Below are 922,746 nucleotides of genomic sequence, written 5' to 3' on the forward strand. Positions count from 1 at the left end.
AGAGGTAAGTACAATACATGGTCATCATCCGCCCAATTACTGTCAGAATTGTTAGCTGACAGATCGGCATCAGAACCGGTTACCACTATAGTATAAGTACCCGCTGCAAGGGAGTCTGTTATTACATTAAATGGATCGGTAGTTCGCCGGTACTCGAGCCCCGGAGTATTTGCGCCGTAATAAGCCCCGTCTTCATGATAATAATATAGGACGGGGGTTTGGTCGTAAAACCGTTTGATCCGCTTAACTTCCTCACCAGCGCTGTTGTAAACGATGTAATAATATTGCGTTACTGCCGATGACAGCGAATCTGCGGCAGCTGTTTTAATTTTTTTGGCCGACCTGGCTGACGCGCTTAAACCAATTGGTTTTGTTGTTTGTGAAAAACCGTCAAGTGTATAGGTTACCTTATATTTTTTGCCGGTATTTGCATTATTGGCTGGTTTATCTCGTCCGGTTTGTACATCTTTTTTGCAGGATGCAGCCAAAAGGCTTATGGCTGCTATCGCGATTAGTATTTTTTTCATAACATTATAATTAGATAATAGGTTTCTTTAATGATCAATTAATCGGTAATTAAAAGTGAACAGTAGTTACATCAGGGTCCCAGGCCTGATTGGCAGTGATTGTAAACTGCGTAGCGCCGGGTCCGGATGGGGTAAAGAGATTGCCCGACAGGATAGTCCTTGTGTTTTTATAAACCCTGACATTATTGATGGTTTTACTTGCAAGGAGATTACCCGATTGGTCATAGGCACCCATAGTGATAGTCATAGGAGATGTTGTATTGTGAATTGAAATGGTATTAACCGGATTAAGCAGGCTTAGGCCATAATTTAACTCGTCATTACAAAAAGGCGTTTCAGTGCTAAAGGCAAAAGCCCTGTTATCATACTTTATATCGGTCTGAAGGGTGTATCCATTGGGAGGGGTATCCTTAATAATTATTTGAAGCTGCCCGGAAACCCGGTCCAAAGTAATATTTTGATTAAGCGGACCGGTACCCACCGTAATGTCGATTTTTTTGAAAAAAGCATCTATCTTAAACCCGGGCGCCGAGTAAGCCGCAGCGGAACTTAATGGTTTAAACCTGATACTATCAGGGCTAAACGGGCCAATTGCATTAACATTAAAGTCAACACCCGTAATTACAACCACTGTATAGTTGCCAGCAGCAAGACTGTCCTGGATTGTGCCAAAACTATTTGGCCCTGTGTAAAGTCGCTTTACGCTCGGCGCAGGAGTGTAAATATATCTATACTCGTAATTTTTGTTCTCCTGATCGCCAAACCCTTGTTTAAATATCCGGCTCACCTCCTTTCCAGATGCATCATAAACCACGTAAGCATAATCTACAAATGCGTCATTAAGCGAGGTGCTGTCAGTCGCGGTCAGCTTCTTGCCGGTTGACATAAGTTTGTGTTTCCCGTTCTTTAGTGAAATGGTTGTTTGCGTTTGTTTAAATCCGGATACGTTAAAACTGACCGGGTACTTTTTTTCAGCTTTGTTGTTAATGTTTCCGGCGTTTTGGCGCTCCTTTTTACAGGAGAATAGCATGAACAGGCAAACGCATAGTAACGCAGGTAATTGACTTTTCATTAGATTAAAATTTAAAAGTTGATAATTAAATAAACTATATAAATTAACCAGGGGGTAGCGCTTAGCAGTTGTTTGGCATTGTCAATGCCGGGAAAAGCAATAAGTGAATAATGTATCAGGCTATTAGTGAGATGAGGATAAAGATACTGTCGTTAATAGATGTAATTAATCGTTAGTTAAAACTGTATATCAAATTGTTCTTTTGCGCACACATTACGCACTTTTGCACAATGGGAGTAATTAATAATTAAAAACAAAAAAGGCGAGTAATAAATAATTACTCGCCTTTAAGTTAAATATATGGTGGTTACAGCGTTGCGATATCAATAACAAAACGGTAACGCACATCGCCTTTTTCCATACGCTCGTATGATTTGGTAATATCTTTAATATCAATGATCTCGATATCTGAAACGATATTGTTTTCGGCGCAAAAATCAAGCATTTCCTGAGTTTCGGCAATGCCGCCAATACCAGAACCAGCCAAACTTTTACGACCACCTAATAAACTGAATGCAGCTACTTTTGCCGGTTCAGATGGTACACCCACGCAGATCATGGTACCATCAGTCCTTAGCAGGCTTAGGTACATGTTAAAATCGTGCTCGGCAGATACGGTATCCAATATAAAATCGAAAGTACCTGTAGCAGCTTTTATTTGTTCAGGATCGCTGGTAACCACAAAGTGATGAGCGCCTAATCTTTTAGCATCTTCTTCTTTTTTAGGCGAAGTACTTAATACCGTAACATCGGCACCAAAGGCAACACCAAATTTAACAGCCATGTGGCCAAGGCCGCCTAAGCCCAATACAGCCAATTTGTGGCCTTTCCCAACTTTCCAGTGCCTTAGCGGCGAGTAGGTAGTGATACCTGCGCATAATAACGGCGCGGTAGCTGCAAGGTCAAGTTTATCTGAAATGTGCAGTACAAACTCTTCCCTAACCACTATAGTGTTGCTGTAGCCACCATATGTTGGTGTTTTGCCATCGCGCTCGTAGCTGTTATAAGTTTGTGTGCTTCCGCCGTCAAGGCAGTATTGCTCCAGGTCGTTCTTGCAGTTTTCGCAAACCTGGCAAGAATCAACCATACAACCTGTACCCGCCAAATCGCCAACCTTAAAGTTTTTTACGTGGTCGCCTACTTTAGTAACGCGGCCAACAATTTCGTGACCTGGCACCATGGGGAAGATCCCCGGGAACCAGTCGTTCTTTATCTGGTGCAGATCGGAGTGGCAAACGCCACAAAATAGTATTTCAAATTGCACATCATGAGGGCCAACTTCGCGGCGCTCAAAATTCCATGGTGCAAGGTCTGTTTGCGGGTCTTGTGCCGCGTATCCTTTTACTGATATCATGTTTTTGGGTTTTGTTTTAGTTTTCGTTATACTAATATGGTTACTTATGTCACCTAATAGTGTAATATTCCTGTAATAATCAATTGAGCTTAATGGAAATCCTTTATAGCCGGCATATTTATCATGTCTTCATTTAGCAGATCAACATCCTTTTTTACACCGGTTATCTGCAAGGCCACACTTAGCACATCCTGTGTTTTAAACAACTCCAACCTTTTGCTTTTCAACTTATGCTTTTTCACAACTTCTTCAAGGGCTTTCAGTTGAGCCATATCGGCGCTGTTAAAACTGATATTAAGCACCTTGCTCTTCTTCATATTCCCTATCAGGAATTCCACCTTATCTACCAATACCAAAATTACCAATGTAATAATGGTGAACACAAAGGCAAGCGAGTGGTAACCGACTCCGGTTGTCATACCGATTGCAGCTGCAGTCCATATCACCGCGGCGGTAGTTAAACCCATTACCGACATCTTATCTTTAAATATTACCCCGGCACCTATAAAACCTATACCGGTAATAATATTAGCAGCGATGCGGTCATCCGTTCCCGTACCATGCCTTGATACAATGGTAAAAATAGTTGAACCTAAGGTGATCAGCATGATAGTCCTGAACCCTGTCGATTTGTTTTTATACTCCCTTTCAAAGCCAATAATACCACCGCATATAACAGAGATCACCATACTGATAATATCTTTTAATTCAATTGAAAAATCCATACTATCAGCAACACAAAAATTATTGAGTTGTTCGGGTTAAATTAAATGCGAAGCCTTCGCACAATACTCCTCTTCAAAGAGAAGGATATTTCATACCCCCTCTTAAAAGCCCGTTGAAGTGCTCAGTTCTTTCCAGGTTTCCAGGTCATGCTTAACATCATCCATTTTTTTGTAGGCGATATCATAGGCATCCTGTCCAAGGAACAAATGCATTGGTGCTTCAGTTGCTTCGGCCACAGTGATAATGGCTGCCACGCCTTTTTCAGGATCGCCCGCCTGATTGCCATCAATGTCGTTCTGATGGGCTGCCTGTACTTCCCTGACCTCTTTGTAGGCTTGTATCTCGTGCTTTGGCACAGCTAATGAATCGGCCGCCAGGAAATTAGTCCTGAAATACCCGGGTGATACGATGGTAGCCTTTATACCGAACGATTTGATCTCGGCAGCTAACGATTCGGTAAAGCCCTGAACCGCGAACTTGGTAGCGCAATAGATACCAAAGCCCGGGAAGTTGCCGGTAAAGCCTCCAATTGATGAGATGTTAAATATATGACCTGACTTTTGCTCGCGCAGATGTGGCATTGCAGCCCGGATCACGTTTAATGAGCCAAACACGTTTACATCAAAGTTTGCGCGTGCTTCGGCGTCGGTTAATTCTTCCAATCCACCTACCAGGCCATAGCCCGCATTGTTTACCACCACGTCTATCCTGCCAAAAAGGCTAATGGTTTGGTTGATGGCATCGGTTACACTTTTTTCATCGGTAATATTCACGGCCAGCGGTAAAAAGCTTTCTGATTTGCCCACGGCACCTTCCAGATCTGCTACGTTGCGTGATGTTGCGGCTACATTGTAGCCTTTATTTAATAATTGTTTTACTAAGGAAAGCCCCAAACCTTTTGAGGCACCTGTTACAAACCATACTTTTTGATTGTTCATGTTGTTTATGTTTTTAAGTTAGATGATCGTTTGTGTTAAGTTATTTTGCACTTCCTGATTCCGGGCGTTTACTGGCGCTACCAAGACGTGTCAAAGACGTTTAAAAGGCGTTTTTTGGCGCTTTTTTGGGCGTTTTTTCACCTGATCGCCACCTTAACAACTTGCAAATATCAAACAATAACGAGTCTGAATTTTAAGCGCTGTACGCCATTGACCTGCTCAGTTCCTCATTAAAACGAAACTCCTTTTCAAGCTTCTCCAGTTGTGCCATAGCGCGGTCATAAGCATCGGCACCTAATAGTAAATGTAGTGGCGGGTTTTCCTGGTAGGCAACGTTAATAATTGCTTTGGCCGCTTTTTCCGGGTCACCGGCTTGCTGGCCGTCCATTTGCAGGTACCTGTCGTGGCTTGCCCTTACTGCTTTGTAATCTTCAATTGGGTTTTTAGCTATAATTAACGATTCGGGTGTTAAAAAGCTGGTACGGAAGGCCCCAGGGGCTACAACAGTTACTTTAATGCCAAACTCACGCACATCCTCTGCCAATACTGTCGATAACCCTTCGATAGAGAACTTTGTAGCCGCGTAAACCGACCAGCCCGTGCCCGGTGCAAAGCCTGCTATTGACGAGATGTTGATAATATGACCCGATTGCTGATAGCGCATATAAGGCATCACCATGCGTATCACGTTTAGCGTACCAAATACATTTACGTTAAAATTGCCGCGGGTTTCATCATCGGTTAACTCTTCAATGCCGCCGCCAATACCGTAGCCGGCATTGTTTATAACAACATCTATGCTCCCAAAGGCTTTTTTTGTTTGATGCATAGCGCAACCTACGCTGTCCTCATTGGTCAGGTCAACCTCAAGCGGTAAAAAGTTGTCGGCGGTAGAGCCCACAGCTATCACCAGTTCGGCCAGCTTGCGTGATGTTGCTGCTACATTTTGCCCTTGTGCCAGCAACTGCTTTACCAGGCTGAGCCCAAACCCTTTAGACGCGCCTGTAATGAACCATGTTTTTTTGTTGTTTGTAATATTGGTGTTTTGCATATTACAAAATTAAAACAGAAACACACCCAAGCGTTTGCACTATTCAAACAAATGCTTACATAATTCAAACAGACCTATAAGAAGATGGTGTTATACTGGTTTGTTTTTTAAAGAAATTATTAAAATGGGCGGGCTCTTCAAAGCCCAGGCTATAGCTAATTTCAGATACGTTCCAGTTGGTGTGTTTTAGCAATGCCTTGGCTTCGCTGGCCAGGCGCTCTGTAATATGGTGGGTGGTGGTTTTGCCCGTAGTTTGGCGAATGGCCCTGTTCAGGTGGTTTACGTGTACAGATAACCTATCGGCAAAATCTTTGGCCGAGCGCAGGTTGAAACGCTGCGCAGGTGTTTCTATCGGGAACTGGCGCTCCAGTAATTCGGTAAATATGGAGGTAATACGCGAGTTGGCATCCGGGTGTTCGTATAAGATCTCTTGCGGCTGTATCTTTAAAGCGTAGTGTACCAACTCGGTAAGGTAGTTGCGCAGCAGGTCGTATTTAAAACGATAGTCGGAATTTATTTCGCCCAGCATCTTTTCAAAAACCTGCGCTACATACTCTTCGTGTTCGCCACTTAACGAATAGGTGGGCGTGCCATTAGGTGCAAACATGGGCAACTCGTGTATATTACGCCGCAGCATCTCGGTAAAAAACGATTCCCTGAAGATACAGAACGCGCCTGATCGGATATTATCAGCATGCTCAAACGTATAAGGCACTGTAGGGTTAAAGAAAACCAGCGTACAGCCATCAATTTCGATGCTTTTATCGGCATAGTGCACAATATTTTTGCCACGCACCATGCTTATCTTATAAAAATCGCGACGGGTATAAACTATGGGCTTGGCATTGGGCGCATAACAATCCTCCAACCGGAAAACATTAAAATGCCCAATATCCTGACTAAGGTTATCTGGTAACCAGTTAAACTTTTGCTTGTAAAAATCTTCGAGTGTTTCTGTAGCTGCCATAAAGCAAAGTTACAAAATTCAAACAAATTTTGGCAAATATAAAAACGCCAAAAAACGGCCTCAGAACGCCAAAAAACGCCCTCCAAACTACATCGAACCGTCTATTAACTGCCCGTAAAAGTCGGTAACGCTCATGCCTGCTGCCCGCACCTGTTGTGGTATCAGGCTGTTTGCACTTTGGCCCGGGGTGGTGTTCACCTCAATAAAGTAGAACTCCTGCGTACCTTCCAACAAGATAAAATCAACCCGTACCATGCCGCGGCAATTTAAGCGCAGGTAAATTTGAGTTACAATTTCGGCTATTTCGCGATTCTTTTCGGCCGGCAGATCGGCTGGTGTTATTTCTTCTGATACACCCGGGGTGTACTTGGCTTCGTAGTCGAAAAAGTCTTTTGAGCTGATGATCTCGGTAGCGGGCAGTACGGTTATCTTTCCGTTTAAACGGGCTATGCCTATACTAAATTCGCGGCCTTTAATAAACTCCTCTATCAGTATCTGCGAATCTTCTTTAAACGCCTTTTCAATAGCCTCGTGCAAGCCGCCAACGTTGTAAACTTTGCTCATTCCTACACTGCTGCCACCATTGTTTGGCTTAATAAATAGCGGAAACTTTAGCGTTGATGCTATGGTAGCGGTATCATGCTCATCCCTTTGGTGCAACTGGATAGACTTTGCCGCATGCAAACCGTGAATACCATTTACAATAGCTTTGGTATAAGCCTTGTTCATGGTAATAGCCGATGTGGTAGCATCGCAGGTATTATATGGAATGCCCACCAGGTCGAAATAACTTTGCAGTTTTCCGTCCTCGCCCGGGGTGCCATGCACGGTAATAAACGCGAAATCAAATTTTATCTTTTCGCCGTTTAAAGTAAGGCTAAAATCGTTTTTATCTATGTCTATAGTTTTCCCATCGGCTTCGTAAACCCAGTTGTGGCGGTTTATTAATATGGTATAAACCTTGTATTTGCCGGCATCTAAACTGGCGGCAATGTTTTTAGCGCTATTTATAGATACTTCGTACTCGCCGGTAAAGCCACCGGCCAAAAGGGCTACGTTTATGGTTTTCATGATAGCCAAAGATAGTTTTTGATTTTGAATGTGGGGAATGATACCAAAAACTTCTTACGGGGGATCAGGAGAAACGCAGAAAATAATGGATCCTACCTAAACAACTTCCATGTTAATCTTCTTCGTTCGTTTTCAGGATAAGTTTCCGCAACTGTTCTTCGTGCTTATCCCCCCATTGGCCTATAGCTAAGATCACAGGTATTAATGTTTGGCCAAAATCAGTAATGCTGTATTCCACTTTTGGCGGCATAACCGGGTAAATTAACCGGCTTACCAGTTCATGCTCTTCCAGTTCTTTTAACTGCATGTTCAATACACGCCTGGAAGCATCCGGTATTTTGCGTTGCAGTTCACTCGGGCGTTGGTATCCTTCATTAATAAACCACAATAGCCTGATCTTCCATTTACCATAAAGCACCTCACCTACAAGGTCTAACCCGCAGCTTAAGTTAGGCAATGTCTTCTTTTTATACATGCTACAAATGTAACGCTATGTATAGTTACGGGCAATAAGGGAATAATTTATCCCTATCCGAATCGTAACACCGTACTTGCCGGGGCCACAAGTACTACCGAAATTTGTACAAAACCATTTAGCTATGAAACAGGAATTTAATTATAATAAAGAATTATCGGGCAAGATTGCCCTGGTAACAGGTGGAACAAAAGGTGCAGGCAAAGCCATTGCAGAAAGATTGCTGGACGCTGGCGCAACCGTAATAGTAACGGCCAGAAATAAGCCGGAGGAAAATACTGATGACCTGCATTTTATACCGGCCGACCTGAGCCAGCAGCAAGGCACTCAAAAAGTAGTTGAAGAAATTTTAAATACCTATGGCAGGCTGGATATACTAATTAATAACCTGGGGGCATCCGAAACACCCGGCGGCGGCTTCGCGGTATTGACCGATGATGACTGGGAAACTACTATTCGTACTAATTTGCTGGCCCCCGTCCGTTTGGACAGAGGATTTTTACCACAAATGGTAGAACGCGGCAACGGGATCATCATCCATATTGCTTCTATTCAGGGCAAACTACCTTTATATGATTCTACCCTGCCCTATGCAGCAGCTAAAGCAGGGCTTATCAATTACAGTAAGGGCTTATCTAATGAGGTGTCGCCAAAAGGTGTGCGCGTACTTACTGTTTCGCCGGGATGGATAAAAACAACCTCTGCCATCAGGATGATGGAACGGATCTCTGAGAGCTCAAATATTACAATAGAGGAAGCTACCCAAGGTGTTATGGACGCGCTGGGCGGAATCCCAATTGGCCGGCCTGCACAACCCGAAGAGGTTGCTGAACTGGTAGGCTTCCTGGTATCGCCGCGCGCCGGTTATCTTACAGGAACCGAATATGTGATTGATGGCGGAACTATACCAACCATCTGATACCTTCCGCAAAAACATCATAATTATTATTTAATTAACAGGCTTCCCGGAATTTTTACCCGGGAAGCCTGTCACAAACCATTTGTATCGATTTTCGTCCTTTTGGCTGATTTAGAAAATTAATGCAATAAATAGACGATCATTATTTTTAACCATGGCGTGCCTTCGGCCGGGCTATCCGCTCATACTGCACAGGCCTTAGCCACAGGCAGGTATCCGCTCTTATCCCTAACGCGGGGACAGCGTGACGGGAGACGCGAAGTATCGCGTCTCTACGGGATATGATGGTGTAGAGACGCGATACTTCGCGTCTTTGACAACATACAGGTAGCGCCTCTTCCCTCCGCCATTGCGAAAAGTGGCATTGATTCAAATCCTGTCTGGCGTCAATACCTCAATTTTCTCGTAGGACTTTATAGCAATCTGTTTGGTTTGCCTGTTAAATATAATTGAGGAGAAATTATCTGTGTTGTTTATGATAGGTGATTTCTGCTTTCCACTATTAATCTCTTTATTCTGATCTAATATTTCGCCCGTGTTGATATCAATAATTTTAGGGAAACAGTATAAATCCCACACATAATTATTATTAATAGGAAATAAATTCCCGAAATCTCCATTTACTTTTACCGGTTTAGAGATCTGATTGCTTTTTAAATGCCATAAACAAATATGCCCGGGTGGTAACTGGCCGATATCCTCTTCATCAACAAATTCATCAGAACTGCCAATAACTACTGTGTTATCGTCAATAAAACCTGCTGTACAAACCTCTACCGCCCCTGTATCAGGACAAAGTTGTGGGGCATCGAGCATTTTGGGGTTGTTTATGCATTCTTTTATATTAAACACAACAACCCTATCTAAAGGGTGCCACACCCAGCCTTTACTCATTAGGTATGTGCCATCCGGGCTAACTTCAAGTCGCGAATAAAACATGTCGTCCGGTTCTCTCCCATTCACATTGGTGATGAGTTCTCCGGTTTCCACATCTTCAAAGTCTATTTGATTATATGCTATCGGGCAATGAATAAGATAGGTTTTGCCGTCTATAGTTGCGAAAGCAGCAGGGAACTCGTAGACATCAGAGCAATAATATGAACGGTTTATTTCTCTAACCAGCTCGCCATTTTTTAGCAAAAGCCCTTTTGTGCCAAGTTTTTTATAAATAAAAACATATTCACCATTCCCCGAATTTATTGCGCTATCACCAAACCCATAGTGGAGGCCCATTTGATTTGTATGACCATTTAACTCATACTGATAGCCGGAAGCCCAGTCAACAATCGTATTATCGGTCCAACATATGGTGGTTATAAAGCCCGCTGTAATTGTTTGGTGTTCCATTAGGTTTAATTATCAGCCAATGTAAATAATTTCTTAATCACATAGTTCAGCTTTCTCCCGAAACTGTTTTGCTGCGCAGACCTCTAAATCAGGGTAACCCTATAAACCCCGGATAATATTTTATCAGGTAACCACAACAATTTTCCCGCCTGCCGAATTATCTTCCATCAACTTGTGGGCTTCTGCAATTTGCAGCAGTGAAAACACACGGCCAATTTTCAGTTTTACTGCCCCACTTTCCACATCGTTTATAAATTCCTGAAAGTGCTTATCACTAACCCTGATCTGCCCGCTGTCGTACGTGGTGAGGCTTACAGCCGCAGGCATAAAGTCCATTGGTGCAAAATCAGCAACAGACCATTGCTCGGCCAGCATTCCGGTCATGCAGGCAGTACCACCAGGGGCTATACACGCCAGTGAATCTCTGAGGGCTGATGTGCCAACAAGCTCCAGTACTTTATCTACGCCAGAGGAGATTATCTCTTTTATTTTTTGCTGAATATCTCCGTCATCGATCACCACATGATCTGCACCGTTTTTAAGGAGAAGATCTTCCTTTTGGCCGCTCCTGGTAGTGGCGATAACCGTTAGCCCGTAATTTTTTGCCAATTGTGAAGCCAGCATACCTATAGATGATGTGCCCCCTCGTATCAAAAGGGTTTCCCCGGGTTGTATCTTTAAAGCCAAATGAAGCGACCCGTAAACCGTTTGAAACATCTCGGGCATGGCGCCTAATTGTTCCCAGGCCAAATTGCTGTTAAAAGGCATTAACAAATGTTTGGGCAGAACAGCATATTCGGCATAACCGCCATCAAAATCCCGGCCCATGCCACCCATAAAGGCAGCAACTTTTTGGCCGGGTTTAAATTCGCCCGAGGGGTCGTCCTTCACTTCGCCAACGCACTCAATGCCCAATACCCGGGGGAACTTAACCCCTGGTGATAGTCCTTTACGGGTCATCAATTCTGATCGGTTAAGGCCAAATGCTTTAACTTTTATTAAAACCCAGCCTTCTGAAGGTGCTGGTATCGCCCTATCTTCTACTACAATATTTTCGGGACCGCCTGCTTGTTTTAAAACTGCTGCTTTCATATTTGTATTAATTCAAAAAAGCCCCGGTTATTACCACAAGCCATACGGCAAAGTTGGCCAATACCATTTAATGCAGCCTATAAGCTATTTTAAGAAATACCCTTAAGATAGTTTAAGCCTTGCCCCTTGTTTTGCGGATGCTGCTTAAAAATTCGGGGGTAATGCCCAGATATGAGGCAATTTGTGTATTGGGAAGCCGGTTAGAAAGATTGGGATATTGTTTTAAAAAGTATTCATACCGTTCGTCGGCCGATGAGCTGATGTTTTGTAATACTCTGTCTTGTAATTCGATATATTTCTGTTCGATAATTACCCTAAAGTTATGATCAAATTTATGGTAGCGGGTATATAAATGCAGTATATCGTCATGCTTTGCCTGCAATATCATCGTTGGCTCTATAGCTTCAATATAGAGTTGGCTCGGCTTTTCCGAGTAAAAACTGCTTAAGTCTGTCGCCCAGTCGTTCTCTGCAATAAATTGAAGGTTATGCTCTTTTCCATTTTTATCAACGGCATACATTTTAAGGCAACCCGAAACTACAAATGTAAAGTGGCGGCAAACATCCCCCTGTTGTAATACAAATTGCCGGCGTTTAACGCTACGTTGAGTAAAACACGTGTTTAAGGCACCCAGTTCCTCTGCATTCAGCGGAAAGTAATTGTCAAAATGTTGCTTTAATTTTTCTATAAACACGCTTATTCGTTAGGAATGATACTTTTTCAACCCAGTACTAATGTAGAAAAAAATACACGACATAAGCTTTCTTTTAGTACCTGCGTTGCCGCTCGCTTCTGAAAATTTTCTATACCTGCCGCTCATAAGCGCTATTGTTCCGCCCTATTTCGCTCGAAGCTATCTCGCTGACGCAGAATGCCGCGTGCATCAGCGGGGCCTTTTAAGGCTGCACTTTATTTAAGCTCTCACCCGCTTTTATGACTGCCTGGTTCACTGTTTTCACGCGGTCAATTTCCACCTTTTCAAAAGCCCGGTCGTAAGTCAGCATGCCATTCACCTCGTGCTCAACGTCGGTTGTTTGGGTATAGATGGCTACACTCAGGCCCTTGTATCGCATCAGTTGCTCCACCTGGTCCAGCAAGAAAACGTAGCGGTCTGTTAGCGCAGCTTTTGTGGGTTCGTAATCGTATGCGTTGTTTTCCACCGGCCACATATGCCCGCGAACAAACAACCCCACGCCGCCAAACTCACCAAGTGATGCCGCCCGGTGACTGTCCGGAACGGATGCACCCCGCGGCCCCACGTAAATATGCGTATCTACATAATCGCCATTGCCAGGGTCGCCATAAGCTTTCTGGTAATCGGGGTTATTATTGAACCCCGAATTACCGTTTACCAAGCGCGATGGGTCATACTGCTTTACCCAGTTGGTTATATTCTTCACATCAAACGCGCCCCAGTTTTCGTTAAAAGGCACCCATGTAATAATAGATGGTGAGTTATAATGGTCGTCTATAATCGCCTTCAATTCCTGCCTAAACACTTTACGGGTTTTAAGCGTGTCCTCATTCTGGTACCATATGGCCGGCATATCCTGCCAAACCAATAATCCCATTTTGTCTGCCCAGTAGTAAAAGCGCTGGGATTCGGTTTTCATGTGCTTTCTGATCAGATTAAAGCCGGCCTTTTTGGTAAATTCCATATCAGCCTTCAAAGCTGCCTCGGTAGGTGCGGTAAGGATGCCATCCGGCCAGTAACCCTGATCAAGCAAACCAAGCTGCATTATAAATCTCCCATTGAGCAGCGGCCTTATCACACCGTTCAGCTTACCCAGTTTAATATCACGCATACCAAAGTAGCTGTTTACTTCATCAGCCCCGGCACTACCATTATTACTTGTGGATATCTTTAAATTATACAGGAAGGGCTCGTCAGGCGACCATAGTTTGACATCTTTTATCGGCAAATAAAACGCGGTGCCTGCCACGCCCCCGGCCTGCGAAACAACCTTGCTGCCATCAAAAACCGTGGCAGATAGTTTAGTGCCCGCATCGGCATTTACAGTGATCATTAACCTGCTATTAGCTACATCCGGCAACAGCCTGATGCTTTTTATGTACGTTTTTTCTACCGGCTCCAACCAAACGGTTTGCCAGATACCCGAGGAAAAGGTATAATCTCCCCGCGGGCCATTCTTACCGGATGGTGCCCTGCCGTCATTGGGATCGTAAGCGGCTACAACAATAACATTATTGCCCTTTTTTAAATACGGCGTTATATTAAAACTAAAGGCATCGTACCCGCCTGCATGAGTGCCGGCTTTCCGGCCATTTATAAATACGGTGGCATCGTGGTCTACCCCGTCAAAATGTAAGATAACCTGTTTGTTGCCCCAGTTTGCCGGAACTTCAAATGTGCGGCGATACCACATATTTATTTCCTGCTTGCGCTGTATGCCGGATACAACCGATTCAGGGCAGTACGGCACCAGGATCTTGTCGACTTTTCCTTCAAAAGACGCGGCTTTTAACGGATCTAATGCTTTAGCCACGTCTTTACCCCCTTGGTAATCCCAGTTACCGTTCAGGCACAACCATTGCTCGCGTTGTAATTGCGGCCTTGGATATTCGGGGAAAGGCATTGCTGCTTCCATAGCGGCTTTTGTCCATTGCGTAGGTAATTTTGGGACTTGCCCTAATAAACTTCCTGTAAGTAAAATAGATAGCGGGAGGATTTTGATCAGTTTATTTACGTTCATGATGCACAAGGGGACAATTGGGCGTTGGCATTAATTTCTCGAAAATATTAAAATAAAACAGTAAAAGCCGGATAACTGTTGCCCCTTCAATCAAAAATATTTATAACCGGCCGCGCCTGTGATTTAGCGTAATTAGCGGCAAAGAAACTCGTGAAACAAGCGCCGAAGCCGTTTTAGTGATTACAGCATATACCGGCCTATGACTAAGGCCTGCAAAGAAGCCCGGCCGTAGGCAACGCCTATAGAAGCGACTAAGGGCAAAACTTACAGCAACACAGCAGGAAATCAAAACGGCTCAGCCCTAAACAAAATTAATTCGACATCCGAAATCAAATCACCCTCATTCCGTTCTTAAACTCTTTATAGGGTTTACCGTTGCTGCTTTTATTGATTCATAACTAACCGTTAACCATGCTATGCTTAAAGCTGCCAGCGATGCGATGAAGAACACCACCCAGCTAACATTTATATGGTAGGCAAAACCGGCCAGCCAGCTATTTACCGCGTACCAGGAAAGCGGTATGGCTATACAAATGGCCACCAGGATAAGCCTCGTAATACCGGCAGACAATAAATAAACCAAGCTAAAAATTGGCGCGCCTAATACTTTACGCACACCAATTTCTTTGGTGCGCTGTTCGGCCATAAAGGCGGATAAGCCGTATAAGCCCAGGCAGGATATAAAAATACCCAGAGCAGCAAAAAGGTTAAAAATATTGCCCATTTGTTGTTCGCCTTTATAAAGGTTGGCCATGTCCTGATCAAGGAAATCAAATTTGAAAGGGTAAGCCGGGTTAAGTTCCTGGCTTATTTTCCCTAAAGCCTTTATAGTAGCATTTGTTTTACCGGGCAGTGTTCTTACCACTGTATAACCTCCTATCTTGTTAAAAAGCATAACCAATGGTTCCATAGCCTGCTGAACAGGTTTAAAATTAAAGTCTTTTACAACACCAACAATAGTGCCCTTATTACCCCAAAGTGTTAATGGTTTACCTATTGCCGTGTTAGCGGTTAACCCCATTATCGCTGCCATTTTTTCGTTGATCATATAGCTGCCCGAGTCGGTTTTAAATTCCCTTGAAAAACTTCGGCCTGCCGCTAACTTTATCCTGAAGGTGTGGGTAAAGTCTTCGTTGACACCCATTACCGGGAAGGATAATTGTGATTTGGGGTCTTTACCATCCCAGTCTACACTAACAGTCCAGGCGCCCAGGTTGCTGGGCAGGTCAGTAATAACCGTAAAATCGCTGGTGAGTGGGTTTCCTTTCAACTCGTCTTTAAAAGCCTGTTGCTTGTTCCACATATCCCCTGTCATGGGTACATACAAAAGATTAGCTTTCTCAAAGCCGGGATTGCGCTCTTTGATGAATTTAAGCTGATTGTAAATAACCACTGTGCCTACCAGCAATACAATGGAGACCATGAATTGAATTACGACCAAAGTGTTGCGGAACAGCAAATTGCCGCCCATTGATTTTACATTTCCCTTAAGTACTTTAACCGGGTTAAAGCCCGAAAGAAACAAGGCCGGGTAGCTGCCAGAGATAAGCCCGGTTAACAAGGCAATGCCAAAAAAGCTTAACCAAAGCTTCGCATCCAAAATATTTATAACAAGTTTCCTGTTGGCCAGTTCGTTAAATACCGGCAGGAATAAACTAACGATGCCGAGTGCAAGAAATAAGGACAGGAAAGAAATAAATACCGATTCGCTTAAAAACTGAAAGATCAACTGCCCACGTACGGCGCCCGCTACTTTGCGTAAGCCAATTTCTTTGGCCCTGCGGGCCGAGCGTGCGGTAGCCAGGTTCATAAAATTGATACAAGCCACTACCAGTATCAAAATAGCGATGATAAAAAAGATGGTTACGTATTGCGCATTCCCGTGACCCGGCAAATCGCCCTGCCTTTCGGGCGCCAGGTGAATTTTGGTTAAGGGCTGCAATTGGAAATTAGCCTTCATTCCGGGGTCATGTTTATGAAAGATCTGATCCATTTGTTTCTCTAACCCTGATAAATTGGCAGCAGATGGATTAAAGTTTTTATCTAATTGAACAAAGTCATAAAAATTAAAATTATTCCATACACTATTTTTCAAATCATCATTAGTTCTGGCTAATGAGGCCATTGGGAGGATGAAATCAAATTGAAGATCGGAGTTAGCGGGTGTGTTGGCTAAAACGCCCGTTACTATTACGTTTTCTTTATTATCTTTTCGTATTATCTTGCCGATAGGGTCTTCTTTCCCAAAGTATTTTGTGGCCATTTCCTGCGTTATTAAAACAGCATCTATCTCTTTTAATGCTGTGGCACGGTTGCCCTTCAGCAATGGAAAGGAAAACACATCCATGAAGCTTGGGTCTACAAAAAACGCGCGCTCTTCCTGAAATTTTTTGTTACCTGTTTCCAACAGCGTAGTACTGCTTGGCCTTATGCGAACCGTATTTTTCACAATCGGCATTTCTGCTTTCAAACCGGCGGGCATACCTGCGGGGGTACCAACGGTTTTTGAATCACCCAGATCGCAGGCTAAGCGGTAGATCTGGCCAGCATTTTTATGGAACTTGTCGTAGCTTAATTCATTTTGCACCCAAAGCAAGATCAGGATACTTGATGCCAGGCCTATTGCCAAACCTGATATATTGATAATAGAATAGGCTTTATCCTTTGTTATATTCCTGTAGGCGAGTTTAAAGTATGTTTTTAACATGGTATACTTTGTTGAATGGGCAGTTAAATCAAAAATAGAAATTAGTTTTGTTTAAAATCTATGCCAATAAGTTAACTAAATGATAATTAAATATTTATATAGATTTATTTACTAATACCGTTCGAAAACGTTACAGCTACTGTTCGGTTTTACGGGGCGGCTTTGGATAAATAGCATCGCTACCTAACCAACCCGTCATTGCGCGGGAAGGGCGCTGCATGTATCTTGTCAAAGACGCGAAGTATCGCGTCTCTACATTATTCACCCGTAGAGACGCGATACTTCGCGTCTCCCGCCATGCCACCCCCGCATTAGAGTGCAGCGGATACCGGCACTTCGACAGGCTCAGTGTGACAGGTGCGCCTAATGCCTGTGCACGTATGAGCGTAAAGCCCGGCCGAAGGCAACGCCCTAATACGTAAAGTAAAGGTCAAAATACCACACTGTTACGTATAAGCAAGTATGCTTTTTAACATTCAAATCCAAAATCGTAAATCTAAAATCTAAAATTAAATCCCTATGTTTGAACTTAAATTTCCTATAGAAACGCATGAGTAATTTTTTTGCTTATTTAAAAACCAGGCAATTCCGAAACACCATTTTATTGGTTGTAGCCACGGTTATCAGCATAGTTTTAATAGCCTTTTTCAGTCTTAGTTCGTACACCCGCCACGGCCAGGGCATACCCGTACCAAAACTAAAAGGCCTTAATGTTGATAAAGCCATGGGCCTGCTTACAGACCAGGGCTTTAACTATAAAATAGATTCGGTTTATGTACCGGATATAGCCCCCGGCACCATTGTAGAGCAAGACCCGGATGCCGGCACCAACGTTAAAGAGAGCCGTACCATATACCTTACCATGGTGACCCAACTGGCGCCAAATGTTTCCCTGCCGGATCTGACAACCGACCAAAGCATCTATCGCGAAGCGGTGGCCACCCTATCTAACTACGGTTTAAAGGTTGGCGATACTACCTATCGTTCGGACATTGCGCGCGACCGCGTGCTGGAAGTACGTTTCGGTGGGCAAATTATAAAACCCGGTACAAAAATACCTAAAGGCTCTAAGCTTGATCTGGTATTGGGTAACGGCGAAGGCGCAAGCGAAGTAGAAATACCAGAGCTGTTAAATCTTGATCTGGATGCTGCTAAATTCTCTATTAAGGGCGCCGGGCTTACCGTTGGTACTATCACTTACGAGGGATCGATAACAGACTCTACCAATGTAGTAGTGGTTTCGCAATCACCTATGCGGAGCGATTCGTTAAGTAAAGCCAGTATTGGTACGCGTATTAATTTGACTGTATCACAAGGCAAACCAAGCGATGTCCCAACAAATTGATGCGGCAAAATTACAGCAACGGATACAAACCGGCGACACTTTAAACCTGCTTGATGTTAGGGAAGCGATAGAATATCATACCTTTAATATTGGCGGGCAGCATATCCCTGTATCAAAACTGAAGCAAAACATTAACAGTATCAATTACAACAAAACAGACGAGATTATCGTTATTTGCAGTGCGGGTATCAGGAGCGATACGGCGCAGGCTATATTAACAGAAAACGGTTTCCAAAATGTAGTGAACCTAAAAGGCGGACTTAAAGCCCTGCAAAAACTAAAAAATAAATAAAAACACCTCCCCATTATACTATGAAAAAATTTGTGATCGCGCTGGTGGTAATCATCATCATATCACTGGCAGCAACCGGCGTATTTTACTACCTGCGCTACTTTGGCCCCAATGTTACCGATAAGCAGGAATACCTGTACATACGCACCGGATCTGACTTTGACGACGTTTATAAAACCATACGCGAGCAAGGGATAGTTAAAGACACCACCACTTTTCTGTGGTCGGCACATAACATGAAATACCTTAGGGTTAAGCCGGGCAAGTACCGTTTAAAAAGCGGCATGAGCAACCGCAGCTTTATAAATATGCTAAAAGCGGGCAACCAGGAACCAGTAACCTTATTATTTCATAATTTAAGGCTGAAAGATCAATTCGCGGGTTTTGTATCAAAGAAGATAGAGGCAGATTCTGTTTCTATATTGAGGTTGCTTGATTCGGCCAAGTTTGCGGAGCAATACGGTTTTACTACCGATAATATTTACACCGTTTTTATCCCTAACTCCTACCAGTTTTACTGGAATACATCGGCAGATAAATTTTTTAAGCGGATGTATGAAAATTACCAGAAGTTTTGGACGCCAGAGCGCAAGCAAAAAGCTGCCGATATAAAACTAACGCCCCAGGAGGTTTCGGTATTAGCTTCTATTGTTGATGCCGAAGCTTTGCATGACGATGAAATGCCCACCATTGCAGGCCTTTATCTTAACCGTCTTAACAAAGGAATGAAGCTGCAGTCCGATCCTACCGTTATTTTCGCGGTAAACGATTTTACCATTAAACGCGTGCTTAATCGCGACTTAATTACTAATTCGCCATACAATACTTACATGTATAAAGGTTTGCCCCCCGGCCCTATCATGATGCCATCGGTAAACGCCATTAATGCGGTGCTTGATCATAAAAAAACCGACTACCTGTATATGTGCGCCAAGGCGGACTTTAGCGGCAACCATGCTTTTGCCACTAACGAGGCTGACCATAGGATTAACGCCAAGGCATTTCAGCAGGCACTTAACGACAGGAATATTAAACGCTAATGTTCCAGAACGCCACAAAATTGAGGGTACGCTACGGCGAAACCGACCAGATGGGCTACATGTACTATGGCAACTACGCCGAGTTTTTTGAGGTGGGCCGTGTAGAAATGCTGCGAAGCCTTGGCCTTACTTATAGCGGCATGGAAGCATCGGGTATTATGATGCCTGTGCTGGAGCTGAAGTGCAAGTATCTTAAACCAGCCCGTTACGATGAGGAAATTACCATCAACGTTATTATGGATAAAATGCCGGGTGTGAAGATCCATTTCCGCTACGAGCTGTTCAACGAACGGAAAGAGCTGATACACGTTGCCGAAACCCTGCTGGCCTTCGTTAATATGAAAACCAATCGGCCCTGCCTGCCACCGTCTGATTTTATTGAAAAACTAAAGCCTTTTTTTGAGTAATTTTAGCCATAATGAAATGGGCGCACAGAATTTTACTGCACTTTAAGTTTTACCAATACCTTACCGACTGGGCTAAAACTGTTTACATCCCTGGTTTCAGGCCGTTGCCCCTATACACTGTTGTTGTGTTTTTTATAATGGAGATACAAAAAACTTCGTTAGCAAACCGCGCGGCGGCATTGGCTTACAATTTTATGCTGGCCCTTTTCCCGGCCATTATATTTTTATTTACGCTGATAGCCTACATACCCATCAAAGGTTTTCAGAAAAGCTTGCTGGATCTATTCGCTTTGATAATGCCTGTAAACGCCTACAATGCCTTCCATGATACCATTTTTGATATTATAGCGCGCCAAAACGGCAAACTACTCTCCATCGGTTTTGTAACGGCTTTATATTTTGCTACCAACGGGGTTAGTAACTTAATGCAGGCCTTTAATAAATCATCGCTAATACTGGAAACCCGTACCTGGCTTAAAAGGCGGTTTATAGCTCTTGTGTTGACAATTGTTATCAGCGTAGCCTTACTTGTAGCTATTGTTATTATGATAGCCGGGCAATATGTAATTCATTTTATACAAAAAAGGTTTGACAGCGACGCGCAGTTCTGGTTCTGGTTAATAGCCTTCTCACGCTGGTTAATAATATTGGTGATATTCTTCATCAGCATTTGCATATTGTACCGCTACGGGCCTTCAAACAAGCGCAAATGGAAGTTTATTAACCCCGGCTCTATCCTGGCTACATCACTGGCCATATTAACCTCGATAGGCTTTACTTACTACACCAATAATTTTTCATCATACAACACGGTTTACGGCGCCATCGGCACATTGATAGTAGTAATGATATATATGTACTTAAATTCGATGATTTTGCTCATTGGTTTCGAATTAAACGCCAGTGTTGACCTTTCCAAACGCACTATTCGCATATCAAAACCGCGTTTTAACACCTTCCGAGCTAAAAAAACAGACGATTCTGACAAATAAGCGAGTGACAATCAACCGTTTATAATTAGTTTAAAAAAAGTTAACATCAAGTTTGGCAATTCGCCCCGGATTTGTACTTTTGTCCCCGGAGAGCTGGCAGAGTGGTCGATTGCGGCAGTCTTGAAAACTGTTGACTGTAACAGGTCCTGGGGTTCGAATCCCTAGCTCTCCGCTGATTATCATATCAAAACATCATTAAGCCCTTAAATCGTTGATTTAAGGGCTTTTTTGTTGCTTTTACTCAATCAAATCATACTTAAACGCTCAGAATTCTATTGAGTTATTCATTGAGTAGTTGAAAGCTGAAAAAACTACTCAACGGAACCTTTGTAGTTAACTGATAATCAACCTGTTCAATTAATAAACATCTTGATTTAAAATGGCTTCAGATCGATATTTGTTAACCCTTATTTTAGTAACTTATGTTGGAAAAAAGCTTCGGGCTCTTATTCTTTATGAGAAAGCCCAAAAACTACACAGCAGGTTTATTACCTGTCTATCTTAAAATCACCGTAAACGGAAAGCCAAAAGAGATTTCTACAAAACGGAACTGGAATCCCGCCAAATGGAGTTCGGAGGCCGGCCGAGCGCTTGGCAACAAGGAAGAGGTCAAAACTTTAAACGCTTATTTAGATGAACTTCAACAAATGGTTTATCAGGCGAGGAAATCGCTGCTCGAAAACAACAAGCCTATCACTGCCGATGCAATCAAATGCATCCTTACCGGCAGCACAGAAAAAAAGAAGAGCATCCTTACAGTGTTCCGACATCACAATGAGCAAATGAAGGCCTTAGAAGGCGTAGATTTTGCCCCGGGTACAGTAGAGCGCTATACAACTTCCTATAAGCATACAGAAGAGTTTATAATCTGGAAATATGGAACAAACGATGTACCTATTTCAGATCTTGACTTTGAATTCATGTCCGAATATGCATTTTGGTTAAAATCAATCCGCAGGTGTAATCATAATACAACGATGAAATATCTTGCCAACTTCAAAAAGATAGTGCTTATCTGCGTTAAGAACAGGTGGCTTCCCTCCGACCCGTTCGAGCAGTTTAAACTTACCAAACGTATTGTTGACCGTCATCCCTTAAGCAATGAAGAGTTGCGAATGATTGAGGAAAAAACTTTTGTTACTGACAGGTTAAACATTGTGAGGGATATGTTCTTATTTAGTTGCTACACCGGGCTCTCTTATATCGACCTAAAACAATTAAAGGTGTCCGAAATCACCAAAGGCATCGACCAGGAAAAATGGATTTTTGCAAAACGACAAAAAACGAAAATTCAAATCCATGTACCTATCCTAAAGCCGGCGCTTAAATTAATTGATAAATATAAAAACCATCCAAAGTGCTTAAATGAGGGATTAGTTTTTCCAGTTCTTACTAATCAAAAAATGAATAGTTATTTAAAAGAGATCGCTGACTGTTGTGGAATAACAAAAAATTTGACTTTCCATATTGCCAGGCACACTTTCGCAACAACAATAACCTTGGGAAATGGCGTGCCCATCGATTCGGTTTCTAAGATGCTTGGGCATACTAACTTATTACAAACTCAGCACTACGCTAAAGTGTTGGATGTAAAATTAAGTCAAGACATGCGGCAATTGAGGAAAAATTTTAAATCCTAATGGTATTCATATAAAAAAATCCGCTGCTAATTTTCCGATTACATTTAAGTCAAAAAAATATTGACTAAAATTCAAGAGGTTCGATTCCCCTACGGGCTAAAGAAGTTCAGCCTTTTGAGCAGCCCGTAGGGGAAACTTTTCGAACCCCTTTTTAGATGACTTAAGGAAATTGGATAGTTAGAATTTGGTTCGAGTCTTGCTCCCGCTAAGTGAATTATTCAATACGGCCAGCCCCAATAGGACTAAAGTCGAACCGTTTAACGCAAAATATGAAGGCCTTGTCTAACATTTTCTGATTGATTCGAGGCCATTTTGGGGACGAATGATCAGAATTATATATTTATACTTTTATGATCCAACCATTATCGAAGAGAGGCAAGAAATTGCTCTTTGGTAATAGCTCGTTCTTTCATTGTTTTGAATCTTTCGATGTGCTGAATAGTATCAACCGGCATTATATAACAATTCCCATTTCGATATCCTCTCGATGAATTGTCTCTAATCCATTCAAAAACAATATTATCGCTTACAATACTAATGTCGTTTCCCAGCAACTCACCTCTACTCGGTTTATAAATTAAAGTGGTTATTTTTTTTGCTGTTCCATCATAATATTTATCATGATGATCAAGCATTTGTAAAACCTTTTCACGATTTGCATTGAAATATGTCGAAACAATTATGAAGATTCTAATAACCTCGCCGTCTCTGTTTAACAATTTCTTTTGTGGTTCAACAAATGGCCTTTGATCCTCTTCTTCAGGGGCGCTGCTTCCCCATATTCCTACGTAATATGCATCATTCACTATGTGGGTCGCATAGTAACCCATCTTTCCAATTCCTCTTTCTAAAATGTCTTCGATAGCCTTAGTGGTGTAATCGTCCAATTGACTAGGATTTAATATAAACTTACTACGATCTAGTTCCTCGTGAATGGTTAGCAATTCCTTAATTTTTGTTGCGCCAATAATATTATCTAATGTTAAATATTCTTTTTTCTTAAGATGTGCCAACATCTGACTTTCTGATATTACGTCAATTTCACGATTTTCCAGCCAGAAAATGATTATTGAGAACATTACAGAGACATAAATTGTAACGTAAGCGTAAAAGGTGTCACCATACCTTGTAATAGAATATGCAAAAATAACACCTACAATAAGTTGTGCCAAAGGAAACCAATGTTTAGGGAGTTTTTGTTGTGGCATAAAAATAAGTCGAATTCTTAAAGATAATAATCTTTAGAAAATTTAGCTACGACTAAATTTATTGCTCCCCTGACTGGACATAATTCGAACCATTTGATAGACGAATTAAAGATTTTAAATGAATTAAAGGTTGCTTAAAGGCGATTCCTTTTCCTTATGTTATTCCTCTATAAAAATTTATGCCCCTCCAATAAATTAGCCGAACTCCTTTTGATTCGATAATTGTATTGATGTTCAATTCACCTACGTTATTCACCTTCCAAACATTTTCATCTAAATCTTTTAGTAGAAAGTTGTTTTTAGCAAAGTAATCTCGCAGTGCTGTTTGAGGAAGCTCCGTGCCTTCAATAGTAGATTATTCATCGGGTTGTTATGGGTTCAAATGGTTGTTGCCTGGTGTCCTCAGTCGGTTGGTCAGTCTTGTTCTGTACAGATGGCTGTTTATAGCTAAAGGCGACCCTGACTTCAAGGATTCTGTTTTCTTTCACCAGCAATACCTGCACGTGTTCGCCACTGGCCAGTTGGTCCTGGATATGGGCATAGGCGAAATCACTGCCCTGGGGGTCCATCCGGGCCTGCCCCAGGCCGTTGATCATGCCGAAGCGTTCTCCTTCAGAAGCTTTCATGACGGGGTACTCCCAGTTCTGCGCTTTTTAAGGTGCGGGATCAGGAAATCAAAGGGCACCATCATATCCGAAGGGATGGGTTCCAGGTTTTCGTCGTGGTAATATTCTTCCAGGCTTTCTTCTGCATGGGTATAGGCATGCCATAGGAACGCCAGCTCCTCGTGGTTCAATCGGCTGAAGTCGAGCTGGTGGTACAGATCATATAAGGCTTTGGGGCCGGGCAGGATATGATGGGACACCCATTGCAGCAGCAGGCTGCGAACGAGGCGTACGTGGTCATCGGCGAAATATTTAACGATGATATCCGGGAAAAGTAGTAGTTGCTGTTTTAGGAATTTGCCGTCGATGATATGGATCATAAAAGGTTCGGTCTGCCGGGCTTTTTCAAGCCAGTCGCGGGTGGCGGTGGTCAGATAGGAAGATACGCTCAGCAAGAAATGGTCAGCTTTTTCTACCTTGGCCCAGTTGATCTTTTCGACGACATGGTCGAGGGGAAGGCCTATGCTATGCCGTTTACATTCGATGAACCATTTTTCGGTATAAGGGGCAATGATGCTGTCGGTAACCGTGCGCCGGGCTTCATATCGCGGCTATGATCGGCTCGCCCTTGGCTCCAGGCCATGGTATGAAAGCGGAACCTGACCAGGAGGTCATAGCAAAGTTCCTCGAATTGTTTCCAATCGAGCCGGTCAAAATCGATGTCTTCTTCCTGGTAGGCCATATCGGTTGTTTGAATGAATGGTTCGTCAAATCCCGTTTTAGATCAAAGCTTTTACTTTTTCGGCGGGGCCGGTTTTTTCTCCGGTTCGGCTTTCTTTGCAGCGGGCAAGGTAGCCCTTTCGGGGATTAGCGCGTTTCCGTTGCGGAACTCTTCTACCAGCTGGAAGTTTTCCAGTTCCTTTTCCTCCCAGTAGCGTTCTGGGGCATGTTCCAGCATGATGATCTGGAATTCGGTATTGTACTCGGAATTAATCTTCGTGATAAAATCGTTCAGTAGCTGAAAGGCCGATTGAAGTTTGGCTTTATCGTCGTCCTTGGCAATATCTTCGGTTTTTTCGCTGGCACCGGTACCCTCATAATAGGGCTGGCTGGGCTGATCCAGGATCAGGAACTGCGGTACGTAACTATGTGGCAGGCTGATGAAATGTTCGTGCAGGCCGAGGAAAAGGAACAGGTGCAGGAACATATAATTGGACTTGCTGCCGATGGTGGCTTGTGCCTGTAGCTCTTTGGCCTTGCGGAGTTTCAGGCTTTTTTCAGAAACGTCGACGAACACTTTATAAGCCTTGTAAACGCCCATGGAATCCCCGGCAGCATCGAAAAAGGTCTGGATTAACCCTTCCAGGTCGGACAGGATCAGGCGGCGTTTTTCGTTGTTATTCTTTAAAATACCTTTCAGGCTTTCGATCTCATCAAGCAGGCCTTGTTCATCGGCGTCGTCGATTTCGAGTTCCCATTTGTTTTCATAAAAGGCAAGTTGACTCTTGAGTTCGCCGATAAAGATGAATTTCTGGGCTTCATCGGTGTAATCTTTAGTAGAGGTCGGCAGCGTAGCCAGTTCGGCGTCGATCGCGATCACCTGGTTTCTTAGCGCGGTGACTTCGGACTTGACATTGGCGGAGATCGGCTTCTTTTTGGCGATCTCTTCGCGGATGGTTTGCAGCGAGGCTTCCAGGGAATCGAGGAAAGTTTTGACTTCCAGCGTCGGGATCAGCTCCCCGAAATTCTCATTTAGGTATGCGATGGGTCTGAGGCTTTCATAATCGCCGTTCAGATTCTTTTTATAGGTATCGTATTCGACGTTGAAGCGTTCGAGGTTCCGGATCTGGCGAAAGAGGGTACGTTTGCGTTTGTTCAGTTCGTCGACCTGTTGCATATTATTGGAATAGGTCGCGGTACGGAACTGGTTGACGAGCTGCTGCAGGCGTTCACGCCCGGCATCGATGGTGAACAGCTGGCGCTCGATTAGGTCGTATTCCTGCGCGCGGTTAATGAGCCGCACGATCTGCTGGGCGAAAAGTTTTTCTTCCTTGTCGAGCGCTTTCTTGCGTTTTTCAATCTTGGTGAGGTCTTTTTCCAGGCTGTCGATCTTTTCTTTGGCCAGCACGTTACCGACATCGTCTACGCCGATGGCCAGGTAAAAGATGCGGTCCAGGGCCTCGATGTATTTATCGCGGTCGTACAAGTGGTAGTCGAAGAATTCCTTGGTATGGGCAATGGTATCTTCGGAGAGGGTATTGAAGAGCAGGAAATAGCGGTAGGATATTTTGGAGCCGGCGGAAATATGTTTGCCGCCAAAAGGGATCTTCAGGTTCTCATCGATGCCGAACTCTTTTTCCAGGATGGATTTGACCTGTTTGATATCGTTGTTCTTGGCCAATTTTTGAGGAAAGGTATTGTCGCTGGAAAAATAGATCTCATCGGAACCGGTGTTCATTACGGGGCTTTTACGGGCTAGCAGGAAATCCTTTTCGTTGATCCTGAAATCCAGGCCGTACCAAGCGATGTTCTCGTTGATCATTTCCTGCGGGATGTTGGCCTTGGTTGAAAGCATGCAATAGTCAAAGATGGACAGGATGCTGGATTTACCGGTTCCGCTGCCGCCAGTGATGACGTTGACCTTATTGGGTAAAAAATCGAGTGTCCGGGGTTCGGATTCGTTTTTGAACCAGAGGATGATTTTGTTGATATGGAATTTCATAGTTCGATCTTTAGTTTAAGGTACAGGGAATTCTCGCTCTGGTTGCGGAACAGGTCGGCCAGCACGTCGATGGCCGCAAAAAAATCGGTGGCGCGCTTGCCCACCTGCCGGGTATATTCTGGGCTGAAATCGGAGGCATAATTATAGTTGAGCTGGTCGCGCAGAACAGTGATGATGTTCATTTCCTGCAGGATGGTGACGGCGTTGACGGAAAGTGCCAGGTAATCGGTGAACCGGGCATTGAAGCTGATAAAGCATTCGGGGTTTTTGACGATAAATTCTTCCAGGCTCCTTTTCAACGAGCTTCCCCGGAGCTTGCGCACGGTGGGCGGATGTAAGATAAAGGGCAGGACGAGCATGGCCTTGGCGGCGGTGATGGTGCCGTAGCCTTTGAGCAGGTAACCTAGGGCTACGCTGGCCAGGGCTTCGTTGTTATTGACGGATGCGGATGTCTGCTTCATGTTAATAGCGTTTTTGCCAGTCCAGGTGCCAGCCGATCTCTTTCTCTTCGGTAAGCAGGTAAAAATGACCGTGGCTCAGTTCGAGCGAAAGTTGTGTTTCGTCGAATTGCAGGATCTGCCGGCGCATATCGTCCAGCAGGGATAGCGCCGAGTCTTTGATATCATCGTCGAGTTCGTCGGGGCCTGTGCCACCTTCGAGTTTGGCCCTGATCCTGCGATAACTGGTTTTGAAAGCCGTTTGCTGGATAAAGGCGGTTTCCCGGTTGAATTTCCGGCGATCGGAATCCAGGAAATCTCCGTTGTCCTCCCAGTCTTTCAGGTTATTGAGCAACTGGAGCATCTGGGTGGTATAGGCGATGATGGCGTCTTTACTGGCGGCGGAAATATCACCGATGTCGATCAGCTGCCGGACAAAGAGCTGGTGTTCGGGGTTATCTGGTAAAATATAGGGCAGATCGCGGATGGGCAGTTTGGTGCTGATGGCAACCTTGAAGCATTTGCCGAATTTCTTATTAAAACCTTCAAAGCTGATGACGTTGCGGACCCCGGCTTTAACGTTCAGGTAATTGGTGTCGCGCAGCTCGGAATGCAGGTTGCGGTAAACGTCCTCTACCCGCTCGCGGATATGGATCTTTTCCAGCAGGCGCTTTTTGATCTGGCTAATCAGGTCGTCGTGGTTTAGTTCGAAGCTGATCTTTTTGGCGAACCCGGCCAACTGATCAGCGGGCAAAGCTTTAAAAGCTTCGATATAAGTTTTGATCCCTTCATCGGTGGTGCCCTTTGCTAGTTCTTTGAGGTAATCCTTAAAGTCCTTAGTTTTGATATCGCCGTTTTGCAGCTGGATGAGTTTAAGGATAAAGGGGTTTTTGATCGCCTGTTTGTTGGTGGCCAGTTGGAAGGTGGTCTTGAGCAGAAAGGCTTTGGCATCACTTTGTTCGGCAATGACCTTGCTCCAGTTGGACAAGGTCTTCCAGAGGTCTTTATCCCTTTCGGTGAGGTTGATGCTCTCCCCTGCGGCGTTTTGCTGGACGGTATGTTTGGTCTGGATCAGCAGCTGGCTGCCGTCGGCCAGGTCCACATGCACATCATCTTTTTGCTCGATACCAATCTCTTCGCCGTGCCGGAGGTCGAGTAGGAGCAGGAAGAAATGATAGAACTGGTAGTCAAACCCAATCGAGGTATCTGCGGCAGAAGTAGCTTGCTGGGTTTTGGAGGCGGGCATTCGTTAACGGTTAAGGTTGGTATAATGGGTTAAATTTAGCAATATTAATGGTATTCTTGATAATCACGTTATTGGCTAAAATAAACGGATAATATTGATTTTTTCGGCTGAAGAAAATGTACTAAATGTTTGGGAGTCAGAAGGCGCCTTTTCGATGGCTTGTATAGCGGCTTCTGAAAGTGGCCGGTCAAAGGCAGAGTTTTTAACCAGCAGGGTATAATGGGCAACGAAGGCTTCTTTCTGTTGTCAGGCATAGGTGATAGCGGGATAATTAAACTTCATGATCTTTTTTACAGTAGGTCAATCGTTAAAAAATTCCACTGGTTAGATATCGATTACATCCCCCCATATTGTGTTAGCAACATCAGAGGATGTTAACATCGTTAAGCGCGTCGCAGATCAATTTGACTCATTGGGCATTGAAATTAAAGGAAAGATCAGTATGATAACAGCTGTGAAAGTAGAATCCGAAACGATAACGATTCTTAAAGAAATTCAATTAGCGAAATCAGGTTACGAACAACTTAACTAATTAGAGTAATTGCTTCATTGGAGTAGGGAATAATAAAAGCCTACATTAAAGGATTTTCCACGCGCTGGAATTCATTATAGTGGGACTCTAAAGCACCGCCTTTTATTGATTGTAATGGCGAGATTCTATTTGATTACAATCTTGCGATTGCTGTCAATCCGAAAGCCATAAGCACGGAAAAATTTGAGATTTAATTCATTTTCAATAAAGTTAAATCTTTTAGATTTCTTGTTACAGGCAAAACCTTTCTTGTAGGTAAATTGCGATAGGTCATGATTTGCTAAAATCAATTTCATTGTGTTTTCGAGTTGATTAAAAGCTTCCGTTTGCCAGTTGGCCATTTGATCTTTTAGCTCTACTAAAAACAAAGAGTTTTTTGTGGTTAACATTCCATCGCATGTACTTTCCTTTTTTTTGCTATTTGCCTGGAATACTATGATACACCAATCAATTGGAGTGAAAACAACTTCTATTTCCTCTTCATTGATTACATCGGCGATCCATGTTGTCGGGGCATCTAAATTGCTATATGCTTTTGTGGAATCCTGATTATCACAAAGACCAAAAAGTTTGTTAGTACGAACTGGTTCATTACATGTAGAACCCAAAAAATCTACATTCATAATTCCTGTTCAATCTCTAATAAAGTGTCAAATTGAACATTACCTTCACTTAGGAATTGATTGAGGTAATTGCTGTCTGAAGGAATGCCTTCAAAGTTTGGTAAATCATTGATTTCTCCATTTTTTTGATCTAATTGAAATACGGCAATCTCCTCTGCTTTCAAGGTTGCGCGCTCTGGCACAACACTCCTTAATTTATTCAGTGCTGACTCCGAAAGGTCTTTATTCATAAGTGAGCCACCCTGAATAGCAATACTTAAATAGGTAATTATATATGGACTATGCGTTGTAAGAATTAACTTGTTATTCGCGTTACGATTTTTTATTTCTAGGAGACTATTAATTATTTGATGCTGAGAAGATGGGAATAAATTCTGTTCGGGTTCTTCAACAATATTAATAAAGGCAGCAGGTTTTGTGCCGGAAGATAGAAATTCCAGAGAAGCTTTTTTCACATCTTCAGATAGTTTAGGATTAGAAAGTATTTTTTGGATATCCTTTTGAATACGCTTTTCCTGATTAATGCTGATATTTTTAGTCGCATTGTCTCCCGTTATTGTAAGCGAATTTGACAGAAAATTACTTACTAGGTACAAAGGCACGAAAGATTGGAAGCCACTCGAAGCCTCCAATAAAGACACAGTATACCCATCGCCACTGATAATTATATCCTTACTGCCTTTTTTATATTCGACATTGCTTCCATTTATGGGCAGTGGTACTAAGCCCTTAGTATCCCTCAATGCAAGATCATATTCCCGTGAGAAAGTATAAAGTGTCTGCGGCAGTCCCTGAAGATCATTTACGTTAATTACAGAACTTACCAAATTGCGTTCAGAGGGTACGTACATGATTTTAGGAAATACGTACGTATCCGCTTTATGTTTATGAATTGTAACCTTACTCTCCCTATAAGAAATAAAAAATGCACCACCGTCATATTCAATGATACTTTTTTCATTGAAATATGAGCCGATATTTTGATACGCAACGTGTCTTCTAAACCTTGCTGTAGAAAACTTATTATTTGCACCGAAGTCGCCTCTGACCAATGCTTTTTCTATCCAGATCAATGTTGAAATAAGTTTGGCGACTGTACTTTTTCCGGAACCTTGTGTACCAATGAATACGCATAGATTCTTTATTTCCAGCCAACCATCATTATTACTGTAACCCTCTTTGATTGGGCCAAAATGTTTAATACGGATCCTACTCATTCTGCTAGTTTACTAAAAACGAATTCACTCGATTTCAAAACAAATCTAATGAAATGAAATTAGTTGTGGTAATAGATGGCAATTTCAAGTACAACAGCTTTTAGACACTCGCTGAGAGCGATAGGTGGCAAAATGGAAATGACAATGTTAGCGTCAGCCCCGATGATAGCAATGGCTGCGCTTTGTTTTAAGGGTGGTGAAAATTTTAAACTTAAAGATATAGGTGATCCTAATGGAATTGAAGTTAACCTACCAGATGTTTTAATATTGCTTGGCCCTGGTAAAATGGTTGCAAAAACATATGAAATCGTCGAGCCTAAAAGTGAGAGCTGAATTAGCGTTATACAACCTCGGCGAAAACTCACTAATTGGCTTTACTGGCTGGATTACCTCTTTATTAGCTGAGCGGGATACTTTAACTACAAGCCCGTTTAAATTTCATGAATATGTAACTGAAGTATTTAAAAATAGAAACATTGGAGTTTCCTTTTACAAGATTTTCTTCAGGTATCGAATTATTAATTAAATAGAAACCTTTGTAGCGTTCGAATCTATTCATAAGATTTAAGTTTTTTTAATATAAAGTACTAATCGACGGGCTTTTCGATTTCAATCGGAATGTGTTTCTCCAAACAGTAAACGCCAATTTCTGTATCACTTAAAAAATATTTGTCGCAAAATTCATTTAGTTCTTTTTCAGTCGATTTATAATAACGTTCTTCAGCAGTCATTAAATTATCTACCTGTTGTATGAATTTTTCAAAATCCCTACTTATTTTACACAATTTGTCGATAGTTTTAAAATCTAAATCTCTATATCTCGGCTGGAATAAAATTTTGCTTTTGTACGGATTAGCATTTAGCTGTATAATTCCAATCCCGAATGACTGGTTTAAACGTTCCATTTCTTCGGTTAAGTTGTCGCTGTATTCAAAAGCAACTAAATATCCATAATTTGCCCAGCTTGAATTTGATACAGCTTGAAAAAAAGCTTTTTTCAACTCCGCATCGCTATTTATTTCTTTCTTTAGTTCGTAGGAGCTTAGCTTAACAGTTTCTACGCTATTAATTGACTTTATAAAACTTTGACTTGCTTTAGTTTGAAGGTTCAAAAATTTGATGCCAATCATATCTGGATGAGTCCAAATTTGATTGCTGTCTTTGCCATATGTTGATTGTTCATGAAAAATTGTCTTGGAATAAATTAAGCTATTCTTTAAATAAGAACTCAACAGCATGTGTAAAGATCGTTCGTCGTAACTCTTAACCTTGCTTTCTTTTGCAATAGGTTGAATTATTTCACTTGAAATTCCGCTCAAAATTTCAGAGCTTATATTTTGTTCATTTTTGGTGAGGTAATAGGAATATGTTCCTCCATCCTGTTTGATACGTTTTACTCTTGAGTCACCATTCCTTATAAAATCCCCTAGAGCAGCGGAAATTGTTGAACCAGGTGTTTTACCGGTACCAAAATCATAATATTTTTTATCAAGTATATGGTTGTAAACTGCCAAATAATTAGTTACGGCATTCAAATCATCAAGACTTTTTAAGATCGCTTCTTTCAATGTCATTAAAATAATCGTTAAATAAGTGTATAGGTGCTGACAATACTAACTCGTGTTTTGGGCTCAATATGATAAATAGGTTGCTGATTAATTTAGGTTTCCAAAACCTTTTGTCTTGAAAACAGGTCCTCCTGTCAATTTTAAAATAACGCCGCTAAATTTCCCCACCCACTCCTTTAAACTTCTCAACGAAAGCAGCAATTGTCTGAAAAACGCTTTGTTTTTTAGTTAAATATTGTGGGTTGAGTGGACTCATCTTAGGTAAAACGGAATTGAGTTCCGTGCCATTTTCAGTCGCAAATTCTCGCTTTAAAGATGCTGTTATATATCGTTTTGCCTCCGCCTCGTTTAAATTTTCGTTAGCAATTAACTCTGATGCCTCTGTTCTAAGTCTGCCTTGCGCGTATAGGAAGAAGGAATCTATAATATTCGCTTTATCCTGAATGTTGTCAAGATCTGTTTCATTAATAAAATCTACTATCAAACCTTCTTTTGCTCGATTTCCTATACTGGCACGAATAACACGACGAATTTCTTCTACTAACGAGGCCTTATCCTTTGTTTTTTTATTGCTCTCAAATATAAGCTCAAGAATATAGTCAAGGTTAATTTCCTGAGATTTAAGCAGGTCTACTTCAAATACAACATCATCCCAATCAATCGTAGAGGCACTCTTTTCATCCGCTGATTTTTGACGTCGCAACCATTCACGGATGTCATTATATGTTGAACGGTAATCCTGTACAGCACGCTCACTAGGTATTTTAATAGCCTTCATTGCGGCTATGTCTTCGTCATTTAGATAATGTTTAGCTTTGAATTCCTCCACAGCTTCATTGTCTGTAATATCTAAATGCTGCAGGGCATTTAATCCAGCAAACTCATCGTAGTTCTGTAGCACATTTTCAACGCGCAAATATTCGCCAAACATTTTTACAAAATCTTTCTTGTCTTTTTCTGTTACAATTTCATCAGGATTTGGAAAGCGTTGTTGTAATTCAGTCACAACGTCTAAATAGCCACGACGCGCTTCACCGGTTTCTGCATCGGTAAAGCCCTCCATATATTCACTGTAGCTTTTCGCCAGTACTACATTTTTGGTGTTTTTATCGCCAAACAATGTAATTGCATCAATCGTAGCTTGTTCCAGGTCACGGAAAGTAACAATATTACCGAACGTCTTAGTGGCATCGTAAATGCGGTTGGTTCGTGAAAATGCTTGAATTAATCCATGAAAACGCAGATTTTTATCTACAAATAATGTATTAAGCGCTGGTGCATCAAAACCTGTTAAAAACATGCCTACCACAATTAGTAGATCAATTTCTTTGCTTTTAACGCGTTTTGCAAGGTCTCGATAATAGTTCTGAAATTCTTTACTATCAACGCCATAACTGGTTTTAAACATCGCATTGTAGTCATTGATTGCTCTAGTTAAAAACTCCTTTGAACTTGTCTCCATTGCAGATGGCTCAAAAGTCTCATCAGCTATTTCACCGATAGCGTCTTGTTCCTGGTTTGCAGCGAATGAGAAGATCGTGGCTATTCTTAAAGGTTTTTCAATGTTTCTTTGTAAGCGATTCAATTCGTCGTAATAGCATTTGGCAGCGTCAACACTACTTACAGCGAACATGGCGTTAAAGCCCTTATTGCTTACCTGATTTCTGTGGGTTTTGTATTTAAAGTTGTTTAAGACATATACAGAAATTTCCTTTATACGACCAGGGTGGAGCAGGGCTTCTTTGTTTTCTGCTGCACTTAGCTTTTTCTCATCCTGTTCTTTCTCGATTTTTTTAAACTTAGGTCTGACGTTGTTATAGTCAACTTTGAATTTTAGTACTTTATCATCCCTGATAGCATCCGTAATTACATAGGCGTGCAATTCTCTGCCAAACACACTCGCTGTAGTTTCAGCACCTAATGCGTTTTGAGGGAATATGGGGGTTCCTGTAAATCCAAACTGATAGAATTTTTTGAACTTCTTCTTCAGGTTCTTTTGAGCTTCGCCAAATTGAGATCGGTGTGCCTCGTCAAATATAAATACTACCTGTTTTTGATAAATGGACAGGTCACTCTCGCTTCTCATCAGGTTATTCAGCTTTTGAATAGTAGTAACAATTATCTTGTTATCATCCTTTTCAATATTCCTTTTTAACCCTGCTGTGCTATCAGATCCATTAACGCTATCAGGAGAGAATCTCTGGTATTCTTTTATAGTTTGAAAATCAAGATCCTTACGGTCCACAACAAAAAAGACTTTATCTATAAAGTCAAGTTGCGTTGCCAGCCTTGCAGCTTTGAAACTTGTAAGTGTTTTTCCAGACCCTGTTGTGTGCCAAATATAACCTCCACTTCCAGTTTTCGACCAGATCTTAGACTGAAAAGAACTTCCTATCTTCCATAATATCCTTTCTGTTGCCGCTATTTGATAAGGTCTCATAATGAGCAACGTATCACTGGTATCAAAAACTGAATAGGTTAGCAGGACGTTTAAAAGCGTGTTCTTTTGGAAAAATGTTTGTGTAAAGTCGGTAAGGTCTTTAATTAGGGTGTTGTCAGCTCTTGCCCAATTCATGGTAAAGTCAAAGCTGTTTTTATTTCGCTCAACTGTATTTGCAAAATACCGACTATCGGTACCATTTGATATAACAAAAATCTGCAGGTATTTAAAGAGAGAGGCGTTGCTATTTAAGCTTTCCTTGGTGTAACGATGCACTTGATTGAATGCCTCCCGGATAGCAACTCCACGTTTTTTTAGTTCAACCTGCACAAGTGGTAAGCCGTTAACCATTATAGTAACATCATACCTGTTTGCATGGCTTCCCTTAAGTCCAAATTGGGAGATTACCTGTATTTTGTTGCGGGTAATGTTCTTTTTATCTACCAGGTAGATATTTTGAATATGCCCATCATCAAATACAAAATCATAAATGTAATTGTCATGTATTTTTCGTGTTTTCTCAACAAGATTGTCGCTTGGTTTATCCAAATATTCCTCTAAATAACGCAACCATTCGCCATTAGTAAAAGTCATATTATTGAGTTCCTGTATCTGTGTCCTTGCATTAGCCAACATCGCTTCCATTGATGTAAGGTTAGATGCATTTTCGTAACCTTGATTCACCAATTGCTGAATAAATTCTTTCTCAAGGGCAGACTCGGTTTGGTATACCGCAGCAGGTTCATTCAACTCGGAATGCTTGGTATATTTATCAAGAACTATAAAATTGTTTGACTCGGCTATGGTTTTATACTGCGACATTGTGTAATGTTACCGGTTGGTTAATATTTGATCTAAAATTGTATATCCTAGTAATTTCTCTTACCAAATGCTTCAGAACATCTTTTTCCTGAGTTGTCAATACAGAAATTTCCTCACCGGAGAATTTACTATGGCTTGAAAGGTTTATAATTCTATTATAATAGCCATCTCTTGAGCCTTCAGCTTCATTAGGTAAAAGTTCTTTCCAATCAACATATCCAAGAAAGGTAGAGGTTTTTTCTAAAATATTTCGGAGAAAATTGAAATGATACTTCTGAATATCACCTGATTGTGCAACTTTTTCAAGTTCCTTTAGTAGGAATAGATGATATGCAAAGGGTGAGTCTTTTGACTGAATATGAAGGTTAAAAGTACCATCATCCAACTTTTCTAATCGCTTTTTCTCGCAATGTTTTAACTTGTATCCATGGCGGTTATCAGCATTGTTGAATTCATTGAATAGTACATTATAGAACAATGGATTATGAGTAGTAATTATGAACTTTGGGGATGTCGATTGACTTGATTTGATCAATTGAGCAATATTTACAGCTAACTCAATTAAGTGGGTGTCGTCCAATGAGCTTACGGGATCATCAATAAACACATATTGTAGATTGTTAAATTGATTGGTGTCTCGATCACTTGGTTCTACAATATTTAAAACTTCAATAATCTGCTCCAATAAGCTATGAAATACACACCAGATCAAATTACTTTCTTCACCCTTTGATATCTTTACGTTTTCAATGCGATCAGCATTACCACCTTCAATTGAAAAAGTTATTTCTGAATACGCATTAACTATAATAGCATTCCCGTTTTCGTCATAGCTAACAGATTCTTCGTTAAACCTGGGCGTTAATTTGTCACTAGTATAATGCTGAAAATTCGTTATAATGTTGAAGGCTTGCCCTTGATCTGTAAATATCCAATTGGTGAACTTGTTGGGGTGTATCTTTAGCTTTCTTACTATATCGCCATCTAGGTCATTGTCCCAATAAAACAGGTCTTCAGTAAACGCATTATAGTAAAGTACTTTAATAGGCTGTTCTTCTAGCGCTTCTTCATTTAATTCTTTTGGATCAATTAATTCCGTAAACTCCTGTGACAGCCGTGTTTTACCGGTACCATTGAAAGCGTAGATCAGCTGTACCTTTTTATCAGAGGCTTTTAGTGCCTGTGCTATTTCTCTTAATGATTGTGCCATATCATGCTATCGAAGTACCCTTCGGGAATGTTAGTAACAGATCGCGGTAATACTCATACTGCTTTTTGCGCAGGTTTATTTCATTTGGAAGACCTTCGCTAATTGAAGTGGTTAAAACATCAAATTTGTCTAAAATATTAACAATTCGCTCTTGCTCCTTTGGCGATGGAACAGGAATTAAGACCTTGCTTAAGCCATTGGCGTGAATTGCAGAAATTTTGCCTGAAGAAATATGTTTTTTAATTTGATTGTGATATTGTTTAGTACGCGTAAAATAGGCTACATATTTAGGGTTTAAAGTGCTTCGGTATGAAAAGCAGGCGTCATGTATGACTACGCCCTTTTCGCCTAACCAGGCAGTTCCCTTTCCAAGATCTTCAATTGTTTCTCCTGCTCCAACAATTACCACATCGCCATTTTCTGCAATTCTTAGTTTTTTATCTTCAACTAATTTCTCACTTAGAAATGACTTGCTTTTATTTGCCCAGGTTCCATAGTGGGTATACATTTCACCATAATGGATGCAAGGAACTCCTTCAGGTATGATATCGTCTTTTACAAAGCGTTTTCCCCTTTGAAATTTACCAATCCTATCATCTCCCATAGGTAAGTGCTCCATATCTTTTTCATCAAAGCTGAATAACTGCTCGCGATAATACTCGTATTGTTCTTTACGAGCTGTGAGTTCAGTGTTAAGCTTTGTTATAAGCTCCGTAAATGTGTCGAGAATACCAACTATTTTTTTCTGAACATTGAAAGGTGGGATGGGAATATGTATATCAAGTATATTAGACATGCTCGGATGTTTAATGCCCGAACCTCTGTAAAATGAACTGAGTAGCTTAATATTATTTCTTAAAAAATAGTACAGATACTTAGTGTCAAGGTAACTTTTATCGTTCGACACAGCAATTCGGTTGTCACCAGTTAAAAATTTACCATTGTAATATTGAACAATTACATTACCTCCCCATGGTATTGCAACTATTTCCGCATTCGTTAGTCGCGAACCAGCAAGTTCGTCAGAGGTCCACAAATCTGTTTCATTTGTTGTAAGTATTCGGACGCTTCCTTTTTTCAAAATCAGCGGTTTTAATTCGTTTGAAAGCAAATGGTTATATTTTAAAGTTTTTGGCTGCTTATGATTGTCAACTGCGTTAAACTTCTTGTCCCAAGTAGTGACTTCCCATAACGCCTTTTGCTCTACCTCAACGCCCTGTAACAATTTCTCTAAATAACTCATGCTTCTATCTCATTTATAATGCCATCAATATCAGCACGTAGCCTGTTTATCTTATCAACGGTTTTTAAAACCTCAGCGTTTAAATCAGCTATATCGAACTTCTCGCGGTTATCTTTAGCCTCCACATAAGAACTAACAGACAGATTATAATCGTTTTCTGAAATTTTGCTGTTGTCTACCGATCTGGCTACATGCTCTAAATCTTCTTTGACGTCGAACACCTCCATTAACTTTTCGATGTGTTCATCTTTAAGCACATTGGTATTGGTAGCTTTTTTGAAGAAGCCTTCACCTGTTGCGTCAATGAATTGCGTTTTTGTATCGCTTTTATGTTTTGAAAGAACAAGGATATTAACAGCTATGGAAGTGCCGTAAAACAGGTTGGGTGCCAACGCAATAACAGTTTCAATAAAGTTATTGTCAACTAAATATTTTCTGATCTTTTGTTCTGACCCACCACGGTAAAAGATGCCCGGAAAGCATACAATAGCAGCCCTGCCCTTACTCGAAAGGTAGCTTAAAGCGTGCAGTACGAATGCGAAATCGGCTTTTGATTTAGGAGCAAGCACACCAGCAGGCGCAAAGCGTTCGTCATTAATTAATGTCGGGTCATCTGCACCTATCCAATTCACCGAGTATGGCGGATTAGAAACTATAGCATCAAAAGGTTTTTCCTCCCCAAAGTGCGGATCGGTAAGTGTGTTCCCTAAAGCGATGTTAAACTTGTCGTAATTAATATTGTGCAGGAACATATTCATACGAGCAAGATTATAAGTAGTATGATTTATTTCCTGCCCATAAAATCCTTCCTCAATAACGTGGTTGTCAAAATGCTTTTTAGCCTGTAAAAGTAAAGAGCCGGAACCCGCAGCCGGGTCGTATATTTTATTTACTTTTTCTTGCTTATGCATAGCCAGTTGTGCAATGAGTTTGGACACACTTTGAGGCGTAAAAAACTCACCACCAGACTTACCTGCATTAGCTGCATAGTTTGAGATTAAGAATTCGTACGCATCTCCGAACCAGTCGATATCGCTTTCTTTAAAATTGACAACTTTCAAACCTGCAACTCCTTTTATAACTGCTGCCAATCTACTATTCTTATCTGTTACAGAGTTACCAAGTCGTGTACTCGTAGTATCAAAATCTGCAAACAAGCCTTTTATATCCTGTTCAGACGGATAACCATTTGCAGAACTTTCGATGGCAGCGAAGATGGCAGCCAGATCAGTATTAAGATTTGGATTGGTGTTAGCTGATTTAGCTACGTTTAAAAAAAGTTGGCTAGGATAGATGAAATATCCTTTAGTTTTTATAGCATCTTCTTTTATCTCCGGAGATATAACCTCATCAGATAATCTAGCGTACTTTATACTTTCGTCGCCACCTTCAATATAATTAGTGAAGTTTTCACTTATAAATCGGTAGAACAGTGTGCCCAACACAAACTGTTTAAAATCCCACCCATCAACAGAGCCACGAACGTCATTCGCAATTTGCCATATTTGTCTTTGTAGTTCTGCCCGTTGTTGAATACTTGTCATTATTAAATTCTAAATCACTTATGAAGCACGAAGATAAGGAAAGCAAGTTGTGTTTTGGTAATACCAAAACGAGGGAACATCTGACTATATATGTCACTTTGTTCAATCCATGGCATCGATCTTGATAAAAAGTTCAGATTTAAGCAAGTTAAAAATCCATTAAATCCTTCAAGGTAATTTCTAATCCCTGTGATAATTCAATTAGTGAATTAAAAGACATATTTATATCTCCTTTTTCATACCTAACTAGGTCAGCGTGATCTATATTACATTTCGCAGCCAATTTCCGATGAGACAAGCCTTTACTTTTCCGAAGTACCTTGAGATGGTTTCCGAACATTATTAAAGAATTCTTGTGATTTTCACTAGCCATTGCAGTTTGAGAACTGCTGGAAAATTGGCTGTTTTAATATAGAATATTGTTGTGCTTTAACCCACCACTTACTAACTTAGCGTTTAGGATCGAAAATAAATATTCAATTATTATAAGTGAAAAAGATTCAAGCTTATTATACATTGGCTCTGATAGGATTATGGCTATTGATATACGTCGCTATCAAATTGCACTGGATTGGCTAATTACATTTTAAAATCAAGAAGCTTTTTAGCTTCTATTTCTAACCCTTTTGCCAGTTCAAAAATAGTAGATAGCTGTAAGTTAGTTTTACCATTTTCAATTTTTGAGATTTTGCTGCTGTCTAATTCACATCTTGATGATAACTCACGTAAAGAAAGTGAACGTTCTTCTCTAAGGAACCTTAAGTGCTTTCCAAAATTTTGCTGTAATATGCTATAGTTGCCTTTCAATCGATAAGTTTTAAATCTAATGGAAAAGACAAATAAAATTTAAATATTTTGTGGTCTTTTAAGTCTACAATTAACAAAAAATATTATATTTGTTTTGCGATACTTCATTTAAAGAAATTGAAGCAATCGCTTTTTGTCTCGTCTTAGAAACCTGAGAAATTTTAAAGCCGCGAGACGGTAAGTGATTGCCCACGCCATAGGTGTGGGCTCTCTTATCGTGGCGGCACTTCTCAGGGCCTCTAAGACGGTAAGTTGAGTCCACGCCTATGGCTTTGTTGCGTTTGACCGGCTTACCTTTTTATCAAAGAAATGGAAGCGGTAATCATAAAACACAATTTTACGTCTGCCATTACTCTTAAGGAAGTAATGGAGAGGTTCTTTAGGGATCACAGCCCCGAGGAAACTAAAGTGCTGTTCTGGAAATTCTTTCAGTGCTGGGTAACCAGAGAATGCAATCTTAAAGCCGATTTATCGGATGAAGAAGTAGCCCTGTTCTTCGATCAGTTAATGGACCTGGTGGCCGCGGCTTACATATTACACCAGGCGAACAGGGTTTCCACAAACCCGCAGGAAGGGGAAAGTCATGACTAGCTATCCTGTCCAATCCTGGCTCCTGCTCATTTCCCCTCCGGAATGACCTTGATTTTTTCTTCTTAATAATCAATCCTTTTTTTAATTAAACCCAAACTAAAATGAAGCTCAAAATATGCTTACTGGGATTGCTTTGCCTTTTTTTTCAGGCGAGGTCCCAGACAAAACCAACTACCAGGTATCTTCAAATAGGTGATCAAATGCCTGATGTGCAGATCACCAACCTCATGAACAGCAAATTTAAAAATGCCAGGATCTCGGATTTTAAAGGCAAACTCATTATCCTTGATTTCTGGAATTCCTTCTGCGGGGGATGTATCGCCGGCTTTCCGAAACTTGATTCCCTTCAGCGCCGTTTCAAGGGCAGGCTGCAGGTGCTTTTGGTGAACCCGGCCAGCGACCACGAGACCGAACGCAGCATGAAGATCGTTATCGACCGGATGAACGCCTGGTCAGATCATCCGTTTAAATTGCCTATCGTCTATAAAGACACGGCCCTTTCTAAAAACTTTGAGTTCTATGGTGTCCCCTATCAAGTCTGGATCGGGCCGGATGGTCATATTGTCGCGATTCCTCATAAGGCTGACCTCACGGTTGCCAATATTCAGGATATTTTAGATGGAAAAAAAGTTATGCTGAAACCTAATATTCAGCGTAAAATCATTCCAGGAAAGGCCGGAATATGAGACAGCAGCGCTTAATATTATTCCTGCTGTTATCTATGCTGTCATTTAAAGGGTTTTCCCAGGATCAGGTAATGGTATATGGTGAAGTCAAAGACGAAAACAACAAACCTATTTACGGCGCAACAATAAAGTCGAGGCATCAACCCCAGCAGGCGGCCACTGACGCTTTGGGACGGTTCAAAATGTTTGTTACAGGTATTGACACGATAATTGTGACGTATGTTGGATATAAGCCTGAAACCCGGGTGATCGATTCCAAGCTTGCTTCCATCCTGCGTATAGCTATGGTGCCACAGCTTAACGAACTAAAAGAGATCCTCGTCAGTACAGGGTATCAGGATATCCCCAAAGAAAGGGCAACAGGTTCATTTTATAAGCTCGATAATCATTTGATAAATCAGCGCGTCAGTTCCGATATCATCAGCCGCCTCGATGGCTTGACTAGCGGTTTACAAATAGACCGCAGAAATCCCGATCAGCAAACAATTCAAATTCACGGATTAAGCACATTAAATATTAATGCAGCAGACCCGCTAATTGTGTTAGACAATTTCCCTTACTCCGGTGATATCAACAACATCAATCCGAACGACATTGAAAGCATAACCGTATTGAAAGACGCAGCCGCCTCCTCTATATGGGGTGCAAGGGCCGGCAATGGTGTGATTGTCATCAACACTAAAAAAGCCAAATCAAATCAGCCGCTGAGTGTTTCATTTAACGCCAATATGACGGTGAGGCCAAACCCTGATCTGTTTTCTGCCAATACACTACCTGTGAGCAGTTATATCGCCGTGGAAAAAAACTTGTTTACGCAAGGATACTATGATAACCTGTTTTCTGATCCAACATTTCCCGGAGTAAGCCAGGTAGCCCTATTACTGAACCAGGCAAAGAACGGTGAGATTACTGAGAGTCAGGCAAACCGGCAAATTGATCAGCTGCGAACAAAGGATGTAAGAAATGATTTTCAGAAATACATCTATCGGAATGCTGTTACTCAGCAATATTATCTAAATATAACCGGTTCGTCCAAATCGATCCGTTACCTAGTTTCAGCAGGTTATGATAAAGAAAATAATACGCTTCGCGGCAATGACAACGGTAGGGTAACGATCCGATCAAATAATCAGATAGATCTTACAAAAAACTGGCTTTTAAGTACTGATGTAATCCTGACCCGCACCAACTCAACAAACAACAGTCCGGGCGCATATGGAAGCTATCGTTTCGGAAGCACCACAATTTCGCCATATGCTAGCCTAAGAAACGCCGATGGCACCCCTGCTGAAATAGATCTTTACCATACAAAGGCGTTTACTGACACAGCAGGTAACGGACGGTTATTAGATTGGAAGTACCGGCCGTTGCAGGAGCTGGCAATTAATGATAACCGGTCGTCAATGACGGACATGCTATTAAATCTTGGAACCTCCTACAAGATTTTCAACTGGCTTCGGGCGGATGTTAAGTACCAATATGAGCAATCCTGGACATCCGGTAATAATCTGCAAAATATAAATTCCTATTATACCCGGGACATTATAAACACGTTCACCCAGCTATCGGATATCGGTGCGATTTATCCCGTGCCAAAGAATGGGATCCTTTACTCAAATGACCAGGTTAGAAAACAACAGGCTATTCGCGGGCAGCTAAACTTCGACCACACCTGGGGTGTAAAACATCAGCTTTCGGCTATTGCAGGCTCAGAAATAAGGGAAGCAAGAACAAACTCCCTTATCCAAACCACCTATGGGTATGATCCGAATACTTTAACGACAACAGGTGTGGATTTTGCAAATCAATATCCTACCTATAATGATATATATGGTGATTCTTATATAAGCTACGGCACTTCCAGGGCGGCCCTATTGAACAGGTTTGTCTCCGTTTTTGCCAATGCAACCTATACCTACGACGACAAATATTCCATATCTGGATCTGCAAGAAGGGATGCCTCCAATCTATTCGGTGTACAAACCAATCAGAAATGGGTGCCGCTATGGTCAACGGGCCTGTTATGGAGGCTTGACCGTGAGAGGTTCTATAACATATCCTGGCTACCGCAACTTAATTTACGAGTAACATATGGGGTAAGCGGTAACGTTCTGCCAAATGAATCAGCGCTTACAACGATACAATATTTGAATGCAAGCCTCAATCCGATCAGAATTCCCTTTGTTTCCATCAGTTCCCCCCCAAATCCCCACCTGCGGTGGGAACAGGTAAGAAATTTCAATACCGGTGTTGATTTTAGTTTGTTCGATAATCGTATCACAGGTTCACTTGAATATTTTACAAAGCATTCCCTAGACCTGCTAAACCCTGTTAAACTTGATGGTACAGTTGGTTTTTCTTTGGCTTCGCAAAATTCGGCAACCATATTTTCGAGAGGCATCGATATTGTGCTCAATTCGAATAACCTAAGCGGCAGGCTCAAATGGCGAACTAATTTATTGTTCAGTTACATTAATTTTAAAACGACAAAAAATCTTTACCCGCCGACGCCTGAAGGACTGGTAAGCGATGGCCTGATTATATTACCTATCTTAAATCAAAACCCTTATAACATCGTAAGTTATAAATGGGCCGGACTGGATCCCGCTACCGGTGATCCGCAGGGTTTTGTGAATGGTGTAATTAGTAAAGATTATGGCGCGATAATCCAAAACCCGCTGGAGCAGCAGGTTGTCAGCGGGCCGGCAATCCCGCCCTTATTCGGCACGCTACGAAATACTTTTGAATGGGACCGTTTCTCGCTGGCATTTAATTTATCCTATAAATTTAATTACTATTTCAGGCGCCCAACGACCTCCTACTCCGATTTAATAAATTCTGGTGTGGCATACAATGATTATGAACAACGATGGCAACATCCCGGCGACGAGCAGCACACGAACATTCCTTCATTCATTTATCCGGGCAATCAGCAACGAGACCAGTTTTACCGCTTCGCCTCCGTAAATGTCGAAAAGGCCGATAACATCAAATTACAGGAAATTTACCTGAGCTATGATATCCGCCCGGCAAAGCCATTGCTCGGTATAAAATCGATGTCTGTTTATCTCTTTGCCAACCAACTCAATTTGATCGTTTGGAAGGCCAATAAAATCGGGATTGATCCCGACGTCATGTATAATTATAAACCACCTGTTTCGATTTCGGCAGGTATCAAAGCCAATCTCTAATTACTAAGTCATGAAAAAGCACATTATAAAAACGCCTGTGAAATGGCGCTTGACAATATACATGCTGGTACACGTTTTTTTATTTACAGGATTGACATCCTGTAAAAAGTATCTGGATGCAAAACCCGATCAGTCGATTACCACGCCCTCTACCATGGAAGACTTGGAGGGAATTTTAAACGGTTACGGCTTCATTAATGCCCGTTATCCGTCAGCTGCGGAAACCGCATCCGATGATTTTTATCTGACGACCGCCGATTTTAATAACTTAATCGATATCCAGCGATCGTTTTATAGCTGGCAAAAAGCCCCTAACTTCGTAGGGGACTATTCTGGCCCCTACGGCTCGATAGAGTATGTAAACATTATATTGGAAACACTTCCTAAGATAGCCGGTGATAAAGAGCGCAAGGACGTTATTCAGGGTAATTGTTTATTTGTAAGGGCCTCCTACCATTACGCATTAGCACAATTATTTGCCAAACCCTACGCAAAAGCTTCGGCTGCGACAGACCTGGGGATAGCGTTACGCCTGACATCTGACATCACGGTAAAGCCGGTCCGCTCAACTGTCGCGGACACTTATAGTTCGGTCATAGCCGACCTAGTCAAATCCAAATCGTTATTGCCGGCAAATCCAGGGGTCAAATACAAGGCCGGGAAAACTGCTGTTTACGGCATGCTTGCACGTGTATATTTATCGATGAGTGATTATAAAAACGCGGGCTTATATGCAGACTCCGCACTTTCACTTTACAACAACCTGATCAATTATAACACCATCAATAGTGCGGCCGCGATACCATTTACCCAGTTTAATGACGAAGTGATATATGACTGTCGTGCGCCGGGGCCACAGTCCTTATCACAATCACGGGCAAAAGTTGATTCTGTTCTTTATGCATCATATGCCGCTAACGACCTTCGGAAAGTGGTGTTCTTTAAAAATAACGCCAACGGTACAATAGCATTTAAGGGAAACTATACGGGAATTGCCGGTGCTACCCTATTTACCGGAATTGCAACGAATGAATTGTATTTGATAAAGGCAGAAGCTGCAGCCAGAAATGACGATGCCGACAAAGCGCTGACGGCATTAAATACCTTACTAAAAAACAGGTATAAAACAGGAACTTATATTCCCTATGACACGATCGATGCCGACGAATTACTTGATTTGATCTTAAAGGAAAGAAGAAAGGAGTTATTATTCAGGACGTTACGATGGACTGACCTGAGGAGATTAAATATGGATCCGAAAAGAGCAAAAATCCTGACAAGAAATATTGCCGGAACTGTTTATACGTTAGAACCGAATGGATTAAGATATGTATTTCAAATTGATCAGGATGCAGTTAATATTAGCGGCTTACAACAAAATCCTTAGATAATAAAGAAGGGGGCTAAGCCCCCCTTCTTTATTATTGCGCATCTTCCATGCTGATAGTTCCATCAAACGGTTGGTGGTTGCTTTGAGATGACCACAACTTTCCTTGCACAGTTGGCGTAAAGTCTGAGGAGGCCGGCGATAACCCAATTGTTCTTGCTGTAGGTAACGTGATACCGCAAACATCGTTTAATTCCACGCATGGGTTAACAGCAGTAGCCTGATAATTACTGGCGCTCTGTACGTCGCTTATAGTTCTGGCTGCCGGGCCAACATATTTAAAAAAGTTGCTGGTTGCCTTGTTAGTGGTAAAAGCGCTTGAACCAAAAGCCATAATAATGGCGATCACGGGGATGATTAGTTTTTTCATGATAAATAATGCTTTATTAGATCAAAAAACATCAGAAAAACTTTAATTTTTAAATTATTAATTGACTTGCCTACTCTATCATCAGGTTTTCGGCATATCCTGTTCGCTCTTATAAACCATTCATAAAAGCGGTAACCCGGGTTTGGATTTATTTGTCACTACACTCCTTTCTCTTAGTGATCAATATGGTTGATAGAATTGTCAGTAGCAGGAATCCGGCATTAAACCACAGATGAAAGGTCCATCCCATGGGTTCAATTAGACCGCCGCAGGCACAGGGAATATGTCCAAAGAATCTAGCCAGGATCAACAGTATGTAAATGATGAAGGCCGTAAATAACACTGCGGATATATAAAGACCGGCCAAGCGTCTTTTTTCAATGATCAGCAACGATCCGATGCTCACTTCGACAACCGGCAAGCCGAAAATCAATATCGTTTGAAACCGTGGACTAAACGGTTGCTTTTGCATGGCATCCCTGAAATGTTGGAAGTTGATCAGCTTGCTTACTGCGGCATAAAACCAAAGCAAGGCAATCATCGCGATGATGAGCGATGCAAGTTTTTGTGTCCCTAAGTCTTTGTCCTTGTGCATAGAACAAAGGTCATGTTGCAATCATGACAGAGAATGTCACTCAGGATCTTTTATGAAATATTTTTTTTGAAGGCGGTCATAATAGATATCATGGCCCTGTTCTCGGAGGTGCGCTATCATTCTTTTGACCGTCCGGATACTGCAGCTAAAACGGTCCGCAGTTACTTCAAGCGATCTGAACCTCTTTTTCTCAATCTGCTCTAAAATATACTGTAAACGCTGTTCATACGTGCGGTAATCCATTATTCATTCCTTAGGTTGTAATGAATAAAATTGCCTCTTTTACCTATCGGAAACTATTAGTTAAACTAATAAATTATTCGTTTTCCGGCTTTGTTATGTCACTGTCGTAAACAGTAATGTGTGCCGGTACACTCTTTTTTCTCCTGTAGATTTTGTCCGACCAAACCTTGCCGATCTTCCTGATCGTGTGCACAAAATTGTGATAGTCGATGTAGGTGCCGAATTTTGGTTTTGGTAACAAAACAAAAGGCGAGATCTCCAGGATCTCCGCGATCTCATAAATCCGTCTTATCGTAAGTTCGGTCTCGTTCCGCTCCAGATTCGAATAAGCTGCTTGTGAAATATCCAGCATAAATGACATGTATTCCTGGCTGAAGTTCTTAGTTAAGCGCTGTATCCGTATTTTTTCTCCGATTGAATCCATAACACAGGTTTCTATATTTCCTATTAGCTAAGGTAATAATTTACAATTTATGCCTTTAGCTTCCCTCCCCCTCAAAATTGACTTTCGTGTAATTCATAATACCGTGAAGAAACATAATTATTCTAACATGAAAGATTTATCAGATCAGGTCGCCTCTGAGTTAAAAGCAGGCGCCAGCCAATGTGCTTATAACATTGCCGTATCCGCATCTGTTGGCGGCTTGTTTGGCGGCATCGGTGCCGCCGTCGGCGCCGTAGCTGCGGCAACTGGCCCGTCATGCCTCGGATGGTGGTAAAAAAAATGCCGGTAGCCCCGGCATTTTTTTTAAAATTTCAGGATTAATGCGGCAATGAGCCCTCCCATAGCGCCGTAAAAATGAACCTCATTATTAACCAGCGGATTACCTGTCCTGATCTGGTAAACCAACAAAAATACGATATAGATCAACGATACATATAGATTCGCCACGCCGCCGATCACCGGCAAATAAAATGCGATATGATAAGGCTGCAATATCATAAAGGCCATCATGCAGCCCAGCACGCTTCCGGAAGCACCGGCACTTGAAAACTCAAAATCATTACGGTGCCTTAAATAGGTAAAAAAGTTCCCGCACAGGCAACTGCTGAAATAAACGGCCAGGAACCAGGCACTCCCGGCAGTCCCGGCACTGCGTAGATACTCTTCTAACTGAGACCCTACCGCAAACAGGGCAAATGAATTAATGGCCAGGTGAACAATATCATTATGAATAAAATCTGAACTAATCAGCCTGTAAAACTGCCCTTCCTTTTTTATGCTCGCAGGATGCATAATCCCGGCCAGGAAAAGCCGCGGATTTTTCAGCGCGACAAGTCCCACAACAATAATTATCCCCGTTATGACCAAACAGGCCGGCGATTCACGCGGGTTAAAAGTATCTGTTAAGGCAATAGGCATATTTGCATTTTAAACAATTACTTAAACTTATAATTTACAACCTAACCTTATAGGTAGTTGCACGGTGACGATAGAATTTTACCAAAAATTCTATCATTATGAAAATCTGGAAAAATTACATCTTTAACCTTTTGGTTCTTAGCCTCGTTTCCTGTTTACTGGTCTGGCTTACGGATAAATATATTTTAACGAATGAATTCTTTATCCGCAACGGTCAAAGTCTTTCAGGAAAGCCTGAGCAGGAGGCCCAAACTTATCAGTTGATACAAAAGTACATCTATTTATCAGCAGTCGCATATCTCATGCTCAGGGTCTTCACCGTCTCGCTTATCCTTTATACGGCGCTTTACCTTTCAGAGGTTGCGGTACCGTATAAAAAAATATTGAGCGGGGTGACACTTGCCGAGTTTATTTTCCTGGTGCCGGCCATCATCAAGATCACACGTTTCTATCTGATAGGTTCCGGCTTTACCCTCAGTGAATGGCAGGCCTACTATGCTTTCTCTATACTTTCCCTGCTTGAAAATGTACCGGCAGATTGGCAATATGCGGCACAGACCATCAACCTTTTTGAATGCATCTATTGGTTTTTGCTTGCAACGGTTGTCCATAAAACTGCAAATATCAACTTCGACACCAGTATCCGGATCGTCGTTCGCTCCTATCTCCCGGCATTGTTGATCTGGATATGCCTGCTTACTTTTTTAACCATTATTTATTTCCCCGCCAATTCCTGACGGGACTTATGTAACGACGATTATGAAAAACATCTATACCTACCAAAATTCATTTGTCAGGCAAACAAATCAAAACAATTGCGGCATCGCCTGCATCTGTATGATCTTGCGCTTTGCAGGTCAAACTGAAAACTCAAGAGAACTGGAGCAAAAAATGGATCACTATGTTGCTGATAGTTCGCTTCTCGATTTAAAAAATATCATAGCTGAATATAACCGGAAAGCAAGGTGCGTTCAGATAGATATCGATACCTTAAGAAATTTAGAATCGCCGGTCATTCTATATACTTTAGGTATGAATGGCAGGAACCATTTTTTGACTTTGTTCGAGATACGGAATTCCAGCGATGGCAACCTGTATATCATTGGTGATCCCGGACAGGCCATCAGAGTAATGGCGGAGGTTGATTTTTTAAAAATTTGGCCGTCCCGCACAGGTTTATTTATCGAGGACCTTCAAATGGCAAATGCGGGTAATATATTTCAATCCTGGCGAAAGGCGTTTGACTGGCAACTGATACCTAAACCGCTGTTTTACTGCGTCCCTATCGTTCACTTGCTTGTGCTGGTATTTACAATAGGCTTGTCTGCGCTTTTACAAAGCTTGCTTACCTCCGGGGTCAAAACAACTGATCATATGGTGATGGTTCTGGCGATCATGCTTTTAATGATACTGATCTATTGCAAAGGATTGCTAAACTATGTCCGACAACTGCTTTTGGTCAGCATAAACAAGATCATCAACACACATCTTACCCTTCAGTTAGCACACAAAATGTTAACGCCGGATAAGCCAAAACAAGAACCGGAATTTGTAATGAAGAAGAATTTTGTTGACATCACAAAGTTTCAGCTATCCATTCATGGCTTGATCGCTGTTATTCTTTCCGACGGGCTGATCCTTTTAGTTTTTTTCGGGGGCCTGATGTATCTGGATCCCTATGCGGAATTTGTTACCATTTTTTATAGCGTACTTCTGGTTACATCGGGTATCAGGGGAGCAGCCAATAAACTCCTTTACAGAATGTATCTCAACGGTCTTCACCAGGCATCAGAAGATATGTTAATTCATCAATCGTCCATGGGAAATAATCCGGACAACTATTCCCGTTTTCAAGCGTACAACTCATTTTACATGCAGTACATCCGGCAAGGAGCCGATCATGCCGCAAAACTCAGCAAAAAAACATTTAGAAATGAACTGGCGGGAGGGCTGCATTTAATAGCTATTCTTACGCTCGAATTCCTGGAGATGGATAGATCGATCTCCGAAATAGCCGCAATTACGGTGATTTGCTACCTGACCTCAATCTTTCTGCAACGCATCAATGAGGCTATGCCAATGATCTGTGAAGGCTTACTATCGGCCGGATCCTTAATTTACTAATTGACTTTAATGATTAATTGCCCGGCTTCCAAAGCCGGGTGTGTCAACTATTGTCCATTTTTTTGAATCATCAACAAATATAATTACCATGAAAACAGAACTTTACAATTTAAAACAACAGCTTGAAGATGCTATTTCCAAAGAAAATGATTACCCCGGCTCCATCGAAAAATTAAAGGAAAATACAGCCATGATCGATGATGCCCTCGGCCTGCTTAAATCGGAAATCTCCGGAAAAGGTTTTGATGGCGAAACCGACGAAATATCTTTTTTTAAAGCATTCAAACCGGGCATCCTATCGCTGAAAATCCATCAGATCTACACCTATAATTTAAAGCTCAATGAACCCGTTGATACACGCGAAACGATCACCAAATATTATGCATCCGAGATCAAAAGCATCCAAAGCTTTTTTAGGATAAATGCTTTTCATTATCAATATTTTAAAAACAACCTGAACGATATGGATACCGTGTATTTCATCAGAAATGCTGCCCCCCTCGCGCTGCCAACAGAAGACGTCAATGACCTCGATCCCGTATTTAGTACGCCAATGAGTTTGTTGTTCGCAAAATTCCTGGGTTACGAATCGGTACAAAAATTCTGCCTGCAACAAATTGCTTTCGTATCCGAAACGCCAGGGAAAGGTGGCCACGATCCGAAAGATGGTTTAAAATGGACGGGGGATTCCATTAACATCGTTGAACTGGCATACGGACTTTACCTGACCGGACAGCTGAATTACGGGAACGCCAGCCTGAACCAGATCGTCAGGTGGCTGGAAGCTAACCTGGAGGTCAAAATAGGTAGTGTGCAAAGACGGTTTACAGAGATCGGCAGCCGCAAACGTCTGAGTCAAACCAAATACATCGACCAGATGAAAGATAATATACTTCATAAGATCGACCAGGGGAATGCCTGATCTGTCATTCTTTTTTGTCAGTATAACAGAACAGGCATCCCCAAATAGCCAAATTTATTTATCGGTACTACCGAAAAGCTACAGAAATCCCCCCGATTTACTCCACCACCTTTGCATCAACGAAACAAAAAAAGGCATTAGCCTGAACAATTCTTTGACATGGTGGAATGAAGCATTATCCTGCGATAAACAGGAAATTTTGCGAAGCTGAGATGATATCAACATAGCGAACGCGCATTGGCAGGCGAGAGCCCGTATTGTAGAATACGACGTGAGTAATTCCGAAACTGAATAGATAAAACCTAAAGGGGCCGCGTGCCCCTTTTTTTTATGCCCCAGATTTATGAACGATTACAAGATCAGCGCCAAAGAAATCAAAGAGCGGGTGTCCTTAGTCAACCTCCTGAGCCGGCTTGGCTACGAACCTGCAAAACGTGCCCGAAATGAACTCTTATATTTGAGCATGCTGCGCAACAGCGATTCAACGCCATCGTTCTCTGTCAACGACAGAAAGGGCACCTGGTACGACTTCGGTGAAGGAAGGGGCGGTAATATTATTGATTTTGGCCTGCTGTACTGGCCAGGTAGATCGTTTCAGGAAGTACTGGAAAAGATCAATGCCGTTATGGATGGTCTGCATCGCCAGCCTTCTTTAAATTATACCAGGGATTCTACACAACCCAAAGAGCCGCATTACGGCGTTCTTGACATAAAGGAATTGGGTGGAAACAGGGCGATTACTGATTATTTGGAAAGTCGCGGTGTAGGTGCCATATCTAAAGGCCGGCTAATGGAGATTTATTATTATGTAGAAAATGAGCAAAAGCAACGGAACAACTTCTTTGCAGCGGGGTGGCAGAATGAGCAAGGTGCATGGGAAGTCAGAAACTTGACTTTCAAAGGCTGCCTGGGCCGCAAGGCAATCAGTTTCATTCCAAATTCCGAAAAGAAACTGGCTGTCTTTGAAGGCTTTGTTAACTACCTGAGCTGGTTAACAACGAACCCGTTTGCTGCAGACAGCGTACTTGTCCTGAATTCGATCTCTTTGCTACAGCAAGGGATTATTAAAGCTGAAGGTTTCAGCCATATCAGCCTTTATCTTGACAATGACATTTCCGGAAGGCAGGCGACAATCGATTTTCAGTCAGCCTTGCCATGGGCGAAAGACTGCGCCGGTATATATGCGGGATACAATGATTTCAACGATATGCTGGTATCCGGGCTAAACGGTGTCACACCTCACAGGAATTTGTGAACAAGTTATCTTTTGGTTTTTGTCTTTGCAAGATGTGCTCCTGTCCGACAAAAAATGCTTCGCTTATTTTTTGCCAGCCTGTCGCAATCTTGCCCTGGACGTCGCTTCGTACCTCTGCGAAAACCAGGGAATATCGTAAACTCGCAACTCGTTTACTCTGATGAATGGTAAAGGCAGAACAGGCAGGCCGCTTAAAAACGGCCCGAAGAGAATCAAAAAGATAGATGTGCGCTTTACGCAGGATGAATTTGACGCTATCCTGGAACTCGAAAAAACATTAGGCATTAGTAAAGCCGAGTTGGTACGCTCAAGGTTGCTGGAGAATGTAAAGACAATGGTTATCAACGCTAAAGAATTGATAGTGCTGCTGGATAAAACAGGCGCCGAAATAGGGCGCTGTGGTAACAACATCAACCAACTCGCCAGGTATGCGAACATCTTAAATAAACGAGACCTGCTATCCCCTGTAGTGATAGAGCGGTTTAACAATCTTTTCGAAACGTATCTTAAAAACCAGCAAGCTTTAGATAGCATTTTACGAAAAGTGATCAGGATGGCTGGTATTTAGTTCCCGCTGAACTTGTTCGCTGAGGACTTGGACTTTTAGCACTTGATCGTTACGAATTTGCTCGTTGCGATTTCGTTCGCTGAGAACTTGTTTCGGTCGAACTTGTTTCGGTCGAACTTGTACTATTAGAACTTGTTCTATTAAAACATGTGCTTCACGAACAAGTTTTAAGCGGGCAAGCTTTGACAGAACTGGTTCGCAGTGCACAAGTTCGGTAAAAACAAATTCTTTGCAATGATCGTCCACATCCTTCCACCAGCAAATGGCTTTCCAGCGGTTAACTATAACACAGATAAAGTTGACCGGAATAAAGGTGAGCTGATGAAGGTATGTGGTTTTGGCGCACTACAAGGTCTACAGCACATGCGGCCGGAAGATTATAAGAACCATTTGGCAATGATATCAGCGACCAAAAAACACGTTAAGCGGCCTCAATTCCATGTTGTGATCTCGGCGGAAGGCAAAAGCTATGATAAGCATCAGTTAACCGCCATCGGCGGGGAATGGCTGAAAGCAATGGGCTACGAAAAACAACCCTACCTGATTATTTTTCACAAAGACACCGAGAATAACCACGTTCACTTGGTGACCTCACGGATCGACCATAGCGGCAAGAAAATTAGTGACCGTTTTGAAAAGATCAGGGCGGTTGTTGAATTGAACCGGGTCATGGGTGTTGACGTAAAGCAGAATGCGAAAGCCGACATAGAGACCGCACTGGCATTCCGTTTTGCAACCGGGGCGCAATTCCGGATGATATTGGAAAGCAAGGGCTACGTTTTGCGGGAGCGCGATGGCCAATACCAGGTAGTCAAATTTGGAAAAGTATTAGACAGCGTGAACCGCGGTTTAGTAATGGGCCGGGTGAATCTCAAAGAAATAGATCAGCAAAGAAAAATGCAGGTCAAAGCCTTGTTTCACAAATATGCTGCAATGTATAATACCTCGCTGGAACATGTTCGTAATGGTTACCGTTCTGAGTTTTCCACCTTTCTTAAAGAAAGCTTTGGCATTGCGCTGATGTTCCATGCTTCAGGCGACAAACAACCATACGGTTACAGCATAATAGATCATGCCGGTAGAAATGTTTTCAAGGGCAGTGAGATTATGCCCTTAAAGAATTTATTAGCAATACCGGTTGGGAAAAGACATTCAGAAATGACATCTGTACGGTACGAAGTCAACCCCGCTCAACTGAATTATTATGCAGCGCTTTTAAAAGCAGCACTTTATAATTATCCGGATTTCAGCCAGGGATTGCAGCATCAGGGTTTAGTTATTTTCAAGAGCAACTCAGGCTTCACGCTGCATGATCCCTCGTCAGGCGTTTCGATGAATACTTCCGACCTGCTAAACAAAAATGAACACGATGTTCTCCAAAATAGCTTCAGCCAGGGACATCATGGTGATCAAGGCAATTCGAAAACTCCGTTACCACTTCCCGGCATCAGCCTGGCATCTGATGTGGATGACAACGCCATACTGGGTATGAAACGCAGGCGAAAGAAAAAAGCAAGAACCAATCTACGCTAACACTAAATTATTTTTATGGTCATTATCATAGGGAACCAGAAAGGTGGTGCCGGAAAAAGCACGCTTACACTCTTGCTGGCTAATTACCTTACCCAAAACAAAAGCTGTAGAGTCACTGTGCTAGACATGGATTATCAGCAGTCTATTTCGCAAAAGTTTGAGAAAGCAAAGATCCTGGAAAACACTGAACCTTACGACGTGCTGGCCTTCGCACTATCCGATTTCCCGGTTATGGCAGAAACGATCAAACATAATCCAAAGGATATCGTGCTGATAGACCTGCCCGGCAAACTGGATGACGACGGCTTGATCAAAGTCTTTAAAGCTGCACAGGTGGCGGTTTGTCCTTTTGCTTATGATGAGTTCAGTTTCGAGTCGACGGTACCGTTTGCGCTGGTGCTCAAAAAGATCAATCCTGATGTGCATATACTTTTTGTGCCCAACCGGATAAAGGCCAATGTGAAGTATGAGATCAAATCGGATGTTAACGAACAGTTGAACCAGTTAGGATTGGTAACCGCACCTATTGCCGACCGCATCGATTTTCAGCGTACCAATACTTTTCAAACGCCGCTGGCGGTTCAGGCGCTGCTGTTGCCGGTATTCGACCGGATTTTTAAAGAATTTATCCACCCCTATCTATGAACGAGATTAAAACGCTGGCCGACCAGTTACGCAGCAAAATGATAAAACCGGATACGCCGGAGAGATCAGTTAAAGCAGAAAAGAAAAAAGCAGGTAAACCCCAGGACATTCCGCAAATAGTCGAGACGCTTCGGGCATACGATGTCAGCAATCACAAAACATTGATCCATGCCCGCGTGGATGCGCAAACTGCGCAGATGATCCATCACTTGAAAATAGCGACGGGCGTTGAGGTTACCCGCCTGATCTGCTTTTCCATCCGGCAACTTTTTGAGCAGCACCCTGAACTTAAATCAGTAATCAAAGCACACCTAGAAAATTTTGATATATGAACCGGAAAATTTTTCGCGAACTGCGCGATCCTGCTTACAACGAATTGCTGGACCGCATGAAAGCCTATGATACAGCCGACCACGATAAATTAGTGCATGTGCGGCTGGACAATTATACGGTCGTGATCCTCAACCAACTGAAACTGGCGACAGGCATCGATATCACCAAAGTGATGGCATTTGCCGTAAGCGAACTCCTAAAAACACACCCGGAACTCCGGCTGGCCATCGACCAATTTCTTAATCAACTTAAAACATGAACTGGACACATTTTTTACTCTGGCTGGCAGGAATTTACAGTTTGTATTACCTCATCGTATTCCTGCTTGATCTTATCGCAGGGAATCGGAAGGATTTGCCTGCCGGAACTTCACAGGAACTGACATTTTCCGAAGAGGTTACCCCTGTTCGACTAAGCCCGGAAGCGGAATCAACACCCGAACCGGAAAAACCAACAAAATCTCAAATTGCTACTGAAGTGATCGGCTCAGGCGGGGTGCCGATCACTGACTTGTTTCGGCTGGCCAAACAGGAAGCGATCATCTATACGCGCTCCGTTAGCTTTTAGCATGAAGAAGCATTTTCTGATTTTTTGCTGTAGCCTGCTTGCATTGGGCGCAATGGCGCAACCCGGTATATCTGAAATGCAGCAGGCACAGCAAAATCTTAGGTCAACTTTCTTTTCGGCGCTGGACTGTGCCCTTGCGCTTGCGGCCATATTCGGCATTATTGGTGCAGTGCGTATCTATCATAACTGGCAAATGGGACACCCGCGAATTGATGAACAAGTAGCGGCCTGGTTCTTTGCAGCCTTCTTTATGGTATTGGCAGGTGCGTTTCTGCGCGGTGTCTTCGGCCTTTAAATTAATACCCCTCCATAACCCCCGGCGGTTCCCCATGACTGGGGGCCGCCTTTTTTATTCTTATTAAAATCTAATACCCCTAAAATGAATTCAAAAATTAAAAAAATGTGGGCACTGGCCTCAGTGCTTTCTTTATGTATGACGGAGATCGTAAGCGCCCAAAACGGTGTTACCGGTTTGAACTCCGCTACCACTTCCCTTAAAACCTATGTTGCCCCGGTGACCAACGTTACCCTCGTAATTGGTGGTATCGTCGGTATCGTCGGCGCTATCCGCGTGTATTCAAAATGGAATAGCGGTGATCAGGACATCAATAAAGAGTTGATGGGATGGGGAGGATCGTGCGTCTTTCTGGTCGTATCCGCTGTTATCATCAAAGCTTTTTTTGGCCTAACCTAATGGCTAAACAATTCCAGGTTTACAAGGGGCTCCAAAGGCCCCTCGTTTACCGGGGCTTTAAAGGCAAATTCATCTATTGGGGCGTAGGCACGCTACTCGCGGGACTGGTCATCGGCGCGCTTTGCATGACCTTATTAAACATGTGGCTCGGGCTGATCGTCATGATCTGCTGTATCGGTGGTGGCCTTGTCTTTATCGCCGCAAAACAAAAAAAGGGACTTCACATCAAATCCCGCCCAACGGGAATTTTCGTTCACCAGGTCAACATTAAAAATCTTCATCGTTATGGCCGCAAAACAAATATTTAACATCCCTTATATCGGTATCAATCGTTATTTCGGCACCGATCTGTTAATCGGTTCGGGCGGAGAATGCTCTGTCGTTCTTAAGATCACTAACCCTGTTACCCGCTTTTCAGCAGCATCCGCGGCTTACGATGAATTCCATGCCCTGATGATCAATATAGTAAAGATCATGGGTGACGGTTACCTGCTGCAAAAGTCCGATGTGATCAGCAAGGAAAAATATCCGCTAAAAGATTCTCCCGAATATTTGCAGCAGAAGTATAATGCACACTTTGAAGGCCGGGAGTTCATTCAGGTCAACACCTATATCACGCTGACAAAACAGGTTCGTAAAGGCGCTTTTTATGTTTTTGACAAGAAGGCGCTGCGCGATTTCAGCCAGCAGATTAACAAGGTGATGGATATCCTCATCGCGGGAAAAACCGGGCCGGTGGTACTGAAGGAGGCGCAGTTAAACCTGCTTATCATGCAGTTTCTGGCCATGGACTTCAAACCGCAACATATCTCCCTTAATAACTTTTCGCCTAACGACACCGAGATCAGGATGGGTGACCGGGCCATCCGAAGCATCCCCCTGATAAATATTGACAATGTCGATCTGCCGCCCACCGTCTCCACGCATATCGAAATGACCGATAAGGACACCTTACGTGGTTTCCCGGTTGATTTTTTATCCTTCCTGTTTAGGGTGCCGGACTTCGAAGTCATTGTTTTTAATCAGGTCATTGATATTCCCAACCAGTTCATGACCATTAAAAAGCTGGAACTAAAGAAAAAGCGGCATTCGGGAATTCCCGATCCCGCCAATACATTATGTGTTGAGGACATTGACTTGCTGTTAAACGATGTTGCCCGCGAAAGCCAGTTGCTGGTTAACAGCCATTTCACCATTATACTGGCGGCGCAACAGGATAAAATTCAGAAGGCTGCAAATTTTATCGAAAGCGCGCTGTTTTCCCTCGGCATCATGGCCAGCAAAAACGGGTATAATCAGTTGGAACTCTTTCGATGCGCATTACCCGGTAACAGTATAGAGCTAAAGGACTATGACTGGTTCTTAACCACCTGCGATGCTGCCGTTTGCTTCTTTTTCAAGGAATCCATGCCACTTGATGAGCCTTCGGATTTCCTGGTCAGGTTTACGGACCGCCAGGGCGTGCCCATTGGGATAGATGTCGCCGACCTTCCAATGCGTAACAACCGTATCAACAATCGTAATAAGTTCGTTCTGGGGCCGAGCGGGTCAGGAAAATCCTTCTTTATGAACAGCCTGATTGAGCAATATATGCTTTACAATATGGACATGGTCATTGTTGATACAGGACACTCTTATTCCGGCTTGTGTTCTTACTATAACGGCAAATACATTACCTACACCGATAAAAAGCCCATAACGATGAATCCCTTCCAGATAAAGAAGGAGGAATTTAATATTGAGAAAAAGGACTTTTTAAGTACGCTGGTAGGATTGCTTTGGAAAGGAGCCGACGGCATATTCAGCCAGGTGGAACGGGATGTGATCAGTAACGTGATCAATAGTTATTTTGTGCACTTCTTCAGCCAGCCTGTCGCAGATGAAATCCCTGAAAAACTTGCCGGTGAAAAGCTTTTCATTGCTCAGCTGGATTTCAACAGCTTTTATGAATTTGCATTGTGGAAGATCCCTGAGATCAAGCAGGAAGAGCGCATTCCTTTTGATGTGGATGAGTTCCGGTACGTATTGAAAAAGTTCTACAAAGGCGGCGAATTCGCGCCGATCCTGAACGAGCCTGCCGATGAATCTTTGTTTACCGAGCGTTTTATTGTCTTTGAAATCGATGCGGTAAAGGAAAACCGCGTGTTATTCCCTATCGTCACACTGATCATCATGGATGTATTCATCCAGAAAATGCGCTTCCGGTCCTCCCGGAGAAAAACTTTAGTTGTTGAAGAAGCATGGAAAGCAATAGCAAGCCCACTGATGGCAGGCTATCTGCTTTATCTCTATAAAACCGTCAGAAAGTTTTGGGGTGAAGCTATTGTGGTCACCCAGGAATTAGGGGACATTATCGGTAATGCCGTCGTAAAGGATAGTATATTAAATAACTCGGATACCATTTGCTTGCTTGATCAAACGAAGTTCAAGGACAATTATGGTGCGATCGCATCGGTTTTATCCATCAATGAAACGGAACGTAAAAAGATCTTTTCGATAAACCAGTTGGAAAACACGGAAGGCCGTGGCCGCTTCAAAGAAGTTTATATCCGCCGAGGCGCTGTTGGCGAAGTTTACGGTGTTGAAGTTTCCCTGCACCAATATTTGACCTTTTCAACAGAAAAGCCGGAAAAATCGGCATTGGAGGTGTATTTCGGGCATTTTGGTTCCTATCAACGTGCGCTTGATCTTTTCGTGGACGACTTTCACGCCAGCAAATTGGCCCTCGGCCAATTCGTCAGCCATATCAATCAAAACGATAAACCATTTTTAAATCATTCCCATGAAGACAATCCTGATCCTTCTTTCCCTATTGCCCATACTGCTGTTTAAAGTTGCATTCGCCCAGGAGATCGTTATTGACCCGCTAACCTCGGGAGCTATAGCAGTTAACAGTTCGGTGATCAACGGGCAACTCAACACCACAAATAATAACCTAAGCGCCATTCAGCGGGGACAGCTCGCCGTAACCGGTCAGCTCGTCATTGTTAACGACCTGCAAAATAAGATCTACACCGGCCTGAGCCAGGTCGCTGCGATCATTAGCAATCTGACATCGGTCAAGGAAATAGCCAGCTGCGGAACGGACATCGTTAAAGACATCGGGCAGGCAGTGACCATCGCCCGGTCAAATCCTGCCTTGCTGCTATTTGCTGAAGAAGGAGCACGTGAATTTCAAACGAGGGCCGTCACCTTATCGGCAGAGGTCAGCGCTTTTGTGCTAAAGGGCGGAAACAACCTGATGGATGCCGGTGAGCGCGGTAAGCTGCTGAATCACATTCAAAGTGAAATGCAGGTCCTTCGCGGTATCGCCTACGGGATGGGCCGTGCCATGTACTGGGCGAAAATGCGGGGTATCTGGGCGTCGCTAAATCCATGGGCGGAATGGCGGAACATGGATGTTCAGATAGCAAATGACGTTTTAAACAATGCCAAATACTTAAAGCAATGACAGAAAAATTTAAGGTTTTGATTATCATTTTGCCTTTTTTGTTTCGCCTTTCACCTTGTATTGCCCAGAATAGCACCATCGACATACCTGGTGTGCATCAACTGATCAGCCAATCTAAATCGGAACATACACAGCAAGTTAAAGCCCGGAACAATCAGGCAATAGCGACCGCCAATGAGCAGGCGAACTTAACCTTGCTTACCAGGATGAAAAATGTGTACCGCACATTACAAAGCAGGTACAATACGCTGGGTACTGCCATTAACATCGCGAATATTGGCATTTATGCGACACCGGCAGTTCGTCAGATTATACGAAACCAGGCTGAGATCATAAGGCTGGTTGAGGACCGTCCCGCCTTAGCGGCCCTGGGCTACCACACGGAAATCGAATTTGTCGAAAAGGCGAAGGGACTGATCGGCTACGTAACCGGGCTGACTTTATCATTTGGCGATGTGAACCAGATGAAGGCATCCGACCGGAAATTGCTTTTTGATTATGCGCTCATGCAGCTTTCAGAGATACAGGAGCTGTCCGGGAACCTCGTTAACACACTGACGTATTCCAGCCTGAATTCTTTACTCCGCTCTGTAAACCCTTTCCAGGACTACATCGACCAAGATAAGTCCGTTGCGGAAAGTATTATTCAAAATGCCAAATATCTCAAACAATGAAGCGATCCATTCTTCTGATCCTTTTAGCTTTTGGCTTCAAAATTTCCGCATTCGCACAGGAATATGTTTTTGACCCCAAATACTTTGCATCCGTCTCGGCAAACCAGGCAGTCCGCAGCAGCGCCGAAGCTACACATAACCAGTATTTAGGGAAGATCAACGGCAATATCGAAGACCTGAATACCAATGTAGGTTCGGTAGTACTCGCGCAAACTATTATTTACAACGGCCTTTCCAATGTCAATTCGGCTTTGAAAGATGGGCTAGAAGTTAAGTATATGGCAACGCTGACAGCAGATATGATCAGCTACCTCAACCGGGCATTACAACTGGCACGGTCTGATCCTCATCTGCTTTTATTTGCTACAGATATCGCGAATGAGATGAAGTTAAGATCGGTCGCATTGGTTAGCGAAGTTTCGTCCTACGTGCTTAAGTCTGGGAATAACATCCTCGCTGATTACAACGGCCGCGACCAGTTACTTAAAAAAGTCACAACGACCCTGCAAATTCTAAACAGTTTGGCGTATGGTGCATGGCGGGTCATGTTTTGGGCCAAACAGAAGGGCATCATTTCTTCAATTAACCCCTGGCAGAACTATATCAATAAGGATAAGTACTTCGTCGGGGAAATTATAAACAACGCAAAATATTTACACCAATGAGCTTAGAATTAAAACTGTTTTGCCTGAGCCTGCTGGCCATCTCCTTGATATTATCCGGCAGGTCACAAGCACAATCGATCATCAAAGATGACGCGGTCGATAATCAAAGCCAGCGCATGGTTTTTCAGCAATGGGACCAAAACAAATTTTATCCTAAAAAGGGCTTTTTAAGTTTAAACCCTTATTACTGGCTGGTATGGGGTTTCTTTGATCCCGGTTACCATAACAATGACCTGCGTCCATTAAGCGCGAACGGGCAACAAACCCAAAGGCTCGCGCTGGTTGCTACGATGAATGGCATTGATAGCCGCTACAAACTGCAATCAGATACCGCGCGAAATACGGCGCTATCGCAAATTGCATCTCAATCCGGCTTGCTGTCAGATGCAGATCCACTATGGTTGCTGTATTACAGGCAACAATTCAACCCCTTATTAAACTACTCACCTGTTTCCATTTTAGGTGGGATGCCCCCGCCGGTAAGCGCAAAATTGATATCTGAAGGCCTATACGGCTGGTACACCGGTGAACTTGATAAACTAAAAGAAAGGCTTAACGGCGCAAGGTCTACCGACATGGATCGTGGTTCCCGCATAATGGCCTATTACCGGATGCTGAATGAATACAAGAACCTATCATCGGTATGGGCCATTCGTACTTCCACAGTTCAGAAAACAATAGATATGTCCGGCAGGCAGCAAGCTTTGCAAAAAGGAACAATAGCTATTCCCAACTGGTCACCCGGCAGTGATGTGGAGATCGCGAAAAAGGTACTTCAAAATGCTAAATATTAAAGTGATGAAGAGGAGTATATTTTATTTATGCCTGTTATTGTCCTCGTGGGCGACGGCAGGATTCGCCCAAACGACTACCGTTGATACCGTCATTAGTCGAAAGTCCCTTCAATACCTGCAAGGCGATGCGGTTTATGAAAGCGGCGTCATGGTATTTCTTAAAGGCCTTAAAAATTCGATCTGGACACATTTCGATCTGTTCATATCTGATGCGCAGGCTTTGGCCGCAATTTTTATGATCATGTATTTCGCCGTTAAAAGTTATGAAATGATGGTTGGTGATAAGCGAATGGAGATCATGCCGCTGCTTCGTCCATTCGGTTTGGCCATGATCATTATCTGGTGGGGAGGCTTCGTAAAAATGGTAGCTTTTCCAACTGATCTGGTAGCAGCGCAAACCGAGCAAATGTTTGTCAGCGTGCAAAGTGATGTAGACGGGTTGCGCTTTACAAGGGCTAATCTGATGCTCCAGGTTGCGAATTCACTGTACACTTATCAGGCACAAGCCGAGGTAGCGGAAAAAGAAAGCGATACCTGGTACGGGCAAGCATGGAATTCCGTATCCAGCACCGTAAAGCAAGGCATTGCTGATGTGGTTTCACCCTTACTGGAATTAAAGAACAGGCTCACGGTCGGCATGCAGTTGTTGTTTACGCAACTGCTGGAACTTATGGGGATTTGGATATTGCGCATAGCGGTTTATATTATATTTATGATTCAGATCATTTACTCCTCCATACTGATTATCCTTGGGCCGTTCTCTGTTGCAGTAAGTATTTTACCCGCATTTCGTGATAGCTTCAGTACCTGGGTGGCACGGTTTATATCCGTTAACCTGTATTCCGGTATTGCGTTTCTGATCATGTATTTATGCGGTTTAATGCAGCAATATGCGCTTACCTCGGAGATAAGCAAATACCAGGAACTGGTAGGAAAAAATGGGGCGGCGGCGGACATGACCAAGCTGGCTGTATTTGCGGGTAATGGTATCCTGTCTTTCGGAACGGTAATCATTGTATTCGTTATTGGTGCCATCTGCATGTTTACCGTACCAAGTATTTCGACCTGGATTATTTCTACTTCTGGTATCAGTTCGGCAGCTTCCAACTTTGGCCGTGGTGCCAGTACAATGGCAGGTGCCACCCGTATCGCGGGAAGTTTCATCTAAAAATTATCAACCACTTTTTATGATCGTTAAAAATATCGAAGCCAAGATTAGGCTTGCGACATGGGTAGCTTTTGGCAGTTTCATCACTTCGATCATCCTATCGGCCATTTGCTGCTCCTACGCGTATCGTCAGGTAACCGACGCCCGGAAGAGCATTTATATCTTAAATAACGGCGTTCCCTTACAGGCTGGGCAAACCGACATGCAGGTCAACCGGCCCGCCGAGTACCGTGCACATATCGACATGTTTCATTCCCTTTTTTTTTCGTTGACACCTGATGATAAGTACATCGAATATCAGTTAAAAAAAGCGATGTATCTGATAGATGAATCAGGTGTAGCCCAGTACAACAACCTGAAGGAGAATGGTTTTTTCAACTCTGTGCTATCCTCAAGCTCAGTAATTACCCTGCAAACAGATTCGATTTCGCTGGATTTGCCAAAGCGGTATTTCCGTTTTTATGGGCGCTTAAAAATTGACCGGCGAAGTTCAACAGTTATCCGCTCATTGATTACAGAGGGTTACCTGAAAGATATTCCGCGAAGTGATAACAACCCCCATGGTGTGCTGATTGTGAACTGGAAAACCCTTGAAAATAAAGATCTCGAAAATGTTCAGAAAAATACATTCTAACCGCGATCCGAGGGATACGCTGTACAGTGAATTAAAAAAGGAATTCAGGGTCTACGCCAATAAAGGAAATCAAATAGGTAGATACATTGCTTTTAAATATCACAAACTACTATTTGGCGCAATGATCACCTTAATGGCTGTTTCAGCGCTGACGGCTGTACTGTTGCATCATGCACCTGCGCCACAGGAAAAGGTTAAGCACAGGTCGGAAACGGCAGTGATCCGCAACGGCTTCGACCATATACTCGCGGCCAATGCGGCGCTGACGCTAACTATCCGTTTGAGGAACCAGGTAGACAGTATTTCTGCCAAAAAACAGCTGACCAAAACCGATAGCCTGACGCTCATCCGGGCCCTTGACAGCTTGCAGCACATTCAACTGACATTACCTCATTAGCCCGGCGCAAGTAATGATGAGGGTCTTCTAAAAACTATAATCCGAATTTTATGAAAATAAATTTAAAGCAACCGAAATACATCCTGCCGCTCATCCTGTTGCCATTTCTGTGCCTGTTCTTTTTTGTTTACCAAAGCGGCTTTGCCGGGAAACAAAAGGCTGAGGAGCCCAAAGATGGCATTAATTCATCTGTAGGCCAGGTATCAGGCGATGTACAGAAAAAGCAACTTCAAGATAAGCTCGATGCCTATCGCAATACCTATAAGGAGGGCGACGGCTCGACGGCGGTGAACCCGCTGCCGGCGGAGAAAACAAGTAACCCGACATTCAATAGCAGTTATTCCGGCAATGATCAGAAAATGCTGGATTCCATTGATCAGGTCATGAAAAGCAGGTATGGGCAGGGATCTGCTGATAGGCAGCCGAAGAAATCGCGTGACGCTGCCAGCAACGACCAGGCCATGATCGCGGCATTAAATGGCCTGAAGAACAGGCATCCACCGGCAAATGATCCCGTTGCGGCTGATCCAACCGTCAAAGACCCCATGGAAACCTTCCGGCAGCAAATGTCCTACCTCGATAGTATGAATAAGGTTAATGACCCCGAGGTTAAAGCAGCGCGCAAAAAGGCAGATGATCTGGCCAAGGCTGCGGCCCTTAGATTAAGCGAACCGAAATTAGCGGTTAAGCTGGCAGATCTTACCGCGTCTGATTTTAACACGGTGATGCCGGATAAACACCCGGATTTTATTAAGGTCGTCATAGACGAGAACCTGACCGGTTATGCAGGATCGCGCATCCGCCTCCGATTATTGGACGATATCTTTGCAGGCAACTACAGGATTGCCAAAGGCACTTATATCTATGCCATCGTTACCGGCTTCTCCGGCCAGCGCGTGGAGTTGTCTGTAAAGTCTATACTTTTCGACAATAAAATATTGCCGGTAAAGCTGGAAATATACGATCTTGATGGCATGTCAGGGCTGTATGTTCCTGAATCGGCTTTCCGTGATTTTACCAGGGACTTGGGCACCAACACCGTGCAGGGCGTAACCGTAGACGGCAGCGGTACGGGCTCAGTGGCCAGCCAGTTCGCTATGAGTACGGCCAGTAAATTATTTGAATCTACGTCATCGGCGATTGCCGGCCTGATCCGCAAAAACAAAGCGAAGATCAAGTACAATTCTTACCTCTATTTAATCGATAACGATGCGCTCGAAAAAGCGCAGCAACACTACTAACATGAAGAAAATACTTTATTGCCTTGCCATCATTTATATGGCAAGCTTAACGACTTATGCCCAATCTACACCATTCCCAGCGGGCATAAAGAAAAGCAGCTTGCCCATCGTATACCTTCCCGAAAATGTTTCCGTACAATTCGTCTCACCGGAGCCGATCCAGTATGTGGATATATCGTCAAAATCATTTATCGGTGACCTTCCTCTCAAAAATATTTTACGCATTAGGCTCAGAGATTCGATTGCTTCGTCCATTGGTACAGCTAATGCGGTTATAACAATCGCCGGTGAAAAGTTTATCGCGCAATACCAGGTCGTGCGCGCCGATTCGATCACCGCAAGGGATACCCGAACGGAAATCACGATTGGGGAGGATGATATGCGGCCTTTGGATATTTCAGGAATTGGTTTTTCTCAAAACCAACTGAAGCAATTCGCGCTCGATCTGTTTTCCAAAAAGCCGGGCAAACCTATCGAAAAAACAAAGTCGTTTGCCCTCCAAGGCACGGTCAACCATATCTATACGGCTGGAGAGTACATTTTTATTGACTTTGGCTACCGTAACAAAACCAACCTGGCCTACAATATTGCGGACCTGCGCTTCCATATCGATGATAAGAAGATCAATAAAGCCACCAACGTACAGTCAATTGAACTCAAGCCAGAGTTCATCTTGTTTACTAAACCGCTTTTTCAAAAAACTTACCGCAACATCATTGTCCTGAAGAAACTGACCTATCCCGGAAACAAAATATTACATATCGAATTAAGCGAAAAGCAATTGTCAGGCCGGGTCATCACACTCAACATCTCTTATCAGGACGTACTGGACGCGGACACGATACCTATCTGATGAATCCTTTGCAATTACTGGAACCCGAAGAACGTGAACGGTATGACTATCTGCAGGAATTATTTGAGGCAGAATTTGAAGAAACACATCTGGCATATCATATCAGTGGCATTCTCATCTACGAGCTGCTGAATTTATTAGCGGCCTGCGGCTTTTTGTTCGATGAATTCGGATTCCCGGAAAGCGAGGACAGTCGACTTTTCCGCTATGCCATTACCGGCACGATTGCCGAATACCTGAAAGGAGAATAGATCATGGCTTTTAACAGTTCGAAAAAACTGACAGGGAATACCGATGCACTGCGCATCGCTTTGTCAGGTCAGGAGCGCTATAACATTCAGGAGATTGAAACACTTAAAGCTTACGCCGGGTTTGGTGGCTTGAAAGCCATACTCTTTGGAGGCGGTCCTGTGGAAGAATGGGTAGAGCAAAATGCATCAGCCAATGACTTGCGCCTGCATCCTTTAGTGATTGCTTTGCATAACTTATTACGGGAAAAGCTATCGCCGGACGATTATAAGTCAGGCATCGATGCGATGAAAAGCAGCATCCATACCGCTTTCTACACACCCGACCTGGTGCCGGGCGCTTTGTATGGTGCCTTAAAAAGCCAGGGCATCCTGCCGCAACGGCTCTATGAACCGAGCAGTGGCGCAGGCATTTTCCTAACCGAAGCCCTAAAAGCTTTTCCGGATTTACAGGAGATCAACGCGGTAGAAAAAGACCTGCTGACCGGCAAGGTTCTGACGGCGCTTGCTAAATCTTTTGAGGTGCCCTCACAGGTGCAGGTTCGAGGTTTTGAGGAAACCCCAGCCACTGAAAAAGGACGGTATGATATCATTACCAGTAATATTCCTTTTGGTAACTACCGTGTTTTCGACCCCGCCTACCAGGGCAGCGCGGTTACCGCCAAGATCCATGATTATTTCTTCGCTAAGGGCTTAGATAAATTGGGTGATGGCGGTTTGATGGCCTTTCTGGTAACAGATGCCTTTTTGAATACCGCGTCAAACAGCCTGGCGCGCAAGCATGTGTTCACATCGGCTGATTTTATCAGCCTTTCTATTTTGCCGGACAACCTAATGAAGGACACGGCAAATACCGAAGCGCCAAGCCATTTAATTTTAGTACAAAAAAACGATCAAAAAGATGTCTTTAGCGAAGCGGAACAATTGCTGATTGACACCGTTGACCGGGAAAACCGCTACGGCACATTTTCGGTAAACGCTTATATCGACCGGCACCCGGAACTTTTTTTAGCAGATACCATTGGCGAGGGCCATAACCAGTACGGCAAAGCCAGCCAGCTGATTTGGCAGAAAGGACCTCTTGAACAAATCAGGCAGCCGCTGACCGACCAGATCGCCGAAGGCTTAGCTGCGAATTTTGACCGGGATCGCTGGAAAGGCCTACAGCAGCGCTTATCAGATGAAAAATCTATGAGCAAAGCAAAAGGTAGATCAGAGTTGAAGGGCCGATATTTTACTTTTCTCGCCATGCCCGACCTACCGGCTGCCGATGTTTCGGCGCAGGGTCAATTAGGGCTTTTTGAAACACCCACTTTTAATAATGACCGGGCGCAAAGGTATTTTTCCGACCTGGATAAAGCCTTAGTCGATCCGGCAACAGGCAGACAGATCAGCACCATTCGTACGACCGCAACGCCTGAACATGATAGCATCGTGCTGATCACGGCACGGGCAAAGCAATCCGGCCGCTATTTGTATAAGTTATTTAGTAATATACTGGAATTAAGCTTTTCTGATAAATGGGTCAGCGGCAATACGTTGACCCATGAATTGAAAGCTTTATCCGCCAAACTTAAACATTTCGGGCATGATTTCCGGTATGAAGGCGACCGCAGCCTTGAACCGGTTTTTGATTTGCTACCTGACCGCCCGGTGCCATTTACAACTATTAAACCGTTTTACAAACGGGACACTTTAGTGGTCCATGAAGGGCTGGCTGGCCTGACCGGCCTGATCGAGAACGGGCAGGCCGAATTTAAGCCTTTTGACAGCCAGGCAGACCTGTCCTTTTTCCGTGCCTATATCGCTTTGCGGGATAGCTATATGGAGCTATTTGCCAAAGAGGCCGATACCTTACAAGTTCAGCCACACCTGCGCGTTTTACTTAACCGGAATTATGAAAACTTTACCGCAAAATTTGGTGAGCTGAATAAAGGAAACAACAGGAACCGGTTGCTACAGGACGCCGCGTTGGGTTTTGTGGTGCTATCTTCATTAGAGCGCCGCGAGAATGAAGCCTGGACAAAAGCCGACATTTTCTTCGGGCCGGTGTTTTCACAGCAGGAAAGCCTGCATACTGATGATCCTGCCGAAGCCCTGGCGCGTAGCTTAAATGATAAGGGCATCGTTGACCTCGACTACATGAGCGCCATGACCGGGCTGGATGAATACGCGATCATAAGGGAATTGGACGGCAAGATCCTGATGAACCCCGTCTTTAGAACCTGGGAAACCAACGATAGTTATCTTTCCGGGAATGTAGTTCAAAAGCTGTCGCTGGCGGAACGTGCGGCAGAATCGCATCCCGATGATTTGCAAATCGCAAGGAGTTTGGCTGCTATCCGCCGCGTACAGCCTGAGAAGATTCCGTTTGAGCTATTGGATTTTAATCTGGGCGAACGCTGGATGCCGGTAAATTATTACCAGCAATTCGCCAGCGATTTGTTTAGCCTCGATACACATATTGAATATTTTTCTTCAGCGGACTCTTTTAAGGTTACTTATAAGAATGGCAACGCCAAAACGGATGAGGAATTTGCCATCATGCCAAAATCCGGCATTAAAATGAAGGGCGCGGCCCTTTTGGAACATGCGCTGGAAAATACCAGCCCCTATTTCAGCTATAAAGTAGGTTCAGGTGATACGGCAGTTCGATTGCCCGACAACGAGGCGATCCAGTTAGGACACCAGAAAATCGAGTCGATCCGAAGCAGGTTCGAGGAATGGCTGCGGGAACTTCCAAACATCGAGAAAAATAATATTGAGGACTTATATAACGAGACCTTCAATTGTTACGTGCTGAGGGATTACGACGGAAGCCACCTAGTCTTCCCGGGCCTGGACCGTAAAGCATTGGGAATTGAAGATCTTTATAGTTCGCAGCGCGATGCCGCCTGGCGTATTATACAAAACCGCGGCGCTTTGATTGACCATGAAGTCGGTTTGGGAAAGACCCTGACCATGATTGTGGCTGCGCAGGAAATGAAGCGCCTTGGTATCGTTCAAAAGCCGATGATCCTGGCTTTAAAAGCCAACATCGGGCAAATCACCGATACCTACCATAAAGCATACCCCAAGGCCAAAATACTGGCTCCGGGTGAAAACGATTTTACACCGGTTAAACGGCAGGGGCTGTTCCATCAGATAAAAAACAACAATTGGGACTGCATCATTCTCACGCACGATCAGTTTGGCAAAATTCCACAGTCGCCTGAAGTACAGCAGCAGATCTTAGAGGGCGAACTGGACAATATCGATGCCGATTTAAACACGCTTAAGTCATTGGGCGGGGAAGTTTCCCGCTCCATACTAAAAGGACTTGAACTACGCAAAAAAAACCTGGAAGCTAAGTTGAACGGGGTATTGTATGCACTGGAGAATAAAAAGGATACCGGGATCGATTTTCGGGAAATGAACATCGATCACCTGTTTGTCGATGAATCGCATAAGTTCAAGAACCTTACTTTCACTACCCGGCACAATCGCGTGGCGGGTCTGGGCAACCAGGATGGCAGCCAAAAAGCATTGAATATGCTATTCGCCGTGCGCACTTTGCAACAAAAGTTTGATGCGGATTTATGTGTTACATTCTTATCGGGTACGCCAATCTCCAACAGCCTGACGGAGATGTACCTTATCTTTAAATATCTCCGGCCAAATGAACTGGAAAGGCAAAGCATCGGCAACTTTGACGCCTGGGCCGCGGTATTCGCTAAGAAAACAACTGACTTTGAGTTTTCGGTCACTAACCAGATCGTTGCTAAGGAGCGTTTCCGTCACTTCATTAAAGTGCCCGAACTGGCTCTTTTTTATAATGAGATAACGGACTACAAGACAGCTAAACATATCAGCCTCGATAAACCTGAACTGGTCGAAACGCTAATAAATATTCATCCAACCCCGGACCAACAGGCCTTCATTAAAAAGCTGATGATGTTTGCGGAATCCGGCGATGCGACCTTGCTCGGCCGCGCAGAGCTAACGGCCGAAGAAGATAATGCCCGTATGCTCATTGCAACCAATTACGCTAAAAAGATGTCCGCCGATATGCGGCTGATCGACCCTGATTACGAAGATCATCCGGATAACAAAGTAAATGTTTGTGCCAGGAAGATCGCCGAAGTGTATAACCTGAGTAAGGGACACAAAGGAACGCAGATCGTATTCAGTGACATCGGTACGCCAAAGCCTAATGATTTCAATATATATGATGCGCTAAAAAACAAGCTGGTCAGCGACTTTGATATCCCGGCGCACGAAATAACCTTTATCCACGAATGGACAGACCGGCAAAAACCTGAGCTGTTCCGAAAAATGAATGCCGGCGAGATCAGACTGTTACTGGGCAGTACAGAAAAAGCGGGCACCGGTCTGAATGTGCAGGCACGTGTTTTAGCGATGCATCATTTTGATACGCCGTGGCGTCCGAGCGACCTGGAACAGCGTGATGGCCGGGGCGCGAGGCAAGGCAATTGGCTGGCAAAGAAGTTCTATGATAACAAGGTCCTCAACTTTATTTATGGTGTCGAGCAATCATTGGACGCCTACAAATTCAATTTGTTAAAGAATAAGCAAACCTTCATTTCACAGATGAAAAACTGTGAACTGAATGTACGGACACTGGATGAAGGCGCACTCGATGAAAAGAGCGGCATGAATTTTTCCGAATACATCGCTATCCTTTCCGGCGACACTACGCTATTGGATAAGACCAAGGTAGAAAAGAAAGTGGCGCAGCTCGAAGGCTGGAAGTCGGCACATTTCCGGGAGGTGGCCCGCAACCGCTACAGCCTGGAGGCCGCGGAGAAAAGATTAAGTGAAATTGGCACCACACTGGAGGGTCTATTAAAGGACGAGGCTTTATACAATTCACAGCTGAAGCGTAATAAAGAAGGCAACAAAATGAACCCTGTTTTTTTGACTGGTTTCGAAACTGCTGATTCCGAAGTGCTGGGCAAGAAAATTATTGAGCTCTACAAGACCTGGGCACCTGCAATAGGCGAATCCGAAGAGAAACAAATAGGTAAGCTGTACGGCTTTAACCTCTATATCCGCCAGCAGCGCGAAGGCTACGAGGAACAAGGCCTCTTTAAATATCGCCTGCAAAATCACTTCTTCGCCGAAGGGCCGGCCGGGATCAAATACCAAAGCAATGGTGGACACCCTAATGTGGACAACCCAAAAATGGCCGCGCGTTATTTCTTGAATGCCATTGATAAAGTTACCGGTTTACGCGAAAAATACGAAAAAGAGCAAACCGAACTGGTAAGTGAGATCCCAACCCTGTCGGAATTGAGCCAGAAAACGTTTGAAAAGGAGCCCGAATTGACGGAATTGCGCATAGAGCTCCGACGCTTGGAAAACGAGATTGCCGCCAAAATAAGGGAGACGCAGATGAAGGCTGTTCCCGAAGAAGAAAGCGAAATTAAAGCCGAACAACAAAACGAAGATAACACGCTCGACCAGTCCGAAAATCTTCGGCCGCTGCGTTTGCCGGGAGTTAACCCGCCTGATTACCCTGCACAGGGAATTGCATGACTATTGACAATATTCTTCAATCTTTTTATAAACTGATGGCTTTATGCTAGTTAATTGGGCAATAGCTTGCGCTCCGATATCTTCATTAAACATATCATCAGACAAGAAATATAAAGCGGTTCGAAATTGATACAGCGAGGTGATCACCGTAATAAGAAGTGTAATTTGATCAATCAAATTCTGGATATCTACTTGATATTGCTTTACTGTCCGCACGATTTTCTCATCCTGGGAATGAGATTTGAACTCATATGGTATAGAGAACTTCGGGTTATCTAATCTGCAATAACCATCCTGATGCTTGGTACAATTCGATATAAAGTTAACTAGGTGCACCGCTGGGTTTTTGAACCACTGATACGGACTAAAACCAAATTCTTTTTCAGCGAACTTGTCCAGCGGCGTGCCCGTATTCGTATCCTGCCGCTCGTCTAACATTTTAATTAATTGCTTGATAAATGACTCAAACTTATGAAAGGTAAAAACATATCCTAACCGCACGGTTTCGTCACGAAGATCTTCTAAATTATCATCTATATTTCCAAGCATATTGGCGTAAACTGATTTTCTTAACATCTGCCGTGTTTTTACAATTGCCTTATTGGTAGCCGGGACGAAACTAGCCGATACCAAGTTTCTGGATTCAACAATTCCGGCCATACCAATTGCTATAAATGTATGCATGGCGCGGAGTTCAGGATCTTCCATGCTCTTTTCATAATTAGGTATCTTGTTAAATTCACCGGCGATTTGAAAGACCGTTTGGTCAAAAGCGTTTGCCTGTTTTGAATTTGTCATTTTAATTAAATTAGTTTGATAAGCAATGGTTTTAATTGATTAAGGAGTTTTGCAAGCGCTATTTGTGAGCTCAAAATATTATCTCTAAACATTTTGGTGCTTACATATTCTCCGGATGAAGAATAAAAAGTCAATAGCCCGTTAGTTTCGCTGAACCGATCCCTATTATCAGGATAATTTGGTGGATAACGGTGTGTAAAGCTGTTTCGGTGATTTGTAGTCTGTTGGGTTTCTTTTAAGAATGCCTTCACAACTTTGCGAACATCACCTGATGGTAATTTACCTGCAAACCCACTGTTGAAATGAACTTCATTCTCTTTTAATCCAATATTGAAATATACATTAAGCAATTGCCCGATATTATCTTTGACCGTCGAGAAAAAATAGTAATAAGTTTCAGCATAAAAATCAAATTGAATACGGTTGATGTAATGGTGCTCGTCAAATTCCTTTTCTTTCTCCGGAATGCCTCGTTCGTAATGGGTTAAAGTATTAATGTAAGCATGCCAAAGGCTTCCAATTCTATTGTGAAGGCAATTATCCCACCAAAATAAATTGCTTTGCCTATGTGCTGTGGAAACTTCATTCCGGTTAGAAAGGAGTGTTCCTAATGTACTTGCATAGGGAAATCCAAAATTAGCCAACTGGGGTTCAGTAGCATAAAGTTTCTTACGTTCTTCCCTGGATGGATAACGATAATCATCGGCTTTAATGATAATTGATTTATTCAACATGGTATTGGCTAAATTTGGTTAGGATAGCAATATACCATTACTCCCACTATCAATTCACGTGACCTGTATTTTATCAGCGAAAAATAATCACGGTTTAACAAAAATTCAAATTCTATGGAAGAGACCCACGAGCAGCACAAGCTGCATGGTTTTATGCAATGCGGCATTTATTTTTCCGTTGCGCTCGAAGCCGCCATTTTTGTTTACAAGCAAGCCCCGTTCTGGGGCTTTTTTACTGGCGCCCTGGAAAAATTAAGCCATGTGTTGATCTATCAGCAATTGTTGTTTAGCAAGCTGTTTACGCTCCTACTGATCTGCATGGTTAGTGTCGGCACACTAGCCAAAAAGAGACAGGAACTTGACCCGAAAAAGCACATCATTTATCCGTTGACCTTAGGGTTGCTCTTATTTTTTGGATCAGCTTTTTTGTATGGCAGGACCGGCCGATTAGTATTCGTTTATACCAGTTGTTGGAATCTTTTATACATGCTTTGTTCCCTCGTCGGCGCGGTGATGGTGAGCATTTCCATGGATAACGTTTCCAAAATGATCCGCTCAGGTTTGGGTAAAGACATCTGGAACGTGGAAGGCGAAAGCTTTATGCAACCGATAAAAGCAGTCATCACACCTTATTCGGTCAATATTCCGATGCTGTTTTATTTTAAAGGGAAGGTGCGACATGGCTGGATCAATATTGTTAATCCGTTCCGGGCTACGATTTTGATCGGTACACCTGGTTCCGGCAAATCTTTCGGCATTGTAAATCCATTCATCCGCCAATTGATCGCCAAAGAATTTTGCTGCTGTGTTTATGATTATAAGTTCCCTGATTTAGGGAAAATAGCTTACTACCATTACCTACTGGCGAAACAGCGGGGCAAATGCAAAAACCATGATTTTCATGTAATCAATTTGAATGACGTCGAACGCAGCAGGCGCACCAACCCCTGGCGCAGTGATTACTTAAAAACGTTGGCAGACGCTTCTGAAAGCGCCGAAGGTTTGGTAGAAGCCATGAAAAAGGGCGATAAGAGCGGTGGCAGCGATCAGTTCTTTACCCAGTCGGCAGTTAATTTTCTGGCTGCATGTGTTTTCTTCTTTAGTAAACATGCAGATGGTAAATATTCAAGTTTGCCGCATGTACTCTCTTTTCTTAACCACTCCTATGAGGACATCTTTAACACTTTATTTTCGGAACCGGAATTGATTTCCCTGCTATCACCTTTTAAAACTGCCTTCGTAGCTAAAGCATTTCCGCAACTGGAAGGACAGATCGGTACGCTTAAAATCTTCATTTCACGACTTGCGACAAAGGAAACATTTTGGGTGTTTTCCGGTGATGATTTTAACCTGAAAATTTCTGACAAAGCTTCCCCTGCGATGGTCGTACTTGCCAATGATCCAAGCACGCAAAACATCAACTCGGCCTGTTATTCGGTAGTGATGAACCGGCTTACTAAACTCATCAATAGCAAGGTCAATCTTCCGTCCGCTTTGATCATCGATGAGATCCCGACATTATATATCTATAAGATCGATAACCTGCAAGCAGTTGCCAGATCGAATAAAGTGGCAATATTGATGGGGTTGCAGGAATTACCCCAGTTTAATCAGCACTACGGTAAAGATACCGCGGCAACCATAACCGCTGTTGTGGGCAATGTGCTGGCCGGCTCGGTGCGAAATAAAGAGACACTGGAATGGCTCGAACGGATCTTCGGTAAGAATAAACAAATTGGCGAAAGCCTTTCGATTGACCGGAATAAGACCTCCACCTCGCTACAGGAAAAGCTGGAGCCACTGATCCCTGCCGGTAAAATGGCTTCACTGAACACCGGGGAAATGGTGGGCCTTATCGCTGCCGATGTGCAGGAGGTATATACGGGGAAATTTGAGACTTCCGCGGTCAATTGTAAAGTTAACTTACCTGCTGCTGAATTGGCTGCGGAGGAGAAAGGTTACCGGGACCTTCCGGTCTACTATGATTTCGACGGAAGAAAAGACGAGATCCTGCGGGAAAATTTTATGCGCATTAACAGTGAGGTCGATGCCGTGGTCGAGAGCTTTCGGAAACCCATTCCCCAGGTTCAGGTATTGCCGAAAGGCAGCATGAAACCGAAAAATTAATTATTAAACTTTCAAATTCTATTTATGAAACCGACCGATGAACTCACCGGGATGTTGGTATTGGTGCATCCTGAGCTAACACAAGACCCGGCAAACAATCAGGGCAAAATTGGAATAATAACCGGTGCGGAACTCGAACAAGACGATGTGTACGTCAGCTTCGGCAAAGGTGAACAGGCTTTATACAGCACTGATGCCTTGCTCGTATTTAAACCGGAAAAAGATCTTTATACAACGATCATGACCGATGCCCGCGAAGCGGGCCCGGAAGTTTTTAAAACACTATTCCAGATTAATTTGATGCAACAGCATGGTACTACATCTGTAATGAAAAAAGCCATGGAGATGGTTGCTGACAATAAAATATTGCGTGATCTCAGCATGGATACACTGGAAAACAGATTAGCCAATCAATTGCAACAGCAGCAGGACCAATCATTTTCCAGATGATCCGCCTAATCTTTTGTTGCTGCTACTTTCTGCCGCTGCAACATTTATCCCTAACATCCGGTTACGGTAATCGCATCCATCCTGTAACAGGGAATGTTCGTTTCCATCCCGGTATTGACCTTCGTGCACGGCAGGACACGGTCTTCGCAGTGATGCCCGGTTGTGTGCAGACTGTAAATTACAATCCCATTTTGGGCATACATATCATTTTAGTTAACGGCGATCTTAAGCTACTGTTTGGGCACCTGTCGCAGGTGTTCGTGCTGCACGGCGATTCCATTGGGGCAGGTACACCGATCGCGATAACAGGTAGTACCGGCCGTGTAACCGGCGAGCATTTACACTTCAGTGTAAGTTACCGGAACAAACATCTTAACCCACTGCATTTCATTTATGCCTTAATGAATAATCTTAACAAAAATAAATAACGTAAAAACCATGAGTACACCCTTCAAACCACTGTCCGAACAGATCGCTGGAAAAATGATCGCGGACCTGAAAGCCGGAACATCTATTTTGCAACGGCCTAACAACAGTTTAAACTCGGCATTGCCGTTTAACATTGAAAGCGGGCATCGTTACGCCGGGCCATCGGCCCTGGTGCTGTTGATGCAGAAACGCGACGACCCGCGCTGGGGCACGTCCAACCAGGCTAACCGCAACCATACAGCTGTGGTTAAAGGAGCTACAGGCACCCTGATCAATTTTATGTCCAGTTATGAATACCAAAAAGTCGTAGATGAAAAAGGCGAACCTGTATTAAAAGAAAATGGTTTCCAACGCACAGAGCGTATAAAGCTGGACGAACCAAAACAGGTTGATGCCTGGCTGTTTAACGGCGAGCAAATGCGCAAAATGCCGAAATGGGAAAAAGAGCCCCTGGACTTGTCCCCGGCTGAGCGGGCTCAGGTGATCTTGGAAAACAGTAAAGCGGTGATCGAACACGGGGGGGATGATATGTTTTACGATTCCCGTGCTGACGTGATCGTATTGCCGGAGATCGAGCAGTTCAAAGACCCGGAGCAATATTTTTCAGAAGCCCTGCATCAACTCGCGCATTGGACTTCGGCGGAAGACCGTTTGAACCGTCCGCAAGACATCAGTATGGATCAGACTGCTAATATCCGGGAAGAGTTGCGCACTAACCTGGCTTCTTTATTTTTAAGCAAGGAACTCAATCTGCCTTACGATCTGAATGACCATGTGGGCTATGTAAATAGCTGGGCCGCTATCCTGAAAGAAGAACCTGCCGAACTGTTTAAAGCGGCATCCGACGCGCAAAAAATTGTCGATCATATCATGGGCTTTGAGCAAAAGATCGAAGAGAAACAGGACATCGCTGCCGAAAACGAGGTTGGTATGGTGACCGATGGGAACATTGCGCAGGACGCACCTATTGCCGAAACAGCTGACAGCTCTTTTGACCGCACCAAGCTAAATAAGGGCGAGATCATCCCGCACAACGGCACGGAGTTCAAAGTAGTGGCTGAGTTAAAAAATAAAGTCTATCAGATGCAGGATCTTGGCAGCGAACGCAAATTCAAAATGAGTGCGAAAGATGCATTGTTTAACGAATTGCTGGAAGCAAGAAATAACTCGCAGGAATTAACATCGGGTTTAGGCTTGGGTGCTGATGCCTCGAATGCTGAAGAGAAGAGCAACAGGGAAAAAGATGCGGTTGAAGAGTTTTTGGACACGAATTACCAGATAGAGCGTTAAAAAACATGCTTAGACAACAATTCAAAAGGGAAGAACTTCCCATGGAAGAATTCCAAAAACTAGGGCTGGCCGATTGGAATAAGCTGCATATCGATGAGGATGACCTTTCGGCAATGCTTAATGGCAGGCGAACCGATATGCTGCGCCTGGAAAACCTGGACCAGCAGGGCTTGCATATACCGGCATTGGATGCAAAGCTATCGCTTAGACGCAATAAAGACGGTGGCGTCGAACTTTTAGCGCACCCAATCTACAAATTAGCGGAAGGGCCGAAATACCTGACCGATACCGAAATCGACAGCCTGGAAAAAGGTGAAGCAATAAATGTGTTGAAAACGATTGCCGATGGTGAAGGTGATAAGCGCGAGGTGTTGGTCGAGTTCGATAAGGATACCAATGAGTTTATTGTCGTTGATACCGGCAAAGTGCAGGCACCGGAAGAGATCAATGGCGTACCACTAACTAAGAAGCAAAAGGATAATTTCCGCAAGGGTAAAGAAGTAGAAACTGAAGACGGTACGACCATCCAGTATTCCGCAAAAGATAAACAGGCAATTCGTTCCGACCGTTTAGCGCTGATCGCGTCAGTGCTGATTGACGGTGGAGTTTCGTATATCCTGTTTAAAGGTTTAAATGCCTTATTTAACAAGCCCCAACATAAAGAGCCAGGCAAAAACTTTTATAAAGCTTTGTCTTCCGTACAGGCAACACAGGAAAGTAAAGCTACTAAAACGGTGAGTGTTATGAATGATACAGATGAGGAGCAAACGAAATCTATCGGCCGCTGATGCATCCTTATTTAACCCGTTTAGGCGTACGGCCGGAAGTGCAGAGGTACTTCCGGCCGTTTTTTCATGCAGATGAGTTCGGTAACCTGATCTTTCCCTATGGGGATGAGAAGGAACATTATGGTTTCGCTTTCCACCGCGTGCCGATAACCGATGAATGCTGGTTTGCAGGTAATTTTCATTTCGAACAGGTCCGCCTTATTATCCTGTCCTCTTCTGCCGTTGATGCTATTTCCTGGCTGAATAAAAAGTTCCATACCATTGCTCATACCCAAGATTTATTATTTGTTTCATTCGGCGCGGGTATAAGCATGGTGCAGCTTCGCTGGTTAAGGGAAAGACTTATTAGGAAGAAATACCAATTCATTTTTACAAACGACCTGCTCGGCAGGATGGCTGATGTTAAGGTGGCCGCCGCTATTCGTGGGTGGCCTATATCGGTTTATGTACCTGACGATCATCAAATCGCGGTAAGATTCAGGGCGGCTAAGTTTTTGTTCAGCCAGAATGACTTTAGCCTGTCCGCCTTTGAAAAGGCGGCCGGTGCACGTTTTGGTATAGCCGTTACCAAGCCAAAACTGCATAATTCATTCTTTGATGAGCTAAAGGCGGAAGCCGGGCTTTAAATTTAATTACTTAATTTATGGAAATACAACATTTCGGAGAGCCTCAGGAGATCACGATCCGTCCTGCGGCCATATTTGCTTTTGTGCATGTCACCTTATTTTTGCTGTGCAGTATCGCTTTGCTGTTAGTGGCCTGGCGTTTTTGGCCGGGCTTGATATGGCTCTCCTTACTTACGGCAGGAATGGGCTTTTACAGGTTTTGGTTTATCCGCAATATACGTTATGTGATCACGCCGGAAACCATTCGGATCTCGACCGGCATCTTTTTTAAACGTACCGACTATGTGGAAATGTATAGGGTAAAGGATTACATTTTGACGCGGCCTTTCCTGTTACAATTTTGCGGACTGATGAACCTTACCCTGAAAAGCACCGACCCTGAAAACCCGGTCATCTGGCTCAGGGGAATACCAGCTTCAGAATTGGTTGATACGCTTCGTACCTATGTACAGCATGCCCGGCTAAACAACAAAATTGTTGAACTTAATTAAACTTTTCGTTGAAAAAACCTTCTAATTACTAATACATTTAGTATATTTATATAACGAATATCAGGCGATTCCTCCTTGCGCATGCCTAACATTTAGCAATTAATAATTCTTAATTTTATGAAAACGTTTGTCTACCTGGTCTTTACCTGCTTCATTTCTACCGGTGCCTTTCTGGGGGCGCTAAACGCTAACACACCATTGCTGCTTTACGCAGTTGGCTTTGGGATCTGGGGGCTATTTCTTTGGGGCCTTAACCGTCGCATGAAAAAGAAAGCAGAAAGACAGGATATGGAAAGAAATTTTCAGAATTATATGCGGTACCAAGCCCGAAGGCCCGGACGCTAAACTGTTATTTTAAGCCCCTCAACCGAGGGGCTTTTTGTTGTTTAATAAAATCTTACACCTATGGCGAATTATTGCTCCAACAGCGTCGTGTTTTCTGCGAATGAGACGACCTTAGAAAAGATTCGCGCCCTTTTTGAAGAAATTGAACTTAAACAACACGAACACGGAAGATATTACCTGCCGGATTTTATCAAAAAGGAAGGCGGCTATATGCGGGATATTATCGTTAACAAAAGCCGGATCTCTTTCGAAACAAGATGGGTACCAAATACGGAAACACTCATGGAGATCGCTGATTTCTACCAGGCAGATTTTACCTCCAGGTACAATGAAATAGCCATGGGTATCTACGGCGAAACTCGCTACGACCGAAACAGCCTGATCATGGTTACGCTTGACAGTGAGGATTTCCGGGCCATCCGGTATGATAAACAAAAAAATGGTTACCCCTGTGGTGAGCAGGTATTTGAATATGAAGGAGATTTGCTGGATTATATGCTTGATCAGAAAATTCTTATCAATCAGGTCAATAGGTATACCGTGCAACGGGATTAGCCCTTTGTCTAAAATCCGGCTCTACCCTTTCGTCAGTGCTGATCTGGCCGCAAGCGTTTATAATGATGATCTTAGGGTTGTTCATGATGATTGATTAAAAGCCCATACGGTATTTTAGGATCGATCCACGTTGCCTTTGGCGGCAGGTTGCGACCGGCTAAAGCAGCCGCGATCAGTTGTTCGGTGCTTACCGGGCATAACGTGAAGCCAATAGCCTGCGGGTGCCCGCTAAAAAATTGTTGCATCTGTTCGGGTGCACTTTTACCACCGAAATGCTTCAGGCGCGTATCATTTGATGGGTCACTAATGCCGAAAAGTGGGCCAAATACCTTTTCTTGTAAAAGTTCAGCGTCGGTACAATCGCTGCAGCTACGGGGTTTGGCTACCATATGATACCAACCGCCATCAATATACAGCCCGACATGGCGGTCTTTATCCGGACTGATAAATTTTCCGCTAAAGCTTTCGTGCAGATAAAAATTTGGCATCAGCAGCCTGAAAAGTTCCTTTTTATCAACCGGTGAATACGGTACAACTACGCGGTCATAACGGCGGATACGCAGTTCACTCGTATTCATGAAAAGCGCGCTGATCCTGTTAAATTTTGGCAGCAATTGTTGCGCCGATAAAATGCGGTGGTGCCCATCCGCTAAAAAAACCTGGCTGATCTGGTCAAAGGCAAGTGTTAAGCGGGCGGTTATTTCAGGATCGCTGATACACCATAAACTGTGTATCTCAGTAGCATACTGATAGCAGGCGCTTGCGCGTTTGCTCTTGATCATTTGCGTTATTTCTTCCACCTCGCTACTCGGTGAGTACGTGAGCAAAACCGGGCTGCCTTCAATACCGGTCGCTTCGCGATAATTTCGAAGCCTGCGAACGCTATCGTCAAAGGTTGCCTCATGGGTCAGGATCTGATCGTACAGGTCCGCCAGGGCCCAAATGCCTGTATGGGAAGATGTGCCGTCTTTCAGCTCGTAGACATATAGCGCTTGAGGATTACGTCGCAATGTTCCGTTCGCCAGTAAACTCGCCCATGTTTCGTTGATCGAATGATAAGCCATTTGCTGGTTTTCGGAAATTTCGGGTCGCTGCCTCGCTACCCCTTCCAGTAAGGGTTTGAGGTCAAGTCCTCCGCTCACAGGAGACAAGGCAGCAAAAGGATAGATCTTAGCCATATATATTTGAGTTTTCAAATTCTTGCATCGCGTCCACCAAAGCTATAACACTTGTTAGCGGCAACGCGTTATATAAAGATGCGCGAAAACCCCCAACCGTACGATATCCTTTGATCCCGACCAGTCCTTTGCTTTCCGCGTAGGCTAAAAAGACCGGTTCTAACAAGGGTTCATGGGTTTTAAAAGTTACATTCATCAATGAACGCTCCGGCACAGATGCCGTCCCCGTAAAGAGTGAATTGCGGTCGATCTCTGCATATAACATTTCGGCTTTCGCCTTATTCTGCTTATAAATGGCAGGTACACCGCCTGTGGATTGCAGCCATTGTAAATTCAGCATGGCTGCGTAAATAGCAAATACCGGCGGTGTATTATACATTGATCCGTTATCCCGGTACACCCGATAATCGAGCATAGCCGGCACTTGATGTTTAACATCATCCAAAAAAGCATCGCGCGCGATGACAAGCGTCATTCCGGCAGGCCCCATATTCTTTTGCGCGCCGGCATAGATCAAAGCAAATTCCGAAACATTGATCGGACGGCTGAAAATATCAGAGGACATATCGCAGATCAAATTCGGCACATCAGGAAAGCTTTTCATCTGCGATCCTTCAATGGTATTATTGCTGGTGCAATGGAAATAATCTCCTGTTATTTGCGTGATGTCCCTGTTGACCGGACCGAATAACTCCGCTTCTTTGATGGCTTTTTTGCCGAAGAAACCGCCGTCCAGATACGTAGCTCCATCACGCAAAAAATTCATCGGGACCATGCAGAATTGCAGGCTCGCACCGCCCTGTAAAAATAAAACGCTATAATCTTCGGGGACTTGCAACAGTTCGCGCACCAGGGTTTCTGTTTTTTTCACTACCGCCTCAAATGCGGGACTGCGATGGGAAACTTCCAATACCGAAAGGCCTTGTTCGTCCCAGTTCATGACGGCGTCGGCCGCTTTTTTTAAAACGTCTTGCGGCAATACGCAGGGGCCTGCTCCGAAATTGTGCTTGGTTACATTTGGCATGGTGTAAAATTCTATGGAAGCGACCAAAAAAACTATACAGCAGTTAATCTTTAGTGATTTCAGTTGTATTTAATCTTTGAACGACAGTAATCGTTGTTTTAATCATTGACGGATGGAAATTTTGTTGTTTTTAACTGTCCCGATACACTTAGTATGGCTTGTTCTGGTCGTTCTGATTTCGTTTTTTAAACTGAAAATCACTAATTTTGGCGAAAATAACAGCGCAAATAATATTGTATATATTACACTAAGTACCATGAATCAATTCCAGACCCTCGGGCAATTTATCATTGAAAAACAGGCCGACTTTCCTTATGCCAAAGGCGAACTTTCGCGCCTGTTGAGGGATATTGGTATCGCTGCCAAGATCGTTAACAGGGAAGTCAATAAAGCAGGGTTAATGGATATTCTCGGAAGTGCCGGCAGTGAAAATATTCAGGGCGAAAGCCAGCAAAAGCTCGATATTTTTGCAAACGAGCAATTTATATCCGCGCTGCGTTCAGGCGGGGAATGTGCCATTCTGGCCAGCGAGGAGAATGAAGAAGTTATACATTTATCCAAGCATGCCAAATATATCGTAGCCATCGACCCGCTGGACGGGTCATCCAATATTGATGTAAATGTGCCGGTCGGTACCATCTTTTCGATCTACCGTAAAAGCCATGATGGCCCGGCAACCATTGCTGACGTATTGCAACAAGGCACATTTCAGGTTGCTGCAGGCTATATCATTTATGGCTCGTCAACCATGCTGGTTTACACGACCGGCTGCGGGGTAAACGGGTTTACGCTTGACCCGTCTATCGGTGAATTCTGCCTTTCGCACCCCAATCTTAAAACACCTCCAACCGGCACCATGTATTCTATCAATGAAGGTAACTATGTACATTTCCCATTAGGGGTAAAAAAGTATATCAAGTACTGCCAGGTGGAAGATCCCGGCTCTCATCGCCCGTATACCTCACGTTATATCGGCTCCATGGTTGCCGACCTGCACCGGAACCTGATCAAAGGGGGTATCTTTATTTACCCCTCCACTGCTTCGGCACCAAAGGGCAAACTAAGGCTGGTTTATGAATGCAACCCCCTTGCTTTCGTTACCGAGCAGGCAGGCGGCAGAGCGACTGACGGATTGGGCCGACGGATTTTAGAGTTGCCGGTTATGGAATTGCATCAGCGGCCCCCTATCTTTATCGGCGCAACGGAAATGGTTCAGCAAGCAGAAGTTTTCATGATCGCATCCCTAAACTAATGAAGAAGACACCAATAGATAAAACAGATATTGGCATTTTAAATGCATTACAACTGAATGGCCGGATCTCAAACAGGCAGTTGGGTTCCACACTCCACAAATCCGAATCGGCTATTAAGGTGCGTGTCCAGCATTTGCAGGAGGCCGGCCTGATTAAACGGTTCGCCGCCATCGTGGAACCAAAACTCCTTGGCCGCGGTTTGATCGGCTATGTGCAGGTGATTGTGGAGCGGCATACAGAACAAGATCTCACGGCCTTTATGGAAAAAGCAAAAGCACTGGATGAGATCATGGAATGTTACCACATGACCGGTGCCTTCGATTTCCTTCTCCGTATTGCCGTTGCTGATATGGATGAATACAGCAAGGTCCTCATGAAAAAATTGGGTAACCTTCCCGGAGTACGGCACTTTGAAAGTTTCTTCGTCATGTCGGAGGTAAAGAATGAAACGGCTTATTCCATTGGGGAATAGCGTTAATAACATTCCCTGTGTCAATGAATTAAATCATTTGGAAGAATTTGCAGATGCTAATTCATTTAGCAATATTTGCATTAATGAATGATCCGAAAGCTTTTGATATTGAGTTAAATGGTCAGGTAGCACATGTTACCGGTCATACTATTAAATCTGCAAAAGTATTTCATATCATTTTCCAGAGCCGCAAACCCCCTTTAAATATTACGATAGCTGAAGATACCGACGGCTTTAAATTTTGGACATCTCTTCCGGAGGGACGTCATGAAGAAGCGGAACTTGCGGGCAAGGTTATTGCTACGTATATTCGTGAATACAGGAGAAATCAGTTATGTGTTACTACAACGGACAAAAAGTTACCCGCACCGAATTTATTCGATTGAAAGGGATTGAGAAAGCAATAAAGAATTATAATTTTCTGAATGTTGGCGTACATAATGGGTTTATGTTTCAGCCGGCAGCTGTTGCAGTTCCTAATACCGCTAAAACCGATTTTGAACTTGTGCTTGGTCATTGGGGTTACATGCCACATAGTATCAAGTCTCATGCTGATGCGCAAATGTTTATTCGGAATTATACCACCATGAATTTCAAGTCCGAGAATATGTTTCTAAATGACAAAGGGGACATATCCATGTGGGCGGACGCTGTAAACAAAGGCAGAACCTGTCTGGTGCTATCAACCGGGATGGTTGAAAACCGGCATATCACCAGAATCGGAAAAAAGGGCGAACCTTTAAAAGCGACAGATGCTTACCCATATATGGTAACCATGAAAGACCGGGAATACTGGTGGATGCCGGGCTTGTATAATCAAGTGTTGGATAAAGAAACCGGTGAACTCGATTACACCTTTGCCTTTGCAACGACAAAGGCTAATGCATTATTCAAACAGATTCATAATAAAGATAACAAGTGGCGTATGCCTGCCGTTTTAAGCGACGATCTCGCCTGGGAATGGATGATGGGTAACGCAACGCCGGAACGCCTGCAACACATTGCGCGCACTCAAGTACCATCAAGAGACATGGATTACTGCACGATTACAAAAGAATATTTACAGCGCATCAATAATCCTACTGAATATCCAAACCTTGCTGCTATTGATATGAGCTACATGGATTCAGAAGAACAATTGTTGTATCCAGCTGCCTGACTAAATAAGATCAATTTAAATTATTTATAGAACAAAATTTCATGATTAAATTGGTTTGCCGTCGATGAACTCTTCGAGTAATGAATTAATTTTATCAAAATACTCCTCTGTGATTTTTTTTCCATGAGCCATGCTGTTCCTAATTTCATCACGAAGAATTTGTGCAAATCTGATAAAATACGGTTCTTCCAATAACATTTTGCGATAGTGCTCAATTGTATATTTCCTACCTTGCGTATGGTAATATTTATTGATTTCGTCTAGCATTTGTTCGAATGGCTTGGCAATTGCTCCTCGCATTTCGTTTTCGGAAACATTAGAATCAGCACTAAATTCATTCGAATCAAATATCTCAACGGTGTATTGAACATAACGCCGCCTTTTCTCTTTCGAAATATTTTTAATATCGGTAAGTTTATTTAAACTATCGAAAAGAGTTCTTGTCTTTTCATGGAGATCAAGACTATCCAAAATGGAAAGGTATTCGTGAGTCAGGCTTTTAGGATCAATTTTAAATGAAATGAGCGACATATGATTTAAAAATTTTGCTGGTGAAAACAGATGCCACAAAATTGGTTCATTACGATAAAATCGGCCCTTAAACGCTTTTCTAAATGCGGTAAAAGTTTTATCCCAGGTTAAGAAAAACGGTTCGTCGCTATGAAGTTTTCTATTAGATAAATGGCAAACCATCCAGGCATCATTCAAGAGTACATTGGGAGCTTTGGGCGAATGGGTGGTTTGTCTCAAAACGCTCTCAAGCACAGTAATTGCACTTTCCCTGTTATCGGCAGGCGGTAATATTTCTACCTCGATATTATATTGATCGGTTAGCACATTCTTAAGACTTGACAAGAGAATTTGAGTAGAATCAATTTCATAAGCATCATCTTCACGTATATACAGCCAATGGTTTAGGAATTTTTCAAAGCTATCGTCATCTTCGTCCAGTTGGTTGGATTTTTTTAAAAAATTATAAAACTGGTAAAAAACATTTGTTGAAAACTCCGACTTAACAAAATCTTCATAAGGTATTAACATCAATGCTAACCTGAGTTGATGGGCTACTTCTAATAAGTAAGGCTTGGCGAATTTGAATTTAACTTGTTTATTATCTTTGTCAAATGCAACCAACTCTTCTGCGATCTGATAAAAAGTATTTTCATAACCAGGATTTCTTAAATAACCTGTGCATAAGATATGCAAGACAATCTGTGTGTCAAGGTACACTGTTCTATGTCTCGCGCGTATATAAGCTTCAAAATTTTCAGGATTAGTTAGTTTCCCAAGAACCTTGCTAGCACTGACTCTAACAATAAAGTCGCTATCTTCACACAATTTTAGCAGTTCTTTAAAAAATTGTTTGCCCAAATCTTCTGGCGATATTATTTGATAGATGTAGCTAATTAGATCATCATATAGTTGATCCTCTTTAGGTATATCATTTCCATCATCGTAAGCCTCGCTGACATCAATATTAAAATTTTTTATAAAAAAATCGTACAGTTTCTCCAGCAACGCATCAAAATGAAGGATTGCTCCGTAAGACTCCAAAAGCTCTTTATAATAAAGCAAAAACAAATCTCTATTTTCAAGAAATTCATTATAGACAACCTTGAGACGTTCAGCCTCATCTGATGTTAATATGTAATAAAGCACTTCAGACTTTATTATCTTGCGCTGCTCGCGAAGTTTTTCTAATCGTCGATCAAAAAAATTTTTTGAAAGGGTACTTCCAAAATATGCATCGCAATTACTTTTCAATTCCGTCGCAGTCGCCTTGCCTTTGCTGTACAATTCATGTAAAATAAAAGCATTTACGACCTGCGTTTTTAGTTCCGTTGCTGTGTTCCCAAAGCTAATGAAATCATAAAGAATTTTATTTTCCTCACTATTTAATTGTTCAGAAACTATTGAATTAAACTCTTGTTTGGGAAGATTTTCCACAACTGCTACATTTTTTAGAATGGCAAAAAGCATTACCACCAAAATGTCCGTCAGATTACTATATACTTTCGCTTCGCCCCAGCTTGGCGAATTGTGAACTTCATTGCGTACTAGATATGCATTGCAAATTTGATATAGATATTCCTTTTTATCTCGGAACGTATGTAATTTATCAGCAGCCAAATTCGGATATTGGTTTTCTCCTTGAGTAGTTAATTCTTGATTGAGTTCAATTAACTTTAGTAACGGAAGCAACGTTTTTCCAACTACAGCAGCAGGTCTGTGACCAAGTACAACGATGGCATATTTTTTTAAAAACGGCTCGAACGAATCTGCTAAAGCTCGTAACGGCCCCATGTCACCTTTTTTATCAATGAAAGCCTCCTGCAATGCAGGGAAAATTGCTTTAGGTAAACCTTTTAAACTATTTTCTTCAACTGGATGAGCGATAAACTTAAATAGCAACTCAATACCATTTTTTATTTGGCCGGCCGAATAATTAGGATCTCCAGTAGTTAAGATTTCCTCTACATTGTTCTTTATTTTTTCCCTTATAATTTCCCAGTCGATGTTCATGGATGTCCAATTTTATTATAATCACGAATGTACGTATAGTTGCTCATTTTTCATGTTAAGAACCGCTACCTGCCAATGAGATTATTACCTGAAATTTCTTCCTTTATGTATAACGTCTTCCACTTGTTGGGTCTTCAGCGGTTTTTCAATAGGAATAAATGGCGAAGCTTTTTCATCAGCGCGTGATAATGTCAGCAGAGGCTGTTGCTCATTGCGAATGACTGTCAGGTCGCCTAAGAGTTTGGTAACGTCGAAAATACGGCGCACTATAATGTGCGTAACCTCGCTTCGTTCAACTACCCCTTCCACCATCAGTAAACGGGCGCGCGATATCTCCTTGCGGTACTTATCAAACAGTTTGGGGAACACCACCAGATTGGTCGTTCCGGTTTCATCCTCCAGCGTAATGAAGCAAACACCTTTAGCAGTACCCGGACGTTGGCGGATGAGGATCAAACCCGCAGTTTTGATAACTGTTTTATTTTCTGTTTGGTTAGCACTTCTGGCTGTTTTTATATGCAGCAAGTCAAGTGTATGCCGGATAAAACTGAGCGGGTGGCCTTTAATAGAAAGACCTGTAGTGGCATAATCCTGTACTACATGCTCTGATAATCGCAAAGTTGGCAGGTCGACCTCAGGTTCATAAACGCTTTCCGACGGTTGGCCTTGCATCAACTGCACGGGACGGTCGTGCAGTGCGCTAACTTCCCAAAGCGCGCGCCTGCGATCGAGATCCATCGAGCGAAATGCATCGGCATTGGCAAGGCGCTCCATAGTGGCCACGCTGACACCGGCATCACAAATCTGGTGTGGTGCAGTGTACGTTTTTATCCTTCCTGCCACCAGTTTGTCCATTTCTTCCTTCTGAATGCCGTCGATCTCCCGAAAGCCCAAACGAACCGCAAAGTACTTTCCCTGGTTGGCTTCCAGCGTATTATCCCATTGCGAACGGTTGACATCGATGGGAAGCATTTTAACGCCATGTTCGCGGGCATTCCGTACAATTTGGGCGGGCTGGTAAAAACCCATTGGCTGGCTGTTAAGCAACGCCGTCGCGAATACTTCAGGATAATAAAATTTAAGCCAGCAGGAAACGTAAACCAATAAGGCGAAGCTGGCTGCATGGCTTTCGGGGAAACCGTAGCTACCAAATCCTTCCAGTTGCTTGAAAATGCGTCTAGCGTATTCTTCGGTATAACCCCGGCTGGTCATGCCGTTGATCAGCTTATGCTCGAACTTACTGACCATGCCATTAAACTTAAAGGTCGCCATCGTTCGGCGGAGCAAATCAGCCTCGCCGGGCGTGAAACCCGCGGCAACAATGGCCAGCTCCATCGCTTGTTCCTGGAACAGCGGAACGCCGAGCGTGCGTTCGAGTATGGATCTGATCTCTTCAGAAGGATAATTCACCGCCTCTTCGCCATTCCTGCGCCGGATATAGGGATGCACCATATCACCTTGTATCGGGCCGGGCCGGACGATAGCTACTTCGATCACCAGATCATAGAAACAGGTTGGCTTCATGCGTGGCAGCATGGACATTTGCGCCCTGCTTTCGATCTGAAAAACACCAAGCGTATCGGCGGCAGTGATCATTGCGTAAACTTTGGGATCATCCTGCGGGATATTGGCTAATGTGAGTTCATTCCCGTAATTGGATCGAACAAGATCGAAAGCCTTACGGATACAGGTTAGCATGCCCAAAGCCAAAACATCAACTTTCATAAAACCGAGCGTATCAATATCATCCTTATTCCATTCAATATTGGTTCGGTTTTCCATGCGCGCATGAAAAATTGGGCAAAGGTCGGTCAGTTTGCCATCGGTTATCACGAAACCGCCGGTGTGCTGACCAAGCTGGCGCGGAAAGCCGATCATTAACGAGGTCAATTCAATAACCTTGATCAAATGCGGGTCTTTTGCATTTAGCCCTAATGCCGCGACCTGATCTACGGTAATTTCTTCGTCGGTCAGTTCGCCGAACGCATCCGATAATTGTTTAACCACATCTACGGAAAGCCCCATGGCACGGCCAACGTCCTGAATCGCACCTTTGTAATGCAGCATGGTGACGGTCGGCAGGATTGCCGCCCGGTCACGGCCAAAGCGATTGTATACATACTGGATCACTTCTTCCCGGCGCTCATGCTCAAAGTCTACATCAATATCAGGAGGTTCATTGCGTTCTTTTGATAAAAAACGGGCAAACAAAAGATTGGATTTGTCCGGTGCTACCGAGGTAATGCCCAGCACAAAGCATACAGCAGAATTGGCCGCTGACCCCCTCCCCTGGCATAAAATACCCTGATTTCTGGCCCAGGTAACATAATCTTCTACGGTCAAAAAATAGTCAGGAACATCCAGTTCAGCAATGATCTCCAGTTCCTCTTCAATTGCTTTTGTAACTTTTGGGGGTATGTTGTTATCGTAAAAGGTGTTCGCCCCTTTCCAGGCAAGGTGTTTCAATTGCTGTTGAGGTGTCCGTCCTTCAGTGGTTAGTTCACTCGGATATTTGTACTTCAGTGATTTGAGATCAAAATTACAGGAATCGGCAATGATCCCGGCGTTGGTGATCGCTTCAGGATAATTGCGGAATAAACGCTCCATTTCTGTTTTTTCCTTAAGGTGCCGCTCTGCATTTTGGTGCAGCTTGTAGCCGGCGTTAAAAATGGTGCACTTTTCCCTCACACAGGTCAAAACATCTTGCAATTCCCTGCGGGCAGCATGATGGTAATGAACGTCATTGGTAGCAACCAGGGGTATGCCTAATTCCGCTAAAAGGAATAAGCGCTTGGCATCATCACCCGTGTAATACTTAGTCGCCGCCAGATAAAGGTTAGGCAGGTTTTGCTGATAATCTTTAACATGGTGTTGAAAACCAAATTCAAATTCAAAATCCTGGCTGATTTTGTCAGGGGGGACAATGATGAAATAAGAGCCTTCAGCATATTCGTAAACATCCCTTTTGGAAATATGGCATTGCTCTTTTTCAGCGCGGAGGTTACCGAGTGTCAGCAGCGCGGAAAGTCGTGCGTAAGCTTCCTTATCGGTTGGATAAGCCAACAAGCTTGGACCATCAAGCAGGTCAAGCCGAACAGCAGGGATGAGCCTGATGTTGCGGTCTTTCGCCACCTGGTAACCTCTTACAATCCCGGCGAAGGTATTACGGTCAGTGATCGCAATGGCATCATAGCCAAGATCAGCTGCCTGGTCGACAAGTTCCTCCGGATGGCTACCGCCTCGCCGGAAACTAAAATTGCTGGTTACCTGTAATTCAACGTAACTCATGCGAAAAAGCCGTGTAAATACCAGTGTTGGTTGCTTTCGGCATTATAATGGCCCGAACGGAAAAGCCAGTAACGACAACCCGCTTCATCTTCAGCGATATAGTAATCCCGGTGTTCGCCCGGCTCCAACCACCACTCACGTTCAATACGCTCAGGACCATCAGCGCCGACAATGACATGCTGCACGCCTTTCCAGATAAACAGCTTAGGCGGATAATCGGGCGTCAGTGCCATTGCTTCAATGGGCTCCGGATGGTCAAGTATCTGCATGGGGCGCGGTTTATCTGTACGCCATTCACTTTCAGGTGCTTTTTTCACATCGGTGTTTGGTGTAGGGGTTCGTTCCGGCCAGTAATGTTCGCCGGGCAGGTAGCGACAAATATGAGCCGTGCCGATCCGTCCCGCCACCCGGTCCAGCAGTTCTGCCACTTCTTCACTGTCCGCGCCGCCCGTTGCCGACCATAGCTCACTTTGCTTATCGCTGACAGGTTCCGTTTTGAGGGCATCTAAAACAAATAATTCAATGCCCATACCAGGCGTAACGGTATCGAGTTTATTAAAAAATAATTTGAAGAGGTGTTCGGTCCGGTTACTGGCGTGGTTGGTGCCGATAGAGATGTTTCCATTTTTACCGTCGACCCGGTACCAGGTAAACGTAGCCGCCCTAAGGCCCAGTCCTTCACCATACAGCCTTTCGCAAAGTTTTTCGAGCAAACTATTTAAAGCGATCTCTATAGCCGGCCTGGTTTTAATAGCTTCCAGGCATTCCAATCGTTCACTATAGGGAACAGGTTCTTTCAATGGGAATAAGTATTCCACTTCCTGGCCGAGCGCTTGTTGCAGGCGAAGCACCATGTCCTTACCAAAACGGCGACGCAGTACAGAATTTGGAATGTAAATAATACTGCTGATCTGGTGCAAACCGAGGTTGCGCAGTTTCAACAGCTGCGCCGTTGGTAAACGTAGCGCTGAGGGCGGCAATGGCATAAGCGCGTTACGGTGCTCACCTTCCGGCACGATAAGGCCGGAGCTTGCACAGCGTGCCACGCCCCAGGCCGTGCCAATGGTATCAGCGATTGCAGGACGAACATCGTAGCCCAGTATTTTTAATCTGGACACGATCTCTTGTAAATAAGCTTTTTCGCCGCCCTTAAGGTGCGTACAACCAGTAACATCAAGCAATAAACCGTCCGGCGGGTCAAGCTGGATAAGCGGTGTATAACGCAGGCACCACTCCGCAAGGCCGGTCAGCAGTTTCAGGTTGCGGCCGGGCTTGCCATCAAAAACATGCAGCTCAGGCGCAATGACTCGGGCATCTGCTACAGTCATGCCTTCCGTTACGCCGTATTTAGCGGCTTCGTCCGTCAGCGCAGTGATCAGCATACGTCCATGATCCGGTTCGGCAAAGACATAGGCCTTCCCTTTCAGTCCGGGCTGGCGGATCGCCTTCCAGTCTGTCAGCAAATGCCGGAACCATATGGACGCAAAACGCTTAGGCATATAATCGGGCTGGTTCAATGATTTGTGGTGCTATGACGGTTTGGAAATTCTGATTTTTCCATTCGACCGTCCAGCTGCCTGGCTTGCCATTTCTGACCTTGAGCAAATTGACCTGCCAGCGTGGATGACCGACGCCCGGCATTCCGCTACGTAACTGGCTGCGTACCGGGCGAATTTGCCAGCGAGCCGCACAAGCTGTCGTATTTATTTTTTTCACATCCTTTCGCAGGACGAAACCGGTTACCCTGCTTTTCTCAACGGCCAGTTGCAAACGTTGTGATTCGGCAAAGCTGAGGTCTTTTGTTTCGCAGATGACCGTGGCGACGCCTTCGCATTTGAGTGCTTCTTCAGTAACCCAAAGCACATCCTTTTGCATGGGGACATCAACAAAAATAACTCGGTCGGGATCGACACCGAAAAGCTTAAGCGCAGGCGGATAGATCCGGCGGGTATAACTGATCCAAAGGCAGGCACCGCCGTTGGTTAGTAACTTTTGAACGAGGCCGGCAATGAAGCCGCCGCTGGCGGCAGTATCTTCCGGGCTGTTACTGATAAGCTCATGGATCGCGCCGGTTGGAAAAACGCCATCCGGAAAAGCAGCGGCAACCGGACCGAGGCCCAGGTCATTGTTTATGCCGGGCTGCGGCGGGCGGAAACCTTCCCAGCGGATCATGTCCTGACGGAGTTTGCTGATTATTTCTTGTTTCGTGGCGGTCATGGCTATCAATTAAAAGTCGAAGTTCATTTGATCAAAATTCAGTTTACGACTGAAATTGTACTCGCGAATGGCTTTGGCAATCGCAATTGCCTCATCCGTAGTAAAAATATCATCCAAAGTATACCCGATGCCCTGCTCAGGATATTGCAGGGTTTCAAAATAATCTTCAGCGTCCTGGGGCGTAAGCGGGATTCGCTGCTCGTCTTCAATGTTTACATAAACTACCGTAGTGCGGTCAGCCGCTTTGACCTGGTAGCGCATAAAGCCCACTTCATCAGCCAATTGGTCAAGTTGTTCGGCCGAGATTTTTACCTGTCGGGCGTTGAGTTCGAGTTGTACATTAATGGGCACCATATTTTTGCAAATTTGAGGAGTACAAAGTTATGCTAATATTTTTAGCATTATTCGTATATTTTTTACATTTTTTTCTGCACATTTGTTTTAAGTAAATTACAAAACACATGGACAGATCATTTCTGAAAGGAGCGAAACAGGTGGAGATCAAGCGAAAAAATGGTCATCAGCTAACCGTTCGTGTAGAGCCGGAATTGCGAGTTAAAGGCGAGTTATCGCCTGATGGTGCGGTAACCTTCGAGCTTTCCCGGGAAAATTATGGCATGTTCGAATTATTCCATGTAAAAGTACCGGGGTATCAGGCACCGGAACCTATGCCACAGGGAAGGTTGTTATTCGATACCGGGAGGTAACTGGATTTATGACGGGGGGGCGCTGGCCATTGAAGAGCAGGAAGAAATTGCCGGGCAGATAACCGGTCATCACGGTGAGATGGAAAAGTTGCTTAAAACCATGGCCACCTCCATTGTATTGGCTAAGTGTTGGCTTTGATACGTCTTAAAATTTCAGCTAAGAGGTCAGCGTCATCAATTTCGCCGCCGGTAATTTCCCAATCTTGTTCTAACAGTTCGAATTGCGCGGTCGGGTCACCGTTAACGAGAACAACAAAATGGCCTTCCATTTCTTCAAGGCGGATATCGCGGACGATTTGATCTTTACCGTATTTGAAATGCAGCGATATATCTTCCGGTTGCTCGGGTTTGGGAAGAATGATCCCATTATCCATCGGGTGTACTTTCCCGGCGGCATAATCCTGTAAACAATCCACGATCTGCCAGACCTCACCATCCTGTAATTGATTGCCCACATATTTCCACTCGAAAAAACCGATGCCGGGAAAATGAAGCTCTCCGAGATAACCGGGATTATCTTCACCTGTTAATTCAAGACTTTCTACATAGCGTTCCCGCATGGTTTGAAAGTCAAAAAGATTGCTGTCAAATTCAGGGAAGCCGCGATAAAGCTGGTAAGTACCGGTGGGAACAAGTTCATGACCTTCTTCGATCAGCAACGGGGCAGCTTCGATAATATCCCAGGTACCATCGAGGCGTTTAATTTGTAAGTTGATTGGGCTGGTCATTTTTAAATCTATTAAATGCCGATAATGGCTATCACGGTAATTACAGCAACTGCAAAGTCGCCTTATCCTTTTCACCTTGAAAATACTTTTTCAGCACTGCTTTAAAAACAGGGTCCGCACCAGGTACTTGTGCGAATAAAGTCATAGATGACCGCAGTTTCAGGTCATCGGGACTGCCCATCACACTATTTGCATTGCGGGATTCTAATTCCAGCAGGACCGCTGCAATCTCCACCAGGCGCTTACCCAATACAGGATGCGCCAGGTACGCGATAGCTTCCGGCAGATCTTTGATCGCATAACGTTTCGACATTTCACTATAGCCCAGCCCGTCAATCTGCGGGAAAATATACCAGATCCAATGACTACGTTTACGGCCTGATTTTATTTCTGTTAAAGCGGTAGCATAATCACGTTGTTGAGCATCTAAAAATCGCTTGAGGTTGTCGTTACTCATCTTTTTTTTTCTTCTTATCCAGGTTTGCGAAATGTAACCTGGCTTGTTTCAGACCGGTCGCGATGGCCTCACCTTCGTCACCGGTGGTCGTTAACACTTCATTGGCTATCTCGGTAGCCTTATCTCTGATCTTCTTAGGTTGGTTTTTATATGATGGTGGGTAATCGCCGTTATACCATGGCATAAATACTTCCTTTTATCTTTTTTCAAATTTTGCTTCGATCGCTTGTTTCACTGACACGAAAACATCTTCTTCCAACGGATCACCACTAACTTGTTCCCATTTATGATTATGTTCCAGTTCGGCGATGACTTTGCCATCATAAGCTACAGCATAGATGCCTTCCTGCGCTTTTACTTCAAAACTGTTCATGCCGCCATGATAGAATGCCTGCACATAAAAACCCGCTGTATGTGCGTCCTTATCTTCCAGACGCTGTAGATGATCTGCAACCTGGGATTGCTCTTCCTCATCCAAAAAATCACCGAGATAAACCCATTCAAATTTATTATCCTGCTTATGGGCGAATGTACCGATCTCTGTTGTGTCGCCGGGATTGTCTTCGGTATATTCACCGGCAGGGTCATCGTGGCGCGTCGCCTGCAACTGATAAACCCCGGTAAAAACAAGTTTGCCTTCTTCCTGATAGGTTACCGGCTCAATATCGACGTATAATTTCGTTCCGTCTGTACGTGTTAGTTCGAGTGAAGATGTAGCGATGATCATATTATTGGTTATTTACTATTCATAAGACAACGCGCCGTTGCCTTTGTTTTGTAATGTCGCAACATCTGAACCTTTAAATCAAGTCATCATTGTAGCTTTATTCGAAGAGTTCCTGACTTTCTGTATAATAGGTTTTGCGTGAATTTATTTCGGCTTTTAAGATAGTTTCACCGGATGGAGTAAGGTCATGCCTGGGCAGATGCACCTGAAGGAAATCACGTTCCTTTTCCGTAATTGTATCAGGGAAATTCTTTGATATATGGCTTTCCGCATCCTCCAGGACCGTCTTTATAGCTTTTAGGATATCATTAACTTTATTTTCAGGAATCTTATTGGCTTTGGAAAACGGTGATATCTTGGCGGAATACAGAATTTCGTCAACATACGCATTCCCAATACCCCGAACCATCTTTCCTTCCGTTAAAACGGTTTTAATAGGGCGGGAAGTTGCTTTTAATGCACTGCTCAGGTAACCGTCAGGTATGCTCAAAGCGTCAGGCACCTTTGTGGGCATGGGGTCAAGCATTATGATCACCGCCTTTTGCCAGTCGGTAATGGCTAAGCCGGTCCCATCAGAAAACATGAGTTCAGCGATGGTGAACTTATTTTCGTTTGAACCCTCGTACCAATACATGGTTCCATGCAGCATTAAATGAAGGCCCAGCACGTGCCCGTTTCCAAATGCGAAATGTAATTCCTTACCTTCCCTGGTGATAGCAGCTAACTTTTGTCCGTCGAAAGCTTCTTTCAAAACAGATTCCGGTACTTTAAGTTGCCTGGGAACAAGAATCGTGATCTCTGTAAGCGTTTTACCTACAAGGCGCTTACTTAGATTTTTATTGAAAATATTTAAGTCTGGGATTTCCGGCATAGTATAAGTGTAAATGATATTATGCTTAAATTTATTATTTAATTATAGTGGCTTTCTATTTTTTGCCCGATCTCGTCGATGATACTTTGTGGTAAAATTACGCCAGATGCTTGAATCCAGTTCAGGTACTCCGTGTGTTCGACGGAGGCCATCCACTTTCCATTGAAATATATTTCATAACTCCGTTCGGCCATACTTGCTTCACAATAGATGATTTCTTCACCATACACTATTCCGAATCCAATTATAGGGTTTACCATTAGCACAATGTAAAAATTTGTGATCAGAGTTGCAATCGCTGGTTGCTTCTGCAATAGACTGAGATTTTAACAACCCAATGCAAAACTTGTGTTGTTAACTGTTTACTTTGCATGATGGAATTTGGCAGAATTGACCCTTTAGAATTATCAGCAATAGATTTCACGCTACCAACTGATTCGGATTTAACGAATAAAACGCTGGCGACATCGAAGGATAGTGACGATCTAATTATTCAAGTCGGCTCCACCAAATGGGGGAACCGGGGATGGCTAGGCCGAATTTATCCGCCTAAAACCCCTGATAAACAATTTTTAAATGAGTACTGTAAACAGTTTAATACGCTGGAATTAAACGCTTCGTTTTACGCTATTCCCAAATTAGATGATGTAAAAAGATGGAGAGATCAGGTTGAAGACCGTACCGATTTTACATTTTGCCCCCGGTTTCCGCAAAGCATTTCCCACATCAGAAGGCTTGCAAATGCCGAAATACAGACGGCCCAATTCTATGAAGCAATTAGTGGATTTGGTGGCAAACTTGGTGGGCTTATGCTACAACTTAGCGACAACTTCAGCCCGAAAAGTTTTGATAACCTGAAAACATACCTGGAAGCCTTGCCAACCACTACTCCGGTATTTGTTGAGGTTCGGAATAAAGAGTGGTATAAAGAAGGTGAAGCCAAAGAAAAATTATTTAATACGCTGCACAATCTGAAGATCGGCACGGTAATAACCGATTCGGCCGGTCGAAGAGATTGTGCCCACATGGAATTAACAACAACTCAAACCATGATCCGATTTGTGGGCAGCAATTTGCACCCCACCGATTACACGCGTGCAGATGCATGGGTTCAAAGAATTAAAACCTGGAGAGAGAAGGGCTTAAAGAGGATTTGGTTTTTCGTGCACCAACTGGACGAAAACAATAGCCCTGTCATGTGTGAATACATTATAAAACAATTGAATAAAGAGTTAGGCACGAACCTAAAGCCTCCTACATTCATAATTTAACGCTTTTAATTCTTCACTATTTCGCCATCAAGTTAGCTTCAGATTATCAATTCTGATAAGTAAACAATAGCCGACGCTATGGGTTATACTGATATGGAGAATTACCCGATCACGATAAGTCTGGATAAAGCCGTGCATCATTTCGAGGTGGGCGAATATGCGCACCATGAGGATGATAAATGCAAGTTTCGTATATATGAAAATGGCGCTTATGTAGCCAGCTTTGAGCCGGACGCGCATGACTTTTTGCATATCTGCCAAAACCCCGGAAACGTTGAGGAAGAAATATTGCATTTGCTGGCCGACAAGATCGAAGCGCATCACCCGCATGGTGTTAATGATAATGTTAGAAAACTAAAGTTATGAGAAGCATTTGGACTGGCTCCATCGGTTTTGGCCTTGTGAGCATACCCATCAAATTATTTTCTGCGGTACAGGAAACCCGGCTTGATCTGGATATGCTGGATAGCCGTGACCATGCACACATCAAGTTCCAGCGGGTCAATGAGAATACAAAAAAGGAAGTACCTTACGACAAGATCGTTAAAGGCTATAAATACGATGATGATTATGTGATCATCGAAGAAGCAGACTTCGAGGCTGCCGCTCCAGAAAAAACAAAGGTGATCGAGATCGAGAACTTTGTCGATATCGCGGCGGTGAACCCCATGTATTACGAAACCTCTTACTATACGGAACCTGCGACCAAAAACAACAAGGCTTATGCCCTGCTGCTCGCCGCGCTGAAAAAATCAAAGAAGGCAGGTCTCGCGCGTTTCGTACTGCGAAGTACGGAGAGCCTTTGTATTGTACACCCGGTGGATAAGGCCATTGTCGTTACCCGTATCCGCTTCGCCCAACAGATCCGCGACCAGGAAGACCTCAAACTGGATGATAAGATCGACGTCAGCGATAAAGAACTCAAAATGGGCCTGGCGCTCATCGATCAGTATGCCGAACCCCTTGACCTCTCCAAATATAAAGATGAATATCACGGTGAGCTCCTGAAGATCATCGAACAAAAAGCGAAAGGCAAACGCCCGACCATTAAGAAACTAAAACCAAAAGCAGCCAAAGGCGATGACCTGTATGACCAGCTCATGAACAGTCTACAGGTGAAAAAAGGCGCATAATCAAAAACAGATATGAAAAACCTATTCGAAAAAGAGAACCACAACGGCCTGATCGCAGCCGCCATTATCGGAGGCCTGGCCGCGGCAGCGGTCGCTTACTTTTATTTAACAGATGACGGCGAAGAACGCTTTGCGGAACTTAAACATAAATTAAAGGACCTGGCCAAGGATTTAGCATCCGGTATCATCAGTGATAAAACAGGTATCGCCAAAAACACGGTCAAGTCGGCGGCTGATCATATTGTGAAATAATCTGGTAGATATTGTTTCCGGCAACCCCATGAAGATCGCTACCTATAACATTAATGGCATCAATGGCCGGATCGCTAATCTCGTCCGTTGGCTGAAGGAAGCGGAACCTGATGTGGTATGCTTACAGGAACTCAAGTGTGAAAATCATAAGTTTCCGGAGCAGGCCTTGCTGGATGCGGGTTATCATGCGATCTGGCACGGCCAGAAAAGCTGGAACGGTGTGGCCATTCTTTCTCGTTACGGCGAAATTCAGGAAACGCGCCGCGACCTTGACGGTGACCCGGACGATACGCATAGCCGTTATATCGAAGCATTTGTCAATGGTGTGGTGATCGGCTGTCTCTATCTCCCTAACGGCAATCCATTTCCTGGCCCGAAATTCGACTATAAACTTAAGTGGATCAAACGACTGACCGCCCATGCCAAAAAACTGCAGCAGTTTGGCTTGCCTGTCGCACTCATCGGCGATTACAACATTATGCCCACCGAGCTGGACACCTATAAACCCGAAAAATACCTCGAAAATGCTTTGTTCCGCCCGGAAGCGCGAAAGCTGTTCCGCGCGTTGCTCAAACTTGGCTGGACGGATGCTGTCCGGCACTTATTTCCCGCTGAACCGGTCTACACTTTCTGGGATTATCTCCGTAACGCCTATGGCCGAAATGCGGGTTTAAGACTTGACCATTTTCTACTCAATGATAAACTCCTGCCTCGCCTGAAAGCAGCGGGCATAGATAAAAGCGTTAGAGGCTGGGAACACAGCAGCGACCATGCACCCGTCTGGATTGAACTTTCTTAAACGAAATTATAACCTATGGCAGAATTACCCTACCTCAACGTATTTGCAAACATCCTGACAAGGAAATTCTGTGAGAAAACGCTTAACAGGATTGATGTAACCGTAGCACAATAATTAAATGTCAGCCCCGCCGAATTCAGGTCGGCTTTGGAAGGCGTCAACTTCCCGCTGTAAAACGGGCAGGCAAAACCCTGCAATTTCATTTTTCCGGTTAACAGGTACCTGGCCTCCACCTCATGCTGCAGGATGAGCTGGTGGCCATTCAGGATGAGGAGACACCAAGGACAGTATCGGCTCAAGCAATTAAAGATGCCATCACGGGGTCACTGAGAAACCACGAATGATCCTTAAGATGTGCTCTGATCACTTATTTACTGCGGGCATTCCTTAAAGGCATATTTAAGTCAAAATACCAAGTTGGAAGCACTATGATAATCAAATTCGGTAATTTAGCGTCATATCAGCTATGATCAATGAATACATTAATTGAATTGGTGCAAGCTTACGGGCTTTGGATAATTTTTCTTATTACGCTGATTCAAAGCATCGGCTTACCAATACCTGCATTTGCTATCGTTATTGTTACTGCAGCCGTCACCCCTGCCAATACTTTCGATGTAATTTCACTCGTGCTGACCGCGACTTTCGGATCTTTAATCGGTGACATTATTTTATACTTCGCCGGTAAAAAACTAGGGACAGGTGTTCTGGGAAAATTGTGCAGGATATCGCTATCGCCTGACTCCTGCGTAAAGAGCAGCGGAGATATTTTTGAACGTTACGGCCCGCCTGCGCTAACGGTTGTGAAATTCATTCCGGGCCTTTCTACATTAGCCCCCGTAATAGCTGGTGTTTACGCCATGCCGATATTTTCATTCATAGCTTACTCTTTGATTGCCGCGGCCATTTATAGCATTGCGGCTGTCAGTCTCGGCGTCTTATTTCACCATGAGATTGGCAGCTTAATTGCCACACTGACCGAATATGGCAAACTTGGAGTTTTGATCGTTATTATTTCATTTTGCATCTTCCTTTTTGCCAAATGGTTGCAGCGGCACCTCCTTATCAGGCAATTCAAAACTGATCGTGTGACTGTCAATGACCTGCACGAATTAATACGTGACAAATCAGGACATGTAATATTTGACGCGCGTCCCGAAGATCAACGGACAAGAAACGGGTTCATTCCCGGTTCTATACCCATCAGCGAAAATAATTTGAGTGAGATCGCTAATCTTTATTCCGCCCACGATGAGATAATTGTTTATTGCTCCTGTCCAGACGAACTCACGGCGGCAAGATATGCTCAGAAACTGCGCAGGTCAGGGTTAAAACGAATTAGACCCTTACTTGGTGGCGTTGATGAGTGGGCTAAATCCGGAGGCCAAATATCATTCAATTGAATTGCGCCATTCGTAGAGTTAGAAACATCAACACATGTAATTCACTGACAATAAGCCCATAAGAACTATGATTCGAATCTCTCCCTCTCCATTTCGATAAAGGTGAAGGGTTTGCCGTTATCGATCTTCAAAAACATGCTACGCAGACCCTGCAGCCAGCACCGGTCCCTGTGCCAGAGGCACTCGCGTTAAGTAAGGAATATTTTTCATCACTACTTTCCAAAAAGCACACGGTCATCAAACCCTGCTCATGGACCAGAAGCTCATCCGTGGTATCGGTAATTCCTATGCCGACGAGATCCTATACGACGCCGGAGTTTCCCCGTTCCCAACCGCGAAGGCCATACCCGCTCCATACATTGACCGGCTTTTTAACAGCATTAATGAAGTCCTAAAAAGCGCGATCAAACAGATCGGGGCAGCAAATGGGGACGAACTTAAAGGAGAATTAAAAGATTTTATGAATATTCACAGCCGTACATTAAAAAAAACTTCAAAAGGCGAGGAAATCAAAACGGAGAAGATTGGCGGACGGACCACCTACTACACTGACGAGCAACAGCTATTTCTGTAATTGATTACAGTATTTGTTTATTGCTATCCGCTTTTCTAAATTTGACGATGTCATTTAATTTAGATAGCGAAGGCTTTGAAAAGATCATCGGCATTTTAGACCGGGCTTTCCAAGTGAGTTTTGATGAAGGACTGATGGAAGATCTCGGTAAAAAATCACCGTTTTATTACAATAACATTCCTGTTGTAAGCCAAGCTAATGACAGTGATATTGGTGAAATTTTATCATCGGTTCTAAATATCTTCAGAGACGCCGTTGAAGAAAAATTTAGTTTTGTAAGCGATGAGCTTGCCGAACAATTAAATAGTACCCTGTTCGAATTATTCGAAGAAAGTTTTATCTCCAAGCCGGGCAAGTTCTCAGCATTTTATTTCGAGAATGTCGCCATATTTCCAAAAAACCGGGACGCAGGGAATTTGAATAAGTTTATCGAAGACAGTAAATTCCTGTTCCTGTTCGCTATCCGCGGATATTAAAGTCCGCTGCTTTTGGAACGTAGCCCTTTGATCGCCAATGCCGTAACCAAACCGCCAACCAGGTACCAGGCCACCGTCAGCACTTTTGTTTTATCCGTTCTCGTCACCGGCTCATCGCTCAGACCCAATGGTTCGGTCAAGGTCAGTGCTCCAATTCCGGCGGCCGCACCGATCGCCGCCCCGCGCAACAGCAGGTATTTCTTTTTGCCCAAGCCGATCGTGCTGAAATAAAGCGCGTTACTGAGTAAGTCTCCAGCCAGTGTAGCCACAAAAAGGGCGTTGCCCGTCGGAGGGGTCAGGTTCATGGCTTCCATGCCTTTTGTCAGGGCCTCCTCACCCACCAGGTCGACACGCGGCGCTTTATGGTCAAATGCTTTTACGGTCTGGTGAATGATATTTAGGGTAACCGCCCCCGCCAGTCCTCCAATGATGTTACTGATCAATTTTTTCATTTTAGCTAAATATGGTTTGTGCTTTTTTGATGGTTTTGGCCAGGTCGATGCCTTCGCCTAACACGCCTTTGAACAGGTCACCGGTCTCTTTCAGGCGGTCCAGCGCGTTATGGATATTGAAATGCTGGATCGTCAGGCCCGGTTTTACTTCGTCCCAGGTGAGGGGCATAGACACCGTCGCGCCCGGTTTCGGGCGGAGTGAATACGGCCCTGCGATCGTTGCGCCCGGACGGTTCTGTAAAAAGTCCAGGTACATTTTGCCTTTGCGCGCGGCAATACTGCGTTCGAGGCTGGTAAAATGCGGGATCTGTTTATGCACCAGCTTGACAATGATATTGGCGAACATCTGCGACTGGTCATAGGTGTATTTACCTCCCAGCGGGATATAAATATGCATACCGGTCGAGCCCGAAGTTTTCGGGTATGCCGGCACATCAATGGCATCCAGCACTTTCTTTACTTCGAGGGCGGCCTGTACCACCTGGTCATAAGTGTGCTTATCCGGGTCCAGATCAATCACGCAGTAGTCCGGGTTATCCGGTGTTTCCGCTCGGCTGAACCAGGGGTTGATCTCGATGCAGCCTAAAGAGTTCATCCATAGGAGACTGGCTTCATCAGTTGCTACTAAATATTTGGTCACCTTTCCTTCTCCGGTTACGTGGTCAAATGTTTTAGCCCAGTCCGGTGCTTTGTCCGTAACATTCTTCTGGTAGAAGCTTTGGCCATGAATGCCACCAGGAAAGCGGTTTAAGGACATTGGCCGGTCTTTCAGATAGGGCATCATGTATTCGCCTACCTTATAGTAATAATTCAGCATTTGCCCTTTGGTGATCTTATCCTCCGGCCAATACAGTTTAGTAACGTGGTTGAATTTGAGGTCATGCCCGCAAACTTTTTTGGTTTGTGTATCCTCAGTCGGATTGAGCAATGTTTTCCGTTCGGTGGTTTTGACCGGCTCCAATTTTAGATCGGCATCTTTCGTTTTGCCTTTCGTCTTGGCTTTTGATTTTTCCCTAACTACAGACGTTTCTGTGGTTTTGGAAACTATTGGCTCAGTTTCAGTTATGGTTTCTGCTGTATCGACAGGCGTCTCCAGTATTACATCTTTTGCTTTTTTGTCATTGCGCATCCCTTTAAAGGATGCCTGGCGAAACACGCCATCACTGGTCACTTCGGCGAAACCTACTTCACAAACCAGTTCAGGTTTTAACCAGGTCGGTTTTGCACCCATCCGTTTAGGGCGGAAGCGGGTCGGTTTATCGACATCGACCTCATAATCAAAAGGGCTTCTATCCGTGATGAGCGGCTTGAATTGCGTCATCATTTCTTTTTGCAGTTTGTCTGAAAAGCCAGTACCTACTTTGCCTACGAATTGCAATTCCTTGCCTTTGTAAACACCCAGCACCAAAGCGCTGAATGATTTGCCGGTGCCTTCATTTTTGGTAAAACCGGCGATCACTACTTCCTGCCTGCGCTGCACTTTAACTTTGAGCCATTCTTTACTGCGCAGATCGGAAGTATAAACACTATCCGCTTTTTTGGCGATGATGCCTTCCAGCCCCATCTTTTCCGCTGCCGCGAAAAAGTCAATGCCATTTGCATCGAACACTTTGCTTTGGCGAATATGGTCATTGTCTGTCGGCATAATCGATTGTAGAATAGCCTGGCGCTCGATAAGGGGCAGTCCCATCAGGTTCTTACCTTCATACCATAAAATATCGAAAATGTAATAAACCAGGTTGCCGTCCGCTTCACTGCGCCAGTTCTGCATTGCGCCGAAATCAGATATCCCTTTATCGTTCAACACCAGTAGCTCACCGTCCAAAACGGCATCCATGCCCCAGCCTTTCAGCGCGTCATTGATGGGGTAATATTTTTCAAAAGGAAGATTATTGCGCGAGATCAGCTGTGCGCCTTCTTTTTTGCTAAGCACCGCAACCGCCCGGTAACCATCCCACTTTACCTCAAAGAGCCAGCCCGGTTCATTAAACGGTTTGTCAACCAAAGTCGCTTTCATCGGTTTAATGTTTGCCGGAACCTTGGATTTTGGGGCAGCTTTCAATATTGCTTTTATATCCAGGTCTGCTGCTTCTTCTGTAGCAACTTCTTCTTCCAGTTCCTCGTCCGGCACCACGTCTTCTTCGTGGCCATGTTGCCAAACCTTTTCACTGGTTTTTTCCATCGTTTCAATGGTTTTACCGGAAAGCACGGATTTGTCCTTTTTAGTGATGTCCTCGCTGGTCGCGAACTCATCCTTGTGCTTGATCATCAGCCAGCCGTTTTCTCCCATACCATGCGTTTTAACCATGGCAAATTCACCATTGAGCTTTTCGCCATGCAACTTGATCTTTAGCTGTCCCGAAGCGAGTTGTTTGAGCAGATGTTTTTCCTGAGCTTTTTTGCCTTTAATTGGCTCTATCGGCTCATAGGTACCTTCGTCCCAAACAATCACCGTACCGCCGCCATATTCTCCTTTCGGAATAATTCCTTCAAAGTTCAAATAGTCAAACGGGTGATCTTCGACCATCATGGCCAGGTGCTTAACTTTTGGATCAAGGCTCGGGCCTTTTGGTACCGCCCAACTTTTCAGTACGCCGTCCATCTCCAGACGGAAATCATAATGCAGCCTCGAGGCATCGTGCTTTTGCACAACGAAAATGAGGTTGTTCTTATCCTTGCTTTTTCCGGCTTTAGGTTCGGCGGTCTTTTTAAAATCCCGCTTTTTGGCGTATTCAATCAGCCCCATGTTTTATTTTTTTAGTTCACGCTTTACATCCGGCGCGGCAGTGCCTGCCGCCAATACAGCAGCTTTTACTTTATCCTGTGACACGTTGAATTCCCTCGCCCAAAATTCGAGGGCATAGGCATCATCGATGTCAATTGTCCGTGCATCCGCGGTATTTGCTTTTATCTTTCGGTTCATCTTATAGATAAGTAAGTTGACAACAAAGCCCCTTGCGGGGCTTTGCATTATGGTTTCGGATGGGCTATTTCTTCTTCTTATCAGCAAGATATTTTTCGATAACCTTACGGTCATTGGAGCCCGTGGCCCTCTTTGCGCCGACGAGCGCTTGTGTACTGATGCCTAACTTCTCGGCTTCGTACTTTACCTCATACTTTTCGCCGGAATTGACTTTCTTACGGTCTGTGGTCGTTCCTTTAGTTGCCATTGTTTTGATGTTAGATTTAACTGAGTAACAACGTTTAGAAAGGATGGTTTTAACCCGCAGGTAATGAATTCTATTAAAAGAATAATAGGGCCACAATTCGTATGATACAAGGCGGGGTTGAAGAATTGTTGATTTGCTTTTGCAAAGCTTATGATCCTGTATCAACGATTATGCAAAGCATAACCTAATGCCAGTCCTACCAATATAGCGATAATGACGGCGATCCAGTTAAGAGAAGATTTGTTTTCCAGGCCTGTTATTTGCGCCCTGTAAGTAGCCAGTTGCTCGTTAAGGATGCTTAACTTTTCCTGTTGCAGCTTTTGCGTTTCGCCAAGTTGCTGGTTGTAGTTATTGGTGATCAATGTTATTTGGTTGTTCAGGCCGGAAATTTTCTCGTTATATACTTTTTCCAGGTCGTCGTTATTCTTCTTTTTTAGTTCTTCAACGGACTGTAGTTGTTGCTTCAGGTTATCAATTTCCTTTTGATAATTAGCGGTTAACTGCTTTTTTACGGATTCGACTAATTGCGCCCTGGAATTTTGGACTTCCTCAACAGTTTGATTGTACGTATCATTCAGGAATTGCCCAAACTCTGACGGCGTGATGAATGCCTTATCGGCAATTTTTTGTAAAAGAGTCACATCATCTTTGTGCCCGATTGCAGTAACGAACAGTGATTTTAAATAAATTACTTTTTCAGCTAATGCTGCCTTATTAAAAATTTCCAGGTTTTCTCCACCACCTCTTGAAATTACGATGATATCGGTATCCTGCTCATCCAGTTGTCCGAGCATTTGAACGATCTCTGTTTCCGAACTTAAATTGATCTTATGGAATTCAAGCTGGTAGAACGCTATCGATTCCCTGAGCTGATGTTTGATGTCATTATCGATAATGGCTGTTTTCCCAATGATGACCCCAATTTTAAAGGGTTGCTCCTGGATGATCTTTTCTTTGATCCAGCTCTGTACATCGCGGAAACCATTGGCAGCCTTCGCCTGCTGTATCTCTATACGCCTTATTTCTTCACCGGAATATTTGTTTTGTGTCTGACCGACCAGCTCTGTAACGGTTAATTGTATATCAATGCGGCTTGCATTATTTATTACCCTTCGCGTAATGAAGCCGTTGATTATAATGGTCTTGTTATGCTGCATCTCGTTCCGGATCAGTGCCGGCACGATCAGCGTTATTTGCGCGTCTGAAGATTCATCCCGCAAGCTATCATAGTAGGCACCGTTATATATGCTTCCTTTTCCTAACTGGAAAACACCCTTTAATTGTATGATCTTTTGTGTTTGTTTCAGCGAGATCGAATTATTAAACAAGTTCAATACAGCTGCAGGCGAGTAAATAACAGGTGCCGGATTTTCTAATTCCATTGCTGTAAAATTATCAAAAATATTATTAGCAGGCTGTTAAGAATACGGAAGTACCACGGTAAACCGTGGCCCGCGCTTTCCGCTATATCTTTTTTTCAAAAAGGATGTCGCTGCAATCGCTACTTCGCCCATGCCTGCAAACAAGGTTCGTCGTTCCGCCAGGCTACACTTCTCACCACGTTTGCGAGCCGCTCAGCAAAAGCCTGCCAGCCGCATTCCCGCAGCACCGTCCGAATTGGACCGTACGCTACGCTTAACCCGGCCATTTCCACCCGCCCATCCGGCTGGAAGGCATTTGCTTTTCCGGGAGATGATGGGTAATTCAATTTACAGGCTAAATTTAAAATCTATGTAGCGTAAGCGATTTTTTCATGCCCAGGACTTTTCAAAACATTTTACAATTTAGCTGTAAATGATGCCAGAAATATCACGATAAAAACATTCAAAAATTCACGCTTGAACTTCCTGTTACCGTCTGCGATCAATTACTGCTTGATGATCATAAAAGCGATTCAAGTTTGACTATAAGCCATCATTTAAGGCATGAGCTGGAAAGGTTCCGATTGGTATTAATAGTCGCTGTGCAACGAGATTCAAATATTGGAACTAGGAAACAAATCAGAGTAGGTGCCGCACTTATCCTGGGGATTTGTGTTATCGTAATGTTTAGATTCCACATCGTGACTACATTTCCGTCTTTCAAATGGCTGATATATATTGGTATTTCCATTCTTGGGATATACGCCAGTTATCAATTGTTAACCAAACTATTTATTCTCACAACGCAAATCCCTAATTGAGCAATTGGAATTATTAGCGATACATCAACGGATCAAAGATGAATTTACCTGTTAAGTTTTACGTAATTATCAAATTTCGATACCTTAAATATTATCCTGACATACTTGTGCGGCAACATGCACATAATACCTTGCGCTTTTAGGATCATTAGCTTCTTAAGCTTCCGCCATTGCACTGTTGATCCAGATTCAACTATGTATTTCTTTGTGATGATTTACGGCTTACCATATAATTTATTTTTTGGAATGCAAAGGTGAAGCCAGCCCCCACGGCTGTCAAGGGTATATAAACCCCGGCAAGCCAGGGCCCTTGACAGCCGCAACGCCAGGCTTCTTTTACCTGCATTAAAAAATAAATTATATGTTATGGAAAGCCTGGTATTAAATCTTCGATCAAAAAAACAAATTACAGATTACATCGCCGATAATCACCTCATTAGATATGAGAAGGACATTTTCAATGAATTGCTAATGGCTATCGAAAATAATGAGCAGCAAAATCTTGACTGGTTCCGCAGCTTCGGCGATAGTTTAAGAGCAATTGCCATGAACCTGCATGCTTACCGCAAAGGCTTGGAATTTGGGTTTACAGAAATCGCTTTTGATCAATATGGTTGGTTCAAGCGTCCGCAATGGTTAGACACAGAAGAACACGCTTTTGGTGATACCAGTCGGTACGGCAACCACAGCACCATTACCATTGGACATGGCCCGAATGGCCTTTGGACTTATGCAATGAGTTATAGTTTTGGTTGCGCAGGCGGCGGTTACGCGCTTTCTGTATATGATAAAAAATACAATACTCGTGACGAAACGTTTACCGCCGCGCTAGATGATTTAAAAATAAAAATGACATCGCGCATCGGTAGTACTGATACTACTAATGATAAACAGCCGATCATACTGGCAACGCTTCGTGATATTGAAAAAGCGAAGATTGCTATGGTGCAGCTAACACTCTTTTAGCAGAGTTTGCGTAATGAATATTAAATTATATCGTAACCATTTGACGACGATATATCAACGAAAATGTACCCATGCCCTACTTTAGCATTCGTTAAAGTCAGGCGATATTTTATGGTTAGCTGCTCTTTGCTTTTACTATATTCTAATCACTGGGTTTTAAATTTGGACAGGTTCAAAAACCTAACCTGGGTTCCAATAAACCTATCATAGGACGGGCTATATTCGATGAGCCCCCATTCTGATATTTCACGTATGCATTTATGATAGGTCGCCATTGATCGGATTTTTGCCATATCCATAATTGTACTTCTCGATATCTTAAAAGGTGTGTGATAATTATCGTTCCTCCAGCTACAAAACAAAGCAAGGTAAATGCTAATGTGCGTTGCCTTAAGCTTTTTATTACTTTTGCCTGCCTGAATAAAAAAGATAAGTGTATTTACTTCCTTCACGATTCTAACTGCCCTCCAATAATCGCCTGACTTCGGTTGCCCTGTAATAATGGATACTGCCTACCTTTGTAGAGCGTAATTTGCCGCTTATACGCAGCCCTTGAAGTGTGTTTGGAGAAATGCTGAGCATTTGCCGGACCTGCCTGGTTCGTAACCATTCATTGTTGAGGTTATCCGGCTTTTGAATAAGTAATTTAATTTCTTTAAGTAAGTCTTCTTTAAATAATTGAAGATCCTCTTTAGTTATGATTTCTGCTGACATAGGATTATTTAAAGCAAATAACCTGTGAAACTATCGGATTACTTGACAAGCATTTCGGTAGTACCGAAAGATAAATCATCAGAAAATCGATTACAAATGGCAAAATAATTATTCATTATACCAATAATTCCGGTAATACCACCCGCCATAAAAAGAACTTTTAATTATCATAGGGAAATATTCCGGTATTGGTATATCCTTGCTTCCTACCTGGGCTATCCAATCGGATAGCAATTATGTGGAGCGCGTAACAAATAAATGGCAGAATATGGTCAACAGGATTGCTAGCGTGTTCTGACAAGTTCCGACTACTCAAATGTGTCAGAAGAATGATGAGCAACCGCTCGATCAGTCTCGTGGCAGGATTTGCCACATAGATTTTGCAAACCGACTTATGCAAAATCGCCAACTTAGAATGCTCTACCATTCTTTCACTGCAGGTTGGGATTGACCCAAGGCTATTTTAATATCGGTAGGCAAACATGACGTTTACATCGTAGGAAATTATTCGGCCCAAGGAGAATCTAATATGCAATTACAGAAATTCTTACGATGGAAGTTAGGTAACATAAAGGCGCAAACATCAGCTTTAATATTGCCAAATGTTGTTTCTGTTTTGTGTTCAAACCCGCTAAAAAAAGCAGGTATAATTTTCTTTTTAAAATCATTTCTTGGAAATGCTTTTATAATCTCTTCGCGATTCTCTTCACTTAAATTTTCGTAACCATCTCCCATTACATCCAAGCCAACACCACTATACATTAATGCTACTTCATTCTCTTTATGTTCAGCAATACCAATAGTTGTATGCAGGGCGATGGTATCCCATACAAGCTGCAACTTATCCTTCGCAATTCCATGTCCTCTGAGGAATTCCCGCGCTGCGTTGGCACCGTCTACTTCAAACCTCAGGTTGGGGCTGCTGTAAGGTGAAACCAAACCCAAATCATGGAAAACGGAAGCTACGTATAGTAATTCCGAATCATGAGGTAAACTATTTCTTTTCGCGTTTAATGAAGAAAATAGGAACACGCGCAGGGAGTGATTATAGATAAACTCAGTGCCATGTTCTAATAAGAGTTCTGTCGCCTGTCTTGCAATTGAACTATCCGGAATAGTAATGCCTGCTACTGCTTTTAATTGATTAATTGCCATGATATGTTTTTTATCAAAAGTAAGTCACCGATCAGCGTGTACGAATAGCAATAAAAGCGTTTGACATGCTAAAATTGACATCGAACATTATTTTCCTCTTTGAACAAATTTATCCCTGAAGTTGGCTGGAGAAAACGTTGTGCACTTCTTGAAAAAATGACTGAACTGCTCAGGTGTGGTGAAATTAAGCGAGTATGCAATTTCTTTTATGGGAGCTGGACTAAATTGGAGCGTCCTTTTTGCTTCCGATACCAATTTGCTATTAATAATGTTTTTGGTGCTTTTTTTATTGCATCTTTTACAGATGTCACTAAGGCGTCTCGCTGTAATTCCCATCATTTCCGCATAATCCTGCACTTCATGCAGGGTTTTGTAATTTGTGGTTAACAAATCCATGAATTTTCTATAAATAATATAGTTCTGGCTATCAAAAGTGCTTTCATCAGTGATCCTGACATTGGCAACCTTGATCATGATTATTTTTAGATAGGCGGCCATTGCATCAATTTGGTTTATATAGGGCACTTTTTTAAACTCATGCTCAAGCGTTTTAAAAAGCAATCTAAGCTCATTAAATTGAGCAATATTTAACTGTAGACATTGATTTGTTGTTACATCACTAAATAACACGGCTTTGCAATTACTTGCGCTTTTGGGTGCTTTTTCCCAAAAGCAATCGGCAAAACATAGTACATATCCGCTAACAATCGCTGGTTTTTCAAACATGTAAACCTGCGCTTTAGCAAGTATATACAATTCCTTGCTTTTGATTTGAAAGGAATGATCGTCCACACGCAAGGTACTCGACCCCTTTTCGATCAAAAGTAAACGGTGGTAACTTAAACGATTGGGAAACTCTGTATCAAGGGAGGTATTGCTCAGTTGATCAATGGAAAAAGAGTTATCCATTGCGGTTTCAACAACAACTTTTAAAGATGATTTCATGACGTAGGCATTTTAGAATTTATCCGGCGAACTAAAAGTAGTTACCGCTATCACTCCTTTTAAATAAATATAATTAGTGATTGAATACAAATATTTTGACAACGAAAGGAAAGGGTGTTTGACTGCGAATATGTGGTTAGATCAACTTTTCAGGTGAAATTTTTTTAAAGAATAGCAATGACTCCATTTTGGATTTTGTTACCTTATCAAACGAAGTGCAAAGTTCTATCTTAAGCGCAGCCGAAAATTTCCCGGATAATCTAGCTAAACCAAAGGTTATGGTTTGACGACCTGTTTACTTTAGCCCATCATCAGGATTTAAATCACTTTGCTCAAATTTAGGTGGACATTACGTCACCACTCATCTCCGGATTCCGGAACAGCGAACAATAGGTTCCAAAACATTTTGTCTATTCAATTTATTGATTCTTAACTGGTATTATTAAAATACGACACAAATCGGCGCTCGTCATCCTACGGAATGCATGGGGAACGCCTATGGAATGTTCAGTCATATGCGGATAGAACATTTATAAGTACCAAGAGGTTATCATCTTATAATAAGCGGGTATTTCAGCTAAAACAAACATGTAGCGACCAGACGTCATTCTTTACAATGATTAATTTATAACAAATGAGCTCTTAACATCCAGGCCATTGTCTCATGTGTTTCCATTAAATTGGTGATGTAATCGCTAGTTCCCGCATCCTTTAGCGCCCCAGCGTAGTTATCGATATTTCCCCTTAAGTGAATGAGTATACTTTCGTGATCGGCCAGCAACATTTTGATATAGCCCTGAGCGTCGTTTTTAAACCTATCATCTTCGGTCAGGTGTGTCAGTTCCAAAAATTGTTTAAGCGATCCGGGAGCATAATGACCAAGCTTTCGGATGCGCTCACCAATGTTATCAACAACTTTTTCCAGCTGATTGTACTGTTCTTCAAAAAATTTGTGTTTATTATAAAAGTCAGGACCTTCAATGTTCCAATGCGCCTTTCTTGTTTTAGTATATAATACATACTCGTCTGCAAGAATTTTACTTAATGAGTGAGCAACAGCTGCAAGATTGCCCGAACTTATTCCAATTTTAGCTTCCATATTTTGTTTTAATAATTATGAGTGATTAAATAGTCCGGTTTAATTGTGATGTTTTGGACAACAATAATGAATAAGGCATCATTTTAAAAGAAAAAAAGCATGTCAATAATTTTATAAGTGTTATGTTGGAAACGTCATTCCAACAAGCGTACCATAGCACAACTATCTATTTATCAATATATTAAATATTTAACGAAAATATTTAGATCGCTATAGGTTGTTAAATGGCGAAGGACTAGCGAATAATCATCATCAATGTCGATTCAGCGTACTTTGTTAAGTAATTTATTTAGTCTTCACCATTGCAATGCAGCATTATAAGGGTCAATTTATAACTTGCGCAAGGGAACTAGCTACGACGTTTTCTTTGCCTCTGCCAGTCTAACGGAATTACAAGAAATGGCCGGCATTCCAAGGTAGGATGGCATCCTTATATCGCACTCATTTCAGGCTATACAATAGTTACGCGTCATACCGTACATCGCCTATTACTGGCTATACAGCGAAATAAAGCCAATTAAAATACAGACAATAATCATTAATTAACTAATCATCAGCTATTTAACCAAATGGCATGGCAATTGGTTAATGCTGACCATCTATTCAACTATAAAAAAAACGAAGATGACCCAATCACTTAAATTAGTTATTTTAACTGTATTATCGATTTTAACTTTGCACTGCGCTTTTGCGCAAACCAATTACGCAACAGACCCGCACCTTACCCCGGATGTCCGGGCTTTTTTGAAATTGGTCAACTCTGGGGGGCCTCCAGTGGAAAGCCTTTCTAAACAGGATGCGAGAAATGTATTGATCAATGCTCAGGCATCCGTAAAAGTAAATATGTCGGGGATTGAAGAATCTGAGAAGACTATACATGCAGATGGCCATGCGATCAAATTAAATATTGTCAGACCGGCAGGTGCAAAAGGCATATTGCCGGTTTTTATTTTTATCCACGGCGGTGGCTGGATCTTAGGTGATTACCCAACGCATAAAAGAATGGTCCGCGACCTCGTAGTATTGTCAGGCTGTGAAGGAGTATTTGTAAACTACACACCGTCGCCGGAAGCGCATTACCCTGTTGCAATCAATGAGATTTATGCCGCTACGAAATGGGTGTCCGAACATGGTGCTGAAATAAAAGCTGACGGCAGCAAATTAGCTATTGTTGGTAATAGTGTTGGTGGCAATATGACCACCGCTACCTGTTTGATGGCTAAGGAAAAAGGCGGTCCGAAGATCAGCCTGCAGATCATGATGTGGCCGATTGTCGATGCTGGATTTAACACGGAATCTTATCAGCTATTTGGAGCCGATAGGTTTCTCACCGCCCCTCTAATGAAATGGATGTATAACCAGTATACCACAGATCCGGCGCAACGGAAAGAAATCTACGCTTCGCCGTTGCAGGCATCCGTTGAGCAGCTTAACGGGTTACCACCTGCACTGATCCAGGTAGCTGAAAACGATATTTTAAGGGATGAAGGCGAGGCCTACGGCAGAAAACTATTGGAGGCCGGCGTGTTCGCTACAACAATCAGGTATAACGGTGTGATCCATGACTTTGGCTTATTGAACGGGCTTGCCGAGATCCCACAAACCAGGGCACTTTTTGTTCAGGCAGCGGCAGAATTAAAAAAGTATTTAAAGTAATAGTAACAAAAATGATCTGATTAAATAATTAAGCAAAGAAAAAGACAGAACGAAAAATGCTGAATGAAGCTCTTAATTAGTCGATCATAATGATACCTGAACAGAGTTGCACGGAAACGTTTTTAAAGTTATCAACTTGGATATATGATACCGTTGATCATCAGCAATCTTTAATGCAAACGATATTGATCTTTATATAAAAGAAGGCGATTCCTGAATCTTAATTTATGGTTATCCGCAAAGTCAGTAATTATTACGATTGAAGAGTGTTACTAATCGCTCATGTTTTATAAAATCTTATTTGCGCCGTTATTTTTTGATATCCGATTAAAACGATCTAAAGTTAGTCGCTGACCACTTCAAATAATAATAACAATATATAAAAATGAAAAGAAAACAACAGCTGGTAGTGATCGGTAAATATGTAAAAAAATACTTTGCCGAATTTCAGCAGCCGGGATATCAATTTCATAACTTTAAACGTACTAAAGCGATCATATCTGCGGTCGAAAAGCTAGTGAAAAAGACGACCTTGACTGAGGATGATCAATTTATACTGTTAACCGCCGCGTGGTTCAGGGAGATCGATCTGGCAACTAACAAGGATGGTAGACGGCTCTCCGCTTCAGGGATTGCTAAGAATCTTTTAATTTCGCAACAAACTGATCCGGCGTTAATCGAAAAGGTGCAGGAGCTGATCATGGTCACGGAAGAAACTGCCCCAGTGGATAAAGCTTTGCCATCGATCATGCTGGATGCCCTATACGCTTATGCAGGTAAAAAGTCCTTTGAAGCGCTTAACGGAAAATTGCGTAGAGAAACTGAAAAAGTCAAGGAAAAGAAGGTTTCCAAAATTGCGTGGCTGACGGAAACTTACGAATGGATGGGCCTGTTTCATTACCGCACGGACCGGGCCCGTAGCTTGTGGAAAAAAGGTTTCCAGAAAAACCTTTCAAAAGTCAAGTTGGCGTTAAATAAAAGATCGGTGCCCGCGGATCTGGTGACCCCAAAAAAAAAGGACCGACGAACAGACGACGGAATCTGCTAAAAAACAATGATGTCCCCGAGAAAGGAGTCGAGACGATGTTTAAGACCGCATCCAGTAATCATCAACGACTAAGTAGTATGGCTGATAATAAAGCCCATCTGCTCATCACGGTAAATGCAATCATTTTGTCTGCGGTGATCAGTTTGATACTTCGAAAATTGGGCGAACAACCATTTCTGCTCTGGCCAACCTTCCTGCTCATCGTTGTAAGCCTGGTAACAATAATCTTTGCGATCCTGGCGACCAGACCCCATCTTTTCTCCGGCCGCTTCACGACCGAACAACTCGAAAGTAAAGAGACTAATCTTCTTTTCTACGGTAACTTTTTTAAAATAGACAGAGACACCTACCGCGCAGCAATGATGCGGTTAATAGAAGACCGTGAAATGTTCTATACCGTCCTGATCTATGATGTATATGGACAAGGCATCGCGCTAGCCAAAAAATATGGGCTACTTAGGATTGCTTTCATCTTCTTTATTTACGGCTTGGTGGCCTCGGTATTGGCCTATGCCGGTGTCACCCTTTTACATCTGAAATCACTCGCTTTGAATTCAATTCCACAAGTAAGCGTCCCTTAATCCGGACCGGTATTTTGTAAACTGTTTAATTCAAAATTTAATTGTTGTTGTTGTAACTGTGGGTATGTTGGAAAACTCAATGGAGATTTCATAACTCGAGTCGATTATCTATCCGTAACGATGGATGAAAGTGAACGCTACCATATTCTGTCTATATTGGAAAGCTTTTGCCAAAAGCTGGGCTGCTGAACTTTTGAATATTACTTCTTCAACGCTTACTTCAAGGATGAAAAAGCTAAATATTGAGATAAGGTATAATTATGACGTTTTTCATTAGCTATTAGAGAAAAGTTCAATTATGCATGACAGACAAAATATTATTTGAGATTTTGATAAGGTGAAAGATACAAAGCAACTTAAATTTCATTCTAAAAAGGGTGGCAAAACCAACATTACAGACATCGATAGGCCTTGGAAAAACATGGAATTATTCAAAGCATGTCCTTTAATGGAAATTGCTTAGCTAATGCCTTGGCCGAATGCTTTTTAATTTGGTGAAGAAAGGATTGCTGTACAGACATAGCTTTGAAACCGCTTATAAATTTGTCCCTTCGTTAATATGATTTATTCATTACAAGAACAATAAGCGAAGAAAATAGATTAAATGCAAAGAGCCCGGTGGAATACCGAGCTCTCGCAAAAAACATAATTATTTAATCTGTCCACCTTTTTAGGTCACTCCAGATCAGACAGCCTCTTTCTGTTGACGGATACCTGAATGCCAATGAATAGGCGGCTTTGTATTCAATTATTTAATGGGAGACTTTAATGAGGCCTCAATTATTACCTGTGCGACTTCTTTGGGATGAGTCATATAAACAACATGGCTTGCTTTTATTTCAGTAACGATAGCTCCGGATCTTTTGTAAACAAAACGTTCGATATCGGGTTGAATACTTTTATCTTCAGTAGATACGATACCCCAGCTTGGTTTCGTTTTCCAGGCTGCGGCAGTCATTGGTGCATTAAATGCTTCAAGGCTTACCGGACCCTGAGAATCATACATAAAATCTGATTCCGCTTTGGTAAGACCGGCAGCAAAACCGATAAAAAATTTTTCTTTACTGTAAAAGAAGTAGCCATTCTCATCAGGTGCAACAATACCATTTTCCTGAGACGGTGCCTTGGTTTTTGCCAGATCAAGTGCAGATTCTCCAACCTCAGGCTGAAATGCGGCAACATAAACTAAACCCACGACCTTTGGATCAATTCCTGCCTGGGTAATAACCGCTCCGCCATAAGAGTGCCCAACCAAGATTACCGGGCCGTCCTGCCTTGCCAATATTACTTTAACAGCAGCGACGTCTGCTTCCATTGATGTTAGTGGGTTTTGCACGATGCTCACATGGTAACCCTTTGCAACCAGGACATCATAAACACCGCGCCAACCTGATCCGTCAGCAAAAGCCCCATGTACAATAACGATGTTTTTAACCTTCAATGGGGCTTGAGCCTCTGCTTTAGGTGAAGCCGTTGCCATTAAAATGATGCTTAACGGTACCGCAGCGGCAGCTAAGTGGTTTTTAAATTGTTTTTTCAAATTTTTCATATTTTTTATTTGACCCGACTATTACCATTTTGATGCCATTACATCAAGTTTCTGTAAATCAGTCTTTTGTATATTAATATATGATCCTGAGTCGAGCCATATATCGCTAAATGGTGAAGAAAGCACGAATAACCGATTATCTGAATGTTTGGTCATCTCATTTCTCCAGGCACCGCAAGTTTTGCGTTACGATTTCAGGCTGGTGCCTGCTGATTGTTGCAATTTTATAAGATAAAAGATTATCGGGAAGGAAATATCCCGTTCCATCATTTGTAGTGAGTAGTGAGCAGCGCTATTATATACCTTAAAGTATTGATCATAAACCCTGTCAACTTTATTGATGTCGTGCTATATGATTTTTTTGTAAAAAATAATTTCACTATAAAATGATTCAGGCGTCTGATATTGGGAATAAATATATCATTCAGTCCGGTATACAAAATACAGCATGTAGCAGCTGTCATAATTGCATGTGTGGTATAAAACATTAAATTGAACATAATTGATAGTTATTAAGCTTTAAACTTTGGTAGATAATATTGTCAAGTAAAATGAAAAAGGAAATATTTCTATAAGCAAATCAATACCTATTCCAATATTTAACTACTTGATAATCAAATATTAAAGTAAAATTTTAAAAATCGGATTAACGCAGTTTCGCTAATTGGCGCTCTAAAAACGTTGAACATGAATGGAATCTATTAGAACCGAAGTACCGGCCTGTATTTTGAATATTTCACCCAAGTTAACGGTGCGGTTAGATTTAAAGAATCGTGTTTCGAACTTGTATTTATTCGGGTTCCTAAAACCCGGCAATACATTTAGTTACCTTGTAAAACCTTTACATTCAGATCTTCTTCCCGTATTTGACTGGCATTGTGATGCGAATTTTCCTAAATATTTCCCCCTGGATAAGGTCTGCCAAAGATTGTCATCTACCATTTCTGGGAAGTACCGGATATTCATCATTCGCTGAATGAGGCTTGTCCAAATGTTCATAAGAAATCCCAAAGCGAAGTTAACTGTATTACTGCCTACTATATAACGATTTGAATTCCGCTCGTTCGGCAATGATTCTAGCGGGTTTAATTGCTTTGAATAAAGCAGGTTTACAAAAAAAGTCTTCCTGTCGCTATTTGATCACCAATCGTCGAAATCCCGCTATAGAAAACATTGCGAGTTCATCTTAATATACTGACAATAAACTACTTGTGATCTGGCATCATATTGCCTTGCAAGTTCACATTGTAAATAAAACTCTTTATTATGATTGATCAAACAAAAGAAGAAATCAGCCGCCGTAAATTCATCGGTTCGATAAGTGTTTTGGGCGCGGGGCTTTGGCTTGTTCCCAAAATGATCGTTGCACAATCCCCGAAACAAAGCCCGGTGATCACTATCATCAATGCAGCAAAGACAGCGAAAATTAATATTACGAAACTACGGGGAAACATTAGTATGCTGGAAGGTTCAGGCGGTAACATCGCAGTTATGCATGGCGGCCAAGGAAAATTGCTTGTTGATGCCGGCATAGGTGTTTCTAAACCTAATGTTTTGAACGCACTAAATTCGATCAGCAGCGATCCAGTTAAATATCTGATCAACAGTCACTGGCATTTTGATCATACATTCGGAAATGAGTGGTTGCACGAGGAAGGTGCCACGATAATCGCTCAGGATGTTACAAAGGAACACCTAAAGAAAACCATCCGGGTAGAAGACTGGCAGTATACATTTCCCCCGCAGGGAAAAGGGGCCTTGCCAACTGTTGTGTACAAAACGGAGCATAGTCTTTTTTTCAATGGTGAGTCAATCCATATTAAGGCTTATAGACCTGCTCATACGGATTGTGATTCTGCAATTCACTTTCAAAATGCAGATATTTTGCATGTTGCAGATACTTTCTGGAATGGTTATTACCCTTTTATCGACTATTCCACTGGCGGGAGCATAGACGGTATGATCCATGCGGCTCAACTTAACGTTTCACGGGCTCAACAGAATACAATTGTCATCCCCGGGCATGGGCCGATCGGAAATAAAGATAAACTTATCGAATTCCATGAGATGCTTTCAGAGATCCGGGAGAAAGTATCCAAACTGAAAAAACAGGGTAAGACCTTAGCTGAGGTAGTTGATTCAAAACCGACCGCTGCTTACGACGCTAGATGGGGAGGGTTCGTCATCGACGGCAGTACTTTTACTTACCTGGTATATAAAGGTATCTAACAATCCTGTAAACATCATTAACGAAGTTCAAAAAATTAAAAACGAATCAGATGAAGAAAGTAATTTTTATCACCGGCGCCTCATCAGGCATTGGGAAAGCTACATCCCTGTTTTTTGCAAATCATGGCTGGAATGTGATCGCAACGATGCGGAATCCGGAGCGAGAACAAGAGCTCGCAGAAATCCCTAACGTACTATTAGTGAAATTAGATGTCACTGATATTGAATCAGTGAATGCTGCGATCAGACAGGGTATTGCAAAATTCGGGAAGATTGATGTACTTTTAAACAATGCTGGATATGGCCAACAGGGTCTCTTTGAAGCCATCAACGCAGCAAAAATCATCAAGCAGTTCGATGTAAATGTGTTCGGTTTAATGGAGGTTATCAGGGCAGTGCTACCCCACTTCAGAGAAAGGAAACAGGGTGTGATAATTAATATCACTTCTGGCGTTGGGCGGGTTACAATTCCACTGGTCTCAATTTATGCCGCTTCAAAGTTTGCAGTCGAAGGGTTTTCCGAAGCTCTTTCATATGAATTGGAGTCACAAAATATCAAGGTAAGAATTATTGAGCCAGGTTATATTCCGACGCCATTCTATAAACGGGCAAAAGCCGACTTCGCATTTGATCCGAAATTGGAGGATTATAGCGTTTTCCAGCAGGACATGAATAGCCTTTTCTCATCTTTTGAAAATTCAAAAACCGCAAGTGCGCATGATGTGGCTAATATTATTTTCAAAGCTGCAACAGATGACGGACATCAATTGCGATACATCGTCGGGCCGGATCTACAACCATTGATAGACCTGCGAAACAGCAAATCTGATCAGGAATTTATTGATGCTATGCGTAGGCGATTCATGCCTGAAGCTTTTGACAGTATAAAATAAAGCTTATATTTTCTGCGCTTTAAAAACAAATATTAATCCTTATGAATGCCTTTTTTCTTCATAAAGAGATTTGACTTGGTTTAATAATTTTTAAGGGTGAATATAAATTTAGAGAAAAAGTTAGAACCAAAAAAAGACTTATGATTTATAAATCATAAGTCTTTTTTCTAATCGGGTACACCAGCACAGTTCCTAATGCCGCACATTAGTGCGTAGCTAAAATAAATTGCATCATTAAAAACCGGCTTCAATTCAATATTATTGCTTCTTCGCCTGCAGTAAACATTCATTTTATGCGATGAAATCCCATATTTGGTATTTGCATTCATATTCCTGGACTGCGTTATTATAGCGTTGCTTTATGATAATCTAAAGTCGGCGCGTCCTTATTTTGTAGGTCCATGTTGTTTAATTATCTTTTTTCTGAACTCATCCGGGGTTAGCCCTTCCTTTTTCTTAAAGAATTTGGTGAAATATGAATTATCTGCAAAATTGAGGTAGTTGGAAATTTCCTGCACGGTCACATCCTTGTTGATCAACATTCGTTTAGCCTCTAAAATTACCCGGTTACGAATAACCTCGCCGGCAGGGATTCCTAATACATCATTACAAAGCGCATTTAAATGGTTAGGGGTAATATATAATAGTTGCGCATAACCCTTTGGTAATTTGAGTTGCATGAAATTCTTTTCTATTAACTTTTGGAAGTTGCGAAGCAGGGTATAATTATAAGATGGCAGCACCTCGTTATCCATACCTTCGTTTAACCTTGCTATATGAATAAACAATTGAACCATTATTGCTTTCACCAAATCAATACCCAAGGGGTTAACTCGTTCGTTCTCGATGATCAATTCTTCAAAAAAACCAATAATTTTATCTTGTAATTGCACCGGAATATTAATTACTGCGTCACCGACATTACCAGTGAAGAACGGCAGATCTTCCAGATAATTAGCTTTCATTAAAAACGACTGGAAAAATGTTGTCGAGAAATTAATAATGTAACCGTCAACCTCACCATCAAAATCCCAGCTATGAACCTGACCCGGAGTCATAAAATAAATCTGAAAGGGCTTTATCTGGAAATTTTGGAAATCAATGGTTTGGTTTCCACCGCCTTTAGTAAAAAGTACCAAGTGGTAAAATGAATGTTTATGTGCAGAATGAAGATCTTTGTGATGGCTCTCGATATAAACTCCAAATCTGCTGATCTGCAACTCATGTTCCTGTTGCTGTGACAGGGTGCCAATATCATATATAGGAATGCTTTTCATAAAAGCTCAAAGATAAGTTACGGTTAATGAACAAAATGGTGGTATTTATCGGATATATGGTATTATTTACTGATACTTATATTGAATAACGAATGTGGGAAAAAGAAAGATTTTGAATTGTATTTAATATATAAACGTTTGATTATCAATAAATAAGTATATAGTGATTATTAAGCGCCAAGGTTAAAATACAACATCAAGTTCTTCAGCAAATGTTAGGTGCGATAACCGATTCCAATTTTCCTCTGCTTGCTGTAAAATCAACTATAACGTTTTATGGTTTGTTTGCGGGTCATAATTGTAAAATCTATTAATTGATAATCGTAATAGTTAACTGCAAATTTATAATGTTGTAAAGCTCTAAACCATCAGGTAGGATTCAAGTTTTATTATGTTCTCCTTTAACTTATTATTATCATTAACGCATTGAAAATTTGTCTGCCTATTTAGGCGGCTATCAAAATGTTAAACATTAGGATTTACAAAAATGAACCGTCAATTTTTAATGTATTCAAGGTTCTAAACGGAGCCGGATGAATATCACCACTAAACAACTTCGCAGCTTTTTTTAAATTACACCATTACATAATTGGCTACTGCCCCCCAACTTTGAAGAGCCATACGCTTACCATTATAATATATCATTATCCAGCATCACAATTCAGTCAACTGACCTATCTCAATATTCGTCGGGTTTTGGTTATTTTATCCGGGAGATATTTTACATTCCTATTAGTCCTTCCATTTGGTTAAGAATATCCTAACTACTACCATATAATACGCTCCATTAAGCTATTTAAAGATGTGTATATGTAAATAGTACCATATATGCGATAAATACCACCATTTTGTTCATTAATCCCAACATACCTTTGAGATGTAATGAAAAGCTTGACTATCAATGGAAAACGCACCGTTTCACAACAACAGGAATATCTCTTGCAGATTAGCAAATTTGGTGCGCATGTAGATATAATGAATATTTCATTTTCAATATATTTTTTTATTAAGCCGATGATTAAAATATGTACAAATACTAAAAATGATTTCCAAGAATAACTATTACCTAACCCCTTAAAATAAAATATTATGATCAATTGTTTAAACGACTTTTTGTCCAGTGAAAACATCTCCGATTCCAAAATACCTGCCGTTCTGAAAGAACTGATAGTCCTGGCTGGTGCTGATTATATCCAGCTGTCTGTAAACAAAGATTCTAAAGGGCAGTTTCAAAACTGTTATAATGCCGCAAAAAAGAACAAGCCTCCACAAGACTTTATCAACGGAATGAAGATTCTTGCAGACGCTGAAAGTGATAGCACCATTCCTTTAGTATTAGGTCCTGGGATGATATCTATCAAAAAATCTCGAAAAATTAAATCCCCCTACCAACAACTAATCTTTGTTCCCGTATACCAAATGCACGTCCGAATCGGTGTTCTGATTATCGGATTTTTAAAAACCAGAGAAGTTATGGACTATGAAGATATTGGAATAGTGGATTGGGACGAATCGACCTACAGCGACAACGAGCTGGAATTTATCAAAGACTTGAACCGTCAGATTTCTATTGCGGTATCGACCATTTTGGCCAAGCGCATGATAATCCAGAGTGAACACGAAAAGTCGAAGCTTCTCAATTTCAGCAATGAGTTAGCTTCAGAGAGAGATATACAAACTTTATGCAAAATACTCAAAAAACAATTTAAGGACCTTTTCTCTATCGGTGATTTTTTGGTAGTTACTGCATTAAGTGAAGATAAAAAGTCTCATCGGGTTATCCTGTATGATCCAGATGCCCCGGTTTCAAAGGACCCATACTTGATCCATGTGATTAACAACTATGTATTATTCCATGAAGAAATTTTTGGCGTGATTTTGAAAAGCGAGGAGCCAGTGTTATTTGACACAAAGAAATGGGCAAATATGAGCATACCACCAATATACGCAAAATTAATTCCGGGATTTGGGATCGATAATATGGTTGGTGCTACTATACGCCGAGGGAATGAACCTATTGGTTTTTTAGCCTTTAAACAAGATAGCCTGCTACCGGTTTCCAGGCAATCGCAACTTTTCAAAAGCATTTGTTCACAGCTGGCAATTATATTGTGCAATATATTGGCTAACCAAAAAGTAGAAAGCCAACTTAAGCAGATTGAACAATATAAGGAGCAACTCGAAGATGAAAGATTCTATCTTAAAGAGGAGATTGCTACGATACACAACTATACCGAGATTATAGGTGCTAGCAACTCCCTTCGTGAAACTTTCCGACTGGTTGAACAGGTTGCCTCATCGGACAGCACAGTGCTCATTCTCGGTGAAACCGGAACTGGAAAAGAACTTATTGCAAGAGCGATACACAACAACTCGACAAGGAAAAACAAACTAATGGTGAAAGTAAATTGTGCTGCGCTGCCTGCAAATCTGATTGAGAGCGAGCTTTTTGGACATGAGCGTGGTAGCTTCACCGGTGCGACAGACCGCCGTTTGGGAAAGTTCGAACTCGCCAATGGTGGAACACTTTTTCTAGATGAGATCGGCGAGATGCCCCTAGACCTACAGGTAAAACTACTTCGTGTTCTCCAGGAGCGGGAGATTGAACGTGTGGGCGGCAGGAATACTATTAAAATTGACATCAGAATTATTGCAGCTACGAACAGGGATTTGGAAAGGGACGTTCACGAAGGACGTTTCCGAAGTGACTTATTTTACCGCCTGAATATCTTCCCCATAACCTTGCCGCCCTTACGGCAGAGAAAGGATGACATTGAGTTGCTTGCTACCCATTTTATCCGCAAGTTCTCCAAAAAAACTGGAAAGGTTATTAATTCCCTTGGAGTTAGGGTTTTGCAGGATTTAAAGGCCTACCCATGGCCTGGAAATATCAGAGAACTTGAGCATTTTATCGAAAGGAGCGTGCTGCTGGCATCAGGAACAGTCATTAAGCAAATTCATTTACCTTCACTCAGTCAGCAAAGTATATCTAAAGCCATGTCGGAAGAGATAAAATTGCAGACAATAGATGAAAACGAGAAGGAACACATTTACCAAATACTTAAGCACTGCCATGGAAGAATTTCGGGCGGCGGAGCCGCTGCCGAAATTCTCGGGGTGCCGCCATCGACCCTCAATTCTAAAATTAAACGGTTGGGAATAGTCAGGGAGCATACAAAATAAACAGATCTGGAGATCGCGGTAAGAATGTTATTTCCTCCCATCCTCGCCATGCGATGAAGTAATGAACCAATTCATAGGAAAAAATGTTTTCAATTTAAAGGTCACACATGATCTCTGTCTTTTTTCCGATGAGGATCGCATTAAAAAAGATGTCTCGTGATAATTTAATTGTTTTATATCACTATTTGTGGTGCCAATCAGCGATATGAAGATAATTAACTTTCCGCTGTTCCTTTGAAAATATGAATATCATATTTGTAAAAACCTGTAACAGATTTACTTAATTAAATTATTAAAATTAAAAAAAGCTGGCTTCACAGTTGTAAAGGAGTAATGGCCAGCAGGGGTTCGTTGGTTGTTGAAATCTATCATTAATCAATAAAATGAAATATTCCCTTATAAACCGAATTGCCAGTTTAGATAGATTTGGAAAGATCATTCTCAGATATGGAATTACGATCGTTTTTCTTTGGATCGGAGGACTAAAATTCTACACCTACGAAGCTGATGGAATTGTTCCATTTGTAGCGAACAGCCCTTTTATGTCGTTTTTTTACAATAACCCAATGGAATATAAACACTATCAAAACAAGGAAGGTGAACTCGTTTCGAAGAATCATGCCTGGCACAAAAGCAATAACACTTACGGCTTTTCAATCGCCTTGGGTTCAATCCTGATATTACTCGGAATTCTCGTTGCCTCCCACCGCTTTATCCCCCTGATCAGTATGTTAGCTAGTATGCTGATTATTCTGATGACAATAGGCACACTCTCATTTCTCGTTACTACGCATGAAAGTTGGGTGCCGCATTCCTCAGACCGGCAATGGGGATTCCCTTTTTTATCGTCAAGAGGACGCTTGGTAGTTAAAGATATAATCATTCTGGGCGGAGCTGTAATCACGATGAGCGAATCAGCGGCGCTTTACCTTTTCCGCCGCTTAAAGCACAAGGCAGGTCCCAATTAGATTTAAGCTTGTTTGATGATGCCAACCCACATTCAAAACCATGAAAAGAAGAGATTTTGTTGAACAGCTTACTTACGCTTCCTGTTTTATTTTTTCACCCTTAAAATATAAATTATATATGAGCCCAATAGATATCAACATTATATCCAGCAGATTTTCTGTTAATGAAACCATTAACAGACTGGTTTCATTTCTCGAGAGAAATAGCGCGACCGTATACGCAAGAATTGATCAGCAAAGGGAGCTCAATAATGTAGGAATTGTAATCGAACCATATCAGGTTATCTTATTTGGAAATCCAAATTCGGGCGGACCAATTTTAGTTATCAACCCGATTGCTGGATTGGACCTACCCCTAAAGATCATCTCGTGGCAAGACAAAGAAAACAAAGTCTGGATTGCCTACAATGACATTTTTCATCTAGCAAAAAAATATGGTATTCCGGTTGATATTACCATACCGCTAGACCTTGGGCCTATAATTGAAAAAGCCATGCAATAGGATATCGTAAGATTGAAGGCAACATTTTTGCACGTAAATGCTACCAAATTGGACATCCCCTCAATTCAAAGCACCACTGAAAAAAGGTTTAATCAATGCCCTAATAAATGATAGCTTTCAAAGCCTGCTTATAATATATCCGCCTCTTGCCCATCCATTTTTAATCATCTAAACATCACCGTTTATCCTTTTTAACACTCCACCATATTCTTACGATGTTAACGGCAGAGTGACAAAAAACATTGATAGTAGCTAGCTAGCGGTTATCTTCGCCCGTTTTATGTTCAAAGCGTTTTTTGCTGCAGAACCTTTCAGCAACAGTAAAACTAAACTCTTCTGTCCCCATAATGACCCAATATGATCCGAAAAATGCATTAATTCATGTTTAATGGTGCCTGCTGACAAAAGTTCGTTTCATTTACGCAGTTAGCTTCTATCTCATCAAATTCTGCTTGGGAAATCTGACAACTTAAAAGGCAGCAAAAATATTGATCAGATGATGGTTTATGATGGTTCAAAGCGAGGAAATAAACGATTTCCGATATGTCCAAAACAATCACTAATTAAAAACAATTTAAAGGTAAAAGCCTGAAATCTTTGTTACACTTTTCCTACACAAAGGGTTATTTTTGAACAGGTATATTAATGTCGCGTGTGATATGTTTATTGAGCTCAACTATTAAATGAGTTGCTTTTTACATGTTCATTATCAAATGACCCACGCTAATTTTAGTTAAATATTTGAAATTTGAATTAGTATGTCTATATTTAACTAACGATTACGAGTCATTATGTATTATTGAATGATTCATTGAGTAATGAAATTTGTTATTTATAAATAGCTGAAAATGTGACGGTTGGAACTATAGTTCAAGACCCTAGCTCTCCGCAAGAATAGATAATAACCTGATATTAAGCAACTTAGCAAAATATCAGGTTTTTTTGTGCCATTTCTGTGCCATTCAACCTATAACACTTATCTTAGGATATGAAAAAGATAGGGTTAAAATATACTTTACCAGTTCTAAGAAAAGGGAAGAAAATCGTATCCGTTCCTAAAGGAAGTACCAAAATCATAGAGCAAGCTAAACAGAGGTGGTTAGTTGAATATTACTATGAAAACCCGGAAACTCTTAAACCTCATCGTATAAGAGAAACTATAAAACTCAATCGAATTAAAGACCCCGTTGAGAAACAAATATTTGCTGATACCTATGTAAAAGAGCTTACTGATTTGCTCAAATCAGGATATAGCCCATTTAGTGATAACAATGATTTAAAAAGTGATATTATTGCAATTTCTTTAAAAGATGCTATAGACCAATGGCTTGAATACCATTTATCTAAGGGTTCAAGAAAAAAATCAATAGGTGATTTTCGTTCAAAAAGCAGTTTCCTTTTAAGTTACTTTAAAGCAGATAAAAAAGTAAAAGATATTACAACCATCGAAATGACCAATATGATGCTTTTTTATGAAAAGGGGCAAAAATGGGTTGGCACCACTTTCAAAAACTCCAGAATAGCTTATGTTAACTTTTTTAATTTTCTTAAACGCATAGGGAAAGTTGATGTTAGCCCAATGGACAACTTTCATGAGAGAAGAAAAATATTAAAATCAACTCGTCACCAAATTTTTTCTGAACAGGATTTTATAAAAATTAAAGATTGGTTATTTAAAAATGACCCTTATGCATTGTATTTTTTGCAGTTACTTTATTATACATGTGCAAGGCCTTCTGAAATCAGAAAACTACCAATCAAATACATAGATGTTATCGAAAAAAAAATAACTATCCCGGCAAGTATAAGCAAGAATAAAAAAACACAAACCATACCATTAGACCCGCAATTAGCAGATATATTTATCGGCTTATCAATAGATAAATTTCCGCCAAATTACATAGTATCCGGGTCAAAAAAGGAAATGATTGGCGATAAAATTTTACCTGAAAAAGAAGTCTACTTACGTATTCAAAAATGTTATGATGATTTAACATTAACTGATAAAGGTTATACTTTATATAGCATAAAACATTACAGCAACGTCCGTAGGTATAGGAATGGTTGGAAACTTGAAGAAATACAAACTATAAATAGACATGCAAGTTTATCTGAAACTGAAAATTATTTGCGAGAATTGATGAAAGATGTAACAGTAACTCGTGCTGCCCCGGTATTTTAACAATACATTTTGTTTTAGTAACACATCATTTTATTAAAATTATAACACTTAATCGTGTTGTGTACTTCGGGCTTAAATTACCTTGTTTCATTCTCCAGTCCGCGCTAGCAGAACGTACAGTATCACCACCGTTTAAGCGGTTTAACCTATCAACTTTCTTAATAATTTCTATTTCTTTTTGTCGGGTATCAACTTGAAATAAAATTTGAGTACCATCGCTATTATGCCTTAAATCAGTCAACATTACTCCAACACGTTTATATAGATAACCCTTCTTATATATAGATAACCCTTCTATAAATTGCTTTCAAGCCTCCAATAGCCCGTTTATCAGATAAGGTGTGTAGTCTGTTGGTACATCACGAACAATGGTTATCTCGGGAAAGTATGGTGCATCTGTTTTGGAAAAATTATTGGTACCAAGCCATACTCTGATTCCTCCGGCCACAAAGTTTTGCCTTCTTAGTATTTCCGCTATATTTCTACCGCTTTGTCAATGTTTAATTCTTTTAAATTACACCAATGGATTGTCTGCATTAATAAGTTCTCTATACTTAAATTTTTACTGGTGCGACTATTTGACCAAACGGGTGTAACTATAGGAATCTTTTTTGATTTCAAGTATTTTTTCAAAATCCTTTTAACAAGTTTTTTATCAATGATTGAGGTTAAATAAACAAAATCCTCCTTTTTCATATCCGATAAATACCCTTCGGGATTCGTGCTACTGGTAATATATGGAGTGAAGGCAACAATCAATGAAACTACATTAGAATCGTCGGTAGTTAGTGCATTTTTTATGTAAATCGCCAACTCTTTTGAATCAAACTTTTTCCATGCTTCCAATACTTTTTGAACAGACATTGGAAATTTTTCAAATAAAGGCATATCACCCGCATCATTTAAAGCTCTGGCAAGTAGTGCCCGGCTTAATAAATCGTGTTGTTCAGGAGTTATTATTTCATCTTTCTCTGGCATAGGTTTGAACCAATAGTGAATATCATAAGCAAAGTCAAAACTTTGCGCATATTTCACCAAATCCAATATAAATGATGTTTGAGCCCCTTTATCAGTGATTTGTTCTGTAATCAATTTTAGAAACGCGACAGCTTGTCTTTGAGGATTTAAAAAAACAAACCAATGAAATTTAGTATTCTCTATAAATTCATTGGAGATATTACAGATTGATAAACCAATTCTTGTTAATTTCTCAAGAGATAAATCATCAATAATAAAACGCATTTTTTTTATCAGGGTTTCATTTGAAGTATTATCAATGAAATACTTCAATTTCTCTGATACTAACTGAAAATCTTCTGATTCAACATTTGAAAGAAAATCATCAAATTCAATATCAGAAATTTCACCTTTTATTACAGAATAGCTGAAATAGCGCTTGAAATAAAACGGTGAGCATATTCTTTTTTCCTTGAACCATTGAATACCATGACCAGAAGTGTTGACGTTATGAAAAGCTTCTCTCAATTGTGGAAACACTGCTTGGAGTAAATTTTTAGCAGCTTCTTTTTGAACAAGGGATAAGTTTTTAGCTAACTCTTCTAATGCTTCTTTAAATGCAGCTTTTTTATTTTCATCATTCTTACGATTGTCTTTATCACTGGAAAAAGAACCTATGAAATAATCGGGGTTACTTTTGATAAATGTATAAAATGCAGGATAAAAAATCTTAATTGATTCAATCAGTAAAAGGTCAATTATGTTAGCTTCACCCTTTAATAAGGGAATCGAAAATGAAATTGTATTAGCATACCTAACCGCAAGCCGGGGCGTATCCAACATGGGCAAAATATTGGTAACAAACTCACTCCCAAAACGGCTTATTTCCTTATCACTGATTTCAACATCACTCTTATTCAATATATCTTCAATCAATTTGAAAATAAAACTTTTAAGCGCATCTGGCTGAGCAAGTGGAATAGTTAAGGGAACCTGTACAATTTTCTCTAAAAAATTTTGTCCGGCTAAATCATTGCCATCACCGAATCTGGAGCTGATTGCAATGGAAACCATTTTCTCATCGAAAGATAATACATAGGTAACATTTGAAAAATCAGCATTTAATTTTACTAATCTCAATATGGAGTGAAGTTCATCTTTATCTAATCTATCAATGTCGTCAATAAACACAACTACTTTTATATCGGCTTTAACTAACGCATCTTCAATTCTTTTCTTCAACGTTTCAACATCAGCACCACCTAATAAATCAGCGACCGCTTTAGCTTTATCACCAACATTTCCTACGAAAGGAGCAGAAAAATTTAAAACACTACTATATTTTTTAATTAGCTTACCAAGCTCTTCAGATTTTGTATTGAGCTTTGTATCTATGGAGTTAGCTAAGTACTGAAAGAATTGTATTAACAGAGAGTTTTCATCGCTAAATCTCCAAGGGTTAAACTTAAGGGTTACAACCTGCTCATGTTTTAGCAACTCTTTTTCAACAAAGTTAATTACTGATGTTTTACCTTCACCCCATGCCCCGTAAATACCAATTACAATACAATCCTTATTTTCTCTTGAAATTATGGTATCTGCAATCCTTTTTGAAAAAGCATACCGTTGAAATTGGTCATCTTCTTCATTAACAATCGGTTTATCGGAGGAAAAATTGCTGCTTTTGGCCATGGGTTAATTATTCATTATGCTCATTCAAAAGCTTTGTAAGCTTTTCAATCATTGGTTTGAAATCCACCCCTAATTCATTATTAGGTGCTATTTTATTTAATACACGAAAATTTTCAAGTGTGTTCTCTAACTGGATTACAAGAAATTCTTCGCTCTGCTTATCATTAAGTTGACCACTATCGACAAAGCTTTGCAGCTTTTCATTTTGCTTCTCTCTCAAATCATATCGAAATAATTGGTTTGCCGGGTTATCTGTTATTAATGCGTTGAAATTATTTTTTATTGCTAAAAGTTGTTCTTCTTTAAGTGCCATTTTATAAGTGTTATTATGAATGTTTTGATAAATTTTTTAACAAATTTTGGAAATCTGCGTCGTCTTCCACCTTGAAATCTGACCAATGTTTTAAGCAATATTCAATCATAAAACTAATCACATTTATGGCTTGACCAACTTGTCTTAAAATTTCCGGCTTGTTTTCCGGGTCATATTGCCGATGAATCAAGGGTAAACTCAAAACCCCTAAATGCTCATATTTTGAAAAGAAATAATATAAATCGTAACCTTTAATAACCAAGGCTTCAGAAATGTTATCCGCATGATTCTTTATTAAGTATTCGGCTATATCGCCTATAGTAACTCTAAATGGCTTAAATTTAAAGTTACCATCTCTATCAAAAAATTCCGAGTAATCTTTTTTGATTTTTTTAGTTTCCTCGTTTATTTTTTCTTCTGAATAGCCCCATATCTTTCTCCCGTATTTACCCAAATTCATTAACCCGTACTTGAGATGGTCGGTATATAAAGTCATGATATTTTTAAGAATATCCTCATTAGATTTTGTGTCTTTATTGATAACATATAAAGTTGTTAAGGAATCTGAAATAAGCGTTCTCAAAATTAAAAATAGACTATCCAAGTGCCTTTCTGTTTGATTAAAATTATATACAAACAATTGACAGCTATCTAAACCACTATTAAGCTTGTAAAGTACCGTGTATAAAAACCTCTTATGTTCAGTTTTAATATCATTTTTAGCCAAAATAAGGTCAATATAGTTAAGGTTTACATAGTTTGTAAATGCTATTAAATCTTTATATAAATACTTTTGCGGTTCATTTTCCATTATATACCAAAACCCAGGTTTATTTGATTTAGAACACTTAGTTGATTTTTCTTTACATCATTGAGGTTCCAAGTGGGAAACTGATTAAATACTCTTATAGAATTACTAAAAAGCTCAATGTTGTGCTTAAAATATTTTTCCTTTTTATCAGTATAATCCTTATTGCTTTGAGACGAATTTTTCCTTCTGGATATTAGAACAAGGTTACCTAATTTATTAGTCCACTCAATTCTTTCATCATCAGTAAAATCAACCTTCCACTGACTGCTGTCAACTGGTGTTTGTGGCAAGATGTGTTCTATGCTTATCGTTTCCGGCATCTCCAGCTTGGTAGTATGACCGTGGTATAATAGGTCTAATTTTAGCAGAACATATCGTGCAGCCCTTTTACCATAAACATTGCCTGAAAATACTGTTTTAAGCTCTGCTGATTCAATTTTCAAAGCCGGGTTAATAATAACTTCTCCAGTCGTTGTAGAATCATCTATAGCCTGGATAATGGCGTTTACATTTTCAATACGAATGGTAGGTGTGTAACCAAGTAACCAATCGTGAGCAAACTTATTATCTAAAGCTTTGATGAATCCAATCAAGTTTTCTGACTTATACTTATCGTAGTATCTGAGTAAAGGAGCAATCCAAAAATCTGCTTCAAATCCTTTCTCCATTAAATGAAGATAGTTATGAACCTCGAAGCTACTGGTAAGATTATAATTATCATTATCAAACAACTGTTCATAATGCTTTTTATACCTATCAATAAACTTGAACGTATCTTCGCCCTTATTTAAGAGAGCAGGCATTTTAGTATAGGTTTTGGTGTTTCTATCGTAAACTTTAGGGTTGTAAATATTGTCTTCAAATTCTTTTAGTAGACTTACTGTAGCTTTTTGTTTAACAAGAATCGTTCGGAGATAGGAAAGAAAAGCATCAAAATCTTCACCAAAATAAGTTTCTGTTTCTTCCCATTTCTTAGCCAAGTCCATCCTAACTGTTGCGTTAGTGATTTGACCAAGGTTTTCTGCTTTAAGAATATCGCTGTTTCTTAATTTAACACCACGGTTATTCATGATTGTAAACATTCTGAATGCATCTTCAAGCTGTTCAGCAGAAACATAAATCATCAATACATTGGAGCGTAAATATTTATAAAACGCATTTACATCATTCTCAATAAAGTATTCATGAATCTTAACAATTGCGTTAGCCATATTTCTTATGGAGGTATCTTCATAAGAATTATTTGCTTTCTCTAACAATTCTGTTTTTTTCTTGGTGCCACCTTCATCCTTAACAAATTCGTTTATGAAATCCTTTACTTGACTTCTAATATCAAAAACGATTCTAATTCTCTCCGGGATATTATCATCATCATTTGCTATTTGGAAAATAGCTTCACGAGAGGACTGTAATCTTGCTGTACTGGTTGGTGGTGTTAAATCTCTAATTACTGCTGTAATTAAAAATAGTGTAGTTAGCCTTTGCTGACCATCTAATAAATCATATTCGGTATACTTAGTTCCACCTTCAATCTTTTCTTTTTTCTGAAGAACCATTGAACCAAGGAAATAATCAGAATCAGGATTAGACGTGCAGGCCTGCATAATGTCATCTAATAGTTCACTTATTTGGTCATTCTGCCAAACATAAGGCCGTTGGTATTCAGGGATGCGGAACCATTTAGTAAATACTTCTCTAACAAGTAATTTTTCACTCTCTATTTTTTGTGTCATTGGACGTTATGATGATTTTAGGTTATAGTTTTTTAAGAATCAAAGGATAGCCGGGGTGATAATTCCATTAATTGATGGGTTTTTATTATGGAATGAAGCTTTTTAAATAAGTTATTGTGTTAGCCAATTTCTGTTGAACCGTATGATGTTCAACAGATTTATTGTATTCTCCAAAATTTCTTGCAATTTGCTTACTAACATTTTGAAAAGCTGCTTCAGGTAAATCGCCTTTTACTAATCTCAAAGCATATTCTTCTTCTTGGCTTTCTATTGGTTCTTTATAAGGCACCATATATTTTTTGGCTACCTCTTTGAGTATTTCCTCTGGATTTAATTCCTTTGAAATTATTTCTTCAATTACGGAGCTATCTATAACCGTTCCTGCCCAATGTTGCCGTTCGGCTTTCAAATAAGCTTCAATTATACCCTTTCCATAAAAAGAGTTGATATTGTATATACCACCGCCGCCATTTTGTTGCCGAAAATCAACATGAGTTACTTCACCATACACAATAGCTCCTTTAAGCGGAAAAGTAAATTCTATGCAATGGTAATTAAATGTAAATGCAACTCTTAATATTTCTCTCAATGATTCTTCTGAATCATCATTTGTCCAAAAAACAACTGTGTCTGAAAAGTTCATACAATTGATGTTAGATTCATCAATATCAGGAATAAAACCTCTACGAGTTTCAATGGTCTTACCTTTACTCAATGCAATCTCGATATCCCTGAAATTATTATTCATTATCTGGTGTTGAAATTCCAAATCGTTTTTTTCAATAAAGTCTTTAAAACCGAGATAGTCAAAATAGGCAATGAATCTTTTCATAGGGCTGTGATTTAGCTGAACTCTTGACAATCAACAATTCATGTAATAGGTATCTTTTAAGGTTTTGGAAAATGAAAAAACATAAATTCAATCTGAATGGTGTTTTTTAAGTCAGATGGCAATGAAAACTGATAACTTATTGAAGAACTGTAAGTATCTGTAAGAAATCTATTAAAATTGGGGTGCTTTATAATTTCAGTTCTAAATGTTTCAATAATAGAAGAAAAATCTTTTTGGTTAACAAAAGTCATTACGGCTGTTTTAGAATCCCTATGGGTTAAATACCCCAATAACTGGTCGACTGCCTCAAACATCATTTTTTGTCCTTTCCAAAACTTACACTCTGCTACAAATAAATTGCTCCCATCTTTGGCATGTTTTAATAGAATATCTGTTTTACCTTTTTTATTAAACGCCTCGCCAACACCTGTGGTTGAATCATACCTTGTCTCTAAGAAGAGAAGAAAAATATCTCTTAAATCTTCTTCATGCTTATTTAAATACAATGAGGGCTTTCGTTCAATCGCTCTTCCAACATTATAAAGCACTTCCTTTATATCCTGATATACTTTGTCCTGTAAGATTGGTACTGTAGCTTTATCGAGATTTCTTTGTGTTTCTAATACAGGCGTTGGAATCTGTTTTTTTGTAACTGGAGACGGGGTTAAGTACTCATCTGATTTCGGATTAACTTTTAACCCGATTTTCTCCATAAAATCAAATTTTTGAGCAACAGTTCTTGTTCTATTATTAATTAATGATGATACGGCACTATCTAACTGATTGTTATATAATGTAACTTCTGCATTAATTGTATTGAGGTTAACCGATAGCTTTCCTTTAAATTTTGATACTTCTGCATGGAATTTATTTGCATCTAATTCCTCCAAAACAATCCAAAAAACTACGGAATTAACATTTATTTGAAATTTGTTGTCAAAATATACTATTGTTGAAGTTGATGGTTTGCAATCAAAAAGCTGCTTGTTACCCGTGAATGGAATTTCAACTTTTATTTCATACACCTTTTGCTTATATATATCATCAAAAACGCTCCTTTTCTCAATATAGGTTTCAGTTGGTTTTGATGGAACAGGCTCTTCCAGATTTAACAGCTCAATAGTAAACTGTTCAATAAAACTTGCAGTAAGTTTTATTGTATCTGATTCCTCTGTTATTTCAAGGGTATTAATTTTCGATATTAAATTTTTTCTATGAGTTTCAATAAATTCTGATAAAAAATATTTATTATTAATATGACCTGCCATGATTATAGTGAAAGATTAATAGTTTGGTCTGATTAAAACCAATTTGTTGAATCTGGTAAAATTGTTTTTATTCTTTTAATTAACTCATCTTTTAAATTAGAATAACCTTCTGTGTTTGGCAAATACTTTAATACCCTATGATGCCTTAAGTCAGAGGGTACATCGTCAATAGATTGTGATATTGGAATTACAGTTTTACCTAATGTATGTGCTATCCCAACTTCATAAAACACATTTGGGTTTTTATTAGTAAAATCAGCTATTACAATTTTACTTGTAAATATCAGCTCGAATATATCTTGTATAAAAGTAGAGTTAACCCAAATGTCGTCTGCCTTCTTGCATTCCAAGTTTAGCTCTGTACAAGCAGCCTTAACAGTTTCAAACGTATCATTAAGGCTAAATGGAAGCATAACTGAAACTAACTTTTGATTTTGAGGCTTATCTGGAACTTGAAAAACATAAGGAGAAAATGAAATTATTTTCTTTGGTACCTCAACATGGCCGGTGGAAACGAACTCGGACACTTCAGGGCTACCATTTTTCTTTGAGATGAAATCTTTAATATCTTGCAAGTTTTCAGGGGCAGCATCAACTATCTTAGTTAACACTTCGAGCACATTGCCTTTGTAGTCATCATCTCCCCAACCTAAGCTTCTGAGTAGTCTGCCATGGCCTTCAATTAATTGGTTCTCCCCAACTATGTACCCAAGCTCTATCCAATCACTTTGGTCGAATATAGCCTCAATTTGGTTTGCTAATTCTAATATTGCGCGAGCTTTCTCTCTGTTTGTTGACATTCCGAATAAGGTTTAAGATTAGGTGAATATATTAAATCTTAATTATTACTCATTGCGAAAAATGAGCATTTAATATTATAGTTATCAGTCGAAGTATTTATATCGCCTATTCCCACCCATATTTTTGCTTTTACTTGATGAAGTTTGTATAAACAATAATGGTATAGTTTTTCATCAAGTTGGGTCTGATTGCTTGCTGTCATGAAGGTAATACCAACCCCACCACCATCTTTAGATGAGCAAATAGAGCAATCATGTAGGTCGCCGTCTTCTGAAAATTGTTTTTTCACCTTATGAACATTATCTATCAGCGTTCTAATAGAATCACTGTTAAACTCTAAAAATTCACTCATTATTTTAACACGATGCTGAATTTTAGACGCTTCAATTGCATTTAGTAGGGCAATAAAATCTTCTGGATGAAATGACTTTACTTTAGGTGTAAATTGTTCTTTATGCCCAAACTTATACATGTAATAATCATTAATTTCATCTGTCTGGTTATCAAAACTTAATACATTTATGTTACCTTCTTCAGCCCTTCTAAGAGAATTTTCTATGTATAAACCATTTGCCAAATAGTAACCCATTAAGTCAATTTCTTCAAAAACATAAACTTTTTGAACCTCTAAAAATCTTTTACGTCGTTTTAAATAATGAAGAAAAAATACCGGGTGCTCAAAATGGTCGACCATCACAATCAAATCATAAATGCTTAGAATTAACGGAAACTGATGTTCATCAAAATATTCCAAATCATTATTAACTTTTAGTAGAGGCGTGATATTACCAATGGGTTCTAAAGTAAGACTGACCAAAACGAACTCATCGTATTGAGTTGGGTCAAAATCAATTGATTGATTTTTCTTGTTACGAAAACTTGCGTTCTCAGAGTTTTTAATAAAATTTATTGTGCGCTGTCCTTGTAAAGTTGCATCTCTAATAAGTTCCTTTAAATGATTTTCAGTTCGTTCATAACTGCCGTCCTTGGCCTTATTTGTAATCCTACTCCCTTTAGCTTCTATTACAAACAATGTTGTATCATATCCTATTAGTCCATCAGCCTCACACCTTTTTCCATCAGGTAAGGTATAATATAAATTTGATGGATAAATTTGAGCGTTAGGCATCATAGTGCTCAATAATTCTATACTAAAACTTAATAGATAATCATGTTTGATATCTTTAAATTTATTTGAAAGCTTAGTATACTGCTTGAAGTAATCTTCTATAGTCGGTTCTACAGCCCAAGTTAACAGCGAAAATGATGGAATTATATACTTATCATTTTTTTTTATAACTGGTTTGGTTCTTAAGATTGTAAGCGCTCCAAGTATTTCTATGTTTTCTTTTATTGAACCAAATTCACAAGCAAAGGGCTTTAAAAAATTTTCAGCGATTTCTACGCTAACTTGACAGTGATTAGCTAAATCTCCGGCAGTAAAAGCATAAATCGAACTCAAATTGTAATATATCTCATTCATATAATGATAAAGCAGAATGTTTTTTAGCTTCTTAGAAGAAAATGGTTTAAGCTGATTCAAATCACCAACAGAGAGCAAACCATCAAAGGTAACGCTACCTGTATTTCTAAATTTCAGTACTTCAAGCCTGGCTATTTCTGTTTTATCATGTGCGCTATCGAGAGCAATTTTAATTCGATTTTGAAAAAGCTTAATTAAGCTTTTTCTGATTACTAAACTATCATTTATATCAAAACCGAACTGTTTTTTAATCTCTGGATTAAGCTCTTTAAATAGTTGTTCAACTATCATATAATGGTGCTCAATCAATCCCGGATTTCTAACCACAATTTCATCTCGGTTTAGCTTATTGGTAATTCGCTGAAGTGTTGTTTCTTCCCCTAATCTATTGTTGGAATGATTTAAAGAAAACATACCAAAATATTGTGCTGCTACATCTTGAAGCTCTTTTAGTTTTTCATTAATATTTTCAGTTGTGATTTCACATTTATCAATATAACCTATTTTGAGGCATAGGATACTTACTAATTCTGCTATAACAGCCATTCGCCCATCGTTGTAGTCCGAATATCTACGAGTGTCTCTTAAGTGATTATAGTGGCTTATATTTGATATCAGCTGTAAGCTTTCAAACTTAGTAGCTTTATCCTTTAAGTCTTCTAATAATGACCCCATTTTTTGAGGAAGGTTCTCAAACACTTCATTAATCCTTCTTTGACCTTCTTCTATACTAATTTCGGGTTGCTTCATTATATTTAGTAAAATTTTATAATAAATAAGGTGTTGGTTATTTGTTCTTTTATTGATATAGCTGAATACCTGTAAACCTCATTCAATAAATTTATAGGGCATAATATCAATCTGATAGGGGTTTTTAAATGCCCCGTAACTTGGTATTGTTTAGTCAATTCCAAGCTCTTTATGTATTGCGTGCCATTCTTTTCTAAATTCAATCTTTTCCAATGCTGCTTTTCGCCTTTCTTTAGATAAACATTGAATACAGGTTGGATATTGAATGCCTTTGTAATGTTCTCTACATTTTGGACATAATTCAATATTGTTTATGTCAAAGTTAAATGCACATTTTTTACAAGCAGTAATTGTATCTTCAAAAGAAAGATATTTTATGGTGTCATCTAAATACAGTAAAAATGCTTCCTTCCCAATTATTTCAGATTGTATGTTTTTCACCATTTTTCTTTGAAACCAATACTTTACATTGGATAAATTATGATTGTTTTTCCACTTATCTTTTGAGATAAAACATTTGTCACGAACATCAAGAGCTTCTTCATTTTCATAAAAAATAGCAATGAGTTCATCCACAGATTTATAAATAGGTTTATCAAATTCGTGTCGGCATTGTACGCAAAGGTATTGTGGAAGTTTTCTCACTCTCTTATTAGGTCGGTTATCTCCACAATTTGGACACAAAGTAATAGGGACATAATCATAGTTTTTTATTACGTGTTCACTAAATTCACGTTTACCAACGATGGCGTTAGAACCAATGAAAGTTTGAGTGTGTTTTTTAGTTACCTCTCGTTCGTAATCATTATATTTTTGGGGGTGGGAAAGATGTTGTAATGTTAAAGTTTCTTTGCTGCCACATATTTCGCATTTGTCTTTAATTATTTCACTTCGTCTTTCTTTCCAATCTTTTGTATGCCATGCCCGTTTCCCTTCTTCAAAATCATTCCAATATAAATCTTTTGCATACTCTAACGCAATCTTTCCATTAGCCAACTTTTCTTTTAATTCGATAAGCTCGTTATATGTCAACATATAATTTACTGTTAATTTGATTTCTGCTTAGGTGTAGTTATAAATTGTCTGCTCTAATATGCTGCTGAACGTGTATTCATAAAAATACACTAAAATTAGGTATACTTCGATGAGTGAAGGTTTACCAAGCTATTATCTTTGAAAAACTTAATCTTCGGGAATTACACATAGATTAAAAGTATAAACCTAAAACCATGAAGATTTTAAATGTATGTTATTGGTAGATATCCCTTGGATACAAATTGTTGGTTAGTAAAATCAGAACCTTAATAAAAAAAATATGGCTGATTATAGCAAGAGACGAAAAATTGAATTACTAAACCAGTATTAAAAAGCATCTTTTTGGATTGATTTTGACGCCTTTTTCGATACCAAATTTGGCCTCTATATTCTTAATTTAGCGTTACATAAAGTTGTCTCCATTTCTAAAAAATTAGGCGACTTTAAATTTTTAAATAAGATATTCTTACTGCCATAGGTCGATTTAAGTTCCGAGCGGGATTGATTGCAGGTAAAAAATTGACTTTATCATTTATCTTAGGAATGTAATCAGAAAAGGCATATTTGAAATAAAAATCCTCTTTGAGATGATTTGAAGAGTCGGAAATAAATCCCTCTTGTTTTTCATGGTTTACTTTCACAACCTGCCCTATTGAAAAATTTATACTGCCCGCTATCAACGAAATATCTTCCAGTTTATGGAGGAAAAAGTTATCTTCTATAAATATTAAGTCATTGACCTTAAATTCAAGAACATTTCCCAACCTTTTGTTGAACTGTCGAATTTTATTGCTTCTTACGTCATAAATATTTACAGTTCTTTCTAATGACTCATATACCACGCCAAATTGGAAATTAGATAATTGATTAATAAATAGGTATTTTAAACCTAAAGAAGAAACGAAAGCCTCAACATTGTTTTCCGCAAAATCCCGCTCGAATAATCTTAGAATGTGCTTATTGGTTTTGATTATCTCAGGATGGTAAATTTGTGGCTTTAATAAATTTACTGGAATCCCTTGTAATATCATTATTCCCGAAGTAGGACTATTACTTTCAATTTGAGATATCTCTACTATATCATATTTGATATTGAATTCGCTTGTATCCTCGATAAAATGATAATCAACCCCAAAAAACTTCCAATCGAAAATGCCATTGATAGAAACTTTATATAGACTTTTATGAGCGTTAATCTCATATTTTTCTTGTTGCTCTTTTAATATAAAAAAAATCTTTTTTGCCTTACGAGACAATTTAAAATGGGTATACTCGTAGACCACTTGTTTTCCATTTAATTCACATTCGACATTACCTGTTATAGGAAGGAGATTTACATAGGTCAACAAATCTGTGTGACCTACTACAATACATTTTTCTCCTTTTATATAATGAGGTGCAATGTTTTTTATTTGAATAATATTATCGTTGAAAGAATAATTTCTGCCGATTAAAACCTTATCAGCATCTTCTCCTTTAACCTTGAAATGACTCTTGGTAAGGTTTGAATAATTAAAGCAAATCGTATTTGGAATATCCGAAACAAAGAAGTTTTGAATGTCGAGAGGAAGTTTTACAAAAGTGTAGTTTTGGAGCAAAACAACTATTGAAGCATAGCCTTTTGGATTATCTGCAAAAAGCGCCTTTGAAAGCTTGAAAAAATGGTCATCGTAGCCAAAATCTATGAGTACCCTTGCAAAAAAATATATCAGATTATTGTTTATACCACTGTTAATTATTTCTTTTAAAACTATCATCCTCGCACTATCTAAATGAATATGATAACGAATAAGTGTATTCAAAACTTTTTCGTTGTCACTAGAAGTAGATAAATTAATAGGGTAGCTATTTAAATATTTAATATCAAGCCTTACTAATTGAAGAAATATTTTGAAATCCTTATCTCGCTCATACAACTCTAATAATTCATTTTCGCTTTGTTTATTCAATAACCTATTTTCAAGTTTACGTAAGTTATTTACAACGTATGATGAGCCAAAAAAACGTATGCTTAAATTTTTAAGGACATCATAGAAAGGCTGAAAATCCGGTATTTCCGCTATCATTATTTTGGACAGTGAATCAAAGGAATCTAAGTGTGTGAATTTAAAAACATTTGACTTTCTATCACTACTGTTGACCCACAAATCCAGCCATTCATAATCAAACGTGATATAACGATATATTTTTTCCGAATTGATACAACCAATGGTAGCAAACAGTGTCTCTATAGGAAGAATTTCAGTTCCATCAATCTGATAAAAGTACTTCCAAAGCTTGCAAAGATTTAACACGTATGTTTCGGCTACTTCATAAATTGAGGGATATATTTTTTTTAAAGAAAAGGCAATTTTTGCACCTAACGACACATTGTCGCCAACGTCGTCGGCGTTTAACTTATTTATTGATTTATGGACTGGTGATTTTGAACCTAAATAAATACTTTCAAAAAATTTGAGTGTGTAGTTTTCATTTGAGAGTAATTCGCTACACATCACAATTGTATCAAAAAACCGAGGGTTGTTTATATCTAAATCGAAGTTAAAATCTATCTCAAATTTTTGCTTCAATTTTAAAGCAGCAAAATATTCTTGGTATGTTTCATGATAAAACGTTATTTCATCATCATCACTTTTTTTAAGAATAAGTGAACTGATAGAATCCTTATAAAAATCTAAAATTCCAACCTTATTCGTATACAGTGGTAAATAACTGCCGATTAAGTGTTTGAACTTAGATACAGGCATGCTAACCGTATCCCCATTTCTCATATCCCATGCGACATTTGCCAAAACATCAATTTTTAGAAGACTATCAATTGTGCTTCCTTTAAGATTTTCGAGATTAAGAATTGTATCAATAAAGCTTTTGAATAATAGTCCCCTATTTGCCGGAAAATCACCTCTATTGCCAACTGCAATCAGCATCTTTAACGTTAAAGGGTTATAAGATAATTGTAGTAGATTTTTACTTTTATCAATATTCCTTAACAAAGATTCGCTTGCGTTTTTGGCATACCTATTTATGAAGGTTTTAATTTGTTCATAATCTAATTGCTTCAATTCAAAAACAGGAAGTCCAAATGAATTTTTAAAAAACATTTTTCGTTCTGAAAGAACAAAACAGTTCTTGTCATTTTGATTAATGAGGTCAGAAATTTCCTTGTAAGCATCGACCTTGTATCGTTCAGGAATCTCATTTAAACCATCCAACAACAATTGTACTTTACCATTTTCTATTGCGTTACAAAACCAATCATAGTCAATTTTTTTAGAAATTATTTGTGCAAAAGTTTTGGTCGGTCTGTACTCGCCACCGTGGATATAAAAAGGGAATTTTTTATCAATGTCTCCATTATTTAGTATTTCAATTGCGCCGTCAATAAGAACTTTAAGAAGTACTGTAGACTTTCCTGAACCGGCTTCACCAATTAGATGTAAGCGAGGGTGTTTTTTAACAATTGAAAGTATGTTGTCGACTATTTGCTCTTCTGGAATTAATTCCCCCTCGGATATTTTATCAAAATCATCTAAGCTTTGATAATCAAGCAAATTGTCGATTAAAATTCGTTCATCAATCACAGATTTTGCTAAAACATCAATGTCTTTATTGATTTCTTCACCTATTAACTCAACATAAACTGAGTTTAGTCCCTTGCTTTTGTCTGACCCAACAATTCTTTTGAGGTACTGGTATTCTGGAAACACAGATTGTTTTAGTAAAAGCTGATTGTCTTCAGTTATTAATAAATAACCACTGATGGCGATATTGGCTAACTGTATGACTTCCGCTCTTTGATATGATACAGCGTTATGAACATTGTTTCTTAAATCATTTCTTATGAAATCAAAAATGGTTATTCTATCACCCGTATAATTAATTAAAGGAATTGGTAATTTAATTGGTTTGCAGTTTTTTTGAGGAGCAATTTTACCAGCGGTAAGATTAGCAAACATTGTTTCCTTCAACCCTTTCGAACTTGCATCACCGTTCCATAAAACAGTTAGCCCATATCGATAAAATCCTATTAGTTTTAGATATGCTTCAAGGTTCGTCGCTAAACCTTCAACCGCCTGTGGTAAAGTATTGAAATCCGCTTCTATGATTATTTTTAAGTGTTCATAAAATTTGGCACCTACCGATTTTAAACGAGGTTCACTTATTGGGCTGTCAAATACTTTTAAAAGAATATCTAATAACCTGTTTAAATCAGTAAATACATAACTCGTCTTTGCTTGATTCGGTAGCGAAACACTTGACACTTCTACCGAAATATATCGTCTTATATTATCGTGTAAGGAGTTTAGGGACATGTAGTATAAAGTTTACTAACCACTAAAATTAGAAAAATTTCTAATTGAAATATTTCACTAATATACTAATATACTATACATTGATATTAATGCTACCTTCTGCGAAATTCTTTCGGATTTAAGCGTGTTACATTTAATTATGAAATAAAGTAATACAAAAACAATCTGAAAATAAAACAGAACTAGCTTGTAGTTAATCGTTTTTTGTAGTAACTTTAATCTAAGATTAAAAAGAATACAAATATGCGAATTAAATACAATAGGGTTTCCACATTACAACAAACGGGTAATCGTTTCTCTGCTGATGAAGAAAAATATGATGAAACCTTTTTGGATAGAGTGTCAGGAACCTTGGCATTTAAAGACCGACCCGAAGGAAAGAAAATAATAAAGTTAGTTGAGCAAGGGTTAGTTAAAACACTTGTGGTCGAAGAATTTTCACGGTTGGGAAGAAATACAGGTGACGTAATTAATGTTCTCGGTTGGCTTGAAGAAAGAGGTGTCAATGTCATTATCAAAAACTTAGGTATTGAATCACGACCCAACGGAAAGAAAAATCCTATTTGGAAAATGATTTCTTCTGTGATGTCTTCACTTTACGAACTGGAGTTAGAAAACATTAAGGAAAGAACTACTATAGGTAGGTTAGTATATGTTCAAAATGGCGGCAAGCTCGGCAGGCCAGAAGGCACCTCAGAAAATAAAAAAACATTTTTGGATAAACCCACATCCCAAAAAATAATTAAAGGATTGCGTAAAGGCTTAACAGTTCGGGAAATTGGTAATAACGTTAAAGTGTCAACTAAAACAGTTATGAAGGTGAAAAATCTTATAGCAAATATATGAACGCACATAAATTAGCAGAAATACTCTTAAAGGGAAAAGATTTTCCAGTAATTATTCCATCAAATAGCAATGGAGTTAACGCTGAATTGATAGCAAATATTTACGTTTTGCAAAATGTCGAATCTCCTTTTGAATATTCTATTTTTTTGGAGGGAAGGTGCGCTAATGAAAATCCAATTATTAATGTTAAGGATTAATTGATGGTTCTGTACATGTATAAAAAACTCTGACTTCAAAAAGTTCAAAGGTTGAGCATCCACTTGTTTTTCACAGATTTTGTAAATTATTCTATTATTTTAAAAAATAGATAATTTACTGTTTTAAAGCCACTTGTATCAAAGAGTTACTGTTTTTAGTAGTTTACATTTGGCTCCGGTTTTTGTTTGAAAAGTGAAAAAACACCCAAAAAAAAGTCCTGTTTTATTAGTTAATAAATTTAACTGGAACCTCATGTAAAAACTCTTTTACATCTACTTCCAAGGCGCCCGCAAGAATAAATAAACTGGAGACTTTAGCATCCACTTGACCATTCTCAATTCTAACAATCTGGCTTTTTTCAACTTCTGCCAAATTCGCCAAAGCTTGCATAGATAAACCTTTCCGTTCTCTTAATTTCTTGAGATTGGCTCCTATATTCTTGGCTATAGTTTTTTTATCAACCATTAGCCTCAAATGTGTTATTGATTTTAAAGAATATTGGAGGCTTTTAAGCCTCCAATTGAATTCTTTTTTTATCTTTGGATAAAAACCTTTCTCAATGAAAAAAGCGTTAATAATTAGTTTCTTATTATTTTCTTTCCTAAGCCAAGCTCAACAAATCACAAAACATCTTGCTTATCGTCAAACAATTACTTCCTACCAAAATAAGGTTATCAAGTTGAGCTATTCCAAAAAATATTTAAATCCAGACGACAGTGTGTTTATTACCAAATACACCGTATATAATATTTCCGGTAAGCCGTATGTTTATATTAATGCTAATCATAACAAGAAAAATCGACATATTACAGTAGACGTTGTAGATGCGCATGGGGGCATCTTTAGCCATATACATACCGAAGAATATGACTATCAAGAACCAACTGAAAAATATTTTGGAATAAGTGGGAGCTACAGAGCGTTAGGTGGAGATAAGTACCCATATCAATTGAGCTTATACTTCCCAGATGCAAAGCATGAACGTGTAAATGTCGTTATTACGAATGCCACCGATTATAAAGTTAGCAACAGCCCGTACGTAGCATATACATTAAAGGATGAAATGCTACCATCAAAGCCCCCTATTTTATCCAATGGTGCTTTAAAGACAAATCAAAACATTAAAAATCCTAATGGAAAAGTTGTAACAGAATCATCAAAGATATTACCTGACCCTTTGGATGGGCTGAAAAGGAAAGTTGTAACTACCAAGCTTAACAAGGCAGAAATTTTTCAATATTACCTCGTGTTTCATGAAAAAAGTGGTGGAGAAAATCATTTCTACTTACCGGCCTTGAGCGATGGAAGTGATTCTTGCATATTAGTTCAGTTAGAAAAAAAAGGTAATTTATACTTGTTGAAGTTTAGTAATCAATGTGATTAAATATTACTTTAGAATTTATTTATGAAAAACACAACGATTTCCGAATGGGGGCGTTGGTGTCTTTTTCTAAAAATAGCTGTTGAATATACGAAACACCAAAAAAGATTTAAGTGGCATTTTTTAAAATTTGAATATCTAACAGTAAGAATCTTCTTACTATTGTGATAAGATTTATGTTAAAAGTCTCCTACAGCGAATGTATGGAGACTTTTATTTTTCAATCACCCAACTCCAAGTACTTATTTTCTTTAATAGCCCAAATAAAATTGGCTTTAAAATCAGCAAGCTTACGTTTGAATTTATTAAAAGGAGGCAATGATAAATTGACCTGTTCAAAATAAATTTCATCTAATGATTTTACTATTGAATTGAACAAATCATCAGGCGAATAACATGGCCTACTCTCTTCCACCAGATTACTCTCTATAGAATGGTAATCTGGTGGAATCTCTCGATTATATATTGTTAAAAAATCTTCGGCTTTAAGGATTTTAAAGCACTCTAACGATTCCTTATCCATCTCTAAGCATTCCTCTAACTTATCTTTTAAAAGGCCATGAATCGTCTGTTTAACACTATCATGACCGTATTTATCAAGTAAATCTTGAATTTTTATTTTAGCTTTTCTACGCTCCTCTTTATTTAAATTTCCTTTTCTCCAAGTCGTAGGATTTTTAAGAATTAAATAAGTTTTGTAATCATCATCACTTATATCTCCTCCATCTGAAATATGTTCGTCAACAAGAATTTTATCGAAAGTGTCAAGTATTAAGTTTCCAATTATTTGAATTACTTCAGGGTTAAGAAATTCCAAGAATGTAGTCGGATTATAATTTTTAAGACCGTGCAGCATTCTAAGTTTTTGGGTCTTTAAAATCCTCACCTCAACTCTTAAAATATTACCCACTTTATGATAGATTTTGAAATGGTATTGGTCAGATATTGTAAAATACCGTCCCAACTTGTATCCATTTTTATCTTTACTATCTATCGTTGAAGGGCGTACACTTCCCCCATCAGATTGCAATACAATAAACTTATCAAAGAACTCTTCATCTGGTTTAAAGCCTAAATCAATATTAAGTCCGAACTCTGGAGATTGTAACTTTACAATATTAGGCGGTATCTCAAATTGTTTACAAAATTCCAATGCAGTTTTAATTAATGCTGATAGTTTAAAATCATTAGCGTTATCCCCACCATCATTAAAAAACCGATGAAGACTACCATCAATAATTACCAAATCTTCACTCTTGTCCTGATATTTACAGGTTTCAAAATCAAGGGCTTTATAGGTAGCAAATCTTTTATTGCTATCAGTTGTGTAGTTATTGGCATCTCTTTCAAACTTTAATGTTGAATGTTTTAAAAGGTAATTTTTAAGCACAGAGCTACAATAAGGAATTTTAAAATAATCTAACAATCATTTATTCATTGAGAAAAAGCTCATTAAATATTTATCAATATTAATGCGGAATTTTCATAGTTAATTGCGGTTCAATAAATGCGGTTGTTATAATAAAATTTAGCGTGTTGGTCTTGGCTTCCTTGTTAAAAGCTCTTCTCTTATTTTTAGACCTATTTCTTCTTTTTTGAGCTTCTTTGTTGGAGTAAAAAGTAACCTATGTATATCATCAACTTGTTGCATCATCTTAGATATACTATTTTGAAATGATGATAATTGATTTTCAATTTCCAATAACTTCTGATTTTCACCAGTGAGTTGATTAGCGATTAATAAATAAGATTCTTTGATTTTGTTAAAATCGTCAACCTGAATGTTGAACTCTTGGTTCATCGGAGATAATCTTAAAAAACAAAGCATTGGCTATGCATTTTATGCCAATAAATTGTTTCAGTAAGTTAAGACTATGCCACTTGAGATGGTTCGTCTATTTCCGATTTTGTTAATTAAGCAAATCTTGTTTTTTTTTCTGAAATGAAAAAAAAAAGTTGAAAATAGTTACTAAAAACCCTGTCAAAAGTCTGCCAAATACGCTTTTTAGACGTTTTAAAAACCACATTTAAATGAAAATTAGGCTGTTTTCATTTAAGATTTTATCAGAAATTGAATCCCTAGCTCTCCGCAGAAATACAGATATAGCCTCTTACATAACGTAAGAGGCTTTTTTGTGCTTTTATCCTGGTGACTTGGTTTTGAAATAATGTGTAATAGATGGTCACTTTCACCGAAATCTCTGGCTAAATAGCTATTCGAGCGTATCAAGTATTACCTTTGCCCATGAAAAAGATCCTGACGGCCCTTCTGATCCTAATACAGTTACCCGTTTTCGCTCAAAACAGGTTAAAAGACATCCTGGAACTCGGGCCGGAATCGTTCCCTGCCAACATGCCAAAGGTTAAAATCTGGATCAGCCAGAATTTGTCCGGGTTATTTATTTCGGATTTCCAGTTCTCAGAAAGTTATAATCATGACAGCAAGTCTTTCAGCTTTTCCATCTTAGGGAAAGATGTTAACGGATTACCCCTGAGTAATACCGGCGGACTGGTTTTAAGCTTCCAATCTGTTAGCAAAGCACCAAGATACCGCTCGGGTACAATTAACGGCGCTTATCATAAAGATATCAATGCCTACCGCACCGATTTTGACGTGAACAATTTTCACTTTACACCCAAAGAGTATTTTATGCTCACCACGCAATACCTCCGCATTTCAGACGATCAGGCCGTGGCAAATACGCTAAACTTTATGGTTGACAATCATCAGAACACCTCTAAACTGAAGCAATTTGTGAAAGATGTTAACCTCAGGATGAAAACCAAATTAGAAGTGCCTAAAAGCGATATGATGACAGATCTGATGCCCGCGCTAAAAACGCAGTTTAAGGATTCCATCAGGCAGGTTATTTATTATACCTATATAGAGGCTAAAACGCTTGAACTGACTACACTGAAAATGAATGAGTACTTTACCATTGCTATCCACGAGAATGTGTTTTTCAAGCTGGATGACATGATCAACCCTAAAATTGATATTTCATACGTAAAGCCCGAAACGCTATTATTTCCGCCCAATATGCTTTCCATGTCAGCCGACTCGGGAGCCAACTTCAAATACAGCCAGACAAAAGCAGAACTGGACTACAAAAACCGGGAACTCACCATCACTTTCACCGGAAAATTCACTAGACCCGTTAAATTGATCAGCGGCAAATACAAAGATTACACTGTAAAAAAAGGCTATAAGCTGACTAAACCACTACCAGGTAAAGAAACCCTTAAAAATGTTAACGAGGTCATCGTCATAGTCTCAGAGAAGGATGTCCGTACGGAGATCCATAGCTTGGATGAGGGCGAATACGAACTTTTTAATGCTAAATGGTAGGTTTTTCAGCATAGAGCTTTTTTGTTACAGCGGATAACTAAGCTATATCCAATAGATGAAAACTGAACCCTGTTTATCCTCACAATTTTATGAGGATACATTTATGGTGATACATTTTTGATGCTTAAATAATATTACCTGACAACCAGCACATAGCCTGACAAAACCTGGCTATTAAGTTTGGTATCAATTTTATAATAATATGTTCCTGCAGGCACGGGTTTTCCGTTATAGGTGCCATCCCAGGCCTTTGAGTAACCTATAGAGTGAAATAGTTGTTGCCCGTAGCGGTTAAATATGTCTACTACAGCATCCTGATAGGCAACAAGCCCCAGGATATTCCAAAAGTCGTTATTTCCGTCGCCGTTTGGTGTAAATGTGTTAGGAATTGTTAACGTCGGCGATACTAGTATTTTGGTTTTATCGGTATTAACGCAGCCCCTTGAATCGGTTATCTGCAATGTATAATCCTGGTCAGTATTACCGCCGGTTAGCACAGGGTTTTTAACGGTAGTGCTGCTTAATCCGATGGCCGGCGACCATAAATACTGTACATTTTCATCACTAACCGAGGGGGTTAAAGTAATTGCCTTGCCGGGCAGAATGTATCTTATGCCACCGGCATTTACAGTTGGCGGCGGGATAAACTTAAGCGTCATCCGATCTGTGGCGGTATAGCAGTCGCTTGGGGTTAGAGCAGTTAATGATAATATAACAGAACCCGCTTGTACATCTGCTGCACTCGGGTTATAAAACGCGTCGAGATCTGTGGCAGAGCTGAAGGTTCCGGTACCGGATGTTTTCCAGACAACATCTCCGTCATACCCGGACCTCTTTACCCCTTCTAATTTAACCGTGGCATCCTGCGAACAAACTTCACGATCAAGACCCGCGCTGGTCGCCGATACTTGCCCGAAATTTATTGTTACATCAGCAGTTGCAGAAGTACAATTGTCTTTACTGGTTGAGATTAACGTTAGCGTAACAGAACCCGCGGCCAAGTCTGCGGGCGATGGAATATATTTAGGCTGGTTTGCATTGTCGTTCAACCGCGATGGCGAAAAATCCCCGCTTGCGGCTCCTTTGGGCTCCCAATAACCGGTAGTAGTACCTCCTGTTATACTCCCGATAAGCTGAACGGGTTTATCCCCACATTGTTTTAGAATTGGGCCCGCTTTGACAACGGGTAGTGCGTTTACTTTAACATCTACAGAACCGGCAGGGCTGGTACAATCATTAACGATAACAAATAAATTATATGTCCCGTTGTTGGCTGTGGTAACATTAGTAATATCAGGATTTTGTTGAGTGGATATATAGCCGTTTGGCCCTGTCCATTGGTAGCTTGCATTGGGTACTGTTGCCGTACGAAGCTGTATAGTGTTATTCACACAAACAGGAGAATTGCTCTTGGCTACAGGCATGGCCGGCTGTGGGTTTACGGTAACTATATAATTAAACGGAGTGCCTGCGCAATCAAAGGCAAAGGGTGTTATAATATAAGTAACCTTTACCGGTATAGTGCCGGTGTTAATTAAACTTTCATCAATAACATTATTTGTTTGGTTGGTTACCGCGGGGTTGCTAATATTTGCAACCGCATCCCTTTTCCAGCTAAATGTAGCCGATGGTATGTTTGACTGAATAGCATAATTTTGAGGGGTTCCGCTACAGGCTATTCCGGTATCATCACTGATGATCTTTGCTTCCGGCTTTACGGTCATCACCAGGTTAAACGGCGGGCCATCACAATTAGCTGTTTTATAGTTAAACACATACGTAACATCAATTGAGGCGGTAGTGGTGTTATGCAAAACTTCTTTGATGATTGGGGCAGTTTGCCCTGTTACCGCAGCATTGCTTATACCAGCAACAGCGGCCCTGCTCCAGGAAACACTCGTACCAGCGCCTGCAGGCTCAAGGTTAATAGTGAAATTGTGCGGAGTATCGTTACAGACAGAGGCTGTTGAACTATTGGTAACCACAGGCAATGGATTAACAGTAACCTGGTAAGTAAAAGGAGGCCCTGCACAACCATTGGCTGTTGGCGTAATAATATATTTTACAATTACCGGCGTGTTTACTGTACTTATTAAAGTTTCGGTTAAAGGCCCTGTGGTTACATCTGTTGCAGCGGCATTACTAACACCGGGTACAACTGCCCGGCTCCATGAAAAAGTTGATGCAGCTGAAGCTTCAATGTTATAGCTAAACGGCACGCCACTGCAAGCAATACCACTTGCCTGACTTGTAATATGAGGCGCCGGATTTACTGTTACGTTAACGGGTACGCGCTCGCTGGTACAACTGTTAACTGTTGTTTGCACATAATAAGTTTTATTGGCTGTTAATATTGGAGTTGTAAAAACAGCATCGATTGATAAGGGGCTGCCTCCTACCGGTACGTCAAACCATTTATAAGTACCTGTTGAGCCTCTGGCTGTTAGCACCGCCGGGTTACCCGCGCAAACAGGCGGATTATCAAACTGCGGTGCTGCCGGGGTTTGTGTAACAGTTACATTAACAGATGTGCGGCTACTGGTTAAACCGTTTTTGGTTACCTCAACATAATAAATTGTATTTGCAGTTATCGGCGGAGTGTTAAATATAGGACCGGTAAAAAGCGAATTGCCGCCGGCAGGCACATCAAACCAGTTGTAAGTACCTCCGGGTGCGGTGGGCTGTAACCTCGCAATACTGCCCATACAAACCGTTGTACCGCCCGCAGTTGGCGCTGCCGGTATAGTGTTAATATGAATGGTAACGGTAGACGATAACTGCCCGCAAGTGCCCGCAGGCGCGTCGGACTTTAAGGTAAGTGTTACCGTAGTTGCTCCGTTAGCGGGTGGTGTATAGGTAGCCCGGGGATCGCTGACGTCGGAAAAACTTCCAGGCCCCGACCATTTCCCTGTTCCGCTGCTGATACTACCACCTAATTGAACCGAGCTCCCTACAGAAACAGGTTTCTCGGGACCAGCGTTGACGATAATCTGTGGATCAATAGTTATCTGCTGTTCAAAACTAACTTCCGGGCAACCACTGTCTGCACCTATCGTGTTCTTTATAGTATATAGCCCGGGCTTGCTTGCGTCGAGATCTATTTCCCCGGTAGATCTATCCCTGAAAACCAGGTTAGGCGACGAGCCGGTGAAGGCACCCGCAGTTGCACCAACACCAAAAACAGGTAATGGATTTGTCCCCCCCTGGCAATATGATGATTTAGCGTAAGTAAACTGCGCGTTGGGTGTAGATGTGATGGTTATATTAACGCTGCTATTCCCGGGGCAGGTACCGCCATAAGTAAAAGTAACTGCATATTTTCCGGGTATGCTTGCAGCGATATTGATCTCGCCGGTGGTATTGCTTACAAATACCAATCCCGCAGGAGTAGCACTAAAAGTCCCTCCAGATGGATTATTGATGACGGGTTTGGCATTGGCACTTGCCGTACAGAATGTGCCCGATGCATACGAAAACTGTAAACTGAGCACATCTATCATAGATACCGTTACCGGTGTGCGCCCGCTTACGCATGTTCCGCTTACAGCCCGCACATAATAAGTGGTGGCTCTAAACAACACTGGGGTGTCGAATGTATTGCCAGTTGCCAGTGGTGCTCCTCCCGAAGCAGCGGCATACCACTCGGCAGTGCCTCCGGGTACATTAACCGTTAAATGAGCCGATGAGCCCGGGCAAACAGATTGGTTGCCAACAATAGGTGCCGCTGGTATTGGAGTTACCGTTACCGGGACTGCTACGCGTTCGCTTGTGCAATCATTAGCAGTACTTTGTACGTAATAAGTCTTGGTTGTTGTTAATCCGGGCGTAACGTAAACAGGGCCTGTAATTAATGGGGTACCACCGGTAGCTACGTCATACCACTCATAATTATCGGGCGACCCTGAAGCTGTAAGCGTCACCTGGTCCCCCGCACATACACTCGCCGCCGGTACAGTTGGTACGGGCACAGGCGCAAGCACAGTTACTTTTACAGCTGTACGCTCGCTTACACAACCCGATTCTGTTGTTTGAACATAATAAGTGGCATCCGCAGTTAATGCCGGGGTTGTGTAAACGGCGCCCGAAAATAACGAAGTGCCACCTGTAGGTACGTTGTACCATTGAAACGTTCCGCCACCCAATGACGAAGCAGTTAAAGTTGCCCCATATCCTGAGCATATAATGGGTTCGCTGGCAGAAGGGGGCGCCGGTGGTGGCTTTACAACTACCTCAATTGGCGTACGTTCACTGCTGCAGGCACCGTTCATGTGCTGAACATAATAAATAGTTGAGCTCGTGAGCACAGGTGTTTGATAGGTAACGCCTTCCTTCAGCAAAATGCCGCCCGTTGCCTGATCATACCAGGCGTAGGTGCCGGTAGGTGCACTGTCTGCGATTAATGGCACGCTGCTTCCGCTGCAGATGCTAACGCTTTGAGGTTGCGGCGGTGTTGGCGGCGACGTTATTATTACGGTTACCGGGGTACGGCTGCTCTCGCAACCATTTATAGTTGTTTGTACATAATAAGTGGTGGTAGCGGTAAGCGGTGGTGTGGTATAATCAGGACTTGAAATTAAAGAGGTGCCTCCGGTTGGCACATCAAACCAATCAAATATACCATCCGGAGCATTAGCGTGTAAAGTTACTACCGATCCGGTACACGCTGCAGGAGGTGGACTGGTAGTAGGAGCCTGTGGCGCTGCGGTTACTTTGGCGGTTACCGGTGTGCGCGCACTGGTACATCCGTTTATAATGGCCACCACATAATAAATTTTAGTGCTGAATAGTACCGGTGTTACAAATGTTGGTTCGAAACCAAGGGGAGTCCCCCCTGTCGCTACATCGTACCACGTGTAACTATCTCCGCCACTGGCTGATAGCGGGGCTGGATTACCCGGGCATATTGTTACACCCTGTGTAATTGGCTTCCCCGTAACATTAGCAGTAACCGCAGTTCTTGTGCTGGTACAGCCAGAAATTGTTGTTTCAACATAATAAATTGTACGCTGTGTAATTGGAGGTGTTTGGTAGGTACTACCGGTTGTTAGAGCAGTGCCCCCGGTTGGTACGTCGTACCAACGATATTCGCCTCCCGGACCCGTTGCTGTAAGTGTTGCAGGAGTATTAGGGCATACCGTTTGGTTGGAAGCCCTGGGGGCACCAGGTGTAATTATTGACGAAATGACTTTGTTTGCTTTAACCGAGCATCCGGGTGTTTTATCGCTCACATTTACGATATAAGTGCCCTCTTTATTTACACTTATTGATGGTGTGGTTTCACCTGTACTCCAAATGTAAGTGTAAGGTCCTGTACCGCCTGAAGGATTCGCAGTTAACACAATACTGTTTCCAGAACATATAGTTGGGCCTGTTGACGAAATGGTTGCACTTAGCGTACAATTCTGACCATATCCGATAAACGGCAATAGTATAAATAAGAATATCAGTATTTGTTTAGGCATAGCCTTATAAGTCACTTTATGCCCGATTGTTTGCAACTACCGAAAAGCTCATTCCGGAGTCTTTGAGCAAAATGTTAAAGTTCTGATTAACAATGGTATATATAAATACTACTACATCAATAATAGCGTGATAAATATAATATTTTGTTTTCAAGTAATGAACAAAATGAACAAGCAGGGATAATAAAATCGTATTGGCCTGTATTTTACAGCTATATTTAATATAATATATTGCAACACATTGCACCTTGCCTGCGTCATACACTCAGCAACCGAAAACATTATGAGCCTTTCCAAAAAACATCTTTTTACTTGCTTAATGTTAATTAGCGCAGTGGCACAAGTGCCTGCGCAAAGCCTGCCAGATTCCGCTGCAAAAAAAATTGATGCCTTATTTAAAAAGTGGGATAACAGCAGCAGTCCCGGGTACGCCGTGGGTGTTGTAAGGAACGATTCGCTTATTTTTGCAAAGGGATACGGCGTGGCTAACCTGGAATATAATATCCCTATTGCACCCGAAACAATTTTTCATATGGCTTCGGTATCCAAACAGTTTACCGCTTTTTCAATTGTGTTGCTGGCCCGGCAGGGAAAGTTAAACCTTGATGATGATATTCATAAATATCTCCCCTGGTTTCCGGATCTGAAAGTAAAGATCACGGTGCGGAATCTTTTGAACCACACCAGCGGCATCCGCGACCAATGGCAATTACTTGCAATAGCCGGCACCCGGTTACATGACGTGATCACGCAGGACCAGATCATAAAAATATTAGGCAAACAACAGGCACTCAATTTTAACCCGGGCGAAGAATGGAGTTATTCAAACAGCGGATATACCATGCTGGCCGAAATTGTACGCGCCGTTAGCGGTAAAAGCCTGCGACAATTTACCGACTCAGTTTTTTTTAAGCCGCTGGGGATGAAAAATACGAACTTTCATGACGATTATACCGAAATAGTACCAAACCGTTCTTACTCTTACGACCGGAAAGATGATACCCATTTTCAAAATAGCATCCTCAGCTATTCTGTTGCCGGCGCTACCAGCTTGTTTACCAATGTGGATGATATGAGCAAATGGGTAATGAATTTTTATAACCATAAAGTAGGCGATCAGCAGGATATAGAACAATTAACACAAAAAGGTAAACTGAATAACGGCAAAGAACAAAATTATGCTTTAGGCATTTCTGTTGATGATTACAAAGGGCACAAAAGATATTCCCATGATGGTGGCGATGCCGGTTATCGCACCAGCGTTAGTGTTTTCCCCGACCAAAAGATGGGTTTCATCGTTTTCAGTAATCTTGGCGATACAGACCCCGGGGGTAAGGCTGCACAATTAAGCGACCTTTTTATGAAAGACCTTTCGCCCAAAAAAGACTCGCCCAAACCTACGGTTGCCGATAGCGCCGCAATATTCAACGATACTTTGGCCATAAAAAAAATCCTGGGGAATTATATCGCCGATGATGGCATCCGCTTTGGTTTCCAGCTAAAAGATAAAAAGCTTTATTTGGAGCAGAATGGGCATATTAACCAGTTAGCAAGAGGGACAAAAGACACCCTGGTTATGCCAAAATTTCCGGATGTGAGGTTTGTTTTCAAGGTAAAAAGCCCGAAAGAAACCATACTTGACGAATATTGGCCCCAGGGGCACCGCCGGCTTGTAAGATATAACGCAGTTGCAAAACAAACTGATAAACAATTGCTTGCCTATACGGGTAACTATTATTGCCCCGAACTGGATTGCAGCTACCAGATCGTTTTAAAAGATCATCGTTTACTGCTTACCAATAGCAAATACAATGAATCCCCGCTAAATTTATATGGCGATGATCAATTAATCAACGACTTTTGGTGGATGTCTAATTTAAAGATCCTCAGAAATAATAAAGATCAGATCACCGGGTTTGAGGTTAATTCGGGGCGAATAAAGCATCTGCTGTTTAAAAAAGAACCGGAATTAAGGGATTAGAGCGTTTTCAAGAGCAACCTTATAAAATCCAGGCCACATAATTCACAGATCAGATCTGTCTGTTACCTTTTAGATTCCGTCGGTTGTTTTTTACTATGTATCGGCTTTCTAAAAATTTCACGGAAGTATTCTTCTATTTGTAGGTTGAAGCTTGTGGCTATCTCTGCTTTAATATCAATACCCCTGTAAAGCAGCCCCCCGAAAAGCTCCAACTTTAAACTAACCTGAGCGCTGTATAAAATGCCCATTTAAGAATTAGTTTTTTGTTATTACCTTAAAAGGATTGTTAAGACTGATGTGATGCTCCACGATGAAAGAAAATTTTTAAGATGCAGGAAATGCACGCAGCCTTTCCATTATAAAATGCCCAGAAACTGGTTTGGACAAACATTTTTATTTTTTTTACCCATAAAACGGTACTTCTGCGCAAAATGCCTTAAGTCCCGGTACCGGATCATGTCGGTAAAAAAAGAAAGATTATACAAAATATAAGCCGGCATTAGTTTGCAAGGCACCTGCGGCCTATAAATTTTTAATCCCTCAGAAAAACATCATTGATTTTGACCATTTTTGGGCAGGCATACCTTGTTTGTAGTGCCTGCCATAGGCTGCCGGTAACGCAGAATAACGAACAAGATGCATCATAAAAAAAAATTAGCCGCTACTAATATTAAGAGCCTGTCGAGAAGGATACTTATTGCGTTCATACTATTTGTAATTGCATTAGTAATTGCCGCGCTTTTTGTAAATAATTCTATCTCGCGGCAATTAGCCGATCTTTCAAAGCAAACATCGGGTATTGAATATGATGAGGTAAAATCGCAGAGGGCTTTACTGTTGCTCCATGAAGCGGAGGATGATTTCCAGGAATCGCTTTTAACCGCCAACTCGCCAAAAACCGAGTCCTATAAAACAAAACTTTCGCAATCGTTTAACCTTATCGACAGCTTGCTTAAAGATAATATCGACACAACAAAATTATCGGCAGCGCAACGTATTAAAGTAAGGTATTTGTATTTAAAAAAACTTAAGCTCTCTGATAACCTATATATTTTAAAATACAGTTTTGATTCCCTTTTAAAAAAACCTCTGAGTGCGGATACGTTAAACAACAGTTTAACCCTTAATGCCCCGCCTATCCGCAAAGAGAAAGTTACCAACAGCAGCGATACAGTAAAAAGTGCCGCCAAGGTTAGCAAAAAAGGCTTATTTGCCAGGATAAAAGATGCCATCACCAATAAAAACGCCTCCCCTGCGGCAGGTGTAACGGTGATCAGTTATACCCACAGCAAAAGGATAATTGATTCGTTAAATAAGGCAACGGTTAACCGCAATAAAAATTTTTACAGTAAAAAGCTACAACAGCTGCAGCAGCGTAATTCAAAACTGTTTGCTACACAAAAGGAGATGATACTCCTAAACACGCACATCAACAATGAACTGGAAAGGATAGTAAATGATATTAAAAATATCAACCTCAATATTATCAATGAGCTTAAAGAAAATGCGCTAAAAAGTTATCGTGATACCACCGCGTTATTAAACAAATTTTACCTCGGGTCGCTTTCAATAGTGCTGATATTTGCCACGCTGCTTATTGTATTTATTATAAACCTTAACCGGGCCGAGGCTTACTTATTACGTGAGAATCAACGCTCGGTTGCCATTGCGCAACAAAAGATGGACCTGTTGTTACACATGAGCCACGAGGTACGCAACCCACTTACGGCTATTAACGGCTTTTTATACATTTTTAGCCGTTCAAACCTATCAGCCAGGCAAATAGATATGCTAAGCTCTATCAGGCTTTCGTCTGATATGTTGCTGCATACCTTAAATGATACGCTCGATGCAGCGAAAATGGAAACCAACACCTTCAAAATAAACAGCGATCCGTTTAACCCCAATACCGTTTTAAAGGAAGTGATTGAAAGCATGGAATTTAGCGCAACCAAAAAACAGCTTAGCCTCGAATATTATTTTGACGGAGATAAAGAAGCGATGATACTGGGTGACAGTTTCAGGCTTAAGCAAATAATGGTTAATTTATTAAGCAATGCTGTAAAATACACCAAACAGGGCGGCATTACGATAAAAGCGCAGCTTGTACAAAGCGGCGAAGAAAACAAATTACAAATAAAAATTATCGACACCGGTGCGGGCATCAGTACCGAGCAGCAGGCTAAACTTTTCTCTAAATATTACCAGTCAAACTCGGCTAAGGGACAAGTAGGTACAGGGCTGGGCTTGTATATCTGCAAGCAGCTTATTCAGTTACAAAACGGTGCAATAAATGTAGAAAGCGATGAAAAAACGGGGAGCACCTTCAGCTTTTTTATCCCTTATAAAAACTACCTGCCTGCTCAATCTGAACAGGCAACAAATAACCCTGTATGGAAATTAAACGGCATAAGCATATTGGCGGTTGACAGCAACGAACTTAGCTTAATATTCCTCAAAATGATGACCGATAAGTGGAACGTCAAATTTCATGGTGCATTAAGCGGAGACGAAGCCTTGCAATTAATAGCAAAAGAACCCATACAAATTGTACTGGCCGATTTAAACTTGCCCGGCATGAATGCCGCAGAACTTGTAGCTAACATAAAAAGCTTAAAAGTTTCGTTAAATAAACTACCTGTTATTGTGATCAGTAATGATGGGCTGCCATCCGAAAGGGAAAGATATTTGGAGCAGGGCTTTGCCGGTGTTTTGGTAAAACCGTTTATTGAGGCCGAACTGATAAAGCAGATCATACTGGCATTGGGGCTATAATAGCAGTTGTGGAATGGGATGCAGCAATTGAGAAATAAACAAACATTTTCGTTCTTAGGGGTACAAACATTTTTATCACACTAATAAATAATAATATAAAGCAATAACATAATTTTATACTCTAATAATACTATACAGCCAACCAATCCCACTAAAGGCAATCATAATGTGCCAATAATAACGGGTTTGGGAATTTATTGACCAATTATTGCTTATATCTTCGCCTATGCCAATCAATTGTATCATTGTAGATGACGACGAGTCAGCGATATCTCATCTGCGGATATTTATAAGTCAGATACCGTTTTTAAACCTGATAACCTTTTATCAATCGCCCTCAGAGGCCCTTTCCGCTATAGAAACACAAGATATCCAGCTGATATTTATGGATATAAATATGCCCGATATGAATGGTATGGAGCTTGCAAAAATGCTGCAGGCCATGCACGGCATTAACGCACCCCGCGTTATTTTTATAAGCGGGCATGAAAAATTTGCGTTGGAAGGTTATAAGGTAAACGCACTTGATTATTTGCTAAAACCGGTGATGTACGAGGAATTTTTAAAAGCTTGTTACAAGGCAAAAACATATTTCGCCGAAAAAGAAAAGCCGGTAACCCATGCCGATAGCTACGTAATAAACGAGTTTATTTTTTTAAAGGTGGAGTATGAAATGGTGCGCGTTTATTTAAAGGATATTTTATATCTGGAAGGTTTTAAAGATTACGTTAAAGTGTATTTAACGGGCAACAACGGGTATTTAAAAGCCTTAACTACCATGAAGGGCTTAGAAGAAAAGTTGCCTGTAAATGGTTTTATACGGGTGCACCGCTCCTTTATTGTCTCTGTCGATAAGATTGATGCGATCACCAAAAACACTATCAAGATCGGCAAAATAATAATCCCGGTAACGGAACAGTTTAAGGACGGTTTCAGGAAATTTGCGCATCAATGGTTCTGATAGCATCACCACCTCCGGTTATAGGAGTTTGTGCCTATCTAAAATTTTTAGAAGTATAGTAGTCCAACCTATTGGCCTTTCCGTCTGTCGTAACGGGGTATCTGTCGATACCTGTCTTTAGCTTCGGCAACTCTTTTTTTCTTTGTGAGTGAAGAATTGTTTATCGTTTATCGATAGCATAATTTTTCATAACAAAGGAGGAAATATGATGCATTTTATTTTACAACGTTTGTTACCAATTTTTGTAGTGCTGATTTGGAACGGTTGTATCATCTTTTTTGCCCGGGTCGCTGCCGGTTATCATCGCGGGCGTAAAAGGCAATATCTGTACCTGCATGAAACCGTTAAAATCAATCGTTTGCCATGGGTATAAAGTCTGAAAAAATAGAAACAGAAGATACTTTCTGCCAAACATTAATAGCTATCCTGGCGCACGACCTGCGGCAGCCTTTTGCTTCCATAGTGATGACCGCAGATGTAATTAAACATACCAGGCGCCCGTTGGCGGCAGACGAAATGCACTTGATTTTTGAAGAGTTAAGCAATACAGCCGCTAAAAGCATTGAATTACTGGATGGGTTGCTTTACTGGGTAAAATCAAAAAAAGAAAACTCGACAGGCAAAACACAGTCCCTGTTTTTGAACGACCTGATCCACGAGGCTAACAGCTTATATCTTTACGACCAGATCAGCAATAATATTACCTTATATAATATTATACCCGAACGGCAGATTATTTGTGCGCATAAAGAAATGCTGCAATTTATTAACCGCAATATTTTAAGTAATGCTACCAAATACTCGCGTAACGGCGGTACCATTGGCGTAACCTGCAGTGAAGACAGCGGCTGGATCACTGTTGCTTTTACCGACAGGGGCAACGGCATGACTGATAATCAGTTGCAAACCCTGTTTAACTTGCAGGACAACGAACCACCAGCATCCGGGTATCTAAAAAGCGCTGGAATGGCGATGAGCATTTGTAAGGATATGATAGAGCGGATGAATGGCAAGATCTGGGCAGAATCTATCCCAGGCGAAGGCACTACTTTTTATTACAGCCTGCCGCAAAAAAAGAACGGATAAATGTGTTTTAGAAAAGGGGTTTTAAGTGGGGCTGTTGCCTGGTACCTGTCAACTACACCTCTATCATGGCCTTAATTACCCCGTTGGCCGGATCGAGCCAACTTTTAAACTCATTTGTGACCTTGTCAAATTGTACACGATGGGTAATGTAATTAGACGGTTGCACCAAACCTTTTTTCATGGATGCAATAACATGCTCAAAATCTTCCCGTGTAGCATTACGACTGCTCATTAAAGTGGCCTCGCGCTTGTGAAATTCCGGATGGCTTAAAGTGATATCTCCCTTTTGCAAACCCACTAATATATATCTGGCGCCATGTGCCATGTATTGAAACCCGCCATTAATTGCTTTTAAGCTGCCCGTTGCATCTATCACCACGGTAGGCATATCTCCTTTTGTTATTGTAGCCAATCGTTCCGGTACATCTTCGGTAGATACATTAATAATATGATCTATGTTCAGTCTATCCCTGCAAAATTCAAGTCTTTTTGTGTTAAGGTCCATGGCAATTATTTTAGCCCCTGCAATATGGGCAAACTCCATTATTCCGAGGCCTATTGGCCCGGCTCCAATTACCAATACAAATTCGCCAGACTTCACATTCGCACGCCTGATACTGTGCGCCCCTATCGCCAAAGGCTCAACTAACGCCAGTTCATCATAACTTAAACCATCACCATGTACCAGTGAATGTATTGGCACATTCAGGTATTCAGTCATTCCGCCATCTACATGTACCCCGCAAACGTTAATTTGTGCACAACAGTTTGGTTTTCCCCATCTGCAGGCAATACAAACACCACAATTAAAGTATGGGATAATTGTAACGATCTCCCCTTTTTCAAACCCCGGCGCTCCGTTTGGTTCAACCAATTCTCCTGAAAGCTCATGCCCCAAAATACGGGGATAAGTAAAATAAGGCTGGGTTCCCTCAAAAGCATGAAGGTCCGTTCCGCAGACGCCTATTCTCCTGATCCTAATCTGTGCATAACCTTCTTTTACTTCGGGTTTAGCCTGTTCTTTAAAAACCAACCTGCCAGGCTCCTCACAAACTATCGCGTGCATATGATTTTTTGTTAAAGCTGAAAGATCCGTTCCATCATTACCCACTTTTCTTTTCCTGTCTGGGGTATGGTTATTGGGATTTCCACATTAATTGTTCCCATAAGATATTAAATAACCCCTTCAATTTTAAAAACGAACGCATCTTTACCCGGAGCCTGTTCCGGCAATTTTACTTTGAGGCCAGCGGTGGTTTGCTCAAAACTCAAATTATCGTTTCCAAGCAAGCTTACCCTGCTTACTTTGCCTGCCTCATTACCCGTTGCTAACCTTTTAATGAGGGCTTCATTTCCTGCCGGCCAGCCCAGCATAGTGGCATAAAGGGTTTTACCTTTTACAGTAAACCGGATATCTTCGGCCCCGAATGGTTTCCCCTTGCCTTCGTTAAAGCCCTGCGCATTGATGGGTGCTGCCGATTCTATTGCCGGGCCTTCTCCAAATACCTTCCAGGGGCGGGTGCCGTAAATTGCCTCGCCGTTAACCTGCATCCATGCCCCTATGTTTTCAACTACAGCACGTTCCTCGCTGTCAATAGTGCCATCGCCACGTACGGGGATATTCAACAGCAGGTTGCCATTTTTACTTACTATATCAACAAGTGTATGTATCACTGTTCTGGCGCTTTTGTAACCTTTGTCATCAAACAGGCGGCGATCATAGTGCCAGCTGCCAATACAGGTATCCGTTTGCCATGGCAAAGGTTCTATCTGGTTGCTTTGCCCGCGTTCAATATCCCATATCATGCATTTACGCTGCTGCTCATCCAATACTTTCCCAAACAGTGCCGCTTGTAGTTTACCATGCTTTTTAATACTGGTATTGTACATATGCGCGGCAATTTTTAAGCCTGCATCACTTACCGGCCAAAGGGGTAAGGCGGTATCATCAAAATAGATCAGTTCGGGGCCGTATTTGTCAATCAGTTCTATAGTGCGGTTCAAGAATTTATCGCAGTAGGCTTTATTGGGTACGCTGGCCCCGTTGCTCCAATCCCAGTGGCGGCCCATGCTACCGTCATCAAGGCTATCCTGGCTAAGGGCGTGGTTTTGCGCATACAATTCCTGCGGATCATAGCCATTCCACCATTTACCGGCACCATCTGCTTTGGTAAGCTTACCATCATAAGGGATACCTACATAGGGCCCGGTTTTATCTGCGCGCTGGGCAACTTCATACCAGGTCCAGGGGTGCGATGCATGTACCGATACGCCAAAAGGCAGACTGTGGTCTTTAGCGGCCTTCGCCCAGCCACCAATCAGATCTTTTTTAGGCCCAAGTTTAGTAGAGTTCCAGCTTTGGTATTTGCTGTCGTAAAGGTCAAAATTATCATGATGATTAGCCAGGGCCATAAAGTATTTGGCGCCGGCGCGTTTATACAAACTCACCAATTCGTTGGGATCCCAATTCTCGGCTTTCCATTCGTTGATCACATCCTTAAAACCAAATTTTGAGGGGTGGCCATATTTTTGAATGTGATATTTATACTGATCGCTACCCTCCTGATACATGCCACGTGCGTACCAATCACCACGTTCCGGCTGGCATTGCGGCCCCCAGTGCGCCCATATGCCAAACTTAGCATCACGAAACCAATCAGGTACCTGGTACTGACTCAATGAATCCCATGTTGGCTGAAACGGCCCAGCTGCAATACCCGGGTTTGAATGAGCTTGCAACAGATTGTTACTATACAGTTTAGACAGGTATAAGGAAGATAATCCTGTGGCCAAACCTTTTATTAATGTCCTTCTTTTCATAATCCGGGTTGGTGATTTTTCAATCAATAGCTATACTGGCCGTTACACAAATGAATAGCCGAACAATTAATTAAAATCCTGTAAATAGTTATATATCTATAATTGGTTGATCAGCAATTACATTGTTTGCGATCTATAATTGATAAATCAAATTTCTTTGAAATAATATATAAATAATTGACCTAATGGGACTTTTTTTTATACAAAACCGACATTTTGATTAATATTGCTCTGGCGAAGCACCAAACGTTATCGGAACTCCATCAACAGAAACGCATATAAAGATATCCGTATAGATGAAACTATAACTTAAAAATAGCTTATTTACTACTCATTATGATTAAAAGAGTCCTGAAGCATACATTTACGCTATTGAATGTAGATCATGTAAACCTTGGCCCGAAATGGAATTATAAAAACGTGATCAGCCCATATTTCAGACTTTATTACATTGATGCCGGTGCGGGCGAAATTTCAGATATTTCGACAAAACTGAACCTCGAGCCGGGATTTCTATACATGATACCAAGTTTCACTTTATGCAATCTTAGTTGCCAAAATCAGTTGAGTCAGTTTTTTATCCAGTTTTTTGAGGAATCATCAGATGGCATTTCCTTATTCGAATATAACCGGTCTGTTTTTAAAGTAAAAGCAACAAAAGTTGACATCCTGAATATTGCCCGTTTACTGGAAATAAATCCTGGCAGGGGCATAAACCGTTCTGACAACCCCAGGATCTATGAAAAAAACATCTTTTACAAAGAGTATCAAGGCCTTAATAATCAGCAAAACATGGCGACTTTTACAGAAACCCATGGCATTCTTTTGCAATTGGTCTCTCGCTTTTTAACACCAGCTATATTCGAACATAAAGAAGCGAGCCACATACCGGTTAAAATCCTTAATGCAATTAGCTATATCCAATTAAACCTGCACCAGGAACTGTCAGTAGCCAATCTGGCTGAAAAAGCGAACCAGCATGCCGATTACTTTTCACGCCTGTTTAAACAGTATACAGGTGAAAGACCATTAAAATACATCCATGAAAAAAGAATTGAGCGGGCACAATACCTGATGGTTACCACTCAGATGACTTACGCAGAAATTGCAAGCCAAACAGGCTTTGAAAATATATTTTATTTTTCCAAAATATTTAAAAAGATTACCGGCATGTCTCCTGGTAATTATAAAAAACAAATTGATTTTGTCAGTTTTTAGGCTCTCAAACAGTTTTAAGAGCGATCAAAATGTTCAATATATCTTATCCTTCTGTTGATCTCTTTTATGTAAAGAGTTTAAAGATCTGTGCCGATGGCACCGCTCCCATTTAAGTAATAAGTGAGGCTAAGAATGTTTTAGATCTTGAGTTTGCGTATTATCATTTTGTGGCATGTTTTAATTCTAAAAACTGAAAACTGTTTTTATCCATTATCGAAACAGCCGGCTTGCCATTTGTAAATGTCGCTTTAATAATAGCCGTTTTTCTTTTCCCTACACTGTTGTTAGTGTGGTGAGTGTGAAACACATAATACAACTGATTGGAATTGCCCGTGAAAAAATCGCCGTGCCCGGTCCCGTTTTGCCCAATAAGCGCCCTATTGAGTATAGGGTTCTTTTCATATTTTACCCATGGCCCCATGGGTGAACTTGCCGTTGCGTAACCTACCGCGTAATCAATGTTCCTGAAATCATTGGCCGAATAAAATAAGTAATAAAGGCCATCACGTTTCATTACTGTTGGCCCTTCTGCAACGGGCCATTTTACCTTTTCTGTATTTTCCCAGGGGGCTTCGGCGCTGATGCATTCTTTAGCGGTGTTTTCTTCGATGTCAGACAAGTCGCTCTTTAACCGGGCGACAAAGATGCGGTTACCCTCCTGCAAACGAACATGATACAGATATAAACTACCGTCGGTATCCCTAAAAACATACGGGTCTATTTGCTTGCCCGTTCCCGAAATAGCTTTGATCACCTTTTGTGTAAAGGGGCCTAATGGGCTATCACTTTCAGCTATGGCGATATGTTCATCGGCTGTATACGCCATGTAATATTTACCCTTTTGTTTAAATATCTGTGGGGCCCAGAAACCCTTTGTGCCATAACTGTCGCCTTTTAAAAGCGCGTGGCCGTTGCGTTTACCAACCGGGCCGCTCCAATTTTTTAAATCGACTGACTGGTATACCCAAAAACCATCAGGGCTGCCTGTACCGTATAAATAATACATGCCATTATCTTTAAAAACGGTAGGATCGGCCAGGCAGATAGTATCCACCGGTAAATTATGCCGTTCTAAGTTTTTTGATAATGCTAAAGAAGATAAAGCTGATAAAACACAGCAAAAAATTATTAATAGTTTTTTCACCTGATGGTATTTTAAAGGCATTTTACGGTCTGCTAATGCTAAATTAAACAACTAACCGGCAATAGTCAATATAACGGACTTACAAAACTGCTTAAGTAAACAACCCCCACCTGAGGCGGGGGTTGTTTGATCCAGGCGAATGGTTATTTTTCGCCGGCAATGGCATCTTCTAAATTATCATAAGGCGCAACGTTCTTTTCATAGCCGGAGTACCCGAAATTTTGATTTACCCTTCCTCCGCTATTAGCATCAATGTCGCCCTGTGGTACAGGCCACAATATGTGGTAAGGGCTAATGCTAAATGTAGTACCGTAAGTTGTTTTTACGCGCTTACGATAAAAGTCGTTATAAGTAATTACCCGGTTATACCAGTAGCTGTCTTTTGAAAGGTTTTCTACCGTATAAGTTTTACCAAATTCATCAGATTTATGCGTTGTAGCAAATATGTATGACACGCGGCTTAATTCCATATGACGCAGCTCCTCATAATATAGTTCACGGCAACGCTCATCCATTATTTTGCCCATGGTCATTTCGCCGGCAGTATACATTTTTGTACACTTGGCACGGCTGCGAATAGTATTAACATCGGCTGCGGCTAAAGCCAGTTCGCCCTTCCAAAAGTGAGCTTCGGCACGTAACAAATAGGTTTCTGCTAACCTGTAAACATACCAGTCGCCTGCTCCGCCATTATAATTATCCTGTGTTTCAGATCTTGGCGATTCTACAAATAGTTTATAGTGTGGCCAGTCAAACCAGGTTCTTACGGTATCAGCTATCAATAACTTGCCGGCGTCATTATATAGTTGCAGGTTTTTACCATAATAAGGGTCGGGATTTTTTAAGGTTTGTAATGTTGGGTTGTTATATACCAGGTCTTCCATATTCATCCAGTTGCCTGTGGCCCTGCTATGGCGAAGGTCATCCGTGTCATCCCAAATAGCATGGTTGCTATACCAGGTACCGCGTGAGTGGGCTATGCCCCTGCCGTATGTTTTACGAATATCAATTTTCCCGTTAGTAGCTTTATAGCTCGAGCTCATGCCGGCGTTACCGTTTGGAGTAATTATTAATTGTGTGCCGGTGCCCGAATAATATGGAGTAGCATTGCGCATGGTATACATATCCTGGCGGCTATTGGCAAGTTCTTCACGGCTAACAAGTGTCATGATCGACTCTTTATTTGCGCTAATAGATTTATTTTGCGAGCGGTGAAGGTCCCATATCACATTACGGGTGATATTGTGGATGTTTGGCATAGGGTTTACGAAAGTGCCAAAACTGTTAGTCATCAACGAATAGCCCGAGCTGTTGATCAGATTATCTGCGGTGGCAATGGCTTTATCAAACTGGCCGGTTGCCAAATAACATTTTATAAGTAACTGCTGGCATGCCCCTTTATTTACACCGCCAAAATCGCCAACTGCAGGTACGTGTTCAACAGCAAACTCCATATCGCTTGTTATTTTTTGCAGTATAACCGATGCCTTGGTAGATTTATAATTAACCTTGGGCGAGCTTACCGCTTGCGTAAGAAAAGGTACATCTCCAAAATCAAATACCAGCCACAAGTATCGAAAGGCACGATGAAAATATGCCATGCCCAGCATCTGGTCTTTTAAAGTGGGGTCTAAACCAGGCACGCGGTCAACGTTAGAGATAACAGTGTTGGCGTATTTAATGCCATTATACCCCTCATGCCAAAAATAATTGATGTGATTGGTATTGATATCGTCATTATTAGAAGTTGGTGTGATCACGGCATTAAGGTCCTGTGCAGGGCCCGATTTATCGGTGATGCCGCTTACAGCCTCTTCGCTAAAGAGCATATCGGTAAGTATGGGGGCATTTTCGCCGTACCAAACGTGTGTAAGGTTACGGTTACAGGCAGTAATGGCAGCCTGCAAACCTTCTTTAGTGGTAAAGGTAACGCCCGGCTCATAAACTGAAAGCGGGTCGGGCTTTAAAAAATCCCTTTTGCATCCGTATGAACAATGCAGTGCAATAGTTATTAAGCTAATTCTTAATATCTGGTATGATTTGATTTTCATTTTCTGAATTCTATTTATGGTTAGAAAATAACATTAACACCCAACGTAAAGGTTCTTGGCAGGAATGCCGAACCCGGATCAGGTTCAGGGTCACCGTACTCCCAGTTAGGCGAGTAAACTGCCAGGTTTCTGACACCTGCGTTAACTCTTAGCTGACTGATATCTAATTTTTTTGTGAATGCAGATGGCAGCAGATAAGAGAACGACAAGTTATCGAAACGAACGAACGACCTATCTATCACACGCGACGGCGATATATTGCTTGGGTTGGTAGAGTTTAAACGGGCATAAGTATTTGAGGGGTTATCTGGTGTCCAGTATTGCCTGATGTAAGCGTTGCTCCTGTCAACCAAAGCGCCCGGATTATTCCTAAAATCGCCCGAAGTTTGTTTCTGCCCGATGTAAGAATAGAAATTCATCGATATATCCAGGTTGTGGAACAAGGTGAAGTCATGGCGCATGCTCCAGCGGAAACGTGCTTTGCCCGAACCCTGGAAAACCTTATCGGCATTGGTAAATTTACCATCGCCATCAACATCCAGCACTTTAACATCACCCGGTTTTTCGCCATATTTAGCGGCTGCCTCTTCTTCACCTTTTTGCCAGATGCCTAAAACTTTATATGTCCAGATAGAATTAATATCACGGCCTATGAACCAGCCGTTGTTACTATCGTCATTCTCAACAGACGATACTACATTCCCACTTTCGTCCAGCACATCGGTATAGGCATAATAAAGATGCTTGATCTTATTCCTGTTCATATAAAAGCCTACATTAACATTCCACTGAAAGTTCGGCGTTTTCATAACAACTCCGTTCAAATTAACTTCTAAACCATCATTAACCACTTCTCCAAGATTGGCGGTTACATTTAAAAATCCGGTAAAATCAGGCAGGTTGCGGTTTACCAATAAATCGGTTGTTGGCATATGGTAGGCATCAATGCTACCGTTTAAGCGGTTATTAAAGAAACCAAAATCAAGTCCTGCATTAAAAGATGCTGTAGATTCCCATTTAAGGTCATGATTGGCCATGCGGTCTACGTATAGCTGGCTCAATTCATTAAGCACACCGGCTGGCGTAACATAAGCGTATTTACCGGTACCTGTTGTTAGGTTGGAAAGCGCCTGGTAAACATTATCTAACGAACGGTTACCTGCTTTACCCCATGATAGCCTTAGTTTTCCTGTAGTCATGGCATCCCAGTGCAGGAATTTCTCATCACTAAAATTCCAGGCGAAACCCAGTGACGGGAATGTTGCCGTTGGATGATTTTCACCAAACGCAGAATAGCCATCGCGCCTGATAGTAGCTGTAAGCATATACTTATCAGCATACGAATAAAATACCCGTGCCATTAATGCATTCCCTGTACTATGCTCATCGTATGTGTGGAGTTTGCTTTTTAATGGGTTTGCCGCATCTATGTTATGAAAACCCAAAGCATCAGTAGGAGAAAAATCGGTACCGGTCATACCATCGAACCAACTTCTATGCTCTTCCGCATTTTGCAGGAGTGTAACTTTTATGCGGTGTTTTTGACTGAATGTTGCATCCCAATTTAATGTATTGTCGATCTGCCAATCAAATCTTTTTTCATTTTCTCTGATCACCTTACCATTATCGCTCCACAATGGGTTTTGCGCAGATTCCCAGTAACGGTTATAAAACCACTGGTAACGAGGCGAATAATTACTATTAAAGGTGATATTAAACGGCAATTTAATGGTACCATATAAAGTAGTATTCAAAACATTGTACCCTTTTTCTAACTGTTTAAACTGGTTATTATAAGCAGTATTTACACCCTGGTTATTGCTGGATCCCATTGGCTGGCCAATCAAATTACCGTCATCATCAACAGGTACCGCATACGGCGAGTTATTGATGATTTGGCCGTTCCAGTCAACCGCTAAGTTACCTTCGCTCCTGTCCTGAAATTTGACGTTAACACCTGTTGTAAACCAGTTGTTTATCTTTTGATCCAGTTTAACACTTGCCCGATACGCATGGTAATTGTCACCTACTACAACACCTTCGTTGTTAAGGTATCCTAAAGACACGTAGTAGTTGGTATTTTTGTTAGAACTTACACCAGATGCGCTTATGCTGTAATCCTGATTAAGCCCGGTTTGAAAAGAGCCTTTATACCAATCATAGGTTTTACCGGCAAAGTAATCTTTACGTTCGTTTTCAAACAAACCTATACGTTGCAGCCACACATCCTGGTCTGATGTACCGTTTATCTCATCATAAGCTCTCCACTGATCATGGGTAATTCCCGCAGCAGCCAAATTCTCGGGTGTAGGATCAATAAACTTTCCCGGCATTGTAAAACCGGAATTACTGTTAAACAGGTCCTGGCGATATTTCAGATATCCGGCGGCATCATAAACGCGCCGGTTTTTGCCCATAGTGACAAGGCCAGTATTGGCCGAAAAACTTATGGTTGGCTTTTCTGTTTTACCCTTTTTTGTCGTAATAATAATAACGCCATTTGCCGCTTTTGAACCATAAATAGCGCCGGCCGAAGCATCTTTCAATACATCTACCTGTGCAATATCCAGGGGGTTTATCTCAGAAAGTTCGCCAAAAAATATTACACCATCTACTACTAACAATGGAGAGTTATTTGCCAGTAACGACCGTTGCCCACGCAATGCTATATCGCCGCCACCTTTGGCCGAGTTGCTTTGCCCAACCACTAAACCCGGGATACCGCTTCTAAGTATATCTTGTACTGAACGCGGCGCTTCTTTCTCCAGCTTGTCTGTTTTAAGGGTGGAGATAGACCCTGTCAGATCTTTTTTCTGCGCGGTGCCATAACCTATTACAACAACCTCATTCAAGTCTTTATGTATGCCCGAGAGCTTGATTTTCATAGGTTGGGTAGCATCCGCCTTTATTGTAAAAGATGTATAGCCCATACTTTTAAACTCCAGCGTGCTGTTGGGCGGCGCACTTATCTTAAATATACCGTTAACATCAGCAGCTACACCAATACTGGTGCCCACCACCAGTACTGTTGCGCCAACAAGAGGCTCTCCTGTATTTGCATCGGTAATTTCACCCGTAATTGTTTGCGACTGCGCAATTGCCTGTTGAAAAAAGAACAGGCATAACATGGTGACGAAAAGTCCATGCAGCAGCCGCAATTTTTTTGTAAAAAAATTCATAAGCATTAAGTTTAATTGGTTTTATAATTGTTGGGAAATGTGATATCTCAGACTTGCTTTATCACAGAAATTGTATTGGTCATTATTCTTTGCTGTAAACGGTACTTACAGACTTAATTTTAACTGTGTAAATTTTTCTCATACTCTAAATAATTAGTTAATGGATATAATGTGTTATTGATTTACCAGCCGATAAAGCTGATCGTAAAAAGATTGTCACCGGTCAAAGGCGCTTAAATACAACCTTAATAGCCGGCGACAAATTTTTCAACCTCAGTATTTAAAAACCTTTCCGTTCACCATCACCTCTTGTTTTGTTTCATCAAAGGTGGCCTTACCACCAGTGTGCACAGCAGCGTTGGTCATGATGTTGGCAATGGAATGATGGTAACCCGCCTCAACAGGTGCATTCGGCTCTTTACGGCTACGGATGCACTCCAGCCAGTTACGCATATGGTTTGAGCTGAGCGCATCTGCGCCGGTATTGGCTGATGCTATCACAGATTCGGTATTAGGCAATTTTACCTCGGGTAGTAAATTGGCATGCATGTGCATGGCCGATGCCGCTCTTTCCTTTAAGCCGCCTTGCGGTGATACCGTGTTGGTGATCAGGTTAAGTTCGCCACCGTTTGAGTAATAGATCTCGGCCGGGTGCTCATCGCCGTTATGCATGCGTGATGAAAATATCACCTGGAAGCCTTTGCTAGTATCATTCAGCGGACCATAATCAAATACAGCGGTGGTGGTATCCCAGTTACGGCGTCCGTCTTTCCACTGATAAATGCCTCCGTTTGCTGTTACGCTGCGCGGATGGGGCAAGCCGGTAAACCAATGCACAGTATCTATCTGATGGCTCATCCACTGTCCCGGCATACCAGAAGAGTATGGCCAGAACAAACGATACTCCAAATAAATTCTTGGGTTAAAAGGTTCATAAGGACGGTTCAGGATGAAGCGCTTCCAGTCGGTATCTTGTTCTTTGAGTTTGGCTACCAGGTCGGGCCTGCGCCAGCGGCCGGGCTGGTTTACATTCCAGGTAAGCTCTACCATGGTAATATCGCCAAACTTGCCTTGTTTGATAAACTCGGCAGCAGCCTGATAGTTTTGCCCACTGCGGCGCTGCGAACCAATCTGCAGGATCTGTTTTGATGAACGCACAGCTTTTAAGGCAGCACGGGCATCGTCCATTGTTTCTGCAAAAGGTTTTTCGCAATACACATCTTTTTTATTGTGAACCGCTTCTATAGCATGTGAGGCATGTGCAAAATCGGGCGAACTGATGATCACCGCGTCAAGGTCTTTCAGGCTATACAATTCATCGTTATTCCGGCAAGCGGTAATATCGTGCCCTATCTTATTTTTAATATGTGCCGTGCCCAGGTCGCGGCGATAGCTCCACAGGTCAGACAAGGCTACAATATCAAAGTTGAGTTCCTTGTTATGATTCAAAAAACAAGGGAACAGGGTATCTTTGAATCGATCTGAAAAACCTACCACGCCAACCCGCACCCTGTCGTTTGCGCCAATAATATTGCCATAGCTTTTTGCCGACATGCCCATAGTACCTACATAAGTACTCGCTGCAGCAATAGCCGATTTTTTTATAAAATCACGTCTTGTTGTTTCCATGCCGTTGTCTTAATTAAGTTCTTTGATCTTGATGTTGCGGTATGATACTCTGTTTCCGTGATCCTGCAGCAGGATGTGCCCTTTAGGAGCTACGCCGAAGTTTTCCCATTTTTTGTACTTACTAATGGCAACCAGATCTTTAAATTCTTTTGATCCGCGCTCATACTCCAACACCTTTACACCATTAAGCCAGTGCTCTACGTGATTATTGGGGTAAACCCTTATCTCACCACTGTTCCACTCACCAATGGGTTTAATAACCGAGGCCGGTTTGTTAGAAGGGATAAGGTCATACAAGGAAGCCAGCTTACGGTCGCCATTGCGGCCAAGCTTAGCGTCGGGATGGCGGTCATCGTCAAGCACCTGGTATTCAAGGCCAATGCCGGATAGCTCCGTTTTTTCTTTTTCGGTTACAAAATATTTGATGCCGCTGTTAGCACCTTCAGTCAACTTAAAATCAAACTTTAAAATAAAGGCCGAATATTCTTTATCGGTTACAATATCGCCGCCCATTCCTTCTTCCTTACCATTGGAGCCCTGGATAGTTAATATACCGTCCTGCATCATCCAGCCTTTCTGTGGAAATTTATCTTTGAAAATACTGCGCCATCCTGCGCCAGTATTACCGTCCCACAGCAGCTTAAAACCTTCCTTCTTTTCCTGTGCACTAAGCGTATTAAGCTTTTGTGCCAAGGCAGGGGTGATGGCCGCAAGAAACCCTAATTGTAACAGTGCTAAAAATGTAAATCGTGTTGTTCTCATTGATCTTTTATTGTTATTAAAATTTAGTTCGTATTAATTCATCGCCAAACGATGGCGTTTAACTAAAAATGCAAATTCAATTGATCATCTATCGCTATAATGTAGCACAGATACAGTCTATTGCAAGGGCATTCTTAAAAAATGTACAACGATTTTTGGTTTATAATTGTCGTGGCGCTTATGGTTGTATCACATAATGCCAATCGTGTTTGAGGGCTAATTTAGACTATGGGGTATAAATAAACTGTTCAATCTTTTGTCGATTTGTCTCATTAATTATGCGATAAAAACACTCAAGATATATTGTAATAAATACTTCCAGATTAAAGGCTGTTGAGATACGAACCTATTTTATCCCTCACAAACATCATCAACATAGTTTACGAGTGATTTCTAGATCGTCAATTGTTTTTTGCAGTTCCGGATAAACATGTACCCAATTATCAAATTGGTCAAAGTTTGGTTGTTTTGTCTCATTTCTCGGCTTAGGTAATTATCTTCGTTATTTGAATTTAATTTAGGGACCGCGAAAAACTAAGATATAAGCCATGAACGACAGCATACTAATAGTTGATGATAACGAAGATATCCTGGAGTTTTTGTCTGAAGTACTGGGCGACAATTACCAGTTGCATCTGGCATTAAATGGTTCGCAAGCGCTTGATGTTCTTGGTAAACAAATGGTAAGCCTGGTAATTAGCGACATTATGATGCCCGGCATTGACGGCTTTGAGCTTTGCCATACCATAAAATCAAATGTAAATTATTGCCATATACCCATAATTTTGCTCACCTCAAAAAACACCTACAAAGCTCAAATAGATGGTTTGGAGGCAGGTGCCGATGCATACATCAGAAAGCCCTTTTCGCCGGAGTTTTTAGAACTGCAGATTGCCAACCTGCTCAAAAACCGGTTAAAAATAAAAGAGCATTTTACCAGTTCGCCATTTGAGGACGTAAGGGTAATGGCCCATACCAAAACTGATGAATTATTTTTGAAGAAGCTGGACGATTATATACGTACAAACCTGCGCGATACTACAATGGATGTAGACAAGTTGGCCGAACATATGCATATGAGCCGGCCTACGTTTTACCGTAAGATAAAGTCCCTTTCTTCCCTATCGCCTAAAGAGCTTATTGATATTACCCGCCTTAAAAAAGCAGCCGAACTGATCATTCAGAACGAGCATACGATGGCCGAGGTTGCACGTTTTGTTGGCTATAGTTCACAAAGTGTTTTTGGAAAAAACTTCCAAAAACACTTCAGCATTGCACCTACAGATTACCTGGAATCGTTAACTAATAATAAACCCAGACAATAATTTCAAACGTTATTGTAATACTTATTTAACGGCTGTTATTTGTTTGATGGCTTTTACCTCCTCGGCACTAAACGGGGTTCCGTCTTTACGGAAAACATCATGAAACCATAACTCGGGCTCTTTGCCACTCGCAACCGGTGTATCCCAGGCAAAAATGGTGTTGGTTTTGCCAGAAACAAAACCCCAGTTTATCGCTGCTATTTTTTCTGATTTTAAAACGGGCATAATGGTTTGAAAAAGGCTGCCGTTTCTGCGGGCCATATATTCGGTACACAATAATGGCCTGTTATACTTTTTTAACTCTTCGATCTTCTTTTTATGAGAATCGATATAGGCATAGTTATGATAATTGATCACATCAGAATTTTCTAACTGAAATTTGTTCAGGTCATCAAACGGCTTTCCCCAGTTCCATACCCCCGAACTAAGCGGTTGAGATGGATTGATTTGGCGGGCCCACGAAAAAACGGCCTTTAACAGGGGTAAGCTTTGATTAAGATATTTACTGTTACCCGGTTCGTTATAAAGATCCCACATCAGAACGCGGTCATCGTTCCGATGTGCAGACACAACATCTTTAACATAACTTTCGAGCATTTTTAAGCTGTCCGGGTTATTACGGATATCGGTGCCCGGGTCGCGAACCCAGCCGCTGTTATGTACCCCCACTTTGGGTTCCGGTTGTTTGCCGGCATGGTATTCGTCGTTCCAGCAATCATCAAAAAATACCAGAATAGTTTTTATACCATGTTTATTGGCTATGGTTAGATATTCATTTAGCCGTCTTTTAAACCCTTCCTTGTCCGATGTCCACAATACGTGGTGTAAGAATACCCGCATCGCGTTAAAGCCGAGCCCCTGGGCCCAGCCTAATTCCTTATCAATTGTTTGAGGATCAAAAGTGGCCGCCTGAAACATCTCCAGTTGATTAATAGCGGTGCTTGGCTGATAATTGCATCCACGAAACCACGGTTGCGATGCGTACCATTTATTGGCCTTGCTTGCGGTCCACATTTTATTTTGGGCATTTACGAACTGCGTTGCTAATAATAGCAACGGTATGAAAAGTAGTTTTCTCATATTCAATATAGTTTTGTTATTGGTTTCTTTGGATTAATAGAAAAAAGGCTGCCCTCGTTTGCCTACCCGGCAGGTACAGCTAATGGTGTTCCATTTTTAACGGGCACTCCAAAATCAGGCGACCCATCTTTTTTCCAGGTAAACTTTTGCATCCGGGGCGATCTTTTGTTACCACAACCGCATCCCGGGGCTGGGTTAGCATGATAAATTATCCAGTCTTCCTTACCATCCGGCGATTTAAAGAAGCTGTTATGGCCCGGTGCGTATACGCTATTTTCTTTACTTGTTTGAAAAACAGGTTGAGGTGATTTTTTCCATGATTTTGGGTCCATCAGATCTGCTGGAAATTTTGCGGTAAGCATGCCCAATGCGTAGTGATCTGTCCAACACCCGCTGGCCGAATAAATCAGAAACAGCTGATTCTCGTGCTTCAGTATTTCGGGGCCCTCATTTACATTAACATGCGACGGATTATCCGCGTTGTTCAAATCTCCAAATTTTTCCCATTCAAATTCAGGCCCGGATAATTTCACCCTATCGCCGATAATAGTAAAGGGATCCCGCATTTTTGCAATGTAAATGTTTTGCTGACCGTTTGTGTCGCCTTCCCAACCAGACCAAATCATATAAAGTTGCCCACGGTTTTCAAAAACGGATGCATCAATTGCCCACTTATTTGTCTCGTCTCCCAACTGGCCTTTGAATGTCCACTCCCCTTCCAATGGGTCGCGCGATGGATTTTCAAGTACATATAACCTGTGGTTTGCATTTTTACCATCATCCGCGGCAAAATACATGTACCATTTACCTTGTAAGAAGTGTAGTTCCGGAGCCCAGATATTTTTTGAATAGGGAGTATTAACCGGTGGTTTCCAGATTGTTTTATGAGGCGCGGTAGTTAAACCGGGCATTGTTTTGGTTTTCCATATCTCCAACCGGTTCCCGGTAGAATTGGTGTAGTAATAAAACCCGTCGTGATAGATCACCCAGGGATCGGGGCCACCAGGAAGGACAGGGTTGGTAAATGTGCCCGAACCCGGTTCCTGTGCATAAGAACAAGACAGTGTGATGTTTACAAAGCAAAAAAATAACAATAGATATTTCATAGTGGCTGATCTGCAATACTGGCATCAATATTAACTGTTAACAAAACTCCAAACTGTTCAATCTTTTGTCGATTTGTCTCAATCTTATAATCGCCAGTACATGAATAGGACTTAACTTGCTGATATTAAATACTTAAGCAATTAGGGCTAGCTCTGTTTTTTATGCCAGTCTTAAAAAGGGATTTATAACCATGCCGTTTATGTTATATTTGGTTCAACTGATTATGCGCCCTGTTTTTCGATATATTTTCTTTAATATCATCATGCTATTTATAGCATCGGTGTGCAATGGGCAATCTTATTATTTTAAGCATTACCAGGCCGATGATGGGTTAGCACACAATTCGGTAACATCCATCATACAGGACAGTAAAGGGTTAATATGGATCGGAACGCGGGGCGGACTAAACCGTTTTGACGGTTATACTTTTAAAAGTTACAAGAACAAAGCAAACAAATTTGGCAACATCGGTAATAATATCATAACCGCTATTTCAGAGGATAAAAAGGGAATGCTCTGGATTGGTACAGGTAAGGGTATTTTTAAGTACGACCCCTATAAAGAAGTTTTCACCCCACTTGAAATTGCCCCGCAGGTATACACCAACCGCCTGCTTATAGATAGCGAAAATAATGTCTGGTTCCTGGCTAATTCCTCCCTGTACAAATACGATCAGACAAAGAAAAAAATGGATGATCTGAAAATACAGGCATCTTGTATGGCATTCGATCAAAACGGAGATTTATGGACAGGGGATGATGATGGGGTGGTCAGTATCTATAATCCGCGCAGCAAATCCATTAATAAAGTCAGGATAATTGATCAGAATGTCCCGGCATATTTGCGGTCCATCACCAAGATACTTCCTATCAACGGGAATGAAACACTAATAGGCTGTTTTAAGCAGGGATTAAAAAAATACAATACTAAAACCGGGGTAATTACATCACTACCGCTTCATACTGATGAGAACACCGATATTTATGTACGTGATATTACTGCCAGCAGCGATCACGAATACTGGGTAGCTACCGAATCGGGCATTTATATTTATAACCTGGCCAATAACACAAGCCTGCACTTAAAAAAACGCGGTGGTGACCCTTATTCTATCGCAGATAATGCCGTTTATAGTATATGTAAAGATAACCAGGGCAGCATGTGGGTAGGCACTTTTTTTGGCGGTGTAAATTATTACTCGACAGAGAATGCACGATTTGAAAAATACTATCCGCTGCAGGGCACTAATTCTATATCCGGTGATGCGGTTCGCGAGATAAATTCTGATAACAACGGTAATTTATGGATTGGTACTGAAGATGCCGGTATCAATAAACTTGATTTAAAAACAGGAAATTTCACCACGTATACTACAACCGGAAAAAAAGGGGAAGTATCTTATCCCAATATACATGGTTTACTGGCCTTGGGTAACCAGCTATTCATCGGTCCATTTTTTCATGGTTTGGAAATAATGGATATGCGCACAGGCCTGGTAACCGATCGTTTTAACCTTATTGGCGAAAAAAACGACAAGATCAGTGATTTTGTCCACTCTATCTATCTTACAAAAGATAGCACCCTGCTCATTGGTACTGCATACCGTGGTTCGGGCTTGTTTAGTTACGATAGAAAACGCAAAACATTTAGCCGTATTAAACAGATCCCCCGTAACTCTTATGTTTTTGACATTCAGGAAGATGAAGAGGGTAATATCTGGACCGGCAGCGTATCCCGGGGTGCGTTTTATTATAATCCTAAAACCGGCAAACATGGCAATATCCGCTTTGGCGATACGGTAAAAAACAAAATCATCAACGAATTCGCTGTACATGCTATTCTTGAGGACAGTAATCACGCTATGTGGTTTGCTACCGACGGCGGCGGTTTAATAAAGTTAAGCCCGGACCACAAAACCGTTAAAAAATTCACAACAGGGAACGGTTTGCCAAGCAATGTGATATTTGGTATTTTGGAGGATAACTCGAAACACTTATGGGTAAGCTCGCTAAAAGGGTTGATCTGCTTTGATCTGCGCACCGAAAAATCTAAAACTTTTACGCAATCTAACGGCCTCATAACAGATCAATTCAACTATAATTCGGCCTACAAAAACGCAAACGGTAAAATGTATTTTGGATCGGTTAAAGGAATGATCGCATTTGACCCGGCCGAATTTGACCAGAAAGATGCGTCCCCGCCCATTTATATCACCGGGTTTCAAGTAAACAATAAAGACATTGTACCTAATGACAATGAAAGCCCCCTTACCAAATCTATTTTATTTACGGATACCATTGTACTGGTTCATGATCAAAACAATTTCAGTATTGAGTTTGCAGCGCTAAATTATTCCTCGCCCAAGGTTACCAGGTATAAATATTTGATGAAGGGCTTAGACAAAGACTGGACGTATCTTAACAGCAACCGCAATGCCTATTTTACAGACCTGGCGGCGGGCAGTTATACATTTATTGTGCGCGCAGAAAGTAATGTTGGCAGTTGGACCGGTAAGGAACGCCGTATATTCATTAAAATTTTACCGCCTTTTTGGGAAAGCTATCCTGCTTATTTCTTTTACCTGCTCCTGTTAGGTGTCAGCCTGTATTTATCAATCCGCTACTACCATCGTTACCTGGAGCGCAAAAACCTGAATAAACTGCAGTTATTTGAACACGAGAAAAAGAAAGAAATTTACGAAGCAAAAATTGAGTTTTTCACCAACATAGCCCACGAGATACAAACACCTTTAACTTTAATTGCAGGCCCTATAGAAAGGTTAATAAAGAAAACCGAGGACCTGCCTGCTATCAAAAAAAGTTTGCTGATGGTTGATAAAAATGCTAAACATTTAGCACAGTTGACCGGGCACCTCCTTGATTTCCGTAAAACCGAGATGAACCAGTTTGGGTTAAATTTTGTGAATGTTGATATTACCAACTTACTAAAAGAGCAAATTGCTGCGTTTAAGCAGGAAGCCGAAAAAGCCAATATTAGTTTGAATCTGGAGGTTCCTAAAAATCATGTAATTGGATTTGTTGACAGGGAAGCTTTGATGAGGATATTTAGTAACCTTATCTCAAACGCTATTAAATATGCGGCAACTAAAGCTACTGTATCAATAGCGCCATTTAATGTTACAGACGAATCATTCACTATCAGTTTTGGCAACGATGGCAAGGGCATACCTGATGAATTTACTGAACGGATCTTCGAGCCCTTCTTTAGATTGCGTGGCAATGAGCGCCCGGGCACAGGCATTGGGTTATCATTAGCTAAATCGTTAACAGAACTGCATAGCGGATCTTTAAAACTAATATCAGGCCACACTAATAAAATTGTTTTTGAATTAACGTTACCGGTGCATCAACAATTCGAGTTTAAACTAAGTGGCCGGTAGGCGAAATAAGTTTATAACATATAGCTTTTATCCCAGGTGCTTATCTTTCTTTCGTATAGTGATTGATTGGCCAGGTGCACACTAATAGCCGTGCGGGCGCCGGTAAACACATTACTATCGGGCAGTTCTTTGGCTTGTACTTTGGCATAAAAATCTTTGAAAGCATACCAGGTACCGTCTTTAGTAGGCTCGGGTAAGATGGGGGTTCCACCCTCTTTGTTCCACATGATACGCGTTGCACCGGTTACGCCATCAATCGTTCCCTTTTCCTTCAATAACTTTTTCTCGGGGAAGAACATCCCCTGGTCTGTTAATAAGGATACCGTACCAAGCGTCCCTTTTATCTTAAACAGATAGCCATCGTGCGCGTTACCACACATGGCGCCAAAGTTGCCTATCAGGCCCAGATCCGGATAACGCATCATCACCTGTACATTGTCGTAAGTTTCGCGCCCGTCTTTAAAAACATCTATCCCACCTGTGGCAAAAAACTCCTGAGGATGTGTGTCAAAAATCCAGTTGATAAAATCAATCTGATGCGAAAGCAGTTCGGCCATAAGGCCGCCCGAGTATTCTTTATACATGCGCCAGTTGATGGCACGTTCCAGAGATGCGTTTGGCACCGGGCGGCGCCAGTCACCGTTACGGTCCCAGCGGCAATCAACCTGCGTTACTTTGCCCAAAAATCCTTTATTAACCATTTCCTTAACCCGGTAATATAAAGGCGAATAGCGGTACTGGTGCCCTACCTGTAATACCTGTTTGCTGCGCCCGTCCATAAGTTTTACCAGGTCAAGCGCCTGCTCAATATTATAGGTCATGGTTTTTTCCAGGTACAAATGCCGGCCGCTCTTGATCACGTCGGTAGCTATCGGGTAGTGCAAATTTAGCGGTACTGCAACTATCACGGCGTCTACATCTTTATCGTCAAGCAGTTTGCGATAATCGGCATAGGCTTTCAATACACCGTTTTTACTGAGCTTTTGCGCGGCTGCGAGCCTAAAATCTAGCACGTCGCAAATGGCTGTGATCCGGAACATATCTGGCAATCCATTCAAAATATGCATAATGCCGGTACCACGGTCGCCGCAGCCAATCACCGCTATTTTTATGGGGTTAGGTACAAGATTAGCAGCAATCAGGTTATTGCTCAATACCAGGCCACCGGCCACAAGTCCGCTATTTTTTAAGAATGTCCTTCTTTCCATTTGTTCAAATCTAATTTTTATTTTTAAAACCCGATGTAACGGTATCAGCAACCAAACCGTCAGCTTTCCGATAAACAATATACGCGCCCATATCTTTCCTTTTTGCAAGAAATGCAAGTGTACGTTTTAAGCCCATCACCATAAAACCATTGTCAAAACCATCGGCAGTAATAGCATCCCGGGCATAAACGGTAACGCTGATCATCTCGTTCTGCATGGGGAAGCCCGTAAGTGGATTCATAAGATGAGAAACCTGTTTCCCTCCGGCTTTGTGATGCTTGCGGTAATTACCGGAAGTGGTAATGGCACCATCGCCGGGCTCAATCACCTTGCGCATGGGTTCGGGATTCAAATCATTCCCGCTGATGCCTTCTATGCCCACTTTAAAAGGTTCGTTGTTGGGCTTGCGTCCTTTTATGCGCAGCTCGCCTCCAAGTTCAATCAGGTAATTGCTGATATGATTACGTTCCAGCAACAACGCCAGCAGATCTACCGAATAACCCTGGGCAATCCCATTCAGGTCCAGCTGTACAGCCGCGCTCTTTTTGTGTAAATAACGTCCTTTCAGGTAAATTTTATCTATGCCTATATTTTTCAGCAGGGTTTTGATTTCGTTTTTGTTGGGATACCTGGTGGGCTTCACAACACCAAATCCCCAAGCATCAACCAGGGGTTTTACTGTTGGGTCTACCAGCCCGCCTGTCGCCTTGCTTATCTGGATTGCCCTGGTAACCAGCACCCTAAAAGGTTCATCTATTTGAATACCTTTTGCAGAGCGGTTAAATTGGCTGATCAACGAATTAGGATCATAAAGTGATACTGACCGGTCAAAACGCTTTAGCAGACTGTCGGTTTGCGCTATGCTGACTAAACTGTCAGCCGCGTAGTAAATAATGCTATAGGTTGTGCCCTGCGCAAAGCCTTTCAGTTCGAAACGCTGTAATGGCCTTTGCCGGGCCGAGGCGCATAATATAATTACAACGATACCTGTCAGAAATAAAAGTTTATTCTTCACTGTTTAACATCTAAAATCCTTATCGTTGGGTTTATAACAACTCAAAGTAAAAGAATGAAAATTTTATAATTTGTTCAACCTTTGGTTGATTTGTCTCATTTATCTGAAGATTTAATATCGATCGTAGAAAACATCAAACCTGAATAGATACGGATGATGATTCTCTTACAATCAATTGCATTGGCAAAACAACGGTTTCAAATTCAGTTACAGCTTTTTTACTTTTCACCAGGCTTAACAACAGCCTGGCGGCTTTTTGCCCCATTAAAAACCCGGGCTGGAATACGCTGGTTAACGGAGGGGCTAATACCGCTGCAAAACTGCTGTTTGTAAAACCTATCACCGCCATCTGGCCGGGTATTTTTATGCCAAGTTTATTGAGCAGTAAAAGCACTGTTGATGTTATCGTGTCTGATGTGGCAAATATAGCATCAGGCCTGTCGGGCAGTTGGAGCAGTTCATGCACTGCACGCTCTATTTCCGCAACATTGTTATTGGTATACGAACAGTGCTTAATATAATCTGCTGTTACCTGTGTTTTGTTTTGGGCATGCGCTTGCCTGTATCCATTAAGGCGATCTGTAGTTATTGATAACCCCTCGGGACCCGTGATATGCGCAATTCGGCTGTAATTGTTATCAAACAAATGCTGTGTGGCATTTAGCGCGCCCTGAAAATTATCAGTTACCACTTTATGCGTGTCTATCTGGTCGCTTACACGGTCAAAGAAAACCATGGGCAAGCCTTTGGATCGTAAATTTTCCAGATGAGATACATCAAAAGTTTCGGACGATTGTGAGATCAATAGGCCATCTATAGCACGATGTGTAAGCTGCTGAATACTTTTCACCTCCATATCATATGATTCGTGCGTTTGCGCGATGATCACTGTAAACCCTTCATCATGTGCAACAGATTCAATGCCGTCAATTATTTGCGCAAAAAACTGGTTTTGGATACTGGGTATAACAATTCCTATTGACAAGCTGGAACCAAACTTCAAACTTATAGCGTTTGGGTTTGGCCGGTAATTATGTTCACGGGCGTACGTTAACACAATTTGCTTTGTCTTTGCACTTATCTCATAACTATCACTTAGCGCCTTTGACACCGTCGAAGCGGATATATTTAACGCTTTGGCTATATCGGTTATGGTAATCGCTTTAAAATTCATAGGTATAACTGTTATTACAAGCAAAGTAAGCCCTCTCCATTAATTTTTGCTTTTGCCGACTTTTGTCATCAAAAATCCTGGCAAGTTACAAATTTCATTATTTGGTTGTTCTTACACCTCTAATAGCATAGTTGTCTTAAATTCGATTCACTTATACCAATAGTTTTGCCTGCCTCGCTGACAGTCTTTCAATCAAAAGCAAGCTGCCTATTTCATTTGTTTATTAATGGATCTATAAATGTCACGCAGCACTTCTCTGCGGGTAGTTGACCCGGCTTTAAATTTCATTTTTAAACCGGAAAGCTTATTCCATACGGCAAGTTGTTGCCGATCAACAACTGCGTCCAAGTGAGCTTCCCAATCGGGCAAATAGCCTTTCAAGCCCATAAATTGAACCATCTTGAAATCCGGGTTCGATGAGTCGATATCTTTGTAATACATCAGCGTGGCTTTTTGATCGATCAGCAGATTCTGTAATTGTTCATTTTTTACATCTCTTATACGGGTATGACCATCAATTGCCAATGAAGCGGCTACACCGGCGGCTTGCCCGAGGGCCATCCAACATGGCTCCATACGTATAGTAGAAAAGCCGATGTGGCTGCCCGATACCGGCACCGGAAGAATCAAATTATCTACCTGTTTTGGAACCATTACACCCAACGGTACTGTATACACAGCTGTGGGATAACTGATAAAGCCATCAAGGTGTATTTTACCCGGCTCCCGCTTTCTTACAGCATGCGAATCAAGGGCGTAATGGCTTGCCGTAACACTGGATGGATGCGCAGGCGGGCGTTTACCCGGCGAAACAGGCATTGCATCACGCGCGGTAAAAAAGTACATAGCCTCAAAACGGCGACCTTCCCTTATGTACACTTGTCGGGGGAAGTGCTCGTTATCGTTATACTCATCTTTGGCCAAGCCCCACTCTTTTGTCGCTTTGCGAAAGCTTTCCGGGAGTTCTTTTTCATTTTGTGCAAAGTAGATAAGCCCGAGGGTGTATTCTTTTAATCGCTGTGCAAAAGCATCGCGCCAGGCCCAATCAGATGTAGGCCATGGCCAGTTCTCTTCCGGCAGATCAGTAGAAATAAACGACATATGCTGATTATTGCCATCAGTTTTATGGTTAGGCAAGGCTACCATATTGGTTATTTTCCCAATCCCCCATCTATCGCCCGGTATTTTGGTTGTGCCGCCGTTTGCAAGGTTTTTACGGTTTTCTTTCATCATTGCAGTGGTAACCTGCTGCATTTGTACACCCGTGTTATTACCTGTCCAAACATCTTCAATCATCGAAACATACTCGTCCCTGTTATATTTTAGTGGTTTTTCAATTGGCACACTGTTCGATGGATCATTGGTAAGGCATATCCTGTAGTTATATGACTGTACTGCATTATCTGCCTGATAGGTGCTACCGTTGCCTTCTTCTCCTCCCCAATATTTATAAACGCGGCCAGCTCCCGGCTCGTTAAATTCACTTTTACCTTCGCGGCCCACTCTAAATGGGATGTTGGCAGCCGCGCCAAGGTCGCCTTCATACGTTGCATCTATAAAAACACGCCCTTCATAGCTTTCGATTTTCCTGGTGTCTCTGTTTAATATACTGATACGGGATATTCTGCCATTCGATATCTGGATATTCTGTGGCTCGGCATCAAACTGGCACATTTTAAGAACTGTTATTTTATCTACATGCTCTGCCAGCATTTGTCCAAATATTACCTCGGCGACTGAAGGCTCAAAGTGATAGCCGTCGCTGCATGCTTTAACCTGCTCAGACAACGCTCCATATTTGTCGGTATAGTATTTTTTAACACGTGTAACAAATTCTGTAAATAAGCCTGTAGTAGCGCCGCGTGTGGCAATATCAGTTGCACCCAAACCATTGGCAGGTAACCCGCCTACATGCGAGGTGCGTTCCAGTATAAGTGAAGTTTTCCCTAACCTGGCCGATGAAATAGCCGCCATGATACCAGCCGGTGTGCCGCCAACAATCACCAGGTCGTATTTTTTTGTGACCAGGTCGGATTGTGCCTTAACAACAGTACAAAACGCGATGCTAATTAAAAGCAATACTTTAATCTTCAATTGAGCTATGTTCATTATGGTAGTATTGTTAATGATTTATCTGACAGGAACAAAAAGGACGGCATCAGCAATAATAGCCCCATCTGCATTTTTATTTGAAACCTGTACGTAAGCTTTTTTCCCAATAGATAACTTATAAGATCCTAATGAGATCCACTCGCCCGAGGTTTGGCCCTGCACCTGGATATCTGCCTGGTTTATTATTTTTTCTGTAGCTTTTTGCCCATCGTAAACGGTAATGACTGTTTTAGTCGAACCGTTTTTTGCTTTTGGGAAATAAGAATAAACGTGGTAAGTGCCGTCTTTAACCACTTCGGGTGTAAATTTAACCGAGCCGGCTGTTACCGCTTTGGAAGTATCTACCAAAAAAGATGGCCCGTAACCGCCGTTTTTCTCAGTTTTCCAATTGCCGGTTACTTCTGCATTGGTGTCTCCGTTATCAACCAGTAGTTCTGGTGTACTGCCATCTGCAAGCGGATTGTTTTTTAATATGCTCTGCACATCGGTTACATTTACTTGTTGTATAGCTATCTTTTTATCGATGGCCTGGCAGGCAGCTACCGCGGCAGATTGCCCCAAAACCATAAACACAGGCTCCATACGGATAGAACCATAGGCGATATGCGTGGCTGACAAACATACCGGAACAAATAAATTAGCCGCTTCTTTTTCTTTTGGGATGATTGCCCTGTAAGAAATAGGATATGGCCCAAAGCCGCCGACTTCTACATTGCCTTCGTTTTTTACTACCCCATTCACAACCTGGCGGTCGCAATTATGAGAATCCATTGTGTAGGCCGCCATACCAACGCCATCATTGGCTACTTCCTTACCCTGGCAATAATGCTGGGTCATCACCAACTCGCCAATCATTCTGCGTGCTTCGCGGATGTAGAGCTGTGGCGTCCAGTTGTGATTATCAGTAAATTCATCTTTCGGATAACCCCATTTTTGCATCTCGGCCCTTATATTTTCCGGGATACGCGGATCATTCCCTACAAAATACAGCAGGCCTTTTGTGTAATCCTCATGCTGTTTCCAAAGGATGGCCCTTTTATTATAATCGGCGTTGGGGTAATCCCAGTTCATGCCTATCATGTCGGTAGAAAACCCGCCCTTGTTATTGATATCGGTTTTACCATTGGGCATCAGGCTCCAGATAAAAACGTCGCTAAGTGCTTTCCATGGTTTTTTTTCTTTTAGACGTATTAACAGTTCATACTTTTTAGGGTCATAATTCTCCGGTTTGGTAATAGCGATGCGATTTTCGGGCACATTAGTAAGGGTGATACGAAAATTATAGGCCTGGACCTTTTTATCACCTGCGCCTTTTGGTTGTAACTGCAAATTGCCAATCCCCCATAATAAACCACTTTTTGGATCGCCAGGTACAACATATGGGTCTATCCCATCTGGAAACTGATGTCCTTCCATTAACTCCACTCCATTTATGGTTTCGTTATACCGACTATTAGCCTCACGACCAACGGTGTAGGAAACACCTGCCAGCGCCATCAAATCACCCTCGTAAGTACAATCAATAAATACTTTCGCGCTAATAGTTTTGCGATTAGCAACTGTTGGTTTGGCAGTATTTTCAACTACAATTTCACGAAGTTGATTTCCGGCCTTATTTACCTTTATAATACGGTTTTCGTACAAAACACTAAAACCGGCCATCTTCACGTAATCATTGAATATGCCTTCGGCTACTTTGGGCTCAAAAATCCACTGTTCAAATTTTTGATAATGTTCGCCTATGCGGCGGTAAAAGTCTCTGGCCAGGCCGGTCACTACATATTTATTACCAATATCGGTATAACCCAATCCTCCGGTGGTCATCCCCCCTAAATGTTTGCCGGGTTCAATTAATATGACTTTTTTACCCATCCTTTTTGCAGTGTAGGCAGCAATAACCCCGGCAGAGGTCCCGCCATATACACATACATCCGCTTCTATAACGTTTCCCTTTTGTGCTCGGGCATCAGGTATGGTTATAAAACTTAGGGCAACCAATAAAAATGCCACTATCTTTTTATATTTCTTCATAACTATCAGGTTGTCAGTTAATAATATCAGGTTTAAATTGGTAAAGAAAAGCCTGCTGCTGTTTAACAGCAGGCTTTTAAATCACAGTATGCTTTAGGTACCGATGATTTCCCGGCTTAGTAACCCGGATTTTGCGTCAGCTTTGGATTGGTAACGATCTCGATATTAGGAATTGGCCAAAGGTAATCCCTGTTAGAGTTAAACAACCGGGTTTCTATTACACGCATAGCCGCTTTATTAGGTACGTTGTCGTAATTTGCAATACCGTTTGCATCTATAACAGGTGCAGTGGCTAATAATCCCTTAGCTATACGGCCGTAAAATGGCCCCTTCATTGCCTGTTCAGCTATTTTCCATCTACGGATATCAAAAAGCCTTACGCCCTCCATAGCTAGTTCATACATACGTTCTTTGCGTACAATAGAACGAAGTTCGGCTTGTGAAAGCCCCGATTGTATTGCAGGCATATTTACACTTGGCCTTTGGCGAACAGTATTAATAGCATCATAAACGCTTGCATCTATCTGCCCGGCTTCTATTTTAGCCTCTGCATAGGTTAGCAAAACCTCAGCGTATCTTATTAAGATGATATTTAACTCTGAATTGGCCACATCTACTTTGTCAGTTAAATCGACATATTTACGCCAGCAATAACCGGTAAAAGATGCATAAGCGTTTATAGCATCCTGGTTATCTATCCTTGTTGCGGGGTTGGCATTATAATTCCAGCATTTAAGGCTGTCTTTATGTGTTTCAAACTGATAATTAAAATACACAGAACCAGGTAGCGCAATGGTAAAGGCAAGCCGTGGGTCGCGGTTTACAAATGGTTTTGTGGGGTCGTACAAGGGCGATTTATCAATTGTTAAGCCATCAGTACATTCATAAGAATCAACCAATGATTGAGAGGGAACTTTATTGGAGGTACCCTGCCCGTTTCTTGACAATAAGTTGCGGGGCACCGAGTGTGTCCTTTTTGCTGTTTTTAAATACTGTAGGGCAAGAATGATCTCTTTTGAACTTTGACCATTATAAGTGAATAGCCCACCAAAATTTGGATGGAGGCTGTAAGTATTTAAATCCATTACTGCCTTGGCGGCCTCGGCGGCAACATCCCATTTTTGGTTAAACAAGGCGGCGCGTGCTTTAAAGGCAAGTGCCGCACCTTTTGTTGCACGGCCAACATCAGCTGCGCCATAAGTTACCGGCAAATCTTTGGCTGCTTCATCTAATTCGGTTAATACAAAGGTTAACACTTCTTCCTTGGTATTTCTTGGTAACTGTGCATCGTTTAAACTCAGCATTTTTGTTACCAGTGGTACCCCGCCATACAACTCAATTAAGTTTTGATAGGCATATGCCCTGCCAAAGCGGGCTTCCGCAATACACCTGGCATAAGTAGCGGGTGTTGTTACATCTTTTACCTTACTAACATTATCCAGGATAAAATTACACCTTGCAATAAGCTTGTAAAATCCGGTCCACAGACTTAACGCATAATCGCTGTTACTGTCCTGGTTACCTTTTCCTAATGCCTGAAGGCCGCTTGTATTACGGTCCCAGTTAATATCTGTAGTTGCATCTATAGTAGTATTATAGGGCATGGCATCGGTTGGGGTAATGGCCATAGCAGTGTATATACCATTCACAGCCAATATCAATTCATCCTGACTGGTAAAGAAAGATTCATTTGAAGGGCCTGATAAAGGATCTTTATCCAGGTAGTCTTTATTACAAGCTGACCCTGCCAGAAGCAGGATAGAGATTATTAAACAAAACTTTATATTCTTTTTCATTTTTAAAATATTAAAAATTAGCGCTTAAACCAAAACTGTAAACCTTAACCTGCGGGTACACACTTACCGTTCCAACAGGCGATTCTACATCAAAGCCATCCCAAAACCTATCAAGCGTAAAGAGGTTTGAACCATTAACATAAACCCGTAACTTTTTAATACCAGCCAAACCAGATATGGAAGCAGGGAAAGTATAGCCTATCTGTACATTTTTAAGGCGCACATAGGAGGCATCCTTCATCCAAAAGCTTGAGTTTTGTTCATTGTTAGATTCGCCGAATGCCAGGCGTGGGTATTTAGCATTGGGGGTTTCGGGTGTCCAGCGGTCTTTATTAGGTTCAAGTATAGTACCTCCTAAATTCCCTACACTAAATGGCATTATTCCGGGCCCGTATAAATAAGAATTGCCTTTTCCAACGCCCTGTAAAAGGAAGCTTAGATCGATGCCTTTATAAGAGCTGTTAAAATTAACACCAAATGTATAGCGTGGAATAACGCTACCCAAAACCACCTTGTCGTTATCGTTTATTAAACCGTCATTGTTTTGGTCCTTATACTTTAAATCGCCTGGGGCAACTGTGCCAAATTGTTTTGCATGGCCGGCAACATCCGCGGCATCTTTAAAAAATCCCTCGGCCTGTAAACCATAAATAGAATTGTAAGCATAACCCTCACGGCTAACCTGACGCTTGTTTTCGCTTATCCCACGCATATCAACCACTTTATTTATTACATCAGACAGGTTTACGTTTATGCCATATTTAAATTCGTTGATATTTCCTTTATACCCTATAGCTAAGTCCCATCCCTTGTTACTAATTACCCCGGCATTCTGGAACGGAGCATTCAGGCCCATAATTAAAGGGACATTCAGTGTTAAGAGAATATCTTTTGTTTTCCTACTGTAGTAATCGGCGGATATGGTAAGGTTAGAAAACAAAGTCATGTCAATGCCGATATCAGACATTTCTGTAGTTTCCCAGCTGATATCTGAATTGGCCAGGTCATTAAGTGCTGCTATATTCACTATCTGGTTGCCTAAAGTACCCGAACCCAAGTCGACAGATGTTACGTATGGATAAGTGCCAATGTTTTGATTACCTAAGCGGCCCCATGATGCCCTTAACTTTAACTCATCAACCACGCGTTTAAGTGGTTCCATAAATTTCTCCTCAGATATTCGCCATCCGGCAGAAGCTGAAGGGAAAAAGGCATACTTATTACCTTTAGAAAAACGTGATGACCCATCATATCGGCCATTCACTTCTAACAGGTATTTTTGCTTATAATCATAATTTATCCTGCCAAAAAACGAGCGCAGTGCCCACTCTTCGGATGTACCGGTGGTTTGCTGATTCACAGCCGAACCGGCATTTATTACCGGGTAATTTGTCAATACATAGGTATCACGAAAGGCGCTTATATAATCATTGTGATAATCTTCCTCCGAAGCGCCTAAAAGCACTTTAAGAGTATGAGCGCCAAATCCCTTATTAGCAGTAAGTGTGGCCCGCATGTTGTTATAAATTGAGCGACTGTTACTTTCTGTTAATGAAGTTAAAGCAGGCGATCTATAACCTATTGTACCATCGGGATAATAGGTTTGAATAGCTTTATTAAAGTTTTTACCAATAGACTCTCCCAGCTTAGGTGCAATGGTAAACTCGGCAGTAAGCCAGTCTACCGGGCGATAATTAAGGGATGCATTGATAATTCCGGATGGGCTTGTGGTTTGGTTGGTGCCACCATCTATACTTGCAGCAACCGGATTAAGTCCATTCCACCCAATCCCCCATGTACCGTTAGAATTTTTTGCTAACTGGTTGGCGGGGATACCGTCCATCTGGTTAAATACATTTCCGGTACCTATGGCTGGCTCTTTAGTGATGCCGTTTACAAACTGAAGATCGAATTTCATACTCAGCTTTTTTGAAAACGTTATATCAGTATTATTACGAACGGTATAACGCCTGTAACCCGAGTTTTCTATGATACCTTTTTGGTCAAAATATCCAACCGAGGTAAGTACACGGATATTATCCGATCCACCGTTAATATTTACAAAATGACTTTGCTGAAAACCCGAACCGGTTAATACCTCTTTTTGCCAGTTTGTGTTGGGGTATTTATCAGAACTTACCCCGTTCTGCAAACGGTATTGTTCAATTAAATCATTTGGATATAGTTGGGTTCTGCCTACATTGGTGTAGGCTTCATTCATCAGCAGCATATGGTCGAGTGCATTCACCACATCGGGCATATTAGTTGGCTTTTGCCAGCCCGCGTAACTATTATAGGTTATGCTGATCTTTTTACCCGAACCACGTTTAGTAGTAATTAAAATAACACCATTGGCAGCACGCGAACCATAAATAGATGCTGATGCGGCATCTTTTAAAATGGATATCGATTCAATAATATTGGCATCAATGTTATTCATTGTGCCTTCTATACCATCAATCAATACCAAAGGGTCGGCATTACCAGTTGTTCCAACGCCCCTGATACGAATAGTTCCCGCATCCCCACCGGGCCTACCCGAGTTTTGAATAACGGTTACCCCAGGGGCTACCCCGGCTAAAGCCGCAGACGTTTGGCCTACCGGGCGGGTATCAAGATCCTTACCAGACACTACAGAAACCGCGCCGGTTAAATTGACTTTCTTTTGCGTGCCATAACCAACAACCACCACTTCGTTTAAAGCCGAGGCCCTTTCCTTAAGTTGAATGGTGATGGTGTTTCTTCCGTTTACTTGTACCTCCTGTGTATTAAAACCTAAATAACTAAACACTAAAGTGCCGTTACCATCAGGGGCGTTTATCGAATAATTACCATCTATATCGGTAGTTGTACCTATAGTTGTCCCATTAAGTTTAACATTAACCCCGGGAATCGGCCTCCCGAGCGTATCGGTTACTTTGCCTTTAATTATAAACGCAGGCAGTGGCACTTCAGATACTTTTTGTGTTGTTTTAGGCAACCTCCTGATAACTACTGTTTTTTGATTAATAGAATAGGTTAATGGCTGCCCGGCGAAACATTGTTTAAGCGCATCCTCCAACGAAGCATTTTTAAACTCGGCATCAACCGGTTTAGTCCCTTTCATCATTTCATCGGTGTACAGAAAGTTGTAATCCGTTTGCTTTCTAATCTCTTTCAACACATCTTCCAGCGAAGCATTTTGTTTGTTAAAGGTTACTTTTTGCGCATCGGCCGCGAGGCTGATTTGCAGAAGCATGGTAATCAAAAAAGCAAATGTTAAATTTATTCGCATAATGATCTTTCTTTTATTTGCCGAGTTGCAGCCAAAAAACTTCGATTTGGCAACGATAGGCGTTTTGTCGTGGACATAAGCTGGGAGCTTATACCCGGTTTGAGTAAAAAAATTCATACATTTGAACGTTTGGTTTTTAATTGGTTATTAGATTGTTAGACGACGATTTATATGCTAATTCCAGACATTTTGAGGTTCCGCCTGCCAGCGGAACCTTCATATTTCCAGACGCATTAAAAGCTTTTCTTATGGCATAACTATTATCCTTTTCTTTCCCGGTTCTGCCGGATCGTTTTCTGTTTTAAAATGAACGGCCCCTGTTAATTGCAGCACATCCAATATTTGCGCTACATCGTTAAATCTTGATATTGTCCCTACAAATCTTTCTTGCGTAACATTCCCTTCGTATTGAATGTTGATATCATACCATCTGGAAATCTGGCGCATAATACTGCCAATATCTTCATGAGAGAAAATAAAATAGCCATTCTTCCAGGCAATAGCCAGTGTGGCGTCAACATCTGCAATTTGAATTTGGGTGCCAACCATCGCCTGTTGCCCGGGCTTTAACAACTGCGAATTATTGGTTTTCGATTGAACTACTTTTACGCTGCCCTCTAATAAAGTGGTTTTTATTGCGGCTTCATCGGCGTAAGCGTTAATGTTGAAGTGGGTGCCCAATACCTCAACTGTTTGGTTATTTGTAATTACCTTAAACGGTATACGGTTACCTTCACGCCCCGCAACAGAAGGGCTGCTGAGCTTTGCTATTTCGAAGTATGCTTCTCCCGTAAGTTCAACTACGCGCTCCTTATTTGAAAATGCAGCCGGGAATTTCAATGAAGATGCGGCATTAAGCCATACTTTACTTCCATCAGATAAAGTTACCTGGTACTGCCCACCACGAGGGGTAGTAATAGTATTATATAATGCAGGTGCATTGGCGCTTAACTGGTTTGATGCATTATATACAATTTTGCCACCTACTGCTTTGCGGATATCAATATTAGCCTGTTTAGCTAAGATACCATTTTGCGCGTCGCCCAGTATGATATGTGAACCATCGGCAAGGGTAAGTACAGCCTTGTTACCGCCCGGCAGAATTTGATTTTTTGATGTGGGTTTAGTTACTGCAATTTCCTGCTTTTTGCCGTTTGGGCTTGATAGGAAATAGGTTGCAACTGAGACAATCAGTATAAAAGCGGCTGCTATTGAAGCCATCTTTTTAAAAGACGGCCACAGTGTTTTTACGGGTTTAGCTTGTTCACCTTCCTTTTCTAATGCGTCAATTCCTTCCTCAATACGGCTGGCCAAATGCGGATGCAGCATTGGTTCCTCATCCGAACTTCTTTGAATAACAAACTGATATTTATCAAGTATCTGCTGCACCTCATCTAAGGGGGCAGTATTTAACCATTCAATAAATAATTCATGTTCCTCTTTTGTATGCCGGTTGGCTATGTACTTTTCCAGGAACTCATTAAGTGATTTTTCGTCCATCATTATGGTAGAGACGAACGGGCCGGACAAAAGAACCCCTCGGGGCGAATCTTTTTTTTATTTAATATGATTGTAACTACAGCTTAAGGAAGTTTTTTCTTAATTAGCGTACTATTACAACTCAAAAAGAGAGATAAACAGCCCTAAAAATAGCGTAAGCTCGGCGTGCTTCTGCAAGTATGCTTTAACAAAGTGCAAACCCATATATAGTTGTTTTTTTACAACGAATTTTGAGATATCCAATCTTTCGGCTATCTCATCAAGGCTAAGATCTTCTTTAGTACGCATTTCAACTATTAACTTCCTTTTTTCGGGAAGTAAGTTTATTGCATCCTGGGCTATCTGATAATACTCTCCATAAATAATATTAGACTCAAGTCCTTCAACGGTTTCTTCAGTATCGTCCTTTATCTTCAGGAATATTTTTTCCCTGGTTTGATTTCTTCTTATTTCGTCAAGCATGAGGTTCTTGGCGCATTGATATAAATAGGCTTTAAAACAATTGATGTTTTTTAACGATGCCCTGCGCTCCCATATTTTTATAAAGACATTTTGAACGATATCTTCACTTGTCTCCTTTGATTTTGTAAACAAGTATATATAGCGGTAAACACTATTAATATATCGCGAATAAAGGACAGTAAAGGCTGTGCGCTCGCCTTCAATAATACGAAGTATTAGTGCCCTTTCATCTTCGTGTCCGGTCATTTATTAAATAGGTTAGTAATAATTGGTAACCAAATGTAATAAAATTAATATCATGTACTTATTTAAAGTAATTTCCATTTGTCCAAAATGCCCTATCCCTCCGCAGATATTATCATTAAAAACGAAAACCCTGTAAATAAATAACTTACAAGCTTTTTCGTTTCATTATTCATATAGTTATTGGCCAAATACCTTGTGTGGAATGTTAAGTCTTATGGCATATTTGATGCCCGGGTAAATTATGATTTTGTAAAAACGAAGCTCAACCTGAAAGTGGGGGCCAGTAATTAACTAACCAATATTATAATTCGTTTTTAGGCGACCCTGCTATAGGTGGTTTTTATTACACCATGCTAACTTATAACTTGCTATAGCATTAAATTATCAATTGCCTCGGCCAGCGCTCTATCCTTTTCAGTAACAATATCGCCCTGGTCATGCGTTGATAACCAGATCTCTACTTTATTCCATTCGTTTTTCCAGGTTGGATGATGTTGATTAGATTCTGCCAGCAAAGCAACCCTGGTCATAAAGGAAAAAGCTTCAGAGAAATTCTTAAACTTAAATTCCTTATATAATTTGTTATCAATTTCCTGCCAACTTTTCATTACCTCTTTTTTATAGAATAACCAACTTTAGGCCAACATGTTTTAGGTTAGCAGGAGGCACAAAATTGGATGTATGCGTATGATCACCGGCCTTTGCATGAACCATATTAAAATAATATCCAGGCGATGCCCAGGGTAACGAAAATATTGAAGGTTTGTGCTATTAAAAATGCATATAAAGGTTTCTTGCTGTTCTCGTTAAACAGATCGGCAAAATTGGTTTCCAGGCCAATGCTGGTAAAAGCCAGTGCAAACCAAAGTCCTTGCAGGCTCTTTAAACTGTCTTTAACAGCGGTGATTGTTGAAGGGCCTACTACAAAAGAAAACAATAAAGAGGCGCCTATAAAACCTAATACAAATTTTGGAAACCGTTCCCATATCACTCCCAGGGTGGGTTTGGTGTCTTTATCTTTTGCTGACGGATGTTTTGTATAGGTCCAATAAATGGAAATAGCAAAAGCTGCAAGGCCAAGTAACACATTCTGAGAAAATTTAACAATGGTACTGATCTTCAAGGCAGCTTCGCCAACCAAAGTTCCCGATGCTACAACGGCACCTGTAGTATCAATACTACCACCCAGCCATGCGCCTGTAACTTCCTGCGAAAAATGAAAATAATTGGCAATGATGGGCATAAAGATCATCATAGGAATAGCCGTAATAAGCACCATAGAGATCACATAGGATAACTTTTTTGAATCTCCTTTGATCGCTCCCGCGGTGGCAATAGCTGCAGAAACACCACAGATGGATACAGCACTGGAGATCATCATGGCTATTTCATCGTCAACCTTTAGCTTTTTACAAACCCAAAAAGCAAAATACCATACCGAGGTTACCACCAGCAATGCCTGGATCAAGCCCAGGGAGCCGGCCTTTAATATATCTGTAAAGATCACCGAGGTGCCCAGCAAAACCAGGCCGACTTTTACAAACAATTCGGTTGACAGGGAATTTTTGAGCCAATCGGGAAGTTTGAAAAAATTGCTTATAATTAAACCTAATAACAGACTAAAGATCACGGCTTCCAGATTCAGTGCCTTTGCCTGGCCGCTTCCGGTTAAAATGAGCGCGATAATAGTGATGAGATAAACCAAAGGAAAACCCAATATATAATTCCTGATAGATTTCCCGATAATTAATGCGCCTACCCCGCCGATGATCAACACAAATACAAATTGAGTCAGGATCTTAATCAGGTTGTTGGCACCCAATACTTTCGAGGTGAGTTCGGCGCCACTTGTCCACCCAAATGCAGGTACAGGTACAAGCAAACCAGCAATAGCCAGTACAATAATTAATGAGCCTAAAATTACTACTGTCCAGTCTTCGTGTAAGGTAAATTTAGTGGTGGATGACGACATAGTTGTTATTTTTAATAATAAATAGGTTTATAAATTAACGCAGATGTTAATACATCTTTAAGTTTAAGGGTGCGCCCGGCCGAATGATATCCACACATGTACACCACCATCCGGTGGTGTGGAAGATAAACAAATATAAATTCCTTTTGCAAAAAAGCACAGTAGGCGATCTGGTAATACGGGCCGGGTAAATAATTGGCCAATATCAATTATGCCAATAATTAAACATTAACAGAAGTTGATTTTATTAACGACGGGGCGATTTAATAACCACTAAAAATATTACGTTATGGTTTTTTAGCGGTAAGTACATCCATACTTGTCACCCGCATAGCGCTACGGGCAGGTTTTTTATCTCCCGGCACAATGAGTCGGAAAGGTCCGTAATTTGCGGCAAGGTCTTTACCGTCTTCCTTATTAGCCAGTATAACTGTTTGATCTGTAAAAGCGGGATCAATCTCTGGTAGTGCGAGCACTATCTGGTAGCCATCAGCAGCAGATACCAAAAGATATTTAGTCAGCGATTTCCCACGGAGCTGGTTATTCGGTACCGCTTCTGCTTTGGTCAGGATCTCGAATACCGAGATGCCTGAGTATTCGTGTTCCTTTCCATCTTTCGATTTAACTTTTACGCTCACCCGTTTCATTTCAGCGAATGTTGCCGCTGTTATTTTAAAAGGTTTTGCTACATCGCCGCCCACAGCAACTTCTGCACTTTGTGCAAGTAACCGGCCGGATAGGCCGAAGGAAAAGAATGTTAGGATGAGTACTGATAGTTTTTTCATAAAATTAGGATCGATAATTCAATTCGTCCGGGCCAATTGTACGTATGCCATTTACTTCGATATACAATTTTCCACTATACTGGTATTTCATTCTGAATTAGTAATGCGCTTTGAAAATAACCAAAACAAATAGTTTAATCAAGCGATACATTATAATCTCAATTCTAATAGACCGGAAAGATTAAAAAGGGTGTTTTAACCCTCGCAAATAAGACATTTAAGGGTGTGCTGGTGTACTCCATTTTAGGGAGATTTACATTAACGCTGATAATAAAATCATCAGCATTAATACTTTTTTATCACTTACCTAATCCTTACACGAATGACAAATTTACTCTCCATCATCCTTCCTGTGCTTGATGGCATGGCTGAATCCCCTCTGAAACAGCAGCTGATCAAGTATTTTCCTATGCAGGCAGAAAACTTCGCGACTATTGAGAACAGCTTTACTTTACTTACATCAACAGCACCTGACCCCGACCGTTTGAAGCCATTCTTCCATAGCTGGAGCCAAACCAATAACAGCGCAGTAACTGTAGCGGGGTTAAGCAACCGGATGACCATGCTTATCCATAAAAACATGCCTGTAGCAGATGAGCCACACTTATTCAGATCAGTAGCTAACCTAAACCGCATTGTGGATGAAGACCTTGCCGTTGTAGGAAAAGTTTTACACTCTGACCTGTTTTACGCCATGGCTACCAATATTTGCGGCGATGACGAATGGTTATCCAGAAAATATCTTGATGAAAGCGCCAAGGCCTTTAAAGCCTGGAAAGATCGTAACTCTTTAAGAGATAAAGATTTGCTGATTGGCTTGCTAACCACGCTTGTACACGAAATTTATACGCATGGCGAGGTTGAATTCATCCTTCCTAAATTCACAAATTGGCTTAATGCTGAGTTTGATCTTTCTGCAACTGATACAAAAAACACCCTTGCATGGATTAGTGTGCATTGCGGGCCTACTGAAAAGAATCATTTCTTTTACGCGGTGAGCTCTATTATGCATTATATTAAAGCGATGGACGTGAACTTGGAAGATTATGACCTGGAACAAATAGTTGCAGACTACCTATCTAAAAAAGCACTGGTAATGGAAACTATAAGCTCACGTTTGAGCAGTGTTGACAGTTTAGCGGAAGCTGTTTAATATGACAAAAGAACTTTTCTATCCGGAACAAGCTACTGACGGAACCCTGTTGAAAGAGTTGATGACGCAATACTATGGCAAGTTACCTTTTGAGGGCGACACATTTTCTGCTGTGCCTGTGGTAGTAAAGCCGCAATACCTTGCCCAAATGGATCGCTTATGCCGGGTACTTAACAGGGCGCTGGTAAATATTGTCTCTGCTTATTTTAGTGATGAGCGAATAAGGGCGATATATGATCTGGATGAAGAGATGGAAGGTATTTTAAGGGTAGCTGCAGAAAAGCCTTACACCGTTGGCCTTTACCGGCCCGATCTTTTACAGGACGAGAGCGGACAGGCAAGGATCTGCGAGATTGGCGCACGCTACCCTATTAATGGCTGGATGATCAGTTACTACCTTAACCTTATTTGCCGAAATTCAGAAGTGATGCCCCGAAAGGAATTGCAGGCCGTACCGGGACAACTGGAGTTTTTGCAAACCTTGTATGATACTTTCGAGGCGAACCAGCCGGTAATTTTAGTGCACGATAACGAAAAGGGAACGGAGGTATTTAACCTGCTAAACGAATTTGATAAAAAAGGGTTAAGCTCCCTATCTGCCTCCTCTACTGATCTTAAGCTTCATAACGGCCAGGTTACGCTTAACAACAAGGCAGTTTCCCAGTTTATACTTGAAATGGATCGTGAAGAACTGAGGAAATTCTCGCCAGATGTTCTGCACCATATAATTCGTAACGGAATCTATTTTAATGATGTAAGAACATTGATACTGGTGCATGATAAACGTGTGCTTGCTGCCTTGTATGACGAATCCATCATGGCCGATCATCTTTCGGAAGAAGATTACTTGTTTTTACGCCCCTTTCTTATTCCCACCTTTACGCTTAGTGAAACAGCCAAACGCGAAGAGGTTATCCATTCGAAACAAAATTGGCTGCTGAAGCAGAATAGCGGAGGCCGAGGTATAGATATTTATGTAAAAGATGAATGCACTCCTCAAGCATGGGCAGATGTTGTGGACAATAGATGGCCGGAATACATGGTTCAGCAATATGTTCAGCAACAACAGTTCGATTATATGCAAAGCCCGGGTATTAACATTGTAGGTATGCTGTTATGTTATAACGACCGCTCTTTCGGGCCGGGCTTGTTCAGGGGAGCGGCAGGCTGCGTAGTAAATGTACATAACGGGCGGGCGGTGATCTTCTCTCCTATGGCATTAAAAGCGTAATGGCATGACACATTCTGTTATAATACCGTTATTTAACAAGGCTGAGTATATCACCGAAACACTGCATTCGTTAATGATGCAAACAAAGCAGCCGGATGAACTTATTATTGTTGATGATGCCAGCACAGACGGCAGTCTTTTAATTGCAAAAGACTACCTGCAACAGCATGCCGGTTCTTTTGGGCATTGCCGTATAGAGGTGATTGAACTTGCGGAAAATGGCGGTCCGGGCCATGCCCGCAATATAGGCATGGCCCAGGCAAACGGCGAACTAATCAGTTTTTTAGATGCGGATGATCTTTATCATCCGCATTTGATTTCTGTGGCTGATAACATGTTCTGCACGGAACATCTCGATCTTTTAGTGTTGGGTATGGCGTTTATTCCGGGTGGTGAGAGCTACCCGGATACAGGCGCGCTGGACAGGTATCTGCAACCGATAAAAGAAAACTTATATCTATTAAAAGATCCGCTAAAAGCAGTTACCTCACCGCATTTTATTTTGGGTGTAGGAAGCAATGTGATCACTAAAAGCAAATGGATCAGGCCGGTACAGTATCACGTTCAGTCTTCTTTAAACGAGGGGATAGATTTTTGGTACCGGGTACTTAAAAATATCCATGCGCAAACAACAGGGAAAATTGGCCTGCTTACCGGTGATTTGCTTAGCGTGAGGGAAGTTAAGGGCAGCCTATCGCGCAAAACCTATACACATTTCAGAGAGATCGCACTTCCGCCGGTGATATCGCGATACAAAAAAAGTAAGGATATCAACGATAGACTGCTAATGGGTATGATTGGAAAACGCTGGTATATGCACTCGATATCCAGCCTGCAATCTGCGAGGCAAAGGGCGCTTTTTGTTTTATATCACTTTTCACTGCTGCCTCAATATGTTGGCTATATTATTTTAAGACGGCTTTCCCAAAACTCTAACAGCACTACCCATGACATATTGTTAGTAAATGGTGTGAGAAGTGTTCACGTTCACGACCGTGAACACCGTCACAAACGCATAAATAACTGATAACAAGTAATTTAAAAATTAAGCTACTGACAAAACAATGGCACCATTAAATCCAAACCTGGCACAGGCAAAATGCACTAATATAATCGGTCATGCTGCACCTCCCCGCAAAGATAATGTCATTGTACCTACAAAGCTTTCACGAATTTTAAAACTCAGCATGACTGATAAAGCACTATATGATTATTACCAGATAGCCCGGGCCTCCTCGTTATTTAAACAATTTTATTGCGATTTCCCCGGCTATAGAGACGCACCTATACTCAGCAAAAAGGCCCTGGTACAGCAATTGGAGACTCATTTTGATCTTAAACAGGAAAATAGGGGTGTGTACCTGGTACGTTCGGGAGGTTCTACCCAAAAGCCATTGGTATTCCCGGTTGATATTGCCGAGAACCTGGAGCAAAGAAGAGTGCTGGCCAACGCGCTTACTGCCGGTCATGTGTTCTCTCCGCATACCGTAGCGCTAAACATGTTCGGGTACGCGGATATGTACCGCACAGCAGCCATTCTCGACGATATACTGGAAAAATGCCAGGCTACAACCCTTGCGGTGAGCGCCAATATAAAATACGAAGACGCCTATGCTACGGCGCTGCAGTTTAAAGCCGATTTTATAATGGGCACTCCTTCTAAACTATTTCTTTTCGCGCAGCACTTGAAAAAACAGGGGCAGCAATTGCATGTTAAAAACCTGCTATTTGCCGGCGAGTCGCTGCTTCCTTCTTACGTGCAGGGCTTTAAGGACCATTTTGGCACTAAAAACATTTACTCAATTTATGGATCGGCAGAAACCGGGATATGGGCATGGTCGGATTATTCCGGCAATCCGTCTATGTTCCAAATTATCGATGGGATAATTGCAGAAATAGCAGAGCCTGATGCAGAGGGATTTGGCAATGTTATCGTTACCAATCTGCTTCGCAAACGCTTCCCGGTTTTCCGTTATAACCTTGGCGACATCGGCCGGTTTATTATAAAAGAAGGTATTAAGTACCTGGAATTGAAAACAAGGGAAACAGGCTCGTTTTCGTTGTACGAAAGCAATTATTCCCTGGAAGATTTCAAGGAAGTTTTACAGGATGTAGATCGCTTCCAGATCCAACTGGTTACCAACAAAGATCTACACGTGGAAGTGAAGTTTTTGCTGGTAAAACCACTTTCAGGTGAGCAAAGCCAACTGTTTGCCAGCCATAAAAAAAAGCAAATAATGAGCGTACTGGGCTACGAGCTAAAGCACCTGGAAGTATTAGCCGGTGTTGATCTGGACTTGTATACTGACCAGGTTACCTGCAAGACCCCTCTCATTGCAGATCTAAGAAAATAGGTCTTTATAGCTTAAAATATTAAAGTATGTTAATTAAGATTGACGGTTTCAAGACTTACCGGGCCTAACAAACCAGATGCCTGCAGTTTACTTTTTGTGTTGTACGAGTTGTAGATTGTCCACGTTTTACGCTCAGCCACTGGTAGTCCGCTATCACCAATAAGTCGGTTCACCCATGTATTTACTACTTTGATCTCTATCAGATTTTTGCCCTTTTTCAGCACAGAGGTAACGTCGATCTTATATGGCGCTGTCCAAACCCCGCCTAAGTCTACTCCGTTAATTTTAACCTTGGCTATTACGTTAACCATTCCTAAATTTAGGAATACCTGTTCTCCTTTTTTCGTCTTTTTCCATTGAAAAGTATTATGATACAGAGCAGGCCCCGAATAAAAACGGATGCTGTCATTAAGGTTAACTGACCAATCTGTAAGCGTTTTAAATACTACAGGGGCAACCGGGCCTCTTAATCTATTATCAAACTGAACCGACCATGGCGTGTTGATCAATAAAGCCTTTAACGGAGCAGGAAAATTTGTCGGTGGGGTCGATTTGGTTTGTGGGTCGGCTTTTTTTCTGAAAACAATAAAGGCACTTTCCATTGGCGCCAGTTCCAGCGGAACAATTGTTTTACCATCAATTTGTGAATAAGCGTTAAGACTTCTTCTGCTCCCGCTCACCGGGTCCCATAACTCTGGTACCTTACCGGCAATACGAAACTCCGGTTCAATTTTTACCATTTTCGTTTTTTGGTTAGATATGAAGTAAATAGAGCCTTCATTTAAGTCCCGGTGGATAAACAATATCGAATCGCTTTGCGTGATTTTAAGGTCGGGTTTTATCTTTATCAGATCCAGGGCCTCCTGCATGTTCATTCCACTCATAACCATCCCCTTCCCAACGGCATTGGTTTTAATATTTTCACCATCAATTTTGCCCCAAAGCTCATCAGCAAGAACGGCTACCTGTTTATCTGCCGCGGGATAATTTTGCAGGCTTGGCGATGTTACCGGCCTTGGGCCCAAAATTATCGCCCCCTGCATAACCAGCTCTTTTATTTTTAGCAACAGTTCGGGCCTGATGGTTTTTAGTTGCGGCAGTACCAGGATGCTGTAGCTCATTCCATCGGGCAAAACCAACTTCCCGTTTTTTACGGTGAGCCTGGTTTTGATCACCTCACCGTTAATGTAATCAAACGAATATCCAAAAGGCAATTTAGGATCCTGCACACCTGTCATTTTCGGTGCATCCTCACTTATAAAATAGGCAACATCGGCTACATATTTACCTTGCTGCAGCATCATGTTGCAACGCTTGATATATTTTAAAAATATATCCATATCATAGAACCAGGTATTCAATCTATTAAACTCATTACCGAAAAACGCGTTCAGCCCCGGCGCTTTATCTTCATACGGCTGGCTGATGTATACATGCATCAAGGTATTGTTTATGCCTTCGGTAAAAAAGCGGTCGGCACGTTGTTTCATCAGGGCCGGATAACGCGAATAAGGCCCCCCGGCACAGGTAAATGACTCGGCAGAGACCTTAGTTTTACCATAAATATGCGCTGCCGACGATGCCGCCCGGTTCTCTATATCACCCAGGCTTCCCTCACTCCAAAATTCACCACCAATCTCGTCCGACTGCCCGCCATATTGCAGAAACTCCCCCGGAAAACCCCAATGCCCATAATTTTCCAGCCAGGTAGTAAGGCCATGCTGATGGCTGATCTCGCGCAAACCGGCAACGTATTCATAAGCTACATTATCGGCAATAAAACGGCGCAGATCCCACAGAAAACGGTCAGACATCTCCTCGCTTCCTACAACGCTTCCCTGCAATACGGGGATAAAGGGTGTAGGGTCATATCCGTAGTGATTTGCAAACTTCTGCACAAAACCATCCGTCCAGTTCTGGCCACCTGTTTCATAGCTGTCTTCCACAGTTACACGCCAGGTTTTCCTGTCTTCGGCAGGTATCCTCCTGATTATCTCACCCAAATAGGCATTAAAATGAGCTTTGATATGTTCCTTACTCATTTTATCCGCCTCTAAACCCGTACCTTCTACTGAAGCAGGGCCGTTATGAACTTTAGTGGGAGACATCCCGGTGCGCTCAATAACCCAGTTACCTGCCGGAACATTCCAGTTTAACTCGCCATCGGCATTCATGTACCCGGATATATCAATAACTTTTGAAGGGTCTATCACTAAATCATTATTATCAACCACAGGCTGCGCCGCCCATTGATAGGCATCCCAATATGGAAAAGGCGTTTGCCACATTTTGGCCAATGTTTTTTCAATATAGTTCTCCACCATGGGCGTCGCCGACAGCTTTACTTCAGCAATACCGCTGTTTGAGGAAAATTTGTTAAATAAGATCCTAAAACTGTTTGAAGAAACCGCAGGAATACTGATCACAGCCGGGCCGTATGGTTTAAAGCCAACATTTAACTCACTGTTGCTGCGGTCTACCGTAAAATGTTTCACCGTAGTGTAAATGCCATCCTTTTTAACCTGTACATCTCCCGAAAAGTACATGGTGTTGCGGTTTGGCGTGATAAGTAAGCTTCGCACGGTGTATGGCTTTTGAACCGTAAGATCAATTGCATAAGAAGTATCTGATCCAAAAACTACACCGGTGGTATCGTTGTGATCAATGATCTTAGTAATGCCCTTAATTGCCGGTGTAACACTAACTACAGGTTTATAATCACGCAGGTCCTTTGTAAAATCAGCATCAACCGGGTAAGCAATCAGTTTTACATCCTGAAACTCGCCTTCTGGTTTGCTTAGCTTTCTGTTAAGCTTAAGCGGCCCCTTTACAGTAAGCTTTGACGATGCCAGGTATCTCATAGATTGCTCTGGTTTAACCCAGGGGCCTCCGGACTGGCTCCAACCGGGGCTGTTAAATATACCAATCTCAATATTTAGCTCGGTTGCTTTTTTTAGCGCGGCATGCAAAATATCCCACCACTCATTTGTAAATATCTTTACTTTTCCTGCGGGGACATTATCCTGCCAGATATTTCCAATAAATGCCCGGTTGATCCCAACCCTTTTCATAGATTCAAGATCACGGATAACGCCTTCTTTTGAGATGTTATCAGATATCCAGTACCAATAAATACTTGTTTGAATGGAATCGGGAACGGTTGCAAACCCTGTTTCCATTGTTGCTAACGGATCGGGCGTTTTAACGGACAGGTGTTTTTTGGTTATACAAGCAGCGAATAATAATATACTTGATAAAAGGAAAATAGAACGCCTTAAATTTTTTTTCATTAATATCTTATTTTATAATAAACAACCACCTGCTTGTACTAATCGGCAGTGCATAAGCTACCACGACAAACTGCTTACATAAACCACAATACGGAGTTAGCAAACCTTTACCATGTCCATTCCTAATATTGCGGATAGTTTTTCGAGTTTACTACTTATGTGCCCAACACCTACCGCGCAATGGTGCGCAGGCCCGTAACTGTTCCAATCGTTAACAAATTTACGTGCACCTACAGAGAACCTGTACCTGCTGTTGGTATTACCAATTTGAAGAATTGGCCCATGCACTGATTCGCCTTCTGCTACCAGCATCATTAGTTCGCCATTCCCTTTTTCAAGAATAGAAAGACAGGTAACCGGGCCGCATTTAACGGCCATTTCAACAGATAGCCCTTGTCCAACTTTACCATGATAAACCTGCAGTGGTTTCACTTTGGTACGGCCTTCGGCAATTGCAATATGGCCGGGGCCGTCGTGCCCCATCAAAACCACATCGTCCTGATAATCCATGGCATAGTACTCTGTAAAAGAACCACCCGCACCAAAGCTGTCCATGATCTTCATAGCCTGCGCATTCTTTATCTCGAACTCGCCTGCAACGGGTACACCATTCGCGGTAAGCAACGAATTCCCTAAAATAATTGAACTCATGGTATCCTCGTTACCCTGGCTGCCCGTCCCTTTGTGGTAATAGGCGAAAGACCCAAGCTGGTATTTCGCAATAAGCTTATACATCGCTACCGACGTTCTGGCGGCCCTCAGTAGCTCTTCCGGCAGGCAATCTGGCTGGATATCAAACTTTTCGCGGAATTCAGCAACACGATTATCCACCTCTTCCTTTGTAACCCTATCTTTAATAGCGGTAAGCTCTTCCACCTCGATAAGTTCAAAGTGCCCACCAAAATATTTTATCTGCAGGGTAAGATCGGTATAGATATCTAACATCCCGGAGTAGTAATTACCCATACAGCCCATTCTGTTGTTTTGCATAATATGAGCAACATTAGCGGCTTCTACCCATTCAATTATTTCCTTATTGATTTCTTCGTCGTTCTCCAGCATACCAGTTACCTGGTAAAATTTAATACCGGTACGCTTAAAAACATTTGCAATTTCGGGCACAGGGCAGGCCGAGCAATACTTAAGCCAGGTACCTGTCATTTGGATACGGTCGTTAAGGCTGTTAAAGCTGTCGTAATCGATGCGGTCTTCGGGCGATAGATTAAGTATGATAACAGGTACATTTAACCTTTGCACTACCGGCAACACGGTTGATGAAAGTGCGTACGTTCCAACATACAGGAACACGATATTTACATCTTCCTGCCTGAATGTTTTTCCCGTTTCAAAAGCCTTATCCACAGTATCTACTATCCCGGCATTAACCAGCCTTACGGGCATATCGGCAAATTTTAAACATAACGTTTCCAGGTAACTTTCCAGACTCGTTTTAAGCCCTTCAAATTGCCCCCAATAAACATCTAAGCCTATTCCAAATACCCCGATAGTTAAGTTGCTGTTGATCATTTTTATATAGTGGTGTTACCTGTTTTTAATTTTTATAAGTGTTTGGGGGGATTAATAATTACTTTTCCTGATCGTAACAGGCCCTATTAAGCCTGATGGTAATAAAGGTGAGTTTGCGTTATACTGAGTGGTTGTAGTAAAAGTGTACCTACCGCTGGTGCGGGGTTTGCCTTTCAGCAACCATTCGGGCCATTTATCATCAACAATACCATCGTATGGCTTTTTCTCATCACCTATCAGCCGATTTGGCCAAAGGTTTATTATCTCTATTTTAAGATCATTATTTTTAGCCTGTACCGCTCCCGATATATCTACATGCCAGGGGGCTGTCCATACTATACCAAGGTCTTTGCCATTTAGGGTTACGCGGGCCATATTTTTTACATTTCCAAGGTCAAGGTACAATGTTCCTGCAGATGCTTCTGCAAGGTCAAATTTTTTGTGATACACCGCTTTGCCCGAGTAGTATTTTATCCCTTCGTTTTTGCTCCTAGTCCAATCGCTCAGCTCGTCAAATGTTGCACTTGCAGGGCCGCCCCATTTCGGGTCGAAGTTAACTTCCCATGGGCCGACTATTGTTTGCAGCGTTTTAGCATAAATTTCGGTATTAATACCGTTTGATGGCCAGGTGTTCTCTTTTGCAAAAACAATAAACGCGCTTTCATAAGCATCCAGTTGTATTAGTACCGATGTGCTGCCGTTATTCTTTTTAAATCTCGTTATTTTTTTGGTCTTACCGGTCACCGCGTCCCACAACTCGGGCGAACCTTTTACGCTGCGGAATTGCGCCACAGTGTTAACCGATTTATCGGTTTTGTTGGATACAAAGTATATATCCCAACCGGCACCCGTGCGGTGGGTGTACCGCAGATCGCCGTTTGCGATAAAATCGTCAATAACACCTTTTAATTTTAGGATATCTGCTGTAAGGTTGTAATGCGGATACAATTTATCGGGGTTATCGCTAATAGGCTTGCCCCATATCACTACACCTTCGCCGTATTTATGATGAGTGATGTTACCTGGTACTACAGCCGCTCCCCATATCATTTTACTCAACGCAACAACCCTATTGTCGCAGGCCGGGTAACCCACAAGGCTTGGCGAACGCAATGGCGGGTTGCCCACAACAGTAGCGCCTTGTTTCACCAACTCACCTATTTTAGCCAATAGTTGCGGGGTCATAGATTCATATACTGGTAGTACCAACAAGCTGTAACTCGCCCCACCCGGGAATACCAACTGGTGATCTTTCACAGTCGCCTTCATTAACTGGCCGGGTGCGCAGCCATCAAAGTTATAGCCTCTGCGGTCGCCAATGGTATCACCGCCCACCATTGCCGAAGATGGCGGTACAAACACCAGCGGCGATCCTTCCGGCGTTAGGTAAAGCATATCGTCCACGGTACGGCCCTGTTGTAAAACATACTGGCTGCGGGTAACATAATTATGATAGCCGGTAACCATTGGCCACCAGGTTTGGCTTCGGTCCCAGTGCACACCATATGGGCCCATGGTTGCCCCCGGCTTTAAGGAGTCGGCCAGGAATTGGTTTTGGAAGGTATGGTACACAAAACGGTTAATGCCCGATGCGAAAGCCCAGTCGCCCTGGTTTTTCATTGATGCCGGGTGTTGTTTCCAGCCTTCGTTATCCTGGGCGGTAAAAGCCTCGGCAGGTATCAGCGATTTGCCATTTACGTGCCCTATGGATGTAGCCTCAATAACGCTATAGGTTGCATTAAAGCCAAACCCTTTGCTCCAAAATTCGGCCATGGGTACATCCGCTACCGATCCAAGTTCAAGGTCGGCCGTTGGGTTCATATCATATGGTTCGATAGAGAGTGACAGGTTATTGCGTTTAGCATATGCTTTTACCTGCCTGGCGTGGTTATCCAAAATAAGTTCCTGTGATGTTTGCCTCAGGTCCCATAAAAAGCGTTCGCTCTCTTCCAGGCTACCCACAATGTTACCGGCATAAACCGGGTAATATTTAAGCGGATCGTAACCCCTTCTTTTTATAAACTCCTGCCTGAATAATGCTGTCCAGTTTTGCGCGCCCATCTCCCAGCTATCCATATGCAGGCGCTTTAAACCTCCCTTAATATTTTTATTTGTTTTGCCTGTTTTTCTGAGCAGGTTGCCCACATACTTATCCAGGTGGTAATTTAACGCTACGGTGTCAAACTTATCAGCCTCAAGGCCTAAACCCGGCACCGGCGCGGGGCGGGTAATAGCCCCGTTATTGCGGCTTACAAAGCGCATAACTGTCCACTTACCAGCTGGCGGCGACCAATTCAACGTACCATCGGGTTGCATTTTAGCTGTCAGATCAATTATTTGGTTTTTTGTTATAGCATTTTTATCTGCACCATCTGTAGCTGGCGATGGCATATATGGCCTAACTACACCCGAGCTGTATGGCGCGCGATAATAGAGGGCCTTTTCCTCGTAATCCTTAATAGGTTTATCCTGCTCCGTTGCCGGGAAGGCTAAAACGGCTACATCCTGGTAATACTTTAACCATTCTTTTTTAACCTCGGGTGTAAGGCCGCCTTCCCCAAAAAAAGGTTTCTTGGGCGGCGGAACCTGTAAAACAATTTTTTGTTTATCGCCCGGAGTTACCGTAACCTGGCTCGATACTAAATGCTGCATAGATTGGCTTGCCTTAACCCAGGGGCCGCCGCTACCTGTCCAACCGGGGCCTATGCCTAAAGTTATTTCGATACCCAGTCGCCTGGCTTCTTTCTCGGCATGTACAAAAAGCGATGTCCATTTATCGCTTAAAAACTCCACCGGGCCGCTGCGTATGCCAACATTAACCTCCAGAAAAATAAGGTTGCCAATGCCTGCCTTTTTCATCGATTCCAAATCTTTTGTAATAGTTTCTGCAGACATATTTCCATCCATAAAGTACCAGTAAACACCGGGCTTGTATTGATCTGCCGGATGGGCAAAATTTGCCTTGACGGTTTTCAACTGCGCATTTGCCGCATTTAGGCAGCAAAAACTAAAAAGGCAGGATAGTAAATATCTAAACATGAATAGTATTTAAATTGTGCAGGCTAATGGTTAACTGGTTTTTTGTGAAAGGGAATATCCTTCACTCAAATTTACTTTATTTATTGTAGCCGGCTTTTATCTGTTTTGTGATATGTTTTATACTTTTTGATATCGATGGTAGCTAATTAAGGCATTGAAAAAACATTCTCCAAGCCTACCACCACAGGCGACTTGTCCGGGTTGGTTTCCATCAGATCTGCCATGTATTCCCACCATCTCGTCATAATAGGATTGCCGGCCAAACTGGTGGCACCACCGTTCTCTACATATTGCACGGCAATAAGGCTATCGGTTTGTTCGTCAAAAAAAATGTCATACTTTTTAATGCCGCTCTCTTTAAGCAACGCTACCAATTCCGGCCAGATCTTGTCATGCCGTCTTTTATACTCGGCTTTAAAACCCGACTTTAGTTTCATTTTAAAAACAACTTGTTCCATATCCTTCTAATTTACGCCTTTGATAAGGGCAACGGCAAAAGGTTTTAAATCAACATAATCAGCGGTAAGGGCAACCGCTTTAGGTTCGTTGTCCCCTGATGCTTCATCAATCAGGATTATTTGTGTCCCTTTAAATCCGGAAGGTAACATTAACCGGATCGCTTTATTGCGTTTGTTGAGCAGCAATACGTTTTTACCGCCCTCATCTTTAAAACCTTGTGCTAAAATATTATCACCCTGGTTTTGGTCGATATTTGTTTTTACCAGCTTACTGCCGCTTTTTATATTGTCTTTTATGAGCTTCAGCACCCAAAAACGGGCATTGGGTTTATTGTTGATGTAATTGATCATGCTCACATCCGGGAACTGTGTAGGAAAGCCAACCAACTGCGATTCGCCTATAATATCAATCCCGGCTTTAGTAAGTTCTATAAAAAAATAAGCGTAAACGCTCGCGGAAAGGTTCCAGTAAGCCGTGGGTATAGGCTGTTTACGCATTTCCTCGCTAACAAATGTACCCAACTCATTAACATCTGTTTTGGTATCCGGCGATAAGCGTTTTCGAATATTCTCTACATATCTCACAGTGTTTATAAAGTTCTCGGCTTTATCAAACACCGCATATTCATAATCATCAAATTTTTGCCCGCTGTTGGCACTGGCATAGCAATGGTATGAGATCATTTCGAGCGGGATACCGGCTTTATGGTTGGTGGGGTTCAGGAAATATTCAAACCATTCGGGTTTTTCATTAGCAACCGCCATTCCAATAAATTTCGCATCGGGTATAACTTGTTTAAGCGCCGAAACCATGGCATCATAGATCCTGGTATATGTTTGCGGCGACATGCTGTGTTCCAGATCGGGCTCGTTCAATATCTCCCAATACGGTATCTCATAATGATAACCGGATTTGTGATATTTCCCTAACTCATCTGTAAAACCGCCTTTTGTATACCAGCTTACCAGTCGTACGTAGTAATCTGTTAGTTCTTTCATGGTGCTGTCCCTTAGCTCGGTACCGCCACCGTAAGACCAGCTCACGTGGTTAGGATCTGCAGGATAGTCAACCGGCTTTTCGGTTTTAAACATCCATTGTGGTATGGTGCTAAAATTCATGATGATAGAATGGCCTTTGGTCGCTTCCAAAAAATCAATGGTCATTGGATCAATGAGACTAAAATCCCAAGATGTTTTTGTAGCTGTTGGTGCTTCAAGTTCGGCCACAGCAAGTTTAGGATAAGGGAACCATGGCACATAACGTACAAAATCGGCACCTAAACCCTTAAGTGCATTAAAAGAAGGATCGTGCATGGGCGCTTTGCGGCGCAGCATAGGGTTACCCACAACCTGCAGTGTAGGTGTCGATCTGGAAGTCATAACCACATCATTCCAATCAACAGTTAACCGCGGCGTTTGTGCCCAGCTTATCAGACTAAAAAAAACAAGGATAAGTGCAAATGATCTTTTCATAGGGATTTGTTTTATAACTGAAAAAACTATTAGAAAGGCAGAAGCGCCGGTGTTCAGCGGCTGCTTCTGCTTTCAACCAATTAACCAATTATTCACCAATACTAATAACCAGGGTTTTGTGTCAAATTATTATCCAGGAACCGTTGCCTGTCAGGTATAGGATATAATGCTTCGTACCCGTCAAATTTATAATCGTTACCCGTAAACGGAACGCCTCCCCTGTCTACAGTGGGTGCTGCCTTTTCTGCCTGGCCATGTGCATTTAAAATTAATACCATTTGCGCGTTGGTAAATGCGCGTTTCAAGTCAAACCAGCGGTCGTTTTCAAATGCCAGCTCTACGCGGCGTTCGTGCCTGATGGCTGTACGGAATGTTTCCTGGTTTAAACCGGATAAGCCTGGAAGCCCGGCCCTACTTCTAACCAAATTAATATACTGATAAGCATTGCCCGGCCCGCTTTGTTCGTTTATAGCTTCTGCCAACATGAGTAGCACATCTGAGTATCTTAGCACAGGCCAGTTATCATCTGTACGCCCTTCAATAGTGTGCGGATGGTTATATTTATTAACAAACGGGATAGCTACAAACGTACCGCCCGCATTGGTATAGCCTTCTTTTAAGGAAACCACTTTACGTTTATCGTTTGGTTCAAACTCGGCAATAATGTTTTTGGTAGGGATGTTCCAACCTGTTGGGCGGCTTGTAGGGAAACCTGTTACAGCACCGTCAGAACCACGCGGGGCAAACGTATATATGAAGCTGCTCCACTCGCCTAAGTTGTTACCGCCCTGGTATTGAATTTCAAACAACGATTCACTGTTATTCTTGTTGTTAGGGTCAAAAACAGATGCGTAATCGTTAACCAATATGTAGCCAAGCGGCAATATTTGTCTTAAAGTACTTTCTGCTTTAGGATAATCCTTCATAGTTAAGTAAACCTTGCCAAGTAACCCTAATGCAGCACCCTTTGATGCGCGGCCAATATCGGCGCCGGTATATTCACTTTTTAAAGGCAGGTTTGCAGCAGCATCTGTCAGGTCTTTTACAATCTGAGCGTATATCTCGTTCTCGGGGCTGCGTACTGTTTTGAAAGCATCAGATGAGTTTACGAGTGGTTCGGTCATTAAAACCACCGGACCAAAATAACGAACCAGGTTAAAATAATAATAAGCCCGCATAAACTGCAGTTCGCCTTTAAACTGGGCTTTTTTCTTATCACTTATTGCTGTAACACCCTCAATTTTTGATAGCGCAACATTAATGTTATACAATGCATTGTACGATTGATTGTACAGGTCTGCAATATTTACATTAGTGGCAGTTACGTTCCAAAATTCAAATGCCTCAACACGGTCGGTTTGCCCCCTGTCTGACGGGTTTAATTGAATGGTGGTATTATCTGACGACATTTCGGCAAACACATATTGACTGTTCACGTGGTCTTGCAATGAGCTATATGCCCCACTCACCGCCTGCTGCACCTGGTCTTCGGTCTGGTAGAATTTATCCGCTGTTTTCCTGGTTGGATCTGTCAGATCCAAGAAGTCTTTTTTGCAGGATGTAATTGCCAGAAAGCATAGAAAGATTGATAATTTATATATATTTTTCATCGTTGTCTGGTTTTAAATTAAAAGTTGATTCTGGTGCCTATAGATATTGTTCTTGGAACCGGATAAGATTCGCCATCCCGTCCCGGGCTGATCACATCATTGCCATTGTTGGTCCTGGCGGCATTAACCTCGGGGTTATTGCCGGGATATTTTGTAAACAGGAATGCATTATCTACGCTCACAAAAACTTTTGCATCAAATATGTTTTTTATCCTGGGGATGGTATATCCTAATGTGATATTCTTGATCCACATATAATTTCCGCTGTATACATAAACCGAGTTGGCTTCCCTGGTGAAATAATAAGTGTTGGAGCCCGGCCATTTACCTGCCCCCGGGTTTTGTTCAGACCTCCAGCGGTTCTGCACATCAGCAAGCACATTAAATACCCCGTCGATATTAGCCAGGTTCATATCTACCGCCCTGTATATTTGCCCGCCATACGAGCCATTCAATAACATGCTCAGATCAAAGCGTTTGTAACCAACGTTCCAGTTCCATCCCCAGGTAAACTTAGGGTTGGGATTACCTATCACCACCATGTCTTGTGTATCGTAAGAGATAACGCCGTCGCCATTGCCATCAAAATACTGGTACGTACCGGGAATATTATTGACGTTGTGCGGTGTAGCATCTATTTGCGCCTGGTTCTGATATATTCCAAGCACCTTAAAGCCATAAAACATACCAATAGGCTTCCCTACCTCGCTTATGTTATATCCGTCATAAAAAGCGCCTGTAAGTAATGAATTTCTATCGCCATCAATAGATAATACTTTGTTGCGGTTGAATGAGATGTTAAAGCCGGTGTTAAAGGTTACATCGCCATACTTATCCCGGTAGTTTATACCCAGCTCAATACCTTTATTTTCCAGTTCGCCAATATTTGTAATAATATTACCAAAGCCGGCAACAGCAGGTATTTCTACGCCAAGCAACATATTGGTAGTTAACTTGCGGTAGTACTCGCCGGTAAAGTTTATTTTCCCTTGCAGGATGCTCAGATCTAAACCTATATCCAGTTGTTTTGATTGCTCCCAGCCTAAGTTGGTATTTGGGAATGAACCAATTGTAGCACCTGGTACAACCGTGCCACCTAATACATAATTGCTGGTATTGATATTTGCCTGCGATGTGTAGTTACCAATGTTGTTGTTACCGGTAATACCATAACTTGCCCTTAGCTTAAAATCATCCAGCCAGGTTAACTTAGGAAAAAAGCTTTCCTGTGATACGCGCCATCCGATAGATGCTGAAGGGAAATTTCCCCAGCGGTTATTGCTACCAAAGCGGGAACTGGCCTCGCGGTTAAAGGCGGCGGTAAACAAGTATTTATCTTTATAGGAATAATTGATCCTTGACAGAAAGCTCTCTATGGTAAAGGCTGCCATCCCCGAGCTGCCATCGCGCTGGTTTGCCGCAGAAACATATTCCACCAGGTCGTCTGGATATTTGGTACCTGTTGCATTACCAGTGTTCAGGGTGTTTTTTTGAAATATATGCCCAACAGTTACTTCCAGTTTATGATCTTTAAACCTCGGCGAATAAGTAAGCAGGTTATCCATCCCATAATTCAAATTATTATAGAAGTATTCTCCCCCGCTTGCCTGTCGCGGCGGCGCACTGTTGAACCCTGCTACACCAGATGGGGTAAAATCATGGTTGCGCATATCATCAATCATTCCATTAAAGTTGGTACGGAAACTAAAATCTTTAAATGGTTTAATATCTATATAAGCATTTGCGGTAACGTTGCTTTTATACTGTTTATGAAGCTCCTGCTGTAGTCGTTGTACTGGGTTTGGAAAGCCGAAAATATTGTCGTGACCGCCTATGTAATTATTAAAAGAACCGTCTTCATTATAGACCGGTTCGCGCGGGTCCATTAACAATGCCTGGTCTACAATGTTGCTACCAAACCCACCCGCGATAGCATCACTGTTTTTTGCCCACGAATAAGCGCCAGACAAATGGAGCCCGAAGTTTAAAAACTTATTGGGCCTGCCATCAAGGTTTGCCCTTGCGGTAACCCTGTTAAAGCCGGTGTTTATCAAAGACCCGTTCTGGTTAAGATACCCTATTGCTATATAAGAACTGGATTTCTCTGACCCGTTAGTTAACGATACATTGTAATCGCTAAAAGGAGCGTTCTGGTGTAATATTTCTTTGTACCAGTCTGTAGAAACCTTTGTTTGCTCCGGAAACCTAAAATCAAGCGGGATCTCGCTCTCTAATGGCTCTCTGTTTTGAAAATACCTTATCTTATCAGAAAACACATCTTTTTGAAATTGCGCGAACTGCTGTCCGTTTAACACGTGGATGCGCCTGGAATCGGGTACATTTGCAAAGCCATTATTGGTAGTTACGGTTAGTTTAGAACCATCTTTTTTACCGCTTTTTGTGGTGATCAAAACAACGCCATTAGCGCCTCTTGAGCCGTACACCGAGGTAGATGCGGCATCTTTTAAAATGGTAATACTTTCTATATCGTTTGAATTTAACGAGTTACCCACATTTGTACCAACCGGGAAACCATCAACCACATAAAGCGGGTCGCTGTTTGCTCCTAACGAGCTGTTACCACGGATCTCCACCTGTAACTCCTGCCCCGGCTGGCCCGAGGTTTGTTTAGCAACAACACCCGGCGCCTGGCCTTGTAACAGTCGGCCAACATTTGATGCCGGTATACCCTGTGATTTGGACAGATCTACCTGAGATACCGCCGCGGTAATATCCGCTTTGCGCTGCGAACCATACGCAAGCACAACAACTTCTTTTAAACCTTGCGAGGATGCCGACATTCTTAAAACGATATTTGCCTCGTTGCCTACAACTACCCGTCTTTCGGTATAGCCTATGTATTTAAATATTAAGGTAGCACCTTTATTTACACTCAGGTTGAAGCGGCCCCTAACGTCTGTTTGTGTACCGTTGGTTGTTCCCTGTACCGATATCGATACGCCGACCAAAGGTTCTGTTGTGAGAGAATCTGTAACCGAACCAGAAATATTTGAGGCCGTTTGAGCGGCAGCCGACAGGCAACATACCAGCGATAACGTCAGTAGGAAAACATGCCTTCCCGTTAAAAAAAGTAAAACTCTTCTTTTCATAATTTTTGTAGTTTATTGTTAGTTATTTTAGAGGTATTAAATAGGTTTATAGGAAAATTCTTATACCATAGGCACAATAATTATTTCGTTATCAGAATGTTATTAAGCATTACCACACCGGGTACAGGATGCTTTGGTTAAAATTGGTTTTTCAAAAGTATTTGAATACCACCTGCCCGGAAATACAGGTTTTGACATTTGCTTTATATATTTTGGCAATTTTTAATTAACTGTAATACAGAGTGTTAAAATCACACATATGGCTTCGTTCAATAATTTTATAATTGGGATTGACATGATTTGTCTGCAGGGCGCGGTTCTTAAGAAATTGAAGCCATAAATACAAGAATGTCATAAAACACATCCTATTTATCAAATGAGATAAAGGCTAATTTTGATAACTTGCTGAAATTAGCGGGGATAAAACCATTTACAAACCGGCGGATCCGTGCCATTTTAAATTCGTAAACAATGAAATTCAGCAGGATATTTTTGCCCCAGATATTTATATGCTTAATCCTTTCTTTTGTGGCATCATTTGTTCCAGGTGTGGCAATAGCTCAAAACAACCAGGGATCTTCCGCGCTTGTTATTACCAATTTTGATAACCACGGAAACCAGGCGATCCGCTATAGTACAGTGGGCGATGCCATTGATGCACACGACGGAGAGATCGCGTTATTTAACAACACTTATTATTTGTATGGCACCAGTTATGATTGCGGCTTTGAGTGGGGTAATAAAAATGCGCCCTTTTGCGGGTTTAAAGTTTATTCATCAAAAGATATGCTTAACTGGACAGACAGGGGTTACCTTTTTGACGCAACAACCAAGGTTTGGCAAACACGATGCAACGGCAATACTTATGGATGCTTTCGCCCCCATGTGGTTTATAATAAACAAACCCACCTGTATGTATTATGGATAAACGTTTATGATAATGTATCTGGCTACCGTGTATTTACAAGCAAAACACCGGTAGGCCCCTTTGTAGAAGTTGCAGAACCAAAACTGGCTATTAATGCGGGTGCGCCAGCCGGCGGCTTAAACAACGGCGATCATGATACTTTTATTGATGATGACGGAACAGCTTACCTGGCGTACACCGACTGGCGTACAAAAGGAACCATTGTAATTGAAAAACTAAGCGCTGATTATTTAACAGGTACCGGTGAGTTTGTTAAATCGGTTACTAATGGGCAAACAGAGGCACCCGGCATGTTTAAAAGGAATGGCATTTATTATGTGGTTTATTCTGACCCTAACTGCGGGTATTGTTCAGGAACCGGCGCATCGTATAAAACAGCCAGATCGCCTTTGGGGCCATGGAGTGAAGGAAAAAAGATCAGCGACAATTCTTGCGGTGGCCAGCCCTCTTTTGTTTCAACAATAAAGCTTGGCTCGGGCACTGTCTATCTTTTCGGCAGCGACCTTTGGAATAATGCCGCCAAAAACGAGGCGCTCGCCAATTATTACTGGGCCCCGCTCTCATTTAACGCTGATGGTTCTATAATCCCTATGACCTGCGACCAGCCTTTTAAAGTTTTGGGTAGCAAGGTTACAAGGCTACCATCCGCAAGCGGCAAATACAGCTTTAAAGGTTTATGCGATATTAATAATGGAGTACAGCGGTCGCAATTGTTTATTGCAAAACAAAGTGGTATGCTTAAGACAGTTTATATAAACTCATTCAAAACAGGCTCTCCGGATGCGGACCTGCAGGTAGACATCTATCTTTCAGATACCGCTGGACGGCCAAAGGGTAAGGCATTAGCTACCAATACTATTCTCAAAGGAGCAATAGGCTGGTCGGCTAAACGCCAGGTTATACATCCGGGTATCCGTTTAAAAAAGGGAACAGTTTACAGCATTGTGCTGCATTCTTCAACGACAGTTGGCTGTTATGGCTTTACTTACAGTAGCGACGAGGCCAATGATCCAAAATTACAGTTCGGTAAATTACAGGGGGATTCATTCACCCCCGAAAACAACAAACAACTTAATTTCGACCTTATAATTACTCCGGATAAGGGCCGGAAGTAAATTTCTTAAGAAATCTACTTTTTGATATTTTATTTGCACTTTTTGACATTAACCTTGATTGTGGGTAAATTGTTATTATTTTTAATACATATAAACCACTACTATCAGGTATCGTTACCCTTCTGAGCGGGTATTCCTTTACCAATTAACCGTTATAGTAGCATAAATAAAATGATCAATTATTATAAATACCTGCCGGTAAGCCGCGAGGATGAGAGCTGGGGATTGTGCGTTTTAAATACCGGCTGTACCCATATAGAGGCTACGGGCTTATATCCTTTTAAAAACCACCCGGCCCACCATTACTTTAACTGGGACATAGGCCGGGTATTGAACGAATATCAGATCATTTATATAACAAGAGGAAAAGGGATCTTTGAATCGGATAGCTGCAAACGGCGCGAGATCAAAGCAGGAACTATTATTATACTTTTCCCGGGAGAAAGGCACCGTTATAAGCCAGACAATGAAACAGGATGGGATGAATATTGGGTGGGTATAAAAGGCGATATTATTGATAACCTGGTACGGAAAAATTTTCTGAGGCCTGATAATCCGAGCATATATATCGGTTTCCATGAAGGGATATTCAGTTTGTTCAACAGTATTATCGAGGTAACTAAACGGGAAAACACCGGCTATCAACCCCTTATTTCGGGCGCTGCGCTGCACCTAATGGGGAACTTTCATTTTATTTTCAAACAAAACGCGGTAGAATGCGAAGAAAAGGAAATGGTCATTAATAAAGCGAGGCTTTTATTTCGTTCTAATATAGCAAATGACTTTTCGCCCGAGCAGGCCGCCGAAGAGCTGCAGGTAGGTTATTCCTGGTTCAGAAAGGCATTTAAGAGCTATACCGGGCTTTCGCCAGGTCAATATTATATCCAGCTAAAGGTAGAACGCGCCAAAGAACTTTTGAATAACCCGGATATCCCCATAAAACAAATTGCTTACGATCTGAGGTTTGACAGCTATTTTTATTTTTCTAAAATGTTTAAGGAAAAAACCGGTATGACACCAACCGATTATCGTAAAAGGGCTATGGGAGTTATCAACTAAATTACCGGTAAACCATTTATGTATCGAATACAGATGGGCACAGTTATTTCAAACAAGAGGTTTATACTTGTTTATATAAACACGCCAATTAGCAAACCTATTATTAGAACCCCAATAGTTTACAGTTAGTTATTTAACTGATTTTCTATTAAAGTTCACAACCATTAATGTGCCCTTGTAAAAACATGTGCAGTCTGCTCAATGACGCGATTTTAGAAGTTTACTTTATAATCAATAATATACCATCCGAAACAACCTATTAATGAAAAACCTTTATTTAACATTACTGATTTTAATTTCTACTTTAAGTTGCTTTGCGCAGCTGCAGGTTACGCACTTATTAACCGAAAACCAACAAAATCCGCTTAGTATAGATATCGGTCAACCAAGGTTTAGTTGGCAGGTAAAAGCCGGAAACATAAAAAATGTATTGCAAACAGCTTACGAAATAAAAGTGCGAACTGCCGGCGATAACAAACCTGTTTGGGCGAGCGGCAAAATTACTGATGCGCAATCGATATTTATACCCTACGAGGGTCCGGCGCTACGATCAGGCACGGCTTATGCCTGGCAGGTAAAAATCTGGGATAACCAGGGCCACGCCTCTGCCTGGAGCGAAAAAGCATTTTGGCGCATGGGCTTTTTATCACCAACAGATTGGAAAGCCACATGGATAGGGCCAGGCTATGCAGGCGATACTGTTAATAAGCCCAGCCCTATGCTACGTAAAAGCTTTTCCCTTGATAAAAATATAAAAAGCGCATTTGCTTATATAACAGCTCACGGGTTATACGAAGCACAAATAAATGGCGCAAAGATTGGCGATGCCTATTTAACCCCGGGCTGGACAAGCTATCATAAACGCCTGCAATACCAGGTTTATGATGTAACTAAAATGCTGGCAAAGGGCGCAAATGCCGTTGGCGCTACGTTGGGCAGCGGCTGGTACCGAAGCGTATTGGTATCAAGCCCAAATCATTACGGAAAGGATGTTGGGTTGTTGTTTCAGCTTGAGATAGAATATACAGATGGCTCTCATCAAACCATTGTATCTGACGGAAGCTGGAAATCAGCAACAGGTGAACTACGTTATGCCGAGATCTATAACGGAGCGACAATTGATTCCCGAATGGCACAAAAGGATTGGTCGAAAGCTGGTTTTAATGATGCGGATTGGACCAATGTAAAAGTTCAAAATTACGATAAAGCAAACTTGATAGCTACTTACAACGAACCCGTTAAAAAACAGGAGACATTTAAGGCGTTAAAAGTAATTATAACCCCTAAAGGCGAAAAAGTAATAGACTTTGGGCAAAATTTAGTGGGCTGGGTACAGTTAAAAGCCAATGGTAAGGCAGGCGATTCAATAAAACTATCACATACCGAAGTACTTGATAAAGAGGGTAACTTTTACACCGAGAACCTAAGGGGCGCAAAAGCTCAAAACATCTATATTCTTAATGGTAAAGGCACCCAATATTTTGAACCCCAGTTTACCTGGCAGGGATTCAGATATATAAAAGTGGAAGGCGTCCACGGCGATTTAAACTTGGGCGATTTTACAGCAGTTGCTGTTTATTCATCTATGCCGGCAGCCGGCGAATTTGCTTGTTCAAACCCATTATTAAACCAATTACAGCACAATATACAATGGGGCCAAAAAGGAAACTTCCTGGATGTACCTACCGATTGCCCACAGCGTGACGAACGCCTGGGCTGGACAGGTGATGCGCAGGTGTTTTCGCGGACGGCATCTTTTAACATGAACGTGCATAACTTTTTCACTAAATGGTTAAAGGATGTATCTGCAGATCAAAACAGTGATGGCAGCATACCGCATATTATTCCTGATGTATTCAAGCAAAACGATTCGGAAAATGGCGGCAGCACCGGATGGAGCGATGTGGCGACCGTTGTGCCCTGGAATATGTACCTGGCCTATGGCGACAAAAAATTATTACAAGAACAATATCCGAGTATGAAAAAATGGGTTGATTATATGCAGCATCATGCCAAAAACGACCTTTGGAACACCGGCTGGCACTTTGGCGATTGGTTGTTTTACAGCGTAATTAATGACCTTGACGGAACCTCGGCAATAACCAGCAAATATTTAATAGCGCAATGCTTTTATGCTTATTCGACCCAATTATTAATAAACGCTGCCACAGCATTAGGTAATAAAGCCGATGCAGAAACCTATTCCCTTTTACTCGAAAGAATAAAAGCGGCTTACTTAAAAGAATATGTTACACCAAATGGGTTGATCTCATCTGATACGCAAACCGCATACGCCCTTGCATTATCATTTGATATGTTGCCAGAAAACCTGCGTACACAGGCAGCTGCAAGGCTTGCCGGCAATATTACAAGGTACGGCAACCACCTATCTACCGGCTTTTTAGGTACCCCCTATTTATGCCATGCCTTAAGCCGTTTTGGGTATGCAGATGTTGCTTATAAGCTGTTATTGCAAGAAACCTATCCTTCCTGGTTATACCCTATAAAAATGGGGGCCACTACCATATGGGAAAGATGGGATGGCATAAAGCCTGATGGCACTTTTGAAACACCTACCATGAACTCTTACAACCATTATGCTTATGGCGCCATAGGCGATTGGATGTACAGGGTAATATCGGGCATTGATACCGAGACAGATGGCCCGGGGTACAAAAAGATAATTATTAAACCTACAATTGGCGGCAAGTTAACCTATGCCAATGCATCTTATGAGACCCCTTACGGCAAACTAACCTCTAACTGGAAAATACAAGACGATACCTTTTACCTGGATGTAGATGTACCTGCTAATACAACGGCGACAGTCTTCGTTCCTGATAATGAAGAGAAGGAGGGCTATAAAATAGAGAAGATTGGTTCGGGCAGTTACCACTTTACAAGCAAAACAATTAAACAGAAGCATAACGCCCGATAAAAAGGGCGCTTGGGCGAACAAACATATTGATTCCGCTGTCCGACGTTTATCAACTTCAGACAGCGGAATCTAAAGTTTTTGATCCTAACAAATGCGTGAAGGTTAAACAGTGTTATCACATATGGTTTCACATTTATTATAGCTTTTTCTCATATTCTTTACAATCTTAAAAAATCATTGCTTAATAGTTAAAATACCGGTAGCTTAGGTTATATATTTTTATATATCACTTAAACTTCTTGTCATGAAAATATTAAAAGATTATGTTGTTGTAATACTATTTACTGCATCGTTAATGTCTTTATTCTCTTGCAAAAAAGACGCGGTAAACTCTAATAAAAATTCAAAAGTACAGTTGGGTACTACCACCCTCAGTAGTTTTACCGATCCGCTGGAAGTCTCTTTATATGCAGGTGTCGAAAATCATGAATATGGCAATTTAGATGGTCCTCGATTATTGGCTAAATTCGCCTCACCCAATGGTATCATATCAACGCCAACAGGAACTCTTTACATTACAGATACAGGGAATGGCAGTATTAGAAAGATTACGCCCGAAGGTATAGTAAGCACCATTCCATTTAAAAAACGGTTTGTTAACCCACATTCCCTGACCATGGCAATGGCAAGTGATGGCTCGATATATTTTTATTTTCTTGAAATCGGCAAAGAAAGGCCCATCAGAGGACTTCAGCCTCATGACCGTAACGACTCTATATCTTGGCCAGCAGAAGTTTGCCATATAGTAGATGGCATAAAAATACCTTTTGTGTTTGCCAATCTTTTTGATTTTGCCACACTGGATAGAACAATGTATTTAGTTGACGCAGGAGCTCATACTATTATTAAACGTACAAGTGATGGTGTAGGAACTGTATTTGCGGGTGGAACTGCAGGATATAAAGATGATAATGGCACCAATGCGCAATTTAATACTCCTACAAACATAGCCGTAGATGCTGATGGCAATTTATATGTTACCGACGTTTTAAACTTTCGTATCAGGAAAATCACCCCTGATGGTACTGTTACTACTATAGCAGGTTCAACTAAAGGTTTTACAGATGGCATTGGCAGCAGTGCTCAATTTACATCACTGGAAGATGTTATAGTTGCTAACAGTAACACTTTACTTGTAGCAGACGGCTATGCCGTACGCGCTATTGATTTAACTACCCATCAAGTAACAACCATTGCGGGTGGTGCAACACCGGGCTATGTTAATGGGCCGGCACTTTCAGCCAGGTTTTCTGGTATCAGCCAAATTGCTGTGCATAACAACGATATTTATGTATCCGAAGAAGGTGCCAGATACATACGAAAAATATCACCCCTTTAAGTTATAACCATACTCAACCTAAGACCTCATAAGAAAAATTGTCATCGTTTTGGGGCCGTGCGCGCCCATTACAAGGGATTGTTCTATATCCGCCGTTTTTGAGGGCCCTGCAATAAAAGCACCAAAGCCATATGAATCGTTCCCTATCCGTTCATAGGCTTTGTGCATATTAGCAACAATATCTTTTATAGGCAGGGCAATCATCAGATGCTGACAAATAAAAGGCAAAACCCGGTTCCCCATCAACTCTTCTGTTAGCCATACGGCACCGTTTTCTGCAACGCCAAAGTGCGCTTTTAAAACAGCTATTTCTACATTTTGCAACGAATGTGGCGAAATATTGGTGCCAATATCTTCGTTATATTCCACCATGCCTATTGTGCTTATCACACGGTGATCTGCTGATGTGTTGCTCTTAATGTGCTGATGGATATCCGCCAAATTATCAACAACAAATACCACACTGCCGATAGCGGTGAGGGTATCGGCAAACTGGCTTGCCAAATCTTCCTGATCTTCCGCAGTAAAATGGGTGGCCGGCAATGGACTAAAAGCTGGCTGGTTTGCCGCTATGGCGTTAATTATCTGTTCGCGGTCTGTCATTGCTTATCTGTTTTTAGCATACCATTCACCAAAAGATTGGTCGGGCGGTGCGGGCATATCGCGCTGTTTAAACCATGGATTAAAACGATTATTAACCGCGAAGGGCGCGAAACGTAAAACCATCCTTCCTGCTTTACCGCTGGTGTGATATAAAAAAGGTGAGGATAAGGTAATACTCATCAGTTTCATGGCGGCTTTTTTTGCCGCCGGCGCATATCCGTTTTGGACGATTACCTGCCGCCATTTATACAGCTGCTGATGAATATCTATTTTAACCGGGCATACGTTAGAACATGATCCACACAGCGTTGAAGCGAATGGCAGATCGGCAAATTTCTCCATATCCAAATTAGGAGCAAGTATGGCACCAATAGGCCCCGAAATAGCATTATGGTAACTATGCCCTCCGCTTCTGCGGTAAACCGGACAGGTATTCATGCAGGCACCGCAACGGATACATTTTAGAGAGTTCCTAAAATCGGCCCTGCCCAATTGTTTACTACGCCCGTTATCTACAATTATTACATGGATCTCTTTACTATCGCGCGGCTTGCTGTAATGGCTGGAATAAGTGGTAATTGGTTGCCCTGTGGCACTCCTGGTAAGCAGCCGTAAAAAAACACCGAGGTGCTTTCGTTCGGGGATTATTTTCTCAACCCCCATACTGGCTATATGTATATCGGCCAGGTGGGCGCCCATATCCGCGTTGCCTTCATTTGTACAAACCACAAATTCCCCTGTTTGGGCTATAGCAAAGTTTACTCCTGTTAAGGAAGCCCTCCGGGTTATAAATATGTTTCGCAGATGCTGTCTGGCGGTTTCTGTCAGATATTGAGGATCTGAATTTCCTTTATCCGTACCCAGATGCAGGTGAAAAAGCTCTCCTATCTCTTCTTTCTTTTTATGAATGCATGGCAGTACAATATGACTTGGCGGTTCTTTGGCTAACTGCACAATGCGTTCGCCAAGATCAGAATCGATAACCTCGATATTGTTGTTCTCCAAATATTCGTTTAAGTGGCATTCTTCGGTCAGCATAGATTTGCTTTTAACCATTTGCCTTATGCCTTTAGCTTTCAGCAGATCTAAAACAATTTTGTTATGCATTTCCGCGTTAGCGGCCCAATGAATGATGATCCCGTTGTTTTGCGCTTTTGCTTCAAACTCCTGCAGATAAACAGAAAGATTGGAAAGAACATTATCTTTTATGGCTGAAGCTGTGTCTCTTAGTAATTCCCAGTCGGGCAACTTGTTAACGGCTTTGTCTCTTTTTTGGCGGATCCACCAAAGGGTCTCGTCATGCCAGTCCACCCTGTCTTCATCCTTATTAAAATCGTCAGCTAATGCGGCGTGATCCTTTGTTTCCGTGCTCATTGGTACGAGTTTAATATTTCTGCTAAATGGATCACTTTAACTTTGCTGCCCTGCCTTCTCAATATACCTTCCATATGCATCAGGCAGGACATATCTACACCGGTAATGTATTCAGCGCCGTGCGACAGGTGATCTTCCACACGGTCTTTCCCCATTTTTACAGATACGGCTTCTTCGGCAACACAAAAAGTCCCGCCAAATCCGCAGCATTCATCTGGCCGGTTAAGTTGTACAATGTCTATCCCTTCTACCATATTTAAAAGCTTTCCGGGTTTCGAAAAGCCGGGCGCCACCAGCTCGCTCATCTGTGAAAGATATAAACCACGCTGGCCGTGACAGCTTTGATGAACGCCAACCTTAAAAGGGAACCTTGCAGGCAATGATTCTACTTGCAGTATATCGGTTAAAAAAGAACTAAGTTCATATATTTTATTCCGGATGGATGCAGCATCATCCGCATTTTCCGTGCTATGCAAATGTTCTTTAATATGCAGCACACAACTCCCCGAGGGCGCTACTATGTAATCAAAGTGCCGGAAGCTTTCGGTAAACAACTTATCGCAGCCACCGGTAAGGTGAGCAAAACCCGAATTTGCCATAGGCTGGCCACAGCATGTCTGGTTTTTGGGATAGCTAACATCTACACCCAATTTTTCCAGCAGCTGTAATGTTGCAATAGCCGCACCGGGGTAAAACTGGTCTACGTAACAGGGTATAAACAAACCTACCTTCATATAGAAATGCTTGAGGTTGCCGAATAATATTTGAGCTCTATGATATCATTAGGGATGGCTTTCCTGTTCCATTCTTTATGGATGACCAGGGCCGCACCCACTGCTGAGGCCTGCGCCATAGAAGCCGAAAATACTTCTATCGAAGGGAAGGCCCTTGCAAGCAAATTCATATACATCGAATTTTTGCTGAACCCACCATCGACAAAAATCCTTTTTACCGCAGATCCATCTAACACCAATTGCGTAGAAACAATCTGTTCCGCTACCAGGTCTAAAATCAACTGGTAATAGGCTTCGGTATCATCCTTAAAACTGTTAAGGTCCCTTTCTTCAAACCGCAATATTTCCGACTTACGTAAACGTTCGATAATACCCGGATCAAAGGACATGTGGCGGTATTTAACAACATTAGTTTTAAAGTGCGCTGCTATCCTTTTAACCTGTTGTTCGTGCTCATAACCCGCGAATAACCTGGAAGCCTTAACTGGTTTCCCCTGGTATTGTAAATAGCAAAGACAGTCATTTTTGAGATCTTCGGCAGTTAATGGTATATGGTTATAAGGGTTTAGGCTAATGCACCAGGTGCCTGTTGAAATAAGAATGAACGGTTCGCTAAAGTTAACCAGATACGGAATGAGCGCAGCAGAGCTATCATGCAAGCCAATCCCAACCTTATAGTTATTACCGGGAAACAAAGCCGGCACTACTTTATTTGGTGACAGCATTGGTGGCAGCTTTGCGGTTAACCCTTCATGTTGTACCCATTCATGATACCTGTTCCTGGCAAAATCCCACATAAAAGTATGGCAACCAACACTGGTTAGCTCAGAAAAGGGCTGGCCCGACAATAAAAAGCTGAGGTATTGCGGTAGATGCAGGGCATATTTTATTTTGGCGAATACTTCCGGCTTTTGATGCTTGATGCGGTAAAGTTGTAAGCCGGAATTAAGGCTACCCAATATAGGCGAAGCCGTAACAACACTTAATTGCTCTTTACCGCCGTAATCGTTATAAAACTTTTGGCTAAGCTCTTCCGGGTATTCTTTTAAGTAATTATAAAGCGGCGTAAGTGGTTTACCATCCGCGCCAACATATACAAAGCTTGCCCCATACGCTGAAAAATTAACGGCCCTTATTTTAAACTCCTTCATGCGAAAGACCTCACTAAGTGAGTCGAATACGGATAAGCGTAAACTTTCGATATTCTCGCATGCGAAACCATCTTCATCAACGGTTTCCGTAAATCGGGCTGATTTTTCGAATACGATCTGGTAGTCTTCATCAAACAAGAACAATTTCTTGTTGGTTTTACCTACATCAAATATTGCAATAACTGGTATGGCGCTCATATTCCTATCAATTACAGGCCTGTAGCCACGGTATTTACTCCGCGCTCTTTGATCAGGCTATCCCTCACATTTAATTTCCTATAGGCCTTTATAGGATCCAATGCCCCTCCCATCAATAAACTTGCCTGCGCAATTAACGGACGAACATCTGTCCTATAGGCAGCTTGTAATATCTCTTGTGCCAGCGCAACATCATTATTTAACTGAGCGGCTTGCAAGGCTTTTTTATCAACCAGCAATGCTTGTGCATAAGCAATTTTAATAGCCTGTACCGATTGTAAAAGATCCTCTATCGGGTCTTTTACATTGTGTGATGCATCTATCATCCAGCCTATATCTGTAGCATGGTTCATGTTACGGGCATCCATGCCTTCAACCAATTCGTTAAAGATCAGGAATAATTGATAGGGGTTTATGCTGCCAACAGTAAGGTCATCATCGCCATATTTAGAATCGTTGAAATGGAAACCTGCCAGTTTGCCTTCCATCAGCAGGATAGAAACAATTTGCTCGATATTGGTACCATTCAGATGATGCCCAAGGTCAACCAGCGTACTTGCTTTAGGGCCTAATTTGCTGGCCAGCAGGTATGATTGTCCCCAGTCGCCAATTGTTGTGGAGTAAAAGTTAGGCTCGTACGGTTTATATTCCACCCAAACTTTCCAGTCGTTAGGTAATGTGCCATATATTTCCTGCAAACTCTCAAGTGTATTTTGAAATGCCCCACGAAAATTAAGCTGCCCCGGAAAGTTTGACCCATCTGACAGCCATACGGATAAGGCTTTTGAACCCAACTCAACACCGTATTTAATAACTTCTATATTATGTTGAATGGCCTGTTGCCTCACCTCCTTATCAACATGGTGTAATGATCCAAATTTGTAGCTGTGCTTTTGGCTTGCCTGGTCCTGGAAGGTGTTAGAGTTTACGGCATCAAAATGTAGTCCTAATTGGGTTGCCAATGCTTTTATTGCTTGTGCATTATCAGGAATATCCCATGGGATGTGCAGGGAAATAGAATTGCTGGATCTGTTCAACGCGTGAATCACACCTACATCTTCCAGCTTTTCTTCCAGGCTGCGCGGCTCACCGCCGCCCGAGAATCGCCCAAAACGAGTGCCCCCTGTGCCTAATGCCCAGCTGGGTATAGCTATATTAAAAGCTTTTAATTTGCTTATTACAGTATCAAGCTCTTTAACATCAGCGGCAACATGTTCAAAATTGCGCTGATGATTTTTTAACAGCTGATGATTGTGCTCATCAATTGCATACTTCTCTAATTGCATATTAAGTTTATTTATAAAGTAAAGCGGAAGGTTAACCCGCTTTACTTTAGGTGTATATTATCGTACAAACGCGGCAGCTATCCCACCATCAACGTTTAATACGTTCCCGGTTGATTTGCTTAATAACCCGCCGGCAAAGGCAAAACAAGCATTTGCAATATCATCCGGTAAAATTATCTCGTTTAATAAAGTGCGCTTTGCATAGTAAGCAGGCAATTCTGCCACACTAACGCCATACGCTTTTGCACGACCTTCTGCCCATCCGCCGGCCCAGATGTTACTATCGCTGATCACGGCATCGGGGTTAACCACATTTACACGGATCTTATCGGGGCCAAGTTCGGCAGCATTGAGGCGGCTTAAATGCAATTGCGCCGCTTTAGCGCTTCCGTAACCGGCATTATTAGGGCCGCTTACCAGTGCATTTTTACTTACTATATTAATGATATCGCCACCATTATCCTGTTTCTTCATGATCTTCACGGCAGCTTGCGTTACAAAGAACTGGCCCTTAACCAATACATCATAAAGGATATCCCAATCTTTTTCCTGGTGGTCGGCAATGGTTTTTGATATAGATAAGCCGGCATTATTCACGATCAGGTCGACCCCGCCAAAAGCAAGCACAGCCTCGGCAAATGCCTGATCTATCTGTTCCTGGTTGGTAACATCTAACAAAGTAGTGGCAACGCTATCTTTACCAAATTGACTCCTAAACTCTTCACCGGCACCTGCAAGGCGCTCGGCATTCATATCATTAAGCACTACTACAGCGCCTTCTTCTATAAACTTTTTAGCGATTGCCTTGCCAATGCCACCCGCACTGCCGGTTATTAAAGCAACCCGGCCCGATAATGCCTTTGGCTTTGGCATACGTTGTAGTTTAGCTTCTTCCAGCAACCAGTATTCTATATCAAATGCTTCCTGCCTCGGCAACGAAGTATATTCTGAAATAGCTTCGGCGCCTTTCATCACATTGATAGCGTTTATGTAGAACTCAGCGGCTACACGCGCTGTTTGTTTGTCTTTAGCAAAAGTGAACATGCCAACGCCGGGATACAGTATTACCACCGGATTTGCATCGCGTATGGCGGGGCTGTTAGCATGCTTGCAGGTGTTATAATAATCACCATACATTTTACGATATTCTGCAAAAGAGGGCGCAAGTTTTTCTTTGATCGCATTTACATCAGACAGATCTTCATCCCTTTGAAGCGATAATACCAGCGGGCTTATCTTGGTGCGTAAAAAGTGGTCGGGGCAACTGGTACCCATGGGTGCCAGCCTTTCCAGGTCATTGGAATTTATGTATTCCAAAACACGGGTGTCATCGGTAAAATGCCCTATCATTCTGGTATTGGATGAGCAAAAGCCACGCAGGATAGGCGCCAAGGCTATCGCTTGTTTTTTGCGGTTCTCCTCGGTTGCGCTTTCAAGCTTTTGGCCGCCAAACACTGGGCCTTTTTTGCCATAATTCTGCTCCAGGTATTCGGCACATTTTTCTATTACTTCAAGGGTATTGATATAACTTTCATATGCGGTATCTCCCCACGTAAACAAACCATGAGAGCCCAGCATAATGCCTCGGATGCCCGGGTTATTATCTAAACATTCCTTTAACTGTAAACCCAGGTCAAAACCCGGGCGCTGCCATCCAACCCAACCTATAGTACCACCAAATAGTTCTTTGGTTATTTTTTCGCCATCTTTTGCCGCAGCTATCGCGATAGCCGCATCGGGATGCAGGTGATCAATATGTTTAAATGGCAAAAAGCCGTGCAGTGGTGTGTCTATTGAGGGTGCTTTTGAAGCCAGATCAAAGATGCTGTGATTAAAAAGTTCCACCATTTCATCCTCATACTCTATGCCCCTATATACATTTTTTAAGCTGCGTAAACGGTCAACGTATAAAGCAGCAAGACCGCTTTTCTTCAATGTTCCTATATCTCCGCCCGATCCTTTGATCCACATTACTTCCACTTGCTGGCCTGTTAGCGGGTCTTTGTCTATTACTTTACATGAAGTATTTCCCCCACCATAATTGGTTAGCCTTAAGTCGGCACCTAAAAGGTTGGAACGGTAAATAAGCAGGGCGACCTCATCTCCGGCTAATGCCGCTGCTTTTTCATCATCCCAAAGGTAACTTACATGTTTAAATTCTGTTGTGCTGGTAGCCATACAATTAATTTTAATGCTATTGAATATTTATTTTATTGAGTTGCCATAACCAACTATCAACACCGAAAGTATTATAGTGAAGATGCCGGCAATGACGGTGTATTTTGCTTTTTTACTTACGCCTTTCCATTCATTTAAAAATAACCCCCAGCTGTTTGCAATGAGTATGATGAAAGCCATGTGCAGGATCCATGAACTGGCCCCGTTACCCAATTTACTTTCGCCCATACCATAAAAGAAAAATTGCAGGAACCAGGTTGTACCTGCAAGGGCACAAAAAAGATAGTTTTTTAGTAACGGTTTTTGTTTGTTGGTATAATCGCCAAATGTTTTATTGCGGGCATTTAATATCATGCACCATATAAAGTTGGTGGTTAACCCACCCCATAATATCACTATGTAGGTAACATTATTTGAGAAAAGAAAATTGCCTTGACCGGCATGGGTTGATTGCCAGGTGGTATTAGCCATATCGGCCATGGTTTTCCCTGCCTCTATCCCGAAATTGAAACAGGCGCTTAAAACACCTGATATAATGGCGACAAATATGCCCAGTCCAAAACGGTAATCCTTATTATTGTTTTCGGCTTGTTGATTTTTTGCCAGATCGCGCTCTTTAATTGTTCCTGCCCGCCCGCAAATAATAATGCCAATGGTACAAATAACAATACCCAATAAAACCATTTGGCCCCAGTGGCTATGCAGCAGCATGCTAAAGGTATCCTTCCCTTCTTTTGGGTAGATGTTATAATAAACCGATGGAATAATTGAACCAAATACCGCGCATAAGCCCAGTATAATAGTGCTGCCTAATGATACACCCAAATAGCGCACCCCCAGGCCATAAGTAAGCCCGCCAATGCCCCAAAGCAAACCAAAAAAGTAAGTGAGCAATAGTATTTGCCCGTCTGTTGCTTTAATAATTTCGGTAAAATTTGGAATGGTTAGCCATGCGGCCAGCGGCGGTACAATAAGCCATGAAAATATACCGCCTATTATCCAAAAGCTCTCCCATGCCCATCCTTTTACTTTTTTGTAAGGGATGTAGAAACTACCAGACGCAAAGCCGCCTATAAAGTGGAATATAACTCCAAAGATTATCTGCATAATTTATTTTTAACCTGTTTATAATTGGTTAACAATAATAAATTTATTAGCTGATAAAACTGTCACCCACTGTTTCGCTTAATGGTAATTATGCTTTACCATCTCTAAATGGAAGGCCGCACGATCGTGTTAAAAGGCACCTTTATTTGCTCAGCTATATTGCTTAAAACAAGTTCCGCAGCCTTTTTACCCATAAAATCAAAGTCTGCTGAAATTGTGGTGATCCCGTTTAAAATAAACTTTTTTAATGGTGTTTCATTATATGAAATAATGCCGATATCTTCTTTCAACACCAACTGGTTCGACAGTAATTTGCCAACCAGCTCAACCAGGTCATTTTCTGTTAGTGTAATATATAAACTGTTCTTTGATATGTTTTCGTTCTTAAGGTCGGGGATAATTTCATAATCACAATTATACTTTTTGCAAAAGTTGAGGAAACCCATAAGTATATCTGTTGAATAATAGCTATTCTTCGGAAAAACTATCGCAAGCGAGGTGTATAACCTAACCTGTGGTAATAACTCAACCAGGGAGTTATAAATATCATTTTCAAAATCTTCGTATACGGCAGCGAATTTTCCGTCTACCCCGTCTACCAATTTCCCCACCAAAACTAATTTTTCTTTAGGGATCTGGTTGATGACTTGAAAAGGCTCTTCGCCATTATCCACAAAATGCGGGATTATTACAATTTTATCATACCTGTCTATCTTATCAGCCAATATCTTTTTTAAAAAACTTAAGCTGCTGTTATATATAAAAAAATCAATTGACGCGCTATCCCCTAATGATTCCGCGAAAGAATCATATATCATTTTCTTGGGGCTGCTAAGCTTGTTAAACAATAGCAGCACCTTAATAGACCTGTTTATATTGGTATTGGAAATAAAATAACCTTTTCCCGGTACAGAGCTAACCACACCACTTTGTTTTAAGGTGTTGTATGCCTTTGTCACAATGTTTCTTGAAACATCCAGCGCTATACTCAGATCATTTATGGATGGCAAAACATCGTTGTCATCTATAAGCTTATCATTAATTCCCTGCAAAATAGCATTGCATAACTGCCTGTAATAAGGTGTTAGCGAATATTCATCTATATGCAGGATCTTAAGGAAGTTTTTCATGATATAAATATCGTCAAATCTGTTTCGTGCCTGATTCCAGGCGGTCATTTTATTTTAGTTCAAACTTATACGATCCAGCATTTATTTTATAACCTCCGGTTGCATTTATCAAGGTACCGTTTAAATACACTTTTGCATTAGCTTTACCCGGGAAACGTACAGTAGCGGATGAATTGGCCGGTATGGTGACATTATACGTGATAGTGTTACCAGTTCTTACCCACGAAGAAACAATTTTACCGTAAGGGCCATCATGACTGGCATTAAAAAAATTAAGGCCGCTAACAAAGTTAGGTTGTAGCAATACATTTTTGAAACCGGGATGCTGTTCATCGGGTTTTATGCCGCCCAATCCCTTAAAGAACCAGCCGCCAATTTCGCCAAACATCATGTGGTTTAATGATATATCCCTGGCTGCATTTATATCCCAGTTCTCGTATAACGTAGTGGCGCCGTTCACAATCCACCATCCCCACGAAGGGTAAGTATCCTGTGCAGCCAATTTGTAGGCTGTTTCGCCCTGGCCATTATCACTTAAGGCATTTAAAATAGCTTTAGCTCCCAACACACCAACATCCAGGTGCATGCCATCGGCAGCAACCCGTTTTGCCAGGTTTTCGGCAAGGCGGACCCTGTATTGGTCGGGCACTATCCCCCACTGCAGGGCCATACTTAGTTCTGTTTGCACACCGCTGCCGTAAAGGCAAGTTTGTTTATTAAAGTATTTATTGTTGATGGCCTGCTTAATTTTCGCTGCCAGCGTGCTGTAATAGGTATAATCCTGTTGATTACCAAAAAGTTTGGCTGCCTTTGCCAGGATATTAGCATCTACATAAAAATAAATTGATGAGGTATATTCTAAAGATGAAGATGATTTAACAGGTACCCAGTCGCCACGGCCAAAGGTTGTAAGCCCGTCCGGGCTTATGCTTTCGACATAATTAACATAAGCCTTTATATTGCTATAATTATCAGACAATGCCCTGCTATCACCATAAAATATATAAAGGTTCCATGGGATAATAGCGATCGTGCTTGTCCAATCGGTGCCGTTGGCCGTGCCATATCCCCAACCACCTGTAGGGATGATATCCGGCAGCACGCCGTTTGGCTGCTGCTCGTCCCGGTGATCTGCCAGCCACTTTTCATAAATAGTGATACCGTCAAAATTATACAGGCCCGTTTCTACCGCAAAATGACCGTCGCCTGTCCACCCGTTCTTTTCGCGTTGCGGGCAATCTGTAGGATAACCAAAAAGGTTTGACAGGTATGAACTATTTGTTGCCGCCCATAATTTATCTATCAACTGATTTGATGAGCTAACCCTACCGACAGCAGGCACATCGCTGTGCATAAAATAGGCAGTAACATCTTCCTTGTTTAATGTAAGCGGTTTGCTGCTCGTTATCTCTACATATTGAAAGCCCTTGTAGTTAAACTTAGGCATAAATTCAACAGGCCCCTTTCCGTTCAGTATTACAATATCAGTTTGAAAAGGATCATTCTTATCTTTAGGCCTATAGTAAACATCTATGTTAGACATATCTACATGGCCATTTTTGTAAAGCCTTTCGCCATGTTTTATCTTCACTATTGTTCCGCTTTCTCCATTTAATTTCACTTTCGTAACACCTGCAATATTGCGGCCCATGTCTAATACATAGGTGGTATCATCAAATTTGATAATGCTTTTGGCCGCGATCTCCTCCACGTTACGGATAGGATGCATAGTTTGGCTTACAATTTGTTTGGATGGCACTGCACGAAGTATCACCTCTTTCCAGCTTTTATCATCAAAGTTGGCGGTGTTCCATCCGGGCATTTCTAAACGGCTGTCGTAATGCTCGCCTGTGTAAATACTGTTAAAGATGATAGGGCCAGATTGCGTTTTCCAGGTATCATTTGTAGAGACAACTTCGGTAGATCCATCAGTATAAGTTATCCTCATGTCGAGGCAAAACGCAGGCCTTTGCCGCCAGGGCGCGCGATCAAAGTTCCAGACAGCTAACGACTGGTGATTATACCAGCCATTACCAAGCAATACACCGATGGCATTTTTACCGTCCTGTAAATTGGCTGTAACATCATAGGTTACGTATAGGTTACGCCTGTCAAACCGGGTATACATGGGATCCAGTCGATGGTTACCTATCTTTTTGCCGTTAATATACATTTCATATAAACCGGCCACCGCAATGTAGGCCCTTGCTGATCTTATTTTTTTGTTGACTTTAAATGTTTGCCTGAAATATGGCGCCGGCTTTGCATCAACACTTTTGTTATCGCTTATCCATGCACCCCGCCAGTTACGCTGGCTCATCATCCCTGTCTCAAAGTTTGCCAAAGTCGATGGTGCTATTTTCTTTCCCTGGGCATTCCAAAGCTGTACACGCCAATAGTATTTGGTAAATGGCTGCAAGGGTTTGCCCTTGTAAGCTACCAGGTTTTCAGAAGAAGCGATCTTTGCGGTACTCCAGCTTACCCCTTGTCCTGATGCAACAGCTGCCGAATCTGTGCCAACAATTAACTGGTAGGCCGATTGCCGGGCACCGTTTTGCCGGTCATCCAGCATCCAGGTAAGCCTGGGGTTAGTTACATCAATGCCCAGTGGGTTGTATAAATGCTCACAATTAAGATTAATAGCATGAGCACTGGTTTGTGCCGATATATTTTGATGGAATAAACCCATTGAAAGGACCAGGCATGTAAACGAAAATTTCAAACTCATATAGGTTTAAGAAAATGATGTAAATATCGTTATGGAATTATGTTAATTCGAAAGTACAAATTAGGCATCCGTATCATCATACCGATGTTAATAGATTGAAAAATCTTATTAAAGTTAAAATATATAAATCCCATTAATACTCTTTAGGTTGTTCCAATGCTTGTTGGAAAGATGCAAATACCAAATTAAAACATAAACAGACAGATAACTGTACCTGTCTGTTTACCCTACTTTGTTCAGATAGAGCGTCCGGTTTCATTCTGCTAAAAAGCCACAAATGAAGTTCATTTGTGGCTTATCAAATAGCGATCAGACCTGACCCTTATTTTGTAATAATTGCAATTTTACCGCCTTGCTTAAACAGATCGTGCGACACGAAATATCCCTTAACTTTCTTCCCGTTAACTTTTATTGATGTGATCCCTCTGCCTTTTCCGGGTTTGGTTATAGTAAGTAATTTGCCATTGCTGGTTTTCCATTTTACTTCATCAAAAAGCGGAGCTGTTACTATATATTTTGGATCTGTAGCCGAAAACGGATACAAACCCAACGAACTGAATACATACCACGACGACATTTCACCGGCATCGTCCATTCCACTCAGCTCCAGGCCTTCCTCGCCTATGCCATATAAATTATTCAAAATGTAATCAATCACTTTCTGTGATTTTTCCGGCTTCCCAATAAATGTATAGGCAAATGGGGCTTCATGATCCGGTTGGTTCCCCTGGCAATACTGCCCTATCATGGTTTCCACATTTCTGGCAATGTAGTTAGGGTTCCAAGGCAAAGTGAATAACGAATCTAATTTTGCTTCAAACTTTTTTGGGCCACCATATAAGCTAATTAAACCCGGCATATCATGTGGCGCAAAGAAGGACACCTGCCAGGCATTGGCCTCTCTGTACATATACTCATAATAAGGCTGCTCGGGGTTAAAGTTTTTGATCCAATCGCCATTCTCTAATCGTCCTCGCATAAAACGGGTCGACGGGTCAAATACATTTTTGTAGTTCTTTGACCTCGCCATTAAAATTCTATAATTGGCTGTATCGCCTAATTTTTTGGCGATCTGAGCAACCGAATAATCATCGTAAGAGTATTCCAGCGTTTTTGAAACACCCGCTTTAGCCTTTGTTTCTACCTCGGGGTGTTCAATATCCGGATCAGATATATAACCCTTTTGAATATATTCGGTAATAAATGGACGGCTTCCACCCTCAACATTGGCGTTTCTTAACAGTAATTGATAAGTGCCCTTTATGTCGAATTTATCTATCCCCCGCAGGTAAGCGCCTGCAATAGATGAAGCGCCATGATCACCATGAAAAAAAGTTGGTATAAAACCGGTTTTATCCCCTACGTCTTTCATCGATTTAATAACATCGAGCGTAACCTGCGGGCTAATCAGCCCTAAAAGTACATCCTTGTTGCGGTAAGTATCCCATAACGATGGCTCGGTATAATAGTTAAAATCAGCTTTCACGATGTTCTTTTTAACATCCCTGAATTCTCCGTTTACATCACTGCGCAATGCCGGCCAAAGAAACGACCGGTACAGGCAGGAATAAAACATTTGTTTTTGCTTCCCTGTGCCCCCTTCTACCTGAATAGATGATAGAATATTCTCCCATTTTTGGGTCGCTTCCGCGCGGATAACATCAAAGGTTTTATTGCCTATCTCCTTTTCCAGATTTTGCTTTGCATTTTCTGCACTCACAAACGAAAGCCCTATCTTAAGTTCTACAGGCGCTGTACCGCCATTCGCTAAATGTACAATGGCAAAACCGGTACGCTTTCCCTCTTCTGTTTTATTTAACTTGTTAATTTTGGTGTTCAACTCGGCATAAAAGTAAATATTCTCGCCACCTTGAAAGCCCTTTAAAGCCGAATCACCAACCTGCTCTATGTTCCATGTTGATACCCTGCTATTGGCTTTGCCCAGATCAAAAAGTATTTGCCTGTTTGAATTGTTTTTATATTCGTATTTATGATATCCGGCCCTTAATGTAGAGGTTAGGCTCACCTTTACGTTGTAATCATCCAGATAAACCTGATAAAAGCCCGGTGCCGAACTTTCCCTTTGATGACTGAACTTTGAACCGAATTTGCTGCCCGGGTTAGACATGGGAAGGATTGGGATATTACAAAGGTTCCAATGCCCTTTGTTAGTATGCGTAAAGCCCAAAATTACAGAATCTTCATATTGATAACCGGCGCCCGAACCATATGCTGTCATTGGGCTTAATTGTACCATAGCATTAGGCAGCGAACTTCCCGGGAATGTAAGGCCCGCCCATGACCGCCAACCTTTTGGTAATTCATAACCAAGTATTTTTGGATCATTAAGCGGCGCGGTACCAATAAAGGTATTTACGTATCGTGTATATTTTACTTGCTGCGCTTTTGTTAAAGCGTGGGACGAAAGCAGAATAAATGCTATTAAATATGATATAATCTTGATCTTGCTTTTCATTTTGATCTTGTATTTCATGATTTTGCGTTAATCTTAGGCGCGCTTAATTGATTTAGCTGCGTAAAATATATAATGTCTCCCTTTTTCGAAACAATTATTAAACAAATTCTTTTCTAACACTTGTTGAGTGGAACAGGTGTTATTTAAAAAAGCGCCCCCGGCTCTCACTACCGATGGGCGCATATATTAACCAACTTAAATTGCTACTTCTTCTCCTTTTGCAGGATGCTTAGGCGGGCATAAAGCTCCGCTATACAGGCTTCATCTAAAAGCCATTTGGGTTTCTTTAACTCGGCAGGTATGGGTGTCCAACTGTTGGTTGTCAGTCCATATTGGTCGCGCGAATTTTGCCATGCATAGTTCAGGTCCTTCTCAATAGCGGCTATGTACCGGTAGTCGCCGTCCACTTTATATAAAGCTTCGTAACCACGGAATAACACGGTAACAAACCACGGCAGATCAATTTGCAGGGTTAAGTTTTTATAGTGCGGTACATTGCTGAAATGCTTGTAGCTATCCCTTGCCAATTGCTTTGCCTGATCCAGGTATTGCTTTTCGCCGGTAAACTTGTACAACATCACCGCAGCTTCCAATAATGAGCCTGTGTTATAGGTATAAAAGGTACGGTTCTGCTTACCATCCAATTTTACATCATTTACAATTACACCTGTAGAATCGCGCAAGGTGTTGTACATCCATTTGTAGAATTTCTTCCCTTGCTCCAGGTAATATTTATCTCTACTGCCCTCGTAAATTTTTAAAGCAGTAAGCGTAGCCATTCCGTTGCTACAGGCAGGCTTTTGGTCATTATGACCTTCCAGCCAGGTTACACCACCGCCGGCATCATCATTCCATCCGCTTAATATAAATTTAAAAACATCCTTAGCACGCTGCAGATACAGTGGGTTTTTAGTATTGAAATACGATTCCATATAATCGATACCTACCAACCCGTTATCATCATAATACCTATCGGTTTTCTCAAGCTTTACCGGGTAGGCCTGGTAACCTGCAGGTTTACGAACGGGATCACGGTATTGCTCAATACCCATAACCAAACTATCCTGATAAGGTTTGTACTTAGCTTTTAAAGAAGAGCCCTTCATAAGCACATTAGTAGCCGAAAACATACCCGAAAACGGCCACAAAAAGCTTACTTCCTTCTCTTTAACGCCCGCTCCCTGGAAATAGTTAAGCGTATCTTTTTTGTTCGACGGATAATTCTCAGAGAACAGCCCAACATGAGCGGGCACACGGTAACGTTTCCAAACATTAGCATACATGCTTTCGGCACGTTTCTGATATTCGGCAGACAGGTTTTGCTGCGCTGATGAAGTTTGAAAACCGCCAATTAAAACAACCGGGATAATCAATAAAGCACGTAAGTAGTTGTATTTTAAATTCATATTTATTTTACTATTGTCTTATCTATAATCAGATAACAATCCCTGTGTTCGCTGCATCCATGCCTGGTCAACTCCTTCTTGCCTTGTTTCCACACTACTTCCGTCGAAATTGCAGAAATGGTAATAGCCAAGGTTAGTGGTATTGCGCAGTTTGGTATTCATATAATCAATGTTTTGTTGGGCATAATCAAGCCAGGCGGTGTTACCATCCCTTTGGTAAAGTTTGATCATAGCCTGCGATCCCCATACGCACCATGCCGGGTTTATCCTGCCGTCGGTAGTATTAAAAATGTACACATGGTAAGTGCTGTTCCATAGGGTTGTGTTCATGCTGCTCCCAAGATTTTGCGCTTTGGTTACATAGCTGTTATCTGCCAAAATTTGGCCGTAAAGCAAAAAAGCCTCAACCATAATGGCGTTATCGTAGGTGAATTTTTCGGTATGTTTAGTGCCGGAACCCGCGCCGTCAATTTTCCAGATATACAGCCCGGTTGTCGCGTCAAGCATATTACCTACCAGCCAGTTTTTAATAGAAATAGCCCAATCCCGGTAATAGGTTTGGCCGGTTATCTGGTAAAGGCGTAAAAACAATTGTAACGCTAAACCATTGGTTTGCGTTGGCTTGCTTTCTTTTACGGTGTTCCACCAAAAACCACCGCCATAGGTACTATCCCACTGGCCACTGTTCATGAGCCAATTTGCACATGCTTTTGCCGAGTTTAAATAATTGGTTTGGGTTGTACCGGTGCTAACATCATAGGCATCAAGATAAGCTACGCCCGATAAAGCATTATCATCAGTGTATTTATCTCCGGCTGCTCCGCTTCCGTTCACATTAGCTGCTGCAAAGTAACCGCCTGAAGGGCTGGATCCATCCCACATGTTATTCATCCAGGCATATGCATTGTTCATGTAAGGCGCATATGCCGTGTTGCCAATTTTCACCATAGCGGCATCGGCATAGATCTGGCTAACGTTGTACCACTCATAGGCGGTAGTAGTTTGTGTTGTGGTATTTACCTTATAACTGTTATAAGTGGTAAGCAGATTACCGTACACAAAATTGTGTGTCTCCTGGGCTTTTATATAATAGGCCGAGCTTGTGCTTTGAGCTTTGAGCTTTTTACCCGCTGTGGTTTCATCAATAGTACTTTTTGTAGAAGGTGCCTGATCTTTTTTACAGGCAACCAATACAATGCTTAGCATAATAAATGCCGAAAGCACTTTTGCAACTTGATTTGTTCTCATAAGTAAAGGTTTATATTAGGTTTAATTGATTCCGTTTATAATATCTTTTATTTATGCTCTCTCACATGCCCGGCTAAAAATGATCTATTGTGCCGATGGCGGTGGCGTTTTTGTGCCCCACGCTGTATTTGGCTGACCGCCCATAATAAATATTAGCTTACCGCCTTTCATCAACTCATCGCGGTATAGCCAGCAATTATCAAGTGGTGCCCCGTTAAATGTTGCCGATTGGATGTAAACGTTATCCTTCGAATTGTTTTTTGTTTCGATGGTTAACGTTTTGCTATTACCCAAAGTAATTGTCGCTTTATCAAACAATGGACTACCCAATTCTACAATAGGTCTCAAATCGGTAAAACCTTTCACATCAAACAAACCCAAAGCGTTTATCACATACCAAGACCCCAGTTGGCCCTGATCTTCATCCTGCCCGTAACCATAACCGTGGATAGGTTCGGTACCGTAAAACTCTTGACCAATAAGTCTTGTCCATTTTTGGGTTAACCATGGCTTACCCGAAAAATTGAACAACCAGCTGATATGCAGATTGGGCTGGTTACCGTGGTTATAAATAGAGTTGATGCCGGCAAACGCATCGATAGTTTTGCCACCACCAAAGCCCAATTTTTCTGATACCGTGAAAATGCTGTCTAACCTTTTATTGAAATTATCCTTACCAATAGCATCGATAAGCCCGGCCGGGTTTTGCGGCACATAAAAAGTATACTGCACAGCGTTACCTTCCTGGAAACCTCTCCAGGGTTGGTATGGGTCAAACTTTTCTATAAAGCTGCCGTTCGCCCTTTTTGGCTGCATCAGTTTATTCTGCGGATTAAAGATCTGCCTCCACCCGTTTGAGTATTTGATGAGCTTGTTGTAATCATCCGTTTTACCCATTGCTTTGGCCATTTGTGCCGCCGCGAACGCGCTGTAGCTGTACTCTAAAGTATGCGAGCCCGAAAAATTAGAACCTGTAGAATCGGTAACGAAATCTCTGCCTGTTTGATCTAAAAACGGCACGTAGCCATGATCTAAAAACGCTTTGGTATCCATTTTACCAGAACCTACAGCACGGTTTTTATAATTAAACTCGTTACCTTTTACGGCTTCGTAAGCCAGGTTAACATCATAGTTTCGGATACCCACATTATAAGCGCCTGCCACGGCAAGGCCCACAAAGTTTGTTCCCACACCCGATACATATTCGCTGTTGGCAACACCATCACCAAACCAGCCTTTATCTTTATAAAGCTGTAATTGCGTGTTTACAAAGCTGCCATACCACTCCGGGTAAGATAGCGACCATAACTGGGTAATATTCCAGAAACCGCCCCAAATGGCATCAGTATTGATAAACTCGGCTTTAAGGTTTTTATCTGTTTGCGCAGGCAGCTGGCCGGTTAAACCGCCATGCTTTGGATAAGCGCCGTTAACATCGCTGGCTATACCCCTGCCCAATAAAGCATGGAACAGGCCGGTATAAAACTTGGTTTTGTTTTGCTCATCGGTGCCTTCTACCGTAATTTTACCAAGCTGTTGCTCCCAGGTTTGCTGGGCTTTCGCTTTGGCTTGCTCAAATGACAGGCCGGTAGCTTCGGTAGTAAAATTATTCTTGGCGTTGGCAATAGAGGTGTATGACAAGCCTGTTTTAATCTCGATGGTTTCGTTATCAGTAGTTTGATAATTTAACACCAGGCCGGCACCTTTACCGGTAGCACTTGTGCTGTTTTCCTTCACATTATCGCCCGCAAAAGAAGAAATGCTTGCAGGTTTCTTGCTTATCTCACCGTAAAAGAACATATCCACCTTGCCTTGCGGGTCGTATATTTTTACATACTTTGGATAGGTGCTTACAAAGCCCTCAAAGTGGGTATCATCGATCATTTTTATGCCCGCATCGGTAACATCGCCGCTTTCGCCTTGCTTGTTGCCAATATCCAGTATAATGTGCGATAGCTCGTTTTTAGGGAAGGTATAGCGTTGAAAACCTACCCTTTTGGTAGCGGTAAGCTCGGCGGTGATCTTATAATCATCCAGCAAAACCTTGTAATAACCGGGTTCGGCAACCTGGTTCTTGCGATCGAATTTTGAGCGGTAGCCCGTGTTAGCGCCTTCCAGATCGCCAGGCCTTACTTTTAGTGTGCCGGTAGTTGGCATATAGCTTACACCGCCCACCTGCCATTCATGAAAATGCACAAAACCTTCTATCGAGTTTTGGCGGGTATCATAACCCACCGCTTCCCAGCCCGAAGCGTTGCCATAATGCCCGTTGGTAGATGGGGCCAGCTTTGCCATGCCATACGGCACCGCGGCAGGTGTATAAAAAAACCAGCGACTATGCGCCGTACCAATGTTAGGGTCGACGTATTTTGAAACACTTTCGCGCTTTACACTGCACGATGCCAACATGGCCAGTAAAGCAATACCGGAACTGAACTTTATTTTCATGTAGATATGTTTAAATAGCGGCATTACCCGCTATGGATCTTCTTATTTATATTTAGACATCATAGCCTGTATCCTTTGCATCCAGGCCTGGTCAACACCTTCTATCTCCGGCGAGCGGTTATCACCCGCAAAGCCCGAGAAAAAATAGTAAGCATGCGTATCTTTATTACGGGCTGCCTTGTTTAGCGCGTCAATATTATTTTGCGCAAACGTAAGCCACTTCGCATTTTTATCCTGCTCATATAACCTTATCATACCTTGCGTTCCCCAACCGCACCAGGCAGGGTTTACACGTGTTTGGCTTGGGTCGGTATTAAATATATAACCTTTGTAGGCCGAATTCCATAAAATAGTATTCATGGCATTGCCTATTGCCTGTGCCTTTGCAAGATAGCTGGCATCGTTCATAGCCTTGCCATATAATATATCGGCCTCTATCATTATCGCATTATCGTAAGTGAACTTCTCGGTGTGTTTGGTACCTGCACCTGTGCCGTCTATCATCCATATATACAAGCCTGTTGAAGAATCGAGCATATTGTTGCGTAGCCAATTATTCACCTTTGTTGCCCAATCACGGTACTCTGTATTGCCTGTTACGGTGTAAAGGCGCGCGAAAAGCTGCATAGCAACACCGTTTGATTGTGATGGCTTATTAGGTTTTGATGTGTTCCACCAAAAACCGCCGCCATAGGTACTATCCCAAAGCCCGCTGTTTATCAACCAGTCGGCACATGCTTTGGCTTTATTTAAATAAGCTTGTTTATCAGCACCTTCTGTTATATCATATGCTTCCAGGTAAACCATACCGGTAAGGCCATTATCATCAACAAATTTGTCGCCGCCAGCACCGGTACCGTTTAGGTTAACCGATGCAAAGTAACCGCCACGAAGGTCAGACTTATCCCAAAAGCCTTCCATAAACTGGAAGGTTTTGTTCATGTATGGCAGGGCGGTTGCATCACCGGCAGCTACTAAGGCAGCATCGGCGTAGATCTGGCTTACATTATACCATTCAAAACAGCTATTGGCGTTTGTAGTAGTGTTTGCGCGATAACTAAAATTAGAGGTTAAAAAATTATTGGTAACAAAGCTACGCGTTTGCTTTGCCAGGTCAAGATATGATACAGTTGCCGGCGGATCTGGAGGGGGCGTTCCACCACCTCCACCCGGAGGTTTTGGCGTTACATTACTCTTACCGCACGACGACGCCATTAAAATTACCACAGCCATCCACCCAAATAGTACTTTTTTCATGATGATATTTTATAAAGCACCTGCAACTTAAAGCTGCAGGTGCATAAATTATAAGCAGCGGCTTAATTTACCGTTACTTTATGCGTATAAGCATCTGGTTTAAACATTACATCAACTTTAACATTTGCCTTGTCGGCAGATGGATCAAATTTGTAGGTGTTGCTCCATTGATCGTTGGTTACCGGCCACAGATAAAAATAAGAAGCTGGTTTGCCTGCTGGTGGGTCGTTGTTGGCATTACTGCTTCCAATATATTCCAGTCCGCCCGCAGTATGTACAATAAACTTATAACGCTCATCCCGGCCCCATGAGAACTGATAAAATTCTACATCTACACTTGGCGCTTCCCAGGTACTGTTACCTATGTAATTTAACGTACCAATTTCGGTACCATAAGCAGACATATATAAACCTATAGATTGTATTTCCATTGATTTTGAAGTAGCCGAGGTAAAGTCAAAATTTAGGCGGTATGTTTTTTTGGCACCGCTAACAGTAATTGGGGTATTGCCTGCTTTAATAATGCCATTCTCAATATAATACTGGTTGCCGCCGTCGGTGTTTTTATCGGTAAGGATATAGTCACCGGCAGTTAACGAGGTATAGATCTCGAATACGCCATCCTCGGTTTGCTTTAATTTAACCGCTTTGCTTAGGTCTGTACCCCCTTCGGTTGCCGTACCTGTCAGGTAAAGCTCAGTCGGGTTTTCTGCAAATCCCGCCGGCCTGTCTAACTGTATGGTCCTTGAAACCGAAGCAATTTTGACGTTGGTACCTTTTGATGCGATAACCGTCCATTTTAACTTGCCTGTGCTTGAAGCTGGTATACCGGCTGTATTAGCTATCTTGTTCAGAGCTTTATGAGTAAGCGTAATTTGTGGATCTACCCCACCTTTATCAGATACTACTTTATACACTGGCTTACTAAAATCACCGCCTTCTTTAATAAAGGCAATTTCGTATAGTACCAGCCCGCCATCCGCATCTGTCGCAGCATCCCATTTAAACAATACGCTTGCATCACTTGTAGGGTCGAGCACCACATCGGTATTATCATCCGGCGAAGCCAGATTGCCTACAGCGGTTAAGTTAAGGTTTAATGGCCTTCCTTCCTTTTTGCAGGATGTGATTGAAATTATGGCCAGCAGAATTATGCTACCCAGCCTGATCAGATTTTTCATATCTCTCTAATTTTTTTATTGTTAATTGGTGTATCCCGGGTTTTGACCAAGGTTAGCATTCTTGTTAGTTTCGTTTGCCGGTATTGCCCACAGGTAATCGCGCTGAGCGTTAAACTTCCTTGACTGTGCCCGTATGTATCCGTTATCGGTACTTTGGTCTCCTGAGAATTTGGCGCCATGTGCGTAACCATTCATAACTGTTTCAGCTATTTTCCATCTACGGATATCGTCAGTTCTTAAGCCTTCCATTGCAAGCTCAACTCTTCTTTCGCGCCTGATAATGTTGGTCATATCGGCAGCACCCGGATAATTCAATGCACCCGCATCGGTAAAGCCTGCCCTTGCACGCAATGCGCCAATGGTTTTGTTCCAAACAGTTGCATCCATTTGGCCAAGACTTTGTTTTGCCTCAGCATAATCCAGTAAGATCTCGGCATACCTTATCAAATGCAGGTTATTGCCCGATACAAAGTTTGCCAGCGCGCTTGGGTCAAAATATTTCCTCCAGTAATAACCGGTTGGCGATGCAGCTTGCGAACCCGCGCTGTATTCGTCCAAACCAGGCTGGACAGGGTCTGTACCCGGTTTTATGTAGATAGTTTTGGTAGAATTATTTGCGTTTACCCAAGTATACTTGTCGTACACAACAGTAGCGGTTAAACGCGGGTCGCGGTTTACGTATGGGTTACCTTCTACATAGCCCGAACCTGTTTCAGTTATACCTTTGCCATTCAGCATAATATAATCGTTAACAAGTTCCTGGGTTGGTGCCATGCTGCTTACACGACCGCCGACAGTGCGCGGTGCAAAATCCCAAAAATCTTGCCATGTACGTATAGTTGGTACATACTGCAAAGAAAGGATGCTTTCGTTGTTTTTGTTGTTCACCGTTGGATCGCTAAACAAGGCGCTATAGTTGTTAGCTAACGAATAAGTGCCGTTAGTGCCCTGATCATTCATTAACTTTTCGCAGATAGCTACTACATCTGCCATACGGTCGCCCTGGTATAATAACACTCTGGCTTCTAAAGCTAATGCAGCGCCTTTTGTGATACGTCCATTTTCTGCTTCAGGCAGCGCATCTTTTGAAGGAAGATCCGGAATAGCGGCTTCCAACTCATCAAGTACAAATTTAACTACCGTGGCTTTCGGTGAGCGCGGTACTACCTGCGCCTCTTCCGGTGTACCGTCGTGGTCCATAATAGGTACATCACCATACCATTTTGTTAAATTAAAATGTTCGAATGCACGTATAAAACGAGTTTCGGCCTTTAGCCTGGCAATGGTAGCAGCCGGAAGGGTGGTATTCTGGTCAACATTTTTCAGAAAGATATTACATGATTTTATAGTTGAGTAATAATAACCCCAATCTCCCTCAAACTTTGCTGTAAGCGAAGTGGCATTACCACTTGCTATAAGGTTAAGGTCGCCACTTGGCGAATAGGCATTGTCAGATATTGCCTCTGCATTAAAATATAACCCGCTGTTATAAATTAAACCGTAGTTGTTATATAAGGCATTGTACACATTCGCGTCCACCTTCCAAAAGGTAAGGTCGGAGAATCTGTCTGTGGGTGCAATATCAAGTTTTTTACATCCTGATACTGCTACTATCGCAACAGACACGATCAAAAGCTTTTTTAAAAATTTCATTTTTATATGTTTTAAATATGATCTGTTTAGAAAGTTATATCAATTCCGGCACCGTAAAAAACTGCCAGCGGATATTGCCTGGCGCTGTTTGAGGCCGAATACGGACTAAGGTTATTACCAAACTCAGATGTTTCCGGATCAATAAAGCTTAGCTTACTAAGAGTAAGCAGGTTTTGCCCTATCAGGGATAACCTTAATCTTTCCATACCTATTTTCTTTGAGATCCTGGTTGGGAAGGTGTAACCGATATTAACGTTCTTTAACCTAGCATAAGCAGCATTGTACTTATACAGATCTGAGCCGGTACGCCAGTTGTACGTATTTGACGGAGAACCTATATTGGCCAATATAGGGTACCTTGCATCCGGGTTGCTTGGCGACCAGATATCTGTTTGATGTTCGTAAACAGTAGCGCCATAACCATAGTGGAACGGCTCAACCAACTCACCCCTCAGGAATGCGTCGCGTTTGCCAACACCCTGGATGAATAACGACATATCGAAACCTTTGTAGGCTATTCTATATGTAAAACCGAAAGTATATCGCGGAAATGGGTTACCCAGTATGGCTTTATCTTTGTCATCTATAATACCGTCATTATTCAGGTCTTTAAATTTAAGATCGCCCGGCTGAACACTTGCGCCAGCCATTTTTGGAGAATTATCTATATCGGCCTGATTCTGGAAAAATCCATTTGTTTCATAACCATAATATTGGGTTACAGGTTGTCCAACTCTTCTAATTAACTGAAACACATCCTGGTTGTAGATCTGCTCTTTTGTATTGCCGGTTAACTGTAATAAAGTATTTTGATTATCTGCTATGTTCACGCTAAAGCTTTGCGTAACATTTTGGCCTCTTAAATTGTAGGTTAACGAAGCTTCCCAGCCTTTTGCCCTAACTTTGGCCACATTATAATCAGGAGATGCAGCGCCAAATATTAATGGAATATCCTGCCTTGGCTGTAAAATATTGCTGGTTGTTTTATTAAAGTACTCAAACGTTGCGGTTAACTTATCATTGAATAAGCCTACATCTAAACCAAGGTTAAAACTTGCTGCCCTTTCCCAGGTCAGGTCTTGGTTAGATAACATAGTACCTGCACCACCAACCGGGGTTTTATCAAACCCATATGCGCTGGCATAATTAAAGTAGGTAGTTTGATATTGGTAGTTGTTTACGTTTTGGTTACCAACAATACCGTATGATGCCCTTAGCTTAAGCGTATTCACGGTATTTTTAATGTTCTGCATAAACGATTCTTCAGATATGATCCACCCTGCACTTACCGATGGGAAGAAACTTGCCCTGTTACCCCTTGCAAATTTTGATGAAGCATCGTTACGAAATACGCCTTCTAATAGATATTTGTCTTTATAAGAGTAATTTACCCTACCAAAAACAGAAAGCAAGCTGTTTGAATTAACACCAATGCTATTGTTAGAGTTAACAGCATCTACTATAGTACCTGTTGTAGGTGTACCCAGTAAAGGATCAGTTAATGTTTTTTGTAATCTAAAGCCCCGTTGGGTATAGTTTTCACTTGATACACCTAGCTGTACTTTAAAAGTATGATCAGATATCTTTTTACTGTATTCAGCATTTACCTGTGTATTTAACAATAACGATTTGCTGTTACCATCTAATACAGCCCTGTCATCGCCATACACACCTGCCGGTAAATAGTTAACTTGTATCCTTCGGTAAAAGCTGCCGTTGTTTTGAACGGTACCACCAAACTGGCCGGTTAACTTCAGATCTTTAGTGATGCTTAACTGGCCATTAAACGCACCGAAGATCTCATCATTGTCAGCCTGGTTAAAACCACCCTTTTCAAGTACGCCGTACTCATTGTATTGCGAAGCTACCGGGTTTGTTAAATAATTACCATCTGCATCCTGCCAGTTATAGTTATGCGGCACGCGGTTGGCATCTGCAAATATGTTGTTGTTGCCAACGCTATTTGTTTTATTACGTGTTTTGGTATAGTTAAGGATAATGTTAGCCCTGAATTTACCCACTACAGATGTTTGGTTTAACCGAAGGTTATATTTCTGGTAACCAAAATTGGCACCTTCACCGCCGTTACCTATCAGGTTACTACCTTGGTTTTGGTAACCGGCAGATACATAATAGGAGCTATTTTCGCTACCACCGCTCATGCTTACGTTGTGCGACTGGAGGGGCGCTTGTTTTAACAGGTGTTCTACATCCCAGGTGCCATTGCCCTGATCTTTAATAGCCTGGATCTGGTCTGGCGTGTAAGCCGGTGGCAAACCAGAGTTTACCAGCGACTGATTTTTATAGTAAGCATTGTCCCATGCATCTACTTTATGTACAAGTACCCTTGCATCCTGCAAACCATAGCTGCCATTATAAGTAATACTAGGTTTTGCGTTTAACTTACCACTTTTGGTAGTTACTAAAATTACACCATTTGCAGCACGCGAACCGTATATGGCTGCCGCGCCCGCATCTTTTAATACAGATACGCTGGCTATATCATTTGGGTTTAAAGTATTTAAGTTACCACCAACAATACCGTCAATAACTACTAAAGGTGTGTTATCGCCCAGTGTACCTACTCCCCTTATATTCACGATAACATCGCTGCCCGGGTCTAAGGTACTTTGCTGTATAATTAAGTTTGGAGACTCACCCTGTAATGCCTGAAAAGTATTTAATACAGGCTTGTTCTCTATACTTTTAGCACTTATAGTACTTACGGCACCAGTAAGATTAATTTTCTTTTGGGTACCATAACCTACTACAACTACCTCGTTAAGGCTGGTGTTATCAGGTTTCAGGCTAACATTTATTTCGCTTTTGCCGGCTATGGCAATTTCCTGCTTTACAAAGCCAATGAACGAAAACGTAAGACTTTTGCCTGCATATGCATCAGGTACGTTAAGTTTATAGCGGCCGTTAACATCTGTTACCGTACCAATAGTTGTACCGGTAATACTAACGTTTACACCTGGTAAAGGCTGGTTGGTATCATCTAACACCCTACCGGTTACGGTTATATCAAAAGCATTTTTTGTGTACGGATGTTTTATAGTTGTTGCATTGGCAATGCCACAAGGCAATACAGCAGCACCCAGCAGCACGGCTACCAGCGACTTATTATAAAGCCACTTTAGTTTTTTTAATTTGTGTAATAATTTCAGTCTCATAACATTGGGTTTATTAGTTATATTTTATTTAGGTTTATTCTTATTCAGATTTTAAAAATGCTTTAATAACCTTTACACGGCCTTTTCCCAAATTGGTTAAGGTATATGAACCTGCCGCCGCCGGTACTACAAATGTTTCTGCATAGGCAAATTTCTGTTTGGTGCCATCAGCAGTTTCCAACTGAACGGCCTGGCCTTCCACCAGCATCATCACATGACATACATTATTGGTTTCTACCGTGGTTTTGTTATCAAACTCCATGCGGTGCACATCATAAAAATGCTCGGTATGGGTTGGCATGTGTATCAACTGGTAACCTTCGGCCTGCTCAATTACCACGGGTTTTGAGATAAGTTCACGGTAAACCTGTTTACCTTTGCGGTTAAAGTCAAGATTATTAAAAGCGTGGTCTATATTTATTGGGCGCGGATTGCCGTCAAGGTCAAGGCGTACCCAGTCGTACATTTTAAAGGTGAAGATGTATGGGGTAGCGCTTATCTCCAGCACCATATTGCCCGAACCGGCACTGTGCACGGTACCATTAGGGATAAGGAACAGATCGTGCTTTTTCGCGGGGTGCGATTGTACATAATTCTCTATCTGTATTTCGGTACTTGTTGCCTGGCTATCCTCCAGCACGGTTCTAAACTCGGCCGGGTTAATGCTATCCTGAAAGCCAAGATAAACCCGGGCATTATCGTCGCAGTCTAAAATGTAATAGGTTTCATCCTGGGTAATGTTCTCGCCAAAATTCTCCTGTATGTATTTAACCGATGGATGGCATTGGATAGACAGGTTACCGCCATTGAATGTATCCAGAAAATCGAAACGAATAGGGAATTCATCGCCAAAACGCTCGGCATGTTTGCCCAATACATTTTTATTATTGCTGAACATTAAGGTATCGAATGATACCTCCAGCAGGTTGCCATCGCTCTCGAACACCAAACCATTTTCAGGAACGATCATTTCAAAGGACCAGGCGTAATTAACTACATCCTTATTAATGTTATTAATATGCTCTTTTATCCATTGCCCACCCCATGCACCCGGCTCAAACCAGGGGCGTACACGAAAAACAGATTGGCTGATCTTATTAAGGCCTTCAGCCAGATCCGCCTTATGCATCCAGTTAATGGTTTCCGGCCATTGGCCGTCTGCTACAACAGCTATACGATCCAGTATCGCTTTTTTATGATTGTTTAATACTACCCAATCTACAAAGTAAAAACGCTTGTACATCTGAAAGGGCTCGTTCACCTGCACAGCACCTAAATTGGTGATGCTGCCCGCACGCATCCTAAATTGCAGTTCGTTCTTTGGCAGGTCGATATAAATAACCGGAACATCCCATCCGGATAAAACCGCGCCGGTACCTATTATAATATTGATGTCGCTGTCATCGGTAATTTGCCTGGTAAGGCTTGCATCATAAAAGTCATTGAGCGATAATGTAGTTTTGGTACCCCAAACAGATTCAAGCTCGCCTAAAAATGGTTCAACCAGTTTTTCAATTTCATTAGCAGGCTTTAAAAAATTTTCCGTATTGATCCAGTTTACTTTTAGCCCGTTTTCCGTAAAATAATCTTGCAGCTTTACTTGTATATTATCCCAAAACAAGCCGGCATATCCATCAATCAGAATAGTTTTCTGTACTACAATGTATTGGGCAAGGGAGTCTAAGCCGTTAAATATTTTTCCTGAGCCTAATGCACAAGTGGGATAAACATTGTAGCCACCATTGGCATTAAGGGCATCATCTAATTTCGCCGGCATTAAAAACTGCGCGGTTTTCCGCACTTCCGTGTCAACCCCTTCTATCTGCTTGTAATCTTTAGTATCAATATTCATTGTAGTAATGTATGGATATATCAATTTCCACATAAATAGCCTCAAGGGCCATTGTTTGATTGTGGGAATAAAAAATTATATAATTGGTTTATGATTATAATGTACAAACATATGAACAAATTTCACATTACCAAATTATTTAAAAAATATTTACTCCGTGTATAAACCACACTATATCACACCTAAATGAGGATTTTGTAGATCCTATATGTATGTACACTTGTACTTATAAATGAAATTTCATTATCATTGTACATATTACACTATATGAAATATTCTATTGATCATAAAAGCCCTGTTCCGCTGCATATACAAGCCGAAGAACTTTTAAGAAAGATGATAGCCGAAGAGAAATATCAAAACGGAAAGCTATTACCTAATGAGGTAGAATTGGCGAAAGTACTGGCCATATCGCGTACCACCCTGCGCCAGGCCATAAACAAATTGGTATATGAAAATTTACTGATCCGCAAAAAACGCACCGGCACAAAAGTTAATAATGCAATAGTAAGTTCTAAATCAAATAACTGGCTTAGCTTTTCGCAAGAAATGAAACTGCGTGGTATCAGCATCAAAAACTTTGAACTGCATATTACATGGGTATATCCGGATGAAATGCTGGCCAATTTTTTCGAGATAAAAACCGACAGAAAAATATTGAAAATGGAAAGGGTGCGAGGCACAGTTGAGACGCCTTTTGTTTACTTTATTTCTTATTTCCATCCCCGTATCGGGCTTACCGGTGATGAGGATTTTAAACGCCCGCTTTACGAATTGCTGGAATTAGAGTACTCCACCGTGGCCTCACTTTCAAAAGAAGAAATAAGCGCGCATGCAGCTGACGATGTTATTGCCGCTAAATTAAGACTATCAAATGGGAGCCCGGTATTGTTCCGTAAACGATTTGTGTTTGACCAGGGCGAACGCCCGATTGAATATAACCTGGGTTATTATAAAGCAGACAGTTTTGTTTATACGGTTGAAAGCAGACGCTAATTTCTATTTCTCTAACGAGGAAAGCCATGAAATTTGATCTGCAAAAACTGCTTTTTACTCTTACCCCCTTCATTTATAGGCAGGCTTGAATAACCGTTAAATGATGGCGGAAATCTGAATTTAACACCTTCTTTTATCTAATGAATAGCTTAAGCTATTTTTTAGGTGTTGCGCCGGCGGCGCCTGCTTGTGCTTGCCTCCTCATTACAGAGGGCACAACCGGCAATCCTTCATTTCCTTCATTAGCTACAGATTGCACTGCAAAAAAGTAGTTATCTTTAGAGTATGGTAGCTTTACCTCGGTAGAAGTAGTGAAAATTTTCTTTTGCCATACCGGGCTGGTGGTTTCCCTTATCATTACATAATATCCTTTTACCTTTCCTGTAACAGGCGCTTTCCAGCTTAAAGTTGTTGAATTGCCCAAACCAGCCATAATTAAAGAAACCTCGCGGGGCATTGATGGAGATTTTGCAAGATTAGCCAGGTTACATAGGTTAAGGGCGGTGTTTTTACGCAGGTACTCAAAATCCATGTATTCCGTTAAGTCGCCATAGCTGATGCCATTTTCAGTACGTACATTTTGGTGCTGATGATAAAAATTTTCGTTCATCTCAGTTAAACGTACAGCTGTGAACCCTTTTTGCTGATAAGGCTGATGATCCCCACCGCGCCCAAAACGATCTGGCCGATAAACCATAAAAACCTGAAGATTATCAACATAACGTTCGCCTACCTCTTTAATATAACGGGCCAATTGGCGTGAGGCTCCGTCGTTCTCCAAGCCCATGGAGCGAATGACTGCTGCCTTTTTTTCATCAAGTTCATAAGCTGGCAGTCCCTCACTAAACACCCTTATTTTTGTATTATCAATAATATTAGTTTCGTTACTGTTATTGCTGCCTATTATATCGTTATTTAAAACAGCACCAATTTCCCAGCTGTCCCTTTTGGCGTTTGCGGCCATAAAACCCGATCCTAACAAACCCTGTTCTTCTCCGCAAACAGCAACAAAAATTATAGTGGCCGGAAACGATTGCCTGCTCATGATACGTGCACACTCTATTACAGCAGCCGTGCCGCTGCCATCATCATTTGCGCCGGGGGCATCGCCTTCCCTATCCATTACATTACTGCGCATATTATCCATATGGCCGCTTATAATAAACACGCGGTGATCATCCGGGTCGGTTCCTTTTAAGGTAGCTACTACATTGGTTAATATAACCGGTACATCTATTCTTTTACCATCGGGCTGATAATTGTTAGTGTCGAGCTTTGCTGTTAACCTCCCTCCTGATGTTTTGGCATAGGTGTTAAATTTGCTTAATATCCAGTTACGGGCCGCACCTATCCCGCGCTTTGCATCGGTGGTGGTGCTTAAAGTGTTGCGGGTACCAAAGCTAACCAGCTTAATAATATTGGCATGTAAGGAATCAGCAGATACTTCGCTCACCATCCTTTCAATTTGTGGATCTTTCTGAATGATAACCGGAGATTGTGCAAATGTGCCGGCATAAGCACATATCAACGCTAAAACGCCTAATGCTTTTTTCATAATTTATATTAGTATTTGTTTAGTTCGTTAAATAAAAACGAGCAGTTATTAATTTGTAAAAAGCTATTTTACTGTAAAAGGGGTATAGGAGGCAAATTAAGTCCGTTTCTTCGAAAATCAAAATAAGATTGCCTTTGAAAGAACAATTCAATTCTGCGTTCTTTAAATTACGGATAAATGACCATCAGTGGGTTGCTGCACTATTTTTAAGCGTTTACATAAGCGCGAAAGGCAGCCACTATTTAACTTTATCTTAACATTTTATTTCATTTAATTGAACAAAGTGTTTTTTTTAGCTACATTAGAAATTCAAATGCTACTGATTTTACTTGCATAATTTTAAATGGTTGCTAAATAATGAGGGCTTTTAATTCAAAACAACATCACGATTTAAAATTTGAAGAAGTTTTTGAAAGCTATAAACATCAGGTTTATGCCCAGGTTTATGTTATAGCTAAGTCTGAGTATGCTGCAGAAGAAATAACACAGGAGATCTTCATTAAATTATGGCTAAATAAAGACTCACTTAAAGATGTAAAAAACTTGGGCGGCTATATATATACCATTGCACGCAACTACTCCTTAAACTATCTTAGAAAAGCTGCTAGCGATACCAGGCTGGTTAACGAGCTGTTGCGTGTTGCAGTAACTAATGATAACAACACAGAAGCCAACATGCGGGTATCTGAATGCAGAAAGCTAATTTCAACCGCTGTAAGTCAGCTATCGCCGCAACGGCAGTTAGTATATAAGCTAAATAAAGAGGACGGCTTAAATTATGATGAAATTGCTACACATTTAAATCTTTCAAGGCACACCGTTAAAAATCATTTAATGGCTGCACTTCACTTTATAGGCGCTTATCTTGCCAAAAACGACGTCAATCCCACCCTAATCGCTATTTTTTCCCTCTTCTACATAAATTAACATCCAAACACATCAAATAAATTACACATTTTCATTAATTTGCCATAAATAATATGCTTTTCATATTTTAATGGATTAATTTTAATTAGTTTACCAATAAAAACGTCGTTAATTAGTAAATCGTTAGCTAAAAAACATCGTTTTAAATAAAATGTAAAATTTATTTCATTTCCCATTAGTCTGATTGGCGTTTTGCTGTGTCTTTAAAGTATCAATCAGGATAAATGAATCAACAAGATAGAAAATCGGAACTGTTAGAAAAGTACATGAACAATACATGTACTAAACAGGAGTTCGATGAATTTATGGAGCTTATAAAAACATCAACAGATTTTGAGGATTTTGATGGCCCCATGAAAAAACACTGGGAAGGCTCCCCGCAGGAAAACGTTCCTGATACTGTTGACTGGAACCGTATGTATAGCAACATTAAGTTAAGGCTTTGGGCACTTAAAAAAACAAAGGTGCTATTCAAATTCGCTGCTGTAATAGTATTAGTAATTAGCGCGTGTACCTTAATTATTTATAATTATAATAAAGTTGCAAGTGGTGATCATATTGTATACCTCACCCAACACGCAGGGGTAGCTAAAACGAAAGTTATATTATTAAGCGATGGCACCAGGGTAACCTTAAATGCAAATAGCGATTTACGTTATCCGCAAAACTTCAACGCTAAAACCCGCGAGGTATATTTAAAAGGGGAAGCTTATTTTGAGGTAATACACAATGAGAATAAGCCCTTTGTTATTCACTCTGGCAGGTTAAAAACGCATGTATTAGGTACCACATTCACTGTAAGCGCATATTCGCAGGTAAAGCCAATGAATGTAACTGTGCTTACAGGTAAAGTTGCCGTAAAAGATGAATTAAACCAGGCACATGTTATATTAACCAGAGGGCAATCAGCATCTACAAAAGATGGTAAAAATACTTTTGAGGTTATCACATTAGCAAACCCAGAAGATGCAATTGCCTGGATGGATGATAAAATGATCTTTGAGAATTCAGATCTGGAAAGTGTGGCTTTAAAGCTGAGCTACAAATATGGGGTTGATATAAAAGTAACGGGAGATAAGTTGTCACAGCAACACATCACCGCTATTTTTCAGGGGCAAACATTACCGGGCATCTTAAAAGCGATCACACAGCTTACCCACTCTAACTATAAAGTGCGTAATAATGCTTACATACTATACTAACTAATAACTAACTAAACTATTAACTGACTTTAAAACAACGAAACGCCTATTGAGTAAAAAAAGATGTAAACAAAAAAGGTTGAATGTGTTCCAGCACACCCAACCTTCCGGGCCGAAGCCCACCAAATTCATAGTTCCCAATTGGGATATTTCGTCACTACAAATTTTGATCAAATATATGACAAATAAATCATTGTCTTTTCACCTGCTGTGTAAAGCCTTAGTTAAGGTAATTATTGTTACCGTCATTTTTTCTGTATGCTTTACCATTGCTCAAGCGAAAAACGTTTCAGCACAAGATCTAAAAACAAGAATATCACTGCATGTAGTGAATATGTCTGTTAAAAATGTACTGAGACAAATTAATAAAGAAACCAAAATTAGTTTTGTTTTCAGTAACTCAATTGTTACCAACCAGGCTGTAAGTTTAGATGTAAAAAACGAACAGCTGGACGTAGTTCTAAAAAAGATCCTCGAACCGCTGGGTATGGATTACTCCGTATCGGGCGATGTGATCCTTATCGATAAAAAAACAGTTTCGCTTACAGAAACTGAAACACAAAAGGCCGTTCCGGTAAAAGTGACCGGCAAAGTTACTGATAACGCCGGCGCGGCATTAATTGGGGTAAGTATTAAAATAAAAGGCGGCACGGGCGGTACGGTAACCAATGCAGAGGGGCGTTATACCTTAACCGTACCCGATGAAAATGCTACGTTGGTGTTTTCCTACATGGGTTTTGCAACCCAGGAAGTAGCTGTAAACGGCAGGCAAACTGTTGATGTACAATTAGTGGAAAACCGTAATAGCCTAAATGAAGTAGTTGTAACAGCGTTAGGCATTTCCCGCCAGAAAAAAGCGCTGGCATACTCTGTAACAGAAGTTAAGGGTGATGAATTTACACAAGCCCGCGAAAATAACGTAGCTAACGCACTTACAGGTAAGGTCGCGGGTGTTAACGCAACAGGATTATCAACCGGCCCGGGTGGGTCAAGCCGCGTTATTATTCGTGGTAACGGTTCACTCTCTGGCGGCAACCAACCTTTATATGTGGTAAATGGTATGCCAATAGATAACTCCGTTCCGGGTGGAAGTGCCACTACCAACGGCGGCGCGGGCAATGTTGACCGTGGCGATGGTATTGCAGGCATTAACCCCGACGATATCGAATCAATAAGCGTGCTTAAAGGCGGTACTGCTGCTGCACTGTATGGCGCGAGGGCAGCAAATGGTGTAATTTTAATTACTACTAAAAAAGGCCGCGTTCAAAAAGGAATTGGCATTGATTACAACTCCACCTTTACCATGGAAACACCTGCTATCTTCCCGGATTGGCAGTATGAATATGGCCAGGGCGATGGTGGTATAAAACCAACTACCCAAAACGAAGCTATTCAAACAGGAAGGCGTTCTTTCGGTGCTAAAATAGATGGTTCAACCTATATAGCGGCTGATGGCTTAGAGCACCCCTACTCTGCACAAAGGAATAACATTAAAAACTTTTACCAAACCGGCTCTACATTTACCAATACCATAGCATTTACAGGCGGAACCGAAGCGGTTACCTATCGTTTCTCGGTAGCCGACCTTAATAGCAAAAGCGTTTTACCCAATAGTAACTACGATCGCAAAACGGGCAATCTTAATGTTAGCGGTAAACTGAGTAAAAAGATAAGCTTTGAAGCCCTGGCTCAATACAATATTGAAAATGCTAAAAATAGGGCCACCGCAGGTGATGCTTCTGGTAACCCCAACTGGACGCCATATATGCTTGCCAATACAGCGGATATCAGATGGCTTTCGCCGGGTTACGATGCCAAAGGCAACGAAATTCCTTGGAACGATGCAGGCATTGCATCTAACAGCTATTTCGTGATCAATAAGTTTCAACAGCGCGATACCAAGAACAGATTTATAGGCCAGGCTGGCGTTACCTACGAGTTTATTAAGAATCTATCATTAAAAGGTGTAGTAAGCCGCGATTTTTACTATTATAATTACACTTACGTTTCGCCTACCGGTTCATTATATTACCCCAACGGGCAATACAACGAGCTTAAGGTTGATGCATCTGAAACTAACGGATTGCTAACCTTAAACTACAACGGCAAGATCAAAGATTTTGGCATCTCGGCCTTTGTGGGCGGTAATCAGCAGCGTTCGGTTTATAACGAGTCGAACATTACAGGTGCCAATTATATTATCCCTTATTTTTATAGCTCAACTAACTTATCAACAGTTTCTACCACCCCAAAAAATAACAGAACAGCCATTAACTCTTTAATGGGTTCGGCAGATATTAGCTATAAAAACTTTGCATACTTAACTGTTACCGGCCGCCAGGACTGGTTTTCAACACTAAGCCCGAAAAACAACAGCATTTTCTATCCCTCGGTTGGTGGCAGTTTTGTAATTTCAGAGGCGTTTAAATTACCGCAGGGAATAACCTACGCCAAAGTCCGCGCATCATGGGCACAGGTAGGCGGCGGCGCACCAGACCCTTACCAGATCAATCAGGCTTTCACCTTGCTGCCAACTTCTGGTCAGCCAATCCAAAACGTATCGAGCACTACTATTACAAACGCAAACTTACGCCCTTACACTTCAACTACAACAGAAGCCGGTATTGAGGCACGTTTCCTGAACAGCCGTTTAGGTTTTGACATTACGGTATATGATCGTAAAACCACCAATGACATTGTATCTACCGCCATTACGGGCACCAGTGGTTACAATAACGTTATACTTAATGTGGGCGAGCTAAGTAATAAAGGTATCGAGGCTTTAATTAACGGTACGCCTGTAAAAACCTCAAATTTTACCTGGAGCACAAGTTACAACGTTGCTTACAATAAAAACGAGGTAGTAAAACTTGCAGCAGGCCTCAACCAAATTCAGATGTCGCAATCAGTTAATGGCTGGGCTTATATTAACAACATTGTTGGCCAGCCTTACGGTGCCATTGTAGGTACCCGCATGCAGAAAGATGCCAGCGGAAACGTAGTATTTAACAAAACTACGGGCTTACCGGTTGCTACAGGCCTGCAAACATTGGGTAACGGCGTAGCGCCATTGACTATGGGTTTTTCCAATGATTTTAAATACAAAAGATTTAGTCTGAATGTGCTGGTTGACGCGAAATTTGGCAATAAGATCTTCTCGCTGATGGAGGTTTATGGTACCCGTTTAGGTTTGATGAAAACTACCTTGCCAGGCCGCGATAACGGGCTTCAGCTTAATGGTGTTGACCAAAGCGGCGCACCTTATTCAAGAATAGTCCCTGTTTCAGGTCTGCGTTCTTACTATGATAACTACAAATCATATTCAGAGCTATTCTTGCATGATGCAGGCTTCGTGAAACTGCGTCAGGTTATATTAAGCTATAATCTGCCGGTAGACAAGCTTAAAGTTTTAAACCTGCAGGGTGCAACTATAGCATTTGTTGCGCGCAATCTGCTCACCATATATAAGCAAACAGACAATTTTGACCCGGAATCGAGCTTTACCAACGGCTCAAGTCAGGGGTTTGAATCGTTTGGTTTACCCAGAACCAGAAGTTTTGGTTTAAATCTGATGGTTAAATTTTAATATATGCCAGCATCAATTAAAAGACAATTAACATGAAAAAAAACTTTAGAAAATATTCCATCATGCTTTTAACTGCTTGTATAGGCTTACAGGCATGTGATAAGGGTTTCGAAGCAATGAACACCAATCCCAATGCATCGGCAAACCTCACTCCTGCTTTTGTATTTACCAAGTCGTTATTAGATGGGACAGGCGATGTGCTTAACCTTTTGCAGGGTACAATGCAATATACAACCAGTTATAACGATGTTGCAGGTTTTGGTGCCAAGTATATTCTTAGCCAAAGCCAGCAATCGTGGACGGTGTTTAACAATGCGTACCCTAAAGAAATAAATGAGGTACAGCAGGTAATTGAAAAGGTATCTGCGGATCCCGAGCAGGTCAACTTGCTTTCGACTGCACGTATCTGGCGGGTATACTGTTTTAGCCGTATTACTGACATTTATGGCGATGTACCTTATTCGCAAGCCGGCAAGGGTTATACAAGCGGTAACTACAAGCCCGTATATGATACGCAGCAGGCCATCTATGCAGATATGCTTAAAGAACTTGACGAAGCGGCAACAGCCATCGACCCAGCCAAAGCAAATTTTGGTGCGGCCGATCTGATCTATAAAGGCGACATGATCAAATGGAAAAAGTTCTCGTACTCCTTAATGCTGCGCCTGGCCATGCGCATGACGAAGGTTGACCTTACTACTGCAGAAACATGGGCTAAAAAAGCAATTGCAGGGGGCGTAATTACTGAAGATGCAGATATCGCTAAAGTTACAGGATACGTATCTGCCGGTCAGGATATCAACAAAAATCCGCTTGCACTGGGGATGTTAAATTCTGATTATGTTGGGGCTAACGGATCCAGCAATCCCGAAGGCGGTAAATATCAGGATGTGTTTATCAACAATTTAAAAACCAATAAAGATCCACGTTTGGCGGCGGTATCTGTAGTTTGGGTAAATGGCAAGGCCGATACAACAGCTGCAATACAAAAAGGCATGTCATCAAGCTTAAGCTCTAAACCGGCAGATTTTGGCACCTATTCAGAACCTAATCCAAACACCATCCTACAGCTTAACAGTCCTTACATGTTGTTAACCAATGCTGAAACCAACTTTTTACTTGCCGAAGCCGCGTTACGTAACTGGTATACCGCTGTATCTGCCAGTACATTGTATGAAAATGGTATAAGTGCATCTATGCGTCAATGGGCATTATTTGGTTCAGCGGGTGTTATCAGTACCAATCAAATCCAAACTTATATTAAATACCACCCACTTAACATAGGCGGTACATTTAATGAGCAGATGGAACAGATCTACACACAATTTTGGGTGGGTGTTTTTCCAAACTCTACAGAAGTATTTGCAAGCTACAGGCGTACCGGCTACCCTGCACTGGTACCTAATAACTATGTAGGAAACGCTACCGGTGGTAAAATTTTCAGAAGGTTCCTGTATCCGGCCACTGAGCAAAACTTAAATGGAGAAAATTATCAGGCAGCTATTGCCCGCCAGGGTGCCGATGAATTTTTAACCAGAATGTGGTGGGATCGCCCTTAAATTATACGGATATTTAAGTTTGATACGATAGATCTGCCGACAAGACTTTGTCGGCAGATTTTAAAGAGCCAGCGGCGCAAATTATAAACTCTAATAAAAAACATAAAATCTATTTGTTATGGAAAGAAGATCAATCTTAAAAAAAATCCTTGCTTCGGCAGCCGGAATTTCTGTATTTGGATTAGCGAAAGCCAGTTCGGCAGAAAGCTCAGAAAAGGAAGTAAATAATGTGACCGAATATCAGGATGTACCCTTGTTTTCCGGATCTACAAAGCTTGGAAATATGGTTTTCATAGCCGGTAAAGGTGCGCACGTTGAACCCTTTGAAATTAAGGCACACACCGAAATTGTACTTAAAGAATTGGAAAACGAGCTAAAAAAAGCCGGTTCATCAATGGAAAAGGTACTTAAAGTAAATGTGTATTTAAATGATATTGCCGACTACCAGGGAATGAATGAAGTATATAAAGGCCGTTTTGGTAAGAAACCACCTGTGCGTACCACAGTAGCAGTTGCTAAGGGCGGTGTACCGGGCAACTCTTTGGTTGAAATGGATTGTGTTGCTTACATATAGCAGTTTACCTTCTAAAATTTAATAATGAAACGCAGAAACGTTATAAAAAGCCTCTCTATACTTCCATTTATGGGGAGTATGGTTACCAAGGCTGCAACACATACAACCGCTGTAAAACAATCGCCTGCCTTAAAGCGCGATCTGTTTAAAGAGCTTGGGGTTACTCCTGTTATAAATGCATCGGTAACCATGACATTCTTATCAGGGTCGCTTATGCTGCCCGAAGTGCTGGAGGCAATAAATTCAACCTCTCATGACTTTGCCAACATGTTTGAGCTGCAGGATAAAGTAGGAGCTAAAATTGCCGAAATGCTGCATTGCGAAGCGGCAATGGTAACCTCTGGTGCATCATGTGCTATACTTTTAGGTACGGCTGCCTGTATAACAGGTACCGACGCCGAAAAAATAAAGATGATCCCTAACCTGCCCGGCCCCCGTGCAGAGGTGATCATGCAAAAATCGCACAGGTATTTGTTCGATCAGGCAATAACAACAACAGGCGCTAAAATTGTTGAGGTAGAAAGTGCAGCAGATATGGCACAGGCTATTAATAGCAACACGGTTATGGCCTTGTTTTTTAATGCCGCCGAAAAAAGCAGCATTACGCACGAAGAATTTTTAAAAGTAGCCAAAGCACGTAATATAGCTACCTTTTTAGACGCAGCAGCAGATGTGCCACCCGTTGAGAATCTTTTCAAATTTCAAAAAATGGGATTTGACCTGGTTACTTTCTCGGGTGGCAAAATGATCCGAGGGCCCCAAAGCGCGGGTTTGTTATTCGGGCGCAAAGACCTGATCACTGCCGCCAGGTTAAACCACAGCCCGCACGAAGCGCCAATTGGCCGCCCAATGAAGGTGAACAAGGAAGAAATGTTTGGCATGTACGCGGCCTTAAAATCTTACATCGAAAGAGACCATAAAAAAGAATGGGAAGATTGGTTGCAACGGGCCAAAAAAATTGGCGGCAAGCTGGAAACGTTGCCAACGGTTAAAACAAAAACACACGTTGACCCTGGTCCGTCTAATGCATTCCCCAGCTTATTTGTAACATGGGATCAAAGCAAAATTAAAATTCAACCTAAAGAGGTGTTGGTAGCGCTAAAAAATGGAACCCCAAGCATTGTTGCCAATGCGAAAGGCGAAACCCTTGTTGTAGGTGTGGTGCTTTTACGCCCCGATCAAATTGATGTTGTGGCAAATAGGGTTAACGAAATTCTTCAAAAAGCTTTAGTCACTTAATATATACGCACCAAACTATGATGTATTAACATTATAGTTAACCACTTTATTTCTTGCCTTTTATTCAGGTCTTTTTTTACTGTAAAAAAGGGCTTATAGGGGTGCTTTGTTTAATTTTTAAGATACATTGATGAAAAATATATTTGTTTTAATGCTCAGCCTGCTAAGCTTTTGCTACCAGGTTGAAGCTCAATCTTACAATATCCTTATTAAAGGAGGCCACGTAATAGACCCCAAAAACAATATTGATGATGTGATGGATGTTGCCATAAAAGATGGCAAAATAGCACATGTGGCTAAAAATATCGACATCAAGCAGGCTGCACAAATCGTTAATGCCAAAGGCCTGTATGTTACCCCGGGTTTAATAGATATACACTCCCATAATTTTTACGGCACTAAGCCCGACCATCAGTACGAGAACGGAAACCTGGCTTTACCGCCCGATGGGTTTACGTTTCGCAATGGCGTTACTACCGTTGTTGACGCGGGCAGTTCGGGCTGGCGCACATTCCCCGCATTTAAAGCACAAACCATTGACCTGTCGCAAACCAGGGTATTTGCCTTTATTAATATTGTTGGCGAGGGTATGCGCGGTGGATATGAGCAAAACCTGAACGATATGGATTCAAAAATGTCGGCCCTGATAGCACGGAAGTATAAAAAATACGTTGTGGGCTTTAAAGTTGCCCATTACGAAGGCCACGAATGGGCTCCGGTTGACCGGGCTGTTGAAGCCGGTAGATTAGCAGGGGATATCCCGGTGATGATTGATTTTGGCGGCAGTACACCTCCCCTGCCCATTGAAGAACTATTTATGAAACACCTGCGTCCCGGCGATATTTTTACGCATTGTTTTGGTCAGTTAAAAAGCCGGGAATATATTGTAGACCTGCAAACCCAAAAAGTTAAACCGTTTGTTTGGGAAGCGCGTAAACGGGGTATTATTTTCGATGTGGGTTATGGCGGTATCAGTTTTGCATACTCGCAGGCCATACCTGCTATAAAAGAGGGCTTTTTCCCAAATTCGATAAGTACCGATATGCACACCGGCAGCATGAACGATGCCATGAAAGATATGCTTACCACCATGTCGAAATTTTTGGCGATGGGTATGGATCTTAAAAGTGTTATCCGTGCATCAACATTAAACCCGGCTATAGAAATAAAACACGAAGAATTAGGTAACTTATCCGTCGGTACGGAGGCGGATGTGGCAATACTGAATGTGCGGGAAGGAAAATTCGGTTTGTTTGATTATACCGGTTATAAACTTGAAGCTAATAAAAAGTTGGAATGCGAACTAACCATACGCGCCGGCAAGATAGTTTATGACCTTAACGGAATAGTGGAACCGCTTGAAATTCCAAGAAGCTCGGCTTCCAGGTAATACGGTTTAACCAATTACTGTAATACTAAGGCCAATTATAAACCTTTATTAATATAACATGAAATTAAGAACTATTGCAGCCTGTATGCTTTTGATGGGCATTTGCCAAACGGGTATAGTTAAAGCGCAAACCATTTCTAAAGATGAACTGATATTCCTCACTTCGGAATGGAAAGGAGAACGTTTTAACGATGGCAGGCCTAAAATATCTGACAACCTAATAGAACGTGCCAAAAACATAGGCATTGAAGAAGCCTGGACGGTTTTAAAGAACGAAGGTTACAACAATCAATTTGAAGGCAACTGGAAACTGGTGCATGATGACAGGCCTGTTGTAGGCAGGGCGGTTACAGCTATGTTTATGCCCAGCAGGCCGGATATAGAAAAAAACATTAAAGACCGTGGCAGCAAGCAAGGCCGCAAAGGGAATACAAATGCCTGGCCTATTGATGTACTTACCAAAGGCGATGTGTATGTGGCCGATGGTTTTGGCAAAATTAAGGGCGGCACATTGATAGGCGATAACCTGGGTAATTCCATTTATAACAAATCTGGCAATGGGGTAATATTTGATGGCTCGGCGCGCGACTTGCAGGGTTTGAGCAAGATCAATGGCTTTAACGCCTTTGTACGCGATTTTGACCCTTCCTACCTGGAAGAGATGGTTTTGATGGGCCTTAACACCCCTATTCGCATAGGGAAGGCTATTGTGCTGCCCGGTGATCTGGTAATTTCCGAAAAAGAAGGGGTGCTATTTATACCCGCCCATCTTGCAGAAAAGGTAATAGTAACTGCCGAATTTATAGCATTGCGCGATAAGTTTGGCCAGGCAATGCTTAAAGCTGGCACGTATACTACGGGCGAAATAGACAGCCAATGGACAGCACCCATAAAAGATGCATTTTTAAAATGGCTGGATAAAAACCCTAACGAGGTAAAAATGACCCGGGCACAACTGGACGATTTTATGCAAAAACGCACCTGGTAAAACACCTTTATTTCCATTCCATCTTAAACCCAAGAAATTGAAAAAAAATTATATCTATAAAGTGCTGGCAGCCATATCTGCAGTATGCCTGCTTATTGCAGCAATAATAGCTCTAAACAGCGGCATTGCACATGCCGGCCCTTTTTTAATTGCAACATTCGTTATACTTGCTATTGCCTTTAGGGGATTTGTTGCACTTAAAGGCTTCTCTTATACTCTTATCATTTTTGCGGCGGTTACAACAGCGTTATATTATCCGCAGTATTTCATCCAAATAAACGGCATTAAACTATCTATACTCATTACACCATTAATACAGCTTATTATGTTTGGCATGGGCACATCAATGAGTATAAAAGATTTTGCCGGTGTAATAAAGATGCCCAAGGGTGTGTTTATAGGTGTGTTCAGTCATTTCCTGATTATGCCCCTGCTTGGTTTTACATTGGCCAAGCTAAGCGGTTTTCCGCCAGAAATTGCAGCCGGTATCATTTTGATAGGCTGCTCTCCAAATGGCATGGCCTCCAACGTTATCTCTTACCTGGCCAAAGCTAACCTTGCTTTATCTATCACCATTACGGCTGTATCAACCATGCTTGCGCCTTTTTTCACCCCGCTGTTGATGAAACTACTGGGAGGAGGCTTTATTGAAATTGATGTATTAAATATGATGTGGGATATTTTCAAAATGGTTATTATACCCATTGGTGCCGGCATACTGTTTAACAGATACCTGCTTAAAAGAGCTAGGTGGCTTGAGGCTGCAATGCCCCTTGTATCCATGTTTGGCATTGCGCTTATTATTGTGGTCATCACAGCAGCAGGAAGAAGCAGCCTGTTAAACATCGGCTTTATGCTGATATTTTTGGTACTCATCCACAATTTATTAGGCTACACGTTAGGTTATTGGTCTGGCCGGTTATTTAAAATGCCCGAACGCGATTGCCGAACTATGGCCATAGAGGTGGGTATGCAGAACGGTGGTTTGGCATCGGGATTGGCAAAAGAGATGGGTAAAATGGCAACTGTAGGTTTGGCACCGGCAGTATTTGGCCCGTTGATGAATATTACCGGTTCTTTATTGGCTACCTACTGGCACCGCAAACCGCTTAACGATAAAAAAGAGCCCAATATCATTACTTAATAGCTTAAAGCATATGTAGCGATTATCTGCTACATATGCTTTAGTTGAAAGGATCCGGGAGACTTTTTTCCGAATTTATTAGATACTTAATGATCCAATTTTAGTGAGATGTTTTTGATGGCTTTATCTAACTTTTCTGTTTCGCTATAAAGGTGGTCTTCGGCCTGAAGGTATTCCCCCTGCTTATCATCACTTTGTTTGATCATTTCAATAATCCCCTTAATGTTACAAAGATGCCGCCTAATTTCATGCGAGTTTATATAGGCAAGCTCTTCTTTCTTAGAATCAAACAATAACTTTTCATAATATCTTTTCTGCCGCACATTTCTATAGATCATGGCAACAACGCCGATAACCAATAATGCTACTACAACGAATAGTATCAGCCATGAGCGCTCTTTTTTGTAACCCTCCTCTTGTTTAAGGTATAGTCCCTGGATCTCGTCGAGCTTAATCTGCGAGGAAATATTCCCTACTTGTGTTAACCTGTTCAAATGATCTTTGTATTCTTTTAATGCCTGCTTAAAATCCTGGGCAGCCTGTTCATGCAACCTCTCTTTACCGGCAATCTCCCCTAATACTTCATACAAACGAAACTTTATTTCCGGATGGTTGTCTTGTTCTGGTTCGGCTATTAACCTGTTCAAGTAATACTTTGCCGAATCCAGATTTCCCCCTAAATAATATGCTTCAGCCAGGTTTTGTTCGTCAATATTAGCGTATCGATATGAGGTGTCTTTTTTTAATGCTAAAATACTTTGCAAAGCACTTGCATAATTATGGTTTAGCAGATCTAAATAATATTTAGTCCGCATTTTATAGGTGTACGACTTAGTAAGTCCCTTTTTTACGGCCAGCTTATTATGATAAAACTTCAAAGAGTCGACCCTGTTCATTCTAAAAAAGGTTTCAGCTTTGTTATAATATATCAGATATTGGATCCTCGGTTGATCAAGCTTGTACTTCTCAAATATTGATTGGGCCTGATCTAAATTATATAATGACTGGTTGTAGATATAATTTCTATAAAATATGTCAGAAATATTTATGGCGATCAAAACCTGCAAATAAGCATCCTTGAGTAAAATTGCTTCCTTTTTGGCTAAGCTAAAGCTATTAACAGCATCAATGGTATTGCCTTTATAAGTTTGTAAAAATGCTAAATGACTAAAAAAGGTATATAAAAGATAATGATCAGCCTTTTTCCCTGCCTCCTCTATTGCATTCAGGAGATTGTCTTCCGCTTCATTTAAACGCGATATACGTCGTTGATAAATGCCTTCAATGAAATACTCGAACGCTATTCTGTTTGGCTCTTTATACCTGTAAAGAAGCTCCCTGGTTTGTACCTGGGCGGCTTTAAATTCATTCATAGGTATATGATCAAAAGTCCCTAGGATGTAAGTCATCAATTTTTTTTCTTTCGGGTACTGATCTTTCATTAGTAAAATATTCGAAAGAGAGTCGGCTTTGTTTGGCGCTGAAAACGCATAGGAACAATGAAAAACCGAATAAAAAAACATGAATAAAAACACTTTTTTTAACATAGACGAATATTTTTTTATAATTCTAAAACTCTCAAGATATAAAGTGCTTAAAAGTTAATAATAAAATATCAGGAAGCAAAACTTAGTGTTTATACGCTGGAAAATTTATTAGGTTGGAAAACGTTGGTTCGATCTTCATGTAAAAAGATTTTCAAAATCGAATCGACATAAGTAGTGTTATTTATAAGGGGTTATAAAATAATATTACAACTTTGGTGTTTAAAATATACCTACACGGCACTATTGGTCCCTGCAGATCATAGTAAACCTAAACAATAAGAATTGCAATTAAAATACGTGGAACTACGTGATTTATATTTCACTTAACGAAATATATTTATTAAAAAGGAGTATGTAAGTAAATAGCAATAAAAGCCGATTGTGCTATTTCTTTTACTTTGGATGATCATAGTATCTTTAAGTCAATAATAAGCCCCATGAAAGCAACCGATAAACTGATCTTCAATAATCTGAAAGAGCAATACGTTCATTTTGGCTTGCCTTTGGATGAAATTGATGATAAAACCGAGTTTACCATTCATGATATAAAGAACATTCATCTCGACCTGCCTTTCCAGTCGCCGGTTTACCGGGCTAACTTTTTCAGTTTTGTTTTTGTGAAAAACGGATACGGCCAGTACACTACCGATGACAAATTATTTAAGACCATGCCCGGTATTATATATTTCACCAACCCGGGGCACTTTAAATCGCATTTGTGGAAGAGCCTCAAGGAAGTTTTTCTTGTTACGCTCAGCGAATCGTTTCTTAAAGAGAATGTTCACCAGGACATATTTGAAGAATTCCCCTTCCTGCTGGCCGAAACAGTGCAGCCACGGGTATTAAGCCCCGATGTATTTGCCGAGTTTGAGCAGCTTTATAAACAAATACAAAAGGAATACACCAAAAATTCGCCATATCGTAACCGGCTTATAGGCAACCTGTTTGTGGTGCTATTACTAAAGATAAAAGAATATTTCTGGGAAGATTACAACCCCATATACGAGGGTAACCGAAGCTCGCAGATCGTGAAAAACTTTAAACTAACCTTAGAAAAGCATTACCGCGATCTAAGCAGCGGTAAAGTTGAAAAAGCGTTCCGCGTACAGGATTATGCCGATGCGCAGGCATTGCACCCAAACTATTTAAGTAACGTTATTAAAACTAAAACCGGGAAGGCCATTGGCACCTGGATAGCTGATAAAACCATTGCCGAAGCAAAATCTCTCCTGCAAAATTCATCTACCTCGATAAAAGAAATAGCTTATTTGTTAGGCTTTGCCGAGTCTGCACACTTTAGCAATTACTTCAAAAAACACACTAATATCTCTCCTGTGCTGTTCAGAAAACAGCATAATTCGCTAGCATCTTAGAAATATGTATGTAATGCTTTAATATGTGTATCATTTGGGGTACCCGTAACCCCCACCTTTGTTTTGTCAATCAACGATAACAAAAACAAACAAGATAAAACAAAGGAAATCATGAACACACTATCAGAAAAAGTAATTTTAGTAACTGGCGCTTCAAGAGGTATTGGCGCTGTTGTAGCACAAAAACTGGCCAATGCCGGTGCAAAAGTAATTGTAAACTATGCCGGTGGTAAAGAAGCCGCCGACCAAACAGTTGAGGCCATCAAACAAAATGGCGGCGATGCCATAGCCATTCAGGCTGATGTAAGCAAAACTGAAGATGTTAAAAACATGTTTGACGCGGCAATTGCACATTACGGTAAAATTGATGTATTGGTAAACAACGCCGGCATCATGATAACAAAACTTTTAAGGGATACTACCGATGAAGATTTTGAGCGCCAGTTCAGCATCAATGTAAAAGGCACATTTAACACCATGCGTGAGGCCGCTACCCGCCTGGCCGATAAGGGCAGCATTATCAACTTTTCTTCAACCACTACCCGTTTAATGATGCCTACCTATAGTACTTATGTAGCTTCTAAAGCCGCGGTTGAGCAATTAACCCGTGTATTTGCTAAAGAGGTTGGCGCAAGGGGGATCAACGTAAACTCTGTATCCCCGGGCCCTACCAATACCGAACTATTCACTAAAGGTAAACCACAGGAATTGATAGACGGCCTGGCATCACTATCTGCCTTTAACCGCATTGGCGAACCCGAAGACACTGCCAAAGTAGTAGTATTCCTTGCAGGCGATGATGCAAAATGGATAAACGGCCAAAATATAGGCGCTAATGGCGGAATGGCTTAATTAGAAATAAGAGGTTAGAATCAAGAGACAAGAATTAACAAATCACAACAATTTTAAATATAAGAATCATGAACTCATTAAAAAATAAAGTAGCATTAATAACCGGATCAGCGAGAGGTTTGGGTAAAGCAATTGCAGAACGTTACGCAGCATTAGGTGCAGACATTGTATTAAACTACTCCCGCGATAAAGCATCGGCAGATGAAGTATTGAGCAATATACAAGCTATGGGCGCACGTGTTATAGCCGTACAGGCAGATGTAAGTAAAGTTGCCGACCTGGAACGTTTATTTGTAGAAGCTATAAAAGAATTTGGGAAGATAGACATAGTGGTGGCCAATGCAGGTATAGAACTGGTGGAAACCCCGGTGGTTGATTTTACTGAAGAACAATTTGACCGTGTTTTCGGCATCAACACCAAAGGCACTTATTTTACTATGCAGCAAGCGGCTAAACACGTAGAAAACAATGGCCGCATTATATACATCGCATCAAGCACTACATCGTTCCCGGTACCGGGGATGGCAGTGTATGGCGGCAGCAAAACTACACCACGCTATTTAGTTGATATCCTTTCAAAAGAAATTGGCCACAAAGGTGTAACGGTTAATTCAATCATCCCATTCGCGGTAGATCATTCGGGCATTTTTGCAGAACCAGACAGCTACCCCGAATTAAGAAAACAATTGCTGGACAGCTGCCCTATGGGCCGTTTAGCCGAAGTAGAAGATGTAGCCAATGCTGCAGAGTTCTTCGCCAGCGACCTGTCATCATTTGTGAGCGGCCAGCATTTACTGGTAAATGGCGGCGCAACTAATTAATATTTCCATCTCAAGCAAAAAGAGGCAGCGTGTTATACGTTGCCTCTTTTGTTATATAAATACCTCGTCATTCTGAGTTATCAAATCTCGTAGCCTTTGAAGGTGCAATGACAGATCTTTGCGGCGGCGTGCAGCGTGACCGATTATATTATGTGCATGTTTGCTTGCGCCAGGTTTGGATTTAATGGTGACGTTATTTCGTCAGTAGCCTATTTTTTAAATAAATCATTATCAGTTACTTACGTGTTCGCGATGGCGTTCACGGCGGTGAACGTGAACACTTTTCACGCCTTTACTAAAATTGTTATGGGTGATCTATTGAAGAATCTATCGCCGGCTATTTCTTTCCAAATACCTTACTTACCTTTTGCAAACCGGTATAAACATAACATCCCATGCAAAATGCCGCGAATGATTCCAGGAAAGCAAAAATACAAAGCATTGCAGCAAGCGGCACTAAAAATATATTCCAGCCTGCAATTATAGCCACTAAAATAGCCGCGACGAATACGAACCCCATGCCTGCTGCAAAGCGCTTGGGGCCACGGTCAGTTAGCTTAACGGGCAATTTAAACTGCTTAACAAATACGTCGGCAAGCCACCCCAGCAGGCTATACTTTTGCATATTAAAGGCGCGTGCAAAAAAATCTGCCAGTAATAAAAGGATTATAAAATTATACCCTGTTAATAAAAAACCCGCCCCTAATAACAGCACTAATAAGGCTACTACCCTTACTTTGTTTTCGTTCACTTTTACATGGTCAACCGGGCATTGCAGATCTTCACTCATGATTTTATTAATTAATAACTATAAAACTTAGCCTAAAAAACAAATATAGCGATGGCTTATGTTAAGTATTGTAAAATTATTCTGACAGCTTGGCAAGCTATATATTAGTTACTATATTTATCGCGTATGGTAATGCATTGTTACGTTTACATGCATTTAAACGTATATATTGTTGTAGCCGATAGGAACCCCTCCGCCTAAACGCGTTTTACCTTATCGTTTCACAATGCTAATATGAAAAGTACTAATCTATCCGTTTATCTTAAGCCGATACTTTTAGCACTGTTAATACACAGTAGCTTCATTGCCCATGCCCAGTTATCGGCATCAATGCCCTACCGTGTAAACAAGCCTGATTCATTAACCAGCACCTTACCTTTCAGCGAAAATAAAGAACGTTCTGTTGTAGTGGCCCCAGCTGCAAAAGCTAATATTTTTGACGATGAGGACGACAACAAACTGCAAAAAACTATTGCGCTTAACCTAAGCAAATCGCAGGAGCGTAAACAGTTAATGGAGTATTTAAAACAGCTGGAGCTGGGTAACACCGTAGCCGAGAATCAAAAGAACAATAAAGCCTTATACCGTTTTGCTAACCTGTTTGCACGGTTAAAATTGTATCCGCTGGCCATGAAATGCTTTTTTAAGACCATACAGCGCGAGAATAAGAAAGTCCGGCAAAACAGCGAGAAAGTGGCCGATACTGATGCTGTGGAACCGGATGAACTGCCAATTAACGCCAAGGACGACTCACTGGTTAACCAACAGGCACTGCAAGTAAAAAAAGCCAAAAGTAAATACACAAGTTACAAACGCATTGTAAGCACCTTTAACGATAATAAGCCTACTGTGGCTTATGCCCTGCTTTTTCATGTAAAGCAACCCGTATCCGGTAAGCCTAAAGTGTTTGTTTTTAGTAATACCGGCCATACGTTTATCACGCTGATAAAATACAATGCCGATTCTACCTATGTATCCTGTTCGTTTGGATTTTATCCTAAAAAGGAGAAGATCTTATTTGCCACTCCGTGGGACCCAACTTCCGAATCGGAATTTAAGAACGACGCAGGCCATCAATGGGATGAGGTTGTAGGTAAATTCATCTCTAAAAGAAGCTTTGAGAACATACTTAAACTAACCAAAAAATACAACGACCTGGAGTACCACCTAAGCAACAACAACTGTACAGATTTTTGCCTGCAGGCCGCTACTTTAGCCGGTTTAAGCATAAAAAACACGAAGGCTAAATGGCCATTGGGTTATGGCAATAACCCCGGTGTTACAGGCCAAAGTTTGATGGATGGCACTTATAACAATACAGATATGCAACCGGATAGTAACTTGTTCAAGGCTTTGAATATTGACCCGGTTGTTAAATAATTATCTGCGCGTACCCGGCCACATAATGGCATTTTCGAATAATTTATTTTGCAGATTGGTGGTAAAAATATGATCGCCGTGCCCCATGTTCAGGTCTATTTTCCTGCCGCCCAAAATATAGCATTACTAAACAGCCGGGTATAAGCCGGGTTATCAAACAGGTTTGGCGAATGTCCCATAAAAATATAGATGTTACGCGCCTTGTAATGCTCGTTAGTCCAAACTACGGGATGGTCGCCCATTTTTACTTTGCTTTGCGGCTCGTAGCTTGCTTCATTCACACTGGCCAAGACATGCACGTTCGGCCGGGGGCTTTTATCATAGGTGTACCATTCTTCCTGCTGCACTAAAAAAGATGCCGGTACACCTTTCATTACCGGGTGCTGTTTGTCCTCTACATTAACTTTTCCTTTGGTAAAAGTAGCTATGTAATCTTTCCACCTAATGCCACCCATAAATTGCGAGAACCAGTTCCACATAGGGTAACCGTCAAACTCACCCAAAAGCGTAGCATGGTGGATCCCAATCCAACTACCCCCGCCTTCGTTTATGTATCTTTCAAACGCGGCGGCTGCCTTGTCCTTCCATGCATAAGGGGCATAGTCAAGCTGTATAAATAGTTGATATTGATTCAAAAAAGCTTCGTCAATTTTGTCTGTGTTCTGGATATAATCTATAGTAAAACCCTTTTGCGCCGCCAGCTTATCCAGCCATATTTTTGCCCGCTTTGAATACTCCACGTGGTGGCCGCCGTTTTCGTATAAAGCCAGCACTTTAAAAGCTTTTACTTTTTGTGCATTAACAGCAAAGCTCAGGCAGGCAATACATATCAGCAGTAATATTTTTTTCATCCGGCAGTACTATGATTTGAAATTATTGGATGTCAGCAAAGCCTTAGCTAATCACAGCCCACAATTGGTACTTTTTCATAAAATTACGCTAAGGCGGTGTATATTGGTTTTTAAAGATAGGATATTATTTGTTTAAGGTTTTCATCTCGTATAAATTTTAGCCATCGGTTTATCCTTATATTGGCAATACAAAACTTTAACCTAACAATGGATATTTCTCTCGCGCGTGTACTGATCTGCCTGGTGGCGGGTATAGCGGTTATTGTACTGCTTACCGCAAAATGGCGGGTCCATGCATTTTTCGCACTGGCTATAGCGTGTTTTTTAGTCGGGCTGGGTGTGGGAATGCCGCTTACCGATGTGCTTACTTCAGTTAAAGATGGCTTTGGCAATATTCTTAAGTCGCTTGGTTTTATAATAGTTGTGGGTACTACCTTAGGCGTGATATTAGAACATAGCGGCGCTACACGCGTAATGGCCAATGCAATTTTAAAACGTGTTGGCGAAAAACGGTCGGCATTAGCCATGAGCCTTACCGGCTTTATAGTAGGCCTGCCTATTTTTTGCGATTCGGGTTATATTGTTTTAAGTGGATTGAACAAATCGCTGGCACGTACTACGGGCATTTCCATGGTGATAATCGCCGTTTCGCTGGCTACCGGCTTATATGCCGTACATTGCCTTATACCACCCCATCCCGGCGCAGCAGCAGCGGCAGGTATTATCGGGGTTGATTATGGTAAGCTGATACTTACAGGCATTGGCGTTGCTATCCCGGCTATGGCGGTGGGCTATTTGTGGGCAAACTATGCAGGTAAAAAGGTTCCTATTGTTATTGCTGATGATGAACAGATCATCGTAGCAAATACGCAACTCCCATCTACCTTAAAGGCATTTTTGCCTGTAGCTGTGCCTATACTTTTAATAGCTATCAAATCCTTTTTTTCGGTCGAACACAACACGGTGAACCCATTCGTAAATATTTTCAATTCTCTTGGCGACCCGATAATCGCCTTAGCCATTGGCGTACTGCTCGCCTTTAATTGCCTGCATACCTGGGATAAGGAAACCATTGGTAAATTATTACAGGAAGGCGTGGAAAAAGCAGGCAGCATTTTAGTTATTATTGGGGCAGGCGGCGCTTTTGGCGCGGTGCTGGCAGCAACTAAAATTGGCAATCATTTAAGCGATGCCTTACCACTGGCCAGCATGGGTATCTTCTTCCCATTTTTAATAACTTTTGTTTTAAAAACCGCGCAGGGTTCATCAACAGTGGCTATTATTACAGCGGCATCTATAGTGTTGCCCCTGCTGCCTTCGCTTGGCCTGGATAACGAGAAAGGGCATTTACTTTGTGTGCTTGCTATGGGTGCGGGTTCTATGATGATATCGCATGCCAATGATGCCTACTTTTGGGTGATCGCCAAATTCTCGGGACTGGAGATGAAGACCATGCTAAAAGTATATTCGGTAGCTACCATTTGTATGGGCATCACTTCGTTTATAATTGTTTATTTACTTTCCTTTATATTGTAATATGCACATCCTTATAGCCCCAAATGCTTTTAAAAACAGCTTAACTGCTAATGCAGCGGCTTTGGCTATTGAAAAAGGTTTACAGCAAAGCAGCCTGAATTGCACAACCGAGTGTTTCCCAATAGCCGATGGCGGCGACGGAACAGCGACTATCATTATACAACAACTGCAAGGGAAATTGGTAAGTATGCAAGTGCACAACCCGCTGGGCAGGATCATCACCGCATCCTTTGGGTTAATTGCAGATGGTAAAACCGCGGTTATAGAAATGGCGGATGCATCGGGACTAAGATTATTAAAAAGCGACGAGCTAAACCCCTTACGTGCCACTTCATACGGCACGGGCGAAATGATCAAAAAAGCGCTGGAATTGGGTGTAAATAAAATCCTGATAGCGATGGGTGGTTCTGCTACTGTTGATGGTGCTACAGGCATTTTAAGTGCTTTGGGCATTAAGTTTTTAGGGGATGATGGCAAAGAGCTTAACAACCTGCCCAAAAGCCTGACAGGACTAAAAAGCATTGATCACTCCGGCATCGACCAAAGGATATCAAACTGCGAAGTAATTGTGCTTTGCGATGTAGATAATATGTTACTGGGTGATAACGGCTCGGCAGCGGTATTTGGCCCGCAGAAAGGTGCTGATACAGACGCGGTAAAGAAACTGAATGCCGCGCTGTCAAAGTTTAACGATATTACCCTGCAACAATTAGGCAAAAATATGGCTACGGTAAAGTATGGCGGCACGGCCGGTGGTGCGGCCGCGGGTTTGTATGCACACATTAACGCCAAACTGGTAAATGGTATCGACTATTTATTGCAACTAACCAACTTTGACCAATCCCTCCAAAAAAGCGACCTGGTTATTACCGGCGAAGGCAGTATTGACGAGCAAACTCTACAAGGCAAAGGCCCGTTTGGTGTAGCCCGCAGGGCAAAAGCTAAAGGCATCCCGGTTATTGGACTGGCAGGGAAGATCCCCGCAGCAGACAACCCAAAGCTTAATGAATACTTTAATGCACTAATAGCCATCGGCAACGAACCATCTGATATCGAAACAGCATTGGCTCGTACCGAAGAGAACCTTATCCGCACCGCAAAAAACACTGGTGAGATGTTGGCTATCGGTAAATCCGCCGTTTAAAATATCCCCAGGAATTTCTTACGTTTTTTCTTATCGGGCGTAGCTTTTTTAATTGTTGAATCTATAGTAGCCTTTATTGCCTTGTTTGCGGCAGCCTTACGTATGGCCATTAATTTACGGTTATTTACTCTCATAACACTGTCGTAATTATAAGCCCTCGCCATAAATGGAGGTTTCAAATAATCACGGGCATCTACATATACCGGTATAACGTTCCCGGTTACATCGTCCTTATTTAAAAAGGCCGAGTAAAAGAACAAGGCCATAAATATACCGCCCAATGTTAACACCAGGCTAAACGCGCCTTTTGATAGTACCATTTTTGACTTATCGCGCTCGTAAATACCCTTATCATTGTTGAAATGGATGCCTGCCTGGTCTGCTAAAAGTTTTAAGGACGATAACTGTTTATCCTTTTCTTCCTCATCCTGCTGGTAGTGCGCCACCATGTGCTGTAAGCGTTCATTCTCTGCCTGTATCGCAGTGGTGCTCAGTCTTCCGTCGGCGGCAAGGCTGCCATTTATTATTGCATCATGCAGTTCTACACCACTTTTAAAGCGTGCATCGGGCGATTTTTGAAGGCACTTATCTATCACATCTAAAAGCCATTGCGGCACCTGCATTTCCTGCGTTTGCTTCAGGGTGGTCCAGCTATCGGGCAGGTTCTTTTTCCTTGCTTCGCGAAGGTCTGGCACAGGCGCTTCCATGTGTGCCAGCATAATGGCATTGCGGCCGGTTTCGCCATTACCGGTTAGCGGGAAAGGTACCTGGCCGGTCAATAGCTCATATAAGATAATGCCGTAGCTATACACATCTGTCTGCAAAAGCATGGCACCGTCGTGCTGTTCCGGCGCCATAAACTCTATTGCCCCGGCATGGCGTATACTGCTGCGTCGTTCCTCTTCGGTCATTACCGCCAACCCAAAATCAAGCAATACATAGTTGCCTGTATGGACGTTGTATTTTACGTTATTACTTTTTATATCACCATGTTTCACACCTATTTTATGGCAATGCGCCAAAGCCCCCGCCAGCTGGTCGGCCACGCGGATAACCTCTTTTAGCATGAAGATCTTTTCGTGAGGCGGCTGCAGTAATTCGCTAAGGTCGGGCCCTTCAATATACTCCATCTCGATGTATGGAAGCGAGCCGCTTTCGGTAATGCCCGAACTTAATATTTTTACAACGTTGGGGTTAGGTTCTTCATTAACCTTTTGCAGCTTGGCAACCTCATTACTAAAGTTGCGGAAATTCTTATCATCCTCACTTTCGGAATGGATGGGTGTTGGCAAAAGCTTTACCGCCGTAATTACAGGCCCCATACGGCGACCTTTATATACCGATCCCTGCCCGCCCGTTCGCAGCGCGCCCAGGTTCTCTAAGCCTTCTGTTATCGTAAAAACTTTACTCATGCATTACTGGTTGGTAACTAAACTCTAAAACTGCCGATTCGCCCAGGATGATCTGATCACCCTCCTGTAGCTGGTGGCCTATATGGGTAGAATTCAGTTTGATAATATCCTCACTTTTCTCTGAACGGATCTTGATCTTATTCCTGGGCGGAACACCGCCTTCATCAGCAAAGATCATGAAACGCCCTGCATCATTATTCCACTCGATATGCGCATGTTGGCGGCTCACATATTTATTGCTCTCATTCTCACTATCAGATGGAAAAGCAATGTGGTTAGTACGAAAAAATCCATCATCGCCCTGCGCTTTTTTATCCCTACCTATGTGTACTTTACCCCCATCTGATGTGATATTGTATTCCTTTTGATCGGTATCACCGCTCAACGCCCTAAGGTAGGCTGATGCGGTTTGCTTAATAAAATTCTTACTGGTTTTGATGAAGAACGCGGCATTCAATTTATTCGATCTTACAGCCTCAGGAGGGAACTCTTGCCCAAATATCACCTCCATCAGCCAGATTTCGGGCAGGTTAACGGCGTAATCATCGGCAATGCGTTGTACTTCATCCTTAAAAATTTCAGGCTTATCGGTATAAACGGCAGCCTCATACATGGCCTGTTCAGATGAAGGGCAGGCCAGGTAAAGGTTTAGTCCTTTTATATTTCCACCTTCACCACCTTCGGCCTTTTGCAGCTCCTGTTTTATAAATTGCAGCAACTCATAACGGATGCCTTTTACATCAGCCGGCCGATCTTCCTTATCACCTTTAAACAAATTAAACATATTACTACCGTAGTATTATTGAACCCAAAAATCAATTATATATTATGCTAAACCCAAGCCTTATTCACTTGTTTGCTCTTTGATGCTTTTAATATAACCTTTTTCTCGCAGGAATGGAATTACATGTTTTCCGGCCAGTTTCACTGCATCTGATGAGCCCTTTGTCGACTCTACTCTGATACAAACCACCATATTACCGGTACCATTTGCCTTCGGCGCGAAGAACACATACCAGCCATCGTTTATCTGCTGTTTCTTCCAGATGCGCTCCGGCGTACCGGTTTTACCAGCTACCGCGATGCCTAAGGTATATTCCTTCGGGGCGCTTTGCTCTATCATATATTGCCTGATAAGCCCCGCATATTTAGGATCGTTAGCTACTTTAATGCCCGGCTTAACCGAAGTTACCGAATCGCTCACTTTTAATACGAACCTGTTTTGATGCAATACGCCCCCGTTAGCAATTGACGATGCCAGCCTCGCTACCGATGCCGGAGTGGCTATCAGCTCACCCTGCCCCCATGACATACCCGATATACCTTTGGCACGTGTGCGGCGAATGTTGTTAGGGTCGTACCTGGGTTTGGTATTAAACTCGGTTTTGCGCCAAAGCTTCCGCCATTTCTCTTCCTGATCGGCACTTAACTTATCGTGGTCATAATAATAACCGCCTACACCATGCAAAAACATACCTGTTTTAAGGTAAACGGTGGCCATGTCTTCCTGCAGATGCTCCTGGTTAGCCAGCTTAATAAAGTACACGTTGTTTGATTTAGCCACAGCACGTTCCAAGGTTATCAAACCGGTTTCATCGGGCTCTATACCCTTGGTGCGGATGCGCTCGTAACTTGCCACATTATACTTTTTATCGGCAGCCGCCAGGCCCAATTTATTGAATGATGCCATAGTAGTAACCAATTTAGCTGTTGAACCCGGTTGCGTTGCCAGGGTAAAACCCAGATCTTGCGTGGTAGTCCAGTTAGCCAGTTGGTTTTGCTCATAATAGCTCATGGTTAGCTTTTCCCAATTATGCACAGGCGGCAATGGGTAAACAGCCGAGGTGAGTACATCGCCGGTATTGGCTTCCATTACTACAACAGATACACGGTTGTCCAGCAAGGCGGTATCGCTTGCTATGGAGTTTTGGATACTGGTTTGCAGGCCTGCATCCATTGTCAACCTCACATCCCGGTTACGGTTTTTAAAGGCTGCTACTTCTTTACTGTTGATACCGGCAATCAGCAAAGGCGATATTTCGCTATAATCTTTCTTCACAACCGTCATTTCCTTTACACCACGGGCCAAAAATCTGTCCTCCCGGTAACGGTTGGCGGTAACATTGTAATTGGTGGTCGGCATTTTAAAGCCGCGCAGTTCAGCAGCATGTTCGTATTCGGCAAAGTAACCGTTAGGGCTGCCGTTAAAAACACCGGTATTAGCATCTCCCGTCCAAAAAAACATTTGTTCTTCAAATGGATAGTATCTGTCTAAACGTTTGTGCATAGCCGAATCAATGTTATAACCTTGTGCACCGGCTATAACCTGTTTTCTATGCTGTTTCTTTATTAATTCGGGGTTACTGGTTGCCAGTAACACACCATCACGATCGTAAATATTCCCGGCTTCCAGCCTGTTCATTAGTATGGCAATGCGTGGGTTATAGCTAAACATACGTGCGCCGCTTTTATCGGCCACCAGGGCGGGTTGTACTACCCATTTTTTGTTATTGAACAGGTAACGGGATACATTAACGGTTAACAGCGTAACCCCCACAAAGGCGGCTATCAGCGCAGGTACCAGGTTTTTATCCTGCTGGCGCGATATATAATTCATTTGCACAGGTGTGCCCCTTACCAATGATGCCGACAGTAAAAACCCCGACGCCAACAAGTTGGCCACCAATGATGAACCGCCGTAACTTTGAAATGGCAGCGACACGCCCGATAATGGTAATGCACCTGTCGAGCCACCTGCTATGAGCAGGAACTGTACAAAGGTAGATACTCCTATCCCCGCGCATAAATAGAACAGGAATGGTGTGCCCGTTCGCCGCCCTATTAAAATGGAGCGGTGCAGGTAAACCAGAAATAACAGGAAGATACAGACAATGCCTGTCCATCCAAATTCTTCACCCATCGATGGTAGTATCATATCTGTATGCGCTTCGGGGATGGTTTTGGCAAAGCCTTCGCCTACACCCTGCCCGCTTACACCGCCACTGCTCATAGCCCAAAGGCCGTTAGCCACCTGGTCACCGCCATAAACTTCATTATTCCAGGCATCCTGCCAAATGGCTTTACGGTCAACTAATCGTTGAACCGGGCCGGGGAATAGCTTACCTAAATACGGGATCTGGTCGATGGTTAAAAACGCGGCCATTATAATGAGCACCATCATTGCTGATTCGCTTAATTGCCTGCGTTTGAACAGCATGAACAAGGCTGCAATAGCCGCGGTTATCAATGCCGATAACCAAACGTTCTTTACTACCCACGACACGATAACGTATAGCACTACCGCGCCTGCCATGAACATAAAATCGCCACGGGAGAACGAAAACAGTACAATAAAGGTAAAACAAACGACCATTGCCGGCCCTAAATCGCCCAGTAACAGGAATAGTAATAAAGTCACCAAAATTGATATCAGCGCGAAGGAAAAGAACGACCAGCGTTTGCTCCAACTGGTGTATTCGCTTATTAGTTTTTCGTTGGCAGCAAAAAATCCCGCCAGGAAAAGAATGATGAGATATTTCACTATCTCGCTGGGTTGAAAACCAAACAGGTTCACCTTTACCCCGCTACCTTCGGGGCCGGTACCAAATTTAATGGTCATGGCCAACAGTGTTGCTGCCAACACTACCCATGGCCAGCCGTTTGAGGCATTACGGTTGTGCTTAAACACCAGCATGCGGTAGATCCACGAATCGGGTGTAAAGCGGCGCAGTTTAAACTGCAGCATTACCAGCAAGGCGACTAAGCCAATACCCAGGTAAACCAGCATATCCTTAGCTAAAAATCTATCGCGAAGCGGATCTTGTAAACTTAATAAGGTTAAAAACGACAACCCTGTCAATATCATCACCACTGGTAATATTAACTGATCGGAGGTACTGAATTTCCACGACAGCAATAAATGCACAAACAAAAACGCGGCGATAAAACTGCCTGATATGATCCAGAACCAATCGTTAAACTCCTGTGGGGTACGAATGATCAAGGATTTTTCTTTCTTCAGGATATTAAAATCTTTTGTTGAGAACAACCTGATGGTATGCGGCGATTGGCTAAACGTAAGGCTTTCATCGTCATCCAAATTTTGTATCCCCTGTGATGTTCCGAATTGGTAGCCCGGTTGTAAAGGCAACAGCTTAAATGCTTTACCTTCGGGCAGGTTTTTAAACTCCGCAACGCCTTGCTCGTTGGTGCGTGCATAAGCGGTTAACTGCTGTAAACGGCGCTTGCCGGCACTATCGGGCAAATACACTTTTTTAAAGCCGTTACCAGTTTCGGTAACCGGTTTAATTTCGTCCAGTTCTTCATCGTTGTAGATGCTATCCTGGGGTAATATCATGTCAAGGCGCACCAATACGCCAGCTACGGGTTGTTTTTTATTTGTGATAACACCACTGATGGTATGCTGGCCCAATGCCAGATCAATTACCGAAGGCACATTGACGGGGCTGCTCCTTTCACTGACAAACAGTACAGAATCTTCACCGGTATATCCTAATAAAGAGCGGGACGCTTCTACCCTCCTTTTGAACGATTCGCCGCCTTTCTCAAAAGCCCCATCGGCTATGATAAAATACTTGCGTTTGTTTAGCTCCCCTATGTTATCAATCTTTTCACCTGTACCAATGTTGTTGGCAACGGTTGCCGTTATCAGATTGATGTCGCGCTTATCGTCAAAATAATATCCGCGGGTAAGCAGTTCTTTTAACTGCCCGGCCGGGTCTTTGGCGTTCAGGTTGATCATGGTGCCATCTTGCAGGCGCTTATCTACATCAGCAAAACGCAGCTGTAAAACCGAGTACAACCTAAAGAATAAAAACACGAACAAAACGCTTATCAATAACAGGAAGATCCGCTCCTTCCATCGGGTAACCGTTTCTATTTTATCTTCCATTTGGCTTTACAATGGTTTTGGTTGGCGCCTTAAATTGAGTATCCGAAGCATTGATCTTATCCAACGGAAAATCGGCCGTTATATATTTTGTGCTGGGCAAATTGTATTTACGTTGAATAGGCAGTCTGCAGTTAATGAATTGTGTATTATGCAGATAGAAACCGCTGTTATAAAGATCAACTGCTACATCAAAATCTTTAAACTTAACGTTCTCCAGTATAACAACCTTGTTATTTGGCGAGATAGATAAAGCCGGGCCTTTGTAAGCGGTATCCCTTTGTAAAACGATGTTGCCAATAACTTTTATGTACAACGAATCCTGATCGATATGCAGGGTATCGGTAATTATAACGGGTTGTTTAAACGCTGTATCAGATAATACCAAAGTATCACCTTTAAAGGCATCTATAGCGTCCTGTAGTTTCACCTCATCGGCATTCCGCAGTTTTTCTACAACCGGGCCAGATTGTTCAAGGGATGTAGCTTCCTTTTGTTTTGTTATATACAGCCAAATAGTTGAGGCCAAAAACACCAGGCACAAAAAGCCAAGTATAAGTGTTAAACCAAGATTTTTATTGGGGCCCATAGGTGTTTTGACTTTAATTACAGGTTCTAAGTGTTGTTGCCCCCGTGCTGATGTTACGCCATCTCTCTCCTCATCACTTTTTTTGATGGATGATGATACTGGCATAGTAGCTTGTGGCCGTTGTTGCGGCTTATCGTTCTGCACCAGCACAACAGTTACATTATCGCGGCCACCGTTATCATTGGCAGCGGCTATTAGCTGTGTTGCCTTTTCTTGTAGCGAAGTGTTTTGAGTGATGATATCCAATATGCCGTTCCTATCAACCAGATCGGTAAGGCCGTCGCTGCAAAGCAGCAGCATATCTCCCGGTAAAAATGGCGACTGCCCTGTTTCTATAAAGCTCTCGTCGGTATCTATCTGGCTGGTAAAGCCCAACGCCTTGTTTATCTCGTTGCGTTTGGGATGGTTCATGGCAGCGGTTTCCGTGAGCCTGCCACTATCTTCCAGGAAACCTACAAAGGAGTGGTCTTTAGAGATCTTCACCAACGAACTGTCGCGCAGCAAATACAAACGGGTATCGCCTACGTGGGCATAAAAGAACTGGTTATTTTCTACATCAACCAGGGCCATTGTAGCTACACAGGCCATGCTTTCCAGCTCTTTATCTTCCAGCTTCTTATCAGAGATCTGTTTACTGGCCAGTTTAAAGGCATCTATCATGCCGGGGATTATCTCGCCCTGCAGCCCGTGTAACCGGCCAATAAAAACATCTTTAGCTATCGCCGCTGCTACTTCGCCGCCGTTATAGCCACCTACCCCATCAATTACTGCAGCCAGCAACATACGGTCACCCATTACCTTTTGGGTAATAAAGGTGTCCTCGTTATTGGTGCGTACCCTGCCGGTATCGGTTAATCCAAAATAGTTTTCAGCCATTGCGTTTACCGGATTTTTTAATATCAATAAAATGGGTTGCCAGCAGGCAAAAACCAATTACTAATAAGCCTATGGATAATATTTGTGACATTGTTTTTTACGCTTTAAACAGGTTTAAACCAATGATGCCATTAAGTAACATGCGCGAGTTTACCGGCAGTTCTACCCATTTGGGAGAGTTAATATCGCTGCGCTCTACAATAACCTCATTTAATGTGGTTATCTCGCCAAATGCTGCCAGGTAAAATTTGCCGTCGGCTTTATTATAACGTATTTGCAGGTGCGGCGCGTTCACCCAGTCAGACGGGATAGTAAATATATTTGAATCCTCGCGGGTTTCTTCGCTGCCCGATACGATGATCTCTTCGTCTTTCATCAAATACTCCACCTTTTTGCCGGCAAATTGCTGGTCGGGAATAATAGTTTCTAAACGGGCTATGTTGTTTTGTACTTTGGCAGCCAGTTTTTCTTCGGGTTCCAACTCTTCTTCGTAAGGGATCTCAAAATAACCTTCACTGTAATAGGTAAAGCCTTTTAAAGCTTCCTGGCTTACATCAAATGTTTGGGCTATACCCGTTTGGCGTGGAATAAATGTTACCCGCAGGTTTTGTTCCTTTTGATTATTATCGGGTAATAATTTGCCTATAAAACCTTTATCACCCCGAGCATAATCAGGGTGCGATACCAGCCTGAAAACCCATTTAGAGCCCGACGGTTTTACCGTTTTACCCGCCGCGCGATGTTGCTTCAATATCTCGTAGAACTTAGCAACTGTTTCCTGCACTATCAGCCCAAAAATCCCTTGTTTATCGGCTACAAACTCTTTATAATCATCGGCATTAAAACTGATGATGAACTCGTGATAAAATACCACCCGGTCGGCAAATGAAAGGTCCCTTATCGAACCCTCAAATTTTTCGACAATGTAGCTGTAAACCGTGTCTGGGGTGAGCGCTTTTGCTTTTGCCTTCTCTGTGCTTTCGTTGGTTAAAAACCAATCCTGTATACCTATTCGCTGCCAAAAGTTTAGTGTTGATGCCATTATGTATCTTCAAAAAATGCTTTAATTATGTGTACTGAACATTACTTATTGCAAATTTGTTATTATTTGTTTGATGTATAATTATTCTGGTTTAGCTGTTGTATCAAGCTCTATTTTTTGAGTAGTATCCTGTGTTGCGTTCTGCGGAATTACTTCCGGTTTCTTAACCATTGTATCCTTTTTAACTGGTGTTGTATCCTGTTCTGTGCTATCTACCGGGAACCTTGAACCGTAATCTAACCGGCCTGTACCTGTATCCGCTTTATTTTGTAACGAATCCTGGCTTACCTGGTTTGGGTTACCCTGCTTTTTTAAGAAAGTAGAATAAACCGAAAATCCCATAAATAACACCAGCAAGGTCATTATGGTATAGTAATAGGGTTTTGATAACGATACCCTCGACTCGTCTTCTACAGGTGCAGCCACCAATTGCGGCGGCGGCCCGGCTTGCTGGTATTGCATCAGCTGATTGTGCAGGCGTTCGTTCTCGCTGCGCAAAGCTGCATTACTTAGGCCGCCGGCAATATCAAAACTATCTGATGACAATATGCTACCATTTACAATGGCATCGTGCAGTTTAATGCCATCGCTAAACCTATCCTTTGGTGCTTTTTGCAGGCATTTTTCAATCAGTTTAAGCAACCATTGCGGCACCTGCATTTCGCGGCCTTTCTTTTCGTTATCCCAGGTATCGGGCAGTGCTTTTCTTCTGGCGTTCAACAGATCCGGCACCGGCGATTCTATATGGGCAAGCATCACCGCGTTACGGCCGGCATCGCCGCCACCATGCAGCGGGAAAGGAACTTCGCCGGTAAGCAGCTCGTATATGATAATGCCATAGCTGTAAATATCCGTTTCCATTAGCATTTTGCCCTCGTGCTGCTCGGGCGCCATAAATTCAATAGCCCCGGCATGGCGGATGCTGGTACGGCGCTGCTCTTCAGACATGATGGCCAGCCCAAAATCCAGCAACACATAATTGCCCGTATGGATATTATATTTTACGTTGTTGCTTTTAACATCACCATGCTTTACGCCAACGTTATGGCAATGGGCCAGGGCACTTGCCAATTGATCGGCCACGCGGATCACCTCCTTCAGCATAAAGATCTTTTCGTACGGTGGCTGCAGCAGTTCGCAAAGGTCGGGACCTTCAATATATTCCATTTCGATATAGGGGAACGAACCACTATCGGTAATACCCGAGCTTAATATTTTTACTACATTGGGATTTGGCTGCTCGTTTACTTTTTGCAGCTTGGTTACCTCGTTACGAAAATTACGAAAGTTTTTATCATCCTCACTTTCGGTATGGATAGGTGTTGGTAATAATTTTATTGCAGTTAACACAGGCCCCATGCGCCGGCCTTTATATACAGATCCTTGTCCACCGGTGCTCATGGCACCCAGGTTTTCAAGTCCCTCTGTTATTGTAAATACTTTACTCATTGGCAGATCAGCTTGCTTTTTTTATATAAACAACATTTTACAGACTAAAGTACATTTAATACATGCACTTTGTTGTAAGTTTTTATTAAGATATTAACGTATGTCCACAAAAAAGCCCGCTGTCTTTGCAGACGCGGGCTTGTATATATTGTAGGGCTGCTTATGCAAGTGGAGCATAAGCCGATGTCCGTATTACATCCGCAAATACTTTATACGAGTACATTCTTGATTGGTGATCGAAGATATGTGAGGTGGCCATTAGTTCATCCACACCTGTTTGTTCTACGAACGAGCTTAGTTCGCTCTTAATTTTTTCGGGGCCACCAATGAATGAATAGGCCAGCATCTGCATTACGGCTTCTTCTTCAAAAACGTTCCAGATGCTATCCATACTTTTAACGGGCGGCGGCAGCAATTGTCTTTTACCGGTAACTACGCCCATAAAAAATTGCTTTACAGATGTAGCCAATCGTTCTGCCTCGCCATCGGTATCGGCAGCCACTACGTTTACGCAAGCCATTACATACGGCTTTTGCAATTGTTCTGACGGCTTAAAATTATCGCGGTAGATCTTAATTGCCTCCATAAAGTATGTTGGTGCAAAGTGACTGGCAAAAGCATAAGGCAAACCAAATGCAGCAGCAACTTTAGCACTATCTGTACTGGAACCTAATACCCAGATAGGTATATCCAAACCCTCGCCGGGGATGGCCCTTACCTTACTGCCTGCGTTATCGTTAGAAAAATAGGTTTGCAGCTTTACAATATCTCGGGGGAAATTATGTGCCGCGTTAAAATTTTCGCCACGGATGGCTAAGGCTGTAGTTTGGTCGGTACCCGGGGCACGGCCTAAACCCAGATCTATCCTGCCGGGATAAAGCGACGCCAGTGTACCAAACTGCTCGGCTACAATTAAGGGCGAATGGTTTGGCAGCATAATACCACCCGAACCTACCCGTATTTTAGATGTACCGCCTGCTATATAACCTATCAATACAGATGTTGCAGAACTGGCCACATTCATCATGTTATGATGTTCGGCAAACCAGTAACGGGTGTAGCCTACCTTCTCGGCCAGTTGTGCCACGTCCATGCTTTTTTTAAAGCTATCGGCCGGGGTGCTGCCTTCAACAACGGTGGCAAGGTCTAATACGGAATATTTTATATCTGATAATTTCTTTGCACTCATAGTAATAATTCTATCGGGATAATAACACCCGGTTTTGGCAGATGTTATCCAAAATTAGTGCTAAACCGGTGCTTATGAAGCTACAGATATGTTATATGACTTTGCATTCACACTAATCAGTTAGCGGTGACAAAAAGCCTCACCCCGACCCTCTCCAAAGGAGAGGGAGGTAAAAGTCTGTCGGCTATTTGACTCACCCGGTCATTGCTTCGCTCGACCACCCTCTCTCCGCAAGCGGAAAGAGGGTTTTGCAATTTCCTTTACCCTCTTTGCGCAGCAGAGAGGGTCGGCCAGCGAAGCGTAGTCGTGCTGAGTAAACTCATGAAGCTAAAAGAACCTTATCAACTATGTTCTCAAATTAATATCTTAGCGCAACAGAATAAGGTTTGGATATGATCGATAGCCCCGAGGGTAAATATATAGTGGCAAGGTTACGGGACGAATTGCCCGCACATTTCCATTATCATAATATAGATCATACTCTTGATGTTTATCGCTCTGCAGAAGCTATTGCTAAACAGGAAAACATAAGTGCAGAAGATACCAAACTCTTACTTGTAGCAGCCCTTTACCACGACTGCGGATATCTGCAGCAAATTAACGAGCATGAACTGGCATCGTGCAATATTGCCCGTGAGGCTTTACCACAATTTGGCTACGCTAACGCTGATATTGAAAAGATCTGCAAGCTGATTATGGCTACGCAATTGCCGCAACAACCGGCAACCCTATCCGAAGAAATAATTTGTGATGCCGATCTGGATTACCTGGGCAGAAATGATTTTATAACTACCGGGAATAAGTTGTACCTGGAAATGCAGGCGCTTGGCAGTATAAAAGACGCGGAAGACTGGAATAAAACGCAAATAAATTTCCTGCAAAATCATCGTTATTTTACAGCTACATCGTTGAAAAATAGGGCGCCGAAAAAACAGGAAAATTTAAGAGATTTACAAAACAAAACTTCTATCGCCGAAATGAATACAGCGCCTACTGCACGATCTATAATAACCGACACATTTTACACCATCACGGGCATCTTGTTTTGCGGGTTTGCCTTAAAAAGTTTCCTGATACCCAATGCCTTTTTTGATGGCGGGGTAACCGGTATCTCCTTGCTGATACATGAGCTTTATCATTTTAATATAGCCTATGTAATTATCATAGCCAACATCCCATTCATTATTATGGGCGCCCTGCAGGTAAATAAAACCTTTGCCCTGCGCACCATGATGGCCATTATTGGTTTGGCACTGTGCCTGCTTTACCTGCCTTATCCGGATAAGATCACATCAGACAAATTACTTGTATCAATTTTCGGCGGCGTATTTATGGGTACCGGTATCGGTTTAGCTATCCGTGGCGGTTGTGCACTGGATGGTATTGAGGTACTGGCACTCTATACAGGTAAACGCATCAGCTTTACCATCAGCGAAATTATACTGGGGATCAATATTGTTATTTTCCTGATAGCTGCCTTAGAAGTGGGCTTTATCACCTCGTTATACTCTATCATTACCTATTACACGGCATCGCGGATGATCAACTTTGTAATAGAAGGCCTGGAGGAATACACCGGCGTAACCATTATATCCGGACAAAACGCACTGATAAAAGAAATGCTGGTGAAGCAGCTAAGCCGGGGTATCACCGTTTATAAAGGTGAACGCGGTTTCCTGAAAGAAAGTTTTGACGTGAGCCACCCGGTAGATATTGTGTTTACCGTAGTAACCCGTTTAGAACTTAGGCGGTTAAGAAACATGGTACATGAGATTGACCCAAAGGCATTCATTTTTACCAGTATTATTAAAGAAGCTGCCGGTGGTGTATTAAAGCGTAGGGCAAGGCACTAATATGTAGAGACGCGATACTTTACGTCTTTTTCAATTTAAATATACCGGGGATTTGCATAAGGGAGACGCGAAGTATCGCGTCTCTACGATTTTTTAGGTTATTTAAATTCGAAATCCGAAATCAACCCTATTCGACTACCTCGTAGGTAATAACGGGTTTAAGTTTATTTTTCAAGGTAAATTCGCCGTTTTCCTTGCATTGGAATGATTCTTTTGCCTTGTGGTAAACATCTTCCGTGATGATAATTTGCCCACCAGTAGCTATGGATTGTAAGCGTTGCGCCAGGTTCACCGAATCGCCTATAACGGTATAATCTAAACGCCTTAATGATACGGAGCCAATATTACCCGACACCATTTCGCCGGAGTTGATACCTACTGCGATAGTTGGTTTAAATATTTTATCCCCTGCCTGGATCTCGGGTTCATTTGATAGTTGCTCCCTTACAGCCAATGCCGCATCAATAGCACGATCAAGGTGAAACTCTCCCCTGAAAACAGCCATGATAGCATCGCCCATAAACTTATCAACGTGGCCACCCTGGGCTATAATTTCTTTAACTATTTTATCAAACAAACCATTTAGCAGGTTTACTACGGTATTGGCCGGTACATGTTCTGTAATAGCCGTAAAGCCGCAAACATCAACAAACATTACCGTGGCTTCCAGCAGCTCGTTTTTCATCAAGCTGCCTTCAAACTCTTTGTGCGTCATAAAGTTCAGCACATTTTCGTCAACATACATTTTAAGGATGTTGTTCTCTTTGATAGCCCTTAACGTATCCTGCAATTGCCTTACGTAGGATATTGTTTTTTGCATGGTAACATCCAGGTCATCAAAATCAACCGGCTTCATTATAAAATCGAAAGCCCCGCGGTTCATGGCGGTACGGATGTTCTGCATATCGCCGTATGCAGATACCACCACCGCTTTAACAGTAGGGTTGGCATCGGGTAAATGAGTAAGCAGGGTAAGGCCATCCATTACCGGCATGTTTATGTCCGACAGTATAATATCCAGATCGGGATGTTCCTTTATTTTTTGTAAAGCTTCTTCCCCGTTCTGCGCAAAAATAAACTCGTATTCGTTTTCCCTGATCTTACGGCGGAACTTTTGTTTTACCAGCACTTCCAGATCAGCTTCATCATCCACTACCAGTATCTTAGCCATTGTTCGCTATAATGTTTTAAGTTTCTCTTTTAATAAATTAAAATCAAGCGGCTTAGTTAAAAAATCATCTGCCCCTTTATCCATTGCCTGCTTATAATTCTCTTCATCGCCATAGGCGGTTATCATCATTACCACAGGTGGCGGCGGAGTAGGAAAATCCTCACGGATATGTGTTAACAGCTCTATCCCACTCATGCCCGGCATATTAATATCAGACAATATCAGCACCACTTCCTGGCGTTTATCTTTCAAGTAACTTAGCGCTTCCTCGCCCGACTGTGCAAAGTCAAACTCTATTTCGTGGTTACGTATTTCTTTGCGAAATCGCTGTAAAAAAAGTGGCTGAACGTCTGCTTCGTCGTCCACAACTAATATTTTCATATGGTGTTTAAAGATAGATAATTCAATTTTATGATGAGTGGGTAAATAACAAATAGGGCGATATAGTTATGATAACGGTAGGGTAATAACAAACGCTGTGCCCTCGCCCTCTTTACTATCAATATTAATATGGCCTTTATGGGCTTTTACAATAATGTCATAGCTAAGCGACAGGCCTAATCCGGTGCCTTCGCCCGCAGGTTTAGTGGTAAAAAATGGCTGCATTATCTTGTCTTTAATAGCATCGGGTATGCCGCTGCCATTATCTCTCACAATAACTTCAACCTCTTTGCCAATTACCTTTGTAGAAACCTCTACCCTTGGTTTAAAGTCGCCCCCTATTATTTTTTGCTTTTGGTGCACCGCATAAAAAGCGTTTGTGAACATATTTAGCAGCACCCGGCCTACATCCTGCGGTACAATATTTATGAGCGGCAGGTTAGGATCTAAATTTGCTACCAGTTCGGCATTAAATGATTTGTCTTTGGCACGCAAACCATGGTAAGCCAGCCTGAAGTATTCGTCGGCAATGGTATTCAGATTTGTAGGCTCTTTTATGTTACTGCTGGCACGGCTGTGCTGCAGCATCCCTTTTACAATACCATCGGCACGTTTGCCGTGGTGGCGTATTTTCTCCAGGTTTTGTTTAATATCGGCAGCTATGGCATTGGCTTCTTCCATATCACCTTTGGCCATTTCCTCCTCCATCTCCTCTATCAGTTCCATACTCACCTCAGAGAAGTTATTGACAAAATTTAACGGGTTCTGTATCTCGTGGGCAATACCGGCAGTAAGCTCCCCTAACGATGCCAGCTTTTCCTGCTGTATCAGCTGGGCCTGGGTAGCCTGCAGTTCTTTAACGGTTTCCTGTAATTCATTCTTTTGCTGGGTAATTTCGGCAGTACGTGCGGCAACCATAGCCTCCAGTTCATCTTTACGCTCGTTGATGCGCCTTAACTCTTGCTGTTGTTTTCTTGACGTAGATAAACGAAGAAAGATCCAGAGAAATGATGCTAACTGCGCACATACAAAAAAACTTTCCCACTTCTCATAAAAACTATCGAGTGTAACGCCAACTATGCCACTAATTATACCCGCAGCAACCAGCGGATAATGTGCATTAAGCAGTACGGTAAACGATTTAAAATCCTCCTGCTTTTTTAAATATTCTATAAATAACAATAAATAAATACCTGCAACTATTAATACGCCATCATCACTCAGGCGTTCATTAAAAATAATAAAGAGCACTATAGGTACTCCCGCAGAAATTCTGAGTATCATCCGCCACTTTTGGTGTAGGGCGGTAAATTTAATTGCCCGGCTTATACGCAGGGCAAGTAAAAAAGCAGCTAAAAATGAAAAGAAATGCATAAATACGCTTCAGGTTTAAATTTAGCCTAAGGTAATTATTTAGGCTGATGAAATATATAGCTTAAAACTTTGCAAAGTGTACTATCACCTGCAGCATAATATTGGCATACACGCCTGCCAACACATCATCCATCATCACCCCCGTACCACCGGGCAATGCCTCCATACGGCGGATGCCAAGCGGTTTTACAATATCAAAAAAGCGGAACAATACCAACCCTATCAGCAGGTAATACAAATGCGGCGGGATAAACAACATGGTTACCAGCATACCGGCAACTTCATCAATCACTACCCGGTAGCTATCCTTGCCCCAAACGGGCTCAACCTTATCGCCAACATAAATACCCAACAAGGTAATTATTACCGTTACCCCAACTAAGTACCAGGGGCTTTGAAAGGTTGGTTGCTGCCACATTAACCATATAAACGGGCAGGTAACTATAGCGGCCAGTGTGCCCCCACCCTTTACATACCCTATCCCGAATATTGATGCTATAAGTTTATTTATTTGCAACATGGTTTAGCTTTTATCCAGTACACCTTCGGCATCTTCTGCAACTTCGGGTTTCATTATATTCTTTTTAGGGAAATTGAAGAGGATTGATGTAAGTACCGGAAGGATGAACACCGTTACTGTAAATATCGATACGGCAATATCAGCTGTTTCGCCTTCTAAAAATTTTGATATGGGAGATTCCTTATCAAAATGCACAAATAGTGACGACGTTAATTTAACACCCAAAACACCTATAACGACAAAAGCTACAGTTTCCAGGAAAGTGAATTTTTCCATTAGCTTAACAAATGCCTGCGCCACAAAACGCATGGCCAATATACCGATGAATACCCCTGTGTAAATCAGAAAAACGTGATCGGTAAAGGCTACCGCTGCAAATACGTTATCTATAGAAAAGGCCAGGTCCATAAGCTCTACCAATGCCACTGTAGCCCAAAAATTACCTATTAAACCAACGGTTGACTTATATAACCAGTTTTTACTTTTATCAACAGATTCTTCTTCCCCGTTGCTGGACCTTGCAGCCAGCTTCTTTCTTAAATAATCAACAGCAAGGTATAGTAAATACAAACCGCCCAGTGGTTTTAGCCACCATATTTTTACCAGCCATGCCGCTAAAAACAAACACACCCCACGCAATACATAGGCGCCAATTATACCATAGCGTAATGCCCGGCTGCGTTGATGCTTAGGCAGATCGAGTACCATGGTGGCGAGTACCGCGGCATTATCTACCGATAGAAGGCTTTCAATAACGATAAGGTTAAGCACAACCAACAGGCCTGCCTTTATATCCTCACCAAGTAATGTGTGTAAAAAATCCATTGTGATCGGGGTTTATATTATATCTGTATTTAACATGGTTTTCAAAATATTAGCCTGAACATCAAACGCGTTCATGTGCGCTAAAAAGTTCACATCGGCTATTTTCTTATAGTCTTCAGCCAAAAGGGCTGTAATATTTTCGGGCAGGTTAGTTTTCATTAAACCGGCTTTGCCCGTTAGCTGTACATTTTTGTCGCGTAATTCGCGCATCATTCTTTCCCTTTTAGATACGGTGTTCTTCAGGTCAAGGTCGCCCAGTTTTGCTACATCGCAAAATAACAGGGTATTGTTAAGCGGCGAAAATAAGAAGTACTTATTAATATCGGCAAACTTATAAACTTCCAGTATAATATCATTTGCCCGCACGCCGCAGTAAAACGATATCCTAAAATCGTACTTGCATAAGGTCCCCATCAGCTTACGCTGAATGGTGGCATATTCGTTCGAGTAAACCTCGGCCGGGTTATATTTTAGCAGATCGTAAACCAGCTCGGTTGAGATACTAAAAAAGTAATCGCCCGAAAAATGCGCGCTAAACCTGTTAATGTTCCCTGCAAACGGATAATCCGACGAGTTATCTGATAATACCTGGAACAATTTACGTAACGACTGGCTCATTTTTAGCGCCTGCCTTTGCTTATCGTTCTCGTAGTTCTGCTCGGTATAAACCGAACCTTCCATTTGCTCTATCAGCTGGTTATTCAACGATACCTCATCAAGCAGCAGATCGACCTGGGCCTCGTTGTTCTTCTTAATTTTTTTAAGCAGATCAATAAGGGTGGAAGTAAACTGGAGATGAAACATCTCCAGTTGGTTAATGTCAAGATCGGGATTGGTTTGAAACAGCTGGTGCAGCACCTGGGTACGCAGGTAAATCTTAAAAATTACATCGTTATTAAAAAACACGGATAACAGCTGTAGTTTGCTGATAACCCGTGTCGATGCATTTAATATGTTTAGCCTGTTTTCATCCATATGCCGGTTAACGTGTATTGGTTACATTCTTCTTTAGTTCGGTTTCTAAAGTTTGTAACTCAGTATTAAGCGTTCTCCTGTTTTGTGTCCCCTCGTCATGGATCCTTTTCACCTCGGTTAAAGTTTCAATTAACGATTGTGTGGTGCGTTTTAAAGTATCCAAAGATACCACTGTTTTCTCATTTTCGCGGGCTACATCAATACTGTTTGTTTTTAACAGCTCGGCATTTTTAAGCAAAATAGTATTTGTGGTATCCGAGATCTTTTTCTGCATCTCCACATTGGCCTTTTGCCTGTTTAACGCTACAGCAATGGTTAGCTGGTTTTTCCAAACCGGGATGGTGGTTGACACAATAGACTGGGCCTTCTCGGCAATGGTGGTATTGTTATTTTGTACCACACGGATCTGCGCCAACGATTGCAGCATAATAAAGCGCACCACTTTTAAATCGGCCAAACGTTTATCCAATCGGTTCACATAATCGCGCAGGTCGGCAATTTCGTAATCCTGGTAGGCAGATGGGTTGCCATCCATCGCCGCTAACTGCTCGTTCAGTTCCTTATATTTTAACTGGCCGGCAATGATTAGTTCTTCCATTTGATGGATGTAGTCTACATTGCTATCAAACATGGTTTGCAGCGATGCATTATCCTTAATGGAATTTACGCGGCCTGCTTTTATTTTATTGGTGATCTTATCAACGTTATTAACCACCAGGTCATATTTGGCAAACATCTTTTTTGTATCCATAACCAGGGTACGCAAAATTGGGATGCGCGATAAAACCCTTACAAAAGCGTTTTGCTCCAGTTCGTCAACATCAATATAATTCAACTCGTGCAGCAGATCGGTAATTAAAGTACCTACCTCGCCCGAGTCGAACGTCCTTACCGAGGTAAGGAAGGTATTGCTGTAACGCTCCATCGAGGCTTGCACATCCGTACCGTAGTTCAAAATAGAGTTTACATCAGCGGGGTTTAAGTCTTTACCCTTTTCGCTGTATTTTTTTACTTCATCGGGTGTAATGTTGGTTAAGTCAACATTGCCTTCCTTATCAAGTTTAACCGGGGTGGTACTACCTGCTGCCGGTGTAGCATTGGTTGGTTCGGCACCCTCATTGGTTAGGTTGGTTTCCATATATCTTGTTTTTAAAAATGTGTTTGGCCTCACCCTGCCCTCTCCAAAGGAGAGGGTTCTAAAAAATTATCTTAAAGCCCCTCTCCAAAGGAGAGGGGCTGGGGAGAGGCTATTATAAATAATTACGCATTACCGTGTTCACGGTTTCTTCCAGTTTCCTGTCTTTGGTGGGCTCGCCAATAGCGTTGAATTTCCATTCCCCGTTTTTAACATAAAATACACCCATAACCATCGAAACGTGGCCTTTAAACTCCGAACCGTTAGCGATATCATATTTAGCAAAAACTTCGTTCACTCGTTTTGGTGTACCCTCGTATATGCGGATAGATGCAAACGGGATAGTGCCAAAATCTTGCCCCCTGAAGCTGTTCAACACAAAAGCAACGTGTTTAACCGCCGGGTTAAGACTGCCAAGGTCAAGTGTAATTACTTCATTATCTAAACCGTCATCGCCGCCCATATCACCGGTAAGGTCGTCACCGCTATGCCTTACAGCCTGGTCTTTTGATTTTAGGTTGCCGAAGTAAACCACATCCATCAGTTTTTTATTCTCGTCGAACAAAGCGCAGCTGGCGTCAAGGTCAACCGCTTCTTTAGTTCCGCCAAAGCCAAATAAACCTTTCTTTTCTATAGCGCCCCAGTTTATACCTACGCAAACGTTTTGCAATTTGCTGCCGTTGGTTTTTTCAAGGCTTATACGTTGCCCTTTTTGAAGATTAATTGCCATAATATTTTCGGTTTAGTTGTATTTGTTTAAATAATCTTGCAGGCCGCCTTTCATACCGGCGCCCACTGCTTCAAATTTCCATTTGTTATCGCGTTTATAAATACGGCCAAACTCAACGGCAGTCTCGATAGAGAAATCCTCTTCCAGCTCATATTTTAAAACATCAGTATTGGTAGCCGCGTCAAAAACCCTTACGAAAGAGTTTCTTACCTGGCCAAAATTTTGGCGGCGGCTTTCTGCCTCGTGTATAGTTACCACAACGCAAATTTCGGTAGCGCGCGGGTCAATTACAGTAAGGTCGATCTTTATTTGCTCATCGTCGCCATCGCCGGCACCGGTAAGGTTATCACCAGTGTGCTCAACAGCGCCATCGGGTGTTTTAAGGTTGTTATAAAACACAAAATGCTCGTCGCTCAGGATCTTTTTATTATCGCCCAATATAAAAACAGATGCATCCAGGTCAAAAGCCGTACCTGTTGATGAGGTGTTGGTATCCCAGCCTAAGCCTATAGTAAATTTAGGGGCATCAATAGCCTCACGTTGCCCTTTTTGAAGGTTAATTGCCATATTGAATTAGTTTATAATTATCTAAAAATAAAAGTTTTTTTATAAAGTTAAGGTTTTGCTCATACGCCTCAATAGTATGGTATCCGTTGCCCAAAGCCATGTTATACAACAGGGCTACAAACGCTGTTGGTTGGTTTTCAATGAATACGCAAAAGCCATCAAAACTATAGTTTAATATGTATTTTACAATACGTGTATTAATACAAAAATTGCCGCTTTTTATTATCCCATCCAAATCAAATATCGATTTTACATGATGATAATTCAGATAGTTCTCTACATTAGGATGGATATCCTTGTTGATCAGCTCGGCAAAGTACAGCATGTGTATATCGTTGCTTAAGCCGTAAGCATTAACCATTTTCATGATCATGCGTTCGTGACTGCCGGTAATGCGGATATCATCTAAAAATAGCAGCGTTTTATCCGTCAGGAAATCTTTATCGATATGGAACTGGTCGTTACCTATCAGGCTCATTCTTTGCTCGGCATTCAGCTCGCCGTAATCTTCCTTATAGGTTATGGTACGGTGTACTTTGGTTTCCTGCACTACAGGTAAACCTTGTTCTGCCAGCCAATGGTTAAGGCGATAAACAAACCAATCTTTCATGGCGAAGGTAGCCGTTGGGATAAAGGAGTATGGACTGGAGATAACCACTATTTGTTTAGTAATGGGGTTATCTGACAGGTATTCGTTTATAAAACCATCGGCCAGTGCGGTACCAAAATTTTTAGATACCGCGCCATCGCCAAACTTAAAGCGGCTATAATCATCCGCATCAAAGCCAAAGCTGGTATCGTGGTGTATATGGTGTAACGAATATGTGGTAGATATCATTAGCTTATAAGGCTTAAAATAGTGTTATTGTTCGAGTTTATAAGCAGGGAACTGATGCCTGTTTCGCTGGCAGGTTTTATATCATTTTTAGGGTTATCGCCAATATGGATAATACTATTTAACGGAATATTTTTACCCACATTACATATATCTATATTATTCAACATCACTTTAAAAAATTCGTGGTTTGGTTTTGACAGGCCTGCCTCGTCAGAGTATAGCTGAAAATCGAAATAGTTATCAAGCCCGTAAAGCGCTAATACCTTTCGTAATGTTTCCCCGGTGATGTATCCTGTATTGCTCAACAAACTAAAAGTTGCTCCGCTTTTTTGTTTTAGATGATGCAACACCTCAATTGTTACATCAGCGTACATCATCGGCGGGTGTTTAAACAACAGTTCCTCCATTTGCAGGTGCAGGGCATTATAATCAATGTCGTCAATATTCAATCTGTCGCCGTTAATGAGGCTGATCACCATCAGGTACATTTCGTCGGCATCAATGTTCTTTCCCGTTTTTTCGTTAACAGCATTACACATCAGATCTACCTGTCTGAAGATCTTGCTGATATCATCAACCGATTTGCCTGTGTTATTAAAATTTTGATGGAAAAAGTGGGCGCGCTGTATTTTAAATTCCGGGTCAGATTTGATGAGCGTTAACCACAGATCAAACGAATAGTGCTGATAATAAAACATTAGTAGATGTATACGGTTTATGATTGGCCCCTAACTGGCGGGCCAATCTTAAACTAATATATACCTTTTGTGCAACTAATTTATAAAACTACAATAAAGTTTATGTTAAGAAACAGCTTATTGGATAGTTAGCGCGGTACGATAAGCTATTATTGAACGAATGATGGTTTGCACTATTTGTTGTTGCCCTTCTTCCGAGTTTAGAAACGTTTCTTCATCAGGGTTATTGATAAAACCGGTTTCTATCAAAACAGCCGGCATGGCACTGTTAGCCAATACATATAAACCTTGTTCGCGTACGCCAAGTGAGGATCGGCCATCTGTTTCGGTAAACTCCTGGTTTAGCAGCTCGCCAAATTTGATGCTTTGCTTGCGGTATTTTTTTGTAAAGGCATCTAGGATGATAGCGTTTGCAGGATCTGTAGCATCTAAGGCCTGGTATTTCTCCTTGTAATCGTTTTCTATGAGGATGGATGCGTTCTCGCGCATGGCTTCCAGTTGCTCTCTTACCCGGTGTAACCCATAAACCAACAGCATTACACCGTTTTGCTTATGCTCCCGATAGGCGTTCCCTTCGGCAGATGAATTACAGTGAATAGATATAAAGAGATTACCCTGCGCTTTATTAGCAATGGCCGATCGCCTGTTTAGCTCAATAAAAGTATCGTCGGTACGGGTCATAACGGCTGTCAAATCTGGCAATTGCGCCTGGATAGCGGCCTGCAGTTTTTGGGCTATAGCCAACGTAACATTTTTTTCGTGCGAAAAAGCGCCATGCGCACCGCCATCTTTACCACCATGCCCGGCATCAATAATAACCGTCTTGAGTTTAAAGCCCGTGCTTTTTATAGTATCTGCCGCAGGCGTGAACGAGCACAGCAACATGTAGAAAGATATAGCGCTGAAAGTAAATATCAGTCTTAAATATTTTTGATCCATTTATATTATTAGGGAACGCGAATTTAACTATCAGTGTATTAGTCTGCAAAAATAATTACAGCTATTATTTGTTGGACTATAGTAATTCGCCATAGATTAATACTAAAAAACGAAGCAATGTAGTTGCAATAAGTTAATTAACTTTTGCCGTGCCCTTTTTACTGCACTTAGGGCAAAGGCCCGATGCATATATTGTAAAAGCCTGTGGTTCAAAGCCGGCAGGCAGGGTTAGCTTTGGTATATTCAGTTCATTTAAGCAGTAAACATTTTTACATGCAGTACAGTTAAAATGCAGGTGTTCGTCGTGGTGGTGGTTTTCCTGGCAGTCCGAATGGCAAACCGCGTAGTTAGCCGTGCCATTAAGGTCGAAAACTTTATGGATGATGCCTTTCTCCTCAAAAACGTTTAAAATGCGATATAGGGTAACCCGGTCAATATCGTTCATCACACTCTCCAGGTCGGGCTGTGAAGTAGCGGTATTTTTTGAATACATCATGGACAGTACCCTTAACCGCGGGGCAGTTTTTTTAAGATTATGCTTTTGCAGCATATCTTCAAACTGGTAGTTACTTTTTACTTGTGCCATATAAACTATAGTCAAAAATCAAACAAATAATTAATTAAGCGGCCTTTTGTTCGTCATGCTCGTGTGCATGCTTCAGGTGAAAAAAGCTATCGCCCGCTTTGCATGTGCCCGCGTACTTGTAATTTACAAAATGCGCTGCAGCTATCATAAGCCCACCTATGGGTACAACAATTGCCTCAATCCAGCCTGTTATAAACAAGTGCCCAATAATAATAGTTATAAAGCCGCCGATTAATAAAGCTAAAGGTAAAATGCGGTGGTGCTCTTTAAAATAAGAATTACCGATAGAGGAGATCCCTACCACAAGGGCTATGATTATCATGATCCACTCTACCCAGGGGTTGGCCAAAAAACCCAGGCCCACTAAAGGCAAGCTGGTAAAAAACACAGGTACCGCCGCGCAATGTATAGCGCATAAGGTTGACGCTGTCATTCCTACGTTATCCAGTTTTATAGCTTTTAATCGTGAGATCATGCTGCAAAGATAAATATAAATGCAACATTATTGTATTTAGAAATGTTTGCGGTTTGTAAAGAGATCGCTATCCATTGATCATTTGGTAGGCCTCTTCTGCATTTACTCTTTCAAGTATTTCAAACTTTTTACCAGCCTGCTCATTATAGTTTTTAAAAAAACTTTCCAGCTGGGTAATAATGCCATCCGGCAATTGCACAAGCGAGTTTACCTCTTTAAACAATTGCGATACCTCGGGCACAACAAAATAACGGTCGTTACGCATAGTGCTGCCATCGCGCTCGGTTTGGTTTACCTTGATGGCTCCAATTACGCGACAATCCATGCAACAACCCGGGAAGGTAGCAATTTCAGATATCACAATAACATCCAGCGGATCGCCGTCACCGCCTTTTGTATCCGGTATAAACCCAAAATCAAATGGGAACACCATACCCACAGGTAATACTTTCTTCAGCTTAAAGCACTTCAACTCGGGCTCATAATCGTATTTATGGCCACTCCCCTTTGGGGTTTCTATAATTACAGTAATAGATTCCATTTAATTGGGTTAGATTTTGTTTACTAACAATAGTTTTGAGTGTAGTGTTTTATCGATATAAAGTCTGAACCGGGATTTGTGGGATTTATACGATTGACAGGATTTCTTTTCTTCCCCGTGTCGGCAAAACAGCTTCGGGCGAAAGCGGGCAGAACAATGGTAGCCTCGTGGGCGGCAAGGGCATAGGAAATTTTGCTGAAGCACAGGCAATGAGCGAACGCAGTGGGGCAAAAGATTCCAGCCCGTGGTTCTGCCCGGTTTGCAGAGCAAAGGCCTTGTGCGGCAAAAGAAGCCTTTTTGCCGACTTGATTTTTGGTTACTTTGTATCAAGACAAAGTAACAGCCATCCCGCGGCAATTGAGCGGGCCAATTAATAGCTCACACTAAACATGAGAGATGCCGAAATAATTCGGCATGATGACTGGGTGGTTGCCTATCGGGAATTGCTTTGCTCCTCGCAACAACGAGGGAATAAAAAGTGTTGAAAAATTCCATAATCTTATCAATCTTTTTAATCCCCCCCCCTCAAGAATTATTGTATTTTTAACGGCCAAGTAAACAAATTATGAAATACATTTTGCTGTTGTTGCTATTCCCAGTTTTCGCGTATGCGCAAAAAAGGCCATCTAATCAAAGCCTGTTTGATACTATCCCTTTCATCCCTGATCATACAATTGAGCGCCTGGAAATATTCAAAAAACAACCGGTAACAAAAGGCGGCATCATCTTTTTGGGCAACAGCATTACCGAAATGGGTAACTGGGCAAAGCTGTTGAACGATACCACCGTGCTAAACCGCGGCATTGGCGGCGATATTACCTACGGCGTACTTAAACGACTGGACGACATAATTAACCGCCAGCCAAAAAAGCTTTTTATTTTGCTGGGGATAAATGACATTGGCAAGGATATCCCCGAGTCTGTTATCGCCTATAATTATTTCAAGATCATTAAACAGGTAAAAGAAAAAAGCCCGGCTACCACAATTTATGTGCAAAGCATTTTACCGCTAAACCCCACTTTAAATAATTTCCCGCAGCATTATGATAAGGGCGAGCACATCCCCCGGGTAAATGCCATGCTTAAAGCCAATGCTGCAATTATGGGTTATACCTATATCAACTTGCAGCCGCTGTTTGTTGATGCTCAAAACAGATTGGATGCAAAGTACACCTACGAAGGCCTGCATCTAAAACCCGAAGCTTATGTAGTTTGGGTGGCCTATCTTAAAAAAATGAAATATCTGTAATACCTATTATACAATTTACACCATGACAAGAACCAAAGTTGCCATACTGGGCGCCGGATTTATATCAGACATACACGTAGAATCGTACCATCGCTTTATCCCCGAGGCCGAGATTGTAGCGGTTTATGCCCGTAATCTTGATAAAGCAAAAGCCTTTGCCGAAAAGCACCACATCCCCGCATATTTTGATGATATAGACCAGCTATTGACACAAACCGATTGTGAGGTGATAGACATTTGTATCCCCAACTACCTGCACGCCGGTGCAACTATTAAAGCGGCCAACGCAGGCAAGCACGTTATCATTGAAAAACCGCTGGCTGTTACTTTAGAGGAAGCTGACGATATGATCGCCGCTTGCAAGGTCAACAATGTAAAGCTGATGTATGCCGAAGAACTTTGCTTCGCACCCAAATATGAGCGTGCAAGGCAGGTAGTAAAAGAGGGTGCTGTTGGCGAAGTGTACATGCTTAAACAAGCAGAAAAGCACTCGGGCCCGCATACCGATTGGTTCTATGATATTAACCTGGCCGGTGGCGGCGTACTCATGGATATGGGTTGCCATGCTATGGGCTGGTTCCGCTGGATGCTGGGCAACGCCAAGGTAAAAAGTGTGTATGCTACCATGGATACCGTTTTCCATACCGGCCGTACTAAGGGCGAAGATAATGCCGTAGTGATTGTGGAGTTTGAAAATGGTGTTACCTGTGTTGCCGAAGATAGCTGGGCCAAACATGGTGGTATGGACGACCGCTGCGAGATCTACGGTAAAGGCGGTGTTATTTATGCCGATCTGTTTATGGGTAGCTCGGCCCTGACTTACAGTCGCGAAGGGTACGGTTACGCCATGGAAAAGGCCGATACCTCTGCAGGATGGAGCTTTACCATTTTTGAGGAAGTGTTTAACCAGGGTTACCCGCACGAATTAAAACACTTTATTGAGTGTGTACGCGAAGATAAAACACCACTGGTAACCGGCGAAGATGGCCGCGCTGTACTGGAAATGCTGTATGCAGCCTATGCATCTGCCGGGCAAGGTAAAAAGATAAGCCTGCCATTTCATCCAAAAGTAGACCGCCCCATTGACCTATGGCTTAACGCGAAACAAGACTAAAATCATGAAAATAGCAATATACGATACCTACGACGCGATGTCGAAAGCGGCAGCCGAACTGGTTGCACAACAACTGGCAGAAAAGCCCGCCTCTGTATTATGTGTTCCTTCGGGCGATTCACCTACCGGCACATTAAATTACTTGGTAAATTGGGCAAACGAAGGCAAACTAGACCTGAGCCAATGCCATTTTGTTGGCCTTGATGAATGGGTAGGCATGGACGAGAATGATGTAGGCAGCTGTAAATATTACCTGAAGCACAACTTTTTTGATAAGCTGAATACCAAACTAACCAATGTTACCTTGTTTGATGCCAAAGCCGCCGATCTTGACGCGGAATGCGAGCGGATCAACAAGTTCATCAACAGCAAAGGCGGTTTAGATATTATGATGGTAGGCATCGGCATGAACGGCCACCTTGGCCTTAACGAGCCCGGTACCGATTTTAACCTGTACGCCCACCACTCTGCATTAGACCCGGTTACTATACAAGTTGGTCAAAAGTATTTTCAACAGGAAACTAAACTAACAGAGGGCATTACACTTGGTTTAAGGCACCTGTCGGAAGCGGGCAAAGCAGTATTGATAGCATCCGGTGGAAAAAAAGCGGCTATTATCCACGAAAGCTTACAGGGAACAGTGAGTACAGATATCCCCGCATCTATCCTGCAAAAACTGCCTAATGCTGTGATTTTGCTTGATAAAGATGCCGCATCCCAACTGGAACATGCTTCCTGATCATGAAAGAAAAGCTAAAACAAATCCAGGAGCATTTGCAAAACGCCCCGGCATTGCTGGCCAATAAAAAAGTGGCCGCCGGGTTTGATGGTTTTGTAGATTCTATTGTAAAGGTTGTTAACTACAAGTCTGACGATGCAGGTACGGTTTTCTTCCGCACCATCAGCGAATTTGGTGGCTACATCAGCGGCAAAAGTGGCTCGGGTTTCAGTTTGGAGAGCGAAGAACTGGTGCAGAAACTTGGTGGCAATATGCCCATTATGGCCAATGCATTGGCAGGTATGGGGGCTGGTGTAGATTGTGTTGGCGCTTTTGGTGTACCTACGGTTGCGCCCGCCTTCGCGGGGATGCACGCAAATTGCAATCTGCACAGCTTTACTAATCCCGGTTTTACCACTGCTATGGAATTTGCCGATGGCAAAATTATGCTGGCTCAAATGACCGATCTGAACCATTCTAATTGGAATACCATTAAACAAACCATCGGCCTTGAAAGACTAAGGGAAATATTTACCAGTGCCAACCTTATCTGCCTGGTCAACTGGAGCGAGCTTGACCATTCCAACAATATATGGCAAGGATTGCTGAATGATGTGTTAGCCGATAAAGCAATTCAGCAAGACCAGCAATTCTTTTTTGACCTGTCCGACTGTTCTAAACGCCGTGCCGAGGCCATTAGTTCGGCCATAAAGCTTATTGAACAATTCGGCACTCATGGTAAAGTAACGCTTAGTTTGAACAGGAACGAGGCTAATATTCTGTATAAAACATTCTTTAATGACACCCCTACTGCCGATCTGCAGGCAACAGGTAACAAACTTTTTACGCGCCTAAATATCGATACGCTGATCATCCATAATTCGAAAATTTCGGTAGCGTGGGATAGTGATGGCATATATGTAAACGAACCCGTTTTTATTGCCGAACCAAAGATATCTACCGGTGCCGGCGATAATTTTAACGCCGGTTACTGTATGGGCAAACTGCTGGGGCTGGATGCTGAAGCTTCCCTGATAATGGCTAATGCTATATCTAACATTTATATAAATACAGGAGAAAGCCCTGGAATTGAGGCTTTAAGCGCTTACTTTTCAGCGTAAAGCTTTGGTATCCTCACCGAAACAAGAATAAAGTTCATTGCCGTTGACTTCAGTCAACGGATAGCAACAAGCCTGAATTGGCTTTAGCAAACTTAAGGGATGCGGCTAAAGCCTTCTTTCTGACTTCCTCATCCGTCCCATAAATGGGACGGCAATGATGTTTGTTGTTAAATCTTGTATACAAGCTGTTGGTAGTGGTTATAGGCGATTCCAAAAGTCGTTTTTAGAAGCAGGCGTTTACTTTTCCAAAAAAATTATCCCATCTTTATAATACCAACAATTATAAACTTCATGTCAGTAAATTCTCCAGATACAACCTCGGGCAGTACTGCCACGAACACATTTGATGCTATTGTTATTGGCTCGGGCATTAGTGGTGGCTGGGCTGCCAAAGAGCTTTGCGAACAGGGTATGAAAACCCTTGTTTTAGAGCGTGGCCGCGATGTAAAACACTTAAAAGATTACCCAACTGCTACCACCCCAGCATGGGATTTTAAATACCGCGGGCGTATGAGCGCGGAGTTTTATAAAGAGAACCCGCTCATTACAAAAGCGGCCGGTTTCGGCGATGATTGCGACCATTTCTTTATCAAAGATGCCGACCACCCATATGTACAGGAAAAACCTTTTGAGTGGATCCGCGGCTACCAGGTTGGGGGTAAATCATTAACCTGGGGGCGTGCAACACAACGCTGGAGCGAGTTTGAGTTTACCGCGCCGGAGCGTTTTGGTTACGGCATCGGCTGGCCAATTGGCTATAAAGATGTTGCACCGTGGTACTCGCATGTAGAAAAATTCATTGGCATCTGCGGTAGCAAAGATGGTTTAGAAGCTATGCCCGATGGTGAGTTTCAGCTACCGTTTGAAATGAACGTGCCGCTGCAACATATCAAACAATCGTTAAAAGATAATTATACCGACCGCCACCTGGTGCATGCCCGCTGGGCGCACCTCACCGAACCCCAACAGGTACACCTTGACCAGGGCCGTGGCAAGTGCCAGGCCCGTAATATGTGTATGCGCGGTTGTCCGTTTGGCGGCTATTTTAGTTCCGTAAGCTCCACCCTACCCTGGGCAGAAAAAACCGGTAACCTTACTGTGCGTCCGCATTCTGTTGTGCACTCAATTATTTACGATGAAAAGTTGGGTAAGGCAACCGGTGTCAGGATCATAGATGCCAATACTAAAGAAGCCATCGACTATCATGCTAAGGTGATATTTATGAATGCCTCGGCTTTGAATACTAACCTGATACTACTCAACTCAAAATCAAACCGGTTCCCAAATGGTTTGGGTAATGATAGTGGTATGCTGGGCAAATACATCGCCTTTCATAACTACCGGGCATCGGTATCCGGCACTTTAGATGGTTACCTGGATAAATACTATTTCGGCCGCAACCCTACCGACCTGATACTGGTAAATTACCGTAACCTGCACAAGCGTGACACTAATTACTTTGGCGGTTACACCACCTTCATGAATGCTTACCGCGAACAGCATCCTGCCGATAGCGTGGAGGGGCAAGTGGGCACGCAATACAAGGACGACCTGTGCGAACCGGGTGGCTGGCATGTATTTGCCTATCTGCAAGGGGAAACCGTCCCGGTAGAAAGTAACCACGTGCGCCTGAGCGAAACCGAAAAAGACCAATGGGGTATTCCGTTGTTAGTTACTTCGGTAGAGTATCATCCAAACGATGACCTGATGACAGAAGACTTTTTAACCCAAACCGCCGAAATGTTAGAAAAGGCCGGTGTTAAAAACATCAGCAAATACAATAACAAACAGGCACCGGGACTGGATATCCACGAAATGGGTGGTGTACGTATGGGTAAAGACCCAAAAACATCATTACTAAACGCGAATAACCAGCTGCACGCTTGCAAAAACGTATTTGTTACCGATGGCGCCTGTATGACCAGCACCGGTAATCAAAGTCCGTCGATATTGTATATGGCGCTTACTGCAAGGGCGGCGATTTTCGCGGTTAACGAGATCAAAAAAGGTAACCTATAAAAACAACATTAATGAGAAAACGAACTTTTTTATTGCTTGCTGCCATTGCGATGAGCGCTTGCAATTCATCTGAAAAGAAAGCGGATAATTCAAAGGACAGCATTAATGCCTCCGAAATAAAACCGGGCGAATGGATAGCCCTGCTTAATGGTAAATCATTAGATGCCTGGCATGCTTACGGGAAGGGCGCGGTTGGCAAATCATGGAAAATGGAAGACGGCGTATTGCACCTTGATGCCTCCAAAAAAGCCGACTGGCAAAGCGCTGACGGCGGCGATATTGTGACCAATGATGAGTACGAAAACTTTGACCTGAAAGTGGAATGGAAAATATCGCGGGCAGGCAATAGCGGTATTATGTTTTATGTGCACGAGGATACCACCAACTACAAATATCCTTGGCAAACCGGCCCCGAAACACAAGTGGCCGATAATAAAGAGAACGAAGATGGCAAGCTGATCAGGCACCGCGCCGGCGATTTGTACGATCTGATATCCATATCAAAAGAAGTGGTAAAACCTGCCGGCGAATGGAACAAAACCGAAGTTATAGCCAACAATGGCAAGCTTGATATTTTAGTGAACGACGAAAAGGTATTATCAACCACCCTATGGGACGATAACTGGAAAAAACTGGTTGCCGGCAGTAAATTTAAAGAATGGCCCGGCTTTGGCACTTACAAAAAAGGCCACATAGCTCTGCAAGATCACGGCGCCGATGTATGGTTCAGGAATGTGGAGATAAAAAAGTTATAAGTTGGCTTTACTTATTCTTTACCCCCTTTGTGCCTTGCATGGAGGGGGTTGTTTTTTTCCCGTATGTAACAAATCCCTCCCAAAGGAGGGGTGCGGCTGGAATGTGTAGTAGCAGGGAGGGGTTTATTCGCCTGCTTTACGCCGAAACCCCTTCCTCCTCCTTCCCAAGGGAAGGAATCGCTCATGCCTCCGCTTTTTCACCATCGCCACATAGCAAATTGACTTTCTTCGGACTTACCCGCTACGCCTTTTTTAACTTATTCCTTATCTTTGCACAATGCAATCGCGCCAGGAAATATTGACCATTGACGATATCAAACTGCTTGTTGATACCTTTTACCAAAGGATACAAACGGATGAATTGCTGGGGCCGATATTTAACGAGCGCATACAGGACAAGTGGCCAGTCCATCTCGAAAAAATGTACCGCTTTTGGCAAACGGTTTTATTAGAGGAATACACTTATAATGGGGCGCCTTTTCCTCCTCATGCAAAATTACCCGTTGGCCCCGAACACTTCGCTCACTGGCTGGAACTATTTACCAAAACAATAGATGAACTCTTCACCGGCGATAAAGCCGACGAAGCAAAATGGCGCGCAGGTAAAATGGCAACCATGTTTATGGCTAAAATAGAATACTTCAAAAATAACCCGCTGAATATTTTATAGATCGGTTATTACTGGGCGAACCAATCGTACCAATTTTCTATTTGATACTTATACCCCAATACACTTTCCACGTTCAGGCTCGATATAATTTTCCATTCCTTCAATTCAGGCAAAAACTCTGGTATAACTAATCCCGATTTAGCGGCAGCCTGCGTATAAAATGCAAATTTTGGCGGGTGGTGCGGTGTACACGCGTTAAATGTATAGCCGAAGGCATCTTTATCCAATATGGCCAGCGTAAGTCCGACACAGTCATCCTGGTGGATCATATTAACCGGTGCCAGTCCGTTTGGTATGTCTTTCTTCCCGGCGAAGAACCTGCCCGGGTCACGACCGGGGCCAATCAATCCGCCGAAACGAATAATGGTGGTTTTAAAAGCGGTTTGTTGCCTAAAAAGTTCTTCGGCTTCAAAAAGTATTACACCCGAAGCCGTATCCGGTTTAGGATCGGTTAGTTCGTTTACCTCTTTATTCTGATCTGCATATACCCCTGTAGAGCTGATGAGGATAACCTTTTTAACTCCATGCTGATGAATAGCATTAATAACCCGCTGTAATTTTGATGCATACTCCGCCCCTTCGCCCGAACGGCTTTTGGGCGGGATAGAGATCACCAATACGTCGCAGGCAAAAAATTGAGGATCGTATGTTATGTGATCGACTGATAGGTTAATAAGAAAGGGGGTGATGCCCCCGGCTGTAAGGGTTGCCAGTTTATCTGCAGATGTAGTAGAACCGTTAACCGCGACGCCATTGGCTACAAGCGTTTTTGCCAGCGCCATTCCATACCATCCGCAACCTAAAATACTAACCGTCATATTTGAGCGAAGATAACGAGCTGAAATGGAACACTAAAACAAAAACCAATGTTATATTTGTGCATGGATACTCCGCAAACTTTACCTGTTTTAACCGATACCGAACTGCGTGTGCTTGGCTCGCTGATGGAAAAAAGCAAAACCACACCAGATTATTACCCCATGACCCTCAATGGCCTCACTGCAGCCTGTAACCAGAAAACTGCCCGCAGGCCGGTAGTTGATTATGACGAAAACACGGTAATGCTTGCGCTGGATACACTAAAGCGTAAGGGGTTGATATCCACAGCAACAGGCGGAAGCAGCAGGGCTACAAAGTACAAGCATAACTTTGGTATTGTATTCCCCGTAGTGCCATCAGAAGTAGCGGTGATATGCCTTTTAATACTTCGCGGACCACAAACGCCGGGCGAGATCAATACCAATTCGGGCAGGTTATATGAGTTTGAAGACCTGGACGAGGTGCAGGCTATGCTGGAGAAACTGGCAGGCGGCGACATGCCATACGTATTGCAGTTACCTAAACGCCCGGGGCAAAAAGAAGTACGTTACCGCCATCTTTTAGGCGGAACTATTGTTGAAGATGATACGCAGGATGAACCATCCCGCCGCGCATCAACATCTGAACTGGAAGAACGCCTGAGCAAGGTTGAAAGCGAACTGGCCGAACTAAAGGAAGCTTTTGATAACCTGATGAAAGAGCTTAGCTAAGATGGTGGCCGCCATTTTCTTCGGATAGTTTGCGCTCGATCCGTTTGTCGGGTACAAGCCATATCAGTGCAACTATGAAGTACATGCCAAAGGCTATCCACGAATGGATGAAGGATACCACGATGGCCGCTGCATAGATCCCTGCAGATATTTTCCCCTTAGTGTCGCTGCCTATGGCACGCGCCAGTACAGAATTTTCGCCATGATGCCTAACAAGTATACTTATCAATATTAGATATGCTATCGAATTCATAATAAGCACTATCCCATAACAGATAACCGGCAATTGGGCAAAGTGGTTCTCGCCCATCCAGGCTGTTACAAATGGTATCAGCGATAACCAAAACAGCAAAAACAGATTGGCCCATAAAATACTCCCGTTAACCGACTTAGCCGCATGCAGCATATGGTGGTGGTTATTCCAGTATATCCCAACGTAAATAAAACTGAGCACATAACTCAAAAATACAGGCCCAAGGTGGCGTAAAGCTTCCCAGCTGGCATCGTGCGGTACCTTAAGTTCCAGTACCATAATAGTGATGATGATGGCGATAACCCCATCGCTAAATGCCTCTAAACGTCCTTTGCCCATTATTAACCTCTTTTTAATTTTTATCTGATTATACGCCGCCAAATATAGAAAACCCGCCATCTACGCAGATCATTGACCCGGTTACAAATGCCGAGGCATCGCTAAGCAGCCAAACCAGCGCGCCAATCAATTCATCCGGATGGCCAAAACGTTTAAATGGTGTGTTTTTGATCACCAGTTCGCCACGTGTGGTGTAGCCGCCATCCGGGATGGTTAACAAATTGCGGTTCTGTTCGGTCAGGAAAAACCCGGGGGCTAAAGCATTCATGCGGATAGCATCGCCGTAACGGTTGGCCAGCTCTACCGCGAACCACTGTGTATAGCAATCAACCGCGGCCTTACCCATATTATAGCCCAATACTTTTGTAATGGCCCTTTTTGAGTTCATGGAAGATATATTTACAATACTTCCCTTCCCTGTTTTGGCAATGGCTTTGCCAAAAATCTGCGTAGGGATAAGCGTGCCCCACAAGTTCAGGTCGGTCACTTTCTTCATCCCCGCTAATTTCATCGAAAAAATATCTTCTTCGGGTTGTAGCACACCTTCGGGCATGTTACCACCCGCGGCGTTTACAAGTCCATCTAAGCGGCCAAACTTATCAAGCAATAAGGTTCTGGCAGCTATCAATTCGGTTTCGTTCATGGCATCGGCTACTAAAGCCAGTGCTTTACCTCCGTTTTTGTTAATGGCATCCGCCCTTTCTTCGGCAATTTGCCTGTTACGGCCTAATATACCCACCGCGCCACCGGCCTCAACAATACCGTTAACAAATGAATTACCTAAAATACCGGTACCGCCGGTTACTACTATAACTTTGCCTGCTAAAGAAAATTTATCGCTCATTGTGTTATTTAATATCAGTTATTGTAATGGCATCCATATCGGTATAATCTAAATTTTCGCCTGCCATGCCCCAAATAAAACTATAGCTTGCCGTGCCATTACCCGCATGAATACTCCATGGCGGCGAAACTACGGCTTCATAATTATCTATCACAATATGCCGGGTATCCTGCCCCTCGCCCATGTAATGAAATATCCGTTGTCCGGCAGGCAGGTCAAAATAGAAATAAGCTTCCATTCTCCTGTCATGCACATGCGGCGGCATGGTGTTCCATACGCTACCTTCGCGCAAAATGGTAAGGCCCATAACCAACTGGCAGCTTTGTATACCTTCCGCATGGATGTATTTATTTATCACCCGTACATTAGCCATTGAGGTAGTACCTGCATTTACTTTTGCGGCCTCGCTGTACCCCATTCTTGTGGTGGGGTATGTGGCATGAGCCGGTGCCGACAATATGTAGAATACCGCGGGCTGTGCAGCATCCTTACTTGAAAAGCTAACTTCCTTAACGCCCTTACCTATATACAGGCAATCCAGTTTATTTATCGCATAGGTTTGTCCATCGGCGGTTATCTCGCCATCGCCGGCAACGTTTATAATTCCTATTTCCCTGCGTTCTAAAAAATATTCGGCACGCAGGTTTGGGTAATTTGGTAGTGATATTTTTTCGGTAGTTGGGTTAGCTGCACCAATCACCATCCTGTCGTAATGGGTGTAAACCAGGTTTACCTGATTGGACTGTACCAGCTTATCCATTAAAAACCTCTCCCTTATCTTTTCGGTTTGGTAGGTTTTAAAGTCTTCGGGATGTACACTTTGTAATACTTTCAAGGCAGATATTATTTATATTTATACTTTAATAAACCAGCCTGTGAAGGCACCATATTATAAAATCTAAACTATGAAACATTTATCAGCATACAAAAGCCTGTGCCTGCTAATTGCATTTTTACTTACAAACAGCCTTTGCATAGCGCAGCAAACTAAATGGACTGATAAAAACGCGAACGAATTATACAATAGCTATGCCCTTGCAATCGGGACAAAAATAAAAGCGCATGCGCCTGTTGATGTAATTGCCTTTGCCAAACAATACGAAACAAATAAAGCTGCATGGGATAAAGCTGCCGCGTTTATACACGACCGCAACCTGCAGATGATGGCACCCGGCAAATACCCTATTGACGGGGATAATGTTTATGCTATTATAACCGAAGGCCCGCCCAAACAACTTGACACCGCGGGCTGGGAAGGCCACAGAAAATATGCCGACCTGCATTATGTGATAAAAGGGAAAGAAAAAATTGGACTTGTTACTGTGGATGTTTTAAAAGTAACCAAGCCTTACGACGAAACAAAAGATGTAGAGAATTACTACACCAACGGAAAGTTTTATACGGCAACACCAAATAACTTTTTCATATTTCTACCCAGCGATATCCATCAGGCCAATATGAGTGCAGGCGGAAACAACCCGGTAAAGAAACTGGTTATCAAGATAAGGGTGGTTAAATAATTATTTTACAGCGAATGCCTGGTACCTTTTCATTGCTTCCACAAAATAGTAATCGGCATAGGTAAGTGGTACATCAATTTCTGTCCCGGCAGGGAAATGACCAACACTGTGTTGCAGAATAAAACCACCATTAGTGCCGGGTTCTGCCTTATAAGCAGGCGACGACAATGTTCTGATGATAGATTGCGCCGTATTAAAATATCTTAAACCATCGGTTTTGTTTGTGTACCTGCAAAGTTCCAGTAATGCCGAAGCCATTATAGCACCGGCAGATGCATCGCGCAGCGCGTTGGGGATATTGGTAGCATTAAAATCCCAATAAGGAATTTTATCAGCCGGAAGGTTAGGGTTGTTCAATACAAATTTGGCAATGTTGTTAGCCTGATCCAGGTATTTTTTATCCTTTGTTTCGCGATACATAACGGTAAATCCGTACAAGCCCCATACCTGCCCCCTTGCCCATGCCGATTCATTTGCGAAACCCTGCGCGGTCTTCTTTTCTTTTACAGCACCTGTTTCGGCATCATAATTAATAACGTGATAGGAGCTATAATCTGGCCGGTAATGATTTTTAATGGTAGTGTTGGCGTGTGTTACGGCTATCTTATAAAAGCTGGAATCTCCGGTTTCTTTAGTAGCCCAAAACAGTAGCTCCAGGTTCATCATATTATCAATGATCACCAAAAAGTCGGATGGTTTTGAATCCCATGATTTGATGGTACCGGTTTTGGGATTAAAACGTGTAGACAGCGATTTGGCGCTATTCAATAAGATCTGTTTGTACTCTGGCGATGGATTAAGCTTGTTGGCGTTGCCGAAACTGCAATACATCATAAAGCCCAGATCGTGGGTGTGGGTATTGTATTGCTCTTTGGCTAAAGTGGCCAGCATTATATCAGCCTCGGTTAACAGGGCTTTGTCGTGATTTTCTTCGTAGATATTCAACAGCGTACCGGGATAAAAACCGCTGCACCACCATCCCGAATTACTATTTTCCTGCTTATTTGTTTCCGGGTGATAGGCTTTGGGAAACTCGCCGGGTTTTAAATTTTTCGCCAATACTTTGTACTGTGCATCGGCATCAGCAAAATTCTTTTTTATCGTGGCCAATAAGCCGGGCTGTGGGGTAAATTTATTTTTTTGCTGCGCGATACCGGGCAGGCTAATGATCAAAAACAATGCTGAGATGCAGGTAAGGCTTTTCAGTTTCATTCAATTATTTTTCTGCCCGATTCAGGCTATCCACTTTAATGTCAAATATATCATTTAGCGCTTTTTTTGCGGCATAGTACCCGCACATACCGTGCACACCACCACCCGGCGGCGTTGAGGCTGAGCAGATATACATACCTTTCTCTGAGGTTTTATATGGCGAGTAACGTAAGGCCGGCCTGGTAAACAACTGCCCCAGGTCTATCACACCGCCGTTGATATCCCCACCGATATAGTTGGGATTGTATTCTTCCATCTGCACGGTGTCCATAGTATGTTTTGCCAGAATAACATCCCTGAAACCCGGCGCGTAACGTTCTATTTGCTTTTCAATAGCATCTGTCATATTCCTGGTAGAACCGCCGGGTACGTGGCAATATGCCCATGCCGTATGTTTGCCTTTTGGCGCGCGCGTTTCATCAAACAAACTTTGCTGCGCCAGTAACACAAAAGGTTTATCGGGGTGCTTGCCGTTCCAGGTTTGCTGTTCGGCATCGCGGATCTCGTTCAGGGTGTTCCCTATATGCACCGTGCCGGCTTTTTTACAAGCTTCGGAACTGAAAGGGATGGCTTCATCTAAAGCCCAGTCTATTTTATAAACGCCCAAACCATAGCGGTAACGTTCTAACTGCCATTTGTAAATAGATGAGAATTTATGCCCGGCTATTTGCAGTAGTTGTTTTGGTGTGATATCAAACAAAACAGCGTGCGTTGATGGCAGTTCCTCTAATGATTTTACATATGTATTCGTTTCTATCTTTCCACCTAACGATACAAAATAAGCTGCCAGCGCATTGGCTATATTATTGGAGCCGCCTTTTGGTACAGGCCAGCCCTGCAGGTGCCCGGCAGCCATCAGCACCATTGCAATTGCCGACGTAGCCATATTGGTTAGGGGCTGCATAGCGTGTGCTGCCATGCCGGCAAGCAAGGCTTTTCCCTGTTTAGTTTTAAACTTATTGGCTAATAAGGTTGCGGGTTTTATAGCGTTTAGCCCAAAGCTTGCCAGGGCCAATGGGTGTTTTGGAAAATGCAGCGGCCCTAAAACATCGGCATCAATTAAAGGCCAATTTTTAGTTACCGATCGCATTAAATTGCGGTAAGTATTTTCATCGGCACCCAGGTGGAGTGCTGTTTCATCAATACTCCGGCATAAAACTGCAGAATTAGCATGCTCTAATGGGTGAGCGGCCTCAATTTCGGGGTAAATATAATTAAGGCCAAAATTGGCTAATGGCAAAGTTTTAAAATATGGCGACGCGGCAGCCAAGGGGTGTATAGCCGAACAAATATCATGTTTAAACCCGGGCAAGGTAAGTTCCGCCGTGCGCAGGCCGCCCCCTATTTCGCTTTTGGCTTCGAGCAGTAAAACTGATAAGCCGTTTTGCTGCATCAATATAGCAGCAGCTAACCCGTTGGGGCCAGAACCTACTATAATTGCATCAAAATCTCGCTTATCAGGAACCATAATTATGATTTAAAAGTCTGAGTAATCTGTAGGATATAAAAATGTGATATCTCCTTTAGATACATTATTTTGAAACTCTTTCCTGCCCGAAAGGTCTTTCCATTGTGCATCTTTTCCAAAAGCATCCCAATGTTTATCCCTATCTGCTTTATCGTTAAATGTGGTTAAATACATCAGGTTAGGCATATGACTACCCGCAATAACGTTGCCATAAAATACCGGATTAAAACCCAACCTGTCGAACAGGTCGGTTTCGCCACTGTTGAACATGCGTACTTTATTAAAGTTCAAAGCCTCTGTCGGGCTCTCGTAACTGCGCAATTCGTATACACGTTTAGCCCTTTCACCAGTTAGTTTTATAGCAAGGGGTTGCGGGCGGGTTACGAATGCGGTAAGTATAATGGTTTCAATTCTGCTATAGGGCGCTTTATTATAGGCGGCATTAGTATAGTCCTGACTATTAGTCGCAAAGCTATTAGATTCCTCTGCCGAAGCATTAAAGGTCTCTATGCTTTTCCAGTTTTTAAACGGGATAAAAACGTAGATGCACCTATCGGCTGTATCTGTTTCAACCGGCTTAAAAACACCAACATTGGTAATTCCCTTCTTGTGTAACAAAGGCAGGTAAGCCGTTTTAAGATAATTATCAAGGGTATTTTCCTGTGCCTGGGTTTTAAAGTGATAGATCTTTATCTGGTAGTAATACCCACCGTTTGCAGCTTTAGCCAACAAAGAAAAATGAGACAAAATTAGCAACAGTATTATTCCCGCGGAGCGGAACAGTTTTTTATTTAAGAACATAGTGGTAATTTTTTAGGGCTAATTTATTCAAAATAACACATGCAATTACTATTATGTAGCTTTATTTGGCTCCCAGTCTATAAGTATATCCATCAGTTCCTGAAGTTTTAATGGCTTGCTTAGGTAACCATTCATTCCGGCAGTAAGGCATTCCTCTTTATCCTCTATCATGGCATTGGCCGTCATGGCTATTATAACCGGCTGGTGCTCCATATTCTGTCTGATAAAGCGGGTTGCTTCTAAACCATCCATTTCGGGCATTTGCACATCCATCAGTATCAGATCGTACTTTGTACTTACCAGGGCATTTATCGACTCGTGCCCATTCTCAACCAGATCTGGCTTATACCCCATTTTAGTGAGGATGTATTTTGCCAGCTTTTGATTAATGGCATTGTCCTCTGCTATCAGGATAGTCATGGGATGATGTTTGGCAAAGTCTTCAGAGAAGGGGGTTTTAACAGGCTGCGCTTCAATTTTTACATCGCTGTTTAACTTTAACTGCTCTATAATATGTTTATATAACGCGTGGTGCTTAGTAGGTTTGGTTAAAGCTACATTAAACAGATGGGCATTCTTGCGGCTTTGCTCGTTACCCATTGATGTAAGTAATATGATAGGCACCTGGCTTTGCTCTCTTATTTTACGGGCCAGGCCTACGCCATCCAATTCGGGCATATTCATATCTGATATTACAAGGTCGATAGCTTCCTCCTTTTCCAGTTCCTCTAAAGCCTCCATACCAGAGCCTGCCATAATTGGGATAAAGTTCCATTGCTTCAATTGTTCTTCCAGTATATCCCGATTGGTAGTATTATCATCAACAACCAGTATGCGTTTATTCTGCACCTCGGCAACATTCAAATACACGTAGTTACGCTGCGCCTTTAGGCCCGGTTTGGCAAGTATGTTAAACGAAAACGTTGTTCCGCTCCCAACCTGGCTTTTTACATTAATTTCGCCCCGCATCAGGTTTACTAACTTTTCGCTGATGGCCAGGCCCAAGCCCGTACCACCATATTTACGTGTAGTGCTGGAATCAACCTGCGAAAATGCCTTGAACAAACGATCAATTTTATCGGGCGGTATGCCAATACCGGTATCACGGATCTCAAAAAGCAGGTCGAATTGGTTATCAGTGCTGTTGTTTTTTAGCTTCACACATATGAATACCTCGCCCTTAGTGGTAAATTTAATGGCATTACCCACCAAATTAATAAGTACCTGCCTTAAACGGAACGCATCGGCAATAATTTGAGACGGTACATTATGCTCAACCTGGTAAACCAGGTCGATGTTGAGCTGGGCGGCTTTTTCGGCAAATACATCCAACACGGCCTCAATACAATCGCGCAGGTCAAAATCCTGCTCATCCAGCTCCATATTGCCCGATTCGATCTTGGAAAAATCCAGTATATCGTTTATAACATTTAGTAAGGTATCTCCACAACTTTTAATGGTTTCGGTGTATTCCTGCTGCTCGCTATTAAGCGGTGTATTAGCAAGCAATGTAGCCATCCCCATAACTCCATTCATCGGGGTGCGTATCTCATGGCTCATGGTGGCAAGGAATATGCTCTTCGCTTTATTGGCCTTCTCTGCGTCTTCGCGGGCTTTTTCTGCATCCTCACGCAAAACGCGTTCGTCTTTAGTCATCTGGGCAAGGCGCACAGTACGGTCTTCTACCTGTCTTTCCAGTATGGCTTTTTTTTCTTTTATAGAGCGTACGCGTATAATAAATATGATATATATTAACAATCCCACAAGGAGTAATACAAACGTTTTAAACCACCAGGTTAACCAATATGGTGGTGTTGTTATAATTTCTAACCCTGTAGTAGGCGGCGACCACACACCTGCTGTGTTCTGATACCTTAGTTTAAAAACATACGTACCCGCGGGTAAATTGGTATAGGTTGCCGTGTTACGTGTGCCTACGTAATTCCATTCCTTGTCAAACCCTTCCAGTATATACGCATACCTTTTCCTGTCTGTAGATGCATAATCAAGCGCGGCAAACTCCAGCGACACTACCGATTGCTTGTAATTAAGCGTAATACTTTTAGTATCGGCTATATCCAGTTTAAGCGGCGACGGATCATTTTCATCTATCGCGGGAACAATATTTTTGTTGAATAATTTAAATGCCGTAATAACCAACGGCGAAAAGCCATTCAGTTTTAATATTTGCCCGGGTGTAAAGGCGTTAAACCCATTTACCCCGCCAAAATATAACTTGTTGTTTTTTCCCTTAAATGATGAGTGCGATTTAAACTCGTTCCCCTGCAAACCATCTTCAATAGTATAATTCTTAAAAATACCTTTGCGTGGGTCAAATGATGATAAGCCGTTGTTTGTGCTTATCCATAATTTACCTGCATCGTCCTCGCGAACGGCATAAATAATATCACTTGGCAGACCTTCTTTTTTAGTGTAGGCGGTAAAATGTCTTGTAACAGGATCGAGCATGTTAAGCCCGGAAAATGTACTGATCCACAAGTTGCCCTTACTATCCTCAAAAATATCGGGGACGTTATCGTTGCTTATACTGTTCTTTTTACTGTTGTATTGAAACCTTGTAAACTTGTTGGTTTTCCTATCCAGTAAATTCAAGCCGCCATCAAAAGTACCTACCCACAGGTTATTATTTCTGTCTTCAAGCAAGGCGTATACCTTATTGCTGCTCAGGCTGGTTGGATCCTCGGGATCGTTACCATACCTTATAAATTTTTTAGTTTTCTTATCGTAATGATTTAGGCCGTTGTTATAGGTACCTATCCAGGTAGTATGATCTCTTGAGTGGATAAGCGCATATATATTGTTTCCGGCTAAGCTGTTTGGATCATTGGGGTTATTTTTAAGATTGGTGAAGACATTTGTTTTAGGGTTAAAAATGCTTAGGCCATCTGCCCAGGTACCTAACCAAAAATCGCCTTCATAATCCTGGTTAACAGTAAGCACATAATTACCGGTTATGCTATTCCTTTTTTTATCTTGTTTATAGTGGGTTACAGTGCCTTCCTTGTTGTTAAACTTATTTAAACCGCCACCATCTGTACCTACCCATAAATTTCTATCAGCATCTTCGTAAAGCGCCAGTACAAAATCATTGGAAAGGCTGTTACTTAACGAGCTGTGCCTGTAATGCGGAAAGCTTTCGGTGCTGCGTTTAAACAGATTTATACCACCACTAAATGCGCCCAGCCACATATTGCCCAACCCATCCCTACAAATACTGTAAATTGTATTACCGTTGATACTATTCTGGTCAATATCATCATGCTGATAATAACTAATATTACCGGTTTCCGGATTTAAAATGCAAAGCCCCCCGTTATCGCTGCCTATCCACAAATTACCATTTTCATCGGAATTTAAACAGTATATAGTATTACTGCTTATTGTGTTTTTAGCTTTTTCATTATGCTTATAACGAATAAAGGAGTTGCTTTTTGCATCGAACATGTTTAGCCCGGCATTTTGGGTCCCTACCCATAACCTATGCTTTTTATCCTCAAAAATACAACTGATGCTATTGCTCGAAATGCTTTTTTGGTTTTGCAGATCGTACTGATATTTTTTAAATGTATCTGTCTTTTTATCAAGAAGCTGCAAGCCACTGGTAAAAGTTCCTACCCAAACATTGTGGGCAGCATCCAGGTAAACATAACTAACCGTGTTATCGCTAATGCTGCCGGGCTTGTTATTATCATGCCTGTAATGTTTTACGGTACTGGTATGGGTGTCCATGTAATCCAGCCCGCCCTGGCCCGAGATCCAGATATTGTTTTTTTCATCAACAGCCAGTTTGTTTAAAATGTTGCTCGATATGGTGTTGGAGTTCTTATCATCGTGCTTGTACTGGGTGATGCGCCCGCTTTTACGTTCGAGTTTGTTTAGGCCTGCAATTGTGGCTACCCAAATATTGCCTTCCTTATCCTCAATCACATCTGCCACCATACTGCTCGACAGGGATTTGGGATCCTGCGAATCGTGTCTGTAGGTAGTAAAGCTGTATCCGTCGTATTTATTAAGCCCATCACGTGTGCCTATCCACATAAAACCACGGCTATCTTGAATGATAGTAGCCACGTTTATTTGCGATAAACCTTCGCCGGTACCAATATGCTCAAACTTTAAGCTTTGGTTTTGGCCAAAACTGGCTAAAGCACAAAGTATAAGTATCGGCAATATAAAATGTTTAAACATTAACACCAGGAATTTCAGTAAAAATTAAAAAGCAGGAATATTGGTTTATAAACACTTATACGAAGTACAGTTTAATAAGTTCAAAATATATGAAGAAAGCTGCCCCCCCAATTGCCATAAACAAAAAAAGCTCACCGTTGCCGGTGAGCTTTTTAATGAATGCTTTAAAATTTTATTTTAGTTCCCTAACCCAAATATTACGGAAGCTAAGTGGTTCGCTTTTATCGCCGTGTGCCTGTAATTTAATAGGGGCCGGGCCATGTGCTGCCCTGTAAGCAGGTGTACCAATATATTGTGTTGGGCCTAATAGTTCAATGTTGTTTTCTACCAGTACGCCATTAAATAATACTGTTACACGTGCAGGTGTTTTAACTTTATCACCGTCAAATGTTGGCGCAGTCCAAATAACATCATAAACGTTCCAAACACCCGGTGGCTTGGTTGGGTTTGCTAAAGGGATAAATTGCTTGTATATACTCCCAGCCATACCATTAACATAGGTTTTGTTATTGTATGAATCTAAAACCTGTAATTCGTAACCTGCATCACCTTTACCTATCGAGGCTAAGAACACGCCGCTGTTACCGCGGCCCTGGCCTGTACCTGTAATATTTGATGGCACTTTCCATTCGATGTGTAACTGGTAGCTACCAAATGATTTTTTAGTTTCGATATTACCTGATGATTTATTAACCGTTAATACATCGCCTTTAACATCCCATTTTGCAGCGCCGCCACTGGCAACATCTACCCATTGATCAAGCCCGCTTTTACCATCAAACAACACAATAGCATCAGAAGGCGCATCGCCCACTGTTTTGCCTGCTGTTACCACGCTTGGTACCGGCTCCCATTTTTCGGTATCTTCTGGTTTGCCGCTTTGTGCATTTGCCATATAGAATCCTCCTGTTAGCAATGCTGTTAATATTATTCTGTACTTCATTTATTTATAGTTTATAGATTGGCAATTATATGTGCAAAGTATTTTTTAAATAAGCACTGCTTTGGGCTATGCTCTTATATGGATCGATATTGGTATAGTTTTCCTGCTCAACAATAAAATGTTTAATGCCGGCAAGTTTTGCATTGCTTAGTATAGTTTTAAAATCAATGCTGCCGCTACCAATTTCGGTATTCAGTTCAGGGTTTGTTTTATCCATATCCTTAACATGTACCATGGCAAAACGGCCCGGGTGTTTTTTGAATATCGAAACCGGATCGTGCCCTGCGCGTACCACCCAGTAAATATCCATTTCCATACTTACCAAAGCTGGATCTGTTTCTGCTAAAATGGTATCGTAGAAAGTTGTGCCCTCGGTTTCCTTCCATTCAAAGTTGTGGTTATGGTAACCCAGCTTTAAACCATGCGTTTTGCAAATTGCAGCAGCTTTATTCATCTTATCGGCTATCGATTTAAAATCGGCAGCTGTCTTAATAAAATCGTGGTTTAAGCCTGGTATAACAATATAGGTTTGGCCGGTAGCTAATGCAGCCTCAATATAGCTGTTAAAAGTATCCATCTTACCTGTACCAAAAAACTCATCTAAACCGTAGTGGCCGCTTGGTGTTGTTAAACCATTAGCTTTTAACAGGGCGCTAAATTCTTTCGCGCTTAATCCCCAAAATCCGTTTTTTGCCGAATAGCCAAAGGTTTCAACCTCGGCATAGCCTGCTTTAGCAATGTTGGCAATTACTCCTTTTACATCTTTAGGCAATTGATCGCGTAAGCTATATAATTGTAAGCCCGGGCCTTTCTTGTCTTTTGCCGAAAGTAATTGAGGTGCAAGCATAATACCTGCGGATACTAAGCCCGCCTGTGTTAAAAAAGTTCTTCTACTTGTCATTTATTTATATTGGTTGATGTACGCTTTATAGACCTGATGTGAACCCTAAGGTTTAAACATCACAAATATGAACTGCTTTGCGTAACGATGCTATTTTATCTTTTTGCTTAGGGATAAACTCCTGCGCTACGTAGCCTTTGTGTCCAACTTCTAAAACAGCGCGCATAATTGCCGGATAAAATAATTCCTGGCTTTCATCTATCTCGTTACGGCCCGGTACACCACCTGTATGGTAATGTGCAATATACTGGTGATGCTCTCTTATATTACGTATCACGTCACCCTCATCTATCTGCATATGATAGATATCATAAAGCAGCTTAAAGTTTTCCGAACCTAACCTTTTGCAAAGCTCAACGCCCCATGCAGTATGATCACATTGATAATCTTTGTGGTCTATTTTACTGTTAAGCAGTTCCATTACCAAAACAACATTGTGTTGCTCGGCAAGTTTCACCATCGGTTTTAAACCTTCAACGCAGTTTTTCCATCCTTCTTCATCGGTTTTACCACGGCGGCTCCCGCTAAAGCAGATCAGGTTTTTATACCCTTCTTTTGCAACCTTTGGTATCATATCTGTATACTGCTTATGCAGCTGTGCATGATACTGAGTATCGCCAAAACCATCCGTAAGATTTATTTCGGCACCATTACACATCGATGAGGTAAGGCCATATTTTTTAAGCGTAGGCCAATCTGCCGGGCCAACCAGGTCAATCCCTTTTATGCCGATATCTTTTGCAGCAGCACAAAGCTGCTCTACTGATATATCACCATAGCACCAGCGGCACACCGCGTGGTTTATATTTCCTTTGAGTTTATCGTTCATTTGTTCTTTTTCTTCGGCTTTAAATGACGAAAGCATACCCGATGCGCCTATTGCTGCAGAACCTGCAAGCAAACTCTTTATTGCCGATCTTCTGTTTGTGTTTGTCATAATATTATACCTCAACCCTCCCTGTACCCGGTTCTTCAATATCCAAGCCCGGTTTAGTTTGTATTTGATTAGTATCCTTGAAAGCCAAAAGGAATACTACTAATACAACTGCTGCAATGCCAGCCGGTATTAACCATATAGTTTGCCAATTGTGTGTAGTAGCAGATACCTTGTAAGTATCAACAATTTTGCCGGCCATAATTGATCCTATAAGCATTCCTACACCATAAGTAGCCAGCGTAATAAAGCCCTGTGCAGCACTTTTAAATTTCTCGCCTGCAAGGTTATCGGTATAGATCTGGCCTGTTACGAAGAAGAAATCATAGCAGATACCGTGTAGTACAATACCACCAATTAACATCCAGTAATTGCTTCCGGCATCGCCATAAGCAAACAGGACATAACGGATAGCCCAAGCTATCATACCTATTGCCAGCATCTTCTTAACTCCTAACCGAACAAAAAATAACGGGATCAGAATCATGAATAGAGTTTCAGATACCTGACCAAGCGACTGTGTAACTGTTGTCGCTTTCATCCCTACTTCAGCGAAGAATGGATTAGCAAAGCCGTAATAGAAAGCTAATGGGATACAAATAGCCACAGAAGCTAAAAAGAAAATCAAGTATGACCTGTTTTTTAACAAACCAATAGCATCTAAACCTATTATCTCTCTAAATGAAACTTTCTGACCTGATTTTGCAGGAGGTGTTGCCGGTAGTGTAAAGCTAAATAAGCCTAATGCAAGTGAAGCAAAACCAGCCAATTTAAAAGTATTTACCAATGCAGCTTCGTTACCTTGTTTATCCCAATTAAGATAGCTGATAACAATACCCGCTACAATCCATCCAATAGTACCTAACACGCGTATTGGTGCAAACTCCTTACTTGGGTTAGTCATTTGCCTAAAGGCAACGGAGTTTACTAAAGCCAAAGTAGGCATATAAAGCACCATGTAAACTAATATTACAGGAAAAAAAGCGCTGAAATTAGTTAGAGTAGTTATGTATAGCAATAATGCACCGCCTATTAAATGCAAGATCCCTAAAACCTTTTGGGCTGAGAAAAACCTATCAGCAATTAATCCAATAATAAAGGGTGCTATAATAGCTCCCCATGATTGTGACGCATATGCGTTACCATTCTCTACGCCTGTAGCTTTTAATGAAGTTTGCAGATACGTTCCCATAGTTACAAACCATGCTCCCCAGATAAAAAACTCCAGGAACATCATGGTAGATAACTTAACGCGTGTTGTTACGGTCATAATTGGTTTTGGTTAAATTATTTAGGTTGTTTGGTTTGTATTATTTTACTGATAAAATATATTTTACCATTTCTTTAGCATCAGCTACAGGCAAATCAGGGTGAGCAGTCATAGGTACAGTGCCCCAGTTGCCACTACCACCTTTAATTACTTTGTCTGCCAGCATATCAACATCCGATTCTTTATATTTTTTAGCGATATCAACCAGCGCAGGGCCAATAATTTTGCTTTGCGCGTTGTGGCAGGTATTACAATCGCTGTTTGCCATTAATGCTTCGCCTTTGTTTGCTGGTGTACCCGCAGCTTTATCAGTGCCAATGTTGTTTACAGCTGTATCGTTTGCTGCCTCGCTTTGGTGGGCGGCTGCTGCCTGCTTTGTTGCATCTGCGCTATCTGCGCCACCATCTGCTTCACCTGGTTTGCTACCGCCACATGCTGCTAAAGCTAAGCTTATACCTAATATTACAAATATCTTTTTCATCCTGCGTTTGTGTTTTTAGAGCGTTATATATTGCGTTATTATATTTTATAATCCAATTAGTGATCTGTTAAATGCATCATCGCTGCCCGATGCTGCAAAATCATCAAAGGCACGGTCTGTAACCCTGATGATATGGTCTTTTATAAATTGTGCGCCTTCGCGTGCACCATCTTCAGAATTTTTTAAAGCACACTCCCATTCAAGCACTGCCCAGCCTTTAAAATCGTATTGGGTAAGCTTGCTAAAAATGCCTTTAAAATCAACCTGTCCATCGCCTAAAGAGCGGAATCGTCCCGCACGGTCTATCCAGTCTGAATAGCCGCCGTAAACGCCCTGCCTGCCCGTAGGGTTAAATTCGGCATCTTTTACGTGGAACATTTTTATACGTTCGTGGTAAATATCAATGTACTCCAGATAGTCCATTGCCTGCAATACAAAGTGTGAAGGATCGTACAATAAACATGCCCTTTTATGGTTGTTTACCTTGTTCAAAAATCTTTCGTAACTAACGCCATCGTGCAGGTCCTCGCCTGGATGTATCTCGTAACAAAGGTCTATTCCGTTCTCGTCAAATACGTTAAGGATAGGTTCCCAGCGTTTAGCCAGTTCATCAAATGCTGCATCTACCAAACCGGCAGGGCGTTGTGGCCAGGGATAAACCATATGCCATATTAGCGCACCGCTAAAAGTAACGTGCGCGTTTAACCCCAAGTTTTGTGAGGCCTTGGCTGCCGCGTTTAATTGCGAAACCGCCCATTTCTGCCTTTCAGCTGGGTTGCCACGATATTTCTCTGGGGCAAATGCATCAAACAGACTATCGTAAGCAGGGTTAACCGCCACTAACTGGCCTTGTAAGTGTGTAGATAGCTCTGTTATTTCTAAACCGGCCTCGTTCACAATACCTTTTATCTCGTCGGCATAGGTTTTACTATCGGCTGCTTTTTGCAGGTCGATAAAGCGCAGGTCATTGGTTGGCAATTGCACACCTTTGTAACCCAAACCTGCTGCCCATTGGCAAATAGATCTCAGGTCGTTAAAAGGGGCAGTGTCTCCAATAAACTGGGCTAAAAATATGGCCGGTCCTTTAATGGTAGTCATCTTGTTAGATAGTATATTTTGTCCACTTTTCGTTGCTTTGGTTAGAAGCAACAACGTTATTTATAAATGCCATGCCTCTTATACCATCATCAATTGACGGGAAATCGAGCCATTCGGCTTTAGGTTCTCTACCTTCTATCTTCGCGCTTAGCGTTAAAGCAAAATTGCGGTATAAGTTTCCAAAGGCTTCCAGGTAACCTTCTGGGTGGCCGCCCGGTGTACGACAGTTGTGGGTAGCGTAGCTTGATAACCTATCGGTGTACCCGCTGCCTGCCCTTAATATTTCCGCCGGTTTATCCAGCCATTTTACTATTAATGTGTTTGGTTCCATCTGGGCCCATTCAAGGCTGCCATTTTCACCATATACACGTATTTTAAGTGCGTTTTCTTCGCCTGCTGCAACTTGCGATGCTATCAGGGTTCCGGTTGCGCCTTCTTCAAAACGCAATAATACCGCACCGTCGTCATCCAGCATACGGCCGTCAACAACAATATTTAATGAAGCGTTAAGCTCGGTGATTTTTAAACCTGAAATATATTCAGCTAAGTGTGCTGCGTGTGTGCCGATATCGCCCATACAACCGCTTTTGCCCGATTTTGTAGGATCGGTACGCCACGAGGCCTGTGCATTACCCTCACGTTCTGACAGGCGGCTTAACCAACCTTGTATATATTCAACATAGATCTTTCTTACTTTACCCAAAGCGCCGCTTTTTACCAGTTGCTTCGCTTCTTTTACCATTGGGTAACCCGCATAAGTATGGGTAAGCAACAGCATCAGCCCGGTTTCTTCAACCTTAGCTTTTAATTGCTGCGCTTCTTCAAGGGTAAAAGTTACCGGTTTTTCAACTACTACGTTAAAGCCATTTTCGAGCGCCTGCATTGCCGGGGCAAAGTGGGCGAAATTTGGTGTAACAATAGTTACAAAGTCCATGCGTTCGTCGGCAGGCTTTTGGGCCTCCGCTTTAAACATTTCGTCGTAAGTGTTGTAAATTCTGTCGGGAGCTAAAAAAAGCATTTTACCGCTTTCCTGTGCTACATCGGCATGCATGCTGAGCGCGCCGCATACCAGTTCAATCTGGCCGTCCATATTGGCTGCAATACGGTGGATAGCTCCTATAAAAGCATCCTTGCCGCCGCCAATCATGCCCATGCGCAATTTTCTGTTACTCATATTATGGTAGATAAACTTTTAGCCTCGTTCGCCCGTTTGCGAAGAGGTTTTAAAAGTATAAAATTTAGATTAAAAAGTAAAGCCCTTCCGCTGGTAGCGGAAAGGCTTATCAAAATATCTTAGGAAATTGCCCAGGCCCTATCACCCTTTTTGTAAGGATAATCGCCTATGTATTTGCCCGGTACCGGTAAATAACGCAACGCTTTTGTAGCGCCAACTTCTGAGGTAAAGTACCCCAGCAAAGTCAGTTGCTTAATCATTGAGAAATAATGATTTGGATCTTCCGGCTTCTTAGTTTTTGAGTATTCTTTCGCCTCTTTATCAAGGTCGGTAAGTAACTCAGTTCTTTGTTTGGCATCAGCTTCCATAAAGCTCTTTTTGAACTTTTTGTTGCTTGCCTCATCTAACTGAGATAAACCTTTTTTGAATACCTTTTGGTCATCTGCTGTGTAGCAATCTCTAACCATTATAGCCATAAAACCGCCAACGTTTGCTGCTTTTGCACCAGGTGTTGCTGTTTCAGGTAAAATGGTTTCGCCTACCTCGTTTAAAAAGGCGGTAGTTTCTTTAGCAAACAGATCATCAGTATTTACTGTGCTGCCTGATTTGCAACCTGACATGAAAAGTTCGGCACCTATTACCGTTCCTCCAAGTATCAAACCAACTCTGCTTATCGCGTCTCTTCTATTCATTTTATAATTGTTGAATGAGTGAATATTTTTATTTGTTGATTTATTAATTAGTGATAGCAGGATTGAAACCCTGCTATCACTAATTAAATTATGCTTTTAATTCAAACCCGGCACGGTAGTTACGTTTAATGTACTGGTTAACGTCTTCAAAGTTGGTAACCTTCATTGCCTGGTTATCCCAGTTCAATTTAATAGAACCACCTTTTAACTCGTGACCGCGTACTGCAAGGTTTGCCATAAGCAATGCTTCGGTAAGCGGACCAGCTTTATCAAATGACGAGCTTAACTCTGTTTTACCGTAACCTGCTAAACAACCTTCCACCCATTGCGCGTAGTGGCCGTTTGCGCCACCCGGTACACGTGCCCATTTCTGAGGTGCATTTGCACTGGCGGTACGTTCTTTTGGTAATAGTGTCGCGGCATCAGAATAAGTACTGGCGTACATTTTTCCTTTTGTACCAATAAACAAGGTACCATTGCCTTCTTCACCACCCCATTTTTCGCTTGCGCCTAATTCAATCGGTCTTTCGGGCTGTATACCACCGTCCATCCAGTGAAGGGTAACATCACCTTTGGTTTTGTTGGTTTTAGGGAATGTTAACGTAATATGGCTTGATGGAGGGCAGCTTTCAGGGAAGTGTCCTTGTTTAAATTCATCAACATATACACTACCAACACTTGCTTGTACATCTTTAGCATACTGGATACCCAATACACGGAAAGGCGCTTCAACAAGGTGGCAACCCATATCGCCAAGGGCGCCGGTTCCGTAATCCCACCATCCGCGCCAGTTAAATGGCACCAATTTGTCTACGTAATCTTTTTTAGGTGCTGTACCTAACCATAGATCCCAGTCCAATTCCTTTGGAATATTTGGCTGCGGATCAGGCCATTTAATACCTTGTGGCCAAACCGGGCGGTTTGTCCAGCAGTAAACGGTATGTACATCGCCAACCAGGTCGGCATCATACCATTCAGACATTAAACGGGTACCATCATTTGATGCACCCTGGTTACCCATTTGTGTTACAACCTTATATTTTTTTGCTGCTTCTGTTAACAAACGAGCTTCCCATATATCGTGCGTTAATGGTTTTTGCACATAAACGTGCTTACCCAATTGCATGGCATGATAGGTTATAATAGCGTGGTTATGATCGGGAGTTGATACTGATACAGCATCAAAATGTTTATGTTCCTTATCATACATTTCGCGCCAGTCTTTATAATACTTAGCCTTAGGGAATGCGGCCCTTGAAGCTGCTGCGCGACGGTCGTCAACGTCGCACAGGAACGCAATGTTCGCTTTACCACTTTTTGCAAAGTTTGCAATATCGCTTTGGCCTTTACCGCCGGCACCAACACCTGCTACATTCAGCATATCGCTTGGTGCTGTATAACCCGTACCGCCTAATACAAAGCGTGGTACGATCATAAAACCTGCAGCTGCTAATGCGCCCGATTTAATAAAACTCCGCCTTGACGGATTTGCATCTTGAGTTTCTTTTTCTTCAGTCATTGTTAGTCGAATTTCAATACTGTTAAATATTACCTTTTTTAAGTTCTTTTACAGCGAAATCAGCTGCACGGGCAGTAAGCGCCATATAAGTAAGCGATGGGTTTTGGCAAGCTGCTGATGTCATTGCGGCACCATCCGTAACAAATACGTTTTTAGCATCCCAAACCTGGTTGTTACCGTTTAGTACCGATGTCTTTGGATCGCGGCCCATACGTGCTGTACCCATTTCGTGGATACCACGGCCTAATACCGGCTCAGATGTATAAGTTTGTACATCTTTAACACCTGCATTTTCCAGCATCTCTTTTGCATCGTTCATCATATCGATACGCATCTTACGCTCGTTATCTTTACACTCTGCATCAATCGCTAATATTGGCAAGCCCCATTTATCTTTGTTGGTTTTATCAAGATAAACGCGGTTTTCGTGATATGGCAAAGTTTCGCCGAAACCACCCATACCAAAGCCCCATGATCCTGGTTCTGATAATGCATCTTTAAAGCCACCACCGATATTCATTTCGGCAATGTCACGGCTCCAGCCGCTACGGCTGCCACCACCCTGGTAACCAAAACCACGGATGTAATCGCGTTTTTCGCCGTTTAAGTTACGGTAACGCGGAATGTATATACCGTTAGCCCTGCGGCCAAAAGTGTATTTATCTTCAAAACCTTCTACACGGCCACCTGCACCAACACCAAGGTGATGGTCCATTAAGTTATGACCAAGCTGGCCGCTGCTGCTGCCTAAACCGCCTTCCCATACATCGGTAGCCGAATTCATTAACACCCAGGCACTGTTTAATGCCGACGCGTTTACGAAAACTACCTTAGCATAGTATTCATACGTTTTATTGGTTTCCGCATCCATTATCTCAACACCTTTGGCCTTTTTAGTGTCTTTATCATAAAGGATCCTGGTTACAATTGACCAGGGGCGTACGGTTAGGTTACCGGTTGCCATAGCTGCAGGCAAAGTAGCCGACTGCGTGCTAAAGTAAGCGCCAAACGGACAGCCTAACCAGCATTTATTACGATACTGGCAGTTTGTACGGTTATTGTGCGGCACAGTGATATTGGCTGTACGCCCAATTATAAAATGCCTTGCATCTTTATAAAACTCTTTATAACGTTTCTGAATATCTTTTTCTACAATATTCATATCCATTGGCGGCATAAAATCGCCATCCGGAAGGATTGGAACACCATCTTTATTACCAGATATACCGGCAAATCTTTCTGCATAACCATACCAGTCGTGCAAATCCTTATAACGGATAGGCCAGTCGGTACCAATACCATCCTTTAAGTTAGCCTCAAAATCGGTATCGTGCCAGCGGTATGATTGTCTGCCCCACATTAATGACCTACCACCCATGTGGTAACCTCTAAACCAGTCAAAACGTTTGATCTCGGTATACGGGCTCTCTTTTTCGTTGGTCCAGTAATCAAGGTTAACCTCATTTAGCGGATAATCACGTTTTAAAACGGGATAATCCTCGATCATTTTTTGCGTACGGCCGCCCCTGTGTTCAAATTCCCACGGTGCTTTGTTCGCATTAACATAATCTTTAATGTGCTCGATATTTTTACCGCGCTCTAACATGATGGTTTTTAAGCCCTTCTCGGTCAGTTCTTTAGCAGCCCAGCCGCCTGAAATTCCTGAACCAATGACGATAGCGTCATAAGTGTTTGTAGACATAAAAGTATAGCGTTAAATAAATTATTTAGTAATCGGTTGTTCGGGTTCTAATGTAGGAATAAATATTATTTTACAAATCTTTTTTTCATTGTGTTTTTTACACACAATGCGTAAACTGGCAGTTTTTAGTTAGCAGTTGGCAGCCATCCATTGCAAACTGTAATCTACCTGCTGCAAACTGCCATCTGCTTAAACATTTCCTTTCTTCATTTCGCCTATTGCATGGTCAACCGCGCGGGCTGTAAATGCCATATAAGTAAGCGATGGGTTTTGGCAACTGGTTGATGTCATGCTCGCTCCATCTGTAACGTAAACGTTTTTACAGGCGTGCAGGCGGTGCCATTTATCCAACATTGATGTTTTTGGGTCGTTACCCATCCGTACACCACCCATTTCATGAATATCAAGCCCCGGCGCCCTATGGTCTGTTGATGCCTTGATATTTGTGAAACCGGCCGATGTAAACATCTCTGTCATTTGCTCCACGTAATCCTTTTTCATTTTTTCGTCGTTATCGTCATAATCAACAGAAATTTTCAATTGAGGTATCCCCCATGGGTCTTTCAATGATTTATCTAACGCAACGTAATTTGTTTCTTTAGGGATGGTTTCGCCCATCATGTGCGAACCTACATGCCAGCCGCTCAGGTCTTTTTTAACCAGGTTATTTTTTAGGTCCTGGCCTATGCCATCACTGCTGTTTTGTTGCCAGCGATAAGCGCTAAAGCCTGCCGCGTAACCGCGTAAAAAGTTTGTTTCCTGTTTGTAAACGTTCCTGAAACGAGGGATATAACCACCGCCTGCAGGGTTGCGCCCATCAGTTGTCCACTCTTTAGCGCCATCGTACTCGGCATTTATATGTGCCGAATAGTTATGGAAAGCTACATATTTACCTAATGTACCGCTATCATTACCCAAACCATTAGGGAAACGGCCTGATGTTGAATTAAGCAAAATAAGGTTACTGTTTAAAGCTGCCGCGTTAACAAAAATAACGTTGGCATAGTATTCAATAGCCTCTTTTGTATTTGCATCAATAACCCTTACACCTGTTGCTTTGCCTTTTTTCTCATCATAGATGATAGACTCGACAACCGAATGCGGCCGTAATGTACAATGGCCGGATTTTAACGCCCATGGAATTGTAGATGAGTTGGCGCTAAAATACCCGCCGAACGGGCAGCCACGCTGGCACAATGTACGTTCCTGGCACTGGCCCCTGCCCTGGTCTAAATGTATTTGGTTTGGCTTTGACAAGTGTGCACAACGCGCGCTTATCACATGCCTGTTCTTGTAGGTTTTTTTAACGTGATTGCTAAAAAAGGTTTCCACGGCGTTCAGCGGGAAAGCGGGTAAAAACTCGCCATCCGGTAATTCCGGGATACCATCGCGATTGCCAGAGATCCCTGCAAACTTTTCTACATAACTGTACCACGGTGCAATATCTGCATAGCGGATAGGCCAGTCTACTGCGAAACCATCGCGTGCCGGGCCTTCAAAATCAAAGTCGCTCCAGCGTTGGGTTTGGCGGGCCCATAGCAAGGATTTACCACCTGTTTGGTATCCGCGGATCCAATCAAACGGTTTTTCCTGAACGTATGGATGCTCGGCATCCTTTACAAAGAAATGTGCCGCATCTTCGCCAAAGGCATAGCAACGGTTTACTATAGGGTTTGCCTTTTGCACATCATCAGGCAATACGCCATGATGCGGAAATTCCCAGGGATATAAATTTGTTGTTGGATAATCTTTTAGATGCTTTACATCGCGGCCACGCTCCAGTACAAGGGTTTTTAAGCCTTTGTCTGTAAATTCCTTGGCAGCCCAGCCACCACTCATACCCGATCCTATAACTATGGCATCAAACGTACGGTCCTTAACACTATCTATATTTAAATTAGCCATTATACTGCTGCATGCTTTTTAACAGGAAAGTATGCGTTATACCTTCCGGGTACCAATTCATAAACTATTTGCTTTGTCATAAAATATTTGGATGTGGTGTATCCAAATACTGTTTGATCTTTTACCATCCTGTAAAAAGCAATCAGCTTTGTATTATCCTTATATTTCTCGCCACTGCTGTTTTTATCTACAGTGCTTACAAATGTAGTGCGCTCTTTAGCGGTACACTCATTAAAAGATTTACCTAATTGTTTTTTGGCTTCGGCAGCAAAATCACCTAAGCCGGTAATAAAGTCCTGCTGATGTTCTTTATCATAACAGTCGTCTATCATCTTAAAAACAAACAGGTTAATACCAAGTTCGCCCGCACCCGGGGTATCTGTTTTTGGCAGGATGGTTTCGGCAAGGTTATTCACCAGCTTTTCCTGATCGGCGTCGATCTTAAGGTGCTTTAACTGCACAACAGGTTTACCCTTATCATTTAAGCACGATGGCAATACTGCCGCGCTGCCTAAAATAAGGGCCATGTTCCTTATTGCAACACGCCGGTTCATATTTAAATTCAATTTTTTTAGGTTAGTGTTATAAATACAATTAGAAGATTGAAAGATAGCTTTTAAACTCTTAATATCCCCATTTTTTCATGGTTTGTAAATCAATTTTTACACAATCAAGTGGGTCAAGTCCCTGATAGGACTCTTGTTCGATGATCAGGTATACGGTACCACCGGTTTTTTTAGCTGCTTTTAAAACCTCTTTAACCGGTAAAACGCCCTTGCCTAATATGGTGCTTTCGTAACCGGTACCTTCGTTTTTATCCGCGCTTTTTACTTCGTCCTTAACGTGCATAGATACAAAACGGCCGGGATATTTATTAATAATAGAGATGGCATCGTTTTCGCGCCCGTACATATTACCAATATCCAACTGCTGCGAAACCTTACTAGGGTCGGTGTTTTGCATTATATAATCAAACAGGCGTATATCACCTACCATGGTTGTAAATTCAAAATCGTGGTTATGATACCCAAACTTCATGTTAAACTTTTGGCAAAGCTCGCCGCTTTTATTAAACTGATCCATTGTGCGTTTTAGCAGGTCGGTATCATGGCGTACTTTTTCATCCATCCAGGGGCTTATTACAAACTTTTGGCCCATATAAGCAGCGTCTTCAACTGTATATTTCCATGCATCGGTAAAGTCGTTTTTCTCTGCATCCCAATGCTGAGGCGTCATTACGGTGTGTCCACTTGGCATTTGCAGGCCCAGATCATCCAGTACCTTTTTAAACTCTTTAGCTGTCCAGCCGTAAAATTTACGGTCTACATAGTTAGCGTGCTCTACATGCTGATAACCCATAGCGGCCAGTTTCTTTAAAGTACCTGCCGGGTCAACCTTCATCGCATCGCGTACCGAGTAAAGCTGAATGCCTACTCTTTGTATTCTGGCAGGTGCTGCAAATAGATTATTAGGCATTAAAGCTGCTGCAGTAGCCGCAATAGCGCTGTTTTTTAAAAAAGTTCTGCGGGATGATGTCATTTTAGTTGAGATTTATAATTTAGTTGAATTTAGTTCTTACTTATAGGAAACGCCGGAAATAACAAACTGGTATTACTTACAAACGCAATATGCTTACTATCAGGCGACCACGATGGTGTATTGATAGTGCCCTGGCCGCCATATAAATAGGCAACTACTTTTGAGGGGCCGCCGCCTACTGGCATTACACGTAAATAAACGTGTTTGTAAAAGGGGTGATCACCGGGGGCAACCTCGCTTTTAAGGAAGGTGATATATACTATCCACTTACCATCGGGCGATACATGCGGAAACCAGTTGTTATTATCATCATTAGTGATCTGTGTTTGTTCGGAGCCGTCGGCTTTCATTCGCCAAACCTGCATCAGGCCAGACCGTACGGAGTTAAAGTAGATATATTGGCCATCAGGTGTATACTCCGGGCCGTCATCTAAACCGGGAGTGTTGGTCAGCCTTTCTTCGGGGCCGCCCGCAACCGGCACACGATATACATCGTATTCCTTATTACGTTCGCCGCAAAACACAAGATATTTGCCATCAGGCGACCAGCCGTGCATATACGATGCACCTTTACCGGTAACGGTAACCCTACGAGCCTCGCCCCCATTGGCAGGAACAACATAACCTATAGACGGGCCGCCATCGCCACTACTAATGGTGAGCCATTTGCCATCAAAAGAAAGCACATGATCGTTATTATTATTTTTAGCGATACCGGTGTTTAAAACGGTTGGAGTATTGGTAGCCAGGTTAAATTTATATAACGAACCGTCGCTGTTATAGATAAGCGATTTGCCGTCGAGCATCCAGTTTGGTGCCTGTAATGATTTTGGCGACTGATAAATGATCCGGCTGTTTTGCGTTGCCATATCCAGTATCTCGATACTACTGCCTAAATATTGCTTATAAGGCACAAGATCCGGCGGGGCCGGCGCAACGATGCGTACATTACTAAACGTTGCCTTTTCTACAACATCCGCGTTATGCGAGCAAACAAATATGCCTACATATACTTCATCACCCAGGTCAAGATCGATCTTTTCTTCGGGGCCAAAAACATCACCCTTGCGGGCCACCGACATTATGTAGGTGCTTCCTTTTCTTTCCAGCTGGATAACACCGGCCGAAGTAATCGCGGATTTTTGCTCTTTAGTACTATCGCCCACAGCTTTGCGATACTGTAAGGAAGTTAACCCATCGCCATGAACAACAGCATTGATATGTGGGGATTTACCATCTAATGTTTTGCGCACCATTAAACCGAATTTGCGGTGTGCCTCGGTACCTTTACCTATAAACTCCGCATTTGTGCGCAGTATAAAATCACCCTTTATGCGTTTCCACACAAAATGGAACTCATCTTTATCAAACCAAATATTTGCTCCTGATCCGCTAACGGTGTATTGCTGTGTTTGGGCATCATATTCAACGTTGCCTTTATGCTTTACTGTACCTATATCTGTATTACCATCAAAAATGCCAATTGCTTTAGTTTGAGAATACCCGCTTGTAGCAAATACAGCCATTGCCAGCAAGCCGACAAATAAACAAATAGCTTTTTTACACATCAGATTATTAGGTTATGTATAATTGGTTGACTAAGTTATATATTCATTTGTAAAAATCACAGTGTAAAAATTGCTTTTAAATAAAAAAGGGACGCTTTCGCATCCCTTTTTTATTTAAACTTATTAATAAGGTTAAAATAGTATCATAAATTGTTAAACACGTTCTGTAGCAAATATCTGCTTCCCCGTTGTTGGGCAAAACACAGGTTCGGTTATTTTTTTAACCTTTTCTTTAATATGCTCTTTATAGAATTGCTTTTTTGAATCGTGATAATGGCTTACCGCGCCTATCATGTGCATAAACTTAATGTAATACCACGCGCTATCAACCTGGTGTGGTTTAAAACCCGAACGTGCACTTTTTGGGAACAAGTGGTGGTTGTTATGCCATTCGCCTGCAACTATACCGGGCCAAAGCTGGTTTACCGACATATCCTTACGGTTATGATCAATACCTTCGCGGCGTTTATCTTCGCCTTTTCCGTGGCCTTCGTAATTAAAGGTACGTACACCAACGGCCCAAAAGCCTGCCGCGCCAAATATGGCACAAGCTAAACCCATACCGCCAAGCAGGTAAAAAGCTGTAAACCAAAATGCCCAGTTAGCAATAACACCCAGAATCATGTGGAACGGATTAGCTACCGATCCCCATTTTTTGTACTGGGCATAAGTGTTACAGGTAACACCGGTATGCTTCATTAAAGTAAGGCAACGGTTGTATCCTTTTTCATCCAGGTTACGGTTAACCGGCTGGTGATTTGCATCAGCTAAAAAGCAATACAGGAAACCGCCTTGCGCGTTGTACGGATCGCCGGGGGTATCAGATAATGCGTGGTGCACGTGGTGCGATATCGCATAGATCTCTTCCGGGATAATTTTAAGGGTAAGATTTTGGGTGAAGAAACGCCAAAAATTGTTTTTGAATTTAAAAGCACCGTGGGTACAGTACCTGTGATACCATATAGTACCATGGGTACCCATTACAATCATGCTGTAAACAAAGGCTATAACTAAACCTGTAATGCTAAAATATTTAAATATAAACAGGAACAAAAAAGGCGTAAGGCACAAAACCATAGCCCAGCTCATAAAAGAAAGCCAGTTTTTTTTGTTACTGAAAATATTTAATCTCGAAAAAAATTCAGAAAAGATTTGTCTGGGGGTTGGCTTAGAAAGTTCGCCATTAGCATCCTTCCATCCGTAAGATGGTTCTTCCAGCACGTCGTGTATAAATGCCATTTAGTATCGGGAGTTTATTTTAATCAATCGGGTTATACGGGGATTTGCGCATTAAAGTTAACCAAAAGTTTTGAAATACCGTTAAAAAAATTAATAAATAATTAAATTGTCATTAAAATGTCTGCCTTATTGCAACATTTGTATGACATTGGCGCAATTGTTAAACTTCCCAATACATTCACTGTCATTAGGCTAAATATTTTAAATGCCATGGCAAAATATCTACTTATTACCTTATCCATCATTTTATTTAGTTGCTTTTTTACACAACGCCTATATGCCCAGCAACCCCGCGCAGTTAGCGGAACAATAGTAGATACACTGGGTGCCGTGGCTGGTGTTACCGTCAAATTAACTTCAGATGCAGACAGTGTAGTTGTGGCAAGTGATATGAAAGGTGTGTTCAGCTTCCCCGAAGTAAGATCGAAGAACTTTAAGATCACCGTTTCTGGCCTGGGCTACCAGGTATATACGCGAAAATATGTAATGGATAATGATACCAAGCCTATCCAGCTTGCCCCCATCAAGCTAAAGATACAGATGAACTACCTGAGCGTGGTGAACATTACTGCTATTAACCCTATTGTTATTAAAGAAGATACTGTTGAATATAATGCCGCGGCCTATAAGGTAAGGGAAGGTTCGCAGGTGGAGGATCTGATAAAGAAGATGCCGGGCATTACTGTTGATAAGGATGGAAATGTTACTGCCCATGGCAAGCAGGTAACCAAAGTACGTGTAAACGGCAAGGATTACTTTAGCGGTGATGTGCAAACCGCCACTCAAAACTTACCTGCGGATATTGTAGAGAACATACAGGTGATTGATGATTATGGCGACCAGGCCAACCTTACCGGCATAAAAACCGGCGAACCTGATAAAATATTGAACATTACCATTCAGAAGGGTAAACGTACGGGCAAATTTGGCCAGGCAACCGTTGGCGCGGGCAACGACGACCGGTATATTGCCAAATTATCTGCCAACGCGTTTAAAGAGGACAGGCAGATATCAGTTATCGGCACGCTGAATAACACAAATACCAATTCGTTTAACTTGGCTACCGGTGGCGGAGGTGGTGGACGCGGCGGCGGTGGTGGTGGCAGCAATGCAGGTGGTGGCGTAAGCACAGCCAATGGCATTACCACTAATCGGTCTATAGGGTTTAATTACCGGAACGATTGGAGTAAAAAGATAACGGTTTACGGCAGTTACAGTTTTGCTGACCGGGACCGCCTAACAACCAGTACATCGCAAACACAAAACCATTTTCAAACCGGCGATATTATTAATAACGATAACAGTATAGGGCGCAGTAACAATATTAATCACCGCTTTGATTTTAATATGGAGTATCGTATTGATACCGCCAACTACCTCAAAATAAATCCCAGCTTTTCGTACAACTCATCAAACACTACCAACACAGATACTTTTAGCAATACACGTAAAAACATACGGATAAACGGTAATGAGCTGGCAATAACCAATGCTTCATCGCCAAGTGGCGGGATAAGCTTTTTGTATAACCATAAATTTAAAAAGAAAGGGCGCAATTTCAGCATAAACACCGGCCTTAACTTTTCAAAGAACACGCAGGGCCTGGACGAGCAATACATTACACAACCGCAAGACCCTACAATACCACCCTACCAGCAAATCAACACCAACAACAATGCTATGCGGGGCAATATCAGCTTAAGCTATACCGAGCCTATTGGCAAAACCACTTACCTGGAAGCTAATTACGCCTACAACTATTCCAAAACAGATAATAACCGCTATAACTATAAGGTTGACCCGGTTAGCGGTGCAGAAACCTATGTAGACTCGTTAAGTACTATTTATAACTATCAATTTATAACCAACCGCTTTGGGTTAAATATACGGGGGATACATACTAAGTATAACTACACGGTGGGTATGGCGGTACAGCCGGCTACGTTAAATGGCGAATCGCATAATTTTGCTACATCTACCAATACATTTAATTACATCCCTACTGCAAGGTTCATTTATAACTTTAAAAAGAACCACTCTTTATCTATAAATTATTCGGGCACCAATAACCAGCCGTCGTTTACGCAACTACAATTACAGCCAGATCTTTCGAACCCGCAAAACAGGGTGTATGGTAACCCCGACCTAAAACCCGAATTTAACAACAACATAAGCCTGCGATATAACCAGTTTGATATTGCCAGTGGCAACTCCTTATTTACCAACTTATCGTTCACCTCCACCCAAAATAAAATTGTGACAAATTCGCAGCCGCTGATAATTCCAGGCGGCAACGATAGCACCAGCACCACGCAGGAAACGCGCTATTTGAATACCAACGGTTATTATTCTGCAAACGGTAATTATGCTTTTTCAAAACCATTTGCCAATCGTAAGTACACCGTAACTTTAAATGGTGGGGCAAACTTTAACAATAACATCAACTATTTAGGCGGGGAACGTAACCTGGGTAAAAACTGGGTGTTTAACCAGGGTGCCAAACTGCGGGTAGATCTTGACAGCCTGATGGATACCGAAATAAGCGGCAATTACAGCATTAACACTACCCGCTACAGCCAATCACAAATTAGTACCGATGCTAAAACCTGGACATTTGGGCTGGATGGCCGCAACTACTTTTTTAACAACCTGGTTTTAGGTTATAATCTTACCCAAACCATTACCCATGGTTTCAGCAGTACGGTTAAGGCCAACCCTACGCTGCTGAGTACCTATGTAGAATATCAGTTTATGAAAAACCATTTGGCTGCATTACGGTTCCAGGCATTTGATATGTTTAATCAAAACACAGGCGTATCGCGCGTTGTTAGTGGTAATCAGATCATAGATACCCGCACCAACCGTTTGGGCAGATACTTTATGCTTACGTTTACTATGCGCCTGCAAAAATTCGCGGGCAGGCAAGGTGGTGGCCGTAATGGCGGCGGCGGTAGGCGCGGTGGTGGTGGCGGCGGTCGTCGTGGTAATTAATTTTAGGTTTTTATCTATCTTTATAAAATGATAACCGGGGATAAAGTTTACCCCTCAAAAAAGGGGTTTATTATATATGTAGTGATAGCTTTGCTCATCATAATTGAGATCAGCTACTTCTTTCATAACCTTTATTTACCAGCCATAGTTTGCCTGGCTTTAACCGGTGTAATTGTTTTCCCTATTGTGTTTAACACCTGCTACACTATAAGCAATAATATATTGAAGGTAAAGTCCGGCTTTTTATTAAACCGGTCAATTCCTATCGAAAGCATAAAAAAGATAGTGCCCTGCCATACTATTTTAAGCGCGCCTGCCTTATCCTTTGATAGGTTAGAGGTGTTTTATAACAAGTACGATTCTGTGGTTATCTCTCCGGTAAAAAAGGATGATTTTATTGCCGACCTCCAAAAAATAAACCCGGCCATTGAGTATATTAACAAAGCCGATGAATAATTAGATCTAAAAATGCTAAAACGCTACTTACTACTATTTACCGTTATTTTAATCGTAAACAATTGTTATGCCCAGGATACCCTTGAAATAAAAAGGAAAATATCCGGCGATGTTACCGAAGTTTTTAAAGTATTGGCCCGCGATGTAAATACAAGGCAGGGCTTATTCAAGGCTTTGTATAAAAACAAGATCCCTGTAGCCAGCGGCATGTATGAAAACGACAAAAAAATTGGATTATGGAAATTTACTGACCCGAAAGGCACCATAATTCAAACGTACGATTATTCTACCGGCAGGTTATTTTACGAAGCGCCCGAAGATACTACATCGCACCTGCGGTATTTTGTAGACAAAACGCTTAACCCCGGTGATAAGGTTACCAAGCCCGTTAAAATAGGTGGGATATATTATGGTTATTTACCTTATCTAACCTTATTTACCTTACCTAAAGAATATCGAGAAATTGACAGAGATGCTATTACAGCTGTGGTTGAACTGCTGGTGAGCCCCGGTGGCCGCTTAGCAGTTTTCAAAGTAACTTTAACGGCCTATCCATATACCCAGCCTTTTAAAACCGTAAACATGAACATTAAGCTACCCGACCCGGCAGATGTTATATTTATTCCCGCCAAATTAAACGGCGAGCCAATTGCCTGCCGTATTCTTATACGTTGTGTTGTTAATAACAGATGGCATCTTGACTACGAATAGATATTTCTTGCCCCCATCTTTAACAATTGCCCTTAAACAAAAAGAGACGCGATGATCGCGTCTCTCTATAAGAATATTTACTGTGATATTAATGAGCGTGATGGCCATCCGGACCATGTGCATGGCCGTGTGACAGTTCTTCGGGTGTTGCCGGGCGAACGTTTAATATTTCACCTTTAAAGTGCAATTCCTGGCCTGCCATTGGGTGGTTAAGGTCAACTATAACTGAATCTTCGGTGATAGATACAACCTGGCCCTTGAAACGGTTGCCATTGTTATCCTGTAAAGGTAAAACCTCGCCAACTTGCGGCATATCAGTTCCTTTAAACATTTCTAAAGGCAGGTTAGCTACAGCTTCTTCATCAAACTCGCCATAACCTTCTGATGCAGTTATACGGAAATCATAAGTATCACCGGTTGAAAGGGTGCTTAATTCCTCTTCAAATTTTGGTATCATTTGCCCGGCACCAAACAAAAAGGTTAATGGCTGCTCTTGTGTTGCGCTTTCCTGTAAGCCTTCTGTTCCGTCCTCTTTTTTAACATACAAATCGTATGTTAATGATACTACGTGTTGTGGTTGAATTTTCATCTAATGTTTGTTTTTAGGTTTGGAACTCCATCCTGGCGTTAGCCGGGTTATCTCAATACCTGTTTATTTGTATAAGGAATTAATTATTTATTTGTTTTAATGCGTCTGTGATATTGTAGGCCGGTAAACCGCAGGTTTTATCCCTGCATACGAATATCCGGGTATCGTTATTAAATTTTTCAGCCAGCAAAGGTAAACTTCCATTCTTACCACCCAACATAATTTTATTAGGAATGTAATTTTGTTCCATTTCAATGCGCTTTGTTTCAGCATTGTTACCGGTAATGGCAACTTCATAAGTACCAAAAACCTCATCAAGCAACAATATCGTCCAGTTAGAATAGGCCGTACTATACTTAGCCAAATGCGGAACAATGTTGCGCAGTAACTGTGCCGATACCTCCAGGTAGCCTTCATTATCAAAAAACAAGCCCAGCTTTTTCAGGTTGCGCGCCATCACCGAGTTTGATGCAGGTATCACCCCATCCATAATTTCAGATTTACGGGCGATGAGCATTTCGTCATTATCTGCCGTGTAAAAAAACACCCCACCTTCTTCATTATAGTAATGGGCAAGAGTATAGTCGGCAAGTTTTTGCGCCTGTATCAGCCATACCTCGTTAAAGGTAACTTCGTATAGTGTGATAAAAGCGTCTATAACATTGGCGTAGTCATCAAGGAAGGAGGCCTCTCCCCGGCCCTCTCCTTCGGAGAGGGAGGCCCCTTTTTTATAAACCCTCGATAGTTTAGCGCCGCTTAGCAGGTTGTCCGTTATAAACCCGGCATTCTTTAGTGCCAGTTCTAAATATTGGGGGTTGTTAAATGCGCGGTAGGCTTCGCAAAGTCCTTTCAGCATCAGGCCGTTCCACGATGCTAATATCTTATTATCCAGCCCCGGGCGTATACGTTTGCTGCGGGCGTCCAGTACTTTTTTGCGGGATGTATTGATCCTGCTTACTAATTCATCAACCGATAGCCCAAGCTTTTCGGCCAGTTCTGCATCCTCTTCCCTGCGGAAGAATACGTTGGATCGCTCCTCTTCCCAGTTGCCATCTTCGGTAACGTGGTAATAGATATTGAACAGGTCGGCATCATCGCCCAGTATCTCTTCGATCTCTGCCTTGGTAAAAATATAGAACTTGCCCTCCTTACCCTCGCTATCCGCATCAAGCGCCGAGTAAAAGCCATTTTCGGGCGATGTAAGTTCGCGGCCAATAAAAGTTATGATCTCATCAACAATGGTTTTATAAAGCGGATCGGGGTTCCAGGTGTAAGCCTCGGCATATAAGCTCACCAGTTGCCCGTTATCATAAAGCATTTTCTCGAAATGCGGTACATGCCAAACACCGTCAACCGCGTAGCGGGCAAAGCCCCCGCCAATGTGATCATAAATACCACCAAAGGCCATTTTCTTCAGCGTCAGCTTTACATTTTCGGCCAGGCCTTCGTCCTTCATCAAATGGGCATAGCGCATCAAAAACAATGAATTATTTGGCATCGGGAATTTTGGCGCGCCACCAAACCCACCTTCAACCGGGTCTATGTACCTGCGCCAGGTATTCATGATAACTTCCAGGTCGGCTTTGGTATAGTCGGGTTGCTCTTTTACAAAAGCAACAGATTCATATTGTTTAATGCCTTCGGTCAGGCGTACAGCATAATCTTCGGCTTCTTCGGGTTTGGTTTTGTAGAAATCGGCCAGGTTAAACAGCAGGCTTGTCCAGTCGTTTTTACGGAAATAGGTACCGCCATAAATAGGCCGCTGGTCGGGCAGGCAGATACAATTTAATGGCCAGCCTCCCCTCCCGCTCATCAGTTGAATGGCGCTCATGTAGATCTGGTCAACGTCGGGGCGTTCCTCCCGGTCAACTTTTATACAAACAAAGTACTCGTTCATAACGGCAGCCACCGCCTCATCCTCAAAGCTTTCGTGCTCCATAACATGGCACCAGTGGCAGGCCGAGTAACCAATGCTAACTAATATCAGCTTGTTCTCGTCCTTTGCTTTCTGCAGGGCTTCTGCCCCCCAGGGGTACCAGTTAACCGGGTTATTGGCATGCTGTAATAAATATGGCGAGGTGGAGTTGGCGAGCTTGTTCATGAGGGTGGGTATCTATATTATAGAAAGGGCTAAATTGAGAATTGTTTTAAGGATGTGCAAACCAATCATACTTCTTATTTACTCACCGTCTACGCTGGACTGCCCTCTCTTCGCTTCGCGTAAAGAGGGTTTTGCAATTTCACCCTCTTTGCGAAGCAGAGAGGGTCGCAAGCAAAGCGGAGCGGGGTGAGTCGACTTGCCGACTAACATAGTAACATTTCAGTCTAGATCATTAACTTCACAGCATTATTGCAAATGAATAACATCCCCAAACTCAAAGCGGCCAAAACCATTATGTTCCTCGCCGCTATTTACAACATTTTTTGGGGGATAGTTATTTCCGTCTGGCCGCAAATCATCCTTTTCGGTAATCCCCCTACCGATTTCCTGCTCATCATTCTGCGTTGCGTAGGAATGCTGGTTGGGGTTTATGGCATTGCCTATTATTTCGCCTCGAAAGATCCGGTTGCCTACTGGCCACTGATACTGGTTGGTTTTATCGGCAAGGTGCTGGGGCCAATTGGTTCGGTATATTATATCTGGTTAGGCAAGCTTGCTCCCTCCTTTTTTTGGGTGAACGTTTGGAACGATATGATCTGGCTGCTACCCTTCGGCTGGATAATTTACCAGGCGATAAAAAAGCGGTTATAAAAACCTCCGGAAAACAACAAATTTTTGACCGTTCCCCGTTTTGGAAAAAAATGGAACAAAAACACCCAAATTAAGACACCTGCAGGGCGTTTCAGGGGCGTTTTTATCCGTTTAAAAGTCGTTTTTTGGCGCCAATTTCGTCACCGAATATTGCTTATAACGAAACATGCGTTTTCGCGGGTAATTATCAAATCGTTGACAAAATTGGGTACGTGGAAAATTTCAGTTGCCAATTTATTTAGCTTTCTCATGCAAATAACTAATTTCGCAGTATAAGAAAAGAGGAACAGGATTTGGATTATTTAGAGGGGTTAAATCCCGAGCAAAAGGCCGCAGTATTACAAATAAAAGGCCCGGTAATGATTATTGCCGGTGCAGGTTCGGGTAAAACACGTGTTATTACTTACAGGGTTGCGCACCTTATTCGCAGCGGTGTAGATAGCTTTAATATACTGGTACTTACGTTTACCAACAAGGCCGCCCGCGAAATGCGCGAGCGTATCAACCATATTTGCGGCCCCGAAGCCAAAAACATATGGATGGGTACCTTCCACTCGGTTTTTGCCAAATTACTGCGGGTTGAAGCCGATAAAATTGGCTACCCAAACAACTTTACCATATACGACACGGACGATAGCAAAAGCGTACTGCGCGCTATTTTAAAGGAAATGCAGCTTGATGATAAGCTGTACAGCGTAAATTTTGTACTAAACAGAATCTCTGCTGCAAAAAACAACCTGGTTGGCTGGCAGGAATATCAAAATAACGAGCAGATACAGGCCGATGATTTTAGCAGCGGCCGTGGCATGCTGGGCAAGATCTACGAAACTTATGCACAGCGTTGTTACCGTGCCGGAGCTATGGATTTCGACGATTTGCTCTTCAAAACCAACGAGTTACTGAAAAAACACCCCGAGGTACTGAACAAATACCAGCAGAAGTTTAAATACCTGATGGTAGATGAGTACCAGGATACCAACTTTTCGCAATACCTGATTGTTAAGCGCCTTGCCGCGGTTAACGAGAATATATGTGTGGTAGGTGACGATGCGCAGAGTATCTATGCTTTCCGTGGGGCTAATATCCAGAACATCCTAAATTTTGAGAAGGATTACCCTGATTTGAAGATATTTAAGCTGGAGCAGAACTATCGTTCTACCCAAAACATTGTGAATGTTGCCAATAGCGTAATAGCCAACAATAAAGAGCAGCTTAAAAAGAACGTTTTCTCTGAAAAAGAAACCGGCGATAAAATAAAAGTTATGCGCGCCTTTAGCGATAACGAGGAAGGTAAGCTGGTAGCCGATGCTATTATGCAGCAGCGCAGTACCAACGGTTTAAAGTGGCACGATTTCGCTATTCTGTACCGTACCAACGCGCAATCGCGCTCTATGGAGGAGGCTTTACGCAAGAATGGGATCCCGTATAAAATATACGGAGGACTATCTTTTTATCAGCGTAAAGAGATCAAAGACCTTATAGCCTACTTCCGCCTTACGTTTAACCCCAACGACGAGGAAGCGCTTAAACGTGTTATTAACTACCCAAAACGTGGAATTGGGGATACCACGGTAGATAGGATAATTGTTGCAGCAGATAAAAACAGCATCACCCCTTTCGAGGTGATCATAGAAGCGAACAGGTATATAGAAAAAGCCCCGGCATCATTACATGCTTTCGCGGCTATGATACAGAGTTTTCAGGTTATAACCAAAAACCAGAGCGCTTATGAAGCTGCATTACATATTGCGCAACACTCGGGTTTGCTTAAAGACCTGTATGAAGATAAGTCTATTGAAGGACTTAACCGTTATGAAAACATACAAGAGCTGTTAAACGGGATAAAGGAGTTCTCGGAACGGGAAGATATTGAAGAAAAGGGACTTGACGTTTTTATGCAGGATGTAGCCCTGTTAACCAACGATGACAAGGATAAAGATAAGGATGCAGACACGGTATCTTTGATGACGATCCACTCATCAAAAGGGTTGGAATTCCCACAAGTACACATTGTAGGGCTTGAAGAAAACCTGTTCCCATCTCAAATGTCGCTTAACTCGCGCAGCGATCTGGAGGAGGAACGCCGCCTGTTTTACGTGGCCATTACCCGTGCAGAATATAAGTTAACCATTAGTTACGCAACATCGCGTTTTAAGTTTGGCACGTTAATAAGTTGCGAGCCAAGCCGCTTTTTAGATGAGATAGACGCTAAGTACCTGGAACTTGACTTTACAGCCAAACCTGTATCTTCAGGTTCATTTGATGATGAGCGTAACGCCTGGAGCAGAAAAGCCGATACGTTCTCAAAACCAAAAGCCGCTACTGCACCGCCGGTTAAAACAACATCTATACTGGCAAAAGCCCACGTGCCATCGCCGGATTTTAAACCGTCAGATACCTCAAACCTGCAGGTTGGTATGCAGGTAGAACATGAGCGTTTTGGGTTTGGTAAGGTACTTACGCTGGAAGGCAATAAACCCGATATAAAAGCAACCATATTTTTTAAAGAAATTGGCCAAAAACAACTGCTCTTAAAATTCGCGAAACTGAGTATAATTAGTGGGGTAGAGTAATATATATTCCCACTATTTGTAGAACAAATTCCACAATTTTCACGCAACAACATTTAACTATCCGTTAATCCGGCATAATTAAGGTGTATTTGATAAGTGGCATTAGGTTTGGATAAGTATTAATAACCTTTTCCCTTAACTAATATTTATTATTATGTACATGATGAGCGAGACTATAAAAAAGAAGACTAACAAGTCTGCCGGTAAAAATATTCGCACCCTACGCCATGAACATGGCTGGAGCCAGGAAGATGTGGCAAACCGTTTAGGTATATCCATCCCTGCGTTTTCAAAAATTGAAACGGGAGTTACCGATATCAACTTATCAAGACTGGAGCAAATTGCTAATATATTTGAGGTAAGCGTTGTTAACTTGCTTTCGCTTGAATATACCCAGGAGCCAAGCACGCAAGACCTAAGCCTGAGCATTATTCAGAAAAAACTTGTTGACAGAGAAGCAGAGATAGCCAATTTGCAACGTAAAGTAATTTTACTTTATGAAGAATTACTAAACAAAAACAATGTTGCCATGTAAGTGCAACTGACACTGTTCAATAAATACAACAGTTAGTCCTTTTTTATTGCGGTAATAAAGTGATTTTTATTCACTTTCATTTAAGTACTTTAAACTAACCTTTAATTAATTTAAGTGAGATGAAAATACGGGTCGATTTATTACCGTTTTGCATTTTAAAGAAGCCTAATCAGGTTATTTGGATTTAAAATTGTAATGACTATAGTATAACAAAAAATACTATGTCAAATTACATGATATCTATTTCAAATGCCGACTTGCCAAAAGGTGGGACCATACATGATAGGCGCAGCAAGTTAAAAGTTAAAGCATCTGGGTTGGTAAAAACACGTGTAAAACCCAGGAAGGGTGAGGTAAGGTTTTTTGTTACTGCAGGTAATGAAACCCTGGCCTTTGAAACTGAAGGCTATAAACGACACAGACAATTACTTATCCTGCAAATGATATCAATGTATTGTATGTATTTGGGATTATTTGAAGCACAGATACATAGTACCTATCCAAGTTGAGGATAATGATCAATTAAAAAACCTTTTTACTGGTATCATTAAGCATCTCACTCATTTCGATGATCTTCTGATCAATATCGGATACGCACTTATCCATCATATTAATACATTCCTTTTCATCCACAAGCCCTTCTTTCTCTAAATTCATTAAGCCGCGCAGTGTGGCTATCGGCCCCCGTATTTGGTGTGACAAATAGGACGAATACTCGGAAAGCTTCTTGTTCTTTATCTGCAGGTCTTTTGTACGCTCATCAATAATTTCTTCAAGATGATGATTTACCCTGTCAAGGTTATCCTTCTGTCGGGAAACCTCTTCATTAAGTTCGGTAAGTTTGGTATTTGTTAACGTTTTACGTTTAACATTGCTTATTAAAAGGGCTATTACTACCAATAACAAACCGGCCACAATAGTTACCGCCCAAAACTTAATACGATCGTTTTGTTGCCTTTGTATAATAAGCTCATTTTCGCGCTGCCTTGCCTGCTGTTTAAATTGCTCCTGCAGCATGCTTATTTGAGTAGACTCGTTAGAAGTATAAATCGTACTGTCTTGCCTAAATATCATTTGCAGATAATACAAAGCACGTTCGTAGTTCTTACGCTTAGCCTCTAACTGATAAATAGTGTAATTATAATCAGACTCCAGTTTCTCATCTTTAACAGCTTTTGAGTAAGCCTGCCCTTCCCTTACAATCTTCTCTGCATCGTCGAACCTCTTTTGCGCGATATATAGCGATGCAAGCGTTAAGTTTGTACTGGCAACGGGTTTATTCAAATCTCTTTCTTTAGCCGCTTTATTGGCCGCCAATAACAGCTTTTCGGCAATATCATATTGATTAAGATTAAAATAAATTACCCCCCTGTTTTGAAGCGCCTGAATAAGGTTTACCGAATCTTTAATAGAGGAAAAGATCTCATTACCCTTGTCATAATAAGTTAAAGCCTGATAAAAGCTTTTTTTACGATAATAAACGTTACCAATATTTAAATAAAGAGAACCTGTTAACTGCTTATCAGCCAGTTTTTCGGCAATAACTAAGGCTTTTTTTAAATACTCTAATGAGTTTGCGTAATTATTATCCAGATATAAGTTGCCTATATTATTATAAACTTTTGCCTGGCTTCGTAGGTCTTTAATTTTTGAAAAGTAAGAGAGTGCCTGTAAATAATCATGAATAGCTGCGCTTGCCTGGTTTAAATAATATTTACCAATACCCCTCACACGATAAGCCTCGCCTATCCCTTTATCGTAACCGGCCTTTTCTGCAATAGCCAGCGCTTTGGATGCGTAACTAACTGTTTGATCCGGGCTTGTTAAGCGGTTATCGTAAGCTTGCTTATTTAATTTTATTACTTCGTTTGTATCCTGTGCAGCAACATCAACATCCACATTACCCTTCGCATATACAGTACTACAAACAAAAAAGAAAATAAGAAGAGTAAAAATTCTATTCATTAGGGCTCTATACGTTATATTATGGTGAAAGTTATAAAATAAATACAACAATAATACATAAGGTTAAATTTTTAAAAAAACAAGCACAAAAAATTGTTAAAAATTGTTACCTTATAAATGAAAAACATACTTATATTTGTGCTGTTAATATACTGACTATTAATTAGTTAAGTGTGCTATAATATATTATTGAACAATATTCAATAGTACGAATAAATATGCTAATGTTGTTAACTTATAGTTACAATTTCCAATTTAAATGGAGATAAAGTAGCCATATAATTAACATTTGTTTACAGGTTAATAAAATGAAAAATAATATGAAAAGAAATCTACTTGCATACATAGTGTTAATAAGCGGCGTGTTACTATCCTCCTGCGTTAAACAAACAAGTGTGCGTACAACAATGGATATATTTTTAAAGGCTACTACCGGTATAAGAAAAGATATTGGCACGGCAGATTAATAAAGAAATAAGTTAGAAAAGAATATTAAAAAACACAGTTATGAAAAAGTTAATTATAGCAGCAGCACTAATTTCATCAACAGGCATTTTACCATCATTTACCAAACAGGTGACTGTAAAACCCAATGCCCCCTTCATGCAAAGCACAATGACATTTAAAAAAGACATTGGCACTGCAGATTAATTAACCTATCAACAAGCCCCCTAACAACCTAAAATAAATTATTATGAAAAAGTTGATCATAGCAGCAGCATTAGTTTTAACAACAGCAGTTTTACCGTCATACACCAAACAGGTAAACGTAAAACCTACTGCCACCTTCGTGCAAAACACAATGACATTTAAAAAAGACATTGGCACTGCCGATTAATTTAACCCTATTAACAAATACCCCTAACAACCTAAAATAAATCATTATGAAAAAGTTGATCATAGCAGCAGCATTAGTTTTAACAACAGCAGTTTTACCGTCATACACCAAACAGGTAACCGTAAAACCTACTGCCACCTTCGTGCAAAACACAATGACATTTAAAAAAGACATTGGTACTGCCGATTAATTAATTCATAAAATAAAATACCCCCTTAACAACTAAAATAAACCATCATGAAAAAGACCATCATAACAGCAGTAGCATTATTACTATTAAGCGCAGGCATCTTACCATCATGCACAAAAGAAAACACCGCTAAACCTACAGCAACAATTGAGAGAAGCACTACAGCTAACAAAAAGGACGTAGGCACCGCCGACTAATTATAACTAACAACACGATAGCAATTAACACAAATCATAAAAACATTTCAATACGATCATGAAAAAATTCATCATAGCAGCAGCATTAATATTCAGCACAGGCGCTTTATCAGCAGCAACTTTAACCGTTAATAACAATGCTTCCCCGGCAAAAGCCACTTCAAACAAAAAAGACGTTGGCACTGCAGATAACAAAAAGGATGTGGGTACTGCTGACAATAAAAAAGACGTAGGCACCGCAGATAACAAGAAAGATGTTGGTACTGCCGATAACAAAAAAGACGTAGGTACCGCAGACTAATTACAATCAACAACAACACGACAATCAATTAACACAAATCATAAAAAATACTTCAAATAAGATCATGAAAAAATTAATCATAGCAGCAGCAATCATATTCAGCACTTTAACCGCAACCACCGTTAACGCTTCAACTTTCTCAAACAAAAAAGACGTTGGCACTGCCGATAACAAAAAGGATGTAGGTACTGCTGACAATAAAAAAGATGTAGGCACCGCAGATAACAAGAAAGATGTTGGTACTGCCGATAACAAAAAGGATGTAGGTACCGCAGACTAATTACAATCAACAACAACACGACAATCAATTAACACAAATCATAAAAAATACTTCAAATAAGATCATGAAAAAATTAATCATAGCAGCAGCAATCATATTCAGCACTTTAACCGCAACCACCGTTAACGCTTCAACTTTCTCAAACAAAAAAGACGTTGGCACTGCCGATAACAAAAAGGATGTAGGTACTGCTGACAATAAAAAAGATGTAGGCACCGCAGATAACAAGAAAGATGTTGGTACTGCCGATAACAAAAAAGACGTAGGTACCGCAGACTAATTACAATCAACAACAACACGACAATCAATTAACACAAATCATAAAAAATACTTCAAAATAAGATCATGAAAAAATTAATCATAGCAGCAGCAATCATATTCAGCACTTTATCAGCAACTACCGTTAGCGCATCAGCTTTCTCAAACAAAAAAGACGTTGGCACTGCCGATAACAAAAAGGATGTAGGTACCGCTGACAATAAAAAAGATGTAGGCACCGCTGATAACAAGAAAGATGTTGGTACTGCCGATAACAAAAAAGACGTAGGCACTGCAGACTAATTACAATCAACAACAACACGACAATCAACTAATACAAATCATAAAAAACATTTCCAAATACGATCATGAAAAAATTAATCATAGCAGCAGCAATCATATTCAGCACTTTATCAGCAACTACCGTTAGCGCATCAGCTTTCTCAAACAAAAAAGACGTTGGCACTGCCGATAACAAAAAGGATGTAGGTACCGCTGACAATAAAAAAGATCTAGGCACCGCTGATAACAAGAAAGATGTTGGTACTGCCGATAACAAAAAAGACGTAGGCACTGCAGACTAATTAATTATTATCCCTTACAACTTTAATAAACACACAAACATGAAAAAGATAATCATAGCAGCAGCATTAGTTTTAACATCAGTAGTAACTGCGTTTTCGCTTACAACAAAAACTGATAGCAAAGTTGAATCGAATAAATTGCAGGAAGACAGTGTAACCGTTTCTGTTAAAAACGTTAATGCGCCAAAATCAGATATCGCAACTGCCGATTAATCAAACCACCTAAAAGTTCCAATAGATAAACACTATATGAAAAAGATAATCATAGCTGCAGCATTAGTTTTAACATCGGCAGTAACCGCATTTTCGCTTACTACAAAAGCTGATACTAAGATCGAATCAAATAAATTGAAAGAAGATAGTATAACCGTTTCTGTTAAAAGCTCATCAGCACCAAAATCGGATATCGCAACTGCTGATTAATTAAAACAATCCAGAAACTGACACATAAAAAATGCCCCATTATAATAATGAGGCATTGAGGTAGGAGTACTCAAACTCATTGTTCCTTATAAAGCTGGTTTTACAGGAGTTTTAAACTTCTCGCAATTATCAAGCTTATATATTATAGTATACGCGGCAGCCCTATCTACTTCTTGGCGCCCCGCACTGGTTACCTTAAATGGCTTTTGTAATAACTGTTGAGCCGATAGCTCCAGCTCAACTGAAAGCGTATCTTTCATCCCTTCCTGCATAAAAGTCCACACCGCTTTAATATCGTTACCAGATATAGTTCCTAATAAAGTCCCTTTACGTGCATCCTTTTCTTTTGGGATCCAATTCATTTCGCCACTTACCTTATTTGCGTTTATTACTAAATGAACCGCTGTAGTATCCTGGTTACTTGTACCCTCGGTACGTATAAAACAATATTCCATGTTTTGGGCAGGTGCATTTAGCTTGCCGGCTTGAGTGGTATCTTCTGCTGCTGTTTTGGTAGTATCTGCGCTTTTGTTTCCGTTACCTGCGCACGAGGCAAGAGCCAATGTACACAGGCTAATAATAGTGTATAGTTTCATGTTGTTTGTTTATTGCTGATAGGTAAACGCTAAAGTCTATAAAAAGTTCCATACCTTATTATATACATCGCCTAACACCTTATATTTATAAGGTATAAATTATGCTTAAATTAAAGCTGCACCCTTCCCCTCAATTGTTTAGTCCGCGCCTAAAACTACGGGCTGTTACAAACAACGATGCCGCTGAAATTTACGCCATGCGAAGTAATGAAGAGGTAATGAAATATATTGACAGGCCCCTCCCTGCTTCTGTAACCGAAGTTGACGAATGGATAAATAAGGTGGACCTGCTGCAGCAAAAAAACGAATCTATATTGTGGGCCATTACGCTGCAAGATTCTGACACGTTAATAGGCACAATAGGCTACTGGCGAATGTTACCCGAGCATTACCGCGCCGAAATTGGCTACATGCTTAACCCGGCATACCAGGGCAAAGGCCTAATGAGCGAAGCATTAAACATGGTAATACAATATGGCTTTAATAATATAGGGCTGCATTCTATAGAAGCAAATGCCAACCCGGCCAATCAGGCATCAATAAAACTGCTGGAGAAAACCGGCTTTGTGCGCGAGGGGTACTTTAAAGAGAACTACTACTTTAATGGCAATTTCCTCGATTCGGCTATATATTCGTTAATATGTTCAAAAAAATGAACATTTGTATAATTTGTTAGTTAAGTATAAATACATATATTGCCTCATATTACAAGTATTACCTGTTAATGTGTTGAAACAAGTTAACAGATAATAAAACAAAAACACAATTAATCCAGTTACAATTAAAAAACTTAAAAAAAACTAAACATGGCAGCTTCAGGAATCACCGCGTATTCAGTAAAAACAAAAACTAAAAATGTTCCAATGATTGACCCTGTTATCGACATTAAATCTGGCAGATACATTGCTACAGGTAAAGATGCAGAAGGTAACAAAATGGCTGCTATCATGGGCAAAGCTACAGCAGAAGAACACGTTAAAAATGGTAACGCTAAAAAAGGCTCTGGCTGGTAAATAATATTTTACACCTACAAAAAACCTGCCCTAATAAAGGCAGGTTTTTTTATGTGATAAAAAATCTTCAATTTATTTCCAGTCTTTATAAGGATAAACAGATAGGCTGGCATTAGTATAACGGTTATCGTGGCTTACTTCCTGCCCTACCCATTCGGGCTTTTCAAATTGTTCATCTTCATTTTGTAACTCTATCTCGGCAACAATAAGTCCGTTGTTATCACCGGTAAAAACATCTACTTCCCAAGTGTGCCCCGCATATTCAATGTTGTAGCGCGTTTTTTGTATTAATGATGTGGCAAAGTTATCCAGTATCTCGTTCCCTTCGTTTACGGGTATAGTGTATTCATATTCGCTGCGGCTAATGCCGGTTGATGCCCCCTTAAGCGTGATATAGGCAGCATCACTGGTAACACGTATCCTAACTGTACGCTTTTCGTCGCTTAATATATAGCCTTGCTTATACAGTTTGCCCGTGGGCTTAATAAATGCTCCCCATTTTTGGTGATCGACTAAAAATTTCCTCTCTATTTCGGTTGGCATATAGCTTTGTTTTGTAGCAGGTAAATTACAATAATACTTTTTTTTAAAAACCCGTTTATACAGTACACTTATGGGTGTTTTTCATTATCCTAAACGTTAATGAAATGTTAAAACTCATACCTTTGAACATGCAGTAAAGCTAAATGTTTATATTAGCCACGCTACTTTAATTATTATATGAGCCTGAAAAAAATCGCGTTGGTCATATTCCTGACTACCTGTTTAATTGCACCCGCCTTTGCACAAAGGGATACTGTTAGCTTAAATACCATCATTACTAAAACAGCAAAGTTTATCAGCAGCTTTCCAATTGAGAAAGTTTACCTTCATTTAGATAAGCCTTATTATGCCGCAGGCGACACTATTTGGTTTAAAGCCTATGTAACCCTTGATAAACATCAGCCATCGTCACTAAGTAATATTGTATATGTTGATATTGCTAATCAGGATTCGTTAGTAAAAATACTAAAGCTGCCGGTTGTAAATGGCGTTGCACATGGCAATATTATTCTTTCTCCGGATGCTTACAAGCAGGGCAATTATCACTTACGGGCATATACTGCATGGATGCGCAACTTTGACTCCGATTATTTTTACAATAAGAACATAGCCATTGGCAATACTATACAGGCAAACGTTAACACAAATATATCTTTCAATACAACAGCGGTAGCGGGCAAACCAAAAGTAAGTGCCGCAATTAGCTACAAGCAGCCGGGCGAAGTATTATCAAACAAAAAAGTAAACTGGAGCATATCCAATGCAAACGGCGACGAACTTAGTAAAGGCAAAGGTACTACAGACCAAAACGGAATACTAACTGTAGTGCTAAACGAAAATGCCAATACCTCCCTAAAAAATGCGATCCTGACTACTTCGATAGAATTGGGAAACCGTAAAGAATCTTTAAATAAGTTCCCTCTAAATTCAGCTATTGCCGAACGCGATGTGCAATTTTTCCCCGAAGGCGGCGAGCTTACACTTGGTGTACGGTCTAAAGTAGCCTTTAAAGCCGTTAACACCAATGGCTTGGGTATCAATATTAAAGGCATTATTACAGATAATACCGGCGCAGTAGTCGCCAACCTGGAATCACAACATTTAGGTATGGGCGTATTTGCCATACTGCCCGAGGATGGTAAAACGTACAAGGCAAACATTACTTTCCCTGATGGGGTATCAACAACCTATGATATGCCGCGCATTAAACCGGCAGGCATTACCTTAGCTGTATATAATAACGATCCCGAAAACCTGAACATTAAACTATCGGCAAACGACCCATATTTTAAAGCAAACCAGGGGAAAATGTATTATATCGTAGCCCAAAGTGGCGGTGCTATTTATTTTGCGGCCCAAACTGCCTTACAAACGCCCAGCTATAGCGCGCCTATCCCAAAAAGTAAGTTCCCTACCGGCATTGTACAATTAACGCTTTTCTCTGAAAGGGGCATTGCGCTAAGCGAACGCATTGTATTTATAAAGCGTAACGATATGCTTAATTTATCGCTTACTGCCGATCGTAAAACATACGCGATAAGGCAAAAAGTTAAACTATTGGTTTCAGCAAAAAACAATGCATTACCGGTAGAAGGTGAATTTTCGGTTTCGGTTATCGATGAATCAAAAGTACCGTTTGATGAGAACGCCGAAACTACCATTATGACTAACCTGTTGCTTACATCTGATATAAAAGGATACATTGAAAAGCCGAACTACTATTTTATAAGTAAAAATGCGGATGTAGATGCGAACCTTGATATTTTAATGCTTACACAAGGTTATCGCCGCATATCATACCGTAATATTTTAACCGGTAAGTTCCCGCAGATATATCTTTACCCCGAACAGCAGGGGCTTGAGATAGCAGGAATGTTGCGTAACAATACCGGCATGCCCATATCAAAAGGTAATTTACGTCTTCAAATTCCTGGGAAGAACCTATATGCGGAAACCATGACGGATATGACGGGGAACTTTAAATTCCCTAAGCTTAATTTTCCAGATTCGTCGCAGGTAATTATTAGCGCCCGTAACAACCCCCTCAGTAAAAACCTTATGATATCGGTAAACGGCGACAGTTACCAGCCGGCTACAAAAAATATTAATGCTTTAGATGAGGTAGCCAATATTGATAGCTCTTTTAAAACCTTACTTACAAATAGCAAAAGGCAGTATGAGAATTTACACATCTTAAAAGAAGTTGTAATAAAATCCACATCGTTGGTTAAAAGGCCCACTCATAATGATTATGGGTCGCTGTCCACCCTACCTATGATGGCCGATCAGGAGCTAAGGCGCGAACGGTTTAAAGATTGCGGTAATCTGTTCCAATGTTTACCCTCGATGTTATTAGGCGTTTCGGTGGAAGAAAACAACCTTTATTTTACTAAAAATGTTTCTAACCCAAACCGTTTGCCAATGCAGGTATTTGTAAATGGCAGCCCTGTTGATTTTAGTTACCTGGGAAGCATTAATGGAGCTAGCGTTGAAAATGTAGAGATTTTTAAGAGCGATGGTTTTAGTAACATTAACAAAAATTATCAAACAGATGGTATTGTATCTATTATCACTAAAAAGGTAGAAAAATCAAAAATTACATTTGCCCAACTGCAGGAAATGTTACCAAAAGGCAACCTGCTTACTTATAACGCGCAGGGTTATAGCATACCACGCGAATTTTATTCGCCAAAATATGATCCTTTAAAACAAGGTGCTTTTGGCGGCGATTTGCGCAGCACTATTTATTGGAGCCCTAAAGTAAAAACCGACAAAACAGGGATTACTTCATTTGATTTTTTCACCTCTGACGGCAAGGGCAACTACCGTGCTACCATTGAAGGCATGGATGCAGACGGAAACCTAGGCAGATATATATTACATTATACCGTAAAGTAACACAGCTGTTTTACAGCTTGCGCAATTCAATGTTAATTTCATACATTTAGGTAAACTTAAATCTCAAACGTATGGATATGTCATTGGTTAACTGGCCGGCTGTTATAGTTGCGGCCTTATCCGGCTTTGCTGTTGGCGGCATTTGGTATGCACCACCTTTATTTGGCAACGCCTGGATGGCAGATAGTAAGCTAACTGCTGAAGAGATCCAAAAAGGCAACAAAGGAAAAATATTCGGTTTTACCGCCTTATTTTCTTTAATAATGGCAGCCAACCTGGCTATGTTTTTGGCTGACGCTAAAACAGATGTTACCTGGGGCGCAACGGCCGGTTTCCTTGCCGGGATATGGACGTTTGGCGCTATCGCTATTCATAGCTTGTTTGAATTGAGAAGCTGGCGTTACATCTTTATAAATGGTGGTTACAGTATAGTATCGTTAACACTAATGGGTGCTATAATTGGTTTGTGGCGATAATTTACCTGCCTTAATTTTATTCCTTAGCATTACTTAATTGCCAGCGGCAGGGCGATATGACAATTTTATGAGCTATTGCATCGAACAATAAAGCTTACTTAGCGTTAATCAATTTTATCATAAGATTTTAATAATTATGAGTAACGCAACAACATTTAACATAGGTGGCCAACTTAGCGTTAACCGTATAGGTTATGGTGCCATGCGCATTACAGGCAAAGGCATTTGGGGCCCGCCAAAAGATAAAGAGGAAGCTATCCGCGTTTTAAAACGGGCTGTAGAGCTTGGTGTTAATTTTATTGATACTGCCGATAGTTACGGTCCGCATATTTCTGAAGAGCTTATCGCCGAGGCACTTTATCCCTACCCAGCCGATCTGGTAATTGGAACAAAAGGTGGTTTGCTACGTACCGGCCCTGATCAATGGCCTGTAAATTCGAGTCCTGCACATTTAAAAGAAGCATTGGAAGGCAGCTTAAAACGCTTAAAGCTGGATCAGATCGACCTGTATCAACTCCACCGTATTGATCCTAACGTACCCGCCGAGCAAAGTTTTGAATTTTTAAAACAAGCCCAGGCAGATGGTAAGATAAAACACATTGGTTTATCGGAAGTGGACATAGACGATATTAAGAAAGCACAAGATTACTTTGAAGTGGTATCGGTGCAAAACATGTACAGCGTTGATAACCGCAAATGGGAAGGTGTATTAAACTATTGCGAGGATAACAACATCGCATTCATCCCATGGTTCCCCCTTAATGCAGGCAATGTAGCGAGCCAGGAAAAACTGCAGGAGGTGGCTGATAAGCATGGCGCGACTGTACATCAGGTAGCATTAAGCTGGTTATTGAACCATTCAAAAAACATACTATTGATACCGGGAACATCAAGTGTTACACACCTTGAAGAAAACATGAAGGCAGCAGATATCACATTGGATGCCGAAGATACCGACGAATTGGACGGTATATCGCCGCCCGTAGGATAATTCGAAGGATCATTAACAAAAAAGGATGCTGAATATTCAGCATCCTTTTTTGTTATATGTACTTTTGCCGGGATGAAAAGCAAAGAGGAAATTCTGAATAGTTATTATTCGCAGGGTGCAGATGGCATGCCAGAAATAGCTGCCGATGGATTATTAAAGGCCATGGAAGAATACAGGCTACAAGCTGAAGAAGCTGCTTTTAACGCCGCCCGCGAACTTAATGGCGCCCAACCTACCTTTGCAACCTTTGCAGATTATAAGGCTAGCCTCGAAGCTGAAATTGAACAACAACCAAAAGAAGACACCGTAAGGCTCGTAGCGGATAGTATTATAGAACAATTCCTGCCTGATAACCCTAATGAACAAACCTTCGAATTTCGCTTAAAAACGGAAGGTGCTTATTATATCGCCCATTATGCAAGAAACTCAGCCGGCGCCTGGGAATACCAAAAAGCAGAAGTTGCAGAATAAACGTTAGCCTACATTAGCCACTTTGAACGGCTTCACATCAACTGTTTCCCATATTTTTTGGGTGATGTATGGTTCGCGCTGTTGCCATGCCTGTAGTTCTTCCTCGCTTTCAAACTGCACTATCATTACCGATCCTATCATTTTACCTTCATCGTTAAGGATGGCCCCTCCTACCACATAATTACCACTCGCATTTAATTCTTTAGCGCCATCTAAATGATGGGGCCGAACATTCATGCGGCGTTCAAGGGCGCCTTCGTCGGTGTAATCGTATGCAGTAACAATATATTGGTTCATGTTTAGCTATGTTTTATAACAGATAATTAACAAATAAATGCAAGTTCTGTTTAGGATGCAAATAACCTAGCAAAAAAACCATTTAGGGTAACAAAATAACTGTATAATTTACAATATTTGCTTTCCAAACAACAACCAATTATGAAAGCTGATCTGCAACAGGAATTTGTTAAACTATACGGTAAAGAAGCAACTGATACTTATTTTTCGCCAGGCAGGGTAAACCTGATTGGTGAGCATATTGATTATAACGGCGGCCTGGTTATGCCATGTGCAATTACCTTTGGCTCTTACTTACTTATATCTCCAAATAACGATAACGTTTTCCGTTTTAAAAGTCTTAACTTTTCTGAGCAGGCAGAAGTGCCTTTAAACGCCGATCATAAAAAAACAGGCGAAGTTTGGTATAATTATCCTGTAGGTGTTATAGCTCATTTTCAGAATGATGGCAAAGATCTGCAAGGTTTAGATATGCTGTTTTATGGCGATATCCCAATCGGTTCAGGCCTTTCATCATCGGCGTCAATTGAAGTAGTTACAGCATTTGCCCTAAATGACCTGTTTAACGCCGGATACAGCAAATTGGACCTGGTGAAGCTATCACAAGCGGTCGAGAATAAATTTATCGGTGTAAACTGCGGTATAATGGACCAGTTCGCGGTTGCTTTTGGCGAAAAGGACAAAGCCCTGATGCTTAATTGCGACACGCTGGAATATCAGGCGGTTGACAGTAACCTTGGCGATTATCTGCTGGCTATCATCAACACAAACAAACCCCGCAAACTGGCCGAATCTAAATACAACGAACGCGTACAGGAATGCCAAACAGCGCTTGCTGCCTTAAAACAGGAACTGGACATTAACTACCTGTGCGATATCGATTCAGAAACATTTGATAAACATAAACACCTGATAACCGACGCCGTTGTACAAGGCCGCGCCAAACACGTTGTAGAAGAGAACGACCGTGTAAAACTGGCCGCGAAAGCATTGAGCAATAACAACCTGGCCGAATTTGGCCGCCTGATGTATGCATCGCACCAATCCCTGCGCGATTTGTACGAAGTAAGTGGCATAGAATTGGATACCGTTGTGGATTATGCTAAAACCAACCCAAATGTTGCAGGTGCACGTATGACGGGTGCAGGCTTTGGTGGTTGCGCAATAGCTTTGGTCAAAAAAGAATCCTTTGATAAATTCAGCGAGGAGGTTAGTGCACATTATACCTCTAAAATAGGCTATGCACCATCTGTTTACGCCTCGTTAATAGGTAATGGCGTTGGTGTATTGAATGAAGTGGTAAAATCGTAATTTCGCGGTTTACCATTTCGATATATGCGCAAGTTAAAACTGGACGAACTCAACCGTGCTACTGTAGATGAATTTAAAGCGCAGGATAAACTGCCTGTAGCCGTAGTGCTTGATAATGTGCGCAGTATGCATAATATCGGTTCCATCTTCCGCACATCCGATGGCTTTGCTGTAGAACAGATCTGCCTGTGTGGTATAACCGCCCAGCCTCCGCACCGCGAGATTGAGAAAACTGCTTTAGGCGCTACACAATCTATCAACTGGATGCATTTTGAAACGCCCCTACAGGCCGTTGAAGCACTGCGCGCTGATGGTTACAAAATAATAGCCATTGAACAGGCCGAAAACAGCATTATGCTGAACACCTTTGCCCCGGCCGCTAATGAAAAATACGCGTTAATATTTGGTAACGAGGTAAACGGCGTAAGTGACGAGGTGATGCAGCAGATTGATGCCTGCATAGAAATACCCCAGTTTGGCACCAAGCATTCCTTTAATATTGTAGTATCAGCGGGTATTGTTTTGTGGGATTTTTACTCGAAAATAGTTCATGGCAGATAATCCATAGGGAATACCAATGAAAGTTTGCTAAACGGCGCCCCCCTCAATAACATTTCTTAGGGATCTCGGCGTTTATGTTAATCCGATGATAATCAGAAAATTAAATTTTTTTATTTAGTTTTTATTGTAACTTTATATAATAAACCTATTTGAATTGTTATGCCTAAATTAAATCTGGCGATAATTTCAATCTTATTGCTCTTCGCCATCACCTCATGTGAAAAAACAAATGTTGAACCGGGTACGGAAAACAATACCGATACCACAAAAGTAGCCCCGAAGGGCTGGACGCAGCTGCAAAATTATCCGGGTACCGCACTTCGCTGGACGTTTGGATTTTCCGCGGGTAATAAAGGATATGTTGTTGGCGGGCAATATGAGGGATCTTCTGGCAGTGTCGCCAATGTATTTCAATACGATGCGTCGGCTGATAATTGGTCGCAGTTAAATAACTATCCCGGGAAAGGAATGGGGCTAATGGCCGGATTTTCAATAAACGGCAAAACATACCTCGGCACCGGGTTTAACTATAGTACAAATCTTTTAAACAATGATTTTTGGGAGTACAATCCTTCTAATGACACCTGGACAGAAAAAGGAAATTTTCCCGGCGGCAACAGGCAAGGCTCCATATCTTTCTCAATAGGCGATTATGGATACTTGATCGGCAGCCTTTCGCGAACAAAACAGGATGTGTGGAAATATGCGCCGACTATGGATGAATGGACCCAAATGACAGATTATCCCGGAACGGGCATTGCCGAAATGATAGGTATTTCTGTTAATGGCAAGGCTTATGTTGGGGGAGGTACCAGTGCAGACGATGTTGTTAGTGATTTTTGGGAATATGATCCTGCTCTTGACAAATGGACAAAAAAAGCCGATATTATTGAGCCGCTTTATAACCCTGTTTCTTTTACTAAAGGCAACAAAATTTATGTTGTTGGTGGGATTGGCCAAAATTTAAAATTTCGTAAAGATGTGTTGGTATATGATACAGCAACGGATGCATGGACTAAAGCCGAGGATTTTAAAGGACAGGAACGGTCAGCCGCTGTTGGATTTGTAATTGACAACACCGCATACTTCGGCCTTGGGGCAAGCAGTAAAATTGCTGGCGGGGCCACATATCCGGTAGCCCTTAAGGATTTTTGGAAATTTACCCCTTAAGTTATTTTGGCTATGTAACTTCAAAGCCGTAGGGGTATCCAATTAAAATATGACTACCATTTAGCTGAAGGTAATGAATTTGCAGCTGCCCCGAACTATTAATATAACCATGAACCAACCCAGCCCTCTCGCCAAAAAACTGCTTATAAAACCCGGCCAGCGCTGGCTTGTGATGAATGCCCCCGAAGATTACCTTGCAACGCTTGAGCCAATTCCCGACGATGTGACAATTAAATTTGACATAAGTGGTAGCATCGATGGCGTACAGGTTTTTGTTAAAAATAGTGGTGAACTGGCGCAAGCTTTGGATCAATTAAAGCCTGTTCTAACTGATGACACTATATTTTGGATCGTTTATCCGAGGAAAAACTCGGGTATTGATAGCGATCTTTCAATGATGAATAGCTGGCCGGAAGCCGAGCAACATGGCCTGCGCCCGGTTGCTGCTGTAGCTATCAACAATATTTGGAGTTCTCTGCGTTTCCGTCCTGAGCATTTAGTGAAAAAGTCGAGCACCAGTAAAGAAGCCATCCGAAAAGAAAACGATTACTCGGCTTATATCGACGTTGACAAAAAACAAATAACCCTTCCACCCTATCTGCACGAAGCGTTAGCCGCTGCGCCTGTAGCTATGGCAACCTATAAGAAACTCGCCTGGTCGCATCGCAAAGAATATGTGGTGTGGATATTGAGTGCCAAGCAGGAAGAAACCCGTATTAACCGCATCACCAAAATGGTTGATATGTTATTGGCAGGCAAGAAAAATCCGTCAGATAAGTAAACCATAATCCTTTTTTCAAATAAATTTTCATCAAGTCTTGCATTATTTAATTTTATCTCTACATTTGTAGAGTATAATGTAAATTTGTAGAGCAATATGAAACTTTCGAAAAAGGAAGAAGAATTGATGGAGTACCTCTGGTCGCTTGAAAAAGCGTTTATGAAAGATATCCTGGATGAATACTCCGAGCCAAAACCTGCTACCACAACCATTGCTACCCTGCTTAAGCGCATGGCCGATAAGGGTTTTGTGGGCTATACAACCTACGGTAATTCAAGGGAGTATTACCCACTTAAGGCCAAGGCCGAATATTTCTCTACGCACGTAAATGGCCTAATCAAAAACTTTTTTAATAATTCGGCATCGCAGTTCGCATCTTTTTTTACCCGTGAAACCAACCTGTCGGAATCAGAGTTGCAGGACCTTAAAAAAATCATCGACCAGGAAATTCAAAAAAAGAAAAAATGATAGCATACCTCATCAAATCGGCTGTATGTTTAGTGCTACTGCTTGCAGCCTACCTTTTGTTATTAGAGAAGGAAAAGATGCACCGCTTTAACAGGTTTTTCCTGCTGGCAGGCCTGGTGTTCAGTTTAACCATCTCCGCAATAATTATCAGGTTGCCACAGGCAGCAGTGCCGAATGTACATATTTTGCCTGTAAACTATGTTATTGATGAGGGCACACCACAGTCCATACAAACCACGGTACAATCCGTGGAGATTGAAAATATGACTATAGGCAAAATGCTTACTATAACCGATTACCTGGCAATAGCTTATACTGTAATTGCTTTTATACTACTCATCCGCTTCGTTAAAAACCTGTACGACATCAATACTCGCATCCGCAAAGGGGAACGGCACCAATTTGAGAATTACAATGTGATTTTAGTCTCCGAGAATATTATCCCATATAGCTTTTTCAACTACATCTTTGTAAACAAAGCCGAATACGAAAGTGAAGTGATGGACCAACAATTACTGCTGCATGAGTTTACCCATGCTAACCAAAGACATTCTTATGATATCATGTTTATTGAACTGCTTAAGATAGTTTTTTGGTTCAACCCTATTTTTATACTCTATAAAAAGGCCATACAACTTAACCACGAGTTTTTGGCTGATGATGGTGTGTTGTCATACACCCACATCAATTTAAAAGCTTACCAGCGCCTGTTATTGTCAAAAGCCGGTTTTAGCCATACGCTTAACCTAACCAGCAACTTCAACTATTCTATAACTAAAAAAAGATTGATCATGATGAACCAAACCACACCTAAACTGAGGGCGATGCTAAAGGTAATTGCATTGGCACCTGTAATGACTGCACTGGTATTCGCATGCTGCATTAGAGCCGAAGCAATGGCAGTTAAAAATATACCTGCCCTTATTGATACCATACCACAAAAAGCAAAGGTTTTGTTCCCAAAGCCCGCAGGCAAAGGCCAATTCCTGGTACAGAGGGATAAAAACGGAAAAGATCTGAGCGCTGGCGAAAAGAAGAAAATTAAATTCCCGGCCCCCGGGAGCCTTTATAAACCTGTGAAGCAATCGCCGAACGCCCGCCAGCTACAATCATGGGCCAAAGGGTATATATATGGCATATGGCTTGATGGTAAGCATGTGAAGAACGATGCCCTGGCTAATTACACTACAAAAGATATAGTATTTTACACCAGCAGCCCATTAACAAAACAGGCTATTAACTATCCAAAGAATTATTTCCAGGTTGAGCTTTATACAGAGGATGGCTACAACGAAGCCTTTAAAACATGGAAAAGCAGACCGTAAAATCGATTATAGAATTAGATCAAAAAAGGCACTAATAAGGTGCCTTTTTTGTTTTCTGATAGTGTTGATTTAGCCATTGGTGTTATCACCAACAGACAAACAGCGTCTCAAAATAATGCTCCGTAGGAGCAACAGGTCGGTAGAGAAATCATCAATAATAATATTGCGTGCCGTAGGTACGCTACCTTTGATTAAGCCGCTTAGTTAGTGGCTCTTTATTATTCAAATTCTTCTCTTTCTAAATATTGTTCTTTTATAGTGAACTCTTTACCGGGGTTGGCCGCTTTAAAATATGCTAAACGCTTTAGTGCCAAAAATTCACTATCGCAAACTTTTAGTATATCATCGTCTTCGTTTAAAACTATAAATATCTTCATATATAATTAGTTATTGTTTTGTGTTAAAATGGCGACCATAGTCCTCTTTACATTTCCAGTTCATTATATTCGATGCCTTCATCAAAACTCTTCACCCATTCTAATAAAATAAATGAATGAAAGATTTTACGATTAGCCACCGAGCCGGTAAACCGCAAAACATCAACGGGGACAGTCTGCACCGCAAAATCCATACTGGTAAATAAATCTTTAAAATATTCCGACGCAATTTCTGCAAGTTTATCGGCTGTTAATTTTATTGTACTCATTAGTTTATTTTAAATTGTAATAACCATTCACCGGGGATATTTGCAAACGAACGACTAAATGACACTAGCAATAATTTTGAGCCTTGCTTTACCGCTGGTATAAAGGTACTGCCTTTGGCTTTTATATCGTCTGCCGATGCGGTAATATCAAACATTTTGGCATATACCGGGTACAGATCAGCAAACAAGCCGGTAATGTTTACTTGCTGTATGATTTTCTGCGCGGGTTTGCCCATATCGGCATCGCCACCTGTTTTACCTTGGAATAGCTCCATATTTACTAAGCGGTTTAATTCTGAGCTTTTTAGTTCATAAAGGTTGCGCCCGGCTTCATCAATCACCACCGTTTCACTAATAGTATAGCCATTGCCTAGACGGCCGCTAATATCCTTTGCCACACTATCGGCAGCCATCCAGTTTGCATTTAAGTATGGTGTGGTTGTTTGTGCTTTAGTAAGAAGCCCCGCCAATAAAAGAAGCGCGATAAGTATTGGTTTTCTCATAACCAAAGATAATGGTTAAAGCCAATTTAAATAAGGGTATTTATGTTGGAAGTATTGCTGGTTGGGCTTGTTAACTTTAAGTGAGTTTAAGACCTCTATTTGATTCACCCATCATAAAATCAAGCTTTAGCGCTTTTGCGTAAAACCTTATCCCTCCCACAAAAAAGCCCTTGCAGAATTAACTGACAAGGGCTCGGTTTATAACTGACTGACTTATTATTCTTAGTAAAATACCTGCTCAAACTGGTTTACAGCGTCTTTGCTTTCCAGGTTAGAGTGGCCCATCAAAAATTCATCTACCTTGCGGGCAGCCTCGCGGCCTTCTGATATTGCCCAAACAACCAATGATTGTCCGCGGCGCACATCGCCTGCTGCAAACACTTTGCTTACGTTGGTGCGGTAAACACCTTCTTTAGCTTTAACATTGTTACGCTCGTCAAGTTCAACACCCAATTGCTCCAGTGTGCCTTCAAACTGCGGGTTTACGAAACCCATAGCCAGGAACACCCGTTGGCAAGGTATCTCGCGCTCGCTGCCTTCAACTTCGTTGAATTTGATTGGGCGGCCCATCACATCTATCTCCCAACTAACATCGGTTACTTTAAGAGCTGTTAGGTTGCCATCAGCATCACCTAAAAACTCTTTAGTGTTGATACCCCAAAAACGCTCAACGCCTTCCTCGTGCGAGCTGGTGGTTTTTAAAACCATTGGGTAGGTTGGCCATGGCATATGCGGTGTGCGCTGCTCTGGCGGCTGCACCATCACCTCAAATTGCTTAACCGAACGTGCACCCTGGCGGTTTGATGTACCCACGCAATCGCTGCCTGTATCACCACCACCTATTACAACCACATCTTTATCTGTCGCTAAAATGTCTTCGCCTTCAACAGCAATGCTGCTAACGCGTTTATTTTGCTGTTTCAAGAAATCCATGGCGAAGTATACGCCTTTAAAATGGCGGCCCGGAATAGGTAAGTTACGCGGGATGGTTGAACCACCTGCCAAAACTACTGCATCATGGTTACGTACCACTTCATCAGCAGGGATGTTTTTACCAACCTCGGCGTTACATTTAAATTCAATACCATCCTCTTCCATGATCTGGATACGGCGGTCAATCACCCATTTTTCCAATTTAAAATCGGGGATACCGTAACGCAGCAAACCACCGGGGCGGTCGTCACGCTCAAATACGGTAACAGCATGGCCTGCTTTACTTAGTTGCGCGGCAGCAGCCAATCCGGCCGGACCCGACCCTATTACAGCTACCTTTTTGCCTGTTTTAATAAGCGGAGCAACCGGTTTAACCATGTTTTTAGAGTAGGCAACCTCTATGATATGTTTTTCAATTTCTTCGATAGCTACCGGTGGTTTGTTGATACCCAATACGCATGCCGATTCGCACGGTGCGGGGCAGATCCTGCCGGTAAACTCGGGGAAGTTATTTGTTGACGATAATATCTGGTATGCTTCATCCCAGTTTTTGCGGTACACGGCATCATTAAACTCGGGGATAACATTACCAAGCGGGCAACCCGAGTGGCAGAATGGTATACCGCAGTTCATGCAGCGTGCCGATTGCTGGTTTAATTTTTCATCAGAATACAAACCAACAAACTCATTATAATTTTTAACCCTTTCGGCAACAGGTGTTTTTTGGGGAAGCTCCCTGTTAAATTCCTGAAATCCTGTAATTTTTCCCATTATAATATTTAGCTTACGGTTTGATACTCTAATTTTTCTAACACTTTTTTGTACTCTTTAGGGAATACCTTCACAAATTGCGTTGAAACCTTACCCCAGTTTTTTAAGATGGATTGCGCCAGCTTGCTACCGGTTAAGTTAATATGCTTCTTCAGCAACACGGTTATTTGCTCTTCGTCTTTTAACGATAGTGGGTCAAGGTCAACCATTTCGGTATTGCAGTTTTCTGCAAATGTGCCGTTAGGGTTATAGATCCAGGCAATACCGCCGCTCATACCTGCTGCGAAGTTCCTTCCGGTTTCGCCAAGGATAAGGGCACGGCCGCCGGTCATGTACTCGCAACCGTGGTCGCCAATACCTTCTACAACCGTTGTAGCGCCCGAGTTACGCACCGCGAAACGTTCGCCTGCCATACCTCTTACAAACAGCTCGCCGCTGGTTGCGCCATACAGGGCAACGTTACCTATCAGAATGTTATCCTCGGGTTTAAAGGTTGCGTTTGCTGCCGGATAAATGGCTAATTGCGCTCCTGAAAGGCCCTTACCTACATAATCGTTAGCCTCGCCTTCCAGTTCAAAAGAAACACCTTTTGTAGTGAAAGCGCCAAAGCTTTGCCCTGCAGATCCTTTAAATTTATAGTTGATGGTATTGTCAGGTAAACCTGCAGAACCATATATTTTCGAGATCTCGTTTGATAACAGCGTACCAATAGTACGGTCAACGTTCTTAACATCAAATGTTGCAAATACAGGGGTCTTATCTTCTAAAGCCGCTTTCGCGTTCTTCAAAAGCTCCCAATCCAGTATAGCATCCATACCATGGTCTTGTTTTTCGCTGTTATAAAGCGTGCTGCCCTTTGCGGTAGTAACCGGGTGAAGGATAGCCGACAAGTTGATGGTTTTCGCTTTCCAGCTTTTTAAGCCTTCTTTAACCTTCAAGAACTGAACGCGGCCAACCATTTCGTTAATGGTACGGAAACCAAGCTCCGCCATAATCTCGCGTAACTCTTCGGCCATAAAGCGGAACAGGTTTACAACGTGATCCGGACTACCACTAAATAATTTCCTTAGCTCAGGGTCTTGCGTGGCAACACCAACCGGGCAGGTATTTAAATGGCATTTACGCATCATGATACAGCCGCCTGCAACAAGGGCTGCGGTTGCAACACCCCATTCTTCAGCACCCATCAAAGTAGCAATAGCCAAATCTCGACCGGTTTTTAGCTGACCATCTGTTTGCAATACCACACGGCTGCGCAGTTTGTTGCGTACCAATGTCTGGTGTGCTTCGGCAAGGCCAAGCTCCCATGGTAAGCCGGCGTGTTTTACTGAGCTTATTGGCGATGCACCTGTACCGCCATCATAGCCGGCAATCAAAATAACATCTGCGTGTGCTTTGGCAACACCCGCGGCTATAGTACCTACCCCTGCTTTTGATACCAACTTAACGTTGATACGCGCGGCACGGTTAGCGTTCTTTAAATCGAATATAAGCTGCGCCAGATCCTCTATCGAGTAAATATCGTGGTGTGGTGGTGGCGATATTAAACCTACGCCTGGCGTAGAGTGGCGTGTTTTTGCTATCCACTCGTCAACCTTATGGCCCGGCAGTTGCCCGCCTTCGCCCGGTTTAGCACCTTGCGCCATTTTTATCTGCAGCTCATCGGCATTGGTTAAATAGTTGGAGGTTACCCCAAAACGTGCCGATGCCACCTGTTTAATAGCCGAACGCATCGAATCGCCGTTTGGCAATTTATCATAGCGCATTTCATCTTCCCCCCCCTCGCCGGTATTGCTTTTGCCGCCAATGCGGTTCATGGCAATAGCCATTGTGCTGTGTGCTTCGTGCGAGATAGACCCAAACGACATGGCGCCTGTTGCAAAGCGTGTCATGATGTTCTCAATCGGTTCAACCTCATCAATGCTTATGGCTTCGCGATGGTGGGCAAAATCAAGCAAACCACGTATAGTGAAATGCTTATCTGTTTGCTCGTTTATCGCGGCAGCATAGTTTTTATATACATTATAGCTGTTGCTGCGGGTTGCATGCTGCAGCAAGTGTACCGTAGTTGGGTTAAACAAGTGGGCTTCGCCGCGGCGCTTCCACTGGTAAATACCACCTTCGGGCAGTAAATGATTTTCTGTTTTAGGGCTGTTAAAGCCTATTTTATGCTTGCAAAGCGATTCTTTGGCAATCTCATCCAAACCAAGGCCTTCTATACGGGTAACCGCGCCGGTAAAATAACGGTCAACCACCTCTTTGTTCAATCCAAGAATTTCAAACACCTGCGAACCGTGGTACGATTGCAGCGTTGAGATACCCATTTTTGAGAAGATCTTCAGCAAACCGTCGTTAACCGATTTTACATAGTTTTTGAACAGGGTTTTAAGATCAAGGCTGGTTTCTAACTGATCGTTATTTCTTAAGGTTTCGATAGTAGAAAGTGCCAGGTATGGGTTAATAGCCGTAGCACCAAAGGCTAACAAAGTAGCAAAGTGGTGAACTTCCCAAACATCGCCGGTTTCGGCAACAATACCTACCGCGCCACGACGTCCTTTTTTAATTAAGTGGTGATGCACGGCAGATACAGCCAGCAACATTGGTATAGGTGCATGCTCCGAATCGATAGCACGGTCGCTTAGTATCAATACCTCAAACCCATCATCAACAGCATCTTCGGCATAGCGGCAAAGCCTTGCAATACCTTTTTCCATCGAACCGGCGTTACCATCTGCATTGTAATAAGTTTGCAGCGTTTTAGCGTGGAACAACCCTGTATCTATCGAACGTAATTTCTCTAATTGGTGATTCTTTAATATAGGGTGGTTGAGCACAACACAATGGCAGTGCATTTTATCCTCATCCAATAAATTACCGTTGTTACCAATAAAGGTAGCCAAACTCATTACCAAACGCTCACGGATAGGATCTATCGGCGGGTTGGTAACCTGTGCAAAAAACTGTTTAAAGTAACTGGACAGGTGCTGAGGTTTATCAGACAAGATAGCCAAAGGTACATCAGTACCCATAGAGCCAATTGGCTCTTTACCATCCAATGCCATTGGTTTGATAATGGTATCTATATCCTCGCGGCTGTAACCAAATACCTGCTGGTAACGGTAAACAGCATCAGCGCTCAGGCTGGCGAACGATAAACGTGGCTCAGGTAAATTACCCAAACGGATCTTATAATTATCCAACCAGGTGCCGTAAGGCTGCTGGCCAGAGATCTCTTGCTTAATTTCTTCATCTGTTATGATCTTACCTTTTTCGGTATCTATCAATAACATTTTGCCGGGTTGCAGGCGGCCTTTACGGATAACGGTACTCTCGTCAATTTTTAAGGTACCGGCCTCTGATGCGGCTATAACGCGACCATCGTTGGTGATCACAAAACGCAGCGGGCGCAGGCCATTACGGTCAAGCAAGGCACCCACCAGTTTACCATCGGTAAAGCTGATAGCGGCCGGACCATCCCATGGCTCCATTAAGGTAGCGTGGTATTCGTAGAACGCCTTTTTAACTGGGTCCATTTGTTCGTTGCCATCCCATGCTTCGGGGATCAGCATCATCATTACATGTGGTAATGAGCGGCCGGTGTGCAGCAATATCTCGATTATGTTATCCAAACAGGCAGAATCAGACTGATTGTTATCAATAACCGGCAAAAGCATCTCCATTTCTTCGTTTGTGAAGTAGGCCGATACGAATGATTTTACGCCTGAGTAGAACCAGTTAAGGTTACCTGTAAGCGTGTTTATCTCGCCATTGTGTGCAATTAAACGGAACGGCTGAGCAAGTTTCCACGATGGGAAAGTATTGGTTGAAAAACGCGAGTGGATTAAGGCCAGGCCCGATGTAACGCGTGAATCGGCCAGATCAGGGAAATACTGACGTAGCTGGTAAGTGGTTACCTGCCCTTTGTAAATAATGGTTTTACAAGAGAAAGAGGTAAAGTAAAAATGCTCGGCAGCTGCCGGGATAGTTTCAGTAACGGTTTTATTTATATAGCGACGCAATACGTAAAGTTTGCGTTCAAAATCGTCGGTATTTGTAACGGTACGCGGGCGGGCAACAAAAAGTTGCTCGCTGTCAGGCTCGGCCTGGCGGGCGGTTTCGCCAATAACAGATGAATTAACCTGCAGCTTGCGATAACCCAGCATTTCAAAACCCAGTTTTTCAACAGCAGCAGCAATAATTTTACGACTTGCTTTCTTCAAAGCAGGTTCTTTTGGGAAAAAGATCATACCAACGCCGTATTCACCCGGCTCCGGTAAACTGATCTCCAGATCAGAACATTCTTCCATTAAAAACTCATGTGGAAGTTGAATTAGAATACCTGCACCGTCTCCACTTTCGGGGTCGCAGCCGCAAGCGCCGCGGTGCTCCATATTTTCTAACATGGTTAATGCATCGCTAACAATACTGTGCGATTTATGACCGTTAATATTGGTTATAAACCCTGTTCCGCAGGAATCATGCTCAAATTCCGACCTGTATAGGCCCTGCTGGTTGCCATCTGTTTGATCCATTCTTTTATCCGCTTTTTTAATGACGCGGGTAATAACGAAATTACCAAATTTTCATATTTTTATAAAATGCATATTAATTTTTTTAATTTTATTAAAATAATGACCTTTTTTTGCGATTTAATTATAAAGGCGACAATAATTGTCGGCTTTATGTATGAATTTAATAATTCTTAATGTTAAATTAATATGCACACATAGTAAATAAGCTTATTAAACTAATTTTGCCAAAATTGACTTATACCATATAATGTATGCCCGAAAAAATTAAAGCAGTATTTTTAGATCGTGATGGGGTTTTAAACCAGGAAATGGGCGATTACGTTTGCCGCATGGAAGATTTCCATGTACTTGATAATTTTGATGCGCTGAAGGAATTACAGGACCGCGGATACATGCTATTAGTAGCAACCAACCAGGGTGGTTTGGCCAAAGGCTGGTATGATGAGGCCGAACTTTCTAAAATGCACGCGCATTTAAAACAAGTGTATCATGATAAAGGTGTAGAGATAACCGATTTCTTCTACTGCCCGCATCACCCCAACTTTACCGGCGACTGCGATTGCCGCAAACCCAAACCAGGATTACTTTTGCAGGGCATCGAAAAATATAACATCGACCCATCAAAATCATATTTTATTGGCGACCGCGAACGTGACGTTGAAGCAGGCACGGCTGCCGGTGTAAAAGGAATACTAATAAACAGCGACCAACCGATAAGCACTATTTTGGATTTGATAGATTAAATGCAATGAAAAAACTATTAGGTGTTATATTAGTTTTAGTAGCTTTAGTACATAACATTGCATCGGCCCAGGATGAAAATTACCAGGCTAAACAACAGCTCCATCAGTTTAAACTGAAAACCAAACTACAACCCGAAAGCGGTGAGGTTAATTTTCGAGGTTTATCAAAACCCGAGCTGCAATCCAAACTAAACAGCTTATTAAATGTTGCTGCTGATGAGTTTATCAAAATATTAAACGACGGCCCTACAGATAAAAAATTTCAGGAAAGTATAGCGCAGGGTTTAACCCGCTTTAATCCATTCTATACAGACCTAGACACAGAAGATAAAACACGCATCTGTACTTATTTTGAAGAATTAATGGACGATGTGGGTCTTGAAAGCTCAGGAGGAGTAATAAACAAGTGGATGTATGGCTTTGACCCTACTGTAAAACAGTAAATTATTTAAATGCAGATATCAGATAAATTAAAAAACTACGACACGCTGCTATTTTCGGCGATAGCCTTTTACGCCATATACCTGTTCACAAGTTACAGCGGTGTAGGTATCTCGCCCGATTCTATTATGTATACCAGCGCGGCCCGTAGCTTTGTGGCAAATGGTACGCTGCTTACCTTTAATCATATCCCTATTGTTGATTTCCCGGTATTTTACCCACTGTTTCTAGCGGCTATCAGCTTTATAACCCGTGTAGACCCGGTCGCCTTTGGCGCCACGCTTAACATGATCTTGTTTGCTACGTTGATATTTACCAGCGGGTGGATCATGTCGCGCTTTGTGCCTGTATCACACGTGTATAAGTGGCTGGTGCTGGCGGCCATAATACTTAACCCCGGTTTGTTGCAGGTTTACTCCTACCTATGGTCGGAGACATTGTTTATTCTTGAGGTATTATTTTTCCTTATCGTTTTCCGCAAATACCTGTTAACCCATACTGTTAAATGGCTTGTTGCTGCCGCCGCTATTGCCGCTGTTGCTTGCGTTACCCGATACGCTGCTGTAACCATTGTAGGCACAGGCGGTTTAATATTATTGCTGGACAGGAAACTGCCTATAAAGAAAAAAATAGGCCATATATTAATATATGGTTTCATCTGTATATCGTTACTGGTAAGCAATTTGGTGTTTAATGCCATGCACACAGGTACCGTAACCGGCCCTCGCGAACCATCTATTACATCTTTCGGTAAAAACTTATTCTACTTTGGTTCGGTGTTTTGCGAGTGGATGGGGATGACGCCTGATATGTATCCGGTGTTTGCTACGCCAATTGCCATTATCATACTGGTTGGCTTTATAGCCGCATTAGCCTACAATTACACTCGCCGCAAGCTGGATAGCTTTGAGAATTTGGCTATCACCTTTGCACTGATATACGGGTTGTTTATTGTGCTGTCATCCACCTTTTCGCGCTACGAGCGTATTAATCCGAGGTTATTATCGCCTATGTATATACCTGCTTTATGGGGTTATACCAGTTGGGGTATGCTGTTTTTAAAACGTATAGCGGTTAAACAAACCCGCACCATAGTGGCTGCCGTATTTATATTACTGATGCTGGGTTATATCACCAAGATATACATGGTTGATAAAAAACGCTATAACGAGCAAATAGCCGACGAGTACGGCAACCCCGGCTATACCGATAATAGCTGGATGGAATCGGAATTCGCGAATTATCTAAGACATATAGATAAAGGTATGTTCAATCCAAAAGTTACTATTTACTCAGATGCGCACGAGGCGGTTTACTTTTTCTCAGGCCTTTCATCCTACCTGGTGCCGCATAAATTTTTCAAAAAAGATGTGGCTAAATTCTACCAGATAAAACGCTTCTACCTCATTTGGTTCAATAACCTGGAAAACCCCGAGCTGATCAATATCAAGGACATCCAAAAGGTAAAAAAACTAAAAGTAATTAAACAGTTTGAAGAAGGTGCCATTTATGAGTACGAGGGTGAAATGCCGACGGATGCTGTCACGCAAAAACGCTAAGACGCATTGATACGTTCATGCAGTCGCTCGGCTCCAGCCGAGTGACCATTATTATAAGGCCTCCGGCCGCCTCAATTAATTACACTGCGGCGGGCAGCATTAAAAATAATAGAAATCGTTTAATCCTATAAATCACGGTCAAATTTACATAAGCACTTATACATTTTGCCATTCTTCCAAAAAAGCGTACTAAAAATTGAATTTTTGATAATCATTTTCACATAAAATTTTGATTTAATAAAATAGGCTATATATTTGCATCGCTGACCAACGGCATCAATACAAAAAAATGAACGGACTTAACACATATCATTTACATCTGCACCATCACCACCATGTGGTGATCAGATAATATATGTTTCTACGCGAAATATCGTCCTCCGTTTATATTCATTCCTTAAAATCAATTTGTGAAAACACTAAAAATAGCGATCCAGAAATCGGGTCGGCTCAACGAAAAATCCGTTGAATTATTAAAAAATTGCGGCCTTAATTTTGAAAATTATAAGAGCTCGCTGATATCTCCCGTATCAAATTTCCCGTTAGAGATTCTTTTTTTGCGCGATGATGATATCCCCGAATACGTACAGGATGGCATTGCCGACCTGGGCATAGTTGGCGAAAATGTTATACAGGAAACCGAGGTTGAGGTAAGCTACCTGCAAAAACTTGGCTTTGGCAAATGCTCGCTAAAAATTGCGGTGCCAAACAATAACACCATCACTGATATTAATCAACTTAACGGCAAGGCAATTGCTACTACCTACCCTGTTATCCTTGGCAAATACCTAAAGGAAAAAGGTATCACATCAGATATTCGCACCATATCTGGTTCTGTAGAGATCTCGCCGGGTTTGGGCTTAAGCGATGCCATTTGCGATCTGGTATCAACCGGTGGCACGTTAAAAAGCAACGGGTTAATGCCTTTTGCCGATGTAATGAGCAGCGAAGCAGTATTAATTGGCAGCAAAGGCAGCGAGGATAATCATTTGGTGCAAGAATTGATACAGCGTATACAATCTGTACTGCGCGCCAAAGAAACTAAATACGTGGTATTGAACGTTGAGCGTAAAAACCTTCCTGCTGTTTTAGCTTTATTGCCGGGGGTAAAAAGCCCGTCAGTAGTGCCCTTGGCAGAAGGCGACTGGGTGGCGGTACATACCGTTATCCCCGAGCGCGATTTTTGGGACAGGATAAGCCAGCTAAAACAAGCAGGCGCGCAAGGTATTGTAGTAATGCCGATTGAGAAGATAATATTATAGTATCCAGTTTGCAGTGGGCGGTTTGCAGATAGCATCTATGCATCTTTAAACCGGCAACTGCCAACTGATAACTGCCGACTGACATGGAGACATTCAATTATTCAGACTTAAGTAAAGCGGATATTTCCCGCCTGGTGCAGCGCAATGTAGACCCGGCCAATGAGATACGTGATTTGGTGGAGGATGTAATAGCGCACGTTAAACAAAATGGCGACCGTGCCCTGTATGATTACGCTTACAAGTTTGATAAAGTTGAGCTAACCAAACTTTACCTGGATAAGGCGGAGCTGACAGAAATTGCCGCTGCGGTATCTGCCGAGCAGCAGGAAGCTTTGCAAATTGCTTACTCCAACATCTACAAGTTCCATAAGGCACAAATAAGACCCGAGGATAAGGTAGAAACCATGCCCGGCGTAACCTGCTGGCGCGAATTAAGGGCTATTGAAAAAGTAGGGCTCTATATCCCGGGCGGTACGGCCGTATTGCCATCTACCTTTTTAATGCTGGGTATACCAGCACGTATTGCAGGCTGCAGCGAAATTATTGTTTGCTCGCCCCCGCAAAAAAACGGCAAGGTAAATGCTTTTATAGCTTATGTAGCCTTAATGCTCGGTATCAATAAGGTGTATTTAGCAGGTGGTTCACAGGCTATAGCGGCCATGGCTTACGGTACCGAAACCATCACTAAGGTTGATAAAATATTTGGGCCGGGAAACCAGTTTGTCACCAAGGCCAAAACTATCATCCAGTCAACCACTACCACAGCTATTGATATGCCCGCTGGCCCGTCAGAAGTTTTGGTAATTGCTGACAGAACCGCAAAACCGGCCTATGTAGCCGCCGATTTGCTGGCACAGGCCGAGCATGGGATTGATAGTCAATCGATATTGGTTTGTACATCAGAAAGCATCGCCCAGGCAACGTTAGCCGAAGTTGAAAGACAGCTACAGATTTTGCCCCGTGCCGAAATTGCCAGGCAGGCGCTTGATAATTCGTACGTCATCGTTACTCAAAATTTGAATGAAGCGATGGATTTCAGCAATCAGTACGCGCCCGAACATTTAATTTTGGCTACTGAAAACTGGAAAGAAATAACGGATAAGATCATTAATGCAGGTTCGGTATTCTTAGGCAATTTAACCCCTGAAAGTGCCGGCGACTATGCATCGGGCACCAACCATACCCTGCCTACCAGCAGTTATGCAAGGGCGTACTCGGGTGTATCGGTAGATTCTTTTGTGAAGAAAATCACCTTTCAGCATTTGACTGAAGAAGGCATACAAAATATAGGGCCATCGGTAGAGATACTGGCCGAAATGGAAGGCCTGCATGCGCATCGGAATGCGGTGAGTGTAAGGATGAACGATAAATAAATTAATAAACGCGTCATTGCGGTGAAAGCCTTACCTAAACCCTCTCCTTTGGAGAGGGCAGGGTGAGGCTAAACGCCTCGCAATGACGGCTGGAAATAAAAGAATACAATGTTTGATATAAATACCATACTTCGCCAAAACATCAAAAACCTAACGCCCTACTCCTCTGCACGGGATGAGTACACGGGCGAGGCCAGCGTATTCTTAGACGCGAACGAGAACGCGTTCGGTTCGCCGTTAAGCAATGCTTACAACCGCTACCCCGACCCTATGCAGCACCAGGTAAAACTACGCCTAAGCTCTATTAAAGGTGTGCCGGTACGTAACATATTCTTAGGCAATGGTAGCGACGAAGCCATCGATATCCTGTTTCGCAGCTTTTGTAACCCGGGAGTAGATAATGTGATCATTGTACCACCCACTTACGGCATGTACCAGGTATCGGCCAACATCAATGATGTAGAGGCCCGCAAGGTTCTGCTTACCGAAGAATACCAACTGAACCTGGAAGGTATTGCCGAAGCTATAAATAAGAATACTAAACTGATTTTCATCTGCTCGCCAAATAATCCAACCGGTAATTCTATTAACCGCGATGATATTGAAACCCTGCTGGCCAATTTCAACGGTATTGTGGTGATCGACGAAGCATATATTAATTATAGTCGCCAAAAAACCTTTATACAGGAACTTACCGAATACGCCAATTTAGTCGTGCTGCAAACCCTATCTAAAGCGTGGGGCTTAGCCGGCCTGCGTGTGGGCATGGCCTTTGCCAGCGAAGAAATTATTGAGGTGATGAACAAAGTGAAGCCGCCGTACAATGTTAACGAAGCTTCGCAATTACTGGCCCTTGAAGCGCTTGGCAATGTAGCGCAGGTAAACGCGTGGATAAAGGAAACTTTAGAGCAGCGCGATAAACTGGTGTTAACTTTAAAAGACTTTGATTTTGTGCTGGATATTTACCCGTCTGATGCCAACTTCATTTTGGTAAAAACAACAAACGCCAGAGCTATTTACGACTTTTTGGTACAGCACGGCATCATCATTCGCGACCGCTCAAAAGTAGAGCTTTGCGAGGGCTGCCTGCGTATTACCATTGGCACCCCTGCCGAAAACAATACACTGATAGAAACCTTGCAAGGCTTCAATTGATACCTCTATAGGAATTGCTTATACACATAAAGAAATCACTAATTCAATAAATCAATAATTCAATAATTATATAGTATGAGCAAGCTGCAAAAAATACTTTTTATTGACCGCGATGGCACTATCATCAACGAAACCGCTGATGAGCAAATAGATTCTTTTGAAAAACTGGAGTTTTACCCGGGCGCATTACAGTATCTGCCAAAAATTGCTGCCGAGCTGAATTATGAGCTGGTAATGGTAACCAATCAGGATGGTTTAGGCACGGCATCCTACCCTGAGGATACTTTTTACCCGGTGCATAACTTTATCCTTAAAACATTTGCAAACGAGGGCGTGCACTTTACTTATCAGGCTATTGACCGTACCTGGCCTGCAGATAACGCCCCAACGCGCAAACCGGCAACCGGTTTATTAACCCAGTACTTGGACGCGGGAAAATACGATCTAAAAAACTCCTTTACCATTGGCGATCGTAAAAACGATGTGTTACTGGCCAAAAACCTGGGTGCAAAAGCTATCTGGTTAAACAATAAGTCGGGCCTGGGCGATAAGGAGTTTAAGACAGAAACTGATATTGCTGATGTTGTGGCCCTGCAAACTACTGATTGGAAAGAGATCTACGAATTTTTAAAACTGGGCGAACGTGTTATCGAACACAGTCGTGTAACTAAAGAAACCGACATCCACATCAAAATAAACCTTGATGGAACCGGCGAGTCGAAAGTATCAACCGGCCTGCATTTTTTCGATCACATGCTTGACCAGATTGCCCGCCACGGCGGTATAGATCTGGAAGTTACAGCTAAAGGCGATCTGCATATAGATGAGCACCATACCATTGAAGATACCGGCATTGCCCTGGGCGAAGTTTTTTCTAAGGCTTTAGGCAATAAAATGGGGATTGAGCGTTATGGTTTTTGCCTGCCTATGGACGACTGCCTTGCACAGGCTGCAATTGACTTTGGCGGACGTAACTGGATTGTTTGGGAAGCTGATTTTAAACGCGAAAAAGTGGGTGATGTGCCAACAGAAATGTTCTATCACTTCTTTAAATCGTTTAGCGATGCGTCAAAATCTAACCTCAACATAAAGGCCGAAGGACAAAACGAACATCACAAAATAGAAGCTATATTTAAAGCCTTTGCAAAAGCCATTAAAATGGCCGTAAAGCGCGATGTAAACAAAATGGTTTTACCTTCTACAAAAGGACTTTTGTAAAGAGTTGGCAGTTTGAAGTTAGCAGTTTGCACACATTGCAAGTTGCCTGCAAACTGCCAACTATAAACTGCAAACTGAATGATTGGCATTATACGATACGGCGCCGGGAACATCTTCTCACTTACTGCTGCTTTAGAGCGGTTGGGGATTGCCTATGGCATGGTAAATACCGAAGCCGATTTTGAACAGTTCGACCGTTATATTATACCCGGTGTTGGGCATGCGGGTGCTGCCATGAACAAGCTGGAACAAACCGGGCTGGTGCCAAAAATAAAATCGCTTAACAAACCTACCCTGGGTATTTGTGTGGGGATGCAATTGCTTACCTCGCATAGCGAAGAAGGTGATGCCAATTTGCTGAACCTATTTCCTATAAAAACCCTCAAATTTACAAGTGATGGCTCTTTTAAGGTGCCGCATACCGGCTGGAACCAGGTTTTCCCCGAAAAAGAAAACCCATTATTTGAAAATATTCCCGCCGGATCACATTTTTACTTTGTACATTCATACTTTATTGAGTATGATCAATTATACACTTTATCGTCAACCAGTTACATAAATAAATTTTCGGCATCAATTTGGCATGGTAACTTTTACGGTGTGCAATTTCACCCCGAAAAATCAGGTACTTATGGCGAAACATTATTAAAAAACTTCTCAAAAATTTAAATCATGTATATTATTCCTGCCATTGATATTCTAAATAAAAAGGTTGTGCGCCTGCGCGAGGGCGACTACAAGCAGGTAACAGAGTACGACGTTACACTTGAGGAAATGATTGAAAGGTACCAATCAAATGGTACAAATTTCATCCACATAATTGACCTTAACGGTGCTAAAAACGATTTTAGCAACCAGCAATACCTGTTTGATGTGATCCGCAAAACCGATATGCAGGTGCAGTATGGTGGCGGTATCCGCAGCATTGATAAGGTTAAGGAGCTGATAGATGCGGGCGTTCACCGCGTTATTGTTGGCACGCAGGCTATCACCAATCCAAGTTTTTTGGAAGACCTAAGCAAAGAAGTTTGCGGCCGCGATAAATGCAGCGACCAGGTGGTTATTGCTATCGACGTATTGGACGAGGTGATTAAATACTCGGGCTGGATGGAGAGTTCACCCATCAAACTGATGGATTATGTGGACAAGTGCCTGGCGCTGGGTTTCTTCCGTTTCCTTTGTACCGATATTAATAAAGACGGCAAATTAGGCGGTGCAGGTGTAGAACTGTACAGCAAACTGCTTGACCATTCGCCCTTCATCAAACTGATAGCATCGGGCGGTGTAAGCTCTATGGATGATATTGAACAGCTGAGTAAAATAAAAGTTGAAGCCTGCATAGTAGGTAAAGCCATTTACGAAGACCATATCAGCATCGAAGAAATTAAAAACTGGAATTTGGAATCTTTGATGTCCATTTAATCGCGCCCGAAGGGCGCCGCATATCCACCCCGTCATTACGAGGTACGAAGCAATCTCCAGACTTTGCATCGCTGCTTAGCATGTGAAGAGATTGCTTCGTACCTCGCAATGACGCCTTATAAAACTCATGTTAGCTAAACGAATTATCCCCTGCCTTGACGTTAAAGATGGCCGCACTGTAAAAGGTGTGAACTTTGTTGACCTGCGCGATGCCGGCGACCCGGTAGAACTGGCCTGGAACTATTCGCAGCAAGGCGCTGATGAATTAGTATTCCTGGATATTACAGCTACCGTAGAACGCCGCAAAACAATGGTAGAGCTTGTAAAAGCTGTGGCAAGGCAAATAAATATACCCTTCACTATTGGTGGTGGTATTAACGAAATTGCCGATGCGGATGCCCTGCTTAATGCCGGTGCAGATAAGATCTCCATTAACTCGGCCGCGGTACGTAACCCCGCTTTGATAGACGAGTTGGCCCGGGCTTTTGGGGTGCAATTTGTAGTGATAGCAGTTGATACCAGGGTTATCGGTGATAAAAACATCGTACACCTTAATGGTGGCAGGCTGCCAACAGAAAAACAAACACTGGATTGGATCATAGAAGCCGAGAACCGTGGCGCAGGCGAGATATTGCTTACCTCTATGGATCACGACGGTACAAAGGCCGGTTTCGACAATGGTTTGCTTAAATTAGTGAACGATACAGTGAATATCCCGGTAATAGCATCGGGTGGTGCAGGTTCGGTACAGCATTTTGTTGATGTATTTCAGCAAACAAATGTAGATGCCGCACTGGCAGCTTCGGTGTTTCATTACGGTGAAATATTAATACCTGATCTGAAATCGGTTTTAAGAGAAAATAATATTGAGGTAAGGGTGTAATCCCTCCCGCGCGTCATTGCGAGGAACGAAGCAATCTCCGAACTTTGCATGGCCGCTTAGCTTATTTAGAGATTGCTTCGTTCCTCGCAATGACGGGGCGGTAAATGAAAAACATTATGAATATCGACTTTAACAAAACAGACGGTTTAGTACCGGTTATTATACAGGACGAGCAAACGCTTGAGGTGCTGATGCTGGGTTATATGAACCAGGAAGCATACGATAAAACCGTGCAGGAAAATGTAGTCACCTTCTTTTCCCGTTCAAAAAATCGCCTGTGGACCAAAGGCGAAACCAGCCAAAACTTTCTGCATGTAAAAAGCATGCATATAGATTGTGATAACGATACCCTGCTGATAAAAGTGAAAGCCGATGGCCCTACCTGCCATACCGGTTCGCGCAGCTGCTTTAAAACAGACTACAACCAAAACTTTATACTGCAGTTAGAAAACATTATTGCAGACCGCTACGAAAACCCGGTTGAAGGTTCATATGTGAACAAACTTCGCAATAAAGGCCTTAATAAAATAGCCCAAAAAGTTGGTGAAGAAGGGGTTGAAACTGTAATAGCAGCCTTAGCCGAAACAGAGATCGACCTGATAAATGAATCATCCGATCTTGTTTTCCATCTGCTGGTACTGCTCCGCGAAAAAGGCTTAAATTTGGAGCGCATTGCGAAGAATTTAGAGGAAAGACATCAATAGAAAGTTGGCAGTTTTAAGTTAGCAGCTTATACTGCAAACTGAGAACTGCCTGCTGCAAACTGAAATGGAAGTACAAAAGATAGCAGAATTAACCGGCCACAGCAACCCTATATTTAGCCTGGAGCTTTCGCAAAAGCCAGGCATATTATTTAGTGGAGGGAACGATAAGGGCCTGGTTGAATGGAGCCTGGAAACCAACTCCTTCATTAAAGTGATGTTCCCGGTTATGGCTTCTATTTATGCTATCCACTGCCCGGCAAGTTATCCCTTAATGTTTGCCGGTTTGCGCAGCGGCGAAGTGCTGGTGTTCAATTTCATCGAACAGAAAATAACACATCGCTTAAGGCATCACATTAAACCTGTTTTCGATATTAAATCATCTGCAAAAAAGGATGAATTACTGATAGCCTGTGAAGATGGCACCGTTTCTGTTTGGAGTTTAAAAACGCTGGAACTGGTGCACAGTATAAAGGTGTCAAACGATACCGTGCGTTGCATCACCATAAACCCTGCAGAAGACAGGGTTGCCTTTGGCTGCCGCGATAACCGCGTGGTGATTTACGATCTGGAAGATTATAGTCCTATAAAGGCTCTTATCGGCCATACCATGTCGGTATTCTCCTTACAATATTCCCCTACGGGTGATTATCTTGTTTCGGGGGCGCGCGATGCCCAAGTGAAGATCTGGGATAATAAAACCTATTCGCTTATCCAAAACATACCCGCGCATTTATTTGCAGTGAATCATATTACCTTCCACCCCAACCAGCCCTATTTTGCAACGGCAAGTATGGATAAAAGCATTAAAATTTGGGATGCTGTAGATTTTAAGCTCCGCAAAATAATAAGCAGGGAAAAAGGCTACGCCGGCCATGTGTTATCCATCAATAAACTGGCATGGAACGGCAACCAATTGCTATCTGCAGGTGACGATAAAAAAGTAATTATCTGGGATGTATCGTTTTAGCAATACCGCTTAATAACTTTAAGCTTGTGTGTATACCGTTTTAATTCTTCCGAGTAAATACCCTGGGCATCTAAAAAATCAACCTTCACTTTTCCTGACGCATGGATGATCTTTCCGTTTCCTAATATAACGCCCACATGGGTAATACGTTCTTCTGAACCTTCAAAAAAAGCAAGGTCGCCCAGTTTAGATTTCAGTACCGAATCTATTAGTGTGCCATCCTCGGCCTGTAATGAAGCATCGCGCCGCAGTGTTATGCCGCGTAACCTATAAACGGCCTGCGTAAACCCAGAGCAATCAATACCAAAATGAGTGCGGCCTCCCCATAAATAAGGCACATTTAAAAAAGATTGCGCAATATTGGTTATCGTATCTGTTTGGCCTATCTCGCCAATTATTTCAAATTTTTGGTTACCAATGTAACTTGTTGTGCCCTCTAAAAAAGCAAGCGAACTACCTGCAGGCAAGTATATTATAGAGTTATCACTTATCTTCCAGGCTTGGGTAATAGCCCTGTAAGTTAATGGTGACGATGTTTGCAACAACCGTTTATACGCCAGGTGACCCAGCATGCTAAATTGCAGCCTGTCAATCCAGCCTGTATAATTATCTATCGCTGTGGTTATTTGGACCCACTTATCCTTCCACTCCAAAATCTCGAATGACTCACCAAATAAAACCTGCGATACCATTTCACTGCGGTCGCTTGGCTCTGCCCTTAAGGGTACCACGGCCAAATTACAAATTCCGTATTCCATAGTTTAAAATCACAGAGTATTAATACGTTAAATTAAGCAATAATGTTTTGCAAAATAAAAAAGGGGAAAGCATTATCTGCCTCCCCCTTTTTATAAGTTTTTTTAAATTATCCGTTCTGGTGCAACCAATCTTTTTTGGCATGCAGCTCTTCTTCAGTTTCGCGTACGTCTTCATCATCCACACAGCAATCTACCGGGCAAACGGCAGCGCACTGCGGTTCGTCATGAAAACCAACACACTCGGTACATTTATCGGGCACTATGTAATAAATATCATCAGATAAAGCAGCCTGTGCTTCTTCTGCATTTAAAGTATTACCATCACCAAAATCAATTACTCCTTTTAAATCCGTACCATCTGAAAAACGCCAGGCAGCACCCGCATCATAAATAGCATTATTGGGGCACTCTGGTTCGCAGGCCCCGCAGTTTATGCATTCATCGGTGATTATAATCGCCATATTATTTAAATATTCTTGTATTCTAAGTTACCTTTGCCCTATAATTGGGCAACGCAAATATAACAAAAAAAGGCTTTAAGGGTTTATCCCGTTAACATATATATGTCAAAATTTAATATTACAGATACAGTAAATACATTTTCAGAACTGGGCAAACACCTTGCCACACCCAATGCACAGCTAATGGAGATCATTGAAACCGAGCGGCAGCACAACGCCTGGTTCACTCCCGAAAGTGTATTAAACGCAGTTAAAGCAACCGGCCAAATGCTAAACAAGGCCGACCTGGAGAAATGGCTAAAAAAATACAATATAGCGCAGGGCGGCAATAAAAAGGTTGGTTTAGTACTTGCCGGAAATATCCCGCTGGTGGGTTTCCATGATGTGCTTTGTGTATTGGTAACAGGTAATCACGCGCTTATAAAAGCATCATCGCAAGATGCCCGCCTTATAAAATATGTGCTGAATAAACTGGTTGAGATAGATAATTTCTATGCTGATAAATTTAGTTTTGTAGAAAGGCTGGAAAATTTTGATGCCATAATAGCCACGGGTAGTAACAACACATCGCGCTATTTTGAGTACTATTTTGGCAAAGTGCCCAATATTATCCGCAAAAACCGCAACAGCATAGCGTTGCTTACGGGCAATGAAAGTGCCGAACAACTAAGCGCGTTAGGTCACGATATTTTTGATTATTACGGCTTGGGTTGCCGCAATGTATCTAAATTACTGGTTCCGGAGGGGTATGTTTTCAATTTCTTTTTTGAATCGATAGAGCATTTTGCGCCCATCATTAACCACCACAAATACAATAACAACTACGATTATAACAAATCTATTTACCTGGTAAACCGCGATGAGCATTTAGATAACGGCTTTTTGCTATTAAAACAGGATACCCGCTTAACATCGCCCCTGGCTTGTTTATTTTATGAAACATATACCGATCTACAATCGGCACAAAACATGCTTCTGCAACAAAGCAAAAACCTGCAATGCATTGTTACTACAGTACCGCTGCAAACGCAAAACCAGGTGGTTGATTTTGGCCAAAGTCAGCACCCGCAATTGTGGGATTATGCCGATGGCGTAGATACGATGGAATTCTTGTCAAATCTTTAAAATTACAATACCTTTGGGGAGAATCGAAGACCATAGACGATAGTCCATAGCAATATGAATAATGCCTATCGACCATGAACCATGAGCTATCAACTAAATATGTACATTATAAAAGTAAAAGGCGTTGCCAAAATACCCGATTACGTGCAATTAAGGGACGATAAATTTACCCTATTGGCGTACTTTAGGGTGGATAGGCCCGAAAAATCATTAGAAAAGGTTGGCCTTACTGATAAGTACGAATACATTATGGGCGTTATTAAAGACCTGCCCTTTGGTAAAATATTAAAATTAGAGCTGTAAATAAGATGATTGGAAACTCTATTATAAAACTAAATAATGTTGATATTTTTCAGCAAAAGCACCTGGTTCTGTCAAACGTAAACCTGCATATTGATAAAGGCGATTTTGTATGGCTTATTGGCCAAACCGGATCTGGTAAAAGCAGTTTACTGAAAGTTATTTATGGCGATTTAAATATAGCCAGCGGTACCGGCCACGCCTGCGGGTACGAACTAAGTAAACTGGCAACCAAAGATGTGCCATTTTTACGCCGTAAGCTGGGTATAGTTTTCCAGGACTTTCAATTATTGACCGATAGATCTGTTGAGCAAAACCTGCAATTTGTGATGCGCGCCACCGGTTGGGATGATAAAAAACAAATAGCCGACCGTATACTGGACGTATTGGAGAAAGTTGGCCTGCGCTCTAAACTAAAAAAAATGCCGCATGAGCTATCAGGCGGCGAGCAGCAACGTGTGGTTATTGCCCGTGCTTTGCTAAATAACCCTGAAATTATTTTGGCCGATGAACCTACCGGGAACCTTGACCCTGATACTTCTGAAGAGATAGTTTTGCTATTAAAACAGATAAGCCAGGGGGGCACGGCCGTAGTTGTTGCCACTCACGATTATCATATCATCCGCACCTTTCCATCGCGCATAATTAAATGCGAGAACGGTAAGGTATTAGAGGATGTACAGATAGCGTAGACAGTTTGCAGTAGGCAGTTAGCAGTTGGCAGGGAGGCAGAATTTGCAAACTGCCTACTGATATCTGCAAACTAATTATACTGCCAACTAAAAACTGCCAACTTAATCCACACCTGCAAACTTAACCGAATATTTTATTGACTACTGACACGTTGTCGGGTTTAACCCGATGGCAGGATACTTGATTAGCACTATTTGCTATGAATTTTAATGACATGCTAAAGAAAAAAAATAAAGGAAATTCAGAAACCGCTAAAAATACCGCGGAAGTGACAAATGAAAGCGGACAGGTTGACGGTACGGAGCAGGTTGCTGAAACTGCCACAGCTGAAAACATCCCTACTGCCGAAGAAAGGTTTAAAGAAGAGCTATCACAAGCCAACGATAAATATTTAAGACTGTATGCCGAGTTTGACAACTTTCGCCGCAGGACCATCAAAGAACGGGAAGACGCCAGAAAAACTGAGGGTAAAGATGTAATTGTTGCCTTATTACCCGTGCTGGATGATTTTGAACGTGCTTTACGCTCAATGGATAACGTTACCGATGTAATACCTGTTAAAGAAGGCGTGGCGTTGATACAGCACAAACTAAAAAATATACTTACCCAAAAGGGTTTAAAAGAAATGCAATCAATAGGTACCGAGTTTAACCCTGATTTGCATGAGGCTATTACCAGCATACCTGCCCCAACTGATGATATGAAAGGCAAAGTGGTTGATGAAATGGAAAAAGGTTACGAGCTTAACGAGAAAGTGGTGCGTTTTGCCAAGGTAATTGTAGGGGCGTAAGGATAATTAGTGAATTAATGAGTTAGTGAATTAGTGATTTAGCTTCTGCACCAACTTATGAATTCATTAAGTAAAAAAATGATTTAGTTGATTTTCAATCACTAATTCACTAATTCAAAAAATCAATAATTAATAGATAAATGGCTAAGAGAGATTATTACGATGTGCTGGGGATTAGCAAAGGCGCGGATGCCGATGAGATAAAGAAAGCATATCGTAAAATGGCTATTAAATATCACCCGGATAAAAACGAAGGTGATAAGGCTGCCGAAGAAAAGTTTAAGGAAGCTGCCGAGGCCTACGAGGTTTTAAGCAACCCCGAAAAACGCCAGCGTTATAACCAATTTGGACATGCAGCAAATGCAGGCTCTGCAAATGGTGGTGGTTATGGTGGGGGCAGCATGAATATGGACGACATATTCAGTCAGTTTGGCGATATATTCGGCGGTGGTAGTCCGTTCGAAGGTTTCTTTGGTGGTGGCGGTGGCCGCCAGGGTGGTGGCCGCAGGGTTGCACGTGGCAGTAACTTGCGTATCAAAGTAAGGTTATCGCTTGAAGAGATTGCAAACGGCGCCGAAAAGAAAATAAAAGTAAACAAACAGATACTTTGTAACACCTGTGATGGCACAGGCGCTAAGGATAAGTCATCTTTCCAAACCTGTAAAACCTGCGGTGGCGCGGGTTCTGTACGCAGGGTAACCAATACTATTTTGGGCCAGATGCAAACAACCAGCACCTGCCCTACTTGTAACGGCGAAGGTTCTACCATTACTTCAAAATGTAATGTTTGCCATGGCGACGGCGTTGTACGCGGCGAAGAAACCATCACTATAAACGTACCTGCGGGTGTAAGCGAAGGCATGCAGTTAAGCATGAGCGGCAAAGGTAATGCTGCCCCACGTGGCGGTGTACCGGGCGATTTGATCATCCTGATTGAAGAGATCCCTCATGAAACATTAAAACGCGATGGTAATAATGTGATATATGACCTGCATATCAACTTTGTTGACGCCGCTTTAGGTACCAGCGTTGAAATACCAACTATTGATGGCAAGGCCAAGATAAAGATTGAGCCGGGCACACAAGGTGGTAAAATACTGCGTTTGAAAGGCAAAGGCGTACCAGAGGTAAACTCTTACCACCGTGGCGACCAGCTGATCCACATCAACATTTGGACACCAAAAGCCCTAAGCCGCGAAGAACGCGAAGCATTAGAGAAACTGCAAGGTTCCCCTAACTTTAAACCCAACCCCGGCAAAAACGAAAAAAGCTTTTTTGAACGGATGAAGGAATATTTTGAGTAAGCATAGCCTGAATATATAACGAAGCCCTGCATTTTTAAATGCGGGGCTTTTTGTTTGGATTTGATTATTAATAGCTCCGTTATTCCCCTAAAACAATAATTTGTAACAATACATCCACCCTTATATCTAATTTAGCATAAAACTAAATCCTGATATGCTAAGCATTCGCAACATTGTTAAACAATACGCCGGTCACCGCGCATTAGACGATGTGAGCCTTGAAGTAGAAAGCGGTAAAATATTTGGCCTGCTTGGGCCAAATGGTGCCGGTAAAACCTCCCTCATCCGTATTATTAATCAAATAACCGCCCCAGATTCAGGCGAAGTATACTTCAACGGACATAAGCTTAATCAATCGCACATTGAGCGTATTGGTTACCTGCCCGAAGAGCGCGGCCTGTATAAAAAGATGGAGATAGGCGAGCAAATGATATACCTGGCCCGCCTAAAAGGCCTCACCCGCGACGAAGCCACCACGAGGTTAAAACACTGGTTCAAAAAACTGGATATGGAAACCTGGTGGAAGAAAAAAATTGAAGAGCTATCAAAAGGGATGCAGCAAAAGGCACAGTTTGTAGCTACCGTTTTACATGAGCCCGATCTGATCATCCTTGACGAACCTTTCAGCGGTTTTGACCCGGTAAATGCCGAGCTGATAAAAGACGAGATACTGGAACTAAACCGCAATGGCGCTACCATCCTTTTCTCTACCCACCGCATGGAATCTGTTGAGGAGCTTTGCGATTCTATCGCCCTTATCCATAAATCGCGTAAGATACTGGATGGCCGGGTTAAGCATATCCGTAATTCTTACAAGAACGAAACGTACCTGGTAGAATACACCGGCGAGCAGCTAACTTTTGATGGTTCCCAGCCTTTTGAGGTGCTTAGTGAAGTTGCAGGAGAGGATAACAGCAACACCATTAAAATTAAGCTCAGCGATGCTTCGGCTAATGATGTGCTGCAGTATCTTCTTCCAAAAACCCGCATTAATATGCTGCAGGAAGTTATACCCAGCATGAACGAGATCTTTATTGAAAAAGTAAACCTAATAGCCTAAGCCATGAATAAAGTATTATTGATCATACAGCGCGAGTATATTACCCGTGTGCGCAAAAAAAGCTTTATCGTAATGATATTTGTGGTGCCCTTATTGATATTGGGCATGTCGGCATTAATTGCTTTTATAGCTAAGGATAGCATGGAGATCTCTAAACCACAAATTGTAAAGGTTATAGACGAAAGCCATTTGTTTGAAGGCAAGCTAAAGAATGCCAAAAACATACAATTTATTCCTACCAATGAACCTGTAGAGAAAGCCAAAGAAGGCCTTAAAGACAATGAGGACCTTTCTGTGCTGTTAATATCTAAAGATTACGCGCACAAGCCTGTGCAATTTTTCTCTAAAAAGAAACCATCATTTACCCTCACGGGCGAAGTAGAGAATCAGATGAACGAGATAGCCTCAACCAATACCATGCTGGCTAATCATATTGATACAGCACTTTTAAACAAGGCTAAAAAAAGCAAGGTATCTGTTAATGCCATGGAGGTAACCGAAACCGGCACTAAAGATGCCAATGTAGGCCCATCAATGATGGTGGGTATTGCCTGTGCTATATTTATTTACTTAGCCTTGTTTATATATGGCGCTCAGGTTATGCGGGGGGTTATCGAAGAAAAAACCAGCCGTATCATCGAGGTCATCATATCATCGGTTAAACCTTTCCAGTTGATGCTTGGTAAAATTATTGGCGTGGGCCTGGTAGGTTTAACACAGTTTACCGCATGGATAGTATTATCTATCATCTCAACCAAGATTGCAGGTCATGCTGCATCGGGGCCGGGCAGCCCTATGGGGGGTGTTTTAGAAACCTTACAAACCATTCCGTTTGGCTTCATATTAGGATGTTTTCTGTTTTACTTTATAACCGGCTATTTGCTGTATAGCGCATTATTCGCGGCAGTGGGCTCCGCTGTTGACAGCGAGACCGAAACCCAGCAATTTATGTTCCCCATAACGTTGCCCCTGCTGTTCACTTATATTTTGTCGGTTTCGGTATTGTTCCGGGCACCTGATAGTCCGCTGGCAGTATGGTTATCCATAATACCATTCACAGCACCGGTAGCTATGATGGTGCGTGTACCATTTGGCGGCGTTCCCGACTGGCAATTAGGCCTGTCAATGTTTATGATGATAATCGGCTTCTTATTTACTACCTACGTTGCAGCACGCATTTATCGTGTTGGCGTATTAATGTATGGCAAAAAAGCAAGCTTTAAAGAATTGGCTAAGTGGTTCTTTTATAAAGAATAGTATGTGACTGGTGAGGACACCAGACACGAGATATTTATTATGCCCTGTGTTCGGTGTCCTCACCGAACGCCCTTAACCTTATCATATTTAAATCCCTGCTTAAGCCAAAACTTTAGCAGGGATTTTTTATTTTAGCCAACGATGAATAACAAACGCGTTGCTGTAATGGACCTGGGTACAAATACCTTTCATCTGCTTATAGCAGAGGGTTCTGCGGATAATTTTATTGAGATATTTCACACCAATGAAGGTGTAAAGCTGGGTGAAGGGGGAATCAATAAAGGCGTTATCCAGCCGGCAGCCTTTGCACGTGGCGTTGCTACCATGCAGCGTTTTCAAAAACACATCGAAGAAAATAAGGTGACTGAGGTAAGGGCCATTGCCACATCTGCCATTCGTAATGCGGGTAATGGCGCGGATTTTATCCGCGAGGTAAAAGAAAAAACCGGCATCCAAATAGAACTTATTAATGGCGAACAGGAAGCGGCCCACATTTACAATGGCATAAAAGCAAGCGGCTGCCTTGGCGACGATAATGCCCTGATAATGGATATTGGCGGCGGTAGTGTAGAATTCATCATCGGTAATGATACCGAAGTGCTTTGGAAACAAAGCTTTGAAATAGGCGCCGCCCGGTTAATGGACAAGTTCCATCAAACCGATCCTATACCCGTTCAATCTATAAAAGAATTAACCCTATACTTAAACACAAAATTACCCGAGCTATTTTTAGCTGCATCTAAACACAAACCTTCTATTCTTATCGGGTCATCCGGCGCGTTCGAGAGCTTTGCCGAGGTTATTGAGCTGGAAAAAGGCAAAAAATTCGACTTGAAGAAAACCCGTGTTTATGAGTTTGATATTGATGAACTTTTGGATCTGATTGAAAGGCTTATCAAATCGACCCATAACCAACGCGCCAATATGGAAGGCATTATACCGGTACGGGTAGATATGATAGTAGTAGCCAGCTTGATTACCATTTACATGATGCAAAAAATGGGTTTGGCCGATGTTACTATGTCTACTTATTCGTTAAAAGAGGGTGTGCTGGCGCAGATGCTGGGTTAAAAAATTCGTCCCATTTTATACCACAACACTTTGTAAAAAGGTATTTTTTTAACGCGGACAACCGTTATTGCACCACCTAAAACAACTCGCCTGGATTTTAAAGCAACACAATTGGTTCCGGTATTAAAATCTTTAATATTAATAACGGTGTAATCATAGCCTAAACGTGATATTACCAGGCTATCCGCAGTAGAAGGCACAGTTAAAACAAACGTTCCACTACTATCAGTTTTCGTACTCAGTCCGGAATTTTTAACCATTAAAGACACATCTTGTATCGGCGAATTATCGTAAGCATCAATTATCTTTCCCTTAACCGTACTATAACTAATACTATCAACTGCTGGCACATCTTTTACTGGATTAAACGACTGTGAGACCTTTACTTTTCCTACAGTACGTTGCGCATCGGCATCTGCTGTAGCAAACAAGCTTGTTACGGCCGCGGCAATTACCAGTTTTTTCCAAGAAAAACAGGGTTTCTCCTGTACAGCCAGGTCATTATTTAAACCGGCCAATTGTTGGCTTTCAAACCTGCCACAAACATTCCCTTGCTGAGCAAAATAATTAATGATCTCAGTATTGGTCATAACGGTAAAATCGGTAACTGTTTTATTGCATTGCACACAATGCCGGCCCTGTTCAACCGGGGTCATCTGATTCCAGTTTTCGTGGCAGGGCTGCGGAATGGTAATACTTTTGATCGACTGCATAATGTTTAGTTTATTGCAGGATGCACTTAACTGCCGGTTTCCATAAGCCTTCCGATCTTTTTTTCCATTATAACTTTCTTAACACAAAATCAAATTGTACGGCAACCTTTGTATATTGCTTCGCTTATCGTCTCGCACACATGAAAAAAATTATTGGCACTTCTTTATTATTGCTTTCCGCCTTTTTTGCACAGGCACAAAAAAACAACCCTAACGATACCATAACTACCAATTACCAGCCATCGGTGCTGTTTTCGCCACTGCCTTATACCGAAAAAGGAAACGAGTTTCACTCAGCCAATGGCGAGCCCGGCCCTAAATACTGGCAAAACCTTGTAAATTATAAACTGGCTGTAGAGTTGGATACGGCTACTAAAACATTAAGCGGCACCGCCGAAATTACCTATGTAAACAATAGTCCCGATGCGTTGCAATACCTTTGGCTGCAGCTTGATCAAAATACTTATAAAAAAGATGCTCGCTCTAACTTTGTTACCGGCGGGCAGGCTACGCAACACACCAGCGGCTACGAAATAGAATCGGTATTTATTGATAAAGGCGATGTGCGTACAAAAGCCAATTTTACTATTACCGATACACGGATGCAGATCCGTTTGGCGAAACCATTACACAAAAACATTAGGCTGGTCATCAAATACCGTTACACTATCCCCGGTGCTTTTGGCGGCCGTACCGATTATGTGGATACCAAAAACGGAAAGATCTTCGAAATAGCCCAGTTCTTCCCACGCATGTGTGTTTATGATGATAGCCGCGGCTGGGCAACAGCCCCTTTTTTAGGCAGTGGTGAATTTTATTGTGAATATGGCGATATCGACTACTCCGTAACTGTACCATGGGATGTATTGGTTGCCGGCCCCGGCGACTTGCTGAACCCCAAAGAAGTATTAACGGCCAAACAAATTAGCCGTTTAGAGGCCGCCCGTAACAGCGATAAAACAATAATGATCCGTACCGCGGCCGAGGTTACCGACCCATCATCGCGCCCGGTAAACAAAGGCAAACTTACCTGGCATTACAAAATGCTGAATACCCGCGATGTGGCTTTTGGTGCTTCTAAAGCGTTTATATGGGATGCGGCGAGGGTGAATCTGCCGGGTGGTAAAAAATCAATGAGCATGTCTGTTTACCCGGTAGAAAGCCAGGGTAATAACGCGTGGGACCGGTCAACAGAATACCTGAAGGGCGCTATTGAGCATTTTTCAGAAAAGTGGTACCCATACCCTTATCCTACTGCCATAAACGAAGCGGGCATAGCAGCCGGTATGGAATACCCGGGTATATTATTTGATGGCATGAACGATAAAGGTGTTGAACTGTTTTTTGTTACCGCGCACGAAATAGGCCACAACTGGTTCCCGATGATAGTAGGCAGCGACGAACGCCGTTTTGCATGGATGGACGAAGGTTTTAACACCTTTATAGATGTGTATGCATCTGACGCGTTCAACAAAGGCGAGTACGCCCCAAAACGCGATGGTGAATACGCTCCCGGAGGCGGCAATCCTGCCGATGAGATCATCGCGCATATCATCGACCCAAATTCGCCTACCATTATGACCCAACCGGATGCTATACCGGAGAAATATCGCCATCCGCTCACCTATTTTAAACCCGCCTTTGGTTTGATATTGCTGCGCGAACAGATCCTGGGTAAGGACAGGTTTGATTACGCCTTCCGTAATTATATCAACAAATGGGCCTACAAACATCCTCAGCCCGACGATTTTTTCCGTTCGATGGAAAATGGTGCCGGTGAAGATCTAAGCTGGTTTTGGCGCGGATGGTTCTACAATAATTACAAACTGGATATAGCCCTGATAGATGCCAAATACGTGGATAAAGACCACAGCAAAGGTGTAAAGCTAACCATCGCCAATAAAGAAATGATGGCCATGCCATTTACCGTTGAAGCTAAACTAAAGGATGGCAGCAAGCAACGCACCTATTTTCCAGTGGAGACATGGCTGCAAAACAAGGTAACTACCTATACCCTGCCTACCACACAGGATGTGGAAAGCATAACCATTGATCCGGACAATGCTTTGCCGGATGTAAACAGGAAGAATAATAGCAAAAAATTGTAGAGACGCGATACTTCGTGTCTACCCTCTGCCACGTCATTGCGAGGTACGAAGCAATCTCTTTAAGCAAATCTAGCAGGCAAGGTGTACAACTATCCTAAAGAGATTGCTTCGTACCTCGCAATGACGGGTGGGCTTGAATGTCCTGAGAAACTAAGATTTCAACCTCACCAACTGCTGGTAAACCTTTTCAGTAGGTAACCCTACCACATTGGTATAAGAACCGTTGATGCGCTCAATACCAATAAGGCCTATCCGTTGCTGGATGCCGTATGAGCCGGCTTTATCCATAGGTTGATATTCTTCCACGTAACTGCGGATCTCGTGCTCGGTAAGCTTGCGGAAAAACACCTCGCTACGGTCGTAAAATTTATTGTACTGGTGATTGTGCAACAGGCAAACGCCGGTATAAACCTCGTGCACCTTACCCGACAGGCGTTGCAGCATTTCTACTGCATGCTCAGATGATTCGGGTTTGCCTAATATCAGGCCGTCAATAGCTACAATAGTATCGGCGGTAAGTACTACTTCGTCGGTAGTAACATCTTCATCAAATGCTTCGGCTTTTTTGGCGGCAATGTAAACGGCTATTTCAGCAGGTGTTAAGCCATCCGGGTATGATTCGTCCACTTCTTTTAAAACCACACGGAAATCAATATCCATCAGCCTTAAAAGCTCCTGCCTCCTCGGCGATTTTGATGCAAGAATTATCTTTGGAAAAGCACTCATATTTTGTCCATAGTCCATAGGTGTTTAACTTTGCTATGGTCTATTAACTATCGACCATGGTCTAACAATCTACCAGCTATACGCCTCGGCGTTCATCCACTTGCCCTGTACCTTCATTACTTTTTCAATAATATCGCGGGCACAGCCTTTACCGCCTGCATAAGGCGAAACATAAGTACAAATAGCTTTAATTTCTTCGGCGGCATCTGCAGGGCAAACAGGTAAGCCAACCAGCTTCATTACCGCCAGGTCGGGGATATCATCGGCCATATAAAGGATATTGGCCGGGTTGATGCTTTTTTCCTCGATGTAGATCTTAAACCGCTCAGATTTGGTATGCGCACCCAGGTACACATCATTTATACCCAAACTATTTAAACGGAATAATGCGCTTTTTGACCGGCTGCCAGATATTGCAGCAACATTATAACCGCATTTTACGGCCAGTTGCAAAGCGTAGCCATCCTTAATATTAAAGGCACGGCTTTGCACACCGGTTTCGGTCACAAATATCGACCCATCGGTTAGTACGCCATCCACATCAAAAATAAACGTGGTTATATCTTTAAGCTTGGTTAAAAAGGATTCCATCTAATTAGTTGATTGGTTCATTAGTTCACTGGTTTATTAGTTGCAAACTGCCAACTATAAACTGCTAACTGAAAAACTATTGATTATCTCTCCACTCGTACACCCATGCAGATTGTATTTGCTCCAGGTGGCCTTCGTTTGATTGCTCCCGCGTGCCGGCAAAGTTTGGCAGGCTAAGCACCCATTCCAACAGTTCGGTAAAGCGGATACGGTATATTTTTGATTCGTCAAAATCGTCGCCAAACTTTTCGTATAGGCTCAGGGCTATATCTTCGTAGTCGTTCCAGTGTATCGGCAGGGCGAATTTATCGTCGTTCATTTTTTGGTTGTGAGTTTAAACTAATTAACATTAATGGCCCATAAAGTCTGATTGGTTTGGCAGGGTAACTTCAATATCGCCATCAATTATTACACATTGGCAACCCAGGCGCGAATTAATACGCGGGTTTACAGCCCTGTCAATAAAATCTTCTTCCTTATCAGATATCTCCTGGATGTTATCCATCCCCTTGTTTACATATATGTGGCAGGTACTGCAACCGCAAACACCGCCGCAGTTATGTTGCAGCTCAATGCCATTTTCCAGGCAAACGTCCAATACAGATTCACCCTCGGCTATTGCAAGCTCCACGGTTTCGTGGTCCTTCTCCTCGAAGTTTATCTTTACTTTAAAAATATTCATTTTGGCAAAAGTAACAAAATTACTTATCCCCGTTAGGCTTGTTATGGTTTTTGATAATATCCTGACTTAACAGTGTATAAAGTTCCTGTAAACCGGGCTTGCCCTCAAGCATTTTCAGATGGGCCTGCATCGTAAATTCATCGTTACGTACAGCAGGGCCGGTTTGTACATCGGCAGGTGAGTGTTCCTTTATCTTATCGGCAGTTTCGGCTATCAGCGGGCGCAGCATATTAAAATCCATATTACGTCCTGCCAAAAGCTGCTCGCCAATGCCATAAAGGTGATTGGTAAAATTGCAGGCAAAAACGGCAGCCAAATGCAATACCTTACGTTGCGCAGAATTTACGCGGTAAACATTATTGCTGATACTGCGGGCAAGCTCTTCTAAAGTTTTGGTAACGGTTTCATCGGCCCCTTCAATACACAGCGGCACATCCCAAAAGTTTACTTCTTTTGTTTTGCTGAAGGTTTGCAACGGATAAAACACACCTGCCTTATCAGTCAGTTTCAGTATTTCCTGCATATCAACCGCACCCGAGGTATGCACAACTAATTTATCGAAGGAAGACAAATGTTGCAAGAACTCCGGTATAGCATCATCCTTAATGGCCAGGATAAAAATATCGGTATCGGCGTTTATATCTTCGGGGTTATCTATTGCTTCGGCGCCTACGTGGTAGGCCAGCAAAGCCGCGTTGTGCATACTGCGGCTGTAAACCTGCGCAATGCGATGGCCCGCATTTTTAAATGCTGCCGATAAATGTGTGGCAACATTGCCCGAACCAATAATGGTGATACGCATTGCTATTATTAATTAAGCTGCTAAATTAAATATTTCTGCTATTTTTATTCTTTAATTAATAACCTTAACCACTCCATGAAATTTCTAAAAAGCCTGCTTGTATTTATTATAGTACTGGCAATTTTTGGCGGCGCTGCCCTCTATATTATATACGATCATTATAACCCCGAGAAAAAAGAGCTTACCTACAAACTGAGGAAGAATACAAACGGCAGTTACATTGAACTAAGCCAGGGTGTTACCCATTACGAACTGGATGGCCCCGATACCGGCAAGGTTATTATTATGATACATGGCTTTAGTGTGCCTTATTATATATGGAATGGCACTTATGAGTACCTTACCGAGCACGGTTTCCGCGTTTTACGATACGATCAGTTTGGCCGTGGTTATTCTGACAGGCCGAATGTGGTTTACAACAGGCAGCTTTATTTTGGGCAGCTAAACGAACTGATAAAAAAACTGCATCTAAAAAAACCTGTTAGCTTGGTTGGTGTATCTTTTGGAGGCAAATTGGCTACAGATTTTACCGCCGCTTATCCTGATGCAGTAAGCAAAGTTATACTTATAGATCCGGCGTATACGTCACCTAAACCCACAATCCCACCATTTGTGGCTGATTTTTACGAAGCAACACATGCTGATGAACGCGCCCTTGGCCAACTGACAGATTTTAAATACCCCGACCGCCACCCTAATTGGGTAGAACAGTACCGGCCGCAAATGGAGTACAAAGGTTTCCGGAATGCATTAATTTCTACCATGTACAACTACGATTATAATGGTCGCCAGGGTAATATCGCACTCAATAATCAGCACAAACCGGTATTGCTTATTTGGGGCAAGGAAGATAAAACCGTACCTTTTAATTACAGCGATTCGATACGCAGTGTACTAAAAACCGAATTTTTGCCGGTAGATGATGCCGCGCATTTGCCTTATATTGAGAAGGCAGAACTTGTTAACCCTGCTTTGGTAACATTTTTGAAGAAATAATATCTAACCCATAAAACAAACACAAATTAAAACCAATGGATACTTCACTCATTACTACAAGCACCGGTTTAGACGGTTACAAAGTTGTTAAACATTTAGGTGTAGTGCGGGGCATTACCGTGCGCAGCCGCAGCGTGGTAGGTAATTTTGCCGGTGGTATACAATCACTATTTGGCGGCAGGCTGTCTGTTTATGTAGAGCTTTGCGAAAACGCCCGCGAAGAAGCTTATCACCTGCTGATACAACATGCCCAGGCCTTGGGTGCAAATGCTATTATCAGCATGCGTTATGATGCCAACGAAGTAATGCAGGGTATTACCGAGGTATTGGCTTATGGCACGGCGGTAGTAGTTGAGAAGGTGGCAGAATAATATTTTTGATTTGTCATGGTGAGCTTGTCGAACCATTTGCCATGCGTATAAGTCTTCGACAGGCTCAGACTGACAATTTGTTAATAAATAGAGGTGAGAAGTGTTCACGTTCACGGCCATGAACGCACGTGAACATTATTAAATAACTAATAATCAGAATTTTAACAATTAGACTACTGGCAAAATAATGTCACCATTAAATCCATACCCGGCACAGGTAAAATGTAGTATAATATAGGCATACACGCTGCACGGCTTCGCAAAGACTGATGTCATTCACCCTCATGGTCGCTGATTTTGAAATTCAGACTGACTAATCGCGTCTTTGCGTGAAACCTCTTCCTCACAAAAATAAACTTCTATCTTTGCTTCAAAATTACACCTAATATGCAAGTAATAAAGCACTATATAGAAGCCAATAAACAACGCCTTTTAGACGAACTTTTCGAATTGCTGCGCTTTCCATCCGTTAGCGCCGACCCAAAATATGCGCCTGATGTTTTAAACGCTGCCGATTATGTGGCCAAAAAATTAAACGATGCAGGTGCCGATAAGGTAGAGGTTTGCCAAACAGCAGGCTACCCTATTATTTATGGCGAAAAAATAATTGATGCTTCGTTACCAACAGTATTGGTTTACGGTCATTATGACGTACAGCCAGCAGACCCGTTAGAACTTTGGAAAACCCCGCCATTTGAACCTACCGTTCGCGATGGTAAGATCTACGCCCGCGGCGCTTGTGATGATAAAGGTCAGTTTTACATGCATGTAAAAGCTTTTGAACTGATGATGCAGACCGATACCCTGCCCTGCAATATCAAATTTATGATTGAGGGCGAGGAAGAAGTAGGCTCTAGCAACCTGGGCATATTTGTAAAAGCAAATAAAGAACGTTTAAAGGCCGATGTGGTGCTGATATCTGATACCTCGATGATCAGCATGGAGCATCCTTCGCTGGAAACCGGCTTACGTGGCTTGTCGTACCTTGAGGTGGAAGTTACCGGCCCTAACCGCGACCTTCACTCTGGCGTATACGGCGGCGCGGTGGCAAACCCGGCCACTATTCTGGCAAAAATGATAGCCTCCCTGCATGATGATAATAACCATATCGCTATCCCGGGCTTTTATGATGATGTTACCGAGCTAACCCCAACCGAACGCGCCGAACTAAATGCCGCGCCTTATGATGAGGAAGAATACAAGAAAGATCTGGATATAGCCGAGGTTTGGGGCGAAAAGGGTTACACTACCTTTGAACGCACCGGTACCCGCCCTACCCTTGAGGTAAACGGCATTTGGGGTGGCTACACTGGCGAAGGGGCAAAAACAGTATTGCCATCAAAAGCCAGTGCCAAAATTTCTATGCGGTTGGTGCCTAATCAAACATCTGATAAAATAACGCAACTGTTTACAGATCATTTCCTGAAGATAGCGCCGCCTTACGTAAAGGTAAAAATAACCCCACATCATGGCGGCGAACCAGCGGTTACCCCAACAAATAGCATTGCCTACAAAGCAGCACAAAAAGCCATTGCAGAATCATTTGGCAAGCAGCCTATCCCAACCCGTGGTGGCGGTAGTATCCCTATTGTTGCCTTATTTGAAGCCGAGCTGGGTATAAAAACCGTGTTGATGGGTTTTGGCCTTGATAGCGATGCCCTCCACTCGCCAAACGAAAAATACGACATTTTCAATTACTACAAAGGGATAGAAACCATCCCATTGTTCCATAAATACTTTGCTGAATTGAGTAAGTAGCAGATTTATTAAAATAAATCGAAACAATACTGTCATCGCGCTTATTATTTATTTTATAATAATGAAGTTGTTATGGCAACAAAAGATCACGCAAAGGGTCAGGCATCCAAGGAGGTGAACGATCCTCAAAGTTCTAAACAGGAAAAAAGCGCTGCTACAAAACAACCAGGTAATTCAATGCCGAAAAAAAGAAGACACATCCTGCTTTAGTAAATCTTTAGCAATAAGCCAATGGAAGCATCCATTGGCTTATTTGTTTATTTAATGGTTACCAATTCGCATTTAGACAAAAATCCCTCATCGGCATCCGCCCCTATCCCGGGTGCATCACTTATACTTAGCTTATAACCATCGTAAGTTACACCGCCAATGCAGGGGTCTGCAAGGTGGCCAAGCATGCAGGTATCCATATCGTAAAACTTAATATTAGGGCTGGCGTACACAAAGTGTAATTTAGCGCTCAAGGCTATGCGGCTTTCCAGCATACCGCCCATCATACAGAGGATACCTTTTTCTGCAGCAGTATCATGGATCTTCTTAGCTTCCAGTATCCCGCCGGATTTTGCCATTTTTATGTTGATATAATCGCATGATCCGCTGTTTATCTGCATCCGGGCATCGTGGTGATTATAAACGCTTTCATCAGCCATGATTTTTACGGGCGATACTTGCATTAGCCGGGGCAGGCGGTCGTCATACCATGTTCGCATAGGTTGTTCGCAAAACTCAATATCGTATTGGCCAATCGCCTGTAAGGCAAAAACAGCGTCTTCAAAACTCCAGCCCTGGTTGGCGTCCACCCGTATCTTCATCTGCGGACCAACCGCTTCACGGATCTGTTTAATGCGCTCTACATCTGTTTCGGCACCCTTACCCAGTTTCACCTTTAAAATATGAGCGCCGGATGCTTTAAAATCGAGGGCTTTTTTGGCCATGGCTTCGGGTGTATTTATGCCGATGGTGATATCGCTTTCAACCACATGCCTTTCGCCACCTAAAAACTTGTATAAAGGCAGTCCCGCATTTTTGGCTGCAATATCATAAAGGGCAATATCAAAAGCACTTTTAATTGTGGTGTTACCTGCGGCGGCATCATGCAATTGCTGCATGCGTGCAGGGATCTCCAGCGCGTCTTTCCCTATCCAAAGCTTCGCAAAATCTTTCGCCATAGCCAGGCAGGTATCCTGCGTTTCGCCCACAATCATGGGGAAGGCCGAGCATTCGCCCACACCGTAAAAGCCTTTATCGGTATGGATGCGGATAAACACATTCTGCGCGTGGTCCATAGTACCGGTAGCTATGGTAAAGGGTTCCATGGGGATGCTGAAACGGTAAATATCTATCGATGTAATATTGACGGTATTTTTCACGCATCTAATGTGTTAAATGTTTTTTGCAAAACCAATGAGGTGCTTAATTTAGAAATTTAATTATATTGCTCCTAATAATCGATCTCTTATTACATTTACACTATATGGCAACTGTACATCCTAATTACATTAAATCATCCAACATAATAATATTAAGTATACTGGTTGGCCTTTTAAACCTTGCATTTTCGCAAACCCCATTAAATACGCCACAATCTATAGGTGCATTCTTAACCACTATTTTGTTCCTGGCAGCTATAGCTTTTTTAGTTAGAAAAGGTTTAAGCTGGATGAAATACGTTTTATTGGTATTATCAATAATAGGGGTTGCAGGATTGGTTATGATCATTTTGAAAAAACCTGTTTTTAACGGGGTTCTGGTAGTAAACATTGTTCAAACTCTACTACAGCTTTGGGCTTTAATAATCCTTTTCACTATTCCTAAAAGTGCCGGTGCAGTAGCAGGCAAAAACAAATAAAAGCGTTTTCCTGGTGTTTGTTAATTAACACATTTACCGTATATTTGCGTTAGTACTTCGTACGCATTCATTTTGGTTCTCCGGTTTCTACCTCTGTTTTAAGAAACTGTCCATGAGCCGAAAAGCACTTCAAGAGATCTTATTTAATTAAAAAAATATACATGGCATTAACAAATCTGCCTGGTCCGTTTGATTATAACTCAACCAGGAATAAACTTTTACTGAGCGAATACGGCCGTAACGTTCAAAATATGGTGAAATATATTGTAGCGTTACCAACCAAAGAGGAACGCAACAAGTACGCCCAAGTGGTTATAGACCTGATGGGCTTTTTAAACCCTCACCTGCGTGATGTAGCCGATTTTAAGCACAAACTTTGGGATCACCTGCACATTATATCTGATTTTCAGTTGGATGTAGATTCGCCGTACCCTAAGCCAAGCCCCGAAGCTATCCACTTAAAGCCCGAGCCGCTTAAATATCCGCATCAGCGCATAAAATACAAGCACTACGGTAAAACCATCGAAATGATGATAGAGAAGGCTAAAGCCATTGAAGAGCCCGACCGTAAACGTCATATGGTACAAGCTATAGCCAATTTTATGAAAATGGCTTATGTACAATGGAACAAAGATTCTGTTGCCGATGAAACCATCCTGTCTGACCTTTACGCCTTATCTGGCGGTACATTAAAACTGGAAGAGAACATTAATCTTAACCGTGTTGAGTTCCGCGCTAATCCATACAACAACAATCAAAACAACAACAACCGCGGTCGTACCCAAAACAACCGTGGCGGCAGCGGTGGTGGTGGCGGTGGTCGTACCAACAATAACAACCCGCGCAATAACAACAACCAAAATAACCGTAACCGTAATCCCGGAGGGGCTAAGAAGTATTAGTCGATAGATAATAGGCCATGTACGATAGATGAAGATTGGATAAGTAGCGTACTTTTCTGATCTTTGCCGAACCATGGGCTATCGACCATCGTCTATGGACTACAAACAAAAAACTATGAGAAACGCATTCGAAATACAGGGCGGTAAAAAGCTTAAGGGCGAGATCATCCCACAGGGAGCAAAAAACGAAGCATTACAAATTATATCGGCTGTGTTACTAACCAGCCAAAAAATGACCATCAGCAACATCCCTGATATACAAGATGTAAACAAGCTGATAGAGTTACTGGGCGACATGGGTGTTGAGGTGAACCGCATATCGCGCGATACCTGCACTTTTGAAGCTAAAGAGATAGATCAGGATTTTTTTAATTCGGAAGCGTTTAAAACAAAGGGCGGCGGTTTACGCGGCTCTATTATGATATTGGGCCCGCTATTGGCGCGTTTTGGCAAAGCATCTATCCCAAAACCGGGTGGCGATAAAATTGGCCGCCGCCGTTTGGATACCCACTTCCTGGGTTTTGAAAAATTGGGCGCAAGGTTTGATTTTAACCCCGAAAATGGTTTTTATAACGTAGATGCATCAAATCTGCACGGTACTTATATCCTGCTTGATGAGGCATCGGTTACCGGTACGGCTAACATTGTAATGGCTGCCGTGCTTGCAAAAGGCACAACCACTATTTACAATGCGGCCTGCGAGCCATACCTGCAACAGCTTTGTAAAATGCTTAACCGCATGGGTGCAAAAATTAGCGGTATAGCTTCAAACCTGCTGACTATTGAAGGTGTTAGCGAGCTTGGTGGTACCGACCACCGCATGCTGCCTGATATGATAGAGATAGGATCGTTTATTGGCCTTGCCGCCATGACTGGTTCTGAAATTACTATTAAAGACGTGCATTACGACGAACTGGGTATGATCCCTGACGTGTTTAAACGTTTGGGTATTAAACTGGAGCGCCGCGGTGATGATATCTACATACCATCGCAAGACCATTACGAGATAGATACTTTTATTGATGGCTCGTTACTAACCGTAGCCGATTCGCCATGGCCGGGCTTTACGCCCGATCTGCTGAGCATTGTGCTGGTTGTGGCCACACAAGCTAAAGGTTCGGTATTGATCCACCAGAAAATGTTTGAGAGCCGTTTATTCTTTGTTGATAAATTGCTGGATATGGGTGCCAACATCATCCTTTGCGATCCGCACCGCGCAACCGTTATTGGTTTAGATAAAATGGTGCAGCTGCGTGGTATCTCTATGACATCGCCGGATATACGTGCCGGGGTATCGTTACTGATAGCCGCGTTATCCGCGCAAGGTCAATCAACCATTTACAATATCGAACAAATTGAACGTGGTTACCAAAACATTGACGAGCGCCTAAAAGCGCTTGGTGCCGATATTAAAAGAGTGTAATTCTCTTTATACAAACAACTGAAGGATTAAGGACAAAGGACGGGATGCATTAGCTCCCTCGTCTTTTGTCCTTTCTCGTTTTATCGTTCCTCCAATTTTATTACCTTTAGCACAACCATTATATCCATCAATGCCTTATAAAAACCGAAGATCATCGTATTCTACCTTTATACTGATCTTTGTCGCATTAAAAATAGTGCTCAACCTATTTGCTATCAGTCACTTTGGTTTCCATCGTGATGAGCTGCTGCATTTGGTTTTAGGCGATCATTTAGATTGGGGTTATAAAGAAGTCCCCCCTTTTATAGCCTTGTTGGCAAAAATAACACTTTCTGTTTTTGGCGATTCTGTTTTTGCCGCGCGGATCTTTTCGACCATAGCCAGCGCGTTTATTATTTGGCTTACCGGGCAAATCACTGCCGAAATAGGCGGCCGCAGGTTTGCCATTACCCTGGCTTGTTTAGCGCTGATACTCGCCCCTGCATTTGCTGCATCGGGATACCTTTTTCAACCTGTAGTTTTTGATCAGTTATGGTGGGTGGTAACCGTTTGGCTTTTTGTACGCTACTTAAATACCGCTACCGTAAAATATTTATACTGGCTTGGCGTAGCAGTTGGTTTTGGCATGCTTACCAAGTACACCATGGCCTTCTTTACAGTTTCACTTATTATTGGCATTTTAATAAGCAGGGAGCGCAAATTGCTGTTTAACAGACATGTGCTGTTTTCGGCGATAATTGCGGTGCTCATATTTTTGCCTAATATTATCTGGCAGTTTATGCACCATCTCCCTGTAATTCACCATATGAAGGAGCTAAGGGAAACCCAATTGGATTATGTAAAGCCAATGGATTTTGTGATGCAGCAAATTTTAGTGAACGGCCCATCGTTAGTTATTTGGCTTACGGGTTTTATCAGTCTGTTGTTCTCTTTCCGCTTACGCAGGTTCAGGTTTTTGGCTATTGCTTATATCCTAATATTCCTGTTTCTGCTACAAATGAACGGTAAAAATTATTACCTGTTTGGCGCCTACCCAATGCTGTTTGCCGCAGGCGGTTTTGCCTTTGAGCAATTATTAAAAAGAAACGCGTATGCTCTGCGCACAGCTGTCATCATACTTTTTGTTGCACCTAATCTGCTTTTATTACCACTGGTGTTGCCTATACTTTCGCTTAACAGCACATTGGCCAGTTTCCGGTTTGTTCAAAAAAACATGCCGTTCCTCAATTTTTTAACCACCTGGGAAGATCATAAGCAACACCCCTTAACACAAGATTATGCCGATATGCTGGGCTGGGACGAAATGGCAAAAAAGGTTTCAGACACGTACCATAGCCTCACCCCCGAACAGCAAAAAAACACACAGATTTATGCCGACAATTATGGCCTGGCAGGTGCCATACACCATTACAGGCATAAATATAATTTACCGGAAGTAATATCGCTTAATAGCAGCTTTCAGCTTTGGGCAGCGGATGATTTAAACGCGAAGTATATCATTTATGTAGATGATGACGATAATGTTGAAAGAAGGATTGGCCCTTTGGTAGAGAGCTATCGCGAAACCGGGCGGATCTTAAACCCATTGGCCCGTGAGCATAATTCAAGGGTTTATCTTATCACCAATCCGTCGCCAAAGCTAAATGAAGTTTACAGGAAAGAACTGGCTCTAAAAAGATTAAGATAATGCGCGGATTAAAAACGATCCTTTTTCTTACCATATCCAATACCTTTATGACGTTTGCCTGGTATGGTCACCTTAAATTTAAGGAGTACGACTGGGGCAAAAACCTTGGCCTTATATCCGTTATCCTCATCAGTTGGGGGCTGGCATTTTTTGAATATCTTTTTCAGGTACCGGCAAACCGGGCAGGCTTTAAAGCTGATGGCGGCCCGTTCACTTTAGTACAATTAAAAACCATCCAGGAGGCTATTACCCTTACCATGTTTATGGTGTTCACCATTGTATTCTTCAAAACCGAAAAGCTGGGCTGGAACCATTTAGTTGGTTTCGCGCTGATAGTGCTGGCAGTGTTTGTAATATTTAAGAAGTGGTGATTAGATGTGCAGATGCGAGAATATGCAGATGTGCGGATGAATATCCCTGTCATGCTGAACCTCGTGAAGCATCTAATCGCCGACATGCATTCGATATGCAAAGTTCGCTAATAGATCCTTCGCTATCGCTCAGGATGACAAGTTAGGTTAGTATAAACAAAAAGAGACGCAAAGAATCGCGTCCCTACAATTATTGAACGATCAATGAAAACGTCTTTTTACTATCTCCTCCCATTAATACACTTGAACTATGGGTTTCCATTACACCGTCATAGCTTAGCCATTTACCTTTGGTGACAGAAAATTTGGCTATTGCTTTATGTATCATCTTCATAAACATTTTTCCATCTTCCCCTTCACCAAATAAACCGCCAAATCCAAATTTTCCTATCACGTATTCCTCTATATCGTATTTTACTGTTACGATTTTATCCGCGCCGGTATTATCAATGGCTGTTATCGATACATTATTTCTTTTATATGCGCTATCGCACTTAAAATTCTGATCCATACTAATCAGATTCGTGTTAATACTCCAACTATCTCCAACTTTAACAGGTTTACCCGGGAGTTGAAAAAATAATGCTATCAGGTTCCTTTGGTCATTTTTAAGGTAAAAACTTTGGATGTCACCATTTTCGTATACTGCGCCACGTAGCATAACACCTCCGTTCATTTTGCTCATCATTTGGAAAAGGTTAGCCATTTGTGATGTGTCCTTAACCTCCTTAGTTTCCGGAAGCACCATTTCAATATCTATGATATTCTTGTTACTTCGTTTTAACCTGGTTATATAATGATCGGGCTCCATTTTTTGAAGTTCCCGTATCTGCTTTTGAAAATCAAATCCGTCAGTGCTATCACTCTTTAGATTTTTAAACAATTCAGGAACCTGCGCTTTACTGTTCGAATCCATCTGCGCCTTCATAATTGTTTTATAGACGATCGAATCGCCGGGCTTTAATTTCCATAGTAAAGTTTCGGCGTTTTGTGCATGGCAGGCAAAGGATATGATCACGAATGACCAGACGAATAAAAGTTTATTGAACATGTGATAAAATTGTCCACTAATATAACACCTTATATAAACAAAAAAGACGCGAAGTATCGCGTCTCTACATTATATGATCTTTATTATATCTACGCCGATATAGCGTTGATAATATCGTACTGCGTGATGATCGCTATTTTACCGTTATCATCCTCAACCAGCACAGCAATGTTGTCTTTATTGATCATGCCCGAGATCTTATCGATAGACGTATTCAGATCGATAAAAGGGAATGGTGCGGTTGATATGTTTTTGATGGGCTGCGATTTAATACCCGGGTTCTCTATCAGCGAATCTAAAATATCACTCTCGGTTATTTTGCCTATCACCATACCCTTTTGGGTAACAGGGATCTGGCTAATGTTAAGCGATTTGATGGTATTTATAGCCTCCAGGACAGTCTTTTCGCAGTCAATGGTAACAATCTCCAGGTTTTCTTTTTTGCCGATGATATGGCGTGCGGTAAGCTTCTCTTCTTTCAGGAAACCACGATCGCGCAACCAATCGTCATTATACATTTTGCCCAGGTAACGGGTACCGTGGTCAGGGAATATAATAACCACTACATCGCCTTCTTTAAACTTATCTTTCATTTGCAGTAAACCTGCAACAGCCGAGCCGGTTGAGTTGCCAGCGAATATGCCTTCTTTGCGGGCAATCTCGCGGGTCATCAGGGCGGCATCCTTGTCGGTCACTTTTTCGAAGTGGTCTATCAGGCTAAAATCAACATTTTCCGGTAAAAAATCTTCCCCTATACCTTCGGTGATGTATGGGTAGATCTCGTTCTTATCAAACTCGCCTGTCTCCTTGTATTTTTTAAATACCGAACCATAAGTATCTATACCCAATACCTGTATGGCAGGGTTCTTTTCTTTCAAAAACCTTGCTGTGCCGGATATAGTACCGCCTGTACCTACCCCTACTATCAGGTGGGTTATTTTACCTTCGGTTTGTTCCCAAATCTCGGGGCCGGTTTGCTCGTAGTGTGCCTGCGAGTTGCTCAGGTTATCGTACTGGTTCGGTTTCCATGAATTAGGTACCTCGCGCTCTAAGCGTGATGATACCGAGTAGTAAGACCGTGGATCTTCGGGCTCAACATTTGTTGGGCAAACAATAACTTCGGCACCAAAAGCACGCAGGGCATCAAACTTTTCTTTTGATTGCTTATCAGTACTGGTAAAAATACATTTGTAGCCTTTAATAACCGCTGCAATGGCCAGGCCCATACCTGTATTGCCCGATGTACCTTCAATTATGGTTCCGCCCGGTTTAAGTTTACCACTTTTTTCGGCATCCTCAATCATTTTAAGGGCCATACGGTCTTTTATAGAGTTACCGGGATTGGTAGTTTCTATTTTAGCCAATACCGTTGCCGGGATATCTTTTGCTACTTTATTCAATTTTACCAGGGGCGTATTGCCGATGGTTTCCAGTATATTATTGTACCACATATGTAAATTCTACTAAACCTGTATACTTACAGGATAAGGTTCAAAATTAGCAATTATTCTGTCAGGATTTGAATTTATAGTATTAAAGAATTGCTATTCTATCATCGGCGATATAATCGCAAAACCATGTTAAGCACTCGTCACAGACGAGCGCAAGTTTAAAAAACAAATCACCAACTTAAAACTTCAAATGCTTCACCGTTAAGCCACCGTTTATTAATTGCTTTAACGATTGTATGCCTACACGCAAATGGGTTTCTACATACTGTTCTGTTACACTCGAATCGCTTTCGGCAGTTTTAACACCTTCGGGTATCATGGGCTGGTCAGATACCAGCAGCAAGGCCCCGGTTGGTATTTTGTTGGCAAAACCTGTGGTAAAAATGGTTGCCGTTTCCATATCAATGGCCATGGCACGCAGTTCTTTCAAATACTTTTTAAACTCTTTGTCGTGCTCCCAAACACGGCGGTTGGTAGTATAACAGGTTCCGGTCCAATAATCGCGTGAGTGGTCTCGTATGGTGGTTGAAATAGCCTTCTGCAAGGCGAATGAAGGCAGTGCAGGTACTTCTGCCGGCAGGTAATCGTTTGATGTACCTTCGCCCCTGATGGCGGCGATCGGCAGTATCAGATCGCCTACGTTGTTCTTCTTTTTTAAACCACCGCACTTACCCAAAAATATAACCGCCTTTGGGTGTATGGCAGTAAGCAGATCCATTACGGTAGCTGCAACCGAGCTGCCCATACCAAAGTTAATAATGGTAATACCATCGGCAGTTACGCTTTGCATTGGCTTATCAAGCCCCATTATAGGCGCATCACTATGCCATTGCGAAAACAGCTGCAGATATTTAGAGAAATTGGTAAGTATAATATATTCGCCAAAGGCATCTAACGGGCGGCCGGTATAGCGTGGCAGCCAGTTAGCTACAATAGCTTCTTTTGTTTTTAATCCTGATTTTACCGGCGACTGTATCTCTTTCATCTTTTTTGCCGGTACGGTGTTGTCGTCTTTCTTTACATCTAATTCTTCGTTCATCTTTTTTTCCTCTTTTTTTGTGTATGTATATATTTCAAGGGCATAAAACCCTTTTATACAGCAAACCCCGGTGTGTTTCACCAGGGTTAGTGTGTAATATACGAAAATAAATTTATACTAACAAATAATTGTTAAGCCACCTTTAACTTTTTAAGATCAGATTTTTCAAATTTCTCCCTGGCATATTCAAGCGTCACATTTAAACGCTTAACATCCTTTTTAGACGGGAATTCGAACATGGCATCAATCATGATAGCTTCACATATCGAGCGTAAACCACGTGCACCAAGCTTAAATTCCATTGCTTTATCAACAATAAAATCAAGCACTTCGGTATCAAACTCAAGCTTTACTCCTTCGTACTCAAACAATTTTTTGTACTGCTTAAGCAGGGAGTTTTTTGGCTCGGTTAATATATTGTGCAGTGCTTCGCGATCAAGCGGGTTAAGGTAAGTTAACACCGGTAAACGGCCTATCAGCTCGGGTATCAACCCAAACGATTTCAGATCCTGCGGGGTAATGTACTTGTACAGGTTTTTCATGTCTATCTCACTGTCGTCGCGTTTCATTTTGTAACCAACAGTTTGGGTACGCAGGCGGTTAGCTATCTTTTTCTCGATGCTATCAAACGCGCCACCGCAAATAAACAGGATGTTGCTGGTGTTAACGGTGATCATTTTTTGATCGGGATGTTTACGGCCGCCTTGTGGTGGTACGTTAACCATGGTACCTTCCAGTATCTTCAGTAACGCTTGCTGTACACCTTCGCCGCTTACATCGCGGGTGATGGATGCGTTATCGCTTTTGCGGGCAATTTTATCAACCTCATCAATATATACAATACCGCGTTCGGCAGTGTTTACATCGTAATCTGCAGATTGCAGCAACCGGGTTAAAATGCTTTCCACATCCTCGCCTACATAACCGGCTTCTGTTAATACAGTAGCATCGCAAATACAAAACGGAACGTTAAGAATTTTAGCCAGGGTTTTTGCCAGTAAAGTTTTACCTGTACCGGTTTCGCCCACCATTATAATGTTCGATTTTTCTATCTCTACCTCATCCTTATCAATGCGCTGGTTTAACCTCTTGTAGTGGTTATATACAGCTACAGACAATACCTTTTTAGCATCGTCCTGCCCAATAATGTATTGGTCAAGGTGAGATTTTATTTCGGCTGGTTTTAATACAGCAGGTATCGCCGGCGACGCTTTAACTTTACGCACCTTCAGCTCTTCTGCCAATATCTCATTTGCCTGATCAACACATTTATCACAAATGTGCGCGTCAAGCCCGGCTATCAGCATCAGGGAATCCTGCTTTCCTGCTCCGCAAAACGAGCACCTTATCTCCTTGCTGTTCTTGTTCATCGTATCGGATTTTATCAAAAATAGTGATTTGATAATTTATAACAAAGCCTTCTGTTGTTTAGAAGGCTTTGCCTTACCAAATGTTATTCTTATTTACTCGTGTTCGCTCTTAAAATTTCATCAACCATACCAAATTCTTTTGCTTCTTCAGCAATCATCCAATGGTCGCGGTCTGATGCATCCCAAACAGTCTGATAATCAGTACCGCTATGGTCTGCTATAATTTGATACAGTTCTTTTTTCAGCTTTGTGATTTCGTGATATGTGATCTCGATATCCGACTGCTGACCTTGAGCACCGCCCGATGGCTGGTGTATCATTACCCTTGCATGTGGCAAAGCCGCACGCTTACCTTTTGTACCGGCAACTAATAATACCGCGCCCATTGACGCCGCCATACCTGTACAAATTGTGGCTACATCGTTTGATATAAACTGCATGGTATCATATATACCCAAACCCGCGTAAACTGAACCACCCGGAGAGTTGATATAGATTTGAATATCGCGTTTACTATCGGCCGACTGCAGGAATAGCAATTGGGCCTGTATAATGTTTGCAATATTTTCATAAATAGCATCGCCCAGGAATATGATACGGTCCATCATTAAACGCGAGAACACGTCCATCTGGGCCACATTCATCTGGCGTTCTTCAATGATATAAGGTGTCATACCGGTAATACCGGCACCGGTAACAATACCTGATGGGGTGCTGCTGCGGTTTACACCGCCAATAAATTTATCTACATAAGTGCTGCTAATGCGGTGGTGTTTAACAGCATATTTTCTGAATTCGTTTTTATCTGGATTACTGTTCATGTGTTTGTATTTTATTTGTTGTGGTGCGGGTTGGTTGCCCCGCGATAAATATAGTTTTTAGTTGAATAGATTTTGTACTAATTAGTTTGGTGAAAGTAAAAAATTATTTATCCCTATAACACAAAAGCATCTGCTGGTAGGCAAATGCTTTTGGTGAATATGATATTGAACGTATACTGTTTATGCAGTAAGCTTGTTAAAATCAGAAAATAAGATCTCTTTTTTATCAAGCGTAATAACACTCTTAATGTAATCAAATACCTTAAGGGCTTTTACTTGTTCAAATACTTTATTAGCATTCTCTTTGTTTTGCAGGTATTGCACAGTGTATTGTCCCAATTGCTCTTCGCTTAAAGCTTGCGGGCTGTACATTCTAAACTGTTGGTCTAAACTGCCTTTTGCAAACTCAAACACTTCTTCGTATTTAACATCGATGTTGTTATCCTTCATCAATTTATTTTCGATAAGCGTCCATTTAAGGTTTTTAGCAAAATCGTTGTAACCACCTTCCAGTTCTTCTTCGGTTAGTTTCTCGTTCGTAGCTTTTAACCAGCGTTTCAAAAATGCGTCAGGTAAATCAAAACTTACTTTTTCAATGCTGTAATTGTAAATTTCGTCCTGCAGTTTGCGGTCGGCATCCTGCACCATCATCATTTCTAACTCTTCGGTTATTTTAGCCCTGAAACCAGCCTCGTCAGTAACTACACCTTCACCAAATAATTTATCAAAGAACTCCTGGTTTAAATCACCTTCTTCTAAACGGTTAACATTTTTAACAGTTAGTTTGAAGTTTGATTTTAGATCAGCTGCTTCATCTTCTTCAATTTTTAATAAACCTGCAACCTTAGCTGCATCATTATCAAAAGCCGCGTTGATGTCAAATACCAGTTCGTCGCCTTTTTTCAAACCAATTAATGATGCTTTAATTTTATCATCCTTAATTTGATCTAAACGTACCGATGCGGTATTGCTTATGCCATCCTCAAAAACAGAACCATCCGGAGAAAGCTGTGTTAATTCGGCATAAAGAACATCATCATCTGCCGATACGTCAGGATTTGTCATTTTGCCATAGCTACGACGAATGTTTTTGATACGGGACTCTAAAGTTTCGTCATCAACTTTTATTACGTATTGTGGCAATTTATCTTTCGATGAAAAATCGATATCAAACTCAGGTGCCAAACCAACTTCGTAATTAAACTCAAAGTTATCGGCAAAATCCCAGTTGTATTCTTTTTTATCATCAACTTTTGGCAAAGGCTGGCCTAATACTTCAAGTTTTTCTTCGTCTAAATATTTATTTAAAGTATCAGATAACATATTGTTGATCTCGTCAACCAAAATGCTTTTACCGTACATTTTTTTGATGTGCCCAACCGGAACCATACCCGGACGAAATCCTGGTAATTTTGCTTTTTTAGCATGGTCTTTCATTGCCTTTTCAACCCTTGGCTGGTAATCTTCGGGGTTAATGTTGATCTTAACAACTGTATTCAGGTTATCAATTTTTTCCTGTGATATATTCATCTTTTTTACCGGGTATTAATTTAATCCTTTGAAAATATAACCGTGGTGGCTATACAAAATTCGAGGCGCAAAAGTATGAATTTATTTTGAATTTAATTGGTTATTGGCTTGCTTTGAAATTTTACAACACTGTTTTTTACAGGCTTAACTGTTTTAAGGTAAGCGTATATAGCTCCCAGATCTTTTTGGGTCATGCCGCCATATTTCCACCAGGGCATAATTGTTTGAAATTGCCCGGCTTTAACCGTAACAGGTTTTGCTGTACCATTGGCATATTGTGTAAAACGGGCTACAAATTGCTCTTTGCTCCATGTGCCTATGCCTGTTTCTTTATCGGGTGTTATATTGGGTGATTGCAGGGTTGAGCCACCGCCAAGGCTGTATTCGTTACCCCCGGCCAAATCCATTCCGGGTATGGGCACGCCTTTATCTGCTTTTGTATGGCATTCGCGGCAGGCGGCTGCCTGCACCAGGTATGCCCCATAGGCTAAGGTATCATTGTCGTTTGGCCTTTTGCCTGGCTCTGCTTTTTTAGGCATGGTGTTTACAATAAGGTTAAGCGGGAAATCAAGCTTACGCTTAGGGTAAGTAGTTTCGTGCGGCTGTAACGTGCGGATATAGGCGATGATATCATAAACATCTTCCGGATCCATTTTTGAATATGATTGCCATGGCATTATCGGGAAAATGGCCGAGCCATCCTTTTTAACCCCGGTTGTTATTGCACGGTATAGTTCACCATCCGTCCAGTTTTTTAAGTTGGCCGGTGTTATGTTGGGCACATACACCTCGCCGGGGAAATTGATGCGTCCGTCAAACTTTTCGCCGCCGGCCCCTAAAACAGCGCTATCTATTGGCGCTGCAAATACATCCCATTTACGGGTGCTGTGGCAATCAACACAGGCGGCAACATTATTGGCCAGGTATTTTCCGTGTTCGATGCGTTGCGGGGTTAAATCAACTTTAATATTTTGCGGTTCGCCAACATTGGGCAGGGCGAAAGTAACATAAGATATAGCTACAACAATGAGGAGAGTTACAGTGATGGCGATATACGCTATCCACTTTTTTAATTTTTTCATAATAAGTTAGGTAAGGGTATTATTTAAAATAACGATGACGGCTTTTGGCCGTCATATGTTACAGTAACATTCACTAAATTAAGTATTTAATCTATTTTTTTTATAGATGAAGCACCCGATTGATCGTTGTTAACTTTTGCCGGGTTACCACGGTATGATATGTCTGACGCGCCGCTGGTGTGTACATCCAATTCGTTCAATACGTTTATTTTACATTCGCTTGCGCCCGATGTGCTGATTTTATATTTACCTACCACAAAATCCAACGCTTCTACTTTACCGGAACCGCTCAGGTCAACCTCATGAGAAGCAGCCTGGCCTTTTAAATAGATCTCGGTAGAACCACTGCCGCCTGTACGTACATTTGCTGCATTAAGGTCAAGGTCTATTTTGGTAGAGCCCGAAAGGTCGATACTCAGATCCCGTGTATTTATACGCCCTGCCGATCTTACTTCAACCGCACCTGATGCATCTATGCCATCCAGATTTTTTACACCTATAATAATGGTTGTTTCGCCACTGCTGCAAACGTTTCTGCGGCTATGTACTTTTAATGTGCCGCCTACAACCGTAGTTTCGATGTATTTGAAAAGATTATCATCTGTAGTAATAGCTATTGATTCTGTACTATCTTGTTTAAGTGTAACCTTGTATCCGCCAGAGATATCAACTTTTGTAAAGTCAGTCATTTTACGCGTTTCGGTTCTTACGTTGCCTGTACCCTTTACGCACCTAAACCGCCTGCATGAAGAGAAGAGGGTAATTGATACGGCTGCTATTAATATTAATACTCTAAAATTGAAATTTTTCATAATGGTTTAGTTTTCTTTTTTGACGATAGTTATTAGTATGAAGTTACATTAAAAATGAAAAAAGCCATCGCTTATTTGACGGCTTTTTGAATATATGTTATTAACCCTTTTTGAATTAGATATTATAAACCTGCTAATGCGCTTGATCTAGCTATTCTGCGGTCGGGCATTTGAGTTGTTGTAGAGTTTACAGCGACAAAATCTTTATGATCAATGTTTGCTGGTTTTGAATAATTTAAGGTGTAATCGTTTATGTTACCGGTTAAGTTTGCTTTAGCGTTATCGTTTACATTTACGGTTGCTTTGAAAGCTTCTATGTTTAACTGTGCAGATGCAGTGTTGTAAAGGTTAACTTCAAAATCAAGTCTTGCTAATTTACCAAATGATTTTACTTCGGCATTGTCATAAGCAGCTATGGCTTGCAAGTCAGCGGCGGTTACCCAAACTACTAATTTTTGGTTTGCGTAAGATGAGATGCGTAATACACCGTCACGGCTTTGTACCAAAGCGCTTTCTGAGTAATATTTGTTGTAAACTTTAACCTGATCGGCAGCACCTTCAGATACATAAAGTTCAACATTCCCATGGATCTCGATCTTGTTGATCTTGCTCACATTTTTTAATACTGTACTTACTTCTTCGTTATTATTGTTTGCGTTTGCGTAAGTGTTTTTTGTGGTTACCACTGCCATAATCATTACGGCTACCATGGTGAAGATTGTTGTTTTCATTTTATTAATATTTTGATTATGAATACTATAAGTTGTGTTATGTTATTAAATACACATATATGACGAACATGGTAAAGAAACGTTACAGCCAATTAGTGTGTATTAGACACAGTGCGGGTTTATGTCGGTAAAGGGTAGAATTTTGGCGGTGAAAAGGGGGAAGAAATTAGAGGCGATTTAGAATCAGGAGGTAAAATCAGGAGACAAGAATTATTACAGGCCGCTGTAGTCACGCATCAACACGCTATCAGCCTCCTTGCCGGTTTACTCACCCCTGCCCCCTGCTAATTGGAAATAACATGGCGGACTATATCTATCGGCGAATAGATGCTTCGCTATCGCTCAGCAAGACAAGGGGGATAGGATAATAGGTTTAGAATGAAGGACTCGGAATAAAAGATTTAGCGCTATTTAAGAACTTCATTAAACAAAAAAACCACCGCACGTGGCGGTGGTTCCTGAAATATATATTGAACTTTTGCAAAAGTAATACTTATAGAATGGCTAATTCTGCGTTGTTAGCCTTAACCGGTATGTTGGTTATTGTTTTGCTGCCGTTTACAGTTGCCAGCGTTGAGTGGTTCACGGTTGCAGACTGATCTTGTTTTAAGCTATAATCGTTTACGTTACCGCTTATGTTTGCTTTTGCACGATCGTTTACGTTGATGCTTGCTTTGTAAGCGTCAAGGTTCAGGTCGGCAGATGCGGTATTGTTTAACGTTACCTCGATGTCAAGTTTTGCAAGGGTACCAAACGATTTCACCTGTGAGTTATCATTAGCAACAATTGCTTGCAGGTCATTCGCAGTTACCCAAACCACTAATTTTTTATCGGTGTAAGATGATATACGCAATACACCATTCTCGCTTTGTACCAGTGCGCTTTCAGAGTAGTACTTGTTGTAAACTTTTACCTGGTCTGCAGTACCGTCAGATACAAACAGTTCAACGTTTCCGTGCAATTCTATTTTGTTGATCTTGCTAACGTTTTTTAATACAGTGCTTACTTCGTTGTTATCGTTATTATTAACGGCTGCATAGGTTGATGTTACAGTTCCTAATGCTAAAGTGAAGATGGTGGCTATGGTTAAAAATTGAGTTTTCATTTTATTATTATTTTGATTGTGAGTGTTTTATTATTTTTCTTGTTTTTAAATACACCAATATGACGCCCCCATTTATAAAACGTTACAGCTATTTTGGGTGTATTAGATGTACAGCCCATTTATGTCGGTAAACGGCGGTTTTGTGACGGTGAAATGGTAAAGTTTTTTTGAAACGCGGGGGTGCCTTTAACGCGAGGATTTCTTTTTTGTCATGCTGAAAATCGTGAAGCATCTAATCGCCGATATGCAATTTCGATTAGGCACAGTTCGCTAATAGGTCCTTCGCTATCGCTCAGGATGACAAACGAGAAGTAGGGTTTCTCCTACAAATAATAATTCCCGCCATCGGTTTTGATCTTACCCGCATCCAGCAGCAAACGAATAGTTTCTATACGTTCCTTTTCGGTACCGAGCTTAAGGGAAGTTATCAGTTCCTCTATGGTGCGCGATCCGGTGCTCAGCAGTTCTACTATCTCATTGGTGATATCGTCGAAGATCTCGTCGGCATTTTTTTGGCGGCGCTCTTCCAGGCAAACATCACACACACCACATTTACGGGCATTGGGTTCATTAAAATAACTAAGCAGCATTTGGCTCCGGCAGCGTTTGTGTTCCGCGTAAGCGAAAACAGCCTCCATCTTTTTGCGATAGGTTTCTTTACGCTGATCTATAAACACCTTATTTATATACAGGTTATTGGCGTGCTGACGCGGTTTTAACCAGGTTATTTGTGGCTTATCTGTTTGGGGCAGGTAGCTTAACAGGTTAAAATCTTGCAATTGCTTTAAGCCGTTAATAACTTGCTGGGTGTTCATGCCGGTACGTTTGGCTATATCAAACTCTTTTACGCGCACATAATTCTCGAAAGAACCACCATACGAGCGTAGCAAGGTTTTAATAAACTGATCCCAACCAGAATTTTGGATCTGGAAGTTGTATAACTCTTCATTCAACACCTCAAACCTGAACCGCGAAGGCAGAAAAACACTTTCGTTAAAGGCCAGATATTCATCCTGCTCCAAAAACTTTAGGGCATTAAGGGTTTTAATGGCATCTAGTTGAAAACGACTACAAAACTCACCCAGATCCAGATCAAAGCTTGCACCCTCGCCGGCATCATAGGCTATCTGGCAATAATTGGCCAGGTAATGGTAAACCTGCTTTATCTCTTCAACCGACGGGAAGTTCTGGATAAATTTCTTTTCCTGCCTTAGCCTGTCTGTTGGGTTATATAATAATACCCCGTAGGCCCTTTTCTCATCACGGCCTCCCCTGCCTGCTTCCTGGTAATAAGCCTCCAGGCTATCGGGCATATCTTTATGTATCACAAACCTTACATCCGGTTTATCAATACCCATCCCAAAGGCATTAGTGGCTACAATAATGCGGGTACGGTTATTCTTCCAGGCTTCCTGTTTAGCTGATCGTTCTTCTGTTGGCAGCCCGGCGTGGTAATAATCGGCCTGTATATGGTTTTGCTGATAAAATTTAGCTATCTCAAACGTTTCTTTACGGCTGCGTACATATACTATACCGCTGCCGCTTATGCCATTGGCCACGTCCAGCAACTTGCGCAGTTTATCTTCGGTGGTTTGTACCACGTATCTTAAGTTTTTACGCTCGAAGCTTTGCTGATAAACTACGCCTTGTTTAAATAAAAGCTTTTCCTGTATATCGTCCCTTACTTCGGCCGTAGCTGTGGCTGTTAACGCCAGTACGGGCACATTTGGGTGCAGCTCGCGCAGATCAGAAATGTGCAGGTACGAGGGCCTGAAATCATAACCCCACTGCGAGATACAGTGCGCCTCGTCAACCGCGAAAAGGTTCACCTTCATGTATTTGATGCGCTCACGCACCAGTTCGGATAGTAAACGCTCGGGCGATAGGTACAAAAACTTTACCGGGCCGTAAACGCAGTTATCCAAAGCAATATCTACTTCGCGCTTGCCCATGCCCGATACTATGGCCATGGCCTCAATTCCTTTCGCCTTCAGGTTTTCTACCTGGTCTTTCATTAAGGCTATCAATGGCGATACCACAATACAGATCCCCTCCCGGGCAAGGGCAGGCACCTGGAAACATACCGATTTACCGCCGCCTGTTGGCAGTAAAGCTAATGTATCTGTACCTTGCAACACCGAATCAATGATCTCTTCCTGCAACGGCCGGAAACTGTCATATCCCCAATACTGCTTTAATATTTCGCGTGGCGTCATTGGTTGTATAAAAAAAGCCCGTCGTGCGGCGGGCTTTAAATTATGTAATATTTTTTAAAATCTTTTGCAGTCGCTCGGCTCCAGTCGAGTGACCATTATTTTCAGGCCTCCGGCCGTCTTTATCTTGCTACTGCGGCGAGACGCCACATAATATTTGTCACTCGGCTGGAGCCGAGCGACTGCTTAGTGCTCTTACCTATTCTTAATATCTGTATACTCCCTGTTTGTTTCACCAACATATACCTGGCGCGGGCGACCGATAGGCTCTTTGTTGGCTTTCATTTCTTTCCATTGTGCAATCCATCCCGGCAGGCGGCCTAAGGCAAACAGAACGGTGAACATCTCTGTAGGGAAACCAAGCGCGGTATAAATGATACCTGAATAGAAATCCACATTAGGGTAAAGCTTGCGTTCAACAAAGTAAGGATCGCTTAGCGCAACCTCTTCCAGTTTTTTGGCAATCTCTAAAGTTTCATCGTTGATGCCTAATTTCTCCAGGATATCATCACAAGCCTTTTTAATGATCTTTGCACGTGGGTCAAAGTTTTTATAAACCCTGTGTCCAAAGCCCATCAGGCGGAACGGATCATTTTTATCTTTTGCTTTGGCAACCCATTTATCAACGTCGCCGCCGTCTTGTTTAATTTTTTGAAGCATTTCTACCACCGCTTGGTTAGCACCACCATGCAGCGGGCCCCAAAGCGCAGAGATCCCTGCAGATATGGACGCATAAAGGTTAGCGTCTGATGAACCTACTATACGCACGGTTGATGTTGAACAGTTTTGCTCATGATCGGCATGCAGTATCAGCAACTTGTTCATGGCGCTCACTACAACCGGGTCAATCTCGGTATCTTCGGTACGCTGCCCAAAGGTCATGTACATAAAGTTGGTTACATAATCCAATTTGTTACGCGGGTATATAACCGGGTGCCCTAATGACTTCTTGTATATCCACGATACAATAGTGCTCATTTTGGCGATCAGTTTTATGATCTCCAGATTTACCTCTTCGGCAGATAGGCCCTGTTTTAATGATGCCGGGTTAAAGGCAGCCAACGCACCAATTAATGATGACAACTGCCCCATTGGGTGAGAACCCGACGGGAAGCCATCAAAAAATTTCTTCATATCCTCGTGTACAAGGGTATGGTGGCTTATTTCAAATTCAAATGCCTGTAGTTGTTCGGCAGTTGGCAGGTTACCATATATTAATAAGTAGGCCACTTCAATAAAGCTGGAGTTTTCTGCCAGTTGCTCTATAGAATAACCACGGTATTTTAATATACCTACCTCGCCATCTAAAAAAGTAATAGCACTTTTTGTAGCACCGGTATTTTTGTAACCAATATCTAACGTAACATATCCACTCTGATCGCGCAGCTTAGAAATATCAATGGCCTTTTCGCCCTCGGTACCTTCTATCACAGGCAAATCGTAAGTTTTATCACCGATCTTTAATTGTGCAGTTTCAGACATAGAATTAAAATAGTATTTGCAACAAATGTAAATAAATCTGCGTATTATTAGCCTTTAAGATATATTTACTCTTTGTAAAATTCTTATTAAGTAATTATGGCTTTTCTCCCTATGTTGTTTGGTATAATTAAAAAACTGCCCGCTGTATATGTCGTTTAAAAACAGGGTACTGCTATTAATTGAAAACGACATTACTATTTACAGGCTCATTTTATTGGGCTTATTAATAGCCAGTCCAGCCCTTCATTACCTGTGCTACAACAACTCTTACGATCCTATTTGGCTGCGCTTAGTTAACTGCGCTTTTTGCATCGTGGCATTAGCCTTATCGTACAGTAAAAACAGGGGCTTGTTTAAAGTTATGGTATACATTACCATATGTTCATACCTTTTTGTAAATAATTACATACTATTAGGTGTGAACAGTTTTGAGCATGTATATGTTTTTTGTTCTATCACAATATTTGTTGCCTTAACCTTATTTTGTAAACAACGCCGCGAATTTATAAGCATCAGCATATTAAACATTATTGCTGTGGTTGCGGCTTATTATACCGCCCCCCAGGTTGGAATTTCGACAAGTATACTTGTTATTTTACTGATTGTTTTTACGCTGATAGCCTACGTATCGTTCCTGGTATCGCTGGCTTATAAAATGCAGTTTAAAAAAGCGGTGAATAATATTATTCAGCTTAACGAATCATTAATAACCAATACCGAAAAACTGCGCCAAAGCCAGCAGCAGCTGCATGCGCTTATCAGCTCTATCAATTACACCATTTTTGAGTTTGACGAGAATAGGATCTGCATTAATGTATGGTTCGGCCCGCAATCTCCCGACTACCTAAAGGCCGAAGACTTCCTGAACAGAACATTGATTGAAGCTATTGGCCACGAACGGGCCAAACCATTTTTGGAGGCTTATGAGTATGTTTTAAAGCACAATGAAAGCATTAGTATAGAGTTTGCATCGGTATATGGTAAACCTTCCTGGTTTATAGCAAAAGCATCGCCGGTGCTTGATGTTAACGGCAACTATACCAAACGTATATCTATTGCAGTTACAGATATAACCGAGCAAAAGAAACACGCCGATGCTTTAATTGAAAACAAGAACCTGCTGCTACAAGCCCAGGATATTGCCAAAACAGGCAACTGGTGGTACGAAAGCGAAAACAAAAAGAGCTACTGGTCAGAAAGCCTTTTAAATATATTAGAGATAACACATGTACCAGAAGGCTTTACCCGGTTTGAATATTACCTGAGCCTGATACACCCGGACGATCGTGACCTTGCTACGAATTACTTATCCAATATTAATTCGGTTGTAGAAAATAGCCTGGAGCATAAATTTATTACCCCCAATGGCAATTTAAAATATTTAAAAATATTGCGCGGCGATTTACTGCGCGATGATAGTGGCCAATTGAAACGTGTAGTAGGTATTATACAGGATGTTACCGAATCCAGACTGAGAGAGAAAGCGATAAAGATCAGTCAGGCCGAATTACTTGAAGCCCAAACTATTGCTAAAATAGGTAACTGGAAATGGGACAGCACATCAAATATGTTATCCTGGAGTGATGAAGTTAACTCCATTTACGAGGTATGTAATACATATGGTTCGGTATCGCGCTTTGGTAAATTGCTGTTAAACTACATCCACCCGGATGATAAGTATATTGTAAAACATCTTTTTAAAAATGCTGACAATAGCGGCACATCATACGAATACCGCATTATTACACCAAAAGGGAATATCAAACACATCAGCGTAATTACCGGTAAACTAATGTATCGCGAAGATGGTACGGTGCGTAAAATTATTGGTACGCTGCAAGATATCACCCAGCGTAAACAAGCCGAAATTGATTACCGCAGAACCGAGAACAAATACCGTTTAGTGCTGGAAACCATAAAGCTGGTAGCCCTGTCATTAGATGCCGAAGGGCGGGTTGTTTTTTGTAATAAATACCTGGCCAATTTGCTTGGGTATAGCCAAATGGAAATATTGGGTATGGACTGGATGGAAAACTTTGTAACCGATGACCACCAGGATATATTGAGGGGCTGGTTTAAAAATAACGCTATTAGGGCACATTACGTTAACCCAATTATTTGCCGCAATGGCGAGCTGCGCACCATTAGCTGGCAAAACACGGTTAGTTACGACGAGAATGGCAACATTAAAGAAACTACCAGTATTGGCGAAGATATAACCATACAGCAAAAGGTAAGGCAGGAACTAATATCGGCCAAAGAACAGGCCGAGCGTTCTTCGCACTTTAAATCGGAGTTCTTGTCTATCATGAGCCACGAGATACGTACGCCAATGAACGCTGTTATAGGCACCACAAACCTACTGTTAGAAGAAAGCCCAAAGCCCGAGCAGCTGGAGTATCTAAATACCCTTAAGTTTAGCAGCGAAAACTTGCTGGCTATTATCAATGATATTTTAGATTACAATAAAATAGAGGCAGGCAAACTGCAATTGAGCAATATACCGTTCAACATACACCAACTGGTGCAAAACATAAGGCAATCATTTCACGCAAAAGCAACTGAAAAGAACCTTAATATTGAACTGATAACAGATGACAGCATCCCCGATTTTTTAATGGGCGACCAGATACGCCTGGGGCAGATCCTGATAAACCTGGTGAGCAATGCCGTTAAGTTTACGCATGAAGGCAAAGTGAGCATTGTGCTGGAAAACGAGGAGCAGGTAAACAGCAACCAAGTATCCATTAAATTTACAATAGCAGATACAGGCATTGGCATTGCTGCCGAAAACATGGCTATTGTATTTGACCCGTTTATTCTGGAACCCCAAATTATTAGCCATAATTATGGCGGTACCGGCTTAGGACTGGCTATTACCAAACGCCTTATAGAGCTTTACGAAAGCAGTATACAGGTGTTTAGCGAAGTAGGAAAAGGCACCAAATTTATTTTCTCTATCCGCTTTAATGTTGCAGGGCAGGCAACTCAATTGCCAAACACACCCGTTATTAATACCAGTGTTTTACTGCCACCTAACCTTAACGGCATGCGCATTTTAGTGGTTGATGATAACAAAATGAACCTGATGATAGCCGCCAAATTCCTTAAGAAATGGCAAGCCAGTGTAGACGAAGCCATAAACGGCCAAATAGCTGTCGACATGGTAAAAAACACCTATTACGACATGATCATAATGGACTTACAGATGCCCGTTATGGACGGTTTTGAAGCAACAGCTATTATTAAACAAAACCACCCTGATATGCCTGTTATAGCTTTCACTGCCGATGCAATGCCCGAAACCCACAACAAAGCTTTTGAAGCCGGTATGTGCGATTACCTCACCAAGCCTTTCGTTCCGGATGTATTGTTTGAAAAGGTATCTAAACACCGTAGGGTGGTGATATCTGCAGATGATTTGAAGGCGTAGGATTACATCACGTTCAGGCACACCAGTTCCTTTTCAAGGCCTCTACAGCGGTACAAAGTTTATCGACAATTAGAGAGGTATGCACAGGCATTTAAGTCTTCGACAGGCTCAGACTGACATTTCTAATTGTCATGGTGAGCTTGTGGAACCATTTGCCAACTACGCACAAAGTGCAGGTAACTTCTTAATTCGTCCTTATCGCCTCTACCGGGTCAAGTTTTGAGGCGAAGTATGCCGGTATAATGCCTGATAATACACCAATGGTAACAGATATGCCTACGCCATAAATAATGTTTCCGGCATCAAGCACCACCTGTACATCTGCCGCAGCCTTCACCGCAAAAGTGCCAAGGTAAACCATAAACAGGCCTATCCCCCCGCCCATCAGGCATAATGCAACAGCCTCAATCAAAAATTGCAATAAAATAAAGTAATTTTTAGCCCCCAGTGATTTTTGGATCCCGATGATATTGGTACGTTCTTTAACCGATACAAACATGATATTGGCTATACCAAAACCACCCACCAGGATAGAGAACAAACCTATTATAAACCCGCCTTTATTAATGATACCAAAGAGCTGATCGAGCTGGTTGGTTAATATGGTTGATTTGTTCAGCGAAAAATCATCCTCACCACCCGGGCGGATACTGTGAATAGAACGCATTAAGCCGCGTACTTCACTCTCTACTTCCACATCGCTCAGGTTATCCTGGCCACGCACCACTATCTGCGGGTTGTATTTTTCGTTCTCGATATCAATAACGTTTTTGGCAAAATTCAGTGGCAGCAATATCTCGTTATCGCTGGTAATACCCAGCATATCTTTACCCTCTTTAGTAAACACGCCAATAATGGTAACCTTGCGGCCCATAATTTTTATTTGTTTACCAACACCTGTACCATCCGGGAAAAGCGCGTCGGCTATATCGGCACCAATAATGGTAACCGGTGCCCCCGTCCTCGATTCGATATCTGTAAAGTAGCGGCCATCCTGAAAGTTAAAATTCCATGTTTTATCGTGGTCGTGCGATACGGCGTCTATTTGCGCGCCGTCAACGGTGTTGCTCAAATATTTAACAGTACGGTTATCAATGCTTATTTCGTATGAAAGCGCTTTGGCTGTTTGGCTGCGGCGCGATAACTGTTCAAAATCGCGCAGTTTTGGTACAGGCCTTTGCATATATTTCCACCACGGAAAATTATCCTCGCCTACCCAGGGCCATTTTTGCACGTAAATACTATTGCTGCCCAGTTTATCTACACTTTTTTGCAGGTTATTACGCAAAGTATCAACTGCCGATGATACCGCTATAATGGTGAAAATTCCAATGGTTACGCCCAATAACGAAAGCATTGTACGCAGCTTGTTTTGCCTGAGCGCATCATACGCAAACAAGAAGCTTTCACGGATAAGTTTTAGTAATATCATATCGCTATTTTGATGTAACCGGGCCAGCCGGCTTATTGATTTTCGCCTTAATAAAAACAGTATTTGTTAGACTGTGTTAATGCAGTTAAGTTACAGTTATTTTTGATTTAAGTATTAACCGTATAACACCTTCAAAAAAAGCGTGTAAAATAATAAAAAATCCGTACATTTGCGCCCTGAAAATTCATATATATAAGCATGAAATTATCTCAATTTAAATTCAATTTACCCGAATCATTAATTGCTCATTCTCCGTCAGATATACGTGACGAATCACGTTTAATGGTTCTACACCGCGATTCGGGCAAGATTGAGCATAAAATATTTAAGGATATACTGGATTATTTTGACGACCAGGATGTAATGATCCTGAACAATACAAAAGTGTTCCCGGCGCGTATGTATGGTAACAAAGAAAAGACAGGCGCTACCATTGAAGTATTCTTGCTGCGCGAGCTAAACAAAGAACTTCGCCTTTGGGACGTTTTAGTTGACCCTGCCCGTAAAATACGTGTAGGTAACAAACTTTACTTTGGCGACGACGACCTGTTAATTGCCGAAGTTGTTGATAATACCACATCACGTGGCCGTACCATCCGCTTCTTATTTGACGGTACCGACGAAGAGTTTCGCCGTAACGTGGAGATCCTTGGCGAAACACCGCTTCCAAAATATATTAAACGCAAGGCTACTGCCGACGATAAAGAACGTTACCAAACCATATTTGCCAAACATGAAGGCGCTGTTGCAGCCCCTACTGCCGGCCTGCACTTTAGCCGCGAGCTAATGAAACGCCTTGAATTAAAAGGTGTGGAATTTGCCGAAGTTACCCTGCACGTTGGTTTAGGAACTTTCCGCCCGGTTGAGGTGGAGGATCTAACCAAACACAAAATGGATTCGGAGCAGTTTATCATCGAAGAAAAACAAGCTAGCATTGTAAACCGTGGTATCGACAGAAAAAAACGCATTTGCGCTGTCGGCACAACATCAATGCGTGCTATTGAGTCGGCTGTTTCTGCCGGCGGGATATTAAAACCAGCAAACGATTGGACCAGCAAATTCATTTTCCCGCCATACGATTTTAGTATCGCCAACTCTATGATCACCAATTTCCACACACCAGAATCAACCCTATTGATGATGGTTAGTGCATTTGGCGGTTACGAGCATGTAATGAACGCATACGAAGTAGCGGTAAAAGAAAAATACCGTTTCTACAGCTACGGCGATGCGATGCTGATTATCTAAGCTGCACTTAGATGTGAGATATAAGATTTGAGATATGAGACTAAAACTCATATCTCATTTTTGTTTGATAGCCCTCCAACGCGTCATTCTGAACTTTCAGGATCCCTCAGGACAGTAAACTTAATTCATTAGATTTGCACATGAGATGCCGAAACAAGTTCGGCATGACGGGTAAATTTACAACCAATGCCTACAACAGCTCTCACATCTCAAATCTCAGATCCCAAATCTACCCACGCAATCATCGTTGCCGGTGGCTCGGGTAGTCGGATGCAATCGGCATTGCCTAAGCAGTTTATTGAGCTTTGCGGCGAACCGGTTTTGATGCATACTATAAGGGTATTTCACGAGAGCCCGTCATCGCCACAAATTATTTTGGCCCTGCATGCAAATTATCATGAACTATGGGCGGCGCTTTGCAGCAAGCATAATTTCACCATACCACATCTTTTAATTGCCGGTGGCGAAACCCGTTTCCATTCCGTTAAAAATGCTATTGATCAAATTACCGATACAAATGCACTAATTGCTATACACGATGCCGTAAGGCCGCTGGTAAGCACAGATATTATAGATGAGGCCTACAGATGTGCCGCCGAGCATGGAAGCGCTGTAACAGCCGTTAAAAGCCGGGATTCTATCAGGCAGGTAACCGATGGTACATCAACAAGTTTAAACCGCGATAGCATTTATCTGGTACAAACCCCGCAAACCTTTCAAGCGGCTTTGTTAAAGAAAGCCTATGAGCAGCAATACTCGGATAATTTTACAGATGATGCTTCGGTTGTGGAGCAAAGCGGCGCAAAAATCACCTTGATAGAGGGTGATCACAGCAATATCAAAATTACCTTTCCCCAGGATATCGCCATTGCAGAAGCGCTTATAAACAAAAAAAGCCACCAGCTTTAGGCCGGTGGCTACGTGTATCTGACAAATTTCATCAGGCCCTTCTTATCACGCCAAGTAATAAAGCAATTATTGCTATTACCAGTAAAATGTGAATTAAGCCGCCCGCGTGATTAACGAAGAATCCGAAGACCCATCCTATCACTAAAATAACCGCGATGATGTACAATAAGCTTCTCATAGTATTGTGTGTTTTAGTTAGTTTTTTATCGATGTATATTATAAACCAACATTATTATAAAAAGTTTTGCGCATAAAAAACCCCGCATAAGCAGGGTTCCCTGTATTAATCACCTTGTATCAGGCCCTTCTTATAACGCCTAAAAGCAATGCTATAATTGCTATAACCAGCAGGATGTGGATAATACCGCCAGAACCTGCGTAGAAAAATCCGAATGCCCATCCTATAACCAGGATAACAGCGATAATGTATAGTAAACCTCTCATGTTAAATGTTTTTAGTGTAAGTAATTGTTTGTTTACTCCATAAAGCCAAAATCATTCCAAAAGAGGCAGAAACAAAAAAAGCCCTGCATGCAGGGCTTTAAATAAATTAACCGACGATAACGTTAATACTCGTCTTCGTTAAAAAAGAAGTCGTCTTTGGTAGGGTAATCCGGCCAAATCTCCTCAATATTTTCATAAGGCTCACCATCATCCTCAAGTGCCTGCAGGTTTTCTATAACCTCTACCGGCGCTCCTGAACGTATAGCGTAATCAATTAATTCATCTTTAGTTGCAGGCCATGGTGCATCTTCAAGGTGCGATGCTAATTCAAGTGTCCAATACATGTTTTTATATTAAAATGGTAAATCTTGCTTTTTGGCAAAAGTATAATATTTTTAAATTGATTTTCACTATTTTTTTGTAATTTTTTTATAGCCGTGGTATCCATTGATTTTCAGGCACTTTGTTCAGGTGTCCAATCATCCGCGCTAAAGTGAACAGGTAATCGCTCAATCTGTTCAGATAAATATTCACTTTTTCATCTACGGTGCTTTCTTCGGCTAAATGCACGCTTAACCTTTCGGCGCGGCGGCATACGCAACGCGCTATATGACAGTACGATATAGCGTTACTACCGCCCGGTAAAATAAAATGTCTTAGTTCGGGCAGCGTTTCATTCATCCTGTCCATCTCCTTTTCCAGCAGTTCAATATCTTCAGCATGCAGATCGGGTATCACCATTCGTGATTTTTCGGGATCGGCCGCCAGCGAAGAACCAATGGTAAACAACCTGTCTTGTATTTGTTTCAGCAGATCTTTATCATAAACGCTGATATCCTGATCGCGGATGAGGCCGATGTAAGAGTTCAGCTCATCTACCGTACCATAACTTTCTATCCGCAGGTGGTGCTTGGGCACCCTTGTGCCTCCAATTAATGATGTATAACCCTTGTCGCCGGTTTTAGTATATATCTTCATAAAAATAACAGCAATTTAAATTCGTTTAAGCTGTACAATGTTTTTTAACCACAAAGTGCACTGAGATTTGCAATTTGATTAACACAGAGGACACTGAGATTTAAAACAAAACATTAAAAACTTCTGTACTCGCTATGACTTCTTCTCTGTACTCTCTGTGGTTAAATTAATAAACAATGTGCAATTTTAAACTTAAACTTGCATATCGTGTTTGTCAAATATATTATTTAGAAACTATGAAATCCATAATATCACCAGCCAGGGTAGCGCTTGTTTGTTTATTTACTTTGGCATTACTAAGCTTTAAATGCAGCAATGGCAACACAAAGGCGCCCCCTGCAGAAACACCAAAGCCCAAAGCAGATTTTTCAACGTTTTTAACCGAACAGCAATTTAACGCACTTTTTCCGGAACGCGATAAGTTTTATACTTACCAGGCATTTATAAAAGCCGTGAACGAGCTGGCTCAAATAAAGGTGCAGGTGATACGCAGAGCGGTTTCCGTATACCAATTCACCCGCACCGATAAAACTACCGGTAAGGCCACCATTGTGCGCCAGGATGGCGACTGGAACGAGGAATGGGCTAAAGTAAAACCAGATAGTACTTATACGGTTGACTACGGTAATTTTTGTACCGAAAAAGATGCCGCCACCAATAAACGTGAGCTGGCCGCCTTTTTCGCGCAGATAGCGCACGAAACCCGCCACGGCCGTAACGAAAGCTATACCGACGGGCTAATGCTGATACATGAAGATAACACATCATTAAATTATGTGAGCGATAGCGACGAGTATCCGCCGGTTAAAGGGCAAAAATATTACGGCCGCGGGCCAATGCAGATTAGCTATAACGGTAACTACGGCTACGCATCCGACTGTATTTTTGGTGATAAAAAGGTGTTACTAAACAACCCCGGCCTGGTAGAAACCGACCCGGTAGTAGCCTTTAAAACCGCCATTTATTTTTGGATGACGCCCGAAACCCACAAACCATCGGCCCATGATGTAATGATAGGCAAATGGCAGCCAAAGGCTACCGATAAAGCCAAAGGCCGCACCCCAGGCTTCGGTATGACGATACTAATTGTTAACGGCGACCTGGAATGCAACAAAGGCGAGGATAATTACAGCATGAAAGACCGCATTGGCTTTTACCAGTTCTTCCTGAAAAAATTGGGCGTAACTGATGATAATTGCGCCTGCAGCTGCGGCAAGATGGAGCCGTATAAGTATTAGAAGGAATATTTATAGAAACAATTCCCCTTGAGCCCCGCCTATCCAAGCGTCAACGCTTGGATATTGCCCGATGTAAGCGTCCACGCTTACATTAAAACCGTTATAAGCGTGGACGCTTATATTAAAGTAAGTTCAAGCGTGGACGCTTGAACCGGCGGAGGAATTATATAGAAACAAAAAGGGGATCAGGCTAAGCCTGATCCCCTTTTACATATTGACCATTATTGTTTATCCCTATTTATGCGTAAGCGTGCTATCGCTTTCTATACGCAGGCTTTCCTTATGTATGGCGTTCATTAATTCGGTAACAAATTCGGCGGATAAACCTTCTGCCTTACCGGCAATAATTGCCTTATCTATTACCTGTTTAAAACGGGCCGGCTGCAACGGCGGTACATTATTCTTTTTTTTGTAGATGCCAACTTCTTTAACAACACGCTCCCTGCTGCCCAAAACATTAATAAGCAATTTATCAAGCGAATCTATCTTCTTGCGGCTAATGCTTAGTTCCTGGTTTATTACCTCAGCGCTCTTTGTTTGTGCCGATGCCGATAGGCTAGTAACCGTACATAGTGCGGTTACTAGCAGGGTATGTTTTAAATATCGTTTCATAACGTAAATTTTATTTATCAGAGTTTTCAACGAAGCACCATCCTGTTTAGTCTTATTTTTAAAACATCACGTAAACAGCCGACGTGACAATAAAAAGGGAACCAAACCAAGCTTAGTTCCCTTTTATCTAAAATCCGGTGTACTCACCCAATTTATTTACTTATTCTGATTTTTCTTTAAATATCCAGCTATAAGTACCATCGACAGTAGATTTGATAATACCGAAATAATCAAATATGCCGCTTGCACGGTCGCCGGCTTCATCAAGCGCATCGCTGCCTGTAATACCCTGGTGTTTGTTGGCTTGCTCCACAAAACTTGTTTTTAGCTTAGCAAAGTCGCTTACATCACCATTATTGGCTTCAATAGTATAAGCAATGGCCCAAACAGCATCGTAAGCTGCTAATGCAAAAGCATCTGCATCCAGTTTAGTTTTTTCTTTGATCTTATCGGCAATAGGTTTGTACTGGGTTTCTAAACTAGCAGGCAAACCAACAGATGGTGCAAAAAAGCTTGTCGCGATAGCAAAATCTGCTACTTTAGCCACTTTAGTATAGGCCACGCTTAAAACGGCGCCATCGCCACCGTACCATTTAACAGCAGCAAGTGCAGGTACATCAGCAGCCAGCTTCATTATTTCTGTACCCTCATCAAACGATGCCAGGTACACACCAACCTTATCGGCGCCATAAGTTGCAGTGTATGCCTCTACTTTTGTTTTAATATCGGCAACAACCGCGCTGTAATCTGCACCTATAGCAAAAGGTGTTACAGCACTAACCACACCACCTTTGGCAATAAATGCCGCGCTGACAGATGCTTGTAAGCCTTTATTCCCAGCATCATCCTGCGTAACGGTTATCAAAGCCGTTTGGCCTTTTTTGTAAATAGTATTTGCCATTGCCGCGCCTTCAATTTTATCTGAAGGACAAAAACGGAATATAGCATCGCCCGGTATAGCTAAACTGCCGGCGGTACTGCTTTGGCTTATTACAATAATATTCGCCTGATCTATCTCTGGTTTCATAGCGGCCAGCTCAGAACTGCTTTGAGGGCCTATAATGAAACTAACCCCATCAGCCTTCGCGTTTTTAAACTGTGCAACAGCAATATCGGCGGTATGATTGGTATTAACTACATCTACACCAATGCTATATGGGTAGCCTTTGCTGGCAAAATATTTATTAACATCATCAGCAGCAAGCTGAATAGCCGCGCTCGAGGTTACCCCTAACGTACTACCGCTGCCTGTTAAAGTAAACAAGCCCCTGATGCTGATGGCCCGGACTTTTGTAACTACTTTGGTTTTTTTGCACGACTGAAATACCAGCGCGACAGCAAACAACGCGATAACGGGTAGTAAAATTTTTCTCATTTTAATTATACAAGTGTTTAGTGCTGCAAAATACGTTTAATTTAGGATTTTGTTTATTTCGTGTTAGTTGATAATGAATTTGTTACTTAGGTGTAACATCTGTTATTATATTTAGTCTGATTTTTTATTTACCACAAATGGATACACTTTTATTTGACAACAAGGGATTATCATCAGTTGAAACGGATGCTTTCGACGCCACCTGCCAGGCATTAAAGGAAGAGTTTAAAATAGAGGTACCCGGATATATAAACTTTCAGCTGGAACAGTTTGAGGTATTGAACCACCATCAAGCCGTTAACATTCGCGATACATTCGCCATAAAAAACACATGCGGAGATAGTTACCTTTTGTTTGTGGATATGGATACCGCGCATGCTCCTGTAAAAGGGCGAACATCCTATTACACCGAATACCAGCCCTGGGCCCTTGCCTATTTAAAGCGCGATTTTGGCCGGGTGTTCATCCGCACCGAAACCATTATTGATAAGATCCGCGAGATAATTTTTCCTATCGAACTTGATTTTAAGGAGGACAAACCCTTTAGCGACCGCTATTATGTGCTAACAGACGACAAGCACAAAGCAGAACAGGCCATAACACAGGAGTTTAGAGACGCCATGATGGCCATACAGGAAACAGATTTTGTGGTCGAGATCTTCGAGCATACCCTTATCATCGGCAACCGCAAACCCATTACCCCCGAAAACACGCTTTACCTTGCCGATTTTGTTGCAAGATTGGCTGAGTTGAAGTGTTAAATCCCCCGCGCGTCATTGCGAGGTGGTGAGGCCACAATAAAGCCCTCTTCGCAAAGCAAAGAGGGCCTTCTACTTATATAAAACGAAAAACTATTCTTTTTCTAAATTAACAGGCTCCGGTGCGCGCTTAGTCACAGTTTGGATATGCTCGTTCAGGTAGTCGTTTTCAACCAGGCCATCGCGCATGCGCACAATACGGTGGGCATGCATGGCAATATCTTCTTCGTGGGTAACCAATATAATAGTATTGCCTTTAGCGTGGATATCTTCCAGCAGGCCCATAATTTCTATAGATGTTTTGGTATCCAGGTTACCGGTAGGCTCATCCGCCAAAATAATAGATGGATCGTTGATGAGGGCACGGGCCACGGCCACACGCTGGCGCTGGCCACCCGATAGCTCATTTGGGCGGTGATCTGTACGGTTACCCAAGCCAACATTTTCAAGCGCACGGCGTGCACGTTCGTTGCGTTTTTCTTTGCTGATACCTGCATAAACCAATGGCAGGGCAACATTATCTAAAGCGCTGTTACGCGGTAAAAGGTTAAATGTTTGAAAAACGAACCCAATTTCGGTGTTACGAACTTCGGCCAAATCGTTATCCGTCATGTGGCTAACGTTAATGCCGTTTAGTATGTATTCGCCTTTGGTTGGGGTATCCAAACAACCCAAAATATTCATCAGGGTTGACTTGCCCGAACCTGAAGGCCCCATCAGCGCCACAAATTCGCCCTTGTTGATAGTTAAGGTTACCGATTTTATCGCGTGGATAATTTCAGAACCGATAACGTATTTACGACCGATATCTTTAATAGTAATAAGGGGCTTCTCTTTAGTGGTAACTGTTGGCATGTTCCGTTTTTGTTACTTTGACAGTATAGTGGTATAAAATGTTACACGTATTAAAAAAGAATCAAGAGTTAAGAATCAAGACCCAAGACCAAGACATGCACTATTTTTTCTTGACTCTTGGTTCTAACATCTTGACTCTACTTAATCACCTTTTCCACTAAAAAGTAGCTTTCGTTGTGGTCAGGTGCATTTTGTAATGCCTCTTCGGTAGTAATTTCCTGCTTAACAATATCATCGCGCAAAACATTTGGCTCGGCGGTCATATAAACAAGGGGCTCCACACCGGTGGTATCTACCTCGTTCAACTTATCCATAAAGCCCAAAATCTTGTTCATGTCCTTTATCATCCCCTTTTTCTCGTCGGCTGCCAATTGCAGCCTCGCTAAATGGGCTATTTTATCAACCGTTTGTTCGTCTATAGTCATGCTCGTTAATTTTATTATTAATAATGGCGTGCACCTCATCGCGCAGGGCATCAGCATCATCGATAGTTAAATGCGCCGTTTCAATAGGCTTATGTACAAATATATCACATACACCCGGTTTTGAACCATATTTATGGCCATCATCCCAAAAAATTTTCCAGGTGTTTACTGATGTTACCGGGATAATGGGCACTTTAAGTTCGATAGCCATACGGAAAGGGCCATTTTTAAACTGGTGCAGATCGGGCGGGTAATTGTCTGGAATGGTTGCCTCGGGGAATATAATAACCGTAATACCGTTATACAGCCTGTCCATAGCCAATTTAAACGCCCTGAAGGATGCCATCTTACTCTCCCTGTTAACTGGTATATCTACCGTACGGAAGAACAGGCGGGTAACAATACCCTCTACCAATTCTTCTTTACCCATAAAACAGCAGTTGCTTTTTACCAGCAAGCTCATGGCGGTAATATCAAGGTTACTGGTATGATTGGGGCAAACAATGTAGGTTTTGCTCCAGTCTACAGGTTCTTCAAAATGATAATGATACCTTATCCCCACACAAAAGGAACTTACCAAACCCCATATTCGGCGTAAACGATTTAGGTGCTTATACCTGTCCGGCTTGCGCGAACAGTAGAACATCAGGGGCCATAACAGAAAATAAAAAAGTCCCACGCTGCCCTTATAAAGGTATAGGTGTACTTTCTTCAATATCATTTTCATCGCCCTCAAAAATATAAAAAATACTTACTTTCGCCCTCTATATGGAAACTGTTGTTAGTGGTATACGTTCTACCGGAAATTTGCACTTAGGTAATTATTACGGAGCTGTTCAAAACTTCGTGAAAATGCAGAGTGAATACAAATGCTTTTTTTTTATAGCAGACCTGCACTCGTTAACTACGCACCCTACCCCTGCCAATTTGCATGGCAATGTTAAACAGGTATTGGTAGAGTATTTAGCGGCCGGTATCGACCCCGAAAAAGCCACCATTTATATACAAAGTGATGTGCCCGAGGTTGCAGAGCTATACCTGTACCTTAACATGAACGCTTATATGGGCGAGCTGGAACGCAGCACATCTTTTAAAGATAAAGTACGCGCTAACCCCGATAACGTAAACGCCGGCCTTTTAACCTACCCGGTTTTAATGGCTGCCGATATATTGATACACAAGGCAACCAAAGTACCTGTTGGTAAAGACCAGGAACAGCACCTGGAAATGTCGCGCACTTTTGGTAACCGTTTTAACAGGTTATATAATAACGATTACTTCCCCGAGCCTTACGCTTTTTCGTTTGGTGAAAGCCTGGTAAAAATACCGGGGCTTGATGGTAAAGGTAAAATGGGTAAAAGCGAAGGCGAAGGCAATGCCATATTCTTATCAGATACGCCCGAAGCTATCCGTAAAAAAGTAATGCGCGCCGTTACCGATGCGGGCCCTACCCAGGATAATCAGCCAAAACCACAGGAGATTCAAAATTTGTTTGACCTGATGAATGTGGTTTCTACGCCTGATACTTTGGCGCACTTCGATAATCTGTACAATACCTGTGCTATCCGTTATGGCGACCTTAAAAAACAGCTTGCCGAAGATATGATCATCGCGACAGCACCCATCCGCGAAAAAATTAATGATATTGCTAACGATGCCCCTTTATTAAGGCAGGTTGCCCGTTACGGAGCTGCCAAGGCCCGCGAAAGCGCTTCTAAAACCATTAAAGAAATAAGGGAAATTATCGGTTTCAGGAATTTTTAAAGCCCCCTCTAATCTCCCCCGGAAGGGGAGACTTTAAAAATGAGTAAGAAGAAGTCCTCCCTACCGGGGAGGATTTAGGTGGGGCTGATTTGTACTTTCAACTTTTGAATTATATCTTTAGAAAATGCACATAGCTATTGTAGGAAATATTGGCGCCGGTAAAACTACACTTACCGAAATGTTAGCGAAAAATTACGGCTGGGAACCCCTTTACGAAGCGGTTGATAATAACCCCTACCTGGAAGATTTTTATAACGAGATGAAACGCTGGAGCTTTAACCTGCAGATCTATTTCCTGAACAGCCGCTACCGTCAGATAGTAGATATCCAAAAAGGTGGCCGCAACATTATACAGGACCGTACCATATACGAAGATGCCTACATATTTGCCGAAAACCTGCACGATATGGGGCTGATGACCACCCGCGATTACGAGAACTATCAAAGCATGTTTGATAATATCACGGAGTTTATTAAACCACCCGACTTGCTGGTATACCTTAAAGCCAGCGTACCTACCCTGGTGAACAACATACAACGCCGCGGCCGCGAGTACGAAATAGGTATCCGCATAGATTATTTATCCAAACTTAACGAGAAATACGACAAGTGGATAAACAACTATAAACTGGGGAAATTGCTTGTGCTGGATAAAGACAACCTGGACTTTGCCAACAATACCGAAGATATGGCCTCTATCGTAGAAAAAATAGAGCGCGAAATAAACGGGTTGTTTTAAGATTGTCTGAACCACGATTTATATTGATTACCAGGATTTTTTTATTTAAAAGCATTTCGGCCTATAACACTAACCGAACTTACTAAACCAAAAACTTTTTCATTTATATGGCCTCAACCTTTACTAAAGTAGTTTTCTGCATAATTGGGTTATTGATAGCTTTTAATGTAAAAGCGCAAAAACACGACTTTGTTATTACAGCCAACGGGGATACTATAAATTGCAAAATATCAAAGCCTTTTTATAGTGGTGTATTCCGTTACAAAACAGACGATGGGAAATCAGTAAAGATGGACGACCCCACCAAAATCAAAGAATATTATACAGCAAAAAACAACACATACTTCTTATCTGCTTATGGGGGAAGAAGTAAAGGCTGGTCGTTTTTCACTGTCATTGAAAAAGGAAAAATTACTCTTCTTGAAGGTAGAACCCAATACCCCGGAATGATGGGAGCAAATGGAGTAATGACAGGTGGTTCATCCAGCACGGAATGGTATGTAAAAAAGGGCTCTGATACCGTAAAAGAAATAAAAACCAGTAGCTGGTCTTTACTTGGCAAATCACACAAAAGCAGAAAGAATGACTTTGAAGAAATGATAAGCGACAATGCCGACGTGTTGAATAAATACAAAGCAGAAGATAAGTTCAGCTTTAAACAAATCAGAAACCTGATACATATTTATAATACAGGCGAGCCGCTGAAAGAAGATTGATAATTTTGCTACGCCAAGTATTTTCTACTTCTATCGAAAGCGCATGCCTGGTAAACGCATTGCATCATGTTATACAAAGCTTAGCTTGTTCATTACCGCCCTAAACCCACAAGCGGGACGCTTGCGGTAGCAGAGCTTTTCTTGTCTTGTCTCTTGATTCTTATCTCTTGATTCTCTTCAATACTTTCCCTTAAGCCAACCCTTTTCAACAAATGTAAAATCGATAGCCAAAAGCCCGTAAATATTCCTACTTTTGTATCCCGTACACAAACAATTGGTTTCGGCTTAAAAACCGCTTACCGGATTTCAAAAAAATCATGACTAAATACATTTTTGTTACGGGTGGAGTTACCTCATCGTTAGGAAAAGGCATTATTTCGGCCTCATTAGCTAAACTTTTACAGGCACGCGGCTATCGCGTAACCATCCAAAAATTCGATCCTTACATTAACATTGATCCGGGAACTTTAAACCCTTACGAACATGGCGAATGCTATGTTACCGAGGATGGCGCTGAAACCGACCTTGACCTTGGCCACTACGAGCGTTTTTTAAACACGCCAACATCAAAAGCCAATAACATTACCACCGGCCGTATTTACCAGAATGTAATTAACCGCGAACGCGAAGGTGCATTTTTGGGCAAAACCGTACAGGTTGTACCCCACATTACCGACGAAATTAAGCGCAACATGCGCATACTGGGCGAAACCGGCGATTACGATATTGTGATAACCGAAATTGGCGGTACCGTGGGCGATATAGAATCGTTACCATTTGTGGAGGCTGTAAGGCAGTTTAAATGGGAAGTTGGCCCGGGCAATGCATTGGTTATTCACCTTACGCTTATCCCTTTCCTTGCTGCAGCCGGCGAGTTAAAAACAAAACCTACACAACACTCGGTTAAAATGCTGCTTGAATATGGTATACAGCCGGATATCCTGGTTTGCCGTACCGAGCACCATATCAATATGGATATTCGTAAAAAGATAGCCCTGTTCTGTAACGTTAATATTAACGCGGTTATCGAATCGATGGATGCATCTACCATTTATGATGTGCCATTGCTGATGCTGAAAGAGAAACTGGATCAAACCGTGTTAACCAAATTAAAGCTATCGCATAAAAACGAGCCTAACCTGGATAACTGGAAAGACTTTTTAGGCCGATTGAAAAACCCTACATCCGAAGTAAAAATTGGTTTGGTAGGTAAATATGTAGAGTTGCCTGATGCTTATAAATCGATCATAGAATCGTTTATACACGCGGGGGCTAAAAACGAGTGCAAAGTTAAAGTACAATACATCCCATCGGAACAATTAACGCCCGATAACGCGGTTGAGAAACTGCGCGGCCTGCATGGCGTACTGGTTGCACCGGGTTTTGGCGAACGTGGTTTTGAAGGTAAAATTGAGGCTATCCGTTACGTGCGCGAAAACAATATTCCATTCTTTGGCATCTGTTTGGGTATGCAATGCTCTGTTGTGGAGTTTGGCCGTAACGTTTTAGGCTTAAAAAATGCCAGCAGTACCGAAATGAACCCTGATACCCCACACCCGGTTATTGCCATGATGGAAGATCAGAAAACCATTGTTAATAAAGGTGGCACCATGCGTTTAGGCTCTTACCCATGCGATTTAAAGAAGAATAGCAAGGCAGCGCTGGCTTATGGTAAAACCCATATCACCGAGCGCCACAGGCACCGTTACGAGTTTAATAACAAGTATTTAAAAGATTACGAAAACGCGGGCTTAACCCCATCTGGTATTAACCCTGAGAATGGTTTGGTAGAGGTTGTTGAATTAAAAAACCACCCGTTTTTTGTTGGAGCGCAATTTCACCCGGAATTAAAATCAACTGTTGCTAATCCTCATCCACTTTTTATTAACTTTGTCGCCGCTTCGCTGGCTTATGCCCGCAAGAAGTAAGAGCACATCAGGAATAAGATAGTATAAGGATGAAAGATTTTGACTGGACCTCGTTTACAAAACGAATTGCCGTTAAAGCAAGTCTGACAGACATTTATGCTGCCTGGACCCGTTCTGCAGAAATTGAAAAGTGGTTTTTAGAAAAAGCCGATTTTTACAATGCGGAAGGTAATTTGCTTGGCGCCGATGCAGCGGTTAGCAAAGGCTGTTCTTATAAATGGTACTGGTTTTTATATCCCGATTTTATGCCGGGAACCATATTGGAAGCAAATGGTACAGACTTTATACAGTTTACCTTTGAGGGCGAATGTATAGTTGATGTAAAACTGGCAACACAAAGCGGATATACAATAATTGAATTAACACAGCGTAACATTCCAACCGATGATAACTCTAAAAAGAACGTAAGGTTAGGCTGCTCTAACGGGTGGGCCTTTTATCTTACCAACTTAAAGTCGGTTTACGAAGGTGGGGTTGATTTAAGAAATAAAGACGAAAATTTAACAGCAATGATCAATAACTAAGTGTTATTTAATAAAGAAAACTGATCATTCGATACAACAAATAATGGATAAAAATACGTTTACAGGGTTATTCCTGATCATGGTAATTATGGGTGCTTCCATATATTTCATGAAACCTTCTGAGGCTGACATTAAAAAGGAGCAGCTTACCGTTCACCTCGATTCGATAAAAAAAGGCTTAATAAAAGCAGAAGCTACTGCTGCTGCAGCCGCTGCTACCAAAACCGATACCGCTAAAAAAACAGGTGTTGTTGATTCTGCAGTTTTAAAATCACCTTTTGGCGCGGCTACTGTTGGTACCGAGCAATTTGTAACTATCGAAAACAAGGAACTGCGCCTAAAACTTTCAACAAAGGGCGGTCGCATTTTCTCGGCCGAATTAAAAAACTACAAAACGTTTGATAAAAAACCATTGATATTATTTGATGGTAACGATAACAAGTTTGGCATCACCCTAAAAGCCGGCGATAAAAACCTGAACACAAACGACCTGTATTTTACGCCAAGCGCTGCATCATTGCAGGTTGCTGAGCAGGATTCGGCATCTATCACCATGCGTTTAAGTTACAGCCCAACACAGTATGTAGATTATATATATACGCTAAAAGGTACGGGCTTTAAATTAGGCTTAAACATAAAATCTACCGGGCTTGACCAGGTTGTGGCTAACAGCAATGTTTATAACCTTAACTGGGCAGCCAGCCTGCACAAACAGGAAAAAGATATTGCCCAGGAGCGCCAGTACACCACCGTGTATTTTAAAAATACCGATAACGAGGTTGATTACCTGAGCGAAACTAAGGACGAGCAAAAAGTTATTGCCGATAAAAAGGTTCAATGGGTTGCCTTTAAACAACACTTCTTCTCGAACGTGTTGATCGTAAAAGACGGTATAGGTAAATCTGACCTGGCGGTTGCTACCGATGTTGCCGATACCAGTAATGTAAAACAAATGAAGGCCGACCTTACGCTTAACCGTAAAGCCGATGGTAGCGTACCACTTGAATTTTACTTTGGCCCTAACCGTTTTAATACCCTTAAAGCACAAGGTAACGACTTGCAAAAGCTGGTTAACCTGGGCTGGGGACCATTAAAATACATTAACCAGTTTGCAGTTTTGCCACTGTTTAATTTCTTAAACAAATTTAACTGGAACTACGGTATCATCATTTTGATATTAACGATAGTACTTAAAGTGGTATTAGCGCCGCTTACCTATAAATCGTACCTGTCAATGGCTAAAATGCGTGTGCTTAAGCCCGAGATGGACGAGATAAAAGGCAAAGTTGGTGAAGATAACCCTACCCTTTTACAGCAGGAATATCTCAAGCTTTATAAAAAGGCCGGTGTAAATCCGCTGGGTGGTTGTTTACCATTGCTGATACAAATGCCTATCGTGATCGCGTTCTTCCGTTTTTTCCCAAGCTTGTTCGAGCTTAGGGGCGAAAGCTTCCTTTGGATGCATGACCTTTCCACTTACGATGCGGTTATTACATTCGCTAAGATCCCTTTCATTGGCAGCCACATCAGTTTAATGTGTTTACTGATGACCATATCAACACTGATATATACGTACTTCAACAACCAGATCTCGGGCGCTACCGGGCAAATGAAATACATAGGTTACATTACCCCTATCATTTTCCTTGCTACGCTAAACAGCTACCCATCAGGTTTGAACTACTACTACTTTTTGGCCAACATGCTAACCTTTTTACAGCAATACATAATTAAATTTATGGTTGATGATAAAAAGATCCACGCGCAGATCCAGGAGAACAAAAAGAAACCGGATGATCCTAAAAAGAAAAAAACAGGTTTCGGTGCTAAACTTGAAGAAATGATGCGCCAGCAACAACAAGTGCAGGCAAAGAAAGGAAAATAGTGAATAGAGAATGGTGATTAGAGATTAGTTGCTTCAAGATAAAAGAACCCACAGTTATAAAGGCTGTGGGTTTTTTGTTGGGATAAAGATTAAATTGCACGATGATTATTAACCACAGGGACTTTATAATTGAACTAATAGATGATAAATTTCATACACTTAATTCCGTAGATAATATCAATACATATAGGGCAGCTTATTGTCAAAATATGGCAGCCCAAATAAACTCCAAATACGGTGTAAGGGTTATTAAAAATGATACCGAAACATCTTCTGCACTTGTTTGCTCGGATGGTTTATCTACTACCGTTCACCCCACATCATATGTTATAAAAAACGATATTATATTCCTGTGTTGTGGCAGGCATGTGTATGCGTTAGATATTCCTGTATTACAATTAAAATGGTTTAAAGAGCTTGACCCGGCCACATGCATTGAAATTTACTCTTTCGAAGATGGTTTTATTATTCATGGAGAAATATCTATATCGAGAGTTACTTTAGCCGGTGAAATAAAATGGGAATTTAGCGCACGAGACATTTTTGTGAATCTAAATGGCCATAAAGAGTTCGAGATAACTGGCGGGCAAATAAAGCTCGTTGACTTTGAAAATTACGAATATATCCTTGACGCCAACGGCAAAGTGATCACCGATCGCCTATTAAAATAATTTTTAACATTTCTTCTTTTTTCCACATTAACAACTAATAATATTAGCAAAAAAGTTTTACATTTGAAACCATGTATGCAATTGTGGATATCGAGACAACCGGGGGGCATGCCAGCGCAAATGGTATTACAGAGATTGCTATATGCATACATGATGGCAAAAAGATCACCCGCCGGTTCGAGACCCTGGTGAACCCGCAACGGGATATCCCGGTTTATATCCGTGCTCTAACAGGCATCACTAACGAGATGGTACAGGATGCCCCTCCTTTTGAGGATGTGGCGCACGAGATCTACCACCTGCTGAAAGGCCAGATCTTTGTAGCCCACAACGTTAATTTCGATTATTCCTTTTTACGGTATCACCTTAATGCCTCAGGTTACGAGTTGCAAGCCAATAAGCTTTGCACCGTAAGGCTGGGTCGTAAAATAATGCCGGGGTTAATGTCATACAGTCTTGGTAAGTTGTGCACCCACTTAGGCATCCAAAACAATAACCGCCACCGTGCCATGGGCGATGCGGAAGCAACCGCGCAACTATTTGGTATGCTGTTAAAAAGCGATACTGATAATCATATTGGCTCGGCCCTAAAGCAAAACAGCAAGGAGCAGGTTTTACCTGCCAACTTACCTAAAACAGATATTGAAGCCCTGCCCTCATCGCCTGGCATCTATTACTTTCACGATCAAAAAGGCAAGGTGGTATATGTGGGCAAGGCCAAAAATATCAAAAAACGGGTATGCAGCCACTTTACAGGCAACAACCCCAATTTACAGCGACAGGAATTTTTACGTAATATATATCGCATCAGTCACCAGGTTTGCGGTACCGAACTTATCGCTTTTGTGCTGGAAGCTGTAGAAATAAAACGACTGTGGCCCAAATACAACCGATCGTTAAAACGCTTCGAGAATACTTACGGCCTTTACGTTTTTGAAGACCAGCGCGGCTATATGCGCCTGGCCGTTGATAAGCACCGCAAGCACATGCCATCGGTATATGCCTGCAACTCTTTGTTAGAGGGGCATAACTTGCTTTTAAACCTCATAGAACAATTCGGCCTGTGCCCTAAGCTATGTTTTATTCAAAAGAACGATCAGCCATGCAGCGGCAGTAACGTAGGTACCTGCGCCTGCGAAGGCCACGAATCGCCGGAAGAATATAACCAGCGCATAGCCGGCGCATTGGATGAACTGAAGAAAGCCCTGCCAACCTTCGCTATTCGCGATGAAGGCCGTACCGATGATGAGCACAGCTGTATTTTAATAGAGGAAGGTCGTTTTTATGGGATGGGGTATATTTCTCATTATTATGATGCCGATAATATCCAGGCGTTAAAGAACTACCTTACTCCCTACCCGGGTAACGATTATATTAAGAATATTGTAACGGGTTATGCCAACAGGTTCCCGCAAAGGAAAGTAAGTTTTTCGGCGTAGTTATAATCCTACCGTCCTTGCGAGGTACGAAGCAATCTCCTGATAAACATCACCACCATGTCATTTCGAACGAGCAATAGCGAGGAGAAATCTTTTACAAGCAGTAAGTAGAAGCGAGATAAGCCTGCTAACCCAATCATATCATAATTTTCAGCACCTCTCATGATAGGTGTACGCTATACATTCGCCGCTCGTCGCCGCGGAGGCTCCTTCTTTTCTCTTGATAGAAAAGAAGCAAAAGATCAAGACAGAAAAAAGCTTCCTCCCACAGGCCTTTACCTTTTGGCCCGCTTTTCTGTCAGGCCACCGCTCTTTCGTTACTTGTCCTAAATTTTTAAAATCCCATAAATCCGCTTGTATATAAAGCCTTCTCCTTCGGAGAGGGTTGGGTGAGGCCAGCGTTAGGGATTGAAGCGGATACCGGCCTCGCGCCTAATGCCTGTGCGCGTATGAGTGGAAAGCCCGGGCCGAAGGCAACGCCCCAAAGTATTATTACCTACAATCATCCCTTCACAACCATTACAACTAACAATCTGACAAACAAATAAATTTCCCATAGGTTAATATATTATCATTTAACACTATGAAAACCTATTATGGACAGCATTAACAAAAATCAACCCGAAGATAATTTTGAGAACCTGGAAGGCAACGAGGCCTGGAAAAAATTAAAAGAAATGACCGAAGGGGTTAGCTGCTTTTTTTGCAGCAACATAAAAACCGGACTGCCTTTTTCTACCCGCCCTATGTCGCCACAAAAGGTTGACGATAATGGCGACCTGTGGTTCCTGAGTGCTAACGACAGCCACAAGAACGCGGAACTTGCCACCGACCCAATGGTGCAGTTATTATTTCAGGGTTCTAAGTATTCCGACTTCCTCACTGTTTATGGCATAGCCGAAATAAGCGAGGACAAAGAAAAGATAAAAGAACTATGGGAACCGATATTAAAAACATGGTTTACCGAAGGCATTGATGACCCAAGAATCTCGGTTATTAAAGTATCGCCAACACAGGGCTATTACTGGGATAACAAACACGGCAACGCCATAGCTTTTGTAAAACAACTGGTAGGAGCCGCTATTGGCAAAACGCTGGATGACTCTATTGAAGGAAAATTAGAGGTGTAAATGTCGAAGCGGTACCATCTTTCACCACGCGCCATTGCGAGGTACGAAGCAATCTCTTTAGGACAATTGTACATATTGCATAAACGAATGGCTTAAAGAGATTGCTTTGTCGCTACGCTCCGCGCAATGACGCGTGGAGCAAGCATGACAATTGGGAACCCTGCTTTTCTATTTCTTCAGATATTTATCAAACCATTTTATGTACCGCACTTCCCTGTCAACCTGGTAGCTTGGTTTGCTTATACCATGGTTTTGATCGGGATATAAGATCAGTTCGGCAGGTACCCCTAATGATTTTAATGCCTGGTACATATGCTCGCTACCGGCAGTGGGCACGTTAAAATCCTTTAAACCCGACATAAACAGCACCGGCGTTTTTATCCTGTCGGCATGTAAAAAGGGGTACGATATTTTGTTGTACGCTTCCATGCTCTTCCAAGGTTGCCCCAATTCATTATCATACTGTAAAACGTATTGGTCGATGCCATAGTTGGCTATTTGTAAAGCGCTGCCCGCGCCGCTTGCCGCGGCTTTAAAACGGATATCAGATGCTATCATAAAATCGGTCAGTATACCACCATAGCTCCAGCCGCCAACGCCAAGGCGATCCGGGTCGGCAACACCTTGCTTAACCAATTCGTCAACAGCGCCCTGCAAATCCATAACCTCTTTATTACCCCAGTCGGCATTTATGGCTGTGGTGTAATTTATCCCCCTGCCCGAGCTTCCCCGATAGTTTACCGCGGCAACAGCATAGCCGGCACTGGCTAAAACCTGGCGGGTGGCATCAAAGCTATAATCATCCTGCGCTACCGGGCCGCCGTGAATGTATAATATAAAAGGTAGTTTCCTGTTAGTCAGGCTATCGGGTGTAAATAACAACCCCGATACCTGCGTGCCATCCTTACTTACTGACCGGAAAGGTTTTACATACGCCAGCTTAACTTTATCAAGCCATGCTTGCTGGTGATGGGTAAGCCTCCTGAACTTCCCTCCTTCCAGCGCGTATAACTCAAACGGCATATAGGATGTGCCATATTTCACAACAAAATCACCGGCAGTGTGGGCGGTTATGCCATCAATATTAAACTTACCGCTTGCTATTGTTGTAATTTTTTTTGATTGCAGGTTGTAGCCGGCCACATAGCGCTCCATATCGTCATCCACCAAAAAGTTGATGCTTTTGCCATCGGTGCTCCATTCGGGCGCATCGGCAGGGCGGTCAAGCGCTGCGCTGGCCAGGGTAATATTAGTACCGTCGGCATTCATTACACATAGTATGTTCATATCATACATGGTGTAACTATCGGTATTTTGGCGCAGGTAGGCAATATACTTGCCATCGGGGCTCCATTTAGGGTGGTTATCATGTCCGCCCCAATTCGTTAGCTGTTTAACAGCGCCCTTTGCTTTGGCTTCTACCGAAAATATATCGGTGTTTTCATTCTTGTCAGGATCGGGGCTGCGGTTGCTCACAAACGCTATCACCTTGCCATCCGGCGACCACTCCGGCGAAGCATCGTCAAAATCACCATTGGTTAATGTATCCAGCTTTTTTGTAGATATATCAAACAAATACAGGTGTTTACGCCGGTGTTCTAAATACCCTTCCCTATCTTGTTTAAAGTGATAGCGGTCTATCACAATAGGCTTTGGTGTTTTAGCGGGTTCTTTAAGCTTCTCTTCGGGGTCTTGCATCACCAGCACCACTTTGCGCCCATCCGGCGACCATGCGTAATCGTCCAGATCGCCTTTTACATTGGTAAGCTTGCGGCCTTCGCCGCCGCGGCGGTCCATCAGCCATAACTGCGTAGTGTCTTTACTTTCGCGCGATGACAAGAAGGCCAGGTATTTACCATCGGGGCTCCACTTGGGTTTGGAGGCAGGCTCGGGCCCATGGGTAAGCTGTAGCGATTGCTTGCCGTCCCAGCTTTGCATCCAAAGGTGAGATACCCGCTTATCCTTCGCGGTATCAACCTCGGCAACACTGTATGCTATCCATTGCTTGTCCGGCGAAATATCCGGGTCGCTCACCGTTGGGATCTTATAAAAATCTGAAGGCTGAAAAGGTTTTTTAACGCTTTGCGCGATAGCTGCTGATGATAAAAAAACAAGCAGAATGATGGGTAAGGATTTTTTCATACCAGGTAATTTGTCTGTAATTTAAAAAATTAAAATACAATACCTATGTTACCTACCAAAAAATCAATGACTTATAAAAGTTTTAAAATGCAATGCTTGAATGCATAGTGGCTTGTTGGTGACAACACCAACAAGGATAGAAGAATAGGTCGTCATTGCGAGGTACGAAGCAATCTCTTTAGGACAATTGTACACCTTGCATAAAGGATTTGCTCAAAGAGATTGCTTCGTACCTCGCAATGACGCGCGGGGGAAAGGATGATCTCCTTATCAGATAAAAGTGGATTCTGGGCCTGCCTCCCCAATCACTAATCAACTAATCACCGATCTCTAATCTCAAATAACCTCTGCCTTTTCCAGCTCAGCCTGCATTTGCTGTTGCAGTTTCAGGGCTTCGGCGCGTGCGGCATCGGCAAAATCTTCGCCATTACTTGCGTAGATAATCCCGCGTGATGAATTAACGATAAGGCCGCAATCTTTGGTCATACCATATTTACAAACATCTTCCAGACTGCCTCCTTGTGCGCCAACGCCGGGTACAAGCAGGAAATTATCGGGCGCATGTTTGCGGATATCAGTAAACTCGGTGCTTTTAGTAGCGCCGACCACAAACATCAACCTATCGGCACCTGCCCAGGTGTTGGCCTTTTGGATCACGGTTTCGTACAGGAAACCAGTTTCGGTTTGCAGGTACTGGAAATCCTTACTCCCTACCGATGAGGTAAGCGCCAGTATAATAACCCATTTGCCATCGTATTTTAAATACGGCGTAACGCTATCGTTACCCATATAAGGTGTAACGGTGATGGCGTCAAAGCTCATGCCCGATGTTTCCTCGTTAAAAAAAGCTTTGGCGTAATTATCAGAGGTGTTACCAATATCGCCACGCTTGGCATCTATAATGTTCAAAATATCTTTAGGGGTATACTGCGCGGTACTGATGAGACTTTGCAAACCTTTCAATCCACGGCTTTCGTAAAAGGCGGCATTGGGCTTATAGGCTATACAAAGGTCTTTAGTGGCATCAATTATGCGCTTATTAAACTCAAATACAGGATCGGGGTATTGTTTTAAAAATTTGGGGATCTTATCTATATCTGTATCAAGGCCTACACATAAAAATGATTTTTTTTGTTTGATTTGTTCAATAAGCTGACTGCGTGATATCATGTAGATTTTGAATTTGCTATGGTTTTGCAAAACTAAAAAATTAAACTTAACAGGTTATTTTTTTAATAAATTTGCATTCTAAAGTTTTTTTGTTAAAATTGCAGTGTTTTCCTGCATTATTTCTTGCACTAAAGAAACAATTTTGATCTCCACGTTATTATTATCAATACTTACCTGGGCTTATTAATTGCATAATCAGGGTTTCAAAACAATTTCAAATAAAAAATCCTTTTGAACTATAATTCATATCATGTCTGATACAATCGAATTGAACGACAAACTCGTTTCTGAGTTGCGCGAAATTGCTAAAAGTTTAGGTATTGCAGAGGCAGATGAGCTTAGAAAAGCCCAGCTGATCACTTCAATCGTGCAACAAAAGCAATTAATAGAGGCGGCCAGGAACCAACAAGATACTGTTGAAAGCAACTATTCTGAAAAACCGGCTGCAGTGGCAGTCGCCGATAATACCGAGAAAACACGTAAGCGTACCCGCACTGTAAAAACCAAAGAACAACCACGTGTTGAGGTACCTTTGGATGATACCAACTTATTTGACCAACAGGACGACGAGCCGGAAACCGACGATACTGAAAATACAGTTACCGCAGAAACAGCGCCTGAAAACGGAGCAACAACAGAACAAACTGAAGAAAGAACGGAGCAAGCCGGCCAACCCGAGCAACCTGCAGTTGAAAACCGCCCTCAAAAATTTGAGCGCCGTGTTAATCAGCCAAAAAACCAGGAGCCTGCTATAAACCTTGATTTTGACAACGTTATTGTTAATGAAGGTGTGCTGGAAATTATGCCCGATGGTTATGGTTTTCTGCGTTCGTCAGATTATAACTACCTGACCTCGCCTGATGATATTTACGTATCTCAATCGCAGATAAAGCTATTCGGTCTTAAAACCGGTGATACCGTTCGCGGTAGCATCCGCCCGCCAAAAGAGGGTGAAAAATACTTCCCGCTGGTACGTGTTGAAGCCATTAACGGCCGTATACCTGCCGAAGTGCGCGACCGTGTACCTTTTGACCACTTAACACCGCTTTTCCCATCCGAGAAACTGAGCTTGTTTACAGATGCCGGTAATTATTCTACCCGTATTATGGACTTGTTTTCGCCAATTGGTAAGGGCCAGCGTGGTTTAATTGTGGCACAGCCCAAAACAGGTAAAACCATGTTGCTCAAGGATGTTGCTAACGCGATAGCCAAAAATCACCCGGAGGTTTACCTGATCATCCTATTAATTGACGAGCGCCCGGAAGAGGTTACCGACATGGCCCGCAGCGTACGCGCCGAAGTTGTTTCATCAACCTTTGATGAACCTGCAGAACGCCACGTAAAAATTGCCAATATTGTTTTGGAAAAAGCAAAACGTATGGTTGAGTGCGGCCACGATGTTGTTATCTTATTGGATTCTATCACCCGTTTGGCACGTGCCTACAATACAGTAGCGCCGGCATCAGGTAAAATACTATCTGGTGGTGTTGATGCTAACGCGCTGCACAAACCAAAACGCTTTTTTGGTGCGGCCCGTAACATTGAAGATGGCGGTTCATTAACCATTATTGCTACAGCATTAACCGAAACCGGTTCTAAAATGGACGAGGTTATATTTGAAGAGTTTAAAGGTACAGGTAACATGGAGTTACAGTTGGATCGTAAACTTTCTAACAAACGGATATTCCCTGCTATTGATATTACCGCGTCAAGCACCCGTCGCGACGATCTATTACTTGATCGCGATACGCTGCAACGCATCTGGATATTGCGTAACCACCTTGCGGATATGAACTCGCAGGAATCAATGGAATTCTTACAGGCGCAAATAAAAGGCACCCGTACCAACGAAGAATTTTTGATATCGATGAATTCATAATATATTTACACATAAAGGAGTTATAAATAACGTAAGGTTAATTGTAACTCCTTTGGGTTTTAGTAAAAATTATGATACCTTCATGACATTATGAGGCGACGGGTAAAAAAACATCTTCCAAATGCTATAACGTGTGCAAATCTATTCAGCGGGTGCATAGGTATTGTTTTTACTTTTCAGGACCAGTTGATATATGCTGCATACGCCATTTTTTTGGCAGCCATATTTGATTTTTTTGATGGATTTGCCTCCCGTGTTTTACAATCCTTTTCGGGTATAGGTAAAGATCTTGATTCGCTGGCAGATATGGTGAGCTTTGGCGTATTGCCATCGGCCATTATGTACGAATTACTTTTACAGGCACCGCAAATTAACCATGTAAGTGAGTATCTGAACTTTATAGCCTTCCTGATCCCGGTTTTCTCGGCACTAAGGCTGGCTAAGTTTAATACAGATACACGCCAGGCCGAAAGCTTTATAGGCCTGCCTACCCCCGCAAATGCCATCCTGATAGCTTCTATCCCGTTAATACTTGGCCAGTATAGCAGCATGTCGCGCTATATATTAAACCCTTATGGTTTATCGCTATTTATAATCATAATGTGCACCCTCCTGGTTGCCGAAATCCCTTTAATGTCGCTCAAATTTAAGAACCGCGATTTCAACAAAAATTTTTATCGCTATTTATTGCTGTTGTTTTCGGCAATACTCATTCTATTTTTTAAATTTGCGGCAGTTCCGGTGGTTATAGTAATGTACATCACCTTATCTTTAATTCAACTTAAATTTGCGGATGGTACAGTAATGAGCGGCCCAAAAAAGAATTATTAAGCGCTAATTATTATCCACTCCCTAACAAAAAACAATCGATGAAAAAATTTCTGGCCGAAATTGATGTAATGCCTAAAAAAGAAATACTTGACCCTCAAGGAAAAGCAGTTACCGGTAGCATGAAAAATCTTGGGTTATCTGAGATACAAAACATACGTATAGGTAAACACATCTCGTTGGAGATAGATGCCGATAACGCGGAAACCGCTAATGCTAAGGTTGACCAGGCTTGCAAAAGCCTTTTAGCAAACCTGATAATGGAAAGCTACAGCTTTAAGCTGGTAGAAGTAGCTTAATTACATTAAGCATTCAAATGCGAAAGATAAAAGACGGCTTATTGGCTGCTTTAATATTTTATAAAAAGGAAAGGCAGTCACATGTGGCTGCCTTTCCTTTTTATACGTTTCTCTCGTAAATCTTTTATCTTTCTGTCCTCTAAAGGTTCGCTTCCTTTTCTGCCTTGATCTTCTCAAGGGCTATCAGATTAGTATTTACTACACTTTTTACCTGGGCAAATTTAGCTTCAACCTCTTGTGGGTTTGGCGAGCCGCCTTTACACATAATTTCAACATCTTGTATGGCAGCCTGGCTTTGCGGCATGCCAAAAAAACCAAGGTTAGGTTTTAATTTATGCGATGCCGATGCCGCGGTAGCCCAGTCCTGCGCGTTTATAGCGTCGGTAATAGCATCCAGTAATTCCGGCGTCTGCGTTAAAAACATACCTATCGAGTCAACAATAAATTCATCGCTGCCGTCGGCAATTTCATATAAGAAGGATAGATCGAGGTCTTGTGGTGGTAAATTATCAGACATTCGTGAAGGGTTATATATCAAAAATATAATTTTTTTACAATCAAGCTATCTTTTAGCTCATTTTTTAACTGCGAGATAGTTTTATTTAATGTAGGGTGTATAAAATCCGGCGCCAGCATTTCCAGGGGCTCTAAAGTAAATCTCCGGTTATGCAGCTCGGGGTGCGGAATGGTAAGGTTCGGTTCATTGATAATTTCGCTCCCGTAAAACAATATATCAATATCAATAATGCGCGATCCCCATTTCTCCTCCCGCTTGCGCCCCATCTCAATTTCAATGTTTAGTATCTTTGCTAAAACCTGTTGTGCCGATAATTCCGTTTGCAGCATCACAACCTGGTTCAAATAATCGGGCAGATCTGTTTTGCCCCATGATTGTGTTTCATAAACAGCCGATTTTTTTACCATCGGGGCAATCTCGTGCTCAATATGTTCTATAGCGCTGTGTAAAAATAAATTACGCTCGCCAAGGTTGCTGCCTAATAGTAAAAAAACGTTAATCATGTTGTAACAAATAGTATATATGAGGCTCTTAATAGTGTGTGAATTACTAAGTTTGCATATATAAATGATTTATAACAGTTAATGAAACAATTCTTCAAATTTGTATTGGCTACCGTTGTTGGTATTATTATAGCGAGTGTTATCCCCCTAATTTTAATTATAGGCATTATTGTCGCCGCCGGCAGCGATAAAGAAGTAGATGTTGACGCAAATTCGGTGCTGCATGTTAAGTTTGATTACCCTATAAACGAGCGTACACCAAATAATCCACTTGCAAACCTGGGCTTTTTAGGTTTAGATGGTGAAAAATCTATCGGCCTTAACGATATCTTATCCAGCATAAAAAAAGCCAAAACAGATAATAATATAAAAGGGATTTTCCTGGACGAAAGCTACATGATGAGCGGCCAGGCTACTACCGAAGAGATCCGCAACGCGCTTATCGATTTTAAAAAATCTAAAAAGTTCATCATCGCTTATTCAGAGATCTACACCCAGGGTTTTTACTACTTGGCATCAGTTGCTGATAAGGTATACATTAACCCAAAAGGCATAATCGAATTCAGGGGCTTTAGCTCTGAAGTTACCTTCCTGAAAGGCGCGCTTGATAAGCTGGGTATCGAAGCACAGATAATAAAAGTAGGTACTTACAAAAGTGCTGTTGAGCCATTGGTGCTTACAAAAATGAGCGACGCTAACCGCTTGCAGGTTACCTCGTATTTAGGGTCGATGTATGATTATTTCCTTACCGGGATCAGCAAAGCCCGCAACATCAACAAAGATTCCTTATTTAATTACGCCAACAGTGGCCGTATACAACAACCCGAAGATGCTTTGAAATACAAGCTGGTTGATGGTTTAAAATACAAGGACGAGATCCTTTCCGAACTTAAACAGCGCACAAGTATTGCCGAGAAAAAAGATATCGCCAGTGTTGACCTGGGCGAGTATGTTAAAAGCGGCACCAAGGTTGATACCGACCCTAAAGATGTAAGCTATAAAAACCGCATAGCCATTGTTTATGCATCCGGCGAAATTACCGGTGGCGATGGCGACGATAACAAAATAGGTTCTGAAACCATATCAAAAGCCTTGCGTAAAGTACGTATGGATGATAAGGTGAAAGCGGTTGTACTGCGTGTAAACTCACCGGGTGGCAGTTCGCTGGCATCTGATGTGATCTGGCGCGAAGTTATGCTGACCAAAAAAGTAAAACCCATCATCGTATCTATGGGCGATGTGGCTGCATCCGGCGGTTATTATATAGCCTGCGCGGCCGATTCTATTATCGCCGAGCCAAATACCATAACCGGTTCGATAGGTATTTTTGCAGTATTGCCAAACATGCAAAAGCTGTTTAACGATAAACTGGGCATCACGTTTGACGGTGTAAAAACCGGTAAGTATGCCGATTTAGGCGATGTAAGCCGCCCCTTGTCCCCCGAAGAAAGAGCTATCCTGCAAAACAGTGTTAACCGCGGTTACGACGATTTTACAAAAGCAGTGGCTAAAGGCCGTGGTAAAACCCAGGCTTATGTAAACAGCATTGGCCAGGGCCGTGTGTGGACAGGTAGCCAAGCTTTAAAAATTGGACTGGTTGACAGATTGGGCAATATTAACGACGCGGTAAAATGTGCCGCTAAAAAAGCCGGTGTAAAAGATTACAGAATAGTTGCCTACCCCGAGCAAAAAAGCTTCCTGAATAAATTTGGCGAAGGATTAAGCGCCGAAGTAAAAGCCCATTTTGTAAAAGCCGAGCTTGGCGAAAACTATCGTTATTACGAACAAATAAAAGGCGTTACCCAAATGATGCGCACCCCACAGGCACGTATGCCTTTTGATGTGGTGATAAAATAATTTTATTAAATACTTTGATTAAGAAAGCTGCCCTATGGGTGGCTTTTTTTTATGAGATGCTTTTTATCTTATCCATTAAGACGGTTAACCAACCTTTTTTTATTTTCCGATAATTCTCCGCTCTTAAATATCCACCGGTTCTTTCCTCAAAATAACTCTCTCCATTATACCAACTCAAGCAACCTATACAGTTAACATTAATCGCATTATCAATTAATTCAACAAATTTATCGGGTATCCACGCTAATAATACAATGCCATGCTCATCATTTATCATATAATACCAAGTATCAATTGGTGGACAATCGTTAATATCTATGAGTCCGTCTGATTCCGATTCTGATGCGCCATCGACTACTGTTTTATCAATTTCGGCAGCTAATATTTTCCCTTGATAAAATTGTTCCTTAGCATTTTTTTTAACTTTTCCCTGCTTATAACGCAACTGCTTTTCAAATAACTCTTTATATAAATCAAAATGGCAACCACTAAGTGGGTCAACATTCCAGATTGTCTGGACCCAAGGATATTGTTCATAAGATGGAATTCTAAATGAAAAAATAGGTTTCCCATCATACTCCGGATTAAAACTCCTTAAAATTTCAGCCACCGGTTTATCTGTATGAGCAAGCTGCATCTCGCAATAAGTTTGCGTCAGCAATAAATTCTTGTCGAATTCTTTCTTATCAATTTTAAACATGGCCTGTCAATTGCTATAAATATAGGCGGTAATTTATACCAAAAGGAATAAAACACATAAATTAAGCATCCCTTTAAACCTCAATTTGTATTTTTACGCCATAACTAAATTATGGAGAACAAACCCATAGCGCGTACGCTTCGTTTACTGTCGCAATTGATGGAATTGCACGAGGTTAATCCTTTCAAAATAAAATCGATAGCTAATGCTGCCTTTAAGGTAGATAAGCTGCCCTTCCCTATCGCCGGTAAATCATTGGCCGAGTTAGAGAAAATAGATGGCATTGGTAAAAGCATCGCCACCAAAATTGCCGAACTGCTGGAAACCGGCACCATGACCGAACTGCAGGATATGCTTGCAAAAACGCCCGAAGGTGTTGTGGAGATGATGGGCATAAAAGGTATTGGTGCAAAAAAGGTGGCCATTATCTGGAAAGACCTGGGCATTGAGAATGTGGGCGAATTATACTATGCCTGTAACGAGAACCGCCTTATCGAAGCCAAAGGCTTTGGTTTAAAAACACAGGAGGAAATAAAAAAGGTTATTGAATTCCGCATGGCGGGTAATGGCAAGTTCCTTTATTCTCAGGTAGAAAAGGATGTTAAAGACCTGATGGAAGAGATCCGCGGCATTTTCCCTGATGCGTTAAAGCATATCGCCGGGGAATTTCGCAGGTTGAACGAGATCATCAGCGAGCTGGTTATTGTTGTAGGTAGTTTAAACCAGGGGATAGCTTTTAAGGCACTGGCCGAATTAGATACCCTGCAAAATATTGTTTTGAACGGCACACACATTTCTGCCGAATTAAAAAATGGCTTATTAGTTGACATTATATGTGTTGACAAGGCTAATTACTATTACGAACTATTTGTAAACACTGGGGATACCGAGCATGTTGAGGCTGTTTTATCCCGCATAAACATCCCGCTGGAGCAGCCCCAAACAGAAGAAGTAATATACCAAAAAGCAGGCCTGGCCTGGATGCAGCCCGAACTGCGCGAAGGCACCGCTTTTATAGAAAAAGCGGCAGAAAACAAACTGCCGGTATTAATAAGCTATCACGACCTTAAAGGTACGCTGCATAACCACAGCACCTGGAGCGACGGTGTAAACACGCTGGAAGAGATAGCCCTATACTGCCGGGATGAATTGAAATTGGAATACTTAGGGATCAGCGACCATAGCAAAAGCGCTTTTTATGCAAAAGGGCTTAGCATTGAGCGGGTTTTACAACAGCAGGAAGAGATAGATCATCTGAATAAAAAGATAACAGATTTCCATATTTTTAAAGGTATCGAATCGGATATTTTGAATGACGGTTCATTGGATTATCCTGATGAGATCCTGAAAAAGTTTGATTTTATTGTGGCATCGATACACTCCAACATAAAAATGCAGGAGGAGAAAGCTACCGCCCGTTTAATAAAAGCCATCGAGAACCCCTACACCACCATTTTGGGCCACCCTACCGGCAGGTTATTGCTTAGTCGTAAGGGGTACGATATCGATCACAAAAAAGTAATTGATGCCTGTGCAGCCAACAATGTGGTGATAGAAATTAATGCCAACCCCTTAAGGCTCGACCTTGACTGGCGCTGGCACCAATACGCGCTGGAAAAAGGTGTTATGCTATCCATTAACCCCGATGCACACCGCAACAGTGGTTTTAAGGATATGGAATATGGCACGCATGTTGCCCGTAAGGGTGGTTTAACCAAAGAAATGTGCCTTAATGCGCTATCTTTGGACCAGATCACAAAGGTTTTTGAAAAGAAAAGAAGTAGTCAGTAAAGGGTGTTGGGTCATTGGGTCATTGGGTCATTGGGTCATTGGGTCATTTAAATAAATTTGAAATTCCTAAAAGTGTTTGTTTCTTTATACTTATCGATCAATAATGAGTAATAGAATAGAAGATTTAGAAATTTACACCTTAGCGGATAATTTCTCGAATAAAATATGGGTCTTGGTCTTAGAATGGGATTACTTCACAAAAGACACTATTGGCAAACAAATAACCAGGTCGGCCGATTCAATAAGTGCGAATATTGCAGAAGGCTTTGGAAGATTTCATTATAAAGAAAATAAAAACTTCTGTTACTTTAGCAGAGGTTCGTTAATTGAAACAAAGGGATGGCTGAATAAATGCAAGGTAAGAAACTTAATTAATGAGGATAAATACAACGAACTTTTAAAAGAATTAGAAACCATCCATCATAAACTAAATATTTACATCAAATATATCGGAAAGAAGATCGTTGAACAGCCGGGCAATGACCTAATGACTCAATGACTCAATGATACAAAAGGAGAATGTTAACAGATAAAGTACGCGAACTTCAGCAATCGGGCCCTACACCAAATATTTTGGTAATTGGCGACCTGATGATAGACCATTATGTTATAGGCGATGCCACCAGGCTTTCGCCCGAGGCCCCGGTACCTATAGTTAACGTAAAAAAAGAATTCACTACACCCGGTGGCGCGGCAAATGTTGCGCAAAATTTGTTATCGCTGGGTTCGGGGGTATCACTTGCAGGTATAACCGGTGATGATATTGATGCCACCCGCTTAACCGATATTTTGGTTAATGAAGGTATTAATGCCGATGCTATATTAAAAGACGCCACCCGCCTCACTACGGTAAAAACCCGTGTAATGGCAGGCAGCCATCAGTTGGTTAGGGTAGATAGAGAGGTTACCCATCCGCTAACCGAAAGTTTACAGGCAGAATTTATTGAACGAATAAAAGGCAATATCGCTAAAGCGGATATAGTTGTTTTATCAGATTACAATAAAGGACTTTTCTCGCCTGCCCTAACACAACAGCTTATTAACGAGGCCAATAGTAAAGGCAAAAAAGTAGTTATCGATCCTAAGGGGCTTAACTACGAAAAGTATAAAGGCGCCTATATTATAAAGCCAAACCGCAAGGAACTGGCTGAAGCTGCCAAAACGGAAAAGATCACCAATATTGACGAGTTACAGCAGGCAGCACGTATCATCATAAAACAAACCGGTGCGGAGTATATTGTGGTAACCCTTTCAGAACAAGGCATGGTTATTATCAGCGAGTTAGCCTACAAATTATTACCGGTGAAAGCCACATCTGTGTTTGACGTAACCGGCGCGGGCGATACCGTACTGGCAACAATGGCTTACTTTATAGCCCAGGGCTTAAATGTTGAAGAAGCCTGCGAACTGGCCAACCACGCCGCTGCCATAGTAATAAGGCAAACCGGCAGCGCGGTAACAACAGTTAACGAGATACTGGAAGATATTGAAAGAAGGTGAGTAGTTGAATGGTGAGTGGTTAATCGCCGAGCGTTTTTTTAATCACTAATTCAATAATTCAATAAATGATTACTAATTCAATAATTCACTAAATCACTAATTCAATAAGCATGGTTATTGAAGAACTATACGAACATCAAAAATTAATACTAAAGGTTATTGAGAACCTGAGCGGCGATATTGAAACCGCTTGCGGAGTAATTGTTTCTGTATTAAAAGATGGCAAAAAGGTATTAATTGCAGGCAATGGCGGCAGTGCCGCCGATGCACAGCATATAGCGGCCGAACTAAGCGGCAGGTTTGTAAAAGAACGTAAAGCACTGCCCGGCATAGCCTTAACGGTTGATACATCGGCACTTACGGCTATAGCAAATGATTATGGTTATAACCATGTATTCGCGCGTCAGGTAGAAGCGCTGGCACAACCCGGCGACCTGTTTATTGGGATCTCAACCAGCGGTAATAGTCAGGGTATACTAAATGCCTTTGAAACAGCCGGTAAAATTGGCTGCAAAACACTGGGTTTATCCGGCCGCGATGGTGGTAAAATGACTGGTTTATGCGACCTGAACATCATTGTACCATCAGATGTTACCGCACGGATCCAGGAAATGCATATCCTTATTGGCCATATCCTATGCAAGGCTGTGGATGATGCTTATTAATAATATCCCAAGGTTAATGCAGGGACCATGTGCGATTCCCTCCCAACGGGAGGGTGCAGGGAGGGGTTTAGCAAGGCGATAAACAGCGTTCAAACCCCTCCCTGCCACCACACAAATCCAACACACCCCTCCCAAGGGAGGGAATAAAAAAAGAAAAAAGATGCCAAAACTCATTCCATACAACCCAAAGTTAAAGCCCTTAGCCCGAAAGCTAAGAAAGGACATGACCTTTGGCGAAGTAATATTGTGGAATGAATTAAAAGAGGACAAACTCTGGGGCTTTGATTTTGACAGACAACGATGTTTGGATAATTATATCGTCGATTTTTACTGTAAAGAATTAATGCTTGTGATAGAAATCGATGGTATGTCACACAATCATGAAGAGGCTTTTAATAAGGATGAACTTAGACAGCAGAAGTTAGAAGATTTCGGCGTTACATTCATCAGATTTAGTGAAGCTGATGTAAAATATGATATGTTTAATGTTATTCGGGGTATTGAAGGTGCCGTTATAGACATTGTTAAAAAGAGCGGTTCAATTAAACTTCCGAAAGGTTTTCCGATGGAGGTTTTAAATGATTAAAAGCAGGGGCCTGTGCGATTCCCTCCCAACGGGAGGGTGCAGGGAGGGGTTTAGCAAAGCGATATGGAATACTGATTAAACCCCTCCCCGCCACTTCGATACCCAACACACCCCTCCCAAGGGAGGGAGTTAATTAATTATTATTCTTAATTTTATCCTATGCGCCACGATCTGGAAAAAACGCTTCTTAGTAAAATAGCTACCCTGCCGCAGCTAACCGCAAGCATTGCTGCCTGGAAAAGCGAAGGCAAAAAGGTGGTGTTTACCAATGGCGTGTTCGATCTGCTGCATCTTGGTCATATTACCTATCTGTCGAAAGCTGCCGAACTGGGCGATAAGCTTATTATCGGCTTAAATGCCGATGCATCAGTAAAGCGCTTAAAGGGCGAAAACCGCCCGGTGAATGATCAAAACAACCGTGCCGCTTTATTGGCCGCGCTGTTTTTTGTAGATGCTGTAATATTATTTGAAGAGGACACCCCGCGCGAACTCATTACCAAATTAATGCCCGATATACTGGTTAAGGGTGCCGATTATACGGTAGAAAATATTGCGGGTGCGAAAGAAGTACTGGCCAATGGCGGCGAGGTAAAAACCATTACGTTGGTTGAAGGCTACTCCTCTACCTCTATCATCAACAGGATAAAGGCGCAAAGCGAGGTGAAAGGATAAAGGCAAAGGGCTTGCACAAGGAAAAATCAATAATTCAATAAATCACTAATTCACTAATTGATCCTGATGAAGATACTGGTTATCCGCTTTAGCTCGATGGGCGATATTATATATACCACCCCCATTGTGCGCTGCCTGAAAAAGCAGCTTCGGGATGCCGAGGTACACTTTCTGACAAAACCTGCTTTTAAATACATTTACGATAATAACCCTTACGTTGATAAGCTGTTACTGTTAAAACCTTCATTATCAGAGACCATCGCAGATATAAAGGCCGAAGGGTACGATTACATTATCGACTTGCACAATAACCTGCGCACTGCTCTTATTAAACTGCGCACAGGCATCAAATCATCCACCTATAAAAAACAAACTATCCGTAAGTGGCTCAGTCTGAGGTTTAATTTAAAACTTGTACCTCCTGTGCACTTGGTAGATCGTTACCTTAAGGCAGTTGCTTTTTTAGGTGTGACAAACGATGGCCAGCCTATTGATTATTATATAAAAAAGGATTACCAACTTACTGAACTACTCCCGGCATCGCATCAAAACTATGTAGCCTTTGTTATAGGCGCCACTCATTTTACCAAACGCATGCCTAATAAAAAGATCATCAATATATGCAGGCAGCTTAATTTGCCGGTGGTGCTATTGGGCGGTAATGATGTTAAAGCAAATGGAGATGAAATAGCCGCTGCCATAGGCGATAATATTTATAATGCCTGCGGGGTAACCACGCTCGATGAATCTGTTTTCCTGGTATCAAAAGCGCAAAGTATCATTGGTTTCGATACCGGGCTTACCCATATTGCCGAAGCTTTTAATAAACCCATCGTATCCATTTGGGGTGGCACCGTGCCCGAGTTATTAGGCGTGCAACCCTATATGGTAAAAGATGTTTTAGTTGCAGGTATTGATCTGAGTTGCCGACCCTGTTCTAAATTTGGGTTAGAAAAGTGCCCGCTGGGGCATTTTAAATGTATGCATGATATTCCGGAACAGCCAATAACAGAATTTGTAAATGTTAAATAACTGTAAAGTTAGTTAATAAATTTTCTTATTTTCGTGTAAACAATAAATCTTATTACATGAAAAAATTATTACTTATCCTTTGCTGCAGCTTTGCAGTATCAACAGCTTTTGCGCAAATCCCAAGCTTCGGTATCAGGGGTGGCGTAAACTTCGCTAAACTTTCAGCCTCAAGCGGTAATATAACCGCCTCAACAAATTCAACCACAACATTTGCTGCAGGTTTATTTGCCGACTTTAAATTTGGCAATGTATCTTTACAACCAGCTTTAAATTACACCGGTAAAGGTGGTGAAGGTGAGGACGGCGAAGGCGGCCTGGTTAAAATTAAAACTTACTATGTACAAGTTCCTGTAAACGTGGTTTATCATATACCTGCGGTATTTGGTCATGTTTATTTAGGTGCCGGCCCATACGTAGGTATTGGCGTATCAGGGAAAGCTAAATCTGTAGGCGGCGGTTCGTCTGTTAGCGAAGATATCACCTTTGGCGATGGCGAAAATGATCTAAAAAGAACCGATTTTGGTTTGGATGGTATTGCCGGTCTTGAATTTAACAACGGTTTCATTCTTGGTGTTAACTACGACCTTGGCTTGTCTAACATAACCAACACAAGCTCAATCTCTACAAAAAACCGCGTATTCGGTATTTCTGTAGGTTATAAATTCTAATCAGAAAAATAATATCTATAAAAAAGCGGGGCTATATGCCCCGCTTTTTTTATTTTAGTACAAATGAAAAAATTACTGCTGATACGCCACGCTAAGGCAACCCACGAAAGCGGGTATGTGGATTTTGAGCGCCCGTTAACCGATAAAGGCTTTGAACAAGCCGAATTAATGGCCACGCGCTTACAGGCAGCAAGTATACAACCTCAAACGTTGATAGCAAGCCCCTCCCTGCGTACCTTATCAACAGCAAATGTTTTTAGCCAGATATTGGGCTTACAACCGGCAATTACCCATAAAGAGATCTATGATGCCAGTGAAAACGCGTTGCTAAAAGTGATATATGAACTACCTGATAATAAAGATTTTATTGCCCTTGTTGGCCATAACCCGGGTATAAGCCAGGTGCTTTATTATTTAAGCGGGGCTATAAAAGATGTACCGCCATGTTCTACGGCCTTAATTGAATTTGATGCAGATAGCTGGGCCGAATTGTATGAGGGAGCAGGCAAACTTACCCATTACGATACCCCCAAAAGCTAATTTACCCTATAAGTTTTACCCGGTAACGAACGGATAAACCCTTGCAACTCCATATCCAGCAAGGTCATGGTTAGTTGGCTCATAGGCAAATTTGCTTTTATCGATAGCTCATCAATAGCCAGGGGCGCTTTATGCTGCTGGATAATTTCATAAACCGAGCGCTCATCTGCCGATAGGTCTATCGGCAATAATAATTGTTCGGGCGCACCCTTTATTTCGGTATTTTTCTCCCAACCCAGGCTGTAGGCAAGATCGGCAACGCAGGTAAGCAGGGCGGCTTTATTATTGCGGATCAGGAAGTTACACCCTTCAGAATATTCATCGCCCAACCTGCCTGGGAATGCGAAAACATCGCGGTTATAGCTATTGGCTATTTCGGCGGTTATTAATGCACCGCCTTTAAGCCCGGCTTCTATTACAACCGTTGCATCGGCCATACCCGCTACAATACGGTTACGCTGCGGAAAGTTCTCCCTATCGGGGATAGTACCGGAGGGGTATTCGCTAAGCAAACCGCCATTCTCCAGCATCTTTTCGGCTGTACCGCGGTTTTGGTGGGGATAAAGTTTATCGAGCCCATGGCCCAATACACCCACTGTTGGTATTCCTGCCTTTATGCACTCTTTATGCGCGGCAACATCAATACCCAGGGCCAGTCCGCTCACAATCAAAACGTTGTACTCACGCAGTTCTTCAACCAGTTGCTTGCAAAGCTGCCTGCCATAATCGGTAGCATTGCGGGTACCCACTATGCTTACACAACGCTGCGGGTTAAGGTTGGCGTTGCCTTTACTATATAATAATACCGGCGAATCGTGACAGTTTTTTAACCGGCGCGGGTACCTTTCATCGGTATAAAATAATACGTCGATATTATTGGTCTCAATAAATTTTAATTCCTGCTCTGCCTTACGCAAAGCATCGTCAAAATTTATCTGGCTAATTACCTTTTCACCAATACCTGGGATCTTTAAAAACTTAGTCTTGGGCGTTTTAAATACCTCTTCGGCACTGCCTGCATGTGCAACAAGGCTTTTGGCATATGTACAGCCAATACTTTTAATATATGTTAAGGCAACCTGGTGTAGTAACGACATAGTTTTTCTCGAGGTATCTAAAGTATAAAATTTCCTAAAATATTTAGCATTTATAGGTGAAATAATTATTGAAAGGCGAAAATATATAAATGTCATGGTGAGCTTGTCGAACCTTTTGTAAGGTGTACAAGTCTTCGACAGGCTCAGACTGACATTTCTTTCCGCCATGTTATGGTGAGCCTGTCGAACCATTTGTAAGGTGTACAAGTCTTCGACAAGCTCAGACTGACATTTCTTTCCGCTATGTTATGGTGAATTTGTCGAACCATTATCGCTCTTATAGGTCTTCGACAGGCTCAGACTGACAACACTTTCCGCTATGTCATGGTGAGCCTGTCGAACCATTAGCAGGAGTAAAAGTCTTCGACAAGCTCAGACTGACATTTCTTTCCGCCATGTCATGGTGAGCTTGTCGAACCATTTGTAGGTGTACAAGTCTTCGACAAGCTCAGACTGACATTTCTTTCCGCCATGTCATGGTGAGCTTGTCGAACCATTATCGCTCTTATAGGTCTTCGACAGGCTCAGACTGACAAGCCTTTGTGAGGTATAAAAAAAATAAACTTCACAAAAACTACAAAAATAGTTTGCAAACTATAAAAATAGTTCTATCTTTATTAAACTATAAAAAAAGTTTGCTATGAAACTAAAAGAACTCACCAAAGCCGAAGAGCAGATAATGCAGATACTGTGGCAGTTAAAGGAAGGTATAGTAAAGGATATTTTAGAGAAGATCCCCGAGCCAAAACCTGCCTACAACACCGTATCAACCGTGGTACGGGTGCTGGAAGGCAAAGGGTTTATCGACCATAAAGCCTACGGAAACTCGCACGTTTACTTCCCGCTCATCAGTGAAGATGACTACAAAAAGTTCACGTTTGATAAGCTGATGAGCAACTACTTTGATAACTCTTACAAGAGTCTGGTATCCTTTATCGCGGATGAAAAAGACCTTGGCCTAAAAGAACTGGATGAATTGACCGAGCTGATTAACAAACTTAAATCTCAAAAAAGATGAGCTGGCTGCACTACCTGATCGAGGCAAATATTTACCTGGGTGTATTTTATTTGTGCTATTGCTTGTTCTTAAACCGCGATACCCACTACATGCTGGGCCGTGTTTACCTGATATTTAGCTGCATAATGGCCTTTATTTTGCCGCTTACCCAGCTCAGCATCCTTAAACCCGTTTTACCCGAAATACAACTGGTAGCTGTTCCAACACAGGTAACTAATACGTTTGTAAATGTGCAACAGAGTAAATTAGCCGCACCTGTTCAGCACTTTACCTTTGACGATGCTATTGTTTATACCTACATAGCCGGTGCTGTCATCGGGCTTTTGGTATTGCTGTTCCGCTTACGCAAGTTGTATATCCTTACCCGAAACAATCATTCCATATATAAGGATCAGTATAAACTCATTCATTTGAATGACGAGAATACCGCTTTCTCTTTCTTTAATTACCTGTTTATTGGCAGCAATGTACCACAGGCCGAGACTATTATAGCACACGAATTGGTGCACATCCGCCAGAAACACTCGGTTGATATCATCTTCCTGGAGGTAATGAAGATCGTAAACTGGTTTAACCCGTTCATCTACCTTATACAACGCAGCCTAAAAACTATACACGAATATATAGCCGACGAGCAAACCGCTGCCCATGAGCAGGATGCCCTCACCTACTCTTCTTTTTTATTGAACAATGCCTATGGCATACAAGGTTCATCTATAGCACATTCATTTTTCAATTATAACCTATTAAAAAAGAGGATCATTATGTTAAACAAAAACCGATCAGGTAAGTTAGCAAGGCTAAAGTACCTGGCAGCGCTGCCGCTTTGCGCGGGCATGCTCTGCGCATCAACACTGGTATTCAGTAAGGATTATGGAGTAATTGACCTGGCACCACGAAAGGTAGTTATACAAAAACCTACGGCAGACAGCCTAACCCACACATTGCAATTAACCGCGCCAGATGGCACTAAGGGCATATCTGATATTGTTGTGATTGATAACTCGAAAACAGGGTTTAAACATACCTACACCGTAAACAGCTTAACTGAAAAAGACAAAAAAGAATTAAAAGAGAAAGGTTTCGACATAGCAATTATTGAAAGGACGGCAGAAGTTACAGATACTACCCAACAACTTCCAGTTCCATTCCCGCCGCCGCCCATTGGCTTAAGGGATGCATACCACCCGCTTTACAAGTATGTTCATAAAACCGTTAAATATCCCGCCGAAGCACTTAAAGCACGCAAAAATGGTATGGTAGTATTAAGTTTTAACCTTGATGTCGCCGGTAAAATACATGACGTATCTGTTTTACAAAGCTCAAAAACGGGCTACGATGACGAGGCTGTTAATGCTTTGCAAAACTACCCAAATGCCATTAAAGACAAGGCAGGCAAAAAAATTGTAGAAGTTGATTTTTGGCTTAAAGATATTAGGGCTGGCTATTTATTCCCCAATTCGGGCAGGAGAAAACCCGAATTTATTGGCAATTTGGTAATGATGGAATGGAGCAAAACCCCGTTTGATTTTAATCCTCCGCCGCCGCCACCTGCGCCGCCAAAACTTAAGGGTAAAGTTTCGCCGCCAACCGTTGTGGATATCCACAAAACTCCTCCGCCACCACCACCGGCAGCCCCAAGAAAACCATCGAAGGTTGCTGAAGTTACAATCCTTCCACCAGTGAAGCCGGTAACTAAGAGGCCACCGCCACCGGACCCAACTGATCCTGCTTATGATGACCTTTTAAAAGCTGTGGCAAGAAACACCCGTTACCCGGACATAGCGCGCGCCAATAAAAGTACCGGGCATGTAATACTTTCGTTGGTTATTAATAGCGAGCATAAAGTAACGGATGTTAAAGTAGTAAACGGGTTTGATACCGCTTGCGATGCCCAAGCCGCCAGGGCGTTAAAAGCCTACAGTAGTGCAATCAATAAAGCACCGGGTGTGTACAAAATGGTGGTTACTTTTATGCTGACAAGTGAGGATAATAAAAGATTTTATACGCCAAAGCCTTTAGGAGGCGACATACTAAATGCACACAATTTTATAGGAGAAGTAGTAGTGGAAGGCTTTGCAAAATAAGCAAACATCCCGCTACTCCTTTACGTAGATCACCTGTTTGGTCTCAAAAAACTCCTCCTCAAAGTAATCTTTGAGATGATATTGCTGAACGGTTAAACCCGCGTCGGCAATTTCTTGTGTAAGGTCACCGCCTTTTAAATACAGTATCCCGTTAGGTAATTTATTCTTAGATTGTTTGCTGAACTTACCCTTTACCCATGGGTAAAAATCTTTCAGTTGCGTAACCGCGCGCGATACCACAAAATCAAATTGCTCCTTTATTTCTTCGGCACGGGCATGAGTAGCCTTTACATTTTTCAGCCCTAAAGCTGCAGCAACTTCATTAACCACCTTTATTTTTTTACCTATAGAATCCACCAGATGAAACCTTGTTTCGGGAAACAAAATAGCCAGTGGTATACCGGGGAATCCCCCTCCTGTACCCACATCAAGCACGTTTTCGCCTGGTAAAAAGGTCATTACTTTAGCTATACCCAACGAGTGCAGCACATGGCGCTCATACAACAGGTCAATATCCTTGCGGGATATTACGTTGATCTGGCTGTTCCACAAGGTGTAAAGTTCTTGCAGGCGGGCAAATTGCGCTTGCTGCACGGGCGTGATCTCCGGGAAATATTTGATCAGGATATCAGATGTCATCCTTATTATAACGGTTAATGATGTTACCTAACAGATACCTTGCCCTAAACAATTGCGCTTTTACTGTGCCCAAAGGCAGATCCAGTTGCTGGGCAATTTCCTCGTACGATAACTCATCAAAATAACGCAGGGTTATAAGGTTACGGTAGCGTATCGGTAAGCTTTCTATCAGTAGTTTTAGTTCTTCGGTTTGTTGTTTTTTGATAGATGTTTCTTCGGGATTAAGCCCGTCAGATTTTATCTGCAGCGGTTTTTCATCGCCATCCTCATCTAACATACCATGAATAGACTGGGTGTTCAGCTTCTTTTTGCGGATAAAATCTATACAATTATTAGTAGCTACCCTAAACAGCCAGGTACTAAAAGCATATTCGGGCTGATATTTATCCAGTTTTTCAAAGGCTTTGGCAAAGGTTTCAACCGTCAGGTCCATTGCATCTTCCTTGTTGTTCACCATTTTTAGCACCATAAAGTAAATAGAATCTTTATAGCGGTGCATCAGATCGGCATAGGCTTTTTGATTACCTTGCCTCGCTTTTACTACAAGGTGAAAATCGTTCTTTGCATTCTCGGTGAAATGTTTATTTATTTCCATCGGGTGGTTTTAATAAATGTCCCTATCAATCCAAACACGTTTAAATAAATATAATATATCATATCAAATATGGGTAACGACCATAACATATCGCCGCTATCCAGCTTCTTAAACACTTTACGATAAATAAACAGCTGCAATACCCATCTAAAAACAAAAGCTCCTAAAGCTAATATAGGTTCAAATTTAAATACCAGGCACAATATAAATAAAACATAAAACAAAAACCCGGTAATAGCATCAAAACTTAACATGCGCCTGTGTTTATTTTTATATAAGGCGCCCACTCCCATATGCCTTCTTTTTTGCCTGAACCAGCTACCCAGTGTAGTTTTAGCATCCGTATAAACAAAGGTATCGGGATGAATTTCTATAGCAGTATTATTGGCAGTAGCATTTTGGTTAACAAACAAATCGTCGTCGCCAGATATTACATGCATATGCGTGGCAAACCCTTTAGCCTTAAAAAACAACGACTTTGTATAAGCCAAATTACGGCCAATGCCCATATAAGCATCGCCATTTAATGCTGACGACAGGTAATTAATTGCTGTTTTTACGGTTTCAAACCTGGTAAAAGGGTTAAGGAAATTACGTGTGCGGGTATACGGCGAATAGCCCAAAACAATTTGAACAGAACCTGTAAAACCAGCCGCCATACGGGCTATCCAGTTCAGCGAAGCGGGTTTACAATCGGCATCGGTAAATAACAGGTGCTCGTTTTTAGCTGCTTTAATGCCCAATGTAAGGGCAAACTTTTTACCTGTTTTGAAGCGGATATGCTCGGTAACGGTAACCACTTTAAGGTGGGCAAACTCCCTTTGAATATCCTGTAAAATAAGGTCAGAGTCATCGGAAGAGCAATCGTTAATAACAACTACTTCGTAATCCGGATAGTTTTGCTGTAATATATAAGGTAGGTTTTCGGTTAAATTACGGGCCTCGTTACGGGCGCTGATAATAACAGAAACGGGCACAGTTGGGGCCGGCAATTCCTGCTGCGGTGTGTAGCGCATAAGCCTGCTATGGTTACTTAGCAGGTAATACAACTGAATAATAAAACAAAGCTGAAATAGAACAAATAACGCCTCTTGAATGTAAGCTTCCAAACCCCTTAGTATAAGGTGCAAATTTGTTAAAAATCAGCGAGATTATGGAGTACTATTTTAAAGGTTATTAAGCTGCTTTTTAAGTATTTGGCTAAAGCCATCTTGCATTGTTTGCTATTCCGCCCCTTAAAAGGGACGGCAATGAATTGAACGTTTGATCGATATTCATTGCCGTTGGCTTTAGCCAACGGATTGTAGCCGCCACAAAAATCTTTGCGTTAGGGAAGCGGAAACCCCGGAATGAAAGGCTGCTTCTATCAGCAGCCTGAAATGAGGAGTTGCAGCGGATAGCCCGGGCCGAAGGCAACGCCATAACATAAACCTAATGGCGTATTTTGGCAGTGATTTGCTTCATTCCTCATGATAACGATATGGCTAAACCTACCAAACATCACCACCCAAGCATCTCACCATCACAACAATCTAACAATCCATCAATTAACCGTACCCAATGCCAAACGGTTTTGTTAATTTTGCGGGGATAAATGAAATTTAATTTAACAGCACAAGACCCCCTTTCAAAGGCCCGAGCGGGCGAGGTAACTACAGACCACGGGGTTATACAAACACCTATTTTTATGCCTGTTGGCACAGCCGGCACGGTTAAAGCAGTCCACCAGCGCGAGCTGAAGGACGATATTAAGGCACAAATTATATTAGGGAACACCTATCACCTGTACTTAAGGCCCGGATTAAACACCATTGAACAGGCCGGTGGCTTGCACAAATTTAACGGTTGGGAAGGCCCTATTTTAACAGATAGCGGCGGTTACCAGGTGTATTCGCTTACCGAAGTGAGGAAGATAAAGGAAGAAGGTGTTACGTTTCGGTCGCATATTGATGGCTCAAAACACCTGTTTACGCCCGAAAATGTAATGGATATACAGCGCATTATTGGTGCCGATATCATCATGGCATTTGATGAATGTACGCCTTACCCATGCGATTATAACTACGCAAAACGCTCTATTGAGATGACGCACCGCTGGCTAAAACGCTGCTGCGAACGCTTTGATAGCACCCAACCCAGGTATGATTATAACCAAACTTTTTTCCCTATTGTACAGGGTTCGGTATATAAAGATCTGCGTGTACGCTCGGCCGAAGTTATAGCTTCTTTTGAGCGTGAAGGTAACGCCATTGGCGGTCTTTCGGTAGGTGAACCGGCCGAAGAGATGTACGCCATGACCGAAGTTGTGTGTAATATATTACCGGAGCATAAACCACGTTACCTAATGGGCGTAGGCACGCCGGTTAACATACTGGAAAACATTGCTTTAGGTATTGATATGTTTGATTGTGTAATGCCAACCCGTAATGCGCGTAACGGCATGTTATTCACCAAAAACGGCATCATTAATATCAAAAACGAAAAGTGGAAGAACGATTTTTCGCCTATTGAGGCCGATAGCGACCTATATTCTGATGTTTGCTATACCAAAGCCTATTTACGCCACCTGATACATAGCGGCGAAATGCTGGGCGCGCAGATCGCTACTTTGCATAACCTGCACTTTTACATATGGTTAGTTCAGGAAGCACGCAATAAAATCATTAGCGGTGAGTTTTACGACTGGAAGAAAGTTATGGTAAACCGTTTAGGCCAAAGATTATAAATGAGAGCATTTCTGCATCGATATTTAACCGTTATTGACCGGTTCATTATTAAAAAGTACCTGGGTACATTTGTGTTCACGCTGGGTATTTTTATGGTGATATCGGTGGTGTTTGATATCTCTGAACACCTGGATAACTTTTTGGGTGATAATGCCTCCATAAACGACATCGTATTTGTTTATTATGCGGGGTTTATACCGTTTTACCTGATGCTTTTATCGCCGCTTATTAACTTTTTGGCGGTTATTTTCTTCACGGCTAAAATGGCCAATCAAACCGAAATTGTGCCAATCTTAACAAGTAAGGCCAGCTTTTACAGGTTCCTGAGGCCTTACGCCTTATCGGCCGGGTTAATATTCACGGTATCGTTATTTGCAAACCTTTACATTTTACCGTTTACAAATAAATTAAAGGTAACTTTTGAGGGTGCGCACTTCTTTAAAAACGACGATCCATCTAAAAGCGAGGTGCATATTCAGCTTGATAAACGCACGTTTGTGTACCTGCAAAGCTATGACCCTTCCCTGCAAACAGGCTATAATTTCACCCTCGAAAAGTTTGATGGAGATGAGCTAAAAGAGCGTCTTACTGCCACCAGTATTAAGTTTGATTCACTCAAAAACAGGTGGACTATCGTCATGCCAACCATACGTTATGTGAACGGTTTAAAGGAAGTTTTGAAGAATAATTTACCCAATATTGATACGGTTTTAGACATGCGACCGGTGGACTTTGAAGCCCACGATAACGTGGTAAGTAACATATATGGGGCTATGTCTTTAAGCACTTTGAACAAGGGAATTGAGAAGGAAAGAACCCGCAGTACGGGTGTTATTACCGACATGTTATTTGAAAAATACCGCCGTTTTGTGGAGCCATTATCGTCGTTTGTACTCACTTGTATTGGTGTTGCAATAGCCTCAAGAAAGGTGCGCGGAGGGGTTGGTTTGCCCTTGGGGATAGGCATTTTCATCTGTTTCACCTACATCGTAGTGAACAAATTCGCCCTGGTTTTTGCCATCAAGGGGGGCTTCCCACCGCTAATTGCGGTACTAATTCCTAACATAATTTTCGGGATATTGGGCTACATCCTGCTCGTAAAAGCTCCAAAATAATGACTGAACCAGGCGCAAATTACAGGCAAAAAGCTACCGATTTAGGGGCGAAAAAAGACGTTTTGGGGACTAATTCTGGCGTAAATAAGAACCTTTTAATCCTACATTTTACCGTTTTTATCTGGGGATTTACCGGAATTTTGGGTCAGCTTATCTCCATTTCGGCAGTAAATTTGGTTTGGTATCGGGTTTTAATTGCCAGTTTATCGCTGTTTTTGTACTTCAAATTTAACAAAACAGCGTTCAAAGTTAACCGAAATACGCTGCTAAAATTGATGCTTACGGGCGCTTTGGTAGGTGGCCATTGGATACTTTTCTTCGCATCTATCAAGCTTTCTACCGTCCCGGTAACGTTAGTTTGCCTCTCATCTATCACCCTTTTTACTGCTATTTTTGAGCCTATCATCAACAAAAAACGCATCTCAAAAATGGAAATTATTGCCGGCATTTTCATTGTACTGGGCATAATTCTAATATTTAAATTTGAAACAAAATACACTAAGGGTATCATAGCCGGGCTGGTAAGCGCGGTACTGGCAAGCCTTTTTGCCATCATAAACAGCCGTCAGGTAAAGCATCATGAAGCTCCTGTAATTGCATTTTACGAGCTATCCGGTGCCTTGTTATGGATCACAATTTATCTTTTTGCGACTGGTGGCGCGGCCGAATTTGCTATTCCTAAACCAGCCGATATTGGCTATTTGGTACTGCTTGGAACCGTGTGTACATCCCTTGCCTACGTCGCTGGCGTATCTGTAATGCGCGAACTTTCGGCCTTCCGCGTGGCGCTTATCACCAACCTGGAGCCGGTGTACGGCATCATTATGGCCTTTCTTTTTTTTGGCGATATGAATAAAATGTCGGTAGGTTTTTGGGTTGGATCTATAATAATCCTGTCTACTATCTTCTTGTTTCCTGTTGCCCAAAAGCAGGTAGCTAAACGCCGTAACCGTTAATCTATCCTTTTTTATTTCTTCGGTCTTACCACAAATCTGACCCTCGTATCTGCCAGAGTGGGGGCAAAGCATACTCAAGATCTTGGGCATTTTTAGCCCGTATAAGCCATTATAATTTTCAAAGCAGTTATTCCCCGTCAAAATAATTCCGGGCGAAACTGGGGCAAATCTCAAAATCAGTAAGTGTATTGAACTTAGTATGAATGTTTAGTTATAAACAAGACTAAAACCTTACTCGTTTTCAACTTATATAAGTAAATATTTAATTTACAAGTAAAATATATTAACTTAATAATCAGATATATATATAGTTTATTAACTCAATAACTTAATGTAAGTGATACTTCGAAAATTTGCAAATACTAAAAATAATAGCAATTAATTTTAGTAGGTTATTTTTAAGTATTTAAAATACTATTAATGAAATAATTACAATGTGTTAAATAATGTAAAAATTCACTTTGTTTAAACATTCATATTTTTAATAGAAAGTGTACCGAAATGCAATGAGTATATTTTACAGAAATTGGGGTAGGTAGCAAACTTGTATACAGTGCTCAACTTTTGGAGTGAAATTGGAGCTTAAAAATCAACGCCGGAATGGCGTGTGCTTCGTTAAAAATTTCCGGAAAACGGAATTTGAATCTGCGATGAGAAACACGTCCGGTTATGAAAAATTTCGAGTGAGGGTGATTTTCGCGGATGTACTTTTTTTAGAGAGTGGTCTTATGCAATGTATCCGCCACTGGCCAGGGTCGGGATTTTTTTTCGCCCATCAGGCCTTACCCACAATTCACCCATTTTTAAAAAAGATTTAAAAACCGCATATTGTAGAAACTAAAACCGGGAAGAAGATCATGAGCATTAAAAATATTTTCGTACTTGTAATTGTGGTGCTGCTAACCATCATCATCATGCAAAATACCGACGAGGTGAAATTCACCATTTTGTTTAGCACCATCTACATGCCGAAGGTTGCAGTGCTAACAGCCGTGGCGGTGGCCGCGTTTATTTTAGGTGTGTTGGTGGGCCGGCCAAAAAATAAAAAATACAACATCGGCGAACACTACGACGAGCGGCATGCCGATGAGGATAAAAATACACTAAGTGACGAAGACAGAGATTATATCAGCAGGGATTAGATGTGAGATTTGAGACGTGAGATATGACCGCTCGCTCAGCTCTCACTTCTCTTAGACATTGTAAAAAACTTGGTTGCTCTCTTCCATGGCCTGCAGGTTTGGTGTGTTCTCAAAAATGCCAAAAACCGATGCCCCACTGCCGCTCATACTTGCGTATAACGCACCATACTCATACAACTCTGCTTTTACGCCACGTATAACGGGATGATCACGGAAAATATGGCCCTCAAAGTCGTTCTTAATGTGCCCTCTCCATGCCGTAAGGGGCGTTTTTATCAGGTCGTATAAAGATTCTGAAACTGGCGCCGGTTTTACGCCTCTGTAAGCCTCTGCGGTTGACACATGCTCATCTGGCATCACCAACACAATTTTATAAGCAGACAGGTCAAGATTGATAGGTTCAAGCTCATCTCCTTTCTCAAACGCGAACACCGGTTTGCTTTGGATGAAAAAAGCGCAGTCAGCACCAAGCACCCGGGCATAGTCTTCCATCCTCTCCAATGATAAGCCGAGTTCAAATTTATCATTCATCAGTTTGATGAAAAAAGCAGCATCAGCCGAACCACCGCCGAGCCCCGCCCCAATGGGAATATTTTTGTGCAGATGAATTTTTACCGGCGGCAGGTCATGGTCTTTTTTTAGCAGATGGTAACCCTTAATGCAAAGGTTATCTTCCAGCCTGCCGGGTATGTCCAAACCTGATGATTCAAAGCTCAGCTTATCGGCCTCTATCACCTCCAGCACGTCATTAATTTTCACCGGATAAAAAACTGTTTCTAAGTCATGGTATCCGTCGGGCCGGCGGGCAATAATGTTAAGGCCAATGTTTATCTTTGCGTTTGGAAATACTATCATCAAAATTCAATTAACACCGCATGTATTTATACACATCGGTAGGATACCAAAAATAGATTTTTTTTATTTGTACTGATTTAAATTTGTTGACTGGTGAACCGGGAGACTGAAATCATTAAATCAATAATTCGCTAAATCAATAATTATTTTCAGAATGAAACAATACCTCGACCTGATGCAGCATGTGATGGAGAACGGAGCGCAAAAGCATGACCGCACCGGGACAGGCACCTTAAGCGTGTTTGGCTACCAGATGCGTTTTAACCTGCAGGACGGCTTCCCCATGGTGACCACCAAAAAACTGCATCTCAAATCTATCATCCACGAGCTGATATGGTTTTTGACCGGCGATACCAATATTCAATATTTAAAAGATAACGGCGTACGCATCTGGGATGAGTGGGCCGATGAGAATGGCAACCTTGGGCCGGTGTATGGTTACCAGTGGCGGTCGTGGCCAAAGCCCGATGGCGGCCATATAGATCAGATAACCCAGGTGGTAAATCAATTGAAGAACAATCCGGATTCGCGCCGCATAATGGTATCGGCATGGAACGTTGCCGATGTTAACCAAATGGCGCTTCCACCCTGCCACAGTTTGTTCCAATTTTATGTGCAGCCCGCTGATGCATTAAAAGGCGAAACAAAAGGCAAATTATCGTGTCAATTGTATCAGCGTAGTGCCGATATATTTTTGGGGGTACCTTTCAACATTGCATCGTACGCGTTGCTCACCATGATGATGGCACAGGTATGCGATCTGGACTACGGCGATTTCATCCACACTTTTGGCGATGCGCATTTGTACAACAATCATCTGGAGCAGGCCAGGCTGCAACTAAGCCGCGAGCCCAAGCCGCTACCAACAATGAAGATAAACCCGGAAGTGAAAGATATCTTCGGATTTAAGTTTGAAGATTTCACCCTTGAGAACTATGATCCGCATCCGCATATTAAAGGAGTTGTTGCGGTTTAAGATGATGTTTTGTAAATTTGGGTATGACAACTACAGAAATTAAAGAAGAATTACACAAGGCTATCGAAACGATACCCGAAGAATCTTTAAAAGATGTGCTTGGGTTAATAAATCAAATCCAACAGAAGCAATACATTGATGATAAAACCTTAGATGGTCATCTTGACACGATCATTGCCGAAAACAGGGAGTTACTTGAGAAATTAGCTCAATGATCAGTTTTCAATCAGCGGTACGTATTCATGATAAATTAATTGAGCAATTTGGGGGCAGCAAAGAGGTTCGCGATGAAAGCCTATTGGAGTCTGCCCTAAATCGTCCGTTTGCTACTTTTGATGGCACAGATATTTATCCAACCTCGATAGAAAAGGCAACTGCGTTGTTTGAAAGCCTAATCATTAATCATCCGTTTATGGATGGCAATAAACGTATGGCCTATACACTCATGGAGATCCTGCTAAGAGTTGGCAGCTTACACTTGACGGCATCTAAAGAAGAGAAGTACGTCATGGTAATAAATGCCAGCACCGGCGAAATGCGATTTGATGACATCAAAGCCTGGCTCGAACAAAACTCCAAACCATTATAATCTAAAAAATGACAATTTCCATCATAGTAGCGATCGCAGAAAATTACGCCATTGGTAAAAACAACCAGTTGCTTTGGCATATGCCAAATGATCTGAAACATTTTAAACAGGTAACATCCGGCCGTACAATTATCATGGGCCGTAAAACTTATGAGTCGGTTGGGAAACCATTGCCTAACCGCCGCAATATTGTAGTAACCCGGCAGGATATAGAGATACCCGGCTGCGAAGTAGTAAAATCAATAGACGACGGTTTAGCATTATGCGCCCACGAGGATGAAGTATTTATTGGTGGTGGTGCCGAGATCTATCGCCAGGCAATGGATAAAACCGACCGAATTTACCTAACCATTATCCACAAGGATTTTGAGGCTGATACCTTTTTCCCGGAAATTGACTATCTGAAATGGGATGAAGTAAGCCGGGAGTATAACGAGCCCGACGAAAAAAACCCGCTTCCCTACTCATTTATCACACTAAACCGTCGGTAACAAAAACCAATATTATTTTGTTTCAATTAAAAATTTCATGCTTGTGAAATTTTATTAGATTTGCCGTCTTATTTAAAAAGCTTATAAACTAATTAATTACATATTTAATTCGCGATGCAAGGTAAAGGGGTTATTAAATTTTTCGCCATTCTGCTGGCTGTAGTGTGCTTATACCAGTTTTCATTTACATGGGTGGCACACAAAGTTGAGAGTGATGCCAAAGCGTATTCTAAGGGCGATCCCGAAAAGGAAAAGGCCTATCTTGATTCTGTTTCAACGTTACCGGTATATCCGGTGCTTAACCACACTTACCAGTATTGCCTGGAAAGGGAACTTGCCCTGGGTCTGGATCTAAAGGGTGGTATGAACGTTACTATGCAGGTTTCTTTACGCGAGCTTGTGCAGTCGTTATCAAACAACAATGCCGACGTTGCCTTTAACCAGGCATTGACCAACGCGCAGGCAAGAAGCGTAACCGAGCAAAAAGATTACATTACCCTTTTTGTTGACGAATATGAAAAACTGGCCCCAAACGCTAAACTTGCTGCCATATTTGCAAACAGCAATAATCAGGATAAATTAAAGTTCAATTCATCAAACAGCGATGTTGAGACTTATTTGAAAGACCAGGCAAATACCGCAGTACAACAATCATATACTGTATTACATACCCGTATAGATCAATTTGGTGTTACACAGCCAAACATTCAATTGCAAAAAACCACTAACCGTATTTTGATTGAACTACCTGGCGTTAAAGAGCCGGAGCGTGTACGCAAATTATTATCAGGTACAGCAAAACTGGAGTTTTATCAAACTTATGATAATACCGAAGTTTACGGTTTGTTAAATAACATTAACGGCTTACTGGCTGCTAAAAACAAAACCGCTACCCCTAAAAAGGATACAGTTAAAACCGATACTGCAAAATCTGCATTAGCATCTGCTACTGCAAAAGATACGTCTGCTGCTGCAAAACAAGCTAATTCGTTATTAAACAAATTAAAAAATACTACTAATAAAGATTCTGCCAGTTTAAATAAAACGCAGTTAGCTGCTAATCCGTTATTCGCGGTATTATCGCCGGTTACTTACCAGGATCAAAGCGGCCAGCAACAATTAAGCCCGGGCCCAATTGTTGGTTACTCTGCGCAAAAAGATACTGCTAAAGTAAACAACTACCTGCGCAATGCCGATATTAAATCGGTTGTTCCACAAAACATGAAATTCCTTTGGTCTGTTAAACCTATTAAAAACACAAAGGTTTTTGAATTATATGCCATTAAACTTTCTGGCGCCGAAAATGGTCCTGTGTTATCTGGCGATGTAATAAATGATGCCCGCAGCGATGTAGACCAACTAAAAGGTGGGTACGAGGTTACTATGTACATGAACTCGCAAGGTGCGGCAAAATGGAAAACCGTTACCGCCGAAGCGTCTGCAGGTGCAAATAAAAGAGCTATCGCCATTGTGTTGGATGATAACGTTTACTCTGCTCCTAACGTTCAAAACGAAATTTCAGGTGGCGTATCGTCAATATCAGGCGGTAACTTCACACTTGAAGATACTAAGGATTTAGCCAATATATTAAAAGCAGGCCGTTTACTGGCACCTGTACGTATTATTGGTGAGGCTGTTGTAGGCCCGTCATTAGGTCAGGAAGCTATTAGTGCTGGTTTATTATCATGTATATTAGGTTTAGTAGTTATCTTAATTTTCATGATAGCTTACTACAAACGCGCGGGTACAGTTGCAGTTATCGCGGTATTGATCAACGTGTTCTTCCTTATGGGGGTATTGGTTAGCTTACGTGCTGTATTAACGCTTCCAGGTATCGCAGGTATCATTTTGATACTTGGTGTAGCTGTGGATGCCAACGTATTGGTTTATGAGCGTGTACGTGAAGAGCTTGCTTTAGGCAAATCTATCCGTATTGCGGTTGCAGATGGTTTTAAACACGCTTTACCTTCTATTCTTGATGCCAACATCAGTACATTCTTAACAGGTGTTATATTGTTCTTATTTGGTTCGGGCCCAATACAAGGTTTCGCAACTACTTTAATGATCGGTATCGTTACCACCTTGTTCTGCTCATTGTTAATTTCGAGGTTGATATTTGAATTTATGCTTGAAAAAGGCTGGGATATCACATTTTCTCGCCCATGGAGTTCACATACCTTCAAAAATGCAAACTACGCATTCGTTAAAAATCGTTTCAAATTTTATGCCTTCTCTGGTATATTCATTGCTGCCGGTTTGGTATCAATGATAACAAGGGGCTTTAACTACGGTGTTGATTTTGGTGGTGGACACACTTACATTGTTAAATTTACCAGCCCTGTTACTACCGGGCAAATACACGATGCTATTGATGCAACACTTGGCCGTGGTACCGAGGTTAAAACTTATGGTACTGATAATAAGATGAGCATCAATACCAACTACCTTATTAACGATAATTCGGCTGATGCGGATAGTAAAGTACAAGCCGCTTTAATTAAGGCGCTGGCAACAAACCCGGCTACAAAAATTGAAGCAAAACAGATAGAAGCACACCAAAAGGTTGAAGCTACTATAGCTAACGAAGTTAAGGCTTCAGCTAAATGGACAATCATACTGGCTATTGTTGTTATCTCTGCTTATATATTGATCAGGTTCCGTAAATGGCAATTTAGCTTAGGTGCGATGATCGCTACCGCGCACGATTCATTACTGGTACTGTCGTTCTTCTCGTTATTTAAAGATATCCTTCCGTTCTCTTTAGATATCGACCAGGCATTTATAGCAGCATTGCTTACCGTTATTGGTTATTCAATTAACGATACCGTGGTAGTGTTTGACCGTATCCGTGAGTTCCTTGAACTGCACCATGCAAAAACTGATGACCCTAAAGAGGTAATCAACCACGCAATTAACAATACATTAAGCCGTACTATTATCACTGCATTTACTGTCGTTTTAATATTGGTGATATTATTCATCTTTGGTGGTGATGTTATCCGCGGGTTCTCATTCGCATTGTTAATAGGTGTTATTTTTGGTACTTATTCATCAATATGTGTAGCCACACCGGTTATTATCGACTTTGGAAAGAAAGACCTGAGATAAAAAATCTCTCATAATTAAAAGGCTCCAAAGAACATTTGGAGCCTTTTTTGTTTTACAACTAAACGCTTAGCATTACATAAAGTTTAAAATTGCATCATGAACCCTACTGATCAATCAAAATTCCCAACGGTAGTTATTATAGGCGGCGGCTTTGGCGGCCTGCAGGTGGCCAAGCAACTCGCAGATAAGCCTGTAGAGATTATCCTTATCGATAAGCACAACTATCATACTTTTCAGCCACTGCTATACCAGGTGGCTACAGGTAGTCTAGAGGCCGAAGCTATAGCATTCTCGTTACGTAAAAATTTTGACGGGCAAAAGAACCTCCGTTTCCGCAATACCGAGGTTACCCGTATTGATGCAGAAAAAAATACAGTTGTAACCGCCATCGGCGAAATAGTGTACGATTACCTGGTGATAGCAACAGGATCAACCACCAACTTTTTTGGCAATAAAGAGATTGAGCACTATTCCATGCCCATGAAATCTATCCCCGAGGCATTAAACCTCCGGTACCTTGTGCTACAGAACCTTGAGGAAGCCATTTTAAAGCCCTCTAAGGAAGATCGCGCACCATACCTGTCATTCGTATTGGTGGGTGCCGGCCCTACCGGTGTAGAGCTTGCGGGCGCGTTAGCAGAGCTGCGCAACCATGTGCTCAACAAAGATTATCCCGAACTTGTAAAAGATGAAATGAAGGTTTACCTGGTAGACTTCCTACCAAAAGTTTTAGGCCCTTTTTCTGACGAGGGCTCAAAAGCCGCGGAAAACTATCTGCACAGCATGGGCGTTGAGGTGTTGCTAAATGTAAAAGTGGAGAGTTACGATGGCCACGAGATAAAATTTGAAGGCGGTAAAAGCATTTTCACCAAAAATGTAATATGGTCTGCAGGTGTAATGGGGGTTGTACCCGATGGGATATCAAAAGACAGCATTGAGCGTGGTAACCGCATTAAAGTTGATACCATTTGCCGCATGGTTGGCAGCAACAATATATTTGCCATTGGCGATGTGGCAGCCATGATAACAGACGAAACCCCTAAAGGGCACCCGGGCGTTGCGCAGGTTGCCATACAAATGGGCCAGGCAACAGGCAAAAACATTTATCGTTTAATAAAGGGCGAACAAACCGTTCCATTTAAATATAACGACAAGGGCTCGTTGGCAACTATAGGCCGTAACAAAGCCATTGCCGATTTGGGTAAACTAAAATTCCAGGGATTTTTTGCCTGGCTGATATGGATGTTTGTGCACCTGATATCGCTTATGGGTGGCCGTAACCGTATTATTGTATTTATTAACTGGGTAGCCAGCTATATAACTTACAATGGCGGCAGCAGGCTGATTATCCGTAACTTTGAACGTGACGAACTGATACAAAAGGACGAGCAAGTTTCAAAACCCGATTAATTAATGGCCGAACACATAAAAATAACCGAGTGCCCCCGCGATGCCATGCAGGGCCTTTATGATTTTGTACCTACCAATGTTAAAACCGAATACATTAACCTGCTTTTACAGGTAGGTTTTGATTCTATTGATTTCGGCAGCTTTGTATCGCCCAATGCCATACCGCAAATGCGGGATACAGCCGAAGTCTTAAGCAAACTTGACCTGGATAATACCCGTTCAAAGCTATTGGCAATTATAGCTAATTACAGGGGCGCAGAAGATGCAGTCGTTCATCCCGAGATTCATTATTTAGGATACCCGTTTTCTATTTCCGAAACTTTCCAGCTGCGTAACACCAATACCACCATTGAGCAGGCATTTGACAATGTTAAACGAATAAACGAACTGTGCGCTGCAAATAATAAAAACCTGTTAATTTATTTGTCAATGGGTTTTGGTAACCCTTATGGTGATGAATGGGATACGGAGATAGTTCAGTACTGGGCACAAAAGATGATTGATGAGGGAATTGGATATATTGCCTTATCGGATACCATTGGCATAGCCACACCCGAGCAGATCACCAGCCTGTACCCCGCCCTAACCAAACTTTCTGAAATTACTGAATTTGGCGTACACCTGCATTCCACACCAGATACATGGCAGGAAAAAGTGGCCGCGGCATATGAAAGCGGCTGTAAAAAGTTTGACGCTGCATTAAAAGGATATGGAGGCTGCCCAATGGCCAAAGATGAGCTTACAGGCAACATCGCCACCGAAAACCTAATAGCATACCTTCTGCATCAAAACATCAACATGGGGCTTAATTTAGATAAACTAAGCGAAGCGATGGATTACTCGGGAAAGGTGTTTGGATAAGAATTATCAACCTTTAACTTTTTTAACAGTAATTAACAACCTGTATCCAATTTCATGTATAGCTTTATGTAATATAGATCTCATCATGAAAAAGATCATATTATCGTTGCTGATTGTATTTACTTGCGGTAAAGCTTTTTGCCAGCAAACTCCTTATACGCTACCCCTGCCCGCTAAATGGGGCAGCGAAAAAATACCGTTTCCTATCAGCTTTGCACCAAACATTCCTTTTAAAGGGATGGAAGAGTTACGTTTTACGCCGGATTGGAACAATGCCGCAAAAAAACGACTACTGGTCTTACGCTTTCCTTTGGTTTATTGAGGGCAAGCCTCAGTTAAACAGCCAGGCTTTACAAACTTATATGACTGAATATTTTAATGGATTATACAGAAGCAATAGCAAGATAAAACCGGTTGATAACTTCACAAAAGCAAAGTTTCAAAAAATAAAAGTCATGAATGATGATCAGGAAACTTACCAGGGAACAATATCAACCTTAAACTTCTTAACCGGAAAACCAATCAGGTTTTATGTAAAAATACATGTTCGTAATTATCCCGGCACTAGTCATTCGGCTTTAATGTATGAAATTTCACCAAAACCTTATGCTAATAACGTATGGCTTAAGCTAAACGAAATTGTAAAAGGATTTGAGTATAAAAATTGATATAACGGTATCAAATTTCGATAGGTACTGAAACGGTTATGCCTGATTAATAGAGCACACTCCCTTTATTTGTTAGTGCTTCACCATTTTATAATGCCTTATCCCTGCTTCTTCAAACTCGGGGCCGGTTTTTTCGAAGCCGAATTTTTCATAAAGAGTTACAGCCTGGATTTGGGCATGCAGGTAAATATATTTCGCATCCGCGGGCAGATCGGCTAAAACAGCTTTTACAAGTTGCTGGCCTACACCATGGCCGCGAAATTTAGATAACACAGCAAAGCGTTCCAGCTTATAGCCTTTATCGGTTTTGCGCCAGCGGGATGCCCCGGCAGGTTCGCCATCAACAGTGGCTAAAAAATGGGTAGATTCGTCTTCAAACTCCCACTCCAGTTCGGGTGGGCAATTTTGTTCGCCTACAAATACTTCGCGCCTTACGGCAAATACTTTTTCAAGGTCGGCAGGGCTACTTACTTTGTTTACTTCTGTTTTTGAGGGCATGTTGGTAATGCGGTTTTGATCTAAAGCCGGTTTGTTTGATTTGGTGGTTATCATTTGCAGCATCAATTGAATGCGTGCAGGTTAAATCATCTTCCTGTTCGGCCAGCGCAGATAATCTTACATAAAATTTATGCAGCTGGTCCAGTTCCACTTCAGTTAGGTTTTCAATATCAACCATACGATTACTCGCGCCCTGATGTGATGCCAATAGTTCGTTCAATTTTAAATGAATGGCCTTTGAATCCTTATTCTGTGTTTTTTGGATCAAAAACACCATTAAAAATGTAATGATGGTTGTGCCTGTGTTAATAATAAGCTGCCAGGTATCCGAATAATTAAATACGGGCCCGGTTATTAGCCATACTACAATAGTAGTTATTGCAATTATAAATGCAGCAGAGCTACCCGTTGCGGCTGTTGCCCAATTTGCAAACTTTTCAAATAAATTGCTTTTCTTTTCGGCCATAGCTAACAAATTTACATAACAACCAAAAAAAACCGCCAATGTTTATAATAGAGGCGGTTTTTTATTCTGATTAGCTTGCTGCTTACAGCTTGCTATTTACGTCGATGCAATTAAGATCGCCAAAAGCTACAGTAAGCCTTTTTACAAAGCTTTCTTCGGCTTTACGCAACCAAACACGTGGGTCGTAATATTTTTTGTTTGGCGAATCGTCACCATCGGGGCTGCCAATTTGTGTTTGCAAATAACCTTCTTTTGCCTGGTAATAATCTCTTATGCCTTCCCAAAATGCAAACTGCATATCGGTATCAATATTCATTTTTATAGCACCGTAAGATATCGCTTCGCGAATTTCTTCCTGGCTTGAACCAGAACCACCGTGGAAAACAAAGTTGATAGGTTTAGCGTCGGTAAGGTTATGCTTTTGTTTCAAAAACTCCTGCGAGTTATGCAGAATAACAGGCTGTAATTTAACATTACCCGGTTTGTAAACACCATGCACGTTACCAAATGCAGCAGCAATGGTAAAACGGTGACTAACTTTAGAAAGTTCTTCGTAAGCGTAAGCTACTTCTTCGGGCTGGGTATATAAACGAGAGCTATCAACATCAGAGTTATCTACACCATCTTCTTCGCCACCGGTTACACCCAGTTCAATTTCAACGGTCATGCCCATTTTGGCCATGCGCTCTAAGTATTTAGCAGATATTTCAATATTTTCTTCGATAGGCTCTTCAGAAAGATCAAGCATGTGTGATGAAAACAATGGTTTGCCTGTTTCAGCAAAGAATTTTTCGCCATGCTCTAACAAACCATCAATCCATGGTAATAATTTTTTAGCAGCGTGGTCGGTATGCAAAATTACAGCTACGCCATAATGCTCGGCTAATAAATGCACGTGTTTAGCGGCAGATACACCACCTAAAATGCAGGCCTGTAATTTCGAGTTATCTAATGATTTACCCGCGTAAAATTGCGCGCCGCCATTTGATAGTTGAATAATTACCGGAGAATTAACCGCCTTAGCAGTTTCCATTACAGCATTAATAGTATTTGTGCCTATTACGTTTACCGCAGGCAAAGCAAACTGATGTTTTTTAGCTGCTTCAAATAGTTCCTGCACCTGATCTCCGTGCAGAACACCTTTATAATTTTTTAAATCCATGAGCGTATGTTTGGGCCTCGAAGTTATAAAAATTCCGGGTTTTACCTATATGATTGTGAAAGTTTTAGCCAATAATGCTTAGTTAAATGCCAATAAATTTGCATAAAACCCGCTTACATATTATATAGGGTGTTATTTTCACACTTAGCTATCCTTACAAAATTTAATAAATTCTACCTATTTAATAGGCTTTTAATGCGTTTGATGTTTGTGCGAACTAAAATATTACTTTTGATAAAAAAGATTTTTAAGTGAACAGGTTAATAATCATCCTTTTTGTATTTACTACTACAACGTCTTGCAAGGCGCAGCGCAATCACAAAGTATGGACGAAACAATATGAACATGGTTTTTACAACTATCTCGATTCCACATCAAAACCCACAATGCCTAACAAGGCAAAAAGAGAAAAATACGTAAGGTTTTTAATTGAGCGCTTAAAGCAAGAAATCCCTAATGGTTTAAATTCGGTATCGAAAGATAGTCTGAAAAGTTTAAACATTAGGCTTGGGCGTTAATGGAGTTCAAAAACGGTGATAAAACCGAATTAACTCCCGTTTATGAACGTTGGACACCCTTGATTGACAAAACATTTAGAGATAACTTTAAGGCAATATTCTCACCCAAATTCCCAAAGACTACCGATAAATTTTGTGACTGCATATTAGAAAAATTAAAGAAAATTTACCCTGATTCCGTTTTAGTGCCAGTCCCTCAAACTACAATGAACAATGTTGCTATGGAATGTAAACCTTTACTTGAACCTTGATCATAGTATAAATATTCTTCAAACTTGTTGTGATATTTTTTGTTTCTTTGCAGTACTTGAAAGACTTAGAAATAGACATGGCGTGGTTTAAGCGAGAAATTAAAGGGATAATTACGACTACTGAGGAAAAAAAAGAAGCCCCCGATGGCATCTGGAACAAATGCCCTCAATGTAAAAAACCGTTACATTACTCTGAACAGGTTGAAAACCAATACGTTTGCCACTATTGTGGCTTCCATTTACGCATTGGTTCAAAAGAATACTTTTCTGTTTTGTTTGATGATAACCAGTTCACAGAATTGTTTACCAATCTGCATTCGGGCGATCCTTTACACTTTACGGATACCAAAAAATATACCGACAGGTTAAAAGAAACACAAAATAAAACCGGCTTAACTGATGCTATACGTGCCGCTCATGGTAAAATGAACGGACAAGAGCTGGTTATTGCCTGTATGGACTTTAACTTTATAGGTGGTTCTATGGGCTCGGTAGTAGGCGAAAAAATAGCACGTTCTATCGATTATAGCATTGCTAACAAGATCCCGTTCCTGATGATATCAAAATCAGGTGGTGCCCGTATGATGGAGGCCGCATTCTCGTTAATGCAAATGGCCAAAACATCGGCTAAACTGGCGCTATTGAGCCAGGCAAAGGTTCCTTATATATCTTTATTAACTGATCCTACTACCGGAGGGGTTACCGCATCGTACGCCATGCTGGGCGATATAAATATTGCCGAGCCAGGTTCGCTGATTGGTTTTGCCGGCCCGAGGGTTATTAAGGAAACTATCAAAAAGGATCTGCCTAAAGGTTTCCAAACCGCCGAGTTTGTGCAGGAGCATGGTTTCCTCGATTTTATAGTAGACCGTAGAGAAATGAAAGAAAAACTGGCATCATTCTTAAAAATGCTGGCACCTGTTAAAGAAGAGAAGATCGAGCCACAGGCTTAATTCAAAAATAGAAGTTATTTAAAGTCCTCTGTTTGTAGCAAAGGACTTTTTTTGTTTACACACATATTAAAACGGCGAACTTTCAACTGTAATATAAACCAAACCAGCAATTATCAAAAGATAAACGATAGTGCTTACAATTAAAAGCAAAATATAATATAAAAATGGCCCGGTAATCCTATCTCTAATTTTATAAGAAAGACTATGAATTATAAATGCAATAATCAGGATAAATGGCAAATGAAATAACATTTCAAAATTCATCCTGCAATTTATAAAAACCGTTTAAATACAAAAGGCCATTCGTTAGTTTCACAAATGGCCTTTTTATATCATTTATTTTTATCAACCCTGAACTGTCAAAGCTGCGAAAATAATTATAACGACAAACATAAAAAAGGCTGAAAAAATTAGAAAGACCAAGTAGTATGCTACCGACGATACACCATTATCCATCCATTTTCGTGTAAAATGGTATATAAACATTAAAGCTATCAACGAAATTATTATTATCGGCGTCATACCACTAAAATAAAAAAAAGGAAAGACTAACGAGCCTTTCCTTTTTACATAATGTTATTTGAGGCTTATATCCCCTCGGTACCTGGCTCATGCCCTACCATGCGGCCTGTTGTACGGCCTTGCTTGCGGCTGGTAAAATCTGTTTTAGTTGCAGCACCTTCAGATGGAAATTCATGCTGATTTGGTGGGGTAACATCGTTCTGTTCGCTGTACGATGTATCATTACCGTCCTGCTGCTGTTCCTGTTCGTTTTGCTGACGATATCCTGTGCCTTCATTATCTGACTGGCGTTCTTCAGGAGTTTCGTTCGGGTTGGTGTTCGGAGTATACTCCGGATTGCTTTCGTTGGGTTCCATAGTAGTAGTTTTTAATTGTTAATTAATAAACAATCAAAAACACAGCCATGTTTTAACAAAATAGAAATTTTTCCTAATTATGCACTCACCATGCAAAGCTCTTTAAGCTTAGCCACAGTATAATCCACCTCTTCTTTTGTGTTATATTTAGAGAAAGAGAACCTGACGGATGGCCTGTCGGGGCTTGCTCCTATAGCAGTTAACACGTGCGAGCCAATATCTGTTCCTGAACTGCATGCACTGCCGCCAGATGCCGATATACCTGCAATATCAAGGTTAAACAACAACATATCTGCCATTTCCATTTCAGGGAACGACACGTTTAGTACAGTATATAAACTTTTAGACGGATCTGTTTCGCCATTAAAGCTCACACCCGGAACATCTTGCTCCAGCCTTGCTTTCATATAGCTTTTTAAATCCTGAATATAATTTTGATGTTGATCCATTTCGGAATAAGCCATTTCAAGGGCTTTAGCAAGGCCGGCTATGCCATAAACATTTTCGGTACCTCCGCGCATATTGCGCTCTTGCGAACCACCATATATCATCGGGTTGATTTTGATTTTATGGTTGATGTGTAAGAAACCTACGCCTTTTGGCCCGTGCAGTTTGTGTGCCGCGCAAACCATAAAGTGTAGTTTAAGCTTACTTAGATCGTGTTTATAATGCCCAACAGTTTGTACCGTATCACTATGGAACATGGCATTATAAGCTTCGCAAAGCTCACCTACTTTTTCAATATCGGTAAGTGTACCTAATTCATTATTGGCATGCATTAAGGATACAAAGCTGCGCTCGTTGGTTTTTAACAACGTTTCCAGGTGATCATAATCAACATTGCCTTTGCTATCAACACCAGCATAGCTCAACTTAATAACACCTGCTTTTTGCATGGCTTGCAGTGTATGCACAACAGCATGGTGCTCCAATTTTGTAGTTATAGCGTGTGTAAGCTTATGATCTACAATACCACAACGGATAGCTGTATTGTCAGCCTCGGTACCACCGCTGGTAAAAAATATTTCGGCAGGCGATGTATGCAGTAAACCGGCTATTGTTTTGCGTGAACGTTCTATTAATGTACGCACCTCGCGCCCATGCGAATGTATGGATGAAGGGTTACCAAACTGGTTTTCCATCACCTTGTACATCTCCTTTAAAACTTCTGGGTCAAGGGCGGTAGTGGCGGCATTGTCAAAGTAAACACGCATTTTTTTAATTATTGATTTATTGAATTAGTGATTTAGTGATTACGATGCGCTTAACAATCAATAATTCAATAAATCATTCATTCAATAATTATGTAAGTTGTAATATTTCTTTTATATCTGTTATTATCTTGTTGGCCAGGTTATCTGCAACGGTTTCTGAATTACCTTCAGAGTAGATGCGGATAATAGGTTCGGTATTTGATTTACGCAAATGTACCCACTCTTTATCAAACTCTATTTTTAAACCATCAATTGTAGAGTGAGGCTGTTTCTGGTATTTTTCTTCAACCTTTAACAGTAACGCATCAATATCCATCTCTGGTGTAAGCGTGATTTTATTTTTTGAGATAAAATAGCTTGGGTACGAGGCCCTTAATACAGAAACCGGCTTACCGTAATTAGCCAAATGAGTAAGGAATAAAGCTATACCCACTAAGGCATCACGGCCGTAATGCAACTCTGGGTAAATAACCCCGCCGTTGCCCTCGCCACCTATAATGGCGTTAACCTCTTTCATTTTGTTCACTACGTTTACCTCACCTACTGCCGCGGCATGGTATTCACCACCGGCACTTTCAGTAACATCGCGCAGCGCCCGAGTTGATGACAGGTTAGAAACCGTATTACCTTTTGTATTTTTCAACACATAATCGGCAACTGCTACCAGGGTGTACTCCTCGCCAAACATACTGCCATCTTCGCAAACAAAGCAAAGGCGGTCAACATCCGGGTCAACAGCTATGCCCAGATCAGATTTTGTTTTTAAAACCTCTTGCGACAACGCTACCAAATTCTCTGGCAATGGTTCCGGGTTGTGCGGGAAGTGACCGTCGGGCTCGCAATAAAGCTCGTGGATAACTTCGACACCCAGCGCCCTTAACAATGCTGGTACAAAAATACCGCCAGTAGAATTTACGCAGTCAATAGCTACCTTAAAGTTAGCCTTTTTAATAGCAGCAACATCCACCAAAGGAAGCGCCAGTACTTTATCGATGTGTTTTTGCAGGTAGCTATCATCATTGATAAGTTTACCCAGGTCGTTCACATCGGCATATATAAAATCGCTGTTCTCGGCGATCTCTAAAACCTCTTTACCATCAATATCGCTAATAAACTCACCTTTTTCATTAAGCAGTTTTAAAGCGTTCCATTGTTTTGGGTTATGGCTGGCGGTTAGGATAATACCACCCGCGGCTTTTTCATCAGGTACGGCTACTTCAACGGTTGGCGTGGTAGATAGGCCTAAATCTATCACATCAATACCCAGCCCCTGCAGCGTGCCTATAACCAGGTTATTAACCATACTGCCAGACAAGCGGGCATCGCGGCCCAAAACTATCTTTTTGATGCCGGTTCTTTTTACAGCCCAGCTGCCGTAAGCAGATGTGAATTTAACAATATCCAATGGGGTTAGTCCGTCGCCGGCTGCACCACCTATGGTACCCCTGATGCCCGAAATTGATTTTATGAGTGTCAAAACGTATAGATGTTAAGCTGCAAAAATAGAAATATTAAGCGATAGCAATGTAAAATTCGTGTACTTTTAAGCGTTAATTTATTAGCTATATTTACCCGCTGTTGAGAACACTAAGCATTACCTATAAAAGCCAATGCCCGATTTCCTGCTAAACTTTGACCGGCATTTATTTTACTTCATTAACCACGACCTGTCAAATACATTTTTCGACTGGCTGATGCCCCTGATGCGTAACCCAAAGTTTTGGGTCCAGCTTTATTTGTTCATCATTACATTTTGCATTTGGAGATATAGAAAGCAGGGTGCCATACTTGTTGTTTTTTTAGCGCTTGCTGTTGGCTTTGCCGACTATAGCAGCGCCAGCATAATAAAGCCAAATATAAGCCGACTTCGCCCCTGCCGCGACCCTATAACGGCCCAAACCGACATTAGCCGGGTTGCATGCGGAACAGGTTACAGCTTCCCCTCTACCCATGCTACAGACCATTTTGCCATAGCCGCATTTTTAAGTTTTATATTTTTTAAACGATGGCGGTGGGTATTACCCGCAACAGTTTTATGGGCGGCTATTATCTGCTTTGCACAGGTTTATGTAGGCGTGCATTACCCATTAGATGTTACCGGCGGGGCGATTTATGGCAGTTTAGTTGGGGTAATGTTTGCAGTTGGATTTAGGAAGGTAGTGCCTGGGTTTACAGCTTAATTATTTCACGGAACTATAAATGACGTGAGAAGTGTTCACGTTCACCGCCGTGAACACCATCATAAACGCATAAATAACTGATAATGATTATTTTAAAAAACAAGCTACTGACAAATTAACGTCACCATTTAATCCAAACCTGGCGCATGCAAACATGCATTATAATATAGCCCGTCACGCTGCACGACCCCGCAAAGATCTGTCGTTGCACTTTTAGAGGCCACAGGATTTTATAACTCAGGCTGACAAACCTTTTCTTTACCTTACCAGATTAAATAGTTCACAAAAAAAGGCGCTTGTAAACAAGCACCCGATATATCTTTCTTGACTCCTGATTCTAAAAGTCCTGACTCTCTTCTACCCTCTCATCTTATCCAGCAGATCGCTTAGCTGAGCAGCTTCTTCTTCGGTTAGGTTTTGTTTGAAAAGATCTTTTGTTTTAAAGCAGGCATCCATTTTTTTAAGGATCTCTAAGCCTTCTTCGCTGATGCGGATATCAACAGCACGGCGGTCGCGGGAGTTTGTACAGCGCGATACCAGTCCTTTTTGCACCAGGCGGTCAACAATGCGCGATGCGTCAGACATCTTGTCTATCATCCTATCCTTTAACAGGTTTACGGTTGCTGGCTTGGGGAACTGGCCGCGTAAAATTCTCAGGATATTAAATTGTTGCTGGGTAAGTTTATAACGCTCAAATTCCGGACGCATATAATTGTTGATCCAACCATACGTGTAGTTAAGATTAATTACCGCTTTATGGTAAATATCTTCAAAATTTGTGCTTTTTATATCTTCCTCTATTCCCATGATTTAAATATCGTGCAAATATAACCTATTTATTTTTTTGTTTGCCCGTCTTGCTTCTCCCTGCCATAATTCCACGGGCAATGAAGGCATTTATTTTTACAGCAATAACCACGCTTTAAATGATATTCCTTCGTAAAAACGAAATTACCATCTTCATTTATATAATAGTCGATGTTTTCCTGAAGCATCAGCTCAATAATTTGACAAAAATATCATTATTAAAATGATTTTTTAAATGAGTGCCGTTGCCGTGCAGCGTCCATACTTGCTGGGGTTCAGCCTGTTCAATGGTTTTTATGATATCATTCCAGTCGGCATGGTCAGATATAAAGAGTGTATCCTGGGCATTCACCTGTAGGTTTTTCCATCCCGACGCAAACAAACGCTTAACCCCGGTAGCGCGCAAATAACTATCAAACGTAAACGGCGGCACTATGTAAACATATTCCAGCTGTTCCTTCATTAACTTACGGCCATAGATCTGGTGGGTTCCCAGATCAAAGCCCATTTTTTGATAAATGGCGTTAATGGGCATTATACGATGATGCACCAGTATCTTTTTTTGCGGCGCATAATCGTTTATCATCCGGATAAGGCGCTGGCTTTTACCCAGACTATAAGCACCAAGCAGGATGTTTATTTTAATGTCATTTAGTTTTTTTATCTCTTCTACCGGATCGGGGTGCGATGTATTGGGGTCGGCGAAGGTGCTTTCCGTTATCAGCACATCAGTTTTTACAAACTCAAAGGGTTCGCAGGTAGTATCCGGCTGTAGTTTATAATCGCCCGTATATAAATATCGTGTGCCTTTATATTCCATTAGCACCTGCGCAGAGCCCGGCATATGCCCCGCAGGGATAAAGGTTATCTGTACATCGCCAATAGTAAAAGGTATGTTGTATACAGCTGTATAGCTTACCTTAGCAGCGCCTTTGCCATAACGCAGCTGCATAAAAGCATAAGTAGCTTCGGTGGCGTAAACATTAATATTGCCGCTTTTAGCATGATCTGCATGGGCGTGGGATATTACAGCTTTATCAACAGGTAGCTGCGGATCAAGGTAAAAATCTCCGTAACGGCAATAAAGGCCATTAGTATTAAAAGCAATAAAATCGTCAAGTATCATTATTTGGTTTCGGCAAGAGACAGGTACAACTCATGCAGTTTTATTACCTGCGGGATAACCAGTTGTGAATCGTCATTAATTATTACATCATTAGCCATAATCAGCTTTTTTTCTTCGCTAAACTGGCGGTCGTTACGGCTTTTTACTTCGTCGGCAGTAATGCCATCGCGTTGGGTAACACGTTGTATGCGGATATCTAAAGGCGCGGTAACCAGTACAGACCTATCGCACATTTTATAAGAATCGCTCTCGAACAATAAGGCGGCTTCCTTCAAAACATAAGGTACATTTTTTTGGTTGATAGCCCATTTATCAAACGCCCTGAAAACAGCAGGATGAACAAGGGCATTCAGCTTAAGTAATTCTTCTTTATTATTAAATACAATACCGGCGATATGCTTACGGTTAAGGCTGCCGTCCTCAAAGTACGACTCGTTGCCAAAAGCTTGTTTTATACCCGCAATAAGTGCATCATCCTCAATCATCACCTTTTTGGCTTCGTCATCAGCATAAAAAACCGGGATGCCCAATACTTCAAATATTTTGCAAACTGTTGTTTTGCCACTGCCTATATTGCCCGTGATGCCTACTTTAAACATTACTTCTTTATAATAAAATCAATATTCTGTGGCTCTATTTTAACCACTTTACTGTATGATGGCGAACGGGTAACTTTTACAGGCAATACGCTATAGCCATTGTGGCGCCACAGTTCCAGATCGGCAACCGCTTCAAAATCATCCTCGTTTAAGTCGGGGTAGTTATTTAATGATGTGGTAAAGGTCACTTTAACCTTTTGCGGAAAAACCTTTACATCATAATAGTTATGATTATTTATCAGCTTTACCGGCACCTCAATCGTTTTCTCGGTGTATTCGTCAATGGGGATACTTACAACGACACTTTTAGGTACTATGTTTAAGTTACCTTCTTTCACACCTCGTAGGTTTATTCGCGAGTTAAAGTCTTCGTTAGCGCCATTCAAAATGATCGAGTCTGTCTTCCATGTAGTGATCTTGCTTAACACCTCTGCCGGGCCGCTAACAGTAACATATTTGGGCTTAACAGCTATATCATCTGATTGGGCAAATTGCTTTTGATACTTTATAGCAGTGACCAGTTCAATAGGCACTCTCTTAATAGTGCGGTTACTAAAATCAAAAAATAATGTATCGGGGTTAATGGCGATAATTTCGTGCTCAACATCCTTCTTGGCATTAATTTGCTTTAGCTGAGTGCTTAATACCACAAAATTTTTGCTGTCGAGCGTGTGCAGGTCAACGCTGATCACTTTTTTGTCCTCATTAAATTTGGAGAATAGCATTTGCCAGCCTGTACCCTGCACAATGGCGTTAACAGTATCCGACTGCAGGGGATGAAACGCACGTTTCTGCGGAGCGTTCCTGAAGGTTAAAACCTGTTTAATGGTAAACTTGTAAGGGTTAGAAAGCGTAGTAAACAACCATGCAAATATGGCAAACACCAGGCAGGTAATAAAAGCTGATAACCGCCGGCGTTCAATTGCAGATAATTTAATAATTGCCATATTTTATGCTTAATACAGAAAGCGAAAAGCAGAAAGCCCGAAGTGAAATTAGATCTCAACTCAAGCTTTCCGCTTTTATAGTTCATTTGTATGTCTCGGGCTTTCGGCTTTTAGCCTAAGCTTTTGTTACCTTATTTGGTAGCAGCCGGTGTATTCAGCGCTTTTGAAGCGTCTAATGATACAGCCGATTTATCAAAACGTATTTTAGTACCACCTTCAACTTCAATTAAAAAAGTTGTTTCGGCTACTTCAAATATCCTACCGTGTATACCGGCAGTTGTAATTATTTTATCACCTTTTTTAAGTTCCTCTACGTATTTCTTCTGTTCCTTTTGTTTCTGCATTTGCGGGCGGATCATGAAAAAATAAAACACCACTGCAATTGCAGCAAACATAATCAATTGCGGAACGCCAAGGCCTCCACCGGCCTGTAATAAAACTGTTGCTATCATTTTTCTAATTTATATTATTTAGTAGTACTTGTAGTTACTTCGCCAATTAAGTGCACCATACTTTGTGCGGGCACAGTATTGCCAGTAATGGTGATCTGCTTATCTTGTAAGCCCATTTTACCTGTACTGTTAAAAGTAACTTTAATTGCACCATCAGCACCAGGTTGTATAGGCGATTTTGGCCACTCGGGTTTTGTACACCCACATGTTGCAATTGCATCTTTGATGATCAATGGCGATTTACCTGTGTTGGTAAATTTAAATTCGTAAGTAACCTTATCGCCTTCTTTGATCTTCCCGAAATCATGTGTTTCTTTTTCAAACTTCATTACAGGCGCGTTGGTTGCGCTCACGTTTCCGGCATCAGCAACGGCTGCTGTAGCATTTTGGCTTGATTGGTTGCAGGCTGTAAAAAGCAAACCCGCAATAATTGTACATAAAAACAGCTTTTTCATCAGAATTATTTATTGATTTACTGATTTATTGAATTATCGATTGACTGACTTATTGATTTCATTAAACTTTAATTACCCAAAACAAATCAACTATTCTCCACTCACTATTCTATTAATCCCCTGCCTATTTTCTTGATTTTATTCTGGGCTTTAAGTTCAAATAAAATCTTGTCTAATATACCGTTTATAAACGAATTACTTTTAGGGGTACTAAACTCTTTCGATATCTCCAGGTACTCGTTAATAGTAACCTTTACCGGGATAGATGTAAAATTAATAAATTCTACAATTGCCATTTTCATTAATAAAGTATCCATCATGGCAATACGATCAGGCTCCCAATTTTGGGTTTTTTGAGCGATAAGCTCCTGATAGGCTACATCATGACGGATGCTTTGCTCAAACAGGTTTACAACAAATTCCCTGTCCTCAACCCAGTTACCACTAATATCGGCCAGCTTGTTTTCGGCATAATTATCCGACGAAAAATTCTTGAATGTTTTGGCTATCAGGGCTTGCAAAACCTCGCGATCAACCGGCCAGTAAATAAATTTATCTTCAAAAACCTGCTCAGCTAACGACGATTTCAGGATCACCTTTTTAAAGATGAACTTAATAATGTCTTTATCGGTTTGTAGGGTATCATCCGTTTTTGCCAGGTATTCGGCGTATTCAGGTGAGTTTTTGAGCGTGAAAAATAAAGATTTTGCCAGTTCAGGGTCAAACGACCACTCAACTTTATACTTTTTAAGGGCAATAAGGTAATCCCTGTTATCTTTTAACGACAGGATGAAGCGGTTGCTTAATATTTTAACGCTCGCGTTAAGATCTTCCGCGGTAGGTAAATGTTTATGGGCCCGTTCCTCGGCATCCGTTTCTGTATAATCTATCACCTCGCTTATTAGCGATAGCATCCAAATATACATTTCAAAAACCTGATCTATACTGTGAAGCAGGTGTTTTTCATGCGCTTTAATATCTCTTGTGTCCGATTGATGGAACGCGTACAGTGACTGTAACACTTTTACCCGTAGGTGCCTTCTGTTTAACATTTGTAAGAACGATTATGGTGCGCCTAAAGCGTACCTATGATAAATTTAATAGGTTGATTTTACTTTTTTAATATCTGCAATACGTTTTTCGGCAATTTTGTTTGCTGCATCTGTAGTAGAAATGTTTTCAAGCTTAGAAAGTTTTAAAACATTCCGGGTGGCTTCATAAATGTTTTCGGTAAGCTGCAGGGTGCGTTTTTTGCTAAAGCCCATCAGTTCCGAGTAACAATTAATAATACCGCCCGCGTTAATAACGTAATCGGGCGCAAATAGTATACCTTTTTCTAATAACATTTTTCCATGCACATGTTCATCCTGCAATTGGTTGTTTGCAGAACCCGCTATAATACCGCACTTAATTTTTTTAATAGTTTCGGTATTTATGGTGGCACCTAATGCACAGGGCGAATAAATATCGGCATCAATATCAAATATCGAGTTGTTAGATACTGCTTCGGCACCGTATTTTTTTGATACCTGGCGGGTACGCTCGTCGTTAATATCGCTTATATATACTTTCGCGTTTTCATCACGCAGTAACTTTACCAGGTTTTCGCCAACGTGCCCTATCCCCTGCACAATTACCGATTTACCAGTAAGGCTATCGTTACCAAACTGCTCCCTAACACAGGCTTTTATACCCATATACACCCCTTTTGCTGCAATTGGCGAGGGGTCGCCGCTGCCGCCTAAGCTCTCTGGAATGCCGGTTACATGCTGGGTTTCCATACGGATGTATTCCATGTCGCGCGGGTTTGTACCTACATCTTCAGAGGTAATAAACTCCCCGTTCAGGTTTTTTACAAACCGGCCAAACTTGCGCATCAGCGCTTCGGTTTTATCCTTATGCGCGTCGCCAATAATAACCGAGTAACCGCCGCCCATATTAAGCCCTGCAATAGCACACTTATAGGTCATGCTTTTTGAAAGGCGTAAAACATCGTTTAACGCATCACCTTCGGTTTTGTAAGCCCACATACGTGTGCTGCCAAAGGCCGGACCGAGCGTGGTATCATGTATAGCAATTATTGCTCTTAAACCTGTATCCGGGTCACTGCAAAACACAACTTTTTTGTGTCCAAATGCATCAAGCTGGGTAAAAATACTATTGGTTGGTTGTTGAACAAGCATTTGGGGTACGTGCAAAGTAATTTTTATTAGCACTGCAAAACTAAAGGTTTTTTTCCTTGTGGCAAAGTTTAGTTAGTGATGAGGGAGTAAAGAACAAAAGATGAAGGGTATGTGACGAGGGGGATTTACAAAAAGTGTGGTGTTAAATGATAAATGGCACAACTACGTTTATTGGGCGTTGCCTGCGGCCAGGCTGTGCGCTTATACTGCACGGGCCTTAGCCACGGCTGTCACACTGAGCCTGTCGAAGTGCCGGTATCCACTCCTATCTAATGCAGGGTGAGTTAATAGCAAATGACAATTCAACGACTTGAATTATATATATCATTACCTTACTTTTGACAATAACTAATGAAAGACCTCGCATACCTCAATAAATTCTTTTATAAATACCGCTGGCGCCTGGTTCCGGGAGTACTGTTTGTTATTATATCAAACATTTTTGGTGTGTTGCCGGCGCAGGTTATCCGCGTAGCGTTTGATCTGGTTACCGAAAACATTGGCATTTACCAGCTATTTGATGGTTTTAACAGGCAGGATGTTATTTATGACATATTTGGGTCGAGTTTATTATTATTTGGTGTTTTGGTATTGGTGCTGGCCTTATTACGGGGTCTATTCCTGTTTTTTATGCGGCAAACTATTATCCTCATGTCGCGGCATATCGAGTATGACCTGAAGAACGAAATATACGCCCATTACCAGGTTTTATCGCTTGCTTTTTACCGCCGCCATAATACCGGCGATCTGATGAACCGCGTTACCGAAGATGTAAGCCGTGTGCGCATGTATCTTGGGCCGGGCATAATGTATACCATTAACACGGTTATCCTTTTTATGCTGGTAATATATGCCATGCTCACTGTGAATGTAAGGCTGGCTATATTCTCGGTACTTCCGCTACCTATTTTAGCGGTTATTATATTTTATGTAAACACAGTAATAGAGTACCGCAGTGAGCAGATCCAGAAACGTTTATCAGGGTTATCCAGCTTTGTGCAGGAGAATTTTTCGGGCATAAGGGTTATTAAATCATATGTACGTGAAGGCTTTGTGCGCCAAAAATTTGCCGAAGAAAGCGAAGATTACAAAACGCAAAGTATGGCCATGGCAAAAGTACAGGCCCTGTTTTTCCCATCAATGTTGCTGCTGATAGGTTTAAGCAATGTTATTACCATATATATAGGCGGTGTTGAAGTAATGAAAGGCAATATTACTGCGGGTAACATTGCCGAGTTTATTGTGTATTTAAATATGCTTGCCTTCCCGGTAATATCGTTAGGCTGGGTAACTTCGCTGATACAACGTGCGGCCGCTTCGCAAAAACGCATTAACGAGTTTTTACATGAACAACCGGAGATAAAATCGCCAAAGGCTGCACCGCATACGCTTGAAGGGAAAATAGAGTTCAGGAATGTATCATTTAACTATCCGGATACAGGTATTACCGCTTTAAAACAGGTTTCGTTTACGGTAAACCCCGGCGAAATGGTGGCTATAATTGGGCGCACAGGTTCGGGCAAATCAACCCTCGCTAATTTAATTATGCGGATGTATGATACCACCGGCGGCCAAATATTGATAGATGATAAACCCCTTACACAGTTAAACCTTGATAACTATCGCTCGCAGATAGGCTTTGTGCCGCAGGAGGTTTTCCTTTTCTCGGATATTATATCGCATAACATTGCTTTTAGCGCCGATAAGCTTGATATGCCGAGCGTAGAACAGGCCGCTAAAGATGCCGCGGTTTATAATAATATTATAGAATTAGAACATGGTTTTGAAACGCTTATAGGTGAGCGTGGCGTAACCCTATCCGGCGGGCAAAAGCAACGGGTAAGTATTGCGCGTGCCATAGTAAAACAACCGCAGGTACTCATTTTTGACGATTGCCTATCAGCAGTGGATACTCGTACCGAGGAAGAGATATTAAACAACCTTGGGCGTATTATGCATGACAAAACCAGCATCATTATATCGCACCGTATATCTACCATTAAAAACGCCGATAATATTTTAGTGCTCGACAATGGCGAGATAGTTGAACAGGGTACCCACGCCCAACTAATGGATCTTAAAGGCCCCTATTTTGAGCTGTACGAAAAACAGCTGCTCGAAGAAGAAGAACAGGCTTAAAGCGCAACTCTGCACCCCCATAAGGCGTAAAAGCTTCAATAAGTGCTTAATTATTGCTTAATTAAATACTTGCAATTGAATTTTTATATATATTTAAGCCACCAAAACTATTACAATAAAAAATTTATGGGAGATTTTGACAACAGAGAGCGCGAAGAGGTTTACTCAAAGAAGGTGAGGGCCGGGAAGAGAACTTATTTTTTTGATGTAAAGGCAACCAGGTCTAACGATTATTATGTTACTATCACTGAAAGTAAAAAACGTTTAGAGGATGGGGTTTTTATCAAACACAAGATCTTTTTATATAAAGAAGATTTTGAAAAGTTCGCCGAAGGGTTAAAAGATACCGTAGATTATATAAAAGAGCATCAGGAAGTTGTTGAGAAACGTTATGAGTTCAGCGACAATACCGAAGTGGCAAAAGCAGATGAAGATTTCTCTTTCTAAACATTAGAACTAAACTAACCTAAATTATACTAAAAATACCCGCTCAAAAGGCGGGTATTTTGTTTTATATACTTTCTGTGAAAATTATCTTCCCATCATTGATGCGGCGCCTACACCTGCAATAATTACAAAAACGAATATTAATATATAGAGGGATATCATTACAATAGTTGTAATTCCCCATAACTTAAAAAACGATTTAATTTTACCAAAAGCAACAGTTGCTTCTGCTGTGTTATTATAAAGAATAGCTTTTTTAATGCGGTCGCCAAATTGATACAGGTACAATGACCAGAAAAAATTAAATACTGCAATAAGCACATAGAAAAAGCTAAAAAAACCGCCTGCGGCGGCAGGTATTGGCGTTGTTGTTTGCTGCATAGAAGACATCATCGTAAATATCGTGCCTACAAACATTGCCATTATTAATATAAAGCCGGTCATTACGAAACCAAAAATGCCTAAAAAATAAGCCCATTGCCCTGCTTTTTGTAAATAATACTGTGCTTCTTCGGTTAAAAATAATTTTGATTCCGGCTCTGATGCAGCCGGTTGTACTGGAGTTTCGTCGATTTCCATTGTGTTGATTAAGGTTTTAAATTCTTTTAAAGATATAAATATTATTAAAACCTAATCAACAAAATTTACAGCAATATGCCTTTCATAAACATTACCGCTACGCTAAAATAGATGATTAGCCCGGTAACATCAACAAGGGTTGCTACAAACGGGGCCGAAGAAGTGGCAGGGTCGGCACCCAATTTTTTTAATACTAATGGCAGCATCGAACCCGCCAATGACCCCCATAACACTACTCCTATCAGCGAAAAACCTATTGTTGCGCCAACCAGCATCCAATGTGGCCCATACAGGGAACTGAACATACTAAAGGCGGCTATCCTTAAAAAACCAATAATCCCCAATGTTATTCCCAGCATTAAACCAGAGATGATCTCGCGGCGCATTACACGCCACCAATCGGCAATGGTAACCTCGCCTAATGCCATTGCCTGTATAATAAGGGTTGAAGCCTGTGACCCGCTGTTACCCCCGCTTGATATGATTAACGGGATAAATAGCGCCAGCACCACAGCCTTTTCTATGGCGTGCTCAAAAAAGCCCATTGCTGTGGCTGTAAGCATTTCGCCCAAAAACAAAATAACCAGCCAGCCTACGCGTTTTTTTACCAGGCGGAACAGGTTAATATCTAAATAAGGTTCGTCCAAAGCTTCGGTACCACCAATTTTCTGGATGTCCTCGGTATACTCTTCATTTGCAATCCAAAGAATATCATCTACTGTAACAATACCTAACAAAATATTCTCATCGTCGGTAACCGGCAAAGCTGTACGGTTATTCATCCTGAAAACGTTAATGGCGTCCTCTTGCGGGTCGTTAGCACTCAGGGATATAAGCCGTCCGTCCATCAGGGAACTGATCTTGGTTTCGGGCTCTACCAGCAAGATCTCGCGGATCCGGATATCATCCAGCAGAATCCCGTTCTCGCCAATTACATATATAACATCAATGGTTTCGGAGTTTTTACCGTAACGGCGTATGTGCGAAAGCACCCGGTTCACATCCCAGCTTTTTTTAACGGCAATATAATCGGGCGTCATTAAACGGCCTACGCTATCCTCTTTGTAACCTAATAAAGAAAGCGCCTCTTTACGATCAGCCGGAGAAAGGTGCAGTATTAATTTTGTAACTGCATCGCCATGCAATTCGCTAAAAAATGCGGTACGGTCATCGGGCGGCAGCTCATTTATGATCTCGCTTACTTTTTGCCCCGAAAGTTTTTTGATGATACGCTCCTGGGTAGGAAAGTCCAAAATACGGAATACATTTACCGCACGGTTAATAGACAACGTTTCGATGAACTTAGGGCCATGCTCGGGCAGCTCGTCTATAAGCCCCTCTACATCAGAGATATTCAGGTTGTTCAAATATTCCTGCAGCTGCGTAGTGTCCTCCTGCTCCAGTAATAATTCTATTTGCTCAACCATCTCTTCCATAAGCCCCGTTTTTACATGTTTTTAACCTATTTTATTGCTTGTGATAACGCTCGCAAAAGTCGTTTATTTTTTCAAATTACAAGGCAGTTTTTTCTGTTATCTTTGCGGCTTAAATGAGCCAGGAATCAAGAGTCAGGAGACAAGACTCCTTTCTTGCTTCCTGACTCTTGATTCTTGATTCAAAAAAAATAAAATAATGGGTTTACAATGTGGTATTGTGGGTTTGCCAAATGTGGGTAAGTCAACACTTTTTAACTGTTTATCAAATGCCAAGGCACAGGCAGCAAACTTTCCGTTTTGTACTATCGAGCCAAACGTAGGTGTAATTACCGTGCCCGACGAGCGCCTTACAAAACTAACCGAGATTGTTAATCCAAAAAATGTAGTGCCGAATGTTATTGAGATAGTAGATATTGCAGGCCTTGTAAAAGGCGCCAGCAAGGGCGAGGGTTTGGGTAACCAGTTCCTGGCCAATATACGTGCCACAAATGCTATTATACACGTTTTACGCTGCTTTGATAACGATAATGTGATACATGTTGATGGTTCGGTTGACCCTATTCGTGATAAAGAGATCATTGATACCGAATTGCAGTTGAAAGATCTGGATTCGATAGAAAAAAAGATCCAAAAGGTAGAAAAAATGGCCAAAACCGGCGGTGACAAAGAGGCTAAAAAAACCTACGATGTACTAACCGTTTACAAAAACCATTTGCTGCAAGGCAAAAGCGCCCGCACTGCCCCGGTTGCCGAAGAAGACAAAGAATACATTGAAGATATTTGGTTACTTACCGCTAAACCGGTAATGTACGTTTGTAATGTTGACGAAGGCTCTGTTACCACCGGCAATGCGTATGTAGAAAGAGTTAAAGCCGTTGCTAAAGAAGAAGGCGCTGAGGTTTTGGTAATATCTGCACAGATTGAGGCTGAAATTGCTGAGCTGGAATCATTTGAAGAACGCCAGGAATTTTTAGGCGATCTGGGTTTAACCGAATCGGGTGTGAACAAATTGATTAAAGCTGCGTACCGTTTGCTAAACCTGGCTACCTACTTTACCGCAGGTGTGCAGGAAGTACGTGCATGGACCATCACCCAGGGCTTTACAGCGCCACAAGCTGCAGGTGTGATCCATACCGATTTTGAGAAAGGATTTATCCGTGCCGAGGTTATCAAGTATGAGGATTTTGTGAAGTTTAACGGATCTGAAGCTGTGATAAAAGAAAATGGCAAAATGGCTGTTGAGGGTAAAGCATATGTGGTTGAGGATGGCGATATAATGCATTTTAGGTTTAATGTATAGTTGCTTCGCAGAGGTAAGATAAAAGAGTCAAGAACCAAGACAGAAAAACCGATCTTGTTTCTTGACTCTTTATTCTTGATTCTAAAAGATATATTTGCAAAAAAGTTCTCGTAGTTCAATGGATAGAATTATGGCCTCCGAAGCCGTCGATATGAGTTCGAATCTCATCGAGAACACAAAAAGAGCGTTTGACAATTAGTCAAAGGCTCTTTTTCTTTTTGGTGTAAACCTGGTGTAAACAGTTTAAGTAGCTACTACTCATCAATACTTCAACTCCTGTGTGTTTAGCAACTTATTACCGCGATCTTTAATATCGCTTGTAATGAGTGATTCCCATTCGGCAGCATATTTAAGCGCGTTATTTAAGGTCATTTCGCTATCAGTAAACTGCCGGTAAAATGGGATGCTATTTATCAATCTGCCATCCCCGTCCAGCAGTTCCAGGCTAACCGAACGCACATCGCTGCCATTCATTCTTTTTAACGTATAGCACCTCGAAACCTTGTCAAGGTTTATATATACAGGCCTTTCTTCATCCATGGCAAATATTAGGCCCCGGTTTTCCCAGTCCCAGCCTACTAAATTATTATTGATCATTCTGTATCGTGACAGGTTCAACCCATAAGTCCGGGCAGCATCGTTGAGCCGGCCAATCATTGCGGCCTCTCGTTTCTTCTTTAATCGCCTGCCAATTACTATAAATGGTAACACGATCAATACGAATAAAGCGCCTGCTATCAGGCTATTTTCAATAATTTGTTCCATAAGTTAAAAGATTAGTAGTTGAAAACTATTTTCAGGTATACTGTACCACATCTAATATTTCAAAAGTCATTACCCCTCCTGGCATCTGCCAGTCTACAAAAGCCCCTTTAGGATACCCAAGTAGGGCAATAGACAAAGGCGCCAATGCAGACATTTTATGCTGCCCGATATCCGCTTCATGAGGCTCCACAATGCTAAATGCATAGTGCTTTCCACTAAGTACCTCCCTAAATTTGATCGCTGCACCAAAGCATACTACGTCACCAGGTAACTGATTTTTCGGTATCACATTGGCAGCTGCAAGCTCTGCGGTAAGCTTCTTTAAATTATAATCGCAAAGGTCCGCATGGGCACAATGCTTTTTTAGCAGTTCATGTTCCTTTACTGGCATAATTAATTGTTGGATCTTCATACAGGATGAATTGTTTAAAGTTTAGTTTAACTGTACAGCATTTATTGGGGCTTCATCACATGCAGTGGTCTGCTTAGCTGCACAAGCCGTTATCAATCTAATAGTTGCAGCCAATGTATTTTGGTGAAAAGCGGTCACAGCAGCTACTTTACTATTTGTAGTGGATTTGATAAACCCGCGGGCGGCACCAAGAGCAACCTGAAAAGGACGAACACTATAGCATGCGTGTGCCCCATACCCTATTGCCTGCAGTATGTCTCGTTCTCTGGCCAAATCACCCGAAGCAATGATCTTAGTTGGCAATCTATACTCAGCAATTGCAAGTCGCACAGCATCAATTGCTGTAAATAAAGCTGTAAACGCATTTTTCTCTTGCGCACTTTCCAGTGTTACAAAATCCAGGTATATAATATTGGCGGCCATTAGGCGGCAAAGCCGTGCAACTAATGCATGATCTGTCACGGCCACGCACACACCCGTAGGTTTACCTCCTGACAGGATCTTGAGTCGTTCCAGGAAAATAATGAGGCGGTTTAAAGAGATTTCCGAAACATCCGGTAAAAAGTGTACAGCTTTTATTTTGATCTCGATCATTTTGATGTAAGGCCGGTTTGCTGCCCGCCTAAACGCAGCTTCGTTGAATGAACCATCTTTATTTCTATACGAGGCATCCAAACGATCCATTCGCCATATTAAGTCACTGCCTCCTCTTAGCAATTCGGGAACAATACCCAACACACCGGTGTTAACGGCGCAATCACTCATCTTCGCGCTTCTTGACAAAGCCAGTAACGAGCCTTTATCAAGCGCAGCGATGTTTAATGATCCGATATTTAACAGATTCATTCGGTAAGGCAGCCTGCAATTACCTGTTCCAACTTCTGTAAAAAGTTTATTGCCGGCCATTAGCATAGTTGTATCGCAGCATTGTACCAACTTGTGGCCCGCGTCAAAAGCAAACCCATTGGCATTGGTGCCGCTTGACGATACACTTGGTCGGGACCTGCTAATAACTAATTGTAGATCAAAGTCAGATAGGAAAGAATGCTCTGCTAAAGCCTTTTGGTTACGGGAGAACCGGTCATACAGCCAAAGCTGAACCAAAGACAGTACAATGCCCGAAAGGGTACACCATAGATAATCAAAGAAGAGGCCTGCTATAACAAGGCCCGCATTTATTAAAAAAAGCAGGGAAAAACCAATACCTGCCCATGTACGAGATGAAGCAAAATTCATAAGTCAGCGTTATTAAGACAACAAAAACGTTCGTTTTGTGAACGGCCCCAAAACCAAAAATGGCTGGGGCTTACTTAATAAAGTCCTTACTTGTTTTTAGGAAAGCGTAACTAAGCTTTAAGCCGGTGATCACAGCAACGGGCATACCAGTAACCATCCGCAATTTAATTGCAGGAACAGGTTTTAATATGTATGACACCGGCTGTATTGGCTTCATGAATACGAAGGTTAAAAGAGGTAGAACGATAATCCGAACGCTTTATTACAACAAAACAATGTTAGCGGTCATTATATGCTTTTACTACAACAGTTTACTCATCCTGCAGTATGCCCTAATTGATAAAAAGTAGAATAATCAAGGGTTACCGATTTTAATGTTCTACCTTTACCCACAGACATGGAAGAAAGAAAATATCTAACAACCTGGAGAAAATACATCCCGGTTATACGTTTACACCTGAAAAGAAGCCTCACGGAAGATCAAAGCTTTAAGCTGAATATCACCGATTTTGAATCGGCCGGCGATAGGGGAAAATCAGGTTATACCTTTAACATCGCGATGGAAAACGGTAAAGTGACCAATAATATTAGTGGTTCGGCAGTAGCACGCGATTTGTACGAAGCCTTAAAAACCGATGAAGCTATTAAAGCGATGCTGCAGGAAAAAAACATTAAGATAAGCGTAGGCAAGTCTTTTATTCTGAGCATAAAAACAACCCACGTATCTGCTTTTAAATAGGCGAAATGAATAAAACAGAAAAGCCGTGCGTTATTAGCGTACGGCTTTTTTAGTTTACAGGGTAAATTATTTCTGAAGCGGCGGCTGAAAATGTAAACCGATCGCTATCCTGTTCCATGCGTTTATAGTGATAATAGCCATTATTACCTGGCCTACATATTTGTCGCCTAAAACTTCAACCGCTTTGTTGTAGGTTTCATTGGATACACCGCCTTTGTTTATTAATGTAACTTCTTCTGTTAAGGCAAGTATAGCTTGTTCCTTTTCGTCAAAAAATGGGGTCTCTCTCCATGCACTTAGTGTGTAAATACGTTGCTCTGTTTCACCTAACTTGCGGGCATCTTTGCTGTGCATATCTAAACAATAAGCACAACCGTTTATTTGTGAAGCGCGGAGCTTTATTAACTCTTTATGTATTGGTGTAATTTCGGTGCTGCTAACATAAGTTTCAAGCGCACTCATGGCTTTGTAAGTATCAGGCTGGGCCTGTAAAATGTTCGTCCTTTTCATTGTCTTTTGTTTTTTGTTAGGACAAAGTTGCGCATAGACACCCCTCCGAAAAATGAACTGAGTTTAAGAAAATAGGGTTAGTGATTAGTTAATTAGAGATCAGTGATTAGAGCCTTCCCATCTAATTAACTAATCACTAACCTCTAATCACTACTTTTCCTTCCTCGCTCTTATTCTGCTTAAAAACTGCGGCGTAAAGCCCAGGTATGATGCCAGCATGTACTGCGGAATGCGCTGTACAAAATCAGGGAACATGGCGGTAAAATAGTGAAAACGTTCTTCATCGGTTTGGTTAAAAAGGAAACCTATACGGCGCTGTGACGCTATAAAGGCCCTTTGCATGGTTAACCTGAAGTAGGTTTCCAACTTTGGTACTTGTTCAAGTAAGGGCGCCTTATCTTTATTATGCAGCAGTAGTATTTCTGATGCCTCAATAGTTTGGATATAAGTACCAGCGGGCACATGGTTTACTATGCTGTCGTGGTCGGCTATCCACCAGTTCTCTAAACCAAATTGTACTATTTGCTCATTTAATTTGGCATTTACATAATATTGCCGTACCAAACCTTTCAGCACAAAATATTCGCCTTTGCAGTGCTGCCCTGGCTCCAGGATGATCTCTTTCTTCTTGAATTTCTTCAATTCCATCCTATCGCACAGCAACTGCTCTTCGGCTGGGGTAAGCTGTACCTGGCGTTTTATATGGGCAAGTAATTGTGGATACATTTCAGCGGCTAATTTAAATAATCCCAGGATGTATATCCACATTAAAAACTTGTAAGCTTATTAAGGGAGCTTAAACTTAAACCTGAACTGTATATCTTTACCGGTTTGGGTTTGATCTGTTATGGCCTCGCCATCAACCTTTACATAGGTGTGTAAACTGCTTGCCGGGGTGGTTTGTGGCAGCTTAACATCTACCGTAAATTCGCAGTTTTTGCCAGATGGAAGTTCCACAGTATAATCTAACTTACCACTGTAGAGCTTTTCGATGTGCTTGGTGTTATCCTTATCGCTGTAAGTAATGGTGGCGGTTGTTCCTTTTGGGATATCGGTCATATAATTAACCATATAAGTGGCCTTTTTAGCCATCTTTAATTCGCCGCGGCTCATATCATAAACGGTATAACTGCAGCTACTGGCTATCAGGGCAACAATAAAAAAGTAAAGGTATTTTTTCATATATGATTGTGATCTGGTTTTGTTCTGTTAAAAATGCAAAAAACGGATTGAAGCATCCAATGAGTAGACGCATCAATCCGTTAAAAGGTGTCAAATATTATTAAACTTATTTTAAAGCATCAACCGCATAAGCACGGCATACCTTCACTTCTTTTACAGCATCAGAACCATCCGGTATTTTGTACTCCAGCTCTATAGTAGCCGGGAATTTATACTTGTTCTTTTTCATTAGCTGCAGCACTTCTTTTATTGGTGTATCTCCCTGCCCCCATGGTGCATTTGGCCCATCATTAAACTTGCGGTCTTTTATGTGCATACTGGTAATACGGTCGTGATATTTCTCTATAAACGGCACCGGGCTGCTGCTTGTACCAGATGCATAATGGCCAATATCAAGGTTTATACCGTTGTATTTAGATTGTGCAAGCGCAGCATCCCAAAGCGTTGGTGTAGCTTGCGTATGCGCATGGTAACCAACCATCATTTTATGTTTAGCTGCAATGTCACCCAGTCGTTTGGTTTGCGCTTCATCCGGTAATTCAACCGTTACATGGCCTACACCCAGCGCTTTACCCGCATTAAATGCGTAGTCAATTTCGGCGTCGGTATTTTTCGCGCCAAGGGCATTTGGTTTCCAGGCGTAAATAGTTACGCCTGCATCGTTATACATTTTGCGCAGATCTTTAAATTTATCCATAGCAACACCGGCACGCCATTCAGCCATTTTTGGTGCAAAATCTGTCCAGCTTTGGCTTGGCTCTCGCTTTGGTGCACCCGCGTATGCTTCGGCGGCATCGCCCATTAGTTCAATAGCGTTTATATTGCAGTCAATGCAGTATTTAAGCAGGTCTTCGGCAGTGCCGGGCATACTCCGGAACGAATAGGTGATCACCCCTATCTGTACGCCGTTTATAACAGAATTTGGCTTAGCCGCACTCCGTAAAATTGAACCCGCGAATGATATTTTGGATAGGAACAACATGCTTGTGGCAGCAATTGCACCACTGCCAATAAAATGGCGCCTGCTTATGGTTTGCTTTTTCATAATAATACCCGGTTTAATTGGTGTTGGTTGATTACCAAAGTTATGATATTATTTATCCGGGCAAAATCTGTATTAAAAGTGTTACTTATACAGTATGTACTATCGAATAAATCCTTTTAAAAACAATTTTTATAAAAATAGAATTGTATAATTAAATGAAAAGTACAGCGAATATAAAAGGCCATCCTATTCATCCAATTTTGGTAGGTTTTCCAATCGCTTTTTTTACTGCAACACTTTTATTTGATGCAGTTGCTCTTTTTTATAAAAACAACACCTTTTGGCTAATGGGCAAATACATGGTAATTGCCGGTATTATAAGTGCCATAGTAACAGCCATCCCCGGGCTGATTGATTACTTTTTTACAGTGCCGCCTAAAAGCTCTGCTAAAAAACGCGGGGCACAGCACGGCATACTTAATACAACTATGCTAATATTGTTTGTTGTTGCTTATTTTATCAGGCAACAGCAAATTTCTTTTTCACTAATTATATTTGAATTTGTTGGCTTTGTTACCATGATAATAGCCGGATGGCTGGGCGGGACTTTGGTGTACCGAAATCAAATTGGAGTTGACCCAAGGTATGCAAATGCCGGAAAATGGAAAGAAGCACATATTAACCAAAGCGGCAATGAAGTTGAAGTAGCCGAAATTGCTGAACTGGAAATAAACCAGATGAAATTGCTGCATATAAACAATGAGCGTATTGTACTGGGCCGAACCGAGAGCGGATATGTTGCATTTAATGACAGATGCTCGCACAAGGGTGGTTCATTAGCCGGGGGAGCTATGATCTGTGGAACGGTACAATGCCCATGGCATGGTTCGCAGTTTGATTGTAGCACAGGTGTGGTGAAAGCCGGGCCTGCAAAAGATGGTATCGATGTTTATGGAATTATTGAAAAGGATGGAAAAGTTTATCTGAGATTAGCCCGCTAATGTTATTCCCTCTCCAGCAACCCTTCGTTATCCTTCAAACCTATTCCTGATAACTTCATCCTGAATGCTTCCTGTACCAGGTAAAAGATCTTATCGGCGGCCAAACTAAGATCTAAACCGCCGGGCCGAATATTAGAGATACAATTGCGGGAGTTATCTTTTAACCCGGGTTTGGGCTGATAAGTTAGATACGCGCCTATACTATCAGCAGCGCTTAAGCCGGGCCGTTCACCAATAAGCACCAAAGATAGCTTCGCATGTAGTTCGTGGGCTATATCATCGCCAATGGCTACCCTGCCCTGTTGTACCAGGCACAGCGGACCAAGCTTTAAATTTGCGTCTAATAGTTTCGGGATTAATAGCTGCAATAAGGTAAGGACGTTTTCATTCAGAGCTATTGCAGATAAACCGTCGGCTATAATGATAACAATATCGTCGCCTGTTATCTGGTCGGCCAGGCGGTTTAGCGATTCTTCATTGGGTTTACGGCCCAGATCAGGGCGTTGCAGGTATTGGGCACGGTTCTCTGCCCTACTGTGTAATTGCAGTACGGGGCGATGAAATTGCGCTAAAGCATCTTCTAACACTTCGGTATCCATAACAGAATACACCGCATCACGGGCGTGGGCATGCGCCAGTTTAAACTCCAATAATTGTTTGGTGGGAATACTGCTGCCTGTACTGCCTATTGCAATGCGGGCGGCTGTAAACTCCTTTAAAAAACTTAACGGATCGGTTATTTCTATCTGTGGTTTAGTCATTTTATCCATAAGCTCCCCATATTCTTTAATAATCCTTCTGATGCTGACACAGAGCGGTTACTTTGTCCATCAAATATTCCCTGTTTAATAAGCCATTGCTCAAACTCGGGCGCCGGTTTAAGGCCAAGTACCTTGCGCAGATATAAGGCATCGTGGAATGATGTAGATTGATAATTCAACATAATATCGTCACTGCCCGGGATGCCCATTATAAAACTGCATCCGGCAACGCCTAAAAGGGTAAGCAAATTATCCATATCATCCTGGTCGGCTTCGGCATGGTTGGTATAGCAAATATCAACACCCATAGGCAAGCCGAGCAGCTTGGCGCAGAAATGATCTTCCAGGGCCGCGCGGATTATCTGTTTTCCATCGTACAAATACTCCGGCCCAATAAAACCTACTACCGAGTTCACTAAAAGGGGTTTAAACTTTTTAGCTACCGCGTATGCCCTTGCCTCGCAGGTTTGCTGATCTACCCCGTGATGGGCATTGGCAGATAAAGCGCTACCTTGCCCTGTTTCAAAATACATCACATTATTGCCAACAGTGCCGCGGTTTAGCGAAAGGGTTGCCTCGTAAGCTTCTTCCAGTAAATTGATATTGATACCAAAACTTGTGTTAGCTTTTTCTGTACCGGCAACGGATTGAAAACACAGATCGACAGGCGCATTTTTATTAATTAATTCAAGGGTGGTAGTTATGTGGCTAAGTACACAGCTTTGCGTGGGGATGTCAAACTGCTGCCTTAGCGTATCTATCAACGTTAAGATCTTTGCCACCGCTGCCGGGCTATCAGTTGCCGGGTTTATACCAATAACGGCATCGCCGCTCCCATATAACAACCCTTCAATTAAACTCGCTGCGATCCCTCGCGGGTCATCCGTTGGGTGGTTTGGCTGTAAGCGTGTAGAGAAATGCCCTTTTAACCCTATTGTGTTACGGAACCGGGTAATTACTTCGCATTTTTTTGCTACCGCGATAAGGTCCTGGTTACGCATTATTTTAGATACCGCCGCAGCCATCTCCGGGGTGACAGCATTTTCAATGCTTTTTAAAATAACGGTATCAGTTTCATCTTTTAGCAGCCAATCGCGTAGCTGGCCAACGGTTAAGTGGCTTATCAGGTCAAAACCCACAGCATCGTGGTTGTCTATGATCAGCCGGGTTACTTCATCTTCTTCATACGGGATGACAGCCTCGTTCAGGAAAGTCTTTAGTGGAACGTCGGCAAGGGTTATTTGCGCGGCAACCCGTTCTTCGTAGGTTTCGGCACTCAATCCCGCCAGGGCATCCCCGGTACGGAAAGGCGATGCCTTCGCCAGCAATATCTGCAAACTATCAAACCTGTAAACCTTACCAAGTATGGTATGCTGATACGGCATATTGCTTTATGTTTTTACTAAGATAAATTGTTCGGAGTAAAAACAAGCCGGAAGAAGAAATTTTATTAGAGGGGATAATGATGCTATGCAATAAAAAAGCACCCGCCATGAGTATTCGTTCTTAACAACCCTACCCCGGCAGATGCTTATTAGTTGATCAACCTCTACTATTAATTAGTTACCACAACGGTTGCAGTTGCCATCATAGAGTGAAAAGTGCAATGGTAGGTGTAGGTACCAGGGGTGGCAAAAGTATGAGAATACTTTTCGTTGGCGTTTATAGTGCCGCTATCAAAACCACCGTTATTATCAGTTACTGTATGCGGGTCAGAATCGGCATTTGTCCAACCCACAGTACCTCCCGCTTTTATAGTTACCGAAGCCGGGGAAAAGGCGAAATTTTTTATGCTTACAGCTGCATCAGCGGGCTTGTTGGTTGTAGGAGGTGTTGGGGTGTTCGTGCTGTCAGACTTGGAACAAGCCGCAATAGCAATAACAACAACAGCTATCATTAGCGATATTCCTAAGATGTACTTTTTCATATTAAATGTTTTAAATGTTTAATATAATTACGGGCACATTTACGGGATGGTTGCTTTACGGGGATAGCCTTTTCACTAAATAATTCTGAATATTTGTTAAGACATTGATTAATAGTGTTAATAATGCAGATGAGATATTTTATATTTCTATTTCCTGTGCTTTTTCCAGCAGTACATCATCTAAAATTTTCAATTTGTGCTTTCCCATTAGCATAAATACGATTATTGCAAGCGCTAACCCCGCAAAAAATATAAGGCTTAGCTTAAAGTTGTAATACATAATAGCAAACATACACACGGTAGAAATTATTAATGCCACCGCCGGGAAAACGGGATAAAACACGGCAGCGAAGGGCCGTTCCATACGTGGTTCTTTCTTACGGAGTATAAACAGGCTTATCATACTCATCATATACATCACTACCGCCCCCATTACCGATAGGATAATGATTTGCCCGGTAGTGCCTGTAAATAAAGCTATAAAACTAATTAGTCCACCTGCTATAATTGCCCAGTGCGGGGTTTTAAATTTTGTATTGACCGATGCCAGCCCGCGAGGTAAATATCCGCTCCTGGCCATTGCAAACACCTGCCTTGACGATGCCAGTATGGTGCCATGAAACGATGCTATTAATCCAAACAAACCTATGCTGGCAAATATTTTTGTAAGCCCGTTGGCCTTACCTAATACAATGCCAATGGCTTCGGGCAATGGGTAATCCAGGTTGCTTAGTTTGCGCCAGTCGGTAATGCCTCCGGTTAATATCATTACGCCTAAGGCTAAAAACACCAGGGTAGCTAAAGCCGATATATAACCTCTGGGGATGTTCTTTTTTGGGTCTTTCACTTCCTCGGCAACCATGGCAACGCCTTCTATGGCCAGGTAAAACCACACTGCGAAAGGCAATGCCGCAAATACACCTCCCCAGCCAAAGGGCATTGGGTTGGCCAGGTAGTTATCCATTTTAAAAGACGGTGCTACAACACCCATAAAAAGTAAAAGTTCGGCCACCGCCAAAATGGTTATGAAAACCGAGAACGTTGCCGATTCTTTTATCCCCGAAATATTAATGAGGATGAACACTACATTAAAAAACAAAGCGGAAGGCAAAACACCTATCTGCGGATGCAGAAAGTGCAGATAAGCGCCTAAAGAAAAAGCTATTGCAGGGGTAGCAAGCAGGAAATCTATAAGGGTGGCATAACCGGCAATCAATCCGCCGAAGGGCCCCATTGCCCGGTAAGCGTAAGCAAATGCGCCGCCTGCATGCGGTATAGATGTTGTTAACTCGGTATAGCTAAATATAAAGGTGATGTACATTACAGTTATCACCAGTGTAGCTATCAGAAAGCCAATAGTGCCGGATACGCCCCAGCCAAGGTTCCAACCAAAATATTCGCCGGATATTACAAGGCCTACGGCAATTGCCCACAGGTGTATAGGTTTTAAAACCCGCTTTAGTTGTTTAGCGTCTATGTTTTCCAAAGGTTTAAATTATGAATTTAACAACGCATTAAGATACTGATTAAAAGTATCTAAACAAAAGCAGCAATTAAAAATAAGATCTTTAACAAAGATTCACCAATGTGTTAATCTGCTCTAATTTTTCTAACAAAAATGTAATATTAAACTAACCCTTATTTAATATTGTGGGTTTTAGTAAATTTGCGCTCCTTAATTAATCTGTATAGTGACGGAATTTGGTACACCTTCTATAAGACAAGCCTGGACTGCTGCCCTGCAATCGCCAAAAAAGCGTGATAAATTATTAATAGGCTCATTTATTGTTGCCATCATATTATCTGCTCTTCCTATATTTTTTAATCATATACAAAAACGAAAAGGTGTTGTATTAAACGATTGGGTGCTTGCCCATTTGCCTGCGTATGATGTATCTGTAATAATTTTTGCCATTATATGGGGAATGGCAATTTTGATATTTATTAGGGCCCTTTATAACCCGGTTATCTACATCAATTACGTTTGGACACTAATATTTATCAATATAGCCCGGATGACCAGTATTTACCTGGTAGCGCTGGATCCGCCTAACGGATTGATACATTTGGTTGACCCGCTTACAGGCATATTCTATGGCAATGTAGTTATCACACACGATCTGTTTTTCTCCGGCCACACCTCAACACTGGTATTAATATTTTTATGCCTCGAAAAACGCGCTGATAAGATCCTGGGGTTTATGGCCATTGTAGTAGTTATGGTACTGCTACTTGTACAGCATATTCATTATACTATTGATGTTGTAGCGGCTCCGCCTATTGTATATATAATCTTTTTGTTGACTCAGCATTTTTTAAAGCTAAATAAGCTTAAAAACAACGAAAATTAAGTCTGCCCCTCTTTGTTAGACGCGAAGTATCGCGTCTCTACAGAATGATCTTACTTCACCGTATAGGTAGCCTTATTCACTCCAACCCCGGTAATTTTTAATGATTTCCAGTTAGATGGCAGCTTGCTTTTTAGCTGAACAATACCGGTTGGCGTAATATCTAATCCTCCAAAACCCATTAACAGACTTTGAACTATACCACCCGCCCCTGTTGCAAAGTATGGGTTTGTGCCACCCTTAGTTTCGGCAATTACGCGAAAAGGCGGGTTTAGGTTTGGCTCATATGCATCCTTAAACCAATGGTAAGCCTTTTGGCCATCTCCAAGGCGGGCATACAGCAGTGCAAATACACCCTGAGTCATAGCAGGGGTGCCTTCGTTTGGTACACGGGTTTCATAATATTCCAGATCTTTCTTGATCTGGGCGGGGTCGGTTATTGTTTTTAACGGATAGGCCAGCAGGTTTACATCGGCTTGCTTAATGCCTTCGCCTTTGTATTGCGCATGCTCCTGAGTTACGCCATTAGCCATTTTTAGAATAGGAATATTATTGGCAACATTTACCCAATCGCTATCGGCCTGCATGCCTAATATTTTGGCAGCGGCTGTTGCATTCATCAGGTTGGCCTGTGCGGCAGCATTGGTAAAAGCATTGTTATCAATATTCTCAGCCCATTCATCGGCAGCCACCACATTCTTTATATCATAATGACCAGTGCCATTGCGTTCCACCCTGCTGGCCCAAAAGTCTGCAGTGGCAGATAGTATTGGCCAGCCTTTATCACGCAGCCACTGCTTATCCTGTGTTACACAGTAATAGCTCCATGCTGCCAATGCAACATCAGCGCTAATATGGTGCTCAAACGGGCCGCTTAATGCCCATACGGGTGTTTCTTCTACGCCGGTGTCAGCGCTCTCCCAGGGATACATTGCTCCTTTGTAGCCATGCGAGAAAGCGTTTTTACGCGCGTTCTCTAATCGTTCAAAACGATACTCCACCATTGATTTGGCAATCTCCGGATGTAAAACCAGCATAGCCGGGAACATCCATATATCAGTATCCCAAAACACGTGTCCATTATACCCCAACCCGGATAGACCCATTGGTGAGGGCGACAATGCCGTGCCCGCACGAGAAAAGGAGTACAAGTGATATAACATGCTATGTATATCCTGCTGTGCCTGTGCATCCCCTTCGATCTGAATATCGCTTTTCCAAAGCTCATCCCAGGCTTTATTATGAAACTGGATCAGCCTGTCGCGGCCTTCCAGCTTGGCAAAGATAGTTAGGCGTTCGGCCTCATTCAGCGGGTCGGCGTGGTGTGCCGATGTTATGGAGGACCCTGTAACACCGTATTTGTAGGTTTGCCCCGCTGCAATAGCATGACTAAACTTCATCAAATGCATGTTATTATCCCACATTTCGTGGATAACACGCGGTTCTTTACCATGCTCTTCGTTAAACAAAAACGAGGTTGAAGCGCTAAGCTGTAACTTACCAGTAGGGCTTTTAGCCGTTGAAGTTAGCAGACTAATAGTTACATGAGGGCGGTCAATTTCATTATAATAATTCTGTACTTCCTTTAATGCATCCGGCGCCTCCATAACGCTGGCGGCTGTTATATTTATTGCCTTTTTGGCGGTTATGGCAACATCCATTAGCACGGTGAAAGGCAATTGCCTTAAAGAATAGTAGGTGTATTTAATGCTTGCTTTATCGCCATAATCAAGCGTGGTGGTCATGGCGGCATGCTGCATATCCAGTTCCTGCTTCATGTTACTTACCATCTTGGCATCCAAGCGTTTGCCGTCAATCTCCAGGTACATATTTAACAGGTTAAAACTGTTTAAAAAGTTACTTACCCGGCCCCGTCCATACAGATCATATGCACCGGCAAGCACCACATTTTTCACCTTAAATGGCTCGGGCGATGATACAATGCCTATCATTCCATTTGCCGCGGTTATCCCGTAGTAGTTATTTGGATCAATTTTATCAGCCTTAATTATCCAGGGGTTAATATTCTGTGCCGATAAATTTGCCATGGCAAATAGATTTATCAATATAAAAAAGGGCATTATTCTTCTCATAAAAGCGCCGTTACTTTATCTTTAATTTTAGCTTTTCTACCACCAACTGGCCAATTTTGCGGCCAGACATGCTACCTGTTATACAAGCATTTTTGTAATGGATGCCACCGTATACGCGTGACAATCCAGCCTCTTGCGCAGCAGCCCTAAATGATGTAAATGTGCGCGCAGGTATCCCAAATTCAGATTCCGAGGCATCGGTATAAGCCATATTATCACCAAAACTATGGGTAAGCGTTTCGGCTGCAGCAGCTGATATAACAGCGTGACCACTAATATATTCCGGGAATGGCGGGGTTTGGATACGTGGCCTCCAGTCGTGATCAATTAGTTTGGTTATCACCGTTTCGGGACGAACGCTGTTTGCTTTGTATTTTACATACCAGCAGTTAATAAAAGCATCAAACAAAGCAATTGAGGCTTGTGTATAAGCGGCAACTGTAGTGCCAAAATCGGCGTTCTTCATTTTTGAACCAATACCCGCGATGTTCATCCAGTGCCCGGCTGGGCCAAATTTTTTGGTGGCAAACATGGCATGGCCCACTACGTTCATTTTAAAGGCATTATCATCCCAAAAATCGGCCATGTGTTTTTGGTCGGTAGTAAGGCTATCACCTAATTGCTTCACTTCCATTACAGATTTATAAAACACGCTGTTCTTATCTGTCATGTTGTAAGGCGGTGGCTCGGGTGCCGGGATCTGTGATGCCGAGTCTAAAACCATAGGGCGTATTTCTCCCCAATGTGGCTCAAGCGCCTGGGCGTACATTGGAGGGGTTGGGATCCAACGGCCATCCTTACGTGTTACGGTGTATTTGCTGGCAGAGCGGGTTTGCGCATAATTATCTTTTTTACTCCATTTCATGATATGTTTTGCAACTATATCTGAATAGGCAACCGAGTTATTAAACACATCCGACGGCATACCCGCATCTTTTGCTTTTTTCTTCAGTTCATCAATGTATAAAAACATGCTGCCCTCGGGGAAAGTAACAGCATTACCCACAAAGCAAAATGACAACAATGACGCGAATTGAAAATCTATTTCTTTATCCTTATCCGGTTTTGGTACGGCAGGTAAATGTTTTATTTGCCCTGCTAATGAACGGAAATGCTGCGGGTCGCCGGCGGCTATAACCTCGTAAGCAGCAATATTTGCATACACATAATTACGGGATGCGATAACCGGTGGAAAGTTATTTTCGAGAACAATGTCATTCAGTTTTTTTACTGTTACCCGATAAAGTTCGGGATCGTGGGTAACTTTTTGGTAGTCGGCTTTTTTGCAGGATGTAAATACTAAAATTACACCCACAATTAATAACAGGAAGCGGTTCATATCAAATATTGGTTTAGAAAAACTGATGCTATTGATCATCAAGTTTACATTGGCTTTTCTTGGATTACAGGCTAATATAAGGTTTTTTTGCTAATAGATAAGCACATATATTGTTTGATATTAACCCGCTTAAATAATTACTTTTACATCGCAAACAGGCTGTCTAATATGCCTGGCTTTGCTGCTAAATGTTTCTGAATTTTATATGAAAAAACCAACTCTCTTTGTAATAGGTATTCTTGTTTTAGCTTTTATAAGTATTTACTTTATTATCCCTCAAAAAATAAAAACAACCAACGTTATTGAGATTGATGCCGCTGATGTTAACATAGCTAAATTTTTAGTAAATAAGCGGCAATGGAACAAATGGTGGCCTGGCCAGCACAATACAGCCGACAGTATTCATTTTTCATATAATGGTGCTGATTATGTGCTGCAGGAAAGCACCAACAGCGCAATGAAAACCCTTATAAAAATTGGCGACATTGAATTAAGCAGTCAGCTATTATACGCGACAACCGGCGAGGGGATGAGTGAGGTTACCTGGGTCACAGAAATGCAAAGCAGCATTAACCCTATTAAAAGGATAGCCGAATTTGTTAAAATTAAACACGTTACCAAAGATATTGACACCCTATTAACGGGCTTTAAAAAATTCATGCAAACAGATACCAACGTATATGGCATTGCTGTTAAAATATCTAAAATAAAAAACCCAACTGTTCTTGCCTCAACTATCCACACAAATGATTACCCATCCCCCGTGGTTATTTATAATATAGTAAATAACTTAAAGAAGCAGGTAAGCGCTCAAAATGCCATAGTGGCCGATTCCCCCATGCTAAACGTTCATGCAAACGAAGGCGATGGGTACCAGGTAATGGTGGCCATACCTATCAACAAAACAATCACAGCCGGGCCAAATACAATAATAAACCAATTAGTGATGGGTGGTAACTTATTAGAAACCACTGTTAAAGGAGGCAAAAACACCATATTGAATGCATTTACCCAATTAAAACACTACCAAAAAGATCACAGATTGATATCGCCTGCTATGCCTTACGAACTATTGATAACCAACAGACTTGCCGAAAAGGATACTGCTAAATGGGTAACCAAGGTATTCTGGCCTATTTTTTAAATGAGTATTACTTGCTTAAAAGCATTAGCTTACCCTCGTAAGTTGTAATTATAAAGCTGTTACCGGTAGCGGTTTTATAGGGGTATAGATGTGTTATTTCTTCTGAGTTTAACATAGCGTTTGTCCAATACTCGGGCATGGAGAATTGCTTTGTACGCTTATCGTAATGTGCGGTAACTAAACCCAAAGCATCATACTTACCTTCATAAGGCACCACACCCCAAAAATTACCATTCAGCAAAATATCGCCTTGCGTATTATTGAGTGATATAATTGATCTTATAGGGGCTTGTTGGTATAAATATGGCAGTTCTGTAATTTGTTTAGCATTCAAAACATCACTTATAAAAATGCTTTTGAACTGATTAGCAACCAAGCGGCTGCTATCGGTCAATCTATCTTTAAATATCTCGGCCGTGGTTTTATCAGCCATCTTTTGATAACTCAAAAATTCCTTTTTAATGTATGGCAACTCCTGCTCCAGGTCGTTCTTTGGGCGGAAAGGGTAGTATTGCTCTTTATAAAAATACGATAGTATCAAATCGTTTTTGCCATCGTTATCTACATCATTATTATAAGCATACAGTGGTTGCTTGTCATTAACATTATACTTATTATTCTCGCCCCAGTTTCCTGCTACCAGGTCGGCTTTGCCATCGCCATCTAAATCGGTAATTACTGCCGATTGCCACCACCCCTTTTCATTATCAAGTAATGTTGATGAAAATTTAACCAGTTTTTTATTCTTGTTCAGGAATATTTGTACGGGCTGCCACTCTGCACTAATAATTATATCATCGGTGCCGTTATGGTCAATATCAGCTGTAGATGTGTTAGTTAGGTATCTTATACTGGTTAAACCGGCAAATTGATTTTGGGGTGCTGCAGTAAAGTTGCCATTGTTTTTATTTAATAGCACAACTGATGTTGCCGCTACTGTATAATCTCTAAAATTTACTGCACTGCCAAAAAACAGATCTTTCAACCCATCGCCATCAAAATCATACGCGAATATTTTAGATACTAAAGCATTTACTTTTGGTAAAGCTTTGTACTCAAACTCGTAATTGCCTTTATTAATATACAGGCGGGGCTGGATGCTTTTCGCCATTTCAACAAATGGGTGATTAGCGCTTAATACTATCAGGTCTGGCAATCCGTCGTTATTTACATCGGCCCATTGGGCTTCAGTATCACCTTGTTCCTTAAATGGAGTAAAGGCATCAACAGCTGTTTTTTTGAAAGCCCCGCTTTTAGTCCCCGCCAAAATGTACTTTTCTTCGCCGGCAATGCTACCTACATAAATGTCATCAATGCCATCTTTGTTTACATCGGCAACTGCTATAGCCGGTGTATGTGGCAAATAAGTATGTGGCAGCAAACCGTAGTAATTAAAATCAGGTGTTTCAAACGGTTGGATAGTTGCTAAAACATTTGCCTTTACATCTGTATAAGTAAATTCCTTATTGTCTTTTATGAAGCTGTTAACTAAGGCCACTACGTCAGCAGCAGGTTGTGTTTTGCTTTTATTGTAGGTTATAACTGTTTTTTTATCCAGTGTGAAATTTTTAATTACCTGATAAGAATTATCGGGCCACAGTACCATTAGTTCTACAGGTTTATCACCGGGCAAAAAGGTAAATAATAAATTGTTGCCTTGCGTACTTTCGTAAGCGGTACTGGTTTGTATTTCCTGATGATCTACTTGTTTTGCAGACCGCAAATATAATTTTGTGCCGATGCCATCTAAGTTAGTTTTGGTGTACTTCACGCTCAGTTTAAGGAACGATGGTTTGTTATCCTTATGGCTTTCCATCGTCATGTTTTGATAGATATATGCCGGTGCATCCATATTATTTGTAACCAGTTCCAGGTCACCATCATTATCCAGATCAACTGTTACCGAACCCGCAGATATCGATGGGTCCTTCATATCATTACCGGCAGATACATCGCTAAATTTCAGTTTATCATCGCCATGATATAAGTAGTTGTGCACATCTCCATCGGGCATTAAGTTTATTTTTTCCTTATCAAAGAAACGACTGGTCTTAAAATCTTTTATTACGTTAGGGTCACCCAGGTATTTCAGATAATCCATATCGTTCAAGCGTTTTTTTATTCCGTTTGAAAAGAACATATCCTTACGGCCATCCATATCAAAATCTTGCACCAGGGGCGACCAGGTCCAGTCTGTTGCTGATACGCCCGAGTACAGGCTGATATCTACAAACTTTTTACCATTGCCTACATTTAGCTGCAGGCTATTTTTTGAATATTGATAATAATAACCCGCGTTTACCTCCTGGTTATAAATATCAAGCGGTTCATCATTTATTGTCGATTTTAGCGCCTTCATCTCCTCGGGAAGCATATCTGTACTTATCACATCCAGATGCCCATCCTTGTTCACATCACTAATCGCATTCCCCATCGAAAATAAACTGGTGTGGCCAAAGGCACTCTTTAACTCTTCCTTAAACGTTCCGTTTTTTTGGTTGATATAGTAGTAATCCTGCTCAAAAAAGTCGTTGCTTACATAAATATCGTCCCAACCATCATTATTCAAATCGCCTACGCTTAGGCCTAAACCATAACCAATTGGTGCCTGATATATGCCCGATCCTGTAGTAACATCAGTAAACTTGTTATTATCGTTCCTGAACAGATGGTCGCCGGCATCGTGGCTGGTTTTAAAGCGCAGTGTGGAATCGCCATAGGTATCGTTACTATGTACCGATGAGGTTAGCAGAAACATATCCAGATCACCGTCTTTATCATAATCAAGAAAGGATGCCTGCGTAGAAAAGCCCGAAAAATCTAATCCATATTTAGCTGCAGACTCGGTAAAAGTAAGATCCCCATTATTGATATACAGCTGATTTTTACCTTTAAAACTTTTAAAGTTGGATACCACACAAACATAAATATCCTTCAAACCGTCGCCGTTAATATCAACAACGGTTACACCGGTTTTCCAATTACCAGTACCGGCAACACCCGCTTTAGCAGTAATATCTTCAAATTTTAGATTGCCTTTATTTAGATAAAGCTTATTAGGGCCCTGGTTTGATACAAAGTAGATATCCTCTAATCCGTCGTTATTAAAATCGGCAGATGCTACGCCGGCGCCATTATAAAAATACAGGTAATCCAGTATATTCACCGAATCTGTCACCGTATTTTTGTTTACAAAATCAATATGTGTTTGCTCGGCAGATAGGAGTTTAAAAATGCCATCACCGTTTTTTTTGGATTTGCACGAGCTAAAAATGGTAATACCAATTAGCATAGCGCAGCAAGTAAATAGGATTTGTTTGTATAAATTGGCCTTTAGCATATTGTGCTTAACGTAATTTATAAGCCTTAAGCTTATCATCATTTATCCCGAACAGATAGTACTTATCCCCGTTGCCGTTTTTTATCATCATTGATGATCTTACTTGTCCGTTAAGTTTAATACCACTTTTCGCGGGTGAAATATAAACAAATCCGTTTTTAGTGTACTTGTAAATTTGGCCATAACTTGCATCTAAGCGGCCAACCTCGGGCTTAAAGCCATAAAAATTACCGCCCAGTATAATAGCCGGTGTACCGCTGTTATCAATATCATCGCATAAAATGGCACCTACATTTGATAACTGCGCGTTATAAGGCAATGGTTTACAAGTATATTTATTGTTATCCCCATTCATAAAAACCGCCGAAGCTAAATAATTCATCTCATGTTCTTCGGCACCTTCCAGCATCTCAGCGGTAAAAACCTCGTTGAATGGTTTACCGGCATAATCAGCATATTTTAAATATTTCTTTTTAAGAATGGGCATTTGGCCGGTAAGATCGGGCTTCATATGAAATACATAAGAAACGCCTTGCCGGTATATAGATGTCACACACTCTTTAGTGCCATTACCATCAAAATCTTTCACATATATTTTCATAGGCTCGGTACTCGAAGCCTTGAATTTTGAATTTAAACCCAGATTACCTGCTATGATATCCAGCTTTCCGTCGCTGTTTATATCAGCAATTTCGAGACTGCTCCACCATCCTTTGTAACCTTCAAGCTGTTTATCTTGTGTAAATTTGCCTTTATTATTCTTGTATATTTTTATGCCCATCCAGTTTCCGACAATTACCAGATCCGGGTAGCCATTGTTATCAATATCTGCCCATTGGGCCGCGGTTATCATGCCCGGCTTAATATCGCCACCTAAAACCTGTTTGGTTACATCAGTAAAGTTGCCTTTACCATCATTATGCATCACATATGAATTTGGCGATACCGCGTAGGTACCTGGTACACTGCGGCCGCCAATAAACAAATCGGGGTGCCCATCTTTATCATAATCGCAGGCAGTAATTACCGAAGCATTAACCGAAACCTGTATCGATTTTTGTGCATTACGATGCAGGTTACCTTTGCCATCATTTTCATAAAAGCGTGGGAAATAAATATTTGTACCGGCCTCGTCTGCGTTGCCGCCTACTCCAATAATAAGGTCTTCGTCTCCATCGGCATCAAAATCGCCAAATGCAGCGCCTGCATTCTCCAGATAGCTCTGCTTTTCTAAATCTTCCGGGATGTATTGTTTAAACCTTCCGTCCTTTTGTTGAACATATATGGCGGCAGGGTTATCTTTTGAAGCGCCGAAATAGAAATCGGTTAAGCCATCTTTGTTGATGTCGCCTTTTGCCATGTACGGGTTTTCGGTTGATAACATTTGCAGCATTAACCGCTCATTATCAAAATCTATAAAACCATCCTCGGTATGTTTAGGCACAGAATCGAACAACGTTTTCTCTGTTTCAACAAATAAGCTTTTTACAGGTGGTTTTGTAAAATTGTACTGTAGCTTAGCATCGGCTATTTTATAGGTATAAACTTTATTAGCCTGCACATTTTTAGCAACCTGGTACTTACCTCCCGGCCAAATAATTTGTACCGAATCTATCTGCTTAACTTTGCCTAAACCAATGGTTAGTAAATTTGGCGAAGTGCTGCTTTGAAAACCCCTTGTTGGCTGATGATAATAAGTTAGTGTTTGGCCATTAGCGTATGTTTTTATGGTTGTCCCAACACCAAACCGGTTTTGGCCCTCGCCCGTTAATTTTAACTGCAGATAGTTGTTGTTCAGTTTTTCTGCATTGCTTTTATATACCGATAACGGTTTGTTAACATTGTTGACGATCAGATCATTATCTCCATCATTATCCAGATCGCCGTAGGCAGCGCCATTACTGAACGAGAGTTGATCCAGCCCATACTCGTGAGCTTTGTTTGTAAAAGTTAAATCGTGGTTGTTTTTATAGGCATAACTTGACTGCGGTGTAGACACCATTTTATTGGTAAAATCATTATAATCGAATTTCTTTTTATCGGCAATTTTGTCCATATTTTCTCGGTTGCCCAAAAACTCTACATAATCCTGATCGGTAAGGTCTTTATATATGCCGTTAGATACAAAAATATCCTTCCAGCCATCGTTATCCATATCAAAAAACAATGCGCCCCAACTCCAGTCGGTTGCGCTTACCCCGGCGTTAAATGCAATTTCAGAGAAAGTACCATCGCCGTTATTTAGCTGCAGGCAGTTTTGCATAAACTGATTAAAATAGCCGTCGTGTTGTTTTAGCTTTATAACATCAAAAGATTCAAATGATGTCATTTGCTTTAATCGTTTATCGCCCTCGGGCAACATTTCGGTTGTAAAAATATCCAGGTTGCCATCATTGTTAATGTCGGCAATATCAGACCCCATTGAGGCAAGGCTCAAGTGGCCTGTTTCTGCTTGTATATCTTCTTTAAAGGTGCCGTTGTGCTGGTTGATATACAGATAATCCCGTTCAAAAAAATCATTTGATACATAGATGTCCGGGTAGCCATCATTATCAACATCGGCTACAGAGACCCCTAAGCCGAAACCAATGTCGCTTGAAAATATACCAGCCTCCTTTGTAATGTTTGTAAAATGACCGGCATCGTTGCGGTATAAACGTGCACCGCCAAGTTCATCAACAACAGCACGCAGGTTTTGGTTAAAATCAAACGACCCTATTGGCCTAAAAGAGTTGTTTAGTACAAAGCAATCCAGGTCTCCGTCGTTATCAAGGTCAAAAAATATTGCCTGGGTTGATAGGCCGTTATCGATTAAGCCATACTTTTCGGCTTCTTCTTTAAACGTGCCATCGTGTTGGTTTATAAAAAGTTCGTTACCCTTTCGGTCGATAATGTTACCGCTGTGGCAAACGTAAATATCCAGCCACCCATCGCCATTAATATCAACCATGGTAACACCGGTGCTCCAGTACTTAGTACCCTTTACACCGGCTTTATCGGTAATATCATCAAATTTCCAATTGCCTTTATTAAGGTATAGCTTATTGCCACCCTGGTTTGACGTTAGGTAAACATCATTTAATCCGTCATTGTTAATATCCCCAATGGCAACGCCGCCACCATTATAATAATTACGAAATGAGAATACATTGGTCTTATCTTTATCAACCAACTGGTTAATAAAATTAACACCCAAAGCATCGTTAGATTGTAGTGAGAATAATGGATCTTTCACCTCATTGTTAGTACAAGATGATAAACAAATAAAAATAACGATTAGGGAGAAAAAAGTATTTTTAATCAACATTATAAAGGTTACAAAAAACAAACGTAGCGAATTACTTCGCTACGTTTAAAATCAAATATAACTAATTGGAAACTGGTTTCAATTAATAACCTGCGTTTTGTTTTAGGTTAGGATTAGTATCAACTGCACGTTGTGGTATTGGATATAATGTACGTGTTTTATCGGTTGCTAAAGGACGCTGATCAACCGGATCGTTAAATTTACCGAAACGGATCAGGTCATTTCTTCTCCAGCCTTCATAATACAATTCGCGGCCACGCTCAGCAAGCATATCTGCTTCCGTTACAGTTGCTAAAGCTGTTGCCCCACGTGGTACACGTATAGCATTTACTATAGCTAAAGGTGTTTGACCATTAGGATCTGTACCGCCACGCATTATTGCCTCTGCTTTTTCTAACAGTACATCGGCAAAACGCAGGAATACATAGTCATTGTCTTCACTGTTATCGGTAACACTTCCATCAGCATTTGGATGCGGAAAGTATTTAAACACCCGTATACCTTGCGCTTCGGTAGAAAAGTTTAAGTTAACATCTGGTGTAAAAACAAGTGGTTTACCACTGCGTTGTGTTAACGCCTTGTTATTAGGACCAAATTGCTGACCAACAGCAAAACCGGCCCTTAAACCAACTTTATCTGTTAAACCAGGGTATGCAACGCCTCTTCGCTCATCTCCGGGCTGGAAAGAGTTATAGAAATCGGCAAGGGTGGTAAAACCATTCCATCCATCAGGTGTCTGGTTGTAGTGTAAGCCCATTTTCCAACGGTTTTTTGCATTACCTATCTGCCTTTGAGGAGTATTATAGATACCAAAGATGTTATCATGAGATTGTTCTGAGTTATCCCAGGCAAAGTTCTGGAAATACTTACCTGCCGGCTCTAAAGAATATGCACCAGATGCAATGACTTTGTTAGCATACTCAATTACTTTATTCATGTCGGCTGTAGCAAACGTGAAAGGCCCGCCTACAGTTGATGCAGTGTAAACAGCCCTGTTAAGGTATACTTTACATAACAGTGCCTGAGCTGCAGCTTTACTTGCAACACCAATGTTTGGTGCCGATCCAAGTTTCGACTCAGCAAATTCAAGATCTTTTATTATAAAGTCTGTTGCTTCGGCACGTTGGTATACTTTAGGGATGTCGGTATTAGCCGCTGCCGGATCACGAAAAGGAGCCTGGCCATAAAGGTCAACTACCTGGAACATAAAATAAGCACGCAAGAAACTTGCTTCGGCTTTAATCTGGTCTGAAGAAGCCCTGTCTATAACCTGGGTTGCACGGAACACACCAATGTTAAGCTGATCCCAGGTATCGTTTACCTGGTTGTGTGATGGTGTCCAGGTGTGCGTGTGTAATTTACGCCATGTACCAAAATCCCCCCAGTCGGTGCCACGAGTTGGGCCCATCATTTCATCTGTTGAATGCTCTTGCAGGGCATAGGTGTTAGCCTGGTCGGCCTGGCCGCCTAATTGATTATAAACCCCTGCCAAATCCGATTCGCTAAGAGCACCGCCCGTATCCTCAAATTTGTTACCATATATCTTTTCGTCCAGTTTGGAGCAACCTGCAGCAGCTAAAAGTACCATGCTACACATTACCGCTCTTAATGTAATTTTTTTCATACTTGTATTTTTTAGAAGCTTGCGTTTAAACCTAATGTGAATGTGCGTGCGCTTGGGTAAGCTGTATAATCTATACCCCTTGAAGGAACGCCATTTCTTTCTTTGTTTGTGTTAATTTCGGGATCTATACCGCTATAGCCTGTTATCAGGAACAGGTTTTGACCTGTTAAAGAAACCCTAAGCGATTTGATAGCACCACCGCTCAACGGGAAGGTATAACCAAGCGCTGCGTTTTGCAATCTCAAGAAATCACCTTTCTCCAGGAAACGGCTTGATACCTCACCAGAGTTAAGTGGGTTTTCGTTTGTTGCAGCCACTTCTTTAGTTACGTTACGACCGCTAACAAGGTTGCCTTTGTAAAAGAATGCGTTAGCAGTATTGTTGTAAATGTAAAATCCGGTTTGCGCACTCAGGAAGAAGCTCAGGTTCCAGTTACCGTAACTAAAAGTATTGTTTAAACCGCCATAGAAGGTTGGCAGCGGGCTTCCGTGTGGTGTGGCAGCATCTATACCATCAGGATAGATACCAAAACCTTGATCATCTAAACCATTGTATTGTGATACATTAAATTCATATAGCGGGTAACCGTTACCAAAAAACTGTGCGTAAGCACCTGATAAACCCTGACCATCAATGTTACCTGTAATAACGTTACGGTTACCAAAGTTCTCAATTCTGTTTTTAATAAAGGTTGTATTAAAATTAACATCCCAGCTAAATCCTTTCGCATCTGATGCTTGTATAGCGGCAAAGTTTAAACCTACCTCAATACCGGTATTTCTTACATTACCAGGCAAGTTAACCCAGAACCTGGATACGGCCGCCGGTTGTGCTACGTCCTGTAAGAACAACAGATCTTTTTGTGATTTATTAAAGTAATCAATAGTACCTGTTAAGCGTCCACGCAGTACCGAGAAATCTAACCCGGCACCATAAGCGGTTTGTGTTTCCCATTTAAGAGTTGGGTTAGCCGCGTTATCTGCGGTGGTTCCGCCGTAGTAATCAATAGACCTTATTGCTTTTGAAGCAAGTGAAGGATAATCCTGGTTACCTGTCTTACCATAGTTTAACCTTAAGCTTAGGTCATCAAATATGCCTTTAGGGGCCCAGCTTTCGCCAGAAATACGCCATTTAGCCGCAAGAGCCGGGAAATTGGCATAATGGTTCTCGTCACCAAAACGCGTAGAGCCGTCCCTTCTAACAGTTGCTGTTAAAATATACCTGTCTTTGTACGAGTAGTTTACACGTGCGAAATACGATTGCAAGCGATAAGTGTTAGTTGTACTATCGCCGAATGCGAACGGATACTTGTTAGGCGTGTTTTGAAAATCTTTGATGAAGGTTTTGTTACCTTTTGCACCCCATCCTACCCTAGCGCGCGGGAAATTGTCGTACTTAGAATAAGAATAACCTGCTAAAGCTGTAATTGAGCTATTGTTAGAAAATTTCTTTTCGTAGTTTAAGGTGTGCTCAGTTGTTAAATTGCTAAGCTCGGTATTTTGCAAAATACTGCGGCCGTTACCTGTTGCAGATGGAAAGCTAAGCCCCCTGATATTTCCTGCATCTGTAAAACCAACTATATTTGGATCGTAAAAAGTTTTCCTTGCACCGCGCGATTTGTCAATACTGATGTTACCCCTATAGCTTAACCCTTCAATAAGTCGTAAGGTCATTGTTAAGTTATTCAGGTAACGGTTGATGTTATCAGTATCATCAATTTGATTTAATAACGATACAGGATTTCTGAAGCTAGTACCGTTAGGGAAGCCTTGCGCATCATATCCGTTAAGGTTAAAATATCTACCCTGAGCATCAAAAATTGGGATTGTTGGATTTGTTTGAATTGCGGTACCAATTAAGCTGCCGTTAAAACCGGCGTTATTAGTAATAGGTGCAAAGCGATCTTGTACATTTGAAAATAACGACTGCAGCTCGAATTTTAAACGCTCACCAAAAAATGATTGCGAACCGTTAAAACGTGCAGTAAAACGTTGAAGATTTGTGTTTTTAACAATACCTTGCTGGTTATCGTATGCTGCTGAAGCACGATAGTTACCTGTATTGCTGGCACCACCAAAAGCTATATTATAATTTTGAGAAACCGCAGTACGCAAAATTTCTTTTTGCCAGTCGGTATTGCCGCCATAATCAGCAGCAGCTGGATCAGCGCCAACACTTTCCACTGCTTTTAAGAAGTCCTCGCGGCCTAATACATCGTAAGTTTTAGCGGCTTTTGATACACTTGTACTTGCGCCAAATTGTATACCTTGCCCTTTACGACCTTTACGTGTAGTAATTAAAATTACACCGTTAGCACCACGAGAACCGTAGATAGCCGAGGCAGAAGCATCTTTTAACACTGAGATATTTTCGATATCGGCAGGGTTTAAAAATGCAAGAGGGTTACGTGCTGTAGAAGTACCTGCACCACTATCATAACCGCCGGATGTACCACCATTATCAAGCGGCACACCATCAACCACGTATAACGGGCTGGTACCCGCACGTATTGAACTTGCACCACGGATATTGATAGTAGCCGCTGCACCAGGCTCACCGCTTGAAGGGGTTACCTGTACACCTGCTATCCTACCTTGTAATAGTTGCTCGGGTGTTGCAATAACACCCTTATTAAAATCTTTAGGGCTTAAAGATGAAACCGAACCCGTTGCGTCTTTAACACGCTGGGTACCGTAACCAATTACAACAACTTCGTTTAAAGCTGTACTTGCTGATTCAAGTGATACAGCGATAGATGATTGGCCGTTAAGAGGAACTGTTAAGTTCTTGAAACCAATATAAGTGAAGGTTAAAGCAGTTGTGCTTGCTGGTACCGAAAGCCTGAACGTACCATCAACGCTGGTTAACGTTCCAATACCGCCTGCTGCGCCTACCGATACGCCAATAAGCGGCGAATTGTCTTTTTTGTCAGTTACCTTACCCGTTACAACTTTGTTTTGAGCCAGTGCAGGCTGAACAAAGAGGCAGGTTAAAGCAAAAAAACATAATGTGAGTAAGTGTTTAAATTGCATAGTTTGTGGTTTAATTAATAATTGGTTATATAAAATTTAGTACATGGTTCGCATTTACATCATAAAACAGGTTTGCGCATAAAATTCAGCAAATCAAAATTCATGGTGCCGTGTAATGTTATTACCCGGTAAAAACTTAATAAAATTGGTACAGTATATATTGGTTTATAATTGTGCTTCTCGAAGCTTTGGGTGCTATTTTAATGAGCCTATCACTTATTAAAATATTCTCTTCCTATACAAAGATGGATGTCCTGAACCTCAATCCCTACAAGTTTACCTAAAATATAAAAAAATATAAATGAATTTAAATTTAAATACCTTATTACAAGGTAGTTAATTAAATCAACATATTAAAAAATATAAGTCATTTTTAGATTTTATATAACAAAACAGGGTAAAATAGTACGTTAAATAGTTTTTAAAGTACTATTACATATAGCAGAGCCGCTTTAACTATTCAATGGTGTCAACGGCCTTAATGTCCATTATACACTGTTCAAATTGATCGGGGTTTTTAGACTTTGCCTTAATACGCATTTTGTATACGTAAATAGTATTCACAGAATATTCCAATATCTTGGCTATGGTTTCATTATCATTTATGCCCATACGTATCAGAGCAAATATGCGCAGATCTGTATTTAACACTTCATGCTCATGCGGCCATATCTGATCTTTCTCATCAAACTGAGAATTAAACACAGATATGAAATTGGGGAATATTTTAAGAAAGATATGGTCAAAGCTGTAGTATAATACTTCACGTTCTTTTTTAATATTTATATTATTGATTATCAATCTTATATCATCATATTTCTTTATTGACAGTTTGGTATCAACAGACATCTTGAGCTTCTCCAGCTTTAATATATAGCCCGATATGATCTTAAAGAACTGCCCTATGTACTCTTCTTTGATGTGTGCATCTTCAACCAGTTTGTAATTAATATCCTTTAATTGCATATTCTGGTCTTCAATGATACGTTCCTTGTGCTTAAGCTTACCCAATTGCTTATATATCATCATCAAAAACAAAATAACCAATGATGCCAGGGCTGTTATTGCCAGCAGGTATGTTAATATGGTATGTTTTTCTTTTTCCGAATGACTCAACTCTTCGGCAGCAACCAGGGGTAAAATAGCCCCTATCTGTATCTTACGCTGGCGGGCGCCATAAAAATCGGCATCGGCCTTGGCCAACTGAATAAAACTATAGGCATCTTTTATATTGCCTGCTTTATAAAGCTGCTCGGCAAGGGTAAAAAGGGCTACGGTTTCTTTGGTAGACGATTTAATGTCCGCAATGGCCGATTGAACAAGCAACTTTGTGCCTTCTTCTTTTTTATCACTGTTAAGATAAATTTGCCCCAGCGAACAAGTTATCATGGCGCGTAAGTGCATTGATATTTGCGCGTTTGGTATTAACAGCTTACTAAGCTCCTGCGAGCCGCGGTTATTGTCGTTTTTGCCAACATGCTTTAAACCGGTATAGTAAATATGATCCACAGACCCGGGTTTGCTTAATTTAATAGCCGAATCGATATAAGCGTTTCCGATCCTTAAATAATTGGGGGTAAAATACTTGTCGTTATTATATTTAGCAAGATCGTTATTACAGCGATACATTATAAAATAGTACTCCACCTTCATGGAGTCGTTAAGCATTTTAGGATCAACCTTGCCCATACTGTCAAAGGTTTCTTTAAACATACCCGATGACAGCAATATAAAGCCCAGCTTTATTTGGCTGTAATAAGCCCTGGACATATCGTTCATTGATACACTAATATCCTTAAGCTTATTTACGTATACATAAGCCGAATCATACTGATATGACTTATACTCGTCATACAGTTTAAGGCACAAATCATATTGCTTTGCATAATCAACTTTGGGCGTTGTATGCTGCAGTTGCTTTAAGCGGTGTATCCTTGCCTGCTTTTGATCATCGTATACATTTTTTCTGCTGATTTCAATTTTCAAAGCTGTAAGGAGAGTATCTGTACCGGCGCCGATAGATATGGCAGGGTAGGCAAGAAGCAACATGAAGAAAAACCTCAAAAAAAATCGCATATTTTGGTTACAAAAGGCATTAAAGTTAATTACTGTAAACTAAATTTTTAAATTATATCCAGTGCAAATTCAGCTATATCTGACCCGCACATTCCTGAAAATAAATAATTTAGTTATAGATTAACTGGTAAATCTACCCGAACGTAATATTACTAATTATCTGCCAAATTTGTTACAAAACGCATTTTTTTACAAAAACACTAATAAAAAAGCCTGCAACTTATAAAAAAGATGCAGGCTGATATGTTTAGTAGGGAAATCTCTTAAACTAATAACTAATGGCAAACTGATCGCTGTTATTTTTGATCAATAGTGTTTTTACCTTCTCCCCTTCAACCGGATTTGATAATCCGGTTGGGTCAAATCTTGATATAGGTACCATTAGCACTTCAAAACCATTTCCGGCCTTAGCTTGTTTGCCATTCAGCTTTGCACTAAAATTATCGCCAAAACCATGCAATAGCAGTTTTATGTTACTGAATTTTGATTTTGCAGAGCCTTCTGCTTTGGCGAAAGAAATGGTCTTTTTAGCCGCATCATAAGTAATAGTACGTTTGTAGAAATCGCCTTTTTCGTAATCGAAGCTTTCACCGTCATCCTCGTAATAAACAAACTTGTTATTTACGTCGCCTTTGTACACATGCACATACAAAGTATCGGTTGGCTTTTCCATTGTGGTTTGTATTTGCGATTGCATTGGGATAATGCTACTTTCTTTAACATAAACAGGCAATTTGGATATACCCAGATCAAGCGCTATTTTTTGGTTACCCTGTTGTACTTCGCCGGTGTACAGGTTATACCATTTACCCGCCGGGAAATACAGCTTACCATAATTGGTTACCCCATCAAACGGAAACACCAAAAATGCTTTACCAAACATATATTGGTTCTCATATAAGCCATTGTATACATTTTCATCATGGGTGTAATCAATAGTAAGCGACCTCATTATAGGGCTGCCGATTTGTGTAGCATCGTAAAAGCTTGAGTATAAGTAGGGCAATAAACGGTAACGCAGGTTAATATAGTTACGGGTTATCTCTAATACCTCTTCACCGTAAGCCCATGGCTCTGATGCTTTTGAGTTGATCCCCGAGTGGTTACGCATATATGGGTTAAACGCGCCAATCTGCATCCAGCGGGCATATAACGATGGTGATGCACCACCTGTAAATCCACCTACGTCCATACCTGAAAAAGGAACACCACTTAAACCAAGGCTGTTCATCAATCTTATACCTAACAGCATGTGGTCGTTCTCGGCACGGTTGTCACCTGTCCATATAGCGGCATAACGTTGTAAACCTGCGTAACCCGAACGGGTTAAAATAAACGGACGTTTATTATTAAGCGCTGCCTTGTATCCCTCATAGCTGGAGCGGATCATTTCTAAACCATAAGCATTATGTATTTGTGGATGTGACGCCAGTTTACCTTCGTAATTAAATAGAATATTATCCGGCGCTTTTTGGCCCCAGGTGCTAAACTCGTTCATATCATTCCAGATACCGCTTACGCCCTCATCGGCATATTTTTTAAGTTCGCTTCCCCACCATGCACGCCCTTTAGGGTTTGTAAAATCGGGAAAGTTACACCAGCCGGGCCATACCTGTCCGGTATAGTTGGTTCCATCCGGGTACTTCGCAAAAATGTCTTCTTTCAATCCGCGTTCGTAAACGCTATAGCCTTTTTCTACCTTAATGCCCGGGTCAACAATCAGGGTTACTTTAAAGCCCATGCTGTTCAGCTTTTTAGTTAAGCCCGTCGGATCAGGAAAGCGGGTTTTATCCCAGGTAAACACCTTGTATTTATCCATATAGTGGATATCCAGTGTAATACCATCTGCCGGGATCTTTTTCTCGCGAAGCGTTTGCGCTATACGATAAACTTCGGCTTCGGGGTAGTAACTGTACCGGTTTTGCTGATAGCCCAAGCTCCACAGTGGTGGCATTTTCATTAAACCGGTAAGCGAGCTATACGAGCTAATAATATCTGCAAGGTGTTTGTTGTAGATGAAATAATAGTTCATTTCGCCACCCTTGGCACCGAATGACGAGAACCTGTCATTACTGGCACCGAAGTTAAAATCAGACTGCCAGGTGTTATCAAAGAAGATCCCGTACTGCACATTATGGTGTATCCCTAAATAAAAAGGGATAGTTGAATAAATAGGATCCTGCCCGGTTGTGTATGCATAGGTATCGCTGTTCCAGTGGGTATAGGCATTTCCTTTACGGTCAAGCGAACCAGTTTTTTCACCTAAACCTATAAAGTGCTCGTTATCCTGCATTTTTTTGTAGGTAGTAACAGATTCATTTACCCATGAAGTTGTTAAACCCGGCTCATCCTGGTTAATAACCTCACCTGTTAGCGTGCTAAATGTTATTTGGTAAGGGCTTTTGCGGATATTTACCTTTAAAGAATCGGTAGTAAGGTTTATCTGGTCATTATCCTGAGTGATAGCCATCTTGGTTTTAACCGGCTCACTTATTACAGCGTACGAAAAATCGGCTGCCAGCTTTTGCTTATCCATGCGTACCCTTATAATATTAGGGCTATACACAACAACTTTTACAAAGGCGTTTTCTGTGGTGATATCAATTTCCTGGTTATTTACTGTAACAGCGGTTACCTTACCCACCTGTTTTATAGGGCTTTGGGCAGACAAGAGTTGGGTACAAGCCGTAAAAATTACAGCAAGGGCAATGCAGCGATTAATTTTCATCTCTATTTTTGAATGGTTTAGTAAACAGATTAAGGTCTGTTTAAACCGGAAACGAATTGGCTGACATTTCCGATTAATTGCTGAAATTATAACAGATTTATGGCATGGCATACCAATATCAATCATCAGGAAATTTTTATAATCTAAAAACCCTCTAATTTGAGTAATTAGAGGGTTTTTGATATTTTAATCTGCCAAAAATATAAGGTAGAATATTAATGCGTATAATCTTAAAAATCAATAATCGGCAAGTACAATGATGTTATTGCTAATGGGTGATATTTTTTCCAGTCCGTTTAAAAAGCCAAGGCCTACCACAAAAGTAAAACCTGCCACATGGCCGCCCATATCCTGTATCAGTTCGCTGGTGGCGGTTACGGTACCTCCCGTTGCCAGTAAATCATCATGAATAAGGATACGATCGCCGGGACTAAAGGCATCGGTATGGATCTCTATTGTAGCTGTACCATATTCCAATTCGTAAACTTTCTGATTAACGGTATGGGGCAGCTTCCCCGCCTTACGCACCGGGATAAACGGCACGCCCAGTCTGGTGGCAAGTGTTAAGCCAAATAAAAAACCACGACTCTCTACCCCTGCTATGGCATCTATCTGCATACCCTGCAATTTTTCTATAAAGGCATCGGTAATTTTTGTACAAAGGATAGGGTCTTTTAGTATCGGGGTGATATCCTTAAAGATAATACCCGGTTTTGGAAAGTCATGTATATCGCGGATAGCGGTTTTAATTTGCTGCTCTATCATTTAAAAACTAAATAAGGCTCAATTTTACGCAAAATTCCATCATCTATAATGGCAATATTTCCTATATCGGCAATTGAGGCGTAATTGCCATGCTGTTTGCGATACTCAACAATGGCATTTACCTGTTTATAATCCAGATAAGGCATCAACCTTAGTTTATCAAAACTGATGGTGTTAACGTTGATTTTACGGATGCGGCTGGCATCTACTTTTACCTGGCCTTTTATTTCATCGTACTTCAATTCATCCAGCCCAAAAACTTCTTTCAATTGCTCTTTATATACAAAGCCACCCAACCTTTCGCGATAGTAAATAATGCGTTTGGCAAAGCCCGGGCCTATCCCCTCCACACTTGTAAGTTTTGCAGAATCTGCCGAGTTTAATTCTACTACCATATTAGTAGCAGCCTTTCCTTCCGGGATAACAATGAACGGAGCCAGACGGGCATAGTCAACTTTAGTAAGGCCATATATCTTTTGTAGATCATCCGCCTTACGGAACCTGCCGCCTTTTGTGGTATAGTTTTTAATGATAGCAGCCTGCTTCGCTGTCAACCCAAGCTTTTGCCAATCGGCTACAGATGAAGTATTGGGATTAAATTTGAAAAGTGCAACGCTTTGAAGTTTGCCACCGTCATTTAATTGATTTGCCTGCGGATTGGCCTTGTTCAATTGCGCCACAGCAGCATTAAACTCTGTAACGTTTATTGTATTATCTTTGTGAAACCTCTGATAAGCGTAGGGAGCAGCCAAAACCAGTGCTATTAATACAAGCAGCACTACCATGCCGTTCCATTCTTTTTTAGTAAGGGACATGTAATTTTTGAACTGCGTTTTCATTATCAACAGGCTAATAAGCCGTTAAATTAATAAATTTCGAGACTTTTACTGCGTTAAATACAGCATGAAAATAATAACCACCGAAGAGTTTGCCAAAGCCACCAAACTGGATAAGCTAAAAATGCCCGGATTGGCAGGCCTGTTGATGGAACTGATGAAGATAAACCAGGTGAACGATCTGTTTGCCCAGGCCCAGCCTAAACAAGGCCCGGAGTTTGTTGATGCTATTTTAAAAGGCTGTGGTATTGAAATCGATTTTGATGAACGTGAGCTAAAAAACATACCTAAAGAAGGCAGCTTTATAGCCATTGCCAATCACCCTTATGGTGGTATTGAGGGGATGGTGTTGCTAAAAATGCTTTGCATGGTTAGGCCGGATGCTAAGCTGATGGCCAACTTCCTGCTTAAAAAGATCCCTAACCTTAGCGATTACTTTATAGCTGTTAACCCCTTTGAGAACGTAGAACATTCATCCAGCATCAGCGGATTAAAAAACACGCTCGAATTACTGGCTAATGGCACCCCTATAGGCATTTTCCCTGCCGGCGAGGTATCTACCTTTAAACTGGAGAAAAAAGAAGTTACCGACAGGCTATGGCACCCGGTAGTGGGTAAGATCATCGCAAAATCTAAAGTACCGGTTGTACCTATATACTTCCACGGCAACAATGGCTTGCTGTTTAATTTATTGAGCCTAATACACCCCGCTTTGCGTACCGCGAAGTTACCATCCGAGTTATTTAATAAACAGGGCCAAACTATTAAGCTGCGTATAGGTAAACCGATAAAGATTGACGATATCCCCGATAATACCAACAGTACTAAAATTCTTAATTTCCTTCGTGCTAAAACTTATGCATTGGGTGCAGGTTTGGAGGAAGAGAAAAAGATATTTAACCCCCGCAATCTGTTCAAGATAAAAAGATTGCCCGAAGATATCGTACCCGAAACCCTTTCCGAAAAACTGGAAAAAGAGGTTATACCGCTTCGCGAAAGTTACAAGGTTTGGACAGAAAAAAACTACGAGGTATTTATCACACCAACTTCGCAGATCCCCTGCATCATTCGCGAGATAGGCCGTTTACGCGAGATAACTTTCAGGGATGTTGGGGAAGGCACTAACAAAGCTACCGACCTTGACGAATACGATATTTACTATCACCACCTGTTTATTTGGGATACCGATGCCAAAATGATAGTTGGCGCTTACCGTATTGGCCTGGGCGATGAGATCTTTTATGGCGTTGGTAAAAAGGGTTTTTACATTAACGAACTATTTAAGCTTAAAGAGCAGTTTACTCCCATATTAAAGAAAAGCCTGGAGCTTGGTCGTTCATGGATCCGTAAGGAATATCAGATGAAACCCCTGCCCCTGTTCCTGCTATGGAAAGGCATCCTGAAGTTTGTTATTGATAACCCCCGTTACCGTTATTTAATAGGTCCGGTAAGTATCAGTAATTCCTTCTCTCAGTTCTCCAAATCGCTTATTGTAGATTACATTAACCGCAACCATTTTGATCACGAGATGGCGCAGTATGTAAAGCCACGTAAGAAATTCAAGGTGAATTTGGAGAATATTGATACCGACCTGCTGCTATCTGGCGGGGATACGTTTAAAGGCCTCGATAACCTGATATCCGAAGTGGAAACGCATAACATGAAGGTGCCGGTATTGCTTCGTCAGTACCTTGCCCTTAACGCCCATATCATCAGCTTTAACATCGACCCTAAATTTGCCGATTGCCTTGATGGTTTCCTGGTTTTAGATCTGGAGAAAGTACCGCAGGATATTTTAGAGAAATTGGGTAAGAACCTATAACCGGGATTAAGCAGATTTTATTGATTAAGGGATATTGATGTGCGTTTTAACCTTGCGCCCGTCTGTGACGAGTGCAAGAGAAACTACATTATAGTCTATTTTGCCTGTGCCGGGTTTGGATCAAATGGTGACACTATTTCGCCAGTACCCAATTTTTTAAATGCCTTATTATCAGCTATTAACAAAATTCACAATGCGTTCACGGCTGTGAACGTGAACACTTGCGCCATTTACCAACGAATTATCATGGGTTAGCAAAAACCCTAATACCTCAACCCAAACCTTTTTGTAAGCGAGTACAGCACCCATAGCGGGGTTATATGCAACAGCTTGGTATCATCGTTAAATGAGTCTTCTTTACCTTCTATTTTACCGCCTATGAACTGGCCTGCCAGACCGGCAAAAAGCACAGCCACGCTTACCATTGCCAATGGCGGGCCACCTGCTTTTTCATAAAGCTCCAGCTGCATTACGCCATAGCTTAAGCCAAACAGCAAAAACAGCGCGAAGTAAGATAACAATGGCGATAACTTTAAGTAGTAATACATAGCAAAAGCAATTACAAACGATGCCCAGTTAAAGTAGCCGTTATACTTACCAATAAAGCTGATGTGCGGAAAAGGCAGCGCCCATGCCATACCTAACAAACCCAAAACCATCAACGGAACAAAAAACCAATGCAGTAACCTGTTGGTTGGGTTTTGATGGCTGGCATCTAAACGATTAAAGTAAACGTCTATCTTGCGTTGCCCCGGCTTGTTTGCCGGTGTGGTTTTGACGATTGGTTGATGTTGCTTACCCATTGTAAAATAAAAAAGCCCCCTCTGTTATAGAGAGGGCTTGTGTAAAGCTGTTAATTATTTAGCAAACGCTACCGAACGGGTTTCCCTGATAACGGTAACTTTTATCTGACCCGGATAGGTCATTTCTGTTTGTATACGGTTTGATATATCTGCCGCCAGTATTTCTGATTGCGCATCTGATATCTTTTCGCTTTCTACAACAACACGCAATTCGCGGCCTGCCTGTATAGCGAATGTTTTTTCGACACCAGGATACGATAAAGCAAGCTCCTCAAGCTCTTTTAATCGCTTGATGTAACTTTCTACCACCTCGCGGCGTGCACCCGGCCTTGCGCCCGATATAGCGTCACACACCTGTATAATCGGCGATAGCATTGATGTCATTTCCACTTCATCGTGGTGGGCACCTATGGCATTACATACTTCGGGGTGTTCCTTATATTTTTCGGCAAGCTGCATACCCAAAATAGCGTGTGGCAGTTCGGGGTTATCATCAGGCACTTTACCAATATCGTGCAGTAAGCCTGCGCGTTTAGCCAGTTTTACGTTTAAGCCTAACTCTGCTGCCATGGTAGCACAGAAGTTGGCTACCTCGCGCGAGTGTTGCAACAGGTTTTGCCCGTACGATGAACGGTAACGCATACGGCCCACCATCCTTATCAGTTCGGGGTGCAAACCAGTGATACCTAAATCAATTACGGTACGCTCACCTATCTCAACAATTTCTTCTTCTATTTGCTTTTTGGTTTTGGCGACAACCTCCTCGATACGTGCCGGGTGTATGCGTCCGTCCGTTACCAAGCGGTGCATAGCCAAACGGGCGATCTCTCTACGAACAGGGTCGAAACCTGAAAGGATAATTGCCTCAGGGGTATCATCAACAATAATTTCGATACCGGTTGCTGCTTCCAGCGCACGGATGTTACGCCCTTCGCGACCAATGATACGGCCTTTTATCTCATCATTCTCGATGTTAAAGATAGATACCGTATTCTCGATAGCGCTCTCGGTAGCGGTACGTTGTATGGTTTGGATAACTATTTTCTTAGCCTCTTTGGTAGCAGTTAGCTTGGCTTCGTCAATAATATCTTTTATTTGCGCCATTGCCTTGCTGCGTGCTTCTTCGCGTAAGTTATCTACCAGTTGGTTTTTGGCATCTTCGGCGCTTAGGCCTGCAATGGTTTCTAACTGCGCAACGTGCTGGTTCTTTAAATGCTCAACCTCTTCCTGTTTCTTAACAAGAATATCGGTTTGGGTTTCCAGTTTTTTACGCGCGTTATCCAGTTCAGCTTCCTTACGGTTCATGTTCTCCAGCTTCTGGTTAAAAGATTGCTCTTTTTGTTTGATGCCGTTCTCGCGCTGGTTTAATACGTTGTTTTTAGCATTTACTTCCTGCTCATGCTCGGCTTTCATCTGCAAAAACTTCTCTTTTGCTTCCAGCTGCCTGTTCTTTTTTAATATTTCGGCGTTGTTCTCTGCATCCTTTAATATCTTCTTTACTTTATTTTGTGCCGATACTTCCTGATCTTTAAAGAGCTTACGTAGCAGGAAACGCCCTATGACTATTCCCGTCGGGACGCCCATAAGCACCCCGATAATAATGTATAATATACTGTTCATTGGTTATTTAGGTTATATAATAAAAAAACCGCAACTAAACTTCTAAGTGTCATGTATTGTTAAAACTTCTTGCCGGATGGAGTGGATCACGGGTTACCGTTAAATCACGATCAACGCATGCCTCTTTGTAATCCGAAGATATTGAAGCGTTAAGTTTTTAATAGTGAAACTTAAAATTTAACTGCGGTTAAATCTTAAAATGCTCTGTTATATGTATAAGAACGTTATTGTTTCGAAAAAAAATCTGACAGTAAATGATCTAACTGATAAACCTTTTCGGCTACTTCGGTATCATCCGTAGTAACTTTCTTATCCGCCTTTAATGACGATGTTGCATAATGCAGCACACACATCGAAAGCAAATCTTGTTTATCCCTAACCGCGTAATTTTCCTGGTATTCTTTTATACGGTCATTGATCAGCTTAGCTGCCCTTCTTATTATTTCCTCTTCTTCCATGTTTACCTTCAACGGGTAAACTCTGTCAGCAATATTTATTTTTATTGAGATTTCTCCCATTGAGCTGTTCACTTTTTCGCATTACTTTTTAAGCAATACAATGCACTTATCTATTTCTTGCACAAAGTCGTTAATTTTTTGCTTAATGTCAACACTTTTTTCATTTGTTTCTGAAAACGACTTTGCAAGCTTCAATACACGAAGCTTTTCTTCCAGGTCTTTTGTCTTGTTTGTACTGGCATTTAGGGCCACATTTAATGCCTCACTTTCCAGCTTCAGCAAATCATTTTCTTCCTGCAACGCAGCACAAAGCTCAATTAACCGCTCTGTTTTTTCTACAACTTTATTTAATTGTTCTGCTACTGAGGCCATTTTTTATTTAGTGATTTATTGAATTAGTGATTTAGTTATTTTTTTGCTTATTGATCAAAAATCCCTTCTCAATCAATAATTCAGTCATTCATTAAATCAATAATTATTTACGGATCTCCGCTCCTGCTTCTTTGCCTAAATTATAAATTAATTTTTGCATCAGGGCATCAATCGCTTTATCGGTTAAAGTTTTCTCGGTGTCTTGCAGGGTAAAGCTCAGCGCGTACGATTTTTTACCCTCGGGCAGTTTATCGCCCTGGTAAACATCAAATACATTCACCTCTTTCAGCAGTTTTTTGTCCGTCCGTCCGGCTACCTGCTTCAACTGTCCAAAGGTTACGGTTTTATCTACCAGCATGCTCAAATCCCTGCGCACCGCCGGGAACTTTGATACTTCCTGATAAACTATCACGTTTTTACGTACCGCTGCCAGTATCAGGTCGAAATTAAAGTCGGCGTAAAATACTTCCTTATCCACATCAACCTTTTTGGCTGTTGCTGCACCTACCGGCCCAAATTTAACCAGTTGCTTACCGTTTAGCATGTACTGCAAGCCAAAAGCAAGTTTGCTGCAGGTAGCATCTTCGGTTACAAAATCGGTTATTTTAAGGCGTTTTAAAATGCCATCAACAATAGCTTTTATATTATAGAATGTTACCGGCTTCTGCTTTTGGTTCCATTGCTCGGCAGTATTGGCACCGGTTATAAATACGCTGAAACGCTGTGTTTCGATGTATTTATCATCCTTAATGCTGTATACCTTACCAAATTCGTAAAATTTAAGATCGGCGCTGCGGCGGTTTTGGTTATAGGCAATGGCCTCTAAACCCGAGTATAAAAGGGTTTGGCGCATGGCATCCAGATCGCTGCTTAGGGGGTTCACTATCTTTACGGCAGCATCGGGGTTATCCGAGTAACTTAGTTTGGTAAGCGAGTTGGCCAGCATCTCGTTAAAGCCGTTTGCGCTAAGCAGGTCGGCAATTACGTTTTGCACGGTATCTTTCTCCGGCCTTACCGAGTTATTTAACGATGCCCTTATTTGTGTAGGGATCTCGATATTGTTGTAACCGTAAATACGCAGTATCTCTTCTACCACATCCACATCGCGCGTTACATCTACACGGTATGGGGGCACTTTAAGGGATAGGCCTTCGGCAGTTTCGTTAACTATCTGGATATCTAAAGCGGTAATAATGCTTTTGATGGTATCGTTGCCAATGGCTTTACCTATCAGCCTGTCGATAGTGTTGTAGGTGATCTCTACCTCGAATGGTGCTACCGGCGCAGGGTAATGGTCAAATATATCCGACGTTACCTTGCCACCCGCTACCTGCTGTATCAGCAAGGCTGCACGTTTAAGGGCAAATACGGTCATATCAGGGTCGGTACCACGCTCAAAACGGAACGATGCATCGGTCTTCAACCCAAACCTTTTTGAGGTTTTGCGTACCGATACGGCGTTAAAATAAGCGCTCTCTAAAAAGATGCTTGTAGTAGTTTCGCTTACGCCCGATTTTGCACCGCCAAACACACCGGCAATACACATGGCCTCGTTGGCATTGCATATCATCAGGTCGTCGGCACTTAGGGTGCGTTCTACATCATCAAGCGTTTTAAATACGGTGCCTTCGGCTACGTTTTTTACAATAACCTTGTTACCGGTAATGGCAGCGGCATCAAAGGCATGCAGGGGCTGCCCAAGCTCGTGCAGTACGTAGTTGGTAACATCAACAATGTTGTTAATGCTGCGCACACCTATCACTGCCAAACGCTCTTTTAACCACGCAGGCGATTCGCCAACCTTTATACCCGATATAGTTAAACCGCTATACCTTGGGGCGGCAGTTTCGTTCTCTACCACTACCTGTATAGGGCTATCGTTGCTATCTACTTTAAATGCGCTCACATCGGGCTTTTTGATGCCCAGTTTAAGGAAAGCGGCAATATCACGCGCCGTACCTAAGTGCGATGCAGCATCGGCACGGTTTGGTGTAAGGCCAATTTCGTACATGTAATCGTCGTTCAGCTTAAAATGGTCTTTAGCCAGTGTACCAACAGCGGTATCGGCATCAAGCACCATAATACCATCATGGTCGTGGCCAAGGCCTATCTCATCTTCGGCGCATATCATCCCTTCGGATATCTCTCCGCGGATCTTTGATTTTTTTATACTGAATGGTTCGCCTACGGTGGGATATATGGTTGTGCCAACGGTTGCCACTACTACTTTTTGTCCGGCTGCCACATTATGTGCACCACAAACAATCTGCAGGTCCTCGCCAAGGCCCACATCTACGCGGGTAACATGCAGGTGATCTGAGTTGGAGTGTGCTACGCTTTCTTTAACATGGCCAATAACCAGGCCTTCTAAACCGCCCGGTATGGCTTGCACCCGCTCAAGGCTCTCCACCTCTAAGCCGGTACCTGTAAGTATGGTAGATAATTCCGCAGGGGTTTTATCCGTATCAATAAATTCTTTAAGCCAATTATAAGATATCTTCATTATAGGAGAATGATAATCGGCAAAGATAGGATTTGTTTTTATTTCAGATTTAATAAATATGTCATTGTAAACGATACAGCATTCCTTTAGTTAGTTCTTCGTTAGGAATGGCAGTTCTAAGTTGAATGGCCTGTGGATGTTCATTTCTTTTTTGTCGCAAAAAAGAAACGAACCAAAGAAAAAACACGCGACTGTGCCTTGTCGCTTAAGGTTACTGCTAAAGCAATGCCTGTGACACCCGCAACAAGCCAATGCCGCATCAGAAAGGTAACGTTCCGTTTGTCAAACCCGGGCATCGGCATAACCGCATCCATCCGGTTGTCCGTCCGCTTTACCGACCGGAAAGTTAGAACAGGGCGGACAAATTACCTGCCTTGAACTTGTCCGCCACCTTCTGTCCCCAATGTCCGCCTCCTAAACGGACGGACAAAAAACCGTCGTTTAATTATTCATCATCGCCACTACTGTAATCATCATCATCCAGGTTAAGGGTGTATGATGGTTCTGCGGCATCGTAAGCCTGTTGTGCCTGGCTGCTTTCGTCGGTTTCGCCAATATCATTATTAGTTTCATCGAAGCCGTTACCGTGTACATCCTGCTGGCTCATTTGGTCTTCATTCTCAGTCTGGCTCAACTGATCGTCTTGCTGTAATGCGTCATCCTGATCTTCGGGTGGAGTTATCATAGTTTGAGGTATTTAGTGTGTACAAATACAACAGCACATAGGGATTCTTGTTTGAAAGGTTTTGATTTCTCGCAAAGACGCTAAGAATTTAGAACGAGGGAGCGAAACGGACGGACAGAACGATGAGCTAAAATGCGGCATAGCGTAACACACGGATGGGCTACAGCAACCCTTCATCCCCAAAGCTAAAATACCCGCTGTCGGTAATAATGAGGTGATCCAGCACATTTATATCCAGCATACGGCCTGCATCAGCTATCTTTTTGGTAAGCACCAGATCTTCGCGGCTTGGCTTTAAATTACCCGATGGGTGGTTATGCACCATAATAATGGCGCTTGCCTGGTGCTGCAACGCCATGTGGAAAATTATCTTCGGGTCGGCAACGGTACCGCTTAAACCGCCTTTGCTCACCAGCTCTTTAGCCAATACTTTGCTTGATCGGCCTATCAGCATAATCCAAAATTCCTCGTGGTTCAAATCCATTAGGTGGCGGCGCATAATGTTGTACCCATCGCGGCTGCTCTTCACCTCATCCTGTACTTTTATCTCCGTATCGCCCCTTCTGCGGCCTATCTCCAGGGCGGCAATAATGGATATGGCCTTAGCCTCGCCAATGCCTTTAAACTGGCTTAGCTCGCTTATACCGGCTTTACCTAGCTTGTTTAGGTCGTTATCATAATAGTGCAATATGCGCTTGCTTAGCTCAACAGCGCTTTCGTCACGACTGCCGCTGCCTATCAGTATGGCAATCAATTCGGCATCGGTAAGGGCCCGGCGGCCCTGCCCGCTTAGCTTTTCGCGTGGGCGGTCTTCTTCGGCCCAGGCTTTAATGCTTATTTTATTGGAGTAGTTTGCCACTGCACAGGTTTATGCACCTAAAGTAGAAAATATAAGGCAATAAAAAAGGGATAATGCGCGTGCACTATCCCTTTTAATATCGGTAATTAAGCTATTAGCTTAAAGTATTTACAAATTTAGTAAGCTTTGATTTATTGTTCGAAGCTTTGTTTTTGTGAATAACGTTCTTTTTAGCCAAACGATCTAACATTGAAATCACTTTAGACAATAAAGGTGTAGCATCAGCTTTAGTAGTAACGCCTCTTAATTTCTTAATTGCATTTCTGGTAGTTTTTGCCTGATACCTGTTACGCAGACGCTTCGCAGCGTTTGACCTGATTCTTTTTAGGGATGATTTATGATTTGCCATCGTATAGCTTTGTTATTCTTTTCTTTATTTTGAGGTTGCAAATATAGGCACACATTTTTTAATATGCAAGCCCATTTATGTTATTTTTTGATTGTGGATAAATATTCAGGGCGTTCATTAGTTTAATGGTTCATTAGTTCGGTAGTTCATTAGTTTAATAGTTCATTAGTTTATTAGTGGATTGTCCGTTTTGTCGCAATGTGTCTGTAGTGGGGAACGGACGGACAGGGTATTGGTTCAGTGGTTCATTAGTTTATTGGTGGGTTGTCCGTTTTGTCGTAATGTATCGGTAGTGGGGAACGGACGGACAGGGTATTTATCATTGGGGCGTTGCCTTCGGCCGGGCTATCCGTTCATACTGCACAGGCATTATCCACGGGGCCGGTACCCGCTCCTATCCCTAACGCAGAGTTTTTTTCTCCCTGTCGGCAAAACAGCTTCGGGCGAAAGCGGGTAGAACGATGGTGGCCTTGTGCGGCTGCAAGGGCATAGGAAATTTTGCTGAAGCGATGGCAATGAGCGAACGCAGTGGGGCAAAAGATTCCAGCCCGTGGTTCTGTCCGATTTGCAGGGCAAAGGCCATGTGCGGCAAAGAAGCCTTTTTGCCGACTTGATCTTTTGCTTCTTTTCTATCAAGAGAAAAGAAGGAGCCTCCGCGGCGGTGAGCGGGCCAATTAAATAGTCACACACTAAACATGAGAGATGCCGAAATAATGACGGCTTTGTTAAATACCCGTTCCGTTGGCTAAAGCCAACGGCAATGAATTTACTTTTCCAATCATTGCCGTCCCATTTATCGGGCGCATAACCAGCCTGCGTCTTTGGCTTTAACCACAACCCTACTGTCCGCTCCCGTCCGCAACATCCGCACACCCTAACGGACGGACACACAAAATAACCTCCTATAAACCTGCGTTTAATTTACATGATTACCAACAACACCACCCGCTTTAGCAACCGGGTAAACGATTACGTAAAATACAGGCCCGGCTACCCCACTCAAATTATCGATTTTTTACAGCAGCAATTTAACCTTAGCACCGATAAGCTTATTGCCGATATTGGTGCAGGCACGGGCATATCAACCGCTTTGTTCCTTGATGCCGGTTACCGGGTAATTGCCGTAGAACCTAACGAGCCTATGCGCGAAAAATCAATTGAACTGCTGGGTAACTGGCCGGGCTTTAAAGCCCAAAACGGCACTTCCGAAGATACCAGGCTGCCCACCGCCGGCATAGATGCTGTTATTGCCGGGCAGGCCTTCCATTGGTTTGATGCCCAAAAAACGAGGACCGAGTTTGAGCGCATCCTTAAACCGGGTGGTATCATCGCCCTGATATGGAACGAACGCAGAACCGGCTCCCCTTTTGAAAAGGAGTACGATCAGCTCATTATCAAACATGGTAAAGATTATGTACAGGTAGATCACCGTAATATCGATGCCGAACATATCGCGGCATTTTTTACCCCGCAGCCCTATCAGCTCAAAACCTTTTATAACGAGCAGATATTTGATTTTGATGGCCTTAAAGGGCGCTTATCCTCATCATCGTACATGCCCACTAACCAGGATGAAGGCTACCAACCTATGATAAACGATCTTAAACTATTATTTGACAAGTATCAGCATAACAATACCATCACCATACAATACGATACCAATGTTTATGTGGGGCAGGTTAATATTGCCTGATATCCTGAATATTTGAGCATATTTACCCTATGAAACGGTGCCTAGCCTTAGTTTTATCGGGTTTATTTGTTGTTACGCTTTGCACCTCATGGGGGTTCTTCGCGCATTACCGCATAAACAGACTGGCGGTTTTTACGCTGCCTAAGGGCATGGCAGGTTTTTACAGGGCCAACATCCGCTTCATAACCGAACACGCCGTAAGCGCCGATAAAAAGCGCTATGTAGACAGCACCGAAGCACCCCACCATTTCTTCGACGCCGACCACTACGGCAAGCACCCCTTTAGGGATATGCCCCAACGCTGGGTAGATGCCGCGGCAAAGTATTCTTCAGATACCCTGAACAAGTACGGAACAGTGCCCTGGGCCATACAATCTAACTACTACTGGCTGGTAAAAGCCTTTAAGGCGAGGGATACAACAGCTATCCTGATAGCATCAGCTAACTTGGCCCATTATATATCTGATGCGTATACACCACTGCATTTGACCGAGAATTACGACGGGCAGCTCACTAACCAAACCGGCATCCACTCGCTTTGGGAAAGCCGCCTGCCCGAGCTTTTTAGCAACAGTTACAACTATTATGTAAGCAGGGCCCGCTATGTTAATAATCCACTGGCAGAAGCCTTTAAAATAAGCCGCAACTCGTTTAAATGTGTAGATACCGTATTGCGAGTAGAGCGGATATTGAACAGATCATTCCCGGCTGCACAAAAGTATGCTATAGAGCAACGCGGCAACCGCAAGGTAAAGGTTTACTCGATAGCCTATAGCCGGGCCTACCACAAACTGCTGAGAGGCATGGTGCAAAGGCAAATGCGTGCATCCATCCTCAGTGTAGGCAGCTTCTGGTTTTCGGCATGGGTTGATGCAGGCCAACCAGATCTGGATAAACTGATCAAAACCCCGCTTACACTTGAACAAAAGCAACGCATCAACAAAGAAGAGGCTTTGTATAAAGCAGGTAAAGTATCAGTTTTAAATAACTAACTGTGATTAATTACTTGTGTTAACAGGCCCCTTCTTTTTGCTTAATTTATTTTTCGCAACCGCAAATATGGGTGGTAATATCGATACCAATATAATAATGATGGCAACCAGCGAGAAGTTGTTTTTAAAGAATGGTACATTACCAAACAGGTAGCCGCCATAAAGGAATATTACTATCCACGATACTCCGCCTACAATATTATAGATGCTATAACGGGTAAACGGCATATGCCCTACTCCTGCCACAAAAGGGGCTATCGTGCGTATAATGGGTACAAACCTGCTAAATATAACGGCCTTGCCACCATGCTTATCAAAAAAGGCTTTGGTTTGCAGGTAATAGCTTAGCTTAAGTATCTTATTTTCTTCCTTAAATACCCTTGCCCCTAAAAACTTACCTAACATATAATTTACCGTATTCCCGGTAAAGGCTGCTATCAGCAGTATAACGCATAACAGGTTTACGTCAAGGCCAGATTTACCCCCGGCTATTAATGCCCCCGCAGCAAACAACAACGAATCGCCGGGCAGGAATGGGGTTACCACAAACCCGGTTTCGGCAAAAATGATAATGAAGAGTATCAGGTAGGTCCAGCTTTGGTATTCGCTGGTTATCTGCACCAAATGCTTATCAATGTGTAAAATAAAGTCGATGAGGCTGTGTATTAATTCCAAGGCTTTTAAATTTTAGCAAAAATAGAAAGATAAAACAGATACCCAACCTTAATATTTTGTACCCGGTGGTAAAGAGTTTAATAAAATATTGGCACTATACTTAGCGCTGTCGGCTGTGTTGGGTAAACCATAAAAGTATACGGTATAAAGCTTACCATCAAGCACAGTATAGTTTGGAATACTGGCCAATACTGTTGATGGGGCATTGGTGGCGGTAATATTTAGGTTATAGCTGCCGGCTGTTACCTCAACAAAATTTGTTATACCCTTATAAGCTATATTTTTGAAGGCAACGCTATCATTAGCTGTTAAACTTAACTTTATAGTACCCGGCGATGTATTTACGAACCTTATTTTACCGCGGCCATTAGCCGGGACACTTCCGGTATCTACGGTTAAAACAGAAGCAAGGGTACTATCTACCCTGCTACCGGTAACAAACCAGGTATATGGTATATTAGGTTTTAACGAACCCGGTAAGGTTAACAGGTTAGTAGGGTTTTCGCCATTTACGGTTTGGGCGGGCCGTATTTGCAGGGGGGTATCAATACTATTTATTAAAAAATACCCCGAAGCATTTGGGTAATAATAAGCATTTGTACCTTGCGGTATATAAAGTGCGTATAACTTAAAGGGCTGTATATCCGGGCTTAAATTTACTATTTGCAGCCTTGCGTTTAAACCACTACTGGCACTTACCCCGGTCTTACCACACGAGGCAAGCATAGGTATAACCATAACCCCCGTTATAAACAAACACAAGCCCAGTAATATGTTGCTTTTATTGTTCTTAGCCATTACTTATTAATAATTAAACCGGTACCAGATGTTGTGCTGGCCGTGGCGGTTAATGCCGCTTTGGTAAACAATGTATATACCCTGTTTGTCTGCAAAATTCGCATTTCATCACTTAATACCACATCGGTACCTGCTTTATAGACACGTATACGTTTTACACCCGCATTAAGCGGTAAAAATACCGATACTGATTTAAAAACCCTTGATCTGAACACTGTGGTATCACCTTCGCCCACCCGCACATCTACATCACCAAGGTTTGGCGATGTATGCACAAAGCGTATTGAGGTAGTATCAGATAAGTTATCTTTATCTAATGTATCAATGGTAGTTATAGTATTTTCGGCAGTATTATCGGTCATAAATACCGAATATATTTTAGCGGTATCTAAAGACAAAGGCAAATTAAACAAAACAGTGGCGTTGCCATCTTTTTTAACCTGGTAGTTTTGTTCGCCAAATGTGGTAGATAAATACCCGGTTGCACCAAGCGGATACGAGGCAGATGTAGTATTTAACCGGCTACCATTCACATAATAATTGAGGGTATCGGTTGTGGCGTTTATAAAATTAACATTAGTAGTTAATGTAGTTATTGCCGTGTCATCCCCCTTTTTGCAGGATACTATTCCTAAAAACCCTATTAAAGCAATAAAAACTGTTATCTTAAATTTCATCATGTATCAGCAGATGCTATATAACTCAATTATAACAAGTTTTGTTATAAGGTGAATAAAAAAGTCCGGCTAAAGCCAGACTTTTTTGGGTAATTAGAGTAATTGATTTGTGAGTAGTTAAATGTGCAAGCGAAAACCACTCAACAATTCACCACTCTCTAAATTATGCGTAACTGTTAAGCATTACCGGCATTACCAGCATCAGTACATCTTCGTTCTCGTCGCCGCCTTGTGGCAGCAATATGCCTGCCCTGTTAGGGGTGGACATTTCTAACGATACTTCTTCGCAGTTTAAATTTTTCAGCATTTCTATCAGGAAACGGGCGTTAAAGCCAATTTCCATATCATCACCTTCGTACTGGCAGCTTAAACGTTCGTGTGCTTCGTTAGCAAAATCAATATCTTCTGATGATATGTTAAGTTCGCTTCCGTTTATTTTTAACCTTACCTGGTGGGTAGTTTTGTTAGCGTAGATAGCCACGCGACTAAGCGAGCCTAAAAATGCCAAACGGTCAATAGCCAGTTTGTTAGGGTTTTCTTTAGGTATAACCGCTTCATAATCCGGGTAACGTTCGTCAATTAAACGGCATACCAGGTTGATATTACCAAATTTAAAGAACGCGCTTGTGCTGTTGTATTCAACAGATACGTTCACATCATCGGCAGGTAAAGCAGATTTAAGCAGCGTTAGCGCCTTTTTAGGCAATATAAACGATGTTGTACTATCTGCCTTTGCATCTTTACGACGGTAGCGTACCAGCTTATGTGCATCGGTAGCTACAAAAGTAAGGTGCTGGCTGCTTAGCTGACAGAAAACACCCGTCATGGCAGGGCGCAGTTCATCGTTGCTAACAGCAAAAATGGTTTTATTTATAGCCTCGCCCAATACTGAAGCAGGCAGGTTTACTGACGATGCATTTTCAACAACCGGTATCTTCGGGAAATCTTCACCGTTTTCGCCGCTAAGTTTGTATTTACCGTCGCCGGCGCTTATCTCAATGGCAAAAGTGCTATCATCTACAGAGAAAGCAACAGGTTGCTCTGGTAACGATTTTAGGGTATCCAGCAGTATACGCGATGGTATAGCAATACGGCCATTCTCTTTAGCTTCAACAGGTAATGAGGTGGTCATGCTGGTTTGCAGGTCGGTAGCAGAAATGGTTAAGTTCCCGTCTTTAATCTCGAACAAAAAGTTTTCCAGTATAGGCAATACGGTGCTGTTGCTTAATGCGCCGCTTACAGACTGCAATTGCTTGAGTAGTGTTGATGTGGAAACAATAAATCTCATGATGTTATTAACGTTTATCTACCAAAAGTATAAAATTTAATGAGCATACTTTCGTCTGCGAATATAATGTTGAAAAATAGCAAATATTAACACTATCCCTATTGGGGCAATATTGTTTAATAATTGCCAAAACAGCTTCTCTTCGCGTATGCGGGCACGGTTTAGCAGGCGTATTTGTATTTCTTTGCTCCGCAGCGATATCAACCCCGAGTCATCAGCCATATAGTCGGCAATGTTTAACAGCAAATTTTTGTTGCCATAACTTTGCTGGGTGTAATGATCATACCCTAAGGGATATGGGGATCCATCTGCACCTACCTGGTTGCGCAGTATATCGCCATCGCTTATTACTATCATTTTTGTGGGTTTGCTTTGAGGTATTATGGTAACCTTTTCATTCAATCCTTCGGGCAATGGCCTGTTCCTAAAATCAGACACAAAGTTACCCTCCAGTAATACACCGGTAATTTTTGGCGCGCTCTGAAAATCTTTTGGTTTTGGTTCATCCTCCAAGGCCTGTAACGATAACATGTGCGGCGTGCTCAATTTTTTATTATATGGCGATGAAGTAAGCAATATCGTCTTCGCGATGTTCTTTGTATTCAACAGATCAATAGTACTGGCAAACTGACTGGTAATGCCATCCAGATTTTTCACTATCGGGTGTTTGGATAAAGGCAGATAAACCGGGTTGTACAACCATGGCAGCATCTGGATCTGCGCCTGCCCACCTGCGTTACCCGTAGTAACCGGGATGGGCGAGCAATTCATATCCGCTATCAGATCATAATTGATCCGTACCCCGTAACGAAACAATTGATCGTCAAGGTTCAATTGTTTATTAAAGGCCAGTTGCTCGCCACCATGCCCGCGCAGGCTATCCAGTTCGGCGCTTACCTGGTCAATAGCCCAAAGCACACGGCCGCCACGCATAATATATTGGTCGAGTTTAAACTTTTCAGGTTCGTTAAATGCCTTATCGGGCTTGGCAATTACCAGCATGCTCACCTTCGCCAAGCTATCAAACGGAATGCTGTTTAAGTTAATGCGGCCAACCAAATATCCATCGCTTAAGGCTCGCATGGCGTCGTTAAGCTGCAGATCGCTCAGTTCGTTATGCCCTTCGGTGAAGCCTATGCGCTGCTTACCACCGCTGGTTATTTTTTTTATGGCCGATGTAAAAGCATATTCTAAATTTTGGATGGAGTTATTCAATATCTCATCCGGCGAAAGGTTCATGTTGCTTTGCGATTGCAATAACTTAACCGGTATGCTCTTATCTCCAAAAGCAACCAATGCAAAAGGGAATATTATTTTTTGAGATACCCCGTCGTCTGTTTTAACGCTTAGGTTTTGTGCCTCGATGCCTTTGGAGGCCAAATCTTCGTAGGCCTGTTTCTGCTGATCGTTAGAAAGACCTTTTAGTGGATCAGTAAACTCAAATTGCAATCTACTATGGCTATAAGCCTGCAGATCGGCAAGCATATCTTTTACCGATGTTTGCAGCCTTTTCATCCCCCCGGGAAAATTATCGCCCTGTAAATAAACCGTAACATTAACCGTTTGTGGTAGGTCATCCATCACTTTGCGACTAATGGGCGCTATGGTAAAACGTTTCTCTTTAGTAAAATCGAACCGGGTAAATAACTTGCCCGATAGTAAACTTAAAAACAACATAATACCCAGTGTGCTCAGGAAAACGGTATTAATGAATTTCTTTCCGGCCTGCCTGTTCAGCACAAACAGCGTAAGCCAGATAAATAAAGTAGCTAAAACAATAAAATATATAAGGTCGCGGGTATCTAACACACCTCTGCTTATTGATTGATAATGCTCTGTGATACCCAAACTTTGCAAGCCAAGGTTTTGCAGGGATAATATGGAGCTTAACGAATCGAATCCGCTGTAGAAGAAGAAACACAGGAAAACCGCTATAGTAAATGCGATAACCTGGTTCTTGCTTACCGATGAGGCAAACAAACCAATAGCCGCGAACGACGATCCTAACAAAAACAAACCGATATAGGAGCCTATAACCGCACCTGTATCTATATTGCCTTGCGGTGTACCCAAAGTGTGAACACTAAAATAATACACAAGGGTTGGCACAAGTGCAAAAAGCACTATTATTACCCCGGCAAAGTATTTACCAAGTACTATTTGTATATCGGTTAATGGGCGGGTAAGTAAAAGCTCGAATGTGCCCTCTCTCCTCTCCTCGGCTAATGAGCGCATAGTGATGGCAGGCACCAAAAACATGAACAGGTATGGGGCAGTGCTAAACAGGCTATCTAAACCGGCATAACCATAGGCCAGGATACTGGTATCGGGGAATACCCATAAAAACAGCCCTAAAACAAGCAGGAAAACCCCAATAGTTATATAGGCCACCAGCGAACTGAGGTAGGTTGTTATTTCTTTCTTGAGAATGCTGAACACTTGATAAGAATTGTAATGATGAACGCCCGAAAATACGATTATTGTGCAGCAAAACTAAAATGATGCTAAACAAAAAGCCCGGGACGATATCCCGGGCTTTTCATTATTTCAAGCCTATTTAGAAACCGTATGCTATCCGTACGCCTATTTGACCAATTGTTCCGTTATGTGACCAGGCCTCGTAACGAACGCCAATATCAAAACCGCCCTCAAGTGTATAACCTATACCGGGTGAGTAAGCGAAAAACGTATTGCCGTCGCCACCGCCGGTATAAAACGATGCGCCTAACTGGCCTTCACCATAAAAGCCCTGGCTAAAATAATATTTTATACCAGCTTTTACTGGTATAAAACCATCTGAACCGCCGCCGGCAATATCTTTAGCTTTGAATGATGTATAACCGCCAGAAAGGGTGAACATAGTGCTGGTTGCAATAGGCATTTCATATTTTAATGAACCACCTATAGCAACATCGTAGATGTCTTTAAAGTCGCCTACGGGTATGCCGCCTTCAAAGCCGATACTGAAACGGGATTTTTCTGATTGTGCAAATGTTGTAAATGTTGTACCACCTACAATTGCTAATAACAGTAATAATTTTTTCATGATTTTAGTTATATAAGGTTGATAATTAGGAACAAATGTAATTTGATAACAAATATTTGAAACCATTTGTTTAAAAAAAATCAAACAAAAAAGCCCGGAGAAATATCTCCGGGCCTTCTGATAAAATTATTAGTTAATATTAATCAATTAGAAACTGAAAGCTAAACGGGCAGCAATCTGGCTAACAGTATTTCCACTCATTGACCAGCCTTCGTAACGTACACCAAGATCTAAGCCGCCACCAAACGTGTAACCAATACCCGGTGAATAAGCAAATGCAGTTTTGCTGCCACTAATATTACCAAAGCCATCAACATTAACACTTTCTTTTGTGAATGCTGCACCTAACTGTGCTTCACCATAAAATCCGTCAGCAAAGAAATGTTTAATTCCAGCTTTTACAGGGATACCATAAAATTTATAACCGGCATCTTTAGCTTCATCTTTTGCTAAAAATTTATTATAACCTGCCGAAATCGTTACGAAAGTACCTTCTGCAATGGGGTGATCATACTTTAACGAACCGCCAATAACAAAATTAGTAAAGTTTTTAACATCGCCAACTGGTAAGCCGGCTTCAACACCAATGCTGAATTTACCACCTTCTGAAGATGATTGCGCAAATGAACTGATTGACAAACCGCATAATACGGTTAATAGTAATAATACTTTTTTCATAATTTTTAAATTGTGTGATTTAAATAAAAGCTTGGCAGGGTAGTCTGCTTTGCCTGGTTTGGACATATAGACGCTGGTTGTCTATCTGTCGTTACAAACTTTTTTACTTTTTTTTCTAAATCAAGATATAAAAACTTGAAAACAAGCACATTAAAGAGCACTGCTTAAAGATCTGTGTCTTTATTTATTAATTATTTGTAAGCCCTATAAAAATGTGCTCGAGTGTATTATTATTGTTTTGGCTGCGTAAATTAACAAGGGTATCATTAGCAACTATACTGCCCTGGTTAATAATTATTACACGGTTGCAAACCGCTTCAACCTCCTGCATTATGTGTGTAGATAATATAATGGTTTTTGTTTTTCCTAATTCGGTTATCAACTGCCGTATTCCAACCAGTTGGTTAGGATCCAGTCCCGACGTAGGTTCGTCCAAAATCAACACCTGCGGGTTATGCAGAATAGCCTGGGCCAGGCCTACCCTTTGGCGGTATCCTTTTGATAACTGTCCAATTTTTTTGTGCTGCTCGGGGCCAAGGCCTGTTTGTTCAATAACCTCGGCTATGCGTTTATCGGGCTCGTGAAGGCCATGTATGCCCGCCACAAACGCCATCGATTCCTTTACATACATATCCGTATAAAGCGGATTACTCTCGGGCAGGTAGCCTATGTTACGCTTAACATCCAGCGGTTGCCTGCTAATGTCAAACCCGCAAACAAACGCCGTACCCGAGGTTTGCGGAATAAAGCAGGTAAGCATTTTCATGGTGGTGCTTTTACCTGCGCCGTTAGGCCCTAAAAAGCCGAGCACGCCTGTACCTGCCTCAAAGCTGATACTATTAACTGCCTTTTGCTGCCCGTAAACTTTTGTTAATGCCTCTACCCGGATACTCATGCGGTAAAAATAGATTTTAGATGTGAGATTTGAGATATTAGATTTGCGTTTTGCGTTAAGGATTGCAGCAGATACCGGCCCGCGCCTAAAGCCTGTGCGCGTATAAGCGAAAAGCCTGGCCGAAGGCAACGCCCGCTTTTGAATAGCCCACTAAGCATGGTCATTTTTTAATTTTTATTTTTCTTATACTTCGGAAACGTTCTTCGGCTGTTGTAAGTGAAGGCGTAAAAATGGGTGTTTTAAATATATTATTACAGAACCCACATTTAAAGTTGGGCTCTTTTATTAATACCGCCCGTGTTAACCAGTAAAAACCTCTGATAAATGCGAAAAGAAAAGCCAGGAAAACAAAGGGCAACGCCCAGGACGCAGGCGGCTCAAAATCCATATTTTTTATATCATGAAACGCCCAGCAGATCAGCAACACAAATGCAAGACATATAGCGGCCCTAATTAGAAACCTGCTTCTGTTTCGTAATTCCACATTGTCGCTCATACATTTTGGGCACTGAGCTTTCAAACTATTCATATATAAAACTAACCAAAATTCCTGTTTTTACATACTCAGCAAAATTCGAAATCGAAAATCCGAAATTCGAAATCAAAAAATATATCTTTGCCCCTATTATGAGCAAATCAACCGACGAACTTTTTAAAAATGTAATATCACATTGCAAAGAATATGGCTTTGTTTTTCCATCCAGCGAAATATACGATGGCTTAAGCGCTGTTTATGATTATGGCCAAAATGGTTCGGAATTAAAGAACAACCTTAAAACCTACTGGTGGAAATCAATGGTGCAAATGCATGAGAACATTGTGGGTATTGATTCGGCCATATTTATGCACCCAACCATTTGGAAAGCAAGCGGCCACGTTGATGGCTTCAGCGATCCGATGATTGACAACAAAGACAGTCAAAAACGCTACCGTGCCGACCAGCTACTGGAAGACCGCATAGCGAAACTGGATGAAGAAGGCAAAACCAGCGAGGCCGAAGAGTTACAGATAGAAATGGATAACGCCCTGAAAGCGGAAGACCTGCCACGCCTGCGCGAATTGATCATCGAACAAAATATAAAATGCCCTATTGGCGGCACTGCTAACTGGACCGAAGTACGCCAGTTTAACCTGATGTTTAGCACCCAGGTTGGCGCTATTGCTGATGAATCGGACACGATATATCTTCGCCCGGAGACTGCGCAGGGTATTTTTGTGAATTACCTTAACGTACAAAAATCGGGCAGGATGAAAATCCCGTTTGGTATTGCACAGATAGGTAAAGCTTTCCGTAACGAGGTTATTGCCCGCCAGTTCATTATCCGCATGCGCGAATTTGAACAAATGGAGATGCAATACTTTGTACGCCCCGGCACACAACGCGAGTGGTTTGAAAAATGGAAAGAAACCCGCTTAAAATGGCACCTTGCCCTGGGTACCGATGCCGCTAAATACCGTTTTCACGAACATACCAAGCTAGCCTTTTATGCTGACGCGGCTTTTGATATTGAGTTTGATTTCCCGTTTGGCTTTAAAGAGGTAGAGGGTATTCATAGTCGTACAAACTATGATTTAAGTCAGCACGAGAAATTCTCCCGTAAAAAGATGCAATACTTTGACCCCGAGGTTGACCCCGAAACAGGCAAACCTTATGGTAACTACATCCCTTACGTTATTGAAACTTCGATAGGTTTGGACAGGATGTTCCTGCTTACACTGATCAACGCGTTTGAGGAAGAAGACCTGAGCACCGACGAGAAACAGGATAGCCGTACCGTACTGCGCCTACACCCTTGCCTTGCCCCGGTTAAAGCGGCTATTTTCCCGCTGACCAAAAAAGATGGCCTGCCAGAGAAAGCCCGCGAGATAATGGACAAACTAAAACTGGATTTTAACCTGCAATACGAGGAGAAAGATGCTATTGGCAAACGTTACCGCCGCCAGGATGCTATTGGTACTCCTTTTTGCATCACGGTAGATCACCAAACTTTGGAAGATAACACCGTAACCATACGCCACCGCGATACCATGGCGCAAGAGCGTGTAGCTGCTGATGACCTGGAGAGGATCATTGGTGGTATGGTAAGCTGGAAGAACCTTTTAGGATAAAAGATAGAAAGACAAAAGAGATAGAAAGCGCCGGATTTTTCCGGCGCTTTTTTATTATCTGCCGCAGGCAAATACTAAAAACCTATCTTTGAATTTCCCTAAACCTAAACTATATGATAAAAACCTTACTCACGTATCTAATTTTCCTGTTTCTTCCTTTATTTGTATTAGCCCAAAACGAGCCACAGGTTACTGAAGACTTTATAAAAGGCATTAAAACATCAAACACCTTCGCGTTTAACGATCACCTGAACATTATACAGGTGAATACCGATGATGAGAATTTTGATTTAATTGCCGTGAATGATAAAATGCAGGTTGTTTGGAAAACTTCGTTAGCCGGATATGGCATAAAGACAGATAAGCTTAAAGGGAAGATAATAGCCCTGGCATCGTCTGACCACAGTACGATGAAAGGCACTAATAATACATTTGTAGCTTACGTAGTGAACCCTGCCAACGGCAATGTATTGGCTAATAAAGTGGTATACAAATCATCAGACGAGTATATGGAATTCCCGCAGATGTATACCGGCGAGGGCGAATTTTTTAAACTTGCTGTAAGGCAAACCGGTTATAAACGTAAAATACATTTTATTGTGCCTATTGTAAGCCTTTTTACCACAGGCCCTTATTATAAAGAACTGAATGAAACCCGCAATTTAACCGTGGTGGAATTTGATGATAAACTGGATTCTGTTAAAGCCTTTAAGCCGATTATCTCTAACGGATTATTTGTATCACTTGCATGGAACAAACATGCCGATATGTTTGTAAGCTGGTTAAACGGCCCAAGTATAGAGATCTATAAGTACGATGCAGGCAAAACTACACCGTCAAACCAGCTGGCTGTTGCCGTAAATATTGAAGTGAGCAAAAACACCGTTATTGCCGATAACCTGTACCTTAAGCCTGCCGAAAACCCCGATCAGCTTTATTACGGGATGATTTACTTAAACCAGGATAAAGACCCTGAGCTGGGTGTAGGTAAACTTGATTTTGCCACAAACAAAAAATCGTATGTAGTGCAGATACTCGATAAAAAAAACCTAAAAGCCATTAAGAAAAGCTTTACACCTGTTAATAAAGACCTTGATGACGTAAAACTTGGTAGCTCGTGGGGCATGGGCATTAAGTATATGAACGAAATATCGGGAAGGCTAATAGTAGGTTTGTCATCAAATTACACGATACGTGAAAGGCAAAGCGATATCTATTATTGCGAAGATGCTTTACTATTGAATGGTTTTGACCAGGACCTGCAATTAAAATACCAACAGGTTTTACCTGCCAACAGCATGTTTCCACGCGTTCGTTTACAAATCGGTTATCATGTCAACAAAAACAAACTACATATATTGGCCAATTCAAGAAAAGGCATGCTTACAACAATTGGCGTATATGGGGTGCTTGACATAAGCACAGGTAAGTGGGATAAAATGGAACGCTTATCTAAAAAACACCTTGACAATAAAAGCTATTCGGCAGGTGAATCTATTTTATGGTTTGGCGATAACTTTATTGTCCCGTACTATTCACCAAAAACATTTTCAACAAAATATGATATATCATTACAATTGAATAATAATTAAGAAACATTGCAGCTTTACAACGCGTCATTGCCTCTTCTGGTAATGACGCGTTTTTGTTTCCTCAAAAACAATTATCGCCTACGCTCCTTTTGTGTTAAATATGCAAACACAATTACATGTCGGTGAAAATTAAAGACCAGCCTTTTTATATACAAAGTACAGCCGTATTATTCGGACTTATATTATTAGTTTATGTGCTTATCCAACTGGCAGATATTTTGGTTCCGCTGGCTTTCGCGGCCTTTTTGGCAATATTACTAAACCCGCTTTGCAACCGCCTGCAACGGTATAAAATACCTAAGGGCATCTCTATTGCTATTGCTATGCTTATTATGATACTGTGCGTGGCAACGGTATTCTATTTCCTTAGCACGCAAATTATTCAGTTTGGCGATTCGCTGCCCACGCTGCAGAAAAAGTTTGAAGAGATAACTATCGACCTTAAAAACTGGATCCAGGGCACCTTTGGGGTGGAGATCACCAAACAGGAGCAAATGTTAAAAGATGCGCTAAACAATAGCCAGGCTATACTTGGCCGCACGGTTAACAGCGTTTTGGGTACGCTGGCCATTATATTTTTACTACCTGTTTACATTTTTTTAATGCTGTTTTATAAATCACTGATCCTGAATTTTTTATATGAAGTTTTCTCAGAAGAGAACTCTAAAAAGGTAAGTGACGTATTAAGCGAAACAAAAACAGCTATACAAAGCTATATTGTAGGTTTACTGATAGAGATGATCATCGTAGCCGCCATGAATTCGACAGCATTGATATTATTGGGCGTAAAATACGGCATCCTGATCGGTTGTATAGGTGCTATTCTAAATCTGATACCCTATTTAGGAGGCATCATAGCGATAGCTTTACCAGTATTAATGGCTACTGTTACAAAAGATGGCTATTCTACCCAGTTAGGCGTAATTGTGGCTTATATTGTTATTCAATTTATTGACAACAACATACTGGTACCCCGAATAGTATCATCAAAAGTGCAGATAAACGCCCTGATGTCCATAATTGTAGTGCTGCTGGGCAATGCGCTTTGGGGCCTGTCCGGTATGTTCTTATCCATACCATTTGTAGCCGTATTAAAGATAGTGTTCGATCGTATTGACGATCTTAAACCCTGGGGTAAGCTTCTGGGCGATAACATACCCACCCATCATAAAGGCGACCTGTGGCGAAGCCGCAATAGAAGAAAAGCGGTATTACCAAGTAAAGAGCCTATAATAAAAAAGCCCTAAGCAGATATTGTTATCTACTTAGGGCTCATAAATCAATTATAGGTAATTAATGAGTTACAGCGTTATCACCTTTGTTTAAAGTACCGTTGGTAAACAGTAACGGATTTACTTTTTTGGTATCGCCCTGATACACCCAAATAATGTTACCAATATATTTACGGAAAGCATCGCTTACCTGTGTAGGCGTTAGTTTCTTTACATCCTCGGCAAGGGTTAACGAGCGCTTCCAGTTATTGTGCAGCACTTCATTTGATACTATTGACGATGCCTGAGCGGTGTTAGTTTCGTTTTTATAATAGAAACCGGTTAGGTAAGTAACTTTCATATCGGCAACCTCGGCAGCGTTAAAACCCTGCGTTTTTATCCTGTCTACCAGTTTATCAAACACAGCTATATATTTATCCGGCTGGGTGGTTGATACCGAAAACTTAGCTACCGACGTAGCACCAACACTAAACCATGACTGTGGCGCGTATGATAAACCGTTGTTGGTACGTACATCTAAAAAGTGTTTATCAGCAAATATCCTCATAGCAACGTTAAAGGCATCAAAGTCTGGTGTGCCGGGTGCAGGTCCGCTGGTTACACCTTCTACATAGTTAGTAGCCAGCTCGCGGCTTTCGCCCGAGAATGTATTTTTGTATGCCCTGAAAAATGACTTCTTCAATTCGAAAGGCGCCCCTTGTTTAATACCGGTTAACATACCTTTTACTTTGGCTTCTACAGCGGCGCGGTCAAGATCTGCAACCACAACGATCAGCATGCGCGATTTAACCAATACCGAATGGTAATATGCTTTGGTTTCTTCAGCAGTAAGTTTTTGAATGATCTCTGGCGTACCATTAGGGTCTTTTACATAATCCCTGCCTGCAAAAGCTATCTTATCGGCATATTTATCAATGGCATTATCTGGGTCGGAATCCTGAGATTTTAGTTCAGTTATGGCATCTTGTTTAATCCGCTCAAACTCTTTGGCATCAAACTTAGGTATGGTAATAGCCTCAACATATAAAGGCCATGCAGTGTCTAAATCGCTTTTTATACAATTTAGTTTTACAACAGAAAAGTTTTTGTTGGTGTAGCCATAAACGGCCGCGCTGATCTTATCCAGCTGATTTTTGAAGGCATTTTTATCGTGCTTTAACGTACCGCACTCAGTAAGGGCATTCATCGCCATCGATTCGATACCCATTTTTGTGGCCGGGTAATTTTGTACACCACCTTTAATAACGGTTTGTATCTCAACAATATCGTTACCGCTTGGCTGTACAATAACTTTTACGCCATCAACCATCATTTCGTATGCTTTTTGCTGGGCAAAAGCAGGTTTAACGCCCGTAGTCGCAGTAGCAATTAACAATAGATATATATATTTCTTCATCGTGTTTTATTTAAATTAATTAGCTACAAAAAACGAAGCCACATTTGCTGCCTTGCTTGCCTCTGGCGTTAATATTATGCCAGATACCATCGGTTTACCTACTATATAAGTATTCATGTATTTGGCAATATCCGCGCGCGTTACCTTCTGGTAATTATCAGTAAGATCAGTATAGTAATTAAGCGATGTACTGCACCATTGGAAGCTCATCTGCGATGGCAACGACGATGGTTTTTCCAGCTCGCGGCTATGGTTACGTAGTAAAATAGCTTTTGCATCGGCTAACTGCTCATCAGTGTAATAATCAGCTTTGCCCCACTGGCTCATCTGGTTTTTTACCTCATCATAACACTCCTTAATTTTGGTTGGATTTGGCACCACAAATAACGATATCATGCCTGTATAATGGCTGGTGTTATAGCTTAAGCTTGATGACGATGCCAGGCCTTTATCAACAAGCGCCTGCTGTAGTTTTGATGAGTTAAGATCCAACATGGTTGAATATACATCGGCAGCAATGGTAGATGCTGAATCCGTCATATAAGCCGGACCCTGCCATGCATACATCATAAACGGTGTACGCGCTATCGACATTTCTTTTACAAAAGCAACGCTTTTTTCAACCGGCTTAAAGGCCGGGATAGGGTATTTTTCGTGCGGGTTGAAACCACTGTTTGCCCAATCGCCAAAAATAGCCTCTGCTTTTTTAAAGCCATCCTCATGTTTAATATCGCCACAAATAGTAAGCAGACTATTATTAGGGAAGTAATACTTGTTTTTGATGATCATCATCTTTTCCGGCGTAGCTGTATTGATAACCTCGTGAATACCAATTGGCATTTTACGGGTTATTAAATCGCCCCAAAGGTTTTTGCTGATATCATAATATAACTGAAAACCCGGGCTGCTCTCGTTACGCTGAAACTCACCGTCAACAACAGGGCGCTCTTTGGTCATATCTTCTTCCCGGTATATAGGGAAACGTACTGATGCATTCATCAGCTTTAAACCAGCATTCAGGCTATCTTTACCTATGGTGAAATAATAGTTCACACGCTCGTTACTGGTAGTGCCATTCCAAATAGCACCCAGCTCCTGCGTACGTTTTAAAAATTTCTCTTGTGTGGGATAATCCTTGTTGGCTTTAAAAAACATGTGCTCAAAAAGGTGCGAAAGGCCACTGTACTCCGGTCCTTCGGTGTAGGCACCGTTCTTTACAGCAATTTCGATAGTGGTAAGTGGTACCTTGCTGTTCTCGATAACAACAACATCCAGTCCGTTTGGCAGTTTTTTATAAAAATAGCCTTCGGGTAACCGGGGCTGGGCAACTGCGTATAGGGCAGATACCATACCCACAGCGGTAAGGGTTAAAAGTTTGGTAATTTTTATGGTCATACTAAGTTGTTAGATTATAACATTAGATTACAATTCCCTAAATATATTACATATAATTAAAAATTTAGTTACCCGTTTTATTTAAATCTGATAACCACTTTTTTCCCGGATATATTCTCCAAAAATGGTTTGAATATTAACCCTGCATTTTCGCGGGCTTTGCCTATCAGGTTCATTTCAGTAGCAGTGGTAAGCATTTTCTTTTCGGCAAGTTTGTATACATCTTCTACCATGGTGCGTGTTTTATCGGGGAACCACACGCCCGATACGTCATACACCCGTGATTTTTGGTGATCAAGCTTTACATAACAGATCTCGGGTTGGGGCAGCGTTATCTCCACAGTATCCTTACTTTGGCTGATGTCGCCCTTTTTAACTTTTGTAAGATCGATACAGGCGGTTACCTCTCCTACTGCCACAAACAACACTTTAGAATCCGGCAGTATCATGTGCAGCTCTTTTTTCTCTACCACGTCTTTCATGGCATATTTAACCAGTTCCAGCTTCCCCATAGCTATTACACGCGTTACCATGGCATCTTCGGTAACCTCGGCACGGGTGGTGTTAAACTCGTGTTTGATGTAAAAGAATAGAAATATCAAAAACCCGGTAATAACCAGGGCAAACGAGAGAGTCAACGAAATGCGGGAGCGTTGGGTATTGAACATATTAATAGTTTATCAATAGCTACAAAATAAAACAGCGATGGTTTTGGCCATCGCTGTTTACCATATATTTATGCTTAATTAAGCGTAAGTAACATTTAAAGTGATAGGCACGCTAAGCGCTTTTGACACTATACAGCCTGCTTTGGCGCCTTCGGCAACTTCTTTAAATTTAGCCTCGTCAACACCATCAATTACAGATGCTTTAAGCTCCAGGTGGATGCCTTTAATTTCAAGCGCCTGCATATCCAGATCAAGGATAGCATCGGTAGTCAGATCGCCTGGGGTAATGCCTTGTTGTGATAAAGCCGCGCCAACCGCCATAGTAAAGCAACCCGCGTGTGCAGCAGCTATCAGTTCTTCGGGGTTAGTGCCTACACCATCGGCAAAACGGGTTTTAAAAGAATATTGTGTTTTGTTAAGGATTGTGCTTTGTGTGGTTATTTCACCTTTACCTTCTTGTAAGGTGCCATTCCAATGTGCGTTTGCTGTACGTTTCATAGTTGTATGTTTTTTGAGTTTTTGCTAATTTAATAATATGTTGGGTTGAATTAAAATATTAGATGTTAAGGAATCATAAATTAAATATGGAACGCGGCGATTGACTCACCAGGTCTTTGCTTCGCAATAGCCTCACCTAAATCCTCTGCAAAGGAGAGGACCGGGGTGAGGCCTCACCACTTAGCCCGTTCGTACTGTACCGGCCATTTTGCATCATGCCCAAGCTCATGTGCGGCACGCAGCGGAAAATGTGGATCACGCAGTAATTCGCGGGCCATTATTACCATATCGGCCTGCCCGCTTTGGATGATCTCATCGGCTTGTTTTGCTTCAGTTATCAACCCAACTGCACCGGTAAGTATATCTGCCTGCTTTTTAACCGCTTCGGCAAATTCTACCTGGTAACCGGGTTTCAACGGGATTTGCGCGCCGGCAACATTGCCACCGGTAGAGCAGTCTATCAGGTCAACACCCTTATCTTTCAATATTTTTGCTAACGCGATAGAATCGTCAATTGTCCATGCACCCTCTGTCCATTCTGTTGTAGATAAACGAACAAACAACGGATGATCTGCGGGCCAAACTTCGTTCACGGCTGCTATAACTTCCAGCAGAAAACGAATGCGATTCTCGAACGATCCACCATATTCATCGGTACGTTTATTACTATGCGGCGAAAGAAATTCATTTATCAAATATCCATGCGCGCCATGTAGCTCTATCACTTTGAACCCGGCTTTTACAGCACGTTCTGTTGCCACTTTAAAATCGGCGATAACTTTATTTATACCAGCCTTATCCAACTCAAGCGGCGCTGTTTCGCTTCTGCTGAATGCTATCGCGCTTGGTGCTACCGCCTCCCAGCCGTTTTCTTCTGTGGGTTGTAGTTGTTTACCGCCATTCCATGGTTCGGTATGACTTGCCTTGCGGCCTGCATGCGCCAACTGTATACCGGCAACCGCACCCTGTTCTTCAATAAAGGTGGTAATTTCTTTCAGCTTAGCTATGTGTTCGTCTTTGTAAATGCCCAAATCGGCAAAAGTGATGCGGCCTTCGGGCGACACGGCCGCTGCTTCGGTAATGACCAATCCGGCACCGCCAACCGCGCGGCTGCCTAAATGTACCAGGTGCCAGTTATTGGCAAAACCATCGGTACTGGAATATTCGCACATGGGCGATACCACTATGCGGTTCTTAAATTCAATGCTTTTTATTTTTATTGGGGAGAATAGATGAGCCATATTATTGTGTTTGTACAAATATGGAAAAGTAACAGGCATTATGCTTCACGGTTTTGTCATCTACTCAGTTGTGCATATAATTTACCTACAGATGAACATTTGAGTTTACAAGGGGTGCCTTTCATTAGCTAATGCAGGTGTTTAATTACGTTGTGAGTCCTCGGTGAATTTGCTGGTTTCCTTCTTACTTTTTACCAGTAGCACCTCGTCAGCCTCAAGCAACAGGTAACCATGTTCATAGCAGAAAAAATAACGCGCACCGGCCTGGGTTTTAAAACTACTGGTGAAGTAATCAAAATCAAACCCTTTCACCAGCATCTTTTCGCGGGTGGTTTTTGTTTTACCCGATGGGTTCATTTCTTCAATTATGCGCCGGTTACGGCGTAAAATATTATTTATGTTACGCACCAGGTTATAGCTGTTGCTATTGAGCTGATTATTGTAGTTATTGCGGCACAGGTCGTTACAGAACTTTTTATCCGCACGGCCATGCAATAAAGTACCACAATCCAAACATTTTCTTTCCGCGCTCATACCCTAAAGATAACAATTTAATTATCCGTTTGCAAACGTTTGCAAACGGATATAACCGCTTATAACTAATTACTACCCGACTAACACTTAACCCAAGCTGCAAATTTGTGCTGTTAATAATTATCTAAACATAAAACGTAATATAAAATGGCTACTATTAAAAACAGCGTAAGATTGATGGGTAACGTAGGTATGGACCCGGATGTAAGAACTTTTGACAACAACCGCAAGATGGTTCGTTTATCAATTGCTACAAATGAAAGTTACAAAAATGACAAAGGCGAAAAGGTTACTGATACTCAATGGCACAATATTGTGTTTTGGGGCACACAGGCAACTATGGCCGAAAGCTATTTAAAAAAGGGCGATGCCGTTATTATTGAAGGCAAACTGGCAGCACGTAATTACAATGATAAAGATGACGTGAAACGCTATGTTACCGAAGTTGTAGTGAACGAATTTGTAAAAATTAGCAGTAAAGAATAAGCTATTCGGCTAAAGCCGATAGCATGTTTTGCGTTCAGTTGGCTGAAGCCAACGGCAATGAAATTATCTGCTTGTGGGTATTATTCATTGCCGTCCCATTTATGGGACGAATAGTAAGCAGGCAATCCGGCTTTAGCCGAAACTACGGCGTTGACACGGCTACCGGCAGCACTTTTCCATTAAAAAACCGGTGACCTGTTACCGCGAAATCGGCGATGTATTTACCCATCTCAAACGCCATAACCGGCGATTCGTAACCAGGGAAGGCTTGTTCCAGCATCTCGGTTTGTGCCGATCCTAAGGCAAGGCAATTCACTTTAATGCCCTGTTCAACCAGTTCCTGGGCCAGGCACTCGGTTAGGGTATGCAAAGCGGCCTTACTTGCCGAATAGGCCAGCAAGCCGTTAAACTTGGCGCTGCCCTGAAAAGCGCCCATACTGCCTATATTAAGGATGTGCGACCCATCGCCCATAAACCGCAGTAAGCTTTGGATGATCCGCACATGGCCTATGTAGTTGCTTTGCAGCATTTCTACAAAATCAGTCTCCAGTAGCTTGGTAAAGGGTTTGTTTATTAATACACCGGCATTATTCACCAACACATCTACCTTGCCATCAAAGTTAGCGGTAATAAATTGCTGCAAACCGGCATAATCATCATGAACAATATCAAAAGCAATGGCATATACTTCACAATCAGGGTTTAAGCCTTTTGCGATTTCCAGCAACTTCTCCAGCTTATCCTGCGATCGTGCCAGGGCCATCACCTTATGCTTGCCTGATAATATTAATTCCAATACAGCTTCAAAGCCTACTCCGCTGCTGGCGCCCGTTATAATGATATTCATAAACCCCCTTAACCCCCTTGCAGGGGAACTAATTGTGTATAGATATGCAAATTTAGTATTGTTATCTAAACTACCAACTTCTCTTCTACCGGGTGTTTTATCAAGTATAACCCATCACTTATGAGCTTTTTGTATTCGGGTTGGGCAGCCGCCTTTTCCTGTAAAAACTGCTTAATTTCGGCAGCCAAGGCGGGTTCTGCTCCTTCATGATCTAATAATTCTAATATCTCCAAAGCGCATAGCCAATCGTCATGGTGGAACTTTTGGAGCACCATCCACACATTACCTAAAAAGCCAAGGTCGCCGCCGTTATGCCTGCGGTTTCTTACCTGCTGGTATAGCTGATGAAGCTCTTTAGTCTTCTGGTCATATTCGGGATGATGGGTGCCGGTTTTAGATTTGTAGGTTATCTCCAGGAACGCATCTTTATCGGCGGCGCCGCAAAAAACGGATGTTATCTGCTCACCCACTGCTATGTCGTAAATGCCCCATGAAGGGTCGAACAGGACTCGCCTTTTTTCGTCCAAAACCGTACATTTTTCGACCTTGATTAGCACATTTTTGTTATTTTTTGTAGTGATATCCGCCACTTTTCCGGACACGGTGATGCCGCTCTCAAAAGTCAGGGAAATTTCTTTGCCGGTTTCAATTCCGGCATATCTTAATTCATCGGGAGTAAGATCTTCCAGCGATTTTTCATAACCCTTAAGTTTACCAACCGGCGAGCTAAAGCCATCCTTATGATAATTTTTACCGTGGCCTTTCAGTTGCTTATTACCAACAGCCAGCGCGGTCTCGCCTGTGGTTTTGATAAATACCGGTTCGCCGTTTTTATCGGTAGTAAACTCTGTAAACGTACCAGACACCTGCAGGCCTGAGCTGTAAACCGCGGTACAGGTATTTTTACTATCGATAGCCTTTTGCAAGCCATACGCACCGCCACGGCGGAACGACATGGTATCGGCAAACTCTTCCAGCACATCAATCAGGTTTTGGAAAGTTGGGGTAACAAACAGCTGTGGCTGCGTTTTGGTAATATCGTAACTATAGTTTACCGCATCAATGGTATAGGGCAGCTTTTTAACCTGCTCCTGCATGCAGCTGGCACTCTCGCCTATCGAGGAAAGCAAACCGGCACCGTAGATCTTAGGATTGTCCAATGTACCAATCAGACCGTACTCTACCGTCCACCAGTGCAGGCGACTAAGCAGGGCCATTTCAGAGGGTTCGCCCATATTTTCCTGGTGCCAGGCAACCAGTTCATCGGCCTTTTTTATTTCGGCTTCATCCGCATCGGGCATTTCTTTTAGTATGGATAGGGCCCTTATGGCTTCATACAATTCAAAGTCCTGCGCGCTAAACATGGCCTTAGCACCTATCGAACCAAAATAGCTCAGGTATTCGTGGTAGTCTTTATCGGCAATAATGGGTGCATGCCCTGCCGACTCATGGATAATATCGGGAGCGGGTGTATATTCTATATGTTTTAACTGGCGGATATCGGCAGCAATAACCAGCACGCGGTAAGCCTGGTACTCCATAAAAGCGGCAGGAGGTATAAAACCATCGACAGTAACCGCACCCCAACCAATTTTGGCCAGCGCGTTATTCATATCCTGCAAATCGGGAATTTTCTCGATAGTTAGCCCCGCCTTTTGCAGGCCCGGGATATACGGATAGTAGGCAACATCCTTTAGATAGCTGTAATTCTGGCGCATTACATAGCGCCAAACGGCATGGTCAACCGGGGTGTAATGTTCGTAGTGCTGGTCTACAATAAATTGCTTTAAATGACGGGGCAATGCCGCAACCTGCGGGTTATTAAAATCATTAAAATCGCTCATTCCGTATCTTCGGGTTTATAATATAGAAACGCGAAATTAGGAAATATGGTTTAGCTAAATAACGTTTGTATCAGATAAATTGCACAAATATTACCTTTTATTGTGGCGGGCAAAAGCAGTTAAGAATAAAATATTTTAAGCCTGCTGATTTTCCAAATTATCTTCTGTTTTGGGCAAACCCTCTTCCAGTCGGCTTGGGCGCAGCACATAGTAAATGCCGGATAAGGCAACGATGATAGAGATCAGGTAAAAAGATATCGGCAGAAAAACCGCCAGATCAATATCCATAGGGAACACCTTTGATAACTGCTGAAATACGGTTTCGCGGATACCTGCACCACCAACGCTAATGGGGATAATGGTTGCTAAGGCCGAGATAAGGAAAGACAGCAAATAAGGTGAGAACTTGCCGGTAAAGTCTTGTCCGAACAGGATGAATACAATAGCCGTTACCTGTAGCGATTGCACCGCCAAGGCTTTTAAATGCGCCTGCCAAAAGTAATGCGTATACTCCCTGAAGAACTTGTAAGCCACAAAATAGTAAATGATAGAAGCAACGATGAAGATACTTAAAGGGATACCTATATGCACATCTATCTGCGGGATCAAAAATATCAGCGCTACGGTTATCAGGCCTATAGCCCACAGGCCGCTGAGCCTATCGAACATGATAGCCCAAAATACTTTTTTGGCGGGTAGCTTGTAGGTTTTGTTAAGCAGGTAGATCTTATACCCATCGCCACCTATACCACCCGGTAACAGGAAGTTATAGAACAAGCCCAACAAGTATAAACGAAAATTAAAACGCGGATCGAGCTTTAGTTTGATGGATTTGAAAAAGCTTGACAAGCGCCATGACGACATCACCATAGAAGCGAAGAAACATAGCAGCGCGGCAAACATCCACCAGTAATTGGCGTGTATCAGCCTCAATTTCACCTTTTGCAAGGGCACTTTGCTAAATACATAGTATAGCAGAACCGATGTTACTGCAAACTTAAGTACCAGCTTAGTAATGTTCCACAAAGTATCTTTCCAGGTTTTAGGCTTGATAGCCTTCTCCATATCTTCTACTTCGGTTTCTGCTAAATCTTTCATTCGGGTGCAAAGGTAATGATTTAGAGATTAGTTGCCAGAGGTTAGAGATTAGTTAACATTCCTTAACAATAGTGTTACATAGCCTGTTTAATTATAGGGCAAAAAAGTTTACATTTAGATGAGTGGCTAAGCACAACTAACCACCAATCTCTATTCTCTAATCTCTAAAAAAACGGTATTTTTGCGCAAATTTCTATCAGATATGAGTAAGGTAAAAGTTGGTATAGTACAGATGACCTGTACGGCAAATAAACAGGAGAACCTGGATAAGGCTATTGTTAAAGTTAGGGAAGCAGCCGCCAATGGCGCGCAAATTGTTTGTCTGCAGGAGCTTTTTACATCGCTGTATTTTTGCGATGTGGAAGATTACGACAACTTTAAATTAGCCGAACCTATCCCCGGCCCATCAACCGATGCTTTGCAAAAAGTTGCTGGCGAACTGGGTGTGGTGATCATTGCCTCGTTATTTGAAAAACGCGCGCAGGGCGTATACCATAATACCACCGCCGTTTTAGATGCCGATGGCAGCTACCTTGGCAAATACCGCAAAATGCATATCCCGGACGATCCGGGCTTTTACGAGAAATTTTACTTCACCCCCGGCGATTTGGGTTACAAAGTTTTTAAAACCAAGTTTGCTACCATAGGCGTGCTCATCTGCTGGGACCAATGGTACCCGGAAGCTGCCCGCATTACTGCATTAATGGGTGCCGAAATACTGTTTTACCCTACCGCTATTGGCTGGGCAACCACGCAGGACGAGGCTACCAACGTTAAACAATATAATGCCTGGCAAACCATACAGCGCAGCCATGCTGTTGCCAATGGTGTGCACGTGGTAAGCGTTAATCGTGTTGGCGAAGAGGCGGGTGTTAAATTCTGGGGAGGCTCGTTCTTTGCCGATCCGTTTGGCGAGGTTTTGCACCAAACCACTGTTGAGCAGGAAGAAGTGATTGTAAAAGAGCTGGATCTTGATCAGTCTGATTACTACAGAAGCCACTGGCCGTTTTTACGTGATCGGAGGATAGACAGCTACCAGCCAATAACGAAAAGACTTTTAGATAACGATTAGTTAGTCCATAGACGATAGTCGATAGACCATAGTAAAAGCCCATGGCATTTAAATTTGAAAGTCTTCTGGTTTGGCAAAGAGCATTAGACTTAACTGATGAAATTAACACGTTAACTAAAAGTAGCTTTCCAAAAGATGAGCTCTTCGTGCTAACTTCTCAAATTAAAAGGGCTGCCGACTCTGTTGTATTAAACATTGCTGAGGGATGTACAGGTCAGACAAATGCTGTCTTTAAACAATTTCTTGGATATTCTTTGAGGTCTGCTATTGAAGTTGTATCATGCCTTTTTATAGGCAAACGAAGAAAAATAATTAACGAAAATGATTTCCAAAAGCTTTATGATGATTATCAAGCGTTATGCAAGATGATCACCGCTTTACGAAATACTTTATAAAAAATTCTACTATGGACTATCGACCATCGACTATCGACTATCCTGCGAACGCAGGATTTTTCTTCCCTGCCGAATGGGCTAAGCATACTGCTACATGGTTAAGCTGGCCGCATAAGGAGGCTTCGTGGCCGGGTAAGCTGGGGATGATATACGGCAAATATGCCGAGTTCATAAAGGTACTTACCGAGGGTGAGATCGTGCGTATTAACGTGGTTGATGAGCAAATGGCAGCCTTTGCCAAACAGCAATTACAGGTTGTTGGTGCCGACCTAAGCAAAGTTGAGTTTTTTGAATTTGGCACAAACGATGCCTGGTGCCGCGATCATGGCCCTGCTTTTTTGGTAAATTATGAGACCAAAGAAAAGGTGATTGTCGACTGGGGTTATAACGCCTGGGGCGATAAGTATCCTCCGTACGATCTGGATGATGTTATCCCTACAAAAATTGGCGCGCAGTTTAACCTGCCGGTATACCACCCGGGTATTGTAATGGAAGGCGGCTCGGTTGATTTTAACGGCGCCGGTACTTTGCTAACCACTACCGCCTGCCTGCTCAACAAAAACCGCAACCCGCATTTAAACCAGCAGCAGATAGAAGAATACCTGCAAAACTATTACGGTGTTGAACAAATACTTTGGCTTGGCGATGGTATTGTAGGCGATGATACCGACGGCCACATTGACGATATTACCCGTTTTGTAAATACCGATACAGTGGTTACGGTGGTAGAAGAAAACAAAAACGACGAGAACTACCACATACTGCAGGAAAACCTGCAAACCCTTAAAACCATGCGCCTGTTTAACGGCAAGCAGTTAAACATTGTTGAGCTACCTATGCCGCATGCGGTTGTTTATGACGGCCAGCGTTTACCGGCATCGTACGCAAACTTCTACATAGGTAATGCCGCGGTAATTGTACCAACCTACCGCTCCCGTCACGATGATAAGGCGCTGGATATTTTGCAGAATTGCTTCCCCGACAGGAAAGTTATCGGTATCGATTCAACAGATATTATCTGGGGGCTGGGGAGTTTCCATTGTTTGAGTCAGCAGGAACCGGCGGTATAATTTATTGGGTGATGTAATACCACGGGATGTGCAATTTCCCTGACATTAAATTTACGTTTACTTTTGTGCCTACAGGAACATGGTCATAAAAATTAGATGAAACGGTAATGTCATCTTCCTCGGTGTGGGTTCCCCAGCCCGTAATTACAATATGGTAAGTGGTATTTTTGCCACTTTTTATATACTGATTAGTAACTGTTGTTGAAAAGATTTCTGGCTTAGACCTGTCAAGGTTTCGGTTAATATACATAACCGAGCCAAAACTAAACGCCGCAGATATTAGCAAAATAGGCAGTATTTCATTTTTAAACGCCTGGTTCGGCTGTTTTGAAACTATCAAACTCAATATGGCTACCATCACTACAGCAACTATTATTACAGGTGTCCACACTTTATTAAAATCCAAAATTTTATTATCTAAAACAGCCTGCAATATTAAAGCTGCGCAAGCAAAAAATATTCCGAGCATAACAGAAGGGTATGCGCTGCTTCTTTTTGAGTAAAGCCTAATTAGGCCTTTACTTGTAGCCACAATAGCTATCCCTATTAACGGAAAGAAAAAAAGTAACGTTGAAAACAACATATTACGCTGATGATAAAAAACCGATATCACCATTATTACCAGCGTTACACCAGAGTATGCCAGCGCTATTCTGGCTTTGGTCTTTAATTTTACTTCACGCTCCTCCTGCGTAAAACCAAGGTCGCTATCCTGCAGTATTACTGCCTTTTCTTCTTCGTAATCCTCATTATCTAAATCCCTCAAATTACTTTTTAGCCACTCGCTTAATTCATCACTTTTGCCAATGGCATCATAATCGTTAATTGTTATTTTACCGCCATTAACCAAATGTATAAAGACGGCTTTACCATTGGTTCTAACACCTTTAACATCATTAATGAACGCTTGCTTCGTTCCAAAAGTTCCGCTTACAATTAACTGCTCATTAGAAACTACTACACGTCTCTTTAAAATATATAGACTAAATAAACCAGCAACTGCAAAAAGCACTATTGATATAATTATTCCGCCGGTAACATTATTGCTTGATGAGATTTTGCTTAACAAAAAAACACCAAATCCAGCCAAAGCGGCCACGCCTATTCCGTAAAAAATTTTATACCCTATCGATATTCTATACTCTTGTTCCATTGTAATTATTTAGGTTTCCTAAAGTATATATTTTATTAATCTTACCACAATCTAATTTTTTACCGATAATTTCTGTAGGCACACACACCAGATCGTAGAGACGCGAAGTATCGCGTCTCTACGGGTAAATGCAAACTCGGTCAGACGCGAAACATCGCTTCTCCTAATTTTTTACCGACAATTTACACCCCCTTACCGACTTCTTTAATCATATTGCCAATTATACATTTGCATATCTGTAATCTTAAGTTAGTTTTGGTTAAGATTAAAAAATAAGAAGACCATGTCTAACAATATAGATACAAACCGCACTCCAAAAAACAAGGTTTTAGCCGGGGTAATATTATTGGCAGTAGGCGGTATACTGCTCATCAAACAATTCGATTTTTTCTTTTTTCCTCACTGGATATTTAGCTGGCCAATGTGGATTATCGTTTGGGGCTTATATTATGGCGCCAAACATAACTTTCGTAAACCGCTATGGTTTATCCTCGTAATAGTAGGTATGGGCTTTTTGCTCGATGATGTATTCCCTCACTTTAACGTGAGCGACATTACCTGGCCGGTACTCCTTATTAGTTTTGGCCTATGGATAATAATGAGGCGGAGAGGCGAACCTGCAACGCCTAACACCGATTACTGGGATAAAAAATACCAGGCTAACCCATACAGTGGCGAAAAGCCTTTAGCAAACTTTGATACCGAAGGTGCTGAAACTGCTGCTTCCGAGCCTACCGGCAGCATCCCCCCGCCATCCGAAGATGATTACCTTAACGCTACCGCTGTATTTGGCGGCGTTAACAAAACCATCCTGTCAAAAAACTTCAGAGGTGGCGATATCACTAACGTTTTTGGCGGTACCGAGCTTGATTTTACCCAGGCAGATATCCACGGGCGCGTAGTAATAGATATTACCCAGCTATTTGGCGGTACAAAAATTATCGTGCCCGCAAACTGGCATGTAATACCAGACCTTGCCGCCGTATTTGCCGGTGTGGATGATAAACGCATTAAACACGCACAAACCAGCACTACCGATAAGGTTTTGGTGCTAAAAGGTGTATCGCTGTTTGCCGGTGTCGATATCCGCAGCTATTAATCAAAAAAATAGACCTATCTGATTATCAATCATATAATTTAAAGGGAGAGATACGTTATGAACTGGTATGTAGCAAAATTAGTTTTTAGGGTGATAAGCGGCAATGGCGATCATAATGCGCAGTTTGACGAGCAATTACGCCTCATAAATGCCGGAAACGAAATAGAGGCTTATGAAAAAGCAAGCACTATTGGCCATGCCAACCAGGATAGCTTTATAAACGTAAAAAAGCAAACGGTTAAATGGCAGTTTATTGATGTTGCCGAACTGAATGCCCTAAGCGGCCTTACAGACGGCACCGAACTATACTATAATATACATGAAGCAACCGACCCAGACCTTTACATTGCCTGGGCACATCATAAAAGCGCCCTGCTGGGTGCAAAAAACTAAAACCTAACAATAAACAAAAAGCTTTGGCTTCATCACAACTATCGCAATCAAAATTAATCGGGGCCTTCGCGGTCTGCGGGTTAGTATGGGGCTCCTTGCAGGCCTATATTATCCATAGCTTTGGCTTCCCCTGGATGACCGCTGTTACAGATAGCGCTACCAGCGGCATATTGCTATGCGGTGCATGCTGGCTTATTAATAATAACTTGCGTTATTATCAGCCCGATAAAGAAAGCTACATATACCTGTTGATATGGTGCGCCGCCCTTGCCGCCGCCTGCATTGCCGGTTGCCGTTACATACTGCCGCTGTTTAACATGGGGCAGGTGTATTTTAACTTTCTGCAGCAATCGTTGGTGATACGCTTCTTTACGCTGTTTTTAGCTATTGGATGGATGGCCATGATCAGCGCCCTGTGGTATACCCAACTGGATCATAAAAAAACCGTCGACCGTAAAACCGAAGCCGAAAAACTGGCCCGCGATGCCGAGCTTTACAATCTTCGCCAGCAATTACAACCCCACTTTTTGTTTAACAGCTTAAACTCTATTAATGCCCTTATTGGCTTTAAGCCCGATGAAGCGCGGAAGATGATCCACCAGCTGTCAGACTTTTTGCGTGGCACCTTAAAAAAAGATGATCAGCTTTTAGTACCCCTGAATGATGAGTTGACGCATTTAAATTTATACCTGGAGATTGAGAAGGTACGTTTTGGCCACCGCCTGCAAACCGAGATAAGCTGCGATGATAAATGCGGTGAGGCCACACTGCCCTCCATGCTGTTGCAGCCACTGGTAGAGAACGCCATAAAATTCGGCTTATACGATACAACAGGCGAGGTTACCGTAAGCATTCGTGCCGAAACCGAGGACCAATACCTTATTATTATGATCCAAAACCCTTACGACCCGAAAACCAGTCGCCCGCGTAAAGGAACCGGTTTTGGCTTAAGCGGGGTACAACGCCGACTTTATTTAATATTTGCGCGTAACGATTTGATGGAAACTCACGCAAATGATAATATATTTACAACCATAATAAAAATACCGCAGTTATGATCAGCGCTTTAATTATTGACGACGAGCCTTTGGCCCGTATGGTTGTACAAGAATATTTACAGGCTTTCCCCCAGATAGAAGTGCTGCAGGAATGCGGTGATGGTTTTGAAGGCCTTAAAGCCATTCAGCAGCACCAGCCCGACCTGATATTTTTGGACGTGCAAATGCCAAAAATTAACGGCTTCGAAATGCTGGAACTGGTGGATAACCCACCGGCGGTAATATTCGCCACAGCGTTTGATGAATATGCTATAAAAGCGTTTGAAGCGCACGCGGTAGATTATCTTTTAAAACCCTTTAGTAAAGAGCGCTTTACCAAAGCCATTGAAAAACTACTGGCGCAGGCACCTGCCGGCCCTACTCCGGTTACCAAAACTAACCCATTGTTAGAAGAAGCCGCCCAATCGCCCGGGCAAAACGAGCGTATTGTGGTAAAAACCGGCACCAAAGTAAAGATCATATCTGTGCAGGATGTAGAATACCTGCAAGCTGATGATGATTACGTGAGCGTGATCACCGCCGAAGGCGCGTTCCTAAAAAACAAGACCATGGCCTTCTTCGAGAAGACCCTTGACCCACGATATTTTGTGCGCGTACACCGTTCCTACATCATAGCCATACAGCAAATAACCCGTTTAGACCCCTACGAGAAAGACAGCCATCTGGCCATCCTAAAATCGGGCGCTAAAATACCGGTGAGCAAAACAGGTTATGTAAAATTGAAACAGGTGTTGGGGATATAAGGTGAAAGACCATGCAACCCACCCTGTCATTCTGAGCGGGAGCGAAGAATCTAATGTGCTACATGCTTGTAGGCGAGTTGATGCTTCACGATGTTCAGCATGACAATTTATTTCTTTTTCAAACTAAATATTTAGGTATATTTATCTCACCAATTATTTGATAGATGCCTAAACTGTTTTATATCCTGCTGTTATCATTAAGTATAATAGCGAAACCTATTGATCTGCCCGATAGCAAACGCGCGAGCACAGCACGTACTGCCATATGGCCAAAGCTGCAAAGGGAACTAAGTGAACAAGGTTTTGATAAAAATTACCGCCTTTACATCCGCGTTTTTAAACAGCTGGACCAGCTGGAAATATGGGCGAAAAAAGGCAGCAAATACGAGATCTTTAAACGCTACAATGTCTGTTATTATTCCGGTGGTTTGGGTACTAAGATGAGCAAGGGGGATGGCAAAAGTCCGGAGGGATTTTATAGCGTTGGGGCCAAACAACTAAACCCGGTAAGTAATTACCATCTATCCATAAACATTGGTTACCCCAACAAACTCGAAAAGTTGAAAGGCTATACCGGCGATGCTATTATGATTCATGGCAGTTGCGCGTCGATAGGTTGTTACGCCATGACTAACCCCACTATCGAAGAAATTTACACTCTTGTTTATAAAGCTTTGGAAGCAGGCCAGCAAAACATCAGCCTGGCTATATTCCCATTCCGGATGGATGACAGCCACATGAAAAATTTCACCAGCTCGCCTTATTATTTTTTCTGGAAAACGATGCAACCCGGGTATGAGTTATTTGAAAAGAACCACACGCCGCCAACGGTTAGTGTAGATAATAAACAGTACGTTTTTGGCAAGTAACGTAGAGACGCAATACTTTGCGTCTCCCGCCATGCAATTACCTGTCTAAAGGAGACGCGAAGTATCGCGCCTCTACAATAAACTAATCTGCCAGCAACACCATCCAGGCTTCTTTCACTAAGCCATCATCCAGCAGTTTTTTAGCTTTCAGGTGCAGCTGTAGCTCGCGGGTTTGGGTGTCGCCTATGGTGGCATCAAATAGCTCCTTTATCTCGTCGGTTTGGGCATAGGCTCCTATTTCATCATCAGTTGGCAACACTTCCACATTACCTAACTGCCCCAGGTTATTACCGGTAAGTACTTTTGAGTTACGGATAGCATAAGGGATAGCATCTACCCCAATACCTATCGTGCTTACAGGTTTGGCCACCTTAAATAAATTATCGGCTGTAACGCGGCAATACCAATCACCGCCAAGGCGGGCCACCAGATCGGTTTTTTCCTGGTTGATGGAGCCATTTTCGTTTAAAATATCTTCCTTGATATGGATAAGCTTTATCTCGGCAATCACCAAATTACCGGCACCCGGTGTTTCAGCAAGAGCTATTATCTCTCTTATCACACACTCCAGCTGCACCGGCGATTCGGCCACACGGGGCGGTTTTACCAGTGTTGAAGGCAGCTCCGTTAAGCCTGCTTTTATGAACTCGTTTACACCCGCCGGATATTCCACGCTGGATAGGGATACCTGCTGCACCATATCGTAGTTCACAATATTGATAACACACTCGGGCACCTGTTTCAGGTTTTCCAGCGTGTGCTTGGTAGTATTATCCCTCACCCTGCGCGACGGCGAAAACACGCATATGGGTGGGTTTACGCTAAACAGGTTAAAAAAACTAAACGGACTCAGGTTTACATTACCGTCTTTATCCATAGTTGATGCCAGGCAAATAGGCCTGGGCGCCACCGCATGGTTAAGGTAGGCTTGTATTTGTAACGGGGAAAGGTCTTTTATATCGAGGGTTAGCATGTTTTCTCCATGTATCAGTGCAGGGAACGAAGCACCAATCTCCACCCGTCATTGCGAGGTACGAAGCAATCTCCCTTGAGGCATATCGGCTATGCATAGTCTTGAGATTGCTTCGTACCTCGCAATGACGTGGTTAAAAAAGATCACTACGCTCAATGACGGCTTTTATTTCTTCAATCCTAAAATTGAAAAATCATCATTACTCTTCTTAATTATATTGCCAAGCATCCCTAAACCGGTTATTTCCATTTCAACCAGATCGTTTGGCTGTAACCACTGGGGCTGATAGTTAGGATCGTTTAGTAAGCCTGTACCGTTTAGTTCCAGGAAACAACCTGTACCCACCGTACCCGAGCCAATAACATCACCCGGCAGCACATCGCAACCATAGGCGCAACGTTCTATGATCTCGGCAAATGTCCAGTCCATATCGGCCATATTGCCGCTGCTCACCTGTTTGCCGTTAACCACGCATTTCATTTCTAAATTATAGGTAACGCCAGTATGTCCTTCTTTTGGTGTGGTTTTATACTGCTCCAATTCATCGGGCGTAACCAGCCATGGGCCAATAACGGTCGAAAAATCCTTTCCCTTTGCCGGGCCAAGGTTAAGCAGCATTTCTTCCATTTGCAGGGTGCGGGCGCTCATATCATTCATGATCATATAACCGGCAATAAAGCTATCGGCATCGGCAGCCCTTATATTACGGCCTTTTTTATTCAGCACTACGGCAACCTCCAGTTCAAAATCAAGCTTCTGAAAATGATCTGGCATACACTCAATTTCGCCGGGGCCTTGTATGGCGTTGTGGTTGGTAAAGTAAAATATAGGGTATTGGTCAAACTCCGCTATCATATCCACCTTTCGGTTGCGCCGCGCGGCTGCCACATGCTGCCTAAAAGCGTATCCGTCACGGCACGATGTTGGGTGCGGAACGGGTGCCATCAGCTCATAAAACAGTTCTTCTTTAGCTTGCATTTTACCCGACTGGATAGCCTCATTCACCTTTTTGGCGCGATCCATCAGCTCATCTCCTCCCCATAAAAATTCATTCATGTTATCGGGGATGAGCTTATCACAGGAGTTTAGGTTGTAAATATGTCCGTTAATATAGATGCCCAAATGTTCCCGGTCTTCGGTTTTGTAGGATACTAATTTCATAGGTCGGAATTTATTTTAGATGGTTTGAATAGCTTCATTAATATTATGTTCAACAATACAATAAATGCGAATGCAATAAACAGATCATAAGCTAACTTAACAAGGTCACCCTCAAAGCGAAATCCGGTAGATCTGGCTGATTCACTGAAAAAGATGGTTGCAAAGTAAAAAGGGAACCCTATTATATAAACACCGTTTGATGCGGCATTAAGTTGTGAAAATATTAGAGTAATGATAATCCAAATCAATATACCCAAAAAGGTAGCCTTCGTTTTGTTCACAATTGATAGATTGGTTAGTCAAAACTAAACATTTTTGCACTTGTTGTACCAATTATTATGCTTGCATATTAAATTTATTACACTTAATTTTGATACCAATGATGAGCATTAAAAAACAGTTTTACTTCTCCCTTGGGCTTACTTCTATGAGTAACTCCTCTTCTTTCAGGGATGCTGTGCTCTCTAAGATCGCCTTGGCGCAATTCTAACTTACCCCTTGTTTATATACGTCGCGGTTGCATTTTTGTAGTTAAATGCGCACCTGCCCGCCCTGTTATTTTAAACTTTTTGAACGCTTAAAACGTTCTTAATAAACCAATTAATCAGATCATGCCTATTTACCACACTTTAGGGACTATCCCGCATAAGCGGCATACGCAATTCCGTAAGCCCGATGGCACTTTATACGCCGAAGAGCTGGTATCAACCGAAGGTTTTTCCAGCCTGTACTCGCTGGTTTACCATGCTTACCCGCCCACTATTGTAAAAGAACTGGGTGAACCTTATTCTGTTGAGCCCAAAATTGCCCGCGAAAAACACCTGAAACATACCAGCCTTATTGGTTTTAATATCAAACCCGAGGATGATTACCTGCAAAGCCGTAAACCCGTTTTGGTGAACAGCGACCTGCACATTTCACTGGCTGCCCCGCGCAACTCAATGACCGACTATTTTTACAAGAACAGCCAGGCCGACGAGGTGATATTCATCCACGAGGGAACCGGTACTTTAAAAACAGGCTTCGGTAAAATAAAGTTCGAGTACGGCGATTATGTGGTTATCCCGCGCGGAACCATTTATCAGCTGGAATTTGATACACCCGATAACCGCCTATTCATAGTAGAAAGCTTTAGTCCCATCCGTTCACCAAAACGTTATCGCAACGCGTATGGGCAATTGATGGAAAACTCGCCTTATTGCGAGCGCGATATTAAACGCCCAACCGACCTGGAAACAATCGACCAAAAAGGCGATTTTAAGATCCTGATCAAAAAACAAGGGCTGATATACCCGTATATCTATGGTACCCACCCCTTTGATTTTGTTGGTTGGGATGGCTTCCATTACCCATGGGCATTCTCTATACACGATTTTGAACCCATAACAGGCCGCGTGCACCAACCGCCACCGGTACACCAAACTTTTGAGGGCAACAACTTTGTGATCTGCTCATTTGTGCCGCGTAAGTTCGATTATCACCCCCTATCTATCCCGGCGCCTTACAACCACAGCAATGTGGATAGCGACGAGGTATTGTACTACGTAGACGGCGACTTTATGAGCCGCAAAAGCGTAGTGAAAGGGCAGATAACCCTACACCCGGGTGGCATACCACATGGCCCTGCACCGGGTTCGGTCGAAAAATCTATCGGCAAGGAATTTACTGATGAACTGGCCGTGATGATAGACCCCTTCCGCCCGCTAATGCTAACAGAAGATGCCGTAAATATTGAAGACGAAAACTATTATAAAAGCTGGGTGATTTAAGGTGAAAGACTTTGAAAATCACTAATTCAATAATTCACTAAATCACTAATTAAAATAAACAATGGAAACATTAACATTAGATAAAACACCAACCACAACAGATTTTTTACCACTTAACGGTACCGATTATGTTGAATTTTATGTGGGTAATGCCAAGCAGGCAGCACATTACTATAAAACTGCTTTCGGTTTTCAGGACCTGGCTTATGCAGGCCCCGAAACCGGCATACGCGACCGGGCTTCATACGTTTTGCAGCAAGGCAAAATTCGTTTGGTGCTCACTACGCCGCTACACTCCGACCACCCTATTGCCGACCACATTAAAAAACATGGCGATGGTGTAAAGGTATTAGCCCTTTGGGTTGACGATGCTTACGATGCCTTTAAACAAACCACATCGCGCGGAGCCGAGCCCTACCAGCAACCGCAAACCATAAAAGATGAGCATGGCGAAGTGCGTACCAGCGGCATTAAACTTTATGGCGAAACCGTTCACCTGTTTGTTGAACGTAAAAATTATAGCGGCCCGTTCCTGCCCGGGTATAAGGCCATGCAAACTACTTATCAGCCGCCTGTTGCAGGCCTGTTGTATGTAGACCATTGCGTAGGTAATGTCGGCTGGCATAAAATGGACAAATGGGTTAATTTTTATGAGGATATTATGGGTTTCCGCAACATATTAACCTTTGATGATAAAATGATATCTACCGAATACTCTGCACTGATGAGCAAGGTAATGAGCAACGGAAACGGTTATGTAAAATTCCCGATAAACGAACCTGCGGAGGGTAAAAAGAAAAGCCAGATAGAAGAATACCTTGAATTTTACGAGGACGAAGGTGTGCAGCACATGGCATTAGCCACCGATGATATTGTTAAAACAGTAACCGATCTGCAAAGCCGTGGCGTGGATTTTTTAACTGTGCCCACCACTTACTATGATGATTTAACCGCCCGTGTAGGCCATATTGATGAAGACCTGGGGCCGTTAAAACAATTAGGTATCCTGGTAGATCGCGACGATGAGGGTTACCTGTTACAGATCTTTACAAAACCTGTTGAAGACCGCCCTACCCTGTTTTTCGAGATCATACAGCGTAAGGGTGCAAAATCATTTGGGGCCGGTAACTTTAAAGCCCTTTTTGAAGCCATTGAGCGCGAGCAGGAACTGAGAGGAAATTTGTAAACGTACCACCCACCTCTCTAAAATAGAAGAACTAATAAAAAGCCGGATAATTTATCCGGCTTTTTTAGGTATATTTATAAAACACAACAGCCTTATTTTTAATAGCTTATAAACAATAAGGCTTTGTTTTAAAACCATGAAAACCAATATTGCCAATAGTAAATTCCAAATTATCCCATTTATAATCAGCCTGGTAATTACACTTAGCATTGGTGTAGTGGCATCGTTATTTACCCGGCCCGAAATACCCGGTTGGTATAGCACTTTAAAAAAACCATCCTTTACACCCCCTAACTGGCTTTTCCCGGTAGCATGGACAACACTTTACATCTTGATAGCAACTGCTGCCTACATGGTTTGGGAACGCCGCGAAGGCAGCCCTACTTACAAAACAACCGTAATTATTTATATCATACAGCTGGCGCTTAACTTCTCGTGGTCGATTGTGTTTTTTGGCATGCACCAAATAGCAGGGGGGCTTATCGTAATCATTGCTTTATTGGTAACCATTGTATTAAATATATCGTGGTTTGGCAGGTTTAGCAAAACGGCTGCCTGGCTGCTGGTGCCTTATCTTTTATGGGTGAGCTATGCTACATTGTTAAACATTAGCATTGTTGTGCTTAACATGTAGGAAAAACACTATTTTTATTGCACGTTTATACGCCTGAAATGAAAAGAATACTACTTGCCTTTGTCCTTATTATAGCAGCAACAGGTTTTACCTTTGCAGATACTATTGCCATTAACCATTTTGTAATAAAAGAAAACCCTTTCGCTAAAGATGAGGTAGCAGTTATTGCGGTAGATACTGCAGGCACCATACAAGAAAATGTGAATGGCGTTTTCACTTTCAGCTTAAACGGCTTTACCGAACAATTAAAGTTTGATAAGGGTACCGCGTTTTACAGGCGTAAGATAGAAAAATCGAGCTTTGTGTATGCCCGCCACGAGAATGATAATGGCACCCACTCTATGCTCTATTATATTTACAGGCACGATAGCAAGCTTACCCCTGTAAAAATAAGCTGGATAGTATTGATCTCTATCCCGTTGGGGCTAATACTGCTGGGTTACCTATTTAAAAGGCTTATTATTATAGCGCTCATCATCTTTTGTATATTCCTGTATTTTAACCACAGTAACGGGTTAAGCATCCCAACCTTTTTCCAGAGCGTTATTGATGGCTTAAAGGGGATGTTTAGTTAGAGGTTAGAGGTTAGAGGTTAGAGGTTAGAGGTTAGAGGTTAGAGGTTAGAGGTTAGAGGTTAGAGGTTAGAGGTTAGAGGTTAGAGGTGAATGCTTCTCTGGCTACTTTGTTTTAAAAAATCACTAATTCACTAAATCAATAATTCACTAATTAAAACGGTAGCCCTATGCCAAAGTTAAGCTGCATAAAACCGTAGTTTTCGCCGTTGGTTACTTTATAATTTTGTTTGAAAGGGCCCTCGCTAAACAGTTCGCCAAAGTGTTTAACAAATACCCATTGGTCAGATCCGGTAAACTGTGGGTCTTTAAATTTAAAGGCAGCATCCAGCCTGAATATGAAGAAGTTTAGATCAAACCTTAAACCTGTACCAATACCAATAGCGGTAGATTGCAGAATATTATTAAATCTAAATTCGCCATTAGGGTTATCGCTTGTTTTGTGCAAACGCCAAACGTTACCCGCATCCATAAAAAACGCGCCCTTTAACTTCGCGCCAAAAAAGTTATCGGCCAATTTATAGCGGTATTCGGCATTGGCAACAATTTTTATTTCGCCAAACTGGTCAAGATATTTCAGGCGGGCGCGGGCTGTATCGGCAGTTCCGCCTGTTCCATAGCTTGCCCGGTTAAATTGCCCGGGGCCTAAAGTACGCGGCAACCACGCGCGGATATCGTTTGCACCACCTGTGTAAAAATTCTTCTCAAATATTAACTGGTTACTATTGCCATAAGGCACACCAATACCCGGGTTAAAGCGGAATATAAATTGTTTTTCGCCGCCTAAGCTACGGTACCAGCGGTAATCTATTTCTGTTTTTACGTATTGCGAAAAGGCATATCCAAACATAGTGCTTTGCCCAAGGGTATCTTTCGGCGCTTTTATCAGCTTGCTTAACAGGCTAAGCGTACCGCCGCCTAAATCTATCCCGCCCCTAAAATAAATGAAGTTTTTGTATGAATTTAACTCCTGTGCATTGTATTGAAAGGTATACTGACTACCCGATGTAAACGTGGTACGACCTATCAGGTACACATACGAATAACGGTTTTGCCTTAACAATTCCGCTTTGGCAACAGGATCAATACTCCCGCTGGAAAATTCAATGTTAATAGGGGTTACAGAGTGCTGCTTGCGGGCGGTCTCAAAAAAGTCGTAAGTAATAGAGTTGATGAAACTTTTACGCTCCACCAAACCCTTTTGGTAAAACAGCTGAAAATTGGTTGAAAACGTTGTATGCGGAACACCAAATTTAGCCAGGTTTGGAAATTTAAACGGCAAGAGCAATCTTGGGTAAACAACACTTACCCCAGCCCTAAAATCCTGGTTCTGGATCCCCTCGTTAACAGCTGAGTTACCGTTATCAAACAATATGCTCCAGTTTAGTTTTACCTGCAATATAGCCGCCTGCTTAAAAATATTACGGTTAGTAAAAGTATTACCCAGGTTATAGCCAAAGCGACCCTGATTAAACAAAAACTCGGCCTCCACCCTGTCCGTCATCCGTTTAAGGGGAACAATATCAATTTTTGAGTTTAAGCGATTAGTACTATCAGGCAGTTTCTCATAGGTTGGATTGGGCACATTCCTGAACACATTTAACTCCGATAGCCGGGTTGTAGTCAGCGTTTGCTTATCAATATCATACAGCTCGCCTTTTCTTTGAAAAACGTAATCGGTAGCTGTACGCGGCTTAAACCTGCCCGAAAAATCAACAAACCTAAACTGGGTATCAACTTGTATGGTATCGGCTTTACCGGGGGTTCGGCCGCTGCTGCGTGCAATGGTAATTAATGTATTGTTGATGGTGTATATCGGGTGTTCTTTTTTGCCATCTGGGTTATCAATGGTCATCACCAAATCAACAACACTGTTGTTAAAGCTGGAATCGGGCAGGTAATTAATATACTGGCGATAAAAATCGAAGTAACCGTTACGCTTCATCACCAGGTAAAACTGGTCGCGGTCATAAGCCAAACTATCGGTATCAAAACGGCTGCCTTTGTTAACGTGCGAGTATAACTTACGGGTATCCTTATATAATTTTCTTACTTTTTCATCGGCAATGCTGTCCCTAAAATTACGGATCTTAAACAGCGGGCCTTCGGTGGCTGTAAATATAAGCTGGGCTTTTTTCTTTTTTACGATGATGGAATCGGCAACCTTTGCTTTCAGATAGCCCTTGTTCACCAAATACTTTTGAATTTGCAGGCGCGAAAACTCTACCAGGTTACTATCCAGCAAAGCGGGGGCCTCGCCAATTTTACGTTTACCTTTTTGGCTAAATAAATAATAAAACTGCAGGTTTAGCCAGTTATTTGGCTGCTGCTCTTTATCAACGTAATTTATGGCAGCTTCAGCAAACTCTTTATCAATACCTTTGATGGTAACTTTGCGCACAATGGCCTGGTTATCTTTTAACCCGCGTGTAACACTACAGCCGGCGCTAATAATAACCATCAAAATACTTAATATTGCAAGACGGAAATGACCGGGTGTATTATATGCTTTCAAAATCTCAGATCAGTTTACTAACGTCCTTGCAACATAAAAAGTTTCGCAGGGAACATGGTTTATTTATGGTAGAAGGATATAAATCAATAACTGAATTTATTGATTCTGATTATCACATCCACACTATATATCATACGCCTGATATTACCCCAAAATTGCTTAAATTATCCCAAAAAATAAATTTTCAGGAGATTTCTTTAAACGACCTGCAAAAAATCAGTGCTTTAAAAAATCCAGCCGACGCAATTGCCACGGTCAATATACCGCAATGGAGCGGCTTAAACTACACAACACTAAAAAATAAGTTTAGTTTGGTGCTTGATGGTGTACAAGACCCCGGCAACATGGGTACCATCATCCGCACGGCAGATTGGTTTGGTATTACCAACATCATTTGTTCGGAAGATACTGTTGATGCTTATAACCCCAAGGTTGTACAGGCTACAATGGGCTCGTTGGCGCGGGTAAATGTTACTTATACCAATTTAGCCGGACTTATTTCGGCGGCAAAACTGCCTGTTTTTGGCACTTTATTAAATGGTGAAAATATTTATTCAACAAATTTTGGCACCGAAGGATTAATAATAATGGGTAACGAAGGAAACGGCATTAGGCCTGATATTCAGCAATTAGTGACCAAAGCGATCACCATTCCACGTATTGGGAAGGCCGAATCATTGAATGTTGCGATAGCTACAGCCATATGCTGTTCAGAACTTAGCGCAAAATCGTTTAAATAAAAATTGATTGGCAACAAATAATTACTATTTTTGCAATCCTTAAAATTGGTCGGGTGGCCGAGTGGCTAGGCAGAGGTCTGCAAAACCTCCTACAGCGGTTCGAATCCGCTCCCGACCTCAAGGTTAAAAACATTTAAAATAAAAAGTCATGGGCGTTACTCGTTTAAAAAGAAAAGATAGAAGGAACAAAACTACTTCACGTTTAGAGGTTCAGTTTTTGAAATTAGCTACTAACATTGAGTTAGGAAGCCGTTCTGCAGAGAAAAAAGATAGCCAGATAGCAAAAAACAATGCTGTTTTAGCTATTGCTGCTGCAGGTAAATAATTCTTCTTTTTTAAAGAAACTAAAAAGGCGTACCATATACTGGTACGCCTTTTTTTATGCCGCTACTTTTTATATTACAAGAGCTTACCTACCGGGAAATTCTCTTTATTGTATATCTCTTTCCAGTAATCGCGTACAATTTTTAGCTTAGGGGTATCGTGCGATTCCTTTACTACCTGTAAAAAATCCGCCTTTACCTGCCCCTTGGCCAGTCGCCCTAAAATAGCATCGTTATATGATGCAACTATCAATTCAAAAACATGGAACCTGGTTTCATCATCCAGCTCCGTTTTCTTATAATAATCAATAAACTCAGCCACCCTGGCCGGATTAGAGTTAACAATGCCCCAATCCTGCATATCATCTTTATCAAATTCAATTTTAAGGTGTTTACAAACCTTCTTTAATGCTTCTTCTTCTGTACTTGTATTCATCTAACGTATATTCAAAATTTTCTTATTTATTCTTTTTATCAGATCAGGCCCTTCGTATATAAACCCTGTATATAACTGCACTAATGATGCACCGGCTGCTAACTTCTCCATCGCGTCTTCCGCGGAATGAATGCCACCCACTCCTATAATTGGGAACGAACCGCCAGATGCCTTGTGCAAATAACCGATCACCTCGGTAGAGCGTTTTGTTAATGGCCTGCCGCTTAACCCACCAGCCTCTTCTTTATGGGCCGATGTTAAGCCATCCCTGCTTATGGTGGTATTGGTGGCTATAATACCGGCAATGCCTGTTTGTTTTACAATATCGGCAATGTCATCCAATTGCTCATTGGTGAGGTCTGGCGCTATCTTTAAAAGAATAGGTCTGCTTATACCATTCTTACTATTGCGTTGCTGTAGCGTGTTTAAAATATGCATCAGCGGCTCCTTTTCCTGCAGTTCGCGAAGCCCAGGGGTATTGGGCGAGCTTACGTTCACCACAAAATAATCTACCACATCAAAAAGCCTGTCGAAACATTTAATGTAATCGCTTACTGCATCTTCATTTGGGGTTACTTTATTTTTACCGATGTTACCTCCTATGATAAGCGCTTGCTGCCCCGGTTTAAGGCTTTTGCGGTAAGCGACAATACGCTCGGCAGCAACGTCTACCCCCAAATTATTAAAGCCCATCCGGTTTATCAGCGCTTCATCTGCCGGCAGGCGAAACATTCTTGGTTTGGGGTTTCCCGGTTGCGGCAAGGGCGTTACAGTACCCACTTCTACAAAGCCGAAGCCCAGGTTACCCATCTCGCTTATCAGCTCAGCATTTTTATCAAAACCGGCGGCAAGGCCTACCGGGTTTTTAAATTTCAATCCAAAAACCTCCTTTTCCAGGCGTTTATCATCCAGGTCCCAAATGGCTTTACTTAATGATGCGCCACCCGGGAAACGGTTTAAACGTTGCAGGTTGCGGGTTACAAAATAATGCACGTTCTCCGGGTCGAACTGAAACAGCAGGGGTTTAAGCAATTGATACATGGCGCGAATTTACCGTTTTTAATAATTAAGGTTTAACATAGATAAGAATATTGTATTTTGGCAAGCCAATTACCCCCTGTTTTGCGGGCATTATAACATATATGAAAGATAATAACCAGAACTCACGTCGCAATTTTATAAAAAATACCGCTGTAGGCGCAGTTGCCGCAATCAGCATCCCGCAAATAGTATCTGCAGCCACTACAAACTATGCAGGCAAAAAAGTGCTGCTAACAGATAATGATGTGATCCTTTTTCAGGGTGATTCTATCACCGATTGGGGCCGCGACCATAAAAAAACCGTACCAAACGACACCGGCGCGTTAGGCAACGGCTATGCTCTGCTTACCGCGGGCGAGCTACTGGCAAAGTACCCTCAAAAAAAGCTACAGATTTACAACAAGGGCATAAGCGGCAACAAGGTGTATCAACTGGCCGAAAGATGGGATACCGACTGTATTGCTCTTAAACCTACTGTGGTGAGCATCCACATTGGCGTTAACGATTTTTGGCATACACTTGGCGGCGGCTACACCGGCACTATTGAAACCTATATAACCGATTACAAGAAGTTACTGGATCGTACGCTAAAAGAATTACCGGGTGTAAAACTAATTATTGGCGAGCCATTTGCCATGATAGGCACTAAAGCTGTTGATGCCAGATGGTACCCAACGTTTGACCTATTCCGTAAAGCAGCCCGAGATATAGCTGCCGAATACAACGCGCCGTTCATCCCCTACCAAACCATATTTAATGATGCCGTTAAAAGCGCACCTGCCACCTACTGGACACTGGATGGCGTACACCCCAGTATTGCCGGCGAAAGGCTGATGGCACAAGGATGGCTGGCAACCGTAAACGGTTAGTGATTAGTTAATTGATGATCAGAGATTGGTAATTGGCATATTACCGTCACAAACACTAACCTCTGGTCACTAATCTCTAATCTCTCTTTTGAGGCTTCCCCATAAAAGCGTATCTTTGCGCCCGAAATGATAGCTATAAATAACCTTACGTTCGAGATTGGTGCGCGTGCCCTGTATGATGAAGCCAACTGGCATATAAAACCAGGAGAAAAAATTGGCCTTATAGGCGCTAACGGTACGGGTAAAACCACGCTGTTAAAGATCATTGTTGGCGATTACAAACCCACATCGGGCACTATATCAATGGCTAAGGACCTTACCATGGGTTACCTTAACCAGGACTTGCTATCTTACTCATCTGATAAAAACATTGTGCATGTTGCCATGGAAGCCTTTGAGCGCCAAAACCAGCTGCACGACGAGATAGAGGTGCTTCTTAAAAAACTGGAAACAGATTATACCGAAGACCTATTGCACAAACTAAGCGATAAACAGCACGAGTTTGAACTGCTTGACGGTTATAACATCGAGTACAAAGCACACGAAATTTTAGCGGGCCTTGGTTTTAGCGAAGCTGATTGCGAGCGTAAACTAAGCACCTTTAGCGGTGGATGGCGTATGCGTGTAATGTTGGCCAAGATCCTTTTACAGGCTCCTGATATCCTATTGCTGGATGAGCCTACCAACCACCTTGACTTACCATCGATACAATGGCTGGAAGATTATCTGAAAGCATTTAGCGGCGCTATTATCATTGTATCGCACGATAGGTGGTTCCTGGATAAGGTGATTAACCGTACGGTTGAATCGCGCAAGGGAAAATTGAATGTATATGCAGGTAACTATACTTTCTATCTGGAAGAAAAAGCCCAAAGGGCCGAAATTCAGCGTGGCGAGTTTAAAAACCAGCAATCAAAAATAAAACAGGAAGAGCGTTTAATTGAGCGTTTCCGTGCCAAGGCGTCAAAAGCAAAAATGGCGCAGTCGCGTATAAAAATGCTGGATAAACTGGAGCGTGTTGATGATGTGGATGATGATAACCCTGAGGTTAACTTCAGCTTCCGTTTCAGCAAACAATCGGGCCGCCATGTAACCACTTTAGAGCACATCACCAAAAAATATCCTTCAATTGATATTTTGGATGATGCCGAAGCGCTTATTGAAAAGGGCGATAAGATAGCCCTGATAGGTGCCAACGGTAAAGGTAAATCAACCCTGCTGCGTATTGTAGCCGGTGCCGATAAAGAATTTGAAGGTACTGCCATAACAGGCCATAACGTTACGCAAACCTTCTTTGCGCAGCACCAGTTAGAAAGCCTGCACCTGGAGCACCAGATCTTACAGGAGCTACAATCTTTCGCCCCAAAACATACCGATACGGAGCTGCGCTCTATATTAGGTTCGTTCTTATTCACCGGCGATGATGTATTCAAGAAGATCAAGGTACTATCGGGTGGTGAAAAATCGCGCGTAGCGCTGGCAAAAGCATTAACTGCTGATGCCAACTTCCTGGTACTGGATGAGCCTACCAATCACCTGGATATGGCTTCGGTTAATATATTGATACAGGCTTTACAACAGTACGAAGGTACGGTGATCGTAGTATCGCACGATAGGTATTTCCTTGATAATGTGGCCAACAAAATTTGGTTTATAGAGAACCAGAAGATAAAACAATACCCGGGCACTTACGCCGAGTATGATGAGTGGAATGCCAAACGCAAACTGGACCCTAAGGTAGAAGCACCTGCCCCTCAGCCAAAAAAGGAAGAGAAAAAACCGGAACCTGTTAAGCAGCCACAAGGCGAAAATAAATCGCAGCAGCTAAAAAAACTTAACAACGACCTTACCAAAATGGAAGAGCATATTGCAAACCTGGAAAAAGAGATAAAGCAATTTGAAGCCCAGCTGGCTGACGAGAGCATATATAACCAGGCCGACAAGCTGAAGCAGATAAACAATAATTATCAGCTTAAAAAAATGGAGCTTGGCGAGTACCAGCAAAAATGGGAAGCCCTGGCCGACCAGATAATGGAACTGGAAGCTTAAACGCTTTAAAATAACAGAGGCAGTTGCTAAGCAGCTGCCTTTTTTTATTTATAGTTTTGTAGCTTTAAGCGCCATACTAAATTATGCCTTATCAACACAAAAAACTTACTTACTGGGTTTTAATAACCAACTGTTTAATAATTATTGGCGCCGGGCATGGCATAGCGCCAATACTGTTCTTAGAGTTTATTCTTCCCTTTAATATGGGATCTGATGGATTTGATTTTTGTGTTGGCCTACATTGCAGTTATGATCAATCATTATTCTTAACTGCAATATTATCCTTTTGCGGCCAGCTTCTTTTGTTGATCGCTAATAGCGAAGAATCAAGTATTAGCAGGATTGCTAGCTTAACATTTATGTGGTTAGGGCTTTTTTACATATGCCATAACTTCGATGAGATAGCAACAATTACTTTAATTTATGCCTCACCTTTTATTATCACATCAGGCTACCTTATTTATCTAATTATCAACGGCGTATTCAAAAAACAACAATTCGGCAGCTAACTTTTTTTGTTTGCAACCAATATGAAAATACATATTATGGGCGCATCCTGCGCAGGTTCAACCACATTAGGGACAGCTTTAGCCCAACGCCTGGGTTATACTTATTTAGATACCGATAAATACTTCTGGCAACCATCAGCAATCCCCTTTACTGTAAAACGCGAAGCCGGCGAAAAAATAGCGATGCTTAAAAGCGATTTTTCTGCAAATACTGATGTCATAGTTGGCGGTTCACTGGTAAGCTGGGGCGATGAGTGGCTAAGCCTTTTTGATTTGGTTGTGTTTTTATATATCCCCAACAAGGTAAGGATGCAGCGCCTTCATCAGCGTGAAATTGAGCGATATGGCGATAAAATACTTACAGACCCCTTCCGGATAGAGCAATATAAACGCTTTAAGGATTGGGCCAATGGTTATGATGATAACACCACCAATGGCCGTAACCTTAAGGTGCACCAGCTTTGGCTGGATAAAACAAATTGCCTCATACTCAAAATTGAAGGCGATACATCTGTTGATGAAAGGATTGACCTGATTATAGACAAATTGCAAAGCGTTTAATATATCCTAACGCTGCCGCGACCTTTCAGCTCGTGGTATCTCTTGTTCGGCATTACAAAAATTCACTACCTTGTGTTGATGAAACATTGCTGCTATACTTTGTTATTTTGTTTTTTTATAAGCACATCCTGCTTTGCACAAACCACTCCTTTTGATAATAATGTTTACCGGCACGAGATTAAAAGTGTTGAGTTTTATAATTCAAAAAAGGCAGCCTCTTTCCCGGCTATCGACCTGGGCAGCAATGAAACAGTAACCCTTGGTTTTGATGACCTGAGTGGCGGCAGCCGCACCTTTAACTATACCATTCAGCATTGCGATGCTACCTGGAACCCCTCGCGCCTATCCCCTGCCGAGTACCTGGAAAGCTTTATCGACGACCGCCTGAACGATTACACCTATTCATCGGGCACGTTTCAAAAATACACCCATTACGAGGTGAAGATCCCTAACCGCAACATCATCCCCAAAATATCCGGCAACTACATTTTAAAGGTTTATGAAGATGGCGATCAATCAAAACTGATACTTACCCGCAGGCTTTATGTGGTGGGCAAGCGTGTTTCGGTCAGTGCGAATATTATTGCCTCCAATATGGTTTCGGCAAGGCGCACTAATCAAAAGGTAAACTTTACTGTAGAATACTCGGGACTGCCTGTGCAAAATCCCAACACCGATATCCGCGTTTTCCTGATGCAAAATGCCCGCCCCGAAACCGGCATCATGAACAGTAAGCCAACCTACATCCGTGGCACGCAATTAGTTTATAACGATGTAAATATTAATGATTTTGCCGGCCGTAACGAGTTCAGACACTTTGATACCCGCTCGTTAAAACTAAACTCGGAACGCATCTCAAAAATCTACAAGGATACCGCTAACACCGTTATGCTGCTTGGCGACCCCAACCGTAATCTGCCCAACTACATTTTATTGTATGATAACGATGGCAAATTTTTTATCCTGAACCAGGACGGGAACGACCCTCGCCGCGATGCCGATTACGCGCATATGTATTTTAGTTTGGCCGCCAACAAAGCCGATACCGAAGGCACAGCTTACATTGTTGGTCAGTTTAACGATTATAAGCTGGATGACCGCAGCAAACTTACCTTTGACAGCCGCGGCCGCTGGTACACGGATCTGTTGCTGAAACAGGGTGTTTACGATTATCAATACGTATGGGTTAGCAATGCCACTAAAAAGCCTGATGATACTATTTTAGAAGGCAACTACTTTGAAACCGAGAACGATTATCAGTTATTGGTTTACTATCGCCAAACCGGCTCACGTTATGAGCAATTGGTAGGGTATAGTTTATTGAATACCGCGAAGCAATAGTGTTTGACTTTCAGGCGATACTTTCCTGTTAAAGATTATCTTTGCAGGATGAAAGGAAAATCGTCCAAAGAATCATTTACCATAATGAACGAGCTGGTATTACCCAATGATACCAATACCCTTAACAATTTAATGGGGGGGCGTTTATTACATTGGATGGACATTGCGGCCGCTATATCGGCACAAAAACACTGCAACCGTATTGTGGTAACCGCATCGGTTGATAACGTTTCCTTTAAACACCCCATAAAACTTGGCGATGTAATTACCATCGAGGCCAAGGTTTCGCGCGCTTTTTCTACTTCGGTTGAGGTAAGGCTGGATGTTTACGCGCAAAACATACCATCTGGTACGAAAGTTAAAAGCAACGAAGCTTATTACACATTTGTAGCATTAGACCAAAATGGGCATACCATACCCGTGCCCCCAATGCTGCCCGAAACCGATGATGAAATAGAGCTTTACGAAGGAGCACTTCGCCGCAGGCAGTTAAGACTGATACTTGGCGGAAAAATGAAACCCGATGACGCTACCGAGTTAAAGGCATTATTTTTTGGCGCTATCGATCCTAAAAAAGACTAACCCTTATTTAACACTGTAACTTTCTGGCGGTAAGGCTATCCAAATAGAAATACTGTTTTTATGGGAAAGCTTTACGTGGTATGTGTGTTTGCATTTTCGTTACTGCTATTAGCGGGTAACGGCATGGCGCAAAATAAGCTACAGTTTTCTGTACCCTTTAAGTTGATAGATAACCGGCCCTTTATTGAAGTGCGGGTCAATAACAAAACTCTTCATTTTATGCTGGATTGCGGCGCCTCCAATGTAATAGATCTAAATACGGCAAATTCACTTCATCTTAAATTAAGCAATTCAGGTTACCAAACCGGGGCCGGTGCAAAAAGGGTGCGTAGTTATACCACAAATATTGATACGGCCCGCATTGGCGGATCGCAAATGGTAAATGAGAATTTCGGGGTGATAGATCTTTCTGAGATAAGGAGCAAATTACACCTGCCTTACCTTGATGGTGCCATTGGGTATAATTTCATGAAAGATTATGCCGTTCAGTTCGATTACCCTAAAGGGGTTATTAACTTTTATACAACTTACTCGGGCGCTTACCCTATTCCTTTTACTTTGTATTATGGCCAAACGCCTCTGTTAAAAGTAAAGATAGATGGAACGGAGGCAACCGTTATTATGGATACCGGCGACCGCAGTTCTCTCACTATATTTAACCACTATGCAGATAAAACCGGCATAAAACAGCGCTACACTTTATCAGGTACCAACATAACCGGCTATGGCATTGGCGGGCCGATTTATGCCCAAACCTTCACCCTAAAACAGCTGGAAATTGGCCGCAACAAAATAACCGCCATTCCATCACGCATACCCATGCTTAAAACCGGGGCCTTTGCCCAAACAGATATTGATGGCAGCATAGGCGGCGGGGTTTTAAAAAGCTTTAAGTTCACCATCAACTATAAAACCCAAAAGCTTTATCTCGAATAATTCTTAAAACATCCGGTTCCTTCTGCAGGTTAATTATTTATGGATAAACGCATTAAACTACAGCAGGGCGATATTACCAAATTACAGGTTGATGCTATTGTAAATGCCGCAAACAGCAGCCTAATGGGCGGCGGTGGCGTTGATGGCGCCATACATCGCGCGGGTGGTAAACAAATACTGGAAGAGTGTATTCAAATTGTAAACCGACAGGGCGGTTGTAAAACCGGCGAAGCTGTAATAACTACCGGCGGCAACTTACCCGCTAAATATGTTATACATACCGTAGGCCCGGTTTGGAACGGTGGCAAGCGTAACGAAGAGCAGCTATTAGCTAATTGCTATAACAACAGCCTAAAAATCGCCGCAAACAATGGGGTTAAAAGCATCGCTTTCCCCAATATCAGCACCGGTGTTTACCGTTTTCCAAAAGAGCAGGCTGCAGCAATCGCGGTAAAAACAGTGGATACATTTCTACAATCAGATCAGGATATAGAAGAAGTGATTTTTATTTGCTTTGACGATGAGAATTATAGGTTGTATGAAAAATTATTAGGTTAATTAGATTTTAACCATGAACACAAAGTGTAAAAAACACAGAGAGCACAGGGTATTTTGCCTCTGTGCTCTCTGTAGTTATCTCTGCTTCCGCTATGGTTATCTCATCAACTATTCAGCCGCGAGCTCCAGTATCCTGTCAAATTCTTCGCGTTTCATACCCATTACAGATAAGCGGCCCTGCCTAACTAAACCAATATCTTTAAGGCGTTCGTCGGCTTTTATTTGCTCAAGGGTAACCGGTTTCTTAAGCGGTTCAACAGGCTCCAGGTCAACCACTACCCAATTGGCATCATCTGTTGTGGGATCCTGATAAAACTCTTTAACCACGCGGGCAATACCAACCACTTCTTTACCGTCGTTGCTGTGGTACCACATCACAAGATCGCCCTCTTTCATCAGTTTAAGATTGTTACGCGCCTGATAATTACGCACGCCATCCCAAAAGGTACGGCCTTCTTTATTGAATTTTTCCCAGCTATATTTTACAGGTTCCGACTTTACTAACCAATACTGCATTTCCATTTTATTATATGCAGCAAAAGTGAGAAAAAGGGTCGAGAATGAAGAATTGCAATAACACTTATATTAATTTTTCAAGTCCTTTTTGATGAACTTATGATATAAATATTCGGCGTAGCCAACACTTACATAATCAGGAAATTTCCAGTTTGGATAATATTTTCTCTTAATATATTTAAGAAAACTAAAAAAGATAATCCCAAGAATAAGAATCGCTGCCAGTGAAAGTAGAACGATACCTGCTATTACTAAAGCCCCCATTTAATTAATTGATTAATTACTTGTCATACTACGAAAAAAATGAAAAAAATGTTGCCTTTTAGTGCAAAAAAGGTAATATAGTTCTAAATTAAATGAACCTCAATTTTTATTATTGTAAGTAATTTCTCACGTACGAACATACAAACATATATGCCTCTACTTATCAGTAATGATGATGCCAGCTTTAATTTGTTATTTTACAACAGCCCAAACCCTATGTGGATTGTTGAGGTAGACTCTTTACAATTTAAGGAAGTAAACGAGGCGGCCATTAAACATTATGGCTACAGCCGCGATGAGTTTTTAAACAAGATCAGGCTTTCTGACATCCGGCCTATATATGAACAGCAGGAAATGCTTGACCTTATCAAAAGAATAAAGCATAGCCAAACCATCAAAAAAGATCTTACGCATATAAAAAAAGATGGCTCGGCTATCCGTGTAAATATTACCTCATATAACGTCACTTATTACGGCAGCCGTTGCCGTATGGTTATTATCCTGGATATTACAGATCAAAGACTGAAGGATATTAAACTTACCGAAGCGACAAATAAAATTAACGAAACCCTGGAAAGCATTACCGATGGTTTTATTACACTGGACAAAAAATTGAAGATCACTTATTGGAATAAGGAAGCCGAAAGGATCCTGATAATTAACAGGGATACCGTGCTGCATAAAAGCTTATGGCAACTTTACCCCTATTATCGCGAGTTAAGTGTGTACGAACAATTCAATCACTCTTTAAAAGAGAAAGAAACAGTAAAGTTTGAAGAGTATATAGCCCCAATTAGCAAATGGATCTGCTTTAACGTGTACCCGGGTAATGACGGGTTAGCAGTCTATTTTCAGGATATAACCGGCCAAAAGCACGGCGAGGAACAAATAAACCTCAAAAACGAGAGCCTGGACCAAATAGCCTATATCAATTCGCATTTGATACGTAAGCCGCTCGCCAATATTTTGGGTATCATTAATTCGTTAGAAGACGTGCCACGAGATGAAGACCATTTAGAAATGCCGTTAAAATTGCTTAAGCAAAGCGCTATAGAGTTAGATCATATCATTAAGGACATAAATAACCGGGTAGAAAAAACCATGAAATAGACTGTTTACTAATTTGCAACTATGGCAGTCCTTAGCTTATCTAAAATTGTTAGTCCTGAAAAGTTATAGTTTTCCCACTACCCTTTTTTATGATCTTGAAAACCTGTTCGCCTTTCTTCTTAAAAATTGTGTCACCAACTCCAATACTATAATTGAAATTAAATGGGCCCGACAAAAAATATGTTCCGTTATTTACGGTTACAGTTGGGGTTCCTTTATTTTCATCGTATTCGACTTTTTGCACTACTCCTTGTAGACTTAAATTTAAACTTCGTCGAACAGATATCTCGCGCATAATGAACAAAAAAAGCATAAATATAGCCATTGCATAAATTAGATATATAGGCTTCATAATTGAGTTTCCCATAATAAGCCTTCCTATTAGTGCAATATCTTAAACATCAGCTCTTTCATTAAACCGCCGTGGTCGGTGTTTGATTCAACGCCTTTGCTCTTCAGGTCGTACTCACGCAAATAGCTTATCACCTGGAAAGTTTTACCAAGGCTATAACCACGGGCGGCCTGCTCATAATCTTTTAAAAAATACGGACTAACACCAAGTTCCCTCGCTAAATTCTGTGGCGATTTGTCCTTCACATAATGGTAAGCCAGCACCTTGCTGAAAAAGTTATTAAGGTTACCCAATACCAGCACAATAGGGTTTGCCTTGGGGTTTGCCTCAAAATAATTCACTATCTGGTTAACTTTGTAGGCATCCTTCCTGGTAAGGGCCGTTTGCAGTTCAAAAACATTATATTCTTTACTAATGCCAATATTATCCTGAATAAGCTGCAAGGTTATTTCCTGTCCCGGGCTGATGTTCAGCATCAGTTTATCCAGTTCGTTGGCAATTTTAGAAAGGTCGTTACCCAGATACTCGGATAACATGGCAGATGCCTGTGGGTTTATCTTGTATTTTTTATCAGCGATATAACCTTCTATCCAGCCGGGGATCTTGCTATCATACAAAGCTGCCGATTCAAATATCAGCCCGTTCTTTTCAATAGCCTTGTAGGTTTTTTTTCGCTTATCAAACTTGCCGTATTTGTAACAGAAAACCAGTATAGTGCTTGGCAAAGGGTTTTCCAGATAGCTTAATATCGGGTTGATGCTTTTTTTATCATCGTCATCACGGCCCCATTTCATATCCTGCGCTTCTTTTACCATTACCACTTGGTAATCGCTCATCATGGGGTAACGTTTTGAAGCATTTATGGCGGTCATGATATCGGTATCCTTACCATACAATACGGTTTGGTTAAAACCCTTCTCCCCGTCTGATAATAAATTATTCTCGATGTAATTACTTACCAGGTCAATATAATAAGGCTCCTCGCCATGCAGCAGGTACAGGGGTTTAAACTTGCGGTTTTTAAGATCTTTTATAATATCAGGAGCAGTAGCGGCCATTAAGTCAAAAGTAGAAATTCAAAAGTAAAAAGCATTGCATGTGGAATAATAATCAAAGATAATTAGCTACTACCGGCTATTTTGAATTTTTACTTTTTACTTTTGAATTTGAATGGACTTACTACTCCCGCTTAATTTACCACCCTACCCTTTTAAACTGACCGAGCAAAACGGGCAGCTTACGGTATTTGATGAACTGCGGAAGAAAAACATTGTACTGACGCCCGAAGAATGGGTTCGTCAGCATTTTGTACAATACCTTATCAGGCATAAGCACTACCCCAGATCGTTAATAAAACTGGAAGGCGGCCTTAAACTGCACGGCATGGCCAAACGTACCGATATTGTAGTATTCAATTCATCAGGCCAAAAAATTTTACTGGTTGAATGCAAGGCACCCGCTGTTGGTATTACACAAGCTACCTTTGACCAGGCCGCACGGTATAATATGGTACACAAAGTGCAGCTAATGGCGGTGAGCAACGGACTGCAGCATTACTATTGCCGTATTGATCACGAAACCGAAACTTATAAATTTATAGAAGAATTACCGGGTTATAAAGAGTTGTAGGTTACCCCACAGTTGTAATAAGATTTTGAATTTTATCCATCAGCTCATCAGGTTTAAATGGCTTGGCAACATAATCGTTCATACCGGCGGTGGTTACCTGGTCGCGGATATCAAATAATGCCGATGCTGTTAATGCTATTATAGGGATCCTTGATTTGGCAGGGTCGGTCATTTTACGTATTTCCATTGATGCGTCAAACCCGTTCATCACTGGCATTTGCAAGTCCATCAAAACAATATCAAAGTTACCGTACTGCAAAATTTCAACGGCGCGCGCGCCGTTTTCGGCAATAGTTGGCACTATGTGCCATTTAGAGAGTAGTTTTTTCATCAGCATAACGTTTACCGGGTTATCCTCGGCAATTAATATACGCAGGTTGCTTTCAGTGAGTTCCAATTCGGCCCCGGTATGCTGCAGTTGATGCTGGCAGGTTTCTGTTACCAGTTCTTTTGGCGGTGCAACAATTTCTGTTGATACCGGGAACTCTATATTAAAAGAAAACTCCGACCCTACGTTTACCTTGCTGCTTACATGCATTTGCAAACCCTGCAGGTCGAGCAAACGTTTTACAATTGCCAAGCCTAAGCCTGTACCGCCGTATTGGCGTGTAGTGGTGATAGATTCTTGTGTAAAAGGTTCAAATATGGTTTCCAGGTTCTCTTTCCTGATACCAATACCCGAATCCTTTACCGAAAAGCCAACAGTAATGGTGTTGTGACGGTCTTCCAGGCAGGTGGCCCGTACCCAAATATTCCCTTCAGATGTAAACTTAATAGCGTTGCTAACCAGGTTAAAGATCATTTGCGTTAGCCGGGTTGGGTCGCCAAATATTATTTTCCGTCTTAAAGCGCTATCAATATCCAGCTTAAACAAAAGGCCTTTTTCTTCTGCCTTGATCATTTGCCCTCCGCAAATATTGTGCAACAGCTCGGCAAGATTAAACTTTATCTTTTCAAATACTACCTTGCCCGATTCTATTTTGTTAAAATCGAGCACATCGTTCACAATGGCCAGCAGGTTATTTGCCGAAAATTTTAAGATCTCCAGGTTCTCACTCTGATCAGGCCTTGGGTTGTTCATGAGCAGCAAATTGCTCATGCCAATTACAGCATTAAGCGGCGTACGTATCTCATGCGACATGGTAGATAAAAACTCTGATTGTACCTGCGATGATTTTTCGGCCTTTTTAATAGCCGTTTCAAACTTAATATTTAGCGTCGTCTGTTCTTCGCCGGTATCTCTAAGCTGTTTTATGTTTTTTATAAACGCCGCGTAAAGGTGGCTGTGTATAAATATTATTAATATAAAATTGGCAAAAACAGCTATTATGGTGGTAGACTGATCTGCTTTTTCTGGTTTAAAATCAATAAAATAATTATGATCATACTGCATCACCATAAATATAAGTATAGGCAGTAAGTTGAGCAGAGAGAAAAACATCCCCCAGTTTTGCCCCAGCATGTAAAAGCTAAATATAATTATAAGGATGATGGCCTGTATAGTAACAATATTTATATCCTGCACAATAACAAATACAATAGCTAAATTTAGCAGGGTACCTGTTATTAGTAATAAATGCGATATAGTGCGCCAATGAGGTTTATAAGTAAGATATTTAAAGAGCGCTGCAATAGCAACCAATATCGCCCCAGCAGTTAGCGTTAACACATGCAAATTTTGCAAATACACACTCAGGAATAAGGCGCCTAAACCTACAATAGCCAGCAGAAAACCATAATACAGTAAACGGATACGGGCCTGGTCAAGAATTGACTGCTCCCGGGTAAGTATTTTATTAATAGAGAAATTAAAAAAATTCACTCCCTGCTTGCGGTATTAATAATAGGTTAAACAAAATGAACGATAGCTGATGTTCAGCCATCGTTCATTTATGAAATACCCTAACTATTATACAATTAGCCTGCCAAGCCGCGCAAATTATCTTCTACTATCTTTAACCTGGCTTCGGCATCAGCTCTCTTTTTCAGTTCGTTATCTATAATTTCGGGTTTGGCATTTGCCATAAAACGCTCGTTATTTAGTTTAGCGTTAACCGATTTTAAAAATCCTATAAGATAATCTCTTTCCTTTTCAAGGCGTTCTGTTTCGGCAGCAACATCAATTTCTATATCAAGCTTTACAAAAAACTCGTCTGTGCCTGCAATAAAGCTGTTTGCACCATTTACAGCATCATCAACTTTACTTAGTTCACTAATATTCCCCAGTTGTTTTATAACACTTTCGTAAGCCTGGTAGTTAATAGCAGAGTTTGTTTTTACGGCCAGCGGTAAGGCTTCTTTTGGCGAAAGCTGGTTACTGTTACGAATATTTCTTACCTGCGCTATTACCTGCTGCACCACCTCTATCTCGGCAACTAATTGGGTATTTATTTTCCCGATAGTTGGCATTTGTGCAACGATACAGCAATCCAATTCGGCACGTGTACCAAACAGCTCATCATGCCAAAGCTCCTCGCTCAGGAAAGGCATATACGGGTGAAGAACTTTTAAAACATCCTCGAAAAAGTTAACGGTAGCTTTATATGTTTCAGCGTCAATCTTTTGCTTATCAACCCCTTGCTGGTAAGCAGGCTTAACCATTTCCAGGTACCAGGCACAAAAATCGTCCCATACCAGTTTGTACGTGGCCATAAGCGCTTCAGATAACCTGTATTGTGCAAAATTATCCTCGATCTCTACCAATGCCTGGTTAAAACGGCTTTGGAACCACTCTATCGCAATTTGGTTTTTCGGAGCAATAGTATCGTCAATCTCCCAGCCTTTTATCAGCTTAAAGGCGTTCCATATTTTATTAGCAAAGTTACGGCCCTGTTCGCAATAGCTTTCGTCAAACATCAGGTCGTTACCGGCAGGTGAGCATAACAGCATGCCCACACGTACGCCATCGGCGCCGTATTTATTGATCAGGTCCAAAGGATCGGGCGAGTTGCCTAATGATTTTGACATTTTGCGGCCCAGCTTATCCCTAACAATACCAGTTAAGTAAACATTGGTAAAAGGTTTTTGCGCACGAAGCTCATGTCCGCTCATGATCATCCTGGCTACCCAGAAAAATAAGATCTCGGGCGCGGTAACCAAATCGTTGGTTGGGTAGTAATAATTTATCTCGGCGTTATCCGGGTTACGTACCCCATCAAAAACCGACATAGGCCATAAGCCTGATGAGAACCAGGTATCCAAAACGTCCTCGTCCTGACGCAGGTCGTTAAGGGTCAGTTTAGAGTCTATTGCCTGTGCTTGCGTTAATGCTTCTTCTTTGGTTTTGGCAACCACAAAATCGCCGTTTGGCAAATAGTAAGCGGGGATTTGCTGCCCCCACCAAAGCTGGCGGCTTATATTCCAGTCCCTAACGTTCTCCATCCAGTGGCGGTAGGTGTTTATGAATTTCTCGGGGATCAGTTTCACCTCGCCGTTCAATACATATTCCAAAGCAGGTTTAGCCAACTCAGGCATTTTGCAAAACCATTGCATACTTAGCTTTGGCTCTATAACCGCGTTGGTACGTTCGCTAAACCCTATTTGTGAGGTGTAGTCTTCCGTTTTTTCAAGTGCGCCGGCTTCTTCCAGCAATACCGCGATTTTTTTGCGGGCGGTAAAGCGGTCTTCACCAACTAATATCTGCGCCTTTTCGTTCAGTGTAGCGTCGTCGTTTAAAATATCAATAACCGGCAGCTTGTGGCGTTGGCCCAGTTCATAGTCATTCAGATCGTGTGCCGGGGTAACCTTTAAACAACCCGTACCAAAATCCATGGTAACGTAATTATCCAGTATAACCGGTATCTCGCGGTTTATTAACGGGATAAATACGCTTTTACCATGCAGGTGCAAATATCGCTCGTCGTTAGGGTTGATACAGATAGCTGCATCGGCCATAATGGTTTCCGGGCGGGTAGTAGCGATGGTTAAATACTCTTTGGTGTTTGGTGCGTGGTGTGAGGTGCGTTCTGCACTCGCTCCCTGCTCCCCGTCACTCGCAACCTCGTACTTAATATAATATAATTTCTGATTTACTTCCTTACGGATAACTTCCTCGTCAGATACTGCTGTTTTTCCCTGCGGATCCCAGTTTACCATGCGTACACCACGATAGATCCAGCCTTTTTTGTGCAGATGAACAAAGTAATCGATCACCGATTCAGACATATCCTCGTCCATGGTGAATTTGGTGCGTTCCCAATCACATGAGGCGCCCAGTTTTTTCAATTGCTCCAGTATGATACCGCCGTATTTTTCTTTCCATTCCCAGGCATAGCTCAAAAACTCTTCGCGGCTCAGGTCTTTTTTATTGATACCGCGCTCTTTAAGCATGGCAACAACCTTTGCTTCGGTAGCAATACTGGCATGATCTGTACCGGGTACCCAGCAGGCATTTTTGCCTTTCATACGGGCACGGCGGATAAGCACATCCTGTATGGTATTGTTTAGCATATGGCCCATGTGGAGCACACCGGTGACATTTGGCGGTGGAATTACGATAGTATAAGGTTCACGATCGTCAGGTACCGACCTGAAAAAATTATGTTTTAACCAGTAACTATACCATTTTTCTTCGGCTTCTCCGGGCGAATAGGTTTTTGCAATACTCATAGCCTGCAAAAATAACTATTTGGCGCTAATTGAGAATAACTAAATCAGGCAGTTTAAAGCTAATTACCTTTTAATTGCATTTCTCGCAAAGGCGCTCTTCTCCTCCACCCCCACTATGTGGAACAGTTATAAATTACGCCGATAAGGCTAATAGCAACAATATTTTTACAAATAGCCGTTTATAGTGTATAAGTATAGCACATACATGAAAACATTGCCCTTAAATCGTTTTTTGGCAGCTTTTATTAAAATGTCGCGTTTATCATTTGTTATCAAATGGTTTAACAAGTAATATATCCTGCTCAATTATTTGCCATTCGGCCTATAAAATATTTAACTCCGCTTTCGATGTAAAACCCGGCGACAAAATGAATCCCGAGGATAGGATAAAGGTTTGGTAGTGGTTAGAGATTTGTGAATTAGAGATTAGATACAAAGAAAGTCTGGTTGAAAGACCGGGCTTTGTTGTTTATGCTGACTGCATCATTCTTAATACTCATTATAATCTTTACCCACCACCCACATTTCAAGCTTTTAACACTCATAACCAAAAGCTATCTTTGCGCCACTGACACGTTATATGATAGTTCACCAATTTTACGATAAAGGTTTGGCGCATGCCTCGTACGCCATTATACGGTCTGGCAAGATGGTTGTTATTGACCCCGCCCGCAACCCGCAGCCTTACTATGATTTTGCAGAATTGCACAATGCAGATATTACAGGCATTATTGAAACACACCCGCATGCCGATTTTGTAAGCTCGCACCTGGAGATCCACCAAACTACCGGCGCTGTTATCTATGTAAGTAAGCTGGCTGGTGCCGAATATCCGCACGAAAGCTTTGATGATGGCGACGTTATTAAGCTGGATGATATCAAGTTAAAAGCTATCAATACACCCGGCCACTCGCCCGATTCTATTTGTATTTTGCTGGAAAACGAGCAAGGGAAGGATTGTGCTGTATTTACCGGCGACACCCTGTTTGCAGGCGATGTTGGCAGGCCAGACCTACGCGAAAACGCAGGAAATATCACCGCCAAAAAAGAAGAACTTGCCAGGCAGATGTACCACTCTACCCGCGAAAAGCTGATGGTATTGCCAAAAGATGTTACGGTTTACCCGGCGCATGGCCCGGGCTCGTTATGCGGCAAAAGCATGAGCCCCGATCTGCAGACCAGTATAGGCAAGGAGCTTCGTGAAAACTATGCCCTGCAGCTAATGGACGAACTGGCCTTTGTAAAAACCCTAATGGCCGACCAGCCCTTTATGCCAAAATACTTTGGTTATGATGTGGAGCTAAACAAAACCGGCGCGCCAAACTTTGAAGAAAGCATTGGCATGGTAACCAGGCCATCAAAAGATATTGTTTTAGAAAATAGTGCTTTGGTTATAGATACCCGTACCAAAGAAACCCATCGTAACGGGCATGTAAAAGGTTCTATTAACCTGCAGGATGCCGAGAAATTTGAAACCTGGCTGGGGTCTGTTATCGGCCCGAACGAGCAATTTTATTTGATCGCCCCGACTGATGAGGAACTGGAAATCGTGATCAGAAAAACGGCGAAAATAGGCTACGAAAAAAACATCATTGCCGGTATTTTAACCCCTGCCGATGCCAAAGAGCAATCGCCGGAGATAAATTATAGTGATTTTAAAAGCCATCCCAACCATTATACCATTATTGATGTACGCAACTGGGCCGAAATAAAAGCCGGCAAAATTTTCAGGGATGCCCTAACTATTCCGCTACCCGAATTGCGGGAACGCGTTGGCGAAATACCTACTGATAAACCTATTATAGTGCATTGCGCCGCAGGATACCGTTCGGCAGCGGCGGCGGGTATCATCCAAAGTAAAATAAGCAGCGTACCTGTTTATGATTTGGGCGAGGCAATAAAGGACTGGCAATAAGCATCCGTAAATAAATAAGATCATGACAATTGAAAGCATTCAAAAAATATGTTACCAGTTACCGGGGGTAACGGAGGACATTAAATTGGGCGAACATTTATGCTTTAACGTTGGCGGTAAAACCTTTTTATTCACGTATCCGGATGGCACACCCCCATCAGCCTCTTTTAAAGTACCTGACGAGGATTTTGAAGAAATAATCGCTAAAGACGGGCTGGAACCACAACCCTATATTGCCCGCTATAAATGGGTGCTTGCGCGCGATATAAGCAGCTTAACGGCTAAGGAATGGGAATTTTATATTAAACAATCCCATTATCTTATTGCCCGCAAATTACCCGGGAAGGTTAGAAAAAGTTTAGGCTTATAGTTTTTAAGCTCCATCGAGGTCCCACATGCCGGGATGGTCGCGATAGTGGCTTATATTTTCAATAATTTCCTCTATTTCTCCTTGTGTGAGTTCGCCCTGTCCGTCTGCAGTATAAGTGAACATTCTGCCGGGATCTTCAAAGGTGATATATCCCAAATAGTTGGGGTCAGTCTTTCTTTCCAATAGCAATTCGCTTTCCTGGCGTTGCTCTTCACTGTCATCAAAACTATTCTTCCGGTAAATATTGTATGTATACGTTAACACAGGATGCCCATCCACCTGTGCCTGTACGTTTGGTATAACCTTAACAGTTCTATGATCTCCTAATGTAAAAATTATGGGTGTCATTGGTATTCAATATATATTTATAAAAAGACAAATCTTATATAGAATAGTTTTTGTGTTTTTAAAATGGCATTGTCACCATCGCACAAATGACCTAACTCTTTTTATTAGCTAAATGCTTTATAATAATGTACTTATTGTTATTTTAGGGAATTGCTATTAATCCTAAACTAATGACAAGCACCACTGCCGAACCTGTTTACTGGTCGCCCTTACGAAAACTGGCCCTGCGCTTTTTTCTGCTGTTTTTTATACAGTACATCATTTTTAACCCTAATGGGGTATTGCCTAATATTGATATACTGTATGAAATATACATTGGGCCCATACATAAACTGATAGTATGGTTTGCGGCGAATGTGCTGCATTTGGGTGAACCTATAACAATTTTTACCAATGGCAGCGGCGATACCACCTATGATTACGTGCTGCTGCTTTTTATAGTTATAACAGCGGTAATAGGCGGAATAATATGGACAGTGGCAGATCGTAAAGCCCGTAACTATAATAACTTATTTTACTGGCTTACCGTTATTGTACGCTATTATGTGGCCATTACAATGGTAACCTATGGTTGCCTAAAAATTATAAAATTGCAATTCCCGGGTCCATCGCCTGATAGATTGATACAGCCATTTGGCAATGCTTCACCTATGGGTTTGGCCTGGACTTATATGGGTTATTCAACCGGGTTTAATTACTTTACAGGCATGGCCGAACTAAGCTGCGGGCTGCTATTATTTTTCCGTAAAACGGCTACCCTTGGCGCTATTGTGGGGCTGGTAGTAGCCGGTAATATAATGGCTATTAATTATTCATTTGATGTACCGGTGAAGCTATTATCAACCATGCTTGTGGTAATGTGTTTATACCTGTTAAGCAAGGATGCTATCAGGCTTATTAATTTCTTTTTCCTGAACAAGGCTGCCCAGCCCGCCAATCTGGGCCCGCACACGTTTAAAAAACGCTGGAAAAACATTACCCTAACTACCGTAAAATATATACTTGTAATTTATACGGTAGGGATGAATTTTTATGGCGATGTACAAGCCATGAGCCAATATGGCGACAAGGCCAAAAGACCACCATTATATGGTATATACAATGTACAAAGCTTTGTGCGTAATAAGGATACTATCCCTCCGCTTAAAACAGATACTACCCGCTGGGATAAACTAACTATAAGTTATGAAGGTAGAGCTAAGGTGTTTATGAGCGACGACACCAGCCGAACACACGACTTTAAAATAGATACCCTTAAACATACCATAGTAATGTATAACTATGCGGATACGGTTAATAAAGCTTATTACACCTATAGTCAGCCGCAAAAAGATATATTGCAACTGAAAGGCACTTTCAAAAAAGATTCGGTAACTATTAATCTTAAAAAAATCGACCTGAATAAATTCAGATTGATTAACCGGGGTTTTCACTGGGTGAACGAATATCCGTATAACAGATAAGTTTGCGGCTTATTGATGAAAATCCAACGATGATAATGGAGATATCAAACAAAAGCGCCTCCTGATTGCTCGGGGGGCGTTTTGATTAAATATAAAGAACGAGTGAAAACAATTTAGAACGCGTAACGCAAACCAAATTGCATTTGCCAACGCGAAGCAAACAGATCAACTGAGTAAGGTAACCCCGGGTCTGCGAATGTGTATTTTGGATACGTTGTTGCAGCATTTGGGAAGGTTGGCGTACTTGCTTTAACAGGCGTTAAGCCAATATTAGCAGTTGAGTTAAATGTATTGGCAGAGAAGTAGTATTGGCCCCATTTCTTATTTAATAGGTTGGTAAGGTTAATAATATCATAAGTGAAAGTTATTACCTGTTTATGTTTACCGCCGCCAAACTTAAAGTCTTGCGCAAAACGGAAATCAAGCTGATTGTTCCATGGCGTAAAGGCAGCATTACGCTGGGTAAAATCGCCACGGCGAGACGAAAGATATTTGCTCTTATCTATGAAGCCATCAAAAGCTGCCGCCTGCTGTACCGCTGTTTGGGCAGGGGTTGTTGGTGTAGCTGCAATGTCTGAGAAGAAGTTAACCGTTTCGCCGCGTTTTGGTATGTAAGCTAAACTAAGCTGCTGGCCTGTTCCGTCAATAGCGCTTGGATAAAAGCCATAAGTGTACGGGTTACCCGACTGCCCGCTGAAGAAAAAGCTAAAGTTGGCGGTGTAGTTTTGAGCAACATCCCAATCGTGCCTGAAGTTAACGGTAGACACAATACGGTTACGGATATCAAAGTTTGAATTGGCTAAGCCCGGGTTATTAGGGTTTAAAGCCTGGTTTAACTGCCAGTTTGATTCCATTGAGTTACGGATACCATTGGTAACATCTTTTGAATGGCCATAGGTATATGCAACCGTAACATTTAAGGCGCTTGTTGGGCCAAACTGGGTATTTTTAGCTACTTGCGCGGTTGCACTGTAACGGTATCCCTGATTTGTATTTGATAACAGGTAAGCGTTTGTAAATAACGGATTTATCTTTTGATTGATAAATATAGGCTGCTGGTGCTGGGTATCATACGGGTAGTAAGTTACCTGGTCAACCGTATTTACCTGCTGAAATTCCAAGTCATGGATAACTTTGGTATATATACCTTCTAAAGTAAATTTCCACTGATCAGGAGTTGTATAATCAACCGCTAAGCTACTTCTCCATACCTGTGGCATTTTAAATTTGTTGTCAATTAAATCTACCTGTGTTTTACCCGCGGCATTGGTAATATTATCGCCTCTATCTGCAGCAGAAGCAGCGCCACCATTTACAGGGGCCTTAACTACACTTGGGCCGCCTGCCACCGGGGGGTTAAAATCAGAAGCGCCATAGGTTTGGCCATTGTTGTAAAACGCATAACCAAACCATGCAAACGGAACACGACCTGTAAACAAGCCGCTACCGCCACGTAAAATAACGCTCTGGTCGCCGTTGATATCGTAATTAAATGACACACGCGGGTTAAACTCAACGTTGTTTAAATAGTTTTGGGTAATATCCTTTGGTTTGGTGTAGGTAAAGGTGTTGCCGTAGTTAGGATCAACCGGGGCGTTTGTTGTTTTATCGCTTAAAGGCTGTTTGTTGGGCACACCGGCATAATCAACACGTAAAGCCGCGGTCAACTTAAATTTATCTGAAAGCTGGATCTCGTCCTGGCCATAAAAGCTAAGCAGGTTAACTTTAAACTGTGCCGATGGGTTAGCTAAAATATAATCGCGGGTATTATTGGTATAATTATAGTTAGCACGGATCCGTGAAGGGGCATCAGCTAAGAAATCGGCAACGCTTTTAAAGGCATCACGACCGTTCCAGGCGTTAACAAAGTTGTAAGTAATGTCGTAAAACTCGTTGTGTGTACCAAAAGTGAAAGTGTGTTTACCTTTTGTCCAGGTAAGATTATCAGTAAACTCCGCGGTTTTTTGGTGCATATCAAAAATGGCGGCTTCGCGGTCGGTGCCAACAAATATGGTTGTACCCGGGGTTTTACCTGTTATTTCAATTTGAGGTAACGCTGGGTTTGAATTTGGATCGCGATAATCATGTACGTTTGAGTAACCCAGTACCAAACTGTTGTTCACGTTATTTGATAATCTTGATTTTAACTCGGCAACCGTTGATGTTGAGTTATTATGTGATGTATAATCGATACCGCCAAAACGGAAATTTTGCTGATCGCGCTCAAGGTTAGTAGCTGTTGAGCTAATAGTGTTGTTGCGGATAGTTAACTGGTTGTTATCGTTGATGTTCCAGTCTAAACGGTTAAAAAACTTGTTCGAGTTAGAATAGATAGAGGTATTATTATAAGTACCGGCATCAAAACCCGCGTCAGCAAACTTTTTAGAAATATCCTGCGCGTCTTTTAAAGACAGGGTTTGCTCGGAACCTGCCGTCCCTGCACCGCGGATAACCGGATCCTGCCTGCGGGCAATTTCTTCGTTAGTGAAGAAAAATAATTTGTTTTTGATGATAGGTAAACCTAAGCGGATCCCTGTTTGATAATCATGAAAAGTATTTGGCAATTTTGAACCATCGCCACCGGCAGCTAAAGGTGCATTATTGGGGCCTACTAAAAAAGCACCACGACCGTAACCATAAATAGCGCCGCTAACATCGTTTGTACCACTGCGTGTTACTGCATTTATACTACCGCCCAATACGTTACCAATTTTAATATCATATGGGGCAACTAATACTTGTATATCCTGTATGGCATCTAATGATACGGGGCTGGTACGTGTGCTGCTGCCCACCTGGCCCGATGCGTTGTTTTGTCCGCCTAATGACGGGCTAAAGCCAATTGCATCGTTATTAATGGCACCATCAAGCGTTACGTTGTTATAACGGTAGTTAGTCCCCTGGAAAGAGTTGTTATTGCTTTGCGGGGTGGTGCGGGTCAGATCCTGCAGACTGCGGTTAATAGATGGCATGTTGCGGATCTGCGCCTGGCTTATGCGTGTGCTTGCACCTGTTTTGGTACCGCCAGCATTACCAACAATCCTTACTTCTTTTAGCGCTGTTGTTTCGTCGGTTAAAATAAAGTTGTAGTTGGCGCTACCTAATGATAAGGTAACATCGGTATGTTCATCTTTTTTGTAACCTACAAAAGTGGCGCTTAAAGTATAAGGGCCGCCGGGATTTATATTGGGGATGGTATATCGGCCATCGGCATTGGTTTGCGAGCCGTAGCGCGTACCGGTGCTGTTATTTAATACAGACACTGTTACGCCGGGCATGGTAACGCCTTTGGCATCAACAACCTTACCGCTTATAACGGCAGTTGTGATCTGCGCTTTAGTCGCAACCGTTACCAGCAGGGTTAAAATAATCAGGTAAATCTTTTTCATTATTGAAGGATTTTATTTCCTCCAAAAGTGCCGGGACTGTGTTAAGCACCTGTTAAGCAAGAATTAGAATGAGATTAGAATGAGGCTTCGTATGTTAATTTAATATTACGCAATTACTAATTATCCCAAACAAAAAGAGCGGCTACCCTAATGGATAACCGCTCTTTTTATATTGTTAATTATCTATTATCTGTTCCAGGAAACCCAGGTAGCTTTTGTCCAGTCGCTTGCAGGGTCAACAGCACCTAAGAAAGCAACCTTTGTAAAGAAAGCATCGCCGATAGAGCCTTCAAATTTAGCACCTGCTAAAGCTGGTGAACCAGTTTTAGGTAAAAGATTAGGTGAAGCATTGTTGAAAGGATCAGTTAAACCAATTGCAGCAGCATCAGTAAATGACTGGCTACCATCGCGGGTTTCAACCAGCGCTTTAAAGCCGGCTGCATCTAATATAGCTGCACCAATATCATCAAGCTTATAGTTTGGACCAAAAGATGCTATCAAAGTATTTTTAACCCCGCTTTCGCCGGTTTTATAGTAAGTTGCAGTAACCTCTTTGCCAAGTACGATACCTGCTTTTTGGCCGCCCATTACCACTGAATTGGCAAGGATGAACTTAGCGCCTCTTCTAAAACGTGCATTGTATCCATAATCTGCTGATGTACCGGCAGCATTGTTAGGGCCGATAGCAGTGAAGTTAGACATTAAAGGGAAAGTGTTTGGGGTTAACATGTAACCTTTAGCATCGGAAGTGTTATCAAACTCAAAGTTGTTTGAAATATCACCGGTTGTACCTTTATTATCTGTAAACATAGGGTCTTTAACTGATACAGCGAATTGTATTTTGCCATGGAACCCATCATCAAAATCAAAATCATCATCAGCACAGTTGTATGCAATAAGATATTTTGCATTGAACGAGCCACCGAAGAATTCGAAGGCATCATCCAAACCACGCACTATCTGAATATGATCAACAGTAGTACCGCTACCTACAGTGTACATGCTTAAACCGTTAACCTCGTCGCCTGGGTTAACCGCTTTACCTGCATACTCGATGCGTACATATTGTAATGTACCTGAATTGTCAGCATCGTTAGTGCCACCAAAAGTCTGGTGATCACCATCAACACCACCTTCAAGTACCGCATGGTTACCATTACCTGTAGCTAAACCAACTACAGCCACACCACCAAAGTCACCCGCTTTTTTCTCAGTTTCGTTTGAAGTGAAAACGATAGGCTTATCAGCAGTACCGGCTGCGTTTATTTTGCTGCCTTTGTAAATAATAAGCACGCCTGATGAATCTTTATTACTTACAATTTTAGTACCTGCATCAATAGTTAAAGTAGCATTGTTATCAACATAAACATAACCACGTAAGCGGTAAACTTTGTCAGCTGTCCAATGAGTATCTTTTGTAATTTTACCCCTAACATCAACATTGCCACCTGTAACCGGAGGTTTTGTATCTGGAGGAAGTGGAGTTGGGCCATTTGACTTTGAGCATGCTGATGCAAGAGCCATCAAGCCAACGATACCGAGTAAATAAATCTGCTTTTTCATGTGTTCTTTTTCTGTCTTAGTTTATTTAGTAAATATCCCCCGGCTATGTTAAGTTAACTTAAAGCCGTCGTGATGATAACATTATGTTTACATCACCAAGGGGTTAAGAAATTATTATTTGAAGCTATATTTAAATGACAGGTTGGTTGTAAAGCCATTAAACCTGTTTTGAATAATTTTATCGGTAGCAGCGCTGTAAGCAATTTTATTCACGTCGCCAATATTGTAGTACAATGCGTTGGTTTGCGCCAGTATATCCGAAAGAGTAAGCTTCAGTTCGCCATTTTTAAACAGGCGTTTGCTCACCTGGAAATCGATCACATCACGTGGTTTTTCGTAGATATCGGTATGCGGATCAACACCACGGAACCTTAAGCGTTCGCCAATACGGTTATACAGTACATTAAATGTAAAGCTTCCGCTTTCGGGGGCATAAAACAAACCCGAATTGATCAGGTATGGCGATTGCCCCTGTAGCGGTGTTTTTGCTTCTTCCCTATTCCTAAACTTAACCTTTGCATTTATGTATGATGCATTTACGTAGAATGTTAAGTTTTTGAAAAGACCATTCTCGCTGATAAAGTTTAGTTTCTTCCTTAACTCTACTTCGGCACCAAAGTCTTCGGCACTTACCGCGTTATCGTACGATAACACATCATTATCAAGGTTAACCTGTTCTATAGGGTTTGTAAATTTTTTGTAGAAAGCTGATACGGATATAATTTCGCCGCTCGATGGGAAGATCTCGTAACGCAAATCGGCATTTGAAATGGTGCTTCGTACCAGGTTTTTATTACCGCTTATGTTAAAGTTGTTTTGGTAATCAAAGTACCTAAAGTCGGCAAGCTCCCTAAACTCGGGCCTGTTAACTGATTTGTAGAAAGAGGCACGAAGATTTGATTTCTCTGTTAACGCGTATGATAAATTAGCCGAAGGCAATATATCTGTGTTCACGTAGTTTTGCACGGCTTTGCCGGTGGCTGCTAATTTTTGTTCGTAACGCTCTACCCTTGCACCCCAAACAAGGTGAAGTTTATCGCTAAATTTATTATCGAGCATTAAATAACCCGAGTTTAACTTAGACGTACCAACATAATCTGTTGATTGAAGATCGATCCTTGAGAATGCAATATTATTATTAGCAATGCTTTGCGGGCTAAAAACGTTCTCAATATTGGTACCGTTGGCCAGTTGTATTGATTTACCATTACCTACTATATCAACATAACCTAATGCATCTATAGTAAAATCGCGGTCACGATAGGTATATAAACCACCTGCTTTAATTTTTTGAGGTTGGTTCAGCCATTTAAACGGATAGGTAACGTTTATTTTCCCGCTGTATATATTTTCGTTAAGGTTAGAGTACACCCGTCCAAGTATGTTTGACAGCGGGCTGTTTTCGCTTGGTAAAGATAAATACTCACCACCATCAGGCGCGGAAAATATAGTAACGATGCGCTGATCCGGCTGTTTTCTGTATGATAAACCATATGATCCGGCCCAGTCAACAATTATCTTTCTTTCGCCAATGGTATGTTGTCCTTCCAATACTGAACTTAATACCCCATTTTGTGTCACCTCACTTGAAAACCCTCTGTAATGTATTGGGTTATTAGGATCCCCGTCCCTATTTAAGGCATTATTTGTTTGCTCGTAATCCTTACTAAAGTCGTTGTTGAACAGGTTACGGAAAACCAATTTGGTTCTACTGGTAGTGTATCCAAGGCTAAATAAACCGCCCAGGGTTTTAGTGCTCGAAAAAATATTTCTGTCGAAGCTATACAGCGGCAATTGATCTGGCGCCGAAACGTTGTACTGCGTACGGTCACCGGTGCTCTCTCTGTAGCCAGTGCTATAGTTTAATGCAAAGTTGTAGCCTAAACGCCCCTCATTTTTTAACACTTTTGAATTACCCGTAACAAACTGAAAGTTAATGTTAGGTATGGTTGTAATTGTTTTTGAACCAAATGTATTAGGGAACTGCTGAGCGATGGCTATTTTTTGGTTGTTTGTAGTACCCGAAGTATAAATAGCCTTATTATCTGCGTATACCGGAGGCAATTTCCTTGAATCGTCACTAAAGCCTAAAAAGTCGTATTTACCGCTTGGCTGCGGATCAATAAAATCATTTTTAAATGTAGCCTTAGAGTTATAACCTATACTTAAGGTAGTTTCCATAAATTTACTATCGGGTATATCCTTAGTAATAGTATTGATGGCGCCACCGGCAAAATCACCCGGCAGATCAGGAGTCGCGGTTTTATAAACTACAATATTATCGATAAGGCTGGCAGGGATAATATCGTATGAGAATGCTTTTTTATCAGGCTCGGAACTTGGTAATACCGACCCGTTCAGCAAGTTGTTATTATACCTTTCGGCCAAACCGCGTATAACTACAAATTTACCATCCTGCACGCTGGTACCGCCTATACGTTTTAAAACGTCGCCGGTGTTACGGTCGGGCGAGCGGCGAATAATGTCGGAAGATATACCGTCAGATACCTGTATGCTATTTTTTTGACGGGCATATAATGCACCTACCGATGCTTGCCTGTAAGTAGCTTTTATCACAACCTCATTCAAGGCTTGTGATTGGGCCTGGCCCAAGGTAACATCAAGTGGAGTATTAGCACCTGCTTTTACTTCAATATCTGATACGGTTTTGCTTTGATAGCCTATATATCTTATTAATATAGTGTATTTGCCCGGTGCAAGTCCGCTTAATACATAATGGCCATCCGCATCGGTAGCCGAGGCTTTTGTAGTGCCCTCTATGTTAACAGTGGCACCAATTAAAGTTTCGCTATTTTTTTGGTCTATTACCTTACCTGAGATACGGCCTGTGGTTTGTGCAAATAAATTGCCCGCAGTTAGGGTTAAAACGAATAGTGCGGTAATTGCTGATATTACTTTTTTCACGTGTATTAATTTAATACCGCAAAACTATTACCGTGATGTTAGTTGAATGTTACTAATGCATTACCATAACAACCACTTAATATTAAGCCATTGTTAACCACCTGCCCAAACAGACTGTTATCCAGCTTTTTGCTTATCAGTTAAGTTATGGTCTTTTATTTCCTGCAGTTGTATTTCATAGGCACGCATACGGGCATGCAGGATATCCACCTCGGTACGCAGCATTTGTATCTCGGTTATCAGCTTGGCCGAGTCGGGTTTGTGGATCATTTTATCGCCGGTGCCCAGTATCAGCCACTCGGGCGAGTACTTTAGCTGGAAACACAGCTTACGGATAAGGTAGTAGCTAATGTCTTGCTTTTGGTTAATAACCTTGCTAATAAAACCCTGATCAACCCCAATGGCATTGGCAAGTGCAAGCTGACCGCCATGCTCCTTCACAATAACCTTTATCCGTTTTACAACTGCTTCGTCAGACATGTTGCAATTATAAACATTTTTGGCAAAGTTGGCACGTTTGCTTAAAATTTGTAAAACGGGGCTGGTACATCTTCTAATCATCCCTCTGTAAATTCCCCACTACAATTCCTACTTCCAAAGCAAAACCCCTATCTTTGCACACCAAAATAATCATCTATGTTAAAAGGATTTTTTAATGTTCCTGCCCCTGTAAACGAGCCTGTATTAAATTACGGCCCGCGCAGTGCGGAACGTGCAGCGCTTAAAGCCGCTTTAACCGAAGCCCGCTCAAAACAGGTTGATATACCTATGTATATTGGCGGTAAAGAAGTTCGTACAGGTAAACTGATGGAGCTGCGCCCGCCTCATGATCATAAACACTTATTAGGCACTTTTCATTATGGCGATAAAAGCCATGTAAATGCTGCTATTGATGCTGCCCTTGCCGCTAAGGCCGACTGGGAAAACCTGCCATGGGAGCAGCGTGCAGCCATATTTTTAAAAGCCGCCGAACTTTTGGCCGGCCCTTACCGCGCTACCATTAACGCGGCTACTATGCTTGGCCAAAGCAAAAACGCCTACCAGGCCGAGATTGATGCTGCCTGCGAGTTCATCGACTTTTTGCGCTTTAACGTGCAATACATGACCGAGATTTATCAGCAGCAGCCACCGGTATCCGGCAAAGGTGTTTGGAACCGTTTGGAGCAACGCCCGCTGGAAGGATTCGTCTTCGCCCTGACGCCATTTAACTTTACGGCTATAGCAGGCAACTTGCCGGCATCTGCCGCTATGATGGGTAACGTAGTAGTTTGGAAACCTGCCGATACACAGGTTTATGCCGCTAACGTAATTATGCAGGTGCTAATTGAAGCAGGTTTACCTGCAGGTGTTATCAACCTGATCTACGCTGATGGCCCAGAAGTTGGCGATGTGGTATTTAACCACCCTGATTTCGCAGGGATCCACTTTACAGGTTCTACCAAAGTTTTCCAGCATATATGGCAAACCATTGGTACCAACATACATAAATACAAAACCTACCCGCGTATTGTAGGCGAAACCGGTGGTAAAGATTTTGTGCTTGCCCACCCAAGTGCCAATGCAGACGCAGTTGCTGTTGCTTTATTGCGCGGCGCGTTTGAATATCAGGGACAAAAATGTTCTGCTGCCTCACGTGCTTACATCCCTGCAAGCTTATGGCCTGCGGTAAAAGAGCACATGGTGCGCGAAATGGCCACTTTTAAAATGGGCCCGGTAGAAGATTTTGAGAACTTTATTAATGCCGTTATCAGCGAGGTATCGTTTGATAAACTGGCTAAATATATTGATGCCGCTAAAGCGGATGACAGCGTAGAGATTGTTGCCGGTGGTAACTACGATAAAACCAAGGGCTGGTTTGTTGAGCCTACCGTTTTAAAAGTGAACGACCCATACTATGTTACCATGTGCGAAGAGCTGTTTGGACCGGTATTAACAGTTTACGTTTACGAAGACAGCGAGTGGGATAAGATCCTGGATATTGTAGATAAAACATCTATCTACGCATTAACAGGCGCTATCCTATCGCAAGACCGTTATGCCATTGCCGAGGCTACTACCCGCCTGCGCAATGCTGCCGGTAACTTCTACATAAACGATAAGCCAACCGGTGCCGTTGTAGGCCAGCAGCCATTTGGTGGCGCGCGCGGTTCTGGTACTAACGATAAAGCCGGTTCAATGATCAACTTGCTGCGTTGGGTATCACCACGTACCATCAAAGAAACCTTTGATTCACCTAAGGATTACAGGTATCCGTTTTTACAGAAAGAGGTTTAAGCTTCTTTTGGGATTCAAGAGGTTAGAATCAAGAGTCAGGACAGAAGAAATACTTGTATAAAGCAAAGAGCCGGAATAAATATTCCGGCTCTTTGCTTTACCAATTTGTAATTTTTATCAACTTGTCATTCTGAACGTAGTGAAGAATCTAGTATCGAACTATGCAAACGAACATGCAGGCAGGAAAATAGATCAGAAGGCCCTGCGGAGACATGAAAATGTCTTATGTCTTGATTCTTAACTCTTGACTCTTTTTGATTCTATTTCTTCTCAAACCTAAACACCTCATCCATTTTGGAGTTGTTATCTGTGCTAACCTTCATATCGGTAATAACGCCGGTAGCAAGGCTATACACCCAACCATGTACATTAAGTTCCTGGCCCTTTTGCCATGCGTTTTGCACAATAGATGTTTTGCAAAGGTTGCTTACGTTTTCAACTACATTCAGTTCTACCAGGCGGTCGCCGCGTTTTGCTTCGTCAGCAATGGCATCAAGCTCGCGGGCGTGCACGCGGTAAACATCCTTTATATGGCGCAGCCAGTTATCTATCAAACCAAACTGTTTATTGCTCATGGATGCCAGTACGCCACCGCAACCGTAGTGGCCGGTTACAATAACATGCTTTACCTTTAACACATTCACCGCATAATCCAATACACTTAACATGCTCATATCGGTATGTATTACCATATTGGCAATGTTACGGTGTACAAATATTTCGCCGGGGTTGGTATTGGTTATCTGGTTGGCGGGCACGCGGCTATCTGAGCAGCCTATCCACAAAACGGGTGGTGTTTGCCCGTTGGCCAGCTTATCAAAGTACTGCGGGTCTTCACTTAAGGCATCAGCAACAAACTGACGGTTGCCATCCAGCAAGCTTTCATAGGTAATATGGCTGGTGTCGTGTATTAATCTAGTAGCGCACATAGGTATGTTTAATTTTTGATGTTTTTTGTTTTGGTGGGATAAATTACCTGGAACACTTTATGGAAAAATACAGGTAATAAATCATAGTACAATATCGTAAGCAAAATAACGGGCACAAAGTAAAATACCTTAAACTCGTACAGGTTAAAAAAATAACCGCCTGCCAATCCGCCAAAAATAAAAAAAGTAAGTATGGTTAGCCTCACGTATATTTTATTCTTTACGGTTTCGCTTTCTTTGGTTTTGGGGTGCATCCAATCGGCCAGTTCACCGCCAAGGTCTGTAAACAAGCCGGTAAGATGGGTTGATTTGATCAATCCGCCGGATATATTTGATACCAGCCCGTTCTGCAGGCCCATTGCAAAAAGCAATGCGCTAATAACTATTTTGCGCTCCAGCTCTGTTTCCTGGTAAAAGTTATGCCCGTATATGGCCACAAACAACAGTACTACTATCTCTAATATAATGGGCGCCGAGTGTGCTTTATAAAAACTTTTATGCTTTAAAGATTGCACGATGAAATTGGAAACAAACGACCCCATCATGAACATTAAAAGCCACACCACAAACATGATAATGGTATTAAAATTTTGCTGCAGGATATTTTTGGCCAGGTTGGCTACATGCCCAGTAATGTTTGATGTAAAAGCCAGGAAGGCCAGCAACCCTACCACATCGGTAATACCCGCCACAAATGCCGACGATGACGCCAGCATTAGGTTTTGATTTAAAGTGCGTTTGCCCTGTGGTTGCCTCAGCATTTTTTATTAAGGTTGCTTATTGTTTGTAAATATAACCAATAGAACACTTAAAAGTTCACATGCACGCTTAAGCAAAAAGCCCCGACTGCAGTGGCAATCGGGGGATATATAGAATAGATATAGGGCTAATTAATGCGCTGCGGTAGCCTCAACATTGTCAAACTCGTACACATAACCCAGGTTATGTGGGTTGCTGCTGCTTACACCAAGGTCTTTTATAAAACCGGTACTAATATCAACTACCCAGCCATGTACCTGCAGGTCTGTACGATCCATCCATGCATTTTGTATGATAGATGTTTTGCAAAGGTTGTAAACCTGTTCGGTTACGTTTAGTTCAACCAGGCGGTTAACCTTGGCTTTTTCGTCGGTAATGCGATCAAGCTCGTTGGCATGTAAGCGATAAACATCTTTAATATGGCGCAACCAGTTATCAATAATCCCAAACTGCTTGTTGCTTAAAGCGGCGGCAACACCGCCACAGCCATAGTGGCCGGCTACAATAATATGTTTTACCTTTAATACGTTAACGGCATAATCAAGCACGCTAAGCATATTCATATCAGAGTGTACGCAAACGTTGGCAATATTACGGTGAACAAATACTTCGCCCGGCTTGGTACCGGTTACTTCGTTTGCAGGTACGCGGCTGTCTGAGCAGCCTATCCATAATACTTCGGGATGCTGGCCCTGTGCCAGTTTAGTAAAATATTCAGGGTCTTCTTTTACGCGCTCGGCTACCCAGTTGCTATTGCCCTTAATTAAGTTATTATAGCTCTGGGCTTGTGCCAGTTTGATATTGCCCGCATCAATAGCCGGCGTATTTCCGTTTTTTTTATTTTCTGTGATAGACATGATAATTCTTTTATGGTTTGTAAATTAGATCTTTCAAAGGCGGTATATCATACCGTTCTTTTACATCCTTTAATTGCACAATAATGCCTTTGGTGTAAGCATTGTGCTTGTAATTGTTGATGATCTCCAATACATCCGGGTCAATGTAGCGCGAGTGTGAACCATCAATAATTACATCGCTGCCTTTAGGCAGGCTGGTTAACGTTATTTGTATAGCGGCCTTATTTAAAAAGGATACCTCTTCGGCAAGTTTTATGCGGATGGTATTTTTTTCGCCATTTGGCGCAATGGTATAGAAATAAGGGTTACGTAAATTTGTACGTAATATATAAAACACCCCTACCAGCATACCAATACCCACACCAATAAGCAAATCGGTAAGTATAACAGCCACAATGGTTACCACAAACGGGATGAATTGATCAAGCCCCTTGTGCCACATATGCTTAAACAGGCTTATCCTTGCCAACTTATAACCTACTGTTAATAATATAGCCGCCAAACACGATAGCGGGATCTTATTTAGTAATGATGGTATAGCCAGTAAGCATATCAACAGTAAAAAACCGTGGAATATCGCGCTCATTTTTGTACGCGCGCCTGCATTTACGTTAGCCGATGAACGAACAATTACGGCCGTCATTGGTAAACCGCCTAACATACCGCTCACTAAGTTACCCGCACCCTGGGCAACCAGCTCACGGTTTGTTGGCGATATACGCTTAATAGGGTCAATTTTATCTACCGCTTCCAGGCTTAATAAGGTTTCTAAACTGGCTACAATAGCAATAGTAGCCGCGGTTATCCAAACCTCTTTGTTACCTATACCGCTAAAGTTTGGCGATTTAAACAGGCCAAAAAACTCACTTGTGCTATTCACTAATGGTATTTGTACATACTGTTTATCTAAAAGTGCCAAATCTGTCCCGGCAAATAAAGTAGCTAATAGTACACCGATTACCACAACCATTAGCGGGGCCGGTACCATAGCCACTTTTTTAATTTTGGGCCAGTATATCATTAGCAATAAAGAAACAGTGCTAATAATTAACGCGCCATAGTTTATCTTGCCTAAAGCATTTACTATACCCGAAAAGGTGTTGCTTGAATCGGCCTGACTAAAACCCTCGTTACCCTCAAAATCCGCATCATAGCCCACCGCATGCGGAAACTGCTTCATGATAAGGATAATACCGATAGCGGCCAGCATCCCCTCAATAACCGATGATGGGAAATAGTTGGCAATTGTACCTGCTTTAACTAAGCCAAGGATGATCTGGATACCACCGGCCAAAACCAGGGCAAGCAAAAATGCATCAAACGAGCCAAGGCTGGCAATTGAGTTTAGTACAATTACGGTTAAACCCGCTGCCGGCCCAGCCACGCTTAGTTGCGAACCGCTGAGCGAGCCAATTACTATACCACCAATTATACCCGATAAAATTCCGGAAAATAGGGGGGCGCCTGATGCCAGTGCTATACCCAAACACAAGGGTAAGGCCACCAGGAATACCACCAGCCCGGCAGGTATATCTTTTTTTAAGTTTTTAGCAAGAAAATATTTCTTCAGGTTAAGATCGCCGGCGGAAACGCCGCCTTGCTTGATTTGCATAACAATAATTTTATAATGAAACTTTAAATAAACAGCATGTTAAGCAACACCGGTAATGGTTGAAAACAGCACATAGTTTTCCCGCCTGAATTAAAAAAACAGGGGTGTGTAGTAGCTCACCGGATATAAAATATCCGGCTAAAATTGTTATGCGTTGGGAGGCGGGGTAGGTACCGTAGGGTGGTAAACCTGTTGATAAAGAGAGTTTTCTAAGTTATGCAGTATATTGGTTTCAACAATAAAGGGCCTGTAAACCACAAGGTGGTTAATGCTTTCGTCAAAAATCTTTTTCTCTTTAAAAGTTTCCTTTTCAGGGTCTTCTTTTTCGTTTTTTGACTCATGCTCAAGCTGCATAATAACTGCATGAACTGTTTTATTATCAATACATATAAAAACAGACGCAGTAGATATAACCATCTTTACAATAAAGATGCTCATAAATAATACGACTACCGAATTTTTGAAAATTCTGTTTTTCATGTGATGCAAAGATAAGATTTTTTGAATATGCAAGGTATCATTATGCCGTTTAAAGCTAATCTTACAATATAATTACTAATTTTATCGCTTTACCAATAAACCACATCGTGAACAAAAAGCTGGAGATTTTACAAAAAAAGCGCGATCAGGCGCTTGAAGGTGGAGGCGCTGTACGTATTGATAGTCAGCACAAAAAAGGGAAATTAACTGCCCGCGAAAGGCTGCACTTTTTGCTGGACGATGGCTCATTCCAGGAGATAGGTATGTTGGTTTCGCACCGCTCTACCGATTTTGGGATGGAGAAGGAAAAGTATCCTGGTGATGGTGTGGTTACCGGATATGGCACCGTAAATGGCCGTTTGGTTTACGTTTTCTCGCAGGATTTCACCGTTTTTGGTGGATCGCTATCAGAAACCCATGCCGAAAAGATCTGCAAGATAATGGACCTGGCCATGAAAAATGGCGCACCCGTTGTAGGGCTTAACGACTCTGGCGGTGCACGCATCCAGGAAGGTGTAGTATCCCTTGGTGGCTACGCCGATATATTTTACCGCAATACCATGGCAAGTGGCGTTGTGCCACAAATATCAGCTATTATGGGGCCATGCGCCGGCGGCGCGGTATACTCCCCCGCTATTACCGATTTTATTTTGATGGTTGAGCATACCTCCTACATGTTTGTTACCGGCCCCAATGTGGTTAAGACGGTAACGCATGAAGTAGTAACATCCGAAGAACTGGGTGGTGCAAATACGCATGCCACTAAATCGGGCGTAACGCATTTTGCGTGCGCTAACGAGATAGAGGCCATTAATAATGTAAAAAGACTACTGAGTTATATGCCGCAAAACTGCGAGGACCGTGCCCCTGCCCTGCCTTACCAGGTAAAGAACGAGGAACGCCCCGCATTGACCGATATCCTGCCAGAGAATGTATCGCAGCCTTACGATATCCGCGAGGTGATTGAGCAGGTGATTGATGATGCATCGTTCCTGGAAGTGCATAAAGACTTTGCCGAGAATATTGTGGTGGGCTTTGCCCGGTTAGCCGGTCGCAGTATTGGTATAGTTGCCAATCAGCCCGCGTTTTTGGCGGGTGTGCTGGATATTAATTCATCAACCAAAGGCGCGCGTTTTGTACGTTTCTGCGATAGCTTTAATATCCCACTGCTGGTTTTTGAAGATGTCCCTGGCTTTTTACCGGGTACCGATCAGGAATGGAACGCTATTATCACCAACGGCGCAAAACTGCTTTACGCTTTCTGCGAGGCCACGGTTCCGCGTATTACCGTTATTACCCGTAAGGCTTATGGCGGTGCTTATGATGTAATGAACTCCAAACATATTGGTGCGGACATGAATTACGCCTGGCCAAGTGCCGAGATCGCCGTTATGGGTGCAAAAGGCGCCGCCGAGATCATTTTTAAACGCGAAATAACCACAGCCGAAGACCCGGAAGCCAAATGGCGCGAAAAAGAAGAGCAATACGCCACTATCTTTGCCAACCCATACCGTGCCGCCGAACGTGGTTTTATAGATGAGGTGATAGCCCCCGCCGAAACCCGCATCAAACTTATCCACGCCTTTAAAATGCTGGAGAATAAGGTGGTGAATAACCCGAAGAAAAAGCATGGGAATATTCCGTTGTAATTAAAAATATATTCGGAAAAATCTCCCTATTTTAAGTTCTCGGATTACTACAATTGTGAAAAAAAAAGAGATAATATTAGTTGTAGCGGCATTTATGATTTTTATCATATACATGGTTTGCATGCACCATAAAAGGGCTATGGCCATGAAGGAATCTGTAAATGGTTTGGGACAGGTAGATAGTATCGAATATACACGAGGTGTGGTTTATGTTCATATCCGTTATAAGTATGGTGGTAAGGTATTTCAAAATGTTTGTAGTATTGAAAGCATGGAAATAGCTGACAGTCTTAAACTTGGAAGAGACGTCAGAATTCGCGTGTCGAAGGAGATGCCTTCAAAATATATTGAATATATTGGAGTTTATACCCCCGTTGAATAAATGCAAATTACCGCGTCAGTTGGAATGTGAGCATATATCATCACCACTACCGCAAGCGTCCCGCTTGTGAGCTTAGGGGTAATGAACAAGCGTATATGATGCAAGGTATCTACTAAGCGAACTATCTATTTTGGCTAAAGCCATTATTGTTTGTCTGCTATTCCGTTGGCTGAAGCCAACGGCAAATGATAGAATAATTTAAATTTGCATACATTCGAAATTGAACATTCGAAATCCACAACCATGCTTTCTATCGAACAAATAACCCCTCAGCTAACCTGGCGCCTGCGCAGGGATATACTTTATCCGGGCGAGTATATGCACAATATGGAAATGGAGGAGGATAACCACGGTTACCACTTTGGCGCTTTTGAGGATAATGCGTTGGTTGGCGTGGTATCGTTGTTTCAGCATGGTACCGATTGGCAATTTCGAAAATTTGCGGTAACAACTGATACACAAAAACGGGGCATTGGTACACAATTATTATCCTATATAACCGCTTTTGTTGAGCGGGAAAATGGCACCCGGCTTTGGTGTAATGCAAGGCTATCTGCCACAGGTTTTTACGCTAAATTTGGCTTTACCGAAACCGGCGAAAACTTCCATAAAAACGGCCTTGATTATGTTATAATGGAGAAAAACTTACCATTAAAATAAAAAAGTCAGCTCGCCTTGCGCAAACTGACCTTTACTAACTAACTAAATTAACTGATCTTTTTATTACGTCGCAAAGGTGTGCTTACATTATAAAGTAAATGTTAAGTAATAAATAAGGTTGTACTGCTTTTTACAGATGTTGCTTCATTATCAACAGCTTTATTATATTTGCCCACGGCTATTCCCCCCGCATAGCGTTATTATTACATACAAATGGCAAAAAAGAAACCAGAAGCAGAGCAGCAAGCTGCTATAGTAAATGAAACCTCATTAGCTTTTTTTGAAAAATATATCAATAACCCTTCTCCAACCGGCTTTGAGTGGAAAGGCCAGGAGCTTTGGCTGGAGTATTTAAAACCTTATATCGACGATCATTTTGTAGATAATTATGGTACGGCGGTTGGTGTTATCAACCCAGAGGCCGAATACAAGGTAGTTATTGAAGCACATGCCGACGAGATCTCGTGGTTTGTAAACTATATCACCAACGATGGTTTGATCTACGTTATCCGTAATGGCGGTTCCGACCATCAGATAGCCCCATCAAAACGTGTAGATATCCATACAGATAATGGTATTGTTAAAGCTGTTTTTGGGTGGCCCGCCATTCACACCCGCTTAGGCGGCGAAAAGGAAGAAGCCCCAACCCTGAAAAACATATTTTTAGATTGCGGCTGCACCACCAAAGAAGAAGTAGAGAAATTAGGCATCCATGTAGGTTGCGTTATTACTTACGAAGACGAGTTTATGGTGCTGAACAACCGCTATTATGTTGGCCGTGCGCTGGATAACCGTGCAGGTGGTTTCATGATTGCCGAGGTGGCCCGTTTGCTTAAACAGAATAATATTAAACTTCCGTTTGGTTTATACATTGTAAATGCCGTACAGGAAGAAATTGGCTTACGTGGCGCCGAAATGATAGCCCACCGCATTAAACCAAACGTAGCTATTGTTACCGATGTTACCCATGATACCGGCACCCCAATGATAAACAAGATAACCCAGGGCGACCTGGCGTGTGGCAAAGGCCCGGTTATATCATACGCCCCGGCGGTACAAAATAACTTGAACAAGTTGCTCATAGAATCGGCACAGAAAGCCAATATTCCCTTCCAGCGCCAGGCGTCGAGCAGGTCTACAGGTACGGACACTGATGCCTTTGCTTATTCAAATGATGGTGTTCCATCGGCATTAATATCCTTACCACTGCGCTATATGCATACCACGGTAGAGATGATCCACAAAGAGGATGTTGATAATGTAATACGCCTTATTTACGAGGTTTTACTAAACATTAAAAACGGCCAGGACTTCAGGTATATTAAATAAATTTTAAAACATTTATACACATTTATCATTGTGTATTACAAAAAAACATCTAAACCTACTTTTAGCATGAAACCTACATTATTGATTTTGGCCGCGGGAATGGCCAGCCGTTATGGCAGTATGAAACAAGTTGATGGCTTTGGCCCTAATGGCGAAACCATTATTGATTATTCTATATACGATGCTATTAAAGCAGGCTTTGGAAAGGTAAGCTTTATTATTCGCGAAGAATTTGCAGAGCCTTTTAAAGCCATATTTGAACCAAAACTAAAAGGGCGTATCGAAACCGATTACGTGTACCAAAGCTTTGATTTGGAGCCTTTTGGTATTACCGAACAAATTGAAAGGGCAAAACCATGGGGTACGGCACATGCTGTATTAGCTGCGCGCAACCAGGTAAACGAGCCTTTTTGCGTTATCAATGCTGATGACTTTTATGGCTACGATGCCTACGAAAAAATGGCTAAATTTCTTACTACCGAAGTAACCGATGATAAATATGCTATTATAGGTTACCAGGTTGACCGTACCTTATCTGACCATGGCACAGTATCCCGCGGTGTTTGTAAGGTAGAAGATGGCAACATGGTTGCTATTAACGAGCGTTTAAAAGTGTACTTTAAAGAAGATGGTTCTGTAGCTTATGAAGACAATGGCGAAGAATTTCCTTTAGATCCGGAGACCCGTGTTTCTATGAACTTCTGGGGCTTTACCCCTGCCGTATTCAAACAAAGCGAAGAACTTTTCAAAGAGTTTGTTGAAGCAAATAAAACCAATCCAAAATCAGAGTTCTTTATCCCTTTAGTGGCCGATGAATTGATCAAGAATGGCACAGCTACATTTAAAGTTATCCCAACATCAACCAAATGGTTTGGAGTTACTTATAAAGAGGATAAGCCTATTGTTCAAAAATCAATATCAGAATTGGTAGAGAATGGGACCTATCCAAGCAATTTATGGAGCTAAAACTTCAATAATATTCAAACAAAAAATCCCGCCATACAGCGGGATTTTTTGTTTCATCTCCCCAAATTTGTAACTATCTTGTTAGGTAACACGATAATCAACGTTTTGCCCACTACCTAAGTAAATAGTTGGAATCCCTTTTCTATATTTATCCTCTTAACCGTTAACATGAAGAGTATGAAATTGCTTTCCGAGCTATTTTTTTTAACTATTAGGATTATTAATAATTTAATTTTAAATTATCATTTATTTAAACTAACTTAATATTCTGAAAAGTTATCAGGCACAGCCTTGAAGCTATTATCTTAATAATAAACCACTCGAATGATTTTTATTTTACTTTTTTAAAGAGAATTGAACATTTCTTTTCTTGTAGCGTATAAGATCACTTTTGCGTAACATTTAATTAACATACAGCAAACCATACTTTAACATTTAACATTTTTAGTATAATATTTTATTACCGTAACAATTGAGTCATATAGCTAAATCTCCCAGCACTTACTGCCCAAAATGCGGCAATTTATTTCATCACCAATTACATAGAACCTGGATTGTAAAAAACCTGCTTTTCTTTTTGCCCCTAAAAAGATACTTCTGTGCCAATTGCAAAAAATCGAGGTATATCGTTAAAAAACCAGCTTAATTTCATTATATTTTCATTTTGGTATAAGTATTGCTGGCATAAATAACTATAATGCATACAGATACTTATTGATACATATATGAGACGGATATTAGCTGTAGATGATGATCATGATATATTAGAAGTACTTCAGTTTATCCTTGAGGATTCGGGTTATAAAGTAGACACTCTTTCAGACGGGCATTATTTAATGGATACCATACGGGACAAGCACCCGGATCTGATACTACTTGACATTATGCTAGGCAATATGGATGGACGCGAGCTTTGCACAGCAATTAAAAAACAAGATACCACGCATAATATTCCTATTATAATGATATCTGCAAGCCATAATGTTGGTAATACTCTGAACCAGGAGAACGGCCCAAATGATTTTATAGCAAAACCATTTGATATTAGTGTATTACTTAAGTCTATAAAAAAGAACCTTGCACCACCGGCCGCGGCTTAAAGGGCATTCCCTTTTATCCCCAGTTCAAGCAATTCTTTATCTATCTTATCATTCCACAATTGCTGCTGATAGGTGTTTCTGCTATGCGCGGTTTCACCATCATATTGTTTCTGTAGCTTATTCATTTCCCGTAAAGCATCAAGGTATGCCATATTTATAGTACCATCATAATTATCCGGAGGTAAATTTTCGGCAGCTATGTTGTGCTTAAAATGTTCGGCTACTAACCGGGCAATATCAAAGTGGCGCTGTTCGTGGTTTAGGCTGTAATCGTTTTTGTCTGCAGTACTTACCCAGCAAGCGCTTTTAGGCACATATATTTTTAGGACAAGAGTAACACTTACAATACTGTTTGCCACGTTTACATTTTCATCATACCCTAATCCCGCAAAAACCTCGGCCCCATTCCTGCTGTTGGGTAGCGGCTTCCCTATAAAATCAGACCATTTTAAAGGTCGTTTAACATTATAATATATGGTATCGCCTTCTACAGTTTCATTATATTCAGTAAACCTTACTTTAACTCTTTTGGCCAGTTTAATATTACCACCTGCCTGTGCATCCATCCAGTTATTTAAATAAACCATGCTGTTACTTAGCGCGCTCCTTAACAATGGCTCAATTTGCTGTGCCGGGCCGGGCCTGCGCTGATAGGTTGTGTTGGTATTGTAATCAACTAAATGCACAAGGTCTTCCCCCCGTTGTAAGTAAAAAGATATAGAGAGTTTGATATCACCCTTAACTATGCCGCCATTAACAGGCGCTTCGGTAACGTTTAAAGCCTTTAGCTTTACAACTATAGGGCGCAGGCTTTTATTAACAGGTAAACTGTAGCTAACAAAATTCTTAATAGCCGCCGTGCCGCCTTTTAGGTCGATACTATACGTTTCTGCAGGTTTACCGGGAAGGTTTGTTGTTGATTGCAAGCTGCCAATAGCGGTAATATCCTTACGCCCATCAATAAATGCGGCTATATAAAATTCTTTTGGGATTATTTTAAGGGCCTGATTTTGTAAGGTAATGTAGGTAACCGGCTGCTTATCGGCTTTAAATGCAAATATACCAAACATCAAACTACATATAAAGAAAACGGAGAATAACTTTTGTAACATGCTATTAACCAAACGTTTTAATAGCCTCAATTATTTTTAAGATTTTATTATTGCTGTTGATAACTTTGCAAACATATTATCCTCATATTTAAAGTTTTCCACAAGCATACCACCGGTATTCACGCCATCGTTTAAAAAAAGTGCTTATCCACATTTGTTAATTACTAATGTGGATTGCATTTTTGCGTTTAGCTATTTTAGCACCATCATTAATGCCTTTATGATTAAACTTAAATACATCGCCCTTATTGCTCCGGTATTTTTAGCCCTGCCGGCACTGGCGCAACAAAACCCATCATTCCACACCAACCGCACTTATCAAAATGCGAATAATTTGCTGGCGATGGGTAAATACGCTGCCGCCGCCGAGCAATACCGTTTGGTTGAACAGATAAGATTAAAGACCGGCCAGCAATCAAAATTTGAATCGGAGCTGTCTTTATTAAAAGAGAACGCGCAATATTATGAAGCGCTTTGTGCGCTTGAACTGGGTAATGATGATGCTGAAAGCATGTTTACCCGTTTTATAAAAGAGCACCCCGAAAATCCTCTCACTAAACAGGCCTACTTCCAGGTGGGTAAAGCATACTTTAAACAAGGCAAGTTTGACGAGGCCCTGGTTTGGTTTAACAAAGTTGATGCGGTTGACTTAAACGGCGCCCAAAATACGGAGTATAAATTCAGGAAGGGTTACGCCTATTTTGTTACCAACGATTATAAGAACGCGCAATTAATGTTTGCCGAAGTAAAAAACAAGAGGTCGCCTTTTACTGACGATGCCACTTATTACTTTGCCTACATAGCTTATTTAAACAAGGACTACCATTTAGCCTTATTAAATTTCGAAAAGCTAAAAAACTCAAAAAAATACGAGAACAGCTATCCATATTATATAACGGCTGTTTACTTTTTAGATAAGCGATACGATGATGTAATTAACTACGCCATCCCTATTATTAACAGCACCAAGCAGCAAAACGAAACCGAGATGCTGCGCATTATTGGTGCATCGTATTTTGCAAAGGCTAATTATGATAAGGCGGTTGAATATTACAGCCGTTTTGAAGATGCTGATAAGGGCAGCACACAAAACACACAGGATAGCTACCAAATAGGATACGCGTATTATAAGGTAGGTAACAACGGCAAAGCCGCAACCATATTAGAAAAACTTGTTGCCCAAAACGATAATTACAGCCAAAGCGGTAGTTACACCCTGGGCGATGTGTTCCTTAAAATGAACAACAAGCAAAGCGCCCGTAACGCTTTCTTAACAGCATCAAGGTTAAATTACGATAAGCAATTGCAGGAAGACGCGCTGTACCAGTACGCCAAGTTATCGTATGAGCTTGACTTTAACAACGAAGCGCTTATTGCAACACGTGCCTATTTAAAAAACTATCCACGATCTACCCGTAACGATGAGGTGAAGATATTACTGGGCGAGGCATTGCTTAACTCAAAGAACTATAAAGAAGCCGTTGAGATACTGGAACCGATACCAAACAAATCGCAAAGCGCGCAGATAGCTTATCAAAAAGTAACCTATTACCGCGGGTTGGAATTTTATAACGAACGCGCATTTGAGAATGCGATAGGTATATTCCTTCGCTCGCTGCAATATCCGGTTGATTCCAAAGTAAAGGCCTTAACCCTTTACTGGATGGCCGAATCAATGTACGAGGTACGCAAATACACCGAGTCGGTTGAAAACTTTGAGGAGTTTTTATCCATGCCCGAATCTAAGGAGACCGACGTTGCCAACTTTGCGAATTATGCACTGGCCTACGCTGCCTTTTATGATGAGCAGTACAGCAAGGCAGCCAAATATTTTGAGCGCTTTTTACGGGGTGACGTAAAAGACCAGGCCACAGAAAACGACGCGATAAGCAGACTGGGAGATAGTTATTTCGGGATGAAAAGTTATGCCAGCGCTTTACAGAACTACAACCGTATTATTGAGCGCCACAGCCAGGGGCAGGAATATGCCTTGTTTCAGCGCGGTATTATCCAGGGCTTACAAGGTAACCCCGATGCCAAAATAGCAACGCTGAACAGCTTGCTGAGCCAGTTCCCAAATTCGGATTATGCTGATGACTCGGCATTTGAGATAGCCTACGCTTACTTCCTGAAAAATGATGGTGAACGTGCCAAATCAGACTTGAACGCCATGATACAAAAGTATCCGCACAGCAGTTATGTACCACGCGCATACACCACCATAGGTTTGGTAGATTACAATGCAGGCAATGACGAGGCCGCTACCGAATCGTTTAAAAAAGTGGTAGCAGAGTACTCCTCTTCTGACGAGGCCAAACAGGCGTTGAAACAGGTTGAAAAGATCTACACCGATAAGGGCGATGCACAATCGTTCTTAACTTATGCCAATTCAACTGCTATTGGTAACTACAGCAGTGCCGAGCAGGAAAGTATTATGTATACTGCCGCTAACAACCTTTATTTAAAAGGCGACTGGCAGGGAACGGTAAACGCCGTAAATGCTTACTTCGACAAATTCCCAACCAAACAGATCTACGAAAAACAAGCAAGGTTTATACGTGCGCAGGGCTTGAGTAACATGGGCAAAACAGACGAGGCTGTTGTAGATTACAACGTTATCCTGAACGATTGGACAAGCGCCTACAGCGAAAAAGCACTGATTAGCATGGCTAAATTATATATGAGCCAGAAAAAGTATAATGATGCTATTGTGTTCCTGAAAAGGCTGGAAACAAACTCGGAATACAAGGCCGATTATAGCTTTGCCGTTAACAACTTGCTGTTATGCTACTCGCAGATAAACATGCCTGATGACGTGCTGAAGTATGTTAAACTGGTACGCGAAAACGAAAAATCATCGCAGGAAGATAAATTTAAGACCGGATTATATGCCGGTAAAGCCTACCTGCAACGGGGTGATACCACTGCAGCCATTAAAGAGCTAAACTATACCGTTAGCAATACCAAAACCATTGCAGCAGCCGAAGCCAAATACAATATTGCCAATGTTGAGTATTTGCAGGGTAAGTATAAAACATCGCAAAAAACCTGCTTCGATCTGGTTAAGGATTTGCCTAACTACGATTATTGGGTAGCTAAAACCTATATTTTATTAGCCGATAATTATGTTGGCCTAAAAGATAACTTCCAGGCAAAAGCAACACTGCAAAGTATTATTGAGAATTATAAAGGCGACGATGATATTTTAACCACCGCCCGCCAGAAAATGGATGTACTTGAACCGCAGAAAGCCAAGCAGAACAAACCTGCTGAAACTAAACCGGTAGAAGAAGAGAAACCTGCAGCAACAACACCTGACACTACAAAACAGGATACTACCAAACCGGCTGCAACCGAACCAACTAAACAGGAAAACAAAGAACAATAGAAAGAGACAAGCAATGAATTTAAAATACACCATAGCACTGCTTACCTTATTAACGGTATTTTACTTTGTTCCTGCTACAGCACAAACAAAGAAGACGACGACTAAAAAACAGCCGGCTAAAACCACGCAGAAACCTGCGGCTAAAGCAAAAGCCCCGGCCAAAGGCACTACCGCGCAAAAAGCCAGTGCAAAAAACTTAGGCGATGCCGCCTCAAAGGTACCCGCTGCTGATACTACAAAAAAAGGCGGACAGAACAACCCTGCGAATAATAACAGCAGCCTGGCCGAAGAGATAGTGGTTACCACATCGTACAAACCTGTATTGGCTGAGGCGGTAAAAATTCGCCGCAATCCCGATCTGGAAGATAAAACACCCTACAAGGCGCCTTTAAACTATACACCTTTAGATAAAAAGCTTGCCCAGGATAATAACATCCGCCAGCTGGAAGCGATGAAAAGGCCGGCCGAGCAAGACTCTGCCCAGCTAAACAACTTTGCTAAGGTTGGTTTTGGAAGCATGAAAACCACCTTTGCAGAAGGCTACTTTGGTAACGGACCAGACGAAGCCCTTCAAGTTGGGGGTTATGTTAAACACCTTGCACAATCTGGCGGTTCTATAGATAAGCAGAACGATAGTCGCCAGGAAGTTGGCGTGTTTGGTAAAAGCATAAACGCCGAAAATACACTTACAGGTCGTATAAATTATAAACGCCATCAAACTTATTTCTATGGTATTGATGAGAACAACCCACCGGTAGATTTTAACCCGGCAAAACAAACCTTTAACACTTTTGGCGCCGAGGGCGAAATAGCCAAGAACTTTAAGGATGAAGAAAACGCTTTCACCTATGCTGCAAAGTTTAAGGGATATATATTCAACAATGCATATAGTGCAAAAGAAAGTAATGTTGTAGTAAGTGGTTTTTTAAATAAAACCGTTAAACAGTTTTATGCCGGCTTAAGCGCATCATTAGATCTGGGTACACAAAAAGATGTTCTTTATTCCAACAATAACAGCATAATACGGGCTAACCCATACATCAAGTTTCAGGGTGAGAACTACAAGATTGACGCGGGCATAAACATTGCCAAAGAGTTTGGCGTATCTGATCGCTTTTTCATATTCCCTGCCGCTAAGCTGGAGTTTCAGGTAGTACCTAAGTATGTACGCCTGTTTGCCGAAGCTAAAGGTGATATCAACCGTGCATCAATAAAAGACTTTACCGAAACCAATCCTTTCCTGGGTGAAAATATTAACCTTATCAATTCAGTAGATAAGCTGGATATCACCCTTGGACTAAAAGGAACGCTGGCACCTGGCCTTGGCTTTAAAGCTGCCGTATATCGCAACAGCATAAAAAACCTTCCGCTATTTGTAAGCAATTTTACCAATACACTTAACAGGTACCAGGTAATATATGATAATGGCGATACACGCGTAAGCGGCTTTAATGGCGAACTTGATTTTAAAGCGAGTGAAGATGTAAACGTATATGGCCGTGTAGAATTTAAAGATTACAAAATGGCCAGCGAAGCACAGCCATGGAATCTGCCTAAATTTATACTAACCGCAGGTACAAGCATCCATATTAATGACAAGGTTGATATCAACGGTTCGTTAATGTTCCGCGGTTCAACACAAGATCCATTGCTGGTTACAGGCAGCACTGCAGAGGCCCCTGTTTATACCAAAATCGCATCGTTTGCTGATTTAAGTGGCGGTGTTACTTATAAAATAAACAAACAGTTCTCGGTTTTTGCACAGGCCAATAACATATTGAATGCGAACAGCAAAACATGGGTTTATTACCCAAATTACGGGTTTAATGTATTTGCCGGAGTAGGTTATGCGTTTTAAGCATTTTGATGTTTTATAATTATCAGTACTTTTAGCGAATGGATGTAGGCTACTTTATAAGCGAACTGCTGGCGCAAAATGGAAACGTAAGCGTACCGGGTTTAGGCAATTTTACGCATACACGTATAAATGGTCATTATAACGAGAAGGAGGGTAAATTATACCCCCCTACTTATAGCGTGCAGTTCGATCCGCAAGAAGTAGATGATGTAACTTTAGTACAATACATTGCTGATAGGAAGAACATTTCGCTTGCATCATCCCAGTACTTTACCGATAAATTTATCAATGGCATAAAGCTTCAGGCACAGTCTGCCGAAGCCCCGCTTGCAGACCTGGGCTGGTTTTATACACAAGATGCGCAATTGTTTTTTAAGCTAAATACGGAGGTTAGTACCGATCCGGATTTTTTTGGATATCAGCCTGTAAAGCTTCGTAAGCTGGGTGCTGCACCTGCCGATACGCTTGCCACATCTACAGTAAATTATTCGGCACCTGTAGCTGTTCCTGCGGAGGTAGATAATGAGCAGGAGTTTGAGACAAACGAGGAGCATGAAGCTTATCTTGTTAAGCAAAGTCACAAAAGGCGAAGAAACTCTATTCTTACTTTTGTAACGCTGGCGGTATTACTTACAGCCCTTGCAGTATACCTGGTTAACAAATACAACCCATCGGCATTTAATCCGCAAGCGTCGCAGCCTAAAGCCCAAAAACAACCTGTTATTACAACCAGGGTTGACACAACCGAAGAAAAAGACACGACAAAAATAGTACTCCCTGCAGATACAACAGCACCTGTAAAAAATACACCGACAAAAGATACGTTATCTAAAATAAGTACTTTCGCAACAGATAGTTTAAGCACACGGTGGGAAGTACTAGGCGGTACTTTTAAAAAGTTAGAAGAAGCTAATCGCTCTCTTAAAAACTATAAAACATTAGGGGTAGAAGCCCGTTTGGTGCAAGGGGTGCCAGACCGGCGCTTCCGAATTACCCTCGGCACTTATAAAACCCGAGCCGAAGCCGCAAAAGCAATAAGGGAACTACTGAAAGAAAAAAAAGTTAGTAAGGACATTTATCCATTAGAAATTAAACCAAAACTATGATGTTATTATTGCAGGTTGCAGATACCACCGCAAAACTTATTGATACCGCACAACAGGCCGCTCAACAATTGGCAAAAATACCTGAAGAAGAACTTAGGTTTGGCGATTTGCTGATAAAAGGTGGTTGGGTAATGATACCAATTGGTATACTGGCTGTATTAGGCCTTGTTATATTTTTTGAACGTTTCTTTACCATCCGCAAGGCATCTAAAGATGAATCGCATTTAATGACCCAGGTGCGCAGCAGCATCGTTTCGGGCGATCTGCAAACGGCTATAGCCATTTGCCGAAATAGTAATTCGCCCCTGGGCCGCATGCTGCAAAAAGGTTTGTTACGCATCGGTCGCCCAATAAAAGATATTGAAGGCGCTATAGAGAACGTGGGCAAACTGGAAGTATCCAAACTGGAAAAAAACATTGGTATTATTGGTATTGTTGCCGGTATTGCACCCATGTTTGGTTTCCTGGGTACTATTGCCGGGGTAATTAAAATATTTTATGATATATCTAAAACAGATAACATTAGTATGGGCGTTATATCTGGTGGGTTGTATGTAAAAATGGTAACATCGGCCGCCGGTTTATTCGTAGGTATTATTGCCTATGTATGTTATCATATTTTGAATATGATGGTTGATAAAGTAATTTTGAAACTGGAAACAGATGCTATTGAATTTATTGACCTGTTAGAAGAACCAAGCAAATGAACTTAAGAAAAAGACATAAAGGCGCATCAGCAGAAGTACATACTTCGGCCATGAACGATATCATGTTCTTCCTGCTTTTGTTTTTCCTGATCGCATCTACGGTAACCAACCCCAATGTGATCAAGTTAATGCTGCCTAAATCATCAAGCGGGCAATCGGTATCTAAAAAAACCATCAATGTATCTATAGATAAAGATCTAAAGTACACTATTGATAAAAAAGCAATACCGGTTGATCAATTACAACCTACGTTGCAAAGCTATAAAGCGCTTGCATCCGAGCTAACGATTGTATTGTATGTAGACCGCACAGTGGCTATACAAGATGTGGTACAGGTAATGGATATAGCACAAAAACTAAATATAAAACTGGTACTGGCAACAGAACCTAAAGGATAGGCATAAGAGTTGGCAGTTATAAGTTGGCAGTTTGCTTAATGCTTTAACTGCAAACTACAAACCGCCCACTGCAAACTGAATAAAATGGACTACAGGGAAGATAATAATTATCCAAAAGCATTTGCAGCAACAGGTATTATACTTGGTGTGGTAATGGCTTTGTGCTATTTTATTGTTTTCCAGATGCCCGAGAAACATGAGGACGGGACTGGTGGCATCCTGGTAAATTACGGAACGGTTGATGAAGGTACAGGCAATGATTATATGAGTATTGAAGAGCCTTCTGTAGCCGAAAAAGCCAATAATACCAAACCTGATAAGGTAACCCCTGCCCCACCAACCGAAGAAAAGCAAGAGGTAGACAACAGCGATAAAAATGTTGTAACCCAAAACACCGATGACGCCCCCGAGGTTGCGGCCAACACTAAAAAGCCAAGTACAACCGTAGCCACACAGCCTACCACCAAAACGGTTGCTAAACCTACTGTTAACCAAAACGCCTTATATAAAGGCAAAACTAATAATGGTACCGGTGAGGGTGACGGCACAGGCAGCACACCCGGCAACCAGGGTAAACCCACCGGTACAACTTTAACCAACAACTATAACGGGACAGGGTCTGGTAATGGCGGTAATCTTAACCTTACACAACGTAGCTTTGTAAGTGCTCCAAAGGTTGATGCTGGTAACCGCTACACGGGTAAAGTTGTAGTTGATATTCTGGTAGACAGGAATGGCAATGTTATACAAGCTACCGCAGGTGCCCGTGGTACCACTATTACAGATGCTGCATTGCTTCAAAAATGCGAAGACGCCGTAAAACGATCACGCTTCACTACCTCAGAAACCGCTCCCGAAACCCAAAAAGGGACTTTAACGTTTGTGTTTAAAGTGAATTAAATTTTAGTCCATAGTTGATGGACGATAGACCATAGCAAAAATTTGTTTTAAGTTTGCATTATCAGCCATAGCTATGGACTATGGACTATGAACCATGGACTATAACCAAACCCTCGACTACCTATACACCCAACTGCCTGTTTTTACCCGTGTTGGCGCTTCTGCATATAAGGAAGATCTGACGAATACCATTGCCCTGTTAAATATTCTGGATAACCCCGAGCACAAGTTTAAAAGCGTGCATGTAGGCGGTACAAATGGCAAGGGTTCCACATCGCATATGCTGGCCGCTATATTGCAGGTTGCAGGTTATAAAACCGGCTTGTATACCTCTCCACATCTTAAAGATTTCAGGGAACGTATCCGCATAAACGGTGCGATGATAAGCGAGCAAACGGTTATAGATTTTGTAGCGAATTACAGACCTGATTTCGAGCGCATACAGCCCTCTTTTTTTGAAATGACGGTTGCACTGGCCTTTGATGTTTTTGCCAAGGAACAGGTTGATATTGCCATTGTAGAAGTAGGATTAGGCGGAAGGCTGGATTCCACAAATGTGATTAACCCACTGCTATCTATCATCACCAATATAGGCTGGGACCACATGAACCTGCTTGGTGATACCCTACAAAAAATAGCCGCCGAAAAAGCGGGGATCATTAAACCATCAACCCCGGTAATTATAGGCGAATACCAGCCGGAAGTTGCTGATGTTTTTATCAATAAAGCAAAGCAGCAAAACGCGGAGATAGTATTTGCGTCGGAAGATAAGTCAGAAGTTCAAATTCAAAGTTCAAAAGAGCATCTGGAGTTTTTAGAAATAACCGTTCCGCAATCCCCGCACCCCTCTCTTTACATCCGGCTTGACTTACCCGGCACTTATCAGTTAAACAATATAAGAACCGTTTTAACAGCGGTTGATGAACTGCGCAAGCAAGGTTTTAACATCACCGATGAACATATTGCGACAGCCCTAAAACAGGTAAAAACTTTAACCGGCCTACATGGCCGTTGGGAAGTTTTAAACCGCAACCCGCTAACTATTTGCGATACCGGCCACAACCCCGAAGGCATAACCGAAGTATTAAAGAACATTGCCTCGGTTAACTATGAGCACCTGCATTTTGTTATTGGCATGGTGAACGATAAGGACATCAGCAAGGTGCTTTCTATGTTACCGACTCGTGCTACCTATTATTTCTGCAGGCCAGATATCCCCCGTGGACTGGAAGCAGAAAACATCAAAGAAAAAGCGGCAGGTTTTGGCTTGCACGGCGAAGCTTATGGCTCTGTAAAGGCAGCTTTGCAAGCGGCGCAGGCCAATGCTACCGATAAAGACCTGGTGTTTATTGGCGGCAGTACGTTTATAGTGGCAGAAGTGGTATAAGTTCTACCACTATGTAATTTGCGTTAGGGATTGCAACAAATACCGGCCTTGTGGCTAAGGCACGTGCAGTATGAGTGGAAAGCCCGGCCGAAGGCAACGCCCTCATTAAAAACCTGTCAATCGTAATAATCTGTTTACCCGGGTTCAGACAAAAGAATAAAATCCTATTTTTACCCAAACCAACAACAAAACAATGACCTACCTACCTTCTTCTGAACGATATAAAAAAATGCAATACCGCCGTTGCGGTAAAAGCGGCATAAAGTTGCCTGCTATTTCATTGGGCCTGTGGCATAACTTTGGCCATGTGGATGTAATGGAAAACTATCGCAAGATCTTACACCTTGCGTTTGATAGTGGCATAACACATTTTGATCTGGCTAACAATTACGGTCCGCCCCCGGGCAGTGCTGAAACCAACTTTGGTAAAATATTAAAAGAAGATTTTGGTGGCTACCGCGATGAAATGATCATATCAAGCAAAGCGGGTTACACCATGTGGGATGGCCCTTACGGCGACTGGGGTTCAAAAAAATACCTGGTATCAAGTCTGGACCAAAGCCTTAAACGCATGGGTTTAGATTATGTAGACATCTTTTACCACCACCGCCCGGACCCGGAAACACCGCTGGAAGAAACCATGAGCGCGCTCGACCTGATAGTACGCCAGGGTAAAGCTTTGTACGTGGGTATCTCTAACTACAATGCCAAAGAAGCGGATGAGGCCATAGCCATTTTAAAGCGTTTAGGTACGCCTTGCCTTATTCATCAGCCTAAATATTCTATGTTCGTTCGCGATGCAGAAGCGGGCCTGTTGGATGTTTTGGAGAAAGACGGTGTGGGTTGTATCCCCTTCTCGCCTTTAGCTCAGGGCTTGTTAACCAACAAATATTTACACGGTATTCCTGATGATTCGCGTGCGGCAAAATCAACCGGCTTCTTACAAACCAGCCAGGTCACCGACGAAGTAATTGGTAAAATAAAAAAACTGAACACTTTAGCAGAGCAACGCGGCCAAACACTGGCACAAATGGCATTGGCCTGGTTGCTAAAAGATGCCAGGGTAACATCGGTATTGATTGGTGCCAGCAAGCCCGAGCAATTAGCCGATTCGTTAAAAGCATTGGATAATGTTAACTTTTCATCCGAAGAATTAGAGCGTATAGAGCAGATCCTGAAATAGATTTCCATCAATTTCGACTATAAAAAAGGCGTATTTAGAAATAAATACGCCTTTTTGTTTAACAATAATTAACAACGTGCGTCTAAAAACTTTGCACATCTTAGCGTAAGCTTTATCTACCCTATGAAACAACCTTTTTTTATCCTGCTACTCCTTCTATTTACATCCACCATATTTGCACAAGAAGTAACCCTTAGCGGGAAAATAACCGACGGTAGCGGCAATGCCGTTCCCTTTGCTACGGTGTATGTAAAGAACACCACAAAAGGTACATCGGCCAATAGCGAGGGTGGTTACACCTTAAATTTAAAGCCCGGCCAGTACGATGTGCAATACAGGGCGTTAGGCTTTAAACAGGAAAGCCGCAAGGTTGATTTAAAAGCTAACCAAAGTATCGACATAGTTTTAAAAGCCGAGGATTACCAGTTAAAGGAAGTTTCTGTCCGCGCGGGTTCCGAAGACCCGGCTTATGCCATCATCCGTAAGGCTATTAAAAAACGGAAGACATACCTAAACGAGGTAGATGCCTACACTTGTGAGGTGTATATAAAAGGCTTGCAAAAGCTGCTGGCTGCTCCAAAGAAATTCCTGGGGGTTGATGTACAGAAGATGGCCCGCGAAAACGGGTTGGACTCTAACCGCCGGGGTATTGTTTACCTATCAGAGTCGCAATCAAAATATAGTTTTATGCGGCCGGATAAAGTGCACGAAGAGTTGATATCGTCAAAAGTATCAGGCAGCAACAGGGCTTTTAGTTTTAACAGGGCATCAGATATGCAGGTTAACTTTTATGAGAACCTGCAGGTTTGGCAAGGCCTGAGCAACCGCCCGCTGATCTCTCCCATTGCAGATAACGCGTTATCCTACTATAAATATAAATACGCCGGTACCACTATCGAGAACGGCGAAACCATCAATAAGATCCAGGTAATCCCGCGCAGCGATTATGACCCATGCTTTAGCGGTTACATCTACATACTCGAAGATAGCTGGCGTATACAAGGCCTGAATTTATACATCACCAAAAAGGCCAATATCAACTTTGTAGATACGCTGAAAGTTAGCGAGCAATTTTTCCCGGTGAGCGGCAATGCCTGGATGCCGGCTTCGTTAAAGTTTGAGTTTACAGGCGGCTTATTTGGCTTTAAAATTGGCGGTTACTTTATCTCTCTTTATAAAGATTATGATATTGACCCTAAACTTGACCGCAAGCAATTTGCCGAAGTGCTGCGCATTACCAAAGGCGTAAACAAAAAAGATTCTATCTATTGGGAGCAGGAAAGGCCCATTCCACTAACCGACGAAGAGAAGACCGACTATAAAAAGAAAGCCGTATTGGCCGCTAAACGTGAGTCGAAACCTTACTTAGATTCGTTGGACAAAGAACACAACAAACTTAGCGTAGGCAAACTACTTTTAGGCGGTTACAGCCACCGCAACAGGTACGATCATGAAAATTACAATTTCAATTCTCTGTTAAGCTCGGTATCGTACAACACAGTTGAGGGTTTGGCACTTGGTTATGGCGGCTCGTTCACCAAACAGATAGATAGCGTTAATAACCGATATATTAACATTTATGGCAAAATGCGATACGGTTTCTCGAACAAACTATTCAACGCTACTGGTGGCATCACTATGCCGGTTGGTTCGGCTATGTTAAATTTAGCAGGCGGAAGCGATGTTGTTGATATGAACAACCGCGAACCCATCTCCCCATTTATGAACACCGCATACACCCTGTTAAACAGGCAGAATTTTGAGAAACTATACCAAAAGCAATACGCGTCGGCCACCATATCAAAACGTATTTATGGTGGATGGCAGGCAAGTGCAGGCGCCGAGTGGGCAAACCGTAAATACCTATCCAACACTACCGATTACAGCTTCTTCCACCCTAAACGGCACGAGTTTACAAGCAACAACCCGCTTTCGCCCAATGTTGATGTACCCTTGTTCCCCGAGAATCAGTCGTTTAAGATTAACGTACGCACCACTTACGATTTTAGCAACCGGTATGAAACCTACCCTACCGGCAGGCGATATGTACCATCAAAATATCCAACCATTGGCTTAAGTTTTACAAAAGCGGTAAAAAATGTATTTGGTTCTGATGTTGATTATAACTTGCTATCTGCAGATATCTCGAAATCAGATATCCCCATGGGTTTTTATGGCAAAACGTCGTTCTACGTCGGCGCTGGTAAATTCTTCGATGCAAAAAGCATCTACTATACCGATTACAGGCATTTCAGCGGTAACCAGGTATTGTTTTATCAGGGTGGTATCAACAAATTCCTGCTGTTGGATTATTACCGGTTCAGCACCGGCGATAAGTACCTGGAAGGCCATTTAGAACACAACTTCAGCGGATTGGTCACCAACATGATCCCGCTTATCCGTAAGCTTAAGCTGCAGGAGATCATCAACATAAACTATCTATCGACTCCTACATTGAAAAACTACACCGAACTGGGCGTGGGTTTCCAAACCAATGTTGGCTTAAGGGTAATGTACGGTACATCGTTTAATAACAAAGTTGGCGGGGCTAATCAGGCGATACGGATCGGTGCAAATTTTTAATTGTAGTGTTACTTAAAGATAAATTAATAAATATTTAACTTTAAGTAAACTTACTCGTTTCAATTATGACCGCTTCAGATACTCTTGGGTTAGTTTCGATCCTGATATCAATTTGCGTCTTCATTTATACGTATGTAACTAATACTAAAAAATATGAGCTTACATACCAGTATAGATGTGAGGTATTAAAATGGTTTGATGACACTATCCATGTTTTAATGCGACTTAAGCAGGAATGTAAACTTGGTTTTTCCAATCAGGATTTAAGAAATGAATTGCTTGCAAGTTTATCGGCCAAGATAGAGATGGGAAGATTCTATTTTCCAAATGTAGATAAGGGAGATAAATTTGGTAAAGAGAAGCCTTTCGCCTATAGAAATTATAGAAACCTAATGCTTGATTTCCTGGTATACGCCTATAATATATATAACCGGGCAGATGCCGTTCGATACTTAAAACATGCGGATCTTTTACAAAAAGAATTTACTTCTTTATTATTTGAAACCTTTAACCCCACGGCGTTTTTAAAAGAAACAAAAAAAGTAACAGACAGGACTTTTGTTAAAGAACTTAGTTTCGAAGATTTTTTAAACGAAAAACCAGAAGCGTTAAAAGATTATATTTAGCATAACACTTCGGCTTAATAGCAAAAACATAAAATCACTTACGATGAAAGCTTTAAGTACAACCGTTGTTATTCATGTTTCTGACATGAGCCGAGCCGTTAAATATTATACTGAGATTTTGGGCTTTAAACCCGATTTTGAATTTGGTGATTATACGGGATTAACTTACGATGATGTTTGTATCCATTTAAGTGGCCAAAAAAATCAGGGCGTGCACAAGGCACCCGGCAATGCCCATTTTTGTATTGAATGCGATAAGGTTGATGCATATTATGATCGTATCAAAAAAAGGGGGGCAATTATAAGTTGCCCCATAGATGATCGTATTTATGGCATGCGCGATTTTGCTATAGATGACGAGGATGGTAACACCTTAGTTTTTGGGATGGTAATAACCACTCAACAATAAAGGAACAAAATTTAAACCTGTCAGTCTGAAATTGTCGAAGACCTAAACGCAAATGCTTCGGCAACTACCCATGACAATTGTTAGTAAATGGCGTGAAAAGTGTTCACGTTCACGGCCGTGAACACCATCATTGATACATAAATAACTGATAATAAGCAATTTCAAAAATACGCTACTGACAAAACAACGTCACCATTAAATCCAAACCTGGCACAGGCAAACATGCAAATAATATAATCGGTCACGCCCCCCAAAGATCTGTCATTGCACCTTCAAAGGCCATAGGATTTGATACCTCAGCATGACATATTAATCCTTCCTCATCTTCACAATCCCCAGCAGCTCTTTATCAGGCATTGTAACGTCTATTCGCTTAACTGCATGGTAACCCATTGCTTCATAAAGTGGCACGCCCGGTAAAGTTGCGCCAAGTTCAAAACAGGTAAAGCCGTTAGCTTTTGCAGCATCTTCACAAAGATTAATAATTTGGCGGCCTATACCCTGCCTTGCATGGTCGGGATGCACAAAAAAGGCTCTTATCCTTGCAGCGTCTTTTGCCGGATCGAGTAAAGGATCTTCCATATCTTTATGCTGGTCGCCGCCGTACAACGTGTTTCTTTTGCTCCAGCCACCACAGCCTACCTTTACACCGTCCTTCTCGGCAACATAATAAGTGCCGTCTGTTATCAGCTGGCTATCAATACCAAAAATGTATTTTATAGCGCTTTCTATTTGCTTATCTGCGTAATAATCAGCGCTTAAGCCACGTACAGAAAGGCCTATTAATTGCTGCAATTCGTCCACATCATCAAAGGTGGCCAGCCGGGTTGTTATCATAGCGTAGATTCAAAGCGACTAATATAGTTTTATGTATCTTTTCTTAAAGTCAAATTTCTCAAAACTCATATCTCAATTTTCCGCTCAAAATCCTATCTTTGCCCATGCAAGAAAAAATCCTCATTCTTGACTTCGGTTCGCAATTTACCCAGCTTATCGCGCGCCGTGTCAGGGAGCTCAATATTTACTGTGAGATCCATCCCTTTAATAAAGTTCCTGAAGTTGACGAAAGCGTAAAAGGTATCATCCTTTCCGGCAGTCCTTACTCTGTACGCCAGGACGATGCCCCTCATTTCGAATTTATTAAACATCACACAACATTGCCTATTTTGGGCGTTTGTTATGGCGCCCAATACATGGCGCATTTTCATGGTGGCGAGGTGTTGGCATCAAGCACACGCGAGTATGGCCGCGCCAATCTGGATTACATTAAACCTCATAACGTCTTATTTAAAGATGTACCCGCCGGTTCACAGGTATGGATGTCGCATGGCGATACCATTGCCCGGATAGCAGACGATTTTGAAATAATTGCAAGTACCGATAGCGTAAAAGTTGCCGCTTACCAAATAACCGGCACCAAAACTTACGGTATTCAGTTCCACCCCGAAGTTACCCACAGTATTGATGGCAAGCAATTGCTGCAAAACTTTTTGGTTGATATTTGCGGATGCAGCCAGGACTGGACACCAGATTCGTTCATTGAAACCACTATTGCCGAACTAAAAGCAAAATTGGGCGATGATAAAGTAGTATTAGGCTTATCGGGCGGTGTAGATTCATCTGTTGCGGCAGTATTGCTGCATCAGGCTATTGGCAAAAACCTGCATTGTATATTTGTTGATAACGGCTTACTGCGTAAAGATGAATACCAATCTGTGTTGGATTCGTACCAGCACATGGGCCTTAATATAAAAGGAATTGACGCCAAGCAACGTTTTTACGATGCATTGGCCGGCATAAGCGATCCCGAGAAAAAACGTAAAGCTATTGGCCGCGTATTTATAGAAGTATTTGACGATGCCGCGCACGAAGTACAAGGTGTAAGCTGGCTTGGCCAGGGTACTATCTACCCGGATGTTATCGAATCTGTTTCGGTAAAAGGCCCGTCAGCAACCATCAAATCGCACCATAACGTTGGCGGTTTGCCTGATTTCATGAAGCTGAAAGTTGTTGAGCCACTAAACACTTTATTTAAAGATGAAGTGCGCAGAGTTGGTAAGGCCTTAGGTATCGACCCGAACATATTAGGCCGCCACCCTTTCCCGGGCCCCGGATTGGCTATCAGGATATTAGGCGATGTTACACCAGAAAAAGTTGATATATTACAACAGGCAGATGCGATTTATATCAACAATTTGCGCTCTGGTGGTGTTTATGATAAAGTATGGCAGGCAGGCGCCATTTATTTACCGGTACAATCGGTAGGCGTTATGGGTGATGAGCGTACCTACGAGAACGTAATTTGCCTTCGCGCGGTAGAATCATTAGACGGAATGACAGCAGACTGGTGCCATTTACCTTATGATCTGCTTGCAAAGATCTCTAACGAGATCATTAACAACGTTAAAGGAATTAACCGGGTAGTATATGACATCAGTTCGAAACCACCGGCCACTATTGAGTGGGAATAAGTGGTTTATACTTGTTTTAGCGCTGATAATAGGTGCATGTTCGCCTAAAGTACGAACTGCACCCTCATCTACCGTAAAAACAACAACTGAAAAGCCCGCGGAAAAAAAGGAAGAAGAAAAGTCTCCGGTAAAAGCAGCCGAAGTTAAACAATCTGTTATATCATTGATATTGCCTTTGGTGTTAGATAACGCTGCAGCAGGCAAAACCTACAGTGCGGCCGATTTAAAAAAAGCCGATATGGGGGTTGAGTATTACCAGGGCTTTAAATTAGCCCTTGATTCGTTAACCGCTACCGGCGCCAACTACAAGTTACAGGTATTTGATAGTAAGGATGATGTAGCGCAGGCCCATAGTCTGGGTATAAACCCCCAGGTAAAAAACAGCGAGTTGGTAGTAGGCCCTATTTTCCCAGAAGATATTAAGGCCTTTTCGGCTATGCTTACATCCCCGCGCAAACCTCTTATTTCGCCCTTATCACCTGCGGCGCCTGCAACTTTCAGGAACCAGAATTTGGTTACAATGACGCCACCGCTGGAGTATCATGCCATAGGGGCAGCAACCTATATTGCTAAAAGTATAAAACCAAAAAAGGTGTTCATCCTTACTTCGGGTTTTAGCGATGAAAAATTATATGCAAGCCCCTTTAAACGCACTATTGATAGTTTAAGCAAGCGTAAGATACCGGTAGTGACCATAACAGTAGTACGCGGCAACCTAACGCCGTTAGTACAGCAGTTATCAACAAAAGACCAAAATATATTCCTGGTGCCATCAACCAAACAGGCTTTCCTGATGGTTACGTTACGTTCGCTGGATACCCTTTCCAAAAAATATCCGGTAACGCTGTTTGGCCATCCCAACTGGGAAAAGTTCGCTTTTTTGAAATCCGCCCTTTTGCAACGGCTGAATACCCACATTACATCAGCCGATAAAGTGGATTATAAAAGTGCCGAGACCAACGATTTTTTGCGTAGTTACCGCCATGCTTACCATACCGAGCCTACCGACTATGCTATAAAGGGATTTGACCAGGGCTTGTATTTTGGAAAGATGTTAGCTGAAGGGGAAGATTTTACTAAACCCGATCTGGAAGATTATACCGGCATACATAACAGCTTCCACTTTATAAAAAAACCGGGATTAGGTTGGATAAATACCCACGTAGATATCCTGAAATATCAAAACTTTGATCTAATAAAGGCACAATGAAAGCCATAAACCAAATAAAGACGTTTCAGCGGATATTGGATGAGTTTCCTGCCGATACACCTTTAAGCAAATTTTTACCCGGCTTTTATCGTCAAAACAAACAAATGGGCTCAACCGACAGGCGCGTTGCCGGCAGGTTGATCTATAACTATTTTCGCCTGGGCCGTGCCCTTCCTAATCTGCCGGCTGATGATCGTTTGATGGTTGCAGAGTTTTTATGCAACACGCAAAGCAACTCTTTTTTGCAGCACTTTAAACCCGATTGGGCTGCCTGTGTGGGTTTTAGCATCGATGAGAAAATCAACCTTGTAAAAGCCACGTACTCCGATTTTAAACTGGAAGATGTGTTCCCCTGGGTGCAACAGCTTTCGGCCGGTATTGATAAAGATGCCTTCCTGAAATCCTTTTTTATTCAGCCCGATCTTTTCATCCGGGTAACTAAAGGTTTTGAAGCACAGGTTAAGGCCGAACTTACCAAAGCATCTGTTACTTTCAAGGATGAAGGCAATGGCTGCCTCTCGTTACCAAACGGTACACGCTTAGAAACTATATTCCCCAAACAGCACTGGTTTGAGGTGCAGGACCTATCGTCGCAACAAACGGCCAATTACTTTAAGCCCGAAAAGTGGGATAGCTGGTGGGATGCCTGCGCCGCATCGGGTGGTAAGTCGTTGCTGCTGCACAGCTTACAGCCGGATATCAAACTGGTGGTGTCTGATATCCGCGAATCCATCCTTTCTAACTTAGATGAACGTTTTCAGCAGGCTGGCTTGCGTAAGTACCAAAAAAAGGTAATGGACTTGACCGAGAACAACGAGCAGCTCTTATATAACTACGAGTTCGACGGTATTATACTGGATGCCCCGTGTAGCGGATCCGGTACCTGGGGCCGAACGCCCGAGATGATCAGTCAGTTCGAGATCCATAAAACCGACTTTTTTAAACGCCTTCAACAAGCCATTGTTCGCAATGTGGCCAAACACCTTAAACCGGGCAAACCGCTTATCTACATAACCTGTTCGGCCTTTAAAGCCGAAAACGAAGACGCCGTAAACTTCATTACCAAAGAACTGGGCTTAAAACTGGAAGAAATGAAAGTGCTAACCGGTTATGAGAATAAAGCGGATACCATGTTTGTAGCGAGGATGATTGTTCCTGAGGGAGAGTCAAGAAGTTAGAGTCAAGAGATAAGACAATACTCTCACACACTTGCGCTCGTCTGCGACGAGTGCTTAAAACTGTATGGCATTTTCAATGCCAGGCAAAGCGCGATATAATCGCTAACCCATATTAAGCACTCGTCGCAGACGAGCGCAAGAAAATGAATGAACGTTAAAAAGTGTTAATCTTTTCATTCCTTGCGTATTAGCAGCTAATTTAGTTTCAACAAACCCGTCACTATGCTGCACAATTACTTTACCATTGCCTGGAGAAACATCTGGAAACACAAGCTTTTCTCGCTTATTAATATATTCGGCTTATCTATAGGTATTGCATTTACCTTGCTGATAGCCGCCTATGTATGGCACGAGGTTAACGTAAATGCCGACCTGAAAAATGCCGATAACCAGTACATTATTCAAAGCAAATGGAAAGACCCGAATATGGGGTATGTGCTAACCGCCCTTGCCCCTATGCCAAAAGCACTTAAGGAGGAATATCCAAACCTGGTTGCCAATTATTACCACTGGGACGGTGTAAGTTCTAACGTATCGAAAGGTGACAAGCACTTCCGCGAAAGTTTACAGGTTGGGGACAGTACCTTCATTACTACCTATGGATTTAAGCTGCTGCATGGCGACCGTAAAACGGCCTTAAATGACCCTTTTTCGGCCGTGATAACGCGGGAAATGGCAATTAAATACTTCGGCAAAACCGATGTTGTTGGGCAGTCGGTAACCATTGAAAGTTTCACCGGCACCAAACACGATTTTACGATAACCGGTGTGCTGGATAAACTGAAGAAGAACTCGGTTACCAATGTTATTGATGCCAGTAACAGTACTTTCTTTTTACCGGTTGCCGCCGCAAAGTTTTTAGGGCGAAGTTTAGACGGGTGGAATAATACAAATATTGTTGGCCTGATAGAATTAAAGAAAGGGGTTAAGCCCGAAGCACTGATTGGCCCAATGAAAAGCCTCATCAAACGGAATGCACCACCGCAAATAGCAGCTAACCTTACGCCTTACCTGGTTTCTCTAAAATCCTTTTATATAAATGATGGTGGCGGTACTATCAAAAAAATGCTTTATACGCTGTCGTCCATAGCGTTGTTTATTTTGCTGATGGCGGTTATCAATTTTGTGAACATCTGTATCAGCCGTTCATCGCAACGCATGAAAGAAATGGGCATCCGCAAGGTTTTGGGAGGGTTACGCAAACAACTGATATGGCAATTTCTAACAGAATCAGTATTGATGGTGCTCATAGCAACGCTAATAGCATTAGGTATTTACGCGCTGGCAAGGCCATTTTTTGCGGGATTGTTAGCCACCGATATCAGCGGCCTGTTCTCTTTCCCGCTGTATTTCTACTTGATACCTGTTACATTCGCACTGGTAATAGGTTTGCTGGCCGGCTTATACCCTGCATTGGTGCTGTCATCCTTAAAATCGGTCGACTCACTAAAAGGCAAGCTGGACAGGGTGAAAGATAACGTGCTGTTCCGCAAATCGCTTATCGCTTTTCAGTTTGGTACTGCTGCGGTGGTGCTGATCTGTGCTATTGTTATCTCCAAGCAGATCAATTTGTTCTTTAGTAAAAGCCTGGGTTACGATAAAGACTATGTAGTTTACGCCCAGCTGCCGCGCGACTGGAGTAAACCCGGCGTGCAAAAAATGGAAGAAAAACGGTATCGCTTAGCGCAATTGCCGCAAATAAAATCCGTCACCCTATCGTGGGCAATACCAGATGGTAACAACGGTGGCGGCATACAGGCCTACAAAATGTCCGACAATCCAAGCCAGGCATTCCCATCACAAGTATTAACGGTTGATAACCAGTACGCGATTACCTACGGCATCCCACTCAAAGCTGGTGAGTTTTTCAAGTCGCAATATATGGCTGGCGACTCAGCCGAAGTTGTAATTAACGAGAAGCACCTAAAAGCATTAGGCTTTAAAAACGCGCACGACGCCATCGGTCAGCAATTCCAGGCACAGGGTATGCCACCACTAACCATACGGGGCGTAGTCGCCGATTTTCAATTTGGATCGATGCAGGGCCCGATAACACCTATAACTTTTGTTAATGTAAACTGGTCGCCCTTTTATCGTTACTTTTCCATTAAACTAAAGCAGGGCAATATAGAAACCAGCCTGGCAGCCCTGCAAAAGAAATGGGCCGAGGTTTTACCCGGTGCACCCTTCGAATATGGTTTTATGGATGAAGCCCTTGCCAAGCTATACAAAACCGAACTACAGCTGAAAAAAGCATCGTACCTGGCAACAGGTTTGGCCATCATCATCGTGTTGTTAGGCGTGTTGGGATTGATATCCCTCAGCATCCAAAAACGCACCAAAGAGATAGGCATCCGCAAGGTGCTGGGATCATCGGTTAAGGATGTAATGTTGCTGTTCCTGAAAGACTTTTTAGGAACGGTTGTTATTGCCGGGATCATTGCATGCCCGCTGGCCTATTGGATGATGAATAAGTGGCTTAACGGGTATGCCTATAAGATAAGTTTAACGGTAGTACCTTTCGCGGTAGCTGTTGTGGCGCTGCTTATGATAACGGCGGTGCTCATAAGCCTGCAAACTATTAAGGCCGCGCTGGCAAACCCGGTAAAGAGTTTGAGGTCGGAATAGAATCAAGATGTAAGAATCAAGAATTAAGAAAGGGGAAAAAAATGCATCATCGATGACGCGCGGAGAGCAATGACACGCGGAGAGTAATGCCCTTATAACAGATCTCTCTTTCTTGATTCTTGACTCTTACATCTTGACTCTCCTACAACCCTGAATTACTCCTAAACAGTTTTATCGCGATAGCCAATAAAATTACGCCGAACGCTTTGCGAAGGATATGCAGGCCGGTTTTACCGAACAGCTTTTCCAGCCATTTCACATTTTTAAGCACCAGGTAAACAAATATGGTATTCACAATGATCCCTACTATTATGTTTTGAGTTTGATATTGAGATTTTAAGGATAATAAGGTTGTCATGGTACCGGCACCGGCTATCAGCGGAAAGGCCAGCGGGACGATAGATACAGATTCTGGCATCTCTTCTTTAAAAAAGTTTACACCTAACACCATTTCCAACGCTATAATGAAGATCACAATAGAACCTGCTATCGCAAACGATGATATATCCAGCCCAATAACGGCCAGCAATTCATCGCCCACAAACAAGAAAGCTATCATCAATATTAACACAGCTATACTTGCTTTTTCAGATTCGATATGGCCTGCTTTTTGGCGTAATTGGATAATTACAGGTATGGCGCCCAGTATATCAATAATCGCGAACAGGATCATTGTTACGGAAAGGATCTCTTTAAAGATTAATGGATGCATAAGTTTAGGATGTTTTTTCTTTTGAAATTAAACGAATACTAAACAAAAGTGCAATTAAAATATATAAAGATGATAAAAAGAATATACTATGTATGGATATAGCTGTAATAAGTCCTGCCGTTACAGGCCCTAAGGTTTGCCCTATTGAGGCGTATGCCTGGTTTACACCCATTACCTCACCCCGTTCATTGCCATCGTTGTGGTCGGCTATAATGGCGTTTAGCATGGGGTTACGCAAACCGTTGAACAAGCCGTAAATACCTACAGCTATAGCAAACAAGACCAGGCCTGTTGTAAAGCCCGCCAATAGCATCATGCCTAAACAAAACAAGGTAGATATAAATAGTATTACTGCCTGTGTTGATATTATCTTTTTAACAGCAGGAACCAGCATTTGCATCAATATCCCGCTGATACCAAAGCCGCCATAAAAAAGGCCTATCTGGGTGGGGTTCAATTTCAATTCATCAACACTAAAGGTTTGGAAGCCTATCAGCATAGTAAACTGTGCCATGGTCAATAAAAAGCCGGTGAAAATTGCTGTGCCAATTACCGGTTTCTTCAACACGGTAACGAGCGATATAAAACTGAAATGGTTTTTCTTTGTGGGCGATCTGCCGGTTTTATTCTGGTTAGTTTCCTTTAGGAAAAACAAGGTTAGCAGCACACCCAAAATAGCTATCCCCGCAGCAAAGAAGAATGGAACCTGCATCCCGAATTTGCTAAGCAAGCCGCCTATGGCAGGGCCTATTACAAAGCCAAACCCAAATGCCGAACCCAGGATCCCAAAGTTTTTTGCACGCTCTTTTGGTGATGAGATATCTGATACCATAGCCTGGGCTACAGAGATATTACCTCCGGTTAAACCATCCAATATCCGCGCAGCAAAAAGCACAAAAATACCGTTGGCCAGGCCAAATATGATAAAGGATGCACAGGTGCCTATCAGGCTGATAACCAACAATGGCTTACGGCCAAACTTATCAGACAGTGAGCCTAAAACCGGTGTAGCAAAAAATTGCGCGATGGAGTACGCGGCGGTAAGCAAACCAATGGTATGCTCGGTAACGCCAAATTTTTTACCATACGGATACAGCAAGGGTATAATTATGCCAAAACCCATAGAGTTGATAATGGCAATAAATACAAGCACCCATAATATCCGGTTCATTTTCATTCCTTACAAAAGGGTTTAAAACAAAAAAGGTTCTGTTTGCACAGAACCTTTTTAATATTGTAATAATTAAATTAGTGTTTTTCGAAATCTGATGCTGTAGGCAGTACATCTGCTATGTTACCCAGTTTGCTTCGTTTTCTGCTGTAACCAAAATAGATAACTAAACCGGCTAACATCCAAATAAGCGCGCTTATCTGCGTTTCGCTTGGTAAACTTACTATCATACCCGCGCAAACTATAACACCCAAAATAGGTACCAATGGCACTAAAGGCGTTTTAAATGGCCTTACTAAGTCAGGGTTTGTTTTACGTAATAACATTACACCTACGCATACCAATATAAAGGCAAACAACGTACCGATAGACGTTAAATCGCCTGCCATACTGCCCGGGATAAATGCCGCGAACAAGCCTACAAAAATAAACAGGATGATGTTACTTTTATAAGGAGTCCTGAACTTAGGGTGTAGATCTGAAAATACTTTTGGCAATAAACCATCTGTAGACATGGTATAGAATACCCTTGACTGCCCCATTAGCATCACCAGGATAACCGAAGAGAAACCTGCAAGGATAGCAACAGTAACCATTGTTGATAACCATCCGTAGTTGTGCATATAAGTACTGATAGCATAAGCTACAGAAGCCTCTTTACCCGATTTCATGAAATCCTGATAAGGTGCAACACCTGTTAATACCCATGAGAAAAGGATGTAAAGAATGGTACATACAACCAATGAACCTAAGATACCGATAGGCATATCACGTTTTGGATTCTTAGCTTCCTGTGCCGCTGTTGATACGGCATCAAAACCAATAAAGGCAAAAAATACCACACCAGCCCCACTCACAATACCGCCCCAGCCATGATTAAAGAACGGCGCGTATGAATATGTTTCACCATTTGCTAATACCACTGATGGCGCATCGGCAGGGATCATATATGGATTGTGGTTAGCCGGGTTAATAAACTGCCAGCCAACAGCTATAAATACTAATACGATAGCTACTTTAATGAAAACGATGATTCCGTTTACTGTAGCTGATTCCTGTGTGCCTTTTATTAATAGTAATGATAATACTAAAAGGATAAATAACGCAGGAACGTTAGCTATACCATGGTGGCTTGCGCCGTTAACCATTATAGATTCCATTGGAGAGTGACACCACTCATAGGGTATTGCCCCGCCGAGGAGTTTATTGACGTATTCGCTCCAACTGATGGATACTGTTGCGGCACCCAGTGCATATTCTAATATTAATGCCCAACCAATAACCCAGGCAACAATTTCGCCCATGGTGGCATACGCATATGTGTAAGCGCTACCTGCAATAGGGATAATAGAAGCAAATTCTGCGTAGCAAAGGCCTGCGAAAGCACAACCGATAGCAGCAACAATAAATGATAAAGTTACCGCAGGGCCTGCGTGTTCGCCTGCTGCAGCTGCCGTCCTTACGAACAAACCCGCACCAATAATTGCACCAATACCCAGGGCGACAAGATTACCCGCCCCAAGCGTTCGCTTCAGGCTTCCTTCTGCATCTACAGAAGAAGTTAGTTGTTCAATAGATTTTTTTACAAATACTTTCATATTTAATTAATAAGATCAGTTTTAATAACTTAATTTCAGTTTCCCCAAACGTACTTAAATTTATTGAAAAGTTAAAGTGCGGAATGTAACAACACTATAGGGCATTTATACAGAATAAAAGTTGCAAAAACGGCCTTACAAGGCATATTTACAATTGATTAAATCTATAAAACCAAGCTGCTTTATAGGCTTTTTTTCACCCCAGTTTTTGCATACCTGCCCATATCTAATTAGTGTTTAGTATCTATCTTGGGTATGGCAAACATGGCCTCTTTTATAAACTTAACGGGCGCACTGCCATAACTCAAAAACTTCTCATTGAACTGTTTAAGCTTATACTTATCAGCTTGTTTTTTCTTCCACTCTTCGTGCAGGGCATTTATTTCTTTATAGCCGGTATAGTAGCTGGTAAGTTGTACGCTGCTTACACTTACCCGTTTCCATTTATTGTCGGCTTCTGTTTGTTGTTGAAAGGCTTCTTTAGTAAGCATCTTAATGGCTTGTTCTTTCGTCATGTTACTTGCGTGTACACTATAATCTAATATGGTGTTACAAACCGAACGCAGATGCCATTTGTACCACATCAGGCGCATCTCGGGTGCATTATCGCCAAAACCGGCATCCATCATCTCCTGCTCGCTGAACACCGCCCAGCCTTCAACCATGGCGCCGTTACCCAAAACTGACTTTATTAAACTTGGCGACTGGTTAGCATACACCAATTGCGTGTAATGACCGGGGATGGCTTCGTGGATACACAGTATCTGTAGCGTGTAATTGTTGTATTCGCGTAAATAGCTCTCTGCTTTCTCGGGCGACCAACCCGACAGGCTGCCTACATTATAATAGGTGTTGCCTTCTTTATCGTACGGCCCAGGCGAACTTATAGATGCACCTGCAACACCGGCCATATAGCCGGGCTCTTTACGTACTACCAAAGGTTTTGACGGATCAAGTGTGAGCAGGTCTTTGCTTTTAATGAATGCGGTTAACTTTGGAATTTCTTTTTCAATGGCCGATTGAAAATCGCCCGGGGCAACGTGTTTACTCGATAATGTATCTATCAACTTACCAATAAATTCAAGCGAATCTTTTGGTATAGGCTGCGTGCCAAAATATTTTGGCCAAAGCTGCCTGCTTAATTTTGCCATTTCGCGATGTACGTATTTTTTACGCTCTACCGCCGAGTTGTAAGTTTGCTGAGCCGTAGCCTCGGCTTGTATATCAAACTTAAATTTACTTTCGTAAAGCTGCTTACCCAACCTAAAGCTGCGCGGCTTATCATTTTTTAGCCCTTTTAAATAGGTGGCAAAGCCTTTAATAGCATCTGCCGATAATTTTGCGCGATCAAGCATTAATTTTTTTTCGGCGGCGGGGATATTTGTTTCTTTTAATGAATCGGCAAAGTCGGTTTCAAAAACACTTACACCACCCAGGTGCTGGTCAATAGCAAGCCCGGTAAGTTCGGCAACGGGGTTTTTTAATTGCTTTTCCGCTTCCTTATAATAGAGCGGGATGTTTGCCATTTTTTGATAAAAACTGCGCAGGCGCTTGGCAAGCGAGGCATAAGGCTCGTTAAGGATAGTGGCAAATGTGCCTATTACGTTATATGACGATGGATCCCACTCGTACGATTTTAGTTGTTCATTATACCATTGCAGGCTTTCCATTTGGTTTTGCATCATGCGATGGTCCATCTTATTGGCATCATTAAGGCTGTTAACCTCGTAACGGCTCAACGAATCCATCTGCACTTTGGCAAACTTAATTAGCTGCTCCCTGGTTTTAGCATTGGGTATCAGCAAAACACTGTCATACTTATGATAGCCTACAGTTGTTGCCCAATCCGGGTTATACTTCCACAATTCATCTAAAAAATGGCCTTCATAGGCTGTAAAGGCAACATCGTCTTTTAAAGATAGTTCCTGGCTCGATTCTCCATCCTTTTTACAGGCCGTAAATGCGGCCACGTAAAGGGCAAGTAATAGTATTTTTTTGATCACTATGGTACAGTTTTGCTTTGGTGCATAAACTTAAAACTTTTGAGCCATATAAATCAAACGTGTATCTATTTTGTTAAATAAGAAACATAATTATGGATCAACAGCACCAACTACTAATAAACGAATTAATAAAACTGCTTACCGGCGGCGGCGCACACGCTACCTTAGAGGATGCCCTTGATGGATTACCGGCAAATTTAAGGGGTGTTAAACCCAATAACCTACCTTATAGTATATGGCAACTGGCCGAGCATATCCGTATTGCACAGTGGGACATGCTGGAATTTAGCAAGGATGGCAGCCATCAATCGCCTAACTGGCCAAATGATTACTGGCCAAAAGAAAGCAGCCCGGCAGATGATACCGCCTGGAATAAAACAATTGAACAGATCAATGCCGACAGGGACGAATTTATAGCGCTGTTAAAAAGCGGCGATATCTATGAAAACATTCCGCATGGCGATGGGCAAAGCATACTACGCGAGGCACTTCAAATAGCAGATCATAATGCATATCATACCGCAGAAATTATCCTGTTAAGAAGATTGCTGGGCGCCTGGAAATCTTAGAGGATGTGCAGATTTCAAATGTGCAGATATGCAGATGATTTCATTTGCACATCTGCATATCCGCACATTTGCACATTATTTCAATCCCTTTACAAAGTTCACTATGCTGGTTACCAGCTCAGGCTTTAGGGGCAGGTCTGGTTTACTGTAGGTGGCAGCGTTTTGTTCCTTATCTGCAGGCGCTTCTTTCAATATGTGGTTCATGCCGGGGATAATCGTAAGCGTAGCCTCAGATTTTGCTTTCTTCAATAGTTCGGCTTCTGTAACAGGCACCTGAATATCTGTTGTACCTTGAAGTATCAGCACAGGTATCTTAGCCTTCTTTATCTCTCTTGTTGGCACGTACCTAAACCACGACATTAAATAGGGCTGAATATCGGGACGGGCGATTGGATATAGTTTGGGGTCGATATTATCCGTAAACTTACCCTTACGCAAGCTATCCAGCATAGTTTTAAAATTATCGGCAATGTATTTCGGCTGAGATTTCATTTGCTCGGTAACTATTAAATCTGCCTGCCTGCCTGCGCCGGCAACAGAAATATAAGCATTAGCCGGTTGATCTCGGATGGCTAATACCCCTACAAGCGCGCCTTCGCTATGGCCTAAAACAATAACTTTTGAAAAACGCTGATCTTCGCTTAACAGGTTTATTAATCCAATGGCATCATCAACATAATCTTCAAAACGCAGCTCTTTTTCTTTGGTAGTGCTAACGCTTTGGCCTACCAGGCGTTTATCGTACCTTAAAGTAGCAATGCCATTTTTACCCAAATCATTCGCCAGCATTTTGTAGGTGTTACCATTTAAACCCAGTTTAGCGCTGTTACCGTCCCTATCGGTTGGGCCCGAACCTGGTATTATTAATACAACAGGTATTTTACCGGTGGCATTTGCAGGTGTGGTTAACGTACCGGATATAGATCCCGAAAGTGTTTTCAGTAAAATTGGCGATTCTTTTAATGATGCGTCAAGTGCTATTGTTTTTGCCTCTTCTGCATAAGGGCTTAATAACAGTCCGATTATTTTGTTCTGGTTGTTAAGCGATATGTTCAGCAGAAAAACGGCCTTGTCAAACGTTGCCTTATAAACCGCTAAGGGTTGGTTATACTTTAAAAAATCTGTTTTATTTAACGCACCCAACTGCGATTTTAGCTGTATTGTAGTAGGTTTAAACTTATCAAGCGGTAAGCTGGCCTTCATTTCGGCACTAAACATATTAAAGATGCTATCCGGCTGGTTGTTATTATAAAACTGTTTAAATTTATTAGCAACTACTGCATAGTTAGCAGGCTGATCTTGCGCCTTAAGCTGTGCGGCCAATAATAAAACAAATGCTATAAAGTATATTTTCTTCATGGTATAAATATAAGTCCGTTTGGCGAAATTAATAAAATAGAAAGGATTTCACTTTTTATAGCAATAAACTTAAAGCAACATTTAATAGTATAATGCGTAAAAAGCGCCAATAGATTTTACCAGTTGTAATATTGTTGTTATATTAACTTTTTTAAAGGGAACACTATAGAGAATTTCTACGAGGTATATTAATGAGGGTTAAATTTGGATGCTTTTTTATAGCTTTCCTTACAAGTTTATTTAGTTTTTGTTACGCCCAAACGGGCTCTTCAATAATACGGGGTAATGTTTTAATACAAAATAACCAGGCTGCCGAGGCTGCCACCGTTGTTTTATTAAACCTGCCCGACTCCTCTGTGGTTATGTCTGCACTGGTTAATTATAAAGGTGCGTATCAATTTTTAAATGTACCTGCCGGTGCTTATACCATTTTAGCAACCAGGCTTGGTTACAAAAAAGCTTATTCCCCTGCCCATACCGTTAAAACGGGTCAAACGATTATTATCCCTAATATCCAGTTAACGGCTATAAACAACGAGTTAAAAGAAGTGTCTATTGTTGCCAAAACACCTTATGTTGAAGTAAGGCCCGGCAAAACTATCATTAACCCAGCAGCCAGTATTATTGCCGACGGCCAATCAGTGCTCGATATTTTAAGACAATCGCCGGGTGTGCGGGTTGATAACGGCGATAACATTAGCGTTAGTGGCAGGCAGGGGGCATTGATACTGATAGATGGTAAAGTTACCAACCTTTCGGGTGCAGATCTTGCCGCATTACTTAAAAGCACGCAGGGGAGCAATGTTGATCGCATGGAAATTATAACCGGCGGCTCACCTAAGTATGATGCTGCGGCGGGCGGTATAGTTAACATCGTAATGAAAAAAGGCAAAAATGTTGGCACAAACGGAACCTACACGGCATCTGCAGGGTACGGTAAATACTACAAGGCTAATACCGGTATAGCATTCAACAACCGCACCGATCATTATAATATTTTTGGCAGCTACAATTTATCGGCATACAAAACTTTTAAAAACTTTGATACCGACCGGAAAATAACCTACCAGGGCGTGCAAAGCAACTATAACACCATGTATAGGAGTGTGTATGACAACCTTACGAACAATTTCAGATTAGGTACCGATTTCTTTCCATCGCCCGGGCAAACTATAGGCTTTTTGGTAAGCGGCAATTTAAACGGCACCGATTATCAGAAAGATAACACCTTAACTATTTACAACCGGAGCGTAAAAGACTCTACTATTAAAGCGCACTCAGATCTTGACAGGGATATCCACAACTTTAGTTATAATTTAAATTACTCGGGTAAACTGGATAGTAGCGGTCGCACGCTATCGGCAAACGTAACCTATACTACTAATAAACGCCACTCTGACGAGTACATTACCAATAACTTTTTTGATGGAACAGGCAATGTTTACCGCGCCCCTCTGCTTTTAGAAAATCTTTCGCCTACAAAAATGCGCAACTTTTCGGCATTGTTAGATTATAGTACCCCGCTATCAAAAGGCGCAAAATTTGAAGCAGGTTTAAAATTCAGCAGCACTAAAACAGATAACAACCTAATTTTTGGGCCAAAAGTGGGTAACGTATATACCATAGATACTACCTTTAGTAATTATTTCATTTATACCGAGCGCATTGGTGCAGGTTATGTAAACTATAGTGGCAAATTTGGCAAACTGGATTTAAACGCAGGTGTGCGGGGCGAATACACCAGCTCTGATGGCAACTCGGTTACCCGCGACAATAATACCAAACGAAGCTATTTCAACCTCTTCCCAACCATATTGTTAAACTATCATTATAATGATAAGAATGACTATGCGTTAACGTTTACGCGGGGTGTATCACGGCCAATATATGATAAGCTTAATCCATTCCTTTACTTTATCGATCTTTATAACTACCAGGCGGGTAACGCTTACTTAAGGCCGGTGTATGCAAATACCCTTAGCTTAACGCACACCTACAACCAGGAAATAAGCACAAAACTTTATGCCGTATTAGCTACAGGGGCATCGTTCCCTTTTTATGCACAAAACGACGCTACCAAGGTTATCCTGAATACCGATGTAAACCTTGGGCGGGTACATACTATTGGCTTAAATATTACCGCACCCATTAAATTTACCAACTGGTGGACCAGTAGTTATGATGTTGACGCCTCCTACCAGCGCTATATAGCCGACCCGCAGTATGGCGACTTTGACAGAAGCACAGGTGATTTGATTGTTAATACCGTTCAAAGTTTTACGATAACAAGTGTATTAGGGGCCGAGATTGGAGGCCATTATGAAACGCCCACCCTTTACGGCATCAACCAGTTTAAAGCAAATTACTATACTGAAGCGGGAGTAAGTATGCAGCTATGGAATAAGCAGGGGAAACTGAGCCTGGTTGCTAATGATATTTTTAACACCAACCGCGACCGTTCATCTACCAAATACCAAAATCTTGACCGCTATACGGTTGACCGCAGGGAGTACCGCGTGGTAACGTTAAGCTTTAGCTATCGATTTGGCAAAACGACTGTAAAAGGGGCCGCCCGCCACAGAACAGGCAGCGAAGACGAACAAAAGCGTATGAATGGTGCTAATTAATATTACTGATAAAAAAATCACTGCACTTTTTCTTCGGGATATTTGCCTTTTATGCGGGTTACAAAAAAGTTGCCTAATGATGCGCTGTTAACAAATTTTTTATAGGCCGCTGGCTTAAATTTAAAATATTGCCAAACACTGCCATCTTCCTTAAACTCCAGTTCAAGAATGTGTTTTTCAGCATCGTAGCCAATGCTTTGTAAAGCCGATGATTGTACTGCCCGCCTGCGCATAAGTTGTATACCTTGTATACCTGTTTAAACCAAAAATGGTTTTAAAAAATTAACCTGCGTGGCCGCTAAATGCGCTGATAACAATAATTAGTAAAACAATAAAAGTAATGCCGGTATACAAGTAGTCTTTTTCTATAATAAACCCAACGGCGCTAAAAACTACCCTTACTATTGGCGTAGCTATCAACAAAACAATGCCTGCCTGTATAATGGCACGCCCCCTTAAAGTTAATATGCCATTAATGATACCGGCAGGGCTGTGCACAAAATCGGGTACCCCTTTAAATTCGTGATAATTTGTAATGGTTTGTCCATGGCGGTACAAGTAAATAACACCCCCTATAAAAACCACAAGCATAGATACAAAAACACCGGCACGCAGCACCCACCCTATTATCGCCTGCATGTCTTTATCTTTAAACTTGTTTGTCATTGGTTAAATTTGAGGTTGTTATAGCATCGTAAATACCAACAACATTTGCCGAAAATAAGGGTTAAAAAATAGCTTGCCAACTTTAATGTTAACCTATATAATATATAGACTTTATTGAAAACTACCCTTGTAAACGCGGATGTTAAAGCAGTTTTTACTATTTTCGCAACCTCATACGGTAAATAAGCAAATGGACTATCAATTTAAAGATATAGAGCAGAAGTGGCAGCAATTTTGGGCTGATAACAAAACCTTTAGGGCCGAAAACAAAACCAACAAACCAAAATACTATGTGCTGGATATGTTCCCTTATCCATCGGGTGCAGGGTTGCATGTTGGGCACCCGCTGGGTTATATAGCCTCTGATATTTTTGCACGTTACAAGCGCTTAAAAGGTTTTAATGTATTGCACCCAATGGGTTACGATAGCTTTGGTTTACCTGCCGAGCAATATGCTATACAAACCGGGCAGCACCCATCGGTTACTACTGAAGAAAATATTGCTACTTACCGCCGCCAGCTTGATCAGATAGGCTTCTCGTTTGATTGGGACAGGGAGGTGCGCACCAGCTCGCCCGATTATTATAAATGGACACAATGGATCTTCATACAACTGTTTAACAGCTGGTATAATAAAGATGCCGATAAAGCCGAAAGCATTGCCAAACTGGTTGAGCATTTTGAAACCAAAGGCTCGGCTGGTATAAATGCCGTTTGCGATGAGGAAATTTTAAGCTTTACCGCCTATGAGTGGAGGGCGATGAATGAGCAGGAGCAACAAGCCGAACTATTAAAATATCGCCTAACCTACCTGCGCGAAAGCACTGTTAACTGGTGCGCCGCATTGGGTACCGTATTGGCTAACGATGAAGTAAAAGATGGCTTTAGCGAGCGTGGTGGTTACCCCGTTGAGCAAAAGAAAATGATGCAGTGGAGTATGCGCATTACCGCCTATGCCCAGCGTTTATTAGAAGGTCTGGACACTATTGACTGGCCCGAGCCTTTGAAAGAAATGCAGCGTAACTGGATCGGTAAAAGTGTAGGCGCATCTGTAAGGTTCCCGTTGGAGGGAGCGAAGAGCGAGGATTCAGGATCTTCCGCTCCCCGCACTTCAAACTCTGCTTCCTACATAGAAGTATTCACCACCCGTGTTGATACCATTTTTGGTGTGAGTTTTTTGGTGATAGCGCCCGAGCATGAATTGGTAGCAAGCCTAACCACGCCGGAGCAAAAAGCTGATATTGATGCCTACATTGCACAAACCAAAAAGAAAAGCGAGCTTGACCGTATGGCCGATACAAAAACTGTATCAGGGGCGTTTACGGGCAGTTATGTAACCAATCCGCTTAATGGCGATAAAATACCGGTTTGGATAGCCGACTACGTTTTGGCGGGATATGGTACCGGGGCTGTTATGGCTGTACCATCAGGCGATCAGCGCGATTATTTGTTCGCTAAGCATTTTAAGTTGCCGATAATACCTATCATCGATATACAAAATATTGAAGTAGAGGCCGACCCAACCAAGGAAGGTAAATACATCAACTCCGATTTTATGAACGGCTTGGGCTATAAAGAAGCGACCGCTGCTGTGGTTGCCAAATTAGAAGCTTTAGGCTTAGGTAAAGCTAAGGTGAACTTCAGGATGCGCGATGCTATTTTTGGCCGTCAGCGTTACTGGGGCGAACCTGTACCTGTATACTTTAAAGGCGGTTTACCTTATTTAATTGGGGAAGAACACTTGCCTTTACTACTACCCGAAATTGATAAATATCTGCCAACCGAAACCGGTGAACCTCCATTGGGCAGAGCTACGGATTGGAGCTACAAGAGTCAAGAATCAAGAGACAAGAATCAAGAAGGGGCTGGTTATGCGTACGAACTAAGCACTATGCCTGGTTGGGCGGGTAGCAGCTGGTACTGGTACCGTTATATGGATGCCCATAACGATAAGGAATTTGCATCTCGCGAAGCGATAGAATACTGGAAAGATGTTGACTTGTACATTGGTGGCAGCGAACATGCTACCGGACACTTGCTATACAGCCGTTTCTGGAATAAATTCTTGAAGGATATAGGCAAAGTGGTTGAAGAAGAGCCTTTCAAAAAACTGATCAACCAGGGGATGATACAAGGTAGAAGTAATTTCGTTTACCGGTTGATTGATGACATGGGCAAGGGAACAAACACTTTTGTTTCTCATGGTTTGATTAAAAATCACAAAACATCCCCACTGCATGTTGATGTAAATATTGTAGAGAATGAAGTGCTAAACCTAAATAAATTCAAAATATGGAGACCTGAGTTTGCTGACGCTGAATTTATACTGGAGAACGGAAAATACATCTGCGGTGTCGAGATTGAAAAAATGTCGAAACGTTATTACAACGTTGTAAACCCTGATGATTTAACACAACGTTACGGTGCCGATACGCTGCGTATGTACGAGATGTTCTTAGGCCCGCTGGAGCAAAGCAAACCGTGGAATACAAACGGTATTGAGGGTGTGTTTAAGTTTCTGCGTAAATTTTGGAGGTTATTCCATGATGCCGACTGGAATTTTAACGTAACAAACGAAGCGCCTACTAAAGCCGAGTTAAAATCGCTGCATAAGATCATCCGTAAGGTGGAAGAGGATATTGAGCGTTTCTCGTTCAATACATCTGTATCCAGCTTTATGATAGCCGTTAATGAACTAACCGATCTTAAATGTAACAAGCGCGCTATACTGCATGAACTGGTAATTGTACTTGCCCCCTACGCCCCGCATATTTGCGAGGAACTTTGGGTGTTGCTTGGCAACGATGCAGGTACTATATCAACAGCTGCTTATCCAAAATTTAACCCGGCCTATTTGGTTGAGGATGAATTTAGTTACCCTGTATCCTTTAATGGTAAAATGAAAACCAATGTTAGCTTATCATTAGCAATGGAAGTGGCCGACATAGAAGCTGCCATTTTAGCCAACCCAGATGTGCAAAAATACCTGGATGGTAAAACACCTAAAAAGGTAATTGTAGTAAAAGGCCGCATTGTTAACATAGTTATCTAATATAGATACCAAAGCCCCTGTACATTGCCCGTCTCCTAACAGAACAGCAAGCTTACAGGGGCTTTTTGTTGCACCTTAGTGTAACATATACATTACTTTACACATAATTTACACAAAAGCGATATGTGCCTGTAACATTTTGGGCATTTTCGCCTCCAATTACCTAAAACGCTCTAAAAATAGTTCTAATATGAAACGAATACTTTTACTTATAATAGTTATATGTGCTTCAATATCAGCCAAAGCCCAGTTTGGGGTCGGCGGTGGCGGTTCGGGCATTGTGGGGAAGATCTCTGGTACTGTGGTTGATTCACTTACCAAAAAACCGGTTGATTATGCTACCATCAGCTTGTTTAAAAGCGGCGCGAAAACACCTATAAACGGTGTGCTTACCGACGAAAAAGGAAACTTTAAACTGGATAATGTCCGGGCCGGTAAATACAAGATCACCATATCTTTTATTGGTTATCCCACTAAAACCTTCGACCCTATTGAAACTACCGCCTCAAAACCGGATAACAACATGGGCCAGTTAGTGATTGCACCAAGTGCAAAAACACTAAAAGAGGTACAGGTTGTTGGTCAGCAAGCGCTTATCGAAAACAAGATTGATAAGATCGTTTACAATGCCGAAAAGGACCTTACAGCAGCAGGTGGTAATGCTACAGATGTGTTACAGAAAGTTCCGTTGGTATCGGTAGATATGAATGGTAACGTAGCTATCCGTGGTGATGGGAACGTTAGGGTTTTGATAAATGGTAAACCATCCGGCGCTACATCTGCAAGCTTAAGCGATGTATTAAAAACCATCCCTGCCGATCAGATCAAAAGCATTGAGGTTGTAACATCTCCATCGGCAAAATATGATGCGGAAGGTTCGGCCGGTATCATCAACATCATTACCAAAACTAAAAATGCTTCGGGCATAAGCGGTTCTGTTAGCGGTGGTGTAGGTACCCGTCAAAACAATGGTAATATGAATTTAAACTACAACAAAAACCGTTTTAATTTTTCTGCCAACTTAGGTGGTAACCTTACCTGGCCGCAAACTATGACGACTGATTTCGATCAAACTATAAATTCAGGCGCCGTAAACCAGCGTAACCATAATAATACCGCTAGTGAAACCAAACGACATGGTGCAAGAGGTACATTAACCGCGGGTTATGAGTTTAATGGCTTTAATAGCATTAACAGTACCCTGGCCTTAAACGATGGCGGTTTTAATACAAATGGAGGCGGGAACTATAGTATAGAGAATTTTGCTAATCCGGCCAAAAGCATTGAATACTTTGGCAATAGCGCTTCAAAAAATAAATTCAGCGGTTTTGACTGGAATCTTGATTATACCCATAAGTTTAAAAAAGAAGGCCACGAGATAACCGTATCGGGCCAGTGGAGCCATAGTATCATCAAAACAGATTATTTGAGCTTATTTCAAGCTAAACCACTTACTGGCAAAGCAGCCCCGCAACCCAGCCAAAAAGGCATTAATAATGGTAAAAATAACGAATACACCATACAGGCTGATTACACCTTGCCTATCAGCAAAACATTAAAATTGGAAGCCGGTGGCAAAACCATACAAAGACGGATAAACAGTGATTATACGATATATTCGGTAGATTCTGTTGGCAACAATGCTATAGTAGATCCCCTAAATTCAAACCTGTATAACTATAATCAGAATGTATATGCGGGATATAGTGTGTTTACTATTACACTACCAAAAAACTATTCGGTGTTGGCCGGTTTCAGGTATGAGAACACCCAAATAACAGGCGACCCTGAAACACCATACGCAAGTAGCGATAACCAACAGGAATTAAAGCCTTTTACGGCAAGCTACAACACTTATGTACCAAGCTTAACCATACAAAAGGTATTTGGCTCAAATACCTTTAAGCTGTCATATAGCAAACGTATCCAAAGGCCAAGCCTGCAGGTGTTAAACCCATTCATTAACAGGACCAACATCCAGTCGCAATCGGTAGGTAACCCGAATTTGGCACCTGAGGTATCACAAACTGTTGAACTGAATTACAATACCTTTATTAAGTCTTCTGTATTGAATTTTTCGGTTTACTACAAAAGAACTAACGATTTGATAGAAGGTATAGCAGAACCTATTTCTGAGATTGTAGACGGCGAAACTGTAATTGGTACACGTACCATACAAAACAACGTAGCGTTAAATAACTCGTGGGGTGCAAGCTTTTTTGGATCAGTAAATCCAATTAAACCATTAACCATCCGCGGTAGCGTAAATGCCTTTACGTATAACCCAACAGTTTATGATATGTACGTTGGATCGGTAAATGAGGATGCGCTTAAAACCCGCTTACAATACACCATGTTTGGCAGCGCGCAATACACATTCCCTAAAAACTTTATATTTGAAGCTTTCGGGTTTATTAACTCACCACGCCGTACCATACAAGGTAGCAGCCCGTCATTCGGAATTTATGCCTTTGGTGTTAAAAAACAATTCCTTGATAAAAAGGCATCAATCGGTTTCAATACCGTACAGCCATTTGCGGTTAACAAAGCATTCAACCAAAATATATCAAGCCCTGGTTTCACCCAGAGATCCCATACACAGTTCCCTTTCCAGTCATTCGGTATAACATTTAGTTATAGCTTTGGTAAAATAAACTTCAGCAACCCGCAACAGAAGAAAAAGAAAGGTGTTAATAACGATGACCAAATACAAGGCGGCGACCAAAACGGTGGTGGTGCAGCACCAACAGGCGGACGTTAATAGCCAGTAATTTAAAATAAAGCAAGCCCCCTTCTAATTGAAGAGGGGCTTTTTTATTTATACGAAACTTTTTATTTATAACGCCGTATACATTAATAAATAATTAACCATTAAACCTTAAAGCAATGAAGAAAAAAACAATTCTAATTATTACAGCGCTGTTATTTACTTTCAGCGTTAGTTATTCTGTAGCTTCTGTAGATTTTAAAGCGAAGCAAAAAGATGTTAGTTTACAAAATTCAGTAAAACAATCGGCTGTAGCTTTAGGATCCTATACCTATGGCGGAGTAGTATACTATTTTGAAGGAGACGATTATGGGAACGTTAGCGGCGTTTATTATTTAATTGATGGAGTGCCCCGTTATTTAAAGCATTTTAGCGGTACATGGAGCGCTCCTGTAAACGGAGGGGTAGCATTTGTTACTGCCACGGTATATTATGCTAGTGGTATGTATTTTGATGTTTCAGAAGATCTGTTTTAAAAAACAAAAATCTTACAATAAAACTTTTTAGCCGCTACTCTAATGAAAAGGCCGGTCAATTAACTTGACCGGCCTTTCTATATTTCAGATTCAGCTTTCGCTTATTTCTTGTTGTAGTATTTAAAATCTTTACCGATGAAACGTGCTGCTGCACCCAGTTCTTCTTCGATACGTAATAACTGGTTGTATTTAGCTATCCTGTCAGATCGTGATGCAGAACCGGTTTTAATCTGGCCGCAGTTTAATGCTACTGCTAAATCGGCAATGGTAACATCTTCGGTTTCGCCGCTACGATGGCTCATTACAGATGTGTAACCGTTAGTTTGTGCCAGGCTAACCGCGTTAATAGTTTCAGTTAACGAACCTATCTGATTTACTTTTACAAGTATAGAGTTTGCAGTATCGTTATCAATACCTTGTTGTAAACGCTTAACGTTTGTTACAAACAAATCATCACCCACCAACTGCACTTTATCACCAATTTTTTCGGTTAATAATTTCCAGCCAGCCCAATCATCCTCCGCCATACCATCTTCAATAGAAATGATAGGGTATTTAGCAGCTAATTCGGCAAGGTAATCTGCCTGTTCTGCACTGGTGCGGATAGCCCCTTTATCGCCTTCAAATTTTGTATAGTCGTATTTACCGTCTTTGTAAAATTCAGAAGCAGCACAGTCAAACGCAAGGCAGATATCCACACCTGGTTTGTAACCTGCTTTTTCTATCGCTTTTAAAATGGTTTCAACACCATCTTCGGTACCTTCAAAGGTTGGTGCAAAACCACCTTCGTCACCAACTGCGGTAGAAAGGCCCCTGTCATGTAATATCTTTTTCAGGTTATGGAATACTTCTGTTCCCCAACGCAAAGCTTCAGAGAAAGATGAAGCGCCAACCGGCATAATCATAAACTCCTGGAACGCGATAGGCGCATCAGAGTGAGAACCACCATTAACAATATTCATCATTGGGATAGGCAGGATGTTAGCATTAACACCACCAATATAACGATACAACGGCTGGCGGCTTTCTTGCGCTGCAGCTTTAGCAACTGCTAAAGAAACACCCAAAATAGCATTAGCACCCAAATTTCCTTTATTTTCTGATCCATCAAGCGCGATCATGATGGCATCAATTGCATTTTGCTCAAATACATCAACACCTTTTAATTCGGCGGCAATTTTTTCGTTTACATTGGCAACGGCTTTTAGCACACCTTTACCCATGTATACTGCTTTATCATCGTCGCGAAGCTCAACAGCTTCATGCACACCTGTTGAAGCACCAGAAGGTACCGCAGCACGGCCAAGCACGCCATTTTCTGTAATTACGTCTACTTCAATTGTAGGATTGCCACGCGAATCAAGTATCTGGCGCGCATGAACATCAATTATTAAACTCATAGTTTATTTGTCGAATTTTGAGTGATATACTATACTAATTTGGTCGGCTAAGTTAAGCGCAAATTCAACAAATCGCAATTGAAATTTTGTATTTGTTATGATTATTAATCATTTGTGGTTGGTAAGCGCTCGTGTTCCACACCGTTTTTGCGATTTATACGATACATTAGTGTTAACATCATATTGTTTTTGGCACTACTAGTAGTTGTAGTGTAATTACGCTGATTTATCCAACCTGCCTGTACTATCCATTTTTTATCAAACTGGTAACCTAATGATGCCGATATCCGGTTACGTTCAAAGTTAGGAGCTTTATTGTTAAAGAACACCTCATCAAAAACAGACAGGAACCATGTTTTAGCTACTATCCTGGTATTATTTAAAGGTACAAACATATTTAGCCTGTAACGGAAGCGGTTACGATAATCGCCATTAACCCAACGTTGCTCCACACGGTAACGGTGTTCAAACTTAAATGGGGTTAAAAACTGATTAATGGTCATTTGCTCCCAAACGCGAAACTCATTGGTAAGCGGGCCTTTATCTACGTCAAAGTAATCATAGGTATGATAGGTGCCCGTACCCAGCAAGGCGATAAAATTTTTATCAATATCATAGCTTACACCGGCTTTGGCCTCGTAGTATTGAAACTGACTAAAACCAGCACCATTTGTACGTGCCTGGAACTCGGTATAACCTCCCCATTTGTGTACAGAATCGCCCGGCATAACGACGGTAACAATTCCCCAGGTACCGGTTTTTGAATCCTGCGCGTTAACTTTTGATGAACATATTGTTAACACAACAATTAATGAGGTTAAGTACGTAATATTCTTTAACATTTGATTAATATTATTTTAATGCAAATGTATTTCCTGATTGTTACCTGCGTGTTAAGCACACAAGTGTTAATATTATCAATATGTTAAGAATTATGGCTAATGTTAATTTAGTGTTAAGCATAGTAAACAAAAAAAGACGCGAATATCGCGTCTCTAATATCTTTTGTCTTGTTTCTTAACTCTAAAATCTTGCCTCTCTGCCTCCTACTCCCATTTAAACGTTTTCACGGCTACCGCATAAACTCCTATTCCCCAAAGTAGCAGTATAAATAGCTGGTGCGTAACATCGCCCAGGCCTGCGCCTTCAAAAGCTACCTTGCGCATAGCATTGTTCAAATGTGTTAATGGTAATACATTGCTTACATGCTGCAGCCAGGTAGGGAATGCTGTTACCGAGAAGAAGGTGCCCGACAGTAAAAACTGTGGCAGTGTAATAATATTAGATAGCGGTGGTACGGTACTTTCATTTTTGGCTATGCCGGATATGGTAAAGCCAAAGCCCATAAATATGATAAGCCCTATTGCGCAGAGCACAAGCATATTCAGCACCGTGACCACACCGTGTATCAGTGTGAAACCAAATGCGTAATGCCCTATCATGATAATAAACAGCGCGCCGAGTAACGAAAACACAATACGGGCAAGGGTTTCGCCCAAAACGATACTGTACCTTTTAACCGGGGTGGCAAAAAAGCGTTTAATAACCAGCGTTAACCTCAGGCTTATAAAAACAAATGCTGTTCCAAATACCCCGCTGCTCAGCAGCGAAAAACCAAGCTGACCGGGTAATATAAAATCAATGTACTTATACTCGCGACCTGTAACAACAGTTTCTTTAAGGTTGACAGCATCTGGTATTTTAATGCCCGAATAAGCTTTTATCCTGCTTAACTGCTCTGACTGTAACCGATAGAATATATTATTCAATGCTGATTTTAATACGGCTCCTTTATCGCCCGACGCATGGCTGTATTGTACGCTCATATCTATCGGCTTCATAGGTACAAAAGGTTTTAGATCAATAGTTGCATCTATACTCCCCTTTGCCAAATTCTTGTTCATCTCGTCGGCGGTTTGATCTTTAATGAGATGTACAATAGTATTTTTCTGTAAAGCCTTGTAAACGGGATTAAGCGTATCGCAGCCTTTGGTTACACCTACGCTAATAGACATACCCCCGCCGCCAATATTGGCAAATACCAAAATAAATATCAGCGGGAAAGCCAAACTAAACACCACCGCCGAGGGGCTGCGTAAAATAGACCGGAAACTTGCTTTGGCAATGGCCAGTGTGGCACGGGTATTACTATATTTTGGGTTCATGGGTTTGAATAGTTCATTGGTTCAATAGCTCATTAGTTCATTGGTATTGCAAAACTGCCAACTGCCCACAGGCAACTGCCAACTCCTCCTAACTCTCCCTCCACTCCTTACCGGTAAGGTTAATAAATACGTCTTCCAGGTTTGCGCCTTTTGTTTGTTTTTCGCGTTCAAAACCGGTTGCTACCAGCTGGTCAATAAAATGGTCGGGGGTATCTATACCGATAATATGGCCGCCGTCAACAAAAGCTACACGGTCGCATAATACTTCGGCCTCGTCCATATAGTGGGTGGTAATAACTACGGTAGTGCCTGCGTTACGGATCTCGCGGATCAAATCCCACAGGTTACGGCGGGCTTGTGGGTCAAGGCCGGTTGTAGGTTCATCCAAAAAAATTATACGGGGGTTGTTTATTAAAGTAGTGGCAATAGAAAAACGCTGCTTTTGTCCGCCCGACAGGTCTTTGTATTTTGCTTTAGCTTTGTCAGTTAAGGCTACCTTTTCCAGCATCTCCATCGGAGTTTTGTTAACACCATATAAGCCGGAGAACAGCACTATCAATTCAGACAGATTAAGGTTAGGATAGTATCCCGCCGCCTGTAACTGCACACCAATACGCTTTTTTATGCTATCGGCATCTGTTTCTATATTAAAGCCATCAACCATAATTTCGCCCGATGTTTTTTCGCGCAGCGTTTCTATAACTTCCAGCGTGGTAGTTTTGCCCGCCCCGTTAGGGCCAAGCAATCCGAAGATCTCGCCCTCGTAAACTTCAAAGCTAATGCCTTTTACCGCCGCAAAATCGCCGTAGTTTTTAACCAGATTTTTTACCGTAATAATAGGTTGGTTTGCCATAATGTAAATATGCAGTGTATTTGTTTAATTATCACCTGGCTAAGGTTAAAATCACATTAAAATTCAATTAGATTTTAGCTCTAACCGATAATTATTAATGTTGAATTTTAAAAGATCAAATGGCCTAACAGGCTGATAGCAATAATGACTTTTGTTACTATTGCAACAATAGCGTTTAGTACAGGTAGTGTGAGTAAAGTTGTCATGATGTTTAGTTTTAACACCACAAAAATGTACCTAAACCGGGCTTTTTAACAGGGTTTTTAGGTGAATGGATACAAATTGTCGGTAAATGTATTCTTCTGAGGAATGAGTATCGGCATTTTGCGGGCTGCGTTTTTACCGGTTATTCCTCTCCCACATTTATACCTATTTGCTTAAGCAGTAACGATGCGTTGAAGGTTTTGCACTCGCCATATTTTATTTTATAGTCGAACAGCATTTCGCCGTTTTGCACCTGTATATCAAAATAGTAATTGCGTACGTAATCGGGGTACTTGTCTTCCAATCGGGCAATCTGCAGATCGTGTGTGGCTACCATACCTACCCCTTTTTTACTGATGAGTTGCTCAATAACCGCTTTACTGCCCAGGTATTTATCCATGGAGTTGGTTCCGCGCAGCATCTCATCTATCAAAAAGAAAACGCGGTGCTCGTGCTCAACAGCCGCCAGCAGCATTTGCAGGCGGTCAAGTTCGGCTTTAAAGGTTGATGTACTTTCGTTCAGCGAATCTTTTATCCGCATATAACTTACTATCGTAATAACCGAAACCTCCATTGCCGAAGCACATACCGGCGCCCCGCTTAAAGCTAAAACGGCGTTAATGCCTATAGTGCGCAAAAAGGTACTTTTACCGGCCATGTTAGAGCCGGTTATAATGTCGATGTTATAAGCATCCTTTAGGTCGTAATCATTATCAACCCTTTTATCGCTACGGATGAGCGGATGGGCAATGTTTTTGGCCGAAACCGTATAACCTTCGGTATCGGCAATAACAGGATAAACCCATTCCGGATAATTTATGGCAGGCACAGCAATACTTATCAGCGCTTCAAACTCGGCAATTACATCGAAGGCTTCTTCCAGGTTTTCGCAGTTGTTGCGCTTCCAGTTCTCAATGGCTATGATCTGCCTGATATCCCACAATAAAAATACATTAAGAATAACGCCGACTATCACATTAAGGTGGTAGTTAAGCTTATTTATCAGTTCGGATAGTTCTTTTATCTTTTCGGATGTTTTATCGTCCTTTAATTTTTTGGCCAGAGTATTGGTATAAGCAGCGCCCCATTCCTGCGTTTCTATCTTGTTGAAAACACCGGCATAGTTGCCCAGCATCTTCCCAATTTTATCGGCTATCATATCGGCCTTTTTAATATAAGTGGCCTTAGAAAACACAATCCCCATATTTACCAGCCCAATTAATGTGGCCAGGCTTTTAGCTATTGGGAAAAAAAGGGCAGCAACAATAACCGCAACTAATATATAAGGCGCAACTTTAGCGTATTTACCCAGCCACTTTTCGCCGCTAAGGTTTAGCGGCAGGTGCAGGTATTTAAATAAGCTATTCAGGCGGTTAACATCTCCATCGTTGCTAAATAAAAGCAGGGTTTGTAATTCCTTTTTCCATTCGTTTTTTATGGCGATTTCTTTAACTGCTTCCTGTCGTAATAAAACAGTTGGCTTATCTGATGGTGCATTTAGCCACGCTGCCAGTTTATTATTCCCGGTTGATGTTGCCGCGCGGTTGATTAATTGAAACAGCGACGCGTTACCGAATATATCCAGATCAGAACTGTAAAAATGCTTCTCGTTGCTGTACTGTTGCCCGTTGCTGTACAAGTTTGTATTGCTTTGCAGGCTGTTAATCTCGTTAAGGTTGATGCGTTCCAGATCCAGGTAATAATCTCGTTGACGCTCGTACTCGCCCTGGCGGGATACCAGCCAGGCAAACCCGGCCAGCAATGCTACAAAAGCAATAGCCATTATGGTAAAATTGTCCTGCACAATGGTAAGGTATACCGAGAAGATCATTAACCCGAAAATGCCCAGCCTTAATAGCGAATACGTATTGGCCAGTTCTTTATATTTATTTGCCTCTTGCTTCGCCAGCGCGGCAGCCTCGGTGTAGTTGTTTATTATGGCTTGTTCCACAGGTTTTAAAAGGTATTTTTGCAGCTTCAATGTTACAACAATAAGAGCACATTTCTACTTTAATAGTTACAAGCTTAAATGAAAATTACGTTTATTACCGTTGGCAAAACCGAGGATGCCTATTTAAAAGATGGCATTGAAAAATATGTAAAGCGCCTAAAGCACTATACCAAGCTGGAAATGGTGGATCTCCCCGAGTTAAAAAACACCAAAGCCCTAACCGAAGACCAGCAAAAAGCCAAAGAAGCCGAGCTGATCCTCAAAAAAATAACGGTGCAGGACCACGTAATACTGCTCGACGAAAACGGTATGGAGTTTACTTCGGTACAGTTTGCCAATTACATCAATAAGCGTTCGGTATCGTCATCAGCTAACCTCATTTTTGTTGTTGGCGGCCCCTACGGGTTCGACCAATCTGTTTATCAGCGTGCCAACGATAAAATATCCTTAAGCCGCATGACCTTTTCGCACCAAATGGTACGCCTGTTTTTTGTAGAGCAATTATACCGGGCGTACAGCATTATTAAAGGCGAACCGTATCATCACCAATAGCCCAGATGTGCAGATTTCAGATGTGCAAATATGCAAATGAGGATGATGGCGTTGCCTACGGCCCGGGCTTTGCGCTCATACGCGCACAGGCTTTAGGCGCAAGGCCGGTATCCGCTCCTATCCCTAACGCAGAAGTACTTTTTTGTCATGCTGAACGATAGTGAAGCATCTAATCGCCGACATGCAAATCGGATATGCAAAGTTCGCTAATAGATCCTTCGCTATCGCTCAGGATGACAAGTTAAAAAGAGATGACGGTGATTTACAGGATTCTTTCTTTTCTTCCCCGTCGGCAAAGCAGCTTCGGGCGAAAGCGGGCAGAACATGGTGGGCTTGTGCGTGGCAGGGGCATAGGAAATTTTGCAGAAGCGAGGGGCAGGAGCGAGCGAAGTGGGGCAAAAGATTCCAGCCCGTGGTTCTGCCCGGTTTGCAGGGCAAAGGCCCTGTGCGGCAAAGAAGCCTTTTTGCCGACTTGATTTTTTGTTACTTTTTGATCAAGCAATACGGCGAAGCCCTCTTGAGTACCTTAAAAAAACAAACAACAACGAAAAACGTAAAAGCCTTCCGCGGCGAATGAGCGGGCCAATGTTTAGCGCACACTTAGCATAAGAAATGCCGAAATAAATTCGACATGATGGTTAACTTACGTTTCTCATCATAAATGACAATACTATAGAGAGATTTGCCCACCCCTTCATTCCCAATAATGTAATTTATTTGCACATTTGCATATCTGCATATTTGCAGATTAATTAATATGCACAGTCACGACCACTCCCATCATCACCACGATCATGCCCCAAAGATAGACCATCTGAACAGTGCCTTTATATGGGGTATAGTGCTCAACTCTGCTTTTGTTATTATTGAAGTGATAGCCGGGTTGATCAGCGGATCGTTATCCTTACTAACCGATGCCGGGCATAACCTGAGCGATGTTGCCTCTTTAGCACTCGCCTTACTGGCCTTTAAACTGGCCAAGGCAAAATCAAATAAAGATTATACTTACGGTTATAAACGTTCAACCATTATCGTGTCGTTTTTTAACGCCATGATATTGATTGTAGCGGTGGGCTTTATTGTTTACGAAGCCATAATGCGTTTTATGCACCCCGAGCCTATTGCCGGTGGTACGGTTGCCTGGGTGGCATTCGCGGGTATTGCCATTAACGGGTTTACAGCATGGCTATTTGTTAAAGATAAAGACAGCGACCTTAACGTAAAAGGCGCTTATCTGCATATGGCGGTTGATGCCATTGTATCGTTGGGCGTGGTAATATCGGGTATCATCATTTACTTTACGCATTTGGTATGGATAGACAGCGCAGTAAGTATCATCATAGGTATAGTAATATTAACCGGCACCTGGAACTTGCTTAAAGATAGCCTGCGACTGGAGATGGACGGCGTACCAAAAGAGATGGACCTTAAAAAAATAAAGGCCGAACTGATGAAAGCTGATGGCGTGGTAGATATTCACCACATGCACGTTTGGGCCCTAAGCACTACCGAAAATGCCCTTACTGCCCACCTTGTTGTAAAGCCCGAAAACATCGCCCAGTTTGATGATATTAAACATGATCTGCGGCACCGGCTGGAACATTTGTCCATCAGCCACAGCACTTTTGAGCCCGAATTTAGCAATGAGAAATGTGAGCAGCCGGATTGTTAGATAAATTAACCATGAAAGGGAAAATTGCTTTTTTAGTTCTATTAATTTTAGCTGTTACAGCATTTATTCATTATTTCCTGTTAGTTACAAAACCACTTTGTGAGCCTTGTTTAAAAGGTACATACTGCCCTCCATGTGTAAATCCAAATCAAAAATCAATTATTGTAGTTGGTGCCATTGTTATTCTTTTAATTATTTTTAAAATTATAAAATTAGCATATAAAAGAATCAAACCCTATGAACACAACCAACCGACGTAAATTTATAGCAACCGCAGCTACCGTTGCCGCAGGCACCATGGTTGCATCGGCAATGCCATCAATCGTAAAACCTACTACTATGATAAATAGATATCCAATTGTACACCACGCGCTTTTTTGGTTAAAAAACCCCGGTTCGAAAGAAGATCGTGATAAACTGGTAGCCGGCGTAAAATCGCTTGGTAAAATAGAAACCGTAAAAGAACTGCATGTAGGCATTGTAGCCAGCACCGAAAAACGCGATGTGGTTGATAACAGCTGGGGCGTATCCGAAGTAATGTTCTTCGCAGATTTGGCCGGTCAAGCGGCGTATCAAACTCATCCCATTCACCAGGAATTCATCAAAAACCATAGCCACCTCTGGGAAAAGGTTATTGTTTATGATGCGATAGATGCGTAATCTATCACTGCCAGTGTCATGGTGAGCCTGTAGAACCATTAGCAAAGCGCATAAGTTCTCGACAAGCTCACACTGACATACATAATCAGTGATCTTGTTTTTTTATCAGGATTACTTAAAAAGTTTATCCAAACCAAACCTATTATTCAACAGTTAATAAATGCATTAACCAACACCAATAATAGTATGAAAGTTAAACATGTAGTAAAAGGCTTTTTACTGGCAGCCATTTTTATTAGCTTAAGCGTTACATCATTTTCAGTACAAGCAAAAAATGGCCTTGTTAAGCATAAAACAAACTATGCCGCTCCGGCAGTTGCCGGCTGGTATTTCAGGGCTGTTAGCGGCTACCCCGCTGCCATATCTTTTGAACCTGTAGTACTATTTAAAAATGGCGAATATTTTGAGGTGGGCGATGAACCGCTTGAGCTGCTCAATGTACAGGCATCTAAAAGCTCCCGACCGCTCGCCTGGGGCAAGTGGCGCAAAACCGGTTCAACTTTTTACCTTACAAATAACAAAGGGAAAACATACGATTACCAACTAAACTCTGGTAACTGGTTCCCGGCCTACGCTTATTCGCCCGCTATCAAACTAAAGCAAGCCTACGAAAAGGTAAGCGGCGGCGATTATGGCAACGGCACCAATGCGCTTGTCATAAAAAAATTAACCTTTGTAGATGCCACACATTTTACCGAAGGCGCAAATGGCGGCATCACAACAGCCAGTGCAAAAGCCTGGAAAAAAACCAGCAATGCAGGTACCTACCGCATATACGGCAATACTATCGAACTAACATACGGTAACAAAGTGGTAAAAAAATCATTCGCCATTGGTGCCGAGGGTTCCCCCGCGCACCCATCAAGCTCCATCATCTTTATTGGGGGCGATGCATTTACCGATACAGAATAACAAACAAAGCCCCGATAGATAACCTACCGGGGCTTTAATATTATCAGCAGAATTGCTTACGCTTTTTTAGCAGGTGCTTTTTTTGCTTTTGCTTTTGGGGCTTCGGCAACAGGCGCTTCTTCTTTTTCAGGTTCGGCAGCAGGCGCTTCATCTGCAACAGGGGCCGCAGGGGCTTCTTCGCTAAACAAAGGCATATCCTTTAGGATATGAAACCAGCTGATTATCTTTTTAATATCTGATGAATAAACTTTCTCCTCATCGTGATCGGCAGCAACGGTGTAGAAAAACTCGCGAAGTTTTTTGCCGTCATCCTTAACAGCCGGTACGCTTGCGGCATCTTTCATGCGGCCAAATACGTCGGTTAGTTTAATATCATCCTCAAGTCCGAAAATGGTTATCTCGTTCAAGGCGGCCAATTTAGCGGTAGATAAGTTTGCTATCAGTTTAGTTTTTTGCGCATCAAGGCTTTCTAAAACATAACCGGTTTTGTTTTGCGCAAGTGCACGCCATAAACCCGGTTTGCCCGATACCGCAACAATTCCCTGTAAATTCATATATTATTCTTCTATTATCTCTATTCCTAAAATTTTATCGCCCTGGCGTATATCATCAACCACGTCAACATTTTCAACAACCTTACCAAATACGGTATGATTACGGTCTAAATGCGCGGTATTATCGCGGCTGTGGCAGATAAAAAATTGTGAGCTACCTGTGTTACGGCCCGCATGTGCCATTGAAAGTACACCACGATCGTGGTATTGGTTTTCGCCGGTTAGTTCGCAGTCGATACGTGTACCGGAACCACCTGCACCTGTACCTGTTGGATCGCCACCTTGTACCACAAAATTAGGGATAACACGGTGAAACGTTACGTTATCGTAAAAACCTGTTTTAGCCAAGTTTAAAAAGTTAGCTACAGTATTAGGTGCATCTTTATCGTAAAATTGAACGGTCATGTCACCTTTTTCGGTTTTAATAATTGCTTTGCTCATTGTTTTAATTTTTAAACAGGTGGCAAAGGTAATAAATTGAGGCGAAAGGGGAAAGTGGTGATTAGAGATTGGTGGTTAGATGTTTGTCACTTTTATAATATAGAGTGTAGGGTATTCAACGTTCCTCACGTTTTTAACCTTTTGGGCATTGCCTTCGGTCGGGCTGTATGCTCATATTGCACAGGCCTTAACCACAGGCCGGTATCCGCGGCCATCCCTAACGCAAAAATATCATATGGCTATTTGTTGCGATATAATACCATTTCCAATTAATCGTTACATTTGGTAGCATCCAATGAATATTTTAAAAAGACACCTTTTAGTTTTTATACTTCTGCTTCTACCTCTCCTCACAAGAGCAGCATCGATTCTCATCCCCATGGATGACGAACAGAAGGACCATCTAAAATCATACGGCATTGCTTTTTGGACATTGAAGAACGGTGAAACGGTAGACTGGCTGCTCAACTATCGTGGCGGTAGCTTTATGATGAAGTACGATAAAAAGCTGGAGGATGAGTGCAAGATCCGTGGGGTTAGCTATCAGGTTTTGCCCGATGCCAAGGTAAACGAAATAATTAATGAGGTAAGCGATCCTTCTGTTAATATGGATATTGTTAAACTGGAGAAGGCGCCTAAAATGGCAGTGTATTCGCCCAAAAATAAACTACCCTGGGATGATGCCGTTACCCTGGTTTTAAAATATGCCGAGATCCCTTATGATGTTATTTACGATGAGGAAGTGATACGTGGCGACCTGCCAAAATACGATTGGCTGCACATGCACCACGAGGATTTTACAGGGCAGTTCAGCAAATTTTACGCTTACCGTTATACGCAATGGTATATTGATGATGTAAAAGGCCAGCAAGCTATGGCCACTAAATTGGGCTTTAAAAAAGTTTCGCAAATGAAACTGGCGGTGGCGCAGCACATTCGCGATTTTTGCGCCGGGGGCGGTTTCCTGTTTGCTATGTGCAGCGGTACCGATACCTTTGATATTGCCCTGGCAGCTTCCAATACCGATATTGTAGAAAGCATGTTTGATGGTGACCCTGCCGACCCGGATGCGCAATCAAAACTTGACTTTACACAAACTTTCGCTTTTCAGAATTTCACGCTTGATCAAAACCCAACATCGCACCAGTTTAGCAATATTGATGTTACGCCGGTGCGGCAGGTAGAACGCAGCCGCGACTTTTTCACCCTGTTTGATTTCTCGGCTAAGTGGGATGTGGTGCCCAGTATGCTTACACAAGATCATGATAAAGTGATAAAAGGGTTTATGGGCCTTACAACCGCTTATAACAAAAGCAAGTTAAAGCCCGGTGTTACCATAATGGGCGAAATGAAAACCGCCAACGAAGCCCGCTATATACACGGCGAATTTGGCAAAGGCCAATGGACTTTTTATGGCGGCCATGACCCGGAAGATTACCAGCACGCCGTAGGCGACCCGCCAACCGATCTTAAGCTGCACCCCAACTCGCCCGGGTACAGGTTAATATTAAACAATGTATTATTCCCGGCAGCTAAAAAGAAGAAACAGAAAACGTAAGTCTTGTTTCGAAAGAGGTGCGGAGAGCGGGGTGTTAAGAGGTGTGCAAATTCCGCACCTCACTCCTCACACCGGCAATTTTAGAATTAATTATAGAACGTCCACGCTACACCAAACTTTATCATTTTATCCATTTGCGGGTATCGGTTTACGGTGTAGAAACCATTGCTAAAAAGCCCCTGGTTTACATAATCGTACTGAATAAAAAGATTGGTACGCTGCAAGGTAGCTTTAAAAAATACAGTTGCTATAGGGTATGAAGTAAAGGTAACATCGGGGCCGTTGTAAAACTGACCCAACCCCACCGCGTACGATGGCGCCAGATATGCGGTATTATAACGCACACTAAACCCAAACTGCGAGTTTAACACATCAAATAAGGTTGCACCATAATACAAGCTGCTATAGGTATAAACCTCGGGCGTACGCAAAAGATTGGCGTTATCTGTTTTTTGGTAAACCACATAATTATCAAAATGCAACTTACGCCATTGCAGGTTTTTACCCAGGCTTACCTTAAGCAAATTTATTGATGGGTTATATTGTTTTGGCGTAGCATCAATACCCCCCGGTTGGGCGGCGAAATACAGGTAATCAGTTATCAGGAAGTATTCGGCTTTCAGGTCAACCTGCAACAGATCGTTTATATAATTAAAAGATAGGTTGGTGGTTTTTTGATTGCTAAAACTATTGTTAAAGATATAATGGTTTGATACCCAGTTGGTATATACCAGCCCCGGCGAACTGCTTTGCAGGTAAGCCCCTAAAATGATCTTGCCTGCTTTTTTGCCGCCTGCAAGGGTAAGTTTGGCATCGTACAGCAAATCGCCAAAATTGCGGCCCTGCACTATTTGCCGTATATCAGCATCCAGTATTATCCTGTCGCTAAATTTATAGCCAAGCCTGGCCTTTAAGGTAATATTCTGAAAAGTTTCGCCCTGCACTTTAGATGGCCGCATAGCTTTCTGGCCAAACTCGTTTATAAGGGTATCGGATACAAACTGGCTCGTTTTATAAAAGTCATGTATCAGCCCCAGATCAAGCTTAAGCTCGTTCTTCACCATTTTTAACGATTTCCCTCTCAGGTAAAAGCTGTACGAAAATTCGTTCTGCAGGTGTAAAACATTCAGTGAATCCCTTGACCGGCCGGCGCTGAAATAGTAATCGGGGAATACTCTATAATTATCTAAACCGTTTTGCAAATAATTGTATTTACGCTGGTTATAATAAAATGTATAAGCCACGCGCTGGGTAGGCAGTACGTTATTATTGCCAGCCTTACCTTTGTTAAGGCTATCTATATGGCCGATGTAATAAAACTGTTTAACGTAAAGCCCTGTACTTTTCCAGTTAGTAAAACTGCCCGGCAGGCGCACGGGCTCACCCGTTTTATCAAAAGATGAGAACCTGCTTTTAAAGATAGTATCCTTTAAAATAGACCCCGTTTCGGGCGCTTTAAGATTATTAAATAACACATTAGCCAACAAGTTATAACGCTTATTAACACTATGATACCAGGTGAATACCCCTGCCGTAAAATCACTTACATTTTGGCCCAATATGCCGTTAGTACTGTAATACCCTCTTGACCCGTTAAAATTTAGCATGAAGCCAACATTCCAGTTGGGTTTAATATTTTGCGTGTGCAGGGTTTTAAAAAGCTGCTCTTTAGAACCGCCAAGGGAGCTAAATAAGGATAATAGCGTATATGGTGCCCGTGCATTAAAATAATTTATATCCTGCGGGTTTATCATGTATGCATCCAGCGCATGCAGGCCCTCATCAAATCCAATTGTTTTACGGGGATTAAATAACAGGTCGCGCTGCGAAACACCGGGATAACCCAAACTTATTTTAGGGTTACGGGGCTGATTAAGCGGACTATAATTTTCAAAATTCACCAAACCGGTATCCAGGGGGAATAATTGAATACTATCGGCAAGTAAGCGTTCGCTGGTAACCTTTATAAACTTTGATGTAAATACTATCGAGTCTTTTTTATTTTCTTCGCGCTTACGTATCGAATCTATATTTTGCGATTCGCCCCTTCTTACATTCTTAGATGTATCGCGCGAATAAACAGGCTCTCTTGAATTTTGCCCCGGGTAACCGGGATTTCTTATTTGCGCAAAAACGCCCTGCACCGATGCGCAGATCAATAAAATAAGTAAATATTTAAGCTTATTCGCCATTAAAGCCCTGCTATTAATTCTTTAAGTATCACGGTTAATTTTGGTTCGGCTTCTCTTGCCACTGCCAATATTTCTTCAAGGGATACGGGTTTTAAAACTTCCAGGAAACCTTCGTCAGTAATTACCGATATGGCAAATACAGGCAAGCCCATATGGTTGGCTACAATCACTTCGGGCGCGGTGCTCATACCTACAATATCACCACCTATTATGCGCAGATATTTGTATTCGGCACGTGTTTCCAAATTTGGGCCGGTAACCGCAACATAAACTCCTTTGTGGCAGGTAATATTGTTTGCTTTCGCGATAGCAAGTCCTTTTTCTATCAGGTCGTGTCTGTATGGTTCGCTCATGTCCGGAAAACGCGGACCAAGCTCAGCATCGTTACGGCCAACAAGCGGGTTCATGGGCTGAAGATTGATGTGATCTTCAATGATCATCAGGTCGCCCTTTTTAAAATCGGGATTAAGCGAGCCGCTGGCGTTTGATACAAAAAGTGTTTTTATACCCAGCATTTTCATTACCCTAACCGGGAAAGTGATCTGCTGCATGGTATAGCCTTCGTAATAGTGCAAACGCCCCTGCATGGCAATTACTTTTTTACCGCCCAGTGTTCCAAATATCAATTTACCGGAATGAAACTCCAGCGTAGACATAGGAAAATCAGGAATGTTAGAGTACATTAATTGTTTTTCAACCTCAATCTCGTTAACTAAAGCACCAAGGCCGGTGCCTAATATTATACCTGCTTCGGGCTCAAAATCGCCGATGCGTTTTTTTATATAATCAGTTGTGTTCTGTATACTCTCTAACATAGTTTGTTACTAATTTATCAAATTCCTGCTGCCCGTTATTTAAAAAATTAACACCTATTGGCAGTACCCAAACAGGTAGCTGCGCAATGGCAGGTAACAGTTCATGTACCCCTAAACGCTGCGCATCCTTTTCTGTTGTGATAATAACTTTTTTTTGTGATTTACAGGCAGAAAATTCACCGGCAAGTTTAGCGATATTTTTTAAGCTAAATTGATGATGATCGGGATAATTATGGTGGTTAATATTTGATGTTGATTGCCCGATATGCTGCACCAGCGGTTTCGGATTAGCGATACCCGTAAGCAAAAAAACAGTGGTATCAGCGTCTATATTAAAATCAACCGGTTTGCCCTGCAGATCTTGCAATGGCTGGTACGCTATTGCGCTAAAAAATAAGGGTTGCCAGTTTAATGGTGCTATCAGCTCATAACATGTTGTCATTTGCGCTTCTGATAAATTATCCGGGCACTTGGTAACCACCATTACATCAGCCCTCCACCTGCCGCTAAAAGGCTCGCGCAGGTTACCTGCAGGCAATAATAATTTTGGCTGTTGCAGATGATTATAATCGAACAACAAAACACTTAAACCAGGCTTTACCGCACGGTGCTGAAAGGCATCATCCAGCAAAATAAGGTTATGGTCTTTTTTAAGCTGCATAATGCCTTCTACCCTTTCCTCGCAAACGGCAACCGTAACATCGGGAAATTTATGCTTAAACTGGGATGGTTCATCGCCAATTTGGGTGGCTGTGTTTATCCTATCAGCCAAAAAAAACCCTTTTGTTTGGCGCCCGTATCCGCGGCTAAGCGTGGCTAACTTGTATTGCCCCTTTAACAACCGAATAAGGTATTCGGTCATGGGGCTTTTGCCTGCACCGCCAACTTCAAGGTTACCTACGCATATAACCGGCAAATCAAACTCGCGGCTTTTAAACAGGCCCGCATCGTAAAACCAATTACGGATGATAACCACCAAACCATACAGCAACGAAAACGGAAATAAAAGCCAGCGCAGGTATTTCATATTAGGTGGTAAAGATAGGAAAAGAGATGTTTAATAAAGCGTCATTGCGAGGTACGAAGCAATCTCTGAATTTGCAAATTCGATATACCCATCGAGAGATTGCTTCGTACCTCGCAATGACGCGCGGGTTAACAGAAAAGTTCATAACTTTATTCACAAATTCATCATATATGAAATACATCCTATCGTTCACTTTTTTTCTCACCACCCTAACCACCTTTGCCCAAACCGATCAAAAGCTAACCGCGCAGCTGCAAAACTTGACTAAAGATTTTAACGGGCAAACAGGCATCTACATGCAGAATTTAAAAACAGGCAAAACGGTAGCTATTAATGCCGATACTCTGTTCCCTACCGCCAGCATGATAAAAGTGAGCATTTTAAGCGGACTAATGGATAAGATAGAAAAGGGCGAAATGCAGTACAATCAAAAATTGGTTTATCGCGACTCATTGCTGTACGCCGGCGTTGATATTTTAGGTTCGTTTAAGGATAAGGATACCATACAGCTTAGCAAAGTTGCCCTGTTAATGATAACCATGAGCGATAACACAGCAAGCACCTGGCTGCAAAAACTGGTGGGTGGCGATTACATAAATAATTGGCTGGAAGCAAATGGCTTTAAAGCTATGCGGGTAAACTCGCGCATCCCGGCACGCAGGCCAATTTGGGAAATATATGGTTGGGGCGTTACCACACCGCGCGAAATGTGTCGCCTGTTTACTATGATAAGGGATGGCAAAGTGGTGAGCCCCGCCGCAAGTGAGCGCATGTACCGTATGCTTAATCGTATTTACTGGGATAACACGGCCCTATCGCAGATACCACCCTATGTGCAGGCCATATCTAAGCAAGGCGCGGTTGATGCATCCCGCTCAGAAACTGTATTGGTGAATGCCCCTCATGGCGATTATGTATTCTCCATAATCACAAAAAACAATAAAGACCAGCGATGGACGGCTGATAACGAGGCCAACCTACTTATCAAAAAGGTATCGGCCCTGCTATGGCATTATTTTGAACCCGGCAGCAAATGGCAACCCGCCGCCGGTGTAGATAAGTATATGCTTAACGAATAATTACTTCAACAAAGCCAATAATCCCTGCAAATCCAGTTGGCGGGTGTACATGGTGAGGTTGCCATGCTCGTCGGTGGGCCATTTATCACGGGGCTTGTCCCAGTAAAGTTCCACTCCGTTCTGGTCGGGGTCATTCAGGTAAATGGCTTCAGATACACCATGATCTGCAGCGCCGGTGATATTGTATTTTGCATCTATGAGACGTTGTAAAATTTCGGCAAGGTCTTTACGTTCGGGGTATAAAATTGCAGTATGATAAAGGCCCGGTGCATATTCTGGTGCCGGCGAAGCGCCTTTGCTGTGCCATGTGTTTAAACCAATATGATGGTGATACCCACCTGCCGATATAAACGCAGCCTGATCGCCATACATGGTCATCAGTTCAAAGCCCAGCAGGTCGCAATAAAACGCCATTGACTTTTGCAAATCGCTCACTTTTAAATGTACGTGGCCTATTCGGGTTTGGGCAGGTATTTTGTAATCGCTCATGATTATTGCTTTATATTATGTATAAGTTACAACTTGGTGCTGTTTATTCTGTTAGCGCAATGTCAATATACATGTTTAAACATTAATTATAATCAGGCAATAAATAAAACCTTACCTTTGCGGTATGATCATAAAATCTGCCGACTTTATTTGCAGCAATACGCAGGTATCAAAACTACCACCGCCAACAAGGCCGGAATACGCTTTTATTGGCCGAAGCAACGTTGGTAAATCCTCACTGATAAACATGCTGGTTCAAAAAAAGGGATTGGCAAAAACATCGCAAACACCGGGTAAAACACAGCTTATCAATCACTTTTTGGTGAACGAAACCTGGTACATTGTAGATTTACCGGGCTACGGGTATGCCCGTGCATCAAAAAGCAAAAAAGCCGATTGGAATAAATTTATCCAAACCTACCTTGATAAGCGCGAAAGCCTGCAATGTGTAATGGTTTTGATAGATAGCCGCTTAGAGCCTCAAAAAATAGATCTTGAATTTTGCAGCTGGCTTGGCGAAAAAGGCCTTCCTTTTGTACTGGTATTTACCAAAGCCGATAAACAATCAAACTTAAAAACAGATCAAAACATAGCCAAGTTCCGCAAAGCTATGCTGGCATTTTTTGAAGAAGCGCCACAGCATTTTGTAACATCATCTGAGTTGCATACCGGCCGTGATGAAATTCTTGGTTTTATTGGCAACATCAACAATAGTTTTGAGATACCCGAGTTTGACGAGGAAAGATATAGTAAGTAAATTTGCAGGGGAGCACACCCCTAACCCTCTCAAGAGGGAATTATATATAAGATGAAAAAATATTTATCATTAGTAACCTTTACGCATACCATTTTTGCCATGCCATTTGCCTTTATCGGCTTCTTTTTGGCAGTTACCACTACCGATCATAAATTTGAGTGGCAAAAATTGGTCATGATGTTGCTTTGTATGGTATTTGCACGCAACTCTGCCATGGCGTTTAACCGCTACCTGGATAGGAACATCGACGCTAAAAACCCACGCACCAAACAGCGCGATATCCCGGCAGGAAGAATTAGTCCGGCCGCCGCTTTAACTTTTACTTTGGTAAACTGTGGTTTATTTATTTTGGTTACCTGGTTTATTAACCCGTTGTGCTTTTACCTATCGCCGATAGCTTTATTGGTAGTATTAGGTTACAGCGCAACTAAAAGGTTTACCGCCCTTTGCCATATGGTTTTAGGCTTAGGCCTGTCGCTTGCCCCTATCGGCGCGTATTTGGTAGTTACCGGTGCATTCGCTTTAACACCTGTTTTCTTCTCCCTATCTGTATTGTGCTGGGTTAGTGGTTTTGATATCATCTATGCCCTGCAGGATGAAGATTTTGACCGTGACCAAAAGCTACACTCTATCCCGGCATGGCTGGGTAAGGTTAATGCCTTAAGGCTCTCAACTGCGCTGCACGTATTTTCGGCATTTTTTATATTAATGCCTGTATTTTATACCAACGTTGGGGTACTTTACTATATCGGTATCGCATTCTTTTGCGCCATGCTTATTTACCAGCATACGCTTGTAAAACCAAACGATTTGAGCCGGGTAACATTCGCGTTCATGACCACCAATGGTATTGCCAGCGTAGTTTTTGCAGCCTTCTTTTTAATGGATAGGGTATGGATGCGCTAACATCGGCACAGTTGAAACAGTTTCGTGAGCAAATTACGCCTTACGTTACGTTCAACGAGGCCGAGTGGATCGTATTCATTCAACATTTATCTGTAGCATCCTACAAAAAGAAACAACACTTTGCCGAAGCAGGCAGTATTTGCAAACATTTTGGCTTCGTGCTTAGTGGTTCGGTGCGTTACTATCATATTATTGCCGGCAACGATGTTACCGGCTACTTCAGCTTCGAGAACGAGTTTGTAAGTTCTTACAAAAGCTTTTTAACCGGTGAGCCCAGCATCAACTACATACAAGCACTGGAACCAACCACCATTATCCTTATCAGCAAAAAAAACATGGATGCCATGTTGGCGAACCCTATGCTGGCCTATAAAATGGAGCGCTTTGGCCGGCTGGTAGCCGAGCATTACCTGATCTGCTACGAAGGCCGAATAACCTCCTTCATCACCCAAACACCCGAAGAACGCTACCTCAAACTCCTGCAAACCGGCCGTGATGTATTGCAGCGCATGCCTCAGCATTATGTTGCCAACTTTTTAGGTATAACACCAGTTTCATTATCAAGGATCAGGAAGAGGATACTGGTTGATCATAAGTAAAAAGGCAAAAACGACATGTCCCATTTTTTCAATGGCTTTATAGCTGTTTTTAATACAAAAAATAAATCCACTTGTACTTTTTTATGATTTTCTCCTCCATATATCTAATGGCTTTAAAACTCTTTTAAAGCACAATTGCCTATTAATCAAATATTTACAAGAAATTAAATTATTTACAGTAATTATACTTTAATACGCAGTTGGGGGGTCAGTTGGGCGGGCATTACTATTATGAGTATTAGTACAAAAGCTTTGCCTATTCTAATAGGATGCTGATTTTTTAAAAACAGGGCGAATATTTTTGGTACATCTCGTTTTGTTTTTTAGTACATCTCGTTTTTACGATCTTAAAAGCCGGTCGTTTTATTTATATGAACAAGTTTTTGACTTTTTAATTTTCAATTTTACTTAACATGGGCGTTGCCTTTGGCCCGGGCTATGCACTCATACGCGCACAGGCATTAGGCGCAAGGCCGGTATCCGTTCCTATCCCTAACGCAGGCGACTCACCCGGTCTTTGCTTCGCTCGACCACCCTCTCTCCGCAAGCGGAAAGAGGGTCAAAATCTTTCTCTACACCCTCTTTGCGAAGCAGAGAGGGTCGACCAGCGTAGCGTAGTCGGGGTGAGTAAACTTACAGCCAAATCAACTAACCTCCAATCACTAACCACTATTTTCTTATCTTAAGTTAACGTTTTCCTTTCCAATCTATGCCGACATTTGTATCATACCAAAACAGAAAACATTATGCATACTATATTAGGAGCCGGTGGCCCGGTAGCAAACGCTTTAACAAAAGAACTTTTGGATCATAACAAAACTATCCGCCTGGTAAGCCGTAGACCGGTTGATATTAAAGGCAATAACCTTAGCTGGAAAAAAGCCGACTTGCTTAATTACACCGAAGTGCAGGAAGCCGCCAAAGGTTCAACGGTAATATATCTTTGCGCCGGTTTGGTTTACGACGCTAAAATTTGGCGCGAGCAGTGGCCCGTTATTATCCGCAATGTGATAAACGTTGCCAAAGAGAATAACGCAAGGCTGATATTTTTTGATAACGTATACATGTACGGCCTGGTTAATGGCCCTATGACTGAAGAAACCCCTTATCGCCCATCAAGCGAAAAAGGGAAAGTGCGTGCGGCTATAGCCAATACCATTATGGAGGAAGTGAAAGCAGGAACTTTGAATGCTACCATAGCCCGCGCACCCGATTTTTACGGTACCAGCAGCAAGAACTCGTTTTTTGATATGATGGTACTTGATAAATATGCCCAAAAGCAAAACGCGCAATGGATGGGCGACCCAAACAAACTACATAACTTTATTTATATCCCCGATGCAGGCTGCGCCATGTATCTGCTTGGTCAATCGCCGGAGAGCGATAACCAGATCTGGCATTTGCCAACAGCACCGGTAATGACAGGGCATCAGTTTATTGAGCTCGCCGCTCGTATTTATGGTGTTAAACCAAAGTTTATGCGCATCAGGAAAGTTATGCTTTGGCTAATTGGCTTGTTTAATAAAGTAATTTCCGGCGCGGTAGAAATGTTTTATCAATCCAGCAATGACTATATTTTTAACTCAGATAAATTTGAGAAGGCTTTTAATTTTAAGCCCACATCGTACGAGGAAGGTATAAAGGAGGTGGCAAGAACGATATATAAGCCGCGGTAATCCGCAAGTCGGGAAGTCCGAAAGATGAACTCTTTTGGGCTTCTTCGTTTTTGGCATTTCCTGTCTTCCGGACTTCCCCTCTTTTCGGACTTGCAGACTTTTTCATCCCACTGTCTTTTCTACTGCAATTCTTTCCCAAATCCTAAATATTCTGCACATTTGCAAATACGCATAATCTGCACATTTACAAACATGATCCACAAAAAAACAAGAACATATATCCCTGCCGACCTCGAGATTAAATGGGAAACACTGGAACCTATCTACCAGGAACTTTTAAACCGCCCCATCAACTCTGTTGAAGAATTGGAACAATGGTTAAAGGATGGCAGCGAACTACAAGCTGCTTTGGAAGAAGATTTTGCCTGGCGCTATATCCGCATGACCTGCGATACTACCAGCGAAGAGCTGCTGCAAAGCTTCCAGTACTTTGCTACCGAAATTGAGCCAAAAACCGCGCCATATAATAACGACCTGAATAAAAAATTGGTTGAAAGCGAATATGTAAGCCAGCTAAACGAAGAAAAGTTTTTCATAATGTTGCGCGCGGTGAGAAAATCATTAGAGCTTTTCCGGGAAGAGAATATACCGCTGCAAACCGAGATACAAGTAGAGCAGCAAAAATATCAGTCGATAACCGGCGCTATGAGCGTACACATTGGCGACAAGGAATATACTTTAGAGCAGGCCTCCGTATTTTTAAAAGATACCGACCGCAGTATCCGTCAGGATGTTTGGGAGAAAATTACCGCCCGCCGCCTGCAGGACAAAACGGTGCTGGATACCTTGTTCGATCACCTGCGTGCTTTACGCCATAAGGTGGCATTGAACGCCGGTTTCGAGAACTTTAGAGATTACATGTTCCAGGCATTGGGTCGTTTTGATTATACCGCTCAGGACTGCTACGCTTTTCATGCGGCTATTGAAACCGAGATAGTGCCCATCCTGCGCGAACAGGCACATAAAAGGCAAGCTGCTTTAGGTGTGGATACGCTTAAGCCATGGGATATGGATGTGGATGTATCCGGTAAACCTGCTCTTAAACCATTTAACAGCGGCGCCGAACTGGTAGAGAAATCTATCCAGTGCTTTAGCAACATTAACCGTTACCTGGGCGAGCGTTTAGAGATAATGAAAGATAATAACCTATTTGATGTGGAAAGCCGCAAAGGCAAAGCACCGGGCGGTTATAACTATCCCCTATCTGAAACAGGCGCGCCTTTCATATTCATGAATTCGGCTAATACCTTCCGCGACCTAACTACTATGGTACACGAAGGTGGCCATGCGGTACACACCTTCCTTACCGCCGATTTGGAACTGAACGATTTTAAACATTGCCCAAGTGAAGTTGCCGAACTGGCTTCTATGTCGATGGAATTGATATCTATGGATAACTGGGATGTTTACTTTGATAACGAGGAAGATCTTAAACGCGCCAAACGCGATCAACTGTTCGATGTACTGAAAACCCTGCCATGGGTGGCCGTGGTAGACCAGTTTCAACACTGGATCTACACCAACCCTGATCATACCGATGCCGAGCGTACCGAGGCTTGGCTACAGATATACGAGCCATTTGGCGCGGGCTTTGCCGATTGGAGCGAACATCCGGAAGCTGAACAAAACCTATGGCAAAAACAGCTTCACATTTTTGAAGTGCCCTTCTATTATATTGAATACGGTATGGCTCAACTTGGGGCAATTGCCGTTTGGAAAAACTATAAGGAAAACCCGGAGAAAGGCCTGCAGCAATACCTGGACGCTTTAAAATTGGGTTACACAAAAACCATAACAGAAATTTACGAAACCGCGGGCATCAAGTTCGATTTTAGCGCAGGCTATGTGAAAGAGCTGGCCGAATTTGTAAAAGCCGAAATGGATAAAATATAACGAGTTTAAGCCTCTTCAATATGAAGAGGCTTTTTTGTAAAGCGTGGGGTCTGCGTGATTCCTTCCCTGGGGAAGGAGGGCAGGGGTTCATGAATATCTACAAGAAGGTTAAACCCCTCCCTTCCATTTCACAGGCCGACACACCCCTCCCAAGGGAGGGAATTAATTAGTGCGCATTATGAACCAGGCCATCAGCTCCTTCTGTACCATAATCTGCTTTATCCTAAAGCTCAGTAAATAAACAATTTAGCATACATCTAAAACCACTATTTAATATGTGTTAAAACTTATATGTGTTTCATAGGTTTAACCATCTATGAAAAAGATACTTGTATTATTTAGTCTGGTACTGTTTGTAACAGCAGGCTTTGCACAAAGCCCTTTAAAACCGGTTAAGATTGATAGCCTGGTTACCATTTCGTTACCCAAAAAGTACACAAAGAAAGATACGCTCGGCCAATCCATTTACTCGGGAAACGCCCAATATGGTTACATGGTGGTTATTCGTGCCCCAAACGCCAATAACAATCAGCCACTTAGTAAAGAGCGCGACCTGAACAAGGTTCTGCAGGATTATATAACGGGCATTAAAGGCCAATCTGAAGGCAGCACCCAAAATGTGCGCGATACCACCATTGGGCACCTTAAAGCGAAAACCTTTACATTGGAAACCGACGAAGGTGCGGGTAAACAACTCCGTAATTTTATAATTATTTATACCCAGGATGTAACCTACACTTTTGAGTATTATTACGAAGAGTTAAGGAAAGATGTAGTAAAGGATGAATATAAAGCATTCTCAAGCTCTATAAAACTTTCGCAGGAACTGAAGCGTACCGATCAGTACCTCTCTAACAAAAAGGGTTTATCGCCTACTTTAAAATTAGCTTTGTATGGCGGTATACCTGTTATTATTCTTATTGTAATATTAATACTCCGCAGGAAAAAGAAAAAAGAACAAGAGCATCATTAAGCCCTTTTCAGCAGCCCCTGGTTCCATCGGGGGCTGTTTATAAATTCCTTACGGTCAATGTAGCTTAACCATATCACGGTTATCAGCACCCCAACAACAGACCCTACCGTTACATCCTCAAAAAAGTGCTGGCTTAAGTACATACGCGAGTAACCAACCATTAAGGCTACAAAAAACAACACCGCCCCCCAAGCCTTATTTTTAGCCAGATAAGTGATTACCACACCCGCCGAAAACGCGGTTACCGTATGCCCTGATGGGAAGCTGTGAACTGATAATATGTACAGATCTTTCACAAAATGGATCTTATCTAACTGGTTGCCGAAATACACTTTTGGCCGTGGCATATCAAAGCTATACTTTAATATTTGAGCCGTTAAAGCGGTTAAGGCATAACTTGTTATCATTAAAAAAGCAGCGCGATAGTTAAACAATACTAATATTACGGAAAGCGCTATAACCGTTAAGCCGTCGCCAATATGGGTGATATAAGGTTCAACACTATCCGCAAAATCGCTGTGAATGCCATTTACCGCGAAGTAGATCTGCGACCGGGTAAACAGGAGTTTTATAACAAGGCTGGCACACAGGACAAGTATATAGGGAATAAAAAGGTAACGTATTTTGTACAAAACATCTTTTGCGCCTGCATTCATCAGCGCAAAGTAAGCATATAGTTTTTCAATGCAAAAAAATGGTTATGTTTGGTTTTGAAAGATTAACTGACCATACTACATGTCGAAAAGTATATTTAGGAGAAAATCTGTTTCTAAAATTTTAGCTGATGTTGCCAGCGGTTTTAGTGACAGTGAACACCCGGGCACCGTATCCCAGCTCGAAAAAGCATTAAACGTAAAAGACCTTACCCTGATGGGTATAGCCGCCGTGGTTGGCGCGGGTATATTCTCCACTATCGGCGAAGCCTCCTTTCAGGGCGGACCAGGCGTAAGCATCTTATTTGTTATTACAGCTATTACCTGCGGATTTTCTGCTTTATGCTATGCCGAATTCGCATCCCGGATACCGGTGGCAGGTAGTGCATATACTTACGCCTATGCATCATTTGGTGAGTTGATAGCCTGGATAATAGGCTGGGATTTGCTGATGGAATACGCCATAGGCAACATCGCGGTAGCCATATCATGGAGCGAATATTTTGTGAACCTGCTGGAAGGTTTCAACATACATATGCCAACGTTTTTAACCATGGATTACTTCTCGGCCTTTACCGCGCACGAGAAGATCCAGGAGCTTACGGCCAGTGGCCACGTTGCCGATATTACCGACCGGATGCGCATTGCAGCATCGGCATGGGCAACTGCCCCGGGCAGCGGCGATATAAAATTCATAGCCAACATACCCGCGCTGGCTATTGTATTTGTAATAACCTACCTGGTTTATATTGGTATCCGCGAAACTAAAAAGGCTACCAACGCTATGGTTTATTTGAAGATAGCCATTGTAATAGCCGTAATAGTGATAGGCTTTTTTTACGTTACACCTGCCAACTGGCACCCATTTTTACCAAACGGTTTTAGCGGGGTGATGAAAGGTGTATCGGGCGTATTCTTTGCTTATATCGGGTTTGATGCCATATCAACCACCGCCGAGGAATGCCAGAACCCACAAAAGGATCTGCCTCGCGGTATGATCTACTCATTGGTGATCTGTACCGTTTTATACATACTGATAGCATTGGTTTTAACGGGCATGGTTAGCTATAAAGACCTTAGGGTTGGCGACCCACTGGCTTATGTATTTGCCAAGGTTGGGTTAAAAAACATTAGCTATGTTATTTCTATCAGCGCGGTTATTGCTACTGCCAGTGTATTGCTGATATTCCAATTGGGCCAGCCACGGATCTGGATGAGCATGAGCCGCGACGGTTTGCTGCCAAAGGCATTTTCGCGCATCCACCCCAAATTCCGTACACCATCATTTGCTACTATAGTTACCGGTTTTGTGGTAGCTATCCCGGCATTGTTCTTAAACCTTACCGAGGTTACCAACCTAACCAGTATCGGCACCTTATTCGCTTTTGTGTTGGTTTGCGGCGGCGTACTATTGTTACCACGTGAAGCTGCCGTTAAAGGCAAATTTCACTTACCGTATATTAATTCGCAATGGATAGTACCGGTGCTTTTTGTAGTGGGTGCTTACTTTTTCAGGAACAACATCATGAACCTGTTTAGCGGCACTGATCTGCACCACAAGTTCCCTTACTTTTTATTCATACTGCTATCAGCAACTTTAGCTGTACTGGCATTTATTAAGAAACTATCACTGATACCGGTATTAGGGCTTGTAAGCTGCTTTTACTTAATGGCCGAGCTGGAATATGAAAGCTGGATCCGTTTCCTGGGATGGCTTGTAATTGGCCTTGTTATTTACTTTAGCTACGGTTACAAACATAGTATACTGGGCAAACCAGAGAACGCTCATTTAAAAAGATAGATTCATTGTTGGTGAGGACATCAAAGGTGTTCGGAAGAAACAAAATAACGCGCAGCCTCCGGATTTTGGCTAAAGCCTTATGCGTCTTTGTTTGTAATCCGTTGGCTGAAGCCAACGGCAATGATCTGTAATAGTGATTCTTTTAATTTCTAATTCATTGCCGTCCCATTTATGGGACGGATAGCGAGGATAGAAATGGGCTTTAGCCCAAACTCTAATCTTCCGAATACTTATGGTGAGGACATCAACAATCTAAAAATATTCTTAATACCCAATGCCGGTGTCCCCACCGGCATTTTCTGTTTAACTCCTAATATCTACCTGCCCTTATCATGCAACAGCGAAATGTTGCGATGGGTATAAAAATTCATTGCTATGAATACCGCGCTTGTCATCCTATGTTTGTTGTTATTATATTAATGGCGGCAGTACTTTGTCAGTAGCTAAATATTAAGTATTTGATTATCAAATATTTATTCAAATCAACGCTCGTTCACGGCCGTGAACGTGAACGCTAAAAGGGTGTCTGGCTAAGCCAAACACCCTTTAATATTTCAAAAGATTGTATTTTAATATTTTAAACTCTCTTTATATTCACACTATCCGGCGAGGTAAGCACCAATGGTACTTTTTCTACCGTAACAAAACTCAGGTCGAGACCAAAGTTGCGTTCTTCCGAGAGACTGATCTTTTTAAGTTCTTTATAGATAAACATAATTATCTGCTCGTAAAATGAAAGGTTATGCGAGCGCGACAATACCTTCTCTATCACCACAAACCTAAAATCGCCAACAATTTTATGCTTGTTTAATGATTTATAGGTGCTGGTAATATCTATTTCGCCGTTCTTCACCAAATCTTCCACTACCTTACGGAACAGTAGGTTTATCTGTTGTTCTACCCTAAAGCCAAGTTTAAAGTCGATACGGATCAATTTACCCGGCACTAAAAAGTCTACCTCGTATTCGCTTTTGTATGGTTCATCCACCACATCAACGTGCACCAGCCAATACACATCGGCTCGTTTGGGCTGCTTTTGCAGTATGGAATAAATGATCTTTGATTCTATCTCCGAATTAAAATTCGCGCTTGTTAAGTAAACCAGCTGCGAGGCGTATTTGGGTACCGTTTCATCCTCGCTCATTTCTTTGATAATATTGAAATAATCGTCAATCTCAATAAACTTAACATAACGGTTCTTAATACGGCGTGCTATATGCCAGGCCCACATAATGGTAAATAATATCAGGCCTATTGATAGCGTGAACCAGCCGCCTTCCAAAAACTTATGCAAGTTACCTACCAGGAAAATGCCCTCTATAAGCAGGTAAACTGCTAAAAATATTCCGATTAAATAGGTTGGTATTTTTTTTCGCTGCAGGTATTTTGATACAAGTATGGTGGTCATCAGCATGGCTACGGTAATACTTAACCCATAAGCCGCCTGCATTTTAGCCTCGTGGCGAAACAAGAGTACTACACCGATACAACCAAAACAAAGCAACCAGTTAACACTTGGCACATATAACTGCCCTTTTTGTTCTGACGGATAATTGATCCTCACCTTTGGCCATAAGTTTAATCTAACGGCTTCTGCTATCAATGTAAACGAACCCGAAATTAATGCCTGGCTGGCAATAACCGCCGCAAGGGTTGCTATACCAATGCCAAATATCAGGAACCACTCGGGCATTATTTTATAGAAGGGGTTGTTAACACTTAGGTCGATAGACTGGCCGGTGTGTTGCAGCAACCAAACCGCCTGGCCCAGGTAATTAAGGATAAGGCAGGTTTTTACATAGATCCAGCTTATCTGGATGTTTTTTCGACCGCAGTGCCCCAGGTCGGAGTATAAAGCCTCGGCCCCGGTAGTACACAAGAAAACTGCTCCCAATATAATAAAGGCGTTATAATCACTGGTTAATAGCTGATAGGCGTAATAAGGGTTAAGCGCTTTTAATATCATAGGCATTTTCACAATGTAGCTAACCCCCAATACGCCCATCATGGTAAACCATATAAACATCATTGGCCCAAATGCCTTCCCTACCAGCGACGTACCAAACTGCTGAATAATAAATAGTACAGCTATAATGGCAATAACTATTTGTACAGTTGGCAAATGCGGGTAATAGGCAGTTAACCCTTCAATGGCTGATGATATGGTAATTGGCGGCGTTATGATACCATCGGCAAGTAACGCGCAGCCACCTAATATTGCGGGTATAATTAGCCATTTAGCTTTACGGCGTACTAAAGAGAAAAGCGAGAATATCCCACCCTCACCCTTGTTATCTGCCCGTAACGTTATCACCACATATTTTAAAGTAGTTTGCAATGTTAGCGTCCAAAAAATGAGGGAAACACCGCCAAGTACCAGGGTTTCTGATATACGCTGCGAAAAGTTAGTATGCTCTAAGCCTACAATGGCTTTAAATACGTATAAAGGTGATGTTCCAATATCACCATAAATTATTCCTAAACTGATTAACAACCCGGCGCCTGTTAATTTTTGCAGATCTTTTTGATTTGACACGATATTAATTATTTTATTATCCAGCAAAAGAGCCTGATCTTATAACCAAGCCCTTTTGTTTATTATGATGTTGCATCAACCCGGTGTATTTCTACACTATCAGGCGATGTAAGCATTAACGGTACTTTTTCCACGGTAACAAAGCTTAAGTCGAGGCCAAAGTTACGCTCTTCTGATAAACTTACCTTTTTTAATTGCACATATACAAACATGATAAAACGCTCGTACAGCGACAGGTTATGTGAACGCGACAAAACCTTCTCTATTACTACAAACCTAAAATCACCCACTATTTTGTGTTTGTGTAACGATTCGTACCTGCTGGTGATGTCTACCTCACCGTTTTTTACCAGGTCTTCCACTACTTTTCTAAACAGCAGGTTTATTTGCTGCTCTACACGGAACCCTAATTTAAAGTCGATACGGATCAGTTTACCCGGTATTAAAAAATCAACTTCATAATCGCGTTTGTAAGGTTCATCCACCACATCTACATGTACCAGCCAGTAAACGTCGGCACGTTTGGGTTTCTTTTGAAGTATCGAGTAAATAATTTTTGATTCTATCTCTGAGTTAAAGTTAGCGCTTGTCATGTAAACCAGCTGCGACGCGTACTTAGGAACCGTTTGGTCGTCGCTCATCTCTTTAATGATGCTGAAATAATCGTCTATCTCAATAAACTTAACGTAACGGTTTTTGATCTTTCGGGCGGTATGCCATGCCCACATTACAATAAACAATACCACACCTATTGATAGTGTGAACCAGCCGCCATCTATAAATTTATGCAGGTTACCTAATAAAAACGCCCCCTCTATAATAAGATACATGGTAAAAAACATAGCGATAATGTAGCCCGGTACCTTTTTCCTCCTTAAAAAATTAGAGATGAGTATGGTGGTCATCAACATGGCTACGGTTATACTAAGGCCGTAAGCCGCTTCCATAGCTTCCGATTTTTTAAACAGCCACATTACACCTATACAACCGGCAAACAAGACCCAGTTTATACTGGGTACATATAGCTGGCCCTTAGAGTCGCTTGGATATACTATTTTAACCTTGGGCCATAAGTTAAGCCTTACTGCTTCGGCAATTAAGGTAAATGAGCTTGATATTACAGCCTGGCAGGCTATAATAGCCGCTACTGTAGCTATACCAATACCAAATATTAAAAACCACGACGGCATTATCTGGTAAAACGGATTAAACACATTCAGGTCGATATCGCCCCTGCCATTACGTTGTAATAGCCAAACTGCCTGTCCAAAGTAGTTTAATAATAAGCATGGCTTTACATATAACCAGGTGCCCCTGATATTTGGCCGCCCGCAATGGCCCAGGTCAGAGTATAAGGCCTCGGCCCCGGTAGTACACAGGAAAACCGCACCCAAAATAACAAACGCATTATAATCACTGCTCAGCAGCTGGTAAGCATAATAAGGGTTTATTCCTTTTAATATGGATGGCATTTGAACAATGTAGCTAATGCCTAAAACGCCCATCATGGTAAACCACAGGAACATGATAGGGCCAAATGCCTTGCCCACTATTGACGAGCCGTATTGCTGTATAAAAAATAAAAAGGTAATAATACCCACAACTATATAAAACGTAGGCAGGTTATCATACCGCGAGCTTAAACCTTCAATAGCCGCGGATATAGTAATGGGGGGCGTAATAATACCATCGGCCAGTAAAGCGCAGCCACCTATAATTGCGGGGACAACCAGCCATTTGGCCCGGCGCCGGACTAGCGAAAACAGCGAGAAAACGCCGCCCTCACCTTTGTTATCGGCCCGTAAAGTAATTACAACGTATTTAAGGGTAGTTTGCAGGGTAAGTGTCCAAAAAATAAGAGACACCCCGCCAAGCACCAAAGTTTCTGAAATTTTGTTTGTGCCAATGATAGCTTTAAAAACATACAAAGGTGATGTACCTATATCACCGTAGATTATTCCTAAACTAATAAGCAGCCCGGAGGCTGATAGTTTCTGCAGGTCTTTATGATTTGACACTCTAATTTAAAAAGGATACAAAACTATTAAAAAAATCCATTTACAACTTAAACTATAATGAATCGTATAAGTCAGATATTAAACTAATAAAAACGTATTTTGTTAAAATTTGTTAAAACTATTTAATAAATTCAAACAATATCAATTGATGAGCGCATTATTTATACTTTTGCAAAGAATATTTTAATATGGGTCGAAAATCTACTTTTGTTAATTCCTGGTTTACTGTAATTGTATTGGCAATAGCGGTGAATTTTGCGTTTGCGAAAGGAGTTGCCGCGCAAAAAAGCGATACAGTTTATATTAAAACGCTAAAAACCAAGTCTTCGAAGACATCATATCTTAAAAACGGCTTGCATTTGGCACTACCACCATTAAAGCCGAATGCTGTTTCGACCGCTAAAATAAACCTTGCCCGGCCGGATGATAAGCTGTTAACCAACGTACAGGTATTTCCAAACCCGGTAACAGATCAGGTAATTAATGTTAAGTATACCGTTTCCCGCAATGCATATGTCAACGTAAATGTGATGGATGTTTTGGGTAACAATGTACTTACCCTGCTTTCGCAAAGGGTTGATTTTGGCGATCAAAGTATCAGGTATGACATCACCAACAAACTATCACGTGGTTTTTACTTTGTTAGGATAGTAGTTGGTACCGAATCGGTAAACAAAAGGATCTCGGTTCTTTAATCCCCCCATATCTGTTATAAGACGCGAAGTATCGCGCCTCTACGTGGGGCTCTCTTAAATTTAACTTTTCCCTTTTCTTCGGCTATATAATTTTTAGCTTTGGCGTTATTCCATTCACTATATGAAAATAATAGCCATTGGCCGCAACTATGCCGAGCATGCCAAAGAATTAAATAACCCGGTGCCTACCACGCCGGTGATATTCATGAAACCGGACACTGCCCTGCTTAAGGACAACAAACCTTTTTACCACCCCGAATTTTCGCAGGATATACACCACGAAATTGAAATAGTATTAAAGGTGAGCAAAGAAGGCAAGCATATTAATGAGAAATTCGCGGCAAGCTATTTTGAAGAAATTGCCCTTGGGATAGATTTCACCGCACGCGACATTCAATTGAAACATAAAGAAAAGGGCCTGCCCTGGGAGCTTGCAAAGGCGTTTGACAATTCGGCCCCGGTAAGTAACTTTTTGCCGAAAGCCAAATTTGCCGATCTATATAATGTAAGCTTTAATCTGGATATTAACGGCAAAACCCGCCAGCAAGGAAACACCAAAGACCTGCTTTTTTCGTTTGAACGTATCATTGCCTTTGTATCCCAATATATCACCCTAAAAAAAGGCGACCTTATTTTTACCGGCACCCCCGAAGGTGTGGGTAAAGTACAGGTAGGCGACAGATTGGAAGGATTTTTGGAGGGTGAGAAGCTTTTAGATTTTTATGTTAAATAACCATATACCACAATTGTCATTTCGAACGAGGAACGAGGAGAAATCTTGTTCAATATGCAAATCGAACTATTCAAGTCGAACAAGATTTCTCTCTATCGTTCGAAATGACATTTCTTTTTGTTTGATCGCTATCGCGATTTTCTTAAGCACCGCCTCCCACGCCCAGGAGATTATCCAAAGCAAACAATATCCTAAAAATCAGTTCCGCTACCCCTTAGATCTGCCACCTGCCACAGCCGGCTCATTTGGCGAACTAAGGCCAAACCATTTCCATTCGGGGCTGGATTTCAGGACCAATCAGCGTACCGGCTTCCCGGTACATGCTGTGTATGACGGGTACATTTCCCGTGTACGCATACAATTCGGAGGCTTTGGTAAAGCTTTGTACATTACCCACCCCAACGGTTTTACATCAGTTTACGGCCACATTAATGGCTTTACCGATGTGGTTGAAAAATACATTCGCGACTACCAGTACAAAAACCAAACATTTGAAGCTGATATAGCCTTGCCTGTCGGTCTGTTCAAAGTGCTAAAAGGCGATGTGGTAGCCGTTTCGGGCAACCAGGGAGCATCTGCGGGCCCGCATTTGCATTTCGAGCTGCGCGATACCTTAACGCAAGAAACCATTAACCCGCAGCTATTTGGTTTAACCATACCAGATAGTAAGCCACCGGCCATAACTGCTATTGGCATATATCATTTAAACGGCAGTCCCTTCAGCGATAAAACCCCGAAGGAATTTTTAGCGGTAACCGGCGCGAACGGTAATTATCGCCTTTTAAAACCACAGGTATTAAACATAAGCGGCAATACAGGTTTTGGTATAACCGTATCTGATATGAACAGCGCATCGGCCAATCGCAATGGTATTTACTCGCTGGAACTAAAGCTGGATGGCATTACTATGTACACCTTCGCGGTAGAGCGTTTCGCGTTCGATCAAACCCATGCTATAAATGCTTATATCGATTATCCGGCGTTTATCAGCAGCAAGCGCTGGGTGCAAAAGTGCTTTATATTGCCGGGCAGCAGGATCTCGCTCTATCCGCAATCTATCAACCGGGGTATAATGGCTTTTAATGACGATGCCCTGCACGAGGTACAATACATTGTGAAAGATGTTGCCGGCAATACATCAACCCTAACGTTAAAAGTAAAATCGAGTTCGGTTGCGAACAACGCGCCAGCTGAGAAACCACTTGGTAAACTATTCCGTTACGACCAAAAAAGCGAGTTTGCTAACGATAAAGTGAAAGTGACCGTAATGCCCGGCAATTTATATGACGACCTGGATTTTGTTTATTCGGCCCTGCCTGCAAAACCGGGAGCATTATCGGTAACGCATCGTATCCACAATAAACTAACACCCATACATGACGAGTACGAGCTTTGGATAAAACCCGATATAAGCCTTGGCGCTTACACCGATAAAGCGGTTATTGTAGGCACCGCAAGCGGCAGCATTGGCGGTATGTATGAAGATGGCTATGTAAAGGCTAAGGCACGTGCCTTTGGCGATTATTATATAAAACTGGATACAGTTGCCCCTGTCATTACCCCTATTAATATTCGGAACGGTAGTAATATGCAGGCTTTGAGGGCTATAAAATTGCGTATGCACGATAACCTGAGTGGTATAAAAAGCTACACCGGCAAAATTGATGGCAAATGGGTGCTTGTGGAGTGGGATTATAAAACAAAGGTTTTAAGTTATACCTTTGACGATAGCATCGCCCCCGGCAAACATACTTTTGAGTTTACGGTAAGCGATATTAAAAATAACGTTTCAACATTTACTGCAGAATTTAACAGGTAAAAATGGCAAACTTACAACAAGGCGATAAAGCCCCCGATTTTACAGCTAACGACCAAAACGGCGAAAGCGTGTCGTTAAGTGATTTTAAAGGCAAAAATGTTATCCTTTACTTTTATCCAAAAGACGATACCCCAGGTTGCACTGCCGAGTCGTGCGATTTCAGGGATAATTATCAATCGCTTTTAAGTAAAGGTTTTGAAGTGATAGGCGTTAGTGTTGATGATGAAAAATCGCACAAAAAATTTGAGACCAAATACAAATTACCTTTTACCCTTATAGCCGATACCGACCACAGTATTGTTGAAGCCTATGGCGTTTGGGTAGAGAAGAATATGTATGGCAAAAAATATATGGGTACCGCCCGCACCACTTTTATTATTAATACCGATGGCATTATTGATAAAGTGATTGATAAGGTAGATACTAAAAACTCATCGCAGCAGGTATTAGAACTGTTAGATTAACTGTGTTTATAACATTATAAAACAAAAACACTTTATATTTATTTAAAAGATAAATTTTAATAGATGGCCATTCAGGCAGAAGACGAAGAGATACTAAGCAAGTTTAGGGACGAAAAGACCCGTAACGAAGCATTTAACCTATTGCTGAAAAAGTATCAGCAAAAAATATACTGGCATGTGCGCCGTATGGTTATTGACCATGACGATGCCGACGATATTGTGCAGGACGTATTTATTAAAATATGGAAAAACCTGCCCGGCTTTAGGAACGACGCGCAACTGTACACCTGGATGTACCGCATTGCCACCAACGAATGCATCACTTTTTTGAACAAGAAAAAGCAAAAGAACAATGTATCGTTGGATGATGTGGATTTTGAACTGGCCGATACACTGTCGAGCTCGGACCAATTTACCGGCGATCAGATCCAAAAGAAACTGCAAGAGGCCATACTTACACTGCCCGATAAACAGCGCCTTGTATTTAACATGAAGTATTTTGATGATATGAAATACGAGGAAATGAGCGAGGTTTTAGGCACAAGTGTAGGTGCTTTAAAAGCATCTTTTCACCTGGCAGTTAAAAAGATAGAGGCATTTGTTACGAATACTGATTAATTCTGTAGAATATTTAAATTAGCATTAAACCTTTTGAAACTTTATTCATCTATAACAGTGTATGAAAAGCGATATGGAGAATAACGAATGGGCGGACGAAGAAATGTCACTTAAACGGTTTTCGAAAGAAAACCCGTTTACAGTGCCATCCGGCTATTTTGAAGATGCCGGTCAGCGCATATTGTCTCTTGTTAAATTAAATGAATTAAAAAGTGATGATATGGCACAGGGATTTACTGTGCCACAAAATTACTTCGACGAATTAAACGCCAACATTCAAAGCAGAATAAATATAGAGAACCTTGCGGGTACCGAAGAAAAAGGGCTTACTGTGCCCGAGGGATATTTTGAACAACTTACCAATAATATACAAAGCCGTGTAAACCTTGAGGCCGCAGTAAATACCGGAGAAAAGGGTTTTACCGTTCCCGAAAATTATTTTGAGAACCTGCAACAGCAAATAAAAAGCAGGATAGCCGTAGAGGAGATATTGGAAACAAATAGCCCTGCCTTTGCCGTTCCTGATAACTATTTTGAAAAGCTTAACAAGGATATTTTAAATAAAACCGTTAACCAGGAAGTTGTACTGCGTAAAACTATTGTACGCAAGTTATGGGCTTCAAATACATTTAAATATGCTACTGCGGCTTGTTTGGCTTTAATTATTGGGGCCGGTGCATTTTTAAGAGAAGCACAGGTACCGGTTACACATACACATACTTTTTTACATACCCAGTTATCAGAAGTTCCGGCTGATGAGATAAAAGATTATCTTGAGCTGCATTTGGATGCTAACGATACAAGGGGGTTAATGGACAACGAAACACAGATCAATACTGAAGCCCTGGACCAAGACCTGCAGGACTATATTGATATTAATTAAAATGAACAAACTGCTCAGATATATTTTTTTTATAGTAACCATTTTGGCTATCACCGGCGACGATATATTTGCCCAGGTGGCTGATATGCGTAGTGGCCTAAGGCCGTCCTCTAATCAACCAATCAGTCAGCTTAACCGTAGTGGCAGGGTGGGTACTAATAACAGCAGGACCAGCAAAGGCAAAAAGCTTGAGGCAGCACGCAACCGTTTTATAAGTCAGCAACTTTCACTTACCGATAATGAGGCGCGCCGTTTTTGGCCGGTTTATAACCAGTATCAGCAGGAACTTACCGCGGTAAGGGTTTTAAAACGTTTAAACAACTCAAGCGCGTCTGTTAATGGAACCGAGCAGATAGATAAAGAAATAGCTTACGATAACCAACTGGTAACTATCAGGAAAAAGTATCGTGATATATTCCTCAAAATATTACCTCCCGAAAAAGTAAGCGAGCTTTATAAAAGCGAACGCGAATTTACCGACGAGCTGATCAAACAACTCAGTGAACGCAGTGTAAGGGCTGGGAACTAATTAATTATTGATTTAGTGAATTAGTGATTTAGTGATTGAAGTATCGCTTGGATTGGTGGTTTCTGCATAATTGAGTTATTTGGTCAATCACTAGTTCAGTCTAATTAGTGATTTAGTGATTGATGCTTAAAGTGTCGGTTAGATTGCTGATTTTTGCATGCTTGGTTTTTCAATCACTAAATCAATAATTCGCTAATTAACATGTTAACCCTTCGCCAGCTTTTCCTTAATAACAATGCACAAACAACGCATTCCCCCCTATTATTGGAGTTTGAACGCGCGGAAGGTGTATACATGTACAATAGCGACGGCAAAGCCTATATCGATCTGATATCGGGCATTGGCGTAAGCAACCTGGGCCACAGCAATCCGTACGTAATTAATGCTGTAAAGGATCAGGTTGATAAATACATGCACCTGATGGTGTATGGCGAATATGTACAAACCCCGCAGGTGCGCTTTGCCGAAAAACTGGTAAGCATATTACCCTCAACATTAAATTCTGTTTACTTTACCAACTCGGGTGCCGAGGCGGTTGAAGGCGCTTTAAAGCTGGCTAAACGTTTTACAGGCAGGCAACAGATAGTCGCGTTTCATAATTCCTACCATGGCAGTACCCATGGCGCTTTAAGCGTTATGGGTAACGAGGAATTTAAACAGGCTTATCGCCCGTTATTGCCGGGGATAAATTTCATCAGCCTTAATAATTTGCCGGATCTGGAATTGATAACAGAGCAAACAGCCTGTGTTATTGTGGAAACCGTACAAGGCGAGGCTGGTATCCGGGTGCCCGATGTTGCCTACATGCAGGCATTGCGTAAACGCTGTACACAGGTAGGCGCTTTATTGATATTGGATGAGATACAGGCAGCTTTTGGCAGAACCGGGAAACTATTCGCCTTTGAACATTTTGATATCGTACCAGACATACTGCTGCTGGCTAAAGCGCTGGGTGGCGGCATGCCTGTAGGCGCTTTTGTAGCGTCGGCGGATGTGATGTCGGCATTTAAAGAAAATCCTATCCTGGGTCATATTACCACCTTTGGCGGCCATCCGGTTTGTTGTGCTGCCGGCCTGGCGGCTTTGGAGGTTTTGCTAAATGAAAACCTGATAGAACAAGTTGCCGGTAAAGAAACAATTATAAGGCAACACCTCACCCATCCGGCTATTAAACAGATCAGGGGCAAGGGTTTAATGCTGGCCCTGGAGTTTGAAACCTTTGAACTGAACAAAAAAATAATCGACCGCTGTATAGAAAATGGTGTAATTACCGACTGGTTCCTGCATTGCAGCAATTCTATGCGCTTAGCCCCTCCGCTCATTATTACTAATGAACAGCTCATCAATGCCTGTAAAATAATTACAGATGCTATTGATTTTCACCAAGATACGGCGTTTTAGCAGCCCCCTTTTCTCTCCGTATTTTAATTATAATTAATATTTTAACTGTAAAAAGAAAGTTACGGCGCTATTTTTCATTTTATTGGTATAGTTTATGCATAATGGTATGTGCCCTTATAAATTATGCCATCAAGCCGCGTAATTACTGTTTTACAGGTCACAGGTGCATACTTTTCGGGTCAGGGCTGTTCAAAAATTAATTTTATAACAGTCCGGCTAATACTAAAATGATAACAACTTCTGCTATATAACATGAAAATCGCATACATATCAACCTATCCGCCCCGCGAATGCGGAATTGCAACTTTCAACCATAATTTAATGAACGCTATCAACGCAAACTTCCCCGAAAGGAAAGACCCTTTGGATGGCGGGTTTATAGTTGCACTTAACGATTCGGAAAACGTACAGGAGTATGAATACCCGGCTGCTGTTAAATATGTTATCCGTCAGGATCATCAAAAAGATTATATACGCGCTGCCAACTTTATAAATACAAGTTCGGTTGATGCTGTGATATTAGAACACGAGTTTGGTATTTACGGCGGCGAAAGCGGGATTTACATTTTGCCTTTAATAAACCGGTTAGAGAAACCGTTGATATCTATACTACATACTGTGCTTAAAGATCCCAGCTATGTGCAGCGGATCATTATCCGCGAAATTGCCGAGCAATCGTCAAAAATAATTGTGATGAGCAATCGCGCGGTAGAGTTTCTAACTACCATTTATGATATCCCTGCCGAAAAAATACAGATAATAGAACATGGCGTCCCTGATCTGGAAGCCCCTGAAGTTAACCCTGTTAAAAGCTTAAGTCAGTTTAAAAACCACCGGGTATTGTTAACCTTTGGTTTGCTAAGCCGTAATAAAGGCTTAGAAACAGTAGTTAAGGCGCTGCCAAAAATAGTAGAGAAACACCCCGATGTGATGTATGTGGTGTTGGGTAATACCCATCCCGGCGTTATTAAAAGCTCGGGCGAGGAATACCGCGACCATTTGAAAACCCTGGCCGCTTCGTTAAAGGTTTCACAACATTTATCATTCATTAACAAATTTGTGGCCGAGGACGAGCTGATAAATTACCTTACAGCAGCCGAGGTTTATGTTACACCATATTTGAACGAGGCGCAAATAACCAGCGGTACATTATCATACGCTGTAGGTGCAGGTGCAGCGGTAGTATCAACCCCTTACTGGCACGCTACCGAATTATTGGCTGATGGCCGTGGCCGTTTATTTGATTTTAAAAATGCTGATGCACTTGCCGAAACGGTTAACGAGTTGTTGGATGATGAAACTGTGCTTAACGAGCTTAAAGAAAACGCGTACGAATATGGTTTGCATTTACGCTGGCCAGCAACAGGTGCCGAGTATATAAAGGTTGCACAGGAAGCCGCCGCAACACACGATTTCAGCGATAAAATATTAAAGAACAGCATTGTTGACCCCGAGATATTACCCAAGTTTAGCCTAACACATGTTATGCGTTTAACTGATGATACCGGTATTGTACAGCATGCAAAGTATGGTATCCCCAACTTAAAAGAAGGTTACTGCCTTGATGATAACTCCCGTGCGTTAATTATGGCGCTAATGGCTTATCAGCGCAGCAAAAGCAACGATGCCTTTAAGCTGATGCCTATATATCTGAGCTACATCCACTATATGCAAACGGATGATGGAAATTTCCGCAATTTCTTAAGTTTTAACCGCCAATACCTGGATGAGGTAGGTTCCGAAGATTCGTTTGGCCGTACTATTTGGGCATTGGGGCACCTGATAAGCTGCGCCGCAAGTAACTCGTACCGTGAATTTGCGTTGGAAATATTCCATAAATCGTACCCGCACTTTAAAGCATTAAAATATATAAGGGGGCAAGCCAATACTATTATTGGCATTAGCTTATATCTCCAGGCCTACCCTACTGATGAAGGCATGCTTGCCGAGTTGGTACGCTTAACACAACCTTTAATAGATGCTTATGAAACTACCCGATCTGATGATTGGGAATGGTTTGAAGAAAGCATGACCTATGATAATGCCATCCTTCCGCTGGCTTTATTACACTCGTGCGAAATAACCGGCAATCAAAAGGCAAAGAACATCGCTTTAAAAACAATGGCATTTTTAGATAAACTTACCCTGTCTAACGGCTATTTAAGCCCAGTGGGTAACGATGGCTGGTATTATCGTGGTGGTAAGTTCCCTACGTTTGACCAGCAGGCCATTGAAACTATGGCTATGGTACTGATGCATTTCCAGGCTTACCAGATCTTCCGTAAACCGCAATATATTGAGAAAATGTTTTTAAGCTACAAATGGTTCCTGGGCGAAAATACGTTGCGCGCGCCATTGTATGATCATGAAACAAAAGGATGTTGCGATGGCTTATTGCCAACCGGTATTAACCGTAACCAGGGTGCCGAAAGTACATTGGCCTACCTTATATCTCACCTTACCGTATTAAAAGCATTTGAGCTTGAATACGAGTATAACAAGATGGGTAAACAGGTAAAAATGTGTTAATGAAAGCCGCGATCTTAGCCCCCGTTGCCTGGCGCACACCGCCCAGGCACTACGGCCCATGGGAACAAGTAGCCTCAAATATTGCTGAAGGGCTGATAAAACTTGGTGTAGATGTAACCCTTTTTGCCACAGGCGATTCTATCACAGCAGGTAAGCTTGTATCTGTTTGCGAACAAGGTTACGAAGAAGACCGCTCACAGGATGCAAAAGTGCTGGAATGTCTGCATATTAGTAACCTGATGGAACGGGCAGGCGAGTTTGATATCATCCACAACAACTTTGACTTTTTGCCACTTACCTATACCGGTTTGATCAATACGCCGATGATAACCACTATACATGGTTTTTCATCGCCACGCATAATCCCGGTGTATAAAAAATACAATTCGCACGGGCATTATGTCTCTATCAGCAATGCCGACCGCAGCCCGGAACTGGAGTACATCGCCACCGTCTACAACGGGTTAGACACCAAGGATTTTAAGTTTACCGAACAACCACAGGATTACCTGCTCTATTTTGGTAGGATCCATCACGATAAAGGCCCTTTAGAGGCGATTGAGATATCAAAAAAGGCGAATAAAAGGCTAATAATAGCTGGTATTATTCAAGATGAGAACTACTTTAAAGAAAAAGTAGAACCACAACTAAACGAGCAGATCCAATACATTGGCCCTGCCGACCCCGATAAACGTAACGAGCTTTTGGGTAATGCCCTTGCCTTGCTTCACCCCATAAACTTTGCCGAGCCTTTTGGGATGAGTGTTGCCGAAGCCATGCTTTGTGGCACACCGGTTATAGCTTTCAACAAAGGTTCGATGCCAGAATTGATCCAGCATGAAAAGACAGGCTTTTTAGTGAACACCGTTGATGAAGCTGCGGATACCATTGGCCAGCTTGGTTCTATTAATCGCAAAGACTGTTTTGAGTGGGCTAACTCGCAATTTTCTAAAGAGAAAATGGCTGAGGATTATTTGGGGTTGTATAAGCGGATATTAGGGTAAATAACTTGTCATGCTGAACTTGTTTCAGCACCTCTCATGCTTTGCGGGTTCAACTGTCCTGTGGGATGCCGAAACAAGTTCGGCATGACGGGAAGAGAAAACAAAAGAGCGATGAGATACCTCATCGCTCTTTTGTTTTACATAAACCTTTCAGCTTTAACCTCAATCCATTCCGTCTTCTTTAAACTTTGCTAACAGCTCATCCAGGTCAACCTCGGCAAACGAAGTGGATGAATCGGAGATGCCGTAAGGGATGATCAGCTTGTTATTATGCACCATCGATCCGCAGGAGTACAGTACGTTGGGTACATAACCTTCACGTTCATCACTATTTGGCACAAGTAAGGGCTCTTTCAGCCGGCCTATCTCTATAGCCGGGTCATCCAGTTTTAACAGGCTTGCACCCAATACATAGCGGCGCATAGGGCCAACGCCATGCGTGATAACCAACCAGCCATCTTTTGTTTCAATTGGCGAGCCGCAGTTGCCTATTTGTACAAATTCCCAGGTAAACTTAGGCTCTTGCAACAATACAGGTTTCTCCCATATGTTTATCTTATCCGAGTACATGATGTAGTTATTGCAGCCATCAATACGGGATATCATTGCGTATTTGCCGTTTATTTTGCGCGGGAACAGCGCCAGGTTCTTATTTTGCGCACCGGCACCATATAAAGGCATTATTTTAAAATTATAGAAATCGTTTGTTTGTAACAGCTTAGGCATGATCAATGAGCCATCATAAGCGGTGTACGTAGCGTAGTAAACAGATGTACCGTCGTCATTTAAAAACTTAACAAAGCGGGCATCTTCAATACCCTTGCGCTCATATTCAGATATCGGGAAAATAACCCTGTCGGAGATATCTGTATCTAACGAAAAAACGATCTCGTAGTACGAATCGGCCAGCCAAAGCACTTTATCATACTCCAGCCGCATCATATCATCCTCCTGCAGTTTCTGCGAATCCAGTATAATTCGGCGCAGGTTAGAGTATTCAAAATGATGATCCAGCTTATCTTCTAATTCGTGTAATACGCTGATATTTATTTGGGTAATGGCAGCTTTTTCAAGAAACAGCTTTTTATTATAAACCGCGTTACGTACAATTTCGGCTTCATCAATATAACTGCCTGCGGGTAAAACAGTAATTTTGTTCTCTTTATCAATCATGGCCCGGCGAAAGGTGATAGAAGAAATATGCCCTTCACCCACTGCCCTAAAGCTGATAATAACCCGCCTTTGCCCGTCTTCCATTTCGGTTTGGTCCGGGTCTTCCACTATAGAGGGATTAAAGAACGCCGCCGATTCAATTGAATATTCGTGTGTAAAGTATGATCCTATCAACAATTTACGATACACGGTAAGCGTATCATAATCAATACCCAGCTCGGTAAAAAGCGGCTTAAGTTTGCTGCAATGGCGGTTGAGCACGCGGGTAATATTACGATGACGTTTAGAGTACTCCTGGAGTAATGGTGATACTATGCCAAATGCGGTTTCTTCAGTAATGCCCATTACACGTTGTAAAACTTCTTTAGCCCGGTCATTCCCATTAAAAAAAAATCTTGCAATTACACGTTTTGGATCTGGATTTACTCTTATTGGTTTTCGTTCTATAGAAAGTCTCATACTAAAAAATACATTTAATCAATAACACCATGCTTGCTAAATTGATTTGAACAATTTCACAAACCTTATTATATACTGTAAATATTACAGTTAACTAATCAAATAATCATTTAAAATCTAATTTTTGCTGATTATTTTAAAAGGATGCACAAATTTTAGACCGCGATATATACCAAGGTTTAAATCATGCTGTTTCTTTTGATGAGATAAGTTTTTAATATCTCATTATAACCCTGTTCAATATCAGCATCAACCAGTTGAATATGGTGCTGGGCGCATTTTAGCTCTAATTGATGACGGTAATTTTTTAACGCAGACTGATAGCTGTCGCGAATTTTATTAGGGTGTACACGCACCTCGTTCCCGGTTTCTATGTCTACAAAATGATGCGGTCGGTTATCAAAGTTGAAGTCTATCTCTTTTTGTTTGCTGCTGACATTAAAGATGATCACTTCGTGCTTTTTATACTTTAAATGTTGAATAGCAGCAAAAAGCTGCTGGGTTTTCTCGGGGTTAAGGCTATTTTCCAACATATCGCTAAAAATAATCACCATAGATCGCTGGTGTATTTCTGCGGCCACATGGTGCAGCACCTGGGCAATATTGGTTGCTGTGTTTTGCTTTGGGTTATCATAAGCCTTTTCCAGCTCGGCGTACAAACGGAACAAGTGGGTTGATGTTGAACGCGCGGGACTCATCCAATCCGTTTTATCCGAAAACAGGCAAAGCCCAAAGGCATCCCGCTGTTTTTTAAACAGGTACATAAGCGAGGCTATCGCGTAAACCGAAAACTGCAGCTTGTTAATCCCCTGTTCAGGGAAGTTCATGCTCGACGAAGTATCCAACAGCAAAAAGCAACGCAGATTGGTTTCTTCCTCAAACTGTTTTACAAAAAGCTTATCGGTACGGGCAAGTAGTTTCCAGTCGATATTTTTTACAGACTCGCCATTGTTGTAAAGCCTGTGCTCGGCAAACTCAACCGAAAACCCATGAAACGGACTTTGATGCAAACCTGTTATAAAGCCCTCTACAACCTGCCTGGCAAGCAGTTCCAGATTGGCCAGTTGCCGTATATGTTGATCGTTACTGAGTGTGGGCATAATGCCAAGTTAGTAAAGTTTAACGCTTATTTAATGCGCTTATTTTAAAACCTTGTATATATAGCCGCTTGTATAATATGGTTAAAATAACTGCTTGATGCCTGCTGTACAAACTGGTTTAAATAACCCAACTCCACATCGGCCTTTTTGTGCACGCGGTACCCTACGGCCACGTAAGCCCGGTTTTGGTCGAAGAAGTGTTTATTAACCTTATCGTTGTTTTGCACGTTTGCAAAAACCTCGTTCTGCAAACCAAGGAATGCACCTTTGGTAAAGGTCTCGGTTTTTTTAAACGGTACTACAGCTCTAGCAAAGTAACGCAGGCGCTGCGAAAAGTAATGGTCGGTTCTGTTTGTTGTATTGCCAAGGAAGCGCTGCTCCAGCCTAAAACGGTGTTGCAGTGTGCTGGTTTTACCAATTTTTGTGTTGATGATAAGCTGCTCCCAAATACGGCTTTCGGGGCGGAATGTTTCTACACCACCTGCACCCCGGCCATTTGTAGCTATATAGGCATAACCCAGTGCTGCCATTTTATTATTATCGAAGTAATAATTTACCGACGGTCGCAGCAGTACATTTTGCAAATAATCGTAATGATTAGCAGACCTGAACTGCGCATCGAACGACATGCCCCATTTGGGCGAAAACTTTTGGGTATGGAATAACGCCGCCCAACCCGAGAAGCGATTTTCCTGCGCGAAAAGCTTGCAGGGTATTAATAGGGTGATTAATAAGAGTAGTGTTAGTGCTTTTTTCTTCATAGTATGATGCGAAGATAAAAAACTCTGCTTAGCTATAAAAAAGTTTGTCATCCTGAGCGATAGCGAAGGATCTATTAGCGAACTTTGCTATCGAACTGCATTGCGGCGATTAGATGCTTCACTATCGTTCAGCATGACAAATAGAGTTTAGTGTATTAATCCTTAAACTTCACCAAATTTTTTCTGCCGATATCATACGTTAGCTTGAAAGCTTCCTGGTTGCTAAAGAAGCCCGGGGTATTGTGCAGGCTCAGCACAAATTGTCCTTTAAGTCCTTTGGCAATAAACGGCGTATAAATAATATCTAAACGGTTATAAGTTTTATACTGGTAATAAGAATCCCCAAAAGCAATATGATGGCCGTCGCCTTTGTAAAATTCATCATAAAGGGCAAACCGTTTATAGCTTGCATATGCACTGGCCACAAACCCCTTTTGCTTTTGCCAGCCATCAATCCCCCTGCTGCGCTCTAATGAAAGCATACCGCCGGCTTCAAAGCTTACCGAGTCGAGGAAGGTTTTATGGCTTAAATTTGCGCCAAGCCTTATCTGTGCCGCGCCGTTATCACGGATATGATCATCCGGGATGGCTATTGCAGGCCCGGCATCGTGCAGTAAAAAGAAGTAGTGTGACACATAGAACGGCCCATCCAGCGATGGCTGGTACTTACCCGAAAAACCGAACAGGAACTGCTCCCTATCCACATTGGTTTGGCGGCTCACCCAATCAATCCAAACGGTTTCGGTAACGTGGCTGCTTTTAAATCGCGTTAGCAAGCCCTCTACATTTGGCCTGTAGTAACGCAGGGTATCGTTAAGCATGGCGCGTGGATAATCGGTAAGTAAACCCTCGCGAGAGAAAGCACCGGCGTTGAATAACCAGTTTTTACCTGTATAGCTGTAATAAGCCACCGGGTTCACACGCACAAAAAACTGGTTACCACCAAACTCATGCAGCGCATTGGCACCAAAAATAAAGTGGTTATTACTATCAATGTTAAACCCAACATCAGCAGTAATACGTACGCCTGAATAGGTACGGGACCTTGTTACAAACTCCTTATATTCGCGGTTATCAAAAAAGCCCATTCCATTTAAATGGAAATCGACGTTTTGTGCGCTCGCTGCACCCGCGGTTAATAGAATAGTTATTAGGGCGAAGTAGATCTTTTTTATCATGCTGTATCTTTATTCAACTGTAAATTTTATTATGCCGCTGTTCTTGCTGCCCAAAAATGGTTCGGTACGCAGTGAAAAAAACAGGTCGAACGTGCCTTTTTGTATTGGCGCGGTTACTGTCATCTTGTAACGTGCCCTTTGCCCCTTTTGCAATGCTATGCCGTTAAAGCTGCTATCAGCCTGCTGTACACTTATTGGCGTAACATGTATAAAAAAGCATGCTTCCAACGCAACCGGATGCTTGTAGCCAGCGTTGGTAAAATTAACAGCAAATGGGTAGGGATTAGTTATAGTAAGGTCAAATTCGAATTTTTGTCCGCGTTTGGCTTTAATTTCGGTTTTTTCGGTTTCTATAGCTATTTTTTGATAGGTGCGCGCATCATCAACCCAACCACTATACCAGGTTCCGGCATCGCATTTTATACTATCGGTAGTGGTGCCGGTAACCGGATATTTTAACAAATAGTACACACGCTGATGCTGCAGGCTATCCTCCATTGGCCAGATATCAAACATAGTGCGCCCATAATACCGGGAATCGTAAGCGAAACCTTTAAGGCTGTTGGTATAAAAACTATATTTTGATGGGTTCTGAAAACCTTCGTCCATCACTACAAACGCATTGCCTGCTTTTTGATGGACCAGGTTGGCCCATTCGTGGAAACCGAAATAGCTTTTTAAAGCCTCTACCTTTTTTATAAATGGCAAACCAAATATAAGGGATAGCCTCAACGCCAATATCAACACCAAATTTGCAATTGCCAATCTGTAAAACCATTTGGCATCAAAGTTTTTCCGTTGGAAGTTAATAAGCGCCAGGCATATTAAAGGTACAAAAGCAATTAGTGTATAATGGGGCTGTACGTTTACTTTAAAGGTATTCAGCAGGAAAAACCCAAATGTGCCTATGGCATTAAACAATAAGCCACGGGTAAAAACGTCCGTTGTCTTAGTGCTGAACCCTTGATAAAACAGGTACCAGCTAATAAATGCCCCACCCAGTAAAAGCTGCCCTACAATAAATGTAGTGCTGATAGAAATATCGTACCCAAATGCAGACGACCGTTCGAACAACTGGTAATTAACCGCCGGGAACCCTCTGTGCATTTGCCACAAAATATGGGGGATGTAAATTACTAACCCCGTTAATATGGCCAGGTAAAAAGTTTTGCGCGTAAAAAGTTTAAGGTTTGATAACAGGGTAAACCCAACAAGCAGCACCCCATGATACTTACTGTAAAGCAGGCAGGCTACAATAACCCCAATTATAAAAGCTGTTAACCAGCTATCTTCATCAATATACTTTTGATAGAAATAATAGAACAGCACCGCAAAGAAAAACAAAGGGGCATCCGGCGTGCTGGTAAAGCCATAAACATGAAAAACCAGTACGCCCGATACCAGCAGCATGAACCACTTGGCGCTAACCTGGTACTTTTTTAAAATTAGCCAAAGCAGGTATATAGCCAGGCTATTGCTTAATACGGTTAGCAAGCGCAAACCAAGTTCGTTATGGAATAAGGTATCGCCTATTTTTATGAACAGCGCCACCATTGGCGGGTGGTAAAAATACCCCCAGTCCAGCTTTTGGGCAAACATCCAGTAGTAGGCCTCATCGGCATGCAGCTCTAAGGTATATGCCTGCACAGCGTTCAATAACGTCCAGCATAGAATAAAGTACCACACCGGTTTATTTGCCTGAACAGAATTGCTTATAGTAGTTGCCGACATTGCTATTAATGAATTGCAAAGGTAAAATAAAAGCGATAAGCTGTGGCGATGTTAAAACGGCTTAATTTACATTAGCATTAACATTTATCCCGATAAAAATTCAATATTTGAACATGATAACCAACTCCTTAAATACCATCAGAGCAACCCGTAAGCATTTACTGCAATTAATAGAGGGTTTATCTACCGAACAACTAAACCAGGTTCCGGCAGGTTTTAACAATAACATTATCTGGAATGTGGCGCATCTAATATCAGCAGAACAAGGCATTTGCTATACAAGGGCAGGCATACCTTTTATAGTGGAGGATAAACATTATACCCCATACCGCCCGGATACCAAGCCTACCCGCTTTATTGACAGCGTAGAAGTTGACGAAATAAAAGAGCTGCTGCTCACCACCATTGATCAGTTAGAAACCAATTATCAAAACAAAAACTTTACAAATTACCCGCAATGGGCAACCCGCTATGGTGTGCAAATAATCAGCGTTGAAGATGCCATAAATTTTCTGCCATTTCATGATGGGATGCATATTGGATATGTTATGGCGTTGAAGAGAGCGATAGGATAAAACATTTTTTGTAACTTTGATTAATACCTATATAAAAGAGTATGAATCTTCAATTTATTCATGATAATAAAGGAAACACAACCGGAGTGTTTATTCCTATTGAAGAATGGCAATCTTTGAAGGAAAGGTACGCTGATTTGCAAAAAGAAGAAGTTGTTAATACATCTGAATTATCAGCATGGCAAACTCAAATAATTGATGAAAGGCTTAATGATTATTATCAAAACCCGACAGCTTTAAGCAGTTTTGATGACACGTTAAATGATATCGAGAAAAGTTTGTGAACTATAACTTCGTAAATAGACCTGCTGTTAAAAGTGATATTTTAAACGCAGTTGATTATTATAAAGCCATTTCACCAAAACTTGCCCGGCAATTTTTACTTCGTATTCGTGAAGCTAAACTATACATAGATCTTACGCCCATAGGTTTTCAGATTAAATATAGAGAAGTACGAACTTTAATGTTAAAGCAGTTTCCTTTTCACATTCATTACCTTGTTGATGAGGTTAATAAACAAATAATTATTTTGGCAATAATCCACGCTTACAAAAACCCAAAAGATTACTCGAATAGATAACAAAAAAGCCCGGCGTAACCGGGCTTTCGTATTTTCAGATTAGTATCTAAACTCCTAACAACAACCTTGTTGGGTCTTCCAGTAATTGTTTTACACGCACCAGGAAGCTTACCGATTCGCGGCCATCTATGATGCGGTGATCATATGACAGCGCCAGGTACATCATTGGGCGAATAACCACTTGTCCGTTTACGGCAACCGGGCGCTCAATAATATTATGCATACCCAATATAGCCGATTGCGGCGAATTTAATATCGGAGTAGACATCATAGAACCAAAAACACCACCGTTGGTGATAGTGAACGTTCCGCCAGTCATTTCTTCCAGCGTTAATTTATTTTCGCGGGCCTTACCTGCAAGCACTACAATGGCTTTTTCAATTTCGGCAAGGCTCATGCTTTCGGCGTTGCGGATAACCGGGACAACCAAACCTTTTGGCGCAGATACCGCGATAGAGATATCAGCAAAATTGCTGTAAACTATTTCTTCGCCTTCTATACGGGCACCAACAGCAGGCCATTCTTTTAAAGCCTCGGTAACCGCTTTAGTAAAGAACGACATAAAGCCTAAGCCAACGCCGTGTTTTTCTTTGAATTTATCTTTGTACTTGCTGCGTACTTCCATTATCGGCGCCATATCTACCTCGTTAAAAGTAGTTAACATAGCGGTTTCGCTTTTAACCGCTACCAAACGTTTGGCAACCGTTTTGCGTAACGACGACATTTTTTCGCGACGATCGCTTCTTGAACCTGGAGCGGGTTGCGGAGTTTGAGGTGCGGCAGCAGCGGCAGGTTTAGCCGCGGGTTGTGCGGGTGCGGCAGCAGGCTGGTTTTGCGCGTTAAGGGCATCACCTTTAGTGATACGGCCATCAACACCTGTACCGCTTACAGCTGAAGTATCAATGCCTTTTTCGGCTAATATTTTTGCAGCAGCAGGCGATGGTGTGCCCGATGCATAGGTTGTTCCTTTTGATGGAGCAGATTGTGGCGATTCGTTAACCGCATCTGCAACCGCAGGGGTTACCGGTATAGGAGCAGATACAGGAGCACCTGCACCGCCTTCAATGATGCAAACCACTGCGCCAATGGCCAGGGTATCGCCTTCTTTAGCTATAGTTTTTAATGTGCCGGCTTTTTCAGCAGTTAACTCAAACGTTGCTTTGTCAGATTCCAGTTCGGCAATAGCTTCGTCCATTTCAACAGCTTCGCCGTCTTTTTTGATCCACCGGGATAGTGTTACTTCGGTTATTGACTCGCCTACCGGTGGTACTTTTATTTCTAATGATGATGAGCCCTGGGCAGGTGCAGGAGCAGGGGCGTTTGCAGGCGCAGCAGGACTAACAGCCGTAGCCGCTTCTTCTTTAGCTGCAACCGGCGCAGCAGGTGCTTTCTCGGCTGCAGGTGCGCCACCATCTTCTATACTGGCCACAACAGCGCCAATGGCTAATACATCGCCTTCGGCTGCAACTGTTTTTAAAGTCCCGGCCTTTTCGGCAGTAAGCTCAAAAGTTGCCTTGTCTGATTCCAGCTCGGCTATCACTTCGTCCATTTCTACATGGTCACCATCCTTTTTTTTCCAGGCTGATAATGTTACTTCGGTAATGGATTCGCCTACCGGCGGAACTTTTATTTCTAAACTCATATTGTAAGTAGTTGTAAGTTTTTGTTTATGGAACGAGGATATTAGTGCGGGGTGCGGGCCCGATGAACAATTTATACGCTCCTCGCTCCCATCACCTTCAACTCAAATATCAATCAGCCCCGGCGTTAGCCATTTTTTCGGTTGTTTTTTTAATGGTTGCTTTAACCAGTTTGCCCGCAGGCGCTTCAAATGCTTTCGATACAATATGCAATTGCTGTGCAGCATGCTGTTTAGCAAAACCGGTAGCGGTACTGCTACCTTCCAAGCGCGATATAACATTCAGGTTTAAATATTTATCGTTGTGGAACTTGCGGCAAATATATGGCCATGCGCCCATGTTCTCAGGCTCTTCCTGTACCCAGAAAAATTCGGTAGCCTTTTCGTATTTAGCTTTAATTTTTAAGATCTGCTGTACAGGTGTTGGGTATAATTGCTCAACACGCACTATAGCTATATCCTTACGTTTATCTGCCTGTTGTTTCTCAAACAGATCATAATAAATTTTACCGGTGCAAAGTAATACACGTTTTACTTTCTTAACATCGGCATAATTATCGTCTATCAATTCGTAGAACTTACCATCGGTAAAATCTGCCAGCGGCGATACGCAATTAGGGCTGCGCAATAAACTCTTAGGTGTAAATATAATAAGCGGTTTACGGAAACTGCGGTGCATTTGCCTCCTTAAAATATGGAAGAAGTTTGCAGGGGTTGTACAGTTTGCCACCTGGATATTATCATCAGCGCAAAGCTCTAAAAAGCGCTCTACACGCGCCGATGAATGCTCGGGGCCCTGGCCTTCGTAACCATGCGGCAATAGCATCACCAAACCGTTACCACGCTGCCATTTTGTTTCGGCACTGGCAATGTACTGGTCAACTATGATCTGCGCACCGTTAAAGAAATCGCCAAATTGCGCTTCCCAAATGGTTAATGCATTAGGGTTTGCCAAAGCATAACCATATTCAAAACCTAACACGCCATACTCAGATAGCAGTGAATTGAATATGCTGAGTTTCGCTTTTGTATCAATAGTTTCAAGCGGGGTGTATTCATCCTCAGAATCGGCCAGGGTAAGTACCGCGTGGCGATGCGAGAATGTACCGCGTTTAACATCTTCGCCGCTTAACCTTACCGGGAAACCTTCTTTTAATAAAGTACCGTAGGCAAGCAATTCGCCCATTGCCCAATCGAATATGCCGGTTTTATTAACCATAGCATTACGGTCCTGGAACAATTTTTCAATTTTCTTAAAGAATTGCTTATCAGTTGGCAACACAGTTAGTTTGTCACCTATTTCGGTAATAACCTCTTTGCTAACCGATGTATCAATCGGGCTAATTAATTCGCTGTGGTTTGCTAAATGCAGGCCGCTCCAGGCACCTTCAAACATCGGGATGGTATCGGTAAACCTGTCGGAAGCTTTGGCTTCATCCAGCATTTGCTGTAACTCCGCACGGAAATCTTTTTCAAGCGTTTTTACATACTTGTCGTCGATTGTTCCTTCGGTTATCAGTTTTTTACTGTAGATCTGCAGCGGATTAGGGTGCGCTTCGATAGCTTTATATAATACAGGCTGGGTAAACTTAGGCTCATCCGCCTCATTATGTCCGTATCTGCGGTAGCAAAGGATATCGATAAATACATCCTCGTTAAATACCTGGCGATATTCCATTGCCAGGTTAACTACATAAACCAATGCCTCAACATCATCCCCATTTACGTGGAACACCGGCGAAAGCACCGTTTTAGCCACATCGGTACAATAAGTACTTGACCGGGCATCTTTATAGTTGGTGGTGAAACCTATCTGGTTGTTTATAACCAGGTGGATCGTTCCGCCGGTGCGGTAACCGTCCAGTTTTTCCATCTGTAAAACCTCGTAAACAATTCCTTGTCCGGCTACAGATGCGTCACCATGTATTAATATAGGGGCAATTTTTGAATGATCGCCGTTATGTTTAAAATCAATTTTTGAACGCGTAATACCTTCCACAACCGGGTCAACCGCCTCTAAGTGCGATGGGTTAGGACAAAGGCTTAAGTGAACTTTTTTACCCTGTGCGGTTTCTACATCGGTAGAAAATCCAAGGTGATATTTTACGTCACCACCAAATGGAGATTCTGAGTCAAAGTTTTTACCCTCAAACTCAGAGAATACCTCTTTATAGGTTTTCTCCATGATGTTAGTGAGCACATTTAAACGGCCACGGTGTGCCATACCGATGATAAATTCTTCGATACCCAGGTCTGATCCTTTCCTGATAACGGAGTTAAGGGCAGGGATCAAAGCTTCGGCACCTTCTAACGAGAAACGTTTCTGGCCCAGGAATTTTGTTCCCAGGAAATTTTCAAAAACAACCGCTTCGTTCAATTTAGCCAGCATCTCTTTCTTTTCATCCACGGTGAATGATGGCGTATTGCGTTTGCTCTCCATCCTGTCCTCAAACCATTTTAGTTTTATAGGATTGCGGATGTAGGTATATTCGGCACCAATGGCCTGGCAATAAGTTTGTTCTAATAACTGGCGAATGTCGCGCAGTTTGGCGGGGCCTATCCCAACTTCAACACCTGCATTAAATACGGTGTCCATATCAGCTTCGCTTAAACCAAAGGTTTCCAGCTCTTTACCCGGGAAATATTTGCGGCGCTCGCGTACAGGATTTGTTTTGGTGAATAAATGGCCGCGAGAGCGGTATCCATTTATCATGTTCATCACGTTGATCTCTTTTAGGAAATGATCAGGTGTTGCGGCGGTGGCCGCAGGGGCATCTTGATTATCTTTTCCAAAGTCAAAGCCTTCAAAAAACTTTTGCCAGCCAAAATCTACAGATTCGGGGTCTTGTTTGTAAGCTTCGTATAATGTATTAATGTAGGCTGCGTTTCCGCTGTTTATGTAATTGAGGCGATCCATAGAAACCATTGTTGTAAACGGTACAAAATTAAGCATTATAGAATAAAATGCTGAAATTATATGCTATTACTTTTCTATCAATTTTAAGTTGGAAGCAATAAAAGCATAATTAAGATTTGTGTAAAAATTTGTGCAGGAAACTGCGAAGATACCCCAAGCCTTCAAACAACACGGCAAGGAGGCCGATAATGATGGTGAATTGCTCAAATGGGTTCATAATATATATACGCTAATAAACTGTTTTTGTTGCGTTTAAAGCTACAATAACCTGCACCTTATTCACACACGGTATGTGCAGCAGGCAACCAGGTGGTTATAAAATCGCTTTGGGTATCTAACTGGTCGGTAGGCTTTGCAGCGTTAAAAAAACGGTTACTTTTAGTATCGTTACCTACCCCGGCCACAAACGCCCAGTTACCCCAATTGCTTGCGGGCGAATAATCTATTAGCTTTTCTTCAAAATACAGGGCGCCTTTTGTCCAGTCAACCTGCAAATCTTTAGTTAAATAGGTAGCTACAGCCTGCCTGCTATAGTTGGTGATGTAACCGGTAGCATTTAACTGGTGCATGGCAGCATCAACAAACGGAACACCAGTTTGGCCGGTTTTCCATTGCTCAAAAAGTTCATCCTGGTTGGCAGCAACATCGGGAACATCGCCAAACCCTTCGGACCGGAAGAACTTTTGGCCATGTTTTTTAAACATAAAGCGGAAATAATCGCGCCACAAAAGCTCCAGCATTATAGGATCGGTATTGGGCAAATGGTTTTCGCGGTGATAGTTAACCACCTCCCAATAAACCTGCCTTGGCGATATGCACCCAACAGCCAGCCATGGGCTTAAACGTGATGAATTGCAAGTAGCGCCGCGTATATTTTTACCCTGGTTTGCTTGCAGGCAACTTTCCAGATAATTGTGCAATTGTTTGAGGGCTGCTGTTTCGCCACCAATAAATTTTTCACTGGCACGGGCGTCATCAACAGGCTCGGGAACACCCAGATCTGTAAGCGTAGGCAATTCGCCGGCATCGATAATTTCGGGTGTAATAATATACTCCGGACTAACAACACTTGGCCTAACAGTGCTATCACGTTCTACCTTCTTTTTAAAGGTAACAAAGCTATCAGGGATATCTTTTATAGGGAAAGGCAGGTCCTCTTTATGGTACATGGTATGCCCGATGAAGTGTTTCAGGTTCAGCTTCATTTTCCATAAAGCGGCTTCAACCTTTTCAGAAACATCGGTTTCATCAGGTGCAACCTCGCGGTGATGGTAAACTTCACTTATCTGGTATTCTTCGGCTAATTGAGTAAGCACTTCCGCAGGGTCGCCGATACGGATCAGTAGGTCGGCGCCAAACTTTTTAAGGTTCTCCCGCAAATCAGCAACAGCTTCAAGCAGGAAACGGGCACGGAAGCTCCCGGTTTTTAAAGCGCCTAAAGCGCTGGTTTTAAAGTAAAAAGGATCGAAAATATATACGGGTAATACTTTATCTGCCCTGCGCACGGCTTCAGATAATATTTCATTATCGTGTATGCGCAAATCATTTCTAAACCAAACCAATATAACCTTTTCACTCATATGAACAACTAATCTAAACTTATTTAGATTAATTACAAAAATGGGAATTATTTAGTTGCCCTGCGTAATTTGCTACAACATTTTGACATCGTTCCAACATTTATACAGCGTTATGTGAAATTCTATCACAAACTAAACCTAACCTTTACCCGTTTAATTAACATAAGCATGATATTAACACCAGCTGTTTATCGTAACTTTAAATATTAAAAATCAACACTATGGCAACTATCGAAAGCATCCAGAAAGCGTATATAGATCATGTATTAACAGAAGGCCAGCAGCCAAAATCGGTGTATGTATTTGCTAAAAAAAATAAAATGCCCGAGGATGAGTTTTACCGCTACTTCGGATCTTTTGATGCGGTTGAACAAAGTGTATGGGCAGATCTGACCAATAAAACCCTTATCGAAATACGCGCACAGGAAATTTGGACACAATATTCCTCGCGCGAGAAGGCCTTATCGTTCTTCTACAGCTTTTTTGAGTTATTGAAAAGCAGTCGCAGTTTTGCCGTGTACAGCATTAAAAAACATCGTGGCCTGGGTACGCCTAAAGTACTGGAGCCAACAAAAGAGATATTTGAGAATTTTGCCGAAGGCATTTTAACAGAAGGTATCGAAACATCTGAACTAAGCGATCGCAAATTTTTTAGCAAACGTTATAAAGACGCTCTTTGGATACAGTTTGGTTTTGTGCTAAATTTTTGGATAAATGATGATTCGGCAGGATTTGAAAAAACTGACGAGGCCATTGAGAAAGGCGTAAATGTAACGTTCGATCTTTTCCAGCGTTCGCCGATAGATAACTTGTTTGAGTATGGCAAGTTTTTGGCAAAGAATGGCGGGTTGAAGGAAAAAATGCGGTTTTAATAGCCCCACCCAAACCCTCCCCGGAAGGGAGGGCTTTAGAAATATAAATGAGTGATAAAAAAATAAAAGTCTCCCCTACCGGGGGAGATTTAGAGGGGGTATCCGCCATATTTGATATGGACGGCACACTGATAGATAATACGCCTTTTCATTTTAAAGCCTGGCAACAGCTTTTTAAAAAACGTGGCCTACCAGAATTAAGCCGCGAAATGTACCTGAGCGAAATAAGCGGTGTGCCCATACTGAATACCCTGAAAAAGTATTTTGGGGAGGACCTGGACGAAGCTGAACTAAAAGCACTGGCGAAAGAAAAGCAGCAGCTTTATGAAATTGCCTTTCAACCTTATCTGCGGCCAATAAACGGACTGGAAAATTTCCTGGCCGAACTGAAAGATGCCGGTGTTAAAATAGCATTGGCCACATCATCGAATATGGATGATGTAGATTTTATTTTTGAGACCATACCTATAAGGCAATACTTTGATGTAGTAATAACCGGCGGTATGGTAAGCCAGCCTAAACCATCGCCGCAAATATTTTTAAAAGCCGCCGAGCAGCTAAACGCCCGCCCCGAAAAATGCGTTGTATTTGAAGATTCAATTTCGGGTTTAAAGGCGGGTAACAACGCGGGCATGAGGGTTGTAGGTATTGCTACCGCCCATCCTGTAGAAATAATTAGCAAGCTGGCCAACCTTGCTATAAACGATTACGCAGACATTAACTTGCAGAAACTGGCCGCATTATTTTGAGCAATAACAACATGAGTGATAACACTTCGAAAGAACAAAACAGCATACCTACCAGCAAAGTTGAACGCAGCGCCAAATTTGTAAAAACAGGCTTTAAAATTGGCGGCAACTATATAAAGCATTACTCTAAAAAACTTTTCAACCCGGACATGGACAGGTCTGAATTGAACGAGGATAATGCTACCGATATATATCAATCATTAAGTGAGTTAAAAGGCAGTGCACTTAAGGTAGCACAAATGCTGAGTATGGATAAAAACCTGCTGCCACAAGCTTATGTAGATAAATTTACGCAGTCGCAATATAATGCGCCCCCATTATCAGGCCCGCTTATTGTGCAAACGTTCAAAAAATACTTTGGCAAAAACCCCGACCAGATCTACGATAAGTTCAACATCCGTTCTACCAATGCAGCGTCAATTGGCCAGGTACACCAGGCCGAACTGAACGGTAAAAAGCTGGCGGTAAAAATACAATATCCCGGTGTGGGCGATTCTATATCATCTGATTTGAAACTGGTGAAACCCTTTGCCTTCAGGATGCTGGGTATGAGCGAAAAGGAGCTGGATATTTACATGCGCGAGGTAGAAGAACGCCTTTTAGAAGAAACCGATTACGAACTGGAAGTACGCCGTTCGATAGAGTTTTCTATCGCCTGCAAAAATTTAAATAATGTAGTTTTCCCGGAGTATTACCCGGACCTATCCAGCAAACGTATTATTACAATGGATTGGATGGAAGGCCTGCACCTGCGCGAGTTTTTGGCAACCAACCCATCGCAAAAATTGCGCGACCAGATTGGCCAGGCACTTTGGGACTTTTACAACTATCAGCAACACGAACTACGAGCTGTACATGCCGATCCGCACCCCGGTAACTTTATGATAACCCCCGAGGGCAAACTTGGATGTATCGACTTTGGCTGCATTAAGGTAATGCCCGATGACTTTTATTATCCATTCTTTTCGCTTACATCAACCAACTTGTTTGATGATAAAGAAGAAACTATAAAAGCTTTTCGTAAGCTGGAAATGATATTACCTAACGATACCCCTGCGCAGATAGAATTCTATCATAAAATGTTTAGACAGATGATAAGTTTATTTGCCAAGCCCTACATCACCAACACTTTCGATTTTGGCGAAAAAACCTTTTTTGACAACCTCTTTGGTTTCGGTGAAAAGGTTTCAAAGATGCCCGAGTTTAAACAAGCCCGTGGTGTAAAGCATTTTATTTACGTAAACCGTACAAATTTCGGCTTATATAATATACTGCATGAACTTAAAGCAAGGGTAAAAACGGATACTTATAAACCACATGTAGAGGAGCTGGCTTAGCCGCGTGCTATCCTCTTAATCTACCATATACCATACAGCCATTGCAAACATCATTATAAAAGTGGCTATCCAGCTTAGGGTAGCTTTCATGTGCCATGTTTCGATATCGGTTACGCGGCCACTACCTATAAATGATTGTGACCTGTTGCGGCAATACCAGCCATAAGCAACTAAAAGACCTAATATTACAAAGCTTGAAAAAATTAAAACTAATTGAAAAGTACGGGTAAACATGCTATAAAAACTCTTATGATATTTGATTTAGAATGCATAAGTAAAAAAAGGTTTAATTACTTCACTCAATTGCTTAATAATTAACAAAAAAGTTACATTTGGGTTAATTCCAACGTACGGGTTATACAAGTATAAAAAGCTTCAATCGCTTGGTTTATTCTTGTTGATCAATAAAAACCCATCATTTGAGTTAATTTCCGCACTATTGTTTCAATATCTCGAACGGGTCAGAACAAAATCATCAAATTAAAACACCCCCGCTATTGTGTTGTTGCCATAACATGAAAGTGTTACTTGCGGGTTGGCGAAAATAATAGCTGATAGTTTATGGTGATGGCAATTTCAGATACCCTTTTATTATTATTACTTGTTTAAAAGCTATCATTAACGATGAACTACCTATCATGAACCAACCTAAAAATATACTTATCACCGGCGGATCGGGGCTTTTGGGCAGGCAATTAACCAAAGCACTTTTAGCCTTAGGCCATACGGTAAGCCACTTAAGCCGCAGCCCTGGTAAAAACCAAATGGTTAAAACCTTTTTATGGGATGTAGAAAAAGGTACGATAGATGAACATTGTATAGGTGGTGTGGATACTATTATACACCTGGCAGGTACAGGTATTGCCGATAAACGCTGGACAGACCAACGCAAAAAAGAAATTATAGAAAGCCGCACCAAATCAATAGCCCTTATTTATGGATTGATGAAAAACATGGCCCATAAAGTAAATACAGTAATATCCGCGTCGGGTACTGGTTATTACAGTAACCGTGGCGATGAATTACTTACCGAAAATAGCCCCCCTGCTCATGATTTTATTGGCACCTGCTGCATTGAATGGGAAAAAGCAGTGGACGAAGGCGGACAATTAGGTCTGCGGATCTTAAAATTTCGTACGGGTGTTGTATTGACTACCGAGGGCGGGGCATTGCCGCAGTTAGCCATGCCTGTAAAGCTTGGCATAGGTTCGCCGCTGGGCAATGGAAAACAATGGGTACCGTGGATCCATCACCAGGATGTGGTAGATATGTATCTGTTTGGGTTAAATAATGAACTATTAACAGGCGTTTTTAACATGGCTGCACCTGTGCCGGTTACCAATAAGGAGCTAACCAAAGCTGTGGCTAAACAACTGCATCGCCCGTTTTGGGCACCCAATGTGCCTGCTTTTTTAATAAAATTATTATTCGGGGAACTGGCAGGTCTGGTATTAAGCAGCACAAAAACATCGGCACAAAAAATTGAGGATGTGGGCTTCAGATTTAAGTATCCGGAGATTGGCCTGGCGCTAAAGGAAATTTATGGATAAGAACACCCCGGTAAGTGTTTTTTGGTTTCGCCGCGATCTGCGGATCGAAGACAATGCAGGCCTGTACCACGCCTTAAAAAGCGGAAACCCTGTACTGCCTCTTTTTATCTTCGACAAAGAGATATTAGATAAGCTGGAAGACAAGGACGATGCACGGGTTACCTTCATATACAAAACAATTGAGGAGATCAATGACGAATGTAAAAAGCACAAAAGTAGTTTACTGGTAGTTTATGATCATCCAAAACAGGCTTGGGAAACCCTCATTAAAGAATATAATATAGCTGCCGTTTATACTAATCACGATTATGAGCCTTACGCCAAATTGCGTGATGATAAAATTAAAGCCCTGTTAGTCAAAAACGATATAGTGTTTAAAACCTATAAAGATCAGGTGATTTTTGAAAAAAATGAGGTGATAAAAGATGATGGCAAACCCTATACGGTTTACACGCCTTACAAAAACAAATGGTATCAAAAACTAAAGCCGTTTTATCTGAAGGCATACCCTACCGAAAAATATATAAAGAGCCTGCTCAAATTTAAAGCGCCCAAACTGCCCGCTTTAAAGGAAATGGGCTTCGTAAAAAATGAAATAGATTACCCCGAAAAGGAATACAAGGAGGCTATAGCAGATTACGCCGAAACACGCGATTTCCCGGCTATAACTGGCACATCGCATATAGGGGTACATTTACGTTTTGGCACGGTAAGTATCCGCCGTTGCGCAAGGGATGCCTATAAATCGCCCGAAAAAACATGGCTGAACGAATTGATATGGCGGGAGTTTTATATGATGATATTATACCATTTCCCGCAGACAGTAGATCACGCGTTTCGGCCGGAGTATGACCGTATAGAATGGATCAACGATGAGGATCAATTTGAGGCGTGGTGTAAAGGCGAAACGGGTTTCCCGATGGTAGACGCCGGCATGCGCGAACTAAATGCTACCGGCTATATGCACAATAGGGTGCGCATGGTAGTAGCCAGCTTTTTAAGTAAACATTTGCTGATTGACTGGCGCTGGGGCGAACGGTATTTTGCCCGTAAACTACTGGATTATGAAATGGCAAGCAATGTTGGCGGCTGGCAATGGGCAGCCGGGAGCGGTACAGATGCCGCGCCTTACTTCCGGATATTTAACCCGGACGCTCAATTAAAAAGGTTTGACCCTAAATTAGAATACGTAAAAAAATGGGTTCCGGAATATGCCGACTTCAGCAAGTATCCAAAACCCATTGTAGATCACGAATTTGCACGCAAAAGATGTTTAAAAGCTTTTAAAACAGCCTTGCGTAAATAATTACGGCTGCTTTATATCTGTTATCTGAAAATCAAACTTAAGTACAGAATTTCCGGGAATGGAAGTTCTTGCACCAGCACCGTAGCCAAGTGATGATGGTATCAAAATCGAAATAGAAGTCCCCTTTGATGCATGTTTTTGGAGTGCATCCTCTACACCGGTTATTAATGAATAGGGAGTTAAGGTGGTTGCAGTAGTTGCGCTGCCAGTATCAAATCCAACCCCATTTAACAGATATCCGGTATATGTTGTGGTAACAGTTGTAAATTCTGATATCTCATCAATAGCGCCTGTGCCCGGAGCTACAATTTTATAATAATAACCCAATGGATCTTTAACATAACCTGTTAAGTTGTTTGCGGCTATATAATTCTTAATCACCTGCTCGTCGTAAATATCCTGGTCGCTTATTACGTGCACGTAAAGATCAAGGCTTTGGTTACCTGCAATACGCGTGTTTACGTTAGAGATACTGCCCGATCCAAAGCCGTTTACACCATACCCAAGGCGCGAAGGTATCAACACACGCATGCTACTGCCTTTATATTGAAGCAGGTTATGAATGGCCAATTGTAAGCCCGGGGGCAACCTAAATCCGGTAAGTTGGTTTACAGCCGTTAATTGACCCAGGTATCCATAAAAGTGGTTAGATATAGTATCGGCAGCTACATACTTTCCGTCAAAAGATTTTAAGGTATAAACCAATGATATATTATCAGAATATTTAAGGGTATCGCCGGTGGCTTGTGATATAATTTTATAATACATGCCGGTAGTACCGGTACCGTCTTTAGTAGTATCAGCAGTAAAGCCTGTTAAACCGTTTGCACTTATATAAGCCTGTATCTTCTGCTCGTCGAATTCCCTGAGATCCGGTTGGTTGCTGTCGTTCTTTTTACAAGCGGTTAAACCAGCTGCTGCTATTAATAAAAAAGTAAAAATCTTTTGTTTCATCTAAAGTTAGTTCGTTACGTCTAAAAGTTCAATCTCAAAATCTACCACCGAATTCTTAGGCAGATTTATCTCAGGCTGGTCATACGGACCGTATGCATAACGTGATGCCGCTATTATACGTATCTTTCCTCCCTTTTTTATTTGCGGGATACCCAGCTTCCATGCCCTTAATACCTCCCCTAAGGTAAACGAGGGATGAAAATTATTGCTTCGGGCAAAAACCTCGCCTGTCAAAAGTTTCTTGCTGGTATAATCAATTGTTATCCGGGTCGAGCTCGTGAACAAGTCATTGCCACTTCCCGGTGCTAACTCTACATAATAAACACCTGTTGCAATTCCCGCGCTATCAATACGTTTTGCTACCGCGCTTAAACCCGGTGTACCTGCAATATAATCCTGTATTATTTTATCATCAATCTCTGCCTGTGTCCTTTCCTCTGCAACGGCATCATAGCCTTTTTTGCAGGAAGACAAACAAACAACACTAAATAATAATATCAGCAGTATCTTGTTCATTTAATTTTCAAAAGGCAAATTTATTGTTTTATATCGCAAAAACAGCAGCTTAACACTTTTTAACAATTGGGGCTGGGTTAAAAAGTAAAATCAGGGTTTATAATTAAGGGTTAGCTGGTTTATTTTCTTCAGCATATCGGTTAAATACTGCTTATCGGCATCGCTTATATGCGCGTTTAGGTAGTTATTAAATTGTTTTACAACGTTTTTTGCCAACTGGCGTTTTTCCTTACCCAAATCTGTCAGGTAAATTTTTACCGATCGCTTATCCCCTTTGTTCGATTCCCGGTAAATTAGCCCGGTTTGTTCCAGTTGGTTTAACATGCGCGATAAACTGGTTGATTTTAAGCCCAATAACGCCGCTGCCTGCGATACAGTTGTACCATCTTCTTCAATATTGATAAGTAAATAACCAATAGACTGCGTAATACCAAATTCGGTAACTAATTGGTTATAGCGGTTGGCAACGGTTTGCCACACAATCTTTAAAAAGTAATCAATAGTTTCCTGATGTTTTACATTGCTTCGCATACTGACAAACTTAACATTTTAGCCGATAGTCTATAGACCATAGCCCATAGTTTTTTAAAACACTATAAATCTATGGACTATTGACCATAAACTATGGACTTAATCAATAACCCATTTTAGTATCATCCCCTCTTGGGTCGGCACCACCTTCATACCCGGCTTTGGTTTTTAAGATGCCGTCTACCCTGCCTATTGCGCCTTTGTTGGTTATTTTATATCCCTTTTTGGTGAGCTTATCTTTAGTAATCTCATCCAGTGCATTAGGTTCTGTGTCTACTTTATCCGGCAGCCATTGATGATGAAAGCGTTTGGCGCTAACTGCTTGCTGCATATCCATATCAAATTCAATTACATTGAGTACAGTTTGAAACACTGAGGTAATAATGGTTGAACCGCCTGGTGTACCTACTATCATAAACAGACGCCCATTTTTTTCAACAATTGTGGGTGTCATGCATGATAGCATCCGTTTGCCGGGTTCAATGCTGTTAGCCTTACCGCCAACCAAGCCGTACATATTGGGTGTGCCGGGTTTCGAGCTAAAGTCGTCCATCTCGTTATTCAGCAAAAAGCCGGCACCGTTAACAAATATTTTTGAGCCGAAAGAATCATTCAGTGTAGTTGTGATAGCTACCGCGTTGCCATCCTTATCTACAATAGAATAATGGGTGGTTTGGTCACTTTCGTAACCTATAAATGTGCCGGGCTGTATGCTGGTACTTGGCGTAGCGGCATCCCAGTCAAAGCTTTGCATCCTGCTTGCAATATATTGGGGGTTTGCCAGGCTATCCACAGGCACATTATAAAAATCGGGGTCGCCCAGGTATTTAGATCTATCGGCATATACCCGGCGCTCGGCCTCAACTATTAGTTGTACGGTGCTATCCTGATTAAAGCCCCATCTATGTAAAGGGTATTTTTCTACCGATTTTAGCAACTGCAATAATGCTATACCACCGCTTGATGGCGGCGGCATAGTAATAATTTTATAATTTTTATAACTGCCCGTTACCGGTTTGCGCCACACCGAATGATAATTCTGCAGATCAGCTTTTGTTATCAAGCCGTCACCAGCATTCATTTCGGCAACTAACAGGTCGGCTACCTTTCCTTCATAAAACCCGGCCCGGCCTTTATCGCGTATCAATGCCAGCGTTTTACCCAGGTCTTCCTGTATCAGTGTATCACCTTCCTGCCATTTGGTATCTTTCATCAAATATCTTTTGCCGGGGTTAAGACTTTTAAAAACCGAATCATTCCTGTTGATGTCTGCCGCAAGGCGTTTGGTCATCTTAAACCCTTTTAACGCGAGGTTGATGGCAGGCTGGACCAACGTAGCCCATTTTAACCGGCCATATTTTTTATGTGCCCGTATCATCCCGTCAACAGAGCCCGGGATCCCCGACGCCTGATGAGTGTATAAACTTTTGTTGGGGATAATATTGCCTGCAGTATCCAGATACATATTGGTACTTGCTTTTGCCGGGGCCATCTCCCTAAAATCGAGTGTATTAGAAAAGCCTTTGGCCGGGCGATAAACCATAAAACCACCACCACCAATATTACCGGCCTGTGGGTGAGTAACTGCCAGGGCAAACTGTACGGCAACCGCAGCATCTACGGCGTTACCACCTTTTTTTAGCACGTCTAAGCCCGCTTTTGCAGCATCGGGATAGGCGCAAACCACTACGCCATTTTTATATTTTTCATCCGGGCTTGTTTGTGGTTGGGTATGGCCCACCAAACCCAATATGGTAAATAATACAGTTAGTATATAAGTTAATCCCAATCTAAAGTTCATGCAACAGCTATAATTTTTGCCAATTTAATCTATTTCAATTTACATACGCAATATATGTATGTTGATTATTTTAGATTGAAAATCAGCAGAATAATATATTATTGCAGTATAAATTTTACAAAAACCGCACAAAAAGCGATTTTTGACGTTAATAACGTTGAACTTTTTAATTGAAAAATTGTAGATGATACAACATCTATCTAAAAAACAAAATCCCCACATGAAAAAATTTACCTTAATCGCATTAGTGTTAACCTCTTTTTTATTGCTTTCTAAACGATCTGACGCGCAGAGTTATAAAACCGCCGTAGGCTTAAAGTTTGGAGGCTATGAAAACGGCCCATCTGTAAAGTATTTCATGAACGAAAGTACTGCCCTTGAAGGTATATTGGGTATCCGTAACCATGGTTTGGTGGTTACCGGTTTATATGAGATACATCAGACGGCATTCAACACCGCCGGACTTAAATTTTACTATGGTTTTGGTGCACACGTTGGTGCAGTAGGCAGCGGTGTTTACAAACGCTTTGGCAGCGATGATAACTATTATAATGACAGCCATATATTGTTAGGTGCCGATGGTGTTTTAGGCCTGGAATATAAACTCCCGGATGCCCCTATTGCCCTTAGCCTTGACCTTAACCCACGTTTGGAACTGGCCACCGGCCCTTTCTTTGACCTTGCACCAGGCTTAGGTATAAAATATACGTTCTAAGGAATACCCAATATTCAATCTCAAATAGCCATCCTATGTTTGTAGATGGCTATTTGTTTTTTGTAAGCTTCCTATTTCACAATAATTATCTTCTTCGAATACACTTTATCTCCCAGGTTTACCTTTAATAAGTAAGGGCCCGGCAAACGTTCAGCCGTATTTATCACTGTACTAAAATTACCCGCTGCAATTTTTTGCGATGTTTGATATACTATTTGCCCGGCGGTATTAACCAGTGCCAGCTTAAGATCGCCGGCTGCTTTAGCTGTAAACACTACATTAACATACGTATTAGTAGGGACAGGGAATATTGCTAAACCAATATCTGTTGTTTTATCGGGGTTTTTAGCAATAAGTGCATAAGCAAAATCATCAGACATAGCTACGCAGCCATTATCCAGTGTAACCTGTGTTTGGTAGTTGCCGCTAACAGATGGCGCGTAAGTTCCCGCTGTAGCACCCTCTATTATTTCGCCATTAAGCAGCCATTGGTTACCCGATGTTATGCTCGAGCTTAATATATCTCCACTTTGGGTAACAACCGGCTTAGTTATGGTTACAGCTACCCGCTGGGCCGATGCACAGCCCGGGCTGCGTAACTGCATATCATATAAGTAGTAATAAAAATTCTTATAATAAGTAGTATCAGTTTCGGTATCGCTTGATATGGCTGTGTTGCCAGTAATACTAAACACATTACCAATTTTAAACGGATAGCCCGTTACCCCGCCATTATTACGAAAAATGGTAGCGCCATTTTCATAGCTTGGTGTAATGGTGTAATTCCCGGCGCCTGGTAACAGCAAATTAAGTGTGTAAACTTTACCCTGATCGGTAGGATCGTTGGGCTGGTCGCCCGGTAACGGGGTGCTGCGGGTGGCGGTAACGTTTATTGTTACTGATGATACCACCTCGTTATTATCATTAGCGGCCGTAAAAATAACCCTGCCGGGGTTGCCTATATATAAACGCGCGCTTTCTATTGTAACCGGTATTTGGGTGTTTACTTTAATGCCCGGTGTAAACTGGTTATATCCCCCATCGGTAAATGCCGCCTTGGTAGGGGCGCCAACTTTTCCGCTAAAATCGTTTAGTCCGGCATAAAAAGTATTATTAACGGGGGCATCGGTTACTGTTGCGGGTGAACCATACCCTACCGGGATGGCATCTGTTGGTGTTTTATACCATAGTAATTGTCCATCGCCTTCGCCGGATAGTTGGTAACTGTTTGTGTTAGTGCAATAATAAGCCAGCAGATCATTTACTTCGGGTGGCAAGCCGGTGGTAATAGTTCCGGTTATTTTATCGTTGGAAGCGATAGGATCGCCTGCCAGGTTTGTTTCTGCACTTATATTATAAGTTGCACCAATTATAGCATTAAACTTACTGTTAAAGGTAAAATCGGTTTCTTCTTCGGGGCTAAGCACTCCTGTATAGTTTTCATTAAATGTAGTTACCGTATTGCTTGGTGAAGTTACTGTTACCGTAACCGGGATATTGCTAATTGTATTACTACCAAAGTTTTTAAGCCTGACGGTAACAGCAACCGCGGCCGCGCAGGTAGCGCCCGCTCCTTCATTTACAATAGCTATCGCACCTGCATCAATTGCCGAGGTTGTAAACTGCACACGATAATCCTGCGTTTCACCCTTAGCATAAGTGCCGCAGGCGCTTATGGATGTGGGCGTAGTAGTTTCGTTTAATACCACCCGAAGTATGCTAATATTACCGGGTATAACAGTAGGAGGCACAGCAATGTTGCCGCTAATGGTACTTGTGCCGGCCACAACATTTGTTGTTGCAGCCAACTCATCAGCATCAAAAACGCCGTTACCGTTCCAGTCTACAAATATTTTGGCTGCTTTGTTAAAATTAGCGCCGCAAGTACCCAGGGTTATGCTGAAAGGATAGGTTTTAGCCTCTTCCAGTTGAATGGCTAGGTTGGCATTGTCTGTATAACCGGTGCAGCCGGCAGGCGAAGTATAATTTATGTTTGATAACGAAAAGTTATTGATCTTAGAATCGGCTGTCGATGTTGGTGCCGATGCGCAGTAAGGAGTGCCTCCCGCACCGGTAACAATAACCGAATACGCCTGACTGCCCGATTTAAGTGTACCCTTATGCGAAATGGTAATGGTATATTTTTTACCGGGTATAGCATTAGCTACATATACCTGCTCTATATTATCCCTGATATTATCGCCGTTTGTAGCTGCCGCCGATGGATTATCGGGCGAAAGCACCCATGGCCTAAAAGTGTTTGTACCATCGGCCAGGCGAAGATCAAGATCATTCACCAATTTTGGGGTACGGTCATTTATAGTGGTACCTGCGGTAGGCGTGCCTTCCGGGTCTGTCCATGATATGCTAATCATCAAAGGCCCGTTCCCGGAAGCAATAACATCTAACGTTTTAGTTTGGCCCTGTGCTAAACTACTTTCACTAATAATGCTTTTCGCGCCATTATCGGTAATAGCCTGGGCAGCTTTGCGCATATCTAATACACCCCACCCATAAATATAATCGGGGCCAATATTGCCGGCATCAAAAGCGGTATGGCAAGCCAGGCCTTTTAAGGTTGATGCACGCATAAAAGTGCCATTGTTTTTTTGCGCGTAGTATTCCTGCAACAAGTATAACGACCCGGTAATATTTGGCGCCGCCATCGATGTACCGGATAAAGTTAAATAAGAGCTACTGTTTTGAACGCCTGTAGAAAGTATATTTTCGCCATCGCCAACTATATCGGGTTTAATGCGGCCATCATCTGTAGGCCCCCAACTGCTAAAAAAGGATATGGCTATGCTTGCGCGGTTAACCGGCCCGTTTGGTAATGCCCCTATTGAGCCTACCGTAAGTATATTTTTAGCATTGCCGGTAGTAGTAATAATATCATAACCATTATTATTGCTAATATTGGCCGGCCTTGGCCCTTTGTTTACAAAGGTTGGGTTTGTACGGCTTGTAAACCCATAATATGTTTCACCTACCGGAGGGCCGTTGCTGGAGCGGCTGTTACCTGCCGATTCTACTATCAAATAATAAGGTGCGTTATATGCTATCTTATCCCATGATTGCACGCGCGAATCATAAAACCCAAAATTGTAATCTTCGGTATCACCGGGCAGGCCGTACCATTCCCAGCGACCGTCGCTACTGTTAAAATCCCAGCCGCCAACATCGCCGTACGAGTGATTGGAAAGCAATAAACCCGATGCCGCCGCGCTCATTTCCGTAACATCATCATCAAAATCCCATGCGGATAAAGTTGTAGCCCCGTATGCCATTCCCTTTGCAGGTGCATAAACGCCCTTGGCTATCATGGTACCGGCAACGTGGGTGGAGTGATCAAGTACGGCGGCGTTATCATTAGCAGTAATAGTTTTACCGGCAAACTCGCGGTGAAATTTATACACCTGGCCACCATCCCAAATACCCAGCTTATTATTTAAAAATGAACTGCTGCCTGTTAAGTTAAGATTTAAAATGCCACCCGGCTGAACGGTATTTGTACCCGTGGTTGCCGCTGCCAGCGTGTTATTATGAGTAATAAGATATTTAGGGAAACCCAGGCTGTTAACGCCTTGTAAAGCCACCAAATTACCAGCTTTGGTTACCCGGCGGATAACCCAGCCTTTTCCCGGCGCAAGTGCCAGTGCCTTTTGATAGCCTGATGCAAAGTTTTCTTTTGAACGTACCGAAAGTGCATCCAACTCTTTTTGCCGGGCAGCGTTAACAGGTAATTGTTGGGCAAACGCCTGAACAGCGCAGCCAAACAGCAAAAAACTAAAAATAAAGGACAGGTATTTTTTACCCATATTATTGGAGGTGGTTATAGTTCATAAATATATGTTTTGAGTAAGATTATCACAATAGATTAGGAATATATAGTATTGGCTTAAATATTGATTAATACAGTATGTAACTAACTGTTAATACGATTAAACCCTACAGAACAATCTTTCTACACAGTTAAAACCCATTATCCTATAAGGATCCCCAATTGAACATGGGGAATTAAATCCCCACATTGTAGAAAACCCTTCTCTTATTCCATTGCGGTTTATTTCCCAAACCTTGCAAAATTTCAAGTCTAAAAAAACTTAATTATATAGTTACAGCTAATTGAGCCAATATCTTCAATAAACCATTGGTTTTCTTGCATTTGCACACTTTTTGCAACTACGCGAATTAGTTACATGTAATATATAAATCCCCTAAATTTGAAACCACGTTTACTTCATTATATAATTACCTTAATTATAACCTGTTGCGTGCTTGAGCAAAAAAGCTTTGCAAAAACAGCAAATGATTATGGAAGCCCGTCTGTAACTGTAAATATTGCTGCCAGCCCAATAGATATAAGCGATGCCAATACAGCGGCTAACGGCATTACCCAGGGTACACTACGCCCGGGCCAAACAGATATTGTTTTATATGGCTTTGGCTTTAATACCAGCAGTGCTATGACGGTGAGCGGGTTTAAACTAAACGCTACTTATACTGGTGGTAACGGGGCCGGGTTGTATCTTACTAGCGGAAGGCTTTATAAAAATACAACGGCTAACACCTTTACGGGGGCAACATTAGTTACAAGTACAGGTGTAGCTTTTACTTATGGGCAAGCAGCCACGGCAATAACAATTACAGGTTTGTCAGAATCATTTACTACCGGTGCCAGCCCTGTGTATTATTTTATTGTAGCCGATGCCCTAATGAACTTTAACTCGGTAAATGCCTCGTCACAAACGATGCAATTTAAATTTGCAACTGCTCAAACAGCCTCTGTTACCAGCAATACAGGAACCTATGCTGCTAATATTAATGTTGATGGTAAAACGTTTACCATTGCCCCGGCAACGTTAACAATAAGCGATAATAACCTTACAGCCAATGGTATAACTACCGGCCCCATCAGCTTTGGGCAAACCAATATTGTTTTGTACAGTTTTAAATTAGTGGTTGACGGGGTATTTTATTTGACTAAACTTGAAGTTCAGAGTAGCGCTAACGCAAATCCATATTTTCAGAATGGCAAAATATACCGCTCAACAACCCAATACTTTTCTGATGCGGCACTTATTGACGGAACCGTTGGTTTTAACAGTGCAAACACCGCTATAACCGGCATGACCGACTCTTTAAACAGCTTTACAGGGGCTACCAATACTTACTATTACTTTTTAGTGGGCGACCTTACCAAAACAAATCTTGGAGCCGGCCCTATCCAGTTTAAATTTACTACCAGCACTTATGGATTTACAGAAGGAGATCCGTATAGGCAAGTATATCCATCAGCAAATATTAATGGTTTATCCTTCTCCATTTTAACCACTTATAAATGGGTAGGCCAAAGTAGTACTGATTTCAATAGCGTGTCAAATTATAAAACCCTTCTAAACGGGAACATTGGTACCACCCCACCCGGCTCTTCAAGTAACATATATATTTCAGATTCATACACCAGGCTTCCTATACTAACCGCAGACATTACTGTAGGTGCAATAACTTTTGATGGAACTCCCCCTCCGGCATTATCATTAAATACCAAAACCCTTACCGTAAATAACAGATTAGTTACAACCAGCGGTACAACAGCTACAATTACCGGCACGGGCACGGTTACTTTGCCATCAACAGCAATATCTACAATGGCATCTACATCGGCTATAAACTTAACCGGCAATGCTATTGTTGCAAACAGCGGAACCTTTACTTTATCATCTGATGCTAATGGTACAGCAGCTATAGGCCAATTAAGTGGTTCAAGTGCATTTACGGGTACTTACATTGTTCAACGCTACTTTACAGGAGGCAGCCAAAGTAACAGGGGCTGGCGCTTAATGAGCTCGCCTGTAAATAATTCGGGAACAATACCGGTTACGGCCGCCGCTACCTATAATTTCGCAAGCCTTAAAACCAATATGTTTGTGGTAAGTCCGGGTGGGGCTACCAACGGATTTGATACCGGCACAGGCTATACGATATTACTTTACAATACACTTACTAAACTTTTTACCTGGCCGACTTCCATCACCTCGTCATATAACGTAGGGTCGGGCTTTTATTATTACTTCAGGGGCAACAGAACCGATGCAGGTGGAAATAAGCTCACACGCGTCGGTGGGATCTATGCCACTCCGGAAGCCAATGTGGTTGGTTTACAGGTGGGCGTGCTTAACCAGGGTAGTTTTAGTTACCCGTTGCTTATGAATGGCGGTAACTGGAACCAGCTTGGCAACCCCTATCCTTCAAGCATACTCCTGCCAAGCGGCACAGGCAGCGGCGCGGGTACTCCCTATACCAATACAACCGGTTTTGTGTATACCTACCTGTCAACCGCCAATAGTGTTATGGTAGCCCCGTCGGCCATATCAATTGCCAGCGGGCAGGGCTTTTTTGTAAAAGCTACCGCGGCCGGCGCATCCGTAAACTTTACCGAAAGCTTAAAAAGTTCGGCCCAGGTAACAGGGGGTAATTTGTTATTGGGAAAGCCAATAGGCACACAAGAGCCAATTATCGCCTTAAAAATGATACAGGATAGTGCAAATTATGATGTTGCCTATGTGCGTTTTTTAGATAGTTATAAAACTACTTACGACGAGATGGAAGATGCCGATGACCTTAATGCAAGTGGCCAGGCTGTATTTTTGGGTACTATGACGAGTGATAATCATCAGGTTGCTGTGGCATCCCAACCACTTGACAAACAAAAGACATCGATATTTTTAAGTGTAAACGATAATACCAGCGGTTTATACACTATTAAAAAAATGGATCTGAGCGGCATACCTTCGGTTTATAACGTATGGCTGGTAGACCATTTCAAAAAAGACTCGCTTGATATAAGGGCAAACGATACCTATAAATTTAACCTGGATAAATCTAACCCCCAAACATACGGCAGCACCAGGTTTGAAATTGTGATCCGGAAAAAATCCCTGCCGCCATATCAGCTGATCTCGTTTAAAGGGACAAGGGCCGGTACGGATATACTGCTGAACTGGAGCACCTTAAACGAATACGATTACACTTCTTTCGAACTGCAAAAAAGCACAGATGGTATAACCTTTGATGCTGTAAAAAATATGCAGTCGAGCTCGCAGGGGTCTTATGCTTTTAAAGACATTTATACAAACAATAGCACTGCAAATATTTATTACCGTTTAAAACAAGTTGATAGTAATGAGCAGATAACCTATTCGAACGTTATTATTGTTACTACCGCCGGCAGCGGCACATTTAATATATTCCCTAACCCGGCAACTAACGCTATACAGTTTAAATTAGATCAGCCTATAAAATCGCAGGTACGGTTAAACATATTTAATACGATGGGTATTTTAATGAAAAGCAACAACTTCTCCTCATCAACCGGCCAACAAGATGTAACATCATTAACACCAGGCAATTATACAATTGAGCTAACTGATCTTAGCAGCAAAAAAATAATCCTCACAGGTAAGTTTATTAAAATTTAGGCATAAACATAAACCCCTCATTAATCTTTTATCCCAACGGAGGTATCTTACCACAGCCCTGTCAATAATAAATACGGTATCCCGCATTTAACCGCTCTTGCCGCTTTCCCCCGGTTTGAATCTTAATTTCTATGCTATTGTTTTCATTATAACAATATTAAATTACTTGTGCAAGCATTGTGATTGCCTGTTAATACTCTCTCCTAACTATTATTTAACATGTTGAAAACTCTTTTAACTATTAAATAACCTTATAAGCGTCCTTATCGTATACATCATAGTGTTTGAATAATTAGTATTCCATTGTTTTTGGGCGCAAAAAGTCTCCGTAATTTGAAGATATACCTACATAATCTTTTGCTTACAGCAGTTTTACTGCTCACTACTATTTGCGCATTTGCCCAGCCTACTATTACTTATACATCGCCCGGTGCATATACTGTTAGTACCGCCATTACTACTTTAACACCCACCACTACTGGTGTAACGGCATATAATTATGGGCCGGCTACTACAATTTCAGTTACTTCCAGTGGCCCAAGCAATATAGCCGTAGATGCAGCAGGTAATTTTTATGTGGCAAATTATAATAATGGCACCATAAGTAAATACAATGCTGCGGGAACATCTTTAGGTAATTATGGCACAGGTGCGCCTGCCTTAAGTAGCCCTATTGCAATGGTATTTGACTCGTTTGGCAATGGTTATGTGGTAAATTCTACCGGCGGGACGGTATATAAATATAATTCAGCAGGGGTTTATCAGTCTACCATACTCAGCGGACTTAGCAATCCCACCGGCATCACTATCGATGCATCCAATAATCTTTATATCAGCACAATTAATGACAATTTTATAAGAAAATACAGCACTGCAGGCGGCGCCGCCCTTCTTACCATAACAACAAACGTCAGCGACCCAACCGGTGTGGCCGTTGATGCAGCCGGTAATATTTATTCATTAAATAACCTTACCGGGAACGTTACCAAATACAACGCAGCCGGAACCTATCAGTCTACGGTGTTAACCGGCTTTAGCGGCCCATGGGCTATTTATTTAGACAATGCCGACAACTTTTATATTGGCGACTCGGGCTCTAACCGTGTTAGAGTATATAACAAAGCCGGTACCCTGCTAAAGAACTTGACCGTTTCTGATCCCGAAGGAGTTGCTGTTGATAGTAAAGGAAATATATTTGCAGCCAGTTATTTTACCAACGCGGTATACAAATTTACGCCAACAGGGGGGTATTTCATCAACGCAGACTTACCGGCAGGTTTAAGTTTTAACGTCGCCAACGGGCAAATTAGCGGCACCCCAACTGCAACTTCACCAACAACCACTTACACGGTTACTGCCTGGAATGCTACCGTCAGTGCCGCGGCAACTGTAAGCATAGGCGTAGGCCCTGCCGTTACCACCCCTGCTGCCATATGCGGTGCGGGTACAGTACCTACAATGACCGCATCGGGCGGGAGCCCTTCTGGTGGCACTTATAATTGGTACACCGCGGCAACCGGTGGTACGCTGGTTAATACTACAGCAACTTACGCACCTGCACTTGCCCTAACCACTACTTTTTACGTAGATTATACCGTGTCAAGTACTTCCTCGCCCCGGACAGCCGTAACAGCTACTGTAAACCCTGTTGTTTCTTCACCATTAAGCGGGGCAATTTTGTCGTATATATTCAGCGGCGATGCCAGTGATATATCGGGCAATTTAAACACCGGAACACTACAAGCCAGCCCCACCGCTACTACCGATAGATTTGGAACCGCAAACAGCGCCTACAGTTTTAATGGCAGTACCCAATACGTTACAACTACTAAACAGTATGTTAACCCAACTGCTTATAGTATAAGCTTATGGTTTAATACTACTGTTGCCGGTGGCAAATTAATAGGCTTTGGAAACCAGCAAACCGGCCAAAGTGGCCAGTATGACCGTCATATATATATGAACAATTCGGGCCAGCTATATTTCGGCTTATACAATGGCGCCGTGCAAACAATTAATACAACCAGGGCCTATAATGATGGTTTGTGGCACCATGTGGTTGTAACAGTTGGTGCTGCCGGTTCCATTATGTATGTAGACAATGCCTTGCAGGCACAGAATGCAGCAATAACCACGGGCCAAGCATTTACCGGTTACTGGCGTATAGGTTATGACAATGTAAACGGATGGACAAGCCAGCCAACAAATTATTTCTTTACCGGTAAAATTGATGACATTGCAATATACGATCGCCAACTTACCGCTGCAGAGGTAATTACAACCAACAATGTAAATATTATTGGCAATGCAACTCCTGTTTGCGCGGGCAGCCCAATTACATTAACAACACCAGCCATTCCGGGTGCAACCTATAGCTGGGTTGATATAGCAAATCCGGCGAATACATCAACAACAAACCCAGCCACTTTTACCAGTGCCTCAACAGGCGGGTATACATTAACCGTTGTCGCATCGGGCTGTACAAGTACTGCTACTATCAGCCCCGTGGTAAATGCGTTGCCAACCGCCACATTTACAGCGCCCTCTTACGTAGATGTTAATACGAATGCTACTTTTACCTATACGGGTTCGGGCGCTGTATCTTACGCATGGAGTTTTGACGGCGGAACCCCTACCCCTACAGGTTTAACAGGCAGTGGGCCGTATACTGTTAACTGGAGTACTTCAGGCTTAAAAACAATTACACTTACAGTAACAAACGCAAATGGCTGCCAGGCTACGTTCACCCAAAAAGTGGCGGTAAGTGCTGCAAGCTTTAGCGGTTATGCCTTTAAAAAGCAGTTGACATTAAAGAGCTCTACTTTAGGCATAACACAAGATCAGACTAACTTTCCGGCGCTTGTTTATATCCAGGATAACTCCTTAATTATCACTAACACCTGTAGTAATAAAGTACAGTATCCCACCGGTAATTACAATGGAAGCGCTGGTACAAATTATGATTTCGCCTTCTTAGACCCTACCTCTTCAACAGAGTTAAACTACCAAGTTGAAAGTTATAATCAAACTACAGGCACCTTACTTGTGTGGGTTAAAATACCAACTTTATACGCTGCAACAAATAATACTTTAAGCTTTTACTTTGGATCGCTAACCCCGGCGCATAGTGCCACTTTTTATAGTAATACCTGGCCATCTGATTACCTGGCTGTATATCATTTTAATGAAAGCCCTACATCCACTGTTTTAGATGCCACAAATAACCATGTGGATGGTGTTGCAACAAATGTAACCGCAGCTGATGATAAAATTCACTTAGCCGCCGGCCTTACCGGTGGCGGATACAGCTTTAATGGTACTGCCAAGATCATTACTAACAAAACGGCAACTATTACAGGCCCCTTCACCTTATCGGCATGGGTTAACGTTACTAACCCGGCCGGTGATAATAAAGTAGTTTCAAACGAGTTAGATTATGGTACGGGATATAAATTGGGAGTAAAAACCAATGTTATTGAAACCGAAACAAGAAGTACTAATTTAATAACAACAGTGGGTAACCTGGGCGATGGCGGAACAGTTACTACCGGCTGGCACTATATACAAGGAACCTTTACCGGAACTACTTTTAAAAATTACCTGGACAGCGTTGCCGCAACTACAGTACTAACTAAAACAGCCCCCTCAATAACCCCTGTAGGAGGTAACGTTGTTGCTATAGGCATTGATCATCGTAGTGTAACAGATGAAAATTTTTATAACGGCTTAATGGATGAAGTGCGGATATCAAATGTTATAAAAAGCCCCAACTGGATAAAAGCAGAATACACCAACCAAACAGCCCCTCTTACTTTTACCGACTACAGCGCATCTGTTACAACAAATCATGCTACCGCTGCTGCTATCCCGGGGGCCTTAACTTATACCTGGACAGGTGCAACAACTACCGACGCGACAACTCCTGCCAACTGGACAAATACTACCGAGGCCATTATAGGCGATATACCTTCAAATGCCAATGCAAGTATTATAATTCCGGCCGGCCTTACAAGATATCCCGTATTATCTGTAGATGCTGCTTTTTATGGCCTCACCGTAGCCTCGGGTGCAAATATTGATTTGAACGGTAAAAAGCTCACCATTGGTTGTAATGTTTATAATAGCGGCCGTATAAATGCAGCAAGTGTAACAAATGCATCAACAATTGAATGGAACGGAACTTTTACCCCTCAACTTTATCAGGGCAACGCAACAGCGGGCACAGCCCAGTTTGGTAATATCACGGTTAACAATACGGCGTCATCCGGCCAGGTAAAAATAACCGGCGGCCCTGTAGACCTTTATAACACCTTAACCTTAACCAACGGCAGCTTAACGGTAGATAATGCCGGCAGCGGCGCCTTAACCCTCAAAAGCTCGGGCACCGTTACCGCCCGCGTGGCCGAAATAACCACCACCGCTAAAAGCATTACCGGCAACGTTACAGTAGAGCGCTGGTTTACCGGGGGGGCTGCGGCTAACAGGGGCTGGCGCTTAATGAGCTCGCCTGTAAATAATTCGGGAACAATACCGGTTACGGCCGCCGCTACCTATAATTTCGCAAGCCTTAAAACCAATATGTTTGTGGTAAGTCCGGGTGGGGCTACTAACGGATTTGATACCGGCACAGGCTATACGATATTACTTTACAATACACTTACCAAACTTTTTACCTGGCCGACTTCCATCACCTCGTCATATAACGTAGGGTCGGGCTTTTATTATTACTTCAGGGGCAACAGAACCGATGCAGGTGGAAATAAGCTCACACGCGTCGGTGGGATCTATGCTACTCCGGAAGCCAATGTGGTTGGTTTACAGGTGGGCGTGCTTAACCAGGGTAGTTTTAGTTACCCGTTGCTTATGAATGGCGGCGATAACTGGAACCAGCTTGGCAACCCCTATCCTTCAAGCATACTCCTGCCAAGCGGCACAGGCAGCGGCGCGGGTACTCCCTATACCAATACAACCGGTTTTGTGTATACCTACCTGTCAACCGCCAATAGTGTTATGGTAGCCCCGTCGGCCATATCAATTGCCAGCGGGCAGGGCTTTTTTGTAAAAGCTACCGCGGCCGGCGCATCCGTAAACTTTACCGAAAGCTTAAAAACAACCGGCCAGCCATCGGTTTTGCTGTTAGGCCTGCCAGTGGGTACCCACCCCCCAATTATAAGCCTTAAAATGGTACAGGATAGCGCCAATTATGATATCGCCCATATAAGATTCCTTGATACTTATAAGAAAGAGTATGACGAGATGGAAGACGCCGATGATTTTAACGGGGCCGGACAAACCGTATTTCTGAGTGCAATGACTGCCGATAACCACCAGGTAGCCTTGGCTTCCCAGCCACTCGAAAAACAAAAAACATCCATATTTTTAAGCGTCAATGATAATACAAGCGGCTTATACACTATCAAAAAAACTGCTTTGAGCGGCATACCTCCCGCTTATGACGTGTGGCTGATGGACCATTTCAAAAAAGACTCGCTTGATATAAGGGCAAACGATACCTATAAATTTAACCTGGATAAATCTAACCCCCAAACATACGGCAGCACCAGGTTTGAAATTGTGATCCGGAAAAAATCCCTGCCGCCATATCAGCTGATCTCGTTTAAAGGGACAAGGGCCGGTACGGATATACTGCTGAACTGGAGCACCTTAAACGAATACGATTACACTTCTTTCGAACTGCAAAAAAGCACAGATGGTATAACCTTTGATGCTGTAAAAAATATGCAGTCGAGCTCGCAGGGCTCTTATGCTTTTAAAGACATTTATACGAATAATAGCGCTGCAAATATTTATTACCGTTTAAAACAAGTTGATAGTAATGAGCAGATAACCTATTCGAACGTTATTATTGTTACTACCACCGGCAGCGGCACATTTAATATATTCCCTAACCCGGCAACTAACGCTATACAGTTTAAATTAGATCAACCTATAAAATCGCAGGTACGGTTAAGGATTTTCAATGCAATGGGTATTTTAATGAAAAATAGTACATTTACATCAACTACCGGACAGCAGGATATTTCATCATTAACCCCCGGTAGTTATACAGTTGAACTAACTGACCTTGCCAGTAAAAAAATAATACTTACCGGTAAGTTTATCAAAATTTAAGATATGTGGACAAGACGCCTTTTAGTTAATATTCTATTTTTTATACTTAGCACAGTTACAGCCTTTGCGAGTGACCCCGACCCTAATCCCTGCTCTGATGACCCAAGTAACCCCGATTATAACCCTAATGGGTGCTATTTACCGCTCGATACCTGGGTATATGTTTTAGTTATTGCTGCCGTTATATTTGGCGCTTATAAATTACATCAAAAACAAAAGGCGCTTACCGTATAGTTTTCATACTTACATGTTAAACAAAAAAGGGATGCAAATTGCATCCCTTTTTTACTACCTATTATGATATTTTATGATTTCCTAACCGGTGTTAATTGTAACTGGTTAATTATACCCTCAACCACTTTAGGAATATCCCGCATAGTTTGTTTAGGGTTATGTAATTCGCCAACACCATAACCGCGCCATACCACCTGTTGGGTTCTGCTATCTATCAGGTCAATAATAATTGTACCTTCTTTATAATGCACCCTTTGCCCATAGGTTGGTGGTCCCCAGGCACCCCATGGGCCGCCCCAGCCCCAACCGTAACCATATCCCCAAGGGCGATACCAGCCACCATAGCCCCAGCCGCCATAAAAGCCGCCGTAATAAGGTGAATAAAATTCTGTTTTAGTTCCACGCCCGGTTACCGTTGCATAACGCACCAGCAAATCGGGGTTTTGCTGCTCAAGGGTAAGCCCCTTGTTAATTAAAGCTTGTTTTGTTGCCTCCTGTAATTTGCCGTTACCAATCTCATCAAGCGGGCGCCATTGTTTGTTAGGGTTTCTTTGCTGGGCAGCCCAGGCAAATGTGCGATACGCACTTAAGTTGGTTTTATTTGCTGCTGCTGTGTAGTAATTGTAGCTGCTGCAAGCCGACAGTATCGATACAACCGCTACCGCCAGCATTAAATAGATGTTTTTTTTCATCGCCTCACCATATTATTTATATGTCTTAGACTTATTAGTATGCAAAGGTTTAATCGCTTTTACAGTAAATCAAAAATAAAAAAAACAACCATATTTAGTGCACCCAAAAGCAAGTGATTATCAGTCAAAAACATCCCATTTTAGGCCTAAAACTGGGCGAAAAAAGGCATTTTTAGGTCAAATATTTACCTACAATTGGCATACGCCTGCCCATACCAAACGCTTTTGGCGATACCCGCAATATTGGCGGGGTTTGGTAGCGCTTATGCTCGGCCAAGTTAACCAACCGGAGTACCTTACGTACAACCTCGTCAGCAAAACCCTGCTTAATTATTTCTGCCGATGAACAGCGATGTTCTATATATTGCACTAATATAGCATCCAATGTATCATATTCAGGCAGCGAGTCGGTATCCTTTTGATCGGGCCTTAACTCAGCAGATGGTGGCTTAACAATGGTATTCTCCGGTATTATCTCGCGATCGCGGTTTATATACCGGGCTAATTGAAATACCTGTGTTTTAAATACATCGCCAATAACAGAGATACCACCGCACATATCGCCGTAAAGCGTTCCATAACCTACCGCAGCTTCGCTTTTGTTTGATGTATTAAGCAAGATGTAGCCAAATTTGTTGCACATAGCCATAAGCAATACTGCCCTGCTACGCGATTGTATATTTTCTTCCGCGATATTAAAAGGTAAATTTGCAAACTGCGGGTGTAATGCACTTTCAAAAGCATCAGTTATTTTTTCGATAGCAACAGTTTCAGACTTGCACCCCAGATTTTTCACCAGATCTTCGGCATCCTTAAGGGAGTGATCGCTGGAGAATTTTGAAGGCAGCAATACAGCCATTACATTCTCAGGCCCAAGCGCTTCGCCCGCCAATGCGCATACAACGGCAGAATCTATCCCACCTGATAATCCTAATATGGCCTGCTTAAATCCTGATTTGTAAAAGTAATCTCGTATGCCTAATATCAACCCATGGTAAATTTGTTCAATATCGCTCTCACGTTTAACTATCAAAGTTGTTGGATGTTCAAATGTAATACCGCCATTATCGGTTAAGGTATAGTAAGCGGTATGCTCTGTAAAATACGGCATCTCATCAGCAAGGGTACCGGTATTATCAAACACTAAAGATCCACCGTCAAATATCAGTTCGGTTTGTGCACCAACGTGGTTCACATATAAAAGTGGCAAATTATATCTGCGGGCATTATCGCTCAAAATGGCAATACGCTCTTCATCGTGGTTATAAGCAAACGGCGATGCCGCGATATTGATCATCACATCGGGGTTTTGCTTTATAAGTGTATCCATTGGGCGTGTAACATATAGCGGATTCTCAATGGTATTCCATAAATCTTCGCATATAGTTAATGCTATACGTTTGCCTTTAAAATCAATACAGTTAAACTGTGTAGAGGGCTCAAAGTAGCGGTACTCGTCAAAAATGTCGTAGTTAGGTAAAAGCGCTTTGTTCACAACAGCCTTTACTTCACCATTCTCAATAAAATAAGCAGAGTTATTAAGATCCTTCCCTTCGGGATTATTATTTGGTGTTGGCAAGCCAATGACGCAGGCAATATCAATACACTCAGCGGCTATTTTTTTAGCGGCCGCATCGCACAGGCTAATAAACTCGTTAAATTCCAAAAAATCACGGGCAGGATATCCGCAAACACACAGCTCGGCAAAAACAACCAGATCGGCCCCGTTTTGCTTTGCTTCGCGGATGCTGGTTATAATTTTATTGGTATTAGATTCGAAGTTACCGATGTGATAATTAAGCTGGGCTAATGCTATCTTCATACGTTTACAATTGTGGCACTTACGCCTTAATGCAAATAAAAAAATTATTTTTGCTAAAACGCTATTTATGATGTCTTATTCATGTAAAACAACACTTATTTACTTAAGTTTTTTACTATGCCTTGTATTTACTGCCTGCAACCGCAATAAAAAGGTTGATGTAAGCAATATACCTGTTGATGTTAAAATTGAACGCTTCGACCAGGATTTTGACCTGTTGCGTACAAAACCACTTACACCGCAAATTGCTGTAATGCAAAACAAATATGGTGTGTTTTACCAGGACTTTATTGAACGCATAATAAAGATAGGTAGTACTGCCGATACCAATTATTATAAAAACCTGCATGATGTGTTTGCCGGGAAAGCTTATACGGATTTAAAACATGATGTGGATGCCGTTTATCCCAACACCGATAAACAGGATGCTGAGCTAACAGATGCTTTTCGCCGGATAAAATATTATTACCCGCAAAAAAAGCTACCAAAGGTTTATGCCTACATTTCGGGCTTTCAGGCACAAACTTCTATTGGCGATGGCTACTTTGCCATAGGTCTCGATCTTTTTTTGGGTGCCGATTCACGCTTTTATCCGGCGCTAATAGAAAGCTTTCCTCATTATATATCGCGGCGGTTTACACCGGATAACATCACCCCACGTGTTATGGAAGGCATTGCCCGTGAAGACATGTTTCCGGAAAATGATCAGGACAATTCGTTATTATCAAAAATGATATACAATGGTAAGATTTTATACTTTATGGATAAGACGATGCCTGATGTACCCGATTCTACTAAAATTGGCTATACCGCGCAGCAAATAAAATGGTGCGAAAATTTCAAGGCAAACATTTGGGGATATTTTTTAGAGGAAAATCTTTTGTATGAAACCGATTTCCAAAAGATTCAAAAGTACCTGAACGAGGCGCCATTTACCCCCGGCCTTGGTGACAAAAACGATTCGGCCCCAAAACTGGCGGTATGGACAGGCTGGCAAATTGTTAAGCAATACATGGATAAACACCCCAATGTTACGCTGCCCCAATTAATGGCTGACCGCGATGCTCAGAAGATATTGAATGAATCTAAGTATAGGCCTAAGAATACTAATGAGTAGAAACGCGATACTTCGTGTTCGATTGCAATAAGTGTAGACGCGAAGTATCGCGTCTCTACAAAAAAATAAAATCCACAAAAAAAAGCGCCACCGAACCGGTAGCGCTTTTTCATTTATATAGTTTTATGAATTTACTTTAGTATAGCAAAAACTGCTTTTAAAGTAACAATTACGCCTATTACTAAAATGATGTTAGCCGCTGCAGATGCATATTTAAAATCTGCAAAGCGTAAGTACACGCCTACAATACCTATAATAACAGCAATGGTTAATAAAATATAGTGTCCCTCTGCGTTAGCTTTTTGCGTTGATGATTCCATTTTACTTTTTTATTTGCGACAAAAATATAAATGTTTACCGAAAATGCTATAATGTTTTTATGAATTAATCGCCTTTTCTTTCTTGCTCCAGCCTTGCGGCAGGTTCTCTTCAATCTCAATGTTCTCAAACTCGGCGCTGGCCCTTGAGCCAACTACTTTTGCCCAGGCAGCCATTTTGGCTATACCCTCTTCCAAACTTACGTTTTTGCTGTTACCAAATACGCCAGCTGCTTTAGAGTGGTCGCTATGCGCGTGCATAACTTCTTTACGGGCTTCCAGGTGGGTAACTTTTGGCTGTACGCCCAACTCTTTGGCAACAACCTGTACCAATTCGTTAACTGTATACGGCCTATCGGCACCAACATTAAATACCTCGTTATAGGCTGCCGGTACATTTACGCAATTAGCAATATGCGGGGCAACATCATCAATGTAACTGAATGCGCGGGTTTGTTCGCCATCGCCAAAAATGGTCATCGGTTTTTCCTGCATTATCTGGTTCATAAAAATGCCAATAACATTGCGGTATTTATCGCCAATGTTTTGATTTTCGCCATAAACATTATGCGGCCTAAAGATCACAGAATTTAACCCAAACATGTGTTTAGCCGCTTTCAGATCCATCTCTACAGCATATTTTGCAACGCCATATGGGTCTTCGGGCTGTGGCACCATGCTTTCCAGCATAGGCAACTGGCCAGCACCATATACAGCTATAGAAGAAGTAAACACAAAACATTTAACCTTGTAAAGGATAGCCAGGTTAATTAAATTCACTGACCCTATAAGGTTGTTATTGTAATTAAACCTGCGGATAAAGTGCGACAACCCCTCGGCAGCATATGCCGCCAGGTGGTATACATAATCAAACTTATGCTCTGCAAATAATTTTTCTAATAGCTCAACATCATTAATTGAACCTAAGATAAATTCAACACCTTCGGGCACATGGTCTTCAAAGCCACCGCTCAGGTCATCTAATACAATAACCTTATGCCCAAGGTTTAAACAATGTTTTGCTACATGCGAGCCTATAAAGCCGGCGCCGCCGGTTACTAATGATGTTATCATGATTTGTATAAGTAATTTTGTTTAGTTTAAATTATTCTGCGCACAATACTTTTTATCAAATATCTCAATTAGTATCAATATGTATTTAAACGCTATTTAACACTTTGAGGTTGCGCATTGCCGACACTGTTTACAAAAACCAGGCCGCATGTGGGATCCATTGCTCCATCCATCGCCATTAATTACATTCTGCCCCAGTTTAAAATCTATTCCAGGTCATCTCCGTTGCATTTTTACCGGTAATACAGTTATAAATGCTCTATCCTTGCCCAAAACTGGAATGCATATAAGGCACATTATTTTTTTTCAAAACCATAAATTTTAGGGGTAACCGCTTATTATCCATCATAATGCGGTGAAGCATACGCACTATGTGTTGAGTTAATTCCCCAGCTACTTTGTGGCGGATAAACCAGCAGCTACCAACAATAGCCGCTGTGGCTAACCATTCCAGACGGAAAAAATCTTTTTAGGAGCGTTAATTTTTTTACCTTGCTTTATATGAACCCCAGTGTATTTGTATATCTCGAGTTTTTGCGAAAAACACTGTTGCCTTTACCCGGGGTTACCGAAAAAATGTGTTTTGGCACACCCGCTTTTTATGTAAAAAAGAAAATATTTACCCGCATAAAAGAAGATGGCGAAAATTTAGTTTTAGGTACCCTTGAACGTGACAAATGGATGCAGGCCAATCCAGAAACGTACTATATTACCGACCACTATCGCAATTATGATTATATGCTGGTGCGCCTGGATAAAGTTGACCCTGAAGAACTGAAAGAGCTTTTGATTACCGCATGGCGGAACAGGGCTACCGGTAAGCTAATAAGCGAATACGAGAATAACCTGTAACAAACTCACTCCTTTTGGCATCATAGTTGCAATATTTAAGTATAAACATTTACTAAAAAACTAATCATCATGGGCTTATTAAAATTCATAGCAGTTGGGGCAGCCATTGGATATGGGATCAACTACATTACAAAAAAAGGCCCTAACGGCCGTTCCATTCTTGACGATATTACCGAGGACGCACCGGGATGGTTTGACAAGGCTAAAACCTATGCAACCGAAAAGGTAGAAAAGGTAGTGCAACAGGCAAAGCCTGATGGCGGATACCAATCCGGCCAGTAATATTACTTATAATGTGGTACAAAAGCCATCCCATTAAATAGGATGGCTTTTGTTTTATCCTTATTATCGCCTTTGTATTTTTTTTTAATTAAAAGTTGGTAAAAATACTGTTTGAATTTATTAAATTGCTATGATTCTGGCTTATGGGTTTTAAATTACCCCGTATACTAAATCAATACTAATTAGAAACTATTACCTAAACTTAAAATCATGGGCATTGAAGACAACCCTACTACCGATCCTGATGGAACTATCCCTGTTTCTACCGCACGCGAATGGGCTGCAAACTGGCGCACCTATATTAACACCTCCGGTCAGGATTTTGTTACCCGTTCATTTTTAATACCGATTATCGATTTTCAAAACATACTGACCTATAACCCTGATGCTGAAAATGTGAAAGCTTTTATAGGGCTTACATCGGCAACAGACCCCCTCACCGCAAAATTGATGCTGGTGCCTGTTAGCGGAAATGATGAAGTACTTGCCCTCCCTATTTATGGATCAGGAATGGGGGAAGTTACCAGTAATGTTTATGACGTTACTACAGCCTGCCCGCCAACGTGCACTCCGGTATCAACAGGAGACACCTTAGACACCGACTCCTAATTTTATATTTATTCCCTTTATGTTTATAAGCTTTAATATATTTAAGGCTTATAAATATATTAATGTTTAACTTTTACCTTATATACGCATACTATATAGTACCGGCAACTATACTAATTCCGGTTTTCATAGCAATTTTTAATTATCAGGCTCTTCCAAAACCCTTTAAAATTATTTTTTGGTTCCTGATTTTTTCAGGTACGCTAAACCTGGTCAATTTAATTGCTATAAAACATGGGTACAACAGTATAACGCTAATTAATATATACACTATTTTCGAGTTCATTTTTCTTGCCCTTTTTTACAGTGAGTTTTTTGAAAAACTGGGACGAAGGGTTATTGCTGTATTAATGGCTGTTTTCACAATTATATGTGTCATTAATTACTTCTTTATTCAAAATAAAATCGAATTTAATACTTACACAAGGCCGTTAGGCGCTATTATGTTGATTGTGTTTAGTATGCTGTTTATTTTAAAACAAACAAATGATGAAGAAAGCTGGACAGATAATAAGTTCAACTGGATCAACGCAGGTATTTTACTTTACTATGCCAGCTGCTTATTTATGTTTATTTTCTCAAACTACCTGCTTAGTGCAAGCCAGGCGGTTAACCGGCTTGTTTGGAGCATACACGATACTATACTAATATTTGAATACATTTTATTTGCCGTAGGATTTAATAAATGCAAAACACAACAGACAATATCTACATATTAGTGCTTTTAGGGATGTCGGGGACCTTTTTATTGGTCGCGTCATTCATTTTCTTCTCGGTGCGTAACCAAAATAAACTATTAAAACAGCGCCAAAAATTTCAACAAGCCCAAATAGAGCATCAGAAAGAACTGTTGGGAGCCATTATCGAATCGCAGGAAGCAGAACGTAAACGCATTGGGCAAGATCTTCATGACGATGTAGGCACTACTGTATCTGGCTTAAGGCTACTTATTGAAATGTTTAAACCTACCGGCGGTGAAGATAAAAATCATCAGGATTTTACGCAATCTACCAAAACTATAATAGATAAGATAGTTAAGGATGTACGCAATATTTCACATAACCTATCGCCAACAACATTAAGGTATTATGGCCTGGCCGCCGCAATAACTGAGCATTGTACTATAATTAATCAATCGGGCAAGTTAGAGATAACGCTTGATAACAATGCCAAACAAGTATTAGAGCAATTACCAATATCTACTTCCACTGCACTTTACAGGGTTTTAGAAGAACTATTGAATAACACCATAAAACATTCGGGCGCAAGCAAAGCAAACATAGATCTGCGAACCGAAAACGATCATATATATATTGATTATGCCGATAATGGCAAAGGCTTACCCGCAAATATAGAGCTGGTAAAAAAAGGCATGGGGATGCAAAATATTGAAAGCCGGTTGCTTAATATTAATGCCACTTATAGCCTTGATCCATATATGGGTAAGGGTTTTTATATAAAAATTGAATGCCCGATACCTAAACCTTAAAAATGAAAGAAATTAATATTGCTATAGTTGATGATCAAAACCTTTTTAGACAAAGCCTGGCATTGCTTGTTAATTTCACCGAGAATTTTAAGCTCGTTGCAGAATGCGTAAGTGCGCAGGCTTTTATTGATACACTTAAAGTTTTTAATCTTGATGTAGATATTGCTATCATAGATATGGATATGCCGGGCATGAATGGCATAGAGCTGAATAAGTATTTGCATATACACTACCCCCATATAAAGGTGATCATACTAACAGTACATGCAAATGAAATGCTGATAACGCAAATGATTAACGCCGGAGCAGCATCATACCTGGTAAAAAACTGTGATAAAGATGAATTACTTTTAACTATTAACCACGTATACAAAAGCGGTTTCTATTTTAATGCAGATGTTGTACAGGCCTTACGGAATAGTTCAAACCACCGCCTGGCAATGCAGGACACTTTAAATGGTTTACCAATATCACTAACCAAACGCGAACAACAAGTACTAAAGTTAGTATGCAAAGAATTAAATAACGCCGAAATTGCTGCCGAGCTCTTTTTAAGCGTACGTACTGTTGAGGGCCACCGCAACAGTTTGATAAATAAGGTTAAATGCCGAAACATAGCAGGATTAGTACTTTTTGCTATAAAACATCAGCTTTTAGAAGCCACCTTATAAAACCACGTATAACTACGTGATTTTAAAATCGCGTAGTTATACTCACCCCCTTGTTAACAGATATTTTTAATTAATAAATTAACCATAGTTTAATTACCCAACCAAAAAATTAAATTATAAGGTTTTTGTTTTATCTTTAAGCAAAAAGACACTTCTATAGCAAAACGGAATGATTTTTTGTTGTAAAAGAATAACTATATTTACATATTAATTAACACGATCCGAACAGATTTTAAGAATGGATATAGTATTTATTAGCAACCAGATAAAATACGACATTTTAAATGTTTGCGGTTTACCGGTTGACCATTCCTATAACTTATTGACAAATACCCCTTTAAATTCAATAGGTTATGATAAGGATGAAGAACTGTGCAGAAAACTTGAAGAAAAATTGCGCATAGTTGCAGAAGAATTTAATACAGGAAAACGCGTGGTGAAAGGCGATGTATCAAAAAACTTAACTGTACGTCAATGCATTCAATTAGTTATTGCTTAACACATATTAACAAATACATTTAGAATACTCAAACCTACAACCTTATTACAAAAGCAAACGGCGTTTACTATGTAAACGCCGTTTGCTTTTTAAAATACTTAAAACTTTATTACAATTTTCCCGCGGGTTCTGCCGGTTTCAACTGCGGTATGGGCGTCTTTCAACTGGTCAAAGGTAAAAATCTGCGAAACTTCGGCCTTCAGTTTTCCTGTTTCCATCCAATCGGCAATCTGCTGCATATCTTCGCCACTACTTACTACCATTTGAAAAATAGCCTCCACCTGCCTGTTCTTTGCCAGCTCATTTATTTCATCTATAATAGCGCCGGATGGAAGCGATACAATTTTACCGCCCGCCTTTACAGTTTGTATAGAACGCTTCAGGGTATCGCCCCCTAAGGCATCTAAAACAAAATCCAAGTTGTTTACTGCATCCTCAAATGGTTGCTTGGTGTAATCAATAACATTATCGGCGCCAAGCGCTTTAACAAAGTCTATATTTTTTGCCGATGCAGTTGCAGTTACATGAGCACCCATAATTTTTGCTATTTGAACAGCAAAGTGGCCCACACCACCTGCACCGGCCTGTATCAATATATCATCGCCGGTTTTTACATAATTGCGCAAAATTTGATAGGCGGTTAAAGCAGCCAGTGTTGCAGCTGCTGCCTCCTCGTGCGTAATGCTCGCCGGCTTCTTTGCTATTTGGCTGACTGGTGCGCTTACATATTCTGCGTATGCTTTACCATGCCCCGGGAAATTTATCATTCCAAATACTTCATCACCAGGTTTAAACTGACTTACATCTTCGCCTACCGATTCTACAACACCTGATACATCCCATCCAATTATTATTGGCGAATAGTTCTTTTTAAACTCGTTGTACAGGCTTTTGCCGATACGGGTTTTAATATCAACAGGATTAATGGATATCGCTTTTGATTTTATGATAACCTCATTAGCTAGTGCAATAGGTTTATCTATTTCAATCATCTGAAGCTGATCTACAGACCCCGCTTCCTTCAATTCATATGCTTTCATAATTTTATACTATAATTTTTATAGTTGCAAAACTATTTATAGTATGATAACTTTGCAATAACTATCCAAAAGGATAGCATATGTTTATGACAATTGATACAGAAACCGAACTATATAAAATAGACGATAAGCTTTATCCCTGTACTACCAGCATTACAATGGATTTTGTTGGCGGCAAATGGAAAATGGTAATCTTGTATTATTTAAGAAATGGTAAAAAGCGTTATAACGAACTTAGAAAGCTGATGCCAATGGTTACGGAACGAACACTTAGCCTACAGTTAAAACAACTGGAAGACGATGCCCTTATAAATAGGGCGGTATTTACAACAAAGCCCCCATTAAAGGTGGAGTACTCGCTAACAAAATTTGGGGAAACATTAGTACCCTTGTTGCATGCAGTTGCCGACTGGGGTAGAAACCTTGCAGCTGAACGTGCTGAAGTGGTTAAAATTAAGTTGAAATAAGGATACAAAGATTGGTTTTCAATTTAAGTTTAGCTTATAAAGCTTAAAAAACGTACTATATCTTTCTATGTTAAATAATGTTAAATAGCCATTTTAAAAAACAAAAAATATATTTAATTCAACTATAACACGTTAATACAATCAAACATTAAAATGTTATAAAACTGTGTATTAATAAGTTTATAAAAAAATTAGCTGTCATATACACATTTGCATAATAAATTAACAAACAATTAAACATTTGTTAACTGTAATGTTGTATCATTGCAAATGCAATAATTTATTGGAGTATCTATTAAAATGTTACAAATAAATTACAAAATAAATTCTTTGCATATTAAAACTTAGTGTTACTTTTACACTATTAAAAATAACAAACAAGTCTTCTCATAATTTAGGTTTATAATTGGTTAGTAAAGGCCCCTGCCCATCAGGGGCTTTACTTTTTTAAAAGATTTTTAACTTATATAATATAAAATTTACAACAAACATTTGTCGTTTCACAAAATTTGCTACTTTTGCCATCCCAGCACGGGGGATTAGCTCAGCTGGCTAGAGCGCTTGCATGGCATGCAAGAGGTCATCGGTTCGACTCCGATATTCTCCACATTGATAATCAGCCGCTTACAAAACAAGTAAGCGGCTTTTTTATTGGAGGCAATACTAAGGTAATACCCTCTTGCACTTTTTCATGCACCATTTGAACATTACTGACCCCGGTAATAATATACATCGCGGTTCCGGTCGTACCAAACCAATCCTGCTGAAAGTAATTTATTATACATTTTTCCGGCTGTTTCCGGCACTCTTTGTTCGTTTTCGTAAAGGGGCTGCGCAATTGAACTCGAAACAATTTCCCTTTTGTAATGCTCAAATATTGCCGGCAACATACCGCCGAATATGTTTTTTTTGGAAACGGCCGGGTTTCCGTTATTGTGCTGGAATAAAATTCGCACTTCGTTTTCCGATTCTTTTGCCTGAATCATGTAAGGAACCTACCTGTCTCCTTTAGCCCTGACTTCGAACTGGTCAACGGGTAAACCATTATATAACTCCGGCACAACATTGTAAGTGTACTGCAATGGTGTTCCATTTTCATCGATTATTGTTATTTCTATCATGTATTTAAAAATACTATAAATGGGTCCAATTCTGAATGCTATTATTCCTTTTTGAAAAAAAATGCTATCCGAGTCGGATAATATCGGACTATTTGAATCCTTATAACGGCAACCTTTGTCAAAAAAATAATTGATTATGGAAACAAATGAAGCTAAACGGAATAATCGTCAATCGCCGGTATTTGCTAACCAATTGACAACTGTCGAAGATCTGATCAATTTCAAAAAGGATCTTATCGCAGAGATCAGGAATCTGATATCCACCCATACGAGCCAGCCTGTCAAGAGATGGCTGAAATCCTTCGAGGTCAAAGAGCTATTGCATATCTCTACAGGGACACTCCACAATTTAAGGACAAACGGCACATTGCCATTTACCAAGATCGGCGGAGTAGTTTTTTATGATATGGTGGCTGTTGAACAAATCTTAGAAAAGCACACCACCTACCAAAAACTAGCTAAATAATCCTTTTACTACAGCTTAAATTAAAAACATATCATGGCAAAGATAATCACATTGGCGCACCAAAAAGGCGGCGTCGGAAAAAGCACACTGGCGTTGAATCTGGCGCTCTGCTTTAAAGACCAATTGAGGGTCGCCCTTATCGACTCCGATTTACAGGGAAGTATTTACCATTTAAAAGAAGATTTCCCGGACCTTGATATCCTCGCACCTGAAAAGATCGGTGAGCTTCCCAACTTGGATTACGACCTGATCATCGTAGATACCCCTCCCTATTTATCTAATCGCTTAAATGAATTGTTCGGCTATTCAGATTATGTCCTGGTACCAACAAAGGCTGGCTTCTTTGATGTCATGGCGATTAAATCAACACTGGCGCTAATCAAATTCGCTCAGGCCCAAAATCAGAATTTAAAGGCCGGCATTGTGCTTAATATGTTAAAGCCAAGATCCGGTATTACATCTGAGGTTGTTGAGCTAATTCAAACGTTGGGTACTCCTTTGTTGAAGACGCGCGTATTTGACCGGGTAAGCTTGGCCAGATCATCTATGACCTCGGGCATCCTAAAAAGCACAGATCAGAAAGCGATAGAGGAAGTGACTTTTCTTGCAGAGGAGATCGTAGGCCTGATCAGTGCATAAATGTAGCAATGAACATTTGTACAAATGTTCATTTGAATAAACCTGCAATTGAACAAATGTAGGTTTGTTTAAATGTCCATTTGTAGCAAGCTCCAAATGTAGACCTGTTCAAATATTCATTGAGAGAAATATTCAAATATTCATTGCAGCATTTGTAGCATTATTCAAATGTTCCTAAAGCTTTAGCGCTATGGATGATTATAAAAAGAAGCTGGGCAACCTGGCCAGTAAGATTAAAAACGAAACGCCGCAAACGCCGATACAGCAGGTGCAACCTGTAAAGGCGTTAGCAGTGCCTGCAGAGGAGGAAGAGGCGAGATTTAACAACTGGATACCGAAGGGCCTTAAAAGAAAAATCAAAGCCTACGGAGCTCAAAATGATATTTCGCAAAAGGATATCACCATACAGGCATTACAGAAATTTTTGAAGGAAAATGGAAATGAATAAATTAAATCACAACGGAAGTCATGGCAATTGAAGAGGGATTAAACTGCTGTCTTTTTGCTGTTAGCAAGATGTACGTTTGTACCACAAACGAATCTTGCCCTACCCTCCAAAGTCGGTTCGGGGCCATAGTCAAACGCTCCAAAGTCGGCTTGATTAAACAATAATTAGATGGAGGCAATTAATGAAAACCGGTCAAGATGGATCAAGGTCCGTTTAAAACCAAGTGAGGAGGAATCTTTAAATAAGATATTTAAAAAAACCACTTTTCAGAACTTAAGTGAGTTTGGACGGGCGATGATTCTTGGAAAGCCGGTAACAGTAATTCACCGTGATAGATCGATGGATGAGGTGCTTGAAGAACTTATCCTGCTGCGAAGGGAACTAAATTTTATTGGCAACAATTTAAACCAGGCCGTCAAAAATATTAACAGCGCTCATGGCTTTCCGGATACTCGTTTATGGATGAATTTACTTACCGTAATAAATGGAAAGCTGGAGCCATCTATAAACGAAATAAAAGATCGCATGAACAAATATTCTGATCTATGGTCGCAAAAATTAAAAGTGGAAAAAGCCTGATCGGTGCAATTAATTACAACGAGAATAAAGTAAAAGCTGGTAAAGCAATTCTTTTAGCGGCACAATTGTATAGTAAGGATGTGGAATTACTTTCATTTAACGATAAGCTTTTCCGGCTAACCGATCTCGCGAATCGTAATCAGCGCACCAAAACCAATTCAGTCCATCTTTCCTTAAACTTCGATTTATCGGAAGATATGAATGCTCAAACCCTGGTTGATATTTCCGATAGCTACATGGATAAGATTGGATTTGGAAATCAGCCGTATCTCGTTTATCAGCATACAGATGCAGGCCATCCGCACGTTCATATCGTAACAACAAATATTGACGCCGAGGGTGGCCGAATCAGTTTACATAATATTGGGCGCCTCAAATCTGAGCCGGCAAGAAAACAAGTCGAAAAAGAGTTTGGCCTGATAGAAGCAGAATCCAAATCTATCGTCAACAAACAGATAGAGCGCGACCATATCTCGCCATTAGTTTATGGTGAATTTGATGTTAAAAGAGCTATCACAAATATTGTAAATGCTGTGGTTCAACAATACAAATTTTCGAGCCTGCCCGAGTTCAATGCCATTTTGCGTTTATACAATATTGAGGCTGATCCTGGAAACCGAGAATCGGTGATGTTCAAAAAAGGCGGCCTACGATATTGGGCCCTGGATGTTTCCGGTAAAAAACTTGGGGTTCCAATTAAGGCTAGTGCTGTCTATGGGAAACCCACCCAGTACTTGCTGAATGACCGATATAAGCTTGGTGAATATTTACGTAAGCCTTTTAAGGAGTCACTAAAAAACACGATCAGTCAGGCACTAGCAAAATCATTAAACAAAAATCAATTTTTAATTGAATTAAAACAGCAGGAAGTTGTTGGAGTCCTTCGTCATAACGCTGATGGCAGAGTATATGGCGTAACCTATATAGATTTTCGAAACAAGTCTGTCTTTAACGGCAGTGATTTAGGAAAGAGCTTTAGTGCTGCGGCAATAATGAGTGCACTTCAAACAAATGCCGAATTCGCTACAGCCAGGCACGGGAAAATCATTGAGCCGGAAAATACATTGACCGTGCACAAAGACTTTTCGCGATATACCAACTCCAATTCGTTGCTGGATGACCTACTTATGCCGACCTATCAAAATGGCAATGAAAATTTATTTGAGCGAAAGAAAAAGAAGAAAAAAAGAAAGTTAAATCTTTAAAATTTTTATCATGCAAACCGGAGAAAACGAGCAAGCACTGAGGAAAATAATGGATTTTACCAGATACCTGGGAATTATCGTACTCATCCTTCACTTCTATTTTAGTTGTTACGGTGCATTCAAAGAAATGCATTTGACATACCCGATTTTAAATGATGTATTGTCAAATATTTATAAGCTACCGATTTTCAAAAGCACCTTGATGGCAAAGGGCGTTGCAATGACTTTTTTGATTGCATCACTTATTGGCAGCAAAGGTAAAAAGGATCAGAAAATTCTTTTCTCAAATGCCTTGCTTTATTCCATTTCAGGATTGTTGCTCTATTTCTTAAGTGGCATAATATTTAATTGCGGCCTATCAATACTGACCACTGGCGCTTTATATATCATTGTGACCAGCCTGGGGTTTTTACTTTTTATAACCGGCGTTAGCTTTCTTTTCAGAATTATTAATATCCGCTTAAGCGATGATATTTTCAATAAGGAAAACGAGACCTTTCCACAGGAGGAAAGAAAGCTTGAAAATGAGTACTCCATTAACCTGCCGGCGCAATATAATTTGAAAGGCAAAACGAGAAGCAGCTGGATAAATATTATCAATCCTTTCAGGGGCACCCTGGTTATGGGTAGCCCAGGTGCTGGTAAGTCTTACTTCGTTATCCGTCACATCATTACACAGCATATTAAGAAAGGATTTAGCATGTTGATATATGACTTTAAATTTGATGACCTGTCGATCATCGCCTATAATGCACTTTTAAAATATGCAATTAATTACAAAGTAAAGCCGACCATTTGGTTCATTGATTTTGATAATATAAAACATCGTTGTAATCCTTTAGAACCAGGCAGCATGACGGATATTACCGACGCGATGGAATCTTCGCGTACCTTCATGTTGGGTTTAAACCGGGAATGGATAAAAAAGCAGGGAGATTTTTTTGTTGAATCACCAATCAATTTTGTAACCGCCCTCATCTGGTTTTTACGCAAATATCAGAATGGTAAATATTGCACATTGCCTCATGCGATAGAACTTGCCCAGGTAGATTATAAATACCTGTTTGCCCTGTTGAAAATGGAACCGGAAATCGAAGTTTTGATCAACCCGTTTATCTCAGCATGGCAAAACGAAGCCTATGATCAGTTGGAAGGTCAGGTAGCCAGTGCAAAAATAAGTATGGCGCGGCTGGTATCACCGGCATTATATTATGTTCTATCCGGTAATGACTTCACTCTGGATCTTAATAATCCTGATGCACCGAAAATAATCTGTTTGGGCAACAATCCGTTAAAGCAGCAAGTTTACGGAGCCGTTTTAAGCTTATACATGTCCAGGACAATAAAAGTGGTCAATCAGAAGAATAAATTGAAATGCAATCTGGTAATTGACGAATTTCCAACCATCTACTTTAATAACATGGATAGCGTAATCGCCACCGCCAGATCGAACAAGGTAGCCACCACATTGGCAGTTCAGGACTATAGCCAGTTAAAAAAGGACTACGGTCGTGAGCAGGCCGAAGTAATCATGAACATTGTCGGAAATATTGTTTCAGGTCAGGTACCGGGCGATACGGCCAAACAGCTCAGCGAGCGTTTTGGCAAAATTATGCAGGAACGTCAAAGTATTACCATTAACAGCCAGGATACGTCGATAAGCAAATCAACCCAACTCGATTTTGCTGTTCCGGCATCTAAAATTGGTACTCTATCTTCAGGTGAATTTGTCGGTTTGGTTGCTGATGATCCAACCAATAAGATTGACCTTAAAGTATTTCACAACTCGATCATCAATGATCACCAAGCATTGAAAATTGAAGAAGATGCTTATAAGCCAATTCCGGAAATAAGGAAAACGGATAGCGACATGTTGATGGCCAATTACCTAAGCATCAAAAATGATATTCAGAATATTATCGTTCAGGAATTAAGCCGACATGAGACTGATGTAAAGTAATTGACAACTCTGGGGGGGATAAATGGTAGTAACATTTATTGCTGTTTCAGTGCTTACTTTTCTGTTAATCACATTCAATATTTCAGATTACATGGGTATGATGTGCTTTTTAAGCAAGTTTTTAACTAAAATTCAACTACCCTTTTGTAACTGTTTTACCGTTCATTTAAGCTGTTACTTTGATTCTAACATCAATCATAACCGCTTACCTAACTGGTAATACAAAAAGAAAGGAACCATAAGTGACACAGAGTGACCCTTTATAAACGGCAGGTTACGTACCCGCCAGTATCCAAAGTTATCATACTCCAATGTGATTAATAACCTGTAACATCATGGAACGTATAATAAAAAAGTCAAATAAATTTCATCTCTCGAACTCGACAACGGATTTACTTGCCACGGCCATTAGTTGGTTGTGCATGGGGTTGTTTTTGTATACAGCCTACGCGAAAATTGTGGATCACACGCGTTTCCTCAGGGGGCTTGAAAGTGTTAGTTTGATTGGTGGTGCCGCTTTATTGATTTCTTTTGCTGTACCAGCTATTGAAGTCGTTGTGGCGTTTTTACTTTTAATTCCTCGAACGCTGAGAATTGGGCTTTACACCTTTATTGGAGTTATGACAACGTTTACTATATACATCGGCATTGCGATGATCTGGGAAAAAAAATTACCATGTCATTGTGGTGGCGCAATTGAAAAATTAAGCTGGGCGCAACATTTATGGTTCAATGTCGGCTTCATCGCCGTAGCAATGTTTGCGCTCTTGCTAGTAAATCAAAAACGTTTATTAAAAATTAAAAAATGAAAAATTACAAAAGAATCGCAATGGGCCTTGTTGTAGCTTCAATGGCTATCGGTTTTAGCGCATTTACAAGCACAAGCAATAATGGCATCAAATTAAACAAAGATGCGAACGGAAAGCTGATCAGCGTCACCGCTTCTTATTATAACATAAGTGGCGATCCAACCAGCGTTGACCCGGCGAACTTTATATTCAGAGATGCTACAACGCCAGCAGGCTGTAGTAACTTGAATTTAAAGGAATGTACCGCTCAATGGACAACGTCGAATACGCCACATAATAACCAAACTCCGACCGACGCCGGTTCGCCGTCTCTTTCTTCAAGAGGACCGTTAAATAAGCGTTATAACGGTAACTGATTTTAAATATAAACGGCAGATCAATAGTCTGCCGTTTATTAGTTTTAGTTATTTACCGCGTTTGCTTGCCATAGTGATTTCATTAACTAAAATCTTGCGTCCATCTTCTGTTATAGGGCGTGCAGGCGTGGAAGAATATATTTTACCTTTTTTATCGATAATTAGAAGGAATGGATAACCTTCATTCGGCACGTATTTTTTGATGAAAGGGTTTTTCTGCCCCGTTCCGCTGGTATATAAATATTTTGTTGCTGCGGCTATATAATAGGAATACGACTCTGCCATTTTCGTTTTGTCAATGCTCTTTAGCCACATGTTTTTATCCTTGTCTGTGCAAATGCTTAAAAACACTACGTCTGATCGGTTCTCAAATTCTTTTTCAACCAGGCGCAATCCTTTTGCCACAGCTAAACACGGTGCACAGCCCGTAAACCAAAGGTCGATCAGGATCGCCTTACCGCGATAGTCGGAAATATTTACGGTTTTACCGTTGACGTCCTGAAAATTATAGTCAAGAATTGGCTCATTGCCATAAAACGTGGATTCAAGATTCTTCACATATTGAATATAAACTGGAGACTGCATAACAGAAAGCGCTTTGGTTATATATTCCTGTGCCATTTGATTATTGATGGAAATTGAATATAACCAGTAAGCTAAAAGCTTATCACGTAATACGCCATCATATTGCAAGTTTATTGAATTAAAATAATCCGCGTTTAAAAATGGGTTTTCGTTATTTTTGATCCGTTCGTATCTAACTTCAATTCGTGTCTTTTCATATAAATAGTGAATATATTCAGGGGTTATTGCTGATCGGTCTTCCGGATCGACGTAGGCCGGCCTTTTTTTGATTTCCTGGTATAAATCGTCAAGGCTATTGTCCATTGGAGTCCCGGCTACGAAAAATGGCCCGGCAAAACTTAAACGTCTGTATAACCATGCCCTATTTACTCCGATAATATCGGCACGGATTATGGCATATGCCAAATCTGATAATTGTAGTTTGAAGGAAGCTAACAAATTCAGTTGTGCTGATAACAGTGAATCTTTTTCGTATAACCACCGTCTGGGGTTTTTACGAAAATAGTCATTCGAATCTCGCATAAGCTTTTTGCCTCCTTGATCTACAGCCCGAATTTTTGCCTGGGCTTCAAAAAGATCGGTGCCTCTTCCGATAAACGCAGGAATTTGGGAGTTTAAATTGACGTCAATGCTGTCCCCGGGTTCCACAAGGTAATTGTTAACGACAGTTATATCCTGTAGGGATCCTGATTCATTTCGGTTGTTGCTTTGATATAAGGTTATATGAAAAGGTGACAAATCTGTTTTGAACATAAATTGAAAGGTTCCCTCTTTTTTGACCTTGGCGAAAATGAGCTTTGCGGCGTCTTTTTCAGAAGCACCATCAATGCCCACGAACGGCCCGTGCAACATTAACACCACAGAGTCCGGTTTGATTTTATTGTTAATTGTCCCGGTAATATAGGTAATAGTGCTGTCCTGGCTGCCCAATTTTTCCTGCGCTGATGAAGGAATTGCCTGGAATAGTAAGAATAGCAATGAGCATATTAATTGTATTTTTTTCATTTTAATTGATTAAAGTTTGTTGTTATCGAGATCTCCTGAAGTTTTGGGTAGTTTTCGGTTTATCTCTCATTTTGCTGTAAACCGCCTCTTGTGGTTTCAATAGGATCCAACGGCAAGACATACCTTGGTGAATTTGGCGCAAGGGTGTACGTTTTTCCATTTATTGTCCGGGTCAGGGTGACCTGGAACCTGGAATCTCTATTAAGTCTTCGAAGGTCTGTCCAGCGGAGATTGCGAAAGCAAAGTTCTTTACGTCTTTCTTTTAAAATGATAGCTAAAGCCTCATTCTCATCGGCTGCCGTTAACCCGGTAAATGTTCCCGTTTTATAACGTTTTTTTAAAAGACTATTCAGATCGGTCAATGCCTTGTTGACTTGACCCTCTCTGGCGTAACATTCCGCCCGTATTAGGTACATCTCGTCGGTGGCTATCCCCCCAAACGGTTGAAATGCACTCCCTATGTAGCTGGTTTTAATGGTAATAATTCCGGCTTGGGTTTTAAAGAAAATGGGTTGCCGCAGATCATTCGGTTCAAAGGATTGATATAATCCTGGATCGACGATCAGATTTGGAGGATTAAATGAAAGGTAACCGCCTAACTGCGTATGAAAAATTACTTCTTTGTTAAAATACGATAGCGGGAATGGAGACGTTACAGACAGCTCATTGTAATCAAGCAACGCGTTATTTATTTGCAGACAGGAATCTGCATATAGTAATGCTTTGGCATAATTTTCCTGAGAGAGATACACTCTTGCTAATAAACCAAATGCAGCAGGCTTGGACGGCCTTGTAGGATAGGTAGCCGTTACAGGCAGTAAGGCTGCCGCTTGTATTAAATCATTTATCATCTGACCATAGGTTTCCTGGAGCGTCGAGCGGGCTACGGATAAGTTTACATTCGATGAAAGCCGCAATGGAAGGCCTAAGTCGGATTTTGCAGTCGAAGCATTATATACTTTGCAGAGTTGCTGTGAAAGGCTATAGAAATCATATGTCCGGAAAAACAGGGCTGAACCTTTAGCCAGTTCGTAGGCAGCTTGATTAGACTGATCGGGTTTTATCGTGCCGAGTCCGTCCAAAACTACATTTGTCGTCAAAATCCGACCGTACGAAGATATCCAATCATTTGAGCCCTGTCCTGCATAAAAATTGTCGTTAGGAGCCCATAAATAGGCACTTTGTTCGCCTCCGGAACCCAAGGAGTTGTAAGTGGCGTCGGTTATATAATAATCGCCGTCACCAACCATACTAAGGCTGGCAAGATCGATATTCATTGGATTAGCGAACCCCTTAGTATTATCCAACAATGCCTGATAATCAGCAATGGTCTTTGGAACTACTAAGGCTTTATCAGGTTTGGCATTTAGCCAATCCTTTTTACAAGCCGAGAATAAAGAGGTGGTTATGTAGAGGATAATAATAATTATCCGATTAAATATTTTCATTTCATTAATGGTTTGTTTGCTGCTCCGCAGCTGATTTATACTTTATTGAAAATTTCCTTTGATTCCTACGGAAATGGACCTTGGAAGCGGCATCGTCGTATTATCTGACGTAGGAATTGCATCAGGATCAAGGCCTTTATTGTTTGCCTTCCAGATAAGGCCTACGTTATTCGCATATATAAAGACCTGTAAGGCGCTAAATGGAAGTTTGCGGAAAGTTGATTTGTTAAAATTATAGCTCAGGGATATATCCTGAAGGCGAACATGATCTGCCCTTTGTACATTCACTTCAGCATACTTATAGAATTGATCCCTTGATGAAGAGAATGGGTAGCTTATTGAGGGTACATTTGTTGTCCTTTCATCACCGGGAACCTGCCAGCGTTTATTGAAATCCCGGTTGACGCGCAGGTAAGCTCCTGTTAATGCAATATCGGAATAACTCAATGCCGGCGACATGAAATAATACCCAAGCTTATAATTTATTTGAACATTGAGATCGAAGTTCTTATAGCTGAAGCTATTATTCAGGCCTCCATAATACGCCGGCCTCGCAGGGCCTTTATAAACAAGTTCATTTACTGCAGTATTTACTGTGATAGCAGAATAATCCTGGCTTGGTATGCCGTTTACAAATCCTATGGGGTTTCCTGTATCATGATCTAAACCGCCCCATTTATAGGCATAAACCCCAAATACGGGGCGGTTAACATTAGGGGTGCCCGTTCCGGCCCCTGTTAATTGAAAGCTATAAGGTTCAACGTCGTATTTCGTTACCCGATCAGATGCGTGGCTGAATAGTAGTGTAGTATTCCATTGTAACGGCCCCCTCAGGTTACGGCTTGTTAAAGAGATATCCAGTCCATTCCCTTTCATGTGGGAATAGTTGCCCTGAAGCTGGGTAATGCCACTGTTTTCAGGGAAATTTTTGAACCCCAAAAGATCAGCTTCTTTTTTAAAGTAGTATTCGACGCTTCCGGTCAATGTCCCGTTTTTGGTGCCAAAGTCTAAACCTATATTAGCTATACCTATTTTTTCCCAGCGGAGATCGGGATTACCTATGTTGGAGATTAATGCATAGTTATAATTTGTATAGGCTGCATTGCTATAATATTGAAATGTGGTTATGCCGGTAATTGACTGTATAAGATTCCCATTGTATCCGTAGCTGGCCCGCAGGTTTAAAACAGGGAGCCAGTCAAGCTTATAAAATTGTTCGCGGGCCAAATCCCATTTGACTCCCGCAGACCACAAGGGTAGATTTTTTTTGTTAGTTGCAACGCCAAAATAGTTGGTTCCATCAATTCTGGCACTTCCTGATATGGTATAGCGATCTTTGTAGGTGTAAGCCACATTGGCAAAGGAAGAACGAAGCCGTACTAACGTTGACCTGATGCCGAGGCCGCTGTAAATACTTTGATTGCCGGACGGATAGGTTGCAAACGAGGATACTGCATCAATATTTGTAAAAGTTGCCAGATCATCATTATAGCCGTACAACAGGGATTGATTGCTGTCGCCATTCGTTTGGGACAGTTCATAACCTGCTAAGGCAGTAAAACTATTATCATTCCAGTTGAGTGCATAATTGACTTGCCCCCTCACATTTTGGGAAACCGTATTGGCATTTGACAAATTCAGAATTCCGCCAACAGGAACATTATAACCGGTCACTTTGCCATCTGTCAGCACGGAGAATGTGTTTATATAGTCCCGTGTCGAATAAGTTTGCTGATTTTGATATATGCGATTTTGGCCATTGGTATTTTGATACTGATATTTAATTTCTGCACTTAATTCTTTCAGCAACGTGTATTTTACACCCGTGCTTAATCTGATGTCCGAAACCTTTGTCTTGTTCTCAGTTGCTCCTAATTCATTTAAAGGATAATATGACCAGTCCAAAAGACCGGCGGCAGCTGCGTTGTTTAAAAACTCATTTCTATAGTTGTATGCTATTGGTAACGGCTTTCCCTGAGCATCAGCAATTTGAGAATAAGGGAATAACCGGCTTCTAACCTGCATTAATGTGTTATCGGCTTGATTATCCGCTCTAACATAGTTGATGCCGGCATTGAATTCAAGATTTTTAGTTAAATAAAAAGTATTCTGGCTATTAATTGTAATGCGCTCATTTGCATTTTCTTTTATGCCGGCAATGTTCCGGTCATATCCGGAAGAAAAGTAATAAGCCGCTTTATTTGAACTTCCCGAAAGATTTACCGCGTATTGCTGATTAACTGCATTTTGATAAAAATATTTACCTAATTGATCCTTGACATTTACGGTTCGTAAAGCATCAAGTTGATTGTTAAGCTGCGATTCCGATAATATTCCGGCCCGGTTTGCCGCCAATAACTCAGTAACTGGTGACACAACAGGGTACATTGTAGTATTATTTAAATTGGCGTCATAAAAGCCTTTATCAAAAAGATAGCGTTCGAGATTAATATAGGACGAGGCATCTAACTGGTTCGGATTATAATTTAAATCCGGTTTTTTAAAAATGGTAAGATTAGCGTTAAATCCTACTTTTAAAGGCTGATTACGTTTGCTTTTCTTAGTGGTAATAACGATTACCCCATTCCCGGCCCTAACTCCCCAAATACTTGCTGCTGCAGCATCCTTTAATACTGTTATGCTTTCGACATCATTTGGATTAATGTTATTAATATCTCCGCTGTACGGAAAGTTATCGACGACTATGAGAGGCTGGTCGTTGGCGAAAATTGTGCTGCGGCCGCGTATATTGATATCCGATTGGCCGGATTTTGATAAAGAGGTATTTGAATTAAATAAAACTCCACTCGTAATTCCGGAAAGTTTTGATAAAACGTCGGTAGTAACGCGTGCCTCAAATTCTTTATGCACTGGCGTCGAAAATGAGCCGGTAATTCTTTCCTTCGGAATATTCTCATATCCATTCGATACAATCGTCACCTGCTCCAATGTTGAAAAGGCTAATTTTAGCTTGATGTTTTGGAACGGCAGGTCGTGTGTGACAACAAAAGAAGATGATTGATAGCCGATATATGAAATAACTACCGTCTGGCCTATGTTGGCCATAAATTTGAAATTACCGTTCTCCGTTGTTGAAAATGTTCGTGTGGTTCCCGCCAAACTCAGCGTAGCACCAAACAATGGATTCCCTAAGGAGTCGGTAACTCTGCCGCTTATTTCTATTTCTGAGGCTGGAACCAAATTCGCTTTTAATGGAAATACACTTTTTCGGGAAACGACAACCATTCTCTCCTGAATTTCATATGTTAATGGCTGTTCAGCAAAAATTTTGTCAAGCACTGTTTTCAGGCTTTCGTTATTGGTGCTAATGGTAACGGGCCGGGCCTGTTTGAGTACGCTACTGGAGGCTAAGAAATCATACCCGGTTTGATCACTTATTTTTGCGAACACCGTTTGAAGACTTGCGCCTTTTTCAGAAAGGGAAACTGTCTGCGCATTGGTTACTGCGCTTACCTGCAAGATAGTCAGCAGGAGAATCAAGGTCGTCAGTTTCATTATTAATAAAAACTTAGAGGTATAGCCGGGCGGCTGTGCCTTACTTTTGGGGTAAAACTTATACATTTGTGTTGCATGGTTTATGCGCCTGCCCCTCATTTTCCAAGATGCTCAGGGCGGCGCAGGTTATTAATAGTTCATAAATTATTAGTAGTCCAGGCTAAAAAGTCAGGTTACCGATTGCGTTCGGTCGCCTGGCTTTTTTAATTAACTAATTGTTGTGATCTTTTTATTTCATGACTATAATCCTCCTTCCTTCCATCTTAAAATGGAGAGTCTGGGTAGCCGCTAATGCTTTGAGCACCTGGCTTATATTTTTATCCCGTGATATCCGGCCGTTTAATCGGTCGGAGGAAGGCGTTCCTTCATATTGAATTTCAACATCATACCAGCGCGCTATCTTGCGCATTACACTTTGTACGCTTTCGTCATTGAACCAAAACTGTCCCTTTACCCAGGAAAGGTTTTCTTTAACATCGGCTTGCACTATGATGATCTGACCGTTGTTGAGCGATGCCTCTTGTCCGGGCGTTAGATATTTAGCGCTGCCACCACCTGTTGAGATTTTGATGCGGCCTTCTGCCAATGTAGTGCGGCTGGCCGGCTCATCGGTATACGAATTGATATTGAAGTGAGTTCCTAAAACTTCGACCTGCTGACCGTTCGATCTGACAATAAAAGGGTGGGCTTTATCCTTGGCGACTTCAAAATAAGCTTCGCCCTTAATACTGACTTGTCTCGTTTTCAACTGGGCAAATGATGCGGGGAAAGTGATGGAGGAAGCCGCATTCAGCCAAACATTGGTGCCATCAGACAACTGAACCTTCCACTGCCCGCCGTTAGGCGTCTCAACTGTATTAAGGCTGTGATCTGCTAAGGCCGAATTGGTCGGGTTATAGGCTAGCTTCCCGTTACCATCCTTCACTGCAAAAGTGCCCTTTTGAGAAATGAGCGCTCCGCTTTTAGCATCTGTAAGGTTGATAGACTTTCCATCGGCAAGTTTGAGGATCGCTTTGTTTGAACCTGGGGCAATGTCGTTTACTGTAAGGTTATTTTTGTTCTTATCCGCAGGTAGGTTGACATAAAAAAGAGTAACGGCGATGAGCGCGCCTAAAATTGCTGCAGCTGTGAGCATGATGCTGCCGATCGTCAAAAACTCTTTTTCGTTTCCGGGCAGTTCTCTGAATACCCGCTTGCCGATTTGTTTTATTTTACGTGCCGTGAAAATAGGCTCGTCTGCTTCATTGTGCTGCAGGTACCATGCCTCTAACAAGGCTTTTTCTTCTTCGGTACAAGTGCCTTGGTGATATTTTTTAAATAGTTCGGTTAGCTTTTTCTTTTCCATGAATATTCATTTTACCGAGATATAGGACATTGACGGTAACAGTCTGCTAATAGGAAGTCAGGCAACAAAGATTTTTTGTTTTTAATGTGTAGGTATGTTAATCTATTAATATCTTAAGCACTTTAATACGTGCTATCAGCGGTAAAGCAATAATATATTTCTGAAAAACACATATATCAGCTAATAATCCACCAGTATGAATGACCTAAAAGATGCAGTTAATAATCATTTGTCAATGAAGACAAATGGTGCCTTGATGATCACTGGTGATTGGGGAAGTGGTAAGACACACTATATAAAAAACGTGCTTTTGCCTGCTATCGAAAGTGAAGGTACTTATGTGCCGCTTTTAATATCCGTATACGGAGACAAAGATAAGGGTCAGATTGCTGAGAAAGTTGTACTGGCCTGGGGGCAAAAGAAAGCCGGTAGTGATAAATTCACTGCAATTATTCAAGGCGCAGCTAAGATCGCGGAGAAAATCTCGGAAACATCGCCATTTGTAAAAAAATATTTAGACGTTGGAAAATTACTAAGTAATAATGGAGAGAACTTACTCAAAATATTACCTCATGATAAGTTGTTAATCTGTTTTGACGATGTTGAGCGAATGAGTGATAAACTTCCAATAAATGATTTTTTGGGAATGGTCAATGATTTAGTAGAAAACCTTGGAGCAAAAGTTATAATAATTGCGAACGCTAAAAAGTTTCAAGAGAAATCAAATAATGACGGACAAGAGAGTGGCACGGTACTTTATCTGGAAAAGACCGTTGAAAAAACAGTTCATTATACACCAGAATTGGACGAAGTATTTGCCAATTTGGTACACGATTACTCAGATGCCGATTTCAAAAAATTCTTGATTAAACATAAATCTTGGATTTTGGAAACGTTATACGTTGATCTTGATAAAGATGAGAATCTATCGCCCTTAAAAGAACAGTTAAATAACATTCGGACCGTAAAATTCGCATTAGAGCATTTTCGTATTGCTTTTTCAGCAATTAAGTCATTCCGGAAAACGGACGATGAACTGGTACAAAAACAACTGCAAAATGTATGGCTTTTTACATTAGCGATTGCTAATGAATTAAAAACAGGTAGCACAATAAGCTTTTCAGATAATTGGCAATTGGATGAAGCTTTTTCTGGTTTCCCCGAATTCGACCTGTCCGATTTTATCAATTCGGCTGGCGTTAAAGAATTGGACGAGGAAACAGATAAAAAATTTGATTTTCGAGAGTATTTTAAAAAGGCATACTATAAAAGGATTGGGGAGGAGTATATATATTATGATCATGTTTTCAAGCTGATAACAGGTAGTATAGTTATAGATGCAGCTGCGTTTGTGAACGAACTGGATGAAAAGTTTTACGTTAAAGATGGGATAGTGAATCCAGCACAAGAGCTTTTAAGTGTATTCACAAATGTTGGCTACTACACTTTCTCTAATGAAGAGTTTAAAGATAAACTGTTGGAATTATTAACGTTTGTAGAATCGGGAAAATTGGAGGATACCAAATCATATCTTGATGCAGGTGCAGCGCTATTTTACTTTAACGAATTTTTAAACTTGCAAGAAGAGGAAATTATTAAAGCAATCAAAAAAGGCTTAGATCTAACCGTGGATAAACTAAATTTCAACTATGTTGCACACGCGCAGTTCGATTACATGGAGAGTAATCTCCATGAAAAAAGACTTCAAGAAATCTTTGAGTACATAAAGGAACTTGTTAAGAGTTCTGTTGTAAGAAAAGAGGAGCAACAAATAGCAGACTTGAACGGTTGGGCGAAAAACGATCCCGATAAGTTTATAAAGTTTTTTGAAAAGGAACAATCGGTTCTCAGGACGGCAGACCAGCCGATTTTGGGTGAGTTAGATATTGAAGCATTTAAGGAGGCATTATTAAACTGGCAACCAAAACAAATCGCTGATCTAAGGTCGTTAATCTATAGTCGTTTTAATTCGGGCGGGTTTGTGGACCGTTTGACCAGTGAGTTGCCATTCCTTTCAGCGGTCTTATCTTTAAAAGATGACGTTAAAACTAATCTTAATTTGACACGCTTTACAATTGATCATCAGTTGTTGCCGCAGGTTGAAAATGCAATCAAAGTACTGAACGGATTTATTGCTTGGAATGAGCGAACAAACCAGGCTAGCGACCCTACATAATGAAAAATAGATCACTAATTCGTAATGGAATTAGTTAGAGAAATAAAAAAAACAAACTTAACTTTGTTTTTAAAGTACGTAAAGCGCTGTTTAACTGTTTTGAAACATTGTTTTCCGTAGTACTCAATTTTTTAGCGATTTCCTTGTGGCTGAGCTCCTTTTTACGGCTCATTTCGAATATTTTCTTCATATTCGGCGGCAGCTTTTGGATCTGCTGCTCGATGTATACGGCAAGTTCCTGCTCCCTGATACGGTGGTCAGTGGGAATACCTTGATGCGTTTCCAGGTAGTTACTTAAGGAGTCCAAATACTTCGTTGCTACTTTTTGATGGGAGAAGAGATCAAAAATTTTGTTCCTTACTGATGTGATCAGGTAGCCCGCCAGGTTGGTTGAAGGTAAGCTGAACTCTCTCTTAAACCATAAATTCGCAAACACATCCTGCACAACATCTTTCGCTTGATCTTCGTCACGGACTTTTTTATACGCGTGAACGAAAAGCAGGTGGAAATACCGTTTATAAATTACTTTATAAGCGGAATGGTCCGACTGTTTGAGGAGTTGGAGCAATTCATGGTCTGAAGCGGTTCTGAGGTTGTCCATCGGCTAACATTTATGTAAGCCCCGGACATTTGGTTTGGACGAAAATACGGCCGGAACCCACCTGTCATGTCGCGTGGCTCTGGTAAAGCCGACCTCTTTCGAGGTTACCCACATGACATAAGCGAGCTCCGGCCCTATTAGTATAGGGAACGGAGGCTACACTTACCATCGCGGGTTAATTTACCAGATTTCGCAGCGAGGCTCGTTAGCAGTCCTTATTGTTCTATTTAGAACTGCAAAAATAATTTAAATCTTATGATTTGAGCTAAGTTAAAAAACATACCCCACATGTGGGGTATGTTGTGGATTTTTTTTGTATTCTTTTATAGCTGATGTCGGAAACCGCTAAAATATCAGCTATCGAACAACACATAATTGACTTTGTGACTGAATTACGTATTAAACGTCAGCTAACTCAAGCTGACATTGCTGTAATTTTAGGAGTCGGAAGATCTTTCGTGAACAAAGTAGAAGATAAAAGGGAGCGGGCGAAGTACAATGTAAACCATATCGATAAGTTAGCAGACCATTTCGGACTTTCCCCTAAAGATTTCCTTCCTGAAAAACCAAACAGATATTTGTAAAAAATCATGCCGTTGCCTGCGGCCCGGGCTTTTGTTGCAAGTCCTCGCCACTGCTGTGGGCTTTTCACGCAATCCCTAACGGGTATGTTATTCATTCCATGTCATTTTGCATTCTGATAAATAGATCCAACGTAATCTTTTTCTAAGAGATAAACAGTTTTATTCCTATCCTGAAACAACAATGTTAATTCAGGATGTTAAACGTGAATATTACGATAACAGGTAAGTTCCCTAAATAGCGACATCCATCTTTAAATAATATATCTTTATTATTTATAAAGTATTGATATTTAAGTATTAACACGTAGATTAGAGTTAACCAACCTCTCATAGTCTATGAAGACTATAAAAAATATATTCTGTATTTTATTTTTTATAACAATGTCACACGTCATCGTTGCTCAGTCGCGGATTACGGTGGATACAACTGTATTTAACAGTGCAAAAGACAGCACAGTTTTTTACATCGACTGGTCGCAGATAACTCCCGAGATTAAGGTCACGTTTATAAATATCATGAGCGATATCGCCCGACGAAATGGTTTTTATAAAACGGTTACGATACGTGCAGATGAAAATATAAGCCGGCTGATCAAGGATAATTACGACGTCGTAGCGGAAAAAAACAACCATTCCTATCAGGCCCTGGTTTCGGTAATTCATAATTTAAATGGGCTGGATGCACAGAATACGTTAGTAGTAGGTACGCAAATTAGGCTACCTCGATTACCTATTACCAGGTCCAGGAACAGTACTAAAGCATTTACGCAGTTTTTTGACCCTTATATCAGCCAGGCGTATATATTATCCACGGATTCGGCAGCTAAGTCAAACTTAACCACTGCCGAGCAGAACATTCAATTTTCTAATGGAGGATTATACGCCTATAAACTCAGTCCGGCTGATCTCGCACTTGTAAAGTCAAAGCTTTCCAAAAAGCTTTACCGCCAGCTTTACGGACAAGCGTTGATAACGCTTGACAGCGTGCACATCTCGATGGTACGCTTTCCCGATCACCAAGGCACTCCTACTGATTTGAAAATCCCGCCCGCGGCTGTAGATTCATCCGTGGCGCGGTTATTGGCAACCCTCGACAAAAAGAACTTCGGCACGTATTATGTCTTCGATAATTTTAACGCGCGGTCCACGCACGGAAAAAAGGTATTAGATGTCATCAATGCCCGTTTTGCTGCATACGGTCTGGACACGAGCGGGTTGTCGATTCGCGCGGTGCCTATCAATTATTTTGACAATTTAGCGTTTGGAAAGACGGTGATAGAGAATTATTTCGCTTCGTCCGGCACTGGTTCAAAAAATCTTAGTGACGTTGAATTAAGCAACGAAGCGAACTTATTAAAGAATGTCGATACATCACTTTACGCCTACGCGCTTTGTGAGAACTGTATACCTGAAGTTTACCTGCACGCGCTTTTTGGTTACTACTATCGAGATAAGCCGGATGTCATATCAAGTTCTTTTTGGTCAAATATGGAACTGAAAGGCATAATGCCGAGGCTTTATAAGAATCCGCCGACGAGTTTGGTTACCGCGGCACTGAACGAAAGCGGGGAAATTGAAGATAAGATCAAAAATGTCCTGGTGGATAAAGGGTTGTTGGTTGGCGAGATACAGCCCATTAATGATTATTTCAATACGTATACGGACAATGGGGCAATGATCATTGGTAACCGGTTAAATAAAGGTGTTTTTGTAGGATCCCATGGCAGGCATATCACGACTGCCGGGCTTGGAGTTGGCTGGTCTGGCAGGACAATCCTGCCAACTGATACGGGCACAAGCTTTGCCACGCCTGACGTAGCGACGAAAATCTATATAGCCAAGGCATACTGGCGTTCAAAACAGGCCGAACCTGTTACAGCATCGGAAACCCGACTGCGTGTATTATTGGGTACCGACATTGATAGTGGCCTGATCGGCAAATTTGAATCGGGCGGAACTGTCAACATGTTAAAATTACTGCAAACTGAAAATTACGCGGAATTAATTTCCGGCGAGATCGTCCCGATAACAAATCTTAAACTTTCGAATGCCGGGATTAGCGCTTCAAAATTCGATGGCATGCCATTCGGCCGAAAAACTATTCAAGATGGCGAAACGAGAGAGGGCCTGTGCGGTCTTGCCTGCGTTGATGGACGTTTTTTTAAAATATCTGAATCCGTACCCTGGTGGCAGCCGGCAAAATTTAAGGAAATTTCCATATCGTTTTCCACGCCGGCAGGACCGGTTGTTATTCAAAGTATTGAAGACTTCAAATCAAATTTTAAACAACTTATCATATTAAAAAATCCATGAAAAAAACAATCAAACTCGGGTTATGTGCCGCTATGTTGTTGGCCGCTACCCACTTACATGCTCAGAATTACAACGAAATTTTGATGAACGTGATTAAGAATGAGTTCAAGAAAGACCTAAGGGGCTTTCAATTTTTTAATACGCCGACCGACAATTATGGTCTTATCACGACATATATGAAAAATACGGATTCGAAAAATTTCGAGTGCGATATGTATAGTTGCATTGGCCAGAAGGCGCCCGCCTCGGGTGACGCCGCATGGCTCACAATGAATGGTTTTGCGGCCGGTGGAGATAATGGCCGGCAGATTACATTAAGTCAGGATGTGAATGACCAGGTAGGATTCAACCTTATCCTCCCAAAAATCATGAAAATCATCGGTCTAAACGGGAATTTCAACAAGAATACGGTAAAGCATCTGGAACTAACACTTGGCTCCGTGTACATAAGACAGCTGCGTAAAAGTGTTATGCAGGATTATCTTACAAAATTGGATCATTCCTCCCGTCAGTATCAATTGTTTAATAGCGGACAGATGGTGCTGATCGTTGGGGATTGCGTGATTCAAAGTATGGAAGTAGATATCACTCTGGCTGATACAACTTCAACCTCGATCGATGCCAAATTTGGCTGGCAAGGATCTACAATAGCAGCAAAAATTTTGGATAGTGCATCCGTTGGGGTAAAAGTAGCCAAAAAGTCGGCGGGTCATTATAAATTCACATTGCAACACCCGGTTATCTTTGCACGGCTGGCTAAAAAACAGGCCAAAGCAGGTGAACTTGGGCTGGCCAAAGATTCGAATTTTGACGATTGGGTAACAGTAGATCCGGGCGTGGTTCTCGATCCTGATAAACTTCCAAAAAAATAACTGATTTTGGCGGGCTATAAACTTGTATTGGATGGAGCCCGCCACTATTATATATGTAAAATAGTATGAGCGACGATTGTAAAAAGCTACTCCAACCACGTTTCTAGATATGAAACGGATGAAGACACGTGGCGATTGATAAAAAGAATAGTAAGCTAAAGACCTCCGGCGTCCAAAACAGACGAAAGAAATAATTTTCGTCTACTTTAAAAATTTGGGAGGCGTAAGGTTCATGCCCAGCTCTTTATTCAATTGTTTAATAATGTAGTCGCACATTTCAGGACTTTTATTCTCGTCCAGCTGGTGTACGAAAAACCACAGCGTCTTTAAGCCTTTTTCTCTCCAGCGTTTGACCCGTTGCACCCATGCGTCTGCACGGGTGTAGTCAGTGCGGTGTAAGTTGCTTCCCACAAAACGTATCATCGTGTGAGGCGTTGGCAATTCCATGTGGACACAATCTCTTCGGCCTGCGCTGTCGGTTATCACGGCCCCGACTTTCAGGTCGTGCAGCATCTTAAAAAGTCTTAACCTGGCATCCCCCTCTTTGAACCACTCCTTATTTCGAACCTCCAGGAAAACCGGTGGGTTTGCCGGCAGCGCTTCCAGGTACGATTTCAAGTGATCAAAATCTTTGGGGCTTAAGTTCTCTCCAACCTGTAACATTAAAGCGCCAAGTTTGTCTCCAAACCCATGAATGGCTTCGTAGAACTGCGCCGTCTGCACTTCCGCATTCCTAAGCCTCCGTATATGGGTGATAGTTTGAGGAAATCGGGGGCAAAACCTAAAATCGGGCCTGCCATCGACTTGTTCTCTCCATCTTTTTACATCATCCAATTTGGGAATAACGTAAAATGATGCGTTTAGCTCTATGGTGTTAAAGTGTTTACAGTACTCATTTAGAAGCTCTTTATCAGGCGTTTTTGGCGGATATATGCGACCTACCCATCCCCGGTTTCCCCATCTCGTACAGCCAACTTGAATAGTTAGGTTATCCTTATTATCTGACGCCGCAAGCGTTTTATTCGTTAGATCAGAATCAACCGGTAGCCCAAAGTCAATATCCGATAGTTCTGAAGACTCAACTCTGCCAAATTCCATATTGCAAAGTAAACAGTTAAGAACACAAGTTGTACATTGGGTTGTTTATATAATCCGCAATTGCATTTGTAATTGCAGTTTTTTACATTGGTGGTAATGGCAAACCCGGTTATTGGATTCGGTATAGTTTATGGTGATGAAATAATCCATTGCGAAGCAAGTATGGCTGAACGCAGTTATGAAATTTTTTTTAATGGAAAGTGGATGGCTTCAGTCGAACATACTGACGAACTGAATTGGATTCAGGCATCAGGCGTAATATTACCACAAAGTATCATTGATGAGATCGGTAAAAAAATCGAGAGCCATTACAATTAATAAATTACAGTAAGTATACGATTATCTACATTTGTCATATGCCGGAAATTCCAGACTTAAATATTTTTAATAAAAACCTTAGTAAGCGCCTTGTTGGTAAAACACTTGATACGATCACGATACTCGTGCCCAGGAGACTCAAGGTGCCGGAATCTGATCTGAAAGAAGCTTTCGAAGGACAGCAGTTAGTTGCCATTCGAAGAGAAGGTAAAGAATTACATTTCTCCTTCAAAAACGGGCGGGTATTGGGCCTCCATTTGATGCTGCATGGAACCATGTTCTGGTATGATAAGACGAATGAAAACAAATTTACGATCGTTGAGCTCTTGTTTTCTGATGGAACCGGACTGGCCATTACGGACTGGCAGAAAGCAGTGATCATCACGCTTGATCCAAAACCAACGAAGGTTCCTGATGCCATGGATATGCCCTCTGGTTACCTGAATACGGCGTTGAAAAAGATTTCGCACCCGATCAAAACCGTATTGACCGAAGGAAAAATAGTCAGGGGAATAGGAAATGCTTATGTAGACGAGATCCTCTATGAAGCGAAGATCTCACCATTTTCAGTAGCCAATAGAATACCGGAAGATAAAATAGCGGTGCTCACAAAAGCCATTGAAACGGTTCTGACTGACGCAGAAGATCACATCATGCAAAATTTCCCTGATACGATCACAGAAAAAGAGCGCGACTTTCTTCAGGTGCATCGGCCAAAACAAACGCAGACGCTGGCCGGGGAAGATATTCTTAAAGCGGAAATCAATAAACGAAAAACCTATTATACGGAGAGCCAAATACTCTTTGAGTAGCGCTATTAGATCGCTCGTTGTGGTCTTCCGACATCAGTAGCATTGCGAAGTTTGGGCATAGCAAAACAAAGGCCTTATGTGTGTTGTCTTATTATCAGTTAATAATCAACGATATGACAATTGCGATATCTTCATTCGAATTGACACGCACGGACGGAACAAAACTTTACGTGGAAGTAGAGCCTGTAACCTATCTGGAAGACGGCAAACAGGTTTATGCTGGTGTATATCAATTGCAGGCGACGCGTCACAATGATCCTGCCGGTGAATATACTGAAGACAATCCTGGTGATACAACGGAGATAGGATCGTTTGCTCACAAACAGGATGATAAATGGGAATGGGTTTATCTTGGGGATTTTCTCGACGAGGACGAGCAATCACAGGTCGCTGAACATATACAGCAGCTTGAAGAAAAAGAAGAAAATACTGCCGGTTTCTACGTGCAGGCATTTTACCATGGCGGGATGAACAGCTTCGAGGTGACGCCAGCGGGAGATAGATTCAAAGTTGCGTATGACGGTAAACTGATCGCCGAACTGCAGCATAACGGGGGATGGCAGCAGGTGTCAGGTGAAGCTTTAGAAGAGGATGTGTTCGTTTCGATCCGGCAGGCAATTGAAGCAAAGAGTCATTGACCCGATAAGAATTAGTATAAAATTCCAACTTTTACATTTCTTACTATCAGGTTTAAAAATCGTAACTTTAAATGATGAGGGAGATAGAACCGCCTTTTGAACTTGAATATGAGGGGACGCGAATCAAAGTAGCTGAGCACGACATCAAGGATAAGCGCATCTTTTACATCGATTTTAACGGCGTAAGAAAACCGCTCACAATAACGGTAGGCCTGAACAGGTTCGATAAAAAGTTCTGGACATCGATCCCTGAAGGCAGGCAAGAGGAAGCAGAAGAGATTGGCAAGCTGATTGCCGGTCATATCAGGAATAAAAAGAAATAGATATGTGTTATTATAACGGGCAAAAAGTAACCAGGTCCGAGTATATCCGGCTAAAGTCAATAGAAAAGGCGATCAAAAACTATAACTTTTTGAACGTCGGCGTGCATAATGGGTTCAATTACGCGCCTTGCGCGATATTGGTTCAGTCAGAAGACGGGAAGGACTTTGATATTGTTCAGGCAGAATGGGGATACGTACCCGGCTTTATAAAAACACGGGCAGAGGCTAATGTTTTTCGGGCAAAATACACAACGCTCAATTTTAAATCGGAGAATCTTTTTGTTAAAGAGGATGGCAAGCGCTCCATGTGGGCAGATGCTGCCAAAAATCGTCGCTGCCTGGTTTTATCCACAGGTATCGTCGAGTCACGACACATTCCTAAGATCGGCAAGAAAGGCCAGGAACTAAAGGAAATGATCAAATACCCTTATCAGGTTGGCGTTAAGGACCAGGAATACTTTTATTTGCCTGGCTTGTATAATGAGTGGTTAGATCCTGAAACAAGTCAATTCGTAAACACGGTGGCATTCGGAATCACAGGTTCGAATATCGTAATGGATCAGATCCACAATTCAAAGAAACGCATGCCCACCATCCTGACGGAGGACCTTGCCTGGGAATGGCTGATGGAAAAGCCAGGCGAAGAGCGTTTAACGCAGATCGCGCGTACCCAGATCCCGTCGAGGTTACTTGAATTCTGCACGATTGACCGCGACTACCGGACAACGCTCGAAGCTACACCGCTGGATTATCCTGAATTGGAGCCCGTAAATACTAGTTTTATCGACACGGAAGAATTGGAATTTAATCACTGGCCGCGAGATTTAGAGCCTGTGCTGCACGGTGGAGAGGAAGGGACAAAAGTGGAAGAAGCCGTTAAAACCTCTTATCCTCCTGCCGTGAAAAAACAAGGCGATTTGTTCAGCTAAATTTATCTGAAATTTCTGCCTTTATGAATAACATCTTCCGCTTGCTGAGTTTTAAGCGGCTTGTCCATAGGAATAAATGGCGATGCTTTTTCGTCAGCGCGTGATAGTGTCAGCACAGGCTGCTTTTCATTACGAATAGTGGTCAGGTCACCCAATAGTTTGGTGATATTAAAGATGCGTCTGACGATGATATGCGTAACCTCCGTACGTTCTACTACTCCCTCTACCATAAGCAAACGGGCATGTAAGATTTCCTTCCGGTATTTATCAAAGAGCTTGGGGAACACGACGAGGTTAGTAGTTCCGGTTTCATCTTCCAACGTAATAAAGCAGACACCTTTAGCAGTACCGGGACGTTGACGAATAAGGATCAGCCCAGCGGTTTTAATTAACGTTTTATTTTCCGTTTGGTTGGCTTCTTTGGCGGTTTTGATATGCAACATTTCCAGCTGATGGCGAATAAAACTAAGCGGATGGCCTTTAACCGATAACCCGATAGTGGCATAATCCTGTACCACATGTTCCGATAAACGTAATGTCGGAAGATCGACTTCCGGCTCGTAAATGCTTTCGGACGACTGACCTTGCATGAGCTGCACAGGGCGGTCATGAAGGGCAGAGACCTCCCAGAGGGCACGCCTACGGTCAAGATCCATCGATCGGAAAGTGTCGGCGTTGGCTAATTTTTCCATGGTTGCCACACTGACTCCCGCATCGCAAATTTGGTGCGGTTCAGTATATGGTTTTATTCTGCCGGCCACCAATTTTTCCATCTCCTCTTGCCGGATACCGTCGATTTCCCGGAAACCCAATCGCACAACAAAATACTTACCCTGTTTGGGTTCCAGCATACTGTCCCACTGCGAATGGTTCACATCAGGATGAAGAACCATTACCCCGTGTTCGCGTGCGTTGCGGACAATCTGTGCAGGCTGGTAAAAACCCATGGGCTGGCTGTTAAGCAGCGCCGCGCAAAACACCTCGGGATAGTAAAATTTCAGCCAGCAGGAAACATAAACCAACAAGGCAAAACTGGCGGCATGACTTTCTGGGAAACCGTAGCTTCCAAAACCTTCCAGTTGTTTGAAAATGCGACGTGCATACTCTTCCGTATAACCACGTGAGGTCATCCCGTTGATCAGTTTATGCTCGAACTTGCTAACCATACCGTTGAATTTAAAGGTGGCCATCGTTCGGCGAAGCAGGTCGGCCTCGCCTGGGGTAAAGCCGGCAGCAACTATAGCCAGTTCCATCGCTTGTTCCTGGAACAGCGGCACGCCAAGCGTACGTTCAAGAATGGAGCGGATTTCTTCTGAAGGGTAATCAACCTCTTCTTCGCCGTTCCTTCGCCTGATATAGGGATGCACCATGTCCCCTTGTATGGGCCCGGGCCGTACAATAGCGACCTCGATCACCAGGTCATAAAAGCAGGTTGGTTTCATACGGGGCAGCATGGACATTTGTGCACGGCTCTCGATTTGAAATACACCGAGCGTATCAGCGGCTGTGATCATTTCGTAAACCTTAGGATCATCCTGGGGGATATTGGCCAGGGTTAGGGTGATGCCATAATGACTTTTGACAAGATCGAAAGCCTTGCGGATACAGGTTAGCATACCTAAAGCCAGGACATCGACTTTCATAAATCCGAGCGCATCGATATCATCCTTGTTCCACTCGATATTGGTACGGTTTTCCATACGTGCATGAAAGATCGGGCACAGGTCACTGAGTTTACCATCGGTGATAACAAAGCCACCGGTGTGCTGGCCGAGCTGCCGGGGAAAACCTATCAGTAATGCCGTAAGCTCAAGCACTTTCAGCAAGTGGGGATCTTTGTGATTAAGGCCTAAAGCGCTCACTTGCTGTGGCGTAATCTCTTCATCGGAAAGATCTCCGTAAGCATCCGATAGTTGTTTAACCACATCGATGGATAAACCCATTGCCCGGCCTACGTCATTTACCGCACCTTTATAGTGAAGGGTAAATACGGTGGGCAAAATTGCTGCGCGGTCACGGCCGAAGCGATTATACACATATTGGATCACTTCTTCGCGACGCTCATGTTCGAAGTCCACATCGATATCGGGCGGTTCATTCCGTTCTTTGGAAAGGAAGCGGGCAAAAAGCAGATTAGATTTGTCCGGAGCAACCGAGGTTATCCCAAGTACAAAGCAAACCGCTGAATTTGCGGCTGAGCCACGCCCCTGGCAAAGTATGTGTTGGCCGCGTGCCCAGGTAACATAATCTTCGACAGTCAAAAAATAATCAGCAACATCGAGTTCAGCGATAATTGCCAGTTCTTCCTTAATGGCGTTCACCACTTTTTCGGGAACATTACCATTATAACAAGTATTAGCCCCTTTCCAGGCGAGGTGTTCCAATTGCTGCTGCGGTGCTCGGCCTTCCGTAGTCAATTCATTCGGATATTTATACTTCAGTGACTTGAGATCGAACTGGCAGGCATCTGCTATTTTGCGGGAATTGATGATGGCTTCGGGGTAATTACGGAACAGGCGCTCCATTTCCTTTTTTTCCTTGAGATGCCGCTCGGCATTTTGATGGAGCTTATATCCCGCATTAAAAATAGTGCACTTTTCCCGGATGCAGGTAAGTATGTCTTGCAGCTCCCGCCTGTCTGCGTTGTGATAATGTACATCATTGGTGGCAACTAATGGAATATTCAATTCGGCTAAAAGGAACAGGCGCTTAGCGTCATTCCCTGTATAGTATTTGGTGGCCGCTAAATAAAGGTTAGGCAGATTTTTACGATAATCCTGTACGTGGTGCGAAAAGATGAGCTCAAATTCGAAATCCTGGCCGATCTTGTCGGGGGGTATAATAATAAAATAACTGCCCTCAGCATGCTGGTAAACATCTCTTTTAGAAATGTGACATTGCTCTTTTTCAGCACGGAGGTTCCCGATCGTAAGCAGGGCAGATAACCGGCCATAAGCTTCTTTATCGGTTGGATAGGCCAATAAGCTTGGGCCGTCCAGCAAATCGAGGCGCACACCCGGAACCAACCGGATGTTACGGTCTTTTGCAACCTGATAGGCACGTACCACTCCGGCGAAAGTATTGCGATCCGTGATACCAATCGCATCGTAGCCAAGATCAGCTGCCTGGTCGACAAGTTCTTCCGGGTGGCTGCCGCCAAGCCGAAAGGTAAAATTGCTGGTTATCTGTAATTCTACGTAGCTCATGCGAAAAATCCATGTAAATACCAGTGTTGGTTATTTTCCGCGTTATAATGGCCTGAACGAAATAACCAATACCGCCGGCCTGCTTCATCTTCCGCAACATAATAATCCCGGTGCTCGCCCGGTTCGAGCCACCATTCACGCTCAATGCGTTCGGGGCCGTCGGCACCAACAATGACATGCTGCTCGCCTTTCCAGATAAATAGCTTTGGCGGGTAATCGGGTGTCAGCGCCATTGCCTCAATAGGTTCCGGTTTATCGAGAATTTGCATGGGACGGGGTTTATCCGTACGCCATTCGCTTTCGGGTGCCTTTTTAATATCCGCATTAGCCTGCGGTGTACGTTCCGGCCAGTAATGTTCTCCGGGCAAATATCGGTTAATATGCGCCGTGCCGATTCGGCCGGCAACCCGATCAAGTAACTCAGCGACTTCTGTACTATCCACACCACCTTTAGCCGACCAAAGCTCGCTTTGCTTATCACTTATAGGTTCTGTTTTGTTGGCATCCAGGGTAAATAACTCGATTCCCAAACCAGGAGCGACGGTATCTAAATGATTAAAAAAAAGCTTAAACAGATGTTGAACCCGGTTGCTCGCATGGTTGGTCCCGATGGTAATTTTGCCGTTTTTTCCATCGATCCGGTACCAGGTCAGCGTGGCGGAACGCAAACCTAATCCTTCGCCGTAAAGCCGTTTGCATAAACGCTCCAGCAAATTATTCAGGGCGATCTCGATGGCCGGTCGGGTACGAATCGCTTCCAGGCATTCCAAACGTTCACTGTAGGGAACCGGTTCTTTGATTGGGAATAAATATTCGACTTCCTGCCCGAGCGCCTGATGCAAACGCAGCACCATATTTTTACCAAAGCGGCGCCTCAACACCGAATTAGGCATGTATATAAAACTACTGATCTGATGCATACCCAGGTTCCGCAGCTTCATGAGTTGGTCCATGGCTAAACGGAGCGCAGATGGCGGTAAAGGCATTAGCGCATTACGGTGCTCGCCGACTGGAACAATAAGACCCGAAGTGGCGCAACGGGCGACACCCCACGCCGCCCCAATCGTATCGGCAATGGCTGGCCGAACGTCATAACCTATAGCTTTCAGTCGCGCGACGATTTCCTGTAAGTAGGCTTTTTCTCCGCCCTTTAGATGCGTACAGCCGGTTATATCCAACAGCAAGCCATCTGGCGGATCAAGCTGCACGAGCGGCGTATAACGCAGGAACCATTCAGCGAGAGCAGTTAATAACTTGAGGTTTCGTCCCGCTTTGCCATCGAAAACATGCAAATCCGGCGCGATAACACGTGCATCTGCTACGGTCATGCCCTCCGTTACCCCATATTTACGTGCCGCATCGGTGACTGCCATGATAAGCATGCGTCCATGATCCGGTTCAGCGAAGACATAAGCCTTCCCTTTCAGACCAGGCTGGCGAATCGCCTTTTGGTCGGTTAATAAATGCCGGAACCATATGGATGCAAAGCGTTTAGGCATAACGACGTTTTGGTTCGATGATTTGAGGAGCGGTAACTGTTTGAAAGCTTTGTTTTTTCCACTCAATTGTCCAGTTACCGGGCTTACCATTTCTAACTTTGAGTAATTCAACCTGCCAGCGCGGATGACCTACACCAGGCATACCAATCCTCAGATGGCTGCGAACGGGACGGATTTGCCAGCGGGTTACACAGGCGGTTGTATTGGCTTTCTTTACGTCCTTTCGGAGTATAAAACCCGTTGCGTGACTTTTTTCAACGGCTAACTGTAATCGTTGGGATTCCGTAAAGCTTAAATCTTTAGTCTCGCAGATAACCGTAGCGACACCTTCACATTTCAAGGCTTCCTCTGTTACCCAAAGCACATCTTTTTGCAATGGAACATCAACAAAAATAACCCTATCAGGATCTACGCCAAACAGTTTCAGCGCCGGGGGATAGATGCGGCGGGTATAGCTAATCCAAAGGCAGGCACCGCCGTTGCTTAATAATTTTTGAACAAGGCCGGTGATAAAACCGCCGCTGGCAGCGGTATTTTCCGGACTATTGCTAATAAACTCATGGATTGCCCCGGTTGGAAAGACGCCATCGGGAAATGCGAATGCTACTGCTCCTAAGCCCAGGTCATTGCTCGTACCGGGTTGGGGCGCCCGAAAACCTTCCCAACGGATCATCTCCTGACGGAGTTTGCTGATAATTTCTTCTTTTGTTGGAGACATGGTTCGATAATTAAAAGTCAAATGCCATTTGGTCAAAATTCAGTTTGCGATTGCTGTTGTATTCCCGGATGGCCGCCGCGATGGCTTTCACCTCTTCCAATGAAAAAACCTCATCCAGACTATAGCCAATAATTTCTTCCGGCGACAGCGGCTCATCTTCAATATTCACATACACAATCGAGCTATCGTTGAAAGTTCTTATTTGATAACTCATAAAACCATCTGTGTCAGCAAGTTGATCAAGCTGTTCAGCAGAAAGCGTTGTTAGCTTATTTGCAAGTTCGAGTTGTAAATTAAAAGGTACCATGATTGCCAAATTTGAGGACTATAAAGTTATGCTAATATTTTTAGCATTATACATATCTTTTTTACATTTTTTTCTGCACATTTGTTTTATGAAAAGTCAATTGTTCCCAGAAATTACCAAGACGGCCAAAACAAATGAAGGCCGGTGGGTTCGAATTTTTCCAAACGATGGCGAAGGCTATCATCTGTACGATGCGCTGGAAGAAAAATGGATTGGACGCATTCTTGTAGATGCGAATGACGACTGGATTTATGATGGCGACGCCTTAGCCGTTACCGAGCAGGAAGAAATAGCCGGCGTTATTACCGGAAATCGCAAGGAAATGGAAGAATTGTTAAGAATCGTAAACAGCCGCTAATGCAGGTTAACGTACTGATGTAATAAATAAACTTCGATGGGTAATTACTTTTGCTACGTTTTACAATGGTATTCTTTGGAGGTTGTTGTTTAATAGAATCAAATCGTGATAAGGCACTCAATTAGGTTATGGGTAGATAATGTTCAGTTATCCTTTAATTGATAGCATGTGCTGCATCAACGATCGTTGAAGTTCCCCAAAGGTGATCGTCCGTTCAATAAGTATATCGGCAACTTTTTTCCGGATGCTTTTAACAGTTCTTCAACATCCTGATAAATATTATACAATTGCTTTGTCCCCCAGCTGTGATCGCGTTGCGCTGACCAATTGGTACTGGCCTTCAAATGCTTGGTAACGTCGAGTGAAAAAACTACGCAGGTTTTCTACTTCAGTTTGGAGTTCTGAGGGAGCGGGTTTGATCACTGTTCGGATTAGAAATTTTAAAAGTACAAAGAATGTTGTCTTTTGTTGTATTTAAGTAATATTGAGGGGCGTATTTATATATACCAGCTCCAAGTTGGTATATGTTAATCATATTTTCCTAAAGCATCGTATGCCTCCGCTGTCAAATTATTAAATGATCCCTTTTTTTATATTTTCTCTGATCATTCCGGCGAAGGGATGTTTGTTTTTTTGTGCCTTACGGATAAAATGTTTGGCAGCAGCAATCTTAGAGGCGTCAAATGGGCCAAACGGCTGGCTCAGGCTAGCAATGTCCCGCTGTGCTTGATAAAGCTCCAATCGGTCACGCCTCATAGGTACAATATCGGCCCTTGTTTTCAGTTTAAATATCCGGATATTTTCTTTGCCCCTTTCATCGTCGTTCACGGCAACGGGCTGATCTAAATTAAAAGAAACCCATATAGAGGGGTCTTCTTCTGCGGGGTTGATGATAGTCTTTACTTCATCACGGCAATGTGAGTGTGCTGCACCGCGCGGATCTACTACTGGAAACAGATTTCCCTTTTGTCCGCTGGCGTTACATTCCCCGCAGGAAATAAGCATATTGTCCCAGCGGTAGGCTAACCAGTAATAACCCGGACGGTTTAATGGTGTGCCATTTGCTTGCTTCCAGGCGGCTTTAGGCCTGAAATGTTCAATTTGTCCACCAGAAATGGGTTTTTCACAAAAGCAACATTTAGGGCCCTGGCATCTTTCCAGTGCGTTTCTAAACTCTACATAGCCATAACTTCTACCAAATTCATATTTGCCTTCTAAAAATGGTTGCGGATCATTTCTAAAATCTGCCAACATTGATGCTTCTGCAACGCGCCACTTGATATGGCCTTTAAAAGCGTGCCCGTTTTGAGTATAACGTACGTCTGGAGGATACGGGTCTTTATTGATTCTGATCATTTCTAATTTGCTGTGCTATTGTTCTAACTAGGTGCATAGCTTGAAAGTCATTTAATGTTTCACCACTGGGTAATATGCCTCCTCCTTCTTCCATGTCTCTTATACTTTCAATGTCTTCCTTTGTTAATTCACTCTTGGAAAGTAATCGCTCTCGCTCGGCCATAAATTCATCCAACTGAGGCGGACGGGTATTCTGAAAGCCAAAAAACTCGCTTCCCAAAACCTGATCGATACGCCAGTTGTGGATTTTCAAATCCCTGTTATTAAGAATTTCAATCTTTCCTTCTTGGTTGCGTTTATATAAAAAGATATCTGCGTCTTCGGCAGCTTGAACGATTAAAGGGCTATGGGTAGCCAAAATGATATGGCTATTAAGGCCATTAAGGTTAAATTGTTTTAGTAGTTTTACATAATCCCTTTGCCAGGTAGGATTTAAGTGCGTATCCGGCTCATCCAATAAAAACAAACAATCGCCTTTTCCGACAATGAGCAGAAGTCCTAAAACGGTAACTAATTGTTGTTCCCCTTCGCTTAGCTGCCGAAAATCAAACGTTGTTTCGTCCTGTTTAGCTTTTACATTTAGGTGGATAGAGGAAATAACATTGATTAGTTCCAACGATTCCAGTGCATCGAAAAAGTCAAGTGGATACTCGAATGTGATGAGCAGATTTTCGGCAATCAGTTCTTTATCGATGTTGTTCAACTCAATAATCTCATAAGGCTGATCAAAAAATTCTTTTTCATTATAGTAGATCAACTCGGCAATATTGCGATCGTACAAATACCGCAGCATTTTATTGGCCTTACCCTTCGCATTCCAAAAAGGAAACTCGTCTGCTTTGATGATGTTCTGTTCCAATTCATCGATGCCGCGTTCGCGGTGGTTCTTGTTATTGCTATTATACCATGGCGGGTTTTTTAACTGCAATCCAAACTCTTCGAGCTCCGAAAAACTTGAAAAATTTTCAATAAGACTTTCTACCGCTTCGTTAAAATTGTCTTCCTTATTGGGGTCGGCATACAGCAACAAAGTCAGTAGTATCAGTTGACCGTGGTGGTTCTCTGAAAAAAAAACCCGTCTGAAGCCGTTGTCAAGACCTTTGTTAGTTTTTAAATCACTTAAAACTTTCTTTTCATGATTTTGAATAATCGATTTTATCCGTTTATTCTCACCGGAATAATATCCAATGATGTGATCGGGTAAAAAAAACTGCTGTTTAGATTTTTTGAAATCGTCAAAATTAATTACCTGTAAATCGCCGGGTTGTTCTATACCTTTCTTGAAGACTTTAAACATCCCTTCCATACTGTTTATCCGGATGTCGGCGCCTTTGCACTCATAGGAAATGTCATATTCAAAATTATCGGTGTCGTAAGGCCAATCATTGTAATCGGATTCGGCTTCCAACAAATCGAGATTAGTAAAGATGATTGCTAAAATCTCCAGTAAGTTAGACTTACCAAGTCCGTTTTGTCCAACCAACAAGGTTATGTTATCAGCCTTAAATTCCAAGGTGATATCAACGATATTCTTGTAGTTAGATACCCAAAGCTGTTTTATTTTCATTTAATGCTGATTATTGAATTATTGCTTGTGACCTTTTTAGACTAATTTCCCGTTGAAGGTTTTCGTTAGAAGAGCTAGTGGTATTTTGTCTACTTTGGTTTTAACGGACTGATATTGATTTTCCATATCCTGGGCGATCTTAAGTAAGTCTTCAATCTTTTTAGCAATCGAATATTGAACATCAATTGGGGGAAGTAAAATATACATATCTTTTAATGCCGGCATATAAATTGAACCAACTGTAGTACCTGTACTTGACGCTATCAATGAGTATCTTGAAGCCATAAAAGCATAGAGTAAATACATGTTATGTATGCACTCACCGCAAATCCAATTTGCAAAATGCTGGCTCGTAGCCATTTCCCTGCCCATGACTGTTGTAAAACCCACAGAAATATCCCTAGACAAACACACTGTTCCTTTGGGTAAAATCCGTGCACTCGAATTCGCGATCCCTTTTTCGTTAGTCATCAACTTAGTTTCCGAAATAATTTTCCCATGAGCCAACCGGATGTCTTGGAGAGAGATCCAAGGAATATTCCCGTTGTCCCAATAAGCATCGACACTTTTTCTTGGCGTGTGACCAGACTCAAGCTTTGCAATGGTGGTAAGCTTTGTCCATTTCCAACCAGGAGGGGCATTATTATTTATATGTCCAATGGTGATGGGAATAATATTAGCATCGAATGAGTCATCTATAAACTTCCCAGATATCCCATAAGCTACTACTGTTCTACGAAATTTAGTAATGCGTTCCAAAAAGTAATCCAATTTTGGTTTCAGAACTTCTATATGCTGAAATGCTCTGTCCAGAATATCGGAAATTTGTTTTTGTTCTTCTATGGGAGGTAATGGTATTTTAATACCAGAATAGGCCGGATATTTCAAATTTCTTAAATTATTGCTACCGCCCTGATATTTGACGACTTCACCAGTAATATAAAGAAATTGTAGATAATAAAACACATATGCCTTGCTCACGGAGTCGGATAATCTAAGCAATCTTAAAAAATTCGAACACACTTTTTCAATGCCGAGTTTTTTTGCAGCTTCCTCATCGAATAAAATAACACGGCCCACCGGCTGGTCGGGGCCGCCCCCTGAAATCTCTATTATGATATCTCCTGCTATCAGTTTTCGCTTTTCAAAACTAGCTGATTTAACAAATCTGGAAAGCGCATTGGCTCCTTTATGAATATTCCAATGTTTAAAGTCACTCCCCCTTATACATAATACTTCCTTGTAGTTGCCATTAGTGCTTGTTGTGGGCTCGCCCCAATCCCCGCCAATGACAAAATCGGTAATTTCCTTTAATGGTTTCGCGGTCCAATTTTCAGGTATATGCTCAGTCATCATCCTAACAAGGCTATTATAGCATTCAGTTCTTTTTGAACAGCATTTAGCTCAACAATAGCTTTTTTTGCTATCTCCGCAGGATCTTCAATGTTAAAATTCTCGGCAAAATTTTGGTCTTCGGTTAGGCCTAAATCCAAATTATCCTCAAGCAATTTAATTTCTTTTCTGCTAAAGCATTTCCAGGCTCGGTCAACAATTTTTGACCGTTCTGTATCGCTAACAATTCCATCGAATTGTGTCCTGATGTTTTCTAAACTAATCCCACCGGTATATGCAATTACAAAATCCTCGAATACTTTCCGCAAAAATGGCGTTCGTTTACCGAAGGCGGGAGCGTTAGTCCTCATATCGTAAAACCATACGTTTTTAGTATTTCCAGTGTCTGTCTTTCCCCTCGTAAAAAACAAGACATTCGTTTTTACGCCTGCGGCATAAAAAATACCGGTTGGTAATCTTAAAATGGTATGCAAGTCACATTTATCCATCAGGTCCTGTCGTATTTTACGACCGTCTCCGTCTTCGAAAAGAACATTATCAGGGAGCACAACAGCAGCTCTCGCTTTGCCGTCCTTTTTAAGGGAGCGGTAAATGTGCTGTAAAAAGTTAAGCTGTTTATTGGCGGTAGCGAAGGTAAAGTCATCTCTTGACGGGCGTTCACCGCCTTGTTTGGTTCCGAAAGGCGGATTGGCCAGCACGCCGTCAAAGTTCTTGAATGATTTCCCGAGGTCGGACAACGTATCACCCATGGCGATCTGACTTTCAAGTCCGTGTAATTTGGCATTCATTAAGGCCAGTCGGTGTGCATCCTGTACCAGTTCGCAACCGCTAAAAGCTTCTTCGATCTGGAATTTCCGCTCTTTGGCGCTTAATTCGTAGTAATGATCGTGTCTTTCACGGAGGTAATGATCGGCGGCAATCATAAAGCCAAATGTTCCCGCGGCGGGGTCATTCCAGCGTTCCCCCAATTTGGGCGCCAGGAGTTCCACCATGACATTGATCAGGGGACGGGGGGTAAAATATTGCCCCGCGCCGCTTTTCTTTTCGCCGGCGTTTTTTTCGAGTAGTTCTTCGTAAATGGTGGCGATTTTGTCCTGTTCCTGTTCATCAAACCAATCAATGGCATCAATGCTGGTAATCAGCGTTCTTAGGTTAACCGGTTTCCGGAGGGTGGTAGAAGCGTTGGTGTATATCTCCTTGATCGTCGCATTGGTGGATTTGCTGCTGATATTGGCCAGCAGGTCGCGGTACCGGTCAAATAGCGCTTTGTTATCTGTTAATCCTTTTAAAGTGGACCAACGGTATTCTTCCGGCAATTCGCTTTCAAATTTTTTTAGTTCTGAGAGGCGTAGGAAGAGGATATAAGTAAGTTCATTCAAATACTGGTGATAGGTTACCCCATCATCCCGTAATACATTACATAGGTTCCAAAGTTTATTCGCTATTTCGTCTGCACTCATGCTTTAGGCGGATTGGTTGTATAAGTTTTCGTTAATGGTATTGATCACCTCGGTTAAGCGGTTCTCAAATATCTTGTTTAATTTCTGGAAACCGCCCGCATCATCAAATGGCGCCTGGTCCAAGTCCTGCGGCTGAAGGATGGTTTCCCGGAGTAATTGCAGCTCAAAGCGGTCGATCCATTTTTCCTGCACTTTGCTCCAGGGATGCAGGTTCCGGACCTGGGCGATGGCCCGTTTGATGCGTTGCTCATGACTGACCAGGACATTTCCAACCGCAAGAGTACGGATAAATGAAATGATATCGGCGGCAATTTCCTGATTTTTGGCGGCTTTCCAGGCAGTCTTCAGGGTGTTGGCATTGTAGCCTTCCCGATCGAGGATGATCATCAGTTCGCGTAAGGATTTACGGTCCAGCTCTCTGGGGCGGGTACAAATGATGTTTAGGGCGTCGATGGTGTTCTGGTTGACTTTGATAAAGCGGGCAAAACTTTCGAGGTAATCTTCCGGCTGCTGACCTTTTCCGTAACCTCTTTCGGTCTCCAGGAATTCATCGGGATGTTCAGAGTATAAGATGTTTTTGGGCGCGGGCCTCAAATCGTCTAAAAAAGGCCACAACAGCCCCAGTTTGGAAATACGCTGGATACCTACTGCTGTGGAGTTACCTTTAAAGAAAGCAATCAGTTCGTCAGGGCTTTCGGCACCGGCTAAGTAATGGAAGGTTTCCAGGTCGGCTGCATCCATCAGTCTTTGCTTGCGTTGTAATTTGGCCAGGATCTGTTCGATCTGTTTCCGGGCGCGGTCGTCGCGATCAATATGTTCCAGTTCACCCGCCAGTTGGGCAAAGGTGGTACTGGGATTGACGACAACGGGCTGCATCTGGGTATAGTCTTCCAGGATATCATAAACGCCCACGGCATCATAGATCTTAAAGGTCTCCTTTCCGATATCCGTGCAAAGGCGGGTGGCCCGTCCAAGCATCTGTTCGTAGAGGATACGGGATTTAACTCGCCGGAGGAAGACTATGTTGCTGATCGCCGGAACGTCGATCCCGGTAGTTAACAAATCGACCGTAACGGCGATGCTGGGGTAACATTCGTTTTTAAAGCGTTTGACTTGTTCCTCCGGGTCATAAGACTTGCCGGTGATTTTTTGAATGGCATCATCGGCAACATCTATGCCCTTTTTTTGAAACTCGTCCTTGAGCAAATGGACGATGGTATCGGCGTGCTCATCGGTCGCGGCGAAGATCAGGGTTTTCGCTTCGTCGTCCGGATCGAGTTTTTCCACCAGTTGTGCAACGACGGTCCGGTTGAAAGCTTCCGTGAGCACGGATTTATTGAAGCCGGATACATCGATACTGAGTTCATCCTGCAGCTGGGCCAGTTCAATAAGGCTGTTGCTTTCCTGATCCAATGCTTTAGGCCTTTCACCGCGTGCCCAGGTGATCCCCTCCTGGTTGAGCCTGGTTTTAATGATAAACGGCGGGTCATGATCAACAAGGAACCCGTCGATGACGGCTTCGCGGTAGGAATAGGTATAAACCGGTGTGCCAAAGATCTCACTGGTATGCAGCGCGGGCGTAGCGGTCAAGCCGATGGCAAAAGCATCAAAATAATCCAGCACCATTCGGTACTTGCTCACATAATCCTGCTGATCTTTAAACTCCAGGTCGAGTTCATCAATTTCCCGGTCCAGCAGGTAGCCACGGTGTGCTTCGTCAATGATAATGCAATCATAAGTATCGATGGCGGGGATGTCGTTTTCGGAATCGTTATAAAAAAGACGCTTGACCATGCCCTGAACAGTCGCGAAATGCAAGCGCGTGTCTGCGTCCGGCAAGGCCTCTTTAAAGCCGCGCGTCTCATAGACTTCGGCAAAAGTGTTCAAATCGATTACGCGGTTATCCTTAAAGGCATTGATGGCCTGGATACCCAATAAGGTGCGGTCAACAAGAAAGAGGATGCGCCTGAAACGGTTGGTCTGGATGAGTTGATAACAAAGCCCGATGATTGTCCGTGTTTTGCCGGTACCGGTCGCCATTGCGATCAATGCACGGTTTCGCTGGGGCTCATGGATGATCACGTCTTCAAGTTTTCGGATGGCTTTGAGTTGGTATGGACGGAGGTTCAATCCCGTGCTGCTGGCCAGAAAATCAAGTGGGGCGTTTTCCAGTTTTTGGTTGGCTGTCTGCATATCCTGCGCTAAAAGCTTGACCAGGCCATCAGGCGATGGCCAACCTTGTAAAGGGCGGGCGGTATTATGGCGTTGACGGACATCGAGGAACCAAACCCCGCTTTTGGTTTTGATCTGTTCCAGGTAAGGGCGGCCATTGGTGGAAAACAGGAAGGGCACGCCGTATTCTTCCCATGACCCAAGCAATGTCGCATTCTTTTGCGGGGCCGCCAGTTTTGCATAAATTTTGGATTGGCCCAGATCGGTCGATATATCCTGGGCATATTTTTTGGCTTCCGCGATGCCATAAAGAGTAGTACCTATGAATAAAGCGTAATCAGCCCAAAGGCCGCCAACCGGCCATTCCGCTATCGCCATATTTTTGCCGCGATGCGGCAGTGTCTTTTGTGTTTTAAAATTGAATTGAACGGTATCTGCCTCCCATCCGGCGAGACGCAGCTGGGCGTCGATGAGTTCCCGGGTCTCTGCCTCGGACATATTGATCTTTTTGACGGCCTTTTCCGAGCGGAGCCGGATTTGTTCCTGTTGCTGTTCCGTGAGACCTCCTGTTTTCCGTTCGGCGAGCAGCGCATCAAATCTTTGTTGCAGTTCGTTAAACTCTTCCTCCAAACGGATCAACACCTGATCGGACTCCACAGCTTCGGGTAGCTGAAAGCTTGTTTCTGTTAGCGTCACGGCCTGTTTGGTATAGGTCTGGTAAAACCACCGCGCAGCTTTATAAGCCGATAACAGCATGTTTTGGGCATCGACTGTGGTACCTTTGCTTTGGTGTGCGGCAATATTGCCTTTATCCTTGATAGTAAACAGCATATCCCGGATGGTGGCTGGGAGTATTTGGGCAAATCCTAAATCCTTCAAACGGTTATGAAAGCTGTTCTCGACCGGGAATTCCAGTTGGTGCTCATCAAATAAATAAATAGTCAATGTTTCGCCAAATTGCCGGAGTTTGATCAGGCAGACCACGGGGTCATTTTTTTGAAAATATCCTTCAGCAGCTTGCCCAATATTAAAGAGCAGCGGGTATTCCGGTTCCAGAAAGCTAAAATTGGATATGATCATGCCAGGATGTAAGGTTGGTGAAATTAGTGCATTAATCACTAAACCGCAAGATAAACAAAAAACAATAGGCCGATGGATACACAGTAACCGCAATTGATTAACTGATCTCCTCCGACAGCGTCAGCGGCTGCCCCTGGTATTTGATCTTAAGCGGCTGCATCTCCTTACTGATCTTGGTATCGGTGACACGGGCGTTTATGTGGCCGGCATCTGGCCGACGGTCTCAATAGGTACAAGATTGATCGATCTCTCGGTAGCGGCAAAGGGATTAGTTTCAACTTTTCATTACTCATTTAGTCCATAGGTCTGCAATTTGCTTTGCAGGGTGTTAATCGAACCATAGCCCAGCCATTTTAGTGCTTGGCTCTTGTTGCCTTTAGCGAGCCGCATCACTTTTTGGATATGGAGTTTTTCTGCATCTTCCCACTTCAGGGAATCGCTGGCGGTGGGGGTCCGGATTCTGCCAGGCAAGTCAGCCAAGCCGGCTTCCTGATCGTGGAAGACATACAGTTGTGCAATCAGATTCTCTAATTCGCGGATATTTCCGGGAAAGGGGTAGGCTAAAAGCGCTGCTTGGGCGTCTTTGCTAAGCGTCAAAAGGCGCGCCTTTTTCAATTCGGTTTTTTTCATTTTTAAAAAGTGGCTGATGAGCGCTTCGCGTTCTTCTGGCAGCATTGCAGCCAGGTCTGGCAGGACAAGCTCGGTCACCGCAAGGCGGTAATATAGGTCCCAACGGAATTTTTCCTGACGGCAAAGTTCTGGCAAGTCGCGGTTCGTCGCGGCGATTACCCGCACATTGGTTTTTAAAGGATCATTAGAGCCCAGGGGCAGGACCTCTTGCTCTTGAAGGGCTCTAAGCAAACTTTGCTGCATATAGGGCGAAATATCACCGATCTCGTCCATGAACAATGTTCCTCCTTTGGCTGCTTCGAAGAGGCCCTTGGTATCTTTATCTGCTCCGGTGAAAGCGCTTTTCTTGAAGCCGAACAGGCGGGCTTCCAACAATTGGTCGCTGAAAGCAGAGCAGTTGACCGGCAGGAAAGGAAAGCCTGCGCGGCCCGATTGATCGTGGATATGCCTGGCGAGTTGTTCTTTACCAGTACCGCTGCTCCCGAGGATCAGAGCGGTCACTTTATCCGTCCGGGCGATCATGGCCGCCTTCGCATACACTCGCTGGATAGATGGTACGAGCAGGTGCCCTATCTTGTCTTGCCCGGGCTTACTCATCCGTTCTTCCAATATCACGGCGCTGACCGGCGCGGTGGAAAAAGCGACGTCGATGATCAGCCGTTCGGGCTTTTTGCTTTTTGAGCGGTTAGCGGGGCGTACCTGCAGCAGCCTGGTTCGCAGGTTCAGGGTGGTGTGGCAAACATACCAGGCTACCTGCATGGCCGAGGTGCCGGGAGAATAAAAGATATCAATATCGTCGTTGGGATATTGCAACAACAGGGTTTCCACCTTTTCTTTAATCTGGCCAATATCAATCAGGTCGTCAACCGCCATGTAGCGGATCTCGATTTTATCCCGGTGTTCGGGGAATAATACTTTAAGCCTGGCCGTCAAATGTTCGGCTAGCGTATCGTCGCCTACGGCAGAACTGAGCAGCAAGTGCTTGTCATAGTCAAAAAAGTTCTTGTAAAAATTAACCGTCGGGCCGTCATCGTTTACCGCCCCATCTTTAAAATCGTTGTTTTTGGCCAACCAAGAAGCTAAAATTTTCATATCATTTTTTGACAATTAAAATCAATAATTGACAACAATATAGAAATAATTCGCCAAATATAAGAGGTTTTATGAGTGGCAAGGTTTTCGCAAGTCCCTAATCAAATTATTTAAACTATGGAAAATCCAAAATTTCAGGTGTTCAAGGGCACCAACCAACAGTTCTACTTTCATTTGAAAGCCCGCAATGGTGAAAAGATCCTCAGCGGTGAAGGTTACACTACCAAACAAGCCTGTCTGAACGGCATCGCATCTGTGAAAACCAATGCCCCTTATGACAGCCGCTACGAGCGTAAGGATCAAGTCTACAATTACACCTTCAATTTGAAAGCGGGTAATGGCGAGATCATTGGACGGAGTGAAAATTACACCACTGCAGCCGGCCGTAACAACGGCATCGATGCCGTTAAGCGTGATGCGCCGGGAGCACCTACTGAAGACCTTAGCTAAATGGAGTGTAACCGGAAAAAATAGTACATTTAACCACCTTATCCAATTATAAATGAGCGTTTTTAACGAGTTATTAGCATCCCGCCAGTTAGGCCGCCATAGTGGTCAGGCTTTATGGGCCTACGCCCTGGATGATGCCGGGTTCCTTCAATTGAGTCAAACCTTGGCTGGTGTGTCGAATTCGGAAGAACTGGACCCTGTCGACTGTGCTTTATATTATGCAGAATGGTGGAAAAGATGTTACAACGGCGGCATTCCCTCCAAGCGCGAGGTATTGGACAGCATCGATGGCCTGCGGGTCACCGATGAGGAACGCTTCTTTCAACTGGCCCGTAAAGGAGGCCAGTTGTTAGGCGTCCGCTGGATCAAAAACCAAAACACTCTTTATTTTAAGACACTCTTATTGCAGGGCGGCTTGCCCGTCAGGCACATGTCTGCACACAGCGGAAACTATAAAAATTTCTTACTCAAGATCATAGAGCTTAACCCGTCTACCATAGACGATTTCGCATTCGATAACGACCTGACGGCGCTGCTGCCAAAGACCAGCCGCAATCCGGAGATTTACGAATGCTGCTTATCAATCGTCAAAGCGATCATGGATAATGACGAAGCTTATTTATCCATCCTGAATGGGAACCGGGAACTCAACGAGATCAGCAGCGAGCTGCGAGTCAAAAAGCTGAGTTTGCGCGTGCCAGTAAGGAGGACCCGAATTAAGGTGGCGTGGATGCTCGATACCCATAAAAAAAGCATCCGCCTTTACCTGGCCTTCCCTGAATTCACTACCGAGCAATTTCGCAATCTTTTTATCCGGAACAACGAAGAGGATCAACTTGACTACGTCTACAAATGCTATTACAACGGCGTCATCGTTTGCAAATTTATCAAAAAAGCGAACGGCCAATATAAAACAGACTGGGTCAACCAGCACGATCTCCTGTGGGACGGCGGAGACCAACTACCGGATATTTATTTGACGGGCATTGATGGCAAACGGCACAGCTGTAACGATTTGGTCGGTTATCTGCCCCGATTGGATCAAGCTACCTTATGGACAGCATACGATGACACGCAATACACGCTGGAAAAAGGCCGTCATACGACGGGCGATACCGGATTTTTGTTGAGCCTCGCTGCACAGCATGTTTCCGGCGGGGAAGCAATCGAGGACTTGCAGTTATATGGCGAAGCTTTTCAATTGATCCGGTTCCGGGAAATTATCACAGTCTCCCAGGATGGAGAAGAACGTTTCTTCAAAACATCCAGCAAGAAGATTGACTGGTATATACTGGACCAACGGCCGAAATGGATTAAAAGGGCTAACTATCCGATCACCGGCAGTAAGCCTCACATCATTGCCGAAGATGAGAACGGTCCGATCAAGATCATTGATTTGAAATGGCGGCAAAGCCTATCAATGGGCTGGAATAATTGGAATGTCCCGATACCGGCCGGACTGACCGAGCTCAAACTGCAGATCGGGGATATCATTGAGTATGACACCTGTTTTATGCTTGGCCGATTGGAGAGGCGTGTACATTCAGAAAGTCTGCACCAAGCCCAGATCGAATTGGTCAATAATCTATTTGTCTTTCAAATCAATGAAAACCCCTGGGTTCACATCGATAAAGCTGGACCGCATACGATCACGCTGAATTTGACCAGTACCAGTCATATACCGGCCGCTATTCATGGCAGTCTGAGGTCGGCCAACCAGGCCCATGGCCTACAGTTTGAGATGGAGCCGCCTTTTCATGGCGTTGCCATTCTTGATCCGGGAGGAGAAGTATTGGCGAATAACAGCAGCCTAACCCTAAACAAACTTTACGGGTACCGGCTGATGACCAATCAGGATCAGCTGATCGTGAATATGAGCAATACGTCGAAAAAGGACATCATCATATCCGAACCATTGGAACGCGGCCTAAGTTCACTAATGAAATTGGAAGATAAGATCATTCAGCTTTACGCCCTTTCCGATATTATGGACAGCACATCAGAGATCCTGTTGGAGATCGCCGAGCAAAAGCAATTTGGTCAAATCAAGCTAGCTGAATACCGCATTCAGAGGTATGAACAGCGGATCGCCTGGAACTTAGATGATCAGCAACGTCTGCAGTTGCAAACCGCGCCGCTTCAACCCGAGCTTTTTGCAGTACCTCTGGATTGCGCACTAGATGAATTGTACTTGCGCGACCTGGTCTGGCAAGACGGCATCTACACTTTCCGAAACGAAAACAGTCCGGAAAAGTACATTGCTTTCTGTGGCAAAGAAGTGAGGATTCAGCCGGAGTTTATCTGCAGCGACTCGCTGCACGAACAAACCAGCGCTGAGGACCGGCTCGAACGGATTAACCAGTTGCGTGACGAGTTACTGACGGCAGGTGCTGATGAAGAAATTTGGCAGCGCTTATTGGCTTACTTCCGCATTTGTCAACAAAACGCTTTAACCTACGCTACGTTCGACATTTTGCGAGCTGCCAGCTTTTCTTCAGAACTGGCCGCCAGGGTCTTTGTGTTCCTGGCTTACTCTGACGAAACGGAAACGTTTATCAGCGAATCCTGCGGACTGCTGGAACGCGATATTGGCTTCTGTTTCCATTGGGCCGCCCGTGAGCACTGGTTGGCTGCCACAGAATGGATAGGCTTTCAGTCAGATGAAGAAGTCGCAGAATTAATTTTTGGTAACATTTTCCAATATTTTGAGGAGCAGCAACCCGCTGAAAGCTTTAAGGAAACTGCCGGTTATATTTTTCGTGATACGAGGCCAAGGTTGAAACAGGGTTTCCACCTCAACACCGAGATCAGCAAAATGCGGAGTTTGCTAGGATCAAAGGTATTGGCCGAGTTACCCAAAAAATGCCCTAAAGTTCCAGAAGCTTTTAAAAGCATCATTGGGGTCAATGCTGACTTGGCTAATGTCAAACTCTTGCTTAAATCACCGGTAACGGTGGCGCTTTCCATCGCAAACGTTGATCATACGCTATGGAAAAAAGAAAATGAGGATGTCCGGCGCCATGTTCGCTACAGCCAGTTACTCAACCCTGCCTGGTACAGCGAGGCAATCAACTACTGTTTAACCAAAAATCTAATCACCTATGAACTTTAAAAATTTATACCACCAGATCAATAACCGCCTAAAGGAGGCTATCATTTCTTTATGGGCGACCGGCGATGCGACGATGCAGCGTTATTTTTCACAGATCCTTGAACGCGAAGGCTTAATGGCCGAACCGGTATTTCAAACCGGATTTCCCTGGGAACCTTCACCCCTAACTTTTGGAGAGGCGGATAAGGTCTTCAGCAGGGATTTTATCGATAAACTTGCCGCCATCAGGGACCCCAATTTCCAGTTCCCACATGAGCGTCACCCCTATAAACACCAATATGAAAGTTGGGATACCCTCCTTAATCTGCGCCGCTCGATAGCGGTAACCACCGGTACGGGCTCGGGTAAAACAGAATGTTTTATGCTGCCTGTACTCTATGATATTTTCAAGCACAAACGGGACAGCGTGGGGGTCAACGCCATTTTCCTTTATCCCCTCAATGCCCTGATCGGCAGTCAAAAGAAAAGGGTTGATGCCTGGTGCCGGGCGCTGGGAGGGATCAAATACGCGGTGTATAACGGTAATACGCCAGAAAATGTGAAGGCCGCAGATGCGCAGGCCAAGCTCCCGGAACTCATGAGCCGTCCACAAATCCGAAAAGACCCACCACAGATCCTGTTCACCAACCCGGCGATGCTGGAATACATGCTCGTTCGGAATAAAGACGTTGAATTGCTGCAAAAGTCAAAGGGGGCGCTACGCTGGATCTTGCTGGACGAGGCACACACGCTCACCGGCTCAGGCGCCGCAGAAATGGCACTGCTTATCCGCCGGGTTGTAGATGCTTTTCAAACTGATATCAGCCAAATCCGCTTTGCGATCACTTCCGCAACGGTTGGCGCCGGACCGGAAAATCAGGAAAAACTTAAAAAATTCATGGCCGACCTCTGCGGCATTCCGGCCGCTCAGATCACCCTGATCACCGGGCACCGGGTATTGTCACCGGAATTAAATATGGCACAAACCGCGGAACTGGACTCACGTGTCGTGGAATTGCGCAAAGAACTGTTGATCCAGCCCGCCCTTTCCCTTGGCGAGATCGGCCGCCGCTTTGAAACGCCCGGCCTTGATGAGCGCCTGGACATTGTTGATCAATTGAGCAATCATCAGGTCAGTGGACGTTCCATCCTGCCTGTCCGCGGCCACTTTTTTGCCAGGGGCATCGGCGGTGTTTTTGTTTGTACGAACCCGGAATGTACCGTACACGGGAAGGACAAACCTGCGGCGGCACCGGGACACATGACCACCATAGCCGGCGGCCTCTGCAAATGCGGCTCGCAGTTGCTTGAGCTCGTCGCCTGCCGGACCTGCGACCACCAATTGCTCGAAGGGGAAAGGATCACCGACCGGAAGACAGGTGATGACCGTGTCCGCATGGTTTCGGCTGTTGTGCAGGACCCGTTTACCATCGATCTGGAAGACGAAGAAGAGGATAACACGGATCCGGCCAATGTCACCAAGTTTTATTTTACCCGCAGGCAAGCGGATGGCCACTACCACCCTGATACGGTGAATTTTGACCTGACCACCGGCGGGGAACTGGTCTGGAACAATGGACAGTTCACTGAACTGGATAGCGGCGCCGCGTGCCCACATTGCGGTGAACGTGTTCACAATCCGCAGCATTTCCGGTCTTCTGCATCGTTCATCAACCGGATATTGGCCGACATTCTGTTGGAGATCACACCTGAAGCAGCCGTCCCAACTACGGATATGCTCTGGAAAGGTCATAAGTATATCTCGTTTACGGATAGCCGACAAGGCACCGCAAAGATATCAGCGCTCATAAACCAGGACAACGAAGCCAACTGGGTACGTTCACAGGTATATCACCGCCTGTGCCGTCAAAAGCAGCGGCAGCGAGCTGAGGCACCTGTCCTGTCGCCGGAAGAGCTGGAGTTCGCCATTGCGGACGCAGAAGAAGCACTGCGCAATAATAGGGTACCTGCACTGCAAAAGAAAAGGCAAAGGGAACTCGATGAATATATCGCCTTGCGCGACGAGGGCGCCACGGCTTTGCCACCGCTCACTTTAAGCTGGCGGGATGCCAAAATTGAACTGATGAAACAGACCGATTTCGGTAAATTGTTCCATGGCAACAACCCGGGTGATAAAGGACCGGGTGCCAGAGATGAATATCTGACAGCGCTGCTTTATGACCAGTTCGCACGTCGTATGCCTAAAAAACGTTCGCTGGAAAACCTGGGTATGGTGAATCTCGTGTATCCGGACCTGGCCAAAGCTCACGTGCCCGCCCATGTAACTGCGCTCGGGATAAGTCCCCAGGAATGGCAGGATCTGCTAAAAATAGCGGCAGATTACGTTATTCGCCTGAAGTTTTATTTTCAGTTGCCGCAGGGCGTTTACCGTTATGGCACGGAATTCCTTCGCAGCTTTAGCATCTATAATCCCGATGCCCAGCAGGCCAGCACGTCAGAGAAATGGCCGCTTTTCGACCGGCGCAGCGCCCGGCCTAATAAACTAGCCCTGCTGATCTGCGCGGGATTGGGTTTGCATGACCGTTCCGATATTGATAACGAAACCGAAGACCAGGTTAACGAATTGATGCGTAGCATTTGGGTGGCCATCAGGACACATTTGCTGGAAGGTAATGGTGACGGCTATCAAATGAATCTCGAAGCGGTCAGTCATTTTCAATTGGCCGGTCAGCTTTTTCTTTGCCCTGTCAAAAAGCGTCTCATCGATACGCAGTTTCGCGGTTATTCGCCCTGGATCAGCGGCAGCCTCAACCCGGAGAACATCCAGCGCTATGCGATCACACGTTCAACGCTATTTCCCGAATTTCCCCATGCATTCAATAAGGATGCAGAGAATCAGGAGGATTTGGCAGCAACCCGCGCGTGGCTGGCGGAGGCGTCGGCGCCGCTCCGCGAGGCCGGGCTGTGGAACAACCTGCATGAGCAGGTAATCCTTTACCGTCCTTTGTATCTTTCTGGCGAGCATTCCGCCCAGCAAAACGAAAAGCGGCTGGATCAACTGGAGCAGCAATTTGAAAAGTCGGAGATTAACATTCTCAACTGCTCGACGACCATGGAAATGGGCGTTGATATCGGCGGTATTTCGATGGTCGTAATGAACAACGTTCCGCCGAGCCCGGCCAATTATCTACAACGTGCCGGCCGCGCAGGCAGACGTTTCGAAGCTCAGTCACTGGCCTTCACAATCTGTCCGCCGAACCCAATCGGGATGAATGCCTGGAACGAACCGAAATGGGCGCTGACCCATCCCATCGCTTCACCTTATATTTCTTTTAGCAGCGAAACACTGGTCATGCGGCATGTCAACGCCTTCTTTTTAGGAAAGTTTGTCCAGGACGAGCTCAGCGGGATCAATCTGACGATCGACACAGAACGCTTCTTTTTTCATCCGCACGCACCGACCGCCACACTGTTTACCGACTGGATCCTGCGAGCGGATGTCTATCGCTGTGAAGCCGGCCTCGCCAGCGTGGTCAGCGGCACCCCTCTGGAAGGAAAGCAGTTCGCCTATTTGCTCAATAAGGCTATGAAAGCCTTTCAGGACTTGCATAGCGCTACGATGAGCCAACAAGAAAGTTTTACGAACAAGCTGGCCCAACTCGACGCTGAGTTCGGTGACCGAACGCCCGCCTATAAAGCGGTTGATTACCAGTACCGCCAATTTCGGGAGAAGAATGCGATCGGTTATCTGGCCGAATCAGGCTTTTTGCCCAGCGCGGGGCTCCCGACGGGTATCATCGATTTCGATACCGTAAACGTCGACGACCTGAAGAACAAAACCAATACCGGTAAGAAACCAGCTTATTTTATCACCCGGGCGCTCTCCGAGTTTGCGCCCGGCAACCAAGTCGTGATCGATGGGAAAGGCTACGAACCGGCAGGTATTATTTTGAAAAACGACCGGGGTGTCGAAGCAGAACGGGAGATTATCCAATCTTGTAAAAACTGCGGTTTTCAGCGCATTCTTAAGTCAGCTTCCGCAGAAGATTTTAACAAGCCCTGCCCCCATTGCACCCAAACGGAATTCACCGGCATCAATTTCAAAGACCCGACCTTGGTCCGGCCATTCACAGAAATGATCCAGCCTGCCGGTTTCGCGGTCGATCTTTACGAAGAACCGACCCGCAAGATCACCGAGGCTTCGTCTGTCCAGTATGTCGACCCGCTACTGATCAACATCAAACCCTGGAACTCGACGAGCCTGGCGATCTATGATACGCGTGAAAGCGAAGAAAATGCGGAGATCCTGTATTATAATGTCGGGCGCGGCAATGGTTATTCGGTTTGTTTACACTGCGGGAGGGCAGCCACCGATGCCGGAGACCTGCTAGGTCATACCCGGCTGCGTGGTGGCAAGAACAATACCAGAGATACCTCCGCCCTGTGCTCAGGTAACAGTGCGCCGCATGGCATTCATCACAATGTGATCTTAGGGGGCAAGTTCCAAACCGGTTTTTGCGAGATCCGTTTCCGTGATGAGCAGCACGGCTTAACCCGCGACGAAACGTTGCTTTATACGCTGGGGGCCGTGTTGTCGAAAGAGCTGGCCCATTTCCTGGCCATCGAACAGGCGGAGATCAGTTTCGGTATCAAACGTTATGCGCAGTTCTCTTCCGTTTTCATTTTTGATACGGCCAAAGGTGGTGCGGGTTATGCGGCGCAATTTCCTTTGTATGCCGAGGACCTCTTCAAGATCGCCCGAAAAGCACTGTCCGGCTGTGAATGTGAACACGCCTGCACCCAATGTTTGATCGATCGCAATACCCAGTGGCATATCGATAAACTGGATAAACAACCAGCCCTCGCCTGGCTGAAACGCGCGCTCAGCAGTCAGGTACCGGATGCGATCAGCACTGCCTATCCCCGGACCAGCGTATTAGCTTCGGAGATCAAAGCCGAACTGGGCCGCCTGGCCGATCACGGTAAATTACAGGAGGTCCGTCTGGTGGGGACCGCAGATTTCCAGAACTGGGAGCTGGATCGTTTACAGCTGATCAGCAAACTCCGCGGGAGAAGGATCAAAGTAAATTTTGTGCTCGAACAAGTGCTCGGGCAATGGAGTATACAAGATAAAATGACGCTGATACAGCTGGAGGAGTGGGCATCCTGTGCTCAATACGACCCATTAGTTGCAGCACCGCTTCAAACGATTTGCGAGGTTATCTTGCAGGGTGGTGAGGTTGTTAGCTATTTAGCCGCTGATTTTGAAAGAAATTTTGATGAGCATTGGGGACGAGCCGATATTTCAGCGATTTACAAATACCCGGGCGCAACCATCGCATCATTGAAGCCTATTCTAGTCCGGATTGATGAGCAACAAGTGCAGATCGCCAACATGAATGTCAGCGGTCCGATCACTTCTGATGCGATCGCTGCCGAATTGCTGAAGTTGCTTCCTAGTATGGGCCTGGAAGACAGAATGCAGGGACAAACATTTGCGGTCTCTTATTACGATCGTTACCTGCGGACGCCGCTGGGCTGTATGATGACTGTTCAGTTCGTTGCAGGATTGCGGGACCGTTTAGCCTTCCGTGTCAGCTCGTTTACCTTTAAAGGGGTAGATTTCGAGGAGGACAGGGAGCCCTACATTGTATCCCACAATCTTCAAAATGCATTGATTCGGAACGAATTGATGGAAGAATTTGCAGCAGACTGCGGATTATCAAATGTCTTAGCCGAGAATGACAGCTTGCCGCACTTCCGGTATTTTGAGTTCAGGAACGAAAAACTCAAGGTCATCATCCGGCCTGATGCAGGCATCGCGCACGGTTGGTATCCCAGCGGCCCAGGTAAAACATTCAGTACGCGGACCAACGGTAGTACTATTGTGACCATTAACAAAAAGGATAATGATCCACTATTATATACGGTATCTGTTGAGAATGTTTAGAGAGTATTTAACAAGAGGGCGATTATAAAATTGCCCTCTTGTTAAAAATTAATTTCTTATGCCCTGATGAAGCTTATCTCTCCACCTTATAATAGGGTGAACTATACTTTATGGCACAAAAACGGGCTGGTTTATCACTGCATCTTTTATGCTGACTGGGATGGATGCATGGCTTAACCGAACATTTGACATCCGCATAAATTGAATCGCTATATACGCCGCCAAATGATCCTTATCAATTTGATTTAGGAACAATCAACAAAGGATAACTATTTATTATCGATAACCAACATTAATTCTTCCCTTAAAGTTAGACAAAATTGAAGGACAGCAAAAGAGCCTATTCACTAGGCTCTTTAATTCATACTGATATTTTACGTTTTCGGGATGGCTGCTTTTTTTCAGGCAGCCCCTCCTTTTGCTGCTGGTTTTGTTTTTTACCGGTGGCCTGCTTGTGTTCGGGTTTTAAAAGTTCCTCGCGTTTGATCTTTTTCATCTGGTGGTCATAAAGGTCAACTGTTTTATACTGCGGGCTGGCGCTGATAAAGTATTTCTTTTCTTCGCCGTTTTGTTCGACGTTGATTTGCTGTGCGTTGCCTTTCTTTAAGGAACGGAAAAGATTTTCCTGGCCTTCAGCAGTTCGCATTTCTTTGATACCTTTATTCGCTATCACCTGTTCTAAGTCAAAACCGTAATTTTCGTTGAACCGTTTAATTTCCTTGTTACCGTTCTGGGTTAGGTTGTCCGGGTCCAGCTGCAGCCAGGCATGGTATTTTTCGCCTTCTTTATTGAACAGCTGTTTATGGACAGCCCGGCCTTCCATCAGGTTAAAGGCTTCTTTAGCGGTAATGCCGTTCCCTTTATTGATATAGAAGGTCTGGTTAACTTCCTGATCTTTGCCTTTATTTAGGCTGGCATCGAATTTATTGAAGAAATACATCCCTTCAGTATCACCTGCTTTGAAGTGCAACTGGTAATTAATGGGTTTCTGATTAAACTCGTGACGCGCATCAAGCGTGAACTCCGGTGTCTTTTGATTGATCTGTTTTTCCAGTTTGTCATTTAGCTTGTCGCCGAATCCAAGATTCAGTAAGCTCTTTTTTAAAAATTCTAAATTTTGCGTGTTCATAACATTTGATTTTAATAAATGAATTTGTGTTTGTGTTTCCGACCTGCTAATCGGTATAAATGAAAGTTTTTCATCCGAACCTATGCCGGCACGGGTTTGCAGCAATAGGATGGCATCGCTGACCGGCACGTCGGGCTGAAAGTTTTGCAATTGCCAGTTGCCGTTTCCGGCACCAAGGGTGGCAGAATACCCGATAAAGCTTAACCGGCCGTGTGCGTCCCGCATCAGGTCAAGATCAAACCCGATCTCACCGATAGCGGTGCTCAGTTGCTGGTCGTCCTTTTCCATAAAGATCGCTTTACGGAGATCGTCATTAACGCCCGGATCTCGAAAGCCGGCAGCTGCTAATTCCTGTTTTAATTCGTAATAATTTATAGCCTTTTCCATGATGTAATGATTAATGGATCCGTTGTCCGTTTTTGAGCGATTTACGCGGTGATAAAGCGATGACCTGCGATTTTTTTGCCTGCTGCTGGGCAATTTTGTTTAACTGTTCGGCGGTTACCGGCCGCAATTTTGCATCAAATATTTTCAGCGTATTGTTTCCCGGATCAGCCTGTACATGAATGCTTTGAAAATGCCCGTCGTGCTTCCAGTGGGTTGGTACCTGTTGCCCGTTCTCCAGGTAACGGATCAATTCATCCCGGTTGCGGGTTATATTGGGCATTGTTTTAAGAGCAGAGGAAACGTCAAAGGGGTGATCAGTCGCATAATGCTTCACGCCGTCGTTACCAAGCTCCACCCACCGGTAGCTGTCCTGCCCAAGTATATCCTTAAACGGCTGTTTCAATGCGCGACCTTCCAGTAAGCTTAGCGCCTGGTTCGCTTTTAAGCCCGGCCATTCTGCTATTTCAAATTCGTATTTCCGGGACGTCTGCCCGTTTTGATGCAAGCTTCCATTCAGTTGCTTTAACTGGAAATCACCATAAACGTCCTTTCCAAAATGCAGTTCAAATTTTAGTTGCTTATCTGATGACAACTGACAGTTTAACGGCAGTTTTAGCTGGCTGCTATCGGGGTCGATATGGCGTTCCAATTCACCGGCTACTGATCCTAATCCACGGCCACGAAGCAGATCTTTCAGGTTAGTCATGTTTGCGGCATGCTGATGGCGCCGCCGATTCAGGTAAGCTGGCGCATCGAATAAATAATCCTTCAGCCGAAATAACACCCGTTGTATCATATTCGGATACAATTGCTTTTGCAACCTTTTGATATGACTATCAAGCAGGGCCATAAATGGCTTTTCGTCCGGCCTGATGACTTCGCGGAGGCGATGTCCCGCCTGCTGCAGATGTTCCAACTGTAACTTCAGCAAGATGCGCTCATCTGTTGTCCCGGCTTTAAGCAGCGGTAATAGCTGGGATTTTTTTACTTCCCAGTTTTTAAAAGCGAGCAGGACACGATTCTCTGGTTTCATAATCTTAATTTTTATTCACCTTTAGTAAAACCGGGTATTCATCCTTTAACTTCACCTTGATCTTATGTGCCTTTTTGCTGAATAAACCTTTGGCCGCGTTTATACCACCCGCAGCTGCCTGTGCGCCGAGATTTTCATCCATGCTGAGAAACTGCATACTTTGGATCGCATTATCGGCGCCAGCACCCGCTGCGGCACCCAGCTCAGCCTCGGGAGCAGGAATTCCCGGCATACCGTCAAGGCTGAATACAGTCAGGCTGGCGGGCATGATGTCCTTTCCAACGCGGATATTCTGTATGCTGAGCAGTAACCGCTGGTTAGTTACCTGGCAGGCACCAAATAGTAATTGCCCTTTTGGTAGCATTATTCCTTTAAGCATTACGGAGTCGGTTAACTTTATTCTTACAGTCCCTCCGTTCATCACCCGCTGTTTACCATCGACAATGGCGGGTATGGCGCGGAAGGCCGAATCATCGTTAGGTTTTTGCTTCGGATTTAAACTCACGGACTGCGGATTCTGAATGGCCTGGATCTTGGTCAGCATATCGCTTAATTGTTTCATTTCCGGGTCTTCACTGCTGGAGCTTTTCATCGACCGCATCATCTTGCTCAGGCGCTGCACCTCCGGGCCGGCTTCAGGTTGATGGTATGGAACCGGTGATGGCTGGCTGATCTGACGGTTTATCTGCGCGAGTTTGGCCTCGATTTTTGCCGACTGCTGGTCCGCCGGACTGGTAATTTCCGGTGAGCTCGGGGCTTTCACCTGAGCCGAACCGGCTGCTTTATCAGGATTAAAGCCCATTGCCTGCATGAAATCTTTGCTGACCCCGTCAGCCGTATGAAGGCTGTCTTTTTTGGCCGATTGGTAGATATCCATTTTATCTGCCGCTTCTTTTTCTTTAAACTGTGCTGACGGCAAGGCCAGCTCAATTCCCTTTTTCGGTTCAGCAGCCAGCGAGGAATTCCCGTCTTTCCCGCCGCCAAGCGCCCAGAACGCCATGGTTAGAAATGGCAGTACAAGTGCAGGTACCACCATGTAAAATCTGCGTTTTTTCAGGAACTCCTCCGTGTTTTTCGGTTGCATTTCTTTTTTTTGTTGATTTTCCATAACCTTATTTTTTAATTGTTAATGAATCTGTTGTTTTATCTTTTCCCAGGCGAAGATGCGGTTCCGACGATTGTCCGATATGTACCGGTGCGTACGGATTTGGCGACTTACTAAGGGCGCTTCCATGCCAGTTAGATAAAGTGCTTATAGCTATGACTACTACCCAGGCAAGACAAATTATCCAGAAAACTCTTTTTTGTGCCCGCTTACTGACCTGGTTGATTTGCCGGTTTAGCTTGGTTGCGATTGTCTGCTGCCACCTGATAATGATTTTGGCGAGGCGCTCAGCGACCTGGTCAGCCGCTTTGTTATCTGCCTTTTTTGTATTATTCCTGTATAACATCGCTTATTTTTGTAAAGTGGTATCCCTGTTGGCGAGAATTTCCCAATGCTGGATCAGGAAGCCATGCGGGTTGTTGTCTGTTTGAATTTGAATATCCCTGACTTCGCCCTGTGTCACCAGCTTACGGTAAACCACCCCGCTGGAGCGAACGAGCTTTTCCGTCGCGTAACAGGTAAAGCTGTAAGGCCATTGATTGCCCTGGAGACGCGTACTATCGATAGTGATCTCCTGGGAAATATTCGCAGAGATCAGATTATTAAAATACCCGGACTCGCGGAGGTTATCGTATTGCCGCTTGGCCGATTCGTCCGCCAGGTACAATGCTTTGCCAACGTTCGCTTGTATGGCCTTATCATCCGGGCTTAAATCGAAGAAGAACTCATGAAATGATTTAATATGGTCCCGTAATTCAACCGGCAGGTTAGATTGACGATCTGAAGCATTCGCTTCCAGAAGCTTGCCGTTGTACAAAATGTGGATGCGGCTTTGCGCGAGATTGACCGCCTGCGTGCTTTTATAGATGCAGAAACACATGGTAATGACATTGCCGATGATGAGGATCAGACTGAATTGCCGGATATGCTTAAAAGCGGTGTCGATATTTTTTAGATGCGTAAACATGATTGTTGATTTTTAAGTGATTAATTTGCTTTCAGTTTATTGGCCTCGAAACTTCCGGTCTTGCCATTCCCATCGGAACCGTTATAGCCGGTCAGAAAATCTTTCGGTGCATTAACCAGGTTGGTTGCGCCTTGCTGCATCCTGGATCCGGTTGCGGAGCTTGCGGCCATAGTGGTATTTCCGGTATTGATGACCATTGTATTTACCTTTTGAAGCAGTCCGTGGCCACCACCGGCATTGACGATATAATTTGCGACGCTGGGCACGGTGAAATACCCGATAATGCCGATCATGAGAAAAACCAGATAGGCGGTATCCGTCGAACTGAAAAATGTATCTCCGGCGTTTTGAACCTGTGAAATATCCAGCTTCAGCATGTTCTCCTGAACCTTACCGATAATGGCACCAAAAATATTGGCGACCGGCAGCCATAAAAATACATTCAGATACTTCGCGAGCCAGGAGGTAAGGGTGTGCTGGAAACCATCAAAAACAGAAAGCCCGAATACGATAGGCCCAAGAATTGCCAGCACGACCAGATAAAATGTCCTGATCGTATTGATACAGAGCGCTGCCGCCTGGTAACAAACCTGCAGCACTTCCGACATCCATTGCTTTACCGTATTTCGAAAGCTGTAGGACGCTTTAGCCATCGCGAACTTCATATCATTTCCAACCTTTTCAAAAACGCCCTCGTTGTTTCCTTCTGGATCGTTTGGATGGCTATATTTATACCATTTGTCCCGATCGCCATCTCCGTCAGCTCCCTGGTACATTTTCCAGGTATCCGTTTTTTCAATGGCAGCTTCCTTTGCCTCTAGGAGGCGGGCGATTGCCGCGTCAGAATTCTGCACCATTCCGCCGGTGGCACTGACCGTGGGTTGCATAACGCCATTGATTACTGAGATTACTGTCGGGAACAGCAGGATAGCCAGGCCAAGACCAAAGGGCCGCATCAACGGATAAAAGTCTATGGGTTCTGCACTTGCGATCTGCCGGTATACCCTTGCGGCTATATACCACAATGCCCCGAATCCGGCTATTCCCTGACCAATGCCGATCAGCTGGCTGCACATCGGCAGCATGTCATTATAAACGCCGTTCAGCGTTCCCTGAAGCCCGCTTATATTTTCCGCCAGGCCTTCAGCTTTGGAAAATAAAGGAAAAAGCATCCCCGTTACCGCAAATCCTGCGGTTAAAAACCATTTGTTTTTCATAAGCTTATTTTATTGGATTAAACCATAGAGCCGTTTAAGAGAGCGGTTATCCGCCGCATCTTTTCCCCGCTGTAGTGAAAGAAGCATGCCCTGATTATTAAACGTTCGTAAAAACTGCAAGCGGTCCGCGCTCGTTCCGTAGATGCGGTCAATACTTTTTATGCGTTCGGCATCGGACATCCGCAATTTTCCCGCTGTGAGAATGTGGGTGAGGGATTCTGCATCTTCGAGGGTTTCTGAGGCCAGTTTGGAATAAACGCCGGACATATAATCTATTTCCCCCGCGCTAAAAGATTTGCTTTGCCGGAACAGGGAAAGCTTCTTTTTATATTCGGAGATCAGATCTGACTGCATCAGCAGGATGTCAGCGATCCTTCCGTACTTTTTCACAGCAGGACTGATCGCTAACAAACCCGTGAGATACACATTGTGCAGATCAAAATTGCCTTTCGATAAGGAAGAGATCGCGCCGTAACCCTGCTGATAGATTTGGTAACCCAACTTCATATCCGCGAGAATACTTTTCATCTGGGTCAGCTTTTCAATATTCAGTAAAAGCTGCTGCAATTCTTGTGACTGCGCTTGGCAGGGTTTGACTTGAAATATCGAAATTCCAAGAAGCAAACTAATCATCGCTTTGATCATTGTTTTCATACTACTTAATTTAAGCCGTAAATCTTTTGCCCGGTTTGCGACTCTTGTTTTTCTTTGAGCCGCTGCTGTCCATAAATTTTTGCCTGTGCGGTAAAGCCAGCGGCGAACCGGTAATTATTTAGCATCTCTTTATGGATATTCGATAATAAAGCCAGTCGTTCAGCGTCACTCATTTTTACTTTTGCATCGGATACCACATAGTTCAGTAAATTCATTTGCTGATCGCAGTCTTTTAAAACAGCGGCTTTTACATTGAGCAGGTATTGTATTTCATCGTCAGATAGCCCGGGAATGCTTCGAACTCCGGAAAAAACATTTAGAATGTCCTTTTGCCAGTCAAGGATTTCCTTAACCTGATAATTATATTTTACAGAAGCGCTGGCCACTTCCATTCTAGTATAGTAAGTACCATGAAGCACGCTTTCCATATTTAAATAACCTGATATATTACCAAGACCGCCATGGGCGATCTGATAACCCTGCTTAAGGAATTTGCTGTAAACTTCTAATGCGGCTATTTGCTGTAACAGGTATTTTTTTTGGGTGCTGCCCTGACGAAACCACTCCGAAAAATTTTGAGCATAGGTATTCAATGCCGGTAAAAAGGATATTCCGATAAAAAAGCTGATGCGGAGCAAAAAACGTTTTGCTATACCCGTTTCTTTGAATCTATTGAAATCCATATAAACTTTTGGTTATCCTGGTGTCTGCCAGATCTTTGCTGCGGCGAATACTCAAAATTTGGTTTTCAGTATTATATCGGCGGAGATCGTTAAAGTTTTCATCCAGCCGGTCACCCGCACGGTTTATTTCATTTAATCTTTGCTCATCTGTCATCTGTGTCGTATGACTGCTGAGTGCAGCTAATACCTGATCGAGGTTTTTGGCACTGGCTGAAAGTATGCCCTCATAAACTGACGCCATCTGGTTCAGTTCCCCGGCACTGAAATGTTTATCCTGCTTTAGTAATGCCCATGCCTGCTGGTATTCCCTCATCAATGCAACCTGTTCCAGTGTTAGCTGCTTTATGCGCTGATAATAGGCGATCGTCGATTTGACCTTCCATAGCTCGTCATAGTAATTGGCAAACAGTTTTTGCTGATCGCCCGTCCATTCCGAGATCTCCGTTAGCCGAAGTTTAGACAACTCATTTTCCAGTACTTTCTGCGCATTCTGCAGCCATATGGTTTTATTCTGGAGCCTTTGAACTTTCAGGTCGATGGCTTTTATTACTTTTTTCACGGTAAGCTTGATTACCTCAGCGGCGACAAACTGTGCACGCACTTTGCTTGAGGGAATCGAAATCAGGGCTGCAACAATGCAGACAATAATATAATTCTTAAAAAATTTCACAATATGCTCCTATCTCCTGTGTGAACAGGCAGTTTTAATTCTAGAGATGACAGACTTACTTTATTTTAAGAAAGACTGAATTTTTCAACTTAACCCCTTTTGGATCATCAGACAAGTAAATTTGTCGGCCTAATTCGGTTTCTGCAAGTACTTGCTGATCTGTATTCCATACCGCCTGCCATGTTTCTTTTCTAAACTCAGCAGGCAACTTTTGACCATTTCGTTTTCGTTGAAAGGCATCCCGACGTTCAATTGAATATGTTTTTGTGGCAAGATTAACAGCCGTGATAATTAATGTATCAGTTGCCACACTGTATTCACTTTCAGCGTTGTTAACATACACCCCAGTCAATTCAGGGTTTTTGCTGCCGCCGCAGCCGGCTATCAATAAAGCAAAGCCAGCGATAATGAGGAATTTTAGTGTTTTCATAATGCTATAGTTAAATGGTTAATGATTCTTGTTTATCACGAACGAGCTGCGCTATTCCCTTTTCGACGCTGCCATATTTTGCGGCATATTCCTGCACCAATACTCTTTCCCTTCCTTCAGTGGTATAGGCGTAATATTCTTCCGGCGAAAGCTCGTTCTTAAAGACTTTCATTTCCTGGCCGCCGAGATCAATATAGATCTCGCGGTTATCCTTGTTGACGGATAGCACCTGCGCTTTTCCTTTTTCTGACATACCAAGAATTTCCTGCAGCTTATCAAACTTGTTCATGAAATTCCGCATGTCCATTAAAACTTTGATATCTGCGTTATTGATGATCGCTTCTTTAATAATGGGTGAGCTGACCAGGTCGTCCAATTCCTGGCTGACGACGTTTGGCACGCCATTGAATTTCCGCATCGTTTTAAAAGCATACTGAATAAAGCTCGCCATGCCGGAATTGGCGATTGCCTTCCAGGCTTCGTCTATGGTCAGCACTTTACGTACACCTTTCAGCTTGCGCATCTTGGAAAGGAAAAGCTCAGTTACCAGCAGGGTGATTACCGGAAAGAGGATAGGATGATCTTTGATATTATCCAGCTCTATCACGACGAACCGCTGCTCCAGCATGTTCAGGTTTTCATTCGCGTTTAGCAGGTAATCGAATTCTCCGCCCTCGTAATAGGGTCTGAGCACATATAAAAAGTTATCGATGTCGAAATCTTTATCTTTCACTCTTTGCGTTTCGAGTACTTGAACGTAGGTGTTCTGGAGATAATCGTAAAAGCTGTTAAAGCCGGGAAAGATCGCCGCATCGGTTGCCAGGTATAGGTAATAACCTTGCAAAGCATTGGATAATGCCACGTATTCACTGCGCATCAGGCTTTCGTTTTCCTGTTTCCAGAGCGTCACCAGGAGCGCCTTGAGGCTCTCCTTTTTCTCGGTGTCCAGCCCGTGTCCCTCCGGCAGATAGAATGGATTAAAGCGGATCGGTGTTTTCTCCTCATAAGTAAAATAATAGCCGCCCACCAGTTCACATAATCCCTTGTAGCTGCCGCCGATATCAACCGTTACGCAGTGCGCCCCCTGATCGTAAAGTGTCCGGAGAATATGATTTACGGTCATGCTCTTGCCGCCGCCGGACGTTCCGCAAACCAGCATGCCCATATTGGACGTGATCCCCGTTTTTCTTGGCGCGTCAAAAAGGTCGATATAAACCGGTTTGCCCGTCAGTCTGTCGCAAAAACGGATACCTTCTGCAGGCGGGTCGGAACGGTAATTACTTTCAAGATTCAGGAAGCAGGTCGCCTGCTCCAGAAATGTATCAAAAGTATCATTCACCGGAAAGTCCGCTGCGTTCCCCGGCATGCCGGCCCACCATATCTGCGCTGCCCCGTCAGATTCCTGTTTACTGCTCGCCCCGATTTGCGCCATCGCTGAGCCTACAAGATTCTTGATGTCCTGTAGTTCTTCCCGCTTATCCGTCCAGGCAAATACATTGAAGTGTGCCTTAACAGGTAGGCGCTGCTGACTGATCGCTTCATTCAGAAAATCATTGGTTGCATCGCGGCCAATCGTATTTTCCCGGCTATAGGAGGACAAGGACTGCAGCCTGAGTTTTTTGGCTTCAAGGTTTTTTAAGGTTTTAACGGTGTCACCAATAAAAATGAATTGGTTATAAATATGGTTACATTCCAATAGCAAATTAAGCTGGGTACTAAAGCCGACAGGGAATTTTGTCTTGTCGGTGCTGTATTTATCGTACGTGATCCTGCTTCCGCAAAACGCAGGAAGATCCTCTGCATCACCAAGCGTAAACAGCTGTGCATACTGGTCGCCGATCTGCAGCCGGTCTTTGAGGTGAATATCCTTCAGCATAGGCTGGTCATCGGCCGAAAGAAGGAAACAATATTGCTCCAGTATTCCTGGCTGTTTCACCGTACCGGATAGATCATTATCCTTTAATTTCTTTAAGCTGATCAGCCTGCTATCGCTAAGGATGCGTTCAAATTGGCCTGCCTTTTCCAGAAACTCCGGAAGCATTCTTGCATCGGTGGTTTGTTTTGGCACAATACTTTTGCGCATGATCCCTGAAAATGCGCTGCTGGCCTGCTTGCGGTCGGGTGCTTTCAGGGTCAGCATAAGGTAACAGGTATGGTTAAGAAACATTCTGCCCTTGAAATGGCGGTCAGCGGCATCTGTGAGAAAATTTCGTTTCAGGCCGTTCGTTCCACTGTAGGCATTTTTCAGATAGATATCCTGTTTGTGAATGATACTGTTTTTCGGCAAAACCCTGATCGCCCTGACCCACGATTGATGATAAGCCTCGTATTCTTCTTCCGAAAGCGTAAAAATCTCCGGCAGCTGAACACGGTAAGCTACTGTCAGATCACCCTGAACCGAAACCATACAATCATGCTCGACTTTAAAAATCGGAAATATTTTTTCCGCACTGCTGAATAATGACATAGTTAGCGTTTTAAGGAGGTGAATAATTTGCGTGACTTGAACTTCAGATAAACTGGCAGGTAATTCCTGGCGCCCCTTTTCATCAGACCATATTGGCCGTATTTATGACTCAGCTTGTAAACCTGGATAAAAAGCGCGCTGCCAAGCCCACAGACGATAAGAAGGCACACATACACGGGCGTTCCGAAAATATACAGGACTGCAAAAAGTACTAATAATGCGACCAGGCCCGATGCGAGGTAACCGATATATTGTGCTTTTAATCCTTTGAACTCTATGGGCTTATTGATCCCTTTATTGATTTGATATACTGGCATAAAAAATATTTAAACCCCGAAAAATGATTTTAAAACGGTAGCGACCACTACCAGGAAAATGCAGCTGCCGAACCAGCTTGAGGCGACCTTGCCGGTATCATGTTCACCGTCATTCCACTTTTTATAAACCTTTATGGCGCCCACGAGGCCGATGATGGCCCCGATCGCATACATCAGGTTGGTACCGGTATCGAAATAGCTTTTAACCTGTGAGGTAGCCTCGTTTATCCCGGCATTGCCGTCTGCGGCCATTACAGTTTGATAAGTGCTGAACAGGATGCTAATTAGTACAGCTGCCCATTTTGCCAGCGCTTTGGATGCGTTCCTAAGTATTGATTTTATCTTTTTCATGATCTTAATTGTTTACAGGTTCATTATTCCAGTAAGATTCCAATTCATTAATGGTCAGGGAAAAAGGAAACTGGCTGGAGCCTTCGGTCAGAAGAAAATCGTTTACCTGCTCCTCGTAGGTAGTACCTGCCAACGCGTAGTACTTTTGGACGACCAGCCTGAAAAGCATTTCAAAGTTTTCCTTGCTTTCACTTGATTCGTTGATCACGCGTATCAGCGTCTTTACTTCCGAAATCATTTCGGAAAAATCACTGATCAGGTGAATGTCAGGTCCCCCCGCTTCAGTAAAGGACAATGTGTTTGGGTTTTCGCTTACCTCAGCATCCTCGGAAGGGCCAAACGACAGGTCTTCCTGCGACACAAAATCCACATCGTCTGGCTTAATGGCACCCGCAACGCTGAAATCAGGGAGTTGCAGATCTGCTGCCGGGAACCGGGAGCTGACAGGTTGCCTGCCGGTTAGGCGACAGATCATTGCCTGCAGCTCTGATCTGTAAAAGGTAAAAATCACGTAAGCGTAATACGCGGTTGCAACAATGATAACGGCTGAAAGGTAGTTCAGCCATGAAATTTGATGAAGCATAATCCTAAAATTTTCCGGCAGCTTTATTACTGACGGTGACAAGACAAAATTCGGAACCGGCAGCAGTGAATCTATCCGAGTTTATCCGACTCGGACTGTGACTTTTTTTAGCGGAAAATAAAAAAGCGGCTTTAGGCCGCTTTAAATCGCTATTTTACCGTAACTTTTTTTGTATACGGAGCAAAAAGGCGTCTTTCATTTCATCGATATAGACTGTCGGGCTCGGCCTCCCGCAAAGCCAGTCATAGGTGTCATAGAAATTCCCGAGAGAGATGTTGAAGGATTTCTCTATAAACTTTACGATGCTTTTCAGGTTCTTTTTGCCAAATGCTTCGGTGGCATGCCAGCAGTAGATCAGTTCGATCAGCGCGCATTTGGTTTGCTTCCAGTCAAAATCGCGAAACTCGGAATCGATCTGAACGATGGCTTCCTTTTGCAGAATCTTTTGTATGGAATGCTCCAGGTGTTCCTGCATCAGTTCACTGGCGAGTACCTGCGCGAGCTTATGGTCATGGGTTGTGCTGAAAGTCGGGTCGAAATCAATTACGCACTGGTCCGGATCCAGATGTACATCGTAATTGCCACGGACAAAATAATACTCATCCAAGTAGGTCGCTTCTGTCCTGACGTATTGATAAAAGGAAAGATTGCATTCAAAAAAATGGTATAAGATCTTTATTTCATTGGTGAGATAGTCAGCTACAACTTTCCCATCGCCGATCGGCTTTCTGATTTCGAGGTTCAGCAATGACTGGTAGTAGATAAGCTGGGATTTGAACTTGGGCTTGATCTGTTTAAAAAAAACAATCTCCTCGGCGGGTGTGCCGGGATCATTTAGCTTGCAATAATCTTTTAGTTTCCTCAGGTATTTTAAACATACGTGAATGGATTTTTCATACCGTTTAATGAACTGGTCTTCTTCAAGCGCTATCGCGTTGATATCCTTATTTAAATCGGCATAAAGACGGTCGCTGAATTTAGTTATCATTTGTTAAACTTTTAGTAAAAGGCGCTGCCACCGGTTATCGGAAACAGGTGTCCAAACAGCGCCGGCAGGTATCATTTTCTCATAATAGCGGGATTAAGTTTTTGGGAAATAGGTTTTATCAAGGTGATTGAGCATCCGTTGCAGAAAATCACGGATGATCGCGGCGTTCGCCTGATCTGCGCCGTAAAATGCGCGGCGAAAGCTGTTTACAGAGATATTCAGCTGTTTTTTCGTCTCAAAATGAAAGGTGAAGAACCGGAGGATATCGGAAATATTATTGACAGGAAAACATCCCTCCAGGTAACAAAGCCTGATAAATAAACCAAATTGCCCGACAGACAGGTTTAATGGCATCCGGGCTGTGCCAGTTTGCCTTGAGGCAGCGTTAGCATCACCCTGCCGGCGGCCGGCCGGCCTGAACAATGGTAAGGCCTGCAGGATCTCGTCTATAGATGGCAGGTCTTTCTCAAATTTTTTACTGCGATCGGGAAAGCGGGACGCTAAAACTTGCCGCTCCTGATCAATATGCAGTTTCCTTTTTTTTACCGGCAAAAGTGCAACAGCGGCTGCCAGCCTGGTATGATAATACAGCTCAAAATATTCGCTGTTGAAATTATGGCGGTAAAGCAACGCTTCCAAATCTTTCGTATCCAGCGTGGCCTCCGCTGCGCGTTCCGCTATTAGCCGAAAAAGACCCTTGAGATAGATGACCTGGCGGTAACTTATGCCGTCCTGACGCGCCCCTTCCAATTTTTCGTTGACGGCATTTTGAATAGCATAAATGAGCGTCTGATCAATTTGTAGCTGATTGAGCCTGTTTAGTACAGAAGCCAGCAGTGCGTTGATGCTCTTTTTTTCTTTCCCAAACCTGTGGGCAGATAATACATGGTTAAAGTCAAAGAATTTATGAAAATGCTTTTCCAAAAATTCGAGGAGATCTTCCAGGTATTGAACCGCCTGGATCGAAATATTGGTAGATTCAGCAACTGATGTCGCAAGAATGCCTGCCGGCAAACTGCCCGATATCTGGTCGGACAATGTAATGATCCCGGCCTGGTGATATTGAATATACCGGGTGAAAATAGATTCTTTTACAGTACTGAATAATTCGTGCTCCCATTTCTTTTTTAGATCATCGCATACTTCCGCTATAAGCGCAGGAAAGTTTGTCCTGTGAGCTTCTAGCTCAAGGCCGGCCGTTTCGTTTGAGTTAACGATCCCGGCAACAATTTTCTCCAACTGATGTAATTCTGACTTAACCACAACATTGAATTTTGGTAGAACATCCTTTTTTATTATTGTTGTGAGTGGTTTTTAACGGTGAGGTTTGTAAATATTAAGACTTATTAATTTAACTTTACATTAACCTTTTGCCGACATTATGCGTAACAGTAGTAATAACTATTGTCATTGTTGCCGTGGTCGGATCAGTTTCCACGGTAGTTGGCATCAGGCTTCCCTTTAAAATTCCCCTGTTAAAATCACAAATGGTATCCATCCGTTTGTTTAATCTTTTTGATTTTAAATTTTTCATGGCTTTGATATTTGATCAAAGCTATTTTGGGTTTCTCTGTTAGGGAACTTTGTTACGCGCAGAGCTAATTGCTATATGTAGAAAAGAGATTATGATTTTTAAGTGACATTAAATGAGACTCACCAGGATAATAATTTTACGGCACATCTTAGTTTGGATTTTGTTTATTGCCTATGAAGTTTCGCTTATAAAAATTTCTGTGGGTCTTACATCTCCGCTGTATCACTTAGTCGTTTATTATGTTCTAAACATTGTTTTATTTTATTTCAATGCACATGTAATACTCGACTATGCATTCTTCAAAACCGGCAGGCCCTATCTGATCGCCACGCTTTTGATATTACTGGAGATTATCGTTCATCTGTTCATCAAACTTGAAGTTGACAGCATATTTACAGGCGTAAAATATTTTAGTTTTTTATTTACATCACCGATGCAAAAGGTCCTGCTAAGCAATATATGGCGGGAAATCTTCTTTATCGGTTTCAGCATAGCCTATTGGTCCATGTTATATATGATGCGTTTTAAAGAGCGTAACCATGTCATGGAAAAGGAGCAATTGCGCAGCATCGCACATACGCTTGAACTCGAAAATAAATATATTACGGCTGAAAATGCATATCTGCAAAATCAGATCAGTCCGCACCTGTTATTTAATTCACTGAACTTTATTTATGGTGCCATTCATAAATTATCTGAAAGGGCCGGTAAAGGTGTAATGCTGCTCTCCGAGATCATGCGTTATTCTCTGGTGAGCAGTGAAGACAACCGCACGGTACTACTCGCCGATGAGGTCGATCAGATCGAGCGCTTAATTGAATTAAGCCACCTGCGTTTTGAGCACCAGCTGTATATCCGTTTCATCAAGAGGGGAAAGCTGAAGGGGGTGCGGGTGTTGCCGCTGATCCTGATAACGCTGGTTGAAAACATGGTCAAGCACGGAGATTTGGGCGCCCCCAACCAACCCGGGCGAATTTCACTTACCTATATGGAAAATCAGTTAGCGTTTAAAACTGAAAACCTGAAACGGACCAGCTCACCGCACCCTCCGGGCGGAATCGGGTTGAAAAATATAGAAAAGCGGCTCAGCAACTTTTACCCCGACCGCTACGAATTCGAAATCCAGGACACGGAAACATTGTTTACAGTTACCTTAAATATAAACCTGAACCCATGAACTTTACCTGTTATGTTATCGACGATGAGCCTGAATCCGTGGCGCTAATGACGGAGTATATCGAGCAGACACCTGGCCTGGAACTGATTGGCGCTACCACGAACCCGCTGGAAGCCCTTGATGTGCTGACGAGTAAGGATGCCCCGGATATCACCTTTGTAGATGTGGATATGCGGCAACTTACCGGGATGGAACTTGCCGGAATGGTCAACCTCTATACTTCCATTGTGTTTACGACCGCCTTCCCCGAATATGCCCTGCAGGCTTTTGACCGCGAAGCATTTGATTTCTTGCTGAAACCTATCAATTATGAGCGGTTTTTAAAATGCATTCAGAAGGCCAAAAGAAAAATAAACAAGAACCAGGCAAATGATTTTGGACAGAAGAACGGATTTTTCAACGTAAAGAGTGAGGTCAAAGGAAGGATTATTAAGATCATGTTCAAGGATGTTATCTACATAGAGGGCGCAAGCAATTATATCCTGATCTATACCACCGAAGGAAAGCATATGACTTATTTGACTATTAAGGAAATAGAACGCTATTTGCCAAAAGATATCTTTGTACGCATTCACCGTTCCTTTATCATCAACATCGACTTTGTCAGCGTAACGGAGCGGGCGCAAGTGAAGTTACAGACAGGTGAACTGATCACGATGGGTGATCATTACAAACAGAAATTCCTGGATATGATGGATGAGCATTTGATCAAATCAGACCGGAAACCTTAATTTCAGTTTGTTTCCGGCGTCCGGCCTGCGAAGCAAGGTATTTATACAAAAGGTAATAGATCACCATCTCCTGCTGTGGTTGCTGATCGGTAAAAATGCGGTTGATGTGCATATGTAAAATACTATGCAGGTAGTCATGTCGCTCAGCTTCCGTACCGGCCAAAAATTTCCGGATCTCGGTGGCATGTTTTTGCAGTTGCCTGCTAACCGTGGCAAGTTGGTTTGTTGATAAAAAATCGGCATCCGGTATCGCCTGATTGATCTCCTTACTTAATTCCCGGTATTTCAGATCAAGCTGCTTTTTCGTTTCGCGGTTATCATAGACGGCCGACATGCTATGATAGCACTCGTGAAAAAACTCCATCTGCGCGGTTTCATCCGGAATTATTTCAGCAATGATGAGTTTTACTGATGCCAGCGCGACAAGATATACAGGCGGCATGATCCGGCCTTTGCTTTTACGCAGATACTGCAAAACAAATAGGCTGCTCGACCAGAACAGGTCTTCCGTAACTTCCATGCCTGCTGACTGGTACCTTTCCAGTTCGCGGCTGTAAACATCAACCTGGTACTCGCGGATCACATGCTGGTCGATGTGGCCTTCAAGCAGCCTGCGGAATGACATCAGCACTTCGCCGGTATCCCTCGGGTCTAACTTTATTCTGAGCCTGATATGCGGCGCATGGTCATCATATCGGATAAAGAACCATTTGCTGCTTCGCCCGTGCTTGAATTTTCTGTTAATGAGCGGCCAAATCTTTAAAAGTATTTTGGATGCGTTGAGCTTGGGGCAGTAGATCTTTAAATACAGCCATTCAGTGCCGGGCATATACTTTCGCACTTCCCTTCGTGATCGACAGACCCGTTCTTTATGATCAGGCAATGGCAACGGCCGGTCCGGCAGGATAAAGGTGTTAAACTGGTTAACGAATGCGTTGCCTTTTTCGTCACGTACTGTCGCATCCTTGCCAAGGTCATCTATGAACTCGGATATAATAAGTTCTTTACGTAGCCGGATAACTTCTTTAAAAAGAAGGATGTCATCCGGCGATTCCCGATAAAAAACAAGCTGCTGGTCCCCGTCACTGATCATAAAACGATCCGGTAAGCTATAATCTTTGACTACGCGTCTGAAGAGTACCTGAAATTCTTCGTCCTGCGCCAGCTGGAGGGCATTCAAATGGGTTTGCGGGATGATCCATGTCGCCAGGCTGAGAATCGCCTTTTGAATTTCTACGCGTGGATAAAATGACTGGCCCGGAAAGTAGTGCCGCAGATCAAAACTAAGATTTGTTCGCCCGAATTGGTATGGGAGATCTGCCAGAAATCGAAACAATGGTAATTTGTTTAGGCTGTGGTTATAGGCGCTGGACAAACGCGGAATGACATATTTCCCGTGCGGCGCGGAATACAAAAATACTGTATCACCCTCCATCTCCACATACAGGTCTTCAAGCTTTAATTGCTTTTCGACAGGGAGTGTGCTGGCCGCTGTTATCGGGAGCTCGAACGACCATAAATGTGCCCGTCGGTTTACATTATCAATATGCGGATCGGCCAATTGCAGCAACTCTGCAAAGATGAGGTTGGGATTTAACAATTCCTGATCCTTTACAATTGCCTGTGCGGCGGCGGTGAAATCTGCGTTTGCGGCAGTGAACCGCCCCATTAGTGCCAGTGGGTTATTGCCGCCAACACTTTCCATATAGACTTTATCCTGTATCACCCGGAACAGCACGGTTAGCCCTAAGGAAATCTCAGGTTCTTTGCGGTGGGATATTTGTGCCAGATCAGCTTCATTTAACCGTATAACGGCTTCATGCTTTCGTTCCATATTAAGCCAGCTTTCCATCAGGTAGGCATGCGCTTCCGTCCATGTATCCTGGTGGCTGATTGCCCTAGTGGGATGAATATGAAGTGTTTCCAGCAGCCGGTTGGGACTCTCCACCGCTGCGGCTTCGTACCCGATACCTTTTTCGGGATCAAGGGCGGCGAGCAGCGGGATCCGCTGGCCTTCAAAATCTTTCCTGAATGCGTTTTTAAATTGCTGCAATGCCGGGAGTTCATCAGGCGGACATAAACTATTCAAAGCATGAAGGCCCAGACTAATGGTGGTCTTATGCTCATTATCCAGTTCTGGCCGGATGATCTTACGCATCGAAATGCAACTTGCCGGCTGGTCAGGCGCATCGCGCTCGCCATTACCGGCAATTGTCTGTAAACGGGCCTTATATTTTAAGATGTTTTCCACGGACAAGCCGGGCTGAGGTAATTGCGCGATGATCTGAGTTGCTTTCTCGTTTACGACCCTTATTTCTGTAAGGCCGGCGAGCAGTACCGCTAAATAATTATCACCGGAAATATTTGGGCGCAGCCGGGGAATTAACACCTGACTGTCTGATAGAAATTGAAAATAGTCCGCTGACTCCTCCCGATCTGTATTTGCAAGCTGGCCGATATATTGGATGATTAGCGTAGGTGTTTTAGGTTCCCAGCAGAACCGAAGCAGTGCCTTGAGGATGAGCGAGTAATCCGTTGACTGTAAATGGTAGGTCCTCTTCCCGTCTTCATTTATTTCTGTCCGGATAAACCGAATGTCCTTCATGACCCGGTATACCGTTGGGTTTGCTACATAAGCTGCTTCAGATCCGAAACTATTTTGCAGTCGTTTAGCTGCGGACTGGACAAACGTCTCATCAGGAATAAATATGCCGGTTAAGCTGTTGTTTGGAACAGTAATGATTTCCTGGCTGCCCCAAACAACAACGGAAACTGATGCAAAAAGCCCGAATGGAGTTGGCCGATAACAGCAGCGATTGATATACTTCATCACCGTGGCCTGTTCCTTCACAGATAGGCCATCATAATCGAAATTTGCTTCTGCCAAACGGCTGTAAAATACAGGGCTTGCAACATAAAGCGCTGCCTGAAAAAATGTTTCCCTTAAAAGTATACCCGGGTGGGTGTGATAGGTCCCTGTGTGATAGGCAGGCATACGTAGAAGCAGGTGTTCAGCAAATTTATAGGACATAGGCTAATATTAAGTAAATTATAAAGAGTGTTCAGGGATTTGATATGGAAAATCCTGAACAAAAATGCTGGTTCAAAGCATCATTACAACCGTCCTGGTCTACCAAGCTTCATTTTATTACGCCGCGTAAAGCTGCATCCGGTTTTGATTCCTGCCCGGAACTTCCTGCTCAATATCCGTTGCCTATCCGGGCGGAATTTGAACCACTTTTTTAGACCAATTGCGTGTTTTGGTGAATAAGAACACTATAACGATCCAAAGCCGGCGTTTTTCGAACCGATTATGTTTTAAATAAAGTTTATTAGTTTATCAACATAACCAATCTGTTAGTTTGCCACCTTGACTAAACGTCTTTAAGCTTTTTGTTCCGAAGATTCCCGAATCCCGATCCCATCATCATTGACTTTAAGAATATATGTGCCATCAATCATTGAACATCGACATTCTTTGTCCGGCAAACCGGAAAAGCATATTTAACCGCGTTGGCTACCGCCTCGTTCGCAATTAAACCTATTGGAACGGCTTCAGCGGCATCCAGGTCAGCTATTCTACCTGTAAATTGAAGGAGATATGCCCGGCACCAGGACATATGTACATGAGAAGTAATACTCTGTATTTACAGCATTTGCGATACAAAGTAAATTACCACTACACATTATATTTCAGAGACCATTTGACCATTTCCGAAATGACCGGTTCTAAGTCACGTCCGCATTCTGTTAAATTGTATTCCACATGAGGGGGAATTATGGGCATTGCCTTGCGGCTGATTATACCATCGGCTTCCAGTTCTTTCAAAGTTTGAATGAGCATCTTTTCGCTGATAGCAGGCACAGCCCTTTTTAATTCGCCATATCTCATTGTTCCAGAAAATAATTGCCTGATAACAAGAGGTTTCCAGCGATTCCCCATTTTATAGGCTATAAACGTTACCGGGCACTTTGTTGTTACCAGTCTTTTATTCATCTGGTTAGTAGAACTTTCTTTTACATTGGCCATTTGATACACACTTTTTGGTAGGTACTTGACTAAGAGTATGTACAAAGTTAATTTTGTTTTCAATAAATAAAGGAATAAAAATGAAAGCAATAACAATAACAGGAAAAGGCGAAGTAGCGTTAAGTGAAGTGAAAAAACCAGATCATGCAAGTGTCGGTCATGTCATTATTAAGATGAAAGCAATGGGAATCAATGCCGGTGATAAATTTCTGATCAGTGGCAACTATCCTCCTGGTTTTTTTACACAAAGCCGCGATGACATTGCAGGAGTGTCTGGGGTCGGAGAAGTTATCGAACTTGGCAATGGGGTTCCGGAGAAGTACATTGGCAAGCAGGTGACTGTCTATCGGTCTTTAACGCAAAGTTCGGAAGTAACAGGCACATGGAGCGAATATGCACATTTACCGTATTTACAATGTGCAGTATTACCTGACGAAGTAGATCCCCTGGCATATAGCGGATCGTTGGTTAATATCATCACACCGTATAGTGCCTGGAAACAGGCAGTTCAAGAAGGACACAAAGGTATTGTTATAACAGCGGGCAACTCTGACACCGGTAAAGCAATGCTAGGCATTTGCATTCATGCCAATCTGCCGGTTATTTCGATAGTAAGAAATGATCAGGGCAAGCTTGACCTTGAAAAAATCGGTGTTAAACATGTTCTTGTCCAAGATTCTGAACACTTTCAGCAACAGTTCGCATCACTTGCGAATGAATTACAAACGACTGCCATATTTGACGGCGTTGGCGGATCATTGTTATCTGAAATTGTGAATTCAGCTCCTCCGAAAAGCACTGTATATGCTTATGGTTTTCTGGGCGGTAATACTCCCTTGTCGTTTCATACCAGTATTTTAATGAAAGGGATCACCATCAAAGGGTTTAGCAACTTTAACACAGAAACGGTTCAAAACCATGAAAAACTAGAATTAGCTTTGAGTGAGATCAGCGAAATCATTCCAATGCCCCATTTTCAATTTAAAACAGGAGAAACATTTGGCTTCGATCAAGTTAACGCAGCACTTTCATATGTTTCCATAAACGGGTCAAAAGCGGTTTTGGAAATTTATTGAGCGTCAACTGATGGGTTTATGATTTTTAAATCATCTGGCAATTTCCCATTTGTAGAACAACGCCGCCTCCGTATTTTATGGGGCGGCTTAACATTTGTAAATCATCATCCGGCGAATGTGTAGTCGCCTAATGGGTTATCGCTGCAGCAGGTGGGAAGAATGCGCTGGGCTGGACAAGGAAATTTGACGCAAATTGATTGTGACATTTATCACCAACTAGGCGAAAAACGGTGGTGGAGGGTACTTTTTGGAAACAACAATAGCTAAAAAGCCGAATGGTTTCATCTGTAAAAGACAGCAGGTTTATTAATGATCCTTTGCATATTGATTCCTGATGCGGCTCAGGGTTTCACGGGATACACCAAGGTAAGAAGCGATCATATGGAGCGGTACCCGGTTAAAGATATGCGGATATATTTTTATAAAATTTGAATACTTTTCCTCAGCCGTATCACTGATGTTGCTCATGATACGGTCTTGGCTGGCGTCAAAACTTCTGGCCTTTAAGTTGTAAATAAAATCTTTAAAACGGGGAATGTTACTCAACAAATTAGTAAAGTCTTGTTTTTCAATCAGGATCATTTCGCTATTTTCCAGCGCATCAATATTGTTTTTGGAAGGTGTGCCATTGTTATAGCTTTCAGCATCGCTGACCCACCAGTTTTCTACCGCGAATCTCAATATATGTTCATTACCATCTTCGGTCACCCGGTAATTGCGTAAGCAGCCCCTGACCACAAAGCAGTTGTAATGACAAATATCGCCCTCCTGTAAGAGGTACTGCCGTTTACGAAGTTTCCTGTAAACGGTTACTAGGCGTATCTCGTCCAGTTCCGCATCGGTAAGGCCCCCCTTTTCTTTTAAATAGGATGAAAAGATTTCAAACATGGCATACACTTTTGAACAAATCTATTTAAAAAATTAGGGGTGATCCGGGCAGATCGGAAAAATGTAATTAATGTGACCAAATGAACTTATTAAAACGGGCATTATACGCTTTGTCTAATTGGCCGTCACGTCTTTATGTGAATCATATTTACAAACCCTGCTTATCGTATTTGCCCGTCTGCCGGACACACATGAACATTTTCGAACCAGTTAGCGTGACATTTATCACATACAAATTCTGTCAAATGCCCTCGTTGTTTGGAGCACATTGCCGGAACTTTGGCAAAAATATGAACGCATACGATGTATAATAAAACAAATTGGCCGGCGGATCAGCGGCCGGAGATATCTGCGATCTACGCGCTAAATGATATCGATATCAAAGCACCGGCAGAGGTGGTTTGGAAACTTTTAGTTGACGCGGAAAATTGGGTGAGCTATTTTCCGCCCGAAGACCAGGTTAAAATTTTAAGCGGCGGAAAGCAACTGACATCAGGCGCCAAATGGAGCCGCGTTACTGTCGGCTATTTGATGCACCTCACTGTGACTGAGTTTGAACCCTTTCACAGGCTGGCATGGAAAACTACCGTCGACGGTGACGAGACCGGTTCAACTGCATACCACGGATGGGTAATTACACCTACGGCAGAAGGCGTTCATGTCCTTACCGAAGAAACACAGCAGGGTGAATGGTTTCTGGATATATTAGGTCACAAAAATCCGGGAGGGCTTTATGCCTATCACCAGGATTGGGTAGAACGACTTAAAACTGCCGCCGAGGAAATTGCAGCAGGCAAATAAATCATTAAGGAAGCGAACTACATAAAAATACACCAATACTATCAAATCGTAAAAATCATGGATCTTCAATTAAAAGAAAAAATCGCGCTTGTTACCGGCTCAACTACCGGAATAGGTTTTGCCATAGCCAAATCACTGGCGGCCGAAGGCGCTAAAGTTATTGTTAACGGGCGTACTCCCGACCGCGTGAACGCAGCTGTTGAAAAAATCAAATCGGAAACCGGTAACCACAACATATTTGCGGGTGTGGCAGACCTTGAACAGGCTGACCAGGTAAATGCCCTCGTACAGCAATATCCTGATGTGAATATTCTGGTTAACAATGCCGGGGTTGCCCAGCCGAAGGCGTTCAATGATATACCTGACGAGGAATGGTTGGATATCTACCAGGTAAATGTAATGAGCGGTGTGCGCCTTTCGCGTGCCTACATCGGACAAATGCTGAAAGCCGGCTGGGGCCGGATCATTTTTATCTCCAGTGAATCGGGTGTACAGGTACCAGCGGAAATGATCCAGTATGGTGTTTCGAAAACCGCCCAGATCGGTTTGTCGCGCGGACTTGCAGAAATGACGGTTGGTACCGCAGTTACCGTAAACACCGTTTTACCCGGACCAACATCGACGCAAGCTATCACCAATTTCATGAAAGCAGCCGCTGAGCAGCAAGGCATCAGCGATACCGAAATGGAAGAGATGTTTTTTACCAGTATGCGGGGCACCTCGCTGCTCAAGCGCTTTCTCCAGCCGGAAGAGATTGCCAGCCTGGTAACCTACATCGCCAGTCCGCTTTCAGCGGCCACCAACGGCGCTGCGCTTCGTGCGGACGGCGGTGTAATCAAGTCTGCATTTTAAAGAATTATCATCAACATAATAAACAAAAACATTATGAAAACAATCGGAATTATTGGCGCAGGTCATATCGGTCAGGCAATCGCCTTGCAATTGCTAAAGATCAATGTTCCTGTTTTGATCAGCAATAGCAGGGGACCTGAAACCCTGCAACCGGTCTTGTCCAAATTAGGTAACGGGGCAAAAGCGGTGAGTGCGAAGGAAGCCGCGGAGGCGGATATGGTTATACTTGCGCTTCCATGGTGGAAAGTAAACTCGCTTTCCGGGCTCATTGACTGGAGCGGCAAGGTTGTGATCGATATCACCAACGAGTTTCTGCCCGGCGGTAAAATAGCTGACCTTGGTGATAAAACGTCAACCGGGATCGTGCTGGAACAATTGCATGGCGCGCGTATCGTAAAAGCATTCAATACACTTTTTGCTGCAAGAATAGCCGCAGATCCGGTGATTGGCGAAGGTCGCCGTGTAGTATTCGTTGCGGGAGACGATGAAGGTGCTAAAACGGAAATAGTTGAACTGATCAACACAATCGGTTTTGCTCCGGTCGACTTGGGTACATTAGCCTCAGGAAGCAAATTTATCGAAGCCAAAGGGGTGTTTTCAGGTGCCCACCTGATCAAATTATAACGTACATTTATATTGTCAAAAATGCTGAAACGGGAGTGGGAGAACTTTCCCCCTCCTTTTGCTTATGTGAGTTCCGGTTCTGTCGGGATTGTGAAAATTCAAGCATGCGGTCTCTTGCGCCAGTTATCTTTGACTCACCTTAGATTAATAAAAAGTCGTAAGCCTCTTTAATCGCCGACCGCCAAAACTTTTCCGTAAGTTTTATGACTGTTTGCGCATGCTCTGCTTAATCCTTTCCCTATGCTGCCCGCACCAGGCACTGAGTTCACCCAGCACTTTTTTCAAGGTACCGCTATAGGTCGTTGCTTCATAAATGATGCTGACCGGGTTGTCAGATACACCTGTCAAACGACAAAATCATTTAGGCCCAATCTTTCAGTTCTTTATCCAACATTGGCGGATATCCCACTTAGCTCATGTTGAATCCCATTATCAACTTATATGACTGTACCAGCGAAAGGATGATTGCAAGCCGCCATTTACCATTCGAAATATACAGTGCATCTAACACATTCCTAAGGGAGCCTACGCATTGCTTCTTATCCAGAACAGGGCTTGGCAAACTGACCGCTCCAACGCCTGACCATTTTGTTCCGGTACTTTACAGCCTTGGTCTAATCGATGAAAAGGATGAAATACGCCACTTTTTTGAAAGGGGGCCAAGTTGAACCAATTATATCAGTGATTCCAATATTGAATCAGTGATAAATGTCACAGTTTTTTTGCGCCAAATGTCCTCTTTCGTTATGGGTGACATGCAGGAGATTTGCTCCTACATTAATCTATAAAAAAATGTTTGAAATAATCAAATGGCCCGAAGAAATGGTTCCCAGTCGGTGCCCAATTCATTTTACGAATGAACTTGAAATTTCTGCATCGCCTGAAACGATCTGGTCTCTGCTTACTAATACCAAAGCATGGCCGCAATTCTATCCAAGCATAAGTCAGGTCCAGCTTTTACATGGACACGAAACGTTGCAGATGGGTACAGAGTTCGAAACAAGCTTCGCCGGACAGGACGTTTTCGCTTCGGTTCAGGAATTTGAACCCTACATACGCATCGCCTGGGGCGGATACCCAAAGGTCGCCGAGGAATCCAAGGCGTATCATGCATGGATCATTACGCCGACCCCGGGCGGGTGCCATCTTTGGACGGAAGAGACCATGCGGGGACCGCATTGGGTAGAACTGGCAAAGCAAGCACCCGATGGCTTTTGGCGCGCGCACGAACGGCTTCTTGCTGATCTGGCAAGGGTAGCGACTGCATTGGAGGCGTCAGTTCGCCAATCTTAATAAAACGGGGATATAATAATAATAATAATAATAATCAAAATGGTGGGAAGGAGCGCCAAAGTTACTGATGACTATCCACAACTTCCTTTTACGTTTGCTTTGACTTTAAGGCATATGATTTTGAAATCCATGATAAATAAACTGAGCAGAAGGGAATTAATTAGGGAAAGCTGCATCACATTGGCTGCGCTTTCCTTACCTTTCCCGTTTAAGTCCGGAACAGCCGCAGTTAGCACAAAGAACTCAAATGTCAATATGATCAAACCATTTTCAGTCGATGTACCGGAACAGGTACTTGACGATCTTCGACAAAGATTAAAACTTACCCGGTGGCCGCTTGAATTTCCAGGTTCCGGCTGGAACATCGGTGCTGATCTATCCTATATGAAAGAACTGACGGGCTACTGGGCAGATCGTTTCGACTGGCGAAATACCGAAAAACAAATCAATGCGTACCCCAATTTTTTGGCATATATAAACGGCATTCAGATCCACTTCCTGCATATTAAAGGAAAAGGTAAAAAGTCAGTCCCTTTGCTGATCACCCATGGCTGGCCGGGGTCTTTTCTCGAGATGATGAAGCTGATACCGCTTCTGACAGAAGAGAAAGAACTATCTTTTGATCTGGTGATACCCTCGCTTCCAGGATTTGGATTTTCAGGTATGCCAATTGGGCCCGGATGTAACAGCATGTTTGTCGCTGATCTTTGGCACTAGCTAATGTCCGAGCTTGGTTATGACCGGTATGGTGTTCAGGGTGGTGACATCGGTTCAGGGGTCAGTTCATGGCTTGCTCTGCATTATCCGGAGCAAGTTATCGGTCTGCACCTTAATTATATTTCAGGCTCGTACAAACCGTATTTGGCTGAAGCAGAAAAACTTTCCCAGGAAGTTGTGGACTTTCAAAAAATAGGCGCCGAGTGGTCGGCAAAAGAGGGTGCGTACGCTTATCTGCATGCGACAAAGCCACTTACGGCCGCTTATGGCCTGAATGATTCCCCCGTTGGCTTATGCGCCTGGATCGTTGAAAAATTCAACGGATGGAGCGATAACTGCGGCGACATCGAAAATGCGTTCACCAAGGACGAACTGCTTGCAAATGTCACCCTATACTGGGTTACTCAAACAATTTATTCTTCTATGCGGATCTATAACGAAAACAGCAGGCGGCCTATGACCTTTGCTAAGGGGGAATTCGTTAAGGTACCCGTCGGGTTCGCGAAATTTCCAAAGGAATTGCCGACACCGCCCCGGTCTTATATTGAAAAAGGCTTTAATATTCAGCATTGGACAGAGATGCCGGTAGGCGGACATTTTGCAGCTGGAGAGCAACCTGTTCTGCTTGCTAATGATATCAAGGAATTTTTTACCGGCCTTAAGTGACTATCTATTATGAACTGTTGTCCGAGTAGGTATCTGAATTCAACAGGACAGGGTATAAAAATTAATGCCAATGCATTAACCACGGATACGCGTTTCGTCACTGCTTTTCCCACTGTCTATCAATTTATATAATATTCCAATTACCAGCAGGTAGAGCACCAAACTGGGCAACGCAGCCTCCACACCAAAACTGCCGCCGGTAAGCCATTCGCTATGCGTTGTCAGCTTGAATGGTTTAATGATCTTGTTGGCGTCGGCTTGTGTGGTCGCAATGGCAGTTATTTTGCCGATGAAAAAAATATCCCAAACTATATGTACTATCGCCACGTACCAAATTGATCTGCCATACACGTAGATCATGGAGAACATAAGCCCGGCTACGGTACCGCCGGCAGTTACAATTATTACGTCTAACAGTGTAAACGAGGGTAACATGACAATATGCACCAGTCCGAAAATGAACGATGTGATGAAAACGGCTTGCGCTACTGAGCATCGGTTGCGGATAATCATAAACAAATGCCCCCGAAACAATACCTCTTCGGTTATGCCTGCCGAAATCGAGATGGATACCCATGTTATAAAGATGCCAAGCTGGCCGGTTGTGGTTAAAGATATAGTGTGCGAAAACGGCTCCATAAAATTAAACAGGCAGTAAAATAACCCTACTGAAAGCGGTAAAATAAAAGCGATGGCTGTCCATTTCAGCAGGTTCCCGAGCACCGGCTTGCCGTAAATAAGCGGGGGATTATACGCTTTTATCACTTTAACGGCGAAAAGATGAAGGGCAATAACAGTTAAGGGCATTCTTAATAAAATTTCGCCTGCTACAGTTTTCGCCGCCTGGTTATCTATCCAAAAAGTTAATAGCTGTGTAACGGCGGCAACCGCAACAAATATGGTAATACAGCCCAGCGCGAATAAAATGATTTTAACCACGGACAAGGAATGTGCGGCCTGTTTTAATGTTGCGTTCATAATTTGTTTTAATATAGTTTGTAAATAATTGTATACATAGTAATGCGATGTATGGGTAGTTGAAAAAGCTATTTTTTTTTCAATAAACGAAATAGCAGGGTGTTTAAAAAGTAAAATACACCCATTAATAAAATAACAACCGCAATAAACCAGTTGCCCAGCAATTCTGTAAGCCCTTCGGGTAAATTGCTGGTATAACCGAACACAAACAAACGACCGTTTTGCAGGAACAGGCCTGTATGACCGGGCGAAATAAATTTAATAATAGCCAGTGATCCAAAGGCAAGTATCAGCAAGTAAATAATTCCGATAATAAAAAAGCCTGCGCCGTTTGCAATGTTAAGATATAGTGCCTGCAAAATATGCTTTGGGTTAAACGACCGGCCTGCCTGCTGCACCTTTTTGTATGCCACGGCCGGCTGCAAAACCATTTCCGGCGCGCCTAATTGGTCAAGGACATCAACCAAAATGTCAACTTCGTTGCCGGTTATGCCCCTGTGGGTTGCTTCATAGACGTGACTGTTGAGTTCCATAAGCAGCTCCCGCTGGTCGGTTGCCGGCAGGATGCTTATGCCCCGGCTAACCCTTGCAAAGTAGTCGTCGTATATTTTCTGGGCGGTTGGATTGGTAAAAATTATTCTTTTCATTTCTCAATTTTGTTTATGGCTGCCGCTAAAGCCAACCAGATTCCTTTCATCTCGGCTAAGGTCGCCCGGCCGCTACCAGTTAGCGTATAGTACTTGCGCGGTATGCCTGATTCCTGCTCTACCCATTTTGAATTGATAATTCCTTCTGTTTTCAGGCGGTTTAATAATGGGTATAAAGTGCCCTCGGCAACCTCGAGCGAGGTATGGGTTTTTATTTCCTGCACAAGCTCATAGCCATAATATTCCTTTCTTTCAAGGATTACCAATATGATATATGATAGCGTTCCCTTCTTTACCTGGGAAAACCAGTTCTGCACAAATTCAGTATTCATCACACAAAGATAATACATAGTTATACAATGTACAATGTTTAGCTATGTTTTTAGGTAATCGGTATGATTTAGATTAGTGTGTACCCCAGGCAGATGCTCGGTCGTGCAGGCTGATCTACTTTGGCATGCGCCTGATAATTTCAATCTGATAACGCAGCCATCAGGAAATATATCCGCGGTCTGCAAGATTCTTCTGTAGTTCTGGCTACGCAAAAGGCAGTTCATTTTTGCGACAACCGTAGAAATTCGCCTGCCTGTATCAAAAATGTTTGAAGTTAAGGGCAGTTAGAAGGCTGAAGTACACTAAAATGGTTAACTTTAAATAAAAAAGGCTATGGGTACGATGACAACGGTTTCCGAAGTGATCAGCAAACTTCAGCAGGAAGGCTATACTACGGATTTTAACTTGAAAAATAATTGTTTGGAATGTCAGGGCAATGCCCTGGAGATCCATCCGGAAGAATTTGTAGTAGATAAGCATTACCGCTTTGAAGGGCAATCTGATCCCGCTGATCAGGCAATTGTATATGCCATATCATCCACCAAGCACGACATTAAAGGTATCTTAGTAAATGGTTATGGCACTTCGAGCGAAATGCTCACAGAGGCACTAGTCAATGCATTAGACATTGGAACGGGAAAAAAGGCCGGCCAAAGATGACCGGCAATTTTTGTAGTATCAGCATAATCTTGAGAACCGTCATAAGTTTCGATGATTTAACTGGGAAAGATCATAACCGGGATATGTATATATGCGGGCAAGATATAGGGCGCAGCCGATCCTAATAGTTCATTAAAATGATACCTTTTGTTCACCAATACTAAAAGATCCGCCTTCAGGTCATTGACCAGTACATCAATGGCTTTAGGTATATTCCGTTCCCTGATATGGCTTAAATAAAAATGATCCTGATTTGCAACACCGTCGATCGCATCATGGTAAACCTCCCTCGCGTAGTTATCTTCCAAATAAGGCATTCCCTTTGCGGCCAGGTCGGCAATGGTAACGCTGGCATTAAATGCGGCCGCGAGTTGACCCAGCAGCCTGACTACGTTCTTTCGGCAATAACGCAGGTCCGCCACATAGAGTATCTTATCCAGGGACTTCCAGGTTAATTTTTCGGGAACCAATAATATGGGGCAGTTTGTCCTCATAGCGGAAAAAATGCCAGAGCCGTCGATCAATACCTTCGAATCCTTATTATCCCTGACTTGTTTAACCAGCAAACCTATATCTTCTTTCCTTACTACAGCTAAAAGTTTTTCTTTGAGGCATTGGTCGCGGTTTATAAATTGTACCAGCGGTTTCAGGCCGGTGCCTGTACGGATTTCGGCTGTAAGTTTTTTAATCCATTCATTCGCCCGGTCTGATATAACGGGTAAAGCATCGTTAAATCCCGCTACGCTCTTTTGGGCTGCAAATAATTTGGCACTGGGGTTGAATGTGTTCCATATAAATAAACGCACCTTCATAGTTGCCGCTAACCATAAAGCAAACTTGGCGGCCTGGACATTCTGATCATTGTAATCGGTGAATAGCAATATATTTTTCATAAAATTTTTATTTTAAGGGTTTTAAGCCCGGTGAAAGGACTGTATTGAAACGGTCCTTAAGTAAGTTCTAAGTTTGTGAAACACGATCACCTGCCACCGTCGACTGCGCGGCCGGCCGAATCCACGGAAATGATTTTGAGTTTATTGACGCCATCCTTCATTTCCCATTCAGTTTCCGCTCCTGCCGGATAACCAAGCAAGGCGATGACGAGCGGATCCGTAACCGGAATGTTATTGGTTCCGGGCTGCTGGTCACCTGCGGGCATAATATGAATGCTGAACGTCTGGTGTTTTTTGATGTTCGAGATCAATACATCACTTGTTGAAGAAACAACATTGAGGGGGATGTACTGTTTGGTAACTATTTTCGCGTCCATTAATTCCACAAACAATTTGTGTTTATTAAAAGCGGGAATACTTGCAGACGCATATTGGTCTGCCAATAATTTATAGTCTTCTTTGGATAAAATTAACGGGATATTTCGCATAATGCAAAAGATTAACTTTCAACAATTAAGTTGAGCTGTAATTTGACATTCCTATAATTCCTTGCTAATGGAATTGCCGAATCAGCTTAGCCGGATGGCGCCATGCCAGCGGCACTGGCATTGACGTACATTAAGCTAAAGCCTATTATAAAAAATCGGCTTCAGCTTCCGCTTTGCAGATCATTCGGTTACCAAAACCCGTGAAACGGGTAGATCAGAAGCTTATGGCAGTACTTGAAAAGACTACTGGCAATCACATTGGAAGATCCCAAAGCTATTGGCGGAATGCCGGGGCAGCTGATATTACGAAATTGATGATGGAGGGTGACAAACTGTTTACCTATCTTAACCGGTTCAGAAAACACATCCATAATGGCGGATGCTTTAGGACAACATGGATCGATCGAAATATGCAGCACTTTAGCGCTGGAAATCTCTGCTGCAAAAGAAGCCTCGGAGCGTTTTTCTGAGCCTGTAGCGCACACCGCCGAAAAGCAGATAACTATAAAAAAAACGGCTCTTAAATATTCCTTTTGCATTTAAACAAGTTTACTCATTTTAATGTAATCTGAATGTTAAAAACTGGTTTTCAAGGCCTTAATTTGCTGGTAAATCTTAATTTTGGGGTCATAACTTCAATAGATATGGCAAGCGTAATTCATTTTAAGATCGGCGACCATGTCAGCTGGAATTCAGAGGCGGGGCATGTCACCGGCAAGATCATTAAAGTACATACCAGCGACTTTCAATTTAAAGGATACACCCACCACTGTACGCCAGCCGAACCCCAGTATGAAATAAAAAGCGACAAAAGCGACCATATTGCCGCCCATAAAGGCACCGCCTTGAAGAAGATTTAATCTTTCGGGAATAATTTGTGTAACGCAAAATATTAACCGCCTGGTGGTGGGATCATTACCTAAATTTATCACCGTCCCATGCAGGCCGGAATAATCCGGAACAGAATTTCTACGGGTTAAGGGCAAACATTCCTGAAGCAAAGCGTAATAAAAGATAATTTTGTCTTTATTGTTTTGATTCCTACATTTGCAGCACCCTTTAAAGGATAAAAAGGTATTAATATATTTATTTTATGACAACAGAACAAAAAGCTCTTATTACCGCAACCGTTCCCGTGTTAAGGGAAAACGGCGTATTGCTAACGAAATATTTCTATAACCGGATGTTCACTCATCATCCGGAACTAAAAAACCTCTTTAATATGGGCAACCAAAAAAGCGGCAAGCAGCAAACGGCATTGGCACTTGCAGTCCTTGCTTACGCTGAAAATATTGCAGACCCAATGGTTTTACTACCCGTTGTCGACCGGATCGGCCACAAACACGTCAGTCTCGACATTCGTCCGGAACAATATCAAATCGTTGGCCGGCATTTGATCGCATCCATTCAGGAGGTACTGGGTGAGGCCGCGACTCCGGCCATCGTTGATGCCTGGTCAGCTGCTTACCAACAGCTCGCGTCATTAATGAGCGGGCATGAAGCTACGTTATATCAGCATAAAGCGGCCACGGAAAGCGGATGGACTGGCTGGCGACCATTTATTGTCCAACGTAAGGTAGCCGAGTCAAATGAGATCACCTCATTTTACCTGTATCCTGCCGATGGCGGAAATGTAACAACACATCTGCCGGGACAATTTATAAGTTTGCGCACATTCCTGCCCGAACTAAAATTGAACCAGTCAAGACAATACAGCATCTCGAGCGAACCAAATGACGAATACTACCGGATCTCTGTTAAAAGGGAACTGGGTCATCAGCTGGATACGAACGGTATGATCAGCAACAGGTTGCACGACCATGTGAATGTAAACGATAAGGTTGAGATCACTTCACCATCCGGCAATTTTACATTGGCAAACGACCTCGATACACCTGTCACCCTGATCAGTGGCGGTGTTGGACTTACGCCGTTACTGAGTATGCTGCAAAGCCTTATTAAAAACGATCATCAGCATCCCATCACCTGGTTACACGGTTGCCGCAGCGAAAATGTACACGCCTTTAAGCAGCATGTTGAAGATATTGCTGCGGAGTATCCGAATTTCAGTCATTATACTTTTTATAACGACCCGACCGATGCAAATAGGGCGGCAGGCATTTTTCCTGGTTATCTTGACATCGCTGCAATACCGCAGCTTGACCTGGATTTGAATGGACATTACTTCGTTTGCGGTCCTGCCGTTTTCATAACGAAGCAATATGAAGACCTTATCGCTGCGGGGGTTAATAAAGACCGCATTTATTTTGAAGAATTCGGGCCACAAGTGCTGTCCTTAAATTAAGCTTAAGCTCCGGCTTCATTTTAAAATTAACGCTTACGCTAAAAAACAAGTTTCGAAAACAAATATTAAACAGCGTTCCGCAGACCTAATGGCCGGAATAGTGAAAAATTCATAAAAGCGTTGTTAAAATTTTGATCAGGGCTCATAAAAATGCTTTTAAGAATGCCTGACACGATTCGATGTTAAAGCGTAAGCGATTAATGCAATTACCATGACAGTATTTAAAATAAAGCGGATATATGAACCGGCGGAAAAGGCGGACGGAAGGCGGGTCCTTGTCGACCGCTTATGGCCCAGGGGGGTAAAAAAGAATTCCATACCTGTTGATGCCTGGCAAAAAGATCTTGCACCAACCGGAAACTTACGATCGTGGTACAAACACGATCCGGCAAAATGGGAAGAGTTTCAACTACGATATTTACTTGAACTGAAGCACAACCCTGCGGTGGAGGACTTCCTGCGAGCGACAGCAGGCGAACAAAGCATTACGCTTTTATATGCTGCGAAAGACAAGGAACATAACCATACCCTCGTATTACAGCGAATACTGGAAGAAATGTCCGGTTCGGTGATTGTTCCTCGTTGAACCGATAGCTGCTTTTAATAACGCTGGGCTTGATTCATGTAGCATAAAACCGGACATGTCTGTTGCAACGTTACCGGAGCACGTAATAGGCTGCCATCAGAAAATTAATAGCCAGGCTGATGACGGTAAGCGAGAGGATCGCTCTTATCCCGGCGCCGCAGAAACCGGCCGTCAAATTGATAAAAAACAGTAAAACGGTTACCCCTAAGCAATAAGGTGTCGCACCATAATAAAAGACCAGAGCTGCCGGCAACGGCAGACAAAATACGGCTTGAAAGACAAATGAAATAACGAACCATGGCATGCGGTCTTTTTCATGTTTTTCGGTAAAAGCGGTCCACCTGTTCCAGGTGGCATTGTGTTTAATTTGATTCTCCATTTTTATTTATTTTAGATTAGAACATTATCCTGATCTACCCCACCAGCCGGACCAATAAACCGTCCATGCCGGGCCGCAGTCTGATCTGGCAGGCCAAACGGGTGAACCGTGGCAGGTTCGGCAGGAGGTCCAGCATATCAAGTTCCTGGTCGGTTGGGAGCGATAAGTGCTCATTGCCGGACAAGACCTCCACGGCGCAGGTGGCGCAAAGAGCGATACCGCCACAGGTGCCCAAAACCGGATAGCCGCCTGCCTTGAGCGCTTCCATCAAACTCAGGTTGAGCGTAACGTGTATTTCCAGCGTTTCCTCCCGCTCATCGGCGTTGATGATGCGGATCGAGATGAGATCAGAACGTATTGATGCCATATACCGTCGTATATTTAAAACTTAGTTTCTCTTCGGGATAGACGTATTTAAAAGCGCTTTGCATGGCCAGCGCAGTTTCATGAAAGCCACATAAGATGAGTTTGAGCTTCCCCGGATACGTATTGATATCGCCCACGGCATAAATCCGTGCGATATTGGTCGAATAGTCTGCCGGACTCACAGGGATTGCCGACTGTATGACGTCCAGTCCCCATTCTGCGATCGGGCCCAGTTTAGGCGTCAAACCGAAAAGCGGGATGAAGTGATCGGCTGGAATGATAAAATGGGGCAACTCTTGACTGACAATACGCAATTCCTGCAGATGACCGTCACCATACAGTGTTGTCACGTTCGAGTGAAGCAGCAGGTCTATTTTTCCCGCCTTTGCCATTTTAAAGACTTTTTCGGCAACTTCAGGAGAGCCACGAAAGGTGTCCCCCCGGTGCACGAGGGTGACTTTTCCCGCAATGTCCGCGAGGAAAACCGTCCAGTCCAGCGCCGAATCTCCGCCGCCCGCCAAAACCACGTTCCGGCCGCGCAGGGTTTCCGGGTTCCTGATCATATAGCTTACGCCCTTTCCCTCGAATTCCCTTAAACCATCGATAGCCGGCTTACGCGGCTCAAAACAACCAAGACCGCCGGCAATAACCAACACCTTGCAGTGAATCACGGTGTTTTCATTAGTAACTACGGTCAATGAACCATCGTTTTCTTGTCGGACGCTATCCACCCGTTCGCCAAAAGTGAATTCAGGATCAAAAGGGCTAATCTGCTCAATTAACCGGTCCACCAGCTCCTGGCCCATGATCTGCGGATAGCCCGGGATATCATAAATTGGCTTATGCGGATAGATCTCCGACAATTGCCCGCCCGCCTGAGGCAGTGCGTCGATCAAATGGCACCGCATCTTTAGCAGGCCCGCCTCGAAGACGGCGAACAGACCTACCGGTCCGGCTCCGATGATACAAATGTCTGTTTCTGGAATTTTCGTCTGCTCTTTCATAGTCGTTCGGGGTCAGGTTCATCCCTGGATTAAAAAGCAAATGCTGTCCTCCGCAGCTTCCACCGAATGCGGAACATTAACCGGGATATCAAGGTCATCAAACTTGTCCATGGTCACTTTGCCATTAGCGCTGAAATAATCAATTTTACCTTCGACTACGACCAGCCGGGCCGGTACGCCTGTTTGATGTTCTTTTAAGGTCATGCCTTTCTTGAATCCGAGTACAATGACCTTGGCCGAATTTCCTTTAACTAAGACCTTAACTACCGGCGCGTCGGCAACTTTAAGTTGGGTTATAACATCTTGTATGATCATATCTGTATTTTTAGATTAATATTCTTACTGTTAACCCATCCAGCTGTTCATCGATCATTAACTGGCAGGACAGGCATATATTTTTGTTTTGGCGGCCTGCCCTTAGCAGGTTGGCATCGCCGTTTCGCTCGTAAGCGGTAGGGTTTTGTTTTTTTTCGGTAATTTCAATCACACAGGTTCCGCATTTACCCATACCGAGGCATTCTCCAAACCCTTCTATGTAGATGCGGTCATAGATGAGCATCATCAGGCTGCGGTATTCGTTGGAATAGGTGCGCAGTTCATGCTGCTGACCGTCATAGGTCACCTGAACTGTTATGTCTTCTGTCCGCCCGCTGCTCATGATAACACGTAGTTTTTCGCCCAGAACTCATCCGGAAAATCATCATTAAACGCGGCGGGATGTTTTTCGGAAAAAAATGCGCCGACCAGTTTTAGCGCGCTTTCAGGTAAATGCGTTTCTAAATGCGGGAACAGCGTCCTTTCTTCAAACCGGATATGTTTGATCAGCAGTTCCGCGAAGGAAAGGTATTCGGCCGCGTTTTCATTTTCGTAATGATTCAAATGATCCAGCCGTGCGCCAAGCATGAGGTGTTCGGAAATTCCCTGACGGGTCAGGCTATCGTCCAGGCGGTTGAAAAGCAATGCCTCTTCCTCCTGGAAATGTTCCTTCAGGTGTCCTGCCCAAAAGAAATTGATATATTTTAAGATCTTATGAAGGGGAATATCTTTTCGTAAGCCTTCCTTGATCTTCCAGCAGAACAGCAGGCCGGCATGATGGTCGTGGGACAGGGCGATCATGTGTTTGTTGCGTTTAATAGGCTTGTTTTCCATAGAACGGTTTTATAAAGCGGAATAAGTGATGACCGCGTCGCTTCCCATGACGATCAGTGCTTTGAAATCTTCGACGACCTTCAGGATATGTTCTTCGTGGGTGGCAATGCATTGATTTGAACCGGCGCATAATTCAAAAGTTTCGCCCTTATAGATGAGCAGCGCGTTGCCTGACTCCACCATGATAAAAGCATCGGAGGTGGCGAAATGCCGGGACATATTGGTACCGGCCGGCAATTCTACTTTGATAATTCTGTATTGTTTGTTCTTAGTTAATTCTTCCATGATATGACATTTTTTTTTCTGAAAACAGCATTTTGCCGCTTTCAATACCGATCAGTAACAGTAGCGGCGCTTTGATCACTTCGAAAATGATATAGAACCAATGGGCGTTATGTTCGGTGACCTGGCGCCCGCGGATGATCTGATCGGCACCCTGGTCGAGGACCGGCAAAAGCCATTTGGTTTCAAGGACCAGGATAATTCCGGCCATGGTAATCAGATAAAATCCCATGCGACTCGTTTTCCTGAAAATGCAAGTGGTCACAAGGATCAAAAAAAAGGTCCATTCCCAAAGGTTCAGCGCCTTAAATATGATCTTACCGACTTGCAGGCCTTCAGCTATGCCGAGGCCGGGCGCGGTAAATTTTAAAGGCGCCTCCATAAAACTTATAGCCATAAAGAATCCTAACCAAAAAATGGCTGTGATACTTCTCAGCGATAGTGCGAAACCGTCATTCATGGCTTTTACGGGTTAATATTTTTTACCGCCTTCATAATACGGGCGATGCTGTTGGCTCGTTTTTTTGCATTTTCCGCGATCTGACCTTGGAAAAGGTCGTCTACGGTTCCATGGAAAAGTAAGAGCCAACGGTCGAAATGTTCTTTCGTCAGCGCCAGCGGCAAGTGCTTGGTCAGCGGATCATCACTGAACTTTTTAGTATAAAGCAGTAAGGTTGACCAGAAGTCGGTCATTCGTTCCAGGTGATGGTCCCATTGGTCGCCAATGACGATTTCAAAGACCGGTGCCAGTAATTCATCCTGCCGTACCTTACCATAAAAAGTATTGACCAGGTTCCTTATATCTGCTTCATTATTGATGTCTTGATTTTCCATTTTGTATCATACGATTACGCGGTCACTATTGCCGTTGAGCTGCTGCAAACGGATTAAAAACATACTGGCCATCAGTTCGGCGCGCTTCTTTGCATCCTCGGCAACGTCGCCTTCAAACCGCTCATTGATGGTACCGTAAAATAGTCCCAGCCAGCGCTCAAAATGCGCTTGCCCGATCTTTAATGGTGCATGTTTGGCAAAAGGGTTACCCCGAAAGCCGGGCACGCCGAAAAGCGCGGCATTCCAGAAAGCATACATCTTCTGCAGATGTGGTTCCCAGTCAGCGATCGCTTCCATAAAGACCGGTCCGATCAGCCCGTCGGTTTGCACCCGGCTATAAAATTCATCGACAAATACCTTGATGTCTTCGACGTCTTCGATTTTCTTTTTCATTTGAACAACGGAGTTTGACCAGAAGTGATATGGTAATAAACCGCCCATGCGGTAAAAGCAATTAACAGGATAATGATCCAAAAGGGAATACTCTGCGGCGTTTCGCTCCCCTGCAGCATAAAGGTTTTCTGGTCACCCTTGCCATAGGCATTGATCATCAACGGGATCACGCCATCCACTACTTCATCTTTACCGATGCCTTCAACGGCGATGGCAGGGCCATTTCGCACGATGAACGGAATGGTTTTAAGTCCTTCTTTTCCCTTATGATCTTTGCTCACCACCCTAAGCGTATGTTTGCCGTCTGCCAGCTTCTTGGTATCCAGGTCAAAGGAAACGGGCGCCGGGAAAGTGCCGATGGGCTGGGGGTCATCGTCAATGAACAGCGTTACAAAGCTTTTGTCTTCCATTGCTTAGGGATTTAAAATGATATTTTTAATATTTTCATGACTTTTCTCCCTGGGCCTGGCTAGGCACTTGACCATCGCGTAAAAGGAATACACTGTGATGATCACCATAAGGCTTACCACGGCATAGTCCCAATTGCTGGACGGTCCGGCACCGTGAGTGATCCCTTGCAGAAATTTGGGCTGCTGCGCCTTACAGGCATCACAGGCCATGGCGGTGGAATGTGCTCCAAAAATGGCTACTGCCAGCAATAATGTGTTTAAATAAAATGGGTGCTTTTTCATATCTATTTGGCTACAGGCCCTGATTTGACCTGGTTAAATAATTCTTTTATTTCCGTCAGCGTAACCTTTCTGCCATTATTACCCCAGCTCGTGCGCTCATGGTTCATGATGGCGGCAACCTCTTCCGGCTTCAGATTGTTGTTGGTTCCAACAGCAGGCATTACCCCAAAGCCCTCGCTTGCCCTTCCGTTGTAACCCTTCATGATAATGGTCAGTTGTACTTTGGGATCTTTGTCCAGGACGATCGGGCTACCCTTGAGGGCGGGAAAGGCCCCTTTCAGTCCCTCTCCGTTCTCCTGGTGGCAACTCTGACAATTAGCGGCATATAATACCGCACCGTCTAACTCCGTATTCAGCTTGCTGGTCGTGCCGGCCAATGCGGGTTTCACCTCTTTTCCATATAAAAAAAGCGGACTCGGCTTACCGTCCGGCAATTTTAACTGCTTAAATGATTTAAGATAAGCGACAAGTGCTAATGCGCCTTTGGTAGCGATGATCTTGCCGGTAACGCCCTGTCTGAATTCGTCAGGCACATTCACCACCACGTCTTCGGGAAATGCATACTCTTTTACATCGAACAACCAGGAATAGGCCGGCATGATCGATTGGGCGACCACTGACCTCGGGTTATACAAATGCAGCAGGTGCCAATCCTCGCTCGGCTGGCGGTTACCGATATTCATGAGGTCGGGGCCCGTACGTTCCGAGCCCATCAGATTGGCTGTATTGCGCCATACGTCCGTCCGAACGTTGCGCGCGTAATCAGCGGCAATGCTTGGGCGCGTGCCCCACATTTTGTCCATGTCGACGTTACGTACCTGCTGGGTATGACAGGCGATGCAACCTTCTCTGATAAAGATACCTTTACCTGCCACTTCTTCACTGGTCAATGGTTTACTTTCCGGAAGCGGCGCGTTATTATTTTGCGAATCCAACGCCGGGAACACCGCGGCAAACATCGTCAGCCCGATGAATAGGAAAATGGCTGCACCAAAGAGTCTTTTATGATTGTTATAAATATCCATTGCTTATTGGTTGATGGGGTTAACGGGTAATTTTTCCAACTCGGCAAATACGGCTTTTTGCAGATCGCCTTGTGTTTTGCTTGCAATCATATAGTACAGGTTATAGGCAAAAATGAGGTGCGCCGCCCACATCAAAGTGCCGCCGATGGCCCGCCACAGCCAGTATGGCGCCATCAAAACCACCGAATCAATAAAGGGCTTGCCTTCCAGCCACGCCATTCCTTTCAAGGTGCCCCCGATCATCAGCGGGATCGTATAAAATAATAGGCCCAGCAGTGCCATCCAAAAGTGCGCGCCCACCCAGGCCTGTTTTGGTTCCTTACCGGTCAGGCGGGGAACCAGCGTATAAATGGCTGCCCATAACATAAAGGCGATAATCCCGTACATCGTCAGGTGAGAATGCGCTGTCGTAAAATCGGTGAAGTGCCAGTACAGGTTGGCGGAGCGAAAGGCCTCGGCCGTTCCCTGGAAGGATCCGGTAAAGTAAAAGATGATGCCTACCAGGTAAAACGGCAGCGTGTAGCTGGAACCGATCTTATGAAAGTTGCCGCGAAAGGTCATCAGAAAATTCGTGGTACCGGCAAACACCGGGATCAGCATGCCCATACTGCCGATGATCGCTACCGTTTGCAGCCACCATGGGATCGCGCTGAAAATAAAATGATGCGTCCCGATCAGGGTATAGAACAGTATCTGTGTCCAGAAAGCCAGGATGCCCAGGCTATAGGAATAAATAGGGGTATTAAGTTGCTGCGGCAAAAAATAATAGATCAGCCCGAGGTTAAAGAGCATGAACCACATGCCGACGCCCTGGTGCATATAATAGCCCTGTGCGATACTTTCACCCAGGCCATTTTGCCAGAAAGGCAAATAGCCAACCAGGGCAATGACGATGGTAAACATGACCGCTGATACAATGTACCAGTTGGAAATATAGATTTCTTTGGTTTTGCGGCGAGCGATCGTTTGCAGGTAATTGACCAGCGTAATAACCAGTCCGATGGCAAACAGCAACATGATGGGCCAGATATATTCCCGGTATTCACCACCGCCGTTATTGATTCCCGCCATCAGCGATAAACTGCCCGCAAGTACCGACGCATTGATCAGCACCAGTCCGTACCAGCCCCGTTTCAGGCTGGCAACAACCGTGTTGCTAACTGTGGAAACGACATAATACCCCAGCCCGATCATAGCCAGTGAGGACCAGCCCCAAAATACCATATTGGTATGTACCGGCCTTAATCGTCCAAAACTAAGCCAGCTGACATGATCGGCATCCGGGGCAACAAATTTTATGCCCAGGTATTCCCCGACACTTGTGCCTAACACCAGCCAGAAAGTAGCCGTACCAAGGTACCATAAAATCAGTTTGGCTAGCGTCGGGTCAATATCGGGTCTTTTGACCGCTTTCTTTTTTGGTGCAATAAACCGGGGCGAATCTACTTCCGCGATATGATGCAATAAACCTCTTTTGTCTTCGGGCGCCTGTACGCCGGATAATTCTGTATCGCTCAACCGAAACCTGAGTGCCTGTCGACGTTTGGTCAGTTCTTGTGTTAATTCTTCCCCGGCTAACTCATCAATAGACCGCGCTAGTTTTTGCGCATTTTTTCTGATCTGAGAAGTTCGCACCTTTCTGACGAGATGGCTCACCTTAACAGCAACAATATAAATAGCAATAAGGATAGGGATAAGGATCAGCGTCACCGTAATCAATACGCCGGGATTGGTCCAGACATTGCCGGAAGCTTCACCGGACTGTGCGAACGCTGTTAAGCCGGAAGAAAGAAAAAGGAACAGTAAAAATGGCTTCTTCCAGGTTGCCCCTTTACCTTGATTACCCTGCTGTCCCTGACGGGTACCTCGTCTTTTGATCAGCAAGTCCAGCTGTTGCTCGTCAAAGTCCTGCAAATGCCTGCTGATCCATGATTCGGCATTTTCGTCAGCGCGGTCAGCCAGCTTTTCCAGGTGGTTGCTATTTCCAAAAAGCCACAGGGCTAATCCTGCCATTGTTATCAAAAACACCACGACCAAAAACACGATGAGCGCTGATTCGCTGCCAGGTGCTTCAACAGCCGTCGGGCCGGGCACTTTAGTCTCCCCGAGAACCGGGTAGGCCATCATTTGGAGACTTGCTAAAAAAAACAGGGATCTTTTCATTTTAATATATTAATACCTTTTTATCTTTTATGTGGCTAAATTTTTTATTTTTTTAAAGCGGTAATCCCGGAAATAAGATCAGTATTAAATTCGCCGATACTCGTAGCATTAAGCATCCGGTGGAGCTCGTTTCGGATCGTCTTAAATTCATGGTGTAAAGGGCAGGGATTTATTTCAGAACACTGTTTTAGCCCGAGTGCGCAACCTGTAAAGATCCCGTTCCCATCTACGGCCTCAACCACGTCGCTAATAGGCCGCTGAAGAACAGATTCATCCGTATAAAAGCCGCCGTTTGGTCCTTTTACAGATTGAACAATTCCCCGTCTGCTCAGGTCCTGCAAAACCTTTGCCAGGAAATGTTCAGGTGAGCCTATGCCTTCTGCAATCTCCTTGATGCCGACGCGGCCACCCCCGGCGGTTTTGTGCGCAACGAAGAAAACTGCCCGCAGTGCATATTCACACGTTTTTGAAAATATTCCCATACTGAACAAAGGTACAGTAATATTTAAATAATAAAAGAGTTTCTTATCTTTATTTAAATAATTCTTGCATCTTTTTTATAAGAATAGCCGTTCTTACTTACTTGGTCTACCTTTGGCTTATGGGAGTACGATAAGCTCATGGCAATAATATGAAGACGGATATAATTATAATCGGCGCGGGCCCAACTGGATTAATGGCAGCATGTCAATTGGCACGTTACGGGGTTAATTTTATTATTGTAGATAGAAAATCACAACCAACAGCAGAATCCAGAGCTATGCTGATTACCGCGCGGAGCCTTGAAATCTATCAACAAATGGGGGTTTCTCAAACGGTTATTGAACAAGGGAAATACATCCAAAATCTTTCAATTTTTATCAATGGGAAAGAAAAAGTCGCTTTCGCCATTGGTAAAGCAGGAGAAGGACTAACCGATTTTCCGGATATGCAAGTCTTTGAACAATCGCGTAACGAGGAACTTTTAAATGGGGTATTAATAGAACAGGACCATCCTGTTTGGTGGAATACGGAATTTATCAGCTTACACCAGCAAAGCGACCATGTAACTGTTCAACTGAAAAGGAATGGTACAAACGAAGCGATAACGATCAATGCGAAATATCTTATAGCTTGTGACGGGGCTAAGAGTAAAGTCCGGCATTTATTAAACTGCAAATTTGAAGGTGGCACGTATGAGAGTAGATTCTTTGTAGCCGACACGAGGATCAAATGGACGCAACCGCCTAACCAGGTAATTGCCGCTCCTTCCAAAATAAATTTCTGCGCGTTTTTTCCAATGTATGGAGATGATAATTATAGGGTATTGGGAACTATTCCCAAATGCTTTAAAAACAAGGAAGACTTCTCGTTTAAAGACCTGGAAACCCTCATTAAAACAACTACGCAAATTCCACTTTCGTTTGAAAACGTAAATTGGTTTGCTACCTACCAATTGCATTGTCGGTGCACGGATAGGTTTAAAGCTGGGCGATGTTTTTTAGCTGGTGACGCAGCTCATATCCATAGTCCGGCAGGAGGACAAGGAATGAATACAGGCTTACAGGATGCTTATAACTTATCCTGGAAACTCGCTATGGTACTTCAAAATAATGCGGGAGAAAAACTTTTGGATAGTTACCATTTAGAACGGTATCCCTTCGCGAGATGGCTGCTCAAATTTACTGACAGGATTTTTGCATTGATGACCAGCAGTAATTGGATAATCTCATGGTTGCGTACCAATTTAGCACCTTTATTGATCAACAAATTGGTCAATAAAAGGGCTACGGGTGTTAAGCTTTTTAAAATGTTTTCTCAGATATGGTACGCTTACAGAACCAGCCCATTATCTCTACACACGTCTAAACAAAAGCTGCAATTTAAAGCAGGAGACAGATTTCCTTATGTGCTGACCTTAATTGACAATAAACTACAAAGCTGCTACCATCTGCTGACAGAACCCAAATTTCATTTAGTAATTATTGGCCAAGAGGTTAACGCTGAAGAGAACAATTTAAACTTGTCAGAATTGAAGTCCATAATTAAAGTTATATATCTCACGTCATCAAAGGAATGGGAATCGCTTGGTATAAAGCAGAGACTTTACATTTTGGTAAGGCCCGACAGTTACATGGCCATGGTAAGTGACCACCTTGATCAAAAGATAATTCAAGGTTATTTTGACAGGCTATTTTAAATTCATTATGGTTCAGATCTTTACTTGCCGTTTGCGCTAATTCGTATAACTTTAGATATTATCCGGTAATTGATCCAGCGTGTCAAATCTTAATAATAATGTTTACCAACTTTAACAAAGCAGAACAAAAAATACGTTATCCCGAAGATAGACGATGGTTTATTGGCATTAAGCCTGTTGCGCTTGTTGTCCTATTAATTTTATTAATGATGACGGTTGGCCTTGCCTGGTTGCAATTTATCGTTTTTGGTTTACCAGCCGACCCTTCAAGGAGCCTTCCACCTTTGTCACCATCTGATCCAACAGGTTTTCCATTGTGGTTAAGTTTAAGCCACTGGGTAAACTTCTTTTTTTTAATTATGATTATCAGGAGCGGGCTTTCCATTTTAGCCGATCACCCTCGTTTGTACTGGAACCGGGGCTGTTCGCCAAGCTCGGAATGGCTTAGATTTACACCTATTAAGGTGCCTGATGACCGTGTTTACACCGCGAAAGAAGACGGACGTTATTTAAACCCAATTATTGGACTTCCCGGTTATCGGCATTCTGTGGGCATCGCCCGTGCCTGGCATTTTATTACGGTTCCGTTTTTCCTGCTTAATGGTGTCGTATTTATTACGCTGTTGTTTGTCACTAACCAATGGAAACGCCTCGTGCCGGTTTCATGGCAGATCATACCGGATTCCTGGAATGTTTTTGTACATTATGCTACCTTCCACATGCCTGTTGAACCTAACGGTTTTTATCATTTTAACGCCTTACAGCAAGTCTCCTATTTCGCGGTTGTTTTCCTGCTGGCGCCTATTGCTATGTTAAGCGGCATGTCTATGTCACCAGCGATTGAAAACCGTTTTCATTGGCTCCCTAAATTGTTTGGCAACAGACAAGGTGCACGTTCGGTGCACTTTTTAGTTATGCTGGCTTATTTGGCATTCATTATCGTCCATGTGGCTATGGTGGCTGCAACCGGGCTAACCCGGAACATGAACCATATTACTGTGAATACTGATAACCCTGTTAGCCATATGGGTTTATATATTGCATTAGGTATCATTTTATTTACCATTGCCTGTGGTTTCCTGGCACATTGGATCTCCTGGCAACGGCCACGCTATTTACAGCGGACAGAAGCTGCTATCAACGGTACATTGTGGCTAAACAGCATCAATAAATTCAAACCGAAGCTCTATTTCAAGCAAAAAGATATTTCACCTTACTTTTGGGTAAATGGCAATATGCCGGAATCTGAAGAGTGGAAAAAATTAGCCGCGAAAAAATTTAAAGATTTCAAGCTTTCGGTTGGCGGGCTGGTTGAAAACCCGGTTGAGTTATCACTCGACGAACTCAAACAGATGGGCCTGGAGCAAAATATCACCATGCACCATTGCATACAGGGTTGGTCGGGCATTGCGGAATGGGGCGGCCTGCCTATCAAGGCGTTGGTCGACCTTGTTAGGCCGCGCTCGTCAGTGACTACCGTTGTATTTTACTCTTTTGGGGAGGGGCTTTACGGCGGTACGTATTACGACACCCACACATTAGATAATTGCCTAAAGCCCGAATCTATTTTGGCCTGGGAAATGAACTACCAGCCACTGCCCGAAAAATACGGCGCCCCCCTCCGTTTACGGGTAGAAAACCAGTTAGGTTATAAAATGGTTAAATGGGTTTGCAAAATTGAGTTCTTAGAGACGCACGAACATGTTGGTAGAGGTTTTGGTGGGAAGAATGAGGATGATGAGTATTTTGATCTGCTCGCTGATACTTAATTAAGGTAGTGGGCGCTGCGAGATTTTTAAATGCAGTTTTTCTTTAACCACTTAGACAGCGTTGTTGATGTACTATTGTACAAATTTGCCCTGAAATTTGAAGATGTGCAATTATTTAATTGCCATGATTTCCGGTCGGAATGAATCCGACTTACTTTTTCCAGGTCCCTTTGGCATTCCCAATTTGCCATCGGATAGCTTTATAAATAGAGGCGCTTCTTTGGGCCTTTACTAAATCAGGTCGCGCCCTATTTCTGTCGCCAAAATATCCCTTTTAGCGCATATAAAACCCATCAAATTAATCACGAGGATTTAATTTCAACGATAGCTGGCATCGTATTGTTGCCCTCCTTTCCGAGCTTTGAAACGCCTCCATTCAACAGATCATAAAGCCGACATCAGTGAATGAAATTTGTCCCTGGAACCATTACCGGGGCATAGGCGATACTATCATTTGGACAAACAAGAACGTGGTGTTACGGAAGAAGTCGGTAAAAAATAAACTTCGGGCCGAATCGCTCCGGATAGTTCCTGGAAAATGTTCGTAAGTAGGAATGCACAATATTACCGGAGCCGCGATGCAGTTATGACAGGTCGGATCCAATTACAAAATTGACCGGTAGAGTGGAACGGCGTACTCTGTCTGCTGACATGGCTACGCCGTTTTTTGCGGAAATGATCCGCTAAGCTTGACTAGAATGGTGCAGGTTGATCCGCCCTCAGGTTAAGGATAGTTTTATTGATATAAGGAAAAAGCGCGATCAGGATGATGGTAAAGAATAACAACAAGCTGATCCCCTGATAATAATCCATCGCGAACCGGATCTGCCCCTGGGTATTGATCGATCTTACGACCAGGCGATCGGCTATTTTTGATGCCTGACCGGCCGGAATCCCTTTTGACAACAGCGCTTTTGTATGTTTCATGATCGTTTGTCCGGCAACCGGATTGATACGGCTGAGTTGCTCCTGAAAAGTATTATAATGCTTGCTCTTGGAAAAGAGTTCAAAAAAATTGATCAGCGCGATGCTCACCATAAATCCCAGGCACCGGACAAATAAACAAACGCCAGCAGCCGTGGCACCCAGCCGGAAAGGCACCGCCGAGATCGCAAAGACGATAGTTGGCGTCATTAACATACCGGCGCCAAGGCCTTGTATGACCAGGGGAATGATGAACTCGGATTCGTTAGCCTGCGTATTGAAAAGAAAAAACATCCAGTTATGGTAGATGAAAAGCAGAAGGAAACCGCTGATCAATATCAGTCTTGTCGGCCGGTGCTGCAGCACCAGGACACAGGAAAAGATCACGCCAACGATAATTCCGGAAATATTGTATAAATTGATATACGATAAGTGTATGGGGTCAAGGCCGAGTACGGTTACAAAATAAGTGGAAGTGAGGCCGGAAGCAAACCGGCAGATGTAAAAGATGAAAAGGACGATAGCCCCCAGCACAAAATTGCGGTAACGAAACGCGCCGAGTTCAAAATACGGGCGTTTTAAACGCCATTGTCTTAACAGGCACAGCGATAATAGCCCCGCACCTACGCTTAAACTAAAAACAATACGCTTGTCTTCCAGCCAATAATATTCCTGTCCGTAAACACAGGCATAACCGATCGTGCCCAGAAAGGCGGCGTAGAGTACAAAGCTCGCCCAGTCCAGCTGATAAAGCGGAAACTTAACATTTAATCGCACATTATTCATCACGATACCAAGCAATACCAGGCTTGGCGCATAGGAAAATATGGCGGCCTTATATAAGGTATTGAAGTTAAATGAATCGATCAGCTCAGCCGTAATAAAATTATCAAAGGGGATCATACAGATCAGCAGACCGAAAAAGATCGAGTAGCCGACCTCCCGCGCCCGTTCCGTTCTCAGCCGGCTAAAGATCAGCGCAAGGGATATATTGACCGTACAGGTGAAGGCCATACCCTGTAAGAACCTGCAGATAAACAGGAAGGCGAGACTCTGACTGACATAACAGATGTAACTGGTGAGGAGCTGAATGAACGTAATAATAAAGAAATATTCCTTGGTCGCCAGATACTGGAAAAACCTCCGCTCCAGCGAAAAGAAACTCGTATAGCCCACATAAAATAAGACGACGGCGAATTGAATGTCATACGGTTCACACCCGTAATAGCCTGCAGCGGCATTAATGTTGGATAGCGGTAAAAAGAAAAGTACAAGACTCGGTAATAAAACAATAAATAGAACCACCTTGATCAGCCAGTCCGGCACCCATGACCTAAAAATAGGGATGACCTTGCTCATGACCGCTGTTTGCTGATAGAAACATTAACGTTCATGCCTGCTTTGAGGAGATCGACTTCCTTTCGATCGCCGGTAAGCCGGATCCGGACAGGAACGCGCTGAACGATCTTTACATAGTTACCGGTAGAATTGTCGGGCGGTAACAGGGAAAAGCTGGAGCCTGTCGCCGGCGATAAAGAAATGATTACGCCCTTGAACTTTTTTCCCGGGTAAGCATCGGCTTCGATCTCCGCGGCCTCACCGATTTGCATGCCACCGATCTGCGTTTCCTTGTAATTGGCAACCACCCACTTGTCAGTTTCCTGGTCAACAATATAGGCCAGTACCTGTCCTGCATCGATCATCTGGCCTTTTTCAACATTCCGGCGGCCCATACGACAATTATACGGAGCGGTAATGACCGTATAGCTAACGTCAAGCTTGTGCCGGTCCAGTAAGGCGGACAACCTTTTTATCTCCGCATTAATGACAATCTGCTGGGCTTGCGTGTCCTTAATCTTTGATAAGGACGCCCTATAGTTTTTGTTGGCCGATAAGAGGTCGGCATCCGCAACATCCTTCAACGCCTGCACATTTTCGAGCTGCTGCTTGGTGGCGGATTCTACCTCGTATAATTTCTGATACCGGGCATAATCCAATTGCTGTTTGACCACTTTGGCTTCCGCCGCTGCGATCTGAGCGCGGTTAACCTCGGAGATTTCTGTTAACGTTTCGACATTACTTTCCAGAACCGTCAGTTGCGACCGAGCATTGAGCAAAGCAGCCTCCGTTTGCGCCTGCTGGATGACATATTCCCGATTATCGATCACGAGAAGCGTGTCACCCTTTTTCATATCCTGGTTTTCTTCAAACTTTACGGCTACAATGAAACCTCCGGCCCGCGAAATGACCGGATTGATATATTCCTGAACCTGGGCATCGTTAGTTTCTTCAAAATGGTAGAGTTCCCACAACGAAATGATCCCCCAACCTGCTAATACGAGGACGATAGCGCCCGCGATCCAGGCCGTAACACGGGTAATGAGGTGGTCCGTTACCGAATATTTGTTTTTCTTGTTCATGGTCTTTTTTATAAATTTCCTATGACGTTTTGCAGTTGATAGTATTGTAAGCTTGCGGCCATTTCGGCCGTAGCCAGATCGAAATGCGTTTGCAGTAATTGTACACTGGCATCCAGCAAGTCGGTAACTAAGGAGGTTTGATTAAAATAGGTATTGTTAACGATCCGGTGATTCTCTTTGGCCTGTTCGACGTTCACTTTGGCCACATCAACACCAATAAGCGCTTCTTTGTAGCGTAAGTAAGCCTCTTTAACCTGCTTCCTCACCTGGTCCTCTGTGTCAGCGTGTTCAATCTCCTGCTTTTTCAGCTCCAGCTCAGCTATTTTTTCTTTATGCCTGTTGAGGTAGATGGCTGAGATCGGAAAGGAAGCCCTGACCCCCGCGATGCCTAAAGAATACAGGTGTGGATTATAAGGGTAAAGAAATATCTGCGGATTAGCATAATAGAAATCGCCGTACAGACCGATCTTTAAGGAAACATTCGCTTTCACCGTTTTTAATTCGATCTTTTTCAGCTCTGTTTCCTGCTCAGACATGTGGTACTGAAACGAATGCGACACTGCTTCAGCCAGGTACGCTTCGTAGGTTTCCGGATGGGTGGTTTCGGCATTGGTGGGATCGGTCGGGATGACCACTTGCTCATCAGGCTCCCCGATGAGGATATTGAGCTTCTGGTTCGAAAGGCTGATATCATTTTCGATCGTAACAAGGGACAGTTTCTGTCGGGATAATTTCAGTTCCACGCGTAATACGTCGCTCTTTAACACGACACCGTTCTTCAGAAAATGCCTGATCTCTTCCAATTGCTTCTCCTGGTCAGCAATGTCTTTGATCATCAGCTGTTTAAAAATAAGGCTGCGCTGCAGTTCCAGATAACGGCTTGCTGCCCGGTACCTGATATCGGATATCGTCAGATTCTGCTGTTCTATCGCGATCTTGTCCCTCACCTTCTCTTCCGCGATCTTCAGGTTTGTTTTGCTGCCGTTGTAAATATTCAGGTAGCCGTCCGCGCCTATTTTGTAAAGGGTGTGTATAACTTCATGCTGGGTCGGCTTATTGAACAAGCCATGTTCATAAACGGGAATATTGCTGGCTTGTTCGAAATTGCCGCCAACCGATAGCTCCGGCAGACGTTCCGTGACCGCATCCCGGATCGCTTCTTTACTGCGCTGTACTTGCAGCCGCTGCATTTGGATGACCTTGCTGTGGACATCAGACTTTTGCCATACCTCCTGCAACGACAACGACAGCGGAATGCTCCCGGGGCCCTGTTGAGCACTGGACCGGCTGGCGGATGCCAGCAGGCAACCGTAAACAGCGACAAGTTTCGTATATCTATGCATATCTATTTTGGTCGCAAAAGTATGCCTAACGGAAGCACGCGGCTTTACGTAATAAGCCATATATTTTATCATTCCGGCCAAAATGGACAAGTTGAGGTAAATCATAGCTATCTTTCGCAACGATTTGAGCAAACCTTTGCGAAAATCATTTAGTTAATCCCATTTTGTTATGAGTTTAATAGCGTCATTGCCGGATATAGACCGGGAGGAACGATCCATTTACGTACTGCATGAAAAACTGGAACGCCTTATTCCGGTGCATCAGCATAGCAAAGGCCAGTTGTCCTACGTTGAAGGGGGCATTGCCTATGTACACATTCAAAACAAAACACTGGTTATTCCCGCCCGTCATTATTTCTGGATACCGCCTTGCCTGCCACATATTTTGAAAGTAAGCCATTCGGCGACCGTGTTACGTTCCATATTTTTCTATGCATTCGACGATGACAAAAATCCGTTCTATGGGAAAGTGGGAATTTACCCCATTAACGAACTGCTGCTGCAAATGATCAAGCATTCTGAACAATGGGAAGGGCAGATCAGGCCCGATGACGATCGTTATCAGTTCCTGGCAACGGTTAAAAATATCCTGCCGGAAATTAGTACCCGGGTGATGCCGATGGCGCTGCCCACAACGGACCATGAAAGGATGGTGACAGTGCTGTCTTTTATAGAAAAACAGATCGCGGAGCCGCACACCCTGGATAGCATCAGCGATCGTTTCGGCTTCAGCAACCGTTCACTCTCGCGGCTGTTTAGGTCGACTCTGGGTATTTCCTTTCTGCAGTATCTCAAGCTGCTAAGAATGGTAAAAGCGTTCGAAATGATCCTGGGAACCGATATGTCGATGACGGCGATCGCCTATGCGGTGGGCTACCACAGCCTTTCATCTTTTAGCACTGCATTTCACCAGTTCACAAACTTGTCACCATCAAGTTTCAATAGATATAAATCATGATACAGGAAAATACGCTTCAGCTGACGCTGATCTATCTTGGCGAAAAACATCAGGTCATGGTCAATACGTCCGCTTATTACAGCTTGATGACCCTGATCTCACACCATCTTGCCATACCTGGCTTTGGCCTGTGTTCCGGTATGGGCAGCTGCGGTACCTGCCTTGTTCAGCTCGTAGATCCAATTTCCTGCGTAAAAAGGCAAGTGCTGGCCTGTGGCACGAAAGTGGATCATCAGCTTTCCAACACCAGTATTGTTATACCGGATAAAGTTTACTAGCATATTTACAAATCCAGGTACCTCAAAAATTCATCTCTGGTGGCTTGTTCCAGAAAGGCCCCTGAGTATTCTGCGGTCACGGTACTGCTGGCGGTGTCTTTAATGCCCCTTGAGGAAACACAAAGATGAACAGCGTCGATCAGTACCGCGACATCTTCTGTTCCCAGTACCCTTTTCAGCTCTTCAGCAATTTGCCTGGTCAGCCGCTCCTGTACCTGCGGGCGCTGTGCAAAATAACGGGCGATCCGGTTTAGCTTGGACAGGCCGATAACTTTGCGGCTGGGGATATAGGCGATATGTGCCTTGCCAATGATGGGAACAAAGTGGTGCTCGCAATTGGAGTAAAGCACAATATTTTTTTCAACCAGCATTTGCCGGTACCCATACCGATTTTTAAAAAGTGCTATTTGAGGCTTGTTACGCGGGTCAAGGCCGCTGAAAATTTCTTTAACATACATCTTCCCCACCCGCAATGGGGTACCTTTCAGGCTGTCGTCGTTGAGGTCGAGTCCCAGTGTCTGCATGATCTCTTTAAAATGATACGCGATAAGTAAGATCTTTTCCTCATCATCCATATCAAATGCGTCAGCCCGTAGAGGTGTTTCCCATGAAGTTCCTATGTGTTCTTCACCTAATTCGTCAATCATATCACTCTTCGCCGTATTCGACGAAGTTTCGTTCTGTTTCATAAAGTACAAGTATTAATTTTTGTGGTATGGATGGTTTCAATAAATTATAGATCACCATGGCGATGTTTTCCGCGGTGGGGTTTAAACACGCAAATTCGGGCAGGTCAAGATTGAGATTTCGGTGGTCGAAACGACTTGTAATTTTTTCTTCAACGATATCTTTTAACGACTTGATGTCCATTACATAGCCCGTATCTGGCATGATATCGCCCGTAATTTTTACGATCAGTTCATAGTTATGCCCGTGATAATTGGGGTTGTTGCATTTTCCGAAAACCCCGCGGTTTTCTTCAGCGGTCCAACGGGGATTGTGAAGCCGGTGAGCGGCGTTAAAATGAAACCGCCGGCAGATGGTCGCTTTCATCAATGCTCTATAACGATCCACTTGTTTTCAATGCCTAATCGATGCAATAAACCGACCATATCTGTGGTGAATTCATCCGGTCCGCAGATATAAAAATGTTTCGGTTCCCGGCCGATACAAGCCGCAAGAAGGTCTTTGTCGATCACTTTCTTTGAAATGCCAGGCGGCCCGTTTCTAATAATGTCAATATAATCTTTACCCAAAAGCGACGTTAACTCGTCTTTTAAAATGATATCCACGGGCGAATGATTGGCGAATAATAAGGTATTGCCCGCCAGCAGGCCGGTTTTTTTCAGTTGCCGGAATATCGCAATAAAAGGCGTGACCCCTGCTCCGCCGGCGATAAAGACGCCAGGCCCGTGATAAGCAATAGCGCCAAAAACCTCATGGATCAGGAGCTCATCTCCCGGGCCAAGTTTCGCCAATTGTTCGGTAACACCGTTATGGCCGGTATAGATTTTGATCGTGAATTCCAGGAAATCCGCATCAGGAACCGATGTAAAGGTAAAAGGCCGGCATTGATCAGTCCATCCGGGCCGGTTGATGGCTACATCTGTAGCCTGGCCCGGTATAAATTCATACCCAGCCGGTTTTTCAACAACAAAACGTTTTACATTATGGGTCAGATGACCAACTGCTAAGATCTTAACGATATGCTTTTCCATTATGCGGCTGTTAACTGTTTGCGCGCAGAAAGCCTGGCCAATGAATACGCTCCTATAGCCATAACAATATCGCGAACCGCAACATCCAGGTAGCTGCCGGAACTCAGTAGCGTAAGGGCGATGAGCAACAGCCAGGCGCTCACGATCCAGCCGCCTGCCTGGGGTCTGGTTAATACGATAAAACCGGCTATGATCTCTATTACGCCAACAAGCATCATAAAAATGTGGGCGTCAAAAGGCAGGAGCCTTTTCATGGCGGGACTAAGGTACTGTTCCCAGTTCGTCAACAGATTTAGAAACTTGTCTGCCCCGGCCACGATGGGCACCAGCCCGTAAGTAAATCTTAACAGGGTCTGCACCTGATTTACATTTTTTGTTTGTGTTTGCATGATTTCTTTTATTGATATACCTGTTAGAGTACGGCGTTTTGAAAAGGGTTACAAAATTCACAAAACAGCGTAACTCCCATTTAACTATCTTTATTTTGTAACCCTTTACGATTTTGATACTCTATTAAAATACAGCCGATATGTTATGGAGAGACCTCAAGTAAATAATGTAAGTGATGACGAACTCGTTGACCGGATAGTTAAAGGGGAACCGCGTCTTTATGAAAGCCTGATGCGCAAATATAATTCCAGGATGTACCGGATCAGCATGTCAATTGTTAATGATGACGCCGAGGCGGAGGACATTATGCAGATCTCGTATCTGAATGCTTACCGGCAATTAAGTAATTACCGCCAGCAGTCCAGTTTTGCCACCTGGCTCACCCGTATCCTTATTAATGAAAGTTTACTGCATAAAAAGAGAAACACAAAAAAAGAAAAAGCATTGATGGAAACAGCGTTTACTGATGAGCATCATGAAACCCCGTTGAGCAATCTGATGAACAAGGAATTAAAGGCCATCCTGGAAGGTGCCGTAGCCAGCCTGCCTGAAAAATACCGCCTTGTTTTTGTTATGCGGGAAGTACAGGGAATGAGCACCAATGAAACGATGGAAGTGCTGGCTTTGGGCGAATCCAACGTTAAGATTCGCCTGGCGCGTGCAAAAGACATGCTTCGGGCCGAACTCAACAAAAACTGGAAACCGGAACAGATCTACGAGTTTAACCTTGTCAGGTGCGATGTAGTCGTCGATCATGTCATGGCAATCATCAAAAATGACTGACCTATTAACAATTATCATTTATCCGGTTAGATTTTAACCGCTTATTTTGTTAAGCTATAGCTTAAACCGTTGAAACCATAGTAAAGACAAGCAACTTAGTAATACTTTTCATTTATTTCAAGCGTATCGTATGAATGGGGGTTGTTTTAGAAAAATTTGGTAAATCAGTTTAATCTGTTTATATTTGCAGATTGAAACGTTTAAATACACATACGATTCCTGCAAGCACACACGCTTGTCCTGCCAAATTGTTTTTGGAGCAGAAAGGACTATGCCCGAACGTTTTACCTTCGTTTTTCCCTAAACGTCATTTTTATTCTGCTTACAAGGATTTTAACACTGTAGCCTCAGCCATCTAAATTCAATTTAGGCTGAGGGTTCTGCTACTTTTTTCCAACAGTTAAAATCCTTTTCTTTATGTTTCCTATTATCAGAAGAATTTCGGTGCAAGCCGTAATTGTTACTTTTTTCGCATTTTTTTGTTTAACGGCTTGGCTGGCGGTGTTTTTTTTGAATGCCTGCTGGCTTTGGGCGGCTATTCCGGCAACCGGATTGCTTACTCTGGCCTTTGCAGATATTCGACAGCATCAACACAGTATACTCCGGAACTATCCCGTGGTTGGTCATCTGCGTTCTCTTTTTGAGGCTTTTCGCCCCGAACTCAGACAATATTTCTGGGAGTCCGACCTGGATGGCAAACCGTTCAGCCGCCGGCAACGGAGCCTGGTCTATCAACGGTCCAAGGAAAGCCAGGAAACGGTGGCATTCGGCACGCAACTTGATGTTGGCGCAGCCGGCCATGAATGGATCGCGCATTCCATATATCCCAGCCTTTTCAAGGGTGACCTGCATATTATGATCGGGAATAAACAATGTGCGCAACCCTATAAATCCAGTATATTAAATATTGGCGCCCTTAGTTTTGGCGCACTTAGCGACGCCGCGATCAGTGCACTGAACCAGGGGGCCAAAATCGGCGGATTCGCACAGAATACCGGCGAGGGAGGCATTAGCCCCTATCATCTTATGGGAGGCGACCTCATTTGGCAGATCGGGACGGGCTATTTCGGCTGCCGGGACGCCTTTGGCAGGTTTGATGCGGATTTGTTTAAATCCGTCGCAGTTAACCCGCTGGTGAAAATGATAGAACTGAAGCTGTCCCAGGGCGCAAAGCCTGGCCTTGGCGGAATGTTGCCGGCCAGTAAGAATACCGCTGAAATCGCCGGGATAAGAAACATCACTCCGGGGACGGATGTAATCTCTCCGGCCGGACATACTGCGTTTTCAAATGCAAAAGATATGATCCGCTTTGTCGGAAAATTAAGAAGCCTGTCGGACGGAAAACCGGTCGGGATTAAACTTTGTATCGGTTCAAAGCGTGAATTCAGGGAAATCTGTGACGCCATTTACGCGGGTAATATTATTCCTGATTTTATAACCATCGACGGGGCCGAAGGCGGTACAGGGGCGGCACCGGTAGAATTCAGTGATCACGTGGGCATGCCCCTTTATGAAGCAATAGCATTCGCGGCACGTGTACTCAGGGAGTATCACCTGGAAAAATCCATCAGGATCATCGCCTCCGGAAAAATAACGGACGGCTTCGACATCATCAGGGCGCTCGCGCTTGGTGCGAGCGGCTGTTATAGCGCAAGGGCGATGATGTTTTCCCTGGGCTGTATACAGGCGCTACAGTGCCATAGTGACAAATGCCCGGTTGGTATCGCGACCCAGGACCGTTCAAGAGTACACGGGCTTGTCGCGTCAGACAAGCGGGTGAGGGTAGCGAATTACCACAGGAATACCCTGAAGGCAACGGTTAAACTATTGGAGGCATGCGGCTGCGAAGACCTTTCCGAAATCGACCCCGCAAATATTTTCAGGAAGCTGAAAGAGGGCCGGTCAGCCAGTTACCAGGCCATCTATTTCGCTGAAAGCGAAGACATGCAAAGCTTGCTTGAAGTAAGTAGTTTTAATTAACACTTCCTCATAACAGTTAACAAAAATCATTCATCTATAAATAGCAAGATTATGAAAACACAAATCAATCACACCGCCGCAAATTCCATCATTCTTACCACCGGCATGTTCGACCTTTTAAAAGAACAGGTCAGAAAAAAAAAGTTAACCAAGTTCAATGAGGAAAAGATCATCCGGGAACTCAAAGGTGCTACGCAGGTGCTTCGGAGCCAGTTACCGCCGGATGTAGTGGACGTAAATACCAGGGTTTCGCTGTTGGACCTTACAGATAATACAGAGGTAGCCTATGATTTCGTTACCCATGAAAAAGCACGGAGAAAGAACGGTACGGAATCAATTCTATCGCCTATTGGAGTGGCCATCGTCGGCTATAGGGAAGGTGACGAAGTATCCTGGCAAACCGAAGGCCGTATTAAAAAATACCTGATCAAAGGCGTGTCCAGGATTTAACGGGCACCAAACTAATCATCGTTTAACAACGCCAATGTTTAATATTGGACTAATTCGCAGCCTTAATGGGCTGAACAAAAAATAAAAAATGCCATAACGATTGACCGCAAACATTTAGCGGCCAACTTGTTATAATTAAGAGATCATGTTCATAAACAATACGCCATATCGCCAGCAGCGGAACGGACTTGCAAAAAGCAGCCCGTGCGCGATAGCTATGGCCGGAATTGTTTACTCCTTCAACTATCACTTGCCGAAGGCATTTATTCAAAGCAGCAAGGACTTTATTTATTAAGCCCCGGGCAATAGCGCCTGGGGCCGGTATGAAACACCCGTTTTTTCACTGTATGATAAAGTAATGATGATCCATTTTCAAAAGAAATATTTTAAGCTGCTGCATTTTAAATGCTGCCAAATACAGGCGTCTTTCCTGCTATATGGCTTATCTGTGCCCGTACATTTTCGTTTCAGCTTTTTTGCCCGGACCACCAGCAAAGACTTTATAAAGTAAGTCCCGAATTTACGGGACCGACTTACTGAGCATTGCCGGGGGAAATACCATCCGGCCATACAGGGGCTGAAAACAGCCTGCACCTGCTGCGCAGTAGCCGCCTGATTAACCGGGTGAGGTACTGCCGATAAATAACTAATTATTGATTTAAATTTCATGTTATGAATACGTTCACAGAAAATTCTCTTATGGTCGTCAGTCTGCTGCTGACGATTATTGTACCCTCTGTAGCATTGGTCTGTCTGGAAAGACGCAAGCGGAGAAAAACACTTTTAGCCACTTTAGAAAACACGGCGAGCAGCAACGGCTTGGACCTGTCCAGGATCAACTACCTGGATGGTAAAGTTATTGCCTGGGACCAAAGTAAAAAAATGCTGCTTTTCACCTATATCATGAATGACCGCCCGACGATGATCGATCTTAATCCGATCTCCAGGTGTTATGTCGTGAGGAAAAAAAATGGCAGGGATACAACCTCGATCCTGTTACAGATCGAAGACGCAAATAAACGTGTGCGTCACAGTATCCCGTTTTACGAACAGTTTACCGATAGGGAGGGAAACGTTGAAAAATTTGATGTTTACTCACGGGAATGGGCGCATTTGATCAATAGCAACCTGAGCGCTGGAACTCAGCCATCAGACTTGCCTGAATAAGGACAGATAACAGAATTCAAAACATTAATATAATTCATTATGAACGCAATCATCATCAATTTCTTTTTGGCGGCACTTATGTTCGTCATCATGATCTTCTTACTGGTTTTTATCATCGATTATTTTAGACGAAAAAAGATCAAAAACACATTATTGTCCAGACTGAACCAGACCGCGGCTTACAACCAGGCCGAATTGGATACCGTAGCATTCCCGGGCGACCGGGTGATCGGGATCGACCAGAAGGAAAGGATACTGATATATTTTAACGGAAGGCACAAACCGGAAATCATTGATTTAAAGGATATCGTTTACTGTAACATCAATAAGCATTTCCACAGGCGCCATTTACATAGCATTCAGTTAGAATTAATGCATGGAAATACTGAAAAGCTCCATTTACTGCCATTTTACCAAAAGCCTGTTGATACGGAATTTAACTTGACTTCGGCAATGAAAAACGCTGAAAAATGGCACAGCATCATTTCGCGATGTCTTCCGGGAAGCGCGCCGCGCGCGCAATTGCTCACCTGATGACGGCATCAGGATCCCGTTTGATCATCATCAATAACGGAGTGATCGCCCGGCAACCGTCGCTCATGATAACACTTTTCGGCGATCATTTGGCTGACGGCCGGCAGCCTTCTGCCGTTTAAAACAAATCGGTGAAATATTCTAATACTGCGCCGACCGCAGTGAAATTTTATGAAAATTGAACTCCTGATCCCAGAAGCATGTACGCATAATTTTGCACGTAATCATTTTATTATTACAGCGTTATGATATATAGTTAAAACAAATAGCTTTCTATTTGTTATATTTGTACTACATCATGTTAATGAACAATACCACATATCGCCCGCAACTGGCCGGACCTGCAAAAAGCAGCCCGGAAGTAAACGTTGTGCGGCTTCCTGTTTGTTCATTCGGATCCGCTGTCGCATTCGTTATCCTTCAAAGCAGCAAGGACTTTATTAATTAAGCCCTGACCATATATGGTTTGGGGCCAGTTTTAAACGATCGTTTTTCACTGTCTAATAAAGTTAATCATGCTATATTTTCCACTTACATCTTTAAATCTGTTACTGTATCAAAGCAGTAAAATACAGTCTTCCTTCTTGCTGTATGGTTTGTCGGTGCAGGTACATTTCCATTTCGGGTTCTATGCCCAGACCACCAGCAAGGACTTTGTAAAGTAAGCCCCGGACCGATCCAGGTTTGGGGCCAGTCAACCGCTTGGCTGATTTTTTCACTTTTTAATTTATTGCTTTATGAAGAATTTTCGCTTCAGATCTGGAATAGGTCTGGTATTTATCGCACTTTTTATTTTAAATATTGGTTTGGTGGTGACTGCGGTCATCACAACCAATTACCTGCTGATCGCTATGGCGATCGTGCTTTCCTGTGCCCAGTTTTACCTGCATGACCGCTTTGGGCGCAGCTACCGTACTTTAAAAAATTATCCTTTCCGTCAGCACCTGAAGGACTGGTTTTACTTTCTTCCGGAAAGGGTCAGCAGGCGGTTCATGAAAACGCCGCGGACAAATACCGAACTGACAGAAAAAGAATGTTTGCTGCTTGCCCGCCGCTCAAAGAGCGCGGAGACCATTGTGGTTGAGGATAATCTGCTGCCTGAAAACGATCCCGGCTTTGAATATGTGCGGACGAACCCTGCCTTTTTTTCACTTGGCCCATTGGATCTGACGGTAAATATCGGCACGGCACAATGCCTTCAAACCTATAGTTTAAGTGTATTGAATTTCGGCGCGCTGGACCGCGGCAGGGTAGCAAATGAAAGCGTCCACGCACTTTCCCAGGCAGCCTACATGTGCGGCTGTGCCGTAAACTCCGGGGAAAAAGGCCTGACACCCGAAATGGTGAGGGGCGGCGGGGATATCGTCTGGCATATCAGTTACAATGATCTGGCACTCAGGAACCCGGACCGATCTTTTAATGTAACACTGTTGCAGACGATCGCCGCCAAACCGTATGTCAAAATGATCGAACTACGGCTTTATTCCACACAGGTGGCCGGCCAGGAAAAGACGCCCAATGAATGGGCAGTCTTCACCCTGATCAGCAAGCTCCGGCTCTGGTCAGGTGGTAAGCCGGTTGGGATACACCTGTTGAACCCGGATAAGGAATTGGTAGGCCACCTCATCAGATCAATGGATCAGGCAGGTGTTTACCTGGATTTTATCAGTATTGAGGAGTCATGGGCGGCGAATCGTTTGATGCACAAAGACGCTGAGCAGCGTTTCTTCGAGGCGTTATTTACGGCTAAAACGATGCTTCGCAGCTACGGACTAACAACAAAACTGATCGCTACCGGCGTTATCCTGACGGAATATGATATCCTGCGCCTGTGCGCATTGGGTGCCGATGCCTGTTTTAGTGCGGCGGGTACGCTGATGGAAAATGGATTGCATCCCCAACAGCTGATACGCAGGCTGATATCACCCGGTATCCGGTTAGCGAACTTTCAGCGCAATACGATTGAGGCCACCCGCGTGCTGATGCAGCACTGCGGTTACGAGCACTTGTCGGAAGCCGACCCGGCAGATTTTTTCAGAAGGCTCAGCGCGTTCGAGATCGTCTCACTGCAAGACATTTTTGGCCAGACGGGGCAAGAAAGATATGTAACGCCATTGGTCTATCTCAACTGAGCGATAGGACCCCGTTTATTCATTTTTAATAAAATAAAGAAATATGAACACACAACCATTAATTATTGTTCAGCGGGAGCTGGACATTTTAAAAAGATATCTGCAGGATACCGTTTTAACGGATTTTAATAAAAAGAACCTTTCAGCGGAACTGGCCAATGCAAAGATCGTGGACGAACATGATCTTCCGGATGACGCGATCGGCCTGAATACGGTCGTGCACGTCCGGGAACGGCAAAGCAAACAGAGTTTTATTTTTCAAATCGTGTCGCCCGCGGTGGCAGACTTCAGAAAAAACAAGGTGTCAGTTCTGGCCCCTATCGCCATCGCCCTCCTCGGTTACCGCAAAGGGTCGACGACCAAATGGGAAATGCCGGGGGGCGTACAGGAATTTGAGATACTGAAAGTTACGCGCGTCCACCAGGAACAGGCTGTTAACGAATAGTTCAGGGTGCGGACCTTTCAAACGGCAATGGCGACAATTTTCTTTAACCTTAAATTATAAAAAAACATGAGAAAGCATTTTCAATTAACCTTGACCATTGAGGATTTTAAATTATTAATGAAATATTATTTTACAAAAGGACTGTCTGTTTTTAATAAACGGAAGCTATTTGTGGAATTAAATGATGCGCATATCGTTAGCGAAGGCCTCATGCCACTGAATATTGCACGGCAGGGTTCAAAGGTACTGGTGAGGAACATTGGCAAAAACCAGATCTATCGCGTCCATATGATCCTGCAAAACTCCGTTCCTGAAAGGTCAAATAGTATACTGATGTCAGACCCTTTATCGATCGCCTTGCTGGGCTACGCCGATGGTCATCGCACCGAATGGGAAATGCCGGATGGCATTCAGCAATTTGAACTGGTATCCGTTCGGCGTGATATGGAGGAACCTGCATTTGAGATGGCCGGTAACCCGGACCGCTACGAGGGTGAAGAAGCCCTTTTCGTTTAATTGACGGTAAACTGGAAATGGATGGGTGTAGCCCACATTACGGCCGCTCAGACTGATTAAAAGCCCGCTGCTATTGCCGGTCCATTCTTATTTGCCGCCGCTGCCGGCACTATAGCGAAAGCTCTGGTGATGCCATCGCTTGGCAACAGGCGGCAGATTGCCTGGCGAGCCAAATCTGCAGCAATTTGAAGATGGCTTTTCAGGTATTTGCGCAACGCGCTTTGGGCGGAGTAAGGACACAGTCCCACATACCTTATGCAGGGTCAGGTAAATCCTGTTCCCTGCTCATTTATTACTGGCAGGTTTTTTCGATCACAAAATCATGATCTGGAAGCCTGTTTTTAAGAATTTAAATTATTATTATGAATCAAGTACTGGAAAACCTCTTTATCGTAGGTTGTATCTTAGCGATAATACTCATCCCGGCCTGTCTGGCTGTGATCAGCTCGCGCAAACGAAAAAAGCAAAAAATCAGCCGTGAACTTAAAGCGGCTGAGCAGGCAAGGGATCTTTCATTTCATCATGTGGACGAGGTGGACGATTTTATCCTGGCGCTCGATCCTGTCAGAAAAAAGCTGATCCGGATGAGTCACGCAGATTTTGCGATCGGCCAGTTCGACCTGGAAGGTCTCGACAGCTGCGTCCTGATAGAAATAAAACGCGGCGATACACTTCAGCTTTTACAGCTTGGCCTGCGCGACAAGGATCAAAAATTATCACACATCGTTTTTTACAAACAATACCAGGGGAATGACTGGCATTTGAAACGTACGATCCGGCTGGCGGAAAAATGGAAGGACCTCATACAGGAGATAATCCGCCCGGCTGCTTAATCAGGAAACCCTTCGGCAAAAAGCGAAGGGCTCTCTTTTGTAAAATTCCCCTTATTTATGCTTATGAACAAGTTCCAAATTCCGCTCATCATTATGCTTTTGCTCTCTTTTACAGGATGCGAGAAAAAGAATGCGCATCGGTCCGATCCTGTGGATAATTGCCGCAACTTAACCCTTGAAGTAACCGACCTATACCCCGGGGACAGGGTTTACCTATATTATGATATCCGCTTGCTGCTGCGCGAAAAAGTTGATTCAACGGGCGCCCAAAATTTTCAGCGGATGTTTTGCAACCGCTATGGCCAGCAAGGGGAGCTGCGGATCGTAATCATGGAAGATAAAAATGTCCTGATCGATACGGCTTTAAGAATTAAAAAAACGGCTATAGGCTATCATATTTCAGCCAACCGTTTTCTTCGCAGCCTATCCATAGTCCCTTTAGCTGACTAATATTGTTTAAACCTAAACCTTACTTTATTTCAGATTGGAAGACTATTGGCATTTGGCTCTGCCTATTATATTGGTAAATCCCGCAGCTAGAACGGGACATAAACTTTGTGAACACTCTTTAAGATATGGTATTTTTATATTAATTAAGAGCTAATATTGATATCAGTCACACAACCTATTTAAAAATATTCTTATGAAAAAAGCTGCCACTAAGAAATTGCATTTGGAAATCGCCTCCTTATTAGAAAAGGCTCTCCCCGGCAATGCAAAAATAAATTACCAGGATAATATGATTAAAGTAGTCGTTTCACGCGAGGATTTTGAGAATCGTTTTGGCGAAGTACTACATCATATAAAACATTTAATTGACGAGGAGCATCCCTTTAGATCGTACGATGTTTCGGTCCTTGTTCGCGATTCCGGCTTTCGGTTTGAACACGTTTTTAAAATCTGGAAAACATTGTAATCTTTACTTGCCAGGATCGCCTAATAATCTATAGTTCGATTATAAATGCTTGGCATCCTTTTATTGATCATAAATTGCGACCCAGCATTGAAATTAATAAGAACAGATTTAAGTTGCAACAGGCTAATCGCATTATAAAATAGTGACATAAATAATTTTAAGTGTATCATTTAATATATAAATAAAAGTCAATAAACTTTTATTTATATATTTTGCAGCGTAAATTATCAAAAAAAGAAGGAAATGCTATTAACAGCAAATGCCCGGTCCACTAGTTAAAAGAATGAAAAAGATAATCCGCCCCTTAATATAGATTATTATTTGTTTAAGCTCTCCACATCCGGGTATTCATAGGGCTTGTGTGAAAAGATGAATTTGACACGGTCGCTATCTTTGTAACGAGTCTCCGTACTATCCTGAGGCAAATTTCCGTAAGTCACCTTGTAAGAAAATTTTCCGCTGTCCTTCGGATCCAGACCGGATATATATTCCACCCGTTCGAGACCGCCACGTGCCTGCGCATCATAGTCGTAATAGAAATTTTTTAGTTTGTAGGTGATCAATACAAAGTGTTCTTCCGCAGTATGGTGTTTAAAATTGCTTTGCGTGCTTTCAAAGGCCGCGGAATCTCCGTATAAAACTGATATCGTATGCTCATGCAGGTTTAAAAATGCAGTCATCTGCACTCCTGCTGTTTGTAAAACGTCAGCTGTTGTTGTTGTCCGCGGAGGGAGCTGGCTGCTGCAAGAGCTGATGACGCCGAATACGAGTAGTAAAATTGACATTGCTTTCATGATATTCATTTTAAAAGGTTAAAAAATCGGAGTTATAAGATTTTAAGTATTATCGGTATTTGTCGGTTACCGCAACAATTCGCGGAAGAACGGATAGAACATTTATTTGGGGACCGGATCGCGCTTACCCATATTCATCAATACAACCGCAAACAGGATAAGCATAACGCCTGTCCATTGAAACAGGCTTACCGGCTCTTCAAGTAACTGATGCGCCATGAATACAGAAACGGGAATTTCAATAGAGGCAACGATGGCGCCCAGCCCAATTCCCGTTAATGGCATTCCCCTGGTGAACAACAATGGTGGCAGGACAGTCCCAAATAAGGAGACGACCAAACCCCAACTTAGAAATATCCCAAAAGAAAAATGCGGATTAAGCGAGGCGTGAAAAATGATCAGGATAATAACCAGCCCGCCGAGGATCATAAAAAGGCTTCTTTTTAAGGGAGGCAGATGCAGCTCTAATTTATTGGAGGAATACATGGTAGCCGTGTAGGATAACGCAGCCATCAATCCCCAGCCAAAACCAGTCCAGTTAACATGGATGGATTGTTTGAATAAATTAGTAGCCAGTATTGTTCCGGCCAGGATGATCACAACGGCTATGATCTTCCGGGAACCGGGCACTTTTCTTTGTATGATCATTTCTACCAAAACACCCATCCATACTGTTTGGATCAGCAATACAATGGCGACACTGACCGGTATATATTGTACGGACAAGTAGTAGAAAATGCTGGTTAAACCTAACGAGGTTCCGGCTACAATCAGTTTAACGATGCTTTTGACAGCAATTGTATTTGTTTCCTTTACCGCAGCCGGTTTTTTAAACAAAGTTAAGATCAGCAGTACGGCAAATCCGACGGCAAACTGCGACATGGTCACCTCAGCTGTATTGAAGCCGTCCTGATAGGCCATTTTCACAAAGGTTCCCAACATACCATAGCAGGCTGCTCCCAATACAATGAAAATACTCCCTTTGAGTACCTGGCTTTTCATTGTTGTGGAAGTTCAAGGTCAATCAGGTCTTTCAATTCCTGATGCGATAGCGCAATAGCTTTTTGAACCTTTTCAGGGCCGTAGGATATGCCGTTAATGGCAATCGTATGGATATGGTGGACACCCATAATATTGAACACGGTTTTCAGATAAGGATCCTGAAAATTCATGTGTTCATTATACCCACCCTTTTCATAACCCTGATCGCCTCTTGAAAGCAGCAGGAATAAAGTTTTGTTCTCCAGCAAACCGATATAGGGATATTGCAGGTTAGTAGCGTCAAATTTAAATGTTTCATTCACACGCACTACTTGGTCGATGTAAGCTTTTAATGCGCTGGGAATAGACCAATTGTACATGGGCGTACCCATGACGATCATATCAGCATGGTGCAGTTCAGCAATAAAGGCATCGCTGATTTCGAGCGCTTTTTTGTCATCTTCCGTCCTGGCTGCTTCAGGCTTAAAAGCGGCAGCAATCCAATTTTCGTTAACATGAGGCACATGGCTACTTCCCAGTTCCCGGTAAGTGATCTCTGCATCGTTTTGTATGCCTTGCAAGTGTTCTGTAAATATTTCTGTGAGTTTTCTGCTTTGGGATCTTTGCCCTCTTGCACTCGCATTGATGACCAATACTTTTTTCATTTTCTTAATTTTATTCAAAATTATCCGCTATTTGGATTATATTTACATACCAGTTTTCATAATAAACACGGCCCAGATGCTTCCATATAAAACATTGATCCAGGTTGACCGGAACTCATCAGTTTCCCTGCATATCCAGGTTTGCAATATTTTTATTTCACTGATCACCGATGGTACCTTACAGCCGTCTGATATGTTGCCAAGCTCCCGGATACTTGCTGACCTGATCGGTATTGCACGAAATACCGTTAAACTAGCCTATGAAGAACTGATCAGCCAGGGATGGGCAGAATCAGCAGAACGAAAAGGGATTTTTGTACTGTCTAAATTGCCGGTTCGTTCCAAAGCGTTTACATCGGATGCCGCAGCAGCTAAAAATGATGCGGCAACCTTTGACTGGAAAAAGGACTTCGGCAAGATTCTGCCTAACGAAAACCTTCAGCAGATCACCCTTGCGATAGATGATGGCTTCCCTGATGTGCGGCTTGCACCTGTGGATGTGCTGATGCGGGAATACCGCAGCCTGTCCAGGAGGTACCATGGCAAAAACTTTCTTAAATATGGCAATGCAATGGGTTCTGAAAATCTCAGGGTCGCGCTTCAGAGTTATCTGGCGCACAGCAGGGGCCTCACAACCAGCCTTGATAACATCCTGGTTACCAAAGGCAGCCAGATGGGCATCTTTCTTGCAGCCCATTTGCTTTTACAACCCGGTGACCAGATCGCTGTCGGGGTATCCAATTACGGTTCAGCCGATGATACCTTCAGGTTTGCCGGTGCCAGCCTGCTGAGGATTCCCGTAGATGATCACGGCATGAATGTGGATGATCTTGAAAGACGATTAAAAAAAAATAAGATAAAAGCGGTTTATATTATTCCTCACCACCATTTCCCCACAACGGTGACCATGAGTATGGAAAGACGTATGAAACTGTTGAACTTGGCCAAAGAACACCGGTTTGCCATCATTGAGGACGATTACGATTTTGATTTCCATTATGATAATAAACCTTATGTCCCACTGGCCAGTATAGATCACGATCATAATGTGATCTATATCGGATCAATTTCTAAAACATTCGCTCCCGCTTTACGCATAGGCTTTATGGTCGCCTCACAGGGTTTTGTGGAATCGGCTTCGACGATACGACAGCTAATTGATAAACAAGGTGATACTTTGTTGGAGGAAGCCTTCGCGGTATTATTCACCGATGGTGAAATGGACAGGCATTTTCGGAAATCACTGAAGATTTATAAGCAACGGCGAAACTTGTTTTGTGATATGATCAAAGCAAACCTAAAAGATAAGGTCGATTTTAAGATACCGGAAGGAGGATTGGGCGTTTGGGTGAACTTTGATAAAGGGATCAACCTTTCCGCATTATCTGCAAAAGCAGCGAAAAACGGCCTATATATCGGCGACGGCTCCTTTTACCGGAACGAAAGCTTTTCACCTAACGCGCTTCGGATGGGATTTGCATCACTTCGTGAAAACGAAATGGAACAGGCATTAGCAATCCTTACCAACAGTTTGCCATAGTTAAATATCGGTATGGTCAAAAGATGTATAGAGATTAATACCAGTTCCTGATGAAATACCTTCTTGCTTCATAGATCCGCAGAACGATTGATAGCAGCTCCGGATTGTTTCCCTTCCTTATAAATGTCCGGAAATCCGTTCGGAAATAAACTTTGTGCCACCGGGTTCATATCCATTGCCTCCCGGATTAGTTTAATCTTTCCATTTTCGCTGACCAGCCTGCCCATATAGGTTTGGTGATACGGCCTGCCTGTTTGGGTCGCGATAACATCAACCTCATATTCGGCAAAAACACGTTCAGGCGTTTCCATATGTATTTTGATGTGCTGAAAGCGAAAATCCTGAAACGTCTGTGGCAGTCCCGTAAAAAATTCATGCAGCACTTCATGTCTTCCCAACGCCAGGTCATGCCTATACTGGGTCTATCTAATTTTAAAATCTGGTATGTAAAAGGGATCCAGCAGTGCCTTACCTTTGAGTCATTAAATCCATAAATAAACAAATAAAGATTATGAAAAATTCATTTAAAGTACCCCAGCTTCTCTTACGCCTTGCATTAGGTATCGGTTTTCTTACAACTGTTTCAGACAGGCTCGGCTTATTACCTGCCGATACCAGGAACATAGAATGGGGCGCATGGGATAAATTCATTGATTATACCGCTACGCTGATGCCGTTTTTGGACAGGCCTGTTGTAAACGTTATGGGGGGCATAGCTACCCTATTTGAAACATCAATAGGTATTTTGCTGATCATCGGTTTCAAAACACGTTACGCCGCTATCGCTAGCTGTATGCTTACTCTGACCTTCGCTCTCGCCATGACGGCATTTTTAGGCATAAAGGCTCCTATCAATTTCGCCGTATTCGGAACTTGTACCGGCAGCTTGTTATTATCAACTATCCCGGTATACAATTGGAGTTTGGACAACTTAGGTAAAAATGCAGAATAAGTTTAGCATGAAAATCATCATGTTAAAGCCAGGCGATCAAATGGTCCCGATTTTTAAGATCAGCACCGTATTCCCGGCATTCGGGGGCTCCGGCAAAGGCAACGATTTTGGACAGACCTTCAGCACATGTGGTTAGGAAGGTTAGGGTATTATTAATGGATTCAGGCATGATTTCTTTCCAGATCCTATATTCATCATGAAAAAGTATTTAATTCTACTGGCTGTTATGCTCCCGCTCGGTGCATTTGCGCAACTTGAAGTTTACGACAGGTATACACCGGGAGGAAAACATGAGCCCAATATTAACTATTTCGGCTCGAAAAAACTATCAGACCGTTTTGCGTTGACTTACTTCGGCCTGCTTGAACATCAATGGGGCGAGGCGCTGGTTGGCGCGAGCTACGCGCCTATGCCATCATTGATCCTGGGTCTCAGCGCGGGAATAGAACATGGGACGAGCAGTCCACGATATAGCGCAAGCATATGGACGGGAAATAAAACAACCACATTTGCAGCATTATGGGAACTAGGTGAAGGAAAATCAAATTATTTATATAAAGCCAACCTGTTCTATAATTACACCAATACGGTTACCATCGGCTTAACTGCCTGGCGCAAGCATGGCGTGGGGCCAAATTTCAGGTACACGGTCCCACATATCAAATCAACGCTCTGGATCATGCCGGCTTATGATTTGGACGCGGACAAAACGAGGATAATGGCCGGCATACAGATCCCGGTACAGTAGTATTTAAAGCAGTTCAGGACCTGTAGTGGAAGATAAACTGGGCCTGAGTATATTTTCAGACTGGGGCAGTAACCGAAGAGCCAGCCCCATTAATTTTGCAGGACGATTGGGCCTGAGAAAGACTCTCTAATAATAAACAAAATCAGCAGGAATGAATAAGCAGGGGCAAACAAAAGATATACAAGCAGTATTGAATAGCTTTTATCAAAATGTCGGCGAAAAGAATGCAGAAGGAATGGTCGCATTGTGCGCCGAACAGATCGACTGGTATATTGCAAAATCTGATTTTTTGCCATGGACAGGAAAACGGAAAAGTAAAGCAGATATTAAAGAAGCCCTTAACTTATTGTTTAACGCGCATGTAGATGGCGAAGACCAGTTTGAGCCGGGCCATATTTTCATAGATGGTCAAGAAGCAGCCGTTTTTGGATTTGCCTCACGGGTTGCCAAAGCAACGGGCAAAAGATTTAGTACCCAATTTTGCCAGCGTTTTACAATTGAAGATGGTAAAATATCAAAATTCCTTATGCTGGAGGACACGCCTCAAGTTGAAAAGGCGTTCAAATAAATTTCGACTGATCAGATAAAATTAAGAAAAATGGAAACACGTATTAAAATTGACAAAGTAGAACCAGCCGGTTACCAGGCTGTGTTGGGCATGGAAAAATTTATTGAAAGCACAAACCTTACCAAAACACATAAGGATCTGATCAAAATCAGGGCCTCTCAGATCAATGGTTGTGCTTTTTGCATCGACATGCATACTAAAGAGGCGCGCAAGGCCGGTGAGACGGAACAACGTATTTATGCGCTGACTGCCTGGAGAGACACTCCGTTTTTTTCGGCGGAAGAACGTGCGATCCTTGCGCTGACTGAGGAGGTTACCCTGATCCACAATCATGTAAAAGATGAGACCTACGCCGCGGCTGCAGCCGTGTTGGACGAAACATACCTGGCGGATGTGATCTTGGCAATCATCACGATCAACGTTTGGAACAGAATAGGTATTACTACCCAACTCGTTCCTGCATGATAAATTAGTTGTATAGTAACGATTATGATAAAGCCCTCGCAAGAGGGCTTTTTGGTAAAACTTGGTTGAGATCAGTTCCTGACGCCGGATGTGATATTGGGCTGCTTTTCAGGACTGCCATAAGACTCCAGCTCTGACTTAGTCCAATCTATAAAACAAAAAAGAACATCTGAAAAAAAAGTTAATACAATGAAAACAATTAAAGAAAGTAACAAAGGCATCAGTACGTTACTAGCCTTTGCATTAATTCCCCTTTCCGGCTTTGCAACGGACATTTACATTCCATCCTTGCCCACAATGGCCGGAGGACTTCATGTTTCCTCTCCCTCAATACAATGTCTTTGGTGCTATTTTTTATTACCTCCGGTATCAGTCAATTATTTACGGGTGCAATTCTGGATAGTTTCGGCCGGTACTGGGCCAGCCTGATCGCACTTGCCGTATTCGCATTTGCCAGTTTCTCCATTGCTTTATTTCCTAATATTTATCTGCTTTATGCCATGCGCGATGTCCAGGGCATCACCATTTCATTAATCGTAGTGGGAAAGCGCGCATTTTTTGTCGATGTGTATTCCGGTGAAAAGCTGAAGCATTATACCAGCTTATTTGTGATCATATGGTCGACTGCCCCGATCCTGGCGCCCTTTATAGGCGGATATCTTCAAAGTATATGGGGCTGGCAATCTAATTTTTATTTCCTGGGTATTTTGGCGGTAATCTTTTTTATACTGGAATTGGTGTTCAGTGGCGAATCGCTTAAACATTTCCACCCATTTAAAGCTAAGCCAATCCTGGACGTTTATGGGCACATGCTGCGTACCAGGGACTTTGCGTTGGGCCTCATCATTCTGGGTTCCTGCTACGGACTCGTGGTGATGTATGGAATGGCGAGCCCATTTATTATTGAGCGGGTATTCCATTTTTCGCCGGTAACGAATGGTTACAGTTCTTTACTATCCGGTGTTGCAATAATGCTTGGCGGTGCTATCGCCAAAGCGCTCATTAAAGTGCCCATACAGAAAAAAGTTCCGGTTGCCCTTATATCGATCGTATTGTTTTCCATTCTGATGCTGGTATCCGGTGTCACCAACGGCAATACCTACCTGATGACCGCGCTTACGATTGGACTTCATACCAGCGGCGGCTTTATATTTAACGTGGTCTACGGGTACTATTTAGGCCGTTTCTCGAAGAACGCCGGTACAGCTGCCGGCCTTACCGGAGGCGGCATGTACATTGCCAGCTCAGCGATCTGCTATAGTATGGTAAATTTATTCGGTATCCGCACGCAAACCATACTCGGCGCGGCGAATATAACAGGTGTCGTGTTGGTCATCATCCTGTTCATCGCCTTTAGCAAGTTCAGGAATATTCGCCTGAATGCAGAAGCAGCAACCGTTAATGCCGCAATGGCATCATAAACATACTCCCTCGTTAACGCTATTATATCAAAATATTGACAATTAATTATCTGGTTGCCTTCCACTCTTATCCGGCGGCGGCGAACAATTACTGAAAGGATAAATAAGGTAGTATTTTAATTAAATTGTTTACTACAGAACAGCGGCGTTTTAAAAACGCCGCTGTTTTTTTTACTAAACTTCCTAAGCATTTTTTTAGCTGCCCTTAATAGTCATTGACTTGATTCGTTTGTCAACGAAATTATGCTGCGCTTCATTGCTATCTGAGTTGATTAGCCCGTCAGGGTCATCTGGATCACGAGGAATTTGAAATCTGGACCAAAATCAGGGGACGGCACCTACTTAAATTAGATTGAAAATCAATCAATTAAATCTCAGATGTAATTATGCGCAATCTTTCAAACCTTATATCAAAGGACGCCGGGGGCGTCTTTTTTAAACTATTACTTTGCTTTCTTTTCTTAAATGTCGCAACACCTGCACGCGCCCAGTTAGAGGTCTATGGGAAATTTCGAGCCGGAGGAGCTTTCGAACCAGTCATAGATTATAACGGCACAAAGCTCATCAATGATAAATTTTCCATCATTTACTTTGGACTTATACGTAAAACCTGGGGGCAGGCACTGATCAGTTTGTCCTACTCACCAACCAAAAAAATCAGTGTTTCTGCGGGTATGGGGATCGAACACGCCTCTAATTCGCCGAGATACACGGCAAGTTTCTTTACAAGAAGCGATCGTACGACGTTTCTTTTATTAGGCGAATTGGGAAGTGGTAATAGTAATTATCTGTATAAAATGAATCTGTTCCACCAGTACACGGACCAATTCACTTTTGGTGCCACTGCTTGGCGTTACCATGGATTGGGACCAAATTTCAGGTGGCTGGTCCCTAAGCTTCAAACCACTTTATGGGCAATGCCAGCCTACGATATTGATGCCAGGTACGGAAGGCTTATGCTGGGCGTAAGTTTAAAAATATAACCGGACAATAATTTAGAAATGTCTAACTGGATCATCCACAATATATAATGTGGGTCAATTATTAGCTTGGTTGGATTGCTACTTTCGATAAATAAAATAATAAACGAATATGAAAGATCCATTAAAAATCCCACAATTGCTCCTGAGATGTGCGTTGGGTATTACATTTTTAACACCTGTCTCAGACAGGTTAGGTATTCTTGGGCCCAAGGGCACTGGAAATGTTGAATGGGGGAACTGGCAGAATTTTATCAACTATACGTCTACGCTAATGCCCCTATTCGACAGGCCTGTTGTTAATATACTGGGAGGCATTGCCACCGTAACTGAGTTGATCATCGCCATCTTATTAATCATAGGATACAGGACGAGAAATGCTTCTGCTGCCGCTTCGTTGATCACGCTGACGTTTATCGTGTTCATGGTATTATCCGTTGGTATACAAAAGCCGATCAATTATGGGGTTTTTACCGCTACGACCGCTGGTTTCCTCCTTGCCCGTGTTCCTAATTACGAATGGAGTATTGACCGGCTATTAGCGAAAAAATCAGGCTGAAGAGCATTCCGAAAGGATTGGTCAGCAATTAACTCATCGGGCGAAGGAGCGGTTCGCTTGTTCGCTCGATTTTTATGGGGTGATGTCCAATTGCTATTGCCGCTTGTGGTCGTTACAATGATCAAGAGCCAGTCTTAACAAATCCAGTACTTGTTCAATCTCTTTTTCGGTTAATGAAGCAAAACCAAGCCGTAGACCATTGGGTATTACACTCTCATTATGATAGAAAGTTCCGTCCGCAATCCTTAACCCTTTATCTCCAAGCTTTTTGGAAAGGTGCTTTAAATCGATACTGTTATCGAAAATTGACCATACGGCTAACCCACCTTCAGGTTTCTTAAAGGAAATTACATCCTTAAAATTTGATTGCAATATTTGACAAAACAAATCTCTACGTTCCTTATAGATCCTTAGTGATTTACGGAAATGCCTTTCCATTTCGCCATTTTCATAAAGTAAAGAAAATGCTTCTTCCAGCAATGAATCGCCCTGCTTGTCGATCAGCTGTCTTAGGGAACATGCCGCTGTAACAAAACCAGGTTCAGCAATCAAGAATCCCATGCGTAGCGCCGGCGCAAATGTTTTACTGATCGAACCGATATAGATCACATTGTGATTATGGTCAATACTAGCTAAGGGGACAAAAGGTTTGTTATCATAGTGAAAATCAAAATCGTAATCGTCCTCAATGATCGCGAAGCGGTATGTTTTGGCTAGGTTCAACAACTTAAGCCTTCGCTCCATACTCATGGTCACCGTGGTAGGAAAATGATGATGCGGGATCAGGTATACAGCTTTGATAGATTTATGTTTTAAAGCTTCCTCAAGGATATCCACGTTCATGCCCTGATCATCAATCGGAATCCTCAGCAACCGCGCGCCGGCATATTTGAAGATCTCATCAGCGGATCGGTAATTTAAATCCCCCACAGCGATTGTGTCATATTTCGTGGTCAATAATTGTGCAGACAGATAGATACCCATTTGGCTACCCTTGGTGATAAGGATATTTTCCGGCTGTACGGTTAAGCCCCTTGTTTCTGAAAGATACCGGCAAAGCGCATTGCGGAGACGTTCCGAGCCTTGCGGGAACCCATATCTTAAAAAGTTCTTTCCCTGAATTTTCTTTGAAATACTTCGGTATTCCCGCATCAAGAGATCTACTGGTGTCAACCTTACATCTGGAAATCCCTCATCAATCGCCAAGAAGGTTTTTTGCACATTCTTGCTGACCAATTTCTCCTCGAACGGGTTATTCCATGCGAAAGCCGGCCCCTTTGAATAGTAAACACCATCCAAAGCCATTATTTTTTTTCTCGACAAAACCGGTAACTTGGCTAGTACGAAAATGCCTTTGCGCGGGATGGATTCGGCCCAACCCTGGGATATCAATTCTTCATAGGCCATTTTTGCTGTGTTGCGGTTTATACCTAATAGCTGGCCCAATATCCGCGAACTGGGCAACACATCTGTAGGCTGATGAGTTCCGTCAGTAATTAGGCTAATGAAGCTGCTGCATAATTGAACATAAAGCGCAACACCTGATTTACGGTTTAGCTTTATCAGCGTTTTATAAGGCAACATGGCATATATATTACAGGGTGATTGTTGTCATTTTGCCATTACATAAAAAAGTCGTATAGCAGAATAGTTATGCCAAGGTATTTGTTTTCTGGATTAAGATAATGGCCCAGTTACAAAACAATTAGTACCCCAGAAGGGGAATCTAAGGGCCGCTATATGAGGAAAGGATTTGCTCTTCGAAAGTATGGCAGGACGAACTTTTAGCCGCGATTGAGCGCCGTTTATTGATCACCGTTGCTCAAAACGTCCCGATTTCTGAGAAGGAATGATCTTATAAAGAATCAACTCGATCACGTTACCGACGTCACCTTCTTCGTCCACAAAACCATGTGACGGAGGAACAGAATCAACCAGAATAAATGGGGTGACCCGGTCGATCAGTTTTTGCATAATCTGCTGTTTCTGCTAATATTAGTCTTTAACAAAAACATACGTTCCGATCTTTTCGGATAGGTGAAATTGCGATCGCTGATCCTTTTTCATTAAGCGTACAGGTACTTGCTTTGCAAAAAACTGTACGGCACTTCCTTTTCAACGCATCATTCAAGCCTTGCTGGTTGACCGCGCTCCGCGTTGTTTCGCTAGGTAAAGTTGCGCTGCTTTCATTTCTGCCCTGATAATTGATTTAACTACGTCCGGCCCCCCGCTTTTGAGAATGACCCGCGTGAAAGGCCAGACCCGAGCCCTGCGGGTGCCTCGTCCGGCAACGGTAGCCGGAAAAGCAGTCGGCCTTTCACCGGCAGAGGTACTTTCATCGATTTTCCGTTAGATCTATTTCCACAGCCTTCCCATGCCTGCTTTTACGTTTTTATAAGCTTTCATTTAGCCTTTGCTGAGGCAAATTTATACCTCTTCGGCACGAAAGGCCAAGGCAGGTGCCGCCTAAAAAATCTCCACACCTCCGCTGCGCTCCGGGTCGTATTTTTTGCGTCAGCCTTGCGTGCCAGCCCCCCGCGCAAATATTCTGCCTCTATCAAAGGCCAAATGAGGGTTTTAGCCGAATCGGGACTTTGAGTAACAGATTTTTTAACCATTAATATTTAAAACGCAATGGAAACATTAACAGGAAGATTAACCGCAGACGCTAAAGTTAGCGTGGTTAACGGGGACAAAAAAGTAGTGAATTTCTCAATCGCTATGAATGACAGTTATCGGTCGAATGGTGAAACGGTGCGTACCACAACCTACGTGGATTGCGCTTACTGGATAAACGAAGCAGTTGGGGAATACCTGAAAAAAGGTTTGGTGGTGCAGTTGTTCGGTCGCCTTGGGGCAAGGGCATGGAATGACAAAGACGGTAATTCACACGCAGCTATTACGCTGAATGTATCCCGTATCATTTTCATCGGTGGGGCTACAGCAGATAATGCAGACAAGCCTGCACAGAAAGCCGAAAAGAAACAGGGTGCAAACGCAGGTAGTGATGATGACGACCTGCCCTTTTAACCACCATAACAAAATATTCATTGTACAGACCAATCAATTCATTTAAAAAATTAACATCATGGGACACAATCTGAATTATAACGAACAAACAGGAAACCACTGCTTTTTTAGCGTTAAGGAAAAGGCTTGGCACGGCTTAGGTCAAATCGTTGACCAATACCCTACAAGTGCGGAGGCGATGCAGTACGCAGGGTTGGATTATACGGTAGAAAAACGCCCGCTGTTTACCAACAGCCTGGAAAACGAGTTATCGGAAATTGATACCGGCATAGCAGCTTTTAAAATCACCGTTCCCAATTTTTACGCAACTGTTCGCAATGATAACAACGCAGTTTTGGGTGTAGTCGGTAAGGACTACGAAGTCGTACAAAACGTGAACGCCTTTGAATTTTTTGACGCCATAGTTGGTGGCGGGGATGGTATTCTATACGAAACCGCAGGGGCTTTAGGCAAGGGAGAACGGATATTTATTACCGCTAAACTGCCGGGCTATATTCGGGTAGGCCATCAGGATATGATTGAACAATACCTCATGCTAACCACCTCGCATGATGGTTTCGGAAGTATCACCGCAGCATTTACACCTGTCCGTGTTGTCTGCCAAAACACGCTTAACGCAGCCATGCGTAATCATACCAATGCTATAAAAATCAGGCATACGGCATCTGCCAACGACCGATTGAAACAGGCGCATACGCTGATGGGTATTTCGGGCAATATGGCCGAAGAAATGGAGGGCATATTTAACCATTGGTCACAGGTTAAAATTACCGACAAGCAGGTGAAAAAACTGATACAGGTGGCTATGGCACCGAACAGGGAAACCATAACCAATCTGGAACTCGGGTTACTGGATAAGCTATCAACCAATTACACCAACATCGTAGACAGCGTGTACGAATATGCTTTGGGCAGCCCGACCCAACAGATGGACACTACCGCAGGCACTGTTTACGGGGCTTATAATGCCATCACGGGCTATTTCCAAAATGTGCGCACTTACAAAGATGGTGAGGCCAAATTCAAATCTATCATGGATGGTACAGCCAAACAACGGGGGCAGGCAGCCTTTGACCTTTGCCGTGATTTTTCCCGTCATGGAATGGATGCGCTAACCCAAATTAAATAATCAGCAAGGGGGAGCAATCCCCCTTATTTCAAACTCAAAATTAAAATCATGCAACCATTAAGAGCATTAAATAATGTACAGAAAGCAAGGCTTTTACACGCCCTGTTTTTATCCGAGATACCCGCATTCTTAACCTATACCCAACAGCTTTGCACCTGTATGCGGGAGAACCCCGAAGAGGTGCGTAAGGTATGGGTGAACCAATTATTCGGTGTAGACTTTTGGTTCTCTTTAGCGGAGGAAGCCAACCGAAAAATTAAGCAATACCATAAGCAACTGGAAAAAAGCAGTGCGGTATTCAGCGACCAGTTATTTGACGGTTACGGGGCTTTGTTTCTCAATCACTGCCTGACCACTTACGCCGAAAAGGGCGAACTCAGCGACCCCAAATTTAAAACAGCAGTTGATTTACTTTTTAATCCCTGAAATCATGAACACGCTCATACATCATAGCACAACCATTATCGGGGTAGCCCTGATGGTTACAGGTTTAGTAGTCCGTACCCTAATCAGCAGGCGCAGGTTTAACCGCAGGGGCATTACAGGTTTACAGCTTTTTCAGTCTTTTTGGCATTGGCGCATCACCACCCTGATAGAAAGCCTGCTCAATATGATAGCAGCCCTGATGATACTCGCAGGTGCGTTTCTTACTGCCTGCGGAATTTATAGCAATCACTAAAAAACAGAAAACCATGAAAACGAACTTTTTTGAAAATATCGCCAAGCTGAACGCCCCCGGCATTTGGACGATTGGCATCCAAAACGATGAGAACGGCGATTTTACCGTATCGGCATTATACGCACCATTTAAGTCAAACGACCCTGCCACAAAAATGATTGTCCCCCTTATTCATCGGGGAAAGGCCACGGATATGGACGAGGGATTTTTTGAAGCCACTGTAACACAGGTGGAAAGTTTAAAAGGGCTTTACAGCAACATTAAAGCGGTAACTGCAAGTGTGGAAGCTGCGAATAAAAAGGTAACGCAGGGCAACAAACCCCAACCCGGTAAACAGGCCAATGGCAACCCCGACGAAATCGAGGCAGGAGAACCCAAAATAAGCGCCGAGGAAAAGAAAAAAGCCTATACCGATGCCATCAGGAAAGTGGTGGAACTGAACGATGCCTGCAAATATGAGGACGCCCTGAATATTCTGCCATCGGTAGAAGATTATCCCGAGAAAAAAGAGGAACTGGAAAAAAGAAAGGCCGACCTGACCCGCAAGGCAGCGCAGTACAAACAGGCATTACAATTATTTGAACAATCTTAAAATCTAAGGCCATGCTACAGACCACGCATTTAGAAAGGATTTTTATCCATAAAGAGAACGGGCAGGAAGTCCGTTTGACCGACCCCAACGACCGCATGAACCCTGATGCTGTACTTAATTTCTATACCGGTACTTACCCCATCCTTACCAACGCCCGTATTGTCGGGCCTGAAATCAAAAACGATGAGGTGCAGTACCGCTTTGAAAGCACTATGGGTACAAAAGGCTAAAAACAAGTGTATGAAACGGACAAAATCAGACCGCAAATTAACCATCATAGAGGAGGGAAAACAATGGCAGCTACATCAGTTATTCGGGGAGTTCATTCAGCTGTTAGACCGCCTGCCCGATGCAAGGCAGGTACAGGCAAACGTGCTCAGAAGCGCACCGCCCGAGCGCACGGTAATGGTTTTTTAAGTCATTCTTTCAGCAGCTTTCACGCTTTACCGTTCACCGATTTTAACCGGAGTGAAATGGAATTTTTTGGATCGCTTAAAAACTTTTGCAGGCTGCACAATTGGGATGCCCCTGATGTTTCAGGTTTACCGTTCCCGCAGAATATCGCAAAAGTAATGGCCGAGTTATCGGGAAGAAACTTCAATGGCGCAGCCTGTATGCTTTTACAGGATAAGGGCAAGCCCGCCAAACTGGCGACCGTCAAAACTTTTGACACACAATACCGCCTGTACTATATACCTGTGCGCCCCTTTTGGAAAATGAAAAACAACCCGAAGCAGCAGGCGCAATACCATTTGACAAGGGCGGTTTTTTCCTACCTGTACAATACTGTGGATATTCCCTATTTCCGTGAACCCTGCTATTTGGACAACACCTATGATGCGCTTGAAAACTGGATAGCAGAAGTTGCAGGGGAAGAAATTGAAGACGATGAGGACAAAGCGTTTCGGCAAAGGCAGTTCAATGATTTTAAGGTCATGCAAAAAGCGGGAGATGCTTTACTACCTGAAATAAAACAGGCAGTAAGTTTGACCGACTGGCAACAGCTATTGGAAGAATTTAAAGCACAGGATAAATGGGAAAGCAGTTTTTGCGAGGTAGTTACCGAAATCTATAAACTGGCAGTTGATTATCCCCAAAGAAATATCAGGACTTCGATGCACTACGACCTTGTGGAAACCGATGGCGGGGACATGATCTATTGGGAAAATTACCTCTCCTTTTACTGGAGTGGTGAGGACAGCCTGAACGAAATGCTGTTTGACATGGTGAACAGTGAACTACAGGAAATGGGTTACCAGGAAGAACCGATGGCCATTCAGTGGTACGATACCACGGTGGAAAAAGTACACTATGATTTTGATTTTGAAACGAGGCTGTTTTGGTTGCTTAACGAACTGACAGCCCTGCTAAACGATATGGATTATGAAGAACCTGACAAATAATTTCAGCAGCAGCTACCAGCCTGTGAAAGCCCTGCTGATTTACAACAAACAAACGGAGGAAGCGGAACATAACAGCATCTACGTGGAAAGTTACGACATCGGAAAATTTGGTAACCCGATTAACGCACACCCCCTGACCGTGAAAGAAACACTGGCATTGAGCGGGATATTCCAAACGGCACAGGAACTCAAAACAGGTTTCCTGCGCTGCAAAGGGTTAATGCCCAATAAGGTGCTATATGTCAATCCCGAAAAGGGCGGTTATGCGGTTTGGTACACACCACCACGGGAGGTGCCATTGTTCTTTTCGGGCAGCCTCGGCATCAAATCAGGCAGGGGAAAAGTTCCTGCAATGATTTGGAGGGCGGACAGGGAAAGCCTCGCCATTTATGCAATGAAATGCAACCGAAAACCTATGGAAAAAACCATCCTTTACCATGCCCCGTTTTTTAATATCTATTGCGATGGGAAAGTGTGCATGGGTAATGTGCGCATTGACATCGGGCAGGAAACCCGTTTGGAGGATTTTATGGAGCAATGGGAAAAATATTTTTGGAACAGCTATTTCAGCCATTTGATGAACGACCATAACCCCGTAACCGAAAATATTGTCCAAATATGGAAAACCCAAATAAGCAGCGACAGGGCTTTTCCCTGCCAAGTGCTGAAACCGACAAGATACACCCTTAAAAACCTGTTTGTATGAAAACCAAGAAACTGAAAGCGGTAAAACCCGCTGCGCATATCGCAGCAAAAACCTTACTAACGCCTTATAACCCGATTATCGTAAACCTGATTGGTGCAGGGGGAACTGGCAGCCAGTTCCTGACCGCATTGGCAAGGATGAACCATGCGCTGATTGCGCTAAACCATCCGGGCCTCATGGTGCGGGTGTTTGATGACGATACGGTAGAACCCGCCAACTTAGGAAGGCAGCTTTTTACCTCGGCAGAAATCGGGCAGAATAAGGCCGTGGCGTTGATAAACCGCATTAACCTGTTTTTCGGCACGAACTGGAAAGCCGTACCTGAAAAATATACAGAGGAAACGCTGAAAACTCAACCCGATTACTGGCTTGCTGAACTGACCATATCCTGCGTCGATACCGTTGCCGCTCGTTTTGAGATTGCGGAAATATTGACCAAACTTTATAAAAGCAGGATGCACGCCCATCACCATCCCTTATACTGGATGGATTTTGGCAATAGCAAAGAAACAGGGCAGGTAATCCTTTCCACCGTTTCAGAAGTTTCGCAGCCCGAATCAAAAAAGTTTGCGCTTAAAGGCAGGCTGCCGATGGTGACCGAGGAATTTAAGGAACTACTGGAAAACTCCGAAGCTAATGACAACACTCCAAGCTGTTCTTTGGCCGAAGCCCTGACCAAACAGGATTTATTTATTAATTCGACACTCGCCAATTTAGGGGCATCATTATTATGGCAGCTATTCAGGGAAGGCATATTATTGAACAGGGGATTTTTTCTCAACCTCAGAGATTTCAGGACAATACCACTCAAGGTGGCCTAATCAGCAGCCCATGAAAATTAAAGATTTAGACGGAAAAGAAATAGCAGTGGCGGATTTGGCTTTGGCGCTAATGCAGGCTGATGATTACCGGCATTACAGGCTGAGCAATCCGTCCCCGCACCAATTGTATTTATATAAATATTGGGAAGATATTTATCAAAAACTATTATCATTGAACTGCGAAAAACAACAGGGAAAGAAACAGGCATGATACGGTACACCACAGGCAATATAATGGATTCAAGCGCAGAGGCATTGGTCAATACCGTCAACACGGTCGGCGTTATGGGAAAAGGGATTGCCCTGCAATTCAAACAAACCTTTCCCCATAACTTTGATGTTTACAAACAAACCTGCCAAAGCGGTCAATTCACTACAGGCAAAATACTAGCAGTAAAGGATAGCGACCTGCTTTTAGGTGAAAGACTTATTATTAACCTGCCGACAAAACAACACTGGAAAATGCCCTCTACTTATGAATATGTGGAAAGCGGGCTAATCGCTTTACTGGCGTATCTTAAAGAAAACCCTATAAAAAGCTTGGCTATGCCTGCATTGGGCTGTGGAAACGGTGGTTTGGATTGGTTAAAGGTAAAGCCAATGATCGAGCGCCATTTGAGCGAACCCGATATGGCCATATGGGTTTATGAACCTCAAAAGAAAGGGGCGGTCTGATGGAAATCTTCCGGTTAATTATAGCAGGTGGCAGGGATTTTTCAGATTACCAGTTACTACAAAAAAAGGCCGATGTCATGTTATCGTCCAAACGCTTTTCTCACACCATAGAGATCGTATCGGGTAAGGCTAAGGGAGCCGATACGTTGGGAGAGCAATATGCTAAAGCCAACGGCTTTGCAGTCAAAGAATTTCCCGCTGATTGGCAAATTGGAAAATCAGCAGGTTACGTCCGCAATTCGGAAATGGCGACCTATGCCGATGCGTGTATATGTTTTTGGAACGGTAAATCCAAAGGGACTAAACACATGATAGATTTAGCAACTGCGAAAGGCATCCCCTTACGTGTAATTCACTATTGATAAATCGCCCGGCGGGCGGGCATTCGCCCGCCCCGTTTCGCCCCGTGTTTTCGTAGGGTCAATGCTTTGGCTGAAAACACGGGGCGGTCCATTGCCGACGATATTTTGGTTATTCTTGATTTTCTTAAATTGTTTTATCGATTGCTTTCGCGATAGCTTTCGTCATCGCTATTGTTTACAGGATTGCCTTGTATACAACTAATTGTCGGCAGTATGCTTATCGGAGATGAGCAGATTACGGCCTTAATCAAAGCCTTCACTAAAAAATTCTGCCGGCGTTACGCCTAAAGCCTTAATGATCCTGAGGAGATTTTTATAATTGATGTTGCCGCCAAGCTCCGCCCGGCGCAGCAGTATCCTTCCTATATTATTTCTGTAAGCAAATTTTTCGTAATGGTCATGACCACCCTTCAGCCTTAAAGTTTTAATTCGGTTACCCAATTTTTTAAGCGCATCGACCTCGGGGTCATTGCCTTCAATGATGTTAAGCTGGTTTGAAATCATAGCGGGCAAATTAGTTTATGGCTCGGACTTCCGGTACTCCTTTAATGCGGTTTCTTTTATGAACATTTTTTAGATTTGATACCTGAGCGGACTCTGCCGCTTTTGTGATAAGGTTTAGCTTGAGAAGTCCCGGCGGCGAGCGTTCGGGACTTTTCTATTTCAGAATGAATCGCCTGGCTATTGTTTTTAGAAGGATAATTCTTTAGTTAATGGTTAAAACCATCTGTTGTGTGCATTGTTTATCAGGTACATCTAAAAATAACACTATGGCAACAAGAGGATCTAAAGTGGAGAGAAACTCTGTATCAGAGCAACCACATGAATTAAATTACGAAGCAAGGAAAACCGGAACCAGCGCTGAGAAAGTTGAATCTGCAAAAAAATCCGCAGGCAGCAATCAGCGAAGCGCAGTGGAAAAAAACTTAAAAAAATAAGATCAACGAATGCTAAATGCAGCCCCGAAAGGGGCTTTGCTGTCTATGGCGGAATTGGAACAATACAAAGCTAAGCGGAATTTTAAAAAGACCGCGGAACCTGCCGGAGGACAACCGGGTACGGATAAGCTGTTGTTTGTCGTTCAAAAGCATGACGCCTCCCATTTACATTACGATTTCCGCCTGGAGGTTAAAGGCGTTCTGAAAAGCTGGGCTGTGCCTCGGGGGCCTTCCATGGACCCCGAAGAGCGGCGTTTGGCCATGCCTGTCGAAGATCATCCCTATGATTACAAGGATTTTGAAGGCATTATTCCTCAAGGCCAGTACGGCGGCGGTACAGTGATCGTCTGGGATGAGGGATGGTACGAACCTGCAGTAGATGATAAGTTAAAAGATAAAGCAGCCAAAGAACATTGGATGATGTCCAATTATTACAAGAACGCCCTGAAGATCACGCTGCACGGCCATAAACTCAAGGGCGATTTTATCCTCATCAAATTTAAAGAAGACAAATACGAAGGCGGCTGGCGGCTCATCAAAGCAGATGACCGGTACGCCACAAAAGAAGATATCCTGAAAAAAGACAAATCCGTCAAATCCAAACTGACCATCGAACAGATGGCCGAAAAGGAAGGCGCTGAGATCTGGAACAGCAGCCGCGAACAAAAGGTGGCCACCAAAGACAAGCCAGCGGAGCCGGAACCGCAAAGGAATATAAACGACCTCAAAAAGCAGGGCATCAAAAAAGCCATGCCCAAATCCGTCAAACCTATGCTTTGCACCCTGACCAAAGAGGTTGTGCCGGACGAAGGCTACCTCTATGAGGTAAAATGGGACGGCTACCGCATCATTTCCTACACCGAAAAGAAAAAGGTCCGCATGGATTCCCGAAGTGCGCTCGATTATACCAAAAAATACCCGCCGGTAGCCAAAGCCCTGAAGGAACTGGGCCATGATGCCGTATTGGACGGGGAAGTGGTCGTATTCAATGAGGACGGGAAACCCGATTTTGATGCGCTTCAAACCTTTAACGGTCATGAGACGCCCATCAATTATTGCGTATTCGATATCCTTTGGCTCGATGGCTACAGTTTAATGCACCTGGCATTAACTGAACGCAAAGCCATCCTGGAAGAACTCACCCGGGATAATGAGGTACTCCGCTTTAGTACGTCATTCGACGACGGTGAAGCTTTGTACCAGCAGGCGCTCGACCTAGACCTGGAGGGCATCGTCGCGAAGCGTAAGGACAGTGAGTACGTTCCGGACGCCCGCGACAACCGCTGGCTGAAAACGCCCACCCGCAAGCGGCAGGAATTTGTGATTGGCGGCTGGGCCGAATCCGATAAATCACGTGCCTTCCGCTCGCTTTTATTTGGCGCTTACAACGCCAACAGCGAATTCGAATGGATCGGCCGCTCGGGGGGCGGCTACAAACAAAGCGAAATGCCAGGCATCCTGGCCCAGTTACAAAACCTGGAGCGTGATAAATCGCCTTTTGTCAACAAAGTGCTGGACACCAAGGGCGCGAAGACGCATTGGGTCAAACCTGAGCTGGTGGCCAATTTTGAATTCGCTACCTGGACCAAGACCGGCCGCATCCGCAAACCCGCTACTTTCCTCGGCTTCCGTAAGGACAAAAAAGCCGATCAGGTTGTAAGAGAAGTGCCGCTCAGCGATGCGCAGGAAGAAGCGATCAAAGCGGATGAACCAGCAGCAATTGAAATAACCCAATCAAAGGCAACAACAACCGATGCGGACAGCAACTGGCCGAAGATCGAAGGTAAAAAGATCAATTCCGAACGGGAGTTTGAATTTGCCGGCCAGACGGTCACCATGAATAATATCGGGCAGGAACTCTGGCGCGGCATCACCAAGGCCCGGCTGATCACCTATTACCACCAGATCTCCGCTTATATCCTGCCGCACCTGAAGGATCGCCCACTATCCCTGCACATCAAGCAGGACGGTGCCAACGCCCCCGGCTTTTATATCAAAGACATGGATGGCAGGCAGCCCGATTACCTCGATATATTCAGCGATCAGCGACGGCATAAAAAGAGAGGCAAACGCGACCGGATCGATTATGCCGTCTGCAATAACGAAGCCGCGCTCCTCTATCTCATCAATTTGGGCAATATCGACCTGAACCCCTGGAGCTCAACTATCAATAACCCACTGGAGCCGGACTTTATCAGCATTGATCTCGATCCGTCCGATGGAGACTTCGGCAAGGCCATCAAAACGGCGCAGGCAGCTAAAAAGATATTCGACCAGTCCAAGCTGCAAAGCGTGGTCAAAACCTCCGGTAAAACCGGCATGCACCTGTTCCTGCCTTGCCAGGGTTTTAATTACCCTCAGGCAAGGACATTAGCTGAAAAACTCTGCGACAAGATCGCACAACAAATACCTGATATCGCCACGACCGAGGTCACCATCAGCCATCGGGGCGAAAAACTCTTCGTCGATCCCAGTCAGAATGATTACGCCGATACGCTAGCTGCTTCTTATTCTGTCCGACCCTACAAGCATCCGACCGTTTCCACCCCGCTGAACTGGAAAGAGGTGAAAGACAACTTAGATCCCGGCAAATTTACCATGGATAGCCTGCCGGAGCGCCTGGAAAAAAAAGGCGATCTTTTTGAAAACCTGCGAAATGTAAAATGGCGCAGTTCCAATTCGAAGATTTTAAAGGGCTTATTATGAAAATTGGCGCCGAACTACTAAAGGTCTTAAACAAGACCTACGCGCCGGACGAATACGTCAGCCTAAAATTCGGACGAAATCATCTGGTTTTTAAAACCGATGAACACGGCCGTCCAGTGATGCTGTTTATTGGCCAGGCAGACGAGAATGGAAGGATCAAAGGTGAACGTTTTACCCGTAATATCTTAACTGACGCGCAAGGCAAGATCATTAAAGACCACTGGGATAATAAAGATAAGACGGCATGAAGATCGCGACTTACAATATTAATAACATCAATACCCGGCTGGACGTATTACTGCGCTGGCTGGAAGAGGCCAATCCGGATATCGTTTGCCTGCAGGAACTCAAATGCGAGCGAAACAAATTTCCTGAACAAAAACTTAAAGAGGTGGGCTATAACGCAATCTGGAAAGGACAGAAAAGCTGGAACGGCGTCGCCATTCTCGCCAAAAGCGAGATCAAAGAACTGCAAGACGACCTGCCCGGCGAGGATGAGGAATTTACCCATAGCCGCTATATCGAAGCCTTTATCGACGGTATTGTGATCGCCTGCATTTATCTACCCAACGGCAATCCCTGGCCCGGACCCAAGTTCGATTACAAATTACGCTGGTTTCAAAGGCTCGCCGATCATGCCCGCGACCTGGTGGCCAGGGAGCTGCCCGTTATCCTGATCGGAGACTATAATGTCATGCCGACAGACCTGGACACGTACAAACCGGAAAAATATGTGAACAATGCTTTGTTCCGGCCGGAAATAAAAAAAGCCTACAGAGAACTGGTCGACCAGGGCTGGACCGACGCCGTCAGGACCTTATATCCCAATGAACCAATCTATACTTTCTGGGACTATATGCGTAATGCCTACGAAAGGAATGCCGGTTTGCGGCTGGACCATTTCCTGCTCAATAAAGCGGTCGCCAAACGACTAAAAATGGCGGAGGTGGATAAGCACGTCCGTGGCTGGGAGCATGCGAGCGACCATGCGCCGGTTTGGATCGAACTGGCCGATAACAATCTCCCTGAAAAGAAAAATACCGAAAAGCCGGAACAGCAAGTACAACGCGAAACGCAAACAGCACAGCCAAAAGGAACCGGTGACTGGCAAACCTTATTAGCAGCCGCTCCCAAGGCAAATATGCCCGCCAAACCGCAACCCATGAAGGCGACGCTGGTCCGCGAGCCTTTTGACGACCCCGGCTGGCTGTACGAGATCAAATGGGACGGGTACCGCGCGCTGGCCGTCGTCGAAAATAACCAAGCCGAATTGATCTCCCGCAATAACATTTCCTTTGACCAGTTCCATCCCATAACGGACGCTTTAGGCAAATGGAATGCTAACACGATCATCGACGGCGAGATCGTCGTGCTTAATGCCGACGGCAAATCCGATTTCAGCGCCATTCAGAATTGGCAGCGGCGCAAGGATGGCCAATTGGTCTATAATGTTTTTGATATCCTCTGGTATGAAGGCCGCGACCTCAGGGAATTACCCTTAACCGAACGCAAAGCCATTTTGGAGGCGGTACTGCCAGCAGACGAGACCATCAAATTAAGTAAAGCTTTTGACGTGAACGGCATCGAGTTTTTCCAGGCGGCGGAAAAAGCCGGCATCGAAGGCATTATGGCGAAGAAAGCCGACAGCGCTTATACCGCCGGTGACCGTTCCAAAGAATGGCTCAAGGTTAAAGTAGAACGAAGGCAGGAAGTGGTCATTGGCGCTTTCACCCGGAATGCCGGGACTGAGAAGTTATTCAGCGCCCTGGCCATCGGCGTTTACGAAAAGGGTGTCCTGCGATATATCGGCAAAGTCGGCACCGGCTGGTCCGAAAAAAAGCAAAAAGAAATGATGGCCCAGTTCGAGCCCCTCATTACAGAAGTCTGCCCCTTTGATGTGGAACCGGATGTCGATGAACCTTCGCAGTTCCGCCCGCGCCGGCTCGGCGCCAAGCCGTTCTGGCTCAAACCCGAACTGGTTTGCGAAGTGAATATTGCGGAGATCACCAGCGACGGCAAAGTGCGTCAGGCTTCTTTCAAGGGCATGCGAAGCGATAAGAACCCCAAGGATGTCATTATCGAAGTTCCTGCCGATACAACCGCAACTGTAGCCAAAATGGATGAAACGTCTGAACTAATCATAACGAAAACTAACCGCAAAAAAGCCATGAACAAAACGATCAAACCCGAAGCCAGTTTCCTGGACCCCGAGAAAGACAGCCAGACCGTCAAAGTCAATGGCTGCCCCTTAACGTTCAATCATCTCTCCAAAGTCTACTGGCCTGAGGATGGTATTACCAAGCGCGATATGTTCAACTATTATGACCAGGTTGCGGAGTATATGGTACCTTACCTTAAAGACCGCCCCATGTCGCTCAACCGTTTTCCGAACGGCATACACGGGCCAAGCTTTTACCAGAAAAATGTGAAGGATAAAGTGCCGGATTGTATGGCCACGATGCCGCATACGAATGACAAAGGCGAGGAAAAAGAATATTTGGTCGCTACAAATAAGGCAAGCCTTTTATGGATGGTTTCACTGGGGTGCATTGAGATCAATCCATGGTTCAGCCGCGTGCAATCCCCAGGCAACCCGGATTTCTGTGTCATCGACCTTGACCCCGACAAGCAGCATTTCGACCAGGTGATCAGCGCCGCACAGGAAGTCAAAAGAGTGCTGGACACTATCGGCGTCACAGCCTATCCGAAAACGTCAGGTTCTACCGGTATGCACATTTACATTCCGCTTGGCGCAAAATATACATATGATCAGAGTCAGCTTTTTGCAAAGATCATTGTCAGCCTGGTGCATAAGCAAATACCGGAGTACACCAGCCTTGAACGAATGGTTAAAAATCGGGGCGGTAAAATGTACCTCGACTTTTTACAAAATCGTCCCGATGCCACGATCGCCGGTGTCTATTCCCTGCGGCCCAAACCCGGCGCAACGGTTTCCATGCCGCTCACCTGGGACGAAGTAAAACCCGGACTGACAATGAAAGACTTTACCATACATAACGCCATCCAGCGGTTAAAAGAAACCGGTGACTTGTTCAAAGGCGTATTAGGCGAAGGAATAGACCTTATGGCAGTTATTCAAAAAGCACAAAGCGCATTTTAAATCCATCGGTATTGCCATGATTATATGAATTTGCAGGGCCATTCTTGATATTAGTAAAATTGTTAATTTGCTAGGACATAATTTACCAAAATCGTTAATTTGTTCCATGCAAAAAGTTTACTATAAGCGAATCACTACCTGGTACGATTACCCTGACAATAACGAAATTTTTGAGGATTACATAACTTATGGGTTATCGCGGCATAATTGGGTTGAATATGCCGAACCATTCCTTTAGCAGACATGAAAGAACGGCAACGAATTGTAGCGGAAGCTTTGAAGGCAGACCCAAGTGAAATTGAGCTTGTTAAGAAATGATACGCCTGCCTAAATAAATCCTTACAGATCCGGTTCCTGGTAAGCTTCGATAAAAACCGCCAGATAAGCCTGCTCCGCAAGACTTAATACCTGACCTTCAAATTGCCTGAGGCAGCCACTCTCAAAAATAAACTTGCCCAGATAGTCAGGGTTTTGCTCATCAGGTAACTCATCGTTTACCTCAGCGAATTCCTCCGGTTCCGTGAACAGATGCGTCTCGTCATCTAACGCGTCTTTGTATATTTTGTATACGCCGGTCGAACGCAAGCCGCGCTGACCATCCTTTTCAATTATTGGCTCAATAATTACATAGCGATCGCTGCCATCTGCCTGGGGGATGCTCGTTTGTACAGGGTTCATCATATCATGCCCCTTTCTTAGCATTTAAACTGCTCATCAGCTGATCGTAAAGATCGTCGCCTTTAGCTTTTACCGGTTTAAGCTTTTTAATGGTCGGACGCTTACCTTTGGCTTTTTGCTCAATGATATTCATCAGCTCTGTATGAAATTCGTCCTTATATTTTGAAAGATCCAGCGGCTCTGCATACTGGTCAATCAGCGCAAGACCCATTTTTAGTTCTTTATCACTTACTTTAATGTTATCATCGAGCTTGAGTTCATCCTGTTCGCGTATCTGCTGTGCAAAACGAATGCGGGTCACCACGATAGCTTTGTCAACGGGATGAACAATACAAAGACTTTCGGTACTCCGCAGGACAAAACGCGCGAGGCCTGCCTTGCCTGATTTCTTCAGCGCTGCCAGTAATAGCGCGTAAGCTTTGTTGTTTTTAGTAGCCGGTTCTGTATAATAAGATGTTTCATAATACATCGGGTTCACCGAAGCGACATCCACGAAACTTTCGATCTCAATGACTTTCGTTTTTTCCGGCGCGGCTGCTTCAAAATCGGCATCCTCTATAATTACATAGTCATCATCGTATTTATAACCTTTAACGATCTTATCATAAGGCACTTCCTTTTTCGTGTTTTCATTGACCCGCTGGAATTTAATATGCGCGTGGTCGCGGCTGTCCAGCATGTCCAGGTCAAGTCTTGTTTCCTGCACCGCTGAGAATAATTTGATGGGGATGCTCACCAGGCCGAAACCGATGGAGCCTGTCCAGATACTTCTCATAGCTTTAATTTTCTAATGTTGTCATTGATGCCGTGCGGGTGGTGACCCTCGATCTTGTCAGCCAACAGGTGCAGGATCTCCTTATCCACCTCGCCCGGGTTCTGGCAGATATGCAAAAAATCCTGTGCGTCCGGCTCAAAACTCGCTACGTAAACGCCGTTCTCAAACACTTTATATTTACATTGCTCCTCATTATGGTGGGGATATTCGCCCACCTCGAAATGATGTACTTTCTTGTCCTTGCTGATCGTGATCGCGTAATTTTCCATAACCATATAACCATTTGATTTCGGCATTGTTTATCATAGTATCATCGCATTCGCTGATCAAAGGAGATTCTTTTCAATGTCGGCAATTGAAGGCAAACTATCTTTCAAATCTGTGGGAATGGCCTTTGTCAGATGGTATTCAGAAATTCCTATTGGTTTCTCCAGTCCTTTTAAAGCATACTCAGCTACAATCTTATTTTTCTCTTTGCATATCAGTATACCTATGGTCGGCTGGTCATGCTGATGCTTTAACATCCCGTCTACAGCATTTAAGTAGAAGTTTAACTTTCCTGCATATTCGGGAATGAACTTTCCGGCTTTCAGCTCTATCACTACAAAGCATCTAAGCCTTAAATGATAGAATAAAAGATCAATATAATAATCTTCGCCTCCGATCTGTAACGGATATTGTCTGCCAACATAACTAAAACCATTGCCAAGTTCAAGGAGAAATTTCGTCATGTGGCCAACGAGGCCATCCTCCAATTCTCTTTCAAAATGATTTTCTGCCAAATTTAGAAAGTCAAACTTATATGGGTCTTTAAAAATTTCTTTTGCAAGATCACTTTGTATTGGCGGAAGTGTAGCCGAAAAATTGGTCACCGCCTTTCCTTTTCTGCTGTACAGATCGTTCTCTATCTGGTTTACCAATAGGTTCCGGCTCCAGCCAAATTGTACAGCTTGTTTAATATAAAAAATGCGTTCTTCCTTGTTTTTTACCTTATCCAGTAAAGTGATATGATGGTACCAGGGCAATTGTGCAAGTGGCACTTGCACAATTGCATCACTATTTTTAATTTGTGCAAGCGGCACTTGCACAAATTCAGGATAGGCATCGGCGAAGGCTCGCATATACTTTAAATTCCTTGGCGAAATACCGCTCATGTCAGGAAAAGAACTCTTAAGATCAGCCGACAGTTTATCTATAATCTTTGTTCCCCAACCTTCAGCATTCTGTTGAATGAGAATGTTATTCCCGATCTTCCAATATAATTCAAGCAACTGTTCGTTCACAGTTAATACAGCTTTCAGCCTTGCCTGCTCAATATCGTTTTTTAACTTGCCTAAAAACGATAGATAGTTTTTTTCGTTCTCCATTAGCTTAATGCTTCCTCAATACTGCTAGATACCAACTCATCATCATATTCTTCTAAATAAGTCCGGGTCATTTCTTCCGTTTCGTGGCCCATTGCTTCCTGGATAATGCTTACATCGACTTTCTTATGTTTTAAATTAGTAGCAAATGAGTGGCGAGCTACATAGGAAGTTACATGGCGGTCAATGTTTTTCGCATCTTTAATGGTCTTTAAATCTTCATTCAAATCTTTTAATGCACTGTCGATACGCGCATCTATTTTAGATGCAGTATCATGTTCGGCCTTTAAAATTGGAAATACATATCCGCCATCACTTTGAAGTGGGTAATTTCTAAACATATCTACGATTGCTTTCGCCTTGCTGTGAAGCTTAAAATCGTAAAAACGACCATTTTTGCTTCGCCTGTATTTCACAATATCACCATTGAAATTAGATTCTTTCAACTTAACAATGTCGTTAAAGTTTATTCCCCGACAGTAATAACTAAAGAGAAAGATCTGTTGATTTCGGTATTCACGCGAGCCGTAGTCGGCTTCATAGCTTTCAATAAGATTGATATCAGAAGCTTTTATTGCGCGTTTGGCTGTCTTGTACCTTTTATACGCCTTAAATTTTATAGTCTTATTTGGATGATGATCTTTTGGACACATTCCTGCTTTTTGAGCCATATTCCATATCCTATAAAACGTACGCAAATAAGCGCTCATCGACGTCTCTTTCAGGTTCCGATCGATCATGTATTTTTCCAATCCGGCAAAATCGGATTTGCTGAAGTTCACAAAGGATTTGTCCTTTCCACCAAAAGCATGTTTCAAAACATAATCCTTAACATCACGAAAAGTATTGGCATAACCAATTTTGTCATTCGCATTTAATTCCGCAATAATGCTGTCTGTGAAAGCATATAATTTTGCGGGAACAACAGGCTTGTCGGATTTTTTTACTTTGGCAATCAGGTCCGGTAATGATATAAATTCGTGACCGTTTTTCTTCATCAATTTGACTTCAAAATCTACGTCATCCAGATAATCCTCTATCTTACGAGATATTGCTTTGTAAGCAGGAGATGTTATTGCAGGTCCGTCTGTTTCATAATCCCAGTTCTCAATGGAAGAAGAGAATCCGACGTTAAAATACTTTTGCTCTTTGTAAAGGGTGAGCCTTATGCGGATCTCGTATTCACCGTTAACAGGGGGTTTGTAAGTCCACAGTAC

General features: G+C 42.3%; 833 protein-coding genes and 4 tRNA genes (2 of these 837 only partly in view). 412 read left to right on the top strand and 425 right to left on the bottom strand.

Going from position 1 to position 922,746, the window contains the following annotated elements; genetic code table 11:
- From NPE20_RS06430 to NPE20_RS06470, 9 genes are all read right to left on the bottom strand, one after another.
- A protein-coding gene (locus NPE20_RS06430; RefSeq protein WP_256537789.1) for a hypothetical protein crosses the window boundary here: on the bottom strand, positions 1 to 527 show its 5' end (the start). The gene continues 562 nt to the left of window position 1, outside the view; only the first 527 of its 1,089 coding nucleotides appear in the window; it begins with the start codon at positions 525 to 527; its stop codon lies beyond the left edge, outside the window.
- 49 nt (positions 528 to 576) lie between these two features.
- A complete protein-coding gene (locus NPE20_RS06435; RefSeq protein WP_256537790.1) occupies positions 577 to 1,599 on the bottom strand; it encodes a hypothetical protein in 1,023 nt (340 codons plus the stop codon).
- A gap of 307 nt (positions 1,600 to 1,906) precedes the next feature.
- On the bottom strand, positions 1,907 to 2,953 hold the full coding sequence (locus NPE20_RS06440) for an NAD(P)-dependent alcohol dehydrogenase (protein WP_256537791.1): 1,047 nt from the start codon (positions 2,951 to 2,953) through the stop codon (positions 1,907 to 1,909).
- Between the two features lie 89 nt (positions 2,954 to 3,042).
- Positions 3,043 to 3,678: an MgtC/SapB family protein gene (locus tag NPE20_RS06445; protein ID WP_256537792.1), complete on the bottom strand. Its 636-nt coding sequence runs from the start codon at positions 3,676 to 3,678 to the stop codon at positions 3,043 to 3,045.
- Between the two features lie 102 nt (positions 3,679 to 3,780).
- Positions 3,781 to 4,617 carry an SDR family NAD(P)-dependent oxidoreductase gene (locus tag NPE20_RS06450; RefSeq protein WP_256537793.1) on the bottom strand — a complete coding sequence of 279 codons (837 nt, stop codon included), beginning with the start codon at positions 4,615 to 4,617 and terminating at the stop codon, positions 3,781 to 3,783.
- 193 nt (positions 4,618 to 4,810) lie between these two features.
- A complete protein-coding gene (locus NPE20_RS06455; protein ID WP_256537794.1) occupies positions 4,811 to 5,668 on the bottom strand; it encodes an SDR family NAD(P)-dependent oxidoreductase in 858 nt (285 codons plus the stop codon).
- A 64-nt stretch (positions 5,669 to 5,732) separates the two neighbouring features.
- A complete protein-coding gene (locus NPE20_RS06460) occupies positions 5,733 to 6,635 on the bottom strand; it encodes a helix-turn-helix domain-containing protein (RefSeq protein ID WP_256537795.1) in 903 nt (300 codons plus the stop codon).
- 87 nt (positions 6,636 to 6,722) lie between these two features.
- The gene (locus NPE20_RS06465) at positions 6,723 to 7,706 is read right to left on the bottom strand and encodes a D-alanine--D-alanine ligase (protein ID WP_256537796.1); all 984 of its coding nucleotides are present in this window, start codon (positions 7,704 to 7,706) and stop codon (positions 6,723 to 6,725) included.
- Positions 7,707 to 7,818: 112 nt separating this feature from the next.
- Positions 7,819 to 8,181, bottom strand: a complete 363-nt coding sequence (locus tag NPE20_RS06470) for a winged helix-turn-helix transcriptional regulator (RefSeq protein ID WP_256537797.1) — start codon at positions 8,179 to 8,181, stop codon at positions 7,819 to 7,821.
- 124 nt (positions 8,182 to 8,305) lie between these two features.
- On the opposite strand from NPE20_RS06470, the gene NPE20_RS06475 reads away from it, so the two are divergent.
- A complete protein-coding gene (locus tag NPE20_RS06475; RefSeq protein ID WP_256537798.1) occupies positions 8,306 to 9,100 on the top strand; it encodes an SDR family oxidoreductase in 795 nt (264 codons plus the stop codon).
- A gap of 369 nt (positions 9,101 to 9,469) precedes the next feature.
- Here the strand turns inward: NPE20_RS06475 and NPE20_RS06480 are convergent, their stop codons facing one another.
- The 5 genes from NPE20_RS06480 to NPE20_RS06500 all read right to left on the bottom strand — a co-directional run bounded on the left by NPE20_RS06480 (position 9,470) and on the right by NPE20_RS06500 (position 16,960).
- Positions 9,470 to 10,447: a hypothetical protein gene (locus tag NPE20_RS06480; protein WP_256537799.1), complete on the bottom strand. Its 978-nt coding sequence runs from the start codon at positions 10,445 to 10,447 to the stop codon at positions 9,470 to 9,472.
- 123 nt (positions 10,448 to 10,570) lie between these two features.
- Positions 10,571 to 11,539: a zinc-binding alcohol dehydrogenase family protein gene (locus NPE20_RS06485; protein WP_256537800.1), complete on the bottom strand. Its 969-nt coding sequence runs from the start codon at positions 11,537 to 11,539 to the stop codon at positions 10,571 to 10,573.
- Positions 11,540 to 11,651: 112 nt separating this feature from the next.
- Positions 11,652 to 12,233, bottom strand: a complete 582-nt coding sequence (locus tag NPE20_RS06490; RefSeq protein WP_256537801.1) for a Crp/Fnr family transcriptional regulator — start codon at positions 12,231 to 12,233, stop codon at positions 11,652 to 11,654.
- A gap of 202 nt (positions 12,234 to 12,435) precedes the next feature.
- Positions 12,436 to 14,253: a glycoside hydrolase family 2 protein gene (locus tag NPE20_RS06495; protein ID WP_256537802.1), complete on the bottom strand. Its 1,818-nt coding sequence runs from the start codon at positions 14,251 to 14,253 to the stop codon at positions 12,436 to 12,438.
- A 340-nt stretch (positions 14,254 to 14,593) separates the two neighbouring features.
- Positions 14,594 to 16,960, bottom strand: a complete 2,367-nt coding sequence (locus NPE20_RS06500) for an ABC transporter permease (RefSeq protein WP_256537803.1) — start codon at positions 16,958 to 16,960, stop codon at positions 14,594 to 14,596.
- A 550-nt stretch (positions 16,961 to 17,510) separates the two neighbouring features.
- Here NPE20_RS06500 and NPE20_RS06505 point away from each other — a divergent pair.
- The 7 genes from NPE20_RS06505 (at position 17,511) to NPE20_RS06535 (ending at position 22,676) form a co-directional block, all read left to right on the top strand.
- A complete protein-coding gene (locus tag NPE20_RS06505; protein WP_256537804.1) occupies positions 17,511 to 18,305 on the top strand; it encodes a PASTA domain-containing protein in 795 nt (264 codons plus the stop codon).
- Complete coding sequence (locus NPE20_RS06510; RefSeq protein ID WP_256537805.1) at positions 18,289 to 18,597, top strand: rhodanese-like domain-containing protein; 309 nt, start codon at positions 18,289 to 18,291, stop codon at positions 18,595 to 18,597. Before NPE20_RS06505 ends, NPE20_RS06510 begins: the two co-directional genes overlap by 17 nt.
- Positions 18,598 to 18,617: 20 nt before the next feature.
- The gene (mltG, locus tag NPE20_RS06515) at positions 18,618 to 19,637 is read left to right on the top strand and encodes an endolytic transglycosylase MltG (protein WP_256537806.1); all 1,020 of its coding nucleotides are present in this window, start codon (positions 18,618 to 18,620) and stop codon (positions 19,635 to 19,637) included.
- Positions 19,637 to 20,044: an acyl-CoA thioesterase gene (locus NPE20_RS06520; protein ID WP_256537807.1), complete on the top strand. Its 408-nt coding sequence runs from the start codon at positions 19,637 to 19,639 to the stop codon at positions 20,042 to 20,044. Before mltG ends, NPE20_RS06520 begins: the two co-directional genes overlap by 1 nt.
- Before the next feature lie 11 nt (positions 20,045 to 20,055).
- Positions 20,056 to 21,036 carry a YihY/virulence factor BrkB family protein gene (locus NPE20_RS06525; protein ID WP_256537808.1) on the top strand — a complete coding sequence of 327 codons (981 nt, stop codon included), beginning with the start codon at positions 20,056 to 20,058 and terminating at the stop codon, positions 21,034 to 21,036.
- Positions 21,037 to 21,123: 87 nt separating this feature from the next.
- Positions 21,124 to 21,208: transfer RNA gene (locus NPE20_RS06530), tRNA-Ser, on the top strand.
- A 250-nt stretch (positions 21,209 to 21,458) separates the two neighbouring features.
- Positions 21,459 to 22,676 carry a site-specific integrase gene (locus NPE20_RS06535; protein ID WP_256537809.1) on the top strand — a complete coding sequence of 406 codons (1,218 nt, stop codon included), beginning with the start codon at positions 21,459 to 21,461 and terminating at the stop codon, positions 22,674 to 22,676.
- 362 nt (positions 22,677 to 23,038) lie between these two features.
- On the opposite strand, the gene NPE20_RS06540 is transcribed toward NPE20_RS06535, so the two are convergent.
- The 8 genes from NPE20_RS06540 to NPE20_RS06575 form a co-directional block, all read right to left on the bottom strand.
- A complete protein-coding gene (locus NPE20_RS06540; protein ID WP_256537810.1) occupies positions 23,039 to 23,884 on the bottom strand; it encodes a hypothetical protein in 846 nt (281 codons plus the stop codon).
- 359 nt (positions 23,885 to 24,243) lie between these two features.
- Positions 24,244 to 24,510, bottom strand: coding sequence for a hypothetical protein (locus tag NPE20_RS06545; protein ID WP_256537811.1), 267 nt, complete (start codon positions 24,508 to 24,510; stop codon positions 24,244 to 24,246).
- A complete protein-coding gene (locus NPE20_RS06550) occupies positions 24,507 to 24,869 on the bottom strand; it encodes a hypothetical protein (protein WP_256537812.1) in 363 nt (120 codons plus the stop codon). The genes NPE20_RS06545 and NPE20_RS06550 overlap by 4 nt, the downstream gene beginning before the upstream one ends.
- A 413-nt stretch (positions 24,870 to 25,282) precedes the next feature.
- Positions 25,283 to 27,211 carry a DUF3732 domain-containing protein gene (locus NPE20_RS06555; protein WP_256537813.1) on the bottom strand — a complete coding sequence of 643 codons (1,929 nt, stop codon included), beginning with the start codon at positions 27,209 to 27,211 and terminating at the stop codon, positions 25,283 to 25,285.
- Entirely contained in the window at positions 27,208 to 27,672 is a 465-nt protein-coding gene (locus NPE20_RS06560; protein WP_256537814.1) for a three component ABC system middle component, read from the bottom strand. The genes NPE20_RS06555 and NPE20_RS06560 overlap by 4 nt, the downstream gene beginning before the upstream one ends.
- A 1-nt stretch (position 27,673) precedes the next feature.
- Positions 27,674 to 28,894, bottom strand: coding sequence for a hypothetical protein (locus NPE20_RS06565; protein WP_256537815.1), 1,221 nt, complete (start codon positions 28,892 to 28,894; stop codon positions 27,674 to 27,676).
- A 657-nt stretch (positions 28,895 to 29,551) separates the two neighbouring features.
- Positions 29,552 to 30,049 carry a hypothetical protein gene (locus NPE20_RS06570; protein ID WP_256537816.1) on the bottom strand — a complete coding sequence of 166 codons (498 nt, stop codon included), beginning with the start codon at positions 30,047 to 30,049 and terminating at the stop codon, positions 29,552 to 29,554.
- The gene (locus tag NPE20_RS06575) at positions 30,046 to 31,266 is read right to left on the bottom strand and encodes an AAA family ATPase (RefSeq protein WP_256537817.1); all 1,221 of its coding nucleotides are present in this window, start codon (positions 31,264 to 31,266) and stop codon (positions 30,046 to 30,048) included. Before NPE20_RS06575 ends, NPE20_RS06570 begins: the two co-directional genes overlap by 4 nt.
- Positions 31,267 to 31,341: 75 nt before the next feature.
- Between NPE20_RS06575 and NPE20_RS06580 the strand changes: the two genes are divergently transcribed.
- Entirely contained in the window at positions 31,342 to 31,599 is a 258-nt protein-coding gene (locus NPE20_RS06580; RefSeq protein ID WP_256537818.1) for a hypothetical protein, read from the top strand.
- A 254-nt stretch (positions 31,600 to 31,853) separates the two neighbouring features.
- Here the strand turns inward: NPE20_RS06580 and NPE20_RS06585 are convergent, their stop codons facing one another.
- The 7 genes from NPE20_RS06585 to NPE20_RS06610 form a co-directional block, all read right to left on the bottom strand.
- The gene (locus NPE20_RS06585) at positions 31,854 to 32,840 is read right to left on the bottom strand and encodes a hypothetical protein (protein ID WP_256537819.1); all 987 of its coding nucleotides are present in this window, start codon (positions 32,838 to 32,840) and stop codon (positions 31,854 to 31,856) included.
- Between the two features lie 148 nt (positions 32,841 to 32,988).
- Positions 32,989 to 36,096, bottom strand: a complete 3,108-nt coding sequence (locus NPE20_RS06590; RefSeq protein ID WP_256537820.1) for a type I restriction endonuclease subunit R — start codon at positions 36,094 to 36,096, stop codon at positions 32,989 to 32,991.
- Positions 36,083 to 37,306 carry an AAA family ATPase gene (locus NPE20_RS06595; RefSeq protein WP_256537821.1) on the bottom strand — a complete coding sequence of 408 codons (1,224 nt, stop codon included), beginning with the start codon at positions 37,304 to 37,306 and terminating at the stop codon, positions 36,083 to 36,085. The genes NPE20_RS06590 and NPE20_RS06595 overlap by 14 nt, the downstream gene beginning before the upstream one ends.
- Position 37,307: 1 nt before the next feature.
- A complete protein-coding gene (locus NPE20_RS06600; RefSeq protein WP_256537822.1) occupies positions 37,308 to 38,549 on the bottom strand; it encodes a restriction endonuclease subunit S in 1,242 nt (413 codons plus the stop codon).
- The gene (locus NPE20_RS06605; protein ID WP_256537823.1) at positions 38,546 to 40,093 is read right to left on the bottom strand and encodes a type I restriction-modification system subunit M; all 1,548 of its coding nucleotides are present in this window, start codon (positions 40,091 to 40,093) and stop codon (positions 38,546 to 38,548) included. Before NPE20_RS06605 ends, NPE20_RS06600 begins: the two co-directional genes overlap by 4 nt.
- A 148-nt stretch (positions 40,094 to 40,241) precedes the next feature.
- The gene (locus NPE20_RS26935) at positions 40,242 to 40,466 is read right to left on the bottom strand and encodes a helix-turn-helix domain-containing protein (RefSeq protein ID WP_354003221.1); all 225 of its coding nucleotides are present in this window, start codon (positions 40,464 to 40,466) and stop codon (positions 40,242 to 40,244) included.
- 206 nt (positions 40,467 to 40,672) lie between these two features.
- Positions 40,673 to 40,900, bottom strand: coding sequence for a helix-turn-helix domain-containing protein (locus tag NPE20_RS06610; RefSeq protein ID WP_256537824.1), 228 nt, complete (start codon positions 40,898 to 40,900; stop codon positions 40,673 to 40,675).
- Positions 40,901 to 41,209: 309 nt separating this feature from the next.
- On the opposite strand from NPE20_RS06610, the gene NPE20_RS06615 reads away from it, so the two are divergent.
- From NPE20_RS06615 to NPE20_RS06630, 4 genes are all read left to right on the top strand, one after another.
- Entirely contained in the window at positions 41,210 to 41,491 is a 282-nt protein-coding gene (locus NPE20_RS06615; RefSeq protein WP_256537825.1) for a hypothetical protein, read from the top strand.
- Between the two features lie 200 nt (positions 41,492 to 41,691).
- Positions 41,692 to 42,177, top strand: a complete 486-nt coding sequence (locus NPE20_RS06620) for a TlpA family protein disulfide reductase (RefSeq protein ID WP_256537826.1) — start codon at positions 41,692 to 41,694, stop codon at positions 42,175 to 42,177.
- Positions 42,174 to 45,368: a SusC/RagA family TonB-linked outer membrane protein gene (locus tag NPE20_RS06625; RefSeq protein ID WP_256537827.1), complete on the top strand. Its 3,195-nt coding sequence runs from the start codon at positions 42,174 to 42,176 to the stop codon at positions 45,366 to 45,368. The genes NPE20_RS06620 and NPE20_RS06625 overlap by 4 nt, the downstream gene beginning before the upstream one ends.
- A 10-nt stretch (positions 45,369 to 45,378) precedes the next feature.
- On the top strand, positions 45,379 to 46,755 hold the full coding sequence (locus NPE20_RS06630) for a RagB/SusD family nutrient uptake outer membrane protein (protein WP_256537828.1): 1,377 nt from the start codon (positions 45,379 to 45,381) through the stop codon (positions 46,753 to 46,755).
- Positions 46,756 to 46,789: 34 nt separating this feature from the next.
- On the opposite strand, the gene NPE20_RS06635 is transcribed toward NPE20_RS06630, so the two are convergent.
- The 4 genes from NPE20_RS06635 to NPE20_RS06645 form a co-directional block, all read right to left on the bottom strand.
- Entirely contained in the window at positions 46,790 to 47,125 is a 336-nt protein-coding gene (locus NPE20_RS06635; RefSeq protein WP_256537829.1) for a DUF6520 family protein, read from the bottom strand.
- A gap of 148 nt (positions 47,126 to 47,273) precedes the next feature.
- Positions 47,274 to 47,720: a MauE/DoxX family redox-associated membrane protein gene (locus tag NPE20_RS06640; RefSeq protein ID WP_256537830.1), complete on the bottom strand. Its 447-nt coding sequence runs from the start codon at positions 47,718 to 47,720 to the stop codon at positions 47,274 to 47,276.
- A 36-nt stretch (positions 47,721 to 47,756) separates the two neighbouring features.
- Complete coding sequence (locus NPE20_RS26940; RefSeq protein ID WP_354003222.1) at positions 47,757 to 47,963, bottom strand: HTH domain-containing protein; 207 nt, start codon at positions 47,961 to 47,963, stop codon at positions 47,757 to 47,759.
- A gap of 73 nt (positions 47,964 to 48,036) precedes the next feature.
- Positions 48,037 to 48,387: a helix-turn-helix domain-containing protein gene (locus tag NPE20_RS06645; protein ID WP_121243977.1), complete on the bottom strand. Its 351-nt coding sequence runs from the start codon at positions 48,385 to 48,387 to the stop codon at positions 48,037 to 48,039.
- A 103-nt stretch (positions 48,388 to 48,490) separates the two neighbouring features.
- On the opposite strand from NPE20_RS06645, the gene NPE20_RS06650 reads away from it, so the two are divergent.
- Positions 48,491 to 48,682, top strand: coding sequence for a hypothetical protein (locus tag NPE20_RS06650; RefSeq protein WP_256537831.1), 192 nt, complete (start codon positions 48,491 to 48,493; stop codon positions 48,680 to 48,682).
- A gap of 29 nt (positions 48,683 to 48,711) precedes the next feature.
- Here NPE20_RS06650 and NPE20_RS06655 read toward each other — a convergent pair whose 3' ends face one another.
- A complete protein-coding gene (locus NPE20_RS06655; protein ID WP_256537832.1) occupies positions 48,712 to 49,326 on the bottom strand; it encodes a rhomboid family intramembrane serine protease in 615 nt (204 codons plus the stop codon).
- Between the two features lie 98 nt (positions 49,327 to 49,424).
- Between NPE20_RS06655 and NPE20_RS06660 the strand changes: the two genes are divergently transcribed.
- The 25 genes from NPE20_RS06660 to NPE20_RS06780 all read left to right on the top strand — a co-directional run bounded on the left by NPE20_RS06660 (position 49,425) and on the right by NPE20_RS06780 (position 73,630).
- Positions 49,425 to 50,063 carry a hypothetical protein gene (locus NPE20_RS06660; RefSeq protein ID WP_121243971.1) on the top strand — a complete coding sequence of 213 codons (639 nt, stop codon included), beginning with the start codon at positions 49,425 to 49,427 and terminating at the stop codon, positions 50,061 to 50,063.
- 22 nt (positions 50,064 to 50,085) lie between these two features.
- Positions 50,086 to 51,450 carry a cysteine peptidase family C39 domain-containing protein gene (locus NPE20_RS06665; RefSeq protein WP_256537833.1) on the top strand — a complete coding sequence of 455 codons (1,365 nt, stop codon included), beginning with the start codon at positions 50,086 to 50,088 and terminating at the stop codon, positions 51,448 to 51,450.
- 88 nt (positions 51,451 to 51,538) lie between these two features.
- The gene (locus NPE20_RS06670) at positions 51,539 to 52,372 is read left to right on the top strand and encodes an RteC domain-containing protein (RefSeq protein ID WP_256537834.1); all 834 of its coding nucleotides are present in this window, start codon (positions 51,539 to 51,541) and stop codon (positions 52,370 to 52,372) included.
- Between the two features lie 343 nt (positions 52,373 to 52,715).
- A complete protein-coding gene (locus tag NPE20_RS06675) occupies positions 52,716 to 53,627 on the top strand; it encodes a DUF8464 domain-containing protein (RefSeq protein ID WP_256537835.1) in 912 nt (303 codons plus the stop codon).
- A gap of 160 nt (positions 53,628 to 53,787) precedes the next feature.
- Positions 53,788 to 54,195 carry a plasmid mobilization protein gene (locus NPE20_RS06680; RefSeq protein WP_121243963.1) on the top strand — a complete coding sequence of 136 codons (408 nt, stop codon included), beginning with the start codon at positions 53,788 to 53,790 and terminating at the stop codon, positions 54,193 to 54,195.
- Positions 54,196 to 54,429: 234 nt separating this feature from the next.
- Positions 54,430 to 55,728 carry a relaxase/mobilization nuclease domain-containing protein gene (locus NPE20_RS06685; RefSeq protein WP_256537836.1) on the top strand — a complete coding sequence of 433 codons (1,299 nt, stop codon included), beginning with the start codon at positions 54,430 to 54,432 and terminating at the stop codon, positions 55,726 to 55,728.
- Between the two features lie 15 nt (positions 55,729 to 55,743).
- The gene (locus NPE20_RS06690) at positions 55,744 to 56,373 is read left to right on the top strand and encodes a ParA family protein (RefSeq protein ID WP_256537837.1); all 630 of its coding nucleotides are present in this window, start codon (positions 55,744 to 55,746) and stop codon (positions 56,371 to 56,373) included.
- On the top strand, positions 56,370 to 56,705 hold the full coding sequence (locus NPE20_RS06695; protein ID WP_256537838.1) for a hypothetical protein: 336 nt from the start codon (positions 56,370 to 56,372) through the stop codon (positions 56,703 to 56,705). Before NPE20_RS06690 ends, NPE20_RS06695 begins: the two co-directional genes overlap by 4 nt.
- On the top strand, positions 56,702 to 56,965 hold the full coding sequence (locus NPE20_RS06700) for a hypothetical protein (RefSeq protein ID WP_256537839.1): 264 nt from the start codon (positions 56,702 to 56,704) through the stop codon (positions 56,963 to 56,965). The genes NPE20_RS06695 and NPE20_RS06700 overlap by 4 nt, the downstream gene beginning before the upstream one ends.
- Positions 56,962 to 57,273, top strand: a complete 312-nt coding sequence (locus tag NPE20_RS06705; protein ID WP_256537840.1) for a hypothetical protein — start codon at positions 56,962 to 56,964, stop codon at positions 57,271 to 57,273. The genes NPE20_RS06700 and NPE20_RS06705 overlap by 4 nt, the downstream gene beginning before the upstream one ends.
- A 1-nt stretch (position 57,274) precedes the next feature.
- Entirely contained in the window at positions 57,275 to 57,568 is a 294-nt protein-coding gene (locus tag NPE20_RS06710) for a DUF4134 family protein (RefSeq protein ID WP_256537841.1), read from the top strand.
- Between the two features lie 84 nt (positions 57,569 to 57,652).
- Positions 57,653 to 57,967, top strand: a complete 315-nt coding sequence (locus tag NPE20_RS06715; protein WP_256537842.1) for a DUF4134 domain-containing protein — start codon at positions 57,653 to 57,655, stop codon at positions 57,965 to 57,967.
- Positions 57,967 to 58,275, top strand: coding sequence for a plasmid transfer protein (locus tag NPE20_RS06720; protein WP_256537843.1), 309 nt, complete (start codon positions 57,967 to 57,969; stop codon positions 58,273 to 58,275). Before NPE20_RS06715 ends, NPE20_RS06720 begins: the two co-directional genes overlap by 1 nt.
- Entirely contained in the window at positions 58,253 to 60,799 is a 2,547-nt protein-coding gene (locus tag NPE20_RS06725; protein WP_256537844.1) for a TraG family conjugative transposon ATPase, read from the top strand. Before NPE20_RS06720 ends, NPE20_RS06725 begins: the two co-directional genes overlap by 23 nt.
- Positions 60,750 to 61,418 (top strand): hypothetical protein, encoded by a 669-nt coding sequence (locus tag NPE20_RS06730; protein WP_256537845.1) that lies wholly within the window; start codon positions 60,750 to 60,752, stop codon positions 61,416 to 61,418. The genes NPE20_RS06725 and NPE20_RS06730 overlap by 50 nt, the downstream gene beginning before the upstream one ends.
- Positions 61,415 to 62,092, top strand: coding sequence for a hypothetical protein (locus NPE20_RS06735; RefSeq protein WP_256537846.1), 678 nt, complete (start codon positions 61,415 to 61,417; stop codon positions 62,090 to 62,092). Before NPE20_RS06730 ends, NPE20_RS06735 begins: the two co-directional genes overlap by 4 nt.
- A complete protein-coding gene (locus tag NPE20_RS06740; protein ID WP_256537847.1) occupies positions 62,089 to 62,757 on the top strand; it encodes a hypothetical protein in 669 nt (222 codons plus the stop codon). Before NPE20_RS06735 ends, NPE20_RS06740 begins: the two co-directional genes overlap by 4 nt.
- On the top strand, positions 62,754 to 63,551 hold the full coding sequence (locus NPE20_RS06745) for a hypothetical protein (RefSeq protein ID WP_256537848.1): 798 nt from the start codon (positions 62,754 to 62,756) through the stop codon (positions 63,549 to 63,551). Before NPE20_RS06740 ends, NPE20_RS06745 begins: the two co-directional genes overlap by 4 nt.
- Before the next feature lie 4 nt (positions 63,552 to 63,555).
- Positions 63,556 to 64,719 carry a TraJ family protein gene (locus tag NPE20_RS06750; RefSeq protein WP_256537849.1) on the top strand — a complete coding sequence of 388 codons (1,164 nt, stop codon included), beginning with the start codon at positions 63,556 to 63,558 and terminating at the stop codon, positions 64,717 to 64,719.
- A gap of 19 nt (positions 64,720 to 64,738) precedes the next feature.
- Positions 64,739 to 65,353: a conjugative transposon protein TraK gene (traK, locus tag NPE20_RS06755; RefSeq protein WP_256537850.1), complete on the top strand. Its 615-nt coding sequence runs from the start codon at positions 64,739 to 64,741 to the stop codon at positions 65,351 to 65,353.
- Complete coding sequence (locus NPE20_RS06760) at positions 65,331 to 65,750, top strand: hypothetical protein (protein WP_256537851.1); 420 nt, start codon at positions 65,331 to 65,333, stop codon at positions 65,748 to 65,750. The genes traK (NPE20_RS06755) and NPE20_RS06760 overlap by 23 nt, the downstream gene beginning before the upstream one ends.
- Before the next feature lie 50 nt (positions 65,751 to 65,800).
- Complete coding sequence (gene traM, locus NPE20_RS06765) at positions 65,801 to 66,991, top strand: conjugative transposon protein TraM (RefSeq protein ID WP_256537852.1); 1,191 nt, start codon at positions 65,801 to 65,803, stop codon at positions 66,989 to 66,991.
- 1 nt (position 66,992) lies between these two features.
- Positions 66,993 to 67,844 carry a DUF4138 domain-containing protein gene (locus NPE20_RS06770; RefSeq protein ID WP_256537853.1) on the top strand — a complete coding sequence of 284 codons (852 nt, stop codon included), beginning with the start codon at positions 66,993 to 66,995 and terminating at the stop codon, positions 67,842 to 67,844.
- Positions 67,844 to 68,095 carry a hypothetical protein gene (locus tag NPE20_RS06775; protein WP_256537854.1) on the top strand — a complete coding sequence of 84 codons (252 nt, stop codon included), beginning with the start codon at positions 67,844 to 67,846 and terminating at the stop codon, positions 68,093 to 68,095. Before NPE20_RS06770 ends, NPE20_RS06775 begins: the two co-directional genes overlap by 1 nt.
- A 3-nt stretch (positions 68,096 to 68,098) precedes the next feature.
- A complete protein-coding gene (locus NPE20_RS06780; RefSeq protein WP_256537855.1) occupies positions 68,099 to 73,630 on the top strand; it encodes a helicase-like domain-containing protein in 5,532 nt (1,843 codons plus the stop codon).
- Here the strand turns inward: NPE20_RS06780 and NPE20_RS06785 are convergent, their stop codons facing one another.
- Positions 73,631 to 74,428: a hypothetical protein gene (locus NPE20_RS06785; RefSeq protein WP_256537856.1), complete on the bottom strand. Its 798-nt coding sequence runs from the start codon at positions 74,426 to 74,428 to the stop codon at positions 73,631 to 73,633.
- A 5-nt stretch (positions 74,429 to 74,433) separates the two neighbouring features.
- The gene (locus NPE20_RS06790; protein WP_256537857.1) at positions 74,434 to 75,162 is read right to left on the bottom strand and encodes a Cthe_2314 family HEPN domain-containing protein; all 729 of its coding nucleotides are present in this window, start codon (positions 75,160 to 75,162) and stop codon (positions 74,434 to 74,436) included.
- 114 nt (positions 75,163 to 75,276) lie between these two features.
- On the opposite strand from NPE20_RS06790, the gene NPE20_RS06795 reads away from it, so the two are divergent.
- The 9 genes from NPE20_RS06795 to NPE20_RS06835 all read left to right on the top strand — a co-directional run bounded on the left by NPE20_RS06795 (position 75,277) and on the right by NPE20_RS06835 (position 82,263).
- A complete protein-coding gene (locus NPE20_RS06795; protein WP_256537858.1) occupies positions 75,277 to 77,289 on the top strand; it encodes a type IV secretion system DNA-binding domain-containing protein in 2,013 nt (670 codons plus the stop codon).
- Between the two features lie 24 nt (positions 77,290 to 77,313).
- Complete coding sequence (locus tag NPE20_RS06800; protein WP_256537859.1) at positions 77,314 to 77,739, top strand: hypothetical protein; 426 nt, start codon at positions 77,314 to 77,316, stop codon at positions 77,737 to 77,739.
- The gene (locus NPE20_RS06805; protein WP_256537860.1) at positions 77,736 to 78,167 is read left to right on the top strand and encodes a M23 family metallopeptidase; all 432 of its coding nucleotides are present in this window, start codon (positions 77,736 to 77,738) and stop codon (positions 78,165 to 78,167) included. Before NPE20_RS06800 ends, NPE20_RS06805 begins: the two co-directional genes overlap by 4 nt.
- A gap of 10 nt (positions 78,168 to 78,177) precedes the next feature.
- Complete coding sequence (locus NPE20_RS06810) at positions 78,178 to 79,458, top strand: zincin-like metallopeptidase domain-containing protein (RefSeq protein ID WP_256537861.1); 1,281 nt, start codon at positions 78,178 to 78,180, stop codon at positions 79,456 to 79,458.
- A gap of 5 nt (positions 79,459 to 79,463) precedes the next feature.
- Positions 79,464 to 80,246 carry a DUF4099 domain-containing protein gene (locus tag NPE20_RS06815; protein WP_256537862.1) on the top strand — a complete coding sequence of 261 codons (783 nt, stop codon included), beginning with the start codon at positions 79,464 to 79,466 and terminating at the stop codon, positions 80,244 to 80,246.
- Complete coding sequence (locus NPE20_RS06820) at positions 80,246 to 80,872, top strand: hypothetical protein (RefSeq protein ID WP_256537863.1); 627 nt, start codon at positions 80,246 to 80,248, stop codon at positions 80,870 to 80,872. Before NPE20_RS06815 ends, NPE20_RS06820 begins: the two co-directional genes overlap by 1 nt.
- 17 nt (positions 80,873 to 80,889) lie before the next feature.
- Entirely contained in the window at positions 80,890 to 81,363 is a 474-nt protein-coding gene (locus NPE20_RS06825; protein WP_121243926.1) for a PH domain-containing protein, read from the top strand.
- A gap of 117 nt (positions 81,364 to 81,480) precedes the next feature.
- Positions 81,481 to 81,708: a hypothetical protein gene (locus tag NPE20_RS06830; protein ID WP_256537864.1), complete on the top strand. Its 228-nt coding sequence runs from the start codon at positions 81,481 to 81,483 to the stop codon at positions 81,706 to 81,708.
- 60 nt (positions 81,709 to 81,768) lie between these two features.
- Positions 81,769 to 82,263 carry a DUF1281 family ferredoxin-like fold protein gene (locus NPE20_RS06835; protein ID WP_256537865.1) on the top strand — a complete coding sequence of 165 codons (495 nt, stop codon included), beginning with the start codon at positions 81,769 to 81,771 and terminating at the stop codon, positions 82,261 to 82,263.
- Between the two features lie 71 nt (positions 82,264 to 82,334).
- Here the strand turns inward: NPE20_RS06835 and NPE20_RS06840 are convergent, their stop codons facing one another.
- Together NPE20_RS06840 and serC are read right to left on the bottom strand one after the other, a co-directional pair.
- Positions 82,335 to 83,441, bottom strand: coding sequence for a DUF1015 family protein (locus tag NPE20_RS06840; RefSeq protein ID WP_256537866.1), 1,107 nt, complete (start codon positions 83,439 to 83,441; stop codon positions 82,335 to 82,337).
- Complete coding sequence (serC, locus tag NPE20_RS06845) at positions 83,434 to 84,465, bottom strand: 3-phosphoserine/phosphohydroxythreonine transaminase (RefSeq protein ID WP_256537867.1); 1,032 nt, start codon at positions 84,463 to 84,465, stop codon at positions 83,434 to 83,436. The genes NPE20_RS06840 and serC overlap by 8 nt, the downstream gene beginning before the upstream one ends.
- 256 nt (positions 84,466 to 84,721) lie before the next feature.
- Between serC and fbp the strand changes: the two genes are divergently transcribed.
- From fbp to NPE20_RS06865, 4 genes are all read left to right on the top strand, one after another.
- Positions 84,722 to 85,717, top strand: a complete 996-nt coding sequence (gene fbp, locus NPE20_RS06850) for a class 1 fructose-bisphosphatase (protein ID WP_256537868.1) — start codon at positions 84,722 to 84,724, stop codon at positions 85,715 to 85,717.
- Positions 85,717 to 86,190: an Lrp/AsnC family transcriptional regulator gene (locus tag NPE20_RS06855; protein WP_256537869.1), complete on the top strand. Its 474-nt coding sequence runs from the start codon at positions 85,717 to 85,719 to the stop codon at positions 86,188 to 86,190. Before fbp ends, NPE20_RS06855 begins: the two co-directional genes overlap by 1 nt.
- An 83-nt stretch (positions 86,191 to 86,273) precedes the next feature.
- Positions 86,274 to 86,576, top strand: coding sequence for a hypothetical protein (locus NPE20_RS06860; protein WP_256537870.1), 303 nt, complete (start codon positions 86,274 to 86,276; stop codon positions 86,574 to 86,576).
- A complete protein-coding gene (locus NPE20_RS06865) occupies positions 86,525 to 87,349 on the top strand; it encodes an SOS response-associated peptidase family protein (protein ID WP_256537871.1) in 825 nt (274 codons plus the stop codon). The genes NPE20_RS06860 and NPE20_RS06865 overlap by 52 nt, the downstream gene beginning before the upstream one ends.
- 45 nt (positions 87,350 to 87,394) lie before the next feature.
- On the opposite strand, the gene NPE20_RS06870 is transcribed toward NPE20_RS06865, so the two are convergent.
- From NPE20_RS06870 to NPE20_RS06890, 5 genes are all read right to left on the bottom strand, one after another.
- Positions 87,395 to 89,872 carry a hypothetical protein gene (locus NPE20_RS06870; RefSeq protein ID WP_256537872.1) on the bottom strand — a complete coding sequence of 826 codons (2,478 nt, stop codon included), beginning with the start codon at positions 89,870 to 89,872 and terminating at the stop codon, positions 87,395 to 87,397.
- Positions 89,873 to 89,956: 84 nt separating this feature from the next.
- Positions 89,957 to 93,160, bottom strand: coding sequence for an error-prone DNA polymerase (locus NPE20_RS06875; RefSeq protein WP_256537873.1), 3,204 nt, complete (start codon positions 93,158 to 93,160; stop codon positions 89,957 to 89,959).
- Positions 93,157 to 94,677 carry a Y-family DNA polymerase gene (locus NPE20_RS06880; RefSeq protein ID WP_256537874.1) on the bottom strand — a complete coding sequence of 507 codons (1,521 nt, stop codon included), beginning with the start codon at positions 94,675 to 94,677 and terminating at the stop codon, positions 93,157 to 93,159. The genes NPE20_RS06875 and NPE20_RS06880 overlap by 4 nt, the downstream gene beginning before the upstream one ends.
- Complete coding sequence (locus NPE20_RS06885) at positions 94,652 to 95,377, bottom strand: ImuA family protein (protein WP_256537875.1); 726 nt, start codon at positions 95,375 to 95,377, stop codon at positions 94,652 to 94,654. Before NPE20_RS06885 ends, NPE20_RS06880 begins: the two co-directional genes overlap by 26 nt.
- Positions 95,378 to 95,386: 9 nt before the next feature.
- The gene (locus tag NPE20_RS06890; RefSeq protein WP_256537876.1) at positions 95,387 to 95,731 is read right to left on the bottom strand and encodes a hypothetical protein; all 345 of its coding nucleotides are present in this window, start codon (positions 95,729 to 95,731) and stop codon (positions 95,387 to 95,389) included.
- A 107-nt stretch (positions 95,732 to 95,838) separates the two neighbouring features.
- On the opposite strand from NPE20_RS06890, the gene NPE20_RS06895 reads away from it, so the two are divergent.
- Entirely contained in the window at positions 95,839 to 96,084 is a 246-nt protein-coding gene (locus tag NPE20_RS06895) for a hypothetical protein (RefSeq protein WP_256537877.1), read from the top strand.
- Between the two features lie 122 nt (positions 96,085 to 96,206).
- Here NPE20_RS06895 and NPE20_RS06900 read toward each other — a convergent pair whose 3' ends face one another.
- From NPE20_RS06900 to NPE20_RS06920, 5 genes are all read right to left on the bottom strand, one after another.
- Positions 96,207 to 96,812: a hypothetical protein gene (locus NPE20_RS06900; protein WP_256537878.1), complete on the bottom strand. Its 606-nt coding sequence runs from the start codon at positions 96,810 to 96,812 to the stop codon at positions 96,207 to 96,209.
- Between the two features lie 40 nt (positions 96,813 to 96,852).
- Positions 96,853 to 97,269, bottom strand: a complete 417-nt coding sequence (locus tag NPE20_RS06905; protein ID WP_256537879.1) for a DUF1810 domain-containing protein — start codon at positions 97,267 to 97,269, stop codon at positions 96,853 to 96,855.
- Entirely contained in the window at positions 97,262 to 97,453 is a 192-nt protein-coding gene (locus NPE20_RS06910) for a DUF2188 domain-containing protein (RefSeq protein WP_256537880.1), read from the bottom strand. Before NPE20_RS06910 ends, NPE20_RS06905 begins: the two co-directional genes overlap by 8 nt.
- A 12-nt stretch (positions 97,454 to 97,465) precedes the next feature.
- Positions 97,466 to 97,996 (bottom strand): hypothetical protein, encoded by a 531-nt coding sequence (locus NPE20_RS06915; RefSeq protein WP_256537881.1) that lies wholly within the window; start codon positions 97,994 to 97,996, stop codon positions 97,466 to 97,468.
- Positions 97,997 to 98,093: 97 nt separating this feature from the next.
- The gene (locus NPE20_RS06920) at positions 98,094 to 98,867 is read right to left on the bottom strand and encodes a DNA-formamidopyrimidine glycosylase family protein (RefSeq protein ID WP_256537882.1); all 774 of its coding nucleotides are present in this window, start codon (positions 98,865 to 98,867) and stop codon (positions 98,094 to 98,096) included.
- 371 nt (positions 98,868 to 99,238) lie between these two features.
- Here NPE20_RS06920 and NPE20_RS06925 point away from each other — a divergent pair, with 371 nt between their 5' ends.
- The 8 genes from NPE20_RS06925 to NPE20_RS06960 all read left to right on the top strand — a co-directional run bounded on the left by NPE20_RS06925 (position 99,239) and on the right by NPE20_RS06960 (position 104,775).
- Entirely contained in the window at positions 99,239 to 100,138 is a 900-nt protein-coding gene (locus NPE20_RS06925) for a DUF72 domain-containing protein (protein WP_256537883.1), read from the top strand.
- 93 nt (positions 100,139 to 100,231) lie between these two features.
- The gene (locus tag NPE20_RS06930; protein WP_256537884.1) at positions 100,232 to 100,504 is read left to right on the top strand and encodes a hypothetical protein; all 273 of its coding nucleotides are present in this window, start codon (positions 100,232 to 100,234) and stop codon (positions 100,502 to 100,504) included.
- Positions 100,501 to 101,271 carry a non-homologous end joining protein Ku gene (gene ku, locus NPE20_RS06935; RefSeq protein WP_256537885.1) on the top strand — a complete coding sequence of 257 codons (771 nt, stop codon included), beginning with the start codon at positions 100,501 to 100,503 and terminating at the stop codon, positions 101,269 to 101,271. The genes NPE20_RS06930 and ku (NPE20_RS06935) overlap by 4 nt, the downstream gene beginning before the upstream one ends.
- Before the next feature lie 12 nt (positions 101,272 to 101,283).
- Entirely contained in the window at positions 101,284 to 101,523 is a 240-nt protein-coding gene (locus tag NPE20_RS06940; protein WP_256537886.1) for a hypothetical protein, read from the top strand.
- Positions 101,524 to 101,551: 28 nt separating this feature from the next.
- Positions 101,552 to 102,322 carry an exodeoxyribonuclease III gene (gene xth / locus NPE20_RS06945; protein ID WP_256537887.1) on the top strand — a complete coding sequence of 257 codons (771 nt, stop codon included), beginning with the start codon at positions 101,552 to 101,554 and terminating at the stop codon, positions 102,320 to 102,322.
- Between the two features lie 473 nt (positions 102,323 to 102,795).
- Entirely contained in the window at positions 102,796 to 103,725 is a 930-nt protein-coding gene (locus NPE20_RS06950; RefSeq protein ID WP_256537888.1) for a VTT domain-containing protein, read from the top strand.
- 250 nt (positions 103,726 to 103,975) lie between these two features.
- Positions 103,976 to 104,299 (top strand): Fpg/Nei family DNA glycosylase, encoded by a 324-nt coding sequence (locus tag NPE20_RS06955; RefSeq protein WP_256537889.1) that lies wholly within the window; start codon positions 103,976 to 103,978, stop codon positions 104,297 to 104,299.
- Positions 104,300 to 104,346: 47 nt separating this feature from the next.
- On the top strand, positions 104,347 to 104,775 hold the full coding sequence (locus NPE20_RS06960; protein ID WP_256537890.1) for a hypothetical protein: 429 nt from the start codon (positions 104,347 to 104,349) through the stop codon (positions 104,773 to 104,775).
- Here the strand turns inward: NPE20_RS06960 and NPE20_RS06965 are convergent.
- From NPE20_RS06965 to NPE20_RS06985, 5 genes are all read right to left on the bottom strand, one after another.
- On the bottom strand, positions 104,772 to 105,227 hold the full coding sequence (locus NPE20_RS06965; RefSeq protein ID WP_256537891.1) for a hypothetical protein: 456 nt from the start codon (positions 105,225 to 105,227) through the stop codon (positions 104,772 to 104,774). The two genes, NPE20_RS06960 and NPE20_RS06965, sit on opposite strands and share 4 nt — an antisense overlap.
- A 1-nt stretch (position 105,228) precedes the next feature.
- Positions 105,229 to 107,973, bottom strand: coding sequence for a DNA ligase D (gene ligD, locus NPE20_RS06970; protein WP_256537892.1), 2,745 nt, complete (start codon positions 107,971 to 107,973; stop codon positions 105,229 to 105,231).
- A gap of 3 nt (positions 107,974 to 107,976) precedes the next feature.
- Complete coding sequence (locus tag NPE20_RS06975) at positions 107,977 to 108,150, bottom strand: DUF3606 domain-containing protein (protein WP_256537893.1); 174 nt, start codon at positions 108,148 to 108,150, stop codon at positions 107,977 to 107,979.
- Between the two features lie 64 nt (positions 108,151 to 108,214).
- Complete coding sequence (locus NPE20_RS06980; RefSeq protein WP_121243891.1) at positions 108,215 to 108,397, bottom strand: DUF3606 domain-containing protein; 183 nt, start codon at positions 108,395 to 108,397, stop codon at positions 108,215 to 108,217.
- Between the two features lie 161 nt (positions 108,398 to 108,558).
- Positions 108,559 to 109,779, bottom strand: coding sequence for an exodeoxyribonuclease VII large subunit (locus NPE20_RS06985; RefSeq protein WP_256537894.1), 1,221 nt, complete (start codon positions 109,777 to 109,779; stop codon positions 108,559 to 108,561).
- 1,166 nt (positions 109,780 to 110,945) lie between these two features.
- On the opposite strand from NPE20_RS06985, the gene NPE20_RS06990 reads away from it, so the two are divergent.
- Positions 110,946 to 111,545: a hypothetical protein gene (locus tag NPE20_RS06990; protein ID WP_256537895.1), complete on the top strand. Its 600-nt coding sequence runs from the start codon at positions 110,946 to 110,948 to the stop codon at positions 111,543 to 111,545.
- Between the two features lie 456 nt (positions 111,546 to 112,001).
- On the opposite strand, the gene NPE20_RS06995 is transcribed toward NPE20_RS06990, so the two are convergent.
- From NPE20_RS06995 to NPE20_RS07010, 4 genes are all read right to left on the bottom strand, one after another.
- Complete coding sequence (locus NPE20_RS06995; RefSeq protein ID WP_121243888.1) at positions 112,002 to 112,259, bottom strand: helix-turn-helix domain-containing protein; 258 nt, start codon at positions 112,257 to 112,259, stop codon at positions 112,002 to 112,004.
- A gap of 504 nt (positions 112,260 to 112,763) precedes the next feature.
- The gene (locus tag NPE20_RS07000; protein ID WP_256537896.1) at positions 112,764 to 113,414 is read right to left on the bottom strand and encodes an HD domain-containing protein; all 651 of its coding nucleotides are present in this window, start codon (positions 113,412 to 113,414) and stop codon (positions 112,764 to 112,766) included.
- 87 nt (positions 113,415 to 113,501) lie between these two features.
- Positions 113,502 to 114,359: a helix-turn-helix domain-containing protein gene (locus NPE20_RS07005; protein WP_256537897.1), complete on the bottom strand. Its 858-nt coding sequence runs from the start codon at positions 114,357 to 114,359 to the stop codon at positions 113,502 to 113,504.
- 625 nt (positions 114,360 to 114,984) lie between these two features.
- The gene (locus NPE20_RS07010) at positions 114,985 to 115,458 is read right to left on the bottom strand and encodes a Dps family protein (RefSeq protein ID WP_256537898.1); all 474 of its coding nucleotides are present in this window, start codon (positions 115,456 to 115,458) and stop codon (positions 114,985 to 114,987) included.
- A 624-nt stretch (positions 115,459 to 116,082) separates the two neighbouring features.
- On the opposite strand from NPE20_RS07010, the gene NPE20_RS07015 reads away from it, so the two are divergent.
- The 3 genes from NPE20_RS07015 to NPE20_RS07025 all read left to right on the top strand — a co-directional run bounded on the left by NPE20_RS07015 (position 116,083) and on the right by NPE20_RS07025 (position 118,743).
- The gene (locus NPE20_RS07015) at positions 116,083 to 117,114 is read left to right on the top strand and encodes an alpha/beta hydrolase (protein WP_256537899.1); all 1,032 of its coding nucleotides are present in this window, start codon (positions 116,083 to 116,085) and stop codon (positions 117,112 to 117,114) included.
- A 385-nt stretch (positions 117,115 to 117,499) separates the two neighbouring features.
- Positions 117,500 to 118,162, top strand: a complete 663-nt coding sequence (locus NPE20_RS07020; protein WP_256537900.1) for a hypothetical protein — start codon at positions 117,500 to 117,502, stop codon at positions 118,160 to 118,162.
- 35 nt (positions 118,163 to 118,197) lie between these two features.
- The gene (locus tag NPE20_RS07025) at positions 118,198 to 118,743 is read left to right on the top strand and encodes a Pycsar system effector family protein (protein WP_494337221.1); all 546 of its coding nucleotides are present in this window, start codon (positions 118,198 to 118,200) and stop codon (positions 118,741 to 118,743) included.
- Between the two features lie 748 nt (positions 118,744 to 119,491).
- On the opposite strand, the gene NPE20_RS07030 is transcribed toward NPE20_RS07025, so the two are convergent.
- Entirely contained in the window at positions 119,492 to 120,292 is an 801-nt protein-coding gene (locus NPE20_RS07030) for an alpha/beta hydrolase (protein WP_256537902.1), read from the bottom strand.
- A 1,266-nt stretch (positions 120,293 to 121,558) separates the two neighbouring features.
- Here NPE20_RS07030 and NPE20_RS07035 point away from each other — a divergent pair.
- Complete coding sequence (locus NPE20_RS07035) at positions 121,559 to 122,521, top strand: MBL fold metallo-hydrolase (RefSeq protein ID WP_256537903.1); 963 nt, start codon at positions 121,559 to 121,561, stop codon at positions 122,519 to 122,521.
- Between the two features lie 50 nt (positions 122,522 to 122,571).
- Positions 122,572 to 123,414 carry an SDR family oxidoreductase gene (locus tag NPE20_RS07040; RefSeq protein WP_256537904.1) on the top strand — a complete coding sequence of 281 codons (843 nt, stop codon included), beginning with the start codon at positions 122,572 to 122,574 and terminating at the stop codon, positions 123,412 to 123,414.
- 386 nt (positions 123,415 to 123,800) lie between these two features.
- Here the strand turns inward: NPE20_RS07040 and NPE20_RS07045 are convergent, their stop codons facing one another.
- Positions 123,801 to 124,691, bottom strand: coding sequence for an AraC family transcriptional regulator (locus NPE20_RS07045; RefSeq protein WP_121243877.1), 891 nt, complete (start codon positions 124,689 to 124,691; stop codon positions 123,801 to 123,803).
- A gap of 1,089 nt (positions 124,692 to 125,780) precedes the next feature.
- On the opposite strand from NPE20_RS07045, the gene NPE20_RS07050 reads away from it, so the two are divergent.
- The 4 genes from NPE20_RS07050 (at position 125,781) to NPE20_RS07065 (ending at position 131,526) form a co-directional block, all read left to right on the top strand.
- Positions 125,781 to 127,874, top strand: coding sequence for a sigma-54 interaction domain-containing protein (locus tag NPE20_RS07050; protein WP_256537905.1), 2,094 nt, complete (start codon positions 125,781 to 125,783; stop codon positions 127,872 to 127,874).
- Between the two features lie 383 nt (positions 127,875 to 128,257).
- A complete protein-coding gene (locus NPE20_RS07055) occupies positions 128,258 to 128,842 on the top strand; it encodes a DUF417 family protein (protein ID WP_256537906.1) in 585 nt (194 codons plus the stop codon).
- Between the two features lie 40 nt (positions 128,843 to 128,882).
- Positions 128,883 to 129,344 carry a DUF302 domain-containing protein gene (locus NPE20_RS07060; RefSeq protein WP_256537907.1) on the top strand — a complete coding sequence of 154 codons (462 nt, stop codon included), beginning with the start codon at positions 128,883 to 128,885 and terminating at the stop codon, positions 129,342 to 129,344.
- Positions 129,345 to 130,332: 988 nt separating this feature from the next.
- Positions 130,333 to 131,526, top strand: a complete 1,194-nt coding sequence (locus NPE20_RS07065; protein WP_256537908.1) for a tyrosine-type recombinase/integrase — start codon at positions 130,333 to 130,335, stop codon at positions 131,524 to 131,526.
- Between the two features lie 25 nt (positions 131,527 to 131,551).
- Here NPE20_RS07065 and NPE20_RS07070 read toward each other — a convergent pair whose 3' ends face one another.
- From NPE20_RS07070 to NPE20_RS07125, 12 genes are all read right to left on the bottom strand, one after another.
- The gene (locus tag NPE20_RS07070; protein ID WP_256537909.1) at positions 131,552 to 131,770 is read right to left on the bottom strand and encodes a DUF4113 domain-containing protein; all 219 of its coding nucleotides are present in this window, start codon (positions 131,768 to 131,770) and stop codon (positions 131,552 to 131,554) included.
- Positions 131,771 to 131,833: 63 nt separating this feature from the next.
- Positions 131,834 to 131,974 (bottom strand): hypothetical protein, encoded by a 141-nt coding sequence (locus NPE20_RS07075; protein ID WP_256537910.1) that lies wholly within the window; start codon positions 131,972 to 131,974, stop codon positions 131,834 to 131,836.
- 26 nt (positions 131,975 to 132,000) lie between these two features.
- Positions 132,001 to 134,175, bottom strand: a complete 2,175-nt coding sequence (locus NPE20_RS07080) for a KAP family P-loop NTPase fold protein (protein WP_256537911.1) — start codon at positions 134,173 to 134,175, stop codon at positions 132,001 to 132,003.
- A 7-nt stretch (positions 134,176 to 134,182) separates the two neighbouring features.
- The gene (locus NPE20_RS07085) at positions 134,183 to 134,488 is read right to left on the bottom strand and encodes a hypothetical protein (protein WP_256537912.1); all 306 of its coding nucleotides are present in this window, start codon (positions 134,486 to 134,488) and stop codon (positions 134,183 to 134,185) included.
- Positions 134,489 to 134,501: 13 nt separating this feature from the next.
- On the bottom strand, positions 134,502 to 135,299 hold the full coding sequence (locus NPE20_RS07090) for a hypothetical protein (protein ID WP_256537913.1): 798 nt from the start codon (positions 135,297 to 135,299) through the stop codon (positions 134,502 to 134,504).
- The gene (locus NPE20_RS07095) at positions 135,299 to 137,032 is read right to left on the bottom strand and encodes a DUF262 domain-containing protein (RefSeq protein WP_256537914.1); all 1,734 of its coding nucleotides are present in this window, start codon (positions 137,030 to 137,032) and stop codon (positions 135,299 to 135,301) included. The genes NPE20_RS07090 and NPE20_RS07095 overlap by 1 nt, the downstream gene beginning before the upstream one ends.
- An 85-nt stretch (positions 137,033 to 137,117) precedes the next feature.
- On the bottom strand, positions 137,118 to 137,864 hold the full coding sequence (locus NPE20_RS07100; RefSeq protein WP_256537915.1) for a hypothetical protein: 747 nt from the start codon (positions 137,862 to 137,864) through the stop codon (positions 137,118 to 137,120).
- A gap of 56 nt (positions 137,865 to 137,920) precedes the next feature.
- The gene (locus NPE20_RS07105; protein ID WP_256537916.1) at positions 137,921 to 139,132 is read right to left on the bottom strand and encodes a hypothetical protein; all 1,212 of its coding nucleotides are present in this window, start codon (positions 139,130 to 139,132) and stop codon (positions 137,921 to 137,923) included.
- 32 nt (positions 139,133 to 139,164) lie between these two features.
- Positions 139,165 to 139,932: a hypothetical protein gene (locus NPE20_RS07110; protein WP_256537917.1), complete on the bottom strand. Its 768-nt coding sequence runs from the start codon at positions 139,930 to 139,932 to the stop codon at positions 139,165 to 139,167.
- Positions 139,933 to 139,970: 38 nt separating this feature from the next.
- Complete coding sequence (locus NPE20_RS07115) at positions 139,971 to 142,166, bottom strand: hypothetical protein (protein WP_256537918.1); 2,196 nt, start codon at positions 142,164 to 142,166, stop codon at positions 139,971 to 139,973.
- Positions 142,167 to 142,316: 150 nt separating this feature from the next.
- Positions 142,317 to 143,201 carry a hypothetical protein gene (locus tag NPE20_RS07120; RefSeq protein ID WP_256537919.1) on the bottom strand — a complete coding sequence of 295 codons (885 nt, stop codon included), beginning with the start codon at positions 143,199 to 143,201 and terminating at the stop codon, positions 142,317 to 142,319.
- 443 nt (positions 143,202 to 143,644) lie between these two features.
- Complete coding sequence (locus NPE20_RS07125; RefSeq protein ID WP_256537920.1) at positions 143,645 to 147,514, bottom strand: NACHT domain-containing protein; 3,870 nt, start codon at positions 147,512 to 147,514, stop codon at positions 143,645 to 143,647.
- A gap of 243 nt (positions 147,515 to 147,757) precedes the next feature.
- Here NPE20_RS07125 and NPE20_RS07130 point away from each other — a divergent pair, with 243 nt between their 5' ends.
- Positions 147,758 to 148,360: a recombinase family protein gene (locus tag NPE20_RS07130; protein WP_256537921.1), complete on the top strand. Its 603-nt coding sequence runs from the start codon at positions 147,758 to 147,760 to the stop codon at positions 148,358 to 148,360.
- A complete protein-coding gene (locus NPE20_RS07135; protein WP_256537922.1) occupies positions 148,357 to 148,557 on the top strand; it encodes a hypothetical protein in 201 nt (66 codons plus the stop codon). Before NPE20_RS07130 ends, NPE20_RS07135 begins: the two co-directional genes overlap by 4 nt.
- A gap of 226 nt (positions 148,558 to 148,783) precedes the next feature.
- On the opposite strand, the gene NPE20_RS07140 is transcribed toward NPE20_RS07135, so the two are convergent.
- Complete coding sequence (locus tag NPE20_RS07140; protein ID WP_256537923.1) at positions 148,784 to 149,023, bottom strand: helix-turn-helix domain-containing protein; 240 nt, start codon at positions 149,021 to 149,023, stop codon at positions 148,784 to 148,786.
- Positions 149,024 to 149,117: 94 nt separating this feature from the next.
- Here NPE20_RS07140 and NPE20_RS07145 point away from each other — a divergent pair, with 94 nt between their 5' ends.
- On the top strand, positions 149,118 to 149,942 hold the full coding sequence (locus NPE20_RS07145; RefSeq protein ID WP_256537924.1) for a hypothetical protein: 825 nt from the start codon (positions 149,118 to 149,120) through the stop codon (positions 149,940 to 149,942).
- A gap of 217 nt (positions 149,943 to 150,159) precedes the next feature.
- Here the strand turns inward: NPE20_RS07145 and NPE20_RS07150 are convergent, their stop codons facing one another.
- Entirely contained in the window at positions 150,160 to 151,365 is a 1,206-nt protein-coding gene (locus NPE20_RS07150; RefSeq protein WP_256537925.1) for a hypothetical protein, read from the bottom strand.
- 102 nt (positions 151,366 to 151,467) lie between these two features.
- Positions 151,468 to 151,740 (bottom strand): hypothetical protein, encoded by a 273-nt coding sequence (locus tag NPE20_RS07155; protein WP_256537926.1) that lies wholly within the window; start codon positions 151,738 to 151,740, stop codon positions 151,468 to 151,470.
- A gap of 444 nt (positions 151,741 to 152,184) precedes the next feature.
- Here NPE20_RS07155 and NPE20_RS07160 point away from each other — a divergent pair, with 444 nt between their 5' ends.
- The gene (locus NPE20_RS07160; RefSeq protein ID WP_256537927.1) at positions 152,185 to 153,288 is read left to right on the top strand and encodes a hypothetical protein; all 1,104 of its coding nucleotides are present in this window, start codon (positions 152,185 to 152,187) and stop codon (positions 153,286 to 153,288) included.
- 134 nt (positions 153,289 to 153,422) lie between these two features.
- Here the strand turns inward: NPE20_RS07160 and NPE20_RS07165 are convergent, their stop codons facing one another.
- On the bottom strand, positions 153,423 to 158,750 hold the full coding sequence (locus NPE20_RS07165) for an Ig-like domain-containing protein (protein ID WP_256537928.1): 5,328 nt from the start codon (positions 158,748 to 158,750) through the stop codon (positions 153,423 to 153,425).
- Between the two features lie 319 nt (positions 158,751 to 159,069).
- On the opposite strand from NPE20_RS07165, the gene NPE20_RS07170 reads away from it, so the two are divergent.
- The 4 genes from NPE20_RS07170 (at position 159,070) to NPE20_RS07185 (ending at position 165,553) form a co-directional block, all read left to right on the top strand.
- Positions 159,070 to 160,731 (top strand): serine hydrolase domain-containing protein, encoded by a 1,662-nt coding sequence (locus tag NPE20_RS07170; RefSeq protein WP_256537929.1) that lies wholly within the window; start codon positions 159,070 to 159,072, stop codon positions 160,729 to 160,731.
- Between the two features lie 636 nt (positions 160,732 to 161,367).
- Positions 161,368 to 163,506 (top strand): hybrid sensor histidine kinase/response regulator, encoded by a 2,139-nt coding sequence (locus NPE20_RS07175; protein WP_256537930.1) that lies wholly within the window; start codon positions 161,368 to 161,370, stop codon positions 163,504 to 163,506.
- A gap of 226 nt (positions 163,507 to 163,732) precedes the next feature.
- Complete coding sequence (locus NPE20_RS07180; RefSeq protein WP_256537931.1) at positions 163,733 to 164,467, top strand: LytR/AlgR family response regulator transcription factor; 735 nt, start codon at positions 163,733 to 163,735, stop codon at positions 164,465 to 164,467.
- 363 nt (positions 164,468 to 164,830) lie between these two features.
- Entirely contained in the window at positions 164,831 to 165,553 is a 723-nt protein-coding gene (locus NPE20_RS07185) for a sensor histidine kinase (protein ID WP_256537932.1), read from the top strand.
- A gap of 52 nt (positions 165,554 to 165,605) precedes the next feature.
- Here NPE20_RS07185 and NPE20_RS07190 read toward each other — a convergent pair whose 3' ends face one another.
- Together NPE20_RS07190 and NPE20_RS07195 are read right to left on the bottom strand one after the other, a co-directional pair.
- Positions 165,606 to 166,619, bottom strand: coding sequence for a zinc-binding alcohol dehydrogenase family protein (locus NPE20_RS07190; protein ID WP_256537933.1), 1,014 nt, complete (start codon positions 166,617 to 166,619; stop codon positions 165,606 to 165,608).
- A 107-nt stretch (positions 166,620 to 166,726) separates the two neighbouring features.
- A complete protein-coding gene (locus NPE20_RS07195) occupies positions 166,727 to 168,373 on the bottom strand; it encodes an alpha-L-fucosidase (protein WP_256537934.1) in 1,647 nt (548 codons plus the stop codon).
- Between the two features lie 336 nt (positions 168,374 to 168,709).
- Between NPE20_RS07195 and NPE20_RS07200 the strand changes: the two genes are divergently transcribed.
- Positions 168,710 to 169,591, top strand: a complete 882-nt coding sequence (locus NPE20_RS07200) for a helix-turn-helix domain-containing protein (protein WP_256537935.1) — start codon at positions 168,710 to 168,712, stop codon at positions 169,589 to 169,591.
- Positions 169,592 to 169,751: 160 nt separating this feature from the next.
- Here the strand turns inward: NPE20_RS07200 and NPE20_RS07205 are convergent, their stop codons facing one another.
- The 5 genes from NPE20_RS07205 to NPE20_RS07225 form a co-directional block, all read right to left on the bottom strand.
- A complete protein-coding gene (locus tag NPE20_RS07205) occupies positions 169,752 to 170,645 on the bottom strand; it encodes a glycoside hydrolase family 43 protein (protein WP_256537936.1) in 894 nt (297 codons plus the stop codon).
- 233 nt (positions 170,646 to 170,878) lie between these two features.
- A complete protein-coding gene (locus tag NPE20_RS07210) occupies positions 170,879 to 172,786 on the bottom strand; it encodes a RagB/SusD family nutrient uptake outer membrane protein (protein ID WP_256537937.1) in 1,908 nt (635 codons plus the stop codon).
- Between the two features lie 20 nt (positions 172,787 to 172,806).
- Positions 172,807 to 175,965 (bottom strand): SusC/RagA family TonB-linked outer membrane protein, encoded by a 3,159-nt coding sequence (locus NPE20_RS07215; protein WP_256537938.1) that lies wholly within the window; start codon positions 175,963 to 175,965, stop codon positions 172,807 to 172,809.
- Between the two features lie 273 nt (positions 175,966 to 176,238).
- Positions 176,239 to 177,594, bottom strand: coding sequence for a Gfo/Idh/MocA family protein (locus NPE20_RS07220; RefSeq protein ID WP_256537939.1), 1,356 nt, complete (start codon positions 177,592 to 177,594; stop codon positions 176,239 to 176,241).
- A 9-nt stretch (positions 177,595 to 177,603) separates the two neighbouring features.
- Positions 177,604 to 178,356 carry a 3-keto-disaccharide hydrolase gene (locus NPE20_RS07225; RefSeq protein ID WP_354003224.1) on the bottom strand — a complete coding sequence of 251 codons (753 nt, stop codon included), beginning with the start codon at positions 178,354 to 178,356 and terminating at the stop codon, positions 177,604 to 177,606.
- A 548-nt stretch (positions 178,357 to 178,904) separates the two neighbouring features.
- On the opposite strand from NPE20_RS07225, the gene NPE20_RS07230 reads away from it, so the two are divergent.
- Entirely contained in the window at positions 178,905 to 179,681 is a 777-nt protein-coding gene (locus NPE20_RS07230; RefSeq protein WP_256537940.1) for a response regulator transcription factor, read from the top strand.
- Between the two features lie 21 nt (positions 179,682 to 179,702).
- Here NPE20_RS07230 and NPE20_RS07235 read toward each other — a convergent pair whose 3' ends face one another.
- Complete coding sequence (locus NPE20_RS07235; RefSeq protein ID WP_256537941.1) at positions 179,703 to 180,761, bottom strand: glycoside hydrolase family 2 TIM barrel-domain containing protein; 1,059 nt, start codon at positions 180,759 to 180,761, stop codon at positions 179,703 to 179,705.
- Between the two features lie 62 nt (positions 180,762 to 180,823).
- Positions 180,824 to 181,867 carry a glycoside hydrolase family 43 protein gene (locus tag NPE20_RS07240; RefSeq protein ID WP_256537942.1) on the bottom strand — a complete coding sequence of 348 codons (1,044 nt, stop codon included), beginning with the start codon at positions 181,865 to 181,867 and terminating at the stop codon, positions 180,824 to 180,826.
- Between the two features lie 263 nt (positions 181,868 to 182,130).
- On the opposite strand from NPE20_RS07240, the gene NPE20_RS07245 reads away from it, so the two are divergent.
- Positions 182,131 to 185,268: a ligand-binding sensor domain-containing protein gene (locus NPE20_RS07245; RefSeq protein ID WP_256537943.1), complete on the top strand. Its 3,138-nt coding sequence runs from the start codon at positions 182,131 to 182,133 to the stop codon at positions 185,266 to 185,268.
- An 11-nt stretch (positions 185,269 to 185,279) separates the two neighbouring features.
- Here NPE20_RS07245 and NPE20_RS07250 read toward each other — a convergent pair whose 3' ends face one another.
- The 12 genes from NPE20_RS07250 to NPE20_RS07305 all read right to left on the bottom strand — a co-directional run bounded on the left by NPE20_RS07250 (position 185,280) and on the right by NPE20_RS07305 (position 202,843).
- Positions 185,280 to 186,476: a Gfo/Idh/MocA family protein gene (locus tag NPE20_RS07250; RefSeq protein WP_256537944.1), complete on the bottom strand. Its 1,197-nt coding sequence runs from the start codon at positions 186,474 to 186,476 to the stop codon at positions 185,280 to 185,282.
- Between the two features lie 10 nt (positions 186,477 to 186,486).
- On the bottom strand, positions 186,487 to 187,491 hold the full coding sequence (locus tag NPE20_RS07255; RefSeq protein WP_256537945.1) for an FAD:protein FMN transferase: 1,005 nt from the start codon (positions 187,489 to 187,491) through the stop codon (positions 186,487 to 186,489).
- Positions 187,492 to 187,624: 133 nt separating this feature from the next.
- A complete protein-coding gene (locus tag NPE20_RS07260; RefSeq protein ID WP_256537946.1) occupies positions 187,625 to 188,665 on the bottom strand; it encodes a LacI family DNA-binding transcriptional regulator in 1,041 nt (346 codons plus the stop codon).
- 207 nt (positions 188,666 to 188,872) lie between these two features.
- A complete protein-coding gene (locus NPE20_RS07265; RefSeq protein WP_256537947.1) occupies positions 188,873 to 190,774 on the bottom strand; it encodes an FAD-dependent oxidoreductase in 1,902 nt (633 codons plus the stop codon).
- Between the two features lie 21 nt (positions 190,775 to 190,795).
- On the bottom strand, positions 190,796 to 192,808 hold the full coding sequence (locus tag NPE20_RS07270; RefSeq protein WP_256537948.1) for an FAD-dependent oxidoreductase: 2,013 nt from the start codon (positions 192,806 to 192,808) through the stop codon (positions 190,796 to 190,798).
- Between the two features lie 116 nt (positions 192,809 to 192,924).
- Positions 192,925 to 194,604, bottom strand: coding sequence for a RagB/SusD family nutrient uptake outer membrane protein (locus tag NPE20_RS07275; RefSeq protein WP_256537949.1), 1,680 nt, complete (start codon positions 194,602 to 194,604; stop codon positions 192,925 to 192,927).
- A 10-nt stretch (positions 194,605 to 194,614) separates the two neighbouring features.
- Positions 194,615 to 197,995 (bottom strand): TonB-dependent receptor, encoded by a 3,381-nt coding sequence (locus tag NPE20_RS07280; RefSeq protein WP_256537950.1) that lies wholly within the window; start codon positions 197,993 to 197,995, stop codon positions 194,615 to 194,617.
- 129 nt (positions 197,996 to 198,124) lie between these two features.
- Positions 198,125 to 199,381, bottom strand: coding sequence for a FecR family protein (locus NPE20_RS07285; protein ID WP_256537951.1), 1,257 nt, complete (start codon positions 199,379 to 199,381; stop codon positions 198,125 to 198,127).
- Positions 199,382 to 199,492: 111 nt separating this feature from the next.
- The gene (locus tag NPE20_RS07290) at positions 199,493 to 200,086 is read right to left on the bottom strand and encodes an RNA polymerase sigma factor (protein ID WP_256537952.1); all 594 of its coding nucleotides are present in this window, start codon (positions 200,084 to 200,086) and stop codon (positions 199,493 to 199,495) included.
- Between the two features lie 368 nt (positions 200,087 to 200,454).
- Positions 200,455 to 200,694: a 4a-hydroxytetrahydrobiopterin dehydratase gene (locus NPE20_RS07295; protein ID WP_256537953.1), complete on the bottom strand. Its 240-nt coding sequence runs from the start codon at positions 200,692 to 200,694 to the stop codon at positions 200,455 to 200,457.
- A gap of 107 nt (positions 200,695 to 200,801) precedes the next feature.
- The gene (locus tag NPE20_RS07300) at positions 200,802 to 202,058 is read right to left on the bottom strand and encodes a YeiH family protein (RefSeq protein WP_256537954.1); all 1,257 of its coding nucleotides are present in this window, start codon (positions 202,056 to 202,058) and stop codon (positions 200,802 to 200,804) included.
- 287 nt (positions 202,059 to 202,345) lie between these two features.
- Complete coding sequence (locus tag NPE20_RS07305) at positions 202,346 to 202,843, bottom strand: molybdopterin-binding protein (RefSeq protein WP_256537955.1); 498 nt, start codon at positions 202,841 to 202,843, stop codon at positions 202,346 to 202,348.
- A gap of 322 nt (positions 202,844 to 203,165) precedes the next feature.
- On the opposite strand from NPE20_RS07305, the gene NPE20_RS07310 reads away from it, so the two are divergent.
- Genes NPE20_RS07310 through NPE20_RS07325 form a run of 4 tightly spaced genes read left to right on the top strand, consistent with a single transcriptional unit; the run spans position 203,166 to position 207,581 of the window.
- Entirely contained in the window at positions 203,166 to 203,996 is an 831-nt protein-coding gene (locus tag NPE20_RS07310) for a hypothetical protein (protein ID WP_256537956.1), read from the top strand.
- A gap of 1 nt (position 203,997) precedes the next feature.
- Positions 203,998 to 205,227, top strand: coding sequence for a hypothetical protein (locus NPE20_RS07315; protein WP_256537957.1), 1,230 nt, complete (start codon positions 203,998 to 204,000; stop codon positions 205,225 to 205,227).
- Positions 205,228 to 205,231: 4 nt separating this feature from the next.
- Positions 205,232 to 206,254, top strand: a complete 1,023-nt coding sequence (locus NPE20_RS07320) for a glycosyltransferase family 2 protein (RefSeq protein ID WP_256537958.1) — start codon at positions 205,232 to 205,234, stop codon at positions 206,252 to 206,254.
- A gap of 37 nt (positions 206,255 to 206,291) precedes the next feature.
- Positions 206,292 to 207,581: a phenylacetate--CoA ligase family protein gene (locus tag NPE20_RS07325; protein WP_256537959.1), complete on the top strand. Its 1,290-nt coding sequence runs from the start codon at positions 206,292 to 206,294 to the stop codon at positions 207,579 to 207,581.
- Positions 207,582 to 207,610: 29 nt separating this feature from the next.
- On the opposite strand, the gene NPE20_RS07330 is transcribed toward NPE20_RS07325, so the two are convergent.
- The 7 genes from NPE20_RS07330 to NPE20_RS07360 form a co-directional block, all read right to left on the bottom strand.
- A complete protein-coding gene (locus tag NPE20_RS07330; protein ID WP_256537960.1) occupies positions 207,611 to 210,871 on the bottom strand; it encodes a glycosyl hydrolase in 3,261 nt (1,086 codons plus the stop codon).
- A gap of 96 nt (positions 210,872 to 210,967) precedes the next feature.
- Positions 210,968 to 212,398 carry an arabinose isomerase gene (locus tag NPE20_RS07335; protein ID WP_256537961.1) on the bottom strand — a complete coding sequence of 477 codons (1,431 nt, stop codon included), beginning with the start codon at positions 212,396 to 212,398 and terminating at the stop codon, positions 210,968 to 210,970.
- Positions 212,399 to 212,449: 51 nt separating this feature from the next.
- Complete coding sequence (locus NPE20_RS07340) at positions 212,450 to 215,437, bottom strand: glycosyl hydrolase (protein WP_256537962.1); 2,988 nt, start codon at positions 215,435 to 215,437, stop codon at positions 212,450 to 212,452.
- Positions 215,438 to 215,583: 146 nt separating this feature from the next.
- Positions 215,584 to 215,895 (bottom strand): L-rhamnose mutarotase, encoded by a 312-nt coding sequence (locus NPE20_RS07345; RefSeq protein ID WP_256537963.1) that lies wholly within the window; start codon positions 215,893 to 215,895, stop codon positions 215,584 to 215,586.
- A gap of 6 nt (positions 215,896 to 215,901) precedes the next feature.
- The gene (locus NPE20_RS07350; protein ID WP_256537964.1) at positions 215,902 to 217,368 is read right to left on the bottom strand and encodes a GH39 family glycosyl hydrolase; all 1,467 of its coding nucleotides are present in this window, start codon (positions 217,366 to 217,368) and stop codon (positions 215,902 to 215,904) included.
- 101 nt (positions 217,369 to 217,469) lie between these two features.
- Positions 217,470 to 218,978, bottom strand: a complete 1,509-nt coding sequence (locus NPE20_RS07355) for a RagB/SusD family nutrient uptake outer membrane protein (RefSeq protein ID WP_256537965.1) — start codon at positions 218,976 to 218,978, stop codon at positions 217,470 to 217,472.
- A 17-nt stretch (positions 218,979 to 218,995) separates the two neighbouring features.
- On the bottom strand, positions 218,996 to 222,088 hold the full coding sequence (locus NPE20_RS07360) for a SusC/RagA family TonB-linked outer membrane protein (RefSeq protein ID WP_256537966.1): 3,093 nt from the start codon (positions 222,086 to 222,088) through the stop codon (positions 218,996 to 218,998).
- A gap of 528 nt (positions 222,089 to 222,616) precedes the next feature.
- Here NPE20_RS07360 and NPE20_RS07365 point away from each other — a divergent pair.
- The 4 genes from NPE20_RS07365 to NPE20_RS07380 all read left to right on the top strand — a co-directional run bounded on the left by NPE20_RS07365 (position 222,617) and on the right by NPE20_RS07380 (position 229,467).
- A complete protein-coding gene (locus tag NPE20_RS07365; protein ID WP_256537967.1) occupies positions 222,617 to 224,131 on the top strand; it encodes a family 43 glycosylhydrolase in 1,515 nt (504 codons plus the stop codon).
- A 171-nt stretch (positions 224,132 to 224,302) separates the two neighbouring features.
- Positions 224,303 to 225,190 (top strand): AraC family transcriptional regulator, encoded by an 888-nt coding sequence (locus tag NPE20_RS07370; RefSeq protein ID WP_256537968.1) that lies wholly within the window; start codon positions 224,303 to 224,305, stop codon positions 225,188 to 225,190.
- 262 nt (positions 225,191 to 225,452) lie between these two features.
- The gene (locus tag NPE20_RS07375) at positions 225,453 to 228,128 is read left to right on the top strand and encodes a glycoside hydrolase family 78 protein (RefSeq protein ID WP_256537969.1); all 2,676 of its coding nucleotides are present in this window, start codon (positions 225,453 to 225,455) and stop codon (positions 228,126 to 228,128) included.
- 244 nt (positions 228,129 to 228,372) lie between these two features.
- Positions 228,373 to 229,467, top strand: coding sequence for an NHL repeat-containing protein (locus NPE20_RS07380; RefSeq protein ID WP_256537970.1), 1,095 nt, complete (start codon positions 228,373 to 228,375; stop codon positions 229,465 to 229,467).
- Between the two features lie 18 nt (positions 229,468 to 229,485).
- On the opposite strand, the gene NPE20_RS07385 is transcribed toward NPE20_RS07380, so the two are convergent.
- The 18 genes from NPE20_RS07385 to NPE20_RS07470 all read right to left on the bottom strand — a co-directional run bounded on the left by NPE20_RS07385 (position 229,486) and on the right by NPE20_RS07470 (position 258,653).
- Positions 229,486 to 230,070, bottom strand: coding sequence for a LutC/YkgG family protein (locus tag NPE20_RS07385; protein WP_256537971.1), 585 nt, complete (start codon positions 230,068 to 230,070; stop codon positions 229,486 to 229,488).
- Positions 230,071 to 230,073: 3 nt separating this feature from the next.
- The gene (locus NPE20_RS07390) at positions 230,074 to 231,444 is read right to left on the bottom strand and encodes a lactate utilization protein B (RefSeq protein ID WP_256537972.1); all 1,371 of its coding nucleotides are present in this window, start codon (positions 231,442 to 231,444) and stop codon (positions 230,074 to 230,076) included.
- Positions 231,441 to 232,178 (bottom strand): (Fe-S)-binding protein, encoded by a 738-nt coding sequence (locus tag NPE20_RS07395; RefSeq protein ID WP_256537973.1) that lies wholly within the window; start codon positions 232,176 to 232,178, stop codon positions 231,441 to 231,443. The genes NPE20_RS07390 and NPE20_RS07395 overlap by 4 nt, the downstream gene beginning before the upstream one ends.
- Positions 232,175 to 233,527 (bottom strand): FGGY-family carbohydrate kinase, encoded by a 1,353-nt coding sequence (locus tag NPE20_RS07400; RefSeq protein ID WP_256537974.1) that lies wholly within the window; start codon positions 233,525 to 233,527, stop codon positions 232,175 to 232,177. The genes NPE20_RS07395 and NPE20_RS07400 overlap by 4 nt, the downstream gene beginning before the upstream one ends.
- 11 nt (positions 233,528 to 233,538) lie before the next feature.
- Positions 233,539 to 234,813: a sugar isomerase gene (locus NPE20_RS07405; RefSeq protein ID WP_256537975.1), complete on the bottom strand. Its 1,275-nt coding sequence runs from the start codon at positions 234,811 to 234,813 to the stop codon at positions 233,539 to 233,541.
- Between the two features lie 57 nt (positions 234,814 to 234,870).
- Positions 234,871 to 236,991, bottom strand: coding sequence for a bifunctional aldolase/short-chain dehydrogenase (locus tag NPE20_RS07410; protein WP_256537976.1), 2,121 nt, complete (start codon positions 236,989 to 236,991; stop codon positions 234,871 to 234,873).
- A gap of 27 nt (positions 236,992 to 237,018) precedes the next feature.
- Complete coding sequence (gene rhaT / locus NPE20_RS07415) at positions 237,019 to 238,098, bottom strand: L-rhamnose/proton symporter RhaT (protein ID WP_256537977.1); 1,080 nt, start codon at positions 238,096 to 238,098, stop codon at positions 237,019 to 237,021.
- A gap of 104 nt (positions 238,099 to 238,202) precedes the next feature.
- Positions 238,203 to 239,228 carry a GntR family transcriptional regulator gene (locus tag NPE20_RS07420; RefSeq protein WP_256537978.1) on the bottom strand — a complete coding sequence of 342 codons (1,026 nt, stop codon included), beginning with the start codon at positions 239,226 to 239,228 and terminating at the stop codon, positions 238,203 to 238,205.
- 49 nt (positions 239,229 to 239,277) lie between these two features.
- Positions 239,278 to 241,956 carry a glycoside hydrolase family 78 protein gene (locus NPE20_RS07425; RefSeq protein ID WP_256537979.1) on the bottom strand — a complete coding sequence of 893 codons (2,679 nt, stop codon included), beginning with the start codon at positions 241,954 to 241,956 and terminating at the stop codon, positions 239,278 to 239,280.
- Positions 241,957 to 242,278: 322 nt separating this feature from the next.
- A complete protein-coding gene (locus NPE20_RS07430; RefSeq protein ID WP_256537980.1) occupies positions 242,279 to 244,450 on the bottom strand; it encodes a GH92 family glycosyl hydrolase in 2,172 nt (723 codons plus the stop codon).
- A 185-nt stretch (positions 244,451 to 244,635) separates the two neighbouring features.
- The gene (locus tag NPE20_RS07435) at positions 244,636 to 245,838 is read right to left on the bottom strand and encodes a glycoside hydrolase family 76 protein (RefSeq protein ID WP_256537981.1); all 1,203 of its coding nucleotides are present in this window, start codon (positions 245,836 to 245,838) and stop codon (positions 244,636 to 244,638) included.
- 18 nt (positions 245,839 to 245,856) lie between these two features.
- Complete coding sequence (locus tag NPE20_RS07440) at positions 245,857 to 247,086, bottom strand: glycoside hydrolase family 76 protein (RefSeq protein ID WP_256537982.1); 1,230 nt, start codon at positions 247,084 to 247,086, stop codon at positions 245,857 to 245,859.
- 84 nt (positions 247,087 to 247,170) lie between these two features.
- Positions 247,171 to 249,534, bottom strand: a complete 2,364-nt coding sequence (locus NPE20_RS07445) for a GH92 family glycosyl hydrolase (RefSeq protein WP_256537983.1) — start codon at positions 249,532 to 249,534, stop codon at positions 247,171 to 247,173.
- 42 nt (positions 249,535 to 249,576) lie between these two features.
- Positions 249,577 to 250,791 carry a glycoside hydrolase family 76 protein gene (locus NPE20_RS07450; protein ID WP_256537984.1) on the bottom strand — a complete coding sequence of 405 codons (1,215 nt, stop codon included), beginning with the start codon at positions 250,789 to 250,791 and terminating at the stop codon, positions 249,577 to 249,579.
- Between the two features lie 62 nt (positions 250,792 to 250,853).
- Positions 250,854 to 251,972: a SusE domain-containing protein gene (locus NPE20_RS07455; protein WP_256537985.1), complete on the bottom strand. Its 1,119-nt coding sequence runs from the start codon at positions 251,970 to 251,972 to the stop codon at positions 250,854 to 250,856.
- 21 nt (positions 251,973 to 251,993) lie between these two features.
- Positions 251,994 to 253,625 carry a RagB/SusD family nutrient uptake outer membrane protein gene (locus tag NPE20_RS07460; RefSeq protein WP_256537986.1) on the bottom strand — a complete coding sequence of 544 codons (1,632 nt, stop codon included), beginning with the start codon at positions 253,623 to 253,625 and terminating at the stop codon, positions 251,994 to 251,996.
- Between the two features lie 26 nt (positions 253,626 to 253,651).
- Entirely contained in the window at positions 253,652 to 256,801 is a 3,150-nt protein-coding gene (locus tag NPE20_RS07465; protein ID WP_256537987.1) for a SusC/RagA family TonB-linked outer membrane protein, read from the bottom strand.
- Between the two features lie 40 nt (positions 256,802 to 256,841).
- Entirely contained in the window at positions 256,842 to 258,653 is a 1,812-nt protein-coding gene (locus NPE20_RS07470; RefSeq protein ID WP_256537988.1) for a class I mannose-6-phosphate isomerase, read from the bottom strand.
- Between the two features lie 267 nt (positions 258,654 to 258,920).
- On the opposite strand from NPE20_RS07470, the gene NPE20_RS07475 reads away from it, so the two are divergent.
- Positions 258,921 to 259,649 (top strand): GntR family transcriptional regulator, encoded by a 729-nt coding sequence (locus NPE20_RS07475; protein WP_256537989.1) that lies wholly within the window; start codon positions 258,921 to 258,923, stop codon positions 259,647 to 259,649.
- A gap of 154 nt (positions 259,650 to 259,803) precedes the next feature.
- On the opposite strand, the gene NPE20_RS07480 is transcribed toward NPE20_RS07475, so the two are convergent.
- Positions 259,804 to 261,204: a M28 family metallopeptidase gene (locus NPE20_RS07480; RefSeq protein WP_256537990.1), complete on the bottom strand. Its 1,401-nt coding sequence runs from the start codon at positions 261,202 to 261,204 to the stop codon at positions 259,804 to 259,806.
- Between the two features lie 357 nt (positions 261,205 to 261,561).
- Between NPE20_RS07480 and NPE20_RS07485 the strand changes: the two genes are divergently transcribed.
- The 9 genes from NPE20_RS07485 (at position 261,562) to NPE20_RS07525 (ending at position 273,813) form a co-directional block, all read left to right on the top strand.
- Complete coding sequence (locus NPE20_RS07485) at positions 261,562 to 262,131, top strand: RNA polymerase sigma factor (protein WP_256537991.1); 570 nt, start codon at positions 261,562 to 261,564, stop codon at positions 262,129 to 262,131.
- A gap of 224 nt (positions 262,132 to 262,355) precedes the next feature.
- Positions 262,356 to 263,333 carry a FecR family protein gene (locus NPE20_RS07490; protein WP_256537992.1) on the top strand — a complete coding sequence of 326 codons (978 nt, stop codon included), beginning with the start codon at positions 262,356 to 262,358 and terminating at the stop codon, positions 263,331 to 263,333.
- A 178-nt stretch (positions 263,334 to 263,511) separates the two neighbouring features.
- A complete protein-coding gene (locus NPE20_RS07495; RefSeq protein ID WP_256537993.1) occupies positions 263,512 to 266,919 on the top strand; it encodes a SusC/RagA family TonB-linked outer membrane protein in 3,408 nt (1,135 codons plus the stop codon).
- 32 nt (positions 266,920 to 266,951) lie between these two features.
- The gene (locus tag NPE20_RS07500; RefSeq protein ID WP_256537994.1) at positions 266,952 to 268,478 is read left to right on the top strand and encodes a SusD/RagB family nutrient-binding outer membrane lipoprotein; all 1,527 of its coding nucleotides are present in this window, start codon (positions 266,952 to 266,954) and stop codon (positions 268,476 to 268,478) included.
- Between the two features lie 118 nt (positions 268,479 to 268,596).
- Entirely contained in the window at positions 268,597 to 269,052 is a 456-nt protein-coding gene (locus tag NPE20_RS07505) for a RidA family protein (protein ID WP_256537995.1), read from the top strand.
- A gap of 24 nt (positions 269,053 to 269,076) precedes the next feature.
- On the top strand, positions 269,077 to 270,291 hold the full coding sequence (locus NPE20_RS07510; RefSeq protein WP_256537996.1) for an aminotransferase class V-fold PLP-dependent enzyme: 1,215 nt from the start codon (positions 269,077 to 269,079) through the stop codon (positions 270,289 to 270,291).
- Between the two features lie 130 nt (positions 270,292 to 270,421).
- Positions 270,422 to 271,681, top strand: coding sequence for an amidohydrolase/deacetylase family metallohydrolase (locus NPE20_RS07515; RefSeq protein WP_256537997.1), 1,260 nt, complete (start codon positions 270,422 to 270,424; stop codon positions 271,679 to 271,681).
- Positions 271,682 to 271,739: 58 nt separating this feature from the next.
- On the top strand, positions 271,740 to 272,669 hold the full coding sequence (locus NPE20_RS07520; protein ID WP_256537998.1) for an RraA family protein: 930 nt from the start codon (positions 271,740 to 271,742) through the stop codon (positions 272,667 to 272,669).
- A 37-nt stretch (positions 272,670 to 272,706) separates the two neighbouring features.
- Positions 272,707 to 273,813: a bile acid:sodium symporter family protein gene (locus tag NPE20_RS07525; RefSeq protein ID WP_256537999.1), complete on the top strand. Its 1,107-nt coding sequence runs from the start codon at positions 272,707 to 272,709 to the stop codon at positions 273,811 to 273,813.
- A gap of 86 nt (positions 273,814 to 273,899) precedes the next feature.
- Here the strand turns inward: NPE20_RS07525 and NPE20_RS07530 are convergent, their stop codons facing one another.
- Positions 273,900 to 275,222: a hypothetical protein gene (locus NPE20_RS07530; RefSeq protein WP_256538000.1), complete on the bottom strand. Its 1,323-nt coding sequence runs from the start codon at positions 275,220 to 275,222 to the stop codon at positions 273,900 to 273,902.
- Between the two features lie 575 nt (positions 275,223 to 275,797).
- On the opposite strand from NPE20_RS07530, the gene NPE20_RS07535 reads away from it, so the two are divergent.
- The 3 genes from NPE20_RS07535 to NPE20_RS07545 all read left to right on the top strand — a co-directional run bounded on the left by NPE20_RS07535 (position 275,798) and on the right by NPE20_RS07545 (position 278,406).
- Complete coding sequence (locus tag NPE20_RS07535) at positions 275,798 to 276,733, top strand: AraC family transcriptional regulator (protein WP_256538001.1); 936 nt, start codon at positions 275,798 to 275,800, stop codon at positions 276,731 to 276,733.
- A gap of 111 nt (positions 276,734 to 276,844) precedes the next feature.
- Positions 276,845 to 277,585, top strand: coding sequence for an SDR family oxidoreductase (locus NPE20_RS07540; RefSeq protein WP_256538002.1), 741 nt, complete (start codon positions 276,845 to 276,847; stop codon positions 277,583 to 277,585).
- Between the two features lie 68 nt (positions 277,586 to 277,653).
- Positions 277,654 to 278,406: a glucose 1-dehydrogenase gene (locus NPE20_RS07545; protein WP_256538003.1), complete on the top strand. Its 753-nt coding sequence runs from the start codon at positions 277,654 to 277,656 to the stop codon at positions 278,404 to 278,406.
- A 337-nt stretch (positions 278,407 to 278,743) separates the two neighbouring features.
- On the opposite strand, the gene NPE20_RS07550 is transcribed toward NPE20_RS07545, so the two are convergent.
- On the bottom strand, positions 278,744 to 279,196 hold the full coding sequence (locus tag NPE20_RS07550) for a DUF4395 domain-containing protein (RefSeq protein WP_256538004.1): 453 nt from the start codon (positions 279,194 to 279,196) through the stop codon (positions 278,744 to 278,746).
- A 234-nt stretch (positions 279,197 to 279,430) separates the two neighbouring features.
- Here NPE20_RS07550 and NPE20_RS07555 point away from each other — a divergent pair, with 234 nt between their 5' ends.
- Positions 279,431 to 280,576 (top strand): hypothetical protein, encoded by a 1,146-nt coding sequence (locus tag NPE20_RS07555; protein ID WP_256538005.1) that lies wholly within the window; start codon positions 279,431 to 279,433, stop codon positions 280,574 to 280,576.
- A gap of 95 nt (positions 280,577 to 280,671) precedes the next feature.
- Here the strand turns inward: NPE20_RS07555 and NPE20_RS07560 are convergent, their stop codons facing one another.
- On the bottom strand, positions 280,672 to 281,427 hold the full coding sequence (locus NPE20_RS07560; protein WP_256538006.1) for a ThuA domain-containing protein: 756 nt from the start codon (positions 281,425 to 281,427) through the stop codon (positions 280,672 to 280,674).
- 207 nt (positions 281,428 to 281,634) lie between these two features.
- Here NPE20_RS07560 and NPE20_RS07565 point away from each other — a divergent pair, with 207 nt between their 5' ends.
- Together NPE20_RS07565 and NPE20_RS07570 are read left to right on the top strand one after the other, a co-directional pair.
- Positions 281,635 to 282,963, top strand: coding sequence for a GntP family permease (locus NPE20_RS07565; RefSeq protein WP_256538007.1), 1,329 nt, complete (start codon positions 281,635 to 281,637; stop codon positions 282,961 to 282,963).
- 1 nt (position 282,964) lies between these two features.
- Positions 282,965 to 284,107: a glycerate kinase gene (locus tag NPE20_RS07570; RefSeq protein ID WP_256538008.1), complete on the top strand. Its 1,143-nt coding sequence runs from the start codon at positions 282,965 to 282,967 to the stop codon at positions 284,105 to 284,107.
- Here NPE20_RS07570 and NPE20_RS07575 read toward each other — a convergent pair.
- The 7 genes from NPE20_RS07575 to NPE20_RS07605 all read right to left on the bottom strand — a co-directional run bounded on the left by NPE20_RS07575 (position 284,104) and on the right by NPE20_RS07605 (position 295,573).
- Positions 284,104 to 285,519: a serine/threonine protein kinase gene (locus NPE20_RS07575; protein ID WP_256538009.1), complete on the bottom strand. Its 1,416-nt coding sequence runs from the start codon at positions 285,517 to 285,519 to the stop codon at positions 284,104 to 284,106. The two genes, NPE20_RS07570 and NPE20_RS07575, sit on opposite strands and share 4 nt — an antisense overlap.
- The gene (locus NPE20_RS07580; RefSeq protein WP_256538010.1) at positions 285,512 to 286,303 is read right to left on the bottom strand and encodes an FHA domain-containing protein; all 792 of its coding nucleotides are present in this window, start codon (positions 286,301 to 286,303) and stop codon (positions 285,512 to 285,514) included. The genes NPE20_RS07575 and NPE20_RS07580 overlap by 8 nt, the downstream gene beginning before the upstream one ends.
- Positions 286,304 to 286,363: 60 nt before the next feature.
- A complete protein-coding gene (locus NPE20_RS07585) occupies positions 286,364 to 290,431 on the bottom strand; it encodes an FtsW/RodA/SpoVE family cell cycle protein (protein ID WP_256538011.1) in 4,068 nt (1,355 codons plus the stop codon).
- Complete coding sequence (locus NPE20_RS07590; RefSeq protein WP_256538012.1) at positions 290,421 to 291,893, bottom strand: PP2C family protein-serine/threonine phosphatase; 1,473 nt, start codon at positions 291,891 to 291,893, stop codon at positions 290,421 to 290,423. The genes NPE20_RS07585 and NPE20_RS07590 overlap by 11 nt, the downstream gene beginning before the upstream one ends.
- 97 nt (positions 291,894 to 291,990) lie before the next feature.
- Positions 291,991 to 292,935, bottom strand: coding sequence for a hypothetical protein (locus tag NPE20_RS07595; RefSeq protein WP_256538013.1), 945 nt, complete (start codon positions 292,933 to 292,935; stop codon positions 291,991 to 291,993).
- 81 nt (positions 292,936 to 293,016) lie between these two features.
- Positions 293,017 to 294,384, bottom strand: coding sequence for a serine/threonine protein kinase (locus tag NPE20_RS07600; RefSeq protein WP_256538014.1), 1,368 nt, complete (start codon positions 294,382 to 294,384; stop codon positions 293,017 to 293,019).
- A 160-nt stretch (positions 294,385 to 294,544) separates the two neighbouring features.
- Positions 294,545 to 295,573, bottom strand: coding sequence for an LLM class flavin-dependent oxidoreductase (locus NPE20_RS07605; protein WP_256538015.1), 1,029 nt, complete (start codon positions 295,571 to 295,573; stop codon positions 294,545 to 294,547).
- Between the two features lie 392 nt (positions 295,574 to 295,965).
- On the opposite strand from NPE20_RS07605, the gene NPE20_RS07610 reads away from it, so the two are divergent.
- Entirely contained in the window at positions 295,966 to 297,426 is a 1,461-nt protein-coding gene (locus NPE20_RS07610) for a YitT family protein (RefSeq protein ID WP_256538016.1), read from the top strand.
- 127 nt (positions 297,427 to 297,553) lie between these two features.
- Here the strand turns inward: NPE20_RS07610 and NPE20_RS07615 are convergent, their stop codons facing one another.
- The 15 genes from NPE20_RS07615 to NPE20_RS07685 all read right to left on the bottom strand — a co-directional run bounded on the left by NPE20_RS07615 (position 297,554) and on the right by NPE20_RS07685 (position 309,181).
- Complete coding sequence (locus NPE20_RS07615; protein ID WP_256538017.1) at positions 297,554 to 298,597, bottom strand: adenylate/guanylate cyclase domain-containing protein; 1,044 nt, start codon at positions 298,595 to 298,597, stop codon at positions 297,554 to 297,556.
- A 6-nt stretch (positions 298,598 to 298,603) separates the two neighbouring features.
- On the bottom strand, positions 298,604 to 298,978 hold the full coding sequence (locus NPE20_RS07620) for a response regulator (RefSeq protein WP_256538018.1): 375 nt from the start codon (positions 298,976 to 298,978) through the stop codon (positions 298,604 to 298,606).
- A 66-nt stretch (positions 298,979 to 299,044) separates the two neighbouring features.
- On the bottom strand, positions 299,045 to 300,352 hold the full coding sequence (locus NPE20_RS07625; RefSeq protein ID WP_256538019.1) for a sensor histidine kinase: 1,308 nt from the start codon (positions 300,350 to 300,352) through the stop codon (positions 299,045 to 299,047).
- A 61-nt stretch (positions 300,353 to 300,413) separates the two neighbouring features.
- A complete protein-coding gene (locus NPE20_RS07630) occupies positions 300,414 to 300,872 on the bottom strand; it encodes a phosphatidylglycerophosphatase A family protein (RefSeq protein ID WP_256538020.1) in 459 nt (152 codons plus the stop codon).
- Between the two features lie 3 nt (positions 300,873 to 300,875).
- Positions 300,876 to 301,697: a TerC family protein gene (locus NPE20_RS07635; RefSeq protein ID WP_256538021.1), complete on the bottom strand. Its 822-nt coding sequence runs from the start codon at positions 301,695 to 301,697 to the stop codon at positions 300,876 to 300,878.
- A gap of 12 nt (positions 301,698 to 301,709) precedes the next feature.
- A complete protein-coding gene (locus tag NPE20_RS07640; protein ID WP_256538022.1) occupies positions 301,710 to 302,672 on the bottom strand; it encodes a hypothetical protein in 963 nt (320 codons plus the stop codon).
- 7 nt (positions 302,673 to 302,679) lie between these two features.
- Positions 302,680 to 303,810 carry a toxic anion resistance protein gene (locus tag NPE20_RS07645; protein ID WP_256538023.1) on the bottom strand — a complete coding sequence of 377 codons (1,131 nt, stop codon included), beginning with the start codon at positions 303,808 to 303,810 and terminating at the stop codon, positions 302,680 to 302,682.
- A gap of 112 nt (positions 303,811 to 303,922) precedes the next feature.
- Positions 303,923 to 304,537 carry a TerD family protein gene (locus NPE20_RS07650; protein WP_256538024.1) on the bottom strand — a complete coding sequence of 205 codons (615 nt, stop codon included), beginning with the start codon at positions 304,535 to 304,537 and terminating at the stop codon, positions 303,923 to 303,925.
- A gap of 12 nt (positions 304,538 to 304,549) precedes the next feature.
- Positions 304,550 to 305,104, bottom strand: coding sequence for a TerD family protein (locus tag NPE20_RS07655; protein WP_256538025.1), 555 nt, complete (start codon positions 305,102 to 305,104; stop codon positions 304,550 to 304,552).
- Positions 305,094 to 305,942 (bottom strand): phosphoribosyltransferase family protein, encoded by an 849-nt coding sequence (locus NPE20_RS07660; protein WP_256538026.1) that lies wholly within the window; start codon positions 305,940 to 305,942, stop codon positions 305,094 to 305,096. The genes NPE20_RS07655 and NPE20_RS07660 overlap by 11 nt, the downstream gene beginning before the upstream one ends.
- Positions 305,942 to 306,640 (bottom strand): HAD family hydrolase, encoded by a 699-nt coding sequence (locus tag NPE20_RS07665; protein WP_256538027.1) that lies wholly within the window; start codon positions 306,638 to 306,640, stop codon positions 305,942 to 305,944. The genes NPE20_RS07660 and NPE20_RS07665 overlap by 1 nt, the downstream gene beginning before the upstream one ends.
- Positions 306,641 to 306,757: 117 nt before the next feature.
- Positions 306,758 to 307,579: an N-acetylmuramoyl-L-alanine amidase family protein gene (locus tag NPE20_RS07670; protein WP_256538028.1), complete on the bottom strand. Its 822-nt coding sequence runs from the start codon at positions 307,577 to 307,579 to the stop codon at positions 306,758 to 306,760.
- Positions 307,580 to 307,712: 133 nt separating this feature from the next.
- The gene (locus NPE20_RS07675) at positions 307,713 to 308,165 is read right to left on the bottom strand and encodes a Fur family transcriptional regulator (RefSeq protein WP_256538029.1); all 453 of its coding nucleotides are present in this window, start codon (positions 308,163 to 308,165) and stop codon (positions 307,713 to 307,715) included.
- A 34-nt stretch (positions 308,166 to 308,199) separates the two neighbouring features.
- Entirely contained in the window at positions 308,200 to 308,640 is a 441-nt protein-coding gene (locus NPE20_RS07680) for a MerC domain-containing protein (RefSeq protein WP_256538030.1), read from the bottom strand.
- Between the two features lie 67 nt (positions 308,641 to 308,707).
- Positions 308,708 to 309,181 (bottom strand): inorganic diphosphatase, encoded by a 474-nt coding sequence (locus NPE20_RS07685; protein ID WP_256538031.1) that lies wholly within the window; start codon positions 309,179 to 309,181, stop codon positions 308,708 to 308,710.
- Positions 309,182 to 309,746: 565 nt separating this feature from the next.
- Here NPE20_RS07685 and NPE20_RS07690 point away from each other — a divergent pair.
- From NPE20_RS07690 to NPE20_RS07720, 7 genes are all read left to right on the top strand, one after another.
- A complete protein-coding gene (locus NPE20_RS07690) occupies positions 309,747 to 310,430 on the top strand; it encodes a GDSL-type esterase/lipase family protein (protein ID WP_256538032.1) in 684 nt (227 codons plus the stop codon).
- A gap of 22 nt (positions 310,431 to 310,452) precedes the next feature.
- Positions 310,453 to 311,544, top strand: a complete 1,092-nt coding sequence (locus NPE20_RS07695; protein ID WP_256538033.1) for a Gfo/Idh/MocA family protein — start codon at positions 310,453 to 310,455, stop codon at positions 311,542 to 311,544.
- Positions 311,545 to 311,548: 4 nt separating this feature from the next.
- Positions 311,549 to 312,283 carry a 6-phosphogluconolactonase gene (locus tag NPE20_RS07700; protein ID WP_256538034.1) on the top strand — a complete coding sequence of 245 codons (735 nt, stop codon included), beginning with the start codon at positions 311,549 to 311,551 and terminating at the stop codon, positions 312,281 to 312,283.
- 2 nt (positions 312,284 to 312,285) lie between these two features.
- On the top strand, positions 312,286 to 313,383 hold the full coding sequence (locus NPE20_RS07705; protein ID WP_256538035.1) for a PfkB family carbohydrate kinase: 1,098 nt from the start codon (positions 312,286 to 312,288) through the stop codon (positions 313,381 to 313,383).
- 291 nt (positions 313,384 to 313,674) lie between these two features.
- Positions 313,675 to 315,402 (top strand): GMC oxidoreductase, encoded by a 1,728-nt coding sequence (locus tag NPE20_RS07710; RefSeq protein WP_256538036.1) that lies wholly within the window; start codon positions 313,675 to 313,677, stop codon positions 315,400 to 315,402.
- Positions 315,403 to 315,413: 11 nt separating this feature from the next.
- Positions 315,414 to 316,157: a 3-keto-disaccharide hydrolase gene (locus NPE20_RS07715; protein ID WP_256538037.1), complete on the top strand. Its 744-nt coding sequence runs from the start codon at positions 315,414 to 315,416 to the stop codon at positions 316,155 to 316,157.
- Positions 316,158 to 316,434: 277 nt separating this feature from the next.
- Positions 316,435 to 316,827 carry a group III truncated hemoglobin gene (locus NPE20_RS07720; RefSeq protein WP_256538038.1) on the top strand — a complete coding sequence of 131 codons (393 nt, stop codon included), beginning with the start codon at positions 316,435 to 316,437 and terminating at the stop codon, positions 316,825 to 316,827.
- Positions 316,828 to 316,835: 8 nt separating this feature from the next.
- On the opposite strand, the gene NPE20_RS07725 is transcribed toward NPE20_RS07720, so the two are convergent.
- The gene (locus NPE20_RS07725; RefSeq protein ID WP_256538039.1) at positions 316,836 to 317,645 is read right to left on the bottom strand and encodes an SDR family oxidoreductase; all 810 of its coding nucleotides are present in this window, start codon (positions 317,643 to 317,645) and stop codon (positions 316,836 to 316,838) included.
- 63 nt (positions 317,646 to 317,708) lie between these two features.
- On the opposite strand from NPE20_RS07725, the gene NPE20_RS07730 reads away from it, so the two are divergent.
- On the top strand, positions 317,709 to 318,356 hold the full coding sequence (locus NPE20_RS07730; protein WP_256538675.1) for a YceH family protein: 648 nt from the start codon (positions 317,709 to 317,711) through the stop codon (positions 318,354 to 318,356).
- On the opposite strand, the gene NPE20_RS07735 is transcribed toward NPE20_RS07730, so the two are convergent.
- From NPE20_RS07735 to kduI, 3 genes are read right to left on the bottom strand one after another with little or no spacing between them, the layout of a single operon-like run.
- Complete coding sequence (locus NPE20_RS07735) at positions 318,349 to 318,948, bottom strand: TMEM175 family protein (protein WP_256538040.1); 600 nt, start codon at positions 318,946 to 318,948, stop codon at positions 318,349 to 318,351. The two genes, NPE20_RS07730 and NPE20_RS07735, sit on opposite strands and share 8 nt — an antisense overlap.
- Positions 318,949 to 318,976: 28 nt before the next feature.
- Entirely contained in the window at positions 318,977 to 319,792 is an 816-nt protein-coding gene (locus NPE20_RS07740; protein WP_256538041.1) for an SDR family oxidoreductase, read from the bottom strand.
- Positions 319,793 to 319,796: 4 nt separating this feature from the next.
- A complete protein-coding gene (kduI, locus tag NPE20_RS07745) occupies positions 319,797 to 320,627 on the bottom strand; it encodes a 5-dehydro-4-deoxy-D-glucuronate isomerase (RefSeq protein WP_256538042.1) in 831 nt (276 codons plus the stop codon).
- Between the two features lie 70 nt (positions 320,628 to 320,697).
- On the opposite strand from kduI, the gene NPE20_RS07750 reads away from it, so the two are divergent.
- On the top strand, positions 320,698 to 321,312 hold the full coding sequence (locus NPE20_RS07750; protein WP_256538043.1) for a NanQ anomerase/TabA/YiaL family protein: 615 nt from the start codon (positions 320,698 to 320,700) through the stop codon (positions 321,310 to 321,312).
- Here NPE20_RS07750 and NPE20_RS07755 read toward each other — a convergent pair whose 3' ends face one another.
- From NPE20_RS07755 to NPE20_RS07845, 19 genes are all read right to left on the bottom strand, one after another.
- Positions 321,313 to 322,524 carry a glycoside hydrolase family 88 protein gene (locus NPE20_RS07755; RefSeq protein WP_256538044.1) on the bottom strand — a complete coding sequence of 404 codons (1,212 nt, stop codon included), beginning with the start codon at positions 322,522 to 322,524 and terminating at the stop codon, positions 321,313 to 321,315.
- 4 nt (positions 322,525 to 322,528) lie between these two features.
- On the bottom strand, positions 322,529 to 323,992 hold the full coding sequence (locus NPE20_RS07760) for a phytoene desaturase family protein (protein ID WP_256538045.1): 1,464 nt from the start codon (positions 323,990 to 323,992) through the stop codon (positions 322,529 to 322,531).
- Positions 323,993 to 324,001: 9 nt separating this feature from the next.
- Entirely contained in the window at positions 324,002 to 324,793 is a 792-nt protein-coding gene (locus NPE20_RS07765) for an NIPSNAP family protein (protein ID WP_256538046.1), read from the bottom strand.
- Positions 324,794 to 324,844: 51 nt separating this feature from the next.
- Complete coding sequence (locus tag NPE20_RS07770) at positions 324,845 to 329,002, bottom strand: hybrid sensor histidine kinase/response regulator (RefSeq protein ID WP_256538047.1); 4,158 nt, start codon at positions 329,000 to 329,002, stop codon at positions 324,845 to 324,847.
- 172 nt (positions 329,003 to 329,174) lie between these two features.
- Complete coding sequence (locus tag NPE20_RS07775) at positions 329,175 to 329,945, bottom strand: 3-keto-disaccharide hydrolase (RefSeq protein WP_256538048.1); 771 nt, start codon at positions 329,943 to 329,945, stop codon at positions 329,175 to 329,177.
- A 25-nt stretch (positions 329,946 to 329,970) separates the two neighbouring features.
- Entirely contained in the window at positions 329,971 to 330,846 is an 876-nt protein-coding gene (locus NPE20_RS07780; RefSeq protein WP_256538049.1) for a sugar phosphate isomerase/epimerase family protein, read from the bottom strand.
- Between the two features lie 52 nt (positions 330,847 to 330,898).
- A complete protein-coding gene (locus tag NPE20_RS07785) occupies positions 330,899 to 331,783 on the bottom strand; it encodes a hydroxypyruvate isomerase family protein (protein ID WP_256538050.1) in 885 nt (294 codons plus the stop codon).
- A 4-nt stretch (positions 331,784 to 331,787) separates the two neighbouring features.
- Positions 331,788 to 333,050 (bottom strand): nucleoside permease, encoded by a 1,263-nt coding sequence (locus tag NPE20_RS07790; RefSeq protein ID WP_256538051.1) that lies wholly within the window; start codon positions 333,048 to 333,050, stop codon positions 331,788 to 331,790.
- A 40-nt stretch (positions 333,051 to 333,090) separates the two neighbouring features.
- Positions 333,091 to 333,531 (bottom strand): c-type cytochrome, encoded by a 441-nt coding sequence (locus tag NPE20_RS07795; RefSeq protein ID WP_256538052.1) that lies wholly within the window; start codon positions 333,529 to 333,531, stop codon positions 333,091 to 333,093.
- Positions 333,532 to 333,576: 45 nt separating this feature from the next.
- Positions 333,577 to 334,629: a sugar phosphate isomerase/epimerase family protein gene (locus NPE20_RS07800; protein WP_256538053.1), complete on the bottom strand. Its 1,053-nt coding sequence runs from the start codon at positions 334,627 to 334,629 to the stop codon at positions 333,577 to 333,579.
- 4 nt (positions 334,630 to 334,633) lie between these two features.
- On the bottom strand, positions 334,634 to 335,803 hold the full coding sequence (locus tag NPE20_RS07805; protein ID WP_256538054.1) for a Gfo/Idh/MocA family protein: 1,170 nt from the start codon (positions 335,801 to 335,803) through the stop codon (positions 334,634 to 334,636).
- Positions 335,804 to 335,922: 119 nt separating this feature from the next.
- Positions 335,923 to 336,495 (bottom strand): gluconate 2-dehydrogenase subunit 3 family protein, encoded by a 573-nt coding sequence (locus NPE20_RS07810; protein ID WP_256538055.1) that lies wholly within the window; start codon positions 336,493 to 336,495, stop codon positions 335,923 to 335,925.
- 88 nt (positions 336,496 to 336,583) lie between these two features.
- Positions 336,584 to 338,014, bottom strand: coding sequence for a Gfo/Idh/MocA family protein (locus NPE20_RS07815; RefSeq protein WP_256538056.1), 1,431 nt, complete (start codon positions 338,012 to 338,014; stop codon positions 336,584 to 336,586).
- Positions 338,015 to 338,036: 22 nt separating this feature from the next.
- Positions 338,037 to 339,716, bottom strand: coding sequence for a GMC oxidoreductase (locus NPE20_RS07820; protein WP_256538057.1), 1,680 nt, complete (start codon positions 339,714 to 339,716; stop codon positions 338,037 to 338,039).
- Between the two features lie 189 nt (positions 339,717 to 339,905).
- Complete coding sequence (locus tag NPE20_RS07825) at positions 339,906 to 341,621, bottom strand: GMC oxidoreductase (RefSeq protein WP_256538058.1); 1,716 nt, start codon at positions 341,619 to 341,621, stop codon at positions 339,906 to 339,908.
- Entirely contained in the window at positions 341,621 to 342,175 is a 555-nt protein-coding gene (locus tag NPE20_RS07830) for a gluconate 2-dehydrogenase subunit 3 family protein (RefSeq protein ID WP_256538059.1), read from the bottom strand. The genes NPE20_RS07825 and NPE20_RS07830 overlap by 1 nt, the downstream gene beginning before the upstream one ends.
- 70 nt (positions 342,176 to 342,245) lie before the next feature.
- Positions 342,246 to 343,160, bottom strand: a complete 915-nt coding sequence (locus tag NPE20_RS07835) for a sugar phosphate isomerase/epimerase family protein (RefSeq protein WP_256538060.1) — start codon at positions 343,158 to 343,160, stop codon at positions 342,246 to 342,248.
- A gap of 29 nt (positions 343,161 to 343,189) precedes the next feature.
- A complete protein-coding gene (locus NPE20_RS07840; protein ID WP_256538061.1) occupies positions 343,190 to 344,728 on the bottom strand; it encodes a TolB family protein in 1,539 nt (512 codons plus the stop codon).
- A 153-nt stretch (positions 344,729 to 344,881) separates the two neighbouring features.
- On the bottom strand, positions 344,882 to 345,967 hold the full coding sequence (locus NPE20_RS07845; RefSeq protein WP_256538062.1) for a fatty acid desaturase: 1,086 nt from the start codon (positions 345,965 to 345,967) through the stop codon (positions 344,882 to 344,884).
- A 210-nt stretch (positions 345,968 to 346,177) separates the two neighbouring features.
- On the opposite strand from NPE20_RS07845, the gene NPE20_RS07850 reads away from it, so the two are divergent.
- The 3 genes from NPE20_RS07850 to NPE20_RS07860 are packed head-to-tail and all read left to right on the top strand — an operon-like array spanning position 346,178 to position 350,125.
- The gene (locus NPE20_RS07850; RefSeq protein ID WP_256538063.1) at positions 346,178 to 348,958 is read left to right on the top strand and encodes a TonB-dependent receptor; all 2,781 of its coding nucleotides are present in this window, start codon (positions 346,178 to 346,180) and stop codon (positions 348,956 to 348,958) included.
- Between the two features lie 27 nt (positions 348,959 to 348,985).
- Positions 348,986 to 349,414 carry a PH domain-containing protein gene (locus NPE20_RS07855; protein WP_256538064.1) on the top strand — a complete coding sequence of 143 codons (429 nt, stop codon included), beginning with the start codon at positions 348,986 to 348,988 and terminating at the stop codon, positions 349,412 to 349,414.
- A 12-nt stretch (positions 349,415 to 349,426) separates the two neighbouring features.
- On the top strand, positions 349,427 to 350,125 hold the full coding sequence (locus NPE20_RS07860) for a toxin-antitoxin system YwqK family antitoxin (RefSeq protein WP_256538065.1): 699 nt from the start codon (positions 349,427 to 349,429) through the stop codon (positions 350,123 to 350,125).
- An 88-nt stretch (positions 350,126 to 350,213) separates the two neighbouring features.
- Here NPE20_RS07860 and NPE20_RS07865 read toward each other — a convergent pair whose 3' ends face one another.
- A complete protein-coding gene (locus tag NPE20_RS07865) occupies positions 350,214 to 350,714 on the bottom strand; it encodes an FKBP-type peptidyl-prolyl cis-trans isomerase (RefSeq protein ID WP_256538066.1) in 501 nt (166 codons plus the stop codon).
- 79 nt (positions 350,715 to 350,793) lie between these two features.
- Positions 350,794 to 352,815, bottom strand: coding sequence for a thioredoxin domain-containing protein (locus NPE20_RS07870; protein ID WP_256538067.1), 2,022 nt, complete (start codon positions 352,813 to 352,815; stop codon positions 350,794 to 350,796).
- 255 nt (positions 352,816 to 353,070) lie between these two features.
- Here NPE20_RS07870 and NPE20_RS07875 point away from each other — a divergent pair, with 255 nt between their 5' ends.
- The 4 genes from NPE20_RS07875 (at position 353,071) to NPE20_RS07890 (ending at position 357,083) form a co-directional block, all read left to right on the top strand.
- The gene (locus tag NPE20_RS07875; protein WP_256538068.1) at positions 353,071 to 353,466 is read left to right on the top strand and encodes a hypothetical protein; all 396 of its coding nucleotides are present in this window, start codon (positions 353,071 to 353,073) and stop codon (positions 353,464 to 353,466) included.
- Positions 353,467 to 353,759: 293 nt separating this feature from the next.
- Complete coding sequence (locus tag NPE20_RS07880; RefSeq protein ID WP_256538069.1) at positions 353,760 to 356,039, top strand: ATP-dependent helicase; 2,280 nt, start codon at positions 353,760 to 353,762, stop codon at positions 356,037 to 356,039.
- Between the two features lie 160 nt (positions 356,040 to 356,199).
- On the top strand, positions 356,200 to 356,574 hold the full coding sequence (locus NPE20_RS07885; RefSeq protein ID WP_256538070.1) for a helix-turn-helix domain-containing protein: 375 nt from the start codon (positions 356,200 to 356,202) through the stop codon (positions 356,572 to 356,574).
- A gap of 233 nt (positions 356,575 to 356,807) precedes the next feature.
- Entirely contained in the window at positions 356,808 to 357,083 is a 276-nt protein-coding gene (locus NPE20_RS07890) for a hypothetical protein (RefSeq protein ID WP_256538071.1), read from the top strand.
- A 13-nt stretch (positions 357,084 to 357,096) separates the two neighbouring features.
- Here the strand turns inward: NPE20_RS07890 and NPE20_RS07895 are convergent, their stop codons facing one another.
- Positions 357,097 to 358,539 carry a tetratricopeptide repeat protein gene (locus tag NPE20_RS07895; protein WP_256538072.1) on the bottom strand — a complete coding sequence of 481 codons (1,443 nt, stop codon included), beginning with the start codon at positions 358,537 to 358,539 and terminating at the stop codon, positions 357,097 to 357,099.
- 320 nt (positions 358,540 to 358,859) lie between these two features.
- Between NPE20_RS07895 and NPE20_RS07900 the strand changes: the two genes are divergently transcribed.
- From NPE20_RS07900 to NPE20_RS07955, 12 genes are all read left to right on the top strand, one after another.
- On the top strand, positions 358,860 to 359,006 hold the full coding sequence (locus NPE20_RS07900) for a hypothetical protein (RefSeq protein ID WP_256538073.1): 147 nt from the start codon (positions 358,860 to 358,862) through the stop codon (positions 359,004 to 359,006).
- Between the two features lie 40 nt (positions 359,007 to 359,046).
- Positions 359,047 to 359,190, top strand: a complete 144-nt coding sequence (locus NPE20_RS07905; RefSeq protein ID WP_256538074.1) for a hypothetical protein — start codon at positions 359,047 to 359,049, stop codon at positions 359,188 to 359,190.
- Positions 359,191 to 359,233: 43 nt separating this feature from the next.
- A complete protein-coding gene (locus NPE20_RS07910; RefSeq protein WP_256538075.1) occupies positions 359,234 to 359,377 on the top strand; it encodes a hypothetical protein in 144 nt (47 codons plus the stop codon).
- Positions 359,378 to 359,423: 46 nt separating this feature from the next.
- Positions 359,424 to 359,567, top strand: a complete 144-nt coding sequence (locus NPE20_RS07915) for a hypothetical protein (RefSeq protein ID WP_256538076.1) — start codon at positions 359,424 to 359,426, stop codon at positions 359,565 to 359,567.
- 47 nt (positions 359,568 to 359,614) lie between these two features.
- Entirely contained in the window at positions 359,615 to 359,764 is a 150-nt protein-coding gene (locus tag NPE20_RS07920) for a hypothetical protein (RefSeq protein WP_256538077.1), read from the top strand.
- Between the two features lie 58 nt (positions 359,765 to 359,822).
- The gene (locus NPE20_RS07925; RefSeq protein WP_256538078.1) at positions 359,823 to 360,065 is read left to right on the top strand and encodes a hypothetical protein; all 243 of its coding nucleotides are present in this window, start codon (positions 359,823 to 359,825) and stop codon (positions 360,063 to 360,065) included.
- Positions 360,066 to 360,129: 64 nt separating this feature from the next.
- Entirely contained in the window at positions 360,130 to 360,345 is a 216-nt protein-coding gene (locus NPE20_RS07930; protein WP_256538079.1) for a hypothetical protein, read from the top strand.
- Between the two features lie 64 nt (positions 360,346 to 360,409).
- Positions 360,410 to 360,625 carry a hypothetical protein gene (locus NPE20_RS07935; protein WP_256538079.1) on the top strand — a complete coding sequence of 72 codons (216 nt, stop codon included), beginning with the start codon at positions 360,410 to 360,412 and terminating at the stop codon, positions 360,623 to 360,625.
- Positions 360,626 to 360,690: 65 nt separating this feature from the next.
- The gene (locus tag NPE20_RS07940) at positions 360,691 to 360,906 is read left to right on the top strand and encodes a hypothetical protein (RefSeq protein WP_256538080.1); all 216 of its coding nucleotides are present in this window, start codon (positions 360,691 to 360,693) and stop codon (positions 360,904 to 360,906) included.
- A gap of 65 nt (positions 360,907 to 360,971) precedes the next feature.
- Complete coding sequence (locus NPE20_RS07945) at positions 360,972 to 361,187, top strand: hypothetical protein (protein WP_256538081.1); 216 nt, start codon at positions 360,972 to 360,974, stop codon at positions 361,185 to 361,187.
- A gap of 39 nt (positions 361,188 to 361,226) precedes the next feature.
- Entirely contained in the window at positions 361,227 to 361,400 is a 174-nt protein-coding gene (locus tag NPE20_RS07950; protein WP_256538082.1) for a hypothetical protein, read from the top strand.
- 36 nt (positions 361,401 to 361,436) lie between these two features.
- Positions 361,437 to 361,610 carry a hypothetical protein gene (locus NPE20_RS07955; protein WP_256538083.1) on the top strand — a complete coding sequence of 58 codons (174 nt, stop codon included), beginning with the start codon at positions 361,437 to 361,439 and terminating at the stop codon, positions 361,608 to 361,610.
- 86 nt (positions 361,611 to 361,696) lie between these two features.
- On the opposite strand, the gene NPE20_RS07960 is transcribed toward NPE20_RS07955, so the two are convergent.
- Positions 361,697 to 362,206 (bottom strand): hypothetical protein, encoded by a 510-nt coding sequence (locus tag NPE20_RS07960; protein ID WP_256538084.1) that lies wholly within the window; start codon positions 362,204 to 362,206, stop codon positions 361,697 to 361,699.
- A gap of 101 nt (positions 362,207 to 362,307) precedes the next feature.
- On the opposite strand from NPE20_RS07960, the gene NPE20_RS07965 reads away from it, so the two are divergent.
- Together NPE20_RS07965 and NPE20_RS07970 are read left to right on the top strand one after the other, a co-directional pair.
- Positions 362,308 to 362,862 (top strand): GNAT family N-acetyltransferase, encoded by a 555-nt coding sequence (locus NPE20_RS07965; protein ID WP_256538085.1) that lies wholly within the window; start codon positions 362,308 to 362,310, stop codon positions 362,860 to 362,862.
- Positions 362,863 to 363,012: 150 nt separating this feature from the next.
- Positions 363,013 to 363,219 (top strand): hypothetical protein, encoded by a 207-nt coding sequence (locus tag NPE20_RS07970; RefSeq protein WP_129878044.1) that lies wholly within the window; start codon positions 363,013 to 363,015, stop codon positions 363,217 to 363,219.
- A gap of 72 nt (positions 363,220 to 363,291) precedes the next feature.
- Here NPE20_RS07970 and NPE20_RS07975 read toward each other — a convergent pair whose 3' ends face one another.
- The gene (locus NPE20_RS07975) at positions 363,292 to 363,762 is read right to left on the bottom strand and encodes a CYTH domain-containing protein (protein ID WP_256538086.1); all 471 of its coding nucleotides are present in this window, start codon (positions 363,760 to 363,762) and stop codon (positions 363,292 to 363,294) included.
- Positions 363,763 to 363,939: 177 nt separating this feature from the next.
- Between NPE20_RS07975 and NPE20_RS07980 the strand changes: the two genes are divergently transcribed.
- The 4 genes from NPE20_RS07980 (at position 363,940) to NPE20_RS07995 (ending at position 368,598) form a co-directional block, all read left to right on the top strand.
- The gene (locus NPE20_RS07980; protein ID WP_256538087.1) at positions 363,940 to 366,660 is read left to right on the top strand and encodes a carboxypeptidase regulatory-like domain-containing protein; all 2,721 of its coding nucleotides are present in this window, start codon (positions 363,940 to 363,942) and stop codon (positions 366,658 to 366,660) included.
- A 71-nt stretch (positions 366,661 to 366,731) separates the two neighbouring features.
- Positions 366,732 to 367,136 (top strand): DUF1761 domain-containing protein, encoded by a 405-nt coding sequence (locus tag NPE20_RS07985; protein ID WP_256538088.1) that lies wholly within the window; start codon positions 366,732 to 366,734, stop codon positions 367,134 to 367,136.
- A gap of 136 nt (positions 367,137 to 367,272) precedes the next feature.
- On the top strand, positions 367,273 to 368,127 hold the full coding sequence (locus NPE20_RS07990) for an aldo/keto reductase (RefSeq protein WP_256538089.1): 855 nt from the start codon (positions 367,273 to 367,275) through the stop codon (positions 368,125 to 368,127).
- 72 nt (positions 368,128 to 368,199) lie between these two features.
- Entirely contained in the window at positions 368,200 to 368,598 is a 399-nt protein-coding gene (locus NPE20_RS07995; RefSeq protein ID WP_256538090.1) for a hypothetical protein, read from the top strand.
- A gap of 3 nt (positions 368,599 to 368,601) precedes the next feature.
- On the opposite strand, the gene NPE20_RS08000 is transcribed toward NPE20_RS07995, so the two are convergent.
- Positions 368,602 to 368,895, bottom strand: a complete 294-nt coding sequence (locus NPE20_RS08000) for a YciI family protein (protein ID WP_256538091.1) — start codon at positions 368,893 to 368,895, stop codon at positions 368,602 to 368,604.
- 141 nt (positions 368,896 to 369,036) lie between these two features.
- Here NPE20_RS08000 and NPE20_RS08005 point away from each other — a divergent pair, with 141 nt between their 5' ends.
- From NPE20_RS08005 to NPE20_RS08030, 6 genes are all read left to right on the top strand, one after another.
- Positions 369,037 to 370,206, top strand: coding sequence for a galactokinase (locus tag NPE20_RS08005; protein ID WP_256538092.1), 1,170 nt, complete (start codon positions 369,037 to 369,039; stop codon positions 370,204 to 370,206).
- Between the two features lie 24 nt (positions 370,207 to 370,230).
- Complete coding sequence (locus NPE20_RS08010; protein ID WP_256538093.1) at positions 370,231 to 370,767, top strand: RNA methyltransferase; 537 nt, start codon at positions 370,231 to 370,233, stop codon at positions 370,765 to 370,767.
- A 159-nt stretch (positions 370,768 to 370,926) separates the two neighbouring features.
- Complete coding sequence (locus tag NPE20_RS08015; protein WP_256538094.1) at positions 370,927 to 371,937, top strand: Kelch repeat-containing protein; 1,011 nt, start codon at positions 370,927 to 370,929, stop codon at positions 371,935 to 371,937.
- A 109-nt stretch (positions 371,938 to 372,046) separates the two neighbouring features.
- The gene (locus tag NPE20_RS08020; protein ID WP_256538095.1) at positions 372,047 to 372,718 is read left to right on the top strand and encodes a YdeI/OmpD-associated family protein; all 672 of its coding nucleotides are present in this window, start codon (positions 372,047 to 372,049) and stop codon (positions 372,716 to 372,718) included.
- A 96-nt stretch (positions 372,719 to 372,814) separates the two neighbouring features.
- Positions 372,815 to 373,186 (top strand): BlaI/MecI/CopY family transcriptional regulator, encoded by a 372-nt coding sequence (locus NPE20_RS08025; protein WP_256538096.1) that lies wholly within the window; start codon positions 372,815 to 372,817, stop codon positions 373,184 to 373,186.
- Entirely contained in the window at positions 373,183 to 374,511 is a 1,329-nt protein-coding gene (locus NPE20_RS08030; protein WP_256538097.1) for a M56 family metallopeptidase, read from the top strand. The genes NPE20_RS08025 and NPE20_RS08030 overlap by 4 nt, the downstream gene beginning before the upstream one ends.
- A gap of 218 nt (positions 374,512 to 374,729) precedes the next feature.
- On the opposite strand, the gene NPE20_RS08035 is transcribed toward NPE20_RS08030, so the two are convergent.
- From NPE20_RS08035 to gltB, 5 genes are all read right to left on the bottom strand, one after another.
- On the bottom strand, positions 374,730 to 374,888 hold the full coding sequence (locus NPE20_RS08035) for a hypothetical protein (protein WP_256538098.1): 159 nt from the start codon (positions 374,886 to 374,888) through the stop codon (positions 374,730 to 374,732).
- Positions 374,889 to 374,935: 47 nt separating this feature from the next.
- Positions 374,936 to 375,157, bottom strand: a complete 222-nt coding sequence (locus tag NPE20_RS08040; protein ID WP_256538099.1) for a hypothetical protein — start codon at positions 375,155 to 375,157, stop codon at positions 374,936 to 374,938.
- A complete protein-coding gene (locus tag NPE20_RS08045; protein WP_256538100.1) occupies positions 375,157 to 375,660 on the bottom strand; it encodes a hypothetical protein in 504 nt (167 codons plus the stop codon). Before NPE20_RS08045 ends, NPE20_RS08040 begins: the two co-directional genes overlap by 1 nt.
- Positions 375,661 to 375,882: 222 nt before the next feature.
- A complete protein-coding gene (locus tag NPE20_RS08050; protein ID WP_256538101.1) occupies positions 375,883 to 377,364 on the bottom strand; it encodes a glutamate synthase subunit beta in 1,482 nt (493 codons plus the stop codon).
- Between the two features lie 8 nt (positions 377,365 to 377,372).
- Positions 377,373 to 381,896 carry a glutamate synthase large subunit gene (gltB, locus tag NPE20_RS08055; RefSeq protein ID WP_256538102.1) on the bottom strand — a complete coding sequence of 1,508 codons (4,524 nt, stop codon included), beginning with the start codon at positions 381,894 to 381,896 and terminating at the stop codon, positions 377,373 to 377,375.
- Positions 381,897 to 382,147: 251 nt separating this feature from the next.
- On the opposite strand from gltB, the gene NPE20_RS08060 reads away from it, so the two are divergent.
- The 12 genes from NPE20_RS08060 to NPE20_RS08115 all read left to right on the top strand — a co-directional run bounded on the left by NPE20_RS08060 (position 382,148) and on the right by NPE20_RS08115 (position 393,623).
- The gene (locus tag NPE20_RS08060; RefSeq protein ID WP_256538103.1) at positions 382,148 to 382,639 is read left to right on the top strand and encodes a D-glycero-alpha-D-manno-heptose-1,7-bisphosphate 7-phosphatase; all 492 of its coding nucleotides are present in this window, start codon (positions 382,148 to 382,150) and stop codon (positions 382,637 to 382,639) included.
- A gap of 5 nt (positions 382,640 to 382,644) precedes the next feature.
- Positions 382,645 to 383,082, top strand: coding sequence for a DUF4844 domain-containing protein (locus tag NPE20_RS08065; RefSeq protein ID WP_256538104.1), 438 nt, complete (start codon positions 382,645 to 382,647; stop codon positions 383,080 to 383,082).
- 9 nt (positions 383,083 to 383,091) lie between these two features.
- The gene (locus tag NPE20_RS08070; protein WP_256538105.1) at positions 383,092 to 384,639 is read left to right on the top strand and encodes a hypothetical protein; all 1,548 of its coding nucleotides are present in this window, start codon (positions 383,092 to 383,094) and stop codon (positions 384,637 to 384,639) included.
- Between the two features lie 410 nt (positions 384,640 to 385,049).
- On the top strand, positions 385,050 to 385,901 hold the full coding sequence (gene hisG, locus NPE20_RS08075) for an ATP phosphoribosyltransferase (protein WP_256538106.1): 852 nt from the start codon (positions 385,050 to 385,052) through the stop codon (positions 385,899 to 385,901).
- A gap of 83 nt (positions 385,902 to 385,984) precedes the next feature.
- A complete protein-coding gene (hisD, locus tag NPE20_RS08080) occupies positions 385,985 to 387,274 on the top strand; it encodes a histidinol dehydrogenase (protein WP_256538107.1) in 1,290 nt (429 codons plus the stop codon).
- Between the two features lie 108 nt (positions 387,275 to 387,382).
- A complete protein-coding gene (gene hisC / locus NPE20_RS08085; RefSeq protein WP_256538108.1) occupies positions 387,383 to 388,429 on the top strand; it encodes a histidinol-phosphate transaminase in 1,047 nt (348 codons plus the stop codon).
- 75 nt (positions 388,430 to 388,504) lie between these two features.
- Positions 388,505 to 389,647 (top strand): bifunctional histidinol-phosphatase/imidazoleglycerol-phosphate dehydratase HisB, encoded by a 1,143-nt coding sequence (gene hisB, locus NPE20_RS08090; protein ID WP_256538109.1) that lies wholly within the window; start codon positions 388,505 to 388,507, stop codon positions 389,645 to 389,647.
- Positions 389,648 to 389,725: 78 nt separating this feature from the next.
- Complete coding sequence (gene hisH, locus NPE20_RS08095; RefSeq protein WP_256538110.1) at positions 389,726 to 390,316, top strand: imidazole glycerol phosphate synthase subunit HisH; 591 nt, start codon at positions 389,726 to 389,728, stop codon at positions 390,314 to 390,316.
- A 3-nt stretch (positions 390,317 to 390,319) separates the two neighbouring features.
- Complete coding sequence (locus tag NPE20_RS08100) at positions 390,320 to 391,069, top strand: 1-(5-phosphoribosyl)-5-[(5-phosphoribosylamino)methylideneamino]imidazole-4-carboxamide isomerase (protein ID WP_256538111.1); 750 nt, start codon at positions 390,320 to 390,322, stop codon at positions 391,067 to 391,069.
- 127 nt (positions 391,070 to 391,196) lie between these two features.
- Entirely contained in the window at positions 391,197 to 391,952 is a 756-nt protein-coding gene (gene hisF, locus NPE20_RS08105; RefSeq protein WP_256538112.1) for an imidazole glycerol phosphate synthase subunit HisF, read from the top strand.
- Positions 391,953 to 392,068: 116 nt separating this feature from the next.
- Positions 392,069 to 392,656, top strand: a complete 588-nt coding sequence (gene hisIE, locus NPE20_RS08110) for a bifunctional phosphoribosyl-AMP cyclohydrolase/phosphoribosyl-ATP diphosphatase HisIE (RefSeq protein ID WP_256538113.1) — start codon at positions 392,069 to 392,071, stop codon at positions 392,654 to 392,656.
- A 64-nt stretch (positions 392,657 to 392,720) separates the two neighbouring features.
- Positions 392,721 to 393,623: a WD40 repeat domain-containing protein gene (locus NPE20_RS08115; protein WP_256538114.1), complete on the top strand. Its 903-nt coding sequence runs from the start codon at positions 392,721 to 392,723 to the stop codon at positions 393,621 to 393,623.
- Here the strand turns inward: NPE20_RS08115 and NPE20_RS08120 are convergent.
- Positions 393,620 to 394,381, bottom strand: coding sequence for a C40 family peptidase (locus tag NPE20_RS08120; protein ID WP_256538115.1), 762 nt, complete (start codon positions 394,379 to 394,381; stop codon positions 393,620 to 393,622). The genes NPE20_RS08115 and NPE20_RS08120 overlap by 4 nt on opposite strands.
- A gap of 107 nt (positions 394,382 to 394,488) precedes the next feature.
- Positions 394,489 to 394,842, bottom strand: coding sequence for a 4Fe-4S dicluster domain-containing protein (locus NPE20_RS08125; RefSeq protein ID WP_067061870.1), 354 nt, complete (start codon positions 394,840 to 394,842; stop codon positions 394,489 to 394,491).
- Between the two features lie 102 nt (positions 394,843 to 394,944).
- Between NPE20_RS08125 and NPE20_RS08130 the strand changes: the two genes are divergently transcribed.
- The 8 genes from NPE20_RS08130 (at position 394,945) to NPE20_RS08165 (ending at position 402,442) form a co-directional block, all read left to right on the top strand.
- Positions 394,945 to 395,967 carry an acyl-CoA reductase gene (locus tag NPE20_RS08130; RefSeq protein ID WP_256538116.1) on the top strand — a complete coding sequence of 341 codons (1,023 nt, stop codon included), beginning with the start codon at positions 394,945 to 394,947 and terminating at the stop codon, positions 395,965 to 395,967.
- A gap of 99 nt (positions 395,968 to 396,066) precedes the next feature.
- The gene (locus NPE20_RS08135; RefSeq protein WP_256538676.1) at positions 396,067 to 396,270 is read left to right on the top strand and encodes a fructose-6-phosphate aldolase; all 204 of its coding nucleotides are present in this window, start codon (positions 396,067 to 396,069) and stop codon (positions 396,268 to 396,270) included.
- A 5-nt stretch (positions 396,271 to 396,275) separates the two neighbouring features.
- Positions 396,276 to 396,959, top strand: a complete 684-nt coding sequence (locus NPE20_RS08140) for a cell division ATP-binding protein FtsE (RefSeq protein ID WP_256538117.1) — start codon at positions 396,276 to 396,278, stop codon at positions 396,957 to 396,959.
- Between the two features lie 215 nt (positions 396,960 to 397,174).
- Positions 397,175 to 397,750: a nucleotide exchange factor GrpE gene (locus tag NPE20_RS08145; RefSeq protein ID WP_256538118.1), complete on the top strand. Its 576-nt coding sequence runs from the start codon at positions 397,175 to 397,177 to the stop codon at positions 397,748 to 397,750.
- 140 nt (positions 397,751 to 397,890) lie between these two features.
- Entirely contained in the window at positions 397,891 to 399,054 is a 1,164-nt protein-coding gene (gene dnaJ, locus NPE20_RS08150; protein ID WP_256538119.1) for a molecular chaperone DnaJ, read from the top strand.
- 154 nt (positions 399,055 to 399,208) lie between these two features.
- Positions 399,209 to 400,114, top strand: a complete 906-nt coding sequence (locus NPE20_RS08155) for an ABC transporter ATP-binding protein (protein WP_256538120.1) — start codon at positions 399,209 to 399,211, stop codon at positions 400,112 to 400,114.
- 3 nt (positions 400,115 to 400,117) lie between these two features.
- Positions 400,118 to 401,371: an ABC transporter permease gene (locus NPE20_RS08160; protein ID WP_256538121.1), complete on the top strand. Its 1,254-nt coding sequence runs from the start codon at positions 400,118 to 400,120 to the stop codon at positions 401,369 to 401,371.
- A gap of 141 nt (positions 401,372 to 401,512) precedes the next feature.
- Entirely contained in the window at positions 401,513 to 402,442 is a 930-nt protein-coding gene (locus tag NPE20_RS08165; protein ID WP_256538122.1) for a Ppx/GppA phosphatase family protein, read from the top strand.
- On the opposite strand, the gene NPE20_RS08170 is transcribed toward NPE20_RS08165, so the two are convergent.
- Positions 402,439 to 403,155, bottom strand: coding sequence for a carboxypeptidase-like regulatory domain-containing protein (locus NPE20_RS08170; RefSeq protein WP_256538123.1), 717 nt, complete (start codon positions 403,153 to 403,155; stop codon positions 402,439 to 402,441). The genes NPE20_RS08165 and NPE20_RS08170 overlap by 4 nt on opposite strands.
- Before the next feature lie 140 nt (positions 403,156 to 403,295).
- On the opposite strand from NPE20_RS08170, the gene NPE20_RS08175 reads away from it, so the two are divergent.
- The gene (locus NPE20_RS08175; protein ID WP_256538124.1) at positions 403,296 to 405,263 is read left to right on the top strand and encodes a M1 family metallopeptidase; all 1,968 of its coding nucleotides are present in this window, start codon (positions 403,296 to 403,298) and stop codon (positions 405,261 to 405,263) included.
- A gap of 150 nt (positions 405,264 to 405,413) precedes the next feature.
- Here the strand turns inward: NPE20_RS08175 and NPE20_RS08180 are convergent, their stop codons facing one another.
- The 5 genes from NPE20_RS08180 to NPE20_RS08200 form a co-directional block, all read right to left on the bottom strand.
- Positions 405,414 to 406,007, bottom strand: a complete 594-nt coding sequence (locus NPE20_RS08180; protein ID WP_256538125.1) for a Maf family nucleotide pyrophosphatase — start codon at positions 406,005 to 406,007, stop codon at positions 405,414 to 405,416.
- Positions 406,008 to 406,058: 51 nt separating this feature from the next.
- Entirely contained in the window at positions 406,059 to 406,580 is a 522-nt protein-coding gene (locus NPE20_RS08185) for a KdsC family phosphatase (protein WP_256538126.1), read from the bottom strand.
- Between the two features lie 76 nt (positions 406,581 to 406,656).
- Entirely contained in the window at positions 406,657 to 406,899 is a 243-nt protein-coding gene (gene iscX / locus NPE20_RS08190) for a Fe-S cluster assembly protein IscX (protein WP_256538127.1), read from the bottom strand.
- 30 nt (positions 406,900 to 406,929) lie between these two features.
- Positions 406,930 to 407,262, bottom strand: a complete 333-nt coding sequence (locus NPE20_RS08195; RefSeq protein WP_256538128.1) for a 2Fe-2S iron-sulfur cluster-binding protein — start codon at positions 407,260 to 407,262, stop codon at positions 406,930 to 406,932.
- Between the two features lie 19 nt (positions 407,263 to 407,281).
- The gene (locus tag NPE20_RS08200) at positions 407,282 to 408,064 is read right to left on the bottom strand and encodes a Rossmann-like and DUF2520 domain-containing protein (protein ID WP_256538129.1); all 783 of its coding nucleotides are present in this window, start codon (positions 408,062 to 408,064) and stop codon (positions 407,282 to 407,284) included.
- 75 nt (positions 408,065 to 408,139) lie between these two features.
- Here NPE20_RS08200 and NPE20_RS08205 point away from each other — a divergent pair, with 75 nt between their 5' ends.
- The 3 genes from NPE20_RS08205 (at position 408,140) to NPE20_RS08215 (ending at position 411,189) form a co-directional block, all read left to right on the top strand.
- Positions 408,140 to 409,060: an alpha/beta fold hydrolase gene (locus tag NPE20_RS08205; protein WP_256538130.1), complete on the top strand. Its 921-nt coding sequence runs from the start codon at positions 408,140 to 408,142 to the stop codon at positions 409,058 to 409,060.
- Between the two features lie 35 nt (positions 409,061 to 409,095).
- Positions 409,096 to 409,431 carry a YbjQ family protein gene (locus NPE20_RS08210; RefSeq protein ID WP_256538131.1) on the top strand — a complete coding sequence of 112 codons (336 nt, stop codon included), beginning with the start codon at positions 409,096 to 409,098 and terminating at the stop codon, positions 409,429 to 409,431.
- A 387-nt stretch (positions 409,432 to 409,818) separates the two neighbouring features.
- A complete protein-coding gene (locus NPE20_RS08215) occupies positions 409,819 to 411,189 on the top strand; it encodes a dipeptidase (protein ID WP_256538132.1) in 1,371 nt (456 codons plus the stop codon).
- Between the two features lie 257 nt (positions 411,190 to 411,446).
- Here NPE20_RS08215 and NPE20_RS08220 read toward each other — a convergent pair whose 3' ends face one another.
- Positions 411,447 to 412,505, bottom strand: coding sequence for a mandelate racemase/muconate lactonizing enzyme family protein (locus NPE20_RS08220; protein WP_256538677.1), 1,059 nt, complete (start codon positions 412,503 to 412,505; stop codon positions 411,447 to 411,449).
- 158 nt (positions 412,506 to 412,663) lie between these two features.
- On the opposite strand from NPE20_RS08220, the gene NPE20_RS08225 reads away from it, so the two are divergent.
- The 5 genes from NPE20_RS08225 to NPE20_RS08245 all read left to right on the top strand — a co-directional run bounded on the left by NPE20_RS08225 (position 412,664) and on the right by NPE20_RS08245 (position 417,421).
- Positions 412,664 to 413,038 (top strand): hypothetical protein, encoded by a 375-nt coding sequence (locus NPE20_RS08225; RefSeq protein WP_256538133.1) that lies wholly within the window; start codon positions 412,664 to 412,666, stop codon positions 413,036 to 413,038.
- A gap of 161 nt (positions 413,039 to 413,199) precedes the next feature.
- The gene (locus NPE20_RS08230) at positions 413,200 to 413,940 is read left to right on the top strand and encodes a DUF4290 domain-containing protein (protein ID WP_256538134.1); all 741 of its coding nucleotides are present in this window, start codon (positions 413,200 to 413,202) and stop codon (positions 413,938 to 413,940) included.
- Between the two features lie 115 nt (positions 413,941 to 414,055).
- On the top strand, positions 414,056 to 415,363 hold the full coding sequence (gene murA / locus NPE20_RS08235; RefSeq protein WP_256538135.1) for a UDP-N-acetylglucosamine 1-carboxyvinyltransferase: 1,308 nt from the start codon (positions 414,056 to 414,058) through the stop codon (positions 415,361 to 415,363).
- 130 nt (positions 415,364 to 415,493) lie between these two features.
- Positions 415,494 to 417,050 (top strand): ArnT family glycosyltransferase, encoded by a 1,557-nt coding sequence (locus NPE20_RS08240; RefSeq protein WP_256538136.1) that lies wholly within the window; start codon positions 415,494 to 415,496, stop codon positions 417,048 to 417,050.
- Positions 417,050 to 417,421 (top strand): DMT family protein, encoded by a 372-nt coding sequence (locus NPE20_RS08245; protein WP_256538137.1) that lies wholly within the window; start codon positions 417,050 to 417,052, stop codon positions 417,419 to 417,421. The genes NPE20_RS08240 and NPE20_RS08245 overlap by 1 nt, the downstream gene beginning before the upstream one ends.
- Before the next feature lie 190 nt (positions 417,422 to 417,611).
- On the opposite strand, the gene NPE20_RS08250 is transcribed toward NPE20_RS08245, so the two are convergent.
- The 12 genes from NPE20_RS08250 to NPE20_RS08305 all read right to left on the bottom strand — a co-directional run bounded on the left by NPE20_RS08250 (position 417,612) and on the right by NPE20_RS08305 (position 432,108).
- Positions 417,612 to 418,472: a hypothetical protein gene (locus NPE20_RS08250; RefSeq protein WP_256538138.1), complete on the bottom strand. Its 861-nt coding sequence runs from the start codon at positions 418,470 to 418,472 to the stop codon at positions 417,612 to 417,614.
- 89 nt (positions 418,473 to 418,561) lie between these two features.
- Positions 418,562 to 419,923 (bottom strand): pyridoxal-phosphate dependent enzyme, encoded by a 1,362-nt coding sequence (locus NPE20_RS08255; protein ID WP_256538139.1) that lies wholly within the window; start codon positions 419,921 to 419,923, stop codon positions 418,562 to 418,564.
- Between the two features lie 178 nt (positions 419,924 to 420,101).
- On the bottom strand, positions 420,102 to 420,962 hold the full coding sequence (locus NPE20_RS08260) for an AMP nucleosidase (RefSeq protein ID WP_256538140.1): 861 nt from the start codon (positions 420,960 to 420,962) through the stop codon (positions 420,102 to 420,104).
- A 131-nt stretch (positions 420,963 to 421,093) separates the two neighbouring features.
- Positions 421,094 to 422,332 (bottom strand): ATP-dependent Clp protease ATP-binding subunit ClpX, encoded by a 1,239-nt coding sequence (gene clpX / locus NPE20_RS08265; protein WP_256538141.1) that lies wholly within the window; start codon positions 422,330 to 422,332, stop codon positions 421,094 to 421,096.
- A gap of 89 nt (positions 422,333 to 422,421) precedes the next feature.
- Complete coding sequence (locus NPE20_RS08270) at positions 422,422 to 423,153, bottom strand: ATP-dependent Clp protease proteolytic subunit (RefSeq protein WP_256538142.1); 732 nt, start codon at positions 423,151 to 423,153, stop codon at positions 422,422 to 422,424.
- 180 nt (positions 423,154 to 423,333) lie between these two features.
- Entirely contained in the window at positions 423,334 to 424,683 is a 1,350-nt protein-coding gene (gene tig, locus NPE20_RS08275) for a trigger factor (protein ID WP_256538143.1), read from the bottom strand.
- Positions 424,684 to 424,775: 92 nt separating this feature from the next.
- On the bottom strand, positions 424,776 to 425,765 hold the full coding sequence (locus tag NPE20_RS08280; protein ID WP_256538144.1) for a c-type cytochrome: 990 nt from the start codon (positions 425,763 to 425,765) through the stop codon (positions 424,776 to 424,778).
- Between the two features lie 86 nt (positions 425,766 to 425,851).
- Positions 425,852 to 426,577, bottom strand: coding sequence for a head GIN domain-containing protein (locus tag NPE20_RS08285; protein WP_256538145.1), 726 nt, complete (start codon positions 426,575 to 426,577; stop codon positions 425,852 to 425,854).
- A gap of 122 nt (positions 426,578 to 426,699) precedes the next feature.
- A complete protein-coding gene (locus tag NPE20_RS08290; protein WP_256538146.1) occupies positions 426,700 to 427,308 on the bottom strand; it encodes a GIN domain-containing protein in 609 nt (202 codons plus the stop codon).
- Positions 427,309 to 427,801: 493 nt separating this feature from the next.
- On the bottom strand, positions 427,802 to 428,413 hold the full coding sequence (locus NPE20_RS08295; protein WP_256538147.1) for a GIN domain-containing protein: 612 nt from the start codon (positions 428,411 to 428,413) through the stop codon (positions 427,802 to 427,804).
- A 323-nt stretch (positions 428,414 to 428,736) separates the two neighbouring features.
- Positions 428,737 to 430,629 (bottom strand): RecQ family ATP-dependent DNA helicase, encoded by a 1,893-nt coding sequence (locus tag NPE20_RS08300; protein WP_256538148.1) that lies wholly within the window; start codon positions 430,627 to 430,629, stop codon positions 428,737 to 428,739.
- A 192-nt stretch (positions 430,630 to 430,821) separates the two neighbouring features.
- A complete protein-coding gene (locus tag NPE20_RS08305) occupies positions 430,822 to 432,108 on the bottom strand; it encodes a citrate synthase (RefSeq protein ID WP_256538149.1) in 1,287 nt (428 codons plus the stop codon).
- 148 nt (positions 432,109 to 432,256) lie between these two features.
- Here NPE20_RS08305 and NPE20_RS08310 point away from each other — a divergent pair, with 148 nt between their 5' ends.
- Positions 432,257 to 435,541, top strand: a complete 3,285-nt coding sequence (locus NPE20_RS08310) for a PAS domain-containing hybrid sensor histidine kinase/response regulator (RefSeq protein WP_256538150.1) — start codon at positions 432,257 to 432,259, stop codon at positions 435,539 to 435,541.
- Positions 435,542 to 435,725: 184 nt separating this feature from the next.
- Here the strand turns inward: NPE20_RS08310 and NPE20_RS08315 are convergent, their stop codons facing one another.
- Positions 435,726 to 436,973, bottom strand: coding sequence for an ABC transporter permease (locus NPE20_RS08315; RefSeq protein WP_256538151.1), 1,248 nt, complete (start codon positions 436,971 to 436,973; stop codon positions 435,726 to 435,728).
- 198 nt (positions 436,974 to 437,171) lie between these two features.
- On the opposite strand from NPE20_RS08315, the gene queA reads away from it, so the two are divergent.
- Positions 437,172 to 438,221 carry a tRNA preQ1(34) S-adenosylmethionine ribosyltransferase-isomerase QueA gene (gene queA / locus NPE20_RS08320; protein WP_256538152.1) on the top strand — a complete coding sequence of 350 codons (1,050 nt, stop codon included), beginning with the start codon at positions 437,172 to 437,174 and terminating at the stop codon, positions 438,219 to 438,221.
- Positions 438,222 to 438,407: 186 nt separating this feature from the next.
- Positions 438,408 to 439,130, top strand: coding sequence for a 2-C-methyl-D-erythritol 4-phosphate cytidylyltransferase (locus tag NPE20_RS08325; RefSeq protein WP_256538153.1), 723 nt, complete (start codon positions 438,408 to 438,410; stop codon positions 439,128 to 439,130).
- A gap of 31 nt (positions 439,131 to 439,161) precedes the next feature.
- Here the strand turns inward: NPE20_RS08325 and NPE20_RS08330 are convergent, their stop codons facing one another.
- From NPE20_RS08330 to NPE20_RS08345, 4 genes are all read right to left on the bottom strand, one after another.
- Positions 439,162 to 439,308: a lmo0937 family membrane protein gene (locus NPE20_RS08330; RefSeq protein ID WP_256538154.1), complete on the bottom strand. Its 147-nt coding sequence runs from the start codon at positions 439,306 to 439,308 to the stop codon at positions 439,162 to 439,164.
- Positions 439,309 to 439,427: 119 nt separating this feature from the next.
- Complete coding sequence (locus NPE20_RS08335; protein ID WP_191176231.1) at positions 439,428 to 439,574, bottom strand: lmo0937 family membrane protein; 147 nt, start codon at positions 439,572 to 439,574, stop codon at positions 439,428 to 439,430.
- Between the two features lie 122 nt (positions 439,575 to 439,696).
- Positions 439,697 to 439,918, bottom strand: coding sequence for a DUF2795 domain-containing protein (locus NPE20_RS08340; protein ID WP_002996718.1), 222 nt, complete (start codon positions 439,916 to 439,918; stop codon positions 439,697 to 439,699).
- A gap of 85 nt (positions 439,919 to 440,003) precedes the next feature.
- The gene (locus tag NPE20_RS08345; RefSeq protein ID WP_256538155.1) at positions 440,004 to 440,552 is read right to left on the bottom strand and encodes a cob(I)yrinic acid a,c-diamide adenosyltransferase; all 549 of its coding nucleotides are present in this window, start codon (positions 440,550 to 440,552) and stop codon (positions 440,004 to 440,006) included.
- Between the two features lie 236 nt (positions 440,553 to 440,788).
- Between NPE20_RS08345 and NPE20_RS08350 the strand changes: the two genes are divergently transcribed.
- Positions 440,789 to 441,790, top strand: a complete 1,002-nt coding sequence (locus NPE20_RS08350; RefSeq protein ID WP_256538156.1) for a chitinase — start codon at positions 440,789 to 440,791, stop codon at positions 441,788 to 441,790.
- 234 nt (positions 441,791 to 442,024) lie between these two features.
- Here the strand turns inward: NPE20_RS08350 and NPE20_RS08355 are convergent, their stop codons facing one another.
- Both NPE20_RS08355 and NPE20_RS08360 read right to left on the bottom strand, forming a co-directional pair.
- A complete protein-coding gene (locus NPE20_RS08355; protein WP_256538157.1) occupies positions 442,025 to 442,402 on the bottom strand; it encodes a chorismate mutase in 378 nt (125 codons plus the stop codon).
- 160 nt (positions 442,403 to 442,562) lie between these two features.
- A complete protein-coding gene (locus NPE20_RS08360) occupies positions 442,563 to 443,777 on the bottom strand; it encodes an ABC transporter substrate-binding protein (RefSeq protein WP_256538158.1) in 1,215 nt (404 codons plus the stop codon).
- Positions 443,778 to 443,914: 137 nt separating this feature from the next.
- On the opposite strand from NPE20_RS08360, the gene NPE20_RS08365 reads away from it, so the two are divergent.
- Positions 443,915 to 444,538, top strand: a complete 624-nt coding sequence (locus NPE20_RS08365; RefSeq protein ID WP_256538159.1) for a hypothetical protein — start codon at positions 443,915 to 443,917, stop codon at positions 444,536 to 444,538.
- Between the two features lie 90 nt (positions 444,539 to 444,628).
- Here NPE20_RS08365 and NPE20_RS08370 read toward each other — a convergent pair whose 3' ends face one another.
- The 3 genes from NPE20_RS08370 to NPE20_RS08380 all read right to left on the bottom strand — a co-directional run bounded on the left by NPE20_RS08370 (position 444,629) and on the right by NPE20_RS08380 (position 446,461).
- On the bottom strand, positions 444,629 to 445,390 hold the full coding sequence (locus tag NPE20_RS08370) for an ABC transporter ATP-binding protein (RefSeq protein ID WP_256538160.1): 762 nt from the start codon (positions 445,388 to 445,390) through the stop codon (positions 444,629 to 444,631).
- Positions 445,391 to 445,527: 137 nt separating this feature from the next.
- A complete protein-coding gene (gene gatC / locus NPE20_RS08375) occupies positions 445,528 to 445,815 on the bottom strand; it encodes an Asp-tRNA(Asn)/Glu-tRNA(Gln) amidotransferase subunit GatC (protein ID WP_256538161.1) in 288 nt (95 codons plus the stop codon).
- Positions 445,790 to 446,461 (bottom strand): lysophospholipid acyltransferase family protein, encoded by a 672-nt coding sequence (locus NPE20_RS08380; protein WP_256538162.1) that lies wholly within the window; start codon positions 446,459 to 446,461, stop codon positions 445,790 to 445,792. The genes gatC and NPE20_RS08380 overlap by 26 nt, the downstream gene beginning before the upstream one ends.
- A 122-nt stretch (positions 446,462 to 446,583) precedes the next feature.
- Here NPE20_RS08380 and trpS point away from each other — a divergent pair, with 122 nt between their 5' ends.
- The 9 genes from trpS (at position 446,584) to NPE20_RS08425 (ending at position 456,611) form a co-directional block, all read left to right on the top strand.
- A complete protein-coding gene (gene trpS, locus NPE20_RS08385; RefSeq protein WP_256538163.1) occupies positions 446,584 to 447,579 on the top strand; it encodes a tryptophan--tRNA ligase in 996 nt (331 codons plus the stop codon).
- Between the two features lie 124 nt (positions 447,580 to 447,703).
- On the top strand, positions 447,704 to 448,318 hold the full coding sequence (locus NPE20_RS08390; RefSeq protein ID WP_256538164.1) for a deoxynucleoside kinase: 615 nt from the start codon (positions 447,704 to 447,706) through the stop codon (positions 448,316 to 448,318).
- Positions 448,319 to 448,425: 107 nt separating this feature from the next.
- Positions 448,426 to 449,034, top strand: coding sequence for a hypothetical protein (locus NPE20_RS08395; protein WP_256538165.1), 609 nt, complete (start codon positions 448,426 to 448,428; stop codon positions 449,032 to 449,034).
- Between the two features lie 317 nt (positions 449,035 to 449,351).
- Positions 449,352 to 450,962, top strand: coding sequence for a CTP synthase (pyrG, locus tag NPE20_RS08400; RefSeq protein ID WP_256538166.1), 1,611 nt, complete (start codon positions 449,352 to 449,354; stop codon positions 450,960 to 450,962).
- Between the two features lie 29 nt (positions 450,963 to 450,991).
- Positions 450,992 to 451,486 carry an SRPBCC family protein gene (locus NPE20_RS08405; protein ID WP_256538167.1) on the top strand — a complete coding sequence of 165 codons (495 nt, stop codon included), beginning with the start codon at positions 450,992 to 450,994 and terminating at the stop codon, positions 451,484 to 451,486.
- A gap of 43 nt (positions 451,487 to 451,529) precedes the next feature.
- Positions 451,530 to 453,371 (top strand): membrane protein insertase YidC, encoded by a 1,842-nt coding sequence (gene yidC / locus NPE20_RS08410; protein WP_256538168.1) that lies wholly within the window; start codon positions 451,530 to 451,532, stop codon positions 453,369 to 453,371.
- Between the two features lie 209 nt (positions 453,372 to 453,580).
- Entirely contained in the window at positions 453,581 to 454,042 is a 462-nt protein-coding gene (locus tag NPE20_RS08415) for a hypothetical protein (RefSeq protein WP_256538169.1), read from the top strand.
- Positions 454,043 to 454,113: 71 nt separating this feature from the next.
- Complete coding sequence (locus NPE20_RS08420) at positions 454,114 to 455,481, top strand: exonuclease domain-containing protein (protein ID WP_256538170.1); 1,368 nt, start codon at positions 454,114 to 454,116, stop codon at positions 455,479 to 455,481.
- A 596-nt stretch (positions 455,482 to 456,077) separates the two neighbouring features.
- Positions 456,078 to 456,611, top strand: a complete 534-nt coding sequence (locus NPE20_RS08425) for a pyridoxamine 5'-phosphate oxidase family protein (protein WP_256538171.1) — start codon at positions 456,078 to 456,080, stop codon at positions 456,609 to 456,611.
- A gap of 168 nt (positions 456,612 to 456,779) precedes the next feature.
- Here NPE20_RS08425 and NPE20_RS08430 read toward each other — a convergent pair whose 3' ends face one another.
- Together NPE20_RS08430 and pyrF are read right to left on the bottom strand one after the other, a co-directional pair.
- A complete protein-coding gene (locus NPE20_RS08430) occupies positions 456,780 to 458,753 on the bottom strand; it encodes a S9 family peptidase (protein WP_256538172.1) in 1,974 nt (657 codons plus the stop codon).
- A gap of 336 nt (positions 458,754 to 459,089) precedes the next feature.
- Positions 459,090 to 459,920 carry an orotidine-5'-phosphate decarboxylase gene (pyrF, locus tag NPE20_RS08435; protein WP_256538678.1) on the bottom strand — a complete coding sequence of 277 codons (831 nt, stop codon included), beginning with the start codon at positions 459,918 to 459,920 and terminating at the stop codon, positions 459,090 to 459,092.
- Between the two features lie 253 nt (positions 459,921 to 460,173).
- On the opposite strand from pyrF, the gene rho reads away from it, so the two are divergent.
- From rho to purS, 3 genes are all read left to right on the top strand, one after another.
- Positions 460,174 to 461,802 carry a transcription termination factor Rho gene (rho, locus tag NPE20_RS08440; RefSeq protein WP_256538173.1) on the top strand — a complete coding sequence of 543 codons (1,629 nt, stop codon included), beginning with the start codon at positions 460,174 to 460,176 and terminating at the stop codon, positions 461,800 to 461,802.
- A gap of 90 nt (positions 461,803 to 461,892) precedes the next feature.
- On the top strand, positions 461,893 to 462,633 hold the full coding sequence (gene pssA, locus NPE20_RS08445; protein ID WP_256538174.1) for a CDP-diacylglycerol--serine O-phosphatidyltransferase: 741 nt from the start codon (positions 461,893 to 461,895) through the stop codon (positions 462,631 to 462,633).
- Positions 462,634 to 462,671: 38 nt separating this feature from the next.
- Positions 462,672 to 462,929, top strand: a complete 258-nt coding sequence (gene purS, locus NPE20_RS08450; protein WP_256538175.1) for a phosphoribosylformylglycinamidine synthase subunit PurS — start codon at positions 462,672 to 462,674, stop codon at positions 462,927 to 462,929.
- A gap of 139 nt (positions 462,930 to 463,068) precedes the next feature.
- Here purS and NPE20_RS08455 read toward each other — a convergent pair whose 3' ends face one another.
- Positions 463,069 to 463,446, bottom strand: coding sequence for an Hpt domain-containing protein (locus tag NPE20_RS08455; RefSeq protein ID WP_256538176.1), 378 nt, complete (start codon positions 463,444 to 463,446; stop codon positions 463,069 to 463,071).
- 17 nt (positions 463,447 to 463,463) lie between these two features.
- On the bottom strand, positions 463,464 to 463,949 hold the full coding sequence (folK, locus tag NPE20_RS08460; protein WP_256538177.1) for a 2-amino-4-hydroxy-6-hydroxymethyldihydropteridine diphosphokinase: 486 nt from the start codon (positions 463,947 to 463,949) through the stop codon (positions 463,464 to 463,466).
- Positions 463,950 to 464,030: 81 nt separating this feature from the next.
- Here folK and sppA point away from each other — a divergent pair, with 81 nt between their 5' ends.
- Positions 464,031 to 465,806, top strand: a complete 1,776-nt coding sequence (gene sppA / locus NPE20_RS08465) for a signal peptide peptidase SppA (protein WP_256538178.1) — start codon at positions 464,031 to 464,033, stop codon at positions 465,804 to 465,806.
- A gap of 49 nt (positions 465,807 to 465,855) precedes the next feature.
- Here sppA and NPE20_RS08470 read toward each other — a convergent pair whose 3' ends face one another.
- A complete protein-coding gene (locus tag NPE20_RS08470) occupies positions 465,856 to 466,506 on the bottom strand; it encodes a hypothetical protein (RefSeq protein WP_256538179.1) in 651 nt (216 codons plus the stop codon).
- Between the two features lie 111 nt (positions 466,507 to 466,617).
- Here NPE20_RS08470 and NPE20_RS08475 point away from each other — a divergent pair, with 111 nt between their 5' ends.
- From NPE20_RS08475 to NPE20_RS08515, 9 genes are all read left to right on the top strand, one after another.
- A complete protein-coding gene (locus NPE20_RS08475; RefSeq protein ID WP_256538180.1) occupies positions 466,618 to 468,297 on the top strand; it encodes a DNA polymerase/3'-5' exonuclease PolX in 1,680 nt (559 codons plus the stop codon).
- Between the two features lie 103 nt (positions 468,298 to 468,400).
- Positions 468,401 to 468,796 carry a four helix bundle protein gene (locus NPE20_RS08480; protein ID WP_256538181.1) on the top strand — a complete coding sequence of 132 codons (396 nt, stop codon included), beginning with the start codon at positions 468,401 to 468,403 and terminating at the stop codon, positions 468,794 to 468,796.
- 20 nt (positions 468,797 to 468,816) lie between these two features.
- Complete coding sequence (gene rfaE1, locus NPE20_RS08485; protein WP_256538182.1) at positions 468,817 to 469,797, top strand: D-glycero-beta-D-manno-heptose-7-phosphate kinase; 981 nt, start codon at positions 468,817 to 468,819, stop codon at positions 469,795 to 469,797.
- A gap of 110 nt (positions 469,798 to 469,907) precedes the next feature.
- Positions 469,908 to 470,462: a D-sedoheptulose 7-phosphate isomerase gene (gene gmhA, locus NPE20_RS08490; RefSeq protein ID WP_256538183.1), complete on the top strand. Its 555-nt coding sequence runs from the start codon at positions 469,908 to 469,910 to the stop codon at positions 470,460 to 470,462.
- A gap of 160 nt (positions 470,463 to 470,622) precedes the next feature.
- Complete coding sequence (locus NPE20_RS08495; RefSeq protein WP_256538184.1) at positions 470,623 to 471,048, top strand: endonuclease domain-containing protein; 426 nt, start codon at positions 470,623 to 470,625, stop codon at positions 471,046 to 471,048.
- Between the two features lie 159 nt (positions 471,049 to 471,207).
- Positions 471,208 to 471,720 carry a D-glycero-beta-D-manno-heptose 1-phosphate adenylyltransferase gene (gene rfaE2, locus NPE20_RS08500; protein ID WP_256538185.1) on the top strand — a complete coding sequence of 171 codons (513 nt, stop codon included), beginning with the start codon at positions 471,208 to 471,210 and terminating at the stop codon, positions 471,718 to 471,720.
- 66 nt (positions 471,721 to 471,786) lie between these two features.
- Positions 471,787 to 472,752 (top strand): glycosyltransferase family 9 protein, encoded by a 966-nt coding sequence (locus NPE20_RS08505; RefSeq protein WP_256538186.1) that lies wholly within the window; start codon positions 471,787 to 471,789, stop codon positions 472,750 to 472,752.
- Positions 472,753 to 472,808: 56 nt separating this feature from the next.
- Positions 472,809 to 473,420: a porin family protein gene (locus NPE20_RS08510; RefSeq protein WP_256538187.1), complete on the top strand. Its 612-nt coding sequence runs from the start codon at positions 472,809 to 472,811 to the stop codon at positions 473,418 to 473,420.
- Between the two features lie 63 nt (positions 473,421 to 473,483).
- Entirely contained in the window at positions 473,484 to 473,960 is a 477-nt protein-coding gene (locus NPE20_RS08515) for a SixA phosphatase family protein (RefSeq protein WP_256538188.1), read from the top strand.
- Here the strand turns inward: NPE20_RS08515 and dprA are convergent.
- Complete coding sequence (gene dprA / locus NPE20_RS08520) at positions 473,957 to 475,057, bottom strand: DNA-processing protein DprA (protein WP_256538189.1); 1,101 nt, start codon at positions 475,055 to 475,057, stop codon at positions 473,957 to 473,959. The genes NPE20_RS08515 and dprA overlap by 4 nt on opposite strands.
- 640 nt (positions 475,058 to 475,697) lie before the next feature.
- Here dprA and NPE20_RS08525 point away from each other — a divergent pair.
- The gene (locus NPE20_RS08525; RefSeq protein ID WP_256538190.1) at positions 475,698 to 476,075 is read left to right on the top strand and encodes a BlaI/MecI/CopY family transcriptional regulator; all 378 of its coding nucleotides are present in this window, start codon (positions 475,698 to 475,700) and stop codon (positions 476,073 to 476,075) included.
- Positions 476,072 to 478,162, top strand: a complete 2,091-nt coding sequence (locus NPE20_RS08530) for a M56 family metallopeptidase (protein WP_256538191.1) — start codon at positions 476,072 to 476,074, stop codon at positions 478,160 to 478,162. Before NPE20_RS08525 ends, NPE20_RS08530 begins: the two co-directional genes overlap by 4 nt.
- Before the next feature lie 12 nt (positions 478,163 to 478,174).
- Here NPE20_RS08530 and rsmG read toward each other — a convergent pair whose 3' ends face one another.
- The 3 genes from rsmG to NPE20_RS08545 are packed head-to-tail and all read right to left on the bottom strand — an operon-like array spanning position 478,175 to position 480,526.
- On the bottom strand, positions 478,175 to 478,801 hold the full coding sequence (gene rsmG, locus NPE20_RS08535) for a 16S rRNA (guanine(527)-N(7))-methyltransferase RsmG (protein WP_256538192.1): 627 nt from the start codon (positions 478,799 to 478,801) through the stop codon (positions 478,175 to 478,177).
- Entirely contained in the window at positions 478,791 to 479,396 is a 606-nt protein-coding gene (locus NPE20_RS08540; RefSeq protein ID WP_256538193.1) for an RNA polymerase sigma factor, read from the bottom strand. Before NPE20_RS08540 ends, rsmG begins: the two co-directional genes overlap by 11 nt.
- Positions 479,387 to 480,526, bottom strand: a complete 1,140-nt coding sequence (locus NPE20_RS08545; protein WP_494337222.1) for a glycosyltransferase — start codon at positions 480,524 to 480,526, stop codon at positions 479,387 to 479,389. The genes NPE20_RS08540 and NPE20_RS08545 overlap by 10 nt, the downstream gene beginning before the upstream one ends.
- Positions 480,527 to 480,990: 464 nt before the next feature.
- Between NPE20_RS08545 and tgt the strand changes: the two genes are divergently transcribed.
- From tgt to NPE20_RS08565, 4 genes are all read left to right on the top strand, one after another.
- A complete protein-coding gene (tgt, locus tag NPE20_RS08550) occupies positions 480,991 to 482,121 on the top strand; it encodes a tRNA guanosine(34) transglycosylase Tgt (RefSeq protein WP_256538195.1) in 1,131 nt (376 codons plus the stop codon).
- Positions 482,122 to 483,237: an LptF/LptG family permease gene (locus NPE20_RS08555; protein WP_256538196.1), complete on the top strand. Its 1,116-nt coding sequence runs from the start codon at positions 482,122 to 482,124 to the stop codon at positions 483,235 to 483,237.
- On the top strand, positions 483,237 to 484,193 hold the full coding sequence (locus NPE20_RS08560; protein ID WP_256538197.1) for a DMT family transporter: 957 nt from the start codon (positions 483,237 to 483,239) through the stop codon (positions 484,191 to 484,193). The genes NPE20_RS08555 and NPE20_RS08560 overlap by 1 nt, the downstream gene beginning before the upstream one ends.
- 857 nt (positions 484,194 to 485,050) lie before the next feature.
- A complete protein-coding gene (locus tag NPE20_RS08565) occupies positions 485,051 to 485,335 on the top strand; it encodes a hypothetical protein (protein WP_256538198.1) in 285 nt (94 codons plus the stop codon).
- A gap of 51 nt (positions 485,336 to 485,386) precedes the next feature.
- Here the strand turns inward: NPE20_RS08565 and ispE are convergent, their stop codons facing one another.
- Complete coding sequence (gene ispE, locus NPE20_RS08570; protein ID WP_256538199.1) at positions 485,387 to 486,190, bottom strand: 4-(cytidine 5'-diphospho)-2-C-methyl-D-erythritol kinase; 804 nt, start codon at positions 486,188 to 486,190, stop codon at positions 485,387 to 485,389.
- Positions 486,191 to 486,344: 154 nt separating this feature from the next.
- Between ispE and NPE20_RS08575 the strand changes: the two genes are divergently transcribed.
- From NPE20_RS08575 to NPE20_RS08615, 9 genes are all read left to right on the top strand, one after another.
- A complete protein-coding gene (locus NPE20_RS08575) occupies positions 486,345 to 487,166 on the top strand; it encodes a thymidylate synthase (protein ID WP_256538200.1) in 822 nt (273 codons plus the stop codon).
- A gap of 23 nt (positions 487,167 to 487,189) precedes the next feature.
- Entirely contained in the window at positions 487,190 to 487,381 is a 192-nt protein-coding gene (locus NPE20_RS08580) for a hypothetical protein (RefSeq protein ID WP_256538201.1), read from the top strand.
- A complete protein-coding gene (locus NPE20_RS08585; protein ID WP_256538202.1) occupies positions 487,378 to 487,755 on the top strand; it encodes a type II toxin-antitoxin system death-on-curing family toxin in 378 nt (125 codons plus the stop codon). Before NPE20_RS08580 ends, NPE20_RS08585 begins: the two co-directional genes overlap by 4 nt.
- A gap of 8 nt (positions 487,756 to 487,763) precedes the next feature.
- Positions 487,764 to 488,246, top strand: coding sequence for a dihydrofolate reductase (locus NPE20_RS08590; RefSeq protein ID WP_256538203.1), 483 nt, complete (start codon positions 487,764 to 487,766; stop codon positions 488,244 to 488,246).
- Between the two features lie 114 nt (positions 488,247 to 488,360).
- Entirely contained in the window at positions 488,361 to 491,354 is a 2,994-nt protein-coding gene (secDF, locus tag NPE20_RS08595; RefSeq protein ID WP_256538204.1) for a protein translocase subunit SecDF, read from the top strand.
- A gap of 96 nt (positions 491,355 to 491,450) precedes the next feature.
- Positions 491,451 to 492,764: an NAD(P)/FAD-dependent oxidoreductase gene (locus NPE20_RS08600; protein WP_256538205.1), complete on the top strand. Its 1,314-nt coding sequence runs from the start codon at positions 491,451 to 491,453 to the stop codon at positions 492,762 to 492,764.
- Between the two features lie 3 nt (positions 492,765 to 492,767).
- On the top strand, positions 492,768 to 493,625 hold the full coding sequence (locus NPE20_RS08605) for a hydroxymethylglutaryl-CoA lyase (RefSeq protein ID WP_256538206.1): 858 nt from the start codon (positions 492,768 to 492,770) through the stop codon (positions 493,623 to 493,625).
- Between the two features lie 85 nt (positions 493,626 to 493,710).
- Complete coding sequence (locus NPE20_RS08610) at positions 493,711 to 493,947, top strand: hypothetical protein (RefSeq protein ID WP_256538207.1); 237 nt, start codon at positions 493,711 to 493,713, stop codon at positions 493,945 to 493,947.
- Between the two features lie 40 nt (positions 493,948 to 493,987).
- Entirely contained in the window at positions 493,988 to 494,293 is a 306-nt protein-coding gene (locus NPE20_RS08615; protein ID WP_256538208.1) for a hypothetical protein, read from the top strand.
- Between the two features lie 72 nt (positions 494,294 to 494,365).
- On the opposite strand, the gene NPE20_RS08620 is transcribed toward NPE20_RS08615, so the two are convergent.
- From NPE20_RS08620 to fbaA, 3 genes are all read right to left on the bottom strand, one after another.
- On the bottom strand, positions 494,366 to 494,791 hold the full coding sequence (locus tag NPE20_RS08620; RefSeq protein ID WP_256538209.1) for a GNAT family N-acetyltransferase: 426 nt from the start codon (positions 494,789 to 494,791) through the stop codon (positions 494,366 to 494,368).
- Positions 494,757 to 495,257: a low affinity iron permease family protein gene (locus NPE20_RS08625; protein ID WP_256538210.1), complete on the bottom strand. Its 501-nt coding sequence runs from the start codon at positions 495,255 to 495,257 to the stop codon at positions 494,757 to 494,759. Before NPE20_RS08625 ends, NPE20_RS08620 begins: the two co-directional genes overlap by 35 nt.
- Positions 495,258 to 495,339: 82 nt before the next feature.
- Positions 495,340 to 496,419, bottom strand: a complete 1,080-nt coding sequence (fbaA, locus tag NPE20_RS08630) for a class II fructose-bisphosphate aldolase (RefSeq protein ID WP_256538211.1) — start codon at positions 496,417 to 496,419, stop codon at positions 495,340 to 495,342.
- Positions 496,420 to 497,265: 846 nt separating this feature from the next.
- On the opposite strand from fbaA, the gene accD reads away from it, so the two are divergent.
- Positions 497,266 to 498,141: an acetyl-CoA carboxylase, carboxyltransferase subunit beta gene (gene accD, locus NPE20_RS08635; RefSeq protein WP_256538679.1), complete on the top strand. Its 876-nt coding sequence runs from the start codon at positions 497,266 to 497,268 to the stop codon at positions 498,139 to 498,141.
- A 587-nt stretch (positions 498,142 to 498,728) separates the two neighbouring features.
- Here the strand turns inward: accD and NPE20_RS08640 are convergent.
- The 3 genes from NPE20_RS08640 to glmM form a co-directional block, all read right to left on the bottom strand.
- Complete coding sequence (locus NPE20_RS08640) at positions 498,729 to 499,019, bottom strand: hypothetical protein (RefSeq protein WP_256538212.1); 291 nt, start codon at positions 499,017 to 499,019, stop codon at positions 498,729 to 498,731.
- Positions 499,020 to 499,096: 77 nt separating this feature from the next.
- Entirely contained in the window at positions 499,097 to 500,233 is a 1,137-nt protein-coding gene (locus NPE20_RS08645; protein ID WP_256538213.1) for a cysteine desulfurase family protein, read from the bottom strand.
- Between the two features lie 88 nt (positions 500,234 to 500,321).
- Positions 500,322 to 501,710, bottom strand: coding sequence for a phosphoglucosamine mutase (gene glmM, locus NPE20_RS08650; RefSeq protein WP_256538214.1), 1,389 nt, complete (start codon positions 501,708 to 501,710; stop codon positions 500,322 to 500,324).
- A 133-nt stretch (positions 501,711 to 501,843) separates the two neighbouring features.
- On the opposite strand from glmM, the gene NPE20_RS08655 reads away from it, so the two are divergent.
- Positions 501,844 to 502,413, top strand: a complete 570-nt coding sequence (locus NPE20_RS08655; protein WP_256538215.1) for a phosphatase PAP2 family protein — start codon at positions 501,844 to 501,846, stop codon at positions 502,411 to 502,413.
- Between the two features lie 357 nt (positions 502,414 to 502,770).
- On the opposite strand, the gene NPE20_RS08660 is transcribed toward NPE20_RS08655, so the two are convergent.
- The 9 genes from NPE20_RS08660 to NPE20_RS08700 form a co-directional block, all read right to left on the bottom strand.
- Positions 502,771 to 503,220 carry a MarR family winged helix-turn-helix transcriptional regulator gene (locus NPE20_RS08660; protein ID WP_256538216.1) on the bottom strand — a complete coding sequence of 150 codons (450 nt, stop codon included), beginning with the start codon at positions 503,218 to 503,220 and terminating at the stop codon, positions 502,771 to 502,773.
- Positions 503,221 to 503,249: 29 nt separating this feature from the next.
- The gene (locus NPE20_RS08665; protein ID WP_256538217.1) at positions 503,250 to 503,408 is read right to left on the bottom strand and encodes a DUF5522 domain-containing protein; all 159 of its coding nucleotides are present in this window, start codon (positions 503,406 to 503,408) and stop codon (positions 503,250 to 503,252) included.
- Entirely contained in the window at positions 503,408 to 504,346 is a 939-nt protein-coding gene (locus tag NPE20_RS08670) for an MBL fold metallo-hydrolase (protein ID WP_256538218.1), read from the bottom strand. The genes NPE20_RS08665 and NPE20_RS08670 overlap by 1 nt, the downstream gene beginning before the upstream one ends.
- Positions 504,346 to 504,945 (bottom strand): dephospho-CoA kinase, encoded by a 600-nt coding sequence (coaE, locus tag NPE20_RS08675; protein ID WP_256538219.1) that lies wholly within the window; start codon positions 504,943 to 504,945, stop codon positions 504,346 to 504,348. Before coaE ends, NPE20_RS08670 begins: the two co-directional genes overlap by 1 nt.
- Entirely contained in the window at positions 504,945 to 505,892 is a 948-nt protein-coding gene (locus NPE20_RS08680) for a YbbR-like domain-containing protein (RefSeq protein WP_256538220.1), read from the bottom strand. The genes coaE and NPE20_RS08680 overlap by 1 nt, the downstream gene beginning before the upstream one ends.
- A gap of 131 nt (positions 505,893 to 506,023) precedes the next feature.
- Positions 506,024 to 506,344, bottom strand: a complete 321-nt coding sequence (gene yajC, locus NPE20_RS08685) for a preprotein translocase subunit YajC (protein ID WP_256538221.1) — start codon at positions 506,342 to 506,344, stop codon at positions 506,024 to 506,026.
- Positions 506,345 to 506,358: 14 nt separating this feature from the next.
- Positions 506,359 to 506,799 carry a DUF1573 domain-containing protein gene (locus tag NPE20_RS08690; protein ID WP_256538222.1) on the bottom strand — a complete coding sequence of 147 codons (441 nt, stop codon included), beginning with the start codon at positions 506,797 to 506,799 and terminating at the stop codon, positions 506,359 to 506,361.
- A gap of 104 nt (positions 506,800 to 506,903) precedes the next feature.
- Positions 506,904 to 507,851, bottom strand: a complete 948-nt coding sequence (gene nusB, locus NPE20_RS08695) for a transcription antitermination factor NusB (protein WP_256538223.1) — start codon at positions 507,849 to 507,851, stop codon at positions 506,904 to 506,906.
- Positions 507,852 to 507,896: 45 nt separating this feature from the next.
- Entirely contained in the window at positions 507,897 to 508,982 is a 1,086-nt protein-coding gene (locus NPE20_RS08700; RefSeq protein ID WP_256538224.1) for a Glu/Leu/Phe/Val family dehydrogenase, read from the bottom strand.
- 351 nt (positions 508,983 to 509,333) lie between these two features.
- On the opposite strand from NPE20_RS08700, the gene NPE20_RS08705 reads away from it, so the two are divergent.
- Entirely contained in the window at positions 509,334 to 511,121 is a 1,788-nt protein-coding gene (locus NPE20_RS08705) for an ABC transporter ATP-binding protein (protein ID WP_256538225.1), read from the top strand.
- Positions 511,122 to 511,247: 126 nt separating this feature from the next.
- Positions 511,248 to 511,568 (top strand): DUF3276 family protein, encoded by a 321-nt coding sequence (locus tag NPE20_RS08710; protein ID WP_256538226.1) that lies wholly within the window; start codon positions 511,248 to 511,250, stop codon positions 511,566 to 511,568.
- Positions 511,569 to 511,652: 84 nt separating this feature from the next.
- Here the strand turns inward: NPE20_RS08710 and NPE20_RS08715 are convergent, their stop codons facing one another.
- Complete coding sequence (locus NPE20_RS08715) at positions 511,653 to 512,147, bottom strand: DUF5362 family protein (protein ID WP_256538227.1); 495 nt, start codon at positions 512,145 to 512,147, stop codon at positions 511,653 to 511,655.
- A 65-nt stretch (positions 512,148 to 512,212) separates the two neighbouring features.
- Positions 512,213 to 513,583 carry a magnesium transporter gene (gene mgtE / locus NPE20_RS08720; RefSeq protein WP_256538228.1) on the bottom strand — a complete coding sequence of 457 codons (1,371 nt, stop codon included), beginning with the start codon at positions 513,581 to 513,583 and terminating at the stop codon, positions 512,213 to 512,215.
- Between the two features lie 196 nt (positions 513,584 to 513,779).
- Between mgtE and ychF the strand changes: the two genes are divergently transcribed.
- Both ychF and NPE20_RS08730 read left to right on the top strand, forming a co-directional pair.
- Entirely contained in the window at positions 513,780 to 514,883 is a 1,104-nt protein-coding gene (ychF, locus tag NPE20_RS08725) for a redox-regulated ATPase YchF (RefSeq protein ID WP_256538229.1), read from the top strand.
- A 104-nt stretch (positions 514,884 to 514,987) separates the two neighbouring features.
- Positions 514,988 to 515,059: transfer RNA gene (locus NPE20_RS08730), tRNA-Arg, on the top strand.
- Positions 515,060 to 515,144: 85 nt separating this feature from the next.
- Here the strand turns inward: NPE20_RS08730 and NPE20_RS08735 are convergent.
- From NPE20_RS08735 to NPE20_RS08750, 4 genes are all read right to left on the bottom strand, one after another.
- Entirely contained in the window at positions 515,145 to 515,648 is a 504-nt protein-coding gene (locus NPE20_RS08735) for a hypothetical protein (protein WP_256538230.1), read from the bottom strand.
- 31 nt (positions 515,649 to 515,679) lie between these two features.
- Complete coding sequence (locus NPE20_RS08740) at positions 515,680 to 516,060, bottom strand: GreA/GreB family elongation factor (protein ID WP_256538231.1); 381 nt, start codon at positions 516,058 to 516,060, stop codon at positions 515,680 to 515,682.
- A gap of 21 nt (positions 516,061 to 516,081) precedes the next feature.
- Complete coding sequence (locus tag NPE20_RS08745; RefSeq protein WP_256538232.1) at positions 516,082 to 517,296, bottom strand: beta/alpha barrel domain-containing protein; 1,215 nt, start codon at positions 517,294 to 517,296, stop codon at positions 516,082 to 516,084.
- Positions 517,297 to 517,366: 70 nt separating this feature from the next.
- Positions 517,367 to 517,513, bottom strand: a complete 147-nt coding sequence (locus NPE20_RS08750) for a hypothetical protein (RefSeq protein WP_256538233.1) — start codon at positions 517,511 to 517,513, stop codon at positions 517,367 to 517,369.
- Positions 517,514 to 517,693: 180 nt separating this feature from the next.
- On the opposite strand from NPE20_RS08750, the gene NPE20_RS08755 reads away from it, so the two are divergent.
- The gene (locus NPE20_RS08755) at positions 517,694 to 518,035 is read left to right on the top strand and encodes a hypothetical protein (protein WP_256538234.1); all 342 of its coding nucleotides are present in this window, start codon (positions 517,694 to 517,696) and stop codon (positions 518,033 to 518,035) included.
- A gap of 66 nt (positions 518,036 to 518,101) precedes the next feature.
- On the opposite strand, the gene NPE20_RS08760 is transcribed toward NPE20_RS08755, so the two are convergent.
- The 4 genes from NPE20_RS08760 to NPE20_RS08775 all read right to left on the bottom strand — a co-directional run bounded on the left by NPE20_RS08760 (position 518,102) and on the right by NPE20_RS08775 (position 520,772).
- On the bottom strand, positions 518,102 to 518,545 hold the full coding sequence (locus tag NPE20_RS08760) for a carboxymuconolactone decarboxylase family protein (protein WP_256538235.1): 444 nt from the start codon (positions 518,543 to 518,545) through the stop codon (positions 518,102 to 518,104).
- Positions 518,546 to 518,695: 150 nt separating this feature from the next.
- Positions 518,696 to 519,313, bottom strand: a complete 618-nt coding sequence (locus NPE20_RS08765; RefSeq protein ID WP_256538236.1) for a Crp/Fnr family transcriptional regulator — start codon at positions 519,311 to 519,313, stop codon at positions 518,696 to 518,698.
- A gap of 18 nt (positions 519,314 to 519,331) precedes the next feature.
- Positions 519,332 to 519,727: a hypothetical protein gene (locus NPE20_RS08770; RefSeq protein WP_256538237.1), complete on the bottom strand. Its 396-nt coding sequence runs from the start codon at positions 519,725 to 519,727 to the stop codon at positions 519,332 to 519,334.
- A 106-nt stretch (positions 519,728 to 519,833) separates the two neighbouring features.
- Positions 519,834 to 520,772 (bottom strand): sugar phosphate isomerase/epimerase family protein, encoded by a 939-nt coding sequence (locus NPE20_RS08775; RefSeq protein ID WP_256538238.1) that lies wholly within the window; start codon positions 520,770 to 520,772, stop codon positions 519,834 to 519,836.
- Positions 520,773 to 520,927: 155 nt separating this feature from the next.
- Here NPE20_RS08775 and NPE20_RS08780 point away from each other — a divergent pair, with 155 nt between their 5' ends.
- The gene (locus NPE20_RS08780) at positions 520,928 to 521,713 is read left to right on the top strand and encodes a Rieske (2Fe-2S) protein (RefSeq protein ID WP_256538239.1); all 786 of its coding nucleotides are present in this window, start codon (positions 520,928 to 520,930) and stop codon (positions 521,711 to 521,713) included.
- A 2-nt stretch (positions 521,714 to 521,715) separates the two neighbouring features.
- On the opposite strand, the gene eutC is transcribed toward NPE20_RS08780, so the two are convergent.
- The 4 genes from eutC to eat form a co-directional block, all read right to left on the bottom strand.
- A complete protein-coding gene (gene eutC / locus NPE20_RS08785) occupies positions 521,716 to 522,483 on the bottom strand; it encodes an ethanolamine ammonia-lyase subunit EutC (RefSeq protein ID WP_256538240.1) in 768 nt (255 codons plus the stop codon).
- On the bottom strand, positions 522,471 to 523,859 hold the full coding sequence (locus NPE20_RS08790; RefSeq protein ID WP_256538241.1) for an ethanolamine ammonia-lyase subunit EutB: 1,389 nt from the start codon (positions 523,857 to 523,859) through the stop codon (positions 522,471 to 522,473). The genes eutC and NPE20_RS08790 overlap by 13 nt, the downstream gene beginning before the upstream one ends.
- Positions 523,860 to 524,029: 170 nt before the next feature.
- Positions 524,030 to 524,401, bottom strand: coding sequence for a cupredoxin domain-containing protein (locus NPE20_RS08795; RefSeq protein ID WP_256538242.1), 372 nt, complete (start codon positions 524,399 to 524,401; stop codon positions 524,030 to 524,032).
- Positions 524,402 to 524,540: 139 nt separating this feature from the next.
- Positions 524,541 to 525,887, bottom strand: a complete 1,347-nt coding sequence (gene eat, locus NPE20_RS08800; RefSeq protein ID WP_256538243.1) for an ethanolamine permease — start codon at positions 525,885 to 525,887, stop codon at positions 524,541 to 524,543.
- A 205-nt stretch (positions 525,888 to 526,092) separates the two neighbouring features.
- Between eat and NPE20_RS26945 the strand changes: the two genes are divergently transcribed.
- Entirely contained in the window at positions 526,093 to 526,752 is a 660-nt protein-coding gene (locus NPE20_RS26945; protein ID WP_256538244.1) for a phosphatase PAP2-related protein, read from the top strand.
- A gap of 50 nt (positions 526,753 to 526,802) precedes the next feature.
- Here NPE20_RS26945 and NPE20_RS08810 read toward each other — a convergent pair whose 3' ends face one another.
- Positions 526,803 to 528,797 carry a kojibiose hydrolase gene (locus NPE20_RS08810; RefSeq protein ID WP_256538245.1) on the bottom strand — a complete coding sequence of 665 codons (1,995 nt, stop codon included), beginning with the start codon at positions 528,795 to 528,797 and terminating at the stop codon, positions 526,803 to 526,805.
- A gap of 55 nt (positions 528,798 to 528,852) precedes the next feature.
- Complete coding sequence (locus NPE20_RS08815; RefSeq protein ID WP_256538246.1) at positions 528,853 to 530,220, bottom strand: vanadium-dependent haloperoxidase; 1,368 nt, start codon at positions 530,218 to 530,220, stop codon at positions 528,853 to 528,855.
- A gap of 166 nt (positions 530,221 to 530,386) precedes the next feature.
- On the opposite strand from NPE20_RS08815, the gene NPE20_RS08820 reads away from it, so the two are divergent.
- Positions 530,387 to 531,325: a GyrI-like domain-containing protein gene (locus tag NPE20_RS08820; RefSeq protein ID WP_256538247.1), complete on the top strand. Its 939-nt coding sequence runs from the start codon at positions 530,387 to 530,389 to the stop codon at positions 531,323 to 531,325.
- A gap of 7 nt (positions 531,326 to 531,332) precedes the next feature.
- Here the strand turns inward: NPE20_RS08820 and NPE20_RS08825 are convergent, their stop codons facing one another.
- From NPE20_RS08825 to NPE20_RS08860, 8 genes are all read right to left on the bottom strand, one after another.
- Positions 531,333 to 534,617 (bottom strand): FG-GAP repeat domain-containing protein, encoded by a 3,285-nt coding sequence (locus NPE20_RS08825; protein ID WP_256538248.1) that lies wholly within the window; start codon positions 534,615 to 534,617, stop codon positions 531,333 to 531,335.
- 55 nt (positions 534,618 to 534,672) lie between these two features.
- Positions 534,673 to 537,900 carry a VCBS repeat-containing protein gene (locus NPE20_RS08830; protein ID WP_256538249.1) on the bottom strand — a complete coding sequence of 1,076 codons (3,228 nt, stop codon included), beginning with the start codon at positions 537,898 to 537,900 and terminating at the stop codon, positions 534,673 to 534,675.
- A 154-nt stretch (positions 537,901 to 538,054) separates the two neighbouring features.
- A complete protein-coding gene (locus NPE20_RS08835; protein ID WP_256538250.1) occupies positions 538,055 to 539,596 on the bottom strand; it encodes a RagB/SusD family nutrient uptake outer membrane protein in 1,542 nt (513 codons plus the stop codon).
- A gap of 11 nt (positions 539,597 to 539,607) precedes the next feature.
- On the bottom strand, positions 539,608 to 542,628 hold the full coding sequence (locus tag NPE20_RS08840) for a SusC/RagA family TonB-linked outer membrane protein (protein WP_256538251.1): 3,021 nt from the start codon (positions 542,626 to 542,628) through the stop codon (positions 539,608 to 539,610).
- Positions 542,629 to 543,084: 456 nt separating this feature from the next.
- Entirely contained in the window at positions 543,085 to 544,704 is a 1,620-nt protein-coding gene (susR, locus tag NPE20_RS08845) for a SusR family glycan utilization regulator (protein WP_256538252.1), read from the bottom strand.
- 268 nt (positions 544,705 to 544,972) lie between these two features.
- On the bottom strand, positions 544,973 to 547,432 hold the full coding sequence (locus NPE20_RS08850) for a glycoside hydrolase family 31 protein (protein WP_256538253.1): 2,460 nt from the start codon (positions 547,430 to 547,432) through the stop codon (positions 544,973 to 544,975).
- Between the two features lie 237 nt (positions 547,433 to 547,669).
- A complete protein-coding gene (locus NPE20_RS08855; RefSeq protein WP_256538254.1) occupies positions 547,670 to 548,197 on the bottom strand; it encodes an adenine phosphoribosyltransferase in 528 nt (175 codons plus the stop codon).
- The gene (locus NPE20_RS08860; RefSeq protein WP_256538255.1) at positions 548,194 to 549,036 is read right to left on the bottom strand and encodes a ComEA family DNA-binding protein; all 843 of its coding nucleotides are present in this window, start codon (positions 549,034 to 549,036) and stop codon (positions 548,194 to 548,196) included. Before NPE20_RS08860 ends, NPE20_RS08855 begins: the two co-directional genes overlap by 4 nt.
- 64 nt (positions 549,037 to 549,100) lie before the next feature.
- On the opposite strand from NPE20_RS08860, the gene NPE20_RS08865 reads away from it, so the two are divergent.
- The gene (locus NPE20_RS08865) at positions 549,101 to 550,855 is read left to right on the top strand and encodes a bifunctional lysophospholipid acyltransferase family protein/GNAT family N-acetyltransferase (protein WP_256538256.1); all 1,755 of its coding nucleotides are present in this window, start codon (positions 549,101 to 549,103) and stop codon (positions 550,853 to 550,855) included.
- Between the two features lie 263 nt (positions 550,856 to 551,118).
- Here the strand turns inward: NPE20_RS08865 and NPE20_RS08870 are convergent, their stop codons facing one another.
- The 8 genes from NPE20_RS08870 to rpsT form a co-directional block, all read right to left on the bottom strand.
- Entirely contained in the window at positions 551,119 to 551,658 is a 540-nt protein-coding gene (locus NPE20_RS08870; RefSeq protein WP_256538257.1) for an Mpo1 family 2-hydroxy fatty acid dioxygenase, read from the bottom strand.
- Between the two features lie 54 nt (positions 551,659 to 551,712).
- A complete protein-coding gene (gene rny / locus NPE20_RS08875; protein ID WP_256538258.1) occupies positions 551,713 to 553,278 on the bottom strand; it encodes a ribonuclease Y in 1,566 nt (521 codons plus the stop codon).
- Positions 553,279 to 553,502: 224 nt separating this feature from the next.
- The gene (locus NPE20_RS08880; protein ID WP_256538259.1) at positions 553,503 to 553,796 is read right to left on the bottom strand and encodes a cell division protein ZapA; all 294 of its coding nucleotides are present in this window, start codon (positions 553,794 to 553,796) and stop codon (positions 553,503 to 553,505) included.
- Positions 553,797 to 553,817: 21 nt separating this feature from the next.
- Positions 553,818 to 554,108 (bottom strand): hypothetical protein, encoded by a 291-nt coding sequence (locus NPE20_RS08885; protein WP_256538260.1) that lies wholly within the window; start codon positions 554,106 to 554,108, stop codon positions 553,818 to 553,820.
- A 103-nt stretch (positions 554,109 to 554,211) separates the two neighbouring features.
- Positions 554,212 to 556,611: a phenylalanine--tRNA ligase subunit beta gene (gene pheT, locus NPE20_RS08890; RefSeq protein WP_256538261.1), complete on the bottom strand. Its 2,400-nt coding sequence runs from the start codon at positions 556,609 to 556,611 to the stop codon at positions 554,212 to 554,214.
- Between the two features lie 445 nt (positions 556,612 to 557,056).
- On the bottom strand, positions 557,057 to 557,296 hold the full coding sequence (locus tag NPE20_RS08895) for a hypothetical protein (protein WP_256538262.1): 240 nt from the start codon (positions 557,294 to 557,296) through the stop codon (positions 557,057 to 557,059).
- Between the two features lie 160 nt (positions 557,297 to 557,456).
- A complete protein-coding gene (radC, locus tag NPE20_RS08900; RefSeq protein ID WP_256538263.1) occupies positions 557,457 to 558,155 on the bottom strand; it encodes a RadC family protein in 699 nt (232 codons plus the stop codon).
- A 94-nt stretch (positions 558,156 to 558,249) separates the two neighbouring features.
- Positions 558,250 to 558,504, bottom strand: a complete 255-nt coding sequence (rpsT, locus tag NPE20_RS08905) for a 30S ribosomal protein S20 (RefSeq protein ID WP_256538264.1) — start codon at positions 558,502 to 558,504, stop codon at positions 558,250 to 558,252.
- Positions 558,505 to 559,429: 925 nt separating this feature from the next.
- On the opposite strand from rpsT, the gene NPE20_RS08910 reads away from it, so the two are divergent.
- Both NPE20_RS08910 and NPE20_RS08915 read left to right on the top strand, forming a co-directional pair.
- Entirely contained in the window at positions 559,430 to 560,197 is a 768-nt protein-coding gene (locus NPE20_RS08910) for a class I SAM-dependent methyltransferase (protein ID WP_256538265.1), read from the top strand.
- Between the two features lie 29 nt (positions 560,198 to 560,226).
- Positions 560,227 to 561,189 carry a zinc dependent phospholipase C family protein gene (locus NPE20_RS08915; protein ID WP_256538266.1) on the top strand — a complete coding sequence of 321 codons (963 nt, stop codon included), beginning with the start codon at positions 560,227 to 560,229 and terminating at the stop codon, positions 561,187 to 561,189.
- 6 nt (positions 561,190 to 561,195) lie between these two features.
- Here the strand turns inward: NPE20_RS08915 and NPE20_RS08920 are convergent, their stop codons facing one another.
- The 8 genes from NPE20_RS08920 to NPE20_RS08955 form a co-directional block, all read right to left on the bottom strand.
- The gene (locus NPE20_RS08920; RefSeq protein ID WP_256538267.1) at positions 561,196 to 561,864 is read right to left on the bottom strand and encodes a DedA family protein; all 669 of its coding nucleotides are present in this window, start codon (positions 561,862 to 561,864) and stop codon (positions 561,196 to 561,198) included.
- Between the two features lie 48 nt (positions 561,865 to 561,912).
- Positions 561,913 to 562,662: a DUF4397 domain-containing protein gene (locus NPE20_RS08925; RefSeq protein WP_256538268.1), complete on the bottom strand. Its 750-nt coding sequence runs from the start codon at positions 562,660 to 562,662 to the stop codon at positions 561,913 to 561,915.
- The gene (locus tag NPE20_RS08930) at positions 562,662 to 563,342 is read right to left on the bottom strand and encodes a DUF4397 domain-containing protein (RefSeq protein WP_256538269.1); all 681 of its coding nucleotides are present in this window, start codon (positions 563,340 to 563,342) and stop codon (positions 562,662 to 562,664) included. The genes NPE20_RS08925 and NPE20_RS08930 overlap by 1 nt, the downstream gene beginning before the upstream one ends.
- Positions 563,343 to 563,502: 160 nt before the next feature.
- On the bottom strand, positions 563,503 to 564,627 hold the full coding sequence (gene dnaN, locus NPE20_RS08935) for a DNA polymerase III subunit beta (protein ID WP_256538270.1): 1,125 nt from the start codon (positions 564,625 to 564,627) through the stop codon (positions 563,503 to 563,505).
- A gap of 36 nt (positions 564,628 to 564,663) precedes the next feature.
- Positions 564,664 to 567,066, bottom strand: coding sequence for a gliding motility-associated ABC transporter substrate-binding protein GldG (gene gldG, locus NPE20_RS08940; RefSeq protein WP_256538271.1), 2,403 nt, complete (start codon positions 567,064 to 567,066; stop codon positions 564,664 to 564,666).
- A gap of 118 nt (positions 567,067 to 567,184) precedes the next feature.
- Entirely contained in the window at positions 567,185 to 567,673 is a 489-nt protein-coding gene (locus tag NPE20_RS08945) for a hypothetical protein (protein ID WP_256538272.1), read from the bottom strand.
- A 147-nt stretch (positions 567,674 to 567,820) separates the two neighbouring features.
- Positions 567,821 to 568,351, bottom strand: coding sequence for an outer membrane beta-barrel protein (locus NPE20_RS08950; RefSeq protein ID WP_256538273.1), 531 nt, complete (start codon positions 568,349 to 568,351; stop codon positions 567,821 to 567,823).
- Positions 568,352 to 568,538: 187 nt separating this feature from the next.
- Entirely contained in the window at positions 568,539 to 569,246 is a 708-nt protein-coding gene (locus NPE20_RS08955) for an ATP-binding cassette domain-containing protein (RefSeq protein ID WP_256538274.1), read from the bottom strand.
- A 627-nt stretch (positions 569,247 to 569,873) separates the two neighbouring features.
- Between NPE20_RS08955 and NPE20_RS08960 the strand changes: the two genes are divergently transcribed.
- The 3 genes from NPE20_RS08960 (at position 569,874) to NPE20_RS08970 (ending at position 574,194) form a co-directional block, all read left to right on the top strand.
- Positions 569,874 to 571,355, top strand: a complete 1,482-nt coding sequence (locus NPE20_RS08960) for a glycine--tRNA ligase (RefSeq protein ID WP_256538275.1) — start codon at positions 569,874 to 569,876, stop codon at positions 571,353 to 571,355.
- 113 nt (positions 571,356 to 571,468) lie between these two features.
- Positions 571,469 to 572,947 (top strand): hypothetical protein, encoded by a 1,479-nt coding sequence (locus NPE20_RS08965; protein WP_256538276.1) that lies wholly within the window; start codon positions 571,469 to 571,471, stop codon positions 572,945 to 572,947.
- 116 nt (positions 572,948 to 573,063) lie between these two features.
- Positions 573,064 to 574,194, top strand: coding sequence for an AI-2E family transporter (locus NPE20_RS08970; protein WP_256538277.1), 1,131 nt, complete (start codon positions 573,064 to 573,066; stop codon positions 574,192 to 574,194).
- A gap of 46 nt (positions 574,195 to 574,240) precedes the next feature.
- Here the strand turns inward: NPE20_RS08970 and NPE20_RS08975 are convergent, their stop codons facing one another.
- The 6 genes from NPE20_RS08975 to NPE20_RS09000 form a co-directional block, all read right to left on the bottom strand.
- Complete coding sequence (locus NPE20_RS08975) at positions 574,241 to 575,575, bottom strand: M16 family metallopeptidase (protein WP_256538278.1); 1,335 nt, start codon at positions 575,573 to 575,575, stop codon at positions 574,241 to 574,243.
- 15 nt (positions 575,576 to 575,590) lie between these two features.
- Positions 575,591 to 576,970 (bottom strand): M16 family metallopeptidase, encoded by a 1,380-nt coding sequence (locus NPE20_RS08980; RefSeq protein ID WP_256538279.1) that lies wholly within the window; start codon positions 576,968 to 576,970, stop codon positions 575,591 to 575,593.
- Positions 576,971 to 577,047: 77 nt separating this feature from the next.
- Positions 577,048 to 577,638: a DUF4230 domain-containing protein gene (locus NPE20_RS08985; RefSeq protein ID WP_256538280.1), complete on the bottom strand. Its 591-nt coding sequence runs from the start codon at positions 577,636 to 577,638 to the stop codon at positions 577,048 to 577,050.
- A 78-nt stretch (positions 577,639 to 577,716) separates the two neighbouring features.
- Positions 577,717 to 578,136 carry an OsmC family protein gene (locus tag NPE20_RS08990; RefSeq protein ID WP_256538281.1) on the bottom strand — a complete coding sequence of 140 codons (420 nt, stop codon included), beginning with the start codon at positions 578,134 to 578,136 and terminating at the stop codon, positions 577,717 to 577,719.
- A 173-nt stretch (positions 578,137 to 578,309) separates the two neighbouring features.
- On the bottom strand, positions 578,310 to 579,377 hold the full coding sequence (gene namA / locus NPE20_RS08995; protein WP_256538282.1) for an NADPH dehydrogenase NamA: 1,068 nt from the start codon (positions 579,375 to 579,377) through the stop codon (positions 578,310 to 578,312).
- 141 nt (positions 579,378 to 579,518) lie between these two features.
- Positions 579,519 to 579,911 (bottom strand): hypothetical protein, encoded by a 393-nt coding sequence (locus NPE20_RS09000; protein ID WP_256538283.1) that lies wholly within the window; start codon positions 579,909 to 579,911, stop codon positions 579,519 to 579,521.
- 147 nt (positions 579,912 to 580,058) lie between these two features.
- On the opposite strand from NPE20_RS09000, the gene NPE20_RS09005 reads away from it, so the two are divergent.
- Complete coding sequence (locus tag NPE20_RS09005; protein ID WP_256538284.1) at positions 580,059 to 580,397, top strand: single-stranded DNA-binding protein; 339 nt, start codon at positions 580,059 to 580,061, stop codon at positions 580,395 to 580,397.
- A gap of 142 nt (positions 580,398 to 580,539) precedes the next feature.
- Here NPE20_RS09005 and NPE20_RS09010 read toward each other — a convergent pair whose 3' ends face one another.
- From NPE20_RS09010 to NPE20_RS09020, 3 genes are all read right to left on the bottom strand, one after another.
- Positions 580,540 to 581,244, bottom strand: coding sequence for an SDR family NAD(P)-dependent oxidoreductase (locus NPE20_RS09010; RefSeq protein ID WP_256538285.1), 705 nt, complete (start codon positions 581,242 to 581,244; stop codon positions 580,540 to 580,542).
- Positions 581,245 to 581,309: 65 nt separating this feature from the next.
- Positions 581,310 to 583,088 (bottom strand): aromatic amino acid hydroxylase, encoded by a 1,779-nt coding sequence (locus NPE20_RS09015; RefSeq protein WP_256538286.1) that lies wholly within the window; start codon positions 583,086 to 583,088, stop codon positions 581,310 to 581,312.
- Positions 583,089 to 583,223: 135 nt separating this feature from the next.
- The gene (locus tag NPE20_RS09020) at positions 583,224 to 584,186 is read right to left on the bottom strand and encodes a lysylphosphatidylglycerol synthase transmembrane domain-containing protein (RefSeq protein ID WP_256538287.1); all 963 of its coding nucleotides are present in this window, start codon (positions 584,184 to 584,186) and stop codon (positions 583,224 to 583,226) included.
- 202 nt (positions 584,187 to 584,388) lie between these two features.
- Between NPE20_RS09020 and NPE20_RS09025 the strand changes: the two genes are divergently transcribed.
- Genes NPE20_RS09025 through NPE20_RS09035 form a run of 3 tightly spaced genes read left to right on the top strand, consistent with a single transcriptional unit; the run spans position 584,389 to position 586,723 of the window.
- The gene (locus tag NPE20_RS09025) at positions 584,389 to 585,258 is read left to right on the top strand and encodes a carbon-nitrogen hydrolase (protein WP_256538288.1); all 870 of its coding nucleotides are present in this window, start codon (positions 584,389 to 584,391) and stop codon (positions 585,256 to 585,258) included.
- Positions 585,259 to 585,299: 41 nt separating this feature from the next.
- Positions 585,300 to 585,653: a four helix bundle protein gene (locus NPE20_RS09030; protein WP_256538289.1), complete on the top strand. Its 354-nt coding sequence runs from the start codon at positions 585,300 to 585,302 to the stop codon at positions 585,651 to 585,653.
- 11 nt (positions 585,654 to 585,664) lie between these two features.
- The gene (locus NPE20_RS09035) at positions 585,665 to 586,723 is read left to right on the top strand and encodes an agmatine deiminase family protein (RefSeq protein WP_256538290.1); all 1,059 of its coding nucleotides are present in this window, start codon (positions 585,665 to 585,667) and stop codon (positions 586,721 to 586,723) included.
- Position 586,724: 1 nt separating this feature from the next.
- Here the strand turns inward: NPE20_RS09035 and NPE20_RS09040 are convergent, their stop codons facing one another.
- Entirely contained in the window at positions 586,725 to 587,876 is a 1,152-nt protein-coding gene (locus tag NPE20_RS09040; RefSeq protein ID WP_256538291.1) for a hypothetical protein, read from the bottom strand.
- Positions 587,877 to 588,159: 283 nt separating this feature from the next.
- Between NPE20_RS09040 and NPE20_RS09045 the strand changes: the two genes are divergently transcribed.
- The 5 genes from NPE20_RS09045 (at position 588,160) to NPE20_RS09065 (ending at position 592,038) form a co-directional block, all read left to right on the top strand.
- A complete protein-coding gene (locus tag NPE20_RS09045) occupies positions 588,160 to 588,975 on the top strand; it encodes a LiaF transmembrane domain-containing protein (protein ID WP_256538292.1) in 816 nt (271 codons plus the stop codon).
- 57 nt (positions 588,976 to 589,032) lie between these two features.
- Positions 589,033 to 589,368: a DUF4288 domain-containing protein gene (locus NPE20_RS09050; RefSeq protein WP_256538293.1), complete on the top strand. Its 336-nt coding sequence runs from the start codon at positions 589,033 to 589,035 to the stop codon at positions 589,366 to 589,368.
- Between the two features lie 23 nt (positions 589,369 to 589,391).
- Positions 589,392 to 590,426 carry a sensor histidine kinase gene (locus NPE20_RS09055; RefSeq protein WP_256538294.1) on the top strand — a complete coding sequence of 345 codons (1,035 nt, stop codon included), beginning with the start codon at positions 589,392 to 589,394 and terminating at the stop codon, positions 590,424 to 590,426.
- The gene (locus NPE20_RS09060) at positions 590,423 to 591,169 is read left to right on the top strand and encodes a LytR/AlgR family response regulator transcription factor (RefSeq protein ID WP_256538295.1); all 747 of its coding nucleotides are present in this window, start codon (positions 590,423 to 590,425) and stop codon (positions 591,167 to 591,169) included. The genes NPE20_RS09055 and NPE20_RS09060 overlap by 4 nt, the downstream gene beginning before the upstream one ends.
- Positions 591,170 to 591,333: 164 nt before the next feature.
- A complete protein-coding gene (locus NPE20_RS09065; protein WP_256538296.1) occupies positions 591,334 to 592,038 on the top strand; it encodes a L,D-transpeptidase family protein in 705 nt (234 codons plus the stop codon).
- A gap of 82 nt (positions 592,039 to 592,120) precedes the next feature.
- Here the strand turns inward: NPE20_RS09065 and NPE20_RS09070 are convergent, their stop codons facing one another.
- On the bottom strand, positions 592,121 to 593,011 hold the full coding sequence (locus NPE20_RS09070) for a flavin reductase family protein (protein WP_256538297.1): 891 nt from the start codon (positions 593,009 to 593,011) through the stop codon (positions 592,121 to 592,123).
- Positions 593,012 to 593,176: 165 nt separating this feature from the next.
- Positions 593,177 to 594,172 carry a fumarylacetoacetate hydrolase family protein gene (locus tag NPE20_RS09075; RefSeq protein WP_256538298.1) on the bottom strand — a complete coding sequence of 332 codons (996 nt, stop codon included), beginning with the start codon at positions 594,170 to 594,172 and terminating at the stop codon, positions 593,177 to 593,179.
- A gap of 611 nt (positions 594,173 to 594,783) precedes the next feature.
- Between NPE20_RS09075 and NPE20_RS09080 the strand changes: the two genes are divergently transcribed.
- The 4 genes from NPE20_RS09080 to NPE20_RS09095 all read left to right on the top strand — a co-directional run bounded on the left by NPE20_RS09080 (position 594,784) and on the right by NPE20_RS09095 (position 598,336).
- Positions 594,784 to 595,941 carry a homogentisate 1,2-dioxygenase gene (locus NPE20_RS09080; RefSeq protein WP_256538299.1) on the top strand — a complete coding sequence of 386 codons (1,158 nt, stop codon included), beginning with the start codon at positions 594,784 to 594,786 and terminating at the stop codon, positions 595,939 to 595,941.
- Positions 595,942 to 596,002: 61 nt separating this feature from the next.
- Positions 596,003 to 597,127 (top strand): 4-hydroxyphenylpyruvate dioxygenase, encoded by a 1,125-nt coding sequence (hppD, locus tag NPE20_RS09085; RefSeq protein ID WP_256538300.1) that lies wholly within the window; start codon positions 596,003 to 596,005, stop codon positions 597,125 to 597,127.
- A gap of 136 nt (positions 597,128 to 597,263) precedes the next feature.
- Positions 597,264 to 597,761, top strand: coding sequence for a TspO/MBR family protein (locus NPE20_RS09090; protein ID WP_256538301.1), 498 nt, complete (start codon positions 597,264 to 597,266; stop codon positions 597,759 to 597,761).
- 38 nt (positions 597,762 to 597,799) lie between these two features.
- Positions 597,800 to 598,336, top strand: a complete 537-nt coding sequence (locus tag NPE20_RS09095) for a hypothetical protein (RefSeq protein ID WP_256538302.1) — start codon at positions 597,800 to 597,802, stop codon at positions 598,334 to 598,336.
- Positions 598,337 to 598,487: 151 nt separating this feature from the next.
- Here the strand turns inward: NPE20_RS09095 and tamL are convergent, their stop codons facing one another.
- Positions 598,488 to 600,794, bottom strand: a complete 2,307-nt coding sequence (gene tamL, locus NPE20_RS09100) for a translocation and assembly module lipoprotein TamL (protein WP_256538303.1) — start codon at positions 600,792 to 600,794, stop codon at positions 598,488 to 598,490.
- 14 nt (positions 600,795 to 600,808) lie between these two features.
- Between tamL and NPE20_RS09105 the strand changes: the two genes are divergently transcribed.
- The 3 genes from NPE20_RS09105 (at position 600,809) to NPE20_RS09115 (ending at position 601,913) form a co-directional block, all read left to right on the top strand.
- The gene (locus NPE20_RS09105; protein WP_354003226.1) at positions 600,809 to 601,588 is read left to right on the top strand and encodes a TrmH family RNA methyltransferase; all 780 of its coding nucleotides are present in this window, start codon (positions 600,809 to 600,811) and stop codon (positions 601,586 to 601,588) included.
- A 47-nt stretch (positions 601,589 to 601,635) separates the two neighbouring features.
- Positions 601,636 to 601,706 (top strand) — tRNA-Cys (locus tag NPE20_RS09110).
- A 30-nt stretch (positions 601,707 to 601,736) separates the two neighbouring features.
- Positions 601,737 to 601,913 carry a spore protein gene (locus NPE20_RS09115; RefSeq protein ID WP_256538304.1) on the top strand — a complete coding sequence of 59 codons (177 nt, stop codon included), beginning with the start codon at positions 601,737 to 601,739 and terminating at the stop codon, positions 601,911 to 601,913.
- Between the two features lie 74 nt (positions 601,914 to 601,987).
- Here the strand turns inward: NPE20_RS09115 and NPE20_RS09120 are convergent, their stop codons facing one another.
- Positions 601,988 to 602,347: a hypothetical protein gene (locus tag NPE20_RS09120; RefSeq protein WP_256538305.1), complete on the bottom strand. Its 360-nt coding sequence runs from the start codon at positions 602,345 to 602,347 to the stop codon at positions 601,988 to 601,990.
- Positions 602,348 to 603,388 (bottom strand): quinone-dependent dihydroorotate dehydrogenase, encoded by a 1,041-nt coding sequence (locus NPE20_RS09125; RefSeq protein WP_256538306.1) that lies wholly within the window; start codon positions 603,386 to 603,388, stop codon positions 602,348 to 602,350. It abuts the gene before it with no gap.
- 101 nt (positions 603,389 to 603,489) lie between these two features.
- Between NPE20_RS09125 and NPE20_RS09130 the strand changes: the two genes are divergently transcribed.
- The 8 genes from NPE20_RS09130 (at position 603,490) to NPE20_RS09165 (ending at position 610,793) form a co-directional block, all read left to right on the top strand.
- Complete coding sequence (locus tag NPE20_RS09130; protein WP_256538307.1) at positions 603,490 to 604,257, top strand: SGNH/GDSL hydrolase family protein; 768 nt, start codon at positions 603,490 to 603,492, stop codon at positions 604,255 to 604,257.
- Between the two features lie 126 nt (positions 604,258 to 604,383).
- The gene (abc-f, locus tag NPE20_RS09135) at positions 604,384 to 606,306 is read left to right on the top strand and encodes a ribosomal protection-like ABC-F family protein (RefSeq protein ID WP_256538308.1); all 1,923 of its coding nucleotides are present in this window, start codon (positions 604,384 to 604,386) and stop codon (positions 606,304 to 606,306) included.
- An 83-nt stretch (positions 606,307 to 606,389) separates the two neighbouring features.
- On the top strand, positions 606,390 to 606,815 hold the full coding sequence (locus NPE20_RS09140; RefSeq protein WP_256538309.1) for a hypothetical protein: 426 nt from the start codon (positions 606,390 to 606,392) through the stop codon (positions 606,813 to 606,815).
- Positions 606,816 to 606,836: 21 nt separating this feature from the next.
- Positions 606,837 to 607,376 (top strand): P-loop NTPase family protein, encoded by a 540-nt coding sequence (locus tag NPE20_RS09145; protein WP_256538310.1) that lies wholly within the window; start codon positions 606,837 to 606,839, stop codon positions 607,374 to 607,376.
- A gap of 78 nt (positions 607,377 to 607,454) precedes the next feature.
- Entirely contained in the window at positions 607,455 to 608,717 is a 1,263-nt protein-coding gene (locus tag NPE20_RS09150; protein ID WP_256538311.1) for a type IX secretion system plug protein, read from the top strand.
- Positions 608,718 to 608,765: 48 nt separating this feature from the next.
- On the top strand, positions 608,766 to 609,299 hold the full coding sequence (locus tag NPE20_RS09155; RefSeq protein ID WP_256538312.1) for an acyl-CoA thioesterase: 534 nt from the start codon (positions 608,766 to 608,768) through the stop codon (positions 609,297 to 609,299).
- Between the two features lie 60 nt (positions 609,300 to 609,359).
- Positions 609,360 to 610,235, top strand: coding sequence for an aspartyl protease family protein (locus NPE20_RS09160; protein WP_256538313.1), 876 nt, complete (start codon positions 609,360 to 609,362; stop codon positions 610,233 to 610,235).
- Between the two features lie 39 nt (positions 610,236 to 610,274).
- On the top strand, positions 610,275 to 610,793 hold the full coding sequence (locus NPE20_RS09165) for an O-acetyl-ADP-ribose deacetylase (protein ID WP_256538314.1): 519 nt from the start codon (positions 610,275 to 610,277) through the stop codon (positions 610,791 to 610,793).
- Between the two features lie 108 nt (positions 610,794 to 610,901).
- Here the strand turns inward: NPE20_RS09165 and NPE20_RS09170 are convergent, their stop codons facing one another.
- Complete coding sequence (locus NPE20_RS09170; RefSeq protein ID WP_256538315.1) at positions 610,902 to 611,309, bottom strand: EVE domain-containing protein; 408 nt, start codon at positions 611,307 to 611,309, stop codon at positions 610,902 to 610,904.
- A 414-nt stretch (positions 611,310 to 611,723) separates the two neighbouring features.
- Between NPE20_RS09170 and NPE20_RS09175 the strand changes: the two genes are divergently transcribed.
- Positions 611,724 to 612,683, top strand: coding sequence for a PAS domain S-box protein (locus NPE20_RS09175; protein WP_256538316.1), 960 nt, complete (start codon positions 611,724 to 611,726; stop codon positions 612,681 to 612,683).
- Between the two features lie 381 nt (positions 612,684 to 613,064).
- Here NPE20_RS09175 and holA read toward each other — a convergent pair whose 3' ends face one another.
- Complete coding sequence (gene holA, locus NPE20_RS09180; RefSeq protein ID WP_256538317.1) at positions 613,065 to 614,093, bottom strand: DNA polymerase III subunit delta; 1,029 nt, start codon at positions 614,091 to 614,093, stop codon at positions 613,065 to 613,067.
- 112 nt (positions 614,094 to 614,205) lie between these two features.
- Here holA and NPE20_RS09185 point away from each other — a divergent pair, with 112 nt between their 5' ends.
- Complete coding sequence (locus tag NPE20_RS09185) at positions 614,206 to 614,664, top strand: type I restriction enzyme HsdR N-terminal domain-containing protein (RefSeq protein WP_256538318.1); 459 nt, start codon at positions 614,206 to 614,208, stop codon at positions 614,662 to 614,664.
- 1 nt (position 614,665) lies between these two features.
- Here the strand turns inward: NPE20_RS09185 and NPE20_RS09190 are convergent, their stop codons facing one another.
- Together NPE20_RS09190 and NPE20_RS09195 are read right to left on the bottom strand one after the other, a co-directional pair.
- Entirely contained in the window at positions 614,666 to 616,486 is a 1,821-nt protein-coding gene (locus tag NPE20_RS09190) for an ATP-binding protein (RefSeq protein ID WP_256538319.1), read from the bottom strand.
- Between the two features lie 95 nt (positions 616,487 to 616,581).
- Positions 616,582 to 619,272, bottom strand: a complete 2,691-nt coding sequence (locus NPE20_RS09195; protein ID WP_256538320.1) for a valine--tRNA ligase — start codon at positions 619,270 to 619,272, stop codon at positions 616,582 to 616,584.
- A 580-nt stretch (positions 619,273 to 619,852) separates the two neighbouring features.
- Between NPE20_RS09195 and NPE20_RS09200 the strand changes: the two genes are divergently transcribed.
- On the top strand, positions 619,853 to 621,187 hold the full coding sequence (locus NPE20_RS09200) for an MBL fold metallo-hydrolase (RefSeq protein ID WP_256538321.1): 1,335 nt from the start codon (positions 619,853 to 619,855) through the stop codon (positions 621,185 to 621,187).
- A 22-nt stretch (positions 621,188 to 621,209) separates the two neighbouring features.
- Positions 621,210 to 621,557, top strand: a complete 348-nt coding sequence (locus tag NPE20_RS09205; protein WP_256538322.1) for an MmcQ/YjbR family DNA-binding protein — start codon at positions 621,210 to 621,212, stop codon at positions 621,555 to 621,557.
- Positions 621,558 to 621,560: 3 nt separating this feature from the next.
- On the opposite strand, the gene NPE20_RS09210 is transcribed toward NPE20_RS09205, so the two are convergent.
- Entirely contained in the window at positions 621,561 to 621,905 is a 345-nt protein-coding gene (locus NPE20_RS09210) for a hypothetical protein (protein ID WP_256538323.1), read from the bottom strand.
- Positions 621,906 to 622,075: 170 nt separating this feature from the next.
- On the opposite strand from NPE20_RS09210, the gene NPE20_RS09215 reads away from it, so the two are divergent.
- The gene (locus NPE20_RS09215) at positions 622,076 to 623,368 is read left to right on the top strand and encodes a hypothetical protein (protein ID WP_256538324.1); all 1,293 of its coding nucleotides are present in this window, start codon (positions 622,076 to 622,078) and stop codon (positions 623,366 to 623,368) included.
- A 113-nt stretch (positions 623,369 to 623,481) separates the two neighbouring features.
- Here NPE20_RS09215 and NPE20_RS09220 read toward each other — a convergent pair whose 3' ends face one another.
- The 4 genes from NPE20_RS09220 to NPE20_RS09235 form a co-directional block, all read right to left on the bottom strand.
- Positions 623,482 to 626,757 carry a TonB-dependent receptor gene (locus NPE20_RS09220; RefSeq protein ID WP_256538325.1) on the bottom strand — a complete coding sequence of 1,092 codons (3,276 nt, stop codon included), beginning with the start codon at positions 626,755 to 626,757 and terminating at the stop codon, positions 623,482 to 623,484.
- Positions 626,758 to 626,943: 186 nt separating this feature from the next.
- Positions 626,944 to 628,320, bottom strand: a complete 1,377-nt coding sequence (locus NPE20_RS09225; RefSeq protein WP_256538326.1) for a beta-helix domain-containing protein — start codon at positions 628,318 to 628,320, stop codon at positions 626,944 to 626,946.
- 114 nt (positions 628,321 to 628,434) lie between these two features.
- Positions 628,435 to 631,245 (bottom strand): TonB-dependent receptor, encoded by a 2,811-nt coding sequence (locus NPE20_RS09230; protein ID WP_256538327.1) that lies wholly within the window; start codon positions 631,243 to 631,245, stop codon positions 628,435 to 628,437.
- Positions 631,246 to 631,362: 117 nt separating this feature from the next.
- The gene (locus NPE20_RS09235) at positions 631,363 to 631,725 is read right to left on the bottom strand and encodes a helix-turn-helix domain-containing protein (RefSeq protein ID WP_256538328.1); all 363 of its coding nucleotides are present in this window, start codon (positions 631,723 to 631,725) and stop codon (positions 631,363 to 631,365) included.
- 156 nt (positions 631,726 to 631,881) lie between these two features.
- Here NPE20_RS09235 and pruA point away from each other — a divergent pair, with 156 nt between their 5' ends.
- Positions 631,882 to 633,519: an L-glutamate gamma-semialdehyde dehydrogenase gene (gene pruA / locus NPE20_RS09240; RefSeq protein WP_256538329.1), complete on the top strand. Its 1,638-nt coding sequence runs from the start codon at positions 631,882 to 631,884 to the stop codon at positions 633,517 to 633,519.
- A gap of 260 nt (positions 633,520 to 633,779) precedes the next feature.
- Here the strand turns inward: pruA and can (NPE20_RS09245) are convergent, their stop codons facing one another.
- The 5 genes from can (NPE20_RS09245) to NPE20_RS09265 form a co-directional block, all read right to left on the bottom strand.
- The gene (gene can / locus NPE20_RS09245) at positions 633,780 to 634,448 is read right to left on the bottom strand and encodes a carbonate dehydratase (protein WP_256538330.1); all 669 of its coding nucleotides are present in this window, start codon (positions 634,446 to 634,448) and stop codon (positions 633,780 to 633,782) included.
- An 8-nt stretch (positions 634,449 to 634,456) separates the two neighbouring features.
- Positions 634,457 to 635,209, bottom strand: coding sequence for a YoaK family protein (locus NPE20_RS09250; protein ID WP_256538331.1), 753 nt, complete (start codon positions 635,207 to 635,209; stop codon positions 634,457 to 634,459).
- Positions 635,210 to 635,338: 129 nt separating this feature from the next.
- A complete protein-coding gene (gene can, locus NPE20_RS09255; protein ID WP_256538332.1) occupies positions 635,339 to 636,064 on the bottom strand; it encodes a carbonate dehydratase in 726 nt (241 codons plus the stop codon).
- A gap of 10 nt (positions 636,065 to 636,074) precedes the next feature.
- The gene (locus NPE20_RS09260) at positions 636,075 to 637,676 is read right to left on the bottom strand and encodes a SulP family inorganic anion transporter (RefSeq protein WP_256538333.1); all 1,602 of its coding nucleotides are present in this window, start codon (positions 637,674 to 637,676) and stop codon (positions 636,075 to 636,077) included.
- Positions 637,677 to 637,823: 147 nt separating this feature from the next.
- A complete protein-coding gene (locus NPE20_RS09265; RefSeq protein WP_256538334.1) occupies positions 637,824 to 638,156 on the bottom strand; it encodes a hypothetical protein in 333 nt (110 codons plus the stop codon).
- Positions 638,157 to 638,263: 107 nt separating this feature from the next.
- Here NPE20_RS09265 and NPE20_RS09270 point away from each other — a divergent pair, with 107 nt between their 5' ends.
- The 6 genes from NPE20_RS09270 (at position 638,264) to NPE20_RS09295 (ending at position 644,242) form a co-directional block, all read left to right on the top strand.
- The gene (locus NPE20_RS09270; protein ID WP_256538335.1) at positions 638,264 to 639,805 is read left to right on the top strand and encodes an acyl-CoA carboxylase subunit beta; all 1,542 of its coding nucleotides are present in this window, start codon (positions 638,264 to 638,266) and stop codon (positions 639,803 to 639,805) included.
- Between the two features lie 55 nt (positions 639,806 to 639,860).
- A complete protein-coding gene (locus tag NPE20_RS09275; RefSeq protein WP_256538336.1) occupies positions 639,861 to 640,187 on the top strand; it encodes a hypothetical protein in 327 nt (108 codons plus the stop codon).
- Between the two features lie 204 nt (positions 640,188 to 640,391).
- Positions 640,392 to 640,847, top strand: a complete 456-nt coding sequence (locus NPE20_RS09280) for a GNAT family N-acetyltransferase (protein ID WP_256538337.1) — start codon at positions 640,392 to 640,394, stop codon at positions 640,845 to 640,847.
- Between the two features lie 213 nt (positions 640,848 to 641,060).
- Positions 641,061 to 642,176, top strand: a complete 1,116-nt coding sequence (locus tag NPE20_RS09285) for a M42 family metallopeptidase (protein WP_256538338.1) — start codon at positions 641,061 to 641,063, stop codon at positions 642,174 to 642,176.
- A 66-nt stretch (positions 642,177 to 642,242) separates the two neighbouring features.
- Positions 642,243 to 643,142 (top strand): nucleotidyltransferase family protein, encoded by a 900-nt coding sequence (locus NPE20_RS09290; RefSeq protein ID WP_256538339.1) that lies wholly within the window; start codon positions 642,243 to 642,245, stop codon positions 643,140 to 643,142.
- 725 nt (positions 643,143 to 643,867) lie between these two features.
- Positions 643,868 to 644,242 carry a response regulator gene (locus tag NPE20_RS09295; protein WP_256538340.1) on the top strand — a complete coding sequence of 125 codons (375 nt, stop codon included), beginning with the start codon at positions 643,868 to 643,870 and terminating at the stop codon, positions 644,240 to 644,242.
- Here the strand turns inward: NPE20_RS09295 and NPE20_RS09300 are convergent.
- Positions 644,239 to 645,312: a hypothetical protein gene (locus NPE20_RS09300; RefSeq protein WP_256538341.1), complete on the bottom strand. Its 1,074-nt coding sequence runs from the start codon at positions 645,310 to 645,312 to the stop codon at positions 644,239 to 644,241. The genes NPE20_RS09295 and NPE20_RS09300 overlap by 4 nt on opposite strands.
- Positions 645,313 to 645,574: 262 nt before the next feature.
- Here NPE20_RS09300 and NPE20_RS09305 point away from each other — a divergent pair, with 262 nt between their 5' ends.
- The 11 genes from NPE20_RS09305 (at position 645,575) to NPE20_RS09355 (ending at position 659,899) form a co-directional block, all read left to right on the top strand.
- Complete coding sequence (locus NPE20_RS09305) at positions 645,575 to 648,742, top strand: tetratricopeptide repeat protein (protein WP_256538342.1); 3,168 nt, start codon at positions 645,575 to 645,577, stop codon at positions 648,740 to 648,742.
- A gap of 13 nt (positions 648,743 to 648,755) precedes the next feature.
- Complete coding sequence (locus NPE20_RS09310; RefSeq protein ID WP_256538343.1) at positions 648,756 to 650,600, top strand: porin family protein; 1,845 nt, start codon at positions 648,756 to 648,758, stop codon at positions 650,598 to 650,600.
- A gap of 38 nt (positions 650,601 to 650,638) precedes the next feature.
- Positions 650,639 to 651,706, top strand: coding sequence for an HU domain-containing protein (locus NPE20_RS09315; protein WP_256538344.1), 1,068 nt, complete (start codon positions 650,639 to 650,641; stop codon positions 651,704 to 651,706).
- Positions 651,703 to 652,413, top strand: a complete 711-nt coding sequence (locus NPE20_RS09320; protein WP_256538345.1) for a MotA/TolQ/ExbB proton channel family protein — start codon at positions 651,703 to 651,705, stop codon at positions 652,411 to 652,413. Before NPE20_RS09315 ends, NPE20_RS09320 begins: the two co-directional genes overlap by 4 nt.
- Entirely contained in the window at positions 652,410 to 652,811 is a 402-nt protein-coding gene (locus NPE20_RS09325; RefSeq protein ID WP_256538346.1) for an ExbD/TolR family protein, read from the top strand. The genes NPE20_RS09320 and NPE20_RS09325 overlap by 4 nt, the downstream gene beginning before the upstream one ends.
- An 84-nt stretch (positions 652,812 to 652,895) precedes the next feature.
- On the top strand, positions 652,896 to 653,711 hold the full coding sequence (locus NPE20_RS09330; RefSeq protein WP_256538347.1) for an energy transducer TonB: 816 nt from the start codon (positions 652,896 to 652,898) through the stop codon (positions 653,709 to 653,711).
- A gap of 94 nt (positions 653,712 to 653,805) precedes the next feature.
- Positions 653,806 to 655,098 (top strand): bifunctional folylpolyglutamate synthase/dihydrofolate synthase, encoded by a 1,293-nt coding sequence (locus NPE20_RS09335; protein WP_256538348.1) that lies wholly within the window; start codon positions 653,806 to 653,808, stop codon positions 655,096 to 655,098.
- Between the two features lie 193 nt (positions 655,099 to 655,291).
- The gene (mgrA, locus tag NPE20_RS09340; RefSeq protein WP_256538349.1) at positions 655,292 to 656,281 is read left to right on the top strand and encodes an L-glyceraldehyde 3-phosphate reductase; all 990 of its coding nucleotides are present in this window, start codon (positions 655,292 to 655,294) and stop codon (positions 656,279 to 656,281) included.
- A gap of 123 nt (positions 656,282 to 656,404) precedes the next feature.
- On the top strand, positions 656,405 to 658,864 hold the full coding sequence (locus tag NPE20_RS09345) for a DUF5686 and carboxypeptidase regulatory-like domain-containing protein (protein ID WP_256538350.1): 2,460 nt from the start codon (positions 656,405 to 656,407) through the stop codon (positions 658,862 to 658,864).
- 65 nt (positions 658,865 to 658,929) lie between these two features.
- Positions 658,930 to 659,490, top strand: a complete 561-nt coding sequence (locus NPE20_RS09350; RefSeq protein ID WP_256538351.1) for a hypothetical protein — start codon at positions 658,930 to 658,932, stop codon at positions 659,488 to 659,490.
- A gap of 43 nt (positions 659,491 to 659,533) precedes the next feature.
- The gene (locus tag NPE20_RS09355; RefSeq protein WP_256538352.1) at positions 659,534 to 659,899 is read left to right on the top strand and encodes a VOC family protein; all 366 of its coding nucleotides are present in this window, start codon (positions 659,534 to 659,536) and stop codon (positions 659,897 to 659,899) included.
- Positions 659,900 to 660,208: 309 nt separating this feature from the next.
- On the opposite strand, the gene NPE20_RS09360 is transcribed toward NPE20_RS09355, so the two are convergent.
- On the bottom strand, positions 660,209 to 660,736 hold the full coding sequence (locus NPE20_RS09360; protein WP_256538353.1) for a GNAT family N-acetyltransferase: 528 nt from the start codon (positions 660,734 to 660,736) through the stop codon (positions 660,209 to 660,211).
- Positions 660,737 to 660,840: 104 nt separating this feature from the next.
- Between NPE20_RS09360 and guaA the strand changes: the two genes are divergently transcribed.
- The 4 genes from guaA to NPE20_RS09380 all read left to right on the top strand — a co-directional run bounded on the left by guaA (position 660,841) and on the right by NPE20_RS09380 (position 667,386).
- Positions 660,841 to 662,370, top strand: a complete 1,530-nt coding sequence (gene guaA, locus NPE20_RS09365) for a glutamine-hydrolyzing GMP synthase (RefSeq protein ID WP_256538354.1) — start codon at positions 660,841 to 660,843, stop codon at positions 662,368 to 662,370.
- The gene (locus NPE20_RS09370) at positions 662,327 to 663,580 is read left to right on the top strand and encodes an ABC transporter substrate-binding protein (protein WP_256538355.1); all 1,254 of its coding nucleotides are present in this window, start codon (positions 662,327 to 662,329) and stop codon (positions 663,578 to 663,580) included. Before guaA ends, NPE20_RS09370 begins: the two co-directional genes overlap by 44 nt.
- Entirely contained in the window at positions 663,577 to 664,758 is a 1,182-nt protein-coding gene (locus NPE20_RS09375) for an RsmB/NOP family class I SAM-dependent RNA methyltransferase (RefSeq protein WP_256538356.1), read from the top strand. The genes NPE20_RS09370 and NPE20_RS09375 overlap by 4 nt, the downstream gene beginning before the upstream one ends.
- Positions 664,759 to 664,980: 222 nt before the next feature.
- Entirely contained in the window at positions 664,981 to 667,386 is a 2,406-nt protein-coding gene (locus NPE20_RS09380) for an ABC transporter permease (RefSeq protein WP_256538357.1), read from the top strand.
- Positions 667,387 to 667,528: 142 nt separating this feature from the next.
- On the opposite strand, the gene NPE20_RS09385 is transcribed toward NPE20_RS09380, so the two are convergent.
- The 4 genes from NPE20_RS09385 to NPE20_RS09400 form a co-directional block, all read right to left on the bottom strand.
- The gene (locus NPE20_RS09385) at positions 667,529 to 668,098 is read right to left on the bottom strand and encodes a MarC family protein (RefSeq protein WP_256538358.1); all 570 of its coding nucleotides are present in this window, start codon (positions 668,096 to 668,098) and stop codon (positions 667,529 to 667,531) included.
- Between the two features lie 4 nt (positions 668,099 to 668,102).
- Positions 668,103 to 669,269, bottom strand: a complete 1,167-nt coding sequence (locus tag NPE20_RS09390; protein WP_256538359.1) for an MFS transporter — start codon at positions 669,267 to 669,269, stop codon at positions 668,103 to 668,105.
- Positions 669,270 to 669,346: 77 nt separating this feature from the next.
- Entirely contained in the window at positions 669,347 to 670,867 is a 1,521-nt protein-coding gene (locus NPE20_RS09395) for an amino acid permease (protein ID WP_256538360.1), read from the bottom strand.
- Positions 670,868 to 671,097: 230 nt separating this feature from the next.
- Positions 671,098 to 672,870: a DUF885 domain-containing protein gene (locus tag NPE20_RS09400; protein WP_256538361.1), complete on the bottom strand. Its 1,773-nt coding sequence runs from the start codon at positions 672,868 to 672,870 to the stop codon at positions 671,098 to 671,100.
- A gap of 92 nt (positions 672,871 to 672,962) precedes the next feature.
- Between NPE20_RS09400 and NPE20_RS09405 the strand changes: the two genes are divergently transcribed.
- Entirely contained in the window at positions 672,963 to 673,439 is a 477-nt protein-coding gene (locus NPE20_RS09405; protein ID WP_256538362.1) for a DinB family protein, read from the top strand.
- A 75-nt stretch (positions 673,440 to 673,514) separates the two neighbouring features.
- Here NPE20_RS09405 and NPE20_RS09410 read toward each other — a convergent pair whose 3' ends face one another.
- Positions 673,515 to 674,798 (bottom strand): alpha/beta fold hydrolase, encoded by a 1,284-nt coding sequence (locus NPE20_RS09410; protein ID WP_256538363.1) that lies wholly within the window; start codon positions 674,796 to 674,798, stop codon positions 673,515 to 673,517.
- 191 nt (positions 674,799 to 674,989) lie between these two features.
- On the opposite strand from NPE20_RS09410, the gene NPE20_RS09415 reads away from it, so the two are divergent.
- Positions 674,990 to 677,425, top strand: a complete 2,436-nt coding sequence (locus tag NPE20_RS09415) for an outer membrane beta-barrel protein (protein WP_256538364.1) — start codon at positions 674,990 to 674,992, stop codon at positions 677,423 to 677,425.
- Between the two features lie 17 nt (positions 677,426 to 677,442).
- Here the strand turns inward: NPE20_RS09415 and NPE20_RS09420 are convergent, their stop codons facing one another.
- Positions 677,443 to 677,658, bottom strand: coding sequence for a KTSC domain-containing protein (locus NPE20_RS09420; protein WP_256538365.1), 216 nt, complete (start codon positions 677,656 to 677,658; stop codon positions 677,443 to 677,445).
- Positions 677,659 to 677,707: 49 nt separating this feature from the next.
- Entirely contained in the window at positions 677,708 to 678,091 is a 384-nt protein-coding gene (locus NPE20_RS09425) for a DUF1634 domain-containing protein (RefSeq protein ID WP_256538366.1), read from the bottom strand.
- A gap of 190 nt (positions 678,092 to 678,281) precedes the next feature.
- Between NPE20_RS09425 and leuS the strand changes: the two genes are divergently transcribed.
- The 3 genes from leuS to NPE20_RS09440 all read left to right on the top strand — a co-directional run bounded on the left by leuS (position 678,282) and on the right by NPE20_RS09440 (position 684,386).
- A complete protein-coding gene (gene leuS, locus NPE20_RS09430; RefSeq protein WP_256538367.1) occupies positions 678,282 to 681,143 on the top strand; it encodes a leucine--tRNA ligase in 2,862 nt (953 codons plus the stop codon).
- A gap of 190 nt (positions 681,144 to 681,333) precedes the next feature.
- On the top strand, positions 681,334 to 683,904 hold the full coding sequence (locus NPE20_RS09435) for a TonB-dependent receptor (protein ID WP_256538368.1): 2,571 nt from the start codon (positions 681,334 to 681,336) through the stop codon (positions 683,902 to 683,904).
- Positions 683,905 to 684,029: 125 nt separating this feature from the next.
- Positions 684,030 to 684,386, top strand: a complete 357-nt coding sequence (locus NPE20_RS09440) for a hypothetical protein (protein WP_256538369.1) — start codon at positions 684,030 to 684,032, stop codon at positions 684,384 to 684,386.
- 101 nt (positions 684,387 to 684,487) lie between these two features.
- On the opposite strand, the gene eno is transcribed toward NPE20_RS09440, so the two are convergent.
- The 5 genes from eno to NPE20_RS09465 all read right to left on the bottom strand — a co-directional run bounded on the left by eno (position 684,488) and on the right by NPE20_RS09465 (position 690,959).
- Complete coding sequence (gene eno / locus NPE20_RS09445; protein ID WP_256538370.1) at positions 684,488 to 685,786, bottom strand: phosphopyruvate hydratase; 1,299 nt, start codon at positions 685,784 to 685,786, stop codon at positions 684,488 to 684,490.
- A 104-nt stretch (positions 685,787 to 685,890) separates the two neighbouring features.
- Positions 685,891 to 686,628 (bottom strand): DUF2490 domain-containing protein, encoded by a 738-nt coding sequence (locus tag NPE20_RS09450; protein ID WP_256538371.1) that lies wholly within the window; start codon positions 686,626 to 686,628, stop codon positions 685,891 to 685,893.
- A gap of 204 nt (positions 686,629 to 686,832) precedes the next feature.
- Entirely contained in the window at positions 686,833 to 687,951 is a 1,119-nt protein-coding gene (locus NPE20_RS09455) for an ABC transporter permease (protein WP_256538372.1), read from the bottom strand.
- An 88-nt stretch (positions 687,952 to 688,039) separates the two neighbouring features.
- Positions 688,040 to 688,804: an ABC transporter ATP-binding protein gene (locus tag NPE20_RS09460; protein ID WP_256538373.1), complete on the bottom strand. Its 765-nt coding sequence runs from the start codon at positions 688,802 to 688,804 to the stop codon at positions 688,040 to 688,042.
- Between the two features lie 346 nt (positions 688,805 to 689,150).
- The gene (locus tag NPE20_RS09465) at positions 689,151 to 690,959 is read right to left on the bottom strand and encodes a MutS-related protein (RefSeq protein WP_256538374.1); all 1,809 of its coding nucleotides are present in this window, start codon (positions 690,957 to 690,959) and stop codon (positions 689,151 to 689,153) included.
- A 78-nt stretch (positions 690,960 to 691,037) separates the two neighbouring features.
- Here NPE20_RS09465 and rlmH point away from each other — a divergent pair, with 78 nt between their 5' ends.
- The 7 genes from rlmH (at position 691,038) to NPE20_RS09500 (ending at position 694,755) form a co-directional block, all read left to right on the top strand.
- A complete protein-coding gene (rlmH, locus tag NPE20_RS09470; protein ID WP_256538375.1) occupies positions 691,038 to 691,511 on the top strand; it encodes a 23S rRNA (pseudouridine(1915)-N(3))-methyltransferase RlmH in 474 nt (157 codons plus the stop codon).
- A gap of 5 nt (positions 691,512 to 691,516) precedes the next feature.
- Positions 691,517 to 691,672, top strand: a complete 156-nt coding sequence (locus NPE20_RS09475) for a hypothetical protein (RefSeq protein WP_256538376.1) — start codon at positions 691,517 to 691,519, stop codon at positions 691,670 to 691,672.
- 20 nt (positions 691,673 to 691,692) lie between these two features.
- Positions 691,693 to 692,088, top strand: a complete 396-nt coding sequence (locus tag NPE20_RS09480; protein ID WP_256538377.1) for a hypothetical protein — start codon at positions 691,693 to 691,695, stop codon at positions 692,086 to 692,088.
- Positions 692,089 to 692,268: 180 nt separating this feature from the next.
- Complete coding sequence (locus tag NPE20_RS09485; protein WP_256538378.1) at positions 692,269 to 693,183, top strand: cation diffusion facilitator family transporter; 915 nt, start codon at positions 692,269 to 692,271, stop codon at positions 693,181 to 693,183.
- Between the two features lie 11 nt (positions 693,184 to 693,194).
- Positions 693,195 to 693,443 (top strand): hypothetical protein, encoded by a 249-nt coding sequence (locus NPE20_RS09490; protein WP_256538379.1) that lies wholly within the window; start codon positions 693,195 to 693,197, stop codon positions 693,441 to 693,443.
- Complete coding sequence (locus NPE20_RS09495; RefSeq protein WP_256538380.1) at positions 693,421 to 693,843, top strand: Dabb family protein; 423 nt, start codon at positions 693,421 to 693,423, stop codon at positions 693,841 to 693,843. Before NPE20_RS09490 ends, NPE20_RS09495 begins: the two co-directional genes overlap by 23 nt.
- 186 nt (positions 693,844 to 694,029) lie before the next feature.
- Entirely contained in the window at positions 694,030 to 694,755 is a 726-nt protein-coding gene (locus tag NPE20_RS09500; RefSeq protein ID WP_256538381.1) for a hypothetical protein, read from the top strand.
- A gap of 56 nt (positions 694,756 to 694,811) precedes the next feature.
- On the opposite strand, the gene NPE20_RS09505 is transcribed toward NPE20_RS09500, so the two are convergent.
- Both NPE20_RS09505 and NPE20_RS09510 read right to left on the bottom strand, forming a co-directional pair.
- Positions 694,812 to 695,309, bottom strand: coding sequence for a DUF5606 family protein (locus tag NPE20_RS09505; protein WP_256538382.1), 498 nt, complete (start codon positions 695,307 to 695,309; stop codon positions 694,812 to 694,814).
- Between the two features lie 3 nt (positions 695,310 to 695,312).
- Complete coding sequence (locus NPE20_RS09510) at positions 695,313 to 695,750, bottom strand: peptidylprolyl isomerase (protein ID WP_256538383.1); 438 nt, start codon at positions 695,748 to 695,750, stop codon at positions 695,313 to 695,315.
- 379 nt (positions 695,751 to 696,129) lie between these two features.
- Here NPE20_RS09510 and NPE20_RS09515 point away from each other — a divergent pair, with 379 nt between their 5' ends.
- Entirely contained in the window at positions 696,130 to 697,308 is a 1,179-nt protein-coding gene (locus NPE20_RS09515; protein ID WP_256538384.1) for an asparagine synthetase B, read from the top strand.
- An 86-nt stretch (positions 697,309 to 697,394) separates the two neighbouring features.
- Here the strand turns inward: NPE20_RS09515 and NPE20_RS09520 are convergent, their stop codons facing one another.
- From NPE20_RS09520 to lpxK, 3 genes are read right to left on the bottom strand one after another with little or no spacing between them, the layout of a single operon-like run.
- Positions 697,395 to 699,500: a putative porin gene (locus NPE20_RS09520; RefSeq protein ID WP_256538385.1), complete on the bottom strand. Its 2,106-nt coding sequence runs from the start codon at positions 699,498 to 699,500 to the stop codon at positions 697,395 to 697,397.
- Positions 699,500 to 700,315, bottom strand: coding sequence for a purine-nucleoside phosphorylase (locus NPE20_RS09525; protein ID WP_256538386.1), 816 nt, complete (start codon positions 700,313 to 700,315; stop codon positions 699,500 to 699,502). The genes NPE20_RS09520 and NPE20_RS09525 overlap by 1 nt, the downstream gene beginning before the upstream one ends.
- Positions 700,287 to 701,342, bottom strand: coding sequence for a tetraacyldisaccharide 4'-kinase (lpxK, locus tag NPE20_RS09530; RefSeq protein ID WP_256538387.1), 1,056 nt, complete (start codon positions 701,340 to 701,342; stop codon positions 700,287 to 700,289). The genes NPE20_RS09525 and lpxK overlap by 29 nt, the downstream gene beginning before the upstream one ends.
- A gap of 170 nt (positions 701,343 to 701,512) precedes the next feature.
- On the opposite strand from lpxK, the gene NPE20_RS09535 reads away from it, so the two are divergent.
- A complete protein-coding gene (locus NPE20_RS09535) occupies positions 701,513 to 702,421 on the top strand; it encodes a serine hydrolase (protein WP_256538388.1) in 909 nt (302 codons plus the stop codon).
- Here the strand turns inward: NPE20_RS09535 and NPE20_RS09540 are convergent, their stop codons facing one another.
- A complete protein-coding gene (locus NPE20_RS09540) occupies positions 702,422 to 702,910 on the bottom strand; it encodes a VOC family protein (RefSeq protein ID WP_256538389.1) in 489 nt (162 codons plus the stop codon).
- Between the two features lie 124 nt (positions 702,911 to 703,034).
- Here NPE20_RS09540 and yihA point away from each other — a divergent pair, with 124 nt between their 5' ends.
- From yihA to NPE20_RS09570, 6 genes are all read left to right on the top strand, one after another.
- Complete coding sequence (gene yihA / locus NPE20_RS09545) at positions 703,035 to 703,667, top strand: ribosome biogenesis GTP-binding protein YihA/YsxC (protein WP_256538390.1); 633 nt, start codon at positions 703,035 to 703,037, stop codon at positions 703,665 to 703,667.
- A 51-nt stretch (positions 703,668 to 703,718) separates the two neighbouring features.
- On the top strand, positions 703,719 to 704,573 hold the full coding sequence (locus tag NPE20_RS09550; protein ID WP_256538391.1) for a UbiA-like polyprenyltransferase: 855 nt from the start codon (positions 703,719 to 703,721) through the stop codon (positions 704,571 to 704,573).
- Complete coding sequence (locus NPE20_RS09555; protein ID WP_256538392.1) at positions 704,561 to 705,172, top strand: Crp/Fnr family transcriptional regulator; 612 nt, start codon at positions 704,561 to 704,563, stop codon at positions 705,170 to 705,172. The genes NPE20_RS09550 and NPE20_RS09555 overlap by 13 nt, the downstream gene beginning before the upstream one ends.
- A 746-nt stretch (positions 705,173 to 705,918) precedes the next feature.
- Positions 705,919 to 706,848, top strand: a complete 930-nt coding sequence (locus NPE20_RS09560; protein ID WP_256538393.1) for an NAD-dependent epimerase/dehydratase family protein — start codon at positions 705,919 to 705,921, stop codon at positions 706,846 to 706,848.
- A 192-nt stretch (positions 706,849 to 707,040) separates the two neighbouring features.
- Positions 707,041 to 708,741 (top strand): M3 family oligoendopeptidase, encoded by a 1,701-nt coding sequence (locus NPE20_RS09565; protein WP_256538394.1) that lies wholly within the window; start codon positions 707,041 to 707,043, stop codon positions 708,739 to 708,741.
- A 316-nt stretch (positions 708,742 to 709,057) separates the two neighbouring features.
- Positions 709,058 to 709,714, top strand: a complete 657-nt coding sequence (locus NPE20_RS09570) for a hypothetical protein (RefSeq protein ID WP_256538395.1) — start codon at positions 709,058 to 709,060, stop codon at positions 709,712 to 709,714.
- Here the strand turns inward: NPE20_RS09570 and NPE20_RS09575 are convergent.
- The gene (locus NPE20_RS09575; protein WP_256538396.1) at positions 709,711 to 710,370 is read right to left on the bottom strand and encodes a phosphatase PAP2 family protein; all 660 of its coding nucleotides are present in this window, start codon (positions 710,368 to 710,370) and stop codon (positions 709,711 to 709,713) included. The genes NPE20_RS09570 and NPE20_RS09575 overlap by 4 nt on opposite strands.
- A gap of 79 nt (positions 710,371 to 710,449) precedes the next feature.
- Between NPE20_RS09575 and NPE20_RS09580 the strand changes: the two genes are divergently transcribed.
- Positions 710,450 to 712,168, top strand: a complete 1,719-nt coding sequence (locus NPE20_RS09580; RefSeq protein WP_256538397.1) for an amino acid permease — start codon at positions 710,450 to 710,452, stop codon at positions 712,166 to 712,168.
- 577 nt (positions 712,169 to 712,745) lie between these two features.
- Here the strand turns inward: NPE20_RS09580 and NPE20_RS09585 are convergent.
- Positions 712,746 to 714,704, bottom strand: a complete 1,959-nt coding sequence (locus tag NPE20_RS09585; RefSeq protein WP_256538398.1) for a KUP/HAK/KT family potassium transporter — start codon at positions 714,702 to 714,704, stop codon at positions 712,746 to 712,748.
- Positions 714,705 to 714,766: 62 nt separating this feature from the next.
- The gene (locus NPE20_RS09590; RefSeq protein ID WP_256538399.1) at positions 714,767 to 716,722 is read right to left on the bottom strand and encodes a KUP/HAK/KT family potassium transporter; all 1,956 of its coding nucleotides are present in this window, start codon (positions 716,720 to 716,722) and stop codon (positions 714,767 to 714,769) included.
- 188 nt (positions 716,723 to 716,910) lie between these two features.
- Here NPE20_RS09590 and NPE20_RS09595 point away from each other — a divergent pair, with 188 nt between their 5' ends.
- The 10 genes from NPE20_RS09595 (at position 716,911) to NPE20_RS09640 (ending at position 727,397) form a co-directional block, all read left to right on the top strand.
- Positions 716,911 to 717,417: a T9SS type A sorting domain-containing protein gene (locus NPE20_RS09595; protein WP_256538400.1), complete on the top strand. Its 507-nt coding sequence runs from the start codon at positions 716,911 to 716,913 to the stop codon at positions 717,415 to 717,417.
- Between the two features lie 121 nt (positions 717,418 to 717,538).
- Positions 717,539 to 718,150 (top strand): fumarylacetoacetate hydrolase family protein, encoded by a 612-nt coding sequence (locus NPE20_RS09600; RefSeq protein WP_256538401.1) that lies wholly within the window; start codon positions 717,539 to 717,541, stop codon positions 718,148 to 718,150.
- A gap of 121 nt (positions 718,151 to 718,271) precedes the next feature.
- The gene (locus tag NPE20_RS09605; protein ID WP_256538402.1) at positions 718,272 to 719,969 is read left to right on the top strand and encodes a M23 family metallopeptidase; all 1,698 of its coding nucleotides are present in this window, start codon (positions 718,272 to 718,274) and stop codon (positions 719,967 to 719,969) included.
- A gap of 2 nt (positions 719,970 to 719,971) precedes the next feature.
- Complete coding sequence (gene bcp, locus NPE20_RS09610; RefSeq protein WP_256538403.1) at positions 719,972 to 720,433, top strand: thioredoxin-dependent thiol peroxidase; 462 nt, start codon at positions 719,972 to 719,974, stop codon at positions 720,431 to 720,433.
- A 63-nt stretch (positions 720,434 to 720,496) separates the two neighbouring features.
- Complete coding sequence (locus NPE20_RS09615; protein ID WP_256538404.1) at positions 720,497 to 721,051, top strand: RNA polymerase sigma factor; 555 nt, start codon at positions 720,497 to 720,499, stop codon at positions 721,049 to 721,051.
- Positions 721,052 to 721,112: 61 nt separating this feature from the next.
- Complete coding sequence (locus NPE20_RS09620) at positions 721,113 to 721,934, top strand: hypothetical protein (RefSeq protein ID WP_256538405.1); 822 nt, start codon at positions 721,113 to 721,115, stop codon at positions 721,932 to 721,934.
- Position 721,935: 1 nt separating this feature from the next.
- Positions 721,936 to 722,463: a hypothetical protein gene (locus NPE20_RS09625; RefSeq protein ID WP_256538406.1), complete on the top strand. Its 528-nt coding sequence runs from the start codon at positions 721,936 to 721,938 to the stop codon at positions 722,461 to 722,463.
- A gap of 201 nt (positions 722,464 to 722,664) precedes the next feature.
- Entirely contained in the window at positions 722,665 to 723,864 is a 1,200-nt protein-coding gene (locus tag NPE20_RS09630; protein ID WP_256538407.1) for an aspartate aminotransferase family protein, read from the top strand.
- Between the two features lie 252 nt (positions 723,865 to 724,116).
- Positions 724,117 to 726,393, top strand: coding sequence for a glycosyltransferase family 4 protein (locus NPE20_RS09635; RefSeq protein WP_256538408.1), 2,277 nt, complete (start codon positions 724,117 to 724,119; stop codon positions 726,391 to 726,393).
- Complete coding sequence (locus tag NPE20_RS09640) at positions 726,393 to 727,397, top strand: glycosyltransferase family 4 protein (RefSeq protein ID WP_256538409.1); 1,005 nt, start codon at positions 726,393 to 726,395, stop codon at positions 727,395 to 727,397. The genes NPE20_RS09635 and NPE20_RS09640 overlap by 1 nt, the downstream gene beginning before the upstream one ends.
- 162 nt (positions 727,398 to 727,559) lie before the next feature.
- Here the strand turns inward: NPE20_RS09640 and NPE20_RS09645 are convergent, their stop codons facing one another.
- From NPE20_RS09645 to NPE20_RS09665, 5 genes are all read right to left on the bottom strand, one after another.
- The gene (locus NPE20_RS09645) at positions 727,560 to 729,029 is read right to left on the bottom strand and encodes a glycoside hydrolase family 130 protein (RefSeq protein WP_256538410.1); all 1,470 of its coding nucleotides are present in this window, start codon (positions 729,027 to 729,029) and stop codon (positions 727,560 to 727,562) included.
- A gap of 179 nt (positions 729,030 to 729,208) precedes the next feature.
- Positions 729,209 to 730,129 carry a DUF58 domain-containing protein gene (locus NPE20_RS09650; RefSeq protein WP_256538411.1) on the bottom strand — a complete coding sequence of 307 codons (921 nt, stop codon included), beginning with the start codon at positions 730,127 to 730,129 and terminating at the stop codon, positions 729,209 to 729,211.
- Positions 730,130 to 730,173: 44 nt separating this feature from the next.
- Positions 730,174 to 730,890, bottom strand: a complete 717-nt coding sequence (locus NPE20_RS09655) for a DUF2490 domain-containing protein (RefSeq protein WP_256538412.1) — start codon at positions 730,888 to 730,890, stop codon at positions 730,174 to 730,176.
- 155 nt (positions 730,891 to 731,045) lie between these two features.
- On the bottom strand, positions 731,046 to 732,068 hold the full coding sequence (locus NPE20_RS09660) for a lipid A deacylase (RefSeq protein ID WP_256538413.1): 1,023 nt from the start codon (positions 732,066 to 732,068) through the stop codon (positions 731,046 to 731,048).
- Between the two features lie 9 nt (positions 732,069 to 732,077).
- Entirely contained in the window at positions 732,078 to 733,799 is a 1,722-nt protein-coding gene (locus NPE20_RS09665) for an ArnT family glycosyltransferase (RefSeq protein WP_256538414.1), read from the bottom strand.
- 113 nt (positions 733,800 to 733,912) lie between these two features.
- Here NPE20_RS09665 and NPE20_RS09670 point away from each other — a divergent pair, with 113 nt between their 5' ends.
- Complete coding sequence (locus NPE20_RS09670; protein ID WP_256538415.1) at positions 733,913 to 734,374, top strand: DinB family protein; 462 nt, start codon at positions 733,913 to 733,915, stop codon at positions 734,372 to 734,374.
- A gap of 41 nt (positions 734,375 to 734,415) precedes the next feature.
- The gene (locus tag NPE20_RS09675) at positions 734,416 to 734,658 is read left to right on the top strand and encodes an addiction module protein (protein WP_256538416.1); all 243 of its coding nucleotides are present in this window, start codon (positions 734,416 to 734,418) and stop codon (positions 734,656 to 734,658) included.
- A 342-nt stretch (positions 734,659 to 735,000) separates the two neighbouring features.
- On the opposite strand, the gene odhB is transcribed toward NPE20_RS09675, so the two are convergent.
- From odhB to NPE20_RS09690, 3 genes are all read right to left on the bottom strand, one after another.
- Positions 735,001 to 736,596 carry a 2-oxoglutarate dehydrogenase complex dihydrolipoyllysine-residue succinyltransferase gene (gene odhB, locus NPE20_RS09680; RefSeq protein WP_256538417.1) on the bottom strand — a complete coding sequence of 532 codons (1,596 nt, stop codon included), beginning with the start codon at positions 736,594 to 736,596 and terminating at the stop codon, positions 735,001 to 735,003.
- A 109-nt stretch (positions 736,597 to 736,705) separates the two neighbouring features.
- On the bottom strand, positions 736,706 to 739,510 hold the full coding sequence (locus NPE20_RS09685; RefSeq protein WP_256538418.1) for a 2-oxoglutarate dehydrogenase E1 component: 2,805 nt from the start codon (positions 739,508 to 739,510) through the stop codon (positions 736,706 to 736,708).
- 275 nt (positions 739,511 to 739,785) lie between these two features.
- Positions 739,786 to 741,090: a DASH family cryptochrome gene (locus tag NPE20_RS09690; RefSeq protein ID WP_256538419.1), complete on the bottom strand. Its 1,305-nt coding sequence runs from the start codon at positions 741,088 to 741,090 to the stop codon at positions 739,786 to 739,788.
- 221 nt (positions 741,091 to 741,311) lie between these two features.
- On the opposite strand from NPE20_RS09690, the gene NPE20_RS09695 reads away from it, so the two are divergent.
- Genes NPE20_RS09695 through NPE20_RS09705 form a run of 3 tightly spaced genes read left to right on the top strand, consistent with a single transcriptional unit; the run spans position 741,312 to position 744,048 of the window.
- Positions 741,312 to 741,962 carry a TetR family transcriptional regulator C-terminal domain-containing protein gene (locus tag NPE20_RS09695; RefSeq protein ID WP_256538420.1) on the top strand — a complete coding sequence of 217 codons (651 nt, stop codon included), beginning with the start codon at positions 741,312 to 741,314 and terminating at the stop codon, positions 741,960 to 741,962.
- Between the two features lie 47 nt (positions 741,963 to 742,009).
- Entirely contained in the window at positions 742,010 to 742,711 is a 702-nt protein-coding gene (locus NPE20_RS09700) for an HAD family hydrolase (protein ID WP_256538421.1), read from the top strand.
- Positions 742,712 to 742,722: 11 nt separating this feature from the next.
- Complete coding sequence (locus NPE20_RS09705) at positions 742,723 to 744,048, top strand: ABC1 kinase family protein (RefSeq protein ID WP_256538422.1); 1,326 nt, start codon at positions 742,723 to 742,725, stop codon at positions 744,046 to 744,048.
- A 15-nt stretch (positions 744,049 to 744,063) separates the two neighbouring features.
- Here NPE20_RS09705 and NPE20_RS09710 read toward each other — a convergent pair whose 3' ends face one another.
- Positions 744,064 to 744,282 carry a hypothetical protein gene (locus tag NPE20_RS09710; protein ID WP_256538423.1) on the bottom strand — a complete coding sequence of 73 codons (219 nt, stop codon included), beginning with the start codon at positions 744,280 to 744,282 and terminating at the stop codon, positions 744,064 to 744,066.
- 404 nt (positions 744,283 to 744,686) lie between these two features.
- On the opposite strand from NPE20_RS09710, the gene NPE20_RS09715 reads away from it, so the two are divergent.
- Together NPE20_RS09715 and NPE20_RS09720 are read left to right on the top strand one after the other, a co-directional pair.
- On the top strand, positions 744,687 to 745,598 hold the full coding sequence (locus tag NPE20_RS09715; protein WP_256538424.1) for a TIGR01777 family oxidoreductase: 912 nt from the start codon (positions 744,687 to 744,689) through the stop codon (positions 745,596 to 745,598).
- Positions 745,591 to 746,904, top strand: a complete 1,314-nt coding sequence (locus NPE20_RS09720; RefSeq protein ID WP_256538425.1) for a cryptochrome/photolyase family protein — start codon at positions 745,591 to 745,593, stop codon at positions 746,902 to 746,904. Before NPE20_RS09715 ends, NPE20_RS09720 begins: the two co-directional genes overlap by 8 nt.
- On the opposite strand, the gene NPE20_RS09725 is transcribed toward NPE20_RS09720, so the two are convergent.
- The 4 genes from NPE20_RS09725 to ggt form a co-directional block, all read right to left on the bottom strand.
- On the bottom strand, positions 746,905 to 747,858 hold the full coding sequence (locus tag NPE20_RS09725; RefSeq protein WP_256538426.1) for an FKBP-type peptidyl-prolyl cis-trans isomerase: 954 nt from the start codon (positions 747,856 to 747,858) through the stop codon (positions 746,905 to 746,907).
- Between the two features lie 6 nt (positions 747,859 to 747,864).
- Positions 747,865 to 748,374: an FKBP-type peptidyl-prolyl cis-trans isomerase gene (locus tag NPE20_RS09730; protein WP_256538427.1), complete on the bottom strand. Its 510-nt coding sequence runs from the start codon at positions 748,372 to 748,374 to the stop codon at positions 747,865 to 747,867.
- Positions 748,375 to 748,464: 90 nt separating this feature from the next.
- Positions 748,465 to 748,905, bottom strand: a complete 441-nt coding sequence (locus tag NPE20_RS09735) for a MarR family winged helix-turn-helix transcriptional regulator (RefSeq protein WP_256538428.1) — start codon at positions 748,903 to 748,905, stop codon at positions 748,465 to 748,467.
- 103 nt (positions 748,906 to 749,008) lie between these two features.
- Positions 749,009 to 750,706 carry a gamma-glutamyltransferase gene (gene ggt / locus NPE20_RS09740; protein WP_256538429.1) on the bottom strand — a complete coding sequence of 566 codons (1,698 nt, stop codon included), beginning with the start codon at positions 750,704 to 750,706 and terminating at the stop codon, positions 749,009 to 749,011.
- Between the two features lie 220 nt (positions 750,707 to 750,926).
- On the opposite strand from ggt, the gene NPE20_RS09745 reads away from it, so the two are divergent.
- Positions 750,927 to 751,421, top strand: coding sequence for a hypothetical protein (locus NPE20_RS09745; RefSeq protein WP_256538430.1), 495 nt, complete (start codon positions 750,927 to 750,929; stop codon positions 751,419 to 751,421).
- 71 nt (positions 751,422 to 751,492) lie between these two features.
- Here NPE20_RS09745 and NPE20_RS09750 read toward each other — a convergent pair whose 3' ends face one another.
- Positions 751,493 to 755,239, bottom strand: coding sequence for a S8 family serine peptidase (locus NPE20_RS09750; protein ID WP_256538431.1), 3,747 nt, complete (start codon positions 755,237 to 755,239; stop codon positions 751,493 to 751,495).
- 456 nt (positions 755,240 to 755,695) lie between these two features.
- On the opposite strand from NPE20_RS09750, the gene NPE20_RS26950 reads away from it, so the two are divergent.
- From NPE20_RS26950 to NPE20_RS09765, 3 genes are all read left to right on the top strand, one after another.
- Positions 755,696 to 758,902: a DUF8693 domain-containing protein gene (locus tag NPE20_RS26950; protein WP_256538432.1), complete on the top strand. Its 3,207-nt coding sequence runs from the start codon at positions 755,696 to 755,698 to the stop codon at positions 758,900 to 758,902.
- Between the two features lie 333 nt (positions 758,903 to 759,235).
- Entirely contained in the window at positions 759,236 to 765,034 is a 5,799-nt protein-coding gene (locus NPE20_RS09760; protein WP_256538433.1) for a DUF2341 domain-containing protein, read from the top strand.
- Between the two features lie 3 nt (positions 765,035 to 765,037).
- Positions 765,038 to 765,268: a hypothetical protein gene (locus NPE20_RS09765; RefSeq protein WP_256538434.1), complete on the top strand. Its 231-nt coding sequence runs from the start codon at positions 765,038 to 765,040 to the stop codon at positions 765,266 to 765,268.
- Between the two features lie 71 nt (positions 765,269 to 765,339).
- On the opposite strand, the gene NPE20_RS09770 is transcribed toward NPE20_RS09765, so the two are convergent.
- The gene (locus NPE20_RS09770) at positions 765,340 to 765,960 is read right to left on the bottom strand and encodes a DUF4136 domain-containing protein (RefSeq protein WP_256538435.1); all 621 of its coding nucleotides are present in this window, start codon (positions 765,958 to 765,960) and stop codon (positions 765,340 to 765,342) included.
- A 172-nt stretch (positions 765,961 to 766,132) separates the two neighbouring features.
- Positions 766,133 to 767,782 (bottom strand): NAD+ synthase, encoded by a 1,650-nt coding sequence (locus NPE20_RS09775; RefSeq protein ID WP_256538436.1) that lies wholly within the window; start codon positions 767,780 to 767,782, stop codon positions 766,133 to 766,135.
- Positions 767,783 to 767,849: 67 nt separating this feature from the next.
- Here NPE20_RS09775 and gldB point away from each other — a divergent pair, with 67 nt between their 5' ends.
- Positions 767,850 to 768,899, top strand: a complete 1,050-nt coding sequence (gldB, locus tag NPE20_RS09780; RefSeq protein ID WP_354003228.1) for a gliding motility lipoprotein GldB — start codon at positions 767,850 to 767,852, stop codon at positions 768,897 to 768,899.
- A gap of 131 nt (positions 768,900 to 769,030) precedes the next feature.
- Here the strand turns inward: gldB and NPE20_RS09785 are convergent, their stop codons facing one another.
- Positions 769,031 to 769,219 (bottom strand): hypothetical protein, encoded by a 189-nt coding sequence (locus NPE20_RS09785; protein WP_256538437.1) that lies wholly within the window; start codon positions 769,217 to 769,219, stop codon positions 769,031 to 769,033.
- Between the two features lie 57 nt (positions 769,220 to 769,276).
- Positions 769,277 to 770,290, bottom strand: a complete 1,014-nt coding sequence (locus NPE20_RS09790; protein WP_256538438.1) for an NAD-dependent epimerase/dehydratase family protein — start codon at positions 770,288 to 770,290, stop codon at positions 769,277 to 769,279.
- A gap of 501 nt (positions 770,291 to 770,791) precedes the next feature.
- Between NPE20_RS09790 and NPE20_RS09795 the strand changes: the two genes are divergently transcribed.
- The 7 genes from NPE20_RS09795 to NPE20_RS09825 all read left to right on the top strand — a co-directional run bounded on the left by NPE20_RS09795 (position 770,792) and on the right by NPE20_RS09825 (position 774,692).
- Complete coding sequence (locus tag NPE20_RS09795) at positions 770,792 to 771,142, top strand: MmcQ/YjbR family DNA-binding protein (protein WP_256538439.1); 351 nt, start codon at positions 770,792 to 770,794, stop codon at positions 771,140 to 771,142.
- A 69-nt stretch (positions 771,143 to 771,211) separates the two neighbouring features.
- On the top strand, positions 771,212 to 771,424 hold the full coding sequence (locus NPE20_RS09800) for a YtxH domain-containing protein (RefSeq protein WP_256538440.1): 213 nt from the start codon (positions 771,212 to 771,214) through the stop codon (positions 771,422 to 771,424).
- 210 nt (positions 771,425 to 771,634) lie between these two features.
- Positions 771,635 to 772,033, top strand: a complete 399-nt coding sequence (locus NPE20_RS09805; RefSeq protein WP_256538441.1) for a hypothetical protein — start codon at positions 771,635 to 771,637, stop codon at positions 772,031 to 772,033.
- A 461-nt stretch (positions 772,034 to 772,494) separates the two neighbouring features.
- Positions 772,495 to 772,752: a hypothetical protein gene (locus NPE20_RS09810; protein ID WP_256538442.1), complete on the top strand. Its 258-nt coding sequence runs from the start codon at positions 772,495 to 772,497 to the stop codon at positions 772,750 to 772,752.
- Positions 772,719 to 773,522: a sensor histidine kinase gene (locus NPE20_RS09815; RefSeq protein WP_256538443.1), complete on the top strand. Its 804-nt coding sequence runs from the start codon at positions 772,719 to 772,721 to the stop codon at positions 773,520 to 773,522. Before NPE20_RS09810 ends, NPE20_RS09815 begins: the two co-directional genes overlap by 34 nt.
- Before the next feature lie 2 nt (positions 773,523 to 773,524).
- Complete coding sequence (locus NPE20_RS09820; RefSeq protein ID WP_256538444.1) at positions 773,525 to 774,193, top strand: response regulator transcription factor; 669 nt, start codon at positions 773,525 to 773,527, stop codon at positions 774,191 to 774,193.
- Positions 774,194 to 774,431: 238 nt separating this feature from the next.
- Positions 774,432 to 774,692 (top strand): hypothetical protein, encoded by a 261-nt coding sequence (locus NPE20_RS09825; protein ID WP_256538445.1) that lies wholly within the window; start codon positions 774,432 to 774,434, stop codon positions 774,690 to 774,692.
- A gap of 98 nt (positions 774,693 to 774,790) precedes the next feature.
- Here NPE20_RS09825 and NPE20_RS09830 read toward each other — a convergent pair whose 3' ends face one another.
- Positions 774,791 to 775,732 (bottom strand): NADP-dependent oxidoreductase, encoded by a 942-nt coding sequence (locus NPE20_RS09830; RefSeq protein ID WP_256538446.1) that lies wholly within the window; start codon positions 775,730 to 775,732, stop codon positions 774,791 to 774,793.
- An 86-nt stretch (positions 775,733 to 775,818) separates the two neighbouring features.
- Between NPE20_RS09830 and NPE20_RS09835 the strand changes: the two genes are divergently transcribed.
- From NPE20_RS09835 to NPE20_RS09880, 10 genes are all read left to right on the top strand, one after another.
- The gene (locus NPE20_RS09835) at positions 775,819 to 776,199 is read left to right on the top strand and encodes a winged helix-turn-helix transcriptional regulator (RefSeq protein ID WP_256538447.1); all 381 of its coding nucleotides are present in this window, start codon (positions 775,819 to 775,821) and stop codon (positions 776,197 to 776,199) included.
- 533 nt (positions 776,200 to 776,732) lie between these two features.
- A tRNA-Ala gene (locus NPE20_RS09840) sits at positions 776,733 to 776,806 on the top strand.
- Between the two features lie 650 nt (positions 776,807 to 777,456).
- Entirely contained in the window at positions 777,457 to 777,786 is a 330-nt protein-coding gene (locus tag NPE20_RS09845; protein WP_256538448.1) for a helix-turn-helix domain-containing protein, read from the top strand.
- 33 nt (positions 777,787 to 777,819) lie between these two features.
- Positions 777,820 to 778,425, top strand: a complete 606-nt coding sequence (locus tag NPE20_RS09850; RefSeq protein ID WP_256538449.1) for an AAA family ATPase — start codon at positions 777,820 to 777,822, stop codon at positions 778,423 to 778,425.
- A gap of 190 nt (positions 778,426 to 778,615) precedes the next feature.
- Positions 778,616 to 778,873 carry a hypothetical protein gene (locus tag NPE20_RS09855; RefSeq protein WP_256538450.1) on the top strand — a complete coding sequence of 86 codons (258 nt, stop codon included), beginning with the start codon at positions 778,616 to 778,618 and terminating at the stop codon, positions 778,871 to 778,873.
- 168 nt (positions 778,874 to 779,041) lie between these two features.
- Positions 779,042 to 779,452 (top strand): plasmid mobilization protein, encoded by a 411-nt coding sequence (locus tag NPE20_RS09860; RefSeq protein WP_256538451.1) that lies wholly within the window; start codon positions 779,042 to 779,044, stop codon positions 779,450 to 779,452.
- Positions 779,419 to 780,657 carry a relaxase/mobilization nuclease domain-containing protein gene (locus tag NPE20_RS09865; RefSeq protein ID WP_256538452.1) on the top strand — a complete coding sequence of 413 codons (1,239 nt, stop codon included), beginning with the start codon at positions 779,419 to 779,421 and terminating at the stop codon, positions 780,655 to 780,657. Before NPE20_RS09860 ends, NPE20_RS09865 begins: the two co-directional genes overlap by 34 nt.
- A 10-nt stretch (positions 780,658 to 780,667) precedes the next feature.
- Positions 780,668 to 782,617 (top strand): conjugal transfer protein MobC, encoded by a 1,950-nt coding sequence (gene mobC / locus NPE20_RS09870; RefSeq protein ID WP_256538453.1) that lies wholly within the window; start codon positions 780,668 to 780,670, stop codon positions 782,615 to 782,617.
- A gap of 335 nt (positions 782,618 to 782,952) precedes the next feature.
- On the top strand, positions 782,953 to 783,426 hold the full coding sequence (locus NPE20_RS09875) for a MauE/DoxX family redox-associated membrane protein (protein ID WP_256538454.1): 474 nt from the start codon (positions 782,953 to 782,955) through the stop codon (positions 783,424 to 783,426).
- Complete coding sequence (locus tag NPE20_RS09880) at positions 783,423 to 783,782, top strand: hypothetical protein (RefSeq protein ID WP_256538455.1); 360 nt, start codon at positions 783,423 to 783,425, stop codon at positions 783,780 to 783,782. Before NPE20_RS09875 ends, NPE20_RS09880 begins: the two co-directional genes overlap by 4 nt.
- Positions 783,783 to 783,830: 48 nt before the next feature.
- Here NPE20_RS09880 and NPE20_RS09885 read toward each other — a convergent pair whose 3' ends face one another.
- The 4 genes from NPE20_RS09885 to NPE20_RS09900 form a co-directional block, all read right to left on the bottom strand.
- On the bottom strand, positions 783,831 to 785,372 hold the full coding sequence (locus NPE20_RS09885; RefSeq protein ID WP_256538456.1) for a TlpA family protein disulfide reductase: 1,542 nt from the start codon (positions 785,370 to 785,372) through the stop codon (positions 783,831 to 783,833).
- Positions 785,373 to 785,431: 59 nt separating this feature from the next.
- Positions 785,432 to 786,820: a RagB/SusD family nutrient uptake outer membrane protein gene (locus NPE20_RS09890; RefSeq protein ID WP_256538457.1), complete on the bottom strand. Its 1,389-nt coding sequence runs from the start codon at positions 786,818 to 786,820 to the stop codon at positions 785,432 to 785,434.
- 42 nt (positions 786,821 to 786,862) lie between these two features.
- Positions 786,863 to 790,435 carry a SusC/RagA family TonB-linked outer membrane protein gene (locus NPE20_RS09895; RefSeq protein ID WP_354003229.1) on the bottom strand — a complete coding sequence of 1,191 codons (3,573 nt, stop codon included), beginning with the start codon at positions 790,433 to 790,435 and terminating at the stop codon, positions 786,863 to 786,865.
- A gap of 130 nt (positions 790,436 to 790,565) precedes the next feature.
- Entirely contained in the window at positions 790,566 to 791,681 is a 1,116-nt protein-coding gene (locus NPE20_RS09900; RefSeq protein ID WP_256538458.1) for a FecR family protein, read from the bottom strand.
- A 196-nt stretch (positions 791,682 to 791,877) separates the two neighbouring features.
- Between NPE20_RS09900 and NPE20_RS09905 the strand changes: the two genes are divergently transcribed.
- Positions 791,878 to 793,857, top strand: coding sequence for a KAP family NTPase (locus NPE20_RS09905; RefSeq protein WP_256538459.1), 1,980 nt, complete (start codon positions 791,878 to 791,880; stop codon positions 793,855 to 793,857).
- Between the two features lie 34 nt (positions 793,858 to 793,891).
- On the opposite strand, the gene NPE20_RS09910 is transcribed toward NPE20_RS09905, so the two are convergent.
- On the bottom strand, positions 793,892 to 794,458 hold the full coding sequence (locus NPE20_RS09910; protein WP_256538460.1) for an RNA polymerase sigma factor: 567 nt from the start codon (positions 794,456 to 794,458) through the stop codon (positions 793,892 to 793,894).
- Between the two features lie 332 nt (positions 794,459 to 794,790).
- Here NPE20_RS09910 and NPE20_RS09915 point away from each other — a divergent pair, with 332 nt between their 5' ends.
- The 3 genes from NPE20_RS09915 (at position 794,791) to NPE20_RS09925 (ending at position 798,227) form a co-directional block, all read left to right on the top strand.
- Positions 794,791 to 795,042, top strand: a complete 252-nt coding sequence (locus NPE20_RS09915) for a helix-turn-helix domain-containing protein (RefSeq protein WP_256538461.1) — start codon at positions 794,791 to 794,793, stop codon at positions 795,040 to 795,042.
- Between the two features lie 336 nt (positions 795,043 to 795,378).
- The gene (locus NPE20_RS09920; protein WP_256538462.1) at positions 795,379 to 797,355 is read left to right on the top strand and encodes a hypothetical protein; all 1,977 of its coding nucleotides are present in this window, start codon (positions 795,379 to 795,381) and stop codon (positions 797,353 to 797,355) included.
- Positions 797,352 to 798,227 (top strand): hypothetical protein, encoded by an 876-nt coding sequence (locus NPE20_RS09925; protein ID WP_256538463.1) that lies wholly within the window; start codon positions 797,352 to 797,354, stop codon positions 798,225 to 798,227. The genes NPE20_RS09920 and NPE20_RS09925 overlap by 4 nt, the downstream gene beginning before the upstream one ends.
- A gap of 201 nt (positions 798,228 to 798,428) precedes the next feature.
- On the opposite strand, the gene NPE20_RS09930 is transcribed toward NPE20_RS09925, so the two are convergent.
- Positions 798,429 to 799,325 carry a DUF72 domain-containing protein gene (locus tag NPE20_RS09930; RefSeq protein ID WP_256538464.1) on the bottom strand — a complete coding sequence of 299 codons (897 nt, stop codon included), beginning with the start codon at positions 799,323 to 799,325 and terminating at the stop codon, positions 798,429 to 798,431.
- 96 nt (positions 799,326 to 799,421) lie between these two features.
- On the opposite strand from NPE20_RS09930, the gene NPE20_RS09935 reads away from it, so the two are divergent.
- From NPE20_RS09935 to NPE20_RS09955, 5 genes are all read left to right on the top strand, one after another.
- A complete protein-coding gene (locus tag NPE20_RS09935) occupies positions 799,422 to 799,643 on the top strand; it encodes a hypothetical protein (RefSeq protein WP_256538465.1) in 222 nt (73 codons plus the stop codon).
- 38 nt (positions 799,644 to 799,681) lie between these two features.
- Positions 799,682 to 800,455 carry a DNA-formamidopyrimidine glycosylase family protein gene (locus NPE20_RS09940; protein WP_256538466.1) on the top strand — a complete coding sequence of 258 codons (774 nt, stop codon included), beginning with the start codon at positions 799,682 to 799,684 and terminating at the stop codon, positions 800,453 to 800,455.
- Between the two features lie 113 nt (positions 800,456 to 800,568).
- On the top strand, positions 800,569 to 801,093 hold the full coding sequence (locus NPE20_RS09945) for a hypothetical protein (protein ID WP_256538467.1): 525 nt from the start codon (positions 800,569 to 800,571) through the stop codon (positions 801,091 to 801,093).
- A gap of 71 nt (positions 801,094 to 801,164) precedes the next feature.
- Entirely contained in the window at positions 801,165 to 801,416 is a 252-nt protein-coding gene (locus tag NPE20_RS09950) for a hypothetical protein (protein WP_256538468.1), read from the top strand.
- A 2-nt stretch (positions 801,417 to 801,418) separates the two neighbouring features.
- Complete coding sequence (locus tag NPE20_RS09955) at positions 801,419 to 802,345, top strand: SOS response-associated peptidase family protein (RefSeq protein WP_256538469.1); 927 nt, start codon at positions 801,419 to 801,421, stop codon at positions 802,343 to 802,345.
- A 2-nt stretch (positions 802,346 to 802,347) separates the two neighbouring features.
- On the opposite strand, the gene NPE20_RS09960 is transcribed toward NPE20_RS09955, so the two are convergent.
- From NPE20_RS09960 to NPE20_RS09975, 4 genes are read right to left on the bottom strand one after another with little or no spacing between them, the layout of a single operon-like run.
- Complete coding sequence (locus tag NPE20_RS09960; protein WP_256538470.1) at positions 802,348 to 805,551, bottom strand: error-prone DNA polymerase; 3,204 nt, start codon at positions 805,549 to 805,551, stop codon at positions 802,348 to 802,350.
- Positions 805,548 to 807,050, bottom strand: a complete 1,503-nt coding sequence (locus NPE20_RS09965) for a Y-family DNA polymerase (protein ID WP_256538471.1) — start codon at positions 807,048 to 807,050, stop codon at positions 805,548 to 805,550. The genes NPE20_RS09960 and NPE20_RS09965 overlap by 4 nt, the downstream gene beginning before the upstream one ends.
- Positions 807,043 to 807,768: an ImuA family protein gene (locus NPE20_RS09970; RefSeq protein WP_256538472.1), complete on the bottom strand. Its 726-nt coding sequence runs from the start codon at positions 807,766 to 807,768 to the stop codon at positions 807,043 to 807,045. The genes NPE20_RS09965 and NPE20_RS09970 overlap by 8 nt, the downstream gene beginning before the upstream one ends.
- Before the next feature lie 10 nt (positions 807,769 to 807,778).
- Positions 807,779 to 808,075, bottom strand: coding sequence for a hypothetical protein (locus tag NPE20_RS09975; protein WP_256538473.1), 297 nt, complete (start codon positions 808,073 to 808,075; stop codon positions 807,779 to 807,781).
- An 88-nt stretch (positions 808,076 to 808,163) separates the two neighbouring features.
- Here NPE20_RS09975 and NPE20_RS09980 point away from each other — a divergent pair, with 88 nt between their 5' ends.
- On the top strand, positions 808,164 to 808,433 hold the full coding sequence (locus NPE20_RS09980; protein WP_256538474.1) for a hypothetical protein: 270 nt from the start codon (positions 808,164 to 808,166) through the stop codon (positions 808,431 to 808,433).
- 573 nt (positions 808,434 to 809,006) lie between these two features.
- Here the strand turns inward: NPE20_RS09980 and NPE20_RS09985 are convergent.
- The 6 genes from NPE20_RS09985 to NPE20_RS10010 form a co-directional block, all read right to left on the bottom strand.
- Positions 809,007 to 809,789, bottom strand: a complete 783-nt coding sequence (locus NPE20_RS09985; protein ID WP_256538475.1) for an HNH endonuclease family protein — start codon at positions 809,787 to 809,789, stop codon at positions 809,007 to 809,009.
- The gene (locus NPE20_RS09990; protein WP_256538476.1) at positions 809,773 to 811,356 is read right to left on the bottom strand and encodes an AAA family ATPase; all 1,584 of its coding nucleotides are present in this window, start codon (positions 811,354 to 811,356) and stop codon (positions 809,773 to 809,775) included. The genes NPE20_RS09985 and NPE20_RS09990 overlap by 17 nt, the downstream gene beginning before the upstream one ends.
- Before the next feature lie 36 nt (positions 811,357 to 811,392).
- Complete coding sequence (locus NPE20_RS09995; RefSeq protein WP_256538477.1) at positions 811,393 to 812,712, bottom strand: restriction endonuclease subunit S; 1,320 nt, start codon at positions 812,710 to 812,712, stop codon at positions 811,393 to 811,395.
- A complete protein-coding gene (locus NPE20_RS10000; RefSeq protein ID WP_256538478.1) occupies positions 812,709 to 814,169 on the bottom strand; it encodes a class I SAM-dependent DNA methyltransferase in 1,461 nt (486 codons plus the stop codon). The genes NPE20_RS09995 and NPE20_RS10000 overlap by 4 nt, the downstream gene beginning before the upstream one ends.
- A 3-nt stretch (positions 814,170 to 814,172) precedes the next feature.
- On the bottom strand, positions 814,173 to 817,421 hold the full coding sequence (gene hsdR / locus NPE20_RS10005) for a type I restriction-modification system endonuclease (RefSeq protein WP_256538479.1): 3,249 nt from the start codon (positions 817,419 to 817,421) through the stop codon (positions 814,173 to 814,175).
- A gap of 285 nt (positions 817,422 to 817,706) precedes the next feature.
- Entirely contained in the window at positions 817,707 to 819,143 is a 1,437-nt protein-coding gene (locus NPE20_RS10010; protein WP_256538480.1) for a sigma 54-interacting transcriptional regulator, read from the bottom strand.
- Between the two features lie 117 nt (positions 819,144 to 819,260).
- On the opposite strand from NPE20_RS10010, the gene NPE20_RS10015 reads away from it, so the two are divergent.
- From NPE20_RS10015 to NPE20_RS10025, 3 genes are read left to right on the top strand one after another with little or no spacing between them, the layout of a single operon-like run.
- Positions 819,261 to 819,593 carry a YegP family protein gene (locus NPE20_RS10015; protein ID WP_256538481.1) on the top strand — a complete coding sequence of 111 codons (333 nt, stop codon included), beginning with the start codon at positions 819,261 to 819,263 and terminating at the stop codon, positions 819,591 to 819,593.
- Between the two features lie 52 nt (positions 819,594 to 819,645).
- Positions 819,646 to 822,705, top strand: coding sequence for a hypothetical protein (locus NPE20_RS10020; RefSeq protein ID WP_256538482.1), 3,060 nt, complete (start codon positions 819,646 to 819,648; stop codon positions 822,703 to 822,705).
- Entirely contained in the window at positions 822,695 to 828,595 is a 5,901-nt protein-coding gene (locus tag NPE20_RS10025; RefSeq protein WP_256538483.1) for a DEAD/DEAH box helicase, read from the top strand. Before NPE20_RS10020 ends, NPE20_RS10025 begins: the two co-directional genes overlap by 11 nt.
- Before the next feature lie 361 nt (positions 828,596 to 828,956).
- Here the strand turns inward: NPE20_RS10025 and NPE20_RS10030 are convergent, their stop codons facing one another.
- The 17 genes from NPE20_RS10030 to NPE20_RS10110 form a co-directional block, all read right to left on the bottom strand.
- Positions 828,957 to 830,111, bottom strand: a complete 1,155-nt coding sequence (locus tag NPE20_RS10030; RefSeq protein ID WP_256538484.1) for a hypothetical protein — start codon at positions 830,109 to 830,111, stop codon at positions 828,957 to 828,959.
- 10 nt (positions 830,112 to 830,121) lie between these two features.
- Positions 830,122 to 831,144, bottom strand: a complete 1,023-nt coding sequence (locus tag NPE20_RS10035; protein ID WP_256538485.1) for a hypothetical protein — start codon at positions 831,142 to 831,144, stop codon at positions 830,122 to 830,124.
- A 4-nt stretch (positions 831,145 to 831,148) separates the two neighbouring features.
- Entirely contained in the window at positions 831,149 to 832,252 is a 1,104-nt protein-coding gene (gene traM / locus NPE20_RS10040; RefSeq protein ID WP_256538486.1) for a conjugative transposon protein TraM, read from the bottom strand.
- Positions 832,253 to 832,256: 4 nt separating this feature from the next.
- Positions 832,257 to 832,595: a hypothetical protein gene (locus NPE20_RS10045; RefSeq protein WP_256538487.1), complete on the bottom strand. Its 339-nt coding sequence runs from the start codon at positions 832,593 to 832,595 to the stop codon at positions 832,257 to 832,259.
- A gap of 3 nt (positions 832,596 to 832,598) precedes the next feature.
- A complete protein-coding gene (gene traK / locus NPE20_RS10050; protein ID WP_256538488.1) occupies positions 832,599 to 833,216 on the bottom strand; it encodes a conjugative transposon protein TraK in 618 nt (205 codons plus the stop codon).
- 20 nt (positions 833,217 to 833,236) lie between these two features.
- Positions 833,237 to 834,433 (bottom strand): conjugative transposon protein TraJ, encoded by a 1,197-nt coding sequence (gene traJ / locus NPE20_RS10055; RefSeq protein WP_256538489.1) that lies wholly within the window; start codon positions 834,431 to 834,433, stop codon positions 833,237 to 833,239.
- Between the two features lie 9 nt (positions 834,434 to 834,442).
- Positions 834,443 to 835,087 (bottom strand): TerB family tellurite resistance protein, encoded by a 645-nt coding sequence (locus NPE20_RS10060; RefSeq protein ID WP_256538490.1) that lies wholly within the window; start codon positions 835,085 to 835,087, stop codon positions 834,443 to 834,445.
- 5 nt (positions 835,088 to 835,092) lie between these two features.
- The gene (locus NPE20_RS10065; protein ID WP_256538491.1) at positions 835,093 to 835,770 is read right to left on the bottom strand and encodes a hypothetical protein; all 678 of its coding nucleotides are present in this window, start codon (positions 835,768 to 835,770) and stop codon (positions 835,093 to 835,095) included.
- Positions 835,757 to 836,329: a conjugal transfer protein TraI gene (locus tag NPE20_RS10070; RefSeq protein ID WP_354003230.1), complete on the bottom strand. Its 573-nt coding sequence runs from the start codon at positions 836,327 to 836,329 to the stop codon at positions 835,757 to 835,759. The genes NPE20_RS10065 and NPE20_RS10070 overlap by 14 nt, the downstream gene beginning before the upstream one ends.
- Before the next feature lie 166 nt (positions 836,330 to 836,495).
- Complete coding sequence (locus NPE20_RS10075; RefSeq protein ID WP_256538492.1) at positions 836,496 to 836,870, bottom strand: hypothetical protein; 375 nt, start codon at positions 836,868 to 836,870, stop codon at positions 836,496 to 836,498.
- A gap of 10 nt (positions 836,871 to 836,880) precedes the next feature.
- The gene (locus tag NPE20_RS10080) at positions 836,881 to 839,337 is read right to left on the bottom strand and encodes a TraG family conjugative transposon ATPase (protein WP_256538493.1); all 2,457 of its coding nucleotides are present in this window, start codon (positions 839,335 to 839,337) and stop codon (positions 836,881 to 836,883) included.
- A 2-nt stretch (positions 839,338 to 839,339) separates the two neighbouring features.
- Positions 839,340 to 839,654, bottom strand: a complete 315-nt coding sequence (locus tag NPE20_RS10085) for a DUF4133 domain-containing protein (protein ID WP_256538494.1) — start codon at positions 839,652 to 839,654, stop codon at positions 839,340 to 839,342.
- A gap of 9 nt (positions 839,655 to 839,663) precedes the next feature.
- Complete coding sequence (locus NPE20_RS10090; protein WP_256538495.1) at positions 839,664 to 840,005, bottom strand: DUF4134 domain-containing protein; 342 nt, start codon at positions 840,003 to 840,005, stop codon at positions 839,664 to 839,666.
- A gap of 4 nt (positions 840,006 to 840,009) precedes the next feature.
- Positions 840,010 to 840,588 carry a hypothetical protein gene (locus tag NPE20_RS10095; protein WP_256538496.1) on the bottom strand — a complete coding sequence of 193 codons (579 nt, stop codon included), beginning with the start codon at positions 840,586 to 840,588 and terminating at the stop codon, positions 840,010 to 840,012.
- A 154-nt stretch (positions 840,589 to 840,742) separates the two neighbouring features.
- Complete coding sequence (locus tag NPE20_RS10100) at positions 840,743 to 841,576, bottom strand: RteC domain-containing protein (protein ID WP_256538497.1); 834 nt, start codon at positions 841,574 to 841,576, stop codon at positions 840,743 to 840,745.
- A gap of 93 nt (positions 841,577 to 841,669) precedes the next feature.
- A complete protein-coding gene (locus NPE20_RS10105; protein ID WP_256538498.1) occupies positions 841,670 to 842,839 on the bottom strand; it encodes a hypothetical protein in 1,170 nt (389 codons plus the stop codon).
- Positions 842,840 to 842,933: 94 nt separating this feature from the next.
- The gene (locus tag NPE20_RS10110) at positions 842,934 to 843,110 is read right to left on the bottom strand and encodes a hypothetical protein (protein ID WP_256538499.1); all 177 of its coding nucleotides are present in this window, start codon (positions 843,108 to 843,110) and stop codon (positions 842,934 to 842,936) included.
- A 199-nt stretch (positions 843,111 to 843,309) separates the two neighbouring features.
- Here NPE20_RS10110 and NPE20_RS26955 point away from each other — a divergent pair, with 199 nt between their 5' ends.
- Both NPE20_RS26955 and NPE20_RS10120 read left to right on the top strand, forming a co-directional pair.
- Positions 843,310 to 844,287 carry a sensor histidine kinase gene (locus tag NPE20_RS26955; RefSeq protein ID WP_256538500.1) on the top strand — a complete coding sequence of 326 codons (978 nt, stop codon included), beginning with the start codon at positions 843,310 to 843,312 and terminating at the stop codon, positions 844,285 to 844,287.
- A complete protein-coding gene (locus tag NPE20_RS10120; protein WP_256538501.1) occupies positions 844,284 to 845,018 on the top strand; it encodes a LytR/AlgR family response regulator transcription factor in 735 nt (244 codons plus the stop codon). Before NPE20_RS26955 ends, NPE20_RS10120 begins: the two co-directional genes overlap by 4 nt.
- Here NPE20_RS10120 and NPE20_RS10125 read toward each other — a convergent pair.
- Positions 844,996 to 848,049 carry a lantibiotic dehydratase gene (locus NPE20_RS10125; RefSeq protein WP_256538502.1) on the bottom strand — a complete coding sequence of 1,018 codons (3,054 nt, stop codon included), beginning with the start codon at positions 848,047 to 848,049 and terminating at the stop codon, positions 844,996 to 844,998. The genes NPE20_RS10120 and NPE20_RS10125 overlap by 23 nt on opposite strands.
- 44 nt (positions 848,050 to 848,093) lie before the next feature.
- On the opposite strand from NPE20_RS10125, the gene NPE20_RS10130 reads away from it, so the two are divergent.
- Positions 848,094 to 848,264 (top strand): hypothetical protein, encoded by a 171-nt coding sequence (locus NPE20_RS10130; protein WP_256538503.1) that lies wholly within the window; start codon positions 848,094 to 848,096, stop codon positions 848,262 to 848,264.
- Between the two features lie 433 nt (positions 848,265 to 848,697).
- On the opposite strand, the gene NPE20_RS10135 is transcribed toward NPE20_RS10130, so the two are convergent.
- Entirely contained in the window at positions 848,698 to 849,048 is a 351-nt protein-coding gene (locus NPE20_RS10135; RefSeq protein WP_256538504.1) for a winged helix-turn-helix transcriptional regulator, read from the bottom strand.
- Positions 849,049 to 849,128: 80 nt separating this feature from the next.
- Here NPE20_RS10135 and NPE20_RS10140 point away from each other — a divergent pair, with 80 nt between their 5' ends.
- Positions 849,129 to 850,124 (top strand): zinc-binding dehydrogenase, encoded by a 996-nt coding sequence (locus tag NPE20_RS10140; RefSeq protein ID WP_256538505.1) that lies wholly within the window; start codon positions 849,129 to 849,131, stop codon positions 850,122 to 850,124.
- Between the two features lie 306 nt (positions 850,125 to 850,430).
- Here the strand turns inward: NPE20_RS10140 and NPE20_RS10145 are convergent, their stop codons facing one another.
- Positions 850,431 to 851,012: a Crp/Fnr family transcriptional regulator gene (locus NPE20_RS10145; RefSeq protein ID WP_256538506.1), complete on the bottom strand. Its 582-nt coding sequence runs from the start codon at positions 851,010 to 851,012 to the stop codon at positions 850,431 to 850,433.
- Positions 851,013 to 851,315: 303 nt separating this feature from the next.
- Here NPE20_RS10145 and NPE20_RS10150 point away from each other — a divergent pair, with 303 nt between their 5' ends.
- From NPE20_RS10150 to NPE20_RS10175, 6 genes are all read left to right on the top strand, one after another.
- Positions 851,316 to 851,813 (top strand): SRPBCC domain-containing protein, encoded by a 498-nt coding sequence (locus tag NPE20_RS10150; protein WP_256538507.1) that lies wholly within the window; start codon positions 851,316 to 851,318, stop codon positions 851,811 to 851,813.
- A 57-nt stretch (positions 851,814 to 851,870) separates the two neighbouring features.
- On the top strand, positions 851,871 to 852,665 hold the full coding sequence (locus NPE20_RS10155) for an SDR family NAD(P)-dependent oxidoreductase (RefSeq protein ID WP_256538508.1): 795 nt from the start codon (positions 851,871 to 851,873) through the stop codon (positions 852,663 to 852,665).
- Positions 852,666 to 852,698: 33 nt separating this feature from the next.
- A complete protein-coding gene (locus NPE20_RS10160; protein WP_256538509.1) occupies positions 852,699 to 853,289 on the top strand; it encodes an NADPH-dependent F420 reductase in 591 nt (196 codons plus the stop codon).
- 792 nt (positions 853,290 to 854,081) lie between these two features.
- Positions 854,082 to 854,582 (top strand): SRPBCC domain-containing protein, encoded by a 501-nt coding sequence (locus tag NPE20_RS10165; protein WP_256538510.1) that lies wholly within the window; start codon positions 854,082 to 854,084, stop codon positions 854,580 to 854,582.
- Between the two features lie 39 nt (positions 854,583 to 854,621).
- Positions 854,622 to 855,299, top strand: coding sequence for an epoxide hydrolase family protein (locus NPE20_RS10170; RefSeq protein WP_256538511.1), 678 nt, complete (start codon positions 854,622 to 854,624; stop codon positions 855,297 to 855,299).
- 3 nt (positions 855,300 to 855,302) lie between these two features.
- A complete protein-coding gene (locus NPE20_RS10175; RefSeq protein WP_256538512.1) occupies positions 855,303 to 855,965 on the top strand; it encodes an alpha/beta fold hydrolase in 663 nt (220 codons plus the stop codon).
- A gap of 75 nt (positions 855,966 to 856,040) precedes the next feature.
- On the opposite strand, the gene NPE20_RS10180 is transcribed toward NPE20_RS10175, so the two are convergent.
- From NPE20_RS10180 to NPE20_RS10190, 3 genes are all read right to left on the bottom strand, one after another.
- Positions 856,041 to 856,943 carry a CPBP family intramembrane glutamic endopeptidase gene (locus NPE20_RS10180; RefSeq protein ID WP_256538513.1) on the bottom strand — a complete coding sequence of 301 codons (903 nt, stop codon included), beginning with the start codon at positions 856,941 to 856,943 and terminating at the stop codon, positions 856,041 to 856,043.
- 68 nt (positions 856,944 to 857,011) lie between these two features.
- A complete protein-coding gene (locus NPE20_RS10185) occupies positions 857,012 to 857,590 on the bottom strand; it encodes an HAAS signaling domain-containing protein (RefSeq protein ID WP_256538514.1) in 579 nt (192 codons plus the stop codon).
- Positions 857,587 to 857,922: a PadR family transcriptional regulator gene (locus NPE20_RS10190; protein WP_256538515.1), complete on the bottom strand. Its 336-nt coding sequence runs from the start codon at positions 857,920 to 857,922 to the stop codon at positions 857,587 to 857,589. The genes NPE20_RS10185 and NPE20_RS10190 overlap by 4 nt, the downstream gene beginning before the upstream one ends.
- Before the next feature lie 343 nt (positions 857,923 to 858,265).
- Here NPE20_RS10190 and NPE20_RS10195 point away from each other — a divergent pair, with 343 nt between their 5' ends.
- Positions 858,266 to 858,583 carry a phosphoribosylpyrophosphate synthetase gene (locus NPE20_RS10195; protein WP_256538516.1) on the top strand — a complete coding sequence of 106 codons (318 nt, stop codon included), beginning with the start codon at positions 858,266 to 858,268 and terminating at the stop codon, positions 858,581 to 858,583.
- A 56-nt stretch (positions 858,584 to 858,639) separates the two neighbouring features.
- Here NPE20_RS10195 and NPE20_RS10200 read toward each other — a convergent pair whose 3' ends face one another.
- The 3 genes from NPE20_RS10200 to NPE20_RS10210 form a co-directional block, all read right to left on the bottom strand.
- Positions 858,640 to 859,476 carry a universal stress protein gene (locus NPE20_RS10200; RefSeq protein WP_256538517.1) on the bottom strand — a complete coding sequence of 279 codons (837 nt, stop codon included), beginning with the start codon at positions 859,474 to 859,476 and terminating at the stop codon, positions 858,640 to 858,642.
- An 86-nt stretch (positions 859,477 to 859,562) separates the two neighbouring features.
- The gene (locus NPE20_RS10205; protein ID WP_256538518.1) at positions 859,563 to 859,964 is read right to left on the bottom strand and encodes a GreA/GreB family elongation factor; all 402 of its coding nucleotides are present in this window, start codon (positions 859,962 to 859,964) and stop codon (positions 859,563 to 859,565) included.
- 188 nt (positions 859,965 to 860,152) lie between these two features.
- Positions 860,153 to 860,503: a hypothetical protein gene (locus NPE20_RS10210; RefSeq protein ID WP_256538519.1), complete on the bottom strand. Its 351-nt coding sequence runs from the start codon at positions 860,501 to 860,503 to the stop codon at positions 860,153 to 860,155.
- 105 nt (positions 860,504 to 860,608) lie between these two features.
- Between NPE20_RS10210 and NPE20_RS10215 the strand changes: the two genes are divergently transcribed.
- From NPE20_RS10215 to NPE20_RS10225, 3 genes are all read left to right on the top strand, one after another.
- Positions 860,609 to 860,824 (top strand): hypervirulence associated TUDOR domain-containing protein, encoded by a 216-nt coding sequence (locus NPE20_RS10215; protein WP_256538520.1) that lies wholly within the window; start codon positions 860,609 to 860,611, stop codon positions 860,822 to 860,824.
- Positions 860,825 to 861,057: 233 nt separating this feature from the next.
- The gene (hmpA, locus tag NPE20_RS10220) at positions 861,058 to 862,269 is read left to right on the top strand and encodes an NO-inducible flavohemoprotein (RefSeq protein ID WP_256538521.1); all 1,212 of its coding nucleotides are present in this window, start codon (positions 861,058 to 861,060) and stop codon (positions 862,267 to 862,269) included.
- Positions 862,270 to 862,480: 211 nt separating this feature from the next.
- Positions 862,481 to 862,855, top strand: coding sequence for a DUF488 domain-containing protein (locus NPE20_RS10225; RefSeq protein ID WP_256538522.1), 375 nt, complete (start codon positions 862,481 to 862,483; stop codon positions 862,853 to 862,855).
- 70 nt (positions 862,856 to 862,925) lie between these two features.
- Here NPE20_RS10225 and NPE20_RS10230 read toward each other — a convergent pair whose 3' ends face one another.
- The 15 genes from NPE20_RS10230 to NPE20_RS10300 are packed head-to-tail and all read right to left on the bottom strand — an operon-like array spanning position 862,926 to position 871,624.
- Positions 862,926 to 863,234, bottom strand: coding sequence for a hypothetical protein (locus NPE20_RS10230; protein WP_256538523.1), 309 nt, complete (start codon positions 863,232 to 863,234; stop codon positions 862,926 to 862,928).
- A gap of 34 nt (positions 863,235 to 863,268) precedes the next feature.
- The gene (locus NPE20_RS10235) at positions 863,269 to 863,601 is read right to left on the bottom strand and encodes a 2Fe-2S iron-sulfur cluster-binding protein (protein WP_256538524.1); all 333 of its coding nucleotides are present in this window, start codon (positions 863,599 to 863,601) and stop codon (positions 863,269 to 863,271) included.
- A complete protein-coding gene (locus NPE20_RS10240; protein ID WP_290427167.1) occupies positions 863,582 to 864,604 on the bottom strand; it encodes an NAD(P)/FAD-dependent oxidoreductase in 1,023 nt (340 codons plus the stop codon). The genes NPE20_RS10235 and NPE20_RS10240 overlap by 20 nt, the downstream gene beginning before the upstream one ends.
- Positions 864,605 to 864,622: 18 nt before the next feature.
- Complete coding sequence (locus tag NPE20_RS10245) at positions 864,623 to 864,919, bottom strand: cupin domain-containing protein (RefSeq protein WP_256538525.1); 297 nt, start codon at positions 864,917 to 864,919, stop codon at positions 864,623 to 864,625.
- A gap of 10 nt (positions 864,920 to 864,929) precedes the next feature.
- On the bottom strand, positions 864,930 to 865,262 hold the full coding sequence (locus NPE20_RS10250; protein WP_256538526.1) for a 2Fe-2S iron-sulfur cluster-binding protein: 333 nt from the start codon (positions 865,260 to 865,262) through the stop codon (positions 864,930 to 864,932).
- The gene (locus NPE20_RS10255) at positions 865,259 to 865,753 is read right to left on the bottom strand and encodes a hemerythrin domain-containing protein (RefSeq protein WP_256538527.1); all 495 of its coding nucleotides are present in this window, start codon (positions 865,751 to 865,753) and stop codon (positions 865,259 to 865,261) included. Before NPE20_RS10255 ends, NPE20_RS10250 begins: the two co-directional genes overlap by 4 nt.
- A gap of 9 nt (positions 865,754 to 865,762) precedes the next feature.
- Positions 865,763 to 866,038: a cupin domain-containing protein gene (locus NPE20_RS10260; protein ID WP_256538528.1), complete on the bottom strand. Its 276-nt coding sequence runs from the start codon at positions 866,036 to 866,038 to the stop codon at positions 865,763 to 865,765.
- Complete coding sequence (locus tag NPE20_RS10265; protein WP_256538529.1) at positions 866,022 to 866,495, bottom strand: hypothetical protein; 474 nt, start codon at positions 866,493 to 866,495, stop codon at positions 866,022 to 866,024. Before NPE20_RS10265 ends, NPE20_RS10260 begins: the two co-directional genes overlap by 17 nt.
- Positions 866,496 to 866,500: 5 nt before the next feature.
- Entirely contained in the window at positions 866,501 to 866,869 is a 369-nt protein-coding gene (locus NPE20_RS10270; RefSeq protein WP_256538530.1) for a group III truncated hemoglobin, read from the bottom strand.
- Between the two features lie 6 nt (positions 866,870 to 866,875).
- Positions 866,876 to 867,262, bottom strand: a complete 387-nt coding sequence (locus NPE20_RS10275) for a group III truncated hemoglobin (RefSeq protein ID WP_256538531.1) — start codon at positions 867,260 to 867,262, stop codon at positions 866,876 to 866,878.
- A complete protein-coding gene (locus NPE20_RS10280; RefSeq protein ID WP_256538532.1) occupies positions 867,259 to 867,672 on the bottom strand; it encodes a cytochrome C in 414 nt (137 codons plus the stop codon). Before NPE20_RS10280 ends, NPE20_RS10275 begins: the two co-directional genes overlap by 4 nt.
- Positions 867,673 to 867,675: 3 nt before the next feature.
- Positions 867,676 to 867,954, bottom strand: a complete 279-nt coding sequence (locus NPE20_RS10285; RefSeq protein WP_256538533.1) for a hypothetical protein — start codon at positions 867,952 to 867,954, stop codon at positions 867,676 to 867,678.
- 2 nt (positions 867,955 to 867,956) lie between these two features.
- Positions 867,957 to 868,979, bottom strand: a complete 1,023-nt coding sequence (locus NPE20_RS10290; protein ID WP_256538534.1) for a cytochrome c — start codon at positions 868,977 to 868,979, stop codon at positions 867,957 to 867,959.
- A gap of 3 nt (positions 868,980 to 868,982) precedes the next feature.
- Positions 868,983 to 871,142, bottom strand: coding sequence for a cbb3-type cytochrome c oxidase subunit I (locus NPE20_RS10295; protein WP_256538535.1), 2,160 nt, complete (start codon positions 871,140 to 871,142; stop codon positions 868,983 to 868,985).
- Between the two features lie 44 nt (positions 871,143 to 871,186).
- On the bottom strand, positions 871,187 to 871,624 hold the full coding sequence (locus NPE20_RS10300) for an RrF2 family transcriptional regulator (RefSeq protein WP_256538536.1): 438 nt from the start codon (positions 871,622 to 871,624) through the stop codon (positions 871,187 to 871,189).
- A gap of 149 nt (positions 871,625 to 871,773) precedes the next feature.
- Here NPE20_RS10300 and NPE20_RS10305 point away from each other — a divergent pair, with 149 nt between their 5' ends.
- Together NPE20_RS10305 and NPE20_RS10310 are read left to right on the top strand one after the other, a co-directional pair.
- Positions 871,774 to 873,321, top strand: coding sequence for an FAD-dependent monooxygenase (locus tag NPE20_RS10305; protein ID WP_256538537.1), 1,548 nt, complete (start codon positions 871,774 to 871,776; stop codon positions 873,319 to 873,321).
- Between the two features lie 98 nt (positions 873,322 to 873,419).
- Positions 873,420 to 875,090 carry a molybdopterin-dependent oxidoreductase gene (locus NPE20_RS10310; protein ID WP_256538538.1) on the top strand — a complete coding sequence of 557 codons (1,671 nt, stop codon included), beginning with the start codon at positions 873,420 to 873,422 and terminating at the stop codon, positions 875,088 to 875,090.
- Between the two features lie 693 nt (positions 875,091 to 875,783).
- On the opposite strand, the gene NPE20_RS10315 is transcribed toward NPE20_RS10310, so the two are convergent.
- From NPE20_RS10315 to NPE20_RS10325, 3 genes are read right to left on the bottom strand one after another with little or no spacing between them, the layout of a single operon-like run.
- Positions 875,784 to 877,373 (bottom strand): MFS transporter, encoded by a 1,590-nt coding sequence (locus tag NPE20_RS10315; RefSeq protein WP_256538539.1) that lies wholly within the window; start codon positions 877,371 to 877,373, stop codon positions 875,784 to 875,786.
- Positions 877,370 to 878,434, bottom strand: coding sequence for an HlyD family secretion protein (locus NPE20_RS10320; RefSeq protein ID WP_256538540.1), 1,065 nt, complete (start codon positions 878,432 to 878,434; stop codon positions 877,370 to 877,372). Before NPE20_RS10320 ends, NPE20_RS10315 begins: the two co-directional genes overlap by 4 nt.
- Before the next feature lie 8 nt (positions 878,435 to 878,442).
- Positions 878,443 to 879,777, bottom strand: a complete 1,335-nt coding sequence (locus NPE20_RS10325; protein WP_256538541.1) for a TolC family protein — start codon at positions 879,775 to 879,777, stop codon at positions 878,443 to 878,445.
- A 169-nt stretch (positions 879,778 to 879,946) separates the two neighbouring features.
- Between NPE20_RS10325 and NPE20_RS10330 the strand changes: the two genes are divergently transcribed.
- Positions 879,947 to 880,735 carry an AraC family transcriptional regulator gene (locus NPE20_RS10330; RefSeq protein ID WP_256538542.1) on the top strand — a complete coding sequence of 263 codons (789 nt, stop codon included), beginning with the start codon at positions 879,947 to 879,949 and terminating at the stop codon, positions 880,733 to 880,735.
- Between the two features lie 98 nt (positions 880,736 to 880,833).
- Here the strand turns inward: NPE20_RS10330 and NPE20_RS10335 are convergent, their stop codons facing one another.
- The 5 genes from NPE20_RS10335 to NPE20_RS10355 are packed head-to-tail and all read right to left on the bottom strand — an operon-like array spanning position 880,834 to position 883,120.
- The gene (locus NPE20_RS10335) at positions 880,834 to 881,016 is read right to left on the bottom strand and encodes a hypothetical protein (protein WP_256538543.1); all 183 of its coding nucleotides are present in this window, start codon (positions 881,014 to 881,016) and stop codon (positions 880,834 to 880,836) included.
- Positions 881,017 to 881,018: 2 nt separating this feature from the next.
- Positions 881,019 to 881,702: a GTP cyclohydrolase I FolE gene (folE, locus tag NPE20_RS10340; RefSeq protein WP_256538544.1), complete on the bottom strand. Its 684-nt coding sequence runs from the start codon at positions 881,700 to 881,702 to the stop codon at positions 881,019 to 881,021.
- Entirely contained in the window at positions 881,662 to 882,066 is a 405-nt protein-coding gene (locus tag NPE20_RS10345) for a 6-pyruvoyl trahydropterin synthase family protein (RefSeq protein ID WP_256538545.1), read from the bottom strand. Before NPE20_RS10345 ends, folE begins: the two co-directional genes overlap by 41 nt.
- Entirely contained in the window at positions 882,066 to 882,731 is a 666-nt protein-coding gene (locus NPE20_RS10350; protein WP_256538546.1) for a ferredoxin reductase domain-containing protein, read from the bottom strand. Before NPE20_RS10350 ends, NPE20_RS10345 begins: the two co-directional genes overlap by 1 nt.
- Positions 882,731 to 883,120 (bottom strand): hypothetical protein, encoded by a 390-nt coding sequence (locus NPE20_RS10355; protein ID WP_256538547.1) that lies wholly within the window; start codon positions 883,118 to 883,120, stop codon positions 882,731 to 882,733. Before NPE20_RS10355 ends, NPE20_RS10350 begins: the two co-directional genes overlap by 1 nt.
- A 145-nt stretch (positions 883,121 to 883,265) precedes the next feature.
- On the opposite strand from NPE20_RS10355, the gene NPE20_RS10360 reads away from it, so the two are divergent.
- The 12 genes from NPE20_RS10360 to NPE20_RS10415 all read left to right on the top strand — a co-directional run bounded on the left by NPE20_RS10360 (position 883,266) and on the right by NPE20_RS10415 (position 892,877).
- Complete coding sequence (locus NPE20_RS10360) at positions 883,266 to 883,904, top strand: sigma-70 family RNA polymerase sigma factor (protein ID WP_256538548.1); 639 nt, start codon at positions 883,266 to 883,268, stop codon at positions 883,902 to 883,904.
- A 417-nt stretch (positions 883,905 to 884,321) separates the two neighbouring features.
- A complete protein-coding gene (locus tag NPE20_RS10365; RefSeq protein ID WP_256538549.1) occupies positions 884,322 to 885,884 on the top strand; it encodes an FMN-binding glutamate synthase family protein in 1,563 nt (520 codons plus the stop codon).
- Positions 885,885 to 885,935: 51 nt separating this feature from the next.
- Positions 885,936 to 886,334, top strand: a complete 399-nt coding sequence (locus NPE20_RS10370; RefSeq protein WP_256538550.1) for a GreA/GreB family elongation factor — start codon at positions 885,936 to 885,938, stop codon at positions 886,332 to 886,334.
- A gap of 145 nt (positions 886,335 to 886,479) precedes the next feature.
- Positions 886,480 to 886,629 (top strand): hypothetical protein, encoded by a 150-nt coding sequence (locus NPE20_RS10375; protein WP_256538551.1) that lies wholly within the window; start codon positions 886,480 to 886,482, stop codon positions 886,627 to 886,629.
- Positions 886,630 to 887,033: 404 nt separating this feature from the next.
- Entirely contained in the window at positions 887,034 to 887,501 is a 468-nt protein-coding gene (locus NPE20_RS10380; protein ID WP_256538552.1) for a hypothetical protein, read from the top strand.
- 39 nt (positions 887,502 to 887,540) lie between these two features.
- Positions 887,541 to 888,035 carry a hypothetical protein gene (locus NPE20_RS10385; protein WP_256538553.1) on the top strand — a complete coding sequence of 165 codons (495 nt, stop codon included), beginning with the start codon at positions 887,541 to 887,543 and terminating at the stop codon, positions 888,033 to 888,035.
- A 737-nt stretch (positions 888,036 to 888,772) separates the two neighbouring features.
- Positions 888,773 to 890,167, top strand: a complete 1,395-nt coding sequence (locus NPE20_RS10390; protein WP_256538554.1) for a beta/alpha barrel domain-containing protein — start codon at positions 888,773 to 888,775, stop codon at positions 890,165 to 890,167.
- Positions 890,168 to 890,210: 43 nt separating this feature from the next.
- Entirely contained in the window at positions 890,211 to 890,612 is a 402-nt protein-coding gene (locus NPE20_RS10395) for a GreA/GreB family elongation factor (RefSeq protein WP_256538555.1), read from the top strand.
- A 66-nt stretch (positions 890,613 to 890,678) separates the two neighbouring features.
- Positions 890,679 to 891,128 (top strand): GreA/GreB family elongation factor, encoded by a 450-nt coding sequence (locus NPE20_RS10400; RefSeq protein WP_256538556.1) that lies wholly within the window; start codon positions 890,679 to 890,681, stop codon positions 891,126 to 891,128.
- Positions 891,129 to 891,490: 362 nt separating this feature from the next.
- Positions 891,491 to 891,961, top strand: a complete 471-nt coding sequence (locus NPE20_RS10405; RefSeq protein WP_256538557.1) for a hypothetical protein — start codon at positions 891,491 to 891,493, stop codon at positions 891,959 to 891,961.
- A 63-nt stretch (positions 891,962 to 892,024) separates the two neighbouring features.
- Positions 892,025 to 892,411 carry a hypothetical protein gene (locus NPE20_RS10410; protein ID WP_256538558.1) on the top strand — a complete coding sequence of 129 codons (387 nt, stop codon included), beginning with the start codon at positions 892,025 to 892,027 and terminating at the stop codon, positions 892,409 to 892,411.
- Positions 892,412 to 892,604: 193 nt separating this feature from the next.
- Entirely contained in the window at positions 892,605 to 892,877 is a 273-nt protein-coding gene (locus NPE20_RS10415; RefSeq protein ID WP_256538559.1) for a hypothetical protein, read from the top strand.
- Positions 892,878 to 893,194: 317 nt separating this feature from the next.
- On the opposite strand, the gene NPE20_RS10420 is transcribed toward NPE20_RS10415, so the two are convergent.
- The 3 genes from NPE20_RS10420 to NPE20_RS10430 all read right to left on the bottom strand — a co-directional run bounded on the left by NPE20_RS10420 (position 893,195) and on the right by NPE20_RS10430 (position 895,317).
- A complete protein-coding gene (locus NPE20_RS10420) occupies positions 893,195 to 893,671 on the bottom strand; it encodes a hypothetical protein (RefSeq protein ID WP_256538560.1) in 477 nt (158 codons plus the stop codon).
- Positions 893,672 to 893,773: 102 nt separating this feature from the next.
- Positions 893,774 to 894,673, bottom strand: a complete 900-nt coding sequence (locus NPE20_RS10425; protein WP_256538561.1) for a DMT family transporter — start codon at positions 894,671 to 894,673, stop codon at positions 893,774 to 893,776.
- The gene (locus NPE20_RS10430; protein ID WP_256538562.1) at positions 894,670 to 895,317 is read right to left on the bottom strand and encodes an FMN-dependent NADH-azoreductase; all 648 of its coding nucleotides are present in this window, start codon (positions 895,315 to 895,317) and stop codon (positions 894,670 to 894,672) included. The genes NPE20_RS10425 and NPE20_RS10430 overlap by 4 nt, the downstream gene beginning before the upstream one ends.
- 76 nt (positions 895,318 to 895,393) lie before the next feature.
- Between NPE20_RS10430 and pdxR (NPE20_RS10435) the strand changes: the two genes are divergently transcribed.
- Positions 895,394 to 896,857 (top strand): MocR-like pyridoxine biosynthesis transcription factor PdxR, encoded by a 1,464-nt coding sequence (gene pdxR / locus NPE20_RS10435; protein ID WP_256538563.1) that lies wholly within the window; start codon positions 895,394 to 895,396, stop codon positions 896,855 to 896,857.
- A 68-nt stretch (positions 896,858 to 896,925) separates the two neighbouring features.
- Here the strand turns inward: pdxR (NPE20_RS10435) and NPE20_RS10440 are convergent, their stop codons facing one another.
- Positions 896,926 to 897,240, bottom strand: coding sequence for a nuclear transport factor 2 family protein (locus NPE20_RS10440; protein WP_354003237.1), 315 nt, complete (start codon positions 897,238 to 897,240; stop codon positions 896,926 to 896,928).
- Positions 897,241 to 897,368: 128 nt separating this feature from the next.
- On the opposite strand from NPE20_RS10440, the gene NPE20_RS10445 reads away from it, so the two are divergent.
- The 7 genes from NPE20_RS10445 to NPE20_RS10475 all read left to right on the top strand — a co-directional run bounded on the left by NPE20_RS10445 (position 897,369) and on the right by NPE20_RS10475 (position 902,550).
- Positions 897,369 to 897,809: a DoxX family protein gene (locus NPE20_RS10445; protein ID WP_256538565.1), complete on the top strand. Its 441-nt coding sequence runs from the start codon at positions 897,369 to 897,371 to the stop codon at positions 897,807 to 897,809.
- A gap of 196 nt (positions 897,810 to 898,005) precedes the next feature.
- On the top strand, positions 898,006 to 898,557 hold the full coding sequence (locus NPE20_RS10450; protein WP_256538566.1) for a hypothetical protein: 552 nt from the start codon (positions 898,006 to 898,008) through the stop codon (positions 898,555 to 898,557).
- A gap of 151 nt (positions 898,558 to 898,708) precedes the next feature.
- On the top strand, positions 898,709 to 899,125 hold the full coding sequence (locus NPE20_RS10455; RefSeq protein WP_256538567.1) for a nuclear transport factor 2 family protein: 417 nt from the start codon (positions 898,709 to 898,711) through the stop codon (positions 899,123 to 899,125).
- Between the two features lie 30 nt (positions 899,126 to 899,155).
- A complete protein-coding gene (locus tag NPE20_RS10460; protein ID WP_256538568.1) occupies positions 899,156 to 899,590 on the top strand; it encodes a carboxymuconolactone decarboxylase family protein in 435 nt (144 codons plus the stop codon).
- A gap of 335 nt (positions 899,591 to 899,925) precedes the next feature.
- Positions 899,926 to 901,011 carry an MFS transporter gene (locus tag NPE20_RS10465; RefSeq protein ID WP_256538569.1) on the top strand — a complete coding sequence of 362 codons (1,086 nt, stop codon included), beginning with the start codon at positions 899,926 to 899,928 and terminating at the stop codon, positions 901,009 to 901,011.
- Positions 901,012 to 901,397: 386 nt separating this feature from the next.
- Positions 901,398 to 901,994, top strand: a complete 597-nt coding sequence (locus NPE20_RS10470; protein WP_256538570.1) for a hypothetical protein — start codon at positions 901,398 to 901,400, stop codon at positions 901,992 to 901,994.
- A 109-nt stretch (positions 901,995 to 902,103) separates the two neighbouring features.
- A complete protein-coding gene (locus tag NPE20_RS10475) occupies positions 902,104 to 902,550 on the top strand; it encodes a DoxX family membrane protein (protein ID WP_256538571.1) in 447 nt (148 codons plus the stop codon).
- Between the two features lie 93 nt (positions 902,551 to 902,643).
- Here NPE20_RS10475 and pdxR (NPE20_RS10480) read toward each other — a convergent pair whose 3' ends face one another.
- Together pdxR (NPE20_RS10480) and NPE20_RS10485 are read right to left on the bottom strand one after the other, a co-directional pair.
- A complete protein-coding gene (gene pdxR, locus NPE20_RS10480; protein ID WP_256538572.1) occupies positions 902,644 to 904,134 on the bottom strand; it encodes a MocR-like pyridoxine biosynthesis transcription factor PdxR in 1,491 nt (496 codons plus the stop codon).
- A 228-nt stretch (positions 904,135 to 904,362) separates the two neighbouring features.
- Positions 904,363 to 904,524, bottom strand: coding sequence for a hypothetical protein (locus tag NPE20_RS10485; protein ID WP_256538573.1), 162 nt, complete (start codon positions 904,522 to 904,524; stop codon positions 904,363 to 904,365).
- Between the two features lie 660 nt (positions 904,525 to 905,184).
- Between NPE20_RS10485 and NPE20_RS10490 the strand changes: the two genes are divergently transcribed.
- Genes NPE20_RS10490 through NPE20_RS10550 form a run of 13 tightly spaced genes read left to right on the top strand, consistent with a single transcriptional unit; the run spans position 905,185 to position 911,947 of the window.
- Complete coding sequence (locus NPE20_RS10490) at positions 905,185 to 905,580, top strand: single-stranded DNA-binding protein (protein WP_256538574.1); 396 nt, start codon at positions 905,185 to 905,187, stop codon at positions 905,578 to 905,580.
- Positions 905,581 to 905,638: 58 nt separating this feature from the next.
- Positions 905,639 to 906,709 carry a DUF932 domain-containing protein gene (locus tag NPE20_RS10495; protein ID WP_256538575.1) on the top strand — a complete coding sequence of 357 codons (1,071 nt, stop codon included), beginning with the start codon at positions 905,639 to 905,641 and terminating at the stop codon, positions 906,707 to 906,709.
- Positions 906,710 to 906,757: 48 nt separating this feature from the next.
- Complete coding sequence (locus NPE20_RS10500) at positions 906,758 to 907,135, top strand: hypothetical protein (protein ID WP_256538576.1); 378 nt, start codon at positions 906,758 to 906,760, stop codon at positions 907,133 to 907,135.
- 4 nt (positions 907,136 to 907,139) lie between these two features.
- On the top strand, positions 907,140 to 907,388 hold the full coding sequence (locus NPE20_RS10505) for a hypothetical protein (RefSeq protein ID WP_256538577.1): 249 nt from the start codon (positions 907,140 to 907,142) through the stop codon (positions 907,386 to 907,388).
- Positions 907,389 to 907,401: 13 nt separating this feature from the next.
- The gene (locus tag NPE20_RS10510) at positions 907,402 to 907,980 is read left to right on the top strand and encodes a hypothetical protein (RefSeq protein WP_256538578.1); all 579 of its coding nucleotides are present in this window, start codon (positions 907,402 to 907,404) and stop codon (positions 907,978 to 907,980) included.
- 11 nt (positions 907,981 to 907,991) lie between these two features.
- The gene (locus NPE20_RS10515) at positions 907,992 to 908,210 is read left to right on the top strand and encodes a PRTRC system protein C (protein WP_256538579.1); all 219 of its coding nucleotides are present in this window, start codon (positions 907,992 to 907,994) and stop codon (positions 908,208 to 908,210) included.
- A 10-nt stretch (positions 908,211 to 908,220) separates the two neighbouring features.
- Positions 908,221 to 908,397: a hypothetical protein gene (locus tag NPE20_RS10520; protein ID WP_256538580.1), complete on the top strand. Its 177-nt coding sequence runs from the start codon at positions 908,221 to 908,223 to the stop codon at positions 908,395 to 908,397.
- A 56-nt stretch (positions 908,398 to 908,453) separates the two neighbouring features.
- Positions 908,454 to 909,383: a hypothetical protein gene (locus NPE20_RS10525; protein ID WP_256538581.1), complete on the top strand. Its 930-nt coding sequence runs from the start codon at positions 908,454 to 908,456 to the stop codon at positions 909,381 to 909,383.
- Entirely contained in the window at positions 909,364 to 910,089 is a 726-nt protein-coding gene (locus tag NPE20_RS10530; RefSeq protein ID WP_256538582.1) for a PRTRC system protein B, read from the top strand. The genes NPE20_RS10525 and NPE20_RS10530 overlap by 20 nt, the downstream gene beginning before the upstream one ends.
- On the top strand, positions 910,086 to 910,910 hold the full coding sequence (locus tag NPE20_RS10535) for a PRTRC system ThiF family protein (RefSeq protein WP_256538583.1): 825 nt from the start codon (positions 910,086 to 910,088) through the stop codon (positions 910,908 to 910,910). Before NPE20_RS10530 ends, NPE20_RS10535 begins: the two co-directional genes overlap by 4 nt.
- 10 nt (positions 910,911 to 910,920) lie before the next feature.
- Positions 910,921 to 911,121: a hypothetical protein gene (locus NPE20_RS10540; protein ID WP_256538584.1), complete on the top strand. Its 201-nt coding sequence runs from the start codon at positions 910,921 to 910,923 to the stop codon at positions 911,119 to 911,121.
- Between the two features lie 23 nt (positions 911,122 to 911,144).
- Positions 911,145 to 911,585: a macro domain-containing protein gene (locus NPE20_RS10545; protein ID WP_256538585.1), complete on the top strand. Its 441-nt coding sequence runs from the start codon at positions 911,145 to 911,147 to the stop codon at positions 911,583 to 911,585.
- On the top strand, positions 911,585 to 911,947 hold the full coding sequence (locus NPE20_RS10550; protein ID WP_256538586.1) for a DUF2493 domain-containing protein: 363 nt from the start codon (positions 911,585 to 911,587) through the stop codon (positions 911,945 to 911,947). Before NPE20_RS10545 ends, NPE20_RS10550 begins: the two co-directional genes overlap by 1 nt.
- A gap of 243 nt (positions 911,948 to 912,190) precedes the next feature.
- On the opposite strand, the gene NPE20_RS10555 is transcribed toward NPE20_RS10550, so the two are convergent.
- Entirely contained in the window at positions 912,191 to 912,451 is a 261-nt protein-coding gene (locus NPE20_RS10555; protein WP_256538587.1) for an XRE family transcriptional regulator, read from the bottom strand.
- A gap of 209 nt (positions 912,452 to 912,660) precedes the next feature.
- Here NPE20_RS10555 and NPE20_RS10560 point away from each other — a divergent pair, with 209 nt between their 5' ends.
- From NPE20_RS10560 to ligD (NPE20_RS10575), 4 genes are read left to right on the top strand one after another with little or no spacing between them, the layout of a single operon-like run.
- Positions 912,661 to 912,885, top strand: a complete 225-nt coding sequence (locus NPE20_RS10560; protein WP_256538588.1) for a hypothetical protein — start codon at positions 912,661 to 912,663, stop codon at positions 912,883 to 912,885.
- Positions 912,886 to 912,894: 9 nt separating this feature from the next.
- Positions 912,895 to 915,591, top strand: a complete 2,697-nt coding sequence (gene ligD, locus NPE20_RS10565; RefSeq protein WP_256538589.1) for a DNA ligase D — start codon at positions 912,895 to 912,897, stop codon at positions 915,589 to 915,591.
- Positions 915,549 to 915,839, top strand: a complete 291-nt coding sequence (locus NPE20_RS10570) for a hypothetical protein (RefSeq protein ID WP_256538590.1) — start codon at positions 915,549 to 915,551, stop codon at positions 915,837 to 915,839. The genes ligD (NPE20_RS10565) and NPE20_RS10570 overlap by 43 nt, the downstream gene beginning before the upstream one ends.
- Entirely contained in the window at positions 915,836 to 918,712 is a 2,877-nt protein-coding gene (ligD, locus tag NPE20_RS10575; protein ID WP_256538591.1) for a DNA ligase D, read from the top strand. Before NPE20_RS10570 ends, ligD (NPE20_RS10575) begins: the two co-directional genes overlap by 4 nt.
- Before the next feature lie 339 nt (positions 918,713 to 919,051).
- Here the strand turns inward: ligD (NPE20_RS10575) and NPE20_RS10580 are convergent, their stop codons facing one another.
- The 5 genes in view from NPE20_RS10580 to NPE20_RS10600 are tightly spaced (at most 30 nt apart) and all read right to left on the bottom strand, a layout consistent with a single transcriptional unit that may run on beyond the window.
- Positions 919,052 to 919,414 (bottom strand): hypothetical protein, encoded by a 363-nt coding sequence (locus tag NPE20_RS10580; protein WP_256538592.1) that lies wholly within the window; start codon positions 919,412 to 919,414, stop codon positions 919,052 to 919,054.
- Entirely contained in the window at positions 919,395 to 920,165 is a 771-nt protein-coding gene (gene ku, locus NPE20_RS10585) for a non-homologous end joining protein Ku (RefSeq protein ID WP_256538593.1), read from the bottom strand. The genes NPE20_RS10580 and ku (NPE20_RS10585) overlap by 20 nt, the downstream gene beginning before the upstream one ends.
- Positions 920,162 to 920,461: a hypothetical protein gene (locus tag NPE20_RS10590; protein ID WP_256538594.1), complete on the bottom strand. Its 300-nt coding sequence runs from the start codon at positions 920,459 to 920,461 to the stop codon at positions 920,162 to 920,164. The genes ku (NPE20_RS10585) and NPE20_RS10590 overlap by 4 nt, the downstream gene beginning before the upstream one ends.
- 30 nt (positions 920,462 to 920,491) lie before the next feature.
- Positions 920,492 to 921,532, bottom strand: coding sequence for a PDDEXK nuclease domain-containing protein (locus NPE20_RS10595; protein ID WP_256538595.1), 1,041 nt, complete (start codon positions 921,530 to 921,532; stop codon positions 920,492 to 920,494).
- Positions 921,532 to 922,746, bottom strand: the 3' portion of a protein-coding gene (locus tag NPE20_RS10600) for a tyrosine-type recombinase/integrase (protein ID WP_256538596.1). 21 nt of this gene lie beyond the right edge of the window; only the last 1,215 of its 1,236 coding nucleotides appear in the window; its start codon lies off the right edge, out of view — the gene reads right to left on this strand; it ends in the stop codon at positions 921,532 to 921,534. Before NPE20_RS10600 ends, NPE20_RS10595 begins: the two co-directional genes overlap by 1 nt.

It is taken from the genome of Mucilaginibacter aquariorum, from assembly GCF_024498135.1.
Classification (GTDB): Bacteria; Bacteroidota; Bacteroidia; order Sphingobacteriales; family Sphingobacteriaceae; genus Mucilaginibacter; species Mucilaginibacter aquariorum.

Bases quoted from the DNA above. Each gene is read 5' to 3' on its own strand.
- NPE20_RS07700 (WP_256538034.1), top strand. From the start codon at position 311,549: ATGAAAATAGCAATATACGATACCTACGACGCGATGTCGAAAGCGGCA.
- NPE20_RS09225 (WP_256538326.1), bottom strand. From the start codon at position 628,320: ATGAAAAAGCAGATTTATTTACTCGGTATCGTTGGCTTGATGGCTCTT.
- NPE20_RS09380 (WP_256538357.1), top strand. From the start codon at position 664,981: ATGCTGCACAATTACTTTACCATTGCCTGGAGAAACATCTGGAAACAC.
- NPE20_RS09450 (WP_256538371.1), bottom strand. From the start codon at position 686,628: ATGTTAAAGAATATTACGTACTTAACCTCATTAATTGTTGTGTTAACA.
- NPE20_RS07160 (WP_256537927.1), top strand. From the start codon at position 152,185: ATGAAAAAGATCCTGACGGCCCTTCTGATCCTAATACAGTTACCCGTT.
- NPE20_RS09060 (WP_256538295.1), top strand. From the start codon at position 590,423: ATGATCAGCGCTTTAATTATTGACGACGAGCCTTTGGCCCGTATGGTT.
- pdxR (WP_256538563.1), top strand. From the start codon at position 895,394: ATGCTTCCATATAAAACATTGATCCAGGTTGACCGGAACTCATCAGTT.
- gldB (WP_354003228.1), top strand. From the start codon at position 767,850: ATGATGTCTTATTCATGTAAAACAACACTTATTTACTTAAGTTTTTTA.
- NPE20_RS08540 (WP_256538193.1), bottom strand. From the start codon at position 479,396: ATGGAAATAAATAAACATTTCACCGAGAATGCAAAGAACGATTTTCAC.
- NPE20_RS09290 (WP_256538339.1), top strand. From the start codon at position 642,243: ATGAAACCTACATTATTGATTTTGGCCGCGGGAATGGCCAGCCGTTAT.
- NPE20_RS07650 (WP_256538024.1), bottom strand. From the start codon at position 304,537: ATGGCAATTAATCTTCAAAAAGGGCAACGTATAAGCCTTGAAAAAACC.
- NPE20_RS07560 (WP_256538006.1), bottom strand. From the start codon at position 281,427: ATGAAAAAAATATTACTGCTGATATGTATTGCCTGCCTGAGCTTTGCT.
- NPE20_RS09580 (WP_256538397.1), top strand. From the start codon at position 710,450: ATGTCGAAAAGTATATTTAGGAGAAAATCTGTTTCTAAAATTTTAGCT.
- NPE20_RS06955 (WP_256537889.1), top strand. From the start codon at position 103,976: ATGGACCAGAAGCTCATCCGTGGTATCGGTAATTCCTATGCCGACGAG.
- NPE20_RS08210 (WP_256538131.1), top strand. From the start codon at position 409,096: ATGGATACTTCACTCATTACTACAAGCACCGGTTTAGACGGTTACAAA.
- NPE20_RS06730 (WP_256537845.1), top strand. From the start codon at position 60,750: ATGAAGACAATCCTGATCCTTCTTTCCCTATTGCCCATACTGCTGTTT.
- NPE20_RS10370 (WP_256538550.1), top strand. From the start codon at position 885,936: ATGAAAACACAAATCAATCACACCGCCGCAAATTCCATCATTCTTACC.
- NPE20_RS08245 (WP_256538137.1), top strand. From the start codon at position 417,050: ATGCGCGGATTAAAAACGATCCTTTTTCTTACCATATCCAATACCTTT.
- NPE20_RS09775 (WP_256538436.1), bottom strand. From the start codon at position 767,782: ATGAAGATAGCATTAGCCCAGCTTAATTATCACATCGGTAACTTCGAA.
- NPE20_RS09185 (WP_256538318.1), top strand. From the start codon at position 614,206: ATGGACTTACTACTCCCGCTTAATTTACCACCCTACCCTTTTAAACTG.
- NPE20_RS07300 (WP_256537954.1), bottom strand. From the start codon at position 202,058: ATGTCGTCATCCACCACTAAATTTACCTTACACGAAGACTGGACAGTA.
- NPE20_RS10020 (WP_256538482.1), top strand. From the start codon at position 819,646: ATGAGCGTTTTTAACGAGTTATTAGCATCCCGCCAGTTAGGCCGCCAT.
- NPE20_RS09535 (WP_256538388.1), top strand. From the start codon at position 701,513: ATGAAATACATCCTATCGTTCACTTTTTTTCTCACCACCCTAACCACC.
- NPE20_RS09720 (WP_256538425.1), top strand. From the start codon at position 745,591: ATGGATAAGAACACCCCGGTAAGTGTTTTTTGGTTTCGCCGCGATCTG.
- NPE20_RS07595 (WP_256538013.1), bottom strand. From the start codon at position 292,935: ATGGCATCAACACTAAACTTTTGGCAGCGAATAGGTATACAGGATTGG.
- NPE20_RS08990 (WP_256538281.1), bottom strand. From the start codon at position 578,136: ATGAAACGTACAGCAAACGCACATTGGAATGGCACCTTACAAGAAGGT.
- NPE20_RS09575 (WP_256538396.1), bottom strand. From the start codon at position 710,370: ATGAATGCAGGCGCAAAAGATGTTTTGTACAAAATACGTTACCTTTTT.
- NPE20_RS09895 (WP_354003229.1), bottom strand. From the start codon at position 790,435: ATGAGGGGCAGGCGCATAAACCATGCAACACAAATGTATAAGTTTTAC.
- gmhA (WP_256538183.1), top strand. From the start codon at position 469,908: ATGGTTATTGAAGAACTATACGAACATCAAAAATTAATACTAAAGGTT.
- NPE20_RS07145 (WP_256537924.1), top strand. From the start codon at position 149,118: ATGAAAAAAGCGTTAATAATTAGTTTCTTATTATTTTCTTTCCTAAGC.
- NPE20_RS09980 (WP_256538474.1), top strand. From the start codon at position 808,164: ATGAAAAGTCAATTGTTCCCAGAAATTACCAAGACGGCCAAAACAAAT.
- secDF (WP_256538204.1), top strand. From the start codon at position 488,361: ATGCAAGGTAAAGGGGTTATTAAATTTTTCGCCATTCTGCTGGCTGTA.
- NPE20_RS09555 (WP_256538392.1), top strand. From the start codon at position 704,561: ATGGATGCGCTAACATCGGCACAGTTGAAACAGTTTCGTGAGCAAATT.
- NPE20_RS06565 (WP_256537815.1), bottom strand. From the start codon at position 28,894: ATGCCCGCCTCCAAAACCCAGCAAGCTACTTCTGCCGCAGATACCTCG.
- rny (WP_256538258.1), bottom strand. From the start codon at position 553,278: ATGAACAGTATATTATACATTATTATCGGGGTGCTTATGGGCGTCCCG.
- NPE20_RS08025 (WP_256538096.1), top strand. From the start codon at position 372,815: ATGAAACTTTCGAAAAAGGAAGAAGAATTGATGGAGTACCTCTGGTCG.
- NPE20_RS07335 (WP_256537961.1), bottom strand. From the start codon at position 212,398: ATGATCAACAGCAACTTAACTATCGGGGTATTTGGAATAGGCTTAGAT.
- NPE20_RS10500 (WP_256538576.1), top strand. From the start codon at position 906,758: ATGCAACCATTAAGAGCATTAAATAATGTACAGAAAGCAAGGCTTTTA.
- NPE20_RS06890 (WP_256537876.1), bottom strand. From the start codon at position 95,731: ATGGTGCCCATTAATGTACAACTCGAACTCAACGCCCGACAGGTAAAA.
- NPE20_RS08295 (WP_256538147.1), bottom strand. From the start codon at position 428,413: ATGAAAACTCAATTTTTAACCATAGCCACCATCTTCACTTTAGCATTA.
- NPE20_RS10330 (WP_256538542.1), top strand. From the start codon at position 879,947: ATGAGTTTAATAGCGTCATTGCCGGATATAGACCGGGAGGAACGATCC.
- NPE20_RS09405 (WP_256538362.1), top strand. From the start codon at position 672,963: ATGGATCAACAGCACCAACTACTAATAAACGAATTAATAAAACTGCTT.
- NPE20_RS09625 (WP_256538406.1), top strand. From the start codon at position 721,936: ATGAACAAACTGCTCAGATATATTTTTTTTATAGTAACCATTTTGGCT.
- NPE20_RS09830 (WP_256538446.1), bottom strand. From the start codon at position 775,732: ATGAAAGCATATGAATTGAAGGAAGCGGGGTCTGTAGATCAGCTTCAG.
- NPE20_RS08605 (WP_256538206.1), top strand. From the start codon at position 492,768: ATGGCCGAACACATAAAAATAACCGAGTGCCCCCGCGATGCCATGCAG.
- NPE20_RS08965 (WP_256538276.1), top strand. From the start codon at position 571,469: ATGATAAAAACCTTACTCACGTATCTAATTTTCCTGTTTCTTCCTTTA.
- NPE20_RS06925 (WP_256537883.1), top strand. From the start codon at position 99,239: ATGATGGAATTTGGCAGAATTGACCCTTTAGAATTATCAGCAATAGAT.
- NPE20_RS06965 (WP_256537891.1), bottom strand. From the start codon at position 105,227: ATGAAAAAATTGATCAGTAACATCATTGGAGGACTGGCGGGGGCGGTT.
- NPE20_RS08600 (WP_256538205.1), top strand. From the start codon at position 491,451: ATGAACCCTACTGATCAATCAAAATTCCCAACGGTAGTTATTATAGGC.
- NPE20_RS06770 (WP_256537853.1), top strand. From the start codon at position 66,993: ATGAAGAAAATACTTTATTGCCTTGCCATCATTTATATGGCAAGCTTA.
- NPE20_RS10520 (WP_256538580.1), top strand. From the start codon at position 908,221: ATGAAACGGACAAAATCAGACCGCAAATTAACCATCATAGAGGAGGGA.
- NPE20_RS10215 (WP_256538520.1), top strand. From the start codon at position 860,609: ATGGCAAGCGTAATTCATTTTAAGATCGGCGACCATGTCAGCTGGAAT.
- NPE20_RS08140 (WP_256538117.1), top strand. From the start codon at position 396,276: ATGATTGGAAACTCTATTATAAAACTAAATAATGTTGATATTTTTCAG.
- mltG (WP_256537806.1), top strand. From the start codon at position 18,618: ATGAAAAAATTTGTGATCGCGCTGGTGGTAATCATCATCATATCACTG.
- NPE20_RS07500 (WP_256537994.1), top strand. From the start codon at position 266,952: ATGAAAAAAAACTTTAGAAAATATTCCATCATGCTTTTAACTGCTTGT.
- NPE20_RS06900 (WP_256537878.1), bottom strand. From the start codon at position 96,812: ATGACCAGCCCAATCAACTTACAAATTAAACGCCTCGATGGTACCTGG.
- NPE20_RS09250 (WP_256538331.1), bottom strand. From the start codon at position 635,209: ATGCTGAGGCAACCACAGGGCAAACGCACTTTAAATCAAAACCTAATG.
- NPE20_RS08880 (WP_256538259.1), bottom strand. From the start codon at position 553,796: ATGGGAGAAATCTCAATAAAAATAAATATTGCTGACAGAGTTTACCCG.
- NPE20_RS10430 (WP_256538562.1), bottom strand. From the start codon at position 895,317: ATGAAAAAAGTATTGGTCATCAATGCGAGTGCAAGAGGGCAAAGATCC.
- NPE20_RS08885 (WP_256538260.1), bottom strand. From the start codon at position 554,108: ATGGCCTCAGTAGCAGAACAATTAAATAAAGTTGTAGAAAAAACAGAG.
- NPE20_RS07695 (WP_256538033.1), top strand. From the start codon at position 310,453: ATGACAAGAACCAAAGTTGCCATACTGGGCGCCGGATTTATATCAGAC.
- NPE20_RS07330 (WP_256537960.1), bottom strand. From the start codon at position 210,871: ATGAAAAAAAATTTAAGGCGTTCTATTTTCCTTTTATCAAGTATATTA.
- NPE20_RS09750 (WP_256538431.1), bottom strand. From the start codon at position 755,239: ATGGGTAAAAAATACCTGTCCTTTATTTTTAGTTTTTTGCTGTTTGGC.
- guaA (WP_256538354.1), top strand. From the start codon at position 660,841: ATGCAAGAAAAAATCCTCATTCTTGACTTCGGTTCGCAATTTACCCAG.
- NPE20_RS09940 (WP_256538466.1), top strand. From the start codon at position 799,682: ATGCCGGAAATTCCAGACTTAAATATTTTTAATAAAAACCTTAGTAAG.
- NPE20_RS06480 (WP_256537799.1), bottom strand. From the start codon at position 10,447: ATGGAACACCAAACAATTACAGCGGGCTTTATAACCACCATATGTTGG.
- NPE20_RS09095 (WP_256538302.1), top strand. From the start codon at position 597,800: ATGAAAAGAATACTACTTGCCTTTGTCCTTATTATAGCAGCAACAGGT.
- NPE20_RS06615 (WP_256537825.1), top strand. From the start codon at position 41,210: ATGGAAGCGGTAATCATAAAACACAATTTTACGTCTGCCATTACTCTT.
- NPE20_RS08420 (WP_256538170.1), top strand. From the start codon at position 454,114: ATGTATGCAATTGTGGATATCGAGACAACCGGGGGGCATGCCAGCGCA.
- NPE20_RS07380 (WP_256537970.1), top strand. From the start codon at position 228,373: ATGAAAATATTAAAAGATTATGTTGTTGTAATACTATTTACTGCATCG.
- NPE20_RS06460 (WP_256537795.1), bottom strand. From the start codon at position 6,635: ATGGCAGCTACAGAAACACTCGAAGATTTTTACAAGCAAAAGTTTAAC.
- odhB (WP_256538417.1), bottom strand. From the start codon at position 736,596: ATGAGTTTAGAAATAAAAGTTCCGCCGGTAGGCGAATCCATTACCGAA.
- NPE20_RS08040 (WP_256538099.1), bottom strand. From the start codon at position 375,157: ATGAGTACAATAAAATTAACAGCCGATAAACTTGCAGAAATTGCGTCG.
- NPE20_RS10280 (WP_256538532.1), bottom strand. From the start codon at position 867,672: ATGGAAGACAAAAGCTTTGTAACGCTGTTCATTGACGATGACCCCCAG.
- NPE20_RS07970 (WP_129878044.1), top strand. From the start codon at position 363,013: ATGGCAGCTTCAGGAATCACCGCGTATTCAGTAAAAACAAAAACTAAA.
- NPE20_RS10210 (WP_256538519.1), bottom strand. From the start codon at position 860,503: ATGCAAAAGGAATATTTAAGAGCCGTTTTTTTTATAGTTATCTGCTTT.
- NPE20_RS09120 (WP_256538305.1), bottom strand. From the start codon at position 602,347: ATGAATACAAGTACAGAAGAAGAAGCATTAAAGAAGGTTTGTAAACAC.
- NPE20_RS07985 (WP_256538088.1), top strand. From the start codon at position 366,732: ATGGATATGTCATTGGTTAACTGGCCGGCTGTTATAGTTGCGGCCTTA.
- NPE20_RS08250 (WP_256538138.1), bottom strand. From the start codon at position 418,472: ATGTTCAATAAACTTTTATTCGTCTGGTCATTCGTGATCATATCCTTT.
- NPE20_RS07815 (WP_256538056.1), bottom strand. From the start codon at position 338,014: ATGACTGAAGAAAAAGAAACTCAAGATGCAAATCCGTCAAGGCGGAGT.
- yidC (WP_256538168.1), top strand. From the start codon at position 451,530: ATGGATAAAAATACGTTTACAGGGTTATTCCTGATCATGGTAATTATG.
- NPE20_RS07280 (WP_256537950.1), bottom strand. From the start codon at position 197,995: ATGAATTTTTTTACTCAAACCGGGTATAAGCTCCCAGCTTATGTCCAC.
- NPE20_RS06740 (WP_256537847.1), top strand. From the start codon at position 62,089: ATGAAGCGATCCATTCTTCTGATCCTTTTAGCTTTTGGCTTCAAAATT.
- gltB (WP_256538102.1), bottom strand. From the start codon at position 381,896: ATGGATCAAACAGATGGCAACCAGCAGGGCCTATACAGGTCGGAATTT.
- NPE20_RS10355 (WP_256538547.1), bottom strand. From the start codon at position 883,120: ATGCAAACACAAACAAAAAATGTAAATCAGGTGCAGACCCTGTTAAGA.
- NPE20_RS10230 (WP_256538523.1), bottom strand. From the start codon at position 863,234: ATGGAGAATCAAATTAAACACAATGCCACCTGGAACAGGTGGACCGCT.
- NPE20_RS10095 (WP_256538496.1), bottom strand. From the start codon at position 840,588: ATGCTTCATCAAATTTCATGGCTGAACTACCTTTCAGCCGTTATCATT.
- mgrA (WP_256538349.1), top strand. From the start codon at position 655,292: ATGACCTACCTACCTTCTTCTGAACGATATAAAAAAATGCAATACCGC.
- bcp (WP_256538403.1), top strand. From the start codon at position 719,972: ATGGCAAACTTACAACAAGGCGATAAAGCCCCCGATTTTACAGCTAAC.
- NPE20_RS09160 (WP_256538313.1), top strand. From the start codon at position 609,360: ATGGGAAAGCTTTACGTGGTATGTGTGTTTGCATTTTCGTTACTGCTA.
- NPE20_RS07850 (WP_256538063.1), top strand. From the start codon at position 346,178: ATGGCAAAATATCTACTTATTACCTTATCCATCATTTTATTTAGTTGC.
- NPE20_RS07080 (WP_256537911.1), bottom strand. From the start codon at position 134,175: ATGGCCAAAAGCAGCAATTTTTCCTCCGATAAACCGATTGTTAATGAA.
- purS (WP_256538175.1), top strand. From the start codon at position 462,672: ATGAAAAAATTTCTGGCCGAAATTGATGTAATGCCTAAAAAAGAAATA.
- NPE20_RS08225 (WP_256538133.1), top strand. From the start codon at position 412,664: ATGGCAACTGTACATCCTAATTACATTAAATCATCCAACATAATAATA.
- queA (WP_256538152.1), top strand. From the start codon at position 437,172: ATGAAATTATCTCAATTTAAATTCAATTTACCCGAATCATTAATTGCT.
- NPE20_RS09295 (WP_256538340.1), top strand. From the start codon at position 643,868: ATGAGACGGATATTAGCTGTAGATGATGATCATGATATATTAGAAGTA.
- NPE20_RS07090 (WP_256537913.1), bottom strand. From the start codon at position 135,299: ATGGAAAATGAACCGCAAAAGTATTTATATAAAGATTTAATAGCATTT.
- NPE20_RS08155 (WP_256538120.1), top strand. From the start codon at position 399,209: ATGCTAAGCATTCGCAACATTGTTAAACAATACGCCGGTCACCGCGCA.
- NPE20_RS08215 (WP_256538132.1), top strand. From the start codon at position 409,819: ATGCAAGTAATAAAGCACTATATAGAAGCCAATAAACAACGCCTTTTA.
- NPE20_RS06580 (WP_256537818.1), top strand. From the start codon at position 31,342: ATGGCAATTTCAAGTACAACAGCTTTTAGACACTCGCTGAGAGCGATA.
- NPE20_RS06605 (WP_256537823.1), bottom strand. From the start codon at position 40,093: ATGACAAGTATTCAACAACGGGCAGAACTACAAAGACAAATATGGCAA.
- NPE20_RS08765 (WP_256538236.1), bottom strand. From the start codon at position 519,313: ATGTGGATATACATCCTGGGATTATTTAAATTAGCCGCTGAAATGTAT.
- NPE20_RS08185 (WP_256538126.1), bottom strand. From the start codon at position 406,580: ATGGAATCCTTTTTAACCAAGCTTAAAGATATAACCACGTTTATTTTT.
- NPE20_RS07185 (WP_256537932.1), top strand. From the start codon at position 164,831: ATGGGTATAAAGTCTGAAAAAATAGAAACAGAAGATACTTTCTGCCAA.
- NPE20_RS07770 (WP_256538047.1), bottom strand. From the start codon at position 329,002: ATGTTTAAACATTTTATATTGCCGATACTTATACTTTGTGCTTTAGCC.
- NPE20_RS08480 (WP_256538181.1), top strand. From the start codon at position 468,401: ATGAGTAATAGAATAGAAGATTTAGAAATTTACACCTTAGCGGATAAT.
- NPE20_RS07200 (WP_256537935.1), top strand. From the start codon at position 168,710: ATGATTAAAAGAGTCCTGAAGCATACATTTACGCTATTGAATGTAGAT.
- NPE20_RS10080 (WP_256538493.1), bottom strand. From the start codon at position 839,337: ATGTCATTATTCAGCAGTGCGGAAAAAATATTTCCGATTTTTAAAGTC.
- NPE20_RS07975 (WP_256538086.1), bottom strand. From the start codon at position 363,762: ATGCCAACCGAAATAGAGAGGAAATTTTTAGTCGATCACCAAAAATGG.
- NPE20_RS07600 (WP_256538014.1), bottom strand. From the start codon at position 294,384: ATGAGTAAAGTATTTACAATAACAGAGGGACTTGAAAACCTGGGTGCC.
- NPE20_RS06800 (WP_256537859.1), top strand. From the start codon at position 77,314: ATGAAACCGACCGATGAACTCACCGGGATGTTGGTATTGGTGCATCCT.
- NPE20_RS10525 (WP_256538581.1), top strand. From the start codon at position 908,454: ATGGAATTTTTTGGATCGCTTAAAAACTTTTGCAGGCTGCACAATTGG.
- NPE20_RS07425 (WP_256537979.1), bottom strand. From the start codon at position 241,956: ATGAGTTTGAAATTTTCGTTTACATGCCTGGTCCTTTCAATGGGTTTA.
- NPE20_RS09675 (WP_256538416.1), top strand. From the start codon at position 734,416: ATGAATCTTCAATTTATTCATGATAATAAAGGAAACACAACCGGAGTG.
- NPE20_RS08760 (WP_256538235.1), bottom strand. From the start codon at position 518,545: ATGAAAAGGACGAACATTTTACAGGCCCAGCCTGATACTTACAAAGCC.
- NPE20_RS07385 (WP_256537971.1), bottom strand. From the start codon at position 230,070: ATGACAGACCGCGAACAGATAATTAACGCCATAGCGGCAAACCAGCCA.
- NPE20_RS07310 (WP_256537956.1), top strand. From the start codon at position 203,166: ATGACAAATTTACTCTCCATCATCCTTCCTGTGCTTGATGGCATGGCT.
- NPE20_RS07040 (WP_256537904.1), top strand. From the start codon at position 122,572: ATGAAGAAAGTAATTTTTATCACCGGCGCCTCATCAGGCATTGGGAAA.
- NPE20_RS06555 (WP_256537813.1), bottom strand. From the start codon at position 27,211: ATGAAATTCCATATCAACAAAATCATCCTCTGGTTCAAAAACGAATCC.
- NPE20_RS09305 (WP_256538342.1), top strand. From the start codon at position 645,575: ATGATTAAACTTAAATACATCGCCCTTATTGCTCCGGTATTTTTAGCC.
- NPE20_RS10160 (WP_256538509.1), top strand. From the start codon at position 852,699: ATGAAAACAATCGGAATTATTGGCGCAGGTCATATCGGTCAGGCAATC.
- NPE20_RS10535 (WP_256538583.1), top strand. From the start codon at position 910,086: ATGAAAACCAAGAAACTGAAAGCGGTAAAACCCGCTGCGCATATCGCA.
- NPE20_RS07885 (WP_256538070.1), top strand. From the start codon at position 356,200: ATGATGAGCGAGACTATAAAAAAGAAGACTAACAAGTCTGCCGGTAAA.
- NPE20_RS10290 (WP_256538534.1), bottom strand. From the start codon at position 868,979: ATGGATATTTATAACAATCATAAAAGACTCTTTGGTGCAGCCATTTTC.
- NPE20_RS07675 (WP_256538029.1), bottom strand. From the start codon at position 308,165: ATGGCACAAGTAAAAAGTAACTACCAGTTTGAAGATATGCTGCAAAAG.
- NPE20_RS06745 (WP_256537848.1), top strand. From the start codon at position 62,754: ATGAGCTTAGAATTAAAACTGTTTTGCCTGAGCCTGCTGGCCATCTCC.
- NPE20_RS09220 (WP_256538325.1), bottom strand. From the start codon at position 626,757: ATGAAAAAGATTTACCTGATTATTTTAACCCTGCTGGTAACGGTTGCG.
- NPE20_RS08610 (WP_256538207.1), top strand. From the start codon at position 493,711: ATGAAAAAGATCATATTATCGTTGCTGATTGTATTTACTTGCGGTAAA.
- NPE20_RS07215 (WP_256537938.1), bottom strand. From the start codon at position 175,965: ATGAATTTTTTTACAAAAAAATTGCGGCTGCTGCATGGACTTTTCGTC.
- NPE20_RS10245 (WP_256538525.1), bottom strand. From the start codon at position 864,919: ATGATCATACAAGATGTTATAACCCAACTTAAAGTTGCCGACGCGCCG.
- NPE20_RS07685 (WP_256538031.1), bottom strand. From the start codon at position 309,181: ATGGAATCTATTACTGTAATTATAGAAACCCCAAAGGGGAGTGGCCAT.
- NPE20_RS07055 (WP_256537906.1), top strand. From the start codon at position 128,258: ATGAAATATTCCCTTATAAACCGAATTGCCAGTTTAGATAGATTTGGA.
- NPE20_RS07030 (WP_256537902.1), bottom strand. From the start codon at position 120,292: ATGAAAAATTTGAAAAAACAATTTAAAAACCACTTAGCTGCCGCTGCG.
- NPE20_RS07730 (WP_256538675.1), top strand. From the start codon at position 317,709: ATGGATACTCCGCAAACTTTACCTGTTTTAACCGATACCGAACTGCGT.
- NPE20_RS09925 (WP_256538463.1), top strand. From the start codon at position 797,352: ATGAAAAAAACAATCAAACTCGGGTTATGTGCCGCTATGTTGTTGGCC.
- NPE20_RS06500 (WP_256537803.1), bottom strand. From the start codon at position 16,960: ATGTTAAAAACATACTTTAAACTCGCCTACAGGAATATAACAAAGGAT.
- NPE20_RS07410 (WP_256537976.1), bottom strand. From the start codon at position 236,991: ATGGCTACCAGCACAACAGAATTTAAACATGTAAGTTACCTTTGGGAT.
- NPE20_RS09635 (WP_256538408.1), top strand. From the start codon at position 724,117: ATGAAAATCGCATACATATCAACCTATCCGCCCCGCGAATGCGGAATT.
- NPE20_RS08865 (WP_256538256.1), top strand. From the start codon at position 549,101: ATGAAAATAATAACCACCGAAGAGTTTGCCAAAGCCACCAAACTGGAT.
- NPE20_RS07870 (WP_256538067.1), bottom strand. From the start codon at position 352,815: ATGAACAAGCTCGCCAACTCCACCTCGCCATATTTATTACAGCATGCC.
- NPE20_RS09080 (WP_256538299.1), top strand. From the start codon at position 594,784: ATGCCTATTTACCACACTTTAGGGACTATCCCGCATAAGCGGCATACG.
- eno (WP_256538370.1), bottom strand. From the start codon at position 685,786: ATGAGTTTAATAATTGATGTTCATGCGCGCCAGATACTTGATTCGCGT.
- NPE20_RS08430 (WP_256538172.1), bottom strand. From the start codon at position 458,753: ATGAAAAAATCCTTACCCATCATTCTGCTTGTTTTTTTATCATCAGCA.
- NPE20_RS07790 (WP_256538051.1), bottom strand. From the start codon at position 333,050: ATGACCGTAACAACACGCGTTAAGTTATCTACCATGATGTTCCTGGAG.
- NPE20_RS08700 (WP_256538224.1), bottom strand. From the start codon at position 508,982: ATGCTTGTTCAACAACCAACCAATAGTATTTTTACCCAGCTTGATGCA.
- NPE20_RS07545 (WP_256538003.1), top strand. From the start codon at position 277,654: ATGAACTCATTAAAAAATAAAGTAGCATTAATAACCGGATCAGCGAGA.
- NPE20_RS06545 (WP_256537811.1), bottom strand. From the start codon at position 24,510: ATGAAAGCTTCTGAAGGAGAACGCTTCGGCATGATCAACGGCCTGGGG.
- sppA (WP_256538178.1), top strand. From the start codon at position 464,031: ATGAAACAATTCTTCAAATTTGTATTGGCTACCGTTGTTGGTATTATT.
- NPE20_RS09440 (WP_256538369.1), top strand. From the start codon at position 684,030: ATGAAGAAAAAAACAATTCTAATTATTACAGCGCTGTTATTTACTTTC.
- NPE20_RS10255 (WP_256538527.1), bottom strand. From the start codon at position 865,753: ATGGAAAACAAGCCTATTAAACGCAACAAACACATGATCGCCCTGTCC.
- NPE20_RS09235 (WP_256538328.1), bottom strand. From the start codon at position 631,725: ATGTCTGACGAAGCAGTTGTAAAACGGATAAAGGTTATTGTGAAGGAG.
- NPE20_RS06690 (WP_256537837.1), top strand. From the start codon at position 55,744: ATGGTCATTATCATAGGGAACCAGAAAGGTGGTGCCGGAAAAAGCACG.
- NPE20_RS07405 (WP_256537975.1), bottom strand. From the start codon at position 234,813: ATGCAATTAGAGAAGTATGCAATTGATGAGCACAATCATCAGCTGTTA.
- NPE20_RS07780 (WP_256538049.1), bottom strand. From the start codon at position 330,846: ATGACAAGTAGAAGAACTTTTTTAACACAGGCGGGCTTAGTATCCGCA.
- NPE20_RS06630 (WP_256537828.1), top strand. From the start codon at position 45,379: ATGAAAAAGCACATTATAAAAACGCCTGTGAAATGGCGCTTGACAATA.
- NPE20_RS09215 (WP_256538324.1), top strand. From the start codon at position 622,076: ATGACAAGCACCACTGCCGAACCTGTTTACTGGTCGCCCTTACGAAAA.
- NPE20_RS06620 (WP_256537826.1), top strand. From the start codon at position 41,692: ATGCCTGATGTGCAGATCACCAACCTCATGAACAGCAAATTTAAAAAT.
- NPE20_RS06585 (WP_256537819.1), bottom strand. From the start codon at position 32,840: ATGACATTGAAAGAAGCGATCTTAAAAAGTCTTGATGATTTGAATGCC.
- NPE20_RS10110 (WP_256538499.1), bottom strand. From the start codon at position 843,110: ATGAAAAATTTAAAATCAAAAAGATTAAACAAACGGATGGATACCATT.
- NPE20_RS07445 (WP_256537983.1), bottom strand. From the start codon at position 249,534: ATGAAAATAAAGTTCAGTTCCGGTATTGCTTTACTGGCCATGTTGGCA.
- NPE20_RS07805 (WP_256538054.1), bottom strand. From the start codon at position 335,803: ATGAGTAACAGAAAATTGCGCATGGGCATGATTGGCGGCGGCAAGGAT.
- NPE20_RS09910 (WP_256538460.1), bottom strand. From the start codon at position 794,458: ATGGACAACCTCAGAACCGCTTCAGACCATGAATTGCTCCAACTCCTC.
- NPE20_RS07835 (WP_256538060.1), bottom strand. From the start codon at position 343,160: ATGACATCATCCCGCAGAACTTTTTTAAAAAACAGCGCTATTGCGGCT.
- NPE20_RS10560 (WP_256538588.1), top strand. From the start codon at position 912,661: ATGGTTAAAACCATCTGTTGTGTGCATTGTTTATCAGGTACATCTAAA.
- NPE20_RS06995 (WP_121243888.1), bottom strand. From the start codon at position 112,259: ATGTCAGCAGAAATCATAACTAAAGAGGATCTTCAATTATTTAAAGAA.
- NPE20_RS09260 (WP_256538333.1), bottom strand. From the start codon at position 637,676: ATGCAAATCAAGCAAGGCGGCGTTTCCGCCGGCGATCTTAACCTGAAG.
- NPE20_RS06905 (WP_256537879.1), bottom strand. From the start codon at position 97,269: ATGAGTAACGACAACCTCAAGCGATTTTTAGATGCTCAACAACGTGAT.
- NPE20_RS08590 (WP_256538203.1), top strand. From the start codon at position 487,764: ATGACAATTTCCATCATAGTAGCGATCGCAGAAAATTACGCCATTGGT.
- NPE20_RS09790 (WP_256538438.1), bottom strand. From the start codon at position 770,290: ATGATAACATCATTAGTAACCGGCGGCGCCGGCTTTATAGGCTCGCAT.
- NPE20_RS08645 (WP_256538213.1), bottom strand. From the start codon at position 500,233: ATGCGTGTTTACTTTGACAATGCCGCCACTACCGCCCTTGACCCAGAA.
- NPE20_RS10360 (WP_256538548.1), top strand. From the start codon at position 883,266: ATGGAGAGACCTCAAGTAAATAATGTAAGTGATGACGAACTCGTTGAC.
- NPE20_RS09905 (WP_256538459.1), top strand. From the start codon at position 791,878: ATGAATGACCTAAAAGATGCAGTTAATAATCATTTGTCAATGAAGACA.
- NPE20_RS08750 (WP_256538233.1), bottom strand. From the start codon at position 517,513: ATGAAGCCAATACAGCCGGTGTCATACATATTAAAACCTGTTCCTGCA.
- NPE20_RS07965 (WP_256538085.1), top strand. From the start codon at position 362,308: ATGCTTAAATTAAAGCTGCACCCTTCCCCTCAATTGTTTAGTCCGCGC.
- ligD (WP_256538589.1), top strand. From the start codon at position 912,895: ATGCTAAATGCAGCCCCGAAAGGGGCTTTGCTGTCTATGGCGGAATTG.
- NPE20_RS08270 (WP_256538142.1), bottom strand. From the start codon at position 423,153: ATGAACAGTAATCCAGATAAAAACGAATTCAGAAAATATGCTGTTAAA.
- NPE20_RS09920 (WP_256538462.1), top strand. From the start codon at position 795,379: ATGAAGACTATAAAAAATATATTCTGTATTTTATTTTTTATAACAATG.
- NPE20_RS09640 (WP_256538409.1), top strand. From the start codon at position 726,393: ATGAAAGCCGCGATCTTAGCCCCCGTTGCCTGGCGCACACCGCCCAGG.
- NPE20_RS09410 (WP_256538363.1), bottom strand. From the start codon at position 674,798: ATGAAGAAAATATACTTTATAGCATTTGTTTTATTATTGGCCGCACAG.
- NPE20_RS08815 (WP_256538246.1), bottom strand. From the start codon at position 530,220: ATGATCAATAGCATCAGTTTTTCTAAACCAATATTTGATATGAACCGC.
- NPE20_RS09355 (WP_256538352.1), top strand. From the start codon at position 659,534: ATGAAAGCTTTAAGTACAACCGTTGTTATTCATGTTTCTGACATGAGC.
- NPE20_RS08180 (WP_256538125.1), bottom strand. From the start codon at position 406,007: ATGGACTATGGACAAAATATGAGTGCTTTTCCAAAGATAATTCTTGCA.
- NPE20_RS09765 (WP_256538434.1), top strand. From the start codon at position 765,038: ATGTGGACAAGACGCCTTTTAGTTAATATTCTATTTTTTATACTTAGC.
- NPE20_RS06825 (WP_121243926.1), top strand. From the start codon at position 80,890: ATGGAAATACAACATTTCGGAGAGCCTCAGGAGATCACGATCCGTCCT.
- NPE20_RS09065 (WP_256538296.1), top strand. From the start codon at position 591,334: ATGCCTAAACTGTTTTATATCCTGCTGTTATCATTAAGTATAATAGCG.
- NPE20_RS07640 (WP_256538022.1), bottom strand. From the start codon at position 302,672: ATGGATGAAAACAGGCTAAACATATTAAATGCATCGACACGGGTTATC.
- NPE20_RS10490 (WP_256538574.1), top strand. From the start codon at position 905,185: ATGGAAACATTAACAGGAAGATTAACCGCAGACGCTAAAGTTAGCGTG.
- NPE20_RS07830 (WP_256538059.1), bottom strand. From the start codon at position 342,175: ATGAACCGGCGTGTTGCAATAAGGAACATGGCCCTTATTTTAGGCAGC.
- NPE20_RS09010 (WP_256538285.1), bottom strand. From the start codon at position 581,244: ATGAATATCATTATAACGGGCGCCAGCAGCGGAGTAGGCTTTGAAGCT.
- NPE20_RS09140 (WP_256538309.1), top strand. From the start codon at position 606,390: ATGCCTTATCAACACAAAAAACTTACTTACTGGGTTTTAATAACCAAC.
- NPE20_RS09835 (WP_256538447.1), top strand. From the start codon at position 775,819: ATGACAATTGATACAGAAACCGAACTATATAAAATAGACGATAAGCTT.
- NPE20_RS09705 (WP_256538422.1), top strand. From the start codon at position 742,723: ATGAGTGATAACACTTCGAAAGAACAAAACAGCATACCTACCAGCAAA.
- NPE20_RS09485 (WP_256538378.1), top strand. From the start codon at position 692,269: ATGCACAGTCACGACCACTCCCATCATCACCACGATCATGCCCCAAAG.
- NPE20_RS07275 (WP_256537949.1), bottom strand. From the start codon at position 194,604: ATGAAAAAGAATATAAAGTTTTGTTTAATAATCTCTATCCTGCTTCTG.
- NPE20_RS08165 (WP_256538122.1), top strand. From the start codon at position 401,513: ATGAATAACAAACGCGTTGCTGTAATGGACCTGGGTACAAATACCTTT.
- ku (WP_256537885.1), top strand. From the start codon at position 100,501: ATGAGAAGCATTTGGACTGGCTCCATCGGTTTTGGCCTTGTGAGCATA.
- NPE20_RS08195 (WP_256538128.1), bottom strand. From the start codon at position 407,262: ATGAATATTTTTAAAGTAAAGATAAACTTCGAGGAGAAGGACCACGAA.
- NPE20_RS09620 (WP_256538405.1), top strand. From the start codon at position 721,113: ATGAAAAGCGATATGGAGAATAACGAATGGGCGGACGAAGAAATGTCA.
- NPE20_RS10250 (WP_256538526.1), bottom strand. From the start codon at position 865,262: ATGAGCAGCGGGCGGACAGAAGACATAACAGTTCAGGTGACCTATGAC.
- NPE20_RS08045 (WP_256538100.1), bottom strand. From the start codon at position 375,660: ATGAGAAAACCAATACTTATCGCGCTTCTTTTATTGGCGGGGCTTCTT.
- NPE20_RS07470 (WP_256537988.1), bottom strand. From the start codon at position 258,653: ATGAATATTGATACTAAAGATTACAAGCAGATAGAAGGGGTTGACACG.
- NPE20_RS07950 (WP_256538082.1), top strand. From the start codon at position 361,227: ATGAAAAAGATAATCATAGCAGCAGCATTAGTTTTAACATCAGTAGTA.
- NPE20_RS10405 (WP_256538557.1), top strand. From the start codon at position 891,491: ATGAATCAAGTACTGGAAAACCTCTTTATCGTAGGTTGTATCTTAGCG.
- NPE20_RS08820 (WP_256538247.1), top strand. From the start codon at position 530,387: ATGAAAAAACCAACTCTCTTTGTAATAGGTATTCTTGTTTTAGCTTTT.
- tig (WP_256538143.1), bottom strand. From the start codon at position 424,683: ATGAATATATCACAGGAAAAAATTGATAACCTGAATACAGTTGTTAAG.
- NPE20_RS09665 (WP_256538414.1), bottom strand. From the start codon at position 733,799: ATGTCGGCAACTACTATAAGCAATTCTGTTCAGGCAAATAAACCGGTG.
- NPE20_RS07010 (WP_256537898.1), bottom strand. From the start codon at position 115,458: ATGGAAGCTAAAATTGGAATAAGTTCGGGCAATCTTGCAGCTGTTGCT.
- iscX (WP_256538127.1), bottom strand. From the start codon at position 406,899: ATGAACGACGATAAATTCGCCCTGCCGATACACTGGAACGACTACGAA.
- NPE20_RS09370 (WP_256538355.1), top strand. From the start codon at position 662,327: ATGACATCAGTTCGAAACCACCGGCCACTATTGAGTGGGAATAAGTGG.
- NPE20_RS09000 (WP_256538283.1), bottom strand. From the start codon at position 579,911: ATGAGCGCGGAAAGAAAATGTTTGGATTGTGGTACTTTATTGCATGGC.
- yajC (WP_256538221.1), bottom strand. From the start codon at position 506,344: ATGATAGCAACAGTTTTATTACAGGCCGGTGGAGGCCTTGGCGTTCCG.
- fbaA (WP_256538211.1), bottom strand. From the start codon at position 496,419: ATGGATTTAAAAAATTATAAAGGTGTTCTGCACGGAGATCAGGTGCAG.
- NPE20_RS10155 (WP_256538508.1), top strand. From the start codon at position 851,871: ATGGATCTTCAATTAAAAGAAAAAATCGCGCTTGTTACCGGCTCAACT.
- NPE20_RS09710 (WP_256538423.1), bottom strand. From the start codon at position 744,282: ATGTTTACCCGTACTTTTCAATTAGTTTTAATTTTTTCAAGCTTTGTA.
- namA (WP_256538282.1), bottom strand. From the start codon at position 579,377: ATGGCTCATCTATTCTCCCCAATAAAAATAAAAAGCATTGAATTTAAG.
- NPE20_RS08975 (WP_256538278.1), bottom strand. From the start codon at position 575,575: ATGAAGAAATATATATATCTATTGTTAATTGCTACTGCGACTACGGGC.
- NPE20_RS07100 (WP_256537915.1), bottom strand. From the start codon at position 137,864: ATGAAAAGATTCATTGCCTATTTTGACTATCTCGGTTTTAAAGACTTT.
- NPE20_RS07890 (WP_256538071.1), top strand. From the start codon at position 356,808: ATGATATCTATTTCAAATGCCGACTTGCCAAAAGGTGGGACCATACAT.
- NPE20_RS08780 (WP_256538239.1), top strand. From the start codon at position 520,928: ATGAAAAGTACAGCGAATATAAAAGGCCATCCTATTCATCCAATTTTG.
- NPE20_RS08130 (WP_256538116.1), top strand. From the start codon at position 394,945: ATGTCAAAATTTAATATTACAGATACAGTAAATACATTTTCAGAACTG.
- NPE20_RS06720 (WP_256537843.1), top strand. From the start codon at position 57,967: ATGGCTAAACAATTCCAGGTTTACAAGGGGCTCCAAAGGCCCCTCGTT.
- NPE20_RS07320 (WP_256537958.1), top strand. From the start codon at position 205,232: ATGACACATTCTGTTATAATACCGTTATTTAACAAGGCTGAGTATATC.
- NPE20_RS09785 (WP_256538437.1), bottom strand. From the start codon at position 769,219: ATGGAATCATCAACGCAAAAAGCTAACGCAGAGGGACACTATATTTTA.
- NPE20_RS10270 (WP_256538530.1), bottom strand. From the start codon at position 866,869: ATGGAAAATCAAGACATCAATAATGAAGCAGATATAAGGAACCTGGTC.
- NPE20_RS07785 (WP_256538050.1), bottom strand. From the start codon at position 331,783: ATGACAAACACAAACAGAAGATCGGCAATAAAGAGTTTGCTTGCAGGT.
- NPE20_RS10150 (WP_256538507.1), top strand. From the start codon at position 851,316: ATGTATAATAAAACAAATTGGCCGGCGGATCAGCGGCCGGAGATATCT.
- NPE20_RS06700 (WP_256537839.1), top strand. From the start codon at position 56,702: ATGAACCGGAAAATTTTTCGCGAACTGCGCGATCCTGCTTACAACGAA.
- pheT (WP_256538261.1), bottom strand. From the start codon at position 556,611: ATGAAGATATCTTATAATTGGCTTAAAGAATTTATTGATACGGATAAA.
- NPE20_RS08255 (WP_256538139.1), bottom strand. From the start codon at position 419,923: ATGTGGTACAATAATATACTGGAAACCATCGGCAATACGCCCCTGGTA.
- NPE20_RS07615 (WP_256538017.1), bottom strand. From the start codon at position 298,597: ATGGCTAAGATACTGGTAGTGGATGATGAAGCTGATCTGGAAGTGCTG.
- NPE20_RS08525 (WP_256538190.1), top strand. From the start codon at position 475,698: ATGAAACTAAAAGAACTCACCAAAGCCGAAGAGCAGATAATGCAGATA.
- dnaN (WP_256538270.1), bottom strand. From the start codon at position 564,627: ATGAGATTTATTGTTTCCACATCAACACTACTCAAGCAATTGCAGTCT.
- NPE20_RS09600 (WP_256538401.1), top strand. From the start codon at position 717,539: ATGAAAATAATAGCCATTGGCCGCAACTATGCCGAGCATGCCAAAGAA.
- rlmH (WP_256538375.1), top strand. From the start codon at position 691,038: ATGAAAATTACGTTTATTACCGTTGGCAAAACCGAGGATGCCTATTTA.
- NPE20_RS06665 (WP_256537833.1), top strand. From the start codon at position 50,086: ATGAAAAACATCTATACCTACCAAAATTCATTTGTCAGGCAAACAAAT.
- NPE20_RS09995 (WP_256538477.1), bottom strand. From the start codon at position 812,712: ATGATGACTGAGCATATACCTGAAAATTGGACCGCGAAACCATTAAAG.
- NPE20_RS09115 (WP_256538304.1), top strand. From the start codon at position 601,737: ATGGGCGTTACTCGTTTAAAAAGAAAAGATAGAAGGAACAAAACTACT.
- NPE20_RS08200 (WP_256538129.1), bottom strand. From the start codon at position 408,064: ATGCGTATCACCATTATTGGTTCGGGCAATGTTGCCACACATTTATCG.
- NPE20_RS06895 (WP_256537877.1), top strand. From the start codon at position 95,839: ATGGACAGATCATTTCTGAAAGGAGCGAAACAGGTGGAGATCAAGCGA.
- NPE20_RS08100 (WP_256538111.1), top strand. From the start codon at position 390,320: ATGTATATTATTCCTGCCATTGATATTCTAAATAAAAAGGTTGTGCGC.
- NPE20_RS06625 (WP_256537827.1), top strand. From the start codon at position 42,174: ATGAGACAGCAGCGCTTAATATTATTCCTGCTGTTATCTATGCTGTCA.
- NPE20_RS06915 (WP_256537881.1), bottom strand. From the start codon at position 97,996: ATGATCATCGCTACATCTTCACTCGAACTAACACGTACAGACGGAACG.
- NPE20_RS07065 (WP_256537908.1), top strand. From the start codon at position 130,333: ATGAAAAAGATAGGGTTAAAATATACTTTACCAGTTCTAAGAAAAGGG.
- NPE20_RS06940 (WP_256537886.1), top strand. From the start codon at position 101,284: ATGAAAAACCTATTCGAAAAAGAGAACCACAACGGCCTGATCGCAGCC.
- NPE20_RS08050 (WP_256538101.1), bottom strand. From the start codon at position 377,364: ATGGGAAAAATTACAGGATTTCAGGAATTTAACAGGGAGCTTCCCCAA.
- NPE20_RS09500 (WP_256538381.1), top strand. From the start codon at position 694,030: ATGAAAGTTAAACATGTAGTAAAAGGCTTTTTACTGGCAGCCATTTTT.
- NPE20_RS09970 (WP_256538472.1), bottom strand. From the start codon at position 807,768: ATGTCTCCAACAAAAGAAGAAATTATCAGCAAACTCCGTCAGGAGATG.
- NPE20_RS10420 (WP_256538560.1), bottom strand. From the start codon at position 893,671: ATGAAAGCAATGTCAATTTTACTACTCGTATTCGGCGTCATCAGCTCT.
- NPE20_RS06875 (WP_256537873.1), bottom strand. From the start codon at position 93,160: ATGAGTTACGTTGAATTACAGGTAACCAGCAATTTTAGTTTCCGGCGA.
- NPE20_RS06885 (WP_256537875.1), bottom strand. From the start codon at position 95,377: ATGACCGCCACGAAACAAGAAATAATCAGCAAACTCCGTCAGGACATG.
- hisF (WP_256538112.1), top strand. From the start codon at position 391,197: ATGTTAGCTAAACGAATTATCCCCTGCCTTGACGTTAAAGATGGCCGC.
- NPE20_RS10475 (WP_256538571.1), top strand. From the start codon at position 902,104: ATGAAAGATCCATTAAAAATCCCACAATTGCTCCTGAGATGTGCGTTG.
- NPE20_RS10170 (WP_256538511.1), top strand. From the start codon at position 854,622: ATGGTGGGAAGGAGCGCCAAAGTTACTGATGACTATCCACAACTTCCT.
- NPE20_RS07295 (WP_256537953.1), bottom strand. From the start codon at position 200,694: ATGAAAAGTTGGCAGGAAATTGATAACAAATTATATAAGGAATTTAAG.
- NPE20_RS07125 (WP_256537920.1), bottom strand. From the start codon at position 147,514: ATGTCCCTAAACTCCTTACACGATAATATAAGACGATATATTTCGGTA.
- NPE20_RS08840 (WP_256538251.1), bottom strand. From the start codon at position 542,628: ATGCAATTTAAACACTTACTCACATTATGTTTTTTTGCTTTAACCTGC.
- NPE20_RS07345 (WP_256537963.1), bottom strand. From the start codon at position 215,895: ATGGAACAAGTTGTTTTTAAAATGAAACTAAAGTCGGGTTTTAAAGCC.
- dprA (WP_256538189.1), bottom strand. From the start codon at position 475,057: ATGTCGTTACTACACCAGGTTGCCTTAACATATATTAAAAGTATTGGC.
- NPE20_RS08395 (WP_256538165.1), top strand. From the start codon at position 448,426: ATGGCCTCAACCTTTACTAAAGTAGTTTTCTGCATAATTGGGTTATTG.
- NPE20_RS06990 (WP_256537895.1), top strand. From the start codon at position 110,946: ATGGAAAGCCTGGTATTAAATCTTCGATCAAAAAAACAAATTACAGAT.
- NPE20_RS07620 (WP_256538018.1), bottom strand. From the start codon at position 298,978: ATGAAAATATTAGTTGTGGACGACGAAGCAGACGTTCAGCCACTTTTT.
- NPE20_RS09175 (WP_256538316.1), top strand. From the start codon at position 611,724: ATGCCTCTACTTATCAGTAATGATGATGCCAGCTTTAATTTGTTATTT.
- NPE20_RS08125 (WP_067061870.1), bottom strand. From the start codon at position 394,842: ATGGCGATTATAATCACCGATGAATGCATAAACTGCGGGGCCTGCGAA.
- NPE20_RS07070 (WP_256537909.1), bottom strand. From the start codon at position 131,770: ATGTTGACTGATTTAAGGCATAATAGCGATGGTACTCAAATTTTATTT.
- NPE20_RS08745 (WP_256538232.1), bottom strand. From the start codon at position 517,296: ATGAATTTTGCTTCATCTCGTACATGGGCAGGTATTGGTTTTTCCCTG.
- NPE20_RS08660 (WP_256538216.1), bottom strand. From the start codon at position 503,220: ATGGGAATAGAGGAAGATATAAAAAGCACAAATTTTGAAGATATTTAC.
- NPE20_RS08960 (WP_256538275.1), top strand. From the start codon at position 569,874: ATGAGCAAATCAACCGACGAACTTTTTAAAAATGTAATATCACATTGC.
- NPE20_RS08495 (WP_256538184.1), top strand. From the start codon at position 470,623: ATGCCAAAACTCATTCCATACAACCCAAAGTTAAAGCCCTTAGCCCGA.
- NPE20_RS10275 (WP_256538531.1), bottom strand. From the start codon at position 867,262: ATGAAAAAGAAAATCGAAGACGTCGAAGACATCAAGGTATTTGTCGAT.
- NPE20_RS07755 (WP_256538044.1), bottom strand. From the start codon at position 322,524: ATGAAACTGAAAAGCCTTACCTGCATCTCAGCATTGTTTTTGATCATT.
- NPE20_RS09015 (WP_256538286.1), bottom strand. From the start codon at position 583,088: ATGAGCGATTTTAATGATTTTAATAACCCGCAGGTTGCGGCATTGCCC.
- NPE20_RS10545 (WP_256538585.1), top strand. From the start codon at position 911,145: ATGGATTCAAGCGCAGAGGCATTGGTCAATACCGTCAACACGGTCGGC.
- NPE20_RS07340 (WP_256537962.1), bottom strand. From the start codon at position 215,437: ATGTTTAGATATTTACTATCCTGCCTTTTTAGTTTTTGCTGCCTAAAT.
- NPE20_RS09685 (WP_256538418.1), bottom strand. From the start codon at position 739,510: ATGGATCGCCTCAATTACATAAACAGCGGAAACGCAGCCTACATTAAT.
- lpxK (WP_256538387.1), bottom strand. From the start codon at position 701,342: ATGAAATACCTGCGCTGGCTTTTATTTCCGTTTTCGTTGCTGTATGGT.
- nusB (WP_256538223.1), bottom strand. From the start codon at position 507,851: ATGTTAAACAGAAGGCACCTACGGGTAAAAGTGTTACAGTCACTGTAC.
- pruA (WP_256538329.1), top strand. From the start codon at position 631,882: ATGTTAAAAGGATTTTTTAATGTTCCTGCCCCTGTAAACGAGCCTGTA.
- NPE20_RS06960 (WP_256537890.1), top strand. From the start codon at position 104,347: ATGTCATTTAATTTAGATAGCGAAGGCTTTGAAAAGATCATCGGCATT.
- NPE20_RS09805 (WP_256538441.1), top strand. From the start codon at position 771,635: ATGGGCATTGAAGACAACCCTACTACCGATCCTGATGGAACTATCCCT.
- NPE20_RS09520 (WP_256538385.1), bottom strand. From the start codon at position 699,500: ATGGCGAATAAGCTTAAATATTTACTTATTTTATTGATCTGCGCATCG.
- NPE20_RS08285 (WP_256538145.1), bottom strand. From the start codon at position 426,577: ATGAAAAATTTCAATTTTAGAGTATTAATATTAATAGCAGCCGTATCA.
- NPE20_RS09200 (WP_256538321.1), top strand. From the start codon at position 619,853: ATGATAGTTCACCAATTTTACGATAAAGGTTTGGCGCATGCCTCGTAC.
- NPE20_RS09930 (WP_256538464.1), bottom strand. From the start codon at position 799,325: ATGGAATTTGGCAGAGTTGAGTCTTCAGAACTATCGGATATTGACTTT.
- NPE20_RS07860 (WP_256538065.1), top strand. From the start codon at position 349,427: ATGCTAAAACGCTACTTACTACTATTTACCGTTATTTTAATCGTAAAC.
- NPE20_RS09455 (WP_256538372.1), bottom strand. From the start codon at position 687,951: ATGAACCCAAAATATAGTAATACCCGTGCCACACTGGCCATTGCCAAA.
- NPE20_RS07250 (WP_256537944.1), bottom strand. From the start codon at position 186,476: ATGGAAAGAAGGACATTCTTAAAAAATAGCGGACTTGTGGCCGGTGGC.
- NPE20_RS06575 (WP_256537817.1), bottom strand. From the start codon at position 31,266: ATGAGTAGGATCCGTATTAAACATTTTGGCCCAATCAAAGAGGGTTAC.
- NPE20_RS10325 (WP_256538541.1), bottom strand. From the start codon at position 879,777: ATGCATAGATATACGAAACTTGTCGCTGTTTACGGTTGCCTGCTGGCA.
- pssA (WP_256538174.1), top strand. From the start codon at position 461,893: ATGAGGCGACGGGTAAAAAAACATCTTCCAAATGCTATAACGTGTGCA.
- NPE20_RS07645 (WP_256538023.1), bottom strand. From the start codon at position 303,810: ATGGAAACCAACCTAACCAATGAGGGTGCCGAACCAACCAATGCTACA.
- NPE20_RS07915 (WP_256538076.1), top strand. From the start codon at position 359,424: ATGAAAAAGTTGATCATAGCAGCAGCATTAGTTTTAACAACAGCAGTT.
- NPE20_RS08510 (WP_256538187.1), top strand. From the start codon at position 472,809: ATGAAAAAATTATTACTTATCCTTTGCTGCAGCTTTGCAGTATCAACA.
- hisIE (WP_256538113.1), top strand. From the start codon at position 392,069: ATGAATATCGACTTTAACAAAACAGACGGTTTAGTACCGGTTATTATA.
- NPE20_RS08010 (WP_256538093.1), top strand. From the start codon at position 370,231: ATGCGCAAGTTAAAACTGGACGAACTCAACCGTGCTACTGTAGATGAA.
- NPE20_RS09435 (WP_256538368.1), top strand. From the start codon at position 681,334: ATGAAACGAATACTTTTACTTATAATAGTTATATGTGCTTCAATATCA.
- NPE20_RS07905 (WP_256538074.1), top strand. From the start codon at position 359,047: ATGAAAAAGTTAATTATAGCAGCAGCACTAATTTCATCAACAGGCATT.
- NPE20_RS10060 (WP_256538490.1), bottom strand. From the start codon at position 835,087: ATGAAAACAATGATCAAAGCGATGATTAGTTTGCTTCTTGGAATTTCG.
- NPE20_RS07980 (WP_256538087.1), top strand. From the start codon at position 363,940: ATGAGCCTGAAAAAAATCGCGTTGGTCATATTCCTGACTACCTGTTTA.
- NPE20_RS06750 (WP_256537849.1), top strand. From the start codon at position 63,556: ATGAAGAGGAGTATATTTTATTTATGCCTGTTATTGTCCTCGTGGGCG.
- NPE20_RS07475 (WP_256537989.1), top strand. From the start codon at position 258,921: ATGAAATATTCTATTGATCATAAAAGCCCTGTTCCGCTGCATATACAA.
- NPE20_RS06485 (WP_256537800.1), bottom strand. From the start codon at position 11,539: ATGAAAGCAGCAGTTTTAAAACAAGCAGGCGGTCCCGAAAATATTGTA.
- NPE20_RS10145 (WP_256538506.1), bottom strand. From the start codon at position 851,012: ATGTTTGAAATCTTTTCATCCTATTTAAAAGAAAAGGGGGGCCTTACC.
- NPE20_RS07315 (WP_256537957.1), top strand. From the start codon at position 203,998: ATGACAAAAGAACTTTTCTATCCGGAACAAGCTACTGACGGAACCCTG.
- NPE20_RS07210 (WP_256537937.1), bottom strand. From the start codon at position 172,786: ATGAAAATCAAATCATACCAGATATTAAGAATTAGCTTAATAACTATT.
- NPE20_RS09070 (WP_256538297.1), bottom strand. From the start codon at position 593,011: ATGCTAACCCTCGATATAAAAGACCTTTCCCCGTTACAAATACAAGCC.
- NPE20_RS06795 (WP_256537858.1), top strand. From the start codon at position 75,277: ATGGAAGAGACCCACGAGCAGCACAAGCTGCATGGTTTTATGCAATGC.
- NPE20_RS09315 (WP_256538344.1), top strand. From the start codon at position 650,639: ATGGATGTAGGCTACTTTATAAGCGAACTGCTGGCGCAAAATGGAAAC.
- NPE20_RS07540 (WP_256538002.1), top strand. From the start codon at position 276,845: ATGAACACACTATCAGAAAAAGTAATTTTAGTAACTGGCGCTTCAAGA.
- NPE20_RS06520 (WP_256537807.1), top strand. From the start codon at position 19,637: ATGTTCCAGAACGCCACAAAATTGAGGGTACGCTACGGCGAAACCGAC.
- folE (WP_256538544.1), bottom strand. From the start codon at position 881,702: ATGAAACAGAACGAAACTTCGTCGAATACGGCGAAGAGTGATATGATT.
- NPE20_RS10035 (WP_256538485.1), bottom strand. From the start codon at position 831,144: ATGAAACCAGAGAATCGTGTCCTGCTCGCTTTTAAAAACTGGGAAGTA.
- NPE20_RS10415 (WP_256538559.1), top strand. From the start codon at position 892,605: ATGAAAAAAGCTGCCACTAAGAAATTGCATTTGGAAATCGCCTCCTTA.
- NPE20_RS08280 (WP_256538144.1), bottom strand. From the start codon at position 425,765: ATGAAAAAATTAAAAAAGTGGATAGCGTATATCGCCATCACTGTAACT.
- NPE20_RS06505 (WP_256537804.1), top strand. From the start codon at position 17,511: ATGAGTAATTTTTTTGCTTATTTAAAAACCAGGCAATTCCGAAACACC.
- serC (WP_256537867.1), bottom strand. From the start codon at position 84,465: ATGCCAAATGTAACCAAGCACAATTTCGGAGCAGGCCCCTGCGTATTG.
- NPE20_RS08370 (WP_256538160.1), bottom strand. From the start codon at position 445,390: ATGCCAACAGTTACCACTAAAGAGAAGCCCCTTATTACTATTAAAGAT.
- NPE20_RS07135 (WP_256537922.1), top strand. From the start codon at position 148,357: ATGAACGCACATAAATTAGCAGAAATACTCTTAAAGGGAAAAGATTTT.
- NPE20_RS10395 (WP_256538555.1), top strand. From the start codon at position 890,211: ATGAACACACAACCATTAATTATTGTTCAGCGGGAGCTGGACATTTTA.
- NPE20_RS08315 (WP_256538151.1), bottom strand. From the start codon at position 436,973: ATGATATTACTAAAACTTATCCGTGAAAGCTTCTTGTTTGCGTATGAT.
- NPE20_RS07925 (WP_256538078.1), top strand. From the start codon at position 359,823: ATGAAAAAATTCATCATAGCAGCAGCATTAATATTCAGCACAGGCGCT.
- NPE20_RS10410 (WP_256538558.1), top strand. From the start codon at position 892,025: ATGAACAAGTTCCAAATTCCGCTCATCATTATGCTTTTGCTCTCTTTT.
- NPE20_RS10320 (WP_256538540.1), bottom strand. From the start codon at position 878,434: ATGAACAAGAAAAACAAATATTCGGTAACGGACCACCTCATTACCCGT.
- NPE20_RS07360 (WP_256537966.1), bottom strand. From the start codon at position 222,088: ATGAAAAGAAGAGTTTTACTTTTTTTAACGGGAAGGCATGTTTTCCTA.
- NPE20_RS09695 (WP_256538420.1), top strand. From the start codon at position 741,312: ATGGCAACTATCGAAAGCATCCAGAAAGCGTATATAGATCATGTATTA.
- NPE20_RS07655 (WP_256538025.1), bottom strand. From the start codon at position 305,104: ATGGCAATTAACCTTCAAAAAGGGCAACGTGAGGCTATTGATGCCCCT.
- NPE20_RS08380 (WP_256538162.1), bottom strand. From the start codon at position 446,461: ATGTTCTACTGTTCGCGCAAGCCGGACAGGTATAAGCACCTAAATCGT.
- NPE20_RS10470 (WP_256538570.1), top strand. From the start codon at position 901,398: ATGCGCAATCTTTCAAACCTTATATCAAAGGACGCCGGGGGCGTCTTT.
- NPE20_RS08120 (WP_256538115.1), bottom strand. From the start codon at position 394,381: ATGGAATACGGAATTTGTAATTTGGCCGTGGTACCCTTAAGGGCAGAG.
- NPE20_RS07865 (WP_256538066.1), bottom strand. From the start codon at position 350,714: ATGAAAATTCAACCACAACACGTAGTATCATTAACATACGATTTGTAT.
- NPE20_RS08340 (WP_002996718.1), bottom strand. From the start codon at position 439,918: ATGTATTGGACACTTGAATTAGCATCGCACCTTGAAGATGCACCATGG.
- NPE20_RS09330 (WP_256538347.1), top strand. From the start codon at position 652,896: ATGGACTACAGGGAAGATAATAATTATCCAAAAGCATTTGCAGCAACA.
- NPE20_RS08330 (WP_256538154.1), bottom strand. From the start codon at position 439,308: ATGAGAAGCTTATTGTACATCATCGCGGTTATTTTAGTGATAGGATGG.
- NPE20_RS07450 (WP_256537984.1), bottom strand. From the start codon at position 250,791: ATGAAAAAAGTACTATTTGGGTGGATGGCTGTGGTAATTTTAATGGCG.
- mobC (WP_256538453.1), top strand. From the start codon at position 780,668: ATGCAAACCGGAGAAAACGAGCAAGCACTGAGGAAAATAATGGATTTT.
- NPE20_RS08810 (WP_256538245.1), bottom strand. From the start codon at position 528,797: ATGGCAAATTTATCGGCACAGAATATTAACCCCTGGATAATTAAGGCT.
- NPE20_RS08475 (WP_256538180.1), top strand. From the start codon at position 466,618: ATGGAGAACAAACCCATAGCGCGTACGCTTCGTTTACTGTCGCAATTG.
- NPE20_RS06870 (WP_256537872.1), bottom strand. From the start codon at position 89,872: ATGAACATCGACTGGGAAATTATAAGGGAAAAAATAAAGAACAATGTA.
- NPE20_RS07520 (WP_256537998.1), top strand. From the start codon at position 271,740: ATGAAATTAAGAACTATTGCAGCCTGTATGCTTTTGATGGGCATTTGC.
- NPE20_RS07775 (WP_256538048.1), bottom strand. From the start codon at position 329,945: ATGAAGTACAGAATAATATTAACAGCATTGCTAACAGGAGGATTCTAT.
- NPE20_RS07050 (WP_256537905.1), top strand. From the start codon at position 125,781: ATGATCAATTGTTTAAACGACTTTTTGTCCAGTGAAAACATCTCCGAT.
- NPE20_RS10300 (WP_256538536.1), bottom strand. From the start codon at position 871,624: ATGGGAATATTTTCAAAAACGTGTGAATATGCACTGCGGGCAGTTTTC.
- NPE20_RS07750 (WP_256538043.1), top strand. From the start codon at position 320,698: ATGAAACATTTATCAGCATACAAAAGCCTGTGCCTGCTAATTGCATTT.
- NPE20_RS06590 (WP_256537820.1), bottom strand. From the start codon at position 36,096: ATGTCGCAGTATAAAACCATAGCCGAGTCAAACAATTTTATAGTTCTT.
- NPE20_RS10315 (WP_256538539.1), bottom strand. From the start codon at position 877,373: ATGAGCAAGGTCATCCCTATTTTTAGGTCATGGGTGCCGGACTGGCTG.
- NPE20_RS08205 (WP_256538130.1), top strand. From the start codon at position 408,140: ATGAAATTTCTAAAAAGCCTGCTTGTATTTATTATAGTACTGGCAATT.
- NPE20_RS08705 (WP_256538225.1), top strand. From the start codon at position 509,334: ATGAAAGACCTCGCATACCTCAATAAATTCTTTTATAAATACCGCTGG.
- NPE20_RS09350 (WP_256538351.1), top strand. From the start codon at position 658,930: ATGACCGCTTCAGATACTCTTGGGTTAGTTTCGATCCTGATATCAATT.
- gatC (WP_256538161.1), bottom strand. From the start codon at position 445,815: ATGACTATAGACGAACAAACGGTTGATAAAATAGCCCATTTAGCGAGG.
- NPE20_RS06725 (WP_256537844.1), top strand. From the start codon at position 58,253: ATGGCCGCAAAACAAATATTTAACATCCCTTATATCGGTATCAATCGT.
- NPE20_RS07940 (WP_256538080.1), top strand. From the start codon at position 360,691: ATGAAAAAATTAATCATAGCAGCAGCAATCATATTCAGCACTTTATCA.
- NPE20_RS10465 (WP_256538569.1), top strand. From the start codon at position 899,926: ATGTCTTTGGTGCTATTTTTTATTACCTCCGGTATCAGTCAATTATTT.
- NPE20_RS07325 (WP_256537959.1), top strand. From the start codon at position 206,292: ATGGCACCATTAAATCCAAACCTGGCACAGGCAAAATGCACTAATATA.
- rfaE2 (WP_256538185.1), top strand. From the start codon at position 471,208: ATGCGCCACGATCTGGAAAAAACGCTTCTTAGTAAAATAGCTACCCTG.
- NPE20_RS06805 (WP_256537860.1), top strand. From the start codon at position 77,736: ATGATCCGCCTAATCTTTTGTTGCTGCTACTTTCTGCCGCTGCAACAT.
- NPE20_RS08715 (WP_256538227.1), bottom strand. From the start codon at position 512,147: ATGGAAATCGACGAAACTCCAGTACAACCGGCTGCATCAGAGCCGGAA.
- NPE20_RS07495 (WP_256537993.1), top strand. From the start codon at position 263,512: ATGACAAATAAATCATTGTCTTTTCACCTGCTGTGTAAAGCCTTAGTT.
- ligD (WP_256538591.1), top strand. From the start codon at position 915,836: ATGAAGATCGCGACTTACAATATTAATAACATCAATACCCGGCTGGAC.
- NPE20_RS09860 (WP_256538451.1), top strand. From the start codon at position 779,042: ATGGAGGCAATTAATGAAAACCGGTCAAGATGGATCAAGGTCCGTTTA.
- NPE20_RS10130 (WP_256538503.1), top strand. From the start codon at position 848,094: ATGGAAAATCCTGAACAAAAATGCTGGTTCAAAGCATCATTACAACCG.
- NPE20_RS08260 (WP_256538140.1), bottom strand. From the start codon at position 420,962: ATGAACGAAGAATTAGATGTAAAGAAAGACGACAACACCGTACCGGCA.
- NPE20_RS07350 (WP_256537964.1), bottom strand. From the start codon at position 217,368: ATGAAAAGATCATTTGCACTTATCCTTGTTTTTTTTAGTCTGATAAGC.
- NPE20_RS06685 (WP_256537836.1), top strand. From the start codon at position 54,430: ATGATCGTCCACATCCTTCCACCAGCAAATGGCTTTCCAGCGGTTAAC.
- NPE20_RS06975 (WP_256537893.1), bottom strand. From the start codon at position 108,150: ATGAACCGAAAGATAAAAGCAAATACCGCGGATGCACGGACAATTGAC.
- NPE20_RS06495 (WP_256537802.1), bottom strand. From the start codon at position 14,253: ATGAACGTAAATAAACTGATCAAAATCCTCCCGCTATCTATTTTACTT.
- ispE (WP_256538199.1), bottom strand. From the start codon at position 486,190: ATGATAGTATTTCCAAACGCAAAGATAAACATTGGCCTTAACATTATT.
- NPE20_RS09515 (WP_256538384.1), top strand. From the start codon at position 696,130: ATGGATGACGAACAGAAGGACCATCTAAAATCATACGGCATTGCTTTT.
- NPE20_RS06780 (WP_256537855.1), top strand. From the start codon at position 68,099: ATGGCTTTTAACAGTTCGAAAAAACTGACAGGGAATACCGATGCACTG.
- NPE20_RS07765 (WP_256538046.1), bottom strand. From the start codon at position 324,793: ATGTTCTTAAATAAAAAACTGTTCCGCTCCGCGGGAATAATACTGTTG.
- NPE20_RS10425 (WP_256538561.1), bottom strand. From the start codon at position 894,673: ATGAAAAGCCAGGTACTCAAAGGGAGTATTTTCATTGTATTGGGAGCA.
- NPE20_RS09020 (WP_256538287.1), bottom strand. From the start codon at position 584,186: ATGAAAGATTTAGCAGAAACCGAAGTAGAAGATATGGAGAAGGCTATC.
- NPE20_RS10065 (WP_256538491.1), bottom strand. From the start codon at position 835,770: ATGGATTTCAATAGATTCAAAGAAACGGGTATAGCAAAACGTTTTTTG.
- NPE20_RS10285 (WP_256538533.1), bottom strand. From the start codon at position 867,954: ATGAAAAAGCACCCATTTTATTTAAACACATTATTGCTGGCAGTAGCC.
- NPE20_RS08135 (WP_256538676.1), top strand. From the start codon at position 396,067: ATGTACATTATAAAAGTAAAAGGCGTTGCCAAAATACCCGATTACGTG.
- NPE20_RS10495 (WP_256538575.1), top strand. From the start codon at position 905,639: ATGGGACACAATCTGAATTATAACGAACAAACAGGAAACCACTGCTTT.
- NPE20_RS08355 (WP_256538157.1), bottom strand. From the start codon at position 442,402: ATGAAACGATATTTAAAACATACCCTGCTAGTAACCGCACTATGTACG.
- NPE20_RS10240 (WP_290427167.1), bottom strand. From the start codon at position 864,604: ATGAAAGAGCAGACGAAAATTCCAGAAACAGACATTTGTATCATCGGA.
- NPE20_RS06835 (WP_256537865.1), top strand. From the start codon at position 81,769: ATGGCGAATTATTGCTCCAACAGCGTCGTGTTTTCTGCGAATGAGACG.
- NPE20_RS08220 (WP_256538677.1), bottom strand. From the start codon at position 412,505: ATGGAACCCTTTACCATAGCTACCGGTACTATGGACCACGCGCAGAAT.
- NPE20_RS06670 (WP_256537834.1), top strand. From the start codon at position 51,539: ATGAAAACAGAACTTTACAATTTAAAACAACAGCTTGAAGATGCTATT.
- NPE20_RS10185 (WP_256538514.1), bottom strand. From the start codon at position 857,590: ATGAAAAGAATAATTTTTACCAATCCAACCGCCCAGAAAATATACGAC.
- NPE20_RS07680 (WP_256538030.1), bottom strand. From the start codon at position 308,640: ATGATCTCACGATTAAAAGCTATAAAACTGGATAACGTAGGAATGACA.
- NPE20_RS07900 (WP_256538073.1), top strand. From the start codon at position 358,860: ATGAAAAGAAATCTACTTGCATACATAGTGTTAATAAGCGGCGTGTTA.
- NPE20_RS09075 (WP_256538298.1), bottom strand. From the start codon at position 594,172: ATGAAATTAGTATCCTACAAAACCGAAGACCGGGAACATTTGGGCATC.
- NPE20_RS07740 (WP_256538041.1), bottom strand. From the start codon at position 319,792: ATGAGCGATAAATTTTCTTTAGCAGGCAAAGTTATAGTAGTAACCGGC.
- NPE20_RS07035 (WP_256537903.1), top strand. From the start codon at position 121,559: ATGATTGATCAAACAAAAGAAGAAATCAGCCGCCGTAAATTCATCGGT.
- NPE20_RS09040 (WP_256538291.1), bottom strand. From the start codon at position 587,876: ATGGAACAAGAGTATAGAATATCGATAGGGTATAAAATTTTTTACGGA.
- eutC (WP_256538240.1), bottom strand. From the start codon at position 522,483: ATGGATAAAATGACTAAACCACAGATAGAAATAACCGATCCGTTAAGT.
- NPE20_RS07020 (WP_256537900.1), top strand. From the start codon at position 117,500: ATGAAAAGAAAACAACAGCTGGTAGTGATCGGTAAATATGTAAAAAAA.
- NPE20_RS07460 (WP_256537986.1), bottom strand. From the start codon at position 253,625: ATGAAATTTTTAAAAAAGCTTTTGATCGTGTCTGTTGCGATAGTAGCA.
- susR (WP_256538252.1), bottom strand. From the start codon at position 544,704: ATGCGATTTTTTTTGAGGTTTTTCTTCATGTTGCTTCTTGCCTACCCT.
- NPE20_RS08735 (WP_256538230.1), bottom strand. From the start codon at position 515,648: ATGGAACAAATTATTGAAAATAGCCTGATAGCAGGCGCTTTATTCGTA.
- NPE20_RS07165 (WP_256537928.1), bottom strand. From the start codon at position 158,750: ATGCCTAAACAAATACTGATATTCTTATTTATACTATTGCCGTTTATC.
- NPE20_RS07085 (WP_256537912.1), bottom strand. From the start codon at position 134,488: ATGGCACTTAAAGAAGAACAACTTTTAGCAATAAAAAATAATTTCAAC.
- NPE20_RS08895 (WP_256538262.1), bottom strand. From the start codon at position 557,296: ATGATAACTCCACCCGAAGATCAGGATGACGCATTACAGCAAGACGAT.
- NPE20_RS07705 (WP_256538035.1), top strand. From the start codon at position 312,286: ATGAAAGAAAAGCTAAAACAAATCCAGGAGCATTTGCAAAACGCCCCG.
- NPE20_RS09700 (WP_256538421.1), top strand. From the start codon at position 742,010: ATGAGTGATAAAAAAATAAAAGTCTCCCCTACCGGGGGAGATTTAGAG.
- NPE20_RS10550 (WP_256538586.1), top strand. From the start codon at position 911,585: ATGGAAATCTTCCGGTTAATTATAGCAGGTGGCAGGGATTTTTCAGAT.
- NPE20_RS08065 (WP_256538104.1), top strand. From the start codon at position 382,645: ATGAAAAAACTATTAGGTGTTATATTAGTTTTAGTAGCTTTAGTACAT.
- NPE20_RS10510 (WP_256538578.1), top strand. From the start codon at position 907,402: ATGAAAACGAACTTTTTTGAAAATATCGCCAAGCTGAACGCCCCCGGC.
- NPE20_RS08505 (WP_256538186.1), top strand. From the start codon at position 471,787: ATGAAGATACTGGTTATCCGCTTTAGCTCGATGGGCGATATTATATAT.
- NPE20_RS08240 (WP_256538136.1), top strand. From the start codon at position 415,494: ATGCCTTATAAAAACCGAAGATCATCGTATTCTACCTTTATACTGATC.
- pyrG (WP_256538166.1), top strand. From the start codon at position 449,352: ATGACTAAATACATTTTTGTTACGGGTGGAGTTACCTCATCGTTAGGA.
- NPE20_RS08005 (WP_256538092.1), top strand. From the start codon at position 369,037: ATGAAAGCTGATCTGCAACAGGAATTTGTTAAACTATACGGTAAAGAA.
- NPE20_RS07565 (WP_256538007.1), top strand. From the start codon at position 281,635: ATGGATATTTCTCTCGCGCGTGTACTGATCTGCCTGGTGGCGGGTATA.
- NPE20_RS09845 (WP_256538448.1), top strand. From the start codon at position 777,457: ATGGAAACAAATGAAGCTAAACGGAATAATCGTCAATCGCCGGTATTT.
- NPE20_RS09375 (WP_256538356.1), top strand. From the start codon at position 663,577: ATGAAAGCCATAAACCAAATAAAGACGTTTCAGCGGATATTGGATGAG.
- NPE20_RS07690 (WP_256538032.1), top strand. From the start codon at position 309,747: ATGAAATACATTTTGCTGTTGTTGCTATTCCCAGTTTTCGCGTATGCG.
- NPE20_RS10140 (WP_256538505.1), top strand. From the start codon at position 849,129: ATGAAAGCAATAACAATAACAGGAAAAGGCGAAGTAGCGTTAAGTGAA.
- NPE20_RS07535 (WP_256538001.1), top strand. From the start codon at position 275,798: ATGAAAGCAACCGATAAACTGATCTTCAATAATCTGAAAGAGCAATAC.
- NPE20_RS09715 (WP_256538424.1), top strand. From the start codon at position 744,687: ATGAACCAACCTAAAAATATACTTATCACCGGCGGATCGGGGCTTTTG.
- NPE20_RS10180 (WP_256538513.1), bottom strand. From the start codon at position 856,943: ATGAACGCAACATTAAAACAGGCCGCACATTCCTTGTCCGTGGTTAAA.
- NPE20_RS07130 (WP_256537921.1), top strand. From the start codon at position 147,758: ATGCGAATTAAATACAATAGGGTTTCCACATTACAACAAACGGGTAAT.
- NPE20_RS10365 (WP_256538549.1), top strand. From the start codon at position 884,322: ATGTTTCCTATTATCAGAAGAATTTCGGTGCAAGCCGTAATTGTTACT.
- NPE20_RS09875 (WP_256538454.1), top strand. From the start codon at position 782,953: ATGGAACGTATAATAAAAAAGTCAAATAAATTTCATCTCTCGAACTCG.
- NPE20_RS09850 (WP_256538449.1), top strand. From the start codon at position 777,820: ATGGCAAAGATAATCACATTGGCGCACCAAAAAGGCGGCGTCGGAAAA.
- NPE20_RS07610 (WP_256538016.1), top strand. From the start codon at position 295,966: ATGATCGATAGCCCCGAGGGTAAATATATAGTGGCAAGGTTACGGGAC.
- NPE20_RS09550 (WP_256538391.1), top strand. From the start codon at position 703,719: ATGAAAAAATATTTATCATTAGTAACCTTTACGCATACCATTTTTGCC.
- NPE20_RS09565 (WP_256538394.1), top strand. From the start codon at position 707,041: ATGATCCACAAAAAAACAAGAACATATATCCCTGCCGACCTCGAGATT.
- NPE20_RS08925 (WP_256538268.1), bottom strand. From the start codon at position 562,662: ATGGCTAAGAACAATAAAAGCAACATATTACTGGGCTTGTGTTTGTTT.
- NPE20_RS06775 (WP_256537854.1), top strand. From the start codon at position 67,844: ATGAATCCTTTGCAATTACTGGAACCCGAAGAACGTGAACGGTATGAC.
- NPE20_RS08790 (WP_256538241.1), bottom strand. From the start codon at position 523,859: ATGCCGTATCAGCATACCATACTTGGTAAGGTTTACAGGTTTGATAGT.
- NPE20_RS09510 (WP_256538383.1), bottom strand. From the start codon at position 695,750: ATGAGCAAAGCAATTATTAAAACCGAAAAAGGTGACATGACCGTTCAA.
- NPE20_RS07935 (WP_256538079.1), top strand. From the start codon at position 360,410: ATGAAAAAATTAATCATAGCAGCAGCAATCATATTCAGCACTTTAACC.
- NPE20_RS07990 (WP_256538089.1), top strand. From the start codon at position 367,273: ATGAGTAACGCAACAACATTTAACATAGGTGGCCAACTTAGCGTTAAC.
- NPE20_RS10225 (WP_256538522.1), top strand. From the start codon at position 862,481: ATGACAGTATTTAAAATAAAGCGGATATATGAACCGGCGGAAAAGGCG.
- NPE20_RS09130 (WP_256538307.1), top strand. From the start codon at position 603,490: ATGAAAGATAATAACCAGAACTCACGTCGCAATTTTATAAAAAATACC.
- NPE20_RS07265 (WP_256537947.1), bottom strand. From the start codon at position 190,774: ATGAACATAGCTCAATTGAAGATTAAAGTATTGCTTTTAATTAGCATC.
- NPE20_RS09155 (WP_256538312.1), top strand. From the start codon at position 608,766: ATGAAAGGAAAATCGTCCAAAGAATCATTTACCATAATGAACGAGCTG.
- NPE20_RS10265 (WP_256538529.1), bottom strand. From the start codon at position 866,495: ATGAATGACGGTTTCGCACTATCGCTGAGAAGTATCACAGCCATTTTT.
- ychF (WP_256538229.1), top strand. From the start codon at position 513,780: ATGGGTTTACAATGTGGTATTGTGGGTTTGCCAAATGTGGGTAAGTCA.
- NPE20_RS10335 (WP_256538543.1), bottom strand. From the start codon at position 881,016: ATGCTAGTAAACTTTATCCGGTATAACAATACTGGTGTTGGAAAGCTG.
- NPE20_RS10100 (WP_256538497.1), bottom strand. From the start codon at position 841,576: ATGATAACTAAATTCAGCGACCGTCTTTATGCCGATTTAAATAAGGAT.
- NPE20_RS07635 (WP_256538021.1), bottom strand. From the start codon at position 301,697: ATGGATTTTTTACACACATTACTTGGTGAGGATATAAAGGCAGGCCTG.
- NPE20_RS08835 (WP_256538250.1), bottom strand. From the start codon at position 539,596: ATGAAAAAAATTACATTAAGAGCGGTAATGTGTAGCATGGTACTTTTA.
- NPE20_RS09645 (WP_256538410.1), bottom strand. From the start codon at position 729,029: ATGAGACTTTCTATAGAACGAAAACCAATAAGAGTAAATCCAGATCCA.
- NPE20_RS10235 (WP_256538524.1), bottom strand. From the start codon at position 863,601: ATGGCATCAATACGTTCTGATCTCATCTCGATCCGCATCATCAACGCC.
- NPE20_RS07895 (WP_256538072.1), bottom strand. From the start codon at position 358,539: ATGAATAGAATTTTTACTCTTCTTATTTTCTTTTTTGTTTGTAGTACT.
- NPE20_RS06450 (WP_256537793.1), bottom strand. From the start codon at position 4,617: ATGAACAATCAAAAAGTATGGTTTGTAACAGGTGCCTCAAAAGGTTTG.
- hmpA (WP_256538521.1), top strand. From the start codon at position 861,058: ATGACAACAGAACAAAAAGCTCTTATTACCGCAACCGTTCCCGTGTTA.
- NPE20_RS06695 (WP_256537838.1), top strand. From the start codon at position 56,370: ATGAACGAGATTAAAACGCTGGCCGACCAGTTACGCAGCAAAATGATA.
- NPE20_RS06790 (WP_256537857.1), bottom strand. From the start codon at position 75,162: ATGTTGAATAAATCAATTATCATTAAAGCCGATGATTATCGTTATCCA.
- NPE20_RS08680 (WP_256538220.1), bottom strand. From the start codon at position 505,892: ATGGCAATTATTAAATTATCTGCAATTGAACGCCGGCGGTTATCAGCT.
- NPE20_RS09825 (WP_256538445.1), top strand. From the start codon at position 774,432: ATGGATATAGTATTTATTAGCAACCAGATAAAATACGACATTTTAAAT.
- NPE20_RS09725 (WP_256538426.1), bottom strand. From the start codon at position 747,858: ATGAAACAAAAGATTTTTACTTTTTTATTAATAGCAGCAGCTGGTTTA.
- mgtE (WP_256538228.1), bottom strand. From the start codon at position 513,583: ATGGAAGAGATGGTTGAGCAAATAGAATTATTACTGGAGCAGGAGGAC.
- traK (WP_256538488.1), bottom strand. From the start codon at position 833,216: ATGTTTACGCATCTAAAAAATATCGACACCGCTTTTAAGCATATCCGG.
- NPE20_RS09855 (WP_256538450.1), top strand. From the start codon at position 778,616: ATGGATGATTATAAAAAGAAGCTGGGCAACCTGGCCAGTAAGATTAAA.
- NPE20_RS09990 (WP_256538476.1), bottom strand. From the start codon at position 811,356: ATGAAAATAAAACAGCTTTGGGTATCTAACTACAAGAATATCGTTGAT.
- NPE20_RS08530 (WP_256538191.1), top strand. From the start codon at position 476,072: ATGAGCTGGCTGCACTACCTGATCGAGGCAAATATTTACCTGGGTGTA.
- NPE20_RS07840 (WP_256538061.1), bottom strand. From the start codon at position 344,728: ATGTGTAAAAAAGCTATTTGTTTATTTGTCGGCTTGCTGGCAATGGCT.
- NPE20_RS10350 (WP_256538546.1), bottom strand. From the start codon at position 882,731: ATGGAAAAGCATATCGTTAAGATCTTAGCAGTTGGTCATCTGACCCAT.
- NPE20_RS06525 (WP_256537808.1), top strand. From the start codon at position 20,056: ATGAAATGGGCGCACAGAATTTTACTGCACTTTAAGTTTTACCAATAC.
- NPE20_RS09345 (WP_256538350.1), top strand. From the start codon at position 656,405: ATGAAACAACCTTTTTTTATCCTGCTACTCCTTCTATTTACATCCACC.
- NPE20_RS07855 (WP_256538064.1), top strand. From the start codon at position 348,986: ATGATAACCGGGGATAAAGTTTACCCCTCAAAAAAGGGGTTTATTATA.
- NPE20_RS10025 (WP_256538483.1), top strand. From the start codon at position 822,695: ATGAACTTTAAAAATTTATACCACCAGATCAATAACCGCCTAAAGGAG.
- NPE20_RS07720 (WP_256538038.1), top strand. From the start codon at position 316,435: ATGCAATCGCGCCAGGAAATATTGACCATTGACGATATCAAACTGCTT.
- NPE20_RS09730 (WP_256538427.1), bottom strand. From the start codon at position 748,374: ATGAACAAGATACTGCTGATATTATTATTTAGTGTTGTTTGTTTGTCT.
- NPE20_RS09525 (WP_256538386.1), bottom strand. From the start codon at position 700,315: ATGTTAGAGAGTATACAGAACACAACTGATTATATAAAAAAACGCATC.
- NPE20_RS10205 (WP_256538518.1), bottom strand. From the start codon at position 859,964: ATGCGAAATATCCCGTTAATTTTATCCAAAGAAGACTATAAATTATTG.
- NPE20_RS08425 (WP_256538171.1), top strand. From the start codon at position 456,078: ATGGACAGCATTAACAAAAATCAACCCGAAGATAATTTTGAGAACCTG.
- NPE20_RS07045 (WP_121243877.1), bottom strand. From the start codon at position 124,691: ATGAAAAGCATTCCTATATATGATATTGGCACCCTGTCACAGCAACAG.
- NPE20_RS07375 (WP_256537969.1), top strand. From the start codon at position 225,453: ATGAAAAACCTTTATTTAACATTACTGATTTTAATTTCTACTTTAAGT.
- NPE20_RS08795 (WP_256538242.1), bottom strand. From the start codon at position 524,401: ATGAAAAAGTACATCTTAGGAATATCGCTAATGATAGCTGTTGTTGTT.
- NPE20_RS10120 (WP_256538501.1), top strand. From the start codon at position 844,284: ATGAACTTTACCTGTTATGTTATCGACGATGAGCCTGAATCCGTGGCG.
- rhaT (WP_256537977.1), bottom strand. From the start codon at position 238,098: ATGCAGATAATCTTTGGAGTTATATTCCACTTTATAGGCGGCTTTGCG.
- NPE20_RS07290 (WP_256537952.1), bottom strand. From the start codon at position 200,086: ATGACCGGACACGAAGATGAAAGGGCACTAATACTTCGTATTATTGAA.
- NPE20_RS06840 (WP_256537866.1), bottom strand. From the start codon at position 83,441: ATGGCTAAGATCTATCCTTTTGCTGCCTTGTCTCCTGTGAGCGGAGGA.
- NPE20_RS09285 (WP_256538338.1), top strand. From the start codon at position 641,061: ATGGCAAAAAAGAAACCAGAAGCAGAGCAGCAAGCTGCTATAGTAAAT.
- NPE20_RS09820 (WP_256538444.1), top strand. From the start codon at position 773,525: ATGAAAGAAATTAATATTGCTATAGTTGATGATCAAAACCTTTTTAGA.
- NPE20_RS10090 (WP_256538495.1), bottom strand. From the start codon at position 840,005: ATGAAAAAGATAAAATCAATACTTAGGAACGCATCCAAAGCGCTGGCA.
- NPE20_RS08855 (WP_256538254.1), bottom strand. From the start codon at position 548,197: ATGATAGAGCAGCAAATTAAAACCGCTATCCGCGATATACATGACTTT.
- NPE20_RS08175 (WP_256538124.1), top strand. From the start codon at position 403,296: ATGAAAAAAATTATTGGCACTTCTTTATTATTGCTTTCCGCCTTTTTT.
- NPE20_RS08305 (WP_256538149.1), bottom strand. From the start codon at position 432,108: ATGTCTGAAACTGCACAATTAAAGATCGGTGATAAAACTTACGATTTG.
- NPE20_RS06455 (WP_256537794.1), bottom strand. From the start codon at position 5,668: ATGCAAAACACCAATATTACAAACAACAAAAAAACATGGTTCATTACA.
- NPE20_RS09150 (WP_256538311.1), top strand. From the start codon at position 607,455: ATGAAACATTGCTGCTATACTTTGTTATTTTGTTTTTTTATAAGCACA.
- NPE20_RS07025 (WP_494337221.1), top strand. From the start codon at position 118,198: ATGTTTAAGACCGCATCCAGTAATCATCAACGACTAAGTAGTATGGCT.
- NPE20_RS06985 (WP_256537894.1), bottom strand. From the start codon at position 109,779: ATGGAATTAGAAAATCCGGCACCTGTTATTTACTCGCCTGCAGCTGTA.
- NPE20_RS07960 (WP_256538084.1), bottom strand. From the start codon at position 362,206: ATGAAACTATACACTATTATTAGCCTGTGTACATTGGCTCTTGCCTCG.
- NPE20_RS09170 (WP_256538315.1), bottom strand. From the start codon at position 611,309: ATGCAGTATTGGTTAGTAAAGTCGGAACCTGTAAAATATAGCTGGGAA.
- NPE20_RS09560 (WP_256538393.1), top strand. From the start codon at position 705,919: ATGCATACTATATTAGGAGCCGGTGGCCCGGTAGCAAACGCTTTAACA.
- tamL (WP_256538303.1), bottom strand. From the start codon at position 600,794: ATGGTTATTATTAGCGCCGGCTGTAGTGTTACACGCGGGTTAAAAGAT.
- can (WP_256538332.1), bottom strand. From the start codon at position 636,064: ATGTCTATCACAGAAAATAAAAAAAACGGAAATACGCCGGCTATTGAT.
- NPE20_RS08930 (WP_256538269.1), bottom strand. From the start codon at position 563,342: ATGATGAAATTTAAGATAACAGTTTTTATTGCTTTAATAGGGTTTTTA.
- NPE20_RS08405 (WP_256538167.1), top strand. From the start codon at position 450,992: ATGAAAGATTTTGACTGGACCTCGTTTACAAAACGAATTGCCGTTAAA.
- NPE20_RS08000 (WP_256538091.1), bottom strand. From the start codon at position 368,895: ATGAACCAATATATTGTTACTGCATACGATTACACCGACGAAGGCGCC.
- NPE20_RS09005 (WP_256538284.1), top strand. From the start codon at position 580,059: ATGGCTACTATTAAAAACAGCGTAAGATTGATGGGTAACGTAGGTATG.
- NPE20_RS07810 (WP_256538055.1), bottom strand. From the start codon at position 336,495: ATGAATAGAAGAGACGCGATAAGCAGAGTTGGTTTGATACTTGGAGGA.
- NPE20_RS10015 (WP_256538481.1), top strand. From the start codon at position 819,261: ATGGAAAATCCAAAATTTCAGGTGTTCAAGGGCACCAACCAACAGTTC.
- NPE20_RS07995 (WP_256538090.1), top strand. From the start codon at position 368,200: ATGAAAAGCAAAGAGGAAATTCTGAATAGTTATTATTCGCAGGGTGCA.
- NPE20_RS10540 (WP_256538584.1), top strand. From the start codon at position 910,921: ATGAAAATTAAAGATTTAGACGGAAAAGAAATAGCAGTGGCGGATTTG.
- NPE20_RS07760 (WP_256538045.1), bottom strand. From the start codon at position 323,992: ATGGTTCCTGATAAGCGAGATTTTGATGCAATTATAGTAGGTTCTGGC.
- NPE20_RS06815 (WP_256537862.1), top strand. From the start codon at position 79,464: ATGCTTAGACAACAATTCAAAAGGGAAGAACTTCCCATGGAAGAATTC.
- NPE20_RS08665 (WP_256538217.1), bottom strand. From the start codon at position 503,408: ATGCTTCAGGAAAACATCGACTATTATATAAATGAAGATGGTAATTTC.
- NPE20_RS08565 (WP_256538198.1), top strand. From the start codon at position 485,051: ATGAGCATTAAAAATATTTTCGTACTTGTAATTGTGGTGCTGCTAACC.
- NPE20_RS09195 (WP_256538320.1), bottom strand. From the start codon at position 619,272: ATGAGTATTGCAAAAACCTATTCGCCCGGAGAAGCCGAAGAAAAATGG.
- NPE20_RS09890 (WP_256538457.1), bottom strand. From the start codon at position 786,820: ATGAAAATATTTAATCGGATAATTATTATTATCCTCTACATAACCACC.
- NPE20_RS09360 (WP_256538353.1), bottom strand. From the start codon at position 660,736: ATGATAACAACCCGGCTGGCCACCTTTGATGATGTGGACGAATTGCAG.
- NPE20_RS09300 (WP_256538341.1), bottom strand. From the start codon at position 645,312: ATGTTTGGTATATTTGCATTTAAAGCCGATAAGCAGCCGGTTACCTAC.
- NPE20_RS08470 (WP_256538179.1), bottom strand. From the start codon at position 466,506: ATGTTTAAAATTGATAAGAAAGAATTCGACAAGAATTTATTGCTGACG.
- NPE20_RS26940 (WP_354003222.1), bottom strand. From the start codon at position 47,963: ATGGATTACCGCACGTATGAACAGCGTTTACAGTATATTTTAGAGCAG.
- NPE20_RS06645 (WP_121243977.1), bottom strand. From the start codon at position 48,387: ATGGATTCAATCGGAGAAAAAATACGGATACAGCGCTTAACTAAGAAC.
- NPE20_RS06855 (WP_256537869.1), top strand. From the start codon at position 85,717: ATGAAGAAGACACCAATAGATAAAACAGATATTGGCATTTTAAATGCA.
- NPE20_RS10400 (WP_256538556.1), top strand. From the start codon at position 890,679: ATGAGAAAGCATTTTCAATTAACCTTGACCATTGAGGATTTTAAATTA.
- NPE20_RS08655 (WP_256538215.1), top strand. From the start codon at position 501,844: ATGCCCGATTTCCTGCTAAACTTTGACCGGCATTTATTTTACTTCATT.
- NPE20_RS07370 (WP_256537968.1), top strand. From the start codon at position 224,303: ATGATCAATTATTATAAATACCTGCCGGTAAGCCGCGAGGATGAGAGC.
- NPE20_RS08170 (WP_256538123.1), bottom strand. From the start codon at position 403,155: ATGCAGTCGATCAAAAGTATTACCATTCCGCAGCCCTGCCACGAAAAC.
- NPE20_RS07820 (WP_256538057.1), bottom strand. From the start codon at position 339,716: ATGTCTACAAACACTTATGACGCTATCGTCATTGGTTCAGGAATTTCA.
- folK (WP_256538177.1), bottom strand. From the start codon at position 463,949: ATGATTAACGTTTTTTTACTATTAGGCAGCAACCTTGGCGAGCGTAAT.
- NPE20_RS09385 (WP_256538358.1), bottom strand. From the start codon at position 668,098: ATGCATCCATTAATCTTTAAAGAGATCCTTTCCGTAACAATGATCCTG.
- ligD (WP_256537892.1), bottom strand. From the start codon at position 107,973: ATGGGGCTGATTGAATACGCCAAAAAGCGGGATTTTAAAAAGACCGCC.
- NPE20_RS08020 (WP_256538095.1), top strand. From the start codon at position 372,047: ATGAACCAACCCAGCCCTCTCGCCAAAAAACTGCTTATAAAACCCGGC.
- NPE20_RS10305 (WP_256538537.1), top strand. From the start codon at position 871,774: ATGAAGACGGATATAATTATAATCGGCGCGGGCCCAACTGGATTAATG.
- NPE20_RS10445 (WP_256538565.1), top strand. From the start codon at position 897,369: ATGAAAAATTCATTTAAAGTACCCCAGCTTCTCTTACGCCTTGCATTA.
- NPE20_RS08620 (WP_256538209.1), bottom strand. From the start codon at position 494,791: ATGCCCTCAAAAACAGAAGTAAACAAAGTAAGTAGCCCTGCCGACCTT.
- NPE20_RS07955 (WP_256538083.1), top strand. From the start codon at position 361,437: ATGAAAAAGATAATCATAGCTGCAGCATTAGTTTTAACATCGGCAGTA.
- NPE20_RS06470 (WP_256537797.1), bottom strand. From the start codon at position 8,181: ATGTATAAAAAGAAGACATTGCCTAACTTAAGCTGCGGGTTAGACCTT.
- NPE20_RS06705 (WP_256537840.1), top strand. From the start codon at position 56,962: ATGAACTGGACACATTTTTTACTCTGGCTGGCAGGAATTTACAGTTTG.
- NPE20_RS08415 (WP_256538169.1), top strand. From the start codon at position 453,581: ATGGCAGCCCAAATAAACTCCAAATACGGTGTAAGGGTTATTAAAAAT.
- NPE20_RS07665 (WP_256538027.1), bottom strand. From the start codon at position 306,640: ATGTTTTATTATCAGCACTATTCGTTTGATCTGTGGTTAACGCTCATC.
- NPE20_RS10390 (WP_256538554.1), top strand. From the start codon at position 888,773: ATGAAGAATTTTCGCTTCAGATCTGGAATAGGTCTGGTATTTATCGCA.
- rsmG (WP_256538192.1), bottom strand. From the start codon at position 478,801: ATGACATCTGATATCCTGATCAAATATTTCCCGGAGATCACGCCCGTG.
- rfaE1 (WP_256538182.1), top strand. From the start codon at position 468,817: ATGTTAACAGATAAAGTACGCGAACTTCAGCAATCGGGCCCTACACCA.
- NPE20_RS10075 (WP_256538492.1), bottom strand. From the start codon at position 836,870: ATGAAAACACTAAAATTCCTCATTATCGCTGGCTTTGCTTTATTGATA.
- NPE20_RS10345 (WP_256538545.1), bottom strand. From the start codon at position 882,066: ATGAAAGCGACCATCTGCCGGCGGTTTCATTTTAACGCCGCTCACCGG.
- NPE20_RS06920 (WP_256537882.1), bottom strand. From the start codon at position 98,867: ATGCCGGAAATCCCAGACTTAAATATTTTCAATAAAAATCTAAGTAAG.
- NPE20_RS10595 (WP_256538595.1), bottom strand. From the start codon at position 921,532: ATGGAGAACGAAAAAAACTATCTATCGTTTTTAGGCAAGTTAAAAAAC.
- NPE20_RS07825 (WP_256538058.1), bottom strand. From the start codon at position 341,621: ATGGCTAATTTAAATATAGATAGTGTTAAGGACCGTACGTTTGATGCC.
- NPE20_RS10385 (WP_256538553.1), top strand. From the start codon at position 887,541: ATGAACGCAATCATCATCAATTTCTTTTTGGCGGCACTTATGTTCGTC.
- NPE20_RS06680 (WP_121243963.1), top strand. From the start codon at position 53,788: ATGAATGGTAAAGGCAGAACAGGCAGGCCGCTTAAAAACGGCCCGAAG.
- NPE20_RS10295 (WP_256538535.1), bottom strand. From the start codon at position 871,142: ATGAAAAGATCCCTGTTTTTTTTAGCAAGTCTCCAAATGATGGCCTAC.
- NPE20_RS08060 (WP_256538103.1), top strand. From the start codon at position 382,148: ATGCCCGAAAAAATTAAAGCAGTATTTTTAGATCGTGATGGGGTTTTA.
- NPE20_RS08515 (WP_256538188.1), top strand. From the start codon at position 473,484: ATGAAAAAATTACTGCTGATACGCCACGCTAAGGCAACCCACGAAAGC.
- NPE20_RS06570 (WP_256537816.1), bottom strand. From the start codon at position 30,049: ATGAATGTAGATTTTTTGGGTTCTACATGTAATGAACCAGTTCGTACT.
- NPE20_RS09915 (WP_256538461.1), top strand. From the start codon at position 794,791: ATGTCGGAAACCGCTAAAATATCAGCTATCGAACAACACATAATTGAC.
- NPE20_RS06760 (WP_256537851.1), top strand. From the start codon at position 65,331: ATGTTCAGAAAAATACATTCTAACCGCGATCCGAGGGATACGCTGTAC.
- NPE20_RS07105 (WP_256537916.1), bottom strand. From the start codon at position 139,132: ATGGCAGGTCATATTAATAATAAATATTTTTTATCAGAATTTATTGAA.
- NPE20_RS09690 (WP_256538419.1), bottom strand. From the start codon at position 741,090: ATGAGTGAAAAGGTTATATTGGTTTGGTTTAGAAATGATTTGCGCATA.
- NPE20_RS09595 (WP_256538400.1), top strand. From the start codon at position 716,911: ATGGGTCGAAAATCTACTTTTGTTAATTCCTGGTTTACTGTAATTGTA.
- NPE20_RS07260 (WP_256537946.1), bottom strand. From the start codon at position 188,665: ATGAATTTTAAAGCGATTACCATAACCGATATAGCCAAAGCGTTAAAT.
- NPE20_RS07630 (WP_256538020.1), bottom strand. From the start codon at position 300,872: ATGTTGCAAATAAATAAACTTATAGCATCAATATTCGGGATAGGGTAT.
- NPE20_RS10030 (WP_256538484.1), bottom strand. From the start codon at position 830,111: ATGGAAAAGGCTATAAATTATTACGAATTAAAACAGGAATTAGCAGCT.
- NPE20_RS09415 (WP_256538364.1), top strand. From the start codon at position 674,990: ATGAGGGTTAAATTTGGATGCTTTTTTATAGCTTTCCTTACAAGTTTA.
- NPE20_RS07515 (WP_256537997.1), top strand. From the start codon at position 270,422: ATGAAAAATATATTTGTTTTAATGCTCAGCCTGCTAAGCTTTTGCTAC.
- NPE20_RS09570 (WP_256538395.1), top strand. From the start codon at position 709,058: ATGAAAAAGATACTTGTATTATTTAGTCTGGTACTGTTTGTAACAGCA.
- NPE20_RS08615 (WP_256538208.1), top strand. From the start codon at position 493,988: ATGACTGAATATTTTAATGGATTATACAGAAGCAATAGCAAGATAAAA.
- NPE20_RS06930 (WP_256537884.1), top strand. From the start codon at position 100,232: ATGGAGAATTACCCGATCACGATAAGTCTGGATAAAGCCGTGCATCAT.
- NPE20_RS08640 (WP_256538212.1), bottom strand. From the start codon at position 499,019: ATGGAACCCAACGAAAGCAATCCGGAGTATACTCCGAACACCAACCCG.
- NPE20_RS09505 (WP_256538382.1), bottom strand. From the start codon at position 695,309: ATGAATTTACAGGGAATTGTTGCGGTATCGGGCAAACCGGGTTTATGG.
- NPE20_RS09395 (WP_256538360.1), bottom strand. From the start codon at position 670,867: ATGAAAGTATTTGTAAAAAAATCTATTGAACAACTAACTTCTTCTGTA.
- NPE20_RS07455 (WP_256537985.1), bottom strand. From the start codon at position 251,972: ATGAAAAATCTGATCAGGCTGGGTAGCATAATTCTGCTGGCCATAATT.
- hsdR (WP_256538479.1), bottom strand. From the start codon at position 817,421: ATGATCATATCCAATTTTAGCTTTCTGGAACCGGAATACCCGCTGCTC.
- NPE20_RS08290 (WP_256538146.1), bottom strand. From the start codon at position 427,308: ATGAAAACAACAATCTTCACCATGGTAGCCGTAATGATTATGGCAGTG.
- NPE20_RS07120 (WP_256537919.1), bottom strand. From the start codon at position 143,201: ATGTTGACATATAACGAGCTTATCGAATTAAAAGAAAAGTTGGCTAAT.
- NPE20_RS10085 (WP_256538494.1), bottom strand. From the start codon at position 839,654: ATGCCAGTATATCAAATCAATAAAGGGATCAATAAGCCCATAGAGTTC.
- NPE20_RS09125 (WP_256538306.1), bottom strand. From the start codon at position 603,388: ATGTATCAATTGCTTAAACCCCTGCTGTTTCAGTTCGACCCGGAGAAC.
- NPE20_RS10515 (WP_256538579.1), top strand. From the start codon at position 907,992: ATGCTACAGACCACGCATTTAGAAAGGATTTTTATCCATAAAGAGAAC.
- NPE20_RS07670 (WP_256538028.1), bottom strand. From the start codon at position 307,579: ATGGATCAAAAATATTTAAGACTGATATTTACTTTCAGCGCTATATCT.
- NPE20_RS10310 (WP_256538538.1), top strand. From the start codon at position 873,420: ATGTTTACCAACTTTAACAAAGCAGAACAAAAAATACGTTATCCCGAA.
- NPE20_RS07440 (WP_256537982.1), bottom strand. From the start codon at position 247,086: ATGAGAACAAATCAAGTTGCAAAAGTGCTTTCGGCATTTATTATGCTA.
- NPE20_RS09025 (WP_256538288.1), top strand. From the start codon at position 584,389: ATGAGTAAGGTAAAAGTTGGTATAGTACAGATGACCTGTACGGCAAAT.
- NPE20_RS10195 (WP_256538516.1), top strand. From the start codon at position 858,266: ATGACAACGGTTTCCGAAGTGATCAGCAAACTTCAGCAGGAAGGCTAT.
- NPE20_RS08030 (WP_256538097.1), top strand. From the start codon at position 373,183: ATGATAGCATACCTCATCAAATCGGCTGTATGTTTAGTGCTACTGCTT.
- ggt (WP_256538429.1), bottom strand. From the start codon at position 750,706: ATGAACTTTAGATTGGGATTAACTTATATACTAACTGTATTATTTACC.
- NPE20_RS10450 (WP_256538566.1), top strand. From the start codon at position 898,006: ATGAAAAAGTATTTAATTCTACTGGCTGTTATGCTCCCGCTCGGTGCA.
- NPE20_RS08555 (WP_256538196.1), top strand. From the start codon at position 482,122: ATGAGAGCATTTCTGCATCGATATTTAACCGTTATTGACCGGTTCATT.
- NPE20_RS09425 (WP_256538366.1), bottom strand. From the start codon at position 678,091: ATGACAAACAAGTTTAAAGATAAAGACATGCAGGCGATAATAGGGTGG.
- NPE20_RS07155 (WP_256537926.1), bottom strand. From the start codon at position 151,740: ATGAACCAAGAGTTCAACATTCAGGTTGACGATTTTAACAAAATCAAA.
- NPE20_RS06540 (WP_256537810.1), bottom strand. From the start codon at position 23,884: ATGCCACAACAAAAACTCCCTAAACATTGGTTTCCTTTGGCACAACTT.
- NPE20_RS06435 (WP_256537790.1), bottom strand. From the start codon at position 1,599: ATGAAAAGTCAATTACCTGCGTTACTATGCGTTTGCCTGTTCATGCTA.
- NPE20_RS07550 (WP_256538004.1), bottom strand. From the start codon at position 279,196: ATGAGTGAAGATCTGCAATGCCCGGTTGACCATGTAAAAGTGAACGAA.
- NPE20_RS10485 (WP_256538573.1), bottom strand. From the start codon at position 904,524: ATGCAAAAACTGATCGACCGGGTCACCCCATTTATTCTGGTTGATTCT.
- NPE20_RS08850 (WP_256538253.1), bottom strand. From the start codon at position 547,432: ATGAAAATTAATCGCTGCATTGCCCTTGCTGTAATTTTTACGGCTTGT.
- traK (WP_256537850.1), top strand. From the start codon at position 64,739: ATGATCGTTAAAAATATCGAAGCCAAGATTAGGCTTGCGACATGGGTA.
- NPE20_RS09090 (WP_256538301.1), top strand. From the start codon at position 597,264: ATGAAAACCAATATTGCCAATAGTAAATTCCAAATTATCCCATTTATA.
- NPE20_RS09660 (WP_256538413.1), bottom strand. From the start codon at position 732,068: ATGATAAAAAAGATCTACTTCGCCCTAATAACTATTCTATTAACCGCG.
- NPE20_RS06785 (WP_256537856.1), bottom strand. From the start codon at position 74,428: ATGACAAATTCAAAACAGGCAAACGCTTTTGACCAAACGGTCTTTCAA.
- NPE20_RS09420 (WP_256538365.1), bottom strand. From the start codon at position 677,658: ATGCGCAGGCGGGCAGTACAATCATCGGCTTTACAAAGCATTGGCTAC.
- NPE20_RS08015 (WP_256538094.1), top strand. From the start codon at position 370,927: ATGCCTAAATTAAATCTGGCGATAATTTCAATCTTATTGCTCTTCGCC.
- NPE20_RS09865 (WP_256538452.1), top strand. From the start codon at position 779,419: ATGGTCGCAAAAATTAAAAGTGGAAAAAGCCTGATCGGTGCAATTAAT.
- NPE20_RS08710 (WP_256538226.1), top strand. From the start codon at position 511,248: ATGGGAGATTTTGACAACAGAGAGCGCGAAGAGGTTTACTCAAAGAAG.
- NPE20_RS07605 (WP_256538015.1), bottom strand. From the start codon at position 295,573: ATGAGTGCAAAGAAATTATCAGATATAAAATATTCCGTATTAGACCTT.
- NPE20_RS06655 (WP_256537832.1), bottom strand. From the start codon at position 49,326: ATGCCTATTGCCTTAACAGATACTTTTAACCCGCGTGAATCGCCGGCC.
- NPE20_RS09615 (WP_256538404.1), top strand. From the start codon at position 720,497: ATGGCCATTCAGGCAGAAGACGAAGAGATACTAAGCAAGTTTAGGGAC.
- NPE20_RS06600 (WP_256537822.1), bottom strand. From the start codon at position 38,549: ATGAGTTATTTAGAGAAATTGTTACAGGGCGTTGAGGTAGAGCAAAAG.
- NPE20_RS10190 (WP_256538515.1), bottom strand. From the start codon at position 857,922: ATGAATACTGAATTTGTGCAGAACTGGTTTTCCCAGGTAAAGAAGGGA.
- can (WP_256538330.1), bottom strand. From the start codon at position 634,448: ATGTGCGCTACTAGATTAATACACGACACCAGCCATATTACCTATGAA.
- NPE20_RS09205 (WP_256538322.1), top strand. From the start codon at position 621,210: ATGACAATTGAAAGCATTCAAAAAATATGTTACCAGTTACCGGGGGTA.
- NPE20_RS10125 (WP_256538502.1), bottom strand. From the start codon at position 848,049: ATGTCCTATAAATTTGCTGAACACCTGCTTCTACGTATGCCTGCCTAT.
- fbp (WP_256537868.1), top strand. From the start codon at position 84,722: ATGAATCAATTCCAGACCCTCGGGCAATTTATCATTGAAAAACAGGCC.
- NPE20_RS09960 (WP_256538470.1), bottom strand. From the start codon at position 805,551: ATGAGCTACGTAGAATTACAGATAACCAGCAATTTTACCTTTCGGCTT.
- NPE20_RS09770 (WP_256538435.1), bottom strand. From the start codon at position 765,960: ATGAAAAAAAACATCTATTTAATGCTGGCGGTAGCGGTTGTATCGATA.
- tgt (WP_256538195.1), top strand. From the start codon at position 480,991: ATGAAATTTAATTTAACAGCACAAGACCCCCTTTCAAAGGCCCGAGCG.
- NPE20_RS07490 (WP_256537992.1), top strand. From the start codon at position 262,356: ATGAATCAACAAGATAGAAAATCGGAACTGTTAGAAAAGTACATGAAC.
- NPE20_RS07575 (WP_256538009.1), bottom strand. From the start codon at position 285,519: ATGAGTAAAGTTTTTACGATAACAGAAGGCTTAGAGAACCTGGGCGCG.
- NPE20_RS07420 (WP_256537978.1), bottom strand. From the start codon at position 239,228: ATGAAAAACTTCCTTAAGATCCTGCATATAGATGAATATTCGCTAACA.
- NPE20_RS09210 (WP_256538323.1), bottom strand. From the start codon at position 621,905: ATGACACCCATAATTTTTACATTAGGAGATCATAGAACTGTTAAGGTT.
- NPE20_RS07180 (WP_256537931.1), top strand. From the start codon at position 163,733: ATGCCAATCAATTGTATCATTGTAGATGACGACGAGTCAGCGATATCT.
- NPE20_RS06910 (WP_256537880.1), bottom strand. From the start codon at position 97,453: ATGCCATGGTATAACGGCGATTACCCACCATCATATAAAAACCAACCT.
- NPE20_RS07115 (WP_256537918.1), bottom strand. From the start codon at position 142,166: ATGAAGCAACCCGAAATTAGTATAGAAGAAGGTCAAAGAAGGATTAAT.
- NPE20_RS10380 (WP_256538552.1), top strand. From the start codon at position 887,034: ATGGTCGTCAGTCTGCTGCTGACGATTATTGTACCCTCTGTAGCATTG.
- NPE20_RS06635 (WP_256537829.1), bottom strand. From the start codon at position 47,125: ATGAAAAAACTAATCATCCCCGTGATCGCCATTATTATGGCTTTTGGT.
- NPE20_RS06950 (WP_256537888.1), top strand. From the start codon at position 102,796: ATGAATACATTAATTGAATTGGTGCAAGCTTACGGGCTTTGGATAATT.
- NPE20_RS08955 (WP_256538274.1), bottom strand. From the start codon at position 569,246: ATGAGTATCCGGGTAGAGGCATTAACAAAAGTTTACGGGCAGCAAAAG.
- accD (WP_256538679.1), top strand. From the start codon at position 497,266: ATGGCGTGGTTTAAGCGAGAAATTAAAGGGATAATTACGACTACTGAG.
- hppD (WP_256538300.1), top strand. From the start codon at position 596,003: ATGGAAACATTAACATTAGATAAAACACCAACCACAACAGATTTTTTA.
- hisC (WP_256538108.1), top strand. From the start codon at position 387,383: ATGTTTGATATAAATACCATACTTCGCCAAAACATCAAAAACCTAACG.
- NPE20_RS06510 (WP_256537805.1), top strand. From the start codon at position 18,289: ATGTCCCAACAAATTGATGCGGCAAAATTACAGCAACGGATACAAACC.
- NPE20_RS07875 (WP_256538068.1), top strand. From the start codon at position 353,071: ATGAATAACATCCCCAAACTCAAAGCGGCCAAAACCATTATGTTCCTC.
- NPE20_RS08455 (WP_256538176.1), bottom strand. From the start codon at position 463,446: ATGTCTGATAATTTACCACCACAAGACCTCGATCTATCCTTCTTATAT.
- NPE20_RS07625 (WP_256538019.1), bottom strand. From the start codon at position 300,352: ATGCATTTCTTTTCATTTTTAGCTGCTTTTTTACTTGCCCTGCGTATA.
- NPE20_RS09265 (WP_256538334.1), bottom strand. From the start codon at position 638,156: ATGAAAAACAGAATTTTCAAAAATTCGGTAGTCGTATTATTTATGAGC.
- NPE20_RS10375 (WP_256538551.1), top strand. From the start codon at position 886,480: ATGTTCATAAACAATACGCCATATCGCCAGCAGCGGAACGGACTTGCA.
- NPE20_RS08300 (WP_256538148.1), bottom strand. From the start codon at position 430,629: ATGACGCCACGCGAAATATTAAAGCAGTATTGGGGATATGACAGTTTC.
- NPE20_RS07570 (WP_256538008.1), top strand. From the start codon at position 282,965: ATGCACATCCTTATAGCCCCAAATGCTTTTAAAAACAGCTTAACTGCT.
- NPE20_RS09165 (WP_256538314.1), top strand. From the start codon at position 610,275: ATGGATAAACGCATTAAACTACAGCAGGGCGATATTACCAAATTACAG.
- NPE20_RS06820 (WP_256537863.1), top strand. From the start codon at position 80,246: ATGCATCCTTATTTAACCCGTTTAGGCGTACGGCCGGAAGTGCAGAGG.
- NPE20_RS10580 (WP_256538592.1), bottom strand. From the start codon at position 919,414: ATGCTAAGAAAGGGGCATGATATGATGAACCCTGTACAAACGAGCATC.
- NPE20_RS08575 (WP_256538200.1), top strand. From the start codon at position 486,345: ATGAAACAATACCTCGACCTGATGCAGCATGTGATGGAGAACGGAGCG.
- NPE20_RS09955 (WP_256538469.1), top strand. From the start codon at position 801,419: ATGTGTTATTATAACGGGCAAAAAGTAACCAGGTCCGAGTATATCCGG.
- NPE20_RS07505 (WP_256537995.1), top strand. From the start codon at position 268,597: ATGGAAAGAAGATCAATCTTAAAAAAAATCCTTGCTTCGGCAGCCGGA.
- NPE20_RS07430 (WP_256537980.1), bottom strand. From the start codon at position 244,450: ATGAAATACAAGATCAAAATGAAAAGCAAGATCAAGATTATATCATAT.
- NPE20_RS07095 (WP_256537914.1), bottom strand. From the start codon at position 137,032: ATGACACAAAAAATAGAGAGTGAAAAATTACTTGTTAGAGAAGTATTT.
- NPE20_RS09325 (WP_256538346.1), top strand. From the start codon at position 652,410: ATGAACTTAAGAAAAAGACATAAAGGCGCATCAGCAGAAGTACATACT.
- xth (WP_256537887.1), top strand. From the start codon at position 101,552: ATGAAGATCGCTACCTATAACATTAATGGCATCAATGGCCGGATCGCT.
- NPE20_RS09480 (WP_256538377.1), top strand. From the start codon at position 691,693: ATGCAAATCGGATATGCAAAGTTCGCTAATAGATCCTTCGCTATCGCT.
- NPE20_RS10135 (WP_256538504.1), bottom strand. From the start codon at position 849,048: ATGGCCAATGTAAAAGAAAGTTCTACTAACCAGATGAATAAAAGACTG.
- NPE20_RS07710 (WP_256538036.1), top strand. From the start codon at position 313,675: ATGTCAGTAAATTCTCCAGATACAACCTCGGGCAGTACTGCCACGAAC.
- rho (WP_256538173.1), top strand. From the start codon at position 460,174: ATGTCTGATACAATCGAATTGAACGACAAACTCGTTTCTGAGTTGCGC.
- NPE20_RS09745 (WP_256538430.1), top strand. From the start codon at position 750,927: ATGAAAAAATTTACCTTAATCGCATTAGTGTTAACCTCTTTTTTATTG.
- NPE20_RS06475 (WP_256537798.1), top strand. From the start codon at position 8,306: ATGAAACAGGAATTTAATTATAATAAAGAATTATCGGGCAAGATTGCC.
- NPE20_RS07285 (WP_256537951.1), bottom strand. From the start codon at position 199,381: ATGATGGACGAAAAATCACTTAATGAGTTCCTGGAAAAGTACATAGCC.
- NPE20_RS09885 (WP_256538456.1), bottom strand. From the start codon at position 785,372: ATGAAAAAAATACAATTAATATGCTCATTGCTATTCTTACTATTCCAG.
- NPE20_RS08690 (WP_256538222.1), bottom strand. From the start codon at position 506,799: ATGAAAAAGCTGTTTTTATGTACAATTATTGCGGGTTTGCTTTTTACA.
- NPE20_RS09030 (WP_256538289.1), top strand. From the start codon at position 585,300: ATGGCATTTAAATTTGAAAGTCTTCTGGTTTGGCAAAGAGCATTAGAC.
- NPE20_RS07530 (WP_256538000.1), bottom strand. From the start codon at position 275,222: ATGACTTACATCCTAGGGACTTTTGATCATATACCTATGAATGAATTT.
- NPE20_RS07235 (WP_256537941.1), bottom strand. From the start codon at position 180,761: ATGAGAAAACTACTTTTCATACCGTTGCTATTATTAGCAACGCAGTTC.
- dnaJ (WP_256538119.1), top strand. From the start codon at position 397,891: ATGGCTAAGAGAGATTATTACGATGTGCTGGGGATTAGCAAAGGCGCG.
- NPE20_RS09050 (WP_256538293.1), top strand. From the start codon at position 589,033: ATGAACTGGTATGTAGCAAAATTAGTTTTTAGGGTGATAAGCGGCAAT.
- NPE20_RS06810 (WP_256537861.1), top strand. From the start codon at position 78,178: ATGAGTACACCCTTCAAACCACTGTCCGAACAGATCGCTGGAAAAATG.
- NPE20_RS08580 (WP_256538201.1), top strand. From the start codon at position 487,190: ATGACAACTACAGAAATTAAAGAAGAATTACACAAGGCTATCGAAACG.
- NPE20_RS09630 (WP_256538407.1), top strand. From the start codon at position 722,665: ATGTTAACCCTTCGCCAGCTTTTCCTTAATAACAATGCACAAACAACG.
- NPE20_RS08560 (WP_256538197.1), top strand. From the start codon at position 483,237: ATGACTGAACCAGGCGCAAATTACAGGCAAAAAGCTACCGATTTAGGG.
- NPE20_RS09810 (WP_256538442.1), top strand. From the start codon at position 772,495: ATGCTGTTTATTTTAAAACAAACAAATGATGAAGAAAGCTGGACAGAT.
- NPE20_RS06535 (WP_256537809.1), top strand. From the start codon at position 21,459: ATGTTGGAAAAAAGCTTCGGGCTCTTATTCTTTATGAGAAAGCCCAAA.
- NPE20_RS08070 (WP_256538105.1), top strand. From the start codon at position 383,092: ATGCAGATATCAGATAAATTAAAAAACTACGACACGCTGCTATTTTCG.
- NPE20_RS07735 (WP_256538040.1), bottom strand. From the start codon at position 318,948: ATGGGCAAAGGACGTTTAGAGGCATTTAGCGATGGGGTTATCGCCATC.
- NPE20_RS06715 (WP_256537842.1), top strand. From the start codon at position 57,653: ATGAATTCAAAAATTAAAAAAATGTGGGCACTGGCCTCAGTGCTTTCT.
- NPE20_RS07355 (WP_256537965.1), bottom strand. From the start codon at position 218,978: ATGAAAAATATATATAAATTATCAATCTTTCTATGCTTTCTGGCAATT.
- NPE20_RS06550 (WP_256537812.1), bottom strand. From the start codon at position 24,869: ATGATCCATATCATCGACGGCAAATTCCTAAAACAGCAACTACTACTT.
- hisB (WP_256538109.1), top strand. From the start codon at position 388,505: ATGAGCAAGCTGCAAAAAATACTTTTTATTGACCGCGATGGCACTATC.
- NPE20_RS06640 (WP_256537830.1), bottom strand. From the start codon at position 47,720: ATGCACAAGGACAAAGACTTAGGGACACAAAAACTTGCATCGCTCATC.
- NPE20_RS09390 (WP_256538359.1), bottom strand. From the start codon at position 669,269: ATGAACCGGATATTATGGGTGCTTGTATTTATTGCCATTATCAACTCT.
- NPE20_RS07225 (WP_354003224.1), bottom strand. From the start codon at position 178,356: ATGAGAACAACACGATTTACATTTTTAGCACTGTTACAATTAGGGTTT.
- rpsT (WP_256538264.1), bottom strand. From the start codon at position 558,504: ATGGCAAATCATAAATCATCCCTAAAAAGAATCAGGTCAAACGCTGCG.
- NPE20_RS06440 (WP_256537791.1), bottom strand. From the start codon at position 2,953: ATGATATCAGTAAAAGGATACGCGGCACAAGACCCGCAAACAGACCTT.
- NPE20_RS07230 (WP_256537940.1), top strand. From the start codon at position 178,905: ATGAACGACAGCATACTAATAGTTGATGATAACGAAGATATCCTGGAG.
- NPE20_RS07000 (WP_256537896.1), bottom strand. From the start codon at position 113,414: ATGGCAATTAATCAATTAAAAGCAGTAGCAGGCATTACTATTCCGGAT.
- NPE20_RS07580 (WP_256538010.1), bottom strand. From the start codon at position 286,303: ATGTTTAATTTGTTTAAAGGTGATAAGGAAGATCGGCCGGCTGATGTA.
- NPE20_RS09880 (WP_256538455.1), top strand. From the start codon at position 783,423: ATGAAAAATTACAAAAGAATCGCAATGGGCCTTGTTGTAGCTTCAATG.
- NPE20_RS08980 (WP_256538279.1), bottom strand. From the start codon at position 576,970: ATGACCATAAAAATTACCAAACTTTTAACCCTTACCGCTGTGGGTATG.
- NPE20_RS09655 (WP_256538412.1), bottom strand. From the start codon at position 730,890: ATGAAGAAAAAAGCACTAACACTACTCTTATTAATCACCCTATTAATA.
- traM (WP_256538486.1), bottom strand. From the start codon at position 832,252: ATGGAAAATCAACAAAAAAAAGAAATGCAACCGAAAAACACGGAGGAG.
- holA (WP_256538317.1), bottom strand. From the start codon at position 614,093: ATGGCCGCTACTGCTCCTGATATTATAAAAGATCTTAAAAACCGCAAG.
- NPE20_RS08345 (WP_256538155.1), bottom strand. From the start codon at position 440,552: ATGAAGATATATACTAAAACCGGCGACAAGGGTTATACATCATTAATT.
- NPE20_RS08825 (WP_256538248.1), bottom strand. From the start codon at position 534,617: ATGCTAATTGGTATTACCATTTTTAGCTCGTGCAAATCCAAAAAAAAC.
- NPE20_RS09670 (WP_256538415.1), top strand. From the start codon at position 733,913: ATGATAACCAACTCCTTAAATACCATCAGAGCAACCCGTAAGCATTTA.
- yihA (WP_256538390.1), top strand. From the start codon at position 703,035: ATGATCATAAAATCTGCCGACTTTATTTGCAGCAATACGCAGGTATCA.
- NPE20_RS07140 (WP_256537923.1), bottom strand. From the start codon at position 149,023: ATGGTTGATAAAAAAACTATAGCCAAGAATATAGGAGCCAATCTCAAG.
- trpS (WP_256538163.1), top strand. From the start codon at position 446,584: ATGGAAACTGTTGTTAGTGGTATACGTTCTACCGGAAATTTGCACTTA.
- NPE20_RS07930 (WP_256538079.1), top strand. From the start codon at position 360,130: ATGAAAAAATTAATCATAGCAGCAGCAATCATATTCAGCACTTTAACC.
- NPE20_RS07715 (WP_256538037.1), top strand. From the start codon at position 315,414: ATGAGAAAACGAACTTTTTTATTGCTTGCTGCCATTGCGATGAGCGCT.
- NPE20_RS07060 (WP_256537907.1), top strand. From the start codon at position 128,883: ATGAAAAGAAGAGATTTTGTTGAACAGCTTACTTACGCTTCCTGTTTT.
- NPE20_RS10175 (WP_256538512.1), top strand. From the start codon at position 855,303: ATGTCCGAGCTTGGTTATGACCGGTATGGTGTTCAGGGTGGTGACATC.
- NPE20_RS06465 (WP_256537796.1), bottom strand. From the start codon at position 7,706: ATGAAAACCATAAACGTAGCCCTTTTGGCCGGTGGCTTTACCGGCGAG.
- NPE20_RS09985 (WP_256538475.1), bottom strand. From the start codon at position 809,789: ATGATCAGAATCAATAAAGACCCGTATCCTCCAGACGTACGTTATACT.
- NPE20_RS26935 (WP_354003221.1), bottom strand. From the start codon at position 40,466: ATGGCTAGTGAAAATCACAAGAATTCTTTAATAATGTTCGGAAACCAT.
- NPE20_RS08310 (WP_256538150.1), top strand. From the start codon at position 432,257: ATGTCGTTTAAAAACAGGGTACTGCTATTAATTGAAAACGACATTACT.
- NPE20_RS09650 (WP_256538411.1), bottom strand. From the start codon at position 730,129: ATGCCCACACTCAGTAACGATCAACATATACGGCAACTGGCCAATCTG.
- NPE20_RS10505 (WP_256538577.1), top strand. From the start codon at position 907,140: ATGAACACGCTCATACATCATAGCACAACCATTATCGGGGTAGCCCTG.
- NPE20_RS09900 (WP_256538458.1), bottom strand. From the start codon at position 791,681: ATGGAAAAGAAAAAGCTAACCGAACTATTTAAAAAATATCACCAAGGC.
- ku (WP_256538593.1), bottom strand. From the start codon at position 920,165: ATGAGAAGTATCTGGACAGGCTCCATCGGTTTCGGCCTGGTGAGCATC.
- NPE20_RS08160 (WP_256538121.1), top strand. From the start codon at position 400,118: ATGAATAAAGTATTATTGATCATACAGCGCGAGTATATTACCCGTGTG.
- NPE20_RS08945 (WP_256538272.1), bottom strand. From the start codon at position 567,673: ATGAAAAAATTATTACTGTTATTAGCAATTGTAGGTGGTACAACATTT.
- NPE20_RS09145 (WP_256538310.1), top strand. From the start codon at position 606,837: ATGAAAATACATATTATGGGCGCATCCTGCGCAGGTTCAACCACATTA.
- NPE20_RS08755 (WP_256538234.1), top strand. From the start codon at position 517,694: ATGGAAGAAAGAAAATATCTAACAACCTGGAGAAAATACATCCCGGTT.
- NPE20_RS09045 (WP_256538292.1), top strand. From the start codon at position 588,160: ATGTCTAACAATATAGATACAAACCGCACTCCAAAAAACAAGGTTTTA.
- NPE20_RS09320 (WP_256538345.1), top strand. From the start codon at position 651,703: ATGATGTTATTATTGCAGGTTGCAGATACCACCGCAAAACTTATTGAT.
- NPE20_RS10570 (WP_256538590.1), top strand. From the start codon at position 915,549: ATGGCGCAGTTCCAATTCGAAGATTTTAAAGGGCTTATTATGAAAATT.
- NPE20_RS08915 (WP_256538266.1), top strand. From the start codon at position 560,227: ATGAAACGGTGCCTAGCCTTAGTTTTATCGGGTTTATTTGTTGTTACG.
- traJ (WP_256538489.1), bottom strand. From the start codon at position 834,433: ATGAAAAACAAATGGTTTTTAACCGCAGGATTTGCGGTAACGGGGATG.
- NPE20_RS07400 (WP_256537974.1), bottom strand. From the start codon at position 233,527: ATGAGCGCCATACCAGTTATTGCAATATTTGATGTAGGTAAAACCAAC.
- NPE20_RS10455 (WP_256538567.1), top strand. From the start codon at position 898,709: ATGAATAAGCAGGGGCAAACAAAAGATATACAAGCAGTATTGAATAGC.
- NPE20_RS07110 (WP_256537917.1), bottom strand. From the start codon at position 139,932: ATGTCAACAAACAGAGAGAAAGCTCGCGCAATATTAGAATTAGCAAAC.
- NPE20_RS07435 (WP_256537981.1), bottom strand. From the start codon at position 245,838: ATGAATTTAAAATACAACTACTTACGTGCTTTATTGATTATCCCGGTT.
- NPE20_RS08390 (WP_256538164.1), top strand. From the start codon at position 447,704: ATGCACATAGCTATTGTAGGAAATATTGGCGCCGGTAAAACTACACTT.
- NPE20_RS06595 (WP_256537821.1), bottom strand. From the start codon at position 37,306: ATGGCACAATCATTAAGAGAAATAGCACAGGCACTAAAAGCCTCTGAT.
- NPE20_RS07190 (WP_256537933.1), bottom strand. From the start codon at position 166,619: ATGCACGCGATAGTTTGTGAGGAGCCTGGCAGGTTGGTTTTTAAAGAA.
- NPE20_RS07305 (WP_256537955.1), bottom strand. From the start codon at position 202,843: ATGAAAAAACTATCAGTACTCATCCTAACATTCTTTTCCTTCGGCCTA.
- NPE20_RS06980 (WP_121243891.1), bottom strand. From the start codon at position 108,397: ATGGCAACTAAAGGAACGACCACAGACCGTAAGAAAGTCAATTCCGGC.
- NPE20_RS08870 (WP_256538257.1), bottom strand. From the start codon at position 551,658: ATGGGTAAGCAACATCAACCAATCGTCAAAACCACACCGGCAAACAAG.
- NPE20_RS08860 (WP_256538255.1), bottom strand. From the start codon at position 549,036: ATGAAAACGCAGTTCAAAAATTACATGTCCCTTACTAAAAAAGAATGG.
- NPE20_RS10165 (WP_256538510.1), top strand. From the start codon at position 854,082: ATGTTTGAAATAATCAAATGGCCCGAAGAAATGGTTCCCAGTCGGTGC.
- NPE20_RS08115 (WP_256538114.1), top strand. From the start codon at position 392,721: ATGGAAGTACAAAAGATAGCAGAATTAACCGGCCACAGCAACCCTATA.
- NPE20_RS07910 (WP_256538075.1), top strand. From the start codon at position 359,234: ATGAAAAAGTTGATCATAGCAGCAGCATTAGTTTTAACAACAGCAGTT.
- NPE20_RS09495 (WP_256538380.1), top strand. From the start codon at position 693,421: ATGAACACAACCAACCGACGTAAATTTATAGCAACCGCAGCTACCGTT.
- NPE20_RS07390 (WP_256537972.1), bottom strand. From the start codon at position 231,444: ATGAGCACGGAAACAAAGGATCACGCCGCATTAGCTGACGATTTTAAT.
- NPE20_RS09475 (WP_256538376.1), top strand. From the start codon at position 691,517: ATGTGCAGATTTCAGATGTGCAAATATGCAAATGAGGATGATGGCGTT.
- NPE20_RS07555 (WP_256538005.1), top strand. From the start codon at position 279,431: ATGAAAAGTACTAATCTATCCGTTTATCTTAAGCCGATACTTTTAGCA.
- NPE20_RS06675 (WP_256537835.1), top strand. From the start codon at position 52,716: ATGAACGATTACAAGATCAGCGCCAAAGAAATCAAAGAGCGGGTGTCC.
- NPE20_RS07585 (WP_256538011.1), bottom strand. From the start codon at position 290,431: ATGGAAGATAAAATAGAAACGGTTACCCGATGGAAGGAGCGGATCTTC.
- NPE20_RS08145 (WP_256538118.1), top strand. From the start codon at position 397,175: ATGCTAAAGAAAAAAAATAAAGGAAATTCAGAAACCGCTAAAAATACC.
- NPE20_RS09335 (WP_256538348.1), top strand. From the start codon at position 653,806: ATGGACTATAACCAAACCCTCGACTACCTATACACCCAACTGCCTGTT.
- NPE20_RS07240 (WP_256537942.1), bottom strand. From the start codon at position 181,867: ATGAAATATCTATTGTTATTTTTTTGCTTTGTAAACATCACACTGTCT.
- NPE20_RS08910 (WP_256538265.1), top strand. From the start codon at position 559,430: ATGATTACCAACAACACCACCCGCTTTAGCAACCGGGTAAACGATTAC.
- NPE20_RS10590 (WP_256538594.1), bottom strand. From the start codon at position 920,461: ATGCCGAAATCAAATGGTTATATGGTTATGGAAAATTACGCGATCACG.
- NPE20_RS09945 (WP_256538467.1), top strand. From the start codon at position 800,569: ATGACAATTGCGATATCTTCATTCGAATTGACACGCACGGACGGAACA.
- NPE20_RS09935 (WP_256538465.1), top strand. From the start codon at position 799,422: ATGGCAAACCCGGTTATTGGATTCGGTATAGTTTATGGTGATGAAATA.
- NPE20_RS06830 (WP_256537864.1), top strand. From the start codon at position 81,481: ATGAAAACGTTTGTCTACCTGGTCTTTACCTGCTTCATTTCTACCGGT.
- NPE20_RS09035 (WP_256538290.1), top strand. From the start codon at position 585,665: ATGGACTATCGACCATCGACTATCGACTATCCTGCGAACGCAGGATTT.
- NPE20_RS08950 (WP_256538273.1), bottom strand. From the start codon at position 568,351: ATGAAAAAAGTATTATTACTATTAACCGTATTATGCGGTTTGTCAATC.
- NPE20_RS07795 (WP_256538052.1), bottom strand. From the start codon at position 333,531: ATGAAAAAGATATTTGTAATATTAGGTATAAGCTTAGCTTTAGCAGCA.
- NPE20_RS08985 (WP_256538280.1), bottom strand. From the start codon at position 577,638: ATGTTCAATACCCAACGCTCCCGCATTTCGTTGACTCTCTCGTTTGCC.
- NPE20_RS08360 (WP_256538158.1), bottom strand. From the start codon at position 443,777: ATGAGAAAAATTTTACTACCCGTTATCGCGTTGTTTGCTGTCGCGCTG.
- NPE20_RS07845 (WP_256538062.1), bottom strand. From the start codon at position 345,967: ATGGCATTTATACACGACGTGCTGGAAGAACCATCTTACGGATGGAAG.
- NPE20_RS08035 (WP_256538098.1), bottom strand. From the start codon at position 374,888: ATGAAGATATTTATAGTTTTAAACGAAGACGATGATATACTAAAAGTT.
- NPE20_RS07510 (WP_256537996.1), top strand. From the start codon at position 269,077: ATGAAACGCAGAAACGTTATAAAAAGCCTCTCTATACTTCCATTTATG.
- NPE20_RS07175 (WP_256537930.1), top strand. From the start codon at position 161,368: ATGCATCATAAAAAAAAATTAGCCGCTACTAATATTAAGAGCCTGTCG.
- abc-f (WP_256538308.1), top strand. From the start codon at position 604,384: ATGATAGCTATAAATAACCTTACGTTCGAGATTGGTGCGCGTGCCCTG.
- clpX (WP_256538141.1), bottom strand. From the start codon at position 422,332: ATGAACAAGAACAGCAAGGAGATAAGGTGCTCGTTTTGCGGAGCAGGA.
- NPE20_RS06660 (WP_121243971.1), top strand. From the start codon at position 49,425: ATGAAAATCTGGAAAAATTACATCTTTAACCTTTTGGTTCTTAGCCTC.
- NPE20_RS09490 (WP_256538379.1), top strand. From the start codon at position 693,195: ATGAAAGGGAAAATTGCTTTTTTAGTTCTATTAATTTTAGCTGTTACA.
- NPE20_RS07245 (WP_256537943.1), top strand. From the start codon at position 182,131: ATGCTATTTATAGCATCGGTGTGCAATGGGCAATCTTATTATTTTAAG.
- NPE20_RS09815 (WP_256538443.1), top strand. From the start codon at position 772,719: ATGCAAAACACAACAGACAATATCTACATATTAGTGCTTTTAGGGATG.
- NPE20_RS09460 (WP_256538373.1), bottom strand. From the start codon at position 688,804: ATGGCAAACCAACCTATTATTACGGTAAAAAATCTGGTTAAAAACTAC.
- NPE20_RS10530 (WP_256538582.1), top strand. From the start codon at position 909,364: ATGAAGAACCTGACAAATAATTTCAGCAGCAGCTACCAGCCTGTGAAA.
- NPE20_RS10555 (WP_256538587.1), bottom strand. From the start codon at position 912,451: ATGATTTCAAACCAGCTTAACATCATTGAAGGCAATGACCCCGAGGTC.
- NPE20_RS08230 (WP_256538134.1), top strand. From the start codon at position 413,200: ATGGCATTAACAAATCTGCCTGGTCCGTTTGATTATAACTCAACCAGG.
- NPE20_RS09965 (WP_256538471.1), bottom strand. From the start codon at position 807,050: ATGCCTAAACGCTTTGCATCCATATGGTTCCGGCATTTATTAACCGAC.
- NPE20_RS10045 (WP_256538487.1), bottom strand. From the start codon at position 832,595: ATGTTATACAGGAATAATACAAAAAAGGCAGATAACAAAGCGGCTGAC.
- NPE20_RS09975 (WP_256538473.1), bottom strand. From the start codon at position 808,075: ATGGTACCTTTTAATTTACAACTCGAACTTGCAAATAAGCTAACAACG.
- NPE20_RS07480 (WP_256537990.1), bottom strand. From the start codon at position 261,204: ATGAAAAAAGCATTAGGCGTTTTAGCGTTGATATGTGCTTATGCCGGC.
- NPE20_RS07220 (WP_256537939.1), bottom strand. From the start codon at position 177,594: ATGGAAACAACAAGACGTGATTTTATAAAAAAATCGGCTATTGCTGCA.
- NPE20_RS08740 (WP_256538231.1), bottom strand. From the start codon at position 516,060: ATGAAGATCCAACAATTAATTATGCCAGTAAAGGAACATGAACTGCTA.
- NPE20_RS09540 (WP_256538389.1), bottom strand. From the start codon at position 702,910: ATGAGCGATTACAAAATACCTGCCCAAACCCGAATAGGCCACGTACAT.
- NPE20_RS08670 (WP_256538218.1), bottom strand. From the start codon at position 504,346: ATGATACTTGACGATTTTATTGCTTTTAATACTAATGGCCTTTATTGC.
- NPE20_RS09735 (WP_256538428.1), bottom strand. From the start codon at position 748,905: ATGCGAAGCAATGTAAAACATCAGGAAACTATTGATTACTTTTTAAAG.
- NPE20_RS07945 (WP_256538081.1), top strand. From the start codon at position 360,972: ATGAAAAAATTAATCATAGCAGCAGCAATCATATTCAGCACTTTATCA.
- NPE20_RS09950 (WP_256538468.1), top strand. From the start codon at position 801,165: ATGATGAGGGAGATAGAACCGCCTTTTGAACTTGAATATGAGGGGACG.
- NPE20_RS07590 (WP_256538012.1), bottom strand. From the start codon at position 291,893: ATGGCTGAAAACTATTTTGGATTAACCGATACCGGCAGGGTACGCACC.
- NPE20_RS08365 (WP_256538159.1), top strand. From the start codon at position 443,915: ATGGATACACTTTTATTTGACAACAAGGGATTATCATCAGTTGAAACG.
- NPE20_RS08325 (WP_256538153.1), top strand. From the start codon at position 438,408: ATGCCTACAACAGCTCTCACATCTCAAATCTCAGATCCCAAATCTACC.
- leuS (WP_256538367.1), top strand. From the start codon at position 678,282: ATGGACTATCAATTTAAAGATATAGAGCAGAAGTGGCAGCAATTTTGG.
- NPE20_RS10010 (WP_256538480.1), bottom strand. From the start codon at position 819,143: ATGAAAATTTTAGCTTCTTGGTTGGCCAAAAACAACGATTTTAAAGAT.
- NPE20_RS08625 (WP_256538210.1), bottom strand. From the start codon at position 495,257: ATGGCCGAAAAGAAAAGCAATTTATTTGAAAAGTTTGCAAATTGGGCA.
- NPE20_RS08350 (WP_256538156.1), top strand. From the start codon at position 440,789: ATGAAATCCATAATATCACCAGCCAGGGTAGCGCTTGTTTGTTTATTT.
- NPE20_RS07270 (WP_256537948.1), bottom strand. From the start codon at position 192,808: ATGAAGAAATATAAAAAGATAGTGGCATTTTTATTGGTTGCCCTAAGT.
- NPE20_RS07920 (WP_256538077.1), top strand. From the start codon at position 359,615: ATGAAAAAGACCATCATAACAGCAGTAGCATTATTACTATTAAGCGCA.
- NPE20_RS09310 (WP_256538343.1), top strand. From the start codon at position 648,756: ATGAATTTAAAATACACCATAGCACTGCTTACCTTATTAACGGTATTT.
- NPE20_RS07015 (WP_256537899.1), top strand. From the start codon at position 116,083: ATGACCCAATCACTTAAATTAGTTATTTTAACTGTATTATCGATTTTA.
- NPE20_RS07395 (WP_256537973.1), bottom strand. From the start codon at position 232,178: ATGAAGGTAGGTTTGTTTATACCCTGTTACGTAGACCAGTTTTACCCC.
- NPE20_RS09795 (WP_256538439.1), top strand. From the start codon at position 770,792: ATGAACCCCAGTGTATTTGTATATCTCGAGTTTTTGCGAAAAACACTG.
- NPE20_RS08775 (WP_256538238.1), bottom strand. From the start codon at position 520,772: ATGAAAAAGCAAACCATAAGCAGGCGCCATTTTATTGGCAGTGGTGCA.
- coaE (WP_256538219.1), bottom strand. From the start codon at position 504,945: ATGTTTAAAGTAGGCATCACGGGCAATATAGGCAGTGGCAAAACAACA.
- murA (WP_256538135.1), top strand. From the start codon at position 414,056: ATGAGAAACGCATTCGAAATACAGGGCGGTAAAAAGCTTAAGGGCGAG.
- NPE20_RS07800 (WP_256538053.1), bottom strand. From the start codon at position 334,629: ATGACTACCATTAAAGGACCGGCCATATTTTTAGCCCAGTTTATTGGA.
- traM (WP_256537852.1), top strand. From the start codon at position 65,801: ATGAAAATAAATTTAAAGCAACCGAAATACATCCTGCCGCTCATCCTG.
- NPE20_RS08335 (WP_191176231.1), bottom strand. From the start codon at position 439,574: ATGAGAGGTTTACTATACATTATCGCTGTTATCCTGGTTATAGGATGG.
- NPE20_RS07170 (WP_256537929.1), top strand. From the start codon at position 159,070: ATGTTAATTAGCGCAGTGGCACAAGTGCCTGCGCAAAGCCTGCCAGAT.
- NPE20_RS06735 (WP_256537846.1), top strand. From the start codon at position 61,415: ATGACAGAAAAATTTAAGGTTTTGATTATCATTTTGCCTTTTTTGTTT.
- NPE20_RS10200 (WP_256538517.1), bottom strand. From the start codon at position 859,476: ATGAAAAATATATTGCTATTCACCGATTACAATGATCAGAATGTCCAG.
- NPE20_RS10260 (WP_256538528.1), bottom strand. From the start codon at position 866,038: ATGGAAGAATTAACTAAGAACAAACAATACAGAATTATCAAAGTAGAA.
- pdxR (WP_256538572.1), bottom strand. From the start codon at position 904,134: ATGTTGCCTTATAAAACGCTGATAAAGCTAAACCGTAAATCAGGTGTT.
- NPE20_RS07195 (WP_256537934.1), bottom strand. From the start codon at position 168,373: ATGAAAAGAAGGACATTAATAAAAGGTTTGGCCACAGGATTATCTTCC.
- hisD (WP_256538107.1), top strand. From the start codon at position 385,985: ATGGAGACATTCAATTATTCAGACTTAAGTAAAGCGGATATTTCCCGC.
- NPE20_RS06865 (WP_256537871.1), top strand. From the start codon at position 86,525: ATGTGTTACTACAACGGACAAAAAGTTACCCGCACCGAATTTATTCGA.
- NPE20_RS06445 (WP_256537792.1), bottom strand. From the start codon at position 3,678: ATGGATTTTTCAATTGAATTAAAAGATATTATCAGTATGGTGATCTCT.
- NPE20_RS10000 (WP_256538478.1), bottom strand. From the start codon at position 814,169: ATGAGTGCAGACGAAATAGCGAATAAACTTTGGAACCTATGTAATGTA.
- NPE20_RS08970 (WP_256538277.1), top strand. From the start codon at position 573,064: ATGTCGGTGAAAATTAAAGACCAGCCTTTTTATATACAAAGTACAGCC.
- NPE20_RS06560 (WP_256537814.1), bottom strand. From the start codon at position 27,672: ATGAAGCAGACATCCGCATCCGTCAATAACAACGAAGCCCTGGCCAGC.
- NPE20_RS10460 (WP_256538568.1), top strand. From the start codon at position 899,156: ATGGAAACACGTATTAAAATTGACAAAGTAGAACCAGCCGGTTACCAG.
- NPE20_RS07465 (WP_256537987.1), bottom strand. From the start codon at position 256,801: ATGAGACTGAAATTATTACACAAATTAAAAAAACTAAAGTGGCTTTAT.
- NPE20_RS08770 (WP_256538237.1), bottom strand. From the start codon at position 519,727: ATGAAAAAATACCTTTACTTTTTTATTGTTGCCCTGATAGCCAGTAGC.
- NPE20_RS06860 (WP_256537870.1), top strand. From the start codon at position 86,274: ATGAATGATCCGAAAGCTTTTGATATTGAGTTAAATGGTCAGGTAGCA.
- NPE20_RS07660 (WP_256538026.1), bottom strand. From the start codon at position 305,942: ATGATATCTACCACATATTCGTTACACCATATACACCACGATACCAGC.
- NPE20_RS07725 (WP_256538039.1), bottom strand. From the start codon at position 317,645: ATGACGGTTAGTATTTTAGGTTGCGGATGGTATGGAATGGCGCTGGCA.
- NPE20_RS08585 (WP_256538202.1), top strand. From the start codon at position 487,378: ATGATCAGTTTTCAATCAGCGGTACGTATTCATGATAAATTAATTGAG.
- NPE20_RS07005 (WP_256537897.1), bottom strand. From the start codon at position 114,359: ATGAAATCATCTTTAAAAGTTGTTGTTGAAACCGCAATGGATAACTCT.
- hisH (WP_256538110.1), top strand. From the start codon at position 389,726: ATGATTGGCATTATACGATACGGCGCCGGGAACATCTTCTCACTTACT.
- NPE20_RS09800 (WP_256538440.1), top strand. From the start codon at position 771,212: ATGGGCTTATTAAAATTCATAGCAGTTGGGGCAGCCATTGGATATGGG.
- NPE20_RS06710 (WP_256537841.1), top strand. From the start codon at position 57,275: ATGAAGAAGCATTTTCTGATTTTTTGCTGTAGCCTGCTTGCATTGGGC.
- NPE20_RS07485 (WP_256537991.1), top strand. From the start codon at position 261,562: ATGAGGGCTTTTAATTCAAAACAACATCACGATTTAAAATTTGAAGAA.